Raw genomic sequence first — 922,746 nt, forward strand, 5'->3', positions numbered from 1 at the left:
GGGCACGGTGTTCGGCGTTGATGGTGCGGTACAGGGCTGCCATTGGCATAATGCTCAACAGCCCTACGCCACTGCCACGCAAGCTCATTAAAGCCAAGGCTGAAGCGTTATTCAGCGGGAACAATAATGCCAAACTCGACAGCAACACTGCACTAGCGGCAAGGCTTAATAGACGGCGTTCGCCCCAACGCTGGGCAAGGCGTTCCAAATAACGGCGTGCGATCAACGTACCAATGCCGTGTGCTGCCAGCAAGATCCCGATCCAAGCCACATCGTGATGGGCGTTCGTCCACAGGATTGGCAGTAGCAAAATACCGCCGTAGTAATTGAACGCTGCCCAAAACAGCAAACTCAGTTCACGGCGAAAGGCGGAGAGGCAAAGCAAATCGAGGCGTACCAATGCCCGTTCACCTTGACGCTTGGCGTGTATCACAAACAAGCCGCCCAACATCAATCCCACCGCTCCAGCTATCAATGGTTCAGGCTGCCACGCCGCTTGTTGCACGGCATACACCAGCAACACTAAGGCTGGGGCGAGGCACACATACCCCCAGCCATCAAAGTCCCGAGCAGGGTTGGCAGACAAGGCGGGAATCCATCTGCTCCACACCAACGCCCACGCACACAGCGGCACATTTACGGCAAAAATCCAATGCCAACTGCTCACTTTCAACAAGGCGGAAGCCAACAGCGGTGCGGCAATCGGGGCGATCACCGCAGGCACGGCTAAGGCGGTGAGTGCGGGGCGTAATTTTTCAGACGGCATCACCCGAGCGCACAAGGTTTGCAACAGCGGCTGCATCAAACCCGCCGCCACCCCTTGCCCCACACGTGCCGCCAGCAACACCGCAAAACTATTCGCCACCGCCGCCACTGCAGAACTCAAGGCAAACAATAGCAAACACGCACGCCACAAACGCGCCTCGCCCAAGCCTTGCCCCAACGCCGCCGACAACGGCACAGCCGCCACCGCTGCCAACAAATACGCCACCACCAACCATGCTAAAGGGGCAGCAGGAAAACTCACGCCCAACGCAGGCAATGCCGTATTCAATGCTGTTGCATCGGCTAAGGGCAACACAATGCCCAATAACAACGCATTTAAAAAACGTTTTTCGGGCAATGAAAAAATAATCGTTTCAGATGACATAACTCTTCCTCGTCTGTTTGGATATTGTTTGGCACAATGTTTTTAACTGTTTTATCGGCTCAACCAGTCAATGCCAACAATGCTGACTGATTGATTTTTCAAAAAAAATCAGCATAATCCTTTTTTAATTGTTATACTTTCGACAAAATATCAATCATTATCGAATAAATGGCAAAAACACTCGCTCAACCGCTACCCGATACCCCTTACGCACCCAGTGAAGAAATGCCCATTCGTGTGGTACAGAGCCATCATCAACCCCGCACGGCGGTGGCGAGCCATCAACACGCTTGGGGGCAGTTGGTGTATTCCCGACAAGGCGTGATTCGTGTGTTTACGGCGCAGGCGAGTTTCACCGTGCCGCCTGAACGGGCGGTGTGGATTGCCGCCAATGAGCCGCATCGGGTGGACGTGTTGTCTGCCACGCAGGTGTTTACCGCCCATTTGTACCGTGATGTACCCAGCACCGCTCTGAGCGTGCTGCCCTTGTTGCGTGAGGTGTTGATTGCCCTGTCAAAGCCGTCTGAAAAACGGCGTTTCGACTTGTTGTCTGCTTTATTTTGTGAAGAGTTAGAAAACGCACCCGCCTTGCCGTTGGGCGTGCGATTGCCACAAGACAAGCGTTTGCGTCAGCTGTGTGAAGCCGTGTTGCAAACGCCGAGATTAGATATTCCGCTGGCACAATGGGCGCACGATTGTGGGGCAAGCGTAGCAACGGTGCAGCGTTTGTTTAAGCGTGAGCTGGGCTGCCATTTCAACACGTGGCGGCAACAAGCCTTGCTCGCCCGTGCCACCGAACTCGCCGCCCAACAGCTGCCCCTCGCCCATATCGCCCTTGAGCTGGGCTACCGTAGCCAAAGTGCGTTTTCCTTTATGGTGAGCCAATGCACAGGACAAACCGCAAGCACGTATCTTTATCCGAAAGGTAATGAAAATTGAGTGAAAAAATTGCCGCACTTTCTCATTACTTATGTCTTTTATACCCCAAACATATCAGACATAATCAATAGCCGTTAAATATACTTATATATCATATCTTTTATCGTTGGATTATGGCCTCATCTAGCATATTCATTTAATGGAGTAAGACAAGCATTTACCCAGCAACTGACACAGTTTCAAGAAAACAATCGCCCCATTATCTATCTTGATGAAAGTGGCTTTAAAATAAGCGATTATAGACCTTATGCTTATGCCCATAAAAGCCAAAGATGTTATGATATTTATCATTGGCAAGCCAAGAACCAACCCCATGCCATAGGAGCAATCCACAACAACCAATGGTTTGCTGTAGGTCTTTATGAATGTAGTATTAACAGCGATGTGTTTTTATCTTGGGTAGAAAAAGTATTGCTGCCAAAGTTACCTAAAAACAGTGTGATTGTCATGGACAATGCCACCTTTCATAAAAGACAAGACATACAAGACACAATCACAACCAAAGGACATGACATTCTTTGGTTGCCGCCTTACTCACCTGATTTAAATCCCATTGAGCAAGTTTAGAGTTAGATTAAGAGGTTAAGACAAGATTGGCGATTGGAGTGTATTGATAGGTTGTTCTTTTATTTTATGTGGATTTGTGGTAGTTCTTGGGTTGGTATAAACGCAAGAAAATGATGGAAAATACGCTCAATTTATTATTCGTTAAATGGAATGGGTGTTTGATGTATATATTTTAAATTAACAATGCCTGCCACTACAGTTTAAAGCAGGGGTAAACCGCCATACACTTGGGCTAGATGGCACAGAAATCTATGGCGTGGTTGGTGAGTTAACCCCGCGTGGCGAGGTGATGTTCGTCATTGAACGTGTTAGTGGCGAGAAAGTGGAAGTGCCTGTAACTTGCCGACTTGATAGCGACGCTGAAGTTAAGACTTATCAAGTTGGGGGAGTGTTACAGCAATTTGCGGGGAGTTTTTGGGGGATACTTGATTGGTATGTGTTATAGTTGATAGATAAAGTTTTTGTCTGTCAATTATTGATATTAAGGGTTAAGGAATAAAAATGGCTATCATATATCCAAATATAGAAAATATTAAAAAATGGGTTGTGAAACCCACTGATGGTGAATGGTATTTATTAAATTATTTAAAAAATAATTTAGATAATTCCTTTGAAATATTTTTCAATCCATTTTTAGATGGGGATAGACCAGATTTTGTTATTTTAAAGAAAAATGTTGGTGTTTTTGTAATTGAAGTTAAAGATTGGGAGATTAATAACAAAAAATACAAAATAGACTTATTTAATAAATGGTATTTTAATTCAGATATTGGTTATAAGGTTATAAAATCTCCATTTGAGCAAGTCTTTACTTATAAGAAAAATTTTTTTGATATTCATATACCATTATTGGGAATTAGCAGAGTATTTAATCATAATTTTTATAATGTAATTGATGTTTTTGTTTATTTTCATTGTGCAAATAAGCATATTTTTGATAGTTTCTATGAGAAAAATAATGACACATTTAATCAATATGCTTCAGATTATAATAAAAAAAATAAATGTAAATTTCCCTATGGATAAAATAGAATATTATAGAAACAAACAACGAAGAGATAAACACTTAGCAATATTCCAAGAAAATTTAGATAATATTATCAAGAGAGTTAAAGAAAGAAGAGATCACCCATTATTTACTGATGATATATATGATGAATTTAAGCGAAGATTACCTCCTTCTAAATTTATTTTAGAGCAAGGAAAAGTGATTGATTTGGATAAAAAGCAAGAAAAACTTGCTCAAAGCAATGCAGGATTGCAAAAGATTAAAGGTGTAGCAGGTTGTGGAAAAACTGAAGTTTTAATACACCGAGCCGTTAATGCCATTAAAAGAACAAATGCAAATAGTATTTTAATTTTAACTTACAACAATGCTTTGAAGCCGTACATCAGATATAGAGTTTATAATATCTTAAGAAAAGTTAATGAATATAAATTTAATAAAATAGAGCGAGATATATTTGAAATAACCAATTATCATCGTTTTTATATAGCACAAGCCAATAATTTATGTATACATATCCAAACAATGCTTGACAATGGACAAGTTAATGAACACCAATTTAGAAAAAACATTTTTTTACAAAATACTGAAAAATATGAAGTAATTTTAATTGATGAAATTCAAGATTATGAACCAGAATGGATAAAAATAGTCAGAGATAGTTTTTTGTTAGAAAATGGAGAGATGGTTATTTTTGGCGACCAAACTCAAAATATTTATAAACGAGATGTTGGAGCTAGGGAAAGCTCATTGGTACACGGATTTGGCAAATGGCAAAAACTAAATAAGTCTTACCGTTCTTGCTTAAAGTTAATTGATATTTTTTCTAAATTTAAAGAAGAATTCCTAAGAGAATATAAAGAAGAAAATTATGAACATACAGAGCCAAAGCAAGGAACCCTTGATGTTAGTTATGAAACTGTTGTTTATAAAAATATTAATTCTATAGATGGTGCTTGCAATTGCATTAGGGAAATAATTGTTAGCAACAAATTAATCCAAAATGATACTTGTGTATTGGCATCAAAAATCAATATACTACAGCAAATAGAAAGTCAGTTTTCTTATTATGAGAAAACAACAACTACTTTTGAGACTTTATCTGATATTCAAAAAATTGAAAAATCAATTGAAAAAATGCCTGACAAAAAATTACAAGAAAAAGAGAAAAAGTCTAGAATTGGGAATTTAAGAAAGATTAAAAAAGAACATTTTCATATAAATTCTGGCTTAGTCAAATTTTCAACTATTCATAGTTTTAAAGGCTTGGAATTAAAAAATGTATTTGTAATTGTTAATGCAGATGATATTGCCGAGATTGTTTATACAGGGATAACTCGTTCTATTGAAAATTTATTTATCATCTGTATCGGAAATACAAAATATGATGAATTCTTTAAGTCTGTCATAGACAAAAGTTAAGGAGTAACCCAAAAATGTAACCCCCAACTTCAGCTACCTATATGAGTGGTGGCACTTTAAAAGTGCACATTTTTTAAACTCACCGACTTGCCAGAGTCTTGCCAAGTGGCGGGTGCTGCCCGTGATAACTTTTTACTGCGTGTGGTCGGTAGCCCCGACCCTTACGGTAAGCAGATTGATGGGCTGGGTAATGGCTCATCAAGCACGTCAAAAGTGGTGATTTTATCCAAATTCGATGTCGCCGACCACGATGTCAATTATCTATTTGGGCAGGTCGCCATTGACAAGTCTGTGATAGCCTGGTTAGGCAACTGTGGCAATCTCACTGCTGCGGTGGGTAGCTTTGCCATTATGAACAGATTAGTGGAGCATGCAAAAATCCCCGAAAACGGCATTTGCGAAGTCAAAATTTGACAACAAAATATTATAGTCATTTAAATAAAAGGGACAATCTGTGGCTTTCAGGCTGCCTGAAAAAGATAGGTTTTTTAGGTAGCCTAAAAGTTAAGCAGATGTATTTTCCAATGCGGTAGCCATCTACTAACTCGGGTGGCATTTCCCCTCCCAACCCCCTCCGCCACGCTCTCGGGCTTACGCGGTGCTTTTTTCTAAAATGCTGGCGAAAGGCGGTGGCAGAGTGAAAGCCGATTTCGCTTGCAATGTGTTCAATGCCCAAATCCGTACTTTCTAACAGCTCCCGTCCACGCTGAAGACGCTGGGCAATCAGCCACTCGGTCAAAGACACACCTGTGGCTTGGCGAAAATGGCGGGTAAAGGTGCTTCGGCTCATATTCAGACGCTTTGCCAGTGTGTCAATACGGTAATCTTGCTTGAGGTTTTGCTGCATTTGTGCCAGCAGTTCGCTCATGTTTTCGCTTGGGCTTAGGCGGGCGATGGGTTGCTCGATAAATTGTGCCTGTCCGCCTTCGCGGTGCGGTGAAACCACCAGTATGCGGGCGATTTGGTTGGCGATTTTTACCCCGTACGTTCTGCGAATGATGGCAAGACAGCAGTCAAGGGCGGTTGCCGTGCCAGCAGAGGTCATCGGGCTGCCTTGCTCAATGTAGATGGCTTCAATACTCAGTTTAACGGCAGGAAAACGCTTGGCAAAATCCGCTTCACCCAGCCAATGAGTGGTCGCCTCTTTGCCGTTTAGCAGTCCGCTGTACGCCAACAAATAAGCACCGTAACAAAGCCCTGCAACCAAAGCCCCACGTTGATTGGCTCGGATAAGTGCCTGTTTTAAGGCATCGCTGGGCATTTTTTCAGGCTGCCAGCCAAAGGCAATCACCATATCGGCCTGCTCAAGCAGGCGTAAATCGCCGTCAGCAGGCACATAAATGTCGTTTTCTCCATAACAGCAGTCGGGATTTTCTGCAACAATTTTCAGATGAAACAGTGGCTTATCATCAACATTGAGCGAAAAAACACGGTGCGGTATGGCAAATTGAAAGGGGTTAAAATCAGGATACAGCAGCAGGGCAACAATCGGTGCGGTCATTTTTTTCTCACTTTTTGAGCCAATTCTTTCGGTTTTTGAAAGATTGGTCAATATTTTTGTTTTTCAAGAAGATGGATAATGCTCGTTCTTGAAAAAGATGGCATTTCACCTGCCATTTTGATGATTTTTCACCGCCTAATGCTTTAATTTTCAAGCATGGGCAATCGATTTAAGGAATCACGATGCGTACCAAAACTTTACTTGCCACTGCCCTTTTGGGGGCGTTATTGAGCGTTCAGGCTTACGCCAGCGACAGCTATCAGCATATCCGCAACGCCACCGCGAAAGTCAGCTATGCGGGACAGACGTTTTTGATTGACCCGATGCTTGCCAAAAAAGGGGCGTATGAAGGCTTTGCCAACACGCTAAACAGTCAGCTGCGTAACCCTCTAACCGAACTGCCGATGCCGATGAATGAGGCTTGGCAAGGGGTAACGGCAGTTGTGGTTACCCATACCCACCTTGACCATTGGGACGAGGCAGCACAAAAATATCTGCCCAAAGATTTGCCGATTATCGTGCAAAATCAAGATGATGCGAAACTGATTCGTGAACAGGGATTTAATGATGTGCGGGTGTTAAACGAGACCTTGAAAATTGGCGATGTCAGCCTGCACAAAACAGGCGGTGCACATGGCACCAAAGAGATGTATGCGGTCGCACCGCTTGGGCAATTGCTGGGCGATGCGATGGGCGTGGTGCTGCGTGCCAAAGACCGTAAGACGCTTTATATCATGGGCGATACGCTCTGGACGGCTGATGTCAATAAGGCGCTCATCAAATATAAGCCCGATGTTTTGGTGATGAATACGGGGTCGGCAAGGGTCAATGGCTTTAATGAAGGCATTATTATGGGCAAGGAAGATGTCGCCCACGCCCATCAGGCCATGCCCAAGGCAAAAATCATTGCCGTGCATATGGATGCAGTCAATCACGGTGCGGTGAGCCGTCAAGCAATGCGTGCCTTTGTGCAAAAATCTGGGTTAAAAGATTGGGTTGCCGTGCCAGAAGATGGGGAAAAGATTCCGTTTTAAGGGGAATTTACGGTGAGGTGGTATTAATGTAAAAGGCTGCCTGAAAAATGTAAGTGAGGTTTTCAGGCAGCCTTTTGAGGTTATTTATCAAACCTCTGTTTCCAGCATTTTGGCAAACAGGGTTTGCAAGTAATCTTGCTCTTGCATAAACAAGATATTTCTTTTGCGATACGCTTCTTCATCATATTGATGAGGCAGCTCTTCTTTTTTGGTGATAGAAAGAATAAAGGCATTAAGATTCATATCAATGGCATTATCTTTTTGCAGTTTTTTGACTTCCTCCGCTAGGCCAAATTTAGGATGATTTATTCCCATATGCAAAATGCCTTTAGGATCAATAAAACTCAACCACTGCTTATCGGACGCGCCATCGGTTAACCAAAGCAAAAAGTCGGGATAAAAATTGCCCGCCAAAGCAAATCCTAGCCCTTTATTCTTATTTGCCGCATTGCGTAAAAGATACAGTGATTTATCACCAATCCAGCTTTTAAGCTTGCCTGAATTTGCCGCTGCCTGTAGGTCTTGAACAAAACGGATTTCGCTCATCTCATTCATGTCCATTGGCTTCATGGTGAGCGGTAAATCTTCTTTATTGGCAAGTGTCATGATGGGATAGTACAGATGCGGCTCAAAGCAGATGGCGGTGATGCTTGCCGCCTGCCAATTCAGTGCTTCTTTTAAAGTACCTTTTTCTATAATGACTTTAAGTGCCATCAGTTTGTCATAATAGCCTCTGCCTTCATCGGTATTTTCAATGGTAAATTGGTAGCTGTTTTGCAATGACGGGTTGTCTTTATCCACCCATACCGCCTCATAAAACTGCCCTTCATAAGCGGCTTTTAAAGTTTGATAAAAACGCTTCATATATAAAGAAAGCAGGTCAATCAATATCTCTTGTTGCTTTTTAATATCACTAAAGCTATTGATGATTAAAAAATCAGGCGGACAATACAGTTTATACCAATCATTTTTGCTGGCAAAAGATTGGATATGCTCTTTTTCTAGGCGGAGATTCCACCATGAACGCAGCCATTTTTCTTCCCATAACGCAAGATAGATTTCCTCCCAGTCAAATAAAGAAAATAAAGCCGTATCAAGCCAATGCTGCTGACGTTTATCAAGGCTCATGATTTTTTCTTTACTTCGCTGCACTTCAATCTTGGGATACAAATCAAGCTCAACCACAATAGGCTTAATCTTGCCCTGATATTTTTCAGGCAGCAAAAAGAAGCTAAAGCCTTTTTCTTGCCGTTTAAAGCCCATGCTTTGGTTATCTTTATAGCCATTTTTTAGCTGCAAGGTTTTTAGGCGTTTTTCCGGTAAATTGGAACGCACTCGAAAATCAAGCGTAAGCATTTCATCTTTGGGCGTAATCCCCTCTGTTTTTAGGTAGTTTTTAAAGGTTTCCATATAGCCTGCACGGATACCAAAGATGTTTAAGGTTTCAAGTTTTTCCAAAAAAACATCTTTTGGGCGTTCGCTCTCTTGCGTCCGTTTGAGTGAGAAATTCTGCCCTTTTAGACGCACGCCACGCCCAAACAGCTGAATAATTTGGCTGCCTTCGTTTTTGCCGATATTGAGCAGCCCCATGGTAGAGACCCGCCAGCTTGACCAGCCTTCCGTAAATTTTTTGGCACCGATAAGCAAGCTGATTGGACTGTCTGGTTGGTTAATCTTTCTAAATAACGAGGCGGTAAAATCATTATCCAGCACATCGATGGTTTTTTCTTGCTCAAGCAAATTGGCAAATTTTTTCGTATCGCCGATATTAATCACGCCAAAAGCCTCACCGCTGCCTACCGACAAGGCAAACTCACCGTCCGCATTTTTTAACCGTGTGAGCTGTAAACGTCCATCAATGGCCGTGTTAAATACCTTTTGCAAAATATCCTGATACAGATCCGCCTCTTTGCCCAAATAGTGCATAAGGGGAATAAATTGCCCAAGAAAAATATTGTTGCCATGAGGGTCGGTCAATTCTGCTGTATCGCTTAGCAGGCTGTGCAAGTGGCGTTTAACCGCTTCAGGCTGCCCCAAGAAATACGCCAAAAACTGCACGATGACCAAAATATCGCTGTCTTCATGAGAAACCGTATTGCCGACAAAAATCCACAAGGGTTTTTCAAGCAAAAACGGGCTTAATGCTTTTTTATGACGCTCATAAAGATAGCACTGCTGATAAAAACTCAGCAAACAGGCAATCAGATAGCTGTTGCTATGCCGCTCATAATCCTCATCACGCAGATTTAAAATTTGACTTTCTTTGCCATAACCATCGGCATAAAAATATTTATAAGAATAATCAAACAACACCGCTTTGGCATACACCTCCCGCAAAGCACGTGGTTTAATCTCCTCCTGCAACGTCAACGCATCGGGCGTTAGCCGTGCCAAATCATCATCGCTTAAGCCTTTTAAGCTTTTTTTACCAAAAAGACTGCCCGCCTGATTTTTTTGCCAAGCCTCTATCTCTTGGGCAAGTGTTTTGCTCTTGGCGACCGCCTGACCAAAGGTTGCCGAATACTCAAACGAAAAGCCCGCACTGATTAAGCTCTCCCGCAGTCTTAACCAAGAATCGCCAGAGGCACCGCGATGCCCCTTGTCCACCAAAACCAGATTTCGCCCCGCAAAGCTCTCCACCGCAACGGTTTTTTCACCCGTCTTATCAGCAAGTTTATTAATATCAATAATCAGCACCTCGTTAGGTGCCTTAAGCATATTGCCCTGATTTTTACCAAAAATCAGCGGAAAAAAACCTGACTGCATCAGCTCTTGATTATGCTGATGACTTAACCCCTCATTGGGCGTAAGCACAATAATCTGATCAATCTTATCCGTGCAATAATCCTGATATTGCAAAATATTGACGTGCATCAGCAACGTTTTACCCGAACCTGTGGCATTCCAAAAAGCGATTTTATTTAAATCATCTTCATCATAAGGAAAAAAGCCCAACTCTTGATGCTCATTAAGCAAAGCATTTAAACCCAAAAGCATCTGCTTTCTTTGATGAAAATAGCCATCAAGATAAATTTCTGTAAAAAGAAGCGATAAATACTGAAAATACTTCATTTGAAGCGCATGTCCGCTTTTTTTATTACGCTCTTTGGTAACCTTTTGCCAATGTCTGACAATATTGCCATCATAACGGCGTAAGCTGTCCTCATCGATAACCGCTGACAAACCCGCCTGGCTTAAGGCTTCAAAAAAATACGTCTGCCCCTCTTGATTGATGCCGATAAGCCGTTCATCGCTTAAGATTTTTTGCAAAGCTGCAAAATCGCCCAGCCCCAAGTAAGATAAGATAAAGCGGTTAAGCACCAATTCATCATGAAAAGAGCGGTGATTTTTTGCCGAATTTTTAGCCATTTTTTTCGCAGCCATCGTCTTACTCCGCAAACATCAAACGCAAAAATTCAGGCTCAATAGCACGCAGTTTCAAACGGCTTTCTGTGCCATCATTATTTTCCCAAACGCTTGCCATATCATGAATCATGATCGCCATTTAAATACACCACATCATATTGCTCACTATTTGGATGAATATTAAACTGATCAAATACATGGACAATTTCTTGATAGCCCACACGGGTGCAGTCCCGCCACACAATCAGGCAAGATTCATCATTGAGCCTGCCTTCAACCAGCACATAACCACGTTTTTCCCGATCATCTGTTACCCGCTGCACCCGCAGTCCCAAGAGATAATTAAAGGTCTCAATCAAATCAATCTTGGTCGGCACATAAGCCCCAGCACTATCGCTTGCGATATTGAGTTCATAGTCAAACGGCTTTTGAAAATCATGCACGCTAAGCTGTGAGCTTTTGCTCTCCTCTGCCAGCATATAGCGTAGCAAATAATCCTCCTGCACCTGTTTGGGCAAATCTAACGCAAGATCCATCTGCCCTTTAAGCTCAAGGTTATTGAGCGTATCCTCATAGCTTTCAAGCTTTAACACCTTAACCATTTGCGATACGCCATGACGTGGATTTTCACCCGAGTCATTAGATAAATCGCTTTTTTGTTCACCAAGAACAGGCTTACCATTTTTCCACTCTTTGCTGTAAATCACCTTTTGCACACGAGGTTTTAGCACAGTGTCAAAATATTCGCCTTGCTCCACAAGCATATATTTGCGGTTACCGCCATCTTCACGGTTTAAGTTAATGACCGCATGAGCAGTGGTGCCAGAACCTGCGAAGTAGTCGAGGATAAGAGCGGTTGTTTCTTTTGCACCAGAAACCAGCAAACAATCTTCCACTGCATAAATAGATTTTGGATAAGAAAAAACTTCTTGAGTGCCGAATATATTCTTTAATAAAGCCGTTCCGTGCTCTGTAGCAGAATATTTTGAATCCGACCAATGTGTTGTGGGTTGCACACCTTCATTTGGCCTTCTTCGATAATAGATATAGTATTTTCCATCATCTTTTTTTGTAGCACGAAACTCATCAACAATCTCTAATGCCCTATCTAAACCAAAATACCAACGACCTTCTTTGCCATCATCTTTTATAGGATATATGGATATTTCCTCATCACCCTCTTTATCATAAATCAAATATTCATTTTTTTCCGCATCAAATTCCATTTCAGGTAGCCTCAAAACCCCTGTTTTTTCATTTAAGAAAAATGGATAAAACATAGTCGGTCTATTCTCACGGCTTGAATTCGAGCCTGCTTTGCGAAACATTTCCCAAAAAAAAGCTCCCTTTTCATCATTTTCTCGATACCGTGCTTTTTGCTCTTCACTATGGGAAAGTCTTGAAATCGATGTCGCTTCCATTTTCTTTACAAAAACTGCATATTCGTGAGAAAGAGCAAAACCATTTGGAATAGGTCTGCCAGAGGGTTTTATTCTTATCGCAACCACTCCCGCTAAATAGGGAAAATTTTGTTCCAATAATTGACAAAAGACCTTTTGTTCTAAATCATCAATAGTTCCACATAAAATACCATCATCAGCCAATAAGTTTTTACTTAAGAATAATCTATTATCAACTAATGAAAGCCATGACGAGTGTTTATATCCATTTTTATAAATAATTTCAGATGCACTAGTATTATAAGGCGGATCAATATAGATACATTTCACCTGCTCACGGTAGCGAGCCTGCAAAAGATTTAAGGCTTGGAAATTATCCGAATGAATGAGTACGCCATTGATGCTATCGTCCAAATCAACAGCCTCTGACATCAGGCTAAGCAATTTTTGCTGATAAGCTGGCGGATAAAGCGAGGTATCCACCACCAAATAAGGCTCTTGGGCAACAAGATTGGCAGAATCTAAGCAGGTATTACCCCCCCCCGTCGCAAATTATAAGTAATTGAAATTAAAGAGTTTTTTCCAATCATCAAGCTGCTTTTCATTAGCAAGGGTTTCAGGCAACAATGCCTTTGGTATACGGTCAAGCGTAATCAAATAATGCGTTTGGGCAACAAATTTTTTCTTAAGCCACAAAGATTTTTGAAAATCTTCAATCTGTGCCAAAAAGTCAATTAAATCATGGGCGATGGTACGCAGCACCTGAATCTGACGCAGGCTGTTTTTTATTTGGTCAAAATGCTCGGCATGCTGGATATTATCTAAATGCAGCACCTCATTTTTGATATAAAAATCAAGCTCTCGGCGTAAAAAACTGCCCAAGTCCTTATGAATAAAATAATCGGCACTGTTTTTTTGCGTATAGTCGTTTAAATGCTTTTCAAGCAACGTGCGTTTTGGATTTTTCTCTGTCGGTGCCTCTTGCCATACCGCCTGCCACGATGCAGGGATAAGCATGTGCAGCTGCTCTAGCGTGCGTTCATTTTCTTTTTCTTGCTTATCTGCCTTATCTTTGAGCACATATTCAAAGAAAATCTCTAACCGATCACCCTCTTCCTTGATAGGGATTAAGCGTTCCTCGTAGACCTCGCCCACGTCGTCATAGCGTTCAACCTCTCTTAGCTCAACAAGGGAAAAAAGCCTCTTGGCATTGCTGTCTTTGCGGTTGTCTTTGGCAGTATCCGCCGCCATCAGACGGAAGAAAACCTCACGCCCATCATCAAGCTTAAAGCGGTAATTGCTGAAGTTCTCCCCCGATTTGGTGTAATACTGATCCTTGTTTGCCCAATGCAGCATCACTTCTTCACCATTATAAGGAATGGCATAGGTCTCGCCCTTGTAACGACGCTGGCTGATAAAATCACCCTCTTCATAATAACGGCTAAAAAACGTAAACAAATGCGAAAAAACCATCGCTTCGCTGCCGCTGCCGCTGCCACTTGTTTTCATCTGGGCAAGTTTATCTTGGATTTCCTGAACCTTGGGCAAGGTATCGGCATCAACACCTAAGGCTTTCGCCTGTTTAACCGCCTCGCCAAGTTCATGCTCTAAGCTTGTAATGGCATCTTGATTGACGGCTTTAAAGGCTTCTTCCACTTTTTTCGGCAAAGTGGACGTGAGATATTTATTAATCTTATCCCTGCGGCTGTTTAAAATTCGGTAAATACCAAAATCTAAATCCGCACGGTCGGTTTGAAAAATTTCTTGCAGTTTTTGCGTAAGTTTTTGGAGGTGTAGCATAGGGGTCCTTATAGCTAGCATTAATATTTGATTTCATTTTTAAACTATATATTTTCAATCCAAAAGATTGATATCTATACAAGCATAATTACTGTCATAAACTCTAAATAATTAACTACGCTCTTCCATAATTGTCTTATATTGCTCCTTAACCAAGGATCTAATATTTTTTAATATATCTTTTTCGATTTCTATTCTAGACTGAACTGTAGTCTTATTGTCATATTTTGTATTAATTACCTCAAATGTTAGTTCTAAGTTTTTATCAAAAGAAGATCTTTTCTTTGATGGAGAACTGAAGAAAAAACTTACTTTTACTGTTCCAGAATTGGCACTACTTGTATATTTATAAGTCAAAGTCATACTATCGATAAAATAATATTCATAGTATTTTTCATTCGATATAAGAAAAATACTATGTAGCTTCTTACCATCTATGGTTACAGATGTTACAGTATCATTCATCCATGATACTTCTGGATCTTGGGGCAATGGGGAGTTTGAAGCCTCTCTGCTGATCACTATTTCATGAACATTATCCAACTCTAGGAACTTTCCATATCCTGCAGTTAATCTTTTAAAAAATTTTACTCTTTCTATATCCTCAAAGGCATCAAAAGTAATTTTTTCCTCTTGTTCAAACTGAATAATATTGTTCTTTTTTAGCATCCCTGTAATAGCATCTAAAATTCTTCGATTAATCAGCTCTGTTTCATACGATGTATGAGTGGAAGCAATATCTAATGCAAGCTCACTTCCTTTATTTTCTATAATAATTTCTGCAGAAAAATTAAGCTCTCTATTTAAAAAATCCTTACTAAAATCATTTCTTTTTATTTCATATTTAATTATTATAGTATTGCCTTCGAATACTGGATTTGGTTTTTTAATAAATTCTATATTAGGTATATTCTCTGAGAAGTTAGGGGAAGGAGAAAATAAATTTTTTATAGGTTTTATTATATCAACACCTTCACTCATTAATGATAGGCTAGAAAGTTTATTTTTAGGTTTTAAACTTCTAGAAATAGAATCATCTATTAATTTCCCATATTCATCCGATGTTAATAGCATAGCAGAAAGTAGTGGTACAGAAATAATTTTCTCTCCACTTCCACAAAAAACACCTTTTTCTTTTAAAAGGGTATTTATTTCTCCATCTGAGATATGTCGGCTATTGAGGAGTATTCGGAGTTCATTTCCAGACGGAATCAATCCTTTTAAATCAATATTTCCACTCATGACCACTCCTAAAATAAATCTAAAATTGTCTGATGATAAGAAAATAGTCTAATATCTTCACTTCTATCTTTAAAAGATAATCTGGCTCTCGTAACGATATCTTTATCCTTGGTTGAATTAAAATCAGGAAATCCTATACATATTTCACCAACCAATCCTGCAGAAAAATCTAATGCATAAGCCATCATATTTCTACAAGTTTCTTCACCAAATCCTTCTCTACTGTACAAATAAAACTGCTTTTTATCTCCAATAGTAATAATAGCGGTAATAATATCTGATGCAATCAACTCTATTGGCAAAAACTGACCATGTCTACTTGTATCAATTAAAATTGAAGTCCCTATTCTAGGATAATAAAATTCATACGTTCCACCATTTGATTTTTGAATTAAATCATTAATAATATCTAGCAAAAAACTTGCTCTACTACTATCTATAATATAATAAGGAATATCTTCTTCTAAGTCTGGTTTTGATTTTGCAATAGCAGGTAAAATATTTCTATCTAGGCTATCTTTATCATTATGCAACCAAATTAAAACCCCAATGTGTTTTATATTAACCTTTGCGTCAAAAGCCTCTATAAAAGAATTCACTTCTGTATTATAGCGTGCACATTGGATAATTTGTTCAAGCTCCTTAATATAAGGATTAAAATTTTTTCTAATTTGTTGCTCTGATTTAGGATAACCACCCAAACTGTGTTTAACAGAAATATGACAAACTGTTGTAGTGTCATCATGGAACGGATTATGATAAAGATAAACAATATCATCACCATGGCTTCTTTTTTGATTATCAGATTTATTTTTATGATTACCATCGTTACATTCAATAGAAATATTCTGTATCTGGTGTTTCCAACCAATTTTTTTTAATAATTCAGAAGCAATCACCTCACCAATTTCTCCTGATTTTTTAGACTTTTCTCCAGACATACTTATCCTCCTCTTTGAATATCAATTATTGATCTTAATCCAAAATCAGTAATCTGTGAATCAATGGATAAAATTTTCAAATTAGACTCTGAAATTACGATATCCACACCTTTTGATATCCTTGTTTTAGATAGAGTCTTATTAATTTTTTTAGAAAAATCTTGCATTTCAACAACAAAATCCATATCAATCTCCATACTATTTTTTATACCCAAACTACTAACAATATTATCAAAATCCTCATTTTCAACAAATGCTGTAGATATCCTTTTTAACTGATTAACTGATAAATTATCCTCTTTGGACAAGGCATCAGAAAAATCTAAAAAATCTTGCGGTAAGTGTATTTTCTTTGATACAGCCTTGGTAAGAGAAGATAAAATCTGAGTATATTTTTTTACGGTATTTTTAGGTACAGCTTTAATAAAGTTTTCTACCCAATATTTTGTCTTTTTACCAACGCTATCTATAATAAATACTGTATCTTCAGATGATAAAACAACTGCTCCTTTTTGAATAGAATCAATAGATATGCCTTTTTTTTCTACAATATCGATAACGTCATTTTGTTTTTTTACATCCAAATAACTACTTTTGGATTCAATTCTAAATAACCCAATTGCTTGAATCTTTAAGTCATCCACTTTGATTCCACTATATAGAACTTCAATAAATTCTCCTCCACCAATATTAGGGTGATCAGAAGATATATATAAATGTTTTGCTATCGCTAACGATGATGTAAGAAATTCTTTTTCATCTTTAAAAACTAATGATGAATAATGCTTTATAGGATTTAAATTAATATCAGATTCATGTGTCAATAAATATTCATTTTCACTATCTATGATAGGCAATAAAAAGTGTTGAATCAGTAAACTATCCACAGAAGAATCATGTTCAGATTCAGCACTTGATAGTATCAACCCCTCATCCCTAAACTTATTGCCAACCTTATGGACAATAACTTTTTCAACCTTTACTTCACTTAGATTTAACTTATCAGTCATCACACCACTTCCCATTCAATCACAAACAACGTTTTTTCTTCTATCTTTTGGTCTAAACTCGCCTCTAGTCCTTCAATCAGTTCATCTTTCATCGCCTCAATCTCATCTTGCTGATCAAAAAGCTCCCGCCGCTGTTTGGTACGTTTTCGCTCTAGCTCACGCTGCTTTTTCTGCCAGCTTAATTTTTCCTGTGCGGTTTGAGCGGCGGCACTTTCACGCTTGATTTCTTTAATCGCTTTATCGGTTGCTTTAATCTCTTGCTCCAGACCGTCTTTCAGGCCATCTGTCCAGCTGTCTAATTTTTCTATCTCTTGATCAAAGTAAACGAGATTGCGTGCTGCTGTTTTCTCAAGTAAGTCTTTAAGGCGTGCATGCCTATCTGCCGCTAATGCTGATTTGACTTGCTTTGCGTTATGTGGCTGGGTATGGGTGGCAGGCAGCCGCAACAGTTTTTCAGGGTCATCATCAATCAAAATCTCGCCTGCATCTGTGCAGGCACTGATGATAACGTGCTGCTCACTTCTCTCAAGGGCGGTGATGGTTATCAGGCTTGCAGTCAAGGTACCGCTTTTGCCAATGTAGGGTTCTAGGGTGCTGATTTTGCTGCCATAGGCTTGGTAATCAAAAATCAGCTTCGCCTCTGGACAGCGGCGGTTTTTGGCTTGTTCAAGCAGGCTTTGGGCAAGGGGGTGTTGTAGGCGGTAAAGATGTGCCTCTCCTTGCTGGCTTGGCAGGCGATACCGCCCTATCGGAATGTCTTTTTGCTCGGCAGCTAGGTTTCCAGGCAGCTTGTGCAGGGTAAAACCATACGCATCAAAACTGGCATTTTCTCCAAGCTCGCTTTGGGTAAATTGCAATAGCAGGCGTTCATGGGCGGTGCGGACAGCTCTGCCCTCTTCTTCATACACCCGCAGTCTTTGGCTGACGCTTTCATCAAAATGCTCTAGCAGGATTTGGCGGGTTTGCATCATGGCTTCGTCAATTTCACCCGAAAGCTCTTGCTGCAAGATATCAAAGGCTGCCTGAATTTCTTCGCTTTTGCGGCAGCGGCGGTAAATATCGGCAATGCGTTTTTCTATATCCACGCCCGAACCAATCGCCCCCAACACTTCATCGCTGGCACCAAATACGCCGTCAAATAGCTGAAATTTTTTCTCTAAGAATTCATAAACTCGGGCATCGGCTTCATTGCTTTGGTCTAAAAAATTCACCACAACCACATCGTGCTTCTGTCCATAGCGGTGGCAGCGTCCGATTCGCTGTTCAATCCGCTGGGGATTCCACGGCAAGTCGTAATTGATAATCAGCGAACAAAATTGCAGGTTGATGCCCTCGCTGCCTGCTTCGGTGGCAATCATGATGCTTGCTTTTTCTTTAAAGTGTTCAACCAGCGCGGCACGGGTATCGGCGGTTTTGGAACCTGTGATGGTGTCGCTGCCTGCATGGCGTTTGAGCCAGTCTTTGTAAATTTTTTGGGCGTTTCTATCGCTGTTTGTGCCGTTAAATAAAACAATGCCTTCGCCATTTTCGCCTGCATAGGGCGTGTCCGCCAAACACTGCAAAAGATAGTCTTGGGTGCGTTTGGATTCGGTAAAAATAATGGCTTTTTGTGGGGCATTCTTTTCACGCAATTGATCAAAGGCTTTTTCTAATGCCGCAAGCAATGCCTCGCTTTTGGCATCTTTATCAATGCTTTCCGCCAATGCCTTAAAACGCTTTAATTCTTCAATTTCATCGGCAAGGGCAAGGGTTTCGGCTTCCGATAAAGCCAGCTTGTCCGCCTCGTCTTCCGTCCATTCTTCAGCGGTATCCTCCAAGCCCTCAAAATCTGCATTGAGCTGTTCAATCGCATCCGTCTCTTCTGCCCATTCTTTTTGCAGGCGTTTGAGCATGGTGCCTAATGCACCTGCAATTGCACGGCTGCTTGATGCCAAAAGCTTCCACAGCACCATCGCAATCAAATGCCGCTGCCCTGCCTGCAAAGCCTGCGAATCTTCACGGCGTAAATATTCCCGAACCAACTCTGCCAGTTCTTTTTCGGCATCTGATGGGGTAAACGCCTGAACAATGGGGTGCCGCTTGGTATAGGCAACATATGCCTGCACCTGACGGCGTAAAGTACGCTGGCAAATCGGTCTAAGCCGCCTTTGTAACTGAAAAAGATTTTGCTCGCTGGTTTTGCTGCCAAATTGACTGCGAAAACTCTCCAAGCCGCCAAAAACCCGTTCATCAATCATGCTGACCAAGCCATACAGTTCACGCAAATCATTTTGCAGCGGTGTGGCGGTCAGCAAAACTTTGGAACGGACATGGCTTAGGGCATCTTTTAGCGTATTGCCAATAATATTGCTTTTTTTATAGACATTACGCAGGCGATGGGCTTCATCAAGCACCGCCAAATCCCAAGGGATTTTCTTAATATCAGCCGCTTTTGCCTTGGCAAATTGATAGGAACAGATAATCGGCACAGGGCGGTCAAACGGATTTTCACCTTGCTTTTTAAACACATGGTAGTTTTTGCTTTCCAAAATTTCGCAAGTTAAACCAAATTTTTCCTGCAATTCTTGATGCCACTGCTTGCGTAAATTGGCAGGCGTGATAATCAGAATACGGCGTTTACGCTCCGCCCAACGCTGCAAAATCACCAAGCCTGCTTCAATGGTTTTGCCCAAACCGACCTCATCTGCCAATATCACGCCTTGCGATAGAGGGTTTTTACAGGCAAAAAGTGCAGCATCCACTTGATGCGGGTTCAAATCAACCTGTGCATCAACCAAAGTCGCCGCAAAATCCTCAACGCTGCTGGATGCAGTCTGTTTGCTAAGCAGCCATGCAATATACTGGCTTTGATGAGGGGTGAGTGGGGATAAATGAAACATCTGGATATTTTCCATTTGGGTTAAAAGTTTTCAGGCAGCCTGAAAACCTCACTCATAATGAAAGCGAAATTCTTGCAGTAAATCAGCACTCAGACTTTTGGCGACTGGGCAAGCGTGGGCTGCCGCTTCCAAAATACGGCGGCTTTTTTCATCTAACGCTTTATCCAGATAAATATCTAGGCTTACTCTCGCCACACGGCGTGGATTGGCTGCCATTTCTTTTTCAACTTCAATACGGCTGCCACGTAAATCAACGCCCATATCACGTGCTTTAATCCCCATAATCGTCATCGCACACGCAGCCAGAGAAGATGCCAGCAAATCGGTCGGTGAAAACGCTTCACCTTTGCCGTTATTATCAACGGGTGCATCGGTTGAAATCTTATCACCGCTTTGCAAATGCACGATGTCATTGTGTAAATCGCCTGTGTAATTCAAAGTTGCAATATGTGCCATTGTTTTTCCTCATTAGATTAATATGTTAAAAAGTATAGCAAAAAACCAATATATTTTAATAGAAAATGGCAGTGGTCATTTAATTTTCTAAGATTTTTTGCCCGCACTTTCAATCTGTTCACGATATGACTCCCCCCATTCTGCCAGCGCATCAAGAATCGGTGAGAGACTTAGCCCCAATTCAGTTAAAGCATATTCCACTCTCGGCGGTACTTCCGCATAAACCGTTCGTGTAACCAAACCGCCCTCCTCTATCGCGCGCAGATGGGCGGTGAGCACTTTTTGCGAAATACCGCCGACACCGCGTGCTAATTCGCCAAACCGTTTGGTGCCGTCCATTAATTCACGTAGGATAAGCACACGCCATTTTTCGCCAATCATCAGCAAACTGACCTCTAACTTTAACAGAATAGACCAGTAATCATTATTTAATTTGATTTTGCTAAGCATCTTTTCAACCTATGCATTTTAACTTTAATTGTATAAAACCCTAATACCACTATATTTATAAAGTATTTAAATGGGTAAATTATGGTATAGCATAAAGTATTGAGCCAAAATAGAGATGAATACTTAATAAAAATTCAAACACTAAGACAAGTATTACAATAAATCCCACCTTCACAGATTGTGAATATTAATATCTTTACTGAAAAACAAAATAAATAATTCACAGAGATTATCTCTAAGACATTATTGATAACTTATTTATAGACTTATCAATTTCTACAATACGGTGAGATCTCATTTAGAGTTCGGAAATCTTTTGAAGCACTGAGGTCGCCTTTTAAGGGCTGTCTTAGATCAATGCTCATATAGTCAAACCCAATTAAATACACTACAATAGTCGCATAATATCTTCACAAGATTACCGACAAATGCTCCTAGCCAATCAAGACAACTGGTAGCTTAAACACCAGAGTAATACTATTGAGGCAGTATTCAATCAACCGCTTTTTATTGTAGGCTTTATGATTGTGTAGTGATGATCAATGGTTTTTTACTATATAGGCGGCTTTATGTTTTTACCGAATTATTTTCAAGACCCAAAGGTGTTGCATCTAAACACCACGGCTCATCACGCTTATTTTATTCCACACCATAATATCCAAAGTGCGGTGCAAAACTCGCGAGAATTTTCTCACTATTTCATTCCTCTCAATGGAAATTGGGATTTTCATTATTTTAAAAGTTATTGGGATTTGCCCGAGAATTTCCTCGATTTTCCCTTTCAACAACGCATTCCTGTGCCTTCCACTTGGCAAACTCAGGGATATGATCAACACCATTACACCAATGTGAATTACCCGTTTCCTTTTGATCCGCCTTATGTTCCACAGGAAAATCCTTGTGGGCTTTATCACCGCACTTTTTATTTGCAAGCTAAAGCCAATAAACGCTACTTAATCAATTTTGAAGGGGTAGATAGTTGTTTCTTTTTATATGTAAATCAAACGTTTATTGGATATAGCCAAGTCAGCCACTGCACAGCTGAATTTGATCTCACGGATTATTTATGCGAAGGAGAAAACCACCTTACCGCGGTGGTTTTAAAGTGGTGTGATGGCAGCTATTTGGAAGATCAAGATAAATTTAGAATGTCGGGTATTTTTCGTGATGTGTATATATTGGAACGCGAGCAAAATTATGTGCAGGATTTTTTCATTAAAACGACGCTTTCTGCGGATTTAAAAAGTGTGGTGGTAAATTTGGCGATTTTTTTCCGCCAACCTGAAAACCCCTCAACAATTACCTATCACCTTTTTGATCCACAAGGAAAACCACTTCTCCGCACAGAACAGCCTCAATTTTGCGTAGAAAACATTCAATTATGGAGTGCAGAAAATCCACAGTGTTACGATTTATTCATCTGCTATGGTGAAGAAGTGATTTGCCAAAAAATAGGATTTCGGCAAATTGAAGTGAAAAAGGGGATTTTATTGCTTAACCAACAGCCAATAAAATTTAAAGGCGTAAATCGGCACGATAGTGATCCTCAGAGCGGTTATACGATTAGTGAACAGCAAGCAATGGCAGATCTGCGTCTAATGAAGCAACACAATTTTAACGCCATTCGCACCGCCCATTATCCTAATGCACCTTGGTTTGCGGAATTGTGCGATCGCTACGGCTTTTATTTGATCGCGGAAGCCGATATTGAAAGCCACGGCACCAATGCGGTCTATGTGCCAAACCCTGAAAAAAGCATTTTACTTGGCGTAGAAACCGCCTCTGATGACGCAACGACTCGTCAGCAAATCATTGATAATTATTGCTATATGGCACGCAGCCCTGATTTCAAACAAGCGATTTTAGATCGCGTACAAGCCAATGTGCAGCGCGATAAAAATCGTCCTAGTGTGCTGATTTGGTCGCTAGGTAATGAAAGTGGTTATGGAGAAAATTTTGAGGCGGCAGCACAGTGGGTAAAAACCGTTGATCCAAGCCGTTTAGTACATTATGAGAATGCCATTTTTCAACATTCCGCTCACCAAAATGATACGACGCAGTTAGATTTACACAGTGAAATGTACCGCAGCACAGAGGATATGGCCGCCTACTTTGCAACACAAACTGCCCCAAAACCTTATTTACTCTGTGAATATCTGCACGCAATGGGGAATTCTTGTGGTGATGCGGAAGATTATTTCCAAGCAATACAGCAACACGCGGGGGCTTGTGGTGGGTTTGTGTGGGAATGGTGCGATCACAGCCCTTATTTACCGCAGTCAAAAAAAATGGGGTATGGCGGTGATTTTGGTGATTTCCCTAATGACAACAATTTCTGTGCAGACGGTTTAGTGCGTGCGGATCGCCGTATTCAAAGTAATCTACTTGAACTGAAAAACGTACAACGTCCATTACGTGCAAACTATCACAATGGGCAAATTGAACTCACCAATTATTTTGATTTTACCCACGCAGAAGATATGGTGAGCATTCACTATCAACTGCTAGAAAACGGGGTTCTCGTGCAACAAGGAAACATTGCCACCCCAAAAATTCCACCAAAATGCACCGCACTTTTACCTTTCACCTTACCGCCAAATAATGGCAGTTTATGGCTGTTGAATTTAACATATCGACAAAAACACGCCTCACCTTTAGTGGAAAAAAATCACTTACTCGGCGTTGATCAACTCTGCCTCTTTGGCGATAAACGGCTACCCAGTTTTTATCCCCCGCGCTTAGCAGAAAAAGCCCATATTCAATACCGTTCGCACGAAATTCACATTACCTTTGGCAAGACAAATTATATTTTTGATAAACAAAAAGGCATTCTCTCGCAATGGCTTTATGGGCAATGCCCTATTATTCAGCGTCCGCTGGCGTTTAATATTTGGCGCGCGCCATTGGATAACGACAGTCTTATCAAAGCACATTGGGTTTCAGCGGGTTATCATCACGCTTACAGTCGCGCCTATACGATGCAAGTGGAAATGCGAAAAGATCGGGTTGTGGTGAAAACGCATTGTGCTTTGCTCGCCGTATCGCAAAGTAAAATTTTAGATCTTAAGGTTGAATATCATTTGTTTAATCACACACAGTTTGAGATCAAAATTCACGCGAAAAAAGCACCGCACTTGCCTTTTCTACCCCGTTTTGGGTTACGCTTTTATTTAGCCAAACGACAATGGCAAGCACGCTATTTTGGCTATGGCAACGGCGAAAGCTATATTGATAAACACCACGCCACTCAGCTTGGGCTTTATCAAACAACCCCACAGGAAAATCACGTGGATTATTTAAAACCACAGGAAAATGGTAGCCATTATCATTGTTCTTTTATTAAATTAACCCGTGCTGAAGGTGGTTTGTACATCACTGCCCAGCAACCATTCAGCTTTAACCTTTCCCCTTATAGCCAAGAAGAATTGGCAAGTAAAAAACATCATTACGATTTACAAGAAAGCCCTTACTGTGTGCTGTGTGTGGATTATAAAATGAGTGGCATTGGCTCAAACTCTTGTGGGTCATCGCTCAAAGAGGCTTATCGTTTGAATGAAACCCAATGGGATTGCACCTTTAAGGTGAGTTTGCTTTGAGGCGTATGGGCAAAATAAGGCATAGGTAAAACGTGGGGCGGAAGTTCGCCCCATTTTTATATCCTGTTATTTTTCAATAGGATCTTTCATTGCTTGCAACACGGCTTGCGGTACAAGCTCACTCACATCGCCACCGTGTAGATGAATTTCTCGCACCATTGTAGAAGACACAAATGCCCATTTTTCACTTGGAGGGAAGAATAAACTTTCTACGCCTTGTCCATTTTCATTTTTTGTCAATAAACGGTTTAGGCTGGCAAGTTGCAGTTCGTATTCAAAATCAGTGGTGGTTCGTACACCACGGATAATGGCGTGAATGTGTTTTTCTTTCACGACATTGGCAAGTAAATCAGCAAAGCCAAAAACCTCTACATTTGGCAAGTGCGCCACGGCTTGCTGTGCAATTTTTACTCGGCTATCTAAATCAAACAGAGGCTTTTTACTCGGGCTGGCAGCAATGGCAACAAAAACGTTTGAAAAAAGCACCGCACTTCGCTCAATAATATCTAAATGCCCATTTGTGATAGGGTCAAAAGTGCCGGGATAAATCACAGTTGTCATTGTCTTTCCTCGCTTAAATAAGGCTGTAATAAATCTAATAGGCGTTGCAAGGCGCCACGATTTTCTAATAATACCGTATAGCCTGCTTTGCCGGTGCGTTCACGTAAGGTGGGGGAATTAAGCAAAATTTCCACCGCTCTTGCAATTGCGGCAGCATTATTATTCACTTCAACAAAGCCCTGAACTTCCATTAACTTGCGGTAAACTTCTGGGAAATTGAAGGTATATTTGCCACTCACCACGGGGATTTGAAAGGCTAACGGTTCAAGTGGATTATGCCCTCCCCGTTTCACTAAACTGCCCCCCACAAAGGCAACATCAGCCAATGCATACATTAACATTAGCTCACCCATCGTGTCGCCTAACACCACTTGGGTATCAGGTTGTGGCACGCGATTTTCACTACGGCGAACAAAGGTGAAATGCTGCTTTTCAATTTGTTCCGCCACCTGATTAAAGCGTTCAGGGTGGCGCGGCACGAGAATCAGCAATAAATTAGGAAAGGCTTGTAATAATAAACGATGACTTTCCAAAATCAGGCTTTCTTCACCTTCGTGGGTACTCGCCGCTACCCATATAGGGCGTTGTTGTTTCCACTGGATTTTGAGCTTTTCTGTTTCTGTAAGTAAGCTCTCACTTAATACGAGATCATATTTGATATTGCCAGTGAGTTTGAGCTTTTGTGGATTATAGCCCAGTTTGAGATAACGCTGACCGCTGATGTTATCTTGCGGTGCAATCAAGCTGATTTTACTTAAGATCGCTTGGATATAGCTTTCCAACCAGCCATAGCGTTTTGCTGATCGGGCAGATAAACGAGCATTGGCAATAATAAAAGGAATATGCTGTTTATCTAGTTGATAAATTAAATTCGGCCAAATTTCGGTTTCGATCACAATGCAAGCTTTTGGCTGAATAAAACCAATAAAGCGTTTGATCGCACCGGGTAAATCATAAGGCAAATAAAAATGACTGACTTGCTCACCAAAGGCCGCTTTGACGCGTTCAGATCCCGTTGGCGTTACGGTGGTTAGGGTAATGGCTAAATCAGGGTAAGTACGTTGAATCGCTTTCACTAATGGCGTGGCTGCAATGACTTCGCCCACCGATGCCGCGTGAATTAACACACCATTCGGTTTCGGTGGGGTTTGTGAGGCAGAATAAATAGCATAACGCTCCAAAATTCGCTGACGATAAGCCGGCGCTTTGAAGCTACGTAATAAAATAAATAACCAAATAAGCGGTTGAACAAGATACATTATGCTGGTGTAAATTCTGTGCCACATAGCCGTTTCTTCATTAAATAGCGAGAAAACCGAGAACTTCTCCGCACTTTATTGAGACAAGAAACAAAGTGCGGTGGAATTTCGCGACGTTTTTATTTTATGGATTGTTCAATAATTCCACCACCAAGGCAAATTTCACCTTGATAAAACACTGCTGATTGCCCCGGTGTAACCGCAATTTGCGGTTCATCAAAACGTACTTCGATGCTATCATCATTAATTGGGATAATTTGACAAGGAATATCCGTTTGACGATAGCGTGTTTTCACAGTGCAACGCAGGGGTTCACGAATCGGCTGGCGATCTACCCAATGTAGCTGTTGTGCAATTAAGCCACTGGATAGCAACGCGGAATTATCTAACCCCTGAGCCACCACTAACACGTTATTTGTGAGATCTTTTTCGACCACATACCACGCATTTTCTGCTTTACCTTTCACCCCACCAATGCCTAAGCCTTTGCGTTGCCCTAAGGTATGATACATTAAGCCTTGATGACGCCCAATAATCTCGCCTTCCGTTGTCTTAATATCACCCGGTTGAGCAGGCAAGAAACGGGCTAGAAAATCTTTAAATTTACGCTCGCCGATAAAACAAATGCCAGTCGAATCTTTTTTCTTGGCGGTAACCAAGCCTAAATCTTCTGCAATGGCCCGCACCACGGGCTTTTCAAGCTCGCCAACAGGGAAAAGGCTTTGCCCCACTTGGCGTTCACTCAAGGTGTAAAGAAAGTAACTTTGATCTTTATTCGTATCTAAACCACGCAACAATTGCGCTTTGCCATTGTGATCTCGACGACGCACATAATGCCCTGTGGCGATATAATCTGCTCCTAAATCTTCTGCCGCATATTCCAAAAAGGCTTTAAACTTGATTTCTTTGTTGCACAAAATATCAGGGTTAGGTGTGCGGCCTGCTTTATATTCCGCTAAAAAATGTTCAAAAACATTATCCCAATATTCTGCGGCAAAATTGATTTTATGTAATTTGATCCCGAGCTTATCGCAAACCGCTTGTGCGTCTGCCAAATCCGCTGCTGCGGTGCAATAATCCGTATCATCATCTTCTTCCCAATTTTTCATAAACAAGCCTTCCACTTGGTAGCCTTGTTGTTGAAGAATAAATGCGGAAACAGAGGAATCTACCCCGCCAGACATACCACAAATCACTTTTATTTTACTGTTTTCTGCACGTTGTTCTTCACTGAGTGCTGGAAAATATTGTTCGTAAGTTTTTGATTTCATCATAATTTTGCTTAATTTTTTTACCGCACTTTCGTTTCCCCATTGGGGCATTATTTGACTTCGTAAAAGTTATTTTCGCTTTTGTTGAAACGCTCTAATTCTGATGCGTCCACTTCACCTTTCTCTACTTTTGCTTTTAAGTTATCGCAAGGCTCATCACAATCGCAGACTTTTTTTAACCCCAACGCGGAGATCCCCCCGCAGCTTCCTGCAATGGATTTACGTTTAATAATATAGCCAATAGACATAGCAAAAATAACGAGGACGAAAAAGCCGAAAGTAATAAAAAAGAGTTCCATATTTCCCCCTTATTGGTTGATGAGTTGTTTAAATGCAGAAGATATTTTTACCTCAAATCCTTTTTCCGTTTTGATAATTAAATAAACGGCAAGTTTTTGCTGCTCTGCAATATCCAGTGCTTTCGCTTCACCCAGCACAAATAGCCCTGTTGAAAGCCCGTCTGCGGTCATTGATGACGGCGCTAATACGGTAATCGAGGCTAAATGATGTTGGATTGGTCGCCCAGTTTGTGGATCAATTTCGTGCGAATAACGCACGCCATTTTCTTCAAAGTAAATGCGATAATCACCTGAGGTTGCCATTGCTAAATTATGTAGCCCAACAACTTGCTCAACACTTCTGGAACCGTCAAAGGTAGGCTTTTCAATGGCAATTTGCCAAGGTTTGTTTTCGCTATTATTTCCTTTAGCACGAATTTCGCCACCAATTTCTACCATATAGTTGCCAATGCCTAAACTTTCTAGGTAATCCGCCACTTGATCCACACCAAAGCCTTTGGCAATCGAAGATAAATCCACATAAAGTTCTGGCACAGTTTTTTCTAAGTAAAATTTACCCGCACTTTCACTGAGTTTTAATTTTTCAATGCCAACCCACGCACGGCGTTCATCAAGTTGTTGCTGGCTCGGTGCTTTTTCCACGCGTTTTTCGGGGCCAAATCCCCATAAATTCACCAAGGGGCCTACGGTAACATCTAATGCACCTTGTGTAACCTTATTTAAGCGAATGGCTTCACCTATCACTTTGGCAAGATCGGCTGAAATTTCAATGGGCGTATTAACTTGACGATTTTGATTAAAGCGACTTAATTCAGAAGTCGGAATATAAGTGGACATTTTATCATTAACGTCTTTTAAAATATGTTCAATCCCCTCGTGTGTATCGGCAACCGATTGTGAGCCTTCCTCAGTGATGTATTTGATATGGTAGGTTGTTCCCATTGTTTTTCCACTTAAGGTCACAATTTCAGGCTCTTTTTGGCAGGCGGTTAAGCAGCAAGCCAAAAGTATTCCCATACTCCAAGCATAAACGGATTTTAATTTTCTTCGCATTAGGCAATCACTCATTTTGGTTTGGCTAAAAATGGTTAAAGCGGTCAGAAATCTGACCGCTCTTTTTTGTCGTGAAGCAGTGTTATCAACCGCCAAAATCATCTAGTAAGATGTTTTCATCTTCAACGCCAAGATCTTTAAGCATTTTGATTACGGCAGCATTCATCACTGGTGGTCCACACATATAGTATTCACAATCTTCTGGCGCTTCGTGATTTTTTAGATAGTTTTCATAAAGCACATTGTGGATAAAGCCGGTGTAACCATCCCAATTATCTTCAGGCAATGGATCAGAAAGTGCCACGTGCCATTGGAAATTGTCATTTTCTGCTTGTAAGGTATCGAAATCTTCCACATAGAACATTTCACGTTTAGAACGCGCCCCATACCAGAAAGACATTTTACGTTTAGATTTCAAACGTTTTAATTGGTCAAAGATATGTGAACGCATTGGCGCCATACCAGCCCCACCACCGATAAAGACCATTTCAGCATCGGTTTCTTTGGCAAAGAATTCACCAAACGGACCAGAGATAGTGACTTTATCACCCGGTTTTAATGACCAAATGTAAGATGACATTTGTCCCGGTGGTGCATCTGGATTGCGTGGTGGTGGCGTTGCAATACGCACATTCAGCATAATAATGCCTTTTTCTTCTGGATATGAAGCCATTGAATAAGCACGTACAATAGGCTCATCCACTTTTGAAACATAACGCCATAGGTCATATTTATCCCAGTCTTCGTGGTATTCTTTTGGAATATCGAAGTCTTTGTAATATACCGTATGCGGTTCAGCTTCAATTTGGATATACCCCCCCGCACGGAATGGGACTTCTTCCCCTTCAGGAATTTGTAATTTTAACTCTTTAATGAAGGTCGCTTTATTATCGTTAGAAATAACGGTACATTCCCATTTTTTCACGCCAAAGACTTCTTCAGGTAACTCAATTTGCATATTGGTTTTGACATTAACCTGACAAGCAAGGCGATAACCTTCTTTTGCTTCACGTTTTGAGATATGGGAAAGTTCAGTAGGTAGAATATCTCCGCCACCTTCTGTAACTTTCACCACACACTGACCACAAGAGCCACCGCCCCCACAAGCAGAAGACACGAAAATCCCTTTACTGGCTAATGCGCCTAATAATTTTCCACCTGCTGGTAAATGAATGGCTTTATTTGGATCGTGATTAATTTCAATAGTAATGTCCCCCGAGTTTACTAGCTTAGATTTAGCAAACAAGATAATTGCTGCTAAAGCTAAAACCACAATCGTGAACATTGCAATACCTAAAATAATTTCCATTTAGTATCCCCTTCTTATAACTGAATACCTGAAAATGACATAAAGCCAAGCGCCATTAGACCTACCGTGATAAAGGTAATCCCTAAACCACGTAAACCTGCTGGGATATCAGCATATTTCATTTTTTCAGTTAAACCAGCAAGTGCAACGATAGCAAGCATCCAACCTGTACCCGCACCAACTCCATAAACCACGGATTCCGCAAAATTATATTCACGTTGAACCATAAAGGAGACGCCACCGAAAATCGCACAGTTTACGGTAATTAACGGTAAGAAAATCCCTAATGCGTTATAAAGTGCGGGGAAAAATTTGTCTAAAACCATTTCGAGGATTTGAACCAACGCAGCAATCACCCCAATAAAGGTAATAAAGCGTAAGAAACTTAAATCCACCCCTTCCACTAACGCGCCATCTTTTAAGATGTGAGTGTAAACAATTTGGTTGGCAGGCACAGCAATCCCCAATACCACGATTACCGCAATCCCTAAACCAAACGCGGTTGAAACTTTCTTTGAAACAGCAAGGAATGTACACATACCAAGGAAGAAAGAAAGTGCCATATTTTCAATAAAAATGGACTTAACAAAGAGACTTAAATAATGTTCCATTGCTTATTTCTCCACTTGTTCTGGTTTCCACGTTCTTAAGCCCCAAATTAAGAAGCCGATAATAAAGAACGCACTTGGTGCTAAAAGGAAAAGCCCGTTTGCTTGGTACCAACCGCCGTCTTGGATGGTTTGGAAAACAGTCATACCAAAGATTTTACCTGAACCAATTAATTCACGCAAAAACGCAACAATAATCAAAATAGTCCCGTAACCAATACCGTTACCTAAGCCATCAACAAAACTCGCTAATGGGGGTTCTTTCATTGCGAATGCTTCTGCACGTCCCATTACGATACAGTTTGTGATAATCAAACCAACGAATACGGAAAGCTGTTTAGATAACTCATAAGCATAGGCTTGCAACACTTGATCCACAAGGGTTACTAATGATGCAATAATTGCCATTTGCACGATAATACGGATACTGTTTGGAATATAATTACGGATACAAGAAATGAAGAAACTTGAAAATGCCGTAACCAAACTTACTGCGATAGCCATTACCACCGCGGTTTCTAATTTTGTTGTTACCGCTAAAGCAGAACAAATACCCAAGATTTGCAATGCAATTGGGTTATTGCTCACAATCGGAGATAACAATAATTTTTTCATATTTGCATTAGCCATTAGTTAGCCTCCGCTCTAAGTTTATCTAAATATGGACCAAAGCCATTACGATCAAACCAGTAATCGAAAGAACCTTGTACCCCTTTCGTTGTTAAGGTTGCACCAGATAAACCATCAATACCGTGTTCTTTATCTGCTGAAGCCCCTTTACCAATTTTAATCGCAACTTGATTTTGTTCATTAAAGAGTTTTTTACCTACAAAGTATTTTTGCCAGTTTGGATTAGCAATTTCGCCCCCTAAACCAGCCGTTTCACCTTGCTCATAATAAGTAATCCCTTTAATGGTATTTGCATCCGGTGCAACAGACACAAAACCATACATCACAGACCATAATCCCGTACCATAAATTGGTAAGACAATTTGTGAAGTTTTGCCTTGTGCATCTTTTACCAAATAAACCTCAGCGTATTTTGCCCGCACTTTAATACCAGCTTTATCATCTTCTGGTTTAATTGCGACACTTTCAGCTGGATTTTTCACCGCAACACGCGCATCAAAATTCGTGATGTTATTAACATAATCACCTGTTGCAAGATCAACAATTTTAGGCTCAATGTTTTCCGCATAAAGTGCTTTTATTTCCGCCCCTTTTGCTTTCGCTGGGAGTAACCCTGCCACACTGAGAATGTTTTTCTGTTTATCTAATAATTTTTGCTCATTTTGCGTCGGTTTTAAACCTACTGCCGCACTTGCTACGATAATTGAGCAAACTAAGCTGACTAGAACAACAACAAGGATTGTTCCGCCAACACTATCTTTATTAAACTTAGCCATTGCGCGCTCTCCGACGTTTGATATTTGCTTGAACAACCAGATAGTCAAAAATTGGGGCAAATAAGTTAGCTAATAAGATGGCTAACATCATTCCTTCTGGATAAGCAGGGTTTACCACTCGAATAATCACTGCCATTGCACCAATTAATGCGCCATACCACCATTTCCCTTTATTTGTAAATGAGGCGGATACAGGGTCTGTTGCCATAAATAACATACCTAACGCAAAACCACCTAACACTAAATGCCAATGCCAAGGCATTGAGAATAATGGGTTTGTCTCTGAACCAATCACATTGAATAGGGTAGAAGTGGCAATCATACCGATCATCACACCCGCGATAATACGCCACGAAGCAATACGGGCGAATACAATCACCGCAGCCCCAATTAATAATGCAAGGGTCGAAACTTCACCGATTGAACCCGGGATATTCCCTAAGAAAGCGTCCATCCATTGAATTGGCTGACCGGTGGTAACTTGTTTTAATGCTCCTTGACCGCCGGTTGCCCATTGTGAAAGTGCGGTTGCACCAGAGAAACCATCAGCGGCGATCCATACGGAATCCCCTGAGATTTGTGCTGGATAAGCAAAGAATAAAAACGCACGCCCTGCTAATGCTGGGTTCATAAAGTTTTTACCTACACCACCAAACACCTCTTTCGCCACAACAACACCGAAAGTGGTCGCTAGTGCCGCTTGCCATAATGGCAATGTTGGCGGAACGATAAGGGCTAATAAAATAGAGGTTACGAAGAAACCTTCGTTGATTTCGTGTTTACGCACCATGGCGAATAACACTTCCCAGAAACCGCCCACAAGGAATACGGTTAAATAAATTGGTAGGAAGAAAATCGCCCCTAATGCCATTTTAGCAAGTACACCTGCATCAGGCGACACTAAACCTAATGCGTTTGCTAAGGCAAAATGCCAGTCATTCGCCACATTTTGTGCTAAGTTTTGTGCAAAATCGCCGACGTTTAATGCAAGGATAGATTGCGCCCCCACATTAAACATACCGTAGAACATTGCTGGAAATAACGCCAGCCACACTAATACCATCATACGTTTTGAATCTAACGCATCACGGACGTGAGAAGCTTTCGCTGTTACTGTACCGGGGGTATATAAAAAGGTTGCCGTTGCTTCAAACAGTGCATACCATTTTTCATATTTACCACCCGGTAAAAAAGCAGGTTCCATTTTCTCTAAAAGATGTTTTAAACCCATTTTTAACCTTCCTTCTCGATCTTATCTAAAGCCGCACGCAGCATTGGACCGTAATCATTTTTACCCGGACAAACGAATGTACAAAGTGCTAAATCTTCTTCATCTAACTCTAAGCAACCTAATGCTTGCGCACTATCGGTATCGCCTGCACTTAAATCACGCAGTAATAATGTCGGGATAATATCTAATGGCATCACACGTTCATAAGCGCCAATTGGTACCATTGCACGGTGTCCACCATTAAGTGCGGTGGTAAAATTGAATAATTTATGGCCGAAATGACCTAATACGGTACGGGTGATCGAATATTTATTTGCGCCCGGCATAATCCAACCGAGGAACTCTTTCTCACGCCCTTCTACAAGCACAGAAACCTGTAACGCATAGCGTCCTAAGTAAGCTAATGCGCCTTCCGCTTTATGACCGCTTAACACAGAGCCTGAAATAATGCGGTTTTCGCCTTCTTTTAATTCGCCTTCAGTTAATTGGGCTAAATTAGCACCAAGTTGCGTGCGAATTAAACGTGGATTTTTCACCTGCGGACCAGCTAATGCGACAACACGATCTGTAAACAATTCACCCGTGGTAAATAATTTACCGATAGCAATCACATCTTGATAGTTTAAATGCCAAACTTGCTTGGTTGCCCCCACAGGATCGATAAAGTGAATATGTGTACCAACAAGTCCTGCAGGATGTGGACCTTTAAAACGGTTAGTTTGCACATTTTCAATTTGGCGACTTTGTGCTGCATTTAAGATATTAGAATCAGCGCCACCACAAAGATGGATCATTTTTTTGCCGTCAAACAAACGGCTTAACACCGTTAAGCCATCAAAGAAAGCTTGCTGATGTTCTGCAATAATCACTTCTGGATTTGCCGCTAATGGATTTGTATCCATTGCATTGACAAAAATAGAAGAAGGTACCGCATCAATAGCTGGCACTTTACTAAATGGACGGGTACGCAATGCTGTCCAAAGCCCTGAGGCTTGTAAGTTTTGACGAACTTGCTCCGAAGTTAAACTTTTTAGCTCATCGGCAGAATATTTATTAAAGGTAACCTGATCATCACCTTCGATTTGAATCACTACTGATTGCAACACACGCTTAGCACCGCGATTAATCGCAGTTACAGTACCGCTGGCAGGGGCAGTAAATAATACGCCGGGGTTCTTTTTATCTTCAAAAAGTACCTGACCTTTTTTCACTACATCACCTTCACGCACCTTCATTGAAGGACGCATTCCCACATACTCTTCGCCAAGCAAGGCAACTTCAGTAACGGCATTGCCGCTATGGATTACTTGTTCTGGCTTCCCAGCAATAGGAAGATCCAAGCCTTTTTTAATCGTAATCATATTGTATGCACTACTTTTCGTTAGATTAAAAATATAGCTATCGCAAGATAAAACGCAATGCGATAACCTCGTCTTGAGTAATGATTTTTGCTTAATTATCAACGATGAATGCAAAAAACATCGTCATAATATCCACTCCAACCACATAAATTTAAAACTCAAATTCTGTTTAGATTTTATACCGCGCATAAAACTAAACGCGCAATATACGTTAAAATTTTGATAAAAATTAGCAGTTCATTTTAACTAAATAATAACTTTCATTCCACTTTGACAAACAGTTTTTCCTGCTTTTTCGCAAAAAAACCGCTCTGTTCTTGTGGAAAATCAAATTTTGCAAAAACCTGTTAGCTAATCTTACCTCGTATGAGGTAGCTTGTTTATTGCCCGACACCTAAACAATTTGGTGATTTTGGGAACTGCTGTTCCAACGCTTGCCATTCATCTAATGTATAAGTATGTAAGGCTAATGCGTGGATACCCTGTTTCAATTCTTCTGCTAATAACTGATACAACATTTGATGGCGCGCGACCTTTCTCACCCCATTAAATTCATCGCTCACTAACACCACTTTAAAATGCGAATCTGCACCACGCCCCGAACTGTGCATATGGCTTTCATTTTCGATATGTAAAAAGTGCGGTGCAAATTTTTGCTGAATTTTTTGTGTTAAAATTTGTTGAGTATTCATTCTCGTTTCCTTTTGATGATCAATCGCACATTAAAGTAAGGTCGTTTTATTTGTGCTTAAATGTTATGAATAAATTTGCCAGCGCAAAGACTATACATTCATAATGAAGTTTGCAAGAATAACCCTTTCTTTTTTGTTAGCGAGGAAATGACTATGCGTTTTACCAAACTCTCTCTCATCAGCTTATTTTCAAGTGCCGTGCTATTATCTGCTTGCCAATCTCAGCCCAGTAACACGCTCACTTTTACCCCACCTAGCCCAAGTGTACAATTCAATACCGCAAATCAACAGGCGGTGCTAAACATTTTAACCCGCGATGTGCGCCAACAACCTGAAGTATCGAGCTATGTTTATAATGAAAAAATATTTAAACTCTTTGCTAAACCAACGCCAACCGAGCTTTTCGATCAAGTCATCAAACAAGATTTAAATGCCAAAGGTTTCCGCATTGCGGCAACACCGGCTCAATCCAACACCAACGTCATTGTGAATATCAATAAATTCTATGCCGATATTGATCAGGGCAATTTGCGTTACAAAATCACAGCAAATGTACAACTTAGCGTTCAAGTACAGGGTGCAAAAGGGCAATTTAATAAAAATATTGGTTCATCAAGAACCCAAGAAGGGGCGTTCAAAGCCAGTAATGAAAATATCCAGAAGGTGCTAACCCAAGCCTTGCAAGAAACCGTGAAAAGTATTTATCAAGATCAAGACATCGCTAATGCGATTAATCGCTATTCCAATTAATGTGATGGCTATCTTGCTTTATTTTGAAATAACACAGTCTAGCTGGTTTTCACTTATTGCAAAGTGAAGCCGCAATAAAAGAAAACCTTGCAAACTAACGCAAGGTTTTTTATTACCTAAAATGGCGAACGTGGGCGGAGTCGAACCGCCGACCTGTCCCTTAGGAGGGGACTGCTCTATCCTGCTAAGCTACACGTTCTTTGGCGATTCAGTTTCGCATAAATAGGTGATGATGAAAAGCAAATACTGAGAAATAAAGTGCGGTGTTAATTTTGTTAATTTTTAATCAGAAAAGAGAGGATAATTAGATATGAAAAAGCCGCTAATTTTCATTAGCGGCTGTTAAGAATTTGGCTCCTCCTGCTGGACTTGAACCAGCGACATATGGATTAACAGTCCACCGTTCTACCGACTGAACTAAGGAGGAATAGTGGTGCCTCGAGGCGGAATCGAACCACCGACACGGGGATTTTCAATCCCCTGCTCTACCGACTGAGCTATCGAGGCAACGCATCAGTGGTGCGTATTAAACGATTTTTACCGCGGTAAGTCAATCATTAATTTTAACTTTTTTACATTTTTTTATTCGTTTGAATATTTAACAGACGAAACGCATAGAAATACAGCAAAAATTGTGTAAAAAAACGAAACCACTTTTAATACTTATCGTCTAACACGATAACTTTTTTGTGCTTTATCCACCTTAATGAGATAATTTCTTGCCTGTGAAGAAGGATGTGCCGTCGTTAAAATACGGTACACTTGCTCAGGATACAAGCGATTAATCTGTTCAATTGCCATCTCTTTATCTTCGTGAAACACACGTAATACTGCGCCAGCACCACTGTTATAAGCTGAGATCATTGCAAAACGTTTAGATGTCGGATTGGTAATACCATCTAAATATTTATTTTGTAATAACCATAAATAAGACGCACCTGTATCAATATTCTTTTCAGGATCAAATAAATAACTTTTTGATGGTTGCCCACTACGCCCTTTCATTTGGAATACATCACGTCCTGCCGTATGTGGCACAACTTGCATTAATCCCACGGCATTGGCATAGCTAATCGCATAAGGGTTAAAACTTGATTCTGTCTGCATAATGCCGAGGATTAAACTTTCATCAAGGTTATAACGTCTTGCGGCACGACGTACCATAGGTAAATATTTTTGCGCGCGCACTGCAACGTGATTCGCAATCATTGGAATCACCACAAATTGCACCACTTTGCCATTACTCAAACGACGCGTCTGTAATTTATTTTGCAATAAATAATTGGCAAAATTACTTGCTGTCGTTACATTCGCAATTTGTCCACCCAAATTATCCACAACCTGCCCTAAGAGGAACGGGCGTGAGCTAATCGGTACATCACCAGAAGCAAATAGATCAATGCCTTTAGCATCAGATCCCATTAATAATGTATGTACAATGGCATTATGTAAGCGATTTACATCACTTAATGTTTCAACCGTAATACTCCCTTCATCAAAACTCACGTGGCTACGCGTATAATAACTATCCGTATATTTCACATAATCTTTACGGCTAGCAACCAATAACTCATTAACGCCCCAAATTTGATCAATATTATGGGAAAATTGTCCAGTTAAAATATCTAGCCCTTGTGTATCTTTTGCAAAGGCTTCATCATAATCAATCCTTTTATGGCTTGAGCCACTACAAGCAAATAAAAAAGGAATAATCAACGCAACAACATATTTTTTCATAGTGTTTTTTCTGCTGGTGGAACATAACCTTCAATGTGAACCTCTTTGCCTTCAAACAAAAAGTTCACCATTTCTTGTTCTAATAATTGACGATGTTCGGCATTCATCATATTTAATTTCTTCTCATTAACGAGCATAGTTTGCTTTTTCATCCACTCGCCCCACGCTTGTTTACTGATATGATCAAAAATACGTTTACCTAACTCCCCCGGATAGAGTTGAAAATCTAAGCCATCTGCCTCTTGTTTTAAATAGGCACAAAATACCGTTCTTGCCATTATTCTTTTCCTTTTGCTAACTGTAATAAAAGATTTTTAACTGGTGTTGCCAGCCCAATTTGATCTGGATTTTGCGGATCATACCAATATTTGACCGCACTTTGTATAGAAGATTCATACTTCCCGTGATTTTCACCCACCTTTTTCCAATCAGAGCGATTGCTATCCTCACCCCGATATTCCTGTTTCACATAAATAGGATGAATCATTAAATGAAAGTGGCTAAACGTATGACGAAAAGCCGGCCATTCTTGGTAAAAAGCCACATTTTGACGGGCTAAATACGCCAGTAAATCCTGCTTACTATCAAATTGCGGAAAACAATACAAACCGCCCCATAATCCTGATTTTTCACGCTGTTCTAAGACAACTTTTCCCTGTTCTTGCCAAATCAAAAAATAACTTTGTCGCCCAGGTAAGGTTTTTTTCGGCTTTTTAGCTGGATAAGCTTGCCAATTTTGTTGTAAATTTGCACCGCACTTTGTAGCTAAAGGACAAAGTTCGCATTTGGGTTTTGTGCGTGTACAAACCATTGCGCCAATATCCATCATCGCTTGATTAAAATCCGCCACACGCTGTTTTGGTGTAACTTCTGCACTTAACTGCCAAAGCTGATTTTCTACTTTCTTCTCTCCAGCCCAACCTTGCACGGTAAAATAACGTGATAATACCCGTTTCACGTTACCATCTAAAATTGGGTAAGGGGCATTTAAACAAGAAGATAAAATCGCCCCCGCAGTACTACGCCCAATCCCTTTTAATGCCTGCACTTGCTCAAATTCAGTGGGAAAATTACCTTGATAATGATCTCGAATATATTGTGCGGATTGGTGCAAATTTCTTGCTCTTGCGTAATAACCTAAACCTGTCCACAAATGTAATACTTCATCAAGAGGCGCATTCGCCAGCGCAGTAATCGTGGGAAAAGTTTGCATAAAACGTTCAAAATAGGGAATCACAGTGGCAACTTGGGTTTGTTGCAACATCACCTCTGACAGCCATACACCATAAAGGGTTTTATTTTTCTGCCAAGGCAAATGCTTACGTCCAAATTGCTCATACCAAGTAAGTACAGATTTTGCAAAAGGAGACGTGGTGGAAGATTGAGCTAATAGCATAAATATAATAGATAAAAGAATGAAAAAACGAAGTGTATCATAGGCAAAATTTATCTTGCAAAAGAATTGCGAAGGAAATGCCATAGAAGAAAAATTTGCCTAAAACAAAAGTGCGGTGAAAATTTCTTAATTTTCCACCGCACTTAGGTTATGAATGATTGAGCAATTAAAGTTTCTCCACTAACGCCACGGCTGCCCCAATATAGGTGGCTGGGGTAAGTTGTTGTAAGCGTTGTTTTTCTGCTACTGGAATGTCTAATTTTTCAATAAACTCACGCATAGCTTGCTCATCAACTCGCTTACCACGCGTCAATTCTTTCAGTTTTTCATAAGGTTTTTCAATGCCATAACGGCGCATTACTGTTTGAATTGGTTCTGCAAGCACTTCCCAATTTTGATCAAGTTCATCACGTAAGTGTTGTTCATTGACCTCTAATTTACTGATCCCTTTTCTGGTTGCCGTATACGCAATTAAACAATAGCCTAAGCCTACCCCGAGGTTACGTAACACCGTCGAATCAGTTAGATCACGCTGCCAGCGAGAAATCGGTAATTTTGCCCCCAAATGCGCCATTACTGCATTTGCCAGTCCTAAATTTCCTTCAGAATTCTCAAAATCAATCGGGTTTACTTTATGTGGCATTGTTGATGAGCCAATTTCTCCCGCAATTGTTCGTTGTTTGAAATGGTTTAATGCGATATAGCCCCATAAATCACGATCAAAATCAATAATAATGGTATTAAAACGTGCGATGTTATCAAATAATTCTGCAATGTAATCGTGTGGTTCAATTTGCGTGGTGTAAGGATTCCATTTAATCCCTAAAGAGGTAACAAATTCTTCGCTAAACTTGTGCCAGTCCAGCTCAGGATAAGCCGATAAATGCGCATTATAGTTCCCCACAGCACCATTGATTTTACCTAGAATATCAATACGTTGTAGCTGTTCAAATTGACGTTTTAGGCGATATACCACATTCGCCATTTCCTTTCCAACGGTAGAAGGGGAGGCTGGCTGTCCGTGTGTACGAGAAAGTAACGGAATCGCCTTATATTCGTGGGCTAATCGACTAATTTCATCAATCAATTTTTGCCATTCGGGTAAAATCACTTCTTCACGCGCGGTTTTTAACATTAATGCGTGAGAAAGATTGTTGATATCCTCGGAGGTACAAGCAAAATGGATAAATTCACTTACTGCGGCTAATTCATCAAGTGCGGTTGTTTTTTCTTTCAAAAAATACTCTACCGCTTTCACATCGTGATTTGTGGTTCGTTCAATTTCTTTAATGCGCTCGGCATCTGCTAAACTGAAATTTGCAACAATTTGATTTAAGTAATCGTTTGCTTTTTTTGATAAAGAAGGAACTTCTTGAATTTGTGTCGTTGCCGCTAATTTTTGCAACCAACGAACTTCAACCTCCACCCGAAACTTGAGTAAACCAAACTCACTAAAAATATGACGTAATGCCGTTGTTTTATCCTGATAACGACCATCAAGGGGAGATATTGCAGTAAGCGCATTTAATTGCATAATAAAAAACTCCTAAAAGGTTGAATAAATTTGTTGTGCTGTTGTAGCGATTTTGCTACGGGAAAAAAGAAGCTGATATTTTTTACCGCCCACTTGTCGCCAAAGTACTGCCGAACGAATTCCAGCTAATAAACACGCCCGAATGCGGTGCTGTATGCCTTGTTGCTGTAAATAATCTGGTGAGCCTAATACTTGAATACGATTACCCAGAGGGCTTATTACATCGACATAAATACTTGCTAGATTACTGATCATCTGTTCATCAAGCAGATGATAGAAATTAAGTTGTGACGGCAAATACGCAATACGTTGAGCAAGTTGTTGTTTTGCCTGCGCGGATTTATTTAACTTCCCTTCTAACGCCAATAAGCTCACCCAATAACGTGTCAGCTCCGCATCTCTGCCATTCAACTGCTCCATTAATATTTGTAACCCAAGTTTAAGATGGGCTTCATTTCCCCCATAAACGGCTAAGGTATTTTCTGGTGAAGTTTGTAACAAAGAATCTAAACTCGCCTTGAATGCATCTGAATCTGCACGACCATTATGCGCAAATTGTTGAACTAATTTTGCCGCTTGGCACACACCCGCTAAGGCAAGCGTGATGGGGTAATAATCAGCCATAAGGAGATAAAAACCATTATGTGGAAAGAAATATTAAAAAGTGTGGGCAATATAGCATTTTTCATAGGTTATTGAAAGCTAAGCAGCAAAATTCCCCCAGTAAAACAAATTCTTGCTATACTAGCGCGATAGCCTTTATTCCTTTCAACGGAGAAAAAAATGCAGTGGATAAAAAAATCCTTGTTAATTTGCACCGCACTTTTCCCTCTCATCAGTCAAGCGGATATGCTTGTTTCTCAGGCAACAATGTTTGCAACAGAAAAAGCTGGTGAGCCTAGTGCTATTTTTATGCAATTACAAAATACAGGCGATGAGGCAGTACATCTTGCCTTACTTGAAAGTGAGCAACCTTCTCGACTAGCCTTACACGGTATGCAAAATGGTAAGATGATCGATCTTGATGGGATAGAAATCCCCGCTAAACAAACCATTAGCTTGAAACGTGGTGGCTTACATATTATGGTATTTGATTTACTCACCCCAATCAAACAAGGTAGCCCCTTCCCGCTTACCTTGTATTTTGATGATGGGGAAGTGGTAAAGGTGAATGTAATCGCTCAATCAAAGTAAATTTTTAGAAAAATAATCTAAGTGCGTTTGTTTTATCCAACCTTGCTGCTGCCAAAATTTACTCCCTTGTATATTATGACTAAATGCTAACAAACGCCCTTTTGTAATATTTTTGTGTTTAAGCTTCTGTTCTAAATGGGTCAATAGTGCTTTCCCTATTCCCTTACCTTGTTGGTTTTTATCTACCGCCATATGATAAATTGTCGCTCTTCGTCCATCAAAACCACACATAATGACACCAATAACTTGGCTATTCTCTCTTGCAATATAATTTAAATCGGGGTTAAAGCGTAGAAAATCCTTAATTGATTCAAAGCTATCATCAAGAGGATTGATGTCTATCCCATCAATACTTTTCCATAATTGATAAACTTGAATATAATGCTCTGGTTTCATTGGCTCAATAGTAAAACACATTTTTATCCTCATATAAAAATTGCTGAAAAAACGACCGCACTTTTACTTTACTCACCAGCACGATTTTCCTCTCCGGGTTGCCAATCAACTTCACCGCCTTGAAGAAGCGTTTGCATCATTTCTTTTGTTTCGAGTTCTAATTCTTTCGCACGAGCAATCATACGTTCATTGCTAAAAACCGACATTTCGGGATCATAAAGACTCGCCATTTCAGCGAGACTATGGCGATCTCGATGATAATAAAATTCGGCAACTTGCTTGGCTTTATCTTTATCCATTCCCAGTTCCTCAAGTGCAAGGCGTCCGCTACGAATGGCAGAATCAAATGTTTCACGCACAATATTTCGCGCGCCTGCACGGTATAGATCATAAACATGCAAACGATCATAGGCGCGAGTAATAATAGGTAAATGAGGATAAAAATGATGTGCAAAGTGTGCAATTTTTATTGCTTGTTCTTTATCATCTAAGGCGATAACCAAAAGGCTGGCTTTATCAATACCTGCTGTTTCGAGCAAATCAGAGCGAGCTCCATCTCCAAAATAGGTTTTTAAGCCGAAACGTGAAAGCCCTTCTACTAAGGTTGCATCATAATCAATAACCGTTGGCTTATAACCACAACTTATCAACATTCCACTAATAATTTGCCCGTAACGACCATGTCCGATGATAATCACATCATTTTGATCTTCAATGGCATCATTTTCTCTTTGTTGATGGCTTGCCCTTGCGACAATCAACTTATCATAAGCAATAAATAAGAAAGGGGTCAGTAACATTGAAATGGCGACAGCAAGTAAGAGTTTATCGGTAAGCTCTTGAGGTAAGATCCCATTTTGCTGGCTAAAAGACAGTAGGACAAAGCCAAATTCTCCAGCGGGTGCAAGGCTTAAAGCAAATAAATAACGGTTTAGGCGATCAAGCCGAAAAATAAAACCTAACCCCCATAGTACGATCGCTTTCACTAAAATAAAGCTTAAAGTAATAGCCAAAATAACAGCAAAATCATCAAAAAATAGACGAAAGTTAATATCCGCCCCAACAGTAATAAAAAATAGCCCTAATAACAATCCTTTAAAAGGCTCAAGATTACTCTCTAATTCGTGCCGGTATTCACTGTTTGCTAAAACAACCCCAGCTAAAAATGTGCCTAAAGCAGGAGAAAGCCCAATAGCTGACATCATTGCGGCAATCCCAATGACTAAAGCTAGAGCAAATGCAGTGAAAATTTCTCGCATTCTTGAGGCAGCAATATAGCGAAAAATAGGCCGTGCGAGAAAATAACCACCAAAGACGATAGAGCTAATCACACTTAGGGTTATTAAGGTTTTAACATAATTATTTACACCTTCTAATAAATTTCCGCTATGTTGCTCTGCACTTTGTAAACTCGTTAATAATTCAGGGGAAGCCAGAATAGGTAGCAATGCTAAAATAGGAATGATCGCAATATCTTGGAAGAGCAAAACTGAAAAACTACTTTGTCCACCGGGACTATTTAATAAGCGTTTCTCTCCTAAGGTCTGTAATACAATTGCGGTTGACGAAACAGCCAGTACACAACCCATTGCAAGGCTCATAGACCAACTTAATCCACATAAATGTGCAATACCTGCTATTGCCCCCACAGTCAGAATGACTTGTAAACTTCCTAATCCGAATAATTTATTGCGTAATTTCCATAACAATTTCGGATCTAGCTCTAACCCGATTAGAAAGAGCATCATCACTACCCCAAACTCCGCAACGTGTTGAATACTTTCCGTTTCTTGTCCAACTAGTCCCAGAATAGGGCCAATTGCCACGCCTGCTAGAAGGTATCCCAATACAGAGCCAAGCCCTAAACGTTTAGAAATGGGTACCGCAACTACGGCAGCAAAAAGATAGATAAAAGCGGAAGTTAATAGTGATGTCATAAGGGTCTTATTTACCTAATCAAATAGAAATATAGGTTTAGCATAGTAATCAGTTTTACTTCAAATATCACGAGATATTTTAAACAAAAATTATCGATCTCTTTCTTCTACCCCATTCATTAAAATTTACCTTTGATGATCAACACAAAATCTATCTATAATAAAAGGCTATCTCAACATCAAAATATATTCAGATAGCCTTCGTTTGAAAAAATCAAAGTATATCAGTACAAAATTAGAAGTTCTTGCTTTTGAAATACGGCAGTATTGGCTCAACTTGCTGCGTCAAACCGTCTTGCCTTATTTCACCCTTAAACGCCCCTATTTTAAAACTTCACACTTTCCCCATCTTCTGGCACGGTAACCCAATCTTTCAGCCCAGATTTTTGCACAAAAGCACGCATTGCTTGACGGCTCACCGCACCGTGATTGACCGCGTCCATATGCACGGCAATGATTTTTGCCTTGGGCATGGACTGATGGGCGTGGGCGACGTCTTCTTTACCCATGATAATGCCTTCATTAAAGCCATTGACCCTTGCCGCCCCCGTATTCATCACCAAAACATCGGGCTTATATTTGATGAGTGCCTTATTGACATCAGCCGTCCAGAGCGTATCGCCCATGATATAAAGCGTCTTACGGTCTTTGGCACGCAGCACCACGCCCATCGCATCGCCCAGCAATTGCCCAAGCGGTGCGACCGCATACATCTCTTTGGTGCCATGAGCACCGCCTGTTTTGTGCAGGCTGACATCGCCAATTTTCAAGGTCTCGTTTAACACCCGCACATCATTAAATCCCTGTTCACGAATCAGTTTCGCATCATCTTGATTTTGCACGATAATTGGCAAATCTTTAGGCAGATATTTTTGTGCTGCCTCGTCCCAGTGGTCAAGATGGGTATGGGTAACCACAACCGCCGTTACCCCTTGCCAAGCCTCATTCATCGGCATCGGCAGTTCGGTCAAAGGGTTACGCAGCTGACTGTTTAGCGTGTTGGCAAAGCCTTCATACGCCCCTTTTTTGGCAAGCATCGGGTCAATCAAAAACGTCTGTCCTGCATAGCTGACTTTTGCGGTGGCGTTGCGGATATGCTGATAGCTGTCGCTGGCGTAAGCCTGAACGCTCAATAACGCCCCCAAAAGGGCAGTGGCAAGTAAAGTTTTGGTACGCATCGTGATTCCTTAAATCGATTGCCCATGCTAAAAATGAAGCATCGGGCGGTGAAAAATCATCAAAATGGCGGGTGAAATGCCATCTTTTTCAAGAACGAGCATTATCCATCTTCTTGAAAAACAAAAATATTGACCAATCTTTCAAAAACCGAAAGAATTGGCTCAAAAAGTGAGAAAAAAATGACCGCACCGATTGTTGCCCTGCTGCTGTATCCTGATTTTAACCCCTTTCAATTTGCCATACCGCACCGTGTTTTTTCGCTCAATGTTGATGATAAGCCACTGTTTCATCTGAAAATTGTTGCAGAAAATCCCGACTGCTGTTATGGAGAAAACGACATTTATGTGCCTGCTGACGGCGATTTACGCCTGCTTGAGCAGGCCGATATGGTGATTGCCTTTGGCTGGCAGCCTGAAAAAATGCCCAGCGATGCCTTAAAACAGGCACTTATCCGAGCCAATCAACGTGGGGCTTTGGTTGCAGGGCTTTGTTACGGTGCTTATTTGTTGGCGTACAGCGGACTGCTAAACGGCAAAGAGGCGACCACTCATTGGCTGGGTGAAGCGGATTTTGCCAAGCGTTTTCCTGCCGTTAAACTGAGTATTGAAGCCATCTACATTGAGCAAGGTAGCCTGATGACCTCTGCTGGCACGGCGGCCGCCCTTGACTGCTGTCTTGCCATCATTCGCAGAACGTACGGGGTGAAAATCGCCAACCAAATCGCCCGCATACTGGTGGTTTCACCGCACCGTGAAGGCGGACAGGCACAATTTATCGAGCAGCCCATCGCCCGCCTAAGCCCAAGCGAAAACATGAGCGAACTGCTGGCACAAATGCAGCAAAACCTTAAGCAGGATTACCGTATTGACGCACTGGCAAGGCGTCTGAATATGAGCCGAAGCACCTTTACCCGCCATTTTCGCCAAGCCACAGGTGTGTCTTTGACCGAGTGGCTGATTGCCCAGCGTCTTCAGCGTGGACGGGAGCTGTTAGAAAGTACGGATTTGGGCATTGAACACATTGCAAGCGAAATCGGCTTTCACTCTGCCACCGCCTTTCGCCAGCATTTTAGAAAAAAGCACCGCGTAAGCCCGAGAGCGTGGCGGAGGGGGTTGGGGTGAGATGAGAATGATTTGAGCGTTAAAGCAGTACATCATAAAATAACTATGCTAAATATGGAATGGCGAAAGTCTTAATCTATTTTTTGGGGAAATTAGCACTTTGATAGACTAAAGTGACATCAAAAGGTTTTAGTCGGTATTCTTCGCCAGCTCCGTGAGTTACGGCAAAATATGTTGTATAAAGAACAAGTATTAACAGAAAATAGGGTTGTCAAAAATTAAAAAGGAGCCTTTATGCCTCATACACTAAGCCCCTATCAGGCATCTGGATTCAATGCTTCCGATCTCAAAACCATTCTACATAGCAAGCGCGCCAATATGTATTACTTGGAATATTGCCGCGTGATGCAAAAAGACGGCCGTGTTCTTTATCTCACCGAAGATGAACGTGCCAATCTCTATTACAATATTCCCATTGCCAATACAACCGTTATCTTACTGGGGACAGGCACTTCTATCACGCAAGCAGCAATGCGTGTGTTGGCTCAGGCTGGTGTGTTGGTCGGCTTTTGCGGCGGTGGCGGAACGCCACTTTTTGCTGGCACGGAAATCAGCTGGTTCACACCGCAAAGTGAATACCGCCCAACGGAATATGTACAAGGCTGGCTTTCATGGTGGTGGGACGATAATAAACGGCTTCAGGCAGCAAAAATACTGCAAACTGCACGCATGGATTATCTATTAACCATTTGGCAAAAAGACCGTGAACTCATTGCCCGTGGATTTAATGCTTCTGCGATTTTGCACACCATTGAAACTGCCCGAAACACCATTGCCCAACAAAGCAGCGTAACGCATCTGTTCCAACATGAAGCGCATCTGACCAAAGCCCTTTATAAAGCCGCCGCAAGCTGTACCAAACAAGAAGGCTTTAGCCGCGAACATGACGGCATCGACAAAGCCAACCGCTTTTTAAATCACGGCAATTATCTTGCCTACGGGCTGGGCGCAACAACCGCATGGGTGCTGGGCATTCCGCACGGTTTTGCCGTGATGCACGGAAAAACAAGACGCGGTGCGCTCGTTTTTGATATTGCCGACATCATCAAAGACGCACTAGTCTTACCGCTTGCCTTTATTGCTGCTGCCGACAACCTAAGCGAACAGCAATTTCGCCAAGAATGCTTAAATCAATTCATCAAACATAATGCCTTAGATACCCAATTTGACCTGATAAAAGCACTGGCTTTAAAAACCGATTGGGAGGCAGCATGATTGTTACCTTTGTCAGCCAATGCGAAAAGAAAGCATTAAAACGCACCCGCCGCATACTCGATAGCTTTGCCAACCGCATTGGCGATAACGTTTGGCAGACAGCCATCACCCAAGAAGGGCTTAATACCGTTGCCGCTCTGCTGCGTCAAAGTGCCACCAAATCCACCGCCGTCAGCTGCCATCGCAACCGCACCAGCCATACCACAGAACTGCTTTTTATTATTGGCAACAGACGTAAATTTAATGAATTAGGCATTGTTCCTGTTAATTACACCAAGAGAAATATCATGCATCAAGAATGGGAAAACGATTGGCAATATCTCACCGCCATACAAATCATTACAACCCTTGCCGCCCTACTGCATGATATTGGCAAATCCAATTTAGGTTTCCAGCAGAAACTCAAAGGGCAAACCGCCACAAAAGGCGAACCCTACCGCCATGAATGGGTATCGTTAAAACTCTTTCTATGGCTCGTTGCTGACTGTCAAACCGATGAAGCCGTATTTGACCGCTTAATCCATTTAGACCATTATCTTGCTAACCATAAGCCTGCATTTGAAACAAGCGATTATGGCTACGCCAATATACAGAATCTGCCGCCGCTTGCCCAATGGATTGGCTGGCTGATTGTTACCCATCACCGTCTGCCGCCCCTGCCACGGCTGCAAGACACAGATGCCAGCGGTGATGGCTACACCACCAACGCCATCAAGGAAATGCGGCAGGCAGGTCATTCATACTACAACGTCTCTGCTCAAGATTTTTATAAAAGCTTGCGTGCCATCAATCATTGGGTGCATAACCCCCAAATAACTGCAAACTTAAAGCAAAACTGGCAATTTGAACACCTTGTTCTGCATAACAAAACCTTGCAGAAGCAGCTTAAACGCTTTGCCCAAAAAGCCAAAAACGACTCCAAATTGACCGCATTAAGCCAGCAAAAAAGCCCCATCAACAATCCCTTACTGCTGAATCTTTCCCGCTTAATCCTGATGACGGGCGACCACAACTACTCTTCACTACCCAAAGACAGCAAACAACGCGTGTCAGGCGATACCGATTGGCAGGATAAACTTATCGCCAACACCGACCGCAAAACCAAAGAAACCAAACAAGCCCTTGACGAACATCTGCTTGGCGTAGCGGACTATTGCGGACGTGTCGCCAAAGCCTTGCCCATTATTCAGGCAGCCTTACCCAAACTCAAAGACCGCGACAGCCTTGCTAAAAACACCGCAAATGCAAGATTTCAATGGCAAAACCAAGCCTTCAAACGGGCAAGAGAAGTCCGCGGACAAAGCCAAACCCATGGCTTTTTTGCCATTAATATGGCGTCTACTGGCTGCGGCAAAACCATCGCCAACGCCCGCATTGCCTATGCACTGGCCGATACACATCAAGGGGCACGCTTTACCATTGCCCTAGGACTGCGGACACTCACCTTGCAGACAGGTGCCAGCCTGCGACAAGACCTTGGCTTAAGCGAAAAAGAACTCGCCGTCTTGGTGGGCGGACGAGCCAACAAACAGCTTTTTGAACTTAATCAAAAAACCGAAGAAGACAGCGAAGAAAACGGCAGCCTCTCTGCCGAATCACTAATTGACAGCTATGTGGACAGCCGCTTTGAGCCATCAGATTTTGACGTACTTGGGCTTGGCGTACTCACCCAGCAAGAAAAAGCCCAGCAGCTGCTCTACAGCCCTATTGTCAGCTGCACCATTGACCACCTCATGCAAGCCAGCGAACAGCTTCGTGGCGGACACTACATCATTCCCACCCTGCGATTGCTCTCAAGCGACCTTATCCTTGATGAACCAGACGACTTTTCCGAAAGCGACCTGCCCGCTCTCACACGGCTTGTGCATCTGGCAGGGCTATACGGCAGCCGCATCATACTCTCATCAGCCACCTTACAGCCCGACCAAGTGTATGGCTTATTTACCGCTTACCTAGAAGGACGCAAAATTTACAACCAATATTTTAACCTGCCAGCACCGTCCATTCCCTGCCTATGGAGTGATGAAAACCACAGCAGCATCAGCACCTGCACCGACACCCGCCAGCACAGCCAATCCCACCAAAGCTTTTTGGAAAAACGCCAACGCTGCCTGAAACAGCAGCCCATACAGCGGATAGGCGAAATCCTGCCGATGGTCGCCAAAGTAAGCAAAAACCCCAAACGCTTCTATCCTGCAATTGCCAAACAACTGCTTGAATACGCAACAGATTACCATCATCGCCACCACTTTGACGAAAACGGAAAAACCATCAGCATTGGGCTAATCCGTATGGCGAACATCACCCCCCTCATGCAGACCGCACTTGCCCTGTATGCACAAGACAGTCTTGCCAAAGACACCCATATCCACCTTGCCGTCTATCACAGCAGGCAAGCCCTCATACTGCGTAACCAACTGGAACAACAGCTTGATGCCATCTTAAACCGCAAAAACGGCAACAACCCTGCCAACCACCCAGCCATCAAAACCGCGATTACCGCTTATCCCAACGCCAAGCATCACCTCTTTATCGTACTGGCAAGCCCAGTCTGTGAAGTCGGACGCGACCACGACTACGACTGGGCAATTGCCGAACCCAGCTCCATGCGATCGCTCATTCAGCTGGCAGGACGCATCAACCGCCACCGCCCTGACAGGCAGCCCAAAATGCCCAACCTTGGCATCTGGCAGCACAATATCCGTGGCATCAAACAAGAAAACTGTGCCTTTATCCACCCAGGCTATGAAAGTGCCGAGTACCGCCTAAACAGCCACAATTGTGAAACCCTCATACCTGCCGAACAGCTCAAGCGTATTGATGCCCAGCCCCGCATCATCAAGCCAGCCGAACCCGACCCCAAAAACCGCCTATCCGACCTAGAACATCAAGTGCTTGCTGAGCTGATGCAAAATGACAAAATCAATATCGTCAATGCCTACTGGCAGCCTAAAACCCTAAACCGCCAGCACTGCCACCTGATTCGCCTAAGCCCATTCCGACAAGGCGAAAAAGAAGCTGACTACCTTATCCGCCCCGAAGACAGCGGCAATGTGCCATATCACCTAGAACAAATTGAAGCCCATGGTTTTTCGGGTGCTAAAACAGCCCAAGATGTGATTAAACCCTATCCTTTTGAAAACAAAAATGAAAACATCACCCCATGGCTCACCGCCTCACTCAAAACACAAATCAGCCAATTAAGCGACAAACTGGGCATCTCTGCCAATACCGCCGTTATCCGCTTTGCCGGCATCACCCTGCCAGAGAGACAACATGCTTGGTATTTTCATGAATACTTTGGCTGCTGGGAAAATGAGTAAAAAGGAAATGGATACTCAATAAGCCATCAAAAGAACAGCTAAAAAACTGCTTTGCCGTGCTTTGTTCAAAAAGCCAGATAGCGAAATACAATGGTTTAAAAAGGTTATTTGAACCAATCTATAAGAACAAAAGCGGTGCTTAAGCTATTGATCAAACTCTAGACTTAAGCAACTTATGAAAAAAACCACCTATGCGGTGGCTAAATGAAAAACAAAAATACAATTTACTAAGCCATCTATACAATGGGTTTCTATTATAACATAAAAGTATTTAAAAAATAAAAAAACAATGGATTAAAAAGAAAATTTCTTTGGGTTAGGATGCACACCATCAAGCAGATTAAAAACGAGGTCCTCTATGAACACCATTACCGCCGAGCAGATTAAAGAGGCAATCAACACCTTTTTAACTGCCCAATACCACAAGAAAAGCGAAAAAGAACAAAAACAGCTTGTCAAAGCCGAGCAAGAAAATGATCCCATCGCCATTGCCGAAGCCCGTGAAGCCCTGCGTCCGATTCAAGAAAAATACCAAGCTGACCATTGGTTTCAGGCAGCTGAAAAAATGGCGGGGCAGTTAAATTTTGGCACCCACACCTCTAAAGGCATTCACAGCGATGCCAAAGGCGACAACATTATCTTTAGCAGCAGCCCAGCACACGGCTATATCGGCACGCACAGCATAGACAGTACACAGCTTGATGCCAGCGGTAATGCCGCCGCACTGCCGTTAGCTGCGTTTTTTGAGCAGCCTGTCAGCGGGTCATACCTGATGCGTGATGTGATTCTTGCCCAACTGCCTGCACTTCACGGCTGTTTTGGTACAGATTCCGCACGTTCTGAACACTATCAGCAAGTATTTTACTACTACTTAACCGCCCAGCCCGATGCGCCAAGTACCCACGAACGCAACAAGCAAATACTCTGGGCAATCAACCCCGATGAAAACGAATATTGCACACTGGTACCGCTGCACCCTTCCAAATTAACCCATGAGGTCTATCTCAACATTAATCACCGCCGTTATAGCGATGAGCAAAAAACCGCACGCGAAAACCGCTACAAACACCCAGACAAACCGCAAGTACCTTATCAAGAACTGCTGGATCTTGCCGCAACCCAGCTTGGCGGCACCAAGCCACAAAACATCAGCCTGCTTAACAGCCGTCAGGGCGGCCGCCAATATCTTCTGCCGTCTATTCCGCCTATTTTTCAAAAACGGGCATTTGGAACGGTGCAGCTTACCAAGTACGACAGCAGCTTATTTAAAAGCCGTGCTTACCGCCATAAAATGCGTTATAAAATCAAAAGCCTGGCTGAAATTATCAAAGACAGACGCAACAATGTTTCTTTGCGTGAACAGCGTGATGATTTGCTTGCCGAAATCCTGATGGAAACCTTTGCCATCGCAGCCACCATACAGCAGCAGCCTGCAGGCTGGAGCGAAGATAGCAAACTTAATTTCGAGCAAAGCCTCTGGCTTGACCCAAACAATCCCGATGAAGACCACCAGCAAGACCGTGAAGAAGAGGACTGGCAAAATGCTGTTGCTGAACAATTTGCCGATTGGCTGCAAAGCAGCCTGAAAGAAATCTTTAAAAAAGACAGCCAAATCCAAAGCAGTGATTTTGGTACACCAGAATATCTGTATTGGAAAACTGCGATTGAAGATGCCATCAAAGCCTCACAGCGTCTTGGTGAAGGAGTATTTCAATGAGCCACATTTACCCCAATTATCCGCAGGCAGGCTACCTGATTATTAAAAATTTGCGTATTGAGAATGCCAACACCTTGTCAAGTCCGCTCACCTATGGATTCCCTGCCATCAGCGGCTTTGTCGGTGCCGTACATGCCTTAAGCCGCACCCTTGCCCAAAGCCAAGATTTTTCCCATCTGCGGTTAGATGGCACGCTGATTGCCTGCCGTGATATCCATATCCAGCGTTACCGAAAAAGCCGTTACAGCAACTACAGTTTTAACCAAACACGCAATCCGATTTTAAAAGACGGCAGCAGTGCCGCCATTATTGAATCAGGACGCTGCCATCTTACCGTCAGCCTTGCCATTGGCATTTACGGCAGCCTTGAACAGCAGCAGATGGACGGCTTAAAGCGTTTTATCGCTGAAAAAATTCAGCAGCAGCGGATAGCTGGCGGCAGCGTGGTTGGCATTGATGCCAAAGCCCCTGTTAGCTACAGCCCAACCATCAATGAATGCAAAAAAGATTTTCTGCCTGCTTTCATTTTGATGAATGCCCACGAAGAACTGACCGCCATTTGCGAAGAAAAACAGCTCTCGCCCCTTGATGCGCTGATTGAAACCGCTGTTATCCACCAAATTCCAGATGATGACGGTACATGGCACAGTGAAAGCATTAAAACAGGACGTGGCTGGCTTGTGCCGATTCCCGTTGGCTATCAAGGCATCAGCCCTGTGATAGCAGCAGGCAAACTCAACAACAGCCGCAACCCCGAATACCCAGCACAATACGTTGAAACCATTTACAGTCTTGGCAAATGGGTCTTCCCGAACCGTATTGCCGACTTACAACACGCCTTTTGGTATCAAACCTATGATGCCGAACACCATCTTTATCTTGTCCAACAGCCTTAAGAGGAAAACATCATGGCAAAAATTAACAGCAAAGTTACCGTACTCGCCTTTGAACGCAAAATTGATATTTCTGACGCCTATCTCTGGCAAACGAACAGCCAAAAAGAAAACGCACTCAAAGAACCCGTTATCGTGCGAGAAAAATCCGTACGCGGCACTATCAGCAACCGCTTAAAAAATGCGATTGCCAGCAACCCTGCGAAACTTGATGCAGAAATTGAAAAAGCCAACCTGCAGCGTGTAGATGCCGCCTTCTTAAATGAAGACTGCGATACCCTCATTGCCAGCTTTACCTGCAAAATCTTACCCTTTACGGGCAAACCCAGTGTCTGCAACAACCAAGACTTTCAGGCAGCATTAGAAGAAACCGTTGCCCAGTACAAACAAGAACAAGGTTTTGCCGAACTTGCCAAACGCTATGCCATCAACCTGATTAACGCCCGTTGGCTGTGGCGTAACCGTATCGGTGCCGAAAGCATCACCGTAACCATCAAAAACGGTGAGGACACCTTAACCTTTAACCAAGCCCGTGATATTTCGCTCAATGATTTTGACTTTGAAAGCCCAGATTTGACAAAGCTTGCCGCTTGGATAGAAGCAGGATTTAATGGCAAAGCCTTTACCCTCTTGCAGGTTGAAGCCCAAGCCAACATCGGCAACGGACAAGAAGTCTTCCCAAGCCAAGAACTGGTGCTAGACACGGGCAAAAACAAAAGCAAAATCCTCTACACAGTCGGACGTGAACAAAACCAAGCAGGTATCCATTCGCAAAAAATTGGCAATGCCATCCGCACCATAGATAACTGGTATCCCAACGCAGCATTCCCCATTGCCGCCGAACCCTATGGTGCGGTTACCACACTGGGAACCGCCTACCGCCAGCCAAAAGACAAACAAGATTTTTACAGCCTGTTTGACCCTTGGATAAAAGAAGGCAAAGCCCCCAAAAAAGATGAGCAACACTACGTTATCGCGATTCTTATCCGTGGCGGCGTCTTTGGTGAAAGCGGTAAGGAGTAACCATGATTTACCAAGAGCTTACCCTGCTTCCCTCAGCAGAAATACCGCTGCACGCCCTTTGGGAAGCCCTCTACAAACAACTGCACATTGGTTTGGCTGATGTGCAGAACCGTGAAAGCGTGAACCGCATCGGGGTGAGTTTTCCCCGCTATGAACTGGGGCAGCATAGCCTCGGCAATCAAATCCGCCTCATCGCTCCAGATGAGGCGACCCTTGCAACGCTGAATTTAGAAAAATGGCTGGCAAGATTGACGGACTATATCCACATCAAAAAGCCAGCTGTCGTGCCTAACCACGCAGTGCCAGTTACAGTTAAACGCTACCGCTTCCGCCCCATTGACCAGCAGGCCAAAGCCCACGCAAAACGGCACCAAATCAGCTATGAAGAGGCACTGACGCATTGCAAAACCCACCGCAGAGCAGAGCTTCACCCGCCCTTTATCAGAATGAAAAGCGAGAGCAATGCACAATCTTATCCGCTTGTGATTCTGCAAAAAACAGCTGATGCCGCCGTTCATGGCAGCTACAACAGCTATGGGCTTAGCCATCAAGGCAGCACCGTACCGCATTGGTGAACATTTCAGGTAGCAGACCCTTTTTTGCGAGCAATTTAACAAATCAAACAAAAACAATGAGTTAAAAATAAGGAGAAAAATATGGGGTAAACACAATAAAATCGGTGCAAACCTTTGCAGCTAGGGCATTTGCACGGCAAAAATTGCAGTTATCCGCCGCACAGGCGGCTTAGAAATACACGGCAAAATCACCAAAACCGAATTAGGTGTTATCCGCCGCACAGGCGGCTTAGAAACGCCATTCGCCGTGCGGAATTAATGGTGCGTAGTTATCCGCCGCACAGGCGGCTTAGAAAAAGTGTTAGATAAGCCTTATATGCTAAGCCCTGTTATCCGCCGCACAGGCGGCTTAGAAATGATTGACTTAATGCAAGCAGTTTTCTAATTTGTTATCCGCCGCACAGGCGGCTTAGAAATTAATTTGGTTTTGTATCACAAAATTTTGGCTGTTATCCGCCGCACAGGCGGCTTAGAAATCAAGTAAGATTTTGTGCATATAAGCGTTTTCGTTATCCGCCGCACAGGCGGCTTAGAAAACTCGTACGGGATTTGGTCCCACGCCGGTACGGTTATCCGCCGCACAGGCGGCTTAGAAATTACACCGAAATTGACGGCGGCACATCAAAAGGTTATCCGCCGCACAGGCGGCTTAGAAATCCAACAATTCACATGGCGCAACTACCAACCGGTTATCCGCCGCACAGGCGGCTTAGAAAATTTTCCACTTGCATATCAACTAGGTGATCCAGTTATCCGCCGCACAGGCGGCTTAGAAAACGGTGGCATATCGTGAACTTTACAAATGTAAGTTATCCGCCGTACAGGCGGCTTAGAAATTTTAGAATGGTATCGCATTTCAGCCTTTCCCGTTATCCGCCGCATAGGCGGCTTAGAAATAATAATGATATAAACTCACGTAGAAGTGTAGGTTATCCGCCGCATAGGCGGCTTAGAAAACGTTTAAAAGCAAACCAGAGCCAAGCCATTTGTTATCCGCCGCATAGGCGGCTTAGAAACAATAATCTTGTTTTTCAGGTGGATAAAGAGCAGTTATCCGCCGCATAGGCGGCTTAGAAAGTTGAGCATAATGGTATTCCGCAAGCAGAATCGTTATCCGCCGCATAGGCGGCTTAGAAACATTACCCATCCCTCACAAAAAGCATCGGCTCGTTATCCGCCGCATAGGCGGCTTAGAAATTTATGCTCATTCATTCTTTTTATTTTACGATGTTATCCGCCGCATAGGCGGCTTAGAAAGTTTATTCATGAAGACCGATAACATGCCTTCTGTTATCCGCCGCATAGGCGGCTTAGAAAGTATGTTTTGGTTTGACAAGCAAAATCAGAATGTTATCCGCCGCATAGGCGGCTTAGAAAGTGACTGGGTGCAGAAAACCAATACGTCCGCCGTTATCCGCTGCACAGGCGGCTTAGAAAAAGTGCGGAGGATTACCTTATTTAGTTTACCGTTATCCATCGCATAGATGGCTTAGAAAAGTTTAAAACGTGGCTAAATCTCACCGCACTTGTTATCCATCGCATAGATAGCTTAGAAATCATAATTATTATTCTTTCGTAATAAGCGGAGGTGAGCCGTTGTAAAAGCAACCATATTTAACAGACAGACGCATCTATGGAAATGATTATATTGACGCACTGGCAAAGCGTCTGAATATGAGCCGAAGCACCTTTACCCGCCATTTTCGCCAAGCCACAGGTGTGTCTTTGACTGAGTGGCTGATTGCCCAGCGTCTTCAGCGTGGACGGCAGCTGTTAGAAAGCACGGATTTGGGCATTGAACACATTGTGAGCAAAATCGGCTTTCACTCTGCCACCGCCTTTCGCCAGCATTTTAGAAAGAAACACCGCCTAAGCCCGAGAGCGTAGCGGCGGGGGGGAGATGAGAATGATTTGAGCGTTAAAGCAGTACATCATAAAATAATTATGCTAAATATGGAATGGCGAAAGTCTTAATCTGTTTTTTGGGGGAAATAGCACTTTGATAGACTAAAGTGACATCAAAAGGTTTTAGTCGGTATTCTTCGCCAGCTCCGTGAGTTACGGCAAAATATGTTGTATAAAGAATAAGTATTAACAGAAAATAGGGTTGTCAAAAATTAAAAAGGAGCCTTTATGTCTCATACACTAAGCCCCTATCAGGCATCTGGATTCAATGCTTCCGATCTCAAAACCATTCTGCATAGCAAGCGCGCCAATATGTATTACTTGGAATATTGCCGTGTGATGCAAAAAGACGGCCGCGTTCTTTATCTCACTGAAGATGAACGTGCCAATCTCTATTACAATATTCCCATTGCCAATACAACCGTTATCTTACTGGGGACAGGCACTTCTATCACACAAGCCGCTATGCGTGTGTTGGCTCAGGCTGGTGTTTTGGTCGGCTTTTGCAGCGGTGGCGGAACGCCGCTTTTTGCTGGCACGGAAATCAGCTGGCTGCCACCGCAACCGCACCAGCCATACCACAGAACTGCTTTTTATTATTGGCAACAGACGTAAATTTAATGAATTAGGCATTGTTCCTGTTAATTACACCAATCAACCCGTTATTATGGAGAAAATAACTATGTCTGCTAATCAAGCTTACGCTAACACCAAAGGACAATTACTCAGCCACCATCTTTATGCTGTAGGCTATCTCGCTGCTAAGCTAGTGGAAATGATGGGGTTAAAAAAGCCTAAATTGATTGAGGCTGCCTTTTATGCGGGATTGTTACATGATATTGGCAAACTTGACCAAAAATTTCAGAGATGGATAACGGAAAAGATTAAATCTTTAGATGAAGATAGCCGAGATGAGTTTATTATTTCTGAAGATGGTGAGCATATTGATGCCAGTCATAAAGGATTTAGTGCATTTAGTTTTGAAAAACACCCACGGCATAATGAAATATCTTGGCTTTTAACCCAAAGTCTTTTAAATACTGACGCATTAACATTGAATGACAGCCAAAAAAATCAAATTATGCATACCGTTTACTGGCATCACACACGGCCATTTCGCAAAGAAGGAAAATTATTTGAACAGCCAAGAGGCATTGAAAAAATACTGAATAAAAATCTGCCAGATGGTATCAATGCACTTTATCAGCAGACACTACAATTATTAAAAGACATTGAGGCAATTGGCGGTCAATACTTTCCCATCCATTGGCAGAAAAACTACGATTTACAGCAAATATCCTTACCGCCTTATAAAAGCTATGATGATTTGGCTGATAAGCTAGAAGAATATCGCCAAGATATTAAGATAAACGCACATAATAATTTAATCCGAACTGCGGTCATTAGTGCAGATCGGATTATTTCAGCACAAAGCGCAGAAGAACTTGCCGAATGCATTGCTGAAAATAGCTTAGACACTTTAATTGATATCGAAAGTGAGACCACATTAAAAGACCATATCCATAGTTGTTTGACTCAATTTGAACGCCGTTTTCCAAATAGCCAACGCAATCTCTCTCAAAGTGAAGCTGTTAATAAACTAATAGAAATTAAAAAGCGTGCACTATTTAACGAAGAAGATAACATCGCTGTGCTACAAGGTCCAGCTGGCTGTGGCAAAACCAAAATTGCCTTGGAGTGGGCATTGAAAACGGATGCAAAACAAATTATTTGGATTTGTCCACGTGTACAAGTATGCCTTGGCTTGGTCCATGATCTAACCCAAGCTGATTATCTTCCTAATGCCCAAATTGAGCTCTTTACTGGCGAGTACAAAAAGATTCTGACAGGTAACGGCAATATTATCGACAGTCCAGATACCCCAGAAGACAGTTACTTTAGTGGTGATATTGTTATTACAACCATTGATCAAATTGTTAATAATATTATTTCTCATAATAAAATTACTTCCATCTTTAACTTTATGAAGCAGCACATTATTTTTGATGAATTTCATGAAATAATGACACTGCCCGCATTTAATCTTCTATTTGCCGAGCTCATAGAAGCCAAAAAAGCGACTGGAACAAACAGTGATACTCTGCTTATTTCTGCGACTCCAAATTATTTTTTTATCAAAGAATTTCTTGGTATTCCTGAGCATAAAATGGTATCTATACCAAGTTTTAATCCATCACGTTATCAAATTCTTTTTGAAAGCTATGATGATGCCAATGAAGCAAATCCGCTTATTAGTAGAAAACAGGATGAAACAGAAACCTTTGTTATTACCAATACTGCTAAAGATGCACAATACGGCTTTCTTCATCATCAATGTGATGAAAATAATATCCTTTTACATTCAAAATATAGCAAAACTGATAAAGCTTATTGGTTTGATGAGACCTTTAAAAATTTTAAAGAAAATGGTTCTAAAAAATATCAAACTTTAAGAAGCGGTCCTATTGTACAAGCCTCACTGAATATCAGCTGTAATAAAATGCTGACTGAAATAACAACGGCAGAAAATTGGCTGCAACGCCTTGGTCGGTTAGATCGTTTTGGAAAAAATAACACCCCCAATCCCTATATCACTGTGATACCTAAAAGCAGTGAGAACGGTAAACAAACCAGTCAAACAGCTAAATTCTTAAACCAATTACATAGTTGGCGTAGTGCCTACTGCTGGCTAAACTACCTCAAAAACAATTTAGATGAGGGAAAAGACTATTCACTCAACGAGCTTTATGCACTGTATGCTTCTTTCTACCAAAATGAAAAGATACAATCAGAAATTGAACAAGATATAGAAAAATTATTAAAACATAGCGTGTCGCTTATTAATCAAAAGGTTTTAGATCCCATTAGCATTGCACCAAAACGTAAGCAGCCAACCGCACCGAAAATCGCAAAAAATTCACTGCGTGGTGATAATCGCTTTGTACAAATGGCAGAGTGTTTTGTTGATGAACAGCTTAACCCGCATATTTGCAATGAATACGCTTATGAAGAAGATAACGTAGAAGCAGCAATTGACGCGTCGTTGACTGAAAGCAGAGAGCGTATTGAAGGATATGGTGATAGCGGTAAGAACTTATTGGCTTTTATGCAGCAAAAACATCACAATATTAAAGGCGGTAAAAAAATTTATAAAGACTTTATCTTACTCAATCAAGCACGTTCACCAGAGTCCCCTATCTATTTAAGTTATACCCCTGATGATTTAAGGGCTATTGGGGGAGACCCTCATAGTTTAGCAATTTATTACGTCAAAACCACGAAGCAGCCTGTTGGCATCATGAATATTGACAATATAAAGTCGGCATATGAAAAATAAAATATCATTTATTAATAAGGAGATAGATAATGAAAAAAATTGAAGGCATTAAATCTGTTGATTTTAAAATTACTGCTTATGGGCATGGTGTTGTCAATTGGAACGGACCTACAACATTGAGCAACGAAGGGTGTTCTGTAGATAATCATACCTTACCTAAACTGCGCGGTTACAGCAACCTAACGGGAAGAATAAAAGATGAAACGGGATATAAATACAAAAAAGAAGCGATTGATATCGATTTTAAAGAAACACCGCTTTATATCAGCCAGAATTGTATCCGCCACCATCTTTTTCGTGAACAAGCTTATGACTTACATTTTGCCTCTGAAAAAGAGAAAGATTTGCTCCCCCTATTGGCTTCTCTTACAGGCTTAATTCGTGGTTATGTTGTACCCGCAAGCCAATGTAAGCGTACCAGTCCGCTATTGATTGAAGATTTTATTGATCAGCTGGGTAATGGCAATTTTGAGCAATTTGCCCAAGCAGGGGAGCGCGATAGTTCTTCGTTTTTTTCCAAAACCACTTTTGGCGATACCCAATATATTGCTTATGGATCGCTTAGCATCGAACAATTGGAATTTATTTCTTTAGATAAAAAATTTGACCGTTGTGCCATGGTCATTAAAGAAACTGAGGGAGAGAAAGTCGCCCAAGCCATTACCAATTTTATCAAGACGCTAAATGCTGACTCTCATCGCAACCCTCAAGCCATATTCCACCCTAACTACGTCCGTCAAGGTACCATTTATCAAGAGGGAGAAGTTGGTATTCTGTTAAATCAAGATGCAATTGCAATCTTAGTCGAGACGATACTGGAAATGATTCGTGAACTCTCTATCCGCCAAGCTAAGGGCTATATGTATGTAGATGAAATTGAAGTGGATTACAACGATAGCAATAAAATGATGCGTATCAAGCGCAGTCCTGAAGAAATCAATCCACAGCCTACATCAGCATACGCTATTTATTTTGAAGCGAAAGAGACCAAATAAGAGTATTGCTATGTTAGAAATTATGATTGACTATGAAGCCAGTTGGCGAAATTCTTTCCTTAATGGCAGTAACGATGAGTCTTTACCGAAAAAAGGCAGAGATTTTATCGCTTCAATGACTGAGTTAAAGAAAGCGGAGAATTATCATCAGCGAGAAATCACCCAAAATACCGTTTTGGGTGTGCTATGCCGCCTGATTGGCGATCAAAGAAAACTTTATCAGGCAAAGCAAAGTGGCTGCTATTATTTTCGTAGTCTTGAAGATAAAATCAGCTTTGAAGACAACATACAAACAGTCAACCAAGAAGTTGTCTATATCCGAAACATCAAGGGTAGTACTGATCAAAATGCCTTTACTGGTATGATTAAATCAAATGATCCCATCTTTCAATCGGATTATTCTCAAGCATTTTGGGGTGTGCTTGCACTTTCTGTAGAAGAGTTGTGTGAATTTATTTTAAATGATACTCAGGTTAAAGCAGAAATACCGCTTAATCCTGTGCATATCATCGGAAGGCTTGATTTACTTAAGAAAGAAAAGCCAATACCTTTTGAAGGAAAACCCCAGCAAGCAGCAGAAATATTAAAAAAGAAATTTCTAGAAGAGTATAAGTCAGTCAATACTGCAGGTAAATTGCTCATTCTTCCTTTATATTGCTCAGCTTTATATTTACAGCTTGAACGGCTGGAAAAAAAATATGATATGGCAACGGCTAAATCAGCAAGGGGCGGTATTAGCGGTATCTCTAAAAATGGTCATACGACCAAAGATTTTATGGAGAAATACACAACGGGAAATAAAAAAATTATTTACGGTAATCCCTATATAAGAAGTGAATTTAAGAAGGGTGAAGGGGAGGTTAAATACTCCCTGACCAAAGCAAGCGGGCAACTTAGCATCAAACTTGATATTGATATAGATAAAGCTCAAGAACTTAAAAGTATGATAGAGAATGCAGGTGTTAGTCCTTTTCCGTTAGGAAAAAAAGGCTTGGCATATGTGTCAGCGATACGATTTATTTAAAGGAGATAAGATGACCAAGTTTTATCAAGAGATTACCTTAATAGATAATGAAGATTACAGTATTAGAATTCTTTGGGAAAAACTGTATCAGCAGTTGCATATTGCTTTTGCTGACCTTTATAATCAGCATAAGACTAATCCTATTGGTGTAAGTTTTCCTCATTATCAATACGAGCAGAGAAATAATAAATACTTTGCGACTCTTGGCAGCAAAATCCGTCTCATTGCTCCAGATGAAGCCACTCTTGCAACCCTGAATTTAGAAAAATGGCTGGCAAGATTGACGGACTATATCCACATCAAAAAGCCAGCTGCCGGCCTATGCGGTGCCAGTTACGGTTAAACGTTACCGCTTCCGCCCAATTGAACAGCAAGCCAAAGCCCACGCAAAGCGCCACCACATCAGCTATGAAGAGGCACTGACGCATTGCAAGACTTACCGCAGAGCAGAGCTTCACCCGCCTTTTATCAGAATGAAAAGCGAGAGCAATGCACAATCTTATCCGCTTGTGATTCTACAAACACGAGCAGATAATCCCGTAAAGGGGGGGATAGTACCTATGGATTAAGCCATAAAAGCAGCACGGTACCCTCTTGGTGAGATCTTAAAAATTAAAATACCCTTTTTTAAAGGCGTTTTAATAATTTTATTAAAAACAATAGGTTATAAATAATAAACAAACGATGGGGTAAATTACAAAATTTACTATAACACATTGTTATAGCTAAATTTTCTAGATAAAATTAAGGTTATCCATCGCGTAGATGGCTTAGAAAGATTGTATTTAATGAGGTTTTTAATGTCGTTGGTTATCCATCGCGTAGATGGCTTAGAAACGAATGATTTCGACCGTAGTTTTGAAGAAGATGTTATCCATCGCGTAGATGGCTTAGAAAACCTCACGATGGATATCAGATAATTGATAAGCGTTATCCATCGCGTAGATGGCTTAGAAACATAGAACCATGACCGAGGTTGTACCCGTCCAGTTATCCATCGCGTAGATGGCTTAGAAATGCAGTGCCTTGTGGTTGCATTGCAAACCATTGTTATCCATCGCGTAGATGGCTTAGAAAGCTAATCGTTCTTCGATTAATCGAGGTAGATTGTTATCCATCGCGTAGATGGCTTAGAAAGTAAAGTACTGAATTTCTCCCACTTACGTCCATGTTATCCATCGCGTAGATGGCTTAGAAAGCTAATCGTTCTTCAATCAATCGAGGGAGATTGTTATCCATCGCGTAGATGGCTTAGAAAACAGGCTCTGATAGCGGCGCGAAATCTTGGTAGTTATCCATCGCGTAGATGGCTTAGAAATAATCGATTATCCTTAGTGGTGGAGAAAACCCGTTATCCATCGCGTAGATGGCTTAGAAAGTTGTGGGTGTGATTTTTAAGAGATACCGAGCGTTATCCATCGCGTAGATGGCTTAGAAATCGTTTTACCCCTGCCTCACGTAACTTCACTAGTTATCCATCGCGTAGATGGCTTAGAAAATTACAAATTCGAGTGATTTTTGCTTGTATCATGTTATCCATCGCGTAGATGGCTTAGAAATGGATACACGATAACGTGTTCTTTGGTTTCTAGTTATCCATCGCGTAGATGGCTTAGAAAGCTGGGTTGTTAAATTGATTGAAGTCATTCGCGTTATCCATCGCGTAGATGGCTTAGAAAATGGTATTTGAAAACCCAGAAGTCAATATCGAGTTATCCATCGCGTAGATGGCTTAGAAAAGAATGCGAATGTCTTTGTGCTTACCTTCAGCGTTATCCATCGCGTAGATGGCTTAGAAATATATGCACAAAGTGCTGTTAGAGGCGGAAGAGTTATCCATCGCGTAGATGGCTTAGAAATTATTGATTACGACTTGCAAGCATTGCCGCACGTTATCCATCGCATAGATGGCTTAGAAAAATATCAAAATAAATATAAAAAAGAGGTTTTTGTTATCCATCGCATAGATGGCTTAGAAACACGTCCACCATCTACACCACGCCCGTTATCCGTTATCCATCGCATAGATGGCTTAGAAAATCCCAGGCGTGCCTGACTGGTCGCAAATCCCGTTATCCATCGCAATGACTTTAGTACCGCGAAGTTGCGGAAGCAATCGCTGTTTGACCAGTGATGAAAAACATCATTATTGATACCACAATCATAAAGCCTACAGCAAAAAGCTGTTGATTGAGCACTGCTTCAATGGCATTACTCTGATGTTTACGTTGTTAGTTTTCGTGACTCAGTCAAGGCTGACACTCTTTAAGTGTAGCCATATGGTCTATTGTCCTGCATTTTGAAACCACTTTGATCTAACTGAATGATCTTTCTTCCATTTTTTCAAATAATTCAAATTTATTAACAAAAGAGGCACGTTTCTCAGCACTTGCTTGAGGATGGGTTAACGTCTTTTTTTACGTGTTATCCCTAACCTTTCTAAAGCAAATCAAATGGCATTTTGACTGCTGCCTAAACGCTGTACCCGTTGCCATTGATAATCATTGGGATAATCCTCAACATCCACTTTAAGAAGGTTGTTATCAATGTACAAAATATACGCGAATTTTTGCGAAAAGTGCGGGTGAAAAAGAAAATTTGTGAGAACGATCACAGGGAGTAAAATTCAATTTGCGGCAAAAATATGAAATGAGAAAAACAGGCAAATAACGCAGTGAGCCTACATTAATAAAGGTTTTTTTGCTATATTAACCCACTTTGATTTTCCATAGGGTATGCCTTTACTCCTAAAGGAGTAGAAGACAAAGAAATAAAAAGAGAAGGATATGGTTTTTGATACTTATGAAACATTGGCGTTAGCCTGTTTAGTTTTACTATTGGGGTATTTTTTAGTTAAACGTGTTCGTTTATTGAATCATTATAATATTCCTGAGCCGGTTGTAGGCGGTTTTGTAGTTGCAATCGTTTTAACAGGCGTTCATCAATTCTGGGGATTAAGTTTCAGTTTTGATACGGATTTACAACGTACAATGATGCTGACTTTCTTTACTTCTATCGGTTTGAGTGCGAATTTTTCTCGCTTAATCAAAGGCGGAATGCCGTTAGTAATGTTCCTTTTTGTTGCAGCGGGATTAATTGCATTACAAAACACGGTAGGCATTTTCAGTGCAATGGTATTAGGCTTAGATCCCGCTTATGGCTTGTTAGCCAGTTCTGTGACCTTAACCGGAGGACACGGTACGGGGGCGGCTTGGGCTGATGCGTTGGCAGCACGTTTTGGTATTCAAAGTGCGACAGAATTAGCAATGGCTTGTGCAACTTTCGGTTTAATTTTTGGTGGGGTTATCGGCGGGCCGGTGGCGAGCTTTTTACTTAAGCGTTTACACCGCAAAGAAATTCCTGAAGATGAAAATTTAGATGATGTGGAAGAGGCGTTTGAAAAACCCGTGTATCGCCGTAAAGTCAATACGCGTTCAATTATTGAAACAATTACGATGTTATCGATTTGTTTGTTTATTGGACAACAATTAGATTTATTGGCGAAAGGCACCGCATTTCAACTTCCAACTTTTGTATGGTGTTTGTTTACTGGAGTGATTGTGCGTAATTCTTTATCTCATCTGTTTAAATTTAAAGTGGCGGAAGAGGCCATTGATATTTTGGGAAGTGTCGGACTTTCGATTTTTTTAGCCATTGCATTGATGTCGCTCAAATTGTGGGAATTAGTTGGCTTAGCATTGCCAATTTTAGTGATCTTGCTTATTCAAGTGGCAGTAATGGCGTTATATGCTATTCTTGTTACTTTCCGAGTGATGGGGAAAGATTATGATGCTGTGGTACTGAGTGCGGGGCATTGTGGCTTTGGTTTAGGGGCAACGCCAACTGCTGTTGCGAATATGCAGGCGGTAACGTCTCACTATGGGCCTTCTCACAAAGCTTTTTTGATTGTGCCAATGGTGGGGGCATTTTTTATTGATATTCTTAATGCGAGTTTACTGAAGCTTTTTGTGGAAGTGGTCGCGATATTCCATTAAACAGGAGCCGATTGATATAATAAAAAATCGTTGTTAATCAAACTTAACAACGATTTTTCATATCTATCTTTTCAATTTAATCTTTTCCACCGCGTGATTGGCGCCTTTGGTCAAAATTAAATTAGCCCGTTCTCGGGTCGGTAAAATATTCTCTCGGAGGTTTTTGCCGTTGATTTCCTCCCAAATTTTACTCGCGGTGGCAATGGCTTCTTGTTCGGAAAGGCTGGCATAGTGCTTAAAGTAAGAATGAGGATTATTAAATGCACTTTGGCGGAATTTGAGAAAACGGCGAATGTACCATTCTTTTAATAAGTGTTCTTCGGCATCAACAAAAATAGAAAAATCCACAAAATCAGAAACAAAAACTTGATTTGTATTGCTATTGCCACGTTGTAGCACATTTAATCCTTCCAAAATAAGAATGTCAGGTTGATCCACATAATCAAATTGGTCAGGTACAATGTCGTAAGTTAAGTGAGAATAAATCGGTGCGCTCACATTGCGTTTACCTGATTTTATTTCTGCCAAAAAATGGATTAGGCGTTGGGTGTCATAAGAAACAGGAAAGCCTTTCTTTTGTAACAGATTGTCTTTTTTAAGTTTTTCTAAGGGATAAAGAAAGCCGTCGGTGGTGATAAGATCCACATTACGCACTTGCGGCCAGTTTGATAGGAGCGATTGCAAAATGCGTGCTGAAGTGCTTTTCCCCACCGCGACACTGCCTGCAATGCTAATAATATAAGGTACTTTCGGGGTATCCCCAGCTAAAAATCGTTTTAATACGGTTTGGCGGCGTAAATTTTCTTCAATATAGTAATTAATTAAACGTGCCAAAGGCAGATAAATGGTACTTACTTCATTTAATGAAAGATCCTCATTGAAACCTAACAAAGGCTTGAGATCTTGCTCGGTCAGTTTTAATGGAACGGATTTGCGTAATTCTGCCCATTGCTGGCGATCAAAAGAAAGAAAAGGCGTTAATTGCTCATTTAATAACGTTGAATCAGAAAAGGCCACAATGTTGTCTTCATAATTTATAGAATGATGAATAGAAATATACCCTATAAATTGGCTTCTGATTAGTAAAATTTAGAATAAATTGGCACTTTTTTTATAAATTTTGTGCATTTTGAGTGAGAAATAGCCGAACAATAAAAAAAATTAATTTTTTTTCAAAAAAACGCTTGTCAGCAATAAAAATTTCCCTATAATACGCCTCACTTGCTTACGACGCCGACTTAGCTCAGTAGGTAGAGCAACTGACTTGTAATCAGTAGGTCACCAGTTCGATTCCGGTAGTCGGCACCATAACCAAGCGTAGCCAAGTTCATTCATTTAGTGCGGAGGGATTCCCGAGCGGCCAAAGGGAGCAGACTGTAAATCTGCCGGCTCAGCCTTCGAAGGTTCGAATCCTTCTCCCTCCACCATTTTTTAGATGAATTCTGATGGGACAGATGAATTTAGGACTGCGGGCATCGTATAATGGCTATTACCTCAGCCTTCCAAGCTGATGATGCGGGTTCGATTCCCGCTGCCCGCTCCAAAGCGCTGATATAGCTCAGTTGGTAGAGCGCACCCTTGGTAAGGGTGAGGTCGGCGGTTCAAATCCGCCTATCAGCACCAGCCTTAATTTCACCTTTCTCTTATTAATAGCTTAGACTTATTCAATTGGTTAATGTGGTATTTTGAACCATCGATAACCGTGTTTATCTAGAGGGACTCTTAATGTCTAAAGAAAAATTTGAACGTACAAAACCGCACGTAAACGTGGGTACAATCGGCCACGTTGACCATGGTAAAACAACTTTAACAGCAGCGATCACAACCGTATTAGCAAAACACTACGGTGGTGCGGCACGCGCATTTGACCAAATTGATAACGCGCCAGAAGAAAAAGCGCGTGGTATCACCATCAACACCTCACACGTTGAATACGATACCCCAACTCGTCACTACGCACACGTTGACTGCCCGGGACACGCGGACTATGTAAAAAATATGATTACAGGTGCAGCGCAAATGGACGGAGCAATCTTAGTAGTAGCAGCAACAGATGGTCCAATGCCACAAACTCGTGAACACATCTTATTAGGTCGCCAAGTAGGTGTACCATACATCATCGTATTCTTAAATAAATGCGATATGGTAGATGATGAAGAATTATTAGAATTAGTTGAAATGGAAGTGCGTGAACTTCTTTCTCAATATGACTTCCCGGGTGATGATACCCCAATCGTACGTGGTTCAGCGTTAAAAGCGTTAGAAGGTGATGCACAATGGGAAGAAAAAATCCTTGAGTTAGCAAACCACTTAGATACTTACATCCCAGAGCCAGAGCGTGCGATTGACCAACCGTTCTTATTACCAATCGAAGATGTATTCTCAATCTCAGGTCGTGGTACCGTAGTAACAGGTCGTGTAGAACGTGGTATCATCCGTACAGGTGATGAAGTAGAAATCGTTGGTATCAAAGAAACTGCAAAAACAACCGTAACTGGTGTAGAAATGTTCCGTAAATTACTTGACGAAGGTCGTGCAGGGGAAAACATCGGTGCATTATTACGTGGTACAAAACGTGAAGAAATCGAACGTGGTCAAGTATTAGCGAAACCAGGTTCAATCACACCACACACAGACTTCGAATCAGAAGTTTACGTATTATCAAAAGAAGAAGGTGGTCGTCACACTCCATTCTTCAAAGGTTACCGTCCACAATTCTATTTCCGTACAACTGACGTAACAGGGACAATCGAGTTACCGGAAGGTGTGGAAATGGTAATGCCAGGCGATAACATCAAAATGACAGTAAGCTTAATTCACCCAATCGCGATGGACCAAGGTTTACGCTTTGCGATTCGTGAAGGTGGACGTACAGTAGGTGCGGGTGTTGTAGCGAAAATCATCAAATAATGATGATTGCTAGGTAACACTAGAAAAGCTAAAAGTTAAGAGAGGGCATCGAAAGATGCCCTTTTGTTTTGCTTGGATTTTGCGATGAAAAATCTGGAAAAAATGCCCGCACTTTTGTTATAAAAGAATAAATAAAGTGCGGTATAAATTTTAGGGATTTTTTCTTTTCTATATTTTATTCTCTCACGTCAAATCTATTTTAATTTGACAATGAATTACCTTCTATTGGTTTAGTGTTTCAATAAAGAGAATTGGGTTAGATACACAAAATACATTAAACAGATAATAAAAACTTAGCGAAAAAGCACCGCACTTTAGTTTTATCTATTTTCTGTTTGTAATCCTTACACCTCCAACCAAAACGTAACCGGTCCATCATTAGTTAAACTCACTTGCATATCAGCGGCGAATTTGCCGGTGGCGGTGGCAATACGTTGTTGGCTTTTTTGTATGAAGTAATCGTAAAGCTGTTCGGCTTTTTGTGGTGCTGCACCGTTGGAAAAGCTAGGGCGTAGGCCTTTTTGAGTGTCTGCGGCGAGGGTGAATTGGGAAACCACGAGCAGTTCGCCGTTTACTTGTTGGACGTTTAAATTCATTTTGCCTTGTTCATCGCTGAAAACGCGGTAGTTCAGGACTTTTTCCAATAAACGATCCGCTTTGCTTTCATCATCTTCTTTTTGCACGCCAAGCAACACTAACAAACCTTGCTGAATTTGCCCTGTGATGTTGCCATTGACTTCTACTTTAGCTTGGGCAACTCGTTGAATTAATGCGATCATTATTGTTCCTCAATTTGTTGTAATTCAATCTCACCATTTTTTAATAAACGCATATCGTCTAGCACAGCAGCCAGTTGTGCGCCGAGCAAAATGGCAATCCAGCTGAGCTGAATCCACAGTAACATAATTGGCAGGGTTGCCATTGCGCCATAAATCAGCTGATAAGAGGGGAAATTGGCGATGTACCACGCAAAGGCCTGTTTGCCTAAGGTGAAGAAAACCGCTGCGACTAACGCTCCAGCGGCAGAATGTTTAATGCTAACAGATTTATTCGGCACAATTTTATAAATTAAAGTGAAAATAAACCAAGTGAGCATAAAGGGGATAAAGCTGAGTAATTTTAAGCCGAAAGGCAAGCTCAGATCCGACTGCAAAAAATCACCGGCAAGGCTAGTAACATAGGTGCTAACCCCAATGCTGGTGGCGATAATAATCGGTCCAAGGGTTAAAATTAGCCAGTAAATGGCAAAAGAAAACACCGTTGGACGCACACTGCCATCGTGCCAAATGCTGTTTAGGGTGCGGTCAATTGAGTTGATTAGCAACAGCGCGACCACGATTAAACTGATGATCCCCACGGCGCTCATTTGTTTTGAATTAGCGACAAATTGATCAATATATTCGCCCACGGTATCGCTGGCGGAGGGGGCAAAATTGGTAAAAATAAATTCTTTCAGCTCGCCTGTTACTTCATTAAACACAGGGAAAGCTGAGAAAATGGAAAAAATCACCATAATCAGCGGAACAAGTGCCAGCATTGTGCTGTAAGTGAGATAGCCCGCCGCTTGGGTGAGTTTATTTTGATTGAAACGCAACCAAAATACGTTGAGAAAAAGGCTTAGTTTTCGCCATAAAACTGACATAGCATGACTCCACAACAATGTTTAAACTTCTTCCCTGAACCGCAAATACAAGGCTGCTTCATGGCAGGCAGGGTAACAGTAGGATCGGCAAAATACCAGCGTTCCCCCACGTTTACAAATAAAGATTTTTCGTGATGAATTTGCTCGCCCTCAGCGCTTAAAAATTTCGCCTTAAATTCCACCGCACTATGGGTTTTATCTAATTTAGCATCGTGTTTTAGCACCTCTAAGCCCAGCCACTGGGTTTGCGCCGCCCATTGTTTTAAGGCATCATAATCTAACAGTGTTTGCTGGCTTGGTACGGTGGTTTCCACAATATAATCAATCTGTTGCAGAACAAAAGCGGCATAACGTGAACGCATTAGTTGCTCGGCATTTTGTGCCATTTTGCGCTGTTGATGTAATGGTTGGCAACAATCTTGATATGTGTTACCCGATTGGCAAGGACAAAGTGCGGTGCTTTTTTCGTTCATTTTTCAACAATAATTCTTCAAAAATTTAGCAAATTAGCCTAAGCATACCACATCAATTTAATGATTTCATTTGCCAAAAATAAAAACGACAGATCCAGAAAATTGGTGATAATTTTTGACCGCACTTTATTTTTTTTTTATTATGCCCCCACATTTTGATCGATTTTAGAGGCTTATATGCAATATTCATTAGCACAAACAGAACAAGGCGAGGTTTTAGGTTTAACCGCTAAAATGGCAAACCGCCACGGTTTAATCGCGGGCGCAACTGGAACGGGAAAAACGGTTACCTTGCGTAAAATGGCAGAAGCATTCAGCGATGACGGTGTGCCAGTGTTTTTGGTGGATGTCAAAGGCGATTTATCGGGCTTAGTTAAAGCGGGGGAATTTCAGGGCAAAGTGGCAGAACGAATTGCGCAATTCCATTTAGGTGGGGAAAGCTATTTGCAAGGCTATCCCGTTTCTTTCTGGGACGTATTTGGTGAAACAGGTATTCCATTGCGTACTACCATTTCAGAAATGGGACCATTGTTACTTTCTCGTTTACTCAATCTTAACGCCACGCAAGAAGGCTTACTCAATTTGGTATTCCGTGTGGCAGATGATAAAGGGTTGTTACTTATTGATCTAAAAGATTTACGCGCAATGCTCAAATATGTGGCAGAAAATGCAAAAACCTTCCAAGTGGAATATGGCAATGTTTCAGCCGCTAGCGTAGGGGCAATTCAGCGTGCCTTACTCACATTAGAGAATGAAGGGGCAACTAACCTTTTTGGTGAACCCGCATTAAATCTTGATGATTGGCTACAAACCCGTGATGGGCGTGGTGTGATTAATGTATTGAATTCAGAAAAATTAATTAACTCCCCTCGTATGTACAGCGCCTTTTTACTTTGGCTGATGGCAGAATTATTTGAGCAATTGCCTGAAGTGGGCGATCCAGAGAAACCGAAATTTGTAATGTTCTTTGATGAAGCCCATTTATTATTTGATGGCGCGCCAGCCGTATTGGTGGATAAAGTGGAGCAAGTGGTGCGTCTCATTCGTTCTAAAGGGGTAGGGATTTATTTTGTTACACAAAATCCATTAGATTTACCCGATACCGTGCTAGGACAGTTAGGGAACCGTGTACAACACGCCTTGCGCGCCTTTACGCCTCGCGATCAAAAAGCCGTTAAATCTGCGGCTGAAACCTTCCGCACAAATCCAAATGTGAATGTGGTAGAAACGATTTCTACCCTCGGTGTTGGGCAAGCATTAGTGTCTTTCCTTGATGAGAAAGGAATGCCAACCCCCGTGGAAGTGGCGTATATTTATCCACCGAAAAGCCAGCTTAAACCGATTTCTCTTGAACAGCGTAGCCAATGGGTGAAAGACGATGATCTTTATCCTTATTACCATAATTATGTGGATAATATTTCGGCTTTTGAAATGTTGCAAGAGCAAGCTGATCTTGCCGCTGTTGCACAAAAACAAGCAGAACAAGCGCAAGAGGAAGAAGAAAATGGCTTTATGGGCAGCTTAAGCAGAATGTTGTTTGGTAAGAAAAAACGTGGCGAGCAACTGAGCGTGACGGAACAAGTGGTTAGTGGCGTGGCTAAATCCGTAGGACGCAACATTCGTAACCAAATCACCAAGCAAATTATGCGCGGGATTTTAGGCGCGTTAAAGAAATAATATTTTAAATTGCATAGCGAAAGGCTTAAAACCAATGATAAGGTTTTAAGCCTTTTTTATTGCATTTTTCTATTTTAGTTGATGGTAACAGGGGATTTATTTTTGTACCACTGCGTGATAATGCAAGCTATCAATGGCTTGAATCAGCATTTCATCACTGACGTTCTCCTCTGCAACCACATTCACTGAGCGTGAGTTAAAATTCGCTTTGGTGGATTGTACGCCATCAATATTACGTAATACTTTATTGACTAAATAGACACAAAGCTGGCAATTCATTTCTTCAATATGCAATGTCACCTTTCGTTCTGCGCCAAGACTTGATAGTGAAAAACTAAGTGCGGTTAAAAAAAGTAATATTTTTTTCATTCTAAATAATCCAAAAAATAAGGTAAAACATAAGGATAGGTTAAGAAAAAGAGAATAATCAGCGCCATTAACCAATATAAAATTTGTAACATACGGCGTGATAAATATTTGCTACAAATGATTTTCCCTGAGAAATTCAATAGCCAAAAGCCATAACCAAAGGCAAAGAGAGAAATCACAAGCATTGGAATTTGTAAAAAGGCAAGCTGATTTAAGCTCACCAACCAAGTACTGGAAATGCCGAAGAATAAATAAAATAACGGAGCAATGCAGCATAGTGTTGATGCCACCGCAGCACTCACTGCGGTGGTACATATCGCCCAAAATTTGGTATTAGCGTTTTTCGGATTAACGTTGTTGTGAGATAAATTCATAACCAAATTCTTTTGCATCAAATGAATTTAATGGATCGCCACCCACTTCGGCATAAGGATAGCCAAAATTGTTGATTGGTGCGAGTTCTGGCGTTGGGTAAAGAGTGAAATCCCGTGCGTGATTAAAGCCCATCCAATTCCCCTCCCAATTTCCAAATAAATAATCTGAAACGGCTTGGGTATTTGTATCCGCCACGTCTTTTTTCTCTGTTAGGCGATATTTTGCTACGTCGGCTGAATCAACAGGCACCCAACCAAAGCCGGCAAGGTAAAATTCTGCACGGCAATGTTGCCCACCGTTTTCATTGGCAATGTTATTTTTGGCACTGCCAAACGCAGACTGAGAATATTTCCCCATTTTCACGGCTTCACCTAAACGGATACCAAACACTTCACGAGCAGGAATGCCAGAAGCACGGGCTAAGGCAACAAATACAGAATTAATATCTGTGCATTTTCCTTTTAATACACCAGTGGTTAAGATTTTTTCTACATCGCCGTCACCGCAGCCTAACACCGAATTATCTCGCTCCATATTCGCCACGATCCACTGATGAATGCGTTCTGCTTTTTTGAGCGGATTGGTTTCATTGCCTACAATTTTATCGGCATATTCTTTTACGATTCCGTCAATTTTAATATGTTTTGTTGGCTGTAAATAAGGTTGCACATCAACGCCATATTCTATGTTTTGTGGGGCTTGATAGTCTTTCAGTAACCCTTGTTTCTTTGGTTCACGATCTTGCGTTTCCACCACCAAGGTAATTGTTAAATCACGTTTTTGGGCATCTGGCGCCCAACTGGCGAATAAGGTACTTGCACTATATTGATTATTTTCGGTGATGTACGCTTGTTGATAATTGCCGTCAAATGTAATGGATTTTACTTTTTGATAATCGTTGCTAAAAGGCAGTGGCACCCATAAATTGGTGGTGCCTGATGAGCCTTTGGGAACTTGCAACGCATAGGTTTGGGTGAACTCATAAGTATGCGTAGTGGTATTGGGGGTTGGCATCGTTGTGGCATTTGCCAACGTAGCCGCCGCGAAAAGTGCGGTAGTAAAAATCGTTTTTTTCATAAAAAACTCCTGTTTACAAAAGGGATTGCAAGGTTATGCCATTCGCGATTAAAAATGGGCTACCTTATAGGAATTAGGCGAGAGGAAACGCATTGCGTTAAAGAATTGCCAAATTTCTAACCTTCCTTAAATCCTTAAGAGAAATTGAAAACGGCAAGAATGGTATAACGATGAAAACCAGAATTGAAAACAGTTTGATCATTTCCTATACACAATACTTGCGATATAGCTGTTCAACGAACAAAGGGATTTTACGATCTATGGCTGAAATTGCAATCTTTTATTGAGTACGGAGGGACAAGAACCAGATAAGAAAGCCTGAAATTCATCATAATTATGATACGTCATTTAAGAAAGTGCGGTAAAAAATGGGTAAAAATTCACCGCACTTTATTTTTTAATTAAACTAATAATGCGGCGGCTTTCACCACAATATCAATGGCGTTTTGTTCCGTTTGGTGAATGGTTTCCTCGTTTGGAATTTCTTGCTGGGTACGGTTTACAATAGCGCCTGCCACCATTCCCGCACGCAACCCTAAGGCTGAACACATTGTAAATAAGGTTGCACTTTCCATTTCATAGTTCATCACATTGAGTTCTTGCCATTGTTTTAACGAACCTTGATAGTGGCGGTAAATTTTGCCCGTGTAAGTGTCGTAGCGTTCTTGCCCCGGGTAGAACGTATCGGATGACGCGGTGATACCGATATGCACTTTGGCGTTCTGATTTTCTAATGCAGCTTTGTGAAGCATTGAGGTGCAAGTAAAGTCGGCTACGGCAGGATATTCCAATGGAGCAAAATGACGGCTTGCACCATCTAAGCGCACCGCGCCGGTGGTGATCAAAATATCACCTACATTAATATGCGGTTGGATCGCCCCTGTTGTGCCAATGCGTAAGAAAGTACGCACGCCTAATTGCGCTAACTCTTCCACAGCAATGGAAACAGAAGGGCCGCCAATTCCTGTGGAACACACTACCACCGCTTTACCATTAAGATAGCCAAGCCACGAAGTAAACTCCCTTGTTGCCGCTAAAAATTTTGGATTTTCCAATAAACGAGCAATCCGCTCAACGCGTTCTGGCGCGCCCGGAACAATGGCAAGTTTCGCCCCATCTAGCATTGTTTTGGTTAAACCTAAGTGAAAAACATCAGACATAATGACTCCTATTTTTGTTATAAATGAATAAGTTATGGAGTAATATCACGCAAAATCGGGTTTTGCATTGAAATTAAGGTTTCGGTAGATTGAATTTCATCAATCAACTGAATTTTGGTTGCTAGCACGGAATGAAGCTCCGCAATGGTGTGGGTCATCACCTTAATAAAAATAGAATAATTCCCCGTGGTGTAATAAGCCTCCACCACTTCTTCAAATTTTTCTAATTTCTCAATGACTTTATCGTAATCTTTCGCACTTTTAAGAATAATGCCAATGAAGCAGCATACATCATAGCCTAATTTACGTTGATCAATACGGATTTTCGTCCCTTGAATAATGCCCGCCTGACGCATTTTTTCGACACGAACGTGAATTGTTCCGGGGCTTACCCCAAAATTTTTTGCCATTTCTGCATACGGCGTACGCGCATCTTTGATTAACACACGGAGGATTTGTTTATCTAAGTTATCAATATTGTGCATTTTCTTTTCCCAAAATTAAATTTAATTTAAAATTATAGCTATTTTTTTATGGAAAAACCATTTTCAATCTTATTTTTGTTTATAGGTATTGAATTTTGATCCCGTATCATTAAATAATATGCAACGAAAATCAAAACCAATAATAAATAAGGTTCATACAATGGAAAAATCATTTATTTTACAACAACAAGAAATTAGCTTTGCTAAAAACACCTTTACCCAAAAACTTTTGGAACATTTAGGGCTTGTAGAAGTTCAAGGTCCTATCCTAAGCCAAGTTGGCAATGGTATTCAAGATAATCTTTCAGGTACAGAAAAAGCAGTTCAAGTAAATGTGAAGCAGATCACAGATGCCACCTTTGAAGTCGTTCATTCTTTAGCCAAATGGAAACGCCATACCCTTGCGCGTTTCGGTTTTGCCGAAGGTGAAGGGTTATTTGTACATATGAAAGCATTACGTCCAGATGAAGATAGCCTCGATCAAACTCACTCTGTCTATGTGGATCAATGGGATTGGGAAAAAGTGATCCCCGCAGGTCGTCGCAACCTTGCTTATTTAAAAGAAACCGTGCGTTCTATTTATCAAGCGATATTAGAAACAGAAGCCGCAGTGAGTGAAAAATTTGGTTTAACCCGTTTTTTACCACAGGACATTACCTTTATTCATAGTGAAGATTTAGTTCAACGCTATCCGGGAATGAATGATAAAGAGCGTGAAAATGCTATTTGTAAAGAATACGGCGCTGTGTTCTTAATTGGAATTGGCGGTGAATTATCCGACGGCAAACCACACGACAAACGCGCCCCAGACTATGATGACTGGACAACGATTTCTGAAGGTGAATACAAAGGCTTAAATGGTGATATTTTAGTATGGAATCCAACACTAGAGCGCGCATTTGAGGTGTCATCAATGGGAATCCGCGTAGATGAAACGGCTTTACGCAAACAACTTGCCATTACAGGTGATGAAGATCGCTTAAAATTTGATTGGCATCAAGATCTTGTTAATGGCAAATTACCTCTTTCAATTGGTGGCGGAATTGGGCAATCTCGCCTAGCAATGTTGTTGCTACATAAAAAACACATTGGTGAAGTGCAATCTAGCGTGTGGCCAAAATCAGTAATGGAAGAATTTAAAAATATTCTTTAATAGGTTACAAGTGAAGAAAACATCTAGGTTTTTTAAATTGTCGTTAAAAACTTAGGGGTATTAAATCTAAGGACTTGGGTCTGTGCTGTACCAAGTCCTTTTAATTTTACTTGAATACATCTGGGTATAGTAATGAATATAGTGGCGTAATGACCAACGTATTAGTAAAAAGTATTATCTTATACCATAGGTTTTAGGCTATTTTGGGCAATCAGTGCGTGAAAAATACAATTTTTGCTTAAGTATATTATTTTAGCTAGGTCAAACACTTTATAAAAAACCACCGCACTTAATTATACGGTGGTTTTTGGCAATTAAGCATTCAAAATTTTCTGAATTTCCGCCATACTTAAATGATATTCGTGTGGGCAGCTACGCCAAACTTCAAGCATTTTAATGTATTTGTCCCACATTGGCGTTTGTGAATCACAGCCGTGTTCGCATTGCATAAATTCTGCGTATTTCCCTTCTGTGGTGGTGATAAAACGTAAGTAGTGAAGATATTTTTTCTCACGCACAGCACAATAACCCGCAAATTGTAAGCGGTGTGGGGTTACGGTGGTTGTGTCGCCTAAGTTGTTATAAGAAACGTGTAAAGCGTGATACATTTCAAGCGTATCTCGAACAGTTTGGCATTCTTGTTCTGAAAGATTAGAAAATTCTTTATCTAATTCTTTCAATTCTAGTCCAAATCCCCCTTTTACAATCGTTTCTAAACGGGCATATTTCGCGGCGTTATTTGGATCTAATAAGCCCATTAATTTATATTGATTAGCTAAAATTAAGCGCTGAGTTGAGGTCATTTCCATAGTATTTATTCCTATCATTAATCAATTTCTTTAAGTTCATCTTGTGAAAGGGTATTGCCTTTGGTTTCCACATTGCCGTCTTTAACGTGATATTCTAAGTTTTGAAAATAGGCTTCGCGGAAAGTAACATAAGGATCTTGCGATTGCTCTAATAATGCGTCTTTATCAAGCATTTTTGCGCGACTATCAATACCTTGAATACCCCATTTTAATAATCCCCAAGGACCTAGTAAAGACAGCATTGGGTAAGTGGTATCCACTAAATTACCTAGATCTTGACGAGGAGTTGCCGGTCCGTACATCGGCAACATTACATAAGTACCTGTTTCGACACCATAAGCCCCTAAGGTATCACCAAAACGGCGTTTTTCTTCTACGCGTAATGGCGGGCTGGCACTTGCCCAGTCAATTAAACCGCCTAGACCGAAAATACTGTTGATCCAGAAGCGATTGAAATGCACCATTGCTTTTTTAAATTCACCTTGCAATAAGCGGTTTACAAAACTGGCTGGTTCATCAAGGTTATTCGCAACATTGATAATTCCTGTTTTAATAGGCTGTGGCACGTAATTTTTCCAACCTTTGGCAACTGGTTTCAGCACATAGGGATCGGCAACCTTATAGTTGAAATCCCACATTGCTCGGTTAAATCCTTCCAATGGATCTTTACGTTCTCCCGTTTGTGGATCGATTGTGGCACAGCCTGTGAGTAAAGCTGAACCAAGTACGAGTGAGACGACGAAAACGGATTTTTTCATAATATGCCCTGTGACTAAAAAATAAGATACATTGTAAACAACTTGGTGAAAATCTACAAAATAAATCAGAGAAAAATAAATTGCTTGCATTACAATGATTATTTATGCAATATTAATGAATAAATATATTTCTTATTCCTTGCGAATTTGCTTGAATATCGTGCTATTGTCTTTTAGAATTAGCCCGTTTAGCCTGTGAGCTAACCACCAATGCAATTTAGTGCAACTGCAAAATAAAAGTGCGGTGTTTTTTCGCTAAATTTCGGTTAATGAGCATTTGCAAGTGTTCACCTACAATTAAGGAGTTTTTTATGTCTAGTCCAGCAATTTTAGTATTGGCTGACGGCAGCGTTTTCCACGGCACATCTATTGGGGTGTCTGGCTCAACAACGGGAGAAGTGGTTTTTAATACCGCTATCACGGGTTATCAAGAAATTCTCACCGATCCTTCCTATTTTCAACAAATGGTTACCCTTACCTATCCCCATATTGGCAATACTGGCACCAATAATGAAGATCAAGAAAGCAATAAAGTCTATGCTAGTGGATTAATCATTCGTGATTTGCCTTTGTTACACAGTAATTTCCGTGCCAATCAAAGCCTTACCGATTACCTAAAAGCAAATAATGTGGTCGCCATTGCCGATATTGACACGCGTCGTCTTACCCGTCTTTTACGAGATAAAGGGGCGATGGCTGGCTGTATTATGGCAGGGGAGATCGATGAACAAAACGCCCTCGCGCTTGCACAAGGTTTCGGTTCTATGGCTGGCAAAGATCTTGCTCAACAGGTAACTTGCCAAGCGCCTTATGAATGGACACAGGGAGAGTGGGCGTTAGGTAAAGGTTATCATTCACAGCCTGAACAGGAATATCATATTGTTGCTTATGATTTTGGCGTGAAGCACAATATTTTACGAATGCTTGCTGAACGCGGCTGTAAAATTACCGTTGTACCCGCTCACACAACCGCAGAACAAGTGTTAGCTTATCAGCCTGATGGCATTTTCTTATCCAACGGCCCGGGCGATCCTGAACCTTGCGATTATGCGATTCAAAATATTCAAACCTTATTGGCAAGCAAAAAGCCGATTTTTGGAATTTGCTTAGGACATCAATTATTAGGGCTTGCCGTAGGGGGTAAAACCAAAAAAATGCCATTCGGTCATCACGGTGCAAACCACCCTGTGCAAGATTTAGCGACACAAAAAGTTTTTATTACTAGCCAAAATCACGGCTTTGAAGTGGACGAACACAGCTTGCCAAAAAATGTGAAAATTACCCACCGCTCTTTATTTGATAATTCGGTGCAAGGCATTGAGCTAACGGACCAAGTGGCATTTTCTTTCCAAGGCCACCCTGAAGCTAGCCCCGGTCCAAATGATGTGGCGTATTTGTTTGATAAGTTTGTGGCTGCATTGGAACAAAGTAAATAGAAATAACCTCATAGTAACTAAAGTTACACCAACACTCCATAAACAACGTTAAAAAAGATTATAAGAGAAACCAAAATGCCAAAACGTACAGACATAAACACTATATTAATTATCGGTGCAGGCCCAATTGTGATTGGACAGGCGTGTGAATTTGACTATTCAGGGGCGCAGGCGTGTAAGGCGTTGCGTGAAGAGGGTTATAAAGTGGTGTTAGTCAATTCTAACCCCGCCACCATTATGACTGATCCTGATATGGCAGATGTGACCTACATTGAGCCAATTACTTGGCAAACGGTCGAAAAGATTATTGAAAAAGAGCGTCCCGATGCGATTTTACCCACAATGGGCGGGCAAACTGCCTTGAATTGTGCCTTAGATCTTTCTAAAAATGGCGTGTTGAAAAAATACGCTGTCGAACTGATTGGGGCAACGGAAGATGCTATTGATAAAGCAGAAGATCGTGGTCGCTTTAAAGAAGCAATGGAAAAAATTGGCTTAAATACGCCAAAATCTTTTGTTTGCCATACTTTTGAGGAAGCTTGGGCAGCTCAGGCCGAAGTTGGTTTTCCAACGTTAATCCGTCCGTCTTTCACTATGGGCGGTTCAGGGGGCGGCATAGCCTATAACCGAGATGAGTTTATCGCCATTTGTGAACGGGGATTTGATGCCTCACCCACCCACGAGTTACTCATCGAACAATCGGTATTAGGCTGGAAAGAATACGAAATGGAAGTGGTTCGTGATAAAGCCGATAACTGTATTATCATCTGCTCCATTGAAAATTTTGATCCAATGGGCGTACATACGGGCGATTCTATCACCGTTGCACCCGCGCAAACTCTCACTGATAAAGAATATCAAATTATGCGTAATGCCAGCCTTGCTGTGTTGCGTGAAATTGGGGTGGATACAGGCGGTTCAAACGTGCAATTTGCCATTAATCCAGTCAATGGCGAAATGATTGTGATTGAAATGAACCCACGCGTGAGCCGTTCTTCTGCGCTGGCGTCTAAAGCGACAGGTTTCCCTATTGCGAAAGTGGCCGCCAAATTGGCGGTGGGTTATACGCTCAATGAATTGCGTAACGACATCACTGGTGGACTTATCCCAGCATCTTTTGAACCGTCTATTGACTATGTGGTGACTAAAGTGCCACGTTTTGCCTTTGAGAAATTTCCTCAAGCGGACGATCGTTTAACCACGCAGATGAAATCCGTGGGCGAAGTAATGGCAATGGGGCGTACGTTCCAAGAAAGCTTACAAAAAGCGTTACGAGGATTAGAAACGGGTATTTGTGGTTTCAATTTGCTGTCTGAAGCGCCTGAAAAAATACGCACTGAACTTGGTAACCCCGGGCCTAACCGCATTCTTTATGTTGCCGATGCTTTTGGCGCAGGGTTTAGCTTAGAAGAAGTACATCATTACTCGAAAATTGATCCTTGGTTTTTAGTACAGATCCAAGATTTAGTGAAAGAAGAATTAGCCTTAGAGCAAAAAACACTTGAACAATTAGACTATGCAGAGCTTCGCCGTTTAAAACGTAAAGGTTTTTCAGATAAACGTATTGCCCAATTAGTGAAAAGTAATGAAAGTGCGGTGCGAAATTTGCGTAAATCATTCAATCTGCACCCTGTCTATAAACGAGTTGATACCTGTGCTGGGGAATTTAAATCGGATACGGCTTATCTTTATTCTACTTATGAAGAAGAATGCGAGGCGAAACCCTCTGATCGTAAGAAAATTATGATTTTAGGTGGTGGACCAAACCGAATTGGGCAAGGCATTGAATTTGACTATTGTTGTGTCCACGCCGCACTTGCCTTGCGTGAAAGCGGTTTTGAAACCATTATGGTGAACTGTAACCCTGAAACGGTTTCTACCGATTTCGATACCTCAGATCGCCTTTATTTTGAACCGCTTACCCTTGAAGATGTGTTAGAAATCATTCACCTTGAACAGCCTGATGGCGTCATTGTGCATTATGGTGGTCAAACACCGCTAAAACTCGCGAACGCCCTTGCCGAAAATGGCGTGAACATTATTGGTACATCAGCGGACAGTATTGATGCCGCAGAAGATCGTGAACGCTTCCAACAAATCCTACAACAACTCGGCTTAAAACAACCGAATAACCGTACCGCAAGAAATGCCATAGAAGCAGTCAAATTGGCTGATGAAGTGGGCTATCCACTCGTGGTTCGTCCTTCTTATGTGCTAGGCGGGCGTGCAATGCAAATCGTGTATAATGTGGAGGAACTCAACAAATATATGCGTGAAGCGGTGCAAGTTTCCGAAGATAGCCCAATTCTGCTTGATCATTTCTTAAATAATGCTATTGAAGTGGATGTGGATTGCATTTGTGATGGCGAACAGGTGGTCATCGGCGGGATTATGCAACATATTGAACAAGCGGGGATTCATAGTGGGGATAGTGCGTGTTCTCTGCCACCTTATTCCTTAAGTGCAGAGATTCAAGATGAAATCCGCCGGCAAACTGCAGCGATGGCAAAAGCATTAAATGTGGTGGGATTAATGAATGTTCAATTTGCCGTGCAAGAGGGCGTGATCTATGTCTTAGAAGTAAACCCTCGGGCAAGTCGTACTGTGCCATTTGTGAGCAAAGCCACAGGACGTCCATTAGCCAAAATCGCGGCGCGTGTAATGGCTGGCATCAGTTTGCAAGCTCAACAAATTCAAGGTGAAATTCAACCGCACTTTTATTCAGTGAAAGAAGCGGTGTTCCCGTTTATAAAATTCCCGGGGGTAGATACTATTTTAGGCCCTGAAATGCGTTCAACAGGAGAAGTGATGGGCGTGGGCGAAACATTCGCAGAAGCGTTCATTAAAGCTCAGCTTGGCGCAGGCGAACAAATCGCTAAAACAGGAAAAGTATTTATTTCTGTTGATGACAAGGATAAGCCACGCTTATTGCCGATTGCGAAAGGATTACAAGAACAGGGATATGGCTTATGTGCAACCCTTGGGACAGCCAATTTCTTGCGTGAAAACGGTATTTTTGCCCAAACGGTAAATAAAGTTCGCGAAGGGCGTCCACATATTGTTGATGCAATAAAAAATGGCGAGATTGCGATGATCATTAATACGGTAGGTAGTTTGCCTGAAAGCATTGAAGATAGCCATTCTATCCGTCGTAGTGCGTTGCAACAAAAAGTCTTTATTCAAACCACCTTGGCCGCGGCAGAAGCCTTAGTGCAAAGTATCGGCAATTTGCAAAATTACGAGGTGTATTCCTTACAATCCTTACAAACTAAGCTAAAAAGACAGTAAATCATTTACTGGTCGTTTAAATTCAAAAATAAGGCACTTTAATCAAAGTGCCTATTATTATGCTTTAAGGCAATAAGAGAAAACGGTACAACGAGCCAGTGGGATCTGGGTAAGGTGAAGGATAGGGATTAAGAAAGTCTTATCTTAGTTTGCAATGAAACGGCTTATAAAATTAAGCCTCTGTTTTATGGCATCAGTAAATTTTTATCTACGAGATGAATACAAAATAAATAAAATTGGATTTCATATTAAAACATCATTCTATTTTTAATTTATTTTCATTCTTTTTTCTTTTTTATTTGACGAAATCTTTATTTTTCATTATTTTGTTATTTGTGATTTACCTGTTTGGTAATGGCATTTGTGGAAAGGGTGATAAAAACTTATCCCTCCAAAAGCAAGCAATAAAACGGCAATTTAACGCAATGAGAGGATATTAAAATGAAAAAATATAGTGGGTTATTAATGCTTTTATGCTTTCCCCTGACAGCAAAAGCCGTTGATTGGCTACAACCTTTTTCGGTCATCAATACTGGCGATACCGCTTGGATGATGCTATCGACGATTTTAGTGTTATTTATGACGATCCCGGGCTTGGCATTATTTTATGCTGGAATGGTAAGAAAAAAGAATATTTTATCCGTTATGGTGCAAAGTTTTGCTGCCTGTAGTTTGATTGCGGTAATTTGGTTTGTATGTGGTTATAGCCTAGCCTTCACCCCAAATAACGCCTTTATTGGTGGATTTGATCGTCTCTTTTTGCAAGGGTTAAATGTACTTACCTCAGAAGAAAAACTCACTGTCTATCCCGGAGCAAGCACAATTCCAGAGTCTGTTTTTATGCTATTTCAGATGGCCTTTGCCATCATTGCCGGCGCCATTATGACAGGGGCATTTGCCGAGCGAATGAAATTTAGTGCGGTGCTAATTTTTGTCGGTTTATGGACATTGCTGGTTTATGTTCCAACGGCGCACTGGGTATGGGGGATTGGCGGTTGGTTGGCCGAAGATGGGGTATTAGATTATGCCGGTGGAACAGTCATTCATATCAATGCGGGCGTAGCCGGATTATGTGCGGCAGTTTTCATTGGAAAGCGTTATGGCTATGGAAAAGAAGTTATGGCGCCGCATAACCTCACCTTAACCCTCATTGGTTGTGCGATGTTATGGGTTGGCTGGTTTGGTTTTAATGCGGGATCTGCCTTAGCCGCCGATAGTCGTGCGGGAATGGCGCTTGCAACCACACAAATTTCTGCTGCCGTAGGGGCATTAACTTGGGTACTTTGTGAAGTTGTCAGTAAATATAAGCCCTCTGCATTAGGTCTTGCCTCTGGGGCAATAGCAGGATTAGTGGGGATAACCCCTGCTGCCGGCTTTGTACTACCACAAAGCGCGGTATGGATTGGTGCGCTCACTAGTCTGATTTGTTTCTTTACTGTTACCAAACTGAAATACAAATTAGGTTATGATGATTCTCTTGATGCCTTTGGTATCCACGGAATGGGCGGCATTGCTGGGGCAATCTTAACGGGGATTTTTGTTTCGAGTGAAGTGACTGGAAATAATAACGCAAGCCTTTGGTTACAAATTGAAAGTGTTATTATTACTTTAGTGTATAGCAGTATTATCTCACTGCTTCTATTATGGATAATGAATAAATGTATGGATCTTCGTGTCACCTTAGATGAAGAACGCCAAGGTTTAGATCTGATTTCTCACGGTGAACGTTTGGAATAATCAGGGGCTTATCAGGAGCGTAGCTCCTGATTTTTTTATGCGTTGAACGTTGAAATTCTTCTTTCTGACTTGGGAGATAATTTATTTCCTTTTCCGTGTATTCACGCTTAATATTAGCAAGGGATACAGCTAACAGAAACACCCCTATCAGCCCTTAATCCATTGAGATATGGTTTCACTTTTATGGACAAATCAAAGTGCGGTGCTTTTTTCTATTGTTTTTTCGGCTGTGGCAGAGCGTGATCTGGCTTATACCCCAATTCTTGTGAAATAAGTAGCGCTGTTTTTTGAATTTCATTCAACAGATAGGGAATGCCTAATTGTTTTAATTTATAAGACGACATTGACACCGAAACGGCATAATCCACATTTCCTTGATAATTAAAAATCGGGCAGGCAACGCAAACAACGCCAATTTCATTTTCTTCACGATCCATTGCAAATTGCTCTTGTCGAATATCATTCAGTTCTTTTTCCATTAAAGGAAGATGGGTTACGGTATTTGCCGTGAGTGGTTTGATATTCTCGGCTTGGCTTTGCCAATAATGTGGCAGATAATCTTTATTTTTTTCATAGGCGAGATAAAGTTTACCCATCGCGGAACAATAAAGGGGTAAACGTTGCCCAATATAGGCCTGTGTTCTCAGCATTCCTGTTGTCGGTTCTAATTTATAGATCATAATGGCATAGTCGTTTTCCCGTTTAGAAAAATTCACAGTTTCGCCTAAGGTTAAATTCAGCGCTTCTAAATAAGGAGCGGCAATATTAATAATATTTAACGACATTAAGATTTTTTGCCCAATACTCAAGCATTTTGTAGTTAAACGATAATTGCCAGCGGTTGCCGTAGGCTGTACATAACCTTCACTTTGTAAGCCTTGTAATAATCTATGTACGGTACTTTTATTGAGCTGCGCAATCTCTGATAATTTTGCTAATGGGCAGCCATTCGGGTAATTGCTCAAAATTTCAAGTAATCTTAAACCACGACTTAAGCTCTGATTTCCATTGGATTTATCGTCTGACATAAGGTTGCTCCTCTCTTTTCTGTTAGCCAGAAGTATAATGAATTTTTACTTCCTTTTCTATTTCACATTGTGAAATATTATTTCGATTAATTGAGATATAGATCACAATTCTAGAAAAATGTTTTTAACATATTGATTTTTAATGGGTTTTATTTTCTCTTTAAGATTGACTTTCTACATAGCCATAATGTAACTTATGAAACATAATTTCACAATATGAAATAAGAGGTGGGTATGTTAGTTTCTTATAATGAGTTAAAAGCTGAATTTAAACGCGTGTTGCTTGCACGTAATGTCCGTGAAGAGATTGCCGAAGAATGCGCAACGGCCTTTGCAGATACCACGCAGGCGGGGGCTTATTCTCACGGCGTGAATCGTTTTCCGCGTTTTATTCAACAACTAGAAAATGGCGACATTGTGCCAGAAGCCGTGCCGACCAAAGTGCTTTCTTTAGGGGCGGTTGAACAGTGGGATGCCCATCAGGCAATGGGGAATTTAACCGCTAAAAAAATGATGGATCGTGCAATGGAAATTGCCGATCAATATGGTATCGGCGTGGTGGCATTGCGTAACGCAAACCACTGGATGCGCGGAGGAAGTTACGGCTGGCAAGCTGCAGAGAAAGGTTATATCGGCATTTGCTGGACCAATGCACTGGCAGTAATGCCGCCTTGGGGAGCAAAAGAATGTCGAATTGGCACAAATCCTTTGATTGTTGCTGTCCCAACTACGCCAATTACAATGGTAGATATGTCTTGTTCGATGTATTCCTACGGAATGTTAGAAGTTCACCGTTTAGCTGGACGACAAACATTTGTTGATGCCGGATTTGATGATGAAGGCAACTTAACGCGCGATCCTGCCACAGTAGAAAATAATCGTCGTTTATTACCAATGGGATTTTGGAAAGGGTCGGGATTATCTATCGTACTAGATATGATCGCCACCTTGCTTTCTAATGGGCTATCCACCGCTGCCGTGACAGAAGATAAAGATGATGAATACTGTGTTTCACAAGTGTTTATTGCTATCGAAGTAGATCGTCTTATTGATGGAAAAACCAAAGAAGAGAAACTCACACGTATTATGGATTATGTCCGTACTGCGGAACGTGCTGATCCTGAGGTGGCGATACGTCTGCCGGGACACGAATTTACCACGATTTTAGCGGAGAATAAAGCAAATGGCATTCCCGTTGATGATACGGTATGGGCAAAACTCAAAGCCTTATAAGCTGAAATAGAAGGAGTGACAGGATGTACTTTGGACATATTTCTAATGTAAATAATAATGGGTTTCCCGAGGCGATTAACATTGCCTTGGCTTATCTAAAAAATACCGATTTTGACACCCTGCCTGCGGGTTGTTATGAAATTAAAGAGCGGTTGATTTTTGCCCAAGTTTTAGATCTCGAAACAAAGCCTAAATCTGAGATTTTGCCCGAAGTTCATCGTCGTTACCTTGATGTGCAATACCTACATTCAGGGCAAGAACGTATCGGTATTGCACCAGATCTTGGCAATAACCAGATTGCACAAGCGTACAATGCGGAAAGAGACATCCTGTTTTACCAAGATGCAGAAAATGAAAGTGAATTGATTATGCGAAAAGGGAATTTTGCGATTTTCTTTCCTGAAGACATTCATCGCCCTGCGTGTATTGATCTGCAATCTAGCAATATTCGTAAGGTTGTCGTCAAAATTGCAATCAGTGAGATTTGAGGTGAAAAATGAAATCTCTTGTCAATTTTATTCAAAAAACACTCAGCATTACCGTGGTGAGCATTCTTGCTACGATGTCGTGCTTAGTTTTTCTCAATGTGGTGTTACGTTATGGCTTCAACAGTAGCATTAACATCACCGAGGAAGTCTCTCGCTATTTATTTGTGTGGCTGACTTTCCTTGGTGCAATTTTAGCCTTTAATGATGATCAACACGTTCACGTAACGATTTTAACCCATAAGCTTTCTGCTTATCAGCGTCATCTTCTCAGTCTATTGACTGACGGACTTATGTTGTTCTGTTGCTATTTGATTATTCGCGGTGGCTGGACACAATTTGAGCTTAATTTAACCAATTATGCACCCATTTCTGGATTACCACAGGGGATCACCTACTTAGCAAGCGTTGTTGCTGGTGTCTTTATTGGCTTACTGCTAAGCATACGTTTAGTTGCAAACCTTCGTTTATTATTGAAAGGGGGCATTCAATGACCGTTATTATTTTCCTTTCTGTTTTACTCGGTGCGATTATTCTAGGTATTCCCGTTGCTTTCTCACTATTAATTTGTGGGATTGCCTTGATGATCCATTTGGATTTATTTGATGCTCAAATTTTGGCACAACAAATTGTGAGCGGTGCAGATAGCTTTTCATTAATGGCTATTCCCTTTTTTATTCTTGCCGGCGAAATTATGAATGAGGGCGGGTTGTCCAAACGCATTATTGATTTGCCAATGAAATTAGTCGGACATAAGCGTGGTGGGCTAGGATTTGTTGCTATTTTAGCTGCAATGATTATGGCAAGTTTATCCGGCTCGGCGGTGGCGGATACCGCGGCAGTGGCAGCAATGTTATTACCAATGATGAAAACCACAGGCTACCCTTTAGGGCGTTCTGCGGGATTGATTGGTACGGCGGGTATTATTGCCCCGATCATTCCCCCTTCAATTCCGTTTATTGTGTTTGGCGTGGCGAGCGGGGTATCTATTACAAAACTCTTCTTAGCGGGTATCTTCCCCGGCGTATTAATGGGCTGTTGCCTAGCCGCACTGTGGTGGTGGCAAGCAAAACGGCTTAATTTAATGACATTTTCTAAAGCAACAAAACAAGAACTATGTATTTCCTTTAAAAACAGTGTATGGGCGTTGTTATTACCTGTCATTATTATTGGCGGATTCCGTTTAGGCATCTTCACCCCAACAGAAGCCGGGGCAGTTGCGACGTTCTATGCCCTGTTTGTAGCAGTATTTATCTATCGCGAACTAAAGATCAGCGCGTTATATAAAGTGTTATTTTCCGCAGCAAAAACAACCGGCGTGGTAATGTTTTTAGTGGCAGCCGCGAATGTAACGGGGTGGCTAATTACCGTTGCAGAGTTGCCTCAAATGATTACAGAGTTATTAGAACCTTTGATTAACTCACCAACTTTATTGCTGATTGTCATTATGCTGGTGGTATTTATTGTGGGTATGGTAATGGATTTAACCCCAACCGTGTTGATTTTAACCCCTGTGTTAATGCCACTAGTTGAAGAGGCGGGCATTGATCCTGTGTATTTCGGCGTGCTATTTATTTTAAATACGTCGATTGGGTTAATTACCCCACCTGTCGGTAATGTATTAAATGTGATTACGGGCGTGTCAAAACTGCCATTTGATGAAGCCGCAAAAGGCATTTTACCTTATATGTTAATGATGATTATTTTGCTCTTTGCTTTCATCTTTGTCCCTTCATTAATTTTAACGCCACTTTCGTGGATGCAACCTTAAACCCAAGGAGAGAACTATGAAACTATTCAATCTAAAAACCTTAGCAACCTTAGTAACTAGTGCGTTTATGCTAGCTTCAACCGCTAATGCGGCAACCACATTACGTTTTGGTTATGAAGCTCCTCGTAGTGATACACAACACATTGCCGCGAAAAAATTTAATGAATTGTTAAAAGAAAAAACCAAAGGAGAATTAAAGCTCAGCTTATTTCCAGATAGCACCTTAGGTAATGCACAAACGATGATTAGTGCAGTACGCGGCGGCACTATTGATATTGAAATGTCTGGTTCACCGAATTTTACTGGGTTAGAACCGAAATTAAATGTGATTGATATTCCGTTTATTTTTAAAGATCGTGAACACGTGTATAAAGTGCTAGACGGTGAGATTGGGCAAGGGTTATTGAAAGATCTTGAAGCGCAAGGATTAAAAGGCTTAGCATTTTGGGACGTCGGATTCCGTGCCTTTTCTAATTCTAAACACCCCGTAACTAAACCTGAAGACATTAAAGGATTGAAAGTGCGTACAAACCAAAATCCAATGTACATTCAAGCCTTTAGCCTATTAGGTGCAAACCCCGTTCCAATGCCGCTTTCAGAGCTTTATACCGCGCTTGAAACCCGTGCGGTGGATGCACAAGAACATCCCATTGGCATTTTCTGGTCAGCAAAATTGTATGAAGTACAAAAATATTTAAGCCAAACCAATCACGGTTATACGCCATTAATTGTTGTGATGAACAAAGCCAAATTTGATGGGCTTAGCCCAGCATTACAACAAGCAATTGTTTCTGCGGCAAAAGAAGCGGGGCAATATCAGCGTGATCTGAATGTAAAAAATGAACAAGAGATTATCGCGAATTTACGTAAAGCAGGGGTAGAAGTGATTGAAAAAGTCGATACCACCCCATTTAAAGCGGTGATTGAAGCGGACGTACGCAAATCATTTATTAATAAACACGGCGATACCTTAGTAAAAGAAATTGATGCGTTAGCACAATAATTCATCGGTCAATCATTAGAGAAAGTGCGGTGTGATTTTTACGCATTTTGTATAGAACACCGCCACTTTTTGATTGAAGAATAAAAGAGGTTGCCTGATGAATTGCAGTTTGGAGTAGAAAGAATGGATTACTATTTAGGCATTGATTGCGGTGGTACCTTTATCAAAGCCGCATTATTTGATGCAAAGGGCAAAATGTTTGCCTGCATACGCGAAAATGTGCCAGTCATTAGTGAGCAAGCCGGCTATGCGGAGCGTGATATGACGCATTTATGGCAAGTTTGTGCTAACGTCATCAAAAAGACCATTACGCAAAGTGAGATCTGCTCGACACATATTAAAGGGGTTGGCATTTCTGCTCAAGGTAAAGGTGTTTTTTTACTTGATCAACAAAATGCCCCGCTTGGACGAGCCATTCTTTCCTCAGATCAACGAGCATTAGAAATTGTACGGCAATGGCAACAAGCAGGGATTCCTGAAAAATTATATCCTCACACACGGCAGACATTATGGACCGGACACCCTGTTTCGATCTTACGCTGGCTTAAAGATTATGAACCTGAGCGTTATCACAATATCGGGGCAATCTTGATGTCGCACGATTACCTGCGTTTTTGTTTAACGGGGGAATTGGCTTGTGAAGAAACCAATATTTCAGAATCCAATTTATACAATATGCAGACGCAACACTATGATCCTCAGTTAGCGGAAATGCTTGGATTAGATCATATCACCGAAAAACTGCCCCCAATTGTTAAAGCCAATCAAATTGCTGGCTACGTCAATGCCGAAGCTGCCAAACTCACTGGCTTAGCCCAAGGCACGCCCGTTGTAGGGGGATTGTTTGATGTGGTTTCTACGGCACTTTGTGCGGGATTAGATGATGAAACAAAATTAAATATCGTGTTAGGGACTTGGTCTGTTGTGAGTGGCGTGACAGATCATATTGATGATACTCAACACATTCCCTTCGTGTATGGACGTTATGCACAAAAAGGCAAATTTATTATTCACGAAGCTAGCCCCACTTCAGCGGGCAATCTTGAATGGTTTGTAAAAGAATGGGGCAATCTGAGTTATCAAACCATCAATGATGGCGTTGCCGCATTACCCGTCAGTGAAAGTGCGGTGCTTTTTGTGCCATTTTTATATGGTTCAAATGCAGGGCTTGGTATGAAATCAGGGTTTTATGGTATTCAAGCTCATCACAACAAAATGCATTTATTCCAAGCGATTTATGAAGGTGTGCTATTTAGTATGAAATATCACCTTGATCGTATGTTGCAACGATTCCCTCATCCACAAGTGTTGCGTATTACAGGTGGTCCTGCAAAATCCCAAGTATGGATGCAAATGCTCGCTGATCTCACGGGAATGAAAATTGAAGTCCCTGAGATTGAAGAAACAGGCTGTCTTGGCGCGGCAATGATGGCAATGGAAGGCACGCGAGGGCATACAATGTCAATGACGGCCAAACAACAATGCTTTATACCTAATTCGCAAAACTTTGCAATTTATCAGAAAAAATATCAGCGTTATCAACAGTTTGTTTCCGCATTACAAGCCTTGCTGTAAACAAAAGTGCGGTTGAAATTTTATGACTTTTTATTAGGACGAAACAATGAGAAAACACAAACTCGGCATCTATGAAAAAGCCCTACCCAAAAACATCAGCTGGCAAGATAGACTTTCCATCGCCAAAGCCTGTGGCTTTGATTTTGTCGAAATCTCCATTGATGAAACAGATGAACGATTGAGCCGATTAGATTGGAGCAAGGCGCAACGCCTTGAACTGGTGCAAGCCATTATCAATACGGGCGTCACCATTCCCTCAATGTGCCTTTCAGCCCATCGCCGCTTTCCTTTTGGCAGTCACGACGAAACGCTTCGCCAAAAAGCCTATGAGATTATGGAAAAAGCCATTCAGTTGGCGGTAGATGTGGGTATCCGCACCATTCAATTAGCGGGTTATGATGTGTATTACGAAGAACAAGATGAAAGCACGTTAGCACGCTTTCAACAAGGAATGGAATGGGCGGTTGAGTTAGCGGCAAGCAATCAAGTCACACTTGCAATGGAAATTATGGATACCCCCTTTATGAGTTCTATTACCCGCTGGAAAAAATGGGATAACCTCATTCGCTCCCCTTGGTTTACTGTCTATCCTGACCTCGGCAATCTTTCTGCGTGGAATGATAATGTGGTCGAAGAATTACAATTAGGCATCGACAAAATTTCCGCGATTCATTTGAAAGACACCTATAAAGTTACCGAAACCTGCAAAGGACAGTTCCGCGATGTCCCCTTTGGCAAAGGCTGCGTAGATTTTGTTACCTGCTTTAAAACCCTTGCCGAGCTAAATTATCGCGGGGCGTTTCTCATTGAAATGTGGACGGAAAAAGCCGATGAACCGATTGAAGAAATCATCAACGCACGCCGTTTTATTGAACAACAAATGCAACAAGGAGGATTCCAATGCTAGCCGAATTACGCGAAAAAGTGTTACACGCCAATCTTGCCCTACCAAAACATCATTTGGTGACCTTCACCTGGGGAAATGTCAGCGAAATAGACCGCACTTCAGGGCTGGTCGCCATTAAGCCATCAGGGGTGGACTATGACAAGATGACGGCAGAGGATATTGTGATTGTCGATGTGCATACAGGCGAACGCGTGTGGGGAAATAAAAAACCCTCTTCAGATACCCCAACTCATCTTGCCCTGTATCGTCAATTTCCTGATATTGGCGGGATTGTACATACCCATTCACGGCACGCCACCATTTGGGCGCAAGCTGGGTTAGATTTAATTGCCGCCGGCACAACCCACGCGGATTATTTTTATGGCAGCATTCCTTGTACGCGAAAAATGACTGACGAAGAAATTAACGGGAATTACGAGCTTGAAACCGGTAATGTGATTGTAGAAACCTTCCGCCAACGCAAGATTAATGCAAAAGACGTGCCTGCCGTATTAGTGCATTCACACGGGCCTTTTGCGTGGGGAAGCGATGCAGAAAATGCGGTGCATAACGCAGTTGTGTTAGAAGAAATTGGCTATATGAATTTATTCAGCCATCAGTTAAATGCAAATTTAACCTCAATGCAACCCGTGTTATTGGATAAACATTATTTGCGTAAACACGGCAAAAATGCGTATTATGGGCAGTAAAAGGAGGCAATAATGGCAAAACCGTTATTACAAATTGCATTAGATTCACTAACTCTTGAAAAAGGATTAGTGGATGCCAAACAGGCTGCCCCTTTTGTTGATGTGATTGAAGTTGGGACGATTTTAGCTTGTGCAGAAGGAATGAAATCAGTCAAAATTTTGACCGCACTTTATCCTGAACATATTATTGTCTGTGATCTAAAAACAACCGATGGTGGCGCAATTCTCGCGCAAATGGCCTTTGATGCCGGCGCTGATTGGCTGACGGTTTCGGCGGCAGCGCATCCAGCAACCAAAGCAAGTTGTCAGCAAGTTGCAGACGCCTTTAATAAAGCCCACCCCGATCTGAAAGTAAAAAAAGAAATCCAAATTGAATTGTATGGTAACTGGACACTTGATGATGCAAAACAATGGTTAGATCTCGGTGTAACGCAGGCGATTTATCACCGTTCTAGAGATGCTGAATTAGCAGGGAAAGGGTGGACAGAGACGGATCTTCACTTGATGAAACAACTTTCTGAACTTGGTTTTTCGCTTTCTATTACGGGAGGCATTGTTCCACAAGATATTCATTTATTTAAAGAGATTAAAAACGTGAAAGCCTTTATTGCGGGCAGAGCGTTGGTTGGGGATAGCGGACAGGCAACGGCGAGCGCAATATTAACTGAAATAGATCGTTACTGGTCGTAATGCGTTCTTTCAGCCCCTTATCAGATACCAAACGATGATGTTTGGTATCTTTTATTCATTAGGCATAACGCTTATAAATACTAATCAAATTAATTGCTATTTTTTCACAATAAATCGGGTAGAATAGCCAGCATTCAGTTTTTACATTTGATAACTAGGAGAACAAAAATGTCGAATCGAAAAGAATTAGCCAATGCCATTCGTTTTTTAAGTATGGATGCCGTACAAAAAGCCAAATCAGGGCATCCGGGGGCGCCAATGGGAATGGCGGATATTGCAGAAGTATTATGGCGTGATTTTTTAGTACATAACCCAACCAATCCTAAATGGTTAAACCGCGATAGATTTGTGTTATCAAATGGTCACGGCTCGATGCTTATTTATAGCTTATTACACCTTACTGGCTATGATTTATCTATTTCCGACCTTCAACAATTCCGTCAATTACATTCCAAAACTCCGGGCCACCCTGAATATGGCTATGCACCGGGCGTAGAGACCACCACCGGGCCATTAGGTCAGGGTATTACTAATGCGGTAGGTATGGCGATTGCAGAGAAAACCCTTGCTGCCCAATTTAACCGTCCAGACCACGAAATTATCAACCACTACACCTACGCCTTTTTGGGTGATGGCTGTTTAATGGAAGGGATTTCACACGAGGCGTGTTCATTAGCGGGAACCTTAGGCCTAGGCAAACTAATCGCTTTCTATGATGACAACAATATTTCCATTGATGGCGAAGTAGACGGTTGGTTCACCGATAACACAAAACAACGTTTTGAAGCCTATAATTGGCAAGTCATTGGTCAAATTGACGGGCATAATCCCGAAGCCATTGCTGAAGCAATTAAACAAGCACAAGCAGAGAAACATCGCCCAACCTTGATTATCTGTAAAACAACCATTGGTTATGGCTCACCAAACAAAGCCGGTTCACACGACAGTCACGGTGCGCCATTAGGTGAGGAAGAAATCGCCTTAACCCGTAAAAATTTAGGATGGAACTACGCACCGTTTGACATTCCCGCAGAAATTTATGCCCAATGGGATGCAAAAGAAAAAGGTCAGCAAGCAGAACAGGCGTGGAATGAAAAATGGACAGCATATCGCCAAGCTTATCCTGAATTAAGTGCTGAGCTTGAACGTCGCTTAAGCGGGGAATTACCGGCGAATTGGGCAACCGAAAGCCAAGCATTCATTGAAAAATTACAAGCAAATCCTGCCAGCATTGCGAGCCGTAAAGCTTCACAGAACGCCATTGAAGCTTATGCGCCATTATTGCCAGAATTGTTAGGCGGTTCAGCGGATTTAGCCGGGTCTAACTTAACCTTATGGTCAGGTTCACGCCCAATTCGTGCAACAGCAAACCAAGATGGTAATTACCTCAACTACGGTGTGCGTGAGTTCGGTATGTCTGCCATTATGAATGGAATTGCCTTACACGGTGGCTTCATTCCTTATGGTGCAACGTTCTTAATGTTTATGGAATATGCGCATAATGCCGTAAGAATGGCAGCATTAATGAAACAACGTGCGTTATTTGTTTATACTCACGACTCCATTGGTTTAGGTGAAGATGGCCCAACTCACCAGCCAGTAGAACAAACCGCGACATTACGTTTAATCCCAAATTTAGAAACGTGGCGTCCGTGCGACCAAGTGGAATCAGCAGTCGCGTGGAAATCCGCCATTGAGCGTAAAGATGGCCCGAGCGCGATGATTTTCAGCCGTCAAAATTTAACTCAAATGGACAGAACCCCAGCACAATTAGCCAATGTCGCACGTGGTGGTTATATTTTAACAGATAGCGAAGGTACGCCAGATTTAATCTTCATTGCAACTGGTTCAGAAGTTGAATTAGCCGTAAAAGCTGCAGAGCAACTTCGTCAAGAAGGTAAAAACGTGCGTGTGGTTTCAATGCCTTCAACCAACGTGTTTGACAAACAAGATGACGCATACCGTGAAAGCGTGTTGCCAAGTAACGTGACCAAACGTGTTGCGATTGAAGCAGGCATTAGCGAATTTTGGTATAAATACGTTGGTTTTGGTGGACGAATCGTGGGAATGAACACCTTTGGCGAATCAGCACCAGCGGGTGAATTATTCAAACTGTTTGGCTTCACCGTAGAAAATGTCATCGCAAAAGCGAAAGAAATTCTATAATTTTTGACCGCACTGTTATTTTGGTAAAAACCTTGAGTTTCGGCTCAAGGTTTTTTTGTTTGTGTATAAAGTCTCTGAATTATCCTGAGTTCTTGTTATATTTTTCAAATCTTTTCTCTCAAAATTTGATCCCTGCCACAAAAATGAAATTTATTTTTCATTTTTATTTTATTTGAAATGAAAGTGTGATTATATAGTGCCTGAATAAGTCTTAGGGTAACGAGGAGAGAAAGATGAAAACAGTTAGACTGACAGTTGCGCAAGCCTTAATAAAATTCTTAGATAATCAGTATGTTGAATTTGATGGCAAAGTGACGAAGTTTATTGAGGGTATCTTTGGGATCTTTGGACACGGAAATGTGCTGGGATTAGGACAAGCGCTTGAGCAAAATTCAGGCGATTTAATCGTTAGACAAGGACGTAATGAACAAGGAATGGCACACGTTGCTATCGGTTTTGCTAAACAGAAATTACGTAAACAAATCTATGCGTGTACATCTTCAGTTGGGCCAGGTGCTGCGAATATGATTACTGCTGCTGCAACTGCAACAGCCAACCGTATCCCTTTACTTTTATTACCGGGCGATGTATTTGCGACACGTCAGCCAGATCCAGTGTTGCAACAAATTGAGCAACCTTATGATTTAAGTATTAGCACGAATGATGCTTTTCGAGCGGTGAGTAAATATTGGGATCGTGTAAATCGTCCAGAGCAACTAATGACAGCCTGTATTAATGCAATGCGCGTACTGACAGATCCAGCGGAAACGGGGGCAGTAACGATTGCTTTGCCACAAGATGTACAGGGGGAGGCTTATGATTTTCCAGAGGCATTCCTAACAAAACGTATTCATCGTATTGAGCGTACATTACCAACAGAACCAATGTTACAAGATGCATTGGCATTAATTCAATCAAAGAAAAAACCACTTATTATTTGTGGTGGTGGAGTACGTTATTCAGAGGCAGCAGAACAATTAAAAGCCTTTGCTGAAATTTATAATATCCCCTTTGCCGAGACGCAAGCAGGAAAAAGTGCGGTGATTTCTTCCCATTATTTGAATGTTGGCGGGGTGGGGGAAACGGGGTGTTTATCTGCTAATTTACTTGCCAAAGAAGCGGATCTAATTATTGGTATTGGGACAAGATATACAGATTTTACCACTTCTTCAAAATGGATTTTCCAACACCCTGAAGTGAAATACCTTAACATCAATATTGCTCGTTTTGATGCTTATAAATTAGATGGTGTACAAATCACCGCGGATGCAAAAGAAACGTTAGAAAAATTGACCGCACTTCTCGCATCAACAGGCTATCAAAGTGCGTGGGGGGAAGCAATTTCTCAAGCTAAGCAACAGTTTGAACAAGAATTGGAGCGTCTTTACCACCTATCTTATAACGAAAATAATTTTATCCCAGAAGTAGATGATAATTTAAATCGTACAGAAGTATTTGAAGAATTTATTAGGCTTACTGATTCTCATTTAACCCAAAGCCGTGTACTGGGTATTTTGAATGAAACATTAGGGGATAATGATGTGATTGTTGGAGCGGCAGGTAGTTTACCTGGTGATTTACAACGAGTATGGCAATCTAAAGGTGTTAATACTTATCATTTGGAATATGGTTATTCTTGTATGGGCTATGAGGTAAATGCTGCTCTTGGGGTGAAATTAGCACAGCCACAACGAGAAGTTTATGCGTTGTTAGGTGATGGTTCTTATATGATGCTTCATTCTGAATTGGTGACTTCTATTCAAGAAGGCAAGAAAGTTAATGTAGTCTTGTTTGATAATATGACCAATGGCTGTATTAACAATCTTCAAATTGGACACGGTATGGATAGCTTTGCGACAGAATTTCGTTTTAGAAATGCGGAAACAAATAAGCTCAATGGCGGTTTTGTTCCCGTTGATTTTGCTATGAATGCGGCTTCTTATGGTTGTAAAACCTACCGTGTAACGACAGAAGAAGAACTGATCGAAGCCTTGTATGATGCACAAAAACAATCTGTCTCTACCTTAATTGATGTGAAAGTACTACCGAAAACAATGTTGCATTCGTACGGCAGTTGGTGGCACGTTGGCGTCGCAGAAGTTTCCGAAAAAGAACGAATTCAACAGGCTTATGAAAATGCAGTAAAACGCATAAATGAAGCAAGACGTTATTAATTATTTCATTGTTTAAGAAGGAAAAATTATGAAAGCTGAAAATGTAAGATTGGGGATTGCACCTATTGGTTGGACAAACGATGACTTACCTGAATTAGGCGCAGAGAATACTTTTGAGCAATGTGTGAGTGAAATGGCGTTGGCTGGTTATACAGGGTGTGAAGTAGGAAATAAATACCCGCGCGATGTGGACGTATTGAAGCATAAGCTCAGTGTTCGTGGCATACAAATTTGTAACGCGTGGTTTAGTACTTTCTTTGTGGATGGAAAAAAAGAGCAGACTCTACAAGATTTTATTAAACATCGTGATTTTTTACACGCAATGGGAGCGAAAGTAATTGGCTGTTCCGAACAAAGTCGCAGCATTCAAGGCTTACCGAAATCAATTTTTAATGAGAAAACGGTTTTTACGGATGCAGAATGGCAGTTATTAGCTGAGGGGTACAATGAATTAGCTAAATTAGCTGCAGAAAAAGGAATGCGAGTGTGTTTACATCACCATATGGGAACAGGGATCCAAACGCCAGAAGAAATTGATCGTTATATGTCCGTAGTAAATGATGATGTCTATCTTTTATTTGATTCTGGTCATTTGTACTACTCTGAAGGTTCTCAACACGCGATGCTTGATGTCCTAGAGAAATATATCGATCGCATTATTCACGTTCATTTGAAAGATGTTCGTGATGAAGTGGTTAATGAAGTGCGGTTGAAAAATCTTAGTTTTTTAGAAGGCGTGAAAAAAGGAACATTTACCGTACCAGGTGATGGCGTGATTGATTTTAAACCTATCTTTGAAATCTTAGATAGACATAATTACAAAGGCTGGATGGTGGTAGAAGCAGAACAAGATCCTGCTGTTGCTAATCCATTTGAATATGCGGTGAAAGGTCGTAAATATATTAAAGAGGTAGCAGGAGTTTAATATGATTAAAGTAGGTATTATTGGTGCTGGCCGTATTGGCCGCGTGCATTCTGAAAGCATTAGTAAATATGTTAAAGGGGCAGAAATTAAAGCGATTTCAGATATTCGTGTCACAGATGAACTTCAGCAATGGGCGAAAGAAATAAGTATTCCAAATGTTTATGATGATTACCAAAAGATTCTGCAAGATCCTGAAATTGATGCTGTGCTAGTTTGTTCTTCAACCAACACCCACGCCCCAATTTCTATCGAAGCAGCGCGGGCTGGTAAGCATATTTTTTGTGAAAAACCAATTGATGCGAATGTGGAGCGCATTCAAGAAGTGCTTAACGAAGTGGAAAAAGCTGGGGTGAAATTCCAAGTGGGATTTAACCGTCGTTTTGATCATAACTTCAAAGCAATAAAACAACGTGTAATTGCAGGTGATATTGGTGAGCCTCATTTAATTCGTATTACCTCAAGGGATCCAGCTGCACCGCCGATAGAATATGTTAAAGTATCGGGAGGAATGTTCTTTGATATGACAATTCACGATTTTGATATGATCCGCTATTTATCTGGCAGTGAAGTCATAGAAGTTTATGCGACAGGTAGTGTACTTGTTGATCCAGCTATTGGTGAGGCTGGTGATATTGATACTGCTGTGATCACCTTGAAATTAGCTAACGGCGCAATTGGCATAATTGATAATAGTCGTAAAGCCGTTTATGGTTATGATCAACGTGCGGAAGTATTTGGGTCAAAAGGTGCAGTACAAACGCGTAATGATACAGATTCTACTGCAGTATATTCTTGCGAAACAGGCATTATCTCAGAAAAACCAAAATACTTTTTTTTAGAGCGCTATATGCAATCTTTTGCCGATGAAATGGTATGTTTTGTGGATTCAGTGGTGAATGATAAACCCACATTAGTCAATGGTAACGATGGTTTGCAACCCGTACTTATTGCCCTTGCAGCAAAAAAATCTTTAGATGAAGGGCGACCTGTTAAGTTGAGTGACATTGCTTAAAAGGATTGAAAACAAATGAGAGCCAAACAGCTCTCATTTTTTATGGGTAAACAAGATGTATGTGTATTCCAAAACATTTAACAACTCAGCGATATGACTATACGCAATATCGTTTATTATGGTTATCAACACTACCTTGTTTTACATTGTGATTTGTTTGATTAACGTAACCCCAATTCAAAAATAAGGGATTCAGCTTGGCAGCTAAAGGTAAAATCTGCGCTGAGTAAAAAGCCATTTTTAACTTGGGTAATTTCTGCCTTAATTTGGCAAGGCTCAGTTTCTGCACTTCGCGCTTTGGCTGTGAATTCGGTTAAAGCCTGTTCGGCTTCTTCTTTGCTGGCATAAACACGTTCAAGATGGCTAGTGCAATTACTGTTATCAATAATTGTTCCGACATCAAAGGTATTACAGCCAACGCATTCTACGGGATTCTCTTTTTTCATTTTATGACTCCTATTTTTAATTTTTATATGATAAATGCGGTTTAAAAATATTGAAATTTTATACCGCACTTTATTTTTATGCAAAAAAGCGATGAGTTATCTCATCGCTCTTTAATCATTTACACATCATAAGTGGTTGATGCGGTATTACCACCACGTCCTGTCCAGTTAGTATGGAAAAATTCACCACGTGCTTTATCTTTACGTTCATAAGTATGTGCGCCGAAGTAATCACGTTGTGCTTGAAGTAGGTTGGCTGGTAAATTTGCTGAAGTGTAGCCATCTAAGAAGGTGATCGCACTTGCCATACACGGCATTGGAATACCCACCTCAATGGATTTTGCCACCACTTTACGCCAATCACTTAAGGCATTTTCTAGGATGTTTTTAAAGTATGGATCTGATCCTAAGAAAATTAAATCTGGGTTTGCTTCATAAGCATCACGGATATTTCCTAAGAAACGGCTACGAATGATACAGCCTTCACGCCATAATAATGCGGTTGCACCATAGTTAATATTCCAGCCGAAGTTTTCAGAGGCTTCGCGGATTAACATAAAGCCTTGTGCATAAGAGATAATTTTTGAGGCAAGTAACGCTTTACGCACCGCTTCAATCCAAATCTGTTTATCTCCTTCCACAGGCTGAATGGTTTTGTTAAACAATTTGGAAGCGGCAATACGTTGATCTTTAAAGGAAGAAACGCAGCGTGCAAACACAGATTCTGTAATCAAGGTGAGTGGAATACCGAAATCAAGAGCGTTAATTCCTGTCCATTTACCCGTTCCTTTTTGTCCCGCGGTATCCAGAATTTTTTCAACTAATGGCTCACCATCACTATCTTTATAGCCAAGAATATCGGTGGTGATGTCGATCAGGTAGCTATCTAGTTCTGTTTTTTTCCATTCAGCAAAAATCTGTTGCATTTCTTCATAGCTTAAGCCTAAGCCATCTTTTAAGAATTGGTAAGCTTCACAAATTAATTGCATATCACCGTATTCAATGCCGTTATGTACCATTTTGACGAAATGTCCAGCGCCTTCTTGCCCAACCCAATCACAGCAAGGTTCGCCTTTATCTGTTTTGGCGGAAATCGCTTGCAAAATAGGTTTTACATAAGGCCAAGCTTCAGCATTACCACCGGGCATAATAGATGGCCCGTGGCGCGCACCTTCTTCACCGCCAGAGACACCAGCACCGACAAAACGAATGCCTTTTTCTGCTAATTCTTTCACGCGGCGGTTAGTGTCTGGGTAGTTTGAGTTTCCCCCGTCAATAATGATGTCGCCTTCTTCTAAGTGAGGTAGTAAGGCATTGATAAATTGATCAACCACTTCACCTGCACGTACCATTAACATCACTTTGCGCGGTTTTTCTAATTTGCTCGCCAAATCTTCTAGCGAGTAAGCGCCAATAATATTTGTGCCTTTTGCCGCGCCTTCTAAAAATTCGTCCACTTTTGAGGTAGTACGGTTATACGCCACCACTTTAAAGCCGTGGTCATTCATATTTAAAATTAAGTTTTGTCCCATTACCGCTAAACCGATAACGCCGATATCGCCTTTTTGACTCATAACTTTCTCCTGTTTCGTTATAATCAGTTGCTGCCTTTATGAAAGGCTAGGTTGATGAAATCTGTTGTTGAATAACCACAGATTTCTGCAAAATAATCTGCTGAAATTCTGATGATGTTGCTGCCCAATCCACAAGATCCACTTGCCAAGGTAAATCGCTTTCTGAAAAAGCGTTTTCTACTTTACACAGCGTTCTTAAGGAAAGGGGCTGTGTTGTCATTACCACTAAATCGAGATCTGAAAAGGGATGTGCTGTGCCTTTTACCCTTGAGCCAAAGGCACGCACTTCATACTCGCTCAAGTAAGTGCGGAGTATTTTTTCTACAATTTCAAGATGTTGGGGTTGAATATCAATCATCATTATTACGCTGCTGTAATTGGTTGAGCAAGTTCTTGGCGGAAGCTAAAAAACCGATCATTTGTTCATAAACTTGTTGCGCCTTATTTTGATCGTAAGTATGCGAGGTGATGTTGCGCATTTTGCGATAGAGCAACCAATCTTCCACTTGCTCAATTAAGCCTGCTTTTGCACTCAAACGCAAAATATCACGGAAATCTGCACTGTCAATTTCATCGGGGGCTTCTGCAATCAGTTTTAATTGGCGTTTCATCATTTTGATGCTTAACTCATAAACGAATTCAAATTTTTGAATGCAACCAGCGATAAGGGTATCTTGCACAATATTTTCTTGTGCTGTAAACCATTGCTTATCCGCCAATTTGGCTAAGGTCATTTCAAGTGAATTAAACGCCTTTTCTAAGGCTGAGAGATCCAGTTGCTCCATTTATTTTCCCAATAAAAATTTGCTAAAAAATCACCGCACTTTTATTTTATTACAACAACTTTGCTGCCTCTTTATCCAAATACCACTCCGTTACGCCATTTTTCGCCTTGATTTTCGCGGCGGGGTAAGGCAGATTTTCGGCTGGCGTGCTTTGAATTTCTTTTAAAATTTCCGCTTTAGCTCCCCCTGTTACCAAATAGGTAATGCGTTTGGCTTGCTCAAGCAATTTGGCGGTTTTGGAAATTCGCACTTGCCCTGTTTCTGGATGTTTGGCAATCACTGCTAAACTCTCGTCATCAAAATTGGTTTGATGTGGGAATAATGAAGCGGTATGCCCGTCTGCCCCCATACCCAAAATAATCCAATCAAACTCGCCGTTTGGCACGACTTCTGCAAGTTCATTTTGGAAGCGTGAGAGTTCCTGCTCCACAGGGGCTTCACCACGAATGCGGTGAATATTTTCTGCTGGAATCGCAATATGATCGAACAATAATTTTTGCACTTCGCCATAATTGCTTTCAGGATCAGAAGGCGCAACCATACGATCATCGCCCCACCAAAAATGCAAGTTTTGCCATTGGATAGCTTGGTTATACGGTGCTGTTGCCAAGGTTTTGAACAAAAGTTTTGGCGTGCTGCCACCTGAAAGAGAAATATGCACAGGGCGTCCTGCAAGACTATATTGCTTTAATTCTTCAGCAATTTTTTCTACCGCACATTGCGCATTATCAAAAATAACGGTGTTCATTGTGTTCTCCCATTTCCTCTCAATCATTGAGGGAAAGATATTATACTTTTTTCTTCATCAGCCCACTTGGTTTACGCCAAACTCGTCCTGTGCGTGCAATCAGTTTATCGGCTTCCTTTGGCCCCCAAGTGCCGGCTTCATAGTCATAAATACGTCCACGAGCGGCTTTGTAATCTAAAATAGGTTGCACAAATTTCCAACAGGCGTGTACGGCATCAGTACGCGCAAACAAGGTGGCATCGCCTTTCATTGCGTCCAGTAATAAACGATCATAAGCACTTAATAAGCTTGGTTGAGCAAGATCCGCATAGCGGAAATCCATTGAGACTTCTTTTGCTTCAAAACCTGCGCCCGGCTTTTTCAAACCAAAACGCATTGAAATACCTTCATCAGGCTGAATACGAATAATCAGTTTATTTTCAGGGGCATTTTGGCTAAATACTGGGTGTGGCGTCGTTTTAAAATGAATAACCACTTCAGTTACGCGGGTTGGTAAGCGTTTTCCTGTACGGATATAAAACGGCACGCCAGCCCAACGCCAGTTATCAATTTCACAACGTAATGCCATATAAGTTTCAGTATTAGAATCCGGTGGTACGCCTTTTTCTTCAAGGTAGCCCTTAACCTCTTTACCGTCAATAACGCCACGAGTATATTGCCCTAGCACGAGATTATTTTTCACATCTTCTTCACTTAATGGGTGTAGGCAATGCAATACTTTTGCCACTTCATCACGCATTGAATCCGCGTTAATAATGGCGGGCGGTTCCATTGCAACCATCGCAAGCACTTGTAATAGGTGATTTTGGAACATATCACGCATTGCGCCAGAGCCATCGTAATATCCTCCACGTTCTTCTACACCAAGCTGTTCAGCCCCAGTAATTTCAATATAATCAATGAAATTACGGTTCCATAACGGCTCAAATAGACCATTAGAAAAACGTAATACTAATAAGTTTTGAACGGTTTCTTTGCCAAGATAATGGTCGATACGATAGATTTGATGTTCTTCAAAAAAGCGATGAATTTGAATATCAAGTGTTTTGGCAGTTTTAATATCATAGCCAAAGGGTTTTTCCACAATTAAACGCTTCCAGCCATAGTCTTCGGTATTTAACCCGTGTGCCGCAAGACATTCAGGAATCACGCCGTACAGGCTTGGTGGTGTGGACATATAATAAAGTGTGTTGCCTTCAGTGTGATATTTTTCGTGCAATTCGGTTAAGCGAGGCACGAGTTTGGCGTAATCTTTGGCATCAGAGGTATTGATTGTTTGGTAATACAGATGGCTGCAAAATTGCTCAAGTATTTCGCCTTCCGCTTTTTCTGTCTTGATTAAGGCTTGACGCATTTTTGTGCGGAATTGCTCATCCGTCATTTCTGTTCTTGCTACGCCTAGCACGGAGAAATCTTCCGCTAAACGCCCGAGTTTGTATAAGTTGTAAAGTGCAGGGATTAATTTACGGTGCGTTAAATCACCTGATGCCCCAAAAATCACGATACAGTTTTTTTCTGCGTTGTGGTTTGTCATATGATTGCTATCCATTTTTAAAAGAGTGGTAATAATATGCGCAAACTCGGCAAATTACCAATAGTTCTCATTAATTAAATTGAAAGATGTTGTGCCAGTTTAATTGTGCGTCTGCCACCATAACAAAATCAGGGTTTACTAAGCTTTCACGCTGATTGTAAGTGAGTGGCTGGAAATGGCGATCAAAAATTTTACCGCCCATTTCAGCTAAAATAATTTCAGCTGCTGCGGTATCCCATTCCCCTGTTTCGCCTAATCGAATATAACAATCTGCCGCCCCTTCTGCAACTTTTACGCTTTTTATGCCACTTGAGCCAATAATCTCAAAATGGTAATTAAAATTTGGTTGCAAAATTGACCGCACTTTCTTTTTCGCAGAATGCGATCCCACAACAATACGAATGGGCTGTGATAAATTAACCGGTTGTCTGTTAAGTGCGGTGGTTTTTTGAGTTGTTTTTTTATAGGCGCCTAAGCCCTGTGCGGCGTAATAGGTTTGTTTGGTTTGCGGGCAATGAATCACACCTAGCACAGGGCGATGATGATGTACCAAGGCAATTAATACTGAAAAATGCCCTGTGCGATTGATAAATTGTTGCGTGCCATCTAAGGGATCAACAAGCCAATAGGTTTGCCATTGCTGTCTTTCGTGAAAAGGGATTTTACAATATTCTTCTGATAAGACGGGATAAGCAGGGGTAAGGGCGCGAAGCTTTTCCATTAAAAATTGACTGACAAAAAGATCTGCTTCTGTAACTGGGGTATTATCCGCTTTTATGTATGAAGTAAGATTTTTGTTGTAAAACCGATTGAGGTGATGGCCCGCTTGTTCTGCGATCATTAGTACCGATTGTAATAAAGAAGAATCAAATAACAAAACCGCCTCCCAAAAGATGAACCAGATCCAGATAATGAAATGAGTATAGCAAAGGGGATAAAAAGAAAAAAGGGCAAGTATTATCTTGCCCTTAATTAACAAATAGAGATAAATTGAAACAGATTATCGCTTATCCTTTTTTCGCCCGAAGTACACGTAATGCATAAATCACGATACCCGCGATAAAGACCGCGAAACCAAGCCATTCTGCTGTGCTATCCCAGTTTTCCAGCGAAAGTGCTAATGGTGCATCTGAGCCACCAGAAGTCACGGAGGCAGCAATAATGAAGGCAAGGATAACGCCAATTAAACTTTCCCCAACGATTAAGCCTGCGGCAAATAGCGTACCGTAGCGATCGGCTTTTTTCTTCACTTCTTCCACATTTTTACCATTACGATGGGCATAAGCGGTTAAATGGCGATTAATAAACCAAGCTAGTACCGCACCAATGACAATTGGCATATTTACAACAGGTGGTAAATAAATCCCCATTCCCACGGCAAGTGCAGGTAACGCAAAACGATTATGGCTTGCTTTTTTCAATAGAAGATCAAGCATAATGAGGACTAAACCTAATCCAATCCCCATAAAGATATAAGACCATTCTAAATTGCTAGAAAAAATACCTGTTGCAATGGTAGTCATTAAGGTTGCTTGTGGCGCTGAAAGTGCTTGAGAAGGATCCATATCAGCGCGTGGTAATGCTCCCGTAAAGCCATAAGCGTGATAAAGAATTTCTAATACTGGGGCAATAACTAATGCACCAACAACACAACCGATAATCAGTGCGACTTGCTGACGCCAAGGTGTGGCTTCAACTAATAGCCCTGTTTTTAAATCTTGTAAGTTGTCATTTGAGATTGCCGCTGTGGTAACCACAATAGAACCAGAAAAAATAGTCAGTGCAGTTAAAAATTTCATTCCTTCTGCGCTTTCAATAAGCCCTGTGAATTTACCTAATGCGAGTAAGGTTAAGGAAATAAGTACCACAGAAATGATTCCAATTCCTGAAATTGGGCTAGATGATGATCCGACAAGACCAGCCATATATCCACAGGCTGCGGCAACGAAGAAACCAATAAATACTGCTAATAGCGTACATACAATAACAAATAAGAAGGCATACTCAGTCGCAATCGGCGCTTCTGCGATAAAATGGTGTAATGCAACCATAATTAATGCAACAGATGTAATTGTGATATAGATCATTGATTTAGGTGATAAATCTAACTGAGTACGTTCACTACTTTGCGCTGATGGATCTTTTAATGCTCGGAAAGATTGTGCCATTCCTTGGATCATAGGCTTCATTAAGACAAGTAAGGTCCAAATCGCCGCAATACCAATGGTACCTACACCAATAAAACGCACTTTACTTTTCCAAATACCCATTGCATAGCTAATCATCTCGCCATCAACAGGCATTGATGATGCGCTAGTGAAATAGGGAACAGCAATTCCCCAAGTGAGAAAAATACCGATTAAAATTGCAATACCACCGACAATACCGACTAAATAACCTGCGCCTAATAAAGCGAAAGAAAACCCCATCGGTACTTGGAAAACCGCATTACCACCTTTAAACCATAAACTTGCCCCATCAGCAATAATGCGCAAGCCATTTGTTGCAAAACTGACTATTGCAGCAATGATGCCTCCAGTCGCAATTTCTTTGATACCTGTATCATTTTCTCCTTCTTGGTGATTTCCTGCTTTAAGAATTTCAGCCGCAGCAACCCCTTCAGGATAAGGTAAATCACTTTTAGCCACCATCACTTGACGCAACGGGACAGTGAAAATCACCCCTAAAATTCCCCCTGATGCACAAATTAAAAGGGTTTGCCAGAATGGAAAATCTTGCCAATATCCCATCATTAATAAGCCTGGAATAACGAAAATCACCGAAGAGAGTGTACCTGCGGCAGAGGCTTGGGTTTGCACCATATTATTTTCTAGAATAGTTGACCCAGAAAACATTTTTAATACTGCCATAGAGATTACAGCGGCAGGAATGGATGAAGCAAAAGTTAGCCCCACCTTTAAGCCTAAATAGACATTTGATGCGGTGAAAATCACCGTAATTAACGCACCTAAGAACATTCCTCGGAAGGTAAGTTCTTTTAAACTTGGCGCTGAGTGATACGAAGTTTGCATATTTCTCCCCAATTTTTGTAATAAAAACATCTCATTCTATATCAATTTTATCTAATAAGATCAATTTTTTGTTTTCATCTTCCGTTATGGCATAAAATACAATAAAAAATGACCGCACTTGATTAGGAGAAATAGATGGCAAAACAAAACGTGCGTAATGTGGATAAAAATGATGAGGTTCGTCTAGATAAATGGCTTTGGGCAGCTCGATTTTATAAGACGCGTACCATCGCCAAAGAAATGATCGATGGCGGTAAAGTCCATTACAATAATCAGCGTACTAAACCGAATAAAACCGTCGAAGTGGGCGCATTGATCAAATTACGTCAAGGCAATGAAGAAAAAGAAGTGCAAGTGTTAGCCCTTTCCACCCAGCGACGTGGTGCGCCAGAAGCACAATTGTTATATCAAGAAACCGCACAGAGTGTTGAAAAACGGGAAAAATGGGCCATTGCACGCAAAAATAATGCCCTTTCTATGCCAAACCCTGAACGCCGACCAAATAAAAAAGAGCGACGAGATTTACTTAAGTTTAAATATCAAGAGTAGCCTTGTTATTTGTAGAATGATCCCAATATAAAGGCAAATTGCCAAGTTAATGAACTCATTGATCTAATCTGTACTTGGCGTTATTTAAGTATTATTGAGGACAATATGACATATCAAGCTGACAACGACAAACTTTATCGTTATTTATTTAAACATCGAGCGGTACGTGGTGAATGGGTGCGGTTAAATCAAAGTTTTAAAGAGACCTTAAATACCCACCATTATCCAAAAGTGGTGCAAAACTTACTGGGTGAAATGATGGTGGCAACCAGTTTACTCACCGCCACATTAAAATTTAATGGCAGTATTACCGTACAAATTCAAGGTGATGGACCACTTTCTTTAGCCTTAGTAAATGGTTCGGATGATCAAAAAATCCGTGCATTAGCCCGTTTACAAGGTGAAGTACGTGATGAGATGACACTAAGTGAAATGATTGGTAAAGGGGTGTTAGTCATCACTATTACGCCTACTGAAGGGGAACGTTATCAAGGTGTGATTAGCTTAGATAAACCGACGATTACGGAATGTTTAGAAGATTATTTTGTACGTTCTGAACAGTTACAAACGCAGTTAATTATTCGTACGGGCGAATTGAATGGCGACCCCGTGGCAGCAGGAATGTTGTTGCAAGTAATGCCTGACGGCGTGGGCGAAGAAGGGGATTTTGAGCATCTTGCTACGCTGACTGCGACAGTAAAAGATGAGGAAATCTTTGGATTAAGTGCCGAAGAGCTACTTTACCGTTTATATCACGAAGAAACCGTAGAAATTTATCCCGCACAAAATGTGGAATTTTTCTGTGGCTGCACCCAAGAGCGTTCAGGAAGTGCATTGCTTTTACTACCAGAAAATGAAATTGATGAAATTCTTGCAGAGCATAATGGTAGCATTGATATGCAATGTGAATGTTGCGGCACGCATTATTTCTTTAATAAAGAAGCGATTGAGAAATTGCGAGAGTAACCCTCATAAACAATAACAAAGAAAGCACGGACTGGGTTCGTGCTTTTTTATTTCTCATATTTTTCAATTTATTTTTTTGATTAAGGTCATAAAAATTAACTATTTTGAGTGAGTAAGCTGTTTTTTTCTGATTTTGCGATCTACCTAACATTTTTTTTCATCTTCTTTGCATAAAATAGCCCACACTTTCCTTTTAATTTTAAATATTAACTTTTAATTGAGGTGTATTATGACAGATGTAACTAAATTAGTTGAAGAACTTGGTGAGTTAGGCATTTATGATGTAAAAGAAGTCGTTTATAACCCAAGCTATGAACAATTATTCAAGGAAGAAACCAAAGAAGGCCTAGAGGGATTTGAAAAAGGTACGGTAACAAAATCAGGGGCTGTCGCTGTAGATACGGGGATTTTTACTGGACGTTCGCCAAAAGATAAATATATTGTTTTAGATGAAAAAACCAAAGATACAGTATGGTGGACAAGTGATGCAGCGAAAAACGATAACAAACCAATGAATCAAGCCACTTGGCAAAGTTTAAAAGAATTAGTCACAAAACAACTTTCTAGCAAACGTCTGTTTGTCGTGGATGCGTTCTGTGGGGCAAATCCAGATACCCGTTTAGCGGTGCGTATTATTACTGAAGTTGCGTGGCAAGCCCACTTTGTAACGAATATGTTTATTCGCCCATCTGCTGCTGAATTAGCGAACTTTAAACCAGATTTTGTGGTAATGAATGGGTCTAAAGTGACTAATCCAAATTGGAAAGAACAAGGCTTAAATTCTGAAAACTTTGTGGCGTTTAATATTACAGAAGGCATTCAACTAATTGGTGGAACTTGGTACGGCGGTGAAATGAAAAAAGGAATGTTCTCAATGATGAATTATTTCCTTCCGCTTAAAGGTATCGCTTCAATGCACTGTTCTGCCAACGTCGGCAAAGAAGGTGATGTGGCAATTTTCTTCGGTTTATCTGGTACAGGGAAAACCACGCTTTCAACCGATCCAAAACGCCAATTGATCGGTGATGATGAACACGGTTGGGACGATGATGGCGTATTTAACTATGAAGGTGGTTGCTATGCTAAAACCATCAAATTATCGGAAGAAAGTGAGCCAGATATTTATCGTGCAATTAAGCGTGATGCTTTGTTAGAAAATGTGGTGGTGAGAGCAGATGGCTCCGTGGATTATGATGACGGATCAAAAACAGAAAACACCCGTGTTTCTTACCCAATCTATCACATTGAGAACATTGTAAAACCCGTTTCTAAAGCGGGTCATGCGAAAAAAGTGATTTTCTTAACCGCTGATGCTTTCGGGGTGTTACCACCAGTAGCAAAATTGACACCAGAGCAAACCAAATACTACTTCTTATCTGGTTTTACAGCGAAATTAGCGGGGACAGAACGTGGTATTACCGAACCAACTCCAACGTTCTCTGCGTGTTTTGGGGCGGCATTCTTATCACTTCACCCAACACAATATGCAGAAGTGTTAGTAAAACGTATGGAAGCTGCGGGGGCGGAAGCATATCTTGTAAACACAGGCTGGAATGGCACAGGTAAACGTATCTCTATTAAAGATACTCGTGGCATTATTGATGCGATTTTAGATGGTGCTATTGATAATGCGGAAATGTCTGAATTACCAATCTTTAACTTAGCCATTCCAAACGCATTACCGGGTGTCGATCCGGCCATTTTAGATCCGCGTGATACTTATGCAGATAAAGCACAATGGCAAGCAAAAGCCGAAGATTTAGCAAACCGTTTTGTGAAAAACTTTGAAAAATATGCAACAAACGAAGAAGGGAAAGCATTGATCGCAGCAGGGCCAAAAGCCTAATTACATAACAAAAATTTGCTAAAATTTACACCGCACTGATGATTTTGGAGAAAAATCAAAGTGCGGTGTTTTTTTGTGGATTTTTAATCATTCATCTAGCTATCTAGCAGTCTTAATGTCTAGATTGTGATCTCAGCAATTTTTCATTAGAATAAACACAATTTTTGTGGAGATTTAAGGTGTCATTATGGTGAATTGGGATGGTAAATATATTAGTCCTTATGCAGAACACGGCAAAAAAAGTGAACAGGTAAAGAAGATTACGGTGTCTATTCCAATTAAAGTGTTGGAAATTTTGACTAATGAGCGGACAAGACGTCAGCTGAAAAATTTACGTCACGCGACAAATAGTGAATTGTTATGTGAGGCATTTTTGCACGCATTTACAGGGCAGCCGTTACCAACCGATGACGATTTGTTAAAAGAGCGCCACGATGAGATACCTGAGCAGGCGAAAAAAATGATGCGTGAGTTAGGCTTGAAGCCTGAAGAATGGGAATACTAAATTTCAGATTTTACTGAGAAATAGGTTGCAATTCCTATTTGAGCTAAGTATAATCCACACGCTTTCTTAGAAAGCCCTTTGATGTAATCATTTATTAAAGGCGTGTTACAGATTTTGTAATACATAAAATGTCCCCGATTGGGGGACTATAATATTAGGTTACTGCACTTCCCTTTCAATGAAGTTTATGAAAGGTGACGGTGTCAGTTTTATTTTAGCTAAAAATTATTGGAGCTCTGGTCTAATGCAGAACCAAAGAATCCGTATCCGCTTAAAAGCATTTGATCATCGTTTAATTGATCAATCTACAGCGGAGATCGTAGAAACAGCTAAACGTACTGGCGCACAAGTTCGTGGTCCAATTCCTTTACCAACGCGTAAAGAACGTTTTACCGTGTTGATTTCTCCACACGTTAATAAAGACGCACGTGACCAATACGAAATTCGTACTCACAAACGTTTAGTAGATATCGTAGAACCAACAGAAAAAACTGTTGATGCATTAATGCGTTTAGATTTGGCTGCCGGCGTTGACGTGCAGATCAGCCTAGGTTAATTAAGAGGTTATGACAATGATTGGTTTAGTCGGTCGTAAAGTTGGTATGACTCGTATCTTCAATGAAGATGGCGTTTCTGTACCTGTTACTGTTATCGAAATCCAAGCAAACCGTGTAACTCAAGTTAAAACTCTTGAAAACGATGGCTATACTGCAATTCAAGTTACTACTGGTTCTAAAAAAGCGAGCCGTGTAACTAAGCCTGAAGCAGGCCATTTCGTGAAAGCAGGTGTTGAAGCTGGTCGCGGTTTATGGGAATTTCGTACAACTGAAGGTGAAGAATTCACTTTAGGTCAAGAAATTAATGTTGACATCTTCGCAGATGTTAAGAAAGTTGATGTTACTGGTACATCTAAAGGTAAAGGTTTCCAAGGTGGTGTTAAACGTTGGAATTTCCGTACTCAAGATGCGAGCCATGGTAACTCTTTATCACATCGTGTGCTTGGTTCTATTGGTCAAAACCAAACTCCAGGTCGTGTGTTTAAAGGCAAAAAAATGGCTGGACACTTAGGTGCTGAGCGTGTAACCGTTCAATCACTTGAAGTTGTTCGTGTTGATGCTGAGCGTAATTTATTATTAGTTAAAGGTTCTGTACCTGGTGCAACTAATAGTGATGTTATCGTAAAACCAGCAGTTAAAGCATAAGTCTAGGAGATAGAGATGGAATTACAAGTTGTAGGTGCAAACGCACTAACTGTTTCTGAAACTACCTTCGGACGTGAGTTTAATGAAGCATTGATCCACCAAGTAGTTGTTGCTTATGCAGCAGGTGCTCGTCAAGGTTCACGTGCGCAAAAAACTCGTGCTGAAGTGTCTGGTTCAGGTAAAAAACCTTGGCGTCAAAAAGGTACTGGTCGCGCTCGTGCTGGTGATATTAAATCGCCAATTTGGCGTTCTGGTGGTGTAACTTTTGCAGCGAAACCACAAGATCACAGCCAAAAAGTGAACAAAAAAATGTACCGTGGTGCAATCAAAAGCATTCTATCTGAGCTTGTTCGTCAAGATCGTTTAGTTGTAGTTGAAAAATTCGAAATTGATGCGCCAAAAACAAAAGCCTTAGTTCAAAAATTAAAAGATATGGCGTTAACTGACGCGCTTATCATCACTGCAAGTTTAGATGAGAATTTATTCTTAGCTGCACGTAACTTATATAAAGTTGATGTACGTGATGTGCAAGGTATTGATCCAGTCAGTTTAATCGCTTTTGATAAAGTGGTTGTAACTGTTGATGCAGTGAAACAAATTGAGGAGATGTTAGCATGATTCAACAAGAACGTTTGCTAAAAGTGTTAAAAGCACCTCACGTCTCTGAGAAAGCAACAAATAACGCTGAGAAGTCAAACACCATCGTTTTCAAAGTCGCTTTAGATGCCAACAAAGCAGAAATTGCAAAAGCTGTTGCTGAATTATTTGAAGTGAAAGTAGATTCTGTTCGTACTGTTGTCGTTAAAGGTAAAACTAAACGTCGTGGTACTAAGATGGGACATCGCAGTGACTGGAAAAAAGCTTATGTAACTCTTCAAGAAGGTCAATCACTTGACTTCGTTGAAGGTGCAGAGTAATTACGGAGGAGAAAGAAATAAATGGCTATCGTAAAATGTAAGCCGACCTCCGCTGGTCGTCGTCACGTTGTTAAAATCGTAAACCCTGAATTACATAAAGGGAAACCTTACGCACCATTATTAGATAGCAAATCTAAAACAGGTGGGCGTAATAATTTAGGACGTATTACTACTCGCCATATCGGTGGTGGTCATAAACAACATTACCGTTTAATCGATTTCAAACGTAACAAGTTAGATATCCCAGCGGTTGTTGAGCGTCTTGAATATGATCCAAATCGCAGCGCAAATATCGCTTTAGTGCTTTATAAAGATGGTGAACGCCGTTATATCTTAGCACCTAAAGGTTTAAGCGCAGGCGATCAAATCCAAGCAGGTGTAAACGCTCCAATTAAAGTTGGTAACTCATTACCAATGCGTAATATCCCTGTTGGTTCAACTGTACATAACGTTGAATTAAAACCAGGTAAAGGCGGACAACTTGCACGTTCTGCTGGTGCTTATGTACAAATTATTGCGCGTGAAGGTAACTATGTTACTTTACGTCTTCGCTCAGGTGAAATGCGTAAAGTATTAGCTGAATGTTCTGCAACCATTGGTGAAGTGGGTAATTCAGAGCATATGCTTCGCGTTCTTGGTAAAGCTGGTGCTAACCGCTGGAGAGGCGTTCGCCCAACAGTTCGTGGTACAGCAATGAACCCTGTTGATCACCCACACGGTGGTGGTGAAGGTCGTAACTTCGGTAAACACCCAGTTACTCCTTGGGGCGTTCAAACCAAAGGTAAGAAAACTCGCCATAACAAACGTACTGATAAATATATCGTACGTCGTCGTGGTAAATAATATTAATTAAATAAGAGGATTAGCCATGCCACGTTCTCTCAAGAAGGGTCCTTTCCTTGACCTACACTTGTTGAAGAAGGTAGAGAAGGCGGTGGAAAGCGGGGATAAAAAGCCAATTAAAACTTGGTCCCGTCGTTCAATGATCATTCCATCAATGATCGGATTGACCATCGCAGTCCATAATGGTCGTCAGCACGTTCCAGTTTATGTATCGGACGAAATGATTGGTCATAAACTCGGTGAATTTGCACCGACTCGTACTTACCGCGGACACGCTGCGGATAAGAAAGCTAAGAAGTAAGGGGTAAAAGATGGAAACTATCGCAAAACATCGTTACGCTCGCACTTCAGCGCAAAAAGCTCGTTTAGTTGCGGATTTAATCCGTGGTAAAAAAGTAGGTCAAGCATTAGAAATTTTAACTTTCACTAACAAAAAAGCAGCATCGCTTGTTAAGAAAGTGCTTGAGTCTGCAATTGCTAATGCAGAGCATAATGACGGTGCAGATATCGATGATCTAAAAGTGACTAAGATTTTCGTAGACGAAGGTCCTAGTATGAAACGTGTTATGCCACGTGCTAAAGGTCGTGCAGATCGTATTTTAAAACGTACAAGCCACATTACTGTGGTTGTGTCAGATCGTTAATTTAGTAGAGGAATAGCAATGGGTCAAAAAGTCCATCCAAATGGTATTCGCCTAGGTATTGTTAAGCCTTGGAGCTCTACTTGGTTTGCGAATACACAAGACTTCGCGTCTAACTTAGACGGCGATTTCAAAGTGCGTCAATTCTTAAATAAAGAATTAGCGAATGCTTCCGTTTCACGCATCACTATTGAGCGTCCAGCGAAAAGTATTCGTGTAACAATTCACACAGCTCGCCCAGGTATCGTAATTGGTAAAAAAGGCGAAGATGTTGAAAAATTACGTAACGCTGTTGCAGCTATCGCAGGTGTTCCAGCTCAAATCAACATCGCTGAAGTGAAAAAACCTGAATTAGATGCGAAATTAGTTGCAGATAGCATCGCTTCTCAACTTGAACGTCGAGTAATGTTCCGTCGTGCAATGAAACGTGCGGTACAAAATGCAATGCGTTTAGGTGCCAAAGGTATCAAAGTTGAAGTTAGCGGTCGTTTAGGTGGTGCAGAGATTGCTCGTTCAGAGTGGTATCGTGAAGGTCGTGTGCCATTACATACACTACGTGCGGACATCGATTATAACACTGCTGAAGCACACACTACATACGGCGTAATCGGCGTTAAAGTGTGGATCTTCAAAGGTGAAATTCTTGGTGGAATGGCTGCAATTGCACAACAACCAGAACAACAACCTACCACGCCTAAAAAGCCACGTGGTAAAGGTCGTAAGTAAGGAGAATTGCTAAATGTTGCAACCAAAACGTACAAAATTCCGTAAAGTCCAAAAAGGTCGTAACCGTGGAATTGCAGGTGGTACAGAAGTTAGCTTCGGTACCTTCGGTTTGAAAGCAGTTGGCCGTGGTCGTTTAACAGCTCGCCAAATTGAGGCAGCACGTCGTGCGATGACTCGTGCGATTAAACGTCAAGGTAAAATCTGGATCCGTGTTTTTCCAGATAAACCAATTACTGAAAAACCATTAGAAGTCCGTATGGGTAAAGGTAAAGGTAACGTTGAATACTGGGTAGCTTTAATCCAGCCGGGTAAAGTACTTTATGAAATGGATGGTGTGTCTGAAGAGCTAGCAAGAAATGCATTTGCACTTGCAGCGGCTAAATTGCCAATTAAGACCACATTCGTAACTAAAACGGTGATGTAATGAAAGCTCAAGAACTACGTACAAAAACTGTTGAAGAGCTGAATGCTGAATTGGTTAACTTGTTAGGTGAGCAATTCAAATTGCGTATGCAAGCAGCCACCGGTCAGCTTCAACAAACCCATCAGTTAAAACAAGTGCGTCGCAGTATTGCACAAGTGAAAACTGTATTAACCGAGAAGGCGGGTGAGTAATGACTGATAAAATTCGTACTGTGCAAGGTCGTGTAATTAGCGACAAAATGGATAAATCATTCACAGTTGCAATTGAACGCAAAGTGAAACACCCTCTTTATGGTAAATTTATCCGTCGTACAACTAAATTACATGTGCACGATGAAAATAACGAAGCAAAATTAGGTGATGTTGTTGAAATTAAGGAATGTCGTCCTCTTTCAAAAACTAAATCACATACTTTGGTTCGCGTTGTTGAAAAAGCAGTAATCTAATTTATTAGTTATCGCTTTAAATAAAATAATAGCCAATGGTAAATACCATTGGCTTTTTTGTTGATAAAAATAATAAAAATTTTGACCGCTCTTTGGTCAGGGAGAATTCAAAAATCTAGCAAGTGGCTAGATTAGTAATTATACCTCATTTTCTTGCTCTGCTTTTGCGATAAGCTCTCTGTTTTGATTTAGTTTTCTTAAATAGGCTATCTCAAAAACAGCAGGTATAGTAACTCGGTAAGCTGGGCCAGCAATGTCAGCTGCAGTCCATAATGCAGTGATTGTCCAGCCAATTGGCCCAGTTAGAATTGAGGCTGTTCGTACTAATAAGGCATTTCCACCTAAGGATAATCCTCGACCAATTAATGCTTTTAACACCGCATTTACGATGATTAAGGTTAATTTATAAGACTTGAAACCGCCAGCTCTAAACATTGCAATGAATGTTGTGGTAAGAATTTGAGTTGTTGGTTTATTCTCTGAAATGCCCAATTCTTTAAGTAGTTTCTGGCGTTCTTCCAATGACATTTCCTCAAAGGCATCAGTTAATACTTTCATTAATAGATTTTCTTCAATTTGTTGTACGGAAGAATATTTGTTGTAGTTGACTTTCATTTTATCGCACACATCGCAAAGTAATTCTTTATAAGGCACACCTCGACTGCCACGGAATAGATTTATAAAGGTATTTCCTCCAAATCGCTGAATTTCTGCGGCGATGTCTTCCCAATATTTTGAGTGTTGTGGATAATAACGTTTATAATCATTATTATGAGTAAGTTCCTCTGTAAAGCGCTTTTTTCCGTCTTTATCATGAGTTAAAAGATAAACAAGTTGATCTAATTCTTCAGATGAACAATCACTGAGAAACTCTAAATCGGGATCGTAACGATATGCCATAATAAATTTCCTTATAGTTGGTTAAAAAGTATTTATAGTCTAATTTTATGGGTTATACTTAACCAGCGACGAAAAGTTAGACTTAGCTACCCAAAATCATCAGTTACCTACCGAAAAGAGGCAATATGAAAGCAAAAGATATAGTTAGACAGAAAATTCGTGATATACGAGAAGATAAAAAAATTACCCAAGCGACAATGGCTGAGTTATTGCATATGTCAGAAGGTGGTTATGCTAAAATAGAAAGAGGAGAAACTGATCTTAAGATTGATAGGCTGGCGAATATCGCTCAAATTCTAGGGGTAGAAATGGTCGATTTAATTCCGTTTGGTGACGGACCGATTATTTTTAACCATTCTCATGATAATTCTACCAATTCTAGCCATTTTAATCTTGCACTGGGTGAGCCCGCTCTACAAAATGAGATTACTCATTTAAATCATATTATTGAAATGAAAAATGAAATTTTAGCCAGCCGAGAGCGTGAAATTGAGGGGCTAAAAACGCAAATTGTAGCCCTTGAGAAACTGATCACGGCTTTAGAGAAAGACGCCCATTAAGCGTAGTTTATTTTTTATTTCAGACGATGTATTAATTTTATGAAAAAACTCCTCGTCCTCCACACAGGAGGCACAATTTCAATGCACGCGGATAGCAGTGGAAAAGTGACACCAAATAGCCGTAATCCTATGACCAAAGTCGGTTTGGATTTACATAATATTGAATTGGAATCGGTGGATTTTCTTAACTTACCCAGCCCACATATTCGCCTTGAACATATGCTTGCACTAAGCCAGAAAATTAAGCAAGAGGCACGAAATTATGATGGTGTGGTGATTACACACGGGACGGATACACTGGAAGAAACGGCTTATTTTCTTGATACAATGCAACTTCCTAAAATACCTATCGTCATTACGGGGGCAATGCGTTCAAATAACGAGTTAGGCAGTGATGGCATTTATAATTACCTTTCTGCATTGCGCGTGGCAGTTTTTGAGAAAAGCGCAGATAAAGGCGTGTTAGTTGTTATGAATGATGAAATTCACGCGGCGAAATATGTAACCAAAACCCACACCACTAATGTTTCCACCTTTCAAACACCCACTCACGGTCCTTTGGGGGTGATTATGAAAAAAGATATTCTCTTTTTCAAAACCGCCGAGCCTCGCGTGCGTTTTGATTTAGAAACAGTGAGTGGAAATGTGCAAGTCATCAAAACTTATGCGGGAATGGATAGCTGGCTGTTTGAGCAATTAGATTTGCAACAATTGGACGGCTTAGTGATTGAAGCATTAGGGGCAGGAAATATTCCACCGCAAGCTGCGAAAGGATTACAGCGATTGCTAGCACATAATATTCCTGTTGCGTTAGTTTCTCGTTGTTTTAACGGTATTGCTGAGTCGGTTTATGGTTATGATGGCGGTGGGGCAAGTTTGCAGGAACAGGGCGTAATGTTTGTGAAAGAACTGAATGCTCCGAAAGCTCGCTTAAAATTACTCATCGCGCTGAATGCAGGATTACAAGGCGAGGCACTAAAAAGCTATATGGAAGGATAAAGAAAAAAGTTTAACATTTGCACCGCACTTTATTGTGGTGAGACGCATTGTAAGAAACCGCTAAAAGCGGTGGAATGTTTTGCGTTTGTCCCATTACAAGCATTAAAAGTGCGGTGAGATTTTTGGTAGAATTTTCATATATAGCAAAAGCCCCAGTGAGTTGGGGCTTTGTCTTATTGAGAGGAGATTAGAACTTCGCCAATAACATCGCTTCTAATTTTTCTTGGTCAATGGCAAATTTACGGATACCTTCAGCCAGTTTTTCGACGGCCATTGGATCGCTGTTATGTTGCCAGTAGAACTCGCTTTCTGTAAGTGGTTGTGGCTTAGCTTTCACTTCACCTTTATATTCTAGTTTGCGAGCAAGTGCGGTGTTATTTTCTTGCAATTCTTTTAATAAAGCAGGAGCAATGGTTAAGCGATCGCAACCGGCAAGTTCAGTAATTTCGCCTACGTTACGGAAACTTGCACCCATTACTACGGTCTGGTAGCCGTGTTGTTTGTAATAGTTGTAAATTTTAGTTACTGAAATCACACCGGGATCTTCTGCTGGTGCATATTCTTTTTTATCGCTGTTGGCTTTGTACCAGTCAAGAATACGACCGACGAATGGTGAAATTAAGTATACCCCCGCTTCAGCACAAGCACGAGCTTGGGCTTCTGAGAATAAGAGGGTTAAGTTACAGTTAATGCCTTCTTTTTCAAGAATTTCTGCTGCACGGATACCCTGCCAAGTGGAGGCAATTTTAATTAAAATACGATCATTGGAAACCCCAGCTTCATTATAAAGTGCGATTAATTTACGTGCTTTTTCAACAGTGGCTTGGGTATTGTAAGAAAGACGTGCATCCACTTCGGTAGAAATGCGTCCGGGTACGATTTTAAGAATTTCTAAACCGATATTTACCGCTAATTTATCTTCTGCATCAATAAGTTGCTGTGCTTTGTCAGCACTTTTGCTTTTGCCATAGGCTATGGCTTCGTCAATTAATGGCGCATATTGAGGCAATGCGGAGGCACTTAAAATGAGTGATGGGTTCGTGGTGGCATCTTGTGGTTGGTAGGTTTTAATGGCTTCGATATCTCCTGTATCTGCCACAACTACGGTCATTTCGCGTAATGCGTCTAATTGTGTTGTCATATTTACCTCTAATTTGATTGTTGGTTAAGTTGGAATACAATATCACATCTTATTGATGAGCATATAGCTATTTTAGCTCTAGTATTAATAGGTAGATTCTAAATTAAATTCAATGAATGAGGAAAAGAAAATCTGTGATCCTGATCACAATATAAGGAATGAATGATGAAAACACGTTGCAGTTGGGCCGAAGGCTCGTTTATTTATCAAGATTATCACGATAATGAATGGGGCAAGCCAGAATATGATAGTCTGAAATTATTTGAGAAAATTTGTTTAGAAGGACAGCAAGCAGGGCTTTCATGGATTACCGTTTTGAAAAAACGAGAGCCGTATCGTCAGGCATTTTTTCACTTTAATCCTGAAAAGATTGCGCAAATGACGGCACAAGATATTGATGAGAGAATGCAAAATGCCGGGCTTATTCGTCATCGTGCGAAATTAGAGGCAATTGTAAAGAATGCAAAAGCCTATTTAGCCATGCAAAAGTGCGGTGAAAATTTTAGCGATTTTATTTGGGCCTTTGTTAATCACCAGCCACAAATAAATGATGTCCCTGATTTATCCGCAGTGCCAGCGAAGACAGCGGTTTCAAAACAGCTTTCAAAGGCTTTAAAAAAACGTGGTTTTGTCTTTGTTGGAGAAACCACTTGTTATGCTTTTATGCAATCTATGGGGCTAGTAAATGATCATCTGAATAGCTGTTTTTGTAAGTATAAATAAAATGCTTTTTTCATCATTTTTCTTTATAATCGGCTTAATTTCACACCTTAAAAAATGGGTTATTAATGAAAAAAAATTACTACACGATGCTTTCTTTCTCAATTTTGACCGCACTTTATGGTGTACCAAGTTGGGCAAGTTTACAGCAGCAATGCTTAGCTGGCGTACCACAGTTTCAAGGTGAGGTGGTGCAGGGCGATCCAAACCAATTGCCTGTTTATATCGAGGCAGATCGCGCAGAATTAAATCAGCCTGTTAGTGCGCGTTATGAGGGTGATGTTGAGATTAAACAGGGTAATCGCCATTTAACTACCCAAATTGCAGAAATTGTTCAACGTGGCGAAGGGGCTAATGTACAGCGTTTTGCTTATGCTAAGAAGGGGTTTGATTATAAAGATAATCTTATCAATTTGTCAGGGCATTCTGCCAAGATAAACTTGAATAATAAAGATGCGGATGTAGAGAGCGCAGATTACCAATTTGTTGGGCGTCAAGGGCGAGGTAATGCACAACACGTTGAGCTACGTAATGATTATCGCTTACTTAAAAATGCGACTTTTACGTCTTGTTTGCCTGATGATAATAGTTGGTCGATTGAAGCAAGTGAAATGCGTCAGCATATCCAAGAAGAATACGCCGAAATGTGGCACGCACGCTTTAAAGTACATGGCGTGCCGATTTTCTATACCCCTTATTTGCAACTCCCTATCGGCGATCGCCGTCGTTCTGGTTTGTTAATTCCAAATGTGGGAATGTCTAGCCGTGATGGTTATTCGTATGCACAGCCAATTTATTGGAACATTGCCCCCAATTTTGATATGACCGTAACACCAAAATATATGTCAAAACGAGGCTGGCAATTTAACGGTGAAACACGTTATCTCACGCAAATTGGTGAGGGACTAATTGCAGGAGAATATTTAGCACGTGATCGCTATGATGATTACCAAGGCGACAACCGCTCTCGTCATTTATTCCACTGGCGACATAGTTCCAGTTTCTTAGAAAATTGGCGTTTAAATGTGGATTACACAAGGGTAAGCGATAAACGTTATTTCTCTGATTTTGATTCTGCTTATGGGCGCAGTACAGATGGTTATGCCGATCAAAATTTCCGTATTGCTTACTATCAGCCGAACTACAATTTCGCTTTATCGGCGAAACAGTTCCAAGTGTTTGACGATGTGGATATCGGACCTTATCGTGTTTTTCCACAATTAGATTTTAATTATTATCGCGATGGGCTTGCTAACGGCTTAATGGATTTCCGCGTATTCTCACAAATTTCGCGTTTTGAGAATGACAGTGCCTTAATGCCGAAAGCTTGGCGTTATCATCTTGAACCAAGCCTTAATATTCCGCTTACAAACCGTTACGGCAGTGTGAATATTGAAACAAAACTTTACGCTACTCACTATAATCAAACAAAAGGAAAAGGGCAAAATGCGGAAGAGATTGAACGCTCGGTAACCCGTGTCTTGCCACAAGTGAAGGTTGATTTTCAAACCTTATTTGCAAGCAAAGAAACCTTGTTTGATGGCTATACACAAACGATTGAACCACATATTCAATATCTTTATCGCCCTTATAAGGACCAAAGCAATATCGGTTCAAAATTAAATAGCCAATATCTTGGTTTTGGTTATGATTCCGCATTATTGCAACAAGATTATTTTTCCTTGTTCCGTGATCGCCGTTATAGTGGATTAGATCGCATTGCCTCAGCGAATCAGTTTACCCTCGGGGGAACAACGCGTTTTTATGATAAAGAAGGGAATGAGCGTTTTAATCTCTCTTTAGGGCAAATTTATTACCTCAGTGATTCAAGGATTGATAATAACCCAAACAATAGTAGTGATCGTTCCACTTCCTCTTGGTCATTAGAAACCAATTGGCGAATTAATAAACAATGGAACTGGCGTGCAAGTTATCAATATGATACGAGCTTACATCAAACTTCTTTGGCAAATACCGTATTAGAATTTAATCCAAGTGGTAATAACCTCGTTCAATTAAGTTATCGCTATGCCAGCCAGCAATATATTGACCAAAATCTCACTGGTGCAAATGCGTATAATCAAGACATTAAACAGCTTGGTTTAGTGGCCGCGTGGGAAATTGCGGACAAATGGGCAGTGGTTGGGCATTATTACCAAGATCTAGCCTTGAAAAAGCCTGTTGAGCAATATCTCGGGGTAAAATACAACACCTGCTGTTGGTCGGTGGGAGTAGGGGCGCGCCGTTATGTAACAAGCAAAGAAGGACAAACGTCAAACGAAGTGCTTTACGATCATAGTTTTGGGGTAAATTTTGAGTTACGTGGCTTAGGCACCACCGATCACCGTAGCGGCATTGAAAAAATGCTAAAAGCAGGAAAATTACCTTATATTCAATCATTTAGCTTATATTAAAGTAATCATAAGAAAGTAAAAAATAGATTGTTTTAGCTGCATCTTAAAAGTTGGAATCAACAAGCAATTTATTAAGGTGCAGACTTTTTGTATTACGTAATAAAACTTAGCAGTTCAAATAATCTGTTATTTAACGCGGAATATCCCTATTTTATATTTTGGAATAGGTTGTTTAGATGTTATAAGCTAATGGTTTTAGGTTCTTGAGAAGTGTTAGTAAATGGTTTATTACTCAAACCTAAAATGGTGGGTAACGGAATTTAAGTTCCTAAGAATGTGAGAGTTACATAGAAACTGTCAAGATTTGTTTTTAAGGAGCAATAGCAGTCGTCATTGATTTTTTTTTGTATTTAGGATGGGTAATGGGAAAATGTAAAGAAAATAAATGAAAAAGCACTGGTGTAATCCAGTGCTTTTTATGTTGTTTGGCTTTAGAACGCTACCGCACTTTTAAGTTTTTTCAGTGCATTGGTTTCAAGCTGGCGAACACGTTCAGCGGAAATATTATATTTCGCAGCTAAATCTTGTAGCGTTGCTTTATTTTCATCTAACCAACGTGCTTTGATAATATCTTGGCTACGTTCATCTAAACCTTCAAGCGCTGCGGCAACCTGATCTGCAGCTTGAGTTTCGTAATTTTCATTTTCTAATTCTGCGGCAAAATTTGAGTTTCTGTCCTCAAGATAAAGCGCTGGAGCATAACTTTCATCATCGTCATCATTAGAAAGATCAAAGCCAACGTCTGCTCCTGTCATACGGCTTTCCATTTCAATGACATCTTGTTTTGATACGCCTAGTTCCTCGGCCACCATATCCACTTCATTATCATTGAACCAACCTAAGCGTTGTTTAGTTTTGCGTAGGTTAAAGAATAATTTACGTTGTGCTTTCGTCGTTGCCACTTTGACGATACGCCAGTTACGTAGTACATATTCGTGAATTTCTGCTTTAATCCAATGTACAGCAAAGGAAACAAGGCGAACGCCCACTTCAGGGTTAAAGCGTTTTACCGCTTTCATTAAGCCAATGTTACCTTCTTGAATTAAATCAGCTTGTGGCAATCCATAACCAGAATAACCACGCGCAACGTGGATCACAAAGCGAAGATGAGACAAAATCAATTTTTTGGCTGCCTCAAGATCCTCTTTATAATACAAACGTTCCGCTAATTCCTTTTCTTCCTCTGCAGTTAGCATAGGATATTCGTTTGCAGCACGGATATAGCCTTCTAAGCTGCCTTGAGGAACTAACATTAGAGCTTGTGTATCTTTGTTCATCATATTCCTTCTTATTTTATGCCCAATTTGGGTTTATTTATAACATAATTTATTATAAGGTCAATCGATTATAACGATTAATTTATCCTTTTCTTGTAAATTTAGACTATTGTGAGATCAGAAAGTTCATTTCTTTTGATTAAATTTTTACGCAATAAAATAAATCTAATTTAGTCAATTGCAAAGCTAGGGAATTTGCTTTGTTATGACTAATCTAAGTGTTGCCACAATGAGAAATCCGATGCACAAGCTGGCAACGATGAACATCGTTAAACCTAAATGTTGTAGGGCAAGGCTGAGGTTCTCTCCTTTGCCGTAAAGACGAATGCCTACTCCAGCCATTGAGGCTAAGCCAAATGAAAATGCCCAATAAGTGAGACGGAATTGTTTGCCGATCCAAGGTAGTAGGCGAATTAAAAATAATAATTGTAGCAAGCCGTATCCGATCAAACTTTTCACTATCCAATCAATATGACCGCCATTTAAGGCAAGATAGGCTGAACAGCAAACAAAAGCAGGCGCAAGTTGGATACCAATCGTTGGGCGAATTGCTGTTGGCAATTCAGTTAAATTGCGTAAACGTTGTTGCACGGCGGGTTCAAGAATAATCCACGCAATCACTCCTGCACCGAAAAATAACATTCCTAATTCTGAATAACCTAATAAGCCTAATGCCGTTGCACTGACGAAATTTGCTGCGACGGTTGGCAAATATAGCACAGGGGTCGTGGCATCTTGTGGATGAATACCACGCCATAATCCACCGTAACGGTAGGTAGAAAATGCAAGTTGTGCCACAATGCCAAGCCCAACTAAATATTGTGCCAATCCTTTACTATAAGGTGATAATCCCATCGCGATTAATAAAAGTGTAATTGGGATCAGGCTGACGAAACAGCCTAAAATTGGGTGATGCAATTCTGCTTTAGCTTGGATGGGATAGCGTATCCATTTATACACATAAATCGAAAATAGTATCCCCCAAAGCAAGGCTGCAAAGCCGATCAAGGTTTCTGCGATAAGCGTTGGCACAGCCAACACATTAGCACTATAACGCCACGCTAAACCGAGTGCAGAAATGCCCAATACAATACTGAAATAGTTTACCCCAATAGGAAAAGGCTTGGCTTGCGACATTATTTTCCCTCTGCTATTGCAGGTACAAGGCGGTATTCTTTTCCTTCTGTTATCACAGCAAACAATAAATCAATATTGGGGTGTTTACCGGGGAATTGTTTCGCATCCGCTGTATGTTCAGCGAAAAGTTGCAAACCTTTCTCTGCACAAGTGCGGTCTAATTTTCCGTTAAATTCTTGCGCAAGGGCATTATACACGCGCAATGAGCCAAGTTTGCCAGCAATGGCAGGAATGTGATGAAGTGGTGTTTCACCGTCAAATACGCTTAAGCCCGAAAGGTGATCGATAGTAGGTAAGGTTTCTAAAATTGTTTTGAAATCCATTTTGTTTCCTTTTTAGTTAAATGATAATAATGATTAATGTTGCGATGAAATAAATTGTTCGCTGTCAATTTCGCCTTTCGCACCGACAAAACGAACTTCAGGTTGTAAATACACCGCAAATTTTTCTGCCACAGTTTGACGAATATGATGGGCAAGGTTCGCCACATCTTTACCACTTGCTTGTGCCTTATTAATCAGTACCAACGCTTGATTTTGATGTACTGCCGCACCACCAAGTTGATAGCCTTTTAAGCCACATTGATCAATGAGCCAACCGGCGGCTAACTTCACCGTGCCATCTGGCTGCGGATAGTTCGGTATCTCGGGGTATTGGTGTTTTAATTGTGCAAAAAGTGCGCTGGAAATAACGGGATTTTTGAAAAAACTTCCTGCGTTGCCCAATTCTTGTGGATTAGGCAACTTCGCACGGCGTACCGTACAGACTTCAGTGAAAATGTCTTCGGCTTTTACCGTCGCAGGATCAAAACGCGAAAGGGTGCCATAACTTAATACAGGCTGCCAATCTTTAGCTAATTTTAATCCGACTGCAACAATCATATACCCCTCTTTATATTGATGTTTGAAGAGGCTTTCACGGTAGCCAAATTGACATTCAGCCTTGTTTAAACGGAAGATTTCGCCTGTATTAAGGTTAAGTACCTCTACATAATCGCACAGATCTTTAAATTCTACCCCGTAAGCACCGATATTCTGGATTGGGGCGGAGCCGACACAGCCGGGGATTAATGCCAAATTTTCCAAACCATAAATACCTTGTTCCAAGCTCCAGTGAACCAGCTCGTGCCAATTTTCGCCCCCTTGGACGTGAAGATAATGAAAGTGCTCATCTTGGTGATGTTCAATGCCTTTTAACGCATTTATCAGTACGATTCCGTTAAAATCTTCCACAAATAACACATTGCTACCTTGCCCAAGAAAAAGCACGGGAAGCTGTTGCTGTTGAGCTTCTTGCCAAAGAGGGAGGATTTGTTCAAGTGCGGTGATTTTTTTTACAATTTTTGCTTGCGCATTTATTCCAAATGTATGAAATGGTTGAAGATTTTCCATTTTATTCCTTAACGTCTATAATTTATTTGGCAGTGTCATTTTCACTTCTGTACCGCCTTCAGGGCGATTATTGATGCTTAGTATAGCATTGAGTTGGGCGCTGCGTTCATTCATTATATTTAAACCGTAATGCCCAGCTGGTTCATCGAGGCTAGGAATGCCCACGCCATTATCTCGCACCAACAGCTCATATTCTCCGTCTTCATTGGTGTGAGCAACCACTTCAATTTCTGTACCTTGAGAATGTTTAATCGCATTTAATGCTGCCTCGCGGACAATTTGCAAGGCGTGTACGAGCTGTTGCGCATTGAAAGTGTGAGACGGTAAACTACATTCCACCCGCATTTTCATTGTTGTTTGATTGCGTAAAGAGTCAATCACTTGTTCAAGTGCAAGCTGTAAATTTGCTTCTTGCACCGTTAAACGGAAGGTGGCAAGCAATTCGCGCAGTTGAACATAACCATCATTTAAGGCTTGTTCAAAATCACGAATAATTGTCAGGCTTTTTTCTTTATTTTGCTCGCCATCCTTGTTCAGATTGTGCTTTAGCAAGGTGAGTTGAATTTGTAAATACGCCAGCACTTGTGCCAATGAATCGTGTAATTCTCGTGCAATAATTGACCGCTCTTCCATTAATAAAAGCTGTTGTTGCTGACGTTGCGTATGGTGGAAATACAGTGAACGGCTCAACATTTGTGAGACATTTTGCATTGTGCGCAAATCAGGGCAAGGCAGCCCCGCTTGCCAAGACAGTCGCCCAAGTTTATCCCCTTCAACACAAAGTTCCATTTGTTGTGTTGAGAGTGGGGCTTCTTTCTCACCGAGCTGGATATTCCAATGTTCTGCGCCATATACCAGTAATTCAATATAGCGTAAATGTTCATTGACTTTTATTTGTTTTAAGACTTGCTTGAGTAACGTAGGATCGATATTATTCGTGGTAACTAATTGAGAACATTGGTAAAGCATTGAAAGAGAGCGGTTAGCTTGGCTCAATTTTTGTGTTTTCTCATTGACCTTTTCTTCCAGCCCTGCATACAGCTTTTTCAAATCACTCGCCATTTGGGTAAAAACTAACGCAAGTCGTCCGATTTCATCATTATTATTACTATCTAGTGGAATGTGGTTGAATTGCCCAATTTGCACTTGGGTACTTGCTAAGGCTAATTTTTCCAACGGTTTTACCATTTGTTTTTTGGTAAACCACACCACATAAGACACCATTGCGACAATAGAAAGCATTGCAAAAAGAATGCAATATACTGCAAGATAAAGTTTTTTCTCAGCAAAATGTTGTAAATCTTCAACAAATTGGTTCACTTCAGCAACGTAGTTTGCTACTTCTTTTTGATAGGAAGGATAATTCATTTGTTTGGCATAATTCTCCATTTCCTTCCAACGTACAATCAGATGTTGATAAGCCTGCTTAATATCATTGGGCATAAAAAACTGATGGTTAATATCCGTTAAGGTAGAGGAATGTAAGGTGGAACGGTATTGAAGTAAATTTTTTGACACTAACTCAGGTGCATGTTCCATTTCGTATAAAATACGATAACTTTGCATTCGTAATGAACCGGATATATTGATTAATTCGGCATCAGATTTATTACTTAGCATAATAATTAAACTTAATACACTAATCACCGTTGCAAAAATAATAATAAGTAGCAAGTAATTAGCAATTTTGGTGGCAACAGAGTGTTTTCTTATTTTCACGAATTTTTAGTATCAAATATAATTCTAATCTTTCAGCATTTTAACAAAAAAATTCTTTTTTCATAGAAATGTTAGTCAATGAGTTAAAGGAAGTAATTTATCGCCTTATCTGACACTGGAATAATTTTGATCTAAAACAATAAATGAGTTTTTAATCGGATAAATACTTAATTTAGGTTATTAAAAATAGACCAATCCCTCAAGAGAATAGTAAGCCTAGTAAAAGTTATTTGAGTCGTGGTCAATATCACCATTTAAATAAAATTGAGTGAACCTACTAGCGCTCAATATATGATATATCCACAGGAATAAAAATGTTAAATAAACACTCGACTATCCCAATGGATAAAGCGGAAGATTGGAACGTTTGTGGCGTGATTGTTCAATGTAATCCGCAAAAAATTGAAAAAATTAAGACCGCACTTTTAGCGGTACCTTATACCGAAGTGCCTGCCGAAGATGTTGAAAAAGGCAAGTTGGTGGTGGTGATGCAATCGCACGATCAACATCTTTTGCTCGAGCAAATGGAGCAAGCACGCAATATTGATGGCGTGATTACCGTATCTTTAGTCTATCATCAACAAGATGAAGGCAATGATGAATAATTAATCATACTCGTGGGGGAAATGAGATGAATTTAAGTCGCCGAGACTTTATGAAAACCAATGCAGCCGTTGCCGCTGCAGCGGTTGCTGGATTAACCATTCCAGTAAAAAATGTGGAAGCCACACAGGATAACAGTATCAAATGGGACAAGGGTGTTTGCCGTTTCTGTGGTACAGGCTGTGGAGTATTAATTGGTACGCAAAATGGACGTGTTGTGGCATCACAAGGGGATCCTGATGCGGAAGTAAACCGTGGATTAAACTGTATTAAAGGTTACTTCTTACCAAAAATTATGTATGGAAAAGACCGTCTAACTCAGCCAATGTTACGTATGAAAGACGGTAAATATGATAAAAATGGTGATTTCACGCCAGTAACTTGGGATACCGCTTTCAAAACGATGAAAGAAAAATTCTTGGCGGCAATGAAAGAACGTGGTCCGAATGGAGTGGGAATGTTCACCTCTGGGCAAAGCACCATTTTTGAAGGTTACGCGAAAGCCAAACTTTGGAAAGCTGGTTTCCGTTCTAATAATATTGATCCAAATGCGCGTCATTGTATGGCTTCCGCGGCGGTTGCATTTTTGCGTACCTTTGGTATTGATGAGCCGATGGGTTGCTATAACGATATTGAAGAAGCAGAAGCTTTCGTGTTGTGGGGTTCAAATATGGCAGAAATGCACCCAATTTTATGGTCGCGTATTTCTGATCGCCGTTTATCTAATCCTGATGTTAAAGTGGCCGTGCTTTCTACCTTTGAGCATCGCAGTTTTGAACTTGCCGATAATGGAATGGTTTTCACACCACAATCAGATTTAGTGATCTTGAACTACATCATTAATTATTTAATTCAAAATGACGCGATTAATTGGGATTTCGTTAATAAACATACTAAATTTAAACGTGGTGAAACCGATATTGGTTATGGCTTGCGTGATAGCGATCCGCGCCAAAAAGCAGCAAAAAATGCTAATAGCGGTAAAATGTATGACAGTAACTTTGAAGAACTCAAAGCCCTTGTGTCTGAATATACCCTTGATAAAGCACACGAAATGTCAGGCGTACCAAAAGAGCAACTTGAAAGTTTGGCGCAGCTTTATGCCGATCCAAAACGAAAAATTGTTTCGTTCTGGACAATGGGCTTTAACCAACATACGCGTGGTGTGTGGGCAAACCACTTGATTTATAACATTCACTTATTAACTGGGAAAATCTCCATTCCGGGCTGTGGACCATTCTCATTAACCGGTCAGCCATCTGCTTGTGGTACCGCGCGTGAAGTGGGTACCTTTATCCACCGCTTACCGGCTGATATGGTGGTAACAAAACCTGAACATCGTGCTAAAGCAGAGAAAACGTGGAAAATTCCAGCAGGTGTGATCACCGATAAACTAGGCTATCACGCTGTGGCACAAAGCCGTGCATTAAAAGATGGCAAAATGCGTGTGTTATGGCAAATGTGTACTAACAATATGCAAGGTGGCCCAAATATCAATCAAGAAACTTTCCCGGGTTGGCGTAATCCTGAAAACTTTATCGTGGTTTCCGATCCCTATCCAACAGTCTCCGCATTAGCCGCAGATTTAATGTTACCAACCGCAATGTGGGTAGAAAAAGAAGGGGCTTACGGTAATGCCGAACGCCGCACACAAGTATGGCGTCAGCAAGTGAAAGCACCGGGTGAAGCAAAATCTGACTTATGGCAATTAGTAGAATTTTCAAAATACTTCACAACGGATGAAGTCTGGCCCGCTGACATTTTAGATGCAAATCCAGAATTTAAAGGCAAAACATTATATGAGGTGTTATACCGCAACGGTAATGTAGATAAATATTCTAATGCAGAGCTAAATGATCGCCTAAATGATGAAGCTTATGATTTTGGTTTCTACATTCAAAAAGGATTATTTGAAGAATATGCCTCTTTCGGTCGTGGACATGGACATGATTTAGCAGATTATGATCTCTATCATAAAGCACGTGGTTTACGTTGGCCTGTGGTTGATGGCAAAGAGACATTGTGGCGTTATCGTGAAGGCTATGATCCTTATGTCAAAGCTGGTGAAGGCGTGGCATTCTATGGTCAGCCTGATAAACGTGCCGTGATCTTAGCGGTTCCTTATGAGCCACCAGCGGAAGTGCCTGATGAAGAATATGATTTATGGTTATCTACGGGGCGTGTATTAGAACATTGGCATACTGGCACAATGACTCGCCGTGTTCCTGAATTACACCGTTCATTCCCGAATAACGTCGTTTGGATGCACCCAAATGATGCGAAAAAACGGGGATTACGTCATGGTGATAAGATCAAAGTGTCTTCACGTCGTGGTGAAATTATTTCTTATGTGGATACCCGTGGACGTAATAAATGTCCTGAAGGCTTAGTCTTTACCACTTTCTTTGATGCAGGTCAGCTTGCTAATAAACTTACGTTAGATGCAACCGATCCTATTTCTAAAGAAACGGACTTCAAAAAATGTGCCGTTAAAGTGGAAAAAGCTTAAAAAAATAACCGCACTTTGATATAGCTAAAGTGCGGTGAAAAAACGATGAAAAAATTAACCCAAACACCGGAACGCCGTAAATTTTTTAAAGACGCTGCTCGTACTGCGGGCGGATTAGCAGGTCTTGGCATTTTACTCGGACTTCAACAAGAGCAAAGCCTTGCACGTCAAGGCGTGGCATTACGTCCACCGTTTGCCCTTGAAGATGAGAAAAAATTCGCCGCTGCCTGTATTCGCTGCGGACAATGTGTGCAAGCCTGTCCTTATGAAATGTTACATCTTGCTTCCTTGCTTTCACCTATGGAAGCTGGCACACCTTACTTTATCGCACGGGAGAAACCTTGCGAAATGTGTGAAGATATTCCTTGTGCAAAAGCCTGTCCAAGTGGGGCGTTAGATTCTACACAGAATAATATTAACGACGCTCGAATGGGCTTATCGGTGTTGCTAGATCACGAAACTTGCTTAAATTGGCAAGGCTTACGCTGTGATGTGTGTTATCGCGTTTGTCCGCTTATTGACAAAGCGATCACGTTAGAAATGCAACGTAATGATCGCACGGGTAAACACGCATTATTTATCCCAACTGTGCATTCTGAGGCTTGCACAGGTTGCGGAAAATGTGAAGAGGCCTGCGTACTGGACGAGGCGGCAATTAAAGTGTTACCTCTCTCTTTAGCAAAAGGAATGTTGGGTAAACATTATCGCTTAGGTTGGCAAGAAAAAGAAAAGGCAGGGCATTCTCTTGCCCCTGAGGATATGATTTCTCTACCTGTACGCAAACCGGAGGGGCGTTAATGGCAAATTCACCGAAATATGCAGGAAGAGAAGCAAGAGAAAAGCTTGGTTTATGGCGTGCTAATCGCTTTTTGTTTTGGCGTCGTTTAACCCAGTTAAGCATTCTCGCAATGTTTCTAAGTGGCCCTTGGCTTGGCGTGTGGATTTTGCGTGGCAATTATAGTGGGAGTCTATTTTTAGATTTAATCCCAATGAGTGATCCCCTCATTACCGCAGAAAGCCTTGCAACAGGTCATTTACCAAACTTCACAACGCTACTTGGTGCGAGTATTGTGATCGCCCTTTATGCTTTGTTAGGAAGCAAAATATTTTGTGGCTGGGTTTGTCCGTTAAACCTTGTTACCGACAGTGCAGCTTGGTTAAGACGTAAATTAGGCATTCGGCAAAATGCCAAAATCCCACGTGGATTACGCTACGGTATTTTATTGATGATTCTTATCGGCAGTGCAATGAGTGGCATTATGTTGTGGGAATGGATCAACCCGGTGAGTGCATTTGGACGTGCGTTAATTTATGGCTTTGGTGCAACGACTTGGTTAATTTTAGCGATATTTTTATTTGATTTATTGATTGCAGAGCATGGCTGGTGTGGGCATTTATGCCCTATCGGGGCAACTTATGGCTTAATTGGTGCGAAAAGCATTGCACGTATTAAAGTCATTGATCGCACACGCTGTGATAATTGTATGGATTGCTACAATGTTTGCCCTGAGCCACAAGTGTTACGTAGCCCATTGCACGGCAAAAAAGACGAAAGCCTGCTCGTGCTTTCTAAAGATTGTATCAGTTGCGGACGTTGCATTGATGTTTGTGCTGAAAACGTATTTACTTTTACCACTAGATTTAATCATTCGGGGGAATAAAATGATTAAAAAAACCTTAGTAATTTTAACCGCACTTTTCGCCACCAGCGTAATGGCAGCGGAAGATAACATTGACAACTATTTACAAGGGGCGGCAGAAGATGTGAAGCCAGCTTTCCACAATGTACCAAAACAAAGTGAGCTGCCAGCACTTAACTATGTAAATCAGCCACCAACAATTCCACATAGTGTGAAAAATTATCAAGTGACGAAAAATGTCAATCAGTGCTTAAACTGCCACAGTGTTGAAGCATCACGCATTACAGGGGCAACACGCATTAGCCCAACGCACTTTATGGATCGCCAAGGCAACATTGTGGGCGGTGAAACCTCACCAAGACGTTATTTCTGCTTACAATGCCACGTTTCACAGTCTGATGTCGAGCCAATCGTGCCAAATGAATTTAAACCTATGAAAGGTTACGGAGAATAAAAATGTTGAAATTGATCAAAAAGTTTTGGCATTGGTTTCGCTCACCGAGTCGTATGGCAGTCGGTGTTTTAATCACGTTATCGTTTATTGCTGGTATTCTCTTTTGGGGAGGATTTAACACCGCTCTTGAACATACCAATACGGAAGAATTCTGTTCAAGCTGTCATATGAATGATGTTGTGCCAGAATATCGCCAATCTGTGCATTATATGAACCGCACAGGCGTGAAAGCCACTTGTGCGAACTGCCATTTACCGCACGAATTTATTCCTAAATGGGCAAGAAAAATCAAAGCAGCAACAGAAGTTTATGCACACCTTACAGGTAAAGTGGACACCAAAGAAAAATTTGAAGCTGCTCGCCTAGAAATGGCAGAACGTGAATGGGCAAGAATGAAAGCCAATAACTCACAAGAATGTCGCAACTGTCATAATTTTGAGGCAATGGATTTCACGCAACAAAAAACAGTGGCAGAGAAAATGCACGCGATGGCGATTAAAGAAGGGAAAACCTGTATTGATTGCCATAAAGGGATTGCTCACCACTTACCGAATATGAAAGACGTGAGATCAGGTTTCCTTCCAGAGAAAGCTGAAGGTAGCAAAGAACACTAATTTTTCCTCAGCGAAAAAGATATTTGGTTGAATTGGTATCAATAAACGAAAAAGCCCTGTATAATAGCAGGGCTTTTTATTTTCCCGTTGGCGTGCGGCTATCAAAAATGATCTTTGGTAAGAGATTAAGTGCGGTCTTTTTTTGAGATGATTTTTGCTAGTCGCAATTGGGAAAAGTAGTGAAATCAACTGGTTAGATAAAAGGTTGATTTACGAAAAGCATTTCACGCGGAATATTCCGCACTTATTTCATTTAATTGAAAGGAAAATATTGTGAATCCAATTGTTAAACAATTTAAATATGGTCAGCACACGGTAACCTTAGAAACCGGTGCAATTGCCCGTCAAGCCACGGCAGCAGTGATGGCGAGTATGGACGATACCAGCGTTTTCGTTACTGTGGTAGCGAAAAAAGAGGTTAAAGAAGGACAAGATTTCTTCCCATTAACGGTAAATTATCAAGAGCGTACTTATGCAGCGGGACGTATTCCGGGAGGATTTTTCAAACGTGAAGGCCGTCCATCAGAAGGTGAAACCTTAATTGCACGTTTAATCGATCGTCCAATTCGTCCATTATTCCCTGAAGGCTTTTTCAACGAAATTCAAATCGTGGCAACCGTGGTTTCGGTAAATCCACAAATTAGCCCTGATTTAGTCGCAATGATTGGGGCTTCTGCGGCACTTACTCTTTCAGGCGTGCCATTTAACGGACCAATTGGTGCGGCGCGCGTTGGTTTTATTGATGGTCAATTTGTTTTAAACCCAACCACGAGCGAACAAAAACAAAGCCGTTTAGACTTAGTGGTAGCAGGCACCGATAAAGCCGTATTAATGGTGGAATCGGAAGCGGATATTTTAACCGAAGAACAAATGTTAGCCGCAGTGGTGTTCGGTCATCAACAGCAACAAGTGGTGATTGAAGCGATTAAAGAATTTGCTCAAGAAGCAGGTAAACCTCGTTGGGATTGGCAGCCTCCAGCACCAGATACTGCGTTGATTGATAAAGTGAAAGCATTAGCCGAAAGCCGTTTAGGCGATGCTTATCGTATTACCGAAAAACAATCACGTTATGAGCAAATTGATGCGATTAAAGCAGACGTTGTGAGCCAACTCACAGCGGAAGATGAAACCATCAGTGAAGGAAAAATTGTTGATATTATTACCGCACTTGAAAGTCAAATCGTTCGTTCACGCATTTTAAATGGTGAGCCTCGTATTGACGGTCGTACCGTGGATACGGTGCGTGCGTTGGATATTTGTACCGGTGTATTACCACGTACACATGGTTCAGCGATTTTCACTCGTGGTGAAACTCAAGCGTTGGCAGTGGCAACCTTAGGTACAGAGCGTGATGCACAAATTATTGATGAATTAACTGGTGAAAAAACCGATCATTTCTTATTCCACTACAACTTCCCGCCATATTCTGTGGGTGAAACGGGTATGATCGGCTCACCAAAACGCCGTGAGATTGGTCACGGTCGCTTGGCAAAACGTGGCGTGGCTGCGGTAATGCCTAGTTTGAGCGAATTCCCTTATGTTGTTCGTGTTGTTTCTGAAATTACCGAATCAAATGGTTCTTCATCAATGGCTTCAGTATGTGGCGCATCATTAGCTTTAATGGATGCGGGTGTACCAATTAAAGCGGCGGTTGCGGGTATTGCAATGGGCTTAGTGAAAGAAGACGAAAAATTTGTCGTGCTTTCTGATATTTTAGGTGATGAAGATCACTTAGGTGATATGGACTTTAAAGTTGCAGGGACACGCGAAGGGGTAACTGCACTGCAAATGGATATCAAAATTGAAGGAATTACGCCTGAAATTATGCAAATTGCGCTTAATCAAGCGAAAGGGGCAAGAATGCACATTCTTGGTGTAATGGAACAAGCCATTCCTGCACCGCGTGAAGATATTTCAGATTTTGCACCGCGTATTCACACGATGAAAATCGATCCGAAGAAAATTAAAGATGTGATCGGTAAAGGTGGTGCTGTGATCCGCTCATTAACGGAAGAAACGGGTACCTCGATTGATATTGATGATGACGGTACAGTGAAAATCGCAGCCGTGGATAATAATGCGGTGAAAGAAGTAATGGCTCGCATTCAAGATATCACTGCAGAAGTGGAAGCGGGTGCAATCTATCAAGGTAAAGTAACTCGCCTTGCTGATTTCGGTGCATTTGTTTCATTAGTAGGCAATAAAGAAGGCTTAGTTCACATTTCACAAATTGCTGATGAACGTGTAGAGAAAGTAAGTGATTACTTGACTGTTGGTCAGGAAGTGAGCGTGAAAGTGGTTGAGATTGATCGTCAAGGTCGTATCCGTTTAACGATGAAAGATATTGCTCCAAAACAAGAAACAAGCCAACCAGAAGAGATTGTGCTTGACGTTAGCGAGCAAGAATAACAAACTCTGCTCCCTACTTGTTAGGGAGCTATTTTCCTTAATGGAAAACTGGCTGACATTGTCAGTCAGGTATACTTAAGCTAAAAAGCTAAGGCTAAACAATGATGCAATGTAATTGGCGTATAAAATCTCTCAGATTGTTTTCAATCTGGTGTTTTGCGTTGTTACTTGTCGGCTGTGTAGATTCGCAACCATTTATGGCAAAAAATAAATTGCTCATTGCGACACAGACACCAAATAGCCATCTTGAGCAAGAAATTATGATTGCTCGGATTAGCCAAGTATTACAAATTGGCGGAATGGATAAAAAAGATCGTGCTTCCTTACATTTTGAGCGAGGCGTGCTGTATGACGCTCTTGGTCTTTGGGGATTAGCACGTTATGACTTTTTGCAGTCTTTAATTTTTCAGCCAAAAAATGCCGCACTTTATAATTATTTAGGCGTCTATCAGCTTATTAATGAAAATTATGATGAGGCTTTAGAAGCGTTTAATGTGGCATTGGAATTTAATCCAAAAGATGAATATAGCCTATTCAATCGAGGTTTAGGTTTTTATTATATAGCGCGTTATCCACTTGCACAGCAGGACTTTTTGCAGTTTTATCAACAAGATCAAAGCGATGCTTACCGTGCATTATGGTTATACCTCAATGAACTAGAAATCAATCCTAAAAAGGCTAAACAGCAGTTAGCACAACAAGCCCCTGCACTCTCGCAAAAGCAGTGGGGCAGTTATATTGTGCAATATTATTTAGGTCAGTTATCGCTTGCAGAGCTACAACAGCAAGGGAGAGAATTTGCTGAAACGCAAAAAATCCCTTATGCTGAAGTATTGACCGAAACCTATTTTTATCTAGCAAAACAACAACTCAATTTGGGTCAAAAAGAAAAAGCAGAAAATCTGTTTAAACTGACCATAGCGAATCAGGTGTATAACTTTGTTGAGTATCGTTTTGCAGTGCTTGAATTGGCGAAATTAAAACGTCAGCAAGCAAAATAAGCTAGGTATTTACCTAGATTTGGTGTTGTAAAACGTAAAAATTTTCAACAATGTTATCCGCAAAGCTGCTATCTATTAGTAACACCTCGGCTTTGCCAAACTGAAAGTAATTGAGCTTTCCTTTTATATTCGAGTATTTTAATGACTGAAACAAACATCACTTTTAATGATTTAGGACTTCCTGAATTTATCCTTAATGCTGTAACAGATATGGGATTTGAATCCCCTTCACCAATCCAACAGGCTTGTATCCCTCACCTTTTAGCGGGTGATGATGTGCTTGGAATGGCACAAACAGGGAGTGGAAAAACCGCTGCTTTTTCTCTCCCACTCTTAGCTCAAATTGAGCCAAATAAAAAAATGCCACAAATGTTAGTGATGGCACCAACCCGCGAGCTTGCCATTCAAGTGGCAGATGCTTGTGAGCAATTTATGAAATATGCCAAAGGCATCAATATTGTTACCCTTTACGGTGGACAACGTTATGACATTCAATTGCGTGCTTTAAAACAAGGGGCGCAAGTGGTGGTGGGGACACCGGGGCGTATTTTAGATCACCTTAGACGTAACACTCTTGATCTTTCTGAATTAAAAGCCATTGTTTTAGATGAAGCAGATGAAATGTTACGTATGGGCTTTATTGACGATGTGGAAACAGTAATGGCAGCACTGCCAGAGAAGCATCAAACAGCCTTATTTTCGGCAACAATGCCCGAACCTATTCGCCGTATTACGAAACGCTTTATGCACGAGCCAAAAGAGGTGAAAATTCAATCTACACAACGCACCGCACCGGATATTACACAGAGCTGTTGGTATGTTCGTGGATTTCGTAAAAACGAGGCATTATTGCGTTTTCTTGAAGTGGAAGAATTTGATGCGGCGATTATCTTTGCACGTACCAAAACTGCCACCCTTGATATTACTGAGTTACTGGAAAAACACGGCTTCCGTGCAGCAGCACTAAATGGGGATATGACGCAACAATTGCGTGAGCAAACTCTAGACCGTCTGCGTAACGGCAGTTTAGATATACTCGTCGCCACTGATGTTGCTGCGCGTGGTTTGGATGTTGAGCGTATTAGTTTAGTGGTAAATTATGATATTCCTCTTGATGCAGAAAGTTATGTTCACCGTATTGGGCGAACCGGTCGTGCAGGACGCGCAGGGCGAGCTTTACTTTTTGTTGAACCAAGAGAAAACCGCTTGTTAAAAAATATTGAACGCTTAACCAAAAAGCCAATTGAAGAAGTGGAAATTCCAAACCACGAAGCATTACAGGCTTGCCGCCGTAAAAAATTCGTGGCACAAATTACCAAACAGCTAGAGCATCACGATCTAGAACAATATCGTAGCTTATTAGAAGATCTATTCACCGCTGATCAAGATCAGGAAGACATTGCTGCTGCAATGCTAATGCTATTACAAGGTAAACAAAAATTAATTCTCCCACCAGATCCTGTATTTGATAAACATACCCCAAGGGAGCGTAGCCGCCGTGAGAATCCACGTTCAGCTGAACGCCGTGGCTATGGTAATCCGCAGCCGATGGATTTATACCGCATTGAAGTCGGACGTTTAGATGGTGTTGAAGTGCGTCATATTGTTGGTGCCATTGCCAATGAAGGGGATATTAACAGCCGTTATATTGGGCATATCAAACTTTACGATAGTCATTCCACCATTGAATTACCACAAGGAATGCCGAAAGAATTGCTCAATCATTTCGCGAAAACTCGTGTAATGAACAAAGCAATGCAAATGTCTTTCCTTGGTGAAGTGAAAGGGGGCGAGGGGAAAGGAAAAGGCTTTTCTGGAAAAGGCAAAAGTCGCGCTGATGAGCGTTTTGCCCGCGGCAAAGGTGAACGCAAATTTAAAGAAAAAAATCACCGCACTTTTGATGAAGGTGGTTTTAAATCTCGTTCAAGAAAAAGATAATTTTAGTTGTTGAAAATAGCCCCTTGGGGCTATTTTTTATTTTTATCGTAAAATATAAGGCGGTACATTTTCCGTAAAGCGGGAACTTGCACATAAATTTTTTGTATAAAAACTAAAATTCACTAAAAAATCCCCGCACTTTAGTGTGATAAGGGCGGAGGATTTTCGCTTAAATTATTTTTGACTACATAGGGCGATAAAGCCTAATTTTTTCTCAGGATCATTGAAAACCTTAAACATTTTTGTAAATGTCGGGCGATTTTCTGGCTTTAAGGCATTGCGGATAATTTTGGCTGTGCCGAATACCCCTTCGTCATAAATCATTCCTGTTGGAGAAAGTAAGCTCATCTTGCCCGAATAGGTTTCCACGTTGCGAAATCCTGCATCTAAAAAGAGTGATTTCCAGTTCTGTTTTGTCAATGGGGTTACGGTAACGTTAATGGCTTCGCGTAACTGTTGGATCACCTTGTCTGCATCGTCCGTGGTAAGAAGGACATCGTGAGTGAGCAAAAAGCCGTTGGGCTTGAGAACGCGATAATATTCGCGTACCGCTTTAATTTTGGCTTCCACTGGTAGCATTGTGAGCATTGCTTCATTGATAACGATGTCAAAACTGTTATCGGCAAAGGGCAATTTCATTGCGTTGGCACGTTGAACCTGAATTTTATCTTGTAGCCCTTTTTCAGCGATATTTTTTCTTGCTTTCTCTAATGCGTTTTCATCAAGATCCACACCTTCAATATGGCAGCCAAATTTACTGGCTAACTCAATGGCCGTTGTTCCCATATTGCACGCCACTTCTAAGACTTTTTTATGCGCGTTGAAATCGCCGTTAGCAATCAACCATTCTGTGGCTTTGCGACCGCCCGGGCGTAAACGTGTTTTGCCTAATCGGGCAAGAAAATTATGTCCCATTTCTTCTTTTTTCATATTACCTCCCTTAGGATTAATCATCATTCAACTATATCAGCTTTCCTGTGTCCTTCCTAGTTAAATGCGATCAATTCTTGTTTACAAATAAAGTGCGGTGAAAAAATGGTCTGTTTTATGCCTGTTCAATTTTTTCTTTGTAATGACGACGGCATACGGAAACATAATGATTATTGCCACCGATTTGAATTTGTGCGCCATCTTTAACCACTTCCCCCTGATCATTCAAACGCAATACGAAATTGGCTTTGCGTCCACAATGGCAGATGGTTTTTAATTCTTCTAGCTGATCAGCCCAAGCAAGTAAATATTTACTACCCTCAAAGAGTTCCGCTTGAAAGTCGGTGCGTAATCCATAACATAAAACGGGTATATGTAATTTATCTACCACATCGCTTAGTTGATAAACCTGCGCTTTGGTGAGGAATTGTGCTTCGTCCACCAAAATACAATGCAGACTTTCTTGTTCAAGGTGCAGGGCGATGTCGGCAAAAAGATCCGTTTCTTTATGAAACAATTTCGCTTGCTGGCTAATCCCAATGCGAGAGGTTACCTTGCCCACCCCAAAGCGATCATCAATGGCGGCGGTGTAAACCAGCGTATTCATTTGCCGTTCACGGTAGTTGTAATCTGATTGTAGCAGGGTCGTGGATTTGCCCGCATTCATCGTAGAATAATAAAAATAAAGTTTAGCCATAATAAAGTGCGGTTATTTTGTTAGCCATTTCCAAATAAAGTAAAATACCAGCCCCGTCAATGGTGGAAGCGTGGCAAGCATAAAAATTCCAACAGTAGTGCCTTGTCCTACCCATTGTCCTGCAAGGGTAAGTAGATCCATTACCTGTGCAGTCGGTAATTTGATCAAGACAACAGCGATAGCAAGAAGCATAAGCACGCAACCGATGCCAGCGGCACGCATTGCGTTAGATTGGTGAGATTGCATAAATTATCCTTATTTAATTTCGTTCAGTTCGGTCATCGCCCAACGTGGTTTCACTTCAATTTCTAATGGTGAATGCTCACCGTGTTTCAGGCGTAAAAATCCTGTATAGGCAATCATTGCCCCGTTATCCGTACAAAATTGCGGTTGTGGGTAAAAAACTTCCCCCCCCAACTGTGCCATTAATTCGGTCAAGGCTTGGCGTAATTGTTGATTAGCACTCACCCCACCTGCAATAACCAAGCGTTTAAAGCCCGTTTCTTTCAAGGCTCTGCGGCATTTAATCACTAAGGTTTCTACCACCGCTTGTTGGAACGCATAAGCAATATCTGCTTTGCTTTGCTCGGTGAGTGTTCCTTCTTCTTTAATGGTTTGATTGATGGTATTTGCCGCAAAGGTTTTTAAGCCAGAAAAACTAAAATCAAGGCCGGGGCGATCTGTCATTGGGCGTGGAAAAGTAAAGCGATTAGGCGTGCCTTTTTCCGCTAAGCGTGCCAATGCCGCCCCCCCAGGATAATCCAAACCAAGTAATTTCGCTGTTTTATCAAAGGCTTCGCCTGCAGCATCATCAATACTTTCGCCAAGCACTTCATATTGTCCTACGCGATCAACCCGTACAAGCTGAGTATGACCGCCTGATACCAACAAGGCAACAAAAGGAAAGTGCGGTGCATTTTCTTCTAACATTGGGGCGAGTAAATGCCCTTCCATATGATGAATCCCAATGGCTGGCACATTCCACGCATAAGCCAAAGCACGCGCAATGGTTGAGCCAACCAATAATGCACCCACCAGTCCGGGCCCGCAAGTATAAGCAATACCATCAATATCACTGGCGGTTAGATTTGCTTGTGCTAATGCCGCTTGAATTAACGGAGCGGTTTTACGGATATGGTCGCGTGATGCTAATTCAGGTACAACTCCACCATAATCGGCGTGCAATGCAATTTGGGTGTAAAGTTGGTTGGCGATAAGCCCATTATTTTCATCATAAATCGCCACACCTGTTTCATCACAAGATGTTTCAATGCCTAAAATTCGCATTTTTTCTCTCTTTTACTAGCTAAAAAAATTTGCCTAATTCTACCCTGTTTATGATTTTTTCACCAGCTAAGCATCATATTCAGCCTTGTTGAATGGCTTAATTTCAATAAAGTTGGATCTTTTCTTTGCTTTTGCATTTTTTTTAGATTAAAATTGCGACCCTTATTAATTTAAATAAGCCGTTTGATCGAAACGGTAATACATTTTGCAAAATATTTTAATCCATATTGAGGTGATGGCTTATGCCTGTAATTAAAGTTCGTGAAAATGAATCATTTGACGTAGCATTACGTCGTTTCAAACGCTCTTGCGAAAAGGCAGGAATCTTAGCGGAAGTTCGTAGCCGTGAATTTTACGAAAAACCAACAACAATTCGTAAACGTGAAAACGCAACTCGTGCTAAACGCCACGCAAAACGCGTTGCTCGTGAGAATGCACGTAATGTACGTTTATACTAATTAAAAATTTTTTAATTAAACTCGAGTTAAGCAGGCCGTGAAACCTTTTGGAATCACGGTTTTGTTGTTTTTAGCTCTGTCATTTCTTATTATCTTAGGTATGTCTTTCTAAATCTACATTGATTGAAATGAGAGGAAATTATTGTGGCAGGCCATATTCCACGTTCATTTATTGATGATCTTCTTGCCAGAACAGATATTGTCGAATTAATTAATTCACGGGTTAAGCTGAAAAAAGCAGGGCGTGAATTTCAGGCTTGTTGTCCTTTTCATCACGAGAAAACGCCTTCCTTTACCGTAAGCCCTAAAAAGCAGTTTTACCATTGTTTTGGCTGCCACGCACACGGTAATGCGATTAATTTTTTAATGGAATATGATAAGCTCGAATTCATTGAGGCAGTAGAAGAGCTTGCCAATCATTTAGGGCTGGAAATTCCTTATGAAAACTCACCGCACTTGGATAACAAAGGCAAACCCCAAGCGAGTTATCGCACTAAGAAAGATCTTTACCAGCTAATGCAAGAAATTGCAGTATTTTATCATCAGCAACTTGCGCATCATATTCCCGCGCAATCTTATGTGCAAAAACGTGGTTTATCTGCTGAGGTGATTGAACGTTTTCAAATCGGTTTTTCACCGAATCAGTTTAATGCGGTGCTTAAACAGTTTGGGGGCAATCAAGATGCTCGCCAAAAATTGTTTGATGTGGGAATGTTATCGCGCAACGAAAAGCAAGATGTTTATGATCGTTTTCGTAATCGCATTATGTTTCCTATCCGTGATCGTCGCGGGCGAACCATCGCGTTTGGTGGACGCGTGTTAGGGGATGAAAAACCAAAATATTTGAACTCCCCAGAAAGTATGACTTACCACAAAGGCAACGAGCTTTATGGCTTGTTTGAAGCATTGCAAGTTAATGATAGCCCTGAAATGTTGCTGGTGGTAGAAGGTTATATGGATGTGGTGGCGCTTGCTCAATTTGGAGTAGATTATGCCGTTGCGTCTTTAGGCACAGCGACAACGCCTGAGCAAATTCAGCTCGCATTTCGTTCTAGCGAACAGATTATTTGTTGTTACGATGCTGACCGTGCCGGGCGTGATGCAGCGTGGCGAGCGTTAGAAAATGCGTTGCCTTTTTTAGAAGATGGACGGCAAATTAAGTTTATTTTCTTACCCGATGGCGAAGATCCTGATACCTTCATTCGTCAATATGGTAAAGAAGGGTTTGAGGATTATATTCGTCAAGCACAGCCTCTGAGTGATTTTCTATTTGCCACACTGAGTTCACAGGTGGATTTTTCAAGTAAAGAAGGCAAGGGAAAACTGGCTGCGCTTGCGGTACCATTGATTAACCGAATTCCCGGGGAATTGCTACGTTTATCTCTGCGTCAGCTTTTGGCGCAAAAATTGGGGATCTTTAATGAAACGCAGATTGAGCATTTAATCCCCGCACAAAAAGAAAATACCTCATCAACGCCGAAGCAAAATGTGGTAAAACGCACACCAATGCGTGTGCTGATTGCTTTGCTATTACAAAATCCAGAGTTGATCCACATTGTGCCAGAGAATTTAAGTGCCTTGTCGGTACTCAATGAGGCAGGGCTAGATTTGTTTGAAAAAATCACCGCACTTTGTCGTGAACGGGTGGGGATGACGACAGCACAAATTTTAGAACATTACCGTGATACTGAGCATTTTCGCCCCCTTGAAATTCTGGCTGTGTGGGATCATTTAGTCGATGAGGATAAAATCGAAGACACATTTCGTGAAACCTTGCGTTCTTTTTATTTGCAACTAATGGAGAAAAATATCGAAATGCTTATCGCGAAAGCACGCACAGAAGGCTTAAATGAACAAGAACGGCACACACTTGCACAATTATTATTGAAAAAACAGCAAAATAAATAGTTAATCCAACATAACGGTGATAAAATCAAAAGCATTTTATCTCCCATAATTACACATCGAGGCGGATATATAATATGGATATGGAACAAAATCCACAATCTCAATTGAAACTGTTAATCGCACAAGGGAAAGAGCAGGGTTATCTTACTTATGCTGAAGTAAACGACCATTTGCCAGAAGAGCTTGTAGATGCAGATCAAATTGAAGACATCATTCAAATGATTAACGATATGGGTATTCAAGTGCTAGAAACTGCACCAGATGCCGATGATTTGATGTTAAATGAAAATATCACTGATGAAGATGCGGTAGAAGAAGCCACCCAAGTATTATCTAGCGTGGAAGCGGAATTAGGGCGAACCACTGATCCCGTACGTATGTATATGCGCGAAATGGGGAGCGTGGAGCTTTTAACCCGCGAAGGCGAAATTGACATCGCGAAACGTATTGAAGAAGGGATCAATGAAGTACAAACTGCCGTAGCTGCTTATCCCGAAGCCTTGAGCGATCTTTTACATCAATACGCTTTGGTGGAAGAGGGGGGAATGCGTTTAGCTGATCTCATCACAGGTTTTGTTGATCCAAATGCCGTCGTGGAAGAAGCTGTATCAGATGAACACGAAATGCTTTCTGACGAAGAAGATGAGGAAAGCGTTTCAACAGAATCAATTGAAGATGATGAAAACGAAGAGGAAGAAAGTGATGAAAGTAATTCTTCCGATGACAGTGATTCTGATAACAGTATTGACCCAGAAGTGGCGCGTGAAAAATTTGCAGAATTACAGGCTCAGCACAAAAAAACCTTAGAAACGATTGCAAAACACGGTCGCCATAAAAAACAAGCAAGAGATCAAATTCAAATTTTGGCAGAGATCTTTACGCAATTCCGTTTAGTGCCAAAACAATTTGATACGTTAGTGTTATCTATGCGTAATATGATGAAACGCGTGCGTCAGCAGGAACGTCATATTCAAAAAATGGCGGTGGATAACGCGAAAATGCCAAAAGGCACATTTCAAAAAGAATTTATTGGACACGAAACCCAAGATGCGTGGCTAGAAAAAGCCCTTAACGCTGGGAAAAATTGGTCTGAAAAATTAGCGCAGTATGAAGAACCTATCCGTCAGGCAATTGCCCAGTTAGGACAGATTGAACAAGATACAGGCTTAACGATCAGCCAAATTCGTGATATTTGCGATGCGGTTTCTCAAGGTGAATTAAAAGCACGCCGAGCGAAAAAAGAAATGGTTGAGGCCAACTTACGTTTGGTCATTTCTATTGCGAAAAAATACACCAACCGTGGTTTACAATTCTTGGATCTGATTCAAGAGGGAAATATAGGTTTGATGAAAGCGGTGGATAAATTTGAGTATCGCCGTGGCTATAAATTCTCAACTTATGCAACTTGGTGGATTCGTCAGGCAATTACACGTTCAATCGCAGATCAAGCAAGAACCATTCGTATCCCAGTTCATATGATCGAAACAATCAATAAATTGAACCGTATTTCGCGTCAAATGTTGCAAGAAATGGGGCGTGAGGCTTCACCAGAAGAATTGGCAGAAAGAATGGGAATGCCAGAAGATAAAATTCGCAAAGTGCTAAAAATCGCCAAAGAACCGATCTCAATGGAAACCCCAATTGGTGATGACGATGATTCACACTTAGGTGATTTTATTGAAGACAGCACCTTAGAATTGCCACTTGATTCCGCAACGGCACAAAGCCTTAAAGCCGCTACGCACGAAGTGTTAGAAGGTTTAACACCGAGAGAAGCGAAAGTGCTAAGAATGCGTTTTGGTATTGATATGAACACGGATCACACCTTAGAGGAAGTGGGAAAACAATTTGATGTAACCCGTGAACGTATCCGTCAAATTGAGGCGAAAGCGTTACGCAAACTACGTCATCCAAGCCGTTCAGAAACTTTGCGTAGTTTCTTGGATGAGTAAGGAGAATTTATCTTTAGTAAAGCCTGATGTATTATCAGGCTTTTTTGTTCAAATTTAAACCGCATAATTGGTGAATGATAGACTTTACTAGGAGATTTCATTATAATCAGCAAACTCTCACCGCCCCCATAGCTCAGTCGGTTAGAGCAGTCGACTCATAATCGATTGGTCACAGGTTCAAGTCCTGTTGGGGGCACCACTTCAATCATTCAGCATCGTTCACTCTGCTTCAAATTACTTCATAATTCTTTATATTGATTTCTCAGATTTGCCAATAAATTATTTATCATACACTTTACACTCAGACGAAAAAATCTAAGTGCGGTCAAATTTTTGGAAATTTTCTAATAACTTACCGCACTTAAAAATTAAGTAATAAAAAACCTCTATCTTCAATATAGAGGTTTTCTCATCATTTTCTCTTGCGCATTGGTTAAGCTTTTGGCTTATTTAATTCAACGTCTTTTGGTTTTTCGACATCACTGAATTTTTTATCTTTATTTGCTTGAATCAAGGTTTCCGTTTGTTTTGCCAAATCAGGAAGGTTCATTTTTTCATAGGCTTCCTTCATTAATGGCAATGCCTCAAGGGTGGCTTGGGTGTCAGGGTATTGTTGTAACATTCCGACTACGCGGTTAGCAACGGCAACATAGGCATTGCGTTTCATATAGAATTTAGCAATGGCAAGTTCGTGGCGAGCTAAGGCAGCTTTAATATAAGCCATTCTTGCTAAGGCATCTTGTGCATAAGTGCTATTCGGGAAATGATCCACAAGGGTTTGGAAGTTTGCAAATGCCGCTTTCATTGCGGTATTTTCACGGGTAGCACGATCAACCCCAAAGAAATCTTGGAAGAAGTTTTCGCCTGAAGCAAAATTGGTTAGCCCTGCCATATAGATCACATAATCTACATTTGGGCTATTTGGATATTGCTGTAAAAAACGTTCTGCTGCGACCAAGGTTTTGGTGTAATCTTGCGATTTATAATAAGCATAAATTAAATCTAACTGTGTTTGCTCACTGTAATTTGCCGCAGGGAAACGGTTTTTGACTGCTTCTAAATAGCGTACCGCTTGGGAATAGTCCCCGTCTTGCAAATAGGTTTGCCCTTTCGCATAAAGTTCTTGTTCAGTGCCTTGCTCTATTTCTTTTGATGAATTAGAACAAGCACTTACGGCAAGTGCCGTTAATGCAACGAATGTAAAAGACGTTAATTTACGCATTGATGAATCCTTTTTTTACGAGCAATAATAAATAAGTTACAATAATCCGTATTTTATAGCACCTTGCTAAATAAGCAAATTATTCACGGATTTTTATTTATGGCACACATTACTTTAGAAGCAGACGTTCAGCCAAATCAAATGGGACAACGTTTAGACCAAAGTTTAGCGGAAATGTTCCCTGACTATTCTCGTTCACGGTTAAAAACTTGGATCGAAAGCGATCTGGTGAAAGTAAATGACGAAGTGGTCAATGTGCCACGCAGTAAAGTGTATGGTGGCGAACACATTTCTATTACCGTAGAAGTCGAAGATGAAACTCGCTTTGAGCCAGAAGCTATTCCGTTAAATATAGTGTATGAAGATGATGATATTTTGGTCATTAATAAACCGAAAGATTTGGTTGTACACCCCGGCGCGGGCAATTCTAACGGAACGGTTTTAAATGCGTTACTTTATCATTATCCTGCCATTGCAGAAGTGCCAAGAGCGGGCATTGTTCACCGTTTAGACAAAGACACCACCGGCTTAATGGTGGTGGCAAAAACCATACCAGCGCAAACTAAATTGGTGCGAGATCTGCAAAAACGCAAAATCACCCGTGAATATGAAGCCATTGCTTACGGCATTATGACCCAAGGCGGCACCGTGGACGAACCAATGGCGCGCCACCCAACCAAACGTACTCATATGGCGGTTCACCCAATGGGTAAGCCCGCGGTAACGCATTATCGCATTATGGAACGTTTCCGTAATTACACGCGTCTGCGCCTACGCCTTGAAACTGGGCGAACTCACCAAATTCGCGTGCATATGGCGCATATCGCCCACCCATTATTAGGCGATCAAACTTACGGCGGACGCCCACGCCCACCGAAAAATGCCAGCGAGGAATTACTCACCACCTTGCGTGATTTCAAACGCCAAGCCTTGCACGCCATAATGTTACGCTTAGAACACCCAATCACAGGGAAATTAATGGAATGGTACGCCCCATTACCAGAGGATTTTGTTGGCTTAGTGAATGCCTTAAAAGCGGATTACCTTGCTCATAAAGATGAATTGGATTACTAAAATGGACGCACTCAAACCAAACTGGGCAGCCCCAGCCAATATCCACGCTAACACCACCTTACGTCAAGGTGGTGTTAGCCAAGCGCCTTATGATAGTTTTAATCTCGGCGATCACGTTGGTGATGATAAAAGTGCGGTAAAAAATAACCGCACTTTATTGGTGGAACGTTTTCATTTACCGCAGTTTCCGCTTTTCCTAAATCAAACTCACAGCACAAGGGTGATCCGCTTGCCTTATGAGGGCAACAATTTAGATGCCGATGCGGTTTACACCAACCAACCGAACCAAGTTTGCCTTGTAATGACTGCAGATTGCCTGCCTGTCTTGTTTACCAATCAACAAGGCACGGAAGTCGCCGCCGCACACGCTGGCTGGCGTGGCTTATGTGATGGCGTGTTAGAACAAACGGTGCAACAATTCCAAGCTGAACCACAAGAGATTATCGCGTGGCTTGGGCCGGCTATCGGGCCAAAATCATTCCAAGTGGGGGAAGATGTTCGCCAACAATTTATCGCGCAAGATCCCAATGCCGCACAAGCCTTTGTGCCAGATCCCAACGAGCAAGGTAAATACCTTGCCGATCTTTATCAGATCGCGCGCTTACGCCTTAACAAACTAGGCATTTCGCAGATTAGTGGGGGCGAATATTGCACTTATCTTGAAAAAGACAACTTTTTCTCTTACCGCCGAGATCAACAAACGGGGCGAATGGCCTCATTAATTTGGTTTGAATAGATAAATTGGGCGTAATGCCCAATTTTTTATGATAGACGATAAGGTAATTCAACGAGATTTAATCGGGTTTCTGAACCTGAAAGGCGAAATTTCGTGCTTGCTTCAAACTGATTATTCATTACCACCTGCAACCATAAAATGCCCTCAAAATGCACTGCGCTGAGAATAACGCCCGTTTTACGCCAGCCATTTTCCAATTCCATTTCAATTTCTGAACCAAGCTGAACGGGAGCATCAGTTTGTGTGTTCAGTAGGAACATTGCACGTTTGTTAATGCCACGATATTTCGCTCGTGCCACGGTTTCTTGCCCGATATAACAACCTTTTTGGAACGAAATCGCCTGCTCAATACATTGTAAATTTAACGCTTGTGGAATAAATTCATTTTGGCTTTCAGGCGATAAAATAGGGTAGCCTGCTTGCATTTCAGCCAGCTCCCATTGGGCTATTGAACCAGTAAAATCAATCTGTTGTACGTGCTTATTTAATAATATGGCTCGTTCAGATTGCCCTATTTCCACGCAAAAATCCGCAGAAATTGCACCGCACTTTGCTTTATCCAGCACACCAATAATTTGCCAATCTTGTTCACTAAATACCACTTTGGAAAAGACCGCATATTTTTTCAGATTATCCAATGCGGAAGGTAATAAGCTGTGGCGAACAATCAGGTAAAACTGTTCGGCATTTTCGCGCAACAGACGAAAAATACTGCTCATTTTGCCTTTAGGATCACAATGCGCAGTCAGCGTGGATTGTCCATTAGCCAGTCCGTTTACATCGCAAGTGAGCTGACCTTGCAGAAATTTTTCTGCTTCCAAGCCTTGTACGGAAATAACACGATATTGTAAAAGATTGATGATTGCCATAATTATTCCAAATTCTGAATTTGTTCACGCATTTGCTCAATAAGCACTTTTAATTCCACCGCTGAATTGGTGATTTCGGCGTTGATGGATTTTGAAGCGAGCGTGTTACTTTCACGATTGAGTTCTTGCATCATAAAATCGAGCTTACGTCCTACCGCCCCGCCTTTTTGTAAAATACGCTGCGTTTCTTTCACGTGTAGCTGTAAACGATCTAACTCTTCTGCCACATCAATACGTTGTGCTAACAACACCATTTCTTGTTCTAGGCGTTGCGGATCGGCTTGTAATTGTAATTCCTCAAAACGCTGCTGCAGACGCTCACGTTGCCATTGTAAAATCGCCGGCATTTTTGACCGCACTTTATCGCTTTCACTCGCGATTGCGGTTAAACGTTGTTGAATTAATTCATTTAATTTCGCCCCTTCACGTCCTCGCATCGCAATAAATTCTTCTAAGGCGAGATCAAACCCTGCGAGCAACGCTTGGCCAATGCGATCCAAATCTTGCTCTGGGGTTTCCACGACACCGGGATAGCGTAAAACATCGGTGAGATTGATTTCCCCCTCACCGGCTTGTTGCTTAATCCATTGTAACGATTCAATCACTTGCAATGCGAATGGTTGGTTTAAATTAAGGCTAGCATTGGCTTGTGGCGTGCTTTCAAAACGCAGGCTACACTCCACCTTACCGCGGGTTAAACGCTGGCGTAATTTTTCTCGCAAGGTGTTTTCTAAGCCACGAAATGGTTCTGGTAAGCGGAAGAAGGTTTCCAAATAACGCTGATTAACGGAACGAATTTCCCAAACTGCACTGCCCCAATCTTGCTTGATCTCATAACGGGCGAAAGCCGTCATACTATAAATCATAATAAATCCTTAATGTGCGCTAAAAATTGCCGTCTATTCTACCGTTAAATTTCTCATCTGTCAGTTTGCGTGTTAGAATGAGCGCCATTTTATGAATGAGTAAGGAATTTCCAATGCGTCCGAATGATCGCCCATTAAATCAACCACGTCCAATTAAAATCACCCGTCATTTCACGAAATATGCTGAAGGTTCTGTGCTGGTAGAATTTGGGGAAACCAAAGTGCTTTGCACCGCAACTGTGGAAGATTCTGTTCCTCGTTTTTTAAAAGGGCAGAATCAAGGTTGGGTTACCGCAGAATATGGTATGTTGCCGCGCTCCACGCATAGTCGTATGCAACGTGAGGCAGCAAAAGGCAAACAAGGCGGACGCACGATGGAAATTCAGCGTTTAATTGCCCGTTCTTTGCGTGCAATGGTGGATCTCAATGCGCTTGGTGAGCGTTCAATCACACTTGATTGTGATGTGATTCAAGCTGATGGCGGTACGCGTACGGCGTCGATTACAGGGGCTTGCGTTGCTTTAATTGATGCCATCAATGGTTTACTGGAAAAAGGCGTATTGAAAACCAACCCGATTAAAGGCCTTGTCGCCGCTATCTCGGTTGGGATTGTGGAAGGTGAAGCAGTGTGCGATTTGGAATATGTGGAAGACAGTAACGCAGAAACCGATATGAATGTGGTGATGACTGACGATGGGAGAATGATCGAAGTGCAAGGCACCGCAGAGGGAGAACCCTTTTCTCACCAAGAATTATTAACCCTATTAGATCTTGCTAAACAAGGCTGTGAAGTGATTTTCAACGCCCAACGCGAGGCATTACAACATTCTTAATTCATCGCCTTAATCATAAGGGAGTGCAAATGCAAGGCTATAAAATTGACTTTATCAAATTCGCGCTAAGTCGTAATGTGCTAAAATTTGGCGAGTTTACCTTGAAATCTGGGCGTATTAGCCCTTATTTCTTCAATGCAGGGTTATTTCATACAGGGGCAGATTTAGCACGGTTAGGGGAGTTTTATGCCGCTGCGATTGAAGCCAGTGGCTTAGCCTATGATGTGATTTTTGGCCCCGCTTACAAAGGCATTCCAATTGGCACAACCCTGTCTGTGGCATTGTTTAAGCAATATGGCATTGATAAGCCCGTGTGTTTTAATCGTAAAGAAGCGAAAGATCACGGCGAAGGGGGCAATTTAATTGGTAGCCCATTGCGCGGTAATGTGCTATTAGTGGACGATGTCATCACCGCTGGCACAGCAATTCGTGAGGCGATGGATCTCATTAGACAAAATCAAGCAAAATTAAGTGCGGTGGTGATTGCCTTAAACCGTAAAGAACGTGGTAAAGGCGAACTTTCTGCGATTCAGGAAGTGGAACGAGATTATCAATGCAACGTGCTGTCGATTATTGATTTTGACGATTTAATGCAATTTATTGAGCAAGAGGCAGATTATCAACAATATTTGCCCGCAATGCGTGCGTATCGTGAACAATATGGTGTGTAAATCTCGCTAAAAAAGCACCGCACTTTATTATTCAAATTGGAGAACAGAATGAGTTTTATTGGAAAGTTATTAGGTTTTTTTATTGGCTACCGTTTTGGCGGCTTTTTTGGTGGGCTTTGTGGTGCTTATTTAGGACATTTAGCCGATAAAAAATTATACGAACTGGGTAGTGTCAATTCGAGTTTTTTTAAACGCAAAGAAACCCGCCAATCCTTGTTTATGCAGACCACATTTGCCGTGCTTGGGCATTTATCTAAATCCAAAGGACGGGTTACGCAAGATGATATCGCCCTTGCGAACAATCTAATGAATCAAATGAATTTAGATGATAAAGGGCGTAAGTTAGCGCAAGACGCCTTTAATCGGGGTAAAGATCCTAATTTCCCATTACGCCAAGTCATTCGTGAATTTTGCACCGCTTGTGGACAGCGTAATGATTTATTAAGAATGTTTTTACGCATTCAATTACAAGCCGCATTTGCCGATGATCACTTACACGAAAATGAAAAAGACGTTCTCCAAGTGGTGGCAGAAGAATTGGGCTTATCCAGTTTCCAATTCCAACAAATTTTAATGGCAGAAATTGCCGCGCGCCAATTTAGCCGTGGTGGATTTTATTATGAATATAACGGCTCACAACAGGGAGACTCTCAGCAAGAGGGGTATCAACAGGGCAGTTATGGCTATCAAGGACAACGCTCTGGCCCAACCTTGCAAGATGCTTATAATGTGCTTGGCGTAAGTGAAAGTGATGATCGTTCCACAGTCAAACGTGCTTACCGCCGTTTAATGAATGAAAATCATCCCGATAAATTAGTCGCCAAAGGGTTACCAGAAGAAATGCTTGAAATGGCGAAAGAGAAAACCCAACAAATTCAAGCCGCTTATGATCTGATTTGTAAGGCGAAGGGCTGGAAATAAGCCTTTCTTAATTGCTGAATTTTTTACTATTGTGCTGAAGAAACAAAGTGCGGTGAAAAATTCAGCATTTTTTTATTTTTCATCAAACTAATAGCCTAATAACGAGTAAAAATGCGAGTTTTTTTAGCACCAATGCAGGGCGTGCTTGATCCGCTTGTGCGGCAACTTCTGACTGAAATTAATGACTATGATCTCTGCGTATCAGAATTTGTGCGTGTGGTGGATCAACGTTTACCTGAAAAAACATTCTATCGCCTCTGCCCAGAATTAAAGCAAGGTGGGCGCACCTCAGCGGGGACACCTGTCCGAGTGCAATTACTCGGACAACATCCTCAATGGCTCGCAGAAAATGCCATATTGGCAACAGAATTAGGATCGCACGGCATTGATTTTAACTGTGGTTGCCCTTCTAAAACCGTTAATGGTAGCCACGGCGGAGCAGCATTGCTGAAACAACCTGAATTGATTTACCAAGCCACTAAAGCCTTACGCGAAGCATTACCGAAAGAACAAGTGGTGAGCGTTAAAGTACGCTTGGGGTGGGATAGCGATGCGCACGCCTTTGACATTGCTGATGCGGTACAACAAGGCGGTGGCACAGAAATCACCATTCACGGACGCACCAAAACCGATGGTTACCGTGCAGAAAAAATCAACTGGCAGAAAATTGCTGAAATTCGCCAGCGTTTAACCATTCCAGTGATCGCAAATGGTGAAATTTGGGACTGGCAAGATGCACAAGATTGCCTTGCTATAACAGGTTGCCAAGATGTGATGATAGGACGTGGCGCATTAACCATTCCAAATTTAAGCCGAGTGGTGAAGTTTAATCACGCTAAATTAGATTGGGAAACAGGTGTTATGCCTTTGCTACACCATTATGCTCATATTGAAAACCTACAAGATACCGGCTTTTATCATATTGCCCGCACCAAGCAATGGTTACAATATCTGAAAAAATCTTACCCGCAAGCCAGTGTGCTGTTTGAGTATATTAAAACCTGTCAAACGGCAGAAGCATTACGCGAAAGGTTAGATCAAATAAAGTAAGTCGTTTGTACTTTGCGTTACATCACCAACATCATCCCATTTATCGTCATTTCAAATAAAAAATAATACGGCGTTACCCGCTCTCTTATGTGCTACCTGTACACCACGGTTGTTGTCGTATTGTCTTATTTTCATTTTAAACGATCATATCATTAGAAGTGCATTCTAAAATTGGCGCGGTGTCTTTGTCATTGAATAAGGTTTTTATTGTGTCAATCACTTACGATATTTGGGGATATCACTATTTGGTACGCTAACGACTTCATAGTCTAACAATCCTAAAATCTGGCAAAACTTGGTTAAATGGTTTAGGAATATTTTACTTATTGTCAAGTAATTTTCCTTATATTGTAGGCAATTTTGTCTATTTTAACCCCATTATTCTGGGATACACCCTAGAAAAATTTACGTTGCGGGGTAAAAATGCTTGAAAGTCCCACCGCACTATTAAAAATAGGCAAGGCTAATAAAGCAAAAATCCTCCTAGGCAAGGAGGATTTTTATCCGTGAAGGTTAAACGCCTAAGTCACGTCTAAGCCGCATCTAAGCCCAACACTTTTCGTCCATTGATACTGGCAATGTTTACCATCGCCTCTAAATCAGGGAAACGGCAACCTGCGGCAAGTAGGCTAAGTTCCTGCCACATATCGCCCTCACATAGTGGCACCATATAATCGCAAATGTTATCTGTACCAATGGCAACGGTGATGTTTTCTGGGATCATCTCATCAACGGGGGTGAGGGCATTGTGGAAGGGCATTAAATCTTCTTTACGATTACTGTCAATCCACGCCATTGGGCAGGCGATCATCATCATTTGGGCTTGGCGCATTTTCTCGTAAAGTTTGTAGCGATATTCGCGTGAATGTGCGCCAATGGAAATACCGTGAATGGCAACCACGCGCCCTTCCATACCGTGTTCAATGGTTTTATCACAGAGTTGCTCTGTTTCTTTTTCTTTCGGGGTGTTAAATTGATCAACGTGGACGTGGCACATAATGCCGAGCGATTTGGCTTTATCAAGCAAAATATCCATCGCCTCAAGACCGCGTCCGTAATCTAGTTCATCGCGATAAGGCAAGCCACCAATCATATCGACCATTTCTGCACCAATATCAAACCATTTTTTAGCGGTGGGTTCGATCACGCCTTTTAGGGTTTGATTAGCGAATTTTAAAGTGATGTCGTGTTTATACACATCACGCGCTTTATGCGCGGCGATGATGGCACGATCTTCACAAATGGGATCGATATCCACAAAAGTACCAAACGCGGTTACCCCTTGCGAGATCATTAATTCAATGGCTTGGCAAAAGCGGGCGTAGTAATCATCTACGGTGGAGGTGCGTTTTACTTCGTCCACTAAATCCCATTTTTGTTGCAAATTACTGCTGTGGTAAATACCGATTTTTTCTGGCGTCATTGTGAACGCACGGTCAGCGTGAGCGTGTGAATTGACCCAGCCGCCTTTTTTGATAATTTCGTCTCGAATATAGGTTTTAAAGCTACGAACGTGATTACGCATAATTTTCTCCGTAATAATGAAAGCGAGGCGGACAATAGGCTAGAGATGAAAAAATCCCAATACAGTGGGATCGTGTTATTAAGAGAAAATTGCTTTGCGCTCAAGTGATGAGCCTCTTGATTTGTGGTGTGTGGTGTAATGTTATGAAAAATTCGCAGATTTTTACTTAATAACATTCTATTTTGTCCAGATGAATTTGAATAATAAAAAAGGCGAAATGCCTTTACTGGGGCGATAGTATAAGCGCTTCAATAGTAAAAATATAATTGGTTTTAACTATTGGTTGCTTAATTTGTCTTCCTTTTATTTTTCAAAAAAAGCATTATCTTGATTAAATACCTCTAAGAACAAACCAAGCGGTGGCGTGCGTGAGGTGGTTTTTTGGTAAGTGCGGTCGTATTCTTGGTAGTTTCCACGGCGATCAAGATGATATTGTGTGCCATCAGCGGTAACAATCACATTCCAACGATAATTTCCTGCCTGTACCCAACTGCGGCGTAATGCGGGGTTAAACAAATCCATTCCCTGCGCATAATCAGAGGCAGGATTTTGCACGCCAAATAAATGTGTCATTAATGTAGGCAAAATATCTGTGTGGCTAGTGAGTTTTTTTACCTGCCCTTGTTCTAACCCTTGCCACGCAATAATCAGCGGGACGTGAATTTCTTCTGGTGCGAAATAATTACTTTGCTGTTTTTCACTTAATGAGGTGAAATGATAGCCTTCTTCAGCGGTAATTAAAATAAGGGTGTCGTGGCGATTGACTTCGCGTAATACGCCATCTAGCAAGCCATCTAATTCATTCAGTTGAAGCGCATAGGCTGTCTCATTTAACCCTTGCGGAATGGTCAGGCTCAAATAGCTGAAATAAGGTTTTTCTGTATTGTGTTTTGCATACCAATTATGCCATTGTTGCACGCTTGTTCGGTTGCTATGGACATTGTGATCTAATTTTTGTTGATTAAACAAATTCTGGCTTAACAAACTGGCGTGAAAGCCATCGCTGGAAAATAATCCCAGTTGATAAGCAAATTTTTCTTGCTTGAGCGTGCTAATTAGCACGGATGGCGTTTTGTTGCTTAATAAGCTATCGGTATAATTCGCCGTCAATCCGTAGAACAAGCCCGTTAAGGCGGTGTTATTGTTATTGCCCGTGCTGTAATGATTGAGATATTGCGTTGCTTGCTCAGCAAAGGCGCTCAGCTGTGGCATTTTTTCAGCACTAATTGCATCATAACGTAGTCCAGATACGGTAATGATCAGAATATTGCTTGGATTAACTGGGGCAAAGCGCAATGGCGATTTAGGATAATCGATCTTTAAGGCTTCAGGTCGTCCCTCTTGTTCTAAGGTTTGACTATATTGATTTTTATCTAAGAAACCGTGCTTTTCTAAGAAAGAGCGCGCAGTCATCGGGTAAGAAAGCGGAAAATTAGATTTTTGCATCGTGATCGGACGATAGATAAATGCATCTGCCCAAGCATAAATTAAGTGGGTGGCAATAAAGGTACAAACAAAGAATACCCCCACGCCTTTAAGCCATTTTTGCCGTTCAAGGCTACGCAATTTTTCCCAAGACCAGCGAGAAAACAGCATTTGAATCAATAAGATAATCGGCATCGGCACGAAGAACAGTTGCCAGTTGCGGGAAAGCTCACCATTGTCTGGATTTACCAATAAATTCCACACGAGTGAAGAAAGGTGAAAATTAAAGCGCGCAAAAACTTCTGTATCCACTAATAATAGGGTTGCCCCAATGGTGGTGAGAATCACACTTAGCCCACGGAAAGTGCGGTTGTTTTTTACAATAAAACTGAGCGGAAAAATAATCAGCAAATACAAGGCAAACACAATAAAACTAAAATGCCCTAATAAACTGATGAAAAAATACAGTTTGCCAAAAAGCGTGTCTGGCCAATCGATCAAAAAGGCATAACGTGCGCCAATCACAATTGCCCAAAGGATATTAAAAAAAGCAAACCAATGCCCCCAAGCGATTTTTCGCGAGGTGTTTTCACGATATTGTTTGCTTGTTTTAATGCCAAACATCGTATTATTTTTGCTCTTTGATAGAACTCATTAACGCATCAGAAAAGGCCTGCGCTAGCGCGATACGTCGCTGTTGCCCCATATTATGGGTAAGTACATTGGTCACCATATTACCCAGTACAACCAAGGATAAATCTACCGGCGTTTGATGTTTTTCAAACACGGCAATCAGTTCATTTAATAAGGTATCAACGTGTTTATCTTGGAATTTTGATTGTTTCGCCATAATGAATATTGTTGTTAAATTTGAAGGCTGAGAATAATTTTGCGTATGCTAGCATATTTTCGCCGAAAGTGCGGTTATAATATCGTACAAATTTATTTTTATAAATATGGATTAAAAAATGAGTATTACGGTTAAGCAAATTGTGTTGCACCAATTGGTAAAACACCAACAAGAAGACGCCATTCAACTTGATGTGCAACTGCGTAATGAACGGTTGCCAATTAGCCCTGAAGTAGAACAAATGATGCTGCATTTACATCAAGGTTATCAAAATAAAGCAAAAGCCTATGGTGTATTTGAAGAAGCCTCAGAATTTGCCCAAAATCTTAATCGTTTTCTTGAAAATGACTTAGATTTTCTGCCTTTTAGTCACCAATCTGCACAAAAGCTTGCACAGGAATTAGGGAAATATAACTTTGCAGATAGTGGTACATTCGTGTTGTGTCAATACAATTTTTTAGCGACGGATTATTTGTTTATCGCCTTGCTAGACAGCCGCGCCAGTATGTTGGTGGATGAAAACCTAGAAATTCATCGTACGCAATATTTGGATCTTACTCAATTTGATATTGCCGCACGCATTAACCTGACGGATTTGCATATTGATGCCAGTTCTAACCGCTATCTCACCTTTATTAAAGGCAAAGTCGGGCGGAAAATTGCCGACTTTTTTATGGATTTCTTACAGGCAGAAGAAGGGCTAAATCCACAACTGCAAAATCAATGTTTATTGCAAGCAGTGAACGATTATTGCGAGCAAGGTGAGTTAAATAATGAGCAATCCCAAGCGGTGAAAAAGCAAGTGTTTGAGTATTGCAAAGGGCAAATGAGTGCAGGCGAAGAAATTGAATTGCGGGAACTTTCCGACAGTCTGCCTACTCTAAATGAACAGTCTTTTGTGGATTTTACGCAAACGCAAGATTATGGCTTGGAGGAACATATTCCCCCAGTCCGTTCTGCTTTGAAAGGCTTAACCAAGTTTTCTGGCTCAGGCAAAGGGGTAACCATTAGCTTTGACGCAGAGCTGATTAACCAACGTGTCATCTGGGATGAAATGGGTGATACGCTCACCATTAAAGGGCTGCCACCGAATTTGCGTGATCAACTACAACGTTGGCTAAAAGGCGCGAATTAATTTGGCAATAGGACGAAGTTTAGGTATTATCCCCCAATTATTAAAGAATAAAAGGTAACCAATATGCAGTTAAAAACTCTTATTACCGCGGCAATGTTAGCATTCAGCGTAACGGCCTGTTCCACCGTAAGCAAAGTGGTCTATCGTATTGATGTGCCACAAGGAAATTACCTTGAGGCTGCCACGGTAGATCAAGTCAAAGTGGGAATGAATAAGCAACAAGTACAATACTTATTAGGGACGCCGGTGTTAATCGATCCATTTAGCAATAATACTTGGTATTATGTTTTCATTATCCAAAAGGCTTACCAAGCACCGGAACAACATACCTTTATCGTAAACTTTGATAAACAAGGTGTGGTCACTCACCTTGATTTAGATAAACCGTTGCCAACAGCGGGAGAAAAAGAAATCAATAATGTGGTGATTGACGCGCCAGAAAGCCAACACAAACACTGGTGGCAGTTCTGGAAATAAAAACTCGGCAAAATAACACCGCACTTCATTATAAGGACCAAACGCAATGGCTAAATTATTATTAGTGGACGATGATATTGAACTTGTGGAACTTCTGGCGGAATTACTTCAGCTAGAAGGCTTTGAAGTAGATACCGCAAACAATGGTAAAAAAGCCTTAGACAAATTGGATAACAGCTATCACCTTGTTTTATTGGATATAATGATGCCCGTGTTAAACGGCATTGAAACCCTAAAACAAATTAGGCAGCATTTCACTACCCCCGTAATGATGCTCACAGCACGAGGCGATGAAATTGATCGCGTTATCGGCTTAGAGTTAGGTGCAGATGATTATTTACCAAAGCCGTTCAATGATCGTGAATTAGTGGCAAGAATTAAGGCCATTTTACGCCGTACTGAACTGGTAAATTTCGTGAATGAAAGCAAACCAGAAGAAAATCAACAAATTGAATTTTGTGGTCTCACGCTTTATCCCGGACGTCAGCAAGTGCTTTATGAGGATAAAAATCTCGAACTTACCGGCACAGAATTTGCTTTATTACAAACCCTTATCGCAAATCCGGGGCAAATTCTTTCTCGTGAGCATTTGAGTATGGAAATCCTAGGTAAACCGCTGACACCGTTTGATCGTGCTATTGATATGCATATGTCAAATCTAAGGAAAAAACTCCCACCACGAAATGACGATTCGCCTTGGTTCAAAACCTTGCGAGGCAAAGGCTATCTTCTTGTTGCCTCGAAATAACTTCAAGCAAAATGAAATTAACGTTTCTTAATACCTTATCAATGCGAATTTTTGCCTTATTCTGGCTTGCCTTTGCGCTTCTCCTCGCATTGATTTTTTTACTGCCTTATTTTGATGCGCGTATTTACACGGAACTTGGCAATGAAGAAGTTTCGGGTTATTACGGTGAAATCGCCACCGCCATTCGGAATAAACAACTGGCGCATATTATTTCTGGCGTGCCAGTTATCCCTATGGACAAATTTGACGACATTCACCCTGTTTTGGCAGATAAAAATGGCAATATTCTTGGCGCAAGAAAGGAAGAAATTGCCTCTATTCAGCAATTTATGTACCACACCGTAAGCACATTAAAACCGCTGAAAAAAAACTTTTATGATATTCAGATTGCCGGGCCTTTTACCGTACACCTCAATTTAGACAATGATGTGCCTTATACCCTCTATTTTGTCAGCCGTGTTAATCCGCAAAAAGAAGTTCTGTCTTATATTTTTGACCGCCCTTATATTCTCATTTTATTTATTATGTTAATTTCCACCCCGTTACTTTGGTGGCTTTCACGAAGTATTGGGCGACCGTTGAGACATTTACAGCAAGCGGCAAATGCCGTTGCTTTAGGCAATTTTAAAGTGGATAAATCCCTTGAAACGCAAGGCACTATTGAGTTACGTCAAGTGGGGCAAAGTTTCAATCGAATGACGATTGCCTTAGACGATCAACTTTCTAATCAACAAACCCTACTTTCCTCTATTTCACACGAACTAAGAACACCGCTTACCCGCTTGCAACTGGCGCTAGCCTTATTACGTCGCCGAATCAATAGCAGCGCAGAAATTGCCCGCATCGAAAAAGAAGCGGTACGTCTTGATGAAATGATTAATGATCTGCTGTTACTTTCACGTCAGCAGCTAAATAGCCATATTCTACGAGAAATTTTCCCCATCACTGAAATTTGGCACGATATTATTAAAGATAGCCGTTTTGAAGCGGAACAGAAAAAATTATCCTTCAAAGTCAAACAACTGATTCATAAGCCGAGCCAATATTACCTCAATGGAAATAAAGGGTTAATTTGCAGTGCCATTGAAAATATCTTACGCAATGCGTTGAAATATACGCACGCTAAAATTGAAGCAACAATCTTTATTGAAGAGAATGCAATGGTGATTGCCATTGATGATAACGGCGCGGGTATTCCAGCCAATGAATATGAAAATATTTTCAAGCCATTTTATCGCATTGATGAAGCCAGAACCCGCGAAACCGGGGGAACAGGGCTGGGGCTTGCGATTGTCGCTAATGTTATCCGTGAACATCAAGGAAAAGTATGGGCGGAACCAAGCCACCTTGGTGGCTTGCGTGTTGTGATCAAACTGCCGTTATGGATTTCTCAATAAATGTTCTTTAGCACTTTTGTATGCCATAAATTTCAGAAATAAAAATTCTAAAATTTTCAACCGCACTAATTAGTTTGCATAATTTGATTTATCGTAAGAAAAATAAGTGCGGTGCTTTTTTGTAAAGTATTGAAGAAAGAGAGCGGATCTTTTACCGCTCTTTGTTGCGTGATTTTATGCCCCTTTATGCTGAAAATACAGCACGGTGGCGGCCACACGAGAGTGAACATTGAGTTTGCGTAATAAGTTACGGATATGCACTTTTACGGTTTCTTCTGAAATAAAGAGTTGTGCGGCAATCTGTTTATTGGATAAGCCCGTTGCAATCAGGCGTAGCACATCCATTTCTCGGTCCGTAAGGGTGTAAATCGGATCTTGTTCGGGGCGTTGTTCTAGTAGTAAATCTTTAATTGAATCGCTTAAAATCACTTCTCCTTGAGCAATACGTTTAATTTGCCCAAGTAACAGATCGGGTTCGGTATCTTTTAATAAATAGCCGTCTGCACCCGCATCAATCAGCGTGAAAACATCATTTTTGGCATCGGAAACGGTAAGAATAACAATGCGAGCATCGACATTTTCTTCACGTAATGCCTTGAGCGTGTCTAACCCTGATAGCCCTTTCATATTCAAATCAAGCACAATTAAATCTGGTGAGGTTTGTAAGGCAAGGTTAATTCCTTCTGCACCACTGCCGGCATCCCCAACGATTTCAAATGTTTCATCTAATTCCAATAATTGTTTTATGCCACGACGCATCAGTGGGTGATCGTCAATCAGCAACACTTTCATTGTATCCAACATAAGTTTCCCCTAGTTATGATGACACCAAACGACTATAAAATGGGACAATTTTGACGCCACTTTCGCTTGGTAATAATTGATAAAATTGTGGATAGTTAAAATTTCGTTGCACAATTTTATACGGATTATTATTTCCCTCCAAGCCTGCTGATTGATAAATATGATTTATCTCATGAATTTTCTGTTCTTTTTCGCCTTCACAGTTACGATAAATCTCAATTCGGTTAGCTTCGTCTAAAATATAGACATTAAATGTCTTATCCAAGTTATTTTCAAAGAAAAATTGTAAAAAACCTTCGCTGGCAAAGGCGTCAATTTCATAGGGGTATGTTTTGTGCTTGTGGTTTTCCTCTTTATTGTCGATGACTTCTTGTACCTCTACATTGAAATCCTCGTTACTAATCAAAGGTGGGGTGTGGATTTCTTGCAAGCTAATGCCGCGTTCTTCAAAGAAAAATTGCCAGTTTTTTCCTGCAACACGCAATAAATTATTTTGTGGCACATCACTGACACCGACTTGGATATTGATACATTTGTTGATTAATGCGGTAACAATATTTCGTAAGGTTTTTTGATAATATTTGCTATAACAGAATACATTTACGCTTTGTGGCGAGGTGGAACCACGATAAATTTTGTTAGAAAGCACTTTTAATGCCAATAAAATGGCATTTGGCCCTTCAAAATGCAGGGTACGAATTTCATTCCATAAATTGCGATAAGTTAAATCAATACTTCCTACTAGGCTTTCTTCATCAGGTCCAAAACTAAATAAATCATTGGCGACGATGGTGGTTTTTGCCTCAGATAAATGTGCCGTTGGGTCTTTGGTGAGATTAATGGAAACGACTAAGCTTTTTATTTCGCAGTTATGATTTAATTCCTCATTACTTGCCGCGGCCACCACTGTGGGCAGAGATAAACGTAAATCGGTAACGAATTGCCTTAATTTTGCAAGCGTTACATTTGGGCTAAAGATGTGTAATTCTGTTTTTGGGGTCAGTAAACGGTTGAAATATGCCCAAGAAACCAATTTATTGAGATTTTCGCTATATTCTATGTAGCGTGGCTGTTCAAATCCTTGGACATCAGGCGTTTGGTTTACTAAGTACCAACCTGCTTTGAAATGACGGTTGTTTTTGACTTCAATAAAGGTAATGTTTTTTTCCGATAAATCAGAAGAAATCATTGCATTGAGTAAGGTGATTTTACCCGGCAATTCTTCAAATGCCGTATAAAGTTTACGAGTTAAAATGCTAATATCTTGCGGCATTATGCTGGAATTTACCTTATATTTGCGGGCAAATTGTACTAAATGCCGATAACTAAACATTAAGAATTTAATTAAGTTATTATGGCTTTCTTTTACGCGTTTTATTTTCCAACAGGCGCGCTGATTTAGCTCTTGTACCAATTCTTTTGACCAGCCCCACGTTTTGGCTAGGTTCTGTAATTGGGCTAAACGCCAACTGTGTTTGGGAACATTATGGCTGTATTCATTGGCTTTAATATAAAAGCAACGGCGAACAAATTCTAAGCGACGTAAATCGTTGAGTCCGATTAAATAATTGGTTACTCGCTCAAGCATTGTAAGATAAGGATCAAAGTGATGTTTTTTATCGCCATTCAGTAAGCGCGCTTTAAATTCTTGGGCGATCAGGTAAGTGCCTGGGTAATCCGCGGAATAGGTTTCTAGCAGCAAAATTTTTAACACAGATTTGTAAGGTGAATCAATCCCTTTGTAGAGTTGCCACAAACTCGCACCAAAATATTCATTGGCAGAAAATGCCCCTAAGCCACCAAAATCCACCCAATCATTAGGATCGATACGTTTTTCTTTGATTAAACGTGCCACTTCTTGTTCATAGTCTTTTTCATTTTCTACGGGCAGATGTAGCCATAATAAGGGTTTCCCGGCAAGGCGAATGGCGGAGCGGTAAAATTCATCTAGCAATAGCATATATTGTGCCGAACCACAATTTTCTGCCGTTAACGGATCCGCGTAACGAAAACAGCGGAAGCGGTTTTGATCCATTAAATATAAGTTAATTTCCACCCCTAAGGTTAATGCCCATTGCTGTAAGGCGTCCATTTTTTGGCTTAATAAATGGCGATCTTCTGGGCTAATTTGTGGGTGGTGACAAACCCAAATATCCAAGTCTGAAGCTGATGTTTGGCTAATTGAAGCGATGCTGCCCATTACATACACGCCAAGCACGGGAAAGAAAGTGCGGTGAGAAAATGGCGAATTTTCGATTTCTTGCTCACTTAACTCAAAATGCGCGGAAAGATAGGCTTGTTGATAATCCGATAAAACAAAATCAACAATCCCTGCTGGGGCATTTTTGATATAGCCCGGCAGCGTGTGATGATTGAGGTGCAATAACAAGGTAATCGTTTGAAAAACTTGACTAAATTGAGCTGAACTGCCTGAAATTGCGCGTTCAAAACGTAATTTGTCGAGATATTCCACTTGTTGTTTCGCACTATTAATATCGTAATTCAATTTATATCCTAGGAAAGAGGGAGTGATAAATGAACAATTTCCTCGAATTTCATACAAAGAAATTGAAGTATTACTCTATCATTTGCCTTATCGGAAAGCAAAAAAATTAAATGAAAACTGACATTTTGAGGCAACAATGATAGGATAAGCCCTAATGTTTCTACGCTTATTTTTTGCATAATGATGACAAAAAAACTAATCAAAATCGCAACCCGCCGTAGTCCTTTAGCATTATGGCAAGCGAATTATATTAAAGATCGTTTAACGCAATTATATCCCGCACTTTGTGTTGAGCTTGTGCCAATGGTAACCAAAGGCGATGTAATTTTAGATACGCCACTGGCGAAAATTGGCGGAAAAGGCTTATTTGTCAAAGAATTAGAAAATGCCCTATTAAAGGGCGAAGCCGATATTGCCGTGCATTCAATGAAAGATGTGCCAATGCAATTCCCACAAGGCTTAGGGTTAAGTGTTATTTGCCAACGTGAAGATCCCCGTGATGCCTTTGTGTCAAATTCTTACCGCACTTTAGAGGAATTACCTGCGGGTGCTGTGGTGGGGACATCAAGTTTACGCCGTCAATGTCAGCTTAATGCGTTACGGCCTGATTTGACCATTCAATCTTTACGAGGAAATGTGGGGACACGGTTAAGTAAATTAGACAATGGTGATTATGATGCGATTATTCTTGCTTCAGCGGGATTAATTCGTTTAGGAATGGCAGAGCGTATTGCCTCTTTCATTGATACGGAAATTTCCTTACCCGCAGCAGGGCAAGGGGCAGTTGGCATTGAATGCCGTGTTGATGATGTAGAAGTGCAAACCCTGTTAGCACCACTTGCCGATCCAGAAACTACTGCCTGTGTGTTAGCTGAGCGAGCGATGAATAATCACCTACAAGGTGGTTGTCAAGTGCCAATCGGGGGGTATGCGGTGATTTCTGATAATCAGCTTTATCTTAAAGCGTTAGTGGGGAAAACAGATGGGAGTGAAATTATCCGTGCAGAAGGTAAAAGTGCGGTGGAAAATGCGCAAGAATTAGGTATTCAAGTCGCAGAAAGCTTATTAAAACAAGGGGCAGATAACATTTTACAAGCCCTTGGTGTGTAATTATTCACCTTTACAACGATAAGGAAAACCCAATGGCAGTGTTGGTTACGCGCCCTGATGAAAAGGGCAAACAACTGGTGGAAATGTTGGCAAAGGCAGGCATCGCAGCCATTCATTTTCCGCTCTTTTCTATTCAAGCCGGACGTGAGCTTAATGATTTGCCCTCTCAGCTCAATCAACTCAATGCGGGGGATTATGTTTTCGTGGTATCGCAAAATGCGGTAACTTATAGCGCTGAAAGCCTTAAACAAGCTGGCTTTCAATGGCGGGCAGATTTACAGTATTTTACCGTTGGACAGCGAACCGCACAGGCATTTTGTAGTCAAACAGAACAGTGTATTCATTATCCTTTTCAGCAAGAAACAAGTGAAGGTCTGCTTTCTTTATCAGCAATGAAAAACGTGCAAGATAAAACCATTTTGATTTTACGGGGTAATGGTGGGCGAGCTTTTTTTGCAGAGCAAGCCAGCGTGCGAGGGGCTAAAATTAAAACTCTGGAATGTTATCAGCGACAGCCCTTAGTTTATGACCCTTTAGAACAAATCAGTATGTTTAAGCGAGCTGGCATTACAACAATCATTGCGACCAGCAAAGAAATTTTGCGTTTATTGCTAGATTTTGTCCCCAAAAATGAACATAATTGGCTAAAGTCTTGCCACTTAATAACGGTAAGTGAACGAATTCAACGCGTTGCCTTTGAAATGGGCTGGGAAAAGGTGAGTCTTTCACCACGAGCAGATAATGCAACCTTGTGCGATACTTTATTGCAATTTAACGAGTTTTAATAATCATAAGGAATAAATTATGGCTAAACATCACGCAAAAAAAACAGATAAAACCCCTGCTGTGGAAAGCACAGCACAATCTGTCGAACCTGTGGAAAATTCCCTTCAAATTGAAAATTCTGAACAAGAAAATGAAGTGGTGAAAAACGAGCAAGCCCCCCCTGAACCGACAAAGGAAGAACCTATGCAACCATCACCAGAAAAAGTTACAACGGACAATGAACCAGCTAAACCAGAAACCGTGATTGTTAAAAAAGGCGGTACAGGTGTGGCGATTTTAGCGTTATTAGTTGCATTGGGTTTAGGAGGTGCGGGTTATTATTTTGCAGAGCAACATCTAACCAGTGTACAAGCAAGATTAACGGCGTTGGAAGCACAAAAACCACTCTCAACCCATAGCCAAACTTTCACTGACGCTGACTTAAGTGCATTAAAACAAGATCAAAGCAAAATCGCTCAGCTTGCACAAACAAGCCAATCTACCAATGAAAAATTAATCGCATTAGAAAAAATGGTAGAAATTAAGGAACAGCAAATCTCCGCCTTACAAAATCAAGTAAATACATTAAGTAATGCGCAAAAAGCGGCGCAGCCAAATGATTGGTTGCTGTCCGAAGCTGATTTCTTATTAAACAACGCATTACGCAAATTGGTATTAGATAATGATGTGGATACCGCAATTTCTTTATTAAAAGTAGCGGATGAAACCTTAAGTAAAGTCTCTGACCCACGCGTGATCAATGTTCGTAGCGCAATTAATAGCGATTTAAAACAGTTGCTTTCAGTCAATAACATTGATCAAAATGCCATTATGCAGCACCTGTCTCAGCTTGCGAATAATGTTGATGAACTGAGCGTACTCAATGTGAATTTCGATGAACCCAATGAAAATAATGATAAATTGAGTGGCTCTTGGGACGATTGGAAAGAAAATGCAGAAAAAAGTGCCACTTCTTTTTTAAATCATTTTATTCGTATTACGCCAAAAAATGCGGATAACAAAGCATTGTTAGCACCTAATCAAGATATTTACCTGCGTGAAAATATCCGTTTGCGTTTACAGTTAGCGATTATGGCAGTACCACGTCAGCAAAATGATTTATATAAACAATCTCTAGAAACCGTGGCCTCTTGGGTAAGAAGTTATTTTGATACCAATACTGAAGTGGTACAAAATTTTCTTAAAGAAGTGGATGAGTTGGCGGAACAGTCTATTTATGTTGATGTGCCAACGCAGTTAACTAGTTTAAATTTATTAGATAAATTGCTTAATAAGCCTTCGCAAGAGGTGCAAAAAATTGAGCTTTCCGTAGATAAAGAGGTGGCGAAAGAAAATGCGCAGGATGCCAAAGGGGAAAGCGCGCAAGGTAGCAACACAACAGAAAATGCCGCGCCAGCACAACAGGTTTCAGCGGTGAATGCAGAAAGCAATGCGACGCAAAGCGATGAAAATCAAAGTGAAAAGCCGAGTGAAAACCAAACTGCCGTGGAAAACCAAAGTGCGGTGGAAAATGCAGACAAATCTGAGCAAAACCAAGCACAACAACAGTAGAGGAAATAGCAATGTTTAGAACCCTATTTTTAATGCTGGTGTTACTTGCCGGCTTAATCGCAGGCCCTTATCTATCGGGCAAACAAGGCTATGTGTTAATTGAAACCAGCACATACAGCATTGAAATGTCAATCACCACCCTTGTGATTTTCTTCGTGATTGCAATGGCGGTGGTATATGGTATTGAGTGGATCATCACAAAATTCTGTCGTTTAAGTAACAGCACTTATGGCTGGTTCTCTCGTCGTAAACGCCTTAAAGCACAAAAACAAACGCTTGAAGGGTTAATGTTAATGGACGAAGGGCAATATTCTAAAGCTGAAAAATTAATTGGTAAAAATGCCAAACATTCTGATGAGCCAATCCTAAACTTTATTAAAGCAGCAGAAGCAGCACAACAGCGTGGCGATGAATTTAGCGCCAATCGTTACTTAATTAAAGCCACTGAATTGGCTGGCACAGATAACCTACTTGTTGAGATTGCGCGTACGCGAATTTTGTTACAGCAAAATAAATTGCCTGCCGCACGCAGTGCCATTGATAGCTTGTTAGTAATGACCCACCGCAATAAAGAAGTGTTAAAACTGGCAGTTGAGATCTACTTAAAATCGCACGCCTTTGAAGCGTTGGATAAAATTTTGGATCAAGTGGAAAATTCAGGGATCTATTCAGATAAAGAATTTACGAGCTTGCAACATCGCGTAGAAGATGGCTTACTTGACGAAAAAATGAATGAAGAAGGCGTCGATGGCTTGCTTAAATGGTGGGACGATCAACCACGTAAACGACAAAATGATCTGTATGTCAAAATTGGGCTTATTCGTCGCCTGATTGATAGTGATGATCACGAAACTGCCTATAAATTGATCTTAGAAGCCTTGAAAAAAGTGGATGACAACAACCCACTGGCACAACAACTTTGCTCGCAAATTACCCGTGTTCAACCCGTAGATAACAGCAAATTGCTGAAAATTATGGAAAAACGGGCAAAACAAAGTAAGGAGCAATCTTGTTGTTGCACAAACCGTGCCTTAGGTTACTTATATGTGCGTAATGGCGATTTTGCTAAGGCAAGCGAAGCATTTAAGAAAGTGATCGCAGATAAAACCCAGCTTCAGCCGAATGATATTACAATGGCAACCTATGCCTTTGAGCAAAACGGTGAAAATGAACTGGCTAAACAACTTCAGCAAGAAAGTTTGAAATCCGCAATGTCGGTGCAAAACTTAGCCTCTGAAGAAAATGAAAAAACGCCAGAAAATCCTACCGCACTTGTTGAAACGGCAGAAACAAAAAACCTTTAAGCTAAGCAGAATGCCCTGTTTTCAGGGCATTCTTTTATATGATGATAACCCTTCCTCATAAGATTGCACAATTTTTACAACAGCAAACGGTGATGAGCCTTGCTGTTCATAACACACAGGATTTTTGGGCAGCAAACTGCTTTTATGTGCTTGATAATGAGAATGTCAGCCTGATTTTCTTTTCTTCTCTTAATACGCAGCACGCACAAATAATGCAACAAAGTGAGCAGGTCGTTGGTACGATTGCTACACAAACCGATCAAGTAAGCGAGATTGAAGGCGTGCAGTTTAAAGGTCGTGCCATATTGCTTGATGGAAATGCCCGCCAGTCTGCTCTTAAGCGCTATTACGCGCGTTATCCCTTTGCCCGTTTGATGAATACTGACTTATGGAAAATTGAACTTGATGAAATCAAACACACCTCGAATAAATGTGTTTTTGCTCAGAAAACTTACTGGAAAAGAACAAGTGCGGTGTAATTTTTGATTATTTTGCCTAAATCAATAAAAATCACTTTTCTTTCTAGCAAAAAAGGGTACTATATGCCGTCTTTTGTAAGGCTTCCGCTTTACAAACTTCCAACTTTCCAATTAGGAAAAATAAAAAAGCTGAAACGCTTTTTTTAATAAGTAGCGAGTCAAAATGCCCCATGGCATCTTATTTTTAAGAATAAGAAAGCTTAGGCTTATAACGCGTATTTATTTTGTTCTCAGGCAAGGCGAAATAACGCAGAATGAGGACAACAGAAATCGCGTTATCCCGCAAGGCACCCGACTTATTTTTTTAACCTCTTATTGAAGGTATAGATTAGCATGACAAACACGCCTGTAAATCCAATCAACAACGCAACCAATGAATATTATCTCAACCGCCAAAATGCAATGGAATCGAATGTGCGTAGCTATCCACGCAAATTGCCATTAGCCATTGCCAAAGCACAAGGTTGTTGGGTAACGGATGTTGAAGGTAATGAATATCTTGATTGCTTAGCTGGTGCAGGAACATTAGCGCTTGGGCATAATCACCCTGCGGTGATCCAAGCGATTCAAGATGTATTAAGTAGCGGTTTACCGCTTCACACATTAGATTTAACCACGCCATTAAAAGACGCTTTTACTGAAGAACTGCTTTCTTTCTTCCCGAAAGATCAATATCGTCTGCAATTCTGTGGCCCTTCTGGTGCAGATGGCACAGAGGCGGCAGTAAAACTTGCCAAAACCTACACTGGACGTGGTAATGTTATCGCATTTTCTGGTGGTTACCACGGAATGACCCACGGTTCACTTTCTATGACAGGGAACTTAAATGCGAAAAACGCCGTACAAAACTTAATGGCTGGCGTGCAATTTATGCCTTATCCGCACGAATACCGTTGTCCATTGGGTCTAGGTGGTGAAGCGGGTGTAGAAGCACTAACCTATTATTTTGAAAACTTTATTGAAGATGTAGAAAGCGGTGTGGTAAAACCTGCGGCAGTGATCCTTGAAGCGATTCAAGGGGAAGGCGGTGTGGTAACGGCGCCTGTGAAATGGTTACAAAAAATCCGTGAAGTAACGAAAAAACACGGTATTGTGTTAATCCTTGATGAAGTGCAAGCGGGTTTCTGCCGTTCAGGAAAAATGTTTGCCTTTGAATATGCCGGTATTGAACCTGATATCGTGGTAATGTCAAAAGCCGTAGGGGGCAGTTTGCCATTGGCAGTGCTTGCCATTCGTAAAGAATTTGATGCGTGGCAACCAGCAGGACATACAGGCACATTCCGCGGTAACCAAATGGCAATGGCGACGGGGTATGCGTCATTAAAAATTATGCGTGAGCAAAACTTAGCGCAAAATGCCTTAGAACGTGGTGATTTCTTACAAACTGAATTGAAAAAATTAGCACAGCAATTCCCTTGTATCGGTAACGTGCGCGGACGTGGTTTAATGATCGGGATTGAGATCGTTGATGAACGTCAAGCGCAAGATCGCATTGGGGCATATCCAGCAGATGGTGAACTGGCTGCCGCAATCCAAAAAGCCTGCTTTAACAATAAGTTATTGCTAGAGCGTGGTGGTCGTGGTGGTAATGTAGTGCGTATTCTTTGCCCACTTATCATCACGCAAGCGGAAAGTGAAGAATTAATCAAACGCTTTGCTCAATCCGTAGCAGATGCCTTAAAAGCCGTGCGTGGCTAATTATTAATCTAGCTAAATGGGATAGTACAACGTCCCATTTAGCTATTTTTATTTCAACCATCTTTCAGGAAATTCTCAATGGTCGATTTCGCAAAACACAAACAATCTCTTCTTTGCAATGATCCACAATCTATCGCTGATTATGAAAAAAATATGGCAACGGCAATAAGTGCGGTAGGAAATTGGCTCAAAAATAATAAAATGTACACGGGGGGAAGTATTAAACAGCTCCGTGAAGAAATTGCTTTTCAGCCGTCGCAACAAGGTTTCGGATTAGAAAAATCCTTAGCACGCCTCACTGAATTATTCTTAAACAAAAGCCTGAAAGTGCATCATCCGCATTCTTTGGCACATTTACATTGCCCGACGATGGTGGCTAGCCAAGTCGCTGAAGTGTTTATTAATGCCACTAACCAATCTATGGATTCTTGGGATCAAAGCCCAGCAGGGTCATTGATGGAAGTGCAATTAATTGAATGGTTACGCGAAAAAGTGGGGTATGCCTCAGGTGATGCCGGTGTGTTCACTTCTGGTGGCACACAATCGAATTTAATGGGCGTGTTATTAGCACGCGATGCTTGTATTGCTAAACATTGGAAAAATGCTGAAGGGAAGGAATGGTCTGTACAGCAAGATGGCTTACCCGCAGAAGCATTACAACGTGTAAAAGTGTTATGTTCAGAAAATGCCCACTTCTCTGTGCAAAAAAATATGGCAATGATGGGAATGGGCTTTCAATCTGTGATCAGTGTACCTTGCAATGAAAATGCACAAATGGATACAACGGCATTAGCCAATATCCTCAGTAAGCTCAACGTAGAAGGGCAATTAGTTGCCTGTATCGTGGCAACCGCTGGAACAACGGATGCAGGGGCGATTGACCCATTGCAAGACATTCGCCAGCTTGCAGATCAGTATGGAGCGTGGCTACACGTTGATGCGGCGTGGGGCGGTGCATTATTGCTTTCTAATGACTATCGTCATTGGCTAAACGGCTTAGAATTGGCGGATTCCGTTACCCTTGATTTTCACAAACACTTTTTCCAAAGTATTTCTTGTGGGGCATTCTTACTTAAAGATCCACAAAACTACCGCTTCATTGATTACAAAGCAGACTATCTGAATTCAGAATACGATGAAGAACACGGTGTCCCTAACTTGGTAGCAAAATCCTTGCAAACAACACGCCGTTTTGATGCATTAAAATTATGGTTTACCGTAGAAGCCTTAGGGGAAGAACTTTATGGCTCAATGATTGACCACGGCGTGGAACTTACTCGTGAAGTGGCGGACTACATTAAGGCAACAAAAGGGCTAGAATTATTAGTTGAACCGCAATTCGCATCGGTGTTATTCCGCGTAAATCCAGCGAACTACCCTACGGAATTTATTGATAATCTCAATCAAAATATTGCCGACGAATTATTTGCTCGTGGCGAAGCCAATATTGGGGTAACCAAAGTTAATGGTGTACAAGCCTTAAAAATGACTACGCTTAGTCCCATCGCCACCTTGGAAAACGTACAAGCCTTACTTGGTCAGGTGCTTGAAACCGCTGATAACATCAAAGAGGCCATCGTTGCAGGTAATTACGTGCCAGCGATTGATTAATCTTTCTGAGCGATAATAAAAAGTGCGGTAAAAAATACCGCACTTTTTGTTTTTGTGTTTTTATCCCTTTCGATTACACATCAGTAACCCTAGCACAATCAATGCCCCACTGATGAAATGATACCAATAGAGCTTTTCACCCAAAACGCTAATGCCAAGCAGAGCAGCGAATAAAGGGGTAACATTGGTAAACACTGCGCCTTTCGCGCCTCCGACGAGATTAATGCCGTAGTTCCAAAAGGCGTAAGACAAAATAGAAGGGCCGACAACTAAATAGCCGATCATTGCCCAATGGTTTGGAGAAATTTGGCTGATAATCGGTTCGCTGGCAGTTAAGGCTTTCCATAAAAATACAGGGGTAAAGCACAACATTGCAATGGCAACAAGTAAGGTAAGCATCACCGAGTTGGGTAACTCTGCTGGGCGTAGGCGGATAATGCAACAATAAACAGCCCAGCTCAATGCCGAGCCAATCGCCCATAGATCCCCTTTATTCACATTGAATTGTACTAAGGTTTGTGGATCGCCTTGGCTTAATAAACAGAATACACCGAAGAAACTTACCATTGCCCCTGCAAGCATTAAAGGCCGAATTCTATCCCCAAAAATAAGGCGATTGATCAATAGCACAGCAATAGGGACTACGGCAAGATAAATACTCGCGTTAAGTGCCGTGGTGGTTTGTAAGCCTTGATAAAGAAATAAAGGGAAGATCACAATGCCGAGTAACGAAAGTGCGGTCAAAATTTTCCACGTTTTTTGAATTGAGGGAACGAAAGCAATAACACGTTTAACAAACAGCAATAATAACAGCACAGCGGCGGGAAACCAACGGAGATAAGTCAGTACGATGGGAGCAACGTCACGGCTTAGTATTTTGCCGAAGATATAATTTCCGCCCCAAAATAACGTGGCTAAAATTAAGCAAAGATAGCCATAATACGGTTTATTCATCTTGTTCCACGTTCCACTATAATGCCAACATTGCGTGCTTGTGCCACTGCTTTGGGCTTACTTAATTTAATTTTTAACCAGCTTAATCTGTATTTTTGTTCAAGCTGCTGCGCTACTTCATAAGCGACGCGTTCAATTAAGAAAAAAGGTTTAGATTGTACATAATTGATAATAAATTCGCTGACTTCGGCATAATTTAGGCAATAGGCAACATCATCGGTCTCCGCTGCCTGACGACAATCCCACGCCATTTCCACATCAAAAATCAACGTTTGTTTGATTTGCTGTTCCCAGTCATAGACGCCAATTTGAGCGAAAACAACCAATTCTTCAATAAAAATGCGATCTATCATAAAATTCTTCAATCTCCTGAAATACTATTAGGCGTATGCTATCAAGTTTATGTACAATAGACGAACAAATTTTTCACTTGACAATTCAGGGAGGTAAAATGAGCCTTTTCGCCCTTTTTTATATATTTTGTGCGTATTTGCTCGGTTCAATTTCGAGCGCCATTTTATTTTGTCGTCTTGCCGGCTTACCTGATCCTCGCACCACAGGCTCACACAATCCCGGTGCAACCAACGTGCTACGCATTGGCGGACGTTGGGCTGCCTTAGCGGTACTTATTTTTGACATTCTAAAAGGAATGCTTCCTGTATGGGCAGGTTATTATCTCGGTTTAACCCAATTCCAATTAGGTATGGTTGCATTGGCTGCCTGTTTAGGGCATATCTTCCCCTTATTCTTTAAATTTAAAGGAGGGAAAGGCGTCGCCACCGCATTTGGCGCCATTGCCCCTATCGGTTGGGGCGTGGATCTTTGGATGCTTGGCACGTGGCTTGCCGTCTTTTTACTCACGGGATATTCATCCTTAAGCGCGGTTATTGCTGCCATCACCATTCCTTTTTATGTATGGTGGTACAAACCTGAATTCACCTTTCCTGTCGCACTGGTCTGCTGCCTGCTCGTTTACCGCCACCACGATAACATCCAACGCCTATGGCGCGGTCAAGAAGACAAAGTCTGGAATAAATTTAAGAAAAAATTGTGAAAAAACCACCGCACTTAGTTTTGCGTAGTCTGTTGTGCTTTCAATAATGCAATAATTTCTTTTAGCGAGGCGATCTCTTTATCTTTTTGTGCTAATAACTGATCTTTATAGCTTAATGCTAATTTGAGTTTTTCATTTTCAATGGTAACCGCTTCATTTGTTGCATAATAATTCGAGCTAAGTTGACTATTTTCACTAATTAAAAAGCAAATATGGCGATCATCTCTTACTAATTCAGAAATATCCATATCAAAAATCTGTGCAATTTTCTTTAATTTTTCGTAATGTAATTGTGTTTCACCGCGTTCAATTTTTGCATAACCACTTGGCGATAAATTCATTTTCTCCGCCATTTCTTCTTGGGACCAGTGATTCATTTCCCGTATCAATCGAATTTTTTCGTGTATCGCCATTACCTGCTCCATTTGTTCAATTCCTGCTCAAAATGAGTAGAAAACTGTCTTCCTCATCTATGGTTTATTATCAGGGGAGTGTTATAGAATTTCGTCTGTTTCAAAAACAGACATTTTACATCTTTAATAAGGTTTATCTATGAAAAATTTATTAAAAGTTGCGTTATTTGTCGCAACTGTAGGGTTAACTGGTTGTGCTACGATTGTTAGTAAAAGCACTTATCCTGTTTCTATCCAATCTGTCCCTGATGGAGCGAATTTTACGATTACAAATAGAAAAGGAAAAATCATCAGCCAAGGAATTACCCCACAGGTAGTTAAATTAAAATCTGGTTCTAGCTACTTCAAACCTGAAAAATATCTCATTACTTTTGACAAAAAAGGTTTCACAAAAGAAACAATCGAAATTCAAGCAACATTAGATGGTTGGTATTGGGGGAATTTTGCTTTAGGTGGACCATTAGGATTGATTGTTATTGATCCTTTAACAGGGGCTATGTATCGTTTACCAGAGGAAGTAATGGCTACCTTAAGTAATGGCAAAGAGCGCGCATTAACTGTGATTGATATTAATACATTGCCGAAAGAACAGCATAGAAAACTTCAAAAAATTAACTTATAAATCTAAATAGGAGAAATATTATGAAAAAATATTTGATGGCTACACTACTTTCTAGTACAGCATTATTTGCACAAGCGGAAAATTTTTCTGGCTTCTATATTGGTGGCGCACTTGATTTGAATAAACAGTCTTTTTCCGTGCCAGTACAAGAACTTGGTTATCACTATGATGATGGTAATTATACGGGGTCTAGCTCTCGTTCTGTTGGCGTGGGTATTGTTGGTGGCTATATGTTTGATTATGGCAACAATTTTGTTGGTATTATTGAGGGAAAAATTAGCCTTCCGAATAATAAAACAGAAGATGATTTAGGCAATGAAATCGCTAAAGAGAATTTCCGCGTAGGCGTACATTATTTGCAAGGCTATCAACTTGATCGTTTCTTGCCTTATGTCAAAATCGGCGTAGAAGCAGGCAGTTTCACGATGAATGAAGATAATCCAGCGTTTAGATATGTTGATTTTGAAAATAGTGGCGCGTTTGGATTTAGTTACGGTTTTGGTGTGAAAACAAAAATTACGGATAATTTAGTTGCAGGGCTTGATTATAGCAGAGTCACGTTAGAAGCGAAAAATAGCATTGAATTTAAAAGCAATACGATCGGTTTAAATATTAGCTATTTATTCTAGTTAAGGTTAAATGGTGAATATGATGAAAAAGATCCTCTCAGTTTTAATGCTTGTTGGCACGTTAATTTTAACGGGCTGTGCGAAAGTGCCTATGGCTTCAGAAGCAGAAGATGTGCAAGCGAAACAATTTGTTACCCCTAATAACACAATGTCTGGCTTGTATATTTATCGTGATTCAACATTTGGAGCAAGATTAAGAAAAAATCTTTATGTTGATGATAAATTTATTGGACAATCAGCACCTAAAGTCTATTTTTATAAATTAGTTACGGCGGGAAAACATAAGATTTCTACTGAGTCAGAATTTGGTAATAATGACTTACATATTATGACGGAAGGTGGGAAGAATTATTTTATTCGTCAGTATATAAAAATGGGCGTTTTTGTTGGAGGTTCAAACCTTGAACAAATTGATGAAGAAAAAGCAAAAGCAGCGATCAAAAAGTTAAAACTTGCTCGTTCGCCACAATAAAGCACTTATCTCAGAGCCATCAGTGAATGATGGCTTTTTTGATTTTATTAAAATCGCCTTACTAAACCACCGTATAAATATCAAAGCGATGATTTTTGGTTTCGCGGCTAAAGTGCGGTGTTTTTTGAGCGAGGAATTCGGCGTAGTCAGGGCGTTTTACTACAACGCGCTTTTGTGCAATTTGTAAGGCGGGGGTGAGTAGGGCATCGGCGTCTTCATCCGCACCGACTAAATGCTGAAAAACGCGCATTTCTTTTTTCACCAATGCACTTTTCGTTTTGTGGGGATACATCGGGTCGAGATAAACCACATCGGCTTGAATGCCTTGTTGAGCCAGATCGCCAATCTGTTTTACGGGTAATAATTGCATATTTTGTTGCATCATTGCGCCGATTTCTGCATCTTGATAAGCACGTTGTAAGCCGTCTTGTAATAATAAATAGACCACAGGGTGGCGTTCGACTAAACGCACTTGGCAACCAATGGCGGCGAGTACAAAGGCATCTCTTCCCAAGCCTGCTGTTGCATCAATGAGGGTTGGCAGATAATCTTTTTTAATTCCCACCGCTTTGGCAATGGCTTCACCTCGACCGCCGCCAAATTTGCGGCGATGTGCCATTGTGCCACTGACAAAATCCACATATACCGCACCTAATTTGGGTTCGTCTAATTTGCGTAATTCCAAGCGCGCAACGCCATTTTGTTCAGTTTGCACCAAGGCAAGTGAGCTGTTGGAGTGGTGGATTAATCCTTGTTGTTCACAAAGTGCGGTGAAATTTTGCGAATTTTTGGTTTCGCAAATGAGTTGCACGGCTATTTTCGGATCAACCATACGCCGGATTCCATATGTTCAGTATAAGGGAACTGATCAAATAAGGCGGCACGCTCAATGCGGTGCGTTTGACACAGTGTTTGCAGGTTATCGCACAGCGTGTGCGGGTTGCAGGAAATATATAGAATGCGATCATAGTGTTGCACCAATTTCACTGTCTCAGGATCTAGCCCAGCCCTTGGCGGATCAACAAAAATTGTGTTGCAATCATAAGCTTGCAAATCAATGCCTTTCAAGCGGTTAAAAGCACGCACGCCGTTCATCGCTTGGGTAAATTCTTCTGCCGACATTCTGATGATTTGCACATTCTCAATTCGGTTTGCGGCGATGTTAAATTGTGCCGCTGCCACAGAGGGTTTGGCGATTTCTGTGGCGAGAACCTTACGGAAATTTTGTGCCAGTGCGATAGAAAAATTGCCGTTTCCACAATATAGTTCAAGTAAATCGCCTTGGCTGTTTTTGGTGCAATCAATTGCCCATTGCAACATTTTGCTATTTACCACCGCATTGGGTTGCGTGAAACTGTTTTCCACTTGGCGATAAATATAATCTTTGCCGTTTACGGGCAGAATTTCATCCACATAATCCTGATCTAAACAAATTTTTTGTTTAGACGCGCGTCCGATGATCTGCACGTCAAAACCTTGCTGTTGCAAGGTTTGGCGTAATGTGAGTGCTGCCTGCTGCCATTGTTCATCTAAGACTTTGTGATAAAGCAGGCTCACGATGATCTTATTGCTCAGGGTGCTGAGATAATCAATTTGAAATAAACGATGGGTGAGAATAGCTTGCTGTTTGAGCAGGGGCTGCAAGGCTTGCATCATTTCATTGATAAGCTGGCTGGCAATTGGAAAGCGGTCAATGCGATAAGGTTTACGCGTTTGCTTGTCGAACATAATATGATAAAAATCGTCCTGTTGATGCCACAGGCGAAATTCGGCTCGCATACGATAATGTTGCTTTGGCGAGTCAAACACAGCTAATTCTGGTGCATTAAACGGGGCGAAAAGTGCGGTTAATTTTTGGCGTTTTTCTGCCAATAATTCATCATATTTTTCGATAGGTAAAACTTGCATTGATCCTTCTCATTATTTATTGCGAGCAAAAAGAAAAGGCTTGATTGCTCAAGCCTTATGATCTTACTAGGCAGATTAATCCGCGTTGCTCATATCTTCTAAGTTATCGGCGACTACGCCAGATAAGGTATAAACACGTTTTGTGGTGCTGGTTAATGTGCGGTATTTATTCCACGTTTTTTCAAAAAAAGTTTCTGCTTGACGCTCACCTTGACAAAATGCCACAAAGGCTTTTTCTTCTTCTGTGATTGGCGCACGTTCACCAGTATCTAAGGCTTTAAAGGCTTGACCATATTGCTCTAAAGCTTGAGATTCTTTGATTGTATAATCACCGTGGCGAGCAAAACCGCGGGGATAGTTTTTATCGTCAAAAAAACGACGCGTTACGCTAAAACTTTCTGCCATAATATCCTCAATATTGCGAATTCAAAATCGGCACGCATTAAACCAATTTTTGGTTATTTTTGCAATGGATTTGTTACTTTTGTAGTAAGGCTTTAACCGTTTCGACATAGTCTTGAATGAAACCTTCTTGACTATGCGATAGCCCTTCAGGGTTCACGCGATATTTGCCGTTTACATAAAAATCTGGCACACCGTGTACATCAAAACGCTCAGCGGCTTGCACTTGCTGATTGTATAATCCGGTGACGGCAAAGCTGTTAATGCCACCATCAAATTGTTCCGCCGTTACGCCATTATTAATAAAAATTTGGCGGATCGCATTTAAACTTGGCGCGCTTTGATCTCGACTTTTTACCGCAGCTTGTGCGGCTTCAAATAATGGGGCTTTCACTTTATCTTCTACGCCGAGTGCCATTGCTAAAGCCCACGCGCGGGTGAGATTTTCTGATTGAAACCCTAAAAAATTCACGTGATATTGTTTAAATTTAGTGCCTTCAGGGAGTGCAGCTTTGACTTTTTCAGGAATGTGGTAATCCATTTCAAAGGCATAACAATGAGGGCAATAAAAAGAGAAAAATTCAATCACTTCAGGCTGAACCGCGCGTTCTGTATTTAACGCAATATATTGTTTTCCCTCTGTTAAATTAACGGCGTGGACATTTGCCACAAAAAATAGTGATGCTAACGCAATAAGAAATTTTTTCATTCCAACTTTCCTTATTTAATTATCCCGCGTGCTTTTAATAATGCGGTTTTAAAATCTTCTTCGTAATCTTTTTTAATCCCCGGGATTGGCTCGTGTTTATCTGTGCCATACATTTTTAAATGATAGATAATCACTTCGTCCGTTAATTCTGCCACAGGTTTATCAAACCCCGCTTCATCCGCGATTTTTTGCAAAATTTGGGTTAAGCTCAAATCAGGATCTTGCGACCAATAAGGTTGCAATAATTCCAATACTTCATTTAGACGATGACATTTCATAACAGTTCCTCACCTTGAGTTAGAAAGGGCTAAATAATACTGTAATTATCGGGAGAAAGGAATAAGTTGGCGTAAAAAAGCCGATCTTGAAAGTGCGGTAGAAAAATTCACACTTTTTTCCACCGCACTTTTTTATTTGCGGGGTTATCAAGTAGAATGAAGGTGTTTGATAAGGTGGAAAACAAAAGTGAGGGGAAATGAAAATCAGTGCAGTAATTCTTGCTGGTGGGCTGGCGAGGCGTATGGGAGGGGCGGATAAAGGCTTGCAGTTGCTACAAGGTCAGCCCCTATTTTGGCATTGCTATCAACGTTTAACGCCCCAACTGAATGACATTGCGATTAACGCAAACCGCAATCAAGCCCTGTATCGTCAAAGTGGTTTGCCCGTGTTTGCTGACGAATTGGCAGATTTTCAAGGACCTTTGAGTGGTATTTTAACCAGCTTAAGGTTATCCCATTCAGATTTTGTGCTGTTTGTGCCTTGCGATTGTCCGTTTTTACCCTTGAATTTACTAGAAAAATTACAGCAACCTATTTTGCGCTCATTACCCCATTCTCGAAGTGCGGGAGAAAATTCCCCCGTTTTGCTCACTTATGCCACTGACGGTGAACGAGAACACCCTACCTTTTGCTTGGTTTCGACAACACTTGCTGAAAAACTTGCGGACTATTTGCAAAAAGGTGAACGACGAATGTTGCAGTTTATGCGACAAAATGGGGCGATTGCTGTTGATTTCAGTGAACAAAAAGCGGCATTCCAAAACTTTAATACCTTGGCAGATTTAGAAAGCAAAGTGCGGTAAAAAATCACCGAAATTTGGCTTTTTATTCACATTATAATCAGTATAATAAGCAAAATCTGATTAACCAAAACGGATAAGTTATGTTCAAAATTATTTCAATTTCACTGTTAAGTGCGTTTTTAGTGGCGTGTTCTTCAATTACCTCTTACGTTCCTTTTATGGATAACGAGAAAAAGGTGATTGATTTAGATAAAGAGAAAATCGATCAAAAATCCTATGCGGCGGCTTATGCGGCAACGGTACAAACCTATTCAGGGCGCGTAAATAAAGATTATGATGTGAATTCTTTCGCGAGTGGTGCGAACGATTGGTATTTAAACCGTATTTTAGTGCCTATTGATCAAATTAAAGCAAAATTATATCAAGACAGTGGCGTGGAGAGCCAAATTTATGCTTATTATAGCGGCGTGGTGTTTGCCTCTGAATTACAGAATAATTTTAATCGTTTAAGTAAAGACTGTTGGGCACACATTAATAAACCAAGTGCAACGCAAGGTATTTATGATGCGATGCTAGATTTACAAAAAGGACAAACACGTTCCTTAGATGAAGGCTATATCGCGGAAGGCAGCGATCAAGTGTTGAAAATTTGTACCGGAAAATAATCTGTAAGGTTACTGATAATTCATCAGTAACCTTTTCTTTTTTGATGTAAGCTGAAAGGTTTTTGCTGAATATTCAGCAACATATTTAGCAAGTGTTCAGCAAGTTATTAATAAAAAATGATTGCCAAATTGGGGTGTGAAGAAGTCAGCCGTATTACAACCCCCATTTGGTCTTTAAATCTCATATTCTGGAGGGAAAATGCTTAACTTATCAGAAAACAATATTCATTTATCGGCACAAGCCGAAAATAAACAGCAAGCCATTGAATTAGTCGCGCAAGCGCTAGAGCAAGCGGGTAATGTGGAAGCGGGATATTTAGCGGGAATGCTAGCGCGTGAAACACAAACGTCCACTTTTTTGGGCAATGGTATTGCCATTCCGCACGGCACGCTAGAAACGCGCCCAATGGTGAAACAAACAGGCGTGCAAGTGTTCCAATTTCCACAAGGCATTGAATGGGGAGAAGGCAACAAGGCTTATGTTGTGATCGGGATTGCCGCACGTTCCGATGAACATTTAACGCTACTCCGCCAGCTTACCCAAGTGTTAGGTGATGAAGAAAAAGCGGCAAAATTAGCTACATTGCAAGAGGTGGATAAATTCCGTGCCATTTTAATGGGGCAAGAAACTTTGCAAGTGAAAAGTGAAGATGTCAGCCTTGAGGTGGAGACAGAAAGCTTGCTTACCTTAATTGCGATGAACGCAGGTAAATTGCAACAGCAAGGGGCGGTGAATAATCAGTTTGTGGCAGAAGTCATTGCTTCCCCTGCATTGCCATTAGGGGGCGGTTTATGGCTCACCGATTCAGTGCAAGGTAACGAGAAAAACGCCCTGACGTTCAGCCGTGCAAAGCAAGCCTTTCAGCATAGTCATAAAGAGGTGAAAGGGGTGCTAACCGTGGCTTGTGTGAATGAAAAAATTGATGAGCTACTTGCACGCTTGCTAGAAAATTCCGTGCAACAAACGCTATTAAATGGAAATGCTAACCAAATTTTGACCGCACTTAATGGCGGTGAAGTCAGCGTTGCAAGCCCAGCCCCAGCCAATACAAATAGCGAAAATGCGGGTACAGTGATTGGTACATTTACCGTGCGTAATGAACACGGCTTGCACGCACGCCCTTCGGCGGTATTAGTGAATGAAGTGAAAAAATTCGCCTCAAAAATTACAGTAGAAAATCTTACCCGAGGCGGTGAGGCAATCAGTGCAAAAAGTTTGATGAAAATTGTTGCACTGGGCGCAACCTTTGGGCATCGTTTGCGTTTCCGTGCGGTGGGCGAAGATGCTAAACACGCCATTGAATCCATTGGAAAAGCGATCGCAGAGGGATTAGGCGAAGAAGTGTCTTCTTTATCACCAAAAGAGCCTGATCAGATTGAAGTGGTAGGTGAAAGCACCACGAATAACGAAAAAATGCCAGAAAAAAGCACCGCACTTGAAAATCACGATCCGAGTGAAAGTGTTGAAGCGATTTTTGTGGTACGCAACGAACACGGTTTGCACGCACGTCCTGCTGCGGTGTTAGTCAATGAAGTGAAAAAATATAACGCGTCGGTGGCGGTGCAAAATGTCGATCGAGATAGCCAATTAGTGAGTGCCAAAAGCTTAATGAAAGTGGTGGCACTTGGCGTGGTGAAAGGGCATCGTTTACGTTTTGTGGCAACGGGTGAAGAAGCACAACAAGCCCTTGCCGGCATTGGCGCGGCAATTGAAGCGGGTTTAGGTGAGTAGAGGTATTCGTAATGGCAAAAGTGGCAACAATTACATTAAATACCGCTTATGATTTAGTGGGAAGGTTAAAACGTATTGAGCTTGGCGAAGTCAATACAGTGGAAACCTTAGGCTTATTTCCTGCTGGTAAAGGTATCAATGTCGCCAAAGTGCTGAAAGATTTAGGCATTGACGTGGCGGTGAGTGGTTTCCTTGGTCGTGATAATCAAGGCGATTTCAACACAATGTTTGCAGAACTCGGCTTAGAAGATCGCTTTCAGCGTGTAGCAGGCAAAACCCGTATTAACGTGAAAATCACCGAAACCGAAGCCGATGTTACCGATCTGAATTTCCTCGGTTATGAAATTTCACCACAAGATTGGCAAGATTTCGTTCAACAATCCTTATTGTTATGCAAAGATTTTGACATTGTTGCCGTGTGTGGCAGTTTGCCGCGTGGTGTCAGTCCAACGGATTTTGCTCAGTGGCTCAAACAGCTACAACAAGCGGGCATAAAAGTGGTCTTAGACAGCAGTAATGCGGCACTCACTGCAGGCTTATCTGCCAATCCTTGGCTAGTCAAACCAAATCATCGTGAGCTTGAAGCGTGGGTGGGGCATTCTTTGCCAAATCTTGAAGAAATTATCAGTGCAGCAGAAAAATTGCGCGCACAAGGCATTGCCAATGTGATTATTTCAATGGGCGCAGAAGGCGCGCTGTGGCTGAGTGAACAAGGTGTAATCCAAGCGAAACCACCGAAATGCGAACAGGTGGTTAGCACCGTAGGGGCAGGCGATTCAATGGTAGCGGGATTGATTTATGGCTTGAGTCAATCCCTTTCACAGCAAGACACCCTTGCCTTTGCTAGTGCCGTGTCAGCTTTTGCAGTATCGCAAAGCAATGTTGGCGTGAGCGATCCTACATTATTAACACCAATCTTAGAGAAAGTACAAATTTCAGTGATTAAAGGATAAAACGATGAAGATATTTTTAACTACCTCAACACAATTAGGCAATGCCAAAGCCTTTTTGATTAAACAGGTGCTTGCCGTAGCAGCAAAACAACAAAGCAATGAAGTGGTGGCAGATGCCAATCAAGCAGATTTAGTGATTGCGTTAGGTGGAATGCCGAATGACCATCGCTTACAAGGTAAAAAGGTTTTTGTGGCAGACGCAGAAAATGCCTTTAATGCCCCTGAAACCATCTTAACTCAAGCGATGGCTGAGGCAGTAGACTATACCCCACACGAAACACAAAGTGCGGTGCAAATTTCGCCAGATTTTTCCAATAAAACCAAAAATATTGTGGCGGTAACCGCTTGCCCAACAGGTGTGGCGCATACCTTTATGTCTGCGGAAGCGATTGCTGAATATGCTAAAAAGCAAGGCTGGAATGTGAAGGTAGAAACCCGTGGGCAGGTGGGTTCAAGTAATATTATCTCTCCTGAAGATGTGGAAAATGCCGATTTAGTTTTTATCGCAGCCGATATTGATGTGGATTTAAGCAAATTTGAAGGCAAGCCGATGTATCGTACTTCCACGGGACTTGCATTAAAGAAAACCGCACAAGAATTTGAAAAAGCGTTTAAAGAGGCAAAAATTTATACTGGTGCAAGTACAGCGAAAGTACAAAGCAGCGAAGAAAGCCGTGGCGAACGTAAAGGGCTGTACAAACACTTGATGACTGGGGTTTCCCATATGTTGCCATTAGTGGTGGCAGGTGGTTTGCTGATCGCCATTTCCTTTATGTTTGGGATTGAGGCATTTAAAGATCCAAATATTGCAGGCGGCTTACCAAAAGCCTTAATGGATATTGGCGGTGGCGCTGCATTCCATTTGATGATTGCCGTATTTGCTGGTTATGTGGCGTTTTCTATTGCGGATCGTCCGGGGTTAGCTGTCGGCTTAATTGGCGGTATGCTCGCCACCACAGCAGGCGCAGGGATTTTAGGCGGAATCATTGCTGGCTTGCTCGCAGGTTATGTGGTGAAAGGCTTAAATTCCGCGATTCAATTACCAGCCAGTTTAAGTTCATTAAAACCGATTTTAATTTTACCATTGCTTGGCTCTGCCATTGTGGGCTTAGTGATGATTTATCTTATCAACCCACCAGTTAAAGGCTTAATGGATGCCTTGGTAGAATGGCTCAACACAATGGGACAAAGCAATGCGTTGCTTTTAGGTGCGGTACTTGGTGCGATGATGTGCGTGGATATGGGCGGTCCAGTGAACAAAGCGGCTTATACTTTTGGTACAGGTTTAATCGCTTCTGGCGTTTACACCCCAATGGCAGCAGTGATGGCAGCGGGTATGGTACCCCCAATTGGAATGGCGATTGCCACGTTACTCGCACGCAAAAAATTCACCGCCAATCAACGTGATGCTGGTAAAGCTTCCTTTGTGTTAGGGCTTTGTTTTATCTCTGAAGGGGCATTGCCATTCGTTGCCGCCGATCCTGTACGTGTGATTGTATCAAGTATTATTGGGGGGGCTGTGGCAGGCGCGATGTCTTTAGGTTTATCCATTGGCTTACAAGCACCACACGGTGGATTATTTGTGATCCCATTTGTTACGCAACCATTAATGTATCTTGCTGCTATCGCAATTGGCGCTATTGTAACAGGGGTCATCTATTCGGTGATTAAACCAAAACTTGCGGAAAAATAACCGCACTTTGTTAATCACCAAAACCCGACATAAATGTCGGGTTTTTTATCACTATTTAAGCATTAAATAAAACAAAGTCATTTGAGGCAAGAATACGAAGAATACAACAAATCAAGCCGATGTCAGCTTATTGCAAAACAGAGCAACACACTTAAGAAAAAACAAAATTATTCCCACATCGCTAATCAAATTCCGCTATAATCCCCCCCATTATTCGGTTCAAGAAGGAAACAAATATGGAAAAATATAATAAATTTCGCCTTGAATGGGATTGTCGGCGTGGAATGCTTGAATTAGATAAGGTCATAATGCCGTTTTTCCAACAGCATTTTGATGACCTTGATGAGCAACAAAAAGCCACCTTTGTTCGTTTACTTTCAGCAACAGATTTGCAACTTTTTTCGTGGTTTTTTAATCGAAAACCTGCGCCAGATCTTGAATTACAGCAAATGGTTTCCTATATACAAGAAAAATTATCACATTAATTTATAAATATTTTGAACTTTTACAATTTTTACGCCTCTAAGAGAACACGAGCTTGCTGTCTTGTATATCAAGGCTTGTTAGAGGTATATAAGAGGTTATATGGCTGAACAGCTAACAGATCAGGCTTTGGTAGAAAGGGTACAGCAGGGAGATAAGAAAGCATTCAATTTGTTGGTATCGCGTTATCAGAATAAGGTAGCAGGGTTATTAACCCGTTATGTATCGCCGAATGATATTCCTGATGTTGTACAAGAATCATTCATTAAAGCATACCGCTCAATTGAATTATTCCGTGGTGATAGTGCTTTCTACACTTGGCTATATCGTATCGCCGTAAATACGGCAAAAAATTATTTAACCGCACAAGGGCGTCGCCCGCCAAATGAAGATATTTTGGCAGATGAAGCAGAATCCTATGATGTGGGAACGAATTTACGGGACGTAGATACCCCCGAAAATCAGATGTTATCTGGTGAATTGAAGAAGATTATTTTTGATACCATTCATAGTATGCAGGAAGACTTAAAAACCGCCATCACCTTGCGTGAGTTAGAAGGATTAAGTTATGAAGAAATTGCCGATATTATGAATTGCCCAGTAGGAACGGTACGCTCACGAATTTTTCGAGCAAGGGAAATTATCGAAAATAAAATTCAACCTTTACTTCAGCACTAACTAAAGTAAATTGATTAATCTTGGAGTTTATGATGCAAAAAGAACAACTTTCAGCCTATATTGACGGAGAACAATTAAGCGCGGAATTTACCGAGGCACTTTGTCAAGATCAAGATTTACAAAAATCTTGGGGCAACTTTCATCTGATTCGTTCCGTCATACGCCAAGAAAGCGACGTATTGCTCGGGCAAGATTTTACCAACAAAATGGCCGAATTAATCGAGCAAGAAGAAATGATTGTGGCAGAACCTAAAATTTCACAACCAATGCCAGAAGAAATTAAGCAATCTCCATTTAGCCAAAAACTGAAAGCGTGGTTTATGCCGATGACGCAATTCGCCGTGGCAGCTGGGGTATGTTTGGTGGCAGTAATGGGTGTGCAGAGTTTTATGGCAAACAATGCGAAAGAAGGTCAGGATACACCTGTGTTACAAACCTTACCATTTAATAATTCGGTGCAAGAAGTGAGTTATAATGCCCCAGCCCAATCAGTGATTACACCAGAACAAATTGAACAAAAAAATAAACGCATTGATTCAATGCTACAAAGTTATGAATTGCAAAAACGCATTTATGCAGATAGATTAAATTTGCAAAATCAGAAATAATAATGAATCAAGTTTAGGTTGTTCACCACCATTTTTGGTGGTGAATTTGTTTGTATCCTATGTGTGAATAACGATGTTAAAAACGATCAAAAAACTTACCGCACTTTCCTTAGTGCTATTTTCTGCAAATCTCGTATCAGCTTCTGAAACCGATACGGTACAGCCCAGCCAATTGTTAGACGAAATGCAACAGGCAGGCAGTCGCTTGAGTTATGAAATGGCCTTTGTGCAAACCACACCAAATATGGCCTCCTTGCGTTATAGCCATATTCATTATAATGGCAAAACCTATGCTCAATTACTGACCTTAGATGGAATGCCTCAGCAAATTGTGCAACGTGATAATGTGGTGAGCTATTTCCAACCAAATTATTCGCCGTTCTCAATTAACGCGAATCATATTGTGGACAGTTTACCTGCGATTCTGTGGAGTAATCTTGATGCGTTGAAGCAACATTATGATTTCATCTATATTGGACGTAACCGCGTGGCAGATCGCGTGGTAAAAACGATTCGTATCGTGCCAAAAGATGATTTTCGTTATCAATATGTGGTGTTTATTGACGAACAAAGCCATCTGTTGTTACGCAGTGATGTGCTTGATCGAGAAAATAACCTGTTAGAGCAATTCCGCGTAGTGAATTTGTATCAAAGCGAACAATTTGATGATTTGCTCAATGTGATCAATCATATGGGCTTTCCTGCACTGCTTAATGACAAAACCACTTTCCAACCAAGCAACGACGCATTTAACTGGCAGCCAAGTTGGCTGCCAAATGGGTTTAAGCTCATTAATCGCAGTGTAGAAATGAATGGTGAAGAACGCATTGAAGCACAGCTTTATAGCGATGGATTGTTTTCCTTTACCCTTTACCGTTCAGCCTCTATTTTGCCAAATGAAGAAAAAAACGGCTGGTGGAATGGCACAAGAACGTTTTATAGCGAAACCTTTGGCGATAACGAATTTACCTTAGTTGGACAGCTACCAATTTCTACCGCAAAACGTATCGTACAAGATATTAAGGTGAAATAAATGCTAACAGAACGAGCGGTGGTGATCTCTTACCAATCAGGTATTGCACAAGTGAAATGCCAATCTCAAAGCGCTTGTGGAAGTTGTGCGGCTAAATCAGCCTGTGGCTCGGCAGCGCTCGCAGAGTTAAATGGCGTAGGTACAGCGCATATTTTTGAAGTAGAAACCATCACCCCCCTCAATATCGGACAAATTATAGAAATTGGGTTAAGTGAACGTTCCTTAATACACTCAAGCTTGCTTGTCTATTTTTTTCCACTCATCATCTTAGTGCTTTCTGCCTTGATTGCAGACACCCTTTGGCAAACCGAACTGCCACAAGGCATTTTTATCATATTTTGCACCGCACTTGCCTTTATTATTGTTCATCTTGTGTCGAAATCTTGGCAAAAAAAAACCAGCTACCGCCCGATCTTTTTGCGTGTAATTAAGTAGTATTTTTGTAAGGAAATAGAATTAGCAAGCCGCGTTATGCGATAAAAAGATCAATATTTTTAACCTCACTTTATTAATTAAATCAAACAAAACGCCTTATATTTTGCGATATAAGGCGTTTTTACAGAAGACCGTTTAACTTTCTACTTTTCTAAATAAAGTGAACGAGATAAAAATAAAGGCAAGAATACTTGAGGCGATAAGTATATAGAACCCGCCGTCCCAGCCAAAGTTATCCACTACGGCACCTAATACTGTTCCAGCACTGGCAGAACCAAGTAGATAACCAAATAATCCAGTAAGCCCTGTCGCTGTACCTGTTGCCACACGAGGAACTAAATCAGCCGCTTGTAAGCCAATCATCATAACAGGACCATAAATGAGGAAGCCAATCGCGATTAAACAGATATTATCTATCATTGGGTTGCCTGCTGGATTTTTCCAATAGACGAAAATCGCAATTAATACCCCTGCTAAAAACATTAACATCGGCGGAGCGCGGTGTCCTTTAAAGACTTTATCGCTTAAATAACCACTTACTAACATTCCAGGAATACCCGCATATTCATAAAGGAAGTATGCCCAGCTTTGTTTATCAAACGTGAAGTGTTTGACTTCTTTCAAGTACGTTGGCGCCCAGTCAATAATCCCGTAACGAATAAAATAAACAAATACATTAGCAATCGTAATTGCCCATAAGAATTTGTTATTAATGATATATTTAAAGAAAATTTCCTTACCAGTTAAAGTATGGGCTGATTCAACTTGTTGCGCTTTTCCCCCTTTGTATTCTTCAATGGGTGGTAATCCTTGTGATTCAGGCGTATCACGCATTAAGAAAAACATTACAACACTAAGCAAGATCGCGATGGTTGCAGGAAGATAAAAGAGCGCTTGCCACGCACCAAAAAGGTATAAACCTAAAATCGCCAGTGGGCCAATTAAGCCACCACCAATATTATGAGAAACATTCCACCAACTCCACCAACTTCCGCGCTCTGAGGTAGAAAACCAGTTGGTCATTGTTTTTGCACCGGGTGGATAACCCATACCTTGAAACCAACCATTTAAAGCACTAAGTACAATCATCGCAGAAAGTGAAGAAAGTACCCCCGGCACTAAACCGAAGATCATACTCACCATCGCAGAAGCAACTAAACCAATAGTAATAAAATATTTTGGGTTACTGCGATCTGAGACATTACCCATAATAAATTTACTAAAACCATAAGCCACAGCAAGTGCAAAAGAAACTGTACCCAGCTGAGCTTTGGTATAGCCATATTCTTCGATTAAATGCGGAATGGCAAGAGAGAAATTCTTGCGAATTAAATAATAGGCAGCATAGCCAATAAACACTCCAAAAAAGACTTGCCAACGTAATCGACGATAATCCCGATCAATGATAGCTTTATCTGTGATACGTGTAGTAGGGGGTGAGGCTTTTAAAAATCCAAGCATAAGATCCTCCAATTTTGTGAAATTGAGCGTATTATTAAGTATTTGAATAAATTAATCTGTGATATTCTTCACAAAAAGTTCATTATTAAATTTAATTGTTGAATTAACTCTCAAATAGAGGACAAAATGCGTTCAATGCTTGGCATAACCGGATACAGCGGTAGTGGAAAAACCACTTTATTGGAAAAACTTTTGCCTCAGCTTGCCGATCTTGGGCTGCGCGTGGCAGTGATTAAGCACAGTCATCATAATGCACAAGTGGACAAGGAAGGCAAGGATAGCTGGCGAATGAAAGAAGCGGGCGCAAGCCAAGTGATAATGGCTTGTGATAGGCGGTGGGCGTTGATGACAGAAACACCACAGCCAGTGAATTTAGCTTATTTGGCAGGGCAATTTGATCCGCAATTGACGGATCTCATTTTGGTGGAAGGCTTTAAGCACGAACCGATTGCAAAGATTTTATTGCATCGTCAAGCCATGGAGAAAGCCTTGCCAGAGATTGATGAGAAAGTCATTGCGCTTGCAACGGATTACCCTTTAAGCTGTGCTGTGCCACGTTTGGATATTAATCAGATTGATCACATTGCCGCATTTATTTTTCATTGGTATCAACAACAAATAAAATAAAGTGCGGTGCAAAATCGCAGAATTTTTATGACAGAAACGAAAAATTATACGGGCTTGGCGTGGATTGCCGCTGTCGCCTTTTTTATGCAAACCCTTGATGCGACGATTTTGAATACAGCGTTACCGACGATTTCTCGCAGTCTAAATGAATCGCCACTGAATATGCAGTTGGCAATCATTAGTTATGCCTTAACTGTTGCCTTGTTTATTCTATTAAGTGGTTGGGCAGCGGATAAATTTGGTACGCGGAAGGTTTTTCGTTCTGCCATTGGTATTTTTGTTTTGGGATCGGTGGTGTGTGCCTTATCGCACTCTCTGCCACAATTGATTTTTGCCCGTATTTTGCAAGGGGCGGGTGGCGCGTTAATGATGCCTGTTGCTCGCTTGGCGATCATCCGTTCTGTACCGAAAAATCAGCTATTAAATGCGTGGAATATTATGGCGATGGCGGGGCTAATTGGACCAATCCTTGGTCCCGTGTTAGGTGGCTTAATCGTTACCTATATGACGTGGCATTGGATTTTCTTAATTAATATTCCTATCGGGCTAGCTGGGATTTTCCTTGCAGGCAGTTATATGCCAAATATGAAAGGGCAAGTGGGGCGTTTAGATAAAGCGGGATTTATGCTGTTTGCCGGTGGACTTGTAGGCTTGACCTTAGGGCTAGATTTAGTGGCAGAGCATTTCACCGCAACTTGGATTGCTTTTTTGGTATTGATTGTGGGGATATTATTTCTCGCCAGTTATTATCTTTATGCCAAACGAGTTCACAACCCATTAATGCCGCTTTCCTTATTCCACATTCGCACCTTCCGCTTAGGTTTTATTGCGAATTTATTTATCCGCCTTTGTGGTTCGGGCGTGCCGTTTTTATTACCTCTTATGCTACAAGTGGTATTCCATTATAGTGCGGAAGCCGCTGGCTGGTTAATGGTGCCTATTGCGGTTAGCTCAATGGCGTTTAAACCGCTTATTCGCGGTATTCTTTCTCGTTTTGGTTATAAGAAAACCCTAATCAGCACCGCCATTGTGATGACTTTGGTGATTGCCGCAATGAGCTTATTACAACGGCATACCCCAATTTGGCAAATGGTGTTGATTTTATTGGCATACGGCGGATGTATGTCGGTCAGTTTTACTGCGATTAATACCTTAACCATCGGCGACTTATCGGACAGTAATGCCAGTGCCGGTTCAACAATGCTTAGTGTGATTCAGCAAGTCGGGATTGGCATTGGCATTGCCGTTTCTTCGGTGATGTTAAATGTGTATCGCAATGTACTGGGTGAAAATGCCGAACAGTTACAACAAGCATTTAGCTTCACTTTCTTAACGTCCAGTTTATTTGGTTTCATTCTCATACTCATTCTTTCTGGCTTAAGAAAACAAGATGGCGAGAATTTGCAGATAAGAAAAAAATAATGTTAATACGAGATCACCACTTGCTGATGTTGAGACTTGAGAGAGCAAAATAAAAGTGCGGTAGGATTTTTGTGAATTTTCCACCGCACTTTTTGATATTGTGCTTTTATGTATCTAGATCGAAATTCTGCCCATTCAATGCAAAATGCAAATAATGATTTTCTGGTAGAGAATGGTGTGAAGTAGAAAAATTTGGCGAATTTTGCACCGCACTTGATGATAAGGCATTTTCCCCTGCGACATTACTGAGTAACCACCAACAGCTTCCTTCCCATTCCATTGTTGGTGATTCAATTGCCCAACCGACTAACACCTGATCGACGGAATCGCTTCTTAATGCTAATTGCGCAAGCTGTAATGGATGATCCACATCCTCTTGCGAGGTAATTAAGAAAAGGCTATTGCCCGTTGTTTGAAAATGTTGTGAAAGCTGAAAAACCGTCGCGTTATTGAGATTTGCCATAAAATCCAGTGGGCTAGGCAAGTCTTGTTCCATAAGCTGGTGGAATAATTTGTTAAATTTGCTTGGTGAATTAAAAGGCGAAGCCAAATAAATTGCGGTATTTGGCGTGATATAAGGCTTCAGTGGTAATGCCCCGAGTAAACAAAGTTGGGTAAATTTGCTTAAACGACGTGCATCTACACCAAAGGCTTTGAGCTGCTGGCGGAGTTCTGCCTCACTTTGCCCTTGTGTAATAAACTGGCTTTGTTGTTTTAAATAACGATTTGATTTCATTTTACTTACTCTTTTCCTTGCCAGTGAAGAATCCAAGCAATATTACTGCCACCAAAGCCTAAAAAGTAGTTCAAATAATAGCCCGTAGAAAGCGGTTGCGTTTGCTTTTCTATTGCCCCTTGTGGGGGGATGGTTAAGTAATTTGTTTTATCTTGCTGTAATTGTTGCCAAAGCCACGCAGTTTCCATTGCACCACTTGCACCTAAACTATGTCCAAGGTACGGTTTGGCTAATAAGCAAGGAATGCTCGGAAACTGTTGTTGCAAAAACGCGATTTCCATTTCATCGCTGTTTCCGCCCACTGCGTGAACTTTAATGCCAGCTAGTTGATGAGATTGTAATCCTGCTTTATGCAAACAATTTGCAATCAGTTGAGTCAATACCTCTGCGGAGCTATTGGTTAGATTATGGTGATCCGTAATCGTGCTGATGGCAGAAATTTCTAGCTTTTTCTCTGGATTTGGTTGATTTTCCAATGCCACGCAAGCGATTCCTTCCCCTAAAATAATACCATTATGCTGTTCAAAAGGTTGATAGGGCAAATCGTCTGCCAATAAGTGCATTGCATTGAAATGTTCAAAGGTTAAGCGGTTAAACATTTCAAAACCAACCACCAAAGCACGCTGACATTGCCCTTGCTCAATCATTTGATAAGCATAGCCCATTGCTTGTGCAGAGGAAGTGCAAGAGGTCGCAACGCTGAAAACAGGCGTTTGATAGCGTGTTTTTAAACGTTCTGCGATAAGCGCTAGGCTGTATTCTTGCGGTAAAGGCTGATTATTATGCCAACGAAATTCGCAATCACTCATTAAATACGCCGTTGAGCCTAAAAGAATGGGGGTATTTTGCAGTGTATCGGCTTGCCAACCGCGTTGCGTTAATACCTTGTCAATATGCTGTTCTAAATAAGTGCAAAGTTGATCGAAATTCAGCAAGGGTTGCTCAAAAGCACGAAAATAAGGCAAATGCTGGCTTTGCCCAAGCATTGAAGATTGCTGCCAAGGATTAAGCTTAGCAGTTTGTGCATTTTGTTGGCTCGCTGCGGTGAGATAGACTTTCGGCATTGTTAAGAATGTTGGTGACGGATAAAGTGGGCTAAATCACGAATATTCATCATATGTTTACGCACCATTCGGTCGCCATTTAACCTCACTTTAAAGTGAGCTTGTAGTGCCACCGCAATTTGTAGTGCATCTAGAGAGTCTAACTGGATACGGCTTTGTTCACCAAATAATGGCTCATCATCGCTGATCGCGCTGGGATCGATGTCCATTTTATCGCTTTCTTGCACGATCAAGTTTTTCAGTTGTTGTTCTAGCTCAGGTTGGCTGAGAGTAAAAATATAGCTCATTAAAATCTCGCTTGTGTTTTGAGTTGATGGGCGTAAATCAGCACGGCGATGAAGAGCATCACAGCACCAAAACCCGTTAAAAGCCAAAGTTCAGGCTGAATTTGCATTAACGTAGCCTGATTTAATAATAGTTGCTGAAATGCTGTTAATGCCCAACCCATTGGTGAAAATTGGGCGATTTCTTGCATCATATCAGGCATTACATAAGTTGGCACCATAATGCCACCAATGGCAGCCATAATGATAATGCCACCGCCTCCTAGCACCACAGCCTGTTCAGTTGTGCGTGCAATCACACTAATTAATAAACCATAGCCTAGCGCAGAAAGGCTTACCGCAGCCGACAGCACCGCATAATACCACCATTCACCATTTAAGCTAAACGCAGGCATAGCAAGCATTGGTAGCACCCAATAGCCTAAGGCAATCATTCCAATAAATTGGCATTGATTGATCAAAAAATACGGCACTAATTTTGCTAAAATCAGCCTCAGACTTGAGGCTCTTGCTAAACGTAAACGCGTGAGCGTGTTGGTTTGTCGCTCCATCGCCATTACGTTGGAAAGGGGGATCATAATAAAAAACATCCCAAAAATTAACCACGCAGGCACGCTATGCTGCACAGCATTGGGCTGATTGACCGTTTTCCCTTGGCGATTAAGATAAATTTCTTGCCAGCGCTCTTGTGCTAAATAAGTATTAATTTCATCGAATTTTTTATCTAATGCTTGATTGACTTCTTGCTGAATGCGTTTTACTGGATTGCGTTGATTGTGTTTCAATACAATGTGATTATCTTTGGAATAACGCTCAAGTCGTTGCTGGCTGTAATGCTTTTGCAGGATGCCTTTAACGCCAAGCAACCACGCCCGATCCACACTGGGATTAAGCCAAAGTTGTAAAGGCTGTTCTTCTTTTAGTGCATTTTTATCTTGATTGGGATTTACTACAATCAACGCAAATTTTTCTTGTAGTAAATCTTGTTGATATACCTCTAATTGAGCGATATTTCCTTGTTTTACGAGCAATTCCTCTTGTTGTAGTGTGGTAAAAAATCCGTCATTTAGGGGATCATTTGGCGTACCAAGCAGCAAAATTTCGCCACGATTACCTAGTTCATTTTCACTGCTGAGTGCGGCTGACATAATCAACATAAATAAAATCGGCATAATAAATAACACTGCCACACCGTGCAGATCGCGGCTTAATAGGCGTAATTCTTTGAACATTGCAGCAATTAGCATTTGTTCCCCGCTTGTTGTAAAAAATCCAAATAAAAATGCTCAAGACTTTGCCCTTCAGCAAGCATTCCCTTTATTTCTCCTTGATAAATGAGTTTACCTTCATTGAGTAAAACTAATTGATCGCATAGTTGTTCAATTTCTTGCAGATAATGCGACGTGTAAATTACCGTGATGCCTTGCTGAGTTAATTCTGCTACGGAATTTAAAATAAATTGGCGGGATTGAGGATCAATACCTACGGTGATTTCATCTAAAAAAATCACCTTTGGACGATTAATTAAACCAATAGCAAAATTTAAGCGGCGTTTTAATCCGCCTGATAAATGTTTTGCTAATTTAGATTTATAAGAAGTTAGCCCGACTTTTTCTAATAATTCAATGAGCCAGTTTTTATCATTGATATGATAAAGTGCGGCGAAAAATTTTAAATTTTCCCATACCGTTAATAAAGGATAAAATGCAAAATCCTGTGGCACCAAAGAAAGTTGATGACGCTGTTGTTTGCTCAATTTGTGAAATGGTACACCCTCAAAATAAATCTGTCCTTGCTGCACCGCCAGCAATCCACAAAGTAAAGACATCAATGTTGTCTTCCCAGCGCCGTTAGGACCAAGCAAACCGATTGCTTGTCCTTGAGAAATATCCAACTGAATGTTTTGTAAAGCGAATTCTTGGCTTTGTGGATAACGATGATAAAGATTTTCAATTTGCAACATCATAGAATTATCCTTTGGATTGAGCTAATTGTTGCCATAATTGACGCTCTTGCTGAGCAATCTGACGTAATCTTTCTGCTAAATCTTGATAGCCTTGTGCTGTTGGCTGCCGGCATTGCTTCACGCAAAGGCTGGCAAATTGTCGCCATTGATCACCAATTTCTGTCATTTGTTGTGAGGCTTGTTTGAATTTTGGCTCTTGGCAGATTTCTGCCGCTTGCTCTAGGAAGTAGGCATAAATATAGCGAAAGCCCGCGCCACCTGTGCCAATTTCTTCTTGCATTCGCACGATGTGACCAAGGAAGAGTTTTTTGTATTTTTCACTTTGTTTGCTGTGAGCAAATTTTTCGATTTGTTTTGCAAGAGAAAACATTCCGCGCACACCAACAAACCAAAGCGGTGCGAGCATTTGTTTGGCATTTTTGCGAATCACTTTTCGCAATATGGCGGGTAGATCAAGTGCGGTCAAATTTGGCGAAGTTTTCCAATAATACATTAACCCTTTTGCCGCTAATGCGCCTTTTGCGAAACGGGCGCGTTGTAAATCTTGTGCCGCACAGCGCTGTACTTGCTCAAAGACAGGATCGCTAATTAAATATTCATTCTCCTGTTTGCCATAAACTAACAAATTATGTGCATTAAAATGAAAACGCATTTCGGGCGGAAAATAAGGCAGCCAAAACACTGAAGTTTGCAACCCCACCAGCTTTCCTTGCGCTAAAGCCTTATCCAAGGCTTGTTGCCCTTGTTGTGGTGAACGAAATCGTTTTAACGCAAGTTTTCCTTTTAATACTTTTGACACTTTTTTAAGCATTACCCCCGGTGGCATTCGATAAGAAATTAACGGCATTCCGCTAATTTTGATGAGTGGAATATAAACAAAGGTCAATGCCGATGCCAAGCCAAATACCATCGCTTCATTGAAATTAACCCCTTGCGATTTGAGTAAGGTGGACATCACGCCACTTTCGCAATGGGCAGTGTGTTGGTGGGAAAAGTTATTGTTCATTTGTAAAATTGATTTATAACACGGATTTTTTACTATTTAAAATGTATAATAATTTCTCTTATTTTATATTACATCATCTTTAAGGAGTTTTCTCGTTATGAAAAAATTATTTATGTCAGGAATATTATTTTTATCAACATTAATTTTAACTGGTTGTATGACTTTGCAAGCAGACCCTTCATTATTAAATAAAACAGAGCCTAATGCTCAACCGTTGGTAAAACAAGATTATACGGTTGAAGTTGATATGAATGATCGACTTGCACGACAAGCTACAGCTGTTGGCATTGATAAGCTAGTTTATGGTAGCCTAAAGACAGCATTAAACAACGCAAATATTTTCACACCAAACGGAAAAGGCTATTATAAAATCCACGCACATATATTACAGGCAAATCAAGCAGCTTGGAGTATGAGAAGATTTCCTGGAACAATGGAAATTGAATATACTGTAACTGATCAAAATTCTAACCAAATTTTCACCAAGAAAATCTTTAACAAAGGAGAAAGTGATAAATTTTTCTTCTCTGGCTCTCAACGTCATACTCGTTCTCGTATCGTTACCGCATCAGATAACGTAAACCAATTTGTTGAAGCATTTAACGAAATGATGAAAAAACGTTCTAAGAAATAATTAATCATATTTGGGTGTTATCAGATGTCCTCTGGTAATGCCCAAATGTTATTTATGCTAATCCCAAATGTTTCTGCATACTTTGCTAATTTTTTAATTGGTAGATTATTCCAAACCTCAGGCCTAAAATGCCGTTTTATTTGCCATTGCCAAAAGCCGGTGGCTTGGGCGAGGGATTGTTCATCAAAACGATATTTATACATTAAATAGTACAACACTGATTTTTGCCCGTTTTTAACCGCCTGTAAGGCTTGTTCTGTTTGTTGCTTAAGGGCTTCCACGGCTTGCTGAGTAGCAAATTCTTCCGTTTGCCAGCCTGTGCTTGTGCTAGCTTGATAATGCCCATTTTGGGTGGCGTAGATGATCTTTTTCTGTCCACGGAAAATGCGGCTATCATCTTGTGGAATGTCATTCAGATCCATTCACCACCTCAAGCAACATAAAACAAGAGGAAAAACGACCGCTCTCGGGGATATAACATAACACTTTCTGACCATTTTTGAGTGGGAAAGTGCGCATAAATTCTTCTAAAATAATGTAAATAGACGCCGATCCCGTGTTTCCTTTTTCGGCAAGGTTGGTAAACCATTTTTCTTGTGGAATATCAAACTGAATACGTTGTAAACCTTCCGATAATTTGTTACGAAAAAAGCCCGAAGAATAGTGCGGTAAGAAATAATCAATATTTTCAGCACGGAGTTGATATTTGTCAATTAAGCGAATTAAGGCTTTTTCGACGGTATATTTCACAATATTTTCGTTGAGCAATTTTACATCTTGTTTAATTGCCATTAGGCTATGTGTGTCGCGATATTGGCTATCCACCGTCTTCCAACTAACAAACTTGCCATTGTCGATTTCTGCGCCTGCGTACATACACACAGGCATTTCATTGGCGTAAGAGACGAGATCAATCCAATGAATTTTAAAACTAATGCCTGTTGGATTTGGGCGATGGCTTAGTTGTGCTGCTCCTGCGCCGTCTGAAAGCATCCAGCGTAAAAAATCTTTTTCAAAGCCAATTTCAGGCTTTGCATTATCAAGTTGTTTTTGATTAATCTCAGGACGAAAATTTTCGCTACGCATTACTGCTGAGGCGGCTTCAGATGCCACCGCAATCGCATTTTGATGTTCCCTTGTGCGAATTCCATTATAGGCGTGTTTCATCGCTGCCATTCCCGCCACGCAAACGCCTGCGGTAGTTAGCACTTCGCAAGCTGGCGCATTGGAAATTAAGCCGTGAACCATTACCCCTTGTCCCGGCATAATTTGATCCGGATAAGAGGTGCCACAGGCTAAACAGTCAAGCTGATTTATATCCACGCCTTGCGCCACTAATTTTTCAATAGCACAGACTGCAAGTTCTGTGCTGCTGTGCGTGGCTTGCCGTGTTTGTGGGTCAATGGCGTAATAACGCGTGCGAATCGCATTTGAGCGTAAAATCATATTGCGAACACGGGAAGGAACATCACCGACCATTCCCAATACGGCTTCCATTTGATTATTGGTAACAGGATTATTTGGCAAAAAACTTGCCACTGAATTAATATAAACCTCAGAAAGTTGCGACATCATTATTCTCCAGATGGGGCAGCAAAATAGCGTTTTTGGCGCTCAAGTTTTTCTTTTAATAATGGTTTTAATAAGCGCTTAATGAGAGCGGAAATTGGCACGACGGTAATAATTAATAAGACTAAAAAAGCAATATAAACATATAACACAGCTTGGCGCAAACGTGGTGAAATTTGACCGCACTTAAGTAATAGCTTACCCCATAAATAAAAGCTACGGTGTCCGACTTTTTCACTCATCATCAGTTTCTCATCAATTTGCACTGCGCCCATATGCTGAAACAGGGGTTGATTGAGCGAGACATTTTCCGCTAACTTTTCTGCAAGTTTGCCACCAAATCGCTGCATATCGGCAATATTTTCTTCACTAATGCCTGCGCTAGGTAACCACTCATAAGGACGCTTTTTACCTGTAAACAGCCATAATGGCGTGGTGATAAAACTTGCCCACGCGTTAGATTGATCCGTTTTAACGATATTACCAACCAGTATTGCGCCAGCTTGATTTAATAATGCTTTGACTTTTTCTTGCGCCATTAACCACATATTACGGCAGCCGATTAAGGTAACGACAGGTGTGTTATACAATATCTGTTTAGCTTGTTCACTTTGTAAGAACGCGGTAATCGGTTGAGATGGAGAAAGAAACCAAACACTATATGCAATAATGACTAAATCATATTGCCTACGTTGCAGTGTTGGTGTTTCAATGGGCGCAGGTTGTAAGTGAACACTTTCAGGAAAGGTATTAAAAAATGGGATAAATTTCCACGGAAAAATATAATCCTGTTGCGGTTTCACCTGATATTCTTCAATTGAAATGTCTTGTTGAGTGCGTATTGGTTGTAGAAAACTTTCCACTAAGCGAGAAAGTTGCCCTGTTTGCGAATAAGAAACGACAAGAATATGTTTAGCTGAATGCGTGACCATAAAGTTAAGTACTACAAAGCATACACCGATAAAATTCGGCGCAAAATTATAAATTTGATAATGTGCTTGTCAAGCCAGATAAAATATCAAGTGCGGTGTAAAATTTCCCAATTTTTGACCGCACTTAATGAAATAAATTAGCGAACAATATCGCCTTTCAAGGCAACACCGCTCATTAGATTTCCTGCGTGACATTCATATTGCGTTGTGCTGCGATAAGGGTTTTTCTTATAGAAGCTGATGATATTGCCCACTTTCGTGGCACGATGTTTTTTTGCCGTATCTTGGAATTGTTTCACTACGGTTAGGAACGCCCATTGGCAAGATTTCTCATCACTTTTATTTGCTGCATTTGTTTTACGATTACTGACCATACCTGCTTTTACGGTCGAACCCGGTGCAGGTCTGCCGAAATAGAGTTTAATTTTGGGATCTAATACCTCTTTCGCTTCAGGGGAATTCAACGCTTCCTGAATGGAGTAATAATGAGTGGTATCTCTTGGTGCGCAAGCAGCAAGTAAGAGTGTGGTGAAAGCAATGGCAAATTTTACTGAATGTTTCATAATTTTTCCTTGTTTTTATTAGATAGATTAAATACCTTAATTTGATCTTATGTAAACGGTTGCTTTGTGTTTGGTAATTTAGCGTAAATTAAGGTAAACTTCCACAATATTTTTTATTAATAAATGGTTAGGTTTTTATAATGAAAAAATTATTCTCAATTTGTTTCTGTGCCGTCACTTTAGTAGGGTGTGCAGCAGGGATTAAGGATTCGCAACCTGTGCAATTAGCGAGTCTTAAACAGCCATTATGCGTTACCGCAGATTTGCGAAAAGCACCTGAAGATTTTTCTGACGCAATTTTAGCGAGCTTAAAAAAACGTGGTATTAAAGCACGCTTTGTTAAATTCAATGAGTTAGCAAGTTGCGAATCTATTTTAAAAGCGAATGTTCGTGGTAACCGTGCCATTATTGCCCGTGCGAGTTTAAAAGTTCAACAAGATAAGCAAGTGCTTGGCTTTGTTACTTATAGAAGAGGCGGTGATGAAGCGGAGCGTGTAAAAGAAGTGGGTTTACAAGGTCAAACCGATTTAATGATTAACGAATTATTTCAATAATATTCCCTATTCTTAATCGTAAATTTGCTGAGTTTCTTACTGAGATATTTAAAGGATGTGACGATGAAAAAATTGCTTGCAATAAGCTCATTAGCGTTCGTTTTAACTGGTTGTATGTCAGCAGATCCCGTACCAGTTCCTGTGCCATTGCTAAAACAGCCATTGTGTGTAGCCGCAGATTTGACACACGCACCCGTGGGTTTTTCTAATGCTATTTTGGCGAGTTTGCAAAAGCGTGGAATTCGTGCATATTTTGCTAAACCAAATGAATTAGCAAACTGTAGTTCCATTTTAAGAGTGAGCTTGCGTAATAACCAGACTATTATTGGGCGAGCTCGTTTGACTGTTGAGCAAAATAATCGAATTGTTGGTCTTGTTGCGTATAACAAGCGCCAAAATCGAGTGAAGCTGGATTTACAAAGCCAAACTGATGTAATGATTAACACATTATTTAGATAATAATCAATGAACACCGCAATTTGTCAGTTTAATTTTTCGCTAAGAGGATGGAAAGTGGTGACTAACCGTGAGCTTTCCCCCCAAGATTGGCAATTAGGCGAACAACATTGGAGGCAAAATAGCCACTTATGGCAACCTTTTGCTCCTAAGTTAGCCTTTTTACCCCCATTAAAACGGCGACGTTTAAGTGAATTGGCGCGCTTATTTTTTGAAGCAGCGTGGGATCTTATGGAAGAACAGCCTAATATCCCCGTGGTTTATGCTTCTGCGAATAGTGAAATTAATCGCAATTTTGCTCTGTGGCATAGTCTTTTAAGCGAAGGTGATATTTCACCCACATCCTTTAATTTATCTGTGCATAATGCGTTGGTTGGACAATGGTCAGAAATGCGCCAAGTAAAAGCAGAAACCACGGCAATTATGGCACAACAAGATAATTTAGAAGTCGCATTACTTGAAGCTTACTTATTGTTGCAAGAAGGACAACAACGAGTGCTTGTCGTCGTGGCAGAATCGCCATTGGCGGAACAATATAATGCACAACCTGTGGTTCGTCAGCCTTTTGGTTATGCGTTAGCCTTAGTCGTAGAAAAAGGCGATCAATACCAACTTAGCTTACATCGTGCTGAGGAAGGCGTTGAACCCGCACAAAAGTGTGGTGACAATGCGTTATTTTGGGTGCAGCAACAATATTTAGACCAATCTCAGTGGCAAACGTTAAGCTCCCGTGGAGAGGTTTGGTTATGGCAGAAAAAGTAGATTGGTTACGCCGTTTTCTTGCTACCGCCATAGGTTTCGCTTTTTGGGGCGTTGCAGGAACATTATTGCAGTTGATTCTATACCCTTATGCACGTCGCCCACAAAATTTAGCCACACAATTAAAAGTGCGTCGTTTTGTTGGGAAAATTTGGTATTATTTTATTCGCTTTTGCGTTTGGAGTGGTGTGCTAGAAGTAACCTATCAGGGGTTTGAAAAATTAGGACGTGCGGGACAATTAGTGATCGCTAATCATCCTTCTTTACTTGATGTCGTGCTTACTTTAGCGAAAACGCCAGAGTTAAATTGCATTGTAAAACAAGATTTATTACACAACCCCACAATGCGAAATCAAATTCTGGCTTGTGGATTTTTGCCGAATACGGAATCTCTTGAGCTGTTAGAACAATGTGATAACGTGCTGAAAGAACAAGCAATTTTGCTTTTCCCTGAAGGAACAAGAACCGGTTGGGATGGCGTGGTAAAACTGAACCGTGGTGCGGTATCAATTGGTTTACGCAGTGCGAAAATTATTACGCCGGTAGTGATAAAAATGCGTCCACTGAATTTCAAGAAAGGGCAACCTTGGTATCAACTTCCTAAAACGCGCATTACTTATACGCTTTCTGTGGGCGATGATATCGATCCACAAATTTGGCTTGCTGAAAAGCCTTTACCTTTGGCGGCACGTCGCCTAACACAATATTTAAACGATTATTTTAATTCTCAAACTCAATAAAAGGATAAATAAAATGGAATTAGAACAACAACTTAAAAATATCATTATCGAAAGTTTAGCATTAGAAGACATCAGCCCAGAAGATATTGAAAATGAAACATTGCTTTTCAGTGATGAGGGCTTAGGTTTAGATTCCGTTGATGCACTTGAACTCGGTTTAGCTGTACAAAAAGCCTTTAATTTACAATTAGATAGTGAACAGCACGCGTTACGCGATCACTTCACGAATGTTAATACTTTAGCCGCCTTTATTCGTTCACAACAAGGTTAATAACGATGATGACAGAACAACAAATTCAGGGCTTACTCTCTGAGGCTTTGGTTTCTCTCTTTGAAATTGATCCAAATAAAATCACACCAGAAACCCATCTTTATGAAGATCTGGAAATTGATAGCATTGATGCCATTGATTTAATTGATTACATCAAACGTAACACGGGATACAAAGTGAAACCTGAAGATTTTCGCAATGTGCGTACCGTAAATGATGTGGTGCAAGCCGTGTTAAAAATGAGCCAACAAACCCAACAAGCCACTGACGATTCACAGAATGCCTAATTATACGGAACACAGCCTTATCGCTACACAACCTGATTGGCGTTATGGCGACTTTGCTTATAAAGCGTTACAAATGGCACAAGCTTTCAAACAGCAAAACGTGAAATCTATCGCTGTTTGGCTAGAAGACGGTGCCAATCTTGCCTGTACCTTACTTGCCGCGTGGCAGGCTGATGTACGCGTACTTTTTCCGCCTAATTTAACTGAAGAAAGCCTTGAATGGGTTGCTCAGCACGCGCAGTTTTGGTTATGTGATAACGAGGCAACACTGCCTTCAAAAGTATCCTTTGGTGCGTTTGGTCAGGATAGGGTTATTCCAAAAGAAGAAAAATTTGCACCGCACTTTGATCGTAATGCACAAACGGAAATTTGGCTGAAAACCTCTGGCAGTACAGGAGAAGCAAAGACCATTGTCAAAACGGCTCAACAAATGTGGCGAAGTGCGCAAGTGTTAGCCGATGCTTTACCGTTTCCTGCAGATAATCAGTGGCGTGCAATTAGCACCGTAAGCATTCAGCACGTTTATGGGTTAACCGTGCATATTATGATGGCTTTAGTGTTAGGGTGGCAAATAGGACGTAAGCAACTGTTTTATCCTGAATGTATTAAGTCGGCACTTAACCAATCAGAAAATGCGGTGTTAGTGAGCAGTCCTGCGATGTTATCAAGTATTGCTTGGGATAAAATGGCTATGCCAGCAAGTTTGCAAGGTGTGGTTTCTTCAGGCGGTGCATTGGCTGATGACGTATCAACGCAAATTCGTACGGCAATTCACGCCCCTGTGGTGGAAATTTATGGTAGTACGGAAACAGGGCCTATTGCTATCCGTGATGATATTCATCTTTGGCAACGGTTGCCAAAGAGCCAGCTCGGACAAGATGAACAAGCTGCCTTGTGGATTGAAGCCGATTGGATTTCTGGGCGTGAGCAAACGGCAGATGTCGTAGAATTTGAAGGCTCGGGTTTTCGTTTACTCGGACGCTGTGATCGCATTGTAAAAATCGGCGATAAACGCACATCTTTAGTGAGTATTGAACGTCAATTATTGCAGCATCCTTTTGTAGCGGATTGTTATATTGCACGTCATCCAGAACAAAATCGTTTAGCCGCTTGGGTAGGATTGACGGAAGTGGGCATTAACGCCTTTCGTGAACAAGGCCGTCGTGCAGTCATTGCACAACTGAAACAAGCCGTAGCAGCAAATCAAGATAAGTCAGCTATTCCACGTTTTTGGCGTTTTACTGATAAATTACCCCGCAATAGTCAATCGAAAATTAATAAATTAGCCTTTAATCAGATTTGTGTGGAAACTGTGCTTGATCCCATTTGGTCAGCGCCAGCGTGTGATCAGAATCAATATGTGATAAAAGGCAAAGTGCCGTTGGAATTGCGTTTCTTAAAAGACCATTTCGCTGAATTTCCCTTAGTGCCGGGGGTGATCGAATTACAATGGATCAGCGAAAAAATGCAAGACTTTTTAGGGCATACCCCAACGTTTTCGAGCATTGATCGTTTGAAGTTCCAGCATTTTTTACGTCCAAATGATGAGTTTGAACTTTCGCTTACTTGGCAACCTGAAAAGCGACGAATGGCTTTCCAGCTCAAGGTAGCAGAAGAAACTTGCTGTAGTGGTGTAGCAATTTTAACGGAATAATATAATGAAAGCTTTCACTTCCGTTCTTATCACCTTATTCCTTGCAATAAGTGCGGTGGCTTTTCCCATTTTTTTTTGGTGGCAAGGGGCAGATAGCCCCATTTTATATTATCTACCGTGGGTAATGGCACTCTTATGGGCGGTGAAAGGATGGCAACAACCCCCATCAACGCAGCGTTATTTTTCCTTTTGCTTAGCGTTAATTTTAGCGGTGATTGCCGGCACGCGTGCTTTAGTGGGAATGTTTTGGTATCCAGTGATTATTAACGGATTAATGTTGCTATTGTTTGCAAGCAGTTTATGGCAATCGCAGACTTTTGTAGAACGTTTAGCGCGCTTACAAGAGCCAAATTTAACCGATAAAGGTGTGCGTTACACCCGAACCGTAACCCAAGTGTGGTGCATTGTTTTTATTATTAATATTGTGGTGACGACTGCACTCATATTGGGACAATATTATGATTATTGGGCATTATATTCAGGGGTGATTTCCTATGTATTCATTGGATTGATTATGGGCATTGAATGGATCATTCGACAACGAGTAAAAAAATATCATGCAAATTAATTTTTCAGCAATCAAGGATATTACCTTAAATCCGCCTTGGTCAAAGCAAGATTTTACCTTACGAGCTTGGCAAATTAGTCAGCAATTACAACAGCAACAGGTGCATAGCTTAGGCTTATGGCTTGATGATGCCGCACAGATGGCGTGCGTGTTGTTGGCGTGTTTTCAGGCAAAAGTGCGCGTGTTATTGCCACCTAATTTATTAGCAGAAAACCAACAATGGCTTGCACGAGAAAATGCAATGCTGATGGATAATGAGCGTGTTGCTGCCTTCGGTTTAGAACAACAGGTAGAAGCAGAAACCCTCGCGCAACCGTTAATTGATCCTGATTGTCAAAGCGAAATTTGGCTTAAAACCTCAGGCAGTAGTGGCGAACCAAAAGTTTTGATCAAAACAGCGAAAAAAATGTGGCAGGAAGCACAAGCTATTGCTGACACTATCAAGTTTTCAGCGGATAGGCCACTTTATGTGGTATCAAGTGTCTCCGCGCAACATCATTATGGTTTATCCTACCGTATTTTCTTACCGCTCTATCTTGGTTGGTCTATCGCTCGTTTGCAATACCATTATCCCGAATATTTGATGAGCGAAAGTTTACAAGCAGAGAATGTATTGTGGGTGAGTAGCCCTGCATTGCTTACTCACCTTAATTTAAAAGATACCAAACTGGCTCGTTGCGGTATTCGTGCTGTCATTTCAGCTGGTTCTCCTTTGCCTTCAGAGACCGCACAACGTATCCACGATATGCTAGGTTGCCGAATGATCGAATGTTACGGTAGTACTGAAACTGGTGCAATCGCGTTTCGAGAACAAGAGACGTTATGGACATCGACAGTGGTAACAAAGGTAGGATTAACAGAAAATGAAACGCTTTGGGTTAATTCGCCTTGGCTTGATAAACCAGAAATTATGGCTGATATGGTACAAATGCACGGCGAGCGCTTTTTACTGTTAGGACGCACTGACCGCATTGTAAAACTGGGCGACAAACGTATTTCTCTGGTCAATATAGAACAAGCCTTGCAGCAGCATTCTTGGGTCATTGATTGCTTTGTGGCAAAGCACCCAAATCAGGCTCGTCCTGCGGCTTGGGTCGCGTTAACGGAAGAAGGATTGAAAGTTTACCGCACTCAAGGGCGTAACGCGGTGATTCATTCACTGCGCCAACACCTGAGCCAAAATCAAGAAGCGGCAGGCTTACCCCGTTTTTGGCGTTTTACCGACAAATTGCCACGCAATAGTCAATCAAAAATTTTAAACGCTGATTTCGAGCAAGTTTTTCTTAGCCAGCAAGAGGAATTCGCTAATGAATAAACAGGTAATTGTGCTTATCCCTCATTACAATCATTCAACCACGGTTAGCGCTGTTGCAAATCAGCTACGCCAACTTGATTTGCCCGTGTTGATTATTGACGATGGCTCAACAGCTTCTCATAAAACCGTACTGCATACGCTTGCTCAGCAAGAGGGTATTCAAGTCCATTTTTGCCCACAAAATGGGGGAAAAGGGGCGGCAATGAAAGTGGGATTTCAATTAGCGTGGGAACAGGGTTTTGCCTATGCCGTACAAGTCGATGCAGACGGACAGCATCAGCTTTCTGATGTGGCAATCTTTTTGCAAAAAAGTGCTGAAAATCCCACCGCACTTATTTGTGGGCGTCCAATCTATGGTGAGGATGCACCTAAGGCTCGTTTATATGGTAGAAAAATTACCGATTTTTGGAATGCTATCCACACCCATTCACGCGATATTTTAGATGGAATGTGTGGTTTTCGGCTCTATCCTGTGGAAGCAATGATCAATTTATTGAAGCAGGAAAAAATTGGCGATCGTATGGATTTCGATATTGAAATTATTGTCAAAGCCCATTGGTATCAAATCCCAATGGTATGGGTGGATACCCCCGTTCGTTATGATAAGAATGGCACATCTCATTTTCGGGCTTTTGCGGATAATTGGAAAATCAGCAAAATGCACACCAAACTTTTTTGGCAGATGGTATGGCGAATGATACAAGGCAAGCCGTTATGAGCCAAGCAGATAAACATTGGGCAAAACAGCAGGAGCGTGGAACGCGTTTCTTTCTCAACTTAACACGCTTGATTGTGGCATATCTGCCTTTGTGGGCGATCCGCATTGCTACCTTTGTCGTGGTGAGCTATTTTTTTGTTACATCAAAGAAAGCCCGCCAATATATTGCGGAATATCAGCAACGTTTATGCCAAACTTTTCCTGACACGAGGTTACCTCGTTGGGCGGTTTTTCGCCAGTTTTTAACCTTTGGTGTCGCGATTACCGATCGCTTTGCGGTGTGGCAAAATAAAATTCATTATCGTGATTTACACATTGATGATGCGGATAATCTTTATCACGATATTGATCATCAAAACCGTGGGCAAATTTTATTGTGTTCCCATTTTGGTAATATTGAAATTTGTCGCGCGTTAGTAGATAGTGGACATCACCCTAATTTTGTGCTGAATGTATTAGTGCATAGTCATCACGCTGAGGCATTCAATGACGCCTTAGAAAAAGCCGGCGCTAAAGCCCTTCCCGTTATTCAGGTAATGGATTTAGATGCACAAAAAATGTTTGAATTGCACCAACGGTTAGAGCGAGGTGAATGGATTGCCATTGCCGCTGATCGGATTCCGGTGCGTGGTGATAAAACCGAAAAAGTCAATTTTCTTGGTAAGTCAGCCGATTTTCCGCAAGGGGCTTGGTTGCTTTCGGCATTGCTCAAAGCACCACTTAATACGGTGTTTTGTGTGAAGTCGCAAGGGCGTTATCAATTAAAACTTCGCCGATTCAGCTCAGCCATTTCAGGACGAGGTATTGCCCGTCAGCAACACATTCAGCAGGCAATGCAACAATATGCTGATGTCTTGGCGCAAGCGTGCCGAGAACAGCCATTGCAATGGTTCAATTTTTACGATTTTTGGAATGACGAACAAAAATGAAAACAAAAAAACATATTTATTGCCAACATCAATCTGATTACGAGATCCCATTTTTTGATGTGGATTCCGCACATATTATGTGGCACGGGCATTACATCAAATATTTTGAAATGGCACGCTGTGCATTGTTAGAAGAGATTGGTTACACTTACGATCATATCCGTGCCGACGGCTATGGTTGGCCCATTGTGCAACTGAATGTGAAATACGTTCGTCCGGCACTTTTTCGCCAAAAAATTCGTGTTACCCTTTCGGTATTGGAATACGATACTTGCCTACGCATCGACTATGTAATTAGCGATTTACAAACAGGCAAAAAACTCACCGTAGCCAGTACGACACAAGTGGTGGTGGACGCCAAAACGGGCGAGATGCAATTAGAAGCAACGGAAAATTGGCGAAAGGCGTTTGAGGCATATAAAGGCTTTCAACCTCTCGCTTAATTGGAATAGGAAAGATGAAAAAATATTTTGCGTTATTATTATGGATAGTCAGTTTGCCTCTTTGGGCGTTTTCTGAGCAAGATCTTATCGCTCAACTTCAGCAAAGTCATACGGTACAAGGAGATTTTGTACAGCAGCGTTTTCTTAAAGCATTGCCACAACCTATTGAAACTAAAGGAAACTTTACATTAGTAGCAGAAAAAGGCTTGTTGTGGCAAATGACACAGCCTTTTCACACAGAATTACGGATTACCCCACAGGGTATTGCGCAATGGAGTGGGCAAGGTTGGGTTGCTAACGGAAATATGGCGCAATCGCAACAAATTCGTCTGTTTTTAGGCTTGTTATCGGGGGATTTGTCGGGGCTAAAAAGCCATTTTGATTTTGCATTAAGTGGTAATGCCAAACAATGGACATTGCAACTTACGCCAAATTCGCTCTTAATGAAACAGATCTTTACTTCAATTATTGTACAGGGAAATCAGAGCGTAACGGCAATGCAACTGAATGAAGTACAAGGTGATAGCACAAAAATTTACTTTCAGCATATTCAGCTTAATCAGCCATTATCATCCGCGGTGAAACAAGCACTAGAATAGAAAAATGAGTACCTAAAATGTCGCAGTCAGTCAAAACATCAAAATTTTCCACCGCACTTTTTTCTATGGCAATTCGTATTGCGTATGTAATGAGCTTGGTGTTTTGCATAATTACACTGGTGATGTTTATTTTGCGTGGTAATTGGCTGCAAACTGATTTACAAGCATTATTGCCAGAAGATCAGCAATGGCAAACCATACAACAGCAAGTTGATAAACAGCAAGAACAGCGGTTAAATGGGAAAATCATTGCACTGATTGGTGCAAGCTCGCTTGATAATGGGATTCAACTTTCACGGGAAATTGCTCAACGTTGGCGTCAGAGTGGTTTATTTCGTCAGGTGAACAGTGAGTTCCAGCCTGATCTTAATATACTTCGCCAAGCAGTGAAAACCCTCGCTTTTGCCACGTTACCCGCCCATATTCGCACTCAATTAATTCAGCAACCTCATCAATATTTCCAGCAATATGCGCAGCAAATGAGCAATCCTTTTGCAGCACAAAGTATATTGCCGTTGGATCAAGATTGGCTCGGTTTTGGACGATTTACGCTTGCACAAGCACAGCCACAGAGTAATGTACAATGGCAAGCAGAAAGTGGTGTGCTTAGCGTGAATGGGCAGGGAAAAAGCTGGATATTATTACAAGGGGAATTAACCCCTCAAAACTGGCTTACTCCCCCTTTAGCATTGCTACAACTGATTGAACAAAATCAGCAACTTGCGCACTCACAAGGGGCAGAAATGAATATCACAGGCGCAAGCCTATTTGCCTTGCAAGCCAAGCAAAGTGCAGAGCGAGAAAGCCAATTAATGAGTGGCTTTGGGGTGGGATTAACCTTAACGCTGTTGCTGGTGGTATTTCGCTCGCTACAAGTGTTATGGTTATTTTTACCTATTGTGGCAGGTGTGTTAGTGGGCGTGGTCGCAACCCTTGCTTGGTTTGGGCAAGTGCATATTTTAACCCTCGTCATTGGCACAAGTTTAATTGGCGTATTGATTGACTTTCCATTGCATTGGCTTTCTGGCTCATTGCTTTCTCACCGTTGGCAAGCAAAGCGAGCAATGCAAAAACTACACCTCACCTTTAGTGTGAGTTTATTGGTCACGTTGCTAGGTTATGCGTTGCTTGGTTTTACTTCATTGCCTATATTACAGCAAACCGCCTTATTTTCAGCGGCGGCGTTACTGGCAGCGGTGCTGTTTACGCAACTTTTATTACCCGATTTTTTTCTCCATTATCAGAATAAACGCCCAACAAAGTTGTTATACGCTTTTTATCAAGTGCGGCGCTTTTTTCAAATGTTTTTGCTTTACCGAAAAGCCTTGATAGGCATATTCGCCCTCTTTGTTGCGGGAGGAATTGTCCAATCTAAGTGGCAAGATGATATTCGTCAGTGGGTGGCATTATCACCGAATTTAGTTAGCCAAGCACAAAAAATTGGTGAATTAACAAGAATGCAATTAAGTGGGCAATATTTTTTAGTTTTAGCGGAAAATGACGAAAAATTACTCGAAAAAATCACCGCACTTGATCGTCAATTAGAACAAGCCAAACAGCAACAGCAGCTAGAAAGTTATCAATCTTTAAGCCAATGGCTAATGAGTGAAAAACAACAACGTATTTTCGCACAACAATTGCAACACTTATCATCACAGGATTATGCACCACTCAGTGCAATGGGTATTCCTGCTGAAATTGTGCAACAACAACTGAAAGGATTAGTTCATCAGCCAGCACTTTCTTTGCAAGCGGCATTGAATACGCCATTAGGACAGGGGTGGCAAAGTTTGTATTTAGGGCAGATAGCGGGACAAAAAGCCGCGATTATCCCTGTTAATAAAGGCGACCACCAAGCCTTATCACAACTTGCCAATCATCACGATATTTTCTGGCAAGACAAGCGTAGCCACTTAAACCAAGCTTTCCAGCAAACTCGTAATCAAGCCGTGTGGCTAAAATTACTTTCTTTTGTCTTAGCAGGTTTATTGTTGTTGCGTTATTTCGGTGCCAAAGCGAGTGGAAAAATGTTATTTGTCCCCGTTTTTGCGGTGCTTACCACCTTGGGGATTTTCGGTTGGCTTGGTTTACCCATCAGCTTGTTTGCAATGTTTGGAATGTTGTTGGTTTCTGCTATTGCTGTGGATTATGTTGCATATTTGCAAAGTGTTTCTGGGTTAAATGCCCATAAGCAATTTGCGATTGTACTTGCTGCAAGTACGACGCTAATTTCTTTCGGCTTGCTCACCCTAAGCCATACGCCCGCTGTGGCATTGTTTGGGTTGAGCGTGAGTATTGGCGTGATCTGTGCGGTGAGTATCGCATTTATGATGTATCGTAAATAATAACAATGACTTTTTAGGGAGCAAAAAATGAGTCAATATGATGTCGCGATTATTGGTGCTGGCCCGTCAGGTTCCGTGGCGGCTGCATTATTAGCAAAACAAGGGGTATCGGTATGTGTATTAGAGAAGCAATATTTTCCTCGTTTTGTCATTGGTGAAAGCTTACTACCTTATTGTATGGAAATTTTGCGTGAAGCTGAATTGCTTGAGGCAGTAAATCGCGAACCGAGTTTCCAATTTAAAAACGGCGCTGCTTTCACTTGGGGCAATCGTTATACTTATTTTGATTTTACCGATAAATTTACCGCGGGGGCTGGTACAACTTTCCAAGTCAGACGGGGGATTTTTGATAAAATTTTAATTGATGAAGTGGCAAAACGTGGCGTTGATGTCCGTTTTGGCAATGAAGTATTAGCTTTTGAAACACAAAATGATGGCGTGCAATTACAGGTGCGCAACGATAAAGGCGAAAGCTACAATTTGAACGCGAAATTTGTTCTTGATGCAAGTGGTTACGGGCGCGTATTGCCACGCTTATTAGATTTGGAGTTACCTTCACACTTGCCAGCCCGAGTGGCGCGTTTCACCCATATTGATGACAATATTGATGATCCTGAGTTTGATCGAAACAAAATTCTTATTACGACTCATCCAGAACACCGAGATGTATGGTTATGGCTTATTCCTTTTGCCGATAATCGTTGTTCTATTGGTGTGGTTGGTTTGCCTGAGACCCTTGAGGGCGATGACGAACAGGTGTTAAAAAAATTTGCATTAGAATGCCCAATGCTAAAACGCATATTAAAAAATGCCGTGTGGGACAATGATTTCCCTTATCGTCATATTCAAGGTTATTCTGCGAATGTAAAAACCTTGCACGGAGAGCGCTTTGCTTTATTAGGGAATGCAGCGGAATTTTTAGATCCTGTTTTTTCATCGGGGGTTACGATCGCATTGCATTCCGCACATCTTGCTGTCCCTTTGATCGTGCGACAACTCAACGGTGATATTGTGGACTGGCAAAAAGAATTTGCCGATCCGCTAATGCTTGGTGTAGATGCGTTTCGCACTTATGTGAATGGTTGGTATGACGGCTCATTTCAAAATGTGGTGTATGCGAAAGATCCACAGCCCGAAATTCGTCGTATGATTTCTTCCATTTTAGCTGGGTATGCGTGGGATAGTGCGAATCCATTTGTGGCAAAATCTACACAACGCCTTGCCGCGTTGGCTGAGTTTTGTGGCACAGCAAGCCAAGATAAATAAAAAAGAGGAAATAAAGTGCGGTGCGATTTTTGAGAATTTTATCCCTGTTCATTGATCTAAAAAGAAATGCTACAATCGAAAAAAGTAAAAAAACAACCGCACTTAATATGATGATAAAAAGAATAAGTCAATGGCGAGCTTGGTTTATTGCTGTTGTATTCTGTGGCGTGATGGGCTGCCAAAGTTTACCACAAGCGCAAAATTTCCCAACCAATACGCCAAGTAGCCAATTATTTAAGATTGAATGGCAAGACGAGCAACATCGCTCTCAGCAACAAAGTTTACTTGCCTTACAATATCAACCTAGACAATGGCGTTGGGTGCAAACCGATCCTCTTGGTGCGCCTTTGGCAAGGGTGGTTTTAACGCCACAAGGTTGGCAAAATGATGGCTTTGTTATGCCAAACCCGCAGGCAAAATGGTTGTTTTCTGCAATAGCAACGGCGTTATATCCAGATTTCCCGCTTTTTCCATTTAGCAAGGTGGAAATGCAAGGTAAGCGACAAGTTTATTTTATTAATCATAAGCCTGTTTGGTCGATTGAAGGGCAATCTCCTGTGTGGAAAATTGATTTAACCGACAATAGCCATTGGCGTGTAACTTTACTAAATTAAGGAATAATGTGAGTAAATTGTATTTATCGCAACCTGCGGTGGTGAGTAGTTTAGGCGAAGGGCTGTCTGCCCATATTTCAACGTTATTATCTGACGCACCTTCTACATTAAGTTTGTGTGATACGCCATTTAGTGAAAATGGATTGCTAGATAATGCACGAATGTATGGCGCAGTGGATGTGCCACTTCGCCCGTTCCCAAAGACTGTTCCAGCAGCGCATCGTAGCCGTAATAATCAATTGTTGTGGCATTGTTTGGCACAGCTGGAAACGCAGATTGAGCAAGCTATTCAGACGTTCGGTAAACATCGCATTGCAGTCGTGGTTGGTACCTCTACCACAGGAGTAGATGAAAATATTGAGCTGTTTAAGCAAGCGGCGGAACATCAAGATTGGTCGAAAGTTCCTTTTAAACAGCAACAACAATATTTCTCTGCACCTGCAGATTTTGTGGCGTGGCAATATGGTTTGAGTGGATTATGTTATGGCATTTCTACTGCTTGTACTTCCGGTGCGAGAGCCTTGATGAGTGCGGCACGATTATTGAAAAATAATCTGTGTGATGCGGTGATTTGTGGCGGCGTGGATACCTTATCCCCTTTAACGATCAAAGGCTTTCAATCCTTATCGGTATTATCCGATAGCCAGACGAATCCACTTTCTGCAAACCGTAAAGGCATTAATATTGGTGAAGGAGCGGCAATGTTTGTGCTATCTAAACAGCCTTTCGGACAATCAGTAGAATTACTTGGCTATGGGGCAAGCAGTGATGCTTATCATATGTCTTCACCACATCCAGAAGGCGAAGGCGCAATTGCCGCATTTCGTGCGGCTTTAGCAAATAGTCAGCTTGCGGCAGATGAAATCGGTTGGATCAATTTGCACGGTACAGGCACTATTCATAATGATCAAATGGAAATTCTCGCTGTGCATAATGTGTTTGGTGAACATACCTCTTGCACTACAACAAAACCATACACAGGACATACATTAGGCGCAGCAGGTGCCGTAGAGGCAGCCATTTTATGGGGAATGATTCATCCTGATTTCAATCCAGAAGGGAAATTACCACCCCAATTATGGGACGGTGAGCCAGATCCTACTTTACCTAAGGTTGCAATTACCGACACAAATAGTCGTTGGCAACAGGAAAAACGGATTGGGGCAAGTAGTTCGTTTGCTTTTGGCGGTAATAATACCGTACTCATTTTAGGAGAATGCGATGTTTGATTTAACCTGCCCAATTACCAATATTGCGCCACTGTTACCGCATAGTGGTGAAATGGTGCTATTACAACAACTTGATGAAGTTGGGGAAGATTTTCTGGTGGCACAAGCACAAGTGAGTGCGGATCATATTTTGCTAAAAAACGGCAAGTTAGCCAGTTTTGTCGGGGCAGAAATTATGGCGCAGGGCATTGCTGCTTGGGCGGGGTGTAAATGCGTTCGAGCAGGGCAACCTATTGGCTTAGGTTATTGGCTTGGAACAAGAAAATTGCATATTTATCAACAGGCTATTCCTGTTGGTAGTACATTAGAAATTCGTATTCATCGCTCCCTTGAAGATGATACCGGTTTTGGCGTGTTTGACTGCCAACTACGAAATAAAAATACAAATGAACTGATTATTGAAGGAACGCTGAATGTATTGCGTCCACCAAAAGAGAGAAAAGTATGACAGATAGCGTATTAATTACAGGTTCTAGTCGTGGTATTGGCAAAGCCATTGCATTACAACTGGCGCAATCGGGGTTTGATATTGTGTTGCATTGCCGTAGCCGACTTACGGAAGCGGAAACCGTTGCCGAACAAATTCGTGCGATGGGACGCAATGCCCGTATTTTGCAATTTGATGTGAGTGATCGTGATAATACCGCACGAAAATTACTGGCAGATGTAGAACAATTTGGTGCTTACTACGGGGTGGTACTGAATGCGGGATTAACCCGAGATAATGCCTTTCCTGCTTTAACGGATGAAGATTGGGATATTGTATTACGCACGAATTTAGATGGCTTTTACAATGTTCTTCACCCTATTATGATGCCAATGATTCGCCGTCGAAAAGCTGGGCGAATTGTATGTATCACGTCTGTTTCTGGTTTAATAGGAAATCGTGGGCAAGTCAATTATAGTGCCTCAAAAGCAGGTATTATTGGTGCGGCAAAAGCGCTTGCGGTGGAATTAGCAAAACGTAAAATTACGGTAAATTGTGTGGCTCCCGGATTAATCAATACAGAAATTTTAGATGAAAATGTGCCTGTTGAAGAGATTCTCAAAGCGATTCCCGCAGCAAGAATGGGGGAACCAGAAGAGGTAGCACACGCCGTTGATTTCTTAATGAACGAAAAAGCAGGCTATATTACTCGTCAAGTTATCGCCGTGAATGGCGGATTATGCTAAGGAAAAAATAATGAAACGCGTTGTGGTAACAGGTATCGGCGGTATTACCGCATTTGGACGTGATTGGGCAAGCATTAAACAGGCTTTTGCGAAACAAAAAAATGCAGTGCAAACAATGGATTGGGGCAAGCTAGATGGGGAAATAGAATCTCGTCTTGGTGCGCCTATTAACCACTATACCCCACCGGAGCATTGGAATCGTAAGCAATTACGCAGTATGGGCAGAGTGGCGCAGCTTTGTGTTGATGCTGCTGAAATGGCGCTAACAAATGCGGGGTTATTGCAAAATGGTGAACTTGATCCTTGCGTCCTCAATGGCAATATGGGTGTGGCAAGTGGCTCATCATCAGGCAGTACCAAAGACATACAAGATCTCGGTTTAATGATGGCAGGTTATCCCAACACCAGTAATGCCAATACTTATGTACGAATGATGCCTCATACTACCGCGGCAAATATCGGTATTTTCTTTGGCTTAAGTGGACGTATTATCCCAACATCAAGCGCCTGTTCATCAGGCAGTCAAGGCATTGGTTATGCGTATGAGGCGATCAAATATGGAATGATCCCAATGATGTTAGCTGGTGGCGGTGAAGAGTTTTGCCCTTCACAAGTCTATGTGTTTGACTCTCTTTATGCCGCAAGTCGCCGGAATAACCAACCACAGCAAACACCACGTCCTTATGATCAAGAGCGCGATGGTTTAGTCATTGGCGAAGGCGCAGGGATCTTAGTATTAGAGGAACTTGAACACGCCAAAGCACGCAACGCAACAATTTTAGCGGAAGTGGTTGGGTATGGCGCAAACAGCGATGGCAGCCATATTACACGTCCACAAAAAGAAACAATGCAACGCTGTATGGAATTAGCTTTACAAGATGCGGGATTACGCCCTGAGCAAATTGGTTATGTGAATGGACACGGCACAGCCACAGAACAAGGTGATATTGCAGAAACCCTTGCCACCGCCGCATTATTTGGCAATGTTTCCCTCAGTTCACAAAAAAGCTATCTCGGACACACACTCGGCGCGTGCGGTGCATTAGAATCTTGGTTTTCCATTGAAATGATGCGCGATAATTGGTTTGCACCAACGCTCAACCTAGATAATATCGATCCACGTTGTGGCAAGCTTGATTACATTCGTCAAGCCCCAAGAGAAATTCACACAGACTATGTAATGAATAACAACTTCGCCTTTGGTGGGGTAAATACATCGCTCATTTTTAGGCGCTGGACGGAAGACTAAGTATATAGTGGATATTTAGAAATAGAATTTTCTGCAGCACAACAAAAAATTCAATGATTTTCAACCGCACTTTATTTTTATACAAAAGAATAAGTGCGGTTGAATTTTTGCGAATTTTTTTCTCTATGAATAAAAGATTAAGCAACGGTTTAACGCTTTTTATGCTTAGGAAAAACCTGCGTTTCTCATTGTGGTTATTAGTCAAACACTACCATTTTGCCAGCAATAGTCGTTAAATTTCCTGCTTTTACTCATTGAAGAAAACTCACACTATATTGCGAGAGGGAATAGCCATTATGTTCATTAGAACGATGATTCAACATCATTGAATCAGAGATGAACGCGTTGGTTAATCAAGTCCTGAAAAATAATAATCTTCGAGTTACCCAGACCATCTTCTTTAGTGTGGTATCGAACTAACATAGCAACTAATGCTATAAAAATCGTATAGAGGACATAAATACTCACATCATTCTTTTTCATTTCTTTTTAAATAAGTGGATGGCATCTAAATAACGCTTTTTATTGAAAATTAAATTTCAAAAACTTCTATTTTTGGGCGTGAAATTTCATTTTGTTGCGAAGATCAAATTTTAGGTTAGAAACCAGATTTTGGCGATTAAAATTATGTAAATAACAGAAAAATGCTTAGATTTCTATTTTTTATAAGTACAGCAGAAAAAAATGTGAGTTTTTATGCATTTTCTTTATTTCTAAATACGAAAATACGATCTAATTCACAATTTTTTAACTTGATGATTGCGACATTTTTCCCTTAATGCTATATATAAAAATAGATGATTTATTTCATAATTATCTAAATTTGAAATTTATATTCACAAAATAGAACCTTGTGCAATATAGTGGTATTTCAGCTTTGTGATCAATCTAACCTTTAAAATAGGAGTAGAAGAATGAAAAAAACACTATTAGTAATGCTGTGCGGCGGATTGTTATTGACATCTCAAGTTGTAATGAGTAAGCAGCTTATGATTGGTGCCCCAATGAATTCTTTCGCGGATAAATGGCAGACATATTTACAAGATTCAATTCGTGATTTTGATGCGAAACACGATGATGTGGAAATTAAATTATCCGATGCAAATGGCGATCCAGCTCGTTTGCTAAATGATGTGGAAACGTTTATCGATCAAAATGTTGATGCTTTGCTTGTTGTACCAACAGATCCAAATATTGTTAAGGTTATTGGACGTAAAGCACAAAAAGCAAAAATTCCACTCATTATTGTTAATCGTAAACCTAATGATGAAGATATGAAATATGTTACAAGTTACGTCGGTTCTGATGAGATTGAGGGGGGACGTATCCAAGCAGATTTTATTGTGAATACGTTAGGTGGCAAATCAGGCAATGCATTAATTTTATTAGGGCCTTTAGGGCAAGATGCAGTAACTAAGCGAACTCAAGGTAATAAAGATATTTTTGCACAACATAAAAATATTAACATCGCGACAGAGCAAGAAGGAAAATGGGAACGTGATAGAGGTTTGAGCATTGCTGAAAACGTATTGGCAGCAAATAAAGATATTAATGTTGTGGTGAGCAACAATGATGAAATGGCAATCGGTGCATTACTTGCTGCGCGTAAACTGGGGCTAAAAGATGAAGATATTCTTATTGTGGGTTTGGATGCCACGCCTGATGCATTGGAATATTTAGGTAAAGGGCTAGATGCTACGGTTTATCAATCAGCTAAAGGGCAAGGGGCAGCTGGAGCAGAAGTTGCGTATTTAGCAGCAAAAGGCGAAAAAGTCCCTGCAATAAAATGGATTCCATTTGAATTAGTTACCCCTGATAAAAAAGAGGAATATCAAGCCAAATATAAATAACACTCATACAGAAGGGCAGAGCTTTGGCTTTGTCCTTCGACTAATAAATGAGATAACTCAAAGTGCGGTTCATTTTTTCGTTATTTTTGGAGTATAAGTGATGTTCAAAAAACTATTCTTCCTATTTATTGGCATTTTCTTTATTCCGACATTATTTGCCAAATCCTTCACTATCGGCGTTTCGATGTATAGCTTGTCTGATACCCCACTTATTAAAGTGACCAAAGGAGAAAAAGTTCCCGCGATAAAATGGATTCCATTTGAATTAGTTACACCTGATAAAAAAACACAATATCTCAATAAATATAAAGAATAGCTCTGATAAATAGTTGATATGAAGGAGTAAAGTATGAGTACAGCAACAAAATCTCCCTATATTTTAGAAATGCGTAACGTTTCTAAAACATTTCCTGGGGTAAAAGCGTTAGATGGAATTAATTTAAAAGTAAAAAGAGGATCTATTCACGCCTTAATGGGTGAAAATGGCGCCGGTAAATCGACATTGATGAAAGTGCTTTATGGCATTTACACCCCCGATGTGGGCAGCGAGTTAATTTTTGATGATAAACCCTTTAAACCTACCCGACCGATTGATGCGATTAGACGTGGTTTAACAATGGTGCCGCAAGAAATTTCACCTGCTGCGAATTTGACCATTGCCGATAACTTCTATCTTGGGCGAGAAATTACGAAAGGGCGTTTTTTGCTTAATCAAAAAGAGATGAATGCAAGAGCGGTAGAAATTCTTAATAATCTTGGTGTCCCGATGGATGTTACAGTCAAAATGTCTGAAGTTTCTGTTGCGAAAGCACAACTTGTTGCAATTGCAACAGCAGTATCCAATGATGCCAAAGTCATTATTATGGATGAACCCACAACAGCATTAACTGAAACTGAGGTAGAACAACTTTATCGTATTATTGATATTGTAAAAAAACGTGGTATCGCCATTATTTTTATTTCACATAAATTAGACGAAGTATTTAAAGTTTCTGACGAAATCACCGTAATTCGCGACGGACAATACATTGGTACAAAAGCCACTTCAGAGATCACTAAAGATCAACTTATCTCAATGATGGTTGGACGAGATATGTCTGAAATGTTCCAACGTGAACGTTTTGAGATTTCAGATGAAATTGTTGTTGAGGTGAAACACTTTACTCGTGTAGGAAAATATCAAGATATTAATTTCAAAGTGCGTAAAGGGGAAATTTTTGGTATTGCTGGTTTAGTGGGGGCTGGTCGTTCCGAAATAGTCGAGGGGTTGTTTGGTTATAAACCCGCGGATAGCGGCGAAATTTATATTCATGGTGAAAAAGCTGAAATTCATAATCCCTTAGATGCGATGAAATACAAAATTGGTTTTGTAACAGAAGATCGTAAATTGACAGGATTATTTCTTAATTTAAGCATAACTGACAATATGATTATGCCGAAAATGTCCCCTTATTTGGAAAATTTTTTGGTATCAGTAACGCGAGCGCAAAAGACGGCGTATGAACAAAAAGACAAGCTCAAAATTAAGGCGCCAAATGTCGAAGTCATTACTAATAATCTATCAGGAGGAAACCAGCAAAAAGTGTTACTTGCCCGTTGGCTTTTACTTGAGCCTGATATTTTAATCCTTGATGAACCAACAAAAGGTATTGATGTGGGGGCTAAAGCAGAACTCTATAAATTAATGGTTGAGTTATCCAAACAAGGAAAAACAATCATTATGATTACATCAGATATGCTAGAGCTACTTTCAATGAGCGATCGTGTTATGGTAATGCACGAAGGACATCAAGTTGGGATTATCCCACATCAAGAACTAACGCAAGAACGGGTTTTAGAATTAGCATCTGGTGCATAACAACATTTATAAACCAGACTAACATTCATTCAAACTAGTAAAATGGTAAACACAGATGAGGTATATATTATGTCAAATGTGACTTTCAAAAAAATCATAAATGCTTATGGAATGGTTTTTATCTTAATTGGACTATTTTTAGCCCTTTCTCTCTCAATTGATGGTTTTTTCTCTGCTCGTACGGTTTGGAGTATTATCGAACAGGTTTCAATGTTTGGAATCATTGCTATTGGAGTAACTTTTGCAATTATCACAACAGGGATTGATTTATCCTCTGGTTCTGTCGTGGCGCTTACCGCAGTGGTTTCAGCTTCAGTAGTGACTGGCGGTGATTCTGTAAGTGCTGCAATGCTCGCTTTCGCTATTTCATTAGCATTAGGCGCATTCCTCGGAGCAATTAATGGAACATTAACCGCAGTAGGCGCAATTCCTCCCTTCATTGCCACCTTAGGTATGATGATTATTGCTCGTGGTGCGGCACAATTATATTCAGATGGACGCCCAATTGATGCCTCTTCTGAAGCCTTTACTTGGATTGCTGATGTAAATGTATTTGGCTTACCTGGGTTAGTTATTTTATATATTTTGATTGTAATTGGATCACATATTTTACTCAGTCGTTCTACTTTTGGACGCCACGTTTATGCTGTGGGCGGAAATCTTAATGCGGCAAAAATTTGTGGAATCAACACCACTAAAACCTTAATTTGGGTTTATACCTTAGCGGGCGCATTATCTGGTTTAGCGGGGGCATTACTCGCAGCACGAACCTATGCGGGTAACCCTTCTTACGGATTAGCTTGGGAGCTTGATGCAATCGCCGCAGCAGTGATTGGCGGCGTATCATTAAGTGGTGGCTTTGGCAGCATTCCAATGTGTGTAATTGGAGCATTGATTATTGGTACAACCAACAAAGGTTTAAATATGCTGGGAGTCGATCCTTACTGGCAACAAATTGTAAAAGGATTGATCATTGTTTTTGCTGTATTACTCGATACTTTAAAACGTCGCAAAAAAGCGAGCTAAATTTCTCGCTTGCCTTAGCTAATTAACAACCGCCTTTTGCCTAAATCAAAAGTGCGGTCGTTTTTTTCTCTTTTTTTATCCATAACATCACGTTTTTAATGAATTCGTCTTTTATCCATTACCATACTTACGCAAACGTTTTCGTTTTGCTAAAAATTCCTCTATAATAGCCAAGTTTTTCATTAATCTAACCAATGGTAAGTCTATGTTGCAGATTTTTCGTGGCTCTCCAGCCCTTTCGCCTTTCCGTTTAAATCAACTCGTCCAACGCTTTCAACAAGCACAACTTCCAGTGAAATCTTGCTATGCAGAATATCAACATTTTGCGGAACTCAGTGAAGCATTGAATACGCTTGAAGAGCAAGAATTAACCCAATTATTACATTATGGTCCAAACTTGGCACAGCACGAACCACAAGGGGAATGTTTTATTGTTATCCCTCGTGTTGGCACGATTTCTTCTTGGTCGTCAAAGGCCACTGATATTGCACACAACTGCGGTTTAAATAAAGTTTTACGCTTAGAGCGCGGATTAGCGTTTTATTTTGAGTTAGAACGTACTTTAAATGAGCAAGAGCAAACCCAGCTTGTTAGTCATATTTATGACCGAATGATGGAAACGGTAATCCGCACGCCACAAGAAGCCGAAGTGCTATTCCAGCAACAGCAACCAAAACCCTTTACCCGAGTGGATATTTTGGCAGGTGGGCGTAATGCATTAGCGCAAGCAAATGTGTCTCTGGGGTTGGCATTGGCAGAAGATGAAATTGATTATTTAGTGGAAAATTTCACCGCACTTGGGCGTAATCCGACTGATGTAGAACTTTATATGTTCGCGCAAGCCAATTCAGAGCATTGTCGCCATAAAATTTTTAATGCCGATTGGATCATTGATGGTGAAAAACAAGAAAAATCCTTGTTCAAAATGATCAAAAATACCTTTGAGAAAACCCCAGATTATGTGCTTTCAGCGTATAAAGATAACGCCGCGGTAATGAAAGGATCAAAAGTTGGACGCTTTTTCCCAGATCAAGATGGGCAATACCGTTATCATAATGAAGATGCGCATATTTTAATGAAAGTCGAAACCCATAACCACCCAACGGCAATTTCCCCTTTCCCCGGGGCTGCAACGGGATCTGGCGGCGAGATTCGTGATGAAGGGGCAACAGGAAGAGGCGCTAAACCAAAAGCAGGATTAGTGGGATTTTCTGTTTCAAATCTGGTCATTCCAAATTTTGAGCAACCGTGGGAAACCGCGCTATCTAAACCTGATCGAATCGCCTCAGCATTAGATATTATGCTAGAAGCGCCTTTAGGTGGTGCGGCATTTAATAATGAATTTGGTCGTCCAGCCTTGCTTGGTTATTTCCGTACTTATGAAGAAAAAGTAAACAGCTTTAATGGCGAAGAAGTGCGTGGCTATCACAAGCCTATTATGCTCGCAGGTGGTATCGGGAATATCCGTGCAGAACACGTGCAAAAAGGTGAAATCCCTGTGGGCGCAAAATTGATTGTACTTGGTGGGCCTGCAATGAATATTGGCTTAGGCGGTGGTGCGGCCTCTTCAATGGCATCAGGCAAATCGAAAGAAGATTTGGATTTTGCTTCTGTACAGCGTGATAACCCTGAAATGGAACGCCGTTGCCAAGAAGTGATCGACCGCTGTTGGCAAATGGGTGAGGACAATCCAATTCTGTTTATTCACGATGTGGGCGCAGGTGGCTTGTCTAATGCAATGCCAGAGTTAGTTCACGATGGCGGACGTGGCGGACGCTTTGAATTGCGTGATATTTTATGTGATGAAAAAGGAATGTCGCCGTTAGAAATTTGGTGTAACGAATCGCAAGAACGCTATGTGCTGGCTGTTGCGCCAGATAAATTGGCCTTATTTGAACAACTCTGTCAGCGTGAACGCGCGCCATTTGCTGTGGTTGGTGAAGCCACAGAACAAGAACATCTCACCTTGCACGATGAGCATTTCCATAATGATCCGATTGATTTACCAATGAACGTGTTGCTCGGCAAAACGCCAAAAATGACGCGCGACATTGAGTCTAAACAAGTGCATAACCCACCGCTTGATCAATCAACTATTGAATTAAAAGAAGCGCTACACCGTGTATTACGCTTACCTGTGGTGGCTGAGAAAACTTTCCTGATTACCATTGGCGATCGCTCCGTAACAGGTATGGTAGCGCGCGATCAAATGGTTGGTCCTTGGCAAATCCCCGTAGCAGACTGCGCAGTCACGACGACGGCATTAGATAGCTATCACGGTGAAGTAATGGCAATGGGTGAACGCGCCCCTGTGGCATTGTTAGATTTCGCTGCTTCTGCACGTTTAGCCGTAGCAGAAAGCCTCACCAATATTGCCGCAACGGATATTGGCGATATTAAACGCATTAAACTTTCTGCTAACTGGATGTCTGCCGCAGGGCATACGGGCGAAGATGCAGGGCTTTATGAAGCCGTCAAAGCCGTAGGAGAAGAACTTTGTCCGCAATTGGGCTTGACCATTCCCGTGGGGAAAGATTCAATGTCAATGAAAACTACTTGGCAGGAAAATGGTGAACAAAAATCCGTCACCGCCCCCCTTTCTTTAGTGATCAGTGCGTTTGCTCGGGTGGAGGATGTACGCAAAACCGTCACCCCACAATTACGCACCGACAAAGGCAGCAGCCGTTTATTCTTGATTGATTTAGGTGAAGGGAAAAATCGCTTAGGCGCAACCGCATTGGCGCAGGTTTATAAACAATTAGGTGATAAGCCAGCGGATGTGGTGAATGTGGAAAGCCTGAAAGGCTTCTTCAATGCAATGCAACAACTTGTGAATGAACAAAAATTGCTGGCTTACCACGATCGTTCAGACGGCGGCTTAATTATCACCCTTGCCGAAATGGCGTTTGCAGGGCATTGTGGCGTATCCGTAGATATTAGTGCATTAGGCGATAACGATCTTGCCGTATTGTTTAATGAAGAATTAGGTGCGGTGATCCAAGTGAAAGACAGTGATTTGCCCGCTGTTCGTCAGGCTTTCGAGCAAAATGGTGTACTGTATCTACTGAAAGAACTTGGCACGGTAACCGCAAACAATCAATTTGAAATCACGCGTGGCACGAAAGTGTTATTGAAACAAACCCGTTCTGAATTGCGTGGCATTTGGGCAGAATTGACCCACAAAATGCAGGCATTGCGTGATAATCCAGAATGTGCAGACCAAGAATTTGCCGCGAAGAAAAATCCAAATGACAAAGGCTTCTCCGTGTCTTTAACTTATGATGTGAATGAAGACATTGCGGCACCTTATATCGCCAAAGGTGTACGTCCACGTATTGCCATTTTACGTGAGCAAGGCGTAAACAGCCATTATGAAATGGCCGCTGCCTTTGACCGTGCAGGCTTTGATGCCATTGATGTGCATATGAGCGATTTGCAACATCAACGCCATCATTTGAAAGACTTCCAAGCGCTTGTGGCTTGTGGTGGCTTCTCTTACGGTGATGTGTTAGGCGCAGGCGGTGGCTGGGCAAAATCTATCCTATTTAACACCGCACTTCGCGATCAATTTGCCACTTTCTTTGCTCGTGAAAATACCCTTGCACTCGGGGTATGTAATGGTTGCCAAATGCTCGCTAACTTAGCTGAAATTATCCCGGGAACAGAAGCGTGGCCACGTTTTGTGCGTAACCAATCGGAACGTTTTGAAGCGCGCGTCGCAATGGTTCGCATCAATGAGACGGCTTCACTGTGGTTTAACGGAATGGCTGGTTCTCATATGCCAATCGCGGTTTCTCACGGTGAGGGACGTGTAGAGTTCAAAAATGATCAGCAACTTGCTATGTTGCGTGAACAAAATTTGATTATTGCACAATATATTGATAATGATCTAATCCCAACCACCCAATACCCCGCCAACCCAAATGGTTCCGTGGATGGTATTACCGCACTCACCAACCGCAATGGACGTGTCGCCATTATGATGCCACACCCAGAACGAGTTTACCGCGCAGTTTCCAATTCGTGGTATCCTGAAGATTGGACAGAAGACGGCGCGTGGATGCGATTATTCAGAAACGCAAGAGTCGCGTTAAAATAAGAAAGCATAGGAAAAAACAAAGTGCGGTAATTTTTCACCGCACTTTTTCTTATCAGGAAAAAGATCATTTCTAAAATGCCGATTGTTTGGGAGGAGGGGGAGATTTATAATTGGCGAAAATTTCCCCTAATGTATTGAGGTTATAATAATGAACATTTCGCTGATTATTGGCAGTTTAAGCAAACAATCTATTAATCGAAGTATTGCAAATTACATCGTTGCTCAGTTTCCTGCTGAGGTAAAGGTGCAGGAAGTACGCATTGATGATTTGCCTCTTTACACACAAGATCGCGATAAGGAAAGCGTGGCAGAATATGATCGCGTGCGTGAGCAAATTAAAATGGCTGATGCAGTACTCATTGTTAGCCCTGAACATAATCGCGCAATGCCTGCCGCCACGAAAAATATCATTGATATTGCTTCTCGACCTTATGGACAAAATTTATGGCAAGGTAAGAAAGTGGCTATTGTTACTGCCTCACCGGGCGCTTATGGCGGGATTAATGCGGGTCTGCAAATTCGTCAAAGTTTACAAAGTATTGGTGCGAATGTGCTGATTTCTCCAGAAGTTTTTCTTAGCCGTGCGACGCAAGCGCTTAATGAACAAGGGGAAGTAGCAGATGAACGCACCGCGGTTTTTTTAAGTAAGTTTGCACAAACTTTTATTCAATGGGCGAAAGCATAAGGCAACATAAGGCAATAAACTAAAGCATAAGGAACGAAAATGAGCGTAGATAAATTAAATGCAATAACCAAAGATGTCGGTGGCATTCCTGTGGCGCGTTTGTTACCACAAGCGGGTAAGCGTACCATTGGGGCGTGGTGTTTTCTTGATCACGCGGGGCCATCAGAATTTACCGATGATAATGCGGGCTTGCAAGTCGGTGCGCATCCACACACCAATTTACAGACGTTTACGTGGATGCTTGAAGGGGAAGTTTGGCATCAAGATAGCCTTGGTTATCGTCAATTAATTAAGCCCAAACAAGTGAATTTAATGACTGCTGGCACTGGTAGCCAGCGTGGCATTAGCCATACGGAACAAACCCCTGAAGGCGTGCATCAGCTTCACGCGGTACAGCTTTGGATTGCGCTCCCAATGGATCAAGAGATTGAACCAAATTTTCAACATTATCCTCAATTGCCTGAATGGCAGGAAAATGGCGTAAATTACATTTTAACCACCGGTAGCTATCAAGGCAGAACCGCACCAACACAGCAATATAGCCCGTTAGTAGGCGTAGATATTCAATTTCAACAGTCCCAAACAGTGCGTATAGAACAGCAACCAAACTTTGAATATGGCGTACTGGTACTGAAAGGCAACGTGGAGATTGAAGGGCAAATTTACCAACAAGATCAACTGGTTAGTTTAACGGATTGCCAAGCCCACGAATTTAACATCAAAGGGGAAGCAGGCAGCCATATTATGCTGCTCGGGGGAGAACCGCTCGCACATAAAACCTTAGTGTGGTGGAATTTTGTCGCGGATAGTCAAGCGGCTTTGCGTCAAGCTGTGGAGGATTGGAATAATGGGCATTCGCGTTTTGGACATATTGATCTGGAAGGTACGCGCTTACGTCGCTTAATTGCACCTGAAATGCCTGCCAAATTAGTGGAATAAACGAACGTTACGCTTAAGCCCTTTGTAAAAAGGGCTTTCTTTTACAATAAAAAGTTGCGAAAAAAGCACCGCACTTTTCTATTTTAGTTTCTACCACAATTAGGCTTCCACAAAAGCTAAAGCCTGTTCCACGATTTCAATGCCTGCCCCCGTTTTATGGGCGTTTTCACTGAGATGTCTGCGCCATTGACGGGCGCCTTTACAATGTTGGAATGCACCAAGCATATGGCGGGTGATGTGATTAAGATGAACACCTTGCGCAAGCTGTTGTTCGATATAGGGGAACATTTTTTCCACTGCCTCTTTGGGATGAACAATAGGGCATTGTTGATCAAACAAGGCGTGGTCAATATAGCCTAATAAACTCGGGTTTTGATAAGCTTCACGCCCAACCATTACGCCATCCACATAACGCAGATGTTGTTGCATTTCTTCAATGGTTTTAATCCCGCCGTTAATGCTGATTAAAAGTTGTGGAAAATCCCGTTTTAGCTGATAAACACGCTCATAATCAAGGGGGGGAATTTCACGATTTTCCTTCGGGCTTAATCCACTGAGCCACGCTTTGCGTGCGTGGACGATCAATTCTTGACAGCCTGCTTGTGTCACTTTCTGCACGAAATCACAGAGAAATTCATAGCTATCAAGATCATCAATGCCAATACGGGTTTTTACCGTGACAGGAATATCCACCACAGACTGCATACGCTGTACACAATCTGCAACTAAATTCGCTTTCGCCATCAGGCAAGCACCAAACATTCCGTTTTGCACGCGATCAGACGGGCAGCCCACGTTTAAATTAATTTCTTGATAACCACGCTCTGCGGCAAGTTTTGCACAATGTTGTAATTGTTCGGGATCACTCCCGCCAAGTTGAAGTGCCACAGGGTTTTCTGCCAGATCAAATTCCAAATGATCGTACTTGGCGTGAATAATTGCACCTGTGGTGATCATTTCCGTATAAAGCAATGCGTGCTGACTGAATTGGCGATGGAAATAACGGCAATGGCGCGTTGTCCAATCAAGCATTGGGGCAACAGAAAATCGCCCACGATAAAAGTGCGGTGTGTTTTTTGTTGATTTTTGTTGGGTCATTATTTGTTTTCTTCTTGTACGGATTTTGGCTGTTCTTGTTGCTTTAACTCAGCTTGTTTTGCCTGCTCTTGAATACGCTGGCGGAAACGCCCTGCGGCAAAATGATAGAACGGTTTCGCATTAAACTGGCGTGAAATGATAGAAGCGATAAGACTACAAATCAAGAGCCAAAATAGCACGGGTTCACTGGATGTCATTTCCATTACTACCACGCTTGCTGTAACAGGGGATTGTGTTGCTCCAGCTAAGAACGCCGCCATACATAATAAAACCAGTAAACGTTGATCTACAATGCCTCCTGTAAGCGACCAGATTTGTGCGCCAATGCCCGCTCCCGTGGTTAATGATGGGGTGAAAATCCCCCCAGCCGTGCCTGTCCAATAAGTTGCAACGGTGGCGAATAGTTTACTTATGCCTACTTCGCTCCCCATTTCGACACCACTCAATGCTTGAGTAACCACTTCATAGCCTGTGCCATAAGTTTGTCCGTGGGTGAATGTGCCAAGCCCCGCAAGGATTAAGCCTAAAATAAAGGCGGTATAAATAGGGTGACGGCGAATCCACCCGCGAATTTTAGCTGGTGCAGTGCCAGCCACCCCTTTAGCTAATAAGCGAGCAAAAATACCGCCTAAAATGCCACTTACTATGCCACATAATGCAACCCATAAGAACATATAAGGCACGGAAGTTTCCCCTTGATAATTGGGAAAATAGGGGTTATTGCCCTCAATGGCGACCAAAATAAACCCTGCGGTGAGTACCCCAAGTAGCACACGGCGTTCCCAACGGAGCAAAATGCCACGCCCTAATTCTTCAATCGCAAAAATCACCCCTGCTAGAGGGGCGTTAAATGCCGCTGCCAGTCCACCTGCCGCGCCCGTTGCCATTAATTCATTGGCATTTAAGCCTTTAAATGCCAAACCGTGGCGACGACACACGTTGCCCCACGCATACATTACCGCCGCGCCCACTTGTACGGAAGGTCCTTCGCGCCCCACTGATGCACCAAATAACATCGCTAAAAAGGTGAGTGGGATTTTCCACAGCGTTTGTCCAAAGGCAATGAGCTTACTTTTATTGGCGCTATACGGCATATCAATTGAGGCGATCACTTGTGGAATGCCACTGCCTGAAACATAAGGGGTATATTTAGCGGTAAACCACGCCAAAAAAGCCAGTCCTAAAGGCAGCACAATCCATACTGCATAAGGATATTTGGCACTCCAGTGGGCATTCCAATGTAAGGCTAAATCGGCAAATTTGGCAAAGCCAAGGGAGAATAAGGATACCAACGCTGCACCGATTAACAGACAGGAAAATTCAATGGTTTTACGCGAAATGCGATAGCTTTGGCGTAATTTTCGATGAATAAAATGACGAATTTTTTGGGTAAATCGCATTAACATTTTAGCTAGCAGAGATGAAAATGAATTGAGGGAAATTATAGCAATATTTTCTTATGCAAAATATGCCAAGGATCAATAAGATGAAAAATTGCTAAAAAAACACCGCACTTAGTTTCTCGTGCGGTGTGATTTCATTAGGGATTAAGCCTGATCACCAAGCAATACACTTTCTAACGCAATTTCAATCATTTCATTGAAAGTCAGTTGGCGTTCTTCCGCGCTCGTTTGCTCGTGGGTACGGATATGGTCTGATACCGTACAGATGGTTAAGGCTTTTGCGCCAAATTCTGCTGCAACACCGTAGATGCCCGCTGCTTCCATTTCCACGCCTAAAATGCCGTATTTTTCCATCACATCAAACATTTCAACATCAGGGGTATAGAAAAGATCAGCCGAATAAAGGTTACCCACACGCACGTTGATGCCTTTATTTTTTGCTGCTTGTACGGCAGCTTGGGTCATTTCAAAGTCGGCAATGGCAGCAAAGTCATTATCTTTAAAACGAATACGATTGACTTTTGAATCGGTACAAGCACCTAATCCAATAATCACATCGCGTAGTTTCACATCAGCGCGTACTGCACCGCACGACCCGACGCGGATAATTTTTTTCACACCATAATCAGTAATTAATTCTTTGGCGTAAATGGAACAAGAGGGAATTCCCATTCCGTGTCCCATTACCGAAATTTTTCGCCCTTTGTAAGTGCCTGTGTAGCCTAACATATTACGCACATTGGTAACTTCTTTGGCATCTTCCAAGAAGGTTTCCGCAATGTATTTGGCACGCAATGGATCGCCGGGCATTAATACTACATCAGCAAAAGCACCTGCTGGGGCGTTGATATGTGGAGTCATAATAAAGTCCTCTTATATTGATTAATCTTGGTCGTTAAAATTAAGGATTGATTTACCGTAATCCATTGGTGATAAGCCAAAATAGTCGGCAATAGTTTGCCCTACATCAGCAAAGGTTTCACGTTTGCCTAAAAAGGCTTTTGGTACTTGTGAGCCGTAAAGCAATACGGGAATATGCTCACGAGTATGATCCGTGCCGTGCCAAGTTGGATCGCAACCGTGGTCGGCAGTGAAAATAAGCAAATCACCTTCATTCATTAAAGCTAATAGTTCTGGGATACGGCTGTCGAAATATTCTAATGCAGCGGCATAACCTACGACATCACGGCGGTGGCCAAAATCAGAATCAAAGTTTACAAAGTTAGTGAAAACGATGGCATTTTCGCCCGCTCTTTTGACTTCTATAAGGGTTTTATCGAATAATTCTGCCAAGCCTGTGGCTTTGACTTTTTCGGTAATGCCCGTATGGGCGTAAATATCAGCAATTTTGCCGATAGAAATCACATCCCCTTGTTTTTCTTCGACTAATTTCTGTAATACGGTTTTCGCGGGTGGCTCAATGGCATAGTCTTTACGGTTACCAGTACGAGAAAATTCGCCGGCTTTGTTGCCAACAAACGGACGAGCAATGACACGCCCAATGTTGTAATCGGCTAATTCTTCACGCACAATTTCGCATAATTCGTACAGCTTGTCTAAGCCGTAGGTTTCTTCGTGGCAGGCAATTTGGAAGACGGAATCTGCCGAGGTATAGAAAATAGGTTTACCTGTTTTCATATGTTCTTCGCCCAGTTGATCTAAAATCACGGTACCGGATGAATGGCAGTTGCCAAGGTAACCTTCTAAGCCAGCACGTTCGACAATACGATCTAATAAAACCTGTGGAAAGCTGTTTTCGTGATCGGGGAAATAGCCCCAATCGAATAATACTGGCACACCTGCGATTTCCCAATGCCCTGACGGGGTGTCTTTACCTGATGAAATTTCTTTCGCATAAGCATACCCACCAATCAGCGCGGGGCTTGGATTAAAACCGGCTGGCAATTCGCCGCAAGATTCTTTGGCGGCTAAGCCTAAGCCCAGTTTTTCAAAATTAGGCAAATGAAGTGAACCTTTGCGCCCGTTTTTGTCTTCCAGCCCTTCGGCGCAGCGTTGTGCAATATGACCTAAGGTATTTGCGCCTTTATCGCCAAATTTTTCCGCATCTTCACTTGAACCGATACCGAAAGAGTCTAACATCATTATAAATACGCGTTTCATTTTAAGCTCCTTAATCATTGAACTCTGTGTTTGGGCGACAGAATGTTTGCTTTATTTGGAAGCGGAAAATGCTCATTGCTTCCTTATTGGAGAAATCCTAATCCCCTTGTAACATAATGATAGCAAACGTTTTCTTTGCCTTAATATGACAACACCACGAACAATGTCGTGGCGTTATCGAAAAAATGTGATGAAATTTTACCGCACTTTACAGCGCCGCACCACTTAAACCGATAAATAAACCGGCTATGGTTGCACTCATCAGATTAGCTAATGAACCTGCAATTACCGCTTTAATACCAAGACGTGCAATATCACCACGGCGACTTGGTGCCATTCCACCTAAGCCTCCAATTAAGATCGCGATAGAACTGAAATTTGCAAAACCACAAAGGGCGAAGGTAATAATTGCTTTTGTTTTATCGCTTAATTGTACCGCTGCATCCGCTGCAAGGTAAGGGGCAAATTCTAAGTAGCCAACAAATTCGTTCACCGCTAATTTAATCCCGATCATTTGACCTGCAATGCCCGCTTCGTTCCAAGGTACACCGATCACCCAAGCTAATGGGCGGAAAATCCAACCTAAAATTAAGCCAAGAGAAAGTTCTGGCATACCGAACCATTCGCCAATGCCACCTAATAAGCCATTTACTAAGGCAATTAATGCAACGAATGCAATTAACATCGCGCCGACATTCATTGCTAATTGCATACCAGATGACGCCCCTGCTGCGGCAGCATCAAGGATATTTGATGGTTGTTCTAAATCAACTTTTTCAATGTCATCATTGAATTTTTCTGTTTGAGGCACGATTAATTTTGCAAACAATAAGCCAGCAGGTGCCGCCATAAAGGATGCAGCGATTAAGTATGGCAATGGTACGCCTAAGCCGGCATAACCAGCTAATACTGAACCTGCGATAGACGCCAATCCACCACACATCACGGCAAATAATTCTGACTCAGTCATTTTACTGATATAAGGTTTGACGACGAGAGGCGCTTCCGTTTGTCCAACAAAGATGTTTGCGGCAGCAGACATTGATTCCGCTTTGGAAGTGCCTAATGCTTTTTGTAAGCCACCACCAATAATTTTAATAATCCACTGCATTACGCCAATGTAATAAAGTAAGGAAATCAACGCAGAGAAGAACACAATAATCGGTAACACACGAATAGCAAAAATAAATCCGTCATTACCAAAAGCTTTAAATGACGCATCAGTTGCTAAACCACCGAAGACAAATTTAACCCCTTCATTCCCGTAATTTATCACTTTGCTTACGCCATTGGATAAGGCAAGCAAAATATCACGTCCAACTGGCACATAAAGAATAAATGCACCAATCAGAATTTGAATTAACAACGCCCCACCGACTGTGCGTAAACTAATTGCACGGCGATTACTTGATAACAGAACGGCAATAGCAAGAAGTACAACAATGCCCAGCACACTTATTAAGCTACTCATATTAGAATTTCCTTAAATGTAAAATTGAGATAAAAACGCAAACGCATTTTACTGTTTTTTGTAACGAAATGCTTGCAAAAATGTACAAAAATGTGAAGGCAAGCGATTGCTTTGCGGTAAAAATGCACAATTTCTTAAACGTTTTAGCTATATGTTATAGAGATTAAGCAGTTGGGATTTAGGTAAATTTCCTTTATCATCATATCTCAAAGTGCGGTGCAAATTTACGATCAATTTATCTATGAAAAATCAATTTAACGTGCTTCCTCACACACCTTGGACAGCAAAAAAACATTGGTCAATTGAGTATCATTCCCTAGTAATGTTGATTATTTCTTTAACCATTTTAGGTATGGGGGAAGGCTTACTTTTACTGGCAAATTTAGGTTCAGCCCCTTGGACTGTGCTTTCGCAAGGGGTGGCATTACAAGCGGGCTTTAATGTTGGCTGGGCATCACTTATTATCAGTGCCATTGTTATGCTGATGTGGTTTCCACTTAAACTTCGCGCAGGTTTAGGAACGGTGTTAAATACCTTATTGGTTGCCTTGTCTTTAGGTATCACGGTGGACTTTATTTCCGTTCCTCACTCTATGCTACTTCGCTTTACTTATGCCTTACTAGGTATTTTCTTATTTGGCGTAGCTTCCGCATTTTATCTCACTTGTCATCAAGGGGCAGGCCCTCGTGATGGACTAATGGTTGGCTTATGTCAGCGATGGCATTGCAAAGTAGGCATAGTCAGAACCTTAATAGAGATTACTGTTTGTGCTATTGGCTTTTGTCTTGGGGGAACGGTGGGAATTGGAACGTTACTCTTTGCATTTAGTATTGGCTGGATTGTGCAATTAACATTAAATACCATTGGTTATTGTCTTAGGTTAAAAAAATAGTGCGGTACTTTTTTTGAATACTTTTTCTTTTGTGAGAAGATCTATTACACTTAGCAAAAAAGTAATTGAATAAGGATGGAATTATGCCAACAATCAGCGTTGCAATGATTATAAAAAATGAACAGCAAGATCTTGCACAATGTTTAGAAAGCGTGAAAGATTGGGTGGATGAGATTGTCATTTTAGACTCAGGTAGCACCGATAAGAGCAAAGAAATCGCGCTGCAATATGGGGCTAAATTCTATGAGAATCGCGATTGGCAAGGCTTCGGCAAACAACGCCAACTGGCACAGCAACACGTAACGTCTGATTATGTGTTATGGTTAGATGCTGATGAGCGTGTTACAGATGAGCTGAAACAACAAATTCAGCAAGCTGTGGCGAAAAATTTGCCTAATGTGGTGTACGATATTCCACGTATCAGCGAAGTTTTCGGGCGTTTAATTCGTCATTCAGGCTGGTATCCCGATTATGTTGTGCGATTGTATCAAACCCAGTATGCTGGTTATAACGATGCCTTGGTTCACGAAAAAGTGATCTACCCAGAAAATACGATAGTGCAAAAACTAACGGGAAATTTGCTTCATTATCCTTATAAAAATTTACATCATTATCTGGTTAAATCAGCCAATTATGCTAATGCGTGGGCAGAACAACGAGAAAAACAAGGGAAAAAAGCCACATTATTTCAAGGTATTACCCACGCAATCGGGTGTTTTGTCAAAATGTATTTCGTAAAAGCCGGTTTTTTAGACGGCAAACAGGGATTTTTATTGGCAGTGCTTTCTGCACATTCTACATTCGTAAAATATGCAGATTTATGGATGAGAAATAAATAAAAGACAAGTGCGGTAGAAAATCTTATGATTTTCTACCGCACTTTTTTAGTACCAGAGATGATGAATAAAATCTCGAATTTGAGGAAAAATTTCCTTAATTTTAATATTAGAAAGTACTTTTTCTTCATTTGGTGGTGAAAAAGCTAAATGACGATTTGGATCGTTAATTGGCTGCCAACGTAATGGTGTCGCTGAACGGTGGCTTGGGAAAAAACCAATGGTTGGCACATTTAATGCGCCGCAAATATGCAATGGTCCTGTTGAACCTGCAATAAATAAATCAGCACAAGCCAAAGAGTAAGTGAAATCTAGTAAACCTTCATTCTTATCATAAATAACCACATTGGGACTATTCACTAATTGAGCTAATTGATGTGCTTTCTCACTTTCGTTTGGCCCTGCCGTGAGAACCATATAAGCATCAAATTGTTGCAAGGTCTCTTTGATTAATTCTGCGTATTGAACCAAAGAAAGATTATTTGCCGATCCCCCCGTTCCACTATGCAGGAAAATCCATTTTTTATTTTGTGTAATACCTAAATGTTGTTTGAGTTTGCTTTTTTGCGTGTGCAAAATTTCTTGTGAGATAGCTAAATAAGGAGGGGGGGACTCGTCAATAGGTAAATGCTGATCTTGTAAAAATACGCGTGCCAGATCCAGATTATATTCAAATTCTGGCTTAAGGGAGCGAGAACGGCGTTGGGTTAAACGATGATTATAGGCGAGTTGTGCTAATTTTGTCGCGGGAGCAAGACGATATTTAATACCACTTAGCCATACCAATTTAGCATTATGCCAATTTGAAAAAAAACTGATTACAGCATCAAAATTCGCCGCTTTAATTGTCTGTAACACTTGCTTAAATTGGGCTTTATCTTTTTTGTCTTGTGCGTCAATAATAATATCGTCAATATAAGGACAAAGTTCTGCCATCGGTGCAGTGTATTTAGGCACAAGTGCGGTGATTTTTAACTGAGGATTTGCCTTTTTTATTAAGGCTAAGGCTGGAAATATCAGCATAAAATCGCCCAGTTTGTCATTACGGATTACCAAAAGTTTTTGCATTATTCTGACTTTCACGGGTTATTTTTGAGTAGGTTGCCACATTGTAACAAAGGAAGGCTTTTTTATTAAAGAATAATTCACTTCATCACGCTATTTACCTTGCTTTTTTCGTAAAAAAGAGTACAATCCACAGGCTTTTTGTCTATATATACAGAGAAAAAAGTAAGCATTCCCACTCCTTCGATGTGGGTTTTCTTTTTGTTTATTAAAATTAGAGGAAGGTTATGGTAACCATTCGTTTATCTCGTGGCGGAGCTAAAAAACGCCCATTTTATCAAATTGTTGTCGCTGACAGCCGTTGCCCTCGTGATGGTCGTTTTATTGAGCGTGTTGGCTTTTTTAACCCATTAGCAGCAGGTAAAGCTGAACGTTTACGCATTAATTTAGAGCGCGTAAATGCTTGGGTTGAAAAAGGGGCGACATTATCTGATCGCGTTAGCTCTTTAGTAAAAGAAGCGCAAAAAGCTGCTTAATTGCAGATTTTTCAGATTAATAGGTGAATAAAATGACACAACAGAGAATTGAAGTAGTTGGGAAATTAGGTTCAACATACGGAATTCGTGGTTGGTTACGTATTTATTCATCAACAGAACAAGCTGAAAGCATTTTTGATTATCAGCCTTGGTTTTTAAAAATTAAAGGTCAATGGCAAGCAACAGAATTAGAGAGCTGGAAACATCATAATCACGAACTTATTGTTAAATTAAAAGGTATCAATGATCGTGAAATGGCACAAACCCTCGCAAATATTGAAATCGGTGTTGATTTAAGTGTATTCCCTCAGTTAGAAGAAGGGGATTATTATTGGCACGATTTAATTGGTTGTGATGTTGTGAATTTACAAGGTTACAAAATGGGTAAAGTGGCAGAAATGATGGAAACTGGCTCAAATGATGTCTTAGTTGTGCGAGCAAATAGCAAAGATGCTTTTGGTAAACAAGAACGGTTAATTCCGTTTTTGTATGGACAAGTAGTTAAAAGAGTAGATCTCACTACCAAAACTATTGACGTGGAGTGGGACGCTGGTTTCTAAACTCAGGCATACAGTGAGCTTTAGGTTGTAGCATTTCGAGCCTACAAATTAGGAAAATAACAATGTGGATTGGTCTTGTATCATTGTTCCCCGAAATGTTTAAAGCGATTACTGAGTATGGGGTAACGGGACGAGCCGTAAAACAGAATCTCTTGCAAGTACAGTGTTGGAATCCACGGGATTTTACCACGGATAAACATCAAACCGTTGATGACCGCCCTTACGGCGGTGGGCCTGGAATGTTGATGATGGTGCAACCATTACGAGATGCAATCCACGCCGCTAAAACGGCCGCAGGAGAAGGGGTAAAGGTAATTTATCTTTCACCACAAGGTCGTAAGCTCGATCAAAATGGTGTAACAGAATTGGCAAAAAATCAAAAATTGATTTTAGTCAGTGGTCGTTATGAAGGCATTGATGAACGAGTGATTGAAACGGAGATTGACGAAGAATGGTCAATCGGTGATTACGTTTTAACGGGTGGTGAATTACCCGCAATGACATTAATTGATGCCGTTGCACGCTTTATTCCCGGTGTATTAGGCAAACAAGCCTCCGCACAAGAAGATTCTTTTGCGGAAGGATTGCTTGACTGTCCCCACTATACTCGCCCAGAGGTACTCGATGGAATGTCAGTACCTGCGGTGTTGATGTCAGGTAACCACGCAGAAATTCGCAAATGGCGATTAAAACAATCGTTATTACGAACGTGGTTAAGACGCCCTGAGCTATTGGAAAGCCTAGCTCTGACTGACGAACAACGAAAATTGCTGGCACAAGTAAAACTTGAACAGCAAGCAAATAAAGTTGATTAGTTGATCGCGAAATGGCTTTGTCCAGTTTCGTGAAATCATCAGTTAATACTAGGATCTTAGAAGGATTACACAATGAGTAACATCATTAAACAAATTGAACAAGAACAATTAAAACAAAACGTACCTAGCTTCCGTCCGGGTGATACTTTAGAAGTTAAAGTATGGGTTGTTGAAGGGAGTAAACGTCGTCTGCAAGCATTCGAAGGCGTGGTTATTGCAATTCGTAACCGTGGCTTGCACAGCGCATTCACTTTACGTAAAGTATCTAACGGTGTAGGCGTTGAGCGTGTATTCCAAACTCACTCACCTGTTGTAGAAAGCATCGCTGTTAAACGTAAAGGTGCGGTTCGTAAAGCGAAACTTTACTACTTACGTGAGCGTTCAGGTAAATCGGCACGTATTAAAGAGCGTCTTGGCGATTAATTTTCTAAGCAGAAATAAGAAAGGCTTGAGAGGCATTCTCAAGCCTTTTTGTTTATTATTTGTTTTTAAAGAGGTAATTCTTTCTTCAATGCCAGTGTAATTGCTAAGGTTTGCACTAAAGTCATTGTTGCACATTGTGAGCGAAAGCCACGCACTTGGGCTTCTTTAATTACAAAAGAGACATCACTAAAAGCGATTAGAGGACTAATTTGGCTATCCGTGATTGCGATCTGCTTTACGCCTTTATTTGCTGTGGTATGCATAATATCTACGGTTTCTTTCGCGTAAGGAGAGAAACTGATTGCAATGACAACATCACCCTCTTTAACTAAATTCAGTTGTTCATCAAACATTCCCCCTAAGCCATTAATTAAAAATGAACGGCAGTCTAAGTGATGTAGGGCATAATCGAAATAGCTTGCTATGCTAAAGGAGCGTTTTAAGCCAATAATGAAAATATTATTCGCATTGTTTAGAATTTCCACTGCGCGTTGTATTTCTTGCTCAGAAGTTTGGTTAGCTAGTTGCTGTAAAGCTTGATGATTTGCTTGAGTAAAAATATTTAAAATATCCACCGCACTTTCCCGATTGGCCTGTTCTGGTTCAAGCTGACGAAAAAGTTGTAAGCGCTCAGTGTAATTTGCTGTTTCTTCCATTAGGTTTTCACGGAAGATTTGTTTCATTTCATTAAACCCACTGAATCCAAAAGCATTAGCAAAGCGAATTAGAGTGGAAGGCGGTACATTGGCTCGTTCAGAAATGGTGGCTACTGTATCAAAGACCACACTATTACTATTGTCTAGTACATATTGTGCCACTTGCTTTAAGCGCTTACTTAAGTTGTCATAACGCGCACGGATTTCATTTTGTAATTGGACTAATTGAGAGTTATTTTGCATTCTACTTTCCTAACGAAATAAACATTTTATAACTTAATTAATGATATCAAAAATTTCATCTGAACAGAAAATGTTCTTTGATAAATTTTAAGGTTTCGTTGCAGTTTTATCATAAATAGAGAAAATCTTTGTGATCTACTTCTCAAATATTAATTTCATAAAATGACATTTTTGAAATATATGTTTTAATTTGACTATGATTTTATGAGTTAAGTATTTTGTGATTTCATCATCACTAAGGAAAAGCACAATGAAAACGACTGAAAAAACCTTAGATCTTATTTGTCTTGGACGTGTGGCAGTAGATTTGTATGCTCAACAAATTGGCTGTCGCTTGGAAGACGTTACTTCTTTTGCGAAATATTTAGGCGGATCATCAGGAAATGTTGCTTATGGTACAGCGGTACAAGGTATTAAATCCTCAATGCTCGCTCGTGTAGGTGATGAACATATGGGACGTTTCTTACGTGAAGAATTACAACGAGTTGGGGTGGATACGAGTCATCTTATTACCGACAAAGCGCGCTTAACTGCCTTAGTCATTTTAGGTATCAAAGATCAAGATACTTTCCCACTTATTTTTTATCGCGATAATTGTGCGGATATGGCAATTGATGCGAAGGATTTTGATGAAGCTTATATTGCTTCAGCAAAAGCGCTTGCGATTACAGGAACACATTTATCTCATCCTAACACACGCCAAGCAGTATTGACTGCCTTAGAGTATGCTGGGCGTAACGGCACAAAACGCTTGCTTGATATTGATTATCGCCCTGTTTTGTGGGGATTAACCTCTCTTGGTGATGGTGAAACTCGCTTTATTGATTCTGAAGCCGTGACTAAATCCCTGCAAGAAGTGTTACACCATTTTGACGTGTTAGTTGGCACCGAAGAAGAATTCCATATTGCCGGCGGCTCAACAGATACACTGACTGCATTAAAAAATGTTCGTAAGGTGAGTGATGCTACTCTTGTATGTAAACGTGGCGCATTAGGTTGCTCCGTGTTTGAAGGTGATATTCCTAATGATTTGGATGGGGGTATTAATGTTTACGGTGTTCGGGTTGAGGTATTGAATGTTTTAGGTGCAGGTGATGCCTTTATGTCAGGTTTATTACGCGGTTATATCAATGGAGAAAGCTGGGAGCAATGCTGCCGTTATGCTAATGCTTGCGGTGCATTAGTGGTTTCACGTCATGGCTGTGCGCCAGCAATGCCAACTAAAACAGAACTTGATGATTATCTTGCTCGAGCAGAAAGCGTGCCACGTCCTGACCTAGATTTACAACTAAATCATTTACATCGTGTCACCTCACGTAAAAAACAATGGAATGATCTCTGCATTTTTGCTTTTGATCATCGCAAACAACTTGTCGATATGGCACAAAAGTGTGGGGCTAATTTAGATAAAATTCCTGTGCTAAAAAAACTTCTCGTACAAGCTGCTGAACAAACAGCTCAACAAGAAGGTATTTCCAACGGATATGCAGGTGTCCTCGCAGACACGACCTTTGGGCAAGCTGCACTCAATGAAATCACAGGGAAAGGCTGGTGGATAGGGCGACCAATTGAATTACCATCTTCTCGCCCGCTACGTTTAGAGTACGGTGATCTCGGTAGCCAACTAATCAATTGGCCAGCGGAACACGTTGTTAAATGTCTTGTTTTCTATCATCCCGCAGATAATGCAGATTTACGCATAGAGCAAGACGAAATGCTCAAACAAGTTTATCAAACTTGTTGCCGTACAGGGCATGAGTTGTTGTTAGAAATTATTTTGCCTGTAGATATGGAACAAAACGAACATTATTATGCAGAAATGATTAAGCACTTCTATGCCATTGGCATTAAGCCAGATTGGTGGAAATTACCCGGTGTATCCTCACTGGCTTGGCAAGAGATCAGCAATGTCATTGAACAAAGCGATCCTTATTGTCGTGGTATTCTTATTTTAGGATTGGATGCACCAGAAGAAACATTTGGACAGGTCTTTAAAGCCTCTGCTAATACACCATTAGTCAAAGGTTTTGCTGTGGGGCGTACGATTTTTGGTCAGCCATCTTACCAATGGCTATCAGGAGAGCTTTCGGATGCGCAATTGGTTCAAGCTGTATCTGAACGTTATAGACGCTTAATTCGATTATGGAAAAATCGTAAAAATTAACGACACTAGGTTTGCTTTCATAAACATTGTGAGCAAGTCAAACGGCTTGCTCATTTGTTTTAGAAATTGGCTAAGTGCGGCTATTTTTTACAAATTTTCCACCGCATTTTGATCTGCTCCCTAAAAACTGGACACCTAATTAGAGGTGCAGATTATGTCCTATACCTATCAATTCCGTTTAGAAATTATCAAACAAGTCACCGAACAGGGTGTGGGTATCCGAGAAGTGGCTAAACGTTATCAGATTTCTCATTCTCTTGTGATTAAGTGGTTAAAAGCCTTTCACGAAAGAGGCTTAGAGGGGGTAAAATCCCCCTTTATTCAACCTAAAAGAGTTAAGCCCAAAATGAAGAAAAAAGAGATGAATATTCCTGACCCCACAGAGTTATCCCCTAAAGCAGTTAAAAAATTGCAACGTAAACTGGCTCTCGCCCGTGCAGAGATTGCTTATTTAAAAAAGTTGGAGGAATTAGACCGATAAAAACGACGGCAGAAAAAAGAGCCGCCATTGACGAACTAAAGCAAAAGCACGCGTTAGATGATTTACTGAAAGTGGCGAAAAGGCCGCGTTCTACCTTTTATTATCAAGAAGTTAAGCGCGATTACTCGGTAGAAAAAGCGGCAATATTCTCGCTGTATCAAGCGAGTAAACAGCGAGATGGCTACCGCCCTTTAACGTTCAAATTACGTCAAATCGGGTTTACGTTGAATCATAAAACCGTACTGAAATTAATGAGGGAGTTGCAAATTCAGTCGATTGTTCGCAAGAAAAGGTACGGGAGGTAAGACCGCTTTGATTGCGCTAAATGTGCTGAATCGTGATTTTACTGCGACAAAACTGAATCAGAAATGGGTGACGGATGTGACCGAATTTCATATTGGGCGGGAGAAGCTGTATTTTTCCGCATTAATGGATTTGACGAATCGAGAAATTATCGCCTATCAGTTTGCAAGGCGCCCCAATTTTCCCTTGGTAAAAAAGATGCTGGAACAAGGGTTAAGCCAATTAAGTGCGACGGATTGCCCCATTATTCACAGTGACCAAGGCGTTCTTTATCATACAAACGCTTGGCGAAAAATGCTGGAGGGGCGCGCGATACCGAGTATGAGCCGACGCGGGAATTGCTATGATAATGCGGTGATTGAAAGTTTCTTTGCGATTTTAAAATCCGAGTGTTTTTATACGCATAGCTATACGTCGATAGCGGAATTGCAAGCTGAACTTGAGGAATCTGTGGTGTATGACAACCAAAAACGTATTAAAATGGCTTCAAAAGGACTGAGTCCTGTTCAATACAGAACTCAGTATTTATAGTTTAACAACCTGTTCAACTTTTGGGGGCAGATCATAAGTGCGGTGGAAAATATCCATTTTTCCGACATTAGTAGCAGTTGCACAAAACTAAAACTTGAACAATTGACCGCCAAAAAGAAAGCCTTTAGCTTAATGATGTGTCGTTTCCGTATTAAACAACGCCTCAATAAATTCATCTGCTTTAAATGGGCGTAAATCCTCAATTTTTTCACCAATACCAATATAACGAATTGGCAGTTTAAATTGATCGGCGATGGCGAAAATTACGCCGCCTTTGGCTGTGCCATCTAATTTAGTTAAGCTAATTCCTGTTAAGCCCACGGCTTCGTTGAATAGTTTGGCTTGGCTAATTGCGTTTTGCCCCGTGCCGGCATCAAGCGTGAGCATAATTTCGTGTGGAGCGGTCTCATCGTATTTTTTCATTACACGAACGATTTTCTTCAGCTCATCCATCAAGTTATTTTTATTTTGTAAACGCCCAGCGGTATCCGCAATCAAAATATCAATATTTCGTGCGGCTGCAGATTGCATTGCATCATAAATTACGGAGGCTGAATCCGCCCCAGTACTTTGTGCAACTACGGGAATATTGTTACGCTCCCCCCACACTTGAAGTTGTTCTACGGCAGCAGCACGGAAGGTGTCTCCCGCCGCTAACATCACCGATTTGCCTTGCATTTGGAATTGGCGTGCAAGTTTTCCAATGGTGGTGGTTTTTCCTACGCCATTAACGCCGACCATTAAAATCACATAAGGTTTTTTGCTATGATCAATTTCCAAAGGCTGTGCCACAGGTTTAATAATTTCAGCTAACTCTACTTTTAATTGTTGATAGAGCAGATCCGCATCTTTTAACTGCTTACGACTTGCGTGCTGAGTTAAATTATTGATAATTTTGGTCGTTGTTGGCATTCCAATATCAGCGATGAGAAGTTGTTCTTCTAATTCTTCAAACAGATCATCATCAATTTTTTTACCTGAAAATAACCCGAAAAAGCCTGAACCGATATTTTGTTTCGTGCGAATTAAGCCTTTCACTAAACGGCTAAAAAAGCCCCCTTCACTTGGTTTTTCTTGGGTTGAAATGTCAGTGTTTTGCACCGCATTTTGCTCTTGTGAAAGCACTGCTTGCTCTGCGATTTCTGTTTCTTGTGCTAAAACATCAGCATTTTCTACCGCACTTGGTTCTTGTGGAAGTCCTGATTGCTCTGCGGTTTCTGTTTCTTGTGCTAAAACATCAGCATTTTCTACCGCACTTGATTCTTGTGGAAGTTCTGCTTGCTCTGCGCTCTCTGTTTCTTGTGCTAAAACATCAGGATTTTGCACCGCACTTGGTTCTTGTGAAAGTTCTGCTTGCTCTGCGCTCTCTGTTTCTTGTGCTAAAAGATCAGGATCTTCTACCGCACTTTGCTCTTGTGAAAGCACTGCTTGCTCTGCGATTTTTGTTTCTTGTGCTAAAACATCAGCATTTTGCACCGCACTTGGTTCTTGTGGAAGTTCTGCTTGCTCTGCGTTTTTTGTTTCTTGTGCTAAAACATCAGGATTTTGCACCGTACTTGGTTCTTGTGAAAGCACTGCTTGCTCTGCGATTTTTGTTTCTTGTGCTAAAACATCAGGATTTTCTACCGCACTTTGTTCTTGTGGAAGTTCTGCTTGCTTTGCGATTTCTGTTTTTTGTATTTCAGCTTGGTTTGATGTTTCTTCTTTCTTTTTTCCTAATCCAAACCAAGACCAAAAACCACCTTTTTTATTTTTTTCTGCCATAAATTGCTCACTATTATGAAAAATTACTGATTTTTTGAATTTGTACTAAGCCATTTTTATACTAAACTATGTGCCTTAATTTTATTCTGTTATTCAACGCAAAAACAGGCTGAAAATTAGCATTAAGCTCAGCGAAAAGTTTGCATAGTTTATCATAATTTGGCGAATCCCTATGAAAAAAAATCCTGTTACCCGCAAGCAACACACTAACTTGGCAAAAGGAGAAGTCCGTATTATTGCTGGGCTTTGGCGTGGACGGAAATTGCCGGTGCTTAATGCGCAAGGCTTGCGACCAACAGGGGATCGGGTGAAGGAAACGCTATTTAATTGGCTGATGCCTTATATTGTAGATGCAAGCTGTTTGGATTGTTTTGCGGGTAGTGGTTCATTAGGGTTAGAGGCGCTTTCACGGCAAGCCAAGCAGGTTACCTTTTTAGAGCTTAATAAACAGGTAGCAAACCAACTCACGCAAAATTTACAGCAACTGAAATGTACGCCACAGCAAGGGCGAGTGATTAATCAAGATAGCTTGTATTATTTACAGCAAGCACCGCAAGATCCCTTGTTTGACGTGGTATTTCTCGATCCGCCTTTTCATTTCGATTTCGCTCAACAATCTGTTGATTTGCTGACCTCATTTAATTGGCTCAAGCCAGATGCACTCATTTATGTGGAAACAGAAAAAAATAAAACCTTGCGTGTGCCAAATACTTGGCAGCTGTTAAAAGAAAAAAACACAGGGCAAGTGAGTTATCGCTTGTATCAATATGTGTTGGGCGAGTAATGCTGTATCAACCTCTTCGATATAATCCATTTTCACTGACCACTAAACCTTGCAGTTCTAAACTTAATAGTTGGGTGAGCAATTCATCAATAGGTAAGGATAACCGTGCGGAAAGCTCATCAAGGCTGATGGCAATATGGCTAAGTTGGGCGTAAAGTTCAGGGTAACTTGGTGGCTCATTTGGCTGTGTGGCGGAGTTTTTTGGCGAGCCGTTTAAATTAAGTGGAAGATCTTGTTGTTTTGCTACCGCATAACGTGAGGCGTTATCGCCATAATTTGGCAGATTGTCTAGAATGTCCTGCACGTTTTCCACCAGTGTTGCGCCTTGTTTAATTAATTTATGACAGCCTTCGCTGAACCCATTTTGAATATGGCCGGGGAGCGCAAAGATTTCTCGATTTTGCTCAAGGGCGTAGCGAGCGGTAATCAGTGAGCCACTGCGTTCTGTTGCTTCGATGATTAATGTACCAAGAGAAAGCCCACTGATAATACGGTTTCGACGAGGGAAATTTTCTGCTACCGGAGGCTGGTTGGGCAAAAATTCAGAAACCAATGCACCATTATTTTCAAGAATTTGCTGAGCTAAACCACGATGTTTAGCAGGATAAATAGCATTTAGCCCACTGCCTAATACCGCAACGGTTTGCCCTTTCTGTGCCACCACCGCGTGATGACAAAAGCCATCAATCCCTAATGCCAAACCACTGGTAATGACAAAACCCGCTTGGTTTAATTCTTGCGCGAAAAACTTCGCCCAATATTCCCCATAATTTGAGCAATAACGGCTACCCACAATGGCAATTTGTGGTTGTGAAAGTGCGGTCATATTTCCTTGCAAAAATAAAAGCGGTGGTGCAGAAGGAATTTGTTTCAGCAAATAAGGATAATGTTGCTCGGTAAAATTCAGTAAAACATTGCCCGCACTTTGCGACCAATCTAATGCCGGATCGATAAATTTACGCTCAGGATAAAACCAACGCTGAATTTGTTTTTCTGTCCAACCGATTTGTTTGAACGCGATCGCGTCATAGTCTAAAAGCTGTTCAGGCGGAATGTCAGCCAATATTTTTTGAATGCTATTAGCGCCAAGTTTGGGGATTTGTAATAAGCGGAGTACGATTTCGTTGTTTAACATTACTATTGTAGAAATTGGCAAAATAGAGGCGTAGCTTAAAATAAAGCGTAGAATAAAGGTAAATTTTATGCATATTTTGCGACGGTGATCGAAAATTTCGTCGCGATTAAACGTAGGGAAGATACATCACGCCCTAATCATCGGGGCGTGATTTCTGTGTTATTGTTTAGCTTGATGAGTTTCCAACCATTGTTGCATAAATTGGATTTCGCTTTGCTGTGCTTTAATAATATTTTCCGCAAGTTGGCGTAATTCAGGATCTTTGCCATATTTTAATTCTATTTCTGCCATTTTTACTGCACCTTCGTGATGAGGTAGCATACTGGCTGCAAATGCCACATCGGCATCTTGATACTGCATTCCTTTTTCCATATCCCTGTGCATTGCTGACATACTTTCCATTAACGCATTTTGCATTTCGTTAGGTTGATGGGCAGAATGCACGTGTTGCATTTCAGCCATTGCCGTCGTGGAAAGTAAACCGATTAAAATCAAGCGAGCTTTTTTCATTATGATGACCTTCTTTTTTGTGTAATTAAATGAGGCAAAATAATAAACCTTATCCTAAGGTTAAGGTCAAGAAAAAGCACGTCCTTTTTGTCGGGAGTGAGTTTATAAAATGTAAGGCTATCTTATTGATATATAAGTAAAAATAATAAGCTCTGTGAAAATTCGATATTTTATGCTATAATCTGTTTGTTTTTGAGAATTTCATATTGATAAAGTATGATTTTTTCGTCTTTTTGTACTGTTATGTACAACTCAATGCGTTGTATAAACGTTTATTGCTGAGAAAGACAAATCAATAGTCTTTTTTAGCTCAAAATTGAAGCAATTTCATTCATTAATTTGTTTTGCATTCTTTGTTTTAGCGAACGCTCTCGCTGCGATTTCAATTGACTTATTAGCATTGATAATGCGTAAAACATTAACATAAAGGAGAATAATTGTTGTGTCTTTTTCTACTTTTATTCATAAAAGATCATCGTTTAACCCCTTTGTCATAGGGGCAACCTTATTACTGGTGCTTTTGTTGCTTGCCGCAACCTTAATTTTGCCAGAAAAAACCACCGCACTTTTAAATTGGGCAAAAGCGGGCGTGTTTGCGAATTTTAGCTGGTTTTATATTTTAGCCTTTTCCATTTTTCTGTGTTTTTTATTCGTATTGTCAGTGAGTAGCTTAGGTAACATTAAGCTCGGGGCAAATGAAGAAGAGCCTGAATTTTCCTTTCTTTCTTGGCTAGCAATGTTATTCGCCGCTGGAATGGGGGTGGGATTGATGTTCTTCGGTGTAGCAGAACCACTCACCCATTATTTTTCCTCGATCACCACAGGATCGGCGGAACATAAACAGCAAGAAGCCTTATTACACACCTTTTTCCACTGGGGTATTCACGCGTGGGCGGTGTATGGGGTGATTGCGCTTGCGTTAGCGTATTTCGGTTTCCGTTATAAATTACCCTTGGCATTGCGCTCTTGCTTTTATCCTCTATTGAAAGATCGGATCAACGGCAAAATTGGCGATGTGATCGATATTATGGCATTAATCGCCACTCTATTCGGGATTATCACGACCTTAGGTTTTGGCGCAGCTCAGCTTGGGGCAGGGCTAACTGAACTGGGCGTGGTGCAAGAAAATAGTTTCGGTTTGCAAACGATTATTATCGTCGTAGTGATGTCTATTGCCGTGTTTTCTGCTATTTCAGGAGTGGGGAAAGGCGTCAAATTGCTTAGTGAGATCAATTTGGGATTAGCATTAACGCTAATGCTGTTTATTTTAGTCGCAGGCCCAACCCTCTATTTATTAACCACATTCAGCGATAACATTGGCATTTATTTAAGCAATTTAGTGCGTTTAAGTTTTAAAACCTACGCTTATGAAACAGAAAACACCGCGTGGTTTACCGGCTGGACGGTGCTTTATTGGGCGTGGTGGTGTTCTTGGGCGCCGTTTGTCGGTTTGTTCATCGCACGTATTTCTCGTGGTCGCACCATTCGTGAATTTATTTTTGGTGTGCTAGCCGTACCAAGCTTATTCAGCATTCTTTGGTTTACCGTGTTTGGTGATAGCGCAATTTGGTTAGAATTAAACGTGGCGAACGGGGCATTGCACGAGTTCACCTCGGCACCAGAAAAATTATTGTTTAAATTCTTAGATTATTTACCGCTCTCTGCCCTCACAGGAACCTTAGCCTTAGTGATCATTTCATTATTTTTTATCACGTCGGCAGATTCGGGTATTTATGTGCTAAATAATATGGCATCTCGCGATAAAAGCCTTTCTGCGCCACGTTGGCAAGCAATGATGTGGGGTGTTGTGATGATGGTACTTGCTATTGTACTAATGCGTGAAGGTGGGCTAGGCACACTGCAAACAATGACCTTGCTAGTCGCACTTCCCTTTGCAATGTTGATGTTAGTGATGTGCGTGAGTTTATGGAAAGGCTTGAATGCGGATCAAAAATATTTCGCCGCGAAAGTCACGCCAACCAGTTTGTTATGGACGGGCGAAAAATGGAAAGAACGCTTGGGGCAAATGCTCAACCAAACGCAAGAAAAGGATATTGTCAAATTCCTAAAACGTACTGCCTTGCCTGCAATGCGTGAGTTACGGCAAGAGTTAGTGGAAGTTTACAATCTTAATGTGGATGTTGTCCCGTCATTGGATGCTGAAGAACCTAGCGTGGAACTTATCATCAAAAAAGAATCAATGCGTGATTTTATCTACGGGGTGAAATCCGTGAGCCACGAAATTTCATCGCAGTTAGTTGATGATGAAAATCTCCCGCATATTCAACATTCGATAACATATCAACCGATGACCTACTTTGCAGATGGTCGCACGGGTTACGATGTGCAATATATGACGCGTGATGAACTGATTGCAGATATTTTGCGTCAATACGAACGCTATATCAGCTTACTAGAAGATGTCGGACAAGAGCTAATGTCGCACGAACAAACAGAATTAGCAGAATAAGCTGACTTATTGTCCCACAATAAAAAACAAAGTGCGGTCAAAAAATGATAGAATTTTGCCCGCACTTTTTTACGCGAGCTTTTCTCGCTTTGATTATTTATGGAGAACTTATGGATACCGCATTTATTTTATCTGCTATTGTCGGCTTAGGCATAGTGGCACAATGGTTAGCTTGGTATTTAAAACAACCTTCAATTTTATTTTTATTGCTGATAGGGATTATTGTTGGCCCCGTGCTGAAGTTGTTTAATCCCGATGTCATTTTGGGCGATTTGCTCTTTCCTTTTATTTCCCTTGGTGTGGCTGTGATCCTTTTTGAAGGCGCGCTTACGTTAGAATTTGATGAGATTAAACAACACGGCAAGGTTGTGCAACTCTTGGTTTCGCTCGGAATGCTCATCACCGTCAGTGTGATTTCCGTCGCCACTTATTTTCTGTTTGATGTGGATTGGCGCATTGCCCTGCTTTTCGGCACATTAGTGTGTGTAACTGGCCCAACGGTGATTGTGCCGTTATTACGTAGTGTTCGCCCCAACAGTAACATTGCCAATATTCTCAAATGGGAAGGCATTATCATTGATCCAATCGGCGCGATTGCGGTGGTTTTAGTGTATGAATACATTATTTCTGGCGGTGAATCGAGCGAAATCGGCACTTTTGCGAAAATCATTGCAGTAGCGGGAGTTATTGGAATGGCAGGGGCGTGGCTGTTAGCAAATTTGATTAAACGCCATATGATCCCAGAATATTTACGCAACGTGTTTGTGCTTGCTTATATTTTACTGTTATTTACCGCCTCAAACCATTTTGCCCACGAATCAGGTCTCTTAACCGTCACCGTATTAGGCGTGGCATTGGCTAATTGGAAAGGCTTCCCTAAAGATCATATTTTAGAATTTAAAGAGTCCCTGACCGTTTTACTGATTTCTACCCTGTTTATTATTTTAGCTGCACGAGTGAATTTAACCCATCTGGTTAGTGTGGGCATTGCAGGAATTTTGCTCTTATTCGTGGCAATGTTTATTGCGCGTCCGCTCGCCATTTGGTTTTCTTCAATCGGTTCAAGTTTAAGTTTAAATGAAAAGCTGATGATTAGCTGGATTGGGCCGCGTGGAATTGTGGCAGCGGCAATTTCTTCCTTATTTGCCATAAAATTGCAGGAAACGCACATTCAAGGCGTGGAATTGCTCGTGCCATTAGTGTTCACGATTATTATCGGTACAGTGTTAATTCAAGGCTTGGGGGCAAAAACCATTGCAAAATGGCTGAATGTGCAAGAGGCTGTGTACAAAGGCGTACTGATTATTGGCTCAAACCCTGTGGCGTTGGCAATCGCGAAATCTCTAAAAGATCAAAATGTGGAAGTGCTAGTAGCAAGCCGCCACTATAATGAAGTCGCCAAAGCAAGAATGTTAGGGCTTCGCACCTACTACGGTAACCCTGTTTCTACTCACGCAGACGGGCATTTAGATCTGATTGGGCTAGGCAATATGTTCGCCATTAGCACGGATAAAGAACTCAACACCTTGTCGGAAATTCATTATCGCCACGAATTTGATAAAGAAAACATTTACCGCATTCGTTTCAGTGATGATAACAACCCAACGGAACGTTATGATATTCAAGATAACTACCGCTCTAACTGGCTTTTTGGCAAAAATGTCACCTATGCCAAATTAGCCAGTATGTTGGCAAAAAATGCACGGATTAAGGTTACCAATCTGACCGATAGCTATACTTATCAGGATTACAAAACCACCAATAAACAATTTGTGCCGTTATATACCATTGATGATAAAGGCTTTATTTCGATTATCAATGATGAACAAGCGATCCCAACCCACTGCCGTATTGTCGCCTTGGTGGCAGAAGACGAAACGGCGAAAAGCCAATAAATCGCACATAAAATAAGTGCGGTGGAAAAAATGGATATTTTTCACCGCACTTTGTTTCTAACTGCATACGCATTAACGCGAATTAATGGGCTTCGTCCCAGTTTTCGCCCACGCCGACATCGACAATTAACGGTACAACAAGATCAGCGGCGTTTTCCATTAAAGATTGGATTAGCGTGCTGTAATGCGCGATATGTTCTTCTTTCACTTCAAACACCAATTCATCGTGAACTTGCATAATCATCGCAATATTTGGATCTTGATTGATGGCGTGGTCAATGGCGATCATCGCGCGTTTAATAATATCCGCGGCTGTGCCTTGCATTGGGGCATTGATTGCCACGCGTTCCGCCCCTTTTCTACGCATTGCGTTGCTGGATTGAATTTCAGGCAGATATAAACGGCGTCCGAACAAGGTTTCCACATAGCCTTGCTGCTTGGCTTTTTCGCGAATATCAGTCATAAAGGTTTGCACATCTGGATAGCGTTGGAAATACAAATCCATATATTTTTGTGCATCGCCACGCGCAATGCCAAGCTGACGGGAAAGCCCAAAGGCACTCATTCCATAAATTAGCCCAAAGTTAATGGCTTTTGCGCTGTGACGTTGTTCGCTCGTTACGTCATCAAGTGGCACACCAAAAATCTCTGCGGCGGTGGAGCGGTGAATATCCTTGCCTTGCTGGAATGCACTGATCAACCCTTGATCTTGGGATAAATGTGCCATTATACGAAGTTCAATTTGGGAATAATCTGCGGCGATAATTTTGTACCCTTCACGTGCAATAAAGGCTTGACGAATACGGCGTCCTTCTTCATTACGAATGGGAATATTCTGCAAGTTTGGATCGCTGGAGGACAATCGCCCCGTTGCCGTTACGGCTTGATGATAGGAGGTGTGAATTCGCCCCGTGCGAGGATTGATCATCTGCGGAAGTTTATCCGTATAAGTGGATTTCAACTTCGCTAAACCACGGTGTTCAATGAGTAATTTCGGCACAATATGCCCTTGTTGAGCCAGCTCTTCTAACACTTCTTCATTGGTGGAAGGCGCGCCTTTTGGTGTTTTTGCAATAATTGGCAGATTTAATTTTTCAAACAAGATTTCTTGCAATTGTTTGGTGGAAGCAAGGTTGAACGTTTCCCCTGCAGCTTGATGCACTTGGCTTTCAAGTGCGGTTAATTTTTCGCTAATTTCTTGCGATTGGGCAAGTAAGATTTGGCTATCCACTAAAACACCATTGCGTTCAATACGTGATAACACGCCCACTAATGGCATTTCGATGTCATCAAATAACGTCACCAAACTTTCCGTTTTCGCTAATTCTGTCCATAAAGTTTGATGCAACTTCATTGTGATGTCGGCATCTTCCGCCGCATATTCACTGGCTTGTGCAATAGCAATTTTATCAAAGGTAAGCTGCTTTTTGCCCTTGCCTGCAATGGCTTCAAATTCAATGGTTTGGTGATCCAAATAGCGTTTGGCAAGCTCATCCATATTGTGCCGCCCTGTGCTATTTAGCACATAGGATTCCAACATTGTGTCAAAACGCACGCCTTGTAAGTGAATGCCGTGATTCGCGAATACGGTAAGATCGTATTTAATATTTTGTCCCACTTTTTCAATCTGTGGATTTTCTAATAACGGTTTAAGTGCTTGCAAACATTGTTGTTTGTCCAATTGGTTCGGTACACGCGCAAAATAGGTTTCGCTAGCTTGTGCCGACTCGTCAAACAAATCCCCTTGCGATTGGCTTTCGCACGCCACTTCGTGCAAATGATCAAGAGGGATATAGCACGCTTCGCCACTTTCTAAGGCAAAAGAAATGCCCACCAAGTTCGCTTGCATCACATCTAAATTATCCGTTTCCGTATCCACTGCAATGAGGTTGGCGCGCTGTATTTTATTGAGCCATTCATCGAGCTTGGCTTGGTTATCCACCGTGTCATATAAAGTGCGGTCTATTTTTACCGAATTTTGCACCGCACTTTTCACCTTATTTTCATTTTGTGTTATGGGTGTTGCAAATTTAGCGCTTTGCAAATCGCCTTTGGTTAAACCGCTTTCCCCCTCTATGACTTCATTAAGCCAACGCTTAAATTCATAGCGGGCGAAATATTCCACTAATTCATCACGCTGATTTTGCCCAAGTGTGAGGGCCTCTGGCTTCACGGCTAATGGCACATCTGTTTTGATTGTCGCGAGAATATAGGACAAATCAGCATCCGCTTTCGCGGCAAGCAGTTTCTCACCTAATTTTTTTGCGCCACGAATGGGCAATTCAGCAACTTTTTCCAAATTAGCATAAATTTCTGCCATACTACCAATGCCCTGCAACAAGCCGAGCGCAGTCTTTTCGCCTACGCCAGCCACACCGGGGATATTATCTGCACTGTCGCCCATCAAGGCTAAATAATCAATGATTAACTCAGGGGGAATGCCGTATTTTTCAATCACGCCCTCACGGTCAAGCAGGCTGTTATTCATTGTGTTGATGAGCATAATATTATCGTCCACCAACTGTGCCATATCTTTATCTCCCGTGCTAATGAGGACTTTCTTGCCCGCTTGGGAGGCCTGCACCGCAAGTGTGCCGATAACATCATCTGCTTCCACCCCCTCAATGGACAAAAGCGGAATACCAAGGGCTTTGATAATGGCGTGTAATGGCTGAATTTGTTTGCGTAAATCATCTGGCATTGGCGGACGGTGCGATTTATATTGCTCAAATAATTCATCACGGAAAGTTTTTCCTTTGGCATCAAACACCACCGCAATATGGCTTGGCTGCACTTGTGCAATCAAACTTTTCAGCATATTCAACACGCCATACATCGCCCCCGTTGGCTCGCCAAGGGAATTGGTAAGTGGTGGAAAGGCGTGAAACGCACGATATAAATAAGATGACCCATCAACTAACACAAGTGGGTTTTCTGCAATTTTAGCCATAAGATTCTCGATAACTGTGATGAAAAATGGGGGATATTATAGCGGAAATAGAGACGTTTTTTGCATTTTTATTACGACTAGGATTAAAAGAAAGGAAAAGCTTATTGGAATTAAGATCTTTCTGTCACAGTAATAAATGATGAATGTGTCAATAAAAGAGAGTGAGTGATAATAATATGGTATCAGCCGATCAGTATATAGTTAAATTTTATTTAAATATCATAAAATTTTGCCTTATGGCGTTAGGTATCATCTATAAAAAGCTGCTAAACTATCCAATGTTAGCCTTAAGCTCAGAGCCGCTTTCCTGTAAAGTATAAAAAAGCACAAAACAATGGGTAGAAATCTGATATTCTATTGAAAAGAAATAGTCTAAAATTAAAAATAAGTGAAAAAATACGGGATTTATTGTATTGATACATTTTTTAGGCGGTATGATATTTACCTAAGTTTAGTTATAGCTTCTTGCGTAAGATTAAATTGTTCAAGATCGCGTTTGAGTTTTAATGCTATTAGGTAAGCTTGTACCTGTAGGACGAAAAATAGAGATATAAAGAAATAAAAAAATCCAGTAAAGAGGATGATCGCTGCATTTTTGAGATTATGTTCAAGATTTGAAAAGCCATAGTATATAAAATATATACCGAAGAAAGTTAATATAAAAAAGTAAAGTACATTAATACAGACATCAAATGTTTCTGCTTTTTTGATCGATAAAACAAGCGAACCTTCTTGTAATTTAAAATACTTAGCAGATTTTGCTACCTGATTAAATGTATATTTCTTTTGAATAAAATTATGAAATGCAATAAATTTCCTTAAAAAATTAAGATTTCCCTTAATTTTTGTTAAGCGATACAATGTCCATTCAAGTTGTTGTTCTTTTAAAAATCTCTCTAAGTCAGGATACGTTTCTTTATCTAAGATAGAAATTGCATAATCAAGATCCTTGAATTTCATTTCTCGAAGAATTAGAAAATATTCAAATAAAGGTCTAAATAAGAGAATTAATCCGATTAATGTAATGATGATAGTGGTAAAGTATTCTCCTTTATTTAAACTAGAAGTAAATAGCTGAATTAATTCCATTATTTTTCATCCTTATATCCGGTCTATAATGTTTTATAAAGAGATAAAATATTACTGTATTTTTTATACTCAAATTATTAGATAAATAAAGTAAGTGCGGTGCTTTTTTATCAATTTTTACAACGGGCTTTCCACCTGTAAATGTTCGTAAATCGCATTAATGGTGAGCATTAAGCAAGAGCGTACTAATTTTTCTTTACGTTGGGTTTTGATTTGATAGCTGAGAGAATTTGGATCTTCTTTATCATCAGGAAAGTTAAGTAAGTTTTTGTCTTGCTGTAAATGTAAGTGTTGTACAAATTCGATAATCAGTGGATCGAAAAAACGATGTTCTTTTTCATCGTTGTTCAATGTTTCTTTAAATTTGATAAAGGCATTAATATCTTCAAAAATCTTATGCTCAATGACGCCAAGCCCAAGTAGCACTTTTAAGCGAATTGAAAGATCAAAAAGGGGGCCTGACGTCATAAATAAGGAGTCCACCACCGATTTGACCGCAAAATCCGTTTTGCGGAATACACGATTGATTAAGCTGTCCACCGCCTCATCAAAAAGTGCAACGCTGGCGGTAATAAAGCCACGAATAGAGGTGGCTTCGGTGAGTTTTTCGTAAATAGGATCGTCCAATGATACCTTCCTAATGTGATTGATACAGATAATGGGAAGACAGCTTACACAAGTGCTTGATAGGCTTGTGCAATTTGTTCAATCACGGCATTATCTTGTAATTCAGTATATTGTTTTAAGGTATTGATCACGCCATTTTGTGTTAACGATTGTGCTAATGTTTGTGCTTGCGGATCATTGTCATTGCGATAGCATAATGCGGTAGCCACGGCTTGTACCAAATATTGGTGTGGCAATTGGTATTCTAATGTGCCACGCAATGGTTTAATTAGGCGATCATTATAACTGAGTTTTCGTAATGGCTCACGTCCTACGCGATCTACATCGTCCACTAAATAAGGATTGGCGAAGCGAGCTAGGATTTTTTCGATATAAGCGGCGTGAGCTTGCGGATCGAAATCATAGCGTTTAATTAATACGGCACCACTTTCTTCCATAACCGCTTTAACAAAAGCGCGTACCGTCGGATCTTCAATGCTTTCTTTGACAAATTGGTAGCCTTTTAACTTGCCGTAATAGGCGGTAACGGCGTGTCCCGTGTTTAGCGTGAATAATTTACGTTCTACAAACGCCATAAGATTGTCGGTTTGTTCCATTCCGGCAATTTGTGGGATTGTGCCTTTAAATTGCGTTTTATCCACAATCCATTCACTAAATTCTTCTACTGTGACTAAAAGGGGATCGGCAGGGTTGGCTTGCACAGGCGGTACAATACGATCCACTGCACTATCAACAAAACCGACTAATGCCTCAATCTGTTGCTGTTGATTTTCGTCTAAATATTGAAAAACCTGTTCTTTTAAGAAGGTTGTGCCACGCACCATATTCTCACAAGCAATAATATTTAGTGGTTGGGCATTACCTGCTTCAAGGCGAGCAATTAATCCTTTAGCAAGGGTGCTGGCAATAATTTTTAGCACATTTGGACCAACTGCTGTGGTGACCAAATCCACTTGCTTAAAGCGTTCAATCAGAGCATTTTCATCTTTTGAATTAACGCCGGTTACGTTGGACACTTGTTCAATACGATTAACCTTTTCGCCTACCACTTTAACGTTGTAGCTTTTTTGTGTTTGTAATAAACGGATAACGTCGTCATTTACATCAGCAAAAACTACCTCAATACCGCTATCAGCAAGTAATTTGCCGATAAATCCTCGTCCAATATTACCTGCGCCAAAATGTAATGCTTTCATTTTTTTCTCCAATAACGTTTATAATGAGAAATGACATCGTAAAAAACGATGCCATTTTATACCGCACTTTAAGATTTGAGTAACGCTAACACATCTTCTACATTTGTTGTAGAGGTCAGTGTGGCAATCGCTTCTTCACTATCTAATGCATTCGTGATTGCCGTCAGCACTTGAATGTGTTCATTGTTGCGAGCGGCAATACCGATGACTAATTTAGCGATGCCATCTTCTTCCTCCGTGAAGCGTACCCCTTCAGGATATTGACATACCACGATACCCGTTTTCAATACGGCGTCTTTTGCATCAACCGTGCCGTGCGGAACCGCTAGCCCCTCACCTAAGTAAGTGGAAACTAATTCTTCACGTTCAAACATTGCATCGACATAACTTGGCAACACAAAGCCTGCTTTTACTAGTTGTTCACCGGCAAAACGAATGGCGTCTTGTTTATTTTCTGCTTTTAATCCTAAGAAAATTTGATCCGCACTTAAGTTGAAGGTTGCCCCATTCATTTCTGCGACTTCTACACTATCTGTGGGTTTTGCAGCCGCTTCAGCGAAATGCGCTTTTAATTCATTCACCAAATTATCATAGAATTTATTATCTAAGAAATTGGTAAGAGACAAGTGCATTGCATTTGGTACTTGTTTTTGTGCGCGTAGCGTTAAGTCTTGGTGCGTAATGACTAGTCTTGCATTATCTGGCAAGTCATTGATTGCACAGTTCGCCACTTCAATTGGCAAGCCTGCATCGTTTACTTTTTTGCGTAGCATACTTGCACCCATCGCGCTTGATCCCATACCTGCATCGCAAGAAACGAAGATTTTTTGTAAGCCTTTATAATCAGTGATTGGCTGTGCTACACCACCTTTCATTGCTTTTGAAGCTGCTTGTGCTTCCGCTAATTTATCTGAAGTATCTTCTTTTTGGATTTTTAGGAAGAACGCAGCAATGACGAAAGACACAACAGTCGCTAATGCCACCGAACAAAGTACGCCAAAGATAGAATGTGAAGGTGTCATCGCCAATACAGCAATGATTGAACCCGGTGAGGCCGGGGCGATAAGGCCTGCGTGAAATAACACAAGCGTGAACACCCCAGTCATTCCCCCTGCGATAACGGCAATTAATAAACGTGGATTCATTAACACATAAGGGAAATAAATTTCGTGAATACCACCAAAGAAGTGGATAACCGCAGCGCCCCCTGCTGTTTGTTTTGCAGAACCTTTACCAAACAGAATATAGGCTAATAATACGCCTAAACCCGGGCCCGGATTTGCTTCAATTAAGAAGAAAATAGATTGTCCAAGTTCTTGTGATTGTTGAATACCCAGTGGTGAGAAAATGCCGTGATTAATCGCATTATTTAAGAAAAGAATTTTCGCGGGTTCAACAAAAATAGAGGTTAATGGTAATAAATGGGCTTGAACAAGCACATCAACGCCAGCAGCTAGGGTAGTAGAAAGTATTTTTACTGCTGGGCCTACAACCAAGAAGAACAAAATGGCAAGTAGCATACCGATAATGCCAGATGAAAAATTATTCACTAACATTTCAAAACCGCTTTTAATTTTACCATCAGCCCAACGGTCAAAATGCTTAATTGCCCAACCACCTGTTGGCCCGGCGATCATTGCGCCCAGGAACATTGGAATATCTGTACCAATGATGACCCCGGCAGTGGTAATTGCGCCCACAACGGCACCGCGATCGCCACCCACTAATTTCCCCCCAGTATAACCAATTAATAAGGGTAATAAATAGGTAATCATCGGCCCAACAAGTTTGCCGAGCGTTTCATTTGGAAACCAACCTGTTGGAATAAAAAGGGCGGTGATAAATCCCCAAGCGATAAATGCCCCAATATTCGGCATAACCATATTTGATAAAAAGCGTCCAAAGCTTTGGACTTTAAGTTTTGCATTTGCTGATAACATATTAACCTCATTAGTATTGAGCTAAGTTGTGTCCATTTAATGAACGAAAGCATAGCAAAGCGAAAATTAAAGCCCAAATTTTTAAGTTTAAAAATGTGAAGTAGATCACAAGATATTTTTAGGTATATAAAATCAAAATGTGATGTGGATCACATAATTTTATTTGAATGAAATTTTATGTGATCTATATCACATACATAAGATAAAAAATGTATAGAAAGGCGCGACTTCTATCAGTGTGGCAGGAAAGATAAAACAGTAAAAATGTGATGTTGAGATTTTAGAAAGCAATACAAAACTGCTTGGCAATGACCAAGCAGTTTGGAAAGGGTTAGAATGGAATATCATCATCTAATTGCATATCATCAATCGCTGGCTGAGGTGCTGGCGTTGGTTGCTGCGTTGGTTTTGATGATGGATATGTTGGTTGTGTTCCTTGAGGGGCGTATTGGTTGCCACTTTGTTGTTGGTAACCCCCGCCTTGTGGCGCATAGCCACCTTGCCCACGTTCTGCGCGGCTATCTAACATTTGTAGCACATCACCTTGAATCTCAGTGGTGTAACGATCTTGTCCATTTTGATCTTGCCATTTACGGGTTCTTAAGCGTCCTTCCACATACACTTTTGACCCTTTTCGTAAATATTCTCCTGCGATCTCAGCTTGACGACGATAAAAGACAATGCGATGCCATTCAGTGATTTCACGACGTTCGCCAGTATTCTTGTCCATCCAGCTCTCACTGGTGGCTACGCTAATGTTTGCAACAGCTTCACCATTTGGCATTGTGCGAACTTCAGGATCATTTCCAAGGTTTCCTACGATAATAACTTTGTTTACTCCAGCCATAAATTCCTCTGTCTGATTATTAAGTGCGGTAAAAATTTTTGCTATTTTGCCTTAAAAAAAAATAAAAAGCTATTAATTCAATGCAAATCAACTGGATATTTGCACAGTTATTTCAGATTATGCGATAATGATCGCAAAATCACCTTAAATTGCTTGAACAGACTAAAAGATTATGGAAAAAATAGATGTACGTGGGGCGAGAACCCATAATTTAAAAAATATTAATTTGACTATTCCGCGTGATAAATTGATTGTGATTACAGGGCTTTCTGGTTCGGGAAAATCTTCCCTCGCATTTGATACCCTTTATGCTGAGGGGCAGCGCCGTTATGTGGAATCCCTTTCTGCTTATGCGCGCCAGTTTTTATCGCTAATGGAAAAGCCAGATGTGGATCATATTGAAGGGCTATCTCCAGCCATTTCCATTGAACAGAAATCCACGTCGCATAACCCACGTTCTACGGTGGGAACAATCACGGAAATTCACGATTATTTGCGTTTATTATTTGCCCGCGTTGGGGAACCGCGCTGTCCAAATCATCATATTCCTTTGGCGGCACAAACCATTAGCCAAATGGTGGATAAAGTGTTGGCGTTGCCTGAAGAAAGCCGAATGATGTTACTTGCTCCAGTGGTAAAAGATCGCAAAGGGGAGCATATTAAAATTTTGGAGCATATTGCTGCGCAAGGTTATATTCGAGCCAGAATTGATGGCGAAATTTGTGATTTATCCGATCCACCTAAATTGGAATTGCAGAAAAAACATACTATTGAAGTGGTGGTGGATCGTTTTAAAGTTCGTCCAGATTTGGCAACGCGTTTAGCTGAATCCTTTGAGACAGCATTAGAGCTTTCTGGTGGCACGGCAGTGGTGGCAAATATGGATGAACCGCAAGGGGAAGAATTGCTTTTTTCAGCCAATTTTGCTTGCCCGTATTGTGGTTATTCTGTGCCAGAATTAGAACCTCGTTTATTCTCTTTTAATAACCCAGCGGGGGCTTGTCCTACTTGCGACGGTTTAGGCGTTCAACAATATTTTGATGAAAAACGCGTGGTACAAAATCCAACTATTTCCTTAGCAGGGGGCGCGATTAAAGGCTGGGATCGCCGTAATTTCTATTATTATCAAATGCTCACTTCGCTCGCCAAACATTATGGCTTTGATGTAGAAAGCCCTTTTGAGGATTTACCGAAAAAAATTCAGCACATTATTTTGCACGGTTCAGGTAAAGAAGAAATTGAATTCCAATATATGAACGACCGTGGCGATGTGGTATTGCGCCGTCATAGTTTTGAAGGCATTCTCAATAATATGGCACGCCGTTACAAGGAAACGGAATCAATGTCTGTACGTGAAGAATTAGCGAAAAATATCAGCACCCGCCCTTGTAAGGATTGCGGTGGCTCGCGTTTACGCCCTGAAGCTCGCAATGTGTTTATCGGTGAAACGAATTTGCCTGAAGTTTCAGAAAAAAGCATCGGCGAAGCGTTTAATTTTGTGGATAGCCTAACCCTAAGCGGACAGCGCGCGCAAATTGCTGACAAAATCCTAAAAGAAATTAAAGAGCGGTTACAATTTTTGGTGAATGTGGGGCTAAATTATCTTTCTCTTTCCCGCTCGGCAGAAACCCTTTCTGGTGGTGAAGCACAGCGTATTCGTCTTGCTAGTCAAATTGGCGCAGGCTTGGTGGGGGTGATGTATGTGCTTGATGAACCCTCTATTGGGTTACATCAACGTGATAATGAACGTTTGCTTAATACGTTGATTCATTTAAGAAACCTAGGCAATACTGTCATTGTGGTTGAACACGATGAAGATGCAATTTTAGCGGCGGATCATATCATTGATATTGGACCGGGAGCGGGTGTGCATGGCGGTAATGTGGTTGCACAAGGCACAGCAAAAGAAATTATGCAAAACCCACATTCTTTAACTGGAAAATTCTTGTCGGGAAAAGAAAAAATAGAAATTCCTAAAAAACGCACCGCACTTGATAAAGCGAAAATATTAAAACTCAAAGGGGCATCAGGCAATAATCTGAAAAATGTCAATTTAGATATACCTGTCGGATTATTCACTTGTATCACAGGGGTATCAGGTTCAGGTAAATCTACTCTGATTAATGACACCTTGTTCCCACTTGCGCAGAGTGCGTTAAACCGTGCAGAAAACGCACAAGCCGCCCCTTACAAATCTATTCAAGGGTTAGAATTCTTTGATAAAGTGATTGATATTGATCAAAGCCCGATTGGACGCACGCCACGTTCTAATCCCGCAACTTACACTGGATTATTCACGCCAATTCGTGAATTATTTGCGGGCGTGCCAGAATCACGCGCACGTGGTTATAATCCGGGACGCTTTAGTTTCAATGTGCGTGGTGGACGTTGCGAGGCGTGCCAAGGGGACGGGGTAATCAAAGTAGAAATGCACTTCTTGCCTGATGTTTATGTGCCTTGCGATCAATGTAAAGGAAAACGTTATAATCGTGAAACATTAGAAATTCGTTATAAAGGAAAAACGATTAATCAAGTGCTTGATATGACTGTTGAAGAAGCACGAGAGTTTTTTGATGCGATTCCACAAATTGCACGTAAATTACAGACATTAATGGATGTTGGACTTTCTTATATTCGCCTTGGGCAATCTTCCACAACATTGTCAGGTGGGGAGGCGCAACGAGTGAAACTCGCCACGGAGTTGTCAAAACGAGATACGGGAAAAACCTTATATATTCTTGATGAACCGACAACGGGCCTACATTTTGCTGATATTAAACAGCTCCTCGAGGTGCTACATCGCTTGCGTGATCAGGGTAATACCATTGTGGTGATTGAGCATAATTTAGATGTGATTAAAACTGCAGATTGGATTGTTGATCTTGGCCCTGAAGGGGGAAGTGGCGGCGGTGAAATCATTGCCACTGGCACGCCAGAGCAAGTCGCAAAAGTGAAAGGTTCTCATACTGCGCGGTTCTTGAAACAAATCCTTGAAAAATAAACGGGCTGAAATCAAAGTGCGGTAATTTTTTAGGCAGAATTGTATAAAAACTTCTATCATCAATGTTGATTTTTTGATACATTTAGCACAATTTTTCTCACACTTAAATGTGAGTGTTTTTTATACAGTGATTTTAACGGAATTCTTATGCTATTTAAAAAAATTCGTGGTTTATTCTCCAATGATCTTTCTATTGATTTAGGTACAGCCAACACGTTGATTTATGTGAAAGGGCAGGGCATTGTGCTAAACGAACCTTCTGTGGTTGCAATTCGTCAAGGGCGTGCAGGTTCAATGAAAAGTATTGCAGCGGTAGGAAAAGAAGCAAAATTAATGCTTGGGCGCACACCGAAAAGTATTTTAGCCATTCGTCCGATGAAAGATGGGGTTATCGCGGATTTCTCGGTAACCGAAAAAATGTTGCAGTATTTTATTAAGCAAGTACATAGCGGAAATTTTATGCGCCCAAGTCCACGGGTGTTAGTCTGCGTGCCTGCTGGTGCAACCCAAGTTGAACGCCGAGCGATTAAGGAATCTGCCTTAGGTGCGGGCGCACGCGAAGTGTATTTAATTGAAGAGCCTATGGCTGCTGCAATCGGCGCGAAATTGCCCGTTTCTACGGCAACGGGTTCAATGGTTATCGATATTGGTGGTGGTACCACAGAAGTTGCGGTGATTTCTTTAAACGGTATTGTGTATTCTTCTTCTGTGCGTATTGGTGGCGACCGTTTTGATGAAGCCATTATTGCTTATGTGCGTCGTACCTTTGGATCCATTATTGGTGAGCCGACAGCAGAGCGTATCAAAGAAGAAATTGGTACTGCTTATATTCAAGAAGACGATGAAATTAAAGAGCTAGAAGTTCACGGTCATAACCTTTCAGAAGGTGCGCCAAGAACCTTTACCTTAAACTCGCGTGATGTCTTAGAGGCAATTCAACAGCCATTAAATGGTATTGTTGCCGCAGTGCGTACCGCACTTGAAGAATGCCAACCAGAACACGCAGCTGATATCTTTGAACGTGGCATTGTGCTAACTGGTGGTGGTGCGTTATTACGCAATATTGATGTGTTATTATCAAAAGAAACGGGTGTACCAGTTATTGTGGCAGACGATCCACTTACCTGTGTCGCACGCGGTGGTGGTGAAGCATTAGATATGCACGGTGCTGATATTTTCAGTGACGACATTTAATTTCCAATGTTATAAATGTTTATAAAAGTGCGGTCAAAAAATGCCAAAAATTTGACCGCACTTCTTTCTGAGTGATATTAATGAAACCGATCTTTGGAAAAGCCCCCTATCTTGGCATCCGTTTAATTTTTGCCGTGATAGCTTCTATCGTGCTTATTTTATTTGATGGACAAACCAATACGATGATAAAGGCACGTAGCATAATGGAAACGGCGATTGGTAGCGTTTATTATCTTGCCAACACACCAAGAACGGTGCTAGACGGCGTGTCTTACAATCTTGTTGATACCAATAAATTACAAATCGAAAATAAAGTGCTAAGAGAACAACTTCGCGAAAAAAATGCCGATTTATTACTCTTGGATCAACTCAAAGTAGAAAATCAACGCTTACGTTTATTGCTAAATTCCCCATTACGCACAGATGAATACAAAAAAATTGCTGAGGTCTTAACTGCAGAAACAGATGTTTATCACCAGCAAGTGGTCATTAACCAAGGAGAAAATGATGGCGCTTATGTTGGGCAACCAGTTATTGATGAAAAAGGTGTCGTTGGGCAAATTATTTCTGTGGGAAGTCATACAAGCCGCGTGTTATTGCTCACTGATGTAACGCATTCTATTCCAGTACAAGTGCTACGTAATGATGTGCGCGTGATCGCAAGTGGTACGGGACACAGCGATGAACTTACTTTAGACAATGTGCCACGTTCAGTGGATATTGTGAAAGGTGATCTATTGGTTACTTCAGGATTAGGAGGACGTTTTCTTGAAGGATATCCTGTTGCGATTGTAGAAAATGTATCGCGCGATGGAAAAAATTATTTTGCCACGATCACCGCAAAGCCGCTTGCATCGCTCGAGCGCTTACGTTATGTCTTGCTTTTATGGCCGACTAATGAAGATATGCGTAAAGTCAATTCAAGTACACCAGAAGAAGTGCGTAAAGCCGTTCGCCAGCGTCTTGAAACACAGAAAAAGCAAGACATTCTACCGCCATTGATGACGACTGAAGAACCAGAAGAAAAACCATCAACGCCAACGCTAGAGGACATCCATACGGAACAAATGGAAATGCCTTCTGAACCTGTTGAGCCTGAATTGCAACATTATCGAGAGGAAGATTAATGCAAGGTCGTGCTTTTTTACAATTATTATTTATTGTATCCACCTTTTTAGTTGCAATGGTGTTAGAAATTGCGCCTTGGCCAAGCAGTTTACATCATTTCAAGCCTGCTTGGTTATTGCTCGTTTTAACTTATTGGATTTTAGCAATGCCTGCAAAAATTAGTGTAGGCACGGCATTTTGTATGGGGATTGCTTGGGATCTTGTACTTGGCTCAACCTTAGGTATTCACGCATTAGTGCTTTCTGTTTTTGCTTATTTATTAGCGGTGAATAGTATATTAATTCGTAACCTATCGTTATGGATGCAGGGGATATTTGTTATTTTCGCTGTTTTTAGCGTAAGAATAGGTATTTTTATTGTTGAATTATTCTTACATAGTGCGGATTTTAATTGGCAAGAGATCTTTGGTGCTATGACGAGCGGGGTATTATGGCCTTGGATATTCTTGTTATTACGAAAAGTAGCAAAGCAATTACATATTGAATAATATCATCAATAAATAAGAAATGATTTTTGTCTCTTTTGATATTGGGTAAACTTAATTGATAAACCAAATTAAAAGAGATTTTTTTATTTTTTAATGAAAATACTGTAGAGAAATAATAAATATTTTAGTTTTGAATAAAGTGGTGGGCGATACCGGTCTCGAACCAGTGACCCCCTCCTTGTAAGGGAGGTGCTCTCCCAACTGAGCTAATCGCCCGACAGAATGCTATTTCTAGCTATCGGATTTAACTTTGCAAAAGTTAAATGGGAACTTAAACTTGAGTGGTGGGCGATACCGGTCTCGAACCAGTGACCCCCTCCTTGTAAGGGAGGTGCTCTCCCAACTGAGCTAATCGCCCACGTGAGTTTAAGCATTACAACACAAGTCCTTAAAAAAGTGGTGGGCGATACCGGTCTCGAACCAGTGACCCCCTCCTTGTAAGGGAGGTGCTCTCCCAACTGAGCTAATCGCCCTTGTGTTGTGGGTTGGCATTATAAGTATTCTCAACATACAGTCAATACATTTTTAGTTATTTTTGTCTAAGTGTTGTAAAAATAGACATAAATTTTCTTTTTTTATCGTGAATTCGGATAACTCATAGTACAATACCGCCGATTTAATTTTTTCTATCGAACAAGGTTATAAAATGAAAGCTGAACCCTTATTTACTTTAGATCCCTCTGTGAAAGTTCGTACTCGCTTTGCTCCTAGCCCAACGGGTTATCTGCACGTTGGAGGAGCAAGAACGGCATTATATTCTTGGTTATTTGCAAAACATAACCAAGGTGAATTTGTATTACGCATTGAAGATACTGATTTAGAACGTTCTACACCTGAAGCAACACAAGCAATCTTAGAAGGAATGGAATGGTTAAATTTAGCTTGGGAGCATGGGCCATATTACCAAACAAAACGTTTTGATCGTTATAATCAAGTCATTGATCAAATGCTTGAGCAAGGTTTGGCTTATCGTTGTTATTGCTCTAAAGAACGTTTAGAACATTTACGCAATGAGCAAGAGAAAAATAAAGAAAAACCACGTTATGATGGGTATTGCTTACATCACGCACCTGAGAATCCCGATGCACCTCACGTTGTACGTTTCAAAAACCCACAAGAAGGTTCTGTCGTATTTGATGATGCGGTGCGCGGACGTATTGAAATTAACAATCGCGAACTTGATGATTTAATTATCCGCCGTACCGATGGTTCACCAACCTATAACTTCTGTGTTGTGATTGATGACTGGGATATGGGTATCACACACGTTGTGCGTGGTGAAGATCATATTAATAACACCCCACGTCAAATTAACATATTAAAAGCATTAGGCGCGCCAATTCCAACTTATGCACACGTTTCTATGATTTTAGGTGATGATGGACAAAAATTATCAAAACGCCACGGGGCAGTGAGTGTTATGCAATATCGTGATGAGGGTTTTTTACCGGAAGCCTTACTCAATTATTTGGTTCGTTTAGGTTGGGGGCATGGCGATCAAGAAATTTTCTCTGTAGAAGAAATGATCAAGCTGTTTGAATTAACTCAAGTGAGTAAATCTGCAAGTGCATTCAATACGGAAAAACTCTTGTGGCTAAATCATCACTATATTCGTGAATTACCGCCTGAATATGTTGCTAAACACCTTGCTTGGCATTATCAACAGCAAGGCATTGATACCAGCAATGGTCCTGCATTAAGTGATATTGTCGTTATGCTTGGTGAGCGTTGTAAAACATTGAAAGAAATGGCAAGTGCAAGCCGTTACTTCTTTGAAGAGTTTGATCATTTTGATGAAAGTGCGGTGAAAAAACACTTTAAATCTGGTGCGATTGATGCACTTGAAAAAGTAAAAGAAAAATTGACCGCACTTCCTCAATGGACAGCTGAACCAATTCACCAAGCCATTGAGCAAACAGCGGAAGTGTTGGGGGTAGGAATGGGTAAAGTGGGTATGCCATTACGTGTTGCCGTTACAGGAGCAGGACAATCCCCTTCAATGGATATCACCCTTGTGGGTATCGGTCGCGAACGTTCATTGGCACGTATTCAAAAAGCCATCGATTTTATTCAAGCACAAAACGCTTAATATTTAATCTAGCGAATGAATGCAACAAATTTAATATTGACAGCATTCATTCTGCTAATTATCATAGCTCAGCATTAAGGGGATATAGCTCAGTTGGGAGAGCGCTTGAATGGCATTCAAGAGGTCGTCGGTTCGATCCCGATTATCTCCACCAGATTTTAAAGCCTTGAAAGAAATTTCAAGGCTTTTGCTTTTTATACGCTAAATAATACTTCAATTTTCAATATATTATTTTTCAGCAAAGATGACGCCAGTTTCTTTCTCATAGAATACCTGAACCCGCCCCGTTAAGGGTAAAGATTGCTGGCTTGTAATGATCAATTGCACGCCAGAGATTTCTACGTGATATTTATAATAAGCCCCTAAAAAACGCTTCTGGCGGATAATGCCGTTGGCTTGTTTGAGATCATCCACTAAGCGTAATTGTAACTGTTCTGGACGGATCGCAAGATAACTCGGCTTTTGTTGTAATTGATGATTTGTACATAAATGCACGCCAAGTAGGGATTGGTAATGCTGTTCATCAATAGGCTGACAAGGCAAATAATTCATTTCGCCCAAGAAATTAGCCACAAAAGGACTGTTTGGTTGCTGGTAAAGTGTGCTGGGTGACCCAACTTGACAGATTTTTCCTTGGTTCATTAGCGCTAATTTATCAGCAAATAGAAATGCCTCTTCTTTGCTGTGTGTTACAAAAATGGCAGGAATATGCTGCTGTTTGAGAATAGTGCGAATTTCTTCGATCATTTGATGACGAACTTGGCTATCAATGTTAGAAAAAGGTTCGTCTAGTAATAACAGTTTTGGCTGACAAGCTAACGCACGAGCAATGGCGACACGCTGTTGTTGCCCGCCTGAAAGCTCGTGTGGATAGCGTTTTTCCAAACCTTGTAAATGCACAAGTGCGGTCATTTTTTGTAAGGTTTTTATTTGCTCATTTTTATTGCGTTGATGTAAGCCAAACAGAATATTTTCTGCTACGGTTAAGTGAGGGAAAAGTGCATAATCTTGAAAGATCAAGCCTATTTCTCGTTGATTTGCCTCAAGATAGCCAATATCTTTACCTTGCAAGCGAAGTGTGCCTGCGTTGAGTGGGATCAATCCTGCGATAGCTTTGAGTAAGGTCGTTTTTCCGCAACCGCTTGCGCCAAGTAAACAGACAATATCATCATTTTCAATAGATAAATTAAGATCTTGTAAAATAGGTTGATTGTTATAGCAACAAGTTAAATGAGTAATATCTAACATCTTCATTTATTCTGTTTTTTCCCTGATTGCAGTAAAGCGCGAGTTAAAATCAATACGGGAATTATCCCAACTAAAATCAGTATTAATGCAGGCAACGCGGCACGTTCAAGCTGTTCATCTGAAGTAAAGGTGAAAACGTGGGTGGCGAGCGTATCAAAATTAAACGGGCGCAATAATAAAGAGGCATTGAGTTCTTTCATACTTTCAATAAAAACCAGCAATAATGCGGTAAAAATGCCTTTATGCATAAGAGGTAAATGGATTTTTCGCCAGATTCCCCACGATTTATAGCCTAACATTCTGCCTGCCATTTCTAAAGAAGGGGGTATTTGGTTCAGGCTCGTTTCTAAACTGCCTAATGCCATTGCCGAAAAGCGAATGACATAAGCAGAGACAAGCGCGAAAAGTGAGCCTGAAAACACTAAACCAAGCATTGGTAAATCTAGCCATTTTAACCATTGATTAAGTTGATGATCGGCAAAGGTAAAAGGAATTAACAAGCCGATTGCAAGTACCGTACCGGGAATGGCATAGCCTAGTGCAGAAAAGCGTACTGCCAGTTTTGCCAACGGCACGGGGGTTAATCTTGCCCAAAAGTGCATTAATAACGCTAAACATACACAAATGATCATTGCCAGCCCAGAAACCAGTAAGCTGTTTTGACTATATTGCCAGAAATCAGCCGTCCACGCTTGCTCAAAATAGATGATAGACCAATAGCTGAGTTGAAAGAGCGGGATAAAAAAGGCAAGAATAATCAAGATGATGCTAAATAACAGTAATCCCCAACCTAATCCGTTGAGCTGTTGCGTTTGGAGCGGGCGTTGCCCTGTTCGTTGATAATAGCGTTGTTGGCGACGAGCGTAACGTTCAATACTGATAAATAGCACCAATAGCCCTAGCATAAAAAGCGAAATTTGCGCTGCCGCTTGTAAATCACCAAAGCCGAGCCAAGTATCATAAATGGCGGTGGTGAGTGAAGGAATCGCAAAGAATGCGACTGTACCAAAATCGCCTAAGGTTTCCATTGCAACTAAGGCACAACCCACCGCAATAGCAGGGCGGATTAAGGCAAAGGTAATTTTGTAAAACACCCGCCAGCGACTTGCCCCTAGCAATTTTGCGCTTTGTTGTAAATTATCACCTTGCTCCATTAACGCCATTCTTACCAATAAGAAAATATAAGGATATAAAGACAATGCCAAAATAAAACAAGCACCGCCTAGACTACGAATGGAAGGAAACCAATAATCTTGCTTGGTTTGCCAATCAAACCAAGTGCGTAAACTTTGTTGCACAATACCGGGATAGTCTAAAAAATCGGTATAAAGATAGGCTGATAAATACGCTGGAATGGCAAGTGGGAGGCAAAGCAACCACTGTAACAAGGTTTTACCAATAAAATGATAACGCGAAACCAAAAATGCACAAGGTAAGGCAAAGCATAAGCTTAAGGCTGTTGTCCCCACCACTAGGCTTAGGGAATTAACTAAATAGTCGGTAAACACTGTTTGCCATAAATGTTGTAAACTGTGCAGTGAACTGCCAAATGCCGAAGATAGCAGAGCGATAATTGGAAGCAAGAAAAACCCCAATACCCCTAACAATATGATAAGTGCGGTGCTTTTTGCGAAAAATTTTTTATGTTGTGTGAAATTATCCATAATCAAAATAAAACTAGCCTACCCTGTATGGGATAGGCTAGCCTAGATTAGGCCTATTATAGGTCAAATTTTACTTCATCGATTAATTTCAATGCGTTTTCATAGTTTTCTGCAATTTTCTCTAATGGTAAGTCATCTTGCTTAAATTCGCCCCAAGACTGTACCAATTTTGATTTTTCTACAGAAGGTTTTACTGGATATTCGTGATTTAGCTCTGCGTAGAGATGTTGTGCTTGATCACCGCTTAAATATTCGACTAATTTAACCGCATTTGCTTTATTTGGGGCATATTTTGCGACAACCACACCGCTGATATTCATATGTGTTCCCACGGTTTCTTGGTTTGGATAGTTAATATAAGCCGCTTCTGCCCAGCTTTTTTGTTTTTCATCTTCTAGCATTTTGCCGTAATAATAGCTATTGCCTAATGAATAATCGCACACGCCCTCTTTAATTGCTTTCACTTGATCGCGGTCACCGCCTTGTGGTTTTTGTGCCAAGTTTGCTTTTAATCCCGTTAAGAACGCTTTGGCTTTTTCTACGCCATCGTGGGCAATCAATGACGCAATTAACGAAACATTATAAGAATGTTTGCCAGAACGCACACACACTTTGCCTTTTAATTCAGGTTTGGCTAAATCATAATAAGTAAAGCTCGGTGGTAATTTGCCAACACGATCTTTTGAAGAATAGATCACTCTCGCACGGCTGGTTAAAGCAAACCATCTATCTTGACTATCACGGAAACGAGCAGGAATATTTTTCTCTAACGTTGTAGAATGAATCGGTTGTGCTAATCCGGCATTAACAATTTCCATAACACGACTAATATCCACTGTTAATAGCACATCAGCCGGGCTAAGCTCGCCTTCACGTTTCACACGCTCAACCAGCCCTTTATCAGCAAAAATAAAATTCACTTTTACGCCCGTTTCTTTTTCAAACTGCTTTAAAATAGGCTCAATTAAGTAAGGCTGACGATAAGAATAAACATTGACTTCATTGGCAGCCAACGCTGAGGTGGCAAATGTGGTGCATAATGCAATCGCTGATAATGTTTTTTTCATTTCACGTTCTCCGTGGTTAAAATAGATGGGTGTTTGAAATTTTCCTGCTTTTTAGACCGCACTCTTTCCAAACGAATTTTTCTTTGGTATGACAAAAAAACAGATTTCATATTCAAGTGATGTTGTTTCGCTAAAATTCCTTCTAGCTGTGCTTGATTTTACATAAAAAAATAATGAAGTAAATAAAAATTATTCTCATTTTCTTTGATTTGATGTTTACTCTTGGATAAAAAAATTTGATTACACTCTTGAAAGCGCAAAAAAACTCCCCCATATTTGCAATACTTTTTTTAAACATCAACTTAAAAAGGAAATAACAATGAATATTCGTCCATTACACGATCGTGTGATCATCAAACGTGAAGAAATTGAAACCTTATCTGCGGGCGGAATCGTATTAACCGGTTCTGCGGCAACAAAATCTACCCGTGCAAAAGTGCTTGCAGTGGGGAAAGGACGTATTTTAGAAAATGGCACAGTACTCCCTTTAGATGTCAAAGTGGGCGATACCATTATTTTTAATGATGGCTATGGCGTAAAAGCAGAAAAAATTGATGGCGAAGAAGTGTTAATCATTTCTGAAAGCGATATTTTAGCCATCGTTGAATAATCAAAATAAAAAAGTGCGGTGTTTTTTTTGCCGCATTTTTCTCTCAATTTATTATTAAGAAGGAATAAAAAAATGGCAGCAAAAGACGTTAAATTTGGTAATGATGCACGTGTAAAAATGCTTAACGGCGTAAACATTCTTGCAGATGCAGTGAAAGTAACGCTAGGGCCAAAAGGTCGTAATGTAATTTTAGATAAAGCCTTTGGTGCGCCAACGATCACAAAAGATGGTGTTTCTGTGGCTCGTGAAATCGAATTAGAAGATAAATTTGAAAATATGGGCGCACAAATGGTGAAAGAAGTGGCGTCTAAAGCGAATGACGCGGCAGGAGACGGTACCACAACCGCAACGGTCTTAGCCCAAGCGATCGTGAATGAAGGGTTAAAAGCCGTGGCTGCAGGAATGAACCCAATGGATTTAAAACGTGGTATTGATAAGGCGGTTAATGCAGTCGTTGCTGAATTAAAAGCCCTTTCTAAACCGTGCGAAAGCTCAAAAGAAATTGAGCAAGTTGGTACGATTTCTGCGAACTCAGATAATGTCGTAGGGAAATTAATTGCTGAAGCAATGGAAAAAGTGGGTAAAGAAGGCGTAATTACCGTTGAAGACGGCACGGGCTTAGAAGATGAGCTTGCTGTTGTGGAAGGAATGCAATTTGATCGCGGTTACCTTTCTCCATACTTTATCAATAAACCTGAAGCCGCAACGGTAGAATTTGATAACCCATTTATTCTTTTAGTGGATAAAAAAATCTCTAATATTCGTGAATTATTACCTGTATTAGAAGCGGTAGCAAAAGCTGGTAAGCCGTTACTTATCATTGCAGAAGATGTAGAAGGAGAAGCGCTTGCGACATTAGTGGTAAATACCATGCGTGGTATCGTGAAAGTTGCCGCAGTGAAAGCACCGGGCTTTGGTGATCGCCGTAAAGCAATGTTACAAGATATTGCCATTTTAACGGCAGGTACCGTAATTTCTGAAGAAATCGGTATGGAGTTAGAAAAAGCAACCTTAGAAGATTTAGGTCAAGCAAAACGTGTGGTGATCAATAAAGACAACACGACCATTATTGACGGTGTAGGTGAAGAAGCGCAAATTAAAGGACGCGTTGCACAAATTCGTCAGCAAATTGAAGAAAGTACTTCTGATTATGACAAAGAAAAATTACAAGAGCGCGTAGCGAAATTAGCTGGTGGCGTGGCAGTAATTAAAGTGGGTGCAGCAACCGAAGTTGAAATGAAAGAGAAAAAAGATCGCGTTGAAGATGCCTTACACGCAACCCGCGCAGCGGTAGAAGAAGGAATTGTTGCAGGTGGTGGTGTTGCTTTAATTCGTGCAGCAAGCAAAGTAGCCGCAAACTTAAAAGGTGATAATGAAGAGCAAAACGTCGGGATCAAACTAGCTTTACGTGCAATGGAAGCGCCATTACGCCAAATTGTTACCAATGCAGGTGAAGAAGCCTCTGTTGTGGCAAGTGCGGTGAAATCTGGCGAAGGAAACTTTGGTTATAATGCTGGTTCTGAGCAATATGGTGATATGCTTGAAATGGGTATCTTAGATCCAACTAAAGTAACACGTTCAGCACTTCAATTTGCCGCTTCTATCGCGGGATTAATGATTACCACTGAAGCGATGGTAACAGAGATTCCTAAAGAAGAAAAAGCTGACCTAGGCGCTGGAATGGGCGGTATGGGTGGAATGGGCGGTATGATGTAATTCCTCCCACATCCTTATTTTCAAAGAGCGGTGGAAATTTTTCTTATTTTTAAATTTCTACTGCAAAATCCCCATAGTTTTCGCTATGGGGATTTTTTGTAGTTAGACTAATAAGTTAGAGCGAAAATCATCAGTATAAAAAATCAGAAAATCAGTATGGATATATTTTATATGGAAAATGATATAGATTTCCTCTCGTTTTCATTAGGATGTATTTTTTATTAAATACTTGATAAGAAATAGGAATTAACAAGAATTTACAAGGGAGAATAATATAATGGCACGCCCTATTGGATTCGAACCAATGACCTACGGCTTAGAAGGCCGTTGCTCTATCCAGCTGAGCTAAGGGCGCATTTCAAATGGATATATAAAAGAAGTGGTCGGCGAGATAGGATTTGAACCTACGACCCACTGGTCCCAAACCAGTTGCGCTACCAAGCTGCGCTACTCGCCGACAAGATGGCGGTAATTATAAAATGCTTTTATTATCAGTCAATGAATTTTTTCTGTTTTTTGGTTTAATCGCTCAAAATTATCTCAATTAGGCTTACATTAGAAGGTTTTTTTTGAGAAAATAGCAAACGTTTACTTTCTCAGCATTTCATATTTAAGGAAAACGTAATGACGGCACAAATCATCTCTGGCACCGCACTCTCGAAAGAAATCAAAGCAGAAATAGCAGAAAAAATTCAGCAGCATCTTAAACAAAATAGACGCGCCCCGGGGTTGGCTGTTATTTTAGTTGGCACAGATCCAGCTTCACAAGTTTATGTTGAAAGTAAACGTAGAAGCTGTGAAGAAATTGGTATGTTTTCTAAGTCTTATGACTTGCCTGAAAGTACGTCCGAGCAAGCATTGCTTGCCCTGATCGATGAGTTAAATGCGGATCCGAACATTGATGGGATTCTCGTTCAATTGCCTTTGCCGGCTCATATTAATAGCACTTCTGTGATTGAGCGTATTTCACCAAATAAAGATGTGGATGGTTTTCACCCATATAATGTGGGGCGTTTATGTCAGCGTATTCCTACCTTACGCGCTTGTACGCCTTATGGCGTGATCAAGCTTTTAGAAACCACTGGCATTGATTTTTATGGTCAGCACGCCGTAATTGTAGGGGCTTCTAATATCGTAGGGCGTCCTATGGCATTAGAGCTATTACTCGCAGGCTGCACCGTTACGGTAACACATCGCTTTACGAAAGATTTGGCACATCACGTTAAGCAAGCGGATATTTTAGTGGTAGCGGTAGGAAAACCACAATTTATCCCCGGCGAATGGATTAAAGAAGGCGCTGTGGTGATTGATGTCGGGATTAACCGTGTCGATGGCAAACTTGCTGGTGACGTGGAATTTGATAAAGCAAAAGAAAGAGCGGGTTATATTACCCCAGTTCCCGGTGGTGTAGGGCCAATGACCGTTGCAATGTTAATGTATAATACGTTATCCGCTTATGAAAAACATTGGGCTGAGGGTAAATAAAAATAATAGAAAAAAACACCGAACTTTAAAAATATAACCCAATGCCGATTGAAAATAATCCTAAGCTCATTGCTATATCACCACTTTGAATATGCAGAATATTGGCATAGGTATACATTAAAACAATCAAAATTGCCAGCATTTAGATAAAATTAGGCTGACGTTATGTCAGCCTTAAATCTATTTCAAGAATGTAGGAATATTTTTCTCGTATGCTGAAATAGCCTCTTCGTGTTGTAAGGTTAAACCAATATTATCTAAACCATTTAATAGGCAATGACGGCGGAATGCATCTAGTTCAAAGGGATAGATTTTTTCACCTGTGGTAACGGTCATTTTTTCTAAATCCACATCAATGGTTGCGCCTTGATTTGCCCACACCCATTGGAAGATTTCTTCGATTTCCTCTTCGCTTAAACGGATTGGAAGCATATGATTGTTTAAGCTGTTGTTATAGAAAATATCTGCGAAACTTGGTGCAATCATCACTTTGAAACCATAATCGGCCAATGCCCAAGGCGCGTGTTCACGAGATGAACCACAGCCTAGATTTTTGCGTGTAAGCAAAATACTCGCCCCTTGATATTGCGGGAAGTTTAGTACAAATTCGGGATTGGGCTGAGTGCCTTCGGCATCAAGATAACGCCATTCATGGAATAAATGTTTACCAAAACCGACGCGTGTAATCGCTTGCAAAAATTGTTTTGGAATAATGGCATCGGTATCTACATTTGCCACATCTAATGGCACAACAATGCCTGAATGTTGTTTAAAGCCTGCCATAATTTCTCCTTAATATAATTCCACTTGACGAATATCGACAAATTTACCAAACACCGCTGCCGCCGCCGCCATTGCAGGGCTAACAAGATGTGTTCGGCCATTACGCCCTTGACGGCCTTCAAAATTACGGTTACTGGTGGAGGCACAGCGTTCCCATTCGCCTAGTTGGTCATCGTTCATTCCTAAGCACATTGAACAGCCGGGGTTACGCCATTGTGCGCCAGCTTCAATAAAGATTTTATCCAACCCCTCTTTTTCTGCTTGCTCTTTTACAAGTCCAGACCCCGGAACAACCAACACGCGTTTTACGTTATCCGCCACTTTACGCCCTTTCATCACCGCAGCGGCAGCGCGTAAATCTTCAATACGAGAGTTCGTGCAAGAGCCAATAAATACTTGATCAATGGAAATCTGAGTTAAATCTGCGTTGGGTTCTAAACCAATATAAGCTAAGGCTTTTTCCGCAGAGGCACGTATCACAGGATCACGCATTTCCGCTGGATTGGGTACGGTTTGATCAATACCAATCACCTGTCCCGGATTTGTTCCCCAAGTGACTTGTGGTGCGATGTCTTTGGCTTCTAATACGACTACCGTATCAAATTCAGCCCCTTCATCGGTTTTGAGTGTTTTCCAATAAGCGATAGCCTCATCCCAATCTTTACCTTTCGGCGCATAAGGACGCCCTTTTAAATATTCAAAGGTCGTTTCATCTGGGGCAATTAATCCTGCTTTCGCACCAAGTTCAATTGCCATATTACATACTGTCATTCGGCCTTCCATTGAGAGGTTACGAATCGCTTCGCCACAAAATTCTACAACGTGTCCTGTGCCACCAGCCATTGTGGTTTTACCGATAATCGCAAGCACAATATCTTTTGCAGTAATCCCCGGGGCAACTTTACCACGCACTTCAATTTTCATATTTTTCGCGCGGCTTTGTTTTAATGTTTGTGTTGCTAACACGTGTTCGACTTCTGATGTTCCAATTCCAAAGGCTAATGCACCAAAAGCGCCGTGAGTTGCGGTGTGTGAATCGCCACATACGATGGTCATACCCGGTAAGGTTAGCCCTTGTTCAGGTCCAACTACGTGAACGATACCTTGTTGTTTGCTATTCATATCAAACAACTCAATTCCTGTCTTTGCACAGTTTTTAGCTAATTCAAGCACTTGAATTTTGGCTTGCCCTTCCAATTTATTCACATCACGTACTTGCGTTGAAATACTGTGATCCATTGTGCCGAAGGTTTTTCCTACTTGACGAACTGGGCGGTTCGCGACTCGTAATCCATCAAATGCTTGAGGGCTAGTAACCTCGTGAATTAAATGGCGATTAATGTATAAAATCGGTGTTTCACCTTGTGATTCGTAGACGATGTGTGCATCGAATAATTTGTCGTAGAGAGTTTTTTTCATATTTCGCTCGTTATTTGGTATTTAATATTTGGTATCTGCTGTTTGGTTTCGCCTAATAGCGACTTCATTTTACTGTGGCTATGCCTTGCACTGCGTGCTGTTGCAAAAGCAACGTTCAACCTAAAAGGTGTCTTTGCTTGTGCAAAAAAGCTCTCTGCTGTTTTGCTTCCATTTTTTAGAATGAATTTTCCTAAAAATTTATTTACGTTTGGGCAAAACAGCAGGTAACCCGAAGTACTATCTTTGTTAAATTAAAAGGATAGTGAATATCCCGTTTTTCCCCTTTATAACTTGCCTGAATGAGTGGCTAAGTGGCTAGGGGGATTTTTCGTGTTTGAGCCTGCTTGCAGGCGAGTTAAAAATCCGCCGTTTGCCACTCCACGAAATGAAGAAAAGCAAGTTATCAGGGCGCATTTCTTTTGCTTCGTTTTCTTTGTGCGAACAAAGAAAATGAAGTTTCAGTTAGGTGAAACCAGATAAATTAATCAAGTTTCTTAATAAATGGCTAAGCCTTAATCTCCGCCACAATCAGATCCCCCATTTCCTTCGTTGAAACAGGTGTGTTTTCATCGGCTAAATCTGCTGTACGATAGCCATTTTCTAGCACTTTTTGTACCGCACTTTCTATTTCATTCGCCGCCTCATTAAGATTAAAGCTATAACGTAACATCATTGCGGCAGAAAGAATTTGTGCAATTGGGTTTGCGATACCTTTCCCTGCGATATCAGGGGCAGAACCGCCTGCAGGCTCATATAAACCAAATCCTTTTTCGTTTAAGCTCGCTGAAGGTAGCATTCCCATTGAACCCGTGATCATCGCACATTCATCAGAAATAATGTCGCCGAAAATATTTGAGCAAAGTAACACATCAAAAAATTCAGGTTGCTTGATTAATTGCATCGTAGCATTATCAATGTAGATATGATCTAACGTTACTTCTGGGTAATCTTTCGCAACTTCTTCAACCACTTCCCGCCATAAGATGGAACTGATTAATACATTGGCTTTATCTACAGACGTTAAATGTTTTTTACGTTTCATCGCGGTTTCAAAGGCAACTTTGGCAATGCGTTTAATTTCATAGCGATGATAAATTTCCGTATCATAGGCTTTCTCATTGTCTCCCTCGCCTTCGCGCCCTTTTGGCTGACCAAAATAAATGCCTCCCGTTAATTCACGGACGGTAACCATATCAAAACCTTTAGCGGCAATATCCGCACGCAATGGGCAGAATTTTTCTAAGCCTTTGTATAAGGTTGCAGGGCGTAAATTACAAAACAATGAAAAATGTTTGCGTAATGGTAATAACGCACCGCGTTCAGGTTGTTGGTTAGGCGGAAGATGTTCCCATTTTGGTCCACCTACTGAACCAAATAAAATAGCATCGCTTTGTTCGCAACCTGTTAAGGTGTCTTCTGGTAACGCTGTGCCGTGCTTGTCAATGGCAATGCCACCTACATCAAAATGATGGAAGTTAAGCTGAAAACCGTATTTTTGTTGTACGGCATCAAGCACTTTAATGGCTTCTGCCATCACTTCTGGTCCAATGCCATCACCACTTAATACAGCAACATTATAATTTTTCATCGTATCACTCCTTAATTGATCGAGTTTTTGCTTAATTTCAAATTTTCTACTTTATGTGAGCGGTAAATTGCATTGATGGCGTGGATCAGCGCACGGGCTGAGGATTCTACAATATCCGTTGCCAAGCCCACCCCGTGGAAACGGCGACCTTTATGCTCCACCACAATATCCACTTGCCCTAGTGCTTCAGCCCCTTCGCCTTTAGCTGTTAAGTGATAATTCAACATTTTTAAATCAATATTCGTGATGTTCAAAATGGCATTAAACACCGCATCCACTGGGCCATTCCCCCCACTGGATACTTGACTTAATTTTTCACCGTCTAGCTCCACTTGCACAAAGGCAGAGGCAGGTAAATGGCTGATCATTTGTGAAGTAATCACATCTAAGGTTAAACGATCCTCATCGCCTTGCTGCATATCAATAAAAGCAAGGGCTTCTAAATCATAATCGAACACTTGCCCTTTTTTATCTGCTAATTTCAAGAACGCTTCATACAATTTATCTAAATCATATTCACTTTCTTGATATCCCATTGAATCCATATGATTTTTTACCGCGGCGCGCCCAGAACGTGCCGTTAAATTCAATTTTTCTTTTTTCAAACCGATGGTTTCTGGCGACATAATTTCGTAAGTATTTTTATTTTTCACCATACCATCTTGATGAATACCAGAAGAATGGGCAAAGGCATTTGAACCAACAATCGCTTTATTGGGTTGAATTGGCATATTACATAATTGACTAACCATTTGGCTAACACGGTGAATTTCTTGTGTATTAATGCGAGTATCTACGCCAAACAAGGCCTGACGGGTTTTAATTGCCATCACCACTTCTTCCAATGCCGTGTTACCCGCACGCTCACCGATACCATTTACTGTACATTCAATTTGTCTTGCACCATTTTGTACCGCAGTTAAAGAGTTGGCAGTCGCCATTCCCAAATCATTATGGCAATGCACGGAAATAATCGCTTTATCAATATTTGGTACACGGTTCATTACATTGGCGATAATATTGCCATATTCCATTGGTAAACAATAACCCACTGTATCTGGAATATTCACTGTGGTTGCTCCCGCATTGATTGCGGCTTCTACAATACGGCAAATATTATCAATGCCTGTACGCCCTGCATCTTCACAAGAAAATTCCACATCATCGGTATAACGGCGCGCACGTTTAACCGCATTAATTGCCATTTCGACCACATCATCAAAGGTGCGACGTAATTTGCTTTCAACGTGCAAAGCTGAGGTGGCAATGAAAGTATGAATTCGGAATGCTTCCGCCACTTTTAAGGCTTCTGCTGCCACGTCAATATCTTTATCCACCGCACGAGATAACGCACAGACACGACTATTTTTGATATGTTCCGCAATGGTGCGCACGGATTCAAAATCTCCCGCAGAAGAAACAGGAAATCCCACTTCCATTACATCAACGCCAAGACGTTCAAGAGCAAGGGCAATTTGTAGTTTTTCTTTTACCGTTAAACTGGCTTTTAGGGCTTGCTCGCCATCGCGTAAGGTGGTGTCAAAGATAATCACTTGATCTGTCATAACTTATCCTTTCATTGATTTTGAATATAAAAAAACCCGCCTATAAAGTGCGGGTCAAATTTGGGAAATTTTTACATAACGTGTTTTTTATCCACAAGCTAGCCGCACAAAAATTGTGAGAGGAGCAGGTGGAGTGAAAGCAAAACACGAGTAAACATAAAACATAATCCTTCTTGAAAACGGTTTTATCTTACCTGCTAAAAATAAACTGTCAAACACTATTTTAGGATTTTTCTCTAAAGCAAACGATTTTCAATGTATTTATTTAGTTTAATATTTCACATTTTAATTTTATATTGGTTTAATAAACTAAAAGTGGCAAAAATGTTATTTTTTTATACCGCACTTTTCCTGAAAACAAGAGAATAAAATTTATTTTGATAAAGAAGAAAAAACAAATTTTGCGTTAAATCAATAATAGCCTACAAATACTACTAAAGGGGTAGCCTTTCTTTGCTGGAAGAACTACGCGGCGTTATCGCCTTATGATAGAATCAGGGCATTTTCCAATAATTGTCAATTTTTATGTCAATAATCAATCAATTACAGCTTGAACAAATTACCTGCCAACGTGGCGATAAAACCTTATTTTCCGAGTTATCTTTAACTTGGCAAAGTGGTGATTTTGTACAGATTGAAGGACATAATGGTATTGGAAAAACCAGTTTATTACGGATTTTAGTTGGGCTAGCCCAACCCGTTGTTGGGCAAGTATGCTGGAATGCTCAACCGATTAAACAATGCCGTGAAGCGTATTATTACCAGTTATTATATTTAGGTCATCACACGGGAATTAAACCAGAACTTACTGCGTGGGAAAATTTGAAATTTTATCAAGCCGTTAGCCAATGCCAACAAGGAGAAGAAGCCCTTTGGCAGGCATTGGAAAAAGTGGGCTTGATCGGGCGTGAAGAGATTACCGCGGGGCAACTTTCCGCAGGGCAACAGCGACGTATTGCCCTTGCACGGTTATGGCTTTCCCAAGCGCCTTTATGGATTTTAGATGAGCCTTTCACGGCGATTGACAAAAAGGGTGTACGCATTTTAACAGGCTTATTTGAACAGCAAGTGGAAAAAGGCGGAATGGTGATTTTAACTAGTCATCAAGCGATCCCGAGCGAACAATTACAGGTGCTGGATTTAGAGAAATATAAATTTGACCCACATCGTGCTTAGTCGCTATGCTCAAATAAAGTGCGGTGCAAAATGAGAGACGTTTTTATGCAGATATTTGCGCAAATTATCAAACGGGAATTACGCATTGCGATGCGAAAACAAACGGAGATTCTCAATCCGTTGTGGTTCTTTTTGATTATTATTACCTTATTTCCTTTGGTCATCGGCCCAGAACCGAAATTACTCGCCGAAATTGCCCCCGGGGTTGCTTGGGTGGCAGCGTTGCTCTCGGCATTATTATCTTTTGAACGTTTATTTCGTGATGATTTTATTGATGGCTCATTAGAGCAATTAATGCTCAGCTCACAACATTTAGCCTTAACCGCATTGGCTAAAGTGGTGGCACATTGGTTATTGACAGGTTTCCCCCTGATTTTGCTTTCCCCTATTGCTGCGTTATTGCTTTCTTTGGATAGCCATATTTGGTGGGCGTTAGTGCTGACATTGTTATTAGGGACGCCAATTCTAAGCTGTCTTGGTGCAATTGGTGTGGCACTTACGGTTGGGCTACGCAAAGGCGGTGTGCTATTGAGTTTATTGGTGTTACCTTTGTTTATTCCCGTGCTGATTTTTTCTTCGTCTGTCCTTGAAGCGGCGGCACTTACCTTGCCTTATAATGGGCAACTTGCTATTTTGGGCGCAATGTTATGTGCTGCATTAACCTTATCGCCTTTTGCTATTGCGGCAGCGTTACGGATTAGCGTGGAATAACGTGAGAAACTGATTTTTGATTTTAAAGTAAGGAAAATATTCATTATGTGGAAATGGCTTCACCCTTATGCTAAACCAGAAACGCAATATCGCGTATGTGGAAAATTACTTCCTTGGTTTGCCATACTTTCAACCTTATTCATTGCGACGGCTTTAGTATGGGGCTTAGCTTATGCACCAGCAGACTACCAACAAGGTAATAGCTTTCGCATTATGTATATTCATGTTCCAGCAGCCATTTGGTCAATGAGTATTTATGTGTCAATGGCGATTGCGGGAATCATTGGTTTAGTGTGGCAAATTCGCCAAGCACATCTTTCAATTATTGCGATGGCACCAATTGGTATGGTATTTACTTTTATCGCCTTAGTAACAGGGGCGATTTGGGGAAAACCTATGTGGGGAACGTGGTGGGTGTGGGATGCACGCTTAACCGCATCATTAATTTTATTTTTCTTATATTTAGGCGTGATTGCGTTGTATTCCGCATTCCAAGATCGCACAACAGGAATGAAAGCCGCCGCCATTTTATCCATTGTCGGTGTCATCAATATTCCGATTATCCACTTCTCTGTGGAATGGTGGAATACCTTGCACCAAGGCGCGAGTATCACCAAATTTGAAAAGCCATCTATTGCAACGCCGATGTTGATCCCACTGATTTTATCTATTTTGGGCTTTATGGCATTAACCATTTGTTTAACCTTAGTGCGTTATCGTTTAGCCTTATTAAATGATGAGAAAAAACGCCCTTGGGTAAAAATGTTAGTAAATAGCAAATAAATTTTGCATAAATTTGCACCGCACTTTTATTTTTTAAACATAATGTGGGGAGAAAACTAAAGTGCGGTGGTTTTTCAACGAATTTTTAATTTTATAAGGATAAGAGAATGTTTTTTAACTCTGTGAGTGATTTTCTAAATATGGGGGGCTATGGGTTTTACGTCTGGCTTTCCTATGGCATTTCTTTCTTAGCCATTGTAGGCTTGATCTTGCAAGGGGTGATGAGTAAGAAAAATCTCATTAATGAAATTAAACGTGAACAACAACGCGCCCAATATGAACAAAAACGTAGAACGGGAGAAAGCCTATGAATCCAAGACGTAAATCTCGTTTAACTATTGTTTTATTTGTGTTAGTTGGTCTCGCGGTGGCGTCATCGCTGGTGTTGTATGCGTTGCGTCAAAATATTGATTTATTTTATACACCAACAGAAGTACTTTATGGCAAAAATGAGAATGCGGAAACCAAACCGCACGTTGGGCAACGTATCCGTGTTGGCGGAATGGTGGTGGAAGGCTCAGTGAAACGTGATGCGAAAAGCCTGAAAGTGGTATTTGATCTCAATGATATTGGGCCTTCAATTACGGTGGAATATGAAGGCATTTTGCCTGATTTATTCCGTGAAGGGCAGGGCATTGTTGCACAAGGAGTATTAAAAACCCCGACTGTGCTAGAAGCCAGTGAAGTATTGGCAAAACACGATGAGAATTATGTTCCACCCGAATTAGGCGAACAAATGAAAAAAGTGCATAAGCCAATGGGCATTTTAGATTTAAGCCATGAAAGCGAACGTGATCGTCAAGAAAAACGAGAAGGTAAATAATGATTGCGGAATTAGGAAATTATGCGTTAGCCCTAAGTTTAGGCATTGCGTTATTATTGGCGATATTCCCTTTATATGGGGCAGAAAAAAATAATGCCCAACTGATGGCATTAGCACGTCCAATGACCTATGGGTTATTTGTGGCATTGAGTTTGGCATTTGCGTGCTTATTTTATCTATTCGCGACCAATGATTTTTCTGTGCAATATGTGGTCAATAATTCAAATACAACGTTACCCTTGGCTTATCGCTTATCTGCGGTATGGGGATCGCACGAAGGCTCATTATTGCTATGGATTTGGTTGCTCACCTTATGGAGTGCTGCGGTAGCCTTTTTCAGCAAGCCGTTACCGCAAGAAGCGGTTGCGCGCGTGTTAGGCGTGATGGGGGTTATTACGATTGGTTTTTTGATTTTTGTCCTCTTCACATCGAACCCTTTTACACGCACTTTTCCAAATTTTCCAGTGGAAGGGCGAGAATTAAATCCATTATTGCAAGATATTGGTTTAATTTTCCACCCACCCCTGCTTTATATGGGTTATGTGGGATTTTCGGTGGCATTTGCTTTTTCCATTGCCTCATTAATGACGGGCAAACTGGATACCGCGTGGGCAAGATGGTCAAGACCTTGGACAATGGCAGCTTGGGTGTTTTTAACCTTAGGGATCGTACTTGGTTCTTGGTGGGCGTATTATGAACTCGGCTGGGGCGGCTGGTGGTTCTGGGATCCGGTAGAAAATGCCTCATTAATGCCTTGGTTGGCAGGAACGGCGTTATTGCATTCGCTTGCAGTAACCGAAAAGCGGGGCGCATTTAAAGCTTGGACAGTATTGCTGGCGATTTTAGCCTTTTCCCTTTGTTTGCTCGGCACATTCCTTGTGCGTTCGGGTATTTTAGTGTCTGTACATGCCTTTGCTTCTGATCCAACCCGTGGACTCTATATTTTAGCGTATTTGATCGTCGTGATTGGTGGCTCACTGACCTTGTATGCTTACAAAGGCAATCGCATTCGTTCAAGAGATAATGCAGAACGTTATTCGCGCGAAACGATGTTGTTACTCAATAATATCCTTTTAATGACCGCACTTGCTGTGGTGTTTTTAGGTACATTATTGCCTTTAGTGCATAAACAACTTGGCTTGGGGAGCATTTCTATCGGTGCGCCATTCTTCGATCAAATGTTCCTTTACATTATGATCCCTTTTGCTTTATTACTTGGTATTGGACCGTTGGTAAAATGGCGTAGAGATCAATTTTCTGCTATCCGAACGCCGGTCATTCTTAGCCTAATTTTGATGTTAATTGCGGGGGTTGTGTTGCCTTATTGGTTACAAGATCGTATCACGGCAACCTCTGTGCTAGGCGTGATGATGTCGGTGATTATCACCGTATTAGCCTTATACGAATTACAACAGCGAGCTACTCACCGCCATCACTTTTTTGCAGGGCTAAGTAAACTTTCCCGTTCCCATTGGGGAATGGTGTTGGCACATCTCGGCGTGGCGATGACCGTCTGGGGGATTGCCTTTAGCCAAAATTACAGCATTGAACGTGATGTGCGAATGAACGTTGGTGATAGCATTGAGATTGCAGGCTATGATTTTAAATTCCAAGGGATTAGTGATGCGAATGGGCCAAACTATCTTGGTGGCAAGGCAGAAATTGAAATCAGTAAAAATGGTCAATATGAAACCACGCTGTATGCTGAAAAACGCTTTTACACGGTAAGTAAAATGTCAATGACAGAAGCCGCGATTGATTGGGGCTTTGCACGCGATCTCTATGTGGCATTAGGTGAAAGCCTTGGCAACGGCGCGTGGGCATTACGTTTATATTATAAACCGTTTATTCGTTGGATTTGGCTCGGTGGTCTCTTTATGGCGTTAGGCGGCTTGCTTTGTATGTTTGATCGACGTTACCGTTTCAAACAGTTATTAACGAAGGCTTAAACAGAATAAGAAGGTTATAATGAATAAAAAATATGCAATTCCGCTAATTTTATTTTTGGCATTGAGTATTGCCTTTTTCGTTCAATTACAGCGTAATTCCAACGGCGATGATCCCAAAGCGTTGGAAAGTGCGTTAGTGGGCAAACCTGTGCCAACCGCAATATTGCAAGATCTGTTTGACAACAAAACGCACGAGCAACGTATTTTTCAGCAAGGCAAGCCAATCTTATTGAATGTATGGGCAACTTGGTGTCCCACCTGCTATGCGGAACATCAATATTTAAATCAGCTTCATTCACAAGGGATAACCATTATCGGGGTAGATTATAAAGACAAAACGGATAAGGCGATTAAATGGTTAAAAGAGTTAGGCAATCCTTATCAGCTTGTGATTAAAGATGAAAAAGGCGCTTTTGGACTTGATTTAGGCGTCTATGGCGCACCAGAAACCTTCATTATTGATGGCAAAGGCATCATTCATTATCGCTATGCAGGTGATGTGAACGAAAAAGTCTGGCAAAGCACGTTACAGCCAATTTATCAAAAATTAATGGAACAAAAATAATGCGAAAAATTCCTTATTTTTTTACCGCACTTTTATTTTTTGCTATCACCGCCAAGGCAGCGATTGAGGTGCGGAATTTTGCGTCAGCACAACAGGAACAAGATTATCAAAGCCTCACCCAAGAGCTACGTTGCCCGCAGTGTCAGAACAATAATATTGCAGATTCTAACGCCACCATTGCGGTGGATATGCGCGAAAAAGTTTATCAATTGCTCAATCAAGGACAAACTAAACAGCAAGTGGTGGATTATATGGTGCAACGTTATGGCAACTTTGTTACCTACAACCCACCGCTCACGCCAGCTACGCTATTACTTTGGATTGTACCGATTGGCTTGGTGTTATTTGGTGGTATTTTAGTGTTACGCCGCAAATCCAAAACACAAATTCAGGCAAAGCAAAGTGCGGTACAAATGGATGATGAAAAATTAACCCAAGCAGAACAGCAACGTTTAGCAAAATTATTAGCAGATAAGGAATAATCAATGAATTTTTGGCTCATTAGTCTAGGCGTAACACTCTTGATTGCAGTGATTTGTTTCTATCCCTTATTATTTTCAAGCAAAACCGAACAGGATAGCAATAAGCGAAATAAGTTAAATAAAGCCTTTTATCTTAATCGGTTAAAAGAACTTGAGGATGATGAACAACAAGGCTTAATTGAAGATACCCCGCAGTTACGCACAGAATTGCAACAAACCTTATTGCAAGATATTCCTGAAAATGAACCGCTGCAACAAGATCATAAACAATATGGCAAAATTTGGTTTGTTTCAGGTTTTCTCGCGTTGGCTATTCTAGCGGGATTAGGCTATATGCGTGTAGGAGCGTGGCAACAAGAGGCTATGATTGAAAAAACTTATCAAAAATTACCGCACTTTTATGAACGCTTAAAGGAAGAAGAAAGTAAGCCAATGAATGAGCAAGAATTACAGCAGTTTGCGATGGCTTTGCGTTTGAAATTGCAAAAAGAGCCAAATAATGCGGCAGATTGGTGGACGCTTGGGCAGGCGGCAATGAATCTTAATGATGCACGTTTGGCTTATGACAGCTATGCAAGAGCGGTAAAATTAGATCCTGAAAATAAGGAATATCAGCTTTCTTATGCACGTATATTAATGTTCTCTGATGACCAAACGGATAAAAATAAAGGTATGGATTTACTCAAAGGCGTACTGCGTAAAGATCATACGAATTTACAGGCGTTAGGTTTGTTGGCTTTTCAATATTTTGAAGCTGAAGAATATAAAATGGCTGCGGTTACTTGGGCAATGATGCTGCGTTTAATTCCCAAAGATGATCCTAGAGTCGCATTATTAGAAAAAAGTATCCGTGCAGCGCGTGATGCGCAAGAAGAAAAAGAGAAGGCAAATCAGAAAAAGTAATGATGTGTGGCGTCGCGCCATTTGAAATACGCCAATCTTATCTTTTTCCTATTTGAGCGATAATTCCACATTTTACTGAAAAAATGATATAGTGGAGCGATTATTGCGTGGAGGATAAATGAATTCATTATTTTTAGGTTTTCATCATATTGCGATTATTGCGTCAGATTACGCAAAATCTAAACATTTTTACACGCAAATTTTGCAGGCAAAGGTGATTCAAGAAACCTATCGAGCAGAGCGAGACAGCTATAAACTGGATCTTGCTTTGCCCGATGGTAGTCAAATTGAGCTGTTTTCCTTTCCCAACCCGCCAGCCAGAGTGACAAAACCAGAAGCTTGCGGTTTACGCCATTTGGCATTTAAAGTAAAGCATATTCATCAAGTTGTGGCATATTTAGCCCAACATTGCATTTTTTGTGAACCTATCAGAGTCGATGAATTAACGGGTAAGCAGTTTACCTTTTTTCAAGATCCAGATGGGTTACCTTTGGAACTATACGAAATTGAGTAAAATATTTGGTAACAAAATGAAAAAGTTAAATATAGCAACGGCTATCTTCCTTAGCTTTTCTAGCCATTTCATTATGGCAGTTGAAGAAACGGCAGAGCCTTCTGGTTATGTGGAAGTTTTTCGTTTTTCTGAAAGTGAGCCAGAAAATCAAACCTATGTGAGCAAGGAAGAATCGAAGCTTCTTAATCCTAAGAAAATGAGCGATGCAGAAAAACTCGCCAAAAGTATTGAGTTTGAAGTGTATGAGGTGAGTGAAAATCGTGTTGCGCACACGGTATTCAAATCTGGTGCGGGGATTTGTCGAGGGTTTAGATCACATTATGGCGTTGATATGACCGATTCTCGTACTTATTATATTGACCAAGCTAATAATGAATATTATGCAAGCATTGCAGGTGCCACCATTTATTCTAAAAATGCGCCAGAAAATGTGCAATATGCGCCTGTATTTAACATTCAAGATGAAAAAATTGCACAGCAGGTGCAAGATGAAGAAAATAAATACGGTAAACAAGTTGCAACACAAAATATTGCAAAAAATTCAGAAATGCTGAAAAAAACAATTTGTAAACAAGATTATTATCGTCGTTGAAAATGAAAATACGAGAAAGCGACCGCGGTGTTACTCGTCGTACATAAGGAAGCGGCAACGCTGTATGATTTTTATTTGGAATGACGATAACATACTGAGAGGGAAGGGGAATACCTTCCCTTTATAGTTTTAAAATCTCTTTCACGAAAGGAATCGTCAGTTTACGCTGTGCTTGTAAAGAGGCTTTATCTAAGTCTGCCAATGCTTGGAACAGCGTGTGCATATCACGATTAAGGCGTTTTAGCAGAAAATTAGCGGTTTCATCGGGCAGTTCTATGCCACGAGAATGTGCTTTTTGTTGTAATACCTTGATTTTCTGTTCATCATCTAAAGATACAAGCTGATAACTTTCCCCCCAAGATAAACGTGATCTCAAATCAGGCAATTTCGCTGGTAGCGCATTTGGTGATTGATTGGCACTGATGAGTAAAATACCTTGCCCTTGTTCTCGCATACGATTAATCAGATCAAAAATTGCGAGCTCCCATTCATCATTACCAATCACCGCTTGAATATCATCTAAGCAGACTAAATCTTGCTGCTCCAAATTTTCCAGCACTTCAGGGGAGAAATATTGTGATTTGCTTAATGGCACATAAATAGAAGGGCGTTGCTGCACTAAAAATTCATTAGAACAGGCTTTTAGTAAATGGGTTTTGCCGCTACTTTTTGTTCCCCAGATATAGAAAAATTGCTGTTTTAATTCAGTAAAATTTTTATGCAAGGAATCGAGCAACAATAAATTATTGTCGGCATAAAAATTATCTAGAGTTTCTTCATCAATTTGATGAATGGGAAGCGGTAACTGCAAATCTAATAACCAATGTGTTCGTAAACTAAAGTGCGGTAAGAATATACAAAAAAAATAGGGATAAATAAAGCCTACCCCTATTTTCTACGTTGAATTTGGTGATATTTTATTCTTGAATTTCTACCTGATCTTTCGCTTTTGGCAAAATCAGGTTAAGAATGATCGCCACAACCGCACATAAACTAATGCCTTTTAATGAAATTTCGCCGAAGTTCACGAACATTCCACCAATACCAAAAGTCATCACCACAGAAATAATGCACAGATTGCGTGCTTCGGTAACATCGACTTTGCCACGGATCAAGGTACTCATTCCGACCACTGCAATAGAGCCAAATACCAGCATCATAATGCCTCCCATTACAATGGTTGGAATGGTGGAAAGAAATGCCCCCACTTTTCCACAGAAAGAAATGGCAATTGCCCATACGGCAGCCCACGTCATAATCGTTGGATTGAAGTTGCGTGTTAGCATCACAGCCCCTGTTACTTCCGCATAGGTGGTATTTGGTGGGCCACCCAATAATGATGCCGCAGTGGTCGCGACACCATCACCGAGTAATGTGCGGTGTAATCCCGGTTTTTTCAGAAAATCTTTACTCGTTACGGAGCTAATCGCCATAATTCCGCCAACGTGTTCTACCGCAGGAGCAATCGCAATTGGAAGTAAGTATAAAATGGCTTCTAGCTTAAATTCTGGCGTGGTGATATGCGGTAAACTAAACCAAGGGGCATCAAGGACAGGCTGGAAATTAATTAAGCCTAAGAATAAGCATAAAATATAACCGACCGTAATACCAAACATAATTGGAATCAGTTTCATTATTCCTTTAGCAAAAACCGCCACTGCCAGTGTCGTTAAGAGTGTTGCCATAGAAACTAAAACTGCATCATTATATTGATATGCTGAGTTTTTCCCAAGTGCCATATCTACCGCAACAGGTGCAAGTCCCATACCGATAATAATAATAACAGGGCCTACCACGACAGGCGGAAAGATCTTTTGTAAGGCTTCCGCACCTTTTAGTTTTACCAGTGTGCTTAACGCAAAATAGACTAAGCCAGTGCAAGCTAGCCCGCCCATTGTTACGGCAATCCCCCAAGTCGCAACGCCATATTGGATTGGCGCAATAAAAGCAAAAGAAGAAGCAAGAAAAATGGGGACTTGTTTACCCGTGCATAATTGGAAAAGTAATGTTCCCACCCCCGCGGTTAATAATGCGGTATTGGCATCTAAGCCTGTAATAAGGGGAACAAGTACTAGTGCGCCAAAAGCAACAAATAACATTTGCAAGCCTACAAAGGCTTGTTTGGCTTTGTTTTCCACCTCAATAGGTGCATTTGGATTGGTTTTTATCATTTTAAGTTTCAACTCTCTGTCTGAATTAACTTTAAAAAAACGTTTTATTTACATAAAACACGCGGAAAAAAACGGCATAAATGCCGTTTTTAAAAAGATTATTTTGTACCAAAAATTTTATCACCGGCATCACCTAAGCCCGGGATAATATAGCCTTGTTCATTTAATTTTTGATCGATAGAAGCGGTATATAATTCTACATCTGGATGGGCTTTTTCTAATGCAGCAATCCCTTCAGGTGCGGCTACTAACACTAATACTTTAATTTGGTTACAGCCTTTTTCTTTTAATAAATCAATTGTGGCAATCATCGATCCCCCTGTTGCTAGCATAGGATCAACGACAATGGCTAAACGTTCTTCTAAATCGCTTGCTAATTTTTGGAAATAAGGAACTGGCTCAAGGGTTTCCTCATTACGATACATACCAACTACGCTAATTCTCGCACTTGGAATATGCTCTAACACTCCGTCCATCATTCCTAAACCAGCACGTAAAATCGGCACAACCGTTACTTTTTTGCCTTTAATTCGATCTACTTCTACGGGGCCACACCAACCATCAATAATCACTTTTTCAGTTTCTAAATCAGCGGTTGCTTCATAGGTTAATAAACTCCCTACTTCAGTAGCGAGTTCACGGAAGTGTTTGGTACTAACATCAGCCGCACGCATTAAACCTAATTTGTGTTTCACTAATGGATGTTTAACTTCAACAATTTTCATTTTTAACCCCTTATTCGACCCGTAAAAATAAAATCGACAAATTCTAAATCAAAGTGATCAAAATGAACAGCAAAATTATGCAAAATCAATGAAAAAAGTGCGGTGTTTTTTCATTCATTTTTTTGATGTCGCACTCATATAAAGAAAGAGCTAGACTGGGAAAGAGAAATTATCAAGAAATAACTCTTTGATTTGTAAAACATATCCTTTGAGGTCAAAATCTGAATAACGTGCATATAAGCCAGTTTCAGGATCTTGTCGCCAATAAAGAGAGGTGCGTTGTATGGGTTGTTTGAATAACCACAAGCCAATGGGTGCATTATCTAGTTGCAATACATATTGTGCGACGTTATCAACGGTATCTTTAGGCAGGCGTGTTTGTGCAAAAATCCAAGGGATGCCATCGCCTTTTAGCAATACTTCGCGTAGCCAGACATCATTAAGTGCGGTGCTTTTTTCGGAAGTTTTTGTCGAGGAATTTGTTTGCCAGCCCTGATGAATAACCTCCACGGAAAGTTGCTGGCAGGCTTGTTGCAATTTCTGCGTTAGCGAACCTTGATGCTGTATCCATTGCGCTATTTCAGGTGTGGCAAAATGCCCTGATGTTTGCCAATCAGGGCGAGAGAGTAATTGACGATAGTGTGCAAAATTCATTTTTTAGACTTATTTTTGATGCCGTTCTTTCAGCTTCGCAATCACATCTGCCCAGCTTAAATTCGCGTCTTGCAGTAACACGGTTAAGTGATAGGCTAAATCTGCTGCCTCGCAAATGGTTTCCTCACGATCTTTTACTGTCGCTGCCAGTGCGGTTTCCACCCCTTCTTCCCCCACTTTTTGTGCGATGCGTTTTGTGCCGCGTGAATACAAGTGGGCGGTGTAAGAGCTTTCAGGATCAGCCCCTTTGCGGCTCGCAATTAAACGTTCTAATTTACTAAAAAAGATCCAATCTGGCTCATCTTGTTTTTCAAATTGATGAAAACAACTTTCCGCCCCAGTATGGCACGTTTCGCCAATGGGATTAGCAAGGATTAATAGGGTGTCATTATCACAATCCAAACTCATATCCACCACATTAAGGAAATGCCCTGAAGTTTCTCCTTTTGTCCAAAGACGTTGCTTGGTGCGAGAATAAAAGGTAACCCGTTTTTCTGAAAGGGTTTTTTCTAGTGCTTCAGGGTTCATATAGCCTAGCATTAACACTTCGCAAGTCGTCGCATTTTGCACGATAACCGGAAGTAAGCCGTCCACTTTTTGCCAGTTGATTTTGGCTTTTAATACTTGATTTGTCATTTTATTCCTCACCTCTCACTTCAACTTTTTCATTGCGTAAATAACGTTTTAATTCACTAATATCAATAATCCGCTTATGAAACACGCTTGCTGCCAATGCACCGTCCACATTCGCTTCAATAAAGGCATCGCGGAAATGCACCATTTCGCCAGCACCGCCAGAGGCAATCAGTGGCACGTTGCATACTTCACGCACTTTTTTAAGTTGAACTAAATCATAGCCATTACGTACACCGTCTTGGTTCATCATATTTAGCACAATTTCCCCCGCTCCGCGTTGTTGTACTTCTTTGACCCAATCTAATAACTGCCAATTTGTTTGGCGTGTACGTTTTTCATCGCCGGTATATTGATTAACCCAGTATTTTCCGGTTTCTTGCTCAAACCAACTATCAATACCAACCACAATGGCTTGAACACCAAAGCGCTCCGCTAACCGTGTAATTAATGTAGGATCAGCAAGTGCGGGGGAATTTATTGAGATTTTATCCGCACCAAAAGTAAAAATCTGCTCCGCATCTGCGATGGTTTTAATTCCTCCTGCGACACAAAATGGAATATTGATTTCTTTCGCTACCCGCTCCACCCAGCTTTTATCCACCGTGCGCCCGTCTGATGAGGCCGTGATGTCGTAAAACACCAGTTCGTCCGCCCCCTCTTCTGCATAGCGTTTTGCCAAAGGAACAATATCCCCAATAATTTCGTGATTGCGAAATTGCACACCTTTTACCACCTGCCCATCACGCACGTCTAAACAAGGAATTATCCGTTTTGCCAACATTGAATCGCCTCCGCTAGGTTAAATTTTCCTTCTAATAATGCACGCCCGACAATCACGCCTGCGACGCCTGTGCCTTTTAATGCGGCAATATCTGCCAGTGAGCCAATACCGCCAGAAGATTGAAATTCAATCTGTGGGAAAGCGGCGCAAATTTCTTGGTATAAGGCAACATTGGAGCCTTGTAATGTGCCATCACGGGAAATATCCGTACAAAGGACGTGTTGTAAGCCCACTTGATGAAACGCCTCAATGACTTGTTCTAAAGTAAGTGGACTGGTTTCTTGCCAGCCGTGAATGGCAATGCGTTTTTTACCCTCTACAATATGAATATCTAAGGCAAGAACAAATTTTTCTGCACCATAGTGAGTGAACCATTGTTTCACCATTTCAGGTTGTTTTACTGCCGTTGAACCAATCACCACGCGATTAGCACCGACGGAGAGTAAATCTGCCACATCTTGCTCCGTGCGGATACCGCCTCCCACTTGAATATTGGCTTGGGTTGCCGCAATGATTTCACCAATAAGCTTGGTTTGACGTTTGCTTGGATCTTTCGCTCCCGTTAAATCTACCAAATGCAACTGCTTCGCACCTTGCGATAAATAATGCTGAAATTGAGCAATGGGGTTATCGCTATATTGTGTTTGCTGCGCGTAATCCCCTTGATATAAACGCACTACTTTGCCGTCAATGAGATCAAGTGCGGGGATAATTTGTGATGTTTTTTTCATTGTTATTTTCTCTTTTGGATTTATTAACTAAGCCATAAACGTAATTTTAAGCCCCAAGGACTACTTAATCCTGTGGTGGTATGCACAATTTTGCCATTTTTAATAATGATAATACTTGGTGTTACCTGAATTTGCCATTGGGAGGAAAGTGTCCCCTGTGGATCATTTACGGTCAAAAAATTATATTGGTGTTGCTGTAGATAGTCTTGTATCGCCTGATCATTGCCTGATTTTAACGCCACGCTCACCACTTGCACGCCATCGTGGGCAAGGCTTGCGATGCTTGGTGAAGTCAGTGAACAAATACTGCACCAACTTCCCCAAAAGTAAAGTAGCACGGGCTTTTCCTTGCTGAGCTTGGCTAACTGAATGCGTTCCCCCGCCAACGTTATCAATGGTTGTTGCAACGCATTTTCAGGGGCATTGGGGCGCCGCCAATAATCCATTGCGAGAGAGATAACGCCAAACAATAAGACAAAAATGAGCAGATTTTTCACCGCACTTTGGATTTTGTTCATTACAGATTTTCCATAAAATTGCGCAATAACTGTTCGCCTACGTTGCCTGAGCGCTCAGGGTGAAATTGCACGCCATAGAAATTTTTTCTCGCAATCGCTGCAGAAAATGGCACGCCATAATCGCAGGTAGCAATCGTATTTTCATTTGGCAAAACGGCATAGCTATGCACAAAATAAAAATAGCTGTCTTGCGGAATGTTTTTAAATAATGGGTGATTATCCTGATAATTTACCTTATTCCAGCCCATATGGGGTAATGGTAACCCTTTATTTGGCAAACATTGCGTGTTACCGCGAATAAGTTTCAGCGTTTCCACATCACCTTCCGTAGAATAATCTGTCATTAGCTGCATTCCCAAACAGATGCCTAAAACTGGCTGAGTGAGCTGAGTTAAAACGTGGGTTAATTGACGGCCTTGCATACTTTGCATTGCTGCTAATGCCGTTCCCACTCCCGGTAAAATAAGCTTTTCAGCACGCTGAATTTGGGCAAGATCATCGGTAATATCCGCTTGATAGCCTAATCGCTCAAACGCAAATTTCACCGAAGAAAGATTAGCACAGCCTGTATTGATGATAGTAACGGTTTGCATTTTTTTCTGAGTATCCTAGTTTTCTTGTTGTTTTTGTTCAAAATTTTCAATTTCTTTGCGTATTTCTGTCAGCAATAATTCTTCTGATGGTAGATAAAGTTGGTATTGACTAGCAAAAATTTGCTGTTGATTTTCAGGTAAGGAAAATTTCACTACGCTATCATTTTTATCTGCACATAATAAAATCCCAATGGTTGGATTTTCTCGTGGTAGCTTTTCAACACGATCAAAATAATTGACATACATTTGTAACTGTCCTAAATCCTGATGGGTTAATTTATGGGTTTTGATTTCGATAATCACAAAACATTGCAGTAAGCGATTATATAAAACGAGATCCACGAAAAAATCATCACCCTCAAGATGTAAACGTTTCTGCCGTGCAACGAAAGAAAAACCATTACCTAATTCAAGCAAAAATTCCTGTAAATGGGTAATAATCGCTTGTTCAAGATCTTTTTCATAATAGGCACTTTCACGTTGCAGCCCGAGAAACTCTAACACCATAGGATCTTTAATAATCTGTTTAGGATCATTAGGGATAAGCTGATTATTTGTCACTGCAAGCACGGTTTCTTTGTCATTACTTAACAGTAAACGTTCATATAAACTGCTATTAATTTGACGTTCTAACTGACGAGAACTCCAATTATTCTTGATACTTTCGGCAATGTAAAATTCGCGTTTATCAGGATCATTAATTGAAATTAAGCTTTTATACTGGGTCCAGTTTAATTGCGTCCGCAGTGCGGTCGCAATTGGAAAAGTTCGATAAAATTGACGGTAACGTTCTAGCTGACGAGCAGAAAACCCCGTACCAAACTCAGGTTGCAATTGTTTTGCAAGAGATTTGATCAAATAACTCCCATAATCCGCCCGGGCTTGCCCCTGCTGTTCTTCCTCGAAAATACGTTTACCAATGTGCCAATACATCAGCACACGTTGAAAATCTACCGCTCTTACTGCATTTTCACGAGATTGCGTGATGATTTGTTTAATATCAGTAATGATGGTTGTGTTACTTAGCATAGTCATTTCCCTTCAGACTTTACCTATAAGAATTAGAGTACTCCCTTACTACTCGGCAATTCATTCCCTTCAATTTTAATCGCTTGTCTTAATGTTCGTCCAAACACTTTAAACAAACTTTCAATTTTATGGTGATCATTATCGCCTTCAGCGTTTAAATGCAAGGTTGCTAACAGGGTAAATGCAATAGATTGGAAGAAATGTTCCGTCATTTCAGTACTGAAATCACCAACTTTTTCGCGTTTAAATTGTGCATTAAATTTAATAAATGGGCGACCGGAAAGATCCATTGCGCATTCAGCTCGACATTCATCCATTGGCAATACGAAGCCAAAACGGGCGATGCCACGTTTATCACCAATGGCTTGTTTCAGTGCTGTGCCTAAGGCAAGGGCGGTATCCTCAACCGTGTGATGCTCATCAATCCAAAGGTCACCTTTGCAATAAACATTCATTCTAAAACCGCCGTGCGTGGCAATTTGATCGAGCATATGGTCAAAAAAACCCACGCCTGTTTTGATGTCATTATGTCCTGTTTCGTCTAGCCATACTTGAACTTTAATCTCTGTTTCTTTCGTTTTTCGTTCTACTTCGGCATAGCGTGGCTGATGGTTTCCTATGTTAGTAACAGGTTCGCCTAATAATTTTTCACTGATTAGATCCCAGTTTAATTTTTCAGGATGATATTGTAAGGCTCGAATGCCTAAATTTTCCGCCAATTGCACATCGGTTGCACGGTCGCCAATGACAAAACTGGTGGCGGGGTCAAATAATTCACGGTCGATATATTTTTGCAATAATTTGGTTTTTGGCTTACGGCAATCACAGTTATCTTCAGGCTTGTGCGGACAAATCAGCACATCGTCAAATTCAATACCTTGCGAGTTAAACAACGTCATCATTGCATTATGAGGGGCATCAAAATCAGCCTGTGGAAAAGAGGCAGTACCTAAACCATCTTGGTTACTGACCATAACAAAGCGATATTTGTTTTTTAATTTGAGTAAGGCAGGGATAACGTTTTTTTCAAATTTTAATTTTTCTAGGCTATCAATTTGAAAGTCTGTTTTCGGTTCATCAATTAAGGTTCCGTCTCGATCAATAAATAAAATAGATTGTTGTGTCATTGGAATTTCCTTATAAAGTAACGTCGTGTGTTTAATATTATCATCAGAAAATAAGATAAACGCGTATTTTTTCTTATTACGGGTTTAAATGGCTAAAGTGCCTTTAACGCATTGATTACACGTTGATTTTCTACCGCACTTCCCACCGTCATTCTCACGCAATTTTGCAATCCTAGCGCAGTGTGTTGGTTACGTAGAATGATGCCTTGCTCCCATAATTGCTGAAAGACGTTTTGCCCCTCTTTAAATTTAATTAACAGATAATTTGCCTCACTCTCAAAAATCTGTTCCACCAAAGGCAAATCGCCTAATTGCTTAACCAGCCATTGGCGTTGCGTGATGACTTCATCCACATTTGCTCGCATTGTCGCGACTCCTTCCTTGCTTAAGGCTTGTACGGCAATATCTGATACCGGAACAGGAATTGGGTAAGGCGCGATCACTTTTTGTAAGACATCAATCAGCGCCGTATTCGCTAAGGTGAAACCACAACGTAATCCCGCAAGTGCAAAGGCTTTTGATAAGGTTCGGATAATCGCAAGGTGAGGATAATGGGCGAGTTCATTAGCCATTGTCGCTTCTGGGCAGAATTCAATATAAGCTTCATCAACGATGACAATAGCTTTGCCTTGAGTCATTTGTAATAAGGTAAGTAAATCTTCCCGTTTCAACAAACCGCCTGTCGGATTATTTGGGCTACATACAAAAATAACTTTAACGCCATCAAGTTGTTGTTCAATTTCGGCAAGATTAAGTTGAAAATCAGCCGTTAGAGGAACGGTTTTCGTTGCAATACCACAGGTTTGTGCACTCACCGCATACATTCCATAGGTCGGTGGGCAATATAACACGCTATCTTGCTCTTCACAAAACGCTCGAATGATTAATTCAATCCCTTCATCCCCTCCTCGGCTTACTATCACATTTTCTTTTTTTACCCCCGCGTAATCAGCATACGCTTGAACCAATGCTTGTGGTTGCGCTTCGGGGTAGCGATTAAAATTCTGCTGAGTCAAATTCAGTTGAGGAGATGAGTGAAATTCATTGGCATTTAACCAAATATCCCCTTTCCCACCTAAACGGCGCGCCGATTGATAAGGCGTGAGGGCTTGAATATTTTTGCGTGATAAGGTTGTGATTGTCATTGTTGTTCTCTCTAAAAATTTTCGTTTTTTTGACCGCACTTTTATTTGATCAAAATAAAATGTTCGATCAGTTTTATCATTAATTCTTTTTGTTCTGGCAAACTTTCCGCCACCAAAAGTGCAAGTGCGACTAACGTGTTATCATTAATCAGTCGCTCTACAGGTTTAGCGAGTAAATGTTGATTTAATCGTAAATACCAAAGAAATAGAAATGCGCCTGTACGCTTGTTTCCATCAGTAAGTGGGTGATTTTTAATGATGAAATATAACAAGTGAGCAGCCCGACTAGCAACATTGGGATAAAACAGTTCCTCACCAAAACCTTGTTCAATAGTATGAATCGCAGAAGCTAAACCATCATTACGCGGATTTGCAAAAAGTGGCGTGGCTTCACCTTTTTCGATGAGTGTTTGCTTTAAATGAGCGATAGCTACTGTAACATCTTCCATTAATAATGGGCGCATTTCATTTTGTTTCTGTTGTTTAGAATCAAGGCGTTGTTCGTCATAAGCCTGTAACAAGCTCCAACTGCGTGAATATTCTTGTACAACATTAAGCACTGCTTTTCCTTCCTCATTGACTAAGGCTTGATTACTTAATGTACGATCCAATAAGGCAATCACTTGGCTAAATTCCACGCCTTTTTCTGTTAAACGCTTTTGATTCAGCGTATAACCTTGAACAAGGTATTCTTTTAAGCGTTGTGTTGCCCAACGGCGGAATGACACACCTTCTGGCGATTTTACTCGGTATCCCACAGAAATCACGGTATCTAAATCATAAAAGGTGACTGGACGGTCTGCAAAAGCAATTTGCATTTTTTGCAAATTGCTTTTTTCTGAGATTTCGCCATCTGTTATTGCATTACGAATATGCCTTGAAATAACAGAAACATCACGCCCAAATAGCGAGACCATTTGGGCTTGAGAAAGCCAAACCGTGTCATTTTCAAATTTCACTTCAATTTGAGTTTCGCCGTTTGCTAATTGATAAATTTCAATTTGGTTATTACCTCGTTGATCTTGCATTTTTCTAGCCTCTCATTTTAATGTATAAAAACACAGTAATCCTTAATGGAAAGCACAGAATGTGCAAGCGGTTTCCCTCAATTTTACGATCTTCATCACAATTTCTTGCTCGTTCGATACAAAATGTAACAAGTAGCTAATTTGAGGATTGTAGCTTTGCCAAACGAATAGAAACCGCTTGCTTATGGGCATCTAATTGTTCCGCTTCTGCCATAATTTCCACTGTTTTTGCCAGATCTTTAAAACCTTGTGGCGTCAATTCTTGTACTGTCATTCGTTTACTAAAATCGGCTAAGCCAAGGCTTGAAGTTGTACGGGTATAGCCATAAGTAGGCAAAACGTGGTTAGTGCCGCTGGCATAGTCACCCATACTTTCAGGGCTATATGCGCCGAGGAAAATAGACCCTGCATTATCAAGCTGATCGAGCAATTCACGCGCGTTGTTTACCTGCACCACAAGATGTTCTGGTGCATACTCGTTACTAATTTTAATGGCTTGAGCTAAATCTTCCGCAAGAATAATTCGGCTATGGCTGAGCGCCTTACGGGCAGTTTCAGCACGGGGAAGTTGAGCAAGCTGGCGTTCAATAGCAAGTGCGGTGCGTTTTGCTAAGGTTTCGCTAGGAGTAACTAAAATCACTTGGCTGTCAGCACCGTGTTCAGCTTGAGAAAGCAGATCGCTGGCAACAAAATCAGGATCGGCATTTTCATCCGCTAACACCAATACTTCGGAAGGGCCTGCTTGCATATCAATCGCCGCGCCATTTACAGCTTGGCTTACTTGACGTTTTGCTTCTGTCACAAAACTATTACCGGGGCCAAAAATTTTATCTACTTTAGTGACGCTTTCTGTGCCGAATGCCATTGCGACAATGGCTTGTGCGCCGCCAATGGGGTAAATGGTATCAATGCCACATAGGCTTGCCGTATAGAGAATTTCATCTGCAATAGGCGGCGGGCTACAAAGTACAATTTTTTTACAACCTGCAATTTTAGCAGGGATTGCCAGCATCAATACGGTCGAAAAAAGTGGTGCCGATCCCCCCGGGATATATAGCCCTACACGGTTAATTGGGCGAGTAACCACCTGACAACGCACGCCAGCTTGTGTTTCGATATCCACAGGTTGCGGAATTTGTGCTTGGTGGAAGCGTTCAATATTACGTTTAGCATTTTGAATGGCTGTTTTTAATTCCTGAGTGAGGCGTTGAGAGGCGGCATCAATTTCCTGTGGAGAAATCGTTAGACAGGTTAATTTCACCTTATCAAATTTTTCACCTAGCTCAAATAATGCTTGGTCGCCATTGCTTTGCACCTGCTCACGAATAGCCTCAACGGCCTCTTGAATGGACTGTGCGGCAGAAATCGCTGGTCGCATTAATGCGTCTTTTCGCGCTTGTTGTGTTAAATTTTTCCAAATTAGTGTTTGCATAATTTTTCCTTAAAACGTTTTAAATTCTGACCGCACTTTACGCGAGCATTTTTTCAATAGGTAATACTAATACCGAACTGGCGCCCTGTGCTTTGAGTTCTTCCATCGTTTCCCAGAATAAGGTTTCTTGGCTTACTGCGTGTAATGCAACGCGGCTTTCATCGTGCGCAAGTGGTAAAATTGTGGGATTTTCCACACCGGGAAGCAGATTAATAATCTGTTCCAATTGTGCTTTGGGGGCGTGAAGCATAATATATTTTGATTCGCCAGCTTGTTGTATGCCTTGAATCCGCGTTAATAATTTATCTACTAAGGCTTGTTTTTCGGCAGATAACGCCTCTTGACGTTGAATTAAACACGCAGTTGAACGATAAATGACTTCCACTTCTTTTAATCCATTTGCTTCTAAGGTTGCACCTGAGGAAACAAGGTCGCAGATAGCATCAGCCAATCCTGCGGAAGGGGCAACTTCAACGGATCCGTTTAATAAGGTGCTTTTGAAAGGAACACCTTGTTCATTCATATAACGTTTTAATAAATTAGGGTAGGAGGTTGCGATGCGAGAATCGGCAAAGTCTTGCACGCCATTATAGGAACGATCTCGCTCAATGGCTAAAGACAAACGGCAACCGCCGAAATCAAGTGTGCGTAATTTTTTATAACTTACGTTTTCGCCTGTTGCGATACGACCAAGCTCCTCTTCTTCAAGGACATTCTCCCCGATAATGCCAAGATCAACCACGCCATCAAAAACCAACCCCGGAATATCATCATCACGCACCCGTAAAATTTCAATGGGCATATTTTCCGCGTAAGCAATCAGACGTTGTTCATTCCAATTAATTTTTACCCCACATTGTTTCAATAACTCAGCACAATCTTTACTAAGACGGCCTTTTTTTTGTAAAGCAATACGTAAACGTGTTGTGTTAGCCATAATTTTTCCTTCTAAATCAAAATTTAAGTATAAAAAAACCTCTCGAAATTAACTTCCGAGAGGTTTATGTGTTTTGGTATCAGCAATACTCACTCGGAAGCTTATCTTCCAAGCAATCGCCATCGCCCGAAAGATTATTCAGGGTGATGGTGATGATGAGTATTACGATTAAAATTCATTTTATTTTGCTCCAAAAATTGCTTAGCCATTACTCTACGCAAAAAAAATTTTTATGCAAGCAAATTTTTTATTTTTTTCGCTTTGATAAAAAGCAGCACGGGGCGATGTTGTAGATCTTTAAATTCTTGTTGCCATTCGGGTTGTTCAGCGAGCATTGGTTCTACCATTTTTTCTATTTGAAACCCGCCATTGATAAGATCATTAATAATGCTTGAAAGTGTTCGATGGTAGGTTTTAAATGGTTGTTTAAACCAGTTTCGTTGCCGTTCACCTTCATCGCGATAATAATTAAGTCGATAAGCCACTTGTTGTTTATGCTGATCTTTTTCCCAACGCTCTCCCCCTTGATAGCAAGTAACAATCGGATGTTCTTGAGAGAAAATCAGCCAGCCATTAGGTTTAAGTTTTGCCTGAATATGGGCTAATAACTGGGGAAAATCTTGTATATAGTGAAATGCAAAAGAACTCGTAATGACATCAAAATTTCCATCAGGTAATTCATTAAGTTGCTCCATTGCCAGTTGATGCAAAGCAAAGTGCGGTCGTTTTTCAGCGAGATTTTTTGCTGCTTGCTGTAACATCGCTTGAGATAAATCCATTCCGACCACAAATGCTGCACCTTGTTGCAAATAAAGTTGTAAATGCTCTCCCATTCCGCAACCGAGATCGAGCAATTTTTTCCCCGTTAAATCAGGCAGTAAACTTAACATTGTGGGTTTTTCCACAATTTCATTTAAACTAGATGGGTTCTGGCGTAATTTTTGGTAAAGCTCAAAAAAGCCTTCTTTATCGTAAACAGAGGTTTTCATTATCATCTTAACGGTAAAAAAATTAGCACGGTTATCCGTGCTAATTGTGTCTATTTTCTGTTATTTTAAGGGATTTTCAACTATCTTCCAAATACTGGTAACCAGCCAACTAAATCAGCGAGTTGAACAAGAATATTAATTAATCCAAATAAGATAACAAAATAAATCATCGCTGAACCACCATACACTTGGTAAGTTTGATTTGGATATCTAGCCCGACTTGCTTTAGCCAATAATGCAGGCGTAATGACCGCCCAAATTGTTGCTGCTAATCCTGCGTAACCAATGGCGATAACAAAACCGTATGGGAAAAGTAAGCTTAAAATCAACGGTGGTAAGAAGGTGATTAATGCGGTTTTGCTTCTGCCTACACTACTGTTGTCGAATTTAAATAAATCCGCAATGTAATCAAATAAGCCGAGAGTTACCCCAAGGAACGAGCTAGCAATCGCCATATAGGCAAAAAAGCGTAACATTAAGCCGACAAAATCCGTTTGAATTTGACTATTTAAGGCTTCCAGTAGCACCGCAATATCGCCCCCTTTTTGGATAACCGGGATAAATTCATTACGTGGTAAATTGCCTTGAATAGCAAGTTGCCATAGCATATAGATGATTAAGGCAATGAATGTACCGTAAACAATCGATTTTGTCACTTTGCTGCTGTTGCGATCATAATATTTCACAAGGCTTGGCACGTTTTGGTGAAAACCGAACGAAACTAAGCAAACTGGCAAGGCAGCAAGGGCGAAAGGCAAGTATTGGCTATCCCCTGTGCTATCAAGCAGAATATCGGTGTTTACCATACCTAATAAATTGGTAACCGAAAGGAAAAATGCCACCACCATTCCAGCAATTAAAATGGTACTAAAACGATCCACCGCTTTTGTTGAGAACCATACGAAAAAGGCGAGAACCGCACAGAAAATCAGTGAGCCAGAAATGCGTCCAATTTCCACCGCACTTTGTTCGCTACTCAGTAATTGATTAAGAAAACTTTCTGTTAAACCGCCACCAGAAGTAATATATGCATAGGTGAGAATATAGAGAACAAATGCAACGGAAAGCCCATTTAGCACATTCCAGCCTTTACCAAGCAAGTCTTTTACAATGGTGTCAAAACTTGCACCAGTAGGATAATGTAAGTTTGCTTCAAGTAGCATTAAGCCTGATGTGGTCATACAAAACCAAGTGTAGCAGAGGATCAAAATTGAACCGATAAACCACACGCCAGAGGTGGCAATAGGGTTTGCGAGCATACCCGCACCAATTGTACCGCCTGCGATAATCATCGCACCACCAAATAAGGAAGTATTTTTTTTCATAAATTCACCTATAAGTTTTATATTGGTATTAGTGAACTATTATAATAGTGCAAAATAAAAACACAATGCCAAAATTGCCCATTTAGCTTGGCAAAAGTAAAAAAATCAAGCTATAATTCAAGCGTTTTATTACCATTCATTAACTAGAAGGAAAGAGCAAATGGGCTTAGAAAGTGTTCCAGCAGGAAAAGAACTTCCTGATGATATTTATGTTGTGATTGAGATTCCAGCAAACTCAGATCCAATCAAATATGAAGTGGATAAAGAAACGGGTACCTTATTTGTTGATCGTTTTATGGCGACAGCAATGTTCTACCCAGCAAACTATGGCTATATTAACCACACCTTATCGTTAGATGGCGATCCTGTTGATGTATTAGTACCAACCCCTTATCCCTTACAACCGGGTTCAGTGATTCGTTGTCGTCCAGTGGGCGTATTAAAAATGACCGATGAATCGGGTCAAGATGCTAAAGTTATTGCAGTACCACATACAAAATTAAGCAAAGAATACGATCACATTAAAGATGTTGGTGATTTACCAGCATTGCTAAAAGCACAGATTCAACATTTCTTTGAAAGCTACAAAGCCTTAGAAGCCGGGAAATGGGTGAAAGTTGATGGTTGGGAAGATGCTGCGGCGGCACGTAAAGAAATTTTAGACTCTTTTGAGCGTGCAAAAAAATAATTCTTAACCTGTTCTTTTTAAATACCGCGTTACCTAATGCGGTATTTTTCTATGTTTAACCTAAGGAGTGAATATGTTAAAAACAATGAAAAAAATCACCGCACTTTGCATTTTTACCCTAATGCTTAATGCTTGTGCCGATTCTGCAAGTGTTAATCAACAAGCGGCGACAAGTTACCTACAAACGGTGAATGAAGCAAAACAAAAAGGGGTTGTTGATACAAGTTCAACAACATCAAAACGCATTCATCAAGTATTTAATAAAATGTATCCTTATGCCAATCGTGAAAATAATACGGGGCAGCCATTTAATTGGCAAATTACCGTAATTAAATCAAATGAACTCAATGCGTGGGCGATGCCGGGCGGTAAAATGGCATTTTATACAGGGCTTGTGGATAAATTACACTTAAATGATGATGAAATTGCCACTGTAATGGGGCACGAAATGGCACACGCACTGAAAGAACACGGTAAAAAGAAAGTGAATATGGGAACATTCACGAATGTGGTCGCACAGGTTGCGCATATTGCACTTTCCACACAAATTGGTTCAGAAGGAAGTGGGCTAATTATCGGTATTACCAAAGATTGGGCATTAGATAAGCCTTATTCTCGTAGTGCAGAAACGGAAGCGGATGAAGTGGGACTGTTTTTAATGGCAAAAGCAGGTTATAACCCAGAGGCAGCACCAAAATTATGGGAAAAAATGCAGACAGCTTCTTCAGGAAATAGCGGTGTATTAGCGGCACTGTCTTCCACTCACCCGAGTGATAAAGATCGCCAAGCCAATTTACTTCGTTTAATGCCTGAGGCGGTGGCAATTTATAAAGGTCGTCAATAAACTATCGCTGTTGAAAAGAGTAAATAGCCACTAATATTCAGAATCACTTTTATTCTGTTCAACTGAAATGCAATAACAATCCGCACGTGAAACGTGCGGTTTTGAGGCTACCCTATAAGGGCCTTTACTTCACACATCCCTCAAGGGATGTGTGAAAAGACCGACAACCGTGTTTAGAGATTACTTTGGTTACCCCTTAAAGGGGTCCACATATTCTTTCGTATTTAAACTATCTTGTACCATATCTTCTTTTTCTTGGTTATGTATATATTCCTCTACCACCTTAGCATTTAAGCACACCGTGCTTACATAATAGCCTTTTGCCCAAAAGTGTCTATTGCCATATTTATATTTTAGATTTACATGCTTTTCAAAAATCATCAATGATGATTTTCCTTTCAAATATCCCATAAAACTTGAAACAGCTAATTTCGGTGGTATTTTTACAAGCATATGGATATACTCTTTCATTGCATAAGCTTCTACAATTTCTACGCCTTTATAATCCACATAAACGCCTTAAAATACTCCCTATATCGGCTCTTAGCTTACCGAAAATAGCTTTCCGTTTGTATTTAGGTATAAATACTATGTGATACTTACCGTTCCACTTTGTGTGTGATAAACTTGAATCGTCATTCGCTTTATTTGCCATGACATATCCTCCTATATGTTGAATTTTGGTTGTCAGCCTCGTTCATTATATAGTGAGGATTTTTCTTTTTATCGCTTAAGCTCTTTAACACCATACGCATAGCATATGGTTTTTATAGCCAGCCTTTGGCTGGCTATAATAAAAGTGCGGTGTAAATTTTACAAAATTTTCCACCGCACTTTGAATTAAATAGCTTTTATCCTTTCCATTAATGGTTTTTAGTCAAAAAGTGTTATTTATTCCTTGACAAGACACGTTCTTTTCCTTTGAATAGGGAGATTTTTGTAACAAGCTCTTTTTTAGAGAAAACTGGACTTTCTTATTCATTTAACATGGAGTAAAAATGAAACCCGTTTCACGTAAATTACCTGGTTGGGTACATATTCCTTTGGCAATTTTTTTGACAATAAGTTTTATCCAAACTGCAATAGGTTTTGAAGACTTATTTGGTCAAGCTTTTTCTTGGGCATTTTCTGGTGCGATTAGTATTTTAATGTATGGATTTACATTATTAATTGGTTATCGACGCTTAAACGGGTTACCAATCTTCGGATTTTTAATTGGTTACTTTATTATTTCACTTTTCTCTTTTACTGGGAATTTTAATTCAGTATATACATCGTATCAAAAAGAGCAATTATATAGAGATGAGCTAGTAAAGCATAAACAGCAATTACACGATGTGGTAAATGCGGCGGATAAAGCGTTAAATAGTTTCAGCCCAGAAATCACTCAAAAGCGTAATCGTTTAGAGAGTTTAACCGAACAGTTAGTTAGCCAAATTACTGATCCTAACCGTCCAGGATTAGGGAATAGAGCATTAGAACTTATTTCAGAAATTGAAGACGTATTAGGTGAAAAATTAACGGAATTTGGAACTCGAGGCGGTGATTGGAATGCGATTGCGCAACGATATAGAGAAAATATTGATCAAATTGCGCGTCGTAAACTTACATCTAAAGATTATGAACGTATTGAAGAAGTTCGCCAAAATGTAATGAATAAAGAGGAAGAAACCCTTAAGCTGATTGATAATGTATTAAGAAATTCTGCATCGGTGAAAGAATATGGTTTTGATACCAATTTAAAAGTAACGAATATGATCAATGAGATAGGATCGACGGTACAAGAGTTTATCAATAATCCCGCATTATTCAAATTTACAGCTATACCTTTTGAAAACCAAGAAATTGGAAAGCTTGCCTTTTCTTTTAAATCAGGTTTTACACAGCATATTTTAGTAGGTTTTTTGTTTACGATTTTATGTCTATTTATTGATTGGGCAGTGGTATTAAGTTTATTAATTTTCTTTGGAAATAAAGAAACTAAGCCTGTTATTAATTCTGGTCGTCAAATATAGATAGGAGCTAAAAATGAAAGAGAATTTATTTATAGAGAAAGAAAATAATATGAAAGATCCTGTCGAACAGAAGAAAGTAAGATTTTCTGACGATCTTTCTCTTAATTTAGGAAATCCAATTGAACAAGATCATTTTAAAATTTCTAATGATCTTCCTCTCAATTTAGAAAATACACTTGATCAAGATAGATTTGAGTTTTTTGATGATATTTCACTTAATTTAGATAGTTCTAGTGAGATCTCTTCGCCTAATAGTGAATCTAAACTTGAGGAAACGCCACCACCTATGATTGATAAATATCAATCTAGAATGTCAATACAAAAAGAGTTAACTCGAACTTTAGATCTTGATATTGAACAATATTGTCAGCGTTTATTCGATCTAAATGAAGATGAAGAAAAACATTATGTTTTATTCTTTGGGCAACCAGCTTCAGGAAAAACGTGGATTATTGGCAGTTTATTACATTATATGAAAAATCATCTTGGAGGGACGGTATATTTAGATACGGATAAAAGTACAGAAAGAGAAGAAGAGCTGTTTTATCAATTACAAGATAATTTTAATGGTGTTAAGTTTGCAGAAAGAATAACGAGTACAGATACGAAACAGTATTTTGAATTCCACGTTTCATTCACTCCAAAAGATTCAAGTAAACCTCCAATTAATTTTGTTTTTATTGATGGTTCTGGTGAGCATTCAGAGCAAGCATTTAGAAAGAAAGGGCAGAAAGAATCGGGTAAATTGCCGAATTATTTAGCAGCAATTTTAGAGTCTGATGTTAAAGCTACATTATTCTTTGTTTATGATCAATCTTTAAAAGACGTAGAAGGTGCGACCCCACAAGTTAATATATTAGATGCTGTATTTACGCACATTCAACAAATTCAAAACCGCTATGATAAACTCTTTTCAAAAGCATTATTACTTTCTAAGGGAGATCGTATTGAATTAATGGATTATGCGACGGTAGAACGTAATGGGTATGATCCTATGCTTTATGCGATGGAAAAAATTCCAACCTTTGCAAATAGCTTTTTTAATGAATCAGAAAAAAATAAAACCATTTTTTATAAAATGGGGCAATTTTCTGATAATTCTGATCGTTTATTAGAATTTGATAAAGAATGCCCAGAAAAGATATTTAAATGGCTTTATATGTCAGGAACAGGAGGAATGTCTCCTGTTAAAGAGCTTACTCTTTGGCAAAGATTTCTTAATTGGTTCAAAGGAAAATAAGGATAATAAGCTATGGTTGAGAATAGAAAATTTGTTGGGTTTGGGATTGTCGGTGCGCCAAAAGGCAGGCAGTATTCAAATGCTGGGGCTGACAAAGAAATACATTTCGCGAAATATTTTGATTTAAGCCAAATATATGGAGGTGCTTTACCTTCCCCTAAAACAGACCAGTTAAGTACCACATTATATTATTTAACTTATCAAGGGATTACTAATGGTCAGAAAGTATTAGGTATTGCTGAATATTACTCAGTGGGGGAAATGGGACAAAGCCGACCGGGAAGTTACCTAGGTTCTTTTGTTGAAGCTATTAATACACGCTTTACCTCTGCAGAAAGTATTTTTTCTGCATTAGATAAAATGAATCAATATCAGATAATGAATTTTATTGATCGTCAAGAGATTTCCTATAACGCTTTAATTGATGATGTTGATTTTATCTCGCCAGAGACAGAACTTGATACAATAGCAAATTCTCTACAGAAACTTAGAACTCCTTCTATTTCAGTTACATTTAAAGACGATCTCTATATTTATTTATCAAATGATAGAGAATGTATAGATATATTAAATATTATTTTAGAAAAAGATTTATATTATATCTATAATAATATTTATTTTTCATCAAGCGATGAAATTTATGAGAGATTGAAAAATAAGAAGAAAGGAATAAAAATAATCTCATCTTCATCGCTGCTATCATCAACAGTATCATTTTCTAATGAACTTTCTACTTTATATCAACAAGAAATTTTACAATTAAAACAGAAATATCAACACCAATTAGAATACCAAAGAAAAATTTTAGAGGTAGAAAAAGAGAGCGAAATATCAGCAATTATGAATGATAATGATAGGATTGGACGCCAGTTACAAGAGGCAGAGGCCAATCTAAGAATGCAGGCTGAATATTTTCAAAATAATAAAACTCTGGTTAATTTTGCAGAAGATATGGTTAAAGTTTTTTCTCAGAACAAAGAAAATATCTCTTTGATTGACCTAAATGAACTGCCTACTATTCAATCTGACAGAAATTTATATCAAGATTTAATCGAAAGATTTGATAAAGTTAATAGAAATATCAAAGAATTAGATTTCCACTATATTATGCAAAAGCCTAAAGAGGTGAGAAAGGAATCTATATTTACTTGGATGTTTTTTGTTCTCTCATTAATTTTTGCTATTGTTATCGGTGTTCAGCGGTTTACTGGGAATAATATGCCTATGAATAATGGGGAAAACCTAAATAAATTGACAAATGAGCTAGCTACAAAGTTAGATAATATAGAGAATAAACTGGTTGAACAGGACAATAGGATAAAGGAAATTAGTAATAGCTTAATCAAAAAACGTCCTATTCCTAGTAACAAAAAGAAATAAATATTGAAATCTTCTGATTATCATTTATCTGTATCATTTCTTATTATGAGAGTGGTATATAAGTTTGTAACATTATAGTATTGAAATAATTGGGCTAACTTAATAGCCCTTTTTAATTATCTTTTCATAAGGTTTTTATCATAGTATTCCGCTTCAGCAAGAGTAAAGCAAAGGTTGAGATTAATAGCACGAATGCTGCGCCGATATAAAGATTTTGTTTTTCCCATCCGTTATCTAATAAAATACCAGCGATTATTGGAGCAAGGATTGCACCAATGCGCCCTATGCCGATTGACCAGCCAGCACCTGTACTTCGTATATCACTAGGGTAAATACTCGGATTTAGGGTATAAAGCCCACTGATACAGCCGTTAATTAATGCCCCTACCATTATCCCAAGTACCATTGCAAGCCATAGAATAGTTGAAGAAAGAATAAAAGCAATGACGGCAATTGCTGCAATAATCGTAAATAAAATCAAGACATTGCGTGCAGACCAGTAGCTTGCCAATAAGCCATAGAATAATGCTCCGCAAGTACCGCCTAAAGAAATCATCATACCAATGGTAACACTTTGCTCTGTGGTCATTCCTGCGTCTTTTAACAGGGCGGGCGTCCAAGAGCTGATGAAATAAAAACTAAACATTATTGTGAAGAAAGCCAACCAAATAGCTAAAGTTGAACTACGATATTGTGGATTAAAGAGCTGGGTAATTGGCGCAGTTTTAGCTTTGTGTTCTGTGAGTTCTGGTAAGATAAACGAAGCAATACCGATTTTTTTGAGAATTCTATTTAATCGAGCTTGCGCATTGTTTGGTTGTTTATTAACTAAATAATCAATGGATTCTGGCAACCACAATATTAAGCAGAGCAAACATAGCCCTGTTAAAATTGCACCAGCAAGGAAAACGGAGCGCCAGCCATATTCTGCTTGTAACGCGACGGCAAAAAGCCCACCTAAAATCGCACCAATACCAAATCCGGCGGCATAAATGCTGATAGCAAGGCTACGCCATTTTTTTGAGGAATATTCACTCGTTAGCACGTTTGTGCCAACTAAAATCCCGCCAACGCCTAAGCCTGTTACGATTCGCCAAATTCCAAGAGCAGAGGAATCTATGGCAAAAAATGATCCTAACATTCCCGCAGCAGAAAGGGATACACTGATTAATAATAATGGACGACGCCCAATTTTATCTGCAAGGGGAGCAAGGAAGAGTGATCCGGCTGCCATCCCGAATAATCCTGCACTGAGTAGCGAGCCAAGTTCTGCGCCAGTTAAACCAAATTCGTGACGGATACCCGTGGCAGTAAAGGCGAGTGCAAGGACATCAAAACCATCTAAAAGATTCATTATGGTTGCCATTACGACAACCGCCCATTGGTAAGGCGTCATAGGATGTTGGTCGATAAGGTGTCGTATATTCATTGTGTTTCCTTATGATATGTTGATGAATAAATCCTTTTATTCTCTTGTGAGTTGTTGAAGCTTACGCAAAATAATATTCAGTGCGACGCCATAGGCAGGAACAAATAGCACGATGCCGATAAAAAGTTTGAAAAGATAATCTACAAAACCAAGTTCAAACCAATGTTCCGCCATAAAAGGATCACTGCTTGCGAAAAATGCGACGGAAAAGAATAAGAAGGTATCTGCCATTGAGCCGAAAATCATTGAGCTACTCGGCGCAATCCACCAGGTTTTTAACTGGCGTAATCGATTAAATACAAGTACATCAAGTAATTGACCGAAAACATAGGCGACAAAACTGGCAATGGCAATGCGAAAAACGAATAAGTTGAAATCAAATAAGGCTTCGATCCCTTGATATTGCGTGTCCAAAAAGAGCGTGGAAATCACATAACTGATAATTAATGCGGGAAACATCACGGCAAAAATGATCCATCTTGCGGCGGTTGCCCCAAAAATTCGTACAGTTAGATCCGTTGCAAGGAAAATAAATGGGAAAGTAAGCGTACCCCAAGTGCTGTGGAACGAGAAATCTGCTAGTCCGAGTAGATGAAATGGCAAGTGTATCTCAAACGGGATTTGTACTAAATAGTTACTTGCAGCAATAATAAAAATATGGAAAAAACTTAAAATAATTAATGCATTACGTTTTTGGTGAACATTAAAGATCGGAGAAGTTACTTTCATCTTTTATACCTTTTTGTTGAAAATATTGGGGTGAGGGAACCCAAATTAAGTGGAAAAATTGCGTAATCTTTGAACAGCTGATGTTCGACATACAGGTTACTCAAAGGATCGCTGATAATACGTATTTTTGTTGATATTTCAAGGAATATCTCGATTTATTTTGAGGAATAAGTGCCTATTATAAAGTGCGGTGCTTTTTTGTTGATTTTTGTTTTGAGGGAATGGGGAATGATTTGTGTATATCCGCCATTTGCTGAGAGAACTATAAGAAGTTTCTTGTTTTAGCAAGAGAGGTTAGGAAGAGCAAAACGCGTTTTCACTGAGTTTACCGTTATTGACACTAAAAGTACGGTGTTTTTCTGGTTGCATTTCTTTTAGTTGGTTGTGTGTAATGGCGGTAACAAACACTTGTGAGCCGCTTTGTTGTAAGCGTTCAGCTAATAATGCACGTTTTGTTTGATCTAATTCAGAAGCGAAATCATCAATTAAAAAAATACAATGACGATTTTTTTGTTGCATTAAATGTTCACCTTGAGCTAGGCGCAAGGCACACATTAGCAGTTTTAATTGTCCACGAGAAAGCACATCTTCTACCGGCAATCCATTCGCCTTAAAGCGAAAATCCGCCTTTTGCGGGCCAGATACGGTGTAACCAATGGCACGATCCCGTTCAAAATTTTGACATAACAATTCGGCGTAATCACTGTTTTTATCCCAGCCTTGATGAAAACTGACACTGATTTCTAATTCAGGCAGAAATAGCTGACAGGTGCGTTCAATTTCAGGGCGTAAGGCTTCGGCATAATCGGCACGCCATTGGCTGACTTGGTTAGCAAGATTGACTAGCGCTTTATCCCAAATCTGAATATGTTCATAGTACAAGGCTTGTTGTAAAGCCGCATTGCGTTGCTTTAATAAGCGGTTAAGTTGGCTCCAAACAGGGTGAAAATCATTATGATGATGGAATAGTCCCCAATCTAAAAAAGCACGGCGATAGCTTGGCCCACCGTTGAGCAAAGTCAATCCTTCTGGGGTAATCATTTGCATTGGTAATAAATGGGCAAGATCGGCAATTTTTTTTGCTTCTTCACCGTTAATTTTTACCTGTGTGTTGCCTTGGCGGTGTTTTTGCAATCCCACTGACCACTGATGTTGTTGCTCTTGAATTTTGCCATAAAGGGTGAAGTGAGGCTGTTCGTAAGAAATAATGCGATTTGCTACCGCACTTTTAAAAGAACGTCCGTGAGCAAGATAAAAAATGGCTTCAAGTAAACTGGTTTTACCGCTGCCGTTATTGCCCACTAAAAAGTTAAAGCCGTGGTCAAATTCTAGATCCACGGCGTTTAAATTACGAAAATTTTCAACCGTTAAGCGTGAAATTGCCATATCAATTATAAACGCATTGGCATAATCACATATTCTGCGCTATTGTCATCCACATCTTCAATTAAGCAGCTTGAAGAAGCATCTGTCAATCGCATACGCACTTGTTTGCATTTGAGGGCATTGAGTACATCAAGCAAATAGCTGACATTAAAGCCGACTTCCATTTCTTCGCCGTTGTAGTCGATGTCAATGATTTCTTCGGCTTGCTCTTGCTCCGTATTTGTCGCGGTGATTGTGAGTTGGTTTTCTGCAAGCTGTAAACGTACTGTTCTTACTTTATCATTGGATAAAATTGCGGCACGGGCAAAGGCTTGTTTTAAACTTTCCCATTCGCCTGTCATAATACGTTGCGCATTGCGTGGTAATACGCGACGGTAATCTGGGAAACGCCCATCAATTAATTTAGAGGTAAAAATAATGTGTCCTAAATCAATGCGTAAATTATTTGTACCAATTTGTACGCGAGCTGGCTGATCATTACTTTCTAATAAACGGGCTAATTCTAGCACGCCTTTACGTGGCACAATGACAGAATGAAGCTGTAAATCTTGTTCTAGGGGAATTGTACAAACCGCAAGGCGATGTCCATCTGTTGCAACAGTACGCAATAAGTTACCTTCGGTTTCAAATTTCATTCCATTTAAGAAATAACGCGCATCTTGGTTTGCCATAGAAAATTGAGTGGCATCAATGAGGCGACGTAAGGTGGCTTGTGTGGTGGTAAAATCTACCTCTGCTTGCCAATCAGCTAAATTTGGATATTCCTCAGCTGGAAGGGTTGTTAGATTAAATTTACTTCTACCGCAATGCACTAAGGCACGTTCTTCTTCAAAACTTACCGTAATATCTGAACCATCAGGAAAACTACGGCAAATATCAAGGAATTTTTTAGCGGGTATGGTGAAATGCCCATCTTGTTCAGCACTATTTAACTGTGCTTGGGTGGAAAGTTCCACTTCTAAATCTGTTCCTGTAATGGTTAAAGATTGCCCTTCGATGTGTAGTAACACATTGTTTAACACAGGAATATTAGGGCGACTACTCAATACACCACATACTTGTTGTAAGGGCTTTAACAGGTTTTCTCTTGATACAGTAAATTGCATAGTTTCGTCCTTAAACTGATAAGGTTCGGATTAAATTAGACCAATCTTCTTGAATGCTTGGGTCTTGTTGCTTGAGTTTATCTACACTGCGACAGGCGTGCAAAACAGTAGTATGATCACGATCACCAAAGCTACTGCCAATTTCAGGGAAACTGCGATTAGTCAGTTCGCGTGAAAGTGCCATTGCAATTTGGCGAGGGCGAGCCACCGATCTTGCGCGACTTTTCGATTTAAGATCGGCCACTTTGATACGGTAATATTCTGCCACGATTTTTTGGATATTTTCCACGGTTACTAATTTTTCTTGTAACGCCAGCATATCTTTGAGGGTCTCACGCACAAAATCAATGGTAATCGGTTTGCCCGTAAATTCTGCATTAGCGTGAACACGGTTGAGTGCGCCTTCTAATTCACGTACATTCGTGCGTAATTTTTCGCCGATAAATAACGCCACTTCTTCGGGTAAGCGCATATTTTTTTCTTCTGCTTTTTTCAATAAAATGGCGACACGAGTTTCAAGTTCTGGGGGTTCAATGGCTACGCTTAATCCCCAACCAAAGCGAGATTTTAAGCGATCTTCAATTTTCTCGATCTCTTTTGGATAGCGGTCAGAGGTTAAAATAATTTGCCGACTACTTTCAAATAACGAGTTGAAAATATGGAAAAATTCTTCTTGCGTACCGTCTTTGCCCGCAAAGAATTGAATATCATCAATCAGCAAGGCATCTAAAGTGCGGTAGAATTTTTTGAAGTTTTCCATTTTGTCTTCTTGAAGCGCCCGGACATATTCTTGCATAAAGCGTTCTGCGTGGATATAAATTACGCGTGCTTCTGGTTTTGTGGTTAAAATGCCATTACCTACGGCGTGCAATAAGTGGGTTTTGCCAAGCCCGGTGCCACCGTAAAGAAACAGGGGGTTGGCGCTTTGTTCTCCCGGATTAATTGCCACTTTTTGTGCCACTGCGCGGGCAAGTTGGTTTGATTTCCCTTCGACAAAATTGTCAAAAATATGCTTAGTATTTAAGTTAGAACGATAACTGGCCTTTTGTTCATTCGCTGGTGTGGGTGCAGTATTTGGTGCGATAACAGGCGCAGATGTGCTTCGCGTCGCGGGTTTTGATCCTTCTTGCACTTTTACACTAAAATCTGCATTGCCAGAAAATTGTTGGGCTAAGCGGCTAATTAGTTCAAGATAATGGGTTTCCACCCAGTTTTTAACAAAAACATTGGAAGCATATAACACCATATTGTTTTCACCTACAATATCAGCTTGCAATGGACGTAACCAAGTGCTGAAATCCGTTGGTGAAACTTGATCTTGTAATTGTGAAAGGCAATCCTGCCAAAGCGATGCGAGCGTGGTTTTCATTGTTATTATGTCTTGGTTTATCCGTTAAACATTTGAATAGTCCGCTGAAAAGTGCGGTGAGAATTCGGCTAATTCTACAATAAAGTTGAGAAAAGATCTTTATAAAAGGATCAAAAAAATCGAAAAAGGCTGCTTGAGATTTCTGCCAAAAAAAGTATAATTCTCCCCGCTTTTATGCTTTCAAATAAGAAAAATACAGATTATGTTGTGATTTTTCTTATTCTTATTTGACGAACGGTTCATTTGTGATTACAATTCCGTTCCTTATTTTAGTAACCCTTGTTTCAATTCGTTTTTGGCTATCTAAATGTCAAAGGCAATAATTAAACAATGTTGATTTAGGTAGATTATAATTATGAAACGTACATTTCAACCATCTGTATTAAAACGTAGTCGTACTCACGGTTTCCGTGCGCGTATGGCAACTAAAAACGGCCGTCAAGTTTTAGCTCGTCGTCGTGCTAAAGGTCGTAAGAGTTTATCTGCATAATCCAGCCTTTTGCTGTGATTAAGCTAAACTTTCCTAGGGAGTTACGTCTGCTAACTCCCGCTCAATTCAAATACGTTTTCCAAGATCCACAACGTGCCAGTTCAGCGCAAATTACCATACTTGCTCGCATTAATCAGGAAAATCACCCCCGTCTTGGGCTTGCTGTTGCCAAGAAGCATTTAAAACGCGCCCACGATCGTAATCGCATTAAACGTCTATGCCGTGAACGCTTTCGCTTATTGCAACACCAACTGCCAAATTATGATTTTGTGATTGTTGTTAAACAAGGCATTGGTCAGTTAGATAATCAACAACTATTCAATTTATTGGATAAATTATGGCAACGCCACATTCGCTTGGCTCAAAAATCTTAATTGCGCTTATTCGCTTTTATCAACTGGTAATTAGCCCTTTAATTGGCCCACGTTGCCGATTCACACCAACCTGTTCTTGCTATGGCATTGAGGCATTAAAAACGCACGGTGCGTTAAAAGGTGGTTGGCTTACGTTAAAACGTATATTAAAATGTCATCCTTTACACGCGGGTGGATACGATCCTGTTCCACCAAAGATCAATAACAACAAAGAGAACAAATAATGGATTCAAGACGTAGCCTGTTAGTGCTCGCACTACTCTTTATTTCTTTTCTTGTTTATCAGCAATGGCAAGTGGACTATCATTCACCTAAGCCAGTTGCCACTGAACAAGTTCAGACAACAAATAATCAAAGTGAATTCGCTTCAAATTCGGATCTAACTAACCTTGCACAAGGTAAAGTAATTACTTTAGAAAATGACGTTTTCCGCTTACAAATTAATACATTAGGTGGAGATGTTGTCGGTTCTGAATTATTAAAATATGATGAAACGTTACATTCTAATACGCCATTCATTTTGTTAAAAGATACGCCTGAGCATATTTATATTGCACAAAGTGGTCTGGTTGGTAAAAACGGGATTGATACCAAAGCCGGTCGTGCAAACTACCAAGTAGAGGGAGATACCTTCAAATTGGCAGATGGGCAAAATGAACTTGTTGTCCCTTTCGTGTTTGAAAAAGATGGGGTAACTTATCGCAAAATTTTCGTATTAAAACGTGGTGAATATGATGTGGCAGTGAATTTTGAAATTGCTAACCAAAGCAATCAAGCCATTGAAGTTGAACCTTATGCCCAATTAACCCATACATTGGTTGAAAGCTCAGGCAGTATGGCGATGCCAACCTATACAGGCGGTGCTTATTCTTCTTCTGAAACAAATTATAAAAAATACAGTTTCAAAGATATGGAAGAAAAAGATCTTTCGCTACAAACTAAAGCGGGCTGGGTTGCAATTTTACAACACTATTTCGTTTCTGCTTGGATCCCAAATCAAGATGCAACCCATCAATTTTATTCTACCACCGACAAAGCACGTAACTTAGGCTCAATCGGTTATCGTGGACCAGCTATTGATATTCCATCAGGTGCAACAGAAACCATCACCAGCAAATTATGGACAGGGCCGAAATTACAAAATGAAATGGGACAAGTGGCAAACCATTTAGATCTTACCGTTGATTACGGTTGGGCGTGGTTTATTGCGAAACCCTTATTCTGGCTACTTACCCACATTCACGATTTAGTGAAGAACTGGGGGCTTGCGATTATTTGTGTAACCTTAGTGGTGAAAGGTTTTTTATACCCATTAACTAAAGCACAATACACTTCAATGGCAAAAATGCGTATGCTGCAACCGAAAATCCAAGAAATGCGTGAGCGTTATGGGGAAGATCGTCAGCGTATGAGCCAAGAAATGATGAAATTATATAAAGAAGAAAAAGTAAACCCACTCGGTGGTTGTTTACCAATTTTATTACAAATGCCAATTTTCATCGCCTTATATTGGACATTTATGGAAGCCGTTGAATTACGCCACGCCCCATTCTTCGGTTGGATTCAAGATTTATCAGCACAAGATCCATATTACATCTTGCCTATTTTAATGGGCGTGTCGATGTTTTTATTACAAAAAATGTCGCCAACTCCAGTGGCTGATCCAATGCAGCAAAAGGTAATGACCTTTATGCCAGTGATTTTTACCGTATTCTTCCTATTCTTCCCAGCAGGATTGGTACTCTATTGGTTAGTCTCTAACCTTATCACTATTGCGCAACAACAATGGATTTACCGTGGGTTAGAGAAAAAAGGATTACATTCCCGTAAAAAATAACTTGCTAGCGTAGATAATTGATTTATGGGCGACCCAAGTGTTCGCCCATTTTAGATCAAAAAATCCCTTTAATTCATTGATTTTTTATATAACTGGCTGTTTGAAAAGAACGTTAGTGATTACTTTTAATCTGTAATACAATTATCCCCGTGTAGGGGCGAACCTAAGTGTTCGCCCATTTTAGATCAAAAAATCCCTTTAATTTATTGATTTTGTTATATGACTGGCTGTTTGAAAAGAACGTTAGTGATTGCTTTTAATCTGTAATACAATTATCCCCCTGTAGGGGCGAACCTATGTGTTCGCCCTAGCTATTGAATTGAAAAATTGCCTTATGGTAACGCTTGAATGAACAATGGCAATGGTTGGACGGTAATCAGGAAACAGGTTCACCATTGGTCGAAGAAATCTAATAAAATAAAGATTATTCACCGCACGGCTTATTGTGCTTTTACAAGTATGAGATAATATTTGAGCATTTTTAAAAGTGCGGTCGTTTTTTAGGAAAAATTATGTCAAAAGAAACCATAGTCGCCCAAGCCACCCCGATTGGACGTGGCGGTGTCGGTATTTTACGGGTATCAGGGCCGCTCGCCCAACAAGTGGCTGAGACGGTGCTAGGCAAAAGCCTTAAGCCTCGTATTGCCAATTATTTACCCTTTAAAGATAGCGATGGCACGGTGTTAGACCAAGGGATCGCGCTATTTTTTAAAGCCCCAAATTCTTTCACCGGTGAAGATGTATTAGAGCTACAAGGCCACGGTGGGCAGATTATTTTAGATCTCTTGCTCAAACGCATTTTGCAAGTTAAAGGCGTGCGCTTAGCTCGCCCGGGGGAATTTTCTGAACAGGCATTTTTGAATGATAAATTGGATCTTACCCAAGCAGAGGCGATTGCCGATCTGATTGATGCCACTTCTGAACAAGCGGCACGTTCTGCACTGAAATCCCTCCAAGGGGAATTTTCTAATAAAATCAATCAGCTTGTTGATGATGTCATTTATCTACGCACCTATGTGGAAGCCGCAATTGATTTCCCTGATGAAGAAATTGATTTCTTAGCCGATGGTAAAATCGAAGCCAAATTGCGTGAGATTATTGCTCACCTTGCTGCCGTGCGAGCGGAAGCCAAGCAAGGGGCGATTTTGCGCGAAGGAATGAAAGTGGTGATCGCGGGGCGGCCAAATGCGGGCAAATCTAGCCTATTAAATGCCCTTGCTGGACGTGAAGCGGCGATTGTGACAGATATTGCTGGTACAACCCGAGATGTGCTGCGTGAGCATATTCATATTGACGGAATGCCATTGCATATTATTGATACCGCAGGTTTGCGTGATGCTACCGATGAAGTGGAGCGTATTGGGATTCGTCGTGCGTGGGACGAAATTGAGCAAGCCGATCGCATTATTCTGATGTTAGACAGCACGGATAGCGAAGAAAATCTCGCCCAAGTGCGGTCAGAATTTTTAGCAAAATTGCCGAACAATATCCCTTTGACCATTGTGCGTAATAAAGCGGATTTAAGTGGTGAAGCGGAAACCATTCGCGAACAAAATGGACAAACCTCAATCAGCCTTTCGGCGAAAACACAAGTTGGTGTGGACTTACTGCGTGAACATCTCAAACAATCAATGGGCTATAACACCAGTACAGAAGGTGGTTTTCTTGCACGCCGTCGCCATTTAGAGGCTTTAGAACAAGCGGATATTCACTTGCAAGCAGGACTCATTCAGCTGACGGAGTTTTATGCCGGTGAACTGCTCGCCGAAGAATTGCGAATGGTACAAAATCACCTGAGCGAAATCACAGGACAATTTACCTCTGATGATCTGCTTGGCAATATTTTCAGTTCATTTTGTATTGGTAAATAAGTGAGTGAAAATCAAAGTGCGGTGTGATTTTGCCAATTTTTTAGCTGAAATAGCTTAGCGACAAAATGATAGCTAACACAAATTGAGCGAGTATTTCCTCACTGACAAGCCACAGAGGACTTGAATAAATCAGCGCCATACGGTGTGTATGGCGAAAAATGAAAGAGTACGGAATTTTTAATGCAATTAATTCGAGGGTTAAAACAACTACCAGCCACTTTGCGACAGCAAGGCTGTGCCTTAACGATTGGTAATTTTGATGGGGTGCATTTAGGGCATCAGGCGGTGTTACGCCACTTGCGTGAAAAAGCCACCAGCCTTTCTTTACCAATGGTGGTGATGCTTTTTGAACCACAACCAAGCGAATATTTTATGGCAGATAACGCCCCTCCACGTTTGATGCGGTTGCGTGATAAATTGAGTGCATTGGCTGAATTAGGCGTAGATTATGTGATTCGCATAAAATTTGACCGCACTTTTGCCCAGCTTTCTGCTGAACAATTTATTCAACAATACTTGGTACAGAAACTCAATGTGAAATTTTTAAGTATTGGTGATGATTTCCGTTTTGGGGTTGGGCGTACAGGGGATTTTGCTCTGCTACAACAAGCGGGAGAGCAATACGGCTTCCGTGTAGAAGATAATTGCAGTTTTCGTTTAAATGAACAACGTATCAGTAGCACGGCGATTCGACAAGCCCTTGCCGATGATCATTTAGCCCTTGCTAAGCAACTTTTGGGCAAGCCTTATTGCATTTATGGGCGTGTTGTACAAGGCAATAAACTAGGGCGAACTATTGGCTTTCCAACAGCAAATATTCGCTTACAACGCCAAGTTAATCCCGTGAAAGGGGTATATGCAGTAAGAACTAAATTGCCTAATGGTACAGAATATGAAGGGGTGGCAAATATTGGACGTCGCCCGACCATTAATGGGGTTAAACAATTGTTAGAGGTTCATCTATTTGATTTTAAACAAGATATTTATGGACTACCGCTTAAGGTGGAACTGTGTCATAAAATTCGTGATGAAGTCAAATTTCCCTCTTTTGAGGATCTTAAAGCACAAATTGTAAAAGATGTGGACGTGGCGAAGGCGTATTTTCGCCAAGCTAAAAGAACGAGCTAAAGGGCTTAATGTGCGGTAAAAAAGTTATCAAAAAATCACCGCACTTTCATTAGGGATGAATCATAATTCCGCCATTCCTATTCTTTAATATTGTGTTATTTATGCGTATAATGCCAAAGTTATTGTGCATTTAATGCAAGATTTTATTTTATACAACGTGGAAAAAACAAAATGTCGAATGAAAACGTAGATTACAAAAATACGCTAAACCTGCCAGCAACAGGTTTTCCGATGCGTGGTGATCTGGCAAAACGTGAGCCAGCAATGCTAAAAAATTGGTATGAGAAAAAACTTTACGAAAAAATCAGACAATCTGCTCAAGGAAAAAAATCCTTTATTTTGCACGATGGGCCTCCTTATGCTAACGGCTCAATTCATATCGGACACGCTGTAAATAAAATTCTGAAAGACATTATTGTAAAATCCAAAACCGCCGCAGGTTTTGACAGTCCTTATATCCCGGGATGGGATTGCCACGGCTTACCGATTGAATTGAAAGTAGAAGGTTTGGTAGGAAAACCGGGCGAAAAAATTTCTGCTGCACAATTCCGCCAAGAATGCCGTAACTATGCCCGTGAACAAGTGGAAGGGCAAAAGAAAGATTTTATCCGTCTAGGCGTCTTGGGCGATTGGGATAATCCTTATTTAACAATGAATTACGACACTGAGGCCAATATCATTCGCACGCTGGCTAAGGTGGTTGAAAACGGGCATCTTTACAAAGGCTATAAACCTGTGCATTGGTGTTTGGATTGTGCTTCTTCTTTGGCAGAGGCCGAGGTGGAATATGAAGATAAAACTTCTCCGTCTATCTATGTAACATTCCCTGCAACGGATGAAAGTGCGGTGCTAAATAAATTTAATTTAAGCCAAACAGGTAGTGGTGAAGTGGCGGCAGTGATTTGGACAACCACCCCTTGGACATTGCCATCAAACCGTGCCATTGCAGTGAATGCAGAGCTGGTTTATCAATTATTACAATTTGGCAATAAGCGTTTAATTTTAGCGAAAGCGTTGGTCGAAAGCGTGCAAAAAGCCTTAGGCGAAGAAAACGTGAAGGTGCTAGGTGAAGCAAAAGGGGCTGACTTAGAACTTCTCCGTTTTAACCACCCGTTCTATGATTATAGTGTGCCAGTGATTTTAGGCGATCACGTTACCACCGATGGCGGTACAGGTTTAGTGCATACCGCACCAGATCACGGTCAAGACGACTATTTGGTTGGCTTGAAATATGGTTTAGAAATGGCGGCATTAATTAATGATGCAGGCGTATTTAAAGCTGAAACGCCATTTTTTGCGGGTAAAGGCGTGTTCGAAAGCAATGATTTGGTTATTGAAAAACTTACAGAAACAGGTAACTTATTGAAATTAGAAAAAATTCGTCATAGTTATCCGCATTGCTGGCGACACAAAACGCCAATTATTTTCCGTGCGACACCGCAATGGTTTATTGGAATGGAAACAAATGGCTTACGTCCGCAAGCGTTAAGCGAAATCAAAAAAGTACGTTGGATTCCAGATTGGGGGCAAGCACGCATTGAAACTATGGTGGAAAACCGCCCAGATTGGTGTATCTCTCGTCAGCGTACTTGGGGCGTGCCAATGGCGTTATTTATCCATAAAACCACAGAAGAATTGCACCCTCGCACACTTGAACTTATTGAGCAAGTTGCGCAACTCGTGGAACAATCAGGCATTCAAGCGTGGTGGGATCTTGATCCAAAAGATTTGCTTGGTGAAGATGCTGAACATTATAAAAAAGTGCCAGATACCCTTGATGTTTGGTTTGATTCAGGATCAACGTATTCTTCGGTTGTGAAAGCACGTCCAGAATTTAATGGGCAGGAAGCCGATATGTATTTAGAAGGCTCGGATCAGCACCGTGGCTGGTTTATGTCATCATTAATGCTTTCAACTGCAACGGATAACCAAGCCCCTTATAAGCAGGTACTAACCCACGGTTTCACCGTTGATGGCAAAGGGCGTAAAATGTCTAAATCTATCGGTAACATTGTTACCCCACAAGAAGTGATGGATAAATTTGGTGGCGATATTTTACGTTTATGGGTGGCTTCAACGGATTATACCGGGGAAATGTCTGTTTCAGACGAAATCTTAAAACGTGCAGCCGATAGTTATCGCCGTATTCGTAATACCGCACGTTTCCTTTTGGCGAACTTAAATGGTTTTGATCCGAAACGTGATTTAGTGAAACCAGAGGAAATGATCGTGCTAGATCGTTGGGCGGTAGATTGTGCTTTAAATGCACAAAAAGAAATCCAAGAAGCGTATGATAATTATCAATTCCACGCCGTTGTTCAGCGTTTAATGAAATTCTGTTCCATTGAAATGGGATCGTTTTATTTAGATATTATCAAAGATCGTCAATACACCACCAAAGCGGACAGCCTTGCACGTCGTAGCTGTCAAACAGCCTTATGGCATATTGCCGAGGCGCTGGTTCGTTGGATTGCGCCAATTTTATCTTTCACTGCCGATGAAATCTGGCAATATATCCCGGGTGAACGTGCGGAATTCGTGTTTACAGAGGAATTCTATAACGGCTTATTCCCATTAAACGCAGAAGAAACAATGAATGATGCCTATTGGCAACAAGTGTTGAAATTGCGTGATGAAGTAAACCGTGTGTTAGAGCAAGCCCGTGCAGATAAAACCATTGGTGCCGCATTGGAAGCAGAAGTAACCCTTTATGCCAACGATGAATACGCGAAGATCTTATCGCAACTTGAAAATGAATTGCGTTTCGTCTTAATCACGTCAAAAGCCCAAGTCAAACCATTGGCTGAAGCCGATGTTGAAGGGGGCGAGGTAGAAGGCTTTAAGGTGAAAGTGGTGCGTTCTGCAAATGAAAAATGCCCACGTTGTTGGCACTATTCTGATACCATTGGTACAAACCCAGCACACCCGACGCTGTGTTCGCGCTGTGTTGAAAATGTCGATGGCAAAGGCGAAGTCAGACGTTTTGCGTAAAAATTCATAAAAATTCCACCGCACTTTGATTTGCTGAAATCATAAAGTGCGGTGATTTTTTCGCAAATTTTTATTTAACATAATTGAATTTGTAGGGCGAGTTGATCCGTCCGCCCTGTTGCTATTCAAATCGGGCGCACACATAGGTGCGCCTCTACATTTGGAAACTACGATTTATATTAAATTTGTAGGGGCGGACCGATGTGTCAGCCGGTGTCGATATCCAAATTGGGCGCACACATAGGTGCATCCCTACATTTGGAAACTACGATTTATATTAAATTTGTAGGGGCGGACCAATGTGTCCGCCCGTGTCGATAGCCCAGCTGAACGCACGTATAGGTGCGTTCCTACATTTGTAAACAATCTACATTTTGGAGCAAATAGATGTCAAAATCTAAATCAGGTTTATTATTTCTCTGGCTAAGTGCAGTGGCGTTTTGTTTAGATTTATTGACTAAATATTTCGTGGTCAGTCATTTTGAGCTATATGAAAGTATCCAAATTTTGCCTATTTTTAACCTCACCTATGTGCGAAATTATGGTGCGGCATTTAGTTTTTTAGCGGATCATTCAGGCTGGCAGAAAAGTTTTTTCATCTTACTTGCCATTGGGATTTCCGCAATACTCACGGTTTTCTTAGCAAAAAATAAAGCGAGCCAACGCTTACAAAATACCGCCTATGCGTTAATTATTGGTGGGGCATTAGCCAATATGACTGATCGGGCTTATCACGGCTTTGTGGTGGATTTTTTTGATTTCTACTGGCAACAATGGCATTATCCCGTGTTTAATGTAGCGGATATTGCTATTTGTATTGGCGCGGCATTGCTTGCTATTGATGCGATTAAAAATAATGAGAAAAAAACGGAGAAAGCCAAGTGAAAATTATTTTAGCCAACCCACGTGGCTTTTGTGCTGGGGTAGATCGTGCAATTAGCATTGTCGAATTAGCCTTAGAAATTCACGGTGCGCCGATTTATGTGCGCCACGAAGTGGTACATAACCGCTTTGTGGTTAATGGATTGCGTGAACGTGGCGCCGTGTTTGTAGAAGAATTAGATGAAGTGCCAGATGGTGCTATCGTCATTTTTTCCGCCCACGGCGTTTCTCAAGCTGTTCGTCAAGAAGCCAAAAGACGTGCGTTGAAAGTCTTTGATGCGACTTGTCCGTTAGTAACCAAAGTGCATATGCAAGTGGCACGAGCTAGCCGAAAAGGTACTAAAGCTGTGCTAATCGGACACGAAGGCCACCCAGAAGTAGAAGGTACAATGGGGCAATATGATAATGCAGAAGGCGGAATTTATTTGGTGGAAGATGTGGAAGACATTGCAAAATTAGCCTTAACAAAGGATGATGACATCACTTTTATGACGCAAACCACCCTTTCTATTGATGATACCAGTGAAGTGATCGCCGCGTTGAAAGAGAAATATCCCGCTATTCAAGGACCGCGTAAAAATGATATTTGTTATGCCACCACCAATCGCCAACAAGCGGTAAGAGAATTAGCTAAGATGGCGGATTTAGTCATCGTAGTTGGCTCAAAAAACTCTTCAAATTCCAACCGCTTAGCAGAACTTGCCACAAGAATGGGGGTAACGGCTCAATTGATTGATGATGCTAATGATATTGACATTGCTTGGCTCAAAGAGGTCTCCACCATAGGCATTACCGCCGGCGCTTCTGCGCCAGAAGTGCTAGTGCAATCTGTGGTAAATCGCTTAAAAGAACTAGGTGTAACGCAAGTAGAAGAGCTGCAAGGCTGCGAAGAAAACACCGTGTTTGAAGTACCAAAAGAGCTGCGAATTAAAGAGGTGCATTGATCCTCAATCCGTTACGAAACCACTTATAGGATAAGTGGTTTTTTTATCGCTAATCAAAATTAAGAATGATACCCTCACCTTCTTATTATCGTTAGTTGAAATCATTATTTCATATCAGTTGTAACTTATTGTCTTATTTATTTGAAAGGTAAGTGATGTGTATTTTGCGTATAATCTATGTGCTTGTCTTTTTTCTTTTTATTATTCTATTTTAAAATGAGACCGCATAAGCTGATTTTTATGATGCTAATGTTCCTTACTATACGATAAAAATATTTTTAGATCTTCATCACACTTCCTTATTTTGTTCTTTGCATTCCCTATTTTTTAGGCGTAAAAAGAAGATACTCAAAATGAGTTATCAAGGAGTGTACTATGCCAAATATTGTGTTAAATCGAATTGATGAGCGTTTAATCCACGGGCAGGTTGGGGTGCAGTGGGTTGGTTTTGCGGGAGCTAATTTGGTGCTGGTTGCTAATGATGAAGTGGCCGAAGATCCAATGCAACAAAACCTAATGGAAATGGTATTAGCGGAAGGGATCGATGTGCGTTTTTGGCCATTACAAAAGGTGATTGATAATATCTATCGCGCAGCGGATAGGCAAAAAATCTTGCTTGTGTGCAAAACACCGAGTGATTTTTTAACCTTAGTGCAAGGAGGGGTACCCATTGACAAAATCAACGTAGGCAATATGCATTATGAGGAGGGCAAAACGCAGATCCATAAAACCGTATCCGTAAATGAGAAAGACAGAGCGGCATTTGAACAGCTACGTCAGCTTGGTGTGCTGTGTTTTATCCAAGGTGTACCAACAGAAGAGGCAATAGATTTATTTAAATTATTGTAAGAAAGAAGAGAGGAAACGATGGAAATTGGACTTTTACAGGCACTCTTATTGGGTGTACTCGCATTTTTTGCAGGTCTTGACCTCTATAATGGTTTAACACATTTTCATAGACCCGTTGTATTAGGACCTATTGTAGGGGCGATTTTAGGGGATTTGCAAACAGGGATCTTAGTTGGCGGTACCCTAGAATTAGTCTGGATGGGGCTTGCACCATTGGCAGGTGCGCAACCACCCAATGTGATTATCGGCACTATTGTGGGAACTGCATTTGCCATCACGACGAAAACCGATCCGAAAGTTGCGGTTGGTGTGGCAGTGCCTTTTGCTATTGCGGTACAAATGGGAATCACCTTTCTGTTCTCTGTTATGTCAGCGGTGATGTCTCGTTGTGATCAAATGGCGGAAGAAGCGAATCTCAAAGGTATTGATTATGTGAACTATCTTGGTTTGTTAGTGCTAGGTACGTTCTATTTCTTTTGTGCGTTCTTACCCACTTATTTTGGGGCGGAATATGCAGGGAAAATCATTGCAATGTTGCCAAAAGAAGTGATTGACGGCTTGGGTGTTGCTGGAGGCATTATGCCGGCCATCGGGTTTGCAGTATTGATGAAAATTATGATGAAAAATGCCTATATCCCTTATTTTATTCTCGGTTTTGTGGGGGCAGCTTGGCTTAAGCTTCCTGTGTTAGCGATTGCTGCAGCAGCAGTTGCAATGGCTCTCATTGACTATATGCGTAAGGGGAATACTGAAACGAAAGCAACGCCAAAAGAGGAGTTTCAAGATGGAATCTAAAGCACGTCAAAACGTACAAAATGATAATGTGTACGAAGATCAAACAATGGGAAAAGAACTGACTAAAGCTGATATTAATACGATGGCGTGGCGTTCTTTATTACTTCAAGCCTCTTTCAATTATGAGCGTATGCAAGCAGCAGGTTGGTTATATGGAATTAGCCCTGCATTGAAAAAAATTCATACTAACAAAGCGGATTTAAGTAAGGCAATGAAAGGGCATTTGGGCTTTTTTAATACCCATCCATTCCTTGTTACATTCGTTATGGGAATTGTGCTGGCAATGGAGCGCTCCAAACAGGAAGTAAACGCCATTCAAAGTACAAAAATTGCAGTGGGTGCACCCTTAGGCGGCATTGGGGATGCCTTATTTTGGTTTACCTTGCTACCCATTTGTGGCGGGATCGGTGCAAGCCTTGCTTTACAAGGTTCGATCCTTGGAGCGATTTTCTTCTTTGTCGTATTCAATATCGTGCATTTCGGTTTACGTTTTGGTTTAGCACATTATGCCTACAAAATGGGGGTTGCGGCTATTCCAACCATTAAAGCTAACACGAAAAAAGTGTCGCACGCCGCATCAATGATTGGTATGACTGTGATTGGGGCATTAGTTGCCACTTACATTCGTTTCCAAACTAGCGCAGAAATCACCGCAGGCGATGCCGTGGTGAAAGTGCAAGCGGATGTGCTTGATAAACTTATGCCAGCTTTCTTGCCGTTGGTGTACACCTTATTGATGTACTACTTGGTGAAACGTAATTGGTCGCCATTACGCTTAATTATTCTCACCGTCGTCATTGGTATTGGCGGACGTTTTGCGGGTATTTTATAAAATGAGTGATGACAAATGCCGAGTATTTGCTCGGCATTTTTTATCAATAAGGAGAAAAAGATGACAACCTTGATCGTGAGCGGACACGGACATTTCGCCACAGGGCTACAAAGTGCGCTGGAGCAAATTATTGGGCAATATCCAAAGGTGGCCTTTTTTGATTTTGATGATAAGCAAATCACGCCAGAACAATTACGCCAAAATATCGAACAATATCTTAATGCGGAGCAGGAAAGTGCGGTGCTTTTTTGTTGTGATATTTTAGGGGGCACGCCATTTCGCCAATGTGCAATGATTGCACAACAGTTTGAGCACGCAGAGGTGATTGTTGGCACGAATTTACAAATGCTGATTGAAACCATAATGGCAAAGGATGAACTGACATTTCCAGAATTGGTGGCGCAAGCCCTAGCCAGTGCAAATCAAGGCATCACGACCCTTTCAGCACAACAAAAAATAAAAAGAACGGCTCGCGTGGAAGATGAGGGGATTTGAAGCTATATCTCATACCAAATTTTATTCACAAATAATGTTACCAAGCCCGATGGTGTATGGACTTTCACTTCATCATCGACTTCTTTGCCAATCAATGCGCGAGCTACGGGGCTGTCGATGGAAATCCAATTCTTAGCTGGATCAAATTCATCGCAGCCCACGATACGGTATTGATTTTCCTCGCCATTTTCATTTTCAAGGCTGACCCAAGCACCAAAAAAAATTTTGCCTTCTTGTCTTGGGTGATAATCCACAATCTGTAACACTTCTAAACGTTTTGTCAAAAAACGCACACGGCGATCAATTTCACGTAAACGGCGTTTACCATAAATATATTCGGCATTTTCACTACGATCGCCTAACGCAGCAGCATCAGAAACCGCTTGAGTAACTTTTGGGCGCTCTTCTTTCCATAGAAATTTTAATTCTTGATCTAATTTATTCCAGCCACTGCGTGTGATGTAGTTTGATTTTGGCATTTTGCTATTCCTTTACCTTTGAATGGATAAAACTTATTTATCAAATGGATTCAATAATTTTACGCCCATACGCGAGAAATTTGCGGTATTTCGTGTAACCAGCGTCAGACCATATTGAATAGCGCTGGCAGCAATCCAAGCGTCATTCTCAGGACAATGATCGGGAATGTGTAAGGTAGCACAAATTTTCGCTGTTTTATCATCAAGATGAAGGATACGATTTGAAAAGCCTGTCTTTATCGTATGTTCAAACCATTGACGGAGTATTTTTCCTTGCCAAGGATCTTTACGTTCTTTGGCTAAAATGCCACGTTCCAATTCCATCATTACGATAATATTCGTATAAATTTGTTGTTCATTAATTCCAGATAACCAATTAATGACCCCTTGGTTGGCTTTACCACTTTTAATTTTACGAATTTCACTTAATACATTGGTGTCAATAAAATACATTTTTCCCTCATTCATCAAACTCAAGCGGCGTGCGTTGCTTTATTGAACGAGGTGGAATGTCTAACTCAATATCCGCCTCATCTTGTGGCGTTAATGCCTCTAAAGCATTACGGGGAGAATGAGATTGCAACATTTTCTGGTAATCTGCATAGCTCATTAGTACATAAGTGGGTTCACCGCGATTTGTTACAATAACAGGCGCGATTTGTGCCGCTTTTTGTGCCTGATTGAGATGCTGGTTAAATTCTCGGCTAGTCATAATCGTCATTTGTATCTCCTTGTAGCAAGGTTTCTACAATTTAGTGTAAAAGTAAAAAAATAACAAGAAAAATTGTAGGCTAACTTTATGAGCAAAGAAACATTTGAGCAAAGCCCATAAAACCAGTATCCTATGACGAATTTTTACTTTTACTAATGAATAAACGCCAATGTTAAATCAACAAATTTCACAGATCATTGCCGCTGAATTAACGGTGCAACCACAGCAAATTCTTGCAGCCATTCAATTATTAGATGAAGGCAATACCATTCCTTTTATTGCGCGTTATCGTAAAGAGGTCACTGGTGGCTTAGATGACACTCAATTACGCCATTTTGAAACGCGCTTGATTTATTTGCGTGAGTTAGAAGATCGCCGTCAAACGATTTTAAAATCTATTGAAGAACAGGGCAAATTAACGGACGAATTACGCAACCAAATCCAACAAACTCAAAGCAAGACGGAGTTAGAAGATTTATATTTGCCGTACAAGCCGAAACGCCGTACCAAAGGGCAAATCGCCATTGAAGCAGGGCTTGAACCGCTGGCTGATCGTTTATGGAATGATCCAAACCAAGATCCGGAAACCGCAGCAAGTGCTTATATTGATGCGGAAAAAGGCTTTGCCGATAGCAAGGCGGTGTTAGATGGCGCACGTTATATTTTAATGGAACGCTTTGCGGAAGATGCCCAATTATTGGCGAAAGTGCGTCAGTATTTACAACAAAGTGCGGTGTTAATTTCTAAAGTTTTAGAGGGCAAAGAACAAGAAGGCGAAAAATTCCAAGATTATTTTGATCACCAAGAGCTTTGGCATAATGTGCCTTCTCACCGCGCTTTGGCAATGTTCCGTGGACGCAATGAAGGCATTTTACAGTTAAGTTTAAATGCGGATCCCGAACAAGAAGAAGGGGCGCGTCAAAGTTATTGCGAGGAAATTATTCGTCAGCATCTGGGCGTACATTTTAACCAACAGCCAGCGGACAAATGGCGTGAGCAGGTGATAAGCTGGACGTGGCGGATTAAGGTTTCACTCCATTTAGAAACGGAATTAATGAGCCAATTGCGTGAAAAAGCAGAAGATGAGGCAATCAATGTATTTGCTCGAAATCTTACCGCACTTTTAATGGCGGCACCTGCCGGAGCAAAAAACACAATGGGGCTAGATCCCGGTTTGCGGACAGGGGTAAAAGTGGCAGTTGTGGATAATACGGGTAAATTATTGGCAACGGATACGGTTTATCCACACACAGGACAAACGGCAGCAGCAATGGCAAGCCTTTATCAATTAATCGAACGCCATAATGTGGAACTGATTGCTATTGGTAATGGTACGGCATCAAGAGAAACGGAGCGTTTTGCTAAAGAGGTGGTAAAACAAATTTCAGGGCAAAAACCACAAACAGTGGTCGTCAGTGAAGCGGGAGCTTCCGTGTATTCTGCATCAGAATTAGCCGCACAAGAATTTCCACAGCTTGATGTATCTTTACGGGGCGCGGTGTCTATTGCGCGCCGTTTGCAAGATCCATTGGCAGAATTGGTGAAAATTGAGCCGAAAGCCATTGGCGTGGGGCAATACCAGCACGATGTCAATCAAACTCAACTGGCGCGTAAATTAGATGCAGTGGTGGAAGATTGTGTAAATGCGGTGGGCGTGGATCTCAATACCGCCTCTGTACCGTTGCTTTCTCGCGTAGCAGGAATGACCAAAACGCTCGCGCAAAATATCGTGCAATTTCGTGATGAAAATGGCCGTTTTGAAAACCGCGAAGAGCTGAAAAAAGTTTCTCGTTTAGGGCCAAAAGCCTTTGAACAATGCGCGGGCTTTATGCGTATTTCAGCCGGGCAAAATCCTCTTGATGCGTCAGGTGTTCACCCAGAAACCTATCCCGTGGTAGAAAAAATCTTGCAAGCAACTCAGCAATCCATTCAAGATTTAATGGGCAACGCCAGTGCGATTCGTCAGTTAGATGCAAAACAATTTATTGATGAACAATTTGGTTTACCAACGGTGCAAGATATTTTCAAAGAATTAGAAAAACCGGGACGTGATCCGCGTGGCGAGTTTAAAACGGCCACCTTTATGGACGGTGTGGAAGAAATCAGTGATTTGAAAGTAGGAATGATCCTTGAAGGCACGGTAACCAATGTAACCAATTTTGGGGCGTTTGTGGATATTGGTGTTCATCAAGATGGGCTTGTGCATATTTCTTCGCTTTCCAATAAATTTGTTGAAGATCCGCACGATGTGGTGAAGACCGGTGATATTGTAAAAGTGAAAGTCTTGGAAGTGGATGTGGCCCGCAAGCGTATCGCCTTAACGATGCGTTTAGATGAACAAGCAGGGGATAACGCAGAAAATAATGAAAAAAATCACCGCACTTTAGTAGCAAAAAATCCTCGTAGTCCACAGCCACAGCGTAAACCACAAAATAATAGTGCAATGGGTAATGCCTTTGCCGATGCGTTGAAAAACTGGAAAAAATAAAGGGAAAGTTGAATGACAAAAAATACCTTTATTATTGGGTTTATGCTTTTTGCGATTTTTTTTGGTGCGGGAAATCTGATTTTCCCGCCTAAATTAGGCTTTGAAACAGGAACGGCATTTTTGCCTTCTATTTCAGGCTTTGTGCTAACTGGCGTGGGCTTGCCATTGCTTGGTATTATTGTGAGCGCTTTTTACCGTGGTGGATATATTGTCGCATTAAGGCAAATTCATCCGTGGTTTTCTGTGCTGTTTTTGGTTTCCATTTCCCTTGCAGTTGGGCCTTTTTTTGCCGGACCAAGAACCGGCGCAATGTCTTATGAAATGGTGATGATTCCCTTTCTTAAAGAAGCTGATAGCCTTTCTCAATTGTTATTTACTTTTGTATATTTTATGCTCAGCTTATGGTTGAGCCTAAATCCGTCTAAAATGGTGGAGCGTATAGGCTCTATTCTCACGCCAGTATTGTTGCTTGCGATAATTGCTTTAGTGGTAAAAGCGGGGATAATGCTGGTTGGGAAAACACCTTTGTCAATGCCGACTGTTGCAAGTCATACGGATTTCTTCAATGGAGCAATTAACGGCTATTTAACGATGGATGCATTGGCTTCCATCGCATTTTCTACGATGGTGTTAGGGGCGATCAAATCCAGTGCGGTAAAAACCGTTTCATTACAAAAACAAACCATTTTTGCCGCAATAATCGCCGGTATTGCCTTGGCATTGATTTATATTTCCCTTGGCTGGGTAGGCAATCACTTAATGATTAGCCCTGACGTGCTGGCACAGTTACAGCAAAATAAGCAGGATCTTGGTACTTATATTTTAAATCAGGTTACGACAATGGCTTTTGGTGAGCTAGGGCGAATGGTACTGAATATCATTGTATCGTTGGCTTGTTTGACTACCGCGGTAGGGCTGTGTGCTTCGGTTAGTAGTTATTTTCACCAACAATTTCCGCGATTTTCTTACCGCACTTATGCCATCTTATTTTGTCTGATTAGCTTTGTGATCGCCAATCTTGGCTTGAAAGAAGTGATTGGGCTTTCTTTGCCTGTGTTGATGATTTTATACCCTATTACCATTACGGTGATTTTGCTGTTGCTACTGAATTTATTTTTGCCAATGCCGATCTTGGCTCACCGCTTAGCGATTGGTTTGGTGACATTGGTGTCGATTTTATCCGTGCTAGGTTCAGGCAAAATTGATTTGCTCGACCAACTTCCACTTAAGCCTTATTCCATAGAATGGCTACCTTTTGCATTTGTGGGCTTGGTGGCAGGATATTTGTTAGCTAAATCAAAAGAAAAAGTGATTTTTCCGATTAAATCAGAATAAACAGAAGGCGGTATCTCCGCCTTTTTCTTGTTTAATTTTCTGGTACAGCTTCGCCTTCTAGCGGTAAATCAGCTTGTTCCCACCCCATAAAGCCACCCTGCATACTATATACGTTATCGTAGCCTTGCTCGATAAGAAACGCACCTACATTGCGGCTGCTAATACCGTGATAACAGCTCACGATGATAGGATCATCATAATCTACTTTTTGTTGAAATTCGCCATAGCTTTGATTCGTCAAGTGAAAAGCCCCTTTTGGGTGGCTATGCGTAAAACGAGGGAAATCGCGAATATCCACCAACGTGGCATTTTCTTCATTCATCATTTGCCAAGCTTGCTGTGGTGTGATTTCTTTAAGTGCGGTCATTTTTTTCCTTGCTTTTAGCGGTGAATAAAAGAATAAAACGCTATCTTATTGATATAGATCAATTTGTTCAAGACCTTTTCCCTTTTTTCAAGTAAAATAACCGCACTTTTGATTTAGCTAATTTAGGACTATGCCACAACTTTCGGAAAAACTGACTGCTTACGCACAATTAATGCGTTTTGACAAACCCATTGGCACATTATTGTTATTGTGGCCAACACTTTGGGCATTGTTTTTGGCAGAGAAAAGCATTCCGCCTGTTTCGGTGTTAATCGTTTTTGTCCTTGGCGTCATCATTATGCGTGCCGCCGGTTGTGTAATCAATGATTATGCCGATCGCCATATTGATGGCAAAGTGAAACGCACTTCACAACGCCCTTTGGCAACAGGAAAAGTCAGCGAGAAAGAGGCGAAATTACTTTTTGCCGGGCTTATTTTCTGCGCTTTTATTTTGGTGCTATTTTTGAATTATTACGCGATTGGTTTGTCATTTATTGCCGTCTTGTTAGCCTTTATTTATCCCTTTATGAAGCGTTATACCCATCTTCCCCAGTTTTTCTTAGGGGCAGCTTTCGGCTGGTCTATTCCAATGGCTTATGGCGCATTAATTGAACAACTTCCTTTGGAATGTTGGTTATTATTTATTGCCAATCTTGCTTGGACAGTGGCTTATGACACCCAATATGCAATGGTGGATCGTGATGACGATTTACGAATTGGGGTGAAATCCACGGCGATCTTATTTGCGCAATATGACAATAAAATCATTGCATTATTGCAATCTATTGCTTTGGGGCTGTTGGTTATTATCGGCTACCAATCTCATTTGCATTACAGCTATTTTATTGTACTTGCGCTAACCGCACTGCTTTTTATTTATCAATGTAAACTCACCCGTCATCGTCGTCGTGAAGACTGCTTTAACGCCTTTCTTAATAATAATTATGTGGGATTAGGCATTTTTCTTGCTTTTCTTATGGGAATCGCTGGGACAGCATTTTTCTAAAAGAAATACAGATTATTATCTTGAAATTTAAATTTTTGCCCTAACCTTATAGCCATCTCTTTTAGCTAAAAAAGGAAAAAGTATGACCACAATAGTAAGTGTTCGTCGCAACGGGAAAGTTGTTGTCGGTGGCGATGGCCAAGTCTCTCTCGGCAATACGGTAATGAAAGGCAATGCCCGTAAAGTTCGCCGTTTATATAATAACAAAGTGTTAGCAGGATTTGCTGGAGGAACAGCAGATGCCTTTACCTTATTTGAATTATTTGAGCGTAAATTGGAAATGCACCAAGGGCATTTACTAAAAAGTGCGGTGGAATTAGCGAAAGATTGGCGGACAGATCGTGCGTTACGCAAGTTAGAAGCGATGCTTATTGTCGCCGATGAAAAAGAAAGTTTAATTATTACGGGGATTGGTGATGTGGTTCAGCCAGAAGAAGATCAAATTCTGGCGATTGGTTCAGGCGGCAATTATGCGATGTCTGCGGCACGTGCGTTAGTACAAAACACCGATCTTTCTGCCCGTGAAATCGTAGAAAAATCACTCAAAATTGCTGGCGATATTTGCGTTTATACCAACACAAATTTCACCATTGAAGAATTGCCATAATGGCGTGGCTTTATTTAGTTTGTGCCGGCTTGCTTGAAATTGGCTGGCCAATTGGACTAAAAATGGCCACTCAACCCAATAAAGTGGTGCTAGGTTCATTACTTGCCGTTGTTTTTATGGTGGGCAGTGGATTATTACTTTACCTTGCACAACGGACTATCCCAATGGGAACCGCCTATGCGGTATGGACAGGAATCGGTGCTGCTGGTGCGTTTATCGTTGGCGTGCTTTGTTACAATGATGCACTCACATTTTGGCGAGCATTGGGAGCAATAATGATTGTAAGTGGTGTTATTGTACTTAAATTAGCATCACATTAATTCCATTTATTCATACTATAAATGGCTTATCAAAAAGGATTAAATTATGTCTGAAATGACCCCTCGTGAAATTGTTTCTGAATTAGATCAACATATTATCGGACAAGCTGATGCCAAAAGAGCCGTGGCAATCGCATTGCGTAATCGCTGGCGTAGAATGCAATTACAAGAGCCATTACGCCACGAAGTAACACCAAAAAATATTTTAATGATCGGGCCTACTGGGGTGGGGAAAACGGAAATTGCCCGCCGTTTAGCAAAATTAGCCAATGCGCCTTTCATTAAAGTGGAAGCCACCAAATTTACCGAAGTGGGCTATGTCGGGAAAGAAGTGGATTCGATCATTCGTGATCTAACCGACAGTGCGATGAAATTAGTTCGTCAGACAGAAATTGAAAAAAATCGTTTCCGTGCAGAAGAAGCGGCAGAAGATCGCATTTTAGATGCACTCTTACCACCAGCGAAAAACCAATGGGGTGAAGTGGAAAATCACGATACCAATAGCAGTACTCGTCAAGTATTCCGCAAAAAATTACGTGAAGGACAGCTTGATGATCGTGAAATTGATATTGATGTTGCTGCCCCTTCAATGGGCGTTGAAATTATGGCGCCACCGGGAATGGAAGAAATGACAAGCCAGTTGCAATCAATGTTCCAAAATCTTTCCAGTGGCAAAACCAAAACTCGCAAAATGAAAATTAAGGACGCATTCAAAGCCCTTGTTGATGATGAAGCGGCGAAATTAATTAACCCAGAAGATCTGAAACAAAAAGCAATTGAAGCGGTAGAGCAAAACGGTATTGTGTTTATTGATGAAATCGACAAAATCTGTAAAAAAGGCGAATACAGTGGTGCAGATGTTTCCCGTGAAGGCGTACAGCGTGATTTATTGCCATTAGTTGAAGGCTCAACGGTTAGCACCAAACACGGAATGGTAAAAACCGATCATATTTTATTTATTGCCTCTGGCGCATTCCAAGTGGCACGTCCTTCTGATCTCATCCCTGAATTACAAGGTCGTTTGCCAATTCGCGTAGAACTTTCGGCACTAAGTGCGGAGGATTTTGAGCGAATTCTTACTGAACCAAACGCCTCTCTAACAGAGCAGTATAAAGCGTTAATGGCAACAGAAGGCGTAAACATCACCTTTACCCAAGATGCAATTAAGAAAATTGCTGAAGCGGCTTTCCGTGTAAACGAAAAAACGGAAAACATCGGTGCGCGTCGCTTACATACGGTGATGGAACGCTTAATGGATAAAATCTCGTTTAATGCCAGCGATATGAATGGTGAGCAGGTAGTCATTGATGGCGCTTATGTTGCAGAGGCCTTAGGCGAAGTGGTAGAAAATCAAGATTTAAGTCGTTTTATTCTGTAATACACTGATCGTATAAACGGATAAAGAGCGGTAGAAAATTTCAAGATTTTTTACCGCTCTTTATTATTTTCGGCATAATTAAATTGAATTCGCCATAGCGAGAAATTCCTCTTCGGTTAAAATCTTGACGCCTAATTCAAGGGCTTTGTTGAGTTTTGAACCTGCGTTATCGCCTGCGATCAAATAATCCGTTTTGGCAGAGACACTGCCTGTTACTTTACTGCCGAGTTGTTGCAATAAGGCTTTGGCATCATTGCGTGCCATTTGGGTGAGTGTGCCAGTGAGTACCACGGTTTTACCTTTTAGTGGATTTTCGCCCACTTCTTGCACTTGCACATCGTCCCAGTGTATGCCTTGGTTGATAAGATCATTCACCACATCTACATTATGCTGCTCACGCCAGAAGACAAAAATACGGTTTGCCACAACTTCACCAACATCTGGAACTTCTTGGAGTTGTGCGATCTCTGCCTGTTTAATGGCATCCAGATTTTTGAAATGATTGGCGAGATTTTGCGCGGTCGCTTCTCCAACATCTCGAATGCCTAAGGCAAAAATAAAGCGTGCAAGCGTGGTATTTTTGGCTTTTTCTAAGCTATTTAACGCATTTTCTGCCGATTTTGCCCCCATACGTTCTAAACGCATTAAGGTTACTTCATCTAATTTAAACAGATCCGCTGGGGTATGAATAAGCTCACGATCTACCAGCTGCTCAATCAGTTTTGCGCCCACACCATCAATATCCATTGCTTTACGAGAAACGAAGTGTTTGAGTGCTTCTTTACGTTGTGCCTCGCAGAATAAGCCACCGGTGCAACGTGCTACGGCTTCGCCATCAATACGCACGATCACAGAACCACATACAGGACAATGGCTTGGAAAAATAATGGGTTTGGCATCGGCTGGACGACGATCTGCCACTACGCCAATAATTTGTGGGATCACATCACCAGCGCGACGAATAATGACCGTGTCGCCAATAGCGATATTCAAACGTTCGATTTCATCGCCATTATGTAAGGTTGCATTGCTGACGGTAACCCCGCCAACAAAGACCGGTTCAAGTTTTGCCACTGGCGTGATCGCACCCGTTCTGCCCACCTGAAATTCCACATCATTTAGCACGGTGAGTTCTTCTTGCGCGGGGAATTTATAAGCAATTGCCCAACGTGGTGCTTTGGAAATAAAGCCAAGCTGTTCCTGCAATGCAATATCGTTAATTTTCAACACCGTACCATCAATGTCGTAGCCTAAATGAGGGCGTTTTTCTGCCATAGTGCGGTAGAATTTCAGCACATTTTCGACACCATTACAGCGTTCAATTTCTTTATTAATAGGAATACCGATAGATTTTAGCCATTGTAGGCGATCAAAATGGGTATTAGGTAGCGACACGCCTTCGGCAACGCCAATACCATAAGCATTCAGCATTAATGGGCGTTGGCGAGTGATTTTGGGATCAAGCTGACGCAATGAGCCTGCTGCCGCATTGCGAGGATTGGCAAAGGTTTTTTCCCCTTTGGCTAACGCCATTTCATTGAGTTTTTCAAAACCTGCTTGTGGCATAAACACTTCACCGCGAACTTCCAAACGTGTGGGGGGATTGTCAGTTAAAAGTTGCAAAGGAATATTGCGAATGGTACGAATATTCGCCGTGATGTCCTCTCCAGTCGTTCCATCGCCACGGGTGGCGGCTTGGGTGAGGATACCATTTTCATACAAAATACTTACCGCTAAACCATCTAATTTGGGTTCACAACAGAAGGTTAATGGATCGGGCAACACGCCCAAACGATCTTGAATACGTTTTACAAAGGCAGTAAATTCCTCATCAGAAAATGCGTTATCTAAGGACAGCATTGGAATTTCGTGGGTTACCTGAGCAAAGCCCGAAAGCGGTTTTGCCCCCACGCGTTGGGTGGGCGAATGGCTATCCGCAAATTCAGGATATTCCTGTTCTAATTGTTTAAGTTTTTTAAATTTTTTGTCATATTCATAATCAGATATTCTTGGGGCATCTAGTACATGATATTCGTATTCTGCACGCATCAATTTCTTTTTTAATAGTTTGATTTCTCTTCTTATACTTTCTAAATTTGCTTTTTTCATTGTAACTTTCCTTCTAAAAAATCATCGCACTGTTGTTTTACCACAAGGCAAATAATTAAGGCGGACACTTTGGCCCGCCATTTGCGATAAAAGAAAGTGCGGTGCTTTTTTCTGTCTTTTTAAGCACTCACTTTGGCGAAATACGTTTTTTCCGCATTGTCATCAAAAATTTCTTGTTTATCGGTAAGTACAAAACCACCCAGTTCTTCGGCAATGGTTTTGGCAGCACGGATCATCATTCGCAAATTGACTAAATCATTACCGTGCGACGGTAGTTGCATAAATAACGCAATGCCGACTGTGTAGAAATCTGCCATATTGTTTGGATCAAACGTACCGGGCTGTTGAATATTTGCTGCACTGAATAGCACAGGGCTTGCAACGCTGAGATCCAAATGGCGGTGGTAAATTTGTTGATGTCCAAAAAGAAAACCAAGGTCATCAAGCACTTTGGCTAACTCCGCCCCATTAAAATCACGATTTTCTGGTGAGACGACATAGAGCATTAGAAAATCTGCTGCTTGCGTGGTCTGTTCTTCTTCCACTTGTGGTGTTGGCGTGTTTTCTGCGACTTCCTCAAATTCGATGGTTGGACGTTCACGTTCAATTTGAAGGTGAGTTTCAGACGCGCTAGCTAGCACCTCAGATAATTTGTGTTCGGCGTGAATTCCTTCATCAGTATTGAGCGTTGCTTCAATTTCGGAGATGGTTGCCGTTGCCAAATGTTGGGGTGTTTGATAGTTCACAACTGGCTCAACACTGGCTTGAATGGGTTCTGGCTCATTTGGCAAGCTAATTTTAATTTGATTAATTGCCTGCTCTACATTTTGAGATTCTTCTCGTTGCGGTGTTGAAAAGGTATATTGTTCAGCCTCAAAATCTAAATGCTGTTGGGCTGGCTGAAGGTTTTCAGGCACAGATTGTGAAGCATTTTCATTCTGAATGTGCTGATTAATATTTTCTTGTGGCTGGCGAACGCGATAATCTTTGCTAAATGTATTTCCATTTTCAAAAATTTGCGATTTTTCACGGCGGTTAGACCATATCCCGTGAGCCACTAAAACGATTAAGGCAATTACCCCTAAAATAATCAAAATAGTATTCAAATCCATTACTTGCATTCTCCCAACATTGAGCTAAAGGGCGGAATAAATTTGCCGATAGCTTACCATATTTTGCAAATTCGGTGATATGTAAAAATTGATTTTTTTTACCGCACTTTGTATGCTACATCGCATTTTATTTGATTAGGAAACAAAAAATGTTACAAGCAAAGGAACTCAGCGAAGGTTTTCATTATTTCGTGATGGGCTGGCATTTGATTACACAAAAAGGCTTAAGACGTTTTGTTATTATGCCGGTTTTGCTCAATATCCTATTACTTTCAGGCTTGTTTTGGCTATTTATCAGTAATATTGGTGGATTAATTGATGAATTGATGAGTTATGTGCCTGATTGGTTAGCGTGGCTTAGTGGGATTTTGTTAGCATTATCCATTTTTATGATTTTAACCCTGTTTTATTTTGCATTTACTATGCTTTCAGGCTTTATTGCCGCCCCGTTTAATGGCTTATTAGCGGAAAAAGTGGAGCAAAGGCTCACGGGGGAAAATCTGATTGATATGAGTACAATTGATTTCCTCAAAGATATTCCTCGAATGTTAGGGCGAGAATGGCAAAAATTATGGTATAGCCTACCCAAAATAATTGCCTTGTTTTTATTAAGTTTTATCCCTGTATTAGGGCAATCCGTGGTGCCTGTGCTAACCTTTTTATTTACCGCGTGGATGATGGCGATTCAGTATTGTGATTATCCTTTTGATAACCATAAAATTCCTTTTCGCATTATGCGTAATGAATTAGGCGAAACGCGTACGCTCAGCTTAACCTTTGGTAGCTTAGTAACTTTTTGTACTTTTGTACCAGTTATTAATTTAGTGATTATTCCCGTCGCAGTATGCGGTGCAACAGCAATGTGGGTGGTAAAATATCGAGATAATGCCTTATTTGAATTTAAACCACATAAGCAGTCAGCGCAAAATCACCGCACCAAAATTGTTAATCATCAACAAGAGCAATTAAAACATCAGCCAAATCGTTTTATTAATTAGTTGAAATGAGTGCGTAAATAGCCGTTGGTTATAAAATATAGCCAACGGCTATTTTTTATCGCAGAAAAACTATGCTAAAACTAACCGCACTTTCAATTAAATTAAATAGGTGAACACAATGACGATTTACAGTGATAATTCTTATTCAATCGGCAATACGCCATTAGTCCGTTTAAAACATTTTGGTAATAATGGAAATCTGGTCGTAAAAATTGAAGGGCGAAATCCAAGTTTTAGTGTGAAATGCCGTATTGGGGCGAATATGATTTGGCAAGCGGAAAAAGACGGCATTCTCACCAAAGAGAAAGAAATTGTTGATGCCACTAGCGGTAATACAGGCATCGCACTCGCTTATGTGGCAGCAGCGCGAGGTTATAAACTGACCCTCACTATGCCTGAAACAATGAGTTCTGAGCGTAAACGTTTATTAAGAGGTTTAGGTGTCAATCTAGTGCTAACAGAAGGCGCAAAAGGAATGAAAGGGGCAATTGCCGCCGCAGAAGAAATTGTGGCCAGTGATCCTAACCGTTATGTGATGCTTAAACAATTTGAAAATCCAGCGAATCCTGATATTCATCGTCAAACTACGGGAGTAGAAATTTGGAATGACACAGAAGGCAAGGTAGATGTTGTGGTAGCTGGCGTGGGAACTGGTGGAACAATCACAGGGATCTCACGTGCGATCAAACTAGATAAAGGGAAACAAATTCTTTCTGTTGCCGTTGAACCCGAAGAAAGTCCAGTCATTACGCAAACCTTAAATGGCGAAGAAGTGAAACCCGGTCCACATAAAATCCAAGGTATTGGTGCAGGGTTTATCCCGAAAAACCTTGATCTTTCTTTAATTGATCGCGTAGAGCAGGTAAACAGTGAAACCGCTATTGCCACAGCTCGCCGTTTAATGGCGGAAGAAGGTATTTTAGCGGGGATTTCATCAGGTGCGGCGGTCGCAGCAGCCGATCGTCTTGCAAAATTGCCTGAATTTGCCGATAAACTGATCGTTGCGATCCTTCCTTCCGCCGCAGAGCGTTATTTAAGTACCGCATTGTTTGAAGGGATTGAGGGGTAATCGTCATTTTACAATGAATAGGCTAAGGGATTTATTTTACGGAATAAATCCTTTTTTAAGGATAAAAAAGAGAATTTTGAAAGATAGAATGGCGGTGAGAGGGTTCGCCATTCATCATATTAACGCATTGTATTATAAGGCTTTTTTATTTCGACTGTTCAAAAAAGGGATCATTTAGGATCACTGTTATTTTTTGCTAGTTTTTGCCCTAGCTGGATTATCAACCATCAAACATCATCAGCATAATGAAAAATTTTAATATTCTTGGTTACTAGCCAATAAGCAAAAAAATTTTTCTAGCAGCGTGAAAAAAATTTTTTTTGTCTGAGTGTAGAAAACAATTGGGAAAGTGGGAAATTGGGAAAAATCGCCATTTTTCTATGATTATTCAATGAGTTATAGCAAAAATCAATTTGGGATTTTCAAGGGAAATTTTGGGATTTTTTACCCCAAAATTTGGGATTTTAATAAAATTGGCTGTTTTTTATTCGTTTTTATGTGAATGTGCTACTTTTTCCAAATTGGGAAGAAAAACGCCATTTTTGGGAATATTTTTAGCATTTTGGGAAAGAGTGGGAAAATTATTTTTCTATAACTTATTGATTTATATATAATAATATATAGATTTAATACTATTTTCCCAATTTCCCAATTTATTTTATCTATCCTAGTAAAATTTTATTTTATAGCTTGCTTGGTGTTGTAAAATGTTGAGCAAAAAAAAGCCAACTTGTAAAAGCTGGCTTATTGATTAAGTGCGGTGATTATTCTTCGGGTTTTTCGGTTTCTTCGATCAATGCGGGATATACGATAAAAAAGCGTTTTCCCTTGCTGTTGATATACCGTTCTAATTTTGTAGGTACTTTGTGCTGATAGGGTCTTTGATTTTGTTCCGTGCCAGTTTTTAGCATTTTATGCTTTTCCATTGCTTCAAATACCAGCTTGCGGGGAAATTCGCTTTCTTTAATCACGTCTTTAAAGGCTTTAGGGTGAATATAAAAGTGTTCTGGTTCGCCGTTAAATACTTCTAAAACACGATAGCCCAAGATTTTTTGAATAATCCGCTGCGTGGTGGGTTCAGGAACTTGAATAAAGCCGCTTTCTGCGTTTTCATCAAGCCAGCCATTAAAGAACTCTATGATTTTTTCTTCTTCCCGTTCGCCTGTGCCGTAATCAATGTGCCAATCATTGAAGGATTGAATTAAGCATTCCCGATTATCTGCTTCCGCCCATAAGGTTAAATGCCGTGCGGTCTGTAAAGCGGTTTCTAATATGGCAAAATTGCTTGCTACCCGTTGCACCTGTGCGGCGGTGTTATTGGCAAGGCGTTCTGCCCATTCAGTTTTATAGCATTGATATTCTGCTTTGATAAAGGCTTTATTTTCGGCTATGTATTTAATCCATTCCCGCCCCACTACGCCATAATGATTAAGGCTTGCTTCGTTTAGATGGTCGGCGTGGGCTTTATTGTTGGCGAAGCCGTGAAGATGATTGGCTTCGATTAAAGGAATATTCAAAAGGCGCACTAATTGCCCCGCATTAATATTTACCCCTTTAGACTGTAAAAAGCCCTCTACATCTTTTTCACCCGTTGAAAGTGCGGTGATTTTCCAGCGTGAAAGTTCATCATTACCGCCTTCTTTCATTCCTTTTGCCCGCCCTTTTTCATTGAAAAGTGAATAGGCGATATTTTCCACGTCATAAATCTTTTTGGCTTGCCCTAATTCATCAAGGGTAATGAAGCCGTCATTTCTGGCTGCCGCTTCGTTATTTAGGGCGGTGGCTGTGGTGTTCCAACTCAAATCAATTAAATCAGGGTTGCCATAAAGGCTATTGGCAATGTTAAGCGTGGTTGTTTTCCCCTTACTAGATGAATTAAATAAATGCACCCCAAAACTTTTTGCATTGATTAAGCGTAAAAGTGGGCTAGCAAGGGCGGTAGCGATGCCTAACATCATAGACGTGTTTTTATTGGCATAATGGGCTATTTCTTGTTGCCAGCTTTCAAGCGTGCCTTTGGTGTCATAGCCGCCCGCATTGGCGCTTTTGTTTTTGAAGATAATTGGTTGACTAGGTTCGCCCAAAATCTCACCGCTAGGCAATAAATACGCCCCATTATGCCAGCCTGTGGAATGTGTAACCGCCCAAGATTGCACATTCAGCCCCAAGGCGTGAAAATGTTCTACAAGGTTTTGTGCAATCCCTGTTTTTGGTGTCATTTTAAAGCCTTGGTTTTTGAGCAATCGCCAAGCGGTATCTGTGCCAAAATCACCGCAATTTATCGCTTCAATGCGTGGGGCGTTTTCATCAGGGTTATGCCATTGGAAAATATAGAAATAATCGCCGTTTTCATTTTTACCTTTGCCGACTAATTCCAGTTTATCGCAAATCCATTTTAGATCTTCCCGTAGTACTTCGCCTGTGTCTTTATCCAGCTTAGGCACAACATAGAAAAGCCCTTCTAGTAGCCCATTTTCTCTATAATCAATATAAGGCGAGGTTTTAGGGGCGCTTTGATCTATGCTCGCTTGAGCAATGAGTTTAGCCGTTTCGGCTTCTTCACCTTTACGAATTTTCTCAATATAAGGGCTAAAATTTTCGACTAGTTCCCCTGTTACAACACTATGCAAGGTAACAAATTTTGCCGTGGTTTTTGTCGCGAGGTTATGGCAAATTGCCGTACGTTGGGGTTCGGTTAATTGCCCGCATTCAAACAGTTTAATGTACTCTTGCGTTTTCGGCGCAAGGGTTTGTGCGGGAATATTTTTAAGCGGATTTTCACCAAAAATATATGGTTTAAAATCACAACCTAATTTAAGCAAGTTTTCATTCAGCATTTGCCATAATGTGCCATTTCCGTTATCCCACGCTTGCCACGCTTCATCACCAATTAAAATGATTTGATCTTCTTGCGCTTTGGGTTTGGTTGGCTGATATTTTCTCTTTCCGTTCATCATAATTTATAACCTTTTTTGCGTTAATCACCGCCTTAAATGAATAAGACGGTGTGAATAAATTAAGCGGGTAATTGTGCCGTTTTGTTCCGTTTTGGCATTGTTTTATTTGCTTGCCTTCCAAGGCTTAAGCGATTGGCGGCTTTTTCCGTTGGAATATGTGCGGCTAAATAAACAACCAATAAAGGCAATTTTGTGTACGTCATTATTGCCCCCTTGCCTTGCGTCTTGCCAGTTTTTGGCGTTGTAGGCGCTTTCTGCGGGCTTTTTGCTGGTTGCGTTGGGTTTCTTTTAGTTGTTGCAATCGTGCCGCCCGCTTTTGGGCTAGTGTTTCGGCATATTCTGGCAACATTAGCGCCATTTCTTCCGTATTATTGGCGAAAAACTCAATAAGCGTGCCATCTGGTAGGGTGATGCGTTTAGTGATCATCGTTGCCCCCTTGCTCTAATAAGAACGTGCTGAACTGGTCGAACTCCCGTTCTAAATTGTCATTCAGTAACTGGGCGATAATCATCAAATCAAAATGAATGCACTGCTTGGCGTAAATTAGATCATCATCTTTTGAAGTCATATACTCTTGAAAATTACGATCCATCACTTCAAAAAGTGAGTTATTTAAGCCAATTAGGTTAGATAAGGCTTGCAATTTTTCACTTAATCTCCTTTCCTTGCTGGGTTGTGGGCGATAGTGGCGCATTAGGTTGTTAATACGTTTTATGCTTGTTAGGTTATTTTTAATGCACATAATCGCCCCCTTCGTTTTCCTTTTCTGCTGGCGTAGATGGGTTTATTCCTTGCTCTATGATTTTCATCATCTCTTTTAGTAGTTGCTGATTTGAATATGCATTTAATGCAACGTTGCTATATTGTGCGGATCGAATTTCCTTAATCGCATTAAATGCAATATTAAGATCTTCTTTTGATAGCGCTTCTTTTGCCTGGTGAAACAAAAATTCTATCGTTATTAATTCATCTAAAAGATCGGCTTTAGTGAGATTACGCATTTTTCACCCCCAAGATCACAAAAAATGGAGCAACTTGTGCGGTGGCTTGCTCGATACTGTCGGCATTTATGCGTACGGTATAGCGTGGGAAAGAGGAAAGATGTTTTTTGGTATTGCGTAAGTCTGAACGGCTTACGGCTTTGAATAGATAGATCATTGCGTTTACTCCACAAGTAAATAGTTTTCGTGAAGTTACCGCTAAAGTTTCCAGGCTTGGGCGGTAACGTGTTACGGGCTGGAAAACTGCGACTTGTGGAACACAGCAAAGGGCGAAACCTTTCCCATAACACGCCACCATAGAGAGAAATGCCGTTGTGCAAATTTGCATAACGCTTTCTTTGGGTGTGTTTGTGCTACGCATAAAAAAACACGCATTAATAGGCGTGTTACTATACGCCACAAGTATATCGTTCGAGTTTCCAGGCTCGGCTTTCGATTTTGCGAAAGCGGGAATACTGTAATTTTCAAAGGCGTTTTCTGTCAAGCAAAAATCTGCAAAAAAAGCACCGCACTTATAAAAAAATGGTGTGAATGCCTTGATTTTAAGGCGTTTTGCTGTATTATGAAAGTTATTCATAGCGTTCCTTTCCTGTTATGAATTGTTTTAATCTCATTTTGATTTAATTGATGGCATAGCAAAAAAGGCTTACATTATTGGGGTGTGAGCCTTTTTTATTGGCTAAAATTTGAATTTCTGTTGTGGTTCTTCCTTTTTCATTAGGCTATCTAGCCGTTCTTGATTGCTCACGGCTTTTAGCGTGCCTTTGTCTATCTGTTCTTTTTCTGTTTCATTCCACTTTTGCGCCTCTGGGCAATCAATATAAACGGCTCTTTTTACTTCATAAAGTTGCCCCACAAATTGCGCCTTTAGTTGCCCACAGTTGGGGCAATAAACACTAGCGTTTACGCTTAATAGTGATGGTTTATGGCTTGAGCGGGTTTTTGTATCGCCCCCGCAAAACGGGCATTTAATGTTAATTGCCATTAATTCCCCTATTAGTTGGTTGTTCTTGTTTCGCTATCCAAGCCCGCACGCTTTCCATATTCCAGCGTAAGCAATTGCCGATCTTGATTGGCTTTGGAAATGTGCCGCTTTTGCTGTATTTATGAATGGCTGTTTTTGAAATGCCAAGCAATGCACAAACTTCTTTGGCATTGGCATAGCGGGATAATGTGATCGTTTCGCTCATCGTTTCCCCAGTGGTTTTGGTTGAAAAAGTTCTTTTTGTTCGTTCTGTGCTTTAAGCGTGTTTTTGTTCGGGGGGAATGGTAGAAAGGTTAGAGTGTGAGAAAAATCGAAAAGAGAAAGAGAAAATCGAACGGCAAAAATTGCACCGTTCGATTATTTTATAGACTTTGTTCGATTATTTATTAGGCTGTTCGCTATCTAAGATAACGTTGATTTTGGTTTTTCGATTTCCGCTATTTTTTGGAAAGGTTAGCTTGAGTTCTTTTTTAGCTTTATCGAGATAATGGCGATCAGAATAAAGATCAGTAACATCTTTTAAATTATAACGCGCCTTTATTTCAGCGATTACGGCTTTAACTATCTGATAGCCGCCGCATTCTGGATTTGCCTCTGCGGTGAGCTTGATTGCGTTAAAAATTGCTTTGTTGTAAAAGTCTTTCTTGTTTTTGATTTTTTCATCTGTTCCATTATTCGATTCTTCATTCGATTTATTTTTAATCGTTTTGTTTGTTTTTTCGGCTGTTTCTGTCGTTTCTATTCTTTCATTGGCAAGAGATTTTAAATTTACCCGCTCATTTTCAATTATTCGCTGTAAATCATCATAAAGAATAATAATTTCTTCAGCGGGAATAAAAATAGGGCTGGTTAATTCTAAGCGGTAAAGGGCAAGTTTATCATCAAGATTTTCTATAGGCGGTGTAAATAAATCGGTATGGTAAAGCATTACGCCCTTTTCTAGTGTTCGCATTTCTTCAAAAGTTGAAGAATAGCCATTATATAGGCTGTCTATTTTTATTGCTAATAAGCCATCAATTCCATAGGTCATTACGCGATTTTTACTAAAAAAATTATCAAGTATATTGTCGTTGAGTTCATTTTCTGATTTAAGGTTAAGAATATCAAGAAAATTAGCTAGATATTCATTTATCCAAATTTCTGAAGGGATTTTAGGGCGATCTATATGAAAAACGGCTAATTTACAATAGTCATCAAGAATAGTTAAGTTTTGATAGTTTAGTTTAAGTGTTGAATTGATTTTCTCTAAAAGTTTATTCTTTGTTTCTTTAAAATCAAGATAATATTTACCGTTAAAAATAAGGGAATGATTTAATTTATATCTTGTATGAATATAAGGTAAGAAATAACCATTAAATAAATAATGTATCATATCTGATACGGTGATTTGATGATTTATTTCATAAGTAAATTTTTCAGCGGCTTGTTTTAGTGTGTACCATTTTCGCGGTGGTAAATTTATTTTTTGCTGTGCCATTTTGATTTAATCCTTGATTTATTTGATGGTTATTTGATTGTTATTTGATAGCAAAAAAGCCCGTTATTGGGCTGTTATAGGTCATCTAGGCTAACTTTTACAGGGGCAATGGTTGCAAGGCGTTTTTTGACAATTTCGCTTAGTTCTTTATCTTCGAGTATTTCCTGAATAACAGCAAAAAGTTGTGGATTAACGCAATAAAAAACGGGTTCATTTCGGTTTAAGATAGCGATTGCGCCTTCTTCTTCCGTGCCTTCTGATACGATCCCCATAGGATTTTTTTTCAAGTCGCTAATGCTTGCCGTGTGGCGGGTTAAGATTTGATGAATTGCCATTGTGCTGTTCCTTGTTGTGTTTAATTCGGCTAAATATTAGCACCATCAAAAATCTTATAAAAGACTTTCAAACCTTAAGGCAATAAAAAAGGGCGGTAATAAATCCGCCCAAAGCTTACTGCGCAACGAAAGCTAATCTATGATATTGATGTTTTCAATTAATGCTAAGGCGTTGTAGTCTTCGATGATAAAATCTAAGCTCATTGAAATGTAGTTAGCAATACGATCGTGCCTTGCTTCATCTTTCATAAATCTGCGCACTGTTCCGCTTTGTAAATAAAGAGAAATATTCTTTAATGAAGTGATTAATACACAATTTTCAGGAAAAAAAGGAACGCTAATTGCTTTTAAGCCGCTTATTAGTTCTTGGCTAATCGTAATAAGCCCCGTGTTATCTTGTGATAAATCACTGTATTCAACAATAATTTTGCGATCATCAAGAATATTTCTACCGCACAGAATGATTAAATCATCAGCTAAACGTGAAGGGTAGCTAATTTTTTCTTTTGCTGCATTGATTAATGTTTTCAAGTTTTTATATTTTTCACCTGCTCCTACATTTCCCGCTGTAATGATTTTTTCTGGTGCATTTTCTTTAATTTTTTGCACCCAACCTTTTTTTACATCTTGGGCCAGTGGGTTACTATCAGGATTAGAATGATTTGAGCGAGATTTTCCATTAAAGCCAATCATTAAAAGGCTTAGTAGCATTTGTTTTGTGAGTTGACTATCAAATAGTTGTTCAAAATCTTTATCTAAATAATTCGCTAGTCTATCTAATTTTTCATAACTCACAAAAGTATCTATGTTGATTTGTTCACAATTAAATTGCTGAATTGGTGAGATATAACCTTTTGTAGGAGTTCTTTCTTCAACATTTGTATCAACTGTGCTTGCAATAGGAATATGAATTCCTAGTGTGTCGCCTTCTTGATTGGTTGTTTTAATAACATTAATTAAACCAAATAAGCTATTTTTAGATAAGTTTTCAAGTAATTTATTTTCTGCTGTTAAATCTAGCGTATGGTACGCATCACCATTCAGATCTAAACCTAAGCTATTTCCTAATTTAACAATATACCTATTGAAGTTTTTAGAAATATTATTGTGAATATCTGTTTCAGCGTATTCTTCACCTGAACTATTTTGACTTCTATCAAGTAGTTTTTTTACTTTTTCTGTAACATTCATTTTTATTCACCTTTTAAATTATTGATTAATTTTTGAAATCCCGTTTTTTCTTTGGAAAAACTTTCTTTATGCTTTTGTGTTGGTGTTTTTAACTCATCACGGTTCACAAAAAGAGGCAATTCCCATTCATTATCTAGCGGAATTTCGCTATTTATTCCTTTTTCAATCTTTTTAAGTAGCATTTGTTTTACGGCATATTCAAGCGTGCCTTTGTAGCTGTCATCAAGGGGATTAGGTTGTGCAACGCCGCTATATTTGAGCAATGAATAAAGGCGGGTTAGGGTGTCTTTTTGTTCATTTAAAAAATGTTCAAATAATGCGTTAAATTCAGCCAGTAGGCTTTTTTCTCGCATTTGCAAAATTTGCTGATATTCGTTAAATAAACGTTCTTTCTGTTGATATATTTTGGCGTCTATTCCTTCTAAATAGGCTTGGTAATATTCAATTCGTGTTTTTATCCCCGTTTCAGCTTGTTTTAATGCAACATAATCATCAGCTGAAATAAAATTTTCTTTTTCTAGCTTGTTTTCTGCATTATTCGCTTGTTCGATTAAATCTTGCTGAAGTGCGGCAATAATATTCTGCGTTTTGCTTTTTTCTTTCAGCAGATTATCTAAGGCTTGTTTTTCAGCTAGATATTTCGTTTTATGTTGTTGAAATTCGGTTTTTGGTTTTTCCATTGGTTAAATCTCTTTTTGTGCGTTGATTTTGCTTTCTATCCAGTCTTCTATTTCGCTTTCCAGCCAAGCACGGCGATTTGCTGAAATGCTGATAGATTGTGGGAATTCATTTCTTGCCATTAGTGTGTAAATGGTCGTTTTTTTCAGGCTTGTGCGGTCGATCACTTGCTCAAGGCTGATAAATCGCTGTTTTCTTTGGTTTTCACTCACATTTTTAGCCCCTTGTATTTTGTTTCCGCCCTGTTTCGTTGGCGTTCGTTTTTGTTCGTGTTAAGGATAAAAAAGGGGCGTTTTTTTGTCATTTTGTTTGAATTGTGAGGGTGATGATCACAAAATCAGGCTTATTTTTTATGTAGCAACGCCAAAAATAAGGCTAGAAATATGATAAGGGCAAAATTTAGCCAAAAAGCCCCGCACTTTCTTATAACTAAAAGCACAATTTTTTGCGTTTTTTTGCGTTGATTTGCGTTGAAGAAACGCAGTTTATGAATTTAATTCATACCAAGCGGGGCAAGGCTTGAACCATCACCGCAATTTGCGTTGAAAACACTACATTTAATGCGCGGGCGTGGCGAGGAAATGCTAGCGATTTTATCGCCGCACGTTTTCCAACGTTTAGCCCAAGCAGAAGCGCACCAAGAAGGGAAAATAAAAAATCTGTAAATATGCTAAGCTAAAAGAAACGCCCCAAAATAGGCGTTTTATGGCGTTTTTGATGGCTGTATATAGATACAATAAAAATGAGCTAGTTTTGATATATGAATTATTTTCATATTCCATTGTTGAATATAAATTTAATAATAACAGTCATATATGATTTTTCTTGCTTTTTAAGAATTAGAAATAGATGATTATTTAACATATTCAACTTTCATTAAGGATTAAAAGAATGAAAAAACTTCTTACATTCGGGCTTATTCTTTCCTTACTATTCGGCGGATTAAATCCAGCACTAGCAAAAGAGAAGACAAAAAAGAAAAGTAGCATAGTTAAGAAAGCGGCTATTGCCTACGTTGCCTATAAAGTCATAACGAGTGGTAAAGACAAAAAAGAAGAAAGCAAACCAAAATCATATTATGTTGAAGAGCCTTATTCTTCCTATGATGATGAATGCGAAGAAGATGAAGAGGAATGTGAAGATGAATAAAAAAGCGGCATTGCGCCGCTTAATTTCTTGTTTAACGATTTTTCTTGCATTGCTCTACATAATCGCCCCATATTTGCATAACGGGGATCCGTCTTTCATAGAAGTTACTGCGCAAATAGACTTTTGCAGTTGTTGATTTCTCATTATGCGCCAAGCAAGCGTTAATTACTTCGTGAGCTTCTGCCCCAACATCTTCTAAATACGTTGCAGCCAGTGAGCGCATACCGTGCGGGGTCATAATATTCTTATAGCCAATACGCTTAAATGCTTGGTTTGCCGTATTTGGTGAAATGTGGCTCATATCATCAGAACGATGCGAAAAAACATATCTTTTATGCCCATTAAGTTGCTGTAATAGCCGCAATATCTCAATGGCTTGCGTGCTTAATGGCACATAATGGGGCTTATCCATCTTCATTTTTTCTGCGGGAATAACCCAGCGCTTAGTAGCAAAATCAATATCAACCCATTCAGCACTTGCCGCTTCGTTAGCCCTTACCATAGTTAAAAGCTCAAATTCGATAAGTAAGCGTGTTTGTAGCGCTAAATTTGATTCAAATAAGCGCTTAAAGAATAGCGGTAATTCTTGCGATTTAATGCAAGGATTAGGCTTTGATTTCGGTCTAGGGAAAGACTGCTTGATTAAAGCGAGATGATTACTAGATAAAATCCCCATTTCAACGGCGTGATTGCCTAATTCTCTTAAATCCCGTGCAACTTTTTCAGCCATAAACGGGGCTTTATTGGCAATAGGTTTAATCAACTCTCTTGCATTAAAAAGGGTAATGGCTGAAATAGGGTATTCGCCCAAAATTGGAAATAAATGATTTTTAAAACGTGCTAAGCGATCTTTTAAATGCGCTTCGCTTAATCTAACGCCTTTTGTCTTATGCCAATCTTCCGCAATCTCTATCAACGTGATTTTTTGCAACTGTAATTGCTTTTCTTCTGCTTGAATTTGCGCTAAAGGATCAATGCCTTGGGCAATCGAAAGATTATAAGAAATCGCCATATTTAACGCTTCTTCAAGGGAAATAATATCAGCCCGCCCAAGGTTCTTTTTTCTAATCGCCTTGGTATCGGGTAAGCGGTAAATATAACGATAAGACTTGCTACCTTTAGGGGTCATCACTAAAAAGAGTTTATGCCCTAGTGAATAGCGTTCTTCTTTGCCTGTGGCTTTCAGTTTATTGATAAAAGTTTGGTTGATTTTTGTCATAGTGTTAGCTCTTGATTTAATTGAAAAATTTCAAGAAATGATCCCTAAAATCTAAAAAATCCATTTTTGTAAGTGAGAGCTAACAAAAAAGGGATCATTTGGGATCATTTCGCCAAGAACAAAAACACGCAAAAAGAACAGAAAAAACAGAACGAACTACAAAAATCCTTGTTTTTTAATAAGTTAGTGAACAATACGAACAAAAAGAACTGAAAAAATATCAGCGATGGCGGTGAGAGGGGGATTCGAACCCCCGATGCACTTTCGCACATACACGCTTTCCAGGCGTGCTCCTTCAACCACTCGGACATCTCACCATCGGGAAGTAGTGGCTGAATATAAAGATTTCATCGGCTTTCGTCAAGCGTTTTTCCGCCTTTGGTGCTTAACTGGTTAAAATAGGGGCAGTCAAAGTGAGCGGTGGATTGTTTGAGTTTTGATACTGTGTAAAAAAACAGTGTTTTTCTTTGCAAGTTTGGGGATTTCCGCTAAACTAGGCATAATTTTAATCCGTAAAAATAGATGAAAAAAGCACCGCACTTAGCCTTATGATGTATTTTGATTTGAATATCCCAACGCAAGCCAATGATCACAAAATTTTAGCCAATGTTATTGCAGGCAGCGATACCTTAGCCCTTGCCGAAATTGCCCAAAGCCACCAAGGGCTTACCGTAGTTGTAACGCCAGATACGCGAAGTGCGGTGCGTTTATCGAAAGTTTTGGCGGAATTCGTTTCGCAGCCTGTTACCTTTTTCCCAGATTGGGAAACTTTGCCTTATGATAGCTTTTCGCCGCATCAAGACATTATTTCTTCACGGCTCAGTGCGTTATTCCATTTGCAAAATGCAAAAAACGGCATTTTCATTTTGCCTATCAGCACGTTAATGCAAAAAATTTGCCCGCCTGAGTATTTGCAGCACAATGTTTTATTGATTAAAAAAGGCGATCGCATTGTGATTAACGATTTCCGTTTGAAGTTAGAAAATGCAGGTTATCGTGCGGTGGAACAGGTGCTGGAACACGGTGAATATGCGCTGCGTGGGGCGTTGCTCGATCTGTTTCCAATGGGAAGTGCGGTGCCTTTTCGTTTAGATTTTTTTGACGATGAGATTGATAGTATTCGCACGTTTGATGTGGATACGCAGCGCACATTAGAAGAAATTCCTTCAATTCGTTTATTGCCAGCGCAAGAGTTCCCTACCGATAGCAAAGGCATTGAGTTTTTCCGTGCGAAATTTCGTGATACCTTTGGTGAGATTCGCCGTGATCCTGAGCATATTTATCAACAGGTGAGCAAAGGCACGCTGGCAGCAGGGATCGAGTATTGGCAACCGCTGTTTTTTGAGCAAATGGCTACCTTATTTGATTATTTGCCTGAACAGACGCTATTTGTGGATTTTGAGAGCAATCAGCAACAAGGTGAGCGTTTTTATCAAGATTGTGAACAGCGTTATGAAAGCCGCCGTGTTGATCCAATGCGCCCTTTATTACCGCCAGATCAGCTTTGGTTGCCCATTGACCAAATTAATCATCAGCTCAAACATTTTCCTAAAATCACCTTGAAAGCGGAGAAAGTGGCGCGTGCTTCTGTGCGTCAGCAAAACTTGCCTGTGCAAGCCTTGCCTGATTTAAGCCTAAAATTACAACAAAAAGAACCGCTCTTGCATTTGCAACAATTTATGGCGCAGTTTAATGGCGATATTGTCTTTTGTGTGGAAACGGAAGGACGGCGCGAAACCTTGCTTGATTTGCTCAGTCCGCTGAAATTAAGACCAAAACAAATCGCGCATCTTTCAGATTTGCAAGAAAAGCAAAGTTTGCTGATTTGTAGCCAAGATCGTGGTTTTATTGTGGACAAGGGCAAGGCTTCCCTTGCGTTGATTACGGAAACGGAATTGCTCGGCGAACGTGTGCAACAACGCAGCCGAGATCGACAAAAATCGGTTAATCCCGATACCTTAATTCGCCATTTAGCGGAGCTTAAAATTGGTCAGCCTGTGGTGCATTTAGATCACGGGGTAGGGCGTTATGCTGGCTTGGTTACGTTAGAAAATGCGGGGATAAAATCGGAATTTTTGCTGCTGCAATATGCTAATGATTCCAAACTTTATGTGCCGGTAACCTCACTGCATTTGATTAGCCGTTATGTAGGCGGCTCGGAAGAAACGGCGCCATTGCATAAATTAGGCAGTGATGCTTGGGCGAAAAGCCGCCAGAAAGCAGCGGAGAAAATTCGTGATGTCGCCGCTGAATTACTTGATGTGTACGCGCGCCGCGAATCGCAAAAAGGCTTTGCCTTTCATTATGATCGTGATGAGTTTATGCAGTTTTCAGCCACTTTCCCTTTTGAAGAAACCTTGGATCAAATGACGGCGATTAATGCGGTGATTTCTGATATGGCACAGCCGAAAGCGATGGATCGTTTAGTTTGTGGTGATGTGGGATTTGGTAAAACAGAAGTGGCAATGCGTGCCGCATTTTTGGCGGTGATGAACCATAAACAAGTGGCAGTGCTTGTGCCGACCACGCTTCTTGCCCAGCAACATTATGAAAACTTTAAAGATCGCTTTGCCAACTTGCCAGTGAATGTGGAAGTGCTTTCACGCTTTAAAACGGCAAAAGAGCAAAAAGCCCTGCTTGCTGAGTTAGCGGAAGGCAAGATTGATATTCTAATCGGCACGCACAAACTGATTCAGCCAGAAGTGAAATTTAAGGATCTCGGCCTGCTGATTATTGATGAAGAGCATCGTTTCGGCGTGCGTCAAAAAGAAAAAATCAAGCAACTGCGCGCCAATGTGGATATTCTCACTCTGACGGCAACGCCAATTCCACGCACCTTAAATATGGCGATGAATGGCATTCGTGATCTTTCTATTATCTCCACGCCACCTGCGCGCCGTTTAACCATTAAAACCTTTGTGCGACAGGCTGATGATTTAATTATTCGTGAAGCAATTTTGCGTGAAATTCTGCGTGGTGGGCAAGTTTATTATTTGCATAATGATGTGGCGAGCATTGAAAATTGTGCGGAAAATCTTGCCGCACTTGTACCGGAAGCGCGCATTGTGATCGGCCACGGGCAAATGCGAGAGCGTGATTTGGAGCGTGTGATGTCCGATTTTTATCATCAGCGCTATAACGTGCTAGTTTGTTCTACTATTATTGAAACAGGGATTGATGTTCCAACGGCGAACACCATCATCATTGAACGCGCGGATCGCTTTGGTTTAGCACAATTACACCAGCTGCGTGGGCGAGTGGGGCGTTCGCATCATCAAGCCTATGCCTATTTGCTCACGCCACCGCCAAAAGCAATGACAAAAGATGCCTTGAAACGCCTTGAAGCCTTGGAAAGTCTGGATAATCTTGGCGCAGGTTTTATGTTGGCAACGCAAGATTTAGAAATTCGTGGTGCAGGGGAATTGCTTGGTGATGAGCAAAGTGGACAAATTGAAAGTATTGGTTTTTCGTTATATATGGATCTGCTAGAAAGTGCGGTGAATGCACTGAAAGACGGGCGTGAACCTTCTCTTGATGAACTCACCCAACGCCAAGTTGAAATTGATTTGCGTATTCCAGCCTTATTGCCTGATGACTACCTAGGCGATGTGAATATGCGTCTTGGTTTTTATAAACGCATTGCAGGGGCAGAAAATACGCAAGAGCTTGATGAATTAAAAGTGGAGCTTATCGACCGCTTCGGGCTATTGCCGCAGCCAGCCAAAAATTTACTACAAATTGCCCAACTGCGTTTGCAAGCCAAGCCATTGCAGATCATTCGTATTGAAGCGACAGCACAAGGTGGCTTTATTGAGTTTTCGCCTAAAGCGAGCCTTGATCCAACAAAATTCTTGCAGCTTATTCAGCAATCCCCTGCGGTGTATCGCTTTGACGGCCCAACGAAATTTAGATTTCAGCGTGATTTAACCGATAACAAAGTGCGGTTGGATTTTGTTACAGAATTGCTTCAAGCGTTACAACCCTAGGCACGGAAATATAATGAATTAATGGCAAAATCGTGATAGATTAACGCCATTTTAATTTTGAGGCGTGTTTGCAAAAGGAGAATAAAATGTACTTAGATCAAATTAAAGCCGAGCTTAACGAAGCACAAGATGTGCTTAATAAATTCGTCAATGATGAAAAAAATATTGAATTAATTCAACAAGCTGCGTTGTTAATTGCAGAGAGTTTTAAACAAGGTGGAAAAGTGCTTTCGTGCGGAAATGGTGGATCGCACTGCGATGCAATGCATTTTGCTGAAGAACTCACGGGGCGTTATCGTGAAAACCGCCCCGGCTATCCTGCCATTGCGATTTCTGATGTCAGTCATTTAAGCTGCGTGAGCAATGATTTTGGCTATGATTATGTGTTCTCTCGTTATATTGAGGCAGTGGGGCAAAAAGGGGATGTACTCTTTGGTTTATCCACTTCAGGTAATTCTAAGAACATTTTGAATGCGATTAAAGCTGCAAAAGAGAAAGGAATGAAAGTGATTGCCATGACAGGTAAAGACGGGGGGCAAATGGCGGGGCTTGCCGATGTCGAAATTCGCGTGCCACATTTCCGTTATGCCGATCGCATTCAAGAAATTCATATCAAAGTGATCCATATTTTAATGATGTTGATTGAATTTGAAATGGCGAAAGCAGCATAATTTCGTTTTCATTTATTTGATAAGTGCGGTACAAAATTAAATGATTTTTTACCGCACTTTTAACGTTAGCCAAGCACAGACAATGTGTTGTGATGATAGAGTAGAGCAAGATTGAAAGGTTTATTTTTACGTATAGTGAGTGCCGTTGCCTTATTATTGTGGGCCATTGATATGGTGTTCCCGTGGCAACGCATAATGCAATCGGAAGATAATCCTTATGCAATGGTGCAAACCAAAGGTAAATTGATTGTTGGCACACTGAATAATCCCATTTCTTATTTTATTGGTTCAGAAGGCGCAACGGGGTTTGAATATGAACTCACGAAAGCCTTTGCAGATTATTTAGATGTGGAATTGGATATTCGCCCAATGGAGAGTGTTCAAGCACTGTTTTCTGCCTTATCCGCGCATCAAATTGATTTAGCGGCAGCGAATTTGCTTTATCAACCCGAAAAGTTAGAACAATTTCAGCTCGGTCCTGCGTATTCTTCTGCCTCGTGGCAACTGGTTTACCGTAAAGGAGAAAATCGCCCTACTTCGTTAGAAAAATTAAATGGACGCTTAGTGGTGGCGAAAGGCTCTGAACTCAATCTGTTACTTAATCGTTTTAAAGAACAATATGCTGATTTGCAATGGACAACAGTGGATCAAAGCCAAGAGGAATTATTACTGCAAGTTGCAGAAGGTAAACTGGATTACACCATTGCCAATTCAATAGATATTTCTATTACGCAACAAATTAAGCCACAGCTGGCGGTTGCCTTTGATGTTACTGATGAAGCGACCATTCATTGGTATTTGGCGAATAATACCTATAATGAACTGCAAGCCGCCTTGCTCGATTTTATGAATAATGCCATTGAAACAGGGCTTATTGCACGCATTGAGGAAAAATATTTTAACCATTTAGCCCAATTTGACTATGTGGATACCCGTTCTTATTTAAATGCAATTGAAACGATTTTACCGAAATATGCGGATCTTTTTGATAAGTATAAAGGGGAGTTAGATTGGCGTTTATTGGCTGCGATTGCCTATCAAGAATCCCATTGGAATCCAGAAGCCACCTCGCCAACAGGCGTACGCGGAATGATGATGCTGACTAAGGCAACAGCGGAACGAATGAAAATCAACAATCGTTTAGATGCGGAACAAAGCATTAAAGCGGGATCGGAATATTTGCATTTATTACTGGCGCAAATGCCAAATACCATCCGCCAAGAAGATCGCATTTGGTTTGCTTTGTGTGCGTATAATATGGGACTTGGGCATTTGCTTGATGTACGCCGCTTAACAAAGAGCCTTGGTGGCGATCCCGATAACTGGCTTGATGTGAAGAAAAATCTGCCTTTATTGGCGGAAAAACGTTATTACACTAATTTAAAATATGGCTATGCACGAGGTTATGAGGCTTATCAGTATATTGAAAATATTCGTCGCTATATGAACAGCATTGTGAATTATCACCGCATACAGCAAAACCAAGAAGCACCACACTAAGGTTTACCCTAACATAGAAAATCATTTAGAGGATTTTCCTTAGGCTGTGAATAGAGATAGAAAAGAAGAAGGACATTATGGCAATAAAAAGAAAAACATTTTTGAAGAAAAACAACACGAAATTATTCCGTTTATCTCAGGTACGAGCGTTAAGACTAAAACGTTTGAAGCAAAGAAAATTCCGCTTACACGAACGTCATTCATTGCAATTTGTGATACAGGATATTTGTTGTTAAGGCGCTATTTGGGTAACGGGACTAAAAATAGCCAAAATTGAACACAACACAAGACAGCGTGTTGTAGAGCATAAAGGAATTTTCTCAAGCAATTTAACCACGTTTTATAAGATTTTTTGGGTGAGATCACCAAGTCGTTAGTGTGCTAAATGGGCATAGCACCTAATTCGTTGAAAAAAGAAAAGCATTATATTTTTCATATAATGCTTTTTTATTGGTGATAACTTATTGATTTTCAGCTAGTAAACGTTGAATAAGCTTACTGTTAGCGGGCGGAAATTGACTGGCATCGAGTTCAGATTGTGCAATCCACATTCCTTCCTGCCCTTCTCGACCAAAAGGTTCGCCCACCCATTGTTCCACAAGGTAAAAATAAAATTGAATGACCTTGCTGGGATATTCAAAGGTAAAACGCTCAAATAACTCGGCGTTGAGAATATGAATGCCGATTTCTTCTTCAAGTTCTCTGGCAAGGGCTTGCTCGGGCGTTTCACCTTTATCGATTTTCCCGCCGGGGAATTCTAAAGATTGCGCAAAATCCTGCCCTTCAAGGCGTTGAGTAAGATAAATTTGCCCAAATTCATTACGAATGATCCCAGCTGCAACTTGGATAATCGGTTTTACCATTTTTTCTCCTTAGGGTTTGTGGATAACTCAAATGTAAAAAAAATGAATGATCAACAGACCCTCTATAAAGTGCGGTAAAAAAATCAGAAATTTTTACCGCACTTTTATATTTTATCAATTAACGATAGTTCGCCGCACGATTGCCATGGCAATGTTTGTATTTTTTCCCTGAACCGCACGGGCAAGGCTCATTACGCCCAATCTTACGATCTGAAGGCGGCAATGGCGTTTGTTCCGCCTGTTCATCGTCAGTGTTATATTGCATTTGCGCCTGTTCACGGGCAGCCATTTCTTGTTGTAATCTTTCTGCTTGTTCAATTTCTTCTTGCGTACGGATTTGTACACGGCTTAGTGTCGTGATAACGCTGAGCTTTAATGCGTCAAGCATATCTGTGAACATTTGGAAAGATTCTTTCTTATACTCTTGTTTTGGATCTTTTTGTGCATAACCACGCAAGTGAATGCCACGGCGCAGGTGATCCATTGCTGATAAATGCTCTTTCCAAAGTTCATCAAGGGTTTGTAACATAATGCCTTTTTCAAAATGGCGCATTGATTCCGAACCAACTAGTTCTTCTTTACGTTTATATTCCGCAACAGCCGCTTCAATAATGCGTTCACGCAAGGTTTCTTCGTGTAAGGCATTATTTTCTTCTAACCATTGTGCGATAGGTAAATCTAACGCAAAATCTTGTTTTAAACGTTGTTCTAATCCGGGAATATCCCACATTTCTTCTAGAGAATTTGGTGGAATATATTGATCAATAACCGTGTTAAACACATCTTGGCGGATCACTTCAATGGTGTCAGCGATGTTTTCATTATCCAGTAATTCATTACGTTGCTGATAAATCGCGTGGCGTTGATCGTTCGCAACGTCATCAAATTCTAATAGGTTTTTACGCCCGTCGAAGTTATGCGCTTCCACTTTTGCTTGCGCTGAGGCAATTACTTTGGTGAGCAACTTAGATTCCATTGCTTCCCCCGGTGTGCTGAAGGCTTTACGCATCATATTCAATTTACCTTCATTCAGGTAAATTCGCATTAAGGCATCATCTAAGGATAAGTAGAAACGAGATGAACCGGGATCGCCTTGACGTCCTGAACGTCCACGCAATTGGTTATCAATACGGCGTGATTCGTGGCGTTCTGTACCGATAATATGCAAACCGCCAGCTTGTTTTACAATGTCGTGGCGTGTTTGCCAGTTGGCTTTGATCGCGTCGATTTGTGCGTCAGTTGGATTATCTAATTTCGCCACTTCTGCTTTCCAGTTCCCGCCAAGTACAATATCTGTACCGCGTCCTGCCATATTGGTGGCAATAGTGACGGCAGCGGGATAACCTGCATTGGCAATGATTTCAGCTTCTTGTGCGTGGAATTTGGCATTTAGCACACTGTGCTTAATTCCCGCTTTGGTTAATGCATCAGATAATAATTCTGATTTTTCAATCGATGCTGTCCCTACTAATACAGGTTGGTTACGGGCAATGCAGTCTTTGATTTCTTCGATAATCGCCGCAAATTTGTATTGTTCATTTTCAAACATTAAATCAGTACGATCATCACGAATCATTGGTCGATTGGTTGGGATTACAATGGTTTCCAAGCCATAAATTTGTTGAAATTCAAAGGCTTCCGTATCTGCTGTTCCGGTCATTCCGGCTAATTTTTCATAAAGACGGAAATAATTTTGGTAAGTAATGGATGCCACTGTTTGATTTTCATTTTGGATTGGCACCCCTTCTTTGGCTTCGATGGCTTGGTGTAAACCTTCAGACCAACGACGCCCTGCCATTGTACGCCCTGTATGTTCATCAACAATGATAATTTCACCATCTTTTACGATGTAATCAACATCACGCTCAAAGAGGGTATGCGCACGCAATGCAGCATAAACGTGGTGTAATAGTGCGACTTTGGCTGGGGAATAAAGGGATTCTGACTCTTGCATTAATCCTTGTTCAATCAGCCACGTTTCGATTTTTTCTTGCCCACGTTCAGTCAGATAGGCTTGTTTTGTTTTTAAATCTAAGGTGTAATCCCCATCACCTTGATAGTCTTCAGTGTCTTCTTTATCTTGTTTAATTAAATGTGGGATTAACTTATCAATGGCGATATAAAGTTCCGAACTATCTTCCGCAGGCCCTGAAATAATCAGCGGAGTACGAGCTTCGTCAATCAAAATAGAATCCACTTCATCCACTAAGGCGTAGTAGAGTTCTTTCTGGAAACGTTCTTGAGCAGAATGAGCAAGGTTATCGCGTAAATAATCAAAGCCTAATTCGCTATTTGTTGCATAAGTAATATCTGCGGCATAAGCAGCACGTTTTTCCTCAGCAGGTAATCCCGGAATATTTACGCCCACAGTCATACCTAAAAATTCAAATAAAGGACGGTTAGTTTCTGCATCTCGACGAGCAAGATAATCGTTTACCGTTACAACGTGTACCCCTTTTCCAGTTAAGGCATTAAGATAGCAAGGTAAGGTAGCGGTCAGCGTTTTCCCTTCCCCAGTACGCATTTCTGCAATGCAGCGATCATTCAGCACCATTCCACCAATTAATTGGACATCAAAATGACGCATAACAAGTACACGTTTACTTGCCTCACGCACCGTAGCAAAAGCTTCAGGTAATAGACTTTGTAAGGTTTCACCGTTTTTTAGGCGTTCACGAAATTCTGCGGTTTTACCTTGTAATTGTTCATCGCTTAACGCTTCAAATTCCGGTTCCATTTTGTTGATTTTTGCCACCTGTTTGTTTAAGCGACGTAGAATACGGTCATTACGACTGCCAAAAATTTTTGTAAAAATAGTTCTAAACATAATCTTATTTCTTTTATATCAATAGGTTAAATTAAACTTCAGCAAGGTGCTGAAATCATTCAAAGGGTATATATTTGGCGGAAAAAGGCTAAGCAACAGGGCCAGCGCGGATTGGTGTAGCCGCACGCAATACAGGAAAAATAAAGTGCGGTGCTTTTTGATGGAGAATTTTCGGGGCAACAAAATGGTTTTTCGTTGGTTTTTGTCGCTGTTGAATAATTTGTTTGTGCGCAACAAGCTGATGACAAGCAAGCTGTTGCGTTTGGCGTTGTTCCCGAGAATAATTTTCACAAGCAAGCCCCGTATTTTCTATACCTTGTGCATTAGGCAAGGCAAAGATCGCAATCATACTGAGTAGGAATTGCGACCAAAAATTCTGTGTGCTTTTAGATGAAATCATTCGGTAACTTATTTTTAATCAAAAAATCACTGTCATTGTAGCGGAAAATCACTACAATGTCTTACTTTGATGTGTAATATTAGGTCAAAAAAGTAGAAAACAAGTAATGCGATACAGTAAACCCACCAATGTACAAGACGTGTTAGAAAATTCTCGCCTTGGCAAAATTATGCAAAAAGGCATTTTGTTACAACAATTAAACGAGCAATTAGCGCGGTTATTTCCAAGTCAATTTAACGGTTTTTATCGTGTGGCGAATTTTTCTGAAACGGTATTGGTGATTGAGGTGGCAAATGCGATGGTGCGCCAAGGTTTGTTATTCAGAGAAAAAGAGCTATTAGCAAAAGTAAAGGAGTTAAATCCGCAAATTCAGCAACTTCAATTTAACGTCAATCCTGCCTTGCTCAGTCAGCCTCGTTGAGTTTGGTTGCCGTGAAAAGTCGCGATTAACTCATTGACTTTAATTCGTTTATGAGAGGCTTGGCTGATTGAACGTTGCACTTTTAAACGTTTGATTTTCGCCCCTTGATAAATTTGACGTGTAAATTTGGTATCGTGATTGGAAATCAAGACAGGAATTTGATGTTCCTTGGCGGTATGTTGTGCTAAGTTTGCCAAGGCTTGTTGATGCGCTAAAGAAAAATCATTCCCCGCATAACTGGTGAAATTGCTTTCTTGCTTAATCGGCGCATAAGGCGGATCACAATAAATAACGGAATTTTCATCCGCAAATTTAAACGCTTCGTGAAAATCGGCGCAAATAAACACCGCACTTTGTGCTTTATGGGCAAAATAACGTAGCTCAAGTTCGGGGAAATAATGGGTTTTATAACTTCCGAAAGGCACGTTAAATTCCTGCTTACTGTTATAACGGCATAACCCATTGAAACCAAAACGGTTGAGATACAAAAACAAAACGGAACGTTCAAAGTGATTGCTGGATTGATTAAATTGGCTACGCTGTGCGTAATAATACTCAGGTGTATTGGCATCAGGGTGGAAAAAGACCGTTTTCACTGCCTCAATATACAAATTTACATCTTGCTTAACCGTATTAAACAGATTAATTAAATCCGCATTAATATCTACCAAAATATAGCGTTCAAATTGGCTATTCAAAAAAACTGCCCCAGCGCCGACAAAAGGTTCAATAAGGCATTGTTTTTTCTTAGGAAATAATTTATTGATTTGATCGGTAAGACGAAATTTTCCGCCCGCCCATTTTAGAAAAGGGCGGTATTTTTGTTGTGGGAAAATTGTCGCATTAGGATACATTGAAGTTAGTCAGTTTGTGTGCAACGGACAATGGCTGCAAGAACAAGATCTTTGTCGCTATCGGTAGCCACATAAGCCTGTCCAAGTGATTTCAGCAATACGAGGCGTAATTTTCCGGCTAATACTTTTTTATCACGCATCATATGTGGTAGGTAATCTTCAGGTTGCATTGTATCTGGCGAAACCGTAGGTAAGTTCGCACGCGCAAAAAGTTTTTCTAAACGCCCCACATCTTGTACGGATAAATCGCCTAACATTTCAGAAAGTGCTGCTGCCATCATTGAGCCAGCGGCGACGGCTTCACCGTGTAACCATTGCCCATAGCCTAAATGGGTTTCAATGGCGTGACCAAAAGTATGACCTAAATTAAGTAAGGCTCGGTCGCCTTTTTCGGTTTCATCTCTTGCCACCACATCGGCCTTAATTTGGCAACAACGGGCAATACAGTGCTGTAACGGGGCTTGTTCAAGGGCAACCAATTCATCAATATGTTGTTCTAACCATTCAAAGAATGGGTAATCTAAAATAGCGCCGTATTTAATCACTTCCGCTAAACCTGCATTGACTTCGCGTTTCGGTAAGGTATGAAGGGTGAGCGTATCTACAATCACTGTACAAGGTTGATAAAACGCCCCAATCATATTTTTACCGAGTGGGTGATTCACGGCGGTTTTTCCACCAACAGAAGAATCGACTTGAGCAAGTAGCGTGGTTGGAATTTGGATAAAACGCACACCACGTTGATAACTGGCTGCAGCATAGCCTACGACATCGCCAATCACCCCGCCACCTAACGCAATCAAAGTCGTGTCGCGACCGTGATTTTTTTCTAATAATGCAGTGAAGATCAGATTGAGCGACTCAAGATTTTTATATTGCTCACCATCGGGTAACAATACGTGATCAACTTGACAACCAAGCTGAGTTAATGTTTCTGTGACTGGCACAAGATAATGTTGTGCAATGGTCGGATTGCTCACAAGCATTACTTTATCGCCTGCTTTTAGGGGATAAACACTAGGATCGGAGAGCAAGCCAGCGCCGATATAAATAGGATAACGACGTTCTTTTAATTCAACATTTACGCACAACATCATTTTTTCCTTTTGCTTAATTAGCCGTTGATATTTTCAATTAAATCAACGATTTGATTTGCCATTACTTTGGCACTTTGATCATCCGTGGGTAAGGTAATATCCGCTACTTCTTGATACAGCGGATTACGAATTTTTGAAAGTTCCTCAAGCACTTGGCGTGGATCTTCTACATCTTGTAGTAACGGACGTTTTTTATCGCGTTGCGTACGTTGGAATTGTTTTTCTACGGTGGTTTCTAAATAGATCACAATGCCACGCGCAGAAAGATGGTTGCGGTTTTCTTTTGACATTACCGCTCCGCCACCCGTGGAAAGCACAATGCCTTGTTTTTGTGTTAATTCATTAATAATACGTTCTTCGCGCTTGCGGAAACCTTCTTCGCCTTCAACATCAAAAATCCAGCTAATGTCAGCACCGGCACGTTGTTCAATTTCCGCATCGGTATCAATAAAATCCATTCCTAACATTTGCGCTAATTGACGACCAATAGTGCTTTTTCCCGCGCCCATTGGACCTACTAAGAAAATATTACGTTTTTCTGCCATTTCTCGTTGTTCTTCTTTAATAAAATTTAAAATAATTGATCTTTCCGATAAATAAAAAGACAACCACAAAATCAAATATGGTTGCTAAAAGATCACCCAAAAAATAATGGCGATTATCTCAATAAATGCCTACCTTTTTCAACCGTCAAAATAAATTTATTTGCGAGATTTGGACGAAATTTTCAAAGAAGATGGCGAAGTGCGGTGATTTTTTGGTGGATTTTTCACCGCACTTGGTTTTTCTGCGCGTTGCCCTTTTTTGATCAAATGTGGTGTAACGAAAATAACCAGTTCCCGTTTTTGATGACGTTCCACTTCTTTACTGAATAAACGTTTAATCACGGGAATATCACCTAGCACAGGCACTTTATCTAAGGCTTTGGTAATGGTGTCGTGGAAAATACCCCCTAGCACAATGGTTTCCCCATCTTGGGCAAAGACTTGCGTGTTAATTTCTTGCTTATCAATGGCAATCACTTCGTTTTCACCGTAAGCAACACGTCGCCCCGGCGCATTTTGGCTGACGACTAAATCCAGTAAAATGCCGTTATCTTTTGATAAATGAGGGGTAACGTCTAATCCTAGCACTGCTTCGCGAAACTCAATGGTCTGGCTATCATTTTTACTATTATTCACCACATAAGGGATTTCCGTCCCTTGCTTGATGCTAGCGCTTTTCTTATTCGTTGTAAGCAAACTTGGGCTAGCGATGATTTCCACGCTATTTTCGCGCTCCAACGCAGTTAATTCTAAATCAAGCAAGCGTCCATTAATTTTGGCAATTTGCAGTGCCACTGAGCCGGCGGGCGTATTCGTGGTGGCAAAATTCACATTGAGATTATCGGTAATATTGGTAAAGCCATTCGCATTCAGACTACCACTCACTTTATGGCTTGCCTCTGTCGGCGTGAAAATCCCCCAACGCACGCCAAGTTCTTTCAGGCTTTCATCGCTAATGGTAACAATACGCGCTTCAATAGCGATTTGCTCAATGGGTTTATCCATTTCCATTACTATCCCTTTAATTTGTTTCAATATTGCTTTTTCATCTTTAATGATCAAGAGGTTGCTACGATCGTCAAAGCTTATACTGCCATTTCCAGAAAGCAATGAACCACTGCCTGAAGTCAGTGTTTTCATCATTTCAGAGGCTTTAGCATAGTGTAATTTTATCGTCATTGTGGATAGCGTGGGCAAAACAGGGGCGCTCATTTCGGGTAATGTATCGACAAATTCAATGGGAAGGGGATTGGTACTTTCTGATGAAGAATGTGGCGTGGCTTTGCTTAAATAATAAATGCCATTTTCCTGCCAAAATTGGAGTTGTTTAATTTTAGCCACCACTTGCAGAAATTGCGCAAGCGTTGTTTGTTGCAGTTGTAACGAAATCGAGCCTTGCAATTCATCATCGATCACTAAATTCACGTTTTGTTGTGCCGCGAGTTGTTGCACGGTATGTACCAAAGGGGCTTGCTGTAAGCGAATTGAAAAGGTTTCATCGGTTTTTTCGCTCGCAGAGGCAAGCAATGAAAAACTCAGAAAAAATGCACCGCACTTTAATAATCGCATTTTTCTCTCCTAAAAGGTTAGATAAACAACTTGTGATTGCGCACAGTCAAAAAGTGTAATTTGCTGTGGTGAGATTTCCGTAATCTGTAATCTTTCTTGAGCGATCACATCTTGGTTTTTAACAAAGATAATTTGTTGATGTTGATGACTAAAAATGGCGTTGAGATGTTCTGGTAACTGAATAATGCCGACTAACTTAAGTTGCTGGAAAGAGGAATTTTCCGCCAAGACTTTTTGATGACTAGGACAGTGTACAGAATTTGCTTGATTGATAACTTTCGTTTGTGTTGTACGTTGAGTATGATCAAAGGGATCCTGTGCTTGCGCAGAAAAAAAGGCATTGAACAGGATCAAAAAAAGAAACGATTTTTTCATTGCTTATCCTTATGTAAAGAAAGTTTAAAGCGAACCTCAGTGATGAGTGTGCGTTGTGAGAGTGGATTTTCTTGTGTTTTGTAAATGTGAAGTTGTAATACATTGAGCTGTGGCGTGCGATCTAAAAGTGCGGTCAAAAATTGGCGTAAATGCTCAAATTTGCCAGCTAACTGCATTGTTAAATAAGGGGCTTGGTAAAAATGCCACTGGCTATTTTTGACTTGTAATTGAAAATCCTGTGGGCGTAGTGCTTGGTTTATTTCAGCGATATCGTGTGTGAGTTCGGGTGTAAAGGGGCGTTGTTTACTTTGCTGTAATGAACTTAAAATTTGTTTTTGATGATCCAAATCTTGCGTTAATTGCACAATTTGACGTGCGGTTTGCGCATTTTGCTGTTGGGCTTGCTGATATTCGATCACCAAAAAAAATAACGGCAAAAAGGTGCAAGTGAGCAATATGGCATATTGCTTGAAGGCGGAAAGTTGGGCGAACTTGCCAAGTAAATTATGCGGATTGTTAAAAAGTAGCATCGTCATCTTGTTCATTGCTTAATTGAAATTCAAACGTCAGTTGTGAACCCGTGGGCTGAAATTGGGTAAGTTGTGAGTGGTTAAATTGTTCTAATTGTGTAATGCGTTGCTGTAATTGTTCAAATTCTTGCTGATTTTCCGTAAAACCGCTGAGTAATAATTTTTGTTGTGTCAGCGACACTTCATTTAATTCCCCTTGTTGCAAAGGAAGCGCCGCAAGCCAGTTTAAAAATTGAACAATGTTTTGTGCTGGCAAAGGTTGTTGTTCTTGTTGAGAAACATAGTTTTGCCTTAACGCATTAATTTGTTCAATGGTTTCGGCTAAACGCTGTGAGAGGCTTTCATATTGCTCATTTTTTTGTGGTGCTATGGCTTGCTCTGCGTGTAAAACGTGACGCATCATAATCTGACCAGCAAGGCTAATGACTAAGCAAATGCCTGCCCGAATCAGCAATTTTTTTACATTCTTATGATGAGTCGCCAATCGCCACGGTAGTAAATTAATCGCCATTCCCTGCTCCTTCTTGTCGCCATAACGCATTACCTAACGCGATAAAAGGCAAATGGGTTTCTACGGTCTGCCATTGGCTAGGCAAGGGTTGGGCTTGTACATCACCGCAATAGACATAAATTTGTTCAGGCTGAAAGGAATAACGTTGGCAGAACATTTCAGCAAGTGCGGGGAGATTTTTATCAATATGTTGTATAAATTGCATCGTGGGTGCGTTGGGCTGAATGGCAAAGGTGTATTGCTCATCTTGGTAAAGGAAAAGTACCTGACTTTCCGTGCCAATCCCCGTCAGGTAGTGAAATGCTCGGATAATAGCGTGAATACAGCAATCCAGCACTTGAATGGGCAAAGGGGCGTAAGCGTTTAGATAATCCAAGGCGGTTTGTCTTTTTATCGCAACAATACTCAGTTTTGCGCCCTGTTTGAGCGTTTCTAATTGATAATCAAACCAAATTTCTTCAAGAGGAAGAGGCAAGGCTTGTGAGAATAAAAATCGGCATTGTTGCTCACATTCTGCGGGCGTTAAAATTTGTGGTAATAACAGAGTTTGTATCCACGTGTATTGTGGTGAGATTGCGGTAATAAACCTCATTGTTTTCAAGGAATGGCGACTTGATGATGGCATATGTCGCGCAAGCTGTGGTAACGAAATTGGTGAGGATAACGTGCAACACTGCACTTGATTGGTTTCATCAAACCAAACACATTGGTAATTTTCGCCCTTTTTCCATACACCCACTTGTTGTTTTTGTGCGGCGCAATGCGTTATTTTCCTCATTCTTTCTACCTAATATTCATTTTAAATGCACTTTTAGCTTTGGATTTCTTTGACTAAACTTTATACTTACGTTTTAAGGAAGTAGTTAAGCTAAAATTTCGGGTTTTAGTTTTTCTGATTTTTTTCAATTTTGCACGAATGAAGAGAGAATTTTACGATGCGGATCGCAAAATTAATTTTAAGTAGCTTGCTGACAATCATTATTTTAGGCTGTGTTGTCGTAGGAATTTTTTATGTTCAATTAAAATCAAGCTTGCCGAGTGTAGATTCCCTAAAAACGGTGGAATTACAACAGCCGATGCAGATTTATACGGCTGATGGCAAGCTCATTGGTGAAGTGGGAGAACAGCGCCGTATTCCTGTGAAACTGAATGAAGTGCCAAAAAAATTAATTGATGCCGTATTGGCAACAGAAGATAGCCGTTTTTATGAACATCACGGTTTAGACCCTGTGGGGATTGCGCGTGCAATTAGTGTCGCGGTGATGAAAGGGGGGGCTTCTCAAGGGGCAAGTACTATTACTCAACAGCTTGCACGAAATTTCTTTTTAACGCCAGAAAAAAACATCGTGCGTAAAGCAAAAGAAGCCATTTTGGCGATCGAAATTGAAAACACCCTAAGCAAAGATGAAATTTTAGCGCTTTATCTGAATAAGATTTATCTTGGCTACCGTGCTTATGGCGTTGCTGCCGCGGCAAAAACCTATTTCGGCAAATCGCTCGATCAGCTTACTTTGTCAGAAATGGCGGTCATTGCAGGATTACCAAAAGCGCCCTCCACAATGAACCCTCTCTATTCGCTTAAACGAGCCACCGCACGCCGAAACGTGGTGCTTGGACGAATGTTAGAAATGAAATATATCAACCAAGCAGAATATGATGAAGCGATTAACGAACCGATTGTGGCAAGCTATCACGGCGCACAATTAGATTTTAAAGCGGATTATGTTACTGAAATGGTTCGCCAAGAAATGGTGAAACGTTTTGGTGAAGAAAATGCCTATACCAGCGGCTATAAAGTTTATACGACGGTGCTTTCTGCTGATCAGGCAGAAGCACAAAAAGCAGTGCGTGATAATTTGCTTGCCTATGATATGCGTCACGGTTATCGTGGTGCAACGGTGTTATGGAAAAAAGAGGAAAGCGCGTGGGACGAAGATAAAATTATCGACGCCCTAAAAAAACTACCTAATTCAGCCCCTCTCGTACCTGCTGCGGTATTAGAAAATAGTAAAGCTGGCACAAAAGTATTATTAGATGATGGCAGCAGCCTAACCCTTTCGCCAAACGCAATGCGCTGGGCGGGTAAAAAACAGCCAAAAGCAGGTGAACAAATTTGGTTGCGCCAACGTGGTAATGGAGAGTGGCAACTTTCCCAACTCCCTGAAGTCAATTCCGCGTTGGTTTCTCTCAATAGTGATAATGGCGCGATTGAAGCATTAGTCGGTGGCTTTAGCTTTGAACAAAGCAAATTTAACCGTGCCACTCAATCTTTAGTGCAAGTGGGATCATCTATCAAACCTTTTATCTATGCAGCCGCCTTAGAAAAAGGGCTAACCTTATCAAGTGTGCTACAAGATTCCCCGATTGTGATCAAAAAACCGGGGCAAAACGTGTGGACACCGAAGAATTCACCAAACCGCTATGATGGGCCAATGCGCTTGCGCGTGGGGCTAGGGCAATCCAAAAATATGATTGCGATCCGAGCAATCCAAATGGCAGGCATTGAGTTTACTGCGGATTTCCTACAACGCTTTGGTTTCCAACGCGATCAATATTTTGCCAGTGAAGCCTTGGCTTTAGGTGCAGCGTCATTCACCCCACTTGAAATGGCGCGTGCTTATGCCGTGTTTGATAATGGGGGGTTCTTGGTAAATCCTTACCTTATCGAAAAAATCCTAGATAATAGCGGCAAAGAACTGTTTGTTGCGAACCCACAAATTGCGTGTGTAAGCTGTGATAACATTCCTGTGATTTATGGGGAAACTGAAAAATTAGATGGCTTTAAAAACCTTGATTTAGAAAAACCAGATAATTTAGCCGCCACGGATAGCAGCACCAATGGTGAGGAGCTAGATCAAGATGAACAGCCTAACGATATTCCAGAACTTGATCGTCAAAATAAAAAGTTAGATGAAAATGCACTGGATTTTATGGCACAAGATAAAAAAGCCAATGCCCAAGTGCAGTATGCCCCTCGTGTCATTAGTGGTGAACTGGCGTTCTTAATTCGTAGTGCGTTGAACACCGCAATTTATGGCGAACAAGGCTTAGGTTGGAAAGGAACCAGCTGGCGAATGGCAAATCAAATTAAGCGTTCGGATATTGGCGGAAAAACAGGGACTACCAATAATTCAAAAGTGGCTTGGTATGCAGGTTTCGGGGCAAATATCACCACGGCGGTCTATGTTGGCTTTGATGATAATAAACGTAATTTAGGAAAAGGCGAGGCTGGCGCACAAACAGCAATGCCAGCGTGGATTGATTATATGAAAACGAGCTTGAAAGATGTACCCGAGCGTATTCTTCCACTTCCACAAAATATTATAGAAAAGCGTATTGATACAGGTTCTGGTTTGCTTTCTAATAGTGGTGGACGTAAGGAATACTTTATCAAAGGTACTGAACCTAAACGCGCTTATGTGAAAGAACGTGGTTATTATGTACCGCCTGAATTATTGGAGCGTTTAAACGGTGGAGTGAAATCCTCTGAGCAACAAGAACTATTCTAGTCTGACTTAAGGGAGTGCATAAAAACAAAGTGCGGTTATTTTTCCACGCATTTTTCTAATTGAAAAAAGACCTAGCCATTAGCTAGGTCTTTTTTACGGAGAAGATCAATTAAAGAATATCTAACAATTCCACTTCAAAAACAAGGGTGCTAAATGGTGGGATTGACGCACCAGCACCGCGTTCACCGTAGGCAAGGTTATGTGGAATAGTGAGTTTCCATTTTGAGCCTACTGGCATCATTGAAAGGGCTTCAACCCAACCAGCAATCACGCCACTTACAGGGAATTCCGCCGGCTGACCGCGTTGTACAGAGCTGTCAAAAACCGTGCCATCAGTAAGGGTACCTGTGTAATGAACGCGTACTTGATCTTGTTTACTTGGGATCTTGCCATTGCCTTCAACTAAGATTTCATATTGTAAGCCTGAATCTGTTACTTGCACGCCCTCTTTTTTGGCATTTTCCGCAAGATAGGCTTTGCCGGCTTCTTCAATTTGTTTGAATTGTGCTTTCGCCGCCTCAGCAGCTTGTTGTTGAAGTTGTTGTAAGGCTTGAGTTACTTCGTTTAAATCAATTGCAGGTGGATTTTGATTTAACACATCGAAAATCCCTTTGGCAACGGCTTCAGGCTTAACCGCTAATTTACTTTCTACTAATTGTTGACCGATTTGTAAACCGATACCATAGCTACCTTTTGCTGAGATATCATCTAAAGAGACTTGATTAAAAAATTGTTCTGACATTGTTTTTTCCTTTTCATTAAATAAATTACTGTTTATAGGCTAAGACTTCACCCATATGGACTGGTGTATCAACGGCTAATTGCTCGGCTAATTTCACTTGATTTTGTTGGAATAAGTTAATTACCGTAGAACCAAGTTGGAAAGCCCCCATTTCTTGTCCTTTGTGCAGTTTTACCGCATTTTCACCCTCATAGGTCCAAACTTTCACTTCATTTGAGCGTGGAGGATTAATAATGCCAGCCCATTGCGTGCTAATGCTCGCCGTGATGGTCGCACCAACTAAAATTTGTACCATTTGCCCAAATTCTGTATCAAAAAGACAAATGACACGCTCATTACGTGCAAATAGATTTGGTATATGCTCGGCTAAAAATGGATTTACTGAAAAAAGCGCACCCGGAACATAAATCATTTTGCGTAATGTGCCATCACAAGGCATATGTACACGGTGATAATCTCTCGGTGAAAGATAGATAGTGGCGAATTCACCATTTTTAAAGGTCTGGACTAATTCGTCATCATTCGCTAATAGATCCTCTAAATGAAAATTATGCCCTTTAGCTTGTAATAAACGATTGTCGTCAATGTGTCCTAATTGGCTGATTCTGCCGTCCGCAGGTAAACAAAGTGCGGTAGGATTTTCATCAATTTTTCTTGCACCTTCTGCTAAGGGACGGATAAAAAATTCATTGAACGTCGCATAATCATTAAAATGAGGTTTTGCGGCCTCTTGCATATTAACTTGATATTTTTTAGCAAATAATTTGATGACAAAATGGGTAACAACTCCCCAGCGTTGTTTAGCAAACCAACCCGCAAGTTGAGTTAAATAAAGCTGCGGCATCAGATATTGAAATGCCACTTTTGCACGTTGCCAATAAGTTAAAGGCATTTGCGTTTTTACTGTCATAACGTTTTCCTTTGTTAAAATGGAAAGGGGATTATATCAACTTATCCTACTTGTGCAATGATATGCAGAATTTGCCTTGATTTCTCGTGGGAATAGGGGTAGTGTTCATTTTCGATTATATGGCTGTAGGGGCAGATCTATGTGTCTGCCCGAAACATTAATGATTATACGGACGGACACATAGGTCCGTCCCTACAGAAAAATGATATGAAATACGGGCGAATACATCGTTTTCCCTAAAATTTGCTGGAATAATAGGATAAAAATGCAAGAACAATCCCTTCTTAATATTGATAAAAATCATATCTGGCATCCTTATTCATCAATAAATAGCGATGCGCCTATTTTTGCGGTGGAACGTGCTGACGGGGTGGAGATCACATTAAAAAATGGCAACACCTTGATTGATGGAATGTCCTCTTGGTGGGCGGCATTACACGGTTATAATCACCCCAAATTGAATCAAGCGGCGAAAGCCCAGTTAGACAAAATGAGCCATATTATGTTTGGCGGATTGACTCACGATCCTGCGGGAGAATTAGCACAACGCTTGGTGAAATTATTGCCTGAAGGACTGGATAAAATTTTTTTTGCAGATAGTGGATCTGTCGCGGTTGAAGTCGCGATGAAAATGGCGGTGCAATATCAGCAAGCAAAAGGTGAAACTGGACGATATAAATTTGCCACGATACGTTCGGGCTATCACGGCGATACTTGGCACGCAATGTCAGTGTGTGATCCTGTTACGGGAATGCACAGCCTGTTCGCTAAAGGCTTGCCCGTGCAATATTTTTTACCGCAACCTAAAACCCCCTTTAATGGACAATGGCAAGAAGCGGATATTCAACCGCTTAAAGCGTTACTTGCAGAAAAGAGCGGTGAAATTGCCGCTTTAATTTTAGAGCCGATTGTACAAGGTGCTGGCGGAATGTATTTTTATTCGCCCACCTATTTAGAAAAAGCACGGGCGTTGTGTGATGAATATGGCGTATTGCTGATTTTCGATGAAATCGCCACAGGATTTGGACGCACGGGTAAGCTGTTTGCCACCAACTATACTGCCATTAAACCGGATATTATGTGCTTAGGCAAAGCCCTAACGGGCGGTTATTTAACACTTTCCGCGACGGTAACCACCGCGCATATTGCACAAACCATTTGTGATGGCGAAGCAAAATGCTTTATGCACGGGCCAACGTTTATGGGGAATCCACTTGCTTGCGCCATTGCCAGTGCATCCATTGATTTATTATTAGAAAGTGATTGGCAAGGCAAGGTTAAAGCCATTGAACAACAATTAAAAACAGAGCTTGCGGTAGCGAAAGATTTTCAATCGGTGAAAGACGTTCGTGTATTAGGGGCCATTGGGGTGTTAGAAATGAAATCCCCTGTGGATTTAGCCGTATTGCAGCCAAAATTTGTTGAAAAAGGCATTTGGTTACGTCCTTTTGGGCATTTGGTGTATATTATGCCACCTTTTATTATTTCGCCAACGCAACTTAGCCAGCTTACGCAAGGCTTATTGTCTGTACTTAAAGAGGTTTACAATGAATAATCATCTCGCTGATTTTGCACAAACCTTGGCTGAACTCAAGGCGGTTGGGCAGTTTCGTCAGCTTCCTCAGTTAGATCATCAAGGCAAAATGATCGAAAAAGATGGGCGCTTAATGCTCAATATGTCTTCTAATGATTATTTAGGTCTTGCCAATGATGAGGCATTAAAAACCGAATTTTTACAAAAATACGGCGAAAAATTACCGCACTTTACTTCTTCGTCTTCCCGTTTATTGACGGGATCTTTTGCGGTTTATCAACAATTAGAAAGTCTAATGGCGCAATGTTTTGGGCGAGAGGCGTGCTTATTGTTTAATAGTGGCTATCACGCTAACATCGGCATTTTGCCTGCGGTGGCGAATAAAAAAACGTTAATTTTAGCCGATAAACTGGTTCACGCCAGTATTATTGATGGCATTCGTTTGAGTGAAGCGGATTTTGTACGCTATCGACATAATGATTTTACCCATTTAGAAACCCTATTAGGTAAGTATCAGAACCAATATCAACGAATGATCATTGTTACCGAAAGTGTATTTAGTATGGACGGTGATGTGGTAGATTTGCCTCAGCTCGTGGCTCTCAAGCAACGCTTTGGCAATGTCTTATTATATGTGGACGAAGCCCACGCTATTGGTGCTTACGGCAAAACAGGGCTAGGTATCGCTGAACAGCAAGGTTGTATTCAAGAGATTGATTTTTTAGTTGGCACTTTTGGTAAGGCTTTAGCTTCAATGGGCGCTTATGTGGTATGCGATGAATTGATTAAAGCATATTTAATAAATAAAATGCGACCATTGATTTTTTCTACTGCTCTGCCTCCGCTGTGTGTGGCGTGGACGACATTTTTATTTGAAAAACTTCCGCACTTTACCCAACGACGCCAGCATTTACAAAAGTTAAGTGAAAAAGTGCGGTCGTTTTTTGAGCAGAATTTGGCCCGGTCTCTTGTTAGTGAAAGCTGTATCATTCCTTATATTATTGGCGATAATGAAAAAACAGTGGTAACGGCACTTGCGTTACAAGAACAAGGCTATTATTGTTTGCCAATCCGACCACCTACAGTGCCTAAAGGCACATCGCGTATTCGCTTATCTTTAACCGCAGATATGACAGAACAAGACGTGGACGCTTTTCTCACAACCTTAGTAAAATTTGAGTAACAACAATGCAAACAGAATTGATCAAAGGCGCAGAACATAGCCCGAATTTAATCCTCTATTTTGCTGGTTGGGGAACGCCAGCCAGCGCCGTTTCTCACTTGGTGTTACCAGAAAAAACGGATTTATTACTGTGCTATGACTATCAAGATCTGAATTTTCATTTTGATCTTTCTCATTATGCACAGATCCGCGTCGTAGCTTGGTCAATGGGCGTGTGGGTGGCAAATCAAGTGTTAGGACAAATGCCTCTTGTGAGTGCCACCGCAATAAACGGAACAGGCAAACCTTGTGATGATACAATGGGCATTCCACAAGCCGTATTTATCGGTACACTGGAACAGCTAGATGAACGCCATTTAGTGAAATTTCAACGCAGAATGTGCGGTGATAGCGCTACATTTGAGCAATATTGTCAATTAGAAGGACAACGTGATTGGCAACAAGTGCGGTCAGAATTAGGCGAACTTTATCAATATATTCAGCAGGATAAGGGAAACGCAATTGATTGGACACGCGCCATTATTGGTGAGAAGGATCGTATTTTTCCTAGTCCGAATCAGCGCGCTTATTGGCAAACTTATATGAGTGAAAAAACAGGCAATACCGCACAACTGAGTGCGGTGCAAAATTCCACAGAATTTGTCTTGCAAACAATGCCATTGCCTCACTATCCCTTTGCACAATTTCATACTTGGGCTGAGTTATTTTAATGAACGTGGTGGATAAATCTCGTGTTGCACAATGCTTTAGCCAAGCCTTACCCAGCTACGACAGTCAAGCTAAAGCACAACAGCAAATTAATCAACAACTGTTGCAACTTTTATTGCAAACGGGTCGCACTGCGTTTTCACAGGTGTTAGAAATTGGTTGTGGAACAGGGCATTTTAGCCAACTTTTGGCACAACATTTACAAGTAAAATCTTGGGCGTTTAATGATTTATGTGATGTAAAAAATCAACTTGATACATTATTCCCACGAGATAATTTTGTTTTTTATCAAGGAGATGGAGAAATTTATCCCTTTCCTACCGATTATGATCTGATCGCTTCAGCATCAGCAGTACAGTGGTTTGTCGATCCGCAAGCGTTCGTCAATAAATGTGCCGATTTATTACGTGAAAAAGGCATTTTGCTTATTAGCACTTTTGCACCGAAAAATTTAGCAGAAATTCGTGCTTTGACGGGAATTGGTTTGGACTATCCTGATCTATCGCAGTGGCAACAATGGTTGAGTGCTAGATTTGAAATCAAAGCGCTGTTTGAGCAAGCGATTCCGCTTTATTTTGCTAGTCCGTTGGCGGTCTTGCAACATCTCAAAGTGACTGGTGTAACAGCGACAGGACAAGGGGGCTGGACAAAAGGGCGCTTACAACAATTTATTGCAGATTACAACGCGCAATATCAAAATACGCAAGGGCAAGTGCGGTTGAATTATCAGCCACTTTTTATTTTGGCAGAAAAATTAACGTAAGAGGAATAAAATGGCAGGGCAAGTGTTATTCATCTCTGGGATTGATACGGATGTGGGCAAAACCATTGCCACAGGTTGGTATGCGAAAAAGCTTGCTGACCAAGGGGCTTCGGTGATTACGCAGAAAATGATCCAAACGGGCTGCGAAGACATTTCAGAAGACATCATACAGCATCGTAAATTACAAGGCATAGACTTATTGCCAGAAGATAAGCAAGGGCTGACTTGTCCTTATTTATTTTTTTACCCTTGTTCGCCGCATTTAGCAGCACAGCTAGAAAATCGAAAAATTTCTACCGCACTTATCCGTCAAGCCACAGATGAACTGGCAAGCCGTTATGATTATGTTTTACTGGAAGGTGCTGGGGGCTTGTGTGTGCCTTATGATGATCAACATACCACATTGGATTATATTGCCCAGCAACAATATCCCCTTATCCTTGTTACTTCAGGGAAATTAGGTAGCATTAATCACACCTTACTCAGCTTGTTAGCCTGTAAACAGTATCATATTGAAGTAAAAGGATTAATTTATAATCGCTATCCATTAGGTGATGAAATGATTAACAAGGAAACGGCACAATATTTGCAAAATTATTTGCAAAAACATTTTCCGCAAGCGGAATTTCTCTCTTTAGAAAAATTAACGTCAATCTGATAAAAAGGAAATTTGGCTTTTTCACATAAAAAATTATAATTTCCTTTGACTATTTGCACATCAAAAGGTAATATTCACGCCCTATGCAAAAGGTAAAATTACCCCTTACAACTGATCCAGTAAGAGATGCGCAACGTAGGTTGGATTATGATGGTTATTATGCGATCAAGCAACTTTGCCGTCTGGCTGAATCAGTAGATAAAGTGCTCAGCGATGCACAGGTAACATTATCATTTTTCATTGATCCACAAAAATTAGTTGTTATGAAAGGCAACGCACGCGTTGAGGTGGCACTTACTTGTCAGCGCTGTGGAGAACCTTTTAATCAGCTTTTAGAAACTGAATTTGCATATAGCCCTGTTTCTCATTTGGATCAAGCTGATGCGTTACCAGACATTTATGAACCAATAGAACTTAACGAATTTGGTGAAATAGATTTATTGGCAACGATTGAAGATGAACTTATGTTATGTCTGCCGATTGTGCCGATGCATTCATCTGAACACTGTGAAGTGTCCGTGGCTGAACAGGTTTTTGGAACATTGCCCGAAGAGTTGGCAAAAAAACCGAACCCGTTCGCTGTATTAGCTAGTTTAAAGCAAAAGTAAATTTAGGAGTATAGCCAATGGCTGTTCAACAAAATAAAAAATCTCGTTCACGTCGTGATATGCGTCGTTCACACGATGCCTTAACTACTGCTGCAGTATCAGTAGATAAAGCAAGTGGCGAAACTCATTTACGTCATCACGTTACCGCTGACGGTTATTACCGTGGCCGTAAAGTGATCAACAAGTAATTCCTTTTCTATAAGGTATTGACTTGAGCCGTCTAACCCTTGCGTTAGATGTGATGGGCGGGGACATTGGTCCCCGTGTTACTATCCCCGCATCAATAAAAGCGTTGGAGCAAGATCCAATGCTTTCTGTTTTATTATTTGGCGATAGCCAACAAATTCTTCCTTTATTAGAAAACCTCTCTTCAGCTTTACAAGAACGAATTAAAGTTTGCCACTGCACTAAGGTGGTTGATAATAGCCAAGATTTATCTTATGCCTTGCGTCATAGTAAAGGGACGTCAATGCGTTTAGCCATTGAGGCCGTGCAGAAAGGTGAGGCACAGGCTTGTGTCAGTGCAGGGAATACTGGGGCATTAATGGGCTTAGCAAAAATTTTATTGCAACCGCTTAAAGGGATCGAACGCCCAGCACTCGTTTCACTTATTCCTACGATTAATGGCGATCGCAGTGTGATGTTAGATTTAGGGGCAAATATTGATTGTTCTGCACAGAATCTTTATCAGTTTGCCTTAATGGGTGCAATTTTTGCGGAAAGTTGTCTTGGATTGGTTTATCCCCGTATTGCGTTATTGAATATTGGTATTGAAGAAATTAAAGGGCATAAGTCTATTCGTGAGGCCGCCACCCTGCTGAAGCAAAATCCGGCGTTAAATTATATCGGATTTATTGAAGGGGATTTATTACTTAATGGTAAAGCAGATGTTATCGTAAATGATGGTTTTGCGGGTAATATTGCGCTCAAAACCTTAGAGGGCGCAGCGAAGAATGTGATTTCTTTATTCAAAGGGCATTCAACATTGAATAAAACAAATCATATTTGTAAATTTATTGGGCGTTGGTTCGTCAAAACTTTTTTATTAAAAGGAAGTTTTCAGCGATTAAGACAAATTAATCCTGATCAATATAACGGTGCAACCCTAATCGGTTTAACTGCAGTGGTTGTAAAAAGCCACGGTAGTGCAAATATTGATGGTTTTGCTTATGCAATCCTTGATGCCGCACAGCAAGCAAGGTACAACCTTCCAGAAAAAATTTTGGCAGGGTTAGAAAAGTAATCTCGGAGATGATTATTCTGTCAAGCTGATAGGATAAACGGTGTTTTAGTAAAAATGTGCAAAAAACAGACCGCACTTTTAATACACTTTCTTTTTTCAGCGGGCTTTCCTCGTTAGTGAACATTAATTATTTGAAATTATTATGTATAGTAGAATTTTAGCCACTGGTAGCTATGCACCAGAGCAAGTGAGAACAAATGCGGATTTAGAAAAAATGGTGGATACCTCGGACGAATGGATTACGACTCGTTCAGGTATTAAAGAACGTCGCATAGCTGGTGAGAATGAAACCGTTGCAACAATGGGCGCAGCAGCAGCAAAAAATGCTTTGGCAATGGCAAATCTTGATCCACAAGAAATTGATCTGATTGTGGTGGGGACAACGACAAATTCTCATTCTTATCCAAGTGCCGCCTGTCAAATACAAGGCTTATTAGGAATTAAAGATGCGATTGCATTTGATGTCGCAGCAGCTTGTACAGGCTTTATTTATGCGCTTTCTGTTGCTGATCAATTTGTGCGTAACGGACAGGTAAAAAAAGCCTTGGTGCTTGGTGCAGATCTAAATTCTCGCCATCTTGATGAAACAGATCGTAGTACTGTGGTGCTATTCGGTGATGGGGCAGGGGCTGTGATTTTGGAAGGAAGCGAAAAAGCGGGAATTATTTCTACCCATCTACACGCTTCACCAGATACAGAAGATATGCTCGTCTTACCGCAGGCACAACGTGGTAATGAGCAGTCTGGTTATATTTCAATGCAAGGCAATGCGACCTTTAAACTGGCGGTAAGTCAATTATCTAACGTGGTGGAAGAAACCCTTTCTTTCAATAACTTAGATAAAAAAGATCTGGATTGGTTAGTGCCACATCAAGCAAACTTACGCATTATTAGTGCCACTGCGAAAAAACTAGAAATGGATATGGCACAAGTGGTTATTACCCTTGATCGTTATGGTAATACCAGTGCCGCAACCGTTCCTACCGCGCTAGATGAAGCAATACGCGATGGGCGTATTCAGCGCGGTCAATTACTTTTATTAGAAGCCTTTGGCGGTGGTTGGACTTGGGGATCAGCCTTAGTTCGTTTTTAACTTTATCTGCTAGAATAGCAACTCAATTTCAAAAATAGGATATAAGAATGAAAAAATTTGCAATGGTTTTCCCCGGACAAGGATCACAAACAGTGGGAATGTTAGCGGAATTAGCTGAGCAATTTCCTGTTGTAGAACAAACCTTTAAGCAAGCTTCAGAGGTACTTGGCTATGATTTATGGCAATTAGTCCAACAAGGACCCGCTGAAGAATTAAATAAAACGTGGCAAACTCAACCCGCTCTTTTAGCAGCATCTGTTGCAATTTATCGAGTATGGCAACAGCAATATCCACAGTTAGTGCCTGCTGTTATGGCGGGGCATAGCTTAGGTGAATATTCAGCCTTAGTCTGTGCTGGCGTAATTGATTTTCAAGACGCTATCCAATTAGTTGAGTTACGTGGAAAATTAATGCAGCAAGCCGTGCCAGAGGGAACTGGGGCAATGTATGCCATTATTGGCTTAGATAATGAATCGATCATTAAAGCCTGTAAAGAGGCAGAGCAGGGTGAAGTGGTTTCAGCGGTGAACTTTAATTCACCGGGACAAGTGGTGATTGCTGGTGCAAAAGCTGCAGTAGAACGTGCCGCAGCGGCTTGTAAAGAAGCGGGCGCAAAACGTGCTTTACCACTTGCAGTAAGCGTACCATCCCATTGTGCATTAATGAAACCAGCAGCTGATCAATTAGCGGTCTCTTTAGAAAGCATTGCTATCAAAGCCCCTGAAATTGCGGTGATTAACAATGTTGATGTAAAAGCAGAAGAAAAAAGTCACGAAATTCGCACCGCACTTGTTCGCCAGCTATATAGCCCTGTACGTTGGACTGAAAGCGTAGAAGCAATGGCGCAGAATGGTATTGAAGTATTACTTGAAATCGGACCGAATAAAGTATTAACAGGACTAACGAGTCGTATTGTGAAAGAATTAACGGCTGTTGCGGTAAATGATCTTGCCTCATTAGAAAAGGCGCACACTTTATTAACTGAAGCCTAAAAATTAGGAGAAACATTATGCAAGGTAAAATTGCGTTAGTAACAGGAGCAACCCGTGGCATTGGTCGTGCAATTGCCGAAGAGTTAAGTGCTAAAGGGGCTTTTGTGATTGGTACAGCGACCTCTGAAAAAGGAGCGGAAAGTATTTCAGCTTACTTAGGTGAGAAAGGTAAAGGTTTAGTTTTAAATGTTGCAGATCAGCAATCTATTGAAGATGTATTAGCGAAAATTAAAGCAGACTTTGGTGATATTGATATTCTGGTTAATAACGCAGGGATCACCCGTGATAACCTATTAATGAGAATGAAAGAAGAAGAATGGTTTGATATTTTACAAACTAACCTTACTTCTGTATTCCATCTTTCTAAGGCGATGCTACGCTCAATGATGAAAAAACGTTTTGGGCGTATTATTACTATCGGTTCTGTGGTTGGTTCAATGGGTAACCCTGGACAATCAAATTATTGCGCTGCAAAAGCGGGGCTTATCGGCTTTAGTAAAGCATTAGCAAAAGAAGTGGCTTCCCGTGGCATTACGGTTAATGTTGTTGCGCCCGGCTTTATTGCAACAGATATGACCGATGCGTTAACCGAAGAACAAAAAGCAGCGACGTTGGCTAACGTGCCGGCTGGGCGTTTAGGCGAGCCAAAAGATATTGCCAAAGCAGTGGCTTTCTTAGCCTCTGATGATGCTGGCTATATTACAGGAACCACATTGCACGTTAATGGCGGTATGTATATGGCTTAAGATAGAAACATTTCGTGGAGGTATTCCATTAAATTTGTTTGATCTATCTTGAATTTAACGCAATTTATCGAATGAAAACATAGCCAAAAACTAGCCTTAATGCTAGAATCATTGGTAGCGATGTAAATTATTTACGTTGGCTGTTGCGTTAGCAGAGTAAGCTAACGTATTTTAACAAGTGTATTTTCATTAAGAATTTGTGGTTTGACCTTGTAAAAAGAGGTTGCAACTTAGCAAAAAATAAATACACTATAAAACCATTATTTTATGGCTAACTATAAATAGGAAAAAGCAAATGAGCATTGAAGAACGCGTAAAAAAAATCATTGTTGAACAATTAGGTGTTAAAGAAGAAGATGTAAAACCAGAAGCTTCATTCGTTGAAGATTTAGGTGCTGACTCTTTAGATACTGTTGAATTAGTAATGGCTTTAGAAGAAGAATTTGATATTGAAATTCCTGATGAAGAAGCAGAAAAAATTACGACAGTTCAATCTGCAATTGATTACGTTCAAAACAATCAATAATTATAGTTAAGGCGGTTTTTAGACCGCCTTAATTTTTTCTCTTTTCTGTAAAATTTGATTTAGATAGCCTTTTCATTAAATAATTTCTCTTCCCATATTGTAGAAAATAGTAAATAAAGTATTATTGTGAGTAGAATTTTTTATAACTCATTTTAGGGATAGACTATGCTTTATTTAGAATTTTTATTTCTACTTTTAATGCTTTATATCGGTAGCCGTTATGGCGGGATTGGTCTTGGTGTTGTTTCAGGAATAGGTCTTGCCATTGAGGTTTTTGTATTACGAATGCCCGTAGGGAAAGCACCTATCAGTGTAATGCTAATCATCTTAGCAGTTGTTACTTGTGCTTCCGTATTAGAAGCCGCGGGTGGGTTAAAATTTATGTTACAAGTGGCAGAGCGAATTTTACGTAATAACCCTAAGCGCGTTACGCTACTTGGGCCAATCGTCACTTATTTGATGACCTTTATGCTTGGTACAGGCCATTCCGTATATTCTATTATGCCAATTATTGGTGATGTTGCGCTAAAAAATAAAATTCGTCCAGAAAGACCAATGGCTGCAGCCTCTGTTGCCTCTCAGTTAGCGATTACATCAAGCCCACTTTCTGCGGCAGTGGTATATTATCTAGGTAAAATTACGGAATTACCGGGATTTGAGCATATTAGTTTATTGGATATTATTTGTGTTACTGTTCCTGCTACGTTTGCCGGTACGATTGCACTTGCATTATATAGTATGCGTCGTGGTAAAGAATTAGAACAAGATCCAGAATATCAACGCCGTTTACAAGATCCTATTTGGCGTGAACGTATTTTAAATACAACAAGCACCACATTGAATGAAGAATTACCACCCGCAGCGAAACAGTCTGTTTATCTTTTCATTCTTTCACTTATTGTGATTGTTTGTATCGCAATGTTCCCAGAAGTACGTACTATCGGCGAGGGGACAAAAGCCATTTCAATGTCTATCATTATTCAAATGATGATGCTATGTTTCGGTGGGATTATTCTCCTAGTGACAAAAACTAACCCGCAAATTGTGCCTAATGGTGTGGTTTTTAAATCAGGAATGGTTGCAGCAATTGCGATTTTTGGGATTGCGTGGATGAGTGATACATATTTCCAATATGCTATGCCACAATTTAAAGCGGGCATTACTGAAATGGTAAAAGCCTACCCCTGGACATTTGCTTTCGCCTTGTTTGCTGTTTCTGTTGTGATTAACAGTCAAGCTGCTACGGCAGTAATGATGTTGCCTGTTGGTATTGGTTTAGGTTTACCTGCACCGCTACTGGTTGGTTTAATGCCAGCAACTTACGGTTATTTCTTCATTCCAAATTATCCGTCAGATATTGCAACCGTGAACTTTGACGTAACAGGAACAACCAAAATTGGTAAATACTATTTCAATCACAGCTTTATGATGCCGGGCTTAATTGGCGTGGTCGTCGCTTGTATGGTTGGTTATGTCATCGCAGAAATTGTGATTAGATAATTGATTTCATAAATAAAAAAGTGCGGTGGTTTTTCACCGCATTTTTATTGTGTAGAAATGCTTAAACTTTCATCGAATAAAACCTCGCCCATTGAAATTCCTTCATTTATTCTTATATAAGATCCCATTAAAAAGAGAGGATACAATATGAACAAAAATCAAGAAACCCGTGGATTTCAGTCTGAAGTTAAACAATTGCTTCAATTAATGATCCACTCACTTTATTCCAATAAAGAAATCTTTTTACGTGAGCTAATTTCAAATGCTTCTGATGCAGCGGACAAGTTGCGCTTTAAAGCCCTTTCTGCCCCTGAACTGTATGAGGGCGAGGGTGATTTAAAAGTACGTATCAGCTTTAATGAGGAAAAAGGCACGATCACCATTAGCGATAACGGCATTGGGATGACACGCGAGCAAGTTATCGACCATTTAGGCACAATTGCCAAATCAGGCACGAAAGAATTTTTGAGCGCCCTTGGTGCAGATCAAGCTAAAGATAGTCAGCTTATTGGACAGTTTGGTGTGGGGTTCTATTCAGCCTTTATTGTGGCGGATAAAGTTACGGTGAAAACCCGTGCCGCGGGCGTGCCTGCCGATCAAGGCGTGTTATGGGAATCCGCTGGTGAAGGTGAATATACCGTTGAAAATATTGAGAAAAAAGATCGTGGCACCGAGATTACTTTACACTTACGCGAGGAAGATAAAGGCTTTGCCAATGCGTGGCGTTTGCGTGAAATCATCAGCAAATATTCTGATCATATCGGCTTGCCAGTAGAAATTTTAACGCAAGAATATGACGATGAAGGCAAAGAAACGGGCGTAAAATGGGAAAAAATTAACAAAGCGCAAGCACTTTGGACACGAGCAAAAGGCGATATTTCTGATGAGGAATATAAGGAATTTTATAAGCATTTAAGCCACGACTTTGCTGATCCGCTTTTATGGGCGCACAATAAAGTGGAAGGCAATCAAGAATATACGAGCCTGCTTTATGTGCCATCTAAAGCCCCTTGGGATCTGTTCAACCGTGATCATAAACAGGGCTTGAAGCTCTATGTGCAACGTGTATTTATTATGGACGATGCAGAACAATTTATGCCGAACTATCTGCGTTTTATGCGTGGTTTAATTGACAGCAATGATTTACCGCTTAACGTATCTCGCGAAATTTTGCAAGATAACAAAGTTACCGCCGCCTTGCGTAAAGCGCTCACCAAGCGTTCATTACAAATGCTAGAAAAATTAGCAAAAGACAACCCAGAGCAATACTTACAATTCTGGAAAGAATTTGGTTTGGTGTTAAAAGAAGGGGTTGCAGAAGATTTTGCTAATCGTGAGCAAATTGCGCGCTTGTATCGCTTTGCTTCAACACATAATGATAGCAACGAGCAAACCGTTTCTTTAGATGATTATGTTTCACGAATGAAAGAAGGGCAAAAAGCCATTTATTACATCACCGCAGATAGCTATATTGCTGCGAAAAATAGCCCGCACTTAGAGCTATTTAATAAGAAAGGCATTGAAGTCTTATTGCTTTCTGATCGTATTGATGAATGGATGCTTAGCTATCTCACTGAATTTGATGGTAAACCATTGCAACCAATCACAAAATCCGATCTCGATTTAGGTGATTTGGCTGACCAAGAACAGGAAGAGCAAAAAGCCCAAGATCAAGCCTTTGGGTCTTTTATTGAACGAGTAACCACCTTATTAGGGGATCGCGTAAAAGCGGTGCGTTTAACCCATCGTTTAACAGACACCCCTGCTGTGGTATCAACGGATAATGATCAGATGACCACCCAAATGGCAAAATTGTTTGCGATGAGCGGTCAGCCTGTACCTGAAGTGAAATATACGTTCGAGTTAAACCCAGATCATCATTTAGTGAAAAAAGTGGCTGATATGGCAGATGAAGAACAATTTGCAAACTGGATTGAGTTACTGCTTGAGCAAGCAATGTTTGCGGAACGTGGTTCATTAGAAAACCCAACGGCATTCATTAAACGTGTAAATGAGTTGTTATCTAAATAAATTCGGTTAGAATAGAAGCGTTGTCTCAAATGCGGCAACGCTTATTTTTTGACTTATAAAAAGGAATGGTATGAAAAAATTTATTGTCGTTATCAGCTTATTGCTATCTGCGTGTAGTTCAGTATTGAATATCAGTCAATCGGATAAATTAGTGAACAGTTGCCAAACCTATTTCAATATTTTAGATGAGAATGTTGCTACCTCCACCTTACCTGCGGAAACATTGCAGGCATTGCAACAAGATTTTGCGCAATATCGCAAAGCATTTACTCAACTTTCTGCCGAGAAACAAGCGCAATTCTGCCGTGCGCGTTTAGCACGTTTTCAGCATTAATTTTCTTTCCCTGCGTAACAAGGAGCATCAATGAGCATTTTTATTGCGTGGGGAAATATTCATCAGTCTTATCCTTTCGAGCAAATTCCAACAGCATTACTCACGCCCAAATTGCGTCAAACACCGCCTGAACAACCGCGTTTGCTGCAACGTTATCGTTGCCGTTGGGTGGCGCATTTTTTACTATGGCAATTATTAAAAAAAGCAAAAATTTCCACCGCACTTTTATCTCAGATTGCTTACAGCCAAAGCCTGCGTCCTTATTTTCCTGACCCCACGATTGATTTTAATATTAGCCATTCGGGAGATTGGGTGGCGGTGATGCTAAGCGTGAATGAAAAAGCAAGCCAAAAGCAAAGTGCGGTAGGAATTGATATTGAATTTCCGCAAAAAGCCCGAGATTATGCTGCCTTGCTTGGCTATTTTGCCTCTGAACAAGAACAGCAATGGTTTGCCAAACAGCCTGATAAAAAAAACGCCTTTTATCGTATTTGGTGTTTGCGCGAAGCACTGCTGAAATCTCAAGGGGTTGGCATTGTAAAATTGTCTGAAGTGGATCACCAAGCAGATGATTTGCAATTATTTTCTGCGCATTGCCCACAAGGGGAAGCCATATTTACGCAAGAATTGCCCTTTTATTTGGCCGTTTTTGCTAATGAAGTCCTTACAACAGCACATTATTTTTATTGGAGTGATGAAGGCTTAATTCCCACTGAATTAAGGCAAAAAATTTGCTATAAAGTGAACCGCACTTTAACGGATTTTTGACGGCTTAAGGGGAAGGGAAAGCAGGCAATCCGCCCTAGACTTCACCTATTATTTTGTTTAGACTTGTAACAATTTTTTGACAAATGGAGAAAAGAATGTCCTTTAATGGTTCAGATCAAGATCCTTGGGGAAAACCAGGGAGTAACCCAAATCAATCGGATAACAAATCCGATCCAAATAACCAATGGGATAAGCGCAATAAGCAGGAACAATCCCCACCTGATCTTGAAGAAGTCTTTAGTAATTTATTGAAAAAACTCGGTGGTGGCCAAAATGGTGGCAACCATAATGGCGGCGGCAAAGGCCTGTCATTCGGCTTAGGTAAATTGTTACCTGTTGCCGCGGTGATTGGTGCGATTGTTTGGGGCGTGAGTGGGTTTTATACCGTGAAAGAAGCGGAACGAGGTGTTGTGCTACGCTTTGGCGAATTGGAAAAAATCGTCCAACCGGGTTTGAACTGGAAACCGACTTTCGTGGATAAAGTCATTCCCGTCAATGTAGAACAAGTGAAAGAATTGAAAACTCAAGGTGCAATGCTTACCCGCGATGAAAATATGGTGAAAGTAGAAATGACCGTACAATATCGCGTGAGTGATCCAGCGAAATATTTATTCAGCGTGACCAATGCTGACGATAGCCTAAACCAAGCTACCGACAGTGCCTTGCGTTATGTGATCGGACATATGTCAATGGATGATATTTTAACCACAGGGCGTTCAATTGTGCGTGAAGACACTTGGAAAGCCTTAAATGGCATTATTCAGCCTTATGATATGGGACTAGAAGTGCTTGATGTAAACTTCCAATCAGCCCGTCCGCCAGAAGAAGTCAAAGCGGCGTTTGATGATGCGATCAAAGCACAAGAAGATGAACAGCGCTACATTCGTGAAGCTGAAGCTTATGCCCGTGAGCAAGAGCCTATCGCACGTGGTAATGCACAACGTATTATCGAAGAAGCTACTGCCTATAAAGATCAAGTGGTGTTAAATGCGCAAGGGGAAGTAGAACGTTTCCAGCGTCTCTTACCTGAATTTAAAGCAGCACCGCAATTATTGCGTGATCGCTTATATATTCAAACGATGGAAAAAGTGATGGCAAACACGCCGAAAGTCTTGCTAGATAGCAACAATAATTTAAGTGTGTTACCGTTGGATAAAATTTTATCGCAAAAAAATAGCGAAAAAAGCACCGCACCTAATTCATCAAATTCACAAAGTGCGGTGAAAAATCAGGAAATTTATTCCGATACTCGCCGTTTTTCCAACAGTGAGAACGATCAACAATCATCTGAAAACCGCCAAGGGAGATTTAACTAATGCGTAAAATTTTAACCCCTATTTTACTGGTATTGCTCGCGGTGATTTATTCTAGCCTTGTGATTGTTGATGAAGGCACGCGTGGCATTATGTTGCGTTTCGGCAAGGTTCATCGTGATTCAGACAATAAAGTGGTTGTCTATGAACCGGGTTTACATTTCAAAATCCCCTTTATTGATTCAATGAAAGTGTTAGATGCCCGCATTCGCACCCTTGATGGTGCGCCAGATCGCTTTGTTACCGTTGAGAAAAAGGATCTCTTAGTGGATTCTTATGTGAAATGGCGAATCAGTGATTTTGGCCGTTTCTTCACCGCAACAGGTGGCGGCGATTATACTCAAGCGTCCAATTTATTACGCCGTAAAGTGAATGACCGTTTACGCTCTGAAGTGGGTTCACGCACCATTAAAGACATTGTGTCAGGGACACGCGGCGAATTAATGGTTGGAGCACGCAAAGCCTTGAATACAGGGCAAGATAGCACCTCAGAATTAGGGATTGAAGTGGTTGATGTACGAGTAAAACAAATCAATCTCCCTGATGAAGTGTCTTCATCAATTTACCAGCGTATGCGTGCAGAGCGTGATGCAGTAGCCCGTGAGCATCGTTCACAAGGTAAAGAAAAAGCCGCATTTATCCAAGCCGATGTGGATCGTAAAGTTACGGTAATTCTGGCCACCGCCAATAAAACGGCACAAGAATTGCGCGGTAACGGTGATGCCGCCGCCGCTAAACTCTATGCCGATGCCTTTGCGCAAGAACCTGAGTTTTACAGCTTTGTGCGTAGTATGAAAGCCTACGAAAAAAGTTTTGCAGAATCAAACAATATGCTGATTCTCAAACCAGACAGCGACTTCTTCCGCTTTATGCAAGCGCCGAAGAAATAGGTAAGTAACATTCGAAACTAAAATGGCACATTAACGTGCCATTTTTATTGAGATATTCGAAATTATTCTTCAATCGCTAATGCTTTCAAGTATTGAAAGAGTTCACGATAGGCTTTTGGTGGTTTGTTTTGTGCTTTTTCTTTTTGGGCGGCACGGATTAAGTTACGCAAATGCTGGCGATCCGCATTAGGATAATCATTCAGGACGTCGCCTAATACTTCATCCCCTTTGATAATAAGTTCATCACGCAATAATTCTAATTTGTGCAGTAAGGCTTGTTGGTGGTTGTGCTTATTTTCTATTTTATCCAACGCTTCTTGAATAGCCGTGGTATCAATCTGGCGTAGCAGTTTGCCAATATATTGTAATTGGCGACGCTTGGCTTCTTTTTGTAAACGTTGGGCAAGTTCAATCGCATCAAGAATATTTTCTTCCAGTGGTATTTTTTCCAAGTTTGTTTTAGTCAGATTAACTAATTTTTCACCAAGCTGTTTTAACGCTTCTGCGTCGCGTTTTATTTCACTTTTACTTACCCAAATAATCTCTTCTTGTTCGTCATCTTCCCAATCAAATTGTTCTTTCTTACGTTTTGCCATAAGGGTTTCCTAAATCGAAATGCATTAAATAGCCGTTAGTGTAGCATAATTTCGTCTAAATTAGCGAGATAAGGGAAAATGGGATAAAATACGGCAAATTTTGATAAGAGGTTAAAAAAATGCAACAAAATTCCACCGCACTTTTAAAACAGCAAGAGCAAGAATTACGTGAGGCTGTAAGTTATGCCATTGATATTGCAACAAAAGCTGGGGCTAGTGCTGAAGTCGCTGTGACCAAAGTGAATGGGCTTTCTGTTTCCACGCGTTTGCAAGAAATTGAAAATGTGGAATTTAATAATGATGGCGCATTAGGCATTTCGGTTTATTTAGGACAACAAAAAGGCAACGCTTCCACTTCGGATTTAAGCCCTGTGGCAATAAAAAATGCCGTGGAGGCAGCACTTGCCATTGCGAAATATACCTCACCTGATGATTGTGCCGGTTTGGCTGATCGCGATTTAATGGCGTTTGAGGCACCAGATTTATCTCTTTATCATCCTGCTGAAATTGATGTGGATCAGGCGGCTGCGTTAGCGTTACAGGTGGAAAAAACGGCGTTAGATTATGATGAACGCATTGTAAATAGTGAAGGAGCCGCTTTTAATTCTCATACAGGTGTGCGAGTTTATGGTAATAGTTATGGAATGTTACAAAGCTATTTGTCTAGCCGTTATTCCCTTTCTTGTTCAATGATCGCCGCTGACAATGATCAGCTTGAGCGTGATTACGAATATACGGTTTCGCGTTATCCCGATAAATTAGAAAATCCCGCTTGGGTGGGTGAAAATGCGGCGAAAAAAGCCTTATCACGCCTCAATCCGCAAAAAATTGCGACTCAAGAAGTGCCAGTGATCTTTCTAAATGATGTCGCCACAGGGCTGATTAGCCATTTAACGGCGGCGATTAGTGGTGGCAGTTTATATCGCAAAGCGAGCTTTTTGTTAGATGCTTTAAGAAAACCTATTTTGCCAGATTGGTTTCACATTAGTGAGCGCCCACATTTAATCGGCAAATTGGCCTCCTCTCCTTTTGATAGTGAGGGGGTGCGAACCCGAGATAGGGAAATCATTGAGCAAGGTATTTTGCAAACCTATTTATTAACCAGTTACAGTGGACGAAAACTTGGTATGCAAAGTACAGGACACGCTGGCGGTATTCATAATTGGCAAGTAACCCCGAATTTGCAAGGTGGTTTACCCGCACTCTTGAAAGAAATGGGAACAGGCTTACTTGTTACGGATTTAATGGGGCAAGGGGTAAATTTAGTCACGGGTGATTACTCTCGTGGTGCATCAGGTTTTTGGGTTGAAAAGGGGGAAATTCAGTATCCTGTGGCAGAAATTACTATTGCTGGCTTGCTCCCTGAAATGTTTAAGCAAATTATCGCAGTGGCAGATGATGTGGAACACCGCTCTAATATTCAAACAGGGTCGATTTTGTTAGAAAGAATGAAAGTATCAGGAAATTAATTTACAAATGAGAATTATTCTTATTGACATTGTTTTTTAGTTTGTTAAAATGCCCCTGTTTGTTAAGTATTGTTATTAAAAATGATCATTCATTTTTAAGATGCTCCAAACAAGTAGAGTAGAAAGTAAATTCGTTAGGGTATTTAAAAGGCTGAGACTTATATCTCGGCCTTTTTTTTGCTACAATTTCGCCGTTTTTAACTCGATCATTTGTGCCATTGGGTGCTTAAAGGTAAATTAATAATGAAAAAACACTATGTAGATGTGATGATTTCGGAACAAGATGTGCGTACTAGAATTGGTGAATTGGGGCGCGAGATTACTCAATATTACCATCAGCAACAAGTGGAAAAGTTGATTGTGGTTGGTTTGCTACGTGGCTCATTTATGTTTATGGCTGATTTGGTACGTGAAATTGATTTACCTGTGGAAGTAGAATTTATGACCACGACAAGCTATGGTAGTGGAATGACAACCAATCACGATGTGAAAATTAGCAAGGATCTTGATGGCGATATTCGTAACGAACAGGTTCTCATTGTAGAAGATATTATTGATACCGGTTACACCCTGCAAAAAGTGCGTGAAATGCTAAAACTGCGTGATCCTGCGTCATTACGTATCTGTACGCTATTGGATAAACCTTCACGCCGTGAAGTGGAAGTGCCAGTAGATTGGGTGGGGTTCACTATTCCTGATGAGTTTGTTGTGGGCTATGGCATTGATTATGCACAACGTTATCGGAATTTGGGCTATATTGGCAAAGTGGTTTTGCAGGAAGAATAAACGGCTATCTGAGATAACATAAAAGGCTTGTTTTGTAACAAGCCTTTTTAATTATTAATGTTATTAAAGTGTATTTTGTTGTTTAGAGGCAAGTCTCGCTAGTGCCGCATCACAACTTTTCATTTGGGTTGCAAGTTCCATTTCAAGGATCTGCTTTTTACTTTGATTTAGTTTACTCTTAATTTTATTCAACTGAGTGTGTGTACCTGGTTGTTTTTCCGCTTCAGCAATGAGGTTTTCTGTTTCTTTGAAGAGTTTAGCGCATTGCTGAGGGAGGATATTTTTTTCTGTTTGTTGTGGCGCTGCTGAAATTGAAACGCTCATCAATGCGGTTACAGCCAGTGTTGCTACCAACATCATTCCCTTCATTATTTTCATTAAAACTCCCTTATTTTCAAATCTGTAAACATATAATAAAAAATGAGCTTTGCGAAAGTTAGCAAAATCTGGGAGGAAAGTCTAGTTATTCATCGTTTTTTATTCTATTTTGCGAGGCAACACACAATTCTTGTTGTAAAAATGTTAAGAGAAACTATAATTTGAACCCTGTCAAAAAAACGCATACTTTCTATGGGTTTATTTTTGATGTAAATCTAAAAAATGTGATCGGTGTTACATTATTTGCTATTTTTTATCCACACTTTTAGTAGTAGAATACATACCGATCTTGAGTTATCTGGATAGTTACTGTTGAAGATAATTCAATTAATTGAGCTTAAGGGCAATCCTTTAAGAAATTGGGGTGGTTACAAAGTAATCATTAATGAAGAACTTGTAGCATTTACAAGGAGTTGAGATGTTAGACGTTGTTGAACTCTCTAGATTGCAGTTTGCTTTAACTGCGTTATATCACTTTTTGTTTGTGCCATTAACGTTAGGTTTATCTTTTGTTCTGGTAATAATGGAAACCTTATACGTGGCAACAGGCAAAGAAGTTTACAAAGATATGACAAAATTCTGGGGTAAGTTATTTGGTATTAACTTTGCTCTTGGGGTAACAACTGGTATTACAATGGAATTCCAGTTTGGGACTAACTGGTCATATTATTCCCACTATGTAGGCGATATTTTTGGTGCGCCATTGGCAATTGAAGCACTCTTAGCCTTCTTCTTAGAATCCACGTTTGTCGGATTATTTTTCTTTGGCTGGGATCGTTTATCAAAAGGTAAGCATTTACTTGCAACTTACTGTGTTGCCTTTGGTTCTAACCTCTCTGCAATGTGGATCTTAGTAGCAAATGGTTGGATGCAATCTCCTGTTGGTTCAGAATTTAATTTTGAAACAATGCGAATGGAAATGACCAGCTTTATGGAACTTTGGTTGAACCCTGTTGCACAAAGTAAATTCTTACATACTTTATCAGCTGGCTATGTATCTGGTGCATTCTTTGTGTTAGCTATTAGCGCCTATTACATCTTAAAAGGTCGTGATATTGGCTTTGCGAAGCGTTCTTTCTCTGTCGCATCGGTATTCGGTATGATTGCTGTTGTGTCGGTGTTAATTATGGGTGATGAATCTGGTTATGAAATTGGTCAAAAACAACCAATGAAATTAGCTGCGATGGAAGGGGAATGGCATACTGAACCGGCTCCAGCAAGTTGGAATGCGATTGTTATTCCAAATCAAGCTGAAAAACGCAATGATTTTGCCTTACAAATTCCTTATGCCGCTGGAATTATCGTAACCCGCTCTTTTGATAAAACCTTTGCAGGGATCAATGACATCGTTGAGAAAAATGAACAACGTGTACGCCAAGGTATGATCGCTTATGATTTACTTGAGAAATTAAGAGCAGAGAAAAAGGCGACAGGCCAAGTTAATGAAGAAACCAAAGCACAATTCAATGCTGTACGTAATGATTTAGGCTATGGCTTATTGTTAAAACGTTATACAGATAAAGTGGTTGATGCGACAGAAGAACAAATCAAACAAGCTGTTGCAGATACAGTGCCAAAAGTTGGGCCAACGTTCTGGTCATTCCGTGTAATGATGGCATCAGGCGGTTTAATTCTCCTTCTAATGCTTGCCGCTGTCGTACAAAACGTACGTAAAACCGTTGGCCGTAGCCCATTATTGTTAAAAGCCATATTATGGGGACTTCCATTACCGTGGTTTGCAATTGAAAGTGGGTGGTTTTTAGCGGAATACGGTCGTCAGCCTTGGGCAGTTTATGATATGTTACCAGTTGGTGTAGCGGCCTCGAATTTGACTAAAGGCGATCTTTGGTTCTCAATTGGTTTAATTTGCGCACTTTACACAATCTTCTTAGTAGTAGAAATGTATTTAATGTTTAAATATGCTCGTCTTGGTCCGAGTGCATTAAAAACAGGTCGTTACTATTTTGAACAATCATCTAAATAAGCAGGAGCCTAACTATGATTGATTACGAATTTCTACGTTTTGCTTGGTGGGTTCTCGTTGGTGTATTACTGATTGGTTTCGTAGTAACCGATGGATTTGATATGGGCGTTTTAACCCTTCTTCCTTTTGCGGGTAAAAAAGAAGTGGAAAAACGTATTATGATCAACTCAATCGCTCCCCACTGGGACGGAAACCAAGTGTGGTTATTAACGGCTGGCGGCGCAATGTTTGCGGCTTGGCCAATTGTTTATGCAACCTCATTTTCTGGTTTCTTTATTGCAATGATTTTAGTATTAGCCGCATTATTCTTCCGCCCAGTTGGATTAGAATATCGCGCGAAAATTGATAATCCTGTATGGCGTAAGGCTTGGGATTGGGGCTTATTCATTGGTGGATTTGTGCCATCCGTTGTATTTGGTGTGGCTTTTGGTAACTTGTTGCAAGGCGTACCATTCTACTTCAATGATATGCAACAAATTTTCTACACTGGATCATTCTTTGAATTATTAAACCCATTTGCATTACTTTGTGGTTTAATCAGCTTGTCAATGCTTATTACCCAAGGTGGAGCGTGGTTACAATTAAAAACCACTTCTGAATTGCGTGAGCGTGCAAGAGTGATTACCCAAGTGGGTGCAATGGTAACCTTAATTACCTTTGTGTTAGCAGGGGTATGGTTGTACTTTAAAGACGGCTATGTGGTAACCAGTGTGATTGATCACAATGCCCCATCATCGCCATTGAATAAACAGGTTGCGGTTGAGGCAAGTGCTTGGTTTAAAAATTATTTTGATGCTCCAGTATTGTTCATCTTCCCTGCTCTAGCAGTAGGTGGTGCATTATTAAATGTATTGGCATCGAAAGCAAACCGTTGTGGATTTGCCTTCTTATTCTCATCATTAACTATGGCTGGTGTGATCTTAACTTGTGGTGTAGCAATGTTCCCATTTGTAATGCCATCAAGCTCTCACCCTGATATGAGCCTATTAATGTGGGATTCCACATCAAGCGAATTAACCTTAACCTTAATGTTTGGTTTTGCATTAGTGTTTGTGGTGATCTTATTGTCTTATACCATTTGGTCATATATCAAAATGTTTGGTCGTTTGGACAGTGATTTCATCGAAGACAACAAAAACTCATTATACTAAGGAGCGAAATTATGTTTTATGTTTTATGGGTAGTGGGTGTCTTGTTTGCCATAATGCTAAGTGCAGTGATCACCATTGGCATTGAAAAAACAGGTAAGTTTGACGAGTAAGTCAATGATTAATAAAGCGTATCATTTAGTAAATAAGGGCTCTTGGCGAGCCCTTTCGTTGATCTTGGCTATCGCATTAACCCTCTGTTTTTTCTTTAATATCAATGGATTTGTCACACAATTAAGAACGACAGCACCTATTTGGGTAATGTTTATTTTGTGGGCAACGGTTATTTTATGGATTCACGGCATTGGGTTTGAAATTCGGGCGACCATTTGGAAACTTTTATTTTTTCCTTATATTGGTTATGTCGTCGGAATTGTTGCTTTAATCTACAATTTCCTTTTGCCAGCTTTCTCTCATTAATTAAAGTGCGGTGTTTTTTTGCCAAATTTTTTTATATTAACAAATAAAGTAAAAATCTTTTTAATTTGCACCGCACTTTATTTCTTGCTAATCCTGATTAAGCTCTCTACAATACGCGCAATTTTCTGTATTAAAAAAGAACGATTAAACAAACTCAGGTTTGCCCATATATGCAAAGATTTTCTTTACCCGTACGCGTTTATTATGAAGATACCGATGCTGGTGGTGTTGTTTACCACGCTCGCTATCTGCATTTTTTTGAGCGAGCCAGAACCGATTATCTACGTGCATTAGGGTTTTCTCAACAGACATTGCTTGAGGAACATAATTTAGCCTTTGTTGTCAAAACAATGCAGATTGATTATCGTCTTGCTGCAAAGCTAGATGATTTATTAACAGTGGAAACAGAAGTAAGTGCGATTAAAGGCGCAACAATTTTGTTTTTGCAGCAAATAAAACGCAATGATGTACTGATTTGCAGCGCTGAAGTCAAAGTAGCGTGTGTAGATCTCACAAAAATGAAACCCGCTGCGATTCCTCAGGAAATTAAAGCAGCATTTAAAGTGTAAATAGGCACTCACCTATTTTTATTCTCTTTCTTGGAGCGAGATAAATGACCAGTGAATTGAACTTTTTGGAATTATTTTTAAAAGCCAGTATTGTGGTTCAAATTGTAATTGTAATATTGATTGCATTTTCTATTATGTCTTGGGCAATCATTATTCAACGTAGCCGTATATTGACAAAAGCGTTAAAAGATTCAACAACCTTTGAAGATCGCTTTTGGTCTGGTGAAGAATTAAATAAATTATATGACGGATTATCTAATCGCCGCGATGGACTAACAGGCAGCGAACAAATTTTCTATGTAGGGTTTAAAGAGTTTTCTCGCTTAAAACAAGCGAATCCAGATGCGCCAGAAGCCATTATTCAAGGTAGCACCCGTGCAATGAATTTAGCAATGAACCGTGAAATTGAAGATGTGGAAACACGTGTTCCATTTTTGGCAACCGTCGCATCAATCAGTCCATATATCGGCTTATTTGGTACGGTTTGGGGAATTATGCACGCCTTTATGGCATTAAGTGGTGCAAAACAAGCGACCTTACAAATGGTCGCACCGGGCATCGCCGAAGCCTTGATTGCAACAGCAATTGGTTTATTTGCTGCTATTCCTGCGGTGATGGCGTATAACCGTTTAAGTTTACGCGTGAATAAACTTGAGCAAAATTATGGTAACTTTATTGATGAATTTACTACCATCTTGCATCGTCAAGTTTTTGGTCGTCATCAATAGTCTGTCGCACAAAGTGCGGTAATTTTTAGTAAAGTTTTTAGAGGCAATGATGTCTTATCGTCGTAAACGTCGTGATATAAAATCTGAAATCAATATAGTGCCATTTTTAGATGTGTTATTAGTGCTGTTGCTTATTTTTATGGCAACAGCGCCGATTATTTCACAAAGTGTGCAAGTGGAATTACCTGATGCGGTAGAAAGTCAATCCGTGTCTAATGAGGATAAAGTCCCCGTTATTTTAGAAGTCTCGGGTATTGGGCAATATAGCCTTTCCATTGGTGGCGAACGCAGTGAAAACCTCACAGAAGAAATGGTTACCCAAATGGCTAAACAAGAATATGACAAAGACAGCAACACAATGTTCTTGGTTGGCGGAGCAAAAGATGTGCCTTATGAAGAAGTGATTAAAGCACTCAATTTACTGCATCTAGCAGGGATAAAATCTGTTGGATTAATGACAAACCCAATTTAAGGTAAGTAGGTCTATTGTGCGTAATAATCAACGAAATAACGGAATTGGCGCATTTGCCATTTCAATTATTCTGCACATTATTCTATTTGGCTTGTTAATTCTTGGCTCTCTTTATTACAAAGTGGAAATAATGGGGGGCGGTGAAGGTGATGGCGATGTCATCAGTGCTGTTATGGTCGATACGGGATCTGCCGCACAGGAATGGGGACGTTTGCAACAACAGAAAAAAGGTCAGGTGGATAAACCCACTCAACCACAGCAAAAAGAGCCTGATCCACAAGAGCAAAAACAAGCACAACTAGAAGAACAAAAGCGTCAGCAAGAATTGGAACGCCAAAAGCAGCTTGAAAAACAGCGTGAGCAAGAGCGTCAAAGACAGCTTGAACTGAAAAAGCAGCAAGAACAGCTGGCTGAACAACAAAGACAACGCGAAGAACAAGCACGCATTGCATTAGAAAAGCAGAAGCAACTAGAAGCTAAAGCGAAACAAGAAGCGGAAGCGGCAAAGCTGAAAGCCGAGGCTGAAGCAAAACGTTTAGCGGCACAAGCTAAAAAAGCGGAAGAAGAAGCAAAAGCAAAAGCCGCTGAGCAAGTCAAAAAAGCGAAGGAACAAGCCGAAAAAGAGGCAAAGTTAAAAGCGGAAAAAGCGGCGGCTGAGGCTAAAGCAAAAGCAGATGCAGAGCAAAAAGCGAAAGCCGAAAAGGCAAAGGCTGATGCTGCGGCTAAAGCGAAAGCAGACGCTGATGCTAAAGCAAAAGCGGAGGCTAAGGCAAAAGCAGATAAAGCTAAAGCAGAAGCAAAAGCCAAAGCGGAAGCAGATAAACGTCGCGCACAACAATCTGCACTAGATGACTTCATCAATGGCGGTGATATTGGTGGCGGCAGTGCTAAAGTGGGTGGCAATGCCAATAAAAAAGGAAGTCAAGGTAATGGAGCGGGTTTAGGTGCTGGTGATGGCGGTAAGACAGGCGATCGCTATGCAGGCGTAATTAAGAAAGAAATTCAGCGCCGTTTCTTAAAAGATCCGAGTTTTGCCGGTAAAACCTGCCGTATTAAGATCCAGTTAGAGCGTGATGGGACTATTTCAAATTATCAACGGATTTCAGGTCCTGATGATATTTGTTCTGCAGCAATGAGTGCGGTGGCGAGAACTAAAAGAGTGCCAGCTGCACCATCAGATGCAATTTATAATAAATATAGAACGCCAATCATTGATTTTGATCTAAAATGATCGGCGACTAGGTCAATAATTAAACCTAAGGTGAATTAAATGAAAATGATTATTCGTATAACACAATTATTAACGATATTATGGATATTATTAGCAAATACAGCACTTGCTGATGATGAAGTCCGAATCGTTATTGATGAAGGGGTGGATGGGGCGCGTCCTATCGCCGTCGTACCATTCAAATGGAATGGTGCTGGTTCAATGCCAACAGATGTAGCTGAAATTATTTCAGCAGATTTACGCAACAGTGGCAAATTCAATCCAATTCCAACATCAAGAATGCCACAACAACCCACTTCTGCCTCAGAGGTTACTCCTGATGCGTGGTCATCTTTAGGCATTGATGCCATTGTTGTTGGGCAAGTTACGCCAAATGGCAATGGATATAGCATTGCTTATCAACTTGTTGATACGATTGGCGCATCAGGTAATGCCGGGGCTGTATTAGCACAAAATCAATATGCTGTTCCAGCCAGTGCAATGCGTTTAGGCGCACATACTGTAAGCGATGAAGTCTTTGAAAAACTGACGGGCATTCGTGGTGCATTTAGAACCAAAATTGCTTATATTGTACAAAAAAATGGCGGTTCTAAACCTTATCAAGTACGTGTTGCCGATTATGATGGACATAATCAATTTATTGTTACCCAAAGTTCACAGCCATTGATGTCGCCTGCTTGGTCACCAGATGGAAATAAGCTCGCTTATGTTTCTTTTGAAAACCGTAAATCTCAGCTTGTTGTGCAAGATTTACGTTCAGGCGCACGCCGTGTAGTAGCTTCATTTAAAGGACATAATGGCGCCCCAGCGTTTTCTCCTGATGGCTCAAGATTAGCCTTTGCTTCATCAAAAGATGGCGTTTTAAATATCTATGTGATGAATTTAGCCAGCGGTAGTGTTTCACAATTAACGAGTGGCTCAGGGAATAACACCGAACCTGCATGGTCGCCTAATGGACAATCTATCATTTTTACCTCTGATAGAGCCGGTTCCCCACAAGTGTATCAAATGAGTGCAAATGGTGGCGGCGCGACCTTATTAAGCTCAGGAGGACGCACCTATAGTGGACAAATTTCTGCTGATGGCAGTACATTAATTATGATTGCCGCAGATCATATTATGAAAAAAGATCTTGCGACAGGTGAAACTGAAATGTTAAGTTCGACTTTCTTAGATGAAAGTCCAAGCATCTCTCCAAACGGAATTATGATTATTTATAGCTCTACACAAGGGTTAGGAAAGGTGCTACAATTAGTTTCTGCTGATGGGCGTTTTAAAGCACGCCTACCGGGAAGTGATGGGCAAGTTAAATTTCCAGCTTGGTCCCCATATTTAACTAAAAACTAGGAGAAAGTTAATGAAAAACTTTGCAAAATTATTAGTTGTAGCTGGCTCAGTAGCTGTATTAGCAGCTTGTAGCTCTTCAAAAAATGAAAGTGCTGCAGAAACAACTGCCCAAACTTTTGGCGGTTACTCAGTTCAAGATTTACAACAACGTTATAACACCGTTTACTTCGCATTCGATAAATACAACATCGAAGGTGAATATCAACAAATCTTAGATGCTCACGCTGCATATTTAACAGCAACGCCAGCATCTAAAGTATTAGTTGAAGGTAACACTGACGAACGTGGTACACCAGAGTATAACATTGCATTAGGTCAACGTCGTGCTGACGCAGTAGCAAACTATTTATCTGCTAAAGGTGTTCAAGCAGGTCAAGTTTCAACTGTTTCTTACGGTGAAGAAAAACCAGCTGAGTTAGGCCACACTGAAGCAGCTTATGCGAAAAACCGTCGTGCGGTATTAGCATACTAATATTATTTATAATAAAAAAGCCAAGTCTTATGCTTGGCTTTTTTATTTTCTGCTATTCATTATAGCTCTTTTGTTTTGATTTGTTGGTTATTCGTTCAAACAAACAAAAATTTAAAAATTTTTATTGATTATTAAAATAAAAACAGTATTATAAGCCTCCGTTACGCAATGATGTTCATTGGGTCGTTAGCTCAGTCGGTAGAGCAGCGGACTTTTAATCCGTTGGTCGAAGGTTCGAATCCTTCACGACCCACCAATCAAACGTAACTGCCTAAATATATTTAGGGTCGTTAGCTCAGTCGGTAGAGCAGCGGACTTTTAATCCGTTGGTCGAAGGTTCGAATCCTTCACGACCCACCAATCAAATATAACTGCCTAAATATACTTAGGGTCGTTAGCTCAGTCGGTAGAGCAGCGGACTTTTAATCCGTTGGTCGAAGGTTCGAATCCTTCACGACCCACCAATCGTCAATTTCCCTATTAAATTAAAAAATCATTTTTTTCCTTGTTATTTTTTATTGATTAGACCGTTTATCCTTTATTTTATTTTCTCATTATTTTTGCGATCTTGATTCCAAAAATTTGCTCATTCCCTATTAAAAAAGCACCGTGTTTGTTAGGCTTTGCCTAGTGCATTAAAAGCAATGTAACGAAAACAATTCTTACAAAGAAATATTGTTGAAAAAATATAAGATAAACAAAGTGCGGTTGAAAAAATCAGCGTTTTTATTATGGATAAAATGAAAGGTTTCACCTTATTAGAATCGCTTATCGTGTTATTGATTTCTAGTTTGTTATTGCTTATGGCTTTACCTGTATGGCAACAGCACCAGGAGCAATGGCTGCTAGGCAAAGAACAACAACGCTTATATTTATTTTTGCGTACGATTCAACGGCGAGTAGAAAATTCTAATCAAGTATGGTTTTTAGTGGCAAATCGAGAGTTAGTAAGCCAGAAATGGTGCATTGTTGCACAAGTTAAAAGTAAAAAAATATGCAATTGTTTACAGCCGCACTTATGTGCAGAAGAGCTAATGGCGAATATTTATCAACCATTGTTTCCAACAAAAACAATGATTAGCAGTAAACATTATTTTCCACAAGAGATGGCAAGAATCAGCGGTATCCGTAATACGATTCAATCTGATTGTTTTTTATTGCAAGCTGGGCAGGTTAAAACCTTATTTTCTTTTTTTAATGTGGGTAGTCTGAAACTCAAACCAGCAAATTCACTCAGTGCTTGCGGAGAACCTTAGATGAAAGGCTATTTAAAAGGACAAAGTTTATTCGGTTTAATGTCAGCGTTGGGAATATCCAGCTTATTACTGATTGGCATAGTGAAATTTTATCAACATAGCCAATGGCAAATTCAGCAAATGAATGCGCGTCTGTTTTTACAAGCAGAGATAGAAAGAACGTTGCAGTTAATTAGCAAAGATTTACGCCGAACCGGATTTCGTGCCGCAGTTGAAAAACGTAAAGTGGATAATTTCGCCTTGTTTGAGCAAGATGAACGAGGCACAAGCTTAGTACTTAGCCAATCTGCAGGGGAAAAACCGAATAGCTGTGTGTTATTTTTCTATGATTTGGATAATTCAGGCTGTATTGGTTCCACTTATACCAAGGGGCTATGTCGTGAAAATGGCAAAAATCGGACAAAAGAAATTGAGCGTGAGTTATTCGGTTATCGTTTAAAACATAAAATGCTGGAAACACGTTTGACTTATAAAAATACCGTTAAGCAAAAATGTGCAAAAGAAGAGTGCCAAGGCTACCTGCAACAGCTCGCTTGTGAGAGAGGCGGTTGGGTAGATTTATTTGATAACCATAAAATAGCAATAACGGATTTTTCTTTACAATGGCTAAAAGAATCCGTATTGCTTACGGCATATTTAAAAGGGCAATTGACGCAACAACCGCATATTGAATATGAAAGCCAAGTAGTGATTCCCTTGCTTAATCAAGGCGGTACAGAATGAACGCGCAAAAAGGTATGGTTACCCTGACGTTATTATTACTGCTTAGCTCATTCTTGATGATTACAATGTGGTTTAACCAAGAGGAACTGCATTTTTATCGCGCAATGAACGCACAGCAAAAATTTTATGTACAAAATGATGCCGTACTGTTGCCAATCAGCAGACAAAATTTGGATCAAGAATGTGAAAAATTACCTTTAGATTATAGCCATTCTGTTTATCGTCTTGAATTTAAAAATACGCTGAAAAATCACCGCACTTCTGATTCTTCTTCCCATTTTGCTTGGTGTGAGCGAGTGAGCCTATTTCAAAGAATGCCAAGTCGCGGCATCAATGCTGGGGAATTTTCACATTATTTTGATCCTGCGATCACGCCGCTGTTTGCAAGGTTTTTATCGCAAGGGAATATTGGCAACTATCCACTCTACTGGTTTTCCGAGCAAGAAAAGCATTGGGAGATCAATGGCAATATTTATGCCGTCGTTGTCGCCGAAGGTGATTTAATCTTATCAGGTAAAGGGGAACTGCGCGGTGCGGTGATTACGCAAGGACAGTTATATCAAGGGGAGAATGTGAAATTGGTTTACAACAAGCAAACGCTGCAAGACGTGGTTCAGGCATATCGCTTTTGGCGCTTAGCAAAAAGGAGCTGGTATGATTTTGAGTCTTTATAGGCCGTTAAAATATCAAGGAATGAATTTGCTTGCTTTGCTGATGACTTTAACGCTATTTAGTGGTATTTTTCTGTCCATTAATCAATGGCTCGCTTATCAACGGCAAAGTGCGGTGAAAATTTATCAAGATTTACAAGCCATTTCTATTGCACATAATCAGCAACAACGTCTGTTTATGGGGCTGAGCTGTCAAACTCACATTGAGCAAAATCAGCTTATTTTTCATCTTAATTGTCAAGAAAATAAGGTAACTGTGCGTTATCCCACAGGGGAAACCAATTTATAAAAGGAAATTCTGTGCTAACCGTTTATTATTCCAATTTGCTTGAAACACAAAAAGATATTCTGTTGCATTTAATGAAGACAATGCCATTAAATGATCCGCTACAATCGGAAATTATTTTAGTGCAAAGCCCGGGGATGGCGCAGTGGTTACAATGGCAAATTGCCGAAAAGCAAGGGATTTCAGCGAACTTGCAATTTCCTATGCCAGCCACCTTTATTTGGCAACTTTATCGCGATAATTTGTTTAATATTACACAGCAAAATCAATTTGCTAAAGAGCAGATTGTATGGCGTTTGATGCGATTGATCCCACAATATTTATCCCAACCTGCCTTTGCACCATTACGTGATTATCTGAATACGGCACCTCAATCGGCACAACAAAAGTTATATCAATTAGCGGAAAAAATCGCAGATTTATTTGATCAATATTTGGTGTATCGTCCAGATTGGATCAGTGCGTGGGAAAAAAAGGAAGATCGCACGATCGCTCAACAAATTGCAACGCAGAAAAGTACAGATAAACCCCAGTTGGTGACTCAAATTGCACAGCATATCGAATGGCAAGGCATTTTATGGCGTGCTTTAGTGGCGGAAATTCAACAGCAAAATGGCAATGAAGACGTTTGGCACCGAGCGCATTTACACCAACAATTTCTCCAGCTATTGCAACAGAAAATGCCTGTGAAACTGCCTAAACGCATTTTTGTTTTTGGGATCTCGGCGTTGCCAAAAGTGTACCTAGAAATTCTTAACGGCATTAGTGCATTTTGTGATGTGCATTTATTCTTCACTAATCCTTGTCGTGAGTATTGGGGAGATATTGTAGATAGCCAATATTGGCGAAAATTACAACAGCGATCTCGCATTGATCACCAAAGCCAACAGGCTAGCCCATTATTTTCTCATCAGCAAATTGCCCAGCTAGAACAAAAACAGCACGAATACACCGCCGAACAAGAATTGTTGCAAGTGGGAAACCCATTACTTTCTTCTTGGGGAAAACAAGGGCGCGATTTTCTTTATTTGCTCACAGATTTGCAAAGTAACGAAATTAATGCTTATGTAGAATTGTCGAAAGAGGGATTGTTACACCAAATTCAGCAACGCATTTTAACACTTACCCCGACAGGTATTGCGCCACTGCATTTTGAACCGCAAGATCTTTCTTTTTCAATTCACGCTTGTTATAGCGCAATGCGTGAGGTCGAGGCATTGCAAGATTATTTATTGCACTTATTTAATCAAGATCCAACGCTTACACCAAAAGATGTGGTCATAATGGTGGCGGATATTGATAAATATACTCCTTACATTCGTGCCGTCTTTGAGCAAGGGAAACCTCATCTTCCCTTTTCGATTTCAGATAATAAATTGTCGGAAAATGATGTCATTGTCTCCGCGTTTATCAAATTGCTAAACTTGAAAGAGAGCCTTTTTACTGCGCAAGAAGTGTTGGATTTTCTCGATATTCCAAGCATTCGCACACGTTTCCATATTGAATTGGAAGACTTGCCTTATATCCATCACTGGGTGGCGCATTCTGGTATTCGTTTTGGTTTGGAGAAATATCGGGATGGCGTACAAGAAAATTATAATGCGTGGAAAGCTGGGCTTGAACGAATGCTGTTGGGCTACGCAATGCGAGAAGAAAACAGCATTTGGCAAGACAGCCTTGGTTTTGATAATAGCTATGGGCTAAAAGGGCAATTGGCCGCCTATTTGGCAGAATTTATCGAGCAACTTCACCAATGGTACCGTACACTTTGTGGCGAGCATTCCGTTGAGCAATGGCAGCAAGCCTTATTCCAGCTTGTTGAAACGTTTTTCCAATTTGATGAAACGACCCAAGAAACCCAATGGTATCTCAAAGATTGTATTGAAACTTTTGTGGAACCCTTAATCAATGTGCAATTTAATCAATCACTTGGTGCAGAAGTTGTCGCTGAGGTGATGAGCCACTATTTGCAAGAAAATCCACATAATTTACGTTTTTTAGCAGGAAAAATGAATTTCTGCACCTTATTGCCAATGCGCTCCATTCCATTTCGTGTAGTGTGTTTGCTTGGAATGAATGAAGGGGAATATCCACGGCAAACTACGCCAAATAGCTTTGATCTAATGCAATATCATCAACAAAAGGGGGATCGTTTCAAGCGAGATGATGATCGTTATCTTTTCCTTGAAGCATTGGTTTCCGCACAGGATTATTTCTATCTTAGCTATGTCGGGCATTCAATGATTGATGATGCACCAAAAGAACCTTCCGTGCTTGTTAATCAATTACTCGATTATGTGGCAGAAAACTTGCCTTTGCCTGAGGAGAATGCGTGTGCAGACCCAAATGAATATTGGCGTAAAAAATTGGTGATTCACCATCCAATGACTGCTTTTAGCGAGAAAAATTTCACTAAAAAGCACCGCACTTTTGCGCATAAATGGTTGCCATTAGTGAACAAAATCACATCGCAAGAGCAAGGTTTTATTCAGCCATTGAATAATGGGCATCTTGTGCAGAACGTTGAATTAAGCCAACTTATTGCTTTTGTTCAGCACCCGATAAAATTTTTCTTGGAACAGATTTTAGGTATTTATTTGAAAAATGAAGAAAACGCATTAAAGGATACAGAAAATTTTGATTTCGATAATTTGGAACGCTACACCATTAATCAGCAATTGCTGTATCTGAACGATGATGAGTTTAGCCAGTTTTTCCATAAGTTACAAATTAAAGGGGGAATGCCAAGAGGTGGTTTTGCCCAAGTGGAAGCACAACAACTTAGCCAAGCGATTCTTGGTCTGAAAAAAGACGTCGCAGCATATTTAAAGCAAGAAAGTCAAAGTGTGGTGGCAGAATTGGATTTCGCCTTGCCAACTCAAACCCTGCGTTTAACGGGAGTGATAAATCAGCTTTATCCCCTTGCTAACGGCACAATGGAACGCGTTACTTGGCGGGTAGGAGGGAAAATCCGTGATAAAGATCTGATTGAAAATTGGATCTATTATTTACTGCAATGTGCTACGCAAGAAAATGTAGCGCCCTCTCATAGCTATGCTAAAAATGCGCAAGTGCGGTTTAAAATTTTGCCAAAAAGTACCGCACTTACCCAATTACAATGCTACCTTGAGGCTTATGTTCAAGCTCAGCAATCCCCTTGCTTAGTGCTAACGGAAAATCTGGAGAAATATTTTAACGCGCTAAATAATGAAAAAGGCAAAAATGATGCCAGAACAATTCAACAAAAGTGTTTTGCCATATTGCGTGAAAGTATTTATGGCAGTGATTATCACAATGCGAAAGAAGATAAATACTGGCAACGGGTGCTAAGTGAGCAAGAATTAACACAACTGGATTTGACTGCAATGAGTCATACAATGCAGGATTGGTTTGAGTTAATGCTAACAAGCTGTGAGTAAAAGGAAACCGCTGAGGAGGATCAGCGGTTTTGTTTTAGTGTTTGAAATGTTCGGCTAATACTTGTGCAATGCCCGGTTCATCATTACTTGTGGTAGTGAGCTTGGCTTGACGTTTTACTTCTTCTTCCGCATTCCCCATTGCCACTCCCAGTCCTACTGCGGTGAGCATACTGGTGTCATTGTGGTTATCGCCGAAAGCAATCACCTGCTGTGGTGCAATGTTCCACTGCTTTAAGACCTCTAATAATCTTGCTCCTTTAGTATTACCAGCGTTGGCAATATCTACACGATCGACCCAAGACCATTCACAACTAAATTGTTCAATAGGCAACTCTGCCACGACTTGGTTCATAATTTCTTTATTTTGTGCGCTAATCACGCATTTCCAGATTGGTTTATCGTGATCGATTACGGTTTGAATGCTTTCTACTTTTCGTACCAAAGGCCGTACACTCTCAGGACAACTTGCGACCCATTTAAGAAATTTTTCCATATGGGGATTTAGCTCGGCATAATTCATTGCATTGCGTGAATACATTAATAAATGACAATGATGTTTAGTAGCCGTATCATAAATTTGTTGTGCTTGCTGTTGTGAAAGCGGGTTGGCCGCTAACACCTCATCATTTTGCACATCATAAACATAGGTACCATTGCAACAAATAATTGGCGTGGTTAAACCCAGTTCTACATAATATGGAATGACTGCCGTATGATGCCGCCCTGTTACCAGTAATATTTTAATGCCTTGCTGCTGAAGTTTTTTTATCGCGTCTTTATTTTGCGTTAAAATTTGACCTTGAGAATTTAATAATGTGCCATCGAGATCGAAGGCGACGAGTTTATAATCCATTTTTTTATCCTTTAGACATATAAATAACTACTGTCCATAATACGCATTTTTGCCGTGTTTACGCAAATAATGTTTATCCAATAACACGGGTTGCATTGAGGTTAAATTTGCATTTAACTGATGGCTGAATAAATTCATATAGCCAATTTCTTCTAATACAACCGCGTTATGCACCGCATTTTCTGCATCGCTTCCCCACGCAAAAGGCCCGTGTGAATGGACTAATACGGCTGGCACGTCTTTCGCATTAATCTTGCGTTGGCGGAAGGTTTCCACAATCACATTACCGGTTTCAAGCTCGTAATTCCCGTTAATTTCTTCGTCAGTCATTTTTCGTGTACAAGGAATGCTGCCATAAAAATAATCCGCGTGGGTTGTGCCGGCGGCAATTAAATCTAATCCAGCTTGCGCCCAAATGGTGGCGTGCCGTGAGTGGGTATGTACAATCCCGCCAATATCAGGAAATTGACGATACAGGGCAAGATGGGTTGGGGTATCTGAAGACGGTTTTTTATTTCCCCACACGCGTTCGCCTGTATGCACATCGACAATCACAATATCCTCTGCCGTCATCTTGTCATAGTCCACCCCTGATGGCTTAATGGCGACCAGCCCTGAAGTGCGGTCTATTTCGCTGACATTTCCCCAGGTGAAGGTCACCAAATGATGTTTTGGTAGGGCAAGATTGGCGTGTAACACTTTTTCGCGTAATTCGGCTAGCATTGGAATCCTCCTTGTTGCATTTGTTGTTCAATAAAACGGCGTGCGTTGATGATTTCTTCAATCGGTTCATCGGCTTTTTCCGTCCACATTTCAATGAGAAACGCCCCGCGATAATTTAGCTCGGCAAGGGTTTTAAAGCAGGTAACAAAATCTACGCAGCCTTTGCCAAAGGGGACATCGCGGAACTGTCCTTTGCAGGTTTCGGTAACTTTATAGGTGTCTTTCAAATGAATCGCGGAAATTTTGTCGATGCCTAATTGTAATTCTTCGACCACATTATCATTCCACGCAGAAAGATTGCCGAGGTCAGGATAGACAGTAAACCAAGGGGAGCGAATGAGGTTATCCCATTTTTTCCAGCGGGTAATAGAACTCATAAAGGGGGTATCCATAATTTCCATTGCAAGTGTGACTTGATTGCTTGCCGCTAACTCAACCGCCCATTCCATTCCTTGTTGAAAGCGTGCTAACGTGCTTTCATCTTGTTCTTCGTAATACACATCATAACCCGCTAATTGAATGGTGCGGATACCCACATCTACCGCCAACTGAATGGCTTTTTCCATAATCTCATAGGCTTTTTGGCGAAGCGTTTCGTCGTGACTGCCAAAAGGAAAGCGGCGATGGGCTGAAAGGCACATTGAGGGAATGGTGACGCCCGTATTGATAATGGCTTGCACCAGTTCAAGGCGTTGCGCCTTGCTCCAATCTAATCGGCTCAATCGTTCATCTGTTTCATCAATGGAGATTTCGACAAAATCAAAGCCACAGGCTTTGGCGATGGAAAGTCTATCTTGCCAGCTGATGTTTTTGGGTAGGGCTTTTTCATAGATGCCGAGTTTGTGTTTTCTCATTGTTTCGTCCTAATAAAAAGTTACGTAATTTTTACCGCACTTATACTAGACGTACTTCAAGCCCTCTTGCGGTAAGTTGCTCAATGACTTGGGGATCGGCTTCTTTCCCTGTAATAAGGAGATCAATATTTTCTAATTGGGTAAATAGCATTCCTACTTGTTTACCTAATTTTGAACTGTCTAATAACACAACATATTTTTCTGCTTTAGAAGAAAGTTGCTGCTCCGAATGTGCGATAATCATATCTGTTTTAAAAAGCCCATCAACGGTAAATCCTCGCCCACTTGTAAACATAATATTTGCGGAATAATTTGTTTCATTTTGTTGATTAAGTGAGAGCGTGATGGCTTTTTCTTGATTATATTGTCCTCCCATAATGACAAGATCTGAATGATTTTGCTTAATAAGATCATTAACTAAAGGGATATAGTTGGTAATAATCTGTACTTTTCTGCCACACAAATAGCGTCCTAGCATTTGCATTGTTGAGCCACAAGTAATAATGACGCTTTCATTGTCTTTGCATAATCTTGCGGCTGCTTGAGCAATACGTTGTTTCTCGTCAAAATGATTGATACTGCTTTTTTCACTGGTTAAGTGAAAAGTGGTTAAGGCTTCCGCACCATTTCTAATTTTTCGTAATTTTCCTTGTTTATGTAATTTATTAATGTCTCTGCGTGCAGTTGCCGGTGAAATATTTAATAAATCAATAATTTCTGCGGTAGAAAGCAGATGATTTTCGGCTAGTCGTTCCAACAATAACTTATGGCGATAAGTTTCGTTCATTTTTCCCCCTAAAAAAGTACAACATTGTAAATTAAATTATTATACGCGCATTCCTAAATGATTTTAAATCATCTTAAATCAGATGTAATCATTTTGTGTGAGCGAATTTTTCTTTAATTTCTTTGTTATCATTTAATTACAGCAAGGGATCAAGCTGAAATAATTTGCCGGCAATAACATTTTTTAGAATGATGAGTATGCCCATAGGGAAATCAAGGCAAAAGAGGGATTTTCTCTTTCGCCTTGAGATTAATTAAAGCATTGCCTTGAATGGAATATTAGGTTCTTGTTCAAAGCAATCATCAAAACCACGTGGATGATGATATTCAATAAGATCTTTATCACGTGGGTAAATATATTTACCCCCCACTTCCCAGATGAATGGGTGAAACTTATATTGAAGCCGTTCTTTACGCATTTTCCATAAGGCAATAATTTCATCAGTACTTGCCATAAAATTTGTCCAAATATCGTGATGAACAGGAATAATGACTTTACAACGTAAACTTTCCGCCATTCTAAGAAGATCAATGGAGGTCATTTTATCCGCGATACCAACAGGGTTTTCACCATAATTATTCAATGCAACATCAATATCAAATTCTTTTCCGTGTTTTGCAAATTGAATTGAAAAGTGGGAATCTGCGCCGTGATAGATAGTTCCGCCGGGGGTTTTGAATACATAATTGACCGCTTTACGTCCCATTTCTTCATCGCTTGGGCATAGCCCTTTGAGTTCTCCACCTTGCTCTTCTGCACCTTCCACTGGTAAGGTAACTAAACAGGTTCGATCAAAAGAATCTAATGCGTGGATTTCTACGTCTTTGATTTTAACGACATCACCCGGTTTTACTGTTATGAGGCGATCTTCAGGAACCCCCCATTTTTTCCATAATTCGGTACAGTGCCAAGGACCAACAAATTTTACGTGATCAAGTTTAGGATTATTGACAATGGCAGCGGCAACATTCACGTCGATATGGTCGCTATGGTAGTGAGAGGCTAAAATAAAATCGACTTCATTGATTGCAAACGGATCAATGACCATTGGTGCTGCACGTAAATTAGGTTGTAATTTACGAACGCCTGCCATATTAGCCATTTGGTGTCCACGTACCATATCTTTCACTTTTTTGGTGGATTTTCCACGGCTACACCAAAGATCCATACATAAATTTGCACCACCGGGGGTCTTTATCCATACGCCAACGCAACCTAGCCACCACATTGCAAAATTTCCTTCGGGTACAACTTCCTGTTCTATTTCTTCATTTAACCAAGTTCCCCACTCAGGGAAGGTAGAAAGGATCCAACTTTCTCGTGTTATTTCATTTACATTTGGCATTGTTTGCTCCTTACTTTTTTGTAATTAGTAGTCAAAATAAATCTTTTTTAATCATAATAAATCATTTTTATAAATGAAAGGATATTTTGTCTGTTTTGTGATCTATATCATATTTTACTTTGACTTAAAGGGATTTTAGCTAGGCTCATTACTAAATGTAAATAGAGGTTTGATTATTTGGAAAGAATTTTAATTTGTGATCTTACTCACAAATAATCAAAAATAATCTTTTTATTTGATTGTTTTTGCGTATTATAGTGATGATTTTACTTTTGCTGTTTGAAAGTGAACATTATTATCAATGATAAATTCAATCTGAGGTAGTAAATATTATGGAAACAATTATGCACTATTTTGGGATCTTTAATACGCAGGTTTTATCTAAAGCTCCCTTTTTACTTGGGATTGTCGCCTGTTTAGGCTATATCTTACTGAAAAAAGACACGACAACGATTATTAAAGGAACAATTAAAACGATTGTTGGATTTATGATCGTTCAAGCGGGATCAGGTTTCTTAGTGACAAACTTTAAGCCTGTGATTGCAGGATTATCCAAATTTCACCATTTGACAGGCGCGGTGATTGATCCCTATACCAGTATGCAAGCCACCATTCAAACAATGGCAGACAATTATGGTTGGGTTGGCTACGCTGTTATTGGCGCATTATTTTTAAACATTTTATTAGTGGTGTTTAGGCGCTTTACGGGTATTCGGACAATTATGCTTACGGGGCATATTATGTTTCAGCAGGCGGGGTTAGTTGCCGTATTTTATATGATTATTGGGGCTTCAATGTGGGAAACGGTGATTTATACCTCCGTGCTAATGGCATTATATTGGGGAATTTCTTCTAATATTATGTATAAACCGACGCAAGCGGTGACAGGAGGAGCGGGCTTTTCTATTGGGCATCAACAACAAATTGCTTCTTGGGTTGCAACAAAGTTAGCGCCCAAATTAGGCGATAAAAATGACAGTGTTGATAATATGAAATTACCAAAATGGTTGCATATTTTCCACGATAGTATTTCTGCAACTGCATTAGTAATGACCGTATTTTTCGGCATTATCTTGCTTTCTTTTGGATTAGATAATTTGCAAGCGATGGCAGGAAAAACCCATTGGTTTATGTATATTCTAGAAATGGGATTAAAATTTGCGGTTGCCATTCAAATTATTGTTACTGGTGTAAGAATGTTTGTTGCAGAGCTTTCTGAAGCATTCAAAGGTATCTCAGAGCGGCTAATTCCTAATTCCGTGCTTGCCATTGACTGTGCGGCAATTTATGCCTTTTCTCCAAATGCGATGGTATTCGGTTTTATATGGGGGGCAATTGGGCAATTTGTCGCCGTTGGGTTATTACTTGGGTTCAATTCGCCAATCTTAATCATTCCGGGCTTTATTCCAATGTTTTTCTCTAATGCCACAATCGGCGTTTTTGCAAACCAATTTGGTGGCTGGAAAGCAGTGATGAAAATTTGTTTTGCAATGGGGATCATTGAAGTAATGGGATCGGCGTGGGTGATTCAGCTTCTGGCAACACAAGGCGCCGAATTTAATGGTTGGATGGGAATGGCTGACTGGGCATTATTTTTCCCACCAATTTTACAAGGGATTGTCAGTGTACCGGGGTTCTTCTTCATTATTTTAGCACTTGCAATGGTTTATATGTTCTTTGCTTCCCGTAAATTACGTGCTGATGAAGCGGCAGCGGCTGCGGCAGGGAAAACATTAGAACAAATGGACGGCTATGGTAATGATGACAGCGTAGCACAAGATTTGGTTGCAGAAGTACAAGCAGAAAGCCCTATGGGCGAAAATCCAGTACGTATTTTGGCGGTATGTGGTTCAGGCCAAGGTTCATCAATGATGATGAAAATGAAAATTAAAGGCTATTTAGACAAACACGGGATCGCCAATATTATGGATTCTTGCGCGGTAACCGATTACAAAGGAAAATTAGATGGTGTAGATATCATTGTGTGTTCTAAGCACCTTGCCGATGAAATTCAGGGTGGTGAGCGAGTTTCAGTGCTTGGGGTACAAAATATGTTAAATCCAAATTCCTTCGGTGAAGAGTTAAAAGCGTTAATTAAGAAATATCAGTAATAGTCCTCTTACCGCACGCTATAATAAGTGCGGTAAGAATTTCGCGAGGTTTTTTATATGCTAAAACAATCATTAATTGAAAATAATTCAATCAAGTTACATCAAAAAGTAGAAAATTGGGAAGAGGCGATTAAACTTGGGACAGATATGCTTGTTGCATCAGGTGCAATAACGCCTCGTTACTATGATTCTATTATCAATATGATCAAACAAATGGGACCTTATATTATTCTATCACCGGGGCTAGCTATGCCACACGCAAGACCCGAAGATGGCGTAAATCGTACCGCCTTTGCGTTAGTCACTTTAGATACCCCCGTGCAATTTGAAGGAGAAGAAGAACCTATTAAAGTATTGATTACGTTAGCAGGCAGTGATTCTAATCAGCATATGCAAGGGATTATGGAAATAACCCAGGTGTTAGAAGATGATGATCCAAATAGTGAAACGGGTGTTGATCTAGAAAAAATACTTCAATGCCAGAGTGCCGAAGACGTCTATCTTGTTATTGATCAAGCATTATCAAATTAACTGTTATAAGAAGGAAGAAATTATGTCAAAACCCTTACTACAAATCGCATTAGATTCTCTTTCATTAGAAAAAGCTGTTGCGGATGCTAAACAAGCTGAAGCTCTAGTGGATATTATTGAAATTGGTACCATTCTCGCGTGTGCTGAGGGAATGAAAGCCGTTAGTACATTACGAGCCTTACATCCTAATCACATTCTTGTTTGTGATCTTAAAACAACGGACGGCGGAGCTATTTTAGCAAAAATGTCTTTTGAAGCAGGAGCTGATTGGCTAACGGTTTCGGCAGCCGCTCATCCCGCAACCAAAGCCGCGTGTAAAAAAGTGGCGGATGAATTTAATCAGGCTCATCCAGATCTTAAAGTGAAAAAAGAAATTCAAATTGAAATTTATGGTAACTGGACACTTGAAGATGCCAAACAATGGGTTGAGCTTGGTGTGACTCAAGCGATTTATCACCGTTCTCGTGATGCAGAGTTAGCTGGCAAAGGTTGGACAGATGAAGACATTGAAAAAATGAAATCTCTTGAAGCACTGGGATTACAACTTTCTATTACAGGAGGAATTGTGCCAGAGGATATTCATTTGTTTAAAGGGATCAAAAATGCAAAAGCCTTTATTGCTGGCAGAGCATTAGTGGGAGAAAAAGGTCAAGTTACCGCAAAAGCTATTCGTAATGAGATTGACAAATATTGGCCTTAATAAATTTCAAGAGGCTGTTTGAAGAGTTTCATTTTGGATTTGTCTGGCTATAACAATGCGCGATATGTCCGTAATTAACCAGTGTAACTGGGTAAGAGGAAAATTTTCTCTATAATAATTGATATGGCTTGATAACTAAAATGATGCACTGTGTTTTATGCGTACAATTAATGTCATTTAGCGATGCTAAGAAAGTACCCGCTCTAAATAAAAACTAAAAAGAGCGGGTATAGGTGTAAATTTGTACGCTTTTATTTACTTTGATACTTTATTTATTCTGATTTTCTAAATAAAACCATTCAGCTACTTGTTTGGCAAAGTAGGTAAGAATGCCGTCAGCACCTGCGCGTTTAAAACAAAGCAGGCTTTCCATAATACATTCTTTTTCTTTCAACCAACCATTTTGAATTGCTGCCATATGCATTGCATATTCGCCTGATACTTGGTAAGCAAAGGTGGGGACTCCAAAGTGTTGTTTAACACGGTAAACCATATCCAAATAAGGCATTCCGGGTTTCACCATAACCATATCTGCCCCTTCCTGAATATCTAGCGCCACTTCTTGTAGTCCTTCATCACTGTTAGCAGGATCAAGCTGATAGGTTTTCTTATCGCCACCTTTGAGGTTACTCGATGAGCCTACCGCATCACGGAATGGACCGTAATAATTTGAGGCATATTTAGCGGAATACGCCATAATTTGTGTATTGATAAAACCTTTTTCTTCAAGTGCGGTGCGAATTTTGCCAATTCTTCCATCCATCATATCACTTGGTGCGACAATATCTGCGCCAGCTTCTGCGTGGGAGAGGGCTTGTTTCACTAGCACTTCAGTGGTGAGGTCGTTTAACACATAGCCATCATCATCGATAATGCCATCTTGTCCGTGTACCGTGTAAGGGTCAAGCGCGACATCCGTTAAAACCCCTAATTCAGGATAAGTAGCTTTAAGTGCTTTTACTGCACGCTGTACTAAGCCATTCGGGTTATAGGCTTCTTCTGCCATAAGTGATTTTTTACTTTGATCAATCACTGGAAATAAGGCGATAACCGGTACTCCATATTTCACTAATAATCCTGCTTCGATCAGCAATTGATCTAAAGTTAAACGCTCCACTTTTGGCATCGATGGCACAGGTTCACGATAATTTTCTCCCTCTATAATAAATACAGGATAAATGAGGTCATCTATGCTGAGTTTATTTTCTGCCATTAAGCGGCGACTAAAATCTTGTTTGCGCATACGGCGTAAACGGCGTGCTGGGAACCCAGTGAAAATTTGTGTGGTCATTGTATTCTCCAAAATTAAAGGGGCGTTTGCCCCTATGTTATTTAATTATTTCTTGTTCGTTTTCTTCATTTGGATTGTCAGCATTTTCTTTTGGACGATAAAAACGTGCAAAAAGTAATCCTACTTCAAATAATAAGCACATTGGAATCGCGAGTAAGGTTTGTGAAAAAATATCAGGGGGAGTCAGTAGCATACCAATAATAAATGCAGCGACAATAATATAAGGACGTTTTTTCTTTAGGTTTTCAATTGTTGTTACACCAGACCAGCAGAGTAAAATAATCGCAACAGGCACTTCAAAACAAACCCCAAAAGCTAAAAAAAGCGTCAGCACGAAATCTAAATAGCTACTAATGTCTGTGGCAATGGCAACGCCTTCTGGGGCGGTTTTGGTGAGAAAGCCAAACACTAAGGGAAACACCACATAATAAGCGAAGGCTACGCCTAAATAAAACAGCACGGTACTTGAAAATAAGAGTGGATAAATAAGGCGTTTTTCGTGTTGATAAAGTGCGGGAGCAATAAATGCCCAAATCTGATATAGCAAAAAGGGAACAGCAATAAATAATGCCACAACACCCGTTAATTTTAGTGGGGTAAAAAAAGGCGTTGCAATATTGGTTGCTATCATACTTGCCCCTGATGGCATCACGCTTAATAGGGGGGAGGCAACAAAATTGTAAATATCATTGGCAAAATAGACTAAGCCTAAGAAAATTACTGCGACAACAAGAACGCAACGTAATAAGCGATCGCGAAGTTCCAATAAATGACTGATCAGAGGTTGGGTTTCTTCAATACTCATAGAACGCCTTTATGCTTTTTCTGATTTAGATTCAGGTGAAGGGCTGACTTCTGCCAAGCTATCATCTTCAGGATAATAGGCACTGGTCAGTTCAAGCTGAGATTCATCTTGTTCGGCTAATTCTGCAATATCAGCAGGAGAAAGTTCACTTTCATTAGATAAGGTATCAGTTGCGTGTTTTTCATCAGAATTTTGCACCGCACTTTTTAGCTCTTGAACTTGTTGTTCAAAAGTTGTTTGTGTGCTTGCTGCTTTTTCCTCTAAATTTGCTTTAATTTTTTCCGCTGAGGCTTTGAGATCTTCCACAGTTTGGCTTAATTCAGGAGAAAGTTGTTTTAAATTGAGATGTTCAGCTTTTTTGATACTTTCTTGCAACTCTTGTAATTTCAGCTCTTGGCTTAACTCATTTTGTACATTTGCGGCAAGTCCACGGATCGTACTCACCCAGCCCATAACTGTACGAATGGCAATAGGAAGACGTTTAGGGCCTAGTACCACTAAGCCCACAATGGAAATTAACAGTAATTCAGAAAAACCAATATCAAACACGGATTATGCCTGTTCTTTGTCTTTTACAGTTTCTGTTTTTGCTTGTTGTGCGTCATCGGCAATTTTTTTCGGCTCTGCGGGTGTTTCATCGTCTTTCATTGCATTTTTAAAGCCTTTCACTGCAGTGCCTAAATCTGAACCCACGTTACGTAATTTTTTTGTACCGAAGAAAACTAATACAATTAACAAAACAATGAGTAATTGCCAAATGCTTACGCCACCTAAACCCATTTTTTACTCCTATAACTAATTTAATAAAATTGTGTGAAAATATAACTTTTTTATTCATCTTGAACAATAGACAATTTACATTATTTCACATTTTATTGATTTATCACCCAATTTTGCGCATTAATTGAGGTTATGGCATTATCAAGGCAATGAGCCAAAATAGCCCGCCACTCGTCAATAACGCAATATTTGCCCATAAAGGTAAAGCAGAAAATTGCCATAATGTTCCGAAGAAAAGGACTGTCCCCATTATCACCGCCAACGCTTTTTTCTGCCAACGTTGTTGGTGCGCTAATTTTTTATTGATGGCATTCAGTTGTTGATGAATATGGTTTTGTTGTTTTAGTGCATCCATTAAGGTGGCGGGAAACTGTGGTAAATGCTCAACAATATAAGGCAGAGTCGTTTTTAGGTTTTTCACCATTGCCTTCATTCCCATTTGTTCATCTAGCCAGTTTTGTAGAAACGGTTTTGCCGTATCCCATAAATCAAGTTGTGGATAAAGCTGTCGTCCTAAGCCTTCAATATACAGTAAGGTTTTTTGTAATAAGACGAGTTGAGGTTGCACTTGCATATTAAATTCGCGTGCGACATTAAATAAATTGAGCAAAACTTGAGCAAAGGAAATTTCCGATAGCGGTTTAGCAAAAATCGGTTCACACACTTCTTGGAACGCTTGTTCAAAGGCATCAATATTCGTATCCTGTGGTGTCCAACCTGCATCAACGTGCATTTGCGCAACGCGACGATAATCACGATTAAAAAAGGCAACAAAACTTTCTGCCAAATAGCGTTTATCATTATCGTTTAAGCGTCCAACAATACCGCAATCAATGCCAATATATTGCGGATTTTCAGGATGCTGTGGATTAACAAAAATATTTCCCGGGTGCATATCGGCGTGGAAAAAACTATCACGGAATACTTGGGTAAAGAATACTTGTACGCCACGTTCTGCGAGTAATTTCATATTTGTGCCATTGGCTTTTAGTGTCTCTACATCAGAAACAGGAATACCGTAAATTCGCTCCATTGTGATGACATTACGGTAACAAAATTGTTGATACATTTCTGGAATATAGAGCATTGGGCTATCTGTAAAATTGGCTTTCAATTTGATTGCATTAGCCATTTCAATACGCAAATCTAATTCATCACGCAAGGTTTTTTCATATTCACGAATCACTTCCACCGCGCGTAAACGATACCCTTCACTGGATAAACGGGGGATCCAGCTGGCTAATTTGTACATCCAGCTTAAATCAGCCTCAATTTGTGGCTGGATATTGGGGCGTAGCACTTTGAGTACCACTTCTTTGCCCGCAAGCGGTTGAGTAGTATTAAATCTTGCGGTATGAACTTGAGCGATAGAAGCCGAAGCAAGGGCAGTTTCGTCAAAATCTTCAAACCACGTTTCTAGTTTATCCCCAAAGGCTTGTTCAATTTGTTCTCGTGCTAATTTCCCGTCAAAAGGTTCAACTTGATCTTGCAATAAGGCTAATTCATCAGCAATATCAGGGGGGAATAAATCTCGTCTGGTTGAAAGCATTTGCCCAAGTTTGATCCACACAGGCCCAAGTTCTTGTAAAGCAAGACGTAAACGCAAGCCGAATGCCAGCTCTTTATGCTGATTACGTAACCAAAATAAGGTTTTACGCCAACAACGCAAGGGACGAGTGTAGGCATTATGAGGCAGGGCGTCATCTATCCCATAAATTAAAAATGTACGGATAATTTTGTATAAGCGTTTGAAATCGTTAAAAGTCATTAGATTAATTTAATATTGTTTCAAGTTGTATGAGTTTCTGTTCTAAAAGTGCGGTGCGTTTTTCTAGCATTTTTACTTGCTGATTAAAATCATCAATGGCCAAACTGGGAGAGATGACTTCCCATTCTTCGGTTAGACGTTCACCCCAATATTGCTGGCTTTGCCGTAATTTTGTTGTTGCCATTTGCCCAAAATTGCGTAAAAAATTCACCGCACTTTGTGCCACCACATCCCCCACAAAAGGCGAAAGTAATTCAGCTGGATCTTTTTCTAGAAATTCTAAGAGTGCGGTAAAATCCTGCAATACTTGTAAATCACCTTGCAATAAAATGGATTGATCATTGAGATAAGAAGATAATTGCTGTTTGTTTGGCATTTTCATTAGCATTTGGGCTTTCAAACTGACTGTACAATCAACTTCATCTTCATATTGGTTGAGGAGATCAATCCGTTGTGGTGAAAAAACAAAATAAATTGGAAAATCAATTTGTTGCAAATTAATTTTAAGGACTTTACCGTTAAGTTTACGCAAATAAATTTCGCTATGTGCCGTGCGTTTGAGTAAATAATTTAGTAAGGATTCTAACGCACCGTTGAGCCACTGAGGCAGCATTAATTGTTGCAAGAAGTTCATTTTTTGACTCGCTTAAAATTTATAGCCTCGATGCAAGGCAACAATGCCTGCGCTGAGGTTGTAGTAACTGACTTGCTCAAAGCCGGCTTGTTCCATCATCGTTTTGAGATCCTCTTGTTTGGGGTGCATTCGGATAGATTCAGCTAAATAGCGGTAACTATCGCCATCATTCACCACCACTTCACCGATTTTCGGTAAAATATTGAAAGAATAAAAATTATAGATTTTGCTTAGTGGATCTAAAATCGGTTTAGAAAATTCCAACACTAACAAGCGCCCACCGGGTTTTAATACGCGGAACATTGAACGTAATGCTTTGTCCTTATCTGTGACATTACGTAAGCCAAAACTAATAATTACGCAATCAAAGGTGTTATCGGCAAAGGGCAAGGTTTCTGCATTAGCTTGTACATAATTGATGTTGCCCACTACGCCAAGATTACGCAATTTTTCTCGTCCCACATTTAGCATTGAAGAATTAATATCTGCCAAAATGACTTGTCCACTTTCACCGACAAGGCGAGAAAATTTCGCGCTGAAATCTCCTGTTCCCCCTGCTAAATCTAGCACTTTTTGCCCTTTTCGCACGCCACTGCAATCAATCGTAAAGCGTTTCCAAACACGATGAATACCAAAAGAAAGCAAGTCATTCATTAAATCATATTTGCCTGCCACTGAGTGGAACACGTTGGCTACCAGCTTTTGTTTTTCTGCTTTTGCCACAGTTTGGTAACCAAAATGGGTGGTTTCTTGTTCATTATCAGTCTGAATTTGTTGCGTGTCAGCTTGTGCAAAGTGCGGTGCATTTTCTGGCAATTTTTTGTGGGTATTGTTTTGGGAAGTCATAACCTTGTCCGAAAAATAAGATGAATGTCCCTTAGGATAACAAAAAATAGCGGATTTCTCCGCTATTTTTATTAGAAAATGCTTTTGTGAAGAAAACAAAGCTAAAAGCTGGCGTTCATCTTAAATAGCATCATTTTAGAACCATAACAAATAGGCTAATGTGCCAATAACAAATACGCTAATAAGATTGAGCAAGATACCCGCTCGGATCATTTCGCGTTGTTTCACTTCGCCTGTACCAAACACAATGGCATTTGGTGGTGTGGCAACTGGTAGCATAAAGGCACAGGATGCGCCTAAACCAATAATAAGGGCTAAGCCTAATTCTGGCATACCTAATGATTGTGCGATAGAGATAAAAATTGGCACTAATAGGGCCGCACTTGCCGTATTTGAGGTAAATTCTGTTAAGAAGATGATAAACGCAGCGACCAACAAGCCGATAAGATAGAAATGCCCTCCTTCAATTAAGAAAACAATACCATCAGCTAAAATACGGCTTGCACCTGAATCACGCAACACGGAACTGAGGGTTAAACCACCTCCGAACAGCATTAACACGCCCCAATCGGTGTTATTTTGTAACTGTTTCCAAGAGGCGACACCTGTGGCACAAATAATTACCGCTGCAAGCAGAGCAATGACGCTGTCAAAACTCACAATTTTTTTCTCTAAACCAAGTAATGAAGAAAGTATAGGATTAATTTTGCTGCTAAATACCCAACATAGCGCAATTAAGATGAAAATCACTAGCGTAATAATACGTTTAGAATTAAATTCAATTTTTTCAAAATCTTGTTTGAAATGTAGATTGAGTTTTGGGCGGAATACCATATATAACGTACCAATCATAATTGGCATTAATAGGAGCATCACAGGAATACCGTAACTCAACCAATCTGAGAAGGTCAGTTTAAGTTGTGTTGCGACAATGTTATTCGGCGGGCTACCCACGAGCGTTCCCATACCACCGATACTGGCACTATACGCAATACCTAATAATACGAATACATAGGTGTTATGCTCACGTTCTTTATCCATTTGGCTTAAAATCCCCATTGCGAGAGGCAGCATCATTGCGGCGGTTGCGGTGTTACTCATCCACATTGATAAAAATGCGGTAATAGTAAAGAGATAAAGCACTGCAACTAATAAGCGACCGCCAGCCAATGCCATAATTTTATTGGCGATCATTCGATCAATATTTTGCTGATGAAGTGCGGTGGCTAATGCAAATCCACCAAAGAAGAGAAAAATATTTGGATCGGCAAAAGCAACCAAAGCCTGTTTGGTGGTGACCAAATCTAGCATAATAGCAAGTAGGGGAACTAAAAGTGCAGTAATTGTTACGTGTAAGGCTTCGGTTAGCCATAATACCGCAATAAACGCTAACATTGCCAAGCCTTTATTTGCTTTGGGATCAAAAGGAAGAAAATTTAATAAAGCAAAGAAAAGCACCATATCGGCAATCAAAATAATGCCATTACGATGTGATGTCGTTTGGGTTGATGTTGTATTCATAGTTATTCCTCTTTATGTGCGTTATTGGTGCTAACCTTTTGGGGTTAGCCATAAAGACAAGCTAACGTTATCAAGTTGTTAATAAAAAGCAATAAAAAAATTGTGGTTTTGTGAAGCAGGTCAGAAAAATAGCTGAATAAACAGTAAAAAGTAGTAATCAAGCAAAAAGATGAAAAAAGCTAGAGTAGAAAAATAATGACAAGAAAAACTTGCCATTATCTTAATCGAATTATTCTTCTTCGGAATCGTCCAACGCTAAAGGCTCTTGCGAAAGGATAATGCCCGTTAAATCTGCATACACATAATCTTCAGGATAAAACGTCACTCCACCAAAATTCACAGGGACATCAACCTCGCCCTGTGTATCGTCACTTGCCCCCACAGGAATTGGGGCAAGGGCTTGAATACCGATATCTAAATTTTCTAACTGTTGAATTTGACGAACCGCACCGTAAACGATAATCCCTTCCCAGCCATTATCTACGGCAAGTTGAGCAAGTTCAGCATCAATCAAGGCTTGACGCACTGCACCACCGCCGTCCACTAATAACACGCGACCTTCACCGTTTTCTTCCAAAATTTCGCCAATTAAGCCATTGCTTTCAAAGCATTTTACGGTGGTAATTTTGCCGTAAAAGGAAGTTAAGCCACCGAAGTTAGAAAAAATCGGTTCTACAACATCAACTTGATCTAAATAAATATCGCAGAGAGTAGAAGTATCAATACACATAAGTTCACCTGTTATACGCTGAAAATGATTGTTCTAGTATATGCCTATTGCTAGCCCACTAGCAAGCCGAAACTAAAAAGTAAGTTAGTTAAAAGGGCGAGCATTGACATTTGCCCAAGCATCGGGCGCAATAATAATGGGTCTTTACTATGATAAACGAAGGCAGCGTGTTTTATTAGTAATGGATAGGCAATAAGGAAAATAAAACTCACTAATTGGTGGAAATTGGCTAAGGCAAAAAGCAGATAACAGATGGCGCCTGTGGCTAATAAAAGGCAATGATAAATCCGCCCTTTTTTTGCACCTAATCGTACGGCTAAGGTATTTTTACCCGCCTTTTTGTCTTGTTCTATATCTCGTAAGTTATTGATATTCAAAACGGCGGTAGCAAATAATCCAGTTGCAAGTGCGGGTAAAAAAATCATCAAATTTAGTTGGTGAGTTTGCAAATAATAGGTCCCACATACCCCCAAAATCCCAAAAAATAACAACACGGAAATATCGCCTAATCCCATATAACCATAGGGCTTTGCACCTACGGTATAAGTAATCGCTGCAATAATGGCAAGACCACCTAACAGGGAAAAGGCCAAGAGATCAGCATAACTTTGATAAGCTATGGCAATTAACAGAAAGCCGAAAAATAAACTGGCTAAAATGAGGGCAATTAATCCTTTTTTCAGTTGCTTTGCACTAATCACGCCGTGTTGAATACCACGCAATGGTCCGATACGCTCTGCGGTATCACTGCCTTTTTGGTGATCGCCATAATCATTGGCAAAGTTAGAAAGAATTTGTAACAACAAGGTGGTAATCAAACATAATAGACTGATTTGCCAGCTAAATTTATGATCCCAGTAGGCAAGCGCTGTCCCCATAACAATTGAGGCAGCGGCTAAAGGTAGGGTTTTCGGTCTTGCTGTTTCCACCCACATTTTAATGACTTGTTTATCCATATTTTTCACTATCTTTCTAAATTCTAATTTTGGCGTAAAATATTCCAAAGAATTGGCTATTGTACTCATTTATCTTCGCCATTTTAACTGTTTAAGGAAAATATGTCGCAACTTAATTTAACCCTTTCCCCTATCGGAATCATTCATAGCCCTTATAAAGAGAAATTTTCCGTGCCACGCCAACCTAATTTAGTGCAAGATGGGGTTGGCACAATCCGCTTACTACCGCCTTATAACCAACCTGAGGCAGTACGTGGTTTAGAACACTTTTCTCATTTATGGCTTATTTTCCAGTTTGATAAAGTCCCCGTAGGCAAATGGCAGCCGACAGTTCGTCCACCACGCCTTGGCGGTAATCAACGCATAGGCGTATTTGCTTCACGCGCGACACATCGCCCAAATCCACTTGGTTTGTCTAAAGTTGAATTAACGGGGATAGAAATAAATAAGGGGCAAGTATTACTTCATTTAGGTGCTATTGATTTAGTTGATGGCACGCCAATTTTTGACATTAAACCTTATCTTGCCTATGCCGACAGTGAACAGAATGCAAAATCAAGCTTTGCCCAACACCCCCCAGAAGCAAAATTACAGGTTGTTTTCTCACCCAAAGCGCAAACGCAATTAATCAAGTGCGGTGCAAAATACCCAAATTTTCAGCGTTTCATTACCGAAGTGCTACAACAAGATCCCCGTCCTGCTTATCACCAAGCGAGTACCTCTGAGCGAATTTATGGAATGCGATTGTATGATTTTAATATTCGTTGGTTGGTGAAAAATGGCGCGTGGGTGGAAGTGATTGATATTGAAGAATCAGAATAGGGCGAGCTACCATAAAAAAGCGTTCAAATATCAGCAATTTGAACGCTTTTTAAAATCTTACATTAATACGTTATAAACTACCCCAGCTAACACTGCTCCTGTAATTGGACCTAATACAGGTACCCAGCTATATTGCCAATCTGCTGATGTGTTTAAGGTTTTACCTAATAATCCAAGGGTTAAGCGAGGCCCGAGATCTCGTGCAGGGTTGATCGCATAACCTGTTGTACCACCTAAACTTAAACCAATTGCCCATACTAAAATAGCGACGGGTAATGCGCCGAGAGAGCCTAATCCGATAGGCGTTGTGGTGCCTTCTGGAAAATCAAGGCTTGCACCGGAGAGATAGAAAATCACAAATAATAAAACAAAGGTGCCAATTACTTCACTGATAAAATTGCTAGCATAGTTGCGTATAGCCGGTTCTGTGCAGAAACACGCACGTTTTGCACCTTGATCTTCCGTTGCGGTGAAATGATCTTTATAGAACGTATAAACGAGTAATGCGCCGAACATTCCTCCTGCGATTTGTGCCACAATATAGCCGAAAATCATTGATGGATCGAAACTCCCAATAACTGCCAAGCCAAGGGTTACGGCAGGGTTAAGATGCGCACCACTGTAAGGCCCTGTTACAACGACTGCCACATAAACTGCAAAGGCCCAAGCTGTGGTAATGACAATCCATCCTGAACTTTGCCCTTTGGTTTTATTTAAGCATACGTTAGCAACCACACCATTACCCATTAAAATCAGTAATGCGGTACCAATAAATTCCGCCAGATAAGCATTCATAATGCACTCCTTTTCATCTTTTCGTTTGCTCTGTGATTTTCTTTCGTTTAGAACCAAAAAGGCATTTTTGAATATTATTGGTGCGTATTTCATTATTAATAGAAATGTGTTTAAAGCAATACTTTTTATAAGGATTTAGCGACTTTTTATCTAATTTGTTAGCTTGATCACATTTTTAATTTATTGATTAATATTGAAATATAAAAAATAACTCATAAGAAGTAGAGGAAAAATATTTTGTGAAACAGATCAAATTTTTACATATTGATTATTTTAAATTTGAGCGTTTTCGATTATTTTTTATTTTTAGTAATTCTTTCGTTTTAGCTCAAAAAAGGTTTCGGATAGTAAGATTGGTGCGACATTTTACTCATCTCATAAATAAAAGAGGACTGAATTATGGCAGAAAAAAAATACATCATCGCTTTAGATCAAGGTACAACAAGTTCCAGAGCGGTATTGCTCGATCATAATGCTAATGTGGTTGAAATTGCTCAACGTGAATTTACCCAAATTTATCCTCAAGCAGGCTGGGTAGAACATAATCCAATGGAAATTTGGGCAACACAAAGTTCAACGTTAAATGAAGTCGTTGCCAAAGCAGGGATTTCTTCTGATAGCATTGCTGCAATAGGGATTACAAACCAACGTGAAACAACCATTGTATGGGAAAAAGAGACGGGAAAACCCGTTTATAATGCGATTGTATGGCAATGCCGGCGTACCGCTGAGATTACCGATAAATTAAAACAAGAAGGCTATGAAGATTATATCCGCAAAACCACGGGGCTTGTTGTCGATCCTTATTTCTCAGGAACAAAAGTTAAGTGGATTTTGGATAATGTCGAAGGTGCAAGAGAAAAAGCTGAACGTGGCGAATTACTTTTTGGTACGGTAGATACTTGGCTTGTGTGGAAACTCACCCAAGGACGTGTTCACGTTACGGATTACACCAATGCTTCTCGCACAATGCTGTTTAACATTCATACCAAACAATGGGATGACAAAATGCTCGACATTTTGGATATTCCAAAATCAATGCTCCCCGAAGTGCGTAATTCTTCAGAAATCTACGGGCAAACCAATATCGGCGGAAAAGGTGGCGTGCGTATTCCCGTGGCGGGTATTGCAGGCGACCAGCAAGCAGCGCTTTATGGACATCTTTGTGTTCACGCAGGGCAAGCCAAAAATACCTATGGTACTGGCTGCTTTATGTTAATGCACACGGGGGATAAAGCCGTTCAATCACAAAATGGCTTACTCACCACCATTGCTTGTAATGCCAAAGGTGAGCCAGAATATGCCTTAGAAGGCTCAATTTTTATGGGAGGCGCATCAATTCAATGGTTGCGTGATGAACTTAAAATTGTTCACGATAGCTTCGACAGCGAATATTTCGCACAGAAAGTGCCAGATTGTAACGGTGTCTATGTAGTTCCTGCCTTCACAGGCTTGGGCGCACCTTACTGGGATCCTTATGCTCGTGGCGCAATTTTGGGCTTATCTCGTGGCGCAAATCGCAATCACATTGTTCGTGCAACACTTGAGTCTATCGCTTATCAAACTCGTGATGTATTGGAAGCAATGCAATCTGATTCAGGGGAAAAACTGAAATCCTTGCGAGTGGATGGCGGTGCTACAGCCAATAATTTCCTTATGCAATTCCAAGCCGATATTCTTAACACCCCTGTTGAACGTCCTGTCGTGAAAGAAGTTACCGCATTAGGTGCAGCATATCTTGCTGGGCTTGCCACAGGATTTTGGAAAGATTTAGACGAGCTACGTGATAAAGCCGATGTGGAACGCACTTTCCTGCCTGATGACGATGAAGCTAAACGAGCAAAACGTTATAAAGGCTGGAAAAAAGCAGTCAAACGTGCCTTAGAATGGGAGAAAGAGGAAGATTAGCATTAACATTTCTTCTTGGAAAAAGTGCGGTGGTTTTTCACCGCACTTCTTATATGGGAGTTTTATAGATTGTTATTTTTTAGAGCTATATTTTTTGTGGTACGATACGAAGAGATATTTATCTAAACACGATTATTTTTTCATCATAAGCTAAGGATAATCCAATGCAAAGATTTTCACCAAAACTCACTTTAGGGGCGATATTAGTTGCCTGTTACTCGCAAGCGAATGCGATCGATTTAACTTGTTCTAATCAATATGGGTGTAATATTGATACGAATATAGGAAGTAACCAATATTTTATTTACGAGCCTTCATTTGAGATAAGTGGAGAGCGTAAATTATTATCATCAGGCAATTTCCCAACAGATACACAGGAAGCGGTTAATCTTACTGTTTTTGGAGGAAACTATAAAAACAGAGGCGTAACTACCAATCGAATAAGGGAAAATGGAAAAGAATTTGCAGGTGTATTATTTTCTATTGATCCTAACGCATTACATAATCAGATTACCCTTAAAGACGGTGTTTCTGCGATTTTAGAGCGTTATGCTAACGAGTCCGGTGTTATTTTATCCTTATACAAGGGAGATCGCGGTGTCATTGAACAGGGAGTGACATTGACGATAGGTTCAAGTATTGAACAACTTAATGGTACGCCTGAGGCATATGGTGGTACGGCAATTCATTTGCAGGAGGCTGAAAAGCTCATTGTTAATGGAGGAAAAATTCTATTAAATAGTTATGGTAGTGAAGGGATTAGTGCGAATAATTCTACGCTAAAAATAGATAATTTGGCTATTCTGATGAATGCAGCGCAAACAAATGCCATATCAAACTTCGGGGGAATAAATTTTGAAGGAAATAAGTTATCAATAACAGGAAATCAAGATGGACAGTTTGCGTTTGATCTTGCAAAAGAAGTTGAAAACCAAATTACTTTAAATTTAACTAATAGCCAAATATCTTTAAATAATAAAAGCAACGTTCTTAAGTTAGAGGGTCCAACAAGAGGAGATGAAGCTAAGCAATTAGTTTCTAAAATAACCTTTAAAGATAATACTATTTCAGCTGGTACTTTCTTTCATTATATTACTGAGAATGCAAGAAAAGATGTCATTGATCTTCAAATTAATGGCGGTGAAATTAAAACGGAGCAATTAATTAATATTAATGATCAGCATATTATTGATATGACTAGAGAAGAAGAACCTGATGCGCCTGAAATTACCAACAATTTATCTCTAAAAATCCAAGCCGATCAAGGCGCGAAATTGCAAGGTGTGAGTTATATTAACCCTAATTACGAACACGGTACGGTGGATTTAACTTTAAATGGTAATAGCCAGTGGAAATTTAAAGGTGATAGCACGCTAGATAATCTCAGTGTGAATAATTCGACAGTTGAGTTTGAGCCTGATTCCGCATTCCACACTTTAACAATTAATAAAGATTTATCTGGCAACGGTGAATTTATTTTAAATTCAGATTTAGCTTCTGAAAACGCTGATCAAATTATTGTGAAAGGCAGTGTAACAGGTAATCATCGTTTACAAGTGCGAAATTCTCGCAATGAACCCAAAAAAGAAAATGGCAAAGTTATTCTGGTTAAAACCAATTCAGGTGATGGCGTATTCAGTTTAAAAGATAAACCTTATGTCGATGCTGGAATTTATCGCTATGAATTAGCGAAAGATAATAATAATTGGGTATTGGCGCATAAAGGCAAATCAACCAATACTGAAGAACCGCAACCGCAACCGCAACCGCAACCGCAACCGCAACCGCAACCGCAACCGCAACCGCAACCGCAACCGCAACCGCAACCGCAACCGCAACCGCAACCGCAACCGCAACCGCAACCGCAACCGCAACCGCAACCGCAACCGCAACCGCAACCGAGCGATGAGGGAGAAAGAATATTTAGTCAATATGCCAATAATGTGATTTCAATTCAACAAGCGGCAAGAGCTTATTTATATACACAAGGGGAAACAGTAAGCGAACGCGTTGGTTTCTTGCATAATACAGAACGCTTAACTGGGTTCTGGGTACAAAATAGTAATAATTGGAGTGAAGTGGATTCTTATCAAACACTTTTAGCTAATACATCAGGCTTTAAACAGCGTAATCATTTACTGACCGTAGGTTATGATGTGCATTTTGTCAATCAAGAGACTTCTTACTATGCGGGGCTTTATACGGGGCTTGGTCAAGGAAAAATTGATTTCAAGAAAGATTATGGCAGTGCGAAAATTAAAGGTAATCATATAGGTGTTTATGGAGGAATGCAGTGGCAAAATGGCTTATTCCTTGATACTGATTACAGCTACAACCGCTTACGCTTAAGTGGTGATGAAGTTGATAAACAAAGCTTCAATGCTCATAGCTTACGCCTTGGTACAGGTATTAAATTACCGATGTTCACTAATTGGAATGTTGTACCACAAGCGAGCATATCAGCAACTAAATTCAATGGCAACACAACTTACCGTAGCAAATTGGGCGCTCAATTTATGGGAAATTTTGTGCTTTCGTCGGTTAGTCTAAAACCTTACGCCGGTGTTTATTGGCTAAATGATTTTGGTTCAAATGATATTGTGATTAATCAGTCCAAAGCCAATATTCAATCATTTAGTAACCGCACCCAACTTGAATTAGGGGCTGCATTGAAAACTGTATTTGGTTCTTTTGATGTTTCATTGAAAAATGAAATGGGGAGTCGCTATAGAGAGAATGTACAGCTCAATCTAGGGTATAGCTATCAATGGTAATTGGCTCAGAATAAAAGTGCGGTGGTTTTTTATTAAATTTTTAAACTGCATATAAGAGAAAAGGCAGTGTATCAATCTTTAATTGAACGCTGCCTTTTTAGTATGAAATAAAATAAGCCTTATTTCACAAACTCACTAAATGTTAATTCATAATGGTCGCCATCTTTATCATAAGAAATATAACGAGGGAATTGCTCACCACGATATTTTTTTACCACAAAAGATTTTTCGCCAGTGCGGAATTGATAAGTGATTTCTGTTTGTGATTGATTTTGAATTTTTACTTGTCGTTCGCTTTGTTTTACGAAGACATTTTTCATCGGATATAATTTTTTGCCGTTAGTAATTTGGAAATTTTTCGGTAATTTGTCGTAATAGCTAAGCTGGAATGCTACCGTGAATAAATCAAAGGTTGGCATTTCAAGTGGCTCGCTTTTCAAACCATTTTTCACTTTACCATAAGCAATTTCATTGCCTTTGATAATCGTTTTTGCATAAGGTTTACCGTTACGTACATCTTGGTAATTGGTCATTTTGAAATCCGTTTTACTTTGCATCCCAACGGATTTAAATTCAATGTTATACAGCGGAATATTGATCTTAGCATCAACGTGATATTGCGATCCGTTGGCGTTAAAATGCACATAGGCAGGCATTAAATAATTTGAGCTATATTTGATATTGGTATCTAAATTTGCCCACGCATTAGGCAAAGCAAACAAGCTAAGCAAAAGCACTTTGAGTCGTTTCATTAAAATTCCTTTGAATATTTATTAAATGAAGTGTTTATTTAGATGACATTACACAATAATAGTTCATTGTAAAAGAAAGTGCGGTGAAAATTAGGCGAGTTTTTCGCCTAATTTAATGTTAAAAGTGAATTAACGCGCAACGAAGCCGATGGCTTTATAGACTGCGTCTAATGTAGCTTTCGCACGTGCTTGCGCTTTTTCCGCCCCTTCTGCGGCGATTTTATGCAATAAGGCTTCATCATTGCGGAAGTGGTGATAGCGTTCTTGTAATTGTGTGAGCATTGCAGATACTTCATCGGCGACGGCAGTTTTTAAATGACCATACATTTTGCCTTCAAACTCTGCTTCTAATTCAGCAATACTTTTGCCTGTAATGCCTGCCAAAATATCTAATAAGTTGGATACCCCAGCTTTATTTTTTACGTCATAGCGAATGACAGGTGGCTCATCAGAATCGGTAACCGCACGTTTGATTTTTTTCACCACTGATTTTGGATCTTCTAACAGCCCAATCACGTTATTGCGATTTTCGTCTGATTTAGACATTTTTTTCTCAGGCTCAAGTAACGACATCACGCGCGCGCCCGCTTTTGGAATAAACACTTCTGGAATAGCAAAATGTTCACCATAAAGTGCGTTGAAACGTTGGGCAATATCACGGGTGATTTCTAAATGTTGCTTTTGATCTTCCCCTACTGGTACTTGGTTGGTTTGGTAAAGTAAAATATCTGCTGCCATTAAAACTGGATAGGTAAATAAGCCAACGTTGACATTTTCAGCGTGGCGTGCTGATTTATCTTTAAACTGCGTCATTCGTCCCATTTCGCCAAAATAGGTATAGCAATTTAGCACCCACGCAAGTTGGGCGTGTTCTGGAACGTGCGATTGAATAAAAATGGTGCTTTTTTCAGGATCAATACCACAGGCTAAATATAATGCCAGCACATCAAGGGTTGCTGAATGTAATTTTTGTGGATCTTGACGTACGGTGATTGCGTGTTGATCCACGATACAAAATAAGCATTCATAATCTTCTTGCATTTTTACCCATTGGCGTAATGCGCCTAGGTAGTTACCGATGGTTAATTCACCAGAGGGCTGAACGCCGCTAAATACGATAGGTTTGGTCATTGTTATATCCTTTTTGAATCACATTAAACAATTTGCAGAATTTGTGCGAAGTCATCAAACACCCAATCAGGGTGGGCTTCTGCAATAGGAATATTATAATTGTAGCCGTAAGTTAATCCTACCACTGGGCAACCTGCAGAAGTGGCAGCGATAATGTCATTTTTTGAATCCCCTACAAATAACATTTGTTTTGGGTATAAGCCAAATTTACCGCATAAATAATAAAGGGGGGCAGGGTGCGGTTTTATTTGTGGTAAAGATTGTCCGCCCAAGGTTTCGCTAAATAAATGATCAATACCAAAGGCTTTTAGTACAGGAAGAACGTGCTGGGTTGGTTTATTTGTTACCACAGCTAAAATAAAGCCACGCTCTTTTAATGCGGTGAGTGTTTCTTTCACATTTGGGTATAAGTGGCTGAGATTGCACAGGTTTTCACCATAATAAACATTAAAGCGTGTTTTTACTTGCTCAATTTCTACCGCACTTAATGTTTTGCTTGTTTGTGCCACAGCCCATTCTAACGCCCGTGCAATTAATACGCCAGCACCATTGCCGATCCAAGTGAGTACCAATTCTTCAGGCGCAGAGGGTAAATTCACTTCGTTTAAAGCTGAATTGACTGAAAGGGCTAAATCGGGCAGGCTGTTCACCAACGTGCCGTCTAAATCGAAACCAATAAGTTTAAATTGTGATGTCATTATTTGCTTACCTTACTTAATTCTTGACGCATTTGGTCAATAACTTTTTGATAATCGGGTTGATCGAAAATGGCTGATCCTGCCACAAAGGTATCAGCGCCTGCGCGTGCAATTTCTGCAATATTATTCACTTTCACACCGCCATCGACTTCCAAACGAATATCGAAACCGCTTTCATCAATGCGTTGGCGTGCTTGTTTTAACTTTTCAAGGGTAGAAGGAATAAAAGACTGACCGCCAAAACCGGGATTGACTGACATCAGTAAAATCATATCGACTTTATCCATAACATAGTCTAAATAGCTTAATGGCGTAGCGGGATTAAATACCAAGCCCGCTTTACAGCCATTATCACGGATAAGTTGTAACGATCGATCAATATGCTCTGTGGCTTCAGGATGAAAGGTGATGTAATTTGCCCCAGCTTTAGCAAAATCAGGGATTAAACGATCTACCGGTTTCACCATTAAATGCACATCAATGGGCGCACTGATACCATAATCTCGCAAGGCTTTACACACTGCAGGACCAAAGGTTAAATTCGGCACATAATGGTTATCCATTACATCAAAATGAATTAAATCTGCACCGCACTTTAGTACGTTCTCGACATCTTCACCTAAGCGAGCGAGATCGGCAGATAAAATGGAAGGTGCAATTAAAAAAGATTTCATTTTATCCCTCTAGATAGGCTGAAAATAAGTGTCGATAGTGTACTACTTAATCGCATAAAGTTTAAGGAAATTTCCCCTTTCTGATTGATTATTTTCACATAAGGCTTTTATAATCGCCGTTTTAGATAAATGGAGAATAAGGAATGGAATTTTATCTGCAAGGCTTTTTAATGTGTTTTGGGCTTATCGCCACCATTGGCGCACAAAACACATTTTTACTGAAACAAGGATTGCTCAAACAGCACGTTTTAGTACTATGCACGCTCTTTTTTCTCTGTGATTGCTTACTTTTCTCTCTCGGGGTATTTGGCTTAGGGCATTTTATTAGCCAAGAAAAAATTGCCAGTGTGGCATTAGCTTTGGTAGGAGGATTATTTTTACTTGTTTATGGTGCGCGTGCTTTTCTTTCCGCCTATCGTAACAATACCGCCTTGGCATTAGAACAAGGATCGGCTTTATCATTGAAAAAAACACTGATGATCGCCTTAGCGCTTACCTTTCTCAATCCTCACGTTTATTTGGATACCATTGTTATCGTAGGTGGTATTGCAGGAACATTAACCACGGAAGATAAAACCGATTTTCTGCTTGGTACCATTTCCGCGTCTGGATTATGGTTTTTCAGTGTAGGTTATGGTGCAAGATTGCTGATCCCTTTTTTCCAAAGACCGATTACTTGGCGTTTATTAGATTTCTCCACAGGGATCATTATGTGGTTTATTGCTTTTGGCTTGATTAACTATGCTTTAATGTAAAAATAAGAAAACAGTAAAAAGGGCGATGATATTCGCCCTTATTTTTGCGATGATTATTTCCTTACGGCAATTGCTTCAATTTCTATGCCAACATCCTTTGGCAAACGTGCCACTTCCACACAAGAGCGAGCGGGGAAGTTTGGATGATTATTTTCCTTAAAGAAACGTTCATATTCCGCATTGACTGCCGCAAAATCATTCAAATCTTTAACGAAAACCGTTGTTTTTACAATATCTGCGACAGTTAAACCTGCCTGTTCAATAATGGCCTTAACATTTTCTAAAGATTGACGTGCTTGCGCCACAATATCCACCGGCACTTCACCTGTTACAGGATTAACTGGAATTTGCCCTGAAGTTAGCACTAAATTGCCTAAATCCACCGCTTGTACATAAGGACCAATCGCAGCAGGCGCATTTTCTGTATGAATAATTTTTGTCATTTTATTTTCCTTTTAAGTGAAAAAGATGATTTTATTTTATGCAATCTTATGGAAAACTGAAAGGGAAATCTATTTATTTAACTTTCTCATAAAAAAGCACCGCACTTTACTTATTCAACGTAGGGGCGAACCTACGTGTTCGCCCATTTTGTTTTGCCATTTATGGTTTAATAAACCGTATTCAGAGATCGTCAAACGGATTTAACGCATTAATTAATCGAATTTCTTCATATTTCGCTAAATCTGTGAGAAAAATTGACCGCTCTTTGATTTTATTTTGTTGTAGCAATTTTGTGCGTTGTGTGCCGATTAAAAGAGGGCTATCAGGGGTGAACCACTGCACACCTTGGCGGAGTATAAGATTGCCAATGGTGCAATCAGTAATTTTACCTTGTTTAACAATAATAACTTCATCACAATTGCCTTTTTGCTTCAGCAATTCGTTGAAAATAGTACGGTCGCTATATTTCAAATGGTAGTCAATCTCATCACAAATCACGGGTTGAAAATGCCGGTAGCCTTTGCGCTGATAAGGGAAACATTGAAGGCGATACTGCTCGGCATTGTAGTCAATACGACAGCGGACAATGGGACTATGGAGGTTTTTCCAAAGTGCGGTGTTTTTTTGCAGAATTTTTTCGAGAGAAAAAATTGTATAAGGTTGGTTGGCATAAAATTCGCTCACACTTTGTGCATAACGTTGTTGGTGTAAAGCCAGATTTTGCACTTGCCCGTTTTCAATGCACAGGGTTTCAAATAAGGGGAAATCCATTAGTTCGTTCCTTTTTGCGCTTTAAGTGGCACATAAATTTTCTCTAATAATTCTTGATATTCTTGTTCTGCGTTGCTTTGAATCGTAATCCCTCCACCACTATGGAAATAATATTGTCCGTTTTGCTGTGAAATAAAACGAATTGCAACCGCACTTTCAAGACTTTCGCCATTAAAAATGCCAAACACGCCCGTGTAATAACCCCGTTGCCCTAATTCTGCCTGTTGAATGGTGGCAACGGTTTTTTCTTTTGGCGCGCCACTGATCGATCCTGCGGGTAAAAGCTGGCTGAGTATTGTACCAATATGCGCCTGCCAGTTTGTGTTAAGATCTGCACGAATCTCTGAACTTGTCTGCCAAATTGCCCCACGTTCGGTAATAATCTTTTCTAAATATCGAAAACGCGTTACTTGCACATTTTGCCCTACGATAGCAAGGTCATTACGCATTAAATCCACAATGGTGTAATGTTCTCGCTGCTCCTTTTCAGAATTGATTAATTGTTTCTCTGAATCAGGCAAATCCGCATTTATCGTGCCTTTCATTGGATAAGTGAAAATTTGGTTATGCGAAATTTTCACAAAAGGCTCAGGCGAAAAACAGACAAACTCTTTTTTAAACAAGAGCTTATATTTCGCCTGCGTGGTAGAAAACAGCGTGTTGAGATCATAATTTATTGCAATCGGCGTGGCATAAGTGAGATTGAGTAAATAGGAATTTCCTTGTTGCAATGCCTGCTGAACAATGTCAAAACCTTGCTGATAAGTGGCAAAATCAATAGGAAATTTTTCTAACCTAAAAGGTTTATCTGGACTTGATTGGGCTGCCATTGGCAAATTAGTTTGGCTTGGAAACTCAAACCAAATACCTTGCTCGGCACATTCTGCAAGGGGGCAAATAATGGGGTGTTGCTGTTCAAAATCGATCAAAAAGAAAAAAGGAATATGTTGAGTGCCTAAGTGGTTAGCACGTTGCACAAAGTAATCAAATGGCATAGGAACAATAAATCAAGTAAGATAGCAAAATGTCATCATTGTAGTGAATCCATAAGATGAACACAAATTTATTAATTATCAATAATCACGACTCTTTTACCTACAATTTGGTGGATTTAATTCGCCAGTTTGACGTGCCATTTTCCGTGCAAAATGTAGAGCATTTAAGCCTTGATGAAGTAGAAAATTTCAGCCACATTTTAATTTCTCCGGGCCCTGATGTTCCTCGTGCTTATCCACAACTGTTTGCAATGTTGGAACGCTATCAGCACAGTAAATCTATTTTGGGCGTTTGTCTTGGACATCAAACCTTATGTGAATTTTTTGGGGCAACGTTATATAATTTAGCGCAGGTGCGACACGGGCAGGCAAAGCAAATCAAAGTGCGGTCAAATTCTGGCTTGTTTTTAGGATTGCCTAGCCAATTTCAAATTGGGCTTTATCATTCGTGGGCGGTATCGAAGCAGAATTTTCCACCTGAATTAGACATTACCGCCACTTGCGAAGAAGGGATCATAATGGCAATGCAACATCGCCATTTACCAATTTTTGGCGTACAATTCCACCCCGAATCTTATATTTCAGCGCAAGGAAAAAGGTTAATTGAAAATTGGTTGAAAACTTGAGGCTATCAATAGGTTGTTATTAAATAGTTTTAGGCTATTAAATCTATCATTTATATCCATTTTATTTGTAAGGTATTTATCGTTATCATCATAGGAAATCAAACAGAGGAGAACATACTATGGCAACAAATATCGGTTTAGACAAAGCCACTTCAGAAAAATTAGCGCAAGAACTTAATAACTTACTTGCTACTTACCAAGTCTTTTATATGAACGTGCGCGGTTACCACTGGAATATCAAAGGGGTTAATTTCTTTGAATTACACGCAAAATTTGAAGAAATTTATGATGATTTAGTGGTAAAAGTAGATGAAATTGCAGAGCGTATCCTTACTTTAGGCTACACCCCAAGCAATGCTTTCAGCGAATATTTAACAAAATCGTTAATTAAAGAACATACTGGTGTAAGTGTGGCGCAAGAATGCTTAAGCGGTACCTTATCTGGCTTTAAAACATTACTCAAACAACAACGTGAAATCTTGGCCTTAGCCGCTGATGCTGATGATGAAGGTACAGCCTCACAAATGAGTGATTACATTAAAGAGCAAGAAAAATTAGTTTGGATGTTTACTGCTGCTTGTGAAAGCTGTAACAGCTAATTTTCTAATAAAAAACTAACAAAAAAACCACCGCTCTTTTAAAGTGCGGTGGTTTTTTCATTGATTTTGCTGATTAATACAGATTTACGTCAATCAGCGTTATCGTCGATTAATATTGGCTTGGATCGTAACCGTAGTAGGCATTGGTTAAAATTACTTCCATATCTTCCACTAATGGCAAGCGTGGGTTAGCTGGCGAGCATTGATCTTCAAAGGCAAGCAATGCCACATCGCGACGCGCATCGAGCCAAGTTTGCTCATCAATACCTTGTTCTTTGAAAGACATTTGAATGCCCACGCTGGCAGCTAAATCATAACAAGCTTGTGCGAAAGATTTCACGCCTTCTTCTGGCGTGGCACAAGGTAAGCCTAGCATACGTGCGATTTCTTGGTATTTCACATCGGCTTTGTAATGATTATATTTCGGCCAAGTTGCCACTTTTTGCGGACGTGTACCGTTATAACGGATAACGTGTGGCATTAAAATGGCGTTGGTGCGTCCGTGAGGCGTATGGAAACGGCCACCAATTTTATGGGCGAGAGAGTGGTTCATTCCTAAAAACGCATTGGCGAATGCCATTCCTGCCATTGTTGAAGCGTTGTGCATTTTCTCTCTGGCTTCAGGATCTTTTTCTTTTACGGAACGTTCAAGATTTTCAAACACTAATTTAATCGCTTGCAACGCTAAGCCGTCTGTAAAATCGTTGGCTAGTACCGAAACATAGGCTTCCGTTGCGTGAGTTAGCACATCTAACCCTGTATCCGCGGCAACGTGAGCGGGTACGGTCATTACCAGCGCCGGATCGACAATAGCGACCGTTGGGGTAAGTGAATAGTCGGCGATTGGGTATTTTTTATCACCTTCGGTGATCACTGCAAATGGCGTAACTTCAGAACCTGTTCCTGAAGTGGTTGGGATACCGATAAAGCGTGCTTTGCGTCCTAATTGTGGGAATTTAAAGGCGCGTTTACGAATATCCATAAATTTTTGGACGAGATCACGGAAATCTACTTCAGGTTGTTCATAGAATAACCACATTACTTTTGCTGCATCCATTGATGAGCCACCACCTAAGGCAATAATGGTGTCTGGTTTGTAACTACGAATTAATTCAACCCCACGACGTACAGTTTCAATACTTGGATCTGGTTCAACGTCCGCAAATAATTGATAGGTAACGTGGTTGCCACGTGCAGTGATTTGTTTCGCAATTTTTTCTACAAAGCCTAAATCTACCATTGTGCGGTCGGTGATGATTACCACACGTTCCATACCTTTCATTGATTGTAGATATTGGATTGAATCCCGTTCAAAATAGATTTTTGAAGGTACTTTAAACCATTGCATATTATTTCTCCGTCTGCCCACTCGTTTAATATTTAATAAATTCACCGCACTTACGTTGTTACCTACGGAATTTTTACCGTAAGAACCACAACCTAAGGTTAACGATGGCAAGAAGGAGTTATACACATCACCAATCCCCCCAAAGGTAGAAGGTGAGTTCCAAATTACACGAATGGCTTTTACGCGTTCACCAAATTCTTTGGCAAGCTCAGTATCTTTTGTGTGAATTGCAGCGGAATGCCCTAATCCGTTAAATTCCACCATTTGCTCAGCTAATTTCACCCCTTCTTCACGAGAATGAGACTTAAGTAAAGCAAGTACAGGAGAAAGTTTTTCGCGCGTGAGCGGTTCTTTTGGTCCAACTTCTTTACATTCAGCTAAAAGAATATTGGTTTTTTCTGGCACTTCAAAACCTGCTTGTTGCGCGATCCAATAGGCGGGTTTGCCCACCACATTGGCGTTTAATTTTGCCCCTGCACAGTTTGCACTGTTAGCTTTTGCGCCGAACATAAATTCTTCCAACATTGCTTTTTCTTTTTTATTGACAAGGTAAACGCCGTAAGATTTCATTTCTTTGATGAAGTCATCATAGATTTCAGCATCAACAATCGCCGCTTGTTCAGAGGCACAAATCATTCCATTATCAAAGGCTTTGGACATCACAATATCGTGTACGGCTTGTTGTAGGTCAGCACTTTTTTCTACATAAGCTGGCACATTCCCTGCTCCTACACCAAGGGCTGGTTTACCACAAGAATAAGCGGCTTCAACCATCGCATTCCCACCTGTTGCTAAAATAGTGGCAATACCGGGGTGTTTCATTAGTGCTGATGTGCCTTCCATTGAGGGCGTTTCTATCCATTGCACACAATTTTTAGGCGCACCAGCTGCCACTGCTGCATCATAAACAATACGCGCAGCGTGAGCGGAAGATTGCTGTGCAGAAGGGTGGAAGGCAAAAATAATTGGGTTACGTGTTTTAAGGGCAATGAGGGCTTTAAAAATGGTGGTGGAAGTCGGATTTGTGGTTGGTGTTATCCCACATATCACGCCAACGGGATCAGCAATTTCAGTGATGCCCGTTACATCATCTTCGCTGATTACCCCAACGGTTTTCAAATTTCGCATATTATTTACCACATACTCACAGGCAAATAAATTTTTCGTTGCTTTGTCTTCAAACACACCACGCCCTGTTTCTTCATAAGCGTGCATAGCCAGCACACCGTGCTGATCTAACGCTGCCACTGAGGCTTTCGCCACAATGTAATCAACCTGTTCTTGGTTGAGTTGGCGGAATTCTTCTAAGGCAACCAAGCCTTTTTCCACCAACGCGTTCACTTCTGCTTGAGCTGGGCTAATTGTAGTTTCAACCACGTTACTCATAATGATTTCTCCTAAAGTTTATAAATTGATAATTTTTTTCTGTGAAAAATTATACCTACTTGGAGGGATAAGTGCTTAAACAATTTTGCATTAAAGACGGAAACGCTGATCTAGATCAAATACCCAAAATACGCTTGTTTTACAATGATTTAACGCTATTTTAACAAATGAAAAATTGCCTTGTTTTTTATAGAGATCCAACCATTCGCAAAGCAAAGGGAAATTAATTTAAAAGATGAAAAAAATAGCTTAAAATTTTAACGCTTGATAATCATTCCTATTTGAGAGAGGTTATGAACGAACGTATTTCTTTTACCAAATTACTCAATTCTTCTATTTTATTCGGCTTTCTAGTATTAGTAGGCTGGTCTGTGGCTTATTGTTATAACTGGGGGTTAGCTTGGTATTATGGTTATCCTTGGGATATCGTTGAAGTGGGCAGAGCAGATATTGCACGCAGCTTATTTCACGTTCTCGGCGTGTCTGCTTTTATGCTTCTTACCTATCTTTTAGGCATTAGGCTATTGATTTTATTGAAAGATAAGCTCTCTTCATCCCCTTTTAATTTTGTTCGCACCTTATTAACCTGCTTTATTTTAACCTTTCCATTATTTTTGGAAATCACGGTGCTGATCAAAGTGTTTACGCTTTATAGCTTATTAATTTATATCGCTGGGTTGCTTGTAATCAGCCTTCTATTATGCCGTTTTTTCACGCGTTATAATATTTGTATGCTATGGCAATCTCTTGCGAAAAAACAACTCAATATCGTGCCGACCGCAGTGGTGATTTATTTTTACTTTGTGATTCTTGCCTGCCTTGTGGGGTATTTACGCCCTTTCAATAAAGATATGTATCACAAGTTAGAAATTAACGCCGAGCAGTATTTTATTCTGGCTAAAAATTGTAATAGTTTGATCTTAGGTAAAAGCTATGAAAAGGGTGGCAAGGATTTCTATTTAATGCCTTGCCATTATGGTAGCAAAGGTAGCATTTGCCATATTGTTGCAGGAATTGCAGAAAAATAGCCGATTTTGCTAAAAGAAAAGTGCGATGGAAAATATCGCACTTTTTTTACTATTTTATGTGTAAAAGTGAATCTTTTCCTCTTATTATTTACCAATGAGAAAAGAAGTATTCACAGAATTGCGCTTTATCTTCTAATTCAGTGGCGTAAAATGCGTTTTATAACATAAGTGAATTAAACAGAATTAGGAGCTTCAATATGAATACTGTATTTCATTCAGCAAATAGCCGTGGTAATGCTAATCACGGTTGGTTAAAAAGCCGTCATACTTTTAGCTTTGCGAATTATTACGATCCTAATCGCATACATTTCGGCGCTTTACGTGTAATTAATGATGATTATGTTGAGGGGGGAATGGGGTTTGGCACGCATCCGCACGATAATATGGAAATTATTTCCATTCCATTAAACGGTGATTTAGCTCACAAAGATAGTATGGGTAACGGCGGTGTTATTCGCCAAGGTGATATTCAAGTGATGTCTGCGGGAACAGGCATTACACATAGCGAAATGAACCCAAATGCGGATATGCCAGTGCAATTTTTGCAAATTTGGGTATTTCCTAATCAACGTAATGTAGCACCTCGTTATCAGCAAATGCGTATTGTGGAAGGGGAAAGACGCAACGATTTCCAACAAATTCTTTCACCAAATGTGGATGATGAAGGCGTATGGATTCACCAAGATGCGTGGTTCTCTCTTGCAAAATTTGATCAGGGTACAAGCAAAATATATGACCTACATAAAGCAGGCAATGGTGTGTATGCTTTTGTACTAAAAGGTAATGCAACGATTGCTGGAAAACAGCTATCAAGCCGTGATGGTTTAGGTATTTGGGATACCGCAAGTTTTGATGTGGTGGCTGATTCTGATACAGAAATTTTATTAATGGAAGTACCAATGGTATTGCCACAATAAGGGCTTAAAAAATTGCTTATCCCAAAAGATAAGCAATTTTTTTATAAAACATAAGTGCGGTGTAAAATGTTTAATTTTTCTACCGCACTTAATCTTCGCCCATTAATTAAACGTGTTACATTGACTTGGTTGACCTGTTTGTAAACCGCGTTTAAACCACGTTAAACGCTGTGCTGAGGTGCCGTGGGTAAAGCTGTCTGGTACGGCATAGCCTTGTGAGCGTTTTTGTAAGCGATCGTCCCCTACTGCCTCAGCGGCACGGAAGGCTTTTTCTAAGTCACCAGCTTCAAATAACCCCGTTTTTGCTGCTTGATTAGCCCATACACCAGCAAAACAGTCTGCCTGTAATTCTAACTTAACCGAAAGCTGATTCGCTTGCGCTTGGCTAAGGCTTTGTTGCGCTCGATGTACTTTCGGCAAAATGCCAAGTAAGTTTTGGATATGATGTCCGACTTCGTGTGCGATGACATAGGCGAAAGCGGATTCTCCTTCCGCCCCGAGTTGATGTTTCATATCACGATAAAACGACAAATCCAAATAAACACGATGATCGTTAGGACAATAAAATGGTCCCATTGCAGATTGCCCTGTACCGCAAGCGGTGGATGTTGCACCGTTATATAGCACCATAATAGGTGGGGCATAACGCTGATTTTTTTGCGCGAAATAATTACCCCACACCGTTTCTGTATCCGCTAATACCACGCGAGAAAGGCTGTTTAGCTCTTGCTCTTCTTGGCTGTTCACTGTCATTTGGTGGGTTTGGCTGCCAAAATCAGGTGTGCCAACAAGCCCTGATAAATCAACACCATAATAAGCACCAACCAGTAAAATAATAAAGCCGAGTACGCCCGTTTTTTTACCACCGCCGAAACTGCCCCTTGCACTTCTTCTGTCTTCCACATTAGAACTTTCTCTACGACCTTGCCAACGCATAATTTTTCCTTAATAACTAAAATTGGCGGCTATTTTAGTATAAAAGAAAGAAAAGTGCGGTGCTTTTTTTGCGAAGAATTTTCAATTAATGTAAAGATCAAGATTATTTATAGAAGGTATATAGACTTATGAAGGTGAATTGGGTAAGGTTAGCAGCCGAACTCAATGTTTTATAAATAAGGAGCAAAAAATGGGTTTATTTGATTTTGTTGGTGACATCGGTCGAAAACTTTTCTCAAAAGAAGAAGATGCCTCTGAAGCCGTGGAAAAACACATTGCAGAAGATAATCCGGGCGTGGAAAATCTTTCTGTCAAAGTCGAAGAGGGGGTGGCGAAAATTGAAGGCAATGCCACATCAGCAGAAGCATTGGAAAAAGCCATTTTAATGGCGGGCAACGTGGTAGGCATTAATTCGGTGAATGTCGAAGGGGTAGCGATTGAGAACGGTGAGCATTTAGCTACTGATGAAGAGTTTTATGTGATCCAAAAAGGCGATACCCTTTGGAAAATTGCAGAAAAAACCTATGGGAATGGTGCAAAATACACCGCGATTGTTGAGGCAAACAAAGAAGTGATCAAAGATGCGGATAAAATCTTTCCGGGACAGAAAATTCGTTTACCAAAATCACTTTAATAACACTAACGCAAAAGCCTTATTTTGTAAGGCTTTTCTTTTTTAGTGTAAAAAATAGCCAGTTGTGGTTTTTTATTTCTCAATATCTCGACGGGCGAGCGTTGTATCGCTATAATTTGATGTCTTTTTAACTTTTATTTACTAACGTGTTCGGTGTTAGTATTCGCCGAGTGCAAATTCATTTTGAGGTAACATAATGTCATTTAATATTGAAACAACTCAAGGTCTTGAGCGTCGTGTCGCTATCACCGTTCCTGCTGAAACCGTAGATCAAGCGGTGCGTGAAGAATTAAAACGCGTAGCAAAAAATGCACGCGTAGATGGTTTCCGTAAAGGTAAAGTTCCCCCACATATTATTGAAAAACGTTTTGGGGCATCTGTGCGTCAAGATGTATTAGGTGATTTATTACAGAAACACTTCTTCAATGTACTTGTTGATAGCAAAGTAAATCTTGCTGGTCGTCCAAGTTTCAACGTTGAACAGTTTGAAGCGGGTAAAGATCTTGTTTTCACAGCAACCTTTGAAGTATATCCAGAAGTGGAGTTGAAAGGTTTAGATCAAATTAAAGTAGAAAAACCGGTTGTTGAAATCAGTGAAGCAGACATTGATAAAATGGTTGATGTGTTACGCAAACAGCAAGCAACTTGGGAAGAAACCCAAGAGCCAGCAAAAGCAGATGATCGTGTCACAATCGACTTTGTTGGTACCGTTAATGGTGAAGAATTTGAAGGCGGAAAAGCCACCGATTTCGTATTAGCAATGGGACAAGGTCGAATGATTCCGGGCTTTGAAGAAGGCATTGTTGGTCATAAAGCGGGTGAGCAATTTGATATTGATGTTACCTTCCCAGAAGAATATCACGCCGAAAACTTAAAAGGTAAAGCGGCAAAATTTGCCATTACCTTGAAAAAAGTAGAAGTGATGGTATTACCAGAATTAACGGATGAATTTGTAGCGAAATTTGGTCCAAATACCAAAACTGTGGCAGATTTACGCACAGAAATTGCCAAAAATATGCAACGTGAGTTGAAAAACGCCTTAACAGCACGCGTGAAAAACCAAGTTATTGAAGGGTTAATTGAACAAAACCCAATTGATGTTCCTGCGGCTGCGGTTGAGCAAGAGATTGAGGTTTTACGTCAGCAAGCGGCACAACGTTTTGGTGGAAATCAGCAACAAGCGGCACAATTACCACGTGAATTATTTGAAGAGCAAGCAAAACGTCGCGTTCAAGTTGGTTTATTACTTTCTGAAGTGATTGCATCAAATGAATTAAAAGCAGACGAAGCGCGCGCTGACGCAATGATTCAAGATATTGCATCTGCTTACGAACAACCATCAGAAGTGGTGGAATATTATAAAAACAACAAAGAATTAATGAACAATATTCGTAACGTTGTTTTAGAAGATCAAGCAATTGATGCCGTATTAGCGAAAGCACAGGTAACTGAAAAACCAGCATCATTTGATGAAGTAATGAATCCACAAGCATAATTTGCTGTAACTCATTGATTTCAAAGTGCGGTCGTTTTTTTCACAAAAATGACCGCACTTTTGTTATATAATTCACCACATCAAGTGGATTGAACTTAATTCAGTGTAAGGCAATGGGTTAAATTCAATTTACTATAATTTTTATAACTCTTTGATACAAAAGGAAAACCGATGGAGAATACGATGGCTTTAATTCCTATGGTGGTTGAACAAACCGCACGTGGCGAACGTTCTTACGATATTTACTCACGTTTATTAAAAGAGCGTATTATTTTTCTAAGCGGTCAAGTTGAAGACAATATGGCTAATTTAATCGTGGCTCAACTGCTGTTTTTAGAATCAGAAAATCCAGATAAAGATATTAGTCTTTATATCAACTCACCCGGCGGCGTAGTGACGGCAGGAATGGCAATTTATGACACTATGCAATTTATTAAACCAGATGTGCGTACCCTATGTATTGGACAAGCTTGCTCAATGGGCGCATTTTTATTAGCTGGGGGCGCACCGGGGAAACGTGCCGCATTGCCAAATGCCCGCGTGATGATTCACCAACCTTTAGGCGGATACCGTGGACAAGCTTCTGACATTCACATCCACGCACAAGAAATCTTAAAAATTAAGCGTACGTTGAATGAAAGATTAGCATTCCACACAGGACAGCCTTTTGAGAAAGTAGAACAAGATACGGATCGTGATAATTTTATGTCAGCAGAACAGGCTAAATTATACGGTTTAATTGATGAAGTACTAGTAAAAAGAGAAACGGAATAAGCGATGACAACAGAAAAACAGCCACATTGCTCAATGTGTGGCAAAGAACGCAGTGAAGTACAAAAATTGATCGCAGGAGAAGACGGCGCAATTTGTAATGAATGTATTGAGCTTTGTCATAATTTGCTTGTTGATGCAGAAAAGCAAGAGCAAGCAGAGGCGAATAAAACCACGGAATTACCAACTCCACACCAAATTCGCGCACACTTAGACGATTATGTAATCGGGCAAGATTATGCGAAAAAAGTGCTTGCGGTAGCGGTATATAATCATTATAAACGCCAACAAGTTGGGTATAAATCTGATGAAGTTGAATTAGGTAAAAGTAACATTTTGCTGATTGGACCAACAGGAAGCGGCAAAACGTTGCTCGCGGAAACCTTGGCAAGAACCTTGAATGTGCCTTTTGCAATGGCTGATGCCACCACCTTAACTGAGGCTGGATATGTGGGAGAAGATGTCGAAAACGTGTTGCAAAAATTATTGCAAAACTGTGATTATGACATCGAAAAAGCAGAAAAAGGCATCATTTACATTGATGAAATTGATAAAATCACCCGTAAATCAGAAAATGCCTCAATCACCCGCGACGTATCTGGCGAAGGCGTGCAACAAGCCTTGCTTAAATTAATTGAAGGTACCGTTGCGTCTATTCCACCACAAGGCGGACGTAAACATCCACAGCAAGAAATGCTGCGTCTTGATACCTCTAAAATCTTGTTCATTTGTGGAGGGGCATTTGCAGGCTTAGAGAAAATCGTAGAAAAACGTGTTCACGTTGGAAGTAGTATTGGTTTTGGGGCAGAAGTGAAAGGGCAGGATAACAAAGCCACCCTAACGGAATTATTCACCCAAGTTGAGCCAGATGATTTAATGAAATTTGGCTTAATTCCAGAATTTATCGGACGTTTGCCTGTCATTGCACCGCTGGCGGAATTGGATGAAAACGCCTTGATCCAAATTCTCACCGAGCCGAAAAACGCACTCACTAAGCAATATCAAGCCTTATTTGGTTTTGAAGAAGTAACCCTTGAATTCACTCACGAAGCCTTAGTCGCAATGGCGAAGAAAGCCATTGAACGTAAAACAGGCGCGCGTGGTTTACGCGCTATTGTGGAAGGGTTGTTGCTTGACACAATGTATGACTTGCCATCAATCGAAAACCTTGAAAAAGTAGTTATTGATGAAAATACAGTCGTGGCTAACGAACCCCCGAAAATGATTTATAAATCTTAAGTGAGATTTGCTTAAAACAAAGTGCGGTAGAAATTTTTCAATTTTTTCTACCGCACTTATTTTTAGCTAAATTTTTGTTGGCGTAAGCGTTTTAAAATCGCTTTGAGCGTATTCTCAAGTGGTGCGGTGATCGTTAATGTTTCTTGAGTTTTTGGGTGTTCTAGGCGGATTGAGTAGGCGTGTAAAAACAACCGCTCTAAGCCTAATTCCGCCATTTGACTGTCAAACTGTTTATCCCCATATTTGCTATCCAAGGCAATGGGATGACCTGCATATTGCGTATGCACACGAATTTGATGCGTTCGTCCTGTCACAGGAGAGGCTTTCACTAACGTGGCGTTGTCATAGCGTTCTTCAATACTAAATAAGGTTTCTGAGGGCTTTCCTTGTTCGCTGACGCGTACAATTCGTTCTCCACCTGCCAATTCATTTTTCAGTAATGGGGCTTTAATGGCTTTGCAATGAGATTGCCATTGCCCACGCACTAAAGCAAGATAGTCTTTACGCACGGTTTTATTACGCAGTTGCTCGTGCAAATGACGTAGCGCAGAACGCTTTTTCGCCACTAATAAAATGCCCGAGGTATCACGATCCAAACGGTGTACTAATTCTAAAAAACGGGCTTCAGGGCGTAATGCTCTCAAGGCTTCAATCACGCCAAAATCTAATCCACTGCCACCGTGTACTGCAATGCCAGAAGGTTTATTCAGCACCAATAAAGCCTCATCTTCAAAAATAATTTGTTGCTCTAATTGGGCGACTTTATTCAATTTTTTTGATACGGGGGCTTGGGCTTTTTCACTCACACGAACTGGCGGTACGCGCACAATATCACCACTTTGCAATTTGTATTCAGGCTTAATTCGCCCTTTATTCACCCGCACTTCACCCTTGCGTAAAATGCGATAGATTAAACTTTTTGGCACGCCTTTGAGCTTAGCTAACAGATAGTTATCAATACGTTGCCCAGCTTCATCTTCACTAATCTGCAACATTGTTACGCGAGGATTTACAATTTTTTCATCAGTTTTGTTAAACATTGGTTTCATTTTATCGTTTGCTAAATTGAGCGGATTATAGCATAAATACGCGGATTTACCTTGCTAAAAAATCCCTATCGTTAGATAATAGAGCGAATTTTTGCCAGCTTACTGGGAAAAATGAGATAACTTTAAAAACAACGCAGCAAACGGCATAAGACGTTGTTTTATAAAATAAATTTGTCTAATTTGATTTTGTTACAGCGATAACATAAAAATGGACAATTAAGAGTGATAAAAATCATCCACGCTTGCAAAATAATATTTCAATCATTTTGTTTGTATCGAAAATTATGTTTCGATAACGCAATCAATGCACCCAGCAACTGACAGTCGAGAGAATGACATTTTGCGACAGACACGAGGTCGATTGCGAAGCCAAAGTGCGGTGGTTTTTTATGACAAATTTAAAATGAAAATATAAGAGAAAATCGAATGAAAAGAATGTTAATTAACGCAACCCAAAAAGAGGAGTTGCGTGTTGCCCTCGTTGATGGACAACGCCTATTTGACTTGGATATCGAAAATCCGGGTCACGAACAAAAAAAAGCCAATATCTATAAAGGCCGTATCACCCGCGTTGAACCTAGCCTAGAAGCTGCCTTTGTGGATTACGGTGCAGAACGCCACGGTTTCCTACCTTTAAAAGAAATTGCCCGTGAATACTTCCCTGCTGATTATGTGTATCAAGGTCGTCCAAATATTCGTGATATTTTGCACGAGGGACAAGAAGTCATCGTTCAAGTAAACAAAGAAGAACGTGGTAATAAAGGCGCTGCGCTGACTACCTTCGTTTCCTTGGCAGGTAGCTATTTGGTGATTATGCCAAATAACCCAAGAGCGGGAGGAATTTCTCGCCGCATTGAAGGGGAAGAACGTTTAGAATTAAAAGAAGCCTTAAGTTCTCTTGATGTACCTGAAGGCGTAGGGTTAATCGTACGCACTGCCGGTGTGGGCAAATCACCTGAGGAATTACAGTGGGATTTAAAAGTGCTTTTACATCACTGGGAAGCCATTAAGCAAGCCTCTGAAAGCCGTCCTGCTCCTTTCTTAATTCACCAAGAAAGTGATGTGATTGTACGCGCGATTCGTGATTATTTACGCCGTGATATTGGCGAAATTTTGATTGATAACCAAAAAATTTACGAAAAAGCAAAAGCCCATATTAAGTTAGTCCGTCCTGATTTTATCAATCGTGTCAAACTCTATCAGGGGGAAGTGCCACTATTCAGCCACTATCAAATTGAATCGCAAATTGAATCTGCATTTCAACGAGAAGTGCGCTTACCATCGGGCGGCTCTATTGTCATTGATGTGACAGAAGCACTCACGGCGATTGATATTAACTCGGCCCGTTCAACCCGTGGTGGTGATATTGAAGAAACCGCACTCAACACCAATCTTGAAGCCGCTGATGAAATTGCACGCCAATTACGCTTGCGCGATTTAGGTGGGCTAATTGTGATTGACTTCATTGATATGACCCCAATTCGTCATCAACGTGAAGTGGAAAATCGCATACGTGATGCGGTACGCCAAGATCGTGCGCGAATCCAAATTAGCCGTATTTCTCGTTTCGGTCTATTGGAAATGAGCCGTCAGCGCTTAAGCCCATCTTTAGGGGAATCTTCTCACCACATTTGTCCACGTTGTCAAGGCACGGGGAAAATTCGTGATAATGAATCACTTTCGTTATCCATTTTGCGTTTATTGGAAGAAGAGGCAATCAAAGAAAATACCAAACAGGTACATACCATTGTGCCTGTTCAGATTGCATCTTACCTATTAAATGAAAAACGTAAAGCCATTAGTAGCATTGAAAAACGTCATAATGTAGATATTGTGGTTGCCCCAAATGAAGCAATGGAAACCCCACATTTCAGCGTGTTCCGAGTACGCGAAGGGGAGGATGTGAATGAGCTAAGTTATAATTTAGCCAAATTGCATCAAGACAAAGAGGATAGCTTTATTGCAGAAGAATCTTTAGTTACGCGTAATATTGAAACGGCAGCAGTAACCACAGAAAGTGTGTTGGAAAATGCTGCAGTCTCTCTCGCGATAGAAACGCCGGCACCAATGCCTGTGGCAAAGAAAGAAAATAAACCTTCACTTATTTCTCGCATTTTAGCAAAAATTAAAGCGCTCTTTGTGGAAGAAAAAGAAACAAAGAAAACGCCAAATCGTTCCAATAAAAATAACCGCCGCCGCAATCAAGAGCGTCGTAACACGCGTCGTAATCGTAATGAAAGCGGGCGTAATGTGGAAGATAAGCGTCAAGATAAAGCGCTAGATCAAGAGGCCCGTTCCTCTCGTAAGGCAAAAAAAGCACAGATTGATGACAACTACCAAACTAACCTTGCAGAAACGAAGGTAATTGAGGAAGTGGTTGAACAGGTTCAGCCACGTCGTCAGCGCCGTGATTTACGCAAAAAAGTGCGAGTTGCCGACGTTCAAGCACCTATTGCACCAATAACAGAAATGACAGATACGGTGGAAACACATCCAGTGGCAGTGGAAGCTGCTCCCAAAGATATGGTTGAAGTAAGCCCCGTAGAAAATGTGGTCGCCCCTGTTGTTGATATTGAGGTGAATACAGATAACGATGAAAAACAGCGTGATAATCGCCGCCGTTTACCACGCCATTTACGCGTGAATAACCCTCGTCGTCGCCGTCAATCGCAAGGTGAAGAAAAATCACCAATGCCCTTATTTTCCGCCGTGGCATCGCCTGAATTAGCGAGTGGAAAAGTGTGGATTGATAGTAGTGCCTTCACCAATAATAAAGGCAACGCATTTTTGTCTGTCGATGAATTGCTTGAACAACAAAATAATAAAGCAGAATCAGAAGCAGAAGTGATCACGCCTGCAACGAAATTAATCGTGCAAAGCAGTGCTGATGAGCCTAAACCCTTAGCAGGATTTGTTACTCAGCCGGCAAATGAATCCGTGGAGAAAAAAGTACAAGCTTCTTTACAACGTTTGAATTCAGCGAGTGCGGAGCCAACGGCAAATGCAGTAGAAAATTTACCTCAATCAGAAAAAATTGAGGAAAAAACTGACCGCACTTATGAATTTACTGGGCGTTTAGGTACGGTATCAGCCGTTCAACATACTAAAGCACAAATGACATTAGCGAAAGCGATTGAAAGTGAAAATACGGCTTACCCAATCGTTGAATGGAAAGAGTCGCGCTATTATTTTTATGGGCGTGGTTCGGCAGGTCATCATAGTGCGATTAGCCACGTTTATTCCGAGCCAACTAAAGCAGTAGCGGAAGAATAATTCTTCTTTTGGTAGAAATAAAACCGAGCATTAATTGTTTTAATGCTCGGTTTTTTGTTTAAGTGCTAAACAAGTTGCTGTAAAAAAAAGCAATCAAATTAATTTTTTATTTTCCTGCTTGACTTGGTATAGCAAAATTCGTATTATTCACCTCGCTTAAATCACGGAGGAATGGTCGAGTGGTTGAAGGCACCGGTCTTGAAAACCGGCGAGGGTTTACGCCCTCCGTGAGTTCGAATCTCACTTCCTCCGCCAAATTTTTGAAAAAGCCCTCTTAAAGAAGAGGGCTTTTTCTTTACCTAAATTTTCTATTATTTTCTCTTTATCTTTTTTCAATCAAAATAAGGCAATATAGAGACAACTTAATATGCATACCTATACGTCATTTCTTTTGACATAAAGACTTATTTGTATAATAAAAAACCTTTATTCAAAGAAATAAGCAGATTGGAAATTTTGAAAAGTTCTTCAAATGGCAAATATTATTGCCTTAGCGATATTTTTAGTAACCAAACCTTTTCATTCATTAAAAAAATAAGTGCGGTGAAAAATTTGGTCATTTTTCACCGCACTTGATGATTTAATTTAATGCGCTTATTTCTCTTCAGTAAAGCGCATTGCTTTATAACGTGGATTCATTAGGTTTTCTAGCGATAAAATATCATCAAGTTGCGCTTCTGTCAGCAAGCCACGTTCTAGTACTACTTCGCGTACACTTTTCCCTGTCTCAGCACAAATCTTACCGACGATATCCCCATTATGATGACCAATAAATGGATTGAGATAAGTCACAATGCCAATGGAATTTAAGACATAGTTTTGGCACACATCTGCATTGACAGTTATACCATTCACACATTTATCACGTAAGTTCACACACGCATTGTTAAGAAGCTCAATGGATTCAAACATTGCTTGACCAATGACAGGTTCCATTACATTAAGCTGTAATTGGCCTGCTTCGGCAGCGAAGGTTACAGTGGTATCGTTACCGATCACTTTAAAACAGACTTGGTTTACCACTTCTGGTACAACAGGGTTTACTTTCGCTGGCATAATGGATGAACCCGCTTGTAATTCAGGTAGATTGATTTCATTTAAACCTGCTCGTGGACCAGAAGAGAGAAGACGTAAGTCATTACATACTTTGGATAATTTCACTGCAGTACGTTTTAAAGCACTGTGAACCATTACATAAGCCCCACAGTCAGAAGTGGCTTCAATCAAGTTTTCCGAAGGTACGCAAGGTAATTGGCTCACTTCAGCGAGATATTTCACTGCTAATTCTGCATAGCCTTCAGGTGTATTTAAACCCGTGCCGATTGCTGTTGCACCGAGATTGACTTCAAGTAATAACTTTGCGGTGCGTTTTAGATTGCGTACTTCTTCTTCCAATAACACGGAGAAGGCTTTAAATTCTTGCCCTACAGTCATTGGAACAGCATCTTGTAACTGAGTACGCCCCATTTTAAGTACATGAGAAAAAGCTTTTGCTTTTGCATCAAACCCTTTTTGTAGATAACGGATATTTTTCAGCAAGTGCATAATGCTGTTATATACCGCAATACGGAAACCTGTCGGGTAGGCATCGTTGGTGGATTGGCTGGCATTAACGTGATCCATTGGGTTGATAATATCGTATTCCCCTTTTTTATGCCCTAATAATTCCAACGCAAGGTTGGCAATGACTTCATTCGTATTCATATTGACAGAAGTCCCAGCACCACCTTGATATACATCAGTTGGGAATTGATCCATACAACGTCCATTTTCTAGCACTTCATCGCAGGCTTTAACAATGGCATTAGCAATTTTTTTCGGAATCGCACCTAACTCACCATTAGCAAGTGCGGTGGCTTTTTTCACCATAACCATTCCGCGGATAAATTCGGGTACATCAGAAATCGTTTTGTCTGAAATGTTGAAATTTTCCATTGCACGCAAAGTATGAATGCCCCAGTAAGCCTCATTGGGTACTTCACGTTCACCTAATAAATCTATTTCAATACGTGTATTTTGCATCATAATTTCCTTATGTGAGGTTGTTTGTGAAACCATTATAGTGATTTCATTAGACGCAAAAATTGAGCTGGATCACATTGTGTAAAAGGGATCTAAGATATTAATTTATCGTTAGAATTAGATTTTTTTGTGCTTTAATATGGGGAGCTATTTTATGGCGTTAAGACGAAAGCGAAAAAATTTGCTTGAGACTTAACGCAATACCGTCTTCGTCATTGGTTGCGGTGATTTGTTTGGCAAGACGTTTAATTTCATCTGGTGAATTTCCCATTGCGATTCCTAATCCTACATATTGCAGCATATCAAGATCATTAAAATTATCACCAAATGCAATAATATCAGCTTTATCTACCGCTGCTCTTTGTGCCATAAATTGAATGGCATTGGCCTTGGTTGCAGCCTTATTCATTATCTCTAAATATTCTTTCTTAGAACGGTGGATAGCAAGCTGTGGAAATTGTTGTTTGAGTAAGGGTTCAATTCGCTCAATATAGGCTGCGTCTCCCATTAATAGTATTTTATGTATATTGCTTAAATGTCGCGGTTTTTCTTTTGCTATTAGCCCGGTAATTTCGCTTTCTTGCTTAATCCAACTGTTGTTTAGGTTTGTGCTAAACCAATCAAGATGAGAGTAATAGCTCACCGAAAGAGCGGGATTATGGTCTAAGATACGTTCTAGCTGGGGTAAAAGCGTATTTTCTAAGGTAATAGAATAAAGTGCGGTGAGATTTTTATCTAAAATTAATGCGCCACTATAACAAATGATCTCATTATCATTACAAAGCTGCTTCATATAGGGCAAAATGGCATAAGGTGGGCGGGCTGATACGGGAATAAAGGGAATGTTTTTTCGCATAATATTTTGTATGGCTTGGGAGGTTGTTGGACTAATCTGATGTTTGCTATTGAGTAAGGTGCCGTCCATATCCGAGAAAATCATTTTATATGCCATTGCGATTACTCCTTTTCCAGACAAATTGCATTTCCATTCTAAAAATCCCCCATTAAAAAGTAAAGGCTCAATAAATAGCTTATTTCTTCTTTGTTTCTTTTTGTGATGTAGATCATATTTCCAGCAAAAAGACATTTAATCTACTAAAAATTAGGATTACACTTCCAAGGCATTGCAAACGGTTGCATTGTTTTTTTTATTTTGCTGAAACGTTTTTTCAATTCAATTTGGAGGTTATATGACCCATATTATTGTTGCAACGCACGGTAAATTTTCAGAAGAACTGGTAAATTCAGCGGCAATGGTTTACGGCGAAGATGAAAATACCCACGTTGTAACCTTTTTACCGGGTGAGGGTGGTGAGCATTTAATCGAGAAATACCAAACGATTATTGCGCAATTACCAGAAAATGAACCTGTTTTATTTTTGGTGGATTTATTTGGTGGTAGCCCGTATAACGCGGCAAGCCGTGTTGCCACAACACGTGGAGAAAATACGGATATTGTAACAGGGGTGAATTTACCAATGCTTCTTGAAGTGCTAGATGCTAAAGATTCTGTTGCGCTTGATGAACTGGTAAATACCGCAAAAGAAGTGGGCGTGGCCGCTGTACGATCCTTCCAGCCTGAAAAAACAACGAAAAAACAGGCTGAACCACCGCAGGCTGTAACGGCTGAGGCAACAAAAACAGCAGAAAAAAGCACCGCACCTTCTGGCAATATGAATATTTCATTATTGCGTATTGATAGTCGGTTAATTCACGGTCAGGTGGCAACTTCTTGGGCAAAATCAGTGAAGTGTGAGGCAATTTTTGCAGTGAGTGATGAGGTTGCTGATGATCCTATCCGTCGTGATTTGCTCTTGCAAGTTGCACCAGAACATTTGAAATCCTATGTGATTCCCGTAGAAAAAGCCATTAAGGTTTACCACAACCCTAAATATGCTGGGAAAAATATCCTGTGGCTTGTTACTAATCCGACAGATATTGTTCGCTTAATTGAAGGCGGTGTAAAAGTGGATAAAGTGAATGTGGGGGGGATGACCTACAAAGAAGGCAATCAACAGCTTTCACAAGCAGTGACAGTAAACCAACAAGATGTGGACGCATTTTACAAATTATTAGATTTAGGGGTTGAGCTTAGCTTGCAGCAAGTGGCAAGTAGTCCAAAAGAGCCATTAACTAAACAAAAACTTGATGCATTAAAATTTTAATTAAGAGGACTTATTTATGACAACTATGGAAATTATCCTCGTTACCCTCGTTGCCGCTATTTGCGGTATGGGGAGCGTATTAGATGAAAGACAAACTCATCGCCCGTTAGTCGCTTGTACCTTGATCGGTTTAGTGCTAGGAGATATTACCTCTGGCGTGATTATTGGTGGAACACTTGAGATGTTGGCGCTTGGTTGGATGAATGTAGGGGCTGCAATGGCACCAGACGCTGCATTAGCTTCTGTGATTGCTGCTATTTTGGTGATAAAAGGTGGACAAGATAAAGGCACAGCCATTGCCATTGCAATTCCAGTGGCAGCGGCAGGGCAGGTGCTAACTATTTTTGTGCGAACAATCACGATTTTCTTACAACATAAAGCAGATGATTTTGCCAAAGAAGCAAATTTCAGAGGCATTGAATTGTGCCATTTCTCAGGCTTAGCATTACAGGCATTGAGGGTAGCTATTCCTACTTTCTTTGTTGCATTAGTAGCAGGTACAGATACTGTAACCAGTGCGTTAGACGCAATTCCTGAAGTGGTAACGCGTGGCTTACAAATTGCAGGGGGCTTTATCGTTGTTGTGGGATATGCAATGGTGATTAATATGATGCGTGCTGGAGCATTAATGCCATTTTTCTTTGTGGGATTTGTAATTGCCTCTTTCTCTAATTATAACCTTGTGGGCTTAGGGTTATTAGGGGCTTGTTTAGCATTAATTTATATCCAATTAAATCCGCGTTTTAATCAGGCAACCTTGCCAGTAGGAAAGGTGAAAAAAGAACTTGCTGATGATGAACTTGAAGGTCTATAAGAGAAGGAATTGATTATGTCAGAGAAAAAACAATTAACTAAAGCAGATATTCGTAGCACTTACTGGCGTTCTACATTTTTATTAGGCTCATTTAACTTTGAGCGTATGCAGGCAATGGGATTTTGTGTATCAATGATCCCCGCAATCAAACGGTTATACAGCAAAAAAGAAGAGCAGGCCGATGCATTAAAACGCCACCTTGAATTTTTTAATACTCAACCTTGGGTCGCCTCATCAATCATTGGGGTTACTGCAGCAATGGAGCAAGAACGTGCTAACGGAGCGACAGATATTGATGATGCGGCGATTAGTGGGGTGAAAGTCGGGCTTATGGGACCACTCGCAGGCGTTGGTGATCCGATCTTCTGGGGAACATTACGCCCTGTCCTTGCCGCATTAGGTGCTGGGCTAGCTATTAGTGGCAGCCTGTTAGGACCATTATTATTCTTCATCGGCATTAATATTTTCCGTGCTTTAACCCGTTGGTATGGTTTTCATTATGGGTATGCCAAAGGAACGGAAATCGTGCAAGATATGGGTGGCGGCCGCTTACAAAAATTAACGCAAGGAGCATCTATTCTCGGTTTATTTGTAATGGGGGCATTGGTATCCAAATGGACAACCATCAATATTCCACTTGAATTATCGCGTTATGTAAATTCGCAAGGGCAAGAGGTTGTTACCACAGTACAAAGCGTATTAAATGAACTGCTCCCCGGGCTTGCAGCGTTAGGTTTAACATTCTTATGTATGTACTTATTACAGAAAAAAATTAATGCAATGTACATTATTTTTGCTTTATTCGGTGTAGGCATTGTGGGATATTATTTTGGTATTTTAGCCTAATCAAACGTCACTAAAGAGCGGTGTTAAAAAGCCGCTTTTTTATTATAGTGAATAAGCTAAAAATAAGAATAAATAAGGAATTCCTGATGAAGTTGAAAGATCTTATTAATCCCCCAGAAAATGAAAGTTACCTTAAAAATAGTTCAAAATTAATCACCGCACTTTTTATTATCGGTGGTATCACTTATTATCCAACCAAAGGCTACGGCACAGTGATTGCGCTTGTTATCGCATTAATGATATTGGTTGGGCAAAAATTATTGCTTTCACAAATTAATAAAGATTTTGCTGATATGTATTTTGCTAAAGAACAATTTGAAAAACTTGGCAATAAAACCTATTTAGAATTTATTGTTGCCCGTTCGAGCCAAATTTTACAAGATAATAAAGTGTTATCAGAAAAGGGAAAAAGAGAATTACAGGCATTGCAACAATATGCCACGTCAACCTTGGCAAAGTAAAAATAATATTATGAAAGGAAAAAATAGGCTTAAAAATTTAAGCCTATTTTTTATTAAAATTTAGAAAAAAAGCACCGCACTTTAGTTTGGTAATTCTGGAAATAGCATTTTAATCACGTCCAAGGTGAGGCGACGAGATTTTCCGGAATAAGGGAAAATGTGCATCATCATCATTGGGTTAAAGTTCGCTTCGATCACGCCCCAAGATTGCAAACTTGGTTCCGCGGGTTTGTGTAGATCAGGAATGATGAGATCCACCCCACAGACTGCTGCGCCCATTGCTTTGGTTATTCCAACAGCAAGTGCTTTATAGCTTGGGTGCATTTCATCGGTCATATCAATGCTATCACCGCCTGTGCTAATGTTAGAGTTGGCACGAAGTTGTACGAGGCGTCCTGCCTCTGGCACGCTATCTATGGTGAGGCCTTGTTCTTTGAGCTGCAGTTTTTCAATATCCCCAAGCGCAATTTTTTTCAATGGCGTACGGCTACCATCACCACGCAATGGATGATCATTTTTAGCGGCAACCAATTCCGCAACGCTATGTTTGCCATCGCCCACCACATTGGCTGGAACACGCAATAATACCGCAAGGGTTTCATCACCTAGCACGAAGAAACGGTATTCTGTGCCACTTAGATAGTCTTCCACCATCACTTCTTTATCTTCACGAAAGGCGATTTCAATGGCTTTCGCAAAATCTTCGCGGTTACTTACCCCTTGTTGGAAAATGGTAATCCCTAAGCCGTAATTCGTCGATTTTGGTTTAATCACCACTGCTCGCCCTTCAAATAAGCCGTAATTCGCGATGGCTTGTGTAGCAGAAGTAAATTCCAAACTTTGTGGCACGTTAAAACCGGCTTTATGTAGCACTTTTTTGGTTACGACTTTATTTTCCATAATTAACGGGGAAATATAACTATCTTTTGAGGTCATATTGCCATTTTTTACATATTCAATATGATCGCCCACTTGCAAGCAAAGGAATTGATCTTGTTCGTCCAAAATTTCTGTTTTAATGCCTTTTTGAATTAAATCAAATAATAGGGCTTGGGTAGATAATTCCATATTATCAAAGGCAGTGAGTGCATAAAAACGTTCAAATGCGTTGGCTTTATATTGCTGTGCTAATTCTGCTCCTAAACGCTGATAATCTCCTGCTTTTTCAATAGCTTGAACTAAGCGTCCAGCAATGGTTAATGTGGGGTCAGTAAATTGTTGCAATTTTTGTTGTACAATTTCACTGATTTCTTGTGGCGCGTCGATGGTGTGTAACATCGCTAATAATTGGTGTAATAATTGCTCACCTTCTGCGGCATATTGCGTTGCTGAAAGTGGGTCTTCTAATGCCACTTCGGCAAGTCTTGCTTTGCCTAGTTCTACGTCATTTTGATCGGCGGTTTCATCAAGCCAAATCATTAATAAAACAAAATAATGAATAAATTTTGCATCAGAAAGTGAAAGACCATATTGCTCAAAAGGATTCAGATCAAACAATCTAAATTCTAAATATTGAATACCGTTATTAAGCAATTCGCGCGCTTTTTTTGCGCCTCGTAAACGAACATTAGAATAAAATTCCTTTTCTGCAATCAGTTTGCCTGATGTTACCCAATGTTCAAGGCTTTCAACATACTGCTCAATGCTATCAAAGGATACTTTGATTTCAGGGGCATTAACATAGCCATATTGGCTGGAACGCAGGCTACGAACATATTGCCCTGTCTTTAGTGGGTTACCTTGTTTAAAATAATTATCTTGCACGGTTGGCGTGGCTGCAAGTAAATACAGCAAGACCCATTGATAACGAAGAAAATTCTTCGCCATTTTCAGGTATAAATCATTCTGAAATTGCACCGCACTTTGATATGTTGATTGTGCGTTGAAGAGCGTTTGTACCAATTCAGGATCAAGCTGGAAGTTGTAATGAATACCACTCACCATTTGCTTATTTTTACCATAAGAGGTCACAAGATGCTCACGGTAAGCCACATCTTCCGCATTGTCTAATTGTGCAACTTTAATTTGTTCTTCATCAGGTAAGCCAGCTGGCATACTCAAAGGAAACAGATATTCGGTTTCAGGTAAAGAACGTAGCACAACTTGATGAATTGCAGAAAGCCAACGAATACTATCTTCTAAGGTTTTCTGTGGAGGCGTGATAAGTTCCATTTGGCTTTCAGCAAAATCGGTTTGAATATAAGGGTGATACGATCGATTACCAAAAACCTCAGGGTGTGCAGTTATGACGATAGAACCATCAGCGTGAACACGCTGGCTTTCTTTTTCAATCCCAAATGAGCCTTGTTGGAATAATAGCCCGAGATGGTTTTGTTTAATGGTTTGTTGGATTTTCATATGTTTCCTTCTATTCAGGTCAGGACAATGCTGACTATTATCTAAGCTAAGGGGGAAAAAGGCAAAAACTAAATCTTTATGAATTAGATGATTTTGCTATATAAAATAGTGAGGCGGAGGTAACTCCGCCTTGATAAAGTTTTGCCTGCAATAAAGCGGCTTAATGCTCTTCCCTTGCGTGATTTAAGCTATATTTTGGAATTTCCACCACAAGATCTTCATTACCAATTTGACATTGGCAACTTAAACGGCTATCCACTTCTAAGCCCCAAGCCTTATCCAGCATATCATCTTCTGCTTCGGTACTTTCATTTAAACTGTCAAATCCTTCACGGATCACAACGTGGCAGGTTGTGCAAGCACAAGATTTATCGCAAGCGTGTTCAATTTCAATGCCAGCCTCTAATGCCACATCTAATAAATTATCGCCTTCGGCAGCATCCACCACCATTCCTTCTGGGCAAAGGGTTTCGTGAGGTAAAAAAATGACTTTAGCCATAATACTATTCCTTAAAATTCTCAATTTCATCAATCGAATGGCCTGATAGCGCCGTTCTAATTGATTTATCCATACGACGTGCGGCAAATTCTTGCGTTGCACGATCTAAGGCTTTAATCCCTTGCTTAATTGCAAGGCTATCTTGTTGTTGTACTAATTCTTGCAGTGAAACTAACGCATTTTTCACCGCACTTAATTCTTCATCATTAAGTAAACTTTCATCTTGCTGTAACGCGGAATGCACACTTTCGATCACGCGTGTGGCTTCCACTCGTTGCTCTGCTAATAAGCGTGCTTGGATATCTTCTTTGGCATTTTCCATTGAGGCTTTAAGCATTGCAGCAATTTCATCATCCGTTAGCCCATAAGAAGGCTTAACTTGAATAGAAGATTGCACTCCAGTGGATTTTTCCATTGCGGTTACGCTAAGCAAGCCATCAGCGTCCACTTGATAGGTTACACGAATATGTGCCGCCCCTGCTGCCATTGGTGGAATTCCCCTTAAGGTAAAGCGAGCAAGTGAGCGACAATCCGCCACCATTTCACGTTCACCTTGTACGATATGCACACTCATTGCGGTTTGCCCATCTTTAAAGGTGGTAAACTCCTGCGCTCTCGCCACAGGGATAGTGGTATTACGTGGAATAATTTTTTCCACTAATCCCCCCATTGTTTCAATACCTAAAGATAACGGGATTACATCAAGTAATAACATTTCATTATCGGGTTTATTGCCTACCAAAATATCCGCTTGAATTGCCGCGCCAAGTGCGACAACTTTATCGGGATCGATAGCGGTTAATGGTTCACGTTGGAAAAACTCACCGACTTTTTCACGCACAAAGGGGACACGGGTTGAACCGCCTACCATAACCACTTCCCGCACTTCTTGCGGGCTAATACCAGCATCTTTTAATGCTCGGCGACACGCCATTAATGAGCGTTTTACTAAAGGTTCAATCAATTGATTAAAGGTTTCACGCTGAAGTTCACCTTGCCAATCGTAATATTCAATAGGGGCGTTGTGTGCCTCAGACAGATGGGTTTTGACTTGTTTCGCTAAATGCCAAAGCTCACGCGTTTGTTGATCATTTTGTGGGGCAATTGCCGATTGTTGGACAATCCAATCTGCGATGAGATGATCGAAATCATCTCCACCTAACGCGGTATCACCGCCCGTAGCAAGCACTTCAAAGACGCCTTTAGATAAACGCAAAATAGAAATATCAAAGGTGCCTCCGCCTAAATCATAAACCGCTATTACGCCTTCTTGTCCGCTGTCTAAGCCGTAGGCAATGGCGGCAGCGGTGGGTTCATTAAGCAAACGTAATACGTTTAACCCTGCCAATTTCGCTGCATCTTTGGTGCTTTGGCGTTGAGCGTCATCAAAATAGGCTGGTACGGTGATCACCGCCCCTTGCAATTCGCCGCCTAGGCGTTTTTCTGCAAGTGCGGTCAATTTTTTCAGAATTTCGCTTGAAACTTCAATGGGGCTACGCACACCTTGCGAGGTTTCAAATAAAGGCAAACCATTTTCGCTTTGCTGGAAACGATAAGGCAAATTTGGGTAGCGATGTTGTACGTCCGCCAATGAACGGCCAATTAAACGCTTAACAGAAATAATGGTATTTTGCGGATCAAGACTGGCTAATTCCCCAGCTTCATACCCCACAAGCACGGGCTGATTGGCAGAAAAATTAACAATTGAAGGCGTTAATGCGCGCTCTTTTTCGTCTAATAAAATTTCTGCCATTCCACTGCGCACGGTGGCAACAAGGGAATTGGTTGTGCCAAGATCAATGCCTACCGCTAATTTGTGTTGGTGCGGCGCGCTGGTTTGTCCCGGTTCCGCAATTTGTAATAAAGCCATTGTTATTCTCTTTAAAAATCCATTAAGTTGTCTTCAATGCGTTCAACTTCAAGTAACAGTTTTTTGATGAAACGTAAACGATCCGTCAGCATTTGTGCCGTAGCCCAATCTTGTGCGGAAAGTGCGGTGTTTAATTGGCTTAAAATTTCCTGCCGTTGTGCGCTGATTTGATCGGAAAACTGCATTAGCGCATCGCTGTCTTTCTGCTGTTCAATGTCTTCAAGCGCTTCGCGCCATTGCATTTGTTGCATTAAAAATGCCATATCGTGGTTGGTTTTTTCCTCCACATTTTGGCTGCCTAAATGCAAGGCGATAATGCTATCAGCACGGGCAATGGGATCTTTTAATATTTGCAAGGCATCATTTACTTCTGCCGATTTTTGCATTGCTAAACGCTGTTCTTGCGTTGAACGATGTGCAAAATTATCGGGATGAAGGGATTTTTGCAATGCCAAATAACGGTTATTCAAGAGATCAAGATCAAGTGAAAATGCCACTGGCAAATCAAATAATGCAAAAGGATTGCTCATTGGTGTTCCTACTAAACGTTAAAACTTTCGCCGCAGCCACATTCATCTTTCACGTTAGGATTGGTGAATTTGAACCCTTCGTTTAAGCCTTCTTTGACAAAATCAAGTTGTGTGCCGTTGAGATACACCAAGCTTTTGGTATCCACGATCACTTTCACGCCGTGATCTTCAAAGACGTGATCGTCTTCGTTTAAGGTATCCACAAATTCAAGCACATAAGCCAAGCCTGAACAGCCTGAGGTTTTAATGCCTAAGCGTAACCCAATGCCTTTGCCACGGTTAGCAAGGAAGGTTTTGACGCGATTTGCTGCACTTTCGGTTAATGTTACGCTCATAAGGTTCTCCACAAAATGATGAAAAGTGCGGTTAAATTTCACCGCACTTTTATTTGCTTAAATTATTCGCCACGTTTTGCTTTGTAATCTGCAATGGCTGCTTTAATGGCATCTTCTGCCAAAATTGAGCAATGCACTTTTACTGGTGGAAGTTCTAATTCTTCCGCAATTTGGCTATTTTTGATGGCTTGGGCTTCATCAAGGGATTTGCCTTTCACCCATTCAGTAATCAATGAGCTTGAAGCAATGGCTGAACCACAGCCGTAGGTTTTGAATTTCGCATCTTCAATAATGCCGTCATCATTCACTTTGATTTGTAACTGCATTACATCGCCACAAGCAGGCGCGCCCACCATTCCGCTTCCCACGGTGGGATCTTTTTTGTCGAATGAACCTACGTTACGCGGGTTCTCATAATGATCGATTACTTTGTCGCTATATGCCATTTTTCTGTTCCTTTTGCTAAATTAATGGTGAGTCCACTCAATTGAGTTAAGATCAATGCCTTCTTTGAACATATCCCATAATGGGGATAATTCTCTTAATTTTTCCACCGCACCTTTCACCAGATTGATGGTGTAGTCAATTTCTTCTTCGGTGGTGTAACGTCCCACAGTAAAGCGGATTGAGCTGTGTGCAAGCTCATCGTTTAATCCTAAAGCACGCAATACATAAGACGGTTCAAGGCTGGCTGAAGTACAAGCTGAGCCTGATGAAACCGCAATATCACGCAATGCCATCATTAAACTTTCACCTTCCACATAGTTGAAGCTGATGTTTAGATTGTTGTCCACGCGGTGTTCCATTGAACCATTCACATAGGTTTCTTCAATGTCTTTTAAGCCGTTGTACAAACGATCACGCAATGCTTTTAAGCGTGGCATTTCGGTTGCCATTTCTTCTTTACAAATGCGATAAGCCTCGCCCATCCCCACGATTTGGTGAACAGGCAATGTACCTGAACGCATACCACGCTCGTGGCCGCCACCGTGAATGATCGCTTCTAAACGAACGCGCGGTTTACGGCGTACATATAGCGCACCAATCCCTTTTGGCCCGTAAAGTTTATGGCTTGACATAGACATTAAGTCCACGTTCAATTCCGCCAAATTAATCGGCAATTTACCCACGCTTTGTGTTGCATCGGTGTGGAAAATAATTTTGCGCTCACGGCAAAGATCGCCAATGGCTTTAATATCTTGGATCACACCAATTTCGTTATTAACGTGCATAATTGACACTAAAATGGTGTCATCACGCATCGCATTTTTTAATTCTTCTAAGTCGATTAAACCGTCTGATTTTGGTGTTAAGTAGGTAACTTCAAAGCCTTCACGTTCTAATTGACGGCAAGTATCTAGCACCGCTTTGTGTTCTGTTTTGCAAGTGATAATGTGCTTGCCTTTACTTTGATAAAAATGCGCAGCACCTTTAATTGCAAGGTTGTCGGCTTCTGTTGCGCCTGACGTAAACACGATTTCACGGCTATCCGCACCGATTAAATCGGCAATGTGATTACGCGCCACATCAACGGCTTCTTCTGCTTGCCAGCCGAATTTATGAGAACGGGAAGCAGGGTTCCCGAACGTGCCTTCGATGGTTAAATATTCCATCATTTTTTTGGCAACACGTTCGTCCACAGGGCAAGTTGCCGCATAATCTAAATAAATAGGTAATTTCATTCTACACTCCTAAAAAAATCTATTATTTTGCACCGCACTTTATTTATTAAAGCTAAGGGCTTTATTTTTAAGGCAAAGGATTTTGATAATAAAACACTAAGCGCTTTCGTTTAGCATCACCAAATTGTCAAAATCTTTATGATGACGGTGCGAAGGCTTTTCCTGATGATGTTTTTCCACCAGTTCCGCCAAAGTAATTTCATTTAAAAAATTTTCAATTCGCTGGCTGAGTTCGTCCCATAAAGAATGGGTTAAACATTGCTGCCCACCTTTGCAATCCCCCTGTCCTAAGCAACGGGTTACGGTGATATTCTCATTCACCGCGGCAATGATCATTCCAATGGAAATTTTATCGCTTGGCTGCCCAAGCTGATAGCCCCCACCGGGGCCACGCACACTTTTCACCAAACCGTGGCGGCGTAATTTTGCGAATAATTGTTCTAAATAAGAAAGGGAAATATGCTGTCTTTCTGAAATATCAGCCAAGCTAACAGGGCCATTTTCAGTATTTAATGCAATATCTAAAATCGCAGTTACAGCATAACGACCTTTTGACGTTAATTTCATCTTCTACTTCCTTCTAGCAATTAGGCGGTTATCTTACATAACCTTCTAAATTAGTCAACTATTCCCTATTGAAATTTCCGCTTTTTTCCACCGCACTTAACATTCCGCGTAGGATATTTAATTCATTTTTTTCCACTTCAGCGCGCAGATATAAACGTCTTAATTTTTTCATAACACCTTGATTTTGAATGAAACCTAGCTGTTGATAAAGGCGTTCCGTATGGGCAAAAAAGTATTCTAATTCCTGCGCCGTTGGATAGGTGCTTTCTATTGATGAAAGTGATAAATCCACATCTTTTTTATTTTCTTCCAACCACGCCATTCGCAATTCATAGCATATTAATTGCACTGCCATTGCTAAATTCAGCGAAGAATAATCAGGATTGGCAGGAATGGTTAAATGATAACGACATTTCAACAATTCTTCATTGGTTAGCCCAATGCGTTCGCGCCCGAACACGATAGCGACTTTATGTTGTTTCGCAAAGGCGATCGTTTTTTCCGCACAAGCTCGGGGTTCAAGTAAGGTGCTTTGCAAATGGCGTAGGCGAGCGCTTGTCCCAATAACAAATTCACAATCCGCCACGGCTTGATCAAAGGTTGGCACGATAACCGCATTTCTCACCACATCATCAGCCCCCGCAGCTAAGGCAATGGCTTGCTCATCAACACCTTGCTTTGGTGCAACAAGATAAAGCTGGCTTAACCCCATTGTTTTCATTGCACGCGCCGCTGATCCAATATTGCCACTATGAGAGGTTTCAACTAGCACAATGCGAATATTTTCTAACATTTTGATTCTGCATTATCTGACTACAAATTGTGGGTATTCTAGCACAATACCCACAAAGTGCGGTCGGAAATATGAAAATTTTCTTGCTAACCGGGTTTTTCTCGCTTTTTATCAAAAATATCACTATAATCTCGCATTCAATTTTGTTCTTTAAAATCTGGTGGAAATATGAATCCAATGTTAAATATCGCTATTCGTGCGGCACGAAAAGCGGGCAATATTATTGCTAAAGGGTATGAACGCCGCGATGATATTCAAACGGTAGCTAAAAGTGCAAATGACTTTGTTACTAATATTGATAAAGCCTCTGAAGCGGCGATTATTGATGTAATTAGAAAAGCGTATCCTGATCACACGATTATCACAGAAGAAAGTGGTGCATTAGAAGGTCAAGATAGTGATGTGCAATGGGTGATTGATCCACTAGATGGGACGACAAATTTCATCAAAGGATTACCGCACTTTTCTGTGTCTATTGCTGTGCGTGTGAAAGGCAGAACAGAAGTGGGGGTGGTGTATGATCCTATCCGTAATGAGCTTTTCACTGCCGTACGTGGACAAGGTTCAAAAATCAATGAACTCCGTCTGCGTGCAGAAAATATCAAACGTGAATTACAAGGCACAATTTTAGCCACTGGTTTTCCATTCAAAAAACTCTCTGCAATGCCGATCCAATTTGCAATAATGAGCAATCTTGTTAATGAAGGTAAAGTAGCCGATTTCCGCCGTACAGGCTCAGCTGCATTAGATATGTGCTATGTTGCGGCTAATCGAGTGGATGCTTACTTTGAAATGGGCGTCAAAGCGTGGGATATTGCTGCAGGTGATCTTATCGCCCGTGAAGCAGGTTGTTTAGTGACTGATTTTGAAGGCGGACACAGCTATTTGACCTCAGGTAACGTGGTTGCTGCACCGGCTCGTTTGGTGAAAGAAATTTTAACCCACATTCAGCCTTGTTTCGCGGTTTCTCGCTAAGCAACGCATTTTTAATCTCATTTAATCTTTTTAAATTATGCTCGTTTCAGTTGGAATAGGCTAAGTGAGCTTAACGCCAGAGAGCAAGACAAGCCGATGTGGCTTTATTTCAAACTTGATCGAGTATAACTAAACTGGGCAAATAGGTGAGTGAATAACTTGCCTATTTTTCTATCAAAAAAGTAAAAAAATCCCCTCATTAAAGAGGGGATAAGATGAAATTTATTATTGAATAATGAATTAGATAGGCTCTGTTTTAACAATGTGTTGATAACCATGTTTGAAATTAGGCACAACGAAAAAATATACCGTTGCACCTAATCTAGTTTTACAACTTTAACAACTGATTTAATTTATCTGTCTCCGTGTTTAATAAATCACCCATAAATTTTTCCATATATTGCCAATCGGGGGAGTTTTCATCTGTTACAGGTAGTGGAACTTGTATATCCAAACTTTTAGCACTTCTTAATTTGTCAGAGAAATCATAATTTTTTTGTATAGTTTTCTGTATAACGCTCGTTAAGAAAAGCATTACATTTTGGGAATAATTTTTTTCCGTATTCCAATACACGCCAGTATCATCTCCTGCACTAAATTCATATTCTCGGTAAAATGTATTCCCAAAAATATCAATCGTAATAGCATTTTTAGGGAACATTACAATAGGATTGGAGATACGATTGGCAACACCTGCATTAGTTCTGCCAGCCATAACAAAAGGAATATGACCTTCAACTTGGTCGTGCTTTTTTAACCGCTTACCTTGTTGTATGCAATTAAATAATTTACCTAGTGTAAATGTTCCCCATTTCGCTACATTTAACTTTCTGTCTGTTTCCCTTGTTACATATTTTGCAACAGTAGAGATACTCTCTCTCTCTCTCTAGAATATAAGGCTTTGATGTAGTTTTCCATATATTCCCAGTCTGGTTTACCGCACGATGTAACAGGCAGTTTTATAGCTTCCTTTTTGAGTAAATCAGGGAACAATCCATTATTATATGAATACTTATGCGTTATTGTATTTAGGCAAGTAACGAGAAATAAGCAAGTTTCTTTTGATAGAGAGCTTGTATCTATATAGTAAATATCTCTACCTGATACAAATTCTTTTTCTTGATAAAAGAAAGATGCGTTCTCAGCTCCAAATGAAACAACACCAGAAATAGCAGGTTTCATTATCTCTGTTCTAATTACATTACATTTTATTCCATTATTAAATTTAGTTCGAACTACATAAGGGATGCTATTAGTATCATCTCTTGCATTACTTTCTTGAACTCCTTTGGAATGAATAACGTTAGGCTTTTTAATCTCAAATAACTCACCAACAATAAATTCCTTCCAACTTGAAATATCTAACTTATTCATCATTTTTTCCTTGTAAATTTAAAATCAATTTGTTGTTTTCAATCTCGGATTGATATAGCACTTTATTAAGTAGATTGTCATTAAAAACTTTCACATCTACACCATCTTCAAACAGAATATAGTCCAAGATAACTTTTTTGAAATCTTCTTCAAAAATTTCAAATGCTTGTTGTGGCTTTTGATACGACAAACATTCTTTTGAATCTAACCATTGATGTGTTTGGTATTTTTCGTCTGTTTTCATTAAAACAACATCTAACCAGTAGCGCTCAATCTCTGTCCAGCGATTTTTAATATCGTGTCGCCCTTGGTTTTTCACTCGTTCTAAGCCATCATCTTCCATATAACAGGCAAAAATTTTCCGGTCATTCTGTGCTTTACCCGTTTCAAAAACAAAAATGCTGGTGGTCACACCCGCATCAAATAGATTTTCAGGGAGTTTGATTATACTTTCTAGCGTATGCTTTTTAAGTAAGCCACTCATTTTATCTTTTTCTAGCTTTTTATCAGGCAAAATAAAAGCACATTTTGTTCCGTTCGGCACATTATTCAGTACATTTTTCACAATCTGTTTACAGCCGTATTTTCGCTCATAAGGGGGGTTCATTAACACTTTGCTGATATTTTTAGATTTAATCCATTCACAGGCTTGATTTTCTCGCATATCTAATTGTTCGAGATTGGTTTTACCATCTTTATGAATCAACATATTGGCACAGGCAAGAGCGAAAATTTCACGGTCGAACTCAATACCAAATAACTGATTTTGTTTAATGCTTTCAGCTTCAGTGGTATTCACACCGCCAACTTCTTTAATCATATTTGCCATTGCTTTGACCAAAAAACCACCACTACCACAGGTCGCATCCAACACACGGTCATTATGATTAACGCCAATTAAGTCATACATAAAGGAGGTAATGTGTTCAGGGGTAAATACCTGTCCACTTTCCGATTTTTTCTTATAGCGATTAAACTCGTTAAAGAAAATCCCCATCACATCTTCACCGTTCCAATTGTCCGAATTAACCGAGTGAGAAATATCAATCACGCAATCAATAAAGGTGTTAATATCATCTTGATTTTCTACGATATTCATGCGAATTTCGCTGTACACCTCGAGCAAAATACTGATTTTTAAATTTTGTTGTTTATGTTCTTCTAGCGATTTGGCAAGCGTGTTATAGATTTTATTTTGGAATGGTGCGTAACCGTTATTTTTAATCGCTTCTAAATTTCCACCAAATCGCTCTACCACTAATGCAGAAGCGGTAAAAATCATACGATGGTATAAATTTTTAATACCAAATTTAAAGTGTAATAGGTCATTAATTTTCTTTGTGAGTGAATAGATTTTATTTTTGTCTATACTGTTATCTTTGAATAAATCTAGGTAGTATTGCTTAGCTTGCAATGTTTTAGCACAAGGGATTAGCTCTTTGTTTTTGTACACCATCACATCGTTGCCATTGTAAAGAATCCCAACCGTTTTCTTATATTTTTGGCTAATAATATCGATGTTTTTTAATAATTCATCAACAAAGACTTGCTTGCTAATGTCCTTATCTTCAGATTTTGTTTCGAGAATAATTGCTACATCATTGATATTTTTAGGTAAATACCAACCGTCAGGCTTGTCATTTATGCCTTTAAACCCTAATTGGTTAAATGTGGTAATTTGACCTACGCCTTGTTTAATATCTTTTTCTCCTTTATTAAATTCCAAGATGAGTTTAGCTTCATCTCTTACTTCATCTTCTGTTTTATAATCAGACATCTCAAATCTCCAAATCAAGTATTGAAAGTTTAAAAACAAGATTGAACTAGGCTTGCAGGGACATAATTAGACCTTAATTTTCAAAGTCAAGTTAATTTACACGGGAATAGCAGGACGTTTAGGCACGTCTGCCGACCTTACGAGACACATGGTTTTGCGAATGAAGTCTAGCAAAACCGCTTCTTTATTTGCCAACGTATCTTTGGCAAAATTCACAAAGTTGTGATAAGTCAAATAATTGTTTAAGTATTTGGTTGCCACACCTTTGAACCGATGAACAATCATGTTTTTCAATAGGCTGTGATAGCTGTTAATCGTTTGAATATTGAATGTACCGACTGTGCGTTTACCGCGTGGAATACGGATATGGCTTAAATTCATATCCAGTGATAATTTTTGATACGGTCTTAATGAATCGGTAACGAATACAGAATCTTTGGCAACTCTACCATTGAGAACTTTTTGCAAATCTTTTAGAGATGGTTTACCTAAATTACTGATTCTAGCAACAGATTTACCATCTAAATTGATACCGCAAGGAACACAAACTTGTTCTTTGGAAATACCGCGCTTAGTCGCCCTTGTTCCTCGTTTGTGAGACAGGCGCGGCAATTTAAAAGATTTGTGGTTTCCTTTGTAAGAGATGGTTGAATAAGTTTCGTCAGCTTGCACAATGCCGTCTAACTCAACTTCATTCATCATCTTTTGAAGTGCGTCTAAAATTTTGTGTCGCCAAGTAAAAGCAGTCGCAAGATTGATTTCACAAATTTCAGCACATTTACGAAGTGGATATTTTTCAATCATACAATGAATGTATTTTTCCCAAACTTCAATGTCTTTTTGTGTGTTGTAGAGAATAGTGCCTGTTTGCTCAACAAAAGATTTTTTGCAATCACGACACAAATAGCGTTGGTTGTCGCATTTCGTACCATTTTTAACGAAATGCGTAGATTGACAATGTGGACAATTCGTAATTTTTCTTGGTTCAATTACTTTTTTAACCTGTTCTTTTTGGCTAACAGAAGTCAAAAAAGCCTGTTTATCCGTGTCGGATAAATTCTCAAAAAGTTGTTTTAAAATGTCTAACTCTTTTGTTACACCTGACATGATAAAATCCCTTGTAGTTAATTGAACCAAAAGGGACTTTATCAAATTTCAGTGGAAGCATCAACACAAAATTAAAACACAGCTATTAGATATTAACTTTTTTCTCAAAACGTTCTGCGGCGTAGTCCCAGTTCACGACATTCCAGAATTCTTTAATATAATCTGGACGGCGGTTTTGGAATTTTAAGTAATAGGCGTGTTCCCAAACATCTAAACCAAAAATTGGATAGCCTTCGCAACCCGCAATTTCTTTCCCCATTAATGGGCTGTCTTGGTTTGCAGTTGAAACCACTTCTAATTTACCGTTGTTTAACACTAACCACGCCCAGCCTGAACCAAAGCGTGTTGCGGCTGCTTTTTCAAACTCAGCTTGGAACGCTTCTACCGAGCCAAAATCACGGATAATCGCATCTTTTAATGCGCCTTGTAATGTTGTGCCTTTTTTCAAGCTTTTCCAGAATAAGCTATGATTCACGTGGCCACCCGCATTGTTACGTAACCCCGTACGTTTATCTGCAGGCACTTCTGCTAATTTAGTGATTAACTCACCCGGGCAAAGATCAGCAAATTGCGGTAAGGTTTCCAAAATCGCATTGGCATTATTCACATAAGCTTGATGATGTTTGCTGTAGTGAATTTCCATTGTTTGTGCGTCAAAATGTGGTTCTAAAGCATCGTAGGCATAGCCTAATTCTGGTAGTGTGTAAGCCATAAAATTTTCCTTCTTCAAATAATCATTAGGTACTAAATTCAGGGGTATTCTAGCAAGAAACTTGATTAAGATCATTAAAAGTTTAAATTTCTAGCGAAAAATAAATAGGGCAGTGTTTCTGCCCTAAATGACTTTTCCTGATCAAATTTCTTGCTGTGCTTTTACTGCCGCAACTGCCACCATATTGATAATACGGCGAACAGAAGATGCCGAAGTTAAAATATGGACTGTTTTATTGATCCCCATTAAGATCGGGCCAATGGTAATTGGCGTTGCAGTGCCTTGTAGCAAGTTCAGACTGATTCGTGCAGCTTCCATTGTTGGCATAATTAGCAAGTTTGCCGCCCCTTTTAACGGGCTATCTGGCATAATTTCATTACGTAAACTTTCAGAAAGTGCAACATCACAATGCATTTCCCCATCAATCACTAATTCAGGCGCTTTGTTACGCACTAATTGCAAGACATTACGCATTTTTAGCGCATTTTCATCATTTGCGCTACCATAATTGGAATGAGAAACTAACGCAACTTGCGGTTCAATACCAAAACGGCGAACTTCTGCTGCAGACATTAAGGTAATTTCGGCTAATTCTTCTGCGGTTGGATTTGGATTAACGAACGTATCAGCGATAAACAGATTGCCTGTTGGCAATACCAAGCCATTTACGGTGGCAGGAATTGCGCCAGCTTTCACACCGGTAACATCTTTGATAGCGGCTAAGTGAGAAGCATAAGGCCCGACTAACCCACACAGCATTGCATCAGCTTTGCCGATTTCTAATAGTACAGATCCAAGTGCGGTCGGATTATGTAACATTTTTCGTTTCGCACCAGCGGGGGTCATTCCTTGGCGTTTCAGTTTGTCGTGATAATGTTGCCAACATTCTTCATAATAAGGGTTATTTTCAATGTCGATGACCTCAAAATCACGCCCAATTTCAAGGTGCAAACCGAGTTGCTTGATTTTTTCTTCAATAATGTGCGTCCGCCCTAATAGCACAGGTTGTGCAATGCCTAATGTAGCAATTTCTTGCACTGCGTGTAGTACGCGAGTTTCTTCACCATCTGTCAGCAAGACCCGTTTTTTATCTTGTTTTGCTTGGGCAAATACAGGTTTCATAAATAAATTTGTTTTATACACAAACTGCGTGAGCTTTTCTAAATAAGCATCAAAATCCTCAATAGGACGGGTTGCCACCCCACTTTCCATTGCCGCTTTTGCGACCGCTGGGGCGATTTTTACGATAAGACGTGGATCGAACGGTTTTGGGATCAGATAATCTGGACCAAAAGACACTTCTGTCCCCCCATATGCGGAGGTAACCACTTCGCTTTGTTCGGCAAGCGCAAGATCCGCAATGGCATAAACCGCAGCCAATTTCATTTCTTCATTAATGGTGGTTGCACTTACATCTAATGCCCCACGGAAAATGAATGGGAAGCAAAGTACGTTATTTACTTGGTTTGGATAGTCAGAACGTCCCGTACAGACGATCGCATCTGGGCGAACTTGTTTCGCTAGAGGGGGTAAAATTTCAGGTTCAGGATTTGCCAAGGCAAGAATAAGCGGATTTGGTGCCATCATTTTTACCATTTCTTGGGTTAAGGCACCTGCGGCGGAACAACCAAGGAAAATATCGCAATTTGGCATTGCGTCTGCCAATGTTCGCGTGCCGTTGTCATCAATGGCATAACGTTTTTTGGTTTCATCCATTCGCTCATCACGCCCTTTGAAAATCACCCCTTTGGAATCACACACAGTGATATTTTCAGGTTTCATTCCAAGGGAAACAAGTAAGTTCAAGCAGGCAATAGATGCAGCCCCCGCGCCTGAAGCCACTAATTTTACCTCTTCAATTTTTTTATTCACAATGCGTAAACCGTTAATGACTGCAGCAGCTGAAATAATCGCTGTACCGTGCTGATCATCGTGGAAGACGGGAATATTCATTCGTTCACGCAATTTTTGTTCAATATAAAAACATTCTGGGGCTTTGATGTCTTCAAGATTAATACCACCAAAAGTCGGTTCAAGTGCAGCAATAATTTCGACTAATTTATCGGGATCTTTTTCATCAATTTCAATATCAAACACATCTACGCCGGCAAACTTTTTAAATAGCACGCCTTTCCCTTCCATTACAGGTTTACCCGCTAACGCGCCAATGTTACCTAAGCCAAGTACCGCAGAACCATTAGAAATGACTGCCACAAGGTTACCGCGTGCGGTGTATTTATAAGCCGCAGCGGGATCTTTTTCAATTTCTAAACAAGGTTCAGCCACACCGGGGGAATAAGCTAAGGCAAGATCCCGTTGGGTTGCAAGAGATTTCGTTGGCGTAACTTCAATTTTTCCCGGTTTTGGGAATTCGTGGAAATCAAGTGCTGCTTGACGTAGTTGTGCGTCCATAAAACCGTCCTTATAACAAGTTGAAAGTTTGTGAGAAAAATTTAACGCTATTATAGGCGAAAAAATCAGAAAATCTGTGATTTACAACACATTATTTACAATTCATTCACAAAATCAACCGCACTTTTGTTTTCGGTTCAACTAGGGTTTTATGCCGAGATGTTGTACAATATGCCGTTTTTATTAATGAGAAAATCACGCAATGAGATTAGATAAATTTTTAGCCGAGCAAACTGGGCTAACACGCTCTCAAGCCAATAAAGCCCTGCGTCAAAGTGCGGTGCAAATTAACGGAAAAATTGAGAAAAGTGGCGCAACCAAAGTCAGTGCGGAAGATGAAATTTATTTTGAGGGTGAACGCCTTACTTGGTTTGAGGCGGGACATTACATTATGTTGAATAAACCGCAAGGCTATGTCTGTTCTAATGATGACGGTGATTATCCGACCATTTACCAATTCTTTGATTATCCCCTTGCAACTAAATTGCATAGTGCAGGACGGCTAGATGTGGATACTACGGGGCTGGTGTTGCTCACCGATGATGGGCAGTGGTCGCATCGTATTACTTCGCCTAAACATCATTGCGAGAAAACTTACCTTGTTACCCTTGCCGATCCTGTTGAAAATCATTACCAGCAGGCTTGTGCAGAAGGCATTTTATTACGTGGTGAGAAATCCCCAACTAAACCCGCAAAACTTGAAATTATTGATGATTACAATGTCAATTTAACCTTAAGCGAGGGGCGTTATCATCAAGTGAAGCGAATGTTTGCCGCCTTAGGTAATAAAGTGGTTGCGTTGCACCGCTGGAAAATTGGCGATGTGGTGCTAGATGAACAATTAGAAGAGGGGGAATACCGCCCTTTAACCGATGAAGAATTAGCGACCTTAAAATAAGGATAAAATTGTGAGTGAAAAAACGATACATAAACCCAGCTTTATTTTTATTTTGACTCTTGGGCTGCTTTCAATGCTGCCACCACTTGGGGTGGATATGTATTTGCCTGCTTTTTTGCGTATGTCGCAAGATTTGCACGTCAGCCCTGAAAAAATTCAACACACCCTCACCTTCTTTGCTTATGGTATGGCATCAGGGCAGCTTTTCTGGGGGCCTGTGGGGGATAGCTATGGGCGTAAACCTGTTATTTTACTTGGTGTGATCGTGAGTGCCATTGCGGCTCTTATTCTTACGACCATTAATCAAATTGGTAGCTTCACGCTGTTGCGCTTTATGCAAGGCTTTTTTGGCGCTGCACCGGTGGTTTTAGTCGGGGCATTATTACGCGATTTATTTAGTAAAGATCAACTTTCTCGTACAATGTCAACGATTACGCTGGTATTTATGCTCGCCCCTTTAGTCGCCCCCATTATTGGTGGTTATCTTGTTACTTATTTTCATTGGCATTCCATTTTTTATGTTATTGCGGCGATGGGATTATTTAGTACATTGCTAGTCTTCTTTATTATTCCTGAAACCCATAAGAAAGAAAATCGTATTCCATTACGCCTAAACATTGTGGTGCGTAATTTTGTTAATTTATGGCGAAAAAAAGAAGTGCTAGGTTATATGTTTATGAGTGCCTTTGGTTTTGGCGGGTTATTTGCGTTCTTAACCGCAGGCTCGATTGTGTATATCGGTATTTATGGCATTCCAGAACAAAACTTTGGTTATTTCTTTATGTTGAACATTAGCGTGATGACCTTCGGCTCGTTCTTAAATGGACGTTTAGTTACCAAAGTTGGCACAGAAAAAATGTTACAAACAGGCTTAATCATTCAATTTATTGCGGCAATCTGGCTATTATTGGTGGTGTTTTTCGATCTTGGTTTTTGGTCAATGGCAATTGGTGTGGCATTATTTGTTGGACAGAACTCTTTAATTAGTTCCAATGCAATGGCGTCTATTTTAGAAAAATTCCCTGCAATGGCAGGAACGGCGAACTCAATGGTGGGGAGCGTACGTTTTGGCACGGGGGCTTGTGTGGGTTCACTTGTTGCATTGATGAAAATTGACAGCGCCGCCCCAATGCTTTTAACAATGGTGGGTTGCTCATTTTTAGCCGTAAGCTGTTATTATTTTCTCACTTATAAACGCCTATAGTACCGTCTTTTCTGTTAGCCCTGACAAAATCGAACAATCGGGGCTATCATTTCCTTGGCAAGAACAATGCCAACGTTGTAATAAATCCAACATTTCTTGCAAGCTCGCAATTTTCTCTTTTAGCTCGATAATATGTTGCTCAGTAATCGCTTTCACTTCGCGACTTGTACGATTAGGATCGCGATTGAGCCTTAATAATTCGCGAATTTGTTGCAGTGAAAAGCCGACTTTACGGGCATTACTGATAAAGCGAAGTTGGTTTAAATCCTGCTCAGAATAAAAGCGATAACCTGATAAGGTACGTTGAGCCTCTGGCAATAACCCCGCTTTTTCATAATCTCGAATTTGCTTGGCGGACAATCCTGTTTTCTCGGCAGCTTGGCTGATGTTCATTTTTTATCCCATTTTGTTTGTAAGTTTTTGTAAAGAACTTTTCTACGTTTTATTTGACTAATCCCCTGATGATTTATCAATGATTTTCAAAACAAGGATATTATTTTTATGCTATTTTCACGGTTTAAATTAAAAAGTTCAACGCTTATTGCGCTCGTTGCGCTTTATTTTACTTGTGTACTTAATGTTGCATTTTATAAAAAAGTGTGGGCATTGCACCCATTTGTAGGACAGCCTGAAGACTATTTTCTTCTCACTGTGCCTTTTTTTATTTTTTTCACCCTCAATGCAGTATTTCAACTCATTGCCTTACCTATTTTACATAAAATGATTATTCCACTTTTATTCATTATTAGTGCTGCCATTGGCTATCAAGCGTTATTTTATGATGTGCATTTTTCTACCGATATGCTTGAAAACGTCCTACAAACTACGCCTGCAGAAAGTGTTCGTATGCTCACTTGGCAATATCTCACTTGGATTGTCGTTTTTGGTGTGTTACCTGCCATATTATATATAATGACAAAAATTGACTACCGCACTTGGTGGAAAGAACTTGCGGTAAGATTAGGATTAATTGCTTTTTCAGGGATAGTCATTTTGGCGATCGCAAAAGGCTTTTATCAAGATTACGCGTCCTTTGTGCGTAATAATAAACCGGTAGTAAGTTTACTTGTGCCTTCAAACTTTATTAGTGCAGGTGTCAATGAAATTAAGCGTGTGCGTGAAGCTAATCGTCCTTATGTTCAAATTGGGTTAGATGCAAAACAAGATAAACCTGACGAATTTCAGCATCTTACTGTCATTGTTGTGGGGGAAACAACGCGGGCGCAAAATTGGGGATTAAATGGTTACGCCCGGCAAACTACACCAAAACTCGCCGCCCGCGGACAGGAGATTATCAATTTCAATTCTGTGTCTAGTTGTGGTACATCAACGGCGGTTTCCGTGCCTTGTATGTTCTCTTATTTAACCAAAGCCGACTACGATGGTGCAAAAGCACAAAAAATGGATAATTTGCTTGATGTATTACAACGTGCCGGTGTGAATATTTTCTGGTTAGAAAATAATAGTGATTGTAAAGGCGTCTGTTTACGCGTACCTAATGAAACCATTCAAGCTAATCAGCCGACATTAAAAAATTACTGTACGGAGGGCGAATGCTTAGATACCGTTATGTTTTCTGATATAGATAAGATTCTTGACCAAGCAGGTAAAGACGGTAAAGACACCGTATTAATTTTACATACTATTGGTAATCACGGTCCTACCTATTATGAACGTTATACCCCAGAATATCGACGTTTTACCCCAACCTGTGATACAAACCAAATTCAAAATTGTAGCAATCAAGAATTAGTGAATACTTATGATAATAGTATTTTATTTATTGATCATTTTCTTGATACGTTAATAGACAAGGTATCCAAACGTGATGATTTAGAAAGTGCGGTATATTATGTGTCCGATCACGGCGAATCACTTGGCGAAGACGGTATTTATCTACACGGCACACCTTATGCCATTGCGCCAATCTACCAAACGCGCGTCCCAATGATTTTCTGGTTTTCAGATAAATGGAAGAAAAATGAAGGCGTCGATTTAGACTGTCTACGTCACAATGCAAAGACAAAATCCTATTCTCACGATAATCTATTTAGCACCGTAATTGGAATGATGGATATGGATTTGAAAACAAACGTGTATCAAAAGGAATTAGACATTTTATCAAGTTGTAAAAAAGCACACGAATAAAAACATTCAAAAATAAAGTGCGGTGGAAAAATTGAGAAAATTTACACCGCACTTTAATTTATGCTAATCAGCGATTATTTTTGGCTCAAATAATCCAACACGACTTGATGATGTTCCCCTGTTTTGAACTTCTCAAAGACCTTTTCGATTTTGCCTTGTTCATCAATTAAGAAGCTAATGCGATGAATGCCATCATAGGTTCTGCCCATAAATTTTTTCTCCCCCCATACGCCAAATTGCTCAGCTACTTGGTGATCTTCATCAGAGAGTAGGGTGAAATTTAAGGCTTTTTTCTCCACGAAATTGGCAAGCTTTTTCGGGCTATCAGGGCTGATGCCAAGAATGACGACATTTTGTTTTTCAAGCGCTGTTTTACTATCGCGTAAGCCACAAGCTTGGGTCGTACAACCGGGGGTAAGGGCTTTCGGATAAAAATAAACCAGCACTTTTTTGCCTTTAAAATCGCTAAGTGAAACAGGTTGTTCATTTTGATCAAGTAAAGAAAAGTGTGGTGCAAAATCGCCCGCTTTTAATGTTTGCATCGTAAATATCCTTAAAAATGTGATGTGATTGAGAAAAAATGCAAAAAATCACTTGCAAAGTTGGGCTATTTTAGCGATCTTAAACAAACTTTTTCAAGCAAACTCAATAGAGATAACAAAAATAATTCGGAGGTCTTTATGTCAGCAACGAATCCTTTATTTTACGGGAGTATTACCGCTTTAATTACCCCAATGGACTTACACGGTGAAGTGGATTTTGAGGCATTAGAAAAATTGGTTGAATACCATATTGCAGCGGGAACACACGGGATTGTGTCAGTGGGAACAACTGGGGAATCAGCGACATTAAGCATAGAGGAAAACGTTAAAACCATTTTAAAGACCGTTGAATTTGCCAAGGGACGTATTCCAGTAATTGCAGGGACTGGGGCAAATGCCACGAGTGAAGCAATCACAATGACAAAATTATTAAACGGCAGCGGCGTTGCAGGGTGTTTGTCTGTTGTGCCTTATTACAACAAACCAACGCAAGAAGGAATGTATCAACATTTTAAAGCCATTGCAGAATGCACCGATTTACCGCAAATTTTATATAACGTACCGGGACGCACAGGCAGTGATTTGCAACCTGAAACCGTGGGACGTTTAGCACAAATTGACAATATTGTGGCAATTAAAGAAGCTACGGGTGATGTGAGCCGTGTGGCGAAAATTAAACAACTTGCCGGTGAGGATTTCATTGTGTTAAGTGGTGATGATGCCACGGGCTTGGAAAGTATGAAAGCGGGTGGTGAAGGGGTGATCTCGGTAACCAACAACGTTGCAGCTGCAGAGATGGCGAAAATGTGTGAGCTTGCTTTGGCAGGAAAATTTGATGAGGCGGAAGTGATCAATCAACGTTTAATGGCGTTACATAAAGATCTTTTCATTGAATCGAATCCTATTCCCGTGAAATGGGCAGCGTATAAATTAGGCTTAATTCCTGAGTTAGTGCTACGTTTACCACTGACGACATTAAGTGAAACGGCACAACCCAAAGTGCTTGAAGCCTTGAAAATTGCAGGCTTAGTTTAATTCTTTTTGTGAATAAAAGAGGGGCGTTGAGCAGTCAATGCCCCTTAAACTTTTCTGCATTCTGGTTGTCAAAACAGACAATGAAATTTGTTTAATCTTGAGGATACATTGATGAAAAAGTGGTTGTTAAGCACACCAATTCTAATGACACTCGTGGCTTGTTCTGCAAGCAATGAAAGTAAACAGCAAGCGAATGATAACTTTGAAAAATATGCGCAGCAACAAGTGAGTTTTGCGCCGTTAGCAAGCGGTGGCGTAAATTTACCAGTACAAGATAACACTTATGCGTTGCCACAGCTTAATCAACAAGCACATCAAAAAGTAGATATTCGTCCACCAAGCACGCCGATTGCAATGATTAATAATTCTATTGCGCAGTTTGATGGTGAACGTGCTTTGATTGCGTATCCCTCTTCAAAAGAGGCGGTTTATAGCTTAAACCAAGTAGCGCGTTTATTAAAAGAACAAGGCATTCATTACCAATATCAAGACAATCGTATTGAAACTAATTGGGCGGCAACGGGGCGTGCTGATGACATTGGTGATACACAAATTCGTTATCTGATCGAACAAGTGCAATATCAAGGCACAAGTGCTTTAGTTGTGTCTATTTTGCAAATGAAGCGGGATAATATTATTTTCACCCCAACAATGGCACAAAAGCAACGTTACACCTCTGATCGTTTAAACCAATTGATTGGCGAGTTAAACCGCGCTTATCGCAAGCAGCAAAATGAATTAAATAGCACGGCGATCACGCCAATCCAAACGCAATTAACCACCGATATAAATGGGCGTACCGCATTAGCATTAAATGCCCCTTTTAAGCAAGCGTGGCAACGTTTGCGTGGCGCGTTAAATCAAGTAGGATTTGAAACTTCGTCAGAAAATCCGGGGCGTGGCTATCGTGAATTAAAATATCGTCCGTTAGAAAAAACAGAATGGGCAAGATTTGGTGTGGCTGCTCCTGAATTAGAAAAAGGCGAGTATGCTATGCAACTTGCTGATTTAGGCAGACAAAGTGCGGTGGTGATTACAGATGAAGACGGCAATGCCCTTTCAGGTAATCAAGCACAGTCTATTTACCAAGCTTTGCAAGCCATTTTCGCGAAATAAAGTCTCATCAAAAATATATTTGATGAGCAGGGCGAGCCAGTATGTTCGCTCTTCGTTTTAATCTCTTAATCCGCAAAAATAAAGTGCGGTCTTTTTTTATCAAATTTTTAAGGGCAAACTGATGCTGAGTTATCGTCATAGCTTCCATGCAGGCAACTTTGCCGATGTGCTAAAACATATCGTGCAAATACTGATTATTGAAAGTCTGCAACAAAAAGACAAAGGCTTTTATTATTTAGACACCCACGCAGGTGTCGGGCATTATCGTTTATTCGGTAATGAAGCTGAAAAAACTGGGGAATATAAAGAGGGGATCGCACGTTTGTGGGAGCAAGCAGAAATGCCAGAAGAAGTGGCACGTTATGTTGCCCTTATCAAAAAGCTGAATTATGGCGGCAAATCGCTACGTTATTACGCGGGATCGCCGCTTATCGCCGCACATTTATTGCGTCCACAAGATCGTGCATTATTAACCGAGCTTCACCCCGCGGATTTCCCATTATTACGCAATAATTTCAAACAATTCGACAATGTGACCACTAAGCGTGACAACGGTTTTCAGCAAATTAAAGCCACACTGCCACCAAAAGAAAGACGCGGGTTTATTTTGATTGATCCCCCTTATGAATTAAAAGAGGATTATGATTTGGTGGTCAATGCCATTGAAGAAGGGGTAAAACGTTTTGCCACAGGCATCTATGCGATTTGGTATCCCGTGGTGTTACGCCAGCAAACAAAACGTATGATCAAAGGCTTGGAAAACACGGGCATTCGTAAAATTCTGCAAATTGAAATGGCTGTACGCCCTGATTCAGACCAACGTGGAATGACCGCAAGCGGAATGATTGTGATAAATCCCCCTTGGCAATTAGAAGCCCAAATGAAAAAAATCCTGCCTTACCTTACTAAAACACTTGTTCCAGAAGGCACGGGAAGTTGGTCGGTGAAATGGATCACACCAGAGTAAGAATTTACCGATTGGATTAATTAGTCGCTTTGAGCCCGATTTTTCGGCAAAATACGCGCAGATTTATGATGGGCTTTTTTATCTTTCACAGCCCAATTTAGCAATTTAGGGAGTTAATAAAATGACAAAACATTATGATTATATCGCCATTGGTGGCGGAAGTGGCGGTATCGCCTCCATTAACCGTGCAGCAAGCTATGGAAAAAAATGTGCCATTATTGAAGCAAAAGAACTTGGCGGAACCTGTGTAAACGTGGGCTGTGTGCCAAAAAAAGTGATGTGGTATGGCGCGCAAGTGGCAGAAGCCATCAATCTATATGCCCCTGATTATGGCTTTGATGTTGCGGTAAATCATTTTGATTTCAGTAAGTTAGTGGAAAATCGTCAGGCTTATATTGGACGCATTCACACCTCTTACAATAATGTCTTAGCTAAAAATAATGTGGATGTGATCAAAGGCTTCGCCAAATTTGTTGATGCGCATACTGTCGAAGTGAATGGCGAAAAAATCAGTGCTGATCATATTTTAATCGCAACAGGAGCTTACCCTGCGCGTCCTGACATTAATGGCGCAGAATACGGGATTGATTCTGACGGGGTATTTGAATTAAACGCCCTACCAAAATCCGTCGCCGTGGTAGGCGCGGGCTATATCGCGGTAGAATTAGCGGGCGTGTTAAACAGCCTTGGCGTGGACACCCACTTATTCGTGCGTAAACAAAGCCCATTGCGTAGTTTTGACCCGCTAATCGTCGAAACCCTTGTGGAAGTGATGGCGCAAGATGGCATTCACTTACACACTCACGCTATTCCAAAAGAAGTGGTGAAAAATGCTGACGGTTCTTTCACCTTAAAATTAGAAGATGGACGTGAGCAAACGGTTGAAAAAGTGATTTGGGCGATTGGCCGCAAGCCAAATACGGCGAATATCAACCTTGTTGCGGCAGGCGTGGAAACCAATGACAAAGGTTTTATCAAAGTCGATAAATATCAAAATACCAATGTGAAAGGGATTTATGCCGTAGGCGATATTATCGAAGGTGGCATTGAACTTACGCCTGTTGCGGTTGCCGCAGGTCGCCGTTTGTCTGAGCGTTTGTTTAACAATAAACCAAACGAACATTTAGATTATAATCTCGTGCCAACCGTGGTATTCAGCCACCCACCAATCGGTACTGTGGGATTAACTGAACCACAAGCCATTGAGCAATATGGCGCAGAAAATGTGAAAGTGTATAAATCCTCATTTACACCAATGTACAGCGCGGTAACTCAGCATCGCCAGCCTTGCCGAATGAAATTAGTTTGCGTCGGCAAAGATGAAAAAATTGTCGGCTTACACGGCATTGGTTTTGGGGTAGATGAAATGATCCAAGGCTTTGCCGTTGCAATTAAAATGGGAGCAACCAAAGCGGATTTTGATAATACTGTTGCTATTCACCCAACGGGTTCAGAAGAATTTGTAACGATGCGTTAATCTTCAGAGCGGTATAAATTTTCATCATTTTTAGTTAATCCAACCTTTCGCGGTTGGATTTTTTATTTCTTCAAGTATAAATTGAATGTTTTTTATTCTTTTTCTTGTCAGAAAAGCGAAAAAATAAAATTTGTGTGAAAAAATGACCGCACTTTTAATTTGAATGGAGTACACTGAAAGAAATCTGATTAGCATAGTTGATGTGACGAACTTGAACTTTGCTAAATTGCCCCAATATGGAAGAGTAATTTCGAGTTTTATAGGAAAGAGAGAAAATATGAACGCCAGACGAACAAAACAAAAAACCATACCTGTTTTACCATTACGAGATGTGGTGGTTTTTCCTTATATGGTGATGCCATTGTTTGTGGGACGCGAAAAATCCATCGCAAGTCTTGAAGAGGCAATGGAAAACGGCAAACAATTATTATTAGTTTCGCAAAAAGCAGCCGAGTTAGAACAGCCTACCGTGGATGATGTGTATGATGTAGGAACGGTGGCAAATATTATTCAATTATTGAATTTGCCAGACGGCACGGTAAAAGTGCTGGTGGAAGGTCAGCAACGGGCTAAGATTTCTCATTTAGAAGATAATGGGCGTTTTTTCGAGGCAAAAATTGCCTTAATGGATACCCAATTTGGCGATGAAACAGAATTGGAAGTGATACAGAATATTACGTTAGAAGAGTTTGAAAAATACATTGAACTCAACAAAAAAGTCCAGCCAGATGTGCTTTCAGCCTTAAAAAGTATTGCTGATCCAGAACGTTTAAGCGACACAATGGCAGCCCATATGCCTGTTCCTGTAGCGCGTAAGCAGGACGTATTGAGCATTGCAAATGTCACAGAGCGTTTTGAATATTTGCTCGGTTTAATGATTAACGAAGCGGGCATTTTAGAAGTCGAGAAGCGTATTCGTGGGCGCGTGAAAAAACAAATGGAAAAAAGCCAGCGCGATTACTATCTTAACGAACAGATCAAAGCCATTCAAAAAGAACTCGGCGAAACAGATAGCACGCTGGATGAAGTCGAACAACTGCGCCAAAAAGTAGAAGACGCCAAAATGCCGAAAGAGGCGAAAGAAAAAGTGGAAGCCGAGTTGCAGAAGCTGAAAATGATGTCGCCAATGTCAGCCGAAGCGACGGTGGTGCGTAGCTACATTGACTGGATGCTACAAGTACCGTGGCATAAACGTAGCAAAGTGAAAAAAGATATTGTCAAAGCACAAGAAATCCTTGATGCGGATCACTACGGCTTAGAACGTGTGAAAGATCGCATTTTGGAATATTTAGCGGTTCAAAGTCGTTTAAATCAACTTAAAGGCCCTATTCTTTGTTTAGTTGGACCACCGGGGGTAGGAAAAACCTCTCTAGGGCAATCTATTGCAAATGCGACTGGGCGGAAGTATGTTCGTATGGCACTCGGTGGCGTGCGCGACGAAGCCGAAATCCGTGGGCATCGTAAAACCTACATCGGTTCATTGCCGGGTAAATTGATCCAAAAAATGGCAAAAGTAGGGGTGAAAAATCCGCTCTTTTTACTTGATGAGATTGATAAAATGGCATCAGATATGCGCGGCGATCCCGCTTCCGCACTGCTAGAAGTGCTTGATCCGGAGCAGAACGCGAACTTTAACGATCATTATTTAGAAGTTGATTATGATCTGTCTGATGTTATGTTTGTGGCAACATCAAATTCAATGAATATTCCGGGACCATTGCTTGATCGTATGGAAGTGATTCGTTTGTCGGGTTATACAGAAGACGAAAAACTCAATATTGCGACACGCCATTTGCTTAACAAACAAATTGAGCGTAATGGCTTGAAGAAAAGTGAATTAAAGATCGAAGAAAGTGCCATTTTAGATATTATCCGCTATTACACTCGTGAAGCGGGCGTGCGTGGACTTGAACGTGAGATTTCTAAAATCTGCCGTAAAGCGGTGAAAAATTTATTGCTGAATCCAAAATTAAAATCGATCACCGTAAACAGCGATAATCTTGATGAATATTTAGGTGTAAAACGCTTTGAGTTTGGTCGTGCCGATACACAAAACCGCGTGGGGGAAGTTACCGGCTTGGCGTGGACACAAGTGGGCGGTGATTTGCTTACCATTGAAGCCACTTCGGTTATTGGGAAAGGCAAATTAACTTACACGGGATCACTTGGCGATGTGATGAAAGAATCAATCCAAGCGGCGATGACTGTTGTGCGTTCTCGTGCCGAAAAATTAGGGATTGCCACTGATTTCCACGAAAAACGTGATATTCATATTCACGTTCCAGATGGCGCAACGCCAAAAGATGGACCAAGTGCTGGGATCGCAATGTGTACCGCATTAGTTTCTTGCTTAACGGGGAATCCTGTGAAGTCTGAAGTGGCAATGACGGGAGAAATCAGCTTGCGTGGTAAAGTGTTACCTATTGGTGGTTTGAAGGAAAAATTACTTGCTGCACATCGTGGCGGGATTAAAACTGTGATTATTCCAAAAGACAATGTGAAAGATTTGGAAGAAATTCCAGATAATGCGAAAAATAGCTTGGATATTCGAGCCGTGGAAACCATTGATGAAGTATTAAGCATTGCTTTAGAAAATCCACCTGAAGGGGTTGATTTTGCTCACTTAATTGCAAAAGAAGAAAAAACAACGCCACGCCGTAAAAGTAAACGTGCAGAAAGTGCGGTGAATTAATTGCCTATTTTTTAATGATAAAGTCGGTAAAGTGCAATCTTTGCCGACTTTTTTATTTTTATACTGGTAATCAAAGCGCTTTCGATTATAATTCTTAAAATTTGTCTTAATCTTACCTTTAAGGATAACGTCAATGTTAATGGAAAAACTCAGTGATGCGTCAAACAGCATCTTGTGGAAGATCATTTTCGCCCTAATTGTGGTGTCATTTGTCTTAAGTGGTGTAGCAGGCTATATGTTTACACGCGTTGACACCTCGGCGGCGAAAGTGAATGGGGAAGAAATTTCACAACAAACTTTCTTAGAACAATATAATCAAGAATATCAACGCTTTAGTGAACAACTGGGGGCGCAATTTACCGCAGTCGCGGATTCCCCTGAATTTGTTAATGGCTTACGTAGATCGGTTTTAGATCGTTTAATCGATCAAGAATTATTGCGTCAATATGCAGCAGAATTAAAACTTGATGTGAGTGATAGCCAAATTCAACAAGCCATTGTAACCAGCCCAATTTTTCAAAAGGATGGCAAATTTGATAACGCACTTTATCAACAAATGCTATCAGCCAATGGATTAAGCGGTAATCAATATGCTCAGTATTTACGTCAAGGTTTAAGCTTGCAGCAACTTAATGACGGAATTGTGCGTTCCGCATTTACCGTACCTAGCCAAAATGCACGTTTAGCACAACTCTTTTTCCAACAACGGGATGTGCGTTTAGCGGAGTTTCCACTTGCCGCGACAATCGCACAACAACAAGTCAGCGAAGATGAAATTAGTGCTTACTACAATGCCAATAAAGGGGCATTTGCCGTACCTGAATTAGTGAAAGTGCAATATTTGGATTTAACTCACCAAGCAGCGGAAAAAAATGTGAAGGTGACGGATGTAGAAATTGCACAATATTATCAAGATAACAAAGCACAATATATGACTCAGCATTTAGCCCATATTCAGCTTCCAACAGAAAAAGAAGCACAGGCAGTTTATGCGGATTTACAAAAAGGCGAAAGCTTTGCTGCTTTAGCAAAACTTTATTCTAGCGATAAAATTTCTGGCGCAAATGGCGGTGATTTGGATTGGGTTGTCGCAGGTATGATGCCACCACAATTTGAAGCCGCAGCCCGTGAGTTGAAAGTGGGGGAATATAGCCAACCGGTCAAAGTGGATAATGCTTACCATATTATCAAAGTAGAAGAAGAAAAATTCCTGCCATTAGCGCAAGTGAAAAACGATATTGCGGCGAAACTTCGCAATGAATTAAGCACGAAAGCGTTTTACGCAATGGAAAAACAAGCCAATGAGAAAGCCTTTGAACAACCTGATTCCTTACAAGCAGCCGCGCAAGCAGCAGGCGTAAATGTACAAGAGACAGGTTATTTCTCACGCAATGATATTCCAGCCGCACTCAATTATGGCAATGTGGTCTCAGCGTTATTTGATTCTGAATTAACCCAAGGCGGAACAAACTCAGAAGCAATTAATGTGGGGGAACAACATTCTTTGATTGTTCGTGTGGTAGAACATAAACCAGAAGGAGTGAAAACGCTTGATGAGGCAAAAAATGATATTGCACAATACCTAAAACAGCAAAAAGCGGAAAAAATTGTGCTAGCTCAAGCTGAAAAAGTGGCACAGGCACTTAATGCAAATAACAATGCGGTTCTGCCAAATGGCATTCAATTTGGTGAGAAAACGCAATGGGTTTATGCTGAAAATAAAAATCCACAGCTGCGTGATGTGATTTTTGCAATGAAAAAAGCAACGGATAAACCTGTTTATGCCGCTGCGAAAAACGGCGATAACAGCGTTATAGTGATTGAACTAACGAACATTAAAGACGGGGAATTAACCCCTGAACAGCTTAAACAGTTCGATGCACAGCTAAACCAAGCACAACAAACAGAATTACAGCAAGCACTATTACAGGCGTTGCGCACAAAAGCGAAAATTGAAATTAATCAAGAATTTTTAACTCAGCAAGAATAATGTTGAATAGAAAATTTACTGCGGCAATTTGTGATGACAAATTGCCGCTTTTGTGTTGGTTTCTAAAAATTTGCTAGTTTTTTACCGCACTTTATGGTATAAAGTGCGGCGTTATTTTGGCTAGACTAAGAAAGTCATTTTTATTTTAGGCAAAATAAGTTCAAACTTAATTTTTAATAATAAATCACACACATATCATAGGGATAAGTCGGGGTGCCAAACGGTCGATTTATTTGGTATGTGGAGGCTAAACCCCAAACAAAAGGAAAATTATTATGGCACAAGTTTCAATGCGCGAAATGCTACAAGCTGGCGTTCACTTCGGTCACCAAACTCGTTACTGGAACCCAAAAATGAAACCATTCATTTTCGGACCACGCAACGGTGTTCATATCATCAACCTTGAAAAAACCGTTCCAATGTTTAATGCTGCACTAGCAGAATTAACTCGTATTGCGGGCAACAACGGTAAAATCTTATTTGTTGGTACAAAACGTGCAGCAAGTGAGGCAGTAAAAGCAGCAGCATTAGACTGTCAGCAATATTATGTAAACCACCGTTGGTTAGGTGGTATGTTGACTAACTGGAAAACAGTGCGTCAATCAATCAAACGCTTAAAAGATTTAGAAACCCAATCTCAAGATGGCACTTTCGATAAATTAACTAAGAAAGAAGCATTAATGCGTAGCCGTGAGATGGAAAAACTTGAATTAAGCCTTGGTGGTATCAAAGATATGGCAGGTCTTCCTGATGCATTATTTGTTATCGGTGCAGATCACGAACACATCGCAATCAAAGAAGCAAATAATTTAGGAATTCCTGTATTTGCTGTAGTCGATACAAACTCTACACCTGATGGTGTTGATTTTGTTATCCCAGGTAACGATGATGCAGCGCGTGCAATTCAACTATATCTTGCAGCAGCAGCGGCAGCAGTAAAAGAAGGTCGCCAACAAGAAGTGGTAACCGAAGAAAAATTTGCTGAAGCAGAAGCGGCTGAATAATTCAGGTGAATGCGGCGAAAGCCCTTATTAATCACAACGATTAATTGGTTAGCAGGGGGCTTATGTTCCCTGCTTTTTTACATAAGTGCGGTCAAAAATCGCACCAAATTTTGTGGATAGAGGATTTTAAAATGGCTGAAATTACAGCATCTTTAGTAAAAGAACTTCGTGATCGTACTGGCGCTGGTATGATGGAATGTAAAAAAGCGTTAGTAGAAGCAAATGGCGATATCGAATTAGCAATTGATAATATGCGTAAATCAGGTCAAGCAAAAGCGGCGAAAAAAGCAGGCCGTGTTGCAGCTGAAGGGGTTATTATCGCCCGTGTTGCTGGTGACTATGGTGTAATGATTGAAATGAACTGTGAAACTGACTTCGTAGCTAAAGATGCAGGTTTCTTAGGTTTAGCGAATGAAGTTGCAGATTACGCATTAAACAACAAAGGCGTTACAATCGAAGCGTTACAAGCTGAATTTGAAGAAAAACGTGCAGCATTAGTTGCAAAAATCGGTGAGAATATGACAATCCGCCGTGTTGGTTCAGTGCAAGCGCCTGTAGTAGGTTCATACTTACATGGTGCGAAAATTGGCGTATTAGTGGGTGCTGCAAACGCTGATGAAGAATTAGTAAAACACGTTGCAATGCACGTTGCAGCAAGTCGTCCAGAATATGTTAACCCAAGTGATGTACCTGCAGACGTAGTAGAACACGAGCGTCAAATCCAAGTGGATATCGCAATGCAATCAGGTAAACCACGTGAAATCGCTGAGAAAATGGTTGAAGGCCGTATGAAGAAATTCACAGGTGAAGTTTCTTTAACAGGCCAACCGTTCGTAATGGATCCATCTAAATCCGTTGGCGATCTATTAAAAGAAAAAGGCGCAGAAGTTGTTTCATTCTTACGCTTTGAAGTCGGTGAAGGTATCGAAAAAGTAGAAACTGACTTCGCCGCAGAAGTTGCAGCAATGACTAAATAATTATTGCTGAGAACAGAAAAAGCAGATCTTTGTTGGATCTGCTTTTTCATTATCATTCACTAGATCTTATGATAAAAATTCTACTTGATGTTTATACATCAATCATTTGATCTTTGAATAAAAAAATCGAATATCCCATTTTCAGCTTAAAATAATACCACCCCTCACTTTGCTTTATCCTCCCTATCTTCTTTATTTTACGCTCCTTGTTTGATGTTTTAGTGGCGATCTTAACAAGATAAGATTTTTATTTTATGTGATTTTTTATTCAAATTATTTGATTAAATATTTACTTTGGCTTATGCTAACCTACATCTCTGGCAGTGAATTTAAGGATCGCAAATGAACACTTATAATAGACAAATTTTTGATGAGGTGATGATACAGAATTATGTTCCCGCAGAGTTTATTCCAGTAAAGGGAAAGGGAAGCAGAGTTTGGGATCAACAAGGGCGAGAATATATTGATTTTACAAGTGGTATTGCGGTGAATGCGTTGGGGCATTGCCCTGATGAGATTGTGGCAGTATTAAAAGAGCAAGGTGAAACACTGTGGCATTCTAGCAACTGGTTCACCAGTGAGCCAACGTTGGCATTAGCAACAAAATTGGTACAGAAAACCTTTGCTGAACGCGTAATGTTTGTTAATTCTGGGGCGGAAGCTAATGAGGCTGCACTGAAATTGGCTCGCCGTTATGCGGTAGATCATTTTGGGGCGCAGAAAAGTAAAATTATTGCGTTTAAGCAAAGCTTTCATGGTCGCACATTATTCACGGTAAGCGTTGGTGGGCAAGCAAAATATTCTGACGGCTTTGGGCCGAAACCGGCTGATATCATTCACGTCCCCTTTAATGATCTTGCAGCAGTGAAAGCCATCATTGATGATCATACTTGCGCAGTAATAGTTGAGCCGATTCAAGGCGAAGGCGGGGTGAAACCTGCTGATCCTGCATTCTTACAAGGCTTACGCCAGCTTTGTGATGAGAATAATGCCTTGCTGATTTTTGATGAAGTGCAAACAGGCTTATCGCGTACAGGTTATTTTTATGCCTATATGAAATATGGTGTGGTGCCTGATATTCTGACCTCTGCTAAAGCGTTGGGTAATGGCTTTCCGATTGGTGCGATGCTGACGACGGATAAGATTGCGAAAAGCTTTTCTGTTGGCGTACACGGCACCACTTTTGGCGGTAATCCTCTTGCTTGTGCCGTAGCATCAAAGGTGGTGGATGTGCTTTCTGATGAGAAATTCTTAGCAAAAATTCACCGCACTTCTGAGCGCTTTATGCAGAAGTTAAATGAGATAAATCAAGATCTCAATCTATTTAGTGAGATTCGCGGTGCAGGTTTATTGATTGGGGCAGAGCTGAATGCGAAATATCGTGGTAAAGCCAGTGAATTTGTGAAAAGTGCGGCTGAAAATGGACTAATGATTTTAGTCGCCGGTCCCGATGTTTTGCGTTTTGCACCAGCCTTGAATATTGATGAAGAAGCATTACAAGAAGGGTTTGTACGCTTAGAAAAAACCTTAGGCAAATTTTTATAATAGATTAAATAGCAAAGAAAAACCTCGTATTAAACGAGGTTTTTTAATCGATTTACGAACGTTTCATAATTTCAAAAAACTCTTCGTTAGTTTTGGCAACGGCGAGCTTATCAATAAGGAATTCCATTGCTTCCACTTCACCCATTGGGTTAAGGATTTTGCGTAGAATCCACATTTTTTGTAGTTCATCAGGGGTAGTGAGTAAGTCTTCTTTACGTGTACCTGAACGGTTAAAGTCAATGGCTGGGAAGACGCGTTTTTCAGCAATTTTACGTGAAAGATGTAACTCCATATTCCCCGTTCCTTTAAATTCTTCAAAGATCACTTCGTCCATTTTTGACCCTGTATCCACAAGTGCGGTCGCGATAATGGTTAAACTTCCCCCTTCTTCTACATTACGGGCCGCACCGAAGAAACGTTTTGGGCGATGTAATGCGTTGGCATCTACACCACCAGAAAGAATTTTACCTGAAGCTGGCGTTACGGTGTTATAAGCTCGGGCAAGGCGAGTGATACTATCTAATAAAATCACCACGTCTTTTTTGTGTTCGACTAAGCGTTTTGCTTTTTCGATAACCATTTCAGCTACCTGAACGTGGCGAGAAGCGGGTTCATCGAAGGTTGAGGCAATCACTTCACCTTTTACTGAACGTTGCATTTCAGTTACTTCTTCTGGACGTTCGTCAATTAATAAAACGATAAGCTCACACTCTGGATAGTTGTGAGTGATGCTTTGTGCAATGTTTTGTAGCAACATTGTTTTACCCGCTTTTGGTGGGGCAACGATTAAGCCACGTTGTCCTTTTCCAATCGGGGAGGCTAAATCTAAAATACGTGCGGTGAGATCTTCGGTTGAACCATTACCACGTTCCATTCTTAAACGAGAATTGGCGTGAAGTGGGGTTAAATTTTCAAATAAAATTTTGCTACGTGAAACTTCAGGTTTGTCATCATTTACTTGATCGACTTTTAGCAAGGCAAAATAACGTTCGCCTTCTTTTGGTGGACGAATTTTTCCCTCAATTTTATCCCCAGTTTGTAAGTTGAAACGGCGAATTTGGCTTGGAGAAACATAGATGTCGTCAGGACCTGCGAGGTAGGAGCTATCGGCGGAACGTAAGAAACCAAAGCCATCTGGAAGGATTTCTAACACACCGCCACCGAAAATATCTTCACCGCTTTTAGCGTGTTGTTTTAGGATAGCAAAAACAATATCTTGTTTACGTAAACGAGCTAGATTTTCTAAACCCATTTGTTCTTCACCGAGTTTCACAAGATCAGAAACGGGCGTATTTTTTAGTTCTGTTAAATGCATAATAATTTGAAATGTTGGTTAGATTGGAAAATGAATTTTTATGAAGATGTTTGAATATTGAATGGGTGTAAAATTACCATTAAATGACGGTGATGTCTAGATAATAAAGGGATAAATAATAAAAAATTGTGGGAAAATTATTTAGTGATATTAATTCTAGTTAAGTGCGGTGAAAAATATTGAAATTTTCTACCGCACTTAATATATGCAGAAAATGCGAAAGTGTCTGTGAAATTATTTTACTAATTCCCCTTTTGCTTGTAAGTCTGCGTGGTAAGAAGAACGCACGAAAGGCCCACAGGCAGCGTGTTCAAAGCCCATTGCGTTGGCTTTATCACGAAACGCATCAAATTCCTCAGGAGGAACATAGCGTGCCACAGGTAAATGATGCCGGCTTGGTTGCAAATATTGTCCCAAAGTTAGCATTGTTACACCGTTAGTGCGTAAATCTTGCATCACTTGCAAAATTTCTTCGTTGGTTTCGCCTAAGCCGACCATTAAGCCTGATTTGGTTGGAATATCAGGGAACATTGCTTTAAATTCACGCAATAATTTAAGCGACCATTCATAATCTGCCCCCGGGCGGATATCACGATATAAGCGTGGTACATTTTCCAAGTTGTGGTTGAACACATCAGGCGGATTATCTTTTAATTTTTCAAGCGCCTGTTCAATACGTCCGCGGAAATCAGGTACAAGGATTTCAATTTTGATTCCGGGATTGAGCTGGCGGATTTCTTTCACACATTCTGCAAAATGACCTGCACCGCGATCTGGTAGATCATCACGATCCACTGAGGTAATTACCACATAACGCAATTTCATATCCTGAATTGTCTCTGCGAGTTTACGCGGTTCTTCTGGATCGGGTGGCAACGGTTTACCGTGTGCTACATCACAAAATGGGCAACGGCGGGTACAAATTGCGCCTAAGATCATAAAGGTTGCCGTACCGTGGTTAAAACATTCGTGCAAGTTAGGGCAAGATGCCTCTTCACATACAGAATGCAAACCGTGGCGGCGCATTCCATTTTTGATACTGTCAATTTTCGCTGAATTGGCTGGAAGTTTGATTTTCATCCACTCAGGCTTTTTTAATAAAGGCTGGTTGGGATCAATATTTTTTACTGGGATAATGGACGTTTTTGCAGCATCACGATATTTTACGCCACGTTCCATTTTAAAAGGAGTTGCCATTAATGATCCTATTTTTGTTAAGAATTTGTTACGGAATTATACCCTAATAATTGGGTGAAGTGTGTAACTAATTTGGGCGAAACCTTGTCTGGCCTAACCTCGCTGTGAGGGATAAAATCTGCCATTTGACACATTTCAAGCCCCGCATAACCACAAGGATTGATGTATAAGAAAGGCGTAAGATCCATATTAATATTTAGCGAGAGACCATGGAAGGAGCAACCTTTGCGAATACGTAATCCCAAAGAGCAGATTTTTTTCTCTGCAACATACACCCCGGGCGCATCGGCTTTAGGGTAGCCTTCAATGCCATAATCTGCTAGTGTTTGCACAACGGATTGCTCAAGTGCGGTAACTAATTGGCGTACATTGAGATCTTTACCCTGTGCTTTCAGGCGTTTAATATCGATCAAGACATACATAATTTGCTGACCCAATCCGTGGTAAGTAATTTGCCCACCACGATCTGATTGCACCACAGGGATCGTACTTTGCTGTAATAAATGTTCTGGTTTTCCTGCGGAGCCTTGGGTAAACACTGCTGGGTGCTGGACTAGCCAGATTTCATCTTGGGTATTTTCATCACGCTCATCAGTGAATTTCTGCATTTTATGCCAAATTTCTTGATAATCTTGTATGCCAAGTTGACGGATAATAATGGATTGGGTCATCGCCTTTGCCTTATTGTTTATGGAGATTAAAGCACCATTCTTACGCCGTCAATTTTTGCAAGCTCGCTATAAAGCGTTTCCACTTGCTCAATATTTTCAGCCACAATATCCACAGAAATGGATTTGTATGTGCCTTTTCCACTGAGGTTTTCACGGGGATTATAATCCCCTTTCGCGTATTTTTGTACCACCGAAATCACATCATCTGCTAAATCGGAGCGATTTGCACCCACGACTTTAAAGGTGAAATGACAAGGGAACTCAAGAAGATCTTTAAGTTGCTTTTGTGGAATATCTTCAAGTTTTACGATTTTTTCTTGTTCTGCCATTTTTTTTCCTCAAATTTGTTAAAAATTTAGACCGCACTTTATTTAGTGCGGTCATTTGAGCTTTTAGATTGGGAAGATTTTGTGAATTTCAAGTTTAGCTAAATAAACTTTTTACGGTTAGCACTAACCAATCCCAGATTTTACCGAAGAAGCCGCCTTCTTCTACGTTATTCATTACTTGTAAATCCACTTTAGCAATATCTTTACCATCAAGCTGATAGGTGATTTTTCCCACAACTTGCCCTTTTGCTAACGGGGCTTCAAGGTATTTTTTATCTAAATCATAACGGGCTTTCACTTCCGCTTGGCGACCTTTTGGCAAGGTGATAAATTGATCTTGCAAGACGCCAAGTTGCACTTTGCTATTATCGCCATAATAAACGCTTTGCTCGGAAACAGCTTGGTTGGCCTCTAATGTTTTAAAGGTTTCAAAGTTAGCAAATCCCCACTGTAATAATTTTTTGCTTTCAATTTCACGGCCTTTGTAAGTTGGTACGCCCATCACAACAGAAATTAAACGCATATTGCCGTTGCCTAATGCCGAAGCCACAAGGTTATAGCCTGCTTTGTCGGTATGCCCTGTTTTCATACCATCCACGTGTAATGTTTTATCCCACAATAAACCATTGCGATTTGGCTGGCGGATTTTATTGAAGGTAAATTCTTTTTCCGCATAGATTTTATATTCTTCAGGTAAATCACGAATGATATGCGCGCCAATTAATGCCATATCACGCGCTGAAGAATATTGATTTTCATCATCTAAACCGTGTACGGTGGTGAAATGGGTATTTTTCAAGCCAAACTGTTCCACATAGTTATTCATCGCATTAATAAAATTCTGCGTAGATCCTGAAACGTGTTCCGCCATTGCCACACAAGCATCATTACCTGAGACCACAATAATGCCTTTATTTAAATCAGCCACAGAAACCTGTTGATTCAAATTTAAAAACATTTTTGATGAGCCGGGGAAATTTTTCCCCCACGCACTTTCACCGATAGTCACAATATCGTTATTATGAATTTTTCCTTGTTTTAAGGCATCGCCCACCACATAGCTTGTCATCATTTTTGTGAGGGAAGCAGGATATTGACGTTGATCTGGATTCAATGCCGCTAACACCGCACCAGAATTATAATCCATCAAAATATAGGTTTGCGCATTGAGCTGTGGCGCTGCAATGCCATATTGAATCTCTTCGGCGAAGAGATTTTGGCTCGCGCATAATGTGGCGGTGATAAGTGCTACTTTTGTTTTTTTTAGCATAGATTTAAACATCATTCATTACGTCCTAAATAGAGTTAAATTTATTTTTGGTGATAAATAATCAGTGGTTTTGTTCCATTCAATTTATGTAGTTTAGCTTTTAATTGTTGTGCTTCGCTTTTAGTTTTGAATGGTCCAAATAAAATACTGTGCGATTGTTTATTTGAACTAATTTTGGTTTTGACTTTTAAGCGTTTTGCTTGTTTCACCATTTGTATCGCTTGTTTATAGGTTAAGTTTAGCATTTTTACGTGATAACCTGAAAAATTTGTCTCAGAAAGCACCGCACTTTGTTTCGGCGATAGGTCTAAACGTTTTTTAGCCTCGGGTGTTTTCGCCATTTTAGCAAGGGTATGGGTTCCCGCACCAAGAATTTTTCCTTTCGCGCTAACGTGTAACGCTTCAACACGAACCTGTCCGACACCGCGATGAATAATCCCGAGTTCTTTTGCCGCAACACGGGAAAGATCGATAATTCTTCCTTTTACAAAAGGGCCTCGATCGTTAATTTTTACGATCACTTTTCTGCCATTACGTAAATTGGTTACTAACGCGTAAGAGTTTAGCGGTAAGGTCTTATGTGCTGCGGTATAACGATTAGGATCATAATATTCCCCATTAGAGGTTTTACGCCCTGAAAATTTTTGGTGGTAGTAACTTGCGCCCCCTGTTTTGGAATAATGTTTTGCTGTACTAGGATGTTTGGTGGTATAACTGACGCCATTTACCACATAGGTATAGGTTTTATCCGCCATTTTTTGGTGGATCAGGTTAGGGCCTTTTACCCCATACAATTTTTGCGTTTCAGCATAGCCATTTACATTCGCTAATAGGAGTAAAAACGCCATACTGAGTCTAATTACTGGTATTAATTTCATTTTGGTTATTCACTTTAATCGAAATTTTGATGGAATACAGGTTAAGAACAACAAATTCTTATTTAGTTCCCCTAAAAAAATGTTCTTTATGGCTATGAATGGACATAATTAAACCGAACCCTGCCATTAAGGTGACAAAAGACGTTCCACCATAGCTTATTAATGGTAGCGGCACACCGACGACAGGTAAAATGCCACTGACCATACCGATATTGACAAAAACATAAACAAAAAAGATCAGCGTTAATGCCCCAACAAGAGTACGCCCGAAAGCATTTTGCGCTTCTACGCCAATCACTAAGCCTCTTGCTACAATAAATAAATATAGGCACATCAAAATAGCAAAACCAATCATTCCGTGTTCTTCACTCAATACTGCAAAGATAAAATCCGTATGAGGTTCAGGAAGAAATTCTAACTGCGACTGTGTCCCTTGCATCCAACCTTTTCCCCAAATTCCACCTGATCCAATGGCTATTTTCGACTGCAAAATATGATAACCCGCACCAAGGGGATCTTTTTCAGGATCAAGCAAGGTTAGTACCCTTGTCCGTTGATAATCGTGCATAAGATAAAACCACATTATGGGAATAAAACCAGCCAGCCCAATGGCCGCAATTAAAATCAGCCACCAACTCATTCCAGCAAGAAATACAACAAAAATACCAGAGGCACTGACCAAAATAGAGGTGCCTAAATCGGGCTGAATAGCCACTAATAGAGTAGGCACAATAATAATAAATAAGGCGATAAATGTGTGTTTTAATGTTGGTGGAAGTGGGCGTTGTCCCAAATAGACCGCCACCATTAATGGCACAGCAAGTTTAACAATTTCGGAGGGTTGAAAACGGAACAAGCCGAGATCTAACCAACGTTGTGCGCCTTTACTGGTTGTTCCTACCAAATCTACCAAAATCAGTAACACAATACCAATACCAAATAAATAAGGGGCAATCCCTTGATAAAAGCGTGGAGAAAATTGTGCCATCATAAACATTACCACAAAGCCCAAGACAACTTGAATGATGCGGTTACGGAACATTATTTCATTGCCGCCAGAAGCACTGTATAGCACTAATAGCCCATAGGCTGAAATAATAACCAGACCGATAAATAGCCAGAAATCAATGTGCAAACGTTGCCACAAGTTGAGCCAGATTTTCTTTTCACTCATTATTTTGTTTCCTCTTGCTGGGGTTGGGGGGCGTTCTGTTTATTTTCCATTTGACTGACTTGCGGAAGACGTTGATTAAGATAATAATCCATAATCTTTCTTACCACAGGACCAGCGTTGCTACCGCCCCCCCCAGCATTTTCTAAAATAACAGCCACAACCATTTGAGGTTTTTCATAAGGCGCATAACCGATGAACCACGCGTGATCGTGTAATTCTTTACTAAGGGATTTCGCATTATAGGTTTGATTTTCTTTTAAGCTAAAAACCTGTGCGGTGCCTGATTTCCCAGCAACGTGATAGTTCGTCCCTACAAATGCCTTACGCCCCGTCCCATTGCTTGCATTAATCACGTTATACATACCGCGTTTTGCTTGCGCCCAATAACTCTCATTTGCGTCAATATCAGGATATAACAAGGGATCTTTATAAGGCTCAAAAAAAGAGCCTTCTACCCCTTTCATTAAGTGCGGTGTATTTACCTTACCATTATTAATTAAGATGGCGAGTGCTTTTGCCACTTGCAATGGTGTTGCTGTCCAATAACCTTGCCCAATGCCGACGGAAATGGTATCGCCTTGCAGCCAAGGCTTTTTATAACGTTTTTGTTTCCATTCACGAGAGGGCATAATCGCCGAGGTTTCTTCACGAATATCAATCCCTGTTGGCATCCCAAAGCCAAAGGCTTTCATCCAACCGGAAAGTTTATCAATGCCCATATTGTAAGCGAGCTGATAAAAATAGGTATCAGAAGATTCAGTAATTGCCTTGTTGAGATCGGTGTAGCCGTGACCGGATTTTTTCCAATCGCGGAAGCGTTTGGTGCTATTAGGCAACATCCAATAGCCCGGATCAAATACCGTGGTACTTGGTGTAATGACATTTTCTTGCAAACCCGCGACAGCAATAAAAGGTTTTACGGTGGAAGCCGGCGGATAAGCCCCTTGTGTAACACGACTATAAAGTGGGCGTGTTGGATCTTCAAGCAGGCGTTTATAATCCTTGCCCGAAATGCCATCGACAAATAAATTATTATCATAGCTTGGCGTAGAAACCATCGCTAAAATGCTGCTATCTTTTGGATCTAACACAACAACAGCGCCCTTATATCCAGACAGCAGATCCGTGATATAACGTTGTAATTCCAAATCAATGGTGAGATGAATGCTTTTCCCCGCCACTGCAGGTTGCTCACGCAATTTACGAATCACTTTACCACGGTTATTGATTTCCACTTCTTCAAAGCCTACTTCGCCGTGTAATTGTTCTTCATAATAGCGTTCGATACCAAGTTTGCCGATATTGTGAGAGCCAGCATAATTGGCGTATTTCTCTTCTTTTTTTAGGCGTTCTACATCTTTATCATTAATTTTTGCCACATAACCCAAAATATGCGTGAGGGGTTCGCCATATAAATAATGACGCTTAAAGTAAGGTTTTACAGATAAACTTGGGAATTGATGCTGGTTTACTGCAAAACGTGCGATCTGTTCTTCAGTGAGATCAGGTTTGAGCAGAATGGATGTATAGCGAGAAGAACGACGACGCTCTTTTTTAAAATCAGCAATATCATCTTCATTCAAGCCAACTATTGGCTTGAGCTGTTCAAAAGTGCGGTCTAAATTTTCTACTTTTTCTGGCACGATATATAAGCCAAAAAAAGTCAGGTTTTCGGCTAACAATTTGCCATAACGATCGTAAATTAATCCCCGTGTTGGCGGCAACGGTAATAATTTGATACGGTTGCCATTAGAACGGGTCTGATAGGTATCATAATTGATAACTTGCAGATGATATAAATTGGTGAGCAAAATTGCAGACAGCCCAAGCACGCCTAAAAAAGAGACCAAAGCACGACGGATAAAGAGATTACGTTCCGCTTTTTTATCGCGGATCGGCTCCATTGTGGGCTGAGAAAGCAATTTCTTTAAATCCATTGATTACTCTCGATGATAAGGGTGATTGGTCGTAATTGACCAAGCGCGATACAAACTTTCAGCGACCACCACACGCACTAAGGGGTGAGGTAAAGTTAAAGGGGAAAGCGACCAGCTTTGCTCTGCGGCAGCTTTACATTCTGGCGATAACCCTTCTGGCCCGCCGATCAATAGGCATAAATCTCGTCCATCGTTTTTCCAGCCTTCTAGTTGTTGCGCCAGTTGTTCGGTTGTCCAAGGCTTGCCGGGAATGTCTAAAGTGACAATTTTATTGCGTCCACAAGCGGCGAGCATCGCTTTACCTTCTTGCTCTAAAATGCGTTTAATATCCGCATTTTTACCCCGTTTTCCTGCTGGGATCTCAATTAGCTCAAAAGGCATATCTTTCGGAAAACGGCGTTGATATTCCTCAAACCCTGTGGTTACCCAAGCCGGCATTTTTGTGCCTACCGCAATTAATTGGATTTTCATTTATCCCCAAAGTTTCTCTAATTGATACAGCTCACGGCTGTCTGCTTGCATAATATGAACCATCGCTTGTCCAAAATCGACCACCACCCAATCGGCAGTAGCCTTGCCCTCTTCACCAAAAGATTCAAACCCCGCTTGTTTACTCTCATCAATGAGTTTTTGCGCCAAAGCACTAATATGGCGACTTGAGGTTCCCGTGCAAATAATCATATTATCCGTTACACTTGATTTGCCTTGTACATCTAAATGCAAAATATCCACGGCTTTTAAATCATCTAATTTGTTAATTAAAAAATCTACTAATGTTGTCATACGCAATTTATATTGACTAAATTTGTTTGTTAAAAATCGGCAAATTCTATCACGAGATAAGGCAGAAATAATAGAAAAAATCACCGCACTTTATTTTGTTTATATACTGTTTATCAAAGTGCGGTGGTATTTTGACGATTTTTCTGAGATTAATAACGCTTTTTAAAACTGCGTTTATTATTTTGATAATGGTTTTGCCCAGTCCGTTTACGATAAGGTTTGGGTAAATCGCTGAGTAGTGCTTGTGGATCATATTGGCTCACAGGAATAGAATGGCCAATATATTCTTCGATGGCAGGTAAATTCATCGCATATTCCTCACAAGCAAAACTGATGGAAACCCCGCTTTCACCAGCCCGTCCCGTACGTCCAATACGATGCACGTAATCTTCACGATCATCTGGTAAATCATAGTTGAACACGTGCGTCACATCAGGAATATGCAAGCCACGAGCAGCAACATCAGTCGCCACTAAAATGTCTAATTTCCCTTCGGTAAATTGTTGCAATAAGGCAAGACGTTTTTTCTGAGCAACATCGCCCGTAAGCAAACCAACACGGTGTCCATCTGCGGCTAAATAGCCCCAAATTTCTTCACAACGATGTTTTGTATTGGCAAAAATAATGCAACGCTCAGGCCACTCTTCCTCCAATAAGGTCATCAATAGAGCCATTTTGTCTTGATTAGAAGGGTAAAAGAGCTCTTCTTTAATACGGTGTCCCGTTTTTTGTAAAGGTTCAACTTCAACATATTCAGGATCATTCATATCTTCAAACGCCAACTCACGCACTTTATAAGAAAGCGTGGCAGAAAAGAGCATTGTTAAGCGTTCAGCTGGCGGTGGGCATTTACGCAGTAAATAGCGAATATCCTTGATAAAACCAAGGTCAAACATTCGATCCGCTTCATCAAGTACCACCACTTCAATGTCATTTAAACGAATGATTCCTTGTTTGACATAATCAATCACACGCCCTGTTGTTCCGATTAAAATATCAATCCCTTGCTCAATGGCTTTTAGTTGCTTGTCATAGCCATCGCCACCATAAGCCAGCCCCATTTTTAGCCCTGTGGCTTGTGAAAGTGCCGCACCATCATTGCTAATTTGCACAGCAAGCTCACGGGTAGGGGCTAAAATTAATGCGCGTGGTTGTGTGGCGTTATGCTGGGAATTCACGCTTAATAAATGATGAAAAGTGGCGGTTAGAAACGCCATTGTTTTACCCGTTCCTGTTTGTGCTTGTCCCGCAACATCACGCCCTGCAAGGGTGATGGGTAAAGAAAGCGCTTGGATTGGTGTACAGTATTCAAACCCATTTTTTTCTAAACAATGACGTACCGTTGGGTTTAAGGGAAGATCAGCAAAACGTTGCTGAGTTAAATGATTATTTTGCATAAGTTATCTTAAGTGATAAAAAATTGTTGTAAGCATAGCACGAAGGGGAAAAATTCCCAAGATGCTTGTTTGGCGCGGCGGTTTAAATAAAAGAAAAACAAATCTTATCCTGATTAAAAATGTAGCATTTGCTGGCTGTTTTTTAGCATTTTTTATCTGATTTTGTAGCAAGATTAAATTACCTCTTTATGCTTATAGAAAGCGAATTATATAGAGTTTGATAACTATTTGGAGTTATTTTTATGTAGCAAAAATAACTCCAAATAGTTATTCTTGGGAAAAACATTGATCAAACGCAAAGAATGGCAAAATAGCGCTGAAAAATGAGAATGAATTTGTTATTTTTAAGCGTGAAAAGCTTTCTCTTAATTCATTATCATATTGTTTTAATGAGAAAAATTATCATTTTGTTATGTCAATTTTCATAACACCGCATTGATCAATGTAATGGAGTAATTATCGTGAACATTTTCAGAAAAACGTTAGCTTCTCTGGCAATGGCTGGATTGACTTTAGTGGTTGCGCAGTCTGCAATCGCAACAGATAACAGTGCTGCAGAAAAGCGTGCCGCAACACGTGAGGAATTAGCAAAACCCAACCCTGATTTGAAGATTGAGACAATCAGTGAAAAATTTGCAGAAAAATATCCGAAACAATACCAAGGTTGGGCTAATACGGCTGAATCTACGGAAATTGTTCCTGCCATTGAGGTTGACCCTAGAATGATTGTTATGTGGGGCGGTTATGCTTTTTCTAAAGAATATAACAAACCTCGTGGGCATTTTTATACCGTTACAGATGTGCGTAATATTTTACGTACAGGCGCACCTTTTGATGCAAATAGTGGGCCACAGCCAATGGCGTGCTGGACTTGTAAAGGGCCAGATGTGCCACGTTTAATTGCTGAATGGGGAGAAGAAGGTTATTTCAATGGAAAATGGGCGAAAGCAGGAAATGAGATTGTGAATCCAATTGGGTGTGCGGATTGCCACGATACGACTTCAAAAGAGTTTGCGGAAGGGAAACCAGCATTGCGTATTGCTCGCCCACACGTTTTACGTGCTTTAGATACCATAGGTAAAGATTTCGCTCATTTAGATAAAACGGATAAACGTGGGGCAATTTGTGCAAATTGCCACGTTGAATATTATTTTGATAAAAAAGTGGTGAATAATGTGGTGTTCCCTTGGATGAAAGGGGTGGATGTAGATAGTATGGAAAAATACTACGATAGCATTGAATTCTATGATTGGATCCATTCTATTTCTAAAGCGCCTATGCTAAAAGCACAGCACCCAGATTATGAAACTTGGTTACAAGGTACACACGGTAAAAATGGCGTAACCTGTGTGGATTGCCATATGCCAAAAGTCCAAGGAGCTGATGGTAAAGTTTACACTGACCACAAAATTGGCAATCCGCTTGATTCTTTTGAAAACACCTGTGCAAACTGCCACGATCAAAGTAAAGAAACCTTAACAAAAGTGGTGGCAGGTCATAAAAAAGATATCAAAGATGTAATGATTAAACTTGAAGACCAAATTGTGAAAGCGCACTTTGAAGCAAAAGCCGCTTGGGAAGCTGGTGCGACAGAAGAAGAAATGAAACCTGCATTGCAAGATATTCGTCACGCACAATGGCGTTGGGATTACTCAGCAGCAGGACACGGTGGGCATATTCACGCCCCAGATGTTATTTTAAAAACCATCGCAACAGGGTTAGATCAAATTGCTGATGCAAGAACTAAACTTGCCGTCATTTTAACCAAGCACGGAGTGAAACAACCGATCAATTATCCTGATATTTCAAATGCAGAGAATGCGTGGAAAGCAATGGGTATTGATATTGAAAAAGAGCGTGCGGCAAAAGATAAATTCCTCAAAGAAGTGATTCCTCAATGGAATAAAGAAGCACTGGATAAAGGCTTAATGGAAAAAGCACCTCCAGCAAAATAAGCGAAAAAGCAACCGCACTTTACGCGAGATCAAAGTGCGGTCTATTTTGAACCAAAATTTGAGGTAATAGGAAATGAATGCTGTATTAAAGAAAGTGGTTAAGCTCAGTGCCTTGCTTGCGATAACGATCTTTGCTTTACCCACTCAAGCTAATACTAAAAACGCTGAATTAAGTTATCAACCTACGTTAGAGAATCAGCGTAATCCCAATGAGTATTGTGCAAAATGTCATAAACTAGATGCTAATGATGAACAATCTGGTGGTGATTTACATTTTGGTAAATTTCACGGCACACACTTATCTAAAACCAATCCAAGCACAGGGAAACCGATTACTTGTGTGAGCTGCCACGGTAATATTTCTGAAAATCACCGTCGTGGTGTGAAAGACGTGATGCGTTTTGAAAGCGATATTTTCTCTGACAAACAACCGATGTACTCAGTGCAAGAACAAAATCAAGTGTGTTTCTCTTGCCATCGCCCTGAAAAATTACGCGAAAAACTTTGGGCGCACGATGTTCACGCAATGAAATTGCCTTGTGCCGCCTGCCATACCTTGCACCCAGAAAAAGATGCAATGAAAGGTATTGAGAAAAAACAACGTGTTAAACTTTGCGTGGATTGTCACGGAGAACAACAAAAACGCAAAGCCCTAAAAGATCTTGACCCGACTAGCAAACAAAAGGATAACAAATGACAACTTGCTCACGCCGTAATTTTGTTTCTGGTATGGGAGCTTTGATCCTAATGACAGGAACAACAATTAAGTCAGTCGCACAAGATAAGGCAGAAGAAAAGCCAATTCGTTATGCAATGTTACACGATGAAACGGCTTGCATTGGTTGTACCGCTTGTATGGATGCGTGTCGTGAAACTAACCAAGTGCCAGAAGGCGTTTCACGTTTAGAAATTATTCGTAGCGAACCTTATGGTGAATTCCCTGACGTGAAATATGAATTTTTCCGTCATTCTTGCCAGCATTGTAGCAATGCACCTTGTGTTGCAGTATGCCCAACAGGGGCGTCTTATATTGATGCGTCCACAGGTATTGTTGATGTCAATAAAGATCTCTGCGTTGGCTGCCAATACTGTATCGCGGTATGTCCGTATCGTGTTCGTTTTATTCACCCTGTGTATAAATCAGCAGATAAATGTAATTTCTGCCGTGATACGAATTTAGCCAAAGGCAAACAGCCTGCTTGTGTGGAGGCCTGTCCAACCAAAGCCTTAACCTTTGGTAATACAAACGATCCGCAAAGCGAGATTTCTTTAAAACTGAAAGAAAAACAAACCTATCGTACAAAGGTTGAATTAGGTACAGATCCAAATCTTTACCACGTTCCAGCTAGAGCAGGGGAGATCAGACGATGAACAGTCCATTTCATTTCCCATCTTTAGTATGGGACGGGCCGATTGCGATTTATCTCTTTTTATTAGGGATTTCCGCAGGGGCGACAATGCTTGCCGTATTGCTAAAACGTGCAGGATTGGCTGGGGAACATCCTGAAGAAAGTCATATCTTGAAGGTAAATGCGTTACTTGCACCAATAAGCATTACCATTGGCTTATTATTATTGATTTTCCACTTAACCAAACCTTGGACATTTTGGTACTTAATGTTCAATTATCACCACACATCAATTATGTCTGCTGGGGTGATGTTGTTCCAAGTCTATATGTTGTTCTTGGTCTTATGGTTAGCGATTATCTTTAAGTCCTTAGTGCTTAGCTTAGTGAAACGCTTTGTGCCGAAACTCACTAATCTTACGGAGAAAATCATCGATCTTGCAGCAAAATTCACCAATGGGATCGAGATTATTACCTTGTTGCTTAGCGTAGCATTAGGGGCATATACAGGGTTCTTACTTTCTGCATTAGTGAGTTATCCAATGCTAAATAATCCTGTATTACCAGTGCTATTCCTTGCATCAGGGACTTCATCAGGGATTGCTGCATTGATTTTCTTTACCATTTTATGCACCAAAGAAAACCCTCATTCTAAAGGCTTGGCATTCTTACACAAATTTGAGCAGCCCGTGGTACTCATTGAAGCCTTTTTACTTTTCGCCTTCTTCTTTGGATTATATTTAGGTGGTGGGCAAAAAACGGTGGCATTTCACACCGCACTTTCAGGGGGCTTCTGGGCGAACGTCTTCTGGATCGGCGTGGTCGGCATCGGGATTGTATTACCGCTTCTATTAAACGCCGTTGCAGGTGAAAAACTTAAGCACCAAAAGGGCTTTATGTTGATTGTCGCGGGGCTTGGCTTAATCGGGGTGCTTTGCTTGCGTTACTTTATTTTATACGCAGGACAAATGACCTTAGCATAAAAAGCCAATTAATCATTATCAGGCGAACCAAGGTGTTCGCCTTTGTTTTAATGTGATGTGGATTTTACGGTAATCCCTTATCCGAAAAATGAAAAGGAAAAATGAGGGAAAAATTAAAGTGCGGCGCATTTTTTACACTTTTTTACCACCGGTAGGATATAGAAAGTATTTAGATGATTTCACCACATCACGCAATGACATTACGGCATATTTTCTCTAAAATACAGGATAAATTAATCAGCTAATATGACGATGATCCCTGAACTTGCTTTTCTTGCTTTACTTTTTGCTCTTGTTTCCGCATTACTGTTGGCGATCGTGCCGCATATTGGGATTAAACAGGGGAATCCGCGCCTTATCACCTCTGCGTGGAATCTGAGTTATCTCTTTGGGATTTTTACTATCCTTTCTTTGCTCGGGCTTGCTTATTGTTTTACGGTTGATGATTTCTCACTACAATATGTTGCAGCCCATTCTAATTCCGCATTGCCGTTATTTTTCAAAATTGCCGCCACTTGGGGTGGACACGAAGGCTCAATGCTGTTTTGGCTTTTTTCTTTAGGCTTATGGACAATGGCGTTTGCCTTTTTTAGTCGCAACATTGATCCCATTATTGCGAGCCGAACCCTGTCTATTCTTGGTTTACTTTGTTTTGGTTTCGCACTCTTTATTGTTTTTTTCTCAAATCCCTTTGAGCGCCTGTTGCCTAGCCCATTGGAAGGGCGTGATCTTAATCCAATGTTGCAAGATGTGGGGCTGATTTTTCATCCTCCATTGCTTTATTTTGGCTATGTAGGTTTTGCGGTGAATTTTGCTCTTACCCTTGCCACCTTATTAAGTGGGCATTTTGATGCCGCAATTGCTCGCTGGACACGCCCTTGGGTGTTACTTTCTTGGTTCTTTTTGACTTTAGGGATAATGTTAGGGGCGTGGTGGGCATATTATGAACTTGGCTGGGGCGGTTGGTGGTTCTGGGATCCCGTAGAAAATGCCTCATTAATGCCGTGGTTACTCGGGCTAGGGCTATTGCATAGTTTATCGGTGAGCGAACAGCGTGGCATTTTCCATTATTGGACGATTTTATTCTCGCTTTTTGCTTTTGCATTTAGCTTATTAGGCACCTTTATTGTGCGTTCTGGTGTACTCACCTCTGTACACGCCTTTGCGATGGATAGTGAACGAGGAATGGCACTGTTAATGCTGTTTTTCTTACTGACAACCTGTTCACTGACCTTATTTGCGCTTAAAGTTAATGTGCGTCCAAGTGAAAATAGTGCGGTGCGTTTTTCTCTTTTTTCTAAAGAAAGCCTAATGCTTATTGCGAATATTTTACTGGCAGTGGCAACGGCAAGCGTATTTTTAGGCACGTTTTACCCTATGCTGTTTAGCACAATGGGGTGGGGATCGATCTCTGTTGGCGCACCTTATTTTAATACGATTTTCTTGCCCCTGATTGTGCTGGCTTTGCTGGCGATGATTATTGTAATGAGCGCATTTTGGAAAAAAATTCACCGCAGACTGTTGTCTCGTAATGTTTTACTGCTGATCCCCGCTTGTGGTCTTGCTTATATTATGATCGCATTCACCATTCAAAATGATGAAACGTTACATTTTCAATTTTTACCTTTTGCATTAATCAGTTTAGCGCTTTGGTTGCTAAGTGTTACCCTTTGGAGCGGGGGGCGAGCTTTGTCTTTAACCCATTGGGCAATGGTGATTGCGCATTGTGGGTTAGCACTCAGCGTGATTGGTGCAACAATGTCGAGCTATTTTGCCAGCGAAATTGGGGTACGCCTAGCACCGCAACAAAGCCAAATGCTCAATGGCTATGAATTTACGTACCTTGGTTTCCGTAATGAATTAGGGGCGAATTATACCAGTGAAGTGGCACAATTTGAGATTAAAAAAGCAGGCAAAAAAATCACCGCACTTTATCCCGAACGTCGTTATTATGATGTGCGGACAATGAATATGTCCGAAGTAGGATTATATTGGAGTTTGCTCGGCGATATTTATATCGTGATGGGCGATAAACTGGGCGCAGGTGAATTTTCTTTCCGTTTGCATTATAAGCCCTTTGTTCGCTGGTTATGGATTGGGGCAACATTAATGGCTTTTGGCGCATTATTAGCCGCCTTTGGTTTGAGAACAAGGAGAGCAAAAGATGAATAGAAAAGCACTTGTTTTTCTGCCTTTATTATTGATTATTGCACTATGTGGCTTGCTATTATTAGGACTGCAAAATGATCCGAAAAAAATTGCTTCTGCTTTAATTGGCAAACCCGTGCCTGAATTTTATCAACCTAACTTGTTCGATCCTGCAACCAACGTGAATAATCATTCCTTGCCGAGTGAGGTTTATTTGATTAATGTGTGGGGGAGTTGGTGTACTTATTGTAAGCAAGAACACGCTTTTTTGATGGATTTGCAAAAGCAAGGTGTGCCTATTGTGGGATTAAATTATCGCGATAAACGGCAAAATGCGTTATTAATGTTACGAGAAATGGGCAATCCTTTTCATCTTATTATTGATGATAGCAAAGGCTTGCTAGCAATGAAATTAGGTGTAGATGGCGCGCCAGAAACGTATTTCGTCGATGCGAACGGTATTATTCGTTATCGCTATTCAGGGCCATTGAATAAGCAAATTTGGCAGAAAGAATTTCAGCCTTTATGGCAAAAATTCGCACAAAATGCACCGCACTTATCTTTACAAGCGATGAGTCAAAAGGAAGGTAAAAAATGAAGAAATGGTGGTTTGCAATTATCACACTGGCTACAGTCCTTCCGCTGGCTCAGGCAGAAATGGTAGATACCTTTGAATTCTCTCAGCCCGAGGAACGCACAAGAGCTGTCGCACTGGCGAAATCCTTGCGTTGCCCACAATGTCAAAATCAAAACTTGGTGGAATCCAATTCCCCTATTGCTTATGATTTGCGTATTGAAGTTTATAAAATGGTGGAAGCAGGTAAGAGTAATGAGCAAATTATTGAAACGATGACAAATCGCTTTGGTGATTTTGTTCGTTATAATCCCCCCGTGAAATCTACTACCGCTTTACTATGGGGATTACCGTTCTTATTGTTACTGTTTGGCGCAGTGGCTATGTGGCGAATGTTGCGTGTCAAACAATCACAGCAAAGTGTCGCATTCAGTGCAGAGCAGCAGGACGCACTAAAGCATTTATTAGCAAAAACGGATAAATCAGAATGACTTTTTTTATCGGTGTTACCCTTTTATTATTGATTAGTCTTGGGCTTTGGTTGCCTTTAGGACGAAGGATAAATTGGCAGAAAAATTATCGCCAACAGCAAAATATTGCCCTTTATCAGCAACAAACAAAAGGTAAGCTTGATCCTGAATTGCTACAAGAATTTGCCCAACGGCTACTTGATGATGAAAAACAGCGTGAAAAACAACCGCACTTTGTTATTTCTTCCAAGACAAAAGCACGCCCTTATTTTGTGGGATTAAATTTATTATTGATTGGCTTGCCGATAGGCTATTATTTTTCCCTTGATCGCTTTTCTACTGAACTGGAATATCAACAGCAAGTGCAGGCTAAACAACCGTTTGTAGATCCCTTAACCGCCCCTTTTACGGAACAACCTACGGGACAAAAAAATGAATCTTATGTGGAAAAAATTCAGCAGCGCTTACGGCAAAACCCTAACAACAGTGAGGCTTGGATCGAATTAGGACAGGCTTATATGCAAAATAATGAATTTGATAATGCACTGCTGGCTTATTCTTATGCCGATCGTTTAACGGGCGGTAAACCGGCTATTTTAGGTTTAGCCGCGAATGTGTTGTATCAACAGGCAGGGCAAAAAATCACCCCACAAGTGCAGGCAATGCTTGATCAAGCCTTACAGCAAGATCCGAAAGAGGCATCAAGTTTATCGTTATTAGCGGGAGAAGCCTTTATGAAAACAGATTATGCCAATGCGATTGCACTTTGGCAACGTCTGTTGGATTCGGATAAATCGGGAATCGATCGCCGCACGATCATTCAACGTATGCAAATGGCAGAAATGCTACAAAACGCCAAAAATGGAGCAAAGTAAAGAATGACACAATGGGTTTCTGATACGCTAATTCTTGGCGCAGGTGCAGCAGGGCTATTTTGTGCTGGACAACTTGGTAAACAAGGTAAACAGGTAACAGTTCTTGATAGCGGTAAAAAAGCGGGGCGGAAAATTTTAATGTCAGGCGGTGGATTTTGTAATTTCACTAATTTAGAGGTTACGCCACAGCATTATCTTTCGCACAATCCACATTTTGTTAAATCTGCATTGGCTCGTTTTACTCAATGGGATTTTATCGCTTTAGTCGCAGAATACGGCATTGCTTATCACGAAAAAGAACTCGGGCAATTGTTTTGTGATGAAAGTTCACAACAGATTGTGGATTTGTTACTCGCAGAATGTAAGAAATATCAGGTTAATATTCAGCTACGCCAGCACATTGAGCAAGTTTCTAAGTCAGAAAAAGGCGGTTTTACTGTGCAAGCCAATGGGCAAACTTGGTATTGTAATCAGCTGGTCGTGGCAACGGGAGGGCTTTCAATGCCAGCCTTAGGTGCATCGCCATTAGGTTATCAAATTGCTGAACAGTTTGGATTGGCAGTGATCTCACCGCGTGCTTCCCTTGTACCGTTTCGTTGGCGAGAAACAGAACAATTTTACACCGCACTTGCCGGCGTTTCTTTGCCTGTTCGAGTCAGTGCAGAAAATGGGCAATCTTTTATTAACCAACTGTTGTTTACTCATCGTGGTATTTCGGGGCCGGCGATTTTACAAATTTCTAACTATTGGCAGCCCAATGAATGGGTGGAAGTTGATCTATTACCCAACCAATCTATTTGTGATTATTTACTTGAATTACGCCAAACTTCGCCTAAGTTGCAGTTAAAAACCGCATTATCACGTATTTTGCCAAATAAATTAGTAGAGCTTTGGCAAACCAGAGAGAGCATTCCAATAGAAACATTGGCGAATTTAACCAAAGGGCAGTTGGAACGGTTAGATAATGTTATTCATCACTGGCAAATTTTCCCTAATGGTACAGAAGGTTATCGCACGGCAGAGGTTACAATGGGTGGGGTAGATACGCACGAAATTTCATCAAAAACAATGGAAAGTACGAAAGTCAAAGGATTGTATTTTATCGGCGAAGTGCTAGATGTAACAGGCTGGCTTGGTGGCTATAACTTTCAATGGGCGTGGAGTTCAGCTTACGCTTGTGCCAGCCATATTGCCTGTTTATAAGCCCATTTCCCATTTTGATTGCCTGCAAAAAGAGATTTGATCCGAGTGAAAATCTCGTTAAAATGGCAGGCTAATTTCCCTTTTCATCTAATCAACGGCAACAATAACAAGGATTTTTTATGTCAGAACCGCGTTTCGTGCATTTGCGTGTGCATAGCGATTTTTCAATGATTAACGGTATTGCCAAAGTCAAACCGTTAGTCAAAGCCTGCGTGGAAAACGAAATGGTGGCAATGGCATTGACAGATTTCACCAATTTTTGTGGTTTAGTCCGTTTTTATGGAGAAGCATTATCTTCAGGCATAAAACCTATTGTGGGTGCAGATGTATTAGTGAAAAGTGATTTGCTTGGAGATGAACACTTTGAGCTGACGTTACTCGCCAAAAATAATACGGGCTATCATAATATTACCTTATTATTATCCAAAGCTTATGAACGTGGTTACACGGATTTACCTTATATCGATCAACAATGGCTAGTGGAACACCGCGAAGGCTTAATTATTCTCTCTGGCGGACGCAATGGCGATATCGGAAAAAAATTGTTGAAGAATAACCCTGCTGATATAGAAAGTGCGGTGCATTTTTATCAAGAATTTTTTCCCAATCATTTTTATTTAAGCCTTTGCCGTACAGGTCGCCCTGAAGAAGAGCGTTATATCCAAGCCGCCTTAAAATTGGCTGAAAAACATCATATCCCTCTTGTGGCAACCAATGATGTATGTTTTTTGTCTTCGCAAGATTTTGAGGCACACGAGATCCGCGTGGCAATTCACGATAGCTACACCTTAGATGACCCTAAACGTCCGAAATTATATAGCGATCAGCAATATTTCCGCACTGAGCAGGAAATGTGTGAATTATTTGCAGATATTCCCAGCGCTCTGGCAAATACCGTACAAATTGCTAAGCGTTGTAATGTAACCATTCGTTTGGGGGAATATTTTTTACCTAAATTTCCCACCGGGGATCTTAGTACAGAAGATTATTTGGTACAAAAATCCCGTGAAGGCTTGGAGGAGCGTCTCGCCTTTTTATTCCCCGATGAAAACGAACGGGCAGAAAAACGTAAAGAATATGACGAACGCTTGCAAGTTGAACTAGACGTGATTAACCAAATGGGTTTCCCAGGTTACTTCTTAATCGTGATGGAGTTTATCCAGTGGTCGAAAGATAACGATATTCCTGTTGGCCCAGGGCGTGGCTCTGGGGCAGGATCATTGGTGGCTTATGCGTTGAAAATTACTGATCTTGATCCCCTTGAATTTGATTTGCTGTTTGAGCGTTTTTTAAATCCAGAACGGGTATCAATGCCCGATTTTGACGTGGATTTCTGTATGGACGGGCGAGATCGCGTGATTGAACACGTGGCGGAAACCTATGGACGCGGTGCGGTGTCGCAGATTATCACCTTTGGTACAATGGCGGCCAAAGCGGTTATCCGTGATGTAGGACGGGTGCTGGGGCATCCTTACAGCTTTGTGGATCGCATTTCTAAATTAGTGCCGCCTGATCCGGGAATGACCTTAGCCAAAGCCTTTGAAGCAGAACCTCGTTTGCCTGAAATTTATGAAAGCGATGAAGAAGTTAAAGCATTAATTGATATGGCGCGCAAGCTCGAGGGGGTAACGCGTAACGCAGGGAAACACGCAGGGGGCGTGGTGATTTCGCCGGGGCTGATTACTGATTTTTCGCCCTTATATTGTGATAGCGAAGGCAAACACCCAGTTACCCATTTTGATAAAAATGATGTGGAATATGCCGGGCTGGTGAAGTTTGACTTCTTAGGATTGCGTACGCTGACCATTATTAAATGGGCATTGGATATGATTAATACGCGTCTGGCTAAAGAAGGCAAGCCGTTAGTGGATATTAATCGTATCCCACTTGATGATGCGCAATCTTTCCAAGTGTTACTCAATGCAGAAACTACCGCGGTATTCCAGCTAGAATCGCGTGGAATGAAGGATTTGATTAAGCGCCTGAAACCAGACTGTTTTGAAGATATTATTGCGTTGGTTGCATTGTTCCGTCCGGGGCCGTTGCAATCAGGAATGGTGGATAATTTTATTCGCCGTAAACACGGCGAAGAGGAAATTTCTTACCCTGATGCAGAATATCAGCACATTTCACTCAAACCGATTTTAGAGCCAACCTACGGTATCATTTTATATCAAGAACAAGTGATGCAAATTGCGCAGGTGCTGGCAGGTTACACCCTTGGTGGGGCAGATTTATTACGTCGGGCAATGGGGAAAAAGAAACCCGAAGAAATGGCAAAACAACGCTCTGTATTTGAAGAAGGGGCAATTAAAAACGGGATTGACGGTAACCTTGCAATGAAAATTTTCGATTTAGTAGAAAAATTTGCAGGTTACGGATTTAATAAATCGCACTCCGCAGCTTATGCCTTGGTTTCTTACCAAACATTATGGCTAAAAGCGCATTATCCCGCAGAATTTATGGCAGCCGTAATGACGTCTGAAATGGATAACACCGAAAAAATCGTTGGGCTATACGATGAATGTTTGCGTATGGGCTTAAAGGTTACCCCACCAGATATTAATACAGGAAAACATCATTTCAGCGTGAATGATAATGGGGAAATCGTCTATGGTATTGGGGCAATCAAAGGTGTGGGAGAAGGGCCGATTGAAGCCTTAATTGCTGCCCGTGAACAAGGTGGTATTTTCAAAGATTTATTTGATCTTTGTGCTAGAGTGGATTTAAAGAAAATCAACCGTCGCACCTTTGAAAGCCTCATAATGTCAGGGGCATTCGATAAATTAGGTCCACATCGTGCAGCGCTAGCAAAAAATTTAGAAGATGCCTTAAAAGCCTCAGATCAATATGCCAAAAATGAGGCGATAGGACAGGCGGATATGTTTGGCGTACTAACAGAAACGCCAGAAGAAGTAGAGCAGGCTTATGCGAAAACACCACGTTGGAGCGAAAAACAAATTTTAGATGGTGAACGAGAAACCCTTGGACTGTATTTAAGTAGTCACCCGATTAGTCCTTATTTAAAGGAAATTGCCCATTACAGCTCGACAAGATTAAAAGATCTTGTACCAAATTATCGAGGACAAATCAGCACCACTTGTGGCTTGGTCGTGAGTTCTCGGGTAGCGATAACAAAAAAAGGCAACCGCTTAGGCATTGCTACCTTAGATGATCGTTCGGGGCGTTTAGATCTGACATTATTTGGCGAAAGCCTAGAGCGTTTTGGTGAAAAATTACAAAAAGACACCATTGTGATTGCGTCAGGGCAGGTCAGTTTTGATGATTTCTCGCAAGGCTTAAAAATGTCTGTACGGGAATTGATGACCCTTGATGAAGCAAGAAGCCGTTACGCCAAAAGCCTTGCGATTTGCTTGACTCAAGAACAGCTTTCACCGCAATTTATTAAGCAGTTTAAAGAGATTCTTAGCCCATATAGTGGAGGGGCACTGCCAATTCATATTTACTATCAAAGCCCAGAAGGACGTGCATTGGTGAAATTAGGTGTGCAATGGTCTGTGAACCCCAGTGATGAACTGATTAATACGCTAGTGGAAATGCTAGGAGAAAGTGCGGTGGAAATTGAGTTTAAATAATCGAAAAATAAAATAAGGCGGAATAAACCGCCTTATTTTTTAGTTGTAAATTTTAGGTGCAAACCACTTTAATTGCCAATCCTCCTTGAGAGGTTTCACGGTACTTGGCGTTCATATCTTTGCCCGTTTCATACATCGTTTCGATGACTTTATCTAAACTTACACGCGGGTTAGACGTTCGTTGCAATGCCATTCGACTAGCATTAATGGCTTTAACGGAAGCTATCGCATTACGTTCAATGCAAGGTACTTGCACTTGTCCCCCCACAGGATCGCAAGTCAGCCCTAGATTATGTTCCATTGCAATTTCAGCCGCCATACAGACTTGCTCTGGACTTCCACCAAGAATTTCTGTTAAACCTGCCGCAGCCATTGAGCAAGCCACCCCCACTTCACCTTGACAGCCCACTTCAGCCCCTGAAATGGAGGCATTCATTTTGTAAAGCGAGCCGATCATTCCACAAGCCAGCAAATAGCGTTCGACAATTTCATCGCGAATCGACGAAATAAACTTTTCATAATAAGACAACACGGCTGGCACAATCCCACAAGCTCCATTAGTTGGCGCAGTAACCACACGCCCGCCAGCCGCATTTTCTTCGTTTACCGCCAAGGCGTACATATTAACCCAATCGATCACTTTCATCGGATCATTGGAAAGTCCATTATTGGCTTGTAATAAACGATGTAACGTTGCAGCACGGCGAACCACTTTGAGCGGGCCGGGCAATAACCCTTCGGTCACTAAACCGTGTTCGATACATTCTTTCATCGTTTGCCAGACGCGTTTTAGGTGTAGTTGGGTTGCCTCTTTGCCGTGTAGGGCGATTTCATTTTGTAACATCACACTCGACAAGGCCAAGCCATTTTCTTTGCAATGATGCAAAATATCTGCTGCACTTTGATAAGGGAAAGGGACATTGATGTCGCTTTCTTCTTGCTGATTGAAATGGGCTTCATCAACAATAAAACCACCGCCAATAGAATAATAGGTTTGCTGATAAAGCAAGTTATCATTTTCATAGGCTGATAGCGTCATTCCATTTTCGTGCAATGGCAGAAAGGTTTGATGAAAGACCATATCGCTTTCATAATCAAACTTCGCCACTTGCTGCCCTTTTGCCAATGGTAAAAGCGCGGTGTTTTTTACTTCAGAAATAAATTTAGGGATTAAATCAATATCCACATCGTGCGGTAAATAGCCTGCTAATCCCATAATAATGGCAATATCAGTATTATGCCCACGTCCTGTCATTGAAAGAGAGCCATAGACATCGACTTTAACCTGAGTGGTACGGGCAAGTAACTGTTTTGTCACTAAATCATCGACAAATTGCTTACCAGCTTTCATTGGGCCAACGGTATGGGAACTAGAAGGCCCAATACCGATTTTAAACATATCAAAAACACTAATCATTGTTTTCTCGAACTTTTCTGGCAGGGCATTTCGCCCTGCTTAGGGTAATTATTATCAAAAGGTGGGCTATTCTATCTTAATTAATAAAATAATCCATACACGACGGCTGAGATTGCGATTATTCCCATAATCGTCACGAAAACATTACTAGCATAGCCCCGATAACGTGCCATCGCCGGCACTTTACGAATCGCATACATTGGCATTAAAAAGAGAATAGCGGCGATAATTGGTCCGCCAATAGATTCAATTAAGCCAAGAATGCTTGGATTGATAATTGCCACCGCCCATAGCGTCAATAAAAAGAAAAGTGCGGTGAAAAAATTCAATTTTTTTCGATTTGTAATGCCTTGTTTGCCTGAGAATTTCAGATACAGCCCCTGAATGCCTTCTCTCGCTCCTAAATAATGACCAAAGAAAGAGCTAGTAATAGCAAGGAATGCCACTAAAGGTCCAAAGTAAGAAATATAAGGGTTATCAAACTTATTGGCTAAAAAGGAAAGAATACTGATATTTTGTGCTTTCGCTTGGACTAAATCTTCAGGAGTCAGGGTTAGCACACAGCTAAAGACGAAAAACATAACAAAAAATAACAGCAGGGTTGAGGTGTTTTTTAATGCTCGGCTTGCGTGGTGTTCGGTCAGCTCTGGCGATTGGTATTCCCGTTGTTGCGATTGCGAAAAGCAAGAAATGGCCGGGGAATGATTAAAAGAAAACACTAATACAGGAATGGTGATCCAAAGCGTGCCAATGAAGCTGGCTGCATCGGGCATTTGGTGCAGCATTGCGGTATTCCATTGAGGAATTAAATAAATGGAAAGAGAAAATAAAATAAATACAAGGGGATACACCAACAACTCGGTCATTTTTAACATTATTTTTTCGCTCATCAGCATCACTGAAATCAGGCTGGCAATCAACACGAAAGAAAGTAGGATTCGGTTTGGCGCGTTTAATCCTAACTGATTGATTATAAAGGATTCTACTGTATTAGTAATGCCATTGCCATAAATCAATAAAATAGGGAAAATCGCGAAAAAGTAAAGTAATGTGATGATTTTCCCCGCGCCCTGCCCAAAATGCTCTTCCACCACTTCGGTAATATCGCTCCCCGGTTGGGAAGATGACAACACAAAACGAGATAACGCGCGGTGTGAAAAATAAGTCATCGGCCCAACTAATAGCATAATCACAATTAACGGCCAAAATCCGCCCATTCCTGCATTAATGGGCAAAAACAGTACGCCAGCTCCCACTGCCGTACCGAATAAATTTAATGTCCAAAGTAAATCGAATTTATTTGTTATGGTTGTTTTTAGCATTGCCGAACTCCGTTATATAAACTTGGATTAGCGTATGATGAATACCTAATCTAACCAGCGCAGATGATATAGCGATTGCGGATATGAAACAGGATAAAAGGTGTGATTTGTGATAATGATCGATTTTTTCTTGAATAATTGGTTAGAAAATAGAGAAATGTTTACGTCTTTTTAACATTTTATCTTTTTATACTTTCGATTTCGCACTGTTTTATTTCGACAAAAAACAAAATTGAGTATTTTATCTTTATTGATAATGGGTTACCAAAAATTAAAGCAGTTTCGTTTTATGGAATAATCCGAACAATAACAGAAAAAGGTTGGACATAGTTAAATCAAAAAGCACTTTTAATGGCACAATAAAAGTGCTTCTAACGAGAGTGTGATCAGGCGGCTTTCGCATTGCCTAATGTGCCATCATCAATGGCTTCCCTTGGGGTGCCAAGGACTTCGTAAACTTTATCGCCATCTTTGAAAAACACAAAACCACCGTGTTCCATTTTTGTCCAAGTCTCATTTTTAGTCAGCGGAAAGGTAGTAATAATGGTAACTTTATCTTTTTCTGTGGTATGTTGGCGAAAGTCGATCACCCCGTCATCATCAATACGTTGTGCTGTACCAAAAGGCGCTTTACGGGTGAGGTAATGCAAATTGGTAGAGCAGTGAGCAATCATCCATTCGCCGTTTGAAAGAATGAAATTAAATGTGCCGCCTTGTGCCAATTCTTTACTAATTTCTTGAATTACTTGGAAAATCTGTTCTTCGGTGGGCTTTTTGCGAAAGCGATTTTTTAACTGTTCAGCCATATAACAGAAGGCGGCTTCTGAATCTGTTGAGCCAATAGGTTGGCAGAAATTTTCTGACATATCAGGTAATTGGGTCAGATTACCGTTGTGTGCAAATACCCAGTTTTCGCCCCAAATTTCACGAATAAATGGGTGTGTATTTTCAATCGTTACCGCCCCTTGCGTGGCTTTACGGATGTGTGCAATGACGTTGAACGATTTGATGTGGTATTGTTTTACACAATCTGCAATGGGGGAACTATGCCCTGCTTGGTTATCGCGAAAAATGCGAACGCCCTTGCCTTCAAAAAAGGCAATACCAAAACCATCTGAATGGCTATCGGTAAGCCCTGCGCGACGGCGAAACCCTTCAAAAGAAAACACAATATCCGTTGGGGTATTGCAATTCATTCCTAATAGCTGACACATAACTAAACCTTAAACGACTTTTTATCTTATAAATTTGATTTAACAAAAAAACGAACAAAAATTCAACCGCACTTTTAGATCAAAGGCGCATATCACATAACTTAGCGTTATTTCTTTATTGCACCACCATTAAGCCTAAGCAACCTTTATCCGCTGCGAGCAAATCCGTTGCACCAAAGGTGAAAGGATGACTGTTAGAAGAAGGGTGTTGAAAGCGAACTAAAATCTGCATTTGACCTTCAATCCACAGGCTATCTTTCCAAGCGAGATCGCTTTCTGCAACGGGCTTATCATTGATACGTTCAAGGATAAATTTTGCCCCTTGAATTTTAAACCCAGTAGGTTCGTTGGCGGTGAGAATCCAGCGCTCAGTGCTGTTTAATTCAGCATTTACATCAATCCGTCTTGGATCAAAACGTTGTTGATTGATCATTCCATTATTGGCATCAAGCTGGAAATGGCGCTCACGATGAATTTTCGCCTTTAATGCTTGTAGTGCATCAGTATTAAACTGTATTGTATGATTTTGTGCAAACGCACTGCTTAAACCTTGTGGGCGTAGCTCAACAACGGTGTTATCCAGCAATTCTTCATTACTGCCGAAAAAGCCCATTAGTTTACTGAAAAAATTCCGTTTTTTTCCTGCGATTAAGGTGGCATTTTCCCCTTCGTTTAGATTGACAAGTATTTCTGCGCGTTCACTCGGTGCAAGAAACAGCACCTTAGTTGTTTTCGCTTGTGGTAAAAAGCCTTGATCGAGGGCGATAAGTTGGAAATCGCGTTCATCATCAAAGCGTAATTCATAGCGACGGGAAAGGGAGGCGTTAAGTAAACGTAACCGCACAACACCACGCGGTACGGCTAAATAGGGGGCTTCTTGCCCATTTACCAATAAACGATTACCGAAAAAGTGCGGTCGATTTTGTTGGAATAATTGCACACCTTCATCATTTAATTGCATATCTTGCAAAATTAAAGGAATATCGTTTACGCCATATTTTTGTGGCAAGCTGGATTTACGACTTTCGTTATCTTCAATAATGCACAGTCCGAGCAGCCCACGATAAGTTTGATAAGCCGAATGCCCGAGGGTACAAGCACTATACCAGCAGGTGCAGGCAGCTTGGGTGATGGGAAGAATTGGCGACCAGCTTTGTCCTTGCGTAAAAGGATGCGTAACACCACCGAGTGATTCAGCGCTTACTTGTAGCCCTTGAATGGCTAAGGCAACCATTTGTGTTAAGTTATTACGATAATTCAGCTTGGCGAAATCCCCTTGGCGCATTTTGAGTGTTGGGCCTAAATAATTACCGTTAAATCCCCAAACTTCGCTGGTTTTTCCCCGTTCTAATTGCGCTTGTGCGCTGTTCATTTCTAAAAAAACAGGTTTACCACGACGTGTTTCCATTAGTGGTGGAACGCGCAAAGGTTGGCGTTCGGCAGCCCATAATGGCGCAGGAATAGCAGAAAATGCCCCCGCTGTGAGGGCTGTTTTGAAAAATTGACGGCGCGAAAAATGATTCATCTTATTTTGTTGGGCTTGGTTGAGCAGCAATTTCTGCATCAAGTTCATTGATTCGTTGTTGCATTAGTGAATGGCAATAGCTCGCCAATTCACGCACATTATCTTTGCTATAAGCGGAGGTATCCACAGGGGGTAGCATTTCGCAGATCACCTTGCCATTATGCCAGCGATTAAGATTGATTTTATTTTGTGTGGTAGAACAAACCACAGGGACAATCGGCACGCCAGCGGCAATCGCAGCGTGAAATGCCCCTGTTTTAAACGGCAGTAAACCACGCCCACGGCTGCGTGTACCTTCAGGGAACATCCAAATAGAAAGATTATCGCGGTTAATGCGTTCAGCCAGTTGAGTCATTGTATTGTGCGCTTTGGAACGATTATCGCGATCTAAAAAAATGTTGCCCGATGCCCAATATAAAATGCCGAAAAAAGGGATCCAAATCAGGCTTTTTTTCCCTACGCTCACGGTGCGTGGCATCACCATATAAGAAATGGTGACCATATCGTAGTTATTTTGGTGATTGCCAATATAAATGCAAGGCCCAATATTTTTTGCCTTTGCAGGGAAACGATGTTCCACTTGCAAACCGAAAAGCGGATATAAACGCCCAAACCAGCGAGCGATATCTCCTACATTGCTTGGATTTCTGAAACGAATAAGAGAATAGATTGTGCCAAGTAAACAAATCAAAATACAGCAGAACACAATCACAATAATGCGAAGAAGTTTTAGCATAACGACATACCCTGAAAAAAATTTGCACAAGTATAGCGAAAATCCGTAAATATTTGTATCAATCCGCTAAAAAAATGCTAGGCTATCAAACAATTTCATTCTTTAAAAAGACATTCAAAATGGCAACGACCTATTTTATTGCTGATTTACATTTAAGCGAAAATCGTCCAGATTTAACCGCCCTTTTTGTGGATTTTATGCAAAATCAAGCCCAAGATGCTGAAAGTTTGTATATTTTAGGCGATCTTTTTGATTTTTGGATTGGTGACGATGAACATTCTCCGTTGATCGATTTAGTGACACTGCAAATTCGCACCTTAACGGAAAAAGGCGTGAAATGCTATTTTATGCACGGCAATCGCGATTTCCTCATCGGCGAAAAATTTGCCCAATCTTGCGGCTTAACCCTGTTACCCACCTATCAGGTGATTGATTTGTATGGCACTCCCACATTGCTTTGCCACGGCGATACACTCTGTATTGATGATATGGCTTACCAACGCTATCGTAAAAAAGTGCATCAAAAATGGCGTCAATGGCTTTTTTTACATCTTCCTTTAAAAGTGCGGTTAAAAATTGCTGAGAAAATTCGTGCCAAAAGCAAACAGGATAAGCAGCATAAATCCTCTCAAATTATGGACGTAAATGCCGATTTTGTGTTGCAAACAATGCAACAATTTAATGTGCCACAGCTTATTCACGGGCATACCCATCGGCAAAATTGGCACAAAATTCCACCGCACTTTGAACGCATTGTTCTCGGTGATTGGGGGGCAACGTCGTCGGTGTTAGCGGTGTCAGCGAAAACAATGACATTTATTAACCATTCGTTAAATCAACAGGTTAGCGTTGAGCAGGAATGATCACCGCAGGATCATCTGGCGCAGTGATATTTTCAATTTTTTCTTTTAAGCCATAATCTGGCTGTGGTGTCTCATCAAAAAGATCCATATTGGCGTCAATATTCGCATTGCGAATGCCGATCCAATTGGCTAATCCCTCCGTAAAGTTCAAGCCAGACTTTGCCACGTTTTTCTCGTGGCGTTGCTGATCATCACTGGAAATTTTAAACAGTGGAATATCGTAATGGCGTTTACTTTTACCATTGCTATTATGAATGGCAATATAGTTGTCGCTGATTTGATGAGCTAAACCGTGATCAGCAAAGTAAATCATCGAAAAAGTGCGGTGGTTTTTTTGCTGATTTTCTACCAGAAGTTGATAAATTTTGCTGAGTATTTCATCGGTTTTTTTGATCGAACTAATATAGCAGTTTACTTCTTGATATTTTTTATCAATTTTTGTGTCGTCAAAAATCTTTTTATAATCAGCCACGCGTTCGCAAGCTAAAGGGTGTGAGCCATATAGATGGATAACGATAAATCGTTTGTTTTCGCTAGGTTTTTGCAGTAGCTGGTCAAATTTTGCGATTAATTTAAAATCACTCACATCACTGCTAAGAGAATCACCTGATTTTAAAAAGAGTTTTTCATCACTTTTATTGGCAATCGCAGAAATGGGCGTGTCGTATTGCCCCAAATAGCCTTGATTAGAAAGCCAGTAGGTTTTGAGACCTGCTGACTTAATTAAGTCAATGAAATTTAAGCGGTAATTACCTTCCCACGTTTTTTTGTTAGGTTTTGTAAACATTAGTTTTAACGAAGCGATAGTATTGGTTCCCCCTGCAGTTAAGCCATTAATTAATGTGCCTTTGGCCGTGGAAAGAAAAGGCGTATTAGCAATAGGATAACCATAAGCGTGGTGATAATCTTTTCTTGCACTTTCGCCGATAACTAAAATGTAGTCATCATAATGGGAACGGCTATCCAGTTGGCTTTCTCCCCATTCACCTGGCACATTAAAGCGATTAAGCAAACGCAGTTCTTCGATCACTTTTTCCCCGGCTAAATAGCTTTCTTGCAGAGGTTGGAAAGGAATTTGTCCCCAAAATGCATTGATAAAAATGAGTGCCAATAGCCCTTTATTTTTATAAAAAGCCACGTGGAATTTTTGACTTAACTTGCGATAAAGCAAGGCTCCGCCAAGAATAACAAGGGGATAACCATAGTGACGTAGAGGAATTTGGGCGAAAAATTCTTTGCCTTCTTGTAAGTCGGTGGCAAAAACAGAGGCAATATACTGATAAGAAGGCGCACCAAAATTCACCCCAATAGGGGCATAGCAGGCATAAATGAATAAAATAGGGAGCGCAATAAAATAAAAGTATTTTTGAGAGCTAGAAAAAATAATAATGAAAGACATAAAAAGGGCAATTTGTTGCCAGTTTGGCTGTGGAAAATAACCCGAACCTTGTAATGCCAACAGGCTGATTACATAAAGTAGCGCAAAACATACCGCACTTGCGAGTAAGGATGAAAGATGAAATGTTCCTTTTTTGTTCTTTTCTGTCATAACATTATTCCTTATTTTTGACTTCCTCTCATTTTACTTAATTTTTTTCGAGGGTTCTATGCGATTTTTTTTCTAAGCTATTTTCAGGGTAAAGATGTTGCTCTATAATATGCAGAATTTTGTACCCAACTTTTGTGAGGAAAAAATGAGCAAACCCGTATATAAAAGAATCCTGCTTAAATTAAGCGGTGAAGCTTTACAAGGTGAGGAAGGTTTTGGAATTGATCCTTCAATTTTAGACAGAATGGCGCTCGAAATTAAAGAATTACTAGAAATGGGCGTAGAAGTCGGGGTTGTGTTAGGGGGCGGAAATTTATTCCGTGGTGCGAAACTGGCGAAAGCAGGAATGAACCGTGTGGTCGGCGATCATATGGGAATGCTTGCCACCGTAATGAACGGCTTAGCAATGCGTGATGCCTTACACCGTGCTGATGTCAATGCAAAATTGATGTCCGCCTTCCAACTCAATGGTATTTGTGATACTTATAACTGGTCTGAAGCAATTAAAATGCTACGGGAAGGACGCGTGGTCATTTTTTCGGCAGGAACAGGTAGCCCATTTTTTACTACCGATTCAGCCGCTTGCTTGCGCGGTATTGAAATTGAAGCCGATGTTGTACTCAAAGCCACAAAAGTGGACGGCGTGTATGATTGCGATCCTGCCAAAAATCCAGAAGCAGTGATGTATGAAAAACTCACTTATGCTGATGTGATTGACAAAGAATTGCAAGTGATGGACTTAGCCGCCTTTACGTTAGCACGAGATCACGGAATGCCAATTCGTGTGTTTAATATGAGCAAACCGGGGGCATTACGCAATGTTATTTTAGGTGAGCGTGAAGGGACGCTTATTTGTAACTAATTGATTAAACTTAAATAAAAGGAATATTTGTGATTAACGAAATTAAACAAGATACGCAAACGCGTATGGAAAAAAGCCTTGAAACATTCAAACATCATATTGCGAAAGTCAGAACAGGACGCGCACAGCCTAGCTTACTTGATGGTATTCAAGTGGAATACTATGGCGCATTAACGCCATTACGTCAGTTAGCTAATGTTGTCGCTGAAGATGCACGCACACTTGCAGTAACTGTGTTTGATCGTAGTTTAATCGGGGCAGTAGAAAAAGCCATCTTAACCTCTGATTTAGGTTTAAACCCATCATCAGCAGGCACAACCATTCGCGTTCCACTTCCACCATTAACGGAAGAACGCCGTCGTGATTTAATCAAAATCGTAAAAGCGGAGGCCGAGCAAGGCAAAGTTGCTGTACGTAATGTACGCCGTGATGCTAACGATCAAATCAAAGCGTTGTTGAAGGAAAAAGAAATCAGCGAAGATGAAGAACGCAAAGCACAAGATGAAATCCAAAAAATCACCGATCTTTATGTGAAAAAAGTGGATGAAGTGTTAGCGGACAAAGAGAAAGAATTATTAGATTTCTAATCATTTGAAATAATGAAGCAATAAAGGGCGAGCCAAAGGTTCGCCCTCTTTTTTCTTGCTGAACGGCTGGCTTTTGAGTATATTCACCACAATTTTAGCAAACTTACTTCTTTTTATAGTGCGGTCAAAAATTTATGCAAAAACAACAAAAACTCGTCATTCTTGGTTCAACCGGCTCAATCGGCACTAGCACCCTTTCTGTAATAGCACATAATCCAGAAAAATATCAAGCGTTCGCTTTAGTAGGGGGGCGTAATGTGCAGTTAATGCTTGAGCAATGCGTTAAATTTCACCCGACTTTTGCCGCATTAGATGATGAAAGTGCGGCGAAAAATTTGAAAGAAAAATTGACCGCACTTGGTATGAAAACGCAAGTGTTAAGCGGACAACAAGCTATTTGTGAATTAGCATCACACCCTGAGGCTGATCAAGTGATGGCTGCCATTGTTGGTGCAGCCGGCTTGCTACCAACCCTTGCAGCGGTGCAAGCGGGTAAACGGGTGTTGCTAGCCAACAAGGAAAGCTTGGTGACTTGTGGGCAACTCTTTATTGATGAAGTGAAGAAAAGCCACGCACAGCTTCTGCCAGTGGACAGTGAACACAATGCGATTTTCCAATCTTTACCGCCTCAAGCACAAGAAAAAATCGGTTTTTGTCCGCTACAAGAATTAGGCATTAGTAAAATTGTCTTAACGGGATCGGGCGGGCCTTTCCGCTATACGGATCTTACTGAATTTGAACACATCACACCAGAACAAGCTGTGGCACACCCCAATTGGTCAATGGGCAAAAAGATTTCGGTCGATTCAGCTACAATGATGAACAAAGGCTTAGAATATATTGAGGCTCGTTGGTTATTTAATGCGACAGCTGATGAAATGGAAGTGATTATTCACCCTCAATCCATTATTCATTCTATGGTGCGTTATATTGATGGCTCGGTCATTGCGCAGATGGGTAACCCTGATATGCGTACGCCAATTGCTGAAACAATGGCTTATCCACAGCGTACCTTTGCGGGGGTTGCGCCATTGGATTTTTATCAGCTTAATGGGCTGACTTTCTTACAACCAGATTATCAGCGTTACCCTTGTTTAAAACTCGCCATAGATGCTTTCGCAGCAGGGCAGTATGCAACAACAGCGATGAACGCGGCGAACGAAATTTCTGTCGAGGCGTTTTTAAACCGTCAAATTAAATTTACCGACATTGCCTTTGTGAATCAGCAGGTTGTAGAAAACATCACGCCGCAACAGATTCAATCCATTGATGATGTGTTAGAGGTGGATAAAAAAGCACGTGGGTTGGCGTGGAAAATCATTCAATCAAAATAACATTTTGTTTTTATTATAAATAACTCAGAGCGGGCGAAAGTTCGCTTTGATTTTTTACATATAATTCTGTGCGTTTTCATAGTAAGTAAGATCATATTATGATATATTCAGCCATTAATTTTGTAACTAGAAAATCCTTGATGAATGACAGAGATTGATTCAAATAATATTCCTCAACACGTTGCGATTATTATGGATGGCAATGGTCGTTGGGCAAAACAGCAAGGAAAAATGCGTATTTTCGGGCATAAAAATGGTGTCGCGGCAGTGCGCCAAGCGGTTTCCTATGCACTAAAAATTGGTGTGAATGTTCTCACACTTTATGCCTTTAGCAGTGAAAATTGGTCTCGTCCCGAAAGTGAAGTGAGTGCATTAATGACATTATTTATGCAAGCACTTGATTTAGAAGTGAAAAAATTGCATAAAAATAATATTCGGTTAAAAATTATCGGCGATAAATCGCGTTTTAATGCAAAATTACAGCAAAAAATCGAAAACGCAGAAAAATTAACCGAAAATAACACCGCACTTACCTTAAATATTGCGGCAAATTACGGGGGCTATTGGGATATTGTGCAGGCTACAAAACAGCTTGCCAGCTTAGTGAAAAATCAGCAGATGACCGTTGATGAGATCACCGCAGAACGTTTTCAGCAATATTTGGTTACCCAAAATCAGCCAATGGTTGATTTGCTCATTCGGACAAGTGGGGAGCAACGTGTGAGTAATTTTTTGCTATGGCAGATTGCTTATGCAGAATTTTATTTTTCCGATGTGTTATGGCCAGATTTTAACGAACAAGAATTTAATCAAGCTATTTTAGCTTATCAACAACGAAATCGCCGTTTTGGTGGAGCAGAACAAGAGGACTAAACTGTGCTTAAACAACGTGTCATTTCCGCAATAATTTTAATTGCTATTGTCTGTGCTGCGTTATTTTTATTTTCTCCTTTTTATTTTGCCTTAGCGTTAGGTGCCGTGGTGGGCTTAGGCATTTGGGAATGGACACAATTTGCCCAGGTTAAAAATAAATTTTGGCGTGTTGTCGTGGCTGGATTAGCAAGTGCGGTGCTTTTTTTATGGATTTTAAGCGAAGCCAATTATCTCAATGCTGGGCGTGTGTTTGAACATTATGCCGAACCGATTTTATTAAGTGCCGTGATTTGGTGGATTATCGCCCTTGGTCTGGTAGTGAATTATCCCAATTCAGCGAAATTTTGGGCAAAATCCGTGGTGTTGCAAGGAGTTTTCGCCATTGTAACTTTAGTGCCTTTTATTGTTGGTGTGTTAAAACTGCGTTTAGATAGTTACGTTGCTAATCCCTATCACGGCTTAATGTTGCTCTTTTATGTCTTTATTCTTGTATGGGCAGCTGATTCAGGGGCGTATTTTGCCGGCCGCCAATTTGGAAAGCATAAACTTGCAGCAAAAGTTTCCCCGGGTAAAACTTGGCAAGGGGTATTTGGTGGTTTACTCACGGCTGGCGTGTTAGCAGCCATTTTTATGCAAGTTGCTCCGCAAGATCTATTCAATGTGCCAACAGTGCCTTTCATCCTGTTATCCGTTGCGACAGTGGCGATTTCTGTACTCGGTGATTTGACGGAAAGTATGTTTAAGCGTGAAAGCGGTATTAAAGACAGCAGTCAGTTAATTCCCGGACACGGTGGGATTTTAGATCGTATTGATAGCTTAACTGCTACTGTTCCATTCTTTGCCTATTTCTATTTTTATGTCTTATAGGAAACAGATATGTCTTTTTTGTGGTCGCTAGGTTCATTTTTGGTTGCCATTTGTGTACTGGTTTTTGTACACGAATACGGACACTTTTGGGCTGCGAGAAAGTGCGGTATAAAAGTTGAGCGTTTTTCTATCGGTTTCGGTAAGGTATTGTGGTCATTTCTTGATAAAAAAGGGACAGCCTTTTCTATTTCACTGATTCCTTTAGGTGGCTATGTGAAAATGCTTGATGAGCGTAACGAAGCGGTACCAGAAGAATTAAAATCACAAGCCTTTAATAATAAATCTGTTGCACAACGTGCCTTTGTCATTGCAGCAGGGCCTATTGCGAATTTTATTTTTGCTATATTGGCGTATTGGTTGGTGTATTCCATTGGTATTCCTAGTGTGAAACCTGTTATCGCAGAGGTTCGACCTCAATCTATTGCGGCACAAGCACAGATCCAACCAGATTCACAAATTATCGCCATTGATGGCACAGCAACGCCAGATTGGGAAACCATTAATATGGTACTTGCCACCAAAATGGGCAATCCAAATGTAGAAATCACGCTTTCTCCTTTTGCATCTAACGTGAAGCAACAGCGTACCTTAGACTTAACAAATTGGCGTTTTGATCCCGAAAAAGAAAGTGCTTTTGGCGCATTAGGTATGATTCCTGTGCGAACTAAAGTGGAAATGACCTTGTCTAAAGTGGCAGCAGATTCTCCTGCACAAAAAGCAGGTTTGCTTGTTGGTGATAAACTTTATACCAATACCGGTGAACCAATGAATTGGCAAGATTTTATTCAAGATGTGCAAAAGGGGCTGCCTTTCACGTTGCGCATTGAGCGGGCGGGGGAAATGCTGTATAAAACCTTAACGCCGATACTAAACGAAAAAGGGAAATGGTTTGTTGGCGTCTCGCCAACCATTAAACCATTAGATGAAAAATATCGCACCGAATTAAAATATGGTCTTTTTGACGCGTTACAAAAAGGCATAGAAAAAACGAAAGATTTAATGCTACTGACTGTAAAAGTGATCGGTAAATTAATTACTGGCGATCTTTCTTTAAATAATTTAAGTGGGCCTATTTCTATTGCAAAGGGGGCGGGTGTCTCTTCTGAAATTGGCTTCGTTTATTATTTAAGTTTTATGGCATTAATTAGTGTGAATTTAGGTATTATGAATTTGTTCCCATTACCGGTATTAGATGGGGGACATTTAGTTTTTCTTGCCGCCGAGGCGATAAAAGGCAAACCACTTTCACAAAAAGTGCAAGATGCGGCTTATAAAATTGGCGCAATATGCTTATTAGCTTTAACAGCATTTGCTTTGTTTAACGATTTCTTACGTTTATAACTCTTTCTTTTACAAGGATAAAAGTAACAATGAAAAAACTTTTAATCGCAAGTTTATTATTGGGTTCAACCACGGTGATGGCTGCACCTTTTATTGTGCAAGATATTCGTGTTGATGGCGTTCAGGCTGGCACGGAAGGCAAAATTCTTGCGAATTTACCCGTTAGAGTTGGGCAACGGGCGACAGATAAAGATATTGCTAATGTAGTAAGAACTTTGTTCTTACAGGGATATGAGGGGGTTAAAGCGGCTCGAGAAGGCAATACCCTAGTGATTTCTGTACAGCAACGCCCAATTATTGCCGATGTTATTCTTGACGGGAATAGCTCAATTCCAAGTGAAGCCTTGAAAGATAACCTAGACGCGAATGGCTTTGCGGTTGGCGATGTGTTGAACCTTGATAAATTAGAGGCTTTTCGCCAAAGTTTATTAGATCATTACCGTAGCGTAGGGCGTTATAACGCAAAAGTGGAAACCATCGTTACGTCATTGCCAAATAATCGTGCGGAAGTCAAAATCCAAATTAAAGAAAATGATGTCGCACTATTGAAAGGGGTTACCTTTGAAGGAAATCACGCGTTTAGTTCAAGCAAGTTGCAAGAACAAATGGAATTACAACCTGATGCGTGGTGGAAGCTTTTCGGCAATAAATTCGATTCCGTACAGTTTGGTAAAGATCTAGATACATTACGCGAGTTTTACCTTGATCACGGCTATGCCAAAATGCAAATCACTAAAACAGATGTACAGTTAAATGATGCACAGACTGAGGCAAAAGTTTCTATTGATGTTAATGAAGGTGAGAAATATACCGTTAAGAGCGCGCGTATTGTGGGTAATGTTGCGGGAATGGGCGAGGAGCTTTCCGGATTATTAAAACAAATTCGGGTGGGGGAAACCTTCCGTCGTAGTGATGTGGTTGCGGTAGAAAATGCCATTAAAACGACCTTAGGTGAGCAGGGATACGCAAACCCTCAAGTGAATGTTAGCCCAGCGTTTGACGATCAACATCACACTATTGCATTGACTTATGTGGTTGATGCGGGGCGTCGTTATTCTGTGCGTCAAATTCGTTTTGAAGGCAATAACGTCAGTGCAGATAGCACATTACGCCAAGAAATGCGTCAGCAAGAAGGAACTTGGTTATCCTCTCAATTAGTTGAACTAGGTAAAGTGCGGTTAGAACGTACAGGATTTTTTGAGACTGTAGAATCGCGTACTGAGAATGTGCCAAACACGGACGATGAACTTGATGTGATCTATAAAGTGAAAGAACGTAATACCGGTAGCATTAACTTTGGTATTGGTTATGGTACAGAAAGTGGCTTAAGCTATCAGGCAAGTATTAAACAAGATAACTTTTTGGGAATGGGATCTTCAATCAGTTTAGGTGGTTCGCGTAATGATTACAGTACCAGTGTGAATTTAGGCTATACAGAACCTTATTTCACAAAAGACGGCGTAAGTCTTGGTGGGAATGTATTCTTTGAAAAATACGATAACTCAAAAAACGACACTTCAGCCTCTTATAGCCGTACAACTTACGGGGTGAACGGTACGCTTGGTTTCCCAGTCAACGAGAATAACTCATACTATGTTGGGTTAGGCTATGTTTACAACAAATTAAAAGATGTACGCCCTGAATATAACCGTAACCTCTATCGTGAATCAATGAATGTGAGTGATTGGACATTTAAATCTCACGATTTCGAGCTTTCTATGGGCTGGAACTATAACAATCTGAACCGGGGCTATTTCCCAACGTCAGGAATGCGCGCCTCGATCGGCGGAAAAGTGACTATTCCAGGTTCAGATAATAAATATTACAAACTGTCTGCAGATGTCCAAGGTTTCTATCCGTTAGATCGTGATCATAGCTGGGTCATTTCAGCAAAAGCTTCCGCAGCTTACGCGAATGGTTTTGGTGGAAAACGTTTACCGTTCTATCAAACTTACAGTGCAGGTGGTATGGGAAGTTTGCGTGGTTTTGCTTATGGTGCAGTAGGCCCACAAGCTATTTACCAACACAAAGATTGTGCAACAGCAGATAAATATTGTAAGAAAGGGGTAAATGGCGACATTGTCGGTGGTAATGCAATGGTCACCGCAAGTGCGGAATTAATTGTGCCAACTCCATTTGTGGCGGACAAAAATCAACGTTCAGTAAGAACTTCGCTTTTTGTTGATGCGGCAAGTGTATGGAATACAAAATGGAAAACAGACGGAAAAGCACGTTTCACCAATTTACCGGATTACGGCGATCCGAGCCGTGTTCGCTCCTCAGCGGGTGTCGCTTTCCAATGGCAATCACCGATTGGACCTCTGGTGTTCTCTTATGCCAAACCAATCAAAAAATATAAAGGTGATGAAATTGAACAATTCCAATTTAGTATCGGTGGTACATTCTAATTGGAACTTCTTTCATTCTTATTAGTCTAAGTGAAAGCTTGGAAAGCTAATGGGAGCTTGCTCCCATTGGTATTGAATTTAAAAATTAATTTATTTTAAGGAAACTCAAAAATGAAAAAAGCTGTAAAATTAACCGCACTTTCTTTAGCGTTAGCATTAGGTTCATCCATTGCAATGGCGGAAGATAATATTGCCTTTGTAAATGTCGATTATTTATTTGCACATCATCCAGCACGTCAAGTTGAATTTAAAAAATTAGATGAGCAATTCAAAGCACCATCTGAAAAATTACAAGTTGAAGATAAAGCACTGCAAGATAAAAAAGCAGCATTTGAAAAAGAAATTGATGGTAAAGTGAAAGCATTAGATAAAGATGCACCAAAATTACGTCAAGCTGATATTAAAAAGCGTCAGGATGAAATTGCAAAATTAGCGCAAAAACGTGATGAAGAGTTTAAAAAATTAGTACAACAGCACCAAGAAAATATTGCTAAATTCCGTCAGGAAACACAAAAAGCAGAAATGGAAGTTGAACGTAAATTATTAACTGACATTCAAACTGCGACGACAACGGTGGCAAAAGCAAAAAACTACAGCGCCGTGCTTGATGAAAAAGTGGCAGTGTATGCAGCTGATGGCAAAAATATCACCGAAGAAGTATTAAAAGCAATTCCAGCTCCAGCACAGGCTAAATAATGCAAAAGTCTTATTCTCTTAAAGAATTAGCACAACAAATTGGCGCTACCATTCGTGGTAACGCCAATGTGCTTATTGATAGTATTGCTCCTCTTGACAAAGCACAGTCAAATCAACTCACCTTTATTTCAAATATTAAATTCCGTGATTTGCTTGCCCAATCCCACGCAGGGGTTTTAGTCGTGAGTGAAAATGATGTGGAGTTTTGTTCGCCTGAAAGCAATCTGCTTATTGTCAATGATCCTTATGTTGCTTATGCTGTGTTAGCGCAATATATGGATTCTACCCCTAAAGCCGCCACAGGTATTGCTGAAAGTGCGGTGATTTCATCCTCGGCAAAATTAGGTGCAAATGTTTCCATTGGCGCTAATGCGGTGATTGAAGATGAAGTTGAATTAGGTGATAACGTGGTTATCGGTGCGGGTTGCTTTATTGGCAAGGGCGCAAAAATTGGTGCAAACACCCAACTTTGGGCAAATGTAAACATCTATCACCAAGTACAAATTGGCGAACATTGCTTAATTCAATCTGGTGCAGTTATTGGCAGTGATGGCTTTGGCTATGCAAATGATAAAGGTCGCTGGATCAAGATCCCACAAACTGGCACAGTGATTATTGGTAACCACGTTGAAATTGGTGCTTGTACCTGTATTGACCGCGGCGCATTAGATGCCACGGTAATTGAAGATAATGTGATTATTGATAACCTTTGTCAAATTGCCCATAACGTACATATCGGCACTGGCACAGCGGTAGCAGGCGGTGTGATTATGGCGGGCAGCCTGAAAGTGGGACGCTATTGTCTCATTGGTGGCGCAAGTGTAATCAATGGTCATATGGAAATTGCAGACAAAGTTACCGTTACAGGAATGGGAATGGTAATGCGCCCAATTACCGAACCTGGTGTTTATTCTTCCGGCATTCCGTTACAGCCAAATAAAGAATGGCGAAAAACCGCTGCATTAACCTTAGACATTGATAAAATGAATAAGCGTCTAAAAGCGCTAGAAAAAAAGCTGAATAATGCTTAACTCATCTTTCAAACGTGCCACTTTATGTGGTGCGTTTTGTATTAAACGGTGAAATATCGTATAATCTGCGCCAATTTTATTTTCTATTATTTTTAAATTAAAAAGGTACGATTGTGATAACAGAACAAACCGCAAAAGTCATTGAAGCAAAAGAAATTATGACCTTACTTCCACACCGCTATCCCTTTTTATTAGTGGATCGTGTGACTGATTTTGAAGAAGGGAAATGGTTAAAAGCGATTAAAAACATCAGCGTTAATGAACCTTGTTTTACAGGGCATTTCCCGGGAGAACCCATTTTACCCGGCGTGTTAATTTTAGAAGCATTGGCACAGTCAATGGGCATTTTAGCGTTTAAAACTCACGAATTACAAGGTGGAGAATTGTTCTATTTCGCAGGTATTGATGATGCACGTTTTAAACGTCCAGTTTTACCGGGTGATCAAATGGAACTTTATGTTGAAGTGATCAAAGAACGCCGTGGTATTACGGCATTTACTGGTATCGCAACAGTAAATGGTGAAGTGGCTTGTGAAGCAAAATTAATGTGCGCTCGCAGATAACAAAATCAAGAAATTAAGAGGTCAATATGATCCATCCAAGTGCAAAAATTCACCCTTCAGCCATTATTGAGGAAGGTGCTAAAATTGGCGAAAACGTCGTCATTGGCCCATTTTGTATTATTGGTTCTGACGTTGAAATTGGCAGAGGCACAGTACTACATTCACATATTGTTGTGAATGGCGTCACCCAGATTGGTGAAGAGAATGAAATTTTCCAGTTTGCGAGTATTGGTGAGAAAAACCAAGATCTAAAATACCAAAATGAGCCAACCAAAACCATTATTGGTAACCGTAACCGCATCCGTGAAAGTGTTACTATTCATCGTGGCACAGTACAAGGTGGGGGCGTAACCCGTGTTGGTGATGATAACTTATTTATGATCAACGCCCATATTGCACACGATTGTAAAATCAAAAATCGTTGTATTCTTGCTAATAATGCTACCCTTGCAGGACACGTGGAACTAGATGATTTCGTGATTGTCGGTGGAATGTCAGCCATTCACCAATTTGTCATCATTGGCGCACACGTTATGCTTGGCGGTGGTTCAATGGTGAGCCAAGATGTTCCCCCTTATGTGATGGCACAAGGCAACCACGCACAGCCCTTTGGTGTGAATATTGAAGGCTTGAAACGCCGTGGCTTTGATAAGCCGACATTACACGCCATTCGTAATGTGTATAAATTGATTTATCGCAGTGGAAAAACCTTAGAAGAAGTGATGCCAGAAATTGAGCATTACGCCAAAACGGAAAGTGCGATTAGCTTTTTCCTTGATTTCTTCAAGCGTTCAACCCGTGGCATTATTCGCTAATTAAACGAACGATACCACCTATAAAAAGGTTAAAATTTTTTACCGCACTTTACTTATTGCCTAAGGTTTGCAATATAAAGTGCGGTTGTTTTTTATGAGAAAAGTATTAATGGAACAAGCAAAAGCATTTCCGACCATTGGCATTGTAGCAGGCGAAGTCTCTGGTGATATTTTGGGGGCAGGGTTAATACGCAGTTTGAAAATCCGTTATCCTAACGCACGTTTTATCGGCATTGCTGGCAAACAAATGTTGGCAGAAGGTTGTGAAACCTTAGTGGATATGGAAGAAATTGCTGTAATGGGCTTAGCCGAAGTAGTGAAACATTTACCACGCTTGCTGAAAATTCGCCGTCAGGTTATCAACAAAATGTTGCAAGAAAAACCCGATGTATTTATCGGCATTGATGCCCCTGACTTCAATCTTGACATTGAACTCAAACTCAAAGAACAAGGTATCAAAACCATTCATTATGTCAGCCCATCAGTATGGGCGTGGCGACAAAACCGCATTCACAAAATTGCACAAGCGACCAACCTTGTTCTCGCCTTCTTGCCTTTTGAAAAAGCCTTTTATGACCGCTTCAATGTACCTTGCCGTTTTATCGGACACACAATGGCAGATGCCATCGCCTTAAAACCCGATCGTCTTGAGGCTTGTCAAATGCTTAATATAGACCCACGGCAACGTTATCTGGCCATCCTTGTTGGCAGTCGTGGCACGGAAGTGGAATTTCTTGCCGAACCTTTCTTACAAACGGCATTATTGCTGAAAGAACAGTATCCAGACGTACAATTTCTTGTTCCTTTAGTGAATGAAAAACGTCGCCAGCAATTTGAACAAATTAAGGCGAAAGTTGCCCCTGATTTAGAAATGAGATTACTTGATGGGCAAGCCCGTCAAGCAATGATCGCAGCACAAGCTACCTTATTAGCGTCAGGAACGGCAGCATTGGAGTGTATGCTATGTAAATCACCTATGGTCGTAGGCTACAAAATGAAGCCAATGACGTATATGCTAGCAAAACGTTTAGTGAAAACCCCTTATATTTCTTTACCTAACTTGTTAGCCAATGAAATGCTTGTACCAGAAATGATCCAGCAAGATTGCACGGCGGAAAAGCTGGTGGAAAAGCTAATCCCTTATTTTTCTACAGAAGAAAGTGCGGTACAAAATCGCCACAGTTTAGTGCAACATTTTATTGATCTACATAAAATCATCCAATGCGATGCGGACAAACAAGCCGCTGATGCGGTGATTGAATTATTGCAGGAGAATAAATAATGAGCGAATTTGTCTATCCTGATTACGAACTTATCGCAGGTGTCGATGAAGTGGGGCGTGGACCTTTAGTTGGCGCAGTGGTAACGGCTGCGGTGATTTTAGATCCTAATAATCCCATTGAAGGCTTAACCGACAGCAAGAAACTCTCACATAAAAAACGTCTTGCCTTAGCGGAAGAAATTAAACAAAAAGCCAAAGCGTGGGCGCTAGGGCGGGCAGAACCAGAAGAAATTGATGAACTTAATATTTTGCACGCCACGATGTTGGCAATGCAACGTGCGGTAAATCAGCTTAATATTACACCGCACTTTGTATTAGTGGACGGCAACCGTATTCCCTCATTACCAATGCCCGCTCAAGCGGTGGTAAAAGGTGATAGTCTCGTGGCAGAAATCAGTGCGGCTTCCATTCTTGCCAAAGTTGCCCGTGATTTAGAAATGGAGGAACTGGATAAACGTTATCCTCAATATGCCTTTGCACAACATAAAGGCTATCCAACAAAATTGCACTTAGAAAAACTCGCAGAACACGGCGTTTTATCCGAACACCGCCGAAGTTTTGCACCAGTAAGAAAACTTATTACAGAATAAAAAGTTCGGTAGTTTTCAAAAAATAAAAAAATACTACCGCACTTTAAATTCCATTTAATACAAAATAGATTATGAACCATCGGACAATCCCCTTGTAAATTGCCCGAATGGAAATAAAATTTTTAGAAAAGTAACGCCTGAACACGGCATAGCAAGTATGGGCTTACTTTTTGTTAAGAAAATTTTATTGGAATGAGGAAAAGCAATTTAGCAGGGGACGCTTTTCTTTGCTTACTTTCTTTTGCGGAAAGAAGAGAAAGTAAATCGCTCAACGCGCGAAACACGTTATATCAACAAAGAAAAACACAATCAGCCAAATAACTAAATATGATCAAAAAAACATTTATAAAAAACCTTAACCACGGAGATCTTGATGCCCACAATTACTAATATGCCACTTGCTAGCGTTGTGATCTTTCTCGCAATTGCTGTACTCTTGTTTATCCACAATAAAATCCGTATGGACGTCATTGCCCTATTGGTGATGCTCGCTTTTTGCTTAAGCGGTATTTTAACGGTGCAAGAAGTATTTGCAGGGTTTAGCGATCCGAATATTATTTTGATTGCATTACTTTTTATTGTTGGTGAAGCATTAGTCAGAACAGGCGTGGCGTATCAAGTCAGCGAGTGGTTGATGAAAGCGGCCAAAAATAGTGAAACTCGTGTGTTGATCTTAGTAATGTTAGCGGTAACTGGGTTAGGATCTTTTATGAGTTCCGTTGGTATTGTGGCGATTTTTATTCCTGTGGTGTTGGTGATTTGTCAGCAAATGAATATTTCCCCAAAACGTCTTATGATGCCTCTCAGTATGGCAGGGCTAATTAGTGGAATGATGACCTTAATTGCCACTGCCCCTAACTTGGTGATTAATGCCGAATTAATAAACTTAACCCACCAACGCTTTAATTTTTTCTCTTTTACACCGATTGGCATCGTGATTTTATTATTAGGCATTGCCTATATGCTTGTTGCGCGTCATTGGTTAGGGACCTCTGAACAGGATGAAGAGGAAGGAGGAAGCCGCCATTCTATTCAAGATTTAATTAATGATTATCAACTGCATAACCGCACAAAACGTTTTGTCGTGAAAACAGGCTCGGATTTTATTGGGCAACCGTTGGAATCTTTACACTTACGTTCTAATTATGCATTAAATGTGCTAGCCATCGAGCGTTGGAAACGTTTTCGCCCAAGATTTCTTGCGGATTCATTAGGTAAAATTGAAATTCGTGAAAAAGATATTTTACTGATTGATTGCGCCGATCCTGCGTTAGATATCAATGAATTCTGCCAACAACATCAGTTAGAAGCCACAGAACTTCGCCCTTACTATTTTGAACAACAAGCAAAATTTATGGGAATGGTGGAAATTACCCCTATTCCAGATGGTGATTATCTAGGCAAAACAGTCGCCGATGTGGGTTTTCGTTCCCGTTTTGGTTTAAATGTGGTTGGCATTAAACGGAATAATGAGATTTTGACGGGAAGTTTGATCGAACAGCCATTAAAGATCGGAGATTTGCTGTTGGTGGTAGGATCGTGGAAATTGATCCACGCGATGCGTAATAAAACGAAAAGTTTTTTTGTCTTGGATTACCCCGCAGAAATTGAGCGTGCAGCGCCCGCACAAAGCCAAGCACCCTATGCCATTTTATCCATTGTAACGATGGTAGCATTAATGGTAACAGGGCTTGTACCGAATGTGGTCGCGGCATTAATTGCTTGTTTAATGTTAGCGAAGTTCCGTTGCGTTGATGCGAAAAGTGCTTATGCTTCTATTCATTGGTCGAGCTTAATTTTAATTGTTGGAATGATGCCATTTTCTACCGCACTGCAAAAAACAGGTGGGATAAATTTAATCGTGGAGTTTATGATTAATACCGTAGGCGGAATGGGGAAACATTGGATTTTAATCAGCTTGTTTACGCTTACCGCCGTGATTGGCCTATTTATTTCCAATACGGCGACAGCCATTCTTATGGCGCCTATTGCGATTACTATGGCACAGCATTTACAGCTTTCACCATTACCTTTTGCAATGACGGTGGCGATTGCTTCTTCTGCTGCGTTTATGACCCCTATTTCTTCCCCCGTCAATACGATGGTATTAGGGGCGGCGAAGTATAAGTTTGGTGATTTCGTAAAAATTGGTGTACCCTTTACGTTGTTGATTATGCTGACAAGTGTATTTTTAATTCCGTTGTTATTTCCATTTTAAGAAGGAGAAATGATGAGTATTTATGATTTAAAGCCTCGATTTCAAAATTTATTGCGACCAAGTGTGATTAAATTGGAACAAAAAGGCGTCACAGCAAATCAAGTTACCCTATTGGCTTGTGCTATTTCAATAATTTTAGGTCTATTTTTGACCGCACTTTCAACCGTAAATTGGTTATTCATTTTGCTTCCGATTTGGCTTTTTATTCGTATGGCATTTAATGCAATTGATGGAATGTTAGCCAGAGAATTTCAGCAAAAATCTCGTTTGGGTGGGTATTTGAATGAAATTACGGATGTGATTTCCGATGCCGCATTATATTTACCCTTTGCTTTTATTTCTCCTTTTGATCCTTTTGTGATTGGAATCATTATTTGGCTTGCCGCACTCACGGAATTTTGTGGGGTATTGGGGCAGATACATGGTAAAACACGCCGTTATGATGGACCTCTAGGCAAAAGTGATCGCGCATTCTTATTTGGTGGATTAGGTTTGATTTATACTTTTATGCCAACATTACCAAGTTGGTTGTATGGTATTGCTTGGCTTGTCGTTATCGGATTAATTTTAACCTGTGTGAAACGTGTAAAAGCGGGGCTTAATGAGGGTGCAAAATCAACACAAGATGATGAAAAGGAAAGTGCGGTGCAATTTCCGACAGAAAATAACGAAGTAGAAACACAGGAGAACAATAATGTTAGCTAAATTGATTGATTTTCTGTTATGCCGTTTAACCTCATTTCTTACCGGAGTACGTCCGGCAAAGAATATTCCCCTGCAATCTGTGGGTAAACCTCGATTGTATTATGCAAACCATAACAGCCACGGCGATTTTATTTTATTTTGGGTTTCTTTGCCTTATGAAGTCAGAAAAAACACCCGTCCAGTTGCGGGAGCTGATTATTGGCAAAAAGGGAGCATTCGTTCTTTTCTGGCGAAAAAAGTATTCAATATGCTCTTGATCGAACGCAATGGCAATGATCCTAAAGCAGTAACAGAGCAAATAAGCCAAGCATTAAAAAAGGATTCGCTGATTATCTTTCCTGAGGGAACGAGAAAAACAGATGATGATATGCTTATTCAGCCTTTTAAAAGCGGGCTATATTATTTGGCTAAAGATAACCCTGATGTAGATTTCATCCCTGTTTGGATAAGTAATACACATAATTTATTACCTAAAGGGTTTATTGTTCCAGTACCATTATTGTGCGATCTTTATTTAGGTGATCCTATCCATATTCAGCCAGAAGAAGATAAAACACACTTTTTAGCCCGTGCTGAGCAAGCATTAGTTAATTTAAACCCAAAATATCAAGGAGCATAAAATGGAAATGTGGCATTTATTCTGGGGACTTATAGGCACCTTGCTTATTGCTTCTGCAATTGGTTATAGTTTGAAGTGGAAAGTGGGGTTTTCTACCCCCCATACAGTCATTGATAACCTTAATCATCGTATTAATGCCTGGTGGGTAATGATTTTAATTATTTTTGCTGCCGCTTATTTAGGATTTTACGCCGTTTTACTGCTCTTCTTCCTTATCTCATTTACCGCATTACGTGAATTTTTATCCCTTATTGATATTCGGCGTGGTGATCATTTTGCGTTAGTTGCTTGTTTTTATCTGATTTTACCATTGCAATATTATTTCATTGCCATAGACTGGTTTAGTATGTTTACTATTTTTATTCCCGTGTATGGATTTCTATTTTTACCGATTTTATCTGCTTTATTAGGTGATCCATCAAAATTTCTAGACCGCTCAAGTAAAGTGCAATGGGCCGTTATGATTGCTATATTCTGTATTTCTCACATACCCGCCATATTAACCTTGAATATTGAAGGCTTTGAAGGAAAAAGTTTATTGTTAATGATTTTCTTAATTCTTATTGTGCAAGCCAGCGATGTATTACAATATATATGGGGAAAATTATGTGGTAAACATAAAATCGCCCCCACGTTATCACCTTCTAAAACAGTTGAAGGCTTTGTGGGGGGGGTATTTAGTGCCTCAATTTTAGGTGGCTTACTGGCTTGGCTCACCCCATTTACCGTAGTACAAGCGGTATTGATTAGTTTCATTATTTGTCTAATGGGATTTTTAGGTGGATTAGTGATGTCGGCAATGAAACGCAGTATGGGCGTGAAGGACTGGGGAAATATGATTAGTGGACACGGCGGAATGTTGGATCGTATGGATAGCCTTTGTTTTGCAGCCCCTGTCTTTTTCCATATTGTGAGATATTATTGGATTTAATAAAAGAAAAAAGAGGAAAAAATGACCGCACTTTTAAAAATTGGTTTAGTCTCCGTCTCTGATCGAGCATCGCAAGGGGTTTATACGGATCAAGGTATTCCTGAATTAAAGAAATGGCTAGAGCAAGCATTGGTTGAGCCTTTTGAGGTGGAAACCCGTTTAATTCCTGATGAACAGCCTATTATTGAACAGACATTATGTGAATTAGTGGATAAGCATCATTGTCATCTTGTATTAACCACAGGGGGAACCGGCCCTGCTAAACGTGATGTTACCCCTGATGCCACACTGGCAATAGCCGATCGTGAAATGCCGGGATTCGGTGAACAAATGCGCCAAGTGAGCTTGCATTTTGTCCCGACCGCGATTTTATCGCGACAAGTTGGCGTAATTCGTAAAAATAGTTTAATTTTAAACTTACCGGGACAACCGAAAGCCATCAAAGAAACCCTTGAGGGAGTGAAAGATGAGCAAGGTAATGTATTAGTGAAAGGCATTTTTTCCGCAGTGCCATATTGTTTACAATTAATTGATGGTATTTATATTGAGACAAAACCTGAAATTATTACCAGTTTTAGACCTAAATCCGCACGACGCGAAAAATAATATTAAGTGAGGTAACTTATGAAAAAAATTGAAGCAATTATCAAACCATTTAAACTCGATGATGTCCGTGAAGCCTTATCAGATATTGGCATTACAGGAATGACAGTAACAGAAGTACGTGGTTTTGGACGACAAAAAGGGCATACCGAGCTTTATCGAGGTGCGGAATATATGGTGGATTTTCTGCCAAAAGTAAAAATGGAAATGGTCATTTCTGATGACGTGGTGGAGCAGTGTATTCAGGCGATTATGGAAACCGCACAAACAGGCAAAATTGGTGATGGTAAAATTTTTGTCTATGACGTAGAGCGCGTAATCCGAATTCGCACGGGTGAGGAAAACGAGGAAGCCGTATAATGGATAAGCGTTTGCCGATCAGCCAATTATTAATGGCATTGTCTGCCTTGGTAGTCATTCTGGCTGGGGTGAAATTGGCAGGGGAAATTGTTGTCCCATTTTTACTTTCCTTATTTATCGCCATTATTTGCTCACCTGTGGTGAAGTTTATGACCAAACGTAAACTACCACATTGGTTGGCGCTAAGTTTACTGTTTTTAATGATTTTGACGGTATTTTTCTTTCTTGTTAGCTTAATTAATAGTACAGCGAGAGAATTTACCCAATCGATCCCACAATACCGCTTATTACTTTCACAACGACTCAACGATCTTGCGGCAATCACGCAAGGTTTACATTTACCCGTGAGAGATTTACAGCAACAAATTATGGATCATTTTGATCCCGCAATGATAATGAACTTTGCCAGCGGATTTTTGCTGAGTTTCTCAGGCGTAGTGACCAACGTATTTGTGCTATTTTTAGTGGTACTGTTTATGTTGTTAGAAGCCCCCACGGCTAAACATAAATTTGCGGTGGCATTTAGCAAACCTAACCAAGTGGCACAATACGAAGGTTATATTGATCGCATTTTGCAAGGCGTAATGGATTATCTTGGCGTGAAAACCTTTACCAGCTTTTTAACGGGCTTAAGCGTATTTATTTTGCTGAAAATTTTTGGCGTGCAATATGCCATTTTGTGGGCAACACTCAGCTTTCTACTTAATTATGTGCCAAATATTGGCTCAATTATTGCAGCCATTCCCATTATTGTACAAGCGTTATTACTCAATGGCTTTTTCACGGGAATTGGCGTTACCATTGGGGTTATCAGCCTAAATATGATCATCGGCAATGTGCTTGAACCAAGAATGATGGGGAAAACTCTCGGGCTTTCTACCCTTGTCGTGTTTCTCTCCCTTTTATTCTGGGGCTGGTTGCTGGGCTCAGTGGGAATGTTCCTTTCTGTTCCCCTCACAATGGTACTAAAAATCGCCCTCGAAGCCAGCCCAGATACGGTGAAGTATGCTGCGTTACTTGGGGAAACGAAGTAATTCAACTAAATATTTTATAGGTTATCAATATGAATGATGCTAAGAAAGTTTTTGATGAAGGATTAAATTTTTATAAAAATAAAAATTTAGAAGCTGCAATAAAGGCTTGGTCAAGTATCACTCGTGAAGATGATAAGAAAGTTTATGCAGTGAGTCGTTTTAATTTAGGTTCTTTATATAAAGAAACTAATAAAAAAGATGAAGCAATAAAGGCTTGGTCAAGTATCACTCGTGAAGATGATAAGAAAGTTTATGCAATGAGTCGTTTTAATTTAGGTGATTTATATGAAGAAACTAATAAAAAAGATGAAGCAATAAAGGCTTGGTCAAGTATCACTCGTGAAGATGATAAGGAAGCTTATGCGAAGAGCCGTTTTAATTTAGGTAATTTATATAAAAATAATAATGAGGATAAAAAAGCGATAGCGACTTGGTCAAGTATAAATCTTGACGATGATAATCGAATTTATACCAAAAGTCAGTTTTTTCTTGGGAAACTGTATCAAGAAAATAAGGAAGATAAAGAAGCAAAAGAATGTTATAAAAATGTAATTAAACTTGGGAATAGTGCGTTTATTTATCAAGCTAATATACTTTTAAGAGTTCTAGAAATAAGTTCTAGTAATAATCAAGAGGAACTTAAAGACTTATTTGAAAAAATAGATTCGATACTTCAAAATTTGTTTGTATATCCAAATAGTGGGTTAGCAGATTGTTCAGAAGTTGCTCATTATACTCGTGCTTCGACAGCACTTCTTTTATTGGAAAGAGATAAGGAAAAAGTTAGTTATTTTCGATTAAATTCAATTAGAGGAGTAAATGATCCAAAAGAAGGAATGGTACTATATGAATATTTAAATTTAGATAATCTTAGTGGGCAGCGAGAGTTTATTTCTTTTATTAGCTGTTTTACTTTTAATCATGATAGCCTTAATCAGTTTAGGCTTTATGGTAAAGAAAATAATAGAGAAGCATCAGGCGTTAGTTTGGTTTTTAATGTGAATAAATTTTTTAGCTCTGAATATTTAGATAGATTTTCATCTTTTTTAACATTGAATAAGAATTTAGAAGCTAGAAATGATATTCCTGAAGAAAATAAGTTACTTCTTTATCGTTGTATTTATATTGATCCTAAAAGTAATTATCTATCTATTGCTAAAAGAAGTAAGATTACTTTCTTTAGGCAGTATAAGGATGGGCGAAATGAATGGAAAAAATATAAAATTGCTTTAAAAAATATAGAAGATAAGGTAAGGGAAGAATTTGAATCAATTAAGGAAACTGTGAAAGAAATTGATGCTAGTGATGATATAGTTAAAGGCTTATTACATGATATATTAATGCCTCTACAGTATTTAGTTAAGCATTATGCTTTTGAAGAAGAACAAGAGTGTAGAATGGTAAACATACGTTCTTTAACAAAAGATCCGAGAATAAACGTTGATGAACAGTTTAATTCTATGTATATAGAATATCCTATTAGCGTTAGAGATGCCGTGGAAAAAGTTTATCTTTCTATTGGTGCTAGAGATAAAGAACATTTTTTCATTAGAAAATTAGGCGATCATAGCAAAGTTGTCCTTTCAGAAAACCCATTCAGACAAAAGTAAACAGTGAAAAATTCCCAAAAATCCCACAGCACTTTGTTTTTTGGATTTTCTGTATTCTCTAAAATTTTTGCGATCTTGATCGCAAAAAAGTGCGGTGGTTTTTTCTTTTATTTTTCTGTTGGCTAAAATAGCGTTCAGGTTAGGCTGAAATTGCTAGATTAATCAAACATAACTCTGTACAATCGCAACTCATTTTTTAAGCGGTAGAAATTTTCTTAATTTATAGCTTGCAAACTTATGCTGAAAAAGAAAAAAGTTTAGCTATATCAATGCCGTAATGTGTAACAACGAGGCTTTATGTTAGAACAGAATACAATTCAACAAGAAGGCAACCAGCTTTCAGCAGAACCTAAGAAGAAAATTAATTTAATGAATTTAACACGCCAACAAATGCGTGAATTTTTTCAAGAATTAGGGGAAAAACCGTTTCGTGCGGATCAATTAGTCAAATGGATTTACCATTTTGGTGAAGATAATTTTGACAATATGACGAATATTAACAAGAAGTTACGCGAAAAACTAAAAGCAGTAGCAGAAATTAAAGCACCAGAAGTAGCGGTAGAGCAACGTTCGGCAGACGGCACGATCAAATGGGCGATGCAAGTGGGTGATCAGCAGGTTGAAACCGTGTATATTCCCGAAGCTGATCGTGCGACCCTTTGTGTGTCTTCCCAAGTGGGCTGTGCGTTGGCTTGTACTTTTTGTTCCACTGCACAACAAGGGTTTAACCGCAATTTAACCGTGTCTGAAATTATCGGACAAGTGTGGCGTGCCTCAAAAATTATTGGCAATTTTGGGGTAACGGGTGTACGCCCTATCACGAATGTGGTGATGATGGGAATGGGCGAGCCTTTGCTCAATGTGGCAAATGTGGTACCAGCAATGGAAATTATGCTCGATGATTTTGCTTATGGCTTATCAAAACGCCGTGTAACCCTATCTACTTCTGGGGTTGTGCCTGCATTGGATAAATTAAGTGAAATGATTGATGTGGCATTAGCGATTTCTTTGCACGCGCCAAATGATGAATTACGTGATGAAATTGTGCCATTAAACAAAAAATATAATATCAAAACGCTAATTGATTCAGTGAATCGTTACTTATCGGTTTCTAATGCCAATCACGGTAAGGTTACCATTGAGTATGTGATGCTGGATCACGTTAATGACAGTGTAGAACACGCTCATCAGTTAGCGGAAGTATTAAAAAATACGCCTTGTAAGATCAATTTGATCCCTTGGAATCCGTTCCCTGAAGCACCTTATGCGAAAAGTTCTAACACACGTATTGATCGCTTCCAAAAAACCTTGATGGAATATGGCTTTACGGTGATTGTTCGCAAGACCCGTGGTGATGATATTGATGCCGCCTGTGGACAGTTAGCGGGGGACGTGATTGACCGTACTAAACGTACGGCACAGAAAAAGCGTTTTGGTGAACAAATCAACGCGGTGCAAGTACAATAAACAAAAATAATCAATCGTATCAGCAAAAAGGAGAGAAAAAATGAAAATACGTTATTGTCTGGTTACGCTTTTTTCTCTCTTGCTGTGTGCTTGCGTTTCCTCGCAGACAAACCAAGAGGATTTCGATAAGCAACAAGCCGCGAAAGCGAGGGTAGAGCTTGCGATTGGCTATTTAGAACAGCGAGAACTCCGCTTAGCCAAACAAAATCTAGATAAGGCTTTGGCTTATGCACCCAACGATTATTTAGTCCATTCTGCATTAGCCTATTTTTATCAATTACAAGGCGATACTGAGCGTGCGGAAAATGCCTATTTAAACGCCTTAAAATTAGAGGCTAAACAAGGCGATGTGTTGAATAATTATGCGGTCTTTCTATGTGAGCAAGGGCGTTTTGCGCAAGCCTATCAACAATTCCAACAAGCCTTAAATTCACCTAATTATTATCAACAAGCGGATACCTACGAAAATCTTGCCCTTTGTGCTTTGGCTGAAAAAAACAGCGCACTTTATCAGCAGTATCGGGACTTATTAGAAAAAGTTGCACCAACACGTGCCAATTCACTGCCCGCAAACGTAATCCAACACTAACGTTTTCTTTTCAAATTGTGAAAATTGAAGGCATTTTCCCTTGATGAGTTGAATAGGCTGATTTTCTTTGTTAATTCGTCAGAAATTCATTGATTAATGGTTGCAAAACCGAGATGACAACTTTAAACTTTAGCTTTTGAATTTTAACGCTGAGTGCCTTGATTTTCGCATTTTGCTAAAGTGTCGCGCTGAGTGAAATCCTACAATTAAATTTTAAGAGAATTCCTTATGGCAACCTCAAATGAGAACCAAGAAACCATTCAACAAAGTTTAGGTGAACATTTTCGCCAAGCGCGAGAAGCATTAAATTTATCGTTAGATGATGTCTCTAAACAACTCAATTTACGCCCTTCAATTTTACAACGTTTGGAAAATAATGAGTTTACACATAGCTCTATTTCAGCAACTTACATCAAAGGCTATATCCGCAATTATGCAAAATATTTACGTTTACCTGAAAGTCTTTGGTCATCCGTGGTAAATTCCCTTGAGGAAACAACAAAAAATGATTTAACTCGTGGTGTGCGTGCGACTCAAGCAGTGAATGAATATTCTTCACATAATCGTTGGATCGGATGGGTATCAGCGGTTGTGGTTATCGCTTTATTAGCTGTAACGGCACTTTGGTGGTGGGAAAACTATCAAAAATCGAATGCAGAACGTGATGATTTAGTGCAAAACTATGTGGAAACACAGCAAGAAAACAGTACGCAAAATAGTGCAACTTCACAAGAAAACGTGATTGCGCTTACACCTAAAGCGATTGATGCTGAAAAAACAGCGCAAAATTCTACCGCACTTTCTCAACCTGTTACGGTAGAGCAAATTGCGCCAGTGGAAGAAAATAACACAAATGCAAAAGCGAGCGTAGAAAATGCGCAGCCACAGGTGGCAGCAGTTCAATCTGTGAGTGCAGAAAATACTTATCGCCAAGTGCAATCTGAAACTTCAGCGCAGCTATTACAATCAGAAATGAATAAAATTAATGCGGGTGAAAATCGCAGTACAATGGAAAGTGCGGTGGAAAATCCCGCTGTTTCTATACCAACTAGTGATGCTGTACTGCGTATTGAAATTACGGGTGCGAGCTGTTGGGTTCGGGTACGTGATGCCAATCGCAAGGTGCTAGCTGAAAAACTTTACAAACAAGGTGAAGTGTTGAATTTTGATCAAAATACCGCTTATGATCTGACAATTGGCGCACCAAGCAACGTAAAAATTACTTATAAAGGCGCGGTTTATCCGCTTAAAGTGGATGGTCGTGTCGCTAAATTCAAATTGCAATAAGCAAAGAGATTACAATGTCGTCATTTAAACCGAATATTAAACGTCGTCAATCGACAAAAATTTATGTGGGTAATGTGCCAGTAGGGGGCGATGCGCCGATTGCTGTGCAGTCTATGACTAATACGCGCACCACAGATGTAGAGGCTACGGTAGCACAAATCAAAGCGCTTGAACGTGTAGGCGCAGATATCGTGCGTGTTTCTGTGCCAACAATGGATGCAGCCGAAGCCTTCAAATTGATTAAGCAACAAGTGAATGTGCCATTAGTGGCGGATATTCACTTTGATTATCGTATCGCCTTAAAAGTAGCAGAATATGGCGTGGATTGTTTGCGTATTAACCCGGGTAATATTGGACGCGAAGATCGTATTCGTGCGGTAGTGGATTGTGCGAAAGATAAAAATATTCCAATTCGTATCGGGGTGAACGCAGGCTCATTAGAACGTGATATTCAAGAGAAATTTGGCGAGCCTACGCCTGAAGCCTTGCTTGAAAGTGCGTTACGTCACGTTGAGATTCTAGATCGTCTGAATTTTGATCAGTTTAAAGTAAGTGTTAAGGCGTCAGATGTCTTCCTTGCCGTGGAAAGCTATCGCTTATTAGCAAAAGCCATCAAGCAACCATTACATTTAGGGATCACTGAAGCGGGGGGCGCCAGAGCTGGCGCAGTAAAATCAGCAGTAGGATTGGGAATGCTCTTGGCGGAAGGCATTGGTGATACGTTGCGCGTTTCTTTAGCCGCTGATCCAGTAGAGGAAATTAAAGTGGGATTTGATATTTTGAAGTCCCTACGTATTCGTTCACGTGGTATTAATTTTATTGCTTGCCCAACCTGTTCCCGTCAAGAATTTGACGTTATTGGCACAGTAAATGCCCTTGAACAACGCCTTGAAGATATTATTACGCCAATGGATGTGTCTATTATTGGCTGTGTGGTTAATGGACCGGGAGAGGCACTTGTGTCTGATTTGGGCGTAACTGGTGGTAATAAGAAAAGCGGTTATTATGTTGATGGTGAACGCCAAAAAGAACGTTTTGATAACGAAGATTTAATTAACCAATTAGAAGCAAAGATCCGTGCCAAAGTTGCACAGCAAGATCCCAAAAATCGAATTATTTAAGGAAAATATTGTGGCAAAAACAATTCAAGCAATTCGCGGAATGAATGATTGCTCCCCAACGGAAAGCCCTTTGTGGCAATGGGTGGAAAGTAAAGTACGCAACGTTCTACAAAGTTATGGATATTCTGAAGTACGTATGCCGATTGTGGAAAGTACGCCACTTTTCGCGCGTGCAATTGGCGAAGTAACCGATGTTGTTTCAAAAGAAATGTACACTTTTTGGGATAATGATGAACAGCTTACGCTTCGTCCTGAAGGAACGGCTGGTTGTGTACGTGCAGCCATAGAACACGGCTGGATTTATAATAACGAACAACGTTTGTGGTATATGGGGCCAATGTTCCGCCACGAACGTCCACAAAAAGGGCGTTATCGTCAGTTTCACCAAGCTGGGGTAGAAATATTTGGTATTGCTAACCCTGAAATTGATGCCGAATTAATTTTACTCACTGCGCGTTTATGGAAAGAATTAGGTATCGAACAGCACGTCAGCTTACAGCTTAATTCCATTGGCTCGTTAGAAGCGCGCAAAAATTATCGTTCTGCTTTGGTTGAATTTTTGCAACAACATATTGATTTATTAAGTGATGAAGAAAAAGAGCGGCTAGAAAAAAATCCATTGCGGATTTTGGACAGCAAAAATCAAGCGCTGCAAGAGGTGCTTAATGGCGCACCAAAATTACTCGATTATTTAGATGAAGAAAGCCGTGTACATTTTGCTCAGCTTTGTACTTTGCTAGATCAAATGGACATTGCTTATGAGGTTAATCCAAAATTAGTACGAGGTTTGGATTATTACAACAAAACCGTGTTTGAATGGGTAACGAACGCACTGGGAGCGCAAGGCACAGTATGTGGTGGTGGTCGTTATGATGGTTTAGTTGAACAGCTTGGCGGACACGCAACAACGGGGGTTGGTTTTGCAATGGGCTTAGAACGCTTAGTGCTATTAGTGCAGGAGGTGAATCATCAAATTGCATTACCAAGAGCGGTGGATATTTATATGGTTTACTCTGGGGAAGGCACAACCTTACCCGCGTTTCAATTAGCTGAAAAATTGCGTGAAAATTTACCGCACTTACGTATTATGACCCATTGCAGTGGGGGGAATTTTAAAAAGCAATTTAAGCGTGCTGATAAAGTCGGTGCAAACTTTGCCCTTGTGATTGGTGAAACTGAGGCAGCAGCTCAGCAAGTTGTGGTGAAAGATCTGCTTGCGGGAACTCAGCAAGTCTTATCATTAGATAATGTCGTAGATTATTTACAAAAAGCATTTTAATAAGGAAACATTATGGCTTATACCATTGAAGAAGAACAAGAACTGAATGAAATAAAAAATTGGTGGAAAGAAAATGGCAAATTGGTTGTGGCTATTTTTGTACTAACGCTCGCTGGAGTTTTTGGCTGGCGTTATTGGCAATCTCATCAAATTGCGCAAAATCAACAACGTTCAGTGCAATATGAACAACTTGCCAGTCAATTCCAAGCAGATAAAGTAAACGTGGATAGCGTAGAACAATTTGCACAAAGTAATGATAAAACAGCTTATGCCGTGTTTGCTTTATTGGATGCAGCAAATGTTTCTGTGCAAAAACAGGATTATGCTCAAGCAGAAAATTTATTAAAACAAGCGGTAACTAATGCCAATGATGACATTTTGCGTTCTGTGAGTGCATTACGTTTAGCGGCAGTACAATTCCAACAACAGCAATTCGATAATGCGTTGGCCTCGCTTGATCTCATTAAAGGAGAGGCGTGGAACAGCGCAGCTTTCTTATTAAAAGGGGATATTCAACTCGCTAAAGGCGATAAACAAAACGCCAAAGCCAGTTTTGAACAAGGGCTAAAAAACGCCAGCCCAGTGGAAACAGATTTAATCCAAGTGCGGTTAAATAATCTCTAATTTTTTCAAGGCTTGCCAAGTGCAAGCCTTTTTCTTATAGCTAACTTTTGCCAAATATTAAAAGTGTATGTAATGTGTATGGAATCAACACAATAGAACGATGCAAAAAAGAAAAATATTCCCTATATATAGCCATTTCAAATAGAAATAATACGCTCTTGCCAGCTCCTTATGTATTACTTGTACACCGAGGTTATTGTTGCCTTGTGTTATTTTCATTTTAAACGACTATAATGAATGAGTAGTCTGATGGCTAAAGTGATAAATAAGCCATTATTAGTGGATGAGCAGTATTTAGCGTTCTTTAGTGATACTTAATGTTTATAGGATTGTGGGAAAGCTGAAAATCCACATCAGTTAGATGTGGATTATGATCTTGGTGCAGAGGAAAAAGAAAAGTCGTATATAAGGGAAAATTTTATATTTTAACTTACTCTTCCATATATCCTAGACTACGCAATGCTCTTTCATCATCAGCCCAGCCGGATTTTACTTTCACCCAAAGTTCTAGATGCACTTTATTGTCAAATAAACGTTCCATATCAGCACGCGCTTCTGTGCCAATGACTTTGATTTTTTGTCCCTTATTTCCAATCACCATTTTTTTCTGACCTTCTCGCTCAACGAGGATGAGTCCATTGATTTCATAAGTGCCACGTTCATTTGTTTTGAATTGTTCAATTTCTACCGTAACCGAATAAGGAAGTTCTTCACCCATAAAACGCATTAATTTTTCACGAATGATTTCTGATGCCATAAAGCGTTGCGAGCGGTCGGTAACGTAATCTTCAGGGAAGTGATGAACCCCTTGACGTAATGATTGGCGTACAATTTTCTCTAGTTCTTGTACGTTATTGCCACGTTGTGCAGAAATAGGAATAATGGCTTTAAAGTCAAATTTTTGGCTGATTTCTGTGATGAAAGGCAATAAGGCTTCTTTATCTTTGATGTTGTCAATTTTGTTTATCGCTAACACCACGGGTGCTTTGGCTCGGCGAAGTTTATTCAATACCATTTCATCATCGTCGTTCCAGTGCGTGCCATCTACCACAAAGATAATTAAATCCACATCGCCAATTGCACTGCTTGCTGCTCGGTTCATTAAGCGGTTAATTGCACGTTTTTCTTCAATATGTAATCCAGGGGTATCAACATAGATAGCTTGATAAGCGCCTTCAGTGTGAATTCCCACAATGCGATGACGTGTTGTTTGTGCTTTTCTTGAAGTAATGGAAATCTTTTGCCCTAAGATTTTATTTAATAAGGTTGATTTTCCAACATTTGGACGCCCTACGATAGCAATAAATCCACAATAAGTGGGATGTTCGTGCTGATGTTCTGTTGTTTGTGTCATTTTATATCCAATATTTTTAAGATTTGTTGCGCGGCGGCTTGTTCGGCTTTGCGACGGCTAGAACCAACGCCAATAAAAGTGCGGTCAATTTTTTTTACGTTTTCCACACGGCATTCAACGGTGAAAGTTTGATTATGTGCTTCACCTCTGATATTGACGACATTGTAGCTAGGAAGTGGCAGATGATCTGCTTGCAAATATTCTTGTAAACGAGTTTTCGGATCTTTCTGATTTTCCCCCGGCTTAATCTCGCGTAATAACCGTTGATACCATAAGCGTGTTACTTCGGTACTTGTGGCAAGATCGCGATCGAGTGAAATTGCGCCAATAATCGCTTCCATACAATCAGCAAGGATAGAGGCTCGACGAAAACCGCCGCTTTTTAACTCGCCAGAGCCTAATAGCATATACTCGCCTAATTCAAATTCTTTGGCGAGTTGAGCCAACGTTGGTTCACGCACAAGAGTTGCACGCATACGTGTGAGTTCGCCTTCATTGCATTGAGGAAATTGTTGATATAAAGCATTGGCGATAGTGTAGTTCAAAATTGCATCACCTAAAAATTCCAAGCGTTCATTATGGTTTTTTGCGGCACTTCGGTGAGTTAGTGCTTGTTTGAGCCAATTGATATCTTGGAATTGATAGCCGATGTTACGCTGTAAGCGATCTAAGTTTTTTGTCATTGTGTTGATTATTCAATTTTTTATTTAATTGTGCTAAACATTCTGTCAAAACGCAGACCCGTTGGCCATTCGCCTTGTTTTTTATCAAGGCTTAACCAAATATATTTCGCTTTGCCTACAATATTTTTTTCTGGCACAAAACCCCAAAAACGGCTGTCTGCACTGTGATTACGGTTATCTCCCATTACAAAATATTCGCCTTGTGGCACAACCCATTCTGTAATGTAATTTTGTTGCTTGTCATAGCCTTGATATAAATAAGTCGCATTCGGTGGCTGTGGATCCCAATGAATTTGATGTGTAACATCGCCTGTTTCGGTTACTTTCAATGGATGCATATCGCTATATATCGGTTTACCTTGACGGTCTTGCCCAATAATAATGTTGAAATCTGTATCGGGCTGCGGTTCGTTATAGGTAAATTCTTTTGTTACACAATTTTCTGTACATTCTTTGCCATCTTTGCCATAAGTAATTGTGATGTGGCGATCGACTTCATTATATTTAATGCGATCCCCAGGAATGCCAACAATGCGTTTAATGTAATCTACGCTCGGCTCTGGCGGGGCTTTAAACACGATAATATCACCACGTTGCGGTTTGCCTGTTTCAATCAAGGTGTTTTGAAAAACAGGATCTTTAATACCGTAAGCATATTTTTCTACCAGTAGAAAATCGCCAACTCGTAAAGTCGGCTCCATAGAACCCGATGGAATTTGGAATGGCTCAAATAAGAAAGAGCGTAAAATTAAGACAAATGCGAGTACCGGAAAAAGTGAAGCTAAAAATTCACCGCCTTCTGAAATCGGTTCAATGCTAGCTTTTTCTTCCTCAGTTAAAGGTTTTCCACTACGTTGCTCTGCACGGGTAATTTGGCGGAGACGTTTTGGTAAAACAGCAAAACGGTAATAGCACCATAAGATCCCGCAAACAGCGGTGAATAAAATAAGTACAATGGTGAACGTATTCGGTAAGGCTAAATGTTCTAAATATCGCCAAATACCATAACCGACTGCGACAAGTAGCACAAAAAATAAATTTGATTTTGACATAATGCTTCCTTATTAGTCTTTACCAACGTGTAAGATAGCTAAAAACGCTTCTTGTGGCACTTCAACGTTACCTAAAGACTTCATTCGTTTTTTACCTTCTTTTTGTTTCTGCAACAGTTTTTTCTTACGACTGACATCGCCACCGTAACATTTAGCTAGGACGTTTTTACGTAATTGTTTCACCGTTGAACGTGCGATAATGTGGTTACCAATAGCCGCTTGAATGGCAATATCAAATTGCTGACGTGGAATGAGCTCACGCATTTTTTCAACCAATTCACGACCACGATAAGGGGCGTTATCTTTGTGTACAATTAACGCAAGAGCATCAACACGCTCACCATTGATCATAATATCCACACGTACCATCTCTGAGGCTTGGAAACGTGTGAAACCATAATCTAATGATGCATAGCCACGAGACGTAGATTTAAGACGATCAAAGAAATCAAGCACCACTTCTCCCATTGGGATTTCATAAGTCAGCGCCACTTGGTTGCCGTGATAGACCATATTGGTCTGCACACCACGTTTTTCAACGCACAGGGTGATCACGTTACCCAAATAGGTTTGTGGCAAGAGCATATTACATTCTGCAATCGGCTCACGAATTTCACTAATATTATTAAGTGGTGGCAATTTTGATGGACTGTCCACATAAATCACTTCACCATTGGTTTGCAACACTTCATACACTACTGTTGGGGCAGTGGTAATTAAATCAAGATTATATTCACGTTCTAAACGCTCTTGAATAATTTCCATATGCAATAAGCCTAAGAATCCGCAACGGAAACCAAAGCCCAGAGCGGTAGAATTTTCTGGCTCATAGAATAGAGAGGCATCATTTAGGCTCAATTTGCCTAAGGCATCACGGAATGCTTCATAATCATCTGAACTAATTGGGAATAAGCCCGCATAAACCTGTGGTTTGACTTTTTTAAAGCCCGGTAACGCGGTGCTTGCTGGATTATTATGTAGGGTTAAGGTATCCCCTACTGGCGCGCCTAAAATATCTTTAATCGCACATACAACCCAACCAACTTCACCACAATTTAATACTTGAGTATCCACTTGTTTCGGGGTGAAAATGCCTAAGCGATCTACATTGTAAGATTGTCCTGTGGACATCACTTTAATCTTATCGCCTTTGCGTAAAGTACCGTTTTTAATACGTACAAGAGAAACCACGCCAAGGTAATTATCGAACCAAGAATCAATAATTAAGGCTTGTAGTGGGGCATTAGGATCGCCTTCAGGTGCGGGGATTTTTTTTACGATTTCTTCTAGTACATCTTCAATGCCTTGCCCGGTTTTGGCAGAACAACGTACCGCATCCAGCGCATCAATACCAACAATATCTTCAATCTCTTCCGCAACACGCTCTGGCTCAGCCGCAGGCAAGTCAATCTTATTGAGAATTGGCACGACTTCCAAATCCATTTCAATGGCGGTATAACAGTTTGCCAAGGTTTGGGCTTCCACGCCTTGTCCCGCATCAACCACTAACAATGCACCTTCACAAGCCGCAAGAGAACGCGATACCTCGTAAGAAAAATCCACGTGTCCCGGCGTATCAATAAAATTCAGCTGATAGGTTTCACCATCTTTCGCTTTATAATTGAGTGTGACGCTTTGCGCTTTAATGGTGATCCCACGCTCACGCTCTAAATCCATTGAATCTAACACTTGCTCTGCCATTTCACGGTCAGACAGCCCCCCACAGGTCTGAATTAAACGATCTGAAAGGGTTGATTTTCCGTGGTCAATATGCGCAATGATTGAAAAGTTACGAATGTTCTTCATATTATTCTAAATAAACTAAACTCTAAAATTTGACAAAATTTAACTGGTCGATTGTACCTGAATATCAGTTTTTACGCTATATAAAAGGGAAAGTATTTGTGCGTTTAGAAGAGTTGTTAAAGAAAGCACCAATGTTATTGTTTAATGAAATTTATTTTTTTGTTTTAAATAAAAAAAATCAAGAAATTACAAGAACTTTCTGGATTATTGCTATTCTAACAAGCACATACTTTTTCTTTTTAAGGGCTATTATGAACAGTCTTAAAAAACGGCTTAGTGCATTTTTTCCCATTTTTATTTTTTTCTGTATTAATCTCATTATCTTATCTATTAGCCGAGTCGCTCTTGGGATATGGCAAGCCGATCGAATTTCTGCCGTTAATGGCTGGTTTTCGTTATTCTTACAAGGCATTAGGATTGATGTTGCAAGTCTATGCTGGTTATTTTCTCTTCCTATTTTGCTTACTTGTTTTTTTGCTGGCAACGGTTTGATTGGGCGAGTAGTAAACGGATTTGTGCGTTTATGGCTTGTGCTAAGTAGCGTGTTTATTATTTTTATGGAAATTGTTACGCCAGCTTTTATTGAAACCTATGATTTTCGTCCAAATCGTTTGTTTGTGGAATATTTAGTTCATCCGAAAGAAGTGTTTACAATGCTGGCAAATGGGCATTTTGTGGTGTTAATTTTAACGCTAATTTTGACCGCACTTTTTGCTTATAGCTTTTGGCGTTTGTCTGTGAATTTATGGAAAAATTTATCTTATCCTAAATGGTATTGGCGTCCTGTCGTTTTCTTGCTTATTGGGGCAATGACCTTTATCGGGGCAAGATCGAGCTTTCAGCACCGCGGTATTAACCCAGCAATGGTAGCATTTTCTTCCGATCCTTTGGTGAATTCTTTGGTATTGAATTCCAGTTATTCCGTGCTATTTGCCGTTCAACAAATGAAAGATGAAGATCATTCTTCAGAAATTTACGGCAAAATGCCGTTAGATGAAGTTGTGGCAATCCTTAAACAGGCGAGAGGACGACCAGCAAGTGACTATATTTCTGATATTTTGCCAACAATGACACACAATGTGGCAAGTTATCAAGGTAAAGCAAAAAATTTAGTCATTATTTTGGAAGAAAGCTTTGGGGCGCAATTTGTCCAAACCTTAGGGGGTAAACCTCTTTCCCCTTATTTTGATGAATTGGCGAAAGAAGGCTGGCTATTTGAGAATCTTTATGCCACAGGGACACGTTCTGTGCGTGGTATTGAAGCAATAACGGCAGGTTTCACGCCAACCCCCGCGCGCTCGGTGGTGAAATTATCAGGTTCACAAACTAATTTCTTTACCATTGCGGATTTTCTTAAGAAACAAGGCTATCACACCTCTTTCATCTATGGTGGAGAAAAACATTTCGACAATATGGCGAGCTTTTTCTATGGTAATGGTTTTGAAACTATTATTGATGAAAAAGATTATAAACACCCCCACTTTACTGCGACTTGGGGGGTAAGCGATGAAGATCTTTTTGCCAAAGCCAATGAACAATTTACCCGATGGCAAGAAAGCGGAAAGCCATTTTTCAGCCTTGTGTTTAGTTCCAGCAATCACGATCCTTTTGAATTTCCAGATGGCAAAATTGAACTTTATGAGCAACCAAAACAAACCCGTAACAATGCGGCGAAATATGCTGATTATGCGTTGGGTTATTTTTTCCAATTAGCGAAAAAATCTAATTATTGGCAAGATACCGTGTTTTTAGTGATTGCAGATCACGATTCGAGGGTAAATGGTAGTGCCTTAGTGCCAATCAAGCATTTTCATATTCCTGCTCTAATTTTAGGGGAGGGGATTACACCGCGCCGTGATAACCGTTTAGTGAGCCAAATTGATATGCCTACTACCTTGCTTTCTTTAATTGGTGCAAGTGGTAATTATCCAATGTTAGGTTATGATTTAACCCAACCGCAAGATCCTAATCGTGCGTTAATGCAATTTGACCGTACAATGGCGTATCGCAAAGGTAACGATGTTGCAATTTTACAGCAAAATCAACCCATTCAAGGTTTTCATTATGATACGCAAGCTGGTAAATTAACCCCTACAGAGATTCCTGAATTAATCAAAAAAGAAGCCTTAGCTTATGCATTATGGGGTAGTTATGCCTATAAACAAAAGCTGTATCGCCCAGAATCTCCTGTAAAAGAGCAATAAACAAAGTGCGGTACTTTTTTGTCGTATTTCATTTTTTTGAGGGTAAGGAAAATCTTCATAATCGCTTGCCCCGTAGTTAAGTTTTGATATGATAGTGCGGACATATTTTGATTAAACCTCCCTCAATTAACGATAAGAGAGAACAAAATGACCGATGATAGCCAAAATACTGGCTTAGAAACCACAAATAAAAAGAATTTTTTGCAATCCCTATTTGGGCGATTTTTCCAAGGTGAGTTGAAAAACCGTGAGGAATTAGTGGAAGTGATCCGTGATTCCGAACAAAATGAATTAATTGATCAAGATACCCGTGAAATGATTGAAGGGGTAATGGAAATCGCTGAATTACGTGTGCGTGATATTATGATCCCGCGTTCGCAAATTGTGTTTATTGAAGCCGATCAGGATCTGGATGCTTGCTTGGAAACCATTATTGAAAGTGCGCATTCACGTTTTCCAGTGATTACCGATGAAAAAGACAATATCGCTGGGATTTTACACGCGAAAGACTTGCTAAAATTTTTGCGTTCTAATGCGGAAGAATTTGATTTACTTTCTCTGCTTCGCCCAGTGGTCATCGTGCCGGAAAGTAAGCGTGTAGATAGAATGTTAAAAGATTTCCGTTCTGAGCGCTTTCATATGGCGATTGTGGTTGATGAATTTGGCGCGGTGTCAGGATTAGTAACTATTGAAGATATTTTAGAGCAAATTGTTGGTGATATTGAAGATGAATTTGATGAAGAAGATGTGGCAGATATTCGTCAGCTTTCTCGTCATACTTACGCTGTGCGTGCATTAACGGATATTGAAGATTTCAACCAGCAATTCCACACGCATTTTACGGATGAAGAAGTGGATACGGTGGGTGGTGTGGTAATGCAAGCCTTCGGTCATTTACCAAAACGGGGGGAAGAGATTACCCTTGAAAACTTACACTTTAAAGTGACTTCCGCAGACAGTCGTCGCATTATTCAGTTGCGTGTTACCGTGCCTGATGAATGTTTGGAAGAAATAGCAACTCACGAAGAAAATTACAATAGCGCGCAATGAAATCACAATTAATTTATCTTATTGCTTTATTATCTGGGGGATTAGGTGTTTTTGCTTTTTCTCCTTTTGATTTTTGGGGCCTCGCCTATCTTTCCCTATTAGGGTTATTATGGGTGGCAAAAACAGCGAAAAAAAGCACCGCACTTTGTGGTGCATTTTTATGGGGCCTGAGCTTTTTTAGCTTTGGCGTGAATTGGCTACACGTGAGCATTCACCAATTTGGAGGCTCACCGTTGTGGCTCAGCTATGTGTTAGTGGTATTGCTGGCGGCGTATCTTGCCTTATTTCCAACACTGTTTGCCTATTTTATTCAACGCTTTAAGGTGAATAATCTCGCACTGTATCCTGTGCTTTGGACATTCACAGAGTTTTTACGCGGTTGGTTATTTACCGGTTTTCCGTGGCTACAATTGGGTTACACACAAATTGACAGTCCATTTTCAGGACTTGCGCCAATTTTTGGTGTACAGGGGCTAACTTTCTTTGTTATGTGGGTAAGTGCGGTGCTTTTTTCACTGATTTCTCACTTATTACAGAAAGATAAAAAATGGTTAATGATTGCTTCACAATCGGTGTTATGTCTGATTATTAGCGGTTTAGCAATGTGGCCATCTTCCGCGAATTATGTGCAGGAAAAGCCAGAGAAAGCCTTAACCATCACCCTTGTGCAAGGGAATATTGAGCAAAACTTGAAGTGGGAACCACATTATCTTAGCCAAACCTTAGGAATTTATGGGCGTCTTATTGCTCAGTATTTAGGTAAAACAGATCTTATCATTTTGCCTGAGGCCGCATTACCAACTTTAGAAAATGATATTCAGCGATTTTTACTTTCCTTACAGCAAGCAACCAAAGATACAGGGACGCAAGTGATGATTGGAACCATTTATCAAGATTGGCAAAAAGGAAAATTATTTAATTCTATCATAAACTTAGGTGATCCTGATTTACCTTATAGCGAGCAAACTCACAACCGCTATAATAAACATCATCTTGTCCCATTTGGTGAATATGTGCCATTGGAAAACCTCTTGCGTCCGCTGGGTTCGGTGTTTAATTTACCGATGTCGGCATTCCAATCAGGGGAAGAAGTACAAAAGCCATTTTTAGCTAAACAACGGAAATTTACCCCAGCAATTTGCTATGAAATTATTTTTGGTTCACAAGTGCAGAAAAATCTGAACGTGGAAACCGATTTCTTGCTGACCATTTCCAATGACGCGTGGTTTGGCAACAGCATCGGTCCTTGGCAACATTTACAAATGGCAAGAATGCGTGCTTTAGAATTGGGGAAACCTGAAATTCGCGCCACCAATACTGGAATCACCGCCTTTATTAATGCGAAAGGTGAGGTGATCGCTCAAGCTCCACAGTTTGTGGAAACCACTTTAACACAACGTATTGCACCAACAGTAGGTAAAACGCCTTATGCTCAATTAGGTGATATGCCTTTGTATTTCTTATGCTTTTTACTAATGCTATTGCGTGGCGTGAACCTATTATTATGGCGAATACTAAAACGAACAGCGGTGTAAATTTAACGGATTTTTTCCTTTGGTAAAAGAAAGTGAGCAAGTGAATTAATGCTTGCTTTCTAAACGAAAAAGCGTATTATAGCCGTCTAGACGCAAAAACATCTAAAATTTAATTTTAATCTTTTAAGGAAAGCTATGTCATCTTATTTATTTACTTCCGAATCAGTGTCAGAAGGGCATCCAGATAAAATTGCTGACCAAATTTCTGATGCGGTATTAGACGAAATTCTCAAACAAGATCCCAAAGCTCGTGTGGCGTGTGAGACCTATGTGAAAACAGGTATGGCACTTGTAGGGGGGGAAATCACCACCTCTGCTTGGGTGGATATTGAAAATCTAACACGCCAAGTAATTTGTGATATTGGTTACAAACATTCTGATATGGGGTTTGATGGCCATTCTTGTGCGGTGTTAAATGCTATTGGAAAACAATCTTCCGACATTAATCAAGGGGTGGATCGTGAAAGCCCATTAGATCAAGGTGCAGGCGACCAAGGTATTATGTTTGGCTATGCCACCAATGAAACTGATGTATTAATGCCGGCAGCGATTACTTATGCACATCGCTTAATGGAACGCCAAGCACAAGTACGTAAAGACGGCACCTTGCCTTGGTTACGTCCAGATGCGAAAAGCCAAGTTACCCTAAAATATGAAAATGATAAAATTGTTGGCATTGATGCCGTGGTGCTTTCAACTCAACACGCGGATAGCGTGAGCCAACAAGACATCTATGATGGTGTAATGGAAGAAATTATTAAACCTGTCCTACCAAGTGAATGGCTTGGCAAAGATACCAAGTATTTCATTAACCCAACAGGGCGTTTTGTAATTGGTGGTCCAATGGGAGATTGTGGGCTAACTGGACGTAAGATCATTGTTGATACCTATGGTGGCGCTGCTCGTCACGGTGGTGGGGCATTTTCGGGCAAAGATCCTTCAAAAGTGGATCGCTCTGCCGCTTATGCCGCACGTTATGTAGCAAAAAATATTGTTGCCGCTGGTTTAGCTGATCGTTGTGAAATTCAGCTTTCTTATGCCATCGGTGTGGCTGAGCCGACTTCCATTATGGTGGAAACCTTTGGCACGGGCAAAGTGAGCAATGCATTATTGGTAAATTTAGTGCGTAAGTTTTTTGATTTACGCCCTTATGGATTAATTAAAATGCTTGATCTCATTCAACCAATCTACCGCCAAACCGCAGCTTATGGGCATTTTGGACGTGAGCAATTCCCTTGGGAAAAAACGGATCGTGCTGAAGAATTGAGAGTTGCTGCAGGCATAAATTAAGATAGTCTGAAAAAGCGCTATTGCAATGATGTGTGATCTGCACCCCAAAAGTTGGACTAAACAACTAACTGATTAAGGTGCAGATTTTTTATGACGAAATATACTTAAAGTTTCAAACAACAAGTGCTTTGGGTCAGATCAGTGTAGTAGTGCTTTTTATTACTTAGGCTGGCTAAAAATAAGCGATAAAAATGTAAATAAGGCAATATGTGAGCTGGCGGAGGGTTTTGTTAAATTTAGTTTATTTTTATTTTCTTAGCAATTTTTTTATGATTGATTTTTGGTCAGTTATTTTTTATTCATTTTATTTATGTATAGATAAAACCTCGTAGCTATTATTTATAGCTATATTTAACCTACTTACTAGGTCTTGATATAAGGGAATATGACTTGAAAATTGAGAAATATTTATTGAGATGGTAAAAAGATTGGCGGAACGGACGGGACTCGAACCCGCGACCCCCTGCGTGACAGGCAGGTATTCTAACCAGCTGAACTACCGCTCCGAATCTAATATGCTAAATTGGCGGAATGGACGGGACTCGAACCCGCGACCCCCTGCGTGACAGGCAGGTATTCTAACCAGCTGAACTACCACTCCGCATTAGCAAGAGGCATAATAATAGTGAACGAAAAGTTCGTCAAGCAATTTTTATGCCTCACTGTTTAACTGATTAATGAATGAGCGTTAATGTAAGGTTTCGTCCTCAGTTCGCTTCATCCATAGGCAATTATCTTTGCTTTTTTTGTTAATCAATTTTAAATAATCTAAATGTGCTTGCTCTTCTGCATCGTCAGGGGTAATCACCGTGAAATCTTGCGAAAAAAGCACCGCACTTTCAATTTGTACCTCTTCCTCAATTTGTTGTATTGGCTCTTCGGTTTCTGCTTCGTCAAACAAACTTGTTTGCCCACCGGTCATAGCTAAATAGACATCGCCCAGGATTTCCGCATCAAGCAACGCCCCGTGTAAGGTACGTTTGCTATTATCAATGTGAAGGCGATCACAAAGGGCATCTAAGCTATTGCGTTTGCCGGGATATTGTTGGCGAGCCATTTGTAAGGTATCGGTAACAGTACAAATATCGCTGGTTTTCACATTGCATTTATGCTTTTGAAATTCATAATCCATAAACCCGACATCGAAGGGCGCGTTATGAATAAGCAATTCAGCCCCTTGGATAAAATCAATAAATTCCTGCGCAATTTCAGAAAAATTTGGTTTATCTGCCAACATCTCATCGGTAATCCCGTGAACTTTAATTGCCTCGGGATCAACGGGGCGATCTGGTTTGATGTATAAATGCAGTTTTCGCCCTGTGTATTTGCGATTGATTAATTCAACCGCACCAATCTCAATAATGCAATGTCCTTCATAGTGCGCACCAAATTGGTTCATCCCCGTAGTTTCGGTATCCAGTACAATTTGACGTTCAGGAAGAAGTGGCGTTGTCATAGTTTTCCTATCTCTTTACTCAATTTTGCGGTATTATCGCCCCATTTGAAAAAAAATTATAGCTAAATTTATTTGAATTTATGTTAAAGCATATTGACGTTTTCACTGATGGTTCGTGTTTAGGCAATCCCGGCAGGGGGGGCATTGGAATTCTATTGCGCTACAAACAGCACGAAAAACAAATTTCAAAAGGTTATTTCAAAACAACAAATAACCGAATGGAACTGCGAGCCGTCATAGCGGCTTTAGCGAGCTTAAAAGAACCTTGTCAGGTAACGCTACATAGTGATAGTCAATATATGAAAAATGGTATGACTAAGTGGATTTTTAATTGGAAAAAAAATAATTGGAAATCTAGCACGGGTAAACCTGTGAAAAATCAAGATTTATGGCTATTGCTCGATAATGAAACACAACGACACCAAATTCATTGGCAGTGGGTGAAAGGACATAGTGGACATCGAGAAAATGAAATTTGTGATCAACTTGCAAAACAAGGTGCAGAAAATCCAACGTTGGAAGATGTGGGCTATGAATCTTAAAAATATAAAGCGGTGAAGGAAAGTTCACCGCTTTTTCTTGATGTAAGGAGCATTATAATTGTGTTGGTAACCTCGCAATCACAGCGTAGCCTTCTTCAATTCCTGTTATTGAATATTCAGAGTCTGCGCTGATAAAGGTGGATTGACCTTGTTTTAAGTGAAGTGCGGTGGAATTTTCGCTAATTTTTAATTCGCCACGCATTACTAATAAAATTTCTGCACTTTGTGAATGTAAACGATGTTGTTCACCTTGTTGATAGCTCACTTGAGTGAGGGCAAAGTCTTTTGCGGGTGTTTGGTAAGTAAAAACTGGCTCATTTTTTGGTGCAATAGGGATAATTTGCGGTATGACTTCTCGGTAGTCAATAATTTTCAACAATTCAGCAATATCAACGTGTTTTGGGGTTAAACCACCACGAATAACATTGTCGGAGCAAGCCATTAATTCAATATTTTGACCGCGTAAATAGGCGTGTGGAATCCCCGCATCTTGGAAAATACCTTCACCTTTTTTTACTTCGACAATATTAAATAAGTAGAAGCAAATCAGTCCTACATCAAGTTTTTCAGGTGGAATTTGCATTGCTTCCATCGTGTAAAGTACCCAATAATCAGGATTATCAAGGCTAAGCTGATGTTGTGCATAAGCCGTTTGATTAGCTTGAATAATCGGATTAAGCCACATAGCGAGTGTTTGTTGCTCTGCTTGCATCAGATCAGCATAAAAATCCGCTAAAGATTGTTGTGCAAGTTTTTCAGCAAGCAGTGCAAGAGATGGGCGAGCTTGTAGTGTTTCGATAATTGCTTGCTTGGTTTTGAAGCCGTGTAAGAGCCAGAAATCGGACAGCGCGATCATCATTTCCGGCTTATGATTATTATCTTTATAAGTTCGCGTTGGATCGTTAAGTGCAATACCGAGGGCATTTTCTTTAGCAAAACCCGCTTCTGCTTGTGCTTTTGTTGGGTGAAGCTGAATCGAAAGGGGCTGTTTTACATCTAAAATTTTGAGTAAATAAGGTAAACTTTGACCAAATTGAGCTTGGCTTGCTACGCCAAGTGCGGTGGGATTTTTGGCTAAAAATGCGTTTAATGGTTGTGATGTGCCATTTTCTTTAATGATTGATGGCGCAGAATTGTGATCTCCTAACCACCATTCTGCGTAATATTCATTTTGTTGCGCTGGAATGCCCAGAAATTCTGGTAAAAATTGCTGTCCGCCCCAAACATAATGTTGAAGCTTGCCGTTTAATGGGTAAAGCATAGTTATTTTCCTTTTTTATTTTGTTTTTCGCTGTGGTGTGCGGTAGATTTTTGTTTTGCTTGCTCTACAGCATTTTGAGCTTGTGAAATGCGTCCGCTATCAGTGAGATATTGCAAAATTTTTTCCACATCTTTAGGATTTTGTGCGGCTAAAGGCACGGCTTTTCCATTTTTTAGCACTAACTGCAAGAAACCATTTTCACCAATATTAATGGTATTAATGTAAGCATATTGCAAATAAAGATTATTTAAGAAAAAGCCTTCTTTTTTCAAAATAAAGACAGGGTAGCGGATAAAGAAATGATAAATCATTAAAATGCCAAACATTACCAATAAAAACATTGTGTAAGGTTCAATGCCTTGTGGTAAGGCTTGATAAATCGCGATACCAACTAGCGCAAGCATAATAATGCCTTCAATTTTTGATTTACGACGTAAACGCACGTTTAAGACCGTTTCTCCAAAGCGTTTTTCCATAAGGAATTGATCGTAGAAAGCATATAAAAAATAAAGAATGATAAAGACTAATAAAGCGGTATTGATCATAACAACGTCCGTATTCTGATTATGTAAAAAATAAACTCTCCACGAAAGTTCGAGGAGAGTTTAATTTTATCATTATTCTGTCTTTAAGTAACGATTAAGCGAGAATACCTGTTGCAGCACCGATGATACCGATGACAAAAATACCCACGATAATCCATAACGCATTGACACGATTGCGTAATAGCCACATACAAGCAAAGGTAAATAGCAATGGCAGTAAACCCGGCATCAAGCTATCAAGGATAGATTGCACGGTGGTAACCTCAATTGTACCATCTTGTTTTTCAATGGTAGAAACCACCAGAGGTACATTAATGCTTGTCCATTTTTGTACCAGCGCCCCCATTATAAAGAGACCGAGAATAGATGCACCTTCGGTCAGTTTTTGCAATAATCCGCCACTCATATCTTGTACAACATCAAGCCCTTTCTTATAGCCATAAACCACACCGTAATAGCGGGTTGCTAAACGTACAAGGTTGAATAAAAAGAAGAATAATAATGGACCAAGAATGCTTCCACTTAGTGCTAAACCTGCGCCGAGTGCAGCAAATACAGGGCGTGCTGTTCCCCAGAAAATCGGATCACCCACACCAGCTAGAGGCCCCATTAGCCCTACTTTAATCCCGTTGATTGCTGCATCATCAATTTCTTTCCCATTGGCTCGCTCTTCTTCCATCGCAATGGTTACACCAAGAACAGGTGCTGCAACAAAGGGTTGAGTATTGAAAAACTCTAAATGGCGTTTGATTGCATCTTTACGTTCTTGTGAATTCGCATCAGGGTATAAGCGTTTAATCACGGGAACCATTGAATAAGCAAAACCGAGCGCTTGCATACGTTCAAAGTTCCAAGAGCCTTGAAAAAGGTTAGAACGCATTACGACTTTATTTAAATCACTTTGGGTTACTTTTTTCATTTCTGTTGTCATTTTTCTTACCCCATTAATCTAATCTGTTATCAAGATCATTGTTACCATTAGAAACCACTTGCACCACTTGTTTACTTTGGTTGTATTTTGGGTGAAGTTGGATATAAAGTGCTGCCATAATTGCACCTAGCACACCTAAGGCAACAAGGTTGAAATTCGTAAAGGCGGCAACCACAAAACCTGCGTAGAAAAATGGCATTAAATGCCCCGCACGCATCATATTAATCACCATTGCATAACCTACCACGGCGATAATTCCACCGGCAATTTTTAGACCTGTTGTAACTACTGGCGGAATCGCATTTAGCATTGATTGTACAGCGTCTGTTCCTGCGGTTAAGGCAACAATCAAGGCTGGAATAGCGATACGCATTGCTTGTAAAATTAAGGCACTGCAATGAATCCAGTCTAAGCGGTTTAAATTACCGTCTTCAATGGATTTATCGGCAGCGTGTTGGAAACCAACAGTGATGGCGCGCACAACATAAGTTAGTACTTGACCTGCGGCAGCAAGTGGGATCGCCAAGGCGATTGCGGTGGTAATTTCTTGACCGCCAACAATCACAAGGATCGTAGAAACGACAGAAGCAAGGGCGGCATCTGGCGCAAGTGCTGCACCAATATTCATCCAACCCAGAGCGAGTAATTCTAACGAACCACCAACGATAATCCCTGTTTTAATATCACCGAGGACTAAACCAACAAGCGTACAAGCAATTAATGGGCGGTGAGTTTGGAATTCATCAAGGATTGATCCCATACCTGAAATACAGGCAACAATAAAGACAAGAATAATTTGTAGTGTTGAAATTTCCATTATAGTCATCCCTTATACAAGATTGTTTTTCTTTAATAAATCCATCATATATTGACGGCTATCATTTGATACTTTGCGCACATCAAGTTCCACACCCATTGCGTCAATGGCTTTGAATGCGTCAATATCTTTATCATCAACGGATACGGCACTGGTAATCATTTTTTTACCATCTTTGTATGCCATACCACCAATATTGATCGATTTCATATCAAATCCTGCTTCAAGCAGTTTTAGCACATCGGTTGGATTAGTAAATAACAGCATCATACGCTCGCCAGCATATTCTGGGTTATTATAAACGCGGATCATTTTTTCTACGCCTACAACGTGTGCTGTTACCCCGGGAGGGGCAACGCTTTTCAGCATTGTGGAACGAACGCTATCTTTTGCTACATCGTCATTGACGACAACAATGCGAGAAACCTTGCTTTCTTTTGTCCAGCGAGTGGCAACTTGACCGTGAATTAATCGGTCATCAATACGCGCAAGCCCAATAACGAGATGTCCCTCTTTATTTGGCGTTACGACTTCTGGTTGGCTTGGTGCTGGTGCGGCTTGAGCAACGGCTTGTGGTGCTTGCTCTGGCTCTTCTTCCACATATCTTAAGGCACGGACACCTGTTCGTCCTGTTTCTAAGGCAATTGCCACCAATTCTTGCAAACTAGGGCCATCATCGCGAGCCATAAAGGTTTCTACCAACATTGGCACGTTTACCCCAGTAACAATATCCATATTGTCTTTTCCTTCTGATACTCGGTTTGCCGCATTAAACGGACTACCACCCCAAGTATCGACAAGGAATAACACTTCATCACAATGCGCAAGGGTTGTGCTGAGTTTTTCCTGATATTTTGCCATAATCGTTTCAGCATTTTCGCCGGGAACAAAATCGATCGTGGCAACATTTTCTTGTTCACCAATCAACATTTCGGTCGTTTTGAGCAGTTGTTCTGCCGCCACGCCGTGTGTTGCGATGATGATCGCAATAGCCATAAGGACTCCTTATACAAGTGGTTATGGTTTAAGTACTATAAAATCAGGCACGCATTCTAAACTAAAATGCTCCAAAATAATGTGATGAAGATCACGGATTTTGCACTGTATTAAATAAAAATTGTGATTCATCTCATCTTTTTTATTATGTGGTTAAAAAACACACTTTTTTTGATGAATTATTTCAAGACTTTTTGGAGTGAAATTTTATAAATTCTTATCTTATTGAATTTTCTCAACAAAAAATGCTTAATAAAGTAGCAGAATATTTTTAATCTGCAAGATGACTATTTATTTTTGCGATCTTGATCGTAAAAATAAAGTGCGGTGGTTTTTTTGTGGATTTTTTGGGATAGGCTAAACATAGCGACTGCGGATAAATGAATGAAGGAATAATGAAACTGTTTAATTGGCAAGCCTATAATTTTTTACAACAAAAACAACAAGGAATGATCGTGGCTGAGAATGTTGAAATGGCACGACAAGCTTTGTTTCAGCGACAGTTGCAAAATATCAAACTGCAGCGCAACTGGCAATTGCCGCGCAAGCCAAAAGCAAATGAGTTATACGAATTGATTAACCAGCTCGCATTATTGCTAAAATCTGCGGTGCCGATGAAGCAAAGTTTGCAGTTATTAGCACAGAATTGTACGGTCATTTCCTTAAATCTTTGGCTTGGGCAATTGATTAATGATCTTGAAAGTGGATTAAGTTTTTCACAAGGGATTGAAAAACAAGGAAAATATTTTTCACAGCAAGAACAGCAACTCATTCAAGTTGGCGAAATGACAGGCAAGCTCGCACAGGTGTGTGAGCAAATCGCCCAACATCGTCAGCGATCTTTAATTTTGCAACGGAAAATCCAAAAAATTTTACTTTACCCAATGCTGGTGCTAGGTATTTCCCTGCTTTTAACGTTGTTACTGCTAATTTTTATCGTGCCACAATTTGCCGAGATGTACGCGAATAATGGTGCCAATTTGCCTGTATTTACCACGTTTTTATTGCATCTTTCAGAAGGACTACAACAACATTTTTGGCAACTAGGTTGTTTGTTTATACTTACTTTGGTCTTTATTCGTTTTCGTTTAAAACGCTCATCAAGGTTAATCAAATGGAAAAATCAATGTCTCAGTAAAATGCCAATTTTAGGCAAGATCACGCAATTAGCGCGCTTGATTCGATTTAGTCAAGCGCTTGCGTTAATGTTGCGTTCCGGTGTGCCGTTAAATGTGGCACTACAATCTTTTTTGCCAAAACGGCAAAGTTGGCAAGTAGAAAAAAATGATGTGGCAGATCAGGTGTTAAATCAAGCCGTAGAAACGGCGTTATATTGGCTTAATCAGGGCTATAAACTTTCTGACAGCGTAGCCAGTGATTTTTTTCCAATGACTGCGCAACAAATGCTAAAAATTGGTGAAGAAAGCGGACAGGTCGCCCAAATGCTACAACATATTGCTGATAAATATCAGCAAGATCTCAATCATCAAGTGGATCTCCTCTCTCAATTGCTTGAACCACTTTTGATGCTGATTATTGGTGGCCTGATCGGGGCTGTTTTATTCGGAATGTATTTACCAATTTTCAATATGGGATCAATGATTCAATGATAGATGTTGCGACATTTTTGTTTGGTGGATTAGTGGGGCTACTGATTTTTATATTTGTTGCTACATTTGCTCAACGATTAAAGCAAAGCGTGTGGCACGATTATTGTACACTTTTTCAACCACAGCAAAAAGAAACACCTATGCCACATTCCTTGTGGCAAAATAAAAAGTGCGGTGGTTTTTTGTATTATATTTTTGCCTTTGCGGGACTATTTGTATTGTGTCGCAAGCTAAATGCTGATCCTTATATCGCATTATGGTGGGCAATTTGGCTCAGTTTTGTTATTTTAATCAGTATTATTGATTGGCTTTACCGATTAATTTCTCCGTTGTTATGTATTTGGCTGTTCTTATGGACCTTGCTAGGCGTACATTGGCAAATTGTATCTGTATCGTTAGCGCAAGGTTTAACAAGTGCGGTGATAATTTTGCTTATTTTTTATGGAATTTGTAGCATAAGTCAAATAATGTTGCATAAAACAATGTTAGGCGAAGGCGATGCTTGGCTTGCCTTTGCGCTTGGAGCGGGAATAGCCTTACCACAATTGCCCCACTTTGTTTTTCTTGCTTCTTTTTATGGGCTTCTTTTTTGTAGCATACAAAAATTACGTAAGCGTGATTATCAACAAATTCCTTTTGCACCTTTTTTAAATCTTTCGGCATTTAGCCTCTTATTGCTTCAGTAAATAAGAGCGCGTATGATTTAAGCAAAATAAGACAAGGGTAGAAAAGAATGAGCTATATTGTTGGCGTAACGGGTGGCATTGGCAGTGGTAAAAGTACCATTGTGGATTTATTTGCCGAGTTAGGGGTAGAAATTATTGATGCAGATATTGTAGCACGAGAGGTTGTGGCGAAAGGCTCTCCGTTACTGGAGAAAATTGCTGAGCATTTTGGCGCGGGAATTTTATTGGATTCGGGGGAATTAAACCGCCAAGCCTTACGCCAAATTGTCTTTGAGTGTCCACAGGAAAAAGTTTGGCTGAACAATTTACTTCACCCAGCAATTCGTCGTGAAATGTTGCATCAGCTCGCTCAAAGTCAATCTCTTTATGTGTTGTGGGTTGTGCCGTTGTTGATCGAAAATGATCTCACTGCATTTTGTGATCGCGTGCTAGTTATTGATGTGTTGCCAGAAACCCAGTTGTTGCGTGCTGCGAAGCGAGATCAAAATAAAATGGTCTTGATTAAAAAGATTATGGCATCACAAGTAAGCCGAGAAAAACGCTTATCTGTTGCAGATGATGTGGTGAATAACGAGCCAGAATTAAGCCAAAATCTGCCTTATTTGAGGCAAAAAGTGTTAGAATTGCACCATCAATATTTACAATTTGCGAAGGAAAAAACAAGAAATAATGCGTGAAGAAATTTTTGAAGTACCTTGTCCAGTGTGTCAAAAAGCCGTACCTTGGACGCCAGAAAGTCAGTATCGTCCTTTTTGTAGCAAGCGTTGCCAGCTTATTGATTTAGGTGAATGGGCAAATGAAGAAAAAGCCATTCCTTGTGAAACAGCGGATTTTGCCACCAATGCGAATTTCGATGAAGATTGGCGTGGCTAGTTAAAAAATATAGCAAATAAGGAAAAAAATGAATATTCAACATCAACAAAATCAACAAGATGGTGAGTTTTTTGTGCTTGATGATCAAGGGCAGAAAGTGGCAAAACTCACTTATTACTTTATTGACACCCATAGCATTAATGCCAATCACACGTATGTATCGGAGCGTTTACGTGGGCAAGGGGTGGCAGATAAACTTTATCAAGCGTTGGTGCAATTTGTGCGAGAACATCAATTAAATTTAGTACCAAGTTGTAGCTATATCGAAAGAAAATGGCTGCGTGAAACCCGTTAATCTCTTACCCCCTCCAAATTTTCACTGGAAATTCATCTATTTTGCGTAGTAATGGTGTGTTATTAAAACAGCATTACTACCATTTTCTATACATTGCTGTCAATTCTCGCAAAAGGATTGAGAAATGAAAATTATCTTGCTAAAATCCACCGCACTTTTTTATAAAAGTATGTTCGGACGAAGGTAGCTGGAGAGTAGGGAATTAACCCTGCACCGACGAGGAAAAATCTTTCAGGTGCTATTAAGTTAGCGAGGACTGTTACTGGACGAACCCTTGGAGAGATCCATTGCATAGGCAAATGGACGCCGAAGGCGCAAAAGAGCGGTGTAAATTTTCATCGTTTTTCAAACGCTCAGGCAAAAGGACAGGGGCAAGAGATTATTTCAGGTGATATAACGCAAGGCTTTGCGTTGTCTTTTTTCTATTCGCCAAACTCTTTTCGCCTCCTTGTAAACCGCAATTTTTTTACGAGGAACATTCAATGTCAATGACACAATTATTATCATCAATTAATGCCTTTATTTGGGGACCGCCCTTATTAATTTTATTGTCTGGCGTAGGGCTTTATTTCACCTTTCGTTTAGGGTTTATTCAAGTTTTTCAATTGCCGAGAGCGTTAAGTTATTTATTTAAACGTGAAAAAGGGGCGCAAAAAGGAAAAGGTGATGTTTCCGCCTTCGCAGCTTTAAGTACGGCATTAGCGGCTACCATTGGAACGGGAAATATTGTTGGGGTAGCAACTGCCGTGCAGGCTGGTGGTCCCGGGGCAATTTTTTGGATGTGGTTAGTGGCATTGTTTGGTATGGCAACGAAATACGCAGAATGTTTGCTGGCGGTGAAATATCGCATTATTGATAAACGTGGTTTTGTTGCTGGTGGCCCGATGTACTACATTGAACGTGGGCTAGGTATAAAATGGCTTGCAAAAATATTTGCAATTTGTGGTATTTTGGTGGCCTTTTTCGGTATTGGGACGTTTCCGCAGGTGCAAGCCATTACGCACGCAATGCAGAATAGCTTTCATATTCCTGTGGAAATAATGGCACCAATTATCACCTTGTTGGTTGCCGCGATCATTTTAGGTGGCATTAAACGCATTTCTTCTGTGGCGGCCATCATTGTACCTTTTATGGCCGTGCTTTATGTCGCGATTTCTATCGTCATTATCACCTTGAACTGGCAGCAAGTCCCTGCCGCAGTAGGATTAATTATTGAAAGTGCGTTCAATCCACAATCTGCCTTAGGGGGAGCATTAGGCTATACCGTAATGAAAGCGATTCAATCGGGTGTGGCACGAGGCATTTTCTCAAATGAATCAGGCTTAGGAAGTGCGCCAATTGCAGCCGCTGCTGCACAAACCAAAGAACCTGCACGTCAAGGTTTGATTTCAATGACGGGAACATTCTTAGATACCCTTATCGTTTGTACGATGACGGGCATTGTCATTGTGCTAACAGGTGCTTGGCAATCACCAGAAGCCGGTGCAGCAGTAACCAATCTTGCCTTTTCGGAAGGTCTGGGAACAGCAGCAGGTGGTACGATTGTAACCCTTGGATTATTATTCTTTGCATTCACCACGATTTTAGGCTGGTGTTATTATGGTGAACGTTGTTTTGTGTATCTTGCCGGTGTTAAAGGGGTAAAAGCGTACCGTTTTATCTTTATTATTATGGTGGCTTGTGGGGCGTTTATTCATCTTGAAACCATTTGGATTTTGGCAGATATTGTAAACGGACTAATGGCATTCCCAAATCTTATTGCGTTAATTGGTTTACGCAAAGTCGTACTTGACGAAACAAGAAGCTATTTTGAACGTTTAAGCATTGCACATCAAGATGCAGACGATTAGAAAACGTTAAATAAACATTGGTCATTCATTGAAGCACAGTAGAAAATCGCCTTTTACTGTGCTTTTTGCTATTTTGAAAGAGAGAACCGGAAATTGATTGAACACATTGTTCAACGTTTATTTAGCGAATTGGCACTTAAAAGAGAAGCTATTTATGAATATGAACCTAGGAATAATAACAACTTTTCCATAAAATGAAAGTCTCTTTTTTGAAATCTTCTACTTAGATCATAAATTTACATTTTTCTTTTTTATTCTTAAATAAAGCCCTTGAAAAGTTCCTCTAACGGGACTATGTTGTAGGTATGAGATTTCACACAAGTAGAAATACTTACAATCAAAAGAGAGGTAAATGCTATGACTCTAAATATCACAAGTAAACAAATGGACATCACCCCAGCAATCCGCGCTCATATTGAAGAAAGACTTGCTAAATTAGGAAAATGGCAAACTCAACTGATTAATCCTCATTTTATTTTGAATAAAGTACCAAAAGGCTTTGCGGTGGAAGCCTCTATCGGCACACCATTTGGTGATTTATTTGCAAGTAGTGAAGCTGATGATATGTATAAGGCGATTAATGAAGTGGAAGAGAAACTTGAACGTCAGCTGAATAAATTACAACATAAAAATGAATCTCGCCGTGCAGAGGAACGTTTAAAAGATTCGTTTAATTAAAAACTTTTCTATTTTAGCCCGCACTTTTGCGGGCTTTTTCTTTGCCTCATTTCCCCTTTGTTGTACAATATCGCCCTTATTTCGTGGCTAGATAAAATCTAGCTGTACCCGTGGTTCGCAACCCTCCCACGCAAAAAAACTAGGAAATTTTATGACAACATTCAAAAATCACAACCGTAAAGCGGTTGTTATCTTTTCTGGTGGGCAAGATTCCACCACCTGTTTAATTCAAGCTATTGCGGATTATGGTGTTGAAAATGTGGAAACCGTCACTTTCCACTACGGACAACGCCACGCCATAGAGTTAGAAAAGGCGAAATGGATCGCACAAGATCTTGGTGTAAAACAAACCTTCATTGATACCTCCGTGATTAAAGCGATCACAACAAATGCATTAATGAACAAAGACGCAGAAATCAAGCAAGAAAAAGATCAACTGCCCAACACCTTTGTAGATGGACGCAACGCATTATTTCTGCTTTACACCGCCATTTATGCAAAAGGACAAGGCATTTCTGACATTATCACGGGCGTGTGTGAAACCGATTTCAGTGGTTATCCTGATTGCCGTGATGTATTTATCAAGTCGATGAATGTAACGCTTAACTTAGCGATGGATTACCATTTTAATCTTCGCACACCGTTGATGTATCTTACCAAAGCACAAACTTGGGCATTGGCAGATAGCCTAGGTGCATTGGATTATATTCGCAACCATACTCACACCTGTTATATGGGCGTGGAAGGTGGTTGTGGCGAATGCCCGAGCTGTGTATTGCGCAATAAAGGCTTAAGCGAATATTTACAACAAAAAAGTGCGGGGCAAAATGTTTAAAGTTTCTAAAGAATTCAGTTTTGATATGGCACATTTGTTAGATGGACACGATGGCAAATGTCAAAATCTGCACGGACATACTTATAAATTGCAAGTGGAAGTGCAGGGGGAGCTACACGCCAGCGGGGCAAAAAAAGGAATGGTGATGGATTTTTCCGATCTAAAACAGATCGTAAAAGAACAGATTCTTAGCCCAATGGATCATGCGTTTATTTATGATGAAACGAGCGAACGAGAAAGCAAAATTGCACGATTGTTACAAGATCTTAATTCCAAAACCTTTGCTATGCCAACCCGTACCACCGCAGAAGAAATGGCTCGCTTTATTTTTCAACGCTTGAGCGAACACTTGCCGATTAGTGCCATTCGTTTGTGGGAAACGCCCACTTCATTTTGTGAATATCGGGAAGAGTAATGGTGGAATTGATCTCTAATCCAAGCTATCCCATTGTAGAAATTTTCCAGAGTTTGCAAGGCGAAGGGGCAAATACGGGAATGCCTTGTATTTTTATCCGCTTTGGAAAGTGTAATTTAGCTTGTCCTTGGTGCGATACGCCCTACAATGATTTTGAGCCGTGGTCGTTACAGCAAATCTTAGCAAAAGTGCGGTCGTTTTCGGCGAAAAATATTATTATCACAGGAGGAGAGCCGACGATTCAACCGCAACTTAGCTTATTGCTTGAGCAACTTAAGGCGGACGGTTATTTTCTTGCTATTGAAACCAATGGATTAAAACCGATTCCCGCACAAATTGATTATATCGCCACCAGCCCTAAGCGTGCTTATGTTGAGAAATACCGCCAACGCTGTATTGCTCAAGCCAATGAAGTTCGCATTGTGGCAGATGCAGATGTACAAGCATTTTGTGCATTCATTGAAAAGCAAATTGAGGCAGAGCATTATTACCTTTCACCTTGCGAAACCAATGGCGAAATGAATTTGCTCCACACGATTACCCAATTAGGCTTACTAAACCAACGCCCGAATAAACCAAAATGGCAATTAAGTCTTCAAACACATAAGCTGATTGGGATTGAATAAAATCTAAGAAAAAACCACCGCACTTTAGAAAGTGCGGTGGTTTTTTACAAATTTTATCCCCTTGGGTGATATCTTTCGTGTAAGTGTTTTAAACGTTCTTTGGCAACGTGGGTGTAGATTTGTGTTGTGGAGAGATCGCTGTGGCCTAATAGTATTTGTACGACACGCAGATCGGCACCGTGATTCACTAAGTGGGTGGCGAAAGCGTGGCGTAAGACGTGTGGGGAGAGGGCTTCGCTGTCGATATTCGCTAAAATCGCATAATGTTTAATGCGATGCCAGAACGTTTGCCTTGTCATTTGTGTACCACGGCGGCTGGGGAATAACACATCTGAGCGTAATCCATCAAGTAATGCCATTCTGCCATAAAGGATAAATTGTTTTACCCAATAGGTTGCTTCTTCGCCGATGGGGACAATGCGTTCCTTGTTACCTTTACCAATAACACGCACAACGCCTTGTTGTACGCTGATGTTATCAAGGGTCAGTGAAACCAGCTCGGTAACCCGTAAGCCTGTGGCATAAAGCAATTCTAACATCGCTTTATCGCGTAATTCTAAGGGGACTTCCACACAAGGGGTGTTAAGTAAATCCGTAACCTGTTGTTCCGTTAAGTATTTGGGTAATCGGCTCGGTAATTTTGGTGAAGTTAAGAGGACACTTGGATCGTCCGCACGGTATTTTTCTCGATATAAATATTGAAAGAATTTTCGCAATGCACTCAATAATCTTGCGGTGCTTGTGGCTTTGTAACCCGCCTCCAATCGCTCTCCAAGAAAACCTTGTAAATCAATGGCGTCTAAGCTTTCAAAGGTGAGATTTTGTTTTTCCAGCCAATTTGCTACCGCACTGAGATCTAAGCGGTAGGATTGAATGGTATTCTCTGAAAGTCCTTTCTCTAGCCATTGTTCGTTAAGAAAAAGATCGATTAAGGCACTGTCTTTCATTACGAATCCTATTCTACTCTTCGCACTAAAAAGGCTTCCACTTTACGTGGAATAATGGGTAGGGCAAGTAAGGCAAAAATCATCATTGAAGTAAAGGCCATTTGTGGCGAAATCGGGTATAACACGCCAGCCAACGCGGTGAGCAAGGCAATCACCGCCGAACCTGAAATACCATTATAAAGCCCTTGTAATTTAGCCATCGTATTTTGTGGCTGTGTGGTGATGTAACGCACCATAGCATAATGTCCGAGCGCATAGGTTAAGCTGTGCAATAATTGCACTAAGGCAATTAACCAAAGGCTTGTTGCATTGCCTAACACGCCCCAACGCACCACGCAGGCGATGGCGGCGCAGTAAAACAGTGTACTGACTTTCCAGAAACGGAATAATTTGGTCGAAAAGAAAAAGAGCAAAATTTCTGCGACGACACTTAAGCCCCACAGCAAACTGGTTGTTTGCACAGAAATGCCGATACTTTGCCAATATAACACGCTATACGCATAATAAGCCGCGTGTGATCCTTGAATGAGCGAAATGGCAATAATTAAACGTAGCGTGCATTTATTCTTTAATAATTGCAAAAATCCAACGGAATTTTCCACCGCACTTGCTTGGGTATCTTGCGGCAAAACCTTAGGCGTTGGCATTTGCATTATGGCATAAAGGGCTAACAGTGCGGTTAAAATCCATACCGTAGAATGTTCACCAATAAAGCCAATGAGATTACCAAACAATGTTACGCCTACGACAAAGGCGGCTGAGCCGATCAATCGTGCTTTGCCATAATCTAGATTGATTTGCTGTTGCCAAGTGGTTGCAAGGGTATCACTTAATGGCATTCCCGCCGCATTAATCATTGCAAATAAGGCAATGCCAAGGCAGAGCAAAGGGAAACTTTCCGCCACAAAGCTTATATAAAGCATTACGCCACAACTTGCCCAAGCGAGATAACGTAAAGCATTGAGCAAATGCCCTGCTTTTTTAATCATTGCGGAAAAGCCGATCCCGCCTAAAAAGCGGAAGACATAAGAGCTGGCAATAATAAAGCCAATAATTTCCTCGTTGTAAGATTGAGATTTTAACCACGCAGGAAAAAATGGCACAAACACGCCATAGGCACAGTAATAGCCAAAAAAGCTCAAGGCTAACCAATTAAAAGGGCTAATTTTCATTAAAATAATTTTTCCATTTCTTGTGAGCGTTGCACGCACGCTTCAATGGCTTGTTGCACCGTGTGCGATAATTGCTGTTGCTGGAAGACATTTAGTGCCGCTGCCGTTGTGCCACCTTTTGAGGTAACATTTTCCCGTAAGGTCGAAATTGCCATATCAGGCTGTTGTTGCACCATTTTTGCCGCGCCCAATGCCGATTGTTGTATCAATAGGCGAGCGGTTTGTGCCTTTAACCCTAAGTTTTTTAAGGCGTGTTCCATTGCTTCCATAAACAGAAAAAAATAAGCGGGGCTACTCCCAGAACCTGCGGTAACAAGATGCATTTGTGCTTCATTTTCTACCCAGCAAGATTTTCCCACTGCATTCATCAGATCTTGAGCAAAGGTTTTGAAAGGGGCAGGAACGTTCTTGTCTGCAAATAAGCCTGCCATTCCTTCAGAAACGAGCGCCGGCGTATTCGGCATTACACGAATAATATGCTGTGCAGAAGGTAAAAGTGCGGTCAGTTTTTGCACGGAAATTGCTGCCACAATAGAAATCACTAATTTTTCACCAAAATCCACCGCACTTAAGGGCTGGCACACTTCCGCAAGGGATTGTGGTTTCACGGCTAGCACCACGACTTCCGCATTTTGTATGGCTTGTAGATTATTTTGCGAAATATTGACTTGGCGCTCAGCAAACAATGCCAGTTTATCTGCGTTAGGATCGCTCACGGTAATTTTATCCGCAGGATAGCCATTTTTCAGTAAACCAAACACAATCGCTTGTGCCATATTTCCGCCACCGATAAATGTAATCAATTTCTGTTGCATATTTTTGCCTTAGATCAGTTACAATAAGTTTTTATCTGCTCATTTTACCTGAATAAGTAAGGAATGCCTATGTGGTTTAAGAACGTTATGACCTATCGTTTAACAAAAGAATTAGATTGGTCAGCTGAATATTTACAAGCCCAGCTTGCGCAATGTGAGTTTCATCCTTGTGGACAGGGAGATATGCAAAAGTTTGGTTGGATTTCTCCATTAAAAACCAGTGAATTGTTGCATTTCTCTGTGGGAAAACAGATTTTATTCGTTGCACGTAAAGAAGAAAAAATGCTCCCAGCGCAAGTGATAAAACGGGAATTAGCGCAACGTATAAATGAACTTGAGCAAAAAGAAAATCGCAAATTAAAGAAAGTAGAAAAGCAAGCGCTAAAAGATGATGTGGTAGCAATGTTGCTGCCACGTGCTTTTAGCAAGTATCAGGAAACGGCGATTTGGGTGGATAGTGAAAATCAGCTAATTTATGTCGATGCTGCCTCCAGCAAAAGAGCAGAAGATGCCTTAGCTTTATTGCGAAAATCTCTCGGCTCTTTGCCTGTTGTGCCACTTGCTTTTGCTTATGAGCCAAGTGCAGTAATGAGTAAATGGGTGAGCGAGGAAAATACGCCAGAATGGTTAATTCCTTTAGAAGATGCAGAATTACGGGGCGATCAAGATAATGCCGTCATTCGTTGCAAACAACAAGCATTAGATGCACAGGAAATTTTGTCGCTTTTACAATCAGGTAAAGTGATTACAAAGCTGGCTTTAGAATGGGAGGCGCATCTTATGTTTGTACTCAATGAAGATGGCACCTTAAAACGTTTGAAGTTTGCCGATGAAGTGCGGGAAAAAAATGACGATATTTTGAAAGAAGATGTCGCACAACGTTTTGACGCTGATTTTGTATTAATGACCGGCATTTTAGCCAAGCTGACAGAAAATCTACTTGATGAGTTTGGTGGTGAAAAAGAGCGGTTGTAATTTTATTCTTTTTTGTAATGGATAAAAGCAAAATGGCGGAACATCAGATTCCGCCATTTTTTTCTTTTAACAGCTTACAGCTTATTTCTTATATTGATAAGTCCCATTAGCCTGACGAATAAAGGTGCTGCCATTTGCTAAGCGAAGTTGTTCCACACGCCCTTGTGAATTGACTGAAATCTGTACTTTATCACCGGGTTTAAAGCTACTTAAGGCATTGCCAGCGCCATTTGCTTTTGTCATCGCATTCACATCTGAAATATTCAGGTTGTTATCACGGAATACCTGCATAAGCGATACGCCTTGTGGAATGGTCAGGGTTTTGCTCGTGCCAGCTGTTTTGCTTGTCGCTGGTTTTGCTTCAACCACAGGCACTTTTTTCTCAACTTTCGCGTCCACTTTTTTCACGGTTTGTGCTTTGTTTTCCGCTTTTGGCTTACTGGTATTGGTTGTTTGTGTTGTTGCTTTTACCACCGGTTTAGGTTGTGCTTTTGGTGTGGTTTGTGTAGCTGGTTTGCTTGCGGTTTTTGCTGTATCTACCACTGGTTTTGGCTCAACGGAGGTTGGTTGTGGTTTCACCGCTGGCACAGGTTGCTCTGTTTGAGGGCTTGGTTGCGCAACAGGTTCAGGGCTTGTAGCTGGATTGCTTTGCGCATTGTCTGCATTATTTTCTGCACTTGCGGTTGTTGCTGTTTGGGCATTCTCATTGTTGCTTTGTGTGTTTTGTGCATCTGCTTGCTGTGCCGGTTGTTGCCCTTGGTTTAAGTTATCCAACACATTATTTTCCAAAGGTTGTTCTTGATTAAGTGATTGGAACTGGGTTGGAATGCTGTTTGATGGCTGTTCAAAAGCATTTACGGTATCCGCACTTGGTTTTAGCCAAGAGATAATCAATAAAATGATCACCGCAAGTAATAAAACAATAAAAATACGGCGGTATTTTGCTGGAATAAAGCCTAAAATTGCCCAACGTTCAGGTTTATTTATTTTGCTAATAGGAGCTGGTTCATTTTGTGTTTGGGTGTTTTCTTCTGCAAGACTTTCTTCAACATTCTTCTGCTCGTTACTCGTGGTTGTTTCTGCAATCACGGGTTCAGCCTGTTCAGTTGCTTGTTCTTTTTTTCCTAACCCTTCCATCAGCGCTTTGGCTTTATCAAGTAAAGAGGGTTCGTGAGTAATGTGTTTTTTCGGCGTGATAGGTTCCATTTGATTAAATTCTAAATTTAATTCATTTTGAGCCGCGCTATCTGTGTTATTTTGAGGTTTATGTTGTTCAGTCACAGTGATTCCTTAATATTAATTAAAAGCACTTAGCGTAAGTGCGGTGTAAATTTCGCTTATTTTAAAGGATATTTTGTCATTGTTCTATGCCGAATTACGCGGAATATAATGTTTTATTTGGTTCATTCGCTATTTCTCGTGCTAATTTAGGCACTAAATAGCCTGACGTGAGTGTTTGTAATTCTTTGTAAATTTTTACCGCACTTTCATCATCAAGATAAAAATGGCTTGCCCCTTCCACTTTATCAAACAAATGTAAGTAATAAGGCAAAATACCAATACGAAAAAGTTGCTCACCTAAGGTTTTAAGAGTGTGGGCGTTGTCATTAATCTTTTTCAGTATGACCGCTTGGTTAAGCAAAGTGATACCGGATTTTTTCAGCTTCGCCATTGCTTGTGCTAAATTTTCATCAATTTCATTGGGGTGATTGATGTGGGTAACCAGCACCGTTTGTAAGCGAGATTGTGCCAGCAACGCACAAAGTGTGGTGGTAATCCGCTGTGGAATAACCACCGGCAAGCGACTATGAATACGTAAACGTTGTAAGTGCGGAATTTTTTCTAATTGTTTTATGAGCCATTCTAGCTCGTGATCTTTCGCCATAAGTGGATCGCCACCTGAAAAAATCACCTCATCAATTTCTGAATGTTGCGCAATATAATCTAGGGCTTTTTGCCAATTTTTTTTATCGCCCTTGTTTTCAGCATAAGGAAAGTGGCGGCGAAAACAATAGCGACAATTAATTGCACAGCTATTTTTTACCATAAACAACAAACGATTATGGTATTTATGCAAAATATTGGGCGCGGGTGTATGCTGTTCATCTAATGGATCTTTGCTAAATCCTTCTGCCTGCACAAATTCTAAATGGGAAGTCATCGCCTGTAAAAAGAGCGGATCGTTTGGGTTACCTTTTTCCATTCGCGCTACAAAAGGCAACGGAACACGCAAAGGAAACAGCTTGCGTGCGGCAAAATCTTTTTCAAAAAGAGAAAGAGGAAGGTTTAATTGTTCCAACAAGATTTTTGGATCTGAAATGGCATTGGCGAGATGATCAGCCCAATTTTCTACTTCTCTAATGGGGATATTTCGGGTTAAAATACGCACTTTTAAAAACAATCTCTTTTTATTTGAGGATAATATGGCTACATATACTACCACTGACTTCAAACCAGGTCTAAAATTTATGCAAGATGGTGAACCTTGCGTTATTGTTGAAAATGAATTTGTAAAACCGGGTAAAGGTCAGGCATTTACTCGCACTCGTATTCGTAAATTAATTTCAGGTAAAGTGTTAGATGTCAACTTTAAATCGGGTACTTCCGTCGAAGCCGCAGATGTGATGGATCTTAACTTAACCTATTCTTACAAAGATGATGCGTTCTGGTATTTTATGCACCCAGAAACATTTGAACAATATTCTGCCGATGCAAAAGCCGTCGGCGATGCAGAAAAATGGTTATTAGATCAAGCAGATTGTATCGTTACTTTATGGAACGGTGCGCCAATTTCTGTTACCCCACCAAACTTCGTTGAATTAGAAATTGTAGAAACAGATCCAGGCTTAAAAGGTGATACAGCAGGTACAGGCGGTAAACCAGCGACATTAAGCACCGGTGCAGTAGTGCGTGTTCCATTATTCGTACAAACAGGCGAAGTCATCAAAGTAGATACCCGTTCAGGTGAATATGTTTCGCGTGTGAAATAATTTTTCAGACGTAAATCAAACATAAAAATCCGTGCTCTTCAGTGCGGATTTTTTTATAGCGATATATTGTTATTTTAGCTAAATGTTTTTTCCTATTTTGCGGTTCTCATTTTTTTAATTGAAAAACAGTCAAATATTTTCTTTGTTTTTATCAGTAAATCAATGAATAAAAAATTTTGATATTTTCAAAGATTTTCCTTGCAAATCGTTTTTTTTTTTTAGAATAGGGAAGTTTTTATTGATGATTAGTAAAAACAAAGAAACTGAATCGGGCTTTAATTTATAGGAGAAATTCAATGAATATTAAATTGATAACTTTATCTATTTTAAGTGCTTTAGCAATAACAGCTTGTAGTAGTGGTGGCGGAAGTGGTGACAGTGCTAATGCTAGCAATTCTTATTATGCAATCGGAGATGTTCGTAAGAGCGCTGATGGTGAGGGGCAGTTCGACGATGCTCGCCATAAAATTGTACAAGCAACAGATGATAGCCAAAAAACTTATAAAAAAGTGTATGACATTTTGATGAAGGATAATAATTCTGAGAAACAAAATTATACGGTATATGGCTATCATAATATGGGATCTGATTCGGAAAAAGATATGCGTGTTGTTTTCTCAGCCAGAGAAATGCCAGAAACATTACCAGATACATTGCATGCGAGTTATACAGGTAAAGCAACTATTGAAGATCCAACACAACAAAATCAATTTTTACCTGGAACATTGAGCTTGGATATTGAAAATGAAGCGGTTACTGGCTCAATTAGATTAGATGATAATAATGGGGCATTATCTCTAGCTGGTATATATGGTTATATGAATGGTCGTTTAAATCCAGAGGATTCTCGTAACTTTAGTCTTGTTGGTGGTGTTACAGGATCGGTAAAAGGAAATGATGTACAAGATGGTAGGTTCTACGGCTTTGTTGCTGGACCGCATCAAGAGGAAGTTGTTGGTGCAGTTACTGGTGAGCTGAGTAACGGTCAAGAATTACAAGGTGCTTTTGTTGGTAAAAAACAGTAATAAATAAGAAAAAATGCTCGCTTTATTAATAAGCGAGTATTTTTTATAACCTTCCCCAAAATGAAAAAACTAATATTAATTCCTTTTGTCTTTTATTGCAGTATAGTACAAGCAGAAAATACTCCTGCATTGAATTTAAAGCAAGAATGGAATAATCAAGAAAATTATTTTGATAAATTTAAACAAAGTGAATTGCTGACTCGTCAAGCATTGCAGCTTGCTATTCGACAAAGAAATAGTGCGTTAATTCAGCAGTTTTTACCTATTTATCAACAATTTAAAGAAAAAGATCCCGCTATTGTTCAATTTTCACAATTTATCTTAGCAAAAGAGCGGAAAAATAATAGTGAAGCAATTAATATTTTATATGCGCTTTTAGAAAAATATCCTAATTCCATATCGATTCGATTAGAGTTAGCTATTTTATTGTTTTGGGATCAGCAATTAAATCTTGCAAAACAACAATTTAAATTGTTAAAGCACGGAGCTAACTCTACGCTTACTAAGATTATTGATAGTTATCTTACTAATATTACAGAGAAAGAAAGCCTGCATAGCGATTTTAATTTTTATTATTTAAGAACTAAGAATATAAATAAGGTTTCTTCAGCTAGTAATATTGAAAATACGAGATTAATCAAGAAAGAGAAAATGTTACCACAATCTGCACACGGAATAGGGATGAATGGGTATTTAAGTCAAGATAAGAATATCGTTAAGCATCATTATTTGGCATTTAAAGATCAATTTTTTTATAAGTATTACTGGGATAGAAAAGAATACAATGATGCAATTAATCGACTTTCTTTAGGGTATAAGTATAAAGAAATGGTAGCGCAATGGCAGGTATTTCCTTTTTATGAATTGCGTTGGGTTGGTAATAAAAGATATCAAAGAACCATTGGAGCAAATATAAGCTGGGAGAATTGGCTGACAAATACAGCTCAAATCAGAACTGAATTAGAGTATAGCAAGAATGATTATGTGCAAGATGCTAATTATTTAGATGGACATAATAAATTCTTGGCGATTTCTTTCTCTTGGTTACCCCAAAATACTCGATTACTTTCATTAGGTTTAAGTTTTAGAAAAGAGAAAACACAGCTTCGTTATTATGACAATGATACAAAAGCAATTAGATTTGATTGGTTAGAAAACTGGAAAAAATCTATTTCTTCCCAAATAAATTTTTCTTATTCTTATCGGCGGTATAAAGATAAAATGATTTTTGCAAGAATATTACCACTAAATAAAATAAGAAAAGATCATATCTACAGTTTAAATCTTTTGCTATGGAAAAGAGATTTGAAATTACTCGGATTTATTCCCAAAATTCAATTTTCTTGGGTAAAACAGCAAAGTAATTTACCCACTCTTTATAGTTATTCTGAAAAAAATATTAATATTTTTTTCGAGAAAGGTTTTTAGATAACTCAAAGTGCGGTGCAAATTTTTCTGATTTTTGCACCGCACTTTCGTATTTATTCATCATCTTGCAAGAAATGATAAATTGGTACAATGGCGGCGCCAATGGAAATATCTTCAAATTTTATCTTTGATGCGCTCAGTTGTGCTGAGGTGCGGTTGATGTTTTGCAATTGTTCTGCATTTTTAACGTAATCAATCAGTTGGTTGATTAAGGTTTGAGGCAACATTCCGGTTAGGGCGATGACTTTGGGGTCAAGCCACGCAATGGCGGAGAGAATGAGAGATAGCACTTGGGGCTGGCTATGTGCTAGCCAAGTTTTTACCGCGGTGTTGTCTAATAAGTTTGTTTGATGATTATCTTCGCCAAGTTTTTCGGTGAGATCTTTCCAACTTGGTCTAGGCGAGTTATAGGGGAATAATAAGCCGATTTCTCCCGCGTTACCAAACCCACCACGGATTAGTTTACCTTGTGAAATAATGCCTGCACCAATACCAAAATCAAGGCTGATAACCACCATATCGTCAATATCATTCCATAAACCTGAATAATATTCACCTAAGGCTACGGTGTTGATGTTGTTTTCAATATAACAAGGGTAGCCCAATTTTTCGCTCAATACTGTGGCTAAATTAGGAATATTTTGTAATAAAGGAAACCAAGGGGAGGAAATCGATTTGTCTTCCAAGAGATAGCCAGAAAGGGAGAAACCAATACCAAGGATTTTGGCTTCAGACAAAAATTTCTTTTCAAGCAATTGCGTAATAGCGCTATGAATTTTTTGGCATAATTCATCAAATTGTACGATGTTGTTATATACATAGCGTTCATTCGCAATTTTATTACCGACAAAATCCACAATTGCCAGCTGAAATGCGTGATCAGAAAAAGTAACCCCAATAGAGCAGCAGGCGTTGGGATTTAAGGTTAAATGAAAAGAAGGCGTTCCCCGTTTTTTTACCATTTTTTCCGTTTCTTTGATTAAGCCAAGAAACAAGAGCTTGCGACAATATTGTGTTACTGCCCCTGCGGTTAAGCCTGATAATGTACTGAGTTCCTTGCGTGAAGGGGCATATTGGCGAATAAGGCGTAATAACAATTTTTCGCTAGATTTTAAATTGAATACGGAATTATCTTTTTTCATTTTTCTGTCTTTATGAAATAAAAGCCTCACTTTGGCGATCAGAGAGGCTTCTCAGTCAATTTTACCTTAATTTACACAGATAAAAGTGCGGTATTATTTTAATGCATTTTCAACGGCTTGATAAAAATCAGCCATTTTACATAAACCTTGCGCATTGGTTGGGCAATCTTCTAGCTGTAAGGTAATACGATTTGGTGGATTAGTCAAAGTGAGTTTCGTGCCATTACGTAATTGGTCAATGGTTTGATAAACGTATTCTACTTTCATAAAGGCTTCGCCACTTGGCGCGACCCATTTTTCAAAGGCAACTTTGCCATTAACTTGATTTTGTTGGAACAATAATCAAAAAAAGAGAGAAAAAAATGAGTTAAGGTAGAACCTTAACTCATTAACAATGTTATTTGGCGATCACTTCTTTGGTGAAATCTGCAATCGCGGCTTTGCTCCAATCTAATGGGAAGAATGGAATATCCGCTTCGCCGACTTCCGCATTTAATGGGCGAATACCAAAATGAGCGGCTAATTTTTGTTGGGTTTCTGGGGAGACTAGCCAGTTGGCGAACACCAAACTTGCTGCTGGGTGTAGCGCATTTTGTGCGACAACGACGACATTCCCACCGCCCGGCATACCAAATTTTGGCACATAGAATTTCAATCTTGGGGTAACCGCACCTTGTTTTTGTAAGCTAAATAAATGATCTTGCCACGCAGAAACAATATCTAATTCCCCATCATTTAAGCGTGTTAAGCTATCTGCGTTAGAGGCGGTACGAACCATATTTTGTTTGTTTTGGTTAAACCAATCCCACGTGCTTTGCCAGTTTTTCGTTTGAGAAGCATCAAATGGCGTGTTTTGATAATCATATTGACCGCTTACATTAAGTAAGGCTTGGAAAATAAACGCTTTACCTGAAGCCCCTCCATTTGGATCGGCATAACCGAATTTTTTCGGGTGAGTTTGAATGTAGGTAACGGTTTCTTGCCAACTTTGTGGTAATTGATCTTCTGAAACGCGTAATGGATCATAAGCAAAGCCTGTTTGATTGCCCCAAAATCCCATTGCTTGATTGGCAAATTTTACCCCTTGTAAGGCGTGGTTAGCTTGGGCGAAATTTGGCAATTTATCGAGATTTCTTAATACCTCATTTTTCTGCACAATCGGGTAGTTATCCGCCGCAATGGCGATCACATCCATTTTGCCTTTGCTTAGTGATTTTTCAGCAATGAGCTTGTTCATATTGCCATCTAGCGTTCCTTCTGGGATTTTCACTTTGATGCCATAGGTTTTTTCAAATTCTTTCACAAAAAGACGGAATTGTGGTTGTAAATACCATACGCTAAAGGTGACGGAGCCTTCTTGTTTGGCTTGTGCCATAATATCTTCCCAGCTTTTTTGGCTGAGGTCTTGGGAGGCCGATACGGATAAGGCAGTGGTTAGCCCTAAACTGATTAATGCGGTTTTGATAAGACGAGTTTTCATCATTGTGTTCTCCTATGATTTACAAGGCTATGGTTTACAAAATTAGGCTTTACCTGTGGATTGAGATAAATAGTTACCTTTTAATAAACGTTCAATAATTAACAATAAGATCACGTTTGGAATTAATAAGATGATTGAGACCACGGCGGCATTTGGGCGAATGAAAGAATAGCCCAAGAAAGAATAAAGTATGGTTGGCACGGTGATAAAATCTGGCGAACCGATAACAAAGGAAATACTAAATTCTTCAATACTTTTGACTAAACAGAAAATAATGGACGCCAAAAATGCGGGTTTTAGCATTGGCAAGTACACATCTTTAAAGGTCGTAAATTTTGATGCGCCAAGATCGCGACTTGCATCAATCAGATCTTGCGGAACGGCTGAAAATCCTGAAGACAAAATACGAATAGCGTAGGGTAACGTCATTACCGTATGTCCGATAATAATACCGATCATTGGATTGTTAATATTTAACTGAATTAACACCGCACTAAAGAATAAGGCAATGATCATTCCCGGAATTACTAAGGGAATAAGGGTAATCAGTTCGGCAATTTTTTTACCGCGGAATTCCATTCGACCAAAAGCATAAGCGGTTGGCAAGGCGAGAGTGATGGCGATTAAAGAAACAATCGGCGCGATGGTGTAGCTATTAAACATCGCTTCTTTAAGTGCGGTGTTTTCCCATACATAACTCCAGCGTTCAAAAGAAAGCACGGGTGGAAAAATATCAGGGTAGCTCCAAGGGTGTTGTGGATCAACAAGCGACCATAAGCCCGCCATTAAGAAAGGCAAAACAAGCCAAACAAAATTCACCAGCACAAAAAAGATCAGCACAATGCGGTTAATTAAACGTGTGTTTTTGCTTTGTATTTTGTTCATTTTACCGCTCCTCGTTTAACAGATAATGGACGAATAATCAGCGTAATTAAAATTGAAGCAAGTGCAGAAGTGAGCATTATCACCATTGCGAGTACCGCACTTTGATTCCATTCTTCAAATTCATAAGCACTCATTTGCATAAAGCGAGCTAAAGAATAGGTATCACGTGGGCCTGCAATGCTATAAAAGGCGAAATCACCTAATGCACCGATAAAAATCAAAATAAACGAAACTTGTACTGCACTGAGAGTGAGTGGGAAAATCACATAAATAAAACGTTGCCAACTGTTTGAACCTAGGTTTGAAGCGGCATCAAAGAGATCGCTTTTTAACGAATTGACTGCACCGCCAACAAGAATTAAGGCGAATGGAATATTTTTCCACATTTGTAAAATCACAATTCCCCAACCAAAGCTGTCATTTTGCAAGGATTTTGGTTGTTCCCAAATGCCTAACCAAACTAAGGTTTCATTAAGAATACCGTGGTAGGAAATCATATTCATAAATAAGAATGCCGCCACTAATCCCGGCACAAGCATTGGCATACGGAAAAAGGTAACGATAAATTCTTTGCCTTTAATCGGATTACGTAACCATAATGCAATGGGGTAAGCCACTAAAATGGAAAATACCGCACCCAGAAAAGAAACCCGCACCGAATACCAAAATGATTTATGAAAGATAGGGTTACTTAACACTTCTTGCCAATAATCAAACGTGAAGTGAGACGGTTCGCCATACATATTCTGTAAGCCAAAGCTTTGGGCAACCACTAAATAAAAGGTCGAACCCATTAATAATAAAATGGTGCCAAGCCCTGTTCCAAGCAGTAGCCAGGCTTTGAGATCTTGTTTTAAGGATTTCATACCGCCTCCAAGAAACGAATGGCATCACGAGCAAGGGTGAAATGTAATTGTTCTGACTGATTTAATAACGGTGAAAACTTGGTTAATTGCAACCGCACTTTCTCATTTGGCAAGCCAGAGGTAACCAAGCCTTGCACTTCAGTCATATTACCCATAAAGGCGGTTTGTAGAACCTTGACACTAAATTTATTTTCTACATTGCTATCAGCTTCACAAGGGATCGCATCTTCAGGACGGAAACAAATATAAATATTCTCAGCCACAGGTTTATGTGCCGATTGCACAACGAATTTGCCCCATAAGGAATCCACCTGATAGAGATCCTCTTGCCAGTGTTTTACGTTTGCTTTGGTGATGTTTGCGACACCAATGAAATCAGCAATAAAGCGGTTGTTCGGTTGATAATAAATTTCTTGTGGTGTTCCCACTTGCTCAATTGATCCCTTATTTAGCACGATAATTTTATCTGACATTGACAAGGCTTCCGCCTGATCGTGGGTAACATAAATACTGGTCAGATTATATTGATGAGAAAGTTGCTTAATTTCAAAGCGTACGCTTTCACGCAGTTTGGCATCAAGATTAGAGAGTGGTTCATCGAATAAAATCACATCAGGACGGGTAACCATTGCACGGGCAAGGGCAACACGCTGTTGCTGACCACCTGAAAGCTCAGAAGGTAATTTTAGTTTCTGGGTTTCTAAATCCATTTGTTTTAATGCCACATTTAAGCGTGCGATTTGTTCATCAATAGGAATTTTCTTTTGTTTCAAGCCATAACAAATATTGTGGGAAACATTTAAGTGAGGAAAAAGCGCATAGGATTGAAAACACATTGCGGTATTCCGTTTTTCTGGTGGAATGTCATTGACTTGACGATCGCCAATGACAATTTCCCCCTCATCGGCACGGTGAAAGCCTGCAATTAATTTAAGCAAAGAGGTTTTCCCACAGCCACTAGGACCGAGTAGCGTAACGAATTCCCCTTCTTCAGCAGTAAAAGAGATGTTATTTGCTGCATAGAAATCACCAAATTTTTTAGTGATATTGCGTAATTCTAGTTTTGCCATAATCGATTTCTCCTCGATGATAATTTCGTGAATACTCTAAACTAGAAGATAAAGCGCGATCAATTACAATTTAAAAAATAAACTCATTTAAGTTTGTTTTTGTGAGTTTGATCACGAAAATTAGATATTTTCTCCCTTTGGTTGCAATAGTGTTTGCGTGATATTTCTATTGTCTCTAAAATGAGTTTAGTTTTTAAATTGAATGTAAGAGAGAGGTTAAAAATGGCATTTGAATTTAATGTAACAGAGAAAGGAATCATTCTCGCAAATAGCCACCGTGGTTATAGTGCCAAGTATCCAGAAAATACAATGCCTGCCTTTATTGGCGCATTAGAAGCGGGGACACATAGCATTGAACTGGATATTGCAATGACAAAAGATGAAAAAATTGTGGTTATTCACGATTTTTCTATTGAGCGTGTTTCTAATGGTGAAGGATATGTGGAACAAATGACACTTGCTGAATTACAGCAGTATGATTTCGGTGAGAAATTTTCCCCCGCTTTCAAAGGCACGCACATTGTAGAGTTAGAAACCGTTTTAAAATGGGCGCAAGAAAATAATGTAGGGTTAATTGTAGAAGCTAAACAACGTCGCAATCATCAGCGTTTTGCGGAAGTCTTAGCTGAGATTTTGCAACGTACCAATACAGTGGATCAAATTTTATTATTAGGCTTTGATCACGTTTTAATTAATAAAGTGAAAGCTTTATTGCCAGCCTTGCGGTTGCAAGTGGTTACCCTTGCGCGCTATAACGATCAACTTAGTGCAGTATTGGGATCAAATGCCAGCAGTGTTTGTGTGGAATATCACTATGTAGGCAAAGAAGATTTAATTGCTTACAAAAAAGCAGGGCTGTCAGTGAGAATGTATTTACACGAATCCAAAGAAATCCCTGTGTTAGAAATGTACAATCAAAAATATGGTTACGATACTGAAAGTGAAATCATTCAATGGCTAAGCGAAGGCCTGATCGATATGCTAAGCCACGATGATATTCCCTATCTCAAATCATTAATCGAAAAAGCAGGCAAAACGCCTTATTGATGATTGAGTGGAGAATTATTTGCATCAAATTTAATCTGACAGCCTTCCATTTAAAACTGGCACCTGTCAGATTAATTTGAGTTTAAAAGTCTTTTTCTATTAACATCTGCACATATTTTTCTGAATAGGAAAACATTGAGGGAATATTGCTATTCTGCTTTTTCCAGCGGAATTGTACTTTTGGCACAAAACCCAAATACTGCCAATCTTGTTTCCATAATGTCAGATTTAGTGAATAGATCTTATCACGGCGGATTTTATCTAACGGCAAAATATTACCTAGCGAAGCAAAATCTTTATATTGTCTCAATGCTATTGATCCATTTATTTGGCTTGCTATTGCATACCCCCAATTTTGTCGCCAACCTAATCGTAACGCTTTCATATCATTGCTATATTGTTTAAGTTGCGTATTTTCACGAATAAAATCCGTTCCTAAATAATAATAGCCTTTTCCAGTAGGTTGCCAAATGAGTGTGGCAGAGGCCAGTTTAATCGTACCGCTTCGTTCAGTCTGTGTGAAATAACGTGGTTGGCTAAACTCTAATGCGGTCGAAATTTGCCAATGTTTTGAAAAGTTCAAACCATACTCAACTCTTAACCCATTCGCCCAGTTATAACGATGTCCACCAAACCATTGGCGTTCATAAAAGGGTTTTAGGTCAAATTGATATTTAGCATTTTGATATTTATAGCCGAAATAAGTGCGGTTGGCGATTTCATCATAATCGTGATTATCCCAATAATTTTTCCCATAAAGATTATTGGTAAAATAGAGATAGTGAGATCCTATGATATTCCAATTTTTTTGTGCATCAAAATAATAAGTAAAACCGTGAGCCGACTGTGGCAACATATCATCATTTTTTACAAAACCTGTATTTTCAATATGTCGTTCGTTAGACGTATTATTGACATTCTTGGTTTGTAGATAATTTGCACCTAAAGAAAATTGCCAGCTTTCGCGATTTTTAATTGCTTGTAAATAATCTTGAATAAGCAACTGTTCTTCATCAGTTAAATTGTTTTGCTCTTGTAATGTTTCAAAGGCTTTCCTTGCATTGTCATTTTGATAATCTAAAAATAGCACTCTTGCTTGTTTAATTTTTGCGTAATTCACTAATCTTGGACTATGCTCAGAAAAATTTTGATAGATAGGCAATAGGCGTTCCACCAAATCCATTCGCTCAATATTTAACATATCTGAAAGTAGTTTTTCGGTCAGAGCTTGATCGTGTTTTAATTGTGAAATAGAGTAGGTTGTTTCACTTGCAATAACAATGCTACTAAATAAATAAGATAAGAAAAAAAAATTATATTTCATATTTAAGAAATCCCACAATCAAAAAATTGTGGGAATATAATTACTGTCTATTTAAATCAGTTCCTGCGGAGTTATATCCACCAACAAATCCGTCACTATAATCTAAAGCACCTTCTTTTATTATACGATTTGAATCTTTTTCTGATGTTACTTTATATCCTGTACTCATTTCAGAGAATGGACTAGAGCTTCCATAAATGATACCAGCATATTGACCTGAGAATTTTTCTTGATTATGTGTGGCAGAAGCATTTCCTTTAAATTCATACATTTCATTATAGCTAGAGTAATGACCGTTGATATATCTAATAGTTCCTTTATACAGTGTTGTATTATTTAACGAAACATTCACATTCTTATCATCAATTTTCCCTACGGCACTACCTGAAATAGTTCTTTTATCAAAATCTGCATCTAATCTAATTGTGCTATTGGCAGATGCATAAGTCGCTTTACCTGTTGCATAGCCATCAGCCCCGACTTTAAATGTTGATGGAGTGATTGAAGGAACCGTAACTGTTGTATTAGGCTGAGTTGGGTTAGCTGAGTTATTTTCTGTGTTAGAATTATTCGTATCAACATTTGGCACAGTAATTGAAGTAGTACTATTCTGGTTTGAAGTTGTTGATTCATTTGAACCACCGCCACCACCTGAACCACAAGCAGTTAATCCTACCATTACAGTTGTTGTTAATAATGCTTTTGAGAGTGTTAATTTCATAATAAGCCTCTTATTGCTAGTTAATATTGTTGTTTATGTAAAGTGATCAAAAATTCCATTAAAACGGTAGTTTGATTAAAGATAAAATCAATCTCAATGCTTTCAAAACAAGCATTATGCTTGACATTTTCATTTTGATATTTCGTGAAAAAATCAAAGAAAGTTGAAATATAAAGATTTTTAACCTCTACATTAATCTTGTATTTATCTAAGAAGTTACCTAATTCAGGTTTCAAATTTTCTAATGATTTATTTGTTCTAAGAATGCTCTTAATCAAAGATTCAAAAGAATAACGCAAGTCATCAAGTAAGTTTCTCTCATAGATTTTGTTATTCTTTTTTTCTAATGCACTTTCATAATGCTTCTTTGTCTCAGGGTAATCATCTAACCAATGTCTAACTTGATTAACATTTTCTATAATTTGCTCTGAGATCTTCTGTGGAGCTAAATGAGAATAATTTTTCACTAAAGCTAGCTTTAGCTCTTGTACTTTTGAAGTATTGATAAATTTGTCTAAATCGCATAAATCCTGAATAATGACAAATTGTTCCTTCGGTTCAAAACAAGCTAGATTAGTTTCCAATGCTTGGGCTTTGTTAATGCTTGATGTGCCTTTTTTAAAAGGTTGATGTGTATATGTAATTGATTTTTCGTATCTAACAGCATATTGAGTACAAAACTTGCAAATTTCTGAACCACTCAATCCTTCATTTGTATCAGCTAAAATACTAGCTGCATAGATTAAAAATTCATTATTAATCACCAATAATCCCATAAAGTTTTGGATAAACTCGGTGCAAATGTTATACTGCGCCTCAAATTTCTACCACAAACCACCAGTATCAAAAACTCATCTGATAGTGTTTAAAACTGCACTTTAAGGAAATAAAATGGAAGTCCACGAAAAAATTCGCGTTATGAGAGAAATCAATCAATGGTCGCAGGAAGAAATGGCAGAGAAACTCTCTATGTCGCCGAATGGCTATGCAAAAATTGAACGTGGACAAAGCAGTATTAATTTAGATAAATTACAGCAAATCGCGAATGTTTTTAATATTGATATGGGTGAATTAATTGCGTGTAAGGATAGAACAATATTCTTTTCTTTAGGTGGTGATAATTCAAATAATGTAACAAATGGACATTTTGGTACAAATGAAGCATTGACCGCTGAAAATGAAAAGTTAAACAGTTTGCTGGAAATGAAAGACATTTTATTAGCTCAAAAAGACACGCTATTAGCACAAAAAGATGCAGAAATTATCGCTCTAAAAGAAATTATTGAATTGTTAAAATCAAGAAATAGTTAAATAATCTGTGAGTTAGATATTTTTCTAATCAAATTCCACGTCGCGCATATGGGTATCTTTACGAATGTCTGCAAGAATTTGATCGAAATCTTCAATGTCTTTATCGCTAACACTTGTTGCAGGTTGTCCAAATCGCTCTTCAAAACTGGGTTCTGATCGTGCTTTGCGATAATCCTGATAGTTCGACAAAACACTGACAACCTTTCCCCACTTGGTAATAAAGACAGGTTGCGTCTCAGAGAGTTTTAATACATAGCTGGCACGTTGGTTAAATTCTTTTGAAGTAACAGTAATTGCCATATTGTCCTCCTTGTTAAAATTGTCGTTGTTTTACTCCCTTTTGTTCTTTTGACAAGCAAGTCTTTTTTACAAAAAGAACAATGCACATATTCTAGCGCTTGCTCTGTTACAAATTAAAAGTGCGGTGGAATTTTTCAAAATTTTCTACCGCACTTTTATTTCGAGGTTTTCTTTGCCTGTTAGCCGAGTTAGGCGCTGGTGATTGCCACCGCTTCACGCACTAAGCGACCGATTTCGTCCCAGTTTTGGCTGTTGATAAGGGATTTTTCTACGAACCAAGAACCACCGCACGCCACGACGTTTGGAATGGCGAGATAGTCTTTAATATTGTTTACGCTAATCCCGCCGGTTGGCATAATTTGTAATTGCGCATAAGGGCCAAGTAAGGCTTTGATCATTTTCACTCCACCAGAGGCTTCGGCTGGGAAGAATTTCACTGCGGTTACGCCTAGTTCTAATGCCGCTTCAATCGACATCGGGTTGTTCACCCCCGGCATAACGGGGATATTCAATTCTTGGCAAAGTTTGACAATTTTTGGATTGAAGCCCGGTGTAACAATGCAATCGGCACCTGCATTCTTGGCTTGAACAACTTGTTCACTGGTCAGAACTGTACCTGCCGCAATCAGAATATTCGGGTTATGTTGGCGAATTAAACGAATGGCTTCTTCGGCAGCCGCTGAGCGGAAAGTGATTTCCACTACGGGTAACCCATTATTGGCGAGGGTTTCCGCAAGTGGGATAATATCCTGTGCGTTGTCTAAGGCAATAACAGGAATGACTTTTAATTGACGAAGTTTTTCAACGATTTGCGTGGTATTCATTTTATCTTCCTTAGTTAAATTGATGAATGAGATGTTCGGTGGCGGTTTTATCAATAATCGCCCCCTTATGCTGAATGACGATACCCGCCACTTGATTACCTTGTTGGCAGCATTGTTGTGCAGGTTTATTACGCAGGTAGCCATTTAAAAAACCGGCATTGAACGCATCACCTGCCGAAGTGGTATCAACCACATTGGTAACAGGAGTGGTACTCACATTCTGTTCGTTACCTTGTTCATCGCAGAATAATGCACCTTCTTTACCTTGCTTCAGGACAATATTTTTTACCCCAAGTTGTTTTAAACGTTGTATTGATTGTGCAGGTTGTTCATCTCCCCAGAGTGCTTGTTCATCATCAAAGGTGACTAATGCAAGATGAATGCACGGATAAAGTGCGGTGTAAATTTCTTGTGTTCTTTGTACGGATTCCCAAAGTTTTGGGCGGTAGTTACTGTCAAAAGCAATTTTTACTCCTTGTTTAGCCAGTTGTTGAAGCTGGCTAATGAGGGCATTACGATCTGCATCAGGTAAAATCGCAAGAGAGATTCCGCTCAAATAAATCATATCCATTTCAGCAAGGCTGTTTTGTACTTGAGGATAATCAGGGTGTTGGAGTAAATAACGTGCGGCAGATTCAGAACGCCAGTAAAGGAAAGTGCGTTCGCCAAATTTATCTAACTGGATTAAATAAAGCCCCGCTTGGCGTGAGGGATCAATCAGCACATTTTCCGTATGAATGTGATCTTGTTGCCAATGTTGGATCATTTGTTGGCTGAGTTTGTCATTACCCATTGCGGAAATATAGTGAACTTCGATGTCGTGAGGGGAACTAATGCGAGAGAGATAAGTGGCGGTGTTTAAGGTATCACCTCCATAGGTTTGCCACATATTCCCGAAGGGTTCACCGTTGAGTTCGATCATACATTCGCCGATAATTGCAATTTTTTTCACTGTTTTTCCTCCTTTTGTGATCAGGCAAGTGAAAATAAATAAATTATACGAGGATTTATTTTTTCTTTCAATAAAATTGAAATATAGTTTCATTTTGTTTTGTGACTTTTCAAAATTATAGCTTGTGTTAATATATTGAGGACAATTGACTAAATTTTGAGATGTTACAGAAATATGGAAAAAGATACTCAACCCGATGTGGTTTCCTCCGTGCTAAAAGTATTTGGCATTGTGGATGCACTCAGCGAGAAAAAAGAAATTGGTGTAACAGAGTTGGCTCAGCGTTTGATGATGTCCAAAAGCACCATTTACCGCTTTCTACAAACGATGAAATCCCTTGGTATTGTGGCACAGGAAGGGGATACAGATAAATATCGCCTCACTCTGAAATTGTTTGAAATTAGTGCAAGGGCGTTAGAATATGTGGATCTGATTGAGCTTGCCAATAAAGAAATGGAAGTGATTTCAAAGCAAACAGGCGAAACCTTGCATTTAGGTGCATTAGATGGCAATGAAATTGTTTATTTGCATAAAATTGATTCTACTTATAGCCTAAGAATGTATTCTCGTGTGGGGCGTAGAAATCCCACTTATAGTACGGCGATTGGAAAAGTATTGCTTTCGGCGCTGACGGACGAGGAAGTGGAAACCTTGCTGGAAAATGTTGAGTTTGTTCAACATACCGCAAACACGTTACCGAATGTTGAAGCGCTTAAACAAGAACTGGCGTTAGTACGCGAACAGCACTATGCAGAAGATAAAGAGGAGCAGGAAGTTGGCTTACATTGTGTTGCCGCACCTATTTATGATCGTCTAGGGCATATTGTTGCCGCGATTTCTCTCTCTTTACCGCTAGTTCGTTTTGAAAAAGAAAACCTTGCCCAGCTGGTGGAGATGCTTCATCAAGCAGGCAGAAATGTGTCTAAACAGTTAGGGTATCAGCATTATCCTGTCGCGGAATAGCATTGCAAAATTGGTTAAGGCGGATTATTCCGCCTTATTTTTTGCTAATTTATCCTTCGCATAAAACTGTTGCATAGAAAAGTGCGGTGGTTTTTTTGTTATTTTTTCTCTTTATTGGAAAGATAAAGGGAGAGTTTTGATGAAAATGTCGTTACTCCTTTTCGTAGTAAATTATTTTTGCCTCGAGTGGAACGCCCACAAAGCCATTCTATGATCTTCATTCGTCCATTTTGCTGTTGTAAACAGGCTTGCTGGAACGGCAAATTGGGGTATTGTTGATGCTGAAATTGGGCGATAATTTCTTGGGTTGCTTGTGTACCAATAATACGTAAATTAATCGCTGGGATTTGAATATCATAATCCTGTTTTTCAATGACAAGTGGCTGTTCGGAAGTTTGCCAGAAATGAATCTTTTGACCAGCATAAAGTAATAAAATAAAAGGACGTAACGACCACAACCCACTTGCCGCACCGCTGTAAGGATCAACCAGTCGCCTATCTGTTTCAAAGAGTCCTTGGGTAACATTGCCTTGTTGAATAGCGTGCTGTTGAATCAAAAAATGGGTGAGTTGGGATAGGATACGTTTTCCTTGTCCATTCGTTTTTTCTTGTTGAATCATTGTGCTGATTAACGCCGTCGGTGCAGCAAAACGGTAAGGCAGGCTACGCCCAAAAAAAGCAAAACCTTGTGGCGCGAATAAATAATGAAAATCTTGACAAAATTGCACCGCACTTTGTTGAATAAAAGTGCGGTCAAAATCTGGAGCGATTTGATCAAGCCAAAATAACCCATAGTGAAAGCCCCAAGAATTGTAGTAATCGAAATTACCTTTTTCGCCATCTCTAAACCAGCCATTGCCAACATAAAATTCTTTAATGCGTTGATAACGTTCTTGATTGATTTCATCAATGCCAGCAAGATCTTTGACGACCAATTGCACTAATAAGATAAACAAATGCCAGTTATTGTCCACCGTTTGCACGTGATTGATTTGACGTAGCCAATCAATAATCTGTTGCTGTTGTGAAGCGTTGTAGTGTTGCCAAATATGGGCTTTACTCAGCCAAAGGGCAAGGGCGAAATCAGCACTTTCGCAGATCGTTTGCTGAAAACTTTTTAACTTTCCCCAGTAACCTGAATGATTGGGATTGGTTGCATTGAGAAAACCCGTTGATAAAGCCTGTTGAACTTGCTGAAAAAGGGGATGAGAGGGATCTGACTGATAATGTAAATAGGCGGCTAACAGAGGATAATTGCGTGCCGCCCCTTCAATAGAATCAGACACCATTCCTTGTTCTGATGGATAACCGTGATAATCGGCACGGGCATAGTCATCATTGGCATAATGAAAAAAGGAGCGAATAAAATATTCAACCAGTAATTCAAACTTTTCTTGTGAAAAAGTGGAATCTTGCGTAAATGCCTGTTTTAGCTGTTTATCAATAAGAGGATCGGTTTTGCTAAAGCAGGCTTTTCGTTTTATTGAACGCTGCAATCTTTCCTTAAAGGCTCGCCAATAATCCTGAAATTGGGGATGTTCGTGAGCTAAATAAGGTCGTTCAGTAAAGCGAATTTTGGGATCTGTTGCCATTTATTTGCTCCTATATACTCTCACTGAAGACTCAAATAGCTTCAGTGAGAGCAATTAGCAACGATTAAGCTTTTGGTGTAGCACAGCTTTCAAGTTGCTTTTTCATTTTTTTCGTTGGGCCAGTAATAAACTCAACGGGACGCCAAGAATCGCCCGTTTTTTCTAACCACGGGATTAATTCTTCTTTGATTAATTTTTGTACCAATTCAGGATTGCTTTCCGCAATATTCTTCATTTGGTATGGATCAGCCACATTATCAAAGAGTGTGTATTTAAGCGGTTCACCATCTTGACGGTCAATTTCTAAGGTGTGCGTTTTGGTCCGCACGCCACGACGACCAAATGATGGCTGACCATAAGGGACAAAGAGATAAAGTTGAGAAGTTGGACTTTCACCTTTATCGTGTAATACCTGTTCAGCAAGGCTAACGCCTTCTACACTATCAGGGATACTGCCTTTCAAACCAAGTAAATCTAAGATCGTTGGATAAATATCTGGCGCAGACATTAAGCTCTCATTGACACCCGCAGGGATTTTACCCGGTAAGCGGAACATCATTGGCACACGCATAGATTCTTCATAGATATTATTTTTGGTTGGTTTACCGTGAGATCCCATACAGCAACCGTGATCAGAGAAGAAGACTACTAATGTATTATCCGCTAAACCTTGTTTGTCTAATTCAGCAAGGATACGGCCGAATTGTTCATCGACGCCTGAAACCATTGCAAGATATTCTTTGAAATATTGAGGGCCATAGCCTTCTTGATATTTTTTATCCCAATCGACATTTGGACGGCTGTTGAGTTCTTTAGAGCTTTGTGGGTACATATCCAAATATTTTTGTGGGACTTGATCATAAGGAGAATGTGGAGGGTTCATTGAAACCACTAATGCAAATGGTTTGTTTGGATCACGATATTTATTTTCTTCATTACGAAGGTATTTAATCGCCATATCCGCTTCGTGTTCTGGCCCCCATTGATCTACATATTGAGGATATTCACGCGGTGTGTCATTTCCCCAGTACATTGGTTTTAAATGGAGATCATAAGTACCATAAGAATACCAGAAATCAAAACCGTGGCGGCGATCTGGTGGTGTCCAGTCGTTCCAGTAGCGCCCTTCCATTGGGTTGTTGTAGCTTTTAATGTACGGTTCTTGTGGCACATCTAAATGCCATTTACCGATGTAACCTAATGAATAGCCTTCATCTTTTAATACATCAGACCAACATTTTGCATAAGGTGATAACTCAATACCGACTTTACCACCATAGTCGTGCGTATTCCCTGTTACGCCACTATGTTGTGGGTATTTACCGGTCATAAACATACCACGGAATGGAGAGCATAATGGATAGTTAGAAACCATTTGATCCATCACTTTTGCTGTTTGAGCAAAGGCATCTAAATGTGGTGTGATTGCAGGATCTTGCTTTTTGAATCCTTGTGCCATTGCACGCATTTCATCAGGAAACACGATTAATAGGTTAAGTGGGGGATTGTTGGATTTTTTTGTCGACTCTTTAGCATTATTATTGGCGACTGCATTTACCGCAGTGCTTGACAGCGCAGCTACCGCACCCGTTGTCGCAACACCTTTAATAAAATTACGACGTGAAATACTCATCTGATTACTCCTTATCTTTGATTAAGTTGCACTTTGCGCTACGTCTTAATGAAACAAAGTGCGGTTATTTTTTCATAAAAAAATGGTAATCTCCATATTTTAAAACGTCGTTTTAGAAAAATTATTTTATTTTGTGAATTAGATCACAGATTTCGATTTTGGTGTTTTTATGTTTTGATTGCTTTCATTATAATTCAGTTAAAGTAATACGAAAGCGTGATTTCTTTCATCTTTATTAAACGAAATTTGACCCACCTAAAAGGAAGTAAATAAAAATGAGTATATTGCTCAACCTTATTAAAAGACATAAAGCAGGTGAAGTTGTCGGAATTTATTCTGTTTGCTCTGCTCACCCGCTTGTTTTAGAAGCCGCTTTATTACAAGCCAAAGAAGATAACACCCCTTTGTTGATAGAGGCAACATCCAACCAAGTGGATCAATTTGGTGGTTATACAGGAATGACACCAGCAGATTTTCGTCATTTCGTTGAACAATTGGCAGATCAAGTGGGTTTTCCAAGAGCGCAATTAATTTTAGGTGGCGATCATTTAGGGCCTAACCGCTGGCAAGGATTGCCGGCAGAAGAGGCTATGGTAAATGCAGAAAAATTAATTGAAGCTTATGTTACTGCAGGGTTTGAAAAAATCCACTTAGATTGCAGTATGTCTTGTCAAGGTGATCCTATTCCTCTTTCAGATAGCATTGTCGCAGAACGTGCTGCACGTTTAGCTGTAATAGCAGAACAAACCGCAGAGAAACAAGGATTAGCAAATCGTATCGTTTATATTGTTGGAACAGAAGTTCCTGTACCGGGTGGGGAAGCAGAAGAAATTGCAGAATTAGAGGTGACTTCGCCACAAGCTGCAAAAGCGACCATTAATGCACATCAAGAAGCCTTTTCTCGCGTTGGCTTAGATCATATTTGGCCACGTGTTGTTGGCTTAGTGGTACAACCGGGGGTGGAATTTGACCATACTAAAGTGATTGATTTTGTTCCTGAGAAAGCGAAAGCATTAAGCCAAGTGGTGAATGATTATGAAAATCTTGTGTTTGAAGCGCACTCCACCGATTATCAAACAGAAGAAGCTTATAAGGCGTTAGTTAAAAATCATTTTGCTATTTTGAAAGTAGGGCCAGCGCTCACCTTTGCTTTACGTGAAGGTTTATATGCACTGTGTGCAATGGAAGAATACTTATTCCCAGCCGCACAATGTTCAAATTTACGTACTGTATTAGAAGCACAAATGCTTGCACACCCTGAAAACTGGAAAAAATATTATCACGGCAGCGAATTAGAACAGTGTTTTGCAAGAAGCTTTAGCTTTAGTGATCGTATTCGTTATTACTGGACGAATCCTGATATTGCTAAGGCAGTGGATAAATTATTTACCAATTTTGCTCAAATGGATATTCCACTTCCATTACTTAGCCAGTACTTACCAGAACAATATTTGGCTGTACGTGAAGGAAAAATATTGCCTAAAGCAAAAGATCTTGTGCTAGATAAAGTGCGTGCTGTGGTTAGACAATATGCCAAAGCCAGTTTTTTTAATCATTAAGGAAAGGATAGAAATATGACAACTTATTTAGGTATCTTGGAGAATGATTTAGTGGCAGGGAAAGCCATTATGACAGCAAAAGAGATCGAACAGCAGCCGCAAGCGTGGAAAGAAAGTTTGCAAATGTTGGATCAGCGCCGTCAAGAAATTCTCGATTTTATTGCCCCCGTAATAAATGCAGCAAATGGACGCATTATTTTTACCGGCGCTGGAACATCGGCTTTTGTCGGGCATTCTTTGCAACCTTTTGTACTTACAATGACGGATAAACGTGTTGAATCCATTGCGACAACGGATATTGTTTCTAACCCTTACCAATATTTCGCTCAAGATGTGCCAACATTACTTATTTCATTTGCTCGTTCTGGAAATAGTCCTGAAAGTGTGGCAGCAGTGGAGTTGGCAAATCAATGTTTAACGAATTGCTATCATTTATTTATTACTTGTAACGAGCAAGGGGCGTTATATCAAAATGCGCAAAAAAATGACCGCACTTTAGCATTGTTAATGCCACCTCAAACCAATGATGGTGGATTTGCAATGACATCTAGTTTTAGCTCAATGATGCTTTCTGCCTTATCCGTGTTTTTATTACCAAAAGGCTCAGTTACGGATCAATTAGGTTTCATTACAGATGCAACAGCAAAATTAATTCCACAGTATGTTGAAGTTGCTCGTCAGTTAGCCACAGTGGATATTGATCGCATTATTTACCTCGGTAGTGGTGGATTACAAGGATTAGCACAAGAATCAGCACTAAAAATTTTAGAATTAACTGCGGGACGTATTGTTGCCACTTATGATTCTTCCCTTGGGTTCCGTCACGGACCAAAATCTATTGTTAATAATAAAACAACAGTGGTTCAATTCCTTTCAAATCAACCTTATACACGTTTGTATGATATTGATTTATATAATGAATTATGCAGAGATGGTATTGCAACACGTATTGTGTGTTTAACCGCACAATCGGGCGTAGAAGGACGTGATGTGGTGAATATCGCAGGCTTTGCTGATGCACCAGATTATGCACTATTGTTCCCGTACATTGTCTTTGCACAAATTAATTCATTTTATAGTTCGTTTAGCCGTGGTATTACCACAGATAATCCTTGCCCAACAGGTGAAGTAAACCGTGTGGTTCAAGGCGTTATCATTCACCCATTTCATTCATAATTATTAAGGAGAGTTTTATGTCAACACCGAATATTGTATGGACGCGAATTGATGAACGTTTATTACACGGTCAAATTAAGATTACGTGGGGTAAGCATTCTGAAGCAAATTTAATTTTAGTCGCGAATGATGAAGCCGCAGAAGGTCCAAATGCCCCTTTTATGCAAGCAGGAATGAAAGCTTCAGCAGGTGGTGAATATGCAGTACGTTTTTTCACAATTCAAAAAACCATTGATGTGATTCATAAAGCCTCACCGCAACAGAAAATTTTCATTTTATGCAACAACCCAACAGATGTTGCTCGTTTAGTGGAAGGTGGGGTGCCAATCAAACACTGTAATATTGGGAATATGCACTATCACGAAGGCAAAAACCAAATTACTAAAACCGTTTCTGTTGATGAAAAAGATCTTGATGCTTTCCGTCGTATGGTGAATGCAGGAGTAACTTGCACCATCCAAAATACGCCAGATGCTCAAGAAATTGATATTAAACAGTATCTTTAATATTTGTAAGGAGCATTTATGTTAACTGAAGCATTATTAGTCGCCGTTTGGGCGTTCTTTTGCGGTATTGATAAATACGATGTCGCACTTAATATTCACCGTCCATTAATTACAGGCCCTGTTGTTGGCTTGATTATGGGAGATTTGCAACTAGGTCTTATTACAGGGGCAACATTAGAGTTAGCTTGGTTAGGTTTAGTGCCTAATGCAGGTGCGCAGCCACCTGATGTAACAATGGGGACGATTGCGGCGGTTGCCTTTGCGGTAATGACAGGACAAAGTGCCGAAGTGGCAATGGGGGTGGGTATGCCAATTGCCGTGCTTATGCAAATGTTAGTGATTGGTTTCTTTGCAGTCACTTCATTTACTATGGGTAAAGCTGATGAATATGCAGAGCAAGCAAATACAAAAGGGATTGATTTCTTACTAATTTCAACAATTTCATTACGTTCTTTACTCTATGCAATTGTTGCATTTATTACCGTTTACTTCGGTGAACACGCAGCAGATTGGATCAACAATAATTCACCAAAAGAAATTTTGGAAGGATTAGGTTTAGGCGCACGTTTAGTACCCGCTATCGGTTTTGCTATGTTATTGAAAATTATGTGGTCAAAACAAGTGGCAGGCGTATTTTTCATCGGTTTCGTTGCCACAACTTACTTAAAACTACCAATTATGGCGGTGGCAATTATCGGTGGATCAATCGCAGTACTTTATTTCTACTTCTCAGGTAATGGCAATAACAATAACCAATCTCAAGCACAGGAGTTCGAAGATGGAATCTAAAAATGTAAACAACCAAGTAGCAGAAAGCCTTGTTGATGATATTGATGCGTATCAAGATACGACTGTTCGTAAAGTGATCACAAAAGGTGATCTGTGGAAATGTGCAATTCGTGGTTTGTTCATGGAAGGAAACTTCAACTTTGAACGTATGCAAGCAGGTGGTTGGGCGTATTCAATCATTCCAGCATTGAAAAAAATCCACGGCAATAACAAATACGATTTAGCTAAATCATTGAAAAACCATCTTCAATTTTTCAATGCAAGTCCTAAGTTATTCACTTTCTTGCTCGGTACAGCGATTGCAATGGAAGAAAATAAAGAAAAACCTTCTACGATTAACGTAATGAAAGTAGCAGGTATGGGACCAACAGGTGGGATTGGTGATGGTATTGACCATATGACGATTATGCCATTAACCCTTGCACTAGGTTCATCTATTGCAATGGAAGGTTCAATTGCAGGTCCATTTGTCTTCTTTATCCTATATCAAATTATGCACTTCTTTGTATATTTCAGCTTAATGTTTATGGGATATAAAGCGGGTACAGCCGCAATGGTGAGTATGAGCGATTCTACGGAACGTTTAGCTAAAGCGGCAAATATTATGGGGATTTTCGTTATCGGGGCATTGTGTGCCACCTTTATACGATTTAAAACCACCGCAAGTATTGAGATGGGGGGAAAAGTGGTGGAATTACAGACCGCACTTTTCGATAAAATTATGCCAAATCTATTACCGCTTGCACTGGTCTTCCTAATGTTCAAATTAGTGAAAGGAACAGGCTTCTGGGCAAAACCACCCGTATTGATTTTCAGTACACTTGCCTTCGGGGTAATCGGACATTTAATAGGCATTATTTAATCCATTAATGATAAATTAAGGAAAATGAGGGAAACCTCATTTTCTTTCTAGAATAATATAGTCGTTTAGGTTTTGAAATGTTGCAAAACCAGATGATGATAAAAGACAAGAAGTAAGGACAGTTTATGTTAGGTATCGTAGTATCAGGTCATATCAATTTTGCCTCAGGTATGCGTTCTGCCGTAGAGGCGATAGTTGGGCAACAACCGCAATTAGAATTTGTCGATTTTTTGGAGTCAATGACAACAGATGATTTAGAGGCTCAACTTTTATCTGCAAAAGCGCGCGTGGATTCTGGTGATGGCGTATTGTTCCTTGTTGATCTTTATGGTGGCTCACCTTGTAATCGCGCGATCAATATCTTATTAAATGATCAAAATGTCGAAGTGATTGCAGGAACAAATTTATCAATGATTGTGAATGCTGCATTAGAACGTGAAGAGTTTTCACTGAAAGAATTAACCGAATGTTTGGCAAGAGGCGAATTTAGCCAAATAAAAGATTTACGTGAAGATATCAATAATCTTTCGCAAGATAATGATAGCGAAGAAGATGGGCTATAAATTAGCGCTAAATAAATTCAATTTAGAAAACAATAGCGTAAAAAAGAAAATATAAGGGGAAATAATATGACCGCTCAACAACAAACCCTTGCGGTAATGAAGAAAGTGTATCAATGGCAAGCGGCAAATCAAACCCGTACCGTGGTACGCCGTACAGGACGTATCCGTTTTATTAAAGATACAGATTGGGATAGAGCTGTATTTTGGGCGAGTGTGTCTAATGCGTGGAAAGTAACGGGCGAACAAGTTTTCTTAGATGGTGTGCTAAATTACACTTTGCATACCGGTTTCCGTACTGGACCACATGCACGTTTTGCAGATGATTTAGTATGCGCACAACCTTACCTTGATGTGTATCCATTATTTAACCAACCTGAAGCCTTAGAACCTACCATTAACTTTGTGGAAGATATGTTGGCGAATCCAAAACCGGGACGTGAAGATTGGTGGTGGTGTGATTCACTCTTTATGGCTCCACAAGTGTTTTTTACCCTTTCTACCTTAACAGGGGAAAGCAAATATCGTGATTATGCTAACCAAGCTTGGTGGGATTCGGTTGATCATCTACAAGATAAAGAAACAGGATTGTTCTATCGTGATTATCGCTATATTCCAGATGGAAAAGGGGGTGAATTACGTGAAGAAAATGGTGAGAAAGTCTTTTGGGGAAGAGGTGTAGGCTGGGTGATAGCTGCTATTCCTCGATTACTCCGTGATATGCCAGAAGATTTCCCTGAGCGTGAACGCTATCTTGATCTTTATCGTCAATTAGCGGAAATTGTATTGCCATTCCAACACGAAGATGGTTTCTGGCGAGCAAGTTTACTTGATCCACAAACATTCCCAGCGAAAGAAAGTAGTGCAACGGCACTTTTCTGCTATGCACTGGCTTGGGGAATTAATTCAGGCGTATTAGATCGTGCGACTTATCTTCCAGTGGTAGAAAAAGCGTGGGCTGGTTTAGTCAGCGTGGTCGATAATGACGGGAAATTAGGGTGGATTCAATTACCGGCCTTTAACCCTCGTGAAGTGAAAGCGGAAGATAATATTGATTATGGCGTAGGCGCATTTTTATTAGCCGGAGCCGAAATGTATCAATTACAAGCGAAATAAGCATAAATTTTTTTAATATAAAGGAAAGAAAAATGAAAATTGCATTAATGATGGAAAATAGCCAAGCGGCAAAAAACCCAATTATCTTAAATGAACTTAAAAATGTGGTTGAGCCAAAAGGACACAGTGTTTATAACGTAGGGATGAATAGTGAACAAGATCATCATCTTACTTATATCCACTTGGGTATTATGGCGAGTATTTTATTAAATTCTAAAGCAGTGGATTTTGTTGTTGCAGGTTGTGGTACGGGTCAAGGTGCATTAATGTCATTAAACCTTCATCCGGGGGTAGTATGTGGTTACTGCCTTGAACCAGCAGATGCGTTCTTATTCTCACAAATTAATAATGGGAATGCACTTTCATTAGCTTTTGCTAAAGGATTTGGTTGGGGCGCTGAACTCAATGTTCGCTATATGTTTGAAAAAGCATTTGAAGGTGAACGCGGTCAAGGTTACCCTGTGGAGCGCCGCGAACCACAAGTGCGTAATGCAGGGATTTTAAATCAAGTCAAAGCGGCTGTGGCAAAAGAGAATTACTTAGATACTTTACGAGCCATTGATCCTGAATTAGTCAAAACAGCAGTAAGCGGAGAACGTTTCCAACAATGTTTCTTTGATAACTGCCAAGATGATGAAATTCGTGCTTATGTTACGGAAGTTTTAAATAGCTAATCCGATAAAAAAGGGGGAAAGGAATTCCCCCTCTATTAATTTTTTTATTTAACGAATTTCGTTGTTCTGACTATAGCCATTAATATTTAAAATAATACAAAGTAACGAGCCAAAGATCATATCAGTAATATAGATTGATATAGAGAGGTGTAACTGCGATTATTTTAAAATTAAATGACGATAATTTCGCATTAGGAGGTGTTTATGCGTCAGTCCCCACCCGCTTATTTTCATATGATGGCAAAGCCGAGTAGCTTTCATTGTAATATCAAATGTGAATATTGCTTTTATTTAGAGAAAGAGCAGGTTCTAACGCATAATGTCCGCTTGATGTCAGAAGATACATTGAGAGATTACACCCGAAATTATATTCAATCCCACGCGGGCGAGCAGGTTGATTTTGCTTGGCAAGGTGGCGAACCCACTTTATTAGGTTTGGATTTTTTTAAAAGAGCGGTGGATTTTCAGCAAGAATTTGCCAATGGGAAAACCATTACAAATAGTTTTCAGACAAATGGGATTGCATTAAATCGACAATGGGCAGAATTCTTTAAACAAAACAATTTTTTGATTGGTATCTCTGTCGATGGATTAAGTGATGTTCACGATCGCTATCGTATTTCCGTAAATGGACAACCGACCTTTGAGCGAGTAAAAAAAGCCATTGATCTCTTGAAAGAGTATGAAGTGGAATTTAATACCTTAACGGTTATCAACGATAAAAATTGGCATAAAGGACGTGAAACATACCAAGCATTAAAAGCGCTCGGTTCAACCTTTATGCAGTTTATTCCTATCGTCGAGGTCGCCAATTATTCTTTACAACGTAGCGATTATAATCCGGGTAAAAATTATAGAATGACAGGATTTTCCGTTCCGCCTGATGGTTATGGACGCTTTTTGCTTGATGTGTTTTCTGTGTGGGTAAGAGAAGATGTTGGGCAAATTTTTGTCCGTGAATTTGATAATTTATTAGGACAGTGGCTAGGTTATCCTTCAACGAGTTGTATCCAAACTGAAACTTGCGGTTCCGCATTAGTTCTGGAAGCAAATGGCGATGTTTATTCGTGCGATCACTATGTCTATCCTGATTATAGGATTGGTAATATCCACCATCAGCCATTATCAGAGATTGCACGTTCGCCAAAGCAACAAAAGTTCGGGCAGGCGAAAAAAGAAACCTTAACCAAAGCATGCGAGAAATGTGATGTACGAATGATTTGTCATGGCGGTTGCCCGAAACATCGTATTGTCAATTTAAAAGGTGAGAAATTTAAGCACAACTATTTGTGTCCATCTTATCAACTTTTCTTCCGTCAAACGGCACCTTTAATGCACCGAATGCGTGATATTATTCAACAAGGTGGGTTAGCGGCAGAGATTATGAAAATGATCAACTAGCATTTTTTGAGGAGGGCGTAATGAAACGTTCATTGCTTAGTACTTGTTTGTTATCTGCTATGGTGGCAGGTGTCAGTCAATTTTCTTTTGAGGCACAGGCGGCTGAACCAACCAGGCCAAATGTTTTAGTTATCGTTATGGATGACTTAGGTTCAGGGCAGTTAGATTTTGCGATAGATAGTTTAGACGCAGAGGCATTAAATCAGCGTCCAGTGGCAGCACGCTATCAAGGCGATATTAATAAAATGATTGAGGCGGCACAAAAAGCGATGCCAAATGTGTCTAAATTAGCCGCATCAGGTGTAAAAATGACAAATGCGTTTGTCGCACATCCTGTATGTGGACCTTCTCGAGCAGGTATTTTTACTGGACGTTACCCTGCCTCTTTTGGTATTTACAGTAATGATGATTCCTTTAATGGCATTCCACTTGATGTGAAATTATTACCCGCATTATTCCAAGAAAATGGTTATGCCACAGCGAATATTGGTAAATACCATAATGCAAAAATAAACCGAGATCGTAAAATTGGCAGAATCACACAGCCAGAAGATCTCAAAACACGGGATTATCACGATAATTTTTCCTCAGTCCCAGAAAAAGGCTATTTTCCAACAGATCGTGGCTTTGATTACTCTTATAGTTATTTCGTTTCAGGGGCGGCGTTGTGGCATTCTCCTGCATTATGGCGTAATGACAAGCCTGTTGCCTCGCCGGGATATTTAACACACAACTTAACCAACGAAGCACTGCAATTTATTGATAAAGTCGGGGATAAACCTTTCTTTTTAAATTTAGCTTATAGTGTGCCACATATTCCTTTAGAAGAAGCTTCACCAGCAAAATATATGGATCGTTTTAATACAGGGAATGTTGAAGCAGATAAATATTTTGCTGCCATTAATGCAGCAGATGAAGGGATTGGCAAAATTATAGATAAATTAAAAGCAGAAGGAAAATTAGAGAATACCTTGATCTTCTTCCTTTCTGATAACGGTTCCGTACACGAAGCGCCAATGCCTTTAAATGGTATGGATAGAGGATTCAAAGGGCAGCTCTATAATGGCGGATTACGTGTTCCATTCATTGTATCGTGGCCGAATCATATTCCAGCCAATAGCCAAAATGATCAGCTTATTTCGGCAATAGATATTTTACCAACCGCACTTAAAGCAGCAAAAATTTCGTTGCCTGATTCGTTAAAATTAGATGGGAAAGATATTTTACCGATCTTATCAGGTAAAGAAACGGTCTCTCCTCATCAATATCTCTATTGGGCGGGCCCCGGAGCCAAACATTATAGTGAAGAGAATCAGCAATTCTGGGCAGACTATTGGAAATATATTACCTACAACACCAACCAAGCACCGAAGAATCCACACTTAGAAAAATTATCAAAAAGTTCGTGGGCTATCCGTGATAAAGATTGGGCCTTGTATTTCTATAATGATGGTAGCAATCAATTACATTTGTATCACGACAAGGTGGATCCTGCCGAAAGCAAGGATGTAGCGAGCCAGTATCCAGAAAAAGTAAAAGAGCTACAAACAGCATTTCATCATTGGATTAGCAAACAACCTAAACCAATGGTATGGAATCCTGAAGAGTTTCAAGCGATTGAAGCATCAGCAGAAGTAAAATAATGTTGTTTATCAGCCACCGTGAGCGTGGCTGATTTTTTTAGGAGGAATAATGGTAAAACTCACACTAAGTATTATAGATAAAGAGAATAACATTAAATTTTGTAAAAGTGCCTTTGATTTTTTAATGTTTACTTATAAGGGAGAATATCAAGAAGGTGATCGTATCTGCATTGAAACAGATACCACACCTTGCTATTTAAAGTGTCGCTTGGAGGACAGTTTAGAAAGTAGCCTTATCTATTTAACTGAACCACGGATTGAGTATCACATTCCTTTTGGTGATAACAGACGGTTATTTAATAGTGACAAAGCCTTTCAAGGAGGCATTCACTTTTTATGGATACGCGTTGCAAGAGAGTATGAGATACAACAATATACAAACCTTGCCTTTAATCCGTATTTCCAACCGCACCAGAGCGGAATGTACCCACGCATTAGTAGTAATATCAAACCAAGTAATATTCGTTTTGCCCCTTATAACGTGATTGACGGCATTTTTGATAGCAATGCCCACGGCTCTTATCCTTTTACTTCTTGGAGTAATGCACAAGATCCTAATGCAGAATTAAACATTGAATTTGGTCGAAATGTGGAAGTGGATTGCCTGATTTTAATACTCCGCGCGGATTTCCCCCATGATGCGTGGTGGCAGAATATAAGTGTTCGATTTTCCGATGGCTCAGAGGAAATATTGACATTAGCCAGAACAGGGCAACCGCAGGTATTTCATTTTGATAAACGTTATTGTGATCACCTCATTTTGACAAATTTTGTAAAAGGCGTTGATCCTTCGCCATTTACTGCCTTAACTCAAATTGAAGTGTTGGGGCAAAATGCTTGATTAATAAAATGAAGATAAAAGGAAGAAATCGAAAGTGTAAATAAATATTTTACGGATTAAAATTAATCTTTTACCCTAAATTTTTATTTCGTTTTATTTCATTTATCTTTATTTTACTCTATAATTTTTATACCAGATATTTCAATGAACGAAGATAAACAGATGAAAAGTGCAATAGAAAGACGTATGGAGATCGTTGCAATAGTCAATAAAAATTCTTCTGCCCGTGTAGAAGATTTGGCTGAAACCTTTTCTGTTTCTACCGTTACTATTCGCCAAGATCTCAATTTTTTAGAAAAAAATGGTTACATTGTTCGCTCTCATGGGGGCGCGATACCAAATAAAGGAATGATTTCCGAGCTGAGTAATTCAGAAAAAAGGCATCGAAATTTAGGCGCGAAAAATAAGATTGCAGAAGCTGCATTAAAGTTTATTAATGACAATGACATTATTATTTTAGATTCAGGCACCACAACCCGAGAAATTGCCACCGCATTGAAAAAATCAGCGATCAAAAATGTGCTTGTAATGACAAACGGGCTAGATATTGCTTCTGAATTAGCAGATGCTGAAAATGTTGAAATTTTAATGACTGGTGGAAAATTGCGTAAAAATGCAATGTCTTTTTCAGGGCCACAAGCCGATGCAAGTTTAGCAAATTATTGTTTTAGCAAGGTCTTTCTTGGTGTGGATGGGTTTGATATTCAAGCGGGCATTACAACACATAATGAACAAGAAGCGAATTTAAATCGTATTATGTGTGATATTTCCAGCCAAGTCATTGCCGTTACCGATTCCAGTAAATTTGATAAAAAAAGTTGCCACATTATCCGAAAATTTGCGGATATTGATGTGTTAATTACGGATTCTGGAATTTCTTCTGAATATTTAACCGCACTTCAAGAAAACAATATTGAAGTGATTATTGTCGATTAAGAGGAAAAACGAATGCGTTATGCGATTAAAGCCGAAAAAGTAATGACCGCATCAGGCGAATTACTGAATAACTATGTGGTGATAAATCAAGGTAAAATTGAACGTATCCAAGAAGACAAGCCCACAGATTGCGATGTGCATTATTATCCAGACAGCTATCTTTCAGCGGGATTTATTGATGTGCATATTCACGGACGTGCAGGGGCAGATGTGATGGATGAAAATAACACCGCACTTCAAACGATTGCCCAAGCTTTACCACAAACAGGCGTTACCGCGTGGGTAGGGACGACGGTTTCAGCCCCTTGGCAAACTATTCTGTCATCAATGCAACGAATGAAAGATTACATTCAACAAGGTCATCAATCTGGTGCAGAATTGTTGGGCAGTTTTATGGAAGGCCCTTATTTCACGGAACGTCATCGTGGTTCACACCCAACAGAATATTTAATGCCCCCAACCATTCCTCAACTTGAAGAATTATTGCAAATTTCCGACCGCACTTTATTACGCGTAGCCATCGCGCCTGAAATAGAAAATGCCGAGCCAGCAATTAAATGGCTAGTAGAAAATGGCGTAAAAGTATCTGTGGCACACACTAACGCCACCTTTGAACAGGTTACCAAAGCTTATTATTTAGGCGCGGATTGTGGCGTACATTTATTCAACGGAATGAGTGCGTTACATCACCGTGAACCGGGGTGTACGGGCGCCGTGTTATATCACGATATGCTGGCAGAAATTATTGCAGACGGCATTCACGTTCACCCAGCGGTATTAAGTTTAGCGTATAAATTAAAAACTTATCGCCGAATGGTGTTGATTACAGACTGTATGCGTGCAGGCGGTTTACCTGATGGTGAATATACCTTAGGCGTACAAACGGTACGCGTACAAAATGGGCAAGCAAGAACCTTTGATGGCTCGCTTGCAGGTAGCACTTGCAGCTTAGATCAAGCGTTGCGCAATATGGTGTTTAAAGCCAATGTACCAGTATGGGAAGCCATTCAAATGGTTACCACCATTCCCGCCACTTATTTAGGCGTAGCAGATCGCATTGGCGATATCGCAGTAGGTAAAGAAGCCAATTTCACCTTATTAAACAAAGCATTACAAGTGCAAGCCACTTATATTCAAGGTAAGCCTGTATATCAGTGCGGTGAAAAAATTTAATATTTTTTATAGTTACAAAAATGGAGAGAAAATAATGTCAAATTTAAGAACTGAACGTTTAAAAAAATTATGCAGCCAAGACAATTTAATTGCCGCATTGGCAATTGACCAACGTGGCGCATTACGCCGTATGCTTGGTGAAGATGCTACAAATGCCCAATTAGCAGAATTTAAAGTCTTGGTTTCAGAGTATTTAACCCCTTATGCGTCATCTATTTTATTAGATCCTGAGGTGGGTTGGAATGCCGCACAAAAACGCTCAGAAAATGCCGGATTATTAATGGCATATGAAAAAACAGGTTATGACAAAACACAACCGGGTCGTTATCCTGATTTAATTGATGATGTATCCGTGCAACGCTTAAAAGCACAAGGCGCAGATGGCATTAAATTATTACTTTACATTGATATTGATGAAGGAAAAGAGGTTAATGACCGCAAAGAAGCCTTTGTTGAACGCGTTGCCTCAGAATGTAAAGCAGAAGAAATGCCATTTTTCCTTGAACTTGTAAGCTATGACGCAACTATTTCTGATCCAAAAGAATATGCGAAAATCAAACCACGCAAAGTGATCGAAGCAATGAAACGCTTCTCCGAACCCCGTTTTGGCGTTGATGTGTTAAAAGTGGAAGTGCCAGTGGATATGAAATTTGTTGAAGGTTTTGCAGAACAAGAAGCCGTATATAGCCAAGAGCAAGCAAAAGCCTACTTCAAAGAACAAAGTGAGGCGACTTCTCTTCCATTTATTTTCCTCAGTGCAGGCGTGAGCGCACAGCTATTCCTAGATACCTTACGTTTTGCTAAAGCAGCTGGCTGTGATTTCAATGGCGTATTATGCGGACGTGCCACTTGGGCAGGGGCTGCTGAAATTTTTAAAGCCCAAGGTGCAGAAGCAGCAAAACAATGGCTACTTACTGAAGGCAAAGCCAATATTGAAGCATTGAATAGCGTATTAAAAGAAACAGCTCAGCCGTTAGACATTTAATCTTATCGTGTAATGAACAGAAAAAGCGGTCTATTTTAGACCGCTTTTTATTTAAAACATCGTTTTGAAAATTTTAGATCAAGATCACAAAATTAAAACTTGCTCATAGACTGAAACGCCATTCTAGTTTAGATTTGATTCGAATTCTGTTTAAACAGGAGAAATAGAATGAAAGTTTTGCATAATATGCATCCAGAAGATGCTAAACATTATGATTCTGAAAGATTGAGAAATACTTTTCTCTGCGAAAATTTATTCCAATCCAATAAGATTAATGTGGTATATAGTCACATCGATCGTTTAGTTGCTTTAGGGATAATGCCAAATGGTGTAGAGAAATTATTTTTAGATCAAGTGATTGATAAAAAATCTTTTGGAACTGATTTCTTTTTGCAACGCCGTGAGTTAGGGATTATTAACCTAGGTGGTACCGCTCTAATCGAAACTCAACGAGATAGTTATACCCTAGAACATTTTGATGCGCTGTATTTAGGTAAGGAAACTGAAAATATTCAATTTACTTCTCTTGATGAGAAAAATCCTGCTGTTCTATATGGATTAAGCGTACCAGCCCATCATATTTTCCCTAACAAATTAATTCCTTATGCCGATGCTAGAAAAGTGAAACTAGGCAGCTTAGAAAACAGTAATGCTCGGGTAATCAATCAATATTTACACCCCGATGTTTTAGATACCTGTCAGCTATGTATGGGAATGACTGAATTAGAAGTAGGTAGTGTATGGAATACAATGCCTGCCCATACCCACGAACGCCGTATGGAAGCTTATTTATATTTCAATATTGCTCCTAATGAAGTGGTATTCCATTTTTTAGGTGAGCCAACAGAAACTCGTCATCTTGTTGTGCGTGATAAACAATTAGTTATTTCACCTAGTTGGTCAATTCATTCTGGTTGCGGTACACGAAATTATAATTTTGTATGGGGAATGGCAGGAGAAAACCAAACTTTTGATGATATGGATTTTGTCGCAATGGATGATCTACGATGATCGACTTTTTATATAAAAAATAGGAGAACATTCATGAAATTATCAAAAAAAATGTTGTTGTTAGCAAGCACGATTAGTGCTGTATTTTCGACTAATAGTGTTGCGGCAACAGAAGTAAAGGTGGCATTTAATCAGTCAGAAAAACATCCGCAATATCAAGCATTGCAGCTATTTGGTGAGGAGCTATCTAAAGCCACTGATGGGCGTTATAAAGTAACTATTTTTCCAAATGAATTATTAGGTGATCAGAGGGCATCTTTAGAGTTGGTTCAAAATGGGGCAATTCAGATGGCGGTAGTAGCTAACCCACTGGTTGAAAATTATGACAAAACATTTGCTGTTTTGGGGATTCCTTATGTTTATGCAAATACAGATCACCAAGAGAAAGTTTTTACTTCGGGCATTTTGGATGACCTTTTCGCATCAACTAAAAAATTTGGTTTTGAAGTATTAACAGCATATACAGCAGGCGCAAGAAGTCTGTATACCAAAGGTGCTGCTATTACAGATCAAGCAGGTTTAAAAGGTAAGAAAATCCGTGTATTACAATCAGATACAATGATAAAAATGCTTGCATGTATGGGAGGAACAGGCGTTCCTATGAATCAGGGGGAAGTTTATACGGCGATTCAGCAAGGTGTCTTAGATGGGGCAGAAAATAACGAGATTACGTATGCCGATCTTAAACAATATGAAGTTGCACCATTTTTTGCTCGTACTCAGCATCTACGTGTAGCTGATTTACTTGTTGTGAGTGAATTTTTCTTGTCATCTATGTCGCCAGAAGATCAAGCTGTATTGAAAAAGTTAGCGAAAGAAAGCACTAAAGTTGAATTTAAGCTTTGGAATGAAAAAATTAAATCTGCTGAAGCAATTGCTAAAGAAAATGGTGCAACGTTTGTCGAAGTTGATACCACAGCATATCAACAAAGTTGTAAACCTTTACAAGATGAATTAGTGCAAACCCCAGAACAAAAAGTTATTTTTGAGAAAATTGTGGCGTTAAAATAATGATATCAGGATAGGTAGGTAATACCTATCCTGTTTTATTAGGAGCTAAAAATGTTGCATTGTTTATTTGTTGTTAAGCAATTTTTAGACAAATTGATCGAATGGGTATGTATTTTTATTGTTGGAGCAATGACCATTCTAATTACTTATCAAGTTATTTCTCGTTATATATTTAACAGTCCTAGTGCAGTCAGTGAAATTCTTTCTCGTTATTTCTTTGTTTGGCTCATTTTATTCGCCAGTGCTTATGTTTTTGGAAAACGGGAGCATATGGAAATTAATTTTCTTAAGAATAAATTACCTTCTTCATTAAAGCGTTTAGCTAATGTGATTGCAGAGATAGCTCTTTCTTGTTTTGCTATTGGTGTAATGATTATCGGTGGTTATAGTGCTAGCGTTAGACAAATGTTCCAGCTTGATTCGGCATTACAGATTCCAATGGGATTTATTTATTCAGCAATTCCTATTAGTGGCGCTATTATTGTTTTTTATTCACTGTGTAATATTTTAAGTTTTTATCAGTCGGGTAAAGAGTAAGATAAAAGGAGTAATATTGTGGAACTTGCAACAACTGCCGCATTAGTTATGTTTATTGGCACAGTTTTTTTTCTTATTATTGGTACACCAATTAGTATTAGTGTTGGGATCTCTTCTGTTGCAGCAATGCTAGTCATTCTTCCATTTCAAGGTGGAGTAGTAACTTCAGCACAACGTATTTTTGTCGGTCTAGATTCTTTTGCATTATTAGCTATTCCTTTTTTTATTCTTGCAGGAAATATTATGAATAGTGGGGGTATTGCTATTCGTTTGATTAATTTTGCAAAATTATTTAGTAGGGCCTTACCAGGTTCGCTTGCCCAAACGAATATTATTTCGAATATGTTATTCGGTTCTATTAGTGGTTCAGGGGTTGCCTCTGCTGCAGCGGTAGGTGGGATTATGACCCCCATTGAGAAAAAAGAAGGATACGATCCCCGTTATAGTGCCGCAGTAAATATTGCTTCAGCGCCAACAGGGATGTTAATTCCACCAAGTAACACCATCATTGTGTATGCGACAGTTGCAGGAAGTGTTTCTGTTTCTGCTTTATTTATGGCAGGCTACATACCAGGAATTTTATGGGGATTAAGCGTAATGCTTATTGCTGGTGTTCTTGCTAAGAAAAAAGGATATATCACAACGGAAAAAATAAGTACTGAAGAAGGTTTAAAAGTGATATTGGCAGCTATCCCTAGTTTATCTTTAGTCTTGATTGTTATTGGTGGGATTTTAGCAGGAATTTTTACGGCTACAGAAGCATCGGCTATTGCAGTAGTTTATGCGATGATTTTAAGCGTATTTTATCGAACATTTTCCTTTAAAGCCTTACCGCAAATTTTCTTACAAACAGCAAAAATGTCCGCAATCGTTATTTTTATGCTGGCAACATCATCTATTATGTCTTGGGTAATGGCTTTTACACATATTCCAAATATGATTGCATCAGGATTGCTTTCGGTTACTGATAATCCGATCCTTATTTTACTGATTATTAATTTAATTTTGTTATTGGTCGGCACTTTTATGGATCCAACGCCGGCAGTGTTAATTTTTACCCCGATTTTTCTACCAATTTGTATTTCACTAGGAATGAGTCCAATCCAATTTGGTATTTTATTGGTCTTTAATCTTTCATTAGGAACAATCACCCCACCTGTTGGACCAATTTTATTTACAGGGTGTAAAGTAGGAGAGATTGAAATTGAACAGGTTATAAAATGGTTATTGCCATTTTTCCTAGCCATTTTTTTAACATTAATGTTAGTAACATATATTCCATCTATTTCCATGGGATTACCTGAGTTAATGGGATTAGTAAAATAAATAGGTGAGTATGTTTGAAGAAATAACGAATATTCCCCAATTACTTGGCATCGTAGCTTTTATACTCGGTGTGATTTGTTTTTATCAGAAAAATGATAGAAAGCTTAAGATTGTGATGTTAATTCAAAATATCACCTATATGAGCCATTTTATTCTGATGGGGGCTAATGTTGCAGCATTGAGTTCGTTACTTTCAACATTAAGAACTGCCGCTTCTATTTATGTTAAGTCAAAATATGTTGCTTTCCTTTTTGTTATTGTTGGTATTGTATTTGGCTACATTATTGCCGATTCTATTTGGCAAATTTTCCCTATCATCGCCTCGACAGCTGGAACAATTGCTTTATTTTTGTTACAAGGGATTCCAATGCGATTATTTATGCTAATAGGTTCTTCTTGTTGGTTGATTAATAATCTTTTAGTGGGATCTTTAGGAGGGATTTTGCTGGAAAGTACAGTAATAGTGGTGAATACAATTACTATTTTTCGCTTAATGCGACAAAAACAGAGATAAATGTTTTATTTACTATAGGAGAAATTGTTATGAAAAAATTATTACTTGCGACCCTTTGTACCGCGGCATTTTCAATGAATGTTGCAGCAGAAGGCCCAGCCAAAACCTATAATGTCGCATTTGAATCGCAAGCTCCCGTGTTAGATGGGAAATTGGATGATGCGGTATGGGGTAAAGTGAAAGGCGTTACTGATTTTGTGAATCCTTGGGAACAAGCGGAAATGCCAAAAACGGAGTTCAAAGCGTTTCACGATGATGAAAATTTCTATTTTTCATTTGATGTTGAAGATCCAAATGTGGTGGTTTATGACAGCACTGATCACGAATGGATGGTTGCCCGTGAAGATCGCGTAGAATTATTTATGGCGCCCGGTGAAATTGATAAACCCCAAGCGGATGGTAAATATCCAAAATATATCGCATTAGAAATGGACTACAAAGGTCGTAGCTTATCTATGTTGCGTGATGTCGAAAAAAACATTAATGCAGAATGGGATCCTAAAACCTTACAAACCGTTGGGGTTCGTACTGAAAAAGGTTATACCCTAGAAGGTAAAATTGCATTAAGTGAATTAAAAGAACATCATTTAATTCAAGGTAATAAAATTCGCGCAGGTGCTTATCGTGCAGAATTTTCTATTATTAAAGGGAAAGGCAAAGAACAAGCAAATTGGATTACTTGGGTTGATCCAAAAACAGAGAAACCAAATTTCCACATTAATTCTTCTTTTGGTGAATTTGTGTTAGAACCTAAAAAATAATGGATATTTATAAAAAAACGCCGTAGGAAAACGGCGTTTTTATTGTGCATTTGATTTTATTCAGCAAATGGGTCACGAAGAATCATTGTTTCGACACGATCTGGCCCAGTTGAAAGAATATCTACAGGCACACCAGTGACTTCTTCAATACGTTTGATGTAGTTACGTGTATTTTCAGGCAGTTTATTCACGTCTGTCACGCCAAAGGTGCTTTCTTTCCAGCCTGGTAATGTTTCATAAATAGGTTCAACGCCTTCCCAATCTTTTGCCGCCAGTGGCGCAAATTCAGCAATTTCCCCATTTGGCATTTTGTAACCAACACAGATTTTGATTTCATCAAAGCCATCTAGTACATCCAGTTTTGTCATACAGAAACCGGAAATAGAGTTTACTTGGATCGCTCGACGCATTGCCACGGCATCAAACCAACCACAACGACGTGGACGGCCTGTTACCGCACCAAATTCATTACCTTTACGTGCAATTTCAGCGCCAACTTCATCAAATAATTCTGTTGCAAATGGTCCACCTCCAACACGCGTACAGTAGGCTTTAATAATGCCTAAAACATAGTCAATATGGCGAGGTCCAAAGCCCGAACCTGTGGAAACACCGCCAGCGGTGGTATTTGAACTGGTTACATAAGGATATGTACCTTGGTCAATATCAAGCATTGTACCTTGCGCACCTTCAAAAAGAATGTTATCACCATTTTTGCGCGCCACATCAAGAATGGCCGTAACATCAGCCACCATACCTGTAATAATCGGTGCAACAGCAATCACATCATCTAATGTTTTTTGATAATCAACAGGCTCTGCTTTGTAATAATGTACTAGTTGGAAATTATAATAATCTAAGATTGCTTTAAGTTTTTCAGCAAAATTTTCTAGGTCAAATAAATCACCTACACGTAAACCACGGCGAGCGACTTTATCTTCATAGGCAGGACCAATACCACGTCCTGTTGTGCCGATCGCTTTTTTACCTAATGCGGCTTCACGTGCTTTATCCATTGCTACGTGATAAGGTAGGATTAATGGGCAAGCTTCAGAAATAAGTAAACGTTCACGAACATTAATGCCACGTCCTTCAAGTTCCCCCATTTCTTGCATTAATGCATCAGGTGCAAGCACCACACCATTACCAATTAAACAAGTTACATTATCACGTAAAATACCTGATGGAATAAGACGCAATACTGTTTTTTCGCCATTGATAATAAGGGTATGCCCTGCATTATGTCCACCTTGATAACGAACAACATATTTTACGCGATCTGTTAATAGATCAACGATTTTACCCTTACCTTCATCGCCCCATTGAGCGCCTAAGATAACGACACTTTTTCCCATAAAATCCGCCTTAGCTGAGTTGTAATGAATGAAAAACAGTGAGCTACTTTACTATTTTATGCCCATAATCTCAACGTAAAATAACGATTTGTGATAGATTTTTTATCCAAAGTGCGGTTTAAAATTTATTCATTTTGGCGATTAGAAAAATCCTGTCTTATCAATGAAAATTGAAATGGGTGATTATTTATGCTTTAATTTAACTCTCTTTTGATAAGTCGTATTAAGGTTTAATCGATGTATTCAGGTTTCATTATTGGGCTAATATTAGGCTTTCTATTACAACGTGGGCAATTTTGCTTTGTCTCAGGTTTTCGCTCTCTCTATCAACAAAAAAATTTGCGTTTTTGTACCGCACTTTTAATCGCCATATCCATTCAATCAATCGGGATTTTTACCCTCGCTGAATTTAATTTAATTCATATTCCAACAAGCCAGCTTCCTATCTTAGCTACGATACTAGGTGGGCTATGTTTTGGTGTTGGAATGACACTGGCAAATTGCTGTGCAAGTGGGGCATGGTTTCGTAGTGCAGAGGGTGCAGTCGGGAGTTATCTTGCTTTAATTAGTTTTACTTTAACAATGGCAGCAACACAGTCTGGTTTTTTAAAACATATCATTAATCATTTTACCGCAGATCCTACCGCATGGGATAACATCTATCTTACATTGAACCTTTCTCCTTGGAGTTTGGTCAGTTTATTGATTTTTATCACCGCACTTTTGTATTACTACCAGTATAAAAATCCTCGCTATCATTTTCCGAAACCTCCAACACCAGCAAAGATTTTGCCCAACATTTTTGCACATTATTGGTCTCCCTTTTTTACCGCGGGAGCAATAGGCTTATTAGGTATTATTGCATGGTATTTTAGTTCTAAGAGTGGGCGTAACTTTGGTTTTGGTATTGCTGTGCCTTCTGCTAATGTGGTGCAGTATATTGTAACTGGGCAACAGCGTTATCTTAATTGGGGAATGTTATTTGTACTTGGTATTCCTATTGGCAGTTATCTGAGTGCTTGGCTAGCTGGGGATTTTAAATGGCGAATGCCTGAACCAAAAGGTGTTATGCAACGTGTTTTAGGTGGTGTAGCGATGGGAATAGGCGCCGCCCTTGCCGGTGGTTGTACGATCACTAATGCCTTTGTTTCTACGGCTTATTTCTCGTGGCAGGGGTGGCTTGCAACTTTAATGATTTTATTGGGTAGCTGGCTTGCCTCATTATTCACAAAACCTACACAATGTGGGATTTAATTTAACCTACAATAAAAAGGAAATCTTATGAAAATGAAACCAATCTTATTGGCGGTCGCTGTGAGCTTGGCATTATCTGCTTGTGATGATCGTGATATCAAAGTGATCGAAACATCAGCATTACTCAATCAACTTGATAATCCAAATTTTGTGATTATCGATACAAGGCAAGATAGTTTATATAACGGATTTAAAGATAAAAATGCCATACGAGGTGGCCATATTAAAGGGGCAGTGCAATTTCGCTGTGAATGGATTGAAAATATTCAACCCGAAAAATTTGTCTCTTTTGCCACAGGAAAAGGCATAACCAAAGAGAAAAAACTAGTATTTTATGATAGTGACCCAGAGAGTTTAGATTGTATTACCGCAGAATTTGCAGCTAAAGGTTATGATGTCTATCGCTTTAATGATTTTATCAATTATGCCAATGCAAATTATCCCCTTGAATCTTTTGAAAACTTTAAATATAGCGTTTCCCCACAATGGGTGAATGCTGCAATTAACGAAGAAAAGCCAGAAACCTTAGAGAATGAAAAGGTGATGCTTTTTGAAGTCTCTTGGGGAAGTTTAGAAAATGCTAAATCTTATACCCAACATATTTCAGGTGCTTATCATTTTAATACCGATTGGGTGGAAAATGATCCTGTCTGGAATTTATCCGCACCTGATATAATCGAGAAGAATTTACTGAAAAATGGCATAACAAAAGATAAAACAGTGATTCTATATTCTGATAACCAGCTCGCTGCTTACCGCATTTTTTGGGCATTAAAATGGGCAGGTGTGGAAGATGTACGTGTGCTAAACGGCAATCTCGAAACGTGGATGGATGCAGGTTTTTCCACAGAAACCAAAGTCAATATCCCTCAACCAGAACGCCAATTTGGCACAAAAATCCCAGCTAACCCACAAATTGATATAGCTATGCCACAGGAAGTTATCAATGCACAAAAACAGGGATTAAAGCTAATTAGTAACCGTGCTTGGGACGAATACACCGGCAAGATTAGCGGTTATGATTACATTCCCGGAAAAGGGGAACCAGAGGGAGCAATTTGGGGCTTTGCTGGCACAGATTCTTCTAACCTAGCAGATTATTACGATCCCGATAATACTTTACGCAACCCAAATGAAATCTTTACATTATGGAAAACCCAAGGTATTCACAAAGGAGATAAATTAGCCTTTTATTGTGGAACAGGTTGGCGGGCAGGCGTATCTTGGTTTATCACCCAATTAGCAGGCTGGCCAAATACGATGATTTATGATGGTGGCTGGAATGCGTGGCAAATGGATAGTCAATACCCAATACAAAAGGGTGCATCTCATCAACAAAATAAACCTGATAGCAAAAATGATTTTGGTAAAGTGATGAAAAAAGGCAATTCTTGCAAGAGCTAGGAGAAATCAAACATCAGAGGCGAATTAATATTCGCCTCTGTTAATTAGGGAGAGATTTTTGTGATTATTTAAGTTTAAAAGAAGATAACAAGCTGAAAAGAGTAAAAAAGCAATCGAAGAAGAGCGCAAAATGATCGTAGTGCTCGTCTTTTCATGCTATCTGTCTGTACACACTACATTGAGCTATATTAGCTTATACCAAACTGGAACATTCCATTTATTTTATCCATTCAGTTTCTTACTCTAAACCTTTGAATGAATAACCAATTCCTCCGCCACCGCTTCTGCTTGTTTAAGGACAAATTCAATGGCTTCAGTGGCAAGATCGGGCGGATATTTATATTTTAATAATGTGCGTCTAATTAATACACGCATTTTAGCGCGAACGGCCTCTTTTTGCTGCCAATCTATCGTAACGGAACGGCGTAGTTGATCGGTGATTTCTTTAGCAAGAAGAATCAAGGCGGAATCTTCCATTTTTTCCACCGCACTTTGGTTACGAATCAACGCATCGTAAAAAGCAAGTTCAGTATGAGTTAGCCCTAATTTCTCCCCCTTAGCGAGTTGATATTCAATTTCTTTAGCAAGCTCAACTAATTCACGGATGATTTCCATGACAGTCAAATTATGATTGTTATATTGGTTCATCATCTCTTTGAGTTTTTCCTCAAAGGTTTTTTGCATAGCAATATTGTTACTTGCCTTATTGCGAATTTCGCTTTTTAAATAGCCTTCCATTGCACAAGCCCATAGGGTAGGTGTGTTGCTATGTTTTACCATTCCAATAAAATCTTCAGAAAGAATTGAAAGATCAGGGCGTTCTTCCCCCATCAACTCAAATAAATCAACCACGCCATCAGAATGAACAGCTTGATTAAGTAAACTGATTAATTTAATTTGCTTTTCCTTTGTGGAACTTGTGTGATTGCCTTGATTTTCTGCTTTCATAATGGTGGCACGTACGGCATCAAAAAAGGCGAGCTGTTGGCGATAAGGCTGAATATTTGGCATTGAACTACAAAGCATAAAGCCTTTTTTGGCTAAACGCACCGCTTGCAAAAAGGCTTTTTTACGTGGTGTATCGGTATGGTGAGAAAAATCTTGGGAAAATTCCACCGCACTTTGTGAATGATTTTTTTGATAATCTAAGGCTAAAATATGGTTTGCACCAAAGCGAATGGCATTGAGTAACGCAGTCGGATCATCTAATGTCAATACCTTAGCTAAATCAAAAGGGTTACCATTAACAGGTGTTGCAAATTGCCCACGAATAATATCAATATATTCAAGCATTTTTTGAAAGACTTGTTCAATATCGGTTTTAACCTGATCTTTACCCCCCGCATTTGTATATTGCTTGGTTGCTTGTTTTAATTCTTCGGCTAAACCCACATAATCCACAATTAAACCGCCATTATCACGGCTTTTATTGCGGAATACACGATTCACCCTCGCAATCGCCTGCATTAAATTATGCCCTTGCATTGGTTTATCAATATACATCGTATTACATACTGGGGCATCAAACCCCGTTAGCCACATATCTCGCACAATGACTATTTTTAGTGGATCATCAGGATCTTTAAAACGTTTTTCTAAGGTTTTACGATCTTGCGAAGTATAAATATGCTTTTGCATTGTTTCGGGATCGCTGGCATTACCCGTCATCATAATTTTAATCGCCCCTTGATTGATATCATCGCTATGCCAATGAGGGCGTAATTTAATTATCTCATCATATAGTTTTACGCAAATTTTACGGCTCATTACCACTGCCATGGCTTTACCTTCTTCGAGTTCAGTCCGCCTCTCAAAATGCCGCACCAAATCTTCAGCTAATTTTGCGATTCTTTCATCTGTTCCCATTAACTGTTCACGCAAACGGAAAGAATCGCTTTCTTCGTCATCATCAAGTAAACGTTGCGCTTCTTGCACAGCGTGTCGAAAGGCTTGACTTTCTTGTAATGGAATTTGTCGTGCTTCATAAATAATCGGTACCGTGGCACCATCTTGCACAGCATCTTGAATATCATAAATAGAAATATATCTACCGAACACTTCTTGCGTATCACGGTCTTCTAAGCTCACAGGCGTACCAGTAAAGCCGATAAAACTCGCATTGGGCAATGCCGTACGCAAATATTTTGCATAGCCCTCACGATAAGCTCCCTGTTGATTAATTTTCTGACTAAATCCATACTGCGAACGATGGGCCTCATCGCTAATCACAATAATATTATGGCGTTCATTTAATACAGGGTGTTGCAGCTCACCTTCACGTAAAGCAAATTTTTGAATCGTGGTAAAAATAATGCCGCCACTTTCTCGTTTGGCTAATTCTGCCCGCAATGCTTCTCGATCATCTGCTTGAATGGGCGTTTGTCGTGTTATTTCCTGATCTTGGCTAAAGGTAGCAAAAAGCTGTCCATCTAAATCATTACGATCTGTTACCACCACAATAGTTGGGTTTTTTAATTCAGGCTGAGTAATCAGCTTACCCGCATAAAACAACATTGAAAGCGATTTCCCAGAACCTTGCGTATGCCATACCACACCTATTTTACGACTATCACTTAACTGCGCAGCAATGGTGGCTTCGACAGCCGCATTCACCCCATAAAATTGATGATAAGCGGCAATTTTTTTCACCGTTGTTCCTTTATTATCCGCCTCAAACACAACGAAAGATTGCAGATAATCAAGCAATACCTGAGGCGAAAACAGCCCTTGTAATAAGCCTGAAAGCTCATTTTCAAAGTTTATACGCAGGCTGCCTTGGCTTTCATCCACCACACGCCAAGGCATAAAACGCTGAAAATCCGCCGTGAGCGATCCTACGCGCGCGATTGTACCGTCTGAAATCACCATTAATTGATTAAACACAAAGAGATCCGGCATTTCTCGTTTATAGGTTTGCAGTTGGTTAAATGCTTTATCCAAATCCGCACTCACATCAAGGGGATTTTTAAGCTCAAAGATAACCAATGGTAAGCCATTAATAAAACAGAGAATATCAGGGATACGCTTGCCTTTATCCCCTTCAATTTCCAATTGATTAACCACATAAAAGAGATTATTTTCAGGACATTTAAAATCGACCAATAACGCCACATCGTGCTTTTCTTGCCCATCTTCCTGATAATGTACTTTTATCCCTTGCTTTAACTGATGGTAAAACTGCTTGTTGCGTTCTTCTACTGAGAGAATATTAGGCTGTGTAATTTGCTGTACAACACCTTGCAAGACAGATTGAGGCAAGTGAGGATTAATCTGGCGTAAACTTTGTAATAAGTGAGGTATTATTACCACTTCCGTTAGACTTTCTCGCCAAGGGCAAGCCTGTTCAGCCAATACCTCCTTGCCATAGACATATTGCCAACCAAAAGATTTCAACTGTTCAATGGCAAGGTTTTCAATGGTGGATTCGTTGATGTGCATTGGAGATCCTTTGTTTTATAACTGTTATTTAAGGGACGAACCGATGTGTTCGTCCGTTTTTATATTTTCCCCGTTTATTGTATGGGGAATGTTGTTTCGGTCGGACACATCTGTCCACCCCTACGGGGTAATATGTGAAAAAATCTGTGATTTTTTTACCGCACTTTTATAGTTAGTCTTTTGGGGGAAACTTTCCCTTATTTTTGTTTCTATTTATATTTAAAAATATCGTTCTGTATCTTTGTAGGGATGAACCTATGTGTTCGTCCGTTTTTATATTTTCCCCGTTTATTGTATGGGGAATGTTGTTTCGGGCGGACACATAGGTCCGCCCCTACGGGGTAATATGTGGTGAAAAAATCTGTGATTTTTTTTACCACACTTTTATAGTGAGTTTTTTGGGAAACTTTCCCTTATTTTTGTTTCTATTTGTTATTTAAAAATATCGTTTTGTATCTTTGTAGGGACGAACCGATGTGTTCGTCCGTTTTTATATTTTCCCCGTTTATTGTATGGGGAATTTAGTTTCGGGCGGACACATTGGTCCGCCCCTACGGGTAATATATGGTGAAAAAATCTGTGATTTTTTTACCGCACTTTTATAGTTAGTCTTTTGGGGGAAACTTTCCCTTATTTTTGTTTCTATTTTTTATTTAAAAATATCGTTTTGTATCCTTGTAGGGACGAACCGATGTGTTCGTCCGTTTTTATATTTTCCCGTTTATTGTATGGGGAATGTTGTTTCGGGAGGACACATCGGTCCGCCCCTACGGGGTAATATATGGTGAAAAAATCTGTAATTTTTTTACCGCACTTTTATAGTTAGTCTTTTTGGGGGAAACTTTCCCTTATTTTTGTTTCTATTTGTTATTTAAAAATATCGTTCTGTATCTTTGTAGGGATGAACCTATGTGTTCGTCCGTTTTTATATTTTCCCCGTTTATTGTATGGGGAATATTGTTTCGGGAGGACAGATTGGTTTTCCCTAATACCTATCTATTTTATATTGACAGTCTGAGCATATTTCATCCAGTTCATCTGTTTCGTTTTCGCAGAAAGAGCAATCATGATTAGCTTCATGTCCACAGTTTATACAAATACCTTCTTCATATAGATAGGTTTCTAAACCACATTCAGGGCAGTAAGTAAAAGGAGGTTCACCACCATCTTTTATCATGAAGTGCATTTCTTCTATTGGAATAAAATTGTCTACAATTTGCAGAACAACATCTTCATAGGAAGATTCTTTTTTACAAGATTGGCATTTATAGCTTACCATATTAGCTTCACCACCTAATGATGAAGGAAGGATACATTCTGAACCACATTGAGGGCAACTGGCTTTATCTACTAAAATATTAGCTACCTTATCATCAAAAAATAATAGGGTTTTTAAAGATTTTTTACAGGTTTCTTCATGTTGAATATACACTTTAACCTCTTCCATTAAGAACTCCCAATAATGATCACCAATTAATTGTTGAGGGTTTTCTTTTAGATGTTTTATAACAAAATCTCTTATAATTGGAAAAAGTTTAGATATTACTTGGCGAATTGAATCTTGATTTGCTTCTTCAAAATAATGTTCGATATTGTTTCTTATTTTATTTGCATCATCAAAACCTTCCCAGTCTACTGAGATACTTAAATTTTTAAATCTTTCCTTGATAGCATGAACTGTAACTGTGTTATTACTATCACCTTTCCAAGTTATTTCTCCATCATTATTCATGATTGGTACAATACGAGCTTTAATTAATACTTCATTACTTCCTTCAGGGCTTAATAAGACAAGCTTGTGCTTAAATAACAAAAGCACACCAGCATATAAGTTTCTTACTGATGAATAAATCCTATTGGGATTATCAGAGCTTTGTTTAAAGTCTTCAATACCCAGCTGAATTGATGCAATTGCATTTTTTAAGAGCTTCATAACTCAATCTCTCCATTTAAAAGTTTTGGTAGTAAGGTGTCTCTTGCCATAGATAACAATAAATTTTCATTTAGATTGCTAATCAATTTTTTAAATATTGGTTCTAACAATGTATTGAAGTACAGCATCACTTCATCATTTGGCTTTAATGATGGAGTATCTTCAATGATTTGTTTACTTATATTTTGTTGGGCACTTCCTACCGCTCTATTAGCAAAATACAGCTCTTTAGTTTTTAAATTTAAATAATTAAAATATTGAAAATTATCTATAGGAACTAAAGAGCATACTGCTTGATTTGTTGTTGTTTCAAATGCACAAAATGAACATTTTCCAGCTGTTGGGGAAGCGTAAATCGCTACCAGAGTAGAGTTTATAGGAACTATTTTGGCTGCTGATTGAGATAGCCCCTCTTTTGTAATAAATTCCTTTGATTGAATCAGAATATTATTATTACAAACTTCTCCTGAAGATAACCAAGGTATAGTGCCATTATTCCAGTAACTATCTATTTTCCGCTTTGGTGTTCCTCCGTTATATAATTTTTTACAACAATCTTTTATAGTAAATCCATCCCACCCCTCTGGCACTAAGCCCAATTCGCTGTTGGTAAAGGCACTGGGGAAGGCTTGGGCGGTTTGCCGTAAGGTTTGATACGCATCGGGATCGCTTTGGGCTAAGGCGGTGATGGCATCTAGGGTTTTGCCGCTTAGGGAAGCCATGGCGGCAAGCTCGGCATCTTCGGCACTGCCGCCTGCTGCCAAGACTTCCGCCTTGGCGTGTACGGGGGCAAAATCAATAAACCAATGTTTAAAAATCGCTTGAGCAATCGCTTCTAGGGTTTGATTGGTTTGGGTGTTCAGGGCGATTTTGTTATCAAAGATAGATAAATATTCACCAATTTTTTCGCGATCACTTTGTAATTTTGGTATTCTAATTCTCACTGAATGAGCATTATCTCTATTTAATCCTGGTACTGCACTATCGGAATTCATTTCATGTAAACCCAGTGTTTGTAGCAAAAAATAGGTAAATTTTAATTCTAGTATGCTTTCTTTAATCACATAGAAAGAAGTATCAATAGCCCAAAATGGAGTTAAAGATAAATGAATAGCTCCAAGGCTTCCTTTCCGCCCAATGATAACTCCGTGTGATTGCACGCTAGGTGTTTTGTGATAACCAACAATTCCATTTGAGCCATATACAGGGTAGTTTCCTTTTACTCGCTTAGTTTGTGGTAGTGCTTTACCATAAGAAAAAGGGCAATATTCCCCAATAGTTGTTTCAATCCATTCCATTATTAGTACCCTACAATACCTAAACTCTTCTTAATCGCTTCTTCTAGCTCTCGTCCTTGGGCAAACTGTTCCGCCAGTTTTGTCGTCAGTTCTGCCATTTTTTCTTCAAAGGGGATGCCGTCATCTTCCTCTTCAGGTGTGCCGACATAACGCCCGGGGGTGAGAATGAAATCATTATTGGCGATTTCTTCAAGGCTTGCGGTATAGCAGAAGCCTTCTTGGTTCTCATAGTCGCTGCCCTTTTGCCATGCGTGGTAGGTTTCGGCAATGCGGGCGATGTCGGCGGCGGTAAAATCACGCAAGGTGCGGTCTTTCATATAGCCCACTTGCCGTGCATCAATAAACAGTACTTCGCCTTTACGGGCTTTGGCTTTGTTGAAAAACCAAATACAAGCGGGAATCTGAACATTGGTAAAAAGCTGGCTAGGCAGGGCAACCATCGCTTCCACTAAATCCGCTTCAATTAAGCGTCGGCGGATTTCGCCCTCGCCCCCTGCTTGGCTGCTCATTGAGCCGTTTGCCAGCACAATGCCCATTCGCCCTTGTGGCACAAGGTGGTAGAGCATATGCTGAATCCACGCAAAGTTGGCGTTGCCTTTTGGTGGCACGCCGTATGCCCAGCGTGGATCGCCTTGTAGGGATTCGTCCCACCAGTCTTTTACGTTAAATGGCGGATTAGCCATTACAAAATCCATTTTCATATCAATATGTTGTGGATTAGTGAAGCTGTCGCCGCGTCTACCAAAGTTAAATTCAATGCCGCGGATTGCCATATTCATTGCAGCTAGCTTCCAAGTGGTGGGGTTGTATTCTTGTCCGTAGATAGAGACTTGGTTGATATTGCCTTGGTGCGCCGCGATAAATTTTTCTGTTTGCACAAAGAAACCACCCGATCCCATTGCTGGGTCATAAATACGCCCGTGGTAAGGTTCAAGCATTTCAACAATCAGGCTGACGATGGATTTGGGGGTGAAATATTCCCCACCTTTTTGTCCTTCTTTCGCGGCAAATTCACCAAGGAAATATTCATATACGTGGCCAAGAATATCTTTTGCCGCCATTGAAATCGGTGCGCCGTTATAAGTAGGTTGGCTGAAATCGGTATCAGAAAAGGTGTTAAGCAAGCCGATCAGCGTTTTATCATTGATGTCGTAACCTGAAATACGTTGGATAATCCCCTTAAGTTTTGGATTTTCATTTTCAATGGCAGAAAATGCGTTATCAATAAGATTTGCCACGCCACGGAATGAGCCACCCCAAGGTAATTGGCTACCTTGATTGAGCGTTGCGATGTTGCGAATGGTTTCCCAACGAGCTTGTTGTGGTACCCAGAAGATATTTTCTGCGGTGTAGTTGTCTTGTAGCTCCATTTCACTGTTGAGGAGGTTTTGATATTCTTCAGCAGAATAACCATTTGGATTAAGATAAAGGGAGTCTTGTGGATCTTGTAGCTTGGTGTGAAGTTTTTTGCGAAATGTGGTGAAGCTATCAGAAACGTATTTTAAGAAAATTAAGCCTAGAACGATATGTTTATAATCAGAGGCGGAAAGTTGGCTACGCAGTTTATCTGCTGCTTGCCATAGACGGGCATCTAAATCATTTAAAAAGGCTTGCTGTTGTGCCAGGCTGGCACTACAATCTTGCTGTGCTGTGCTGTGCTGTGCTGTGCTGTGCTGTGCTGTGCTGTGCTGTGCTGTGCTGTGCTATTATTCATAAAACGTGAGTTCTCCTACTAATAGTGATTTTTGTAGCATTATATCATTCCACTTTTGAATGAAAAGGTGAATTTCCTTTAATCCTTTTTAGCCTATAAATGCCCACTTGAGTGTTGTTTTCGCTTTGGCATTAAGATGATAATCATTCGCTTTAATTGAGCTGTTGCACGAAAAGTGCGGTGCAATAAATGCGACTTTTTTATGTAAATATAGAGGGAAATAAAAACCGCCGCGAGGTGAATCGCGGCGGTGATGAGGGGTTATTCAAATAGATTTTGATGTAATGCTCTTACCACATCATCTGCTTGTTCGCTTTGTACTAGCATACAGATATTATTTGTGCTTGCACCGTAGCTTATCATTCTTACATTATAGGCTTCTAAGGTATCAAAAATTTGTTTTGCGATACCACTGGTAATATGTAAGTTATTACCGACTAATGCCACTAAAGAAAGCCCCGTATCCACTTTCACACTTGACACTTCTCGGAGTTCAGCCAGTAATTCAGGGGAAAGCATTTCCGCACCTGATGAGGCAGAGCCGGTTTTGTCTAAGGTGAGGGCGACACTCACTTCTGATGTGGTGATGGTATCCACGGAAATTTTGTGTTTAGCGAGGATATTAAAAATATTCGCAAGGAAGCCTTGGGCGTGTAGCATACTGAGGCTTGAGAGGGTAACCAGTGTTTGATCACGGCGTAATGCAATGGCACGGAATGTTGGGCGTGGTTGTGGATCTTTGGTTACCCAAGTACCACCATCTTGTGGGGCTTTGCTTGAGCCAACAAACACAGGAATGTTACTACGCACCGCTGGAAGTAGGGTAGCTGGGTGTAACACTTTCGCACCGAACGTTGCCATTTCTGCGGCTTCAGCAAAGCTCATCGTGTCAATGCGTTTTGCATTCGGTACAATGCGTGGATCGGTGGTGTAGATCCCCGCGACATCGGTCCAAATTAAGACATCTTTCGCATTTAAGACTTCAGCTAAGAGAGCCGCTGAATAATCACTACCGCCACGTCCTAAGGTGGTGGTTTTGCCTTGTGGATCACGTCCGATGAAGCCTTGTGTAATGATCATTGTGTCATTATCTTGCGCTAATAAAGGTTTTAATAATGTGTCGCTATTTTTTTGTGTTTGCGCATCATCGGGCGCTGCCTTACCAAAGTGGCTGTTTGTGGCAACGATGGTACGCACATCAACCCAAGTGGCTTTCGCGCCAAGCTCTTTTAATACTTGAACAAAGAGTAGGGTGGACATCATTTCACCTTGGCAGATTAGTTCGTCTGTTAATGCTGGGGAAGTGGCAACACTGGCGGCATCGGCTAAGGTTTCGATATGGCTTAAAATCTCTTCGATTTTTGCCCGCACTTGGCTGTCGTCTTGCAGTTCAGCAAGGATATTTTCTTCAATTTGACGCACTTCTGCGATTAATTTTTTACGCTCTTCGGCTTCTTTACCATTAGCAAGCGCCACCAGTAAATTAGTGATCCCTGCTGAGGCTGAAAGGACAACCACGCGCGTATTCGGATCGGCGATGACAATGTTCGCACAGGCACTCATTGCGCTATGATTTGCAACACTGGTGCCACCAAATTTTGCTACCGATAGATGAGACATAATTCATTCCTTCTGATAAAAATAAAAGATGTTGTATTTAAAGCCTTAGAAATAACGATTTCACCAAACATTGTCAAATAATATTTTATGAAATCCAATAAAAAACGCCATTTCTAAAATGACGTTTCGATATTTTAAGATTTTATCCCTGATAATCAAATAATTTTCAATTAAGGGCGAGAAAGGTAATCGCCAACGCCCACCCATTTATAGGAAGTAAGGGCTTCTAATCCCATTGGTCCACGAGAATGTAATTTTTGCGTACTCACCGCGACTTCTGCACCAAGACCAAATTGTCCACCATCGGTAAAACGTGTGCTTGCATTGACATAAACCGCCGCACTATCGACTTGATTGATAAATTGTTGTGCTAAACGCTGTGAGCTGGTTAAGATCGCATCGGAATGTTGCGTACCATATTGATTAATAAAGGCGATAGCTTCATCAATATCTTTTACAATCACTACGTTAAGATCAGGCGATCCCCATTCTTGTTGTAACGCTTCGGTGTTTAATGGCTCAACCTCTGCCCCGGCTTTGCTTAATAAGGAAAGTGCGGTGCTATTTGCGTGAAATTTTATTTTCGCTTGGTTAAATTCAGCCAGCATCGGTAAAAATTGTTCGGCGATGCTCTCTTGTACTAAAAGTGTTTCCAGTGTGTTGCAGGTGCTTGGGCGTTGTGTTTTTGCATTATTAATCACGGCTAAGGCACGTTGTAAATCGGCACTTTCTTCCACAAACGTATGGCACACGCCAACACCGCCAATAATCACTGGAATGGTGGCGTTTTCTTTACAGAGTTGATGTAGCGTTGCACCACCTCTTGGAATAAGCATATCTACATAGCGATCTAATTTCATTAATTGCATTACAAGTTCACGGTTAGGATCGCGAATGGCTTGTACTGCATACTGCGGTAAATTAGCTTGTAATAGGGCTTGCTGTATCACTTCCACTAAGATGTTGTTAGAATGTTGGGTTTCTTTTCCACCGCGTAGAATCACGGCGTTACCTGTTTTTAAGCAAAGGCTTGCCACATCAATGGTAACATTCGGGCGAGCTTCATAGATGGTGGCAACAACACCAAGTGGGACACGAACACGTTCAATTTTTAACCCACTTTCTAGCGTACCACCATCAATAATTTTGCCAACAGGATCGGGCAGAGAAATAATATGGCGAACATCTTGTGCAATAGCGTGCAAGCGTTCTGGGGTGAGCAATAGGCGGTCGATTAATGCGTCAGATAAGCCATTTTGTTTGGCAATTTGAATGTCTTTAGCATTTTCAGCCAGAATGCGATCGGCTTGCTGTTCTAACTGATCCGCAATGCACTGTAAGGCGTGATTTTTTTCTTTTTCGCTACATTGTGCCAGTACAAAAGCCGCTTGTTTGGCTTGTTTTCCCATTTGTTCTAAATTCATTGTATTATCCTTCATTATTTTATTTTTTTCGGTAATTTGTCATTGCTATGCTTTTCTGCGATTTCTTGTTCTTGATAATCAAAGACGGGTAAATGCCATTCAAAACGAATTGCTAATAGCCGAATCGTAAAGCCACTGATGAGGGTAACAATTACAACAAGGCTATGATTAAGCGTTAATTGGCTTAAAGCAATATAAATACTTGCGGCAAATAATGCAACGCTGGCGTAGAGCTCTTTTTGGAACACAAGGGGGATTCGGTTGCATAACAGATCGCGTAGTACGCCCCCAAATGCGCCCGTAATAATGGCGGCGATAATGGCAATGGTAAAGCTATGCCCCATATCTAATGCAATTTGCGTGCCAATAATGGAAAACACGATAAGCCCTAAGGCATCTAATACCAAGAAAATGGTGCGAAAATAACGCATAAAATGGCGAATAAACGGGGCAATAAATACAGTTAATACCGCCGCACTGGCAACAATTAAAAAATAATGAGGGTTTTTCACCCAGCCAAGTGGATAATGCCCAAGCAACACATCTCGCACCGAGCCACCGCCAATGGCGGTCATTGAAGCGATGATAATTACGCCAAAAATATCCATTTTTTCGCGTCCTGCGGCTAAAGCCCCTGTGATTGCTTCGGCAGTAATGCCGATAATATATAAAATGCTCAGTAGCATAATCGCCTTCATTAAAGTGCGGTGAAAATTTCTGTTATTTTAGAGGGGAATAGGCGGTGTAACAAGGATAAAAATACAGAGATTTTTGACCGCACTTTTAAATTTCTGCATAATGTGCCACTTATTACGATAGAAAGGAAAAATTATGTCAGAAAGTCGCTCTCAATCTTTGACCTTTATACTGAGTGCAATCCCACTTTGTTTGTTACTTTTACTGGATAACTTTGCCTTATATTTACAAGGACAGCCGAAAGCCATTTCTCATTTGAGTTTAGCGGTACTTACTGCGCAATTAGTCTGTTTACTGGTGTTTTATAAAGGGCAAATTTGTAATGGGCAACGAAGTCGATTAGTTGCAGTGAATGGCTATTTGTTCGTTTATTGGGGATATTGGCTACTGCTGAGTGTATGCTCAAATCACCATTATGTGCTGACTGATATGGTGAGTTTATGCGGTATTGGTCTTTCGCTGGCAATCTGGTTTCAACCAGCGGATACGCAATTACGCAAAGCTATTTTAGTGTTTGCTAGCTTGTTTGGCGTGCTTGGTGTGGTGGTTTATGGCTTGATCTTTTTGCAACTACCTTGGCTTGCTTTATTGCCTTACAATTTCTTTGGGCAATGCTTTATTGGGATCATTCTGGCAAATCTTTTTTTAGTGATTGCTAAAAATCGCTTACAAAGTTTTATTGCCTTATTGCCACTTGCGATGATGATTTTCTTATTATTAAATGGTGTGTTGTCCACATTATTGATCTACTTTGCACATCAAAGTGCGGTGATTTTTCCAAATAAATTTGCCTTAGCACTTTATTTTTTCTTGCATTTGGTTGTAGTAGCAATGATTGCATTGCCGATTTTGACGAAAACCAAGTTCAGTTATCAAACGTTGTTGTTGCTCTTTTTTATCGCCTTGAGTTTGCCTATTTGGGCGAATTTTAGTTTGATTGCAGGATAGAAAAATAGGGCAGAATGTTCTGCCCTAATTATTTATGGTTTATAGATGATTTCTACGCCTTCATCATCTTCTTCTGACCAATCGTCCCAATCCTCATCTTCATCATCAAATTGATGTTCAGAAAGTTGTTCTTGGTGATAATCGTCCCATTTGAATTTTACTTCTTCTGGATTTTCAGGTTCTTTCTCTTCTTCCCTTGGATGGGCATCGAGATAATCCATAATATCACGACAAAGTGGCTCAACATTTTTGCCAGTGGCGGCGGAAATTAGATAATAATCACCGACCCAATCTAAGCGTTGCAGAATCTCTTTAGCACGCTCGTGCGCTTCTTCATCAGACATTGTGTCGATTTTGTTAAACACTAACCAGCGTGTTTTTTCTGCTAGTTTTTCGCTATATTGGAAAAGCTCACTTTCAATAATTGCAATGTTATCCGCAGGATCGCTACCGTCAATTGGATTGATATCGACAAGGTGGATCAGTACTCGACAACGCTCCAAATGTTTTAAGAAACGGATCCCTAAGCCCGCCCCCTCTGAAGCTCCTTCAATTAAGCCCGGAATATCAGCCACCACGAAGCTACGATGCGCATCAATACGTGCTACCCCTAAACTTGGTACAAGTGTGGTGAAAGGGTAGTCCGCCACTTTCGGTTTTGCCGCAGAAACGGCTCGGATAAAGGTGGATTTGCCCGCATTGGGTAAGCCGAGCATTCCCACATCGGCAAGTAACATTAGCTCTAATAAAAGATCCCGTTTTTCCCCCGGTGTGCCATTCGTTTTTTGGCGTGGCGCACGGTTTACTGAAGATTTAAAACGGGTGTTACCTAAGCCGTGATAGCCCCCTTTGGCAATGAGCATTTTTGCCCCGTGTTGGGTTAAATCGCCCAGAATCTCTTTGGTATCATTGTCTATGGCTCGTGTTCCTACCGGCACTCTTAAGGTAATATCTTTACCACGACGACCTGTACAATCTGAGCTACGACCATTTTCGCCCCGTTGTGCCGCAAAACGTTTTTCAAAACGGTAGTCAATCAGGGTGTTAAGGTTTTCATCGGCAATTAAATAAACATCGCCACCATCGCCACCATCACCGCCATCAGGGCCACCTTTCGGGATAAATTTTTCACGGCGAAAGCTCACGCAACCATTTCCGCCATCACCTGCCTCGACACGAATCAAGGCTTCATCAATAAATTTCATTTTTTCTCCTATTTCTTATTCTTTATAAATTTGTGTCCAATCGCTGAGAACATTGCACCAATCACCACTACAAATGCACCAATATAACTAAGCTGATTTAACTCTGGCTCAGCAAAGTGAGTGGGGCTAAGGTGATGTAAAAGATGGGAAAATACAATAGTAAACAAAGGAACAAGGGTAACCACAACGCTTACTTTAGCCACTTCCCAGCGATTTAAGGCTTCGGCATAAGCGCCATAGCCAATCAAGGTATTTAAACAGCAGTAAAGGAAACAAGCGAGGGTTAAACCACTTAATCCTTGCACTTGTGAAACCTGTGCAAAAGGGGTAAATACCATCGCACAACCAAAATAAAACATTAATAAAACTTGCTGGGCAGTAAATTGACGGAGGAGTAATTTCTGAGCAAGCCCATAAGCAACCCACACTAATGCGGCACAAATACTTAATGATACACCAATAAAATAGCTATTTAATTGTGCTAACTCGCCCAATTTGTTATTAAAGAATAAACCTAGCCCGATAATTAATACTGCTAGCCCAATTTTTTGGTGCAAACCTAACCGCTCTTTGAAAATAATGACACCACAAATCAGCATTGCAAATGATGAAAGGTGGATAAAAATCTGTGCCACTGAGGGTTCAACAAACTTTAATGATGTATTAAATAAAGAAAAATTGCCAGAAAGCCCAATCACCCCAAAAATAAATAGTCCAATATAATAGCGATTAAAGTTTGCTAATTTGGGTAGCTTTTTACTGATACCTAACAATAACAAGAGGACAACACTGGCGGTAACAAAACGATACCAAACAATAGTTTGTGGGGTCATCACATTTAATACTTGCTTTAATGCAATGGGTAATGATCCCCAAGCCATTGCTGTAATTAGGGCGAAGATAAAGCCTAATAGGGGTTGTTGTTTCATTATGCTGCCTCCTTAATCGAAATCAGCCTTAACGCTTGAAATTGCTATGTGAAGCTATGTTTGTCATAGCTATCTTACTCGGTAATGTTTTGAGGTGGAATGTTTTATTTATAAATAATAAAAAAGCCCCACAAAACTGTGAGGCATTTTATTCTGTTTATTTGTAAGATTATTCAGCTACGATACTCACGTATTTACGATTTTTCTCGCCTTTAACTTCAAATTTTACTTTACCATCAGCAGTTGCGAATAAAGTGTGATCTCTACCCATTCCTACATTAGCACCAGCGTGGAACTTAGTACCACGTTGACGAACGATAATGCTACCTGCTAATACAGATTCGCCCCCGAAGCGTTTCACACCAAGGCGTTTAGCTTCAGAATCACGACCGTTACGAGTTGAACCACCAGCTTTTTTAGTTGCCATCTACTTGATCTCCTCTGAAATTATGCTTGAATCCCAGTGATTTTCACTTCTGTGAACCACTGACGATGACCTTGTTGTTTACGACTGTGTTTACGACGACGGAATTTAACGATTTTTACTTTATCGCCACGACCGTGAGTTACAACTTCAGCCACTACTTTTGCGCCAGCAACAACTGGTGCACCGATTTTAACATCTTCACCATTAACGACCATTAACACTGAGTCGAATTCAACGCTTTCGCCAGTTGAAACTTCAAGTTTTTCTAAACGAACAACTTGACCTTCGCTTACTCGGTGTTGTTTACCGCCACTTTGGAAAACTGCGTACATAAATACTCCGCTATATATTGTGCTTTAATGTTAATTTCATTTCGCACATTAAAATTCATATAAATAGGTCGCAAATTCTACGGAAAAACAAATCTGATAGCAAGAACTTATTTACAATAAAATAAAAAAAGTTAGATTTTTGCTGGTTTGATTTCAGAAAGCCAAGAAAATCAGGTAAAATCAACCGCACTTTAGGCAATGGTAGATATTCACGATGACAGATAAACGCAATCTTATGGATATAAATGCAATCCAAATGTTAATTAATGAAGATATGCAGAAAGTGAATGCCAAAATTTTGGCACAGCTTAATTCTGAGGTTTCATTGATTAATCAGCTTGGTTATTACTTAATTCAAAGTGGTGGCAAGCGCATTCGCCCAATGCTTGCTGTCTTGACCGCGAATGCTTTGGGGTATCAAGGAGAGGGGCATATTAACTGTGCAACCTTTATTGAGTTTACTCACACAGCAACATTATTACATGATGATGTTGTTGATGAATCTGCTATGCGTCGCGGTAAGCCAACGGCAAATAGTGAATTTGGCAATGCGGCGAGCGTATTGGTTGGGGATTATATTTACACACGTTCTTTCCAATTAATGACACAAACCGATTCGCTACAAATTCTTAAAATAATGTCAGATGCCACCAATGTGATTGCCGAAGGGGAAGTTCAACAATTAATGAATATGAACGATCCCGATACCAGCGAAGAAAGTTATATGCAGGTGATTTACAGCAAAACAGCCCGTTTATTTGAAGCCGCAACTCAATGTGCTGCGATTATTGCTGGTGCAAATCAAGCGCAAGAGCTTGCCTTACAACAATACGGGCGTTATCTTGGCACCGCATTTCAACTAATAGATGATGTGTTAGATTATCAAGCCGATGCGCAAACGCTTGGCAAAAATATTGGTGATGATCTGGCGGAAGGCAAGCCAACCTTACCATTATTACACGCGATGCACAGCGGTGATGAAACGCAACGTCAATTAATTCGCAATGCCATTGAACAAGGTGGGCAACGTGAAATTTTAAATGACGTCTTAGCGATAATGGCACAATATGGTTCTATTGAATACACCATTGAACGCGCCCGTCAAGAGGCACAAAAAGCGGTGGATGCGATTGCCATTTTGCCACAAAGTGATTATAAACAAGCGTTAATTTCCCTTGCTTATTTATCTGTTGATAGAACAACCTAATTTTATTTTTTGCTATTATTTATTATGGAACAACAAACTAATCACGAAACAGACCAAAGTGCGGTGCAATTTTCGCAAAAATCTAACCGCTCTTCACGTAAAGCCAAAAAAGATCCTAATGCCCCTTTTGTGCGTGAAAAATTGAGTTTACCAAATGGGCATAACAAACTTTTATTACATTCTTGTTGCGCCCCTTGTTCAGGCGAGGTGATGGAAGCTATTCACGCCTCAGGCATTGAATTTACCATTTATTTCTACAACCCGAATATTCACCCATTGAAAGAATATTTAATCCGCAAAGAAGAAAATATCCGTTTTGCAGAAAAATGGGGAATTCCATTTATTGATGCCGATTATGATCGACAAAACTGGTTCGACCGAGCTAAAGGTATGGAAAATGAGCCAGAGCGAGGTATTCGTTGCACAATGTGTTTTGATATGCGTTTTGAAAAAGCAGCACAATATGCGCACGAAAACGGTTTTCCGGTATTTACTAGCTGTTTAGGTATTTCTCGTTGGAAAGATATGAACCAAATTAACGGCTGCGGACACCGTGCCGCAGCGAAATATGATGATGTGGAATATTGGGACTACAACTGGCGTAAAGGGGGCGGATCACAACGAATGATTGAAATCAGCAAACGTGAACGCTTCTACCAACAAGAATATTGTGGATGCGTGTATTCCTTACGTGATACCAATAAATGGCGTGAAGCAAACGGAAGGCAGAAGATCGAAATTGGTAAGTTGTATTACACTAATGATTAATTAACAGTACAAGTAAAAAGGGAATGCTGAGCCATTCCCTTTTTGTTTAATCTCATTATTTTTTTACACGCTCAGCGTGTGCTTTTTTCTGTTCTTTCATTTTTGCGCTAATTTCACGGCGTTGTGTAGCAAGTTCTGCATTACGAATGCGGTAGTCATCAACACGACCATCATAGTCTTCACGCATATTTTCGATAATCACACGAATATCTTCCACACTCATATCATCACGGATATATTGATTAAGATTGTCTAATAATAGAACACGTTTTTGGTTGTCACGGATTTTGCGGTTATTGTCATCAATATCACGCAATAGTTTGTTTTTTAAACGATACATACGCACATACTCCAAGACATCTTGGAAAGACTGTTTATTGACTGTTTCCATAAGTTTCAACTCTCTAATAGATTAATAATAAATTCAATAAGATTTATCGATTGCATTGCGTTAATTAATGTAGTCTTTTTTACTTTTTTCGTCAAAGACTTCCGTGCTTTTTTGTGGATAAGATCAAAAATTTTTCTGAATTAAATAAAAGTCATTGATTCGCTTTCTTTGAGGTGATAAAACTAGCAGATTATTTTTACACAACAATCATCATTAGGAATGGAAAATGACACAGGTATTTAATTTTAGTGCGGGGCCAGCAATGATGCCTCGTGAGGTGTTAGAGCAAGCACAAGCAGAATTATTAAATTGGCAAGGTCAGCATACTTCTGTTATGGAAGTAAGCCATCGCGGTAAATTATTTATGGAATTAATCACTCAAGCTGAAAAAGATTTCCGTGAGCTGTATCACATTCCTGATAATTATAAAATCCTCTTTTTGCAAGGAGGTGCCCGTGGGCAATTTGCCGCCATACCGATGAATTTAATTGGTGAAAAAGGCAAAGCTTTATATTTAACCAGTGGGCATTGGTCTTCGACTGCCGCAAAAGAGGCACGTTTGTTTTGTGAAGTGGATGAAGTCAATATTTTATTGCAAGGTAATGAATTAAGCGTAGAACAGCTTGATTTCAGCGATATTGCGGAACAGTATGATTATGTACATTATTGCCCGAATGAAACCATTAGTGGGGTAGAAATTTTTGATGTGCCAAAAGTGGGGAAGGCGGTATTAGTGGCGGATATGTCTTCAAATATTCTTTCTCGTGAAGTGGATATTAACCAGTTTGGGATTATTTATGCAGGAGCGCAGAAAAACCTAGGGCCTGCGGGCATTACTATTGTCATTGTGCGTGAAGATTTAATTGGTAAGGCACGTGAAACCACACCATCTATTTGGAATTATGCCGTGCAAGCCAACAGTGATTCAATGATTAACACGCCACCTACGTTTGCTTGGTATCTCTGTTCTTTAGTCTTTAAGTATTTATTAGCAAAAGGGGGCGTGAAAGCGGTCGAAAAACGCAATCAAGAAAAAGCCCAGTTGCTTTATGATTATTTAGATCAAAGCGATTTCTATCACAATTCTGTGGCAAAAAACAACCGCTCTTTAATGAATGTTACTTTCAGCACAGGCAATGATGAACTCAATATGAAGTTTGTTACTGAAGCCACAGAAGTTGGCTTACAAGCATTAAAAGGGCATAAAGTGATTGGTGGAATGCGGGCGTCCATTTATAACGCAATGCCGATTGAGGGGGTAAAAGCCTTAATTGCGTTTATGGAAAAATTTGCTACTGAAAATCGTTAATTTTATTAATTATCAAAGGCTTGCTAATTGATATGGGCAAGCCTTCGCTGTATCAACATTAAACACAAGGAACAAAAATGCAATTTATTGATGTTGCGAATGAAGGGGTGAAATCCCTTTCCCCTTATCAAGCAGGTAAACCAATTGAAGAATTAGAACGTGAACTTGGCGTGCAAAATATTGTGAAATTAGCCTCTAATGAAAATCCTTTTGGCTTTCCACAAAGTGCCATTGATGCCATTCAAGCACAGTTGCCACATCTCACTCGTTACCCCGATGCCAACGGTTTTGAATTAAAAACCGTCATTGCTGAAAAATTTGGCGTTAAAGCAGAACAAATTACCCTTGGTAATGGATCAAACGATTTATTGGAATTATTCGCCCACACATTTGCCAGTGAAAAAGATGAAATTATTTATTCGCAATATGCTTTTATTGTTTATCCTTTGGTTACCAAAGCCATTAATGCAGTGGCAAGAGAAATTCCGGCAAAAAATTGGGGACACGATTTAGACGGCTTTTTGCAAGCCATTAATGACAAAACAAAACTTATCTTTATTGCTAACCCAAATAATCCAACAGGAAATTTTCTTACACAGCAAGAGCTTGAGCAATTTTTGGCTCAAGTACCAGCCCATATTATTGTTGTGCTAGATGAGGCTTATACCGAATTTACCCGTCCAGAAGAACGTATTGATTCTTTTGCATTAGCAAAAAAATATCCAAATTTAATTATTTCTCGCTCTCTTTCTAAAGCCTATGGATTAGCAGGATTACGTATTGGCTATGCGGTGTCTCACCCTGAAATTGCCGACTTATTAAACCGCGTGCGCCAGCCGTTTAACTGTAATGTACTGGCACTTTCTGCCGCTAGTGCTGTGTTGAAAGACGATGCTTTCGTAGAAAAAGTGGCAGTAAATAATCGCACTGAAATGCAACGCTATGAGCAATTTTGCCAGCAACATCAATTGGAATATATTCCGTCCAAAGGCAATTTCATTACCATTGATTTTAAACGTCCTGCTCAGCCTATTTATGAAGAATTATTGCGTGAGGGGGTGATCGTTCGCCCTATCGCAGGTTACGGAATGCCTAATCACTTGCGTGTGAGTATTGGTTTACCGGAAGAAAATGATAAATTTTTCACCGCACTTTTAAATGTATTAAATAAGGGCTAAAGAGAAGATGGAAAAATTAACACTACAACCTATTTCTTTGGTAGAGGGAGAAATTAACCTCCCGGGGTCAAAAAGTTTATCAAATCGTGCTTTGTTACTTGCGGCGCTTGCGAAAGGCACAACAAAAGTAACCAACTTACTTGATAGTGATGACATTCGCCATATGCTCAACGCCTTGCAAGCCCTTGGGGTGAAATATCAGCTTTCTGAAGATAAATCCGTGTGCGAAATTGAAGGCATTGGCGGTGCGTTTCAATGGCAAAGTGGCTTATCTCTCTATTTAGGCAATGCAGGTACAGCAATGCGCCCTTTGGCAGCAGCATTATGTTTAAAAGGCGAACAGCCTGCTGAAGTGGTTCTTACTGGCGAACCTAGAATGAAAGAGCGTCCAATCAAACATTTGGTGGACGCATTACGCCAAGTCGGGGCGAATATTCGCTATTTAGAAAATGAAGGCTATCCCCCTGTTGCCATTCAAAATACAGGGTTAAAAGGCGGAAAAGTGCGAATTGATGGTTCAATTTCGTCGCAATTTTTGACCGCACTTTTAATGGCTGCCCCATTGGCAGAAGGGGATATGGAGATAGAGATCATCGGAGAGCTGGTTTCCAAACCTTATATTGACATCACGCTAGCAATGATGAAAGATTTTGGGGTAACCGTACGTAACGATAATTACCATACCTTTTTTGTGCAAGGTAACCAGTGCTATATCTCACCTAAACGCTATTTGGTGGAGGGCGATGCCTCTTCGGCTTCTTATTTTCTTGCGGCAGGCGCAATTAAAGGCAAGGTGAAAGTAACAGGCATTGGTAAATACTCCATTCAAGGCGATCGTTTATTTGCCGATGTATTAGAAAAGATGGGCGCAAAAATTACCTGGGGAGAGGATTTCATTCAAGCCGAAAAAGGGCAATTAAAAGGCATTGATATGGATATGAATCATATCCCTGATGCCGCAATGACCATTGCAACGACAGCATTATTTGCCGAAGGCGAAACGGTTATCCGCAATATTTATAATTGGCGCGTCAAAGAAACAGATCGCTTAAGTGCAATGGCAACCGAACTGCGTAAAGTTGGCGCTGAAGTTGAAGAAGGCGAGGATTATATCCGTATCCAACCGCTCTCTTTAACAGATTTTAAGCACGCAGAAATTGAAACTTATAATGATCACCGAATGGCAATGTGCTTCGCACTTATCGCCCTTTCAAATACGCCCGTTACCATTCTCGATCCGAAATGTACAGCAAAAACATTCCCCACTTTTTTTGAGGAATTTGGGAAGATTGCGAGCTAAAATAGCTGAAACTGCTTAGGATATTATCGTAAGCAGTTTTCTATTTATGTTTCTCAAGAGACTTATGTTGGATGCTAACATTTTTCCCTTTTGCTTGAAAATATTCGCCAAGTTGTTGAGCTATATAGACTGAACGATGTTTCCCACCTGTACAGCCGATCGCAATGGTGAGGTAGCTACGGTTATTTTGTTCAAGCATTGGAAGCCAGGTTTCAATATAGTTTCGGGTAAGATAGATAAAATGATTTACCTCATTGTGTTTATTGAGAAAATCTATTACTGGCTGGTCTAATCCTGTCATTGGTCGAAGCTCTGGATTCCAATGGGGATTAGGGAGAAAGCGCACATCAAAAACGTAATCGGCATCAAGTGGTATGCCGTATTTAAAGCCGAAAGATTCTACAATAATTTTTAATTCTTTTTGTTTATATCCGAGTAAAAATTCACGCAGGCGTTCTGCCAGTTCGTGGGTGGAAAGATGGGTGGTGTCAATAATTAAATTGGCGGCATCAATGAGTGGGGTAAGATAGTGTTGTTCTGCATCAATCGCGGATTCAAGAGAAAGTGAATCAGATGAAAGTGGGTGCAAACGACGTGAATCACTATAACGCTTAATCAAGGCGTTTCGTTCACTATCAAGGAAAATAATTTTTACTTGATAGGTCTGTTGCAGTTGCTCAAGGCTTTGTTCTAGCTCTGTTTGTGAGGAAGGAAGATTGCGAATATCAATACTAATGGCAACAGAAGATTGTTGCTTTGCCAAAATAGTAGCCAGTTCAGGAAGAAGTGTAACAGGGAGATTATCAACGCAATAGTAACCAATATCTTCTAAAGCCCGTAATGCAACAGATTTACCTGCACCAGAGCGTCCGCTAATAATGATGATTTCCATCTGATTTCTCCCCTGAATGATGATTACTGTTCAGTTTCTGTTTCTTCTGTTGCTTGTTCATTATTCTGATTTTCTTGTTCGTCATCAGAATGGTTATCGATATATTCAAAAATTTGCCAAATTTCTTCCGCACTTTGTGCCGCTCTTAATTGCTTACAAAGCGATTTATCCAACAATTTTTCGGCTAATTCAGGTAGAACAGATTGGGAAAACTCGCCACACACCTCGGAAGGAATAAGCAAGGCAAAAATTAAGTCCACATCACGGTGATCTGCCGCCTCATAATCAATAGGAGTGGCGAGTTGCAAAAATACGGCGATAGGTTTATCGCCTGTATGTAAACGCCCTTTTGGCATTGCAACACCATTTCCCAAACCAGAGTTACCTAATTTTTCTCGGTTAAATAAGCAATCAAAACTGCTATGCTCGGGATCTTCATCGCCTTGAATTTGATCTGCCACAATACGGCTGATTGTTTCAAACACACGTTTCTTGCTAGAACAAACCAGTCCTTGGCGAATATTTTCAAGACTCAGTAATTGTGTAAATTTAGTCATAAGTTATAGTTTAAATTCTTCACCTAGATAAACCCGTTTCACCTGTTCGTTATTCATCACTTCTTCAGGTGTACCTGTGGCGATCATTTTTCCTGCGCTTACAATGTAAGCACGCTCGCACACATCAAGGGTCTCACGCACGTTATGATCGGTTATTAATACACCTAATCCGCGATCACGTAAATCCATAATAATTTTTTTAATATCAATGACGGAAATGGGATCAACCCCTGCAAAGGGTTCATCAAGTAAAATGAACTTGGGATTGGCGGCTAAAGCACGAGCAATTTCCACACGGCGACGTTCCCCGCCCGAAAGCGATTGACCTAGATTATCGCGGATATGACCAATGTTAAATTCTTCAATCAATTCTTCCGCACGTTGTTGCCGTTGCTGTTTATTTAAGTCTTTACGAATTTCAAGCACAGCCATTAAGTTATCATATACACTTAGGCGACGGAAAATCGACGCCTCTTGGGGTAAATAGCCCACGCCTTTTCTTGCACGATCGTGCATTGGCAATAAGCTAATGTCTTCATCATCAATACGAATGTTGCCTTCATCTTGTTGCACCAAGCCGACAACCATATAGAATGTCGTGGTTTTGCCTGCACCATTAGGCCCAAGTAATCCCACAATTTCATTGGATTTCACGTTTAAACTCACATCAGAAACCACGTTTCGGCTCTTGTAGCTTTTGGCTAAATGTTCTGCATAAAGCGTTGGCATAAGGCTTGTCCTATTTGTTTTTATTATTTAATTGTGCCGGAATTAATACGGTTTTCACGCGAGACTTACTGGAACCGGTGGCTTTTAGTTGTTGTTTTTTTACATCGTAAGTAATGCGTTGTCCCGTAATTTTACTGTCTAGTTGTTTTAATTCTGCATTTCCTGTGAGGGTTAAAAATTCAGTACCAAGATCGTAATGGACTTTATTCGCTTTGCCATCTACTGGCTTACCATCGTCTAATTGTTGATGGAATGTTACTGGGCGTCCATAAGCATCGACGGTTTCTTTTTTGTTACTATTCTCATCTGGACGAGTAATGACGACTTTATCCGCTTTAATTAAAATTGACCCTTGGGTGATCACAACGTTATCTGTAAAGGTAACGGTTTTATTTTCCATATCGAGTGCTTGGTTGTTTGATTCAATATTAATCGGTTGATTTGTATCATCTTTTAAAGCAAAAGCTGACATTGACGTCATCAGTGTGGCAAAAAATAAAAGCGATTTACTTGTTAATTTCATAGTGAGTTTTCACCTGTTCCTTTAAGGTTGCAATTTGTTGCTGTAAATTCCCAGTGAGCTGCGAACCACTGGAAGTAAAATTTAAGCCAGTAATGGTTGCCATTGTATCAGAGTGAATATCTTGCGTCTTTAGGTTTATTGTCGCGCGTTCTGTACTAACACGCTGTAAACGGGAATCGCGCAATAGACTTTGTACCAATACATCACCGTCTAAATATAAAAGATTATCTTTGGTTAATTTGGCATTTTTAGCACTGATCTTCCAACTTTGTGAGCCTAAGGTTTCATCTTGTACATTATAGAGATAAACCACAGGATTCTGAAAATCGGTGTTTCCATTAGAGGCATAGTGTTCCACTTTGTCAGCGAGCGCAACATATTGCTTTTCTCCAGTCGGTGAATAAACCGTAGTTTGCATTTTCTCACCGATATACTCAGGGCTATCTTGCGATTTAATCAAGCCGGCAAGTTTTTCTGTATCCGTCTGTTGAAGGTTATAAAACCAAGCAAGTAATGCAAGGGCAATCACCGACAAAACAATATTCAAGCGAATATTCATAGTTTGAATGGCTCATTTCTTCAAGATTAATGTAAGTGCGAAATGATAGCATAATTTTGCCAAAAGCAAGAATAATTCCGCGTAAATCAAAGTGCGGTATAAATTTTTACAATTTTTTACAAAGTTTATTTTCAGCGAAATTCAGCTAAAAAGGACTAAGTTTGCATACTTTTATTGTATTTTAAGCTTAATTCACCGCAAAATGAATAAAGAAAATAGGAAAACAGACTTTGACATTCTGCTTGCATCGCATATCATTGCCACATTTTGAATAATACAGGTGAATAAACGTGCTATGGCTCGTTCTTTTGTAGAAGTAAAAAATCTCACTTTTAAACGCGGTGAGCGTATCATTTATGAACGCCTAAATTTACGCGTTGAACAAGGGAAAATTACCGCCATAATGGGGCCATCAGGGATTGGCAAGACGACATTATTGCGCCTTATTGGTGGACAGCTTTCGCCTGATAGCGGTGAAATTCTCGTTGATGGCAAAGATATTTGTCGAATGTCCCGTGCAGAGCTGTATAAATTACGTCAGCGTATTGGTATGTTATTTCAGTCTGGGGCATTATTTACCGATATGTCTACTTTTGATAATGTCGCTTTTCCGATTCGTGAACATACAACTCTGCCAGAGCAATTAATTCGAGAAATGGTATTAATGAAACTTGAAGCAGTTGGATTGCGAGGGGCGGCAGAGTTAATGCCCTCTGAGTTATCTGGCGGTATGGCAAGACGTGCCGCGTTAGCGAGAACCATTGCCCTTGATCCTGAATTAATTATGTATGATGAACCTTTTACTGGGCAAGATCCTATAAGTATGGGGGTAATTGTCAGCTTAATTAAACGATTAAATGAAGCGTTACAACTTACTTCTATTGTGGTTTCTCACGATGTACAAGAAGTATTAAGTATTGCTGATTATGCTTATATTATTGCGGATAAACGGGTGATTGCAGAAGGAAAACCTGAAGCCTTATTAGCAAGTCAAGATCCACAGGTACAGCAATTTATCCGCGGAGAGGCGGACGGTCCAGTACGTTTTCATTATCCTGCTGGAGATTATATTCAGGAGTTATTTAATGATAAGTGAGATGATTCGCGCACTCGGTCGTAGTGCAATTAATTTCTGTAAAGGGACTGGGCGTTCAGGGTTTATGCTGTGGGGCGCGCTGATTGGTACACCGCAATTGAGAAAACATTTTCCGTTACTTATCAAACAGCTATATGTTTTAGGTGTACAGTCTTTACTTATTATTATGCTTTCAGGCTTGTTTATTGGTATGGTGCTTGGACTACAAGGCTATGTGGTGTTAGTGGATTTTTCTGCTGAAACGAGCCTTGGGCAATTGGTAGCGCTTTCCTTATTGCGTGAATTAGGGCCTGTGGTTACTGCATTATTGTTTGCGGGACGAGCTGGCTCAGCGCTAACGGCTGAAATAGGGTTGATGAAAGCAACGGAGCAACTTTCAAGCCTTGAAATGATGGCAGTTGATCCTCTTCGCCGTGTGATTTCACCACGTTTTTGGGCGGGAGTGATTGCAATGCCAATTTTATCAATCATTTTTATCGCTGTTGGTATTTGGGGCGGTTCATTGGTTGGTGTGGATTGGAAAGGCGTTGATGCGGGGAGTTTTTGGTCGGTAATGCAAAACGCCGTAACTTGGAAAACGGATATTCTCAATGGTTTAATTAAGAGTATTTGTTTCGCTATTGCCGTGGTGTGGATTGCTTTATTTAATGGTTATGACAGTTTGCCAACGTCTGAAGGTATTAGCAAAGCGACTACCAAAACCGTGGTGAATGCGTCTTTGGTTGTGCTAGGGTTAGATTTTATTTTAACTGCAATGATGTTCGGTGGAAGTTAATTATTTGACTCACCGAACGATTTCGTTTCATTCAGAAAATCCGTACAATATTAAAGTGCGGTGTAAAATTAAGGTAGTTTTTATGCGACAAACAGCAAAGTATGAATTTTGGGTAGGGTTATTTTTATTGCTTGCCATTGGTGCCTTGGTCTTTTTAGGTTTAAAGGTAGCGAATGTGCAAGGATTTAGCCAAACAAAATCTTATCAAGTTAGTGCAACTTTTGACAATATCGGTGGACTAAAAGTGCGTGCGCCATTAAAAGTGGGCGGCGTGGTAATTGGGCGAGTGACCGATATTGAGCTTGATCCACAAACTTATTTGCCTGTGGTAAAGATAGCAATTAATCAAGAATATAATGAAATTCCTGATAATAGTTCATTATCAATTAAAACCTCAGGTTTATTAGGCGAACAGTATATTGCGTTAAGTATTGGATTTGACGATGGGGAAACCACTAAAATGCTCAAAGAGGGGAGCAAAATTGTGGATACCAAATCGGCAATGGTGTTAGAAGATTTAGTCGGACAATTCCTATATGGAGACAAAAATAAATCTGATGACAGCAAACCTGAAACGCAACAATAATTTCTTTTTTCGTTTTACGGAGGAATCGATGTTAAAACAAACAATGACAAACTGGTTAAGAAAAACATTAGTTATTTTCACCGCACTTTTTGCACTGCACGCAATGGCGGATGATACCCCATACGACTTAATGCAAAAAGCATCAGACAAATTGTTTAGCGATATTGCTAACAGCCAAAGTCAGATTAAGCAAAATCCAAATTATTTAAGAACTATTGTGCGTCAAGATTTAATGCCTTATGTACACGTGAATTATGCCGGTTCATTGGTGTTAGGTCAGTATTTTAAAACGACTACACCAGAACAGCGTACAAAATTTTTCGCTGCGTTTGATCAATTTATTGAGCAATCTTATGCACAAGTTTTAACGCTGTATAAAAACCAAAAAATTGACATTGAAAAACCGAAAAATGTTTCTGATAACCAAATGAGCATTCGGGTGAAAGTGGTACAAAATGGTAATGCGCAGCCGATTAATTTAAACTTCTTTTGGCGTAAAAATAGCAAAACAGGTCAATGGCAAGTGTATGATATGGCAGCTGAAGGCGTGAGTATGGTTAATACTAAAAAACAAGAATGGAGTGCGACTTTACGCAAAGATGGGATCGAAGCACTAACCCAACAAGTGCAAAAAGCGGCGAATGTGCCTGTTACATTGGGTAAATAATCAATGCACAACACATCAGGTTTAACCTCAAGTTTAACTTGGGCATTTGAACAAAATGATGATAAGATAACGCTCCGCTTGACTGGGGCGTTATCCAGAAAAACGTTGTTGCCGTTATGGGAACAACGTTATTCTTTTTTATCAGCAGATAAAATCGCACGCCAGCAAGTTATTTGGGAACTTGCCGATTTAACGCGAATTGACAGCGCAGGTTTTGCATTATTATGTGATTTTCTTCATCATTGCCAAACGCAAGCACAGATGCAAATCATTCAAAATGCACCTGAGCAATTTCTCACGTTGGCTGATCTTTTTGGGTTATCAAAATGGATTGACCCGTTTTTACAACAGAATGGAAAAAATTAATGGAAACGCAAGAAATTGAACAAATTTTAAAAGAGGCTTTAGGGCTTGAAGAAATTTATGTACAAGGCGAGAATGCTCATTTTGGGGTGATTGTGATTGATGATGAAATTGCAGGATTATCAAGATTAAAGCAGCAACAAACCATTTATGCGCCGCTAATGCAATATTTTTCCTCAGGGGAAATTCACGCATTAACTATCAAAACCTTTACCCAAGAAAAGTGGAAGCGTGAGCGTTTACTTAATCCCATTAATTAATTTTTAGGACGTTGTTATGCAAAAATTTCGTGTTTATGGGCAATCTCGTTTAAGCGGAGATGTCAAAATCTCAGGGGCAAAAAATGCCGCATTACCTATTTTATTTGCCGCTATTTTAGCGGAAGAACCCGTTACCTTAACCAATGTACCTGAATTAAAAGATATTGAAACCACACTAAAAATCTTGCGTCAGCTTGGTATGCAAGTAGAACAAAAAGACGGTGGTGTAGTACATTTAGACGGTTCGAAAATTAATCATTTTATTGCACCTTATGAATTGGTGAAAACAATGCGTGCCTCTATTTGGGCATTAGCACCGCTTGTTGCACGTTTCCATCAAGGACAGGTTTCACTTCCCGGTGGTTGTGCCATTGGCGCTCGTCCAGTGGATTTACATATCAGCGGTTTAGAACGCTTAGGGGCAGAGATTAAACTGGAAGACGGTTATGTAAAAGCACATACTAATGGGCGTTTGAGTGGAACACGCATTGTGATGGAAAAGGTTAGTGTAGGGGCAACCCTTTCTATTATGACCGCGGCAACATTGGCAACTGGAACAACAATTATTGAAAATGCCGCTCGTGAACCTGAGATTGTAGATACCGCCGTATTTTTAAATAAAATGGGAGCAAAAATTAGTGGAGCAGGCACGGATACGATTACCATTGAAGGAGTTAAACGTCTTACGGGATGTGAACACGCCGTGGTTGCCGATCGTATTGAAACAGGTACTTTCCTTGTTGCTGGTGCTATTTCGGGAGGGCGTATTGTATGCCATAACACGAAAGCAGATACTTTAGATGCGGTGATCGATAAATTACGTGAAGCAGGTGCAGAAATTGAAATTACTGAAGATACCATCACGTTAGATATGAAAGGAAAACGCCCAAAAGCGGTTAATATTCGCACGATGCCACATCCTGGTTTCCCAACGGATATGCAAGCGCAATTCACCCTCTTAAATATGGTGGCAGAAGGGACAAGTAAAATTACGGAAACTATTTTTGAAAACCGTTTTATGCACATTCCAGAGCTTATCCGTATGGGCGGTAAGGCTGAGATTGAAGGCCATACGGCTATTTGCCACGGTGTAGAAAGCCTTTCAGGTGCGGAAGTAATGGCAACGGATTTACGTGCTTCAATCAGTTTAGTGCTTGCCGGCTGTATTGCCAGTGGTGAAACCATTGTAGATCGTATTTATCATATCGATCGCGGTTACGAGCATATTGAAGAGAAATTACGTGGGTTAGGCGCAAAAATTGAGCGTTTTACAGAAAAGGATATTTCAGAATAAAAAAGAAGCAAATATCCTGTAAGGATGACTTCTTTCCATTATCAAATTAATAAAATAGCCAACAATGCGTTGGCTATTTTTTTCCTCGATAAAAACTATTCTTTATAAATAATTCCTTTATTTGCCTCAAAATCAGCGGCTTTAATTGGTGAATGTTCTTGGAAATATTCTTTTAAGCTATCTGCATCAACAAATCCTGTATTAACATAGGTTGGATTATTAGTAACGACAGGATAGCCATCTCCTCCAGCAGCACAATAACTTGGTAAAGAAACACGATACACTTTATTGAGATCGATTGGTTTTCCTTGAATTTTTACATCAGAGACTTTTTTGACTTTGCGATCTACCGTCATTGTAATACCGTAAAACTGAGGGTAAGCACCAGAATCAACTTCTTTCAATGCCACGACATCAAGGTAATTGAGCAAATCTTTGCCTTTCATTTCAAAATAACTGATGATATTACCAAAAGGCTGTACAGTTAGAATATCTTTATAAGTTACATCACCACTATCAATAGAAGCACGAATTCCACCAGAATTCATAATACCAACATCCGCTTTTACACGTTCCGCTTGCGAGCGAGCAATAAGTTGCCCTAAATTTGTTTGATGGAAGCGTACAATATCGCGATCTCCCACTAGGCGATCATCTACTTTTCCCACCACTTGACCAAGCAATTTATCACCTTGATCTTGATAAGTTTTAAGATGTGCCAGCAAGGCAGGATCGGCTGGAATTTCTTCTTGATACAACACATATTCACTAGTACCGTCTTCTTTTTTCACTTTCTTTTTCAAATTAATTGGTATTAATTGATAGTTTTCTAAAGTGAGTTTGCCATCTTTAAAGGTAAAATCCGCTCGCCCTAAATATTTGCCCCATTCACCTGCTTGCATAATCCAAGTATTTTTCTCAAGTAAAGGTTTACAGCTATCGCCCGGTTTAAATTTATCATTAAATGAGCCATCTTCATTCATACAAAGGGTGTCGTGGGTATGTCCGCCAATAACAATATCAAATGCGCCAGCAGGTAATTCACGCACCATTGAAACATCACCCGGTGCATTAGAACCATATTTCGCATTAGGATAAAATCCCATATGAGTCAGCGCAATTTTAAGATCGGGTTGTTCATTTTTATCTAATTGTGCTAACACTTTTTTAGCACTTTCAGTAGGGCGTTCAAATTTCACCGCTGAAATAAATTCTGGATTTCCTAATTTCGCAGTATCTTCAGTCGTTAAACCAACAACCGCTACTTTTAAGCCTTGTTTGTCTAACATCGTGTAAGGATGAACAAGCGGCTCTCCCGTTTTTTGATAAAAGACATTTGCAGCTAAAAATGGAAATTTTGCCCATTTTTCTTGCATCTCAAGTAATTGCAACGGGTTATCAAATTCGTGATTACCTAACGTTAATGCCTCATAGCCCATTAAATTTAATGCTTCAATATCGGGTTTTGCATTTTGCAAATCGGATTCAGGTACGCCTGTATTAAAATCTCCAGCATTCAATAAAATTACTGAACCACCTTTTTTCTCTACTTCTGCACGAATACGATCAATCAACGTTTTCTGGGCCGCGAGACCATATTCACCATTCTTATTTTGCCAATAATGACCATGTAAGTCGTTCGTATGCAATACAGTAAAATGGTAAGTTTGATTAGGCTGATAAGCATAAGCAAAAGAAGATAGCGTAAATAGGGAGGTTAAAGCAGAACATTTAAATAATGAGGCTAATTTCATTGTCATTCTCCATTGTTGATTCATTAGCCAACATATTTTAGCGGAAGTTATAGAAAAAAGATCATTTATTTATAAATATAAAAGATAAAAATCTTAAGTGCGGTATTATTTTTTGTTATTTTTCGCTTATAAAAGGGCAATCACTTTCTAGATAAGTCTTGCCCTTATTAGATATGAAAGAGCTAATTAAATTCACTCATAAAATCTTGTGCTTTTTCTACCATCTCTTTTGAGCCAATAAAAAGTGGTGAACGTTGGTGTAATTCAGTTGGCTGAATATCTAAAATCCGACTTTCTCCATTCGTTGCCAAACCGCCTGCTTGTTCCGCTAAAAATGCCATTGGATTGCCTTCATAAAGTAAACGAAGTTTACCATTTGGATAATTTGTGGCACTTGGATAAATATAAATACCGCCTTTTAATAAATTACGGTGAAAATCAGAAACTAAAGAACCAATATAGCGTGAAGTATAAGGACGTTGAGTGGCTTTATCTTCTTCTTGGCAGTATTTAATATACTTTTTCACACCTAATGGAAATTTAAGGTATTGCCCTTCATTGATTGAATAAATTTTTCCTGTTGGTGGCATTTGAATATTCTCATGTGAAAGGCAAAATATCCCTAATGAAGGATCGTAAGTAAAGCCATTAACGCCATTACCAGTGGTATAAACTAGCATTGTTGATGAACCATAAACAATATAGCCTGCCGCCACTTGGCGATGTCCAGGCTGTAAAAAATCTGCTAAGGTAACCGGTGAGCCAATGGGAGAGATGCGCTTATAGATAGAAAAAATCGTCCCAACGGCAACATTCACATCAATATTTGATGAGCCATCTAAAGGATCGGTTAAAATAACATATTTTGCATTCCGCCCTCGTTCCGTATCAAAAGCAACAAAATTTTCTTCTTCCTCAGAAGCAAAGCCCGCTACTTCTTCTCGTGCAATGAGAGCTTGTTTCATTGTGTTATGGGCAAATAAATCTAATTTCATTTGCACTTCACCTTGCACATTTTCAACTCCTGAATTACCAATAATATTATTGGTTAATCCTGCTTTATTAATGTCGCGATGAATAACCTTCGCAACCAAACGAATTGAAGAAAGAATACCTGAAAGCTCTCCTTTCGCATTAGGATATTCCGCTTGTTTCTCAACAATAAATTGCCCTAACGTTTTCATAATTTATTCCTATTTTTTAATGAATAAGTTGTACAGTCTAAAAAAGTTGATTTATTATAACTACCCTTTGAGCAAGAGAAATAATCTCTTATTGAGTTTGTGATCTCAGGCACATTTTATTTTCGTTTTTTGTATATAAGAGATAAAAAAAATGACACAAAAACATATTCATATTCTTGGAATTTGCGGTACTTTTATGGGCGGCGTGGCAATTATTGCCAAACAAATGGGATATAAAGTAACGGGATCGGATGTTAATGTGTATCCACCAATGAGTACCTTTTTGCAGGAAAATCAGATTGACATTATTCCTAATTACGATCCCGCTCAGCTTGAGCCTGCGCCAGATTTAGTTTTAATTGGAAATGCAATGAAACGGGGAAATCCTTGCGTAGAATATGTGCTTGAGAATGGTTTGCCTTATACTTCAGGCCCACAATGGTTACATGATAATTTATTACGTGATCGCTGGGTGCTTGCTGTTTCAGGTACGCACGGCAAAACCACAACAACCGGTATGCTCACTTGGATTTTAGAGAAAAACGGGTTAAACCCGGGCTTTTTAATTGGTGGTATCGCGGGCAATTTTGGCACTTCAGCGCGTCTAGGACAAAGCCCTTATTTTGTGATTGAAGCCGATGAATATGATACGGCATTTTTTGATAAACGTTCTAAATTTATTCATTACGCACCAAAAACATTAATTATTAATAATATCGGCTTTGACCACGCTGATATTTTTGATGATCTAAAAGCGATCCAGCGCCAATTTCATCATATGATTCGCACCATTCCGGCAAGTGGTCGTATTCTCTCTTTTGCCAACGAACAAAGCGTAAAAGAAACACTGGAAATGGGCTGTTGGTCTGAACAACAATTTTTAGGAGAAAACCAAGAATGGTATGCGGAACGTATTACCAATGATTGCACCGAATTTTCGGTGTATCATTTTGGTGAAAAAGTCGCAGAAGTGAAATGGAATATTGTTGGTCAGCATAATATGCATAATGCATTAATGGCGATTGCTGCAGCTTATCACGCAGGCGTATCCATTGAAAATGCTTGTAGCGCTTTAGCGAGTTTCATTAATGCAAAACGCCGCTTAGAACTCAAAGGGGAAGTTAATGGCATTAGTGTTTATGACGATTTTGCCCATCACCCCGCAGAAATTCTTGCTACACTAACCGCACTTCGCGATAAAGTTGGCGGTGGAGTGCGGATTTTGGCGGTATTAGAACCGCGCTCTAATACAATGAAAATGGGCGTACATAAAGATGAACTCGCGCCAGCACTGGTTCGTGCCGATCATATTTTTTTATTGCAGCCAGATAACATTCCATGGGATGTGGTAGAAATCGCAAACCAATGCGTCCAACCAGCTAGCTGGACTGGCAATTTAGACAAATTGGTTGATATGATTGTAGCAGAGGCAAAACCAAGCGATCATATTTTAGTAATGTCAAATGGCAGCTTTGGAGGCATTCATCAAAAATTACTCAATAAATTAGCCAATTAAAAAATAAATTGGATTTATTGCAAATAAAAGGTGCTATTTCATCGCGATGCTGTTAGTATGGCAACTGCTTTTTTAAGCAGTAGAGATAACAATTAATAATCTGTGGCTATATTTAAAGTTTTTTATTTTATCATCATAATATTATTACGTTATCTAAGATTAGATTTAACTTAGGATTTAAAATGTCTAGAAATAACGGAACCGTAAAATGGTTCAATGAAGCAAAAGGGTTTGGTTTTTTACAATCAGAAGGTGGCGAAGAAGTGTTCGTGCATTTCTCAGCAATTCAATCAAATGGATTTCGCACCTTAAAAGAAGGTCAAGCCGTCGCGTTTGATATTGTTGATGATAAAAGAGGAAAAAAAGCCGAAAACGTCAGTATCATTGCGTAATGCTTTTTAACAGAAACACCGCAACAAAAAGTGCGGTGTTTTTTTATGAAAATTATTTCTAAATCATCTGGTTGAAAAAAATTAAGGAAAAGCGAAATAAAAAAACCGCCGATAAAATCGACGGTTAAGCATTTGGTTGCGGGGGCTGGATTTGAACCAACGACCTTCGGGTTATGAGCCCGACGAGCTACCAAGCTGCTCCACCCCGCGTCTGTGAGGGCGTACTATACGCGATTTTATTTGTAATGCAAGCCTTAATCCTAAAAAAATGTGTTAACTGATATAAAAATCGGCAATTTGCTGTCTTTCAACGCAAAATGTACAAAATTTCTGCCGCACGTTTTTTATCAAAAGAAGAAAGAATATAAAAATCGCTATCACTTTAAGTGATTTTTTGTTATTTTACGCCGTTTCATTGCGAATTATTTTATTAAGGAATCCATTGCGAATGTCAGCAAAAATTTTCAAAAAATGCACCGCACTTTTAGCGATTGCGGTGCTTTCGGCTTGTTCAAGTTCTAATCATTCCAACAAAATAGCAAATTCAAGTAATCACTTGGCAGATCCGAAAATCTTTGGGGCGAAATATGATGGACGCACTTATCAGCAACAATTCTTAATGCCTGTTTCCGCAGTAGAAAATCAAAGTGCGGTAATAAATCAAGGGGATTTTTTAACTCAACTTTCTAATGTACGTCAATATTCTTCTCGCTTAACCAATAAATTTGCGGTGAGTTACGGTAAAGTAACGAATTGGGTGTTATCTGGCGCTAATGTGAATGAATTAGCAAATTTTGGTATTCACCCAATGATCATGAAGGGGCAAGATGGTTATCAAAATGTCTTAATGACAGGATATTATTCCCCAGTAATCCACGCGCGTCGTACACCGCAAGGCAAATATAATCAACCAATTTATGCAATGCCAAGCCCTTCACAAAAACGTGTAAGCCGTGCGCAAATTTATGCAGGCGCACTAAAGGGGAAAGGCTTAGAATTAGCTTATAGCGATTCGATGATCGACAACTTCCTACTTGGTGTTCAAGGTAGTGGTTATGTGGATTTTGGCCACGGTGAGTTAAATTATTTCGCTTATGCTGGGCAAAATGGCTTAGATTATGTGGCAGTTGGTCGTTTATTAGTGGAAGACGGTGAAATCGCTAAAGAAAAAATGTCTATTCAAGCTATTAAGGACTGGGCGAAAGCTAATCCTTCTCGCTTACAAGCCTTGCTAGAACGTAATCCTTCTTATGTGTATTTTAAAAATGATCCAACTGGCAAAGTAAAAGGATCGGCGGGCGTGCCACTTGTGCCAATGGCGTCGATTGCCTCTGATCGCTCTGTTATTCCTTCTGGTTCTATCGTTTTAGTCGAAGTCCCACAAATAGATAAACAAGGTAGATGGACGGGAGAGCATAAACTGCATTTGATGATTGCGTTAGATGTCGGAGGAGCGGTAAAAGGGCAACATTTCGATTTATATCGTGGCATCGGTGATGACGCTGGGCATATCGCAGGCTTATCCAAACATTACGGACGTGTGTGGTTATTACAATAATGAGTGAACGCATAGATAATTATGAACAGCGTTTCGGTGGCATTGGGCGACTTTATCGCCCAGCTGCCTTACAACGTTTACGCCAAGCACATATTTGCGTGATCGGCATTGGCGGGGTCGGTTCTTGGGCTGTTGAGGCGCTTGCTCGCTCCGGCATTGGCAAGATTACAATGATTGATATGGACGATATTTGTGTTACCAATATTAATCGCCAAATTCACGCTATTTCAGGCAATATCGGCAAGCTAAAAACAGAAGTGATGGCAGAACGTGTTGCTTTAATTAACCCAGATTGCCAAGTACATATTATTGATGACTTTCTTTCTAGCGAGAATTTAGCGGATTATATCACCGCGGATTACGATTATGTGATTGATGCCATTGATAGCGTCAAAACCAAGGCTGCACTTATTGCTTATTGTAAACGGCAGAAAATTAAAATTATCACTGTTGGTGGTGCGGGCGGACAGACCGATCCAAGCCAGATTCAAATTGCCGATTTAAGTCGAACAATTCAAGATCCTCTCGCAGCAAAAGTGCGGTCAATTTTACGTAAAGATTTTCATTTTAGTCAAAATCCTAAACGGAAATTTGGCGTAGATTGCGTGTTTTCCACGCAACCATTGATTTTCCCACAACAAGATGGAAATTGTGCGGTTTCTGCCACAATGAACTGCGCCAATGGCTTTGGCGCGGCAACAATGATTACTGCCACCTTTGGCTTTTTTGCGGTATCCCGTGTGATTGAAAAATTATTGGCATCTATAAAATAGCCATCTTATTTTTTAATAAAAAAAAAGATAGCTATTTTTAACAAAACGATCTAAGCTAAGTCATCGAATTATGATAATCATTCTTGATAATAGGAGTATATATGACGAAGTTAAACCCGTTTTTTAAACAAACTGCCATTGCAGCCGCATTGCTTTCTTTCTCTACACTAGCTTCTGCAAGTGTGGTTACTTCCATTAAACCATTAGGATTTATTGCCTCTTCTATTGCCGAGGGGGTAACAGATACGCAAGTATTAGTTCCAGCAGGGGCCTCTCCCCACGACTATAATTTGAAGCCATCAGATGTGCAGAAATTAAAAGCGGCTAATCTTGTTTTATGGGTTGGCGAAGATGCGGATGCCTTTCTAGCTTCTTCCTTGAAAAAATATATTGATCCAGAGAAAGTGGTTACTATCGCAACATTACCTGAAATTACGGCGGATATGCTAGAAAAAGGTGAACATCATCACCATCACCACCATCATGACGGCGAAGAACACGAACACGAACATGAGCATGAACACGATCACGAACATACCGCCGACAGTGATCATCACAAACATAACGATGTGCATGAACATGAACATCATCATGATAACGATGAAAATGCCCATTTAGAAACAAACTGGCATATTTGGTATTCGCCACAAATTAGCCAAGTTGTGGCAAAAGATTTTGCGGCAAAATTAATTCAACAATATCCTGATAAAAAAGCACTTATTGAGCAAAATCTTGCACAATTCGACCGCACTTTAACGGCGCAAAATGAAAAAATTAAACAACAACTTGCCCCCGTACAGAAAAAAGGATTTTATGTTTTCCATGATGCTTACACCTATTTTAATAAGGCTTACGGGTTAAATCAGGTGGGGGCATTTACGATTAATCCATTAGTTGCTCCGGGGGCGAAAAAATTGGCTCATATCAAAGAAGAAATTGAAGAACATAAAGTCGGTTGCTTATTTGCAGAGCCACAATTTACGCCAAAAGTGATTGAAACATTACATAAATCGACGGGCGTTAATGTGGGGCGTTTAGATCCGATGGGCGATGCGGTATCATTAGGTAAAGATTCTTATGCGAATTTCTTACAATATACCGCTGATAGTTATTATCGCTGTTTGAAATAAATTACCTTCCTACTCAGAGCGAACGTCTTGTTCGCTCTTTCTTTTAGATAAAAAACAGAATTAAAATCGACCGCACTTACTGGCTTTGCTATAATCTGCCCCATTACGCTTTGAAAGTATCAATGAATTTATGATGAAAAAATTATTTGCCACCACTGCGCGTGGCTTTGAAGAATTATTAAAAACCGAACTCCTCGAACTTGGCGCACAAGAATGTCAAATCGCACAGGGAGGCGTGCATTATTTAGCTGACGAGGAAACCCTTTACCGCACGCTCTTATGGTCAAGGCTCAGCTCACGTATTTTACTGCCTTTGGTACAAAGTAAAATTTATAGCGATTTAGATCTTTACTCTACGGTAATTGGGCAAAATTGGTTAGATATTTTTGATGAGCGTTGCCAATTTGTTGTGGATTTTAATGGCACTAACCGTGAAATTCGTCATACGCAATTTGGTGCAATGCGCGTGAAAGATGGCATTGTCGATTATTTTGAACGACAAGGCAGAGCGCGCCCAAGTGTGGATAAAGACAACCCTGATATTCGCATTCACGCCTATTTAAATCGTGACGATTTTATTCTTTCTCTTGATCTCAGTGGCAATGCCTTACATTTGCGTGGCTATCGTGAAGATACAGGGGCTGCGCCACTACGTGAAACCTTAGCCGCCGCCATTGTATTACGTTCAGGTTGGCAACAAGGCACGCCTTTGATTGATCCAATGTGTGGTTCAGGTACATTGCTCATTGAAGCCGCCCAAATGGAAGCCAAAATTGCACCGCAGTTACACCGCTTACATTGGGGGTTTGATTTCTGGAAAGGGCATAATCCGCAAGCTTGGGAAAAAGTGAAAGAGGAAGCCATCACCCTTGCCCAACAAGGTTCACAACAAGCTCAGCCCCATTTCTATGGTTTTGATTTAGATCACCGTGTATTACAAAAAGCACAACGCAATGCCCAAAATGCAGGTGTTGCTCATTTAATTCAATGGAAACAAGGGGATATTGCCACACTAAAAAATCCAACGGAAGAAAAAGGCACGCTTATTTGCAACCCACCTTATGGTGAGCGTTTAGGGACAACACCAGCATTAATTGCGCTTTACTCCGTGTTTGGGCAACGTTTAAAACAGCAATTTGGCGGTTGGAATGCCTCCGTTTTTAGTGGTGAACCCGCATTACTTGATTGCCTACGCTTACGTTCTCACCGTCAGTTTAAAGCAAAAAATGGCCCATTAGATTGCGTACAGAAAAATTATCAAATTGCTGAAACTGCCCAACAAGAAAGTGCGGTACAAAATCTGCAAGAATTTTGCCCTCAACATCAAGGCGTTGCACAAGACTTCGCCAATCGCTTACAAAAAAATATCAAGAAAATCGAAAAATGGGCAAAACAGCAAGGCATTAACGCTTATCGCTTATATGATGCGGATCTGCCAGAATATAATATTGCCGTGGATCGTTATGTCGATCATATTGTGGTGCAAGAATACGCAGCACCGAAAAATATTGATGAGAATAAAGCGCGTCAGCGTTTACTTGATGCCGTAACCGCTACCCTTGCTGTAACAGGTGTGGAAACCAATAAACTCGTGTTAAAAGTTCGCCAAAAACAAAAAGGGACAAATCAATATGAGAAATTGGCGAACAAAGGGGATTACTTCTATGTTGAAGAATACGGCGCAAAATTGTGGGTCAATTTAACGGATTATTTAGATACGGGACTGTTTTTAGATCACCGCTTAACACGCAAAATGGTAGGTGAAATGGCAAAGGACAAAGACTTTCTAAATTTGTTTGCTTACACAGGCTCCGCGACGGTTCACGCTGCCTTAGCGGGGGCGAAATCCACCACTACCGTAGATATGTCTAACACTTATCTGAACTGGGCAGAACAAAATTTAATGCTTAATGATATTGAAGGTAAACAGCATAAATTAATTCAAAGTGATTGTTTACAATGGTTAGAAAAATGCGATCGTCAATTTGATCTGATCTTTGTTGATCCACCCACTTTTTCCAATTCTAAACGAATGGAAAACAGCTGGGACGTGCAACGCGATCATCTTCAATTATTCACTCATTTAAAACGGATTTTACGTTCCAATGGCACAATTGTATTTTCTAACAATAAGCAAAAATTCAAGATGGATTTTGACGGTATGGCTGCACTCGGATTAAGTGCGGTAGAAATTTCTGCCAAAACCTTACCACTGGATTTTGAACGCAATAAACACATTCACAATTGTTGGTTAGTCACATTGACAAAATAAAGCTATTGAATATTGGCGTAGTACTGTATGGACTTGCCTTGCTTTATTTCAAACTTACATAGCAAAAAATCAAGCAATAATAAAAGACCTTTTCAATCGAAAAGGTCTTTTGTTTCTCTATCACAATGAATTTAAATATGCCATACAGCGAAAAGCGTCAGTAATGAAAATAATCCAGCAAGCCCATAAAAAATAAATCCGGCCGCAGGAATATGTACTTTAAAATCGTGTAAGCCTAGATGGACACGATGAATACCGCACCACGCTGGGAAAATTAATAAGGCAAGAATAATTAATTTTCCGATCCAAGTTCCAGCAAATGCAATAATATTTTCTGGCGAAACTAACCCAAAAGGGAGTAAAAAGCCGAAAATCAGTACAAGAACGGGAAAGAATACAGCACTGATTGCACCACCTGCACCAAATAATAGCCATACAGCAGGTTCATTAGAACGTTTTGGATTTTGTTTGTTCATATGCTCATTCCTATACTAAGATTAAGACAATAATACTCACCAATGCAGTGATCGCCCAGAAAATGCGAGAAAGTAATGTCGCATTGATACGCTCATTTTTTACAATGATATTTACCATCTGAGGAGCCATATTAAAAAATGTAAAGCTATTTAATAACACGGCACCAAGCGTAATGATGTTCAATATCACAACGACGGGATTTTGTAAAAAATGAATAAAGTTGGTTGCAAAAGTTCCATTTCCTAAAGAGATTAACCCATAGAATAGTTCTAAACAAAACCAAAGAGTAGGAACTGCGGTGCTTTCGCGTAATACATAAAATTTGTAAAAATCTAACTTTTTCCACCAAGTTGGTGTGATTTCACGCACATATTTTTTGCGTTTGCTTGCGGTTGCTGTCATTTTACTCCTCCTTAGTTTTGTGGTTTTAACATTGCCAAAACATAATCTTTTGCACTTTCGATTTTGCCTTGGTTAACAGCGGAGGCTGGATTAACGTGTTTTGGACAAACTTCTGAGCAGTAACCCACGAATGTGCAGCTCCATACCCCATTATCCCCATTCAGAATTTTCATCCGTTCTGCTTTGCCGTGATCACGGTTATCAAGGTTATAACGATGAGCAAGTGTAATCGCAGCTGGACCTACAAATTCAGGATTTAAGCCAAATTGTGGGCAAGCTGCATAACATAGCCCGCAATTAATACACATTGAGAACTGGCGATATTTCTCTAATTGTGCGGGTGTTTGTTTGGTTCGACTTTTTGCCAATTCAGCAGATGGATGTGGATTACCATCTAGTGGTGGCGCTTCATTACCAATAATATAAGGTTTAATACTTTCTAGACTTTCAATAAAGTGGCTTAGATCAACAACAAGATCCCGTTCAATTGGGAAATTAGCCAACGGTTCAATACGCATATGTCCACTGTAATCGCGTAAAAATGTTTTACAAGCAAGTTTAGGTTTATTATTGACCATCATTCCGCAAGAACCACAAATTGCCATACGGCAAGACCAACGATAAGACAGTTCAGGCTCAAGTTTGTCTTTAATATAGCCAAGTGCATCAAGCAATGAAGTTTGGCTATCATAAGGTACTTGATAGGTTCTTAAATAAGGTTCTTTATCTTGCTCTGGGTTATAACGCAGAACTTCAACATTCATAATCGCTTGATTAGCCATTTGCTTGCTCCTTAGCTTTTGCAGCTGCTTCTTGAGCTTCTGCTTCCGCACCATAAACACGTTTTGCAGGTTGAGATTTTGTGATTTTTACTGGGCTATATTCAATGCGAGGCGCACCTTCTGCATTATAGAAAGCTAAGGTGTGTTTTAAATAATTCACATCATCACGTTCTGTATAGTCTAAACGTTGGTGAGCACCACGAGATTCTTTACGTTCAATCGCCGAATTAGCGATAGATTGTGCAACATCTAAAATATAGCCAAGTTCAACAGTATAAAGCACATTGGTGTTGAAGACACTTGAGCGATCGGCAATACGAATTCGTTTATAACGTTCTTTTAGTTCTGCAATTTTATCAACTGTTTGTTGCATACTTTCTTGAGTACGATAAATACCGCAACCTTCTTCCATTGAATCGCCCATCTCATCACGAATTTGTGACCAAGATTCTGTGCCTTCTTGGTTATAAAGATCTTCTAAACGTTGTACCACATCTTGTGCTTGTGCATTGACTGCATTTTGGTTTGCAGGGCTTGCTTCACTTGCGCGTTGAGCAGCATATTCCCCAGCAACACGTCCTAGCACAACAAGTTCCGCTAATGAATTTGAACCTAAACGGTTCGCCCCATGCAAGCCTGAAGAAGCACATTCACCCACAGCAAATAAACCTTTAATGCGAGTTTCACTGTTGAAATCCACTTCAATCCCACCCATTGTATAATGCACAACAGGACGCACGGGAATAGGGGCTTTAGCAGGATCAACGCCTTCATAAGCATTCGCGAGTTCACAAATAAATGGTAAACGTTCGTGCAAATATTTTTCACCTAAATGGCGTAAATCAAGGTGAACTACATCTACCCCTTTTTCCGTTTTTAAGGTATTGCCTTTACGCCATTCTTGCCAGAATGCTTGCGACACTTTATCACGCGGACCTAATTCCATATATTTATTTTCAGGTTTACCAATTGGTGTTTCAGGGCCTAAACCATAATCTTGCAAATAGCGATAGCCATCTTTATTGACTAAAATGCCCCCTTCACCACGGCATCCTTCAGTCATCAAAATTCCCGTATTTGGTAAACCTGTTGGGTGATATTGCACAAACTCCATATCACGCAATGGCACACCGTGACGATATGCCATTGATAATCCATCACCCGTTACAATACCGCCATTTGTATTAAAGCGGAACGCACGGCAACCACCACCAGTGGCGATAATCACAGCATTTGCATTGATTTGTACCAATGTGCCTTCCATCATATTCATTGCCACCATACCACGAGCATGGCCGTCATCAACCAGAATATCTAACACAAAATGTTCGTCAAAGCGTTGAATTTGCGGGAATTGCATTGAAGTTTGGAAGAGGGTATGTAACAAGTGGAAGCCTGTTTTGTCGGCAGCAAACCAAGTACGTTCAATTTTCATTCCACCGAAACGGCGCACATTCACATCACCGTCTTGTTTACGACTCCAAGGGCAGCCCCAGCGTTCTAACTGCGTCATCTCAACAGGGGAATGTTCTACAAAGTATTCCACCACATCTTGTTCACATAACCAATCGCCCCCTGCTACGGTATCGTGGAAATGTTTTTCATAAGAATCTTCTTCCTTGATCACGGCAGCCGCGCCTCCTTCGGCAGCGACAGTATGGCTACGCATAGGGTAAACTTTTGAAACTAAGGCAATTTTAAGATTTGGATTTGCCTGTGCTGCCGCAATTGCTGCTCGTAAACCACCGCCACCAGCGCCAACAATTGCAATATCGACATTAACAGTTTGCACGATTTCCTCCAATATAAAGTAGATGAAATTTATTAGGGTGAGTTTATTTTGCCACGCTTTTATAAAATAAATCAGACTTTTTTATCAAAAAATGTGAGCAAAGCTTCAAAGTGTGATCTAACTCAAAAAAGTTAGAGAGAATCCTCTAGCTTAATGAGAATTTTTCTCTTTTAGAATGAATACATTGCGTAAAAATAACTCATCTTGTTGAAAAATTTCAGGTAAAATAACCGCACTTTTCTTACAAAGGAATTGACTGAGGCACTTTATGACTGAAAATGAACAATGGCGACCAACAGCCAGTATTCAAAATTTATTAGCTCGCGCCAAAATTATGGCTGAAATTCGTCGCTTTTTTACTGACAGAGGATTGCTAGAAGTCGAAACACCAATTTTAAGTGAATTCGGTGTAACGGATGTGCATCTTGCCACCTTTAGCACAGAATTCACCTCACCGTTTAAACATCAATCAAAAACTTTATGGCTTTCAACTAGCCCAGAATACCCAATGAAACGCCTACTGGCTGCGGGAAGTGGGGCGATTTTTCAGCTTTGTAAAGTGTTCCGCAATGAAGAAGCTGGCACAAAACATAACCCAGAGTTCACGATGTTGGAATGGTATCGTCCGCATTTTGATATGTACCGTCTTATCAATGAAGTGGATGACTTATTACAGCAAATTTTAGATTGCGCTCCCGCAGAAAGTATGACATATCAATTTGCCTTTCAAGAATATGTCGGGCTAGATCCGCTTTCTGCTTCTCGTGAAGAATTAATTGCCAAAGCGAAAGAATATCATCTGGAACAAGCAGAAAATGAAGAGAGAGATACCTTGCTACAATTTTTATTCAGCACTGTGGTTGAACCAAATATTGGACAAGAGCGCCCCGTTGCCATTTATCATTTTCCCGCAACACAAGCAGCATTAGCACAAATTAGCTCAGAAGATCACCGCGTGGCAGAGCGTTTTGAGTTCTACTATAAAGGCATTGAATTGGCTAACGGCTTTAATGAACTTACTGATGCAAACGAACAACGCCATCGCTTTGAACAAGATAACCGCCAACGTGAACAATTAGGTTTACCAATCCGCCAACTTGATGAGCGTTTTCTCGCTGCACTCCAAGCTGGTGTGCCAAATTGTGCTGGCGTAGCCTTAGGCGTAGATCGCTTAATTATGATTGCACTTGGTGCAAAAAATATCAGTGAAGTGGTTGCATTTAGTATAGAAAATGCTTAATTAAGAAAAATCATAAAAAATGACCGCACTTTGGTTTGAAGATCAAAGTGCGGTCATTTTTATTGACGTTTTTCAAAGTAAAAAGAAAGCAACTCAGTACTGGGGGAGTGGAGAAGAATGTCGCAAAACATAGTGCATTATGTTTCTGAGTTAGATGATAAATTGTGATCTGTTGCACATTATTAAATAAAACACCTGTTTATTTTATTTTTTATGAAATGTTGTTTTATAAAGATAATTGGAGTAGCTTTAATTAGTTGTTTATCAATATGTTAGGTTTCTATATGCAGAGAAGAAAACGGATTTCGGTTAATAAAAGTGAGGCGGAGATCACATTTTTTCATTTGGTATATTTTTCTTATTTGTTTTAACTATATGTTTTTCTTTCATATTTTTCATTTGTTTAAAAGTTCCCTGTTTTTGACAGAAAAAAATAACCTACCTATATTATTTCCAACCGAAATTATTTTTGGTTAATTAATATCGGATTGATAGAAATTGGGGTTTTATTCTGTCGGGTATAAAAAACCTTAAACAAAGGAAGTTCATTATGAAAAAGACACTTATCGCATTAGCTGTAACAGCAATGGTTTCAGCCACCGCAAATGCCACTGTAATCTATGAAAAAGAAGGAACAAAAATTGATTTAGATGGACGTATGCACTTTGAGTTACGTAATGATTCAGAGCAGCGTAATGATTTACGTGATATTGGTTCACGTGTGCGTGTAAGAGCATATCAAGATGTCGGGGCGGGTTTTCAAGTATTTGGTGGCGCAGAGCTTCGTTTTTCTAGCGTTGATGGAGCAGCGGATGCCATTGGGAATAATTTAAGAACACATCGTTTATTTGTTGGTGTAAAACAAAATGATGTGGGTACTTTAACCTTTGGTCGTCAATTAAACTTAGGTGATAACATCCCTAAAGCAAATTATACTTACGATGGTGGCGGTAATATTTTCTTCGATGGGCATAAAAAAGCTGCAACATTTATGTCTAACAAATTTGCTGGTTTCCGTTTTGCCGCAGATTATTACTTTGGACAAGCGAATAAAGCGAACCAAACTTCAAGCGGTACAACTGGCTGGGATGAAGGTCAAGGCTATGGTGTAGGTGTATTCTATGATAATAGCTTTGGTGATTTTGATGTTCGTTTTGGTTCGGGTTATTCTGCGGTAACTCAATCTGAGGACAATACCAAAGCCAAAGAATTCAAACTTAAACGTGGTGGTGTTGGTTTTGATCTTACCTATAACAAACTTGTTACACTAGGCTTTGACTGGGCATTTGGTAAAGTGTCTAAAACAGGTGTTGAAAGTGGTAATATTGGTTTCCAAAAAGTCGCAGGTTATAAAGCAACGTTGCATAAAAATAACCGTTTCTTAGTGGGCTTAAAAGTAATGGCAACGCCACAAAATGCTGTTTATGGAGAATACTATTTTGCAACAGGTAAAAAAGCAGACCCTGCAGCGAAAGCGTTAAAAATGCGTGGTTGGATGTTAGGTGTAGATCATCGCTTTAATAAAAACCTTGTTGTGTATCTTGAAGGCGGTAAAGGTAAAGTTACACAAGATGGTAAAGTGTTGAACACAAAAGGAAAAGCAAACCATCGTGTAGCATTGGGTGCGCGTTTCTTATTCTAATATTAATAGTTTGATTTAAATCCCTACGATAAATAATGGGCCACCCTTAAATTAGTGTATTGTCTAAATTTAGGTGGCCTATTTTGTTCTGGGCAAAAGCTTAATTCACGACCTGCCCAATAATACTCCGAGTTTCTTCTTTCACTTCGGTGAGTATCACTTGTATTTTGTCGCCAATTTTATAAGCTTTTTCACCTTTGATATAAAGGGCGATTTCGTCAGGGTTGACTTGTATTTCTTCCTTATTATTGTGAATAGTGGAAGCGGGGATAAACATTGACGCGCCATTTTCTAACAATAACACACGCAATCCGCTACGCATTACATCTTGAATTTCAGCGTCAAATTGAGGTTTGCTTTCTACTTTGTCGGCTAAATAACGGCAGTATAGCCAATCCGCAATATCACGCTCAATCAAACGATTTTGCCGGCGTGCCTCTTGTAAGCGTTGTAGTACTGCATCAGTTGGTTTTTGATATTGCTGCGTTGTTAGGCTTGCTTTGATGAGGCGGTGATTCACCATATCACAGTATTTACGAATTGGAGATGTCCAAGTCGCATAACCTTCTAGCCCTAAACCAAAGTGCGGTGCTAATTCTGCTTTAAATTCCGCAAAGGTGAGGTAGCGGCGTAAGCGTAGCTCTAGATAATCTCCCTCAATCGGTTCAATATCGTGTCGCATACGACAATAGCCCTCAAGTGTTGCGAGGTTTTCAGTGGAATAACGTGTTTTTAGTTCGGCTTCACTCTCTTCATTTGCTAACTGAGAAAGGAGAAACTGTTGTGCGGAAGTCAGGTTTTTGCTATCAAAGCCTGAATGGGTATTAAAAATACCGCATTGTGCTGTTTCATTAAGATAATGCGCCGCACAGATATTCGCGAGGATCATTGCTTCTTCGACAATTTGATTGGCAATACGGCGATATTCGGCAACGATTGCCTCAACTTTTCCATTTTCAGCCAATTTAAAGCTGTAATCAGGCTTTTCTTTAAATAGCAAAGCATTGGTTTTACGCCATTGGATTCGTGCTAAGGTAAATTGATGAAGCAGATCGATTTGATTTTTGGTGGCTTCGTCATTTGGTTGCCAAGCATTGTCTTGCTGTTCTAAGTAATCCGACACATTATTATAGGCTAATTTCGCTTTTGACTGGATCTGAGCGGATTGGAAAAGAGGTTTGCTACGGAGATTGCCTTGTAAATCAATTTCAATATGACAAACTAATGCAGGACGCACTTCATTTTCCATCAGTGAACAGAGTTCATCTGAAAGCTCTCTCGGCAACATCGGAATGTTAAAACCCGGAAGGTAATTGGTGAAACAGCGTTGCTTGGCTTCTTGTTCAATGATTGAATTTTCATCAATATAAGCAGTAGGATCGGCAATGGCAACCACTAATTTCCAGCCGACTTGTTGTCCGTTTTCATCAAGCTGTTCAATATAAAGCGCATCATCCATATCTTTGGTGCTTTCGCTATCAATCGTAACAAAATGAAGTGCGGTCAAATCTTCACGTAGTTGTTTATCAAGCATTTCATAATGATCTTGTCCCTGAACAGGGTAGCGAGACTGTTGATGGCGCGCTAAGGTTACCCACCAAGGGGCAAATTCATCACGTTGTGAGCAAATAAATTGGGTGATTTGAGCAAATAAAAAACGGTCATCGCGTAATGGATGGGTTTTCAATTCAGCCACCACCCAATCGCCTTCTTGTAAGTCTTCGGTAACCGTTTTAACTTTATTGGCACCAATAGGTTGATTGATTTGTGGATGATCCACCAAGACTTGCAATTTTTTGTCTTTATTGAACCGCACTTTAGCGATAAAGCGAGTGAGCATTGGCTCGATCAGTTCTTCTGGTTCGGCTTGTTCTTTATCGCCGACCGTTTCAATGCGTGCTTTGATTTTATCGCCGTGCATCACTTTTTTCATTGCCGCAGGAGGAATGAAGTAGCTTTTTTTATCCGTTTCTAAAAAGCCAAATGCCTTGTCTGAACCGCGTACCACACCTTCAACGACAGGTTTGCTATCACGAATTTGTTGTTTTAATTGAGATAATAGGGGATTATTTTGAAACATATCATTTCTTCTTAATAAACGACAAAAGGCAGACGTTATAGGTCTGCCTTATTTTGTTCGAGGTTAAATTTATTCTGCACCTAATTCGCTCATTGCAGTAATGCTAAAGCCTGCATCAACGTGCAATACTTCGCCAGTTACTCCAGAAGCTAAATCAGAGCATAAGAAAGCGGCGGAATTACCTACATCTTCGATGGTTACTGTACGACGTAATGGCGCAGTGTTTTCAAAGGTTGCCAACATTTTCTTGAAGTTTTTAATGCCAGATGCCGCTAATGTGCGAATTGGTCCAGCAGAAATCGCATTGACACGGATGCCGTCTTTACCTAGATCGGCTGCCATAACGCGGGTACTTGCTTCAAGAGAGGCTTTTGCTAAGCACATCACATTGTAGTTTGGAATAGCACGCTCAGCGCCTAAGTAGGTGAGGGTAACTAAGCCTGAATTTGGGTTAAGCATAGGGCGTGCTGCTTGTGCCATTGCGACAAAGCTGTATGCGCTGATGTCGTGTGCAATGCGAAAGCCTTCACGTGTCGCCGCATTAACATAATCACCATCTAATTGATCGCCCGGTGCGAACGCGATTGCGTGGACAAAACCATCAAATTTTTCCCAGTGTTTACTTAATTCCGTAAAACAGTTGGTGATATTTTCATCGCTGGCAACATCAAGAGGAAGAATAATGTCTGAACCAAATTCTTTGGCAAATTCTTCCACGCGAGGTTTTAATTTGTCATTCAAATACGTGAATGCAAGCTCTGCACCTTCACGTTTCATTGCTGCAGCAATCCCATAAGCGATAGAACGATTGCTCGCCAAACCTGTAATTAAAATACGTTTACCTGTTAAGAAACCCATTTTTTATTCCTTTTTATGAACCTAATGAATTAGGTATTGTGAAAAATTGTGCTTAGTATAAGGGAAAAGTTGCGCTTATACAAAGCTGACCTGAATTTTGGCAAAATTTACACCGCACTTTGCTTTTTTACTGGCGTTGATTTAGCGTTAATGTTGCCTTACTGAATACTATTCCCTTGATATTAACTACGCTGGATTGTAAATATCTTTGAACGCCACATCAACATCGTAGTTTTTCGCCAGCCATTCTCCTAAGGCTTTGACACCATAACGCTCAGTGCAATGATGCCCTGCGGCGAAGAAATTAATCCCTTGTTCTCGTGCTGAATGGATTGTTTGCTCCGAAACTTCACCCGTAATAAACGCATCAATGCCTTGTTGAGCGGCAAGATCAATATAGCCTTGACCGCCCCCCGTACAAATGCCCACCGTGTGAATGAAGTGCGGTGCATTTTCCAAACAAAAAAGTGGTTTGCGTTGTAATTGCTGTTCAATGCGTTGTGCCAATTCTTCACCACTGATTGGTGTTTTTAACGTCCCGTAAACGGGAATGCTGAATCTTCCTTGTTCCAATGGTTGGAGATCCTCAATACCAAGCAAGGCGGCAAGTTGTGCGTTATTGCCAAGCTCAGGGTGAACATCAAGGGGTAAATGATAGGCATAAAGATTAATATCATTTTGCAATAATGCCTTAATTCGCTTACCTTTCATTCCTCGAATACAAGGATTTTCGCTTTTCCAAAAATAGCCGTGATGAACCAAAATGGCATCGGCATTTTGTTCAATCGCATAATCAATTAACGCTTGGCTTGCTGTTACGCCAGTGATGATTTTTTTAACCTCATCTTTACCTTGTATTTGTAAACCATTCGGTGCATAGTCGGTGATACTAGTAGAATCTAGTTTTTGATTGATTAATTGTTCTAATGTTAAATTGTTCATTATTTATTATTCACTATGAAAAAGAAAAGACAGCCTTAAGCTATCTTTCCTTTATTAATTTATCTTTACCCTTTATGTTTCATTGCGGGGAAGAGAATTACATCACGGATTGATGGTGCATTGGCGAAGAGCATTGCTAAACGGTCAATGCCAAGACCCTCTCCAGCCGTTGGTGGCAAGCCGTGTTCAAGTGCGGTAACAAAATCGTCATCTTTAAACATCGCTTCGTCATCACCAGCTTCTTTTGCGGCAACCTGTGCATCAAAGCGTTCAGCTTGATCTTCGGCATCATTTAATTCTGAGAAACCGTTACCAATTTCACGTCCACCAATAAATAATTCAAAACGATCGGTAACCTCTGGGTTTTCATCATTACGGCGTGCTAATGGTGAAATTTCCGCTGGATGAGCCATTAAGAAAGTCGGTTGAATTAAGTGATGTTCTGCCACTTCTTCAAAAATTGCGTTTACGATAGAACCTAAGCCCCAAGATTTTTGTACTTCAATGCCAAGTTTGGTTGCCAATACCTTAGCGCGATCGAAATCATAAAGATCTTCTTTCTCAATGCCTTTATCCGCACCGTATTTTAAAATTGCTTCGTGCATAGTGATACGCTCGAATGGCTTACCGAAATCAAATTCATAGTCGCCATAAGGAACAATTGTGGTACCGAGAATGTCTAGGGCGAGTTTGCGTAATAATTCTTCGGTGTTATCCATTAAATCGTGGTAATCCGCATAGGCTTGATAATATTCGATCATCGTAAATTCTGGATTATGACGTACAGAAACCCCTTCATTGCGGAAGTTACGATTTAATTCAAATACACGTTCAAACCCACCTACAACAAGGCGTTTTAAATAAAGTTCTGGGGCAATACGTAGATACATATCAATATCTAATGCATTGTGATGGGTAACAAATGGACGGGCAGCTGCACCACCGGGAATCACTTGTAGCATAGGCGTTTCCACTTCAATAAAGCCTTTACTGATGAAATACTCACGCATTCCAGCAATCACTTTTGAGCGAATAATAAAAGTGCGGCGTGATTCTTCATTAGAAATCAGATCCAAGTAACGTTGGCGATAACGCATTTCTTGATCGGCTAAACCGTGGAATTTATCGGGTAATGGGCGTAGTGCTTTGGTTAAAAGTTGCACTTCTGAGGCGCGAACGGTCAGTTCATTGGTTTTGGTTTTAAATAATGTGCCTTTAACCCCAACAATATCGCCTAAATCCCAGTTACCGACATCATCAGCATAGACGCCTTCTGGCAAATTATCACGAGCGATATAAAGTTGAATGCGTCCGCTCATATCTTGCAAGGTAACAAAGGTCGCTTTACCCATAATGCGACGTGTCATAATGCGCCCTGCCACTTTCACTTCCACATTTTGGGCTTTCAGTGCTTCGCCTTCTACTTCATCATATTGTTGATGCAAATCCTGTGCAAGCGCATCACGGCGGAAGGTATTGGGAAACGCATTGCCTTTTTTACGCAATGCGGCCAATTTTTCACGGCGAACTCGCATTTCACCATTTAAATCTAATTCTTGAGTTTGTTCTGTCATTTTGTTTTACCTTTAAATTTTATTGTTATCTACACAACTGTTTATGAGGCAAGGTTAAAATCGTTTAGTCAATCTAGTTTTGTGAATAATCAGATGTTTCTTTCTTTTTTATAAGAAAAACCTGAGCATTGGTGATGTCAGAAAAGATCTTGATTTTTTATCTAACGATTACAAACCAGCTTTTAAGCTTGCCTCAATAAATTTATCTAAATCACCATCTAACACGGCTTGCGTGTTGCGGTTTTCAACCCCTGTACGTAAATCTTTAATTCGTGCATCATCAAGCACATAAGAACGAATTTGGCTGCCCCAACCAATGTCGGATTTATTATCCTCCATAGCCTGTTTTTCGGCATTTTGTTTTTGCAATTCAAGTTCGTACAATTTGGCTTTAAGCTGTTTCATTGCTTGATCTTTATTCTTATGTTGTGAACGATCATTTTGACATTGCACCACAATACCACTTGGAATATGGGTAATTCGCACCGCACTTTCTGTTTTGTTCACGTGTTGTCCGCCAGCACCAGAGGCGCGATAGACATCAATGCGTAAATCCGCAGGATTGATATCAATATCAATGTTGTCATCAATTTCAGGATAAACAAAAGCGGCACTAAAAGAAGTATGACGACGATTATTCGAATCAAATGGACTTTTACGTACGAGACGATGAATGCCCGTTTCTGTTCTAAGCCAGCCGAAAGCATATTCGCCAGAAACACGGATCGTTGCAGATTTTATCCCCGCGACATCACCGTCAGAAACTTCCATCAATTCGGTTTTAAAGCCTTTACTTTCAGCCCAACGTAAATACATACGTAATAACATTTCTGTCCAGTCTTGTGCTTCTGTTCCGCCAGAGCCTGCTTGAAGATCGACATAGCAATCTGCCGCATCATTTGCGCCACTAAACATACGGCGAAACTCAAGTGTAGCTAATTTTTGTTCTAATTCATCGAGTTCTGCCACCGCCTCATTGAAGGTGTCTTCATCTTCAGCTTCAATGGCAAGTTCTAACAAGCCCTCTACATCTTCCAAGCCTTGTGTTAAATGTTTAATGGTATCAACCACTGCCTCTAAGCTCGCACGTTCTTTGCCTAGTGCTTGGGCTTTTTCTGGCTCATTCCATACATCGGGCTGTTCTAGCTCTGCATTGACTTCTTCTAAACGTTCGATTTTGCTATCAACGTCAAAGATACCCCCTAAGGGTTGCCGTACGTTCAGCAAGATCGGCAATTTTATTTTTGATTGGGTTAATTTCAAACATAAATTCAGTTCTATATGATTTTTTAATATAAGAGCCGAATTATATGCTATTTTAGCCCAATTTGGTAGGTCAATTATGTTGAAAGCCTTTTCCTATTAGCTTGTTAATAGGGCTTGTGATAAAATCTGCCGTTCGCAAGGAATGAATATCAGGAAACAAAAAATGAAGAAAATAATTACCGCACTTTCGTTATCGACTTTGTCTGCTTATGCGCTGGCTAACGATGCTCAAATTGAAAGCCAATTAAAAAAATTGGGGATTTCGCAAATGGAGATCAAATCTTCTCCGCTTGCAGGAATTAAAACAGTCATCAGTAATGAAGGCATTTTTTATACCTCTGAAGATGGCAAATATGTGCTACAAGGGCAACTATACCAACTCACTGATAAAGGTCCAGTAGATTTAACAGGAAAATTTTTACTTGATAAATTAAACAGTTATAAAGATGAAATGATTGTTTATCCAGCAAAAAATGAAAAATATGCAGTAACTGTATTTATGGATATCACTTGCCATTATTGTCATTTATTGCATCAGCAAATTCAGCAATATAATGATTTAGGCATTACCGTGCGTTACCTCGCGTTTCCTCGTGGTGGATTGAATAATAACACGGCAAAACAAATGGAAGCCATTTGGCAGGCGAAAGATCCTGTGTATGCCTTAAATGAAGCAGAAAAAGGCAATTTGCCGAAAACCTTGAAGAATGCGGATAGAGTAAAAAAACACTATGAGCTTGGTGTACAATTTGGTGTGCGCGGTACGCCTAGCATTGTTACGCCGACAGGCGAGCTGATTGGGGGCTATTTACCACCAAAAGAATTATTAAACGCGTTGCAAGAAGAATAAGCGCGGTAAAATTTTTTGTTGGGGGTTATGTATTCCCCCAAAATAGCGAGAGTGAAATCCATTAATTTGATATGAACAAAACAATCCAACGCCGTCCTATTAGCTCAGAACAACCTATTAGCGATCATCCTTTGCTTGATCGCCTTTATCGTGCGCGTCAAATAAAAAATTCGCAACAATTAGACCGCACTTTAAATTCAATGCTTTCTCCCCATAGGTTATTTGGTATGCAACACGCGGTAAATGTGTTGGCACAGGCACGTGAAGCGCAAAAAAAGGTGGTCATCGTTGGGGATTTTGATGCGGATGGTGCAACCAGTACGGCATTAACCGTTGTGGCGTTACGTCAGCTTGGCTTTCAGCAAGTGGATTATCTTGTGCCGAACCGTTTTGAACAAGGTTATGGCTTAAGTGTTGAGGTGGCGAAATTAGCTTTGGAAAAACAGGTAGAGGTGCTTATCACCGTAGATAATGGCATTTCTTCCTTTGAAGGCGTCGCCTTTTTAAAAGCACAGGGCGTACAAGTGGTGGTAACCGATCACCATTTACCTAGCGAAACTTTGCCGGAAGCTGATGCTATTGTAAATCCTAATTTATCACAATGTGATTTTCCGTCTAAATCTTTAGCTGGCGTTGGGGTTGCTTTTTATGTGATGTTGGCGTTGCGCGCCAAGTTACGTGAACAAGGCATATTTGATAACAAAAGCCAACCCAATTTTACTGAGTTGCTTGATTTGGTTGCACTTGGCACCATTGCCGATGTGGTGCCATTAGATCAAAATAATCGTATTCTCGCTTATCAAGGCTTGCAACGTATTCGTGCAGGACGTTGTCGCTACGGTATCCAAGCCTTAGCAGAAGTGGCTAATCGTGATATGAGCCGATTTAGTGCGTCAGATTTAGGCTTTGCTATCGCGCCTCGTTTAAATGCAGCGGGTCGGTTAGATAATATGTCAGTCGGGGTAGAATTACTTTTAGCACAAGATATGCCTTCTGCACGGGCATTGGCATTAGAGTTAGATGGGCTTAACCAAACACGTAAAGAAATTGAACAAGGAATGAAATTAGAGGCGCTAGAAATTTGCCGAAAATTGACCGCACTTACTCCGCCATTGCCAACAGGTATCGTGCTTTATCAAGCAGATTGGCATCAAGGTGTGCTGGGCATTTTAGCGTCAAGACTAAAAGATCAGTTTCATCGCCCTGTGATTGCCTTTGCCCAAGATCAGGAAGGCATTCTTAAAGGCTCAGCGCGTTCTATTGAAGGATTACATATTCGCGATTTATTGGAACGCTTACATTCTCGCCATCCAGATATGATTATCAAATTTGGCGGACACGCAATGGCCGCAGGGCTGAGCATTCAAGAAGAAAAATTTAGTGATTTCCAACGACTATTTAATGAAGTCGTAACGGAATGTTTAGATGAGAAAGATCTGCAAGGTGTCGTGTGGACGGACGGCGAACTTGAGCCACAATTTATGAATTTAAATACAGCAGAGCTACTCAAGCAATCAGGACCTTGGGGTCAAGCTTTCCCTGAGCCTGTCTTTGATGGTGAATTTAACCTCTTACAACAGCGTTTAGTGGGCGAAAAGCATTTAAAAATGATGGTTGAGCCAATCAATGGTGGGGCTTTATTCGATGCCATTGCATTTAACGTAGATACCCGTTATTACCCTGATCTTTCATTAAAAAAAGTGAAACTTGCCTATAAATTAGATGTTAATGAATACCGTGGGCAGCGTAATATTCAGCTCTTGGTGGATTATATTGAGCCATTGGCAGATTGATGGTGTATAAAATGTGGCGGCTACTTTTTTTCTTTATGATGCTTGGTGTGAGCCAAATAAGTTGGGCTGAACCCCTTGAACAGCCTAAGTTACATATCAGCCAATTTGAAGAAGGGCGTGATTATTTTTCTTATCAGGAGCCATTAGTGATTCCTGCTCGTGCTGATCATAAGATTTTAATTCAATTTTTCTTTGATTATGATTGCCGTGTTTGTTCTGTGGCGCAGGATATTCTTAATTTATATAGCCAAATCAATCGTGATCATATTGTACTCACGGAGATTCCCGTTGCTACAACAAAAGCGAACTTAACGGCAAATATTTTTTACACCTTACAGCAAATGAATGCAGAGAATGTTTCTGATTTATTGTTGTTTGAAAGTTCTGAAAAAAAACGTTATACCGAATTAGCTCATTTTCCTACTTTCTTAAAATGGCTTGCACAACAACATATTGATACAGAAGAATTTACTAAATTGTATCATTCGGTTAATGTCCGTTTACAAGTAAAAGATGCCATTCAACTGACGGAAGAATATGGGGTATTTACTTATCCTTATGCCATCATTAATGGCCGTTATGTGCTTACCGCAAGCACCCTTTATAACGATGATTATAGCTTTGCCGTGTTAGATTTTTTAATTAACAAATTATTACAAGAGAAACAATGATGAAAATTGGAATTGTCGGTGCAATGGCACAAGAAGTGGCGTATTTATCTGCCCTAATGGAAAACCAAACGACAACGCAAATTGGTGGCGCAACCATTTATCAAGGTACAATTAAGGGCAAAAACATTGCCTTATTGCAATCAGGTATAGGAAAAGTGGCAGCTGCAATGGGAACCACTGCGCTGTTGCAACTTGCTAACCCCGATGTGATTATCAACACGGGCTCGGCAGGTGGGGTTGCAACGGGATTAAAGGTAGGCGATGTAGTGATTTCTACCCAAACAGCTCACCACGATGCGGACGTTACCGCATTCGGCTATGTCAAAGGTCAGCTACCTAATTGCCCCGCACGTTTTAATTCTGACGAAAATCTCACCGCACTTGCGGAAAAAGTGGCACTTGCGCAAGGGCAAAAAGTGCATAAAGGCTTAATTTGTTCAGGTGATAGTTTTATCCACGGCGGAGAGCCTCTCGCACAAATTAAACAACATTTTGCTGATGTAACAGCGGTAGAAATGGAAGCCGCCGCCATTGCCCAAGTATGCCACGCTTTTAACATACCTTTTGTGGTGGTTCGTGCAATTTCTGATAGTGGCGATGGGGAAGCGAGTATGTCCTTTGAAGAATTCCTTCCTCTCGCCGCCAAGCAATCTTCCGCAATGGTTGTGGCGATGATTGATGAGTTGTCATCATTTAAGCCATAACAGAAAGACGTAACAGTAAGAAGCCTTAGTATTTTTATATGCTAAGGCTTTTTTAATTCTGTGCTTTTAAAAATGGCAAGAGTAATAAGGCAATAAGAAAGGCGCAACAGGAAATCACCACAAAAAAACCGTTCCAATGAAAGTGTTGCATAATAATGGCTAAAGGATAGCCTGATAATGCCGCCCCTAAATAAGCAAATAAACCAATAAACCCCGTAGCGGTGCCTGCCAGTTTTTTATGGGAACATTCCGCTGCTGCCATTCCAATCAGCATTTGTGGACCAAATACAAAAAATCCGATAGAAAAAAACACCGCACTTTGCAAAATAAACTTTTCTTGCACCATTAACCACAATGCTAAAATAGAAAAGAAAATACCAATCGCAAATAGCAGTGCCATAGGGCCACGATTGCTAGAAAATAATTTATCAGATCCCCAACCAGCAACTAACGAACCCAAAATACCGCCAATTTCAAATAGTGAAATAACACTGTTGGCAGACACCAAATCATAATGATATTTTTCAGTTAAATAAATATTTCCCCAGTCGTTAATGGCTGTTCTGACAATATAAACGAGGGTATAACTGAGTGCCAAAAGCCAAATATATTTATTTAACAAAACGTAGCGATATAATATTTGTTGCCAGCAAAGATCTTTTCCTTCTTGTTCTTGAATTAATTCTAATTGATCCTTTCGCCATTGCCCAATGCTCGGTAGCCCAAGAGATTCAGGGGTACCTCGTAACCGCAGGGCAAGGAATAGGGCAATAAAAAGCGTGATGATCCCAGCGATAATGAATCCATAACGCCAACTATAATGCAAGGTAACATAGCCAATAATTAAAGGGATTAATGCCCCACCCACATTGTGTGCAGTGTTCCATACCGACCACCAAGCGCCCCGTTCTGTACGAGAATACCAAGTGGTGAGCAATTTAGAACAAGCAGGCCAGCCCCAGCCTTGAAACCACGCATTGAGAATCCATAAGCTCATAAACACGAAGAGTGAACTTGATAATCCAAAAAAGATATTTATAACGCCACTAAAAAAGAGACCAATTGCCATAAAATAGCGTGGATTAGTGCGATCAGAAAACATACCAGATAAAAATTTAGAAATGCCATAAGTAATATAAAAGGCGGTGGTCATCATTCCAATATCATTTTTATCAATGCCTAAATCAGAAATTAATGCAGGAACAGCATAGTTAAAACTTTTTCGAGTAAAATAAAAACCGGCATAGCCAATATACATCACAAACATTAAATGAATGCGCCAATATTGGTAACGTTGATTGATTTGTTGCGGTGTTTCTTTATTCATTAGTTAATCCAAGGTAATTCTACAAAAATACCTGTGCCACTTTGCTGGTGTTTTGTCCATTTTACAGAATGAATCTCAAATTTTCCGCCTAACATTGCAACACGTTCTTTCATTCCTTTTATACCTAATCCACTGTGGTTGATTTTAGATAAATCAAAACCAATGCCGTTGTCTTGAATATGTAATGTGATTTTTTCATCAATGTTCACATTAATAGTGATTTTTGTTGCACCCGCATATTTTTTTATATTATTTAATGCTTCTTGGCATAAACGATATAATGTAATTTCAAGTAAATGAGAAAGTACGCGATTTTTCGGATTATGACAATGCAAATAAATATGCGTATTTTGGCTTGCAAAATCTAATTCAATAAAAAGATTTTGTAAGGCTTCTTGTAAGTTGAGGTCATCTAAAATACGTGGACGGATTTTATTAATAAGCCCTTTAATACTATCGTAAATATTTAAGGATAATTGCTCAATAATCTGTGAGAGTTTTTCGTATTCTAGTGTTTTTCCTATCCGTTTTAAAATACTGGCTTGTGTTCTAATAGCCGTGATATTTTGTCCAATTTCATCGTGTAATTCTCGTGAGATTTCCTTCCTAATTTCTTCTTCACGATGAATTAATTGCTGGGTTAAATATTGGTTTCTCAGCAATTCTTGGCTTAAATGCTGATTTAAATCTCGTTGATGTTGAATGCCTAAGCCAAGGAAAATGCCTGTAATGGTTTGGGCAGAAAGGGTGAGCAATAAATCGGTTAATTCTACATTAGAAAAATGGTGAGTTGTACTAATCAGCGCCAAACTATTCAATAAGATCCCTAGCAAAGCGCCTTGCCAACCATAACGAAAAGCCAGCAAAATAATGGGGATGGCTAAGAAAAAGAGTGAAAAACGATTAAAAGATTCAGGTAAATCAGTCTGGATATAAATATTTAAGAGGAATAATAACAAATAAATAATAATAGGTTTCGATCTTAAACTGATGGGTTTTCGGATAAGGCTTGAGGTTAAAGGTAACCATTTTATTTCAAAAAGAAAATAATAAATTAAATAACAAATTGGAATAATTAGCACCGCACTTGAGAAACTGACAAGAAAAGTGAAATAAAAATGCGCTGTATTTATAAAGTAGAGTGCGTTGATTAGGCTGAGTAAGGTAATTAATAAACCTTGTAATAATAAACAGCGTAATTGACTTCCAAAATAGTATTTCTTAAATATAAACAAGATAGGTATATTCAATAACCCTAGTAAGACAATAGAAACATAATTATTGGCAGGAAAAGCAATAGAGAGTAAGAGTAAAATGCTATATTCAGCAAGATAAATAGCAATCCAATATTTTATTTGTGTGTGAATGAGAATACCAATGCGTAACGCAAAAGGAAAAAATAAAAAAGACAGCAGTGGATCATCTAATAAATAATTAGAAATAATCCATAAGCAAAAATAGGCTGGAGCAACAAAAAACCAGCTATATATAAAAGAGAAAAGGGTATTCATTTTATCCTTTACTACGGAATAAATTGGCTAATTCAACATTATTTTTAACATTTAATTTACTCATCGCATTGGCACGATGAACGTGAACTGTTTTTATACTCAGGGATAAATGGATCGCAATGTCTTTTACATTACGCCCCTCGGCAAGTAATTCACAGACTTGTTGTTCCCGTTTGGTCAAGTGTGCCAGAGGATGCTGAGTTGGCGCGGAGACCAGTTTCAAGGTTAATTCTGGCATTAAATATACCCCTCCAGCATAAACGGTGCGTACCGCTTGGATTAATTCGTCTGGGCTACAACGCTTGCTTAAATAGCCTTTTGCACCTAATTCAAGGGCTTTTTTAACAATAAATTCTGAATCATTGACGCTGAGCATAATGCAGTGAATGCCTTGTGGAATATCAGCTAATAATTCTAACCCGCCTTCATCAGGCATAGAAATATCCATAATGCACACATCAGGTTTGAGACGTGGTAAATTTTGACGGGTTTCTTTTGCTGAACCAAATTCACCGACGATACGCATATCTGGTTCTAAAGAAAGCAGTTGCGAGAAGCCTGAACGCACCACGAGATGATCATCAACTAACACGATATTAATCATTTTGTATCCTAGCCATAAGGTATTAAGCAAAGCGGGAGAGCATTGTACTCCAATAAAAAAATTATGCAGTGAAAATTACACTGCATAATTAATATTGTTGTGAAAAGAGAAAGTGCGGTGAAAAATTATGCTATTTTTTTAAGCGACGAATTTTCTTCTCTTCTGCAATTGCCACAAAAGCAAGCAATACCATACATACAATCGCAGAGGTATTTAACGCGGCAAAGGTTCCTGCCCAACCGGTTAAACCAAAGATAGGGGTACCATCTGCGATCATGCCCAAACCAAGTTTTGCAAAGCTATCGCCAATCAGATAAGCAAAGGTACCTTTAACTCCATCCGCAACCGCAATCGCTTTTTTCGGCACAAAGCCGACCGCTGCAACGCCGATCAATAATTGCGGTCCAAATACCAAGAAACCAAGTACGAATAATGAGATTAAGTACATATATTCGTTGCTTGCAAATTGATAAAACTCAAGGGTAAAGACAATTAAAATCAACGCAATACAAGCAGTTAATCCACGTCTTCCATTAGCTAAATCAGATAAATATCCCCATAAAAATGTGCCGACTAATGCCCCCACTTCAAATAGCGCAAAACCAGAAATGGCGGCATCTTTTGAGAACCCTAATTCTTGGTAGGCATAAACAGGCGACCATTGATCGATACCAATGCGTACGATATAAAGGAAAATATTGGCAAAGCAAAGTAACCAAATCACCTTATTTTTTAAGATATAGCGCACGAAAATTTGCCATTTAGTGAGCTGTTGCGCTTCGGCATCACGATCTTCTTCACTGATTTCTTCGCCAAATAATTCTTCTGCTGTACCTAGTCCATAAGCTTCAGGAGAATCTGAACCATAGCGTAACCCTACAAATCCGACGATCAACGCAATCATAGAAGGGAAAATAAACATTCCGATAACGTGTCCATCAAATAACACGTTCGCCCCAAATAATGCCACCCCAGCGGCAGCAGCGCCCCCTACGTTGTGCGATAAATTCCAAAAACCAAGGAAAGAGCCACGTTTTTTACGCGGAGTCCATTTGGTAATGGTGGAATAACTTGAAGAGCCGCCTGTACTTTGGAAGAAGCCACTGAGTGCATAAAATGCAACCATTAAAAATAATGCGACACTACCCCCGCCCATACTCGCACTAAAGCCGATCATACAAAGCGCAGAAAGAATGAGCATAAAAGGAACAAATTGTTTTGTATTTTTGCCGTCCGCATAATAAGAAACAAGGGTTTTCCCAATCCCGTATGCCACAGAAAAACCTAACCCAATCATACCGAGTTCAGTTTTAGTTAGTCCGTAGGTTTCGATCATATCATTTTGTGCAACGTTAAAATTCTTACGAATCAAATACATTGCCATATAGCCAATAAAGACAACCAAATAAGATTGCATAAAGGGTTTAAACCACATTTTGCGGCGTTCTTCCACTGGAAGATCGAGTACAGGTTTTCGTACCTGTTGTAAAAATTTGAACATAATTTCCTCAATATAAAGTAAAAAAGTGCGGTTAAATTTTAATAAGATTTTGCTTTTCTGCCTTGAGATGAGCGCTTAGATGAATTAGGAAAATTTCTTAGTTTTGCGCTGTTTTGAAGATTTTTGTGAGATAGATCACATTTTTCTACGCCTTAAAAGAATTGCGGAGAAATTAGCAAAAAAGAGGTTGTACTATGTGTATAACATTGTTGTGAAATGAGGCTTTTCTTTATTATTGAGGGCTTATTTCATATATTGCTACTACTAAAGTAACAGACGTAGTTAATTTCGTATTTTACCTTGCAAAAACGTTTGCTATTGGCTAGGCTTACAATTATTCCATTTAGCTTTTCTATATAAAAACTGATGTTTAGATTCTTTTATTTTACTTTTTTAGCGACTTATTGTTTTTTTCCTCTACTTTGCAGGGCTGTCACGGAACGTGTGGAAACACCTGAGGAAAAACAAATTAATGCAACGCAACAACAGCAACAAAATAACCTTAATTCCGCAATTCAGTCTCAACAAATTCAGCCGCCTCATATTCGTTTACAAAGCGACAGAATTGAAAAACAAGGTTTTCCACAGAGTGAAGCGCAATGTTTTCCTATCAAGCAAATTGTGCTAACTGATATTAACGCTAACGAAGAAAACCCTGAATTTATTCAACCAAGTCAATTTTCTTGGGCATTAAATGCGATTTATACAGAGGGGGATTTTTCCCTACCTGCTTGCATTGGCTCACAAGGGATTAATACACTTTTACGCCGTATTCAAAATCGCTTAATTGATTTTGGCTATATAACTACTCGAGTAGTTGTTGAGCCACAAGATTTGCGTTCTGAGATGTTAATTCTTACCCTCATACCGGGTAAAGTAGGACATATCCAGCTACAAGATCAAAGTGCAATTCCCTTTGCTACGAGAGGTACGCTTTGGTTTGCGATGCCAATAAAACAAGGGGATATTTTGAATGTGCGAGATATTGAACAGGGATTAGAAAACTTCAAACGTGTGCCAAGTGCTGATTCGAATATTGAATTACAAGCGACAGAAAATATCGGTGAATCGGATATTATCATTGCCTATAAACAAAAATTCCCTTTTCATTTTACCTTAGGGGTAGACGATTCAGGGACAAAAGCCACAGGGCGTTTACAGGGTTCCGCCACCTTTTCTTGGGATAATGTGACCACACTGAATGATATGTTTTATTTCAGTGCAACAAAAAGTTTTAAGCGCCATAGTGATGATGTGGAAGGAGATTATGGTAGTAAAAATTACAGTCTTTATTACTCGATTCCGTGGAAAAATTATCAGCTCAGCCTTTCTGGCTCAAGATACCAATATCATCAAACTATTGCAGGGGCTTTTGAATCCTATGAATATTCGGGGGAAAGTCGTCAAATACACGCTAATTTAAGTCGTTTGCTATGGCGCAATAGCGGTTCTAAAACTTATCTCAATGTTTCGTTATGGACAAGACAATCCTCCAACTATATTAACGATACAGAAATACAGGTACAACGTCGCCGTACCGCAGGTTGGGAAATGGGCATTAATCATACACATTATATCGGTAATGCAACATTACAACTTTCGGCTAATTATAAACGCGGTACAGGCGCTAATCGTGCCTTGCCAGCGCCTGAGGAAAAATTTGATGAAGGCACCTCCAGAATGCAGATCATCACCGCCTCTATTGACCTAAATTACCCCTTTACCTTAGGTTCTCAACCTTTTCGCTTCAATACCCATTGGAATGCTCAATGGAATCAAACACCACTGGTTCAACAGGATAAATTAAGCATTGGTGGGCGCTATACTGTACGAGGATTTGATGGTGAGTTATCTCTTTCAGGCGAGCGTGGTTGGGTATGGCGTAATGAACTTGCTTGGAACATTGCCAATAAAGGACAAGAATTATATCTCGGTATTGATCGAGGTATTGTTAGATCCTCCCAAGAAGAACTGCAACTGGGAGAGAGCCTCACTGGCGGTGTACTGGGTTTACGAGGTCGTTTATGGGGATTAAACTATGATTATTTTATTGGCATCCCAATTAGAAAACCTGAAGGGTTCAGAACCAGCCACTTAACAACAGGTTTTGCTTTAAATTACCGTTTTTAAATAAGCAGTACTGCGAGTAAACCAAGAGGAATATGGATGAAAATAAGGCGAAATCATCCATACTTGCAATAAGGAATCAAAGGAAACAAGGATGAATAAACAATTTTATCGTGTTATTTTTAGCAAAACGCTTAATCAACTTATTGTCGTATCAGAATTAGCTAGAACACAGGGAAAAGCGACAAGCGAAAATGTGGGAGCTGAAAAAACATCGCAAAATCTCACCGCACTTTGTTCTCCGTTTAGTTGGGTGATGAAACCTGTGCAATTTAGTATGATGGTGGCGTTGGGGTATGTCTATTTTTCAACCCCTGCGTTTGCCAATGAAATGGTAATTCGTGCAGATAAATCAGCACCGGCTAATCAACAAGCAACCATTTTGAAAACAGCCAATGGTTTACCGCAAGTTAATATTCAAACGCCAAGCCAAGCAGGCGTTTCGCGTAATACTTATTCTCAATTTGATGTCGCCGAGAAAGGGGCTGTACTGAATAATGCTCGCAAAGCAACGCAAACCCAACTTGCAGGCTGGGTACAAGGCAACCCTAATTTAGCCACGGGGGAAGCTAAAGTTATTCTTAATGAAGTGAATTCCAACAATCCTAGTCATCTCAAAGGTTATATTGAAGTTGCAGGTAAAAAAGCCGATGTGGTGATCGCCAACCCTTCAGGGATTCATTGTGATGGCTGTGGCGTGATTAATGCGGGGCGTTCAACCTTGACAACGGGTAAGCCTGATATTGCCAATGGCGAATTAAAAGGATACCAAGTCAAAGGCGGAAAAGTTAGCGTAACAGGCAAAGGGTTAGATAATCGCCAAGCGGATTATACCGACATTATCGCTGAAAAAGTGCAGCTTGATGGGCGCGTTTGGGCAAAACAACTTAAAGTTACCACTGGCAAGAATAAGGTAAACCGTACGAATGATGCCGTCGTTTATGTCGGCAATAAAAATAATGAAAAAAATGACCGCACTTTAAATGAAGGGCAAGAATATCGTGTCGATGTGGGGCAGCTTGGCGGAATGTATGCGGAGCGTATTCAATTAGTGGATAACGGTACAGGGCTTGGTGTGCGAAATGCAGGGCATATTGGGGCTTCTGTAGGGGAAGTGCAAATTGATAGTCAGGGGCGGATTGTTAATATGGGAACGCTCAATGCAAACCAAACGATCAGCCTAACTACTGCCAATGATTTTGAAAACCAAGGAAAAATTGAAAACCTTCAAGGGGAAATTCGCTTTAACAGCCAATCCAATATCCAACAAATGGGTACTGTGGTTGCTCGTCAAGGTAATATTCAAGCCACTGCGAAAAAGGCGATAACACAGCGAGGAGAAACCCTGAGCAAAGGGAATATTCGCTATAACGCTGAGCGTGTCAATGCAAGTAAAGGGGCGGTCATTGCTGCGGGAGTAATGATTTCAGATCAAAATGGTAAAGAAGTCCGAACCCTTGAAACGCCTTCTGAACAAGGCAGCTCGATTCACATTACCAGTCGCGAAAAAACCACACTGCAAGGGCAAAATCTCGCTGCGGGCAAGATGCAAATTGATGCCAGTGAAGTAGATATTAGTCACAGCCAAACCGCTGGGTATACTCTTCGCATCAATGCTAAACAGCAAGGCATTAAGGCCGATTCAGCAACCCTCACCGCCACAGGCGATCTGCAATGGCGAACGCCTGCTCTGCTTTCTACCCAGCAAGCTGATGTTAAAGCGAATTGGATTGATACGCGAGCTATACAAATTAATAATCAGCAAGGACATTGGGCGAGCTTAAGCGATCGTGCAGTGAATTTAGCGCTTAATAAAGGCTTAAACAATCAATCGGGATTAATGTTAATTGGTGGGGATTTTATCCTTGAGCAACCATCAGCAGCATTGAATAATCAATATGGGCGGTTATTCAGTGCAGGCTCATTACAAATCAACGCACAACAATTAGATAATCGAGCAGGTATTTTGAGTGCGGAGAATAACGCGGCATTAACCCTAACAACATCAATTCAAAATCAAAAAATAGCGGAAACAGGGTCGTTAATTCAGGCGAAAAATACCTTAACCCTTACCGCACCATCTTTCAATAACACCAATACCAAACCAGTGGACAACGCCACACCGCAACAAGGTGTGATTGCGAAAAAGATTGAACTGAATGCTCAAAATCTTAATAATCAACAAGGAGATATTTATAGTGTTGAAAATACGACCTTAAATGTCGCTCAGCAATTATACAATCAACAGGGCGAAATACTCTCACTGGGCAATTTAACCATTAACGGGACAAATGCAGGAATCGAAAATGCGGAAGGTGTGATCTCGGCTTCGACAAATTTAATTATTGAGGCAAATGGCTTATCTGGTGATGGGGATATTGAGGCAGACCATACCTCTCTCCGACTAAAACAAGATTTTCACGCTGAAAACGATATTATCGGGCGTTCAAGCCTCATCCTTTCAACATTGGGTAATCTCATCAATCAAGCAGGGCTTTATTCTGAGGGAAATACCGCCATTCAAGCGGCAAATATTGATAATCAAAATCACGCAGAAATTCAAGGAAAATCTACCGCACTGACTGTCTCGGAAAATTTAACCAATCGTGGTCTAATTAAAGGCAGCGAAGAAAATATTATTAAAGCAGGGCAAACCCTGAGTAATATTGGTACAGGGCGTATCTATGGTGGTCACACCGCACTGCAAGCAAACAAAATCATAAATAGTGATGAATTACAAGCGGATGGCTCGATAAAATCTGCGGTGATTGCTGCTACTCAACGTTTAGACATTGCTGCGCCAGTGATTGAAAATACAAAAAATACCTTTACGCAAGATTGGGCGTTTAATGGCATTGGTGGCACATTGACATCAGAAGGACAAATTATTTTCGGAAAAAACCTTGACGCCAATCATTATGCTCAAGGATTAAGCGAAACCTTAATCAACCGCGGCGGATTAATTGAAGGAAATGGTATTCAGTTTGGTGTAAAACAATTGAAAAATGAGAATGCTCGCTTACGCACCAACCTTGAAGAAGTCAGCAACCAAGCGGTTAATGAACATTACTTAATTGTTGATGATCCTCAAATTGGGGAACGGATTAATTTCGATCAACTCCGTTGGCGTTCTTTTAGCCGAGCAGGGAGAGTGGTTTATAAAAATCAAGCGATTCCATCACGTCCGAAAGATGGTGGTATTGCCGGTTATATACTCCCAGCTCCTAATGAAGAAGCCTGTGCGAATGAGCAGACACGTACAGGGTGCGCTCCTGTTCCGCAAGCAATTTATACCAATCAAGATCCTGTTTGGGCTGCGTTAAATATCACCCCACCAGAAACGCCGGCCCCTGAATTGCCTGATTTATCAGGGCTTGATCCAACGTTAAAAGAGCCTGTTGAGCCGACTAAACCACGCAGACATTTTTTTAATCGCAATAGGTATGAGCAGGAACTCAAAGAATATGAAGAAAAAATGGTGGAATACCGTAAAGCGATGGCGGAATATGAAGCCAAGCTTATTGCTTATTCTGCCGAGATGAAACCTTATCTTGATTGGGTTAATGCGAATGCGGAAAAATTTGAACAACTTGATACAGCAATCCAAAAACATAACGCAAGTTTACTTGGACGAGAGTTTGCAGATTTCTGGGATGTTTATGTAACACGACGCATTGAACGCCAAACTAAAGTGAAAGAAACTCACCCAGGAAAAATTCTCAGTGGGGGCGATATTGGTTTTTCCGGTGAGGTTGAAAATAATCGTAGTCAAATCATCGCAGCGGGAGTCATTAAAACCACTAATGATACCACCAACCCAATTAACAATATTGAAGAAATTGGGATTACCCAAATTGATGATATTGGCAATCAAGAATGGACATACTCTCGTTGGCGTGGTGGATTTAGACGCTATCATCAGCGAGAATGGACGGGACGTTATGACCATATGAGACGTACAGAAACCCCACTGGCATTAAATCAAGCTAGCGTGGAATCTCATACCACATTCATCCCAGAAGCAGAAAATGCCAATGTCACATTAAATAATGTCGCACTTACTTCTCATCAACAAGTGGGTAATGCCGCTGATCATAGCTTGCTGCAACAAAATGAGAATGAAATTAGGCACATTCAAGCTAACACCAGTTTGCCAACCTCAAGCCTTTATCGGATCAATCCAGAGGGACAAAAGGTATTAATTGAAACCGATCCGCAATTTACCAATCGCAAAAAATGGCTTAGCTCAGATTATATGTTCAATGCTCTACGCAGTGAACCGCAAAATATCTTGAAACGCTTAGGTGATGGTTATTATGAACAGCGTATGGTTCGAGATCAAATTAACCAACTTACAGGACGAATGTTCTTGGATAATCAGCAAGATCTTGAAAATCAATATAAAGCCTTGATGGATAAAGGGATTTCTTTTGCTAAGCAATTTAATTTAACCCCGGGTATTGCCTTGAGTGCCGATCAAGTGGCTGCACTCACCTCGGATATTGTTTGGTTTGAACCGCAAACCGTCACCTTACCAAGCGGTAAAAAGGTTGATGTGATTGCACCACGCGTTTACGTGGTGGCGAAAAAAGGTGATTTAAATGGTGAGGGGGCATTAATCTCTGCGAATGTGGTTGATTTACGCACTTCACATTTAAACAACCTTGGTACGATTGCAGGGCGAAAAATCGCCTTGTTAAACACAGACACATTACGCAACGAAGGAAATATCCTAGGAGGAAAAGTTGGCATTAAAACCACCGGTAATGTTGAGAATATTGGTGGGAAAGTCGAAGCCGAACAAGGGCTATTCATTGATGTAGGCGGGGATTTTACCCACCAAAGCACTGCCCATACCACAGAAGTGGGGCTATCTCATTTCAAACGCAATGAAACTACCCTCGCTCGCAAAGCCTTACTTTATGTCAAAGACAAAGAAGGGGTATTGCACTTAAATGCCAATAATATCTTGAGTCAAGGGGCAGATATTATTAATGAGGGACAAGGTAATACGATTGTTAAGGCAAAAAATGGACTAAATTTGACCGCACTTTCTGTTGGTTTTGAAGAAAAAATGGGCAAAGGCAATCATTACCGTAATGAAAAAGTGCAAGATGCTGTGGTAAGCACGATAAAAGGCAAAGGAAATGTATTGTTAAGTGGGCGAGATATTACCGCAGAAGGTGCTAAGCTAGAAAGCGAGGCAAAGCTTATGGCATTGGCAGAAAATAACATTGTGCTAAGCAGTGTAGGCACAGCACGAGAAGTTGAGGAATATCATAAAGTTCAGCGGCGAGGTGTTTTGTCGTCAAGAGCTTCTGAGAATTATTCCCATCGTCTCGCAAATACACACAAAGTTACGCATTTAACAGCTGGACAAATTGAGCTAAGTGCCAATCACGATATAGCATTTGAAGGTACACAAATAAATGCTGATCAATCTGTCATTGCCCGTGCTGGTAATGAACTGAATGCAAATGCCGTTACAGATACTTATGCCCATACCCAATGGGAAAAACACAAAAAATCAGGCATTACAAGCAGCCTTGAGGGAGGCATTGCGGCGGTGGGCTACCACAAAGAAAAAGTGCGTCAGCAGAATACGAGCTATGATGAAACAGTAAAAGGGGCAAGTATTAAAACTCAACAAGGTGATGTGATACTTAATGCAGGGGAACATTTGACTGCCACGGCGGTAGAAATTCAAAGCGGTAAAGACACTCACCTACAATCCAAACAAGTGGCGCTTAATGCGGCAGATGAGCAGCATTATGGTGAATCAGAATACGTTCGTAAAATGTCAGGTGTGGGGATTAATATGGTTTATGACCCATTAACCGTGGGGCGTAATAAATACCAAAGCCGTAAAGATTCTGGTATGGCAGATACCTTTGTTGGTGATGAGATTTCTCGCGCCGAATCCATTACAGACACCGCTGAAATGGTGGGGCGTGGTGTAAGCCCTTATCTCAAACATCAACAAAATGAGGCATATAAAAATACGTATCAAAAATTAGCGAAAAGCGCGTCCATTAATACAGAAGGCAAGTTGCAGGTTATTGCGAGCGCAGGGGATATCACCACGCAAGGCAGTCAAATTAATGCAGAAAAAGGAGCGGAATTTATTGCCAGTGGTTCAGTGAATTTTGATGTGGCAACAGACATTTATTCGCAAAATGCAGAAAAGCGTGCGAAAGGCTTTGAGTTAAATGGCTTAAATAAATATATTGCTGGGATGGGCGTTAGCCATGAAGATGGCAATCAAACCCGCCGAGAAGAGCGAGGGACGTTAATAACCACAGGGGCAGAGACCCGTGTTATTGCGCAAGGTGGCGATATTACAGGCAAAGGCTTAACGCTGATTAATGAGGGCAATACCCACCTTACAGCCAAAGGCAATGTGGTATTAGATACGGCGAAAACCCTTTATAACCAAAGCCAAAAAGCAATGAGCCATTCAGTTGGTGAAGTCGCCACCTCGGATACAGAGCGATTTTTTGGTTATCACCGTGAACGGCATAATCAAGCAGGCGACAATACCACGCACACAGGCAGCCGTATCCTGAGTTTGCAAGGCAATGTTGAGATTGACGCAGGTAAGGATTATCACCAAACCAGCAGTGCGGTGCTAGCTAAAGATAAGCTACGAATCACTGCCCAAAACATTTATGCGGATGCCGCGTTAAATACCGACAATCAATCTCAAAGTCAAAGTGATTTAAAAATCGGACAATTTACCCGTGTTAAATCGCCGATTATTGATTTAATCCAAACCGTGGAGCGCACGGTGAAAAATAAAAATGCGTCAGACCGTGTAAATGCCGCCAATGCTGTTACCCTTGCCGCGCAAGGTTATCAGGTGGCAGACACTATTGCGAAAACGGTTAGCCAGCAAGACGGTTTAGCCTATTTAATTCGCGTAGAATCAGGCACGGGCGTGGCACATAGCCGTCAATCACAAGAACGCCAAGCGCAAATTAGTCAAGGTAATGTGTTTAACGCCAAACAGATTGACTTGACGGCTACAGGCACAGGGGAAACGCTTGCCAATGGGGAGCAAAAGCGCGGTAATATTCATCTTGAGCACAGTGATTTAACTAGCCGCGATGAACAAGGCAAACGCCTTGCAGATAGCCATATTACGTTGACGGCGTATGACACGCAATTACAAGCAGGTAAAAGCCATAGCAAAGAAAAAATGCGCGGTCAAAATGTGGGTGTTGAAGTGGGTATGTTTGCCCAAGCAGGACCACAAACGGGCGTTGGGGTATATGCCACTGTGGGTGGAGGCAGCCAAAAAAGGGATGCGGAACGCACAATGTATCACAACAGCCATTTAGACAGTGCGCAGATAACCTTTAATAACCAAAATGACCTGACACTCAAAGGGGCAACGGCGAAAGCCAACCGTATTGATGCCAATGTGGGTGGTAAGTTACAGATTGAAAGTATGCAAGATGAACAACACCTTAAAAGTAAAAGTAATCAAGCTGGTTTAAGTGTGAGTATCAGCTTTGGCAATGCGTGGGGTGGCAATATCGGCTTTAATGCGGACAGTGGCAGCGAACATTATCGTCAAGTAACAGAACAATCGGGATTATTTGCGGAAGAGGGAGGCTATCACGTTGAGGCAAATCAAGTTCACCTCAAAGGCGGTGCGATTGCAAGCCAAAATGCCAATAACAGTGAGCTTGCGACTAATCAACTGACCGTCGAGCATCTTCAAAACCATTCCTCAAGCCAAGCAATGAGTGGCGGATTAAGCTATGGCTTTAGTCATCAAGAGGGACATTATGAAGAAAAAGGCACAGGCAAAGTGGTTGAGGCACCCGCAAACAACCAAACTGCCGATAACCTCAGATGGGTGGACGAGAAAAATTCAAGTGGTTTTAACCCAAGTATACCGATGTATGAAAGCCATCATGACAGCAGCCTCACCAAGGCAACCATTACCGAGGGCAAGATTACCTTAAATAAAGATAGCCAGCCTATCCACAGCACAGCCACCGCGTTGGCAAAAACCTTGCATTTTAGCACCGCACTTGATAATGCCAATCCACACGTGGAAAAACCAAGGGATACCCAAGGGCAGCTAAAAGAGCAAAAAGTCGTGAGAGAAGCGGTAAGCCAGTTGCAATCGGCAACTTCGACTTATGCAGCCAATCAAGCGAAAGCCGCACAGCTGGAAGCTGACCGCTTGCAACAAGAGCTAGCGCAAGCGCAAAGCAAACCACAGGCAACGCAAGATAAACAAAAAATTGCAGAAAAAACCACCGCACTTGCTAATACGTTAGAAAGACAAGAAAAGTGGAGCGAGAAAGGCGAATACAAACGCAACCTTGATAACCTCACCACTATCGCAGGGGGGATATTGGCAGGGCAAAGCGGCACACAGATTGCCACGACCCTTGCCTCACCGACTTTAAATGAAAAAATCAAGGCACTCACCACCGACAGCAATGGCGAGGTGAACGTGCTGACCAACACCCTTGCCCACGCGGTGCTGGGTGCGGTAGAAGCGGCGGCAGCTAAGGGCAATATCGCTACAGGCGCAGTTGCCGCTTCAGCCAGTGAACTTGCCGCGCCAGCCATCACTAAGCTACTGGGTAAAGACAACCCGAACCAACTTAGCGCAGAAGAACGCCAAACTGTTACCGCCTTAAGCGCCCTTGCAGGCAGCCTTGCTTCAGGCTTAACCGCCCAACAAAACGGCTCAGCGACTAATACCGTTAGCACGCTTAATGCCGCGGCATTAGGTGGTGAGATTGGGAAACGGGCGGTGGAGAATAATTATCTCAGTGTACTTTCTCAAAAAAGACGTGATGACATTAGAGAGAAAATTAAAAATGGCAATGCGACTAAAAAAGAGATCGTAGAATATCTTCAATATGAAAAAGATGATCAAACAAGTGATTATTTAGTGGATAAAGCGCGTTATCGCCCAGAGGAGATGACACCGCAAGAATGGGCTGAATATGAAAATTACGCAAAACGTTACGTTTCAGAAAGCATACAAAACAGAGAAATTCCTAAAAATATTGAGCGTAGCCTCAAAGAAATTCTTACGGGAAACTATTATAAAGGCTACGGTTATGCTTATGCGTTAGATGAAAAATATCGTTCATCTTTGCCAAGTCGTTGGTTCATTTCCGATTCAGATAAATCGGAAGAAGAAAGAATATATGAGCGCTTTAATGCAAAATATATCCAAAATCCAAGAACATTAAGAGAATCATTTAATGGGAGAGTAGCAGAATCAACGAAAGAGGGATTGGAGTTGGCTTCTTTAGGATATATTTCTAACATACCAAAAGTTGTAAATACAGTTGAATTGGTAACCAAGGTAGGAGGGAATAAAATAGTTTCAACTGCAATTCGTCTTGAAAAACCTACTGCTGGTTTTATAGATAAAATACTCTCAGAAGGTATTTATCATTCTTACAATCCTTATGCTAATGCGGTTACTAGAAATATTGGTAATAGTATTGATAGTATTTCAAAAATCACACCAAAACAGTATGTAACTGGAACGATGATAGGTATGAGTGTGAATATGGGGGCTCAGTATATCAATACAGGTACAATTAATTATAAAGAAGCTATTAAATCAGGTCTAACCACACCTTATTTAATTTATACCCCAATGGGGACTTCATTTGTATTAGGCTCAATGTCAACAGTAGTTGATTCAAGATTATCTAATAGTAATTCATATTTAAATGACCAATCTAATTATTTAAAAAATCAAGCTGTAGGGGAGTTAATTCAAAGGTCATTGCCATCAAATATACAAAACTCCCCTATCGGCATTGGATTAAATATTTTTTCTGGAGAAGTACTCAGTCATCATAAAGATAAGGATAATAAAAAGTGAGAACCGCAAAAAAATTATTAAAAATTTCACTGTATGCATTTAATCTAATATGTTCTTTTCAAGGAATGATATGGATGAGATTATATTCAAATACAAATAAAATTGATCAAACTGAATTTTTTTTTCAGCCTAAATATTTAGTATTTAGTATTTTTTTTTACTGTTTTATATGGTTAATGCTTTTTCTCTGGTCTTACTTTCCTAGCTCCAAGAAATATTTAAAACTTTAGTTTTGCTCATTATATTTGCTATTGTGTATATTTAATATTGCATTTAATTTTATGAGCTTCTCTATTGTTCAAGATAAACACAGAAATGATAAAGATTGCAAAAACGGTTACCCAGCAAGACGGTTTAGCCTATTTAATTCGCGTAGAATCAGGCACGGGCGTGGCACATAGCCGTCAATCACAAGAACGCCAAGCGCAAATTAGCCAAGGTAATGTGTTTAACGCCAAACAGATTGACTTGACGGCTACAGGAACAGGGGAAACGCTTGCCAATGGGGAGCAAAAGCGCGGTAATATTCATCTTGAGCACAGTGATTTAACCAGCTACGATGAATAAGGCAAACGCCTTGCCGATAGCCATATTACGTTGACGGCGTATGACACGCAATTACAAGCAGGTAAAAGCCATAGCAAAGAAAAAATGCGCGGTCAAAATGTGGGTGTTGAAGTGGGGATGTTTGCCCAAGCAGGACCACAAACGGGCGTTGGGGTATATGCTACCGTGGGTGGAGGCAGCTAAAAAAGGGATGCGGAACGCACAATGTATCACAACAGCCATTTAGACAGTGCGCAGATAACCTTTAATAACCAAAATGACCTGACCCTCAAAGGGGCAACGGCGAAAGCCAACCGTATTGATGCCAATGTGGGTGGTAAGTTACAGATTGAAAGTATGCAAGATGAACAACACCTTAAAAGTAAAAGCAATCAAGCTGGTTTAAGTGTGAGTATCAGCTTTGGCAATGCGTGGGGTGGCAATATCGGCTTTAATGCGGACAGTGGCAGCGAACATTATCGTCAAGTAACAGAACAATCGGGATTATTTGCGGAAGAGGGAGGCTATCACGTTGAGGCAAATCAGGTTCACCTCAAAGGCGGTGCGATTGCAAGCCAAAATGCCAATAACAGTGAGCTTGCCACCAATCAACTGACCGTCGAGCATCTTCAAAAACCGTAAAATGAACTAACATCAACGTGATGAACTTTTAGCTAATTCTGCCATTTTATGGTGGGATTATATATAGAGGAAAATGTCATTCTGGGAAGTTGGTGGGGATATGATTTTTTCAGAAATTGATAAAAGGGAGAAATAAAATACTCTCCCTAATAGCTAAATATTATAATGCTTAAGCTCTATTTATTAAGCTTTTTTCAAAAAAGCTGATTTTAATGAGAAACTTTGGCCGTCAATTTTGCAATCTACATCGTGATCGCCATCAACTAAGCGAATGTTTTTCGCTTTTGTGCCTTTTTTCAATACAATAGATGAGCCTTTCACTTTCAAATCTTTAATTAAAATGACACTATCACCATCTTGCAGTGGATTACCGTTGCTGTCTTTCACCACTTTTTGTTCGGTCTCATTTTCTTCATCGCCAGACCATTCATAAGCGCAGTCAGGGCAAACAAAATTTAAACCGTCGTGATAAACATATTCACCTTGGCATTTTGGACAAGTTGTTTGTTCCATTTTTTCCTCTTATCTAAATTTCAATATAAACAATCAGTTACATTTTTTTGATTGAATAGTAGTAATGCGAGCGAAGTATAGCAAACAAATCTCTTTCACTGTAATGATTTTTAAAGATGCCATAAAAGAGAATTTCCGCTAAACTAGCGGCTTTTAGAGGGGAACAAAATGAAAAAAACAGTTTTATTACTTGGGGTTAGTGCATTACTAAGCAGTGCTTACAGTCAAGCCCATAACCTGCAACTTAATGCAACCCTACCTGCGGTAACCGTCGCAGATAAAGGTGAGCTTATCGTTAAAAATCAAGAAATTAGTGCAAAGCCTTGGCAATCTACCCAGCTTAAAGGTAAGGTTCGTGTATTGCAGCATATTGCAGGGCGTAGCTCGGTAAAGGAGAAAAATTATCCTTTAATGGAAGCTATCAAAGCACAGCATTTTAATGGCGCACAATATCAAACCACAAATATTATTAATGCAGATGATGCGATTTTTGGCACGGGGGCTTTTGTGCGCAGTAGTGCTGAAAAAGCCAAAAAAGAAAATGCCCACAGCCAGATTGTGCTAGATAATCAAAGTGCGGTGAAAAATGCGTGGAAATTAAAAGAGAAAGAAAGTTTGATTGTGGTGTTGGATAAAGAGGCAAAAGTGAAGTTTGTTCACGAAGGGAAACTCTCTTCGGCACAAATCAATGAAATTTTAGCCTTAGTTAAGGATTTGCTATAAAACGTATCGTCTGAATAACAGAATGCGAAATATTCCAACCGAGTGATAAGGGAAGTGCCGAATAATCGGCACTTTTTTAATGGAAAAGTGCTTGATGTAAGGCGTCGATTTGTGCCTTTTCGCTTTCCAGTGAAAGTCCGTTTAGGGCATAATCTAAATCTATTTTTGCTTGTTTGAATGCGGCGTTACAAATGGCTTGATTATCTGATTGCCTCCACAGTATGGCGAGTGCTTTTTGTACTTTGATGTGAATTTCTAACATTGCACTTCCATCACGACAAATAGGAGTGAAGGATTGTAAAACGAGTTCTTGTTCGTTGAGATTTAACATTGCCAGACGATCATATTTCACGGCTTGCTTTTCTGCTTTGCTATCAAGTAGTAAGCGTAATAAAACGCTAATCACTTTAATTGCCGTGCCGGGATCGTTCACCGCTTGCGATAAGGCACGTTGCGCCACTTCGCTTAATACAATCAAACCAAATTTAGGATCTTGCGCATAAGAGCGGTTGTTTTCGATGATAAAATTTTCTTGCAGTTGAGCGATGTGTTCAATGGGCTTATTGACATAGGCGATTGGCATATTCGTATAAACCAATTTTCCGGGTTGAATGGCAATTTCAATTTCGCAGTCATTATTATCAGCAAAATCTTGCAAATTTTGCATATTTATATGGCTCAAATAGCCAGTTTTATGCGCGTGAATTGAGTAGGAAAATTGAATTTTCTCAAGGGATTTTGCCCCCATATTTGGCTGTTGCCAATAATTGTTTAAGGCTTGCTGTGAGGCAGTTTCAATCTTTTCTAAGGTATTATTTAATAACCCAAGCTGTGATAACGCACTCACCCACGTAATCAAGGTGGTAATTAAATAAATGAGTACACAAATCGTCCCAATAAATAGCACAAATCGCCCCGCCTCGTTGTAATAACCCATTCCTAAGGTTATTTTGGCAATCACCGCATAAACAAAGGCTGAAATAAAACTTGAAATCGCAAGGCGTGTGGTGTTATCTCCCATTACTAATTCGGTCGCTCTTGGCGTTGCCCCGTTAGAAGCAGAAGAAAAAGCCGAAACCATAATAGAAAGGGAAAAGGTACTCACCGCTAACATACTCGATGCCATAATGCTGAGAATGTCATTGAGTAATTTCTCGCTAACATCTGGCATAATCTCTATCGGCAATGCTTTGTTTTCAATCAATGCAGAGAAAAGTGCCAGAAAGACAGCAAATAATGCCCCTAAAATAGGGGTGAGCCATAAGGCGTTACTTGGTTTTTTTAACCATAGAATTAGGATAAAAAAATGCTCTTTAAGATAGCTTAACATCGGTTTTCCTATATTGAGAGAGAAGAGCTTACCATAGCAGATTTTTTGTAGAAAGAAAAAGGGCTGAGTTGCTCAGCCCTGAGATTATTTTAAATTAGAATTTATAAGAAATATTCCCTGTGATTCTGCGACCTTCCCCCATATAACACCAATATGAATCACAAGCACTCACATATTTTTTATTCAGTAAGTTAGAAATATTTAATTGAGCACCCCAATGTGGTGAAAAATCATATTTTGCCGTAATATCAACGAGAGTATAGGCTGGGATTTTTTCATCACTCATCCCATTTGTGCTAGTTCCTGTATAGCGAATGCCCGTACCAAGTTGTAAACCTGATAAGGCATTGCCTGTAAAACGGTAATTTAAATAAGCAGAATAGCTATGTTTTGGAATGAGTGCAGTACGAGTGATTTTATCTGCGTGAGTTTTGGATTTAGTATATGTATAAGAAACAAGTGTAGCTAAATTTTCCGTTAAATTTATATCAGCTTGTAACTCTATACCTTTACTTGTTTGTTTTCCAGCTTGAGTGCTAATGGAGTGTCCGTTAACAGTATTGGTAATAAGTGCATTTTTTTCTTTTAGATTAAAGTAGGCAAGAGATAACTTCCCTTCAATAAATTGAGGTAAGTATTTTAATCCAAACTCGTGTTGTTCTCCTTCATAGGGCTTATATCTCACAAACGTACCATTCACATTGGTACTTGGGAGAGGTTTGAATGATTCAGAATAATTATAGTACGGAGCTAACCCATTTTCGGTAATATACATTATCCCAGCAGCATAAGTATTTTGTGCAACATCATAGGGTTTATTCTGTGATGCACTGCGATAATCACCTTTTGCAAAATCACGTCTTACACCTAAATTGATGAGTAATTTATTTTGGAAACTAAAATGGTTTTGAAGATAAAGACCTAATTGACGATCTTTATTTATATAAGGCGTTAAAGCAGAAAAAGGGGCTGCTGCGGTTGGGTAATTACCATAAAGGTTATTTAATGCTACCTTACCGTAACCATTAGATGCAGTATTTTTTGAATGAGAATAATCAAAACCACCCAGTAAAGTATTTTCTATCTCATTAAATTTCCAAGTTTGGCTAAGGTGGTTATCAATTGTATGAGTAAATGTTTTACCCCGTATGAGCATTGTACTAAGGCTTGTTCCGTCCCAGCCTAAAGAGGCACTAAATTGATCCTTGTTGCTATAAGCATACCGATAGTTTGAGCTAAATATTAATCCATCTGAAACTTGATGCCTCAATTCGTAACCGATACTATATTGATTGCGTCTGAAGTATTCATCAACATTTTGTGCGAAATTTGTTCGACTTGAAAAGCCGCCACGTTTTAGTATGTCATATTTAGGGAAAAAGCCCGAAGACGGTATACCATCATCGTGTTGAATGCTTGCTAATAAAGTGAAATTTGTATTTTGAGAAATGTTCCAAGATAGACTAGGAGCAAGATAGTACGCATCACTATAACTCCCTTTGGGTTCACCATTATGGCGTAGATAGTCCGCTACAATACGGTAATGTACCGTTTCACTGATTGTTCCCGTATAGTCTGTAGCAATGCCTCTTTCATGGCGATTACCTAAGGTGAGTTTAACTTCTCCTTGCCCAACTTTTTCTTTATTTGGACGTTTACTGATTAAGTTAATTAAACCACCTGCGTTGGCACTTCCATAAGTTAAAGAATCAGCACCTTTTACTATTTCTATTGTTTCTAAGCCATACAAGTTTGGTTGCCAATGATAGAAACCAAAATCGTATAATGTTGTTCCATCTAAGCGAATTGTTGGATTAAATCCTCGAATTTTAATCCAATCATGGGTGTCTATATCTCCGCCAAAAGGCTGGCTTAATATGCCTGCCTCATAACGACCGATTTGATCGACTTGTTGGTATCCTTTCTCACTCATTTTTGCTTGATCTAAGGTTTCCGTTGAACCAGGTGAAAGATATTCTACTTTCCCCGTTTTCGATACGGATCCAATTACATCAATAGGGGCTAATTGTATTTCTTCTGCAATAACAACTTGGCTTGTGATAAAAAGTGCGGTGGAAATTAGTGATAATTTAAAAAATTTTTTTGTCATAAAAGCTCCGAGTAAAAGGCTAGCAAGATGAGCTAGCCTAATCGTTTATTATTTAATACTAAATGTATAAGTACTATACAATTTACGTTTTTGGCAGATTTTTTGATCTGGATAATCCATTTCATAAATTGCCTTGATTTTCCAAGTGCCTTTTAGGGCTGGAATAAAATTCACTTTTCCTTGTGAATCCGTTTTACCTGAAAATGCTTGTGGTTCACGGTGATCATAAACCGCTTTTTCATCAAGTTTGGTAAATTCGTTTGTCGTTCCAATCACCGTAATCCCTTTGGCTGGTTGCCCTTTATATAACACCTGTACAGGGAAAACTTCCATCGGACTTAAGGTGGTTGGATCAACTAAGGGAACAATTTCTAAATCTAACCCAACAGGTTTGATGGCAAAGTCGCTAACTTCAACCCCTGTATTCACATAGGTAGATGAAAACATACTGGATTCTTCACAGTAATTGGCATCTTTCATTTGACTGAGGTTTTCACGTTTCCAACCATTGTCATTTTTTGACCAGAAGGTTGGTTTGTAGCTACCTGAAATTTTGTATTCTGCTTTCGCCAATGGGCTGGTGGTAACATAATGGTAATTTTCGCCCTTTTGGGTTAGGGTAGTGCTTGTGCCGTCCGCACGATGCAACACCAACGGATTTAAGATATTTAAACGTCCCTCGGCAATTTTTTCTCCTTCAGGAAAGTGATCGCCATAGCCAAGTACCGCAAGCAAATCTTTGCCCGCTTCGGCCTGTTGGGCATAAGCCCATAGATCGTGTGCTTGGCTGGCAAAAGGCAAAGCAAGTCCGCAAATTAAGGTAAGTTGTGTGAGTTTTTTCATTGGATTTCTCCTATCTTTATCATCAAAAAATTGGAATTTTTTGACCGCACTTTATAACGGCTTATTTTTAGTGCGGTATAAAATTCCTCCAAATTCGCACTTGGCGAGGGATTACTTAAGTAATGTACTTACTTAAGGGAGGAAAACTCTGTAACAACATCTTATGAATTTTCCGTAAAATTCGTTATATTTTTCTCATTAGCCATAAAAAATAGCTGCCACCGAGTAAGGTAGCAATCAAGCCTGCTGGAATTTCATAGGGAAATAGCAGCTGGCGTCCTAGCCAATCGGCAATAACCATAATGGTTCCGCCTAATAATCCTGCGGCGAGGAGTTGGTTTTTACTATGGCGAAAGCCTAGGTGGTAGGCTAAATGGGGCGCAAGCAAGCCGATAAAACTTAATGCACCAATGAGCAAGGTCGCAAATAGCGTGAGTAAAATCGCAAAAGCAAATAGGATACCGCGCGCCTTGAGTATATTTACCCCAAGAGATTGGGCAATGACGCTATTTAGTGCAAATAAATCTAGCCAACGGACGAAAATAAAGCTGAATAAAAAGAGGATAATCGCGATAAACAGCATTGGGATCGCCACATCATTTGTTGCGTAATAGGTTGAACCTGATCCCCAATTTAATAATTGCCAAGCTCGCGGATCGCCGCTTGCAACCAGTATTCGTTGTACCGCTTCAAATAAGGCTGAAATGCTTATTCCTGTGAGTAATACTTGATCGGGCTGTAAACCATTACGGCGATTGATTATCCAAATCAGCCAGACAATAAAACACGCCCCCAATCCTCCCCATAGGGCATATTGGCTGAGTAAGGTGGTGCCGGTGATAAAAATGGCAAGCAATACACCAAAGCTTACCCCAGAGGTAATGCCAAGCAATTCAGGGCTTGCCATTGGGTTGTGGCTTAGTCGTTGTAATAGGGTTCCAGCTACGGCAAGCATTATTCCCGCACAAAATGCATAGGCAATGCGAGGAAAACGCAAGGTGAACAGGTTATTGTCTAAATAGATTTGCCAGCCATCTATTCCTTGCGCTAGCCATAAGGAACAGGATAGCGCAGCCAGTAAAAGTAAAGGTAAATAAAGTGCGGTGCTTTTTTTCGGCGTATTTTTCCACGTTATGGCATTTTCTTGTACGCGTCCATATTGTTGGCGATGTTTAAAGACGAGCCATAATAATAACGGTGTGCCGAGCAGGGCGGTAATTGATCCTGTTGGTAAGGTCATCGTTTGCCATTTTTCGAGTAATTGCAGGCTGAGATCGGCGATAAGTAATAAACTGCTGGCAAAATAGGCACTTCGCCATAATAAGGTTTTAATGCGGTAATCTGGGAATTGGCGAGCAAGCGTAGTTGCGGCTAAGCCAATAAAGGCAAGCATACCAACACGGCTGACCACGATAGCAACCAAATAAGCCGCGAGCAAAATACCAATAACGCGAATTTTTTTTACATTCACGCCTAAACTTTGTGCATTGCTTTCTTCGAGTTGTAATGCTTGTAAAGCGGGGCTAAGTAAGATGACAGCCAAAATGGCTGGTGCCAGTAATGGCAATAGAGTGAGGCTATCATACCAGCTTTCTTGAACTAATGAGCCACTTCCCCACAGGAGTAAACCACGACTTTCCTCAGGATAAAAAAGAATGAGTAAAGAGGAAAATGCGCCGAGATAAAAGTTCACGACAAGTCCAGCAAGGACAATCAACAAAGGGGAAATCATTTTTCGCCAAGCGAGGAGTAAGACTAAGCTGAGTGCAAATAATGCGCCGATAAAGGCGATGGGCGTTGCCCCCCATTGTAATAGACTAGGGAAAAATAGTGTTACCACAAAAAGGCTAAATTGCGCCCCTGCACTGACGGCAAGTGTGCTGTCTGAAGCAAGTGAATTATTCATTATTTGTTGTAAGAGCAACGAAGCAATCCCTAAACTCACTCCAGATAAAATCGCCATTAACACTCTTGGCAAGGTAAAATTAAAGACGAGTAGCTGACTCGTGTCGCTTTGCCCGAGTTGTTGAAAAAGCACGAGAACAAATAAAATCACTACGATGACAGCAAGGCTTGGCATTAAACGGCGTGTTACCATTTTGCTTGTTCCCCTTGTGGTTGGCGTAACCCTTGGCTTAATGCAATGGCTAAACGCTGTGCAGATGGTAATGCTCCGAATGTCCAAATGGCAGGAAGAATGAGAGGATCTTTCGCTAAAGGAAGCGTTTGCCATAGGCTATTATTCGCTAACTCTTTCGGAACATTTTGGGGATAAGGCTTGATAATCACCAGTTTAGCTTGCGCAAATTGAGCCAGTTGATTGAGGCTAATTAGGCTAAATCCCCATAAGTTTACCTGCCCTTGCCACGCATTTTGGAGACCGAGTTGTGTTAGAACGACACCCGGTAGGCTTTGTTTGCCATACACCCGCAGATGACGACCATCAATAAATTGTACGATTAATAAAGGACGATCTCGCACCTCTTGAAGTGTAGCTTTCTGGCTTGCAAACGTAGTTAATGTTTGTGTAATCAAGGCGGTGGGATCAACATTGATTACTTGTGCAAGTTGGCGTGTTGCTTGTAGTTGGTTCTGCCAAAAATCTCCTGTTTTATAGAAATTGACTAAGGGGATGTTATTGATATTGCGTAAATAAGGTAAATTAGCCTGTGCCGTCGCAAGATACATATCGCTATTAGGAAAGGCATTAATATCAAGTTGTGCAAGCAATTCTTTATTCGGTTGCAATCTTGTTCCTAAATCAATCGTTGTAGCAGGCAAGCTGGGTTCATTCACCCAATTTTGGTAACTTTGCTTATCACCAACCGCAGTCGGGGAAACACCTAGCCCTAATAGGGTTTCGGCAATGGTCCAGTCTAATGTTGCTACTTTCGCACTAGCAAGCACAGGTGTCGTAAAAATAAGTAGAAAAATGTGTAAGAAATAAGCCAGTATTTTCACTATTTCCCCTTAAAAAAATGCAACAGGAATGTGATCAATGGGATGAGCTTGCACCTGTAAATGAATATGATAAATCTGTGCTAAGGCTTGTGGTGTCATTATGTTTTGTGGGGAGCCTTGCATTAATAATTTGCCCGACTGCAAGGCGATTAGCTTATCACAAAAACGTGCGGCAAGATTGATGTCGTGGATCACAATAATCACCCCTAGATTTAAGTTTTTCACCAGTTTTTGAATGAGTTGCATCACTTCCACTTGATGTGCAATATCCAATGCCGCTAACGGTTCATCTAATAATAAAAAACGGCTTTGTTGAGCCAGTAACATTGCAAGCCATACACGAGAACGTTCGCCCCCTGAAAGGGTATCGACAAATTGATCGGCGTAGCTTTGCATATTTGTCCATTCAAGCGCATTTTGAATGGCTTGTTCGTCTTGTTTGAGGTTACGCCCTAATAGTCCATTCCACGCATAACGCCCCATTTGTAGCAGCCCTCTGGTGGTTAGGTTATTTGCCTGTGGCAAATATTGTGGCAGATAGGCAACTTCGCGCGCAAAGGCTCTATGTTTCCATTGCTGAATGACACGTTGATTAAATTTGAGTTGCCCACTGGTTGGCATTTGTTGGCGAGCGAGAAGTTTGATTAAGGTTGATTTTCCCGATCCGTTTGGTCCAATAATGCCATAGATTTTTCCCGTGTTAAATTGCAGTGATATAGGGTGCAACAACACTTTTTCAGGCAAGGCGAACGACACTGCGTTTAATTCAAACACGATATTTCCTATGAGCGAATAAATAAAGGGGAAAGATTTTAATTGATAACCGTTATCATTTCAATAGGTCTATTCTTAAAAATAAACGGCTACCTTAAAAGACGATTAAGATTGTAAATTTTTCTTTCCATTTTTACGGAAAAGTTTACAATGTTTGCCAGTTTTATCAGAAAAATGGGATGGAAAGCCAGTAATGCCAGCAGAAAAAAATCTTTTTTCACAAGTGGTTACACAAAGTCGCAAAATGCAAGAGGTGGTGGAAAAAGCCAAAAAATTTGCTCTGCTTGATGCGCCTTTGCTTATTCAAGGTGAAACCGGTACGGGGAAAGATCTTATCGCCAAAGCTTGCCATTTTTCTAGTCAAAGAAGAGAAAATAAGTTTATTGCGGTCAATTGTGCCGGTTTACCGAGTGAAGATGCAGAAAGTGAAATGTTCGGGCGAGCTTATGGGGAAACGGTAAATCAAGGCTTTTTTGAATATGCGAATGGAGGTAGCGTATTATTAGATAGCGTGGCAGAGTTGCCACTTAGTTTACAGGCAAAATTATTACGTTTTTTAAATGATGGTACTTTTCGCCGTGTAGGCGAGGAAAAAGAGCATTATGCTAATGTTCGTGTGATTTGTACCTCACAAGTTCCCCTTAGTCATTATGTAGAAAAAGGCAAAATGCGTGAAGATTTATTTCATCGCCTTAATGTATTAAGTCTTAATATTCCAGCGCTACGTGAACGCAAAGAAGATATTCCACAACTTACCACATTATTTGTCCAACAAATTAGCCAACAGCTAGGGATTTCCGTCCCCCATTTTGATGGCGCATTTTTAAATTATCTTGCCCATTATACTTGGGCGGGGAATGTACGAGAATTGCACAATGCGTTATATCGAGCTTGTTCTTTGGCTGAGAATAATCAGCTTGCTATTGCGGATTTGCACTTAGTGGAACAGGAAATTGCATTACCAAGTATTGAGCAATTTGCTAATCAAACCCTTGATGAAATTATGAATAATTTTGAGGCAATGGTGTTGCAGAAATTTTATGAGGAATATCCTAGCACCAGAAAACTGGCTTCAAGATTAGGCGTTTCGCATACTGCCATCGCCAATAAATTAAAACAATATGGCATAGGAAAATAAGGGGGAAATACCGCAAAAGCAACTTTTATTCATCTTGGTAGTTTGCTAAGTGCGGTTGTTTTTTTAATAATTTTTGCCATTCGCTTTGCTCAATATTTACCTTGAGTAAAAATTCCCCTTGCTCACTGATTTTTTCTTCACGAATACAATCCATTTCATATAGCCAATGACGGATTTTGCCTGCTTGCGGTGGCAAACAAAGTTGTAATTGCACAATCCTTTTGCTTAATTTTTGTCGAATGGCTTCAAATAATAAGGGAATACCTTGTTGTAAATGGGCAGAAATATACACGCCCACTGGACGATTTTGATCATCATATTCAATATGTGGAACAAGGTTTTCCACTTGATCAATTTTGTTATAAACCAGTAATGTCGGGACTTGATTGGCTTGGATTTGTTGCAAAACCTCATTCACCGCATTGATATTTTCTCGTTTTCGTACATCAGCGCAATCCACAACGTGTAATAACAGGCTTGCCTCGCTGGTTTCTTGTAAGGTGGATTTGAACGCGGAAACCAAATCGTGTGGCAGATCTCGAATAAAGCCTACCGTGTCTGCTAAAATTGTGCTTCCAATATCTGGAATGTTTAAACGGCGTAGGGTTGGATCAAGGGTAGCAAAAAGTTGATCCGCCGCATAAACCTCTGCCTTGGTGAGCAAATTAAACAAGGTGGATTTACCCGCATTGGTATAGCCGACCAATGAAATCGTGGCAATATCTGCTTTCTTTCTTGTCTGACGATTTTGATGACGTTGCTTTTCCACTTTATTTAAGCGATGTTGCAATTGTGCAATACGAACTTTAATCAATCGTCGATCGCTTTCTAATTGGGTTTCTCCCGGCCCGCGTAAGCCTACCGCTCCTTTTTGTTGATCCAAGCCTGTTTTGCGCCGAATTAAACGAGTGGCAAGATGTTTTAATTGGGCTAATTCGACTTGTAATTTCCCTTCGTGAGAGCGTGCGCGCTGGGCGAAAATATCTAAAATTAACCCTGTGCGATCTACGACACGACATTCACATAGGCTTTCTAAATTACGCGTTTGTGCGGGTGTCAAACAATGATTGATTAAAATCACATTGGCGTTGTGATCTTTTACTGCTTGGGCAATTTCTTCTGCTTTGCCTTGTCCAACGAAATACTTCGCTTGTGGCGTGGCACGGCTTGTGGTGATAATGGTGGCAATATCTACTTGCGCAGATTCAGCAAGCAACTGGAATTCAGTTAAGTCATCAAGATTTTTATCGGCAGAAAAAAAGGCTTGTACAATAATGCCTCGATCTTGCGAAATAGCCCGTTGCGAGTGGTTTTGTGATGATGAAAAAAGTGCGGTAGAAATTTCATCTGAATTTTTCACCGCACTTGGAAAAGCTAAATGATCCAAAATTATTCAGTCTGTGATTCTGCTGAGGTTTCTGTCGCCATTTCTTGCGTTGCGTTATGTTGTTGCTGGTGAGCTTGATTATTATGATGAGAAACTGCACGAGCAGGCACAACAGTTGAAATTGCGTGTTTGTAAACCATTTGATTTACAGTGTTTTTTAATAAAATGACGAATTGATCGAAAGACTCAATTTGTCCTTGTAATTTAATGCCATTGACTAAATAAATGGATACAGGAATACGTTCGCGACGTAATGCGTTTAAGTAAGGATCTTGTAATGATTGTCCTTTTGCCATTGTTATTTTCCTTCTTATATTAGTTATAGGGTTTTTTATGGGGAACAAAAATCGTCTCCGTGAGCCAATATAGCAATAATCTTGACAGATGTCATCACTATGCCTTAATTATTTTAACGTTTGCGCGATTTGCATAAAGGATTTGTCAGGGCTGAGACTGTCTAACCAAGTTATCGGTGATTTCCAGCCACGTAACCAAGTAAGCTGGCGCTTAGCCAGCTGGCGAGTTGCACAGATTCCACGAAATACCATTTCTTGATGATCATAATCACCCTGCAAATAATCCCACATTTGGCGGTAGCCAACACAGCGAATAGAAGGTAAATCAGTGTGTAAATCACCACGTTGATAAAGTTTTTCGACTTCTTGTTGAAAACCTTGTTCAATCATTTTATGAAAACGCAGTTCAATACGTTGGTGTAATACTTGGCGTTCTTGTGGGGCGATGGCAAATTGTGTGATGTCATAAGGCAGTGCCTCACCTTTTTGCTCAGTCAGTTCAGTGAGCGATTTTCCCGTGAGATAAAACACTTCTAACGCACGGTTGATCCGTTGGCTGTCATTCGGGTTAATACGTTGCGCAGAAATAGGATCGATTTTTGCTAACTCTTGATGTAAGCCATTCCAACCGATTTGCACTGCTTTTTGCTCAATTTCTTGGCGTAAACGTTCATCTGCCGAAGGTAATGGTGAAAGCCCTTCCAGCAAGGCTTTGTAATAGAGCATTGTGCCACCGACTAACAAGGGGATTTTACCCTGTTTACTGATGTTTTCCATTTCCAGTAAGGCATCGTGGCGAAAATTTGCCGCCGAATAGCTTTCACTGGGATCTTTTATATCAATTAAACGATGCGGAGCAAGAGCAAGTTCAGCCGCATTCGGTTTTGCAGTGCCAATATCCATTCCCCGATAAATTAAGGCAGAATCGACGCTGATGACTTCAACTGGGAAATGTTGGCGTAATTTGATCGCTAAGTCTGTTTTTCCTGAAGCAGTTGGTCCCATTAAGAAAATGGCTCGTGGCTTTGTGTGCATTAGCTATTTTCCTTCCCTAAATAGATTTGCCAATCAATAGGAATAAATAGCTGAGAAAGCGATTGATTTGGCTGTCGATGTAATAATTGTTCGGTTTCATTGAGTAAATTTACCGCATCTCCAAATACGTCTATCGTTTTATAATCAAGCTGTTGACAAAGTGCGGTCAAAAATTGGTGCATATTTTCGTTTTGTTGATTGAGTAAGTTCCCTACACATTGCTGTAAATTATGCTGGCGTAAGCAGGCAGGCACCTTAATCAGGCTAATTCGATGTTGAGTAAGATTTTCATTAAAGTGAAAACCGATTTGAGCGAAAAAGGTGTGTTGTTTTTCCCAAGCCGATTGCTGTTTTTCATCTAAACGGAAGAGTATAGGAATTAATAATGCTTGCTGGGCAATATCTTTTTCCTGCAAAGACAACATCGTTTGCATTTGTTGTAATTTTTTGATTGGTAATAAATAAAATTCCTGCTCTTGCTGTAAAAGTAGCGCTTGATTTTGTACTAAGGCTAATGCGCGTAACATTCGGCTAGTTGGCAGTGAACTTTCTTGCGTCGCTTGAACGATTAAAACTGGGTTTTCTCCCTGTGTCGGTGAGGCTGGGCGAAGTAATTCGCCATAAGCCTGACTTTCTGTTTTAGTGATTTCGCTTTTTGGCTTGCTATAACCTGCTGGTGGAATAGCGGGATGATTTGTCGCTTTTTCTTTATTTAGCGAGGGGGAAACAGAATAGTCCGTTGGTTGAAAAATATTTCTTCCTGCTGCACTACGATTAAGTTTTCCAACATTAGGCTGCCATACCCCGTCAGGTTCTTGCACTTGTGATGTGGCTTGTTCGCTGAGTTCAGACGAGAGCGGTTGTTGCGTTAGTTTATGTTCAGCATTAAGCATTTTTCCGCCGAGTTCTAGGCTTGTAAGCAGGGCATTTTGTATGCCTTGGTAGATAAAATCGTGAACAAGGCGAGCTTGCTGGAAGCGTACTTCGTGCTTTGTTGGGTGAACATTAACATCTACATCATTGGGATTAATATCAATAAAAAGAATATAAGCAGGATATTCATTGCTCTCTAAATGTTCAGCATAGGCTTGGCGTATGGCGTGAGTGATCACTTTATCGCGTACCATTCTGCCATTTACATAACAATAGTTTAAATCATTTTGGGTATGCTTAAAGAAAGGATCGGCAACCCAGCCTGAAAGATGGAGATCATCGTGTTTCCAATCAATATGTAAGGCGTGTTGAACAAATTCTTCCCCACAAATCGCTGCAATTCGTTTTAATTTTTGCGAAAAATCCCCCGCACTTTTGTATTGACGCACTGTTTTCCCATTATGGGTAAGCGTAAAGGCAATATGTGGTTTTGCTAAGGCGATACGACGGATCACTTCATCAATATGAGCAAATTCAGTTTTATCAGTGCGTAAAAATTTGCGTCTTGCTGGCGTATTAAAAAATAAATTAGCCACTTCAACCGTTGTTCCCACTGGGTGTGAAGCTGGTTTGATGGTGGTTTCCATATCTCGCCCTTGCGCATAAACCTGCCACGCTTCTTTTTGTTGTTCGGTACGAGAAGTCAGGGTCAGGCGAGAAACGGAACTAATACTTGCTAACGCCTCACCGCGGAAGCCTAAACTTAAAATGGCCTCTAAATCCTCAAGACTGGCGATTTTGCTCGTGGCGTGACGAGCAAGGGCTAAGGCGAGTTCATCTTTTGCGATACCGATACCATCGTCTCGAATACGAATTAAATTGGCACCGCCATTTTCAATATCTACCTGAATTTTCGTTGCGCCAGCATCAAGGCTGTTTTCTACCAGTTCTTTGACGACTGAGGCGGGACGTTCAACAACTTCACCAGCGGCGATTTGATTAGCAAGCTGAGGTGGCAGAATTTTTATTGGCATTGTTTTTCCTAATTCCTTAGCTGAATTTTTTGTCCTGTTTTTACTTTCCCATCTTTGAGTTTTGGGTTCAATTTCAATAAGGTAGGCACAGGAATATTATACTCACGAGAAATCGCATACAGGGTTTGGTCTTTTTTCACTGTATGGAATTTCGGTGTTGTTTTATCTTTTCCTTTATTCTCAGTTTTTGTATTTTTATTCGCCGTTTTATCTGTTTTTCTGCTATCTGTATTTGTACTGTTCGACTTGCTGTTTTCTGTTTTGCTATTTTTACCATTATCAGGGATTTTAATGGTTTCACCAATCCAAAGCTCACGGCGTTTAAGCTGATTTAATGCAATAATGTCATTCATTTTGACATTATATTTGTTTGCTAATCCCCCAAGACTTTCACCATTTTTCACTTTATGGCGAATACCGCTATCTTTTGGTAAGTCGCTAGTGGTTTCACGCGTATTTTTGACCGCACTTTCTGTACTAGGTGTTTTAGCCACATTGATTTCGGTTTTGACATTACGGCGACGAAAATCAACCAGACTATCATAAATAACACGGGCTAATTTTTTGCGATATGCAAGAGAATTAAGCTTTTTTTCTTCATCAGGGTTAGACAAAAACCCCGTTTCCACTAAGATCGAAGGAATATCTGGCGAACGCAATACCCCAAGGCTCGCGTGTTGTGGCGTGCTACGGCTTAACGTCGTGATTTGAGCAAAACGGCGTAACACAATCGAACCCAATTCATAGCCCACACGTTGGCTATGACCAAATTGTAAATCAAGCACCGTTTGATCTAAATATTTCTCTTTATGTGAAGCAAGCACTGAGCCTGCGCCACCTAATAGCTCGGAACGCTTTTCGTGATCTTCCAACCATTGCCCCATTTCACTGTTTGCACGACGATTAGACAGCACCCACACGGAAGCACCGCGTAAATCTGGTGAAACGGAGGAATCTGCGTGAATAGAAACCAAATAGTTTGCTTTGTATTTACGTGCAATTTCAGAACGTTCAGGAACAGAAATATAATAGTCGCCTTTGCGAGTGAGAACCGCACGGAAATTGGGATCTTTATCCAATAAGGCTTTTAGCTCTCTGGCAATAGAAAGCGTAACATTTTTCTCATAGATTTTCTGTGTACGGCTGATTGCTCCCGGATCTTTTCCACCGTGGCCGGGATCGATAGCAATAGTCCACGCAGCAGCAAATGCCGGTGTAGTGAGCAATACACAGGAACAAAGTGCGGTAAGAAATAAATAATATTTTTTCATCATTTTTATTTAACTGGGTGACGAAATAGTTTGTTTCATTAATTGTAAAATTTGTTTACCTTCTCTGGAGTTGGGAAGGAGTGCAACATTACGTGCATCATCAACATAGTCAATATTGATAATGAGATCGGCTGGCGGTAATAGACCTCGCCCTTTTTCCGACCATTCGATCAAGCAAATACTTTGCGCATTAAAATAATCACGAATGCCCATAAACTCCAATTCTTCGGGATCACTTAAACGATATAAATCAAAATGATAAATTGATTTTTCCGTTAAATGATATTCCTCAACTAACGTATAAGTGGGGCTTTTTACCTTGCCTGAATAACCTAGTCCTTGAATCATCCCACGGCTTAACGTGGTTTTGCCTGCCCCAAGATCGCCGTTTAAATAAATAATAATGCCGTTATCTGTCGGGATATTGCTTGCAATTTGCATTAATTTTGCCCCAAAACGACACATCGTGATTTCATCAGGAATATATTGATTAAATGCTTCCATTATTTTCTCGGCGATTGGTTAATTTTAGATAAAAATAAGTGCGGAATTGTACCGCACTTTTGTTTTGTTTTGTAGGGGAATGATGCGAGATAGTATTAATTTGTTATCCCAGTGCGTTCGATTTTTTCTTTAATGGCTTCGGCAACAAACGCATTAAGGCTGAGAGCTCCTGCTGCGAGCACAGCATTGCGATGCAGTTCCTCACTAACTCTCACATTAAATACCCCTTTGAACGGTTTATCTGGTGTTCGCCCAAGTTCTTGGCAGTCTTGCAAATATAGATCTACAGATGTTTGAAATTCTTTCTCTAACTGCGGTAATGTTTCTGCCTCGTAGGTAACCACATCTCGAATATATGCTAATTTTCCAAATAGCACATTATTTTCTAAATCTGCTTCTATCGTACCTACATAGCCTTTATATTTGAGTAATGTCATAGTAATCCTACTCCTTTTAATCCGTCTTTCACTGATTTTAACGCCCCACCTTTGATATAATTTTCTGGGTGAGGTTTATGTAACAAGATTAAGTGATTAAGCTCTGCGTGGTAAAATCTGACACGAGAGCCTGCCATTTCACGTTTTTCATAGCCTAATTGCGCTAACAAGGTAAGCAAGTCGCTCCAAATAAAGGTATTTTTAGCATTAGTTAATTTTTCTAATAGCTTTTTCGATTTTCCCATTGTTTTGCTCTTTTGGTACTAATTATAGTTACATAAATCTAAAAAAACAGATCTATTTTCTATTTTGTATAATTTACGTCAATTTTCTTTGGATAGCCCACTTGTAGTGCAAGCGGTCTATTTGTACGGATTAGGTTTTCTCTAGCACAAATAAAGAAGCGTGAAGTCATTGTTTTTTCACCTTGATTAAGAAAAATTTCAATCACCGAGCGATCAAAGAATATTTCCACTTGATGCAAGCCTTCTATACGGCAATAACGCGTGTCGCCAAAGGATTTCATCGAATCGGTTTGTTCAGTTTGGCGACGATCTAGACATAGCACTTTGCCATCATAACTTAGGGTTAAATGCTGATTTTGTGCATTAGTAAAAAAGTTTAATGTGAATGGCTGAGCTTCAGCATCAAATTTGATATAAGCACGATCTAAATTTGCAATAACAGTCTCTTTTTGAACGTGAGTAGATTGAAGTGCGGTAATATTTTTATAAATATTTTCAATGGGTTGCTGATAGATTTTACCGTTTTGTAAACGTAATTGGCGTGGCAATGAAAGCATTGAATGCCATTTGTAGCAATCCGTAGGGTAGCTTAAATCAGGTAATCCAACCCAGCCGAACAGCATCGTTTGCGTGCCAGAAAAGGTTTGTGGTGCATAGAAATCAAAGCCTTGATCCAATTCAGCAATGTGTTCGGCGTGGAATTGGCGATCGTTAATATTGCCCAGTGCATAGACGGCGTGATAATTATTTTGATATTGCTCGCTTTCACGGGCTTTGCCTTGGGGCGACCAGATAAACAGGGATTGATCGCCAATTTGCGATAAGTCAGGGCATTCCCACATAAATACGCCTTGATTATCAAAGTCAGGCAGGGCAAGTTCACCTAATAAACGTGGGGTATCGGCTAAATTATCCATTTCAAATACCAGTGCAGTACCCGTCAGATTTTCCCGTTGAGCGCCACAAATAAAGCGGATTTTGCCCTCTTTGGTTAGGAATGGTTTTGGATCGCGTACGTGTTCGGTATAACCTTTTGGTGCGTGGTCAATTAGGGGGCGTTTACTCAACAATTTTCCTGCTTTGCTGAAAATTGCAAGATTTTGGTAAGGCACACGCTGATTATCATTTGGGCGTCTGGTATTGCCCGTGTAGAACACGGCAATGTTGCCGTCAATTAATAGCGCACCACCAGAATAACAGCCGTGGCTTTCATACAATTCACAAGGTATAAGGAGATCGGATTGGGTGAATTGTTGAAAATCTTGTGTGGTAAAATGTTGCCAATGCTTCATTCCGTGAAGGGCATCAAAAGGATACCATTGATAAAAAAGATGATATTTTTCTCCGTCAAAAATCAAGCCATTTGGATCATTAAGTAATCCTGTTGGCGGAGCAAGATGATAAACTGGGCGAAAATCCTTATCTTGTGCGACCGTTTGAGCAATTTTTGCTAACTCACCTTGTTCGGCAGCATAGAGGCTTTTGTATTTTCCTTCGTTGAAAATTATCATCAGCATTCTCCTTATTGATTTAAAAAATGGATTAATTGCACTTGATTTGGAAGGGCAGACATTGCGCCTTTTGCGGTGGTTGCTAAAGCACCACAAGCATTGGCTTGACGTAAAATTTCTACTAATGTTGCATTATCTGTGTCCCAATTTGGTTTTTGCGAAAGCCCAGCCAGTAATCCGCCAACAAAGGCATCGCCTGCCCCCGTAGTATCAACAGGCTGTAAGGCTTTACCTGCAATAATTTCTTTTTTGCCATTGAAATGATAAAGTGCGCCTTCTTTGCCTAGCGTAACAATAATCAGCTTTTGTGGATAAAGTGCGGTGATTTTTTCAAAGGCTTTTTCAAGGCTGTCTGTTTCTGTTAGAAAGGTGAGTTCTTCTTCCGAAAATTTCAGCACATCAGCTAAAGCGACTGCTTGCATTACCACTTCACGCATTTCATCAAGGCTTTGCCATAGGCTTTCACGCAAATTGGGATCGAAAGAGACATAGCCTTTCGCCTGATGAATATTTTTCATTGCGGTGAAAGTCGCCGTGCGGGAAGGATCGTTAATTAACGCAATGGAACAGCAGTGTAGCCATTGTCCTTGAGTGAAATTGGGAAGTTCAGAAACGTGCAAAAATTGATCCGCACTTGGGTTTACCATAAAGGTAAAACTGCGTTCCCCTTGATCTAAACCAACCACAACTGTTGAAGTGCGTTGTGTGGGATCTAAGGTCATAAACGTGGTATCCACCTTTTCTTGTTGCAAGGTCTGTTGCATAAATTCACCAAGGGGATCTTTTCCTACCTTACCAATAAAACCACTTTCACCGCCTAAACGGGCGATACCGACAGCAACATTGGCTGGCGCACCACCAGCACAACGTAAATAATGTTGTTCGCCATCAGGGATTAAATCCACAACGGCATCACCTAATACCCAAACTTTTTCTGACATTTTTTCACCTTTCTTGTCTTATAAAATCTTGTTAATTTCATCAATAAATAACCTTGCCCAATATGTAGCACATATTACTAGCATAATGTTTTGCTATGAGGCGAAATGTTATTTGTCGGTGTTCAATTTTAAAATGAAAGATCGCTATTTACTGATAGCAAAATCCATTTAGCGGATTGATAAAAAAGAAGGCGTATTTTCATACGCCTAACATCTTGCCCTATTATTTTACCGTAACGCGTGCAAATTTGCGTTTACCCACTTGATATACAGCGCTGGAGGCATAAATAATGGCTTTGGCATTTTCTACCTTTTCACCATCAATTTTTACCCCACCTTGTTGCACCATACGCATCGCTTCAGAGGTGGAACTTACAAGCCCTGCCTCTTTTAATAAATTGGCTAAACCAATTTCGCCCTCAAAGGTAAATTCAGGCATTTCATCAGGTATTGCCCCCTTTTGGAAACGGTTAATAAATGCTTGTTCTGCGGCGTTGGCGTCGGTTTCGGAATGGAAACGCGCGGTAATTTCTTTTGCCAGTAATACTTTAATATCACGTGGATTACGTCCGTCAGCCACATCTTGCTTAAATTGTGCAATTTCGTTTAATGGGCGGAAAGAAAGCAAATCATACCAATCCCACATTAATTCATCGGAAATAGACATCACTTTACCGAACATTTCATTTGGTGCTTCGTTTACCCCAATGTAGTTGCCGAGTGATTTTGACATTTTTTTCTCACCGTCTAACCCCACGAGTAACGGAAGTGTGATCGCCACTTGTGGTTTTTGCCCATCTGATTTTTGCAATTCACGCCCAATTAGCAAGTTAAAGGTTTGGTCTGTCCCGCCTAATTCCACATCGGCTTTCAAATGGACCGAGTCATAACCTTGCAATAATGGGTAGATAAATTCGTGAATGGCAATAGGCTGGTTATTACTAAAACGTTTTTTGAAATCATCACGTTCTAACATTCGAGCTACTGTATAATTTGAGGCTAAACGGATCATTCCAACCGTACCTAATTCACCTAACCAATCAGAATTGAACACAATTTCAGTTTTTTCTGGATCTAAAATTTTGAAAATTTGTTCTTTATAGGTTTCCGCATTGCGTAGTACATCTTCACGAGAAAGCGGTGGACGCGTTGCGTTTTTACCTGATGGATCGCCCACTGTGGCGGTGAAATCGCCGATTAAAAACATCACGTGATGACCAAAGTTCTGGAATTGGCGTAATTTATTTAGCACCACGGTATGCCCCAAGTGAATATCTGGCGCAGTAGGATCAGCCCCCAATTTTACGCGTAAAGGACGATTTTCTTTAAGTTTTTCAATTAAATCTTGTTCTGAAAAAATTTGATCCGTGCCGCGTTTCAGCTCAGCCAGTTGAGTTGTGAGATCTGTCATTGATGTATCCTATAATAAATAATCCTGTAATGTGTGGGTTATTATAGATAATATTAGCCAAATGAAAAGGCAATATTGGTGAGAAATTTTGAAGAAAAAAGAATATGATGGCAAATTTTCGCGATATTTAAAGTGCGGTCATTTTTTATGATGTTTTTTTCAACGGAATAACGCGCTGGTTTATCGTTTTTTCTGTTGAGTTAAAGAAAAACTGTTTTGAATACATTCCCATAATAATGAAGGGGAAATTTCCGCTAAATGGAGACTCATCCAATGTTCTTTATTCATATGATAGGCGGGATAAACCCCTTTTATCATACGTAACGCACCAATCATTTCAGGCTGGGCTTTAACATTTATAATCCAAATGGTTTCTGTATGAGACAAGCCAATTTTATTGCCGGGGATATTCATTAAAATGGCAAACCATTTACCGCTATTTAGGTGGCGAAAAACCCCATACTCAGGAAATTTTGCCCACAAATAGGCGGGATTAACCTGATAATGTTTGGCAATGTATTGGATAATCTGGCTTGGCGTTATCATTAAATGTCCTTGTAAAAATGGTGAAAAATCTGACCGCACTTGTATTTTATGTTATTTTTTATGCAAGATATATGCAATTTTATAGGGAGAAAATAATGCCGCTTAATCATCTCAATCAGCCTATTGGAGAGCCTATTGTCGATTTTACGCGGGGGGAATTGCCAAATATTCATCTAATAGAAGGGCTATATTGTTGTTTGCAACGCCTTTGTGTCGATCGTCATTTTAAGGATATTTATAAGTTTATTGGGCCAGATAGCCCAGAAAGCCAATGGACTTATCTGCCTATTTCCGCACAACCTAATGAGCAAGCTGCACGACAGCTTCTGCAAGAATGGGCGAACAGTGCTGATCCTTATTATTTAGCGATTATTGATAAGGCGAGCCAAAAGGTAGTGGGAATATTTTCTTTAATGCGCATTGACCCACAAAATCGCACTATCGAAATGGGCTGGGTGATTTATTCTAACTTGCTAAAACATTCTCGCGTGGCAACGGAAGCACAATATCTCGCAATGCAATATGTGTTTGATAAACTCAAATATCGTCGTTATGAATGGAAATGTGATAGTTTAAATCAAGCCTCGTTTAATGCGGCAAAACGCCTTGGTTTTCAGTTTGAAGGGATTTTTAGACGTGCTGCAGTTTATAAAGATCGTAATCGTGATACCGCGTGGTTTTCAATGCTAAAAGAAGAATGGCAGAGAATGAAACCGAAATTTGAACGTTGGCTTGCAGCGGATAATTTTGATGATGAAGGAAAGCAATTACGTTCATTAAATGATTGCTAAGATAGGGGGGAGATTTACGACTAAGGCGTGGGATAAAAAAAGTGCCTCTTTCTGTGGGGGGAGAGGCACTAAAATGTTGGAGTGATTATCTATTATTGTTTGAATGGATTAAATGATAATTGTTCTCAAATGTAAAGTCAATACATAAATGCAAATAATTCTCAATAAATTGTTTATTCAATATAAGGCACTAAATGTGTAAGTGAAAGTGCGGTAGGAATGTGATGAGAAAATTCGAATTCTCCCGCATAGGCATACACCTCAACCCCTTCTTTTATAGCTTGACGAAGTAGTTTCGCGTATTCAGGATCAATATATTCCGCGACTTTGAAACAATCAAAACCGTTGTGTAATCCAGCGAAAAAAATGACCGCTCTATGGCCAAGTTTTTTCATCGCCATTAGCTCTCGCAAATGTTTTTGTCCTCTGGTGGTTACCGCATCAGGAAACATTCCCAGATTGCCTTTTACTAAGGTAACGGATTTTACTTCCACATAGCAATCCGGTAAGCCTTTCTCTTTAAGCAGGAAATCAATTCGGCTATTTTCTTCACCATATTTCATTTCAGGCAGAATTTCGCTGTATGCCGCTAATTCTTTGATTTGCTTATTTTGCAGTGCTTCAAAGGTGAGTTGATTGGAACGGTGTGTGTTAATACATACCATTTGCCCATTTTGAAGTTGGGTAAGTTCCCAAGAATGAGGGTATTTTCGGGTTTTACTGTCAGAGGTTGAATACCAAATGGTATCCCCTTTTTCACCACAACCTGTCATCGCCCCCGTATTTGCGCAGTGAATCGTGAGTATTTCACCATTGGCAAGTTCGACATCAGCAAGAAAGCGTTTATAACGGCGGAGTAGGGTGGCAGATTGAAGAGCGGGTAACTGCATTATTTATTCCTATATAACTAAAAACGGCAGTGTATCATTTTGTGTTGTGGGTAAAAAGAAAAGTGCGGTGCTTTTTATTGATTTTTTTATCATTATTTCATCAGCTAAATTTTTAGATAATTTTTAATCTATTTATTCATAGGTAAATTTTTTCAATGAAATTTGTAAAATCTTTTTGTACCTCTTTTGTAATAAATGATACAGTTAGGACGATTCGACTTTTGTCATTTATGGGCTGGGAAGTGATTTCCAGATTGTATCATCAACCAATTTGAAGGAAACATTATGTTAATTGGTGTACCTAGAGAACGGCTTGATAATGAAACACGTGTAGCAGCAACGCCAAAAACAATACAGCAAATTTTAAAGCTGGGTTTTGAGGTGATTGTTGAACACGATGCAGGATTTAAAGCAAGTTTTGAAGATCAAGCATTTGTGCAAGCTGGCGCAAAAATTGGCACAACACAAGAAGTGTGGAATGCTGATGTAATTATGAAAGTAAACCCTCCTAATGATGAGGAAATTGCCTTAATTAAAGAAGGGGCAACCTTAATTAGCTTTATTTGGCCTGCGCAAAATGAAGCATTAATGGAAAAATTATCTGCGAAAAAAATTAATGTCTTAGCGATGGATGCTGTGCCACGTATTTCACGTGCGCAGTCTTTAGACGCACTTTCATCAATGGCAAATATTTCTGGTTATCGTGCTGTGGTGGAAGCGGCAAATGCATTCGGTAGTTTTTTCACTGGGCAAATCACTGCGGCAGGTAAAGTACCGCCAGCGAAAGTGTTAGTGATTGGGGCAGGTGTGGCCGGTTTGGCTGCGATTGGTACAGCAAATAGCCTTGGTGCGATAGTGCGTGCTTTTGATTCTCGCCCTGAAGTAAAAGAGCAAGTGCAATCAATGGGTGCAGACTTCTTAGAAATTGATTTTGAAGAAGAAGGTGGCTCAGGTGATGGTTATGCAAAAGTGATGTCGGAAGAGTTTAATCGCCGAGCGATGGAACTTTATGCCGCACAAGCCAAAGAAGTGGATATTATCATCACGACCGCTGCTATTCCGGGTAAACCTGCACCACGTTTAATTACCAAAGAAATGGTGGATTCAATGAAACCGGGTTCTGTTATTGTGGATTTAGCCGCATTAACGGGAGGAAACTGTGAATACACCAAACCGGGTGAAATTTTCGTGACAGATAATCAAGTGAAAATCATTGGTTATACGGATTTCCCAGCACGTTTGCCAACGCAATCTTCTCAGCTTTATGGCACAAACTTAGTGAATTTGCTGAAGTTATTATGTAAAGAGAAAGACGGTACGATCAATATTGATTTTGATGATGTTGTGTTACGTGGTGTAACAGTCATTCGTGATGGTGAAATCACTTGGCCTGCACCACCAATTCAAGTTTCTGCCCAACCACAACAAAAAACTGAGGTTGTGGTTGAGAAGAAAGAACAAAAACCACAAGATCCGCGTATCAAATACGGTATTATGGGAGCAATTGGCGTGCTGTTCTTATGGCTAGGTTCAGTAATGCCTGCGGCATTCTTATCACATTTCACCGTGTTCGTACTTGCTTGTGTGGTGGGATACTATGTGGTTTGGAATGTGAGCCACGCCTTACATACCCCATTAATGGCAGTAACTAATGCCATTTCAGGCATTATCATTGTGGGTGCGTTATTGCAAATTGCCCAAGGCAGTTTCTTTATCAGCCTACTCGCATTTATTGCAATTTTAGTCGCAAGTATCAATATCTTTGGTGGCTTTAAAGTGACCCAACGTATGCTTGCAATGTTTAGAAAAGGTTAAGGAGAAAAAGCAATGTCAGAAGGTTTAGTACAGGCTGCATATATTGTAGCGGCATTACTTTTCATTATGAGCTTAGCAGGGCTTTCTAAACACGAAACTGCTAAAGCAGGTTGTTGGTATGGTATCGTGGGGATGACTATTGCCCTTATCGCAACCATTTTCGGGCCACAAACGTCAGGACAAATTTGGATTTTAATTGCAATGGCAATTGGCGCGGTGATAGGTATCCAACGTGCATTGAAAGTGGAAATGACCGAAATGCCAGAGCTTGTAGCTATTTTACATAGCTTTGTTGGTCTTGCTGCTGTGTTGGTCGGCTTTAACAGCTTTGGCTTACACGTTACCCCTGAATTTGTTGCACCAGAAGGTACAGCATTTATCAGTGAAGCGGCATTAGAAAATGCGAAAGCAGCATTTAATGCGGAACAAGCGACTTTAGCAACTATCCATAATGTTGAAGTGTTCTTAGGCATCTTCATCGGGGCAGTAACTTTCACAGGGTCTGTGGTCGCATTCGGTAAACTACGCGGTATTATTAATTCTAAAGCCTTAATGTTACCGCATCGCCATAAATTAAATTTAGCGGCGTTAGTGGTTTCGGCGTTATTAATGATCGCATTTTTAAGCTCGCCAGAAAATATCTTCCCAGTGCTATTAATGACTATCATTGCTCTTGCCTTTGGTTGGCATTTAGTGGCATCAATTGGTGGTGCAGATATGCCTGTGGTGGTATCAATGCTGAACTCTTATTCAGGTTGGGCAGCGGCAGCAGCAGGCTTTATGCTTAATAATGATCTCTTGATCGTAACTGGGGCATTAGTAGGCTCTTCAGGGGCGATTCTTTCTTACATTATGTGTAAAGCAATGAACCGTTCATTTATCAGCGTTATCGCTGGCGGTTTTGGTAATGATGTGGTTGCAAGTGGTGATCAAGAACAAGGCGAACACCGTGAAACAAGCGCGGAAGAAGTGGCGGAAATGCTGAAAAATGCAAGCTCTGTGATCATCACACCGGGCTATGGAATGGCGGTGGCACAAGCGCAGTATCCCGTGGCTGAAATTACACAAAAATTACGTGATCGTGGCGTGAATGTGCGTTTTGGTATTCACCCAGTAGCAGGGCGTTTACCGGGCCATATGAACGTATTGCTCGCTGAAGCCAAAGTACCTTATGACGTGGTATTAGAAATGGACGAAATCAATGATGATTTCGCGGATACTGATGTGGTATTGGTTATCGGCGCGAATGATACTGTAAACCCTGCGGCAATGGACGATCCAAACAGCCCAATCGCAGGAATGCCAGTGCTAGAAGTGTGGAAAGCCGCTAACGTGGTGGTATTCAAACGCTCAATGGCAGTAGGCTACGCTGGCGTACAAAACCCATTGTTCTTCAAAGAAAACACACAAATGCTCTTCGGTGATGCAAAAGAGCGCGTGGATGACATATTAAAAGCATTATAAGATAAATTTTGCTGAAAAAAGCACCGCACTTTTGAAAGAGAGTGCGGTTTTTTTATGGTTATAGAAATGTTTAAGTTTGAAGAGAGAATGCAATCTACAAACAGGTTAGGAATAGGCTACCTGATCTCATTCCTTAATTTTAAAATAGAACAACCCACGTTATTTTATTTCACCTTATTGATCATCTCCTAAACTTTTAATTGCCTCAATGACTAAATGCCAAAATTTTTCTCTGTTAAGGGTTGTTGCAACTTGGGTGTTGCAAGGTTTTGGAGGATAACGAAAATCTGCAACGGTCATTCCTAACGTATGGGTTCCCGTTAATTCAATATGAATAGGAACTTGTTGCGTTTTTATTAAAGAGGGATCGATGACATAAGCAACAGCACAAGGATCGTGCACTGGTGGCGCATCAAAACCTTGTGATTTTTTATACATTTTGCCAAAGAATTCCAGCAATTCGACGACAAATTGAGCTGGTTTTGTTCCTATTTCCGCAATACGCTGTATCACGTCCGGCGTGGCTAAGGCTTGGTGAGTCAGATCTAAACCTACCATTGTTACTTTCCAACCGGCACTAAATACAATATGGGCAGCTTCAGGATCTATTTTTATATTAAATTCAGCCACCGCACTCCAATTCCCCGTGTGATAACCGCCTCCCATCAATACGACTTCTTTTACTCGATTGATAATTTTAGGTTCTAATCTTGCGGCAAGGGCAATATTGGTTAGCCCACCCGTTGGTACTAAGGTGATCGTATTGGGTGGGTAAGACATAATTAAGTCAATGATTAACTGAACAGCGTGTGAAGGATGAAAGGTTTGCGTTGGTGTTGGTAAAATGGGGCCATCTAACCCAGAATCACCGTGGATAGCGGGGGCCGTTTCAATTTCTCTAACCAACGGGCGTTCAGTCCCTTTGGCAATGGGAATATTTTTAATTTTTGCAATTTCAGCAACAGCTAATGCATTATGCGAGACTTTTTCAAGGGTTTGGTTGCCAACAACGGTCGTAATGGCGAGCAATTCGATATTGGGATTACCATGGGCGAGTAATATGGCAATGGCATCATCATGGCCGGGATCACAGTCTAAAATAATTTTTTTACGCATAATTATCTCCTTTTCTTTCTTACATTACCCTTTTTTATGGAGATTAAAACGAAAATTCTTTTATTTTTTGATCAACTTCACAAAGTTTAAAAATAGTCATTTTAAAACTTATAAGAATTGTTTAGTCTTATCGAAACGTTTCGATATTTTTTTTGAGAGGGAAATATGAAAAAAACAGGTATTCTTAATGCGCCACTTTCATATCACATTGCCCGTCTTGGGCATACAGATTTTTTGACAATTTGTGATGCTGGATTGCCTATTCCTTCATCGATAGATTGTGTCGATTTAGCTTTATCAGAGGGCGTGCCAAGTTTTTTATCTGTTTTTGAGGCTGTAACAACAGAGTGCTTTGTGGAGAGAGTGATTTTAGCGAGAGAGATTGAGCAGCATAATGCACAACTTCATCAAACCTTATTACAACGCATCGCGCAGTTAGCTCAGCAACAACATAATGACATCGTTGTAGATTACGTCTGTCACGAGGAATTTAAGGCATTGAGTCAAGAAAGTAAAGCCATTGTCCGTTCAGGGGAATGTTCGCCTTATGCCAATATTATCCTTGTATCAGGTGTACCGTTTTAGGGGGAAACCATGGAACCCATTTTAAAATTAAACAACATTTGTAAGTCTTTTCCGGGTGTGCGTGCGTTACATAATGCAAATTTATCTGTTTACGCCGGGCGAGTTATGGCATTAATGGGGGAAAATGGCGCAGGAAAATCGACGCTGATGAAAATTCTTACCGGAATTTATCAGCAAGATAGTGGGGATATTTATTTTAATGGCGAAAAAGTGCGGTATAAAAATCCCAAATTTTCTCAGTTAGCTGGTATCAGTATTATTCATCAAGAACTCAATATTATCCCTAATTTAACGATTGCAGAAAATATTTTCTTAGGGCGAGAGTTTACCCATAAATTGGGTGGGATTGACTGGACGAAAATGATTGAAGAATCGAAAAAATTATTGCAACGTTTAAAAATTAAACATCATCCTTCGACCCCTGTTGAACAATTATCCCTTGGTGAATTGCAAATGATTGAGATCGCGAAGGCACTGAGTTTTAAAGCGAAAGTGATTATTATGGATGAGCCTACCGATGCCTTGACTGACGCCGAAACGAAAGCCTTGTTTGACGTAATTAGAGAGCTGAAAACAGAAGGTTGCGGGATCGTATTTATTTCCCACCGAATGCAAGATATTTTTACGATTTGTGATGATGTGACGATTTTACGTGATGGTGAATTTATTGCGGAAAGTACAATTTCTGAGATAAATGAAGAACAGCTCATTGAATTAATGGTGGGAAGAAAATTAGAAGAGCAGTACCCACATATTGATGTTCCTATTGGTGAATCTGTATTAAAGGTTGAAAATTTAACCGGTCAGGGCGTAAATAAGGTTTCTTTTCATCTCAATCGTGGGGAAATTCTTGGTGTTTCAGGATTAATGGGCGCAGGACGAACCGAATTAATGAAACTGATTTATGGCGCATTAGTTAAAGAGAGCGGTGAAATTTTCGTACGAAATCGACCTGTATCTATTGAAACACCGCAAGATGGGTTGAAAAACGGTATCGTTTATATTTCTGAGGATCGCAAAGGTGATGGGCTAGTCCTTAGTATGTCGATTAAGGAGAATATGACCTTAACTGCACTGGATCAACTTTCACCAAAAGGTGCGATTGATCACCAAGCAGAAAAAATGACGGTAAATGATTTTATCCTGATGTTTAATGTAAAAACCCCTTCAATGGATCAAACAATAGGCTTGCTTTCTGGAGGGAATCAACAAAAGGTTGCGATTGCAAAAGGCTTAATGACACGTCCTGATATTTTGATTCTTGATGAACCTACTAGAGGCATTGATGTGGGGGCGAAAAAAGAAATTTATCAGCTCATTAATAAGTTTAAAGAAGAAGGTATGAGCATTATTTTAGTCTCATCAGATATGCCAGAAATTATCGGAATGAGTGATCGTATATTGGTAATGAATAATGGTGAAATTCGTGGTGAGTTTTTACGCCGAGATGTTAGCCAAGAAAAATTATTAACTGCCGCAATTACTCAACAGCATTAGAAGGACAAATTATGACAGCAACAAAATTAAAAAATTTTCTTATTGAACAACGTTCGATTTTAGCTTTACTTGTCTTAATTGCCATTGTTTCTAGTATTAATCCTCATTTTTTCACAATGGATAATTTACTCAATATTTTACGCCAAACCTCAGTCAATGCGATTATTGCGGTAGGAATGACGTTTGTGATTTTAACCGCTGGGATCGATCTTTCAGTTGGCTCAGTACTTGCATTAACAGGTGCAATTGCGGCTTCTTTAGTCAATCTAGATTTATCTATGTTTATTGTTATTCCGCTGGTTTTATTATGCGGTACGGTACTTGGGGGAATCAGTGGCGTGATTATTGCAAAAGGCAAAGTGCAAGCTTTTATTGCTACCCTTGTAACAATGACATTATTACGTGGCGTTACAATGGTTTATACCGATGGGAGGCCGATTAGTTTAGGTTTTTCTGATGTCGCCGATCATTTTTCTTTTCTTGGCACAGGCTATTTATTTGGTATCCCTTTCCCTATTTGGTTAATGGCAACTATTTTTCTTGTAGCGTGGTATATCTTAAAACATACCCCTATGGGGCGATATATTTATGCGCTTGGTGGTAATGAAGCTGCAACCCGCTTATCGGGTATAAACGTGGATAAAGTCAAAATTTTTGTTTATGCGGTAAGTGGTTTTCTTGCAACCGTGGCAGGATTGATTGTTACCTCAAGGCTTTCTTCGGCACAACCAACTGCGGGTGTTTCTTATGAGCTTGATGCAATTGCTGCAGTCGTGGTGGGCGGAACAAGTTTAATGGGAGGAAAAGGGCGTATTTTAGGCACATTAATTGGTGCATTGATTATTGGTTTTTTAAATAATGCGTTGAATCTACTTGATATATCCTCGTATTACCAAATGATTGCGAAATCTATTGTTATTCTTGCAGCTGTACTCACCGATCATTTTTTCAGTCGAAAAAATGGGTAATCTTAATCCATCTAACTTAAGGAGATGTATATGAAAAAATTGACTTTACTCGCTTCCGCAATGCTTCTTGGCTCATTGGTGAGTCAAAGTGCTATGGCAAAAGAAACGATCGCATTAGCCATTTCTACGCTGGATAATCCGTTCTTTGTTACCTTAAAAGAGGGCGCGCAAAAAGAGGCGGATAAACTAGGCTATAATTTGGTTGTACTTGATTCACAAAATGATCCAGCCAAAGAATTAGCGAATGTTGAAGACGTTACAGTTCGTGGTGCAAAAGTATTACTGATTAACCCAACTGATTCCACTGCTGTTGCGAGTGCGGTACGTATGGCAAATCAAAAAAATATTCCTGTCATTACTTTAGACCGTGGAGCAGCACAAGGGAAAGTGGTAAGTCATATTGCCTCTGATAATATTGCAGGCGGAAAAATGGCAGGTGATTTTATTGCCCAAAAATTAGGTGATAATGCGAAGGTTATCCAATTAGAAGGTATTGCCGGCACTTCGGCAGCACGCGAACGTGGGGAAGGATTTAAGCAAGCCGTTGAGGCACATCACTTTGCTTTATTAGCAAGCCAACCCGCAGATTTTGATCGCACTAAAGGCTTGAATGTGATGGAAAATTTATTAACCGCTCAACCCAATGTCCAAGCTGTCTTTGCCCAAAATGATGAAATGGCGTTAGGGGCAATTCGTGCAACTCAAGCCGCGAATAAGCCTCTAGTCATTGTTGGATTTGATGGCACAGATGATGGCATTAAAGCAGTAAAAAGTGGCAAATTAGCCGCAACTATCGCACAACAGCCTGACTTAATCGGGGCATTAGGTGTACAGACAGCGGATAAAGTGATTAAAGGAGAAACGGTTGAAATACAGATTCCCGTTCCATTAAAAGTAATCAGTCAGTAATAAAGAAAATCCAAGACAGAACATACTGCCTTGATAATTTCTTTTCGCTAAATTTAATCTTATTAATCGTCGTTTATGTTTAAAATAGGCAATGAGCAAATACCGTAATAAACCATACTGTCGGTGATACGACGTTGTATTCTGTTTAAACTAAACGACGATAAAAGCAAAGTGCGGTGGTTTTTTTTTATTGATTTTGATTGAGGAATGGTTATGCATAATAAAACATTAACGGTGCTTGGTAGTGTGAATGTGGATCATTTGATCCAAGTTGCGCATTTCCCACAACCGGGGGAAACCTTATTAGGGCATCATTATCAGCTGGTTTATGGCGGAAAGGGGGCAAATCAAGCGGTAGCCGCCACAAGGCTTGGGGCTAAGGTGAATTTTATTGCTTGTATCGGGAATGATGATGTTGGTCAGCAAATAAAGCAGGCTTTTATTCAGCAAGGAATGAATACCGAAGCCATTTCGAGCATTGATGGTGAATCAACAGGCATTGCAATGATCCAAGTAGCAGAAAGTGGTGAAAATAGCATTGTCATTTCTGCTGGTGCGAATGCACACTTAACCGCACAACGTGTGGAATCCTTTACGCATATTATTCAACAAAGCGATGCATTGCTTATGCAATTAGAAACGCCCTTAGAGGGGATATGTTATGCGGCCAAATTAGCCAAAACACAAGGAAAACAAGTTATTCTTAATCCCGCGCCAGCACAACCTCTTTCTGATGAGTTACTCTCTCAGCTCACGATGATTACCCCAAATGAGACAGAGGCGGAAATTTTGACGGGGATTAAAGTGGTGGATTATCAAAGTGCGGTCAAAGCGGCGCAAATTTTTCATCAAAAAGGGGTTGAAATTGTATTGATTACCTTAGGGGCAAGGGGCGTTTTTGTCAGTCATCAACAGCAACAGGAAATAATTCAAGGTTTTAGCGTTCAAGCAAAAGATACGACGGCAGCAGGCGACACGTTCAATGGGGCATTAATCACTGCGTTATTAGAGGGGAAAACACTCAATGAGGCTATTCATTTTGCCCAAGCAGCGGCGGCGATTAGTGTAACCCGTTTAGGCGCGCAAACCTCAATTCCTACGCGACAAGAGACAGATGATTTTTTAGCCGAAAGGAAATAGAATGGCGGGTAGTGATTGACTGAAGTGAGAATAATTTATGGCAACGATGAAAGATATTGCACGGATTGCGCAGGTATCAACCTCAACGGTTTCCCACGTGATTAATAATACGGGATATGTGAGTGAGGCGATGCGAGCAAGAGTAATGAATGTCGTGGAATCACTCAATTATCGTCCTTCAGCCCTAGCAAGAAGTTTAAAGGTTAAACAAACGAATACCTTAGGTATGTTAGTCAGTGCGACGAATAACCCCTTTTTTGCTGAAGTTGTGAGTGGGGTTGAGCAGTATTGTAATCAACATCAGTACAATCTCATTATTTCTAGCATTGATGGCGCTGAAAATCGTTTAGAACAAAATATTCAAACACTTATTCAGAAACAAGTAGATGGGTTGTTATTAATGTATTCGGATAGCCAATATGCGGATCTGAAACAGTTGAATATTTCATTACCCGTGGTTGTAATGGACTGGTGGCCAACCGCACTTAATGCCGATAAAATTTATGAAAATTCAGAACTTGGTGCTTATCTTGCCACGCAATATCTCATTCAACAGGGGCATCGAGAGATTGCCATTATTACCGGAAATTTGCAAAAATCATTAGCCCAAAATCGTTTGCAAGGGTATAAAAAAGCATTACAAGAAGCACAATTGCCCCTTAATCCTGAATGGATTATTGAAAGCCATTTTGATTTTGAGGGGGGCGTAATTGGAATGAAAAAGTTGCTACAAGCAAAAAAACGTCCGAGCGCCGTGTTTGCTTGTAGTGATACCATTGCTGTCGGTGTTTATCAAGTTGCGTGGCAGCAAGGGTTAAATATACCACAAGATCTTTCGGTAATTGGCTATGATGATATTATGTTGGCGCAATATCTCTCACCGCCATTAAGCACGATTCATCAACCTAAGGCTGAATTAGGTAAGCTTGCGGTAGAAACCTTATTAAAACGGATAAAAACCCCAGAAAAACCTTATCAATCGTTGTTACTTGAGCCTAAATTAGTCGTACGAGAATCAATTGGTAAGCGTTAAGTCATATGAGGAAAAGAAAGACAATATCCTGATCGCTGATACCACCTCTAAGCAATTAGCCTAACAATCAATATTATTGAATATAGAAGATCTTTGTTATAATCCTCTTTCTTTATAAAATAGATAAAAAATCAACCGCACTTTAACTTTTAAATGCATTTTTTGGCGTACTTATGATGGAATACCTCTTACTCTCTCTTTTCACCCTTGCTTCGGTAATTTTTATTGTCAATTCTCATTACCGTTGGACCTATTTCTTTGCCATTGCACAGTTTGTGTTATTTTTTAGCTTGATGTTTAGTATTACAGGGCAATGGCAGCGTGGGCTGAATTTTGCTGCCGTGTTGTTCGTGGTGTTAATGCTTTTTCATCGCTTAAAGATTCATTTTTATAAACAGCCTTTGTTAGTATCTGATTTCTTTTTAGTTTTCGATTGGCGAAATTGGGAAACCTTGTTGCATTATCGCTCAGCAATCTTTGCGATTGGTGGCTTGATCGGGTTAATGGTTTATGCCGTAATGGGCTGGTCTTCAGCCACAGTGGCAAGTGTTGAATGGCGAATTTTTGCAAGTGCGGTGCTTTTTTTCACCATTTTTGCTATCTGTCATTACAGTAAAAATAAATCAGCTATCAAACAGTGGCTTGATTCCTTACCTGATGACGGACGAGATGTGTTTTTAAATTTACCGATGTCTTGCCGAGGTGTCTTTTTCAAACCACCTGTTTTTGATGGCGATGCAGATTATTTTCTTAAACAAAAACAACAGGTTGAAGATTATCCGCTAACGGTCGAAGCAGAAAAGCCAGATATTGTTGTATGGCTTCAGGAATCTACCCTAAATCCTCACAGTTTTGTGTTTGAGAAAGCGAATATTCCGCCAATAACAATGTATGAAAATCAAGCGGATACCAAATTTAACAGTCATTTGCGTGTGCATACTTTAGGCGGAGCAACGTGGAAATCGGAGTTTGCTTTCCTATCTGGTTTGCCCTCAACGGATTTCGGCGCGATGGCGAATGCCGTGTTTTATTCTGTTGTACCTCATTTACAATACAGTTTTGTGCAGAATTTAAAAGCGCAAGGATATTATTGCGTTGCATTATCGCCTTTCACCAAAGGGAATTACAATGCCAAACCCGCTTATGATCACTTTGGTTTTGATCTGATGTTACAACCGCAAGAACTTGGTTATCCTGCGCCGTTAAGTAAGAATTTATGGACGATTGGTAGTGATGAAATGAGCCAGTATGTGCAGAAAATTTTGCAAAAACAAGGTATTCCTGCGCTTGAAAAAGTCAGCCAACCTTTATTTGTTTATGTGCTTACAATGCGTGAACACGGTCCTTATCACGATGTGGGGAATCTGTTTGAATTGCAAAATCAAGGGTTCACTCCGAAAGGCACGGGCGAATTGAATGATTATATTCAGAGAATTGTAAAGCTCAATGATGTCATCGAAGATTTCAACCGCTATATGCAAAATCGTCAGAAGCCTTATGTATTAGCTTATTTTGGCGATCATCAAATTTCCATTAGTGGGGCGCAACCTGCTTATCACTTTGATTACCCGCACCCCAACTATATTACTCAGTTTGTTGTGCGGAGTAATATGCAAAATACGTTTAAACAACAACAGAATTTCCTTGATTTGGCACAGGCGGGCGGTTTGATTTTAGAAATAGCAGGATTGCCAGCCGATGAATTTATGCAAGCGAATATTGCAATGCGTAAATTAAGTCAGGGTAAATTGCAAGATTGCCAAGATCAGGCATTGCTTCGTGGTTATCAAAATTACTTATATCAACAATTAAAGGTTGCAAAATAAGGGCGAACAATGAGCCAACAGATTGAAACACACCCATTTGCTGCGATATTGCCACCACACGCCACCGTTATGATGATGGGAAGTTTTCCACCCAAAGCGGAAAAGCGTTGTATGGAATTTCATTATCCCAATTTCCAAAATGATATGTGGCGAGTGTATGGCGCAGTATTTTTTGGCCAAGCCGATTATTTCCAAGTACCGAATGAAAAACGCTTTGATGCTGAACGAATTAAACATTTTTTATGGGATAAAGGCATTGCATTATGCCCAACTGTGCGTAAAGCCATTCGTGAACAAGATAACGCATCGGATAAATTTCTGAGGGTGGTAGAAACAGTCAATCTGGCTGAAGTATTGCCTCAAGTCCCCCAATGCCACTGGATTTTTACAACTGGAGGCAAAGCCACAGAGATTCTGCTTTCCTTATTGCCAGAAAAAGTCAATGCCCCAAAAACTAACAGTTTTATTCCTTATCCCTATCCTGATTTTGCACTCAATTTATATCGCCTGCCTTCAACTTCAAGGGCTTATCCACTTGCCTTTGAGAAAAAGGTTGCTGCATATCGTCAGTTTTTTGAAATGGCGGGGCTGGTTTAAAGAATGCGTTGATTGGATTATCAGCAAATCATTGTGTTATTTTTAACGAATAAGAAAAAGTGATTTTCATTATTATGAATTGTGTAGGCAATGCAATTCCGTTATGATACGCGCTCTTTCACTCCTGTTGGAGTAAGATTATTTTTTAAAGGAAACATTATGAATTCATTAAATAAAATTAGCCCTTATGCACTCGGATTATTACGCATTATTGCAGGCTATATGTTTTTATTACACGGCACATCAAAATTCTTTGAATACCCAGTTTCAATGACGGGTGGAAATGGTGCAGTGGAACTTTTTTCAATGATGGGCATTGGCGGTGTATTAGAAATCGTGGGTGGCGCATTATTAATTTTAGGGCTGTTTACCCGTCCTGTAGCATTCATTCTTTCTGGTATGATGGCAGTCGCGTATTTTCAAATTCACGCTTCTTTAGATAACGTGTTATTGCCGATCGTCAATAAAGGTGAGCTTGCAGCATTATATTCTTTAGTTTTCTTAAACTTTGTTTTCTTAGGTGCTGGTGCATTTTCATTAGACAACAGAGTCGGTAAGAAAAGTTAATTTGTCTTTTTCTTTCAGCGTTATTGAATTAAACCCGCATTAAGCGGGTTTTTTTGTTGTTTCAGAAAAATGATCAAAAAACGCACCGCACTTTGGGATCTAGGTATTATGCATTGTTGGTTTTTTGTTAAGAAATTTGATTTCGTGCTATATAAAAGCAAACGATTGCGTTATAATGCGGAGGTTTTTTCATTTCATTAAATTAAAGGAAATCTCAATGCAACCAAATCGCCCTATTCGTCAGGCTTTACTCAGTGTTTCAGACAAAACAGGTATTGTGGAATTTGCTCAAGGCTTAGTGCAACGCGGAGTGAAATTGCTTTCCACTGGTGGTACTGCGAAATTGTTAATGGAAAAGGGATTACCCGTTATCGAAGTCTCTGATTACACCGGTTTTCCAGAAATGATGGACGGACGAGTGAAAACCTTACACCCAAAAGTGCACGGTGGTATTTTAGGACGTCGCGGCGTGGATGATGAAGTGATGGTTAAGCACCACATTGAGCCGATTGATATGGTGGTGGTGAACCTTTATCCTTTTGCGCAAACTGTGGCAAAAGCGGATTGTACCCTTGAAGATGCCGTAGAAAATATTGATATTGGTGGGCCAACAATGGTGCGCTCTGCAGCGAAAAATCATAAAGATGTTGCAATTGTGGTAAATAATCAAGATTTTTCTGCTGTTTTGGCTGAAATGGATCAAAATCAAAATAGTTTAACTTTAGCAACACGTTTTGATTTAGCGATTAAAGCTTTTGAACATACCGCACAATATGATGCGATGATTGCCAATTATTTTGGTAAATTGGTGAAACCTTACTTTGCCGCTGAGGAAGAAGAACAAAATGCCTTGTGCGGACAATTCCCACGCACCTTGAATTTGAATTTTATCCGCAAACAAACGATGCGTTATGGTGAAAATGGTCATCAAAATGCCGCATTTTATGTGGAAAAAGAACAAAAAGACGCAAGTGTGTCTACGGCAAAACAACTACAAGGTAAGGCTCTCTCTTATAACAATATTGCGGATACCGATGCTGCCTTGGAATGCGTGAAAAGTTTTAATGAACCCGCTTGCGTGATTGTGAAACACGCAAATCCTTGTGGCGTAGCGTTAGGCGCTGATATTTTAGACGCCTATAACCGAGCCTATCAAACAGATCCAACCTCGGCCTTCGGTGGTATTATTGCTTTTAACCGTCCATTAGATGCGGCAACCGCACAGGCGATTATTGATCGTCAATTTGTCGAAGTAATTATCGCGCCAGTGATTCAAGAAGAGGCAAAAGCGGTGCTAAAAGTCAAGAAAAATGTGCGTGTATTAGAATGTGGCGAATGGCATAGCGAAGCACCGCAACGCTTAGATTTCAAACGTGTTAATGGCGGTTTATTAGTACAAGACAGCGATTTAGGTATGGTAGATCTTGCCGATTTGCAAGTCGTGAGCAAACGTAAGCCAACGGAAAAAGAACTACAAGATTTGCTATTTTGCTGGAAAGTGGCGAAATTTGTTAAATCTAACGCCATTGTCTATGCGAAAGATAATCAAACTATCGGCATTGGTGCAGGACAAATGAGCCGTGTTTATTCTGCTAAGATTGCCGGTATTAAAGCACAGGATGAGGGGTTAGAAGTAAAAGGTTGTGTAATGGCATCCGATGCTTTCTTCCCATTCCGTGATGGCATTGATGCCGCCGCTAAAGTTGGCATTGAGTGCGTGATTCACCCCGGTGGTTCTATGCGTGATCAAGAGGTGATTGATGCCGCAGATGAACATAATATGGTGATGGTGCTAACAGGAATGCGTCATTTCCGTCATTAATTCAAAGTGGGGTAGAAAAAATGAATATTTTAATTATCGGAAACGGTGGGCGTGAACACGCCCTTGCGTGGAAAGCTGCACAATCCCCTTTAGCCAGTAAAGTGTTTGTTGCACCGGGAAATGCTGGCACTGCACGGGAAAGTGGCGTGGGCAGAAGTGCGGTGGAAAATGTGGCAATTTCTGCGACGGATATTCCAGCATTAGTCAAATTTGCACAAGAAAATCAAGTTGGCTTAACCATTGTTGGCCCGGAAGCCCCTTTGGTGGCAGGGGTAGTTGATGCTTTTGAACAAGCAGGTTTAACGATTTTCGGTCCAAGCCAAGCGGCAGCACAGTTGGAGGGATCAAAAGCATTCACTAAAGATTTCTTAGCTCGTCATCAAATTCCAACGGCAGAATATCAAAACTTTACCGATGTTGAGCAAGCCCTTGCTTATGTTCGACAAAAAGGTGCGCCGATAGTGATTAAAGCAGATGGCTTGGCGGCGGGAAAAGGCGTGATTGTGGCTATAACATTAGCGGAAGCGGAAGATGCCATTAAGGATATGCTTTCAGGCAATGCTTTTGGGGATGCAGGTTCTCGCGTCGTGATTGAAGAGTTTTTAGAAGGTGAAGAAGCCAGTTTCATCGTGATGGTGGACGGTAAAAATGTCGAACCAATGGCAACTAGCCAAGATCACAAGCGCGTAGGGGAAGGGGATAAAGGCTTAAATACGGGCGGAATGGGCGCTTATTCGCCAGCGCCAGTTGTTACCCCTGAAATTCACCAACGAGTGATGCAGCAAATTATTTATCCAACCGTGCAAGGAATGGCGGCTGAAGGGAATGTTTATAAAGGTTTTTTATATGCTGGCCTGATGATCGATAAAAATGGTCAGCCAAAAGTCATTGAATTTAACTGCCGTTTTGGCGATCCTGAAACACAACCGATTATGATGCGGATGGATTCTGATCTGGTAGCGCTTTGCCTAAAAGCCTGTGAAGGGAAATTGGATCAAGTTCAATCGCAATGGAAAAAACAAGCCGCGCTAGGCATTGTGCTTGCCGCAGAAGGCTATCCTGCGGATTATCGTAAAGGTGATGAAATCCAAGGCTTACCAACATCTGAGCAACGTGATGAAAAAGTTTTCCTTGCTGGTGTGAACGAAGAAAATGGCAAGTTAGTCACCAATGGTGGTCGCGTTCTCTGCGCCACCGCATTGGGTGACAGCGTGCTTGATGCTCAACAGAAAGCATTAAAACTCGCAGAACAAATTCAGTGGAACGGTCGTTTCTTCCGCCGTGATATTGGCTGGAGAGCTATTGCGCGTGAGAAATCATAATAGAGGATTAATCATAAAAAGGAGCAATATGTATCAAGATAAATCACGTTGTCGCGTGAGAGCCATAAGCCTATTTTTATCTCTAACTAAAGATAAAACACAATGGCAACAGCAGCTACAAATGGCGAAAGCGGAATTTGATTTACTTATTCCCGCTATTCAGCAAAAAGGTTATGAAATTCAGTCTATCCGTATTATCACTAATCCTTTTGGTGAATATTTGGATTTGAGTAGCATTGACACGGCAAAACGTGATTTAGCCTTGCTTAAAACCTTGCTGAGTAAATTGAATGAGAGCGGGTTGCGTATTCGTTTTGCAATTGGGGAAGCAAAAACGGCACAAGAGATCGCGTTATTGCCAGAATTAATCGCAAACTATGGGGATTTATGTAATGCTTGCGTAAATGTGGAACGTGATGAAAATGGTTTTCTAGATTATGCGTTGTTGTTAAATTGTGCAAGTGCGGTGCAAAAAATTGCAGAATTAACTCCTCGTGGTGAAGGTAATTTTAATTTCACCGTGAATTTTAACTGTAAACCGTTTATTCCTTATTTCCCAGCAGGTTATCATCGCAGTGAGCTAGATAATGCGGTGGTAATCGGTTTAGAAACGCCAGATTTATTGGTTGATGTGCTAGAAAATTTGCCTATTAATGAAAATCGCCAGCGGTTCTTTCATCAAGCCAGTGTGGCAATGTCCCAAGCATTGCAATATCACATTGATGAAATACAAAACGCGATAAAATCTGCATTATCAGGTAATTTCAGATTAGCTGGTTTTGATAGCTCAGCAGCCCCATCTAAAAACTGCCATTCAATGACAAAGGTTTATGAATTACTCGGTGTACCTTATTTCGGTGCAGCGGGTACAGTAGAAGTTTCCGAATTACTCACTCGTGTGTTCAAATCAGTGAAAAATGTCGATTTAGTCGGTTTTTCTGGTTTGATGTTAGCAGTAACTGAAGATTTGGGTTTAGCGGAAGGCACCAAAACATCTCAATTTGATATTCGTGCTTTACTCACTTATAGTGCTGTATGTGGCATTGGTTTAGATACTGTGCCAATTTCAGGTGAGGCAACCATTGAACAAATCGCAGGATTAATGAGTGATACTGGCACAATGGCATTTCGTTTAAATAAACCCCTTACCGTCAGATTATTCCCAATTCCAAATAAATCTGCAGGAGAAATGACCGAATTTGAAAGCGATGATTTATGTAACTGCCGTATTTTAGCGGTGCCATAGTTTATGATATGCAAAGGAAAAATTGGCCCTCACGAAGGAATAGAGCTTGAGTTAATGTTATCGGAAAAGAAAATGTTAGCACTTTTCTTTAATGATATGGGCGTTCCAGGTGCGTTTTTACCTTATATAGAACGGGGTGTTTTTCGTTGTAATTATCTTGTTTTAGTTCCTCAAAATAAGCAGACTCCAATAGAGTTGGGAGCCTTTATTCTATTTAGACCTGTTCATCAAAAATATGCAGAACAGCTAGAGCAACTATTGAAGAAAAGTATAGGACACTTTGATTCTATGGTAGAACGAGAAATTGGTAAATTGCTTGGTTACCAAGAAGAGGATATCTCGCTTTATATTAATAATTGTAAAAAGGGATTGCGATAACCATAGGATATGAATAATATTCATAATCGCAATGAAAATTTTGAACCTAATTTTTCATTACAAGATAGTGAAAAAAAAGCTAAACTAGTTAAATCTTAAATAATCATATTTATAAGAGGACAAACACAATGTTAAAAAGAAGTATGAACATCGCTGATTACGATCCCGTATTATGGCAGGCGATTCAAGATGAAAATCGTCGTCAAGAAGAACATATTGAATTAATTGCATCAGAAAACTATGCTAGCCCACGTGTGATGGAAGCACAGGGTTCTCAATTCACCAATAAATATGCAGAAGGTTACCCAGGTAAACGCTATTATGGTGGTTGTGAGTATGCCGATATTGTTGAGCAACTTGCCATTGACCGTGCGAAAGAATTATTTGGTGCAGATTATGCGAATGTGCAACCACATTCTGGTTCGCAAGCTAATGCAGCGGTTTATATGGCACTGCTAAACCCGGGTGATACCATTTTAGGTATGAGCTTGGCACACGGTGGCCATTTAACTCACGGCGCATCAGTGAGCTTTTCAGGCAAAATTTATCACGCAGAACAATATGGCATCACCGATGAAGGCGTAATTGATTATGACGCATTGCGTGAACAAGCGTTACGCGTTAAGCCAAAAATGATCGTGGGTGGTTTTTCTGCCTATTCTCAAGTGGTCGATTGGGCGAAAATGCGTGAAATTGCTGATGAAGTGGGCGCCTATTTATTCGTAGATATGGCGCACGTTGCCGGCTTGATTGCGGCAGGGGTTTACCCAAATCCGTTACCGCACGCTCACGTTGTGACAACCACAACGCACAAAACTTTAGGTGGTCCACGTGGTGGCTTGATTTTAGCAAAAGGTGGCGATGAAGAGCTTTATAAAAAATTAAACAGTGCCGTATTCCCAGCAGGTCAAGGTGGTCCATTGGTTCACGTGATTGCAGCGAAAGCGGTATGTTTTAAAGAAGCGCTTGAGCCTGAGTTTAAAGCTTATCAGCAACAAGTGGTGAAAAACGCGAAAGCAATGGTGGACGTGTTTAAACAACGTGGTTACAACGTGGTTTCTAATGGCACGGAAAACCATTTATTCTTAGTTGATTTAGTTAGTCACGGTTTAACAGGGAAAGCGGCAGATGCGGCATTAGGCAAGGCAAATATTACAGTAAATAAAAATGCCGTGCCAAATGATCCACAAAAACCATTTATTACCTCGGGTATCCGTGTCGGAACCCCTTCTGTGACTCGTCGTGGTTTCAAAGAAGCGGAAGTGAAAGAGTTAGCTGGTTGGATGTGCGATGTGCTTGATGCTGTGGGTAAAGAAAATGAAGCAGAAGTGATTGCTGCAACAAAAGAAAAAGTGCTAGCTATTTGTAAGCGTTTGCCGGTTTATCCTGCGTAATGTTTTAGTATTACCTTAAACAGGCTGGATATGCTATCCAGCCTGTTTTTTTATGCTCATAAATGCTATAAAATTAGGTGAGTGCAAGACGCTTTATTACAAAAATTTTGTAAAAAAACACCGCACTTTATTTTATGACAGTTATCTGAATGCCCAAGATTCATCGGTCAGCAATTGTCCAAAATGGCTTTCTACAAGGCGTTTGGTAATCTCATTTTGTGGAGCGGTGAAGACATCGTGAGTGCTGCCATATTCAATCATTTTGCCTTCATCCATCACCAATACATCATCAGAAATATGTTTAATAATTCCTAAGTGTTGTCCCACGTAAATATAAGCAATACCGAGTTTTTCTTGGATTTCGAGCATTAAATTCATCAGTTGTGTTTTTACGGTGGCGTCAAGTGAGCCAAGGGCATCATCGGTGATGATGATTTCAGGTTCAAGGATTAAGGCACGGGCAAGGGCGACACGCTGTTTCTGGCTCATTGACATTGTGTTGATTTTAATGTTGGCGTGATCAGGGTAAAGCCCTACCAGTTTGAGCGTCGAAAAGATTTTTTCATCACGTTCGGTTTCACTTAAATGTGTAGCAAGACGCAGTGGGGTATCTAAAATCTGCCCAACGTTGAGTTTGGGGTTGAAGGCGCTATTGGGATCTTGGAAAACCATTCGAATATGTTGCGAACGAGAGTGATAATCGCCAAATTGAAGTGGCGTATTATTAAATAAAATTTCCCCCGAACTTGGCGCGAGAATTCCTACGATCATTTTTACCAAGGTTGATTTGCCTGAGCCATTTTTACCAATAATCGCTAAGGTTTTTTTGCGTTCTAATTGGAAACTGACATTTTCCACAGCAACGAATTGGCTAGATGAGAAAATACCGACATTATCATCAAAGGATTTGGATAAATGTTCAATTTTTAATAAGGCACTCATTCGATTTTCCTATTCTGTGTTATTTTCATCCGTATTAATGATAAGTGGGGTTGCCATTTCTTCTTTTTCTTTTCGCTGATTTTCGCGTAAATTAAGTGGAAAATGGCAAGCAAATTCGTGATGTTTAATTCGTCTTGTCGGTGGCTTATTGATACATTTCTTTTGGGCAAACGGGCAACGTGGTCCCAGACGACAGCCAATAGGCAGTTGATCCAACAGTGGAACGGTACCACGCAATGTGCCTAGACGGCTTTTGAATGGCAAAGGCTGTTTAAAATCAGGAATGGAATGCAGTAAGGCATTGGTGTAAGGGTGATGTGGCGTGTTCAGCACGCTTTCTTTTGGCCCTGATTCTGCATTTTGTCCGCAATAAAGTACGCTGAAACTATCACACCATTCACTGATGCTATTTATATCATTGCTTGCCAGTAAGATAGAGGTACCTTGGTTTTGGTTCATACTCAATAACAGGCGGAAAATTTGCACCTTAGTGATAGATTCCAAGGAATTCGTCGGTTCATCGGCAATTAATAAGCGGGGTTGATTGGCAACCGCGGCAGCAATCATCACTTTTTGTCCTTCCCCTTCGGTGATTTCGTCGGGATAGCTGTTCATTATATCTTTATGATCTTTAATGCCTACACGGTGTAATAGTTCAATGGCACGGCGTTTTTTCCAGCCAAACCATTGCCACCAGCGTCCTTTGAATGTCCACGAAGGGATATTTTGAATAAGCTGTTTGCCAATTTTGGTGCTAGGATCTAAATTTGTAAGCGGTTCTTGGAAGATCATTGAGATTTCTTTGCCGACTAATTTCCGTCTTTTATGTGGGCTAAGTTTAAGTAACTCTACCTCATTAAAACGAAAGCGGTCAGCGCTAACAATCCACGAATCTTTAATGGTGTTACAAATGACTTTTGCAATGAGGCTTTTGCCTGAACCCGATTCCCCGACTAAACCGCAAATTTCCCCTTCATTTAAGGTGAGATTGACGTTATCGACAATTTTTACTCGACCATTTGGCGTTTTTATTTCTATGCAAAGATTACGAATATCAAGTAGTGCCATTGGAATCCTTATTCATAATATTTTTCAATCGCTTTGTTAATGCCATTGCCGAGTAATAAGGCAACGAGAATGACCGCCATAATTGCAAGTCCCGGTAAGATGACAGTCCAAGGCGCGAGATAAATTAGCTCTAGAGAATCTTTAATCATTACACCCCACTCAGGCATTGGGCTTTGCGCCCCAAGGGAAATAAAACTTAATGCACTAATATCCAAAATTGCGATGGTAAACGCGCGAGTAATTTCTTGGATATATTTCACCGAAATATTAGGGAAAATGGCTTCTTTGAGTAAAAGCCAATTTGATGCGCCTTCAAGACGAAGCATTAAAATGTATTCCTTTTTCAGTTCTTTTTGAATAGCTTGGTAAATTTCGTGAATAAAGTGTGGTAATAATGCCAATGTAATGGCAAGCATTGCGTTAATCAGGCTAGGCTGCATTAAGGTCGCTATAATAATGGCAATCAGCAAAATTGGGGTGGAAAGGAAGGCATCCAGAAAATGCCCGAGTACACGAGATTTGATCCCTTGCGACATTCCCGCCCAAACGCCGAGAATTCCACCTAATATTGCGGTAAAAACCACCACAATTAAGGCTGAACCTAGGGTGTAAGTTGTTCCTGTGATTAAGCGACTTAGAACATCGCGCCCAATATCATCTGTACCAAAAAAATAGGCAATTTTTCCGCCATTTACCCAAGAGGGGGGCATTAGTTCAAAACCGATAAACTGCGTTTCAGCGGGATAAGGGGCAATGAACGTGCTAAAAAGTGCGGTCAAAATAAACAGCAAAAACAGATAAAAACTGGCAAGTGCCACTTTATCTTGGCGGAATAATTTCCAAATGGTGGTTAATGTTTCTGTATGGCGAAATTCCGCCAGATCTTTATCTTGCATACCAACCTTTCTTATTTAACGGATCTAACACGAAGGTGAGTGTTTCTACCAATAAATTTACTACGATAATGCATAACCCAATCACGATAATGCCTGCGGAAATACTGTTGTAATCTTGTTGGGCAACGGCATTAATCAACCAACGCCCAATGCCAGACCAACCAAATGTGCCTTCAACTAACATACATTGTGCGATAACGAGCGTGAATAAGCGTGTCATTTGTGGCACAAGAAGAGGCAAGGTGTTGCGTAAAATATGGGTATATAAAATTTTGTACATAGACCAGCCTCTTGTCATTGAAATTTTGATATAAGGTTGTTCAAACAAATAGGCTGCTCGTTCTTGCACGATGCGGATAATCTCCATTGTAGGCCAAATCATTAGCACCAATGTAGGCAAAATCAGGTGTTGTAGCACATTTTGGATCACCTTAATGCGATAAGGGGCGTCAATAAACCATACATCAATAATAGGAAAGCCCGTGATTGGCTGAATTTCATAGAGTAAATTATATTGCCCAATTGCCGCAATTTCCCAACCATAAATGGCGGCGGCATAAAGCAATAGGGGCGCAAGCCAAAATACGGGTAAAGAAAGTCCTATCACAGATAAAGTGCGGATGATTTTTCCTAATAATTTTTTACGGTAAACCGCTCCGATAAGTCCTAAAGGAATACCAAAGAGCAACGCCAGTAAAATGGCGGTAAAGCAAAGTTCAAGGGTTGGGGGGAGTACCGTGAGAACTAAATCACTTAAGGAATCACCGCCATTGTAGCTAATCCCCAAATCCCCATTGAGCAAATTTTGCACATAGAAAAAATAGCCTGAATAAAAATGTGGTGTTGCCAAGACTTCATTTAGGGGATCACGCATTAACACGGCATAGCTAATTATAGACAGAATGACTAAGGTGATCACCAATAGGATCAGATGCCGAAAAAAAGATAGGATCATTTTCCTTCTCCTTGCTGATAGGATAGCGTTGTGAAGTTAATGCTACCAAAGGGGGCTAACTCCAAGCCTTTCACGCGGGAATTTGCAATTAACATTCGTTTGACATTAGCCACAGGAATAATGGGTAACTCGGATAAAATAATTTCTTGCGCGATATTATAATAATTAGCACGTGAACGTAACTGCGTGGTGTTTAAAGCACGGTTCATCGCATCTTCAAAAGGGGCATAGCACCAGTTGGATAAATTGGTAATGTCATTGACTGTACCACAACTTAAAATAGGGCGCATAAAGCTATCAGGATCTAAATTTCCCGCGAGCCAGCCAGTGAGAATTAAATCATAATCTTCTGAGCCATTTCGGAGCTGCTCAATTAAATAAGTTCGCGTAACAGGGCGAATCACTAATTCCACCCCTACCTGTGCTAAATCCCATTTTATTAATTCAGCCATTTTGATTGGTGAAGGGTTATAAACTTGTTCTTCATTTAGCACCCACATTGTTAATTTGAGCTGCTTATCTTGTAAAAAGGCTTTCGCCGCGTTGGGGTTGTAATCATAGGCAAAGTCAGGGGTATTTACCGTTGCTGCCCAAGAAATATTTGGAATAATATTATTCGCGACACTTGCTGTATTATGATATATACGATGAATAATACGTTCTCGATCAATGCCTTGCGAGATTGCACGGCGTAGATCTAAATCTTTCATTGCCGGTTTAAGAAAATTAAATGCCAAATACGACAAATTCATTCCTTCGGTGGATTTTAAATAATATCGCTCATTAAATTGTTTCAAAATTCCCAGTTGGCTCACGTCAGGGCTAGAGGTAATCTGACATTCGCCATTTAAGAATTTAATCAAACGCCCCGTTTTGTCTGTTGAAAGGTCGATAATAATATGTTCAATTTCCCCTTTTTTACGCCAATAATCTTCATTTCTCACTAAACGAACATATTGATTACGCACGAAATTTTGCACTTTATAAGGGCCAGTTCCGACAGGCAAGGTGTCTAGCTGAGAAAGGTTATCGTCAGCGTTGAGTTGTAAGGCGTATTCTTGCGAGAAAATAATGGCATATTGACTGGCAAGATGGGAAAGAATCGACGCATCAGGCTGAAAGAGTTGGATTTGCACTTGATAAGGCGAGGTGGCGACCACAGACTCAATTTTTTCGCGTAATTTAATGCTTTCAAAATAGGGAAAACGTACTTTGCGTGCTTGTTCGTGAAAAATTCGATATTGCGGATTTTTGTAATCCACTAAGATTTCTAAGGTAGGTAAATCCGTATTATGCCCTAGCACACGATTAAGTGAAAACACCACATCTTCTGCATTGAAATTGCGTGTTGGAGTAAACCAATCCGTTTGATGAAATTTAATCCCTTTGCGTAAATTAATGGTAATGGTTTTGCCGTCAGCAGACAGGCTATAACTTTGTGCCAGTACTGGTTCAACCGTGGCACTGTTATTTTTGATTTCAAATAATTTATTATAAATTTGCTCGGTAACCACGTTCATACTGGTTCCCGCATCACTGGTTTGCGGATTAAAGGATAAACCGTTTGCTTGGGTGCAATAAATAAGTCCATTTTGCGTAAGGCTTTTTGGCACTTTAGGCGCTGCGTAACTCGGCAAGCTGATTAGGCTGGCACTCAGCAAAATAGCAGAAACAACGATTTTTCTTATAAACATAACAGGCATATTTGTGATAAATTATGGCGAAATTTTAAAGTATATTAGCGAAATTTAGAAATAAAATGTTTGATTATATTCAAAAAGAGCTGGATAACCTCATTGACCGTGGATTTGACCGCACTTTGCGTTTAGCCGTAACTGGACTAAGCCGTAGCGGAAAAACGGCATTTATTACCAGTCTTGTGAACCAACTTTTACATATTAATACGCTGGATAACCCCCATTTATCCTTATTTTATGCGGCGCGAGAGAAACGGATTTTAGCGGTAAAACCCATTGAACAACGCACGATGCACATTCCTCGTTTTGAATATGAAAAGAACTTGGAATGTTTGACAGACACCCCCGCACGCTGGCCTGATTCTACCCGCGGAGTGAGCGAAACACGCTTGGCAATTCGTTATCAACAGCGTGGCTTGTGGCGTCATTTAAAAGAAACCGGCACACTTTATCTTGATATTTTTGATTATCCGGGGGAATGGCTATTAGATTTGCCGTTGCTTGAATTAGATTTCCAACAATGGAGCGAGCAACAGCGCGAACTTATGCAAGGGAAACGCCTTGAATTAGCGCAAAAATGGCAAGAAAACGTAGCGAAAATCGATTTATTCGCCAAAGCCGATGCCGCTGTTTTGGTGCAACTGGCAAAGGATTACACAGAATACTTATTAGCTTGTAAAGCACAGGGCTTGCATTTTATTCAGCCGGGGCGTTTTGTCTTAGCGGGGGAATTGGAAGGTGCGCCTGCGATGCAATTTTTCCCTTTGGTTCATATTAATAAGGCGCAATGGCAAGCCCTAAAAAAAGCGGATAACGACAGCTATTTTGCTGTTTTGACAGATCGTTACGATTATTATTGCCAACATATCGTCAAAGGTTTTTATCGTGATTATTTTTCTACCTTTGATCGTCAAGTGATCTTGGCGGATTGCCTTACCCCCCTTAATCATAGCCAACGCGCTTTTTTAGATATGCAAGAAGGTTTACAAGCCCTGTTTAAAAGTTTTCATTATGGCAAACGCACCTTTCTCAACCGCTTGTTTTCACCAAAAATTGACAAATTGATGTTTCTTGCGACCAAAGCGGATCACATCACCAGAGAGCAACACCATAATTTAATTAGCTTACTACGCCAGTTAGTACAAGAAGGGGGGCGTTATGTGGCGTATGAAGGCATTAAAACCACATACGATGCGATTGCTGCGATTCGTGCGACACAACAAGTTAAGGTGAATCAAAATGGAAAATTTTACGCCGCGATACAAGGCATTCGGCAAAAAGATCAGCAAAAAATCACCCTTTATCCCGGGGATGTGCCAAGCCGTTTGCCAAACGCACAATTTTGGCAAACACAAGGATTTGAATTTGATCAATTTGAACCGCAGCCCCTTGAACCGGGCAGTGCAATTCCTCATTTAAGAATGGACGCTGTATTGCAATTTTTGTTAGCGGATAAACTGGATTGATCGCAAGAGAGAAAGATAACAATGGAAAAACAAATTTTTCACACCGCACTTGAAGATCGAGAACAACAAGCTTTTGCACCGAAACAAACCTTTTCACAAGAAAATTTAATCATAGAAACGGATGTAGAAGATGAATCGGGCGATCTCGCACCACAATTTGAGCAAGCGCTCCAACCTAAACCCCGTTGGTGGAAAAAATGGCTGGCAGGTTCAGCGATCTTTTTTACTGGCGCGCTGATTGCACAGTCAATACAGTGGTTGATTGATACGTGGCAACATCACCAATGGATTTATTTTTCTTTTGCGCTGGCAAGTTGCTTTTTTGTGGTGTTGGGAATTGGTGCAATGGTGAACGAATGGCGTAAGCTCGTACACTTAAAAAAACGAATGGCATTGCAAGAGAAAAGCCAATTTTTATTAAACAAAAGTGCGGAGGATTTTCAGCAAGATTTTTCTGTACAAGAAAGCGAAAAAGTGCAACAGCTCTGTCAAGACATTATCAAAGCGATGGATATTTCACCGCAATCACCAGAAGTTATCCAATGGCAAAAGCAATCTAATGAAGGACATTCTGCTAGCGAACGTGCCGATCTGTTCAGTCAAACCGTATTAAAACCGATTGATAAACAAGCACAAAAACTGATTAGTAAAAATGCCATTGAAGCGGCGGTAGTTGTTGCAGTGAGTCCTTTAGCGGTGGTGGATATGTTTTTTGTAGCGTGGCGAAATATTCGTTTAATCAACCAATTAGCTAAACTTTATCATATTGAACTGGGGTATTTTAGCCGTTTGCGTTTATTGCGAATGGTCTTGTTGAATATGGCTTTTGCGGGGGCAACGGAAGTGGTCAAAGAGATTGGAATGGACTGGCTTTCGCAAGATGTGACGGCAAAATTTTCTGCCCGTATCGCACAAGGTGTTGGGGTTGGGCTGCTTACCGCAAGGCTTGGTATTAAAGCGATGGAATTTTGTCGCCCGCTTGTTTTTAAACAGGAGGAACGTCCACGTTTAAAACATATTCAAAAAGACGTATTAGCGCATTTAAAAGCGCTACTCTTGCCAAGTAAAAAAGCTTAATCATTGATAAAAATATTGCCCTAAGCATTAATGTGCGAGGGCAATGTTGATTAGGGCGTATCGCCAGTAGCTTAATGCGGCTTAATGGTCTGAAAATCCCAAAATCTAGCAAAACTCAGTGAAATGGCTTGAAAAAATTTTCTCCATTCCCCGCGCAATTTGCCTTATTTTGTGGATAATGTGGTCTAGTTTTAGCCACATTATCCCAATAGCGATCCGCTAATAGAATCGCTACTTAGCCATTTTCTTTTGTATTTTTATCTTGTGGTAGCACCAAGTTTAAAATCAAGGCTAATAATGATCCCACGGTAATGCCAGAGCCAAGGACTTCTTTAAAAAAGTGCGGGAGTTTTTCGAGCAATTCTGGACGAGTAGTAACGGCTAAGCCACAACCAATGGAAATTGCGATGATTAATCCGTTGCGTTTGCTGCGTTCAATGCGATCTAACATTTGAATTCCCGCTGCAATAATCATTGCAAACATCATCAAACCCGCGCCTCCAAGCACTGGAAGTGGAATGGAAACAATTAACGCACCGAATACAGGGAATAATCCTGCTAGCACTAATAATGCTCCTGTTATGGCGACCACATAACGGCTTGCTACGCCAGTGAGAGAAATCACACCAATATTTTGTGAGAAAGAGGAAAACGGCGTGGTGGACATTATTGCAGCAAGGGCTGAACCTAAGCCATCACATAACACGCCACCGCGTAAATGTTTACCCGTGATTTCCGTTTTAGTGGCGTTACCTAAAGCTAAGAAGTTACCACTTGATTCCACAATGGTTACCAAATAGGCGATAGACATACCAATAATGCCGGAGAGTGGGAAGGCTAAACCAAAATGTAACGGTTGCGGTACGGCAAAAATTTGTGCGTGTTTAACCCCATCAAAATTCACCCAACCTAGAGCAAGCGCCACTATATAGCCTGTCATCATTCCAATAACAATGGCGGCAGCGGAAAAAATGCCTTTGCCCCATTGAACTAAAATGACCACAATGACCAATACAAAGCTCGCCATTAGCAGATTTTCTGGTGTGGCATAGTTGGGATCAGTGCGTTGTCCACCGGCAAACCAATCTACGGCAACAGGAATCAGGCTAAGACCAATCATCATCACTACCGTTCCGGTTACCACTGGTGGAAATAATTTACGGATATAGGGCATAAAGAAACTGCCGATGATCATTACCAGCGATCCCACGAGGGAAGCGCCTAAAATCCCTGCAACGCCATCTTCACTAAAGCCAATGGCAAGCGCAGCGGCAACAAAGGTGAAACTTGTTCCCATTACGCTTGGTAAACGAATACCAATTGGGCCTAAGCCACGGCATTGGATAATGGTAACCACACCGGAGATAAGTAAAGCGGCATTGACTAAGGTGATGGTATCCGCGGTAGGTAGCTTGAGTACATTACCAATCACCAATGGTACAGCGATAATACCGCCTAATGCGGCAAGTAAATGTTGAGCGGCTAATAATAGACTTAACCCAAAAGGTGGTTTGTCTTCAACCGAATAGAGTAGATTGTTGTTCATAAGGCTTTCCTAGTCGATAAAAAATAGGGCGAATTATACTGTATATTTTATTTTAAGCAATCGTTTGCTTTTTTGGCGGTGAAAACATTGTAAAATGACACCGCACTTTATTTTTTCCTATTTTTTACCGTAGTGAGAAAAAGCAGAACGATGTGATCTGCTTTTTAGATAACTTAGAATTCAAAATTTATCAGTACGTTAATTGCCCAAATAAAGAGTAATGCAAAAAGGACAATCAGGGCTTTTTCAGCGTGGTTTAAATTGAATTTGCCTTGCGATTGGTGGCGAGAATATAGGAATAGCGCAATACCGGGTACATATAACGCCACAGAAATCAGCAGATAATCAAGTCCTGCGGCATATAAAATCCATAGCCCATAAAGTGTGGCAATAAATCCCGTGAGTTTAATATACCAAGCACAATGTTGCTGAAAGGCTAATTTTAGCAAGTAAGCGCCAATCAGTAAGTAAGGCACTAAGATCATTGAAGTTGAAATCAGTAGTAATGCTTCATAGGTCTTGCCTGTGAGTAAAACCAAAATAAGGCATAGCTGTACCACAAAGCCGGTAAACCATAAGGAGTTAATCGGCACATCATTGTCATTGAGTTTATTCAGAATTTGTGGAAATGCCCCATTTTTAGCACCTCGATAAGGGACTTCTGCCGAATACATCGTCCAGCTAATGTAAGAAGCGAGTACAGAAATAATTAAGCAGACGGTAATGAGAACTTTGCCACTTTTGCCGATCATTAATTCTAATAGCCCAGCCATAGAAGGATTTGCCATTTGGGCAATAGTCTCTCTTGGTAAAAGACCTAAAGAAAGCACCGTAATTGCAATATAGAGTAATAACGCAATAATGATGCCTAATACGGTTGCAATGCCCACATCGCTGCGTTTTTTTGCGTGAGCGGAGAGTACGGCTGCCCCTTCAACCCCAGTAAAAACCCACAAAGTGATGAGCATTGTATTTTTCACCTGATCACTCACTGTATTATTTAATGCGATTCCTTTTATATCGCCATTAAAGGTTTCTGGAGAGAAAAAGCAAAAGGCGAGCGCAATAAATAAAATAAGCGGAAAGACTTTAACGAGGGTGGCGATTAAATTAACAGAAGCGGCTTCTTTGACCCCTCTTGCAATCAAAAGATGAACAAGCCACACCACCAGTGAAGAACCGATAAAAGAGGCGAGGGTATTGCCTTGCCCAAAAATAATGACATTTTCGCTATCTGTAAAGGTACCAATACCTTCAAAAGCAACAACTAAGTAGCCCACAATCCCAATAGTTGCACAGAGCCAGTAACCCCAAGCGGATAAAAATCCCATTAATTCACCAAAACCTTCGCGTGCGTAGGTATAAATCCCACCGTCTAACTCAGGTTTAAGGCGTGAAATAAAAAAGAAAGATAATCCAAGAAAAATAATCCCAATGCCAGTAATCAGCCAGCCAATCAGTAAGGCTTCTGATCCCGCAACAGCAGCCATATTTTGCGGTAAGCTGAAAATTCCTGAGCCAATCATCGAACTCAGCACGAGGGCGGTAAGAGAAATTAAACCAATTTTTTTATTTGACATCCTGTATTTCCCTATTTTTTGAAATAATCTGAAAGTGCTTGAATATGCTCTAAGCCAATACCACAGCAACCGCCAATAATACTTGCGCCAGCACGTTGCCATTTTTTCGCCCAAACTAAATAGGCTTGAGGATCAAGATCTTTACGTACTTCGTCTAATCCTTCATTGGCGGTTGCTTCTTTGGTTTGTGGGGCAAAGGCGTTGGCATAAGCCCCTGTGGCAATGTGTTCAGCCTGATGTTTTTGTAGTACCTGTTGGGTTACTTGTAAGGCTTGTTCAATCACTTCTGGCTGACAGCAGTTAAATAAAATGGCACTCACGCCTAATTCAATCATTTTTTCTACCGCACTTTGTACTGATTCCCCTGAACGTAGGCTCGCTGGAAGATGCGGGTTTTCATCTTGCAAGGTAAAGGAAACCCACAGAGGACGATCATCGGGTAATAACGGTTTGATTGAGACAGGCTCAATAATGGCACTTTGGGTTTCGCATAACCAAAGATCAACATAAGGGGCAAGCCCATTGATGAGTGGCAGAGCAATATCTTTAACACGCTCAGCTTGAAATAAATCAGGTCGATAAGAGCCAAATAAGGGAGGTAGAGAACCCGCAATTTTAATGGCTTTTCCGCTATTTTTCACCGCATTTTTAGCCAGACGACCAGCGAGATCGGCAAGCATTTTGCCATCAGCAACAAAACGTTGTTCACCAATGTGAAAAGGCACAACCGCATAACTATTCGTGGTAATCACTTCTGCACCATGGGTAATAAAGTTCTGATGAACCTGTTCAATAGCTTGTGGTTTTTCATAAAGTGAAAGTGCCGACCATTCTGGTTGGCGAAAGGGTGCGTTTAAACGCATTAATTCACGGCTCATTCCACCGTCAAGAATTGTGATTGTCATTTTTGCTTCCTATAAAGTAAAAAATAAGATGATATTAACCTGTCATTTGATGAGGGTATTTTAATCTACACTCATTTAATGAAAAGAACACGTCCGTTTACATTAAAAATAAAACAGTGAACTGATCTTTCTATCATAAAGAGGTAGTAACACCGTATTATTTTAAGCTGGAACAACTGTAATTAAAAAAATACCGCACTTTTTCTAAAGTGCGGTAATATTTTTATCTATTTTTTAGATCAAAATAGCATAAGCTAGAATGAATTAGACATTAAAACGGAAATGCATTACATCGCCATCTTGAACAATATAATCTTTCCCTTCTAAACGCCATTTTCCTGCTTCTTTTGCCCCATTTTCGCCTTTGTACTGAATGAAATCAGCATAAGAAATGACTTCGGCGCGAATAAAACCTTTTTCAAAATCAGTGTGGATGACCGCAGCGGCTTTTGGTGCTGTGGCGCCGACGGAAACTGTCCACGCACGAACTTCTTTAACGCCAGCTGTGAAATAAGTTTGTAAATTTAATAGGGCATAACCTGCACGAATAACACGGTTTAAACCCGGTTCATCAATGCCTAGATCTTGCAGAAATTCCACTTTTTCTTCATCATCCAGTTCTGCAATTTCAGATTCAATTGCCGCACAAACAGGCACAACCACCGCCCCTTCTTTTTCCGCAATTTCACGTACACGATCTAAATAAGGATTATTTTCAAAGCCATCTTCATTCACATTGGCAATATACATTGTTGGTTTTAATGTAAGGAAGTTATAGCTCTTAATGGCGTGTAATTCGTCTTTATCTAATCCGACAGAACGAATCATTCCGGCATTTTCTAACACAGGGAGGATTTTTTCCATAATGGACAATTCAAATTTTGCCTCTTTATCGCCACCTTTAGCACGTTTAGTTAAACGTTGAATGGCGCGCTCACAACTGTCTAAATCAGCCAGGGCGAGTTCCGTGTTAATGGTGTCGATGTCTTCAGCGGGATCAATTTTTCCGGCAACGTGAACAATGTCATCATTTTCAAAACAACGTACAACGTGGCCAATCGCATCGGTTTCACGAATATTAGCAAGGAATTTGTTACCTAATCCTTCCCCTTTGCTTGCGCCAGCAACAAGACCGGCGATATCCACAAATTCCATTGTAGTTGGTAAGACGCGTTCAGGTTTAACAATTTCCGCTAATGCGTCTAGACGTGGATCTGGCATTGGCACAACGCCAGTGTTTGGTTCAATGGTACAGAACGGGTAATTTGCCGCTTCAATACCTGCTTTTGTTAATGCGTTAAAAAGGGTGGATTTGCCCACGTTTGGTAAACCTACAATACCACATTTAAATCCCATAATATTTCCTTAATGTTTAATTTGATGCTTTAAAACTATTGAGTCGATTTGTTGCTTTGTTAATGCCTTCTTTGATGAGAATTTCCACGCACACAGTGGCTTCATCTAAGGCTTTATCAATCAGTTGCCAATCTGTTGGTGAGGGTTTACCTAGCACATAGGCGGAAACCAGATTTTTATCACCCGGGTGTCCAATCCCCACACGCAGGCGATAGAAATTTTTATTATTACCTAGCTGAGCAATGCTATCACGCAAACCGTTATGTCCACCGTGTCCGCCCCCTTGCTTAATTTTGGCAACACCGGGAGGAAGATCAAGCTCATCGTGAATAATCAGCATTTCTTCTGGTTTAATGCGGTAAAAATTGGCTAATGCACTCACCGCTTTACCGCTTAAATTCATAAAAGTAGTGGGGACGAGAAAACGAATTTCTTCGCCAAAAATCACCGCTCTTGCGGTTTTTCCGAAAAATTTACTTTCTTCTTTCAGTTGAAAATTAAATTGACGGGCAAGGCGATTAATTAACCATTCCCCCGCATTATGGCGAGTTTCGGCATATTTATCCCCTGGGTTAGCCAGCCCAACAATGAGTTTAATTTCTGACATACTTTCTTTAACTGGACAAAAATAGTGGGCTATTGTAGCGAAAAACAGTTATAACGCCAAGACCAATACACCCGCTAAAATTAAAATTGAACCGATAATGAGTTTTAAGCTGATGGCTTCGCCTAATATTACCACCCCTAACACAATGGCGATAACCACGCTAAGTTTATCAATGGGGGCGACCCAAGAGGCGGGGGCAAGTTGTAATGCACGATAATAGCAAAGCCAAGAAAGCCCCGTAGCAACCCCTGATAAAAGTAGGAAAATAAAGGGCTTTGCGGCGATATGTTGGGGGAGTTGCCATTCGTTACGCAGCGTAATAATACCACCAGCCACAACCAATACCACAAGGGTGCGAATAAACGTAGCAAGGTTGCTATTTATCCCCTCCACGCCAAGTTTGCCCAAAATGGCGGTGAGTCCGGCGAAAAATGCTGATCCAATGGCGAAAATGACCCAATTCATCGTTTTTCCTTATTTTTTCGTGCGTTTATCACCGCACTTTTGTTTGATATTCGCTATAATAGCAAAGTTTTTTTAGAGAAAAATAGAAATAAAAATGCCAAGAGTTAATCAAAGTGCCTTAGTGCCTTACAGTGCCAAACAAATGTATGATTTGGTGAATAATTATGAACGTTATCCGGAATTTGTGCCGGGCTGTGTGGAAAGCCGAACGTTAAGTCGTGAGCAAAATCAGCTTACCGCAGAATTAGTCATCAGCAAAGCGGGCATTCGTCAGCGTTTTACCACACAAAATACAATGCTGGAAAATCAGCGTATTCAAATGCAGTTGGTGGAAGGCCCGTTTAAATTTTTGCAAGGGGAATGGCAGTTTGTGGAAATTGATGAGCAGTGTTGCAAAATTGCCTTAACACTGGAATTTGAATTTTCCAATCCGATTATTGCAATGGCGTTTGGGCAGATTTTTACTCATTTAACCAGTAAAATGATCGATGCGTTTAAGCAGCGTGCCAAGGAGGTTTACGCCTAATGTCTAAATTAAAAATTGAAATTGCTTATGCTTTGCCTGATCGTTATTTTTTGAAAACCTTGCATATGGAACAAGGCACAACCGTGCAAACCGCAATTTTGCAATCAGGTATTTTACATCAGTTTAGTGAAATTGATTTGCGTGAAAATAAAATTGGGATTTTCAGCCGTCCAGCAAAATTAACTGATCTTGTAGAAGACGGGGATCGCATTGAAATTTACCGCCCTTTACTTGCTGATCCCAAAGAGATCCGCCGTAAGCGTGCGGCACAACAGTTACAAGAACAGCAAGCACAAAAGCAAGCTGAAAAAGAAGCGAAAAAACGCGCAAAACAATTAGCCCAAGATCAACAATCTGTATCCCAATTGGCAACACCATCTTCAACTCAAGAGGAACAAGGCAATGATTAAATTTTGTTTACCTGAACACATTAGCCCTGAACAATTTTTACAAGAATATTGGCAAAAGAAACCGTTATTAATTCGCAACGGTCTTCCACAAATTGTGGGACAGTTTGAGCCACAAGATATTATTGAACTGGCGCAAGGCGAAGAGGTTACCGCGCGCCTAATCAAGCAACATAGCGATGAAAATTGGGAACTTAAGGTTAGCCCATTGATAGAGCAAGATTTTGCTAATGTGCCAACACAATGGACGGTACTTGTACAAAATATGGAGCAGTGGTCGCCTGAATTGGGGCAATTATGGAATGCGTTTGGTTTTATTCCACAGTGGCAACGAGATGATATTATGGTGTCTTATGCACCGCAAGGTGGCTCAGTAGGGCGACATTATGATGAATATGACGTGTTCCTTGTGCAAGGGTATGGGCATCGCCGTTGGCAACTCGGTAAATGGTGCGATCCTAGCACAGAATTTAAGACTAACCAGCCGATCCGTATTTTTGATGATATGGGCGAATTGTTACTTGATGAAGTGCTTGGCCCCGGTGATGTGCTTTATGTGCCTTCCCGTTTATCCCATTATGGGGTGGCACAAGATGATTGCCTGACGTTTTCTTTTGGCTTACGTTATCCTAATTTAGCGGATATTTTTGAAAATGTGGCAAAAGCCTTTAATCAACCTAGCTTAGAATTGGATCTCAGTGAATTTTTAATTCCTCTCCGTCTTCACCCTGATCAGCAACCAACAGGGTTATTGGCACAGCAAAATATCACCACAATAAAGCAACAGTTCCTTGCTAGCCTTGCACAAAGCCCACAATTTGATGCCTTATTCAAACAAGCCTTAGCAAGTACAGTGAGTAGCAGACGCTACGAATTATTACCAACGGAAGGGGAGTACGATCCTGAAGAAGTGCGATCGCTTTTGGAAGAAGGGGGCTTGCTTTCACAAGATAATAATTGCAAATTGCTTTATACCGAACAGCCATTGCGTCTTTATGCCAACGGTGAATGGCTAGATGAACTCAACCCGTTAGAAGCCCAAATTTTACAACGGTTATCTGATGGAGAAAGCCTGAATTTAGCGGATTTACACGAGTTAATGCGTGATATGCAAGACAAAGAAAGTGTAATGGAACTCTTGTTAGACAGTCTATGCAACTGGCTTGATGATGGTTGGGTGTTATTGGATTAAATATGGAAAATAGTGCAATTTATTCTGTTTCGCAACTCAATCAGCAGGCTCGCCAATTATTGGAGGGGCAGCTTGGGCTTGTGTGGCTCACAGGCGAAATTTCTAATTTTACTCAACCGGTTTCGGGGCATTGGTATCTCACTCTGAAAGATGAAAATGCTCAAGTGCGTTGTGCAATGTTCCGAATGAAAAATCTGCGTGTCTCATTTCGCCCACAAAATGGTATGCAAGTCCTCGTTAGGGCAAGTGTCAGCTTATATGAGCCACGAGGGGATTATCAGCTTATTATTGACACAATGCAGCCAGCAGGTGAGGGATTACTGCAACAGCAATTTGAAGCCTTAAAAATGAAATTGGCGGCGGAAGGATTGTTTGCCCAAAATCTGAAAAAAAACCTACCGCACTTTAGTCGCAAAGTGGGCGTGGTTACTTCGCCGACAGGGGCAGCATTACAAGATATTTTGCATATTTTACAACGTAGAGATCCTAGTCTAGCGGTGGTGATTTATCCCACTGCCGTTCAAGGTAAAGAAGCCACGGCTGAAATTGTGCAAATGATCGAGCTTGCCAACCGTCGCCAAGAAGTGGACGTATTGATTGTTGGGCGTGGCGGTGGTTCATTAGAAGATTTATGGTGTTTTAATGAAGAAGCCGTGGCGCGAGCAATTTTTAATTCCGTCATTCCTGTGATCAGTGCGGTAGGACACGAAACCGACATAACCATTGCTGATTTTGTTGCAGATGTGCGTGCGCCCACCCCATCGGCGGCAGCAGAATTGGTAAGCCGTGATCAGCAAGAATTATTGCAACAGCTTGGCTATAAACGCCAGCATTTAGAAATGGCGTTAGATCGATGTTTTAATGAAAAACGCCAAGCATTAAATCAGCTCGTGTGGCGTTTGCAAAATCGCCATCCACAAATTCAGTTTAATCAACAAAAGGCACAGCTAGAACAGCTTGCTTACCGTTTACAGTTTGCAATGCAACGGGAAGTGGAAAAATCGCAACAACAGATTGCCGTGCAACATCAACGTTTGCATTTAGCCATAGCGCGAAACCTTGCTATAAAAAAAGAATATTCACAAAAACTTCGCCAACGCTTGCAACATTGCCATCCACAAACACAGCTCAATCAGCGAAAAGCACACATTCAACAGCTAGGTTATGGCTTAAAACTTGCAATACAAGGTTATTTCACGAAAAAACAACAAAATTTCACTGCACTTAATGAACGGTTGCACAATAATCCATTACCTTATCGTTTGCAAAAGCAGGCTCAACATTTGCAACAATTAAATGTGCGGTTAGCTTTTTCTACGGAAAAACAACTGGCAAACAAACAAGGGTGTTTTGCGACGTTGTGCCAACAATTAGACGGATTAAGCCCATTGAAAATTCTTTCCCGTGGTTATTCCATCTCTGAAAATGAACAAGGCATTGCAATTACCCAAAGTCGCCAAGTGAAAGTGGGCGAGCGTGTGAAAACACAGTTAATGAATGGCATAATTTATAGCCGTGTTGAACAAATAGAAAAATAGTCACTTAATTTTGAAAATAAGATAGCGTTGGTTCGCCTTATTTTTGTACGAGTTATGTTGAACCGTATTGCCTTATTCCAACTTTAAACAGAGATAATTCCTGATATCTAAAAAAGATAACAATAATTTTTCTTTTTGAAGAAAACGCCTTCTTTTTTTGAGATAGATGAAAAAAATAAAAATTTTAAAATTTTTCACGATTTTAGTTGCATTTCGTTTTTTTTTTTTACAATAGGGAGGATTTATCTTGATTTTATTGAGATAAAGCTAAACGAAATATTTTATTCATCTTTGTGGTTAAGGCGACTTAACCACTTTTTTTTTGTTTTTAAAATGGGTGATTGTATTTACTTTCCCACTTAAAGAAGTGAAGTGCGGTAAAAAATAGTAAAATTTTCTACTGCACTTTATAAATAAGAAAGGTTTTCTATCTCTATCACCTTGATGCCTTACTAGCGAGCCAATGGTGTATTGTTATCTTGCTTTATTTGCAAACATAAAAGAATTTCCCTCACTTTAGGGAAAAAAATAAAAATTTTAAGATTTTTCACGATTTTAGTTGCATTTCGTTTTTTTTTTTTACAATAGGGAGGATTTATCTTGATTTTATTGAGATAAATCTAAACGAAATATTTTATTCATCTTTGTGGTTAAGGAGACTTAACCACTTTTTTTGTTTTTAAAATGGGTGATTGTATTTACTTTCCTCCTTAAAAAAGTGAAGTGCGGTAAAAAATAGTAAAATTCTCTACCGCACTTTATAAATAAGAAAGGTTTTCTGTCGCTATCGCGTTGATAGTTTACTGGCGAGCCAATGGTGGTTTTTACCCTGCTTCATTTGGAAACATAAAAGGATTTAATCCACTACGCGAAAGACCTTTTTCTTCCATTTCAATATCAAGATAGATACTTGCCAAATCATCAGCGATGGCTTCGACATAAGGGTCTTTCTCTTGATACATCATTTTCAGATAGCTATGGCAATCGCCGCAGCTTTCGGCTTTAACGGGGGCTGATTCGCTGTCAATTGACCAATAATCTAGTTTCCCCGTGTGATTACAATTGGTGCATTTGCTACGCACGACATTCCATTCACTTTCACATAGAGAGCAATGTACATAACGTAAACCTTGCTCTGAGCCAAAATGCACCACGCTGGCGGTCGGCGGGGCATTACATACTGGGCAAAGATGAAGGTGTTCACCGCTTTCCATTTTGCTATTTTGTGGCAACTGCTGTGCAAGCTGAATCCAATAAAGGGAAAGTGCCGCCCAAATAAAGAGGGCTTTATCGCTACTGACTTCTGAAAATTGTTGCGCGAGTAATTTGTCAGCAAGCTGTTCAAGCTCGTTGTCGGAGGTTTTTTCTAAATTCTCAATGGTAGCTTGAACGTTTTCAGTTCCATTATTTTTCATTTTATTGAGCAACGCGTGAAATAAGGTTCGCCATTGTGGATCGCGCTGCCATTGGGTAAGATTAAGTGGAACGCTTGTTTCCGCATTAATTTCAATTTTTTGCGTAACAGGCTGTTCGTTCAGTAGGGCGAGTTGGCAATCTACAATACTTGCCGCAAAGTTAAGGTAATTCGCCATTGGGTGATTTTGCGCCAGAGAACGTAAGCGTTCAGCTCGGCGTTGGTAAAGATTTTTGGGGTTGGAAAATAAGAGAACAGGGTGATGAAAAGAGCTAGCAGCTTGTACAATTTCATCTTTTGGTAGGATTTTGATACTCATAATTTTTCATCAGCTTTTGTCAATAAAGAAAGTGCGGTGTAAATTTGCAAAATTTTGCAAAAAATCACCGCACTTTGCCATCGTTAATTAGTTAGTGTGCTTTTCTTTCGCTTTTTCTGCGGCTTCTTTTTCAAGTTCAGGCAGAATGTCTTCACGGAACCAGCGTGGGTGATGTTTTTTCGCCCAGCGTACCGTTACCCAACCTTCAACCATTCCTCGAATAGAACCTTTCACCCAAAATGCCATATACATATGCACCATAATGCCGGTAAAGAGCATAAAGGCACTGGCAGAGTGGAGTAAAATTGCAATGCGAATTACCGGAATTGGGAAATTATGGGAGAAATATTGTCGCCACATAATAATCCCTGTTGTCAGTAATGTGAACATTGCTAGAATAAGCGTCCAAAACAGCATTTTTTGCCCTAAATTATATTTTCCGTTGTCTGAAACGGCGTGTTCGTTGCCTTTTAAGACTTCTTTAATATTTTTGAGCCATACCCAGTCATTTTTCTCCGGAATGTTATGACGCCAATAAATCAAGCAAAGATTAATAAACGCCACAAACATCACTAAGCCTGTGAATGGGTGGATAAAACGGGCAATTCTTGGATTACCTAAAATTTCCGTTAGCCAAGCAAAATCAGGGAAGAAAAAGGCAAGCCCTGATAAGCCAGTGGTGAAGAAACAAATTACAAGTAGCCAATGGCTTAAACGCGCAGGAAATTTATGGCGAACAACTCGTTGATCGTTGCTGATCTTAAATTTACTCATTTTCGCCTCCTTTATGTGCTTGTTCGTCTTCTGGCACGACTTCTTCGTGTTCTTCTAGATCTTCCGTATTTGGCCCTACTGCAAGATAGTGCGCAATTTCAGAAAGCACTAAGCCTCCCATTGCCACTGCTGCAACTGGTTTCAATACGTCTTTCCATAATTTCACGGTAACGTCAATTTGTGGATCTTTCGGTAAGCCTGAGTAAAGCTCTGGCTTATCAGCGTGATGTAACACATACATAACGTGTGTGCCGCCCACGCCTTCTGGATCATAAAGCCCTGCATTTTCATAACCACGGGATTTGAGATCCGCAATGCGAGTTTCCGCATAGTGTTTCATTTCTTCTTTTGTACCGAAATGAATTGCGCCTGTTGGACAGGTTTTCACACAAGCGGGTTCTTGACCCACGGTAACGCGATCAACACAAAGCGTACATTTGTACACACGGTTATCTTCAGGGTTCATTCGTGGAATGTTGAATGGACAACCTGCGATACAATAACCACAACCGATACATTTATCCGATTGGAAATCAACAATGCCGTTTGCATACTGAATAATCGCACCTGGTGAAGGGCAAGATTTTAAACAGCCCGGTTCACTACAGTGCATACAGCCATCTTTACGGATCAGCCATTCTAGACGGTCATTTTCTTCAACTTCATTGAATTTCATCACCGTCCAAGCTTTGGCATTGAGATCAATCGGGTTATCGTATGAGCCGATACATTTTTCCGGCTCGGCACGAATATCATTCCATTCTGAACAAGCCACTTGGCAGGCTTTACAACCGATACAAGTGGTAACGTCAATCAGTTTTGCCACTTCAAGCTGATGATCTCGCGCTTGCGGTGGTGGTGTTAATCCCGATGTTGCAGAGGCTTTAATAATATCTTGCGATTGAATAGTTCCCATATTATGCCCCCACTTTCTCAATATTTACCAACATACATTTTGATTCCGGTGTTTGTGTATTTGCATCACCTGCGCGAATGGTGAGGTTATTGGCAAAGAAGCCTTTTTTGCTTACCCCTGAGAATCCCCAGTGAATTGGGATACCTACGGTATGCACGGCTTTGCCATCGGCAGTGAGTGGGCGGATACGTTTGGTTACCACGGCTACGGCTTTAATATAACCACGTTTTGAGGTAACTTTGACATAATCACCATTATTGATGCCTTTCTCTTTTGCAAGTGCTTCGCCAATTTCAACAAATTGTTCTGGCTGGGCAATTACATTGAGTAACACATTTTTCGTCCAGAAGTGGAAATGTTCTGTTAGACGATAGGTTGTACCCACATAAGGGAATTCTTCCGAAGTACCAATGTCTGCTTTATCGCTTTCCAAAATACGCGCCACAGGGTTAGATACGACATTTGGGTGCAGTGGGTTTGTGCCAATTGGTGTTTCAATTGGTTCGTAATGTTCTGGGAACGGGCCGTCAGCCATACGTTCACGCACGAATAAACCACTTACCCCTTCAGGTTGCATAATAAATGGTAGGGTAGGACTATTTGGTGGCGCAGTACCGAAGTCTGCCACGTCCACATAGTTCCAGTTTTTGCCATTCCATTTAATTAACTGGCGTTTTGGATTCCAAGGTTTACCGGATAAATCCGCACTTGCACGGTTATAGATAATTCGACGGTTCATCGGCCACGCAAAGCCCCAACCTAGGGTATTACCTAAGTTAGATGGATCTGCGTTATCGCGATTCGCCATTTGGTTCCCTTTTTGTGTCCATTGACCCGTATAAATCCAGCACGCACCAGAGGTGCTACCGTCATCACGCATTTGCGCGAAACTTGATAGTAGATCGCCTTTTTTCAAGATGACATTACCGTTGGCATCAAGCAGATCTTGTAAGGCGTAGCCGTTCATTTCTTTTGCCACTTCTTCTGCTTTTGGCTCAAGTGGGTTGTCATACTGCCAGCTCATTGCCTCAAGGCTATCAAGGGATACGCCACCTTCTTTGTGGTAAAGCTCGATTAATGCCGCTCTTAATTCAGAAAGAATCTCGCCATCACTTTTTGCTTCAAATGGTGGTTCAACAGCTTTCCAGTGCCACTGTAACCAACGCCCAGAGTTAGCGATTGAACCGTGTTCTTCCACGAAACAAGTTGTTGGTAAGCGGAATACTTCGGTTTGAATTTCTTCTGTTTTCACGTCATTAAATTCACCGTAGTTTTTCCAGAATTCAGAGGTATCCGTGATTAACGGATCCATAATCACTAAGTATTTTAACTTACTTAAGGCTTTAATGATTTTGCCTGAATTTGGATAAGAGGCAACAGGGTTCATTCCTTGGCAGAAATAACCATTTACACGACCTTGATACATTTCATCAATGTAGCGCATTTGATCCATACCGCCTTTCGGCAATTTCGGTAAATAATGGTAGCCGAATTCATTTTCAGCAGTGGCTTTTTCACCAAAGAAGGTTTTCAGCATACTTACCATAAATTTCGGCGTATTTTGCCAGTAGTTCACCTGATCTTTCATCATTGTTTTTGGCGTAATACGGTTTAGGAAGTTTTCTAAACTGGTATCCGCTTCGGTTGGCAATGGAATATAGCCAGGCAACATATGTGGGAATAAACCTAAATCCGTAATCCCTTGTACATTTGAGTGTCCACGCAACGCATTCACACCACCGCCAGAAACCCCGATATTACCGAGTAATAGCTGGATCATCGCCATCGTACGAATATTTTGTGAACCCACAGTATGTTGAGTCCAACCTAATGCGTACATAAAGGTTGCCGCTTTGTCAGGTGCAGAGGTTTTGGCAATTTCTTCACAGAATTGTAAGAAACTTTTTTGTGGTGTACCCGTGATACGTTCTACCATTTCAGGGGTATAACGAGAAACGTGATCTTTTAACAGATTAATCACGCAACGAGGGTGTTGTAAGGTCAGATCACGAATAGGCTGACCTTCCGCATCAAATTGATAACGCCAAGTTGAACGATCATATTTGCGTGTTTCAGGATCATAGCCTGAGAACAAGCCGTCTTCAAACTTGAAGTTCTCATCAACGAGGAATGCCGCATTCGTATAATGTCTAACGTATTCGTGTTGGATTTGATCTTTTTCTAATAAATAACGAATAACGCCAGATAAAAATGCAATATCTGTACCAGAACGGAGTGGCATATAAATATCTGCAACTGAAGCTGTACGGTTAAAGCGTGGATCAACCACCATTAACTTCGCACCATTTTGTTTTTTCGCTTCAATCGCCCAACGGAACCCAACAGGGTGAGCTTCCGCTGCGTTACCGCCCATTACAATGACTAAATCGGAATTTTTAATATCAACCCAGTGGTTGGTCATCGCACCGCGACCAAATGATGGAGCAAGACTTGCTACCGTTGGTCCGTGTCAGATACTCGCTTGGTTGTCGGTATAAATCATCCCGAGTGAACGAACAAATTTTTGCGTTAAGATACCTGTTTCATTGCTACAAGCCGATCCGGCTAAGAAACCCGCGGTCATCCAACGATTAACAGGGGTACCATTTTCATTGTTTAACACAAAGTTAGCATCGCGGTCTGCTTTCATATGTTTAGCGATGCGTTCAATGGCTTCTTCCCAAGATATACGTTTCCACTCTGTTGAGCCTGCTTCACGCACTTCAGGGTATTTCACACGACGAGGGCTGTTTACATAATCTAATGCACCAGCCCCTTTAGGACAAAGCGCGCCACGGCTAACTGGATGATCGGGGTCACCTTCAATATGATAAAGTTTACCCACGCTATTTTTTGCGCCATCACCTAAGCTGTATAACAACATACCACAGCCTACGGCACAATAGGTGCAGGTATTACGGGTTTCTTTACCGCGTAATAACTTGTATTCGCGAGGTGCTGCTAAAGCGGTTGCTGGGGCAAAGCCCAACATCGCCGCAGACGTCCCTGCCATACCACCTGCACAGATCTTAAAGAACTTTCTTCTTGTGACCTGCATAGAGATGCTCCTTAACCAACAAAATTGTTGTGTTATTGTGTAGTAGATTCGTTTTTTATAGATATTCGTTTGGGCTAACTGAATTGTTCACATTTTTTATTTACCAAATAAACAACGGTAAGTCGCACATTTTCACCGATGAAATAATTCAGTTACAGTATAGTTTGTTGTCAAATTGTATTACAATTAGCACAACATAATACTGTGGCTAGGATACGCCTTTTCACACCTAAAATCTATAAGTAATCTTGATTAGAAAGGAAAAATTCTTGAGCTGGATCACAAAATTAACAGTTAATTTTTTCAAAAAATTAACAAATAATAAACATTCTCAACACATACCAATTTGGCAAGAAAAAGAAGAAATACTCGCAATAGAAACCCCGGTCGCCTTGGTTTATAACGGCATTAGCCACACAGTAATGATGTGTTCCCCGCAAGATTTAGTGGATTTTGCCCTTGGGTTTTCCTTAACCGAAGGCATTATCGAAAAGCCCGCGGATATTTATGGAATTGATGTTGAAGAAACCTGCAATGGCATTGAAGTACAGATAGAAATTGCCACACGTTGCTTTGTCGCGCTCAAAGCGCGTCGCCGCACCTTAGCCGGGAGAACGGGCTGTGGCATTTGTGGCACAGAACAGCTTGATCAAATTCATAAAAATTTCCCTATTTTACACCGCACTTGTGTTTTGGATATTTATCGCCTTGATGATTGTCTGAAAAAATTACATTCAGCCCAACAGCTTGGGCAACAAACAGGCTCAACGCACGCGGCTGCCTTTTTTGATTTACAAGGTAACTTGCTTGCTATTCGGGAAGATGTTGGTCGTCACGTGGCTTTGGACAAATTGCTAGGTTGGCACGCCAAACAGCCAAAGCAACAAGGTTTTGTCTTAATTTCTAGCCGAGCTAGCTATGAAATGGTGCAGAAAGTTGTGAGTGCAGGCATTGAATGCTTAGTTGCTATCTCAGCCGCAACAGCACTTGCTGTACAACAAGCTCAACAAAGCCACCTGACTTTAATTGGTTTTGCCCGAGAGGGCAGGGCGACCGTTTATACTGGTAAAGAGCGGGTGGATTTTGCAGAGAATTGACTTTTAAAGGGAATGACAGAGCCTTGACTCTAACCCTATGTTAAGGTTTATGCTACAACCAAATTTTTACTAGAAGGACAAAATGATGAAAAAAACTGTTTTAGTATTAAGTGATTTATCCTGCCAGCATTGCGTGAAATCTGTACAAAAAACGTTAGATAATATTGCGGGCGTGCAACGTGCAGAGGTGAGTTTGGATAGCGCCGTTGTAGAGGGAGAGGTTGATCCACAAGTGTTGATTGATGCCATTGTTGAAGCAGGTTATCAAGCACGCCTTGCCGATACGCCTGCAAAGTAAGTTCACTACCCGAATCTTCCACAGAAATTTCTCCCCCTGATCCTGTGGTAGTGGGCGAGCATCAGGATCAGGTTACGCTTTTACTTGATGGCTTAAGTTGTGCCGCTTGTGTGATGAAAGTACAAAACGCCTTACAAGCCGTGCCACAGGTTGTGCAAGTGCAAGTCAATTTAGCGGAACAAACCGCCTTAGTCAGTGGTAATGCCACGCCACAGTCTCTCGTTACTGCCGTACAACAAGCAGGTTATGGCGCGGAAGTGGTGAATGATGATGTGGTGCGAGCGGAAAAACAGCAATGTAAAACCACGCAAGAAGTGAACCAGCGTAAATGGCAAGGCATTATCGCCCTTGGCTTAGGGGCGATATTAATGCTTTGGGGGTTACTTGGCGGCACAATGAGCGTTAGCCAAAACAATCGTGCCTATTGGTTGGTTGTGGGAGTGCTGGTTTTGCTGATAATGATTGTTACAGGCAAACATTTCTATCAAAAGGCTTGGCAAAATCTCTTTCATCGTACCGCTACAATGGATACTCTTGTAGCATTGGGAACGGGGACGGCTTGGCTTTATTCAATGGTTGTTTGTGTTAAGCCTGATTTTTTCCCGGAGAATGCACGCCATTTATATTTTGAAGCGGCGGCGATGATTATCGGTTTTATCAATTTAGGTAAAATGTTTGAAGCAAAAGCGAAACAACATTCTTCGCAGGCATTGGCACGCTTGCTTGATCTGACGCCTAAAACCGTGCATTTGATGACATCACAAGGCACGCAAGACATTCCCCTTGCGGCGGTGAAAGAAGGAATGTTATTACGCTTGCAAACAGGCGAACGTGTTGCCGTGGATGGAACAGTTACCGAAGGGCAAGGCTGGTTTGATGAAAGTATGCTGACCGGCGAACCTCTCTCAGTGCAAAAGCACGTTGGGGATAAAATTAGTGCTGGCACGCTGATTTCAGATGGCACGGTGATTTATCGCGCAGAACAAATTGGTGAGCAAACGACGCTGGCAAATATCATCAAATTAGTGCGTCAAGCGCAGAGTAGCAAACCGAAAATAGGGCAACTTGCCGATAAGATTGCCGGTATTTTTGTCCCGATTGTGATTGGCATTGCGTTACTGGCAGGCTTGATTTGGTATGTTTTCGGACCTGCTCCACAATTTTCTTATAGTTTGGTGATCTTTACTACTGTACTTATCATTGCTTGCCCTTGTGCTTTAGGGTTAGCTACGCCAATGTCGATTATTTCAGGGATTGGGCGTGCGGCAGAATTGGGGATTTTAGTGCGTGATGCCGATGCCTTACAAAAAGCCGCCAGCGCCGATACGATTGTGTTTGATAAAACAGGCACGCTGACAAAAGGTTCGCCAAAAATCACCGCACTTTATTGTTTTAATGATTATTCAGAAAAACAAGTTAGTCAGCTTGCAGCAAGTTTAGAGCAAGGATCAAATCACCCGTTAGCAAAAGGCATTGTGCAGTTTAATCAAGAAAAACAAGGTGAGATCAAGCCACTCAACGCCTTTACCACGTTGCAAGGTTTAGGTGTGCGTGGGAAAGTGGAAACATTTGAATTATTACTTGGTAATCAAGCCTTAATGATACAGCAAGGGGTGGATATTCAACCTGCAATGGCGATATGGCAACAGCAAACAGCAAGCGGAGCAACGGTGGTGTTTTTCGCGATAAATCAGCAATTAGCTGGGGTGTTTGTAATAAGCGATCCGCTAAGAGAAGATTCAGTTCAAGCGTTACAACGCTTGCATAAACAAGGTTATCATTTGGTGATGCTTACGGGAGATCAAGAGAAAACGGCTCGTTCTTTGGCACAAGGTACAGCGATTGATAAGGTAATCGCTGGCGTTTTGCCTGCTCAAAAAGCCCATATCATCAAAGCATTACAACAAGAAGGGCGTAAGGTTGTAATGGTCGGGGACGGCATTAATGATGCCCCCGCCCTTGCACAGTCAGATGTGAGTATTGCAATGGGAAGCGGCTCAGATATTGCCATTGAAACCGCAGAATTAACCTTAATGCGACATCATATTTCTGCGGTGGCAGATGCACTTTGTCTTTCTAAAGGCATTTTACGCAATATGAAGCAAAATCTGTTTGGCGCATTTATTTACAACCTCTTAGGCATACCCATTGCGGCTGGTTTGTTGTATCCCTTGTTTGGTATTTTGCTTAACCCGATGATCGGTGGGCTTGCTATGGCGTTATCTTCTATTACTGTGGTGAGTAATGCCAACCGTTTACTTACCTTTAAAGTAGAATAAAAACGGCACATAATGAGCTTTATTTTTGTGAATTAGACAAAGAAAAAGCGTATAATTCTGCCATCTTAGGCACACTAAAAGTGCGGGCTTTTTTTGAATTTTTGAGGCAATGATGACATTACAATTTAACGCAATCGCCTTGCTATTGGTGATTTTGATTTTACTTGGTGTGTTAGGTAACAACAGCTCAATCACCATTTCGGCAACGATTTTGCTATTAATGCAGCAAACCTTTTTAGCCAAATATATCCCTTTTATGGAAAAATATGGTCTAAATATCGGCATTATTATTCTTACTATTGGTGTGCTTAGCCCAATTATTTCAGGCAAAATTCCCTTACCAAGTTTTACTGAACTGTTGAACTGGAAAATGTTTTTAGCCATTGCGGTGGGGGTGCTGGTTGCGTGGTTTGGTGGGCGAGGGGTAAATCTAATGGGCGCACAACCCACCTTGCTCACAGGCTTATTAGTTGGCACGATTTTAGGGGTTGCCTTTGTTGGCGGTATTCCAGTGGGGCCATTGATCGCAGCGGGGATTTTGTCGTTGTTTTTAGGGAAAACGGGGTGAAGATAACTTTTTAAATAAAAAAATTAGCCCCTGTTTTGACAAGGGCTAATTCAAAAATTCGCTAATTTCTCACCGCACTTAATTATCGAAGTGACATTAATTTCGCATCGCATTTTTCATAATACGATCTTTCGCCACTTGCCATTCGCGATCTTTAATATCGTTACGTTTATCCACCTGTTTTTTCCCTTTCGCCACGCCGATTTTAATTTTCGCCCAAGGGCCTTTCCAATAAAGAGAAAGGGCAACAATGGTAAACCCATCACGATTTGCTTTGCCGAATAATGACGCTAATTCTCGTTCTTTTAGCAATAATTTACGAGTACGCGTTGGATCGCACACAATATGCGTTGATGCCACACTTAAGGGCTGAATCGTTGCCCCGAATAGATAGGCTTCACCGTCTTTGAAAATAATATAGCTATCGCTAATATTGGCTTTGCCTGCACGCATTGATTTCACTTCCCAGCCTTGCAAGGAAAGCCCCGCTTCGATTTCATCTTCAATAAAATACTCGTGTCTTGCACGTTTATTTAGGGCAATGGTATTTGATGCTTGTTTTGTTTTTTTCTTTGTCATTTTTATACATTTATTCTGATAAAATTGTCGCCCATTCTACCCAATCTAGGGAAAAATCGCAAAAGCACTTGCGTTGCAAAGCAATCTTTATAACAATGATGCCACAATTTTTGCATTGAGTAAGCATTGATGAAATATAAGAATTTACGCGATTTTTTGCAGCTGTTAGAAGAACAAGGTGAATTAAAACGCATTTCGCAAGAAATCGATCCTTATTTGGAAATGACCGAAATTTCCGACCGCACTTTGCGCGCAGGAGGGCCTGCCTTATTATTTGAAAACCCAAAAGGGTTTGCGATGCCCGTGTTGTGTAACTTATTCGGTACGGCAAAGCGTGTGGCGCTTGGAATGGGGCAGAATGATGTGTCAGCATTGCGTGAGGTGGGCAAATTACTTGCTTTCCTTAAAGAACCAGAACCGCCGAAAGGATTTAAAGATTTATGGGCAACGTTGCCACAATACAAACAAGTGCTAAATATGCCCGCAAAAGTGCTAAATAAAGCCCCTTGTCAGGATATTGTCCTCCGTGGTGATGAAGTCGATTTATATCGTTTACCAATTATGCAATGTTGGAAGGAAGACATTGCCCCTCTTATCACTTGGGGATTGACTATCACCAAAGGTCCCAACAAAAAACGACAGAATTTGGGAATTTACCGCCAACAGCTTATCGGCAAGAATAAATTGATTATGCGCTGGCTTTCGCATCGTGGTGGCGCATTAGATTTCCAAGAATGGAAAGAACAACATCCTGATAAGCCTTTTCCAGTGTCTGTGGCATTGGGGGCTGATCCTGCGACAATTTTAGCCGCGGTAACCCCTGTTCCAGATAGCCTGTCTGAATATGCCTTTGCAGGATTATTGCGTGGTAATAAAACCGAAGTGGTGAAATCAGTGAGTAATGATCTTGATGTGCCAGCCAGTGCGGAAATTGTCTTGGAAGGTTATATCGAACCGAATGAAACCGCGTTAGAGGGGCCATACGGCGATCACACGGGATACTATAACGAGCAAGAATATTTCCCTGTGTTTACTGTTACTCACATTACAATGCGGCAAAACCCGATTTATCACTCCACTTATACAGGACGACCACCTGATGAACCAGCGATTTTAGGCGAGGCATTAAATGAAGTGTTTATCCCTATTTTGCAAAAGCAATTTCCTGAAATTGTGGATTTTTATTTACCTCCCGAAGGCTGCTCCTACCGTCTTGCCGTGGTGACAATGAAAAAGCAATACGCAGGACACGCCAAGCGCGTAATGATGGGGGTTTGGTCTTTCTTACGTCAATTTATGTACACCAAGTTTGTCATCGTGTGTGATGATGATATTAATGCAAGAGATTGGAAAGATGTGATCTGGGCGATTACCACTCGCAGCGATCCAGCACGAGATTGCACCATTGTGGAAAATACCCCAATCGATTATTTAGATTTTGCTTCGCCGATTGCCGGACTAGGCTCTAAAATGGGGATTGATGCCACAAATAAATGGGCAGGTGAAACGGATCGCGAGTGGGGAGTACCAATTAAAAAAGATCCTGAAGTGGTCAAGCGAGTGGACGAAATTTGGCAAAGCCTAGGTATTTTCGATTAGTGATTGATTAAGGCTTATTAATTTTTAATAAAACAAAAGTGCGGTGCTTTTTTGAAAAATTTTGTCAAAAAGCACCGCACTTATTTTTCTTTGTCAGATTTTTAATTTCCGCTCTGCTTCTTTGGCTTTTATCAAGAATTGCTTGCGTTCCGCCGTGGACATTTGGCTACTTGTGCCAGGTAGTTTCACGGTGAGGGGATTAACGGGGCGACCATTAATGTGAAATTCATAATGTAAATGAGGCCCAGTAGAACGCCCTGTATTGCCCGATAATGCAATACGCTCACCCCGTTTCACACTTTGTCCCGCTCTGACTAATGGACGGCTTAGGTGCATATAAACGGTTTGGTATTCACGTCCGTGGCGAATCATAATATACCGACCCGCACCATTGGCTTGGTAGGCGACTTTTTCCACAACGCCGTCAGCAGGTGCGATAACCGGGGTACCGATAGCCATTGAGAAATCCACACCGTTATGTGGACGAATTCGTCCTGTAACAGGGTGACGTCTAGCTGGATTAAATGGCGAGGAGACGCGTGCTTGGCGTTGCATTGGATAACGCGCAAACCCTTTACCCAGCGTTTCCCCTTGACGGTTATAATAACGTCCATTGCTAGACTGAATGGCATAATAGCTTTTTCCGCCAGAGCTGATATGGATTGCTTCCACATTGCCTTGCCCAGTGAGTTTGTTATCCAAATATTCACGGGAAACCAACACGGCAAATTTATCCCCTTGTTTGAGTTTTTTCATACTAATTTGCCATTGCAACGCGCTACCTAATTGAGCAATTTGTTTTGAATTCAGTCCTTGAGCTTTTAAGCTGCTAGAAAATGAGCCTTTAATTTGACCTTTTAGTACCTCTTTTTTCCATACACTTTTTTTCTGCAAGATTTGGCGTTTAAATTTGCCTTCAGCAGTACGTTCATAAATACGTTCTTCTTTTTCTGAAACCAGCCAGTTGAGGTATTCTAATTCACCGTCTTTATCTAAAATCCAATAGAACTGTTGCCCTGCTTTAAGATTTTTTAGCTCTGGATAAGCCGTAATAAGAGTTTTGCTCGTTTCATCTTCTAACCCTGATTGTTCTAATACATCTTTCAAGGTATCACCTTTTACGACGGTATAGCTAAATTGATCTTTGATACGAATAGCTTGATCAGCAATATCAAGCAAATCATTGACCGCATTTTTAGCATCTTCCGGTAAATCGGCAAATTCATCTTTTTCATCAAGATTGACTTGTTCCACTTCGTCATCTTTACCTTGCAGATCATCGTCATAAGAGGTGGCTTCATCGCTATTCGATTTTTCTGTGTTTGCAGTATCCGGTTCAGCACTTTGCGAATTTTCGGTGAGATTTTCATTAGCTTGAATATCCTTGAATTCGCTATTCGTTTGAGTATCTTGAGTTTCATTGAGCGGCTTGTATTGTACTTCATCAGAAGATACTGCAAGGGGATCGGTTTTTGCATTGTCTTTGACGCTTAATACAATGCCAATGAAAATAGATAATATCGCCAAAAGGAAGACTGCCGCTTTAATTCGCGACTTTCTTTTTCGTCTATCCCTTGCTAGTTTAACGTGTTGCACTATCTATTTCCTTTCATATGTTGATTAAAACTTGCATTCTAGTATGACCCATAAAGTGCCAAAAAATTCCTTAGCACGTGTTGAAAAGGATTTAACTGAATAAATTCTAAGCATCTCAACGAGAAACTTGTTAAATCGAATAAAATGGGCTATTTTAAGCAAATTTTTCATAATGTATAGAGATAAAATGCAGATTCACGCCATTAAACAGCCATTAATTGAGTTAAAACACATTAATGTGCAATTTGAACAACGAAATGTTTTACAAAACATTAACTTATCTCTTTATGCTGATTCTGTTCTTACTATTGTAGGTCCGAACGGGGGAGGTAAATCCACCTTGCTGAAGGTGTTGCTTAAATTAATTAAGCCAAGTTCAGGAAAAGTGATTTATCACAACAATGTGCGTATCGGTTATGTGCCTCAGAAAATTCATCTTGATCATAGTTTGCCCATTACAGTAGAAAAATTTCTTTCTCTTAAACAGGGAACAACCAAGCAAAGTATTCAAGAAACGCTCGATTTACTTTCTATTTCTCATTTACGACAGAACGCGATGCAGAAATTATCTGGTGGCGAAATGCAACGTGTTTTGTTGGCAAGGGCTATTCTGACTAAGCCTAATCTCTTAGTGCTTGATGAACCAACGCAAGGTGTGGACATTTCGGGTCAAGCCGAATTGTATCAATTAATCCATAAAATGCGGCAAAAATTAAATTGTGCGATTTTAATGGTATCGCACGATCTACATATTGTGATGGCAGATACCAATGAAGTGTTGTGTATTAATCAGCATATTTGCTGTGCGGGAACACCTGAAATTGTTTCAAACGATCCAACATTTAGGCATTATTTTGGCAACCAATTTTCACAAAATATTGCGCTTTATACACACCACCATAACCATAAACATAACCTACACGGTGAGGTGTGTTGTGGTAAAAATTTTCAGTTAGCGCAATGCACGCATAAAACGCAGAATTAAGGAACATCAATGCTTGAAATTTTACTTCCAGCTTGGCTAACAGGTATTTTGTTATCTTTTATTACCGCACCATTAGGGGCATTTGTTGTATGGCGCAGAATGGCTTATTTTGGTGATACGCTTTCTCATTCTGCCTTGCTTGGTGTGGCAATTGGTATCTTTTTACATCTTGACCCTTATTTAGCCATTTTAATTATCACGTTAATTTTAGCCATCGGGATGGTATGGTTAGAAAGCCGAACTCAATTCTCGGTCGATACCTTGCTTGGGATCATTGCACATAGTTGCCTTTCTCTAGGCGTCGTCACGGTGGGACTGCTACAAAATGTCAGAGTGGATTTAATGAATTACCTATTCGGAGATCTCCTCGCCATTAGCTATGAAGATCTTTACCTTATCGCTATCGGGGTACTCGTGGTCGTTGGTTGTTTATGCTATTACTGGAAACCGTTACTTTCCACCACTGTTAGCCCAGAACTTGCCCAAGTAGAAGGTATTAACATTCGTAAAATGCGTTTTGTCTTGATGATTCTCACCGCCTTAACTATTGCGTTAAGTATGAAATTTGTTGGTGCTTTAATCATTACTTCACTTTTGATTATTCCAGCCGCCACCGCACGCCGTTTTGCTCGCACCCCAGAAGCGATGGTGGCTATCGGTGTGCTTATCAGCATTCTCGCCGTGTCTTTGGGCTTAATACTCTCGGCTTTCTACAACACCGCCGCAGGTCCTTCAGTGGTCATTAGTGCCACTTTTTTATTCTTGCTTTCTTTATTTAAGAGAGAAAATGGTTAAAAAACAGACCGCACTTTTGTATTGCTAAAACGGAAGTGTGGTCAAAATCACGTTTATTTGTTCCTTGCAAAGCTAACAGGTCAATAGAGCAAAAAAATTTCCACTTTCCCCCTTGAAATTTATTTTCTCGCCAAAATTTATTAGCCATCAGAACATTGGACTGAAAAGATCAAAAATTTTCACCGCACTTTAATTTGGTTGCGAAGAGAAAAATGCAAAAAAAATTAAAATGTGACACTTGAAATCATCAAAGTAAGCCCAATTTAATCAAGCGTAAACGAATTTAATCGAATTTTATTAGGAGAAAACATATTATGGGAAAAATTATTGGTATTGACTTAGGTACGACAAACTCTTGTGTGGCAGTAATGGAAGGGGATAAACCTCGTGTCATTGAAAATGCAGAAGGTGATCGCACAACCCCGTCAATTATTGCGTATACAAATGATGGTGAAACATTAGTAGGTCAACCAGCAAAACGTCAAGCAGTAACAAATCCAAAAAATACATTATTTGCAATTAAACGTTTAATTGGTCGTCGTTTTGAAGATCAAGAAGTACAACGTGATGTAAGCATTATGCCATTTAGCATTGTGAAAGCGGATAATGGTGATGCGTGGGTAGAAGTAAAAGATGAAAAAATGGCACCACCGCAAATTTCTGCCGAAGTATTGAAAAAAATGAAGAAAACCGCAGAGGATTTCTTAGGTGAGCCAGTAACAGAAGCGGTAATTACTGTACCTGCTTACTTTAACGATGCACAACGCCAAGCAACCAAAGATGCGGGTCGTATTGCAGGTTTAGATGTAAAACGTATTATTAATGAACCAACAGCAGCCGCATTAGCTTATGGTTTAGACAAAGGTAAAGGTAACCACACGATTGCAGTGTATGACTTAGGGGGCGGTACATTCGACTTATCTATTATCGAAATTGATGAAGTCGATGGAGAAAAAACCTTTGAAGTATTAGCAACCAATGGTGATACTCACTTAGGTGGTGAAGACTTCGATAATCGTGTCATTAATTACTTAGTGGATGAATTTAAGAAAGAGCAAGGTGTTGATTTACGCAACGACCCACTTGCAATGCAACGTTTGAAAGAAGCGGCTGAAAAAGCAAAAATTGAGCTTTCTTCTGCACAACAAACTGATGTGAACTTACCTTACATCACAGCAGATGCAACTGGTCCTAAACATTTAAACATTAAATTGACGCGTGCAAAATTAGAAGCATTAGTTGAAGATTTAGTGGCGCGTTCGTTAGAACCAGTAAAAGTGGCGCTTAAAGATGCGGGATTAAGCGTATCAGAGGTTGATGATGTCATCTTAGTAGGTGGTCAAACACGTATGCCATTAGTACAACAAAAAGTGGCAGAGTTCTTTGGCAAAGAACCTCGTAAAGATGTCAATCCTGATGAAGCAGTAGCTATTGGTGCGGCTGTGCAAGGTGGTGTATTAGCCGGTGATGTGAAAGACGTCTTGTTATTAGACGTAACCCCTCTTTCACTCGGTATCGAAACAATGGGGGGGGTAATGACGACCCTAATTGAGAAAAACACAACGATTCCAACGAAGAAATCCCAAGTGTTCTCAACCGCAGAAGATAACCAAAGTGCAGTAACCATTCACGTGTTACAAGGTGAACGTAAACAAGCTTCTGCAAACAAATCATTAGGTCAATTTAACCTTGAAGGCATTAACCCAGCGCCACGTGGTATGCCACAAATTGAAGTAACCTTTGATATTGATGCGGATGGTATTATCCACGTTTCAGCAAAAGATAAAGGTACAGGTAAAGAACAGCAAATTACCATTAAGGCTTCATCTGGTTTAAGTGAAGATGAAATTCAACAAATGGTTCGTGATGCAGAAGCAAATGCAGATGCTGACCGTAAATTTGAAGAGTTAGTGCAAGCCCGTAACCAAGCTGATCACCTAGTTCATAGCACACGCAAACAATTAGGCGAAGTTGGCGATCAATTGTCTGCCGATGATAAAGCCCAAATTGAAAACGCCGTGAACGAACTTGAAACGGCAGCGAAAGGTGAAGACAAAGCTGACATTGAAGCGAAAATTCAAGCACTTGTACAAGCTTCACAAAAATTAATGCAAGCGACAGCACAACAAGCACAAGCTGGTGAACAGCCACAGCAAAACAGCAATGATGATGTGGTAGATGCTGAGTTTGAAGAAGTGAAAGATAATAAATAATTCACATTCAACAATAATCCAAAGGGCATAGCGATATGCCCTTTTAGCGTATAAAAAATAGGATAAAAATGGCAAAACGAGATTATTATGAAGTACTTGGCGTTGAGCGTGGTGCTGATGAAAAAGCGATTAAAAAAGCCTACAAACGCCTTGCAATGAAATTACACCCCGATCGTAATCAAGGGGATAAAGACGCTGCAGAAAAATTTAAAGAAGTGCAAGAAGCCTATGAAATTTTAGGTGATCAAGAAAAACGTGCCGCTTATGATCAATACGGACATCAAGCCTTTGAACAAGGTGGATTTGGCGGTGCTGGCGGTGGTTTCGGAGGCTTTAGCGGTGCTGATTTCAGTGATATTTTTGGCGATATGTTCGGCGATATTTTCGGTGGCGGACGTGGTCGTCAGCAGCGTGTTGTACGTGGTGAAGATTTACGCTATGACATTGAAATTAGCCTAGAAGAAGCAGTAAAAGGAACGAAGAAAGATATTCGTATCAACACACTTGCAGAATGTGATCACTGTCACGGTACAGGGGCAGAAAAAGATTCTAAAGTGGAAACCTGTCCAACTTGCCACGGTGCTGGTCGCGTAAGACGCCAACAAGGATTTTTCGTAACGGAACAAGTATGCCCAACCTGTCATGGTACAGGAAAGAAAATTGAAAAACCTTGTAAAAAATGCCACGGTGAAGGACGTGTTCAGAGACAGAAGAACCTGTCAGTGAATATTCCAGCAGGCGTAGATACAGGAAATCAATTACGCTTAGCGGGTGAAGGCGCAGCAGGCGAATTTGGCGCACCAGCGGGGGATTTATATGTTGTTATCCACGTTAAACCACACCATATTTTTGAACGTGATGGTAATAATTTATACTGTGAAGTACCAATCAGTTTTACAATGGCAGCCTTAGGTGGAGAAATTGACGTACCAACATTAGATGGACGCTTAAAAGTAAAAATTCCTGCTGAGACACAAACTGGCAAATTATTACGCTTGCGTGGTAAGGGAATTGCTTCGCCACGCAATGGTTATACGGGCGATTTAATTTGCAAAGTTATTGTAGAAACCCCTGTTAAATTGAATGAAGAACAAAAAGAACTATTAAGAAAATTAGAAGCAAGTCTGGAGGGTGGAAAAAAACACCGCCCAAAATCATCTAGTTTCTTAGATGGTGTAAAAAAATTCTTTGATAATTTAGGTAAATAGCTTGCAAATTCGCTGAGATAGTGAATTAAAACAGGATTATTTGAACTAAACCAGCCTTTAAATTAAAAACGATCGCATTTTATCAAGTGCGGTCGTTTTTTTGTATTTTTTGTGATAACGATCACGATTGTGTTTGAAATGAACTATTGCATAATAACTGTAAATACTATAGAATTTGCCCGTTTTTGCTTTAGATAAAGCAAGTGAAATTTCGTTCTTCTGCATTGCAGAAAATTGTTTTAATTATATAGAGGAATAAGATTATTAAAACCGTAAAAAAAGCACCAACAACAAATCGCCCAAATCGCATTAATGAAGAAATTCGGGCGAAGGAAGTTCGCTTGATTGACCAAGATGGTGAGCAAGCAGGAATTGTCAGTCTGCAAGAGGCTTTAAATAAAGCGGAAGAAGTAAATCTCGATCTCGTGGAAATCAGCCCAAATGCTGAGCCACCCGTTTGCCGTATTATGAATTACGGTAAATTCCTTTATGAAAAAGGTAAAGCAGCGAAAGAGCAGAAGAAAAAGCAAAAAGTTGTACAAGTGAAGGAAATTAAATTCCGTCCGGGTACTGATGAAGGGGATTACCAAGTTAAATTACGCAGTATCTTACGTTTCTTAGAAGATGGTGATAAAGTAAAAATTACAGTGCGTTTCCGCGGTCGTGAAATGGCTCACCAAGATATTGGATTAAATGTGCTAGAGCGTGTTAAACAAGATACCTCAGAAATTGCAATGATTGAGTCAGCTCCGGGGAAACTAGAAGGTCGCCAAGCTGTAATGGTAATTGCACCGAAGAAAAAATAATTTTATTTCTTGCCTAAAACGGATGGATCTTATAGAATTCATCCGTTTTTCTTTGCGGAAAAACAAAGTGATAATCAGGTAAACTACGCAACCTGATTTCCTTATGTAGGATAGCCCTCGGCTAACTAAATCGAAATGATGAGTGCTTTACAAGTAATAAAATTTTTATTCGCCTGATCATTAAATTTAACTTAAACAATGCGGAGTTATTTAAACAATGCCTAAAATTAAAACAGTACGTGGTGCTGCGAAGCGTTTCAAAAAAACAGCTTCTGGCGGTTTCAAACGTAAACAATCTCACTTACGTCATATTTTGACTAAGAAAACCACTAAACGTAAACGTCATCTACGTCATAAATCAATGGTTGCGAAAGCAGACCAAGTTTTAGTTGTAGCCTGCTTGCCATACGCATAAGCGTAAACAAGTAAAGCGTACGTCAAGTGAATTTTAGTTAATAATATTGTATAGGAGATTAAATAATGGCTCGTGTAAAACGTGGTGTTATTGCAAGAGCTCGCCATAAGAAAATTCTTAAGGCAGCTAAAGGTTATTATGGTGCGCGTTCACGTGTTTATCGCGTTGCGTTCCAAGCTGTAATTAAAGCAGGTCAATATGCTTATCGCGACCGTCGTCAGCGTAAACGTCAATTCCGTCAATTATGGATTGCACGTATTAATGCTGCGGCTCGTCAAAATGGCTTATCTTACAGCAAATTTATCAACGGCTTGAAAAAAGCTTCTGTTGAAATCGATCGTAAGATCCTTGCTGATATTGCAGTATTCGACAAAGTTGCATTTGCAGCATTAGTTGAAAAAGCAAAATCTGCGCTTTAATTTTTAAAGGCTGATTGTTAAGGGACGCTACATAGCGTCCTTTTTCTTATAAGCTCATTTTGCCAAAATAAGCATAAGAATGATTTATCAAGGTTTTTTATCCGATTAAAGTACGATGAAATTTCAGCTATTTTTATCTTGCTAAAAGGCAGGCCGTAGGGCTTACTTTAAGGCGTTTATGTGATTATAAAGGCGTAGAAATTGTAGAAGCTCAGGCAATGAAAGATCATATCCATATACCTGTAAAAATACTACCGAAATTAACAGTTTCAAGTTTTATGGGATATTTGAAAGGAAAATCATCATTGATGATTTTTGAAAAGTATACAAATCTAAAATATAAATATGGCAATAGACACTTTTGGGTAAAAGGCTAGTATGTAAGTACGGTAGGCTTAAATGCCAAGGTGGTAGAGAAATATATACGTAATCAAGAAAAAGAAGATATGGTACAAGATAATTTAAGTACGAAAGAATATGTGGACCCCTTTAAGGGGTAACCAAAGTAATCTCTAAACACGGTTGTCGGTCTTTTCACACATCCCTTGAGGGATGTGTGAAGTAAAGGCCCTTATAGGATAGCCTAAAAACCGCACGTTTCACGTGCGGATTGTTATTGTAAATATTAAAAGTGCGGTGGTTTTTCCGCACATTTTTTATTTCGGGTTCTCCATCCTTTTACGGCTAGCTTTTGCAAGATATTGTATTCATTCAATAAATGTATTTTAGCCATAATTTTGTTCCCCAAATACCTTCCAAAACGGCACAATCTCAATCACTTTGCCATCAACAATTATTTTATCTTCCTGATCAAAGGTAACGATAACGCCTTGCTCCAATTTAAAGAAATTCATCGCATCAACTAAGCCGTCCCGTTCTCGGGCGATATTTTCGGCACTTAGCTGCCAGCAGACTTGGATAAGCTGTGTTGGGGTGCTGTTTTGGCAGGCCACAAAATCGCATTCTTTGTTGTTTTCATTGTAGTAATATAGCTCTGAATATTGTCGTCTAAGTTCCCAAAATACGGCATTTTCCAGTTTTCTGCCGCGATCTTGGCTGAAAGATGGACTAATTACACGCTGTAAACCATTGTCGATAAAATAGACTTTTCGTGGGTTAGCGAGCTGGGTTTTGTAGGAATAGGAAAATTTTGGCAACAAATGGATCACATAGGCTTGCTCTAAATGCGAAAGATATTCCTGTACGGTGGAAGTGCTTTTTACTTCAAGGCTTTGTTTCAGTTTGTTTGCACTGATTAAATTGCCCACGTTACTTGCTAAAAAAAGCAACAGACGCTTCATCGCACGTTCATCGCGAATGCCGAAACGGACGATAATATCACGGTATAAAATATCGTTAATCAAGGTGTTTAAAATCTCATCTTCATTGAATTGTAGATATTGCGGAAAACCGCCGAGAGTCAAATACTCTGAGACAACCTCGGCATTTTTTGTCTTACCGAGAAATTCGCAAAATTCCACAAAAGAGAAAGGAAAAAGCTCTTTGCTGATGTGTCTCCCTGTCAGTTTTGTGCCTAGCTCACGGCTAAGCAAAGAGGCATTAGATCCCGTTACTATCACTTGATAGCCCTGATCGAGCTTGCCACGCACATACACTTCCCAGCCGTCAATCACTTGGATTTCATCAAAATAGAGTGTTTGAATCTGTGGGTTTTCTTCAATGATTTCATCGAGTAAGGAAAAATCGCTAAACTCAAAATTAAAAAGTTGTGGGGTATCGAAGTTGAGAAAAAGATAATTATTTTCTGCTTGTTTCTTAATAAGTTGAGTGAGCAATGTACTTTTTCCACTACGACGGATACCCGACACGACCAAGGCAAAATTAGGCAGAATTTTGATTTTTTCCAGTATCTTGCGTGGATAGGTCTGCTGCGATAATAACTGCTGTTGCTGGCTTGTAATCGCTTGGGTAATTTCTGATTTTAACAACATAAACTAACTCCTTATCAATCTGTTTGTTACTAACAAACAAAAGTATTTGATATCAATGGAAGCTATTTTATGCTAAAAATAGAGAGAAAATCAAAGTGTTCGTTAGTATCGAACATTAGTATTTGGTAGTAATAGATAGTTTTGTTTTTTCAATTCTTTTGAGTTTTTCCTTTTTTAAATGAGAAAATGCCATATCACTACATCTTTTCTAAGGAAAACTATAACATAGCAATTTTTGATAATAAGGTGGAATTAAAGCACAAACACAATGTGAAATTGTTAGAGTTGCTGAATTTGAGTGATAAAGTAGACTAAAAAAATGCCGTCTGAAAAAATTTTTTAGACGGCATCAATTTAATTTTAATTACTAAGATGTTTTTTTATTTCAGCTTCTATTTCCGAAACATATTTTTCAATATTTTCTATTTTCGAGTTAAATTGATTTTGTTGAAATTTTCTCGTTTCTAATAAATTGTTAGCGAACTTATCGACTTCATTCCAATAGTCGAATTTTAATAGCTCTGGTTCCCTAACTGTTTCAAGAGAATGACCAAAACCTTGTGATGTTTTCATAGGCTTTATGTCATTTGCAATAGCATAAAGCTTGTTATCATTTGTTGCTAACCAATGCTCTGAAATAGTATATCCATCAGGTAATTTTTCTTTTTGAACCGTACCAAAACCTATACATCGAATCCAATATGTATCCATTGCTGCATTCATAGCTGATGCTTGTATCGATTCCAAAGTATTTTTTTCTTTGCAAAAATTATTCTTAATTAGTTTTCTGCGATTACGTATTTCTTCTGGTAATTGATGAATTTCTTTTTCTTCTATATCCCAAAAGGCATATTTAGCAACTTCCATTTCAAACCCAGAAATCATATCTAAATAGTAAGAAATACCCCATAAATATTTCTCAAATTTTTTAATCCCGGGCATAACAAAATCTGATTTGTAAATTTGCTGGATAAGTAAATAAGGTAGATAAAAAGATCCTAATGCTTTCTTTTCATTTAAGCTAAGATTCGAAAAGATAAATTTTCCTTCATTTTCAATAATACTCTTATCTGTTGCTAATGGATCATCTTGATATCCTCTCCAAAATTTTTCACAAAATAAATTATATGCTTTTTGAGCATTAGATACATAACAGGTAGGCATTTCCTGTACACCTAATGCAGCCATAGTTATCTTGGGGCATTCATTAAGCAATCTGTACAACGGATATAAACCAACATCTTTTACATCATCTAATGTGGATTGCTCGGTTAAACGCTCCATGCGTTGAATGGTACAGTTATCCAAATTTATTTGAATAGTCTCTTTACAACAGTTCTTTGATTTTACATAGCGAATTAAAAAATCAATATTATCGTTATTAAAGTTTGGCGTATATATTCTCATTTCATTACTAGACATATAGTAGCTCCTGTATGTATCAGATACTTTAATTTTAAATAGAACTAATTATTTATTTAATAATACTCCTGTCAAACGCCAATTCAAGTGGAAGATCGCGATACGTAAGATGTGTTCGGCAAATATATTTCTATTTATGACATTCAATGTGTACTGGATGATAGGGCGACTGTACCGATTTTCTATGAACTGTGTGAAATCCGCTTAAATGAAAGTGATAACTTTGGGCAAGTGGTGGAAGAAGCGCAAACAATACTTGATGACGACGAGAAGAGCTTCAGATAAAATACAAATAAGCACTGAATTAATATAATGCGCATAATTTAACGATGATCGAGGCGCTTAAAGAATTATTGAAGCTTACAAAAGAATTGCAAGATCAGCTCAGCAAAGAGCAAGAATTAGGCCTTAACACGGCGGAACAGGCGTTCTACGATGCCTTAAGCCAAGACCAAAGTGCGGTGCAAATTTTATTTATTTTTTGATTGTTTTTAGTAAACTTGCCCACAAATACATAACAAGAAAACCTTGAAAATCATTCACGCTATTGATTATTTTACGCTTGATAAAAGCTAGCGTGATCTCAGATATAAAACTAATGAAAAATACAAAACACAAACAACCATTTAACCCATTACAAAAAGCCTTATTCACTCAATTAAGTGCAATAATGAACGTGGATTATCGCCGTTTGAAAGGGCGAATTAAAGGGTTACATCAAATCAAAAATGCCCAAACGCAAGAAAAAGTGGCGGCAGAAATCCAACTACAAATTCAGCAAGCACAGGCACGTTTACAGCAACGTCAAGAAGCGGTTGGGAAAATTGAATTTCCTCAAAATTTACCGGTCAGTCAGCGCAAAGATGAAATTTTAAACGCCATTAAGCAAAATCAAGTGGTGATTATTGCGGGGGAAACGGGATCAGGAAAAACCACGCAATTACCTAAAATGTGTCTTGATTTAGGTTTGGGCCAAAAAGGGCTAATTGGGCATACTCAGCCACGTCGTATTGCCGCTCGCAGTGTTGCAATGCGTATTGCAGAAGAATTACACTGTGAATTAGGCTCATTGGTGGGATATAAAGTGCGCTTTAATGATCAAATTAGCGATGAGACTCAAATTAAATTGATGACTGATGGGATCTTATTAGCCGAAATCCAAAGTGATCCTTTTTTAAATCAATATGATACCTTGATTATTGATGAAGCGCACGAACGCAGTTTGAACAATGATTTTATTCTTGGCTATCTGAAACAGCTATTACCAAAACGCTCTGATTTAAAAGTTATTATCACCTCAGCAACCATTGATGTAGAACGTTTTTCTCGCCATTTTAATAATGCCCCCATTATTGAAGTTTCAGGGCGAACTTACCCTGTTGAAGTGCGTTATCGTCCTGTGATTGAAACGGAAGAACAAGATCAAATTCAAGCTATTCTCAATGCAGTTGATGAACTGCAAGCAGAAGGGCGGGGCGATATTTTGATTTTCTTGAACGGTGAACGTGAAATTCACGATACTGCTGAAGCATTAGAAAAGCAGCAACTAAAACATACTGAAATCTTACCGCTCTTTGCACGTTTATCGGCACAAGAACAAAATAAAATTTTTCACCCAAGTGGCTTAAATCGTATTGTATTGGCAACGAATGTCGCTGAAACTTCACTGACCGTGCCGGGTATTAAATATGTGATTGATCCGGGAACCGCACGCATTTCTCGTTATAGCTATCGTACAAAGGTACAACGTCTTCCGATAGAACCTATTTCACAAGCCTCGGCTAATCAACGTAAAGGACGTTGTGGACGTGTATCAGAAGGGATTTGTATCCGCCTTTATTCAGAGGAGGATTTTAACCAACGTCCAGAATTTACTGATCCTGAAATTTTACGCACAAATTTAGCCTCGGTGATTTTGCAAATGACGGCACTCGGGCTAGATGATATTAGCGCATTTCCTTTTGTAGATGCTCCCGATAAACGCCATATCCAAGATGGCATTAAATTATTGGAAGAATTACAAGCCTTTCAAATGGTGAAAACCAAACAAGGCGAAAAACGCCAGCTCACCCAAATTGGGCGACAGCTTGCGCAACTTCCTGTTGATCCACGCTTGGGAAAAATGTTACTCAGCGCAGTAAATAGTAACGCCTTACACGAGGTAATGATCATTGTAGCCGCACTCTCTATTCAAGATCCTAGAGAGCGCCCGCAAGAAAAACAACAAGCAGCTGATGAAAAACATCGCCGTTTTGCGGATAAAAAATCTGATTTTCTGGCTTTCTTAAATTTATGGAATTATTTGCAAGAACAGCAAAAGGCACTGAGTAAAAATCAATTCCGCCGTTTATGTCAGAAAGATTATTTGAACTATATCCGTGTACGTGAATGGCAGGATATTTATCATCAAATCCGTTTAACCGTGCGTGAAATAGGTTTGCCGATTAATTCGCAAACAGCAGAATATACTCAAATTCACACCGCACTGTTGGCTGGCTTACTTTCTCATATTGGTATGAAAGAAGCGGAGAAGCAACAATATTTAGGTGCAAGAAATGCCCATTTTGCTATTTTTCCGAATTCTGTGCTATTTAAAAAACAGCCCAAATGGTGTATTGCCGCAGAATTAGTGGAAACCTCAAAACTATGGGGGAGAATGGTGGCAGAGATTGATCCTGAATGGATTGAGCCTTTAGCTCAACATTTAGTGAAAAAATCTTATGCTGAGCCACGTTGGTCAAAAGCTAAAGGGGCAGTGATTGCCAATGAAAAAGTAACCCTTTATGGCGTGCCAATTGTGGCGAGTCGTCCAGTCAATTATGGACGAATAGCTCCGATTGTCAGCCGAGAAATCTTTATTCAATCAGCATTAGTTGAAGGAAATTGGCACACTAAACACGCCTTTTTCTTACAAAATCAACAGCTTATCCGCGAAGTGGAAGAATTGGAACATAAAAGCCGTCGTCGAGATATTTTAGTTGATGAACGCACATTATTTGACTTTTATGATCAACGCATTGGCACGGAAGTGGTGTCGCAAAAGCATTTTGATACTTGGTGGAAAAAAGCTCGCCAACAAGATCCAGAATTGCTTAATTTTGAAAAAGCCTTTCTTACCAATGACAATGCGAATGTCAGTGAGTTAGATTTTCCGAATTTCTGGCATCAGGGTAACGTAAAATTAAAACTGAGCTATCAATTTGAGCCGGGTATGGAAGCCGATGGAGTAACTGTGCATATTCCCTTGCCATTGCTGAATCAAGTAGAAATGCAAGGTTTTGACTGGCAAATTCCGGGGCTACGCAAAGAGCTGATTATTGCGCTGATTAAATCCCTGCCAAAAACCTTACGCCGCCATTTTGTGCCTGCGCCGAATTATGCGGAAGCCTTTCTTGGGCGGGTGAATGATTTAGATAAACCGTTGTTAGAAACCCTTTCTGCGGAATTGCGTAAAATAACAGGCGTTTATGTTGCCCCTGATGAATGGAATTCAAGCCAAATTTCACCGCACTTAACAATGACGTTTCGTGTCGTCAATGAGAAAGGGAAAAAAATTACTGAAAGTAAAAATTTAGATGAATTAAAAGTCCATTTAAAAGAGCAAGTGCAAGAAACGTTGTCAGCAGTTGCAGATGAAGGTATTGAACAAACTGGTATTCATTTATGGAATTTCGATCAGTTACCGCAATATTATGAACAGAAAAAACAAGGCTTTACCATCAAAGCCTATCCTGCCATTGTGGATGAAAAAGAGTCTGTGGGAATTAAATTGTTTGAAACAGAATTTGAACAAGCAGTGGCAATGGAACAGGGGCTACGCCGTTTATTATTACTCAATGTTCCATCACCAATAAAATATTTACACGAAAAACTGCCGAATAAATCAAAATTGGGACTCTATTTCACGCCCTTTGGTAAGGTACTGGAATTAATTGACGATTGTATTGCTTGTGCAGTGGATAAATTAGTGCAAGATTTTGGCGGTTTTGTATGGAATGAGCAGGATTTCGAGCGCTTAAAAGAGCATATTCGTGCAAATTTAAATGAAACCACGGTGGAAATTGCCAAACAAGTTGAAGAAATATTGACACGGGTCTTTGAAATCAATAAACGTTTAAAAGGCAAAATGGATTTCACCTTAGCTTTTGCACTTTCAGATATTAAAGCGCAAATTAATCATCTGATTTATCCAAATTTTGTACAGAAAACAGGCTATCAACGTTTACCCGATTTATTGCGTTATTTGCAAGCTATTGATAAACGTATGGATAAATTACTGCAAGATCCTAATCGTGATCGCGCCGCAATGCTAAGAGTAGAAAACGTACAAAACGCGTATCAGCAGTTATTACTCAAACTGCCAAAATCGAAGCCAATCCCAGCAGAAGTGGCGGAAATTCCTTATATGATAGAAGAATTAAGAGTAAGTTTATTTGCTCAACAATTAGGGACGAAATATCCTATTTCAGATAAGCGGATTTTGAGTGTGATTAATACATTGGGGTAACAGTAAATTGCTAGAATAGAAATAATGACTTTTTTCTATCTCTTTTTGCTCTTTGAGCAACTAACTTTCTTTTGCTTACCCAAAAGAAAGTTAACAAAGAAAAGGGAACCCCGCTCAAACCGCTTTTTCCTCATTCCAATAAAATTTTCTTAACGAAAAGTAAGCCTGATGTTCGCTTCGCTCTCGCTCGGCGTGACTTTTCTAAAAATTTTATTGCCATTCGGGCGGTTTGGACGGGGAATGTGGTTGGCTTAAATTTAAAGTGCGGTGGAAATTTTGGATTTTTTAAAATTTATTGAAAAATCACCGCATTTTAGTTAAAAAATGGAAAAATAAAACTTACTTTCTATATTTGTATGAATTTTAAATAAAATGTAGAAGAAATAAAGAATTAATCTCCCGTGTAAATTGCCCGAATGGAAAGAAAATTTTTAGAAAAGTCACGCCGAGCGAGAGCGAAGCGAACATCAGGCTTACTTTTCGTTAAGAAAATTTTATTGGAATGAGGACAAGCAATTTAGTCGGGGGCTTTTTTCTTTGCCTACTTTCTTTTGAGCAAGCAAAAGAAAGTAGGTCGTTCAACGAGCGAAATTCGTGATTAATCCCAAAGAAAAAAGACATTTAAGGTAGAATAAAAAATCTTCTGCGATGTCAAATTTGCCTAACACACTTGCCCAACTGTTTGCCCCTTGTACATAATTTGGCTTTCATTTTTTGTATGGAAGTGTGCGTTAAATTGTCGATAACAAGAAATTAAAAATAGTTAAAAAGTGAGTCGTAATTTTAACTTTTCATTAATAATTTAGCGGAAAAAATAAATCAAAGAAGTCATTTATTTGAATGGGATCACAGCAAATTCTAAGTAAATTCTTTATATTAAACAAGCGGTAATCAAACAGTTTGAGGTTTTATATGGGAATTAAACAGTATTGGCAAGGAATGCAAACCTTAAATAATAAAAAATTTTTTTGCTTTCTTTTTTCTATTATTTTTGCCTTATTGCTTACCTTGCTTGCTTCTGATGCAAGTTTTACAAAAATTCAAAATTATGTGCTATTTCTACTCTTTTTTTCCATTAGTTTATGGGTAACAGAGGCCATTCCGCCTTTTTCCGTCAGTATTTTGATTGTAGGGTTTCTTGTACTGATAATGGGAAAAAGTGAGGCCTATGATGCAATGAAATATTTGCAGACGTGGTCAGATAGTGTGATTTGGCTATTTTTAGGTGGATTTTTCCTTGCGGAAGCAATGAAGAAAACCAAACTTGATGTAATGTTGTTAAAAGCTGTGCTACCAAAATTTGGCACAAATCCCCTTTATGTGCTGTGGGGGCTAATGCTCGTTACCGCGGTGATGTCAATGGTGATGAGTAACACCGCAACCACGGCAATGATGATCGCCACAATCAGCCCATTATTCTCGCGTTTATCTGAACAGGGGCATTTATCTAAAGCGTTACTATTAGGCATTCCTGCGGCAGCTTCGGTGGGGGGAATGGGGACAATTATTGGCTCTGCACCGAATGCTATTGCCGTGGGAGCATTAGAAAAATTGGGTTATCCTATTTCCTTTTTAGAGTGGATGATGGTCGGCGCGCCTTTAGCATTTTTATTGCTCTTTATTTTCTGGCGGGTGTTAATTTATAAATACAAATTAAAACATCAGGCACCTTTGCGTTTTGATTTTTTAACCCAAGATGAAGAAGACACAACCAACCAAGAAAGATTACATAAAACGATCGTACTAATTATTTTAGCGATCACGCTATTTTGTTGGCTGACTTCTAAATGGATAGGCATTCCTGTTGCCGCAGCTTCCGGCATTCCCATCGTTGGCTTAACAATGACAGGCGTGCTAGAGGCAAAAGATATTCGCCGTTTACCTTGGGATACCCTAATGCTCGTTGCAGGTGGGTTGGCGTTAGGGCTTGCGATTGAAGAACAGCAAATCGCCACACATTTTGTTGATAAAATTAGCCATATTAAAGTGAGTTTTGTCTTATTGCTGATTTTATTTGGTTTTATCACGGTGTTATTGTCGAATTTTATGAGTAATACCGCCGCAACAACGATTCTTATCCCGATGGGGGTATCATTACTTGCAATGGTAGGGGGTGAAGGTGCGAACCCAACGATTTTGCCTTTAGTGATCGGGTTAAGTGCGTCTTGCGCTTTGTTTTTACCCGTTTCCACACCGCCAAATGCCATTGCATTTAGTACGGGATTGATCAAACAATCTGAATTTCGTTTAGGCGGGGTAATCATTGGTTTACTGGGGCCTGCACTGACAATTGTGTGGATAATGTTATTGGCAACAGTTCATTTGGTTTAGAGAAAGGCAACGCTAAGATCGTTATGCTTTTTCGTGCGAAAAACCACAATAAAAAACCACCGCACTTTTAAAGTGCGGTGGTTTTTTATCTATTTTTTATTGAGCGAGTTCAGCGCGTAATTTCTTCGTCACATCAACCATCACTTCTAATTGTTGTAAGGTTTCTGTCCAACCACGGGTTTTTAAACCACAATCTGGATTCACCCATAAACGCTCTTTTGGTACAACATTCAACGCTTTACGTAGCAGATGCTCAATTTCTTCTGCTTTTGGTACGCGTGGGCTGTGAATATCATAAACACCGGGGCCAATATCATTTGGATATTTGAAATCGGCGAAAGCGTTTAGCAATTCCATATCTGAACGTGAGGTTTCAATGGTAATCACGTCGGCATCAAGTGCGGCGATAGCCGGTAAAATATCGTTAAATTCGGAATAACACATATGTGTGTGAATTTGCGTATCATCTTGCACGCCCATTGAGCTTAAACGGAATGCCTCGCCTGCCCATTGAAGATAGGCGTCCCAATCCGCACGTTTAAGCGGTAAACCTTCACGGATAGCAGGCTCGTCAATTTGGATCACTTTAATGCCTGCTTTTTCTAAATCTAACACTTCGTCAGACAGGGCAACACCAATCTGTTTACACACTGTTGCGCGTGGAATATCGTTACGTACGAAAGACCATTGTAAGATGGTAACGGGGCCGGTGAGCATTCCTTTCATCACTTTGTTGGTGAGACTTTGGGCATATTGCGACCAGCGAACCGTCATTGGCACTGGGCGAACTACATCACCATAAATAATAGGTGGCTTAACGCAACGTGAACCGTAGCTTTGCACCCAACCAAATTTGGTAAACGCGAAGCCGTCTAATAATTCACCAAAATATTCCACCATATCGTTACGCTCTGCTTCACCGTGTACCAACACATCTAAGTCCAGACGCTCTTGCTCACGCACGACCAGCTCAATTTCTTTTTTCATTGCGGCTTCGTAGTCTTCAAGGCTTAATGTGCCTTTCTTAAATTGCGCACGGGCTTGACGAATCTCACTGGTCTGTGGGAATGAACCAATATTAGTAGTTGGTAATAAAGGTAAATTTAACCACGCATTTTGTTTGGCAATACGTTCAGCAAATGGCGATTTACGTTGATCCGCCCCTTCTGGCAAATTGGCTAAACGTTCAGCGACTTCTGGGCGATGAATTTCTGTGCTGTTGGCTCGCGTATCAGCAGCAGCTTGACTGGCATCTAATTCTGCTTGAACGGCTGTACGACCTTGTTCAAGTGCGGTTTTAATGACCGATAATTCTTGTACTTTTTGTAACGTGAAAGCAAGCCAGCTATAAAGCGCAGGTTTGTTTTCTTTTAGTTGCACTTCCACAGATAAATCATAAGGGCTATGCAATAAAGAGCAGCTCGGGGCAATCCATAAACGTTCGCCTAATTGTGCTTTTAATGGCTCAAGCACATCTAATACTTGGTTTAAATTAGCGCGCCACACATTGCGTCCATCGATTACGCCAGCGGATAGTACCTTCTCATAATCGCTAAAGGCGGCAAGCTGCTCAGGCGCACGCACTAAATCAATATGTAAACCGTCTACGGGGAGTGATTTCAATAAGTTCGCGTGTTCTGCCACTGAACCAAAATAGGTGGCTAAAAGTAATTTTGCGTTTACTTTTTCGCTTAATTCAGCATAAACAGCCTGATAAGCAGCTACCCATTGTGCTGGTAAATCTACCGCAAGCGCAGGTTCATCAATTTGGATCCATTCCACGCCTTCTGCGGCTAAGGCATTTAGGATTTCCACATAAATAGGCACGAGTTTATTTAAGAGTGTAAAGCGATCAAACGCGTCGCCTTTTTCTTTACCTAAATGTAAGAAGGTTAATGGACCAACAATGGTTGGTTTCACCGTTAAACCAAGCGCTTTTGCTTCACGAATTTGTTGTACATAATGAGCTGGATTGGCTTTAAATTCGGTGTTTTTGTGGAATTCTGGCACTAAATAGTGGTAGTTAGTGTCGAACCATTTTGTCATCTCAATGGCGAATTGCTCTTTGTTACCGCGCGCTAGTTGGAAATATTGATCAAGCGTTAATTGTTGGCTATCAAAACCGAAACGTGCAGGAATTGCCCCTGTTGCCACCTGTAGATCCAAAATATGATCGTAAAAGGTGAAATCTGCCACTGCCACATAATCTGCCTTTGCTGCCGCTTGGTGTTTCCAGTTTATTTCACGTAGCGCTTTGGCGATATCCAATAAATCTTGCTCAGCAATCTCGCCACGCCAATAACGCTCTTGGGCAAATTTAAGCTCACGCTTTGCTCCAACACGAGGAAAACCTAAAAGATGAAATGTTGTCATAATCAAACTCCTGTCTTTATTATTAATCAAATAGACGTCTAAACGTCTTTCTTGTGTTTAATAATGCCGAAAGGTTTTATATTATGCAATATCATAATTTTCACAGTTTGTATGAATAAAATTAATATTCATATAATGGCAAAAATTTATTCAAAAAGCACCGCACTTTTTAGCTAGCGTGCTTTGTTTATATAAATCATTGTGTTGTGCTACAATCTCGCTCATTTTAATCTTTTAGGATCATCAAAATGAAAAAAGCCCTATCACTCATTGTGTTATACAGTGTGCTATTACTCGGAAGTGAATTACTTTATCGCATTGTGTTTGCTGTTCCAGCTTTGCCTATGGGTAAGTTAGCGGAGAATTATGCGTTTATTTTGGTATTTGTTGCATTGTTATATTTTGTTAAATCAAGGGTAGCGCAATGCTTGCTTCTTGCTTTCTTTGCAATGAGTTTTATTGGTAACAATATCCATTATGCGGCTTATCAAGGCTGGGTTACGCCAATGAATTTATATTTGCTATTTAAAGAATGGCACGAAGTAATGGGGGCAACTAGCTCATTGGTTGGAAAGACATTATTTCCCGCATTATGGGGTTTGTTAGAAGTTATTTTTGTCAGCTCTATTTTATGTTTTCAACGTAAACGTTCTTGGATTGCTGATGGCGTATTTTTTCTCTTGATGATTTTCGGTATTGTGCGTGTGGCTTTAGATGAGAGTAAAAGCATTATTTATTCAAAACTTTCTTATAGCCGAATTAAAACAAACTATCTTAGTTTAAGTTCATTTGTAGGGCATACTTTACCCTATAAATTTTTGCATTTAAGTGTGGTGCCTGATTATCAAATGGCAGAGCCACAAGTCGCAAGTAAACCTAAAGTTCGTAATATTATTTTCTTACTTGGTGAGAGTGAAAGTGCTAAACACGTCAGTTACTTTGGCTATAATTTTGCGGATAGACAGACTACACCATTTTTAACACAATTCGCTCAATCTGATGCACAGCCTCTTGTAAAAGAAACTTATTCAGCCGGCTTGCTTACTGTGATTACACTCCCTTCATTATTTAATGCGATTCAATATCCAAATGGATTAGCTCAAATTTCTAAAGGTACAACAAATCTGTTTCGTTTAGCCAAACAGCAAGGTTATCAAACTTATTTTTATACTGCACAGTCGCAAGAGGATATGGATCTGCTTAATTTATTAGGAAAAACGTGGATTGATGAGCTGAAATATCCTACAGATCTTGGTTTTGGATTTAAACAACATATGTCCGATAGGGAATTATTACCCTTATTGAAAAAGATTAATTTACAGGAAGGTAATCATTTTATTATTTTACATCAGCGCGGTTCACATATGCCTTATGGCAAGATTTTAACTGCGGAGCAAAAAGTATTTGGCGATAAAACAGCAAATGATGAATATGACAATACTATTTATGCCACCGATCAGCTAATGAAAGCCATTATTCATTATTTAGAACAGCAATCAGCGCAAGATTGGCTGTTTGTTTATACTTCTGATCACGGGCAGTTTGTTACCCCCGAGCGTCATATTCAGGCAACAATGGACGAAGATAATTATCTTGTGCCGACAGTGTTATATACCCCTGACAGAGTGTTGCAACAGCAATTACATCAAGATTTTTCACAATGTGATCGTTTATTTCATCAGCAAATTTCAACTTTATTACTCAATCTTTTTGGCTATAAGCAGGAGATCAGTTCGTGTAAGTTAGGGTATGTGAATAATAATGATCTAACTGGGGATCAAGGATATTTAAAGATTTCTCCTCCATATACAAATTTCGTTATGCCAACAATGATGAAAGATAAGAATTAATAAATTTTTAAATAAAAACCACCGCACTTTATATTAATCATTAAAGTGCGGTGCTTTTTTGTTGTATAATTTTCATTATCTTGTTTTATATCTATGAATCCATTTAATGAAACCCACATTTTTAGAAATTCGACATCTTAAAACACTGATTGCATTAAAAGAAACGGGGAGTGTTTCTTTAGCGGCGAAGCGTATTTATTTAACGCAATCAGCCCTTTCTCATCAGATAAAGTTATTGGAAGATCAATATGGTCTTGCGCTATTTGAGCGAAAAAGTCAGCCTTTACGCTTTACGGCGGCTGGCGAGCGTTTGATTAAATTAGCAAATGAAGTGTTACCACAAATTATTGAGGCCGAGCGAGATCTTTCACGAGTGAAGCAAGGGGAAGCGGGGGAGCTGCGCATTGCAGTAGAATGTCATACTTGCTTTGACTGGTTAATGCCCGCAATGGATAGTTTTCGCCAACATTGGCCTTTAGTGGAGTTAGATATTGTTTCTGGCTTTCATACTGATCCTGTTGGGCTATTATTAACCCATCGTGCAGATTGGGCGGTGGTTTCGGAGGTTGAAGAGACTGTCGGTATTACCTATAAACCGTTATTTTCTTATGAGATGGTAGGATTATGCGCGAAGGATCATTCTCTTGCCAATAAAGCGGTTTGGCAGGCGGAGGATTTTCTTGATCAAACATTAATTACCTATCCCGTTCCTGATGATATGTTAGATTTGCTGAAAAAAGTGTTGCAGCCTGCGGGGATCAATCCTACTCGTAGAACAAGTGAATTGACCATTGCGATTATTCAGCTTGTAGCGAGTAAAAGAGGGGTGGCAGCATTACCTTTTTGGGCAGCAAAACCTTATTTAGATCGAGGCTATATTGTCGCGAGAAAGATCACTTCACAAGGGTTATATAGTAATCTTTATGGGGCATTTCGTGAAGCTGATACAGAGGTTGCCTTTGTTGAGGATTTTTATGAGACAGTGAAAGCCCAAAGTTTTTCAACCTTGCCCGGATTATCCATTTTAGAAGAGTAGCGAGATAAGTATGATTGCAACGCAAAATAAGATTTGGCAAAGCGCAAGAGCGGCATTCCCTTATTCTTTACCTATGTTGGTTGGTTTTTTATTTTTAGGGTTTGCATACGGGCTTTATATGAAAGGATTAGGTTTTAATGCTTGGTATCCTTTTTTAATGGCATTACTGATTTATGCAGGCTCTGTGGAGTTTATTGTTGCTGGGGCATTGATGGGGGTATTCACGCCCGTTTATGTTTTTTTATTAACCTTGATGGTGAGTTTACGTCAAATTTTTTATAGTATTTCTATGTTGGAGAAATATGGCAGTGGTGTAGGTAAAAAACGTTGGTATCTGATTAGTTCACTGGTTGATGAGAGTTTTTCACTGAATTATGTTGCGACTATTCCTTCGCATTTAGATAAAGGATGGTATATGTTTTTTGTCAGCCTTTATCTTCATATTTATTGGGTGTTAGGCGCACTGTTAGGAAATGTATTCGGCAATATTATTCCTTTTGATCTCAAAGGCATTGAGTTTGCAATGACCGCACTATTTTTAGTGATTTTTGCAGAAAATTGGCTTAAGGAAAAATCACATAAGAGTTCGTTATTAGGTATTGGTGTGGCATCGTTGTGCTTGCTTGTTGTCGGTAAAAATTATTTTCTTCTTCCTACATTAGCGATTATTTGGTTAGTTTTAACCTTATGGCGAGCAAAATTGAATGTAACCTTAGAACAGGTGGAAAAATGACATTAACTCAACAAATTATTACGATTTCTCTTGCTGTGTTAGCCGTTCAATTAACAAGATGGTTACCTTTTTGGATCTTTCCTGCTGAGCGTCCTATTCCTGAATATATTCGTTATTTAGGTAAAGTATTACCGCCAGCAATGTTCGGTATGCTTGTCGTATATTGTTATAAAAATATTGATATGAATACGGCCTATTTTGGCGCACCTGATTTTATTGCAGGGGGAATTGTATTAGCGTTACATTTTTGGAAAAAGAATATGTTTCTTTCCATCATTGCAGGAACAGTGATTTATATGTTTTTAGTACAGATGGTGTTTAAATAAAGAAACCACGCTGATTAGACGTGGTTTCTGTGAGTATTAAAATTTGATATTTAAACCTAAACTGGCATTTCTCCCTGCTAATGGAGCGAGAAATTTTAATGATGACGTATTAGAGCGCGCTTCTCTGTTCGTTATATTATTTACATTGAGGTAAAGCTCAATTTCTGTTTGTTTCCAAGGATAGGTATAGCTGATGCCTAAATCAACAAGCGTGAAAGAAGGAACGGAAAGTTTTTCATCAATTTCATTGCTGACATTTTTTTGTGTTTTGTAATGAATAGCAGAAATAAATCCTTTCCATCGATCATATTCAATATTCAGATCAGCGCCAAATCGAGATGATGGTAAATTAGGTAAATAGTTTCCTAGCCCAGTTAGACGATGAGGGAGTTTCTGTTTGACTTGATCATAAAAAGTATGCCAATACCAAGTACCGAAATGAGCAGTTTCCATCGTATAAGTTAAATCTAATTCCCATCCAGTTAAGGTAAATGGGGTCTGACGCCATTCTTTTACCATTAAACCATTTCGTGCGACACCGGTATAACCTAAATAAGTAAAATGATCGAATTTTGTTTGATACCAGTTTAGGCTAATATCGAAAGGATCAGTGCTATATCCGATCGAAAATTCCCACGTTTTACTCTTTTCTTTCGCAAGCCGAGCATCACCATTTTCTTCGATTAATAACGCATAGTGGTTATTATTAGCATATAATTCATTCATTTCTAAGGCGCGTTCGGCAAAGGTGCGTTGAATTCTGAGGTAGCTATTGTCAGTTGGATTAAATTGCAGAGCAAGATGACTATTTTGCAAATAAAATTCACGATCTTTCGCATAATAGCCGCCTATCCCTCTTGCAGTGCCAGCAACATTCTCACCTAATTTATACCGCACTTTTTCAATACGATGTCCTGCTTCTAGCATAAATGGAGAAAGATCAAGGGTTTCAATACCATATACACTATAAGATTTTCTTGTTAAATGAGGCAAATAAGCATCTTCTCCATTTGGTTGTACGTGTTGATGAGAAAAATCAGTACCAATTGTGCCGATCAGGCGTCCAAATAAAGGTTGATGGCTTGCATAGAGGCGATAACTGTAATTTTTTGACTGAAATCCATTAGAAAGTACATCACCAAGGTATTCATTATCTTTAGCTTGTTGATAATTTACTTGTAAATCAATGGCATCGATACCAGTAAATGGTGTTTTCCAATGTGTTCGCCAGTCTAAGCGATGAGTTTTATTTTTCACATTGACTGGCGCATAACCATCTATGGTTTGGGTATTTAAATAAGCAAACCCCGGTACGCCATAATCCGCATCATAATAATGCCAAGCAATGCCTGAGTAACCAAAATCACTAATGTAACTCGTACCAAGCGTAAAGGTACGTGTTTGCGAGTGGCTATTCGGTATTTTTCCGTACGGATAAGAACGATATTCTTTCATTTCACCAAATTTCTCTGCATAGTAAGGGCTATTTGGTACATATAAAGGATTTGGTGGGTTTTGCACAAAAACATTACCACGGTTATTCGTATATTTATCTTCTTCAGTAAGACCTAAGCTCGTATCTTGATAATTATCTAAATAATATTGACTAATATATTTGAAATAGGCTGGATTAATTGTTGTTAATACAGGAATACTTACCTGACATTGACGCTGTAAATCTGTCCGAGATTGTAGATAGCTTTTATCATAGCAAACAGAAGATTTGGTTCGATGAGGTATTTTTACAGAAGAAATCTTACTGATACTTCCACTGATATGCCCTGCCCAATGTTCATCATTACTCAGATTGAGCTGAAATAGCCCTTGGTTTGGCGCATTAATTCCTTTATTTAGGGTTACTTGTCCGCTTATTTTTTGATGCGAAATTTTATTAGGGATTGAATTATCTAATACATTCACTGCACCACCAAGGCTACGTCCACCGTATAGAATACTGGCACTTCCTTTGTTGATTTCAATTTCTTTTGCATTCAATGGATCGACAGAAGTTGCAAGATTACCACTTACTATAGCTAAGTCATTGATCGGCATATTATTTTGTAAAACAGTAACACGCTGACCTGATAATCCTCGAATAATAGGACGACTTGCATTTGGTCCAAAAGAACTGCTTTGTACACCTGAGGTTTTATCTACGACTGAACCAATGGTTGTCGAATAGTTCTGCTTTAATTGCTGTTCGGTGATTTTATGTTGCGTATGCAAATAATGATCGGGTACCGCGGTTGGAGAAATGGTGGTTTCAACTAAAATCGGCGCTAATTGTTGGCTATTTTCTCCATTTTGCTCCGCATTTGATGGCATTGTACTCGCTGCTGCGATTAAAAATAATGAAATTTTATGAAATTCAAAAGATTGCATTTATACACCTTATTTTTTAATGAAAAATAAGTGGAAATGCTAACATAAAATAGCTAAAAGTAAATGGAGATAAAGAAACTTTATTATTTTTACAAAATAAGTGATAACATAATAGACACACCATCCATTTTTATGGTGTGCTATTTTTATCTAACGAGAGAGGAAATGATGAAAACATTAAACAAAATTTACTGTGCATTTTTAGCTGTAGGTCTTGTCGGTTTATCAGGTTGCGAACAAGCCACAAAGACTGATACCGCTGCAACAAAAACAGATGTTGTTGAACAAGCTCAAGCTAAACAAGAGACTGAAAATACTCAGGCGTTTGTTCAACATTATGAAGGAAAAGTTACTGGCTATGATTTCCAAAGTTATCCTTTTGAAGGAAAAAAAGGGCAAACATTAATTGTTAAATTGGTTACCCAAGGGAATGTAGATGCTTTCTTATATGGATATGATGATTATTCTTATGGCGAAGCTTATACGCTACCAGAAACAGGGCAATATGAATTACGAGTAGGCCAGCCTCGAGCAGCCTCCTATAAAGGTAAGACTTCTAGCTATGAGTTAACGATTGAATTGAAATAGTATCAGCGTTAAATTTTAACTTATTCTTTGATAAACCTATTTTATCGCCGTTTAAATTTGGAATGAAACGAGATGGCACGTTACAGGCAATGCAATAAAGCAAGCCTATAACGTGCCATCTTATTTCAAAATTTGAAAAAATATACCGAAAATCGCAAACTCAAAATGAGGCAGGGTAGTTAGCTAAATAGGCTATTTAGCTAACACAATGCTAGTACAGTGTGAGTAAAACAATTTGTTCAGGATCAATATAGCAAAAGAGTTTATCGCCTTGTTGAAAAGAGGAATGTTCGTCAAGGCTAGCACAGCATTCTAATTGCTCATTTAGGGTGAGAATTGCTTCATTAGTGTGATTTTGATGATTGATATAGGATAAAAGTGCGGTGAAAATATTACAGGTTTTTTGCGGTTTTTTAGCGAATAATTTTACCCAAGGCGCTTTGATCATTAGCATTACTTCTTTACCTAAATGAAGCTGTAAACGTACCGCACTTTGTGCGGTGATAAAGGCAATAATAGGTTGATCGAAGTGGGGAAGTTCGATTTCCACAGCGCAATGATTGTCTTCTTGTGTTAGGCTTTTCACTGTACCAAAAAACTGATTTCTGGCGCTACTTTGCAAAGAAAAACGCGCCGTAGCAGTCAGTAAACTATCAAGGGGAATTTGTTCATCTTGTAGAATTTGAAAGGCTTTTTGTTGTGTTTCTTGCAATAGATCGTAGAGTTTTAACAATCGCTTGGCATAATTTGTCAGTGTTGTACCGCCACCATTTTTTCCACCTGTATTACGTTCTAGTAAAGGCATCGGGCTGAGGCTATTCATTGCTTCAAGATGATCCCAAGCACTTTTATAACTCACGTTGGCGTTTTTTGCTGCTTGGCTGATAGAGCCAGATTCGGCAATTTCACGTAATAAACGCATTCGTTTTGGATCAACAAAAAGCTGTTGTTGTAATTTTATACTGAGCAATACTTCACTATTTAACATTATTCCCCTCAAATTCCCAATAGAGTTTGTGCTAGCCCTGTTTATTTTGACACCCTTGAAATCAAGTAAAACTATTTTACGAGAAGTTCTCTTTTTTATGTAGCTTTTATTTTTCAAATCGTTATATAATTTATTTTATATTGGTGACTAAGGAGTATCCCAATGCTAAAACTTAAAACATTTCTTTGTTCAACTTTATTGGCTTGTTCACTATTTTCACTTTCTGCGCAAGCGAAGCTGACTATTTTTGCCGCTGCTTCTATGACAAATGTATTAGAAGAGGTGAAAACGCAGTATTTAGCAACTCACCCTAAAGAAGAAATTGATTTTTCTTTTGCCTCTTCTTCTGTATTGGCGAGACAAATTTCACAGGGAGCGCCAGCGGATATTTTTATTTCTGCCAACCAAAAATGGATGGATTTTTTATCGGAAAAGAATGTGATTGAGCCAAAAAGTCGCGTGAATTTAGTGCAGAATAGTCTGGTTATGATTGCCCCGAAAAACAGCCGATTAGCGCAGATTGATGTGCAAAATGCTCAGTGGCAAGGTGAATTAAAAGGTAGCTATTTGGCAGTGGGGGATCCTGCGCACGTTCCTGCTGGGAAATATGCACAAGAAGCCTTAACAAGCTTAAATCAATGGCAAGTGGTTGAAAATAAACTTGCCAGAGCCAATAATGTGCGTGCTGCATTAGCCTTAGTTGAACAAGGTGAAGCCCCTCTTGGGATTGTATATGGCACAGATGCAACAGCAAGCCAAAAAGTGAAAGTGGTGGCGGTTTTCCCTGAAAATTCTCACGCGGCGATTGAATATCCTGCGGCAATTGTGGTTGGGCATAGCAATCAGGAAAGTGTTGATTTTCTTGCCTATTTGCAATCAGAAGAGGCGAAAAAGATCTTCCTGAAAGCTGGATTCGTGGTCAAATAAAAGGATACGATGCAAATGGATTGGCAGGCCTTTTTTCATTTTTCCTCAGCTGAGTTGAATGCAATTGCATTAAGTGTCAAAGTGGCATTGGTGTCAGTGTTGGCTGGATTGCCTTGCGCAATTTTGGTGGCTTGGTTGCTGGCGCGCAAAGATTTCTGGGGAAAATCCTTGCTCAATGGCATTATCCATTTGCCTTTAGTTTTACCTCCTGTGGTGGTTGGTTATTTATTATTAATCGCAATGGGGCGAAATGGCATTATTGGGCGATACTTATTGCAATGGTTTGATTTTAGCTTTGGCTTTAGTTGGTATGGCGCCGCATTAGCTTCTGCCATTGTCTCTTTCCCACTAGTGGTACGCTCGATTCGTCTAGCTATTGAAAATGTGGATTTCAAACTTGAGCAAGCAGCACGCACCTTGGGATCACCTGCCTTGAAAACATTTTTCACGATCACCCTACCACTTGCTCTGCCGGGGATATTGGCAGGGATTGTGCTTGGTTTTGCTCGCTCATTAGGCGAATTTGGGGCAACCATAACCTTTGTTTCAAATATTCCAAAAGTAACCCAAACCATTCCTCTTGCAATGTTTTCTTTTATTGAAACACCGGGTGCAGAAAGTGCAGCAGCACGCTTATGTTTGATTGCTATTGCAATTGCCTTGATTTCTTTACTGATTTCGGAATGGTTAGCAAAATATACGCAAAAACGCTTGGGACAATCTGATGTTAGAAATTAATGTACGCAAACAATTAGGCAAAATGACTTTTGCGGTAGATTTACAGTTGCCCACGCAAGGGGTTACCGCATTATTTGGCTTGTCTGGTTCAGGGAAAACCACACTGATTAATTTAGTGAGTGGTTTGTTACAACCTGATGAAGGCTATATTCGTTTGAATGGGCGAGATTTAGTTAATACAGAAACACAGCTTAATCTTCCACCTAATCATCGTAATGTGGGCTATGTTTTTCAAGAAGGCAGATTATTTCCTCATTATTCGGTAATAGGCAATTTACGTTACGGAATGAAACAGAAAAATACCGCAGAGTTTGAGCGTATTGTGCAACTTTTGGGCATTGAGCATTTGCTCAAACGCTATCCGATCACCTTATCAGGCGGTGAAAAACAGCGTGTTGCGATTGGGCGTGCATTGCTCAGCCAACCTGAAATTTTGCTGATGGACGAACCCCTTTCCGCCCTTGATCTGCCACGTAAATTAGAGTTATTGGATTATCTAGATAAACTTGCACAAGAAATTGCGATTCCTATTTTATATGTTACTCATAGCCTTGAAGAATTAGCACGTTTAGCTCAACAAGTGGTGCTGTTAGATCAAGGTAAGGTAATCGCCTATGATCAATGGAAAAATTTGCGAGATAGCGCATTGTTTACCCTTTGGCGAGAAAGAGAAAAATAAAAGGAGAGTAAAAAGAATGGGGATAAATAAAATGAGGTAGAAAACAAGTGCGGTGAAAAAATTCAAAAATTTCCACCGCACTTCTGGTGTTATTGCTTTTTCTTTTTATGGTTGGTTTATTTTTTCTTTGCCAACATTGTTACAAATTTCATTTTAATGCGGTTGCCATTTTCATCTGTTTTGTGAAGTTCGCCCATTTCTTCTTGATATTTAATCAATTCCCAATTTTGATAATAATTTTTCAGTTCACCTTCTTTGAAAGTGAAAGAGAATGGCATTGGGCAAGGCACATCATCAGTACTCATTGCCGCGACAATGAGATTATAACCGCCAGCATTTGTGTGATTTTGCATATTCTCAATAATCGCAGGAATGGCATTGCGATCAAGGAACATAAACACCACCGTAGACAGAATAAAATCGTAATTTTCCTGAATATTGGCGTCATTGATATTATAAAGTGCGGTCTGAATATTGAGATTTTCTTTTTCCGCCGTACTGGTTAGAAAAGCAAGGCTATTTTCGTTGTGATCCCAAGAAGTCACATCATAGCCAAGCAGACTTAAAAAGAGCGAGTTGCGTCCTTGTCCGCAACCAAGATCTAAGACTTTGCAAGGCGGAATGATTTCCACCGCATTTTTCACTTCAGAATGCGTTGGGGTCATATTATATTTTTTGCTGAAATAATCTTCTTTTTTACAATAAAATGCTAAATAACATTCCAGATCATCCGAAGCGGCTTCGACGCGGTGCCATAGTTGCGGTTCAACAAAAGGCGTGTCATCTTGCGCAGTGAAAATATGCTCACTCACTACGTCCCCTTGTTCGGTTAAAACATAAAATTTTAGTTTGCCTTGTAGCACGGTAATTTTGCCCCAAGTGCCAATTTTCGTGTTATGTTTTTCTTGGAACATTTTTGGCAGACTTTCTTTGTTCCACACAGGCATTTTTTTGTAGCAAATTAATTCATTTTTCATTGTCTTTCTCCAAAGATAAAATAGTTGAGTAATATAGTAGGGAATTAAGGTGTATAAGGCAATAAGACAACAAAAAAAGTTATAAAATACCTGCGTAAGATCATTTTTTGCCGTATAAAGATCGTAAAAAAAGGTAAATTTTGCTACAATTCGAGCCTTTATAACAAAAATTTTATGCTGTTTTAGCCATTAAAATGGGAAATACCATTTAAAAAGGGGATTGAAAGAATTTATGCGTTGTCCTTTTTGTTCAACAGAAGAAACGAAAGTGATCGATAGTCGGTTGGTCTCCGATGGCTTTCAGGTTCGCCGCCGCCGTGAATGTGGGCATTGTCACGAACGTTTTACCACCTTTGAAATTATTGAACTCGTGATCCCAAAAATTATTAAAAGTGATCAATCGCGCGAACCTTTTGATGAAGAAAAACTCCGTCGTGGTATTCTGCACGCCTTAGAGAAACGTCCAGTAAGTTCTGATGATGTGGAAAAATCCATTAATCGCATTATTCATCAACTGCGTGCCACAGGGGAGCGTGAAGTGCCAAGCCATTTTGTCGGGCAACTGGCAATGAATGAGTTAAAAAAATTGGATAAAGTCGCCTATATCCGTTTTGCCTCCGTTTATTTAAGTTTTGATGACATCGATCAATTTACCAAAGAAATCGAAAGCCTGAAGGATTAATATGCAATCATTTTCTCAACAAGATCAGCAATTTATGCAAATGGCGTTGGATCTCGCCAAGCAAGGACGTTTTACTACCACGCCAAATCCTTCAGTGGGTTGTGTTTTGGTTAAAGAAGGCAAGGTGATCGGTAAAGGCTTCCACCTTAAAGCAGGGCAACCACACGCCGAAGTAATGGCATTGCGTGAAGCTGGAGAAAATGCGCGTGGTGCAACGGCTTATGTTACCCTTGAGCCTTGTTCTCATTTTGGTCGCACGCCACCTTGCGCCAAAGGATTAATTGAAGCTGGGGTAATAAAAGTGATTGCCGCAATGACCGATCCCAATCCGCAAGTTGCTGGACGTGGCTTGAAAATGCTTGAACAAGCTGGCGTGCAAACGGAGGTCGGATTATTGGCAGAGCAAGCAGCGTTGCTCAATCAAGGTTTTCTCACAAGAATGCGTCGCAATCGTCCTTTTGTACAACTGAAAATGGCGATGAGCATTGATGGACGGACCGCAATGGCAAGTGGCGAAAGTAAATGGATCACCGGTGCACTGGCACGTCAAGATGTGCAGCAATATCGGGCAGCAGCAAGTGCCATTCTTTCCACAAGTCAAACGGTATTAATGGATAATCCGATGTTAAATGTACGTTGGGAGCAACTTCCTTTAGCGGTTCAACAACAATATCCTGATAGCGAACTTCGCCAGCCCGTGCGGGTTATTTTAGATAGCCAGCATCGAGTTACGCCAGAATATCAGTTATTTCAACAACCTACGCCTGTTTGGTTAGTCAGTTCAACGGTAAGAGATATGCAAGGTATGCCCGATTTCTGTCAGGCAATACATATTGAAAAAAAGGCGGATTTTTTCACCGCACTTTTAACTCAGTTAGCAGAACAACAAATTAATACCTTATGGGTTGAAGCGGGCGCACAATTAGCCGGTGCCTTGATTGAAGCAAAATTGGTGGACGAGCTGATTATTTATCTTGCACCTAAATTATTGGGCGATAAAGGGAAAGGTCTTTGTCAATTACCGCATCTCCAAAAATTAGCTGATGCGCCACAATGGCAATTACAATCGGCAACGCCAATTGGTGAAGATTTAAAATTAATTTATCATCCAAAAAATTAAGTGAAAGTAAAGAAACAAGCAAATCATATAACGAATACGAAGAGAATAAGAATGTTAAGAAAGCTTATCCAATCGATTGTCATCGGTTTACTTGCCGCTGGCGCAATTTTGTTAATTAGCCCTTTCCTAAAGCAAGATCAGCCTTTGTTTCAAAAAGCGATCCTTTCTTTTAAAGATGCGGTTAGGGTTGCCTCGCCTGCGGTCGTGAATGTGTACAGTCAATCTTTTACTTCGATGAGTGGACAGCCACAGATTACCAATCTTGGCTCGGGCGTGATAATGGTGAAAGACGGGCATATTCTCACCAATAAACACGTTATTCAAAATGCCGATCAAATCGTGGTGGCAATGCAAAATGGGCGAATTTTTGAAGCCAGTTTGATCGGCTCAGACAATCTTACCGATTTAGCGGTACTAAAAATCCGCGCAGATAATTTACCCACTATTCCTAATACCAAGCGTAAATTGCACGTAGGTGATGTGGTGCTTGCCATTGGTAACCCTTATAACTTAGGGCAAAGCGTATCGCAAGGCATTATCAGTGCGTTGGGGCGCAATGCGGTAGGTGATTACATTGGGCGACAAAATTTTATCCAAACTGATGCGTCCATTAATCGCGGTAATTCAGGTGGCGCATTGATTAATTCCCTTGGTGAATTGGTGGGCATTAGCACATTAAGCATTGGTAAAAATGCTAATGAAATTGCGGAAGGGTTGAATTTTGCCATTCCCATTGATCTTGCCAATGACGTAATGAAAAAAATTATCCGTGATGGACGTGTGATCCGCGGTTTTCTTGGTATTCAGACTGACGTGTTGCTTAGTGATGAAACGAGCAGCAAAGGCATTGAAATCACGAATGTGAAAGAAAACAGCCCTGCTGCCAAAGCCGGTTTACAAGCGGGGGATATTATGCTGCAATTTGGCGATATAAAAGCAGAATCACCGGCACAAATGATGAATGTGATTAGTAATACCAGACCAAACACCACCGTGAATATGGTGATTTCTCGTCTTGGCAAAGTGATGACTTTGCCGGTTACCATTGAAGAATATACGGAGAACTAAATGTCCTTTGAACGCTTACAACCGAGCCACTTCTTTGCCTGTTTGGATCGCTTAAAGCTCATTCAGCGTTGGTCTTTAATGCGTAATATTGAAAAAGAGAATTTAGCAGAACATAGCCTACAAGTGGCGTTTGTGGCACATATGTTGGCTATCATCAAAAATAAATTTTATGCAGGTCAGCTAAATCCTGAACGCATTGCCGTATTGGCAATGTATCACGACAGTGCAGAAATTTTTACTGGCGATTTGCCCACGCCAATTAAATATTTTAATGACAGCATTACCCAAGCCTATAAACAAATTGAAAGTGCCGCAGAATTTCATTTATTGAGTTTACTCCCTGAAGAATTGCAACCTGATTTTGCGCCTTATTTACATAGCGAACAATTTTCTGCTGAAGAAAAACACATTGTAAAACAAGCCGATTTACTTTGTGCTTACATCAAAGCGAAGTTTGAATTGGAACAAGGTAATCAAGAATTCTCTTCCGCGAAAGTACGGTTAGAAGCATTAATGGCGGAATGGCACAGTGAAGAAATGACATATTTTATTCAAGTGTTTATCCCAAGTTTTGGACGTAGCCTTGACGAAATTGCGTTGTAAGAGTTCAGTTAAAAAGTGCGGTAAAAAATTTAACAAAATTTTACCGCACTTTATTTTTATCCTAATGTGATGAACGTTTCTCGTTTTTGTTTTGGTTAAACCAAGCGAGATAATCAAACTGATCATAATAGCGTTTACCACTCCAACCTGAATAAGCAAAAAGATCGCCCACACAATCTCGTTGTTCAAAGCCTTGGATGTAAAAAGCGGAAGGAATTGCTGGGTAAGGTTTATGTGTAAATACCACTTTGTTTGGATAAGGCAGGGCATCAAAGGCGTTGAGATCTTGTTCTGTGCAGCCATCACGATCGGTCATAATAATAAAAAGATTTTTAAGATCAATCCGTTGTGAGCGCTGTTGCCATTTTTCTTGGGCTTGCTGTGCATTCGCATAATGCATAAAGTGAATTTTTACATCATCTAAATAAGCAATCGGGTAAGGTGATTGTGTCACAAATTGCAAGGTTTGTTGCTGATAATGTTCAATACGCTGTAAATAGCGAATAAAATCTTTGGGTTCAAGATATAAATTTACAAAAGGCGAATTAAACGGTTGTGCTAAATCGTGCAAAATAAATGCACCGTTACAATTACTGGCTATTACCGTCATTCCTTTATTTTTCAATCCATTACGCATTTTGGGATGAATGAACAGTTTGCGTAACAGGGCATTGTATTTGTTTTTGAGTAAAGAGAATCGCATAAAATAAAAATCGATTGAGATATTATGTTCTATGATTGAAATCATACCACGTTACATTACCTCATTCTATTTTAAACAATAAATGAAATAGGATCTTGGCAACGAATATTTGTGGAGAAAAGATGATGGCAGGTATGCCATCATCGAAACAAAGGGAAAAAGACCTTTTAGAATGTTTTTTCAAAATTTAAGAATACACGGTTTTTATGGTAACTATAAAGTGCGGGGAGATTACTATTCACTTTTGTCCAACTAAAATTAAGTTTTGGTGTAATACCCCATAGATGCCATTCACGATTCCATAAAGTAATGACACCATTGTATTCTTTATCTTTACGAATTTTATTAAAGAATAAATTCTTTTCTTTGAAAGTACGTTGTTCTATCCCAAATTGCAAACGGGTTGAAATGCCCCATTTCCATTCTTGTCCCCAGCCTAAACGGAAACCTAAGCGATCAGAGGAGAACATTTTATTTTGTGCTTTTTCACGTTGATAATCTAAACCACCATAGAAATAGGTTTTGGCATTAAATAAATGCAGCAAAGTAGTGGAATAAAGTTGGTTATTACTGTTAGCACCATCATTGGTTTTATACCTTGTTTTGCTCAATTCTATTGCAGAGCTTGTTTGCCATTTTGGCGATAACCAACGCTCATACTCAAAACGCAGCCCATAATTACGGCTATATTTTTTACCACCGAACCAACGATAAGTGTAGAAAGGTAAAATAGCAAATCGATTATTGATATCTTGATATTGATACCCCACGGTTGTGCGATTCAAAATATCATCATAGTCGTGATTATCCCAATAGCTTTTACCATATAGATTATTTTCTAAATAAAGTGAATGTCGACCAATTAAATTCATTTTTTTACTGAAATTTACCCCATATTGTAATCCGTGAGCGGATTGAGGCAATGAATCTTCACTTTTTTGGAAAGGGGTATTACCGATATAGACGACTTTGTCTTTCGCAGCATTATTAACGTTGTTATCTTGTAAATAAGATAATGAAGCACTAAATGACCAAGCTGATTGGCGTTTAATTGCCGCTAAATACTGATCAGAAATAAGCATTATTTCAGGTGGGAGATCAGGACTTGCACGCAATTTGTTAAATTGATCTTCAGCCGCTTCGCTTTGGTAATCCTCAAATAATGTTTGAGCGAGTGCAAAACGAACGGGGGAGAAGCTAGGATTTTCCGCAATAATATGACGGTATAAACGAATAGCATCAGTTAAATTGCCTTCTATTCGGTACAGCATTGCTTGAGCATAATCAATGAGAATAGGATCGGGATCGACCGTTTTTTTATAAATCGTGAGCAAATCAGGCAATAAATCCCAGCGATGAGTATCGATCACATAGTTTAATAATTTACGAGCCAGTTCAGGATGTTGTTGTAAGTCTTCATCTGAAAGTTCAGTGCTGTTATCTGGCGTTGTTTCAGACGCTGATTGAGGGGCTTTGGGCACAGTATTAAAATCAGGTTGTGCTACATTAAGCGTCTCTTTCGGTTCATTTTTTATTTCCAGTGCCGTATTTGTTGGCATTGCTGCTGGGGCTGCCAGGCTATTTTGTACAACGCTAAAAGAAAATAGCCCTAAACATAAAGAAGAAAGGGGAAATTGAGTAAGTATTTTTAATCGATTAGGCATAATGTCTTCTCAATAAAGCTAAAAGAAAGCCCTGCTAAGGCGAACTTAGCAGGGGAAAAAGGCTATTTGGAGGTGCCACCAAAAATTTGTCTATTAGTAACATCAGAATCTTTAATTTCACCAACCACTTCTTCGGCATTAGGGCCAACAAAGATCCCTTCATACTCACCATCAGAAGGACGATTAACATCATAATGGCCATATTGGATTTCTCCAGAAAAGCCTATTTGATGATCAGTATAGCCCCACCGAGCACTATCAGTATCGATTATAGGTGTTTTAATTAACACAATATCTTGATTATTTTCATAATTAGTCCGGTTCGTCACTTTCCCTGAAACCGTTTTATCCGCAAAGTTCGCGGTTAAAGTGAGATCCCCTTGTGCTAAATGAGGTTTATACTGACCATTCCCTTGATCTTGTCGCCAATAGCCTAGTACTTTGCCACGGTAGGTTACTTCCTCTTGCCCAGATGGACGTTGCCATACACGGTTATCTTGTGGTAATTCCCTATAAACATATCCCACTCCGTGATTCTTATTTGGAGTATATTTATCATCTTTACTATAACCGAACTCACCATCACTATACCTATCTGTATAGATGCTAAAATAAGTAGAGTAGGATTGATTGACAAAACGAGCTTGACCAATAGTTCGTTCAAACGCTAAATGGCACTCAGATGCTGAAGCACAAGTTTGTGCCGTTAGCGATTTTGATTGAATTTTTTGTGAATTAATTTCATTTTTTGAAAAGTCAATCTCTAACTCGACGGAATCAACATGGCTATCCGATACCAGAACATCAGTTTTGACATCTCTACTATTGGAATAGTCATTTTTGCCGTAAGCTGAGCCAATTATAGAACCACCATATATTTTTATACTTCTCCATTTATGTTTGTCTCCCCAATAGTTTTCTTCCCGTCTAGCTTCAACTATTTTGGTCTCATCTTTACTCAGGTTATCTAGCTGTGCTTTTTCTTTTTTAAGAGCAATTTCACTACTACTTATGCTAGCCTTTAGCTGTTCTAACTCAGTTTGTTTCTGTTTAACTTGAGTGGTTAACGCCTGTTGGGCTTTTTCTAAGGTAGACACATTTTTAGTTAAACTCTCAGCCTGCTTTTGAGCAAGCGTATATTGGCTTTGTGTGGTTTGTAATGTGGCATTGGCGTTTGCTAAATTTTGTTTAGCTTGAGCAAGCTTTTGTTGCACTTCCGCACTGTTGCCTAATTTTTGCAATTGCGTGAGTTCATTCACTTGAGAGGTTAAACGGCTTACCTCTGCTTTTTGTTTATTCACTTGTGTGATAACGGTGGTAAGCGTTGTGTTTACCGTAGCTAATTGCTGTTTTGCACTGTTTAATTCACTCGTGGTTTTTTGCAAGGATTGTTGATAGCTCGCTAGAGATTGTTGTTTATTCGCAAGCTCGCTTTGTGCTTGTTGTAATTTAGCTTTAGCATTGGCTAATTGTTGTTGCAATTGAATGGTATTGTCTGAATCATTATGAGATGTGCCTGTATTACTTGAAGTATCATCAGAATGAGAAGAGCCACAAGCCATTAACGTAGCACAAGCTAATGCAATGCTGCTTAATTGAAAAAATCGTTTTTGTTTCATATATGAATTCCTTAATTATTTTGTTACCTGTGTCCCACCAAATACAGAATCAGATTCATTTGGTAAGCCTTTTATTCTACCTACAACTTCTTCCATATTTTTACCTGCAAAGGTTCCATAAAAATTTGCATCACGAAGTGCTAAATTGTTAGGGTTATTCTTGGTGGGAACTATTGCTCTTCCTTCTTCACCATAAAAATGAATTCCCATGCTATCTACAGAAATGACACCATTTTTTAATAACAAATCTTGGGAATCTTGCGCGGGATTAACCGTGCGATTCGTGATTTTGCCATTGATGGCATTGTTATTTAAATCAGCCGTGAGGGTAATATCACCAGATTTTCCACCTACATTAATCATTTGTCCGCGATAGGTAATCTCAGTTTTTTTTGCTTTTACCGCATCATAACGCTGCTGAGCTTGTTCTTGAATTTCTGTTGCTTTGCTTACTACAGTTTGATAACCGTCATGAGTAATATAAGTCGTATATTCATCACCAAAAAGAGGCTTGAGAGAAAGAACTTGTCTATTAGTATCTATTGGTTGCCAAGCAACATAAGATGAATAATGTTGATTAACAAAGAAAACTTTACCTACGGCTTTACCTTTATTTTCAGGAATTTCAGAGCTAATTAGAACTTCATTAATTTTGGTTGGATCAGGTTTATATTGTGATAGCGGTAAGGTAGGGGGCGATTGAGAGATTTTGATCGTTTCCCCCTGAGTGTTCCTAATTGATTCTTCGTGCGAATGTATTACTCGGATAAAACCCTGTGACAAACCTGGATAATACAGCTCTGTACTTGCACTCCCCCATCGTGAAGTTGAGTGTGGGGCACTAGAAGTACCAAAATGAATATCACGCCATCTAACCCCATCGCTATCTAGTTCATATTTTTTCACCCATTCTCTGTCTTTATTATATTGGGCAATTTTATCCGCAACGGTTTTACGTTCTGCGGTAATTTGATTCAGTTTATTTTGTTGTTGCTTAAGTTGAGTGTTAAGACCGCTTAATTGCGTTTCTAATGGTTTGATTTTCGTTTTGAATTGCGCTACGGTTGCGGTCGATTGCTTAATTTGTTCATTCAGCTTATTTAATTGTGCTGTTTTATTTTGTACTTCCGCCTTGACCTGTTGTAACTGCGCTTCAGCACTGTCTTTTTGTTTAATTAAATTCGCGATATTCGGATCGGTATTCTTTTTTAAATCCGCAAGTTGTGTATTCAATGACTGAATTTTTGCTTCTAGTTTTGCTTTTTCGCTATTGCTTGCTTGCAAGCTATTATTTAATGTATCACGCTCACTGCGTTGTCTCGCCAAATCTTGTTTCGCTTGTGTGATTTGACTTTGCAATGTGTTGATTTGTTGGTTTAACCCCTCCGTTGCTTTTTCTTTAGCTGCAATTTCGTTATTTAATTTATTAATTTCCGTGAGAAATTGCTGTTTAGAAAGGGGGGCGGTCGCGGTATTGCTTTCGGTAGCAAAAGCACCATTTACTGCAATAGCATTACTGATACATAATGCAATGAAAGAAAATTTGATTGATTTTCTCATAACTGATCCTTAATTGTTATAAATTAAACCTGTACGAGCCTCGTACAGCCAAACTCACTACTATAAGAATGAATAGACGTTTACGCGTGAAATAGGAAATATACATAAAGTAAAAAATCAACCTCATAGAGGTGAGCTATGCTTTATTCAAAAGTAAGCTAAAAAACATCCTAGAATAATGCTTTATCGCAATAGCAATGATGGTGAGTTTTCAGTAAATTTTGAATAAATCTTCCGTATTCTAAAAAAAAAAAAATGCAAGCGATTGCGTGAAAATTTTAGAAAAAATTTTATAAAGAAAATAAGAGAGTTATAGAGCGGCAATAAGGATTTTTTCACTACAACGGAAAAAGTAGTAAGAAAGAAAAGTATGATTGTTTAAAGGCTGGAATGATAGCCTTTTTTGGCTTGCTCAATGGCTTTTTGGCGGCGTTTGTTTAATTCTTCACGGATTTTTTCTTTTTCAAATCCATCTCTAATCACCTGTTGTACATCAACCTGAAGCGCTGCTTGATACAGTTTAAGTAGGAAATCCGCTTGTGGGTAATCCACCTGTTCAAAGCCCTTGCGACCTTTTGCATCTGCTTTACAAACAAGTAGCAGTTGTTCAAAACGTTCTGCTTTACGCCATACATCTAACTTATTGAATAATCTAACAATAGTGGCTGGGCGTAAGTCAAATGCACGGTGAATATTGGTATGGGTTTCGCACACAAGACAAGCTAGTTCTTTGATGTAGCTGGGGACTTTTAAGCGATTACACAGGTTTCGGGTTGGTATTATTCCGTTGTGTTCGTGTCCAATATGACGAGGAAGCATATCTTTGGGGGTGAGGGCTTTGCCTAGATCGTGGCAAATTGCGGCAAAACGTACCGCACTTTTTTGTTGCTTGTTGCTCTTTGTCGTCAGTAAGCTTGCTTGGTGCAATACCATCATTGTATGGATAAAACTATCCACTTCGGGGTGATGTTGCACTGGGTTTGGCACACCGTAAAGGGCATTTAGCTCAGGGAAAAGCACCGCTAATGCGTTGATTTTTCTCAAAATCTCAAAATAAATTTCAGGATTTTGGGTTTGTAAGGCTTTTTCTGTTTCTAGCCATACGCGCTCTGTGGTGAGATGAGAAAGTTCACCAGAGAGCGTGATTTCTTTCATTAATTGAATGGTTTCAGGCGCAATTTGAAAGCCTAAATAATGGTAACGTGCGGCAAAACGCGCCACTCTTAACACCCGTAAAGGGTCTTCTGCAAACGCTGGGGAAATATGACGGAGTAGGCGATGATTCAAATCATTGACACCACCATAAGGATCGTGCAAATTGCCTTGGCTGTCTTGGGCAATGGCATTAATCGTCAGATCTCGGCGGATTAAATCTTGCTCGAGAGTTATTTCTGGGCTGAAATCACAAATAAATCCCGTGTATCCTACACCTGTTTTTTTTTCCGTGCGTGCTAGCGCATATTCTTCTTTCTTTTTCGGATCAAGGAAGACGGGGAAATCTTTCCCGACTTGAATATAGCCTTGTTGCAGTAGCTCTTCGGGGGTTGCACCAATCACTACCCAATCTTTGTCTTTAACAGGGAGATTGAGCAGTTGATCGCGTACAGCACCGCCGACTAAATAAATTTCCATTTTGCTGAGGAATAAGGTTATGACCAGCCATCGCGGCGGCGACGTTTCGGCATAATGAAAGGAAGAATTAAGCCAAGTAGCAAACCTACGCCTAGCACTGAACCGCCGTAGATAAACCATTGAATGGCAATTTCTCGCTTACCTGCATCAAGCATTGCTTCTAAATCACGGTTTTTATTTTTGGTGATTTCAAGTTCACGGTTGAGCTGGGAGTTTTGTTCCAAGAGTTGGTTACTTTGTTGCTCAGCTTGTTTGGTTCGGCGTTGCATTTCACTCGTGCGTTGTTGCCAGTCTCCATCTAATTGATTGAGTTTTAAGGTTAATTCTTCAATTTTGGCTTTTAATTTGGGGTTTTCATCTTTGCTACTTGGTGTGCTAGAAAGCTCAGATGTTAAGATCCACGCTTCACGATTTTTACTATCACGAATGAGCGTGTAGCGATCTTTTTGGTTTAGCACGGTGACTGGCTCGCCAGAGCGGATTGCTCCGGCAATTTTAAATTGATCGCCAGCCCCTTTGCGTAAAAAAGTCGAAAGGTTTTCCGTTACATAACGTGTTTCTGCCTGTGCAAATGGCACAGAAAGAAAGAATAAAAATAAGATTTTAGTCATTTTTCGCATTACAGCACCTTAAAAACAAGACAATAAAAAAGTGCGGGAAATTGTACCGCACTTTGCTTTCATTCACAAAATCTTTGTCTTATTTTATGTGGGTTTACGCTGGTTTACGTCAGTTAAATAAAAATGGCGTGTAACACATAGTAAATCAAAATGGCAAAGAATGCCCCCGCTGGCAAGGTGATCACCCAAGAGGCGATAATATTGCGAATTACCGTTAAATTCAACGCAGCGATACCTCGTGCAAAACCGATACCAAGAATTGCACCAACAAGGGTTTGCGTGGTAGAAATGGGTAACCCTGTTCCTGAGGCAAGCACTACCGTGGTTGCTGTGGCAAATTGGGCAGAGAAACCGCGACTTGGTGTGAGATCGGTGATCCCTGTCCCAATGGTTTCCATTACTTTGTAGCCCATAATGATTAAACCTAGTGCGATCCCCGCCGCCCCTAAGGGAAGAATCCACCAAGCAAGCGGACTTTTCGCCATAATTTGACCGCCATTATCTACAATCGACACCACGGCAGACAAAGGTCCAATGGCATTTGCCACATCGTTTGAACCGTGCGCGAACGCCATTGCACAGGCGGTGAGTAGCATTAAAATGCTGAACACTTTTTCTACCGCACCAAAGGTGCCAGATTTTACGGTTTGATGGAATTTTTTGCTGCGGAAATAGAAATAGCTTGCCACCACAGAAATCGCACTAATAGCTAATGAAATAAAGAAAGTTTCGCCATCCGTTAAATGTAAACCAACGTGCTTTAAGCCTTTTATCATTGTGACGACGGACAAGATAAAGATAGTTAGCCCCATATAATATGGACCATATTTTTGTGCATTGCGTAACGGTTTTTCTGTATCGAAAATCAGTTTTTGAGTGCTGAAGAAAATACCATACGCCACCACACCAGCAATCACAGGGGTGATAAACCAACTGCCAACAATATTGCGGATAGCTGACCAGTCAATAGAATTTGGACCAACAGTAATTAAACCGAAACCGATAATCGCACCGATAATGGTGTGCGTGGTGGAAACCGGCCAGCCCATTCGTGAGGCAATAAGTAGCCAGATTCCTGAAGAAAAGAGGGCGGCCATCATACCTAACGCTAAAATTTCTGGCGTTGCGGTATATTCCATTGCATTGAGTACCCCACTTTTAATGGTTTCAGTCACTTCGCCACCCGCTAAATAGGCACCAGCACATTCAAAAATCATTGCAATAATAATGGCTTGCTTGGCAGTAATTGTGCCTGAACCTACGGATGTTCCCATTGCATTAGAAACATCATTTGCCCCCACACCAAATGCCATAAAAAAGCCGAAAGCAGCGGTGATGATCACTAATAAAGTGCCATAATGTTGAATAACTTCCATAGTATTATTCCTATGTTGCTTAAACAATTATGAACGAGCTAACATTAACTCAATTCGTGAACCTACGCGCTGGGCTTGATCAGCAAGCACGCCAATCCATTCCAGGATTTTGTATAAAAACATTGCGTCAATTGGGTTGAATTGATCTTCCATCGCACGCAAAATTAAGCGTAATTTAATTTGCATTTGATCCGTATCATCTTCAATCTCATCAAGAGTTTGGATCATTTTATTAACAAATTGCACTTCACGCCCTTTGAAACCCGTTTCAAGCAAGCCGTCCATTTCATCAATAACCAGATGAGCTTGCTCCGCCGCATCAATACTGCGTGCCACATATTTCATAAAATCTTCTTGCATTTCAGGTGGAAAAGCGCATTGACGCCCTACCATTCTGCCGGCAATATCTTTGGCATAATTAGCTAATTTATCTTGTTGTGTAACCAGTTCTAATAAATCAGTGCGTTCAATTGGCATAAACAAGCCGCGTGGCAGCTTTAAGCGAATTTCGCGTTTCAAACTATCAGCTTGGCGTTCTGTTTCCGAAATTTTTTGGCGCAATTTCTCTGCATTCTCCCAATCACCTTGGAAAGTGTAGTCAAAAAAGGGAATGAGATATTTACAACAATCAGTTACCTTAGCAGAATGACGCGCTAAGGGCTTTAATGGGGAATGGGCAAATAATCCTAAAATATTATTTACAGCCATAAGATAACTCCTTCTAGGGGTTAGGTTGAAAAATTTTTATGCATTGCTCTCTTGTTTAAGCCTATGCGCGCGTAAAATACACTATATTTCATCGAAAAAACAAGGAATTTATTAGATAATATGAAAAAACTTGATTAAGATTGGAAGGAATAGACAAAATGAGTACAGAAATTGAATTAAAACTACTAATTCCGCCGTTTCGGTTAAATTCATTCAAGCAGAATTTGATAAAAAGTGAACCGTGCGCTCATCAGCACGCTTTTTTAGGGAATACCTATTACGACACCGCAGATAAATTTTTTGCTCAGCGCCAAATGGGCTTGCGTGTTCGCAAAGAAAATCAACAGGTTACCTTAACCTTGAAAACAAAAGGCAATACTTTTGGCGGTTTACATATTCGCCCTGAATATAATTTGCCACAGCAAAATGAAAGCCCAAACTTCGCTCAATTAGTGGAAGATTATGATCTTGAACCAAGCTGGAAAAACCTTGCATTACAGCCTATTTTTGCGACAGATTTTGAGCGAGAAACTTTTTTAATTCGCACCGCACTTTCTGCAGACATTGCTACAGAAATTGAAGTGGCAATCGATCAAGGCAAAATTATTGCAGGTGATAAGCAGGCAGAAATTTGCGAAGTCGAGTTTGAGTTAAAGCAAGGTAATATCGCGGATTTGCTTAATTATGTGCGCGCCTTAGGATTAGAAAATGGTATGCGATTAAGCGCCATTAGCAAAGCACAACGGGGTTATGCATTGGCAGAAAATTATCAACCTAAAGCACAAAATTGGCTAGACAAGTGGCGTGATTTTTTAAACTTCTCCCAAGGTGAGGGCAATTTTTCACAAAAATTAACCGCACTTTTTCAACTTGAACAAAATTTAATTGAAGAAACTTTTGCCTTAGGGCAAGCTTATTTTGCAGAAGATTTCTTGCGTACGGTGGAACGAATTGGTGCATTTTTTAACCTTTATCATTTTTATACAGAAAACGGTAAGTTATTGGAAAATGCCTTTAATCAACAAGGGTTAAACGACACCCTTAAAACTGACTGGCTAGCGTTGGTGGAAAGCAGTCAGCAATGTTTAGCAGAATGCAAACAGCTTATTACACAGCATAGTGAAAGGAAAAATAATGCTGAAGTCATCGCACAATTATTTGATTTCTTACAATCGGCATTTTATTTACAACGAATGTTAAATCTTATTTCGCTGACTTATCTTGAAACGCATTTTGCGGAAAATTTGGAGGAAAAGAATGGCTAAAGCAAAAACGGCTTTTGTATGTAATGATTGCGGTGCGGAATATGCACGTTGGCAAGGACAATGTAATGCGTGCAAATCTTGGAATACCATTACGGAAATACGCCTTGCGCCTGCTAAATCGAGCAGAGCCGATCGCTTTAGCGGTTATGCGGGAGAAACACAAGCCAAAATTCAAACCTTATCGGAAATCAGTTTACAAGAAGTTCCTCGTTTTCATAGTGGTTTTTATGAGCTTGATCGTGTATTAGGCGGAGGAATTGTACCGGGAAGTGCGATCTTAATTGGCGGACACCCAGGGGCAGGAAAAAGTACACTCTTATTACAAGTGATGTGTGGTTTAGCACAAAATATGACCGCACTTTATGTGACAGGGGAAGAATCTTTACAACAAGTTGCAATGCGAGCCAATCGTCTTGGGCTACCGACAGATCGCTTAAAGATGTTATCCGAAACCTCGGTAGAACAAATTTGTCATCTTGCCGATCAACTTAAACCGCAAATCATTGTGGTGGATTCTATTCAAGTGATGCATCTAGCGGATATTCAATCCTCACCAGGAAGTGTTTCTCAAGTACGAGAATGTGCCGCTTTTCTTACGCGTTATGCCAAAACTCGCCAAGTTGCCATTATTATGGTGGGACACGTTACGAAAGACGGCACGCTTGCAGGACCAAAAGTCTTGGAACACGCCATTGACTGTTCACTTTTATTAGAGGGGGAGGCAGATAGTCGTTTTCGTACCTTACGTAGCCATAAAAATCGTTTTGGCGCGGTGAATGAACTCGGGGTTTTTGCAATGACAGAACAAGGCTTGCGTGAGGTGAAAAACCCCTCAGCCATTTTCTTAAGTCGTGGCGAAGAACAAACCGCAGGCAGTTCAGTGATGGTGCTATGGGAAGGAACTCGCCCTTTATTGGTTGAAATTCAAGCCTTGGTGGATCATTCAATGCTCGCCAATCCTCGCCGTGTTGCCGTGGGGTTAGAACAAAATCGCTTGGCATTATTACTGGCTGTATTGCATCGCCACGGCGGTTTGCAAATGTCTGATCAAGATGTTTTTGTTAATGTGGTTGGTGGGGTAAAAGTAACGGAAACCAGCGTCGATTTAGCCTTACTTCTTGCGCTTATTTCCAGCTTCCGCAATCAGCCATTACCACGCGATTTAGTGGTTTTCGGTGAAGTGGGATTAGCAGGAGAAATTCGCCCTGTACCAAGTGGGCAAGAACGGATTTCTGAGGCAGCTAAGCACGGATTTAGCCGCGCTATCGTTCCCTTTGCTAATAAACCTAAAAGTGCGGTGAAAAATATGCAAGTTTTTACCGTAAAAAAACTGAGTGACGCCTTGGCGATTCTAGATGACTTTGATTGAATGACGATGAAATCAGTGGGAAGAGGCGATTGAGGGCATTTTTTACAGATTAAATGGCTAATAATGATGTTGTTTAATAAATAATCTTGCTATACTTCGCCACCCTGATTTTAGCTATTTATAAAACCTGTTATTGTTGAATAAACTATTATGATGAAATTAACTCCTACTTTCTGTTTTCCTATCCCTTTCCGTTATTCCCGAATTGCACTTTTAATTGCTTCTTGTGCAACACCTTTTGCACAAGCGTCTGTTGTCCGTAGCGATATTGATTACCAATATTTTCGTGATTTTGCTGAAAATAAAGGCAAATTTATTGTGGGTGCGAGTAATATTGCGATTTTCAATAAAGAAGGGCAGGAAATTGGGGTAATGATGAAAGATATCCCAATGCCTGATTTGCGTACTGCAACTAGAAATTTGGGTGTTGCGACATTAATTGCGCCGCAATATATAACAAGTGTTGCGCATAATGGGGGCTACCAAAGTGTTCAATTTGGTGGAGAAGATGTTAATCCAGATTCTCATCATTATACTTATAGTCTTGTTGATAGAAATAATTATCCCTCTGGTGAGGCTCTCCATAAAGATTATCATGTTCCGCGTTTAAGTAAGTTAGTGACTGAGGTGGCACCTGCTGAAGTCAGTGATGCGGAGCAAACAAAAGCGGTTAATACGGATATGTCCCGTTTTCCTGTTTATGTTCGTGTGGGTTCTGGAACGCAGTATCTCCGACATTCTGATGAAAAAGGTGATTTGGAAAGAATTTCTGGTGCTTATTCCTATTTAACTGGTGGGGCATCTATGCCGATCAATGACGTAAAAGGTGGGAATACCGATACAGTTAGTTTTGCTAGTATTTTTAATGATAAGTATGGACCAATGGCGACTTATGGAAGAGCTGGAGATAGTGGTTCAGGCTTATATGCCTTTGATACGTCGAAAAATAAATGGGTACTGGTTGGGGTGCTTAACTTTGATTCTACCGATGATAATAATAAAAACATTTGGACATTGCCGCGCTTGCCTTTTATTAAAGAAAAAGAAAATGAAGATATTGCAGGAAATATTGTAAATCAACGTGCGGGGGAGATTTGGCACTGGCGTAAGGAAAATGATACTAATAATAGTACAATAAGTGATGCGACAAATTCCTTGTCTGTTCCTTTAAGAAATCAAAATGATACGAATGTTCAATCTGCCAATAATGCGGGAAAAACGGTAACTTTTTCAGGGGTTGATGGTGGCGTGTTACGCCTAGAAAATAATATAGATCAAGGGGCAGGAGCGCTTTTTTTCAATAGCAATTTCACCGTTAAATCTGAAACAAATCAAACTTGGCTTGGTGCAGGCGTTTCTGTTGCTAAAGATAAAACTGTGACTTGGCAAGTTGTAAACCCACAGGGAGATCGCCTATCTAAAATTGGTGAAGGAACTTTATTTGTTAATGGTAGAGGTGAAAATTTAGGCGATATCAGTGTAGGAGATGGTACGGTTATTTTAGCTCAGGAGGCGGACGATAAAGGCAAAAAACAGGCGTTTAACCAAGTGGGGATTACCAGTGGTCGTCCGACAGTGATTTTACAGAGTTCAGATCAAATTAACCCTGATAAATTGTATTTTGGATTTCGTGGTGGGCGTTTAGATTTAAATGGAAATGATCTGACTTTCCAACGTATTCAGCATTCAGATGAAGGCGCGATGATAGTGAATCATCGTACCGATAAATCAGCTAGCCTTAACCTGACAGGTGTCACCTTTTCTGAACAAGATTTAACTTGGGGAAGTTGGATGAAAGCAGGTTATGATATTTATGAATATATTAATCAGCATGCAAATGGGCGTACAGATTATTTTGCGTTAAAAAACAGTCCTTATAGTTATTATCCGACTAATCAAACTAGTTCAACGGATTGGGAGTATTTGAGTAGCGATCGGAATGAGGCAGTCAAAAAGATCATAGATCGTAAAAATGCGCAGTTTCTATTTACTGCATTTACCGGTTATTTAGGGGAGAAAGCATCAGACAAAACGAATGGTGGATTAAACGTAAGTTATCAACCAGTAAGTGAGAAAGCCGTTTTATTATTGTCTGGTGGAATGAATTTAAATGGCGATCTTTCTATTCAAAAAGGGGAGGTCATTTTATCTGGTATGCCTACGCCACACGCGCGTGATGTTTTAAATAATCGTGAAGTTATTTTGGATGATGATTGGATTGATCGTCGCTATCAAGCTAATCATATTAATGTTGATCGAGCAACATTAACGGTAGGACGTAATGTTTCTTCTCTTTCAGCTGATATTAACGCAACAAATAATGCTGTATTAAATCTAGGCTACCAGCCAACGCAAAAAGTGTGTCTGCGTTCTGATTATACAGGAGAGGTAAGCTGTGATACGCCAACCTATAATGAGAACGTATTACATACCATTCCAAGAACTCAATTTACCGGTAATGTTACGCTGTCTGAGCAAAGTGCCTTAAATTTAGGAAAAACAGATTTCATTGGGGCGATTCAAAGCGAAAATACAAGCCAAACAGTATTATCAAAAGAGGCTCATTGGAAATTGACAAAAAATAGCACGCTAGGAAACTTAACGTTAGATGAAGGCGCTCAAATTACATTGAGCCAAGAAAATAAACCATTTAATACCTTAACGATTAATGGTGATTTAAGTGGAAAAGGGAAATTTTATTACCGCACTAAGTTTTCAACGCGAGAAAGCGATCAGGTTGTTGTTAATGGAGAAGCATCGGGAGAGCATACCTTAGTTGTCAATGATACGGGCAGTGAACCAGAACGTAGCAAAGCCCGCCTTACATTGCTGACAGCGAATGGTTTATCAGATAATTTATCTGTCACCTTGCAAAATAACTATGCTGATATAGGTACTTATCGTTATAACCTAATTAAAGAAGGCAATGCTTTCCGCCTATATAACCCAATTGTAGAAAAACAAATTGAGCAAGAAGAACGCCAAGCTGCGGAAGAGCAAGCGCGTCGTGAAGCAGAAGCAAAACGTTTAGAGGAAGCACGTAAAGCCGCCGCAGAAGAACAGGCTCGCCGTGAAGCAGAAGCAAAACGTTTAGAAGAAGAAAGTAAAGCTGCGGAAGAGCAAGCTCGCCGTGAAGCAGAAGCCAAACGTTTAGAAGAAGAACGTAAAGCCGCCGCAGAAGAGCAAGCCCGCCGTGAAGCAGAAGCAAAACGTTTAGAGGAAGAACGTAAAGCTGAAGCGGAAGAGCAAGCGCGTCGTGAAGCAGAAGCAAAACGTTTAGAAGAAGAGCGTAAAGCAGCAGAAGAACAGGCACGTCGTGAAGCAGAAGCCAAACGTTTAGAAGAAGCACGTAAAGCCGTAGCGGAAGAGCAAGCGCGTCGTGAAGCAGAAGCAAAACGTTTAGAGGAAGAACGTAAAGCTGAAGCGGAAGAGCAAGCTCGCCGTGAAGCAGAAGTAAAACGTTTAGAGGAAGAACGTAAAGCTGAAGCGGAAGAGCAAGCGCGTCGTGAAGCAGAAGCAAAACGTTTAGAGGAAGAACGTAAAGCTGAAGCGGAAGAGCAAGCGCGTCGTGAAGCAGAAGCAAAACGTTTAGAGGAAGAACGTAAAGCTGAAGCGGAAGAGCAAGCTCGCCGTGAAGCAGAAGCAAAACGTTTAGAAGAAGCACGTAAAGCCGCAGCGGAAGAACAAGCCCATCGTGAAGCAGAAGCAAAACGTTTAGAAGAAGCACGTAAAGCCGCAGCGGAAGAGCAAGCTCGCCGTGAAGCAGAAGTAAAACGTTTAGAGGAAGAACGTAAAGCTGAAGCGGAAGAGCAAGCGCGTCGTGAAGCAGAAGCAAAACGTTTAGAGGAAGAACGTAAAGCTGAAGCGGAAGAGCAAGCGCGTCGTGAAGCCGAAGCAAAACGTTTGGAAGAAGAACGTAAAGCCGAAGCGGAAGAGCAAGCCCGCCGTGAAGCCGAAGCAAAACGTTTGGAAGAAGAACGTAAAGCCGAAGCGGAAGAGCAAGCTCGCCGTGAAGCAGAAGCCAAACGTTTAGAAGAAGAACGTAAAGCCGCAGCGGAAGAGCAAGCGCGTCGTGAAGCAGAAGCAAAACGTTTAGAAGAAGAACGTAAAGCCGCGGCAGAAGAACAGGCTCTCCGTGAAGCAGAAGCCAAACGTTTAGAAGAAGAACGTAAAGCCGCAGCGGAAGAACAAGCTCGCCGTGAAGCAGAAGCAAAACGTTTAGAAGAAGAACGTAAAGCTGCAGCGGAAGAGCAAGCTCGTCGTGAAGCAGAAGCAAAACGTTTAGAGGAAGAACGTAAAGCCGCAGCGGAAGAGCAAGCTCGCCGTGAAACCGAAGCAAAACGGTTAAAGCAAGCTGAGTTAGTGAGCCGTGTATCAAATACTGGATTATCAGAGCTTTCGGCTCAAGTGAATGTGGTGCTTGAAAAAGATCAGCATTTAAATCAGCGCCTTTTCCAAGCTGGCAGCCAGCAAGCTCAACTATGGACAAATGTTGGTGTTCAAAGAGGTGATTATCAGTCCGATAATTATCGTCATTACGAACAATATAGTTCCTATACTGAATTAGGTGCAGAAAGTCCGTTGAATGAACAAGGTATAAGTGTCGGCGCTATGGTATCCCATACACGAGCTAATATGAATTATGATCAAGCAAGCGGTAAGCTTAGATACTCTCAAGCAACGCTCTATGGCAAAATTCAAAATAGTAAAGGCTTATTCGCCGCTATTGATTTGGGGTATGGACGTTCTAATAACAAGATTACGCTAGACAGCCATTCAATTAAATTTAAGCGTAATATATTTGCTGCGGGGATGAGTTTAGGCAAAAAATGGGATTTAGGATATATGGATCTTAATACCTTGTTAGGCTTAAGGTATCACCATTTTACAAAAGCACATTACACATTAGAGGATGCAAGCATTGATTCGCCATCATTAGATTTAGTGAACTATTATGCTGGAGCGGAATTGTCAAAAACTTGGTCTTGGGAAAGTATTTCGATTACGCCAAAATTGGCACTATATTATTTTGATGCGAGCCGTAAAACATTCGATCACGCAATAATGGTGAACAACAATCAGTTGGTGCAACAATTTAATCGTGGTTGGCAATATCAGACAGGGCTTGATTTCGGTGTTGGGGTATTCTCAATGGGAATGACATTTACCTATGAAAAAAGCCAAGAGGCGGCAAATAATAGATTAGTTGATTTGAAGGTGACTTATAAATTCTAGATAGATTAAACAATGCCCCTTTTGGGGCATTATTATTTTTAGCCTAATCTTTATAGTTGAACGAAATAGATAATAATCATAATGACTAAATAGCTCAATCCCAACCAAGCCAACCTTATTAGCATTGGATTAGGTGAGAGCTGTTTTGCTAGGCTGAGGTTTAGCCACGCAAAAATAGGGGCTGATAGGAAAGAAGCCGTCATTGCAAAAGGGATCATTTTACCGATAGCGCCACTAAAAAATTGAATAATAATGAAACTTGCAAAACAAGCCGCTAACATAAAATAACGTAATCCTTTTTCATTATTAACATCTGTTTGTGCGCCAAATTTGAGTAGCTGAATTGTTTGTTGATTGCAACGAGAATAGCCATCAACAGCAACAATTGTGGTGCCATAAATACACACAAATGCGATAAGCGCAATAAACCAACGGCTCCATTCCCCAATGCTTAGTGCATACATTTCTACAAATAAATGAATAAATTTGCCACCGCTAAGGGGTGGAATGCTATTACCATATTGAATTAATGCGCCAAGTGCCATAAACATTAAAGCTAACACAATGGTTGTGAGATAGCCGATATTAAAATCTAATTGATGATGTTTTTGATAATTTGGCGTTAATCGTCTTTTTTGTACCACCCATAATGAACTGGCAATACTGAGTTCCATTGGGGCAGGCATCCAGCCCATTAATGCAATTAAGAACGGTACAGCAGCGAGACTCCAAGCATCAGGTGGAACAAAATCAGCCACTGGTGGCGATGTTTGTTTAGTAAAAGCAAGCACCAACGCAATGAGGGTGATTACGGAGAGAAGTAGCATAATGCTTTTTGATACTTTATCTAATCGCTGATATTGGCGATAAAATAAGATCACTAAAAAACTCACTAATACAATAATGTTAAGACTATTGAGATCAATAGAAAAAGGAAGCAACATAGCCAATAGTACGGCAGAAAGTAAGGTTCCGCCCGCAATATTCACCACTGTTGCAAAGAGATTAAATAATAGGAATAACCATAAGTATCCTTTACCTTTTTCTGCATAGCCTTGCAATACGCTTTTATTTTGCGTTGCACTATAATCAAATGCAAAGCGGAAAAAGGGGTATTTAAGTAAATTTACTAAAATAATTAATCCAGCTAATTGATAGCCATAATATGCGCCCGCCTGTGTAGAGGCTATAATATGAGAGCCACCAACACAGGAGCAAGCCATAATCACACCCGGACCTAAATTACGTAATAGAGAAAGGTTTATTGTCATTTATTCACCTAGAATTGCTTTTACTGTTAATGCGACATCTTTCGCTTGCATAATGGTGGAGATCACGGCAACGCCATCTGCACCGTTTTGTAGAAGTGGTTTCACGTGAGGGGTTTTTATGCCACCAATGGCGACTAATGGCTTAGTAATTCCTTGCTCACGCAAATATTGAACAAAATTAATGCCGACATCTGGAGCAGCATCAGATTTTGAAAAAGTTGGAAAAATAGGACCGCACCCATAATAATCAACGCCATTGAAATCATTATGCTGTTGTGCTTGTTGCAAGGTATTGACCGATAAACCGATCAGCATTTTGCCTTGAATTTGTTGAGCAAGCTTATCTACCGCAAAATCTTTTTGCCCAACGTGAATGCCGTCAGCCTTCAATTTTTCTGCGAGTGCAACATCATTATTCATAATAAAAGGCACATTATATTGTTGACATAATGCCTGACATTGGCGAGCAAGCTGTTCAATTTCCGTTGGATCTTGCAATGAAAATTGCCCTTTTTCACGAAATTGATAACAAGTAATACCAGCTTTTAACGCCTGTTCTAAACGATCTAACAAGGTTTGTTGTGGATTGTTGGCATATTGTGGTAGATGACGGCAATCTTGTGTGCCAGCCACCAAATAACAGCGTAAAATGTGTTTATTCATAATTTTTTTGCTCCTGTGAATAGGCCCAGTGATTCGTTGGGCCGTGTCCGTGTCCGATATTTAAAGGGTGCGTTATGGCACTTGTGATAAACGCTTTGGCCGTTTTGCAGGCTTGCTCTAAAGATTGTCCTTTTGCGAGTTCAGCGGTTAAACAAGCGGAAAAAGTGCAGCCTGTGCCGTGTGTGTGTGGCGTATTAAAACGCGGACTTTCCAAAATAAAAGATTGCGTTGGCGTGAAAATAAAATCTTGGCATACTGTGCTTTTTGAATCTTGTTGATGACCACCTTTTATGATCACTGTTTTTGCGCCCATTTGTTGTAAATGTTCAGCAATTTTCTGGATACTGTGCTGATCTTCCGCTTTCAATCCAGTTAATGCTTCTGCTTCGGGCAGGTTGGGGGTTAGCACATCGGCTAAGGGCAATAATTGCTCACGCATTGCATTGATTGCCGATTGTTCCAATAAACTAGCGCCTCCTTTAGCGATCATAACAGGATCTATCACAATATTAGAAATTGGGTGCGCTTTTAAAAATGTGGCTACGGTGTGAATAATTTCCGCAGTGCCTAACATTCCGAGTTTCACCGCATTGGGCGTGAAGTCTGCGATAATCGCATTCAGTTGCGCTTCAATAGTTTTAGGCGGAATTAAATGAATATCGGTTACCCCTAAGGTATTTTGTGCGGTAACCGCAGTAATCACACTCATACCAAATACATTCTGCATTTGAAAGGTTTTTAGATCTGCTTGAATACCCGCACCACCGCCACTGTCTGAGCCGGCAATTGTAAGGGCTTGTGCAATATGAGCCATTTTTTCTCCTTATTTATGCTGATTTCTCTATGCTAACTCGTGCAAATTGTGCCACTTGCTGGTCATTCAATTCGCCAAGTGAATCTAAAAGTGCGGTGTAAAATTGCCCATATTTTGTTGGCGCAAGATGTTGTGCCGCTAATTCTCCTGCTACGGCATAAGCTGTACAGGCTTGTACGACTGCCTCAAAAGGAGAATGCGGGTTAACCGCCAAAAATGCGCCTAACACTGTGCCGAGTAAACAGCCTGATCCTGTGATTTTAGGAAACATTGCCGTTCCATTATGAATGGTGGCTAATCGTGTTCCATCACTAATATAATCCACCTCACCACTTACTGCGACAATACATTGATAACGTTGCGCAGCAAGCATTGCAATTTCGCCAATATTGCCATCACCTTGTCCCGCATCTACGCCTTTCGCCGACCAATTTACGCCAGCTAATTGAGCTATTTCGCCAGCATTGCCACGAATAGCAGTGAATTTTACCTTGTTAAGTAATTCAGCGATTACGTCCTTGCGATATTGCGTTGCGCCGACCCCGACAGGATCAAGCACAACGGGAATACCAGCTTGATTTGCAGCTTGTCCTGCCGCCAACATCGCTTTCACTTTAAAGGGATCGAGTGTACCAATATTAATAGACAAGGCAGCACTGAATTGAGCAAGATCGGCCATTTCTTCTTCCGCATCCGCCATAATCGGCGATGCACCTAAAGCGAGTAGCCCATTAGCCACATAATTTGCTACCACAATATTCGTAATGCTATGAATTAACGGGTTTTTTTGACGGATTTGTTCTAACAAATTGAATTGCATCATATTCTCCTATTATGCATAAGAAGGGAGTAAAAAATAAAATACCAATGATAAAAGTAGATTTTTATTCATTGATAGGAAATAAAAAGTAAGAAATTAGGGAATAAAACAGAAATAGGGTGCGGTATAAAATTAGACAAGTTTTCATAATAAGTTTCCTACGTCAGTGCTAACTGGATCAGGTTCAACGGGTATCATCTCAGCTACTTAACGTAGCACCCCGACTATTAATGCTTTTCACTCTACAAAGAAATGAGGAGAAAGACAATATTAATCGTCATAATTTTTTTGTTCTTTAAGAAATATTTTTAATTTTGCGAGCGAGATCGCAAAAATGATTTAAGGGCATTGCGAAAGGGCGGTGCTTTTTTCATAGTATTTTTATTTGTCATCGTAAATGTGAACCTTATGTTGGAATGAAATTTGCGCTCAAATTAGATGTGATTTTATGGCTGATTATTGGTGCTGGCTTGAGTTTACTTTATGTTCCGAAAGGCCTATTAATGAGCTTACATTTAATGTTTTGGCTTGTGGGAAGTGGAGCATTGGCAGTCTTGATTGCCTATGTTTTTACTTATTACAACACGGCAAAATGCCTCATTTATGGGGTGATTTTTGTGTTGAGTTTAGGGTGTTTTCATTTCCAAGCGAATCAGCTTTTGAGCCAAGCAGAACAGCTTGCCCGTGTAAATAACCACATCAGCACGCCAATCAAGATCGAGAAAATTTTACATCAGCAAGATTATCAAACGATTATTGCCACAGCGAAATTAGCAGAAAAGTTGCCCGAACAGCGTATTTATTTGCAATGGCAAAGCAAGAATAAAACCGTTTCGGACAGGAAAATTGAAGCAGTTAAAGTAGGGCAAATTTGGCAGGCAGAATTATTGCTTAAACCTTTAGCAAGCCGTTTAAATCAAGGCGGTTTTGAACGGCAAAAATGGTATTTTTCACAAGGCATTAGCGCCTATGGCAGAGTAAAAAGTGCGGTAAAAATTGCGGAGAATTTTTCTTGGCGTGAGCGATTATTGCAAGTCAGTTTTCAGCAGACCCAAGGTTTATCTATGCAAGGACTGTTACTGGCATTGGGTTTTGGCGAACGAGCGTGGCTTAACCCTGAACATTGGCAAATTTATCAGAAAACAAATACGGCACACCTCATCGCAATTTCTGGTTTGCATATTGGCTTGGCAATGTTGCTCGGGTTTGCTCTCGCAAGAGTAATGCAGTTCTTTTTACCCACTCACCGAATAGGGGTGATTTGGCCATTATTATGTGGGATTTTCATTGCGTTAATTTATGCTCAGCTAGCTGGATTCTCTATTCCCACCTTAAGAGCATTGCTTGCCTTATGCTTGGTTTGCGTGATCCGAATGCTACGCTGTTATTATACCGCTTGGCAGTATTTTCAATGGGTGGTGGCATCGCTTATGCTATGGGATCCGCTGATGTTACTTTCCGTCAGCTTTTGGCTTTCTGCGGGCGCGGTAGCGAGCTTGATTTTATGGTATCAGCTTGTTCCTTTAGATTGTATTAAGTGGCAAATTTATCCCATTAAAAATACGTGGGTGAAGAAACTAGTGCGCTGGATTTTTTCCTTATTTCATCTGCAATTGGGGTTGCTATGTTTATTTACCCCTATTCAGCTTTATTTTTTTCACGGAATGGCTTTATCGGGAATGATAGCAAATCTTTTCGCTGTGCCGTTGTTCAGTTTCTGTCTTGTCCCAATGGTGCTGTTTGCCGCATTGAGCCAAGGGGCATTGGGTTCGTGGCAAGGGGCAAATTGGCTTGCAGAATACTTCACCGACTATCTGGCACAATGGCAAGGATATTGGTTGAATATATCTCATAAGCAAGGGCAATGGATTGTGATTCTATTACTTGGGTTAGGATTATTTTATGTTCACTTTTTGCAGCATTTTCAGCAAAATTCACAGCTAAAAGTAATGAAAAAACCGATCTTAGCGGTAAAAAAGAGCGTTTCACTTAATGCAGAAAAATTGCCCAATCCGCGATTTCTGCAAAAAATGAAGTTTATTTTTATGGGCTTGCTTAGCATAATGCTGATCAATTTGGGATGGCAAGGGATAAATACACCTAAATGGCGGTTAGAAACCCTTGATGTCGGGCAGGGCTTGGCTACCTTATTGGTGAAAAATCAGCGTGGCATTTTATATGACACTGGAGCGGCTTGGCGTAATGGCAGTATGGCTGAGTTAGAAATTTTGCCTTATTTGCAACGACAAGGCATTGTGCTAGACAAATTGGTTTTGAGCCACGATGATAATGATCATTCAGGGGGCGCAGAAGCGATTTTACAGGCATTTCCAGAGGTTGAATTGATGGCGTCTTCTCGAAAAAATGCGTCAAAAAAACACCGCACTTTTTGTCTTCAAGGAAAACAATGGCAATGGCAAGGATTAACTATTACTGCGCTTTCACCGCAACAGATCCGAGATCGTGCAGAAAATCCAGACTCTTGCGTACTGTTGATTGATGATGGGCAATATAAGGTGCTTTTAACGGGGGATGCGGACAGTCAAACAGAGCGCCAATTTGCTGATTTAGCTGGAAAAATAGAGGTATTGCAAGTGGGGCATCACGGCAGTAAAACCTCTAGCAGTGAATATTTTATCAAAACAGTACAACCGAAAATTGCGTTGATTTCTAGTAGCCGTGGCAATCCGTGGCATTTTCCTCACTCAGTGGTTTTAGAACGTTTAAAGGCACAACAAAGTGCGGTGTATAATACCGCTGATTTTGGTCAGATTAGCCTATTGTTCTTCCCTGAGCAGATAAAAATTCATACCGCAAGATCGGAATTTTCCCCTTGGTATCGGGGATTAATTGGCTTGTTGGCAAAATAAAGGTAAAATGGCAAAGTTTTTTAACGGAAATGAATAAATTATGCAAGATAAAGACTTAACTACGCTGCAAACGTTCAAACGCTTATGGCCAATTATTGCGCCTTTTAAAGCAGGGTTAATTGCCGCTGCAATAACACTCGTATTTAACGCATTGGCTGATGCAACTTTAATTCAAATGCTTAAACCTTTATTAGATGATGGATTCGGTAAAGCGGATGTTGGCTTTTTGCGTTTAATGGCAGTGGTCGTCGTTTTAGTGATCATCGTAAGGGGGGTAACAAGTTTTATTTCTACTTATTGTTTAGCTTGGGTTTCAGGGAAAGTGGTGATGACAATTCGCCGCCGTTTATTTAAGCATTTAATGTATATGCCCGTTCCCTTTTTTGATCAAAATTCAGCAGGAAAATTACTTTCTCGTATTACTTACGATAGCGAACAAGTCGCCAATTCATCATCAGGTTCTTTAGTAACTATTGTGCGTGAAGGAGCGTATATTATCTCTTTGCTTTGCGTAATGATTTATACCAGTTGGCAGCTTTCCTTAGTGCTTTTTGTGATAGGACCGATTATTGCGGTGCTAATTCGTATGGTATCGAAAAAATTCCGCGAGTTAGGTAAAAATATGCAAAACTCAATGGGAGAGCTGACTTCTTCGGCAGAACAAATGCTAAAAGGACATCGAGTAGTACTTTCTTTCGGTGGACAAAAAATTGAAGAAGAACGCTTTAATAAAGTAAGTAATGATATGCGCCGTAAGGGAATGAAAGTGATGGTGGCAGATGCCATTTCTGATCCTGTGGTACAAATTATCGCCTCTTTTGCCTTGTCAGCGGTGCTTTATTTGGCAACCGTACCAGAAATTATGAGCCAAAACCTCACGGCGGGGTCTTTTACGGTGGTGTTTTCTTCAATGCTTGCAATGATGCGACCGTTGAAATCTTTAACTAACGTAAACGCCCAGTTCCAACGTGGTATGGCGGCTTGTCAAACCTTGTTCGCTATTTTGGATATGGCAACTGAGAAAGATAACGGTACTTACCAAGTAGAAAAAGCGAAAGGAAATATTGCATTTAAAGATGTTACGTTTAGCTATTCAGGCAAAGAGCATCCCGCATTAAATCATATTTCTTTTGACATTCCACAAGGTAAAACCGTGGCATTAGTTGGGCGTTCAGGCTCCGGGAAATCTACAATTGCTAATTTAGTTACCCGTTTTTATGAGATTGAACAAGGGGAAATCACCCTTGATGGCGTTAATATTCAAGATTACACCCTGAGTAATTTGCGTGAAAATTGTGCGGTGGTCTCACAACAAGTACATTTATTTAATGACACTATTGCCAATAACATTGCTTATGCCGCAGCAGATAAATACAGTCGTGAAGATATTATTAAAGCCGCCAAAGCAGCACACGCGATGGAATTTATTGAAAAGTTAGAAAATGGTTTAGATACCGTCATTGGCGAAAATGGGGCTAGTTTATCGGGCGGGCAACGTCAGCGTTTGGCGATTGCTCGTGCCTTGTTGCGCAATTCTCCCGTGTTAATTTTAGATGAAGCAACATCAGCCCTTGATACGGAATCTGAACGAGCGATTCAAGCAGCCCTTGAAGAATTACAAAAAGAGCGTACCGTTTTAGTTATTGCGCACCGTTTATCAACCATTGAAAAAGCTGATGAAATTTTGGTGATTGAACACGGTGAAATTAAAGAACGAGGCACGCATCAAGCGTTGCTTGCGTTGAATGGGGCTTATAAGCAGTTACATCAAATGCAGTTTAATCATTAATTTTGTATTGATGGACGAATTTTCAGCGTACATCAATTTCCCCATTTTAATGAGGTGATAATGAATTTTTGGTATCAATCGGATCTTTTCGCAAAAGCACTAAAGTGGTTATTATCACCTTTCGCCTTGTTATTTTTGCTCATTATCAGATTACGATCTTGGTTATACCAGCGTGGGATTTTGTCTTCTTACAAAGCCCCCGTTCCCGTAGTGATTGTGGGGAATTTATCTGTTGGAGGGAATGGCAAAACCCCTGTGGTGATTTGGCTCGTGCAACAATTACAGCAACAAGGCATTCAAGTGGGGGTGATTTCACGCGGTTATGGGAGTAAAGCAAAAGGTTATCCCCGTTTAGTAACCAGTCAAGATGATCCTGTGGAAACAGGTGATGAGCCATTATTGATTGCGAAACGCACTAATGCCCCTGTGTGTATTTCACCAAATCGTCAGCAGGCGATAGCGCATTTACTTGCTCATTTTCCTTGCCAAGTGATTATTAGCGATGACGGCTTACAGCATTATAAATTACAACGAGATAAAGAAATCGTGGTGCTAGATGCTCAGCGTCAATTTGGTAATGGTTTTGTTTTGCCCGCAGGTGCGTTACGAGAGCCAATCAGTCGTTTAAAAAACGTTGATTGGATTATCAATAACGGGGCGCCAACGTCTTTTAGTCAAACTGTAATGACTTTAATACCGCACTTTGCGATTCATTTGCAAACAGGGGAAAAGCGCCCATTGCGCGATTTTACAGAACAACCTATTACCGCCATTGCTGGCATTGGCAACCCACAGCGTTTTTTCACAATGTTGCAAACCCTGTCGATGAACGTGGTAACAAGCCAAGCCTTTCAAGATCATCAAGCTTATCATTTAGCCTTATTTGAAAAATTTGATCAAAACCAACCGCTCTTTATGACAGAAAAAGATGCGGTCAAATGTCAAAATTTCGCGCAGCCAAATTGGTGGTATGTGCCTGTTGAAGCGGAGATTACTTCACCACAAAGTAAGCAATTTATAAGCGAATTAATTCAAGAGATAAAAACAAGAGAAAAAAAGACCGCACTTTAGCTTTATTTACCTGCGTTTGATGACAGGGTTAAACATAACCTTCTGAAAAGCAGTGGAGAAATTTTAATGAACGAAAAACTACTCGACATTCTCGCTTGCCCCCTTTGTCAAGGGCGCTTGAAATATCAAAAAGAAAGCGAACAGCTCATTTGCCCTTTTGAGCAAGTGGCATACCCGATAGAACAGGGTATTCCCGTATTACTTGCGGAACGAGCAATACCGTTACAACAAGAAAAAGCCCAACAACAAGAAAAAGCCCAACAACAAGGGGAAGAATAATGACAACATTTACCGTAATTATTCCTGCACGTTTTGCCTCAAGTCGCTTACCCGGCAAGCCCTTAGCGGATATTGCTGGTAAACCAATGATTGCTCACGTTTGGCAGCAAGCACAACAATCAGGTGCAAGCCGAGTCGTGGTGGCAACGGATAATCAAGATGTTGCAACTGCGGTGCAAGCCTTTGGTGGCGAAGTGTGTATGACCTCAACGAATCATAATTCAGGCACGGAACGCTTGGCGGAAGTGGTGGAAAAATTAGCCCTAGCAGATGATGAAATTGTGGTCAATATTCAAGGTGATGAGCCGTTAATTCCCCCGGTGATCGTGCAACAAGTCGCGGATAACTTAGCCAATAATGCCGTGAATATGGCAACCCTTGCTGTCCCATTGAATGATGCTGAAGAATTATTTAACCCAAATGTGGTGAAAGCTGTAGCAGATAAATCAGGCAATGTCTTGTATTTTTCCCGTGCGCCAATTCCTTGGAATCGCGATCAATTTGCTGGGTTATCCGATGAACAAAAAACACAGCTTGTGCTACAAACCCCGTATTTACGCCACATTGGTATTTATGCTTATCGTGCAGGATTTATTAAGCAATATGTGCAATGGCAACCTTCTGCGTTAGAAGGTATTGAATCTTTAGAGCAGTTACGGGTGTTGTGGTATGGTGAAAAAATTCATATTGATCTTGCGAAAGAAGCCCCTGCTGTCGGTGTAGATACGCCGGAAGATTTAGAAAAAGTGCGGGCGATTTTAGGACATTATTAATTCCTCTTTCACTATTTATTCAAACTAAGGAAACAAGATGTTAGACAAAATGTTAGGTTCAGTTTTAGGTTCGGTATTAGGGAACAATTCAGCGCCACAAGGGCAAGGTAATGTGGTGAGTGAAGTGTTGCAACAGTTATTACGTTCACAAGGTGGTGTACAAGGCATTTTTGCTAAGTTACAACAAGATGGCTTAGGTGGATTGCTAGATAGCTGGATCGGCACGGGTTCAAACCAAACGATGACAAGAAATGAAGTCAGCCAAACTTTCGGGCAGAATACTATTGAAGATATTGCTCAGCAGACAGGTATTAGCACTAATCAAACAGAAGATATTATTTCTCAAGTACTACCGAGTTTAATTGATATGCTAACACCAAATGGGCGTCAAGGCGGAGTGTCGGCAGATAATTTAACTCAATCAATGCAGGCTCACAACGATAATCCGCAAGATGTGCTAGGTTCTGTGTTAGGTAGCATTTTTGGTGGTTCATCAACCCAAGGTGAAACAAATGGCTCAGCTTTAGGTGATTTGTTTAAGCAAATTTTAAACACACCAACACAAACAAGCCAAACACAAGAAGAAAGCTCAAATGATGAGTTAGCGAAAGACATCAATGCGATCCTAAATAATTTCTTTAAATAATTTTTAGGCGGATTCATTCTGCCCTGCTTAATCATTCATAACCAAAATGACCTTTGATGCCAAAAAGTTTCTCGCTAACGTAACCCACGATCCCGGTGTTTATCGTATGTATGACGATAAAGAGCAGGTGATTTATGTGGGCAAAGCCAAAGATTTAAAAAAACGCTTATCTAGTTATTTTCGTACCAATTTATCGAGTAAAAAGACGGAAGCCCTCGTTGCAGCTATTCATCGTATTGAAACGACCATCACTTCAAGCGAAACGGAAGCATTGCTGTTAGAACATAACTATATTAAAACCTATCAGCCACGCTATAACGTGCTATTGCGTGATGACAAATCTTATCCTTATATTTTGCTTACCAAAGGACGCCACCCAAGGATCACGGCGTATCGGGGAAGTAAAAAAATTCAAGGTGAATATTTTGGGCCTTATCCTAATGCGGGTGCCGTGCGTGAAACCCTTTCCTTATTGCAAAAGTTGTTTCCTGTGCGGCAATGTGAAAATTCGGTTTATCGCAACCGCTCACGTCCTTGCTTGCAATATCAAATTGGGCGTTGTTCTGCGCCCTGTGTTGCAGGCTATATTTCTGATGAAGATTATAACCAACAAGTGGATTTTGCTCGTCTTTTCTTACAAGGCAAAGATCAACAAGTGCTAGATCACCTTGTCGGCAAAATGGAGCAGGCAAGCCAAGCCCTAAATTTTGAAGATGCAGCACGCATACGAGATCAAATTCAAGCTGTGCGTGCCGTCATTGAAAAACAATTTGTCAGTAATGATCGCCTTGATGATATTGATATTATCGCCATTGCTTACCAACTTGGTATTGCTTGCGTACAAGTGTTGTTTATTCGACAAGGCAAAATTTTGGGCAACCGCAGTTATTTCCCGAAAGTGCCAGCCAATACGGATTTATCTGAACTCACCGCCACTTTCGTGGGGCAATTTTATTTGCAAGCACATCAAGGACGAACCGTGCCAAACACCATTATTGTGGATCATAAATTGGCAGAAAAAGCTCAATTAGAAACCTTGCTCGCTGAACAAGCTGGGCGTAAAGTGCAAATTCAAGACAGTGCCAAAGGGGATAAAAGTAAATACTTACAGCTTGCACAAATGAATGCGAAAGCTGCATTGGTTACGCAACTGAAGCAATCCACGCTTATTCAAGAACGCTACCAAGCCTTGCAAGATTTACTTGGCATAGAAAAAATTCAGCGAATGGAATGTTTTGATATTAGTCATACGATGGGAGAACAAACCATTGCGTCTTGTGTGGTGTTTAATCAAGATGGACCACTGAAATCCGATTACCGCCGTTTTAATATCACGGGCATTACTGGCGGTGATGATTATGCCGCGATGGAACAAGCCTTATTAAAACGTTACGATAAAGATCTGGAAAGTGAAAAAATTCCTGATGTGATCTTTATTGATGGCGGAAAAGGGCAGCTGAACCGTGCCTTGCAAGTGTTTGCACAACTCAAGGTAAAATGGGATAAAAAACGACCGCACTTGATTGGCGTGGCAAAAGGTGTGGATCGCCGTGCTGGCTTGGAAACCCTCATCATCAGCAAGCAAGATCGCGAAATCAATTTACCCCCAGATAGCCTTGCCTTACATTTAATTCAACATATTCGTGATGAAAGCCATAATCACGCGATTAGCGGACACAGAAAAAAACGTCAAAAAGCCTTTACTCAAAGTGGCTTAGAAACCATTGAAGGGGTTGGGGCAAAACGCCGCCAAGCCTTGCTTAAATACCTTGGAGGAATGCAAGGGGTGAAAAAAGCCACCCTTGACGAAATCGCCTCCGTACCGGGGATCTCAAAATCCTTAGCAGAGAAAATCTTTGAGGCGATGAGGGGGGAATAGAGGTGCTAATTAGACATTATTTGAGTAAAATTTGAGAAAAAATACCGCACTTATATTTTTTCTTGTAGAAACAAAAAAAGCAGTCAATAAAGACTGCTTATTTTTTGACGTGTAAAATCACATCTTCTCAACAGTTTTAATTCCCAGCAAATCTAATCCTTGCTTTAAGGTTTTCTCTGTGAGTAATGCCAGTTTCAAACGGCTGAGTTTTATTCCTTCATCTTCATTATTAAGAATTGGGCAATGTTCGTAGAAACTTGAGAAGACACCGGCTAATTCATAAAGATAGGCACAAAGAATATGTGGTGAACCTTCTTTTGCCACTTGTTGGATTGCTTCTTCAAATTGAAGTAATTTGAGGGCTAAGGTACGTTCTTTTTCATCAATGATGTTAATTGGCGCATCGGCAAGTTGTTCGCTGCTAATGCCTGCTTTATTGAAAATAGAACGGATACGTGTGTAAGCATATTGCATATAAGGGGCGGTGTTGCCTTCAAAGCTGAGCATATTATCCCAATCAAATACGTAATCTGTTGTGCGGTTTTTGGACAGATCGGCATATTTCACTGAACCAATTCCCACCGCTTCAACCACGGCCGCTTTTTCTTCTGCAGAAAGTGCGGTGCTTTTTTCGCTAATTAATTTATCGGCACGCTCAATGGCTTCATCTAGGAGGTCAGCTAATTTTACGGTTCCGCCAGTACGTGTTTTAAATGGCTTGCCATCTTTACCTAGCATCATACCGAAATTTTTATGTTCTAATTGGAAGCTATCTGGTACATAACCTGCCTTGCGTGTAATCAGCCACGCTTGTTGCATATGTTGGCTTTGGCGTGTATCTGAAAATACAAGTGCACGATCCGCTTTTAAGGTTTCATAGCGATATTTGGCGGCGGCAATGTCTGTGGTAGTGTATAAAAATCCGCCATCTTTTTTCTGCACGATCACACCCATTGGATCGCCATCTTTGTTTTTAAATTCATCAAGATAAACTACTAATGCGCCGTCATCTTCCACCGCAAGTCCTTGTGCTTTCAGATCTTCTACAATAGCAGGTAGCATTGGGTTATATAGGCTTTCGCCCATCACATCTTTTTCTGTGAGGGTAACGTTTAGGCGATCGTAATTGCGTTGGTTTTGTTGCATGGTAATATCAACCAACTTTTTCCACATTGTGCGGCAGTATTCATCGCCACTTTGTAATTTCACTACATAATTACGCGCTTTTTCAGCAAAGGCTTCATCGTTGTCGTAATGTTCTTTCGCCGCACGGTAAAAGGCCTCTAAATCGCTCAATTCCATTTCGCTGGCGTGTTCATTTTCCATTTTTTCTAAATAGGCGATAAGCATACCGAACTGCGTTCCCCAGTCGCCAACGTGATTAGCACGAATCACCTTATGCCCTAAAAATTCAAGGGTGCGCACTACCGAATCGCCAATAATGGTCGAACGCAAATGCCCGACGTGCATTTCTTTTGCTACATTTGGTGAAGAATAGTCGGCAACAATCGTTTCTTTCTTATCGGTGTGAATGCCTAGATGATCGTCTTTCAAGGCAACTTGCACATTATCCGCAAGCCAAGTTGGGGAAAGAAAAATGTTAATAAAGCCGGGGCCTGCAATTTCAATGTTGTTTGCAATAGGCTCGAGGTTAAGATGTTCTAGCACGTTTTGTGCAAATTCACGGGGATTTTGCCCCAATTTTTTTGCGGCAGCCATAATGCCGTTTGCTTGATAATCGCCAAATTGTGGTTTGTTGGATTGGCGCACAAGGGCTTCGCATTGTTCATCTGCCCCAGCTTGGATCATTGCGTGCTTAATTTTGTCAGATAAAATGGATTGAATATTCACGGTTTATCCTTAATTTTAAATTGTGAAAATAAAATAATCCGCTATGATACCGTTCTTTCTGGATTAAGACAAAGATAAAGCAGGAAAAAATGATAAGTCGCGAACAAAATTTTTCATTTTTTGACAACCCTTTCTTTTCCTACGATGAATTTGCCAAATTTGAGCAGCAGATTTTACGATTGGCGGAAAAAATGGCATTGCCGTTGCAAGATTATGTGATTGATCACCTTGCGGTGCGCGTGAACAGCGAGCAATCAGCACAACGTTGGCTCAGTGCGTTATTAACGTGCGGTGAAATTTTAAGTGATAATATCGTCAATGGGCGAAAAATCTATCTTATTCAATTAGATACGCCATTAACCTTTGCTAATCAGCAAGTACAGATCATTGAATTACCTTTCCCGAAAAATAAACATTATCCACAAGAAGGGTGGGAACATATTGAAGCGGTCATTCCTTTTTTGCCTAAAGAAACGACAAATGCGTGGGTTGAGCGTATAAATTCGCATTTTTTATGGAACAAAATGACAGATGTGAGCGTCAAAGTGAGTGAACCTAAGGTAGAGGGTGAAAGGCTCCCCAACCCTTCAATTGCAGTGAGTTGTGATCATTCCACTTGCATTAAGGTGCATCCTTATCATATTAAGACGATTGTGGCGTCTTGATAAGGGAATAAAGATAACAAGTTAAATAAAGGTGTATTTCTTATGAAAAAAATGAGTTTAGCATTAGCAATTTTAATGAGCATTGGCTTAGTAGGTTGTGCAAATCAGGATATTTACAGCGGTGATGTGTATTCTGGTGGACAAGCAAAAGAAGCGCGCTCAATCAGCTATGGTACGATTGTTTCTGTAAGAGCGGTGAAAATTCAAGCAGAAAATGAAGGTGTAATCGGTACTGTTGGTGGCGGTGTACTTGGCGGTATTGCGGGTTCTGGCATTGGTGGCGGTACAGGTCAAGCGATTGCAACGGCAGTTGGCGCAATTGCGGGTGCCGTGATTGGTAGCAAAGTAGAAGAAAAAGCAAGCCAAGTGAATGCGCAAGAATTGGTGATCAGAAAAAATGATGGTAAACAAATTGTGGTTGTACAAAAATACAATGAAAAATTTGTTCCGGGAGCAAAAGTTCAAATCGTAGGTGATTCAAAGCTTAATGTGTCGGTCATCTAATTTGATTGTCATAAAAAGTGCGGTAATTTTTACCGCACTTTTTTGTTATTGCGCCTAAGCGTATGTATTTCTCCCTTTTATTTTTATTGGGGGATTTTCGCTATTTCACTGTTCTTTTTCTTAATTCTCACCTCAATTTGGTATATGATAGGCATAAATTTTTATCATAATCAAAAACGGATTTATGGCGAAACAATACCCTTCAAACTCAAAAGATAAAAAAGTTGAGCAGATTAATATCCCCCCTCATTCCATTGAAGCAGAACAAGCCGTGATCGGCAGTATGTTGCTGACAGATGCCCATTGGGATGCGGTTTCTGAACGCATTATTGCTGAGGATTTTTATACCTTTGAGCATCGTTTGATTTTTCAACATATTATGAATTTGATCCGCAATAATAAACCCGTGGATCTTCTTACCTTAGATGAAACATTAAAAGCGGCAGGGGTGAGCGAAGAAGTGGGCGGTTTTGCCTATTTAGCAGAACTGTCAAAAAATACACCAAGTGCCGCGAACGTGCTGACTTATGCCGAGATTGTACGAGAAAAAGCGATTTTGCGTGAACTTATCGCGTCCAGTAATAAAATTGCTGAAATGAGCTATCAAACCAAAGGGCGAGATGTAAAAGAAATTCTTGATGATGCCGAACGTGAAGTGTTCAGCATTGCAGAAAAGCGTACCACGGCGAGTGAAGGGCCGCAAAATATCATTGATATTTTGGATAAAACCATTGATAAAATTGAAGTGCTAAGTATGAGCGAAACCCATAATGGGGTAACAGGGGTAACGACGGGCTTTATTGATTTAGACCGCAAAACCGCAGGCTTACAGCCTTCGGATTTAATTATTGTTGCCGCACGCCCTTCTATGGGGAAAACCACCTTTGCGATGAATTTATGTGAAAATGCTGCATTAGCCAGTGATAAACCTGTGTTGGTCTTTAGTTTAGAGATGCCTTCAGAGCAAATTATGATGCGTTCTTTGGCTTCTCTTTCCCGGGTGGATCAAACGAAAATTCGGACTGGACAAGGTCTAGATGAAGGGGATTGGGCGAAAATTGCCAGCACCTTAGGGATATTTAGGAAAAACCCCAATTTGTATATTGATGATTCTTCAGGGCTAACGCCCACTGAATTGCGTTCGCGTGCGAGACGCGTGTATCGCGAACACAGCGGGCTGAGCCTGATTATGGTGGATTATTTGCAGTTAATGCGTGCGCCCGCGTTTTCCGATAACCGTACCTTGGAAATTGCAGAAATTTCGCGTTCTTTGAAAGCCTTAGCAAAAGAGTTGGAAGTCCCCGTTATTGCTCTTTCACAGCTTAACCGTACCTTGGAAAACCGTGCGGATAAACGTCCTGTAAACTCAGATTTGCGTGAGTCAGGATCTATTGAGCAGGATGCGGATTTGATTATGTTTATTTACCGCGATGAAGTGTATAACGATAATTCGGAAGAGAAAGGCATTGCAGAAATTATTATCGGTAAGCAACGTAATGGCCCGATTGGTAAAGTGCGGTTAAAATTTAACGGACAATTTTCTCGTTTTGACAACCTGAAAGATCAACCTGATTATTCTTACGAGTAGGCATTATGATTGATGTAAAACCCGCTACGGCAAAAATTAGCTCACAGGCATTAAAACATAATATTGGGGTGATCAAACAAAAAGCACCACATAGCAAAGTGATTGCCGTCGTTAAAGCTAATGCTTATGGACACGGTGTGGCGTTTGTCGCCTCCGTGTTGGAAGAATTTGTCGATTGTTTTGGCGTTGCGCGCTTAGAAGAAGCACTCACATTACGTTCAAATGGGATTACAAAGCCCATTTTATTATTAGAAGGCTTTTTCCGCGCGAAAGATCTACCGATTATTGCCGTCAATAATATCCAAACTATCGTGCATAACGAAGAGCAGTTAAATTCCTTACAGCAAGCCAATTTACCCAACCCAATTAACGTTTGGCTCAAAATAGACACGGGAATGCACCGCCTTGGTGTCGCGTTAGAGGAAGTAGAGACATTTTGCCAAGCGCTTGAAAAATGTCCAAATATTGAACCGCACTTTGGTTTTGTGAGTCATTTTAGCTGTGCCGATGAATTAGAATCAGATTACACCCAAAAGCAACTTAACGCATTTCTTCAAGCGACGAAAAATAGAGTAGGGGAGCGTAGTATTGCCGCCTCTGGAGGCATTTTATTTTGGCCTGAAGCGCATTTGGATTGGATTCGTCCCGGCATTATTTTATATGGCATTTCACCGAATAACGTACCAAGTCAAGAATACGGCTTAATGCCTGTGATGACACTCACTTCATCGCTGATTGCAGTGCGTAATCATAAAAAAGGCGAACCCGTAGGATATGGTGGAAAATGGGTGAGCGAACAAGATACCAAAATTGGTGTTGTTGCCATTGGCTATGGAGATGGCTATCCAAGAGATATGCCACAAGGAACTCCGGTTTATCTTAATGGACGTCGTGTGCCAATTGTGGGCAGGGTATCAATGGATATGCTCACTGTGGATCTTGGTCAAGACAGCCAAGATCAAGTGGGGGACGAAGTAATCTTATGGGGTAAGGAATTACCTATTGAAGAAATCGCAGCAATAAGTGGCATTTTAAGTTATGAATTAATAACAAAACTCACCCCACGAGTTTTGACGGAATATATTGATTAATTTTTTAATTAAACTTAATAAAAGGAAACTCAAATGAAAAACATCAACCCAACCAGCACGCAAGCGTGGAAAGCCTTAGAACAACATAAAAACAATCTGGGCGAAACCACTATTCAACAATTATTTGCGCAAGAGCCTAACCGTTTTAAAGATTATTCTTTAACCTTTAATCAGGATATTTTAGTGGATTATTCAAAAAATAATCTTACTCAAGAAACCTTAGGACTATTGCGTCAATTAGCGGAAGAATGTGGCTTGCAAGCCGCAACGGAAGCGATGTTCAGCGGGGAAAAAATTAACCGCACTGAAAACCGTGCTGTGCTACACACCGCATTGCGTAATCGCTCAAATACCCCTGTTTTGGTGGATGGTAAAGATGTGATGCCAGAGGTGAATGCGGTACTTGCTAAAATGAAATCGTTCTGCGATCGTGTTATTTCAGGGGAATGGAAAGGCTATACAGGCAAAGCCATTACCGATGTGATTAATATTGGTATCGGCGGTTCAGATTTAGGACCTTATATGGTTACCGAAGCCTTACGCCCTTACAAAAATCACCTGACAATGCACTTTGTCTCTAATGTAGATGGCACACATATCGCTGAAACATTGAAAAAAGTGAATCCAGAAACCACGCTGGTGCTAGTCGCATCAAAAACCTTCACTACGCAAGAAACAATGACCAACGCAAATTCTGCGCGTGATTGGTTCTTAGCCAGTGCGAAAGATGAAGCGCATATTGCAAAACATTTCGCCGCACTTTCAACTAACGCAAAAGAAGTAGAAAAATTCGGCATTGATACGGCAAATATGTTTGAATTTTGGGACTGGGTTGGCGGACGCTATTCCTTATGGTCAGCGATTGGCTTATCTATCGCCCTTTCTATCGGCTTTGAAAACTTTGAAGCCTTGTTATCGGGGGCGCACGAAATGGATAAACATTTCCGCAATGCGCCGCTTGCAGAAAATATTCCTGCAACATTAGCTTTAGTGGGCTTATGGAACACCAATTTCCTTGGCGCGCAAACAGAAGCTATTTTGCCTTATGACCAATATTTACACCGCTTTGCCGCCTATTTCCAACAAGGTAATATGGAATCAAACGGAAAATATGTAGGGCGTGATGGTAAAGTGGTCGATTACCAAACAGGTCCAATTATCTGGGGGGAACCGGGTACAAACGGACAACACGCGTTCTATCAATTAATTCACCAAGGTAAAATTTTAATTCCTTGTGATTTTATTGCCCCAGCACAAACTCATAATCCACTTTCAGATCACCATCTGAAATTATTGTCTAATTTCTTTGCACAAACGGAAGCACTGGCGTTTGGTAAAACAAAAGAAGAGGTCGAAGCAGAATTTGTGAAAGCAGGTAAATCCCTTGATGAAGTGAAAGAGATTGTGCCATTTAAAGTGTTTACTGGTAACAAACCAACCAACTCAATTTTATTGCAAAAAATCACGCCATTTAGCTTGGGGGCATTAATTGCAATGTATGAACACAAAATCTTCACTCAAGGTGTGATCTTCAATATTTTCAGCTTTGACCAATGGGGAGTAGAACTTGGCAAACAGCTTGCTAATCGCATTTTACCAGAGCTTGAAAACAACAGCGAAATCACCAGCCACGACAGCTCAACCAATGGTTTAATCAACCAATATAAAGCGTGGCGTTAATTTTTTCCTAAAGGGTAAATAAAAGTGCGGTAATTTTCCACCGCACTTTTTGTTTCAACAAAATTTTTCTCAAAAGTAAAAACACCTTTTCTAATAATAGGTATCGCTATTTTTCTTCGTCTTATATAATCCGCTCGCTTTTTAACATCAAGAAGAACAATAGGAGAATAGAATGAAAAAACTAGCATTTGCTGGTGCATTATTTGTATTTGCGACAACTAGCGCAAATGCCATTGATGTGGTGAGTAAAGATGGGAAGGTGGATTTTGGTTCACATTTTGAAGCAACAGTATTAACCGATAAGGTTGATGGCGGTTGGGAGATGATCTGGGGGCCGAAAGAGCAACTTTGGCTAACAGAACGTGCAGGCAGAAATATCGTGAGCATTGATCCCAAAACGGGCGAGAAAAGCGTGTTGTACCATTTTGCCAATGCCTATGAAAAATTCCCACATCAAGGTGTTTTAGGGTTAGCCTTAGATCCAAATTTTGATGCAGGTGAACCTTATGCTTATGCGGCTTATACTTATGTGGATGGCGAGAAAAAATTCGCCCGTATTGTACGTTTAACCTATGATGGGAAAGTCAACAAATTAGGTGATGAGAAAATTGTCATTGACCATATTATTGCAGGTGTTGATCACAATGCAGGACGCATTAAATTTGGCCCAGATGGCAAACTTTATTACACCACGGGCGATTTAGGCTATAACCAAGGTAAACACGTTTGCGATGAAATTACTTCACAAAAATTGCCGACAGCAGAACAGGTAAAAAACCACGACTACCAAGCTTATAACGGAAAAACCTTGCGCCTTAACAAAGATGGCTCAATTCCTGATGATAACCCTGTCATTAAAGGGGTGAAAAGCCACGTTTATACCTACGGACACCGTAATCCACAAGGTTTAGTATGGGTAGGAAATCATCTTTATAGTACAGAACAAGGCCCTTCAAGCGATGATGAATTGAACAAACTTGAAGCAGGTGGAAATTATGGCTGGCCACACGTTGCGGGATTTAAAGATGATTTAGCTTATGTTTATGCAAATTATTCTGCTGCGGTAAATTGCCCGAGCGTGAAATATGATCCCAATGTGATTCCTGAAGGCGTGCCAACACAAAAAGAAACGGATTACAAAGAACCTGTGATTGATCCTGTCAAAACATTCTTCACGGTGAATAATGACTACAATTACACTAACGCCACTTGTGGAAAACTGGCTTATATTTGCTGGCCAACAATTGCACCGGGTAATGCGGTATATTATCCGAAAGATGGCGTTATTCCAGAGTTCCGTAATTCATTATTATTAGCAACCTATAAGAGTGGGGCAATCTATCAAGTAAAAATGAATGAAGATTCGAGTAATGTGCAAGGGGATACGGCAAAATATTTCACCAGTGCAAACCGCTATCGCAATGCTTTAGTTAGCCCAGATACCCGTAAAATTTATGTGGTAACAGATAATATGGGAAATGGCCGTCAATTAGATGACACACCAACCTCAAAAATGGCAAATCCTGGTTCAATTATTGTCTTTGAATATATAGGGCAATAATGGCTGATCTGTACCTTAAATTAGGTATCCAGTTTTTCGAGTACAGATCAGACTGTGGTTAAATAGTAAAAGTGCGGTGATTTTTCACCGCACTTTTTATCGGGATTATTTTTTCCAAATAATATGATATTGACGATCTTCTTCTTGGTGGGAAATGAGGAACTTGGCAAAAATATCGTCCATTTCATCTTGCGCATTAACTAAGCCGATCCAAACTTCAGCATATTCATCAGGATCAATCAATACGCCGATTTCTTCTTCCCAATCTTCTGCCGTTTCGACAAATTCAACCGCACCGCGTTCTTCAAATTGTAAATTGAAGAGAACAATATCCGCAGGATCAAGGTTCTCTCCGGCCATTTCAAGGAAGATGTCATAGGCAATATCAATAGCCGTATCAGGATCGAGTTTTTTTATTTGTTCTGTCATTGGTTTTTTTATTTGTTTGAAAAGAGTGCGTATCATAGCATAAGAATAATCAGGAAAGAAAAAGTGCGGTAATTTTTTACCGCACTTTGCCTTTTATCTTTTGGGCGATACTCGCGTTTAACCAGTATTACGCATTCCAGCGGCAATACCTGTAATGGTGATCATCAAGGCTTGCTCAACATCAGGATTTGGGTTTTCAGGATTTTCACGCAAACGGCGTAATAATTCCACTTGTAATAAGTTGAGTGGATCAGTGTAAATATTACGCAAAGCAATAGATTCTGCAATCCAAGGGAGATCGGACATTAATTGATCTTCGTGCGATAAAGAGAGAATTGTTTGAATATCAGCGTTTAATTGTTCGCGTAAAGATTGCCCTAAATACCATAATTCAGGTTTCACCAGGTGTTGATCATAGTGTTCAGAAAGCCAAGTATCGGTTTTACTGAACACCATTTCTAACATACCAATCCGTGTTGAGAAAAATGGCCATTGTTTACACATTTCTTCAATAATATTGCCTTTACCTTGCTCAATAGCAAGTCGTACTGAAGCCCCTGCACCAAGCCAAGCAGGTAGCATTAAGCGGTTTTGCATCCAAGCGAAAATCCAAGGAATCGCACGCAGACTTTCCACGCCTCCATTAGGATTGCGTTTCGCTGGGCGTGAACCCAATGGTAATTTTGATAGTTCTTGTTCTGGTGTCGCAGAGCGGAAATATGGCACAAAATCTTTATCGCCACGTACCACGCGACGATAAATATCGCAAGATGTGCGAGAAAGCTCATCCATTACTTCACGCCAAGCCGTTTTAGGTTCTGGTGGGGGTAATAAATTGGCTTCTAAAATAGCACTTGCGTAAAGATCTAAACTGCCTACTGCCACCGCAGAGAGACCAAGTTTAAAGCGGATCATTTCTCCTTGTTCGGTTACACGTAAACCATTTTTTAAGGAACGCGGCGGTTGAGAAAGAAGCGCCGCGTGTGCAGGTGCGCCCCCTCGTCCAATGGTACCGCCACGCCCGTGGAATAGGGTAAGTTCGATGCCTAATTCTTCACATAAATTGACGAGTTGTTCTTGCGCACGATATTGCGCCCAAGAAGCGGCCATCATTCCCGCATCTTTTGCACTGTCGGAATAGCCAATCATCACCATTTGTTTATTATTGATGACCCCACGATACCAGCCGATATTGAATAATTGACGCATCACCTCTTCGGAGGCGTCTAAATCATCTAATGTTTCAAATAACGGTACAACAGGTAAGTGGTAAGGTACACCAGCTTCTTTTAGCAATAAATGCACGGCAAGTACATCGGAAGCAGTACGCGCCATTGAAATAATATAGCAAGAAATCACGCCTTCGGATTGTTCTGCAATCACTTTACAGGTATCTAGCACTTCTTGCGTTTCTGCAGAAGGTTTCCAATCGCGCGGTAAGAGTGGACGGCGTGAACTGAGTTCACGAATTAAGAAAGCTTGTTTGTCATCTTCTGTCCATTGTGAATAATCACCTAAACCAATATAACGGGTGATTTCCGCAATGGCATCGCTATGTCTTGTGCTTTCTTGGCGAATATCAAGGCGAGAAAGCGATAAGCCAAAGCAACGAATACGGCGTAAGCAATCAAGTAATGCCCCATTTGCAATAATTCGCATACCACATTGATGGAGAGATTGATAGCAGTCATAAAGTGGTTCCCAAAGCTGTTCATCATCAGTTAAACATTCTTCTGACGCAACAGCAGGGATTTTGCCTTCTAGTTGATCGCCATAATAGGCCACCGTTTTGATCAATTTGCTACGCAATTGTTTGATGACAAATCGATAAGGCTCTAAGTGATCGCCATATTTAGCGCGAAATTCAGGCGTACATTGAATTACAGAAAGTTCATCGGCTAAGGCTTTGATATCTTCTAAAAATAATTCAGCTGCTTTCCAGCGATTCATTAGTAACACTTGGCGAGTCGTTTGGGCAGTCACAAATGGGTTACCATCACGATCCCCACCCATCCAAGAAGAAAAACGCACTGGAGCAAGATCCACCGGTAATTGCACCGCAAAGTTTTTTTCTAAATGAAAATTAAATAGGCGACAAAATTCTGGCACTGCTTTCCATAGGCTATTTTCAATCACCGCCATCCCTGCTTTGGCTTCATCAACAGGGGTTGGGCGTTGGGTACGAATTTCATTCGTATGCCAAGCGAGGGCAATCAGCTGCATTAAACGGCGTTTAAGTTTGGTGGTTTCGGCTTCAGTTAAATCATCGTGTTCTAAACGGCTTAAGCAGCGGTTGATTTCGACGTGTTTATGCCCGAGCGAGCGGCGTGTTACCTCGGTTGGGTGAGCGGTAAGCACCAATTCAATAATCAGTTTTTGTACCGCATCAAGGACTTTCTCAACAGGAACATTTTGTGCTTTTAAACGTTGAAATAAGGCTTCTAACGTGCGATCGGAAGATTCTTGGTCAATATGCTGACGAGAAATTGTTTGGTATTGTTCAGCAATATTGGTTAAGTTCAAAAAATGGCTGAAGGCTCTCGCGACAGGAATAATGTTTTCATCAGAAATTGTCGCAAGGGTATCAAGTAGCTGCTGGCGTGCTTTTTCATCACCCGCACGGGAATTGCGTGATAACACACGAATATTTTCAATTAAGTCAAGAATATCACTACCTTGTGCATCACTAATGGTTTCGCCCAAGAAATGCCCAAGCATATTGATGTTGTTACGCAGTGTTGTGTATTGTTGGATCATAAGCACCTCACAAAAAAATAAATTCGTTTTCTGTGATAGATATAATCAAAAATAGGGAGAAAGGTCAATTATTTAAAAGATAAAAAATAATATAAATCAAAAGTGCGGTGGTTTTTTTATGAATTTTTTATCTTTTTTTATATGAAATCTAATAATGTTAGTAATTTGTTAAAATTTAGTCTAAAAAATTGCCCGTTATAGTAACGGGCAGGAGATGAATTATAATTGTTTAACTGAACTGCGAACGACTAATTCAGGGTGCATTTCGATAATTTGGTGCTGACCGGATTTATCACTAATGCGTTGGAATAATAAATTCACCGCTTGTGCGCCTAAACGAGATTTAGACTGGTGTATTGTGGTAAGTGGCGGTGAATAAAAACGCGAGGCGTGAATATTGTCATAGCCAATAATAGAAATATCATCAGGCACTTTCAGTCCTTTTTCTCCAATGGCGGAGATTGCACCTAATGCCATTACATCATTGCAACAGAATACCGCGCTAGGTAAGTGTGCTTGCTTTAAGATTTTATTCATACATTCATAGCCATCTTCTGGCTCAAAAAAACCTTCCATTACCCAATCGGGATTAATTGGCAAATTAGCCTCTGTCATTGCTTTAACAAAACCTTCATAACGTGTTTTAGCCGTGGTTTTAATTAATTCACCTGCAATGATACCAATGGCTTTATGCCCATTATCAATCAGATATTTGGTTGCCATATAGCCACCTTCAAAGCTGTTGTCTTGAATAATATCTGTATTTTGATTATTTGGTCCCCAATCCATTACTACCATTGGAATATCGGTGAAATTTGCCAGCAGATCGAGGGAATCTTGCGTGTATTCTGCACACATCACTAACACCCCATCTACGCGTTTTTTAGCAAGCATTTCAAGGTGATTTTTAATTTTTTCTGGCTCATTTTGGGTATTGCATAAAAATAATGAATAGCCTTGGCGATAGCAATGCTCTTCAACGGCGTGAATAATTTCAGCAAAATAAGGGGCTTCACTGGTGGTTACGATCATACCAATTGATTTTGTGGTATTGACTTTCAAACTTCTCGCTACCGCACTGGGTGAATAATTGAGTGCTTGAATCGCCTCACGTACTTGCTTTTCTGTTTCAGGTGCAACAAAGCGCGTTTTATTAATTACGTGGGATACCGTCGTGGTGGACACGCCCGCCATTTTTGCCACATCTTTAATTGTTGCCATAATTCCTCCGAAAAAATTTTGGCTATTATAAAGGGCGAAATCGAATTGTTAAGGGTTATTGCGAAAAAATTTGCACTTCATCACAGCTTTTTCCTGTTTACTTAAGAAAGTTTCTTTTTTTCACAATTTTGCTATAATCCCGACAAGTTTTATCAACTTTTAGGAGTAAATTATGGGTACATTTGGTTATGCAATGATGATGGTTGTGCTATCTTTAGGCGTGATCCTAACGCTTGCCTCATCAATTTTTTAATGAGTTGATTTAAAAGAAAAAGCTAAGTTTAGAAAACTTAGCTTTTTTTATAACGCATTGTTTTTATAAAAGTTCCTTAGGTAAAGAGAACTCACCTTAGTGAGTTTCCAGTTCCTAAATTAAATTGAAAATAAAGCTAAACAAGTAATAGATTAAAGTTTATCTGCGTTTTGTTTTAAGTATTTTGCAACGCCTTCAGGGCTGCCGGTCATTCCTTCTTTGCCTTTTTCCCATTGTGCTGGGCAAACTTCACCGTGTTCTTCGTGGAATTGTAACGCATCAACCATACGGATCATTTCGTCAATGTTACGACCAAGTGGAAGATCGTTTACAACTTGGTGACGAACAACGCCATCTTTGTCAATTAAGAATGAAGCACGAAGTGCAACGCCTGCTTCAGGGTGTTCAATACCGTATGCTTGAGCAATCTCGTGTTTAACGTCAGCAACCATTGCAAATTGAACTTCACCGATACCGCCTGCATCAACAGAGGTTTTACGCCACGCATTGTGAGTGAATTGAGAGTCAATAGAAACACCAACCACTTCAACACCACGGTTTTTGAATTCTTGATAACGGTGATCGAATGCGATGATTTCAGATGGACATACAAAAGTGAAATCTAAAGGCCAGAAGAAGATAACTGCTGGTTTACCTTCGATGTGTTTTTTTAAGTTAAAATTATCAACAATTTCACCGTTGCCTAATACAGCGGATGCAGTAAAATCTGGTGCTTGACGAGTTACTAATACCATAGTAAAAATCTCCTATAAAAATTAATGATAGATATGCTTAAACAACAATAAGCGTAAATCAGGAAATATTCTAAAGAAAAGCACCACACTTGAATAACTGTTTTTATCTATTAAATTGATTATTTTTACCTAAATTTAATAAAAGTAAGGAAAATGTATGAAAGCAAATACTACATCGAACACCACCTTTGTCCACGCTGGACGCAAAAAGAGAATGACGCAAGGCAGTGTGAATCCTGTGATTCAGCGTGCCTCTTCTTTAGTTTTTGATTGCTTAGCGGATAAAAAAGAAGCCGGCAAAAACCTCACTAAAGGCGCATTATATTATGGACGTCGCGGTACGCTCACTCATTTTGCCTTGCAAGATTTAATGTGTGAATTAGAAGGTGGGGCAGGCTGTTATCTTTACCCTTGTGGGGCTGCTGCGGTAACCAATACCATTCTTTCTTTTGTGGCAACCGGTGATCATATTTTGATGACAGGTGCGGCTTATGAGCCAACGCAAGTGTTCTGCAACGTGATTTTGCAAAAAATGGGGGTAAGTACCACCTATTATGATCCGCTGATGGGGGCTGAAATTGCCAATTTAATGCAACCAAATACCAAAGTAGTGTTCTTAGAATCGCCAAGCTCACTGACAATGGAAGTGCCTGATATTCCTGCGATTGTAAAAGCTGTGCGTGCGGTTAATCCTGATGTCGTGATTATGATTGATAATACTTGGGCGGCGGGCGTGTTATTTAAGGCGCTGGAACACGATATTGATATTTCTATCCAAGCGGGGACGAAATATTTAGTAGGGCATTCTGATGCAATGATCGGCACTGCGGTATCTAACGCCCGTTGTTGGGATAAATTGCGTGAACATTCTTATTTAATGGGGCAAATGGTGGATGCAGATACCGCCTATGTTACCGCACGGGGTATTCGTACCTTAGCGGTTCGCCTAAAACAACATCAAGAAAACAGCATAAAAGTTGCGCAATGGTTAGCTCAACAGCCTGAAGTAAAAGCGGTCTATCACCCAGCTTTAGCAAGCTGTCCGGGACACGAAAACTTTAAGCGTGATTTCACGGGTGCCAGCGGGTTATTTTCTTTTGAACTAAAAGAGAAATTAACACAAGAACAATTAGAACGCTTTATGGATCATTTTGAACTGTTTTCAATGGCGTATTCTTGGGGAGGATTTGAGTCATTAATTTTATATAATCAACCAGAAGAGATTGCTAAAATTCGCCCTAATATTGATAGAAAACTGACTGGCACATTAATCCGTGTGCATATTGGTTTTGAAGAAGTTGAAGATTTAATCGCTGATTTGAAAGCGGGCTTTGAACGTTTGAAAGGTTAAAATGCCTGACCCCACATTAAAAGTGGGGTCATTTTTTTGCGAAAAGTTAATTTTCTTTTTTCAATTTAATTTCTTGCACCCATTTATTGACTAAGCGTTTGCCTTCTTCTGCCGAACCAAAACGGTCAAAATCAATATTGATCAGCTTCAAGGTTTTAGGATCAACTGATTTGGGTGAAGCTTGCGCATTCACATTAGTTGGAATTTGATAAACCCCAGCCTCACGCCAAGGAATTTCTTGTGCCTCTTTAGATAATGCCCAATCTACAAATAATTTTGCGTTATCCAAGTTTCTTGCGCCTTTAATAATGCTTAATCCACCAAGGGAATAACTATCACCCTCACAAGGCAAAATGGCTTCCACTGGTGCGCCATTTTCTTTCTCGGTGGCATAACTATGCACGAACCCAACACTGACCGCACTTTCACCGCGTGCTAAATTACTGGTAACTTGATTGCTCTTCATATATTGAGAAACATTTTTATCTAACTGTTTTAGATAGGCAAAGGCTTTTTCTTCACCGAGTAATTCAATCAGCGTAACAATCGCTGTATAAGTCGTGCCGGAAAGTTGAGGATCTGGTACTTGAATTCGTCCTTTTAAGCGGGGATCAAGCAAATCTTTCCAACATTTTGGATAGTCTTTAATGCCTAGCTCAGCAAATTTTTCAGTATTTACACCAAAACCAAGTACGAGCATATATAAAATAGACGTCAGATCGCCTTTTTTATCTAACAATGCTTTAAATTGTGGCATTGTTTCAGCTTGCATTGGTGAACGATAAGGGCTGAGTAAACCCAGATCGCCAGCTTGATAATGTAATTCAATCGTACCGCCGTACCAAACATCCGCTTGCGGATTGTGTTGTTCTGCTTTTAACTTGGATAAGGTCGCCCCTGTACTATTACGTACAAATTGAGTTTGCACATGATACTTCTTACTAAAAGCCTGCGTGATTTTCTCACAAGTCGTACTTTGCACACTACAATAGACGGTGAGCTTGCCTTCGGCCTGAACGGCATTGGAAAACAGCGTTGCCGAGCCTAAACAAAGTGCGGTGTAAATTTTACTTAAATTTTTATTTAGAAAGTTCATTCTCACGCCCTATTCTTTTCCTTTTACATCAATAATAAACACTTCCGATTGCGATCCCAATCGCATTGGAATTCCCCAAAATCCATAACCTGAAGTAACGAAAAAATGCCCGTTGCCAATTTTCTCATAACCGTAATCTAAACGATATAACACCTTTGTGATTAAATTTGCTGGAAAGATTTGTCCTTTATGTGCGTGGCCTGAAACCTGAATATCAATAGGTAAGGTTGAATGTGCCATAATTTCTGTTGGACGGTGATCCAATAGAAAAATAGGTAAATGGGTATTTAAGCGATTAATTATATCTTTGGTTTTTGGACGCGCTTTAAATAAATCATCATTACGCCCAATCAGCACAAAACGATTATCTACTTGCACTGCTTGATCCATCAGAACCGTAATACCAGCTTGACGAATTTCGTTGGCAATCGCCTGCTGTTGTCCAAAGAAATCGTGGTTACCTAAGGTGGCATAAACGCCAAGCGGGGCGTGTAATTGAGCAAGATGCGGTCGCATTTTTTCTGCGACATAAGCGCGAATATTATCATCCATAATATCGCCCGGGAGTAAAATAATATCGACTTTTTGCTCGTTCATTATTTCAGCCAGCTTATCCAATTGTTTGCCACCAAATAATCGTCCAAGGTGAAAATCACTCGCCATTCCAATACGCAAGGGTTTGAAAGGTTTATCCAAGGTAATTTGATAATGAATGACTTGTGGCGTGTAAGCATTATAGACGCTCAATCCAATCAAACTGATTAAACCAACAGGATAAAGCCAAGCTAAGGTGCGGTGCAATTTTGGCTTAAATTTTTGTTTTCTAAAGATAAAGTAAATAGCTACACAGGCTAAGCTGACAAAGCTGGCAAAAAGCAAAAATGCCAAAATAAAAGCACTAGTGCGAAACATCGGGTAAATACGCGAGACAGTGAGCAAAATAATACTGTTTGCAGCGAGATAAGTACTCAGGGTGAAAATTTTACGACAAACAGGACTGGCATTTTGCAAATAAAGCCAAGAAAGGGTGCGGTTAAAAATATAAATAAAACATTGTAAGAAAATAATACAAATTGCGAAAATAATCTGGTATCGCATTATGAACAGCTTTCCTAACGTAAAAAATCATAAAGTGCGGTTATTTTTAACCGCACTTTATCCTTTGTCAATGTAAACTTACTTTAGTTTCACTTCTTCTATCCAACGTTTTATTAATCGTTTCCCTTCTTCGTCTGAGCCAAAGCGATCAAAATCAAAGTCAATGAGTTTTAAGGTTTTTGGATCGGTTGAATTTGGCGAGGCTTTGGCGTGAATATTGGTTGGAATTTGATACATTTTTTCTTCACGCCACGCAATTTCTTGTGCTTCTGGGGTTAATGCCCAATCCATAAATAATTTTGCATTGTCTAAATTTCTCGCCCCTTTCAAAATACTGATACCACCAAGCGAATAGCTATCCCCCTCACAAGGTAAAATTGCCTCTACTGGCGCGCCATTTTCTTTTTCTGTTTGATAACCATTAATAAAACCGATGGTTACCGCTGCATCCCCACGCGAGAGATTGGATTTCTCTGTGCCACTTTTTGCATATTGGGAAATGTTTTTATCTAAAGCTTTAAGATAACGAAAGGCTTCTTCCTCACCGAATAATTGCACGAGTGTTGCGATAAAGGTGTAGCCGGTACCTGTATTGCGCGGATCAGGCATTTGAATTTGATCTTTAAATTTGGGATCGGTTAAATCTTTCCAACATTTTGGGTAATCCTTAATGCCTAATTGTTTGAACTTTTCCGTGTTTACACCAATGCCTAACACAATAATATAGCCAATTGCGGTTACATCACCGTGCTTGTCGAGCAATGCTTTAAATTGTGGCATTGTTTCCGCTTGTAGGGGCGAACGATAAGGTTCGAGTAATCCTAATTGCGCAGCTTGAAAATGAGGCTCAATGGTACCGCCATACCAAATATCCGCTTGTGGCAAGGCTTGTTCTGCTTTGATTTTAGCTAAGGTTGCTCCTGTGCTATTACGCACAAATTTGGTGTCCACGTGATATTTTTTAGCAAAAATTTGAGCCATTTTTTCGCACACAGAATGTTGCACGCTGCAATAAATATTGAGTCGCCCTTCCGCGTTAGCATTGTAGCTAAATAAAAAGAATCCACCTAGCACAATAAAAATTAAGCCACATTTTGATAAAAATGATGAGAAAAAAGGTTTAAATTGCATTGTCATTTCCTTATTAATTAAATGATTAAAAAGTCATATTGACGAGCAAGGAAGAAATTAGAAAGGTAAAAAAGAATATTCTGCAACATAGCTATTTACAAGAATATGATCTAATTAGTTTCCTACGTCAGCATTAACTGAATCAGGTTCACGGGTATCATCTCAGCTTAAAAAGCACCCCGACTAATTCCCGTTTAGTATAGAAAGGGCAGGATATTGCTGTCAAATAGAAAAGGTTAAATGGCTATAATTAATGATGAAAAAAGGAAATAAAAATAAGCAAAAAAATAACCGCACTTCTTATCCGCAAAGAAATAACAAAATAAAGGCGTTTGGGTTTTCATAGAAAGAAAAGTGCAGTGAAATTTTCCTGATTTTTTCACCGCACTTTTGTGATTGAGGTTTTACTAAGCAGGGGCTTGGAAGATCACTTCCTGTGCTTTTTGCGTATATTGATTAAGTTGATCAAAATTCATATAGCGATAGGTGTCTTCCTTGTCTTGCTGTAAATCCGCCACATAGACTTGATATTCTTCTGGCGTTGGCAGTTTGCCGAGCAATGCAGCCACAGCGGCGAGTTCTGCTGATGCCAAATACACATTTGCCCCTTGCCCTAAGCGGTTTGGGAAATTGCGGGTTGAAGTGGAAACCACCGTGGCATTATTGGCGACACGCGCTTGATTGCCCATACAAAGTGAACAACCGGGGATTTCAATCCGTGCGCCACTTTTACCATAAATGCTGTAATAGCCTTCTTCTGTCAATAGGCTGGCATCCATTTTAGTTGGTGGGGCGAGCCATAAGCGAGTTGGAATGACCTCTTTAAACTTGGCTAATAATTTTCCGGCTGCACGGAAATGGCCAATATTCGTCATACAAGAGCCGATAAACACTTCGTCAATTTTATCCCCTTGCACCTCAGAAAGAAGGCGAGCATCATCAGGATCATTTGGCGCACATAAAATCGGTTCTTTGATTTCATTGAGATTGATTTCAATCACGGCAGCATATTCTGCATCAGGATCTGCGCTGAGTAATTGAGGATTTTCTAACCATTTTTCCATTGCGTTGATACGGCGTTCTAGCGTACGAGCGTCGCCATAACCTTCTGCAATCATCCATTTGAGTAATACAATGTTGGAATTCAGGTATTCAATGATTGGTGCTTTGTCTAATTTTATGGTACAAGCGGCGGCGGAGCGTTCTGCTGAGGCATCGGAAAGCTCAAAGGCTTGCTCCACTTTAAGATGCTCTAATCCTTCAATTTCTAAAATGCGACCAGAGAAAATATTTTTCTTACCTTGTTTTTCTACCGTGAGCAGGCCTTGTTGAATGGCATAATAAGGAATGGCGTGGACTAAATCACGCAAGGTGATGCCCGGCTGCATTTCACCTTTGAAGCGAACAAGCACACTTTCCGGCATATCCAGTGGCATTACACCTGTGGCAGCAGCAAACGCCACCAAGCCTGAACCAGCAGGGAAAGAAATGCCAATCGGGAAGCGAGTGTGTGAATCTCCGCCAGTTCCTACGGTATCAGGCAATAACATACGATTTAGCCAAGAGTGGATAACGCCATCTCCGGGACGAAGCGATATACCACCTCGGTTCATAATAAAATCAGGCAACGTGTGATGGGTGACCACATCCACCGGTTTAGGGTAGGCGGCGGTATGGCAGAAAGATTGCATCACAAGATCTGAGGAAAACCCTAAACAGGCGAGATCTTTCAGTTCATCACGGGTCATTGGGCCGGTGGTATCTTGTGAGCCGACAGAGGTCATTCTTGGTTCGCAATATTGTCCCGGACGAATACCTTCTACACCGCAGGCGCGCCCGACCATTTTTTGTGCTAGGGTAAACCCTTTATGGTTATCTGCTATTGCTTGTGGTTTGGCAAAAATATCATTTTCAGCTAAACCTAAACTTTGGCGTGCTTTATGTGTTAAGCCTCGTCCAATAATTAATGGAATACGTCCGCCAGCGCGTACTTCATCTAATAGTACATTGGTTTTTAACTGAAATTCGGCTAATACTTGATCGCTATTATGCTGGCAAATTTTGCCTTGATAAGGGTAAATATCAATCACATCCCCCATATTGAGTTTGCTTACATCGACCTCAATCGGCAATGCCCCCGCATCTTCCAACGTATTAAAGAAAATAGGGGCAATTTTTCCGCCTAATACCACGCCACCTGCGCGTTTATTCGGAATATAAGGAATATCCTCTCCCATAAACCATAGCACCGAATTCGTCGCAGATTTGCGAGATGAACCTGTGCCTACAACGTCGCCCACATAAGCCAGTGGATAGCCTTTTTCTTTTAAGGCATTAATTTGTTGAATTGGCCCAATATTGCCGGCTTCATCTGGTTGGATACCTTCTCGTTCATTTTTTAGCATTGCCAGTGCGTGCAAAGGAATATCTGGACGAGACCACGCATCTTGAGCAGGAGAAAGATCATCTGTATTGGTTTCACCCGATACTTTAAATACGGTAACAGTGAGTTTTTCGTCTAATTTTGGACGTGATAAAAACCATTCTGCCTTTGCCCAAGATTGGAGAATTTGTTGTGCGTAAGCGTTGCCTTGTTTGGCTCGTTGTTCTACATCGTAGAAATTATCGAACATTAATAACGTGGAAGAAAGGGCAGTGACGGCATAAGGGGCAAGGGTGTCATTATCAAGGGCTTGGAGCAGTGGTTCAATATTATAACCACCTTGCATTGTACCTAAAATTTGTACCGCACTTTCAGGACTAATCAAGGGGGAGTGGGCGCTACCATTGACAATGGCGGCAAGAAAAGAGGCTTTCACATAAGCGGCTTCATCCACTCCAGCGGGTACGCGGGTTTTAAAAAGCTCAAGAAGATATTCCGTTTGCTCTGCTGGGGGATGTTTTAATAATTCAATAAGCTGTGCGGTTTGTTCGGCATCTAATGGCTTTGGCACAACACCCTGTGCGGCACGTTCATCAATATGTTTTTGGTAATCGTGTAGAAAGTTTGACATTGTGTTTCCTCTTATTGTTTTTATCGTTAGGGATAGCACTTTTCTTTTTTCTCACTTGAGTTAACTAAAAGAAAAGTGCGGTGCTTTTTTTGAGTGTTTTTATTTAGAAAACTTTCTTAAATGGTTTGATGATGACTTCGCCATAAACCCCTGCTTCCACATAAGGATCTTGGCTTGCCCATTGTTGGGCGGCTTCAAGACTGTCAAATTGAGCAATAACCGTTGAACCGGTAAAGCCTGCCTCGCCGGGGTTTTCATCATCAATGGCTGGATTTGGCCCCGCGGTTAATAGACGATTTTCTGCTTGTAATTGTTTTAAACGAGCGAGGTGTTGCTCACGCACAGCAAGACGCTGAGCGAGTGTGTTGGGTTTATCTTGTGCGAAAATAACATAATACATTTTGTTGTTCTCCTTGATTAGGGTTTTGCCATTAATGCTAATGCTTTTTCTAATTCTGGGTTGTTTTCTCGCGGAATGGCACGAGATTTTCCTTTATTATCTACTGCAACGAAGGTAAAGATCGCTTCCGTCACACAATAACGTTCACCAATGGGTTCACTGGACACTTTTTTAGCCCATACTTCAATTTTTATTTGAATAGAAGAACGGCCGACTTTAACACATTGCCCATAACAGCATACCACATCGCCAACGGAGATTGGGCGGATAAAGGTCATACTATCAACGGCAACGGTAACGACACGCCCGTGTGCGATTTCTTTCGCTAAAATAGCACCGCCCATATCCATTTGCGACATAATCCAACCGCCGAAAATATCGCCGTTGGCGTTGGTATCAGAAGGCATCGCTAATGTACGAAGTAATAAACTACCTTGGGATTGTCGCCCCGTTTTGGTTTCAATAAAAACAGACATAATTTTTCCTATTGTTGTTCTTTATTATCCGTTTGTGGAAGATAACGATAAATATAAACGCCCGTTGCTACTGTTGCAATAAGGCTAAGCCCAATAATTCCAAACGTTTTGAAATCGACCCAAATATCGTCAGAGAAATATTGGCTAATGATAATATTAATCACCATACAAAGTAGAAAGAAGCACGCCCAGCCCATATTTAATTTATACCAAACCGCATCAGGTAGCTGAATTTCTTTGCCTAATAATTGCTGAATGAGCGGTTTGTTAAACATCACTTGGCTAATGATTAATGCCAAAGCGAACAAGGCATAAATCACCGTCACTTTCCATTTTAAAAATGCTAATTCGTTGAAATAGGCGGATAATGCACCAAAAAAAACCACTGCACTTCCCATAATGAGCTGTTGTTTTTCAATTTTACCGTATTTGACTTTTAGCACCACAAGCTGAATGACGGTGGCAATAATTAGGGCAATTGCGGCTTCACGAATCCCCACTAGTTTATACACAATAAAAAAGACGAGTAGGGGAATAAATTCTAAAATCTGTTTCATTATTGTTGATCCTTGCGCATAAATAAGCTGTAAAAGCGGTAGGTGAAAAGTAAAGAAAATACGCTCACTACGGCAGTTAAAAAGAGCATTAGGACATCGAAAATAAGATTATCGCTTAATGCCGTGATACGTCTCAGTACAAAAGGCAGTACGACATAAATTAACAAACAATAAATCAATAACGGCGCAGTGCGTTTTACGCCGCTTAACCAGCTATTTTTCAATGCTTGCATAATGCTTACAGGCTTAATGAGATATTCCGTAGAAGCAAGGCTTAAGCGAACAAAAATAAAAAAGCCAAGCAAAATCGCGACCAAAGAAAGCATTGAAGGCGATTGCCCTTGTAAAATGGCGAACAGGCTTTCTACTACGCCAATCATCAGCGGAATAAATCCAATCAAGCTAATGACCACTACGCCAATAAAACGTTGTAAAGTTAGCACCGCACTTTGATTTAATGGATTTTGTTGTTGAATACTAATGCGGTGAAAAGTGAGAATACCCCAAGAAGAAAGAAATAGGCTGACTAATTGTTGTGCGATGCCTAACAGTAAAAATTCAGCACTGATATTATTCGGTAAGGGTAAACTTTGTCCATTTGCCTGACTTATTTCGGGCATCGGTACGACTGTCGTTAAAAGAAAATAGAAAATTAGTGCGTTAATAAAAAAGAAAAAGATAAATTGCTGGGTAATCGTCCTTTGATTACGCATAAAATTCCAACAATCTTGAAAAATTTGAGTAAAATTAATGTTCATTCTTTATTTCCAGTAAAAAATCATTGCGACATTATACAATAACTTGCTAACCATTGCTTTTCCTTTAGTAGAAACCTCGTCTTGTTGTGAATAAGGATTTTTTGCGTTGTCATATTTGATTTTGGGTTAGATCAAATCTTCTCTATTGTTAAACAAAATGAAAAGTGCGGTAAATAAAATTTTTAAATTTTTTAACAAAATTTTAAAAACTTTGAACTGTATCACAAAATATGTAACTATTTTGTGGTATGTTTGTGATGTGTTAAATACACAGTATTTGTAAGGATATTAGTTTAAAGGTATTAACCATAGAGGTACTTTTTATGAAAAAAACACTGATTGTATCGGGTTTAGCGAGTCTTTTTATAGCCAGTTCTGCAAATGCACATCAAGCTGGAGAGATTATGCTTAGAGCGGGTGGGGTATTTGTGAGTGCAAATTCTGATTCTCACACCAAAACGCCAATAGAGGTAAATTTAAAAGTAAGTGATAATGCACAATTAGGGCTAACAGCAACTTATATGATTACCGATAATATTGGTGTGGAATTATTAGGTGCAACACCATTTTCACATAAGATCAAAGCAAATGTCCCTGCATTAAATCTCAATTTAGGCAATGTGGTTAAATTAAAACAACTTCCTCCGAGTTTGTATGTTCAATATTACTTCCTAGATAAAAATGCGGGGGCTCGTCCTTATGTAGGGGCAGGGCTGAATTACACCAGATTTTTTAATGCGAAATCAACTCATACCGCAGTGACGAACTTACAAGTGAAAAAACATTCTTTTGCCCCTGTCTTTAACTTAGGGATTGATATTAAAGTAGCTGATAATCTTTATTTAAATACAGCAATGTGGTACACACGAATCAAAACAACGGCAAGATTCAACGCATTAGGGGCAGCGCACGAAGTGGATGTAAAACTTAATCCGTTTGTGTTCTTTATGGGGTTGGGGTATCGCTTTTAATTTATTGATTTTTCTATCTTAAGCCTGTGTTGGGGCAGGCTTCTCTCATTTACAATTCTTTACACAAATCAGATTTTATTTTTGGTAGAATTATCGAAAATTTTTCAATGTAATTGATTATGAATAGTAATCTACTCGTTTTTTCTCGCGGAATTTTATCTATTCCATTCTTGCAAAGTTTTTTGCCCGAATATCATTTAGTTCCCTATAAAAGATTTACATTTAATCCGCCAATTGTACAAGGGGTAATTGGCTGGGGGCTACGACCTTCAACAATTAAAGCTCGCGCTTATGCGGATAAAAAAGGAGTCGACTATATTGCTTTGGAAGATGGTTTTTTACGTTCATTAGGATTGGGAGTGAATGGTTATCCCCCTTATTCTATTGTATTTGATGATCTAGGGATCTATTACGATACAACTAAAGTTTCTCGTTTAGAAAAACTTATTTTAAATAACCAAATTAATGTAGATACATTACAACAAGCTGAACGTGCATTAATGCTTATTAAAGAACATCAGCTTTCTAAATATAATCATTCGTTAGATTTTGCTCAGGAATATGATAAGGCGCGTCCTATAGTTTTAGTCATTGATCAAACTTATGGTGATATGGCGGTTAAATATGGTCAAGCTAAGCATATTGATTTTCAGAGAATGCTAGATTGTGCAATTAATGAAAATCCGCATAGTCAAATTTGGGTAAAAGTCCATCCTGATGTCATTAGTGGGAAAAAGAAAGGGTATCTGACTTCACTCGATAAATATGATGCTCGGATTAGATTATTTTCTGATGATGTTAATCCTATATCATTACTCAAGATTGCCGATAAAGTATATTGCGTTACCTCTCAAATGGGATTTGAAGCCTTATTATTAGGAAAAACAGTCGTTACATTCGGGCTGCCGTGGTATGCTGGTTGGGGGTTAACAGATGATCGCCATAACCAAATCCCAGTGTTAAAAAAAGACAAAAGACGCATTGATCGTACATTATTACAAGTATTTGCAGCAGCATATCTGCAATACAGCCGCTATATTAACCCATATACAGGAGAAAGTGGCACCATTTTTGATGTAATTAATTATTTAGTGTTAGAAAAAGAAAAAAATAAAATGCTAAGTGGACATCTTTATTGTGTTGGTATGTCTTTATGGAAGAGAAATGTGATTAAACCATTTTTTGATTATCCACAGTGCCATTTACATTTTATTCCTTCAATTGATAAATTAAAAAAGCAGTCGTTAAATAAAAATACTAAATTACTCGTTTGGGGGAATGGGAAGCAAGCTGTTCTAGAATATGCTAATCAAAAAGGTTTACCTGTATTAAGAATGGAAGATGGCTTTATTCGCTCTGTTGGATTAGGATCAAATCTAGTATCGCCTTTATCTCTAGTGATAGATGATATCGGCATTTATTTTAATGCAGAAATGCCATCGAGATTAGAAAATATTCTGCAAAATAAAAATTTTACTGAAGAGGATTTAATTTTAGCTAAGTCGCTACAATCAAAATTGATAAATCAGAATATAGGGAAATATAATGTAGGTAATTCAGAGATTAGTTTATTACAAACGTCTAAAAGAACAATTTTAGTTCCGGGACAAGTTGAGGATGATGCGTCAATTCGTTATGGTTCTCCAGTACTGAAAAAAAATTTAGATCTGCTAAAGCAGGTAAGAGAATTAAATCCTGATGCTTATATCTTTTACAAACCACATCCTGATGTAGAGAGTGGTAATAGGCAGGGGAAAATCTTAAAAAAAGATGCTTTGAAATATGCAGATGAGATTATAGAGAAAGCTAATATACTAAACTGTATTAATCAAGTTGATGAGATACATACAATGACATCCTTAGCTGGATTTGAAGCATTATTAAGAGGGAAAAAAGTTTATTGTTATGGCTTACCTTTCTATTCAAATTGGGGATTAACGAAAGATTTTGTTAATTTAGAGCGTCGAAAGAGAAAATTAACATTGTTAGAGTTAATTGCTGGAGTGTTAATTTATTACCCTCAATATAGGGATCAAGAATCTCAACGAATTATTAATGTTGAGCAAGCTATCAATATATTACAATATCAACGCAAATGCTTAGACAATGATGGTTTAAACCGTAGTTGGGGGGCTAAGCAATTTGGTAAGTTGCAACAATTATATAAAGTACTAAAGCAATAATGATTGAACATAACTTAGATATTTTACTTAGAACATCAAAAAATATTTTATTGCTACAAGGGCCTATTGGAGATTTCTTTTACCAGTTATCTTTATGGCTATCTTCTCAGAATAAAATGGTATTCAAAATTAATTTTAATGGTGGTGATGAAGCGTATTATCCGTCTTCTATACCTAATACATTTGATTTTTCATATCATTTTACTTTTTTATCTTCTTACCTAAGAAAATTTTGTCGAGAAAATAACATAGATACGATGGTTTGCTTTGGGGATAATCGACCGTGCCATAAGATAGCAAAGAAAATTTCACAAGAGCTTAATATGAAATTTTGGGTATTTGAAGAAGGTTATTTTAGACCTGATTATATTACCTTAGAAGAATATGGTGTTAATGCTTTTTCTAAAATACCAAAGAGACCTGATTTTTTTATACCTTTTTCTGACCTACCTGAAAAATCAACTCCAGTGAAAGTGTCTAAGGGATTTTGGTCAATCGCGTTGAGAGCCGTCAAGTATTATGTTAGTGCTAATTTAGCATATAAGAAATATCCAGATAATTTACATCATAGAATTTTTACACTGGATTATTATATTAAATTATGGGTAATATCGGGTTTTAAAAGATTATATTATTATTTAAATGATTACTTTTTTGCTAAGAAGGTAGAAAAAGGAACATTTGGCGAATTTTTTATTGTTCCTTTGCAAGTTTATGATGATAGCCAAGTTGTTGTTCATAGTGATTATAATAGTGTAAAAAGTTTTTTAGAGGAAGTATTAGTTTCATTTGCTAAATATTCACCTCAAAAAACAAATTTAATTATTAAACATCATCCAATGGATAGAGGGTTTATTGACTATGGTGATGTAATAAAAAGATATATAAAGGATTATCCAGTATTAAAAGGAAGGATTTGGTATATTCACGATGTTCCTATGCCTGTTTTCTTACGTGCAGGAAAAGGAATGATTACATTAAATAGTACAAGTGGTTTATCTGCATTATTGCATAATATGCCAGTAAAAACTTTAGGTAGGGCAAACTATGATTTTGCGGGATTAACTTATCAAGGGGAGTTAAATGATTTCTGGACGTCTGACTACAAACCAGATCCTGCATTATTTTCTACGTATAGAAAGTATCATCTATACAAAACACACTTAAATGGTAATTTCTATAATAAGGTAATTTTACGTAAAGACTATAACAAATAGAAGTGCGGTATTTTTTTATGCGATTCTTATTAGAAGAGAGCATATAAGCTCTCTTTTAAATGATTATTTTTGCGTTTGATTATAATATTTATAAGCTTCATCTATATTTTCAAAATGGTGCATATAACCTTTTTCTAAAACCATTGCATTATCACAATACTCCTTTATTGCGGAGGGACTGTGTGAAACGAGAATAATTGAACGATCCTTTCTTTTCTCAAATAATTCGTGCTTACATTTAGCAGCAAATCTAGAATCACCAACCGCAATAACTTCATCAATAAGATAGCAATCAAATTCAACAGATAAAGATAAAGCAAAAGCCAAACGGGCTTTCATTCCCGATGAATATTTTTTTACAGGCTCGTAAAGATATTCGCCTAATTCTGAAAATTCCTCGGTAAAGTGTTTTACATAGTCAATATCTGCGTTATAAACACGACAGATAAAACGTAAATTATCCATTCCGGTTAAGCTACCTTGGAAAGCACCACTAAATGCAAGTGGCCAAGATATACTCATTCTTCTTTCTATAATTCCAGAAGATGGGAATTCAACGCCGCTCATTAATCGAATTAATGTTGATTTTCCTGCCCCATTTCTGCCTAATATGCCAACTTTTTCTCCTTTTTTTAGATCAAAGTTGATATTTGTGAGAACATTCTTTTTACCACTGCGTGTGTAATAATGTTTACTGACATTTTTTACACTGATCATCTTGGTTCAATTCCTTTACTGAAATTTCTAACTAATAATAATCCAATAAATAACATAATAATATCGCTTAGAATAAGAAGCCCAATATTTTCGTGAGTTATGACGCTATTACCAAAATAGCCATATCTAAACATTTCTGTACCATTAATCATAGGCACCCATTTAGCATAATTTTGTATTTGGCTGGGAAGATTATGAACAAAGAAAAATGCACCAGATAAGGGGAGCATTACAAAACTTAATGTACTCCATATTTTTCCAAACGCATCAAAATAGTAGGCAATAGAGCAGATGATTAGCCCTAATGAAATAGCAAATAGTGCCATTAATACCCAAGCTAATAGCATATAGAAAATATCATTTGGATAATCAATCCAGCCTAACATAATAAGCAATGCCATTAATAGAATTTGAGCAATGGTCGCACCTGAAATTTCTAATAGCATTCGAGCAAATATGGTATCTAATACTCTTACATTGCGATGATAGAGTAAGCTTAAGTTTGCAGATATTGATCCAATTGAACGGTTAGATACATTGCGCCACATCATTGCGATAGGATAGCCAGTAATAATGAATGCAATAATATTTAAAGTTGAAACCTTATCAATCCTAAAGTATTTCCACATTAATGTTATGCAGAGAGTTAATAGTAAAGGTTCAACAAATAGCCATAGGAATCCAATATTTTTGCGGCCATATCGAGTGATAATTTCACGCAACAGTAACGCGCCAATCACTCGCGATTGTATAGCGAGTGATTGACGAAAGGTTGTATTATCTCCGTATTGCATTTTAATTTTTATGCTCTCTGATGCTTGCAATAAGTAAACTGAAAATTCCGTATAAAATAAAGCCAATAATAAATGTGGCAAGAATATTATAAATTCTATACGGTTCTAAGGCTAAATCAGGTTTACTTGGTTGATGAATGACTTCTAAGTAAAGCTGTTGGCGATCTGCTTCTGATTTAGCATTTTGTAAAGAAGATATCGCGGTAGTTAATTGTTGCTGCGCGAGAGTATTGTCTAGCATTAAGCGTTGATATTCTGCCGTTTGAGTCGCAATAGAATTATTACCGCCGGTCAAATCATTCGATTGTTCATTAATTTCATTAATTAGACTATTTTCTCGATTTATTAAGACTTTCACTTGTGGGTTATTTGGTGAAATTGATTTTAACTGTGCAAGCTGGGATTGAACACTAATTAGCTCAGCTTTTAATTTAGATATTAACGTTAATTGTACTTCAGATTGTGCTGATAAATCGAAAATATTATTGTTAATTCGGTATTGGCTTAGTTCAAGTGCGGTTTGATTTACGCGATTTTCAGCATCTTTCACAGCTTGTTCAGCAAAGCGAATAGTATCCTTCCGCGCTCGCTCATTTAGGCGATTAATTAAAGATTCACCTTGTTTTAGTAGCTCAATATTAATTTTTTGTCCTTCTTCAGGATTAAAAGTTCGAATATACAAACTAGCAATGCCGGAAACTGAATCTAGGCTGACATTTAGATGTTTTTCAAAATATTGATAAAAAGCCTCTTGCTCATTATTGAAGCCTAAGACATTAAAGCGACTAAATAGATCGCCTTTATCTTCATAATATTGACGAACAGGCAAAGTCTTTTCTAGTTGTTCTAAAGCATTACGCGATTTAATATATTCTAATACCGTATAGGTATCATCTTGTGAACGCGAAAATCCAATACCTTGTAATAATGCTCCAACTCCGCTTAAAGACGCTTGATTTCGTGGAGAACGAACAACAAAACTTGATTCAGAAACATATACATCCGATGCAATGATACCGAAATAAACAGTAGAAAATATAGTTGGAAAAATAACAGTAATCCAAAATAATGGATTAAATTTTTTCCATATTTTTTTTGATAAATTCTTTTTTGTTTGGCTCACAATTTAAACCCTTTTACTTGAAATTTAAAGATTATTTACGCTATTTATTGTGCTTGTAACTGGCGATGTAATTGAAAAAATCATTCTTAAGAATTTTTGGAATTCAGCCAGTGGTGCATTAGAGACGTAGATAACATCTTTATCTTGGATCGGAAAACGTTGCAAGACAAATAATGATTTAGGCTTAAGTAAGTCAATTTGATAGACCGTTGGAACATCCATACCATTATCATATCCTCTAGAACGCCAAATATCCTGATCAACTAGGCTAAGTTTATTAAAAGGAGTATAGCGGAAGACAAACACACCACTAGGATCTGAGCGCGTATCAATTAACCCTCCCATTTGACCAATGGCTTCAGCTAAACTTAATCCTTTAGTTGAAAATTTAATTTGACGATTGGTACCGACCGCGCCTAACCCAGTAAAACTTAATGGGCTATTTAATAGAGTAAGCACATCACCCGAACGTAGAGGAATATTTTGGCTAGGGTCAGAAACAAGAGATTCAAAAGATATAGATTTGACCTGCGTACCCCTAGTTAATTGGATGCTCACATCTTGAATGTCTGCTTGCACACCACCTACTGCTGCAATTGCATCTAAAACACGTTCTCCATGAGAGGTGAGAGGCATACGAATGCTATTACCTTGACGGATTACTGATACATTAGCAGAGTTGTTTTGAACAACTCGAACAATCGCTTGAGGATGATTTGCCATTGAACTAAGGCGTCTAACGATTTCTGTTTGGATAACTTCAGGTGTTTTTCCTTTCACTGTAATTGAACCAATGAATGGGATTGTAATTCGCCCCCGTTTATTCACCATCTGTTCAGGTAGCTTTGTAAGTTTTGCACTACCATCAGATGTATCCGTCAATGTGCTACCAAATAGTACAGCTGGAGGAGCTTCCCAGATAGATATATCTAGGATATCACCAATATCAACCATACCATTATAACCTTGCTGACTATTTGAAAATTCAGAAAAGTTCTGCTTAATAAAATTTTGGTATAGAGGCATTACATTTTGAATATCTAGCTGAACAAGATTAACTTTTGGTGTTTTTTGATTATCCTCAATGCCTAAAACTTTACTTTTGCTTGGCCCTGATGTGGGTAAGGAGGAGCAAGAGGTTCCAATAATAACAGCGAGCATTGGGATACTTAATAATTTCAATTTCTTTTTAATGTTCATAATTTACTCATTTAAGTAATACGTTAAAGTGCATTTTTTAATTATAACCGAATAGACAATGATATGGAATAAGTTTATAATTATAACAAGTGGGGGATTGTAGGGTTTTATAGTAGCAATATTAAGTATGAATATAAGAATAGCGTTTTTAGTGTGGAACTCTTTTCAGCTTATTCACATAAAATCACTTTTAAAACAAATACCTAGTGCGGTATTAATTATTGAAAAAAGAAAAAAAAGCCAACCAATTCCTTCATCAATCTTATCTGAAGTATCTAATTCTATATTAGATGTTGATTCTCAAGATGTTCATCATAAAGTTGAAGATTTTTTTGATATTCTTATTATACAGACTGTATTTGAAAAGATTTTTCTTTTAGAAAAAACAAAAATTGTAATGTTACAATACGGTTATGCAAAAGAACCGCATAACTATGGTGCTTGGAGAGCGTTAGCTGATCTGAATTTGGTGTATGGAAAATATGCTGCAGACAAAATTTCGTATTTCTCTCCAGTAGAAATTATCGGATATCCTAGAAGTATAGATTGGAATGATCCTAGTTTTAGAGAAAATGCTAGAAATAAATATAAGAAATATCTAGATTCTGATAAAAAAACTATTTTATATGCACCTAGTTGGGGAGAATTATCTAGCTTTGACTGTTATATAAAAAGTATAGTAGATTTACAAGATGAATATACTGTGTTGGTTAAATTACACCATAATACAGTGCTATTGAACTCAGAATATGAAAAAGATATAGAGGGATATGATAAAATTAAGTTTTTCTTCCAGAATGATGATATTTTAGAATTACTAGCTGTATCTGATATTGTTTTATCTGATTTTAGTGGGGCGATTTTTGATGCTATTTACTGTAATAAACCCGTTTTTTTACTTTCTATTGAAAAACATAGTGAGAAATTAGATACATTTAGCATAGAAATATCACAGAGAGATATGTTGGGGTATATCGTTAATTCTCCTAGCGAGCTATCTACTCAGATAAAACATCATTTGGTATCGAATAGTTCAAATTATTTATATAATGATTTATTTTTTTATATTGATTCTAATAAGGCCTTTCTAAGCTCAATAGAAAATTTAATTTCAGGAAAGTATCAACTATCACAACATCAATTATATATCAGGAACTTCATAAAAAAAGCATTGTCTGAAATAAATGCCTTGAAGAGAAGAAAAACACTATTTGAAAAAATAGTAAGTTTCTTTAATAAAAAATAAGTACGTTTAAATATAGGAGAATTTATGAAAAAGGTATTAACATATGGAACATTCGATCTTTTACATCATGGACATATTCGCTTACTAGAGAGAGCTAAAGCATTAGGTGATCACCTAACCATAGCAGTATCAACTGATCAATTCAATCTTGGGAAAGGTAAGGTATGCGCATATACTTATGAGGAACGAGTTCATATATTAGAAGCCATTAAATATGTGGATCGTGTTATTCCAGAAACAAGTTGGGAACAAAAAATAGAAGATGTCAAAAAATACGATATAGATGTCTTTGTTATGGGAGATGATTGGGAAGGTAAATTTGATTTTCTAAAAGAATATTGTGAAGTTGTTTATTTACCAAGAACACCAGATATTTCAACTACAAAAGTAAAAAAAATGTTAGCAGAAAAGGATTTAGCCAAATCTCAAAAGCAAATTCATGAAAAGTAAAATAATTAATGTATTTTTAAAAAAATTCTTACCTATAAGAAGATTGTTAAGGGAAACTAATTTTAAGAATAATTTATTTGTGTATCTATATAGCTGCCTTATTACTCGTTATCTTTATAAAGGAGATCATAGTACAGTAAGAAAAATCTCTGATGCCTTAGTAAATAAGGGTGTTTATATTGCTAGGTTTTATACTGCACAGAGTTATTTTCTAGTCGGGGATTATCTTTCAGCTAAAGGTGAAATAGAGAAAATTCCTGATTACGATAGCCTTTCTGAAGTGGGATATTTATATTCTGATATATTGTCTGCATTAGAACAGAAACGAGAAGCTTGGTTATTCTTAGAAAAATTATTAGTGAATACCAAAAGAGAAAAAGTATGGGTTTATTTTTCAAATTTAGTAGAATCCCCTCAAGATTATTATAGGCTTCTGGAGCTTGTTGATAATAGATGGGAGAAATCTAAAGATAAATCATTAAGAAAAATATTAACTAACGCCGCATTAAGAGCTGGCTTGAATAGCGAAGCATTAGAATATTGGAATGAGAGTAACACTTCATCCTATACGACCGAAACGCAATCTAAATCTAAAAAAGTCAGTTTTAGTAAAAAAGATGCATCAATTGCATTAAAAGATTTGAAAAGAGTGTTAGATAAAAATAACATTCCTTTCTTTTTAATTAGTGGCACGTTACTTGGATGTATTAGGGAAAATGATTTACTTGGTCATGATAAAGATATTGATGTTGGTGTTTGGGATACTCATTCTTATAATGAACTCGCAAATATATTAGGAAGATCAGGTTTCTTTTATATTGTACCTAATCGTACAAAAACGCTTCTAGTTATCCGTCATATAAATGGAATTATGATTGATGTTTTTATTCATTATCGTGAGAAAAATGATTATTGGCACGCAGGAGTAAAAATTAAATGGCATAATTCTCCATTTACATTAGAATCTGTATGTTTTTTAGGAGAACACTATTTAATTCCAAAGGATTATGATAAATACTTAACTGAGAATTATGGTGATTGGAGAACACCTAAAAAAGATTTTGACAGTGCGTTTGATACTCCTAATATGGAAGTTTTTAATTTAATTGAAATGCAAATTTATATTAAACAAAGGGACTATAAATGAAAAGGAAAGTTAAATTATCTGCTATACCTAGCTTAATGAAAGCATTATATTTATACAAACATAAAAAATATCGAGATGCGCAAAATGTTTTTGCTAACCTCTTAGAAAGGCAGCCAAATAATGCTTATTTAAACTTTAAGTATGGAATGTCTTTATATAAAGATAAAAAATGGAATGAAGCTAACTTATATATCCAGAAAGCGGTAGATCTTGCTCCTGAAAAAACGTCTTGGAAAGTTCAATTAGCTACCACTGAAAGACATAAGGATAATGAAGTAAAAGTTAGAGTATTTGATGCTAAGAAAAATTTTATGGAAGATCCAAATAATCCGGATTATATATGGGAATACGCGATTTCTCTTATTTCAGATAAACAATATTGGCTAGCTAAATTTCAGTTAGAGAAATATATTCAGCTTAAACCTATGTCTGAGAAAGCATTTTTTGAATTGGGAAAAATTGCTGAAAAACTCTCGAATAATGAGGAGGCGATTTCATTTTTTCAACAGGCAGCAAAATTAGCTCCATTGAATCGAAATTATAAATACCGAATGGGCTATAATTTAGAGCTTATGGGGGAAAAAGAGCTTGCCAATGCTTGTTACGAATTAGTTATTAAGATGAGCGAGCCTGATGATGAGGTTATGTTATTTGGAATAGGGGCTTTACATGCAAGACGTGGATTATGGGATGCTGCTCTTTCCGCATATTTAAAACACCTAAAAAATACACAAATAAATAACCCGCACTTTTATTATAAGTTGGGTATTGCCTATGAAAGATTATATCAATGGAAAAATTCAGCGAAGTCATTTGAAAAAGCAATAGAGCTATCCGAAATTATTAATGCGGGTTGGTGCTATAAATGTGGTCAAGCTTATGAAAGGGCGGGGGAATATAAGAGTGCTGCGAATTTTTATGAACAAGCAGTAAAAAGAAGCGATAATTATAAAGATTATTGGTTTTATCGTTTGGCAACTGCATTAGATAAAATCGGAAAATATAAGGAGTCTTCTTACTATTTTCAACAATCCCGTCGTCGTCAATTTCCACACGCAGTGAATCCAAAAGATGTAATTAAGAATAAAGAAGAGGATTATCTGTCATATTATGCTGAATATTATGAAACCTTAGAGCTAGATGAAAAGCTTGTTTTATTAGAGAGTTTTTTTGGTGGAAATATTAGCTGTAATCCTTATGCTATCTTGTCCTATATGTTAGAGCATAACTATGATTTTACCTATATCGTCGTAATTAAAGATGGAACAGTTATTCCACATAACCTTAAATACAGAAAAAATATTATTTTCATTAAACGGGGAAGTGATGCCTATTTACGTTATTTATGTCAGGCTAAGTATTTAATTAATAATGTAAGTTTTCCTTATTATTTTATTAGAAAGGAAGGACAAATTTATTTAAATACTTGGCACGGTACTCCAATGAAAACGTTAGGAAAAGATATAAAGAGTCCATTCCAAGATCACGCCAATGTAAGCAGAAATTTCTTACAAGCAACCCATATTATCTCTCCAAACCGTCATACAACAGATATAATTTTGGATAAGTATGATATTAAGGATTTATTTTCAGGGAAAATTGCAGAAACAGGTTACCCACGGATTGATTTAAGTATTAACTTAGCTGAACAAAGAAAAATACAAATTGCGAATCAATTAGGTATTAATTTAGATAAACCAGTTGTGTTCTATGCCCCAACTTGGAGAGGAACATCACAGTCAAAAGACTTTGATATAACGAAGCTACAAAGTGATCTCAAAAAACTAAAATCAAATAAATATTATTTAGTCTTTAGAGGGCATCATTTAGTAGAAAGTTTGCTAGAGAAAGTAAACCTTGATGTTATCGTTGCACCTAAAGACATAGATAGTAATGAATTATTAGGTTTCTGTGATCTTCTTATTACTGACTATTCTAGTATTATTTATGATTTCTTAGCTCTAAATAAACCAGCGATTAGTTATATCTATGATTATGATGAATATCATCAAGAAAGAGGGCTATACTTAAAAGAAAGTGAAATGTCAGGGGACATTTGCGTTTCTATTTCAGATGTAAAAAGCACCATTTTGCTAAATATAGATAAAAAGGCAACCAATGTATCAGTACAGGATATTAAAAAATATTCTTACCTTGATGATGGAAATGCTACGAAACGCGTTGTAGATTTTATGTTTGATAGAGGGGATGAGTATATTTATGCTTATTCTAGAAAACCAACAAATCTATTCTTTAATGGTCCATTTATACCGAATGGTATATCTAGTTCTTTTAATAATTTAATTCATTCTATAAATGAAAATACAAATTCTCTTATAGTGATTAATGGTTACGATATTCATCAAGATCAGAAACGTTTAGATGAATTTTATAGATTGCCTAAAGAGCTAGCAGTATTTTCTAGAGCTGGCCGCATGCCTATGACATTAGAAGAGATTTGGGTAAGGAATAAATTTGAAGATAATTTTAAGTTTTACTCTAACTCATTTAAAAACGTATTATTAAGAGCATTTTCTAGGGAAGCTAAACGTTTATTTGGTGATTTTCAATTTGAGAATGTTATCCATTTTGAAGGATATTCTTTATTTTGGACTTTACTCTTATCTCAAGTGAAATCCAAAAATCATATAATATATCAGCATAATGATAAATTTAAAGAGTGGAAAGAAAAATATCCTTACTTAGAAGGAGTGTTCAGAGCATATAATTTGTATGATAATATTATATCAGTATCTGAAAAAACGATGATAAATAATAAGGGTAATTTATCAGCTCTCTTTAAGATTAGTGAGGATAAGTTTAAATATTGTAATAACCCTATAAATATCTCTAAGATAATTAATGGTTCTGCTGAACTATTAGATTTTGAGAAAGAATTTTCTGATTTTCAAGGCATAAAATTTATTAATATAGGAAGAATGTCTCATGAAAAAGATCAACTTAAACTAATAAATGCTTTTGCTGAAGTTAAAAAGCAGAAAGAGAACGTAAGATTGTTTATCTTAGGGGATGGTGTTCTTAAACAAGATTTAGTAAATCGTATTAAATTATTATCTTTGGAAAATGATGTCTTTTTATTGGGGCAGAAAAAAAATCCTTTTCCATACTTGAAGCAAGCAGATGTATTTGTTTTATCATCAAATCACGAAGGGCAACCAATGGTATTACTTGAAGCACTAACACTGGGAACCCCTATTATTGCAACTGATATTGTAGGTAACCGTAGTATATTAGGTGATAAGTATGGCTATCTTGTTAATAATAGTAAAGAAGGGCTAGTTGAAGGAATGCTCAAATACCTTTCTGTTGGAGGTAGAAAGGACAATTTTGATCCTTATCAATATCAAGATGAGGCAATTAATAAATTTTATTCATTACTTAAATAATATAGAAGGAATTGTTTATGATTGATTTTATAAATATTGAATTTACTGAGAAGACTAAATATAAAAATCTTAAATTAGATTTTGAAGTAGGTGAAATTTACATTGATAAATCAACAATTGGAAATAATGATAATGAAAAGCTGAATTATAATTTTTTAGCTGTTGGAAGAAAAAATAATGAGGCAAAAAAGTTAATTAGCCAACTATCAAACCATAGATTTTACCTTGTGGGTCATAAAAATGGTATTTCTTTATTTAAAAAATTTGTTGAACCGAATTCATTTTTAGCAAATTTTAAAGATAAAAATGTTAAAGTGTGGAATGATACCTTTTATACCCTAGAAGAACCTGAGGAAAAAGATATATCAGGAAATCGATTATTGGTTGTTTTCTCATCTATTGCAGATTTGCCATTTAATGCTTCTATAAAGCGTAGAATGTTTTTTACTAATTTTGATTCTGTCGCGAAATATATACCTAAAAATACTTATATTTTGCGTATTGCAGATATTGGTGGCGTTTTAGGTAGCTTTTATCTAAATAGCAACGCAGATATGCAGTTTGAAGAAAAAGTACAAAATTTAATTAGAAAAATTCAGTTGGACTATTCAATTATAGATGATTTTACCGTGCTTTATGGTACTTCTAAAGGTGCAACAGGGGCATTATATCACGGTATAACGATGGGATTAAAATCCTTAGTTGTAGATCCGATTATTTCAGATGAATTTTATATAAATAAATTTAATGATCTCCATTTTGTAAGAAATGTTTTCCCATATTCTAAGCAAGAAGTGTTTTCTAAGTTGTTCGAGAAATATAGAGAAAAAGATTTATTTAATATAAATCTTGTTACTTCTCCTAATTCAGAACAATTCCAATATGTTTCGGATATGATACTTATTCCAGAATTAAGGGTGTGTTCTTATGTATTTAATAACCCTAATATTAAGGGACACACGGATATGGGCAAACATACGTTGAATTTTGTCGTATCAATGCTGAACAATTTACTTTATGGAATTGAAGTGAAGAATAATCTTTTAACTTCATATTAATTTAATTAAAATGGAAAGTGTTTGGCTTTCCATTTTTTTATTAGAGAGAGTTGAAATTTTCACTTCACCTCTTTATAGTAAATGTTAAATTCTTGTTACATTCTATTAAAGAGGTATTGTATGTCTGCAACGCATTTAATTGATACATTAGCGCAAATTGTTACACCTAAATATCTGATTACCGATCCATTAAAAGCTGAAGAGTACAGCACGGGTTATCGTTTTGGGCAAGGCAAGGTGCTTGCGGTTGTTCGTCCTGGTTCATTATTGGAATATTGGAAGGTGTTAAAAGCTTGTGTGGCAGCCGATGTGATCGTGATTTCACAAGCAGCAAATACGGGGCTTACAGGAGGTTCAACGCCGGCAGGAAATGATTACGAGCGTGATATTGTTTTGATAAATACTATGCGAATGACAGGCATTCAACCCATTAATAATGCCGAGCAAGTGGTGTGCTTTGCAGGTTCGCGTTTAAATGATCTGGAGATGTTGCTGAAAGAATATAAACGTGAACCGCATTCTGTTATTGGTTCATCTTGTATTGGTGCTTCGGTGATTGGTGGAATTTGTAATAATTCTGGTGGGGCATTGGTTCAACGTGGTCCAGCTTATACGGAAATGGCGTTGTATGCACAGTTAGATGAGAATGGTGAATTACATCTGATCAATAATCTTGGTATTGATTTAGGCGAGACGCCAGAAGAAATTCTTACCAACTTACAAGCAGGACGTTATCAGCGAAAAGATATTCATCTTGACTGCGGAAAAGGACACGATCACGATTATTGCAATCACGTTCGCCAAATTGATGCCGACACGCCAGCACGTTTTAATGCTGATCCTAATCGTCATTATGAAGCTTCTGGCAGTGCGGGAAAATTAGGGGTGTTTGCTGTACGTTTGGATACGTTCCCACAAGATAAAGAAAGTGCGGTGTTTTATATTGGCACAAATGACACGCAAGTTTTAACGGATATTCGCCGTCATATTTTGGCAGAATTTAGCACCTTACCTGTATCGGGCGAATATATTCATCGTGATGCTTTTGATATTGCGGCAGAGTATGGAAAAGATACGTTCTGGGTGATTAAACGTTTTGGCACGCACCGTTTGCCAAAATTATTTGCGATCAAAGCCAAAGCTGATCGCCTAATGAAAAAATTGACTTTTTTACCAAATCATATCAGCGACAAAATGTTGCAATTTGTTTCTAAATTGTTGCCACAGCATTTGCCACAACGCTTGAGAGATTATCGCGATCAATATGAACATCATTTAATCCTAAAAATGGGCGGGAATGGCGTGCAAGAAGCCAGAGAATATTTGCAGACACGCTTTGCTGATAAGTCCAAAGGGGCATATTTTGAATGCAGTGCAGAAGAAACACAAGCAGCGATGTTACATCGTTTTGCTGTGGCATCAGCGGCAATTCGTTATCGTGCGATTCACGAGCAAGAGGTGGAAGAAATCGTGGCATTGGATATTGCCTTGCGTCGTAATGATCAAGATTGGTTCGAGAAACTCCCAGTAGAGTTGGAAAATAAATTAATCCATAAACTGTATTACGGACATTTTATGTGCTATGTATTCCATCAAGATTATTTGGTGAAAAAAGGCTATGATTGGGAACAAATCGAACACGAAATGTTGGCATTGCTTGATCAGCGTGGGGCGCAATATCCAGCGGAACATAATGTCGGACATTTATATGAAGCAAAACCTGAATTAAAGGCCTTTTACCAAAAATTAGATCCAACCAACAGCTTCAACCCGGGGATTGGTAAAACCTCTAAAAAGAAAAATTGGGCATAATTTATGTTTAGTCGAAGAACTAAAGTGCGGTCTAATTTTTAGAAAAATTTAGTAAAATGCCTAGACGTTCATCTAGGCATTTTTCTATATTTTCTCTTTAATTAATTTTGCCATCATTTCGATATGGGCAGGTTCTGCGTTAAGGGCAGGGATATATTGGAAGGATTTTCCCCCATTCTGAAGAAAAATTTCGCGATTTTCTACTTCAATTTCTTCCAATGTTTCTAAACAATCTGCAGAAAAACCGGGGCAAATAACCGCAACTTTTTCGATGCCTTGCTGGCGAGTTGCATTTTGTAAGAAATGATCCGTATAAGGCTGTAACCATTCTTCACGTCCAAAACGAGACTGAAAGCAGAGTTGCCATTGATTTTCTGTTAAACCTAGGCGATCGACCACAGCGAGGGTGGTTTGTTTACAGTGTTCACGATAATAGTCGCCCTCTTGTTCATAACGCAATGGAATACCGTGATAGGAAAACAGTAAAAATTCATCCGATTTCATTTTTGCTTTAATAGCTTGCGCTAAGGCATCAATATAATGCGCATCAAGATGATAAGAATGGATAAATTCAAACGGCACAAGCCCTCGAATGGATTTTAATGCGTGAGCAAAACAATCCAAGACAGCCGCAGTTGTGGTGCTACTATATTGTGGGTAAAGCGGTAGCACAATAATTTTATCAACTTGATTTTTGAGTAAATTTTCCACCGCACTTTGCATAGAGGGATTGCCATAAGTCATTCCTATTTCAACAATGGTATTGATTCCTTGTTGTGTAAAATATTGCTGTAACTTTTGTTGCTGCTGTTTAGCAATGACCAATAAGGGAGAGCCTTGCTCCGTCCATACACTACGGTAAGTTTCAGCCACCCGTCTAGCACGTATTGGTAAGATGATGCCACGAAGCAAAGGATACCATTTCCAACGGGGCAAATCGACGACGCGAGGATCGGTCAGAAATTGCCATAAATAACTTGAAATAGCCTTGGGTTGAGGGGCGTCTGGAGTGCCTAAATTGGCAAGAATAATGCCGATTTTTGGTTTTTTCATTGATTGACCACGCTTAATGTCAGTTTTGCAAAGCAGCATAGTTTATCGGCTTGATCTTTAATGTCAATTTGCCAAAATTGGGTGGTTTTTCCTAAGCGGATAGGGGTTGCTCTGGCGGTTACCACGCCTTCTCGAACTGGGCGAAGGTGGCTTGCGTTAATTTCTAATCCAACAACGGCTTGGTTTGTTTCGACACAGCAAAAGCCAGCCATTGAACCTACGGTTTCGGCTAATGCGGCAGAAATCCCACCGTGTAAAAAGCCCATTGGCTGGGTGGTACGTTGATCAATAGGCATCGTGGCTTCCAACCAATCGTCCCCTTGGGCGTGAAATTGAATGCCTAAATGTGCCACGGCACAATGGGCATTAAATTGATTAAGTTGGTCTAAAGTAAATGATTTTTTCCAAATTTTCATTGTGTTTTCTAACTGAGTAAGGTTAATAAGGCTTGTACAGGGTGTTTCGGCTGCCATTTTTCAAAACGTTTAACTTGGCTACGGCAAGAGTAGCCCGTGGCAAGGCAATAATCAGGATTTTTATCGGCAAGTTTTTCTTTCCAAGAACTGGCATAAATTGCTTTAGACATAGCAAAATGTTGCGTTTCATGCCCAAATGTCCCCGCCATTCCGCAGCAACCAACCGTTTCCACTTGCAAGGCTTGCCCAAAGGCAGCAAAGATTTCTTGCCATTCTTTCGGGCTATTCGGTAAGGCGGTGGATTCTGTACAGTGGGGGAATAAATGCCACTGTTGTCCTTCAGGTAAAGTGCGGTGGTTTTTTTGTGAATTTTTTATTCCTTGCGCTAATTGCTCAGAATGTAACTGATTTTTCAGCCATTGATGTGCGGTAAGCACTTGGAAATCACCACGTTCATCACCTAAAATTTCACGATATTCATCACGATAAGACAGCACAATGGCGGGATCTACGCCGACGAGGGGCAGATTTAACTGCGCCATTCGATTTAAAAATGCCGCCTGATTTTTGGCTGTTTTAGCAAAGCGAGCGAGAAAACCTTTGATATGCTGGGCTTTGCCATTAGGCTTGAAAGGCAACAAAATGGGGCGATAGCCCAATTTTTGGGTGAGTGCCACAAAATCTGCCACAACTTTGGCATCATAATAAGAAGTGAAAGGATCTTGTACGATAAGCAACATATTTTGCTTTTCGATTTCACTTAAGTGTTCTAATTGTTCTAAACTTAACCCTTGATAATTAAGGGCGACCAGTTGCTGTTGCAAATTCGGTTGGCTTAATAAGGGTAAATCCACCATTCCTAAGGCTTTTTTGGCTAGTGGCTGAGTGATTTTGGCTGCCGTGAAAAAGTTAAAAAATGTCGGTGCTTTTGCCATATAAGGGGCGATTAACTCCACATTAGACACCACATAGTCTTTAATTGGGCGAGTGTAACGTTGATGATAAAAATGTAAGAATTTCGCACGGAAACTTGGCACGTCAATTTTTATCGGACATTGGCTAGCACAGGCTTTGCACGAAAGACAGGTATCCATCGCCGCTTTCACTTCGTGAGAAAAATCATATTCACCGCGTAATTTTCCAAGGCTATGACGAATTTTGGCTACAAAATCGGTGAGTGTTATTTGGTTTTTGCGAAAATCTAATTGCTCAGGGGAAACGCTTTGGTTCGCCAGTAAACGTAGCCATTCACGCACCATTGCCGCACGTCCTTTCGGCGAAAATAAGCGATTTTTAGTTACTTTCATTGAAGGACACATTGCACTATGTACATCAAAATTAAAACATAATCCGTTACCGTTGCAATTCATTGCCCCAGCAAATTCCGTTTTCATCTGTATTGGAATTTGACGATCTTGATCCGCACGCATTGGCGATAGGATAGCGTAGAGTGTTTGAGTACTATCAAGTGCGGTGCAAATTTTGCCCGGATTTAGCCGATTGTGCGGATCAAACAGCGTTTTGATATAACGTAATTCTTGCCATAATTCAGGCGTGAAGAAGGTTTCACCATATTGTGAACGCATTCCTTTGCCGTGTTCGCCCCAAATTAATCCACCATATTTATGTGTCAGCTCTGCCACTTGATCGGAAATTTGTTTGAACAGTTTCACTTGTTCTTTATCGCATAAATCAAGAGCTGGGCGAACGTGCAAAACGCCCGCATCAACGTGGCCGAACATTCCATATTCAAGCTGGTGGCGATCTAATAACGCACGAAATTCACAAATGTAATCCGCTAAATGTTCTGGCGGAACGCAGGTATCTTCAACGAACGGAATCGGTTTTGCTTGACCTTTTGCATTGCCTAATAAACCGACGGCTTTTTTGCGCATTGCATAGATACGTTCAATAGAGGGTAAATCATTACAAACTTGATAACCGATAATATCATCTTGATTTTGCGAGATTTTTTCATCAAGTTGTAGGCAAAGTTGTGCTACTTGTTTTTCTATCAATGATTTACTATTGCCAGCATATTCTACGATATTCAAACCAAGAATGGGATTTTCTTGATCTTCGATAAGTAGATCGCTCACTGAATGCCAAATAATGTCTTGCTTGGCAAGGTTTAGCACTTTGCTATCTATGGTTTCTACCGAAAGTGCGTTGGCTTTTAGCATAAAGGGGGCATTACGTAACGCTGCATCAAAAGAGCGATACTTAATATTAATTAATGTGCGATATTGTGGAATAGGGGTGAGATCTAAGGTGGCTTCACAAATAAACGCAAGTGAACCTTCTGACCCCGTTAAAATGCGGGATAAATTAAATTCAGTTTCATCATTATTGAAGACATTCTTGAGATCATAGCCTGTTAAAAAGCGATTAAGCTGTGGTAAATCACGCAGGATTTCGTTACGCTTTTGCTGACAGCGCTGAAAAATTTCTTGATGCAGATGGCGACTACGCTGAGAAATAGGTTGTTGCTGTAATGATTGCTCAAAATCAGCAGTGTTGAGTGCATGAGTATCAATCACTTCGCCGTCTATTAATACTGCACGCAAGCCTAAAACGTGATCAGAGGTCTTGCCATAACGCAATGACCCCTGTCCTGAGGCATCAGTGTTGATCATTCCGCCTAACGTAGCACGGTTGCTGGTGGACAATTCTGGCGAGAAAAATAAGCCATAAGGTTTCAAAAATTGATTGAGTTGATCTTTTACCACGCCGGCTTGTACTTTTACCCAGCGTTCTTGCACATTGAGTTCAAGAATTTTGCTCATATAGCGTGAAAGATCCACAATAATATTGTTATTTAGGGATTGCCCATTCGTGCCAGTGCCACCACCACGTGGCGTAAAAGTGAGTGAAAGGTATTTTTCTTTTTGTGCTAATTTGGTTAGGCGAACCACATCAGCGGTATCTTTAGGAAACAAAATGGCTTGTGGCAGTTGCTGATACACACTGTTATCCGTTGCAAGGCTTAAGCGATCTGCATAGTTTGAAGCAATATCGCCAGTAAAATGTTGGCGTTTGAGTTCCTCCAAATAATCAGAAACTAAAGGGGAAAGCTGTGGGACATCAGATAAACGTGGTAGCATTTTATTACTCATACAATGATTAACATAATGAATGAAGTTTAGCATATTGTTATGATCCTTTCATCGAAAGAAAGGGATCAATTTTGTTTTTTCTGAAAGGTAAAGCGATAAAACTGCCTTATTTTTGCTCAAAAAATCATCTTGAATAGTAAGTGGTTGTATGAATTTTGAGCTAAAAAGAGAAAAATCGTTTGATTTTCTATTTTTTCAAGCTGATAATATATTCGCTTTGAATAGGTTCGATCTTAATTAGATTGAACGCATAAGCGAAGTAGAAATAGAGAAGCTATCGTTCTCTAAATACTTATAAGATTAAACTTAGCCATAAACTATGGGGCTATTTTATAAAAAAGTTTGTTTTTTTGTAAAAAAAGTTTAAGATCAACGTACACACATTATGTGTTTAGGTTTCATTTGGCAACTGATACTAAATGAAACTTTCATTTTAAATTTATTGATGACTAAATAGAGGATCATCCAAATGAAAAAAACTGCAATCGCATTAGCTATCGCTGGTTTAACTGCTGCATCAGTAGCACAAGCTGCACCACAAGCAAATACTTTCTATGCTGGTGCTAAAGCTGGTTGGGCATCTTTCCACGATGGTTATGGTCAAATTGAAGGTACTGGTTACGGTTATTTACGTAACTCTGTAACTTACGGTGTATTCGGTGGTTATCAAATCACTGATAACTTCGCTGTTGAGTTAGGTTACGATGATTTTGGTCGTGCTAAACTTCGTCAAGCTGGTAAAACAGTTGCTAAACATACTAACCACGGTGCGCACTTAAGCTTAAAAGCGAGCTACCCAGTATTAGAAGGTTTAGATGTTTATGGTCGTGTAGGTGCGGCATTAATCCGTTCTGACTATAAAAACAAAAAAGGTACAACAACCCTTATTGATGAAAATGCACACAGCTTAAAAGTATCTCCTGTATTCGCTGGTGGTTTAGAATATAACCTTCCATCATTACCAGAGTTAGCATTACGTGTTGAATATCAATGGGTACAAGGTGTTGGCCGCTTAGAACAAAATGGCAAACGTGTAGATTACACACCAAACATCGGTTCTGTAAACGCAGGTTTATCTTACCGTTTCGGTCAAGGTGCGCCAGTTGTAGCACCTAAAGTGGTTTCTAAAACTTTCGCATTAAGCTCTGATGTAACGTTTGCATTCGGTAAATCTAATTTACGTCCAGAAGCACAAAGCACATTAGATGGCATCTACGGTGAAATCGCACAATTAAAATCTGCAAACGTTGCAGTAGCGGGTTACACTGACCGTATCGGTTCAGAAGCTGCGAACTTAAAATTATCACAACGTCGTGCAGAAACTGTTGCAAACTACTTAGTATCTAAAGGTGTTTCTCAACAAGCTATTTCTGCAACTGGTTACGGCGAAGCAAACCCTGTAACTGGTGCTAAATGTGATTCAGTTAAAGGTCGTAAAGCATTAATCGCTTGTTTAGCTGATGACCGTCGTGTAGAAATCGCGGTTAAAGGTAACGAATAATTTTTCGTTAATACTTTAATACGTTTATAAAAAAGGCCTAAACGAAAGTTTAGGTCTTTTGTTATCTCATCATTTTATCGTTAAGGAAAAGAAAATGAAAAAGTGGATTATTGTGCTAATTGTCGCTGTGATCGCCGGTTTTACATTAATGACCAGCTACAATGGTTTAGTGCAAGCAGAAGAAAAAATTGATTCCGTATGGGCGAATGTTGAATCGCAATATCAACGCCGTGCAGATTTAATTCCCAATATCGTGAATACAGTAAAAGGTCAGGCTAACTTTGAGAAAGAAACCTTAACGGGGGTAATGGAAGCGCGTGCAAAAGCGAGCCAAACTAAAATTGATCCAAGTAATATGACAGAAGAGCAATTAGCGCAATTCCAACAGCAACAAAACTCTGTGGGATCGGCATTATCACGTTTATTAGTCACAGTAGAGAAATACCCAGATCTTAAAGCCCACGAAGGCTTTATGAATTTACAAGCCCAATTAGAAGGGACAGAAAACCGCATTAATGTTGCACGTGATAAATTTAATGAGGCAGCGCGTGAATATAACCAAAAAATTCGCCAATTCCCAACGAAATTAGCGGCAATGATTTTTGGTTTTAAAGAAAAACCTTACTTCAAATCTGCCGTGGGATCTGAAAACGCACCGGTTGTCAGTTTTAACTAAGATCGATCTATTATGGCGCTATTTTCAAGAATCCCTTTTAACAAAAAGCAAATTGAGGCGGCAATTGTTCGCCTCGAACAACAAACTTCCGCAGAGCTGCGTGTTTATATTGAACGCCACATTGCAAAATCATCAAGTTCGGTAATGGAACACGCCTTATCTGTTTTTCAAAAATTAGAAATGACAGCCACACAAGCGCGTAATGGCGTGTTGATTTATATTGCTTATAAGGATCATCAGTGTGCCATTATTGGTGATGAAGGCATTCATCAGTATGTAGGAGAAAACTTTTGGCAAGCACAATGTGCTGAAATGACAACGTATTTTAAGCAAAAGGTTTATACTCAAGGCGTTGTTAATGCGATTAATAACATTGCTCAAGTGTTGGCACAGCATTTTCCTATTCAGCCAAATGATCGTAATGAGCTGGATAATGAGGTGATTATTAATGATTAAGCTTATAAAAAGTGCGGTCGTTTTTTTGCTTGTTTTTTGGAGTTTAACCGCGAATGCGGTCAATTTCCCACCATCGCCTAATCCTTTTCATTATGTCAATGACTATACTAAAACCCTTACTCCATCAGAAAAACAACGTTTGGAAAATAAGCTAGTTGCTTATTCTAAAGAAACCAGTTCACAAATTGCGGTGGTGTTAATTCCAAGTACGGGGAATTATGATATTGCACAATATAGCTTTGAATTGGGGGATAAATGGGGCATTGGTCGTAAACAGCTAAATAATGGCGTATTAATGTTGATTGCCATCAACGATCGTAAGATTTTTATTGCCACAGGACAAGGATTAGAAGGAGCGTTGCCTGATGCTTTCCTTTCTCGCGTCATACGCAATGTTATTACTCCCGCCTTTAAACAGGGGCATTATATGCTCGGGATTGATCGTGGATTGGATTACATCATTGCCGCAAGTAAAGGGGAATATGATGCTGCTGAGACGGAAGAGGATGATTGGACACAATATATTCCAATCATAATGATCAGTATTTTTGTCTTATTTGTACTGTTTGGCGAACTAAGTTGGCGTAGAACGCCTTATATCAGCCCCACCAATAATCACAATGGACAAATTTTCCGCCAACCACCTATTGGCAGACGCCGTAGCGGTGGTGTTGGAGGCGGTTTTGGCTCAGGAGGCGGCTTTGGTGGTTTCGGTGGCGGTTCTGGCGGAGGCTTTGGTGGTGGCGGTTTTGGTGGCGGTGGTGCTGGCGGAAGTTGGTAATACTTGATTATTCTACTCGGGTTATTGGTATCTCAAGCCCCTTATGCTACAATCTGCCCACTTAATTAAAAACGAGGACAATTATGGAAACCTTAGAACGTATTAAAAAACAAATTAGCGAGAACCCAATTCTGATTTATATGAAAGGTTCACCAAAATTCCCATCTTGCGGATTTTCAGCTAGAGCGGTAGAAGCCTTAATGAATTGCAAAGTGCCTTTTGGCTATGTAGATATTTTGCAAAATCCAGATATTCGCGCAGAACTTCCTGCCTATGCGAATTGGCCAACTTTCCCGCAATTATGGGTAGAAGGTGAGTTAATTGGGGGATGTGATATTATTCTGGAAATGTACCAACAAGGCGAACTACAAACCTTATTATCTGAAGTGGCTGAGCGTCATAAAGAAGAAAATTAATAAAATTTATACCGCACTTATACAAGTGCGGTTTTTTTATCTCAATTTTTTATTATCAAAACCGTGAATTACTTCACAAATTTAAATATTACTCTTTGCTTATTGGAAATGATTTGCATATTATTTGCACCATAATAAGTGCTATTTTAATAGCCTGTAATGGTCATATTTTGCTTTCCGAGTGTGCCTCTAATGAGGCACTTTTTTTATTTCTTATTTTACTTAAGCCAAGGTTTCACATATTCACTATTGAGTAAGTTAATTTCACTTTGTTTCCAGTATAAATCTAACGTCCTTTCCCCTTCCGCATAAGAATTAAGTGCATAAGGCGGATAAACGAAATGAATTCCTTCTTGATCGAAATAAAATTCAGGTGAAATATAGAAACCCTCTAAAGAAGTAAAAGGGACTTCCCCCGGTTCAAGCCCCTGTATGTAAATTTTCCATAGCGCATCGAGTAATTTGGGCTGATTTTCTGGAGAAATTAATTTTTCAAGGGTGATCAAGGCTTTTTGCTGAGCATCAAAATTGAGATAATGAGTCATACCAAACCCGTGCGCACCGCCCTCATAAGTATAGCTATCTATTCTAAATCCTAGCCAATTTTGGCGTTGTCCTAGGTAGTAGGAGGAAAGAGAGAATTCTTTTCCTATTGAGCCTTCGGCTAACATTTCTTTACGATATTCTTGATAAATTTGTGCAAATTTTTGACGGAGTTGATCTTTGCCGATTGTAGTTAGTGGTAGCGAATTTTCATTTTCTTCATTTGCGATATATTGCGCCCATTGTTGGCGAAGCAAAGCATCAAGCCATTCAATATGGGTTTCAGGCATCGTAACTGAAACATTGATATTTGCTTCACTTTCAGTGTTTTTGAGATTGAATGTTTCCTCTTTTTGGAAGAGCGGTGAAATTTCTACCTGCAATGCCGGAAATAAGGATTTTTGTGCATTGAGTTCATTTTTTAGTTGGGTGATTTCTTGCTGCTGGATTTGTTGGGCTGTTTCCGCTTGTTGCAATTTTTGCTGTAATTCAGCCACTTGTTTATCATCACAAGCAGAGAGTAAAAAAATCGTACAAAAACTTAAGGCAAAAATGGTTTTGTTCATTTGGGGTTTCCTCTTGATTGTTTTGTGGTCAGTATAAGTGAATAATGCGTTTTACGCGACAAAATGTTTATATTTTGTTTGCATAAATATTTCGTTATAATTGACCGAATTTTGATGCAATATAAAAGATTATGAAGTTACAAGCCAATAATAAAACCCTTTCCTTATCACAGCCCCAAATTATGGGGATTTTAAATTTCACGCCAGATTCTTTTTCAGATAGCGGCCTGTTTTTTGACCGCGACAAAGCCTTATTTCAAGTGGAAAAAATGCTTAATGAAGGGGCGACCATTATTGATATTGGGGGAGAATCCACCCGCCCAATGGCAGAAGAAGTGAGTCTTGAGCAAGAATTAGATCGCGTTGTACCTATGGTGGAAGCAGTGAGAAAACGCTTTGATTGTTGGATTTCTGTGGATACATCGAAGGCGCAAGTAATGGCAGAAAGTGCGAAAGTCGGAATGGATTTAATTAATGATATTCGTGCATTAACTGAACCGAATGCATTGCAAACTGCCGTACAATTAGAGTTACCCACCTGCATAATGCATATGCAAGGGCAGCCTCGCACAATGCAACAAAATCCGTATTATGAAAATGTGGTGCAAGAGGTATTAAATTTTCTGGAAAATCGCACCGCACTTTGTTTAGCTGCCGGAATGAAAAAAGAAAACATTATTTGGGATCTGGGCTTTGGGTTTGGGAAAACCGTACAACATAATTATCAATTGTTGCAACAGTTAGCGAAATTTACCCAAGATTATCCTGTCTTAGCCGGCGTTTCGCGTAAATCAATGATTGGAGCGGTATTAGATAAACCTGTTGATGAGCGTATTGTGGGCAGCGTTGCCGCCGCCTTAATTGCCGTCATAAATGGGGCAAAAATTGTGCGTGTCCACGATGTTGCACCCACTTCAGAGGCATTAAAAATTTGGCAAGCGACGCAAATGGCATAATTATAATGATGTACAATTAATGTACTAATTTTTAACTATAAAAAATAAAAAGGAATACAAATGGCAGAACGCAAATATTTTGGTACTGATGGTGTACGTGGAAAAGTTGGGACTTCACCGATTACCCCTGATTTTGTCCTTAAACTTGGCTGGGCAGCGGGAAAAGTGCTAGCGACACAGGGGTACGGCACCGTATTAATTGGGAAAGACACCCGCATTTCGGGCTATATGTTGGAATCCGCCCTTGAGGCAGGTTTGGCGGCAGCAGGGCTTTCCGCCGCTTTTACCGGTCCAATGCCAACCCCAGCCATTGCTTATTTAACGCGCACTTTCCGAGCTGAAGCGGGCATCGTGATTTCAGCTTCTCATAATCCTTATTATGATAATGGGATCAAATTTTTCTCTACTCAAGGCACAAAATTACCTGATGATGTGGAAGAAGCGATTGAAGCAATGCTAGAACAGCCAATGGATTGCGTTGAATCCGCTCAACTTGGGCGTGCAAGCCGTATTAATGACGCAGCAGGGCGTTATATTGAATTTTGTAAAAGCACCTTTCCTGCGCATTTAAGCCTAGAAAATTACAAAATTGTGGTGGACTGTGCCAATGGCGCAACTTACCACATTGCGCCTAATGTAATGCGTGAATTGGGGGCGGAGGTGATCGAAATGGGGACGCAACCAAATGGAATGAACATCAATGAAAAATGTGGTGCGACCGATATTAAAGCCTTGCAGGACAAAGTGTTAGAAACCAAAGCCGATATTGGTTTAGCCTATGATGGTGATGGCGACCGCTTAATCTTAGTGGATCACCTTGGTAATAAAGTGGACGGCGACCAAGCCCTATTTATTATTGCACGTGAAGCCTTGCGTGCGGGCAAACTAAAAGGCGGCGTGGTAGGAACATTAATGAGTAATATGCGTCTTGAACTCGCCTTAAAAGAATTAGCGATCCCATTTGTGCGCGCCAATGTGGGCGACCGTTATGTGTTAGAAAAAATGCAAGAAAATGGCTGGTTACTTGGTGGTGAAAACTCAGGTCATATCATTATTGCAGATAAAAATACCACGGGAGATGGCATAATCGCCTCACTGGCGGTATTAGCCGCCATGGTAGAACATCGTTTATCACTCAATGAATTGGCAAGTGCGGTGCAATTATTCCCACAAGTATTAATTAATGTGCGTTTCTCAGGTGGCAGTAATCCATTAGAAAGCGAACAAGTGAAAGCCGTTGCCGCTGAAGTGGAAAAACGCTTAGCAGGTAAGGGACGTATTTTATTAAGAAAATCAGGCACAGAGCCGTTAATTCGTGTAATGGTCGAATGTGAGGATGGCACACTTGCGCAACAATGTGCTGAAGAAATTGCTGAAGCGGTGCGTGCCAATTAATAGTGCGGTGTAAAAGAAGCGAGTTTTTCGCTTCTTTTCTTCTAATTAAATAGAGTAGTAGTATGAAAATTTTTGTAATGCGACACGGCGAGGCGCAGACCATCGCCCCTTCAGATAGTGCAAGACCTCTCACAGAAAAGGGCAAACAGCAAGCATATCAACAAGGGCAATGGCTACATTCTATGAATATTCAGCTGGATAAAGTCCTCGTTAGCCCTTATCTGCGTGCGCAACAAACCTTTGAGCAAGTGAATTTGGCGTATCAAAATCAGCTGCAAACTAAGTGCGAAACTTGGGAGGGGATCACCCCCTATGGCGATGCAGGCCTAGTGCGAGATTATTTGAATGTGCTGTTGGAAGACGGTGTGAAAACCTTGCTGATTATTTCTCATTTACCTTTGGTGGGCGATATTGTGCGTGAATTGTGCGGTAGAAATCCTGCCAATTTTTACCCAGCCACGCTTGTTGAAGTGGACATCTATTGTGAAGACACAATAGGAAAAGTGGAAAGCATCAATTATCCTAGATAACCTATTGCGTAAGAAAAAGTACGGTAAAAAATACCGCACTTTTTGTTTTTATTCCTTTTCTTACGGCGTGTAATAGGTTGCCCCTGCCTATAACGAATAATCCTGATTACGTAAGCTGATTTGATAGATCAAAATGGCATAAGATATGCCAAAAACGTCATTGAGCTACACAAATTATCTTATATATTATACTAATGATGATATAAATTAAGGAGTTATAATGATGTGGAGCTATCTTGCACTCAATTTAGCAATTTTTATCGCCTTGTTGATCGGCATAAAATGGTATTTTAATCAAAATCATACCTTATCGCGTAGCGTGTTTTTAGGGTTAGTATTAGGGGGATTATTTGGCGGCGCATTGCATTTATTTTATGACGGTAATGTGCCAGTAATGAAAGAAACCCTGAATTGGATTGGCATTGTGGGCAGCGGTTATGTGAGATTATTGCAAATGATCGTAATGCCACTGGTCTTTGTTTCCATTCTCTCTGCGGTTGCACGCTTACAAGGAGCAAGCTCTTTAGGCAAGATTAGTGTCAGCGTTCTTTCTGTATTACTGTTCACCACCGCAATTGCAGCAGTGATAGGGATTACTATGGCAAATTTATTTGATCTCTCAGCCGAAGGGTTGGTGGCAGGTGATCGTGAGCTTGCGGCACAAGATCGCGTTCTGGGACGAGCAGAAAAGGTGGCAGGTTTAAATGTGCCGACAATGTTGCTTTCTTTTATTCCGAAAAATCCTTTTGCGGAACTTACTGGAGCCAACCCAACTTCGATTATCAGTGTGGTGATTTTTGCCGCATTTCTAGGCGTGGCGATTCTGCGTATCCGCCGAGAGGATGAGGAATTAGCGGCACGATTATCACAAGGTGTTGAAAGTTTAAATAAATTAGTGATGAGCCTTGTTCGTGTGGTGATTCGCCTTACCCCTTATGGCGTTTTGGCCTTGATGACAAAAGTGGTTGCCAACTCAAATCTTGCTGATATTCTTAACTTGCTTGGCTTTATTGTTGCATCTTATTTGGCGATTTTCTTAATGTTCGTGGTACACGGTATTTTACTTGCTTTGGTGAAAGTAAATCCAGTTCGTTACTATCAACAGGCTTTCCCAACGTTACTTTTTGCTTTCACTTCCCGTTCCAGTGCGGCAACAATTCCAATGAATATTGAAACCCAAGTATCAAAATTGAATGTGCCGTCAGCCATTGCGAATTTCGCCGCATCTTTTGGTGCAACAATCGGGCAAAACGGCTGTGCCGGCATTTACCCGGCAATGCTCGCCGTAATGGTTGCGCCAACCGTGGGGATTGATCCAATGTCGTTAGAATTTTTGCTTACCCTTGTATTAGTGGTAACCCTTTCTTCATTCGGTATTGCTGGCGTTGGTGGAGGCGCAACGTTTGCAGCAATTATCGTGCTTTCTACAATGGGCTTACCCTTAGCATTAGTTGGTTTACTCATTTCCATTGAACCTCTCATTGATATGGGGCGTACCGCGTTAAACGTAAACGGGGCAATGACTGCAGGCGTGGTTTCAAGCAGAATTTTGCGTAAAGCCTAACTCTGTAAAAAGAGAAGTGCGGTGTTTTTTAGAATTTTTTCTCGCCTATCAAAAAGGCTAACTTGAGTTGATCTGCCCCCCAAAAGTTGGACTAAACAACCAACTGATTAAGGTGCAGATTTTTTATGATGAAATATACTCAAGATTTTAAACAACAATTGCTCGACTTTTATCTTCAAAATGGAAAAAATCGTTCGCTTACCCGCCGGTATTTTCAACTTACCCAAAGGACGTTAGCACGCCGGATTGCAACATTTAATCATAATGGAATCAATGGATTAGCCCTGTTAGGTAAAAACGCTGTTATTCTGTTGAATTTAAATTAGGGGCTGTCCTAGGTAACGACTAAAAACTCTATTTAGGTTAAAATGACCAAATGAGAAAAAGTCGCTTAAGTCAGCATAAACAAAATAAACTCATTGAGCTGTTTGTCGCAGGCGTTACTGCAAGAACAGCAGCTGAGCGAGTAAATGTAAACAAAACGACGGCAGCGTATTACTTTCATCGCTTACGATTACTTATTTATCAAAACAGCCCCCATTTGGAAATGTTCGATGGTGAAATTGAAGCTGATGAAAGCTATTTCTGTGGCATTCGCAAAGGCAAGCGGGGGTGAGGCGCAGCAGGTAAAACGGCTGTATTTGGGCTTTTAAAGCGCAATGGTAAGGTTTACACCGTCGCGGTGCCAAATACTCAATCTGCGAATTGTTGCCAATCATTCGTGAGCAAGTAAAGCCTGATAGTCTTGTTTACACTGATTTCTACCGAAGTTATGATGTACTTGACGTGAATGAATTTAACCGTTTTCGCATCAATCACAGTACACACTTTGCAGAAAAACAAAATCACATTAACGGAATTGAGAATTTCTGGAATCAAGCGAAACGCCATTTACGCAAATTTAACGGTATTCCTAAAGCGCATTTTGAGCTTTATTTGAAGGAATGCGAATGGCGTTTTAATAACAGTAACTTAAAATCTCAAATTTCTATTTTTAAAACAATTAGTTAAAGGGGATCTAGCCTAGTTATCTAGGGCAGATCCTATTTAATTATCAACCACAAAAGCGTACAAGCGATAATGCAACGCTTGGGGCTGAAAGGAAAAACTAAGCGGAAAAAATATTGTTCTTACCAAGGCGAAGTGGGACATTATTAAGCTTCAACAGCAGGAACTCATTCTGAAGAAAGAAGAACTTAGTGTTCGTAGAGAAGAAATTCAAGCGAATGAAAGATTCGCAAAGCCTCCATTGAAGCAAAACAACAAACCGATTTAAAACACGGTGATATTTTTACCCTTTTGCAAAAAGGGAAATTATGGCTTACTGCATTGATTGCCTCGTTTGTATTGATTATTGTTATTTATGCAATGTATTCTAATAATACAGGCTTTGCCTTGGAAATTCTTAAGATAGGCGGAGCGTTATTGACGGGTTACTTTGCTGGATTTGGACGAGGTAAAGCTGTCGTATTGGAGCGACAGCAGAAAGAAAATCAAGACGATTAATATTAGCCCAACAACAAATGTTGGGCTTTTTATTGCTCGCTAAATCTTAAGTGCTGGTACATTGCGATGTGATCCAGATCACTTTAAAACTCGCCTGATTTTGGTATGATTAACGTCTGTTTTTATTTAAAGTAAAGAGGTAATCTAATGAAATTATTTAAACTTGGCTTATTAACACTTAGTATTGGACTATTAGCAGCTTGTGGTTCTGGTGGTGGAAGTGGTGATAGTAGTACACCTGCGGGTAATAATAGCAGTGTAAATGGAAATCCTACTACGGATGTGTCGGTTAAAACTGATACAAAATCTATTGATCTAGTCGCTGAACAATATAAAGAGCAAGTTAAAGAAGCGAAACGAATTCAGTTAGCAGATGGAACAGAATTAGAGCTTATTGATTATCCGGTTGGTGTGGTTCAAAAAGATGTAGCTGATGGAAAAGTTAAAGGGATCAACTTACCTTATTCTGTTGTTGGAGCGTGGTTGCCAGATAATGTTAAAGTGGATAAAGAAGGTGTCGTAATTGATCCTCGAGTAGATGAAGAGGATTTTGATATATTTGGTTTACCTACGACGAAAGATCAAATTCCAGTTAGCGGAGTAGCTCAGTATAATGGATATTCACTAGGTGCAATCACATCAGGTAAATTGCAATTAAATGTTGATTTTGGAAATAAAACTGTTGATGGTAAATTATACGAGCGTAAATTTGATAATGGTCAGAATTTACCAGATATTATCCTGACTAAAGGAGTTATAATTCAAGATGCTGAAAACATTGATAAAAAAGATGTTACAGTATTTGGTGGCGTAGCAACATATAAAGGAGTAAACGGCATTTATACTGGTGCATTTATGGGACCGAATGCAGAAGAGGTTGTAGGAGCTGTTGGTTCAGAAGAATACGACATTTATGAAGCCTTTGCTGGGCAAAGAGGCAATATTAAAAACTAATCTGAATATAAACCCTGTTGACCTCAACGGGTTTTCTTTTATATTTACTCCATAGGCGTCGAAACCTACAACCAAAGGCGGTAATCCGCACCCGACAGCATAGCGGTTTTTTTTATGCGTAAAATTTATGTTTCTCCTATTTCACATAACAAATTGAACGCACATATTGCTCTATGCCGAGAGGGCGGAGAATAAAACACGGCGTAGTAGATGAAATGGTTGCTAATAATTATTTTCTAAGATTATTAGCAACTCTTTTTATTTAAAAAAATTCTGTATAAACATAATGTTACGTTTTTTCGTTAATCCGTTGTGATTATTTAATTTCCGCTTCAGTTCACTAAATAATCCTTCTATCCTATTTGTTGTTTTTTCTATATTTAATTCCGGATATTTCTCATAAGGAAATAAATACTTTTCATAACGTTTTAAACTCGCATAAGTTCCTCGAATATGTTGATGTTTATAAGGAAAATAACCTCGTTCATTTGCCTTTTCTGAACGCGCATTTAAAAATGCTTGATGTGCTAAATACCAATAATGTAATCGCCGATAAAATTCCGCTTTGTGACTACTCTTTAAGGTTTTCACTCTCACTTTTAATGCTTTTCCAGCCTCGGATTGATGATTTTTCCTTAACTTTCTCATCACCATCGCTACCATATGAAATTGACACATCTGCATTGGCGTATTGAGAAAATCTTTCAGTAACCCTCTTCGCCAAGCACACGCTATTTCTAAAAAATTCAAGCATACGAGAAGAAATCGAAAACTTGATTTTTAACAGCCCAAGAACAGAGCAAAGATCCACAAAAACGGTAAATTACTTACGTTAAAAATTCAATAAAAACTGAGCGCACTTTAGTTTAAGTGCGGTTGTAATGGTGATGAACGAAATAACTTGACTGCCCGTAGGGATTTGGAAAATAACATTTAGGAGGGGATATGTCAGATTTAATGTTTTTCATTCGAGGGTTACTGGGCTTTTTTTGGTCGTTGATTATTCTACCTCTACTTTTTTTAATACCAATAGGTTTATTTATCGCAGGAATGGTTTATTTTGATATTAATCTTTCTTGGTGGGCGTTTTAATTGTAGGCTTGTTGGGTGGATTTTGTTTGGGCGCAATAATTAACACCGTTAAAATATTGCGTAATCAATAATATATCTATTTTAAGAAGAAAAACCTTTCTCTTATAGCAAGGTTTTTTTATGGCTTGAATTTACAATCTAACTGCAACAAATAAAAAAGTGTTCATAAGGAAATCGACGATAATTTGTTTAGCACAAAAAAAAATCACTGATGAGAACTTATGAACACCTACAAACATCTTACCCTTTATGAACGCGAAAAGATAATGGTTTTTCACGCATTAGGCAAAACAATAACCCAGATTGCTCAGCGATTACAGCGACATAAATCGACCATTTCACGAGAATTGAAGCGCTGTCAGGGCTAATATGCGGCATTATCAGCTCAAGAACACTATCAACAACGGGCAGAATGTAAAACCAAGCGAAAGTTAGCCGACCCGAGATTGTTTGATTTCGTCAAGCGAAAGTTCTTAGAAGAGAATTGGTCGCCAGAGCAGATTGCCTCTCGTCTGAAATACGAACAAAGCGTGCTTTCTATTAGCTTTGTCAGTATTTACCGAGGGATTTATGCAGGGTGGTTTGATATTGCACGGGGCAAGAGGGGCTATTCGGAAATTCCGTCATCGTGGAAAAAGGCGGCATACCAATGACTATGTAGAAAAACGCGGAAAAATCCCTATTAGTCATCATTTAACCGAACGACCAAGCGAAGCCGTTTAGGCGATTGGGAAGCTGATACAGTGTTGGGCGCAGCAGGAAAAGCCTGTTTATTGACCTTGACGGATAGAAAAAGCCGTTTTCCCATCGTCAGAAAATTGCCCGCAAAGCGGGCAGAAAGTGTTGCCAAGGTAATGGCTGAAGCCTTGCACAATCTAACCTTTAGAAAGCATTTCCCCCGATAGAGGGAAGTAATTTGCAAAACATCAGCAGGTAACGGAACGACTTCAGGTTGAATTTTACTTTCCATTACCCATCAACCTTGGCAAAGAGGAAAAAAATTTTCTTTATTGCACCAGCAAATAGAAATTTGTTTTACCACGTAAAATATTTAATGCGATAGTAGAAGGTTTATCTTTAAGTGATTTACGTAGTTGATCCAAGTTTTCAACTGGTGCGCGGTTTATACCAATAATCACATCTCCGTCTTTTAAGCCTAAGCGTTGAGCAAGTGATTTATCTTTAATTTTGCTAATTTCAACGCCTTTTTGTCCTTTTGCATTGTAGTTACTTAACTCGGCACCTTCTAATGCTGGAAGAAGGTTTGTTGCGCTGGCTTTGGCTTCTTCATCTGGTTGTAAGGTAACGGAAGTTGTATGGGATTTGCCATCGCGTAAATAGGTTAATTCAACGCTTTTACCTGCACCTGTCGTGGCGATTTTTGCACGTAATTCGGCGAAGCTAGACAGTTTTTGCCCGTTAATGGCGGTAATTACGTCTCCAGCTTGTAAGCCTGCTTTTTCTGCAGCAGAATCAGGTAACACTTCACTTATAAATGCCCCTTGTTGTGCATTTATTTTGAGTGCTTTGGCTAGCTCAGCATTGAGTTCAGCGCCTTTTATGCCTAATAATCCACGGCGAACTTCACCAAATTCAAGGATTTGTTTCACAAGGCTGTTTGCCATATTACTTGGAATGGCGAAAGCGATTCCGGCATTTCCTCCACTTGGTGAGATAATTGCTGTATTGATACCAATTAATTCACCATTAAGATTGAGTAATGGCCCTCCTGAATTGCCTTGGTTTACTGCAGCATCAGTTTGAATGTAATTTTCATAGCTACCTTTTTCTGAACCTGTTGAACGCCCAAGAGCAGAGACAATGCCTGAAGTCACCGTCTGTCCTAGACCAAAGGGATTTCCAACAGCCACAGTGTAATCGCCAACACGTAGTTTATCAGAGTCAGCCATTTTGATCTCAGTAAGGTTTTTCGGATCTTCTAGTTGAATTAAAGCAATATCTGAAAGCTCATCAGCGCCCACTAATTTTGCGTTAAATTCACGTCCGTCTTGTAATTTCACCGTGATTTTATCTGCTTGATCAATCACGTGATTGTTCGTGAGTACATAACCTTTTTCGGCATTGATAATCACACCAGAACCAAGACCTTTGAAACTGCGCGGTGAGTTATTATTAAAAATTTCTGGTCCGAAGAAAAACTTGAACTCTTCAGGGATATCGTCATTTTGGAAACGGGTTTTTTGTTTTCCTTCCACTGCAATGGAAACGACGCTAGGTAGCACTTGCTCTAGCATTGGGGCTAAAGTAGGTGTGCTAGAAAGCGTGCTTGGGGGTGGCAATGTTGCCATTGAGTTTACAGAGGTACCAAGCACGGTTAAGCCAAGAGCGATACTGGTTAATAAAAAATGTTTTCTTTTCACTTTATTTCTCCATTTCGTTACTAAGTGTCATTTTAAAATAAGAACAGATCTCCATTTTTAAAGGAGTTCACGCTATTTTCTTTCATTGCTGAAAGTATGTTTATTGTGTTGCTTAAGACAAAGAAAATAAAAAATTGTTCGTAAAAATTGTATGATTTTTGAGAAATTACAAAAAAAGAGGTAAATGAGTAGATATTTTTAACTTAGCCCTCATTTATACTATTTTTTATCTTTTTATAAAAGATAAAGTGCGGTGTAAATTTTTGGTGATTTCTGTGTCACAGCTGATTAATAATACGAGCTATTAGATGAGAGAGGTAATCCGAGAAAGTATAATGCAGTTATTGCTTATTATTAATGTATTCAATCAATATTGGCCTTGATTGGATTGGAGCTAAAAGAAAAAGAGCTAGGAAAGCCTGCTCTTTTTTCTTTAAAAGACATTAAATTAATGTATCCACTTTTGCTTTTGCTTGTTCTTGCGATTTAGCGGCGACTTCTGCCCCCGATCCTACGCCTTCTACATAAACAAATTCCACATCATTAATTCCAATAAAGCCAAGGAATGTTTTCAAATAGGGGGTGATAACATCTGTGACTTGCCCTTGGTGTACGCCGCCGAAAGAGGCTAATACAATGGCTTTTTTCCCTTTTACTAAGCCTTCAGGGCCATTTTCGGTATATTGGAAAGTGACACGTGGGCGGGCAATGAAATCAATGTAGCTTTTTAATTGGGTTGGAATATTAAAGTTGTACATTGGTGCATTGATAATAAGGGTATCAGCATCTTTTAATTCCGCGACCAATTCATCTGAAAGTGCCAGTAATGCTTTATCTTGGTCGGTTTTTGGTTCGCCACGCAAGGCATTGGCAGCAATACCATCAAAATGTGGCAATGGGTTCGCGCCTAAATCACGCTCAACCACTTCGGTGCCAGTAGGTAATTTTGATACAAGGTAGTCAGCAAGCTGATTTGTTTGTGAGTAATCGCCAAGAATACTTGATTTTAAAACAAGAACTTTCGACATAAGAAATCCTTAAATTGTGCTTATTATAAAGTGCGGTCATTATAGAGGGAATTTTTTCTAGAACAATGGGATAAAAGGAAAAAGATTTTTTCTTAATCGTAAATAATCAGCGAGAAATTGCACTTTGTCAGAAATGCTTTATGATCGCATTTTGATTTTTATTTAACAAAAGGACAGATTATGTGGTCAGAATTAGCAATGGGCTATGGCTTATTTATTTTAGAAATTCTTACGGTGTTATTGGTTATTACTGGCATTGTCGCGATGATTATGGCGTTTAAACAGAAAAAATCTCATCAAGCAGGGGAGTTGGTTATCACCGATTTATCGCAAGAATATGAAGAAAATGCCAAGCGCTTGGCTGAATTTCATCTTTCTGAAGAAGCGTTAAAACAAGTAGAAAAAGCACGTAAAAAAGAGGATAAACAAAAAGCAAAAGCAGAAAAAGAAAAGCGTAAAAAAGGTGAAAATCCAGAAAATGAACGCAAGCCCCATTTATTTGTGTTGAACTTTAAAGGGGATATTTCTGCTTCAGAAACCACCGCACTTCGCGAGGAAGTGAGTGCTATTATCGCCGTAGCAAAACCGGAAGATGAGGTATTATTGCGTTTGGAAAGCCCCGGTGGTGTGGTTCACGGTTATGGGCTTGCGGCTTCCCAGTTAGCACGCTTAAAACAGCACCAGATTAAATTAACCGTGGCAGTGGATAAAGTAGCAGCCAGTGGAGGCTATATGATGGCGTGCGTGGCGGATAACATTATTGCCGCACCTTTCGCTATTATTGGTTCAGTAGGGGTGGTGGCACAAGTGCCGAATATTCATCGTTTACTGAAAAAACACGATGTGGATGTGGACGTGATGACCGCGGGAGAATATAAACGTACAGTCACTTTACTTGGTGAAAATACGGAAAAAGGGAAAGAAAAATTCCAGCAAGAATTAGAAGAAACCCATCAATTATTTAAACAATTTGTTGCACAGCATCGTCCACAGGTTGATATTGAGCAGGTAGCCACTGGAGAGCATTGGTTTGGGCAGCACGCGTTAGGATTAAACTTAGTTGATGAAATTGCCACCAGCGATGATGTGATCCTACGAGCGATTAAAGATAAATTTGTCGTTTCGGTGAAATACGCAATGAAAAAATCCCTTGTACAGAAATTAGGGAAACAAGCGGAAGAAAGTGCAGATAATGTGCTATTGGGGTGGTTAAAACGTAATGAGCGAACATTATTTTAAGAACTTGAATGTTCTTTACAAAAGATGACAAAAATTTTAGAACATCACTGCCGTTTATAGACTTTATTAATTTACTTTACGGCAGATTGCCATTAGTATATTGGATGTTAGATATAGGAAATCTTTCAGATATATTCTAAGCGTTTAGTTTTATAGAAATTAATCAATAAAATCAGATATTAAGGTACATAAAATGAAACTATCACATATTTTGTTTTCTGCAATTGCTGCGACAACCTTAGCGGCTTGTGGAAACTTAAGTAAAGTTAATGATGACGGTACATCAGATAACCTTGTGTGGCCAAAAATTGAGGATTCTACATTTAATCATAATGGTAGCCAGTATGGTTCTTGGCCAAATTGGGATAATGTGAGAATGATTGAGCGTGGTATGAATAAAGATCAAATTTATAATTTAATCGATCGTCCACATTTTGCAGAAGGGTTATTTGGTGTTCGTGAGTGGGATTATGTGTTTAATTACCGTGAAAATGGCGAGCATAAAATCTGTCAATACAAAATTTTATTTGACAAAGATATGAATGCACAAAGTTTCTTCTGGTATCCGAATGGTTGTAATGGCAGTTTATCTTTCAGTTTAAAAGGTGATGTCCTATTTAATTTTGATAAAGATCAGCTTTCATCAAAAGGATTAGAAGTGATTGATAATGTGGCTGCACAGCTTAAATCCGCTGGAGCAAAAGAAGTCAAAGTTTCAGGACATACCGATCGTTTAGGCTCGGCAGAATATAATTTGCAGCTTTCTAAACGCCGTGCAGAGCGTGTTAAGGCACGTTTAATTGAGCAAGGTGTTCAGGCTAATATTGAAGCTATCGGTTATGGTAAGGAATATCAAGTTAAATCTTGTGATAACGTAACGGGTCAAGCGCTAAAAGAGTGTTTACGCGAAAATCGTCGTGTAGAAATTTCTTCGTCAGGAAAATTAGTAAAACAGCAAGAAAATTCAACGCAGGGTGGACCTATTGGTCCAGCACCGCTTTATGCAAAATAATCCACTGTTTTAGCTGTTAAAATGAAAAAAAGCTGATCTCAATATTGAGGTCAGCTTTTTTATATGCTCATTTGGGGCTATTTATCATTCGGTTTAATTGCCAATAAATTACAATTTAATTTGCTGATAACGTGTTCAGCGGTGTTTCCAAGAAAAGCCGCAGAAAGCCCGGTTCTACCGATTGTGCCTAGCACCACCATTTCTGCCCCTAATTCTTTTGCCACTTCAGGGATAATATCTTCTGGGAAACCTTCTCTAACGTGGGTGTGATCTTCATCAATATTGAAATGTTGGCGTAGGGCTTTCATATTGAGCAAGTATTGTCCGCGAATACTATTACTGTAATCAGCCGCACTAAATTCAGGTAAGTCGATTGCCATATTGATTGGTGTTGGTGGATAAGCGGTAACAAGGTGTACATTTCCGCGTTCTAAGCTATCGGCTAAATCAATACCTAGTGTCACTAATTCATTATTCAGTAAGCTATGATGCTCTTCGTCATCAGACACATTGACCGCAACTAAAATACGGCGTTGATGTTTCCAATCTCCGTCCTTTACGATCATTATTGGAGCGGGGCATTTACGTAATAATTGCCAATCCATCGGGGTAAAAATAAGTGATGTAATGCTTTCTTCTTCCTGTGTATATTTCACGACAAGATCGTAGTGATTTTTTTCCACTTCTTCCGCGATGGCTTCCGCTTCATTACTATGCCAAACAACCTTTGAATAAAATTCAATATTTGGATCGGCGTATTTTTCTAAATAAGGCTTAATGACTTTTTGGCGTTGTTCAATAACACCTTGGTGCATATTTTCACGTTCTTCTGAAGAAAGCAGCGCGGACATTTCGTAAGATAAATCATAAACCGTCATAAACGTGGTAATGTTTACTTTATTTTCACTTTTTTGTTCTTTGACTAAACGCACCGCACGAGCAAGGGCATATTGCTTTTCATTTTCAGGATTTAACACAACCAAGATATTTTTAAATTTCATAACAACCTCCAAATGTTGGCTAATTGGCTTATAGCATAGAAAAGATTGGCAAGAATAACAAGTTAGTGTGGAAAAAAACGTGATCTAGTGCAACATATTGTTGCACTAGTTGCGTGAAAGCCAATTAGCTGACCATTTGAATACGCGTTTTGGTTACTCCTGCTAATTGGGATAACTCTGCCATATTATTTATGGTTATATATTTTCCTTGAACCGAGAGCATTCCTGACTTTTGGAAACGTCCTAGCAAACGGCTAATGGTTTCAACGGTTAAACCTAAATAATTGCCAATATCGCCACGCGTCATCGTTAAACGGAACTCTCGTGCAGAGAAACCACGAGCCGAGTAACGACGAGAAAGGTTATGAATAAACGCCGCCAAGCGTTCTTCGGCATTCATTTTAGACAGTAAGAGAATCATTTCTTGATCACTTTTAATTTCATTACTCATTAAACGCATAATTTGTTGGCGTAATTTGGGCATTTTGCCTGATAAGTCATCTAAAATATCAAAAGGGATCTCGCAGACCATTGCGGTTTCTAAAGCCTGTGCAAAACTTGGATGTTGCATATTCATAATTGCGTCAAAGCCGACGAGATCACCGGGCAAATGGAAAGAGGTAATTTGTTCCTCACCTGTTTCACTAATCGTATA

Annotated in this window: 842 protein-coding genes, 22 tRNA genes, 12 pseudogenes, 2 CRISPR repeat arrays, 4 riboswitches and 1 other annotated feature (2 of these 883 cut by a window edge); of the genes and pseudogenes, 488 read left to right on the forward strand and 388 right to left on the reverse strand. The window is 40.1% G+C overall.

The annotated features are described in order from the left end of the window. On the reverse strand, positions 1-1,150 hold the 5' portion of the coding sequence (locus tag L4F92_RS00745; RefSeq protein WP_250363851.1) for an MFS transporter. It extends 167 nt beyond the left edge of the window; the window shows 1,150 of its 1,317 coding nt (coding positions 1-1,150); its start codon is at positions 1,148-1,150; its stop codon lies off the left edge, out of view. Positions 1,151-1,453: 303 nt separating this feature from the next. On the opposite strand from L4F92_RS00745, the gene L4F92_RS00750 reads away from it, so the two are divergent. The 6 genes and pseudogenes from L4F92_RS00750 to L4F92_RS00770 all read left to right on the forward strand — a co-directional run. Next, positions 1,454-2,089 carry a helix-turn-helix domain-containing protein gene (locus L4F92_RS00750; protein WP_250363852.1) on the forward strand — a complete coding sequence of 212 codons (636 nt, stop codon included), beginning with the start codon at positions 1,454-1,456 and terminating at the stop codon, positions 2,087-2,089. A gap of 201 nt (positions 2,090-2,290) precedes the next feature. Then, positions 2,291-2,656 carry a transposase gene (locus tag L4F92_RS11105; protein WP_442778849.1) on the forward strand — a complete coding sequence of 122 codons (366 nt, stop codon included), beginning with the start codon at positions 2,291-2,293 and terminating at the stop codon, positions 2,654-2,656. 289 nt (positions 2,657-2,945) lie between these two features. Next, the gene (locus L4F92_RS00755) at positions 2,946-3,101 is read left to right on the forward strand and encodes a hypothetical protein (protein ID WP_250363853.1); all 156 of its coding nucleotides are present in this window, start codon (positions 2,946-2,948) and stop codon (positions 3,099-3,101) included. A gap of 56 nt (positions 3,102-3,157) precedes the next feature. Then, positions 3,158-3,682: a nuclease-related domain-containing protein gene (locus L4F92_RS00760; RefSeq protein ID WP_250363854.1), complete on the forward strand. Its 525-nt coding sequence runs from the start codon at positions 3,158-3,160 to the stop codon at positions 3,680-3,682. Next, positions 3,615-5,084: a UvrD-helicase domain-containing protein gene (locus L4F92_RS00765; protein ID WP_250363855.1), complete on the forward strand. Its 1,470-nt coding sequence runs from the start codon at positions 3,615-3,617 to the stop codon at positions 5,082-5,084. The genes L4F92_RS00760 and L4F92_RS00765 overlap by 68 nt, the downstream gene beginning before the upstream one ends. Before the next feature lie 72 nt (positions 5,085-5,156). After that, positions 5,157-5,498: pseudogene (locus L4F92_RS00770) on the forward strand (PrpF domain-containing protein); the annotation flags it as partial. Positions 5,499-5,514: 16 nt separating this feature from the next. On the opposite strand, the gene L4F92_RS00775 reads toward L4F92_RS00770, so the two are convergent. Next, complete coding sequence (locus L4F92_RS00775) at positions 5,515-6,585, reverse strand: GlxA family transcriptional regulator (RefSeq protein WP_250363857.1); 1,071 nt, start codon at positions 6,583-6,585, stop codon at positions 5,515-5,517. 182 nt (positions 6,586-6,767) lie between these two features. On the opposite strand from L4F92_RS00775, the gene L4F92_RS00780 reads away from it, so the two are divergent. After that, complete coding sequence (locus tag L4F92_RS00780) at positions 6,768-7,619, forward strand: MBL fold metallo-hydrolase (protein WP_250363858.1); 852 nt, start codon at positions 6,768-6,770, stop codon at positions 7,617-7,619. An 87-nt stretch (positions 7,620-7,706) separates the two neighbouring features. Here L4F92_RS00780 and L4F92_RS00785 read toward each other — a convergent pair whose 3' ends face one another. The 9 genes from L4F92_RS00785 to L4F92_RS00825 all read right to left on the reverse strand — a co-directional run bounded on the left by L4F92_RS00785 (position 7,707) and on the right by L4F92_RS00825 (position 21,163). Then, entirely contained in the window at positions 7,707-11,003 is a 3,297-nt protein-coding gene (locus L4F92_RS00785; protein WP_250363859.1) for a DEAD/DEAH box helicase family protein, read from the reverse strand. A 101-nt stretch (positions 11,004-11,104) separates the two neighbouring features. Then, positions 11,105-12,868 (reverse strand): site-specific DNA-methyltransferase, encoded by a 1,764-nt coding sequence (locus L4F92_RS00790; protein WP_250363860.1) that lies wholly within the window; start codon positions 12,866-12,868, stop codon positions 11,105-11,107. 69 nt (positions 12,869-12,937) lie between these two features. After that, positions 12,938-14,185, reverse strand: a complete 1,248-nt coding sequence (locus L4F92_RS00795; RefSeq protein WP_250363861.1) for a restriction endonuclease subunit M — start codon at positions 14,183-14,185, stop codon at positions 12,938-12,940. 111 nt (positions 14,186-14,296) lie between these two features. After that, the gene (gene gapS4b, locus L4F92_RS00800) at positions 14,297-15,427 is read right to left on the reverse strand and encodes a GapS4b family protein (protein WP_250363862.1); all 1,131 of its coding nucleotides are present in this window, start codon (positions 15,425-15,427) and stop codon (positions 14,297-14,299) included. An 8-nt stretch (positions 15,428-15,435) separates the two neighbouring features. Beyond that, entirely contained in the window at positions 15,436-16,368 is a 933-nt protein-coding gene (gene gapS4a, locus L4F92_RS00805) for a GapS4a family protein (protein ID WP_250363863.1), read from the reverse strand. A gap of 2 nt (positions 16,369-16,370) precedes the next feature. After that, positions 16,371-17,378 carry a nucleoid-associated protein gene (locus L4F92_RS00810; protein ID WP_250363864.1) on the reverse strand — a complete coding sequence of 336 codons (1,008 nt, stop codon included), beginning with the start codon at positions 17,376-17,378 and terminating at the stop codon, positions 16,371-16,373. After that, complete coding sequence (locus L4F92_RS00815; RefSeq protein WP_250363865.1) at positions 17,378-20,272, reverse strand: SNF2-related protein; 2,895 nt, start codon at positions 20,270-20,272, stop codon at positions 17,378-17,380. Before L4F92_RS00815 ends, L4F92_RS00810 begins: the two co-directional genes overlap by 1 nt. 33 nt (positions 20,273-20,305) lie before the next feature. Beyond that, positions 20,306-20,713 (reverse strand): OsmC family protein, encoded by a 408-nt coding sequence (locus L4F92_RS00820; protein WP_250363866.1) that lies wholly within the window; start codon positions 20,711-20,713, stop codon positions 20,306-20,308. 87 nt (positions 20,714-20,800) lie between these two features. Beyond that, complete coding sequence (locus L4F92_RS00825; RefSeq protein WP_250363867.1) at positions 20,801-21,163, reverse strand: winged helix-turn-helix transcriptional regulator; 363 nt, start codon at positions 21,161-21,163, stop codon at positions 20,801-20,803. 569 nt (positions 21,164-21,732) lie between these two features. Here L4F92_RS00825 and L4F92_RS00830 point away from each other — a divergent pair. Further along, on the forward strand, positions 21,733-24,759 hold the full coding sequence (locus L4F92_RS00830; protein ID WP_250363868.1) for a glycoside hydrolase family 2 TIM barrel-domain containing protein: 3,027 nt from the start codon (positions 21,733-21,735) through the stop codon (positions 24,757-24,759). A 66-nt stretch (positions 24,760-24,825) separates the two neighbouring features. Here L4F92_RS00830 and coaD read toward each other — a convergent pair whose 3' ends face one another. From coaD to L4F92_RS00890, 12 genes are all read right to left on the reverse strand, one after another. Beyond that, positions 24,826-25,320 (reverse strand): pantetheine-phosphate adenylyltransferase, encoded by a 495-nt coding sequence (gene coaD, locus L4F92_RS00835; RefSeq protein WP_250363869.1) that lies wholly within the window; start codon positions 25,318-25,320, stop codon positions 24,826-24,828. Next, positions 25,317-26,606: a lipid IV(A) 3-deoxy-D-manno-octulosonic acid transferase gene (waaA, locus tag L4F92_RS00840; protein ID WP_250363870.1), complete on the reverse strand. Its 1,290-nt coding sequence runs from the start codon at positions 26,604-26,606 to the stop codon at positions 25,317-25,319. Before waaA ends, coaD begins: the two co-directional genes overlap by 4 nt. Positions 26,607-26,698: 92 nt before the next feature. After that, on the reverse strand, positions 26,699-27,850 hold the full coding sequence (gene mnmA, locus L4F92_RS00845; RefSeq protein WP_250364521.1) for a tRNA 2-thiouridine(34) synthase MnmA: 1,152 nt from the start codon (positions 27,848-27,850) through the stop codon (positions 26,699-26,701). Between the two features lie 50 nt (positions 27,851-27,900). Further along, a complete protein-coding gene (nqrM, locus tag L4F92_RS00850) occupies positions 27,901-28,149 on the reverse strand; it encodes a (Na+)-NQR maturation NqrM (protein WP_250351355.1) in 249 nt (82 codons plus the stop codon). Between the two features lie 9 nt (positions 28,150-28,158). After that, the gene (locus L4F92_RS00855; RefSeq protein ID WP_250364522.1) at positions 28,159-29,166 is read right to left on the reverse strand and encodes an FAD:protein FMN transferase; all 1,008 of its coding nucleotides are present in this window, start codon (positions 29,164-29,166) and stop codon (positions 28,159-28,161) included. 121 nt (positions 29,167-29,287) lie between these two features. Next, positions 29,288-30,511 (reverse strand): NADH:ubiquinone reductase (Na(+)-transporting) subunit F, encoded by a 1,224-nt coding sequence (nqrF, locus tag L4F92_RS00860; RefSeq protein ID WP_250351353.1) that lies wholly within the window; start codon positions 30,509-30,511, stop codon positions 29,288-29,290. Between the two features lie 14 nt (positions 30,512-30,525). After that, positions 30,526-31,122, reverse strand: a complete 597-nt coding sequence (nqrE, locus tag L4F92_RS00865; RefSeq protein ID WP_250363871.1) for an NADH:ubiquinone reductase (Na(+)-transporting) subunit E — start codon at positions 31,120-31,122, stop codon at positions 30,526-30,528. 3 nt (positions 31,123-31,125) lie between these two features. Then, a complete protein-coding gene (locus L4F92_RS00870; RefSeq protein ID WP_250351351.1) occupies positions 31,126-31,749 on the reverse strand; it encodes an NADH:ubiquinone reductase (Na(+)-transporting) subunit D in 624 nt (207 codons plus the stop codon). Beyond that, positions 31,749-32,525 carry a Na(+)-translocating NADH-quinone reductase subunit C gene (locus tag L4F92_RS00875; RefSeq protein WP_250351350.1) on the reverse strand — a complete coding sequence of 259 codons (777 nt, stop codon included), beginning with the start codon at positions 32,523-32,525 and terminating at the stop codon, positions 31,749-31,751. The genes L4F92_RS00870 and L4F92_RS00875 overlap by 1 nt, the downstream gene beginning before the upstream one ends. After that, positions 32,518-33,756 (reverse strand): NADH:ubiquinone reductase (Na(+)-transporting) subunit B, encoded by a 1,239-nt coding sequence (locus tag L4F92_RS00880; RefSeq protein WP_250363872.1) that lies wholly within the window; start codon positions 33,754-33,756, stop codon positions 32,518-32,520. Before L4F92_RS00880 ends, L4F92_RS00875 begins: the two co-directional genes overlap by 8 nt. A gap of 2 nt (positions 33,757-33,758) precedes the next feature. Beyond that, the gene (locus L4F92_RS00885) at positions 33,759-35,117 is read right to left on the reverse strand and encodes a Na(+)-translocating NADH-quinone reductase subunit A (RefSeq protein WP_250363873.1); all 1,359 of its coding nucleotides are present in this window, start codon (positions 35,115-35,117) and stop codon (positions 33,759-33,761) included. A gap of 380 nt (positions 35,118-35,497) precedes the next feature. Then, positions 35,498-35,809: a BolA family protein gene (locus L4F92_RS00890; RefSeq protein ID WP_250363874.1), complete on the reverse strand. Its 312-nt coding sequence runs from the start codon at positions 35,807-35,809 to the stop codon at positions 35,498-35,500. A 147-nt stretch (positions 35,810-35,956) separates the two neighbouring features. On the opposite strand from L4F92_RS00890, the gene L4F92_RS00895 reads away from it, so the two are divergent. Next, a complete protein-coding gene (locus L4F92_RS00895) occupies positions 35,957-36,559 on the forward strand; it encodes a YajG family lipoprotein (RefSeq protein ID WP_442778764.1) in 603 nt (200 codons plus the stop codon). A gap of 122 nt (positions 36,560-36,681) precedes the next feature. Here L4F92_RS00895 and L4F92_RS00900 read toward each other — a convergent pair. The 8 genes from L4F92_RS00900 to hflD all read right to left on the reverse strand — a co-directional run bounded on the left by L4F92_RS00900 (position 36,682) and on the right by hflD (position 41,850). Then, positions 36,682-36,758, reverse strand: a tRNA-Arg gene (locus tag L4F92_RS00900). Positions 36,759-36,910: 152 nt separating this feature from the next. Beyond that, a tRNA-Asn gene (locus L4F92_RS00905) sits at positions 36,911-36,986 on the reverse strand. A 4-nt stretch (positions 36,987-36,990) separates the two neighbouring features. Next, positions 36,991-37,066: transfer RNA gene (locus L4F92_RS00910), tRNA-Phe, on the reverse strand. A gap of 156 nt (positions 37,067-37,222) precedes the next feature. Further along, complete coding sequence (gene mltC, locus L4F92_RS00915) at positions 37,223-38,296, reverse strand: membrane-bound lytic murein transglycosylase MltC (protein WP_250363876.1); 1,074 nt, start codon at positions 38,294-38,296, stop codon at positions 37,223-37,225. Then, positions 38,293-38,574 (reverse strand): oxidative damage protection protein, encoded by a 282-nt coding sequence (locus tag L4F92_RS00920; RefSeq protein ID WP_250363877.1) that lies wholly within the window; start codon positions 38,572-38,574, stop codon positions 38,293-38,295. The genes mltC and L4F92_RS00920 overlap by 4 nt, the downstream gene beginning before the upstream one ends. After that, the gene (gene mutY / locus L4F92_RS00925) at positions 38,574-39,692 is read right to left on the reverse strand and encodes an A/G-specific adenine glycosylase (protein WP_250363878.1); all 1,119 of its coding nucleotides are present in this window, start codon (positions 39,690-39,692) and stop codon (positions 38,574-38,576) included. The genes L4F92_RS00920 and mutY overlap by 1 nt, the downstream gene beginning before the upstream one ends. A gap of 166 nt (positions 39,693-39,858) precedes the next feature. Continuing rightward, entirely contained in the window at positions 39,859-41,226 is a 1,368-nt protein-coding gene (gene purB / locus L4F92_RS00930) for an adenylosuccinate lyase (RefSeq protein WP_250363879.1), read from the reverse strand. Between the two features lie 12 nt (positions 41,227-41,238). Beyond that, a complete protein-coding gene (gene hflD / locus L4F92_RS00935) occupies positions 41,239-41,850 on the reverse strand; it encodes a high frequency lysogenization protein HflD (protein WP_250351341.1) in 612 nt (203 codons plus the stop codon). Positions 41,851-42,009: 159 nt separating this feature from the next. Here hflD and L4F92_RS00940 point away from each other — a divergent pair, with 159 nt between their 5' ends. Next, entirely contained in the window at positions 42,010-42,420 is a 411-nt protein-coding gene (locus L4F92_RS00940) for a copper chaperone PCu(A)C (RefSeq protein WP_250363880.1), read from the forward strand. On the opposite strand, the gene L4F92_RS00945 is transcribed toward L4F92_RS00940, so the two are convergent. From L4F92_RS00945 to L4F92_RS00955, 3 genes are all read right to left on the reverse strand, one after another. Continuing rightward, positions 42,412-42,837 carry a GNAT family N-acetyltransferase gene (locus tag L4F92_RS00945; protein ID WP_250363881.1) on the reverse strand — a complete coding sequence of 142 codons (426 nt, stop codon included), beginning with the start codon at positions 42,835-42,837 and terminating at the stop codon, positions 42,412-42,414. The two genes, L4F92_RS00940 and L4F92_RS00945, sit on opposite strands and share 9 nt — an antisense overlap. 47 nt (positions 42,838-42,884) lie before the next feature. Further along, positions 42,885-44,753, reverse strand: a complete 1,869-nt coding sequence (locus tag L4F92_RS00950; protein WP_250363882.1) for a monovalent cation:proton antiporter-2 (CPA2) family protein — start codon at positions 44,751-44,753, stop codon at positions 42,885-42,887. Positions 44,754-45,079: 326 nt separating this feature from the next. Further along, the gene (locus tag L4F92_RS00955; RefSeq protein WP_250363883.1) at positions 45,080-45,931 is read right to left on the reverse strand and encodes an MBL fold metallo-hydrolase; all 852 of its coding nucleotides are present in this window, start codon (positions 45,929-45,931) and stop codon (positions 45,080-45,082) included. A gap of 180 nt (positions 45,932-46,111) precedes the next feature. Between L4F92_RS00955 and L4F92_RS00960 the strand changes: the two genes are divergently transcribed. From L4F92_RS00960 to gltS, 14 genes and pseudogenes are all read left to right on the forward strand, one after another. After that, entirely contained in the window at positions 46,112-47,053 is a 942-nt protein-coding gene (locus tag L4F92_RS00960) for a GlxA family transcriptional regulator (protein WP_250363884.1), read from the forward strand. Positions 47,054-47,287: 234 nt separating this feature from the next. Continuing rightward, entirely contained in the window at positions 47,288-48,268 is a 981-nt protein-coding gene (cas1f, locus tag L4F92_RS00965; protein ID WP_250363885.1) for a type I-F CRISPR-associated endonuclease Cas1f, read from the forward strand. Next, the gene (cas3f, locus tag L4F92_RS00970) at positions 48,265-51,591 is read left to right on the forward strand and encodes a type I-F CRISPR-associated helicase Cas3f (RefSeq protein WP_250363886.1); all 3,327 of its coding nucleotides are present in this window, start codon (positions 48,265-48,267) and stop codon (positions 51,589-51,591) included. The genes cas1f (L4F92_RS00965) and cas3f overlap by 4 nt, the downstream gene beginning before the upstream one ends. Before the next feature lie 358 nt (positions 51,592-51,949). Continuing rightward, positions 51,950-53,308 (forward strand): type I-F CRISPR-associated protein Csy1, encoded by a 1,359-nt coding sequence (gene csy1, locus L4F92_RS00975; protein WP_250363887.1) that lies wholly within the window; start codon positions 51,950-51,952, stop codon positions 53,306-53,308. Beyond that, entirely contained in the window at positions 53,305-54,204 is a 900-nt protein-coding gene (gene csy2 / locus L4F92_RS00980; RefSeq protein ID WP_250363888.1) for a type I-F CRISPR-associated protein Csy2, read from the forward strand. Before csy1 ends, csy2 begins: the two co-directional genes overlap by 4 nt. Positions 54,205-54,216: 12 nt before the next feature. Continuing rightward, positions 54,217-55,224 carry a type I-F CRISPR-associated protein Csy3 gene (gene csy3 / locus L4F92_RS00985; RefSeq protein WP_250363889.1) on the forward strand — a complete coding sequence of 336 codons (1,008 nt, stop codon included), beginning with the start codon at positions 54,217-54,219 and terminating at the stop codon, positions 55,222-55,224. 2 nt (positions 55,225-55,226) lie between these two features. Continuing rightward, a complete protein-coding gene (gene cas6f / locus L4F92_RS00990; protein ID WP_250363890.1) occupies positions 55,227-55,799 on the forward strand; it encodes a type I-F CRISPR-associated endoribonuclease Cas6/Csy4 in 573 nt (190 codons plus the stop codon). Positions 55,800-55,947: 148 nt separating this feature from the next. Next, a CRISPR array of direct repeats spans positions 55,948-57,295; the repeat unit is 28 nt; unit sequence GTTATCCGCCGCACAGGCGGCTTAGAAA. Positions 57,296-57,449: 154 nt separating this feature from the next. Further along, a pseudogene (locus L4F92_RS00995) lies at positions 57,450-57,686 on the forward strand (helix-turn-helix domain-containing protein); the annotation flags it as partial. A 246-nt stretch (positions 57,687-57,932) separates the two neighbouring features. After that, positions 57,933-58,319 carry a type I-F CRISPR-associated endonuclease Cas1f gene (cas1f, locus tag L4F92_RS01000; protein WP_265748354.1) on the forward strand — a complete coding sequence of 129 codons (387 nt, stop codon included), beginning with the start codon at positions 57,933-57,935 and terminating at the stop codon, positions 58,317-58,319. Between the two features lie 67 nt (positions 58,320-58,386). Further along, the gene (gene cas3 / locus L4F92_RS01005; protein ID WP_250363891.1) at positions 58,387-61,041 is read left to right on the forward strand and encodes a CRISPR-associated helicase Cas3'; all 2,655 of its coding nucleotides are present in this window, start codon (positions 58,387-58,389) and stop codon (positions 61,039-61,041) included. A 29-nt stretch (positions 61,042-61,070) separates the two neighbouring features. Then, the gene (gene cas7fv / locus L4F92_RS01010; protein WP_250363892.1) at positions 61,071-62,036 is read left to right on the forward strand and encodes a type I-Fv CRISPR-associated protein Cas7fv; all 966 of its coding nucleotides are present in this window, start codon (positions 61,071-61,073) and stop codon (positions 62,034-62,036) included. 10 nt (positions 62,037-62,046) lie between these two features. Then, positions 62,047-63,060 (forward strand): type I-Fv CRISPR-associated protein Cas5fv, encoded by a 1,014-nt coding sequence (cas5fv, locus tag L4F92_RS01015; RefSeq protein ID WP_250363893.1) that lies wholly within the window; start codon positions 62,047-62,049, stop codon positions 63,058-63,060. Between the two features lie 10 nt (positions 63,061-63,070). Continuing rightward, a pseudogene (cas6f, locus tag L4F92_RS11085) lies at positions 63,071-63,629 on the forward strand (type I-F CRISPR-associated endoribonuclease Cas6/Csy4). Between the two features lie 180 nt (positions 63,630-63,809). Then, positions 63,810-65,099: a CRISPR direct-repeat array (repeat unit 28 nt; unit sequence GTTATCCATCGCGTAGATGGCTTAGAAA). Positions 65,100-65,846: 747 nt separating this feature from the next. Next, positions 65,847-67,055, forward strand: coding sequence for a sodium/glutamate symporter (gene gltS / locus L4F92_RS01025; RefSeq protein ID WP_250363894.1), 1,209 nt, complete (start codon positions 65,847-65,849; stop codon positions 67,053-67,055). A gap of 63 nt (positions 67,056-67,118) precedes the next feature. Here the strand turns inward: gltS and coaA are convergent, their stop codons facing one another. Next, positions 67,119-68,072, reverse strand: a complete 954-nt coding sequence (gene coaA / locus L4F92_RS01030; protein WP_250351361.1) for a type I pantothenate kinase — start codon at positions 68,070-68,072, stop codon at positions 67,119-67,121. Between the two features lie 215 nt (positions 68,073-68,287). Here coaA and L4F92_RS01035 point away from each other — a divergent pair. The 5 genes from L4F92_RS01035 to tuf all read left to right on the forward strand — a co-directional run bounded on the left by L4F92_RS01035 (position 68,288) and on the right by tuf (position 69,965). Continuing rightward, positions 68,288-68,363 (forward strand) — tRNA-Thr (locus L4F92_RS01035). A gap of 34 nt (positions 68,364-68,397) precedes the next feature. Next, positions 68,398-68,482 (forward strand) — tRNA-Tyr (locus tag L4F92_RS01040). 41 nt (positions 68,483-68,523) lie between these two features. Then, a tRNA-Gly gene (locus L4F92_RS01045) sits at positions 68,524-68,598 on the forward strand. Positions 68,599-68,602: 4 nt separating this feature from the next. Beyond that, positions 68,603-68,678, forward strand: a tRNA-Thr gene (locus L4F92_RS01050). A gap of 102 nt (positions 68,679-68,780) precedes the next feature. Then, positions 68,781-69,965, forward strand: a complete 1,185-nt coding sequence (gene tuf / locus L4F92_RS01055; protein WP_046097610.1) for an elongation factor Tu — start codon at positions 68,781-68,783, stop codon at positions 69,963-69,965. 344 nt (positions 69,966-70,309) lie between these two features. Here the strand turns inward: tuf and dtd are convergent, their stop codons facing one another. Genes dtd through L4F92_RS01070 form a run of 3 tightly spaced genes read right to left on the reverse strand, consistent with a single transcriptional unit; the run spans position 70,310 to position 72,080 of the window. Beyond that, a complete protein-coding gene (gene dtd, locus L4F92_RS01060) occupies positions 70,310-70,744 on the reverse strand; it encodes a D-aminoacyl-tRNA deacylase (RefSeq protein WP_250363895.1) in 435 nt (144 codons plus the stop codon). Beyond that, the gene (locus L4F92_RS01065) at positions 70,744-71,607 is read right to left on the reverse strand and encodes a virulence factor BrkB family protein (protein WP_250363896.1); all 864 of its coding nucleotides are present in this window, start codon (positions 71,605-71,607) and stop codon (positions 70,744-70,746) included. Before L4F92_RS01065 ends, dtd begins: the two co-directional genes overlap by 1 nt. Next, on the reverse strand, positions 71,583-72,080 hold the full coding sequence (locus L4F92_RS01070) for a YchJ family protein (protein WP_250363897.1): 498 nt from the start codon (positions 72,078-72,080) through the stop codon (positions 71,583-71,585). The genes L4F92_RS01065 and L4F92_RS01070 overlap by 25 nt, the downstream gene beginning before the upstream one ends. Positions 72,081-72,257: 177 nt before the next feature. Between L4F92_RS01070 and L4F92_RS01075 the strand changes: the two genes are divergently transcribed. Beyond that, entirely contained in the window at positions 72,258-73,757 is a 1,500-nt protein-coding gene (locus L4F92_RS01075) for a helicase HerA-like C-terminal domain-containing protein (RefSeq protein ID WP_250351365.1), read from the forward strand. A 96-nt stretch (positions 73,758-73,853) separates the two neighbouring features. Here L4F92_RS01075 and L4F92_RS01080 read toward each other — a convergent pair whose 3' ends face one another. From L4F92_RS01080 to asnC, 5 genes are all read right to left on the reverse strand, one after another. Next, positions 73,854-74,126, reverse strand: coding sequence for a heavy-metal-associated domain-containing protein (locus L4F92_RS01080; protein ID WP_250351366.1), 273 nt, complete (start codon positions 74,124-74,126; stop codon positions 73,854-73,856). Next, positions 74,123-74,500 (reverse strand): mercuric transporter MerT family protein, encoded by a 378-nt coding sequence (locus L4F92_RS01085; protein WP_250363898.1) that lies wholly within the window; start codon positions 74,498-74,500, stop codon positions 74,123-74,125. The genes L4F92_RS01080 and L4F92_RS01085 overlap by 4 nt, the downstream gene beginning before the upstream one ends. Continuing rightward, the gene (locus L4F92_RS01090) at positions 74,475-75,578 is read right to left on the reverse strand and encodes a transglutaminase-like domain-containing protein (RefSeq protein WP_250363899.1); all 1,104 of its coding nucleotides are present in this window, start codon (positions 75,576-75,578) and stop codon (positions 74,475-74,477) included. The genes L4F92_RS01085 and L4F92_RS01090 overlap by 26 nt, the downstream gene beginning before the upstream one ends. Before the next feature lie 401 nt (positions 75,579-75,979). Next, complete coding sequence (gene udp, locus L4F92_RS01095; RefSeq protein WP_250363900.1) at positions 75,980-76,738, reverse strand: uridine phosphorylase; 759 nt, start codon at positions 76,736-76,738, stop codon at positions 75,980-75,982. Positions 76,739-76,770: 32 nt separating this feature from the next. Next, positions 76,771-77,223, reverse strand: a complete 453-nt coding sequence (gene asnC, locus L4F92_RS01100) for a transcriptional regulator AsnC (protein WP_250351369.1) — start codon at positions 77,221-77,223, stop codon at positions 76,771-76,773. Between the two features lie 160 nt (positions 77,224-77,383). Here asnC and asnA point away from each other — a divergent pair, with 160 nt between their 5' ends. Continuing rightward, the gene (gene asnA, locus L4F92_RS01105) at positions 77,384-78,376 is read left to right on the forward strand and encodes an aspartate--ammonia ligase (RefSeq protein WP_250351370.1); all 993 of its coding nucleotides are present in this window, start codon (positions 77,384-77,386) and stop codon (positions 78,374-78,376) included. A gap of 314 nt (positions 78,377-78,690) precedes the next feature. Here asnA and L4F92_RS01110 read toward each other — a convergent pair whose 3' ends face one another. Continuing rightward, positions 78,691-79,185 (reverse strand): YfbU family protein, encoded by a 495-nt coding sequence (locus L4F92_RS01110; protein WP_250363901.1) that lies wholly within the window; start codon positions 79,183-79,185, stop codon positions 78,691-78,693. Between the two features lie 17 nt (positions 79,186-79,202). Next, positions 79,203-79,943: an MlaA family lipoprotein gene (locus tag L4F92_RS01115; RefSeq protein WP_250351372.1), complete on the reverse strand. Its 741-nt coding sequence runs from the start codon at positions 79,941-79,943 to the stop codon at positions 79,203-79,205. A gap of 311 nt (positions 79,944-80,254) precedes the next feature. Between L4F92_RS01115 and carA the strand changes: the two genes are divergently transcribed. The 3 genes from carA (at position 80,255) to L4F92_RS01130 (ending at position 86,404) form a co-directional block, all read left to right on the forward strand. Beyond that, the gene (carA, locus tag L4F92_RS01120; RefSeq protein WP_250363902.1) at positions 80,255-81,379 is read left to right on the forward strand and encodes a glutamine-hydrolyzing carbamoyl-phosphate synthase small subunit; all 1,125 of its coding nucleotides are present in this window, start codon (positions 80,255-80,257) and stop codon (positions 81,377-81,379) included. A 75-nt stretch (positions 81,380-81,454) separates the two neighbouring features. Beyond that, positions 81,455-84,667 carry a carbamoyl-phosphate synthase large subunit gene (carB, locus tag L4F92_RS01125; RefSeq protein WP_250363903.1) on the forward strand — a complete coding sequence of 1,071 codons (3,213 nt, stop codon included), beginning with the start codon at positions 81,455-81,457 and terminating at the stop codon, positions 84,665-84,667. 441 nt (positions 84,668-85,108) lie between these two features. Then, a complete protein-coding gene (locus L4F92_RS01130) occupies positions 85,109-86,404 on the forward strand; it encodes an ammonium transporter (RefSeq protein WP_250363904.1) in 1,296 nt (431 codons plus the stop codon). A gap of 212 nt (positions 86,405-86,616) precedes the next feature. Here the strand turns inward: L4F92_RS01130 and L4F92_RS01135 are convergent, their stop codons facing one another. Next, the gene (locus L4F92_RS01135; RefSeq protein WP_250351376.1) at positions 86,617-87,432 is read right to left on the reverse strand and encodes an IclR family transcriptional regulator; all 816 of its coding nucleotides are present in this window, start codon (positions 87,430-87,432) and stop codon (positions 86,617-86,619) included. A 234-nt stretch (positions 87,433-87,666) separates the two neighbouring features. Here L4F92_RS01135 and yiaK point away from each other — a divergent pair, with 234 nt between their 5' ends. The 13 genes from yiaK (at position 87,667) to iolG (ending at position 102,062) form a co-directional block, all read left to right on the forward strand. Further along, on the forward strand, positions 87,667-88,665 hold the full coding sequence (yiaK, locus tag L4F92_RS01140) for a 3-dehydro-L-gulonate 2-dehydrogenase (RefSeq protein ID WP_250351377.1): 999 nt from the start codon (positions 87,667-87,669) through the stop codon (positions 88,663-88,665). Between the two features lie 23 nt (positions 88,666-88,688). After that, positions 88,689-89,153: a YhcH/YjgK/YiaL family protein gene (locus tag L4F92_RS01145; protein WP_250351378.1), complete on the forward strand. Its 465-nt coding sequence runs from the start codon at positions 88,689-88,691 to the stop codon at positions 89,151-89,153. Between the two features lie 8 nt (positions 89,154-89,161). Continuing rightward, positions 89,162-89,644 carry a TRAP transporter small permease gene (locus L4F92_RS01150; protein ID WP_250363905.1) on the forward strand — a complete coding sequence of 161 codons (483 nt, stop codon included), beginning with the start codon at positions 89,162-89,164 and terminating at the stop codon, positions 89,642-89,644. Continuing rightward, positions 89,641-90,921: a TRAP transporter large permease subunit gene (locus tag L4F92_RS01155; protein WP_250351380.1), complete on the forward strand. Its 1,281-nt coding sequence runs from the start codon at positions 89,641-89,643 to the stop codon at positions 90,919-90,921. Before L4F92_RS01150 ends, L4F92_RS01155 begins: the two co-directional genes overlap by 4 nt. 16 nt (positions 90,922-90,937) lie before the next feature. Continuing rightward, complete coding sequence (locus tag L4F92_RS01160) at positions 90,938-91,924, forward strand: TRAP transporter substrate-binding protein (protein ID WP_250363906.1); 987 nt, start codon at positions 90,938-90,940, stop codon at positions 91,922-91,924. Between the two features lie 123 nt (positions 91,925-92,047). Continuing rightward, a complete protein-coding gene (locus L4F92_RS01165; protein ID WP_250363907.1) occupies positions 92,048-93,499 on the forward strand; it encodes an FGGY-family carbohydrate kinase in 1,452 nt (483 codons plus the stop codon). Between the two features lie 46 nt (positions 93,500-93,545). Further along, entirely contained in the window at positions 93,546-94,406 is an 861-nt protein-coding gene (locus L4F92_RS01170) for an L-ribulose-5-phosphate 3-epimerase (RefSeq protein ID WP_250363908.1), read from the forward strand. After that, positions 94,400-95,095, forward strand: a complete 696-nt coding sequence (gene araD / locus L4F92_RS01175; protein ID WP_250363909.1) for an L-ribulose-5-phosphate 4-epimerase — start codon at positions 94,400-94,402, stop codon at positions 95,093-95,095. Before L4F92_RS01170 ends, araD (L4F92_RS01175) begins: the two co-directional genes overlap by 7 nt. Before the next feature lie 12 nt (positions 95,096-95,107). Further along, the gene (locus L4F92_RS01180) at positions 95,108-95,785 is read left to right on the forward strand and encodes a 3-keto-L-gulonate-6-phosphate decarboxylase UlaD (protein WP_250363910.1); all 678 of its coding nucleotides are present in this window, start codon (positions 95,108-95,110) and stop codon (positions 95,783-95,785) included. Between the two features lie 168 nt (positions 95,786-95,953). Next, positions 95,954-97,951 carry a transketolase gene (gene tkt, locus L4F92_RS01185; protein ID WP_250363911.1) on the forward strand — a complete coding sequence of 666 codons (1,998 nt, stop codon included), beginning with the start codon at positions 95,954-95,956 and terminating at the stop codon, positions 97,949-97,951. A 233-nt stretch (positions 97,952-98,184) separates the two neighbouring features. Then, complete coding sequence (gene iolD / locus L4F92_RS01190; protein ID WP_250363912.1) at positions 98,185-100,125, forward strand: 3D-(3,5/4)-trihydroxycyclohexane-1,2-dione acylhydrolase (decyclizing); 1,941 nt, start codon at positions 98,185-98,187, stop codon at positions 100,123-100,125. 28 nt (positions 100,126-100,153) lie between these two features. Beyond that, on the forward strand, positions 100,154-101,050 hold the full coding sequence (gene iolE / locus L4F92_RS01195; RefSeq protein WP_250363913.1) for a myo-inosose-2 dehydratase: 897 nt from the start codon (positions 100,154-100,156) through the stop codon (positions 101,048-101,050). 1 nt (position 101,051) lies between these two features. Continuing rightward, positions 101,052-102,062 (forward strand): inositol 2-dehydrogenase, encoded by a 1,011-nt coding sequence (iolG, locus tag L4F92_RS01200; protein WP_250363914.1) that lies wholly within the window; start codon positions 101,052-101,054, stop codon positions 102,060-102,062. A gap of 161 nt (positions 102,063-102,223) precedes the next feature. Here iolG and L4F92_RS01205 read toward each other — a convergent pair whose 3' ends face one another. The 8 genes from L4F92_RS01205 to L4F92_RS01240 form a co-directional block, all read right to left on the reverse strand. Further along, entirely contained in the window at positions 102,224-102,508 is a 285-nt protein-coding gene (locus L4F92_RS01205) for a YfcZ/YiiS family protein (protein WP_250363915.1), read from the reverse strand. Between the two features lie 119 nt (positions 102,509-102,627). Continuing rightward, positions 102,628-104,082, reverse strand: a complete 1,455-nt coding sequence (gnd, locus tag L4F92_RS01210) for a decarboxylating NADP(+)-dependent phosphogluconate dehydrogenase (protein WP_250351390.1) — start codon at positions 104,080-104,082, stop codon at positions 102,628-102,630. 46 nt (positions 104,083-104,128) lie between these two features. Then, the gene (locus L4F92_RS01215) at positions 104,129-104,440 is read right to left on the reverse strand and encodes a nucleotidyltransferase family protein (protein ID WP_250351628.1); all 312 of its coding nucleotides are present in this window, start codon (positions 104,438-104,440) and stop codon (positions 104,129-104,131) included. Then, on the reverse strand, positions 104,433-104,867 hold the full coding sequence (locus L4F92_RS01220) for a nucleotidyltransferase substrate binding protein (RefSeq protein WP_250363916.1): 435 nt from the start codon (positions 104,865-104,867) through the stop codon (positions 104,433-104,435). The genes L4F92_RS01215 and L4F92_RS01220 overlap by 8 nt, the downstream gene beginning before the upstream one ends. 49 nt (positions 104,868-104,916) lie before the next feature. Then, complete coding sequence (gene pgl, locus L4F92_RS01225) at positions 104,917-105,615, reverse strand: 6-phosphogluconolactonase (protein ID WP_250351392.1); 699 nt, start codon at positions 105,613-105,615, stop codon at positions 104,917-104,919. A gap of 40 nt (positions 105,616-105,655) precedes the next feature. Next, complete coding sequence (gene zwf, locus L4F92_RS01230; protein WP_250351393.1) at positions 105,656-107,149, reverse strand: glucose-6-phosphate dehydrogenase; 1,494 nt, start codon at positions 107,147-107,149, stop codon at positions 105,656-105,658. A 70-nt stretch (positions 107,150-107,219) separates the two neighbouring features. Then, positions 107,220-108,026 carry a 3'(2'),5'-bisphosphate nucleotidase CysQ gene (gene cysQ / locus L4F92_RS01235; protein ID WP_265748355.1) on the reverse strand — a complete coding sequence of 269 codons (807 nt, stop codon included), beginning with the start codon at positions 108,024-108,026 and terminating at the stop codon, positions 107,220-107,222. A gap of 130 nt (positions 108,027-108,156) precedes the next feature. Further along, positions 108,157-110,181, reverse strand: a complete 2,025-nt coding sequence (locus L4F92_RS01240) for an OPT family oligopeptide transporter (protein WP_250351394.1) — start codon at positions 110,179-110,181, stop codon at positions 108,157-108,159. Positions 110,182-110,316: 135 nt separating this feature from the next. Here L4F92_RS01240 and hslR point away from each other — a divergent pair, with 135 nt between their 5' ends. From hslR to rpsQ, 15 genes are all read left to right on the forward strand, one after another. Then, positions 110,317-110,730 carry a ribosome-associated heat shock protein Hsp15 gene (gene hslR, locus L4F92_RS01245; protein ID WP_250363917.1) on the forward strand — a complete coding sequence of 138 codons (414 nt, stop codon included), beginning with the start codon at positions 110,317-110,319 and terminating at the stop codon, positions 110,728-110,730. A gap of 105 nt (positions 110,731-110,835) precedes the next feature. Next, entirely contained in the window at positions 110,836-111,696 is an 861-nt protein-coding gene (gene hslO, locus L4F92_RS01250) for an Hsp33 family molecular chaperone HslO (protein WP_250363918.1), read from the forward strand. A 229-nt stretch (positions 111,697-111,925) separates the two neighbouring features. Then, on the forward strand, positions 111,926-113,542 hold the full coding sequence (gene pckA, locus L4F92_RS01255; RefSeq protein WP_250363919.1) for a phosphoenolpyruvate carboxykinase (ATP): 1,617 nt from the start codon (positions 111,926-111,928) through the stop codon (positions 113,540-113,542). Positions 113,543-113,729: 187 nt separating this feature from the next. Continuing rightward, on the forward strand, positions 113,730-114,047 hold the full coding sequence (metJ, locus tag L4F92_RS01260) for a met regulon transcriptional regulator MetJ (protein WP_250351398.1): 318 nt from the start codon (positions 113,730-113,732) through the stop codon (positions 114,045-114,047). 244 nt (positions 114,048-114,291) lie between these two features. Further along, positions 114,292-114,603, forward strand: a complete 312-nt coding sequence (gene rpsJ / locus L4F92_RS01265) for a 30S ribosomal protein S10 (protein ID WP_001181005.1) — start codon at positions 114,292-114,294, stop codon at positions 114,601-114,603. 16 nt (positions 114,604-114,619) lie between these two features. Next, positions 114,620-115,249: a 50S ribosomal protein L3 gene (gene rplC / locus L4F92_RS01270; protein ID WP_035687403.1), complete on the forward strand. Its 630-nt coding sequence runs from the start codon at positions 114,620-114,622 to the stop codon at positions 115,247-115,249. A 15-nt stretch (positions 115,250-115,264) separates the two neighbouring features. Then, on the forward strand, positions 115,265-115,867 hold the full coding sequence (rplD, locus tag L4F92_RS01275) for a 50S ribosomal protein L4 (protein WP_250351399.1): 603 nt from the start codon (positions 115,265-115,267) through the stop codon (positions 115,865-115,867). After that, a complete protein-coding gene (rplW, locus tag L4F92_RS01280; RefSeq protein WP_035687397.1) occupies positions 115,864-116,166 on the forward strand; it encodes a 50S ribosomal protein L23 in 303 nt (100 codons plus the stop codon). Before rplD ends, rplW begins: the two co-directional genes overlap by 4 nt. 21 nt (positions 116,167-116,187) lie before the next feature. Then, positions 116,188-117,009, forward strand: coding sequence for a 50S ribosomal protein L2 (rplB, locus tag L4F92_RS01285; RefSeq protein ID WP_103853556.1), 822 nt, complete (start codon positions 116,188-116,190; stop codon positions 117,007-117,009). 25 nt (positions 117,010-117,034) lie between these two features. Continuing rightward, positions 117,035-117,310 (forward strand): 30S ribosomal protein S19, encoded by a 276-nt coding sequence (gene rpsS / locus L4F92_RS01290; RefSeq protein ID WP_005539416.1) that lies wholly within the window; start codon positions 117,035-117,037, stop codon positions 117,308-117,310. A gap of 10 nt (positions 117,311-117,320) precedes the next feature. After that, complete coding sequence (rplV, locus tag L4F92_RS01295) at positions 117,321-117,653, forward strand: 50S ribosomal protein L22 (protein ID WP_250351400.1); 333 nt, start codon at positions 117,321-117,323, stop codon at positions 117,651-117,653. A gap of 18 nt (positions 117,654-117,671) precedes the next feature. Beyond that, positions 117,672-118,376 carry a 30S ribosomal protein S3 gene (gene rpsC / locus L4F92_RS01300; protein ID WP_250351401.1) on the forward strand — a complete coding sequence of 235 codons (705 nt, stop codon included), beginning with the start codon at positions 117,672-117,674 and terminating at the stop codon, positions 118,374-118,376. 13 nt (positions 118,377-118,389) lie between these two features. Next, positions 118,390-118,800, forward strand: coding sequence for a 50S ribosomal protein L16 (gene rplP / locus L4F92_RS01305; RefSeq protein ID WP_103853558.1), 411 nt, complete (start codon positions 118,390-118,392; stop codon positions 118,798-118,800). Then, positions 118,800-118,991 carry a 50S ribosomal protein L29 gene (rpmC, locus tag L4F92_RS01310; RefSeq protein ID WP_017805230.1) on the forward strand — a complete coding sequence of 64 codons (192 nt, stop codon included), beginning with the start codon at positions 118,800-118,802 and terminating at the stop codon, positions 118,989-118,991. Before rplP ends, rpmC begins: the two co-directional genes overlap by 1 nt. Then, the gene (gene rpsQ, locus L4F92_RS01315; RefSeq protein WP_250351402.1) at positions 118,991-119,245 is read left to right on the forward strand and encodes a 30S ribosomal protein S17; all 255 of its coding nucleotides are present in this window, start codon (positions 118,991-118,993) and stop codon (positions 119,243-119,245) included. The genes rpmC and rpsQ overlap by 1 nt, the downstream gene beginning before the upstream one ends. Positions 119,246-119,383: 138 nt before the next feature. Here rpsQ and L4F92_RS01320 read toward each other — a convergent pair whose 3' ends face one another. Next, positions 119,384-120,145, reverse strand: coding sequence for a DUF3944 domain-containing protein (locus tag L4F92_RS01320; protein WP_250363920.1), 762 nt, complete (start codon positions 120,143-120,145; stop codon positions 119,384-119,386). A 125-nt stretch (positions 120,146-120,270) separates the two neighbouring features. Between L4F92_RS01320 and L4F92_RS01325 the strand changes: the two genes are divergently transcribed. Then, positions 120,271-120,705: a helix-turn-helix domain-containing protein gene (locus L4F92_RS01325; protein ID WP_250363921.1), complete on the forward strand. Its 435-nt coding sequence runs from the start codon at positions 120,271-120,273 to the stop codon at positions 120,703-120,705. A gap of 39 nt (positions 120,706-120,744) precedes the next feature. Further along, positions 120,745-121,704: an asparaginase gene (locus L4F92_RS01330; protein WP_250363922.1), complete on the forward strand. Its 960-nt coding sequence runs from the start codon at positions 120,745-120,747 to the stop codon at positions 121,702-121,704. A 187-nt stretch (positions 121,705-121,891) separates the two neighbouring features. Here L4F92_RS01330 and tal read toward each other — a convergent pair whose 3' ends face one another. Then, complete coding sequence (tal, locus tag L4F92_RS01335; protein WP_250351404.1) at positions 121,892-122,845, reverse strand: transaldolase; 954 nt, start codon at positions 122,843-122,845, stop codon at positions 121,892-121,894. Positions 122,846-123,010: 165 nt separating this feature from the next. Between tal and L4F92_RS01340 the strand changes: the two genes are divergently transcribed. Further along, positions 123,011-123,568, forward strand: a complete 558-nt coding sequence (locus tag L4F92_RS01340; protein WP_250364523.1) for a DNA-3-methyladenine glycosylase I — start codon at positions 123,011-123,013, stop codon at positions 123,566-123,568. A 65-nt stretch (positions 123,569-123,633) separates the two neighbouring features. Then, on the forward strand, positions 123,634-125,979 hold the full coding sequence (gene lptD / locus L4F92_RS01345) for an LPS assembly protein LptD (RefSeq protein WP_250363923.1): 2,346 nt from the start codon (positions 123,634-123,636) through the stop codon (positions 125,977-125,979). 431 nt (positions 125,980-126,410) lie between these two features. On the opposite strand, the gene rpoH is transcribed toward lptD, so the two are convergent. From rpoH to narQ, 5 genes are all read right to left on the reverse strand, one after another. Then, positions 126,411-127,256: an RNA polymerase sigma factor RpoH gene (gene rpoH / locus L4F92_RS01350; protein WP_250364524.1), complete on the reverse strand. Its 846-nt coding sequence runs from the start codon at positions 127,254-127,256 to the stop codon at positions 126,411-126,413. Between the two features lie 186 nt (positions 127,257-127,442). After that, on the reverse strand, positions 127,443-128,393 hold the full coding sequence (tehA, locus tag L4F92_RS01355; RefSeq protein ID WP_250363924.1) for a dicarboxylate transporter/tellurite-resistance protein TehA: 951 nt from the start codon (positions 128,391-128,393) through the stop codon (positions 127,443-127,445). Beyond that, positions 128,393-128,716, reverse strand: coding sequence for a DUF2322 family protein (locus L4F92_RS01360; protein WP_250363925.1), 324 nt, complete (start codon positions 128,714-128,716; stop codon positions 128,393-128,395). The genes tehA and L4F92_RS01360 overlap by 1 nt, the downstream gene beginning before the upstream one ends. A gap of 33 nt (positions 128,717-128,749) precedes the next feature. Continuing rightward, positions 128,750-129,784 carry a UDP-N-acetylmuramate dehydrogenase gene (murB, locus tag L4F92_RS01365; protein ID WP_250363926.1) on the reverse strand — a complete coding sequence of 345 codons (1,035 nt, stop codon included), beginning with the start codon at positions 129,782-129,784 and terminating at the stop codon, positions 128,750-128,752. A 15-nt stretch (positions 129,785-129,799) separates the two neighbouring features. Continuing rightward, on the reverse strand, positions 129,800-131,503 hold the full coding sequence (gene narQ / locus L4F92_RS01370) for a nitrate/nitrite two-component system sensor histidine kinase NarQ (RefSeq protein ID WP_250363927.1): 1,704 nt from the start codon (positions 131,501-131,503) through the stop codon (positions 129,800-129,802). 314 nt (positions 131,504-131,817) lie between these two features. Here narQ and L4F92_RS01375 point away from each other — a divergent pair, with 314 nt between their 5' ends. The 9 genes from L4F92_RS01375 to L4F92_RS01415 all read left to right on the forward strand — a co-directional run bounded on the left by L4F92_RS01375 (position 131,818) and on the right by L4F92_RS01415 (position 142,671). Beyond that, positions 131,818-132,108 carry a chaperone NapD gene (locus tag L4F92_RS01375; protein WP_250363928.1) on the forward strand — a complete coding sequence of 97 codons (291 nt, stop codon included), beginning with the start codon at positions 131,818-131,820 and terminating at the stop codon, positions 132,106-132,108. 26 nt (positions 132,109-132,134) lie between these two features. After that, complete coding sequence (gene napA, locus L4F92_RS01380) at positions 132,135-134,615, forward strand: nitrate reductase catalytic subunit NapA (RefSeq protein ID WP_250351411.1); 2,481 nt, start codon at positions 132,135-132,137, stop codon at positions 134,613-134,615. 45 nt (positions 134,616-134,660) lie between these two features. Further along, positions 134,661-135,413 carry a ferredoxin-type protein NapG gene (gene napG, locus L4F92_RS01385; protein WP_250363929.1) on the forward strand — a complete coding sequence of 251 codons (753 nt, stop codon included), beginning with the start codon at positions 134,661-134,663 and terminating at the stop codon, positions 135,411-135,413. Further along, on the forward strand, positions 135,413-136,276 hold the full coding sequence (gene napH, locus L4F92_RS01390) for a quinol dehydrogenase ferredoxin subunit NapH (protein ID WP_250363930.1): 864 nt from the start codon (positions 135,413-135,415) through the stop codon (positions 136,274-136,276). Before napG ends, napH begins: the two co-directional genes overlap by 1 nt. 1 nt (position 136,277) lies before the next feature. Further along, the gene (locus L4F92_RS01395) at positions 136,278-136,709 is read left to right on the forward strand and encodes a nitrate reductase cytochrome c-type subunit (RefSeq protein WP_250363931.1); all 432 of its coding nucleotides are present in this window, start codon (positions 136,278-136,280) and stop codon (positions 136,707-136,709) included. 11 nt (positions 136,710-136,720) lie between these two features. Then, positions 136,721-137,323 (forward strand): NapC/NirT family cytochrome c, encoded by a 603-nt coding sequence (locus tag L4F92_RS01400; protein ID WP_250351632.1) that lies wholly within the window; start codon positions 136,721-136,723, stop codon positions 137,321-137,323. A 273-nt stretch (positions 137,324-137,596) separates the two neighbouring features. Continuing rightward, the gene (gene pnp, locus L4F92_RS01405; RefSeq protein ID WP_250363932.1) at positions 137,597-139,732 is read left to right on the forward strand and encodes a polyribonucleotide nucleotidyltransferase; all 2,136 of its coding nucleotides are present in this window, start codon (positions 137,597-137,599) and stop codon (positions 139,730-139,732) included. A 104-nt stretch (positions 139,733-139,836) separates the two neighbouring features. Further along, on the forward strand, positions 139,837-140,733 hold the full coding sequence (gene nlpI / locus L4F92_RS01410) for a lipoprotein NlpI (protein WP_250364525.1): 897 nt from the start codon (positions 139,837-139,839) through the stop codon (positions 140,731-140,733). A 141-nt stretch (positions 140,734-140,874) separates the two neighbouring features. Further along, entirely contained in the window at positions 140,875-142,671 is a 1,797-nt protein-coding gene (locus tag L4F92_RS01415; RefSeq protein WP_250363933.1) for a DEAD/DEAH box helicase, read from the forward strand. 174 nt (positions 142,672-142,845) lie between these two features. Here L4F92_RS01415 and L4F92_RS01420 read toward each other — a convergent pair whose 3' ends face one another. From L4F92_RS01420 to tsaD, 4 genes are all read right to left on the reverse strand, one after another. Next, entirely contained in the window at positions 142,846-143,601 is a 756-nt protein-coding gene (locus L4F92_RS01420) for a class I SAM-dependent methyltransferase (protein ID WP_250363934.1), read from the reverse strand. Positions 143,602-143,716: 115 nt separating this feature from the next. After that, positions 143,717-144,298 carry a thymidine kinase gene (locus tag L4F92_RS01425; protein ID WP_250363935.1) on the reverse strand — a complete coding sequence of 194 codons (582 nt, stop codon included), beginning with the start codon at positions 144,296-144,298 and terminating at the stop codon, positions 143,717-143,719. 12 nt (positions 144,299-144,310) lie between these two features. Continuing rightward, positions 144,311-144,544: a hypothetical protein gene (locus tag L4F92_RS01430; RefSeq protein ID WP_250363936.1), complete on the reverse strand. Its 234-nt coding sequence runs from the start codon at positions 144,542-144,544 to the stop codon at positions 144,311-144,313. Positions 144,545-144,553: 9 nt separating this feature from the next. Continuing rightward, positions 144,554-145,585 carry a tRNA (adenosine(37)-N6)-threonylcarbamoyltransferase complex transferase subunit TsaD gene (gene tsaD / locus L4F92_RS01435; RefSeq protein WP_250363937.1) on the reverse strand — a complete coding sequence of 344 codons (1,032 nt, stop codon included), beginning with the start codon at positions 145,583-145,585 and terminating at the stop codon, positions 144,554-144,556. Between the two features lie 242 nt (positions 145,586-145,827). Between tsaD and rpsU the strand changes: the two genes are divergently transcribed. The 4 genes from rpsU to L4F92_RS01455 all read left to right on the forward strand — a co-directional run bounded on the left by rpsU (position 145,828) and on the right by L4F92_RS01455 (position 150,102). After that, the gene (gene rpsU / locus L4F92_RS01440; protein WP_017805200.1) at positions 145,828-146,043 is read left to right on the forward strand and encodes a 30S ribosomal protein S21; all 216 of its coding nucleotides are present in this window, start codon (positions 145,828-145,830) and stop codon (positions 146,041-146,043) included. 144 nt (positions 146,044-146,187) lie between these two features. Then, positions 146,188-147,951 (forward strand): DNA primase, encoded by a 1,764-nt coding sequence (gene dnaG, locus L4F92_RS01445; protein ID WP_250363938.1) that lies wholly within the window; start codon positions 146,188-146,190, stop codon positions 147,949-147,951. 80 nt (positions 147,952-148,031) lie between these two features. Next, positions 148,032-149,903 (forward strand): RNA polymerase sigma factor RpoD, encoded by a 1,872-nt coding sequence (rpoD, locus tag L4F92_RS01450; protein WP_250364526.1) that lies wholly within the window; start codon positions 148,032-148,034, stop codon positions 149,901-149,903. A gap of 122 nt (positions 149,904-150,025) precedes the next feature. After that, positions 150,026-150,102, forward strand: a tRNA-Ile gene (locus tag L4F92_RS01455). A 234-nt stretch (positions 150,103-150,336) separates the two neighbouring features. On the opposite strand, the gene L4F92_RS01460 is transcribed toward L4F92_RS01455, so the two are convergent. Continuing rightward, the gene (locus tag L4F92_RS01460) at positions 150,337-151,125 is read right to left on the reverse strand and encodes an outer membrane protein assembly factor BamD (RefSeq protein WP_250351422.1); all 789 of its coding nucleotides are present in this window, start codon (positions 151,123-151,125) and stop codon (positions 150,337-150,339) included. Between the two features lie 99 nt (positions 151,126-151,224). Here L4F92_RS01460 and rluD point away from each other — a divergent pair, with 99 nt between their 5' ends. Together rluD and pgeF are read left to right on the forward strand one after the other, a co-directional pair. After that, on the forward strand, positions 151,225-152,199 hold the full coding sequence (gene rluD / locus L4F92_RS01465; protein WP_250363939.1) for a 23S rRNA pseudouridine(1911/1915/1917) synthase RluD: 975 nt from the start codon (positions 151,225-151,227) through the stop codon (positions 152,197-152,199). A gap of 1 nt (position 152,200) precedes the next feature. Continuing rightward, positions 152,201-152,935 (forward strand): peptidoglycan editing factor PgeF, encoded by a 735-nt coding sequence (pgeF, locus tag L4F92_RS01470; RefSeq protein WP_250363940.1) that lies wholly within the window; start codon positions 152,201-152,203, stop codon positions 152,933-152,935. Positions 152,936-152,961: 26 nt separating this feature from the next. On the opposite strand, the gene ygfZ is transcribed toward pgeF, so the two are convergent. Both ygfZ and L4F92_RS01480 read right to left on the reverse strand, forming a co-directional pair. After that, positions 152,962-153,807 (reverse strand): CAF17-like 4Fe-4S cluster assembly/insertion protein YgfZ, encoded by an 846-nt coding sequence (gene ygfZ, locus L4F92_RS01475; protein WP_250364527.1) that lies wholly within the window; start codon positions 153,805-153,807, stop codon positions 152,962-152,964. Further along, entirely contained in the window at positions 153,807-154,670 is an 864-nt protein-coding gene (locus L4F92_RS01480; RefSeq protein WP_250363941.1) for a YicC/YloC family endoribonuclease, read from the reverse strand. The genes ygfZ and L4F92_RS01480 overlap by 1 nt, the downstream gene beginning before the upstream one ends. Positions 154,671-154,783: 113 nt before the next feature. Between L4F92_RS01480 and rph the strand changes: the two genes are divergently transcribed. The 4 genes from rph to dusC all read left to right on the forward strand — a co-directional run bounded on the left by rph (position 154,784) and on the right by dusC (position 158,145). Beyond that, entirely contained in the window at positions 154,784-155,503 is a 720-nt protein-coding gene (gene rph, locus L4F92_RS01485) for a ribonuclease PH (RefSeq protein ID WP_250351426.1), read from the forward strand. A 29-nt stretch (positions 155,504-155,532) separates the two neighbouring features. Beyond that, positions 155,533-156,174, forward strand: a complete 642-nt coding sequence (gene pyrE, locus L4F92_RS01490) for an orotate phosphoribosyltransferase (protein WP_250363942.1) — start codon at positions 155,533-155,535, stop codon at positions 156,172-156,174. Between the two features lie 48 nt (positions 156,175-156,222). Further along, on the forward strand, positions 156,223-157,095 hold the full coding sequence (gene djlA / locus L4F92_RS01495; protein ID WP_250351428.1) for a co-chaperone DjlA: 873 nt from the start codon (positions 156,223-156,225) through the stop codon (positions 157,093-157,095). Positions 157,096-157,206: 111 nt separating this feature from the next. Continuing rightward, positions 157,207-158,145: a tRNA dihydrouridine(16) synthase DusC gene (dusC, locus tag L4F92_RS01500; protein WP_250363943.1), complete on the forward strand. Its 939-nt coding sequence runs from the start codon at positions 157,207-157,209 to the stop codon at positions 158,143-158,145. A 532-nt stretch (positions 158,146-158,677) separates the two neighbouring features. Here dusC and L4F92_RS01505 read toward each other — a convergent pair. From L4F92_RS01505 to L4F92_RS01515, 3 genes are all read right to left on the reverse strand, one after another. Next, a complete protein-coding gene (locus tag L4F92_RS01505; protein ID WP_250351095.1) occupies positions 158,678-159,670 on the reverse strand; it encodes an amidohydrolase family protein in 993 nt (330 codons plus the stop codon). A 303-nt stretch (positions 159,671-159,973) separates the two neighbouring features. Continuing rightward, entirely contained in the window at positions 159,974-161,719 is a 1,746-nt protein-coding gene (locus tag L4F92_RS01510; protein ID WP_250363944.1) for a DUF3413 domain-containing protein, read from the reverse strand. A gap of 4 nt (positions 161,720-161,723) precedes the next feature. Then, a complete protein-coding gene (locus L4F92_RS01515; RefSeq protein ID WP_250363945.1) occupies positions 161,724-161,945 on the reverse strand; it encodes a YejL family protein in 222 nt (73 codons plus the stop codon). A 118-nt stretch (positions 161,946-162,063) separates the two neighbouring features. Here L4F92_RS01515 and yejK point away from each other — a divergent pair, with 118 nt between their 5' ends. The 4 genes from yejK to cpxA all read left to right on the forward strand — a co-directional run bounded on the left by yejK (position 162,064) and on the right by cpxA (position 165,702). Beyond that, on the forward strand, positions 162,064-163,080 hold the full coding sequence (yejK, locus tag L4F92_RS01520) for a nucleoid-associated protein YejK (protein WP_250363946.1): 1,017 nt from the start codon (positions 162,064-162,066) through the stop codon (positions 163,078-163,080). A 63-nt stretch (positions 163,081-163,143) separates the two neighbouring features. Further along, positions 163,144-163,557 (forward strand): outer membrane protein assembly factor BamE, encoded by a 414-nt coding sequence (gene bamE / locus L4F92_RS01525; protein WP_250363947.1) that lies wholly within the window; start codon positions 163,144-163,146, stop codon positions 163,555-163,557. A gap of 46 nt (positions 163,558-163,603) precedes the next feature. After that, positions 163,604-164,305 carry an envelope stress response regulator transcription factor CpxR gene (gene cpxR / locus L4F92_RS01530; protein WP_250363948.1) on the forward strand — a complete coding sequence of 234 codons (702 nt, stop codon included), beginning with the start codon at positions 163,604-163,606 and terminating at the stop codon, positions 164,303-164,305. A gap of 11 nt (positions 164,306-164,316) precedes the next feature. Beyond that, complete coding sequence (cpxA, locus tag L4F92_RS01535; RefSeq protein WP_250363949.1) at positions 164,317-165,702, forward strand: envelope stress sensor histidine kinase CpxA; 1,386 nt, start codon at positions 164,317-164,319, stop codon at positions 165,700-165,702. 174 nt (positions 165,703-165,876) lie between these two features. On the opposite strand, the gene narL is transcribed toward cpxA, so the two are convergent. Together narL and L4F92_RS01545 are read right to left on the reverse strand one after the other, a co-directional pair. After that, on the reverse strand, positions 165,877-166,506 hold the full coding sequence (gene narL, locus L4F92_RS01540) for a two-component system response regulator NarL (RefSeq protein ID WP_250351088.1): 630 nt from the start codon (positions 166,504-166,506) through the stop codon (positions 165,877-165,879). Between the two features lie 13 nt (positions 166,507-166,519). Continuing rightward, entirely contained in the window at positions 166,520-169,012 is a 2,493-nt protein-coding gene (locus L4F92_RS01545; protein ID WP_250363950.1) for a class I adenylate cyclase, read from the reverse strand. Positions 169,013-169,195: 183 nt separating this feature from the next. On the opposite strand from L4F92_RS01545, the gene hemC reads away from it, so the two are divergent. The 7 genes from hemC (at position 169,196) to L4F92_RS01580 (ending at position 177,551) form a co-directional block, all read left to right on the forward strand. Further along, complete coding sequence (gene hemC / locus L4F92_RS01550; protein WP_250363951.1) at positions 169,196-170,122, forward strand: hydroxymethylbilane synthase; 927 nt, start codon at positions 169,196-169,198, stop codon at positions 170,120-170,122. A 32-nt stretch (positions 170,123-170,154) separates the two neighbouring features. Next, on the forward strand, positions 170,155-170,907 hold the full coding sequence (locus L4F92_RS01555; protein ID WP_250351086.1) for a uroporphyrinogen-III synthase: 753 nt from the start codon (positions 170,155-170,157) through the stop codon (positions 170,905-170,907). A gap of 19 nt (positions 170,908-170,926) precedes the next feature. Continuing rightward, positions 170,927-172,459, forward strand: a complete 1,533-nt coding sequence (locus L4F92_RS01560) for a uroporphyrinogen-III C-methyltransferase (RefSeq protein ID WP_250363952.1) — start codon at positions 170,927-170,929, stop codon at positions 172,457-172,459. 11 nt (positions 172,460-172,470) lie between these two features. After that, on the forward strand, positions 172,471-173,763 hold the full coding sequence (locus L4F92_RS01565; protein WP_250363953.1) for a heme biosynthesis protein HemY: 1,293 nt from the start codon (positions 172,471-172,473) through the stop codon (positions 173,761-173,763). Between the two features lie 38 nt (positions 173,764-173,801). Then, entirely contained in the window at positions 173,802-174,242 is a 441-nt protein-coding gene (locus L4F92_RS01570; protein ID WP_250351083.1) for a hypothetical protein, read from the forward strand. A gap of 333 nt (positions 174,243-174,575) precedes the next feature. Beyond that, positions 174,576-175,940: a diaminobutyrate--2-oxoglutarate transaminase gene (locus tag L4F92_RS01575; protein WP_250351082.1), complete on the forward strand. Its 1,365-nt coding sequence runs from the start codon at positions 174,576-174,578 to the stop codon at positions 175,938-175,940. A gap of 78 nt (positions 175,941-176,018) precedes the next feature. After that, positions 176,019-177,551, forward strand: coding sequence for a pyridoxal phosphate-dependent decarboxylase family protein (locus L4F92_RS01580; RefSeq protein ID WP_250363954.1), 1,533 nt, complete (start codon positions 176,019-176,021; stop codon positions 177,549-177,551). Between the two features lie 60 nt (positions 177,552-177,611). Here L4F92_RS01580 and L4F92_RS01585 read toward each other — a convergent pair whose 3' ends face one another. After that, positions 177,612-178,505 (reverse strand): DMT family transporter, encoded by an 894-nt coding sequence (locus L4F92_RS01585; protein WP_250363955.1) that lies wholly within the window; start codon positions 178,503-178,505, stop codon positions 177,612-177,614. Next, the gene (gene folB / locus L4F92_RS01590) at positions 178,502-178,858 is read right to left on the reverse strand and encodes a dihydroneopterin aldolase (RefSeq protein WP_250363956.1); all 357 of its coding nucleotides are present in this window, start codon (positions 178,856-178,858) and stop codon (positions 178,502-178,504) included. Before folB ends, L4F92_RS01585 begins: the two co-directional genes overlap by 4 nt. A gap of 98 nt (positions 178,859-178,956) precedes the next feature. On the opposite strand from folB, the gene plsY reads away from it, so the two are divergent. Then, positions 178,957-179,559 carry a glycerol-3-phosphate 1-O-acyltransferase PlsY gene (plsY, locus tag L4F92_RS01595; protein ID WP_250363957.1) on the forward strand — a complete coding sequence of 201 codons (603 nt, stop codon included), beginning with the start codon at positions 178,957-178,959 and terminating at the stop codon, positions 179,557-179,559. A gap of 14 nt (positions 179,560-179,573) precedes the next feature. Here the strand turns inward: plsY and L4F92_RS01600 are convergent, their stop codons facing one another. Further along, positions 179,574-179,972, reverse strand: coding sequence for a helix-turn-helix domain-containing protein (locus tag L4F92_RS01600; protein WP_250363958.1), 399 nt, complete (start codon positions 179,970-179,972; stop codon positions 179,574-179,576). A gap of 139 nt (positions 179,973-180,111) precedes the next feature. Between L4F92_RS01600 and L4F92_RS01605 the strand changes: the two genes are divergently transcribed. The 3 genes from L4F92_RS01605 to L4F92_RS01615 are packed head-to-tail and all read left to right on the forward strand — an operon-like array spanning position 180,112 to position 181,695. Further along, entirely contained in the window at positions 180,112-180,594 is a 483-nt protein-coding gene (locus tag L4F92_RS01605) for a hypothetical protein (protein ID WP_250363959.1), read from the forward strand. Positions 180,595-180,614: 20 nt separating this feature from the next. Next, positions 180,615-181,223: an outer membrane protein gene (locus tag L4F92_RS01610; protein WP_250363960.1), complete on the forward strand. Its 609-nt coding sequence runs from the start codon at positions 180,615-180,617 to the stop codon at positions 181,221-181,223. A gap of 22 nt (positions 181,224-181,245) precedes the next feature. Then, a complete protein-coding gene (locus L4F92_RS01615) occupies positions 181,246-181,695 on the forward strand; it encodes a DUF2846 domain-containing protein (RefSeq protein WP_250364528.1) in 450 nt (149 codons plus the stop codon). Positions 181,696-181,756: 61 nt separating this feature from the next. On the opposite strand, the gene L4F92_RS01620 is transcribed toward L4F92_RS01615, so the two are convergent. The 5 genes from L4F92_RS01620 to L4F92_RS01640 all read right to left on the reverse strand — a co-directional run bounded on the left by L4F92_RS01620 (position 181,757) and on the right by L4F92_RS01640 (position 184,992). Continuing rightward, complete coding sequence (locus L4F92_RS01620; protein ID WP_250363961.1) at positions 181,757-182,527, reverse strand: class I SAM-dependent methyltransferase; 771 nt, start codon at positions 182,525-182,527, stop codon at positions 181,757-181,759. Continuing rightward, positions 182,509-183,603 (reverse strand): tRNA (uridine(54)-C5)-methyltransferase TrmA, encoded by a 1,095-nt coding sequence (trmA, locus tag L4F92_RS01625; protein WP_250363962.1) that lies wholly within the window; start codon positions 183,601-183,603, stop codon positions 182,509-182,511. Before trmA ends, L4F92_RS01620 begins: the two co-directional genes overlap by 19 nt. 75 nt (positions 183,604-183,678) lie before the next feature. Continuing rightward, entirely contained in the window at positions 183,679-184,008 is a 330-nt protein-coding gene (locus L4F92_RS01630) for a DUF413 domain-containing protein (protein ID WP_250351072.1), read from the reverse strand. Positions 184,009-184,081: 73 nt separating this feature from the next. Beyond that, a complete protein-coding gene (gene dsbA / locus L4F92_RS01635) occupies positions 184,082-184,714 on the reverse strand; it encodes a thiol:disulfide interchange protein DsbA (protein ID WP_250363963.1) in 633 nt (210 codons plus the stop codon). Between the two features lie 11 nt (positions 184,715-184,725). Next, a complete protein-coding gene (locus tag L4F92_RS01640) occupies positions 184,726-184,992 on the reverse strand; it encodes a YihD family protein (protein WP_250351070.1) in 267 nt (88 codons plus the stop codon). Between the two features lie 197 nt (positions 184,993-185,189). Between L4F92_RS01640 and mobA the strand changes: the two genes are divergently transcribed. The 10 genes from mobA (at position 185,190) to L4F92_RS01690 (ending at position 194,015) form a co-directional block, all read left to right on the forward strand. Continuing rightward, complete coding sequence (gene mobA / locus L4F92_RS01645; protein WP_250363964.1) at positions 185,190-185,795, forward strand: molybdenum cofactor guanylyltransferase MobA; 606 nt, start codon at positions 185,190-185,192, stop codon at positions 185,793-185,795. 80 nt (positions 185,796-185,875) lie between these two features. Next, positions 185,876-186,400: a hypothetical protein gene (locus L4F92_RS01650; RefSeq protein WP_250363965.1), complete on the forward strand. Its 525-nt coding sequence runs from the start codon at positions 185,876-185,878 to the stop codon at positions 186,398-186,400. 199 nt (positions 186,401-186,599) lie between these two features. Then, complete coding sequence (gene fruB, locus L4F92_RS01655) at positions 186,600-188,132, forward strand: fused PTS fructose transporter subunit IIA/HPr protein (RefSeq protein ID WP_250363966.1); 1,533 nt, start codon at positions 186,600-186,602, stop codon at positions 188,130-188,132. 11 nt (positions 188,133-188,143) lie between these two features. Continuing rightward, positions 188,144-189,085 (forward strand): 1-phosphofructokinase, encoded by a 942-nt coding sequence (gene fruK, locus L4F92_RS01660; RefSeq protein ID WP_250363967.1) that lies wholly within the window; start codon positions 188,144-188,146, stop codon positions 189,083-189,085. 4 nt (positions 189,086-189,089) lie between these two features. Beyond that, complete coding sequence (locus L4F92_RS01665; RefSeq protein WP_250363968.1) at positions 189,090-190,778, forward strand: fructose-specific PTS transporter subunit EIIC; 1,689 nt, start codon at positions 189,090-189,092, stop codon at positions 190,776-190,778. 236 nt (positions 190,779-191,014) lie between these two features. Further along, on the forward strand, positions 191,015-191,263 hold the full coding sequence (locus L4F92_RS01670) for an FAD assembly factor SdhE (RefSeq protein WP_250351064.1): 249 nt from the start codon (positions 191,015-191,017) through the stop codon (positions 191,261-191,263). A 100-nt stretch (positions 191,264-191,363) separates the two neighbouring features. Continuing rightward, the gene (gene rpoE, locus L4F92_RS01675; RefSeq protein ID WP_250351063.1) at positions 191,364-191,939 is read left to right on the forward strand and encodes an RNA polymerase sigma factor RpoE; all 576 of its coding nucleotides are present in this window, start codon (positions 191,364-191,366) and stop codon (positions 191,937-191,939) included. 32 nt (positions 191,940-191,971) lie between these two features. Continuing rightward, positions 191,972-192,547, forward strand: coding sequence for a sigma-E factor negative regulatory protein (locus L4F92_RS01680; RefSeq protein WP_250364529.1), 576 nt, complete (start codon positions 191,972-191,974; stop codon positions 192,545-192,547). Between the two features lie 73 nt (positions 192,548-192,620). Continuing rightward, complete coding sequence (gene rseB, locus L4F92_RS01685) at positions 192,621-193,580, forward strand: sigma-E factor regulatory protein RseB (protein WP_250351062.1); 960 nt, start codon at positions 192,621-192,623, stop codon at positions 193,578-193,580. Then, complete coding sequence (locus L4F92_RS01690) at positions 193,581-194,015, forward strand: SoxR reducing system RseC family protein (protein ID WP_250363969.1); 435 nt, start codon at positions 193,581-193,583, stop codon at positions 194,013-194,015. 135 nt (positions 194,016-194,150) lie between these two features. Here the strand turns inward: L4F92_RS01690 and pgtP are convergent, their stop codons facing one another. Beyond that, a complete protein-coding gene (pgtP, locus tag L4F92_RS01695) occupies positions 194,151-195,476 on the reverse strand; it encodes a phosphoglycerate transporter protein PgtP (RefSeq protein WP_250363970.1) in 1,326 nt (441 codons plus the stop codon). 126 nt (positions 195,477-195,602) lie between these two features. Between pgtP and mobB the strand changes: the two genes are divergently transcribed. Both mobB and L4F92_RS01705 read left to right on the forward strand, forming a co-directional pair. After that, positions 195,603-196,103, forward strand: a complete 501-nt coding sequence (gene mobB / locus L4F92_RS01700) for a molybdopterin-guanine dinucleotide biosynthesis protein MobB (RefSeq protein ID WP_250363971.1) — start codon at positions 195,603-195,605, stop codon at positions 196,101-196,103. A gap of 27 nt (positions 196,104-196,130) precedes the next feature. After that, a complete protein-coding gene (locus L4F92_RS01705; protein ID WP_250363972.1) occupies positions 196,131-197,525 on the forward strand; it encodes a DHA2 family efflux MFS transporter permease subunit in 1,395 nt (464 codons plus the stop codon). A gap of 106 nt (positions 197,526-197,631) precedes the next feature. Here the strand turns inward: L4F92_RS01705 and L4F92_RS01710 are convergent, their stop codons facing one another. Genes L4F92_RS01710 through L4F92_RS01735 form a run of 6 tightly spaced genes read right to left on the reverse strand, consistent with a single transcriptional unit; the run spans position 197,632 to position 202,581 of the window. Then, positions 197,632-198,261 carry a hypothetical protein gene (locus L4F92_RS01710; protein ID WP_250363973.1) on the reverse strand — a complete coding sequence of 210 codons (630 nt, stop codon included), beginning with the start codon at positions 198,259-198,261 and terminating at the stop codon, positions 197,632-197,634. Positions 198,262-198,266: 5 nt separating this feature from the next. Beyond that, complete coding sequence (locus tag L4F92_RS01715; RefSeq protein ID WP_250363974.1) at positions 198,267-199,325, reverse strand: beta-ketoacyl synthase N-terminal-like domain-containing protein; 1,059 nt, start codon at positions 199,323-199,325, stop codon at positions 198,267-198,269. Positions 199,326-199,327: 2 nt separating this feature from the next. Further along, on the reverse strand, positions 199,328-199,612 hold the full coding sequence (locus L4F92_RS01720) for an acyl carrier protein (protein ID WP_250363975.1): 285 nt from the start codon (positions 199,610-199,612) through the stop codon (positions 199,328-199,330). Then, a complete protein-coding gene (locus L4F92_RS01725) occupies positions 199,612-200,856 on the reverse strand; it encodes an ABC transporter permease (RefSeq protein WP_250363976.1) in 1,245 nt (414 codons plus the stop codon). Before L4F92_RS01725 ends, L4F92_RS01720 begins: the two co-directional genes overlap by 1 nt. Then, positions 200,850-201,572: an ABC transporter ATP-binding protein gene (locus tag L4F92_RS01730; RefSeq protein ID WP_250364530.1), complete on the reverse strand. Its 723-nt coding sequence runs from the start codon at positions 201,570-201,572 to the stop codon at positions 200,850-200,852. The genes L4F92_RS01725 and L4F92_RS01730 overlap by 7 nt, the downstream gene beginning before the upstream one ends. A gap of 7 nt (positions 201,573-201,579) precedes the next feature. Further along, complete coding sequence (locus tag L4F92_RS01735) at positions 201,580-202,581, reverse strand: BtrH N-terminal domain-containing protein (RefSeq protein WP_250363977.1); 1,002 nt, start codon at positions 202,579-202,581, stop codon at positions 201,580-201,582. A 97-nt stretch (positions 202,582-202,678) separates the two neighbouring features. Between L4F92_RS01735 and L4F92_RS01740 the strand changes: the two genes are divergently transcribed. After that, positions 202,679-203,215 carry a hypothetical protein gene (locus L4F92_RS01740; protein WP_250363978.1) on the forward strand — a complete coding sequence of 179 codons (537 nt, stop codon included), beginning with the start codon at positions 202,679-202,681 and terminating at the stop codon, positions 203,213-203,215. A 20-nt stretch (positions 203,216-203,235) separates the two neighbouring features. On the opposite strand, the gene L4F92_RS01745 is transcribed toward L4F92_RS01740, so the two are convergent. From L4F92_RS01745 to L4F92_RS01760, 4 genes are all read right to left on the reverse strand, one after another. Further along, complete coding sequence (locus L4F92_RS01745) at positions 203,236-203,637, reverse strand: hypothetical protein (protein WP_250363979.1); 402 nt, start codon at positions 203,635-203,637, stop codon at positions 203,236-203,238. Next, positions 203,624-204,787 (reverse strand): beta-ketoacyl-ACP synthase III, encoded by a 1,164-nt coding sequence (locus tag L4F92_RS01750; RefSeq protein WP_250364531.1) that lies wholly within the window; start codon positions 204,785-204,787, stop codon positions 203,624-203,626. The genes L4F92_RS01745 and L4F92_RS01750 overlap by 14 nt, the downstream gene beginning before the upstream one ends. Before the next feature lie 2 nt (positions 204,788-204,789). Next, entirely contained in the window at positions 204,790-205,716 is a 927-nt protein-coding gene (locus tag L4F92_RS01755; RefSeq protein WP_250363980.1) for a dialkylrecorsinol condensing enzyme, read from the reverse strand. Between the two features lie 137 nt (positions 205,717-205,853). After that, entirely contained in the window at positions 205,854-206,279 is a 426-nt protein-coding gene (locus L4F92_RS01760; protein ID WP_250351047.1) for an excinuclease ABC subunit A, read from the reverse strand. A gap of 140 nt (positions 206,280-206,419) precedes the next feature. Between L4F92_RS01760 and L4F92_RS01765 the strand changes: the two genes are divergently transcribed. The 27 genes from L4F92_RS01765 to L4F92_RS01895 all read left to right on the forward strand — a co-directional run bounded on the left by L4F92_RS01765 (position 206,420) and on the right by L4F92_RS01895 (position 233,905). Then, positions 206,420-206,833 (forward strand): hypothetical protein, encoded by a 414-nt coding sequence (locus L4F92_RS01765; protein WP_250363981.1) that lies wholly within the window; start codon positions 206,420-206,422, stop codon positions 206,831-206,833. Positions 206,834-206,896: 63 nt separating this feature from the next. Continuing rightward, entirely contained in the window at positions 206,897-207,292 is a 396-nt protein-coding gene (locus L4F92_RS01770) for a hypothetical protein (RefSeq protein ID WP_250363982.1), read from the forward strand. A gap of 6 nt (positions 207,293-207,298) precedes the next feature. Beyond that, entirely contained in the window at positions 207,299-208,051 is a 753-nt protein-coding gene (locus L4F92_RS01775; RefSeq protein WP_250363983.1) for a beta-ketoacyl synthase chain length factor, read from the forward strand. Next, the gene (locus L4F92_RS01780; protein ID WP_250363984.1) at positions 208,036-208,788 is read left to right on the forward strand and encodes a lysophospholipid acyltransferase family protein; all 753 of its coding nucleotides are present in this window, start codon (positions 208,036-208,038) and stop codon (positions 208,786-208,788) included. Before L4F92_RS01775 ends, L4F92_RS01780 begins: the two co-directional genes overlap by 16 nt. Before the next feature lie 13 nt (positions 208,789-208,801). Continuing rightward, positions 208,802-209,059, forward strand: a complete 258-nt coding sequence (locus tag L4F92_RS01785; protein ID WP_250351043.1) for a phosphopantetheine-binding protein — start codon at positions 208,802-208,804, stop codon at positions 209,057-209,059. A gap of 8 nt (positions 209,060-209,067) precedes the next feature. Continuing rightward, complete coding sequence (locus tag L4F92_RS01790; RefSeq protein WP_250351608.1) at positions 209,068-209,346, forward strand: acyl carrier protein; 279 nt, start codon at positions 209,068-209,070, stop codon at positions 209,344-209,346. Then, complete coding sequence (locus L4F92_RS01795) at positions 209,339-211,000, forward strand: AMP-binding protein (protein WP_250363985.1); 1,662 nt, start codon at positions 209,339-209,341, stop codon at positions 210,998-211,000. The genes L4F92_RS01790 and L4F92_RS01795 overlap by 8 nt, the downstream gene beginning before the upstream one ends. 4 nt (positions 211,001-211,004) lie before the next feature. Further along, a complete protein-coding gene (locus tag L4F92_RS01800; protein ID WP_250351041.1) occupies positions 211,005-211,568 on the forward strand; it encodes a hypothetical protein in 564 nt (187 codons plus the stop codon). Beyond that, the gene (locus L4F92_RS01805; protein WP_250363986.1) at positions 211,558-212,883 is read left to right on the forward strand and encodes an AMP-binding protein; all 1,326 of its coding nucleotides are present in this window, start codon (positions 211,558-211,560) and stop codon (positions 212,881-212,883) included. The genes L4F92_RS01800 and L4F92_RS01805 overlap by 11 nt, the downstream gene beginning before the upstream one ends. Continuing rightward, the gene (locus tag L4F92_RS01810) at positions 212,876-213,601 is read left to right on the forward strand and encodes a glycosyltransferase family 2 protein (RefSeq protein WP_250363987.1); all 726 of its coding nucleotides are present in this window, start codon (positions 212,876-212,878) and stop codon (positions 213,599-213,601) included. The genes L4F92_RS01805 and L4F92_RS01810 overlap by 8 nt, the downstream gene beginning before the upstream one ends. Further along, positions 213,598-214,530 (forward strand): LpxL/LpxP family acyltransferase, encoded by a 933-nt coding sequence (locus L4F92_RS01815; RefSeq protein WP_250363988.1) that lies wholly within the window; start codon positions 213,598-213,600, stop codon positions 214,528-214,530. The genes L4F92_RS01810 and L4F92_RS01815 overlap by 4 nt, the downstream gene beginning before the upstream one ends. Then, the gene (locus tag L4F92_RS01820; RefSeq protein WP_250351037.1) at positions 214,527-214,973 is read left to right on the forward strand and encodes an acyl-CoA thioesterase; all 447 of its coding nucleotides are present in this window, start codon (positions 214,527-214,529) and stop codon (positions 214,971-214,973) included. Before L4F92_RS01815 ends, L4F92_RS01820 begins: the two co-directional genes overlap by 4 nt. Positions 214,974-214,987: 14 nt before the next feature. Continuing rightward, a complete protein-coding gene (locus L4F92_RS01825) occupies positions 214,988-215,572 on the forward strand; it encodes an outer membrane lipoprotein carrier protein LolA (protein ID WP_250363989.1) in 585 nt (194 codons plus the stop codon). Positions 215,573-215,589: 17 nt separating this feature from the next. Next, complete coding sequence (locus L4F92_RS01830) at positions 215,590-217,917, forward strand: MMPL family transporter (RefSeq protein WP_250363990.1); 2,328 nt, start codon at positions 215,590-215,592, stop codon at positions 217,915-217,917. 27 nt (positions 217,918-217,944) lie between these two features. Continuing rightward, entirely contained in the window at positions 217,945-219,183 is a 1,239-nt protein-coding gene (locus tag L4F92_RS01835; protein WP_250363991.1) for an NAD(P)/FAD-dependent oxidoreductase, read from the forward strand. A gap of 107 nt (positions 219,184-219,290) precedes the next feature. Further along, entirely contained in the window at positions 219,291-219,797 is a 507-nt protein-coding gene (locus L4F92_RS01840) for a DUF3261 domain-containing protein (RefSeq protein WP_250363992.1), read from the forward strand. An 8-nt stretch (positions 219,798-219,805) separates the two neighbouring features. After that, positions 219,806-221,026 carry a beta-ketoacyl-ACP synthase gene (locus L4F92_RS01845; RefSeq protein WP_250363993.1) on the forward strand — a complete coding sequence of 407 codons (1,221 nt, stop codon included), beginning with the start codon at positions 219,806-219,808 and terminating at the stop codon, positions 221,024-221,026. Next, positions 221,019-221,474: an ApeP family dehydratase gene (locus tag L4F92_RS01850; protein WP_250363994.1), complete on the forward strand. Its 456-nt coding sequence runs from the start codon at positions 221,019-221,021 to the stop codon at positions 221,472-221,474. Before L4F92_RS01845 ends, L4F92_RS01850 begins: the two co-directional genes overlap by 8 nt. Beyond that, positions 221,471-222,199, forward strand: a complete 729-nt coding sequence (fabG, locus tag L4F92_RS01855; RefSeq protein WP_250363995.1) for a 3-oxoacyl-ACP reductase FabG — start codon at positions 221,471-221,473, stop codon at positions 222,197-222,199. Before L4F92_RS01850 ends, fabG (L4F92_RS01855) begins: the two co-directional genes overlap by 4 nt. Positions 222,200-222,209: 10 nt before the next feature. Beyond that, positions 222,210-223,448 (forward strand): beta-ketoacyl-ACP synthase, encoded by a 1,239-nt coding sequence (locus L4F92_RS01860; protein WP_250363996.1) that lies wholly within the window; start codon positions 222,210-222,212, stop codon positions 223,446-223,448. Between the two features lie 914 nt (positions 223,449-224,362). Continuing rightward, positions 224,363-225,298 carry a substrate-binding domain-containing protein gene (locus tag L4F92_RS01865; RefSeq protein WP_250363997.1) on the forward strand — a complete coding sequence of 312 codons (936 nt, stop codon included), beginning with the start codon at positions 224,363-224,365 and terminating at the stop codon, positions 225,296-225,298. A gap of 100 nt (positions 225,299-225,398) precedes the next feature. Further along, a complete protein-coding gene (locus tag L4F92_RS11110) occupies positions 225,399-225,614 on the forward strand; it encodes a hypothetical protein (protein ID WP_250363998.1) in 216 nt (71 codons plus the stop codon). A gap of 33 nt (positions 225,615-225,647) precedes the next feature. Next, the gene (locus L4F92_RS01875) at positions 225,648-227,156 is read left to right on the forward strand and encodes a sugar ABC transporter ATP-binding protein (RefSeq protein WP_250363999.1); all 1,509 of its coding nucleotides are present in this window, start codon (positions 225,648-225,650) and stop codon (positions 227,154-227,156) included. Positions 227,157-227,225: 69 nt separating this feature from the next. Continuing rightward, the gene (locus L4F92_RS01880) at positions 227,226-228,182 is read left to right on the forward strand and encodes an ABC transporter permease (RefSeq protein ID WP_250351025.1); all 957 of its coding nucleotides are present in this window, start codon (positions 227,226-227,228) and stop codon (positions 228,180-228,182) included. A gap of 205 nt (positions 228,183-228,387) precedes the next feature. Continuing rightward, on the forward strand, positions 228,388-232,281 hold the full coding sequence (gene purL, locus L4F92_RS01885) for a phosphoribosylformylglycinamidine synthase (protein ID WP_250364000.1): 3,894 nt from the start codon (positions 228,388-228,390) through the stop codon (positions 232,279-232,281). Positions 232,282-232,429: 148 nt separating this feature from the next. After that, the gene (locus L4F92_RS01890) at positions 232,430-232,966 is read left to right on the forward strand and encodes an NADPH-dependent FMN reductase (RefSeq protein WP_250364001.1); all 537 of its coding nucleotides are present in this window, start codon (positions 232,430-232,432) and stop codon (positions 232,964-232,966) included. A gap of 39 nt (positions 232,967-233,005) precedes the next feature. After that, entirely contained in the window at positions 233,006-233,905 is a 900-nt protein-coding gene (locus tag L4F92_RS01895; RefSeq protein ID WP_250364002.1) for a pirin family protein, read from the forward strand. 99 nt (positions 233,906-234,004) lie between these two features. On the opposite strand, the gene dusA is transcribed toward L4F92_RS01895, so the two are convergent. The 5 genes from dusA to L4F92_RS01920 all read right to left on the reverse strand — a co-directional run bounded on the left by dusA (position 234,005) and on the right by L4F92_RS01920 (position 239,998). Beyond that, positions 234,005-235,003 carry a tRNA dihydrouridine(20/20a) synthase DusA gene (dusA, locus tag L4F92_RS01900; protein ID WP_250364003.1) on the reverse strand — a complete coding sequence of 333 codons (999 nt, stop codon included), beginning with the start codon at positions 235,001-235,003 and terminating at the stop codon, positions 234,005-234,007. Then, the gene (locus tag L4F92_RS01905; RefSeq protein WP_250364004.1) at positions 235,003-236,409 is read right to left on the reverse strand and encodes a chloride channel protein; all 1,407 of its coding nucleotides are present in this window, start codon (positions 236,407-236,409) and stop codon (positions 235,003-235,005) included. Before L4F92_RS01905 ends, dusA begins: the two co-directional genes overlap by 1 nt. A 141-nt stretch (positions 236,410-236,550) precedes the next feature. Beyond that, complete coding sequence (gene deoD, locus L4F92_RS01910; protein ID WP_250351019.1) at positions 236,551-237,267, reverse strand: purine-nucleoside phosphorylase; 717 nt, start codon at positions 237,265-237,267, stop codon at positions 236,551-236,553. Between the two features lie 21 nt (positions 237,268-237,288). Further along, the gene (gene deoB, locus L4F92_RS01915) at positions 237,289-238,527 is read right to left on the reverse strand and encodes a phosphopentomutase (RefSeq protein ID WP_250364005.1); all 1,239 of its coding nucleotides are present in this window, start codon (positions 238,525-238,527) and stop codon (positions 237,289-237,291) included. Positions 238,528-238,735: 208 nt separating this feature from the next. Continuing rightward, positions 238,736-239,998 (reverse strand): NupC/NupG family nucleoside CNT transporter, encoded by a 1,263-nt coding sequence (locus L4F92_RS01920; protein ID WP_250364006.1) that lies wholly within the window; start codon positions 239,996-239,998, stop codon positions 238,736-238,738. Positions 239,999-240,239: 241 nt separating this feature from the next. Between L4F92_RS01920 and yczE the strand changes: the two genes are divergently transcribed. Together yczE and L4F92_RS01930 are read left to right on the forward strand one after the other, a co-directional pair. Then, positions 240,240-240,890 carry a membrane protein YczE gene (gene yczE, locus L4F92_RS01925; protein WP_250351016.1) on the forward strand — a complete coding sequence of 217 codons (651 nt, stop codon included), beginning with the start codon at positions 240,240-240,242 and terminating at the stop codon, positions 240,888-240,890. A gap of 83 nt (positions 240,891-240,973) precedes the next feature. Next, positions 240,974-241,729, forward strand: coding sequence for a glycosyltransferase family 2 protein (locus L4F92_RS01930; RefSeq protein WP_250364007.1), 756 nt, complete (start codon positions 240,974-240,976; stop codon positions 241,727-241,729). A 45-nt stretch (positions 241,730-241,774) separates the two neighbouring features. Here L4F92_RS01930 and L4F92_RS01935 read toward each other — a convergent pair whose 3' ends face one another. Continuing rightward, the gene (locus tag L4F92_RS01935) at positions 241,775-242,794 is read right to left on the reverse strand and encodes a glycosyltransferase family 9 protein (RefSeq protein WP_250364008.1); all 1,020 of its coding nucleotides are present in this window, start codon (positions 242,792-242,794) and stop codon (positions 241,775-241,777) included. A gap of 224 nt (positions 242,795-243,018) precedes the next feature. Between L4F92_RS01935 and rpsP the strand changes: the two genes are divergently transcribed. The 4 genes from rpsP (at position 243,019) to rplS (ending at position 245,065) form a co-directional block, all read left to right on the forward strand. Further along, entirely contained in the window at positions 243,019-243,267 is a 249-nt protein-coding gene (rpsP, locus tag L4F92_RS01940) for a 30S ribosomal protein S16 (protein ID WP_250351013.1), read from the forward strand. A gap of 32 nt (positions 243,268-243,299) precedes the next feature. After that, positions 243,300-243,827, forward strand: coding sequence for a ribosome maturation factor RimM (rimM, locus tag L4F92_RS01945; protein WP_250351012.1), 528 nt, complete (start codon positions 243,300-243,302; stop codon positions 243,825-243,827). 62 nt (positions 243,828-243,889) lie between these two features. Further along, positions 243,890-244,642: a tRNA (guanosine(37)-N1)-methyltransferase TrmD gene (gene trmD, locus L4F92_RS01950; RefSeq protein ID WP_250364009.1), complete on the forward strand. Its 753-nt coding sequence runs from the start codon at positions 243,890-243,892 to the stop codon at positions 244,640-244,642. A 72-nt stretch (positions 244,643-244,714) separates the two neighbouring features. Further along, the gene (gene rplS / locus L4F92_RS01955) at positions 244,715-245,065 is read left to right on the forward strand and encodes a 50S ribosomal protein L19 (RefSeq protein ID WP_250351010.1); all 351 of its coding nucleotides are present in this window, start codon (positions 244,715-244,717) and stop codon (positions 245,063-245,065) included. Positions 245,066-245,130: 65 nt separating this feature from the next. Here the strand turns inward: rplS and L4F92_RS01960 are convergent, their stop codons facing one another. Further along, a complete protein-coding gene (locus L4F92_RS01960) occupies positions 245,131-245,964 on the reverse strand; it encodes a MurR/RpiR family transcriptional regulator (RefSeq protein ID WP_250364010.1) in 834 nt (277 codons plus the stop codon). Positions 245,965-246,214: 250 nt separating this feature from the next. On the opposite strand from L4F92_RS01960, the gene L4F92_RS01965 reads away from it, so the two are divergent. The 4 genes from L4F92_RS01965 to L4F92_RS01980 all read left to right on the forward strand — a co-directional run bounded on the left by L4F92_RS01965 (position 246,215) and on the right by L4F92_RS01980 (position 249,443). Next, complete coding sequence (locus tag L4F92_RS01965) at positions 246,215-248,128, forward strand: bifunctional 5-dehydro-2-deoxygluconokinase/5-dehydro-2-deoxyphosphogluconate aldolase (RefSeq protein WP_250364011.1); 1,914 nt, start codon at positions 246,215-246,217, stop codon at positions 248,126-248,128. Positions 248,129-248,282: 154 nt separating this feature from the next. Further along, positions 248,283-248,609: a helix-turn-helix domain-containing protein gene (locus L4F92_RS01970; protein WP_250364012.1), complete on the forward strand. Its 327-nt coding sequence runs from the start codon at positions 248,283-248,285 to the stop codon at positions 248,607-248,609. Between the two features lie 71 nt (positions 248,610-248,680). Beyond that, entirely contained in the window at positions 248,681-248,914 is a 234-nt protein-coding gene (locus tag L4F92_RS01975; protein WP_250364013.1) for an IS3 family transposase, read from the forward strand. After that, entirely contained in the window at positions 248,886-249,443 is a 558-nt protein-coding gene (locus L4F92_RS01980) for an IS3 family transposase (RefSeq protein ID WP_265748356.1), read from the forward strand. Before L4F92_RS01975 ends, L4F92_RS01980 begins: the two co-directional genes overlap by 29 nt. 129 nt (positions 249,444-249,572) lie before the next feature. Here L4F92_RS01980 and ftsY read toward each other — a convergent pair whose 3' ends face one another. Beyond that, positions 249,573-251,207 (reverse strand): signal recognition particle-docking protein FtsY, encoded by a 1,635-nt coding sequence (gene ftsY / locus L4F92_RS01985; protein ID WP_250364015.1) that lies wholly within the window; start codon positions 251,205-251,207, stop codon positions 249,573-249,575. Between the two features lie 172 nt (positions 251,208-251,379). Here ftsY and rsmD point away from each other — a divergent pair, with 172 nt between their 5' ends. Further along, positions 251,380-251,991, forward strand: coding sequence for a 16S rRNA (guanine(966)-N(2))-methyltransferase RsmD (rsmD, locus tag L4F92_RS01990; protein WP_250364016.1), 612 nt, complete (start codon positions 251,380-251,382; stop codon positions 251,989-251,991). Positions 251,992-251,998: 7 nt separating this feature from the next. Here the strand turns inward: rsmD and dprA are convergent, their stop codons facing one another. Both dprA and copM read right to left on the reverse strand, forming a co-directional pair. Continuing rightward, positions 251,999-253,126, reverse strand: coding sequence for a DNA-processing protein DprA (gene dprA / locus L4F92_RS01995; RefSeq protein ID WP_250364017.1), 1,128 nt, complete (start codon positions 253,124-253,126; stop codon positions 251,999-252,001). 159 nt (positions 253,127-253,285) lie between these two features. Further along, positions 253,286-253,588 carry a CopM family metallochaperone gene (gene copM, locus L4F92_RS02000; RefSeq protein WP_326938224.1) on the reverse strand — a complete coding sequence of 101 codons (303 nt, stop codon included), beginning with the start codon at positions 253,586-253,588 and terminating at the stop codon, positions 253,286-253,288. A gap of 490 nt (positions 253,589-254,078) precedes the next feature. On the opposite strand from copM, the gene L4F92_RS02005 reads away from it, so the two are divergent. Together L4F92_RS02005 and L4F92_RS02010 are read left to right on the forward strand one after the other, a co-directional pair. Next, entirely contained in the window at positions 254,079-256,106 is a 2,028-nt protein-coding gene (locus L4F92_RS02005) for a BCCT family transporter (RefSeq protein ID WP_250351506.1), read from the forward strand. 110 nt (positions 256,107-256,216) lie between these two features. Then, on the forward strand, positions 256,217-258,001 hold the full coding sequence (locus L4F92_RS02010; RefSeq protein WP_250364019.1) for a cation:proton antiporter: 1,785 nt from the start codon (positions 256,217-256,219) through the stop codon (positions 257,999-258,001). Positions 258,002-258,083: 82 nt separating this feature from the next. Here L4F92_RS02010 and polA read toward each other — a convergent pair whose 3' ends face one another. From polA to L4F92_RS02040, 6 genes are all read right to left on the reverse strand, one after another. Then, positions 258,084-260,951 carry a DNA polymerase I gene (polA, locus tag L4F92_RS02015; RefSeq protein ID WP_250364020.1) on the reverse strand — a complete coding sequence of 956 codons (2,868 nt, stop codon included), beginning with the start codon at positions 260,949-260,951 and terminating at the stop codon, positions 258,084-258,086. A gap of 441 nt (positions 260,952-261,392) precedes the next feature. Further along, positions 261,393-262,040 carry a hypothetical protein gene (locus L4F92_RS02020; RefSeq protein WP_250364021.1) on the reverse strand — a complete coding sequence of 216 codons (648 nt, stop codon included), beginning with the start codon at positions 262,038-262,040 and terminating at the stop codon, positions 261,393-261,395. Between the two features lie 117 nt (positions 262,041-262,157). Then, positions 262,158-262,667: an MltR family transcriptional regulator gene (locus L4F92_RS02025; protein ID WP_250351509.1), complete on the reverse strand. Its 510-nt coding sequence runs from the start codon at positions 262,665-262,667 to the stop codon at positions 262,158-262,160. Between the two features lie 44 nt (positions 262,668-262,711). Beyond that, complete coding sequence (locus tag L4F92_RS02030; protein WP_250364022.1) at positions 262,712-263,863, reverse strand: mannitol-1-phosphate 5-dehydrogenase; 1,152 nt, start codon at positions 263,861-263,863, stop codon at positions 262,712-262,714. A gap of 68 nt (positions 263,864-263,931) precedes the next feature. Continuing rightward, on the reverse strand, positions 263,932-265,803 hold the full coding sequence (locus tag L4F92_RS02035) for a PTS mannitol transporter subunit IICBA (RefSeq protein WP_250364023.1): 1,872 nt from the start codon (positions 265,801-265,803) through the stop codon (positions 263,932-263,934). Between the two features lie 331 nt (positions 265,804-266,134). Then, on the reverse strand, positions 266,135-266,650 hold the full coding sequence (locus L4F92_RS02040; protein WP_250364024.1) for a single-stranded DNA-binding protein: 516 nt from the start codon (positions 266,648-266,650) through the stop codon (positions 266,135-266,137). A gap of 172 nt (positions 266,651-266,822) precedes the next feature. Here L4F92_RS02040 and uvrA point away from each other — a divergent pair, with 172 nt between their 5' ends. The 4 genes from uvrA (at position 266,823) to mreD (ending at position 272,460) form a co-directional block, all read left to right on the forward strand. Next, positions 266,823-269,651, forward strand: a complete 2,829-nt coding sequence (gene uvrA, locus L4F92_RS02045; RefSeq protein ID WP_250364025.1) for an excinuclease ABC subunit UvrA — start codon at positions 266,823-266,825, stop codon at positions 269,649-269,651. A 147-nt stretch (positions 269,652-269,798) separates the two neighbouring features. Then, a complete protein-coding gene (locus L4F92_RS02050; protein WP_250351514.1) occupies positions 269,799-270,845 on the forward strand; it encodes a rod shape-determining protein in 1,047 nt (348 codons plus the stop codon). Positions 270,846-270,925: 80 nt separating this feature from the next. After that, positions 270,926-271,972: a rod shape-determining protein MreC gene (mreC, locus tag L4F92_RS02055; protein WP_250364026.1), complete on the forward strand. Its 1,047-nt coding sequence runs from the start codon at positions 270,926-270,928 to the stop codon at positions 271,970-271,972. After that, complete coding sequence (gene mreD / locus L4F92_RS02060) at positions 271,972-272,460, forward strand: rod shape-determining protein MreD (RefSeq protein ID WP_250351516.1); 489 nt, start codon at positions 271,972-271,974, stop codon at positions 272,458-272,460. Before mreC ends, mreD begins: the two co-directional genes overlap by 1 nt. Positions 272,461-272,600: 140 nt before the next feature. Here the strand turns inward: mreD and L4F92_RS02065 are convergent. The 3 genes from L4F92_RS02065 to L4F92_RS02075 all read right to left on the reverse strand — a co-directional run bounded on the left by L4F92_RS02065 (position 272,601) and on the right by L4F92_RS02075 (position 272,933). Then, positions 272,601-272,676 (reverse strand) — tRNA-Val (locus L4F92_RS02065). A 66-nt stretch (positions 272,677-272,742) separates the two neighbouring features. Beyond that, positions 272,743-272,818: transfer RNA gene (locus L4F92_RS02070), tRNA-Val, on the reverse strand. Positions 272,819-272,857: 39 nt separating this feature from the next. Then, positions 272,858-272,933: transfer RNA gene (locus tag L4F92_RS02075), tRNA-Val, on the reverse strand. 173 nt (positions 272,934-273,106) lie between these two features. Here L4F92_RS02075 and gltX point away from each other — a divergent pair. Then, complete coding sequence (gene gltX, locus L4F92_RS02080) at positions 273,107-274,549, forward strand: glutamate--tRNA ligase (RefSeq protein WP_250364027.1); 1,443 nt, start codon at positions 273,107-273,109, stop codon at positions 274,547-274,549. Positions 274,550-274,627: 78 nt separating this feature from the next. Further along, a tRNA-Ala gene (locus tag L4F92_RS02085) sits at positions 274,628-274,703 on the forward strand. Positions 274,704-274,777: 74 nt separating this feature from the next. On the opposite strand, the gene L4F92_RS02090 is transcribed toward L4F92_RS02085, so the two are convergent. From L4F92_RS02090 to L4F92_RS02100, 3 genes are read right to left on the reverse strand one after another with little or no spacing between them, the layout of a single operon-like run. Continuing rightward, positions 274,778-275,803 (reverse strand): ABC transporter ATP-binding protein, encoded by a 1,026-nt coding sequence (locus L4F92_RS02090; protein WP_250364028.1) that lies wholly within the window; start codon positions 275,801-275,803, stop codon positions 274,778-274,780. Next, the gene (locus L4F92_RS02095) at positions 275,800-277,461 is read right to left on the reverse strand and encodes an ABC transporter permease (RefSeq protein ID WP_250364029.1); all 1,662 of its coding nucleotides are present in this window, start codon (positions 277,459-277,461) and stop codon (positions 275,800-275,802) included. Before L4F92_RS02095 ends, L4F92_RS02090 begins: the two co-directional genes overlap by 4 nt. A 56-nt stretch (positions 277,462-277,517) precedes the next feature. Continuing rightward, a complete protein-coding gene (locus L4F92_RS02100; protein ID WP_250351520.1) occupies positions 277,518-278,528 on the reverse strand; it encodes a Fe(3+) ABC transporter substrate-binding protein in 1,011 nt (336 codons plus the stop codon). Positions 278,529-278,847: 319 nt separating this feature from the next. On the opposite strand from L4F92_RS02100, the gene L4F92_RS02105 reads away from it, so the two are divergent. Continuing rightward, positions 278,848-279,138 (forward strand): co-chaperone GroES, encoded by a 291-nt coding sequence (locus L4F92_RS02105; protein WP_250351521.1) that lies wholly within the window; start codon positions 278,848-278,850, stop codon positions 279,136-279,138. A gap of 72 nt (positions 279,139-279,210) precedes the next feature. After that, positions 279,211-280,854 carry a chaperonin GroEL gene (gene groL / locus L4F92_RS02110; protein WP_250364030.1) on the forward strand — a complete coding sequence of 548 codons (1,644 nt, stop codon included), beginning with the start codon at positions 279,211-279,213 and terminating at the stop codon, positions 280,852-280,854. Positions 280,855-281,132: 278 nt separating this feature from the next. On the opposite strand, the gene L4F92_RS02115 is transcribed toward groL, so the two are convergent. Next, positions 281,133-281,209: transfer RNA gene (locus L4F92_RS02115), tRNA-Arg, on the reverse strand. 25 nt (positions 281,210-281,234) lie between these two features. Continuing rightward, positions 281,235-281,311: transfer RNA gene (locus L4F92_RS02120), tRNA-Pro, on the reverse strand. Positions 281,312-281,478: 167 nt separating this feature from the next. Between L4F92_RS02120 and folD the strand changes: the two genes are divergently transcribed. Then, positions 281,479-282,339 (forward strand): bifunctional methylenetetrahydrofolate dehydrogenase/methenyltetrahydrofolate cyclohydrolase FolD, encoded by an 861-nt coding sequence (gene folD / locus L4F92_RS02125; RefSeq protein WP_250364031.1) that lies wholly within the window; start codon positions 281,479-281,481, stop codon positions 282,337-282,339. Positions 282,340-282,519: 180 nt separating this feature from the next. Here folD and leuD read toward each other — a convergent pair whose 3' ends face one another. The 4 genes from leuD to leuA form a co-directional block, all read right to left on the reverse strand. Then, positions 282,520-283,122 (reverse strand): 3-isopropylmalate dehydratase small subunit, encoded by a 603-nt coding sequence (gene leuD, locus L4F92_RS02130; RefSeq protein WP_250364032.1) that lies wholly within the window; start codon positions 283,120-283,122, stop codon positions 282,520-282,522. A gap of 9 nt (positions 283,123-283,131) precedes the next feature. Beyond that, positions 283,132-284,541, reverse strand: coding sequence for a 3-isopropylmalate dehydratase large subunit (gene leuC / locus L4F92_RS02135; protein ID WP_250351526.1), 1,410 nt, complete (start codon positions 284,539-284,541; stop codon positions 283,132-283,134). A 505-nt stretch (positions 284,542-285,046) separates the two neighbouring features. Then, positions 285,047-286,129, reverse strand: a complete 1,083-nt coding sequence (gene leuB / locus L4F92_RS02140) for a 3-isopropylmalate dehydrogenase (protein ID WP_250364033.1) — start codon at positions 286,127-286,129, stop codon at positions 285,047-285,049. 11 nt (positions 286,130-286,140) lie between these two features. After that, positions 286,141-287,694 carry a 2-isopropylmalate synthase gene (gene leuA, locus L4F92_RS02145; protein ID WP_250364034.1) on the reverse strand — a complete coding sequence of 518 codons (1,554 nt, stop codon included), beginning with the start codon at positions 287,692-287,694 and terminating at the stop codon, positions 286,141-286,143. 525 nt (positions 287,695-288,219) lie between these two features. Here leuA and ccmA point away from each other — a divergent pair. The 11 genes from ccmA to L4F92_RS02200 all read left to right on the forward strand — a co-directional run bounded on the left by ccmA (position 288,220) and on the right by L4F92_RS02200 (position 296,192). After that, positions 288,220-288,870, forward strand: a complete 651-nt coding sequence (gene ccmA, locus L4F92_RS02150) for a cytochrome c biogenesis heme-transporting ATPase CcmA (protein WP_250351529.1) — start codon at positions 288,220-288,222, stop codon at positions 288,868-288,870. Between the two features lie 45 nt (positions 288,871-288,915). Then, a complete protein-coding gene (ccmB, locus tag L4F92_RS02155) occupies positions 288,916-289,581 on the forward strand; it encodes a heme exporter protein CcmB (protein ID WP_250364035.1) in 666 nt (221 codons plus the stop codon). 45 nt (positions 289,582-289,626) lie between these two features. After that, positions 289,627-290,364, forward strand: coding sequence for a heme ABC transporter permease (locus tag L4F92_RS02160; protein WP_250351531.1), 738 nt, complete (start codon positions 289,627-289,629; stop codon positions 290,362-290,364). A gap of 107 nt (positions 290,365-290,471) precedes the next feature. Further along, positions 290,472-290,675: a heme exporter protein CcmD gene (gene ccmD / locus L4F92_RS02165; RefSeq protein ID WP_250351532.1), complete on the forward strand. Its 204-nt coding sequence runs from the start codon at positions 290,472-290,474 to the stop codon at positions 290,673-290,675. Beyond that, a complete protein-coding gene (ccmE, locus tag L4F92_RS02170; protein ID WP_250364036.1) occupies positions 290,672-291,187 on the forward strand; it encodes a cytochrome c maturation protein CcmE in 516 nt (171 codons plus the stop codon). Before ccmD ends, ccmE begins: the two co-directional genes overlap by 4 nt. Next, on the forward strand, positions 291,187-293,136 hold the full coding sequence (locus L4F92_RS02175) for a heme lyase CcmF/NrfE family subunit (protein ID WP_250364037.1): 1,950 nt from the start codon (positions 291,187-291,189) through the stop codon (positions 293,134-293,136). Before ccmE ends, L4F92_RS02175 begins: the two co-directional genes overlap by 1 nt. A gap of 19 nt (positions 293,137-293,155) precedes the next feature. After that, on the forward strand, positions 293,156-293,701 hold the full coding sequence (locus L4F92_RS02180) for a DsbE family thiol:disulfide interchange protein (RefSeq protein WP_250364038.1): 546 nt from the start codon (positions 293,156-293,158) through the stop codon (positions 293,699-293,701). Then, entirely contained in the window at positions 293,701-294,183 is a 483-nt protein-coding gene (locus tag L4F92_RS02185) for a cytochrome c-type biogenesis protein (protein WP_250364039.1), read from the forward strand. Before L4F92_RS02180 ends, L4F92_RS02185 begins: the two co-directional genes overlap by 1 nt. Before the next feature lie 3 nt (positions 294,184-294,186). Beyond that, positions 294,187-295,086: a c-type cytochrome biogenesis protein CcmI gene (gene ccmI, locus L4F92_RS02190; RefSeq protein ID WP_250364040.1), complete on the forward strand. Its 900-nt coding sequence runs from the start codon at positions 294,187-294,189 to the stop codon at positions 295,084-295,086. A gap of 118 nt (positions 295,087-295,204) precedes the next feature. Further along, positions 295,205-295,600, forward strand: coding sequence for an SMU1112c/YaeR family gloxylase I-like metalloprotein (gene gloA2 / locus L4F92_RS02195; protein ID WP_250351538.1), 396 nt, complete (start codon positions 295,205-295,207; stop codon positions 295,598-295,600). Between the two features lie 16 nt (positions 295,601-295,616). Continuing rightward, positions 295,617-296,192 carry a hypothetical protein gene (locus L4F92_RS02200; protein ID WP_250351539.1) on the forward strand — a complete coding sequence of 192 codons (576 nt, stop codon included), beginning with the start codon at positions 295,617-295,619 and terminating at the stop codon, positions 296,190-296,192. Between the two features lie 121 nt (positions 296,193-296,313). Here L4F92_RS02200 and hda read toward each other — a convergent pair whose 3' ends face one another. From hda to L4F92_RS02285, 17 genes are all read right to left on the reverse strand, one after another. Next, entirely contained in the window at positions 296,314-297,003 is a 690-nt protein-coding gene (gene hda, locus L4F92_RS02205; RefSeq protein WP_268738960.1) for a DnaA regulatory inactivator Hda, read from the reverse strand. Between the two features lie 106 nt (positions 297,004-297,109). After that, entirely contained in the window at positions 297,110-298,363 is a 1,254-nt protein-coding gene (locus tag L4F92_RS02210) for a nucleobase:cation symporter-2 family protein (RefSeq protein WP_250364041.1), read from the reverse strand. Positions 298,364-298,461: 98 nt separating this feature from the next. Next, a complete protein-coding gene (gene upp / locus L4F92_RS02215; RefSeq protein ID WP_250351541.1) occupies positions 298,462-299,088 on the reverse strand; it encodes a uracil phosphoribosyltransferase in 627 nt (208 codons plus the stop codon). A gap of 150 nt (positions 299,089-299,238) precedes the next feature. Beyond that, complete coding sequence (locus L4F92_RS02220) at positions 299,239-299,742, reverse strand: chorismate--pyruvate lyase family protein (protein ID WP_250364042.1); 504 nt, start codon at positions 299,740-299,742, stop codon at positions 299,239-299,241. Between the two features lie 9 nt (positions 299,743-299,751). Next, a complete protein-coding gene (hisIE, locus tag L4F92_RS02225) occupies positions 299,752-300,378 on the reverse strand; it encodes a bifunctional phosphoribosyl-AMP cyclohydrolase/phosphoribosyl-ATP diphosphatase HisIE (RefSeq protein WP_250364043.1) in 627 nt (208 codons plus the stop codon). Position 300,379: 1 nt separating this feature from the next. Then, positions 300,380-301,159, reverse strand: a complete 780-nt coding sequence (gene hisF, locus L4F92_RS02230; RefSeq protein WP_250364044.1) for an imidazole glycerol phosphate synthase subunit HisF — start codon at positions 301,157-301,159, stop codon at positions 300,380-300,382. Next, positions 301,141-301,890: a 1-(5-phosphoribosyl)-5-[(5-phosphoribosylamino)methylideneamino]imidazole-4-carboxamide isomerase gene (gene hisA, locus L4F92_RS02235; RefSeq protein ID WP_250364045.1), complete on the reverse strand. Its 750-nt coding sequence runs from the start codon at positions 301,888-301,890 to the stop codon at positions 301,141-301,143. Before hisA ends, hisF begins: the two co-directional genes overlap by 19 nt. Before the next feature lie 23 nt (positions 301,891-301,913). Further along, positions 301,914-302,408 carry a protein disulfide oxidoreductase gene (locus tag L4F92_RS02240; protein ID WP_250364046.1) on the reverse strand — a complete coding sequence of 165 codons (495 nt, stop codon included), beginning with the start codon at positions 302,406-302,408 and terminating at the stop codon, positions 301,914-301,916. Beyond that, complete coding sequence (gene hisH, locus L4F92_RS02245) at positions 302,408-303,001, reverse strand: imidazole glycerol phosphate synthase subunit HisH (protein ID WP_250364047.1); 594 nt, start codon at positions 302,999-303,001, stop codon at positions 302,408-302,410. The genes L4F92_RS02240 and hisH overlap by 1 nt, the downstream gene beginning before the upstream one ends. Positions 303,002-303,016: 15 nt before the next feature. After that, entirely contained in the window at positions 303,017-304,030 is a 1,014-nt protein-coding gene (locus L4F92_RS02250; protein ID WP_250364048.1) for a PDDEXK nuclease domain-containing protein, read from the reverse strand. Positions 304,031-304,062: 32 nt separating this feature from the next. Further along, positions 304,063-305,157, reverse strand: a complete 1,095-nt coding sequence (hisB, locus tag L4F92_RS02255) for a bifunctional histidinol-phosphatase/imidazoleglycerol-phosphate dehydratase HisB (protein WP_250364049.1) — start codon at positions 305,155-305,157, stop codon at positions 304,063-304,065. Between the two features lie 92 nt (positions 305,158-305,249). Continuing rightward, entirely contained in the window at positions 305,250-306,302 is a 1,053-nt protein-coding gene (gene hisC, locus L4F92_RS02260) for a histidinol-phosphate transaminase (protein ID WP_250364050.1), read from the reverse strand. A gap of 41 nt (positions 306,303-306,343) precedes the next feature. After that, positions 306,344-307,330, reverse strand: coding sequence for a virulence protein RhuM/Fic/DOC family protein (gene rhuM, locus L4F92_RS02265; RefSeq protein ID WP_250364051.1), 987 nt, complete (start codon positions 307,328-307,330; stop codon positions 306,344-306,346). 136 nt (positions 307,331-307,466) lie between these two features. Further along, positions 307,467-308,762: a histidinol dehydrogenase gene (gene hisD, locus L4F92_RS02270; protein WP_250364052.1), complete on the reverse strand. Its 1,296-nt coding sequence runs from the start codon at positions 308,760-308,762 to the stop codon at positions 307,467-307,469. 37 nt (positions 308,763-308,799) lie between these two features. After that, positions 308,800-309,699: an ATP phosphoribosyltransferase gene (gene hisG, locus L4F92_RS02275; RefSeq protein ID WP_250351553.1), complete on the reverse strand. Its 900-nt coding sequence runs from the start codon at positions 309,697-309,699 to the stop codon at positions 308,800-308,802. A gap of 30 nt (positions 309,700-309,729) precedes the next feature. Beyond that, positions 309,730-309,858 (reverse strand) — a sequence feature (His leader region). Positions 309,859-309,929: 71 nt separating this feature from the next. Beyond that, entirely contained in the window at positions 309,930-310,694 is a 765-nt protein-coding gene (locus tag L4F92_RS02280) for a class I SAM-dependent methyltransferase (RefSeq protein ID WP_250364053.1), read from the reverse strand. A 74-nt stretch (positions 310,695-310,768) separates the two neighbouring features. Further along, positions 310,769-312,013, reverse strand: coding sequence for an aromatic amino acid transporter (locus tag L4F92_RS02285; protein WP_250364054.1), 1,245 nt, complete (start codon positions 312,011-312,013; stop codon positions 310,769-310,771). A 160-nt stretch (positions 312,014-312,173) separates the two neighbouring features. Between L4F92_RS02285 and ppa the strand changes: the two genes are divergently transcribed. Further along, positions 312,174-312,701: an inorganic diphosphatase gene (gene ppa, locus L4F92_RS02290; protein ID WP_250351556.1), complete on the forward strand. Its 528-nt coding sequence runs from the start codon at positions 312,174-312,176 to the stop codon at positions 312,699-312,701. Between the two features lie 73 nt (positions 312,702-312,774). Further along, positions 312,775-313,545 carry a M48 family metallopeptidase gene (locus L4F92_RS02295; protein ID WP_250364055.1) on the forward strand — a complete coding sequence of 257 codons (771 nt, stop codon included), beginning with the start codon at positions 312,775-312,777 and terminating at the stop codon, positions 313,543-313,545. 189 nt (positions 313,546-313,734) lie between these two features. On the opposite strand, the pseudogene tnpA (L4F92_RS02300) reads toward L4F92_RS02295, so the two are convergent. After that, positions 313,735-314,200, reverse strand: a pseudogene (gene tnpA, locus L4F92_RS02300) (IS200/IS605 family transposase). Between the two features lie 343 nt (positions 314,201-314,543). On the opposite strand from tnpA (L4F92_RS02300), the gene L4F92_RS02305 reads away from it, so the two are divergent. The 3 genes from L4F92_RS02305 to L4F92_RS02315 are packed head-to-tail and all read left to right on the forward strand — an operon-like array spanning position 314,544 to position 318,180. Continuing rightward, complete coding sequence (locus L4F92_RS02305) at positions 314,544-315,560, forward strand: hypothetical protein (RefSeq protein WP_250364056.1); 1,017 nt, start codon at positions 314,544-314,546, stop codon at positions 315,558-315,560. 13 nt (positions 315,561-315,573) lie between these two features. Next, on the forward strand, positions 315,574-316,800 hold the full coding sequence (locus L4F92_RS02310; protein ID WP_250364057.1) for a ribonucleoside-triphosphate reductase: 1,227 nt from the start codon (positions 315,574-315,576) through the stop codon (positions 316,798-316,800). Between the two features lie 12 nt (positions 316,801-316,812). Continuing rightward, a complete protein-coding gene (locus tag L4F92_RS02315; RefSeq protein ID WP_250364058.1) occupies positions 316,813-318,180 on the forward strand; it encodes a hypothetical protein in 1,368 nt (455 codons plus the stop codon). Positions 318,181-318,304: 124 nt separating this feature from the next. Here L4F92_RS02315 and L4F92_RS02320 read toward each other — a convergent pair whose 3' ends face one another. The 5 genes from L4F92_RS02320 to dnaA form a co-directional block, all read right to left on the reverse strand. Continuing rightward, entirely contained in the window at positions 318,305-319,609 is a 1,305-nt protein-coding gene (locus tag L4F92_RS02320; RefSeq protein ID WP_250364059.1) for an MFS transporter, read from the reverse strand. A 36-nt stretch (positions 319,610-319,645) separates the two neighbouring features. Further along, positions 319,646-320,338 (reverse strand): 7-cyano-7-deazaguanine/7-aminomethyl-7-deazaguanine transporter, encoded by a 693-nt coding sequence (locus L4F92_RS02325; RefSeq protein WP_250364060.1) that lies wholly within the window; start codon positions 320,336-320,338, stop codon positions 319,646-319,648. A 294-nt stretch (positions 320,339-320,632) separates the two neighbouring features. Beyond that, complete coding sequence (gene recF / locus L4F92_RS02330; RefSeq protein ID WP_250364061.1) at positions 320,633-321,724, reverse strand: DNA replication/repair protein RecF; 1,092 nt, start codon at positions 321,722-321,724, stop codon at positions 320,633-320,635. Between the two features lie 5 nt (positions 321,725-321,729). Beyond that, positions 321,730-322,830, reverse strand: a complete 1,101-nt coding sequence (gene dnaN, locus L4F92_RS02335; RefSeq protein WP_250364062.1) for a DNA polymerase III subunit beta — start codon at positions 322,828-322,830, stop codon at positions 321,730-321,732. 10 nt (positions 322,831-322,840) lie between these two features. Next, positions 322,841-324,199 carry a chromosomal replication initiator protein DnaA gene (dnaA, locus tag L4F92_RS02340; RefSeq protein WP_250364063.1) on the reverse strand — a complete coding sequence of 453 codons (1,359 nt, stop codon included), beginning with the start codon at positions 324,197-324,199 and terminating at the stop codon, positions 322,841-322,843. A gap of 355 nt (positions 324,200-324,554) precedes the next feature. On the opposite strand from dnaA, the gene rpmH reads away from it, so the two are divergent. The 13 genes from rpmH (at position 324,555) to agaF (L4F92_RS02405) (ending at position 337,687) form a co-directional block, all read left to right on the forward strand. Then, positions 324,555-324,689, forward strand: a complete 135-nt coding sequence (rpmH, locus tag L4F92_RS02345; protein ID WP_005539760.1) for a 50S ribosomal protein L34 — start codon at positions 324,555-324,557, stop codon at positions 324,687-324,689. A gap of 14 nt (positions 324,690-324,703) precedes the next feature. Next, complete coding sequence (gene rnpA, locus L4F92_RS02350) at positions 324,704-325,063, forward strand: ribonuclease P protein component (protein ID WP_250364064.1); 360 nt, start codon at positions 324,704-324,706, stop codon at positions 325,061-325,063. After that, entirely contained in the window at positions 325,027-325,287 is a 261-nt protein-coding gene (gene yidD, locus L4F92_RS02355; protein ID WP_250350956.1) for a membrane protein insertion efficiency factor YidD, read from the forward strand. The genes rnpA and yidD overlap by 37 nt, the downstream gene beginning before the upstream one ends. Then, entirely contained in the window at positions 325,287-326,900 is a 1,614-nt protein-coding gene (gene yidC / locus L4F92_RS02360; RefSeq protein ID WP_250364065.1) for a membrane protein insertase YidC, read from the forward strand. Before yidD ends, yidC begins: the two co-directional genes overlap by 1 nt. Before the next feature lie 512 nt (positions 326,901-327,412). Then, positions 327,413-328,771: a tRNA uridine-5-carboxymethylaminomethyl(34) synthesis GTPase MnmE gene (mnmE, locus tag L4F92_RS02365; protein ID WP_250364066.1), complete on the forward strand. Its 1,359-nt coding sequence runs from the start codon at positions 327,413-327,415 to the stop codon at positions 328,769-328,771. A 180-nt stretch (positions 328,772-328,951) separates the two neighbouring features. Next, positions 328,952-329,899, forward strand: a complete 948-nt coding sequence (ribF, locus tag L4F92_RS02370; RefSeq protein WP_250364067.1) for a bifunctional riboflavin kinase/FAD synthetase — start codon at positions 328,952-328,954, stop codon at positions 329,897-329,899. A gap of 171 nt (positions 329,900-330,070) precedes the next feature. Then, positions 330,071-332,890, forward strand: a complete 2,820-nt coding sequence (ileS, locus tag L4F92_RS02375; protein WP_250364068.1) for an isoleucine--tRNA ligase — start codon at positions 330,071-330,073, stop codon at positions 332,888-332,890. Between the two features lie 387 nt (positions 332,891-333,277). Next, the gene (lspA, locus tag L4F92_RS02380) at positions 333,278-333,775 is read left to right on the forward strand and encodes a signal peptidase II (protein ID WP_250364069.1); all 498 of its coding nucleotides are present in this window, start codon (positions 333,278-333,280) and stop codon (positions 333,773-333,775) included. Continuing rightward, entirely contained in the window at positions 333,772-334,716 is a 945-nt protein-coding gene (ispH, locus tag L4F92_RS02385) for a 4-hydroxy-3-methylbut-2-enyl diphosphate reductase (RefSeq protein WP_250350950.1), read from the forward strand. The genes lspA and ispH overlap by 4 nt, the downstream gene beginning before the upstream one ends. A 375-nt stretch (positions 334,717-335,091) precedes the next feature. Then, the gene (gene agaV, locus L4F92_RS02390) at positions 335,092-335,565 is read left to right on the forward strand and encodes a PTS N-acetylgalactosamine transporter subunit IIB (protein WP_250364070.1); all 474 of its coding nucleotides are present in this window, start codon (positions 335,092-335,094) and stop codon (positions 335,563-335,565) included. Between the two features lie 18 nt (positions 335,566-335,583). Beyond that, complete coding sequence (gene agaW / locus L4F92_RS02395) at positions 335,584-336,360, forward strand: PTS N-acetylgalactosamine transporter subunit IIC (RefSeq protein WP_250350948.1); 777 nt, start codon at positions 335,584-335,586, stop codon at positions 336,358-336,360. Further along, on the forward strand, positions 336,350-337,192 hold the full coding sequence (gene agaE / locus L4F92_RS02400) for a PTS N-acetylgalactosamine transporter subunit IID (RefSeq protein WP_250350947.1): 843 nt from the start codon (positions 336,350-336,352) through the stop codon (positions 337,190-337,192). Before agaW (L4F92_RS02395) ends, agaE begins: the two co-directional genes overlap by 11 nt. Positions 337,193-337,252: 60 nt before the next feature. Then, on the forward strand, positions 337,253-337,687 hold the full coding sequence (agaF, locus tag L4F92_RS02405) for a PTS galactosamine/N-acetylgalactosamine transporter subunit IIA (protein ID WP_250364071.1): 435 nt from the start codon (positions 337,253-337,255) through the stop codon (positions 337,685-337,687). Between the two features lie 2 nt (positions 337,688-337,689). On the opposite strand, the gene greB is transcribed toward agaF (L4F92_RS02405), so the two are convergent. From greB to L4F92_RS02420, 3 genes are read right to left on the reverse strand one after another with little or no spacing between them, the layout of a single operon-like run. After that, a complete protein-coding gene (gene greB / locus L4F92_RS02410) occupies positions 337,690-338,166 on the reverse strand; it encodes a transcription elongation factor GreB (protein ID WP_250364072.1) in 477 nt (158 codons plus the stop codon). Positions 338,167-338,199: 33 nt separating this feature from the next. Next, positions 338,200-338,619: a type II toxin-antitoxin system VapC family toxin gene (locus tag L4F92_RS02415; RefSeq protein WP_250364073.1), complete on the reverse strand. Its 420-nt coding sequence runs from the start codon at positions 338,617-338,619 to the stop codon at positions 338,200-338,202. 7 nt (positions 338,620-338,626) lie between these two features. Then, entirely contained in the window at positions 338,627-338,887 is a 261-nt protein-coding gene (locus L4F92_RS02420; RefSeq protein WP_250350943.1) for a type II toxin-antitoxin system Phd/YefM family antitoxin, read from the reverse strand. Positions 338,888-339,047: 160 nt separating this feature from the next. Between L4F92_RS02420 and L4F92_RS02425 the strand changes: the two genes are divergently transcribed. Beyond that, complete coding sequence (locus L4F92_RS02425) at positions 339,048-341,366, forward strand: Tex family protein (RefSeq protein ID WP_250364074.1); 2,319 nt, start codon at positions 339,048-339,050, stop codon at positions 341,364-341,366. A 12-nt stretch (positions 341,367-341,378) separates the two neighbouring features. After that, positions 341,379-342,701, forward strand: coding sequence for a branched-chain amino acid transport system II carrier protein (gene brnQ / locus L4F92_RS02430; protein ID WP_250364075.1), 1,323 nt, complete (start codon positions 341,379-341,381; stop codon positions 342,699-342,701). A 31-nt stretch (positions 342,702-342,732) separates the two neighbouring features. Here the strand turns inward: brnQ and glpE are convergent, their stop codons facing one another. Then, positions 342,733-343,068 carry a thiosulfate sulfurtransferase GlpE gene (gene glpE / locus L4F92_RS02435; protein ID WP_250364076.1) on the reverse strand — a complete coding sequence of 112 codons (336 nt, stop codon included), beginning with the start codon at positions 343,066-343,068 and terminating at the stop codon, positions 342,733-342,735. A 130-nt stretch (positions 343,069-343,198) separates the two neighbouring features. Between glpE and ubiA the strand changes: the two genes are divergently transcribed. The 4 genes from ubiA (at position 343,199) to hslU (ending at position 346,379) form a co-directional block, all read left to right on the forward strand. Then, complete coding sequence (gene ubiA, locus L4F92_RS02440) at positions 343,199-344,074, forward strand: 4-hydroxybenzoate octaprenyltransferase (RefSeq protein WP_250350939.1); 876 nt, start codon at positions 343,199-343,201, stop codon at positions 344,072-344,074. A gap of 82 nt (positions 344,075-344,156) precedes the next feature. Continuing rightward, entirely contained in the window at positions 344,157-344,681 is a 525-nt protein-coding gene (gene hslV, locus L4F92_RS02445; protein ID WP_017805350.1) for an ATP-dependent protease subunit HslV, read from the forward strand. Then, a complete protein-coding gene (locus L4F92_RS02450) occupies positions 344,681-345,001 on the forward strand; it encodes a DMT family transporter (RefSeq protein ID WP_250364077.1) in 321 nt (106 codons plus the stop codon). The genes hslV and L4F92_RS02450 overlap by 1 nt, the downstream gene beginning before the upstream one ends. Positions 345,002-345,047: 46 nt before the next feature. Further along, a complete protein-coding gene (gene hslU / locus L4F92_RS02455) occupies positions 345,048-346,379 on the forward strand; it encodes an HslU--HslV peptidase ATPase subunit (RefSeq protein WP_250364078.1) in 1,332 nt (443 codons plus the stop codon). Positions 346,380-346,457: 78 nt separating this feature from the next. On the opposite strand, the gene ligA is transcribed toward hslU, so the two are convergent. Together ligA and zipA are read right to left on the reverse strand one after the other, a co-directional pair. After that, positions 346,458-348,488, reverse strand: a complete 2,031-nt coding sequence (ligA, locus tag L4F92_RS02460; RefSeq protein ID WP_250364079.1) for an NAD-dependent DNA ligase LigA — start codon at positions 348,486-348,488, stop codon at positions 346,458-346,460. A gap of 119 nt (positions 348,489-348,607) precedes the next feature. Next, on the reverse strand, positions 348,608-349,600 hold the full coding sequence (gene zipA, locus L4F92_RS02465; protein WP_250364080.1) for a cell division protein ZipA: 993 nt from the start codon (positions 349,598-349,600) through the stop codon (positions 348,608-348,610). 149 nt (positions 349,601-349,749) lie between these two features. Here zipA and cysZ point away from each other — a divergent pair, with 149 nt between their 5' ends. Together cysZ and cysK are read left to right on the forward strand one after the other, a co-directional pair. Beyond that, the gene (cysZ, locus tag L4F92_RS02470; RefSeq protein ID WP_250364081.1) at positions 349,750-350,598 is read left to right on the forward strand and encodes a sulfate transporter CysZ; all 849 of its coding nucleotides are present in this window, start codon (positions 349,750-349,752) and stop codon (positions 350,596-350,598) included. 118 nt (positions 350,599-350,716) lie between these two features. Beyond that, positions 350,717-351,667 carry a cysteine synthase A gene (cysK, locus tag L4F92_RS02475; protein ID WP_250364082.1) on the forward strand — a complete coding sequence of 317 codons (951 nt, stop codon included), beginning with the start codon at positions 350,717-350,719 and terminating at the stop codon, positions 351,665-351,667. Between the two features lie 764 nt (positions 351,668-352,431). Here cysK and L4F92_RS02480 read toward each other — a convergent pair. From L4F92_RS02480 to L4F92_RS02540, 13 genes are all read right to left on the reverse strand, one after another. Further along, the gene (locus L4F92_RS02480) at positions 352,432-354,624 is read right to left on the reverse strand and encodes a DUF927 domain-containing protein (RefSeq protein ID WP_250364083.1); all 2,193 of its coding nucleotides are present in this window, start codon (positions 354,622-354,624) and stop codon (positions 352,432-352,434) included. A 59-nt stretch (positions 354,625-354,683) separates the two neighbouring features. Continuing rightward, positions 354,684-354,827, reverse strand: a complete 144-nt coding sequence (locus L4F92_RS02485; protein WP_250364084.1) for a hypothetical protein — start codon at positions 354,825-354,827, stop codon at positions 354,684-354,686. Continuing rightward, a complete protein-coding gene (locus L4F92_RS02490) occupies positions 354,827-355,051 on the reverse strand; it encodes a hypothetical protein (protein WP_250364085.1) in 225 nt (74 codons plus the stop codon). The genes L4F92_RS02485 and L4F92_RS02490 overlap by 1 nt, the downstream gene beginning before the upstream one ends. Further along, positions 355,041-355,367, reverse strand: coding sequence for a hypothetical protein (locus L4F92_RS02495; protein WP_250364086.1), 327 nt, complete (start codon positions 355,365-355,367; stop codon positions 355,041-355,043). The genes L4F92_RS02490 and L4F92_RS02495 overlap by 11 nt, the downstream gene beginning before the upstream one ends. Continuing rightward, a complete protein-coding gene (locus L4F92_RS02500) occupies positions 355,357-355,626 on the reverse strand; it encodes a hypothetical protein (RefSeq protein ID WP_250364087.1) in 270 nt (89 codons plus the stop codon). Before L4F92_RS02500 ends, L4F92_RS02495 begins: the two co-directional genes overlap by 11 nt. Further along, complete coding sequence (locus tag L4F92_RS02505; RefSeq protein WP_250364088.1) at positions 355,619-356,203, reverse strand: ash family protein; 585 nt, start codon at positions 356,201-356,203, stop codon at positions 355,619-355,621. The genes L4F92_RS02500 and L4F92_RS02505 overlap by 8 nt, the downstream gene beginning before the upstream one ends. 102 nt (positions 356,204-356,305) lie before the next feature. After that, on the reverse strand, positions 356,306-356,611 hold the full coding sequence (locus L4F92_RS02510) for a transcriptional regulator (protein ID WP_250364089.1): 306 nt from the start codon (positions 356,609-356,611) through the stop codon (positions 356,306-356,308). Beyond that, the gene (locus L4F92_RS02515) at positions 356,601-356,816 is read right to left on the reverse strand and encodes a helix-turn-helix transcriptional regulator (protein WP_250364090.1); all 216 of its coding nucleotides are present in this window, start codon (positions 356,814-356,816) and stop codon (positions 356,601-356,603) included. Before L4F92_RS02515 ends, L4F92_RS02510 begins: the two co-directional genes overlap by 11 nt. A 174-nt stretch (positions 356,817-356,990) precedes the next feature. After that, complete coding sequence (locus L4F92_RS02520; protein WP_250364091.1) at positions 356,991-358,088, reverse strand: hypothetical protein; 1,098 nt, start codon at positions 358,086-358,088, stop codon at positions 356,991-356,993. A gap of 74 nt (positions 358,089-358,162) precedes the next feature. Next, positions 358,163-358,423, reverse strand: coding sequence for a type II toxin-antitoxin system Phd/YefM family antitoxin (locus L4F92_RS02525; RefSeq protein WP_250364092.1), 261 nt, complete (start codon positions 358,421-358,423; stop codon positions 358,163-358,165). A gap of 132 nt (positions 358,424-358,555) precedes the next feature. Continuing rightward, positions 358,556-359,614 carry a P2 family phage major capsid protein gene (locus L4F92_RS02530; protein WP_250364093.1) on the reverse strand — a complete coding sequence of 353 codons (1,059 nt, stop codon included), beginning with the start codon at positions 359,612-359,614 and terminating at the stop codon, positions 358,556-358,558. A gap of 2 nt (positions 359,615-359,616) precedes the next feature. Further along, positions 359,617-360,294 carry a hypothetical protein gene (locus tag L4F92_RS02535; RefSeq protein ID WP_250364094.1) on the reverse strand — a complete coding sequence of 226 codons (678 nt, stop codon included), beginning with the start codon at positions 360,292-360,294 and terminating at the stop codon, positions 359,617-359,619. A gap of 3 nt (positions 360,295-360,297) precedes the next feature. Then, on the reverse strand, positions 360,298-360,504 hold the full coding sequence (locus L4F92_RS02540; protein ID WP_035688126.1) for a helix-turn-helix transcriptional regulator: 207 nt from the start codon (positions 360,502-360,504) through the stop codon (positions 360,298-360,300). Between the two features lie 330 nt (positions 360,505-360,834). On the opposite strand from L4F92_RS02540, the gene L4F92_RS11075 reads away from it, so the two are divergent. Both L4F92_RS11075 and L4F92_RS02545 read left to right on the forward strand, forming a co-directional pair. Next, positions 360,835-360,957 carry a hypothetical protein gene (locus L4F92_RS11075; RefSeq protein WP_265748357.1) on the forward strand — a complete coding sequence of 41 codons (123 nt, stop codon included), beginning with the start codon at positions 360,835-360,837 and terminating at the stop codon, positions 360,955-360,957. 226 nt (positions 360,958-361,183) lie between these two features. Beyond that, complete coding sequence (locus L4F92_RS02545) at positions 361,184-361,441, forward strand: hypothetical protein (RefSeq protein ID WP_250364095.1); 258 nt, start codon at positions 361,184-361,186, stop codon at positions 361,439-361,441. Positions 361,442-361,472: 31 nt separating this feature from the next. On the opposite strand, the gene L4F92_RS02550 is transcribed toward L4F92_RS02545, so the two are convergent. Further along, a complete protein-coding gene (locus tag L4F92_RS02550) occupies positions 361,473-362,660 on the reverse strand; it encodes a tyrosine-type recombinase/integrase (RefSeq protein ID WP_250364096.1) in 1,188 nt (395 codons plus the stop codon). Between the two features lie 227 nt (positions 362,661-362,887). Then, positions 362,888-362,977, reverse strand: a tRNA-Ser gene (locus L4F92_RS02555). Between the two features lie 234 nt (positions 362,978-363,211). On the opposite strand from L4F92_RS02555, the gene mfd reads away from it, so the two are divergent. The 4 genes from mfd to L4F92_RS02575 all read left to right on the forward strand — a co-directional run bounded on the left by mfd (position 363,212) and on the right by L4F92_RS02575 (position 369,094). Beyond that, entirely contained in the window at positions 363,212-366,646 is a 3,435-nt protein-coding gene (gene mfd, locus L4F92_RS02560; RefSeq protein WP_250364533.1) for a transcription-repair coupling factor, read from the forward strand. 86 nt (positions 366,647-366,732) lie between these two features. Further along, positions 366,733-367,317: a D-sedoheptulose 7-phosphate isomerase gene (gene lpcA / locus L4F92_RS02565; RefSeq protein WP_250350929.1), complete on the forward strand. Its 585-nt coding sequence runs from the start codon at positions 366,733-366,735 to the stop codon at positions 367,315-367,317. A gap of 111 nt (positions 367,318-367,428) precedes the next feature. Next, positions 367,429-368,817 (forward strand): membrane-bound lytic murein transglycosylase MltF, encoded by a 1,389-nt coding sequence (mltF, locus tag L4F92_RS02570; RefSeq protein WP_250364097.1) that lies wholly within the window; start codon positions 367,429-367,431, stop codon positions 368,815-368,817. A 46-nt stretch (positions 368,818-368,863) separates the two neighbouring features. After that, on the forward strand, positions 368,864-369,094 hold the full coding sequence (locus tag L4F92_RS02575) for a hypothetical protein (protein WP_250364609.1): 231 nt from the start codon (positions 368,864-368,866) through the stop codon (positions 369,092-369,094). Positions 369,095-369,278: 184 nt separating this feature from the next. On the opposite strand, the gene mutT is transcribed toward L4F92_RS02575, so the two are convergent. From mutT to secM, 3 genes are all read right to left on the reverse strand, one after another. Next, on the reverse strand, positions 369,279-369,680 hold the full coding sequence (gene mutT / locus L4F92_RS02580; protein WP_250364098.1) for an 8-oxo-dGTP diphosphatase MutT: 402 nt from the start codon (positions 369,678-369,680) through the stop codon (positions 369,279-369,281). Between the two features lie 118 nt (positions 369,681-369,798). Further along, positions 369,799-372,507, reverse strand: a complete 2,709-nt coding sequence (gene secA, locus L4F92_RS02585) for a preprotein translocase subunit SecA (protein WP_250364099.1) — start codon at positions 372,505-372,507, stop codon at positions 369,799-369,801. Positions 372,508-372,595: 88 nt separating this feature from the next. Further along, positions 372,596-372,907: a secA translation cis-regulator SecM gene (gene secM, locus L4F92_RS02590; RefSeq protein ID WP_250364100.1), complete on the reverse strand. Its 312-nt coding sequence runs from the start codon at positions 372,905-372,907 to the stop codon at positions 372,596-372,598. A gap of 106 nt (positions 372,908-373,013) precedes the next feature. Between secM and L4F92_RS02595 the strand changes: the two genes are divergently transcribed. Next, positions 373,014-373,328, forward strand: a complete 315-nt coding sequence (locus L4F92_RS02595) for a DciA family protein (RefSeq protein WP_250350924.1) — start codon at positions 373,014-373,016, stop codon at positions 373,326-373,328. On the opposite strand, the gene L4F92_RS02600 is transcribed toward L4F92_RS02595, so the two are convergent. The 8 genes from L4F92_RS02600 to L4F92_RS02635 all read right to left on the reverse strand — a co-directional run bounded on the left by L4F92_RS02600 (position 373,316) and on the right by L4F92_RS02635 (position 379,587). Further along, on the reverse strand, positions 373,316-374,182 hold the full coding sequence (locus L4F92_RS02600) for a Dam family site-specific DNA-(adenine-N6)-methyltransferase (RefSeq protein WP_250364101.1): 867 nt from the start codon (positions 374,180-374,182) through the stop codon (positions 373,316-373,318). The two genes, L4F92_RS02595 and L4F92_RS02600, sit on opposite strands and share 13 nt — an antisense overlap. Positions 374,183-374,187: 5 nt before the next feature. Continuing rightward, positions 374,188-375,276: a 3-dehydroquinate synthase gene (aroB, locus tag L4F92_RS02605; RefSeq protein WP_250364534.1), complete on the reverse strand. Its 1,089-nt coding sequence runs from the start codon at positions 375,274-375,276 to the stop codon at positions 374,188-374,190. Between the two features lie 20 nt (positions 375,277-375,296). Continuing rightward, the gene (aroK, locus tag L4F92_RS02610) at positions 375,297-375,845 is read right to left on the reverse strand and encodes a shikimate kinase AroK (RefSeq protein WP_326938203.1); all 549 of its coding nucleotides are present in this window, start codon (positions 375,843-375,845) and stop codon (positions 375,297-375,299) included. Positions 375,846-375,980: 135 nt separating this feature from the next. Beyond that, positions 375,981-377,393, reverse strand: a complete 1,413-nt coding sequence (locus tag L4F92_RS02615; RefSeq protein ID WP_250364102.1) for a type IV pilus secretin PilQ — start codon at positions 377,391-377,393, stop codon at positions 375,981-375,983. Positions 377,394-377,402: 9 nt separating this feature from the next. After that, positions 377,403-377,768, reverse strand: coding sequence for a pilus assembly protein PilP (locus tag L4F92_RS02620; RefSeq protein ID WP_250364103.1), 366 nt, complete (start codon positions 377,766-377,768; stop codon positions 377,403-377,405). Continuing rightward, complete coding sequence (locus L4F92_RS02625) at positions 377,765-378,304, reverse strand: hypothetical protein (protein WP_250364104.1); 540 nt, start codon at positions 378,302-378,304, stop codon at positions 377,765-377,767. The genes L4F92_RS02620 and L4F92_RS02625 overlap by 4 nt, the downstream gene beginning before the upstream one ends. Further along, positions 378,285-378,809: a hypothetical protein gene (locus L4F92_RS02630; protein ID WP_250364105.1), complete on the reverse strand. Its 525-nt coding sequence runs from the start codon at positions 378,807-378,809 to the stop codon at positions 378,285-378,287. The genes L4F92_RS02625 and L4F92_RS02630 overlap by 20 nt, the downstream gene beginning before the upstream one ends. Then, complete coding sequence (locus L4F92_RS02635; protein ID WP_250364106.1) at positions 378,799-379,587, reverse strand: competence protein ComA; 789 nt, start codon at positions 379,585-379,587, stop codon at positions 378,799-378,801. Before L4F92_RS02635 ends, L4F92_RS02630 begins: the two co-directional genes overlap by 11 nt. A 157-nt stretch (positions 379,588-379,744) precedes the next feature. Between L4F92_RS02635 and L4F92_RS02640 the strand changes: the two genes are divergently transcribed. Beyond that, on the forward strand, positions 379,745-382,318 hold the full coding sequence (locus tag L4F92_RS02640; protein WP_250364107.1) for a penicillin-binding protein 1A: 2,574 nt from the start codon (positions 379,745-379,747) through the stop codon (positions 382,316-382,318). A 109-nt stretch (positions 382,319-382,427) separates the two neighbouring features. Here the strand turns inward: L4F92_RS02640 and L4F92_RS02645 are convergent, their stop codons facing one another. Together L4F92_RS02645 and asd are read right to left on the reverse strand one after the other, a co-directional pair. After that, positions 382,428-383,060: an FKBP-type peptidyl-prolyl cis-trans isomerase gene (locus tag L4F92_RS02645; RefSeq protein WP_250364108.1), complete on the reverse strand. Its 633-nt coding sequence runs from the start codon at positions 383,058-383,060 to the stop codon at positions 382,428-382,430. 25 nt (positions 383,061-383,085) lie between these two features. Further along, a complete protein-coding gene (asd, locus tag L4F92_RS02650; protein ID WP_250364109.1) occupies positions 383,086-383,970 on the reverse strand; it encodes an archaetidylserine decarboxylase in 885 nt (294 codons plus the stop codon). A gap of 265 nt (positions 383,971-384,235) precedes the next feature. Here asd and bioA point away from each other — a divergent pair, with 265 nt between their 5' ends. The 18 genes from bioA (at position 384,236) to hflC (ending at position 400,860) form a co-directional block, all read left to right on the forward strand. Further along, on the forward strand, positions 384,236-385,525 hold the full coding sequence (bioA, locus tag L4F92_RS02655) for an adenosylmethionine--8-amino-7-oxononanoate transaminase (RefSeq protein ID WP_250364110.1): 1,290 nt from the start codon (positions 384,236-384,238) through the stop codon (positions 385,523-385,525). Continuing rightward, positions 385,518-386,687: an 8-amino-7-oxononanoate synthase gene (bioF, locus tag L4F92_RS02660; protein ID WP_250364111.1), complete on the forward strand. Its 1,170-nt coding sequence runs from the start codon at positions 385,518-385,520 to the stop codon at positions 386,685-386,687. The genes bioA and bioF overlap by 8 nt, the downstream gene beginning before the upstream one ends. 5 nt (positions 386,688-386,692) lie before the next feature. Then, positions 386,693-387,397 carry a DUF452 family protein gene (locus tag L4F92_RS02665; RefSeq protein ID WP_250364112.1) on the forward strand — a complete coding sequence of 235 codons (705 nt, stop codon included), beginning with the start codon at positions 386,693-386,695 and terminating at the stop codon, positions 387,395-387,397. Further along, positions 387,397-388,158 carry a malonyl-ACP O-methyltransferase BioC gene (bioC, locus tag L4F92_RS02670; RefSeq protein WP_250364113.1) on the forward strand — a complete coding sequence of 254 codons (762 nt, stop codon included), beginning with the start codon at positions 387,397-387,399 and terminating at the stop codon, positions 388,156-388,158. The genes L4F92_RS02665 and bioC overlap by 1 nt, the downstream gene beginning before the upstream one ends. A 10-nt stretch (positions 388,159-388,168) precedes the next feature. Next, positions 388,169-388,816 (forward strand): dethiobiotin synthase, encoded by a 648-nt coding sequence (gene bioD / locus L4F92_RS02675; protein ID WP_250364114.1) that lies wholly within the window; start codon positions 388,169-388,171, stop codon positions 388,814-388,816. Between the two features lie 83 nt (positions 388,817-388,899). Beyond that, positions 388,900-389,424, forward strand: a complete 525-nt coding sequence (gene yceD, locus L4F92_RS02680; protein ID WP_250364115.1) for a 23S rRNA accumulation protein YceD — start codon at positions 388,900-388,902, stop codon at positions 389,422-389,424. Positions 389,425-389,441: 17 nt separating this feature from the next. Further along, complete coding sequence (gene rpmF / locus L4F92_RS02685; RefSeq protein WP_005544470.1) at positions 389,442-389,612, forward strand: 50S ribosomal protein L32; 171 nt, start codon at positions 389,442-389,444, stop codon at positions 389,610-389,612. Positions 389,613-389,665: 53 nt separating this feature from the next. Then, the gene (gene plsX / locus L4F92_RS02690) at positions 389,666-390,667 is read left to right on the forward strand and encodes a phosphate acyltransferase PlsX (protein ID WP_442778850.1); all 1,002 of its coding nucleotides are present in this window, start codon (positions 389,666-389,668) and stop codon (positions 390,665-390,667) included. A gap of 142 nt (positions 390,668-390,809) precedes the next feature. Beyond that, the gene (locus tag L4F92_RS02695) at positions 390,810-391,760 is read left to right on the forward strand and encodes a beta-ketoacyl-ACP synthase III (RefSeq protein ID WP_250364117.1); all 951 of its coding nucleotides are present in this window, start codon (positions 390,810-390,812) and stop codon (positions 391,758-391,760) included. 47 nt (positions 391,761-391,807) lie between these two features. Beyond that, positions 391,808-392,752 (forward strand): ACP S-malonyltransferase, encoded by a 945-nt coding sequence (fabD, locus tag L4F92_RS02700; RefSeq protein WP_250364118.1) that lies wholly within the window; start codon positions 391,808-391,810, stop codon positions 392,750-392,752. Positions 392,753-392,769: 17 nt separating this feature from the next. Continuing rightward, the gene (fabG, locus tag L4F92_RS02705; protein WP_250364119.1) at positions 392,770-393,498 is read left to right on the forward strand and encodes a 3-oxoacyl-ACP reductase FabG; all 729 of its coding nucleotides are present in this window, start codon (positions 392,770-392,772) and stop codon (positions 393,496-393,498) included. 295 nt (positions 393,499-393,793) lie between these two features. Next, the gene (acpP, locus tag L4F92_RS02710) at positions 393,794-394,024 is read left to right on the forward strand and encodes an acyl carrier protein (protein ID WP_005544465.1); all 231 of its coding nucleotides are present in this window, start codon (positions 393,794-393,796) and stop codon (positions 394,022-394,024) included. Between the two features lie 165 nt (positions 394,025-394,189). After that, positions 394,190-395,524, forward strand: a complete 1,335-nt coding sequence (locus L4F92_RS02715) for an anaerobic C4-dicarboxylate transporter (RefSeq protein ID WP_250364120.1) — start codon at positions 394,190-394,192, stop codon at positions 395,522-395,524. A gap of 147 nt (positions 395,525-395,671) precedes the next feature. Continuing rightward, on the forward strand, positions 395,672-397,555 hold the full coding sequence (gene htpG, locus L4F92_RS02720) for a molecular chaperone HtpG (protein WP_250364121.1): 1,884 nt from the start codon (positions 395,672-395,674) through the stop codon (positions 397,553-397,555). Between the two features lie 70 nt (positions 397,556-397,625). Further along, positions 397,626-397,889, forward strand: coding sequence for a DUF5339 family protein (locus L4F92_RS02725; RefSeq protein WP_250350899.1), 264 nt, complete (start codon positions 397,626-397,628; stop codon positions 397,887-397,889). 30 nt (positions 397,890-397,919) lie between these two features. Further along, on the forward strand, positions 397,920-398,657 hold the full coding sequence (locus L4F92_RS02730; RefSeq protein WP_250364122.1) for a 4'-phosphopantetheinyl transferase family protein: 738 nt from the start codon (positions 397,920-397,922) through the stop codon (positions 398,655-398,657). A gap of 95 nt (positions 398,658-398,752) precedes the next feature. Then, the gene (gene hflK, locus L4F92_RS02735; RefSeq protein WP_250364123.1) at positions 398,753-399,973 is read left to right on the forward strand and encodes an FtsH protease activity modulator HflK; all 1,221 of its coding nucleotides are present in this window, start codon (positions 398,753-398,755) and stop codon (positions 399,971-399,973) included. Then, positions 399,973-400,860 carry a protease modulator HflC gene (gene hflC / locus L4F92_RS02740; protein WP_250364124.1) on the forward strand — a complete coding sequence of 296 codons (888 nt, stop codon included), beginning with the start codon at positions 399,973-399,975 and terminating at the stop codon, positions 400,858-400,860. Before hflK ends, hflC begins: the two co-directional genes overlap by 1 nt. A gap of 62 nt (positions 400,861-400,922) precedes the next feature. Here hflC and yjgA read toward each other — a convergent pair whose 3' ends face one another. Then, entirely contained in the window at positions 400,923-401,456 is a 534-nt protein-coding gene (gene yjgA / locus L4F92_RS02745; RefSeq protein WP_250364125.1) for a ribosome biogenesis factor YjgA, read from the reverse strand. Between the two features lie 119 nt (positions 401,457-401,575). Between yjgA and pmbA the strand changes: the two genes are divergently transcribed. Next, entirely contained in the window at positions 401,576-402,925 is a 1,350-nt protein-coding gene (gene pmbA / locus L4F92_RS02750; protein WP_250364126.1) for a metalloprotease PmbA, read from the forward strand. A 243-nt stretch (positions 402,926-403,168) separates the two neighbouring features. Then, positions 403,169-403,711, forward strand: coding sequence for a hypoxanthine phosphoribosyltransferase (gene hpt / locus L4F92_RS02755; RefSeq protein ID WP_250364127.1), 543 nt, complete (start codon positions 403,169-403,171; stop codon positions 403,709-403,711). Positions 403,712-403,774: 63 nt separating this feature from the next. Here hpt and L4F92_RS02760 read toward each other — a convergent pair whose 3' ends face one another. After that, positions 403,775-404,080 carry a DUF5339 domain-containing protein gene (locus L4F92_RS02760; RefSeq protein WP_250351602.1) on the reverse strand — a complete coding sequence of 102 codons (306 nt, stop codon included), beginning with the start codon at positions 404,078-404,080 and terminating at the stop codon, positions 403,775-403,777. Positions 404,081-404,507: 427 nt separating this feature from the next. Between L4F92_RS02760 and L4F92_RS02765 the strand changes: the two genes are divergently transcribed. The 18 genes from L4F92_RS02765 to recC all read left to right on the forward strand — a co-directional run bounded on the left by L4F92_RS02765 (position 404,508) and on the right by recC (position 418,815). Further along, a complete protein-coding gene (locus L4F92_RS02765) occupies positions 404,508-406,073 on the forward strand; it encodes a cytochrome ubiquinol oxidase subunit I (protein ID WP_250364128.1) in 1,566 nt (521 codons plus the stop codon). 14 nt (positions 406,074-406,087) lie between these two features. Further along, positions 406,088-407,224, forward strand: a complete 1,137-nt coding sequence (gene cydB, locus L4F92_RS02770; protein WP_250364129.1) for a cytochrome d ubiquinol oxidase subunit II — start codon at positions 406,088-406,090, stop codon at positions 407,222-407,224. An 11-nt stretch (positions 407,225-407,235) separates the two neighbouring features. Continuing rightward, positions 407,236-407,334 (forward strand): cytochrome bd oxidase small subunit, CydX/CbdX family, encoded by a 99-nt coding sequence (locus L4F92_RS02775; RefSeq protein WP_103853713.1) that lies wholly within the window; start codon positions 407,236-407,238, stop codon positions 407,332-407,334. Positions 407,335-407,338: 4 nt separating this feature from the next. Beyond that, the gene (gene ybgE / locus L4F92_RS02780) at positions 407,339-407,641 is read left to right on the forward strand and encodes a cyd operon protein YbgE (protein WP_250364130.1); all 303 of its coding nucleotides are present in this window, start codon (positions 407,339-407,341) and stop codon (positions 407,639-407,641) included. Between the two features lie 170 nt (positions 407,642-407,811). After that, complete coding sequence (ybgC, locus tag L4F92_RS02785) at positions 407,812-408,210, forward strand: tol-pal system-associated acyl-CoA thioesterase (protein WP_250350889.1); 399 nt, start codon at positions 407,812-407,814, stop codon at positions 408,208-408,210. Between the two features lie 44 nt (positions 408,211-408,254). After that, positions 408,255-408,938, forward strand: coding sequence for a protein TolQ (tolQ, locus tag L4F92_RS02790; RefSeq protein ID WP_250350888.1), 684 nt, complete (start codon positions 408,255-408,257; stop codon positions 408,936-408,938). Positions 408,939-408,987: 49 nt separating this feature from the next. Next, positions 408,988-409,410 (forward strand): colicin uptake protein TolR, encoded by a 423-nt coding sequence (gene tolR / locus L4F92_RS02795; RefSeq protein ID WP_250351601.1) that lies wholly within the window; start codon positions 408,988-408,990, stop codon positions 409,408-409,410. Positions 409,411-409,426: 16 nt separating this feature from the next. Beyond that, a complete protein-coding gene (gene tolA / locus L4F92_RS02800) occupies positions 409,427-410,641 on the forward strand; it encodes a cell envelope integrity protein TolA (protein WP_250364131.1) in 1,215 nt (404 codons plus the stop codon). Positions 410,642-410,680: 39 nt separating this feature from the next. Beyond that, complete coding sequence (tolB, locus tag L4F92_RS02805) at positions 410,681-411,988, forward strand: Tol-Pal system beta propeller repeat protein TolB (protein ID WP_250364132.1); 1,308 nt, start codon at positions 410,681-410,683, stop codon at positions 411,986-411,988. Between the two features lie 10 nt (positions 411,989-411,998). Further along, positions 411,999-412,460: a peptidoglycan-associated lipoprotein Pal gene (pal, locus tag L4F92_RS02810; protein ID WP_250350885.1), complete on the forward strand. Its 462-nt coding sequence runs from the start codon at positions 411,999-412,001 to the stop codon at positions 412,458-412,460. 180 nt (positions 412,461-412,640) lie between these two features. Beyond that, a tRNA-Lys gene (locus tag L4F92_RS02815) sits at positions 412,641-412,716 on the forward strand. 28 nt (positions 412,717-412,744) lie between these two features. Further along, a tRNA-Lys gene (locus L4F92_RS02820) sits at positions 412,745-412,820 on the forward strand. A gap of 28 nt (positions 412,821-412,848) precedes the next feature. Beyond that, a tRNA-Lys gene (locus tag L4F92_RS02825) sits at positions 412,849-412,924 on the forward strand. Between the two features lie 267 nt (positions 412,925-413,191). After that, positions 413,192-413,716 carry a prepilin-type N-terminal cleavage/methylation domain-containing protein gene (locus L4F92_RS02830; protein WP_250350884.1) on the forward strand — a complete coding sequence of 175 codons (525 nt, stop codon included), beginning with the start codon at positions 413,192-413,194 and terminating at the stop codon, positions 413,714-413,716. Further along, the gene (locus tag L4F92_RS02835; RefSeq protein WP_250350883.1) at positions 413,717-414,439 is read left to right on the forward strand and encodes a PulJ/GspJ family protein; all 723 of its coding nucleotides are present in this window, start codon (positions 413,717-413,719) and stop codon (positions 414,437-414,439) included. It abuts the gene before it with no gap. Continuing rightward, a complete protein-coding gene (locus L4F92_RS02840) occupies positions 414,436-415,113 on the forward strand; it encodes a DUF2572 family protein (RefSeq protein ID WP_250350882.1) in 678 nt (225 codons plus the stop codon). The genes L4F92_RS02835 and L4F92_RS02840 overlap by 4 nt, the downstream gene beginning before the upstream one ends. Then, positions 415,094-415,399 carry a DUF5374 domain-containing protein gene (locus L4F92_RS02845; protein WP_250364133.1) on the forward strand — a complete coding sequence of 102 codons (306 nt, stop codon included), beginning with the start codon at positions 415,094-415,096 and terminating at the stop codon, positions 415,397-415,399. Before L4F92_RS02840 ends, L4F92_RS02845 begins: the two co-directional genes overlap by 20 nt. Positions 415,400-415,410: 11 nt before the next feature. Continuing rightward, positions 415,411-418,815, forward strand: a complete 3,405-nt coding sequence (gene recC, locus L4F92_RS02850; RefSeq protein WP_250364134.1) for an exodeoxyribonuclease V subunit gamma — start codon at positions 415,411-415,413, stop codon at positions 418,813-418,815. 34 nt (positions 418,816-418,849) lie between these two features. Here recC and L4F92_RS02855 read toward each other — a convergent pair whose 3' ends face one another. From L4F92_RS02855 to ulaG, 5 genes are all read right to left on the reverse strand, one after another. Beyond that, a complete protein-coding gene (locus tag L4F92_RS02855; protein WP_250364135.1) occupies positions 418,850-419,668 on the reverse strand; it encodes a pyridoxal phosphatase in 819 nt (272 codons plus the stop codon). 27 nt (positions 419,669-419,695) lie between these two features. Next, entirely contained in the window at positions 419,696-420,391 is a 696-nt protein-coding gene (gene araD / locus L4F92_RS02860; RefSeq protein WP_250363909.1) for an L-ribulose-5-phosphate 4-epimerase, read from the reverse strand. Further along, complete coding sequence (locus L4F92_RS02865; protein ID WP_250363908.1) at positions 420,385-421,245, reverse strand: L-ribulose-5-phosphate 3-epimerase; 861 nt, start codon at positions 421,243-421,245, stop codon at positions 420,385-420,387. Before L4F92_RS02865 ends, araD (L4F92_RS02860) begins: the two co-directional genes overlap by 7 nt. Before the next feature lie 40 nt (positions 421,246-421,285). Further along, the gene (ulaR, locus tag L4F92_RS02870; protein WP_250364136.1) at positions 421,286-422,032 is read right to left on the reverse strand and encodes an HTH-type transcriptional regulator UlaR; all 747 of its coding nucleotides are present in this window, start codon (positions 422,030-422,032) and stop codon (positions 421,286-421,288) included. A 253-nt stretch (positions 422,033-422,285) separates the two neighbouring features. Beyond that, on the reverse strand, positions 422,286-423,377 hold the full coding sequence (gene ulaG, locus L4F92_RS02875; protein ID WP_250350875.1) for an L-ascorbate 6-phosphate lactonase: 1,092 nt from the start codon (positions 423,375-423,377) through the stop codon (positions 422,286-422,288). Positions 423,378-423,709: 332 nt separating this feature from the next. On the opposite strand from ulaG, the gene L4F92_RS02880 reads away from it, so the two are divergent. Genes L4F92_RS02880 through L4F92_RS02890 form a run of 3 tightly spaced genes read left to right on the forward strand, consistent with a single transcriptional unit; the run spans position 423,710 to position 426,719 of the window. Then, positions 423,710-425,488 (forward strand): PTS ascorbate-specific subunit IIBC, encoded by a 1,779-nt coding sequence (locus tag L4F92_RS02880; protein WP_250350874.1) that lies wholly within the window; start codon positions 423,710-423,712, stop codon positions 425,486-425,488. Between the two features lie 57 nt (positions 425,489-425,545). Beyond that, complete coding sequence (locus L4F92_RS02885; protein WP_250364137.1) at positions 425,546-426,019, forward strand: PTS sugar transporter subunit IIA; 474 nt, start codon at positions 425,546-425,548, stop codon at positions 426,017-426,019. Positions 426,020-426,041: 22 nt separating this feature from the next. Further along, positions 426,042-426,719, forward strand: coding sequence for a 3-keto-L-gulonate-6-phosphate decarboxylase UlaD (locus L4F92_RS02890; protein ID WP_250350872.1), 678 nt, complete (start codon positions 426,042-426,044; stop codon positions 426,717-426,719). A 268-nt stretch (positions 426,720-426,987) separates the two neighbouring features. On the opposite strand, the gene hemB is transcribed toward L4F92_RS02890, so the two are convergent. From hemB to L4F92_RS02940, 10 genes are all read right to left on the reverse strand, one after another. Beyond that, positions 426,988-428,010: a porphobilinogen synthase gene (gene hemB / locus L4F92_RS02895; protein ID WP_250364138.1), complete on the reverse strand. Its 1,023-nt coding sequence runs from the start codon at positions 428,008-428,010 to the stop codon at positions 426,988-426,990. Positions 428,011-428,047: 37 nt separating this feature from the next. Further along, on the reverse strand, positions 428,048-428,815 hold the full coding sequence (gene tatC, locus L4F92_RS02900; RefSeq protein ID WP_250350870.1) for a twin-arginine translocase subunit TatC: 768 nt from the start codon (positions 428,813-428,815) through the stop codon (positions 428,048-428,050). A 9-nt stretch (positions 428,816-428,824) separates the two neighbouring features. After that, positions 428,825-429,364, reverse strand: coding sequence for a Sec-independent protein translocase protein TatB (gene tatB / locus L4F92_RS02905; RefSeq protein WP_250350869.1), 540 nt, complete (start codon positions 429,362-429,364; stop codon positions 428,825-428,827). Between the two features lie 3 nt (positions 429,365-429,367). Next, a complete protein-coding gene (gene tatA / locus L4F92_RS02910) occupies positions 429,368-429,595 on the reverse strand; it encodes a Sec-independent protein translocase subunit TatA (protein WP_250350868.1) in 228 nt (75 codons plus the stop codon). Between the two features lie 130 nt (positions 429,596-429,725). Continuing rightward, positions 429,726-431,363, reverse strand: coding sequence for a ubiquinone biosynthesis regulatory protein kinase UbiB (gene ubiB, locus L4F92_RS02915; RefSeq protein ID WP_250364139.1), 1,638 nt, complete (start codon positions 431,361-431,363; stop codon positions 429,726-429,728). 4 nt (positions 431,364-431,367) lie between these two features. Beyond that, entirely contained in the window at positions 431,368-431,997 is a 630-nt protein-coding gene (locus tag L4F92_RS02920; protein WP_250350866.1) for a ubiquinone biosynthesis accessory factor UbiJ, read from the reverse strand. 12 nt (positions 431,998-432,009) lie between these two features. Further along, positions 432,010-432,843, reverse strand: coding sequence for a bifunctional demethylmenaquinone methyltransferase/2-methoxy-6-polyprenyl-1,4-benzoquinol methylase UbiE (gene ubiE / locus L4F92_RS02925; protein WP_250364140.1), 834 nt, complete (start codon positions 432,841-432,843; stop codon positions 432,010-432,012). A 135-nt stretch (positions 432,844-432,978) separates the two neighbouring features. Next, positions 432,979-434,364 (reverse strand): DASS family sodium-coupled anion symporter, encoded by a 1,386-nt coding sequence (locus L4F92_RS02930; RefSeq protein WP_250364141.1) that lies wholly within the window; start codon positions 434,362-434,364, stop codon positions 432,979-432,981. A gap of 229 nt (positions 434,365-434,593) precedes the next feature. Then, positions 434,594-435,094, reverse strand: coding sequence for a ribonuclease E activity regulator RraA (gene rraA, locus L4F92_RS02935; protein WP_250350863.1), 501 nt, complete (start codon positions 435,092-435,094; stop codon positions 434,594-434,596). 50 nt (positions 435,095-435,144) lie between these two features. Next, positions 435,145-436,050, reverse strand: coding sequence for a 1,4-dihydroxy-2-naphthoate polyprenyltransferase (locus tag L4F92_RS02940; protein ID WP_250364535.1), 906 nt, complete (start codon positions 436,048-436,050; stop codon positions 435,145-435,147). Positions 436,051-436,152: 102 nt separating this feature from the next. Here L4F92_RS02940 and tsaA point away from each other — a divergent pair, with 102 nt between their 5' ends. Further along, the gene (gene tsaA / locus L4F92_RS02945; protein ID WP_250364142.1) at positions 436,153-436,872 is read left to right on the forward strand and encodes a tRNA (N6-threonylcarbamoyladenosine(37)-N6)-methyltransferase TrmO; all 720 of its coding nucleotides are present in this window, start codon (positions 436,153-436,155) and stop codon (positions 436,870-436,872) included. A gap of 57 nt (positions 436,873-436,929) precedes the next feature. On the opposite strand, the gene L4F92_RS02950 is transcribed toward tsaA, so the two are convergent. After that, the gene (locus L4F92_RS02950) at positions 436,930-437,667 is read right to left on the reverse strand and encodes an MIP/aquaporin family protein (RefSeq protein ID WP_250350861.1); all 738 of its coding nucleotides are present in this window, start codon (positions 437,665-437,667) and stop codon (positions 436,930-436,932) included. Between the two features lie 399 nt (positions 437,668-438,066). Here L4F92_RS02950 and glpK point away from each other — a divergent pair, with 399 nt between their 5' ends. Together glpK and L4F92_RS02960 are read left to right on the forward strand one after the other, a co-directional pair. Next, positions 438,067-439,575 carry a glycerol kinase GlpK gene (glpK, locus tag L4F92_RS02955; protein ID WP_250364143.1) on the forward strand — a complete coding sequence of 503 codons (1,509 nt, stop codon included), beginning with the start codon at positions 438,067-438,069 and terminating at the stop codon, positions 439,573-439,575. A gap of 164 nt (positions 439,576-439,739) precedes the next feature. Further along, a complete protein-coding gene (locus L4F92_RS02960) occupies positions 439,740-442,349 on the forward strand; it encodes an autotransporter outer membrane beta-barrel domain-containing protein (protein ID WP_250364144.1) in 2,610 nt (869 codons plus the stop codon). A 119-nt stretch (positions 442,350-442,468) separates the two neighbouring features. On the opposite strand, the gene L4F92_RS02965 is transcribed toward L4F92_RS02960, so the two are convergent. The 4 genes from L4F92_RS02965 to rpe form a co-directional block, all read right to left on the reverse strand. Beyond that, positions 442,469-443,101, reverse strand: a complete 633-nt coding sequence (locus L4F92_RS02965) for a hypothetical protein (RefSeq protein ID WP_250364145.1) — start codon at positions 443,099-443,101, stop codon at positions 442,469-442,471. A gap of 129 nt (positions 443,102-443,230) precedes the next feature. After that, a complete protein-coding gene (gene trpS / locus L4F92_RS02970) occupies positions 443,231-444,232 on the reverse strand; it encodes a tryptophan--tRNA ligase (protein WP_250350857.1) in 1,002 nt (333 codons plus the stop codon). Between the two features lie 23 nt (positions 444,233-444,255). Continuing rightward, positions 444,256-444,930 (reverse strand): phosphoglycolate phosphatase, encoded by a 675-nt coding sequence (locus tag L4F92_RS02975; protein WP_250364146.1) that lies wholly within the window; start codon positions 444,928-444,930, stop codon positions 444,256-444,258. Then, positions 444,930-445,604, reverse strand: a complete 675-nt coding sequence (gene rpe, locus L4F92_RS02980) for a ribulose-phosphate 3-epimerase (protein WP_250364147.1) — start codon at positions 445,602-445,604, stop codon at positions 444,930-444,932. Before rpe ends, L4F92_RS02975 begins: the two co-directional genes overlap by 1 nt. A gap of 143 nt (positions 445,605-445,747) precedes the next feature. Here rpe and L4F92_RS02985 point away from each other — a divergent pair, with 143 nt between their 5' ends. Beyond that, positions 445,748-446,359 carry a LysE/ArgO family amino acid transporter gene (locus tag L4F92_RS02985; RefSeq protein ID WP_250364148.1) on the forward strand — a complete coding sequence of 204 codons (612 nt, stop codon included), beginning with the start codon at positions 445,748-445,750 and terminating at the stop codon, positions 446,357-446,359. 53 nt (positions 446,360-446,412) lie between these two features. On the opposite strand, the gene L4F92_RS02990 is transcribed toward L4F92_RS02985, so the two are convergent. The 3 genes from L4F92_RS02990 to L4F92_RS03000 all read right to left on the reverse strand — a co-directional run bounded on the left by L4F92_RS02990 (position 446,413) and on the right by L4F92_RS03000 (position 448,569). Further along, positions 446,413-446,802 carry a RidA family protein gene (locus L4F92_RS02990; protein ID WP_250364149.1) on the reverse strand — a complete coding sequence of 130 codons (390 nt, stop codon included), beginning with the start codon at positions 446,800-446,802 and terminating at the stop codon, positions 446,413-446,415. Positions 446,803-446,983: 181 nt separating this feature from the next. After that, the gene (locus tag L4F92_RS02995) at positions 446,984-447,574 is read right to left on the reverse strand and encodes an aminotransferase class IV family protein (RefSeq protein WP_250364150.1); all 591 of its coding nucleotides are present in this window, start codon (positions 447,572-447,574) and stop codon (positions 446,984-446,986) included. Continuing rightward, entirely contained in the window at positions 447,574-448,569 is a 996-nt protein-coding gene (locus L4F92_RS03000) for an aminodeoxychorismate synthase component I (RefSeq protein WP_250364151.1), read from the reverse strand. Before L4F92_RS03000 ends, L4F92_RS02995 begins: the two co-directional genes overlap by 1 nt. 56 nt (positions 448,570-448,625) lie before the next feature. Here L4F92_RS03000 and L4F92_RS03005 point away from each other — a divergent pair, with 56 nt between their 5' ends. Together L4F92_RS03005 and L4F92_RS03010 are read left to right on the forward strand one after the other, a co-directional pair. Further along, on the forward strand, positions 448,626-449,195 hold the full coding sequence (locus tag L4F92_RS03005; protein ID WP_250364152.1) for an anthranilate synthase component II: 570 nt from the start codon (positions 448,626-448,628) through the stop codon (positions 449,193-449,195). A 119-nt stretch (positions 449,196-449,314) separates the two neighbouring features. Beyond that, positions 449,315-449,794: a Dps family protein gene (locus L4F92_RS03010; protein WP_250350849.1), complete on the forward strand. Its 480-nt coding sequence runs from the start codon at positions 449,315-449,317 to the stop codon at positions 449,792-449,794. Between the two features lie 109 nt (positions 449,795-449,903). On the opposite strand, the gene adhE is transcribed toward L4F92_RS03010, so the two are convergent. Continuing rightward, on the reverse strand, positions 449,904-452,528 hold the full coding sequence (gene adhE, locus L4F92_RS03015) for a bifunctional acetaldehyde-CoA/alcohol dehydrogenase (protein WP_250364153.1): 2,625 nt from the start codon (positions 452,526-452,528) through the stop codon (positions 449,904-449,906). Positions 452,529-452,821: 293 nt separating this feature from the next. On the opposite strand from adhE, the gene L4F92_RS03020 reads away from it, so the two are divergent. Both L4F92_RS03020 and L4F92_RS03025 read left to right on the forward strand, forming a co-directional pair. Then, positions 452,822-453,556 carry a hypothetical protein gene (locus L4F92_RS03020; RefSeq protein ID WP_250364154.1) on the forward strand — a complete coding sequence of 245 codons (735 nt, stop codon included), beginning with the start codon at positions 452,822-452,824 and terminating at the stop codon, positions 453,554-453,556. Between the two features lie 197 nt (positions 453,557-453,753). Continuing rightward, positions 453,754-454,473 carry a pirin family protein gene (locus L4F92_RS03025; protein WP_250364155.1) on the forward strand — a complete coding sequence of 240 codons (720 nt, stop codon included), beginning with the start codon at positions 453,754-453,756 and terminating at the stop codon, positions 454,471-454,473. A 102-nt stretch (positions 454,474-454,575) separates the two neighbouring features. On the opposite strand, the gene ypfJ is transcribed toward L4F92_RS03025, so the two are convergent. Next, entirely contained in the window at positions 454,576-455,409 is an 834-nt protein-coding gene (gene ypfJ / locus L4F92_RS03030) for a KPN_02809 family neutral zinc metallopeptidase (protein ID WP_250364156.1), read from the reverse strand. Positions 455,410-455,599: 190 nt separating this feature from the next. Between ypfJ and lysM the strand changes: the two genes are divergently transcribed. The 4 genes from lysM (at position 455,600) to clpX (ending at position 459,548) form a co-directional block, all read left to right on the forward strand. Continuing rightward, complete coding sequence (lysM, locus tag L4F92_RS03035; protein ID WP_250364157.1) at positions 455,600-456,043, forward strand: peptidoglycan-binding protein LysM; 444 nt, start codon at positions 455,600-455,602, stop codon at positions 456,041-456,043. Between the two features lie 196 nt (positions 456,044-456,239). Further along, positions 456,240-457,538 (forward strand): trigger factor, encoded by a 1,299-nt coding sequence (gene tig / locus L4F92_RS03040; RefSeq protein ID WP_250364158.1) that lies wholly within the window; start codon positions 456,240-456,242, stop codon positions 457,536-457,538. A gap of 171 nt (positions 457,539-457,709) precedes the next feature. Then, a complete protein-coding gene (gene clpP, locus L4F92_RS03045) occupies positions 457,710-458,312 on the forward strand; it encodes an ATP-dependent Clp endopeptidase proteolytic subunit ClpP (RefSeq protein WP_265748358.1) in 603 nt (200 codons plus the stop codon). A gap of 3 nt (positions 458,313-458,315) precedes the next feature. Next, positions 458,316-459,548 carry an ATP-dependent protease ATP-binding subunit ClpX gene (clpX, locus tag L4F92_RS03050; protein ID WP_250364159.1) on the forward strand — a complete coding sequence of 411 codons (1,233 nt, stop codon included), beginning with the start codon at positions 458,316-458,318 and terminating at the stop codon, positions 459,546-459,548. A 62-nt stretch (positions 459,549-459,610) separates the two neighbouring features. On the opposite strand, the gene rluC is transcribed toward clpX, so the two are convergent. Beyond that, a complete protein-coding gene (rluC, locus tag L4F92_RS03055) occupies positions 459,611-460,588 on the reverse strand; it encodes a 23S rRNA pseudouridine(955/2504/2580) synthase RluC (RefSeq protein WP_250350840.1) in 978 nt (325 codons plus the stop codon). Between the two features lie 435 nt (positions 460,589-461,023). Between rluC and rne the strand changes: the two genes are divergently transcribed. Further along, complete coding sequence (rne, locus tag L4F92_RS03060) at positions 461,024-463,870, forward strand: ribonuclease E (protein WP_250364160.1); 2,847 nt, start codon at positions 461,024-461,026, stop codon at positions 463,868-463,870. A 165-nt stretch (positions 463,871-464,035) separates the two neighbouring features. Then, positions 464,036-464,125, forward strand: a tRNA-Ser gene (locus tag L4F92_RS03065). Positions 464,126-464,464: 339 nt separating this feature from the next. Here L4F92_RS03065 and aspA read toward each other — a convergent pair. Further along, the gene (gene aspA / locus L4F92_RS03070) at positions 464,465-465,892 is read right to left on the reverse strand and encodes an aspartate ammonia-lyase (protein ID WP_250364536.1); all 1,428 of its coding nucleotides are present in this window, start codon (positions 465,890-465,892) and stop codon (positions 464,465-464,467) included. Between the two features lie 160 nt (positions 465,893-466,052). Then, positions 466,053-466,844, reverse strand: a complete 792-nt coding sequence (locus tag L4F92_RS03075) for a Cof-type HAD-IIB family hydrolase (protein ID WP_250364161.1) — start codon at positions 466,842-466,844, stop codon at positions 466,053-466,055. Positions 466,845-467,082: 238 nt separating this feature from the next. On the opposite strand from L4F92_RS03075, the gene L4F92_RS03080 reads away from it, so the two are divergent. The 4 genes from L4F92_RS03080 (at position 467,083) to L4F92_RS03095 (ending at position 470,178) form a co-directional block, all read left to right on the forward strand. Then, a complete protein-coding gene (locus tag L4F92_RS03080) occupies positions 467,083-468,057 on the forward strand; it encodes a mannose/fructose/sorbose PTS transporter subunit IIB (protein ID WP_250364162.1) in 975 nt (324 codons plus the stop codon). Positions 468,058-468,073: 16 nt separating this feature from the next. Continuing rightward, positions 468,074-468,871, forward strand: coding sequence for a PTS mannose/fructose/sorbose transporter subunit IIC (locus L4F92_RS03085; protein ID WP_250364163.1), 798 nt, complete (start codon positions 468,074-468,076; stop codon positions 468,869-468,871). 15 nt (positions 468,872-468,886) lie between these two features. Then, positions 468,887-469,717 carry a PTS mannose transporter subunit IID gene (manZ, locus tag L4F92_RS03090; RefSeq protein WP_250364164.1) on the forward strand — a complete coding sequence of 277 codons (831 nt, stop codon included), beginning with the start codon at positions 468,887-468,889 and terminating at the stop codon, positions 469,715-469,717. A gap of 86 nt (positions 469,718-469,803) precedes the next feature. Then, positions 469,804-470,178 (forward strand): hypothetical protein, encoded by a 375-nt coding sequence (locus L4F92_RS03095; protein ID WP_250364165.1) that lies wholly within the window; start codon positions 469,804-469,806, stop codon positions 470,176-470,178. Between the two features lie 81 nt (positions 470,179-470,259). On the opposite strand, the gene gshAB is transcribed toward L4F92_RS03095, so the two are convergent. From gshAB to trmJ, 9 genes are all read right to left on the reverse strand, one after another. Next, on the reverse strand, positions 470,260-472,536 hold the full coding sequence (gshAB, locus tag L4F92_RS03100; protein ID WP_250364166.1) for a bifunctional glutamate--cysteine ligase GshA/glutathione synthetase GshB: 2,277 nt from the start codon (positions 472,534-472,536) through the stop codon (positions 470,260-470,262). A 160-nt stretch (positions 472,537-472,696) separates the two neighbouring features. Further along, positions 472,697-473,035, reverse strand: coding sequence for an ISC system 2Fe-2S type ferredoxin (gene fdx, locus L4F92_RS03105; protein WP_250364167.1), 339 nt, complete (start codon positions 473,033-473,035; stop codon positions 472,697-472,699). 4 nt (positions 473,036-473,039) lie between these two features. Further along, positions 473,040-474,905: a Fe-S protein assembly chaperone HscA gene (hscA, locus tag L4F92_RS03110; protein WP_250364168.1), complete on the reverse strand. Its 1,866-nt coding sequence runs from the start codon at positions 474,903-474,905 to the stop codon at positions 473,040-473,042. Positions 474,906-474,916: 11 nt separating this feature from the next. Then, complete coding sequence (hscB, locus tag L4F92_RS03115; RefSeq protein ID WP_250364169.1) at positions 474,917-475,435, reverse strand: Fe-S protein assembly co-chaperone HscB; 519 nt, start codon at positions 475,433-475,435, stop codon at positions 474,917-474,919. 11 nt (positions 475,436-475,446) lie between these two features. Beyond that, positions 475,447-475,770: an iron-sulfur cluster assembly protein IscA gene (gene iscA / locus L4F92_RS03120; protein ID WP_250364170.1), complete on the reverse strand. Its 324-nt coding sequence runs from the start codon at positions 475,768-475,770 to the stop codon at positions 475,447-475,449. Positions 475,771-475,832: 62 nt separating this feature from the next. Then, the gene (gene iscU / locus L4F92_RS03125; RefSeq protein WP_035686196.1) at positions 475,833-476,216 is read right to left on the reverse strand and encodes a Fe-S cluster assembly scaffold IscU; all 384 of its coding nucleotides are present in this window, start codon (positions 476,214-476,216) and stop codon (positions 475,833-475,835) included. A 21-nt stretch (positions 476,217-476,237) separates the two neighbouring features. Continuing rightward, on the reverse strand, positions 476,238-477,452 hold the full coding sequence (locus L4F92_RS03130) for an IscS subfamily cysteine desulfurase (RefSeq protein WP_250364171.1): 1,215 nt from the start codon (positions 477,450-477,452) through the stop codon (positions 476,238-476,240). A gap of 96 nt (positions 477,453-477,548) precedes the next feature. Next, positions 477,549-478,019 (reverse strand): Fe-S cluster assembly transcriptional regulator IscR, encoded by a 471-nt coding sequence (iscR, locus tag L4F92_RS03135; protein WP_250364172.1) that lies wholly within the window; start codon positions 478,017-478,019, stop codon positions 477,549-477,551. A gap of 58 nt (positions 478,020-478,077) precedes the next feature. Continuing rightward, on the reverse strand, positions 478,078-478,812 hold the full coding sequence (gene trmJ, locus L4F92_RS03140; protein ID WP_250364173.1) for a tRNA (cytosine(32)/uridine(32)-2'-O)-methyltransferase TrmJ: 735 nt from the start codon (positions 478,810-478,812) through the stop codon (positions 478,078-478,080). A gap of 168 nt (positions 478,813-478,980) precedes the next feature. On the opposite strand from trmJ, the gene suhB reads away from it, so the two are divergent. Beyond that, positions 478,981-479,787, forward strand: coding sequence for an inositol-1-monophosphatase (gene suhB, locus L4F92_RS03145; protein ID WP_250364174.1), 807 nt, complete (start codon positions 478,981-478,983; stop codon positions 479,785-479,787). A 328-nt stretch (positions 479,788-480,115) separates the two neighbouring features. Here the strand turns inward: suhB and L4F92_RS03150 are convergent, their stop codons facing one another. The 6 genes from L4F92_RS03150 to L4F92_RS03175 form a co-directional block, all read right to left on the reverse strand. Beyond that, complete coding sequence (locus L4F92_RS03150; RefSeq protein ID WP_265748361.1) at positions 480,116-480,658, reverse strand: restriction endonuclease subunit S; 543 nt, start codon at positions 480,656-480,658, stop codon at positions 480,116-480,118. Beyond that, on the reverse strand, positions 480,634-481,164 hold the full coding sequence (locus L4F92_RS03155; RefSeq protein WP_250364175.1) for a restriction endonuclease subunit S: 531 nt from the start codon (positions 481,162-481,164) through the stop codon (positions 480,634-480,636). The genes L4F92_RS03150 and L4F92_RS03155 overlap by 25 nt, the downstream gene beginning before the upstream one ends. Further along, entirely contained in the window at positions 481,154-482,938 is a 1,785-nt protein-coding gene (locus L4F92_RS03160; protein ID WP_250364176.1) for an HsdM family class I SAM-dependent methyltransferase, read from the reverse strand. The genes L4F92_RS03155 and L4F92_RS03160 overlap by 11 nt, the downstream gene beginning before the upstream one ends. 96 nt (positions 482,939-483,034) lie before the next feature. After that, complete coding sequence (locus tag L4F92_RS03165) at positions 483,035-484,045, reverse strand: IS1595 family transposase (RefSeq protein ID WP_250364177.1); 1,011 nt, start codon at positions 484,043-484,045, stop codon at positions 483,035-483,037. Between the two features lie 85 nt (positions 484,046-484,130). Further along, positions 484,131-484,757 (reverse strand): superoxide dismutase [Mn], encoded by a 627-nt coding sequence (sodA, locus tag L4F92_RS03170; protein ID WP_250350825.1) that lies wholly within the window; start codon positions 484,755-484,757, stop codon positions 484,131-484,133. Between the two features lie 141 nt (positions 484,758-484,898). Next, the gene (locus L4F92_RS03175) at positions 484,899-487,169 is read right to left on the reverse strand and encodes an NADP-dependent malic enzyme (RefSeq protein ID WP_250364178.1); all 2,271 of its coding nucleotides are present in this window, start codon (positions 487,167-487,169) and stop codon (positions 484,899-484,901) included. 202 nt (positions 487,170-487,371) lie between these two features. On the opposite strand from L4F92_RS03175, the gene rsuA reads away from it, so the two are divergent. Then, positions 487,372-488,067, forward strand: coding sequence for a 16S rRNA pseudouridine(516) synthase RsuA (gene rsuA, locus L4F92_RS03180; RefSeq protein WP_250350823.1), 696 nt, complete (start codon positions 487,372-487,374; stop codon positions 488,065-488,067). A 7-nt stretch (positions 488,068-488,074) separates the two neighbouring features. Further along, positions 488,075-489,271 (forward strand): Bcr/CflA family multidrug efflux MFS transporter, encoded by a 1,197-nt coding sequence (locus L4F92_RS03185; RefSeq protein WP_250364538.1) that lies wholly within the window; start codon positions 488,075-488,077, stop codon positions 489,269-489,271. On the opposite strand, the gene cueR is transcribed toward L4F92_RS03185, so the two are convergent. Further along, complete coding sequence (cueR, locus tag L4F92_RS03190) at positions 489,266-489,664, reverse strand: Cu(I)-responsive transcriptional regulator (protein WP_250350822.1); 399 nt, start codon at positions 489,662-489,664, stop codon at positions 489,266-489,268. The two genes, L4F92_RS03185 and cueR, sit on opposite strands and share 6 nt — an antisense overlap. A 108-nt stretch (positions 489,665-489,772) precedes the next feature. On the opposite strand from cueR, the gene L4F92_RS03195 reads away from it, so the two are divergent. Further along, entirely contained in the window at positions 489,773-491,419 is a 1,647-nt protein-coding gene (locus L4F92_RS03195; RefSeq protein WP_250364179.1) for a phosphoethanolamine transferase, read from the forward strand. Positions 491,420-491,493: 74 nt separating this feature from the next. Here the strand turns inward: L4F92_RS03195 and bcp are convergent, their stop codons facing one another. Continuing rightward, a complete protein-coding gene (gene bcp / locus L4F92_RS03200) occupies positions 491,494-491,961 on the reverse strand; it encodes a thioredoxin-dependent thiol peroxidase (RefSeq protein ID WP_250364180.1) in 468 nt (155 codons plus the stop codon). Between the two features lie 138 nt (positions 491,962-492,099). Between bcp and dapA the strand changes: the two genes are divergently transcribed. The 9 genes from dapA (at position 492,100) to L4F92_RS03245 (ending at position 504,764) form a co-directional block, all read left to right on the forward strand. Next, entirely contained in the window at positions 492,100-492,996 is an 897-nt protein-coding gene (gene dapA / locus L4F92_RS03205; RefSeq protein WP_250364181.1) for a 4-hydroxy-tetrahydrodipicolinate synthase, read from the forward strand. 111 nt (positions 492,997-493,107) lie between these two features. Further along, positions 493,108-494,112 carry an outer membrane protein assembly factor BamC gene (bamC, locus tag L4F92_RS03210; protein WP_250364182.1) on the forward strand — a complete coding sequence of 335 codons (1,005 nt, stop codon included), beginning with the start codon at positions 493,108-493,110 and terminating at the stop codon, positions 494,110-494,112. Positions 494,113-494,233: 121 nt separating this feature from the next. Continuing rightward, complete coding sequence (locus tag L4F92_RS03215) at positions 494,234-495,079, forward strand: 23S rRNA (adenine(2030)-N(6))-methyltransferase RlmJ (RefSeq protein ID WP_250364183.1); 846 nt, start codon at positions 494,234-494,236, stop codon at positions 495,077-495,079. A 121-nt stretch (positions 495,080-495,200) separates the two neighbouring features. Then, the gene (gorA, locus tag L4F92_RS03220; protein ID WP_250364184.1) at positions 495,201-496,556 is read left to right on the forward strand and encodes a glutathione-disulfide reductase; all 1,356 of its coding nucleotides are present in this window, start codon (positions 495,201-495,203) and stop codon (positions 496,554-496,556) included. Between the two features lie 277 nt (positions 496,557-496,833). Continuing rightward, positions 496,834-499,248, forward strand: a complete 2,415-nt coding sequence (lon, locus tag L4F92_RS03225) for an endopeptidase La (RefSeq protein ID WP_250364185.1) — start codon at positions 496,834-496,836, stop codon at positions 499,246-499,248. 133 nt (positions 499,249-499,381) lie between these two features. Continuing rightward, positions 499,382-501,238, forward strand: coding sequence for a peptidylprolyl isomerase (ppiD, locus tag L4F92_RS03230; RefSeq protein ID WP_250364186.1), 1,857 nt, complete (start codon positions 499,382-499,384; stop codon positions 501,236-501,238). 275 nt (positions 501,239-501,513) lie between these two features. Next, positions 501,514-502,242, forward strand: a complete 729-nt coding sequence (gene rpsB, locus L4F92_RS03235) for a 30S ribosomal protein S2 (RefSeq protein ID WP_250350813.1) — start codon at positions 501,514-501,516, stop codon at positions 502,240-502,242. Positions 502,243-502,373: 131 nt separating this feature from the next. Continuing rightward, a complete protein-coding gene (gene tsf / locus L4F92_RS03240) occupies positions 502,374-503,219 on the forward strand; it encodes a translation elongation factor Ts (protein ID WP_250364187.1) in 846 nt (281 codons plus the stop codon). A 342-nt stretch (positions 503,220-503,561) separates the two neighbouring features. Continuing rightward, positions 503,562-504,764, forward strand: a complete 1,203-nt coding sequence (locus L4F92_RS03245) for an aspartate aminotransferase family protein (RefSeq protein ID WP_250350811.1) — start codon at positions 503,562-503,564, stop codon at positions 504,762-504,764. A 52-nt stretch (positions 504,765-504,816) separates the two neighbouring features. On the opposite strand, the gene rho is transcribed toward L4F92_RS03245, so the two are convergent. From rho to rhlB, 11 genes are all read right to left on the reverse strand, one after another. Beyond that, complete coding sequence (rho, locus tag L4F92_RS03250; protein WP_250350810.1) at positions 504,817-506,079, reverse strand: transcription termination factor Rho; 1,263 nt, start codon at positions 506,077-506,079, stop codon at positions 504,817-504,819. Between the two features lie 234 nt (positions 506,080-506,313). Continuing rightward, positions 506,314-507,276 (reverse strand): lipoyl synthase, encoded by a 963-nt coding sequence (lipA, locus tag L4F92_RS03255; RefSeq protein WP_250350809.1) that lies wholly within the window; start codon positions 507,274-507,276, stop codon positions 506,314-506,316. A 17-nt stretch (positions 507,277-507,293) separates the two neighbouring features. After that, positions 507,294-507,947 carry a lipoyl(octanoyl) transferase LipB gene (gene lipB / locus L4F92_RS03260; protein ID WP_250364188.1) on the reverse strand — a complete coding sequence of 218 codons (654 nt, stop codon included), beginning with the start codon at positions 507,945-507,947 and terminating at the stop codon, positions 507,294-507,296. A 26-nt stretch (positions 507,948-507,973) separates the two neighbouring features. Next, positions 507,974-508,276 (reverse strand): DUF493 family protein YbeD, encoded by a 303-nt coding sequence (gene ybeD / locus L4F92_RS03265; protein WP_250364189.1) that lies wholly within the window; start codon positions 508,274-508,276, stop codon positions 507,974-507,976. Between the two features lie 94 nt (positions 508,277-508,370). After that, positions 508,371-509,558 (reverse strand): serine hydrolase, encoded by a 1,188-nt coding sequence (locus L4F92_RS03270; protein ID WP_250351597.1) that lies wholly within the window; start codon positions 509,556-509,558, stop codon positions 508,371-508,373. Between the two features lie 29 nt (positions 509,559-509,587). Further along, positions 509,588-510,424: a septal ring lytic transglycosylase RlpA family protein gene (locus L4F92_RS03275; protein ID WP_250364190.1), complete on the reverse strand. Its 837-nt coding sequence runs from the start codon at positions 510,422-510,424 to the stop codon at positions 509,588-509,590. A 58-nt stretch (positions 510,425-510,482) separates the two neighbouring features. Then, on the reverse strand, positions 510,483-511,598 hold the full coding sequence (gene rodA, locus L4F92_RS03280; protein WP_250364191.1) for a rod shape-determining protein RodA: 1,116 nt from the start codon (positions 511,596-511,598) through the stop codon (positions 510,483-510,485). Beyond that, on the reverse strand, positions 511,598-513,535 hold the full coding sequence (gene mrdA / locus L4F92_RS03285; RefSeq protein ID WP_250364192.1) for a penicillin-binding protein 2: 1,938 nt from the start codon (positions 513,533-513,535) through the stop codon (positions 511,598-511,600). Before mrdA ends, rodA begins: the two co-directional genes overlap by 1 nt. Positions 513,536-513,538: 3 nt before the next feature. Further along, positions 513,539-514,006 carry a 23S rRNA (pseudouridine(1915)-N(3))-methyltransferase RlmH gene (gene rlmH / locus L4F92_RS03290; protein WP_017805627.1) on the reverse strand — a complete coding sequence of 156 codons (468 nt, stop codon included), beginning with the start codon at positions 514,004-514,006 and terminating at the stop codon, positions 513,539-513,541. Beyond that, entirely contained in the window at positions 514,007-514,318 is a 312-nt protein-coding gene (gene rsfS, locus L4F92_RS03295; RefSeq protein WP_250350803.1) for a ribosome silencing factor, read from the reverse strand. It lies immediately after the preceding gene. A 149-nt stretch (positions 514,319-514,467) separates the two neighbouring features. After that, the gene (rhlB, locus tag L4F92_RS03300; protein WP_250364193.1) at positions 514,468-515,715 is read right to left on the reverse strand and encodes an ATP-dependent RNA helicase RhlB; all 1,248 of its coding nucleotides are present in this window, start codon (positions 515,713-515,715) and stop codon (positions 514,468-514,470) included. 497 nt (positions 515,716-516,212) lie between these two features. Here rhlB and nrfA point away from each other — a divergent pair, with 497 nt between their 5' ends. From nrfA to dnaE, 10 genes are all read left to right on the forward strand, one after another. Continuing rightward, positions 516,213-517,670 carry an ammonia-forming nitrite reductase cytochrome c552 subunit gene (gene nrfA, locus L4F92_RS03305; RefSeq protein ID WP_250351596.1) on the forward strand — a complete coding sequence of 486 codons (1,458 nt, stop codon included), beginning with the start codon at positions 516,213-516,215 and terminating at the stop codon, positions 517,668-517,670. 73 nt (positions 517,671-517,743) lie between these two features. Further along, a complete protein-coding gene (gene nrfB, locus L4F92_RS03310) occupies positions 517,744-518,367 on the forward strand; it encodes a cytochrome c nitrite reductase pentaheme subunit (RefSeq protein ID WP_250350801.1) in 624 nt (207 codons plus the stop codon). Further along, on the forward strand, positions 518,364-519,041 hold the full coding sequence (gene nrfC, locus L4F92_RS03315; RefSeq protein WP_250364194.1) for a cytochrome c nitrite reductase Fe-S protein: 678 nt from the start codon (positions 518,364-518,366) through the stop codon (positions 519,039-519,041). Before nrfB ends, nrfC begins: the two co-directional genes overlap by 4 nt. Next, positions 519,038-520,000: a cytochrome c nitrite reductase subunit NrfD gene (gene nrfD / locus L4F92_RS03320; RefSeq protein ID WP_250364195.1), complete on the forward strand. Its 963-nt coding sequence runs from the start codon at positions 519,038-519,040 to the stop codon at positions 519,998-520,000. Before nrfC ends, nrfD begins: the two co-directional genes overlap by 4 nt. A gap of 252 nt (positions 520,001-520,252) precedes the next feature. Continuing rightward, complete coding sequence (gene nrfE / locus L4F92_RS03325) at positions 520,253-522,172, forward strand: heme lyase NrfEFG subunit NrfE (protein ID WP_250364539.1); 1,920 nt, start codon at positions 520,253-520,255, stop codon at positions 522,170-522,172. Further along, positions 522,165-522,746, forward strand: a complete 582-nt coding sequence (locus tag L4F92_RS03330) for a DsbE family thiol:disulfide interchange protein (RefSeq protein ID WP_250364196.1) — start codon at positions 522,165-522,167, stop codon at positions 522,744-522,746. Before nrfE ends, L4F92_RS03330 begins: the two co-directional genes overlap by 8 nt. Continuing rightward, on the forward strand, positions 522,743-523,213 hold the full coding sequence (nrfF, locus tag L4F92_RS03335; RefSeq protein ID WP_250364197.1) for a heme lyase NrfEFG subunit NrfF: 471 nt from the start codon (positions 522,743-522,745) through the stop codon (positions 523,211-523,213). Before L4F92_RS03330 ends, nrfF begins: the two co-directional genes overlap by 4 nt. Beyond that, on the forward strand, positions 523,210-524,067 hold the full coding sequence (locus L4F92_RS03340) for a tetratricopeptide repeat protein (protein WP_250364198.1): 858 nt from the start codon (positions 523,210-523,212) through the stop codon (positions 524,065-524,067). The genes nrfF and L4F92_RS03340 overlap by 4 nt, the downstream gene beginning before the upstream one ends. Positions 524,068-524,070: 3 nt before the next feature. Continuing rightward, on the forward strand, positions 524,071-525,270 hold the full coding sequence (locus L4F92_RS03345; protein ID WP_250364199.1) for an NAD(P)/FAD-dependent oxidoreductase: 1,200 nt from the start codon (positions 524,071-524,073) through the stop codon (positions 525,268-525,270). 119 nt (positions 525,271-525,389) lie between these two features. After that, complete coding sequence (dnaE, locus tag L4F92_RS03350) at positions 525,390-528,866, forward strand: DNA polymerase III subunit alpha (protein WP_250364200.1); 3,477 nt, start codon at positions 525,390-525,392, stop codon at positions 528,864-528,866. Between the two features lie 52 nt (positions 528,867-528,918). Here the strand turns inward: dnaE and L4F92_RS03355 are convergent, their stop codons facing one another. The 5 genes from L4F92_RS03355 to L4F92_RS03375 all read right to left on the reverse strand — a co-directional run bounded on the left by L4F92_RS03355 (position 528,919) and on the right by L4F92_RS03375 (position 535,080). Continuing rightward, positions 528,919-530,283, reverse strand: coding sequence for an L-serine ammonia-lyase (locus tag L4F92_RS03355; protein WP_250364201.1), 1,365 nt, complete (start codon positions 530,281-530,283; stop codon positions 528,919-528,921). Between the two features lie 80 nt (positions 530,284-530,363). Beyond that, positions 530,364-531,605: a serine/threonine transporter gene (locus tag L4F92_RS03360; protein ID WP_250364202.1), complete on the reverse strand. Its 1,242-nt coding sequence runs from the start codon at positions 531,603-531,605 to the stop codon at positions 530,364-530,366. Between the two features lie 386 nt (positions 531,606-531,991). Then, positions 531,992-532,819 (reverse strand): class II glutamine amidotransferase, encoded by an 828-nt coding sequence (locus L4F92_RS03365; RefSeq protein ID WP_250350791.1) that lies wholly within the window; start codon positions 532,817-532,819, stop codon positions 531,992-531,994. A gap of 115 nt (positions 532,820-532,934) precedes the next feature. Further along, entirely contained in the window at positions 532,935-534,344 is a 1,410-nt protein-coding gene (locus L4F92_RS03370) for a multicopper oxidase domain-containing protein (RefSeq protein ID WP_250364540.1), read from the reverse strand. 1 nt (position 534,345) lies between these two features. After that, entirely contained in the window at positions 534,346-535,080 is a 735-nt protein-coding gene (locus L4F92_RS03375) for a 1-acylglycerol-3-phosphate O-acyltransferase (protein ID WP_250364203.1), read from the reverse strand. A 119-nt stretch (positions 535,081-535,199) separates the two neighbouring features. Here L4F92_RS03375 and lpxH point away from each other — a divergent pair, with 119 nt between their 5' ends. Continuing rightward, positions 535,200-535,943 carry a UDP-2,3-diacylglucosamine diphosphatase gene (lpxH, locus tag L4F92_RS03380; RefSeq protein ID WP_250364204.1) on the forward strand — a complete coding sequence of 248 codons (744 nt, stop codon included), beginning with the start codon at positions 535,200-535,202 and terminating at the stop codon, positions 535,941-535,943. On the opposite strand, the gene L4F92_RS03385 is transcribed toward lpxH, so the two are convergent. Continuing rightward, positions 535,924-537,492: a phosphoethanolamine transferase gene (locus L4F92_RS03385; RefSeq protein ID WP_250364205.1), complete on the reverse strand. Its 1,569-nt coding sequence runs from the start codon at positions 537,490-537,492 to the stop codon at positions 535,924-535,926. The genes lpxH and L4F92_RS03385 overlap by 20 nt on opposite strands. A gap of 145 nt (positions 537,493-537,637) precedes the next feature. On the opposite strand from L4F92_RS03385, the gene pyrH reads away from it, so the two are divergent. The 27 genes from pyrH (at position 537,638) to L4F92_RS03520 (ending at position 565,188) form a co-directional block, all read left to right on the forward strand. Continuing rightward, positions 537,638-538,354 (forward strand): UMP kinase, encoded by a 717-nt coding sequence (gene pyrH / locus L4F92_RS03390; RefSeq protein ID WP_250350787.1) that lies wholly within the window; start codon positions 537,638-537,640, stop codon positions 538,352-538,354. A gap of 29 nt (positions 538,355-538,383) precedes the next feature. After that, a complete protein-coding gene (gene frr / locus L4F92_RS03395) occupies positions 538,384-538,941 on the forward strand; it encodes a ribosome recycling factor (RefSeq protein ID WP_250350786.1) in 558 nt (185 codons plus the stop codon). Between the two features lie 134 nt (positions 538,942-539,075). Next, positions 539,076-540,275 carry a 1-deoxy-D-xylulose-5-phosphate reductoisomerase gene (ispC, locus tag L4F92_RS03400; protein WP_250364206.1) on the forward strand — a complete coding sequence of 400 codons (1,200 nt, stop codon included), beginning with the start codon at positions 539,076-539,078 and terminating at the stop codon, positions 540,273-540,275. Between the two features lie 144 nt (positions 540,276-540,419). Beyond that, positions 540,420-541,148: a polyprenyl diphosphate synthase gene (gene uppS, locus L4F92_RS03405; RefSeq protein WP_250350784.1), complete on the forward strand. Its 729-nt coding sequence runs from the start codon at positions 540,420-540,422 to the stop codon at positions 541,146-541,148. 3 nt (positions 541,149-541,151) lie between these two features. Further along, positions 541,152-542,015 carry a phosphatidate cytidylyltransferase gene (locus L4F92_RS03410; RefSeq protein WP_250364207.1) on the forward strand — a complete coding sequence of 288 codons (864 nt, stop codon included), beginning with the start codon at positions 541,152-541,154 and terminating at the stop codon, positions 542,013-542,015. A 9-nt stretch (positions 542,016-542,024) separates the two neighbouring features. Beyond that, positions 542,025-543,356, forward strand: a complete 1,332-nt coding sequence (gene rseP / locus L4F92_RS03415) for a sigma E protease regulator RseP (protein ID WP_250364208.1) — start codon at positions 542,025-542,027, stop codon at positions 543,354-543,356. Positions 543,357-543,385: 29 nt separating this feature from the next. Continuing rightward, entirely contained in the window at positions 543,386-545,764 is a 2,379-nt protein-coding gene (bamA, locus tag L4F92_RS03420; protein WP_250364209.1) for an outer membrane protein assembly factor BamA, read from the forward strand. A gap of 111 nt (positions 545,765-545,875) precedes the next feature. Then, entirely contained in the window at positions 545,876-546,460 is a 585-nt protein-coding gene (locus L4F92_RS03425; protein WP_250364210.1) for an OmpH family outer membrane protein, read from the forward strand. Continuing rightward, a complete protein-coding gene (lpxD, locus tag L4F92_RS03430; protein ID WP_250364211.1) occupies positions 546,460-547,491 on the forward strand; it encodes a UDP-3-O-(3-hydroxymyristoyl)glucosamine N-acyltransferase in 1,032 nt (343 codons plus the stop codon). The genes L4F92_RS03425 and lpxD overlap by 1 nt, the downstream gene beginning before the upstream one ends. Before the next feature lie 110 nt (positions 547,492-547,601). Continuing rightward, on the forward strand, positions 547,602-548,054 hold the full coding sequence (gene fabZ / locus L4F92_RS03435; RefSeq protein ID WP_442778851.1) for a 3-hydroxyacyl-ACP dehydratase FabZ: 453 nt from the start codon (positions 547,602-547,604) through the stop codon (positions 548,052-548,054). A gap of 26 nt (positions 548,055-548,080) precedes the next feature. Then, the gene (gene lpxA, locus L4F92_RS03440; RefSeq protein WP_250364212.1) at positions 548,081-548,869 is read left to right on the forward strand and encodes an acyl-ACP--UDP-N-acetylglucosamine O-acyltransferase; all 789 of its coding nucleotides are present in this window, start codon (positions 548,081-548,083) and stop codon (positions 548,867-548,869) included. A gap of 94 nt (positions 548,870-548,963) precedes the next feature. After that, positions 548,964-550,151 carry a lipid-A-disaccharide synthase gene (gene lpxB / locus L4F92_RS03445; protein ID WP_250364213.1) on the forward strand — a complete coding sequence of 396 codons (1,188 nt, stop codon included), beginning with the start codon at positions 548,964-548,966 and terminating at the stop codon, positions 550,149-550,151. Continuing rightward, positions 550,151-550,741: a ribonuclease HII gene (rnhB, locus tag L4F92_RS03450; protein ID WP_442778844.1), complete on the forward strand. Its 591-nt coding sequence runs from the start codon at positions 550,151-550,153 to the stop codon at positions 550,739-550,741. The genes lpxB and rnhB overlap by 1 nt, the downstream gene beginning before the upstream one ends. 373 nt (positions 550,742-551,114) lie before the next feature. Continuing rightward, positions 551,115-552,959 carry an SLC13 family permease gene (locus L4F92_RS03455; protein ID WP_250364214.1) on the forward strand — a complete coding sequence of 615 codons (1,845 nt, stop codon included), beginning with the start codon at positions 551,115-551,117 and terminating at the stop codon, positions 552,957-552,959. 12 nt (positions 552,960-552,971) lie between these two features. Then, positions 552,972-553,664, forward strand: coding sequence for a CDP-alcohol phosphatidyltransferase family protein (locus L4F92_RS03460; protein ID WP_250364542.1), 693 nt, complete (start codon positions 552,972-552,974; stop codon positions 553,662-553,664). Beyond that, entirely contained in the window at positions 553,654-554,283 is a 630-nt protein-coding gene (locus tag L4F92_RS03465; RefSeq protein ID WP_250364215.1) for a lysophospholipid acyltransferase family protein, read from the forward strand. Before L4F92_RS03460 ends, L4F92_RS03465 begins: the two co-directional genes overlap by 11 nt. Position 554,284: 1 nt before the next feature. Next, positions 554,285-555,214 carry a phosphatidate cytidylyltransferase gene (locus L4F92_RS03470; protein WP_250364216.1) on the forward strand — a complete coding sequence of 310 codons (930 nt, stop codon included), beginning with the start codon at positions 554,285-554,287 and terminating at the stop codon, positions 555,212-555,214. A gap of 21 nt (positions 555,215-555,235) precedes the next feature. After that, on the forward strand, positions 555,236-555,820 hold the full coding sequence (gene mog, locus L4F92_RS03475) for a molybdopterin adenylyltransferase (RefSeq protein WP_250350773.1): 585 nt from the start codon (positions 555,236-555,238) through the stop codon (positions 555,818-555,820). A gap of 18 nt (positions 555,821-555,838) precedes the next feature. Further along, on the forward strand, positions 555,839-556,177 hold the full coding sequence (glnB, locus tag L4F92_RS03480; protein WP_250350772.1) for a nitrogen regulatory protein P-II: 339 nt from the start codon (positions 555,839-555,841) through the stop codon (positions 556,175-556,177). After that, positions 556,177-557,211 carry an AI-2E family transporter gene (locus tag L4F92_RS03485; RefSeq protein WP_250364217.1) on the forward strand — a complete coding sequence of 345 codons (1,035 nt, stop codon included), beginning with the start codon at positions 556,177-556,179 and terminating at the stop codon, positions 557,209-557,211. Before glnB ends, L4F92_RS03485 begins: the two co-directional genes overlap by 1 nt. A gap of 29 nt (positions 557,212-557,240) precedes the next feature. Further along, complete coding sequence (locus tag L4F92_RS03490) at positions 557,241-558,821, forward strand: tetratricopeptide repeat protein (protein ID WP_250364218.1); 1,581 nt, start codon at positions 557,241-557,243, stop codon at positions 558,819-558,821. A gap of 297 nt (positions 558,822-559,118) precedes the next feature. Continuing rightward, on the forward strand, positions 559,119-560,288 hold the full coding sequence (locus L4F92_RS03495) for a bifunctional tRNA (adenosine(37)-C2)-methyltransferase TrmG/ribosomal RNA large subunit methyltransferase RlmN (RefSeq protein WP_250364219.1): 1,170 nt from the start codon (positions 559,119-559,121) through the stop codon (positions 560,286-560,288). 40 nt (positions 560,289-560,328) lie between these two features. After that, complete coding sequence (gene pilW / locus L4F92_RS03500) at positions 560,329-560,877, forward strand: type IV pilus biogenesis/stability protein PilW (protein WP_250364220.1); 549 nt, start codon at positions 560,329-560,331, stop codon at positions 560,875-560,877. Positions 560,878-561,105: 228 nt separating this feature from the next. Further along, complete coding sequence (locus L4F92_RS03505) at positions 561,106-562,164, forward strand: RodZ domain-containing protein (protein ID WP_250350767.1); 1,059 nt, start codon at positions 561,106-561,108, stop codon at positions 562,162-562,164. A gap of 14 nt (positions 562,165-562,178) precedes the next feature. After that, positions 562,179-563,285 (forward strand): flavodoxin-dependent (E)-4-hydroxy-3-methylbut-2-enyl-diphosphate synthase, encoded by a 1,107-nt coding sequence (gene ispG, locus L4F92_RS03510; RefSeq protein ID WP_250350766.1) that lies wholly within the window; start codon positions 562,179-562,181, stop codon positions 563,283-563,285. A gap of 10 nt (positions 563,286-563,295) precedes the next feature. Further along, positions 563,296-564,564, forward strand: coding sequence for a histidine--tRNA ligase (gene hisS, locus L4F92_RS03515; RefSeq protein ID WP_250364221.1), 1,269 nt, complete (start codon positions 563,296-563,298; stop codon positions 564,562-564,564). Between the two features lie 12 nt (positions 564,565-564,576). Then, on the forward strand, positions 564,577-565,188 hold the full coding sequence (locus tag L4F92_RS03520; RefSeq protein WP_250364222.1) for a YfgM family protein: 612 nt from the start codon (positions 564,577-564,579) through the stop codon (positions 565,186-565,188). 430 nt (positions 565,189-565,618) lie between these two features. On the opposite strand, the gene era is transcribed toward L4F92_RS03520, so the two are convergent. From era to lepA, 4 genes are read right to left on the reverse strand one after another with little or no spacing between them, the layout of a single operon-like run. After that, the gene (gene era, locus L4F92_RS03525; RefSeq protein WP_250350763.1) at positions 565,619-566,542 is read right to left on the reverse strand and encodes a GTPase Era; all 924 of its coding nucleotides are present in this window, start codon (positions 566,540-566,542) and stop codon (positions 565,619-565,621) included. Further along, positions 566,539-567,225, reverse strand: a complete 687-nt coding sequence (rnc, locus tag L4F92_RS03530; RefSeq protein ID WP_250364223.1) for a ribonuclease III — start codon at positions 567,223-567,225, stop codon at positions 566,539-566,541. Before rnc ends, era begins: the two co-directional genes overlap by 4 nt. Before the next feature lie 20 nt (positions 567,226-567,245). Further along, positions 567,246-568,277: a signal peptidase I gene (gene lepB, locus L4F92_RS03535; protein WP_250364224.1), complete on the reverse strand. Its 1,032-nt coding sequence runs from the start codon at positions 568,275-568,277 to the stop codon at positions 567,246-567,248. Positions 568,278-568,289: 12 nt separating this feature from the next. Next, positions 568,290-570,083 (reverse strand): translation elongation factor 4, encoded by a 1,794-nt coding sequence (lepA, locus tag L4F92_RS03540; protein ID WP_250364225.1) that lies wholly within the window; start codon positions 570,081-570,083, stop codon positions 568,290-568,292. Positions 570,084-570,334: 251 nt separating this feature from the next. Between lepA and L4F92_RS03545 the strand changes: the two genes are divergently transcribed. From L4F92_RS03545 to metK, 4 genes are all read left to right on the forward strand, one after another. Next, a complete protein-coding gene (locus L4F92_RS03545) occupies positions 570,335-572,287 on the forward strand; it encodes an LTA synthase family protein (protein ID WP_250364226.1) in 1,953 nt (650 codons plus the stop codon). Between the two features lie 147 nt (positions 572,288-572,434). After that, positions 572,435-573,337, forward strand: coding sequence for a CNNM family magnesium/cobalt transport protein CorC (gene corC / locus L4F92_RS03550; RefSeq protein ID WP_250350758.1), 903 nt, complete (start codon positions 572,435-572,437; stop codon positions 573,335-573,337). Next, positions 573,334-574,872: an apolipoprotein N-acyltransferase gene (lnt, locus tag L4F92_RS03555; RefSeq protein WP_250364227.1), complete on the forward strand. Its 1,539-nt coding sequence runs from the start codon at positions 573,334-573,336 to the stop codon at positions 574,870-574,872. Before corC ends, lnt begins: the two co-directional genes overlap by 4 nt. Positions 574,873-575,007: 135 nt before the next feature. Further along, a complete protein-coding gene (gene metK, locus L4F92_RS03560; protein ID WP_250364228.1) occupies positions 575,008-576,162 on the forward strand; it encodes a methionine adenosyltransferase in 1,155 nt (384 codons plus the stop codon). A 429-nt stretch (positions 576,163-576,591) separates the two neighbouring features. Here the strand turns inward: metK and L4F92_RS03565 are convergent. From L4F92_RS03565 to dnaQ, 3 genes are all read right to left on the reverse strand, one after another. Beyond that, positions 576,592-576,668 (reverse strand) — tRNA-Asp (locus L4F92_RS03565). An 18-nt stretch (positions 576,669-576,686) separates the two neighbouring features. Next, positions 576,687-576,763 (reverse strand) — tRNA-Asp (locus L4F92_RS03570). An 87-nt stretch (positions 576,764-576,850) separates the two neighbouring features. Next, positions 576,851-577,618 (reverse strand): DNA polymerase III subunit epsilon, encoded by a 768-nt coding sequence (gene dnaQ, locus L4F92_RS03575; protein ID WP_250350755.1) that lies wholly within the window; start codon positions 577,616-577,618, stop codon positions 576,851-576,853. Positions 577,619-577,698: 80 nt separating this feature from the next. On the opposite strand from dnaQ, the gene rnhA reads away from it, so the two are divergent. Then, complete coding sequence (rnhA, locus tag L4F92_RS03580; RefSeq protein WP_250364229.1) at positions 577,699-578,160, forward strand: ribonuclease HI; 462 nt, start codon at positions 577,699-577,701, stop codon at positions 578,158-578,160. Positions 578,161-578,212: 52 nt separating this feature from the next. Here the strand turns inward: rnhA and manA are convergent, their stop codons facing one another. The 5 genes from manA to manX form a co-directional block, all read right to left on the reverse strand. Then, positions 578,213-579,421, reverse strand: a complete 1,209-nt coding sequence (gene manA, locus L4F92_RS03585) for a mannose-6-phosphate isomerase, class I (protein ID WP_250364230.1) — start codon at positions 579,419-579,421, stop codon at positions 578,213-578,215. 2 nt (positions 579,422-579,423) lie between these two features. Further along, a complete protein-coding gene (locus L4F92_RS03590; protein WP_250364231.1) occupies positions 579,424-579,966 on the reverse strand; it encodes a YobD family protein in 543 nt (180 codons plus the stop codon). Between the two features lie 94 nt (positions 579,967-580,060). After that, positions 580,061-580,897: a PTS mannose transporter subunit IID gene (locus L4F92_RS03595; RefSeq protein ID WP_250364232.1), complete on the reverse strand. Its 837-nt coding sequence runs from the start codon at positions 580,895-580,897 to the stop codon at positions 580,061-580,063. Between the two features lie 13 nt (positions 580,898-580,910). Beyond that, positions 580,911-581,714, reverse strand: a complete 804-nt coding sequence (locus tag L4F92_RS03600) for a PTS mannose/fructose/sorbose transporter subunit IIC (RefSeq protein ID WP_250364233.1) — start codon at positions 581,712-581,714, stop codon at positions 580,911-580,913. Between the two features lie 12 nt (positions 581,715-581,726). Continuing rightward, positions 581,727-582,710, reverse strand: a complete 984-nt coding sequence (gene manX / locus L4F92_RS03605; RefSeq protein ID WP_250364234.1) for a PTS mannose transporter subunit IIAB — start codon at positions 582,708-582,710, stop codon at positions 581,727-581,729. 395 nt (positions 582,711-583,105) lie between these two features. Between manX and L4F92_RS03610 the strand changes: the two genes are divergently transcribed. From L4F92_RS03610 to L4F92_RS03655, 10 genes are all read left to right on the forward strand, one after another. Beyond that, positions 583,106-584,320: a type II secretion system F family protein gene (locus L4F92_RS03610; protein ID WP_442778762.1), complete on the forward strand. Its 1,215-nt coding sequence runs from the start codon at positions 583,106-583,108 to the stop codon at positions 584,318-584,320. Further along, positions 584,317-585,006: a prepilin peptidase gene (locus tag L4F92_RS03615; RefSeq protein ID WP_250364236.1), complete on the forward strand. Its 690-nt coding sequence runs from the start codon at positions 584,317-584,319 to the stop codon at positions 585,004-585,006. Before L4F92_RS03610 ends, L4F92_RS03615 begins: the two co-directional genes overlap by 4 nt. 47 nt (positions 585,007-585,053) lie before the next feature. Beyond that, positions 585,054-585,683, forward strand: coding sequence for a dephospho-CoA kinase (gene coaE, locus L4F92_RS03620; RefSeq protein ID WP_250364237.1), 630 nt, complete (start codon positions 585,054-585,056; stop codon positions 585,681-585,683). After that, complete coding sequence (yacG, locus tag L4F92_RS03625) at positions 585,676-585,879, forward strand: DNA gyrase inhibitor YacG (RefSeq protein ID WP_250350745.1); 204 nt, start codon at positions 585,676-585,678, stop codon at positions 585,877-585,879. Before coaE ends, yacG begins: the two co-directional genes overlap by 8 nt. Positions 585,880-585,907: 28 nt before the next feature. After that, on the forward strand, positions 585,908-586,174 hold the full coding sequence (locus L4F92_RS03630) for a GNAT family N-acetyltransferase (RefSeq protein WP_250364238.1): 267 nt from the start codon (positions 585,908-585,910) through the stop codon (positions 586,172-586,174). A gap of 264 nt (positions 586,175-586,438) precedes the next feature. Next, positions 586,439-586,553, forward strand: a riboswitch (glycine riboswitch). A 103-nt stretch (positions 586,554-586,656) separates the two neighbouring features. Next, positions 586,657-588,024 carry an alanine/glycine:cation symporter family protein gene (locus L4F92_RS03635; protein ID WP_250364239.1) on the forward strand — a complete coding sequence of 456 codons (1,368 nt, stop codon included), beginning with the start codon at positions 586,657-586,659 and terminating at the stop codon, positions 588,022-588,024. Between the two features lie 357 nt (positions 588,025-588,381). Next, a complete protein-coding gene (hpf, locus tag L4F92_RS03640) occupies positions 588,382-588,702 on the forward strand; it encodes a ribosome hibernation-promoting factor, HPF/YfiA family (protein ID WP_250350742.1) in 321 nt (106 codons plus the stop codon). 104 nt (positions 588,703-588,806) lie between these two features. Continuing rightward, a riboswitch (PreQ1 riboswitch) is annotated at positions 588,807-588,851 on the forward strand. Positions 588,852-588,853: 2 nt separating this feature from the next. Next, positions 588,854-589,537 carry a 7-cyano-7-deazaguanine synthase QueC gene (gene queC / locus L4F92_RS03645; RefSeq protein WP_250364240.1) on the forward strand — a complete coding sequence of 228 codons (684 nt, stop codon included), beginning with the start codon at positions 588,854-588,856 and terminating at the stop codon, positions 589,535-589,537. Continuing rightward, positions 589,530-589,952, forward strand: a complete 423-nt coding sequence (gene queD / locus L4F92_RS03650; protein WP_250364241.1) for a 6-carboxytetrahydropterin synthase QueD — start codon at positions 589,530-589,532, stop codon at positions 589,950-589,952. The genes queC and queD overlap by 8 nt, the downstream gene beginning before the upstream one ends. Then, positions 589,952-590,578, forward strand: a complete 627-nt coding sequence (locus tag L4F92_RS03655) for a 7-carboxy-7-deazaguanine synthase QueE (RefSeq protein WP_250364242.1) — start codon at positions 589,952-589,954, stop codon at positions 590,576-590,578. The genes queD and L4F92_RS03655 overlap by 1 nt, the downstream gene beginning before the upstream one ends. A 53-nt stretch (positions 590,579-590,631) precedes the next feature. Here L4F92_RS03655 and xerD read toward each other — a convergent pair whose 3' ends face one another. From xerD to proC, 3 genes are read right to left on the reverse strand one after another with little or no spacing between them, the layout of a single operon-like run. Then, positions 590,632-591,525: a site-specific tyrosine recombinase XerD gene (xerD, locus tag L4F92_RS03660; RefSeq protein ID WP_250364243.1), complete on the reverse strand. Its 894-nt coding sequence runs from the start codon at positions 591,523-591,525 to the stop codon at positions 590,632-590,634. 8 nt (positions 591,526-591,533) lie between these two features. Continuing rightward, positions 591,534-592,697 (reverse strand): 3-phenylpropionate MFS transporter, encoded by a 1,164-nt coding sequence (locus L4F92_RS03665; RefSeq protein WP_250364244.1) that lies wholly within the window; start codon positions 592,695-592,697, stop codon positions 591,534-591,536. After that, on the reverse strand, positions 592,697-593,512 hold the full coding sequence (gene proC / locus L4F92_RS03670) for a pyrroline-5-carboxylate reductase (RefSeq protein WP_250364245.1): 816 nt from the start codon (positions 593,510-593,512) through the stop codon (positions 592,697-592,699). The genes L4F92_RS03665 and proC overlap by 1 nt, the downstream gene beginning before the upstream one ends. 69 nt (positions 593,513-593,581) lie before the next feature. Between proC and rdgC the strand changes: the two genes are divergently transcribed. Then, on the forward strand, positions 593,582-594,487 hold the full coding sequence (gene rdgC, locus L4F92_RS03675; protein WP_250350723.1) for a recombination-associated protein RdgC: 906 nt from the start codon (positions 593,582-593,584) through the stop codon (positions 594,485-594,487). 81 nt (positions 594,488-594,568) lie between these two features. On the opposite strand, the gene L4F92_RS03680 is transcribed toward rdgC, so the two are convergent. Beyond that, positions 594,569-595,768, reverse strand: coding sequence for a LysM-like peptidoglycan-binding domain-containing protein (locus L4F92_RS03680; protein WP_250364246.1), 1,200 nt, complete (start codon positions 595,766-595,768; stop codon positions 594,569-594,571). A gap of 94 nt (positions 595,769-595,862) precedes the next feature. After that, positions 595,863-596,876 (reverse strand): EF-P beta-lysylation protein EpmB, encoded by a 1,014-nt coding sequence (gene epmB / locus L4F92_RS03685; RefSeq protein ID WP_250364247.1) that lies wholly within the window; start codon positions 596,874-596,876, stop codon positions 595,863-595,865. Positions 596,877-596,910: 34 nt separating this feature from the next. Here epmB and efp point away from each other — a divergent pair, with 34 nt between their 5' ends. The 3 genes from efp to L4F92_RS03700 all read left to right on the forward strand — a co-directional run bounded on the left by efp (position 596,911) and on the right by L4F92_RS03700 (position 599,930). After that, on the forward strand, positions 596,911-597,477 hold the full coding sequence (gene efp / locus L4F92_RS03690; protein ID WP_103854617.1) for an elongation factor P: 567 nt from the start codon (positions 596,911-596,913) through the stop codon (positions 597,475-597,477). Positions 597,478-597,773: 296 nt separating this feature from the next. After that, positions 597,774-598,502, forward strand: coding sequence for a hypothetical protein (locus tag L4F92_RS03695; RefSeq protein ID WP_250364248.1), 729 nt, complete (start codon positions 597,774-597,776; stop codon positions 598,500-598,502). Between the two features lie 60 nt (positions 598,503-598,562). After that, positions 598,563-599,930, forward strand: a complete 1,368-nt coding sequence (locus L4F92_RS03700) for a surface lipoprotein assembly modifier (protein WP_250364249.1) — start codon at positions 598,563-598,565, stop codon at positions 599,928-599,930. Positions 599,931-599,983: 53 nt separating this feature from the next. Here the strand turns inward: L4F92_RS03700 and L4F92_RS03705 are convergent, their stop codons facing one another. The 6 genes from L4F92_RS03705 to L4F92_RS03730 all read right to left on the reverse strand — a co-directional run bounded on the left by L4F92_RS03705 (position 599,984) and on the right by L4F92_RS03730 (position 605,373). After that, a complete protein-coding gene (locus tag L4F92_RS03705; protein WP_250364250.1) occupies positions 599,984-601,072 on the reverse strand; it encodes an ROK family protein in 1,089 nt (362 codons plus the stop codon). 93 nt (positions 601,073-601,165) lie between these two features. Beyond that, entirely contained in the window at positions 601,166-601,411 is a 246-nt protein-coding gene (locus tag L4F92_RS03710) for a hypothetical protein (protein ID WP_250364251.1), read from the reverse strand. A 58-nt stretch (positions 601,412-601,469) separates the two neighbouring features. Then, on the reverse strand, positions 601,470-602,552 hold the full coding sequence (locus tag L4F92_RS03715; RefSeq protein ID WP_250364543.1) for an extracellular solute-binding protein: 1,083 nt from the start codon (positions 602,550-602,552) through the stop codon (positions 601,470-601,472). Between the two features lie 42 nt (positions 602,553-602,594). Next, positions 602,595-603,437 (reverse strand): ABC transporter permease, encoded by an 843-nt coding sequence (locus tag L4F92_RS03720; protein WP_250350718.1) that lies wholly within the window; start codon positions 603,435-603,437, stop codon positions 602,595-602,597. Continuing rightward, positions 603,434-604,303 carry an ABC transporter permease gene (locus L4F92_RS03725; RefSeq protein WP_250350717.1) on the reverse strand — a complete coding sequence of 290 codons (870 nt, stop codon included), beginning with the start codon at positions 604,301-604,303 and terminating at the stop codon, positions 603,434-603,436. The genes L4F92_RS03720 and L4F92_RS03725 overlap by 4 nt, the downstream gene beginning before the upstream one ends. After that, positions 604,300-605,373, reverse strand: coding sequence for an ABC transporter ATP-binding protein (locus L4F92_RS03730; RefSeq protein WP_250350716.1), 1,074 nt, complete (start codon positions 605,371-605,373; stop codon positions 604,300-604,302). Before L4F92_RS03730 ends, L4F92_RS03725 begins: the two co-directional genes overlap by 4 nt. 222 nt (positions 605,374-605,595) lie before the next feature. On the opposite strand from L4F92_RS03730, the gene L4F92_RS03735 reads away from it, so the two are divergent. Continuing rightward, positions 605,596-606,420, forward strand: coding sequence for a glycerophosphodiester phosphodiesterase (locus L4F92_RS03735; RefSeq protein ID WP_250364252.1), 825 nt, complete (start codon positions 605,596-605,598; stop codon positions 606,418-606,420). Between the two features lie 82 nt (positions 606,421-606,502). On the opposite strand, the gene L4F92_RS03740 is transcribed toward L4F92_RS03735, so the two are convergent. The 3 genes from L4F92_RS03740 to L4F92_RS03750 are packed head-to-tail and all read right to left on the reverse strand — an operon-like array spanning position 606,503 to position 609,241. Beyond that, on the reverse strand, positions 606,503-607,744 hold the full coding sequence (locus L4F92_RS03740) for a surface lipoprotein assembly modifier (protein ID WP_250364253.1): 1,242 nt from the start codon (positions 607,742-607,744) through the stop codon (positions 606,503-606,505). 40 nt (positions 607,745-607,784) lie between these two features. After that, complete coding sequence (locus tag L4F92_RS03745; protein WP_250350713.1) at positions 607,785-608,465, reverse strand: hypothetical protein; 681 nt, start codon at positions 608,463-608,465, stop codon at positions 607,785-607,787. Between the two features lie 20 nt (positions 608,466-608,485). After that, positions 608,486-609,241, reverse strand: coding sequence for a hypothetical protein (locus L4F92_RS03750; protein WP_250364254.1), 756 nt, complete (start codon positions 609,239-609,241; stop codon positions 608,486-608,488). A 115-nt stretch (positions 609,242-609,356) separates the two neighbouring features. Between L4F92_RS03750 and L4F92_RS03755 the strand changes: the two genes are divergently transcribed. Continuing rightward, positions 609,357-609,776 (forward strand): helix-turn-helix domain-containing protein, encoded by a 420-nt coding sequence (locus L4F92_RS03755; RefSeq protein ID WP_250364255.1) that lies wholly within the window; start codon positions 609,357-609,359, stop codon positions 609,774-609,776. A 24-nt stretch (positions 609,777-609,800) separates the two neighbouring features. On the opposite strand, the gene L4F92_RS03760 is transcribed toward L4F92_RS03755, so the two are convergent. The 3 genes from L4F92_RS03760 to L4F92_RS03770 all read right to left on the reverse strand — a co-directional run bounded on the left by L4F92_RS03760 (position 609,801) and on the right by L4F92_RS03770 (position 611,852). Next, positions 609,801-610,076, reverse strand: coding sequence for a type II toxin-antitoxin system Phd/YefM family antitoxin (locus L4F92_RS03760; RefSeq protein ID WP_250364256.1), 276 nt, complete (start codon positions 610,074-610,076; stop codon positions 609,801-609,803). Between the two features lie 188 nt (positions 610,077-610,264). Next, a complete protein-coding gene (locus tag L4F92_RS03765) occupies positions 610,265-610,900 on the reverse strand; it encodes a bifunctional 4-hydroxy-2-oxoglutarate aldolase/2-dehydro-3-deoxy-phosphogluconate aldolase (protein ID WP_250364257.1) in 636 nt (211 codons plus the stop codon). Between the two features lie 10 nt (positions 610,901-610,910). Further along, positions 610,911-611,852, reverse strand: coding sequence for a sugar kinase (locus tag L4F92_RS03770; protein WP_250364258.1), 942 nt, complete (start codon positions 611,850-611,852; stop codon positions 610,911-610,913). Positions 611,853-612,026: 174 nt separating this feature from the next. Here L4F92_RS03770 and kdgR point away from each other — a divergent pair, with 174 nt between their 5' ends. Then, entirely contained in the window at positions 612,027-612,815 is a 789-nt protein-coding gene (gene kdgR / locus L4F92_RS03775; RefSeq protein WP_250364259.1) for a DNA-binding transcriptional regulator KdgR, read from the forward strand. A 98-nt stretch (positions 612,816-612,913) separates the two neighbouring features. On the opposite strand, the gene L4F92_RS03780 is transcribed toward kdgR, so the two are convergent. Both L4F92_RS03780 and L4F92_RS03785 read right to left on the reverse strand, forming a co-directional pair. After that, on the reverse strand, positions 612,914-614,407 hold the full coding sequence (locus L4F92_RS03780) for a DUF2264 domain-containing protein (RefSeq protein WP_250364260.1): 1,494 nt from the start codon (positions 614,405-614,407) through the stop codon (positions 612,914-612,916). A 64-nt stretch (positions 614,408-614,471) separates the two neighbouring features. Further along, positions 614,472-616,040, reverse strand: coding sequence for a sulfatase-like hydrolase/transferase (locus L4F92_RS03785; RefSeq protein ID WP_250364261.1), 1,569 nt, complete (start codon positions 616,038-616,040; stop codon positions 614,472-614,474). Positions 616,041-616,315: 275 nt separating this feature from the next. On the opposite strand from L4F92_RS03785, the gene kbaZ reads away from it, so the two are divergent. The 20 genes from kbaZ to L4F92_RS03885 all read left to right on the forward strand — a co-directional run bounded on the left by kbaZ (position 616,316) and on the right by L4F92_RS03885 (position 635,421). Next, positions 616,316-617,599: a tagatose-bisphosphate aldolase subunit KbaZ gene (gene kbaZ / locus L4F92_RS03790; RefSeq protein WP_250364262.1), complete on the forward strand. Its 1,284-nt coding sequence runs from the start codon at positions 616,316-616,318 to the stop codon at positions 617,597-617,599. A 15-nt stretch (positions 617,600-617,614) separates the two neighbouring features. Further along, positions 617,615-618,775 (forward strand): SIS domain-containing protein, encoded by a 1,161-nt coding sequence (locus L4F92_RS03795; RefSeq protein WP_250364263.1) that lies wholly within the window; start codon positions 617,615-617,617, stop codon positions 618,773-618,775. 17 nt (positions 618,776-618,792) lie between these two features. Next, entirely contained in the window at positions 618,793-619,281 is a 489-nt protein-coding gene (gene agaV, locus L4F92_RS03800) for a PTS N-acetylgalactosamine transporter subunit IIB (RefSeq protein ID WP_250350702.1), read from the forward strand. Positions 619,282-619,299: 18 nt separating this feature from the next. Then, positions 619,300-620,070, forward strand: a complete 771-nt coding sequence (agaW, locus tag L4F92_RS03805) for a PTS N-acetylgalactosamine transporter subunit IIC (protein ID WP_250364264.1) — start codon at positions 619,300-619,302, stop codon at positions 620,068-620,070. Further along, a complete protein-coding gene (locus L4F92_RS03810; protein ID WP_250350700.1) occupies positions 620,060-620,932 on the forward strand; it encodes a PTS system mannose/fructose/sorbose family transporter subunit IID in 873 nt (290 codons plus the stop codon). Before agaW (L4F92_RS03805) ends, L4F92_RS03810 begins: the two co-directional genes overlap by 11 nt. A gap of 125 nt (positions 620,933-621,057) precedes the next feature. Continuing rightward, a complete protein-coding gene (agaF, locus tag L4F92_RS03815; protein WP_250350699.1) occupies positions 621,058-621,495 on the forward strand; it encodes a PTS galactosamine/N-acetylgalactosamine transporter subunit IIA in 438 nt (145 codons plus the stop codon). Positions 621,496-621,561: 66 nt separating this feature from the next. Further along, positions 621,562-622,608, forward strand: a complete 1,047-nt coding sequence (locus L4F92_RS03820; RefSeq protein ID WP_250364265.1) for a glycoside hydrolase family 88/105 protein — start codon at positions 621,562-621,564, stop codon at positions 622,606-622,608. Between the two features lie 32 nt (positions 622,609-622,640). After that, positions 622,641-623,282, forward strand: coding sequence for an RpiB/LacA/LacB family sugar-phosphate isomerase (locus L4F92_RS03825; RefSeq protein ID WP_250364266.1), 642 nt, complete (start codon positions 622,641-622,643; stop codon positions 623,280-623,282). 204 nt (positions 623,283-623,486) lie between these two features. Beyond that, positions 623,487-624,683 carry an anaerobic sulfatase maturase gene (locus L4F92_RS03830; RefSeq protein ID WP_250364267.1) on the forward strand — a complete coding sequence of 399 codons (1,197 nt, stop codon included), beginning with the start codon at positions 623,487-623,489 and terminating at the stop codon, positions 624,681-624,683. A 20-nt stretch (positions 624,684-624,703) separates the two neighbouring features. Further along, complete coding sequence (locus L4F92_RS03835; RefSeq protein WP_250364268.1) at positions 624,704-626,326, forward strand: sulfatase family protein; 1,623 nt, start codon at positions 624,704-624,706, stop codon at positions 626,324-626,326. Positions 626,327-626,375: 49 nt separating this feature from the next. Continuing rightward, complete coding sequence (locus L4F92_RS03840) at positions 626,376-627,167, forward strand: hypothetical protein (RefSeq protein ID WP_250364269.1); 792 nt, start codon at positions 626,376-626,378, stop codon at positions 627,165-627,167. Positions 627,168-627,311: 144 nt separating this feature from the next. Then, positions 627,312-628,103: a transcriptional repressor AgaR gene (agaR, locus tag L4F92_RS03845; protein ID WP_250350693.1), complete on the forward strand. Its 792-nt coding sequence runs from the start codon at positions 627,312-627,314 to the stop codon at positions 628,101-628,103. 12 nt (positions 628,104-628,115) lie between these two features. Next, entirely contained in the window at positions 628,116-629,276 is a 1,161-nt protein-coding gene (gene nagA, locus L4F92_RS03850) for an N-acetylglucosamine-6-phosphate deacetylase (protein WP_250350692.1), read from the forward strand. 34 nt (positions 629,277-629,310) lie between these two features. Next, positions 629,311-630,261, forward strand: coding sequence for a tagatose 1,6-diphosphate aldolase (locus tag L4F92_RS03855; RefSeq protein WP_250364270.1), 951 nt, complete (start codon positions 629,311-629,313; stop codon positions 630,259-630,261). Positions 630,262-630,429: 168 nt separating this feature from the next. After that, on the forward strand, positions 630,430-631,272 hold the full coding sequence (kduI, locus tag L4F92_RS03860; protein ID WP_250364271.1) for a 5-dehydro-4-deoxy-D-glucuronate isomerase: 843 nt from the start codon (positions 630,430-630,432) through the stop codon (positions 631,270-631,272). A gap of 33 nt (positions 631,273-631,305) precedes the next feature. Further along, positions 631,306-632,283 carry a TRAP transporter substrate-binding protein gene (locus L4F92_RS03865; RefSeq protein WP_250364272.1) on the forward strand — a complete coding sequence of 326 codons (978 nt, stop codon included), beginning with the start codon at positions 631,306-631,308 and terminating at the stop codon, positions 632,281-632,283. A 51-nt stretch (positions 632,284-632,334) separates the two neighbouring features. Beyond that, positions 632,335-632,820 (forward strand): TRAP transporter small permease, encoded by a 486-nt coding sequence (locus tag L4F92_RS03870; protein WP_250364273.1) that lies wholly within the window; start codon positions 632,335-632,337, stop codon positions 632,818-632,820. Positions 632,821-632,868: 48 nt separating this feature from the next. After that, on the forward strand, positions 632,869-634,146 hold the full coding sequence (locus tag L4F92_RS03875; protein ID WP_268738973.1) for a TRAP transporter large permease: 1,278 nt from the start codon (positions 632,869-632,871) through the stop codon (positions 634,144-634,146). 10 nt (positions 634,147-634,156) lie between these two features. Next, the gene (locus tag L4F92_RS03880) at positions 634,157-634,660 is read left to right on the forward strand and encodes a YgjV family protein (protein ID WP_250364275.1); all 504 of its coding nucleotides are present in this window, start codon (positions 634,157-634,159) and stop codon (positions 634,658-634,660) included. A gap of 29 nt (positions 634,661-634,689) precedes the next feature. Next, entirely contained in the window at positions 634,690-635,421 is a 732-nt protein-coding gene (locus L4F92_RS03885; RefSeq protein ID WP_250364276.1) for a carbohydrate-binding family 9-like protein, read from the forward strand. Positions 635,422-635,477: 56 nt separating this feature from the next. Here the strand turns inward: L4F92_RS03885 and purA are convergent, their stop codons facing one another. Continuing rightward, complete coding sequence (gene purA, locus L4F92_RS03890; RefSeq protein ID WP_250364277.1) at positions 635,478-636,776, reverse strand: adenylosuccinate synthase; 1,299 nt, start codon at positions 636,774-636,776, stop codon at positions 635,478-635,480. 237 nt (positions 636,777-637,013) lie between these two features. On the opposite strand from purA, the gene L4F92_RS03895 reads away from it, so the two are divergent. Together L4F92_RS03895 and L4F92_RS03900 are read left to right on the forward strand one after the other, a co-directional pair. Beyond that, a complete protein-coding gene (locus tag L4F92_RS03895) occupies positions 637,014-638,030 on the forward strand; it encodes a YeeE/YedE family protein (protein WP_250364278.1) in 1,017 nt (338 codons plus the stop codon). Between the two features lie 27 nt (positions 638,031-638,057). Then, entirely contained in the window at positions 638,058-639,434 is a 1,377-nt protein-coding gene (locus tag L4F92_RS03900) for a rhodanese-like domain-containing protein (RefSeq protein WP_250364279.1), read from the forward strand. 243 nt (positions 639,435-639,677) lie between these two features. On the opposite strand, the gene L4F92_RS03905 is transcribed toward L4F92_RS03900, so the two are convergent. The 7 genes from L4F92_RS03905 to L4F92_RS03935 all read right to left on the reverse strand — a co-directional run bounded on the left by L4F92_RS03905 (position 639,678) and on the right by L4F92_RS03935 (position 651,547). After that, complete coding sequence (locus L4F92_RS03905) at positions 639,678-642,872, reverse strand: type I restriction endonuclease subunit R (RefSeq protein ID WP_250364280.1); 3,195 nt, start codon at positions 642,870-642,872, stop codon at positions 639,678-639,680. A gap of 985 nt (positions 642,873-643,857) precedes the next feature. Next, entirely contained in the window at positions 643,858-644,805 is a 948-nt protein-coding gene (locus L4F92_RS03910) for a zinc ribbon domain-containing protein (RefSeq protein ID WP_250364281.1), read from the reverse strand. Then, positions 644,802-646,103: a restriction endonuclease subunit S gene (locus tag L4F92_RS03915; protein ID WP_250364282.1), complete on the reverse strand. Its 1,302-nt coding sequence runs from the start codon at positions 646,101-646,103 to the stop codon at positions 644,802-644,804. Before L4F92_RS03915 ends, L4F92_RS03910 begins: the two co-directional genes overlap by 4 nt. Positions 646,104-646,105: 2 nt before the next feature. Next, complete coding sequence (locus L4F92_RS03920) at positions 646,106-647,728, reverse strand: class I SAM-dependent DNA methyltransferase (protein ID WP_250364544.1); 1,623 nt, start codon at positions 647,726-647,728, stop codon at positions 646,106-646,108. Positions 647,729-648,078: 350 nt separating this feature from the next. Continuing rightward, positions 648,079-649,437 carry a lysine-sensitive aspartokinase 3 gene (gene lysC, locus L4F92_RS03925; RefSeq protein ID WP_250364283.1) on the reverse strand — a complete coding sequence of 453 codons (1,359 nt, stop codon included), beginning with the start codon at positions 649,435-649,437 and terminating at the stop codon, positions 648,079-648,081. A 170-nt stretch (positions 649,438-649,607) separates the two neighbouring features. After that, complete coding sequence (gene proA, locus L4F92_RS03930; protein WP_250364284.1) at positions 649,608-650,861, reverse strand: glutamate-5-semialdehyde dehydrogenase; 1,254 nt, start codon at positions 650,859-650,861, stop codon at positions 649,608-649,610. Between the two features lie 14 nt (positions 650,862-650,875). Next, positions 650,876-651,547: a trimeric intracellular cation channel family protein gene (locus tag L4F92_RS03935; protein WP_250364285.1), complete on the reverse strand. Its 672-nt coding sequence runs from the start codon at positions 651,545-651,547 to the stop codon at positions 650,876-650,878. A gap of 145 nt (positions 651,548-651,692) precedes the next feature. Here L4F92_RS03935 and L4F92_RS03940 point away from each other — a divergent pair, with 145 nt between their 5' ends. Beyond that, positions 651,693-652,505, forward strand: a complete 813-nt coding sequence (locus tag L4F92_RS03940) for a hypothetical protein (RefSeq protein WP_250364286.1) — start codon at positions 651,693-651,695, stop codon at positions 652,503-652,505. A gap of 32 nt (positions 652,506-652,537) precedes the next feature. Here the strand turns inward: L4F92_RS03940 and cgtA are convergent, their stop codons facing one another. The 4 genes from cgtA to rplU form a co-directional block, all read right to left on the reverse strand. Then, the gene (cgtA, locus tag L4F92_RS03945) at positions 652,538-653,710 is read right to left on the reverse strand and encodes an Obg family GTPase CgtA (RefSeq protein WP_250364287.1); all 1,173 of its coding nucleotides are present in this window, start codon (positions 653,708-653,710) and stop codon (positions 652,538-652,540) included. Between the two features lie 8 nt (positions 653,711-653,718). Further along, positions 653,719-654,639, reverse strand: coding sequence for a DMT family transporter (locus tag L4F92_RS03950; protein ID WP_250364288.1), 921 nt, complete (start codon positions 654,637-654,639; stop codon positions 653,719-653,721). Positions 654,640-654,808: 169 nt separating this feature from the next. Then, positions 654,809-655,066 (reverse strand): 50S ribosomal protein L27, encoded by a 258-nt coding sequence (gene rpmA / locus L4F92_RS03955; RefSeq protein WP_103853279.1) that lies wholly within the window; start codon positions 655,064-655,066, stop codon positions 654,809-654,811. Positions 655,067-655,086: 20 nt separating this feature from the next. Continuing rightward, complete coding sequence (gene rplU, locus L4F92_RS03960) at positions 655,087-655,398, reverse strand: 50S ribosomal protein L21 (RefSeq protein ID WP_250350677.1); 312 nt, start codon at positions 655,396-655,398, stop codon at positions 655,087-655,089. A gap of 235 nt (positions 655,399-655,633) precedes the next feature. Here rplU and ispB point away from each other — a divergent pair, with 235 nt between their 5' ends. After that, positions 655,634-656,605 (forward strand): octaprenyl diphosphate synthase, encoded by a 972-nt coding sequence (ispB, locus tag L4F92_RS03965; protein ID WP_250364545.1) that lies wholly within the window; start codon positions 655,634-655,636, stop codon positions 656,603-656,605. Between the two features lie 24 nt (positions 656,606-656,629). Further along, positions 656,630-657,373, forward strand: coding sequence for an epoxyqueuosine reductase QueH (locus tag L4F92_RS03970; RefSeq protein ID WP_250364289.1), 744 nt, complete (start codon positions 656,630-656,632; stop codon positions 657,371-657,373). 55 nt (positions 657,374-657,428) lie between these two features. Here L4F92_RS03970 and L4F92_RS03975 read toward each other — a convergent pair whose 3' ends face one another. Next, entirely contained in the window at positions 657,429-657,764 is a 336-nt protein-coding gene (locus L4F92_RS03975; RefSeq protein ID WP_250350674.1) for a DUF496 family protein, read from the reverse strand. A 226-nt stretch (positions 657,765-657,990) separates the two neighbouring features. On the opposite strand from L4F92_RS03975, the gene serC reads away from it, so the two are divergent. The 3 genes from serC to aroA all read left to right on the forward strand — a co-directional run bounded on the left by serC (position 657,991) and on the right by aroA (position 661,551). Beyond that, a complete protein-coding gene (gene serC / locus L4F92_RS03980; protein ID WP_250364290.1) occupies positions 657,991-659,073 on the forward strand; it encodes a 3-phosphoserine/phosphohydroxythreonine transaminase in 1,083 nt (360 codons plus the stop codon). A 77-nt stretch (positions 659,074-659,150) separates the two neighbouring features. Continuing rightward, a complete protein-coding gene (gene hisC / locus L4F92_RS03985) occupies positions 659,151-660,251 on the forward strand; it encodes a histidinol-phosphate transaminase (RefSeq protein ID WP_250364291.1) in 1,101 nt (366 codons plus the stop codon). A gap of 7 nt (positions 660,252-660,258) precedes the next feature. After that, positions 660,259-661,551, forward strand: coding sequence for a 3-phosphoshikimate 1-carboxyvinyltransferase (aroA, locus tag L4F92_RS03990; protein WP_250364292.1), 1,293 nt, complete (start codon positions 660,259-660,261; stop codon positions 661,549-661,551). A gap of 40 nt (positions 661,552-661,591) precedes the next feature. Here aroA and rapZ read toward each other — a convergent pair whose 3' ends face one another. Genes rapZ through lptC form a run of 5 tightly spaced genes read right to left on the reverse strand, consistent with a single transcriptional unit; the run spans position 661,592 to position 664,811 of the window. Beyond that, positions 661,592-662,443 carry an RNase adapter RapZ gene (gene rapZ, locus L4F92_RS03995; RefSeq protein WP_250364293.1) on the reverse strand — a complete coding sequence of 284 codons (852 nt, stop codon included), beginning with the start codon at positions 662,441-662,443 and terminating at the stop codon, positions 661,592-661,594. A gap of 23 nt (positions 662,444-662,466) precedes the next feature. Then, the gene (ptsN, locus tag L4F92_RS04000; RefSeq protein WP_250364294.1) at positions 662,467-663,000 is read right to left on the reverse strand and encodes a PTS IIA-like nitrogen regulatory protein PtsN; all 534 of its coding nucleotides are present in this window, start codon (positions 662,998-663,000) and stop codon (positions 662,467-662,469) included. 3 nt (positions 663,001-663,003) lie between these two features. After that, positions 663,004-663,729 (reverse strand): LPS export ABC transporter ATP-binding protein, encoded by a 726-nt coding sequence (lptB, locus tag L4F92_RS04005; RefSeq protein ID WP_250350659.1) that lies wholly within the window; start codon positions 663,727-663,729, stop codon positions 663,004-663,006. A gap of 10 nt (positions 663,730-663,739) precedes the next feature. Further along, positions 663,740-664,252 carry a lipopolysaccharide transport periplasmic protein LptA gene (lptA, locus tag L4F92_RS04010; protein WP_250350658.1) on the reverse strand — a complete coding sequence of 171 codons (513 nt, stop codon included), beginning with the start codon at positions 664,250-664,252 and terminating at the stop codon, positions 663,740-663,742. Continuing rightward, positions 664,236-664,811: an LPS export ABC transporter periplasmic protein LptC gene (gene lptC, locus L4F92_RS04015; protein ID WP_250364295.1), complete on the reverse strand. Its 576-nt coding sequence runs from the start codon at positions 664,809-664,811 to the stop codon at positions 664,236-664,238. Before lptC ends, lptA begins: the two co-directional genes overlap by 17 nt. A 295-nt stretch (positions 664,812-665,106) precedes the next feature. On the opposite strand from lptC, the gene mlaF reads away from it, so the two are divergent. From mlaF to murA, 7 genes are all read left to right on the forward strand, one after another. Continuing rightward, entirely contained in the window at positions 665,107-665,907 is an 801-nt protein-coding gene (gene mlaF / locus L4F92_RS04020; protein ID WP_250350656.1) for a phospholipid ABC transporter ATP-binding protein MlaF, read from the forward strand. Then, a complete protein-coding gene (mlaE, locus tag L4F92_RS04025; RefSeq protein WP_250364296.1) occupies positions 665,897-666,682 on the forward strand; it encodes a lipid asymmetry maintenance ABC transporter permease subunit MlaE in 786 nt (261 codons plus the stop codon). Before mlaF ends, mlaE begins: the two co-directional genes overlap by 11 nt. An 82-nt stretch (positions 666,683-666,764) precedes the next feature. Beyond that, positions 666,765-667,268 carry an outer membrane lipid asymmetry maintenance protein MlaD gene (mlaD, locus tag L4F92_RS04030; protein WP_250364297.1) on the forward strand — a complete coding sequence of 168 codons (504 nt, stop codon included), beginning with the start codon at positions 666,765-666,767 and terminating at the stop codon, positions 667,266-667,268. A gap of 28 nt (positions 667,269-667,296) precedes the next feature. Next, positions 667,297-667,935, forward strand: a complete 639-nt coding sequence (gene mlaC / locus L4F92_RS04035) for a phospholipid-binding protein MlaC (RefSeq protein ID WP_250364298.1) — start codon at positions 667,297-667,299, stop codon at positions 667,933-667,935. Between the two features lie 3 nt (positions 667,936-667,938). Then, positions 667,939-668,301, forward strand: coding sequence for an STAS domain-containing protein (locus L4F92_RS04040; protein ID WP_250364299.1), 363 nt, complete (start codon positions 667,939-667,941; stop codon positions 668,299-668,301). Next, positions 668,301-668,558 (forward strand): BolA family protein, encoded by a 258-nt coding sequence (locus L4F92_RS04045; protein WP_250350651.1) that lies wholly within the window; start codon positions 668,301-668,303, stop codon positions 668,556-668,558. The genes L4F92_RS04040 and L4F92_RS04045 overlap by 1 nt, the downstream gene beginning before the upstream one ends. A gap of 16 nt (positions 668,559-668,574) precedes the next feature. After that, the gene (gene murA, locus L4F92_RS04050; RefSeq protein ID WP_250364300.1) at positions 668,575-669,852 is read left to right on the forward strand and encodes a UDP-N-acetylglucosamine 1-carboxyvinyltransferase; all 1,278 of its coding nucleotides are present in this window, start codon (positions 668,575-668,577) and stop codon (positions 669,850-669,852) included. Between the two features lie 95 nt (positions 669,853-669,947). On the opposite strand, the gene ushA is transcribed toward murA, so the two are convergent. Then, positions 669,948-671,606: a bifunctional UDP-sugar hydrolase/5'-nucleotidase UshA gene (ushA, locus tag L4F92_RS04055; protein ID WP_250364301.1), complete on the reverse strand. Its 1,659-nt coding sequence runs from the start codon at positions 671,604-671,606 to the stop codon at positions 669,948-669,950. A 182-nt stretch (positions 671,607-671,788) separates the two neighbouring features. Beyond that, positions 671,789-672,790 (reverse strand): class 1 fructose-bisphosphatase, encoded by a 1,002-nt coding sequence (gene fbp / locus L4F92_RS04060; RefSeq protein WP_250364302.1) that lies wholly within the window; start codon positions 672,788-672,790, stop codon positions 671,789-671,791. A 151-nt stretch (positions 672,791-672,941) separates the two neighbouring features. Here fbp and mpl point away from each other — a divergent pair, with 151 nt between their 5' ends. Both mpl and L4F92_RS04070 read left to right on the forward strand, forming a co-directional pair. Further along, entirely contained in the window at positions 672,942-674,306 is a 1,365-nt protein-coding gene (mpl, locus tag L4F92_RS04065) for a UDP-N-acetylmuramate:L-alanyl-gamma-D-glutamyl-meso-diaminopimelate ligase (RefSeq protein ID WP_250364303.1), read from the forward strand. Between the two features lie 182 nt (positions 674,307-674,488). Beyond that, positions 674,489-674,698 (forward strand): cold-shock protein, encoded by a 210-nt coding sequence (locus tag L4F92_RS04070; RefSeq protein WP_250350646.1) that lies wholly within the window; start codon positions 674,489-674,491, stop codon positions 674,696-674,698. 133 nt (positions 674,699-674,831) lie between these two features. Here the strand turns inward: L4F92_RS04070 and L4F92_RS04075 are convergent. Further along, positions 674,832-674,908, reverse strand: a tRNA-Met gene (locus tag L4F92_RS04075). A gap of 238 nt (positions 674,909-675,146) precedes the next feature. Here L4F92_RS04075 and mltA point away from each other — a divergent pair. The 4 genes from mltA (at position 675,147) to rlmKL (ending at position 680,431) form a co-directional block, all read left to right on the forward strand. After that, positions 675,147-676,256, forward strand: a complete 1,110-nt coding sequence (gene mltA / locus L4F92_RS04080) for a murein transglycosylase A (RefSeq protein ID WP_250364304.1) — start codon at positions 675,147-675,149, stop codon at positions 676,254-676,256. Next, the gene (tcdA, locus tag L4F92_RS04085) at positions 676,256-677,029 is read left to right on the forward strand and encodes a tRNA cyclic N6-threonylcarbamoyladenosine(37) synthase TcdA (protein WP_250364305.1); all 774 of its coding nucleotides are present in this window, start codon (positions 676,256-676,258) and stop codon (positions 677,027-677,029) included. Before mltA ends, tcdA begins: the two co-directional genes overlap by 1 nt. A gap of 101 nt (positions 677,030-677,130) precedes the next feature. Next, complete coding sequence (znuA, locus tag L4F92_RS04090; protein WP_250364306.1) at positions 677,131-678,159, forward strand: zinc ABC transporter substrate-binding protein ZnuA; 1,029 nt, start codon at positions 677,131-677,133, stop codon at positions 678,157-678,159. A gap of 133 nt (positions 678,160-678,292) precedes the next feature. Then, a complete protein-coding gene (rlmKL, locus tag L4F92_RS04095; RefSeq protein ID WP_250364546.1) occupies positions 678,293-680,431 on the forward strand; it encodes a bifunctional 23S rRNA (guanine(2069)-N(7))-methyltransferase RlmK/23S rRNA (guanine(2445)-N(2))-methyltransferase RlmL in 2,139 nt (712 codons plus the stop codon). 131 nt (positions 680,432-680,562) lie between these two features. Here rlmKL and frdD read toward each other — a convergent pair whose 3' ends face one another. The 4 genes from frdD to frdA are packed head-to-tail and all read right to left on the reverse strand — an operon-like array spanning position 680,563 to position 683,884. After that, complete coding sequence (frdD, locus tag L4F92_RS04100; RefSeq protein WP_250350642.1) at positions 680,563-680,907, reverse strand: fumarate reductase subunit FrdD; 345 nt, start codon at positions 680,905-680,907, stop codon at positions 680,563-680,565. A gap of 10 nt (positions 680,908-680,917) precedes the next feature. Continuing rightward, positions 680,918-681,310, reverse strand: a complete 393-nt coding sequence (gene frdC / locus L4F92_RS04105) for a fumarate reductase subunit FrdC (protein WP_250350641.1) — start codon at positions 681,308-681,310, stop codon at positions 680,918-680,920. Between the two features lie 11 nt (positions 681,311-681,321). Continuing rightward, positions 681,322-682,092: a succinate dehydrogenase/fumarate reductase iron-sulfur subunit gene (locus L4F92_RS04110; protein WP_250350640.1), complete on the reverse strand. Its 771-nt coding sequence runs from the start codon at positions 682,090-682,092 to the stop codon at positions 681,322-681,324. Next, positions 682,085-683,884, reverse strand: coding sequence for a fumarate reductase (quinol) flavoprotein subunit (frdA, locus tag L4F92_RS04115; protein ID WP_250350639.1), 1,800 nt, complete (start codon positions 683,882-683,884; stop codon positions 682,085-682,087). The genes L4F92_RS04110 and frdA overlap by 8 nt, the downstream gene beginning before the upstream one ends. A 268-nt stretch (positions 683,885-684,152) precedes the next feature. On the opposite strand from frdA, the gene epmA reads away from it, so the two are divergent. Beyond that, positions 684,153-685,124 (forward strand): elongation factor P--(R)-beta-lysine ligase, encoded by a 972-nt coding sequence (epmA, locus tag L4F92_RS04120; RefSeq protein WP_250364307.1) that lies wholly within the window; start codon positions 684,153-684,155, stop codon positions 685,122-685,124. A gap of 550 nt (positions 685,125-685,674) precedes the next feature. Beyond that, on the forward strand, positions 685,675-686,766 hold the full coding sequence (locus L4F92_RS04125; protein WP_250364308.1) for a porin: 1,092 nt from the start codon (positions 685,675-685,677) through the stop codon (positions 686,764-686,766). 100 nt (positions 686,767-686,866) lie between these two features. Here L4F92_RS04125 and rnb read toward each other — a convergent pair whose 3' ends face one another. The 5 genes from rnb to prfB all read right to left on the reverse strand — a co-directional run bounded on the left by rnb (position 686,867) and on the right by prfB (position 693,487). Beyond that, positions 686,867-688,846: an exoribonuclease II gene (rnb, locus tag L4F92_RS04130; protein ID WP_250364309.1), complete on the reverse strand. Its 1,980-nt coding sequence runs from the start codon at positions 688,844-688,846 to the stop codon at positions 686,867-686,869. 69 nt (positions 688,847-688,915) lie between these two features. Beyond that, the gene (locus L4F92_RS04135) at positions 688,916-689,704 is read right to left on the reverse strand and encodes an SDR family oxidoreductase (protein ID WP_250364310.1); all 789 of its coding nucleotides are present in this window, start codon (positions 689,702-689,704) and stop codon (positions 688,916-688,918) included. Positions 689,705-689,890: 186 nt separating this feature from the next. Further along, a complete protein-coding gene (locus L4F92_RS04140; RefSeq protein WP_250364311.1) occupies positions 689,891-690,646 on the reverse strand; it encodes a Nif3-like dinuclear metal center hexameric protein in 756 nt (251 codons plus the stop codon). Positions 690,647-690,711: 65 nt separating this feature from the next. Then, entirely contained in the window at positions 690,712-692,220 is a 1,509-nt protein-coding gene (gene lysS / locus L4F92_RS04145; RefSeq protein ID WP_250364312.1) for a lysine--tRNA ligase, read from the reverse strand. Between the two features lie 168 nt (positions 692,221-692,388). After that, positions 692,389-693,487 (reverse strand): peptide chain release factor 2 gene (prfB, locus tag L4F92_RS04150; protein ID WP_250364313.1). Its coding sequence is split into 2 segments (ribosomal slippage): positions 692,389-693,411 and positions 693,413-693,487, totalling 1,098 coding nucleotides; the frame shifts between segments, so codons are not numbered across the junction. A 162-nt stretch (positions 693,488-693,649) separates the two neighbouring features. Between prfB and dsbC the strand changes: the two genes are divergently transcribed. The 4 genes from dsbC (at position 693,650) to L4F92_RS04170 (ending at position 697,504) form a co-directional block, all read left to right on the forward strand. Further along, positions 693,650-694,336, forward strand: coding sequence for a bifunctional protein-disulfide isomerase/oxidoreductase DsbC (dsbC, locus tag L4F92_RS04155; protein ID WP_250364314.1), 687 nt, complete (start codon positions 693,650-693,652; stop codon positions 694,334-694,336). Positions 694,337-694,407: 71 nt separating this feature from the next. Beyond that, the gene (recJ, locus tag L4F92_RS04160; RefSeq protein WP_250364315.1) at positions 694,408-696,129 is read left to right on the forward strand and encodes a single-stranded-DNA-specific exonuclease RecJ; all 1,722 of its coding nucleotides are present in this window, start codon (positions 694,408-694,410) and stop codon (positions 696,127-696,129) included. Between the two features lie 11 nt (positions 696,130-696,140). Next, positions 696,141-696,800, forward strand: coding sequence for a thiol:disulfide interchange protein DsbA/DsbL (locus L4F92_RS04165; protein WP_250364316.1), 660 nt, complete (start codon positions 696,141-696,143; stop codon positions 696,798-696,800). Beyond that, the gene (locus L4F92_RS04170) at positions 696,800-697,504 is read left to right on the forward strand and encodes a 5'-methylthioadenosine/adenosylhomocysteine nucleosidase (protein ID WP_250364547.1); all 705 of its coding nucleotides are present in this window, start codon (positions 696,800-696,802) and stop codon (positions 697,502-697,504) included. The genes L4F92_RS04165 and L4F92_RS04170 overlap by 1 nt, the downstream gene beginning before the upstream one ends. Before the next feature lie 52 nt (positions 697,505-697,556). Here the strand turns inward: L4F92_RS04170 and uhpC are convergent, their stop codons facing one another. From uhpC to uhpT, 4 genes are all read right to left on the reverse strand, one after another. Continuing rightward, positions 697,557-698,831, reverse strand: a complete 1,275-nt coding sequence (gene uhpC, locus L4F92_RS04175; protein ID WP_250364317.1) for an MFS transporter family glucose-6-phosphate receptor UhpC — start codon at positions 698,829-698,831, stop codon at positions 697,557-697,559. Beyond that, positions 698,831-700,342, reverse strand: a complete 1,512-nt coding sequence (gene uhpB / locus L4F92_RS04180; protein WP_250364318.1) for a signal transduction histidine-protein kinase/phosphatase UhpB — start codon at positions 700,340-700,342, stop codon at positions 698,831-698,833. Before uhpB ends, uhpC begins: the two co-directional genes overlap by 1 nt. Before the next feature lies 1 nt (position 700,343). Next, positions 700,344-700,946 (reverse strand): response regulator, encoded by a 603-nt coding sequence (locus tag L4F92_RS04185; RefSeq protein WP_250364319.1) that lies wholly within the window; start codon positions 700,944-700,946, stop codon positions 700,344-700,346. A 130-nt stretch (positions 700,947-701,076) separates the two neighbouring features. Continuing rightward, the gene (uhpT, locus tag L4F92_RS04190) at positions 701,077-702,447 is read right to left on the reverse strand and encodes a hexose-6-phosphate:phosphate antiporter (RefSeq protein ID WP_250364320.1); all 1,371 of its coding nucleotides are present in this window, start codon (positions 702,445-702,447) and stop codon (positions 701,077-701,079) included. Between the two features lie 366 nt (positions 702,448-702,813). Here uhpT and L4F92_RS04195 point away from each other — a divergent pair, with 366 nt between their 5' ends. From L4F92_RS04195 to L4F92_RS04215, 5 genes and pseudogenes are all read left to right on the forward strand, one after another. After that, positions 702,814-704,577 (forward strand): ShlB/FhaC/HecB family hemolysin secretion/activation protein, encoded by a 1,764-nt coding sequence (locus tag L4F92_RS04195; protein WP_250364321.1) that lies wholly within the window; start codon positions 702,814-702,816, stop codon positions 704,575-704,577. A 91-nt stretch (positions 704,578-704,668) separates the two neighbouring features. Next, positions 704,669-714,448, forward strand: a complete 9,780-nt coding sequence (locus L4F92_RS04200; RefSeq protein ID WP_250364322.1) for a two-partner secretion domain-containing protein — start codon at positions 704,669-704,671, stop codon at positions 714,446-714,448. 315 nt (positions 714,449-714,763) lie between these two features. After that, positions 714,764-715,015, forward strand: coding sequence for a hypothetical protein (locus tag L4F92_RS04205; protein WP_250364323.1), 252 nt, complete (start codon positions 714,764-714,766; stop codon positions 715,013-715,015). A gap of 30 nt (positions 715,016-715,045) precedes the next feature. Further along, the gene (locus L4F92_RS04210) at positions 715,046-715,198 is read left to right on the forward strand and encodes a hypothetical protein (protein WP_250364324.1); all 153 of its coding nucleotides are present in this window, start codon (positions 715,046-715,048) and stop codon (positions 715,196-715,198) included. 18 nt (positions 715,199-715,216) lie between these two features. Continuing rightward, a pseudogene (locus tag L4F92_RS04215) lies at positions 715,217-715,636 on the forward strand (hemagglutinin repeat-containing protein); the annotation flags it as partial. Positions 715,637-715,819: 183 nt separating this feature from the next. Here L4F92_RS04215 and L4F92_RS04220 read toward each other — a convergent pair. Beyond that, on the reverse strand, positions 715,820-716,149 hold the full coding sequence (locus tag L4F92_RS04220) for a zinc ribbon domain-containing protein YjdM (RefSeq protein ID WP_250364326.1): 330 nt from the start codon (positions 716,147-716,149) through the stop codon (positions 715,820-715,822). A 168-nt stretch (positions 716,150-716,317) separates the two neighbouring features. Here L4F92_RS04220 and L4F92_RS04225 point away from each other — a divergent pair, with 168 nt between their 5' ends. Further along, positions 716,318-716,872, forward strand: a complete 555-nt coding sequence (locus L4F92_RS04225) for a YtfJ family protein (RefSeq protein WP_250350605.1) — start codon at positions 716,318-716,320, stop codon at positions 716,870-716,872. Between the two features lie 76 nt (positions 716,873-716,948). Here the strand turns inward: L4F92_RS04225 and L4F92_RS04230 are convergent, their stop codons facing one another. From L4F92_RS04230 to L4F92_RS04255, 6 genes are all read right to left on the reverse strand, one after another. Beyond that, a complete protein-coding gene (locus tag L4F92_RS04230) occupies positions 716,949-718,202 on the reverse strand; it encodes a DUF2254 domain-containing protein (protein ID WP_250364327.1) in 1,254 nt (417 codons plus the stop codon). Positions 718,203-718,296: 94 nt separating this feature from the next. Further along, complete coding sequence (locus L4F92_RS04235) at positions 718,297-720,312, reverse strand: TonB-dependent siderophore receptor (protein WP_250350603.1); 2,016 nt, start codon at positions 720,310-720,312, stop codon at positions 718,297-718,299. Between the two features lie 48 nt (positions 720,313-720,360). Continuing rightward, complete coding sequence (locus L4F92_RS04240; RefSeq protein WP_250350602.1) at positions 720,361-721,155, reverse strand: DUF4198 domain-containing protein; 795 nt, start codon at positions 721,153-721,155, stop codon at positions 720,361-720,363. A 184-nt stretch (positions 721,156-721,339) separates the two neighbouring features. Further along, complete coding sequence (gene fhuB, locus L4F92_RS04245; protein ID WP_250364328.1) at positions 721,340-723,253, reverse strand: Fe(3+)-hydroxamate ABC transporter permease FhuB; 1,914 nt, start codon at positions 723,251-723,253, stop codon at positions 721,340-721,342. Beyond that, on the reverse strand, positions 723,247-724,116 hold the full coding sequence (locus L4F92_RS04250; protein WP_326938222.1) for an ABC transporter substrate-binding protein: 870 nt from the start codon (positions 724,114-724,116) through the stop codon (positions 723,247-723,249). The genes fhuB and L4F92_RS04250 overlap by 7 nt, the downstream gene beginning before the upstream one ends. Before the next feature lie 9 nt (positions 724,117-724,125). Next, positions 724,126-724,890: an ABC transporter ATP-binding protein gene (locus L4F92_RS04255; protein ID WP_250364329.1), complete on the reverse strand. Its 765-nt coding sequence runs from the start codon at positions 724,888-724,890 to the stop codon at positions 724,126-724,128. 193 nt (positions 724,891-725,083) lie between these two features. Between L4F92_RS04255 and L4F92_RS04260 the strand changes: the two genes are divergently transcribed. Next, positions 725,084-726,028, forward strand: a complete 945-nt coding sequence (locus L4F92_RS04260) for a sigma 54-interacting transcriptional regulator (RefSeq protein ID WP_250364330.1) — start codon at positions 725,084-725,086, stop codon at positions 726,026-726,028. Between the two features lie 25 nt (positions 726,029-726,053). Here the strand turns inward: L4F92_RS04260 and hflX are convergent, their stop codons facing one another. From hflX to L4F92_RS04320, 12 genes are all read right to left on the reverse strand, one after another. Then, on the reverse strand, positions 726,054-727,415 hold the full coding sequence (gene hflX / locus L4F92_RS04265) for a ribosome rescue GTPase HflX (protein WP_250364331.1): 1,362 nt from the start codon (positions 727,413-727,415) through the stop codon (positions 726,054-726,056). 2 nt (positions 727,416-727,417) lie between these two features. Further along, the gene (gene hfq / locus L4F92_RS04270) at positions 727,418-727,711 is read right to left on the reverse strand and encodes an RNA chaperone Hfq (protein ID WP_250350597.1); all 294 of its coding nucleotides are present in this window, start codon (positions 727,709-727,711) and stop codon (positions 727,418-727,420) included. A gap of 108 nt (positions 727,712-727,819) precedes the next feature. Next, positions 727,820-728,746 carry a tRNA (adenosine(37)-N6)-dimethylallyltransferase MiaA gene (miaA, locus tag L4F92_RS04275; RefSeq protein WP_250364332.1) on the reverse strand — a complete coding sequence of 309 codons (927 nt, stop codon included), beginning with the start codon at positions 728,744-728,746 and terminating at the stop codon, positions 727,820-727,822. Continuing rightward, complete coding sequence (mutL, locus tag L4F92_RS04280) at positions 728,746-730,653, reverse strand: DNA mismatch repair endonuclease MutL (RefSeq protein WP_250364333.1); 1,908 nt, start codon at positions 730,651-730,653, stop codon at positions 728,746-728,748. Before mutL ends, miaA begins: the two co-directional genes overlap by 1 nt. 8 nt (positions 730,654-730,661) lie before the next feature. Continuing rightward, complete coding sequence (locus tag L4F92_RS04285; RefSeq protein WP_250364549.1) at positions 730,662-731,924, reverse strand: N-acetylmuramoyl-L-alanine amidase; 1,263 nt, start codon at positions 731,922-731,924, stop codon at positions 730,662-730,664. Positions 731,925-731,933: 9 nt separating this feature from the next. Next, a complete protein-coding gene (tsaE, locus tag L4F92_RS04290; protein ID WP_250350594.1) occupies positions 731,934-732,428 on the reverse strand; it encodes a tRNA (adenosine(37)-N6)-threonylcarbamoyltransferase complex ATPase subunit type 1 TsaE in 495 nt (164 codons plus the stop codon). Between the two features lie 95 nt (positions 732,429-732,523). After that, entirely contained in the window at positions 732,524-732,865 is a 342-nt protein-coding gene (locus tag L4F92_RS04295; protein WP_250364334.1) for a type II toxin-antitoxin system HicB family antitoxin, read from the reverse strand. Next, positions 732,862-733,110, reverse strand: coding sequence for a type II toxin-antitoxin system HicA family toxin (locus L4F92_RS04300; RefSeq protein WP_250364335.1), 249 nt, complete (start codon positions 733,108-733,110; stop codon positions 732,862-732,864). The genes L4F92_RS04295 and L4F92_RS04300 overlap by 4 nt, the downstream gene beginning before the upstream one ends. Positions 733,111-733,169: 59 nt before the next feature. Continuing rightward, positions 733,170-734,621, reverse strand: coding sequence for a glycoside hydrolase family 32 protein (locus L4F92_RS04305; protein WP_250364336.1), 1,452 nt, complete (start codon positions 734,619-734,621; stop codon positions 733,170-733,172). Positions 734,622-734,632: 11 nt separating this feature from the next. Next, a complete protein-coding gene (locus tag L4F92_RS04310) occupies positions 734,633-735,562 on the reverse strand; it encodes an aminoimidazole riboside kinase (RefSeq protein ID WP_250364337.1) in 930 nt (309 codons plus the stop codon). Positions 735,563-735,785: 223 nt separating this feature from the next. Then, positions 735,786-736,973, reverse strand: a complete 1,188-nt coding sequence (gene tyrS, locus L4F92_RS04315; protein WP_250364338.1) for a tyrosine--tRNA ligase — start codon at positions 736,971-736,973, stop codon at positions 735,786-735,788. A 180-nt stretch (positions 736,974-737,153) separates the two neighbouring features. Next, complete coding sequence (locus L4F92_RS04320) at positions 737,154-737,519, reverse strand: MmcQ/YjbR family DNA-binding protein (protein ID WP_250364339.1); 366 nt, start codon at positions 737,517-737,519, stop codon at positions 737,154-737,156. 95 nt (positions 737,520-737,614) lie between these two features. On the opposite strand from L4F92_RS04320, the gene L4F92_RS04325 reads away from it, so the two are divergent. Beyond that, positions 737,615-738,310, forward strand: a complete 696-nt coding sequence (locus L4F92_RS04325; RefSeq protein WP_250364340.1) for a GNAT family N-acetyltransferase — start codon at positions 737,615-737,617, stop codon at positions 738,308-738,310. A gap of 173 nt (positions 738,311-738,483) precedes the next feature. On the opposite strand, the gene sfsA is transcribed toward L4F92_RS04325, so the two are convergent. Further along, positions 738,484-739,200 carry a DNA/RNA nuclease SfsA gene (sfsA, locus tag L4F92_RS04330; RefSeq protein ID WP_250364341.1) on the reverse strand — a complete coding sequence of 239 codons (717 nt, stop codon included), beginning with the start codon at positions 739,198-739,200 and terminating at the stop codon, positions 738,484-738,486. A gap of 285 nt (positions 739,201-739,485) precedes the next feature. Here sfsA and pntA point away from each other — a divergent pair, with 285 nt between their 5' ends. Together pntA and pntB are read left to right on the forward strand one after the other, a co-directional pair. Beyond that, positions 739,486-741,015 (forward strand): Re/Si-specific NAD(P)(+) transhydrogenase subunit alpha, encoded by a 1,530-nt coding sequence (gene pntA / locus L4F92_RS04335; protein WP_250364342.1) that lies wholly within the window; start codon positions 739,486-739,488, stop codon positions 741,013-741,015. 12 nt (positions 741,016-741,027) lie between these two features. Then, positions 741,028-742,479 carry a Re/Si-specific NAD(P)(+) transhydrogenase subunit beta gene (gene pntB, locus L4F92_RS04340; protein WP_250364343.1) on the forward strand — a complete coding sequence of 484 codons (1,452 nt, stop codon included), beginning with the start codon at positions 741,028-741,030 and terminating at the stop codon, positions 742,477-742,479. Positions 742,480-742,653: 174 nt separating this feature from the next. On the opposite strand, the gene uriH is transcribed toward pntB, so the two are convergent. Next, positions 742,654-743,595: a uridine-preferring nucleoside hydrolase UriH gene (gene uriH / locus L4F92_RS04345; protein ID WP_250364344.1), complete on the reverse strand. Its 942-nt coding sequence runs from the start codon at positions 743,593-743,595 to the stop codon at positions 742,654-742,656. Positions 743,596-743,760: 165 nt separating this feature from the next. On the opposite strand from uriH, the gene rbsD reads away from it, so the two are divergent. From rbsD to glyA, 14 genes are all read left to right on the forward strand, one after another. After that, positions 743,761-744,180 carry a D-ribose pyranase gene (rbsD, locus tag L4F92_RS04350; protein ID WP_250364345.1) on the forward strand — a complete coding sequence of 140 codons (420 nt, stop codon included), beginning with the start codon at positions 743,761-743,763 and terminating at the stop codon, positions 744,178-744,180. Positions 744,181-744,189: 9 nt separating this feature from the next. Beyond that, positions 744,190-745,677, forward strand: a complete 1,488-nt coding sequence (gene rbsA / locus L4F92_RS04355; protein ID WP_250364346.1) for a ribose ABC transporter ATP-binding protein RbsA — start codon at positions 744,190-744,192, stop codon at positions 745,675-745,677. An 11-nt stretch (positions 745,678-745,688) separates the two neighbouring features. Beyond that, entirely contained in the window at positions 745,689-746,645 is a 957-nt protein-coding gene (gene rbsC / locus L4F92_RS04360; RefSeq protein ID WP_250364347.1) for a ribose ABC transporter permease, read from the forward strand. 30 nt (positions 746,646-746,675) lie between these two features. Next, a complete protein-coding gene (rbsB, locus tag L4F92_RS04365) occupies positions 746,676-747,554 on the forward strand; it encodes a ribose ABC transporter substrate-binding protein RbsB (RefSeq protein ID WP_250364348.1) in 879 nt (292 codons plus the stop codon). A gap of 213 nt (positions 747,555-747,767) precedes the next feature. Continuing rightward, positions 747,768-748,694, forward strand: coding sequence for a ribokinase (gene rbsK / locus L4F92_RS04370; protein ID WP_250364349.1), 927 nt, complete (start codon positions 747,768-747,770; stop codon positions 748,692-748,694). A 37-nt stretch (positions 748,695-748,731) separates the two neighbouring features. Next, positions 748,732-749,727 carry a substrate-binding domain-containing protein gene (locus tag L4F92_RS04375; RefSeq protein WP_250364350.1) on the forward strand — a complete coding sequence of 332 codons (996 nt, stop codon included), beginning with the start codon at positions 748,732-748,734 and terminating at the stop codon, positions 749,725-749,727. A gap of 173 nt (positions 749,728-749,900) precedes the next feature. Next, complete coding sequence (locus L4F92_RS04380) at positions 749,901-751,553, forward strand: LTA synthase family protein (RefSeq protein ID WP_250364351.1); 1,653 nt, start codon at positions 749,901-749,903, stop codon at positions 751,551-751,553. 9 nt (positions 751,554-751,562) lie between these two features. After that, positions 751,563-752,150 (forward strand): DNA glycosylase, encoded by a 588-nt coding sequence (locus tag L4F92_RS04385; protein WP_250364352.1) that lies wholly within the window; start codon positions 751,563-751,565, stop codon positions 752,148-752,150. A 159-nt stretch (positions 752,151-752,309) separates the two neighbouring features. Then, on the forward strand, positions 752,310-752,717 hold the full coding sequence (locus L4F92_RS04390; RefSeq protein ID WP_250364353.1) for a DoxX family protein: 408 nt from the start codon (positions 752,310-752,312) through the stop codon (positions 752,715-752,717). Positions 752,718-752,934: 217 nt separating this feature from the next. Beyond that, on the forward strand, positions 752,935-754,539 hold the full coding sequence (gene purH / locus L4F92_RS04395; RefSeq protein WP_250364354.1) for a bifunctional phosphoribosylaminoimidazolecarboxamide formyltransferase/IMP cyclohydrolase: 1,605 nt from the start codon (positions 752,935-752,937) through the stop codon (positions 754,537-754,539). Positions 754,540-754,559: 20 nt separating this feature from the next. Then, on the forward strand, positions 754,560-755,861 hold the full coding sequence (purD, locus tag L4F92_RS04400; RefSeq protein WP_250364355.1) for a phosphoribosylamine--glycine ligase: 1,302 nt from the start codon (positions 754,560-754,562) through the stop codon (positions 755,859-755,861). A gap of 28 nt (positions 755,862-755,889) precedes the next feature. Beyond that, complete coding sequence (locus L4F92_RS04405) at positions 755,890-757,107, forward strand: DUF711 family protein (protein WP_250364356.1); 1,218 nt, start codon at positions 755,890-755,892, stop codon at positions 757,105-757,107. A 72-nt stretch (positions 757,108-757,179) separates the two neighbouring features. Continuing rightward, positions 757,180-757,485, forward strand: coding sequence for a hemocin immunity protein (locus L4F92_RS04410; RefSeq protein WP_250364357.1), 306 nt, complete (start codon positions 757,180-757,182; stop codon positions 757,483-757,485). Between the two features lie 128 nt (positions 757,486-757,613). After that, positions 757,614-758,879, forward strand: a complete 1,266-nt coding sequence (glyA, locus tag L4F92_RS04415) for a serine hydroxymethyltransferase (RefSeq protein ID WP_250350563.1) — start codon at positions 757,614-757,616, stop codon at positions 758,877-758,879. 141 nt (positions 758,880-759,020) lie between these two features. On the opposite strand, the gene L4F92_RS04420 is transcribed toward glyA, so the two are convergent. From L4F92_RS04420 to L4F92_RS04440, 5 genes are read right to left on the reverse strand one after another with little or no spacing between them, the layout of a single operon-like run. Further along, positions 759,021-759,821 carry a peptide ABC transporter ATP-binding protein gene (locus L4F92_RS04420; RefSeq protein ID WP_250364358.1) on the reverse strand — a complete coding sequence of 267 codons (801 nt, stop codon included), beginning with the start codon at positions 759,819-759,821 and terminating at the stop codon, positions 759,021-759,023. Between the two features lie 9 nt (positions 759,822-759,830). Continuing rightward, the gene (locus L4F92_RS04425) at positions 759,831-760,889 is read right to left on the reverse strand and encodes a peptide ABC transporter ATP-binding protein (protein ID WP_250350561.1); all 1,059 of its coding nucleotides are present in this window, start codon (positions 760,887-760,889) and stop codon (positions 759,831-759,833) included. An 8-nt stretch (positions 760,890-760,897) separates the two neighbouring features. Next, positions 760,898-761,785 carry an ABC transporter permease subunit gene (locus tag L4F92_RS04430; RefSeq protein ID WP_250350560.1) on the reverse strand — a complete coding sequence of 296 codons (888 nt, stop codon included), beginning with the start codon at positions 761,783-761,785 and terminating at the stop codon, positions 760,898-760,900. Beyond that, positions 761,775-762,740, reverse strand: coding sequence for an ABC transporter permease (locus L4F92_RS04435; protein WP_250364359.1), 966 nt, complete (start codon positions 762,738-762,740; stop codon positions 761,775-761,777). The genes L4F92_RS04430 and L4F92_RS04435 overlap by 11 nt, the downstream gene beginning before the upstream one ends. Then, positions 762,737-764,434, reverse strand: coding sequence for an ABC transporter substrate-binding protein (locus L4F92_RS04440; protein ID WP_250364360.1), 1,698 nt, complete (start codon positions 764,432-764,434; stop codon positions 762,737-762,739). The genes L4F92_RS04435 and L4F92_RS04440 overlap by 4 nt, the downstream gene beginning before the upstream one ends. Positions 764,435-764,499: 65 nt before the next feature. Here L4F92_RS04440 and L4F92_RS04445 point away from each other — a divergent pair, with 65 nt between their 5' ends. Continuing rightward, complete coding sequence (locus tag L4F92_RS04445) at positions 764,500-765,903, forward strand: YcjX family protein (protein ID WP_250364361.1); 1,404 nt, start codon at positions 764,500-764,502, stop codon at positions 765,901-765,903. Positions 765,904-765,924: 21 nt separating this feature from the next. Continuing rightward, positions 765,925-766,980 carry a TIGR01620 family protein gene (locus L4F92_RS04450; protein WP_250364362.1) on the forward strand — a complete coding sequence of 352 codons (1,056 nt, stop codon included), beginning with the start codon at positions 765,925-765,927 and terminating at the stop codon, positions 766,978-766,980. A 235-nt stretch (positions 766,981-767,215) separates the two neighbouring features. Here the strand turns inward: L4F92_RS04450 and L4F92_RS04455 are convergent, their stop codons facing one another. From L4F92_RS04455 to L4F92_RS04480, 6 genes are all read right to left on the reverse strand, one after another. Beyond that, positions 767,216-768,526 (reverse strand): nucleobase:cation symporter-2 family protein, encoded by a 1,311-nt coding sequence (locus L4F92_RS04455; protein ID WP_250364363.1) that lies wholly within the window; start codon positions 768,524-768,526, stop codon positions 767,216-767,218. A 173-nt stretch (positions 768,527-768,699) separates the two neighbouring features. Further along, a complete protein-coding gene (locus tag L4F92_RS04460) occupies positions 768,700-770,106 on the reverse strand; it encodes a basic amino acid/polyamine antiporter (RefSeq protein WP_250364364.1) in 1,407 nt (468 codons plus the stop codon). 11 nt (positions 770,107-770,117) lie between these two features. After that, the gene (locus L4F92_RS04465; protein ID WP_250364365.1) at positions 770,118-771,011 is read right to left on the reverse strand and encodes a homocysteine S-methyltransferase family protein; all 894 of its coding nucleotides are present in this window, start codon (positions 771,009-771,011) and stop codon (positions 770,118-770,120) included. Positions 771,012-771,275: 264 nt separating this feature from the next. Next, entirely contained in the window at positions 771,276-772,367 is a 1,092-nt protein-coding gene (gene ychF, locus L4F92_RS04470) for a redox-regulated ATPase YchF (protein WP_250350552.1), read from the reverse strand. Between the two features lie 16 nt (positions 772,368-772,383). Next, entirely contained in the window at positions 772,384-772,974 is a 591-nt protein-coding gene (gene pth / locus L4F92_RS04475; protein WP_250350551.1) for an aminoacyl-tRNA hydrolase, read from the reverse strand. 48 nt (positions 772,975-773,022) lie between these two features. Next, positions 773,023-773,439, reverse strand: coding sequence for an EamA family transporter (locus tag L4F92_RS04480; protein ID WP_250350550.1), 417 nt, complete (start codon positions 773,437-773,439; stop codon positions 773,023-773,025). Positions 773,440-773,533: 94 nt separating this feature from the next. Between L4F92_RS04480 and L4F92_RS04485 the strand changes: the two genes are divergently transcribed. The 4 genes and pseudogenes from L4F92_RS04485 (at position 773,534) to xseA (ending at position 777,102) form a co-directional block, all read left to right on the forward strand. Continuing rightward, entirely contained in the window at positions 773,534-773,965 is a 432-nt protein-coding gene (locus L4F92_RS04485; protein ID WP_250364366.1) for a type II toxin-antitoxin system RatA family toxin, read from the forward strand. Next, positions 773,965-774,240, forward strand: a pseudogene (locus L4F92_RS04490) (RnfH family protein); the annotation flags it as partial. The gene L4F92_RS04485 and the pseudogene L4F92_RS04490, both read left to right, overlap by 1 nt. A gap of 127 nt (positions 774,241-774,367) precedes the next feature. Next, positions 774,368-775,564, forward strand: coding sequence for a ribosomal protein uL16 3-hydroxylase (locus L4F92_RS04495; RefSeq protein WP_250364367.1), 1,197 nt, complete (start codon positions 774,368-774,370; stop codon positions 775,562-775,564). An 80-nt stretch (positions 775,565-775,644) separates the two neighbouring features. Next, positions 775,645-777,102 carry an exodeoxyribonuclease VII large subunit gene (gene xseA, locus L4F92_RS04500; protein ID WP_442778852.1) on the forward strand — a complete coding sequence of 486 codons (1,458 nt, stop codon included), beginning with the start codon at positions 775,645-775,647 and terminating at the stop codon, positions 777,100-777,102. Between the two features lie 824 nt (positions 777,103-777,926). On the opposite strand, the gene fdhE is transcribed toward xseA, so the two are convergent. From fdhE to fdnG, 4 genes are all read right to left on the reverse strand, one after another. Continuing rightward, positions 777,927-778,835: a formate dehydrogenase accessory protein FdhE gene (gene fdhE, locus L4F92_RS04505; RefSeq protein ID WP_250364369.1), complete on the reverse strand. Its 909-nt coding sequence runs from the start codon at positions 778,833-778,835 to the stop codon at positions 777,927-777,929. An 87-nt stretch (positions 778,836-778,922) separates the two neighbouring features. Then, a complete protein-coding gene (locus L4F92_RS04510) occupies positions 778,923-779,609 on the reverse strand; it encodes a formate dehydrogenase subunit gamma (RefSeq protein ID WP_250364370.1) in 687 nt (228 codons plus the stop codon). Continuing rightward, positions 779,602-780,525: a formate dehydrogenase subunit beta gene (fdxH, locus tag L4F92_RS04515; protein WP_103853121.1), complete on the reverse strand. Its 924-nt coding sequence runs from the start codon at positions 780,523-780,525 to the stop codon at positions 779,602-779,604. Before fdxH ends, L4F92_RS04510 begins: the two co-directional genes overlap by 8 nt. Before the next feature lies 1 nt (position 780,526). Continuing rightward, positions 780,527-783,583 carry a formate dehydrogenase-N subunit alpha gene (fdnG, locus tag L4F92_RS04520; protein ID WP_250364371.1) on the reverse strand — a complete coding sequence of 1,019 codons (3,057 nt, stop codon included), beginning with the start codon at positions 783,581-783,583 and terminating at the stop codon, positions 780,527-780,529. 269 nt (positions 783,584-783,852) lie between these two features. On the opposite strand from fdnG, the gene fdhD reads away from it, so the two are divergent. From fdhD to L4F92_RS04540, 4 genes are all read left to right on the forward strand, one after another. Then, complete coding sequence (gene fdhD, locus L4F92_RS04525; protein ID WP_250364372.1) at positions 783,853-784,680, forward strand: formate dehydrogenase accessory sulfurtransferase FdhD; 828 nt, start codon at positions 783,853-783,855, stop codon at positions 784,678-784,680. A gap of 82 nt (positions 784,681-784,762) precedes the next feature. Beyond that, the gene (locus tag L4F92_RS04530) at positions 784,763-784,978 is read left to right on the forward strand and encodes a cation transporter (RefSeq protein ID WP_250364373.1); all 216 of its coding nucleotides are present in this window, start codon (positions 784,763-784,765) and stop codon (positions 784,976-784,978) included. Between the two features lie 50 nt (positions 784,979-785,028). Next, entirely contained in the window at positions 785,029-787,257 is a 2,229-nt protein-coding gene (locus L4F92_RS04535) for a copper-translocating P-type ATPase (protein ID WP_442778845.1), read from the forward strand. 112 nt (positions 787,258-787,369) lie between these two features. Beyond that, positions 787,370-787,825: a DUF441 domain-containing protein gene (locus L4F92_RS04540; RefSeq protein WP_250351707.1), complete on the forward strand. Its 456-nt coding sequence runs from the start codon at positions 787,370-787,372 to the stop codon at positions 787,823-787,825. Positions 787,826-787,921: 96 nt separating this feature from the next. Here L4F92_RS04540 and smpB read toward each other — a convergent pair whose 3' ends face one another. Beyond that, a complete protein-coding gene (gene smpB, locus L4F92_RS04545; protein ID WP_250364374.1) occupies positions 787,922-788,404 on the reverse strand; it encodes an SsrA-binding protein SmpB in 483 nt (160 codons plus the stop codon). A 129-nt stretch (positions 788,405-788,533) separates the two neighbouring features. Between smpB and ubiD the strand changes: the two genes are divergently transcribed. Then, positions 788,534-790,003: a 4-hydroxy-3-polyprenylbenzoate decarboxylase gene (ubiD, locus tag L4F92_RS04550; protein ID WP_250364375.1), complete on the forward strand. Its 1,470-nt coding sequence runs from the start codon at positions 788,534-788,536 to the stop codon at positions 790,001-790,003. Between the two features lie 93 nt (positions 790,004-790,096). Here ubiD and mepM read toward each other — a convergent pair whose 3' ends face one another. After that, positions 790,097-791,599, reverse strand: coding sequence for a murein DD-endopeptidase MepM (gene mepM / locus L4F92_RS04555; RefSeq protein WP_250350537.1), 1,503 nt, complete (start codon positions 791,597-791,599; stop codon positions 790,097-790,099). A 187-nt stretch (positions 791,600-791,786) separates the two neighbouring features. Here mepM and znuC point away from each other — a divergent pair, with 187 nt between their 5' ends. The 8 genes and pseudogenes from znuC to tnpA (L4F92_RS04595) all read left to right on the forward strand — a co-directional run. Beyond that, positions 791,787-792,584: a zinc ABC transporter ATP-binding protein ZnuC gene (znuC, locus tag L4F92_RS04560; protein ID WP_250364551.1), complete on the forward strand. Its 798-nt coding sequence runs from the start codon at positions 791,787-791,789 to the stop codon at positions 792,582-792,584. A 9-nt stretch (positions 792,585-792,593) separates the two neighbouring features. Beyond that, the gene (gene znuB / locus L4F92_RS04565) at positions 792,594-793,379 is read left to right on the forward strand and encodes a zinc ABC transporter permease subunit ZnuB (protein ID WP_250364376.1); all 786 of its coding nucleotides are present in this window, start codon (positions 792,594-792,596) and stop codon (positions 793,377-793,379) included. 314 nt (positions 793,380-793,693) lie between these two features. Continuing rightward, complete coding sequence (gene dnaK, locus L4F92_RS04570) at positions 793,694-795,592, forward strand: molecular chaperone DnaK (protein WP_250350535.1); 1,899 nt, start codon at positions 793,694-793,696, stop codon at positions 795,590-795,592. A 68-nt stretch (positions 795,593-795,660) separates the two neighbouring features. Then, positions 795,661-796,800 carry a molecular chaperone DnaJ gene (dnaJ, locus tag L4F92_RS04575; protein WP_250364377.1) on the forward strand — a complete coding sequence of 380 codons (1,140 nt, stop codon included), beginning with the start codon at positions 795,661-795,663 and terminating at the stop codon, positions 796,798-796,800. Positions 796,801-797,063: 263 nt separating this feature from the next. Continuing rightward, on the forward strand, positions 797,064-797,606 hold the full coding sequence (infC, locus tag L4F92_RS04580) for a translation initiation factor IF-3 (RefSeq protein ID WP_081637549.1): 543 nt from the start codon (positions 797,064-797,066) through the stop codon (positions 797,604-797,606). Positions 797,607-797,823: 217 nt separating this feature from the next. Continuing rightward, on the forward strand, positions 797,824-798,021 hold the full coding sequence (rpmI, locus tag L4F92_RS04585; protein ID WP_005596065.1) for a 50S ribosomal protein L35: 198 nt from the start codon (positions 797,824-797,826) through the stop codon (positions 798,019-798,021). Between the two features lie 65 nt (positions 798,022-798,086). Continuing rightward, positions 798,087-798,440 carry a 50S ribosomal protein L20 gene (gene rplT / locus L4F92_RS04590; RefSeq protein WP_005546410.1) on the forward strand — a complete coding sequence of 118 codons (354 nt, stop codon included), beginning with the start codon at positions 798,087-798,089 and terminating at the stop codon, positions 798,438-798,440. Positions 798,441-798,598: 158 nt separating this feature from the next. Further along, positions 798,599-798,940 (forward strand): annotated as a pseudogene (tnpA, locus tag L4F92_RS04595) (IS200/IS605 family transposase); the annotation flags it as partial. A 225-nt stretch (positions 798,941-799,165) separates the two neighbouring features. On the opposite strand, the gene L4F92_RS04600 reads toward tnpA (L4F92_RS04595), so the two are convergent. Beyond that, positions 799,166-800,392, reverse strand: coding sequence for an ATP-binding protein (locus L4F92_RS04600; protein ID WP_250364378.1), 1,227 nt, complete (start codon positions 800,390-800,392; stop codon positions 799,166-799,168). Positions 800,393-800,752: 360 nt separating this feature from the next. After that, positions 800,753-801,814 carry a hypothetical protein gene (locus L4F92_RS04605; RefSeq protein ID WP_250364379.1) on the reverse strand — a complete coding sequence of 354 codons (1,062 nt, stop codon included), beginning with the start codon at positions 801,812-801,814 and terminating at the stop codon, positions 800,753-800,755. Between the two features lie 111 nt (positions 801,815-801,925). Between L4F92_RS04605 and L4F92_RS11115 the strand changes: the two genes are divergently transcribed. The 4 genes and pseudogenes from L4F92_RS11115 to L4F92_RS04620 all read left to right on the forward strand — a co-directional run bounded on the left by L4F92_RS11115 (position 801,926) and on the right by L4F92_RS04620 (position 808,652). After that, the gene (locus L4F92_RS11115) at positions 801,926-802,099 is read left to right on the forward strand and encodes a hypothetical protein (RefSeq protein WP_442778758.1); all 174 of its coding nucleotides are present in this window, start codon (positions 801,926-801,928) and stop codon (positions 802,097-802,099) included. Positions 802,100-802,134: 35 nt separating this feature from the next. Beyond that, a pseudogene (locus L4F92_RS04610) lies at positions 802,135-802,299 on the forward strand (type I restriction enzyme endonuclease domain-containing protein); the annotation flags it as partial. Positions 802,300-802,412: 113 nt separating this feature from the next. Then, positions 802,413-806,321 (forward strand): ATP-dependent RNA helicase HrpA, encoded by a 3,909-nt coding sequence (gene hrpA / locus L4F92_RS04615; RefSeq protein WP_250364381.1) that lies wholly within the window; start codon positions 802,413-802,415, stop codon positions 806,319-806,321. Between the two features lie 912 nt (positions 806,322-807,233). Beyond that, positions 807,234-808,652 carry an SLC13 family permease gene (locus L4F92_RS04620; RefSeq protein WP_250364382.1) on the forward strand — a complete coding sequence of 473 codons (1,419 nt, stop codon included), beginning with the start codon at positions 807,234-807,236 and terminating at the stop codon, positions 808,650-808,652. A gap of 96 nt (positions 808,653-808,748) precedes the next feature. On the opposite strand, the gene metE is transcribed toward L4F92_RS04620, so the two are convergent. Then, complete coding sequence (gene metE / locus L4F92_RS04625; RefSeq protein WP_250364383.1) at positions 808,749-811,025, reverse strand: 5-methyltetrahydropteroyltriglutamate--homocysteine S-methyltransferase; 2,277 nt, start codon at positions 811,023-811,025, stop codon at positions 808,749-808,751. Between the two features lie 248 nt (positions 811,026-811,273). Between metE and L4F92_RS04630 the strand changes: the two genes are divergently transcribed. The 4 genes from L4F92_RS04630 to L4F92_RS04645 all read left to right on the forward strand — a co-directional run bounded on the left by L4F92_RS04630 (position 811,274) and on the right by L4F92_RS04645 (position 814,970). After that, positions 811,274-812,875, forward strand: a complete 1,602-nt coding sequence (locus tag L4F92_RS04630; protein WP_250364384.1) for a phosphoethanolamine transferase — start codon at positions 811,274-811,276, stop codon at positions 812,873-812,875. A 106-nt stretch (positions 812,876-812,981) separates the two neighbouring features. Then, positions 812,982-813,911 carry a LysR family transcriptional regulator gene (locus L4F92_RS04635; protein WP_250350472.1) on the forward strand — a complete coding sequence of 310 codons (930 nt, stop codon included), beginning with the start codon at positions 812,982-812,984 and terminating at the stop codon, positions 813,909-813,911. 10 nt (positions 813,912-813,921) lie between these two features. Then, the gene (locus L4F92_RS04640; protein ID WP_250350471.1) at positions 813,922-814,644 is read left to right on the forward strand and encodes an AzlC family ABC transporter permease; all 723 of its coding nucleotides are present in this window, start codon (positions 813,922-813,924) and stop codon (positions 814,642-814,644) included. Continuing rightward, positions 814,641-814,970 (forward strand): branched-chain amino acid transporter permease, encoded by a 330-nt coding sequence (locus L4F92_RS04645; RefSeq protein WP_250364385.1) that lies wholly within the window; start codon positions 814,641-814,643, stop codon positions 814,968-814,970. The genes L4F92_RS04640 and L4F92_RS04645 overlap by 4 nt, the downstream gene beginning before the upstream one ends. 36 nt (positions 814,971-815,006) lie before the next feature. Here L4F92_RS04645 and L4F92_RS04650 read toward each other — a convergent pair whose 3' ends face one another. Beyond that, a complete protein-coding gene (locus L4F92_RS04650; RefSeq protein WP_250364386.1) occupies positions 815,007-817,352 on the reverse strand; it encodes a TonB-dependent receptor in 2,346 nt (781 codons plus the stop codon). A gap of 165 nt (positions 817,353-817,517) precedes the next feature. Between L4F92_RS04650 and L4F92_RS04655 the strand changes: the two genes are divergently transcribed. Next, positions 817,518-817,940, forward strand: coding sequence for a PPC domain-containing protein (locus L4F92_RS04655; protein ID WP_250364387.1), 423 nt, complete (start codon positions 817,518-817,520; stop codon positions 817,938-817,940). A gap of 211 nt (positions 817,941-818,151) precedes the next feature. Here the strand turns inward: L4F92_RS04655 and L4F92_RS04660 are convergent, their stop codons facing one another. Further along, entirely contained in the window at positions 818,152-818,928 is a 777-nt protein-coding gene (locus tag L4F92_RS04660; RefSeq protein WP_250364388.1) for a TOBE domain-containing protein, read from the reverse strand. Between the two features lie 162 nt (positions 818,929-819,090). On the opposite strand from L4F92_RS04660, the gene modA reads away from it, so the two are divergent. The 3 genes and pseudogenes from modA to modC form a co-directional block, all read left to right on the forward strand. Continuing rightward, positions 819,091-819,855 (forward strand): molybdate ABC transporter substrate-binding protein, encoded by a 765-nt coding sequence (gene modA, locus L4F92_RS04665; RefSeq protein ID WP_250364389.1) that lies wholly within the window; start codon positions 819,091-819,093, stop codon positions 819,853-819,855. A gap of 15 nt (positions 819,856-819,870) precedes the next feature. After that, complete coding sequence (gene modB / locus L4F92_RS04670) at positions 819,871-820,593, forward strand: molybdate ABC transporter permease subunit (protein ID WP_442778853.1); 723 nt, start codon at positions 819,871-819,873, stop codon at positions 820,591-820,593. Continuing rightward, a pseudogene (modC, locus tag L4F92_RS04675) lies at positions 820,580-821,257 on the forward strand (molybdenum ABC transporter ATP-binding protein); the annotation flags it as partial. The gene modB and the pseudogene modC, both read left to right, overlap by 14 nt. Positions 821,258-821,388: 131 nt before the next feature. Here modC and tehB read toward each other — a convergent pair. After that, complete coding sequence (tehB, locus tag L4F92_RS04680) at positions 821,389-822,249, reverse strand: SAM-dependent methyltransferase TehB (RefSeq protein WP_250364391.1); 861 nt, start codon at positions 822,247-822,249, stop codon at positions 821,389-821,391. Positions 822,250-822,481: 232 nt separating this feature from the next. Between tehB and nrdR the strand changes: the two genes are divergently transcribed. Genes nrdR through yfbR form a run of 4 tightly spaced genes read left to right on the forward strand, consistent with a single transcriptional unit; the run spans position 822,482 to position 825,722 of the window. Next, positions 822,482-822,931 (forward strand): transcriptional regulator NrdR, encoded by a 450-nt coding sequence (gene nrdR / locus L4F92_RS04685; RefSeq protein ID WP_250364392.1) that lies wholly within the window; start codon positions 822,482-822,484, stop codon positions 822,929-822,931. 1 nt (position 822,932) lies between these two features. Then, on the forward strand, positions 822,933-824,051 hold the full coding sequence (gene ribD, locus L4F92_RS04690) for a bifunctional diaminohydroxyphosphoribosylaminopyrimidine deaminase/5-amino-6-(5-phosphoribosylamino)uracil reductase RibD (protein ID WP_250364393.1): 1,119 nt from the start codon (positions 822,933-822,935) through the stop codon (positions 824,049-824,051). 51 nt (positions 824,052-824,102) lie between these two features. After that, entirely contained in the window at positions 824,103-825,119 is a 1,017-nt protein-coding gene (gene degS / locus L4F92_RS04695; RefSeq protein ID WP_250364394.1) for an outer membrane-stress sensor serine endopeptidase DegS, read from the forward strand. Next, positions 825,120-825,722: a 5'-deoxynucleotidase gene (yfbR, locus tag L4F92_RS04700; protein WP_250350460.1), complete on the forward strand. Its 603-nt coding sequence runs from the start codon at positions 825,120-825,122 to the stop codon at positions 825,720-825,722. It begins immediately after the preceding gene. A gap of 61 nt (positions 825,723-825,783) precedes the next feature. On the opposite strand, the gene L4F92_RS04705 is transcribed toward yfbR, so the two are convergent. The 8 genes from L4F92_RS04705 to L4F92_RS04740 all read right to left on the reverse strand — a co-directional run bounded on the left by L4F92_RS04705 (position 825,784) and on the right by L4F92_RS04740 (position 835,604). Continuing rightward, a complete protein-coding gene (locus tag L4F92_RS04705) occupies positions 825,784-826,425 on the reverse strand; it encodes a DUF1919 domain-containing protein (protein ID WP_250364552.1) in 642 nt (213 codons plus the stop codon). Between the two features lie 167 nt (positions 826,426-826,592). Then, complete coding sequence (locus tag L4F92_RS04710) at positions 826,593-828,089, reverse strand: surface lipoprotein assembly modifier (RefSeq protein ID WP_250364395.1); 1,497 nt, start codon at positions 828,087-828,089, stop codon at positions 826,593-826,595. Between the two features lie 62 nt (positions 828,090-828,151). Continuing rightward, positions 828,152-829,708: a factor H binding protein domain-containing protein gene (locus L4F92_RS04715; RefSeq protein WP_250364396.1), complete on the reverse strand. Its 1,557-nt coding sequence runs from the start codon at positions 829,706-829,708 to the stop codon at positions 828,152-828,154. Between the two features lie 15 nt (positions 829,709-829,723). Beyond that, positions 829,724-831,268, reverse strand: a complete 1,545-nt coding sequence (locus L4F92_RS04720) for a zinc ribbon domain-containing protein (protein ID WP_250364397.1) — start codon at positions 831,266-831,268, stop codon at positions 829,724-829,726. A gap of 378 nt (positions 831,269-831,646) precedes the next feature. Beyond that, positions 831,647-832,900 (reverse strand): multifunctional CCA addition/repair protein, encoded by a 1,254-nt coding sequence (locus tag L4F92_RS04725; RefSeq protein ID WP_250364398.1) that lies wholly within the window; start codon positions 832,898-832,900, stop codon positions 831,647-831,649. A gap of 17 nt (positions 832,901-832,917) precedes the next feature. Then, positions 832,918-833,520 (reverse strand): TIGR04211 family SH3 domain-containing protein, encoded by a 603-nt coding sequence (locus L4F92_RS04730; protein WP_250364399.1) that lies wholly within the window; start codon positions 833,518-833,520, stop codon positions 832,918-832,920. Positions 833,521-833,633: 113 nt separating this feature from the next. Next, positions 833,634-834,896, reverse strand: coding sequence for an inorganic phosphate transporter (locus L4F92_RS04735; protein WP_250364400.1), 1,263 nt, complete (start codon positions 834,894-834,896; stop codon positions 833,634-833,636). Between the two features lie 27 nt (positions 834,897-834,923). Beyond that, positions 834,924-835,604, reverse strand: coding sequence for a TIGR00153 family protein (locus tag L4F92_RS04740; protein WP_250350455.1), 681 nt, complete (start codon positions 835,602-835,604; stop codon positions 834,924-834,926). Positions 835,605-835,762: 158 nt separating this feature from the next. On the opposite strand from L4F92_RS04740, the gene L4F92_RS04745 reads away from it, so the two are divergent. The 3 genes from L4F92_RS04745 (at position 835,763) to L4F92_RS04755 (ending at position 843,473) form a co-directional block, all read left to right on the forward strand. Continuing rightward, the gene (locus L4F92_RS04745; RefSeq protein ID WP_250364401.1) at positions 835,763-836,869 is read left to right on the forward strand and encodes a CYTH domain-containing protein; all 1,107 of its coding nucleotides are present in this window, start codon (positions 835,763-835,765) and stop codon (positions 836,867-836,869) included. Further along, positions 836,862-838,238: a DNA repair protein RadA gene (gene radA, locus L4F92_RS04750; protein ID WP_250364402.1), complete on the forward strand. Its 1,377-nt coding sequence runs from the start codon at positions 836,862-836,864 to the stop codon at positions 838,236-838,238. The genes L4F92_RS04745 and radA overlap by 8 nt, the downstream gene beginning before the upstream one ends. Positions 838,239-838,388: 150 nt before the next feature. Continuing rightward, the gene (locus tag L4F92_RS04755) at positions 838,389-843,473 is read left to right on the forward strand and encodes a S6 family peptidase (protein ID WP_250364403.1); all 5,085 of its coding nucleotides are present in this window, start codon (positions 838,389-838,391) and stop codon (positions 843,471-843,473) included. Between the two features lie 50 nt (positions 843,474-843,523). Here the strand turns inward: L4F92_RS04755 and L4F92_RS04760 are convergent, their stop codons facing one another. Genes L4F92_RS04760 through thiM form a run of 4 tightly spaced genes read right to left on the reverse strand, consistent with a single transcriptional unit; the run spans position 843,524 to position 847,044 of the window. Continuing rightward, positions 843,524-844,744 carry an NRAMP family divalent metal transporter gene (locus L4F92_RS04760; protein ID WP_250364404.1) on the reverse strand — a complete coding sequence of 407 codons (1,221 nt, stop codon included), beginning with the start codon at positions 844,742-844,744 and terminating at the stop codon, positions 843,524-843,526. After that, positions 844,745-845,407, reverse strand: a complete 663-nt coding sequence (gene thiE / locus L4F92_RS04765) for a thiamine phosphate synthase (RefSeq protein ID WP_250364405.1) — start codon at positions 845,405-845,407, stop codon at positions 844,745-844,747. It lies immediately after the preceding gene. Then, positions 845,400-846,221 (reverse strand): bifunctional hydroxymethylpyrimidine kinase/phosphomethylpyrimidine kinase, encoded by an 822-nt coding sequence (gene thiD, locus L4F92_RS04770; protein WP_250364406.1) that lies wholly within the window; start codon positions 846,219-846,221, stop codon positions 845,400-845,402. Before thiD ends, thiE begins: the two co-directional genes overlap by 8 nt. Positions 846,222-846,234: 13 nt before the next feature. Then, entirely contained in the window at positions 846,235-847,044 is an 810-nt protein-coding gene (thiM, locus tag L4F92_RS04775) for a hydroxyethylthiazole kinase (RefSeq protein WP_442778846.1), read from the reverse strand. A 135-nt stretch (positions 847,045-847,179) separates the two neighbouring features. Beyond that, a riboswitch (TPP riboswitch) is annotated at positions 847,180-847,274 on the reverse strand. A 183-nt stretch (positions 847,275-847,457) separates the two neighbouring features. On the opposite strand from thiM, the gene L4F92_RS04780 reads away from it, so the two are divergent. The 7 genes from L4F92_RS04780 to uvrC all read left to right on the forward strand — a co-directional run bounded on the left by L4F92_RS04780 (position 847,458) and on the right by uvrC (position 856,348). Further along, positions 847,458-849,911 (forward strand): DNA internalization-related competence protein ComEC/Rec2, encoded by a 2,454-nt coding sequence (locus L4F92_RS04780; protein WP_250364407.1) that lies wholly within the window; start codon positions 847,458-847,460, stop codon positions 849,909-849,911. A gap of 40 nt (positions 849,912-849,951) precedes the next feature. Next, entirely contained in the window at positions 849,952-851,700 is a 1,749-nt protein-coding gene (msbA, locus tag L4F92_RS04785; protein WP_250364408.1) for a lipid A ABC transporter ATP-binding protein/permease MsbA, read from the forward strand. A 60-nt stretch (positions 851,701-851,760) separates the two neighbouring features. Continuing rightward, positions 851,761-852,771 (forward strand): tetraacyldisaccharide 4'-kinase, encoded by a 1,011-nt coding sequence (gene lpxK / locus L4F92_RS04790; protein ID WP_250364409.1) that lies wholly within the window; start codon positions 851,761-851,763, stop codon positions 852,769-852,771. Positions 852,772-852,837: 66 nt separating this feature from the next. Beyond that, a complete protein-coding gene (locus L4F92_RS04795; RefSeq protein ID WP_250364410.1) occupies positions 852,838-853,050 on the forward strand; it encodes a Trm112 family protein in 213 nt (70 codons plus the stop codon). Further along, the gene (gene kdsB, locus L4F92_RS04800) at positions 853,050-853,823 is read left to right on the forward strand and encodes a 3-deoxy-manno-octulosonate cytidylyltransferase (RefSeq protein ID WP_250364411.1); all 774 of its coding nucleotides are present in this window, start codon (positions 853,050-853,052) and stop codon (positions 853,821-853,823) included. The genes L4F92_RS04795 and kdsB overlap by 1 nt, the downstream gene beginning before the upstream one ends. A 37-nt stretch (positions 853,824-853,860) precedes the next feature. Beyond that, positions 853,861-854,469 carry a YidB family protein gene (locus L4F92_RS04805; protein ID WP_250364412.1) on the forward strand — a complete coding sequence of 203 codons (609 nt, stop codon included), beginning with the start codon at positions 853,861-853,863 and terminating at the stop codon, positions 854,467-854,469. Between the two features lie 46 nt (positions 854,470-854,515). Continuing rightward, positions 854,516-856,348 (forward strand): excinuclease ABC subunit UvrC, encoded by a 1,833-nt coding sequence (gene uvrC, locus L4F92_RS04810; protein ID WP_250364413.1) that lies wholly within the window; start codon positions 854,516-854,518, stop codon positions 856,346-856,348. Between the two features lie 117 nt (positions 856,349-856,465). Here the strand turns inward: uvrC and argS are convergent, their stop codons facing one another. After that, a complete protein-coding gene (gene argS, locus L4F92_RS04815; protein ID WP_250364414.1) occupies positions 856,466-858,199 on the reverse strand; it encodes an arginine--tRNA ligase in 1,734 nt (577 codons plus the stop codon). A gap of 89 nt (positions 858,200-858,288) precedes the next feature. On the opposite strand from argS, the gene L4F92_RS04820 reads away from it, so the two are divergent. The 6 genes from L4F92_RS04820 (at position 858,289) to L4F92_RS04845 (ending at position 865,288) form a co-directional block, all read left to right on the forward strand. After that, a complete protein-coding gene (locus L4F92_RS04820; RefSeq protein WP_250364415.1) occupies positions 858,289-858,864 on the forward strand; it encodes a VOC family protein in 576 nt (191 codons plus the stop codon). Positions 858,865-858,906: 42 nt separating this feature from the next. Next, positions 858,907-859,368 (forward strand): glycine zipper 2TM domain-containing protein, encoded by a 462-nt coding sequence (locus tag L4F92_RS04825; protein WP_250364416.1) that lies wholly within the window; start codon positions 858,907-858,909, stop codon positions 859,366-859,368. Between the two features lie 184 nt (positions 859,369-859,552). Next, entirely contained in the window at positions 859,553-860,956 is a 1,404-nt protein-coding gene (locus tag L4F92_RS04830) for a replicative DNA helicase (RefSeq protein WP_250364417.1), read from the forward strand. 5 nt (positions 860,957-860,961) lie between these two features. Beyond that, positions 860,962-862,047: an alanine racemase gene (gene alr / locus L4F92_RS04835; protein ID WP_250364418.1), complete on the forward strand. Its 1,086-nt coding sequence runs from the start codon at positions 860,962-860,964 to the stop codon at positions 862,045-862,047. Between the two features lie 33 nt (positions 862,048-862,080). After that, on the forward strand, positions 862,081-863,727 hold the full coding sequence (gene pgi, locus L4F92_RS04840) for a glucose-6-phosphate isomerase (protein ID WP_250364419.1): 1,647 nt from the start codon (positions 862,081-862,083) through the stop codon (positions 863,725-863,727). Positions 863,728-863,899: 172 nt separating this feature from the next. Next, positions 863,900-865,288 (forward strand): glucose/sorbosone family PQQ-dependent dehydrogenase, encoded by a 1,389-nt coding sequence (locus L4F92_RS04845; protein WP_250364420.1) that lies wholly within the window; start codon positions 863,900-863,902, stop codon positions 865,286-865,288. Positions 865,289-865,393: 105 nt separating this feature from the next. On the opposite strand, the gene L4F92_RS04850 is transcribed toward L4F92_RS04845, so the two are convergent. The 4 genes from L4F92_RS04850 to L4F92_RS04865 all read right to left on the reverse strand — a co-directional run bounded on the left by L4F92_RS04850 (position 865,394) and on the right by L4F92_RS04865 (position 870,703). Continuing rightward, positions 865,394-865,717, reverse strand: a complete 324-nt coding sequence (locus L4F92_RS04850) for an HI1450 family dsDNA-mimic protein (RefSeq protein WP_250350074.1) — start codon at positions 865,715-865,717, stop codon at positions 865,394-865,396. 117 nt (positions 865,718-865,834) lie between these two features. After that, positions 865,835-868,474: a phosphoenolpyruvate carboxylase gene (gene ppc / locus L4F92_RS04855; RefSeq protein WP_250364421.1), complete on the reverse strand. Its 2,640-nt coding sequence runs from the start codon at positions 868,472-868,474 to the stop codon at positions 865,835-865,837. A gap of 219 nt (positions 868,475-868,693) precedes the next feature. Next, the gene (gene purR, locus L4F92_RS04860) at positions 868,694-869,695 is read right to left on the reverse strand and encodes an HTH-type transcriptional repressor PurR (RefSeq protein ID WP_250350076.1); all 1,002 of its coding nucleotides are present in this window, start codon (positions 869,693-869,695) and stop codon (positions 868,694-868,696) included. Between the two features lie 405 nt (positions 869,696-870,100). Then, entirely contained in the window at positions 870,101-870,703 is a 603-nt protein-coding gene (locus tag L4F92_RS04865; protein ID WP_250350077.1) for a peroxiredoxin C, read from the reverse strand. Between the two features lie 157 nt (positions 870,704-870,860). Between L4F92_RS04865 and metC the strand changes: the two genes are divergently transcribed. Beyond that, positions 870,861-872,054 carry a cystathionine beta-lyase gene (gene metC, locus L4F92_RS04870; protein ID WP_250350078.1) on the forward strand — a complete coding sequence of 398 codons (1,194 nt, stop codon included), beginning with the start codon at positions 870,861-870,863 and terminating at the stop codon, positions 872,052-872,054. Between the two features lie 46 nt (positions 872,055-872,100). Here the strand turns inward: metC and L4F92_RS04875 are convergent, their stop codons facing one another. From L4F92_RS04875 to L4F92_RS04910, 8 genes are all read right to left on the reverse strand, one after another. Further along, complete coding sequence (locus tag L4F92_RS04875; RefSeq protein ID WP_250350079.1) at positions 872,101-873,150, reverse strand: ABC transporter substrate-binding protein; 1,050 nt, start codon at positions 873,148-873,150, stop codon at positions 872,101-872,103. 9 nt (positions 873,151-873,159) lie between these two features. Next, positions 873,160-874,248: a metallophosphoesterase gene (locus tag L4F92_RS04880; RefSeq protein ID WP_250364422.1), complete on the reverse strand. Its 1,089-nt coding sequence runs from the start codon at positions 874,246-874,248 to the stop codon at positions 873,160-873,162. A gap of 78 nt (positions 874,249-874,326) precedes the next feature. Further along, complete coding sequence (locus L4F92_RS04885) at positions 874,327-875,379, reverse strand: ABC transporter substrate-binding protein (RefSeq protein ID WP_250364423.1); 1,053 nt, start codon at positions 875,377-875,379, stop codon at positions 874,327-874,329. A 102-nt stretch (positions 875,380-875,481) separates the two neighbouring features. After that, positions 875,482-875,571: riboswitch (TPP riboswitch) on the reverse strand. A gap of 215 nt (positions 875,572-875,786) precedes the next feature. Beyond that, positions 875,787-878,393, reverse strand: a complete 2,607-nt coding sequence (gene acnB / locus L4F92_RS04890; protein WP_250364424.1) for a bifunctional aconitate hydratase 2/2-methylisocitrate dehydratase — start codon at positions 878,391-878,393, stop codon at positions 875,787-875,789. Positions 878,394-878,496: 103 nt separating this feature from the next. Then, positions 878,497-878,793, reverse strand: a complete 297-nt coding sequence (locus L4F92_RS04895) for a YciI family protein (protein ID WP_103853029.1) — start codon at positions 878,791-878,793, stop codon at positions 878,497-878,499. A 17-nt stretch (positions 878,794-878,810) separates the two neighbouring features. Then, positions 878,811-879,269, reverse strand: a complete 459-nt coding sequence (gene yciA / locus L4F92_RS04900; protein ID WP_250350084.1) for an acyl-CoA thioester hydrolase YciA — start codon at positions 879,267-879,269, stop codon at positions 878,811-878,813. 8 nt (positions 879,270-879,277) lie between these two features. Then, the gene (locus tag L4F92_RS04905) at positions 879,278-879,826 is read right to left on the reverse strand and encodes a septation protein A (RefSeq protein WP_250350085.1); all 549 of its coding nucleotides are present in this window, start codon (positions 879,824-879,826) and stop codon (positions 879,278-879,280) included. Then, complete coding sequence (locus tag L4F92_RS04910; protein ID WP_250364425.1) at positions 879,826-880,539, reverse strand: hypothetical protein; 714 nt, start codon at positions 880,537-880,539, stop codon at positions 879,826-879,828. The genes L4F92_RS04905 and L4F92_RS04910 overlap by 1 nt, the downstream gene beginning before the upstream one ends. Before the next feature lie 368 nt (positions 880,540-880,907). On the opposite strand from L4F92_RS04910, the gene L4F92_RS04915 reads away from it, so the two are divergent. The 3 genes from L4F92_RS04915 (at position 880,908) to L4F92_RS04925 (ending at position 884,955) form a co-directional block, all read left to right on the forward strand. Further along, positions 880,908-881,555, forward strand: a complete 648-nt coding sequence (locus L4F92_RS04915; protein WP_250364426.1) for an OmpW/AlkL family protein — start codon at positions 880,908-880,910, stop codon at positions 881,553-881,555. A gap of 119 nt (positions 881,556-881,674) precedes the next feature. Continuing rightward, the gene (locus L4F92_RS04920) at positions 881,675-883,738 is read left to right on the forward strand and encodes a capsular polysaccharide biosynthesis protein (protein ID WP_250364427.1); all 2,064 of its coding nucleotides are present in this window, start codon (positions 881,675-881,677) and stop codon (positions 883,736-883,738) included. Continuing rightward, positions 883,738-884,955 carry a capsule biosynthesis protein gene (locus L4F92_RS04925; RefSeq protein WP_250364428.1) on the forward strand — a complete coding sequence of 406 codons (1,218 nt, stop codon included), beginning with the start codon at positions 883,738-883,740 and terminating at the stop codon, positions 884,953-884,955. Before L4F92_RS04920 ends, L4F92_RS04925 begins: the two co-directional genes overlap by 1 nt. A 63-nt stretch (positions 884,956-885,018) precedes the next feature. Here L4F92_RS04925 and L4F92_RS04930 read toward each other — a convergent pair whose 3' ends face one another. Genes L4F92_RS04930 through L4F92_RS04945 form a run of 4 tightly spaced genes read right to left on the reverse strand, consistent with a single transcriptional unit; the run spans position 885,019 to position 888,789 of the window. Continuing rightward, complete coding sequence (locus L4F92_RS04930; RefSeq protein ID WP_250364429.1) at positions 885,019-885,672, reverse strand: ABC transporter ATP-binding protein; 654 nt, start codon at positions 885,670-885,672, stop codon at positions 885,019-885,021. Beyond that, on the reverse strand, positions 885,669-886,466 hold the full coding sequence (locus tag L4F92_RS04935) for an ABC transporter permease (protein ID WP_250364430.1): 798 nt from the start codon (positions 886,464-886,466) through the stop codon (positions 885,669-885,671). Before L4F92_RS04935 ends, L4F92_RS04930 begins: the two co-directional genes overlap by 4 nt. A 1-nt stretch (position 886,467) precedes the next feature. Continuing rightward, positions 886,468-887,592 carry a capsule biosynthesis protein gene (locus L4F92_RS04940; RefSeq protein ID WP_250364554.1) on the reverse strand — a complete coding sequence of 375 codons (1,125 nt, stop codon included), beginning with the start codon at positions 887,590-887,592 and terminating at the stop codon, positions 886,468-886,470. Between the two features lie 21 nt (positions 887,593-887,613). Then, positions 887,614-888,789: a polysaccharide biosynthesis/export family protein gene (locus tag L4F92_RS04945; RefSeq protein WP_250364431.1), complete on the reverse strand. Its 1,176-nt coding sequence runs from the start codon at positions 888,787-888,789 to the stop codon at positions 887,614-887,616. A gap of 127 nt (positions 888,790-888,916) precedes the next feature. On the opposite strand from L4F92_RS04945, the gene L4F92_RS04950 reads away from it, so the two are divergent. The 6 genes from L4F92_RS04950 (at position 888,917) to dld (ending at position 897,909) form a co-directional block, all read left to right on the forward strand. Beyond that, entirely contained in the window at positions 888,917-890,035 is a 1,119-nt protein-coding gene (locus L4F92_RS04950; protein ID WP_250364432.1) for a CDP-glycerol glycerophosphotransferase family protein, read from the forward strand. Positions 890,036-890,059: 24 nt separating this feature from the next. Beyond that, the gene (tagD, locus tag L4F92_RS04955; protein WP_250364433.1) at positions 890,060-890,485 is read left to right on the forward strand and encodes a glycerol-3-phosphate cytidylyltransferase; all 426 of its coding nucleotides are present in this window, start codon (positions 890,060-890,062) and stop codon (positions 890,483-890,485) included. Continuing rightward, on the forward strand, positions 890,475-891,632 hold the full coding sequence (locus L4F92_RS04960) for a hypothetical protein (RefSeq protein ID WP_250364434.1): 1,158 nt from the start codon (positions 890,475-890,477) through the stop codon (positions 891,630-891,632). The genes tagD and L4F92_RS04960 overlap by 11 nt, the downstream gene beginning before the upstream one ends. Then, the gene (locus L4F92_RS04965; RefSeq protein WP_250364435.1) at positions 891,629-895,039 is read left to right on the forward strand and encodes a CDP-glycerol glycerophosphotransferase family protein; all 3,411 of its coding nucleotides are present in this window, start codon (positions 891,629-891,631) and stop codon (positions 895,037-895,039) included. The genes L4F92_RS04960 and L4F92_RS04965 overlap by 4 nt, the downstream gene beginning before the upstream one ends. Positions 895,040-895,056: 17 nt before the next feature. Beyond that, complete coding sequence (locus L4F92_RS04970; RefSeq protein ID WP_250364436.1) at positions 895,057-896,097, forward strand: XcbB/CpsF family capsular polysaccharide biosynthesis protein; 1,041 nt, start codon at positions 895,057-895,059, stop codon at positions 896,095-896,097. 120 nt (positions 896,098-896,217) lie between these two features. Beyond that, a complete protein-coding gene (gene dld / locus L4F92_RS04975; protein WP_250364437.1) occupies positions 896,218-897,909 on the forward strand; it encodes a D-lactate dehydrogenase in 1,692 nt (563 codons plus the stop codon). A gap of 84 nt (positions 897,910-897,993) precedes the next feature. On the opposite strand, the gene hemH is transcribed toward dld, so the two are convergent. From hemH to ydiJ, 3 genes are read right to left on the reverse strand one after another with little or no spacing between them, the layout of a single operon-like run. Next, positions 897,994-898,962: a ferrochelatase gene (gene hemH / locus L4F92_RS04980; protein ID WP_250364438.1), complete on the reverse strand. Its 969-nt coding sequence runs from the start codon at positions 898,960-898,962 to the stop codon at positions 897,994-897,996. Next, positions 898,959-899,378, reverse strand: coding sequence for a hotdog fold thioesterase (locus L4F92_RS04985; protein ID WP_250364439.1), 420 nt, complete (start codon positions 899,376-899,378; stop codon positions 898,959-898,961). Before L4F92_RS04985 ends, hemH begins: the two co-directional genes overlap by 4 nt. An 8-nt stretch (positions 899,379-899,386) precedes the next feature. Further along, on the reverse strand, positions 899,387-902,482 hold the full coding sequence (gene ydiJ / locus L4F92_RS04990; protein WP_250364555.1) for a D-2-hydroxyglutarate dehydrogenase YdiJ: 3,096 nt from the start codon (positions 902,480-902,482) through the stop codon (positions 899,387-899,389). Between the two features lie 481 nt (positions 902,483-902,963). Here ydiJ and ompA point away from each other — a divergent pair, with 481 nt between their 5' ends. From ompA to grxD, 5 genes are all read left to right on the forward strand, one after another. Beyond that, entirely contained in the window at positions 902,964-903,995 is a 1,032-nt protein-coding gene (gene ompA / locus L4F92_RS04995) for a porin OmpA (protein ID WP_250364440.1), read from the forward strand. A 94-nt stretch (positions 903,996-904,089) separates the two neighbouring features. Continuing rightward, a complete protein-coding gene (locus tag L4F92_RS05000; protein WP_103853020.1) occupies positions 904,090-904,671 on the forward strand; it encodes a LemA family protein in 582 nt (193 codons plus the stop codon). 12 nt (positions 904,672-904,683) lie between these two features. Next, the gene (locus L4F92_RS05005) at positions 904,684-905,127 is read left to right on the forward strand and encodes a TPM domain-containing protein (protein ID WP_250364441.1); all 444 of its coding nucleotides are present in this window, start codon (positions 904,684-904,686) and stop codon (positions 905,125-905,127) included. Next, positions 905,120-905,908, forward strand: coding sequence for a TPM domain-containing protein (locus L4F92_RS05010; protein WP_250364442.1), 789 nt, complete (start codon positions 905,120-905,122; stop codon positions 905,906-905,908). Before L4F92_RS05005 ends, L4F92_RS05010 begins: the two co-directional genes overlap by 8 nt. A gap of 83 nt (positions 905,909-905,991) precedes the next feature. Next, positions 905,992-906,324, forward strand: coding sequence for a Grx4 family monothiol glutaredoxin (gene grxD, locus L4F92_RS05015; protein WP_250350107.1), 333 nt, complete (start codon positions 905,992-905,994; stop codon positions 906,322-906,324). Positions 906,325-906,542: 218 nt separating this feature from the next. On the opposite strand, the gene L4F92_RS05020 is transcribed toward grxD, so the two are convergent. Beyond that, positions 906,543-907,433, reverse strand: coding sequence for a DUF3298 and DUF4163 domain-containing protein (locus tag L4F92_RS05020; protein ID WP_250364443.1), 891 nt, complete (start codon positions 907,431-907,433; stop codon positions 906,543-906,545). A 131-nt stretch (positions 907,434-907,564) separates the two neighbouring features. Between L4F92_RS05020 and folP the strand changes: the two genes are divergently transcribed. The 8 genes and pseudogenes from folP to L4F92_RS05060 all read left to right on the forward strand — a co-directional run bounded on the left by folP (position 907,565) and on the right by L4F92_RS05060 (position 914,338). Next, entirely contained in the window at positions 907,565-908,389 is an 825-nt protein-coding gene (folP, locus tag L4F92_RS05025; RefSeq protein WP_250364444.1) for a dihydropteroate synthase, read from the forward strand. Between the two features lie 60 nt (positions 908,390-908,449). Beyond that, the gene (glmM, locus tag L4F92_RS05030) at positions 908,450-909,784 is read left to right on the forward strand and encodes a phosphoglucosamine mutase (RefSeq protein WP_250350110.1); all 1,335 of its coding nucleotides are present in this window, start codon (positions 908,450-908,452) and stop codon (positions 909,782-909,784) included. A 62-nt stretch (positions 909,785-909,846) separates the two neighbouring features. Beyond that, the gene (sixA, locus tag L4F92_RS05035; protein ID WP_250364445.1) at positions 909,847-910,314 is read left to right on the forward strand and encodes a phosphohistidine phosphatase SixA; all 468 of its coding nucleotides are present in this window, start codon (positions 909,847-909,849) and stop codon (positions 910,312-910,314) included. A 223-nt stretch (positions 910,315-910,537) separates the two neighbouring features. Next, entirely contained in the window at positions 910,538-911,878 is a 1,341-nt protein-coding gene (locus tag L4F92_RS05040) for an L-cystine transporter (RefSeq protein ID WP_250364556.1), read from the forward strand. Positions 911,879-912,003: 125 nt separating this feature from the next. Beyond that, a pseudogene (locus tag L4F92_RS05045) lies at positions 912,004-912,212 on the forward strand (helix-turn-helix domain-containing protein); the annotation flags it as partial. A 42-nt stretch (positions 912,213-912,254) separates the two neighbouring features. Further along, positions 912,255-912,905, forward strand: a pseudogene (locus L4F92_RS05050) (IS1595 family transposase). 272 nt (positions 912,906-913,177) lie between these two features. Then, complete coding sequence (locus L4F92_RS05055; RefSeq protein WP_250364446.1) at positions 913,178-913,384, forward strand: hypothetical protein; 207 nt, start codon at positions 913,178-913,180, stop codon at positions 913,382-913,384. Positions 913,385-913,531: 147 nt separating this feature from the next. Next, positions 913,532-914,338, forward strand: a complete 807-nt coding sequence (locus L4F92_RS05060; RefSeq protein WP_250364447.1) for a transferrin-binding protein-like solute binding protein — start codon at positions 913,532-913,534, stop codon at positions 914,336-914,338. A gap of 258 nt (positions 914,339-914,596) precedes the next feature. On the opposite strand, the gene L4F92_RS05065 is transcribed toward L4F92_RS05060, so the two are convergent. Further along, positions 914,597-915,022, reverse strand: coding sequence for a hypothetical protein (locus L4F92_RS05065; protein ID WP_442778847.1), 426 nt, complete (start codon positions 915,020-915,022; stop codon positions 914,597-914,599). A gap of 261 nt (positions 915,023-915,283) precedes the next feature. On the opposite strand from L4F92_RS05065, the gene L4F92_RS05070 reads away from it, so the two are divergent. Then, on the forward strand, positions 915,284-915,430 hold the full coding sequence (locus tag L4F92_RS05070) for a hypothetical protein (RefSeq protein ID WP_250364449.1): 147 nt from the start codon (positions 915,284-915,286) through the stop codon (positions 915,428-915,430). Between the two features lie 221 nt (positions 915,431-915,651). Beyond that, positions 915,652-916,425, forward strand: a pseudogene (locus L4F92_RS05075) (IS30 family transposase); the annotation flags it as partial. A gap of 12 nt (positions 916,426-916,437) precedes the next feature. On the opposite strand, the gene L4F92_RS05080 reads toward L4F92_RS05075, so the two are convergent. Both L4F92_RS05080 and L4F92_RS05085 read right to left on the reverse strand, forming a co-directional pair. Beyond that, positions 916,438-917,811 carry a Do family serine endopeptidase gene (locus tag L4F92_RS05080; protein ID WP_250364450.1) on the reverse strand — a complete coding sequence of 458 codons (1,374 nt, stop codon included), beginning with the start codon at positions 917,809-917,811 and terminating at the stop codon, positions 916,438-916,440. A gap of 443 nt (positions 917,812-918,254) precedes the next feature. Continuing rightward, positions 918,255-918,839 carry an FMN-dependent NADH-azoreductase gene (locus tag L4F92_RS05085; RefSeq protein WP_250364451.1) on the reverse strand — a complete coding sequence of 195 codons (585 nt, stop codon included), beginning with the start codon at positions 918,837-918,839 and terminating at the stop codon, positions 918,255-918,257. A 180-nt stretch (positions 918,840-919,019) separates the two neighbouring features. Here L4F92_RS05085 and sohB point away from each other — a divergent pair, with 180 nt between their 5' ends. Both sohB and L4F92_RS05095 read left to right on the forward strand, forming a co-directional pair. Beyond that, positions 919,020-920,078: a protease SohB gene (sohB, locus tag L4F92_RS05090; RefSeq protein WP_250364452.1), complete on the forward strand. Its 1,059-nt coding sequence runs from the start codon at positions 919,020-919,022 to the stop codon at positions 920,076-920,078. Positions 920,079-920,271: 193 nt separating this feature from the next. After that, positions 920,272-921,090, forward strand: a complete 819-nt coding sequence (locus tag L4F92_RS05095; protein WP_250364453.1) for an OmpA family protein — start codon at positions 920,272-920,274, stop codon at positions 921,088-921,090. Positions 921,091-921,167: 77 nt separating this feature from the next. Here L4F92_RS05095 and uspE read toward each other — a convergent pair whose 3' ends face one another. Next, positions 921,168-922,091: a universal stress protein UspE gene (gene uspE / locus L4F92_RS05100; protein ID WP_250364454.1), complete on the reverse strand. Its 924-nt coding sequence runs from the start codon at positions 922,089-922,091 to the stop codon at positions 921,168-921,170. 124 nt (positions 922,092-922,215) lie between these two features. Next, positions 922,216-922,746 carry the 3' portion of an FNR family transcription factor gene (locus L4F92_RS05105; RefSeq protein ID WP_250364455.1) on the reverse strand. The gene runs 243 nt beyond the window's last position, so the window shows 531 of its 774 coding nt (coding positions 244-774); the start codon falls outside the window, past its right edge; its stop codon occupies positions 922,216-922,218.

Origin of the sequence: Avibacterium sp. 21-595, from assembly GCF_023611905.1 — a bacterium.
In the GTDB taxonomy this organism is placed as follows: domain Bacteria; phylum Pseudomonadota; class Gammaproteobacteria; order Enterobacterales; family Pasteurellaceae; genus Avibacterium.

Excerpts from the sequence above, each read along its gene's own strand:
- L4F92_RS00755 (WP_250363853.1), top strand. The coding sequence starts at position 2,946 with ATGTTCGTCATTGAACGTGTTAGTGGCGAGAAAGTGGAAGTGCCTGTA.
- L4F92_RS00760 (WP_250363854.1), top strand. The coding sequence starts at position 3,158 with ATGGCTATCATATATCCAAATATAGAAAATATTAAAAAATGGGTTGTG.
- L4F92_RS00765 (WP_250363855.1), top strand. The coding sequence starts at position 3,615 with ATGACACATTTAATCAATATGCTTCAGATTATAATAAAAAAAATAAAT.
- L4F92_RS00775 (WP_250363857.1), bottom strand. The coding sequence starts at position 6,585 with ATGACCGCACCGATTGTTGCCCTGCTGCTGTATCCTGATTTTAACCCC.
- L4F92_RS00780 (WP_250363858.1), top strand. The coding sequence starts at position 6,768 with ATGCGTACCAAAACTTTACTTGCCACTGCCCTTTTGGGGGCGTTATTG.
- L4F92_RS00785 (WP_250363859.1), bottom strand. The coding sequence starts at position 11,003 with ATGGCTGCGAAAAAAATGGCTAAAAATTCGGCAAAAAATCACCGCTCT.
- L4F92_RS00795 (WP_250363861.1), bottom strand. The coding sequence starts at position 14,185 with ATGCTACACCTCCAAAAACTTACGCAAAAACTGCAAGAAATTTTTCAA.
- gapS4b (WP_250363862.1), bottom strand. The coding sequence starts at position 15,427 with ATGAGTGGAAATATTGATTTAAAAGGATTGATTCCGTCTGGAAATGAA.
- gapS4a (WP_250363863.1), bottom strand. The coding sequence starts at position 16,368 with ATGTCTGGAGAAAAGTCTAAAAAATCAGGAGAAATTGGTGAGGTGATT.
- L4F92_RS00810 (WP_250363864.1), bottom strand. The coding sequence starts at position 17,378 with ATGACTGATAAGTTAAATCTAAGTGAAGTAAAGGTTGAAAAAGTTATT.
- L4F92_RS00815 (WP_250363865.1), bottom strand. The coding sequence starts at position 20,272 with ATGGAAAATATCCAGATGTTTCATTTATCCCCACTCACCCCTCATCAA.
- L4F92_RS00820 (WP_250363866.1), bottom strand. The coding sequence starts at position 20,713 with ATGGCACATATTGCAACTTTGAATTACACAGGCGATTTACACAATGAC.
- L4F92_RS00825 (WP_250363867.1), bottom strand. The coding sequence starts at position 21,163 with ATGCTTAGCAAAATCAAATTAAATAATGATTACTGGTCTATTCTGTTA.
- L4F92_RS00830 (WP_250363868.1), top strand. The coding sequence starts at position 21,733 with ATGTTTTTACCGAATTATTTTCAAGACCCAAAGGTGTTGCATCTAAAC.
- coaD (WP_250363869.1), bottom strand. The coding sequence starts at position 25,320 with ATGACAACTGTGATTTATCCCGGCACTTTTGACCCTATCACAAATGGG.
- waaA (WP_250363870.1), bottom strand. The coding sequence starts at position 26,606 with ATGTGGCACAGAATTTACACCAGCATAATGTATCTTGTTCAACCGCTT.
- mnmA (WP_250364521.1), bottom strand. The coding sequence starts at position 27,850 with ATGAAATCAAAAACTTACGAACAATATTTTCCAGCACTCAGTGAAGAA.
- nqrM (WP_250351355.1), bottom strand. The coding sequence starts at position 28,149 with ATGGAACTCTTTTTTATTACTTTCGGCTTTTTCGTCCTCGTTATTTTT.
- L4F92_RS00855 (WP_250364522.1), bottom strand. The coding sequence starts at position 29,166 with ATGGGAATACTTTTGGCTTGCTGCTTAACCGCCTGCCAAAAAGAGCCT.
- nqrF (WP_250351353.1), bottom strand. The coding sequence starts at position 30,511 with ATGGAAATTATTTTAGGTATTGCAATGTTCACGATTGTGGTTTTAGCT.
- nqrE (WP_250363871.1), bottom strand. The coding sequence starts at position 31,122 with ATGGAACATTATTTAAGTCTCTTTGTTAAGTCCATTTTTATTGAAAAT.
- L4F92_RS00870 (WP_250351351.1), bottom strand. The coding sequence starts at position 31,749 with ATGGCTAATGCAAATATGAAAAAATTATTGTTATCTCCGATTGTGAGC.
- L4F92_RS00875 (WP_250351350.1), bottom strand. The coding sequence starts at position 32,525 with ATGGCTAAGTTTAATAAAGATAGTGTTGGCGGAACAATCCTTGTTGTT.
- L4F92_RS00880 (WP_250363872.1), bottom strand. The coding sequence starts at position 33,756 with ATGGGTTTAAAACATCTTTTAGAGAAAATGGAACCTGCTTTTTTACCG.
- L4F92_RS00885 (WP_250363873.1), bottom strand. The coding sequence starts at position 35,117 with ATGATTACGATTAAAAAAGGCTTGGATCTTCCTATTGCTGGGAAGCCA.
- L4F92_RS00890 (WP_250363874.1), bottom strand. The coding sequence starts at position 35,809 with ATGAATACTCAACAAATTTTAACACAAAAAATTCAGCAAAAATTTGCA.
- L4F92_RS00895 (WP_442778764.1), top strand. The coding sequence starts at position 35,957 with ATGACTATGCGTTTTACCAAACTCTCTCTCATCAGCTTATTTTCAAGT.
- mltC (WP_250363876.1), bottom strand. The coding sequence starts at position 38,296 with ATGAAAAAATATGTTGTTGCGTTGATTATTCCTTTTTTATTTGCTTGT.
- L4F92_RS00920 (WP_250363877.1), bottom strand. The coding sequence starts at position 38,574 with ATGGCAAGAACGGTATTTTGTGCCTATTTAAAACAAGAGGCAGATGGC.
- mutY (WP_250363878.1), bottom strand. The coding sequence starts at position 39,692 with ATGCTATTAGCTCAATCTTCCACCACGTCTCCTTTTGCAAAATCTGTA.
- purB (WP_250363879.1), bottom strand. The coding sequence starts at position 41,226 with ATGCAATTAAATGCGCTTACTGCAATATCTCCCCTTGATGGTCGTTAT.
- hflD (WP_250351341.1), bottom strand. The coding sequence starts at position 41,850 with ATGGCTGATTATTACCCCATCACGCTTGCCTTAGCGGGTGTGTGCCAA.
- L4F92_RS00940 (WP_250363880.1), top strand. The coding sequence starts at position 42,010 with ATGCAGTGGATAAAAAAATCCTTGTTAATTTGCACCGCACTTTTCCCT.
- L4F92_RS00945 (WP_250363881.1), bottom strand. The coding sequence starts at position 42,837 with ATGTGTTTTACTATTGAGCCAATGAAACCAGAGCATTATATTCAAGTT.
- L4F92_RS00950 (WP_250363882.1), bottom strand. The coding sequence starts at position 44,753 with ATGACATCACTATTAACTTCCGCTTTTATCTATCTTTTTGCTGCCGTA.
- L4F92_RS00955 (WP_250363883.1), bottom strand. The coding sequence starts at position 45,931 with ATGCGTACCAAAACTTTACTTGCCACTGCCCTTTTGGGGGCGTTATTG.
- L4F92_RS00960 (WP_250363884.1), top strand. The coding sequence starts at position 46,112 with ATGACCGCACCGATTGTTGCCCTGCTGCTGTATCCTGATTTTAACCCC.
- cas1f (WP_250363885.1), top strand. The coding sequence starts at position 47,288 with ATGCCTCATACACTAAGCCCCTATCAGGCATCTGGATTCAATGCTTCC.
- cas3f (WP_250363886.1), top strand. The coding sequence starts at position 48,265 with ATGATTGTTACCTTTGTCAGCCAATGCGAAAAGAAAGCATTAAAACGC.
- csy1 (WP_250363887.1), top strand. The coding sequence starts at position 51,950 with ATGAACACCATTACCGCCGAGCAGATTAAAGAGGCAATCAACACCTTT.
- csy2 (WP_250363888.1), top strand. The coding sequence starts at position 53,305 with ATGAGCCACATTTACCCCAATTATCCGCAGGCAGGCTACCTGATTATT.
- csy3 (WP_250363889.1), top strand. The coding sequence starts at position 54,217 with ATGGCAAAAATTAACAGCAAAGTTACCGTACTCGCCTTTGAACGCAAA.
- cas6f (WP_250363890.1), top strand. The coding sequence starts at position 55,227 with ATGATTTACCAAGAGCTTACCCTGCTTCCCTCAGCAGAAATACCGCTG.
- cas1f (WP_265748354.1), top strand. The coding sequence starts at position 57,933 with ATGTCTCATACACTAAGCCCCTATCAGGCATCTGGATTCAATGCTTCC.
- cas3 (WP_250363891.1), top strand. The coding sequence starts at position 58,387 with ATGTCTGCTAATCAAGCTTACGCTAACACCAAAGGACAATTACTCAGC.
- cas7fv (WP_250363892.1), top strand. The coding sequence starts at position 61,071 with ATGAAAAAAATTGAAGGCATTAAATCTGTTGATTTTAAAATTACTGCT.
- cas5fv (WP_250363893.1), top strand. The coding sequence starts at position 62,047 with ATGTTAGAAATTATGATTGACTATGAAGCCAGTTGGCGAAATTCTTTC.
- gltS (WP_250363894.1), top strand. The coding sequence starts at position 65,847 with ATGGTTTTTGATACTTATGAAACATTGGCGTTAGCCTGTTTAGTTTTA.
- tuf (WP_046097610.1), top strand. The coding sequence starts at position 68,781 with ATGTCTAAAGAAAAATTTGAACGTACAAAACCGCACGTAAACGTGGGT.
- dtd (WP_250363895.1), bottom strand. The coding sequence starts at position 70,744 with ATGATCGCATTAATTCAACGAGTTGCCCAAGCTAAAGTAGAAGTCAAT.
- L4F92_RS01065 (WP_250363896.1), bottom strand. The coding sequence starts at position 71,607 with ATGTCAGTTTTATGGCGAAAACTAAGCCTTTTTCTCAACGTATTTTGG.
- L4F92_RS01070 (WP_250363897.1), bottom strand. The coding sequence starts at position 72,080 with ATGAACGAAAAAAGCACCGCACTTTGTCCTTGCCAATCGGGTAACACA.
- L4F92_RS01075 (WP_250351365.1), top strand. The coding sequence starts at position 72,258 with ATGCAATATTCATTAGCACAAACAGAACAAGGCGAGGTTTTAGGTTTA.
- L4F92_RS01080 (WP_250351366.1), bottom strand. The coding sequence starts at position 74,126 with ATGAAAAAAATATTACTTTTTTTAACCGCACTTAGTTTTTCACTATCA.
- L4F92_RS01085 (WP_250363898.1), bottom strand. The coding sequence starts at position 74,500 with ATGAATTTATCTCACAACAACGTTAATCCGAAAAACGCTAATACCAAA.
- L4F92_RS01090 (WP_250363899.1), bottom strand. The coding sequence starts at position 75,578 with ATGAAAAAAACGATTTTTACTACCGCACTTTTCGCGGCGGCTACGTTG.
- udp (WP_250363900.1), bottom strand. The coding sequence starts at position 76,738 with ATGTCTGATGTTTTTCACTTAGGTTTAACCAAAACAATGCTAGATGGG.
- asnC (WP_250351369.1), bottom strand. The coding sequence starts at position 77,223 with ATGCACAATATTGATAACTTAGATAAACAAATCCTCCGTGTGTTAATC.
- asnA (WP_250351370.1), top strand. The coding sequence starts at position 77,384 with ATGGAAAAATCATTTATTTTACAACAACAAGAAATTAGCTTTGCTAAA.
- L4F92_RS01110 (WP_250363901.1), bottom strand. The coding sequence starts at position 79,185 with ATGGAAATGACCTCAACTCAGCGCTTAATTTTAGCTAATCAATATAAA.
- L4F92_RS01115 (WP_250351372.1), bottom strand. The coding sequence starts at position 79,943 with ATGAAAAAATCCGTTTTCGTCGTCTCACTCGTACTTGGTTCAGCTTTA.
- carA (WP_250363902.1), top strand. The coding sequence starts at position 80,255 with ATGTCTAGTCCAGCAATTTTAGTATTGGCTGACGGCAGCGTTTTCCAC.
- carB (WP_250363903.1), top strand. The coding sequence starts at position 81,455 with ATGCCAAAACGTACAGACATAAACACTATATTAATTATCGGTGCAGGC.
- L4F92_RS01130 (WP_250363904.1), top strand. The coding sequence starts at position 85,109 with ATGAAAAAATATAGTGGGTTATTAATGCTTTTATGCTTTCCCCTGACA.
- L4F92_RS01135 (WP_250351376.1), bottom strand. The coding sequence starts at position 87,432 with ATGTCAGACGATAAATCCAATGGAAATCAGAGCTTAAGTCGTGGTTTA.
- yiaK (WP_250351377.1), top strand. The coding sequence starts at position 87,667 with ATGTTAGTTTCTTATAATGAGTTAAAAGCTGAATTTAAACGCGTGTTG.
- L4F92_RS01145 (WP_250351378.1), top strand. The coding sequence starts at position 88,689 with ATGTACTTTGGACATATTTCTAATGTAAATAATAATGGGTTTCCCGAG.
- L4F92_RS01150 (WP_250363905.1), top strand. The coding sequence starts at position 89,162 with ATGAAATCTCTTGTCAATTTTATTCAAAAAACACTCAGCATTACCGTG.
- L4F92_RS01155 (WP_250351380.1), top strand. The coding sequence starts at position 89,641 with ATGACCGTTATTATTTTCCTTTCTGTTTTACTCGGTGCGATTATTCTA.
- L4F92_RS01160 (WP_250363906.1), top strand. The coding sequence starts at position 90,938 with ATGAAACTATTCAATCTAAAAACCTTAGCAACCTTAGTAACTAGTGCG.
- L4F92_RS01165 (WP_250363907.1), top strand. The coding sequence starts at position 92,048 with ATGGATTACTATTTAGGCATTGATTGCGGTGGTACCTTTATCAAAGCC.
- L4F92_RS01170 (WP_250363908.1), top strand. The coding sequence starts at position 93,546 with ATGAGAAAACACAAACTCGGCATCTATGAAAAAGCCCTACCCAAAAAC.
- araD (WP_250363909.1), top strand. The coding sequence starts at position 94,400 with ATGCTAGCCGAATTACGCGAAAAAGTGTTACACGCCAATCTTGCCCTA.
- L4F92_RS01180 (WP_250363910.1), top strand. The coding sequence starts at position 95,108 with ATGGCAAAACCGTTATTACAAATTGCATTAGATTCACTAACTCTTGAA.
- tkt (WP_250363911.1), top strand. The coding sequence starts at position 95,954 with ATGTCGAATCGAAAAGAATTAGCCAATGCCATTCGTTTTTTAAGTATG.
- iolD (WP_250363912.1), top strand. The coding sequence starts at position 98,185 with ATGAAAACAGTTAGACTGACAGTTGCGCAAGCCTTAATAAAATTCTTA.
- iolE (WP_250363913.1), top strand. The coding sequence starts at position 100,154 with ATGAAAGCTGAAAATGTAAGATTGGGGATTGCACCTATTGGTTGGACA.
- iolG (WP_250363914.1), top strand. The coding sequence starts at position 101,052 with ATGATTAAAGTAGGTATTATTGGTGCTGGCCGTATTGGCCGCGTGCAT.
- L4F92_RS01205 (WP_250363915.1), bottom strand. The coding sequence starts at position 102,508 with ATGAAAAAAGAGAATCCCGTAGAATGCGTTGGCTGTAATACCTTTGAT.
- gnd (WP_250351390.1), bottom strand. The coding sequence starts at position 104,082 with ATGAGTCAAAAAGGCGATATCGGCGTTATCGGTTTAGCGGTAATGGGA.
- L4F92_RS01215 (WP_250351628.1), bottom strand. The coding sequence starts at position 104,440 with ATGATTGATATTCAACCCCAACATCTTGAAATTGTAGAAAAAATACTC.
- L4F92_RS01220 (WP_250363916.1), bottom strand. The coding sequence starts at position 104,867 with ATGGAGCAACTGGATCTCTCAGCCTTAGAAAAGGCGTTTAATTCACTT.
- pgl (WP_250351392.1), bottom strand. The coding sequence starts at position 105,615 with ATGAACACCGTTATTTTTGATAATGCGCAATGTGCGGTAGAAAAAATT.
- zwf (WP_250351393.1), bottom strand. The coding sequence starts at position 107,149 with ATGACAAACCACAACGCAGAAAAAAACTGTATCGTGATTTTTGGGGCA.
- L4F92_RS01240 (WP_250351394.1), bottom strand. The coding sequence starts at position 110,181 with ATGCAAACTTCGTATCACTCAGCGCCAAGTTTAAAAGAACTTACCTTC.
- hslR (WP_250363917.1), top strand. The coding sequence starts at position 110,317 with ATGGCAAAACAAAACGTGCGTAATGTGGATAAAAATGATGAGGTTCGT.
- hslO (WP_250363918.1), top strand. The coding sequence starts at position 110,836 with ATGACATATCAAGCTGACAACGACAAACTTTATCGTTATTTATTTAAA.
- pckA (WP_250363919.1), top strand. The coding sequence starts at position 111,926 with ATGACAGATGTAACTAAATTAGTTGAAGAACTTGGTGAGTTAGGCATT.
- metJ (WP_250351398.1), top strand. The coding sequence starts at position 113,730 with ATGGTGAATTGGGATGGTAAATATATTAGTCCTTATGCAGAACACGGC.
- rpsJ (WP_001181005.1), top strand. The coding sequence starts at position 114,292 with ATGCAGAACCAAAGAATCCGTATCCGCTTAAAAGCATTTGATCATCGT.
- rplC (WP_035687403.1), top strand. The coding sequence starts at position 114,620 with ATGATTGGTTTAGTCGGTCGTAAAGTTGGTATGACTCGTATCTTCAAT.
- rplD (WP_250351399.1), top strand. The coding sequence starts at position 115,265 with ATGGAATTACAAGTTGTAGGTGCAAACGCACTAACTGTTTCTGAAACT.
- rplW (WP_035687397.1), top strand. The coding sequence starts at position 115,864 with ATGATTCAACAAGAACGTTTGCTAAAAGTGTTAAAAGCACCTCACGTC.
- rplB (WP_103853556.1), top strand. The coding sequence starts at position 116,188 with ATGGCTATCGTAAAATGTAAGCCGACCTCCGCTGGTCGTCGTCACGTT.
- rpsS (WP_005539416.1), top strand. The coding sequence starts at position 117,035 with ATGCCACGTTCTCTCAAGAAGGGTCCTTTCCTTGACCTACACTTGTTG.
- rplV (WP_250351400.1), top strand. The coding sequence starts at position 117,321 with ATGGAAACTATCGCAAAACATCGTTACGCTCGCACTTCAGCGCAAAAA.
- rpsC (WP_250351401.1), top strand. The coding sequence starts at position 117,672 with ATGGGTCAAAAAGTCCATCCAAATGGTATTCGCCTAGGTATTGTTAAG.
- rplP (WP_103853558.1), top strand. The coding sequence starts at position 118,390 with ATGTTGCAACCAAAACGTACAAAATTCCGTAAAGTCCAAAAAGGTCGT.
- rpmC (WP_017805230.1), top strand. The coding sequence starts at position 118,800 with ATGAAAGCTCAAGAACTACGTACAAAAACTGTTGAAGAGCTGAATGCT.
- rpsQ (WP_250351402.1), top strand. The coding sequence starts at position 118,991 with ATGACTGATAAAATTCGTACTGTGCAAGGTCGTGTAATTAGCGACAAA.
- L4F92_RS01320 (WP_250363920.1), bottom strand. The coding sequence starts at position 120,145 with ATGGCATATCGTTACGATCCCGATTTAGAGTTTCTCAGTGATTGTTCA.
- L4F92_RS01325 (WP_250363921.1), top strand. The coding sequence starts at position 120,271 with ATGAAAGCAAAAGATATAGTTAGACAGAAAATTCGTGATATACGAGAA.
- L4F92_RS01330 (WP_250363922.1), top strand. The coding sequence starts at position 120,745 with ATGAAAAAACTCCTCGTCCTCCACACAGGAGGCACAATTTCAATGCAC.
- tal (WP_250351404.1), bottom strand. The coding sequence starts at position 122,845 with ATGACAACACAATTAGACGCATTACGCGAAATGACCGTAGTTGTGGCA.
- L4F92_RS01340 (WP_250364523.1), top strand. The coding sequence starts at position 123,011 with ATGAAAACACGTTGCAGTTGGGCCGAAGGCTCGTTTATTTATCAAGAT.
- lptD (WP_250363923.1), top strand. The coding sequence starts at position 123,634 with ATGAAAAAAAATTACTACACGATGCTTTCTTTCTCAATTTTGACCGCA.
- rpoH (WP_250364524.1), bottom strand. The coding sequence starts at position 127,256 with ATGAACAAAGATACACAAGCTCTAATGTTAGTTCCTCAAGGCAGCTTA.
- tehA (WP_250363924.1), bottom strand. The coding sequence starts at position 128,393 with ATGTCGCAAGCCAAGCCTTTTCCTATTGGGGTAAACTATTTCAGTATT.
- L4F92_RS01360 (WP_250363925.1), bottom strand. The coding sequence starts at position 128,716 with ATGGATTTCAAAACAATTTTAGAAACCTTACCTACTATCGATCACCTT.
- murB (WP_250363926.1), bottom strand. The coding sequence starts at position 129,784 with ATGGAAAATCTTCAACCATTTCATACATTTGGAATAAATGCGCAAGCA.
- L4F92_RS01375 (WP_250363928.1), top strand. The coding sequence starts at position 131,818 with ATGTTAAATAAACACTCGACTATCCCAATGGATAAAGCGGAAGATTGG.
- napA (WP_250351411.1), top strand. The coding sequence starts at position 132,135 with ATGAATTTAAGTCGCCGAGACTTTATGAAAACCAATGCAGCCGTTGCC.
- napG (WP_250363929.1), top strand. The coding sequence starts at position 134,661 with ATGAAAAAATTAACCCAAACACCGGAACGCCGTAAATTTTTTAAAGAC.
- napH (WP_250363930.1), top strand. The coding sequence starts at position 135,413 with ATGGCAAATTCACCGAAATATGCAGGAAGAGAAGCAAGAGAAAAGCTT.
- L4F92_RS01395 (WP_250363931.1), top strand. The coding sequence starts at position 136,278 with ATGATTAAAAAAACCTTAGTAATTTTAACCGCACTTTTCGCCACCAGC.
- nlpI (WP_250364525.1), top strand. The coding sequence starts at position 139,837 with ATGCAATGTAATTGGCGTATAAAATCTCTCAGATTGTTTTCAATCTGG.
- L4F92_RS01415 (WP_250363933.1), top strand. The coding sequence starts at position 140,875 with ATGACTGAAACAAACATCACTTTTAATGATTTAGGACTTCCTGAATTT.
- L4F92_RS01420 (WP_250363934.1), bottom strand. The coding sequence starts at position 143,601 with ATGAAAAAAGAAGAAATGGGACATAATTTTCTTGCCCGATTAGGCAAA.
- L4F92_RS01425 (WP_250363935.1), bottom strand. The coding sequence starts at position 144,298 with ATGGCTAAACTTTATTTTTATTATTCTACGATGAATGCGGGCAAATCC.
- L4F92_RS01430 (WP_250363936.1), bottom strand. The coding sequence starts at position 144,544 with ATGCAATCTCACCAATCTAACGCAATGCGTGCCGCTGGCATCGGTTGC.
- tsaD (WP_250363937.1), bottom strand. The coding sequence starts at position 145,585 with ATGCGAATTTTAGGCATTGAAACATCTTGTGATGAAACAGGTGTGGCG.
- rpsU (WP_017805200.1), top strand. The coding sequence starts at position 145,828 with ATGCCTGTAATTAAAGTTCGTGAAAATGAATCATTTGACGTAGCATTA.
- rpoD (WP_250364526.1), top strand. The coding sequence starts at position 148,032 with ATGGAACAAAATCCACAATCTCAATTGAAACTGTTAATCGCACAAGGG.
- L4F92_RS01460 (WP_250351422.1), bottom strand. The coding sequence starts at position 151,125 with ATGCGTAAATTAACGTCTTTTACATTCGTTGCATTAACGGCACTTGCC.
- rluD (WP_250363939.1), top strand. The coding sequence starts at position 151,225 with ATGGCACACATTACTTTAGAAGCAGACGTTCAGCCAAATCAAATGGGA.
- pgeF (WP_250363940.1), top strand. The coding sequence starts at position 152,201 with ATGGACGCACTCAAACCAAACTGGGCAGCCCCAGCCAATATCCACGCT.
- L4F92_RS01480 (WP_250363941.1), bottom strand. The coding sequence starts at position 154,670 with ATGATTTATAGTATGACGGCTTTCGCCCGTTATGAGATCAAGCAAGAT.
- rph (WP_250351426.1), top strand. The coding sequence starts at position 154,784 with ATGCGTCCGAATGATCGCCCATTAAATCAACCACGTCCAATTAAAATC.
- pyrE (WP_250363942.1), top strand. The coding sequence starts at position 155,533 with ATGCAAGGCTATAAAATTGACTTTATCAAATTCGCGCTAAGTCGTAAT.
- djlA (WP_250351428.1), top strand. The coding sequence starts at position 156,223 with ATGAGTTTTATTGGAAAGTTATTAGGTTTTTTTATTGGCTACCGTTTT.
- dusC (WP_250363943.1), top strand. The coding sequence starts at position 157,207 with ATGCGAGTTTTTTTAGCACCAATGCAGGGCGTGCTTGATCCGCTTGTG.
- L4F92_RS01505 (WP_250351095.1), bottom strand. The coding sequence starts at position 159,670 with ATGCGTAATCACGTTCGTAGCTTTAAAACCTATATTCGAGACGAAATT.
- L4F92_RS01510 (WP_250363944.1), bottom strand. The coding sequence starts at position 161,719 with ATGTTTGGCATTAAAACAAGCAAACAATATCGTGAAAACACCTCGCGA.
- L4F92_RS01515 (WP_250363945.1), bottom strand. The coding sequence starts at position 161,945 with ATGGCGAAACAATCAAAATTCCAAGATAAACACGTTGATACCTTATTA.
- yejK (WP_250363946.1), top strand. The coding sequence starts at position 162,064 with ATGAGTATTACGGTTAAGCAAATTGTGTTGCACCAATTGGTAAAACAC.
- bamE (WP_250363947.1), top strand. The coding sequence starts at position 163,144 with ATGCAGTTAAAAACTCTTATTACCGCGGCAATGTTAGCATTCAGCGTA.
- cpxR (WP_250363948.1), top strand. The coding sequence starts at position 163,604 with ATGGCTAAATTATTATTAGTGGACGATGATATTGAACTTGTGGAACTT.
- cpxA (WP_250363949.1), top strand. The coding sequence starts at position 164,317 with ATGAAATTAACGTTTCTTAATACCTTATCAATGCGAATTTTTGCCTTA.
- narL (WP_250351088.1), bottom strand. The coding sequence starts at position 166,506 with ATGTTGGATACAATGAAAGTGTTGCTGATTGACGATCACCCACTGATG.
- hemC (WP_250363951.1), top strand. The coding sequence starts at position 169,196 with ATGACAAAAAAACTAATCAAAATCGCAACCCGCCGTAGTCCTTTAGCA.
- L4F92_RS01555 (WP_250351086.1), top strand. The coding sequence starts at position 170,155 with ATGGCAGTGTTGGTTACGCGCCCTGATGAAAAGGGCAAACAACTGGTG.
- L4F92_RS01560 (WP_250363952.1), top strand. The coding sequence starts at position 170,927 with ATGGCTAAACATCACGCAAAAAAAACAGATAAAACCCCTGCTGTGGAA.
- L4F92_RS01565 (WP_250363953.1), top strand. The coding sequence starts at position 172,471 with ATGTTTAGAACCCTATTTTTAATGCTGGTGTTACTTGCCGGCTTAATC.
- L4F92_RS01570 (WP_250351083.1), top strand. The coding sequence starts at position 173,802 with ATGATGATAACCCTTCCTCATAAGATTGCACAATTTTTACAACAGCAA.
- L4F92_RS01575 (WP_250351082.1), top strand. The coding sequence starts at position 174,576 with ATGACAAACACGCCTGTAAATCCAATCAACAACGCAACCAATGAATAT.
- L4F92_RS01580 (WP_250363954.1), top strand. The coding sequence starts at position 176,019 with ATGGTCGATTTCGCAAAACACAAACAATCTCTTCTTTGCAATGATCCA.
- L4F92_RS01585 (WP_250363955.1), bottom strand. The coding sequence starts at position 178,505 with ATGAATAAACCGTATTATGGCTATCTTTGCTTAATTTTAGCCACGTTA.
- folB (WP_250363956.1), bottom strand. The coding sequence starts at position 178,858 with ATGATAGATCGCATTTTTATTGAAGAATTGGTTGTTTTCGCTCAAATT.
- plsY (WP_250363957.1), top strand. The coding sequence starts at position 178,957 with ATGAGCCTTTTCGCCCTTTTTTATATATTTTGTGCGTATTTGCTCGGT.
- L4F92_RS01600 (WP_250363958.1), bottom strand. The coding sequence starts at position 179,972 with ATGGCGATACACGAAAAAATTCGATTGATACGGGAAATGAATCACTGG.
- L4F92_RS01605 (WP_250363959.1), top strand. The coding sequence starts at position 180,112 with ATGAAAAATTTATTAAAAGTTGCGTTATTTGTCGCAACTGTAGGGTTA.
- L4F92_RS01610 (WP_250363960.1), top strand. The coding sequence starts at position 180,615 with ATGAAAAAATATTTGATGGCTACACTACTTTCTAGTACAGCATTATTT.
- L4F92_RS01615 (WP_250364528.1), top strand. The coding sequence starts at position 181,246 with ATGAAAAAGATCCTCTCAGTTTTAATGCTTGTTGGCACGTTAATTTTA.
- L4F92_RS01620 (WP_250363961.1), bottom strand. The coding sequence starts at position 182,527 with ATGGTTGATCCGAAAATAGCCGTGCAACTCATTTGCGAAACCAAAAAT.
- trmA (WP_250363962.1), bottom strand. The coding sequence starts at position 183,603 with ATGCAAGTTTTACCTATCGAAAAATATGATGAATTATTGGCAGAAAAA.
- L4F92_RS01630 (WP_250351072.1), bottom strand. The coding sequence starts at position 184,008 with ATGGCAGAAAGTTTTAGCGTAACGCGTCGTTTTTTTGACGATAAAAAC.
- dsbA (WP_250363963.1), bottom strand. The coding sequence starts at position 184,714 with ATGAAAAAATTTCTTATTGCGTTAGCATCACTATTTTTTGTGGCAAAT.
- L4F92_RS01640 (WP_250351070.1), bottom strand. The coding sequence starts at position 184,992 with ATGAAATGTCATCGTCTAAATGAAGTATTGGAATTATTGCAACCTTAT.
- mobA (WP_250363964.1), top strand. The coding sequence starts at position 185,190 with ATGAAAATCAGTGCAGTAATTCTTGCTGGTGGGCTGGCGAGGCGTATG.
- L4F92_RS01650 (WP_250363965.1), top strand. The coding sequence starts at position 185,876 with ATGTTCAAAATTATTTCAATTTCACTGTTAAGTGCGTTTTTAGTGGCG.
- fruB (WP_250363966.1), top strand. The coding sequence starts at position 186,600 with ATGCTTAACTTATCAGAAAACAATATTCATTTATCGGCACAAGCCGAA.
- fruK (WP_250363967.1), top strand. The coding sequence starts at position 188,144 with ATGGCAAAAGTGGCAACAATTACATTAAATACCGCTTATGATTTAGTG.
- L4F92_RS01665 (WP_250363968.1), top strand. The coding sequence starts at position 189,090 with ATGAAGATATTTTTAACTACCTCAACACAATTAGGCAATGCCAAAGCC.
- L4F92_RS01670 (WP_250351064.1), top strand. The coding sequence starts at position 191,015 with ATGGAAAAATATAATAAATTTCGCCTTGAATGGGATTGTCGGCGTGGA.
- rpoE (WP_250351063.1), top strand. The coding sequence starts at position 191,364 with ATGGCTGAACAGCTAACAGATCAGGCTTTGGTAGAAAGGGTACAGCAG.
- L4F92_RS01680 (WP_250364529.1), top strand. The coding sequence starts at position 191,972 with ATGCAAAAAGAACAACTTTCAGCCTATATTGACGGAGAACAATTAAGC.
- rseB (WP_250351062.1), top strand. The coding sequence starts at position 192,621 with ATGTTAAAAACGATCAAAAAACTTACCGCACTTTCCTTAGTGCTATTT.
- L4F92_RS01690 (WP_250363969.1), top strand. The coding sequence starts at position 193,581 with ATGCTAACAGAACGAGCGGTGGTGATCTCTTACCAATCAGGTATTGCA.
- pgtP (WP_250363970.1), bottom strand. The coding sequence starts at position 195,476 with ATGCTTGGATTTTTAAAAGCCTCACCCCCTACTACACGTATCACAGAT.
- mobB (WP_250363971.1), top strand. The coding sequence starts at position 195,603 with ATGCGTTCAATGCTTGGCATAACCGGATACAGCGGTAGTGGAAAAACC.
- L4F92_RS01705 (WP_250363972.1), top strand. The coding sequence starts at position 196,131 with ATGACAGAAACGAAAAATTATACGGGCTTGGCGTGGATTGCCGCTGTC.
- L4F92_RS01710 (WP_250363973.1), bottom strand. The coding sequence starts at position 198,261 with ATGAAATCAAATCGTTATTTAAAACAACAAAGCCAGTTTATTACACAA.
- L4F92_RS01715 (WP_250363974.1), bottom strand. The coding sequence starts at position 199,325 with ATGCCGAAAGTCTATCTCACCGCAGCGAGCCAACAAAATGCACAAACT.
- L4F92_RS01720 (WP_250363975.1), bottom strand. The coding sequence starts at position 199,612 with ATGAGCTATATTTTTACTCTCAGCCAACCTGAGCTAGAACAACAACTG.
- L4F92_RS01725 (WP_250363976.1), bottom strand. The coding sequence starts at position 200,856 with ATGCTAATTGCTGCAATGTTCAAAGAATTACGCCTATTAAGCCGCGAT.
- L4F92_RS01730 (WP_250364530.1), bottom strand. The coding sequence starts at position 201,572 with ATGTTGCAAATTGAAAATCTTTATCATCGTTATCCACAAAGCCAAGAA.
- L4F92_RS01735 (WP_250363977.1), bottom strand. The coding sequence starts at position 202,581 with ATGAACAATAACTTTTCCCACCAACACACTGCCCATTGCGAAAGTGGC.
- L4F92_RS01740 (WP_250363978.1), top strand. The coding sequence starts at position 202,679 with ATGAAAAAATTATTTATGTCAGGAATATTATTTTTATCAACATTAATT.
- L4F92_RS01745 (WP_250363979.1), bottom strand. The coding sequence starts at position 203,637 with ATGGATCTGAATGACATTCCACAAGATGATAGCCGCATTTTCCGTGGA.
- L4F92_RS01750 (WP_250364531.1), bottom strand. The coding sequence starts at position 204,787 with ATGTCGCAACTTTCTGAGGTTTATATTAATTCAGTGGCAAGTTTTTTG.
- L4F92_RS01755 (WP_250363980.1), bottom strand. The coding sequence starts at position 205,716 with ATGGTCACGCATTCAGCTAAACATATTCTTGTCGTTTCTTATTCGCAA.
- L4F92_RS01760 (WP_250351047.1), bottom strand. The coding sequence starts at position 206,279 with ATGAAACATTCAGTAAAATTTGCCATTGCTTTCACCACACTCTTACTT.
- L4F92_RS01765 (WP_250363981.1), top strand. The coding sequence starts at position 206,420 with ATGAAAAAATTATTCTCAATTTGTTTCTGTGCCGTCACTTTAGTAGGG.
- L4F92_RS01770 (WP_250363982.1), top strand. The coding sequence starts at position 206,897 with ATGAAAAAATTGCTTGCAATAAGCTCATTAGCGTTCGTTTTAACTGGT.
- L4F92_RS01775 (WP_250363983.1), top strand. The coding sequence starts at position 207,299 with ATGAACACCGCAATTTGTCAGTTTAATTTTTCGCTAAGAGGATGGAAA.
- L4F92_RS01780 (WP_250363984.1), top strand. The coding sequence starts at position 208,036 with ATGGCAGAAAAAGTAGATTGGTTACGCCGTTTTCTTGCTACCGCCATA.
- L4F92_RS01785 (WP_250351043.1), top strand. The coding sequence starts at position 208,802 with ATGGAATTAGAACAACAACTTAAAAATATCATTATCGAAAGTTTAGCA.
- L4F92_RS01790 (WP_250351608.1), top strand. The coding sequence starts at position 209,068 with ATGACAGAACAACAAATTCAGGGCTTACTCTCTGAGGCTTTGGTTTCT.
- L4F92_RS01795 (WP_250363985.1), top strand. The coding sequence starts at position 209,339 with ATGCCTAATTATACGGAACACAGCCTTATCGCTACACAACCTGATTGG.
- L4F92_RS01800 (WP_250351041.1), top strand. The coding sequence starts at position 211,005 with ATGAAAGCTTTCACTTCCGTTCTTATCACCTTATTCCTTGCAATAAGT.
- L4F92_RS01805 (WP_250363986.1), top strand. The coding sequence starts at position 211,558 with ATGCAAATTAATTTTTCAGCAATCAAGGATATTACCTTAAATCCGCCT.
- L4F92_RS01810 (WP_250363987.1), top strand. The coding sequence starts at position 212,876 with ATGAATAAACAGGTAATTGTGCTTATCCCTCATTACAATCATTCAACC.
- L4F92_RS01815 (WP_250363988.1), top strand. The coding sequence starts at position 213,598 with ATGAGCCAAGCAGATAAACATTGGGCAAAACAGCAGGAGCGTGGAACG.
- L4F92_RS01820 (WP_250351037.1), top strand. The coding sequence starts at position 214,527 with ATGAAAACAAAAAAACATATTTATTGCCAACATCAATCTGATTACGAG.
- L4F92_RS01825 (WP_250363989.1), top strand. The coding sequence starts at position 214,988 with ATGAAAAAATATTTTGCGTTATTATTATGGATAGTCAGTTTGCCTCTT.
- L4F92_RS01830 (WP_250363990.1), top strand. The coding sequence starts at position 215,590 with ATGTCGCAGTCAGTCAAAACATCAAAATTTTCCACCGCACTTTTTTCT.
- L4F92_RS01835 (WP_250363991.1), top strand. The coding sequence starts at position 217,945 with ATGAGTCAATATGATGTCGCGATTATTGGTGCTGGCCCGTCAGGTTCC.
- L4F92_RS01840 (WP_250363992.1), top strand. The coding sequence starts at position 219,291 with ATGATGATAAAAAGAATAAGTCAATGGCGAGCTTGGTTTATTGCTGTT.
- L4F92_RS01850 (WP_250363994.1), top strand. The coding sequence starts at position 221,019 with ATGTTTGATTTAACCTGCCCAATTACCAATATTGCGCCACTGTTACCG.
- fabG (WP_250363995.1), top strand. The coding sequence starts at position 221,471 with ATGACAGATAGCGTATTAATTACAGGTTCTAGTCGTGGTATTGGCAAA.
- L4F92_RS01860 (WP_250363996.1), top strand. The coding sequence starts at position 222,210 with ATGAAACGCGTTGTGGTAACAGGTATCGGCGGTATTACCGCATTTGGA.
- L4F92_RS01865 (WP_250363997.1), top strand. The coding sequence starts at position 224,363 with ATGAAAAAAACACTATTAGTAATGCTGTGCGGCGGATTGTTATTGACA.
- L4F92_RS11110 (WP_250363998.1), top strand. The coding sequence starts at position 225,399 with ATGTTCAAAAAACTATTCTTCCTATTTATTGGCATTTTCTTTATTCCG.
- L4F92_RS01875 (WP_250363999.1), top strand. The coding sequence starts at position 225,648 with ATGAGTACAGCAACAAAATCTCCCTATATTTTAGAAATGCGTAACGTT.
- L4F92_RS01880 (WP_250351025.1), top strand. The coding sequence starts at position 227,226 with ATGTCAAATGTGACTTTCAAAAAAATCATAAATGCTTATGGAATGGTT.
- purL (WP_250364000.1), top strand. The coding sequence starts at position 228,388 with ATGTTGCAGATTTTTCGTGGCTCTCCAGCCCTTTCGCCTTTCCGTTTA.
- L4F92_RS01890 (WP_250364001.1), top strand. The coding sequence starts at position 232,430 with ATGAACATTTCGCTGATTATTGGCAGTTTAAGCAAACAATCTATTAAT.
- L4F92_RS01895 (WP_250364002.1), top strand. The coding sequence starts at position 233,006 with ATGAGCGTAGATAAATTAAATGCAATAACCAAAGATGTCGGTGGCATT.
- dusA (WP_250364003.1), bottom strand. The coding sequence starts at position 235,003 with ATGACCCAACAAAAATCAACAAAAAACACACCGCACTTTTATCGTGGG.
- L4F92_RS01905 (WP_250364004.1), bottom strand. The coding sequence starts at position 236,409 with ATGTTAATGCGATTTACCCAAAAAATTCGTCATTTTATTCATCGAAAA.
- deoD (WP_250351019.1), bottom strand. The coding sequence starts at position 237,267 with ATGACTCCACATATCAACGCCCCAGCAGGTGCTTTTGCTGATGTAGTA.
- deoB (WP_250364005.1), bottom strand. The coding sequence starts at position 238,527 with ATGAAACGCGTATTTATAATGATGTTAGACTCTTTCGGTATCGGTTCA.
- L4F92_RS01920 (WP_250364006.1), bottom strand. The coding sequence starts at position 239,998 with ATGAGTAGCTTAATAAGTGTGCTGGGCATTGTTGTACTTCTTGCTATT.
- yczE (WP_250351016.1), top strand. The coding sequence starts at position 240,240 with ATGAAAAATCAATTTAACGTGCTTCCTCACACACCTTGGACAGCAAAA.
- L4F92_RS01930 (WP_250364007.1), top strand. The coding sequence starts at position 240,974 with ATGCCAACAATCAGCGTTGCAATGATTATAAAAAATGAACAGCAAGAT.
- L4F92_RS01935 (WP_250364008.1), bottom strand. The coding sequence starts at position 242,794 with ATGCAAAAACTTTTGGTAATCCGTAATGACAAACTGGGCGATTTTATG.
- rpsP (WP_250351013.1), top strand. The coding sequence starts at position 243,019 with ATGGTAACCATTCGTTTATCTCGTGGCGGAGCTAAAAAACGCCCATTT.
- rimM (WP_250351012.1), top strand. The coding sequence starts at position 243,300 with ATGACACAACAGAGAATTGAAGTAGTTGGGAAATTAGGTTCAACATAC.
- trmD (WP_250364009.1), top strand. The coding sequence starts at position 243,890 with ATGTGGATTGGTCTTGTATCATTGTTCCCCGAAATGTTTAAAGCGATT.
- rplS (WP_250351010.1), top strand. The coding sequence starts at position 244,715 with ATGAGTAACATCATTAAACAAATTGAACAAGAACAATTAAAACAAAAC.
- L4F92_RS01960 (WP_250364010.1), bottom strand. The coding sequence starts at position 245,964 with ATGCAAAATAACTCTCAATTAGTCCAATTACAAAATGAAATCCGTGCG.
- L4F92_RS01965 (WP_250364011.1), top strand. The coding sequence starts at position 246,215 with ATGAAAACGACTGAAAAAACCTTAGATCTTATTTGTCTTGGACGTGTG.
- L4F92_RS01970 (WP_250364012.1), top strand. The coding sequence starts at position 248,283 with ATGTCCTATACCTATCAATTCCGTTTAGAAATTATCAAACAAGTCACC.
- ftsY (WP_250364015.1), bottom strand. The coding sequence starts at position 251,207 with ATGGCAGAAAAAAATAAAAAAGGTGGTTTTTGGTCTTGGTTTGGATTA.
- rsmD (WP_250364016.1), top strand. The coding sequence starts at position 251,380 with ATGAAAAAAAATCCTGTTACCCGCAAGCAACACACTAACTTGGCAAAA.
- dprA (WP_250364017.1), bottom strand. The coding sequence starts at position 253,126 with ATGTTAAACAACGAAATCGTACTCCGCTTATTACAAATCCCCAAACTT.
- copM (WP_326938224.1), bottom strand. The coding sequence starts at position 253,588 with ATGGCTGAAATGCAACACGTGCATTCTGCCCATCAACCTAACGAAATG.
- L4F92_RS02010 (WP_250364019.1), top strand. The coding sequence starts at position 256,217 with ATGGATACCGCATTTATTTTATCTGCTATTGTCGGCTTAGGCATAGTG.
- polA (WP_250364020.1), bottom strand. The coding sequence starts at position 260,951 with ATGGCTAAAATTGCAGAAAACCCACTTGTGTTAGTTGATGGGTCATCT.
- L4F92_RS02020 (WP_250364021.1), bottom strand. The coding sequence starts at position 262,040 with ATGGAATTAATTCAGCTATTTACTTCTAGTTTAAATAAAGGAGAATAC.
- L4F92_RS02030 (WP_250364022.1), bottom strand. The coding sequence starts at position 263,863 with ATGAAAGCATTACATTTTGGCGCAGGTAATATTGGACGAGGATTTATC.
- L4F92_RS02035 (WP_250364023.1), bottom strand. The coding sequence starts at position 265,803 with ATGTTATCAGCAAATGCAAAACTTAAAGTCCAAAGCTTTGGACGCTTT.
- L4F92_RS02040 (WP_250364024.1), bottom strand. The coding sequence starts at position 266,650 with ATGGCTGGAGTAAACAAAGTTATTATCGTAGGAAACCTTGGAAATGAT.
- uvrA (WP_250364025.1), top strand. The coding sequence starts at position 266,823 with ATGGAAAAAATAGATGTACGTGGGGCGAGAACCCATAATTTAAAAAAT.
- L4F92_RS02050 (WP_250351514.1), top strand. The coding sequence starts at position 269,799 with ATGCTATTTAAAAAAATTCGTGGTTTATTCTCCAATGATCTTTCTATT.
- mreC (WP_250364026.1), top strand. The coding sequence starts at position 270,926 with ATGAAACCGATCTTTGGAAAAGCCCCCTATCTTGGCATCCGTTTAATT.
- mreD (WP_250351516.1), top strand. The coding sequence starts at position 271,972 with ATGCAAGGTCGTGCTTTTTTACAATTATTATTTATTGTATCCACCTTT.
- gltX (WP_250364027.1), top strand. The coding sequence starts at position 273,107 with ATGAAAGCTGAACCCTTATTTACTTTAGATCCCTCTGTGAAAGTTCGT.
- L4F92_RS02090 (WP_250364028.1), bottom strand. The coding sequence starts at position 275,803 with ATGAAGATGTTAGATATTACTCATTTAACTTGTTGCTATAACAATCAA.
- L4F92_RS02095 (WP_250364029.1), bottom strand. The coding sequence starts at position 277,461 with ATGGATAATTTCACACAACATAAAAAATTTTTCGCAAAAAGCACCGCA.
- L4F92_RS02100 (WP_250351520.1), bottom strand. The coding sequence starts at position 278,528 with ATGAAAAAAACATTATCAGCGATTGCATTATGCACCACATTTGCCACC.
- L4F92_RS02105 (WP_250351521.1), top strand. The coding sequence starts at position 278,848 with ATGAATATTCGTCCATTACACGATCGTGTGATCATCAAACGTGAAGAA.
- groL (WP_250364030.1), top strand. The coding sequence starts at position 279,211 with ATGGCAGCAAAAGACGTTAAATTTGGTAATGATGCACGTGTAAAAATG.
- folD (WP_250364031.1), top strand. The coding sequence starts at position 281,479 with ATGACGGCACAAATCATCTCTGGCACCGCACTCTCGAAAGAAATCAAA.
- leuD (WP_250364032.1), bottom strand. The coding sequence starts at position 283,122 with ATGGCAGGCTTTAAACAACATTCAGGCATTGTTGTGCCATTAGATGTG.
- leuC (WP_250351526.1), bottom strand. The coding sequence starts at position 284,541 with ATGAAAAAAACTCTCTACGACAAATTATTCGATGCACACATCGTCTAC.
- leuB (WP_250364033.1), bottom strand. The coding sequence starts at position 286,129 with ATGAAAAATTATAATGTTGCTGTATTAAGTGGTGATGGCATTGGACCA.
- leuA (WP_250364034.1), bottom strand. The coding sequence starts at position 287,694 with ATGACAGATCAAGTGATTATCTTTGACACCACCTTACGCGATGGCGAG.
- ccmA (WP_250351529.1), top strand. The coding sequence starts at position 288,220 with ATGTCAATAATCAATCAATTACAGCTTGAACAAATTACCTGCCAACGT.
- ccmB (WP_250364035.1), top strand. The coding sequence starts at position 288,916 with ATGCAGATATTTGCGCAAATTATCAAACGGGAATTACGCATTGCGATG.
- L4F92_RS02160 (WP_250351531.1), top strand. The coding sequence starts at position 289,627 with ATGTGGAAATGGCTTCACCCTTATGCTAAACCAGAAACGCAATATCGC.
- ccmD (WP_250351532.1), top strand. The coding sequence starts at position 290,472 with ATGTTTTTTAACTCTGTGAGTGATTTTCTAAATATGGGGGGCTATGGG.
- ccmE (WP_250364036.1), top strand. The coding sequence starts at position 290,672 with ATGAATCCAAGACGTAAATCTCGTTTAACTATTGTTTTATTTGTGTTA.
- L4F92_RS02175 (WP_250364037.1), top strand. The coding sequence starts at position 291,187 with ATGATTGCGGAATTAGGAAATTATGCGTTAGCCCTAAGTTTAGGCATT.
- L4F92_RS02180 (WP_250364038.1), top strand. The coding sequence starts at position 293,156 with ATGAATAAAAAATATGCAATTCCGCTAATTTTATTTTTGGCATTGAGT.
- L4F92_RS02185 (WP_250364039.1), top strand. The coding sequence starts at position 293,701 with ATGCGAAAAATTCCTTATTTTTTTACCGCACTTTTATTTTTTGCTATC.
- ccmI (WP_250364040.1), top strand. The coding sequence starts at position 294,187 with ATGAATTTTTGGCTCATTAGTCTAGGCGTAACACTCTTGATTGCAGTG.
- gloA2 (WP_250351538.1), top strand. The coding sequence starts at position 295,205 with ATGAATTCATTATTTTTAGGTTTTCATCATATTGCGATTATTGCGTCA.
- L4F92_RS02200 (WP_250351539.1), top strand. The coding sequence starts at position 295,617 with ATGAAAAAGTTAAATATAGCAACGGCTATCTTCCTTAGCTTTTCTAGC.
- L4F92_RS02210 (WP_250364041.1), bottom strand. The coding sequence starts at position 298,363 with ATGATAAAAACCAATCCAAATGCACCTATTGAGGTGGAAAACAAAGCC.
- upp (WP_250351541.1), bottom strand. The coding sequence starts at position 299,088 with ATGAAAATTGTTGAAGTTAAACATCCATTAGTGAAACACAAATTAGGT.
- L4F92_RS02220 (WP_250364042.1), bottom strand. The coding sequence starts at position 299,742 with ATGAATTTTGCACACTATCGTCAATTACTCTCTCGCCCTGATTGGCAA.
- hisIE (WP_250364043.1), bottom strand. The coding sequence starts at position 300,378 with ATGACAAATCAAGTATTAAAAGCCAAAATCAACTGGCAAAAAGTGGAC.
- hisF (WP_250364044.1), bottom strand. The coding sequence starts at position 301,159 with ATGTTGGCAAAACGGATAATTCCTTGTTTAGACGTGCGTGATGGGCAG.
- hisA (WP_250364045.1), bottom strand. The coding sequence starts at position 301,890 with ATGAAAAAAACATCACAAATTATCCCCGCACTTGATCTCATTGACGGC.
- L4F92_RS02240 (WP_250364046.1), bottom strand. The coding sequence starts at position 302,408 with ATGAACAAAATCCAAAGTGCGGTGAAAAATCTGCTCATTTTTGTCTTA.
- hisH (WP_250364047.1), bottom strand. The coding sequence starts at position 303,001 with ATGCAAACCGTTACTATCATCAATACAGGCTGTGCTAATCTTTCTTCG.
- L4F92_RS02250 (WP_250364048.1), bottom strand. The coding sequence starts at position 304,030 with ATGCTAAGTAACACAACCATCATTACTGATATTAAACAAATCATCACG.
- hisB (WP_250364049.1), bottom strand. The coding sequence starts at position 305,157 with ATGACACAACAATCTATTTTATTTATTGATCGAGACGGAACCTTAATT.
- hisC (WP_250364050.1), bottom strand. The coding sequence starts at position 306,302 with ATGACAATCACAACCTTATCACGCAAAAATATTCAAGCCCTCACGCCT.
- rhuM (WP_250364051.1), bottom strand. The coding sequence starts at position 307,330 with ATGCAAGATCAACGAGGTAATAACCAAATTGAAATTTATCAATTAGCA.
- hisD (WP_250364052.1), bottom strand. The coding sequence starts at position 308,762 with ATGCAAACACTAATTTGGAAAAATTTAACACAACAAGCGCGAAAAGAC.
- hisG (WP_250351553.1), bottom strand. The coding sequence starts at position 309,699 with ATGGCTAACACAACACGTTTACGTATTGCTTTACAAAAAAAAGGCCGT.
- L4F92_RS02280 (WP_250364053.1), bottom strand. The coding sequence starts at position 310,694 with ATGATAATGAAAACCTCTGTTTACGATAAAGAAGGCTTTTTTGAGCTT.
- L4F92_RS02285 (WP_250364054.1), bottom strand. The coding sequence starts at position 312,013 with ATGAAAAAAAATACTTCCTTATTTGGTGGTGCGATGATTATCGCAGGC.
- ppa (WP_250351556.1), top strand. The coding sequence starts at position 312,174 with ATGGGCTTAGAAAGTGTTCCAGCAGGAAAAGAACTTCCTGATGATATT.
- L4F92_RS02295 (WP_250364055.1), top strand. The coding sequence starts at position 312,775 with ATGTTAAAAACAATGAAAAAAATCACCGCACTTTGCATTTTTACCCTA.
- L4F92_RS02305 (WP_250364056.1), top strand. The coding sequence starts at position 314,544 with ATGAAACCCGTTTCACGTAAATTACCTGGTTGGGTACATATTCCTTTG.
- L4F92_RS02310 (WP_250364057.1), top strand. The coding sequence starts at position 315,574 with ATGAAAGAGAATTTATTTATAGAGAAAGAAAATAATATGAAAGATCCT.
- L4F92_RS02315 (WP_250364058.1), top strand. The coding sequence starts at position 316,813 with ATGGTTGAGAATAGAAAATTTGTTGGGTTTGGGATTGTCGGTGCGCCA.
- L4F92_RS02320 (WP_250364059.1), bottom strand. The coding sequence starts at position 319,609 with ATGAATATACGACACCTTATCGACCAACATCCTATGACGCCTTACCAA.
- L4F92_RS02325 (WP_250364060.1), bottom strand. The coding sequence starts at position 320,338 with ATGAAAGTAACTTCTCCGATCTTTAATGTTCACCAAAAACGTAATGCA.
- recF (WP_250364061.1), bottom strand. The coding sequence starts at position 321,724 with ATGGCAATTTCACGCTTAACGGTTGAAAATTTTCGTAATTTAAACGCC.
- dnaN (WP_250364062.1), bottom strand. The coding sequence starts at position 322,830 with ATGCAATTTACTGTATCAAGAGAAAACCTGTTAAAGCCCTTACAACAA.
- dnaA (WP_250364063.1), bottom strand. The coding sequence starts at position 324,199 with ATGAAAACCACGCTCGCATCGCTTTGGCAGGATTGCCTTTCACAATTA.
- rpmH (WP_005539760.1), top strand. The coding sequence starts at position 324,555 with ATGAAACGTACATTTCAACCATCTGTATTAAAACGTAGTCGTACTCAC.
- yidD (WP_250350956.1), top strand. The coding sequence starts at position 325,027 with ATGGCAACGCCACATTCGCTTGGCTCAAAAATCTTAATTGCGCTTATT.
- yidC (WP_250364065.1), top strand. The coding sequence starts at position 325,287 with ATGGATTCAAGACGTAGCCTGTTAGTGCTCGCACTACTCTTTATTTCT.
- mnmE (WP_250364066.1), top strand. The coding sequence starts at position 327,413 with ATGTCAAAAGAAACCATAGTCGCCCAAGCCACCCCGATTGGACGTGGC.
- ribF (WP_250364067.1), top strand. The coding sequence starts at position 328,952 with ATGCAATTAATTCGAGGGTTAAAACAACTACCAGCCACTTTGCGACAG.
- ileS (WP_250364068.1), top strand. The coding sequence starts at position 330,071 with ATGTCGAATGAAAACGTAGATTACAAAAATACGCTAAACCTGCCAGCA.
- lspA (WP_250364069.1), top strand. The coding sequence starts at position 333,278 with ATGTCAAAATCTAAATCAGGTTTATTATTTCTCTGGCTAAGTGCAGTG.
- agaV (WP_250364070.1), top strand. The coding sequence starts at position 335,092 with ATGCCAAATATTGTGTTAAATCGAATTGATGAGCGTTTAATCCACGGG.
- agaW (WP_250350948.1), top strand. The coding sequence starts at position 335,584 with ATGGAAATTGGACTTTTACAGGCACTCTTATTGGGTGTACTCGCATTT.
- agaE (WP_250350947.1), top strand. The coding sequence starts at position 336,350 with ATGGAATCTAAAGCACGTCAAAACGTACAAAATGATAATGTGTACGAA.
- agaF (WP_250364071.1), top strand. The coding sequence starts at position 337,253 with ATGACAACCTTGATCGTGAGCGGACACGGACATTTCGCCACAGGGCTA.
- greB (WP_250364072.1), bottom strand. The coding sequence starts at position 338,166 with ATGCCAAAATCAAACTACATCACACGCAGTGGCTGGAATAAATTAGAT.
- L4F92_RS02415 (WP_250364073.1), bottom strand. The coding sequence starts at position 338,619 with ATGTATTTTATTGACACCAATGTATTAAGTGAAATTCGTAAAATTAAA.
- L4F92_RS02420 (WP_250350943.1), bottom strand. The coding sequence starts at position 338,887 with ATGACGATTATGACTAGCCGAGAATTTAACCAGCATCTCAATCAGGCA.
- L4F92_RS02425 (WP_250364074.1), top strand. The coding sequence starts at position 339,048 with ATGTTAAATCAACAAATTTCACAGATCATTGCCGCTGAATTAACGGTG.
- brnQ (WP_250364075.1), top strand. The coding sequence starts at position 341,379 with ATGACAAAAAATACCTTTATTATTGGGTTTATGCTTTTTGCGATTTTT.
- glpE (WP_250364076.1), bottom strand. The coding sequence starts at position 343,068 with ATGACCGCACTTAAAGAAATCACACCACAGCAAGCTTGGCAAATGATG.
- ubiA (WP_250350939.1), top strand. The coding sequence starts at position 343,199 with ATGCCACAACTTTCGGAAAAACTGACTGCTTACGCACAATTAATGCGT.
- hslV (WP_017805350.1), top strand. The coding sequence starts at position 344,157 with ATGACCACAATAGTAAGTGTTCGTCGCAACGGGAAAGTTGTTGTCGGT.
- L4F92_RS02450 (WP_250364077.1), top strand. The coding sequence starts at position 344,681 with ATGGCGTGGCTTTATTTAGTTTGTGCCGGCTTGCTTGAAATTGGCTGG.
- hslU (WP_250364078.1), top strand. The coding sequence starts at position 345,048 with ATGTCTGAAATGACCCCTCGTGAAATTGTTTCTGAATTAGATCAACAT.
- ligA (WP_250364079.1), bottom strand. The coding sequence starts at position 348,488 with ATGAAAAAAGCAAATTTAGAAAGTATAAGAAGAGAAATCAAACTATTA.
- zipA (WP_250364080.1), bottom strand. The coding sequence starts at position 349,600 with ATGGATTTGAATACTATTTTGATTATTTTAGGGGTAATTGCCTTAATC.
- cysZ (WP_250364081.1), top strand. The coding sequence starts at position 349,750 with ATGTTACAAGCAAAGGAACTCAGCGAAGGTTTTCATTATTTCGTGATG.
- cysK (WP_250364082.1), top strand. The coding sequence starts at position 350,717 with ATGACGATTTACAGTGATAATTCTTATTCAATCGGCAATACGCCATTA.
- L4F92_RS02480 (WP_250364083.1), bottom strand. The coding sequence starts at position 354,624 with ATGATGAACGGAAAGAGAAAATATCAGCCAACCAAACCCAAAGCGCAA.
- L4F92_RS02485 (WP_250364084.1), bottom strand. The coding sequence starts at position 354,827 with ATGACGTACACAAAATTGCCTTTATTGGTTGTTTATTTAGCCGCACAT.
- L4F92_RS02490 (WP_250364085.1), bottom strand. The coding sequence starts at position 355,051 with ATGATCACTAAACGCATCACCCTACCAGATGGCACGCTTATTGAGTTT.
- L4F92_RS02495 (WP_250364086.1), bottom strand. The coding sequence starts at position 355,367 with ATGTGCATTAAAAATAACCTAACAAGCATAAAACGTATTAACAACCTA.
- L4F92_RS02500 (WP_250364087.1), bottom strand. The coding sequence starts at position 355,626 with ATGCGTAATCTCACTAAAGCCGATCTTTTAGATGAATTAATAACGATA.
- L4F92_RS02505 (WP_250364088.1), bottom strand. The coding sequence starts at position 356,203 with ATGAATAACTTTCATAATACAGCAAAACGCCTTAAAATCAAGGCATTC.
- L4F92_RS02510 (WP_250364089.1), bottom strand. The coding sequence starts at position 356,611 with ATGGCAATTAACATTAAATGCCCGTTTTGCGGGGGCGATACAAAAACC.
- L4F92_RS02515 (WP_250364090.1), bottom strand. The coding sequence starts at position 356,816 with ATGAGCGAAACGATCACATTATCCCGCTATGCCAATGCCAAAGAAGTT.
- L4F92_RS02520 (WP_250364091.1), bottom strand. The coding sequence starts at position 358,088 with ATGGCACAGCAAAAAATAAATTTACCACCGCGAAAATGGTACACACTA.
- L4F92_RS02525 (WP_250364092.1), bottom strand. The coding sequence starts at position 358,423 with ATGGCAATTCATCAAATCTTAACCCGCCACACGGCAAGCATTAGCGAC.
- L4F92_RS02530 (WP_250364093.1), bottom strand. The coding sequence starts at position 359,614 with ATGAATGTTACAGAAAAAGTAAAAAAACTACTTGATAGAAGTCAAAAT.
- L4F92_RS02535 (WP_250364094.1), bottom strand. The coding sequence starts at position 360,294 with ATGGAAAAACCAAAAACCGAATTTCAACAACATAAAACGAAATATCTA.
- L4F92_RS02545 (WP_250364095.1), top strand. The coding sequence starts at position 361,184 with ATGAAAAAACTTCTTACATTCGGGCTTATTCTTTCCTTACTATTCGGC.
- L4F92_RS02550 (WP_250364096.1), bottom strand. The coding sequence starts at position 362,660 with ATGACAAAAATCAACCAAACTTTTATCAATAAACTGAAAGCCACAGGC.
- mfd (WP_250364533.1), top strand. The coding sequence starts at position 363,212 with ATGTATTTTGATTTGAATATCCCAACGCAAGCCAATGATCACAAAATT.
- lpcA (WP_250350929.1), top strand. The coding sequence starts at position 366,733 with ATGTACTTAGATCAAATTAAAGCCGAGCTTAACGAAGCACAAGATGTG.
- mutT (WP_250364098.1), bottom strand. The coding sequence starts at position 369,680 with ATGGTAAAACCGATTATCCAAGTTGCAGCTGGGATCATTCGTAATGAA.
- secA (WP_250364099.1), bottom strand. The coding sequence starts at position 372,507 with ATGTTTAGAACTATTTTTACAAAAATTTTTGGCAGTCGTAATGACCGT.
- secM (WP_250364100.1), bottom strand. The coding sequence starts at position 372,907 with ATGATTTCATCTAAAAGCACACAGAATTTTTGGTCGCAATTCCTACTC.
- L4F92_RS02595 (WP_250350924.1), top strand. The coding sequence starts at position 373,014 with ATGCGATACAGTAAACCCACCAATGTACAAGACGTGTTAGAAAATTCT.
- L4F92_RS02600 (WP_250364101.1), bottom strand. The coding sequence starts at position 374,182 with ATGTATCCTAATGCGACAATTTTCCCACAACAAAAATACCGCCCTTTT.
- aroB (WP_250364534.1), bottom strand. The coding sequence starts at position 375,276 with ATGTTGTGCGTAAATGTTGAATTAAAAGAACGTCGTTATCCTATTTAT.
- L4F92_RS02615 (WP_250364102.1), bottom strand. The coding sequence starts at position 377,393 with ATGCGATTATTAAAGTGCGGTGCATTTTTTCTGAGTTTTTCATTGCTT.
- L4F92_RS02620 (WP_250364103.1), bottom strand. The coding sequence starts at position 377,768 with ATGAAAAAATCGTTTCTTTTTTTGATCCTGTTCAATGCCTTTTTTTCT.
- L4F92_RS02625 (WP_250364104.1), bottom strand. The coding sequence starts at position 378,304 with ATGACGATGCTACTTTTTAACAATCCGCATAATTTACTTGGCAAGTTC.
- L4F92_RS02630 (WP_250364105.1), bottom strand. The coding sequence starts at position 378,809 with ATGGCGATTAATTTACTACCGTGGCGATTGGCGACTCATCATAAGAAT.
- L4F92_RS02635 (WP_250364106.1), bottom strand. The coding sequence starts at position 379,587 with ATGAGGAAAATAACGCATTGCGCCGCACAAAAACAACAAGTGGGTGTA.
- L4F92_RS02640 (WP_250364107.1), top strand. The coding sequence starts at position 379,745 with ATGCGGATCGCAAAATTAATTTTAAGTAGCTTGCTGACAATCATTATT.
- L4F92_RS02645 (WP_250364108.1), bottom strand. The coding sequence starts at position 383,060 with ATGTCAGAACAATTTTTTAATCAAGTCTCTTTAGATGATATCTCAGCA.
- asd (WP_250364109.1), bottom strand. The coding sequence starts at position 383,970 with ATGACAGTAAAAACGCAAATGCCTTTAACTTATTGGCAACGTGCAAAA.
- bioA (WP_250364110.1), top strand. The coding sequence starts at position 384,236 with ATGCAAGAACAATCCCTTCTTAATATTGATAAAAATCATATCTGGCAT.
- bioF (WP_250364111.1), top strand. The coding sequence starts at position 385,518 with ATGAATAATCATCTCGCTGATTTTGCACAAACCTTGGCTGAACTCAAG.
- L4F92_RS02665 (WP_250364112.1), top strand. The coding sequence starts at position 386,693 with ATGCAAACAGAATTGATCAAAGGCGCAGAACATAGCCCGAATTTAATC.
- bioC (WP_250364113.1), top strand. The coding sequence starts at position 387,397 with ATGAACGTGGTGGATAAATCTCGTGTTGCACAATGCTTTAGCCAAGCC.
- bioD (WP_250364114.1), top strand. The coding sequence starts at position 388,169 with ATGGCAGGGCAAGTGTTATTCATCTCTGGGATTGATACGGATGTGGGC.
- yceD (WP_250364115.1), top strand. The coding sequence starts at position 388,900 with ATGCAAAAGGTAAAATTACCCCTTACAACTGATCCAGTAAGAGATGCG.
- rpmF (WP_005544470.1), top strand. The coding sequence starts at position 389,442 with ATGGCTGTTCAACAAAATAAAAAATCTCGTTCACGTCGTGATATGCGT.
- plsX (WP_442778850.1), top strand. The coding sequence starts at position 389,666 with ATGGGCGGGGACATTGGTCCCCGTGTTACTATCCCCGCATCAATAAAA.
- L4F92_RS02695 (WP_250364117.1), top strand. The coding sequence starts at position 390,810 with ATGTATAGTAGAATTTTAGCCACTGGTAGCTATGCACCAGAGCAAGTG.
- fabD (WP_250364118.1), top strand. The coding sequence starts at position 391,808 with ATGAAAAAATTTGCAATGGTTTTCCCCGGACAAGGATCACAAACAGTG.
- fabG (WP_250364119.1), top strand. The coding sequence starts at position 392,770 with ATGCAAGGTAAAATTGCGTTAGTAACAGGAGCAACCCGTGGCATTGGT.
- acpP (WP_005544465.1), top strand. The coding sequence starts at position 393,794 with ATGAGCATTGAAGAACGCGTAAAAAAAATCATTGTTGAACAATTAGGT.
- L4F92_RS02715 (WP_250364120.1), top strand. The coding sequence starts at position 394,190 with ATGCTTTATTTAGAATTTTTATTTCTACTTTTAATGCTTTATATCGGT.
- htpG (WP_250364121.1), top strand. The coding sequence starts at position 395,672 with ATGAACAAAAATCAAGAAACCCGTGGATTTCAGTCTGAAGTTAAACAA.
- L4F92_RS02725 (WP_250350899.1), top strand. The coding sequence starts at position 397,626 with ATGAAAAAATTTATTGTCGTTATCAGCTTATTGCTATCTGCGTGTAGT.
- L4F92_RS02730 (WP_250364122.1), top strand. The coding sequence starts at position 397,920 with ATGAGCATTTTTATTGCGTGGGGAAATATTCATCAGTCTTATCCTTTC.
- hflK (WP_250364123.1), top strand. The coding sequence starts at position 398,753 with ATGTCCTTTAATGGTTCAGATCAAGATCCTTGGGGAAAACCAGGGAGT.
- hflC (WP_250364124.1), top strand. The coding sequence starts at position 399,973 with ATGCGTAAAATTTTAACCCCTATTTTACTGGTATTGCTCGCGGTGATT.
- yjgA (WP_250364125.1), bottom strand. The coding sequence starts at position 401,456 with ATGGCAAAACGTAAGAAAGAACAATTTGATTGGGAAGATGACGAACAA.
- pmbA (WP_250364126.1), top strand. The coding sequence starts at position 401,576 with ATGCAACAAAATTCCACCGCACTTTTAAAACAGCAAGAGCAAGAATTA.
- hpt (WP_250364127.1), top strand. The coding sequence starts at position 403,169 with ATGAAAAAACACTATGTAGATGTGATGATTTCGGAACAAGATGTGCGT.
- L4F92_RS02760 (WP_250351602.1), bottom strand. The coding sequence starts at position 404,080 with ATGAAGGGAATGATGTTGGTAGCAACACTGGCTGTAACCGCATTGATG.
- L4F92_RS02765 (WP_250364128.1), top strand. The coding sequence starts at position 404,508 with ATGTTAGACGTTGTTGAACTCTCTAGATTGCAGTTTGCTTTAACTGCG.
- cydB (WP_250364129.1), top strand. The coding sequence starts at position 406,088 with ATGATTGATTACGAATTTCTACGTTTTGCTTGGTGGGTTCTCGTTGGT.
- L4F92_RS02775 (WP_103853713.1), top strand. The coding sequence starts at position 407,236 with ATGTTTTATGTTTTATGGGTAGTGGGTGTCTTGTTTGCCATAATGCTA.
- ybgE (WP_250364130.1), top strand. The coding sequence starts at position 407,339 with ATGATTAATAAAGCGTATCATTTAGTAAATAAGGGCTCTTGGCGAGCC.
- ybgC (WP_250350889.1), top strand. The coding sequence starts at position 407,812 with ATGCAAAGATTTTCTTTACCCGTACGCGTTTATTATGAAGATACCGAT.
- tolQ (WP_250350888.1), top strand. The coding sequence starts at position 408,255 with ATGACCAGTGAATTGAACTTTTTGGAATTATTTTTAAAAGCCAGTATT.
- tolR (WP_250351601.1), top strand. The coding sequence starts at position 408,988 with ATGTCTTATCGTCGTAAACGTCGTGATATAAAATCTGAAATCAATATA.
- tolB (WP_250364132.1), top strand. The coding sequence starts at position 410,681 with ATGAAAATGATTATTCGTATAACACAATTATTAACGATATTATGGATA.
- pal (WP_250350885.1), top strand. The coding sequence starts at position 411,999 with ATGAAAAACTTTGCAAAATTATTAGTTGTAGCTGGCTCAGTAGCTGTA.
- L4F92_RS02830 (WP_250350884.1), top strand. The coding sequence starts at position 413,192 with ATGGATAAAATGAAAGGTTTCACCTTATTAGAATCGCTTATCGTGTTA.
- L4F92_RS02835 (WP_250350883.1), top strand. The coding sequence starts at position 413,717 with ATGAAAGGCTATTTAAAAGGACAAAGTTTATTCGGTTTAATGTCAGCG.
- L4F92_RS02840 (WP_250350882.1), top strand. The coding sequence starts at position 414,436 with ATGAACGCGCAAAAAGGTATGGTTACCCTGACGTTATTATTACTGCTT.
- L4F92_RS02845 (WP_250364133.1), top strand. The coding sequence starts at position 415,094 with ATGATTTTGAGTCTTTATAGGCCGTTAAAATATCAAGGAATGAATTTG.
- L4F92_RS02855 (WP_250364135.1), bottom strand. The coding sequence starts at position 419,668 with ATGGATTATAAACTCGTCGCCTTCGATCTCGATGGCACATTATTAAAT.
- araD (WP_250363909.1), bottom strand. The coding sequence starts at position 420,391 with ATGCTAGCCGAATTACGCGAAAAAGTGTTACACGCCAATCTTGCCCTA.
- L4F92_RS02865 (WP_250363908.1), bottom strand. The coding sequence starts at position 421,245 with ATGAGAAAACACAAACTCGGCATCTATGAAAAAGCCCTACCCAAAAAC.
- ulaR (WP_250364136.1), bottom strand. The coding sequence starts at position 422,032 with ATGAACGAAACTTATCGCCATAAGTTATTGTTGGAACGACTAGCCGAA.
- ulaG (WP_250350875.1), bottom strand. The coding sequence starts at position 423,377 with ATGCCAAATGTAAATGAAATAACACGAGAAAGTTGGATCCTTTCTACC.
- L4F92_RS02880 (WP_250350874.1), top strand. The coding sequence starts at position 423,710 with ATGGAAACAATTATGCACTATTTTGGGATCTTTAATACGCAGGTTTTA.
- L4F92_RS02885 (WP_250364137.1), top strand. The coding sequence starts at position 425,546 with ATGCTAAAACAATCATTAATTGAAAATAATTCAATCAAGTTACATCAA.
- L4F92_RS02890 (WP_250350872.1), top strand. The coding sequence starts at position 426,042 with ATGTCAAAACCCTTACTACAAATCGCATTAGATTCTCTTTCATTAGAA.
- hemB (WP_250364138.1), bottom strand. The coding sequence starts at position 428,010 with ATGACCACACAAATTTTCACTGGGTTCCCAGCACGCCGTTTACGCCGT.
- tatC (WP_250350870.1), bottom strand. The coding sequence starts at position 428,815 with ATGAGTATTGAAGAAACCCAACCTCTGATCAGTCATTTATTGGAACTT.
- tatA (WP_250350868.1), bottom strand. The coding sequence starts at position 429,595 with ATGGGTTTAGGTGGCGTAAGCATTTGGCAATTACTCATTGTTTTGTTA.
- ubiB (WP_250364139.1), bottom strand. The coding sequence starts at position 431,363 with ATGACTTTTAACGATTTCAAACGCTTATACAAAATTATCCGTACATTT.
- L4F92_RS02920 (WP_250350866.1), bottom strand. The coding sequence starts at position 431,997 with ATGAACTTCTTGCAACAATTAATGCTGCCTCAGTGGCTCAACGGTGCG.
- ubiE (WP_250364140.1), bottom strand. The coding sequence starts at position 432,843 with ATGACTTCCCAAAACAATACCCACAAAAAATTGCCAGAAAATGCACCG.
- L4F92_RS02930 (WP_250364141.1), bottom strand. The coding sequence starts at position 434,364 with ATGAATACAACATCAACCCAAACGACATCACATCGTAATGGCATTATT.
- rraA (WP_250350863.1), bottom strand. The coding sequence starts at position 435,094 with ATGTGTATTGATACTTCTACTCTCTGCGATATTTATTTAGATCAAGTT.
- L4F92_RS02940 (WP_250364535.1), bottom strand. The coding sequence starts at position 436,050 with ATGGATAAACAAGTCATTAAAATGTGGGTGGAAACAGCAAGACCGAAA.
- tsaA (WP_250364142.1), top strand. The coding sequence starts at position 436,153 with ATGTCGCAACTTAATTTAACCCTTTCCCCTATCGGAATCATTCATAGC.
- L4F92_RS02950 (WP_250350861.1), bottom strand. The coding sequence starts at position 437,667 with ATGAATGCTTATCTGGCGGAATTTATTGGTACCGCATTACTGATTTTA.
- glpK (WP_250364143.1), top strand. The coding sequence starts at position 438,067 with ATGGCAGAAAAAAAATACATCATCGCTTTAGATCAAGGTACAACAAGT.
- L4F92_RS02960 (WP_250364144.1), top strand. The coding sequence starts at position 439,740 with ATGCAAAGATTTTCACCAAAACTCACTTTAGGGGCGATATTAGTTGCC.
- L4F92_RS02965 (WP_250364145.1), bottom strand. The coding sequence starts at position 443,101 with ATGAAACGACTCAAAGTGCTTTTGCTTAGCTTGTTTGCTTTGCCTAAT.
- trpS (WP_250350857.1), bottom strand. The coding sequence starts at position 444,232 with ATGACCAAACCTATCGTATTTAGCGGCGTTCAGCCCTCTGGTGAATTA.
- L4F92_RS02975 (WP_250364146.1), bottom strand. The coding sequence starts at position 444,930 with ATGACATCACAATTTAAACTTATTGGTTTCGATTTAGACGGCACGTTG.
- rpe (WP_250364147.1), bottom strand. The coding sequence starts at position 445,604 with ATGAAATCTTTTTTAATTGCACCTTCCATTTTATCTGCCGATCTCGCT.
- L4F92_RS02985 (WP_250364148.1), top strand. The coding sequence starts at position 445,748 with ATGGAATTTTATCTGCAAGGCTTTTTAATGTGTTTTGGGCTTATCGCC.
- L4F92_RS02990 (WP_250364149.1), bottom strand. The coding sequence starts at position 446,802 with ATGACAAAAATTATTCATACAGAAAATGCGCCTGCTGCGATTGGTCCT.
- L4F92_RS02995 (WP_250364150.1), bottom strand. The coding sequence starts at position 447,574 with ATGGATTTCCCCTTATTTGAAACCCTGTGCATTGAAAACGGGCAAGTG.
- L4F92_RS03000 (WP_250364151.1), bottom strand. The coding sequence starts at position 448,569 with ATGCCATTTGATTACTTTGTGCAACGTGCTAACCACTTAGGCACTCAA.
- L4F92_RS03005 (WP_250364152.1), top strand. The coding sequence starts at position 448,626 with ATGAACACAAATTTATTAATTATCAATAATCACGACTCTTTTACCTAC.
- L4F92_RS03010 (WP_250350849.1), top strand. The coding sequence starts at position 449,315 with ATGGCAACAAATATCGGTTTAGACAAAGCCACTTCAGAAAAATTAGCG.
- adhE (WP_250364153.1), bottom strand. The coding sequence starts at position 452,528 with ATGAGTAACGTGGTTGAAACTACAATTAGCCCAGCTCAAGCAGAAGTG.
- L4F92_RS03020 (WP_250364154.1), top strand. The coding sequence starts at position 452,822 with ATGAACGAACGTATTTCTTTTACCAAATTACTCAATTCTTCTATTTTA.
- L4F92_RS03025 (WP_250364155.1), top strand. The coding sequence starts at position 453,754 with ATGAATACTGTATTTCATTCAGCAAATAGCCGTGGTAATGCTAATCAC.
- ypfJ (WP_250364156.1), bottom strand. The coding sequence starts at position 455,409 with ATGCGTTGGCAAGGTCGTAGAGAAAGTTCTAATGTGGAAGACAGAAGA.
- lysM (WP_250364157.1), top strand. The coding sequence starts at position 455,600 with ATGGGTTTATTTGATTTTGTTGGTGACATCGGTCGAAAACTTTTCTCA.
- tig (WP_250364158.1), top strand. The coding sequence starts at position 456,240 with ATGTCATTTAATATTGAAACAACTCAAGGTCTTGAGCGTCGTGTCGCT.
- clpP (WP_265748358.1), top strand. The coding sequence starts at position 457,710 with ATGGAGAATACGATGGCTTTAATTCCTATGGTGGTTGAACAAACCGCA.
- clpX (WP_250364159.1), top strand. The coding sequence starts at position 458,316 with ATGACAACAGAAAAACAGCCACATTGCTCAATGTGTGGCAAAGAACGC.
- rluC (WP_250350840.1), bottom strand. The coding sequence starts at position 460,588 with ATGTTTAACAAAACTGATGAAAAAATTGTAAATCCTCGCGTAACAATG.
- rne (WP_250364160.1), top strand. The coding sequence starts at position 461,024 with ATGAAAAGAATGTTAATTAACGCAACCCAAAAAGAGGAGTTGCGTGTT.
- aspA (WP_250364536.1), bottom strand. The coding sequence starts at position 465,892 with ATGCAAAATACACGTATTGAAATAGATTTATTAGGTGAACGTGAAGTA.
- L4F92_RS03075 (WP_250364161.1), bottom strand. The coding sequence starts at position 466,844 with ATGGCATATAAAATGATTTTCTCGGATATGGACGGCACCTTACTCAAT.
- L4F92_RS03080 (WP_250364162.1), top strand. The coding sequence starts at position 467,083 with ATGACCCATATTATTGTTGCAACGCACGGTAAATTTTCAGAAGAACTG.
- L4F92_RS03085 (WP_250364163.1), top strand. The coding sequence starts at position 468,074 with ATGACAACTATGGAAATTATCCTCGTTACCCTCGTTGCCGCTATTTGC.
- manZ (WP_250364164.1), top strand. The coding sequence starts at position 468,887 with ATGTCAGAGAAAAAACAATTAACTAAAGCAGATATTCGTAGCACTTAC.
- L4F92_RS03095 (WP_250364165.1), top strand. The coding sequence starts at position 469,804 with ATGAAGTTGAAAGATCTTATTAATCCCCCAGAAAATGAAAGTTACCTT.
- gshAB (WP_250364166.1), bottom strand. The coding sequence starts at position 472,536 with ATGAAAATCCAACAAACCATTAAACAAAACCATCTCGGGCTATTATTC.
- fdx (WP_250364167.1), bottom strand. The coding sequence starts at position 473,035 with ATGGCTAAAGTCATTTTTTTACCTCACGAAACCCTTTGCCCAGAAGGA.
- hscA (WP_250364168.1), bottom strand. The coding sequence starts at position 474,905 with ATGGCTTTATTACAAATTGCGGAACCGGGACAAACCAGCGCGCCGCAC.
- hscB (WP_250364169.1), bottom strand. The coding sequence starts at position 475,435 with ATGAGCAATCCTTTTGCATTATTTGATTTGCCAGTGGCATTTTCACTT.
- iscA (WP_250364170.1), bottom strand. The coding sequence starts at position 475,770 with ATGAGCGTAACATTAACCGAAAGTGCAGCAAATCGCGTCAAAACCTTC.
- iscU (WP_035686196.1), bottom strand. The coding sequence starts at position 476,216 with ATGGCATATAGCGACAAAGTAATCGATCATTATGAGAACCCGCGTAAC.
- L4F92_RS03130 (WP_250364171.1), bottom strand. The coding sequence starts at position 477,452 with ATGAAATTACCTATTTATTTAGATTATGCGGCAACTTGCCCTGTGGAC.
- iscR (WP_250364172.1), bottom strand. The coding sequence starts at position 478,019 with ATGAAATTAACGTCAAAAGGTCGTTATGCTGTAACTGCGATTTTAGAT.
- trmJ (WP_250364173.1), bottom strand. The coding sequence starts at position 478,812 with ATGTTAGAAAATATTCGCATTGTGCTAGTTGAAACCTCTCATAGTGGC.
- suhB (WP_250364174.1), top strand. The coding sequence starts at position 478,981 with ATGAATCCAATGTTAAATATCGCTATTCGTGCGGCACGAAAAGCGGGC.
- L4F92_RS03155 (WP_250364175.1), bottom strand. The coding sequence starts at position 481,164 with ATGATGAATAAGTTAGATATTTCAAGTTGGAAGGAATTTATTGTTGGT.
- L4F92_RS03160 (WP_250364176.1), bottom strand. The coding sequence starts at position 482,938 with ATGTCTGATTATAAAACAGAAGATGAAGTAAGAGATGAAGCTAAACTC.
- L4F92_RS03165 (WP_250364177.1), bottom strand. The coding sequence starts at position 484,045 with ATGTCAGGTGTAACAAAAGAGTTAGACATTTTAAAACAACTTTTTGAG.
- sodA (WP_250350825.1), bottom strand. The coding sequence starts at position 484,757 with ATGGCTTACACACTACCAGAATTAGGCTATGCCTACGATGCTTTAGAA.
- L4F92_RS03175 (WP_250364178.1), bottom strand. The coding sequence starts at position 487,169 with ATGGACGCACAACTACGTCAAGCAGCACTTGATTTCCACGAATTCCCA.
- rsuA (WP_250350823.1), top strand. The coding sequence starts at position 487,372 with ATGAGATTAGATAAATTTTTAGCCGAGCAAACTGGGCTAACACGCTCT.
- cueR (WP_250350822.1), bottom strand. The coding sequence starts at position 489,664 with ATGAACATCAGCCAAGCTGCCGAGAAAACAGGATTGTCCGCCAAGCAA.
- L4F92_RS03195 (WP_250364179.1), top strand. The coding sequence starts at position 489,773 with ATGCTATTTTCACGGTTTAAATTAAAAAGTTCAACGCTTATTGCGCTC.
- bcp (WP_250364180.1), bottom strand. The coding sequence starts at position 491,961 with ATGCAAACATTAAAAGCGGGCGATTTTGCACCACACTTTTCTTTACTT.
- dapA (WP_250364181.1), top strand. The coding sequence starts at position 492,100 with ATGTCAGCAACGAATCCTTTATTTTACGGGAGTATTACCGCTTTAATT.
- bamC (WP_250364182.1), top strand. The coding sequence starts at position 493,108 with ATGAAAAAGTGGTTGTTAAGCACACCAATTCTAATGACACTCGTGGCT.
- L4F92_RS03215 (WP_250364183.1), top strand. The coding sequence starts at position 494,234 with ATGCTGAGTTATCGTCATAGCTTCCATGCAGGCAACTTTGCCGATGTG.
- gorA (WP_250364184.1), top strand. The coding sequence starts at position 495,201 with ATGACAAAACATTATGATTATATCGCCATTGGTGGCGGAAGTGGCGGT.
- lon (WP_250364185.1), top strand. The coding sequence starts at position 496,834 with ATGAACGCCAGACGAACAAAACAAAAAACCATACCTGTTTTACCATTA.
- ppiD (WP_250364186.1), top strand. The coding sequence starts at position 499,382 with ATGTTAATGGAAAAACTCAGTGATGCGTCAAACAGCATCTTGTGGAAG.
- rpsB (WP_250350813.1), top strand. The coding sequence starts at position 501,514 with ATGGCACAAGTTTCAATGCGCGAAATGCTACAAGCTGGCGTTCACTTC.
- tsf (WP_250364187.1), top strand. The coding sequence starts at position 502,374 with ATGGCTGAAATTACAGCATCTTTAGTAAAAGAACTTCGTGATCGTACT.
- L4F92_RS03245 (WP_250350811.1), top strand. The coding sequence starts at position 503,562 with ATGAACACTTATAATAGACAAATTTTTGATGAGGTGATGATACAGAAT.
- rho (WP_250350810.1), bottom strand. The coding sequence starts at position 506,079 with ATGCATTTAACAGAACTAAAAAATACGCCCGTTTCTGATCTTGTGAAA.
- lipA (WP_250350809.1), bottom strand. The coding sequence starts at position 507,276 with ATGGCAACTCCTTTTAAAATGGAACGTGGCGTAAAATATCGTGATGCT.
- lipB (WP_250364188.1), bottom strand. The coding sequence starts at position 507,947 with ATGACCCAATCCATTATTATCCGTCAACTTGGCATACAAGATTATCAA.
- ybeD (WP_250364189.1), bottom strand. The coding sequence starts at position 508,276 with ATGGCAGAACAAGAAAAAATCGTAAAACTTGAAGATATTCCACAAAAG.
- L4F92_RS03270 (WP_250351597.1), bottom strand. The coding sequence starts at position 509,558 with ATGTTTAAATCTATGCTAAAAAAAACAAAAGTAGCACTTATCACCGCC.
- L4F92_RS03275 (WP_250364190.1), bottom strand. The coding sequence starts at position 510,424 with ATGAAATTAATACCAGTAATTAGACTCAGTATGGCGTTTTTACTCCTA.
- rodA (WP_250364191.1), bottom strand. The coding sequence starts at position 511,598 with ATGAGTGAAAAGAAAATCTGGCTCAACTTGTGGCAACGTTTGCACATT.
- mrdA (WP_250364192.1), bottom strand. The coding sequence starts at position 513,535 with ATGGATTTAAAGAAATTGCTTTCTCAGCCCACAATGGAGCCGATCCGC.
- rlmH (WP_017805627.1), bottom strand. The coding sequence starts at position 514,006 with ATGAAAATCCAATTAATTGCGGTAGGCACAAAAATGCCGGCTTGGGTA.
- rsfS (WP_250350803.1), bottom strand. The coding sequence starts at position 514,318 with ATGACAACATTAGTAGATTTTTTAATTAACAAATTAGATGATTTAAAA.
- rhlB (WP_250364193.1), bottom strand. The coding sequence starts at position 515,715 with ATGCAAAATAATCATTTAACTCAGCAACGTTTTGCTGATCTTCCCTTA.
- nrfA (WP_250351596.1), top strand. The coding sequence starts at position 516,213 with ATGGCTGGATTGACTTTAGTGGTTGCGCAGTCTGCAATCGCAACAGAT.
- nrfB (WP_250350801.1), top strand. The coding sequence starts at position 517,744 with ATGAATGCTGTATTAAAGAAAGTGGTTAAGCTCAGTGCCTTGCTTGCG.
- nrfC (WP_250364194.1), top strand. The coding sequence starts at position 518,364 with ATGACAACTTGCTCACGCCGTAATTTTGTTTCTGGTATGGGAGCTTTG.
- nrfD (WP_250364195.1), top strand. The coding sequence starts at position 519,038 with ATGAACAGTCCATTTCATTTCCCATCTTTAGTATGGGACGGGCCGATT.
- nrfE (WP_250364539.1), top strand. The coding sequence starts at position 520,253 with ATGATCCCTGAACTTGCTTTTCTTGCTTTACTTTTTGCTCTTGTTTCC.
- L4F92_RS03330 (WP_250364196.1), top strand. The coding sequence starts at position 522,165 with ATGAATAGAAAAGCACTTGTTTTTCTGCCTTTATTATTGATTATTGCA.
- nrfF (WP_250364197.1), top strand. The coding sequence starts at position 522,743 with ATGAAGAAATGGTGGTTTGCAATTATCACACTGGCTACAGTCCTTCCG.
- L4F92_RS03340 (WP_250364198.1), top strand. The coding sequence starts at position 523,210 with ATGACTTTTTTTATCGGTGTTACCCTTTTATTATTGATTAGTCTTGGG.
- L4F92_RS03345 (WP_250364199.1), top strand. The coding sequence starts at position 524,071 with ATGACACAATGGGTTTCTGATACGCTAATTCTTGGCGCAGGTGCAGCA.
- dnaE (WP_250364200.1), top strand. The coding sequence starts at position 525,390 with ATGTCAGAACCGCGTTTCGTGCATTTGCGTGTGCATAGCGATTTTTCA.
- L4F92_RS03355 (WP_250364201.1), bottom strand. The coding sequence starts at position 530,283 with ATGATTAGTGTTTTTGATATGTTTAAAATCGGTATTGGGCCTTCTAGT.
- L4F92_RS03360 (WP_250364202.1), bottom strand. The coding sequence starts at position 531,605 with ATGCTAAAAACAACCATAACAAATAAATTCGATTTACTTTGGACATTA.
- L4F92_RS03365 (WP_250350791.1), bottom strand. The coding sequence starts at position 532,819 with ATGTGTCAGCTATTAGGAATGAATTGCAATACCCCAACGGATATTGTG.
- L4F92_RS03370 (WP_250364540.1), bottom strand. The coding sequence starts at position 534,344 with ATGAATCATTTTTCGCGCCGTCAATTTTTCAAAACAGCCCTCACAGCG.
- L4F92_RS03375 (WP_250364203.1), bottom strand. The coding sequence starts at position 535,080 with ATGCTAAAACTTCTTCGCATTATTGTGATTGTGTTCTGCTGTATTTTG.
- lpxH (WP_250364204.1), top strand. The coding sequence starts at position 535,200 with ATGGCAACGACCTATTTTATTGCTGATTTACATTTAAGCGAAAATCGT.
- L4F92_RS03385 (WP_250364205.1), bottom strand. The coding sequence starts at position 537,492 with ATGACAGAAAAGAACAAAAAAGGAACATTTCATCTTTCATCCTTACTC.
- pyrH (WP_250350787.1), top strand. The coding sequence starts at position 537,638 with ATGAGCAAACCCGTATATAAAAGAATCCTGCTTAAATTAAGCGGTGAA.
- ispC (WP_250364206.1), top strand. The coding sequence starts at position 539,076 with ATGCAAAAACAACAAAAACTCGTCATTCTTGGTTCAACCGGCTCAATC.
- uppS (WP_250350784.1), top strand. The coding sequence starts at position 540,420 with ATGACAGAGATTGATTCAAATAATATTCCTCAACACGTTGCGATTATT.
- rseP (WP_250364208.1), top strand. The coding sequence starts at position 542,025 with ATGTCTTTTTTGTGGTCGCTAGGTTCATTTTTGGTTGCCATTTGTGTA.
- bamA (WP_250364209.1), top strand. The coding sequence starts at position 543,386 with ATGAAAAAACTTTTAATCGCAAGTTTATTATTGGGTTCAACCACGGTG.
- L4F92_RS03425 (WP_250364210.1), top strand. The coding sequence starts at position 545,876 with ATGAAAAAAGCTGTAAAATTAACCGCACTTTCTTTAGCGTTAGCATTA.
- lpxD (WP_250364211.1), top strand. The coding sequence starts at position 546,460 with ATGCAAAAGTCTTATTCTCTTAAAGAATTAGCACAACAAATTGGCGCT.
- lpxA (WP_250364212.1), top strand. The coding sequence starts at position 548,081 with ATGATCCATCCAAGTGCAAAAATTCACCCTTCAGCCATTATTGAGGAA.
- lpxB (WP_250364213.1), top strand. The coding sequence starts at position 548,964 with ATGAGAAAAGTATTAATGGAACAAGCAAAAGCATTTCCGACCATTGGC.
- rnhB (WP_442778844.1), top strand. The coding sequence starts at position 550,151 with ATGAGCGAATTTGTCTATCCTGATTACGAACTTATCGCAGGTGTCGAT.
- L4F92_RS03455 (WP_250364214.1), top strand. The coding sequence starts at position 551,115 with ATGCCCACAATTACTAATATGCCACTTGCTAGCGTTGTGATCTTTCTC.
- L4F92_RS03460 (WP_250364542.1), top strand. The coding sequence starts at position 552,972 with ATGAGTATTTATGATTTAAAGCCTCGATTTCAAAATTTATTGCGACCA.
- L4F92_RS03465 (WP_250364215.1), top strand. The coding sequence starts at position 553,654 with ATGTTAGCTAAATTGATTGATTTTCTGTTATGCCGTTTAACCTCATTT.
- L4F92_RS03470 (WP_250364216.1), top strand. The coding sequence starts at position 554,285 with ATGGAAATGTGGCATTTATTCTGGGGACTTATAGGCACCTTGCTTATT.
- mog (WP_250350773.1), top strand. The coding sequence starts at position 555,236 with ATGACCGCACTTTTAAAAATTGGTTTAGTCTCCGTCTCTGATCGAGCA.
- glnB (WP_250350772.1), top strand. The coding sequence starts at position 555,839 with ATGAAAAAAATTGAAGCAATTATCAAACCATTTAAACTCGATGATGTC.
- L4F92_RS03485 (WP_250364217.1), top strand. The coding sequence starts at position 556,177 with ATGGATAAGCGTTTGCCGATCAGCCAATTATTAATGGCATTGTCTGCC.
- L4F92_RS03490 (WP_250364218.1), top strand. The coding sequence starts at position 557,241 with ATGAATGATGCTAAGAAAGTTTTTGATGAAGGATTAAATTTTTATAAA.
- L4F92_RS03495 (WP_250364219.1), top strand. The coding sequence starts at position 559,119 with ATGTTAGAACAGAATACAATTCAACAAGAAGGCAACCAGCTTTCAGCA.
- pilW (WP_250364220.1), top strand. The coding sequence starts at position 560,329 with ATGAAAATACGTTATTGTCTGGTTACGCTTTTTTCTCTCTTGCTGTGT.
- L4F92_RS03505 (WP_250350767.1), top strand. The coding sequence starts at position 561,106 with ATGGCAACCTCAAATGAGAACCAAGAAACCATTCAACAAAGTTTAGGT.
- ispG (WP_250350766.1), top strand. The coding sequence starts at position 562,179 with ATGTCGTCATTTAAACCGAATATTAAACGTCGTCAATCGACAAAAATT.
- L4F92_RS03520 (WP_250364222.1), top strand. The coding sequence starts at position 564,577 with ATGGCTTATACCATTGAAGAAGAACAAGAACTGAATGAAATAAAAAAT.
- era (WP_250350763.1), bottom strand. The coding sequence starts at position 566,542 with ATGACACAAACAACAGAACATCAGCACGAACATCCCACTTATTGTGGA.
- rnc (WP_250364223.1), bottom strand. The coding sequence starts at position 567,225 with ATGACAAAAAACTTAGATCGCTTACAGCGTAACATCGGCTATCAATTC.
- lepB (WP_250364224.1), bottom strand. The coding sequence starts at position 568,277 with ATGTCAAAATCAAATTTATTTTTTGTGCTACTTGTCGCAGTCGGTTAT.
- lepA (WP_250364225.1), bottom strand. The coding sequence starts at position 570,083 with ATGAAGAACATTCGTAACTTTTCAATCATTGCGCATATTGACCACGGA.
- L4F92_RS03545 (WP_250364226.1), top strand. The coding sequence starts at position 570,335 with ATGAACAGTCTTAAAAAACGGCTTAGTGCATTTTTTCCCATTTTTATT.
- corC (WP_250350758.1), top strand. The coding sequence starts at position 572,435 with ATGACCGATGATAGCCAAAATACTGGCTTAGAAACCACAAATAAAAAG.
- lnt (WP_250364227.1), top strand. The coding sequence starts at position 573,334 with ATGAAATCACAATTAATTTATCTTATTGCTTTATTATCTGGGGGATTA.
- metK (WP_250364228.1), top strand. The coding sequence starts at position 575,008 with ATGTCATCTTATTTATTTACTTCCGAATCAGTGTCAGAAGGGCATCCA.
- dnaQ (WP_250350755.1), bottom strand. The coding sequence starts at position 577,618 with ATGACAACGCCACTTCTTCCTGAACGTCAAATTGTACTGGATACCGAA.
- rnhA (WP_250364229.1), top strand. The coding sequence starts at position 577,699 with ATGTTAAAGCATATTGACGTTTTCACTGATGGTTCGTGTTTAGGCAAT.
- manA (WP_250364230.1), bottom strand. The coding sequence starts at position 579,421 with ATGCTTTACCCATTAAACGGCAAGCTTCAACATTATGTTTGGGGCGGA.
- L4F92_RS03590 (WP_250364231.1), bottom strand. The coding sequence starts at position 579,966 with ATGATCAATACCGCTTTATTAGTCTTTATCATTCTTTATTTTTTATAT.
- L4F92_RS03595 (WP_250364232.1), bottom strand. The coding sequence starts at position 580,897 with ATGACAACAGAAATGAAAAAAGTAACCCAAAGTGATTTAAATAAAGTC.
- L4F92_RS03600 (WP_250364233.1), bottom strand. The coding sequence starts at position 581,714 with ATGGAAATTTCAACACTACAAATTATTCTTGTCTTTATTGTTGCCTGT.
- manX (WP_250364234.1), bottom strand. The coding sequence starts at position 582,710 with ATGGCTATTGCGATCATCATCGCAACACACGGCGTGGCGGCAGAACAA.
- L4F92_RS03610 (WP_442778762.1), top strand. The coding sequence starts at position 583,106 with ATGAAACTGTTTAATTGGCAAGCCTATAATTTTTTACAACAAAAACAA.
- L4F92_RS03615 (WP_250364236.1), top strand. The coding sequence starts at position 584,317 with ATGATAGATGTTGCGACATTTTTGTTTGGTGGATTAGTGGGGCTACTG.
- coaE (WP_250364237.1), top strand. The coding sequence starts at position 585,054 with ATGAGCTATATTGTTGGCGTAACGGGTGGCATTGGCAGTGGTAAAAGT.
- yacG (WP_250350745.1), top strand. The coding sequence starts at position 585,676 with ATGCGTGAAGAAATTTTTGAAGTACCTTGTCCAGTGTGTCAAAAAGCC.
- L4F92_RS03630 (WP_250364238.1), top strand. The coding sequence starts at position 585,908 with ATGAATATTCAACATCAACAAAATCAACAAGATGGTGAGTTTTTTGTG.
- L4F92_RS03635 (WP_250364239.1), top strand. The coding sequence starts at position 586,657 with ATGTCAATGACACAATTATTATCATCAATTAATGCCTTTATTTGGGGA.
- hpf (WP_250350742.1), top strand. The coding sequence starts at position 588,382 with ATGACTCTAAATATCACAAGTAAACAAATGGACATCACCCCAGCAATC.
- queC (WP_250364240.1), top strand. The coding sequence starts at position 588,854 with ATGACAACATTCAAAAATCACAACCGTAAAGCGGTTGTTATCTTTTCT.
- queD (WP_250364241.1), top strand. The coding sequence starts at position 589,530 with ATGTTTAAAGTTTCTAAAGAATTCAGTTTTGATATGGCACATTTGTTA.
- L4F92_RS03655 (WP_250364242.1), top strand. The coding sequence starts at position 589,952 with ATGGTGGAATTGATCTCTAATCCAAGCTATCCCATTGTAGAAATTTTC.
- xerD (WP_250364243.1), bottom strand. The coding sequence starts at position 591,525 with ATGAAAGACAGTGCCTTAATCGATCTTTTTCTTAACGAACAATGGCTA.
- L4F92_RS03665 (WP_250364244.1), bottom strand. The coding sequence starts at position 592,697 with ATGAAAATTAGCCCTTTTAATTGGTTAGCCTTGAGCTTTTTTGGCTAT.
- proC (WP_250364245.1), bottom strand. The coding sequence starts at position 593,512 with ATGCAACAGAAATTGATTACATTTATCGGTGGCGGAAATATGGCACAA.
- rdgC (WP_250350723.1), top strand. The coding sequence starts at position 593,582 with ATGTGGTTTAAGAACGTTATGACCTATCGTTTAACAAAAGAATTAGAT.
- efp (WP_103854617.1), top strand. The coding sequence starts at position 596,911 with ATGGCTACATATACTACCACTGACTTCAAACCAGGTCTAAAATTTATG.
- L4F92_RS03695 (WP_250364248.1), top strand. The coding sequence starts at position 597,774 with ATGAATATTAAATTGATAACTTTATCTATTTTAAGTGCTTTAGCAATA.
- L4F92_RS03700 (WP_250364249.1), top strand. The coding sequence starts at position 598,563 with ATGAAAAAACTAATATTAATTCCTTTTGTCTTTTATTGCAGTATAGTA.
- L4F92_RS03705 (WP_250364250.1), bottom strand. The coding sequence starts at position 601,072 with ATGAAAAAAGATAATTCCGTATTCAATTTAAAATCTAGCGAAAAATTG.
- L4F92_RS03715 (WP_250364543.1), bottom strand. The coding sequence starts at position 602,552 with ATGAAAACTCGTCTTATCAAAACCGCATTAATCAGTTTAGGGCTAACC.
- L4F92_RS03720 (WP_250350718.1), bottom strand. The coding sequence starts at position 603,437 with ATGAACAAAATACAAAGCAAAAACACACGTTTAATTAACCGCATTGTG.
- L4F92_RS03725 (WP_250350717.1), bottom strand. The coding sequence starts at position 604,303 with ATGAAATCCTTAAAACAAGATCTCAAAGCCTGGCTACTGCTTGGAACA.
- L4F92_RS03730 (WP_250350716.1), bottom strand. The coding sequence starts at position 605,373 with ATGGCAAAACTAGAATTACGCAATATCACTAAAAAATTTGGTGATTTC.
- L4F92_RS03735 (WP_250364252.1), top strand. The coding sequence starts at position 605,596 with ATGGCATTTGAATTTAATGTAACAGAGAAAGGAATCATTCTCGCAAAT.
- L4F92_RS03740 (WP_250364253.1), bottom strand. The coding sequence starts at position 607,744 with ATGAAATATAATTTTTTTTTCTTATCTTATTTATTTAGTAGCATTGTT.
- L4F92_RS03745 (WP_250350713.1), bottom strand. The coding sequence starts at position 608,465 with ATGAAATTAACACTCTCAAAAGCATTATTAACAACAACTGTAATGGTA.
- L4F92_RS03750 (WP_250364254.1), bottom strand. The coding sequence starts at position 609,241 with ATGGGATTATTGGTGATTAATAATGAATTTTTAATCTATGCAGCTAGT.
- L4F92_RS03755 (WP_250364255.1), top strand. The coding sequence starts at position 609,357 with ATGGAAGTCCACGAAAAAATTCGCGTTATGAGAGAAATCAATCAATGG.
- L4F92_RS03760 (WP_250364256.1), bottom strand. The coding sequence starts at position 610,076 with ATGGCAATTACTGTTACTTCAAAAGAATTTAACCAACGTGCCAGCTAT.
- L4F92_RS03765 (WP_250364257.1), bottom strand. The coding sequence starts at position 610,900 with ATGAATACCACGCAAATCGTTGAAAAACTTCGTCAATTAAAAGTCATT.
- kdgR (WP_250364259.1), top strand. The coding sequence starts at position 612,027 with ATGGAAAAAGATACTCAACCCGATGTGGTTTCCTCCGTGCTAAAAGTA.
- L4F92_RS03780 (WP_250364260.1), bottom strand. The coding sequence starts at position 614,407 with ATGGCAACAGATCCCAAAATTCGCTTTACTGAACGACCTTATTTAGCT.
- L4F92_RS03785 (WP_250364261.1), bottom strand. The coding sequence starts at position 616,040 with ATGAGTATTTCACGTCGTAATTTTATTAAAGGTGTTGCGACAACGGGT.
- kbaZ (WP_250364262.1), top strand. The coding sequence starts at position 616,316 with ATGAGTATATTGCTCAACCTTATTAAAAGACATAAAGCAGGTGAAGTT.
- L4F92_RS03795 (WP_250364263.1), top strand. The coding sequence starts at position 617,615 with ATGACAACTTATTTAGGTATCTTGGAGAATGATTTAGTGGCAGGGAAA.
- agaV (WP_250350702.1), top strand. The coding sequence starts at position 618,793 with ATGTCAACACCGAATATTGTATGGACGCGAATTGATGAACGTTTATTA.
- agaW (WP_250364264.1), top strand. The coding sequence starts at position 619,300 with ATGTTAACTGAAGCATTATTAGTCGCCGTTTGGGCGTTCTTTTGCGGT.
- L4F92_RS03810 (WP_250350700.1), top strand. The coding sequence starts at position 620,060 with ATGGAATCTAAAAATGTAAACAACCAAGTAGCAGAAAGCCTTGTTGAT.
- agaF (WP_250350699.1), top strand. The coding sequence starts at position 621,058 with ATGTTAGGTATCGTAGTATCAGGTCATATCAATTTTGCCTCAGGTATG.
- L4F92_RS03820 (WP_250364265.1), top strand. The coding sequence starts at position 621,562 with ATGACCGCTCAACAACAAACCCTTGCGGTAATGAAGAAAGTGTATCAA.
- L4F92_RS03825 (WP_250364266.1), top strand. The coding sequence starts at position 622,641 with ATGAAAATTGCATTAATGATGGAAAATAGCCAAGCGGCAAAAAACCCA.
- L4F92_RS03830 (WP_250364267.1), top strand. The coding sequence starts at position 623,487 with ATGCGTCAGTCCCCACCCGCTTATTTTCATATGATGGCAAAGCCGAGT.
- L4F92_RS03835 (WP_250364268.1), top strand. The coding sequence starts at position 624,704 with ATGAAACGTTCATTGCTTAGTACTTGTTTGTTATCTGCTATGGTGGCA.
- L4F92_RS03840 (WP_250364269.1), top strand. The coding sequence starts at position 626,376 with ATGGTAAAACTCACACTAAGTATTATAGATAAAGAGAATAACATTAAA.
- agaR (WP_250350693.1), top strand. The coding sequence starts at position 627,312 with ATGAACGAAGATAAACAGATGAAAAGTGCAATAGAAAGACGTATGGAG.
- nagA (WP_250350692.1), top strand. The coding sequence starts at position 628,116 with ATGCGTTATGCGATTAAAGCCGAAAAAGTAATGACCGCATCAGGCGAA.
- L4F92_RS03855 (WP_250364270.1), top strand. The coding sequence starts at position 629,311 with ATGTCAAATTTAAGAACTGAACGTTTAAAAAAATTATGCAGCCAAGAC.
- kduI (WP_250364271.1), top strand. The coding sequence starts at position 630,430 with ATGAAAGTTTTGCATAATATGCATCCAGAAGATGCTAAACATTATGAT.
- L4F92_RS03865 (WP_250364272.1), top strand. The coding sequence starts at position 631,306 with ATGAAATTATCAAAAAAAATGTTGTTGTTAGCAAGCACGATTAGTGCT.
- L4F92_RS03870 (WP_250364273.1), top strand. The coding sequence starts at position 632,335 with ATGTTGCATTGTTTATTTGTTGTTAAGCAATTTTTAGACAAATTGATC.
- L4F92_RS03875 (WP_268738973.1), top strand. The coding sequence starts at position 632,869 with ATGTTTATTGGCACAGTTTTTTTTCTTATTATTGGTACACCAATTAGT.
- L4F92_RS03880 (WP_250364275.1), top strand. The coding sequence starts at position 634,157 with ATGTTTGAAGAAATAACGAATATTCCCCAATTACTTGGCATCGTAGCT.
- L4F92_RS03885 (WP_250364276.1), top strand. The coding sequence starts at position 634,690 with ATGAAAAAATTATTACTTGCGACCCTTTGTACCGCGGCATTTTCAATG.
- purA (WP_250364277.1), bottom strand. The coding sequence starts at position 636,776 with ATGGGAAAAAGTGTCGTTATCTTAGGCGCTCAATGGGGCGATGAAGGT.
- L4F92_RS03895 (WP_250364278.1), top strand. The coding sequence starts at position 637,014 with ATGTATTCAGGTTTCATTATTGGGCTAATATTAGGCTTTCTATTACAA.
- L4F92_RS03900 (WP_250364279.1), top strand. The coding sequence starts at position 638,058 with ATGAAAATGAAACCAATCTTATTGGCGGTCGCTGTGAGCTTGGCATTA.
- L4F92_RS03905 (WP_250364280.1), bottom strand. The coding sequence starts at position 642,872 with ATGCACATCAACGAATCCACCATTGAAAACCTTGCCATTGAACAGTTG.
- L4F92_RS03910 (WP_250364281.1), bottom strand. The coding sequence starts at position 644,805 with ATGAAGCTCTTAAAAAATGCAATTGCATCAATTCAGCTGGGTATTGAA.
- L4F92_RS03915 (WP_250364282.1), bottom strand. The coding sequence starts at position 646,103 with ATGGAATGGATTGAAACAACTATTGGGGAATATTGCCCTTTTTCTTAT.
- lysC (WP_250364283.1), bottom strand. The coding sequence starts at position 649,437 with ATGTCTCATCTATCGGTAGCAAAATTTGGTGGCACCAGTGTTGCAAAT.
- proA (WP_250364284.1), bottom strand. The coding sequence starts at position 650,861 with ATGAATTTAGAACAAATGGGAAAACAAGCCAAACAAGCGGCTTTTGTA.
- L4F92_RS03935 (WP_250364285.1), bottom strand. The coding sequence starts at position 651,547 with ATGCTACTGAGCATTTTATATATTATCGGCATTACTGCCGAAGCAATC.
- L4F92_RS03940 (WP_250364286.1), top strand. The coding sequence starts at position 651,693 with ATGTCAGAAAGTCGCTCTCAATCTTTGACCTTTATACTGAGTGCAATC.
- cgtA (WP_250364287.1), bottom strand. The coding sequence starts at position 653,710 with ATGAAATTTATTGATGAAGCCTTGATTCGTGTCGAGGCAGGTGATGGC.
- L4F92_RS03950 (WP_250364288.1), bottom strand. The coding sequence starts at position 654,639 with ATGAAACAACAACCCCTATTAGGCTTTATCTTCGCCCTAATTACAGCA.
- rpmA (WP_103853279.1), bottom strand. The coding sequence starts at position 655,066 with ATGGCAACTAAAAAAGCTGGTGGTTCAACTCGTAACGGTCGTGATTCT.
- rplU (WP_250350677.1), bottom strand. The coding sequence starts at position 655,398 with ATGTACGCAGTTTTCCAAAGTGGCGGTAAACAACACCGAGTAAGCGAA.
- ispB (WP_250364545.1), top strand. The coding sequence starts at position 655,634 with ATGGATATAAATGCAATCCAAATGTTAATTAATGAAGATATGCAGAAA.
- L4F92_RS03970 (WP_250364289.1), top strand. The coding sequence starts at position 656,630 with ATGGAACAACAAACTAATCACGAAACAGACCAAAGTGCGGTGCAATTT.
- L4F92_RS03975 (WP_250350674.1), bottom strand. The coding sequence starts at position 657,764 with ATGGAAACAGTCAATAAACAGTCTTTCCAAGATGTCTTGGAGTATGTG.
- serC (WP_250364290.1), top strand. The coding sequence starts at position 657,991 with ATGACACAGGTATTTAATTTTAGTGCGGGGCCAGCAATGATGCCTCGT.
- hisC (WP_250364291.1), top strand. The coding sequence starts at position 659,151 with ATGCAATTTATTGATGTTGCGAATGAAGGGGTGAAATCCCTTTCCCCT.
- aroA (WP_250364292.1), top strand. The coding sequence starts at position 660,259 with ATGGAAAAATTAACACTACAACCTATTTCTTTGGTAGAGGGAGAAATT.
- rapZ (WP_250364293.1), bottom strand. The coding sequence starts at position 662,443 with ATGGAAATCATCATTATTAGCGGACGCTCTGGTGCAGGTAAATCTGTT.
- ptsN (WP_250364294.1), bottom strand. The coding sequence starts at position 663,000 with ATGACTAAATTTACACAATTACTGAGTCTTGAAAATATTCGCCAAGGA.
- lptB (WP_250350659.1), bottom strand. The coding sequence starts at position 663,729 with ATGCCAACGCTTTATGCAGAACATTTAGCCAAAAGCTACAAGAGCCGA.
- lptA (WP_250350658.1), bottom strand. The coding sequence starts at position 664,252 with ATGAAATTAACAAGTAAATCGCTTTTATTTTTTGCCACACTGATGACG.
- lptC (WP_250364295.1), bottom strand. The coding sequence starts at position 664,811 with ATGAATATTCGCTTGAATATTGTTTTGTCGGTGATTGCCCTTGCATTA.
- mlaF (WP_250350656.1), top strand. The coding sequence starts at position 665,107 with ATGGCTCGTTCTTTTGTAGAAGTAAAAAATCTCACTTTTAAACGCGGT.
- mlaE (WP_250364296.1), top strand. The coding sequence starts at position 665,897 with ATGATAAGTGAGATGATTCGCGCACTCGGTCGTAGTGCAATTAATTTC.
- mlaD (WP_250364297.1), top strand. The coding sequence starts at position 666,765 with ATGCGACAAACAGCAAAGTATGAATTTTGGGTAGGGTTATTTTTATTG.
- mlaC (WP_250364298.1), top strand. The coding sequence starts at position 667,297 with ATGTTAAAACAAACAATGACAAACTGGTTAAGAAAAACATTAGTTATT.
- L4F92_RS04040 (WP_250364299.1), top strand. The coding sequence starts at position 667,939 with ATGCACAACACATCAGGTTTAACCTCAAGTTTAACTTGGGCATTTGAA.
- L4F92_RS04045 (WP_250350651.1), top strand. The coding sequence starts at position 668,301 with ATGGAAACGCAAGAAATTGAACAAATTTTAAAAGAGGCTTTAGGGCTT.
- murA (WP_250364300.1), top strand. The coding sequence starts at position 668,575 with ATGCAAAAATTTCGTGTTTATGGGCAATCTCGTTTAAGCGGAGATGTC.
- ushA (WP_250364301.1), bottom strand. The coding sequence starts at position 671,606 with ATGAAATTAGCCTCATTATTTAAATGTTCTGCTTTAACCTCCCTATTT.
- fbp (WP_250364302.1), bottom strand. The coding sequence starts at position 672,790 with ATGAAAACGTTAGGGCAATTTATTGTTGAGAAACAAGCGGAATATCCT.
- mpl (WP_250364303.1), top strand. The coding sequence starts at position 672,942 with ATGACACAAAAACATATTCATATTCTTGGAATTTGCGGTACTTTTATG.
- L4F92_RS04070 (WP_250350646.1), top strand. The coding sequence starts at position 674,489 with ATGTCTAGAAATAACGGAACCGTAAAATGGTTCAATGAAGCAAAAGGG.
- mltA (WP_250364304.1), top strand. The coding sequence starts at position 675,147 with ATGTCAGCAAAAATTTTCAAAAAATGCACCGCACTTTTAGCGATTGCG.
- tcdA (WP_250364305.1), top strand. The coding sequence starts at position 676,256 with ATGAGTGAACGCATAGATAATTATGAACAGCGTTTCGGTGGCATTGGG.
- znuA (WP_250364306.1), top strand. The coding sequence starts at position 677,131 with ATGACGAAGTTAAACCCGTTTTTTAAACAAACTGCCATTGCAGCCGCA.
- rlmKL (WP_250364546.1), top strand. The coding sequence starts at position 678,293 with ATGAAAAAATTATTTGCCACCACTGCGCGTGGCTTTGAAGAATTATTA.
- frdD (WP_250350642.1), bottom strand. The coding sequence starts at position 680,907 with ATGAACAAACAAAATCCAAAACGTTCTAATGAACCTGCTGTATGGCTA.
- frdC (WP_250350641.1), bottom strand. The coding sequence starts at position 681,310 with ATGACAGCAACCGCAAGCAAACGCAAAAAATATGTGCGTGAAATCACA.
- L4F92_RS04110 (WP_250350640.1), bottom strand. The coding sequence starts at position 682,092 with ATGGCTAATCAAGCGATTATGAATGTTGAAGTTCTGCGTTATAACCCA.
- epmA (WP_250364307.1), top strand. The coding sequence starts at position 684,153 with ATGACTGAAAATGAACAATGGCGACCAACAGCCAGTATTCAAAATTTA.
- L4F92_RS04125 (WP_250364308.1), top strand. The coding sequence starts at position 685,675 with ATGAAAAAGACACTTATCGCATTAGCTGTAACAGCAATGGTTTCAGCC.
- rnb (WP_250364309.1), bottom strand. The coding sequence starts at position 688,846 with ATGTTTCAAAATAATCCCCTATTATCTCAATTAAAACAACAAATTCGT.
- L4F92_RS04135 (WP_250364310.1), bottom strand. The coding sequence starts at position 689,704 with ATGGGTTTCTTAACAGGTAAACGTATTTTAATTACAGGTTTGGCGAGC.
- L4F92_RS04140 (WP_250364311.1), bottom strand. The coding sequence starts at position 690,646 with ATGAACAATTTAACATTAGAACAATTAATCAATCAAAAACTAGATTCT.
- lysS (WP_250364312.1), bottom strand. The coding sequence starts at position 692,220 with ATGACAGAACAAACTCAAGAATTAGATTTAAATGGTGAAATGCGAGTT.
- dsbC (WP_250364314.1), top strand. The coding sequence starts at position 693,650 with ATGAAGAAAATAATTACCGCACTTTCGTTATCGACTTTGTCTGCTTAT.
- recJ (WP_250364315.1), top strand. The coding sequence starts at position 694,408 with ATGAACAAAACAATCCAACGCCGTCCTATTAGCTCAGAACAACCTATT.
- L4F92_RS04165 (WP_250364316.1), top strand. The coding sequence starts at position 696,141 with ATGTGGCGGCTACTTTTTTTCTTTATGATGCTTGGTGTGAGCCAAATA.
- L4F92_RS04170 (WP_250364547.1), top strand. The coding sequence starts at position 696,800 with ATGAAAATTGGAATTGTCGGTGCAATGGCACAAGAAGTGGCGTATTTA.
- uhpC (WP_250364317.1), bottom strand. The coding sequence starts at position 698,831 with ATGAATAAAGAAACACCGCAACAAATCAATCAACGTTACCAATATTGG.
- uhpB (WP_250364318.1), bottom strand. The coding sequence starts at position 700,342 with ATGAATACCCTTTTCTCTTTTATATATAGCTGGTTTTTTGTTGCTCCA.
- L4F92_RS04185 (WP_250364319.1), bottom strand. The coding sequence starts at position 700,946 with ATGATTAATATCGTGTTAGTTGATGATCATCTCGTGGTGCGTTCAGGC.
- uhpT (WP_250364320.1), bottom strand. The coding sequence starts at position 702,447 with ATGTTCAAATTTTTACAACAGGTACGAAAACCTGTACTCGATCTTCCA.
- L4F92_RS04195 (WP_250364321.1), top strand. The coding sequence starts at position 702,814 with ATGTTTAGATTCTTTTATTTTACTTTTTTAGCGACTTATTGTTTTTTT.
- L4F92_RS04200 (WP_250364322.1), top strand. The coding sequence starts at position 704,669 with ATGAATAAACAATTTTATCGTGTTATTTTTAGCAAAACGCTTAATCAA.
- L4F92_RS04205 (WP_250364323.1), top strand. The coding sequence starts at position 714,764 with ATGATAAAGATTGCAAAAACGGTTACCCAGCAAGACGGTTTAGCCTAT.
- L4F92_RS04220 (WP_250364326.1), bottom strand. The coding sequence starts at position 716,149 with ATGGAACAAACAACTTGTCCAAAATGCCAAGGTGAATATGTTTATCAC.
- L4F92_RS04225 (WP_250350605.1), top strand. The coding sequence starts at position 716,318 with ATGAAAAAAACAGTTTTATTACTTGGGGTTAGTGCATTACTAAGCAGT.
- L4F92_RS04230 (WP_250364327.1), bottom strand. The coding sequence starts at position 718,202 with ATGTTAAGCTATCTTAAAGAGCATTTTTTTATCCTAATTCTATGGTTA.
- L4F92_RS04235 (WP_250350603.1), bottom strand. The coding sequence starts at position 720,312 with ATGACAAAAAAATTTTTTAAATTATCACTAATTTCCACCGCACTTTTT.
- L4F92_RS04240 (WP_250350602.1), bottom strand. The coding sequence starts at position 721,155 with ATGAAAAAACTCACACAACTTACCTTAATTTGCGGACTTGCTTTGCCT.
- fhuB (WP_250364328.1), bottom strand. The coding sequence starts at position 723,253 with ATGGTAACACGCCGTTTAATGCCAAGCCTTGCTGTCATCGTAGTGATT.
- L4F92_RS04260 (WP_250364330.1), top strand. The coding sequence starts at position 725,084 with ATGCCAGCAGAAAAAAATCTTTTTTCACAAGTGGTTACACAAAGTCGC.
- hfq (WP_250350597.1), bottom strand. The coding sequence starts at position 727,711 with ATGGCAAAAGGACAATCATTACAAGATCCTTACTTAAACGCATTACGT.
- miaA (WP_250364332.1), bottom strand. The coding sequence starts at position 728,746 with ATGCACACAAAGCCACGAGCCATTTTCTTAATGGGACCAACTGCTTCA.
- mutL (WP_250364333.1), bottom strand. The coding sequence starts at position 730,653 with ATGCCAATAAAAATTCTGCCACCTCAGCTTGCTAATCAAATCGCCGCT.
- L4F92_RS04285 (WP_250364549.1), bottom strand. The coding sequence starts at position 731,924 with ATGAAAAAATATTATTTATTTCTTACCGCACTTTGTTCCTGTGTATTG.
- tsaE (WP_250350594.1), bottom strand. The coding sequence starts at position 732,428 with ATGGAAGCATTTAATCAATATATTCCTGATGAAATCACGATGTGTCGT.
- L4F92_RS04295 (WP_250364334.1), bottom strand. The coding sequence starts at position 732,865 with ATGACATTACTCAAATATAAAGGCTATGTAGGTACGATAGAAGCAGAT.
- L4F92_RS04300 (WP_250364335.1), bottom strand. The coding sequence starts at position 733,110 with ATGGGAAAATCGAAAAAGCTATTAGAAAAATTAACTAATGCTAAAAAT.
- L4F92_RS04305 (WP_250364336.1), bottom strand. The coding sequence starts at position 734,621 with ATGATAATTTTCAACGAAGGAAAATACAAAAGCCTCTATGCTGCCGAA.
- L4F92_RS04310 (WP_250364337.1), bottom strand. The coding sequence starts at position 735,562 with ATGTCAGAAAAAGTTTGGGTATTAGGTGATGCCGTTGTGGATTTAATC.
- tyrS (WP_250364338.1), bottom strand. The coding sequence starts at position 736,973 with ATGACAGATCTCACAACTCAACTGGCTGAGCTGAAACGCGGCACGGAT.
- L4F92_RS04320 (WP_250364339.1), bottom strand. The coding sequence starts at position 737,519 with ATGATAACGCCAAGCCAGATTATCCAATACATTGCCAAACATTATCAG.
- L4F92_RS04325 (WP_250364340.1), top strand. The coding sequence starts at position 737,615 with ATGCCGCTTAATCATCTCAATCAGCCTATTGGAGAGCCTATTGTCGAT.
- sfsA (WP_250364341.1), bottom strand. The coding sequence starts at position 739,200 with ATGCAGTTACCCGCTCTTCAATCTGCCACCCTACTCCGCCGTTATAAA.
- pntA (WP_250364342.1), top strand. The coding sequence starts at position 739,486 with ATGTTAATTGGTGTACCTAGAGAACGGCTTGATAATGAAACACGTGTA.
- pntB (WP_250364343.1), top strand. The coding sequence starts at position 741,028 with ATGTCAGAAGGTTTAGTACAGGCTGCATATATTGTAGCGGCATTACTT.
- uriH (WP_250364344.1), bottom strand. The coding sequence starts at position 743,595 with ATGCGTAAAAAAATTATTTTAGACTGTGATCCCGGCCATGATGATGCC.
- rbsD (WP_250364345.1), top strand. The coding sequence starts at position 743,761 with ATGAAAAAAACAGGTATTCTTAATGCGCCACTTTCATATCACATTGCC.
- rbsA (WP_250364346.1), top strand. The coding sequence starts at position 744,190 with ATGGAACCCATTTTAAAATTAAACAACATTTGTAAGTCTTTTCCGGGT.
- rbsC (WP_250364347.1), top strand. The coding sequence starts at position 745,689 with ATGACAGCAACAAAATTAAAAAATTTTCTTATTGAACAACGTTCGATT.
- rbsB (WP_250364348.1), top strand. The coding sequence starts at position 746,676 with ATGAAAAAATTGACTTTACTCGCTTCCGCAATGCTTCTTGGCTCATTG.
- rbsK (WP_250364349.1), top strand. The coding sequence starts at position 747,768 with ATGCATAATAAAACATTAACGGTGCTTGGTAGTGTGAATGTGGATCAT.
- L4F92_RS04375 (WP_250364350.1), top strand. The coding sequence starts at position 748,732 with ATGGCAACGATGAAAGATATTGCACGGATTGCGCAGGTATCAACCTCA.
- L4F92_RS04380 (WP_250364351.1), top strand. The coding sequence starts at position 749,901 with ATGATGGAATACCTCTTACTCTCTCTTTTCACCCTTGCTTCGGTAATT.
- L4F92_RS04385 (WP_250364352.1), top strand. The coding sequence starts at position 751,563 with ATGAGCCAACAGATTGAAACACACCCATTTGCTGCGATATTGCCACCA.
- L4F92_RS04390 (WP_250364353.1), top strand. The coding sequence starts at position 752,310 with ATGAATTCATTAAATAAAATTAGCCCTTATGCACTCGGATTATTACGC.
- purH (WP_250364354.1), top strand. The coding sequence starts at position 752,935 with ATGCAACCAAATCGCCCTATTCGTCAGGCTTTACTCAGTGTTTCAGAC.
- purD (WP_250364355.1), top strand. The coding sequence starts at position 754,560 with ATGAATATTTTAATTATCGGAAACGGTGGGCGTGAACACGCCCTTGCG.
- L4F92_RS04405 (WP_250364356.1), top strand. The coding sequence starts at position 755,890 with ATGTATCAAGATAAATCACGTTGTCGCGTGAGAGCCATAAGCCTATTT.
- L4F92_RS04410 (WP_250364357.1), top strand. The coding sequence starts at position 757,180 with ATGTTAGCACTTTTCTTTAATGATATGGGCGTTCCAGGTGCGTTTTTA.
- glyA (WP_250350563.1), top strand. The coding sequence starts at position 757,614 with ATGTTAAAAAGAAGTATGAACATCGCTGATTACGATCCCGTATTATGG.
- L4F92_RS04420 (WP_250364358.1), bottom strand. The coding sequence starts at position 759,821 with ATGAGTGCCTTATTAAAAATTGAACATTTATCCAAATCCTTTGATGAT.
- L4F92_RS04425 (WP_250350561.1), bottom strand. The coding sequence starts at position 760,889 with ATGGCACTACTTGATATTCGTAATCTTTGCATAGAAATAAAAACGCCA.
- L4F92_RS04430 (WP_250350560.1), bottom strand. The coding sequence starts at position 761,785 with ATGCAAGATAAAGATCTGGCGGAATTTCGCCATACAGAAACATTAACC.
- L4F92_RS04435 (WP_250364359.1), bottom strand. The coding sequence starts at position 762,740 with ATGATCCTATCTTTTTTTCGGCATCTGATCCTATTGGTGATCACCTTA.
- L4F92_RS04440 (WP_250364360.1), bottom strand. The coding sequence starts at position 764,434 with ATGTTTATAAGAAAAATCGTTGTTTCTGCTATTTTGCTGAGTGCCAGC.
- L4F92_RS04445 (WP_250364361.1), top strand. The coding sequence starts at position 764,500 with ATGTTTGATTATATTCAAAAAGAGCTGGATAACCTCATTGACCGTGGA.
- L4F92_RS04450 (WP_250364362.1), top strand. The coding sequence starts at position 765,925 with ATGGAAAAACAAATTTTTCACACCGCACTTGAAGATCGAGAACAACAA.
- L4F92_RS04455 (WP_250364363.1), bottom strand. The coding sequence starts at position 768,526 with ATGAACAACAATCTACTCTATTCGGTTGAAGACAAACCACCTTTTGGG.
- L4F92_RS04460 (WP_250364364.1), bottom strand. The coding sequence starts at position 770,106 with ATGTCAAATAAAAAAATTGGTTTAATTTCTCTTACCGCCCTCGTGCTG.
- L4F92_RS04465 (WP_250364365.1), bottom strand. The coding sequence starts at position 771,011 with ATGACAATCACAATTCTTGACGGTGGAATGAGCCGTGAATTAATGCGT.
- ychF (WP_250350552.1), bottom strand. The coding sequence starts at position 772,367 with ATGGGATTTAAATGTGGTATTGTAGGTTTACCAAACGTGGGCAAATCC.
- pth (WP_250350551.1), bottom strand. The coding sequence starts at position 772,974 with ATGTCAGAAATTAAACTCATTGTTGGGCTGGCTAACCCAGGGGATAAA.
- L4F92_RS04480 (WP_250350550.1), bottom strand. The coding sequence starts at position 773,439 with ATGAATTGGGTCATTTTCGCCATTGGATCAGCATTTTTCGCCGGACTC.
- L4F92_RS04485 (WP_250364366.1), top strand. The coding sequence starts at position 773,534 with ATGCCAAGAGTTAATCAAAGTGCCTTAGTGCCTTACAGTGCCAAACAA.
- L4F92_RS04495 (WP_250364367.1), top strand. The coding sequence starts at position 774,368 with ATGATTAAATTTTGTTTACCTGAACACATTAGCCCTGAACAATTTTTA.
- fdhE (WP_250364369.1), bottom strand. The coding sequence starts at position 778,835 with ATGAGTATCAAAATCCTACCAAAAGATGAAATTGTACAAGCTGCTAGC.
- L4F92_RS04510 (WP_250364370.1), bottom strand. The coding sequence starts at position 779,609 with ATGAGTAAATTTAAGATCAGCAACGATCAACGAGTTGTTCGCCATAAA.
- fdxH (WP_103853121.1), bottom strand. The coding sequence starts at position 780,525 with ATGGGAACTATTCAATCGCAAGATATTATTAAAGCCTCTGCAACATCG.
- L4F92_RS04530 (WP_250364373.1), top strand. The coding sequence starts at position 784,763 with ATGATGAAAAAAACTGTTTTAGTATTAAGTGATTTATCCTGCCAGCAT.
- L4F92_RS04540 (WP_250351707.1), top strand. The coding sequence starts at position 787,370 with ATGACATTACAATTTAACGCAATCGCCTTGCTATTGGTGATTTTGATT.
- smpB (WP_250364374.1), bottom strand. The coding sequence starts at position 788,404 with ATGACAAAGAAAAAAACAAAACAAGCATCAAATACCATTGCCCTAAAT.
- ubiD (WP_250364375.1), top strand. The coding sequence starts at position 788,534 with ATGAAATATAAGAATTTACGCGATTTTTTGCAGCTGTTAGAAGAACAA.
- znuC (WP_250364551.1), top strand. The coding sequence starts at position 791,787 with ATGCAGATTCACGCCATTAAACAGCCATTAATTGAGTTAAAACACATT.
- znuB (WP_250364376.1), top strand. The coding sequence starts at position 792,594 with ATGCTTGAAATTTTACTTCCAGCTTGGCTAACAGGTATTTTGTTATCT.
- dnaK (WP_250350535.1), top strand. The coding sequence starts at position 793,694 with ATGGGAAAAATTATTGGTATTGACTTAGGTACGACAAACTCTTGTGTG.
- dnaJ (WP_250364377.1), top strand. The coding sequence starts at position 795,661 with ATGGCAAAACGAGATTATTATGAAGTACTTGGCGTTGAGCGTGGTGCT.
- rpmI (WP_005596065.1), top strand. The coding sequence starts at position 797,824 with ATGCCTAAAATTAAAACAGTACGTGGTGCTGCGAAGCGTTTCAAAAAA.
- rplT (WP_005546410.1), top strand. The coding sequence starts at position 798,087 with ATGGCTCGTGTAAAACGTGGTGTTATTGCAAGAGCTCGCCATAAGAAA.
- L4F92_RS04600 (WP_250364378.1), bottom strand. The coding sequence starts at position 800,392 with ATGTTGTTAAAATCAGAAATTACCCAAGCGATTACAAGCCAGCAACAG.
- L4F92_RS04605 (WP_250364379.1), bottom strand. The coding sequence starts at position 801,814 with ATGTCTAGTAATGAAATGAGAATATATACGCCAAACTTTAATAACGAT.
- hrpA (WP_250364381.1), top strand. The coding sequence starts at position 802,413 with ATGAAAAATACAAAACACAAACAACCATTTAACCCATTACAAAAAGCC.
- L4F92_RS04620 (WP_250364382.1), top strand. The coding sequence starts at position 807,234 with ATGGGAATTAAACAGTATTGGCAAGGAATGCAAACCTTAAATAATAAA.
- metE (WP_250364383.1), bottom strand. The coding sequence starts at position 811,025 with ATGACAACATTTCATCTTTTAGGTTTTCCTCGTGTTGGAGCAAAGCGT.
- L4F92_RS04630 (WP_250364384.1), top strand. The coding sequence starts at position 811,274 with ATGAAAAAAGCCCTATCACTCATTGTGTTATACAGTGTGCTATTACTC.
- L4F92_RS04635 (WP_250350472.1), top strand. The coding sequence starts at position 812,982 with ATGAAACCCACATTTTTAGAAATTCGACATCTTAAAACACTGATTGCA.
- L4F92_RS04640 (WP_250350471.1), top strand. The coding sequence starts at position 813,922 with ATGATTGCAACGCAAAATAAGATTTGGCAAAGCGCAAGAGCGGCATTC.
- L4F92_RS04645 (WP_250364385.1), top strand. The coding sequence starts at position 814,641 with ATGACATTAACTCAACAAATTATTACGATTTCTCTTGCTGTGTTAGCC.
- L4F92_RS04650 (WP_250364386.1), bottom strand. The coding sequence starts at position 817,352 with ATGCAATCTTTTGAATTTCATAAAATTTCATTATTTTTAATCGCAGCA.
- L4F92_RS04655 (WP_250364387.1), top strand. The coding sequence starts at position 817,518 with ATGATGAAAACATTAAACAAAATTTACTGTGCATTTTTAGCTGTAGGT.
- L4F92_RS04660 (WP_250364388.1), bottom strand. The coding sequence starts at position 818,928 with ATGTTAAATAGTGAAGTATTGCTCAGTATAAAATTACAACAACAGCTT.
- modA (WP_250364389.1), top strand. The coding sequence starts at position 819,091 with ATGCTAAAACTTAAAACATTTCTTTGTTCAACTTTATTGGCTTGTTCA.
- modB (WP_442778853.1), top strand. The coding sequence starts at position 819,871 with ATGGATTGGCAGGCCTTTTTTCATTTTTCCTCAGCTGAGTTGAATGCA.
- tehB (WP_250364391.1), bottom strand. The coding sequence starts at position 822,249 with ATGAAAAATGAATTAATTTGCTACAAAAAAATGCCTGTGTGGAACAAA.
- nrdR (WP_250364392.1), top strand. The coding sequence starts at position 822,482 with ATGCGTTGTCCTTTTTGTTCAACAGAAGAAACGAAAGTGATCGATAGT.
- ribD (WP_250364393.1), top strand. The coding sequence starts at position 822,933 with ATGCAATCATTTTCTCAACAAGATCAGCAATTTATGCAAATGGCGTTG.
- degS (WP_250364394.1), top strand. The coding sequence starts at position 824,103 with ATGTTAAGAAAGCTTATCCAATCGATTGTCATCGGTTTACTTGCCGCT.
- yfbR (WP_250350460.1), top strand. The coding sequence starts at position 825,120 with ATGTCCTTTGAACGCTTACAACCGAGCCACTTCTTTGCCTGTTTGGAT.
- L4F92_RS04705 (WP_250364552.1), bottom strand. The coding sequence starts at position 826,425 with ATGCGATTCTCTTTACTCAAAAACAAATACAATGCCCTGTTACGCAAA.
- L4F92_RS04710 (WP_250364395.1), bottom strand. The coding sequence starts at position 828,089 with ATGCCTAATCGATTAAAAATACTTACTCAATTTCCCCTTTCTTCTTTA.
- L4F92_RS04715 (WP_250364396.1), bottom strand. The coding sequence starts at position 829,708 with ATGAAACAAAAACGATTTTTTCAATTAAGCAGCATTGCATTAGCTTGT.
- L4F92_RS04720 (WP_250364397.1), bottom strand. The coding sequence starts at position 831,268 with ATGAGAAAATCAATCAAATTTTCTTTCATTGCATTATGTATCAGTAAT.
- L4F92_RS04725 (WP_250364398.1), bottom strand. The coding sequence starts at position 832,900 with ATGGAAATTTATTTAGTCGGCGGTGCTGTACGCGATCAACTGCTCAAT.
- L4F92_RS04730 (WP_250364399.1), bottom strand. The coding sequence starts at position 833,520 with ATGCGAAAAATGACTAAAATCTTATTTTTATTCTTTCTTTCTGTGCCA.
- L4F92_RS04735 (WP_250364400.1), bottom strand. The coding sequence starts at position 834,896 with ATGGAAGTTATTCAACATTATGGCACTTTATTAGTGATCATCACCGCT.
- L4F92_RS04740 (WP_250350455.1), bottom strand. The coding sequence starts at position 835,604 with ATGGCTGTAAATAATATTTTAGGATTATTTGCCCATTCCCCATTAAAG.
- L4F92_RS04745 (WP_250364401.1), top strand. The coding sequence starts at position 835,763 with ATGAGTACAGAAATTGAATTAAAACTACTAATTCCGCCGTTTCGGTTA.
- radA (WP_250364402.1), top strand. The coding sequence starts at position 836,862 with ATGGCTAAAGCAAAAACGGCTTTTGTATGTAATGATTGCGGTGCGGAA.
- L4F92_RS04755 (WP_250364403.1), top strand. The coding sequence starts at position 838,389 with ATGATGAAATTAACTCCTACTTTCTGTTTTCCTATCCCTTTCCGTTAT.
- L4F92_RS04760 (WP_250364404.1), bottom strand. The coding sequence starts at position 844,744 with ATGACAATAAACCTTTCTCTATTACGTAATTTAGGTCCGGGTGTGATT.
- thiE (WP_250364405.1), bottom strand. The coding sequence starts at position 845,407 with ATGAATAAACACATTTTACGCTGTTATTTGGTGGCTGGCACACAAGAT.
- thiD (WP_250364406.1), bottom strand. The coding sequence starts at position 846,221 with ATGGCTCATATTGCACAAGCCCTTACAATTGCCGGCTCAGACAGTGGC.
- thiM (WP_442778846.1), bottom strand. The coding sequence starts at position 847,044 with ATGATGCAATTCAATTTGTTAGAACAAATCCGTCAAAAAAACCCGTTA.
- L4F92_RS04780 (WP_250364407.1), top strand. The coding sequence starts at position 847,458 with ATGAAATTTGCGCTCAAATTAGATGTGATTTTATGGCTGATTATTGGT.
- msbA (WP_250364408.1), top strand. The coding sequence starts at position 849,952 with ATGCAAGATAAAGACTTAACTACGCTGCAAACGTTCAAACGCTTATGG.
- lpxK (WP_250364409.1), top strand. The coding sequence starts at position 851,761 with ATGAATTTTTGGTATCAATCGGATCTTTTCGCAAAAGCACTAAAGTGG.
- L4F92_RS04795 (WP_250364410.1), top strand. The coding sequence starts at position 852,838 with ATGAACGAAAAACTACTCGACATTCTCGCTTGCCCCCTTTGTCAAGGG.
- kdsB (WP_250364411.1), top strand. The coding sequence starts at position 853,050 with ATGACAACATTTACCGTAATTATTCCTGCACGTTTTGCCTCAAGTCGC.
- L4F92_RS04805 (WP_250364412.1), top strand. The coding sequence starts at position 853,861 with ATGTTAGACAAAATGTTAGGTTCAGTTTTAGGTTCGGTATTAGGGAAC.
- uvrC (WP_250364413.1), top strand. The coding sequence starts at position 854,516 with ATGACCTTTGATGCCAAAAAGTTTCTCGCTAACGTAACCCACGATCCC.
- L4F92_RS04820 (WP_250364415.1), top strand. The coding sequence starts at position 858,289 with ATGATAAGTCGCGAACAAAATTTTTCATTTTTTGACAACCCTTTCTTT.
- L4F92_RS04825 (WP_250364416.1), top strand. The coding sequence starts at position 858,907 with ATGAAAAAAATGAGTTTAGCATTAGCAATTTTAATGAGCATTGGCTTA.
- L4F92_RS04830 (WP_250364417.1), top strand. The coding sequence starts at position 859,553 with ATGGCGAAACAATACCCTTCAAACTCAAAAGATAAAAAAGTTGAGCAG.
- alr (WP_250364418.1), top strand. The coding sequence starts at position 860,962 with ATGATTGATGTAAAACCCGCTACGGCAAAAATTAGCTCACAGGCATTA.
- pgi (WP_250364419.1), top strand. The coding sequence starts at position 862,081 with ATGAAAAACATCAACCCAACCAGCACGCAAGCGTGGAAAGCCTTAGAA.
- L4F92_RS04845 (WP_250364420.1), top strand. The coding sequence starts at position 863,900 with ATGAAAAAACTAGCATTTGCTGGTGCATTATTTGTATTTGCGACAACT.
- L4F92_RS04850 (WP_250350074.1), bottom strand. The coding sequence starts at position 865,717 with ATGACAGAACAAATAAAAAAACTCGATCCTGATACGGCTATTGATATT.
- ppc (WP_250364421.1), bottom strand. The coding sequence starts at position 868,474 with ATGATCCAACAATACACAACACTGCGTAACAACATCAATATGCTTGGG.
- purR (WP_250350076.1), bottom strand. The coding sequence starts at position 869,695 with ATGGCAACAATTAAAGATGTGGCAAAAATGGCGGGCGTGTCCACCACG.
- L4F92_RS04865 (WP_250350077.1), bottom strand. The coding sequence starts at position 870,703 with ATGGTATTAGTAACTCGTCAAGCACCAGATTTTACTGCATCCGCTGTA.
- metC (WP_250350078.1), top strand. The coding sequence starts at position 870,861 with ATGAAAGCAAATACTACATCGAACACCACCTTTGTCCACGCTGGACGC.
- L4F92_RS04875 (WP_250350079.1), bottom strand. The coding sequence starts at position 873,150 with ATGAACTTTCTAAATAAAAATTTAAGTAAAATTTACACCGCACTTTGT.
- L4F92_RS04880 (WP_250364422.1), bottom strand. The coding sequence starts at position 874,248 with ATGCGATACCAGATTATTTTCGCAATTTGTATTATTTTCTTACAATGT.
- L4F92_RS04885 (WP_250364423.1), bottom strand. The coding sequence starts at position 875,379 with ATGCAATTTAAACCTTTTTTCTCATCATTTTTATCAAAATGTGGCTTA.
- acnB (WP_250364424.1), bottom strand. The coding sequence starts at position 878,393 with ATGTCAAACTTTCTACACGATTACCAAAAACATATTGATGAACGTGCC.
- L4F92_RS04895 (WP_103853029.1), bottom strand. The coding sequence starts at position 878,793 with ATGTATTATGTTATTTTCGCACAAGATAAACCCAACACACTCGCTCAG.
- yciA (WP_250350084.1), bottom strand. The coding sequence starts at position 879,269 with ATGTCTGTTTTTATTGAAACCAAAACGGGGCGACAATCCCAAGGTAGT.
- L4F92_RS04905 (WP_250350085.1), bottom strand. The coding sequence starts at position 879,826 with ATGAAACAGATTTTAGAATTTATTCCCCTACTCGTCTTTTTTATTGTG.
- L4F92_RS04910 (WP_250364425.1), bottom strand. The coding sequence starts at position 880,539 with ATGCGTAATCAAAGGACGATTACCCAGCAATTTATCTTTTTCTTTTTT.
- L4F92_RS04915 (WP_250364426.1), top strand. The coding sequence starts at position 880,908 with ATGAAAAAAACACTGATTGTATCGGGTTTAGCGAGTCTTTTTATAGCC.
- L4F92_RS04920 (WP_250364427.1), top strand. The coding sequence starts at position 881,675 with ATGAATAGTAATCTACTCGTTTTTTCTCGCGGAATTTTATCTATTCCA.
- L4F92_RS04925 (WP_250364428.1), top strand. The coding sequence starts at position 883,738 with ATGATTGAACATAACTTAGATATTTTACTTAGAACATCAAAAAATATT.
- L4F92_RS04930 (WP_250364429.1), bottom strand. The coding sequence starts at position 885,672 with ATGATCAGTGTAAAAAATGTCAGTAAACATTATTACACACGCAGTGGT.
- L4F92_RS04935 (WP_250364430.1), bottom strand. The coding sequence starts at position 886,466 with ATGCAATACGGAGATAATACAACCTTTCGTCAATCACTCGCTATACAA.
- L4F92_RS04945 (WP_250364431.1), bottom strand. The coding sequence starts at position 888,789 with ATGAACATTAAAAAGAAATTGAAATTATTAAGTATCCCAATGCTCGCT.
- L4F92_RS04950 (WP_250364432.1), top strand. The coding sequence starts at position 888,917 with ATGAATATAAGAATAGCGTTTTTAGTGTGGAACTCTTTTCAGCTTATT.
- tagD (WP_250364433.1), top strand. The coding sequence starts at position 890,060 with ATGAAAAAGGTATTAACATATGGAACATTCGATCTTTTACATCATGGA.
- L4F92_RS04960 (WP_250364434.1), top strand. The coding sequence starts at position 890,475 with ATGAAAAGTAAAATAATTAATGTATTTTTAAAAAAATTCTTACCTATA.
- L4F92_RS04965 (WP_250364435.1), top strand. The coding sequence starts at position 891,629 with ATGAAAAGGAAAGTTAAATTATCTGCTATACCTAGCTTAATGAAAGCA.
- L4F92_RS04970 (WP_250364436.1), top strand. The coding sequence starts at position 895,057 with ATGATTGATTTTATAAATATTGAATTTACTGAGAAGACTAAATATAAA.
- dld (WP_250364437.1), top strand. The coding sequence starts at position 896,218 with ATGTCTGCAACGCATTTAATTGATACATTAGCGCAAATTGTTACACCT.
- hemH (WP_250364438.1), bottom strand. The coding sequence starts at position 898,962 with ATGAAAAAACCAAAAATCGGCATTATTCTTGCCAATTTAGGCACTCCA.
- L4F92_RS04985 (WP_250364439.1), bottom strand. The coding sequence starts at position 899,378 with ATGAAAATTTGGAAAAAATCATTTACTTTAGACCAACTTAATCAATTT.
- ydiJ (WP_250364555.1), bottom strand. The coding sequence starts at position 902,482 with ATGCTACCACGTTTATCTGATGTCCCACAGCTTTCCCCTTTAGTTTCT.
- ompA (WP_250364440.1), top strand. The coding sequence starts at position 902,964 with ATGAAAAAAACTGCAATCGCATTAGCTATCGCTGGTTTAACTGCTGCA.
- L4F92_RS05000 (WP_103853020.1), top strand. The coding sequence starts at position 904,090 with ATGAAAAAGTGGATTATTGTGCTAATTGTCGCTGTGATCGCCGGTTTT.
- L4F92_RS05005 (WP_250364441.1), top strand. The coding sequence starts at position 904,684 with ATGGCGCTATTTTCAAGAATCCCTTTTAACAAAAAGCAAATTGAGGCG.
- L4F92_RS05010 (WP_250364442.1), top strand. The coding sequence starts at position 905,120 with ATGATTAAGCTTATAAAAAGTGCGGTCGTTTTTTTGCTTGTTTTTTGG.
- grxD (WP_250350107.1), top strand. The coding sequence starts at position 905,992 with ATGGAAACCTTAGAACGTATTAAAAAACAAATTAGCGAGAACCCAATT.
- L4F92_RS05020 (WP_250364443.1), bottom strand. The coding sequence starts at position 907,433 with ATGAACAAAACCATTTTTGCCTTAAGTTTTTGTACGATTTTTTTACTC.
- folP (WP_250364444.1), top strand. The coding sequence starts at position 907,565 with ATGAAGTTACAAGCCAATAATAAAACCCTTTCCTTATCACAGCCCCAA.
- glmM (WP_250350110.1), top strand. The coding sequence starts at position 908,450 with ATGGCAGAACGCAAATATTTTGGTACTGATGGTGTACGTGGAAAAGTT.
- sixA (WP_250364445.1), top strand. The coding sequence starts at position 909,847 with ATGAAAATTTTTGTAATGCGACACGGCGAGGCGCAGACCATCGCCCCT.
- L4F92_RS05040 (WP_250364556.1), top strand. The coding sequence starts at position 910,538 with ATGTGGAGCTATCTTGCACTCAATTTAGCAATTTTTATCGCCTTGTTG.
- L4F92_RS05060 (WP_250364447.1), top strand. The coding sequence starts at position 913,532 with ATGAAATTATTTAAACTTGGCTTATTAACACTTAGTATTGGACTATTA.
- L4F92_RS05065 (WP_442778847.1), bottom strand. The coding sequence starts at position 915,022 with ATGCAGATGTGTCAATTTCATATGGTAGCGATGGTGATGAGAAAGTTA.
- L4F92_RS05070 (WP_250364449.1), top strand. The coding sequence starts at position 915,284 with ATGTCAGATTTAATGTTTTTCATTCGAGGGTTACTGGGCTTTTTTTGG.
- L4F92_RS05085 (WP_250364451.1), bottom strand. The coding sequence starts at position 918,839 with ATGTCGAAAGTTCTTGTTTTAAAATCAAGTATTCTTGGCGATTACTCA.
- sohB (WP_250364452.1), top strand. The coding sequence starts at position 919,020 with ATGTGGTCAGAATTAGCAATGGGCTATGGCTTATTTATTTTAGAAATT.
- L4F92_RS05095 (WP_250364453.1), top strand. The coding sequence starts at position 920,272 with ATGAAACTATCACATATTTTGTTTTCTGCAATTGCTGCGACAACCTTA.
- uspE (WP_250364454.1), bottom strand. The coding sequence starts at position 922,091 with ATGAAATTTAAAAATATCTTGGTTGTGTTAAATCCTGAAAATGAAAAG.